Genomic DNA, 884,173 nt, shown 5'->3' with positions numbered 1-884,173 from the left:
TGGTCCCGTACCGTTCGGCCACCTCACGCGAAATCGGGCCCTTGATCTCGGTCCCGCGAGGCTCGCCGAGGTCGTCGATGATGACCGCGGCGTTGTCCTCGAATTTCACGCGAGTCCCGTCCGGGCGTCGGATCGGCTTGCGCTGGCGCACGACAACGGCCTCAAGCACCTGCCGACGCATCTCCGGGGTCCCTTTGGTGACTGAGACGGTGATCGTGTCGCCCAGTCCAGCCTTCGGGTGGCGGTTCTTTCGTCCTTGATACCCCATCACGCTCGTGATTTTGAGCTCGCGTGCGCCAGTGTTGTCGGCGCACGTGATCAGCGAGCCCTTCTCCAATCCCTGGGTGATGTCCGCCTTGATGGCTTCCATCAGGCGTCACCTCCGTCCGTGATCTCGACGACCACGTGGGATTTGGTCTTCGAAAGCGGTCGGGTTTCTGCGATGCTCACCGTGTCGCCGACACTGATGTCGAAGCACTCTGGTGCGTGTGCCGGAACGCGCGACCGCCGCTTCATGTAGCGGTCGTACTTCGGCACGAACACGTCGTACTCGCGTTCGACGACAACGGTTTTCTCCATGTCTGTGGACGCCACTTCACCCTCCAAGACCTGCCCGCGCACGGAAAGATTCCCGTGGAACGGACAGTCCTCGTCGGAGCACGTGCCCTCCGGTTCTGTTACGTTCAGTCCTATCGCCATTTCGAATCAACTCCGTTTTCGGAGCGCCGCTCGGGTCGTGAGAGCAATCGTCCTCCATCCACCGTAACGTAGGCCACGCTCTCGCCAGTGGTTTGGCGTGTCTCGCCACCTGCAGGTTTGAACGCGGTCCCGACCCCGTTGTCCGGGGCCGCAGCTTCATCTGTGAGACGGAACTCGAATGTCGCCCCCTTCTTGGGGACTTGTGCCACACCCGACGCAGTCCGGAGCACCACCGTCTGCATCGTCTCGTCGACGACGCGTCCGGCGATCCCCACCCGCGACTGATCGGTGTCCGCAGCGACCCGCGCGTGCAGGCCCAGCAGCTCGTGTCGCGGCAGCGATTCGGGTGTGATGGTCGTCATGTTCGTCGTTATTCGTCGTCCGCGAGGTCGCCTTCCTCTCGCTGCACCGTCTTGATGCGGGCGATGGTCTTCCGCAGCTCGCTGATGCGGCCCGGATTGTCCGGCGCGCCACCGGCCGCTTTCACGGCTTTCGAGTTCAAGAGCTCGGTTCGGAGCTCCTCGAGTTCGGCCTCACGCTCCGCCGGCGTCATGTCACGGATCTCGCTCGTGTAGAGGATCGCCATTATTCGGCACCTCCGTCCTCGTCGTCCATCTCATCGAGGAGGTCCTCGGCGGTGTCGGCGGCCTCGTCGTCGACGTCACTGAACTCGTCGTCCTCGTCCTCGCCTTCGACCGCGTCGGCGAGCTCGTCGAGTTCCTCTTCGACGTCGTCGTCGGTCTCGATGACCTCCTCGTCCTCGAAGTCGGCGGGCTCGGACTCCGGTTCGGCCGCCGCATCGGCGTCGGCGTCCTCGGCGTCCGCGTCCTCGCCCTCAAGCAGCTCTTCGAGGTCCTCGCCGGCCTCGGCCTCGTCCACGACGAGGTCTTCGATGTCCGCGTCCTCCTGGATCTCGAAGTCGTCGGGGAGTTCGGCGTTCGGCGGGATGATCTTCACGTTCACGCCGATGGTGCCGAGCTTCATCACGGCAACGCCTTTGCCGTGGTCGACGATCTCCTCGGCGGGCTCGCCGTTGTGCTTGATGTAGCCGCGGTTGAACTTCTCGACGCGACCGCGGTTCCCGGTGACCTTCCCGCTCAGCACGATCTCCGCGCCGAGCGCGCCGGACTCCATGATGCGGTCGATCGTGGTGTGGCCGGCCTTCCGGAAGTACCAGCCACGTTCGAGCGCGTTCGCCAGTCGGTCGGCGACGATCTGCGCGTTCAGGTCGGGCTCCTCGACCTCCTGCACGTCGATCTGTGGGTCTTCGAGGTCGAATCGCTCCTCGAGCTGTGTGGTGATCTTCCGGATGTTCTTCCCGCCTTTCCCGATGACCATCCCGGGCTTCTCGGCCTTCAGGACGATCTGCATGCCCATCGGCGTTGGCGCGAGTTCCATCCCGCCGTAGCCGGCGCGTGCCAGCTCCTCAGCGAAGAACTCGTCGATCTGACTGCGCTGAAGTCCTTGTTCGATGAATTCGAGTTCGTCCGCCATCAGGCGGTCACCTCCTCGGTCTCGGTCACGACGATCTCGACGTCACAGAGCGTCGCGTTCCACGTGGTCGCGCGCCCCATCGCACGGGGTTTGCGGCCCTGGCTCTCACCGACCTTGTGCGGGGCGACGTGTTCGATCACCATCTCGTCGGCGTCGAACCCCTGCTGGTCGGCGTTGTTCGATACGTTCGACAGCAGCTTCAGGAAGTCCTTCGAGGCCTTCTCCGGGTAGCGCCCGGCGTCCCAGCCGTCGATGTCGTTCCGGTGACCGACGCCGCTGTTGTGCTGCTTGAACGGCACGGATCGCTCCTCGTCGATGACCGCCTGGAGGTACTCTTTCGCGTCGGCGACCGTTTCCCCGCTGATCTCGCGGGCGATGGCCTTGCTGTGCTTCAGACTGATGGAGCGCTCTCGGAGCATGGCTTTCGCCGACGCCTCCGAGTCCACGTCCACGCTGTAGCTGATTCCCATGGTTTATTTGAGCGGCACGAACTTCGAGGAGCGGGTCGCGCCGATGCCCGCCTGCCCGTGTTCGACCGACGACCGCGTGAGCTGGAACTCGCCGAGGTAATGCCCGATCATCTCGGGCTGGACCTCGACACGCTCGAACTCCTGGCCGGTGTACACAGCGAACGTCAGGCCGACGAACTCCGGCAGCACCGGCATATCACGCAGGTGCGTTCGGATCGGGTTGTTCGCCGTTTCCTCGGTGCCCGACTCGCGTGCCTCCGCGAGCACCTTGTGGTGCTCCTCGGAGAGGCCACGGGTGATGGTTCGCCGCTGGCGTGCGGGAAGCAGTTCCGCGACGTCCTCCAGGCTCATCTCCTGCAGCTCGTCGAGGTCGTGGCCGCGGTAGGTGAACTCCCCCTCACGGCCGGTTCGGTATTCCGTACTCATGGTTTACTCGTTGCCCCCGCGGCCCGTCCGCTTGGAGGCGATGTCTCCGACCTTGCGGCCGGGTGCTGCGTCCCGGGAGACCGACTTCGGTCGGCCCGGGTGCTGGCGGCCACCGCCACCGAACGGGTGGTCGACGGCGTTCATCGCAACACCACGCACGCGGGGCCACTTCGTCCCGCGCGCCTTCATCTTGTGGTGCTTGTTGCCAGCCTTCACGAACGGCTTCTCGGTCCGGCCACCGCCCGCCACCACGCCGATGGTTGCGCGGCAGTCCGGGGAGAGGCGCTTCGTCTCGCCGGACGGCAGCTCCACGATCGTGGCGTCACGCTCGTGGGTCACCAGGTCGGCGTTGACGCCGCCCGCGCGGGCGAACTTGCCGCCGTCGCCCGGATGACTTTCGACGTTGCAGACCGGCACTCCCTCGGGGATCTCCGCCAGCGGGAGGGTGTTGCCCTCCTCGATCGTGGCGGAAATCCCGATCTCGATGGTGTCGCCGACACCGACGCCCTCGCTGGCGAGCACGAGGCGCTGGTCGTCGTCCTCGAAGGCGACGCGGGCGACCGGCGCGCTGCGCGCCGGGTCGTGTTCCACGTCGATGACCTCGCCGGCCAGCACGTCCGTGTCCTCGGTTCGCTTGTGCGACAGTTCGGCCTTGTATCGGTGCGACGGCGCACGGAACGTCGACGTCCCGCGCCCGCGTCGCTGCCCTTGGATCCTGCGTCCCATTCTCAGAACACCCCGATGCGGGAGGCGACGTCTTGGGCGTCGTCCTCCGCGGAGAGTTTCACCGTTGCCTTCTTCTCGGCTTCGGGCGTGATCTGTGTGTTCACGTCGACGACCGTGACGTCGTACTCCGACTCGACGACATCCCGGATCTCGGGTTTCGCCGCGTCGATGTCGACGATGAACTGGAGCTTGTTCTGGAAGTCCATCTCGTCCATCGCCTTCTCGGTCACCAGTGGGTAGTCGATGATCGAACTCATCGCTGTGCCACCTCCTCGACGGCGCTTTCGGTCCACACCGTCAGTCGGCCCGGCTCCGCGCCCGGCGCGAGGTCCTCGGCGTTCACTTCACGACCGGTCGCCACGTCGACGCCCGCGAGGTTGCGGGCGGCCGTCGACGGCCCGCTCTCGCTGGCCGTGACGAACAGGATCGACGTCGGCTCCTGGTATTTGCGGCCGCGCAGCGTTCCCTGGCCGGCACGAACGGTGCGGCCCTCGTCTGCGCGCTCGATGTCCGCGTGGACGCCAAGCGCCTCCAGGAGGGAAACGACGTCCTGGGTTTTCACGAGATCCTCGAAGTCGTCGCTGACAACGAGGGGCAACTCGACGTCGTCGTCGAAGTTGTGGCCGCGGTCGGCCACCAGCTCGCTGTCCGTGGTCGCCGCGACGGCGGCCCGAACGGCGGCCTTGCGCTCCTTGTCGTTGACGTCGAGACCGTGGTCTTTCTCGGCTTTCGGCGGGTGCGCTTTCCGGCCGCCGACAGTCTGGGGCACACGGGCACCCTGCCCGTTTGCTTTCGGCACGTGGGCCATTCCACGGCCACTCCCCTGTGACTCGGCGGTGGTGCGCAGGCCGGCGTACTCGTCCGCGCCGTACTCCTGTGTCCGATTGGCCTGAGCGGCGAGCACGGCTCGCTTCACGAGGTCCGGGCGGACCGGTTCCTCGAAGACCCGCGGCAGGTCAAGCGTGCCAGCGTCGTCGCCGTCCAGGTCGCGTACGGTTACCTGCATAAATTATCCCTGGTTGGATGCGGTGCTCACGTACCGCACCTCCGGATCGAGGCGCGGCGATTCGTTCGGCCGGACGGCCGGCCGGAAGCGCACGAGGCGCTGCTCCGGGCCGGGCACCGAGCCTTTCACGAGCGTGTACGGGCCGTCGACTTCGCCGTAGTTCGGGAAGCCGCCGTCCGGCGTCGGCTCGTCCCCATCGTTGATGTCGATGAGGCGTTTGTTCAGTTCGGTGCGCTGGTGGTAGCCGGTCTGGCCCTGCTGTGGAACCGTCGAGCGAACCCGAGAGGGGTTCCACGGGCCGAGGTTACCGATGCGGCGCCGCCAGCCCTGGCGGGCGTGCTTGCCCTTTCGCTTCTGGACGCCCCAGCGCTTGACGGGGCCCTGGGTGCCCTTGCCTTTGGTGATGCCCGCGGCGTCGGTGAACTCGCCGGCGCGAAACACATCGCCGAACGCGTGGACGCCGCCGTCCTCGATGAGGTCGGCAGCGAACTCCAGTCGGTCGGCGAGCGTGCCGCCGCCGACGCGAGTCTCCATCACGTCCGGGTTTTTCTTCGGGACGCCCGCGGTGTCGCCGGGGACCGTGTGCGTGATGACACGGATGTCGGCGATTTCCTCGGTGTCGAGCGCCTCGATCAGTTCGTCTGTATCTCCGCCCTCGTCGGGGACAGAGAGCGTGCGGTCGAGCGACTCGTGGGTGTCGTCCGCCCAGACTTCCGTTAGCGGCTTCTTGCCGTACGGCGTGTCCTCGTAAAGGCGGACGGCCGCCGCCCGCATGGGCGGCGTTTCGACGACCGTCACGGGGACGGTCGTCTCCATGCCCTCGGTCGGTGCGTTGGCCTTGTCGTCAACGAGGACGACGTGGGTCATGCCGGCCTTGTAGCCAGCGAAGCCCTGGAGGCCGACTTCACCGTCGTCGGCGGGCCACGAGTTGAAGCGCGGTACTTCGCTCTCCGCGCGCTTGCGGGGACTGAACCCCATCGAGCCTTTGCGTGGTCGGTTTGGCTGTGGCATCGTATCACTCCGTGAGCGTCAGGGAGCCGAGTGTCGCGAGCACCGCTTCTTCGGTGCGCACGACCTCGCTCCCCTGATCGGGGATGGTGTTGAGCCAGGCGTCGAATCGCGCGGGGGCGTCTGCGGATGAGTCGGTGACCGACTCGTTGACCGCGTCCGCCGAAACACCAAGCATGGGCGGCAGCCCACGTTCCGGTGCTCCGAACGCAACGGTCACGCCGTCCCTGGCGATGCGTTCGCGGTACCCACCGAGGGAAGCCACCGAAAGCGGCTCCCCGTGCCGGGAGGTCGCAATGCGAACGCCCGCGTCGGAACGGTCTAAAGCGTCACCGAGACCCGTGCGTTCGACCGAAAACCCCGGGAGGGGGTCGTCGACCAGTTTCGCACGGACCGGTCGTCGCGAAGAGACCCTGATGGTCACGCGCTCTCCTTCCGAGACCGCCATTCCTGGTGGTTCGTGGAGGGAGATCGGGTGTTGCATGCCGCAATTGACCCGAACGCGCCCTTCAGATCCGACCTGGGTCACGATTCCCTGTCGTAACGACCCAGACCCGCTCGAGTCTGAGCCGGTCCATGACGAGAGACGGAGCGGGGGCAGGACACCGGCGTACGCCAGTTCGTCGCGCGTATCGAAGGCCTCCTTTCGGAGGTATGGTGGCGTTGCGGCGTACCGCAACACCGTTTCGACGAACCCGCCGCCCCACTGCCGCTCGCCGTCTTCGTCGGGGAAGACAACGACGCGGTCGATCCGGAACACCGCCGCCGCGCGGGCGACGTAACCGAGCTTGCGAGTTGCCTCGCGTTTGTCCTCGGCTTCCCGGACGAGGGACGACGGCACGAGTACGCTCCGTGTCATGCCGTGTCGCGTCCGTGTCTCGTCACGAGACTGTAGCATACGTACAGATCACTCCCTAAAAAGGGTGGCGTTTCCGAACCGGCCGTGTGTCGCCGTCGCACGCACTCACGCCCCGGATCGTTTCGGTTCGCGTGCTGATCCGTTCGCGGCGGTCCCATCCGCGATCCATGGGGCTGACTACCGTACTCATAGCGTCCGTCAAAGAACGGATTTATATACACCCGCGTCGTTGTTCAGAATGCGAAGGGCGCTGGTAGTGTAGTGGTATCACGTGACCTTGCCATGGTCACAACCTGGGTTCAAATCCCAGCCAGCGCATTTCTCACCGTCGTTGTGTCCGATAGCCTGCCGTCGGCTGTGCGCCCGCTCGGTCTCGAAGCATACTTGAACACCGACGGGAACCGATAGCTGTCCCGCTGACATGAGTCGCCTCTCGAAGTCACAGGTCATCCGCCGGTATTACCTCTACAGAGCCACCGCCCGCCCCGGCTTCCATTACGCCATCTACACGTTCTTCTTGCTGTTCAACGGGCTGTCGTACACCCAGATCGGACTCATCGCCTCGATCCAGTCGATCGTCGTCGTCGCGTCCGAGGTCCCCACGGGCTACGTCGGCGACCGCATCGGCCGCCGGAACAGCCTCGCGGTCGGTGCCGCCATCCTCCTCGTGTCGAACGCCAGCTACCTCGTCGCCACGGACCTCATCGGGTTCACGTTCACCTTCGTCACGCTCTCGTTCGGCGGCACGTTCATCTCCGGCTCCGCCAGCGCGTGGCTCTACGACACCCTCCAGGAGCACGACAGCGCCGACGAGTTCACGCGCATCAGCGGGCGCGGGCGCGCCATCGGACTCTACGTCGGCGCTGTCGGCGTCGTTCTCGGGGCCGTTCTGTACACGGTGGACCGCTCGTATCCGTTCGTTGCGGGCATCGTGACCGCCGCGCTCGCGGCCGCGTTCGTGCTCCGCCTCCCGCAGAACGAGGCCTACGACGACAGCGCCGCCGTCGAACAGGACCGCATGTCCGTCGCCGACGCGCTCCCGGTCATCACCGACCAGCTGACCACCCCCCGGCTGCGGTGGTTCGTCGTCTACGTCTCGCTCATCAGCGGCACCATCTGGACGATGGACATGTGGATTCAGCCCATCGCCCGCGACGCCATCGAGGCGACGTTCCTCCCGCTGCTGCAGTCACTCCCCCTCCCGCAGCCCGCCGTTCTGTTCGTTGGCGGCCTCTACGGCGCGTTCCGGCTGCTCTCGGCGGTCACGAGCGATTACGCCGGCGACCTCGAAGGGCTGTTGGGCGTCCGGACCTCCCTCATCGTCGTCCCCGCCGCCATCGCCGCGACGTACGTCCTCGCGGGCCTGGTTCCCTGGGTGGTGTTCCCCATGTTCTTCGCGCTGAAAGGCGGGGGGTCGCTGCTGCGCCCCATCCAGAACCGCTATCTCAACGACAACGTCGCGTCCGTCGGGCGCGCAACGCTGCTGTCCGCGGTGGCGATGCTGCGGCAGGTCGTCGGTGCGCCGTTCCGGTTCGCCAGCGGCGTGCTCGCCGACGCGTTCTCGGCCGTGGACGCCGTCGCCATCCTCGGCGGCGTGTTCCTGGTCGGGGCGGCGCTGCTGTGGGTGCTCCGGCCGCCGGTCCGCGCGGACTACCAGCCGCCGCCCGGCGAGTGACCACCGCGCGCCGGCCGCTACTGCGAACCCTCTTGTATCGGGACGCCAAACCCCGCGGTATGGAGAGTCTCAACCGGATGGCGCTGGAACTCGCCGACGAGGCCTTGGAGTTCACCGAGGAACTCGACATCGGTGCCTTCGAGCTGGACACCGGCACGACGGTCATCGACTTCGGCGTGGAGCACGACGGCGGCCTGGAGGCCGGGCTGCTGTTGGCGGAGCTGCAGACCGCGGGGCTGGCGACTGTGCAAACGCGCGTCGACACCGTCGGCGACGCGACGTTCCCCCACGTCGAGGTCGCCTGCGACCAGCCCGCCGTGGCCATGCTCGGCGCGCAGAAAGCCGGCTGGGAGCTCGCCGTCGATGACTACGAGGCGCTGGGCAGCGGGCCGGCCCGCGCGCTCGTCGCCACCGAGGGCGAGTTCCAAGCCATCGACTACGTCGACGCCTTCGAGTTCGCGGTGTTGACCCTGGAGAGCACCGGCCTCCCGACGACGGCCGCCGCCAGTGAGGTCGCCGCCCGGGCGGGCGTCACCGAGGAGAGCGTCTTCCTGCCGACGTACCGCACGGCCAGCGTCGCCGGCAGCGTCTCCGCCGCCGCCCGCACCGTCGAGTTGGCGGTGTTCCGCCTCTACGAGCTCGGCTACGACCCCACGGACGTCCTCTCGGCGTCGGGCTGTGCACCGGTCGCACCGGTCGCCGGCGACGAACAGACGGCCATCGGCCGCACCAACGACGCCCTCGCCCACGGCGGCCGGGTTCACCTCACGGTCGCGGAGGACTTCGACGCCTTCGACGCGGTGGTGTCCTCGGCGGCGGCCCGCTACGACGACCCGTTCGCGGAGGTCGTCGGCACCGACGACTGGGATGCGGGCGACGTGGACAACGGCGTGTTCGGTCCCGCCCAACTCACCGTCGACGTCGTCGGCGGCCCCACCCACGCGTTCGGCACCGTTCGCGAGGACGTGCTCGCCGACGGGTTCGGGCTGTCGTAACGCCGGAAGGCGGCGTTTTATCTGGCGTCCGGCCCACGGCACTGCCATGGACGAACTCGCGGGGACATCGGTGGCGGTCATCGGTGCCGGCTTCGGGGGGCTCTCGACGGCCTGCTATCTCGCCGACGCCGGCGCGGACGTGACCGTCGTGGAGAAAACCGACCAGATCGGCGGCCGTGCGAGCACCCTGGAACGCGACGGGTTCCGGTTCGACATGGGGCCGTCGTGGTATCTGATGCCGGACGTCTTCGAGGAGTTCTTCGCGTCGTTCGACAGCCACCCCAGCGACTACTACGGGTTGACGCGCCTCGACCCCCACTACCGCATCTTCTTCAAGGACAACGAGGGGCGGCGGCCGGGCCGGGACGCCCCCGGCCTGAACGTGGACACCGACGGCGACACCATCGACGTGACGCCCGACCGCGAGCAGGTCAAGCAGGTGTTCGACGCCTACGAGCCGGGCGCTGGGGACGTGCTCGACGACTACCTCGCGCAGGCCAAGGAGAACTACGAGGTCGGCATGGAGCACTTCGTGAAGACCGACCGCCCCCGGGTCCGGGACTGGATGGACCCGAAGCTCGCGGAGTACGCCCGCGGCCTCACGCTGCTGGGGTCGATGCAGGACCACGTCGAGCAGTATTTCGACCACCCGAAGCTCCAGCAGGTGATGCAGTACACGCTGGTGTTCCTCGGCGGCTCCCCGGACACCACGCCGGCGCTCTACAACCTCATGAGCCACGTGGACTTCGGGCTCGGCGTCTACTATCCGGAGGGCGGCATGGGGGGTGTCGTCGACGGGATCACGGCCCTCGCGCGCGAACTCGGCGTCGAGTTCCGCACCGGCCACCCGGTGTCGGCGATCAAGGGCCGCCGGGGGGGCTTCAAGCTGGACACCGAACCCGGTGACGCCGTGCTCGCGGACGTCGTCGTCTCCGACGCCGACTACGCCCACACCGAGCAGGCGTTGCTCCCCGCGCAAAAGCGCCAGTACGACGCCGACTACTGGGACGCCCGGACGTACGCGCCGTCGGCGTTCCTGCTGTACCTCGGCGTCGAGGGCGACGTGGAGCCACTCGCCCACCACACCCTCGTGTTGCCGTCCGACTGGGACACGCATTTCGCGCAGATCTTCGACGACCCCGCGTGGCCCGACGACCCCGCGTACTACCTCTGCGTGCCCTCGAAGACCGACGACACCGTTGCGCCCGACGGGCACAGCAACCTCTTCGCGCTCGTTCCCGTCGCCCCGGGGCTGGACGACACCCCGGCCGTCCGTGAGTCCTACCGCGACCTCGTGCTCGACGACATCGCCGAGAACACGGGCGTCGAACTGCGGGACCGCATCGTCGTCGAGGAGCGGTTCTCGGTTTCGGAGTTCGCCGACCGGTACAACAGTCACCAGGGCACCGCGCTCGGGCTGGCGCACACGCTGCGACAGACCGCGCTGTTCCGCCCGCCGCACCGGTCGACCGCCCTTGACGGCCTCTACTTCACGGGCGCGAACACAACCCCCGGCATCGGCGTCCCGATGTGTCTGATCAGCGGCGAAGTGACCGCCAACAACGTGCTCGCCGACGCGCGCTGACACACCATGTTCCGGTATCTGTTCGTGCTGTCCCGGCCGCGGTTCTGGCTGTACCTCGCCGGCCCCGTCTTGGTCGGCGTGTCCTACGGCGCGACCACCGTCGGGGAGCTGTTCAGCGCGCCCGCGGTGGTGCTGTTCAGCTACTTCCTGTTGCCCGCGAACATCTACCTCTACGGCATCAACGACGTCTTCGACCGCGACGTCGACGAGACGAACCCGAAAAAGGACGGCCGGGAGTCGCGCTACCGGGGCGGGGCCGCAGTCGCGGTCATCGTCGCCGTCTGCGGGGTGTTCCTGGGGTTCGTCGCCGCCCCGCTGCCGGCCGAGGCGTGGCCGTACCTGGCTGCGTGGTTCGTGTTGGCGACGGAGTACAGCGCACCCCCGCTGCGGTTCAAAACCACGCCGGTGTTGGACTCGCTGTCAAACGGCCTCTACGTGCTGCCGGCCGCGGCCGCCTACGCCGGCGTCTCCGGCACCCACCCGCCGCTGCTGGCGGTCGCGGGCGGCTGGCTGTGGGCGATGGGGATGCACACGTTCTCCGCCATCCCCGACATCGAGCCGGACCGCGCCGCCGGCATCCAGACCACTGCGACCGCGCTGGGCGCGGACCGCGCGCTGGCGTACTGCGCGGGCATCTGGCTGCTATCGGCCGCCGTCTTCGCGCTCGTCGACGTCCGGTTCGGGCTGTTGTTGCTGGCGTACCCGGTGTTGGTGTTCGGGATTCGCCGCCTCCAGGTGGCCGTCGGGCGCGCGTACTGGTGGTATCCCGCGGTGAACACGCTCGTCGGCATGGTGTTCACGCTGGGCGGACTCTGGGGGGTCGTGCATGGCTGATCGCGCCCGCATCGAGGCCCGCCTCCACGAACTGGTCGCCGCCTACCGCTTCGAGATCGCCGTGGTGTTCCCCGTCGTCGGCGCGGTGACGCTGCTCGCCTCCGCCCGGGGGTGGCTGCCGCCCGCGCTCTCGTTCAACCCCTACTTCATCCTGTTCGGCACCGTCGTGATGCGGCTGCCGTTGGTCGCCGGGCTGGCCCCGCTCGTTGACCGGCGCGCCGCCGTCGCGGTGGCGGTGCTCACCGCCTACGCCTTCGGCATCGAACTGCTCGGCGTCACCGCCGGCTGGCCGTACGGGGAGTTCGCGTACCGCATCGAACTCGGGCCGATGCTCGCCGGGAAGGTGCCACTGGGGCTGCCGGTGTTTTTCTTCCCACTGGTCGTCAATAGCTACCTGCTCGTCGTGTTGCTGTTGGGGCCGCGCGCCCGCAACCGGCTGCTGCGGCTGGCCGCCGTCGCCGCCACCGTCGTCTGGATGGACGTCGTCCTCGACCCGGCGGCCGTCGGCCTCGGGTTCTGGCGGTACTTCGCCGGCGGCCCGTACTACGGCGTGCCGCTGTCGAACTACGCGGGCTGGGTGCTGTCGGCGGTCGTCTCCGTGAGCCTGCTCGACTGGGGGTTCTCGCGGGCGGGCATCCAGGCGCGGGTCGCGGACTGCGAGTACCTCCTCGACGACCTCGTGAGCTTCGTCATCCTCTGGGGGACGGTGAACCTCGCGTTCGGCAACCTCCTCCCCGCGGCCGCCGCGGCCGCTCTGGGCGTCGGCTTGCTGCAAACCGACCGCTTCGACTTCGCCGTGCTGCGTGATCGCGGCCCCGGCACGCGGCAGTAGCCCCGCGCTACCGCGACGGCGTCGGCTGCGGATCGCCGTGGCGGCGGCGGCTATCGCCGGTTTCCGCCAGTCCCGTCGCCCGATAGAACACCGCCTCCGGGCTGGAGTTCAACGCCCACAACGCCCGCGTTTTCGCCACCAGCCAGAGCTTCCGCGGCGTCGACAGCGACGGCGTCGCAGTGAGCACGTCGCAGTCCCGCTCCCGGATGGCCCGGTGGTGGTCGGCGTACAACACGGCCGACACCAACACCGCGAACTGGCAGTCCTCGGGGAGGTATTCGATGCCGGCGACGCCCGTCCGGTATTTGCGCTCGGTGTACGCCAGCTCTTCCCGCATCGCCTCCCGGAACCCCGCATCCACCGTGCGTGCGCGGAGCTGCTCGACGGTCACGCCGTGATCGGCCCGCGACTCCGCGGGGAGATAGACGCGGTCGTACTCGTGGACGTCCTCGGCGACATCCCGCAGGAAGTTCGACAGCTGGAACGCCTCCGCGAGCGCCGCGGCGTGGGGAGCCGCCGTCTCCGGCTCCGCGACCTCCATGACGTCCATCATCATGTAGCCGACCGCGACGGCCGACCCCCGCATGTACTCCTCGAGTTCGGCGTGTGACTCGTAGCGCGTCTTCTCCAGGTCGGCCTGCATCGCGTCGATGAACGTGTGGATGTCCTCGTCGCTGATGCCGTGGCGGGTGGCCAGCTCCCGGAACGCAGCCAGCACCTCGGTGTCGGCGGCGACCGACTCGGGGTCGCGGGCCCCCAGTGCGGCCGCCCGGATCCCCTCCAGCTCCTCGCGTTGCACGCCCGGATCGCGATCCGCGGTCGTGTCGACCACGTCGTCGGCCACGCGGAAGAACGCGTAGAGGACGTACGTGGCGTGGCGCACCCGCGTGGGAAGCAACCGCGTCGCGAGGTGGAACGTCTTCCCGGTGCGGCGCTGTATCGCCTTACTCGTCGTGATGTGTGTTTTCTCGACCATGTAGCGGACTCCCCGCGGCACGCGGGCTGCTGGCGCGCCCCGTCGTCATTGCACGTGCGTATGCGTTGAGAGAAGAAAAAACACGGTGCAAGCTGCCCGGTCGTCCGCCTCCAAACGACTGAAGGCAACGCAACACCGACATCCGCGCATGCAGCGAAAGCCTGTTCCGCCGGCACCGTCCTCGCTGGCGGCTGTGGGGGACGTCCGCGACGCCACCCCGCTCGTGCCCAAACCCGAGGACGACTGCTGTCGCCGCCTCATCGAGCGCGCCGGCGTCGAGGACCGCGGCACGGCGTCCGCGTGGCTGGTGTTCCTGTCCGCGGTCGGCGTGCTCGTCGACGACGACGCCGGATACGCCCGCCGCGGCGACGTCGGCGTCGACGACCGCGAGGCGCTCGCCGCCGGGTTCCGCGAGAACGTCTTCCTCGGCGGCGACGTCGTGGACGCGCTCGACGACACGCCGGCACAGCCACGCGACGTTTTCGACGCCGTGCGCGAGCAGGTCCCGCCCTGGGAGCGCGCGAAACGCGACAACTGGCAGGCGTTCTGGACCGGTCGCGTGCGCCGCCGCCTCGACTGGGCGGCGCTGTTCGGGCAGGCGGTTCGTGTCGACGACACCCCCCGTTATCGGCGGGCGTGAGCGCGCTACGCCACGTACTGGCGGGTTCGCGCGTAGAACACGGCCTGCCCGGCGAACACGCCGGCGGTGGCCGCGGCCGCGATCGTCACCGCGGCGCTGTCCGCCACCGCGAGCGCGGCGTACCCGCTCGCGACCCCGGCGATGGCTGTGCTGGTGGCCGCCAGCGCGCCGTCGATGATCTGGCGGCGGCTCGACGCGCCCGCCTCGTAGGCCGCTCGGTCGAGGTGCGTGCTCGTTCGTGCCAGCGACGGCATGGCCGCGGCCAGCCCGAGCACGAGCGCGGACGCCGTCCGCAAGCGCACCGACAGCGCCCCCGCGACCACGCCCGCCACCACCACGCCGACCGCGAACTCCAAGGTGTTTCTGCTGCTCATACGCGGCCTGGACGCCGGAGGCAGGAAAACCCCGTCACTCCACGACATCGGTGACCGTGCCCACGCCCTTGCTGGACCCCTCACGGAAGACGAACCGCTGGCCTTCCTCCACGAGATACGGCCGGAACTTGAACCGGACGCGGGTGTGGCCGGCATCCCCGGGCAGCAGCTGGCCGTCCGCGGGCGTGAACCGCGCGGCCTCCCCGATGGTTTCGAGGTGCACCACGGGCTCGTAGCCGGCGTCGATGCGCGTGGGGTGGTTCAACACCATCACCTCGGCGTCGAACGCCCGGACCGGCGTGGGGTCGGCGTCCCCCGGCAGTAACACCATCCCGCGCTCGATCGCCTCCTCGCTGACGCCCTTCAACGCGATCCCGACGATCCGGCCGGCGTGCGCGCTGTCCACGCGGTGGTAATGCATCTCGATCGACCGCACCTCAACGGTCCGGAAGCTGCCGTTCGGAAACGGCCCCAACAGGAGCGTCTCCCCGTCCTCGACGGTCCCCGATTTCACCGTGCCGGACGCGACAGCGCCCACGCCGGTCACGCTGTACGTGCGGTCAACGTACATCCGGAACGGCCCGCTTGCCGCCGTGGTCTTCGGGAGCCGCGCGAACAGCTCATCGAGGACCGCGAGTCCGTCCCCGGTCACCGCGCTGGTCCGGACGATCGGCACCACGCCGTCCCCGAGCTCGTCGACGGCGGCGTCGACGCCGTGGCGGGCGACCGGTAGCGGCGCGCGCTCGGTGCGCCGGAGCAACGCCTCGACCTCGCGCTCGACGGCCGCAACCCGGTCGTCGTCCACGAGATCCGTCTTCGTCACCGCGACGATGGTCGGCAGCTCGGTCGCCAACAGCACGCCCATGTGTTCGCGCGTGGTCTTCGTGGGGCCGTCGTCGGCGGCCACCGTCAACAGCCCGTAGTCGAGTTTCTGGCCGACCAGCCCGCGGATGGTCGTCGACAGCCACGGCTCGTGGCCGACGGTGTCGACGAACGACACCACGCGGTCGGCGGCCTCCACGACCGCCGCGCGCTCGTCTTTCCGGTCGGGGTTGCGCACCCGTAGCGGGCCGTCGCCGTCGAACCCGTAGACCCCGTAGGAGAGATCCGCCGACAGCCCGCGCTCGACCTCGTGGGGCTGGACGTCCAGGAACCCGCGCGTGGCACCGTCGCCGTCGTCGGCGTCACCGGTCACGAGGCTGCCCACGAGCGTCGACTTCCCGTGGTCGACGTGGCCGGCGGTGCCGACGATGATGTGGTCGTCGCCGGCCGCAAGCCCGTCGCCGTCCTGCACCGTCGCGACGCCCACGATCCCGTCGGTGCCGGCGGGCGCGTCACCGACGCTGTCGATGCCCCACGTCTGTACGTCCGCGATGTGTGCGCCCGCCTCGTCGGCGAGCAGACTCAACACGTCCATGGTCTCGGCGAACGTCGCCTGACTGACGCCCGCCAGCCCGCCGTCGTCGGTCACCCCGAGCACGTATTCGGCCTCCCCGTCCCCCGACAGAATGCGGTGGCGGAGCTGTGCTGTGAGACTCTCCAAGCGCCCCTCTGCGAGGTGGATGTCACGACTGAACCGCTCTTTGAACTCGACGCTGCCGCCCTCCTGTTCGCCGCGCTCCAGTGCGGCGGCCAGTCGGGCGCGGTCGCGTCCCATGCCCTGGGGTTAGGCGCTACCGACCAAAAGCTTTCTCCGAGTGACACCCCGCCCGGACGCCACACGCACCCCTCTCACTGCGGCCAGTCGATCCGGTCGACGGCGTCGGCGAGCGTCCCGCCGTCGTATCGCACGCCACGCCACCCCGCGCTCGCCGCCCCGTCGACGTCCGCGTCGGAATCCCCGATGAGCGCGTACGCGTCGGCCGGCAGGCGGCGCTCGGCCAGCGCGAACGGCTCCGGCGCGGGCTTGTGTGCGCCCGCCTCGTACGCCGTCACGACCGCGTCGACGTGGCCCGCCAGCCCCGCGGCGGCGAGCTTTGCGCGCTGCCACTCCGGCACACCGTTGGTCAGCACGCCGACCGGATGGGCCGCCGCCACGCGTTCGAGCGTTGCCGCCGCGTCCGGTGTCGGCTCGGTCGCCGCCACCTCGGCGTCCAGCAACGCGCCCACCGTCTCCTCGACACCGCACTCGAACTCCGTCTCCGCACGCACGTGCTCGACGCCGCCCCGGTACGGCGCGGGCGCACACGCCTGGAACCGCTCGACGAACCCGTCGCCGTACGCCTCCAGCCACGCCCGTGGACTCTCACCGGCCACCCGTTCGAAGGCGTCCTCCAGGGCAGCGGTGACCGACGGCTCGGTGTGAATCAGCGTCCGATCGAGATCGAAATAGATCGCGCGCACACTCCCCCTACACTCCCGGGACGGTAAACCTACGCGTCCCCCTGGAGCCGCTCGTAGGCCTCGTTCACGCGCGCGAACGCCTCAGTGTCCCCGCCCCGGTCCGGATGCAACTCCTGTGCCTTCTCCCGGTAGGCCGCAGTCACGGCCTCCTCGTCCGCGCCCGGCTCCAGGTCCAACACCCGGTAATCGGATCGTCGCGGCTGGTCGTCGGCGACGCCGTCGGTGAACTCCCGGTTCCCGCGTGACTGCTGGCGGTCCCGGGACCGGCCCCCGCGTGGCCCGGTGCCCGCGGTCCGGCCGCGCCGAGCCGACCGCGCCCGCCCCGCCTGCCGGCGGAACGTCCGCCGCCGAAGCCGCCCGGAGGCGTGGTAGTAGAACAGCCCCGCAACCCCGCCGAACGGCACCGCAACGGACAACGCAACCGGGCTGTACAGCACTGCGAGCACACCGAAAACGACGCTGCACACGCCGAACACGACCGCCAGCCCCCACACGAGACTCCGATTGGGTCGCACACCCGGTCGTACGCAGTCCACCATCAAGGGTGTTTGCCTCCCCCACGGTTACGCCCGCCCGGCCCGTACACCCGGTATGAGCGTGACCGGCGTCTGCTCGATCTGTCGCGCCTCGGGTGCACAGCGGGTCTGTGACCGCTGCGGGAGCGTCGTCTGTGACACCCACCACGACGCACGCGGCGTCTGCACTGACTGCGCTCCCGACGCGGGCGACCACCCGCCTCCGGGTCGCCGCTGACTACCGGTGGCGGTTCAGGCGCTCGCGCAGCGTCCGCGCCGCGTCGCCGGCCGCCGCCGCCCACGCCGAGCCGTGTTCGCCCGCGAAGATGATGCCGCGCGTCGAGTTCACCAGCCCGACGCCGTCGTCGTTGAGCCCGTACTCCACGGCGGCCTCGGCGTCGCCGCCCTGCGCGCCCACGCCCGGCACCAGGAACGGCAGCTCCGGCACGCGCTCCCGGATGGCCTGGAGCTCGTCGGGCGCGGTCGCGCCCACCACCAGCCCGACATCCCCGTACTGGGCGTTCCACTCGGCCGCCCGCTCGGCGACGTGCTCGTAGAGCCGGCGGTCGTAGGCCGCGAGTTCGAGATGCTGGAAATCCATCCCGCCCTCGTTGGAGGTGCGACACAACACGAACACGCCCGCCTCGTCCTGCGTGAGGAACGGCTGCAGGGCGTCCTCCCCGAGGTACGGGTTGACGGTGATGGCGTCGACGTGCGCCAGGATCTCGGCGTACTGGCGGGCCGTGTTCCCGATGTCCGCGCGCTTCGCGTCCAACAACACGGGCACGCCCTTGCCGTGGGCGTACGCCACCGTCTCCCGGAGCGCGCGCCACCCGTCGCTGTCCTCGTAGAACGCCGCGTTCGGCTTGAACACCGCGGCGTGCTCGTGGGTCGCGTCGATGATGCGGCGGTTGAACGCCCACCGCGGCAGCTCCGCGTCCTGTACGTCCTCCGGGAGCCGCTCCATGTCCGGATCGAGACCCACGCTCACCACCGAGTCAGCCGCCGCGATACGGGCCCCGAGTTCCTCAACGAAGCTCATACGTTCGCGTGCCGGCAAACCCGCAAAAGCGATTCGCTTCCGCACGGACCGAAACCACAGCGTTCGTCCTGCACCGCGTGCCCGCCAGCCGACACTCAGTCCTCGCGGGCCGCGACCGCCGCACCGAGCACGTCCAGCGCGCGCTTGGTCGCCGCCCCGGACGCGACGAACACCACGAGGCGCGCGGGGTCGCTCGCGACCGGCCGCGCCCGCAGCCCGGCGTCCTCGGCGGCCGCGTCGGCGGCGTCCAGCCCGCTGAACACCGCCACCCGGATCCGCTCGGGCTGCACGAACACGCGCGCCACCACCGCCCCGTCGTGGGCCACGTCGTAGGCGCGCGCGCCGTCGGCCGTCGGCTCCACGTCCGGCGCGGCGTCCACGACGCTCATCCGGTCGTAGGGCGCACGCTCGTGGCCCGTCACCTCGCTCGCCAACAGCTCCGCGATGCGCGTCCCGTCCGTGATCCGGTCAGCGACCATCCAGCACGCCCTCCTGTGCCGCCTCCGCCGCACCCGACGCCGCAACACCCTGCTGGCGCGCGTACACCACTGCCGCCGCGTCCGCGGTCACGCCCACCGCCTGCTGGAGGTCGTTGACCGCCGCCACCGTCTCCTGGCGGTCGAACCCCGCCGCAACCAGCGCGTCCAGCGCGCGCTCGAAACCCGACCGCTCCTGGAACAACGACGCGTCCGGCACGAACCCCTCGGGGATCTCGACAGCGCCGGGATCGAACGTCGCGGCCACGTCCCCGTCCGCGACCCGCTCGACGAGCCCCTCCGCGTCCGCCATGTCCAACAGGCGCTTGGCCTGATCGGCACTCATCCACTCCCGGTCAAGGGACAACGCCACCACGAACGCCTGCTCGGCGACCTGCGTCCGTCCCTTCTGCTTGAACGGCGCGGCCGTCGCAACCCGGAGACTCATGGCTGCGCGTAGCGCCGGCACGCGCCTAAACCCTGCGTTGTCGCCTAACCGAGCCTTTCAAGTGCGTCCTGGTGTTGGTCTCGGGTATGCAATACCAAGGCCGTTCGAAGCGCTCGAAGACGGGCGCGCGACTCCGACCGCGCTCGAAGAAGTCGAAAAGCGAACTCGGCCGCGAACCCACCGAAACGACCGTCGGCGAACCCCGATTCCGAACCGTCGACGTGCGCGGCGACGCCGAGAAAGTGCGCGTGCTCTCCACGAACGTCGTGAACGTCGCCACCGACTCCGGCGCCGAACGCGCCACCATCGAGGACGTCAGCGCCAACGACGCCAACCCCAACTACGCCCGCCGAAACATCATCACGAAGGGCGCAATCATCGAAACGGACGCCGGCACGGCCCGCGTCACCTCCCGCCCCGGCCAGGACGGCCAAGTGAACGCCACCCGCGTCGACGAGTAACTGGTCTTCTCAGGGGGTGCCGTATTCGCATCGCCCAGCGCAGCCTGTCGCGACCGCACGGCGGAAACACGCCGCCGTGTCGGCTACTGGAAGCCGATGTGCTCGCTGCCCTGGCGGCTGTTCACGTTGGGGCCCTGGCTGCCCTTGAACTGGTCTTCGACCTGGTCGTAATACTCCATGAGGTCGTCGGTGATCGTCGGCCGGACGTTCTCCATGGCCGCCCGGAAATGCGCCATGCCGACGTCGTCGGCGTCCTCGTCGTCCCGGAGCGCCTCGATGGCTGCCTCCCGGGCGATGTTCGCGAGGTCGCTGCCCACGTAGCCGTCCGCGCGCTCGGCGAGCTCCCGAAGCGAGACGTCCGCCGCTAGTGGCGTGTCCTGGGTGTGGATCTTCAGGATCTGCTCGCGGCCCTCGATCCCCGGCTGGCCGACCTGCACGAGGCGGTCGAAGCGCCCGCTGCGGATCAACGCCGGGTCGATGATGTCCGGGCGGTTGGTCGCCGCGATCACCATCACTTCCTCCATCTCCTCGAGGCCGTCCAGCTCGGTCAACAGCTGGTTGACGACGCGCTCGCTGACGTTGTTCCCGCCGGTCTGCCCGCGGCCGGGCGCGAGGCTGTCCAGCTCGTCGAAGAAGATCACGGTCGGCGCGACCTGGCGGGCCTTCCGGAACGTCTGGCGGATCGCCTTCTCGCTTTCGCCGACCCACTTCGACAGCAGCTGTGGCCCCCGCACCGAGATGAAGTTGGCGTTCGTCTCGTTGGCGACGGCCTTCGCCATCAGCGTCTTCCCGGTGCCCGGCGGCCCGTACAGCAACACGCCGGCGGGCGGCTCGACGCCCATCCGCGTGAACTTCTCCGGCTGGTTCAGCGGCCACTCAACGGACTCCTTGACGTTGTTTTTCGCCTCCGTGAGCCCGCCGACGTCGTCCCACGTGATCTTCGGCAGCTCCACGAGAACCTCCCGCATCGCGGACGGCTCCACCTCGCTGAGCGCGCCCTTGAAGTCCTCGCGCTTGACGATCATGCGGTCGATCAGGCTCGGCGGGATGTCCTCCTCGTCGAGATCGATCTCCGGGAGGTACCGGCGCAGCGCCCGCATCGCGGCCTCCTTGCTGAGACTCTCGATGTCCGCGCCGACGAACCCGTGGGTGTCGTCGGCCAGCGTCGAGAGGTTCACGTCGTCGGACAGCGGCATCCCCCGGGTGTGGATCTTCAGGATCTCCTCGCGCCCGATCTCGTCGGGGACGCCGATCTCGATCTCGCGGTCGAAACGCCCCGGCCGCCGCAGCGCGGGGTCGACGGCGTCGACGCGGTTGGTCGCCGCGATGACGATGACCTGCCCGCGGCCCTCCAGGCCGTCCATCATCGTCAACAGCTGGGCGACCACGCGGCGCTCGACCTCGCCGGTGACGTCCTCGCGCTTGGGCGCGATGGAGTCCAGCTCGTCGATGAAGATGATCGACGGCGAGTCGTCTTTGGCGTCCTCGAAGATCTCCCGGAGCTGCTGCTCGGATTCGCCGTAATACTTCGAGATGATCTCGGGACCGGCGATCGAGAAGAAACTCGCCGACGTCTCGTTGGCGACGGCTTTCGCCAGTAGGGTCTTCCCGGTGCCCGGCGGCCCGTGCAGCAACACCCCCTGTGGCGGTTCGATGCCAAGCTTCTGGAAGATCTGGGGGTGTTTCATCGGGAGTTCGACCATCTCCCGGACGCGCTGAATCTCGTTTTCGAGGCCGCCGATGTCCTCGTACGTGATGCCGCCGCCGGTGCGCTCGAAGCCGCTGATCGGCTCCTCGCGCAGCTCGACGTCGGTGTCCTCGGTCACCAGGCAGACGCCCTCAGGCTCCGTTTCGACGGCGATCAGTGGGATCGCCTGGCCTGGGGATCGCATGAACGGGTGGTTCGTCGAGGACATCACGGGAACGATGTCGCGGGCGACGACCGGCCGCTTGAGGATCTGGCGTTTGACCATGCCGGCGGCGTCGCTGCCGAACTGCACGCTCGCTTCCTCGGGGGGTGCGAGGACGAGCGTGTCCGCTTTTTCGGCGTCGGCTTTCCGGATCTTCACGCGCTCCCCGATGCCGACCTCGGCGTTCTGGCGCGTGAACCCGTCGATCCGGATGGTGTCCGTGTTCCAGTCTTGGCGGTCGGCTCGCCAGACCTTCGCGGCCGTGGTTTCGGCCCCCTCGATTTCGATGATGTCTCCCGGGCTGAGTTTGAGATGCAACAGCGTGTCTGGATCGAGGCGCGCGATCCCCCGTCCCGAATCGTTGGGGTAGGCTTTCGCGACCTCCAGTTGGACTTCGTTCATGGTTGGAGACTCCGGGGTTGGTTTCGAGTGCGGCGGCCCAACAGAAGTACTTTCTGTCAACCGTCACGCACTCGTCCGTGTGAACAACTATCAAGCGATGGGTGAAAGATGTACCGGATTCCACCGCCACAACCCGGGCCTGAGAGAGAACTTTTTACAGTTGCAGTTGTGGACGTGAGGTATGGACGCGCTCGTCGTCGGCGACACAGGCCCGCTTGACGCCGCCCTCGCCGCACGCGCCGGCGTCACGGCCACCCCACACCCGACCGAATTCGACGTGTTCGCCGACGACCCCGCTGCCCACATCGCCGCCCACGACCCCGACACCGTCATCGTCACCGCACCGGTCCACACCGCCGACGTGCCGATCCCGGCGTACGTCGACGCCGTCAGCGCGCTCGTCGACGCCTGCGCGGACCGCCGACTCGTCTACGCGTCCACCGGCGCGGTGTTCGACGGCACCGACGGCGACTACCGCCCCGACGACGTTCGCACGCCCTGCGACGACACCGGCCGCCGCATCCAAGTGTTCGAAGACCACGTCGACCGCCACGACACCGACAACGGCGTCGTCCTCCGGGTCAGCAGCTGCTACGCGACCGACCCGCTCACCCCCCAGCTCGCCGCCGCCCGGGACGCCCTCGACGGCGGCGCCTGTCAACGCCACGACGACGTCTATCGGAGCCCGGTCCACGTCACCGACGTTGCCGACGCCATCACGGAGCTCGCGGAGACCGACCACACCGGCGTCTTCCACGCCCCCGGGCCGCGGCTCAGCGTCTACGAACTCCACGAACGCGTGCTGTCCGCCCTCGGCGTCGACACGACCGACCTCACGCCGGCCGCCGTCCCCAGTGACACGGAGATCGCCCGCGACCGATCGCTCGCGGGCCCGCGTTTCACCGAGCTCCTCGACGCCACTGTCAGCCCGCCCCAGGACGCCGTCTAACCGGCCTCCGGGCCGCTGACCGCGCCAACACGTCCCTCGCTGTCGCGCCCGCCGGGCATCGACCACGGGTGTTTACCCAGCGGCGCGCCAACGACACCCCGTGCGCGAGGACGACACCCACCTCCCGACCGGCTGTGGCGCACTCGACGAGCTGCTCGGCGGCGGTGTCGAGCGCGGCACCGTCACGCAGCTGTACGGGCCACCCGCCGCCGGCAAGACGAACGTCGCGCTCACAACCGCCGTGACCACCGCCGCCGCCGGCGGCCTCGCCGTCTACGTCGACACCGAAGGCCTCTCGCTCGCGCGCTTCCAGCAGCTACTGGAGGCGCGCGCCACCGACCCCGAGGCGGCGTCCGCGAACGTCATCGTCTCCGACGCCCACGACTTCGACGAACAGGCCCAAGCCGTCCGCGACACCGCCGACTTCGCCGACCGCGCGGACCTCATCGTGGTGGACTCCGTGACCGGGTTCTACCGGCTGGCCCGCGGCGGCGACGACACCACGGGCGACGCCCTCCGCCAGGTCGCCGACCAGATCACACACCTGCTGTCGCTGGCGCGCAAACACGACCTCGCGGTCGTCGTCACGAACCAGGTGTTCACCGACGTCGACAACGACAGCGACCGCGCCCGCCCGCTGGGCGGCCACACGCTCGCACACTGGACGGGCACCGTCCTCCGGCTCGACCGGTTCCGCGGCGGCACCCGGCGCGCGACGCTGGAGAAACACCGCGCCAAGCCCGACGGCGAACACGCCCAGTTCCAGATCACTGACGGGGGCATCGACGCCGCCAGTGCCGACGACTACTGACGGCGCGTCACCCCGTGATGCGGTGCTCGCCGTGCTTCATGCCGATGAGAAACGAGATCGCCGCGAACACGATCATCGACGGCAACACCATCATGAACATCACGCGCGCCGGCATGACATCCGCCGCCGAGAGCCCGATCATGCCGACGGCCACGAACGCAGCGAGCAATCCGACCGCGCGTGTGAAATCAAACCTCATGCGCGATGCCCTACGACGGGCGTGCTCATATAAGCACGCCCGACGGCGGTGCCTACAGGTCGTTGAGCTTCCGGAGGAGCTGGCCCTCGTACTCCTCGTCGTGCTCGATGCCCTTGAGCTCGAGCACGTTCCGTTCGAGCTTGTCCAGGGCGACGTGGAAGGAGTTGTCCGCGCCGTACCCTTCGCCAGTTCCGGCGATCTGGCCCTTGTTCGTGCGCAGCCGGATCTGTGACTGAATCAGCGGCGTCCCACGGAGCTTCTCCTTGTGCTTGGAGAGCCGGACGTGGGCGTGATGGACGTCCATATCCCCGTACTTCGCGACGACGTTCTCGATGCGCTCGCGGACCTCCTGGCGGGACAGCGTGTCCAACAGGTCGATGTTCGTGATCTGCACGTCGAGGTGTTCCTCCTCCGTGTACGACAGCGCGCGCAACACGTCGGTCTTCGTGAGGATGCCGCCGACCGCGCGCTCGTCGTCGTCGGGCGTGACGATGACCCCCGAGTAGTCGTGTGCGAGCATGTCGTCGACGGCGTCCCGCACCGAATCGTCGAAGCTCGCCGTCTTGACCGGGCTCGTCATCTCGTCGGACACCGGGAGATCGAGCAGGCGCTCGATCTCGCCGCTGCGATCCCCGACGGTGGTCTTCTCGGTGTCACGCACGACGAAATCGACGATGTCGTAGCGCGTGACGATCCCCGACAGCAGCCCGGCGTCGTCGACGACCGGCAGCCGCGAGATGCCGTGCTCGCGCAACAGATTGATCACGCGGCCCATGCTGTCGTCCTCGTCGACCGTCACCACGTGTTCGGTGTATATATCCCGGACATCGAGCGCGTCGAGGTTCGCTAGCACGGCGTCCAGAATGGCGTCCTCAGTGATCACGCCCCACAGCGATCCGGCCTCGAACACGGGCGCGATCTTCGTGCCGCCCTCGACGAGCATGCGCGCTGTCTCGCGCACGTCCTCGGTCCGGCTGACCTTCGGCGCGTCCGTGACCATGGCCGCGACCCTGGTGTCGTCGCCGATATGCGACTGGATGAGCTGGCGCTCCGTGATGACGCCGTCGTACGCGCCGGCCTCGGTGACGATGACGCCCTTGGGGTTCTCACGCTCGAACAGCGACCGCACCTTCCCGAGTCGCTGTTCGGCGTCGACTTCCACGTAGTCGTTTGCCGCAATGTCAGAGATATCCATGGACCTTCACCTGAAGAGAAGCCCACCAGTGTCTTGAACCTTGTTGCGGCTCTCAGACTGCTGGACGGAGCCGGGGTCACACCACCACCGGGGACGGCCCGTCAGTCCGCCGCCGTCGCCTCGACGGTCGCCTGCTCGGGAGCCGGCGACGACCCCGAGTGCATGAACACGCGACGCCGCGCGTAGAAGAAATACACGTACGGCACCTTCGCGAGCACGTCCAAGAACACGTACGTGAGCGCGACGCCGGCAGCCGTTGCCTCCCCGATGCCGGCCGGGCCGAACAGCCACACCAGCGGGTACGCCAACCACAGCAGCCCGATGTGGTTTTTCAGCAGGTTGAACAGCCCGATCTGCTCGGGCACGTCGGGCACGACCCGCGGAAAGATCACGTACAGGTACGCGAACAGCGACAGGTGGAAGATCGACGACACGCCGAACAGCGCCCACTTGAGCGTGCCGTCAGTCACCACCGCCCCCGCGCCCACCGCGATCATGAGCGCGTCCGCCACCATCACACCGATGATGCTGCGGCGGGACGCCCCCGCGGCGTAGCCGACGTATCCCACGAGGATCGGCGTCGTCACGAGCCAGTCGATGTACCGCAGCCCGACGATCTGGTTCCCGTTTACGATCACCGTTCCGATGTCGTACGCCATCCCCACGTAGGACAGGCCCGCGAACACGGGAATGATGGCCAGCGGCGCGAGCGCCGACTGATGCGGGGAGCCATCCAACGACCGGTACAGCAGCCAGACGAACGCCACACCGACGATGAGCGCGACCGCGCCGCCGAGGTAGGCGGTTGCGACGGCGTCCATCACGCACCACCCCCGTCAGCGCCGGCACGCATGACTGGCTGCTCCACGCTACCCCCCGCAGTCTCGCCGTCCTCGGTGGCGACGGTGAACGACGCCACGCGGGACTGCAGCTGCTCGACGGCCGTGTTCTGGAACTGTTCGAGGGACGCCGCGATCTCCTCTGCGCTCTCGCGTTGCCCGATCACCGCGGACTCGGCGTCGCTCGCCAACGCCGTCGTGTCGTCGCTCAGTCCCGCGACACGCTCCACAGAGGTGGCGGTGCTTTGGACGGTTTCGGCCTGCTCGGAGGTCGTGCGCTGGATCTCGTCGATCGAGTTCGAGACCTCAGCGATGGAATCCGCGATCGTGCGGATGTCCCGCAGCGTGGATTCGACGGTTTCGCTGCCGGACTCCACCCGGGTTCGGGTCTGCTGGATGGACGCGGTGACGTCCTCGGTCTGGGCGGTGACTTTCTCGACCACTGCGGCGATCTCGTTGGCGCGGTCCTGCGTTTCCTCCGCGAGGTCCTTGACCTCGTCGGCGACGACGCTGAAGCCGTCCCCGTCGGCGTTGCCGCCGGCGCGGGCGGCCTCGATGGACGCGTTCAGCGCCAGCATGTTCGTCTGCTCGCCGATGTCCGTGATCACGTCCACGATGTCGGTGATCTCGGCGACCTGGTCGCGCAGCTGTTCGACCTGGCCGACGGCGTCGTCGACCTCGGTCTCGATGCTGGACATCTCGTCGAGCGCGGACTTCGAGGAGTCGCGGGCCGCGTCGCTGGCGGTCGCTACGTCCTCGCTGCGGGACGCCAGGTCGTCGATGGTGGCGGCGATCTCCTCGGCGGACGCACTGACCTGCTGGACGTCGTCGGCCGCCGAGTCGAGCTCCGTGCGCTGGTCGTTGGCCTGCGACTCGATCTTCGACACCGCTTCGACGGTGTCACCGACGCTGGCCTCGATGTCGGCGCTGGTCTCGGACATCCGCTCGGTTTTGGCTTCGATCTCGTCGGCGACCGTGGTGACCGTTCGGACCGTCGCCTGGAGGTCGTCCATCATCTGGTTGAACGCGGTGCCGACCGTCTCCATCGCCTCGTGGTCGGTGTCCACGTCGACCCGTTGGGTGAGGTCCCCCGTGGCGGCGGCCTCCATGGTTTCGCCGTAGCGCTTGGCGGTGTCCTGGTAGGTGGCTGCCAGCTCGCGGGCCTCGCGCTCCGCGGCCTGGGCTTCCTGCTTGGCTTGCTCGGCCTCCTCGCGGGCCGTCTCGGCCTCGGCCTGCGTCTCTTCGAGGTCGGCGCGGGTGCGCTCCATCTCGTTCAGTCGGCCACGAAGCGACTGGCGCATCTGTTCGATGGAGTCGGCAAGCGATCCGAACTCGTCCGTTCGGGTGGAGGTCACCTCCTGTTCGAGGTTCCCGTTGGCGACGCGTTCGGTCTGTGCGGCGATCTCCTTGATGCTGGCGACGGTCTCGGCGGCGTTGATCGATCCGAGCGTGAGTAACCCGGCGATTCCGGCGACAATGGTCGAGGGGACGTCGTTTGTCGTGACGCCGACCCCGACCAGGAGGCCGGCGGTGGCGATATACCCCAGCCCGAGTTTGACGCCGTATCGACGGCGCGCCCATGCGATTGTCATGGACACTAGTTATCAGATCCCTCCATAAGGTTGGGGCCGCAGTTCTCAGGGATGAAAACGACTGTAAGCCCTGCTACGGACAGTTGACAGCTATTGCCTGGTTCGCGCCGAGCAAGCGGCAACACTCTCTTCTTGTGGTATGTTATTTATACACATGTTTTGGGGGAGCGAAACGGACGCCGACAGCGCCAACTGTGATTACGTCTGGTAACCGCGAACTGATCTGGACGGTCCCCCAACCCTGCGACATGTACGACCGCGTGTTGGTCCCGACCGACGGATCCGAGGGCACCAACGAAGCAGTCACGCACGCAATCGACATCGCAGAACAGTACGGCGCGACGCTCCACACCCTCTACGTCGTTGAGTCGACGCGCTCGAACGAGACCCCCGACGACGACCCGCTGCACCGCGTCCAGGAGGCCGGCCAGAAGGCCGTCGATCGCATCGCCAAGCGCGCCCAGGACGCCGGCGTAACGTCCGTTGAAGCCACGGTCACTCGCGGCGTCCCCGCCACGGAGATCCTGACGTACGTCACTGAGATGGAGATCGACATCGCGGTGATGGCGACCGCCGGCCGGAGCGGCGAATCCCGGGACCTCCTCGGGAGCATCTCCGAAAGCGTCGTCCGCGAATCCCCCGTCCCGGTGTTACTCGTGAACGTCGGGGAAGCCGTCTGACTCAGTCGTCGCCCCGCTGCGGTTCGGCCCGCTCGTCCAACACCCACTGCACGAGCGCCGCCTGCACGCGCTCGCTATCGGTCGCCTCCTCGGCCGCCGCACGCACACGCTCGCTGTCGGCCAGCAGCTCCGCCTCGACGCCGCTGTGATCGGGCTCGTCGCGAACGTCGTTCAACAGCGCCTCGAAATCCTCCCGCAGGACGAACGACGCCCGCGCCACGTTGCACTTCCCGAGGGGGTTCTGGCCCATGTCGAGCACGAGGTCGCGCACGACCCCCCAATCGCTGTCACAGAAGTGGATCGAGACCGACCCCTCGATGTCCTGCCACGCGATGGGGCCGCTGTTCGCCATCTCGGGCACAGCAGCCGGCGGGAGATCGATGCGGGTGACGGTGTCCGGGTCGTCGCAGAGACAGCACGGCTGCTCCGTCTTCCCCGTGTACATACCAGGCAGTACGAACGCAGGGGTCTTCTGTCTACCCGTGCGGACACCGCCCGATGGCCCCGGCCCGAAGCAATCTATTTCCCCTGCGGAACCACAAGATACTTGACTATTATCTCGGCACAGGAAACTATGGACCGCGAACGGCTGCTCGCCGTCGGCATCGCCGTCGTCGTGCTGGCGTCAGCAGTCACAGCTGTCGTGATACCCGGCGTCGTCGCCGACGCTGACCGCGACGACGTCCACCCCGGCCGCGTCGATGTCGAAGAAACGACGATCGCGGCCAACGGCACGTCGTCGGGAACCGTCGACCTCTCGACCACCGCATACCTCAGCCACCGGGGCGGCGACTCGGAGAACGTCACCGTCACGGTGCGTGCGGTGGGCTTGGAGTCCGGACTGGTCGAGGCCACCCGCAGCACCGCCATCGACACCATTACTGGCGACCGTGAAGTCCCGGTCACGGTCGACATCCCGGTTGCCCGTGACGGCGGCTACCGGATCGAGACTGTGCTCCGCGCCGACAGCCAGCGCGTCGCCACGGTCTCCAAGTCCGTCCGCGGCGTCGGCAGCGTGCAGTCCGGTGGCCACATGACCTTCCACCGGTTCGGTGCCGACCTCCCCGCCGTCCAGTACTCCGTCGCCAGTGTCGACGGTGACACCACGGCCCTGGACGTGTCGACGTATCTCACGAACCATGGTGCGGCGCCCTCGGAGGACGTCTCCGTGGAACTGGTCGTTCGGCAGGCCGACTCGAACGTGGTCGCCGCACGAACGACCATTCCGGTCGACGATGTCGCCCCCGGAGCGACGGTGACGCCCAACGCGACGGTCGACGTGCCATCGGCGTACAACTACTATCTCGACGCGGTCCTCCGGCAGGACGGCGTCATCGTCGGCACTGCGCGCAGCGCCGCCAATCTCGACCCGCAAGAGCGAATCGAGGCGAACACGACGGTCCGAGACACCGGCCTGCAGGTCGAAGACTTCGAGACAACCGACAACACACAACCGGACTCCGGAACCGACCCCGAGCAGTCAGCCGGCGGCGGCATCCCCGGGTTCGGCCCGGCTGTCGCCCTCATCGCCGTCGTCGCAACCACCATCGCCGCCGCACGGAGGCAGTCAGCATGAGTGACACAGACCACGCCCAGCAGCCCACCGACACCGACGGGAACACCACGACCACCAACACCAGCGACGCCACCGGGAGTGGCCGCCACACCCGAGCGCGCGACGACACGAGCGACGTTCGTCGCCTCATCCTCCGGGGCGCGCTCGCGGTGCTCGGGTTCGTCGCCATCGTCGCGCTCTTCCAGTTCTACACCAGCACCACCGCCGTCATCAACGAGTGGGTCGGCCGCGAGTACCGCGCGCTGTTCCGTGCTGCGTTCAACCTCGTTATCCTTCTCGCCACCGGGATCGGCATCTCGCTCGTCGTGCGGAAGCTAACCGGTGACGGCAACGACAGTCGAGAACACCGATAGCGCCGGCAGACGACAGTCACCCTCAATTGCGACGGCAGTCTGATACGGTGGGAACATGACGCGAATGGTACTTGAACACACGGAAGCGGACGCACGAACTGTAATCAAGGCAGCTTTCGAAGAGACGGATGGCATCGAGAAATACTTTGAAGGCGATGACCAAGTAGTCGGGAAAACAGGATGGCGAGCTTTGAGCTACGGGGAGACGGTCATCGTTGATCTCTCGGAAGACTCGGACAGCGTAACTCGAACTCCAATCGAAATAACCGCTGAAAAGGAGGTCGCGATCAACGTAACTGCGACCCCTCAGAAATACAAGCGGAGGCTGATCGGGAACATCAACAACCTCCGGAAGTACGATGCGGACGAGGGCCTGGCTGCACTCGCTGGAGCGAAGGCCTTGTCGTCTACAAACGAAGTTCAGACACGTAGCGAACTACCCGGGAAAGAAGCGCTCAAATCAACGCTGATAGTACTCGCTGTTATGTTCCTGACATTCATCATGGCGTCACTGATCGGTTAGTGATTGCGGAGCGGTCGGGACCCATACTGGTTGTCTCGGTGCCTTGATCGCCGGTGCAGGAACGGACACATCCGACCCTGTTTGTTCGTGTTCCGATCCAGGATTCGTAGGCAGCGAGCGTATGTGGATCCGGAGGGAGCTTCGTGAGAAACGAATGCGGCGTGAGTGGGTTGGGGCGGATTTGAACCGCCGACCTCCTCCATGTCAAGGAGGTGTCATAGCCTGACTAGACCACCAACCCTCGCGCCATCTCGCTGCATTCCTTCGTAGCCCGGGGGTACAGTTGAAGGTTTCGAATCGCAGAAGGCACGACGGCCGTGGGCTCCGTCGTGGTGTCCTCCCCACGAGCGATCACGGTACCGTTCCCCACGACACGCTTAAGTTAGCGTACAGTCTTGTACACTACAACCCAACATCGTTCATTGGTGACCACAATGCAGGGATACATCGAGCGCGTCGCGGCCGGCGAGGACCTCTCGCTTGACGCCGCCCGCGACGCCGTCACGACGCTGTTCGAGGACGCCACCGACGCCGAGATCGGCGCGCTGCTCGGCGCGCTGCGCGCGAAAGGCGAAACGGAAGCCGAAATCGCCGGCTTCGCGCAAGGCATGCGCGACGCCGCCATCACCGTCGCGCCCGACTGCACCCCGCTGGTCGACACGTGTGGCACTGGCGGCGACGACTACGACACGATTAACGTCTCCACGACCGCCGCGCTGGTCGCCGCCGGCGCGGGCATCCCGACCGCCAAACACGGCAACTACTCCGTCTCCTCGGCGTCGGGCAGCTCCGACGTGCTCGACGCCCTGGGCGTCGAGTTGGCCACCGACCCCGCCGCCGTCGAAGCCCGCATCGAAACCGACGGCATCGGCTACATGCACGCACCGGCGTTCCACCCCGGCATGGAGGCCGTCATCGGCCCACGGCGTGACCTCGGGGTTCGCACGATCTTCAACCTCCTCGGCCCGCTCACCAACCCCGCCCGCGCGGACGCCCAGGTCGTCGGCGTCTACGACCCGGCCCTCGTCCCCGTGCTCGCGCGTGCGCTCTCGCGTATGGCCGTCGACCGCGCGCTCGTCGTTCACGGCGCTGGCCTCGACGAGTTCGCGCTCCACGGTGACTCCACGGTCGCGGAAGTCGACGGCGACACCGTCACCACCACCACCGTCTCGCCGTCGACGTTCGGGCTCGCGGAGGCCCCGATCGACGCCGTCGCCGGCGGCGGCCCCGAGGCCAACGCGGCCGACCTCCGGGGCATCGTCACCGGCGAGCTCACCGGCCCCAAACGCGACATCGTCGTGGCGAACGCGGGCGCAGCCATCTACGTCGGGGGTGGCGCTGACTCGCTCGCGGCCGGTGCCGACCGCGCCGCCGCCGCCATCGACTCCGGGGCCGCCGCGGACACGCTCGCCGCGCTCACCGACGCCCACGCGGTGCAGCAATGACTCGCGTGAAAGTCTGCGGGCTGACCACCGAGCGCGACCACGCCGCGGCCGTCGCAGCCGGCGCGGACGCGGTCGGCATCATCGCCGACGTCCCCGTCGAGACGCCCCGCGAGGTCAGCGTCGAGACGGCCACCGCGCTGCGCGCCGCCACCCCGCCGTTCGTCACCAGTGTCCTGGTCACGATGCCGGCCACCCCCGAGCACGCGGTCGACCTCGTGCGGACGGTCGCGCCCGACGCCGTCCAGTTGCACGGCGATCTGCCAGTCGGCGACGCGGCGTACGTCGCCGCGAACACGCCGTGCCCGGTGATCAAAGCGGTCACCGCGGGCGACCAGTCGGCCGCCCGCTATGCCGACGTCGTCGACGCGCTGCTCGTCGACTCCCCGTCGACGGACGACGCCGGTGCCGGCGGCGGCACCGGCCGCACACACGACTGGGCCGCAACCCGCGCGTTCGCCGACCGTGTCGACACGCCGGTCGTGCTCGCCGGCGGACTCACCCCCGCGAACGTCGCCGACGCGGTCGACACCGTCGACCCGTTCGCCGTGGACGTCGCCTCCGGCGTCGAGGCGCGTCCCGGCGAGAAGGACCACGCGGCCGTCTCGGCGTTCGTCGCGCGCGCCACAGCCACGCCCGACCCCACCCTCACATGATCGAAACCGACCGCGAGACGTTCGCCGCACTCGCCGACGATGGTCCCGCGATCGTGCGCGTCGCCGCCGACCTCGACGTCGACGTGGCACCGCTGACGGCGTACGACGCGCTCGTTGCCGACGCCGACGACCATGCCTTCCTGCTTGAGAGCGCGGAAAAGACCCCCGCCAGCGACCCCGACGGGGCGTTTACCCCCGACACGACCACCGAAGAGACCCGCCACGCCCGCTACTCGTTCGTGGGCTACGACCCCGCCGCCGTCGTCACCGTCGACCCCGACGACACGACGATCACGCGGCTGCGCGACGACCCCATCACCGACCTGCTGGACGCCCCCGACCACGCCACCGGAGATGTGCTTGACCGCCTCCGGTCGGTGATGCCCGCGGTCCCGCGCCGCAACATCCCCACCGAGGACCGCCAGCTGCTCGATGGCGGCCTGGTCGGGTTCCTCGCCTACGACGCCGTCTACGACCTCTGGCTCGACGAGGTCGGCGTCGAGCGCCCGCCGACGCCGCTGCCGGACGCGGAGTTCGCCGTGACCACACGCACGCTCGTGTTCGACCGCGCCACCGACTCCGTCTCGCTCGTGTGCACGCCGGTCGCCGACGCCGACACCGCCACGGACGTCTACGACGCCCTCGAAGCCGAAGCCAAGCGCGTGCAGGCCGTGCTTCGGGACGCGACCGCGCCCGCCACCGCCGGCATCGAGGTGACCGCCGAGCGCGCCGGCGACCGCGACGCCTACACCGACGCCGTCGAGACCGCCGCGACCGCGGTCCGGGACGGCGAAGTGTATCAGGCGGTGGTTTCACGCACGCGCGAGCTTGACGGTGACATCGACCCGCGGGCGCTCTACGACGCGCTGCGCGCGGTCAACCCCTCGCCGTACATGTTCCTGCTCGCGCACGGGGACCACACGGTCGTGGGTGCCAGCCCGGAGACGCTGGTCGCGGTCCACGACGACACCGTCGTCACGAACCCGATCGCGGGCACCTGCCAGCGCGGCGCCAGCCCGGTGGCGGACCGCCGCCTCGCCGGGGAGATGCTCGCCGACGAGAAGGAACGCGCCGAACACACGATGCTCGTGGATCTCGCGCGCAACGACGTGCGCCGCGTGAGCGCGCCCGGCACCGTCTCGGTGCCCGAGTTCATGCGCGTGCTGAAGTACAGCCACGTCCAGCACATCGAATCCACGGTCACCGGGACGCTGGCCGCCGACGCCTTCGACGCGACCCGCGCGGCGTTCCCGGCGGGCACCCTCTCGGGCGCGCCGAAGGTCCGCGCCATGGAGCACATCGACGCCATCGAAGCCACACCGCGGGGCATCTACGGCGGCGGCGTGGGGTATTTCTCCTGGACCGGTGACGCGGAGCTCGCGATCACCATCCGATCCGGGACGATCACCCACACCGGCGACGAGGACACGCTCACCGTCCGGGCCGGTGCGGGCGTCGTCGCCGACAGCGACCCGGACGCCGAGTACGAGGAGACGGCGGCGAAAATGGACGGCGTGCTCGCGGCCGTGGACCGACTCCGAACGACCGACGACGGGGAGGCGGTGCACCGATGAACGTCGTGGTCGTGGACAACTACGACTCGTTCACGTACAACCTCGTGGAGTACCTCTCCGCGCAGCCCCGCGACGACCACGCCCCCGACGTGACGGTCCTGAAAAACACCGCGTCGCTGGCCGCCGTGCGGGCCGCCGACCCCGACGCTGTCGTCATCAGCCCCGGCCCGGGCCACCCCGATACGCCCCGCGACGTGGGCGTGACGACCGACGTGTTGCGCGCGGTCAGCCCGCGCGTGCCGACGCTCGGCGTCTGTCTCGGCATGGAGGCCGCCGTCCACGAATACGGCGGCACCGTCGGGCGCGCCGCCGAGCCGATGCACGGCAAGACGACGCCCGTCTCCCACGACGGGACGGGGATCTTCGCGGACATCCAGCAGGACTTTCCCGCGGCGCGATACCACTCCCTGGTCTGCACGTCGATCCCCCCGTGCTTCGAGGTGACGGCGACGACCCGTGATGGGTCGCTACCGATGGCGATCCGCCACCACGACCACCCCCTGGCGTGCGTGCAGTTCCACCCGGAGTCGGTGCTCACCGGCGTGGGCCACGACGTCATCGGGAACTTCCTGGACGCCGCCGCGGCTCACTGACACGCCTACAGGAGGACCGAAACCACCCAGAGCCCGGCGACGACGACTGTCGCCGCGGCGACCAGCTTCCACGCGATACTCAACAGCAGCCGTCCGATGAACACCAGGGCAGCCATCGCACCCAACGCCAGCAGCGCCGTCCCCAGGGGTGAGTTCGTGACCCCGGCCAGCGCCAACAGTGGAGTGGACATACCGGGGGCCACGACCTGGGTCGGCGTAAGTCTGTGGGAACACCCCTTTCGTTCGAGTGGATGTTGAAACTGAAAGGGTGGTCCCGTCACCCGATTCGTGGGTGCACACACCGACCACTTTCACTCCGGTTGGGGAGGGTTCATAGGCCGCCCCGTCGTACGCCAGAGACACGCCGCAGTGGGTGGCGCACGCGGCCCGGCCAGGGGTGCCGAAAGAACACAACTACTAACCCCCTGTGCCGGCTACCAGTGTGTCGTTCCCGAACCCGACGATCAGTCATACATGAATTCCGAATCCACTACAACACCGACTGTTGTTCAGCGTGATAGCCAATGAGCTCCGAGGACCTCTCCGCGGACGATCTCACCCTGCCGGTCAAGCGTGTCACCGGTGACAGCCTCGAAGACCGCCTCACTGCGAACGCCTACCACAACATTCTCCCGGCGCGGTATCTCCGGAAAGACACCGACGGCGAGCACGTCGAATCCCAGGAGGACCTCTTCGAGCGCGTCGCGAAGAACATCGCGCTCGCGGAGGTCGTCTTCGAGTCAGACGAGCCAGTCACGGCCACGCCCAGCCAGCTCAAACCCGACCACCCACGCCGCGATGAACTCGCCGCCGAGGTGTTCGGGTCCGACGTCGATCCCGACAGCGAGACGGCGACCGTCGAGCTCACCGACAGCAACATCAACAAGTTCGCCTACGACACGGTCGTTCCGGAACTCGACGATCCCGAGGTGCGCGAGCACGTTGAGGGCGTCGCCGCGGAGTTCCAGGATCTGATGGCGTCGCTGTCGTTCATGCCGAACTCGCCGACGCTGATGAACGCCGGCGACGAGCTCCAGCAGCTGTCGGCGTGTTTCGTCGACTCGCCGGACGACGACATCACGGACATCCACCAGACCGCCAAGGAGGCCGCCGAGGTCTTCCAGTCCGGCGGCGGCATGGGGTACGCGTTCTGGCAGCTCCGGCCGTACGGCGACACCGTCGGCTCCACCGGCGGCATCGCCTCGGGGCCCCTGACGTTCATGGAGACGTTCGACCAGATGTGCGAAACCATCGCGCAGGGCGGCGCGCGGCGGGGCGCACAGATGGCCGTCATGCGCGTCAGCCACCCCGACGTCGTGGAGTTCATCCACGCCAAGAACAAGGACGTCTCGCTGGCCCAGACGCTGAAGCTCAACGACCCCGACGACTACACGTACACCGAGTTCTCGGAGGCCCTCGAAGAGGCCCGCGACCTCATCGACGAGGACGGCCGCGTCCCCGAACACCTCCGGAACGCCGTCGAGGGCCACCTCTCGAATTTCAACATCTCGGTGGGCGTCACCGACGGCTTCATGGAGGCGCTTGAGGCCGGCGAGGAGTACACGTTCACGAACCCGCGCACGGGCGAGGCCCACATCGCCACCGAGGAGACCAAGGAGATGTACTCCCGGTACGGGCTTGGCCACTACGTCACGCCCGGCGAGGAACTCACGCTGCCCGCCGAGGAGCTCTGGAGCCGCATCGTCGAGGGTGCCCACGAGAACGGCGAACCCGGCGTGATCTACCTCGAACGCGTCAACGACGAGCACTCCTTCGACGTCGAGGAGCATCCCGACCACCGCATCCTCGCGACCAACCCCTGCGGCGAGCAGCCCCTCGAAGAGTACGAGGCCTGCAACCTCGGGCACATCAACCTCTCGACGCTCGCCGCCCAGGACGCCCCCGACTGGCGGGTCTGGAGCCAGACCCACGACTTCGACACGCTCGAAGCGGGCGTCAGTCGGTTCCTCGACGAGGCCATGGACACCGACGCCTTCCAGCGCCGCATCGAGATGGGCACGCGGTTCCTGGAGAACGTCGTCACGATGTCCGACTTCCCCGTCCCGGAGATCGAGCAGAAGGTCTCGGAGATGCGGAAGATCGGCCTGGGTGTCATGGGGCTGGCCCAGCTGTACATCCAACTCGGCGTGAAGTACGGCAGCGAGGAGGGCAACGAGATCGCCAGCCAGCTGATGCAGACGATCAACCACGACTCCAAGACCGCGAGCCACGAGCTCGCCTTGGAGCGCGGGAGCTTCGACGAGTGGGACAACTCCAAGTTCGCGGCCCCCACGGAGTACGCCGACTGGTTCGAACACCACACCGGCGAGGACGCCGCCGACTGGGCGGACGGCTACCCGATCCGCAACCACAACACGACGACCATCGCGCCCACCGGCACCACCTCGATGGTGGGCAACACTACCGGTGGCTGTGAGCCCATCTACAACGTCGCCTACTACAAGAACGTCAGCGACGACGTGCAGGGCGACGAGATGCTCGTGGAGTTCGACGACTACTTCCTGCGCACCCTGGAGGACAACGACATCGACGTACAGGCCGTCAAAGAGGAGGCCCAAACGCAGATGGCGAACAACGACTTCGACGGCGTCGACGGGCTGACGACGGTGCCCGACGCCATCGGTGAGCTGTTCGTGGTCACCAGCGACCTCTCCGGGAAGGACCACGCGGCCGTCCAGACCGCCTGCCAGAACGGCGTCGACTCGGCCATCTCGAAGACGTGTAACTTCCCGAACGACGCCTCCGTCGAGGACATGGACGAGGTGTACCGCTACATCTACGACAACGGCGGGAAAGGCGTCACCGTCTACCGCGACGGCACCCGCAGCAAGCAGGTGTTGACGACGCGCGCGGACAACACCGAGTTCTCCGGGCTGGACGAAGAGGAGGCCGCCGCCGCGATGGTCGACACCATCCAGGAGACGTTCGGCGGCATCGAGGGCTTCCTGGAGAACGACGACATCCAGGACGCGTTCGGCGCGGACCTCCGCGAGCTGTTCGCGACCGGCGACGACGCCGCCTTCGACGAGGAGGACTTCGCCGAGAAGCAGCCCCGGCCGGACCTCCTGCACGGCGTCACGCAGCGCGTCGACACCGGGTACGGGAAGCTCTACGTCACCATCAACGAGAACCCCGAGCGCGAGCGCCCCTTCGAGCTGTTCGCGAACACGGGCAACTCCGGCGGCTTCACCGGCTCGTTCACCGAGGCGCTGGCGAAGACCATTTCGGTGGCGCTACGATCCGGCGTCGACCCCGACGAGATCGCGGACAAACTCCAAGGGATCCGGTCGCCGAAAGTGGCCTGGGACAAGGGCGAACAGGTCAACTCCATCCCCGACGCCTTCGGGACGGCGCTGCGGCGGTACCTCAACGGCGACGTCGACCGTGCGGCCTACCCCCAGCAACAACACCTCACCGAGATCGACGCCGACGACGCCGCCCACCACGAGACCGACGGCGGCGCTGCCGAGTCGCTGGGCGGTCCTCAGGGACCGACCGGTGCCGGCGAGAGCGCCGACGCACAGCAGCAGTCCCAGGACGCGACCCAGTCGCTGATCGACGCCGGCGAGAGCCCGGAGTGCCCCGAGTGCGGGGCGATGACGCTGTACTACAGCGAGGGCTGCAAGACGTGTGAATCGTGTGGCTGGAGCGAGTGCTGACACAGCAGTAGCCGCCCGCGTGTGACGAACACGCTTTTGTTCGCCGCGGCGTAGCGATCGTGTATGCCGACCGAGGCCCCGGGGTGTCCGCGGTGCAGCGCCGCCCTGTTCAAGCGCCACTGCAAGTACGTCTGCCCACAGCACGGCGTCGTCTATGACTGCGCGGACACGTTCTGGCTGTCCTAAGCCCGGCGGAGCCGCCGGTACGCGATCGGCGCGAGGAGCGCCGCCGCCACCGCGCCGCCCGCGATCGCGTACGCCGGCGTCACCGACGCGCCGAGCGGATCGAACGCGTCGAACGTGTTGCCGACCGCAACCGCCCCGACAACCCACGGCAACTCCCCGACCAGCGTCCCGATCCCGAACACGCGAGGGGTGACGCCGCCCGCGCCCGCAGCGGCCGACACCGGCTCCGCGGGCGTCGGTGCGATGCGGGCCGCGACGAGCCCGCGCAGCCCGCCGGCGGCGTCGAAATACCGCCGGCTGCCCGCCGAGAGGCGGCCGAACACGCGCCCGTCCCTGGGCGCACCCCGTCCGATCAGGTACGGCGGCAGGCTGGTCGCGACGGCACCCGCCAGGGCGATCGGAACTCCCACGACCAGTCCGTATTTGAACCCGACGAGCAGGGACAGCGCGCTGATCGGCCACGCCAGGAACGGCCGGACCGCATACAGCGCGACCAACACAGCCGGAAACCAGGGGCTGACGGCCGCGTGTCGGAGTGCACCGAGCACCCGCGTCGGCCGGACGACCACCGCAGCCGCCGCGAGACCACCGCCAACCGCGAGCCACGCTGCGTACCGTCGCATCGCCAGGCGGTAGCCGTGACGGACACAAAAGCGCCCGGCTTGCCGTGTCACCCCAGCGGGCAACCCTGAAGTGCGCCGTCCCCGGAGTGGGTGGTATGCCCGGGCACAGCGGATCAGACGGGGACACCGACCGGGTTGAGGTCGGTGTGGAACTGCTCGCAGCCCTCGAATTCGAGTCGCTGTCCGTGGCGGACGCCGTCGACCGCATCGAAGCCGTCACCACCAATCCACGGACCACGCGGGCGATCCTCGACGCGGCCGAGCAGCGCGGGCTCATCGAACGCGACGCCGGGCGGATCTACCCCCAGGGTGGCGGACACGTCGACTTCGACGCGGACGTGATCCGGAAAGACGGGGCGTTCTCGTGTCGGCGCTGTGGGTGCTCGCTGTCGACCGGACACTTCATCCAGTTCGATGCGGGAGAAGTCGGGCCGTTCGGGTCGTCGTGTATCCGGATCGTTACTGGTCGGGAATGAGCGCCTGGAGGTCGTCGAGGCGTTCGCGTTGCTCGTCTAAGACTGCTTGTTGGGCGTCGATGACCGCGCGCTGTTGGTCGATGGTGTCCGCGAAGTCATCGATGACCGCGTGCTGCTTGTCGATGGTGTCCGCGAACTCGTCGACGACCGCGGTCATGTCCGCGAGTTCGGCCGCGAGTTCGTCCGGATCAACCGCTGGTTCGACGTTCGCGGCCGCCGTCTGGAACCCGCTGGATTCGAACTCCGCGTCGTCGGCGGTGGCCTGAACGCCGCGTTTCGCCCCGCGGGTGTTGCGGTTGCCGGCGGGTTCCGTGCCGTCAGTCCCGCCCGCGCGTTCCATCGCGCCCGCAGCGCCGGCCTGCTGGGCTGCGTTCGCGCCCGCCGCGGGGGCGTCGTCCTCGCCGACGGTGCTGGTGTCGATGGGGTCCACGCCACTCCCGAAGGACACCTCTCCGCCGCTGCTGTCGGTCTGCTCGGGGCTGTTGGCGGCGGCCAACTCGGCCGCGCTGGTCACGTCGTGGTACGCGAACACTGCGTCCTCGACGGCCTCACGGACGGCGCGGAACTTGTCGTTGGGTGCCTTGATGCGCTCCGTTCGCTGGGTCGTTTCGAGGACGAGCTGGCTCGAAACGTTGCCGTCTTCGGTCGACAGCCCGGTCACCGTCTCGAAGACGATCTCCTCGAAGTCGAGCCCCCAGACGGCGGACCCGACGTGTTTGACGACGCGGTTGCTGGTGACGACGAGCGTGAGTTCGCTGAACCGGTACGACCGCCGCACCGTCTCCCCGGCTTCGGTGACGTCGGCGGCGTTCAGCACGCCCGCGAGGATCGGATGCAACACGTCGTCGAGGCTGCCCGACGGCACTGAAAAGGAGTCATCGCCGTCCAGCCCGTAGTCGAGGCTGATGGTTGCTTTGCGGCGGCCGTCGCTGACCCGGATCGCTTCGGCGTCGTGGGGATACTCCGAGACCGACTCGTCGCTCAGCAACCCATCGTCGGTGTACAGCAGGCTGCGCGTGGGCGTCACGAACAGCGCGTCTTCCCCCTTCAGCGAGACGTGTGCTGCAACGTCCTCATCGCCGAGTGAGGACTGCACGAGCGAAGGTACGTCCATGTAGGCCAGAAGCCACCGGCTCGGCTTAAACCCGGCGGGTGGTCGACGTAGATGAGAACGTTAAAGAACGGGACCACCATACGGCAAGACGAGCCCGGGTGGCTTAGCTGGTCATAGCGCCGCACTCATAGGGTATCGAGCTTCGGTGCGGCATCCCACTGCCACGTGGATGCTCAGCATGTCCGCGAGGCCCGCCGAGCCTCGAACCTGGGACATGCGGAGATCGAGGGTTCAAAACCCTCCCCGGGCACTCCTGCGATACAGCAACCTGGTAGTCGCAACATCGTCTGTTTGATTTCGAAGATCGCCGCCAGCCGTCACGCGACGATGACCGCCCCCCTGCCGCTGAGCTCCGAGTGCGGCGAGCAGAAGTACCGATACGTACCCGTCGAGTTGAACGTGTGCGTGACGTGAACGCCGGGCTCAGATCGGAGCTCCCGAATCCCGATGGCCGCGGATTTGAACGCAACGGTGTGGGCGCCGTCGCTTTCCTCGCCCGCCCACTTCCATTGGACAGTCGTTCCCTCGGGTACTTTCAGCACAAGCGGGTCGAACTGAGTACTGCCCGAGCTGGTGTCGCCCACTGTTACTGTCGTGGTGTCGGTGACAACCGTTCCGTCATAATCGTGGACCGAGGAAAGCCAGCGGTCGACGTCCGGGTAGCCACTGGTCGGATATTCTTCGACGGCGATGATGCCTTTCATGCCGGACTCACGATCCGGCTCCGAGACGTACCTGTGTGTACCTATCTCCGTGAACGTGTGTGTGAATGTGTGGTCCTCGGTGGCGGTGGAGTCCCCGCTATCGAAGGCACTGTCAACAGCAATGACGTTGTGGGCGCCGCCGTAGCCGGTCCATTCCCACGTAACAGTTGTTCCAGGTGCAACACGCGTGAGCGCGGGCTGGAACGCGTACGGGAGGTCGTGGCCACTGACTGCGATTGATACTGTGGCGTCGCTGCGGTGGTCGGTCCAGCTCTCCGGCGTGTTCGCGCTCGCCACCCATTCGTGCAGACTCATCTCCGAGGGCTGCGTTTCGGTGTGGGTTGTCGTTGGCTGTTGGTTAGTCGTCCCTGTGGTGGTCCGATCAGCACACCCAGCGATAGCGGCCAACCCACCGGCGACGGCGCTACGGAGGAACGTGCGTCGGTCTGGAGCGCGGCCCATAGCACTCATACCTGGGTGAGTGTTGAAACACGCCTGGGCTGTTGCCACTCGCCCATAATCGGCCACAGTGATTATATGCACGAGTGGGAAACGCGTGGGTTTGCCGTCGGCACGTCATCATAGGACCCCGTGTTTGTACTGCGCGACGTGGTCCGAACGGACCCACTGGAATACAAATTCAGTTGTTCTATCTAATCCATAATTGTTTTGCGTCGGGCCGAACCACTCACCACTACACATGCACATCACGGAAGGGTTCCTCCCCGGAATCTGGGCGCTCGTGTGGTTCGTCGTCGCCATCCCCGTCATCAGCTACGGCGCGCTGAAAACCGCACGCCTCGCACGCAACGACGAACTAAACAAATCACACATCGCCGTCGCCGCCGCGTTCATCTTCGTGCTGTCCGCCCTCAAGATCCCGTCGGTCATGGGCAGCACATCACACCCCACCGGGACCGGCATCGCGGTCGTGCTGTTCGGGCCCGCAGTCACGGCGTTTCTCTCTGCGATCGTGTTGCTCTACCAAGCCCTCCTGTTGGGTCACGGCGGACTCACGACGCTCGGTGCGAACGTCGTCTCGATGGGCGTCGTCGGCCCGGTGGCCGGCTGGGTCGTCTTCCGCGCGCTGAACCCCTATCTCGACCTCCAGAAAGCAACGTTTGCGGCCGCGGTCATCGCCGACTGGACGACGTATCTCGTGACCTCCATCCAACTCGGCGTCGCGTTCCCGTCCGGGCCCGGGGTCGCCGGCGTTGTCGACTCCGTCGTCAGGTTCGCCAGCGTGTTCTCGATCACGCAGATCCCCATCGGCATCGTTGAAGGCGCGTTCGCCGCCGGCCTCATCGGCTACATCGCCATGTCGCGCCAGTCCATCACGACGCGACTGGGGGTGACAGCATGAACCGCTGGCTCGCCGCCGGTGGCATCCTGTTGGGCGCGCTCGTCGTGTTCTCGTTCGTGAGCGCCGGCGCGTGGGGTGGTACTGATGGGGTCGCCAACGACACCATCACGACGATCAATCCGTCCTACGAGCCGTGGTTCCAGAGCCTGTGGACGCCCCCGAGCGGCGAGATCGAGAGCCTCCTGTTCAGCATCCAGGCGGCCGTCGGCGGCATCATCATCGGCTACTACCTCGGGCGTGATCGGCCCCGCGGGCAGTCACAGGACATGGGCTCCGACCTGCCGTAGCGCATGCATCACACGACCATCGAACAGATCCAGGTCGCCGCAACGCCCCGGGTGACCGGCCGGTTGAACGTCTACTTCGCGGTTGCCGCGCTCGTGTTGGTCGTCGCCGCCCCACACCGCCTGGCGTACGCCGGCGCGCTCGCGTGCTTCGGTACGCTTGGCGTGGACGCCGGCGGCCGCGACTACCTCGGGGTCCTCCGGCTGCCGGTGTACTTTCTGGCCCCGACGCTGGCGCTCATCGCAGTGTTCACCCCCGGACCGGCGGCCGTCAGTGTCGGCCCGCTTGCGGTGTCCTGGCCGGGCATCCAGCGCACGCTCACGACCGGCCTTCGGTCGCTCAGCTCGGTCACGATCCTCAGCTACCTGATCGTGACGACGCCCGTCCCGGAGGTGGTGGGGGCCCTCCAGTCGCTTCGATGCCCCCGATTCGTCGTGGACGTCTCACTGCTCACGTATCGTGCGATCCAAACACTGTTCGACGAACTCGCGCGCCTCGAACTGGCCGCGTCCTCGCGGCTCGGCTTTCGCACTCGCCGGACGACGCTTGCCACGTCGAAAGCCCTCGCGTTCTCGTTGTTCGTGCGCTCGCTGTCGCGGGCCGACGCCCTCGACGACGCGATGCAGGCGCGCGGCTACGACGGGACGCTGCCGACACCAACAACACCAAACACGGGCTACGGGTACGTGGGAACTGTGCTTGTGGTGTTGGCGGTCACCGGTTGGGGCGTGTGACCGCGGGTGGCGTGCACGCCTCCAGTCCCCGTTCGCGGGCCCCGACTTCTACACATGATTGAAACAACGACCCTACGCTTCTCGCATGGCGACACGACTGTGCTCGACGGTGTGGATTTCACTGCTGAAACCGGCGACGTGACCGTCCTGTTCGGGCGCAACGGCGCGGGGAAGTCGACGCTACTGCGTCACTTCAACGGCCTGCTCGAGCCGGACGCTGGCACCGTTTCGGTGGGCGGCACGCCGATCGCGTACGACGATGACTCGCTGACTGAACTCCGGCTCCGGGTCGGTCTCATCTTCCAGAACCCCGACGACCAGCTGGTCGCACCGACGGTCCAACAGGACATCGCGTTTGGCCCCCGGAACGCCGGCATCGAGGACACCGACCGCATCGAGGACGTCGTCTCGACGTTCGACCTCAGCGAGCAGTCCGAGCGGCTGTGTAACACGCTCAGCGGCGGCGAAAAGAAGCGCGTGTCGCTGGCCGGCGTGCTGGCGATGGACCCCGAGTACGTGTTGCTCGACGAGCCGACCGCGGGCCTCGACGGCGCCGGCTGCCGGACGATCGTGGAGTTCGTGTCCTCGCTGGCCGCCGACGGCATCACGACGGTCATCGCCACCCACGACGTCGGGTTCGGGTTGACCGTCGCGGACACTGTGACCGTGCTCGAAGACGGCGTCATCGACTACCGTGGTGACACGCTGTCCCAGTCGCTCGCCGCGGAGTACGACCTCCGGAGCTACGTCTTCGATGACTGGAGTGATGTCTCCGTGGAGTGACCACTAATCCCATACTACAACCGAACCACCGTAACGGCACGAGAACAACCAATAAACTGTCTAAACATAGCTTAGACTCTCATAAAGAGTTGCTCGATTTACATTTATCGCGATAAACCATGGTGAAACGCGGCCAACCGTCGCCCCCCTATATGGGGTGGGCGGACATACGGTTGCGTACACGAGGTGCCACTCCATATGTCAACCCCCTCTCAGTCGTCGCCCACCGGGGCCGTCCCCACGCCCGCCTCCGCAACACTGCTGAAGCCCCTGGAGGTCGCCGGATTCTGGCTGGCCGTCGCGCTCCCGTTCCTCTATCTCCCCCTCATCATCATGGGCCCCCAGTCGGTTCCCGTGCAAACCGCACTCGCCGCGCTGATCGGCGTGCACGCGGCCACGCTGCTGGTCGGCCACCGCCACCGAACCAACTGAGGCGGTGCCACGCGAAGCCGCGTCGCTTAACCGCCCCGTTTCCGTTCCCCGACACATGGGATTGGATGCTGTGCCGCTGGGCCGCACCGGACTCCGCGTCACCGAGCTGGCGTTCGGGACGTGGCGCTTCGGCCGCGAAACAGACGCCGGCGACATCGAGGTGGGCGAACAGCGCGCCCACGAGCTGCTCGATGCGTACGCCAACGCCGGCGGCCGGTTCATCGACACCGCCGACATGTACGGCGGCGGCCGCGCCGAACGGTACATCGGCGACTGGCTCGCCGACCGCGACCGGGACCGCTACGTCATCGCCTCCAAAGTCTACTGGCCGACCAGCACCGCCCCGAACGGCCGTGGTCTGAACCGCAAACATCTCCGGGCGAGCGTCGACAACATCCTCGACCGCCTCGGTACCGACTACATCGACATCCTCTACATCCACCGCTGGGACGACGCCACGCCCGCGGACGCGCTCATGCGCACGCTCAACGGGTTCGTCCGCGAGGGCACCGTCCACTACCTGGGTGCCTCGACGTTCCACCCGAACGCCTGGAAGATCGCGAAGGCGAACGAGATCGCCGCCCGCCGCGGCTCCGAGCCGTTCACGGTCGCACAGCCACGGTTCAACGCCGTCAACCGCGAGATCGTCGGGAACTACCTGGAGATGTGTCGGGAGTACGGCCTCGGTGTCGTCCCGTGGTCGCCGCTCGCCGGCGGCTTCCTCACCGGAAAATACGAACGGGATGCCGAGCCACCCGCCGGCAGCCGTGGCGCAACCGACCAGCAGTTCGTCGACTCGTATCTCACGCCGTCGAACTTCGACACCCTGGACGCCGTCGAAGCCGTCGCCGACGCGGTCGACGCGACGCCCGCGCAGGTGTCGCTGGCGTGGCTGCGCCACCACGATCAGGTGGCCGCCCCGATCACCGGCGCGCGCACGCCGGCCCAGTTGCGCGAGAACATGGCCGCCACCAACATCGAGTTGACCGCCACCCAGCGCGACCGCATCACCGACGCGGCCCGGCGCTGACAGCGCCGCCGGTCACTCGCTCAGCGCCCGGAGTTCCGCCGCGATCGCGCGCCGCTTCAGCACACAGAACCCGGCGAAGACGATGCAAAACCCGGCGGTGGTTGTTGCGGTGATCGCCTCCCCACGCCACAGGAGCCCGACGACCGCCGCGAACACCGGCGCAACGTATCCGACGAGGTTGATCTCGATGGGGCCGAGGCTGTCCAGCAGCCGGAAGTAGATCAGGAACCCGACCGCGCTCGCGCCCACCGAGAGGTACGCGACGGCGAACACCGCCTCCGCGGTCCACGGGATCGTCTGTGGCTCGCCGGCCGCGATGCTGGCGACGTGCATCACGACAGCGCCGAACACCATCGCCCACGCCTCCAGCGCCTCGCTGTCGAGCGCGTCGTCGATCCGCTGGGTGAGCACGCTCCCGAGCGCGAACGACGCCGTCGCGGCGAACACGAGCCCCACGCCCTGCGACGTGGAGCTGATGAGGTTCGACGGGTCCGGGTTCGAGAGCACGACGACGCCGGCCAGCCCGAGACCGAGCCCGACCACGCCGCCGATCGACAGGCGTTCGCCGGGCAGGACCGCACGCGCGAACCCGGCCGTGAGCACCGGACTGAGGCTGACGACGATCGCCGCCACGGCGCTGCTGGTGGTCTGCTCGCCGACGAACAGGAACGCGTGGTAGGCCGCGATCATCAACACCGCGGCGATCCCCACGGTCGTCCAGTCGGCCCGCGACCGCGGCAGCCAGTCGTCGGCCACGAGGGCGGCGTACGCAACCATCACAACCCCGGCCACGTCGTACCGAACGGCCGCGAACAGGATGGGGTGGAAGCCGGCCGCCAGCCCAGCCTTGATCGCGACGAACGCCGACCCCCACAGCCCCGCAAGCACGAGAAACAAGCCCGCAGTCCGGTGGTTCGTCACGCCCGCATTCCGCGCCAGACCGGATTGATACTTTCGGAGGGCGTACGGTTTTGCCGACAGCAGCCGCGGGCACCGACATCGCCGGCAGATTTACACCACAGCGGCGGGTAGACCGTGCATGGCCATTGTGGGCCAACCGAACCTGCGAGAGCTCTTCGACGACGCGCCGACGCCACACATCGCGCACCCGCCACACACCCACCGGCGGGACTTCTACGTCGCCACCGACGGCTCGTACGCCAGCGACGGCGCCGGCCTGGGTGTGATCATCGAAACCCGCGACGGCAGCCGCGTCCTGCGGCGCTCCGTGCCCGACACCGCGCCGGACAACAACGTCGCCGAATACCGAGCGCTGCATCTCGGCCTCGACACGCTGGCCGCGCGCACCCCGCCGGACGCAAGTGTCGGCGTACTCGTCGACCACGACGCGCTCGCCGGCGACGTGAACTCGGCCGTGCTCGCGACGCAACGCCGCGACTACCAGCCGGTGCGTGCGTTCTCGGCCCCACGCGACGCCCGCCACCACTGGCGGGGCATTCGCGCCCGCGTCACCGGGTTCGCGGAGATACGCGCGGCACAAGTCGACAGCAGTCGAAACCCCGCGCACGCGCTGGCGAACGAGCCCAGCCAGTACGCCCACGTCAACGACGAACCGGACCGCTGCCTGCTGCCGGACGCGACCACGTCGACGGAGCCACAGATCCCGCCGCCGTCGCGGTCGGACCGCCCGGCAGGCGACTGACTGCCGGTCAGTCCTCGCGTTGCTGTGCGTCGGCCGCCGCGACGGCCGCGAGGTTCACGATGTCTTTGACCTCGTCGCCGCGCTGGAGCACGTGCACCGGCTTGTTCATCCCCACGAGCATCGGACCGATGGCGTCCGCGCCGCCCAACCGCTGCAGGAGCTTGTACCCGATGTTCCCGGCCTCCAGGTTCGGGAAAATCAGGACGTTCGCGGCGGTGTCCAGGTCGCTGAACTCGTACGACCCCTGGAGGATGTCCTCGACGACAGCGGTGTCGGCCTGCATCTCGCCGTCCACCGGGAAGTCGATGTCGTCGTCCTCGCGGAGCCGCTGTGCCGCCCGTCGGGGTTTTCGGGTGCCCTCGTTGTCCACGCTGCCGAAGTTCGAGTACGACAACACGGCCACCCGCGGGTCGACGTTGAACCGGCGCGCGAGGTCCGCGGTGTGCTGTGCGACCTCCGCGAGCACGTCCGCGTCGGGGTCCTGGTTGACCGTTGCGTCCGCGCAGAACACCACGCGGTTCTGGAACGTCAGCATGTACACCCCGGCGACGTAGTCGGTGTCCGGGGCGGTGCCCACGACCTGCAGGGGCGGCTTCAGCGCCGACGGGTAGTGGTGCGTGAGCCCCGTGAGGAAGGCGTCGGCGTCGCCCGCTTCGACCATCGTCGACCCGAGATAGTTGGGGTCCCTGGCGACCAGGGATTCGGCCTCGTTGCGCGTGATGCCCTTGCGCTTGCGGAGATCATAGAGCGTGTCGGCGTACGCGCTGTGGTCGCCCTCGTCGGGGTCGACGACGTCCGGGTCGAAATCCAGGCTGAGCGCGTCGACGGTGCCCTGGATGGTGTCCCGGTCGCCCAACAGCACGGGGTCGGCGATCCCCGCCTCGTGCATCTGGTGGGCGGCGCGGATCATCTTCTCGTCGCCGCCCTCGCCCAGCGCGATGCGCTGTCGTTCGCTTTTGGCCTTGTTGATGACGATGCGCATCATCTCCCGGCTCTTCCCGAGGCGGGCCTCCAGCTCCTCCCGGTAGTCCACGAGGTCCAACTCGGTGCGCGCGACGCCGGTCTCCATCGCCGCGTCCGCGACGGCGGGCGCGACCTCGAACAGCACGCGTGGGTCCAGTGGCTTCGGGATGATGTACTCCGAGCCGAACTGCAGCGGCTGGTCGCCGTAGGCTTTCACCACTTCGTCGGGCACGTCCTGCTTGGCGAGGTCCGCCAGCGCGGTCGCGGCGGCGACTTTCATCTCCTCGTTGATGTCGGTCGCGCGCACGTCGAGTGCCCCCCGGAAGATGAACGGGAACCCCAACACGTTGTTCACCTGGTTGGGGTAGTCCGAGCGCCCGGTGGCCATGATCACGGTGTCCTCGCGGGCGGCTTTCGCGGACTCGTAGTCGATCTCCGGGTCGGGGTTGGCCATCGCGAACACGATCGGGTCGTCGGCCATCGAGCGCACCATCGCCTGGTTCACGATGCCGCCCACGGACAGCCCGACGAAGACGTCCGCGCCCGCCATCGCGTCCGCGAGGTCGCCGCCGCTGTCGGCGGGCTGCGCGAACGCGGCCTTGAACTCGTTGACGTCGCGGTCCTCGGTGATGACTCCCGAGGAGTCACACATCGTGATGTGCTCGCGCTCGACGCCCAGGCTGACGTAGAACTTCGCCGTGGCGATGGCCGACGCGCCGGCCCCCGAGAAGACGACATCGAGGTCGCTGAGGTCCTTGCCCGCGATCTCGGCGGCGTTCAACAGCGCCGCCCCGGAGATGATGGCGGTGCCGTGTTGGTCGTCGTGGAACACGGGCACGTCCATGGCGTCGCCGAGTCGGCGCTCCACCTCGAAGCACTCCGGCGCTTTGATGTCTTCGAGGTTGATGCCGCCGAACGTGGGTTCCATCGCCGAGACGGTGGCAACCAGTTCGTCGGCGGTCGCCTGGTCCAACTCGATGTCGAACACGTCGATGTCCGCAAACCGCTTGAACAGCACGCCTTTCCCCTCCATGACGGGTTTTGCGGCTTGCGCGCCGATGTCGCCGAGCCCCAGGACCGCCGACCCGTTGGACACGACCCCGACCATGTTGCCCTTGGTGGTGTGAGTGAACGCCTCCGTGGGGTCGTCGGCGATGGCGCGACACGGCGCGGCCACGCCCGGCGAGTACGCCAGCGAGAGGTCACGCTGGGTGTTCGTCGGCTTGGTGGTCGAGATCTCTACTTTGCCCGGTGGATCGCTGGCGTGGTAGTCCAGCGCGTCATCATCGAGTCCCATACGTGACCCAGCGCTGGCGTCCCGCAAAAACCTGTCCCAACGCGTCGTATTCGTCTTCGTCACCTGTCGAACTCGGGGGCGGGGGCACCGAACCCGACACGCATACGTACGGCCGCCCAAAACCCTACCACATGGCTCGTCGCTCCTACCAGCTTGCGGCCGTGACCGCCGTACTCACGTTCGCACTCATTCTCCTCGGGGAGTTCACCGCTGTCTCGGGCTCCGGAGCCACGTGTGGCCTCCAATGGCCCGACTGTAGCGGCCAGTTCCTCCCGTTCGGCCTGCCAGTCAACGACTTCATCGAACAGTTCCACCGCTCGGTTGCGATGGTCGTCGGGTTCTTCATCCTGGGCACCGGCGCGGCCGCCTACCGGAACTTCGACGCCCGCGACATCAAGCTCGCGGGCGTCCTCGCGATCGTCCTGTTGCCCCTGCAAGTGATCCTGGGCGGCACGACGGTCACGTTCAGCGGGCTCGTGCCCGGCGGCTACCAGCCACTCACGCAAGCCGTCCACCACCTCGCCGCCATGGCCATCCTGGGCACCGTCACCTACACCGCGCTCCGCATGCGCGATGCCGCCGGGATCGGCCTCGGCCGCGTCCGAACGGCCGTGCTCGCGGCGCTCGCAGTGCTCCCGTTCGAGGTGGCGTTCTCCCGGGGCACCATCTTCACCGTGTACGGCTCCTGGATCCAGATCATCCACCACACCTTCGAGTTGGCGCTGTTCACGGCCGCGTTCACCGCGTTCGTCTGGTCGCTCCGGCGCAACGCCATCCGCAGCGCCGCCGCCACCGGCGGCGTCGCGCTCCTGTCGACCGCCCAGGTGCTGCTGGGCGTCGGGCTCTTCCCGTTCGGCCCCACGATCCAACTGGCGTACTACGCGCTCGCGGTCGTCATCGCTGCCCTCCTCGTCGCGACCGCGCGGATCCGCGCGCACACCCCGCCGACGGCAGCCACGGCCTAGAAGAACTCGTCGAGGCCGCGCTGGCTGTCGGCTTCGGTGTCTTCGTCGTCAGTAGTTTCGTCGGCGGCACTGTCCTCGTCGGTGCTGTCCTCGCGGACCGCGCCCGCGAACGCCCCCTCCGAGTGGTCGACCGCCGCGTCCGTCCGGCGCTCCTCGGCGTCCGCCACGATCGACGCCACCTTGTTCGTCGTCTCCCCGGAGCCCGTGACGAACGCCACGTGCTCGGTGTCCAGTTCGTAGGCGGCCGTCATCGCCACCGTCAGCTCGCGGTTCTTGCAGTGGTGGGTGAGCACCCTGAGAAACGGGAGGACGTCGTTGCGCGCGGTCGCCATGCTGCAGCCGGCGGTCTCCGCGATGTGGCGCGCGACGTAATCACGCTTCTCCCGGGTCGCCCGCGAACTCCCGAGCTTCCGCCAGTAGCTCGGCGGCCCGTACCGCGTCCAGCCGCCGTGGTCGTGGCGGCGCGCCGCCGCCACGCCGGCGGCCACGTTGTCCGTGGCGTAGCGCCAGTACGCGTAGTTCTGGGTCGCCCGCACGCGCCCCAGCCAGACGTCGGCGTTCGAGAGGAACTCGTAGGCGTCCGCGAGCTCGCCGCCGCGGTAATCCTTGGGCACGTTGTCCGCCACCCAGCTCAGGAGGTCGTCGGGCGTCTCGTCGACATCGTAGGCCGCCTGCAGCGCCTCCCGGGCGCTGTGCGTCGCGATGACGTCGTCCAGGTAATCGAAGACCCCCTCGGTGCGGTCGCGTTCGCCCATCACCACGTCGTCGGCGGTGAGCGTGCGGTCCTGCTCGGCGAGCGCCTGCAGGTCGTTGACCGCCGACCGCAGGTCGCCCGCGTTCTGCTCGGCGATCGCCGCCAGCGCGTCCTCCTCGTAGGTCACGTCCTCCCGGCGGCAGACGTCGCGCAACACGGGCACGATCGACCGCTTCGAGACGTCCCGGAACTCGATCTCCCGGCAGGCGCTGCGCAGCGACGAACTCATCTCGTAGTATTCGTTGGCCACCAGGACGATGGGCTGTGGGGCGTCGTCGACCAGCCGCGTGATCGCCGCGCTGCCGCCGCGGTCGATGTTCCCGTGGAGGTTGTCCGCCTCGTCCAACAACACGAGCTTCCGGCCGCCCGAGCCGCCGGTGAGCGTGCCCGATCTGGCGGCCTCCCCGGCGACGCGCTCGACCACGTCGGCCGTGCGCTGGTCGCTGGCGTTCAACTCCACGACGTCCCAGCCGGCGTCGTTCGCGAGCGCGTGGGCCGCCGACGTCTTCCCGATGCCGGGGCTGCCGTGAACCACCACCGCCTCGCGGTGGTCGGGCCACGTCTCCGCCCACTCCGCCAGCGCGTCCCGGGCCGTGTCGTTTCCCCGCACCTCCGACAGCGACGCCGGACGGTACTTCTCCGTCCAATCTACCATTGACACTCCGTACGCGGGAGTTCGGGTTAGGTGTTGCGGAGCACCGGCCGGCCACTACAGTTTTGCCCCACCGCTCGGTAGCTACGCATGGCATGACTGACACGACCGCCGTCCACCTGGAGCCCGACGACCGCGACGCGTTCCTCGCGCCCGGCGGCACCGGCGTGCTCTCGTTCGGACGCGAGAACGCCGGCCCACCGCACTCGCTTCCGGTTTCGTACGGCTACGACCCCGACACCGAGTCGTTTTTCTTCCGGCTGTCCTACGGCGACGACACCGACAAGCCGGACCCGGAAACGACGCCGCTTGAGGTGTCGTTCGTCGTCCACGACGAGGCCGACCACGGCTGGTGCAGCGTGGTGGCCCACGGCCGCCTCCAGCCGACGGACGCCGACGCCATCTCGACCACGGCGCTTTCCGCGCTCCGGCGCGTCGACATCCCGCTTTTGGACACCTTCGATCGGCCGCTGGTCGAAACCGAGTTCCTGTTCTTCCGGCTGCACCCCGACGCCATCACCGCACGCGCCGACGCCCCACCCACCACGTAGCCCGCCGTCCCCAGAAGTGACTTGCCGGCAGGGACACCACGGGCTGGTATGCAGTCAGTTGAAACCGCGCCGACGACACGCCCCGCCACGCTCCCAGCCGCCATCGGCGGCATCACCGCCTACGTGGTGGGGTACGCTGTCACGTACCTCTGGCAGTCCGACGCCGTCGGGGCCGCCCTCCAGTCGTACAACGCCGTTCTCGCCCTGCTCGGCGGCGACCCCATTCCCACCTGGACGGCCGTCGGGTGGCTGTTCTACAACGCCCACGCCGTCGCGTTCTCCACACCCGCGGTCGGCGGCAGCCGGCTCTCCCGGAACCTCATCATCGACGGAAACGCGCCCCTGGTGTTGCTCCTCGTTCCCGCGGGCCTGCTGGTCGTCGCGGGCTTCATCGCCGGCCGACACGACGGCACCCCGCGTGCGGACCGTGGGTTGCGCGTCGGCGTGCGGGTCACCGCCGGCTACGCCGTCGCCGCGGTGCTCGGGGTCGCCGTGTTCCGGTTCACCGCCGGCACGGCCACCGTTCACGTCGAGTACGCGCTGGGCGTGCTCGTTGCCGGCATCGGCTACCCCGCGGTGTTCGGTGCGGCCGGTGGCGCGCTCGCGGCCGTCACGCGCTAGCAGTCCCGGGCGACCAACTCCCCCCAGTGCTCGAAGCCGTGGCGCTCGTAGAACGCCGCCGCGCGCTCGTTTTCGCCGTCCACGTCCAACACGAGCCGGTCCAGGGGCAGCGACTGGCCGGCAACCACCTCGCGGGCCGCCGCCAGCAACTCGTCGGCCACCCCACGTCCCCGGTGCGCGTCGCGGACGAAAATCTCGTTGAGAACCGCGGCGTCCCAGATGAACGCCAACGACTCGGGCAGAACGAACACGTACCCGACCAGCCCGTCCTCGGACTCGGCGACCTGCACGCACGCCGGGGACTCCGCGACGCAGTCGGCCACCCAGTCCAGCCACCGCGCCCGGTAGTCCGCGGTGAGCTTGTCGGCGTACTGCTTGGCTTTCGATTCGTCCCCGGTGCCGGCACCCAGGCCGCGCTCGAACGCCCGTTTGAACTCCCAGAGGTCGGCTTCGTCCGCCGGCGTGTACGGTCTCACGTCCACCATGCCCGCGCCTTCCAGCCGCCGCGGGTTAGCGGTTGCTGTCCGCGCTGGGGTCGTCTTGGATGGTTTTTTCCCGGGCGTCAGCCAAACCGAGGGCATGGATACCGACGACGACCCACGGGAGGGGCTTGCCGTGCGCATCTCCGGGGAGGTCACGCTCAGCGACGACCCCGGGGCCACGCTCCGGAAGTGGCGCACCGACTTCGACGTCTCCCAGACCGCGCTCGCGGACGAACTCGACGTGTCCTCGTCGGTCATCTCGGACTACGAGAGCGGCCGCCGAGAGAGCCCCGGGATCGCGCTCGTCAGCCGCCTGGTGAACGCGCTGCTCGACATCGACGAGCGCCGCGGCGGCACCCACATCGGGCAGTTCGCGCGCGTGCTCTCGGCGGGCTTCGACAGCGACGTGGTGCTCGACCTCCGCGAATACCCGGCCGCCGTCGAACTGGATGCCCTCTACGACGCCGTCGACGCCACCGAAGTCGTTCCCGGGGACCGGGACACGGTCTCCGGGCACACCGTCATCGACTCGATCAAAGCCATCCAGCGCCTCTCCGGCGACGGCTTCTACCGGCTCTACGGCCAGTCGACCAGCCGCGTGCTCGGGTTCACGAACGTCTCCCGCGGGGAGAGCCCGCTGGTCGCGATGCGGGTCGTGGACCCGACGCCCAGCGCCGTCCTGCTCCACGGGCTGTCCCCCGACGACCTCTGGGAGCACGCGCCGGCGCTCGCCAAGCGCGACGGCTTCTCGCTGGCCGTCACCGAGATGCCGGTCGAGGACATGCTCGCGTCGCTTCGCCAACACGCCTAGGGAGCTACAAAAACCCAGTTCCGCGAGCGCTTATACGTCCCCCGCCGTACGTGCGGGATACGATGACTGTCGACACACACGTCGTCGCGATCTGTGGAAGCCTCAGCGACGACTCCGGCACGCGAACCGCGCTGCGAACCGTCCTCGACGGTGCCACCGCCGTGACCGACACGGAAGTCACGACCGACCTGATCGACCTCCGGGAGCTGTCGCTGCCGCCGCGTGACGGCGACGACCGCGACGCCGGCGACGCGCCCGCGCTCCGCGCCCGTGTCGCCGACGCCGACGCGCTCGTGCTCGGCACCCCGATGTACCACGGCAGCTACAGCGCCCCGCTGAAGAACGCCCTGGACTACTGCGGCCGCGACGAACTCGGCGGGACGACCGTGGGGCTGGTGTGCGTCGCCGGCGGCGGGTTCCCACGGCAGGCGCTGAGCCACCTCCGCGGGGTGTGTGATGCCCTCGACGCGTGGACGCTGCCCCACCAGGTCGGCGTCCCGAACGCCGCCACGACGATCGGCGACGGCGAGATCAGCGACGACGACATCGCGGCCCGCGCCCGCACGCTCGGCGAGCAGGCGGTCGCCTACGCCAACGTCGAGTCGTTCCCCGAGCTGACCGCCGCCGGGGCGTCGCCGTCGCAGTAGCTCACTCGACGTACGTGTACTTGCGCTCGTTCATCGGCCCCCAGCCGTCGAAGACGAACTCGGCGTCGGGCTGCGTGAACGGCTCAAGCTCCACGCTTTTCTCGTGGTTGTGGCGGTCGTGGACCTGCTCGTATTCGTCGAAGCTGATGTCGTAGCGCTGCTCGATCTGCTCGTCGATCGTCGACGCCGCGACGGCCTCGGTGAAGCCGTCCTGGACGGTCTCGCTGTGGATCTCGGCTTGTGCGCCGGAGCCATACGACGCCACCAGGAGGCGCTTGCCCGCGAGGTCGATGCCGTTCTCGGCGGCGTGTTTGAGCGCGCTGAACCGCGCGAGATGCACGGAGCCGGTGTACCAGTTTCCGACCTGGCTGGAGATCGACAGCGTCGGCTGGATGGCCGCGTCGTACCACTCGCGGTAGGCGTCGGTGTCAGTGAGCCCGTCGACGTACTCGCTGATCGCGTCCTCGAAGGCGTCGTCGGAGTCGAAGCGCTCGCGGCGGGGCTGGCGGCCGATGTCGGCGGCGAGTTCCTCCTCGATGTCGGTGCCACGGATCATGTGGCGGTAGCCCAGGACGGCGGCCTTCCGCACCATCCCCGGGAACGGCGTGTGGAACGGGATGAACGCGTAGTCGTCGGGGTGTGACGCGCCCGTCGCGCGTTCGAAATCCTGGAGCGCTTCGCGCATCCGCGCGAGGTAGACCTGCATCGAGCGCTTGCCGTCGACGCTCGGGAACTGCTGGTTGGGCTTCAGGAAGTCGGTTTCGTCGGCGGAGCCGTAGCCCTGCTCGGTCGACAGCTCCACGATGTCGGGGTCCTCGGTGATCCACATCGCGACCGCGCCCGCGCCCTGCGTGGCTTCGCCCGAGGAGTCCCGGGCGTACAGCGCGGTGTCGGTGGCGATGACGAGCGCGCCCCGGCCGCGGTTGCGCCCGGCGAGGATCCAGTTCACGGCGTCGTCGAGGCTCTGGGTGCCAGCGATGCACGCGAACTTGCGCTCGCCCTTGTTGGCGTGATGGAAGTCGCCGTCGTACACCTGTTCGAGGCAGCCCGCGATGTACGTCGACACCGGCTTGGAGTTGTCGAACGCGGACTCCGTGGCCACGTCGATGCGGCCGACGTCGGCGGGTCCGAGGCCCTTGCGCTCCAGCAGTCGGTGCGCGGCGTTCGCGCCCATGGTCACGATGTCCTCGTAGGCGTCCGGGAACGACGACGCGTGCAGCCCCAGGCCCTTCGTGTATTTCTCGGGATCGTCGCCCATCTCGGGGGCGAACGTCTCCGCGAGGTCGAGTTTCAGCTTCCCCGTGTGGATCTCGATGGCGTCGATGCCGACGCTTGTCATGAGCGGGCGTACTCGAGAATACCTTATGGGTTTGTCGATGGCTTGTTCGACGATAGTCGAACCCTGGTGTCAGAGCACGAGGACCGTATCACTCGCCGTGTTCCCGTCTGTGTCCGTCACTGTCACTGTGACTGTCTGTGAGCCAAAGGTCCGGACGGTGAACGTCCCAGTGTCGGTTTCTCCGGACACCGATACGGGCTCACTGCGGGTCGGTCCGAGAAACGGGTCCACGGTCACGGTCACCGTCGACAAGTCCCCGTCCCCGTTCGCGTTCGCGGCATACGACACGTCAATCTTCCGGAACCCACTGTCAGTCACTTCAGTGATCGCCACCTCGGGGAAGTTCCGCCCCGACGACCCACTGCTCCCGCCCGCCGTCACCGCGAACTCCCTGCTTCCGCTCGTCGAGCCGCGCCGGTAGCTCACCAGCACGCGAACGTCTTCATCAGTGATGTCGACGGCGTTGCGGTTGCGGTCGTCGTTGTTGTTGTTCAATCGGTAGAACTCCCCGATTTCGACGGTCGCCTCCTCCCCTGGTGACACGTCGACTGGGCCCCCGACGACCGTGCTCGAACGCCGACCCTGGCCTGGTTTGGTTCGCTCCGTACGCGTTCGCTCCGTCGACAGCGTCATACCTCGCGGTCCCAGGTACGCGTACTGCTCGCCTCTCGTCGGTACATCGACAAACGTCTGATTCCCGTCCTCGGCCTCGACGTACAGCTCACTCGCCCGCCGGCCCTCTGATCGGACATCGTCGGAGAGCAAGTCGATCGACCCGTCCTCGGGCAGCACGGACACGTCGGTGATCGTCACCGCGTCGCTGAACTCGTTTCGCACCGTGAAATTGAATCCACCGGTCACCCCGTCGTCGTTCATATCAAAGACGGTCGACCCGCCGACGCGAACCAGATCCCCCCCGCCGTCGCCGGAGACGATCGTCTCCTGGTCGACGGTCACGTTCACGAACCGCTCGGCGGTCGTCCCCGAGGCGTTCACCAGCTCGAAGCTGACCCGCTCGCCGCCTCCCGTCACCGGTCGGCCGTCGTCCCGCAACGCAAACGTCGCGCGCCCGTCCTCGCCGGTCGTCTGCACGGCCTTGGTCACCCGCTCGGACCGACTCACCACCGACGCCCCCGCGACCGGGTTGTTGAACGCGTCCCGCGCGGCCACGGTGACCTGGTCGCTGTCGTTGCCCACCAGGGTCAAATACCGCGGCCCCGGACTGGGCGGCGTCTCGCCAACCCCGACGCGCGCGGTCTGCAGCGTGTACGGCCCGCCGGTTTCGAGCGTGATGTTCACCCGGTTCGGCCCGGCGTCCACAACCGACACGCCGTCACGCCCCCCGAGCCCGGTCTGGGACCGCAGCGTCGCCGCTGACACCGTCGTTGGCACCGATACCGTCACCGGCTGGGCAGCGTCTTTCGGCTCCACCTGCACGCGCTTGTGGGGCGCGCTCACGGCCGCCGGGCTGACAGCCACCGCCCCGGCCTGCGCGGTGTCCAACGACCCAGCCACCGACACCAGCGTGATCGTGTCCCCGCGAACCAACACCTGATCGGTCTGCAACACCGACGACCCCTCGTCGGCGTAGTAATCAGCAAGCAGCGTCGCCGTGTACCGCGTCGTCGGTGCCGTCTGGAACTCGTTGTACCCCGGCGTGTACGAGATGTACTTGGTCGTCGCGGTCCACGTTCCGTTCAGGTAATCCCGGGTTTCGGCGTTCGTCGCCGCGACGTTCGACACGCGGATGGTGCCGTCGGCGTACGTCTCGGTCGCCAGCCGCCCCGCCGGCGACGGCGGGTTGATGCTGAACACGCGGGACGGATACGTCGTCCCCAGCGTGACCGACACCGGGCGCGCGTCGCCAGCGGACGCGGTCCCCAACACGGAGTTCCGCAACTGCACGAGGTCGTCCTGGACCTGCTGGCTGTGTTTGTACTCCACGTCCGCGTTCTGCGCTGGGACGACCGTCGCCTGATAGACCGCAAGCGCGATAATGATGGTGGCGAACAGCAACACAGCCCCCACTTGCACCGTCACCCCACGCGTGTCGTCCCTGAATCGCACTGTTCGACGACATCGGACAGCGACGGATATAAACGCGGCGGCTACTCGCTCACTCCCCGCTCTCCTCGTCCTCGATGACTTCGGGGTCCGAGAGCGCGCTCTGCAGGCTGTCGAGGCCGTTCACCCACTCGGTGACCAGCCCGTACTCGACCTCCTCCAGCACCGCCATGTCGAGTTCGTCACCGTCGATGACGCGCGTCCCGCCGGCGGCCACCAGTCCGAGCGCGCGGTCGAGGTCCTCCTCGGCTTCCGCCTCGACGGCCGCCCGCACGTACTCCATGACCGGCGCGTCGTCGGCGACACCGTCCGCGACGTACTGCTCGGCGCTGTAGAACACCGCGACCAGACTCGTCTGGACGCCATCGACCAACATCAGCTTGTCCTCGTCGTCGAACGCGGGCTCCGCGAGCACGACGTCCCGGATGTCCGCGAGCTCGTCCACCGCTTCGGACTCGCCGACGGCCTCGCTGTCGTACGCGTTCAGGATCTTCGCGGCGGCGATCGCCACGTCGTCCTGGAGGTTCAACAACAGCCGCGCGGAATCCTCGTCTTCGGGATCCAGCTCCTCCTCGCGGAGCCGATCCAGCCAGTTCTGCCAGCGTTCTTCGGAGTAGAACTCCTCTTCGGGGGCACTCATACCCGAACGGGTGGCCGCGCGAGACAAAGGCCTTTCCTTCACCGCGCAGCCAGCGTGTGCTCACACGCCCCAGTCACCCATCTAGGGTGGCCTCGGTGTCGATGCCGTAGACCGCCGCCGGTGTTTCGACGTGCGCGCGCCGAACGGCGTCCTCGTGGCCGGATTCGAGGAGCCACCGCACGCGCCGCGGCACCGTCTTCGGCCCCATCACCGCGCCCGGCCGGTCGGCGTCGTCGATGAAATCCGTCTCCATCAAGAACCGCTCGCCCGACCCAACGGCGTCCTGGAGGTACTCCTTGTCGCACATCACGCTGGGCGTGCAGCCCGACAGCCGGCCACTCGCGTAGTGTTTCACGACCGCCTCGGATGCGAGCCCGGCCGCCGAAGCCCACTCGCCGACCGCGGTCAGGTCGTCGGTGGACTCGGTGTGCAACTGCAGCGAGACGCCCACGTCCGCCGCGCGCTCGCAGGCGTGTCGGATCACCGCGTTCGACGCCTCCCAGACGGCGCTGCTGACGTCGTAGTGTGGGCGCCCCGACTTCAGCGCGACCGCCCGCCCCTCGCTGGCGACCGCGGCGGCCGCGTCGATGCCCGCACACATGAGGTCCCGGGCGTCCCCCGGAGAGAACCCTCGCTCCTCGACCAGCCGGGAGACCAGCCCGGGATGCACGCCGAGCACCGGCCACGCCTCCCCGTCCAGGATCTCGCGGGCCGCCTCGACGAGGCGCGCTGTCTCCTCGAACACCGGCCGGAAGTCCGCGCCGGTGTCGGGCTCGACGCCGAGGTGCCAGGAGGGTTTGTTCACGACGAGCAGGTGCGTGCCGCCGGCCCGCGCGAAGTCACGGACCGCGTCGAGCCCCTGGTTCTCGGCGTCGAGATGGAGGTGGTCGTCGAGCACCGGCCGGTCGAACTCGCTCATGCACGGCGGTTCGCGCCTGCCCCCCGAAAGGCTGTCCGTCCCGGGTCGTCGCCGGGCCGTTGCACGCTGTGAGGCCGCGGCCAACGCTTAACCCCGATGCCCTGGAACGTCGAGGTGGACTCCCAGTATGCACGTCGACATCACCCACCGTCCGTCGTACGCGCACCTCGTCGTCGACCTCGACCCCGGCGAATCCATCCTCGCTGAACCCGGGGCGATGGTGAGCCACTCCGCGGGCGTCAGCATCGACACGTCGACCACCCGTGACGGCCTCCTCAGTTCCGCGAAGTCCATGCTCGGCGGCGAGTCGGCGTTCGCCAACGAGTTCGCCGCCGACCACGAGGCCGGCCGGGTCACACTCGCACCGCCGAAACCCGGCGACATCGCGCAGCACGACCTCGACGGTGAAACGCTGTACGCTGTCGACGGTGCGTTCCTCGCGTCCGACCCCAGCCTCGACGTGGCCTCCGAGTTCGGCGGCCTGAAGTCGCTGCTCGCGGGCGCGAGCATCACACCGCTGGCGCTCTCGGGCACCGGCACGGTGTTCCTTGAGGCGTTCGGCGGCATCGAGCGGGTTGATCTCGACCCCGGCGAGTCCTACGTCGTAGACAACGAACACGTCGTCGCCTGGGAGGAGTCCGTGGACTTCGACGCCCGCCGCGTCGGCGGCCTGAAGTCGACGCTGCTCAGCGGGGAAGGGCTCGTGATGGAGTTCACCGGCGGCGGCTCCGTCTGGTACCAGACCCGCGGCCTCGACGCGTTCACGAGCATCATCGCCGGCGCGCTCCCCATGGCCGAGCACGACTCCGACGGCGGCATCGACATCGACATCTGAGCCGGCGACGCCTGTGCGCCCGCCTACGCGTCGTCGCCGAGCACGACTGCGTCCGTCGCCGCGTTTCGGAGGGCGTCCGACCGGCCGTGCTCGCCCGGGGCGATGGCGAGCGTGCGCACCCCGCGGCGCTCGGCCTGCTCGAAGACCGGTTTGAAGTCGGTGTCCCGGGAGGCAACGGCCAGCACGTCCACGCCGTCGTCGAGCACCAGCTCCGTCGCGTCCACCGCGAGTTTCACGTCCACGTCGCCGCTGGTCACGCGCACGTCGTACCCTCGGGCTTCCCCGGCCTGGATGAGCGACGGCGTCGCGTGCTCGTCGAGGTAGAGCCGCGTCACGGCCAGCGGGCCGACTTCGCCGGCGATCTCCCGGACGTCGTCTAAGTCCACGTCGAACTCGTCGCGCAACACGTTCGGGCCGTCGACGAACAGCGCCACCCCGCCGGGCGTTTCACGATCCGCACGCAGCTCCCGCAGTCGGTCCATACGCCCGCTGGGCGGTCCCCGGCCAAGAGCGTGCCGGAACGACCCCGCTCTCCCGTTCGGTGTCGGACCGCCGCTGGCGGCAACCGGCAATATAAGTTTCGGCATCGCCAAGTTGCGTGCGTATGAGTGCCACGATCGAGCTGCGTGCGTTCCGTGACATCAACGAGCTGGCGGACGCAAGCGCGGCGACCGTTCGCGGACACATCGAACAACTGGCCGGTGTTGAGGCCGCCGTCTCGGTCACTGGGCTGACCTTTCTCGCACCCGAAGACCTCGGGCAACACCTCGGCACAGCCCAAACGTACGCCGCCTCGGTCCCCCTCGAATCCCGCCCGCACGGCGTGTTCTGCCTGAACCTCGGTGACACGGGCGGTGCGGCACTCGCCGAACAGATGACCGGCACGGAGATCGCCGGGACCCTCTCGAACATGCAGGAGAGCGCGCTCAAAGAGCTGATGAACATCCTGGCGTCGGGGTTCCTCGACGGGATCGCGAACTCCCTGGGGATCGAGATCATCCACGGACCCCCGACTGTATACCACGACTCCGGGCCGGTGATCGCCGACACCCTCCGCCCGTCCGGCACCGAGCAGCCGCTTTTGATCATGGTCAACCTCGGGGTGGAGCTCCCGGCGCTCACCGAGACTCCAGTGACGTTCTACCTGATCCCGTCCGCCGACGAGTTCGCGTCGCTGCTCAACGACCTCTCGTAGCCACCGCCACAGCGGGCGGCGCTCGAACCGATTTATCGAGCGCGACCTTAATCAGATAGTCTGTGAGTCGCCACAGATTATAGATCAGCGTCGACAGCGCAAAATTACACAGCCGAAGCCGGTAGTCCGTCGACGACGTCTTCGGCAGGAAATCTTTGATGGACTTGTACTGGTTCTCGATGTCCCAGCGCCGGCTGTAGCCGTTCACCACGCTCGCAACCTTTCCAAGCCCTACACGGTCCTTGTTGGTCACGAACACCGCGTACTTCCCACCAGCATCATCGGGTGCACTCGGCGCATACAGGAACTCCGCCTCATGGTGAATCTCGCCATTAATCCCCAGCGGAACATCGTGTTTGACGGCTTTATCCGCCGTCGGATGCTCCTGAACATTCTGAATCGCCGCTAACTCGTCTTCGTATCGCGGGACTGGCGATAGGTAGGTGAGCCCACGCTCGTCGACATCTACGTACACGCGATTCGCGTAGAATCTACGGTCGAACAGCGCCATGTCCAGGTCGATGAACTGCTCGGCTCGGTCGAGCAATCGGCTCACTAAGTCAGCTTTCGAGTATGACGCTCCATCATCACCCTCCCATGTAGAGTTCTCCTTGACTGGCTCAATCCCGAGGACGATTGGTGCGTGGTCGCCCACCAGTGTGATGGTGGCGTACTTGTAGCCGCGTTTGTACTCGCCGTCCTTCTTGTACCCACTCACCATCTTGGATGGTCTGGCTTCGTAACTCCCGCTTCCTTGTCTTCCCACGGCCAGACGTGGAACTGCTCGTGGTGATGTCGATGGCCGTAACGGTCTCCCGAGCGTTGAATGGATCGTCGCCACGAATCGAGTTGATGATGTTCTCCGTGGCAGCATTGAACGATGTCATAATCGCATCCCGAATCTGGTCGATTTCGGGCATCGCATCGTCGTCGTCGAAATCAGCGAACGTGAGCTGGCCATCTGACCCCTCTGGCGTGGCGCGATCTTCTTGATTGCTCGCAGGAATGTCGAGTCATCACAGACGAGGTCGTCGTCGGTGAGCCAGCCGTACTCGGCTTCCGAATGAGCACTTCCCTTGGTCGCGCAGATACTCGCGAACATACCCAAGATTGCCTCGTCGGAGTAGGTCTTGTGGGCAGCACGCTTCGTGTCGAACGTAATCGCCCCGCATTTTTTGTTTGAAGCTGAAGATGCAGGCGTATTTGTTCCCGTAGACTCCGTTTCTCAGTGGTAGTTCGGTTGCTATCTGTAGGTGTTTCTGGTTCTGTACTGAACGTGTGATGTTGGCGACTTTGGATAGGTCGGTTGGCCTGTTGTCTTCTTCACCTATCCAGCACTGTGCTGTTACGTTGACGGGGTAGGCTGATTTTTCTGCGTCGATTGGTGCTCCTTCCGGTTGTGTTGGGTATGCTGCAGACCAGTCCTTGAGTTCGCTCCAGTTGATCTGGAATTCTGCGTGGGTTGATCCATCGGTTGGCGGTGTCTGGAAGAAGTTGACTGTTATCTCTCCTTGTCCCGCTGTCGGGTAGCTACATTTCCAGTTTCCGTCTACGTATCTCCATGCGTATGCAGAGTTCTGTGCTCCTCTGCACTTTGGTGCGAATCCTCTGGGGAAACTGCCGTTGGTAGTATTCGAGTTTTCCTTGCTTGCGACGTAGGTTCCGTTGGCTGATCCGTTCACAGCAACCCAGGGGGAATGTTAGTCTGTTGGTGGTTTGTAGAAATCCAAACACCGAACCTGTGGTTTGTAGGCTCATAAGTACGCGAAGAAAGTGCTCGGTCGGTCCGTGTGTTCTACATGGGGACTGCCAGGTGTTTCTTCAATTACTGGGTGACGCTCAACAACGAGCTCACGTATTATTTAGGCGGCCGCGAGACCGCCGGGCTTACCGTTACGGAGACGCTGTAGCGATTGGATGCCGCCGTCAAACAGGCTCGCCTCAGCGACAATATCATCACTTGAAGCTTGGTTTCAGCGCTAGTTAATTCGAAGTGAAGGGCCGTGGCCAGCCAAGGAAATGCAACAGGTGCGTGGAAAATGAGTACCACTGGTAGTACTTTAACCGCTTGCGGCCGCATCAAGCTCTCTATAGAAAGACGCAAATTGAGGAGGTGCCGAACTAGATAGTGTCGTTGTATCGGTTGAAATACATTCTTTATTTATTGAAATGCCTACAGGCAGGCATCAATTCCAGTGCATGCTGGAAGCGACACGGCAACCCCAGGCAGGCAGGTATTTATAACGGCAATAGCACAAGGAACAGCAGTCACGCCTGTTGCACTACACCCAGCAGCAATGACTGCACAAGTTGGGGCAGCAGTGAACAAACTTGCCCCACATGCGACTAGTTCTTCATCGCATCCTTGAGTGGTAAGTTTCGGGGATGACTGAGTGATTTGTCTTGGGTTATCAGCATTCCCAACATAGATTTCACTGTCAGAGATAATTGTCACCTTAGTTTCCTCATTGGAGATCTTCGATTTTTTGGTTTCAGAGTCTGTGCTACCCTCATCCAATTCCGTGAACTCAACAGTGTCTTGTGGGTCCTTAGTCACCTGTTCTACTTGATTGAGAACCTGTGCACTAGTAACAGACCTAGTTCCAATTATTGGAGTCTCCTCACCATCTGCGAATGCATATACGACACCGGACTCTGCTGCAGTCCAATCGAACTTCTGTTGAAGTTCTTCATCTTCAAGGCGGACAATTGCCTTAAACGGTCGGTTTTCGCGGTAGTGGACGAATAATTCACCAGCACTAAATGGAATTGAGATTGTTAGTACAATCTCGTTATTATCAATCATCCCATGGATCTTATTCGCATTAGATAAGTCCTTCTTGAGCCCGAATTCGTAAAGTGAAAGGCCTGAGATTAGCTTTTCAGCGTATTCTGTTTGGATTGCTTCTCTGGCACGTTCAATGGTTGCGTTACTTTGCTCAGCATTCACTTCAGCTTCATCCGGATTCTCTGCCGCTCCGGTTGTTCCAACAGCAAAGGTGCTTGCACCTGTTGCCACTCCGAGACTCTTCAGCAGCTTACGCCGATTTATTTCTACCATTTAACTCCATTTTTATATTATACTGGATACTAATAGTATTAATTATTGTAAAATTTATATTTTAAATCTGGTAAAAGAATTAGAAAATACATAACTACTAAATATAATAACGAAATACTCTAGTTCTGATTTGCAACTAAAAATGAAAAAGACAATACTAACCAGATGAAAATGCCTATTGCCCAAGAAGTGGGACTTTTAAGCAGATTCATTGCTTGTTCTGTGGGGTAAAGAACAAAAACCCAAGCTGGTAGGCCGATGACTACACACGCAAGAAAAATACCAAATATTCGTGTAGCATATTGTACATTAACTGACTTCATATTGATTTTATTCTACTCCTACTCAATAAGCTTTACCGTGTCTTTTATGCAGGTGTTTCTGTGATTTTGGGACTCTAAAGATACTCAGCGGGCCAAATTGATCGCTATCGGCCTGACGATGCAGTGACCTGATTCTACCTACTACTGGTCGGTTCAGCATAGAACCGCAAAATTCCACTACGCCAACGATATGCTTTGCAAAGATGCCTAGAATAAGCCCAATTTATTAGGTCGGATTCTTTTCTTATAGTGTAAACAAACACAAAACTGCGGAGGAAGTTGAGATAGTTGAAATCAGGACGATTATACTCCCTACGTCAACTTTCAGTATTGGCGAGGCTATGTTCGAAGAGGTGCTCACTGGTTTCCTCGCAGCTAACTGCAATCACCTCGTGGGAACTACAGCAGGATTCAACAACCTCCTAATCCACCTGAGTACCTCCACCTGTGGTGGGGCACGTCTCAAGAAACATTCGGAGACCATTGAGGATTTGACCCCTTTCTTGGGTATCGTATGCTCCCCAGTCCGAAACCCGGGAACGAAGAGCACGACTACCGGCAATATCTGCTATTAGCGCAGCCCGAGAGGGCCACTGACCGACCTGCCCCGAGTCAGATTGCAGAAGCCGCGCTTCATTACGAGTAACGAGTTCAAACTGGTTGTAATCATCTTCAACGCACAAGGCTTCTGCAACCTCCGATGTAGTAATCCCTGTGTCGGCAAGTGGTTCGGTCTCCTCGAACCACACTGTCTCGAATGAATCAGTGAGACAGAGGTCGTCTGCGCCCGCGCACGGCCTAGAATTTCGTGTTCTAAGAAGTACGTTTCCAGGTTCCCCTTCGTGGCGGCTGCTCACCACCAGGCGACTCAGCATTTTCAGTAACGGTTCCACCAACACTAGTCGAACGATTCGATGCTGTGGACTCCTCGTTAGAGTCCGTGGGGATTGCTTCCTCTGCTGAAGATGAGTTTGCTGCCTCAACACCACCAAATCCAGAAGCAATCTCTGGTTCCGGGTCCTTTCCAAACCAGCGAAGGGCTCTCGGGGGAGATACTGCTTTGTTAGTGTTGGCGTGCCCGGAATCAAAACGCCGACACGCCGCCGTTTCGTATCGCGTCCAGTGGTTTATGCCATCGCGGGGGACGCACCAGCACACCTGTTTACGAAAGCCTTACTTCCCGGGACGCGACGGGCCACGTATGGGTCTTCGAACGTCGCCGCTGCACGGCCGACACGAGGACCGCGGCGCCTCCTTCACGGAGTTCGGCGGCTGGAACATGCCCGTCGACTTCGACGGGATCCAGGCGGAGCACGCCGCGGTTCGGGAGGCCGCGGGCATCTTCGACGTCTCGCACATGGGCGAGATCGAGGTGTCCGGGCCGGACGCCGAACGACTGATGCAGCGACTGACCACGAACGACGTGTCGCGTCTCGACCCCGGGGACGCACAGTACGCCGCCATCACCGACGATGACGGCATCATGATCGACGACACCGTGGTCTATCGCACCCCCGCCGACTGGCCCGGCGCGTTCCTGTTCGTACCCAACGCCGGCCACGACGCGGCGGCGTTCGACCGGTGGACCGACCACCGGGACGCCCACGACCTCGACGCGTCCGTCGACAACGTCACCACGGACTACGGGATGGTGGCCGTCCAGGGGCCGGACGCGCCCGACCTGGTCGCGGCGCGCGCCGGCGATGGCGTCCACGACCTCGGACGCTTCGAGGCCGCGACCGTCGGCGTCGCGGGCGTCGAGTGCCTCATGGCGAACACCGGCTACACGGGCGAAGCGGGCGTCGAGATCGTGTTCCCGGCCGACGGCGCGGGCGCGGTCTGGGACGCCATCGCGAACGACTGCCAGCCCTGCGGGCTCGGCGCGCGGGACACCCTCCGCATGGAGCATGGCTTCCTGCTGTCCGGGCAGGACTTCGACCCCGAGGAGAACCCGCGGACGCCGTTCGAGGCGGGCATCGGCTTCGCCGTCGCGCCGGAGTCGGGGTTCGTCGGGCGGGACGCGCTCGCCGATACGGACAGCCCCGAACAGCAGTTCGTGGGGCTGACGCTGGACGAGCGTGGCGTCCCGCGGCACGGCTACGCCGTCACGACCCCTGCTGGGGACGAGATCGGAACCGTCACCAGCGGGACGATGAGTCCCACCCTGGGCGAGCCCATCGGGCTCGGATACGTCGACAGCGCGCACGCCGCCGACGGCACGACTGTTGCGGTGCGGATCCGTGGCACCGACAAGCAAGCAACCATCACGACACCACCCTTCCTCGACCAATGAGCTTCGACGTTCCTGACGACCTGCAGTATCTCGAATCACACGAATGGATCGACCCTGCGACCGGCCGCGTCGGCATCAGCGAGTTCGCCCAAGACGAACTCGGCGATGTCGTGTTCGTGGAGCTGCCGAGCGTCGGCGACGCGCTCGACCAGCACGACGAGCTCGGCGTCGTCGAGTCTATCAAGGCGGTTTCGGACCTGTACGCGCCCGTTTCGGGCGAGGTGACGGCGGTCAACGACGCCCTGACGAACGAGCCGGAGTTGGTCAACGAGGCCCCCTTCGGCGACGGCTGGCTGGTCGAGATCGACTTCGACAGCGACGACCTCGAAGCGACGCTTGACTCCGACGACTACCGCGCACAGATCGCGTGACGGCGGGCACACAGTCCAGCCGGCGGTGATCGCGTCGGCACCGCTGCCGGCCGCCACGAGACTGGGCGGCGCGCGCCCTCGGAACAGCCCACCACACCGCGTGTTTGTGTACAGACGCCTCTCACCGCAGCCAAGTATTCATATACTTGCATATTTTCGCGGGGTGCGACGTTCCGGAACCGGGGGAATCTTTACCACAGGGTCGTAACGTCGGCTCATGAGAGCCATCGGAACCGTCGGCGTCGCGGCCGGGAGGCAACGGACCCAACGATGAGCGGCAGCCCGTACGCGTCCCCAAGCGAGGCGGACACCGACGCGATGCTCGACGCGGTCGGCGTCGACAGGGTCGACGAGCTGTTCGACATCCCCCCGGAAGTGAGCTTCGACGGCGAGTTCGGCATCGACACGAAATCCGAGCAGGCAGCGCTTCGCGGTGTCAGGCGGCGGCTGTCGAACAACGACGACCTCACGGAGTTCCTCGGGCGCGGCCACTACGAACACTACGTGCCGTCGCTGGTGGACAGCGTCTCCCAGCGCTCGGAGTTCATCACCTCCTACACCCAGTACCAGCCCGAGATCACACAGGGGTTCCTCCAGGTGTTGTTCGAGTACCAGAGCCTCCTGGTTGAGCTCACCGGACTGGGGGTTGCGAACTGCTCGATGTACGACGCGGCGACCGCCCTCGCCGAGGCCGCACTGCTCGCCAAGCGCGTGCGCGCCGCCGACGGCAACCGCGTCCTCGTTCCCGGCTTCGTCCGGGACAGCCACGTCGACGTGCTCCGGAACTACACGAGCGGATCGGACGTGGTGGTCGAACGGTACGCCACCGACGCCGGCAACGTTGATCTCGACGCACTCGAGGCGGCGATGGACGCCGACGTCGTGATGGTGTACGCCGAGAACCCGACGACGTGTGGCACCGTCGAGGAGCAGCTGTGCGCCGTCGGCGACCTCGCGGACAGCCACGACGCGCTGTTCTGCCTGGGCTCGGACCCGGTCGCGATGTCGATCCTGCAGCGGCCGGTCGACGTGGGCGCGGACGTCGTCGTCGGCGACGCCAGCGTGCTCGGGATGCCCACGAGCTACGGCACCGGGTTGGGCGTGTTCGCCACCCGCGAGGAGTTCCTCCGGCAGGTCCCCGGCCGGCTCGTCGGTGCCAGCGAGGACGACGCCGGCACGCGGGCGTTCACCCTCACGCTCCAGACCCGCGAGCAACACATCCGCAAGGAGCGCGCCACGTCGAACATCTGCACGAACCAGGCGTGGGTCGCGCTCCGGGCCGCGATCCACGCGGCGTGGCTGGGTGCCGACGGGCTCGTCGACCTCGCCGAGCGTATGGTCGAGTTGCCCCGTGATCTCGCCGCGCGCCTCGACGACGTTTCGGGGGTGACGGCGCCGGTCCACGACGACCGCCACCACATCCGGGAGTTCCAGGCCCGCACCGAACAACCCGCGCCCGCCGTCGCCAGCGCGCTTGAGGCCGAGGGGTTCGGGGTCCACGCCGTCGACGACCACACCATCCAGGTGTGTGTTACGGACGCCAACGAGCACGCGACCGACGCGTTCGTTGCTGCGGTCCGGGAGGTGAGTGAGTGATGGAGCACTACGAACAGGCCCGCTACGCGCCCGCCGAGGGGGAGACGAACGAGCCGCTGCTCAGCGAGAACGACCAGACCACCGTCTCGGTCGACTCCTCGCTGCCCGACGACCTGACCCGGGACACCGTCGAGTTGCCGTCGCTTGAGGAGCCCGAGCTGGCCCGCCATTACGTCCGGCTGAGCCAGCAGAACTACGGCGTCGACTCCGGCCCCTATCCGCTCGGCTCCTGCACGATGAAGTACAACCCCCGGTTCACCGAGGACGCCGCCGCGCTCCCCGCGGCCGCGGTTCATCCGGATCGCTCGGAGACCGCCCTTCAGGGCACGCTGGCCGTCATGCACGACCTCCAGGACTACCTCGGGCGCATCGGCGGCATGGATGCGGTCACCCTCCAGCCGCCGGCCGGGGCTGCCGGCGAGTTCACCGGCATCCTGATCGCGGAGGCCTACCACGAGGCCACCGACGACGGCCACCGCAACGAGGTCATCGTCCCGGACGCCGCCCACGGCACGAACTTCGCGTCGGCCGCGCTCGGCGGCTACGACGTCATCGAGTTGCCGTCCGGCGACGACGGCCGCGTCGATCTCGACGCGCTCGAAGCCGCGCTCGGGGAGAACACCGCCGCGTTGATGTTGACGAACCCGAACACGCTGGGGCTGTTCGAGCGCGACATCGAACCCATCGCGGAGATGGTCCACGACGCCGGCGGGCTGCTGTACTACGACGGCGCGAACCTGAACGCCCTGCTGGGGCGCGCACGCCCCGGCGACATGGGCTTCGACATCATGCATTTCAACGTCCACAAGACGTTCGCCACCCCCCACGGCGGCGGCGGGCCGGGGGCGGGGCCTGTGGGCGTCACCGACGAGCTCGCGGGGTTCCTCCCGGACCCACACGTCAGGCAGTCCGCGGGCGGCGACTACGAGCTGTACACGCCCCCGCGATCAATCGGGAAAGTCCACGGGTTCCAGGGCAACTGGCCGGTGCTCGTGAAGGCGTTCGCGTACATCGACCGCCTGGGGGACAGCGGGCTCGCCGACGCCTCCGCGAAGGCCGTGCTGAACGCGAACTACCTCGCCGACCAACTCGACTACGAGATCCCGCTGGGGCCGTTCCACCACGAGTTCGTCGCGAGCGCGGGCGACCAGGACGCCGCCGACGTCGCCAAGCGCATGCTCGACTACGGGGTCCATCCGCCGACGACGAAGTGGCCCGAGCTCGTCGCGGAGGCGCTGATGACCGAGCCAACCGAGACCGAGAGCAAACGCACGCTCGATGACCTCGCGGACGCGTTCAACGCTGTCGCCGGCGACGACGACGCGGCGCTCGCGGACGCGCCCAGTCGCACGACTGCGCGCCGCATCGACCAGACGGCCGCCGCCCGCAACCCGCGGTTGTCCTGGCACGACCTGGACTAACCGGCGGCGCTCACTGCGGTGTGTCCCCGACGTGCACTGACACATCGCCGTCGGCCGTCAGCCCCACCGTGATCGGGGCTTCGAGCTGGTTTTTCGTCGTGTGGTCGCCCAGCGTCTCGTACAACGAGAGATACAGCTCGGGCCGACAGTGCGCGATCTTCAGGTCGGCCTCGTCACCGTGCGCGTAGACGGCCTCCACCAGCGCGTCGAAGCGCTCGCCGGCCGGCACCGTGAACTGGATCGGTGCCTGCAGTGTGTCCGCAAGCCGGAGGGTCCGGCGCGCCTGCTCGATGTTCGTGCGGGCGGCGCGCTCGATGGCGCTGATGTTCGCGTCCGTGGTGCCGAGTCGGTCCGCGATCTCCTGTTGGGTGTCCCCCTGCTCGCGGAGCGTGAGCACCTCCACCTGCCGCTCGGTCAACACCGTGTCGTCGGCTGTGAGCACACGCGGTCAAACAAAACCAGTTGAGTTAGCCTTATCGGTCAATGAGAACGAGTTGTGCTCATGACGGGCACCGCACCAGTATCGCGGCGGCAGTACCTGGGGACCGCCGGCGCGATCATCGGAACCACTGCGGGCTGTCTCACCGGCGCTAACGCGTCGATCCACGTGTTGGCGGCGGGCAGCCTCACATCCACCATTGAGGACCACATCCGGCCGGCCTTCGAGGACGCCACCGACCACACCCTCCGGCCCGAATACCACGGCTCGACGACCCTGCTGCAGTTGATCAGCGACGGCACCAAACACCCCGATGTCGCCATCAGCGCGGACGCCACGCTGTTGCGAACGCGGCTGTTCGACGCCCACGCCGACTGGGCCCTGGAGTTCGCGTCCAACCGCCTGGGCATCTGTTACGTGCCCTCGACGCCGCTTGGCCGCCGTCTCGCGGCGGGAACGCCGTGGTGGCGGGCCGCCGTGGACGCCGCGCCCGACACCATCGCGGTCAGCGACCCCGCACTCGACCCGCTGGGGTACCGCACGCTGATGGCGTTCACGCTCGCCGCCACCGCCCACGACGCGCCGGACCTGCGCGCGGACCTCGACCCCGCAACGGTCACCAAACCGAGCGAGTCCCAGCTGCTGGCGGACGTCGAAACCGGCAACCACGCCGCCGCGGTCGTCTACGAGAACATGGCCCTCGACCACGACCTCCCGTTTCTCGGTTTCCCGGACGCGTACAACTTCGCCGCCCCGGAGCGCGCCGACCACTACGCGTCCGCGACCTACACGACCGACGACGGCACCCGCATCCACGGCCGCCCGATCACCTACGCGACGACCGTCCTGAACGACGCATCGAACACCACGGGCGGCCGCGCATTCGTGCGATTCCTCGCAGCCAATCCCGACGTGGTTCGCGACGCCGGGCTGGCGGTCCCCGAGCCACTTCCCACCCATCAGGGCGCGCTCCCCGACGCGCTTGAGCGATGACCGCGGGCACCCCCATCGGCGAAGCCACCAGACGCCACTGGCTGCCCGTCGCCCTCGGCGCGGTGCTGGTGGCGTACCTGGTCGTGCCGTTCGTCGCGTTCCTCGCGCACACCGGCGCTGCCGACATCGGCAGCCGGCTCACGGCCCCCGACGCACGCGCCGCCATCCGCACCTCGCTGGCCACCGCCACGGCCGCCACGGTCTTGGCGACCGTGTTCGGCGTGCCGCTGGCGTACACCCTCGCCCGCGCAACCTTCCCCGGGAAGCGCCTCGTGAACGGCCTGGTCGTGCTCCCGCTCGTGGTGCCGCCGCTGGTCGGCGGCACGATGCTGCTCACGGTCGTCGGGCGGTTCACCCCGCTGGGCGCGTGGGCCGCCGCGGCCGGCATCCCGCTCACGAACAGCCCCATCGGTGTCGTGCTCGCGCAGACGTTCGTCGCCGCGCCGTTCCTCGTGGTCGCCGCGCGCTCGGGGTTCGACGGCGTCGACCCGCGCTTCGAGGACGCCGCCCGGTCGCTTGGCCGCGGCCCGCTTGCGACGTTCTGGACGGTGTCGATCCCGCTGGCCCGGCCCGCCATCCTCGCCGGGATCGTGCTGACGTTCGCGCGCGCACTCGGCGAGTTCGGCGCGACGATGATGGTCGCGACCACCCCCCGGACCGTGCCGATCCGCATCTGGGTCGCGTTCCGCAGCGACGGCATCGACGCCGTCGTTCCGCTGGCGGTCGCGTTGCTGGTGATCACGCTGTTCGTCGTTGGGGCCGTTCACCGCCTCGGCGAACAGGCGGCCGCAGTGCCCCCCGAGTAAGCAGTGTCGGCGGCGAGCTACGCTGTCGCCGTCGAGATGTCGTCGTCGGCGGCGATCCGGATGAACCCGTATTCGCAGTCCGGACACGACCATTTCGTCTTCAGGCCGAGGTGGACGTTCATCGCTGCGGTCCGGTAGAACGCGCGTTCGGCCTCGCAGTTCGGGCAGTGGTGGTCGAGTTCAGTGGCCATACTGTTGGGTGGCGAACCCACGCAATTGAACGTACTGATTCAGCGGCCGTCCCTCGCTGTTGGCCGGCCCGCACGCGGTAGCCAACAGTATAAACCACAAATCACGATACAAATAGAGTGGGCTCAGTAGTTGAGGCCGGTCATCTCAGTGCGTATGGCGTGCGTAGGTTCGGGGAATCCCAAAGAGATCAGCGACGGACAGACGAAGACGACACCTCACTGGGTACGGCTCCCAGTGCGAAGCAGAGCGCGGCTACAAGTCCATCAAACGGTTCATGGCCGCCACAACGTCGAAACACTTCGGCCTGCGGTGCTTCTACTTCGGGTTCGCGTGTCTCTCGTACCCGATCTGGCGGGCCGCTGATTTGCTCGTACAGGTGGAGTCGACCGGTGCGTATGAACACTCGCCGATCGTGACGGCTGAGAACACGCTGACGCTGGTGGAGAAGGAGACAGAAATCGGATCCTATCGGAACTCTCTGGTCGTAGTCGCCCGGGACCTATCTGGCAGCACTATCCGGAGTCTCAAAATCTCCTGAATTAGTTACGCACCAAACGAGAACGCCGGTTTAGCGCGCAATCTGAAGCAGATACTGCTCGACGATACGGCCGATACTACGCATCACAGGCCCGCTATACCCACTGTAGTCTCAACTCCCAGCGTGATCGAGCGGACGAATCCACACCGGGGATCACTTGCACAACCTGAGAGACAAATAGACACTGACCCAGGGATGCCTGATTCCGATAAGCTGCGGAAGATATTGATATCTAGTGATTACAACATAAGCTAGCCGAATAATTTACTTTCTGTGGGTGAAGGCATACCTCTACCTGAAGAAATAGTTGCGTCTGGCGACGTAATGTCAGTAGGATTATCACTAAGGTCACATGAAGTAACTCCTAGAGCGGCCGACGCGTCTTAGAAGACAAGCGAAAGTCATCTTCGGTGTAGATCTCTGAAAGCAATTCTCGCCACGGCCTCCTCGCTTCCCGACTTCACTCATCTAGCCCATATCAATTAGACAATCGCGACACGGAGATAGTACCATTCCTCGTTGTACTTCACGTACTTCGTCCGGCCTTTGTCGTGGAACTCGAATACATCCTGTTCCGCGTTACAAGAGCAGTTGTACGAGTTCAGAAAGACGCGCTGTTGGCTCTCGTTTAGCTCGGAGAAGATCTCCCTGTTACTCTCATTGACTTGTTTTGCAGTCGATTCACCCACCTTACTGATCGACAACAGATTGTCACCTTGTTGGGGTTCTTTACTCGTGGATGTCGTGTCTTCCGTTGTTGTTGTAGCTGAAGTGACCGTTGGAGATGTAGTGGATGCCGTACTCGCTGTTGGTGTTCCACTCTGCGTCCCAGAACAGCCGGCAAGGGCTATGCTACTAACGACCAGAGCGGCTATAAGGACAACTCGCGGCCGCATATATTGAATTAACTTACGGTATGGTAAACACTTTCGGATGATGGGAGAATCATCCGTAATTCATTGACGAGGAACACTTGAGCAGGCCATGGCTGACGGCCTGCTTGTAATTCACCGCCCACCGCACTCTTCTGAGATGGATTCACTGAAGTAATGCCTTCGAGGCAGTTCAGAACGGACTGCCGAATCAGCACGTCAGACTGGGGAGGACACTGGACAATGCCTGAATGCCCCCATATAGGACCTCAGACCACCTGCATCCTATTGTCCAGCTCTTCGTTACATATCTATATCAGGCGGCACAGATTTTCCGGCCCACACACCAATATTAATACCACTAATAAAGTAAAGAACCGAATAGTAGTTAAAATAAATATATAGGGGGTTATTCACCCTCTATTTTTGATGATTGGGGGCAAACTGGGTCAGATCAAATACTACTCGGCCACGCGCATCACGAACATCTCCGCGACCTCCCCATCCAGCAGATACGCGAGATGTACCGACAGGCCGTACGTCGACTCTTAGGTCAGGTTTCGGAGACTGAGGAGTTCTACCGGGCTGGCATCGTTGCTATCGACGTTCCCGAGTCCGACCCGTTCACTGGCGATCGAGCGGGCGATGAAGACGAGATTATTGGGACCAAAGAGAACACCGACGAGTCTCCCTACCAGTGGGCACCCGTCCGGCTGATCGGGAATACTGTTCGGATAGGACGCTTCGAGCGCCTGCTCGCCGTTCCGAACGGAGAACCGCGCTGTGGACCGCACTAGCCGGCTCGATATGTCCGTTGCTGACGCCGTGGGTATCCGTGGTGGCGCGACCCCGGTTCTCTGTTATCCGTTCCACCCCGGCGACGGCCGAAACACGGTCGCCTGCACGTCCGTCGTCGTGCCGTGCGCGGCCGATTCCACAGAGTCGGGGCTGGCAGCGTCGCGGCTGTCGAGGCTGGCGCGCACGGCCTCCCGGACGCAGGCCCGGGTGGCAGCCCCCACGGGCGTTGCACTCCCGGAGTACGGCGCGGTTTCGCCGCCAGGGTCGCAGGCCACAACCACGGCGTCGCTGGTCGTGCCGGGAAACCCGGCGGTGGCGAGCAGCGTCGCGGCCTTCGCTTCCGCCGCGACCGCGACGAGGTTCGAGAGCGCGGCGTCGTCGAGCGCTCGGGTCGTCGCGGCGACGAGGTTCACCGTGCCCGGCGGTGCGCGCTTGGCGTCCGGGAGGGTGCCGCCGTCGGGGTCCATCGGGAGCGCGGCGGGGTTCGAGAGGCCGGCGGTCGCCGCGACCGCGACCGGGCCGCAGCGCGCGATGCGCGCGTGCTCCTGTGCGACGCCAGTGAGCAACACGGGGGCGTCGTCGCGGGGCGGGAAGCCCGCGGCTGCGAGGCGGTCGGTGACGTACGCGTGGGTGCTGTCGGGGGCCCAGTCGTCGGGCACGGTGATGCTGTACGCGCGGTCCGCGCGCGTGTCGCCGCCGTTCCAGCCGGTCGAGAGCCACCGCGCGCCCGGGGCGGCGAGTTCGAGCACGCCGTCGCGCAGCGTCGTCTCAAACATCCGCCAGCGCCGCCAGGAGGCGGTCGTTCTCGTCGGGGGTGCGGACGGCGACCCGCACGTGGCTGTCGAGCCCTCGGAACGTGGTGGCGTCCCGGAGTTTGATGCCCTCGGCGCTGGCGGCGGCCATGACGGCGTCGACGGGCCGCGGACCGACATCGAGCAGGAGGAACGGCGCACTCGACGGATGCACGTCGAAGGCGTCGGTCAGAGCGGCCCGCATGCGCGCCCGTTCGCTGGCGACGCGCCGCCGGGTTTCGGCGACGAACTCGGACTGGCGCATCGCGTGGGCACCCACGGCCGCGGCGGGCGCGCCGAGGTTCCACGTCCGGCGCGCCGTGCGGAGGGTCGTCAGGCGGTCGCCGACGGCCACGAGGAACCCCGCGCGCAGCCCGGGCAGTCCGAACAACTTGGTGAGCGAGCGCGCGACCACGACCCCCGGGGTCCCGGCGATCGAGGGGGCGTCGGTGAACCCCAGGAACGCCTCGTCGACCAGCAGTTCGGTGTTTGCGGCCCGGCAGCGCGCGGCGAACGCGCGCAATGCGTCGTCGTCGTAGCGGTCGCCGGTGGGGTTGTTGGGGGTGCACGCGATCGCCAGCGTGTGCTCGCTGGGGTCGGCGTCGAGGAGGGCGTCGTGTGGCACGAAGACGGGCGTTGCGCCCTGTAGTTCGACCTCGCGGGCGTACTCGCTGAAGCTCGGGGCCGGCACGAGCACGGTGTCGCCGGGCGTGACACGGGTTTCGATGGCCAGCCGGATGCCGGCGAGACCGCCCGGCGTCTGCACGACGGTGTCCCGGGCGCAGTCAACGTGGTCGGCGGCGGCCGCCCGGAACGCGGGGTAGTCGTCGTCGGGGTAGCGGGCGGCGTCGTCGAGCGCGGCGGCGTACGCCGCTCGGGTGCCGGGGGGCGTCCGCGGGGTGGTGTTCGCGCTGAAGTCGAGCACGTCGGGGTCGTCGCTGCCGCCGTGGGCAACCCGGCCGGCGTCGCGGACGGCGTCAGGGTGCATTGTCGTGTGTCACGGGCTCACCGGGGGTGATTCCTGCGGTCGGTGGCCGCGAGCAGCCGCGCCGCCACCGCGGCGTCGGATCGGTGGTTCACGTTCACCGCGAGGCGCGCGTCGAAGCTCCGGTGGGTGGCCTCGGTGTCGCCCCCGCCGACGACGTTGACGCCGGTGGGCACCCACGCGTCGGCGTCGGCGTCAGTACTCACGCCGAGTTCGTGTTTCAGCGCTCGCGGGACGCACGCGCTCGTCGTCGCGCCGTCGGCGGCGGCGACCACGGTGTCCACGACGGCGGGGGCCAGCAGTGGGAGGTCGGCGGCGACCGTCAGCACGGGCGTTCCGACCGCATCCAGTGCCGCCGTGAGGTCCGCCACGTAGCCGTCGCCCGGCGTCTCGATGAGCGACAGCGGCGTGGCCGCGAGGTGGGCTGCGGTGTCGGGCGCGTGCGGCGACACGGCGGCGTGGGTGGTGTCGATCCGGCCGGCGGCTTCGAGCGCCGCCCGGACGTGATCGACCATCGCGCGCCCGCCGACCTCGAACAGCGGCTTCTCGGCGGCGGCGTCCAGTCTGGTGCCGCGCCCGCCACACATCACCACAGCGTCCACACGACCACCCCCGCGTGGAGTCCGACCACGCGACTGACCTCGTTGACCGCGCCGAACACGTCGCCGTTCGCTCCGCCCAGCAGTCCCGTGAGCCAGCGCCGCGTCAGCGCGCCCGCGACGACCGCGCCCGCCAGCGCGCCGGCCGCGGCCGGCGACGGCACGGACGCCAGAGCCACCGGGAGCGCGACACCCGCGACCGCTGGCAGCGCGCCGGGCGTCGCGTTCCCGGTGAACTGCGAGCCCAGCCCGTCGTGTGGGGCGTGTGCGAGACACGCCACCGCCGCCATGCTGGTTTTCGCGCCCACCTCGGTCGCGACGACGACCCCAACGGCGGTCCACGTTGGGAGGGCAGCCACACCCAGGCTGCCGGTCACCAGGCCGGCGACGACCACGACCACCGCGGCGATGGCGCCCACGCCGGTTGTCGTGTCCTTCAGCACCGTGCGGCGGTCGGCGGGGTCGCCGTGCACCACCGCCGCGTCACCGGCGTCCGCGACGCCGTCGAGGTGGTTGATGCCGGTGACCGCGAACACCACAGCGAGGTACGCGAACGCGACCGTTCCGTGGGGGACGCCGCCCGCCAGCATCGGCACGGCGAGGAGCGCGCCGACGACGTAGCCCGCCAGCGGGAACGCCCACGGGGCGGTGATGAACGACTCCCAGCGGGGTTCGCTGTACGCCACGGGCAGCCGCGTGAGGAAGCTCACCGCACCCAGGAGGGCGTCCCTCACAGCCCGCCACCTCCGGCGTAGACGACCGCCGCAGTGAGCGCGTACGCGAGGCCGCCCGCAGTGCTCACCACGCGGACGCCGCGCCGGCTCTCGGCCAGTCCGGGGAGCGCGGCGGCCTCGCGGAGCTCGTACACCCCGGGTTTCACCAGCCGGCAGTCCAGGACCGCCGCCAGCGTCGCCATCGGCCACCCGGAGTTGGGCGACGGGGGAGCGCCGGCGTCGGCGGCGGCCCGGGACACCGCAGCGGGGGCGCGGGCGGCGGCCGCGATCAGGACCGCGGCCAGCCGCGCCGGCACCCACATCACGGCGTCGTCGAGGCGCGCGCTCGCGGTGCCCACGCGCTTCGACCGGTAGCCGAGCATGGAGTCGAGCGTGTTCACGGCTTTCACCCACGCCGCGGCGGCCGCGCCCACGGGCAGCGACACGACCGCCGCGCCCACGGCGAACGCCGCCAGCGGCGCGACCAGGCCGTCAGCCAGGTTTTCGGCGGTGCTCTCGACGGCCGCGCTGCGCAGCTCGCCGGCCGACAGCGCGTCGGGATCGCGGCCCGCGAGCGCGCGCAGCCGGCGTCTGGCGGCGTCGAGGCTGTTCTCGGTTCTCGTGGCGGCGATGACGCCGCCTGCCTCCGCCAGCAGCATGCGCCGGCTGGTCGTCACGAACACCACGAGCCCGGCCACGACCGCGCCCGCCAGCGCGCTTCCCCGGGTGGTTGCCGTGACTGCCGCCCAGACAGTGGCGGCGGCGGCAAGCGGCAACGCGATCGCGGCGAGCGCGCCCACGGCCAGCGGCCGCGTCCACGGTCGGTCGACGACACCGACAGCGCGCCCGAACCACGCCACGGGGTGGCAGCCGGCCGGCGGCTCCGCGATCGCGGCGTCGAGGGCGACCCCCAGGGCGACCGCGCCCACGGCCGCCGCCGTCATGCGTCGTCGAGGGCGGCGGGCACGGCCTGGAGTGGGGTTTCAGTGAGCAACACCGCCCGCCCGCCCACTGCGGTGATGCCGCCGTCAGCCTCCGGGTCGTCGCCGATGTGCACCAGCGTTTCCGGCGGCGCATCCAGCGCGTCGGCGACCGCCTGGAAGGCGTTGGCGTGGGGTTTCCGCCAGCCACAGCCCACGCTCGTCACGACGGCGTCGAAGCGGTCGGCGAGGCCGGCCTGGGAGAGCGCGCGCTCGGCGAGGCCGGGAATACTGCAGTTCGAGAGCACCGCCACCGGGCCGCGCTCGGCGGCCGCCTCGACTGCGGCGGCCGCGCCGGGGCGACGCTGGACGGGCGTCTCGAAGGCGGCAAGCGTGGCCGCCCGGACCGTGTCCGAGGGCGCTTCGACCCCCCGGCTTTCGAGGGCGTCGGCGACATGCGCGGACAGCGACCGCTCCATGCCCGGCGCGTGGTCGGCGTGTGGCTGCCGGTACGCCGCCGTCCAGTCGTCGGGCACCCGGACGCCGGCGGCGGCGAGCGCGTCCGCGACCGCGGTCGCCGGGGCTTCGGGCCGCGGCGCGTCCACGAGCGTCCCGAACAGATCAAACGACGTTGACACGGTAGAACGCTGGCCGCACGCGGACTTGAATCGGTCGGTCACGCGTCCGGGGCGGGGGGCACCCCGAGCGGGTCGAGGTCGACGTGCGCGTCGACGAGCGCGGCTGCCGCATCGGACGGCGACCGGTCGGCGGTGTCGGCGGGCGCGGGCTGTTCGACGCCGGCGGCCGCGAAGACGGCGTCCCGGAACCCCCTGCGTGCGGCGTCGTTCCCGAACAGCCCGTGGAGGTAGGTGCCGAGCACGCGCCCCCGGGCCGCGCTCGCCGGGCCGACCGGCTGGGGGACGCCGTCCGGCACGGTGGTTCGGCCCATGTGGATCTCGTAGCCGGTGACGGCGCCCGTTGCGCCGCCGAGCGCCCCACAGTCGGCGAGCTCTCGGGTGACCGCCTCGACGCGCTTGTCCGGCTGAAAGGCGGTCTCCACGGGGAGCACGCCAACGCCGTCGACGGCCCCGAGGTCGTCGGCCGTGGACTCCGTGGCGGCGTTGGTGATGCGGTCGCCGAGCATCTGGTAGCCGCCACACAGCCCGACGATCGGGCCGTCGAACGCGCGCAGCGCCCGCCCGAGGCCGGCCCCCCGGGCCGCCCGCAGGTCGTCGACGGTGTTCTTGGTGCCGGGGAGCACGACCGCGTCGGCCGCCGCCAGCGGCGCGTCCAGTGGCTGGTAGGCAACGCGGACGCCGGGCGTGCGCGCCAGCGGCGCGAGGTCAGTGAAGTTCGAGATGTGAGGGAGGTGTGGCACCGCCACCGTCACCGACGCCGCGTCGGGGACGCCGTCCTGGCCGCCGTCCACCACGCGCTCGCTGGGGTCCGGCAGTGACACGCTGTCCTCCGCGGGCAACCCCGGGTCGTCGTGCGGGATGACGCCGAGCACCGGCACGCCGGTGCGCGCTTCGATCTCGGTGATGCCGGGGTCGAGCAGCGACCGATCCCCGCGGAACTTCGTGATCACCGCGCCCGCCACCCGGTCGTGGATGTCGTCGGGCAGCAGCGCCAGCGTCCCGTGGAGGCTGGCGAACGCGCCGCCGCGCTCGATGTCCACGACGAGCAGGATGGTGGCGTCGGCGAACCGCGCGGTTTCGAGGTTCGCCAGATCGCGGTCGTGGAGGTTGAGCTCCGCGATGCTGCCGGCGCCCTCCGCGACCACCACGTCGTTGTCGGCGGCCAGGCGGGCGTGGGCCGCGGCCGCGGCGTCGCGGGCGTCCGCCCAGTGGGACTCGTAGTACGACCCCGCGCTGTAGTGGCCGACCGCCCGCCCGTCCACGACGAGTTGGCTCTCGGCGTCCCCGCGGGGCTTCAACAACACCGGGTTGTGGTCCGTCGACGCCGCCGTGCGGGCGGCCCGCGCCTGCACGTACTGGGACACGCCGATTTCGCCCCACGGGTCGGCGGCCGGCGGCGCGCCGTCGGCCACCGGCACCGCGCGGGCGTTGTTGCTCATGTTCTGAGCCTTGAACGGCGCGACCGACAGCCCGCGGTCGGCGAGCAGCCGACAGAGCCCCGCCGCGACCGTGCTCTTCCCGACGTGGGAGGCGGTCCCCGCCACCAGGATCGTCCGGCAGTCCTCGCCCGCGGTCATCTCAGTACTCCGTCCCCTTGCGCGCGCCCTGCCCGTTCTCCATGGGGTGGCGTTGCTTCCGAACCTCCGTGACGAGGTCCGCGCGCTCGGTCACGAACGTCGGCTCCGTGTGCCCGCCCGTGAGCACCACCTCCAGGTCGTCGGTCTTGGTGTCGATGAGCGCCACCACGTCCTCGGGGTCGACCAGCCCGCGGTTGGCGGCGTACAACACCTCGTCCAGCACGAGCAAATGCACGCCCTCGGTGGGGTCGGCGTCGAGGGGCACCGCTCCGTCCACCCCGGTGGACGCGTCCACGATCTCCTGGGCGCGCGCGAGCCCGCCTTTCGCGCGGGCGGCGTGCTCGTCGTCGCTGCTGCCGTCGTGGAACCCGTGCCAGCCGTAGTGGCCGGCGTTCTCGTAGGTGATCCCGGGCACCGCGTCGATGGCGGCGTACTCCCCGCGCACGTCCTCGACGGTGCCGGTCCCGCCTTTCATCAGCTGCACCACGTGCGTGCGGAAGCCGTGGCCGGCCGCCCGCATCGCCATCCCGAGGGCGGCCGTGGTTTTGCCCTTGCCGTCACCCCACCACACCTGCACGAGCCCGAACTCCGCGGGGGCGGTGGGCGTGATCTCGGCGGGCCGCATCGTGTCGGCGTCCTGTTCGTCGGCGGTCGTGGTGTCGTCGTCGGTGGCTGTCATAATGCATCGAGAAAAGCGTCGAACGCGGTGCTCTCGGGGTGGACGTGGGCGTACGTGCCCAGCGTCCGGTACTCGGTGAGTCCGTCGTGGTCGCCGTCGATGCCGTCGCCGCGCTCGACGGCGAACGCGAAGCGCGCGTCGCTGGCCACGGTGGCCGCGGAGTAGTGGAACTCGTGGCCACGCAGCGTCGCCCCGGAGCCGGCGGTGAGGGTGTCCCCGGTCGCCCGGAGCTCGACGTGGTCCAGCGCCTGGTAGCGGTCCTGCATCCGCACGTCAGCGGGCAACACGCCCGCCATCTCGGCGGTGTCGCCGTCGGTCGTCGTCAGCGATTCGGCCAGCGCCATGAGGCCGCCACACTCACCCAACACCGGCAGGCCGTCGGCGGCCCGCGCGCCCAGCGTGTCCAGGGCGGGCGCGTCGGCGAGGGCGTCCGTATGCAACTCGGGGTACCCCCCGGGCAGGTAGACCCCATCGCAGGCCGGCAGGTCGTCGCCCGCAACCGGCGAGAACGTGACCACGTCGGCGCGCTCGCGGAGGCGCTCGCGGGTCGCCGGATACGCGAAACAGAACGCCGCGTCGTCCGCGACCGCGACCGTCTGGCCGGTGTCCGGGGCCGGATCGTGGGCCGGCGGGCGCGGCGGCGTTCGCGCCACGTCCGCGATGCGCTCGGCGGCGACGTGGGCGGCGGCGGCGTCCACGGCGTCGTCGTCGATCGCCGCTTCCGAGCCCATGTGGAGGCCGAGGTGGCGGTCCGGGACGTCCAAGTCGTCCCGCGGCGGGACGCGCCCGAAGTACGTGAGGCTGTCCGGGAGGGCGTCCCGGATCCCGTCGGCGTGGCGGCCGCCGTGGGCGCGCTGCGCGAGCACGCCCGCCACGTCCACGTCCACGGATGCCTCGGCGGCGTACGCCTGGAACCCCAGGGCCGTGGCGGCGACGCTCTGCATGCCCGCGCTGGCGTCCACGACGAGCACCACCGGGAGGTCGAGCTCGCTCGCGACGCGCGCGGTGCTGGCCACGGAGCCGTCGTACAGCCCCATCATGCCTTCGACCACGCAGACGTCGCCGTCCCCCTGGTGGTACGTCCGGCGCATGCCGTCGGTCCCGGACAACCACGGGTCAAGCGACCGCGAGGGCGTGCCCACGACCGGCTCGTGGTGGCTCGGGTCGATGAAGTCGGGGCCGGCCTTCGCCGGCTGCACGTCGTGTCCGGCGTCGGCGAGCGCCCGCGCGACCGCCAGGGTCGCCACCGTCTTTCCGACGCCGGACGCCGTCCCGCCCAGCACGACGCCGTCCATCCCGCTTGCCGACTCAGACTCTGTCATACACTGAGATGATGGCGTTGCGCACCGAGTCCATTCCGATCCCGGCCTCCGCGGCGAGCGCGAGCGCGCCTCCCATCCCGACGCCCTCCTTGGCTTCGCCGTCGAGGTAGGCGGCCATCGCGGGGTGAGACTCCCGCGCCTCGAAGGCGGGGTCGGTGACGGTCACGGCGAGGTCCTGGTCGGCCGCCAGGGCGTCGATCCCCGCCGAATCGTCGCCGGCCACGAACGACGTGGTGGCGAGCGTCATCGGCTCGGTCACGCCGTCGTGGCGGACGAGCGCGCCCGCGGTCGCGAGCTGGGTGCCGCCGGCAAGCGTCACGTCGATCCCGGCGTCGAGCGCGCCCGCCGCCAGCCCGGCAACCACGGCCAACACCGGATCACCCATCTGCCGGACTGCCGCGACGGGCTCGCCCGCGAGGTCGCCCTGTTCGAGGCCGCTTGCCGCGAGCGCGTCGTCGACGACCCGCTCTTTGAGCGCCACGGGGTTGTTCGGCAGCGACGAGGACACGATCCGGGGCTCGCCCAGCGCCGCCAACACCCCCATCGCCGTCGTGGTGCCGCCCGGAATGGTCTCGGCGATCACGAGCTCGTCAGTGTGGAGGCCGTGGCCGAACTCGTAGGCGGCACTGTACGCCGCTTCGGCGTCCGGAACGGGGGTTTCATCGCGGATGTCCGCCCCGGGGCTGATGCCCGTTGTCACCGTGGGTGCGCCCGTCGGCTTGGCGAGCCCGGCGTCGATGACAAGCGACTCGAAGCCGACCAGCTCCCGGACCGCTCGCGTGATGACCGCGGGTGTCGGACACCCCGACGGGCTGACCGGCACCACGGGCGCACGGACCGTGTGGCCGTACGTCAGCAGTTCGGCGTCCGCGCTGGGCGTGTGTGCCATCAGCGCGGGATCCGCGCCGGCGGCACTGATCCCCTCGATAGCCGCCGTTCGGGTTGCGCCCGCGGCGAGTGCGAACAGCGTGTCTGGTGTTCCGGACATACGTCGTTTCAGTGTGGAGACACTCTTTAATTCGGTGGTCGATCACCCGGTCGCCGCCGGGGAGCCAGCGCAAGCTATTAGCGTCGATGGCACGACGCCGTATGCAACCACAGTTGGGTTCGGACAACCCAGCTTGCTTCACCCATGACACGCGACGCGCTCCTCTTGCTCGGCCGCGACACGCCCCACGCCCGTGAAACACTCGCGACCCACGCCCAGCGCCTCCGCGAGCGCGCCGTCGCGGACGCCGTCCACGCCCGCCACTACGACCACGAGCCCCGGCGTGATCTGCGCGGCCGGCTCACGGCCATCGACGCCGACCGCGTGTTCGCCGTTCCGATGACCACCGCCCACACCCGCGAAACCACGGTCGGCGTGCCCGCCGCCCTCCAGGCGCTCACCGACGCGACCGTGCAGTACTGCGAGCCCATCGGGCGAAGCGGCGCGGTCACGGACGTGATCCACGACCGCGCCACCGACGCCGCCGCCGACGCCCCGTCTGCGATCGGCCTCGTCACGCTGGGCGCGAGCTCGCTGCCCTACCACCGCCAGGTCGCCGAATACCACGCCGCCAGGCTCCGCGAGCGCGGGACGTACGACGATGTCGCCACCAGCCACCTCGTCCAGAACCCCGCCGTCGAATGCCTCCGGTACAACCTCAGCACCGACGACGCCGTGGTCGTCCCCGTGTTCGTCGCCGCCGGCGCGGCCACCGACCGCGACATCCCCGACCGGCTGGACCTGGCCCGCGGCGGCATCGCGTACGCCGACCCGCTGGGCGCGCACCCACGGCTCACGGACGCCGTCGAAGCCACGCTGGCCCAGCAGCGCGTGCTCGCCGACCGCGACACCACCGCCGCGACCACGCTCACGGCCACCGCGCCGGCGTTCGCCACCGACGGCGACGGCGCTTAAGCCGACCGCCGGACGGCCAGCACGGACAGATCCGAGAACGGCGTCTCCTCGCCCGCGTGGGCGGCCAGCTCCCCCAGCGTGGTTCGCGTGATCGACTCGTCGTCGTGGGTGAGCCGCTCCAACACGAGGGCGTCCAGATCCGGGGCCGCGTCCGCCGCCTCCAGGAGGTCGGCGGCGATGTCCCCCGGCATCAGGTCGAACGGCCGCGGCAACACCAGCAGGTGGCGGTCGCCCACGGCGTCCCGCAGCCGCGCCACCCCGTCGCTCACGTCGCCGCTTTTGTGCAGGGTCACGAACGCGGTGTCCTCCATGGGGGTGCGCGCCCGGCTGGCCGCCACCTGCAGCGAGGAGATGCCCGGCACCACCCGCACGGGCTCGCCCACCGCGCGCTCGACTTTCCCCAGGAACTGGTAGCCCGAGTGGTTCGGGTCACCCATCAACACCGCCGTCCCGCGTGCGCCGTCGGCCACGCGCTCGCCGAACGCCGACAGCGCGGCCTGCTCGTCGCGGTACCCACACGTCAACAGGTCGGCGTCGGTCAGATCGGCGACGAACTCCACGACCGTCTCGAAGCCCACGATCACCTCGGCGTCCCGGATCGCACGCTCGCCGCGCGCCGTCAGGAACGCGGGGTTCCCGGGGCCGATGCCGACCGCGTGCACGGCGTGGTCGCCGGCCGCCGGCTCCGGGGTCTGGGCGGCGAACGACGCCGGGTCCGGCCCCGAATCGAGGTCGTACTCCTCGCTCATGACTCCGTCAGCGAGACGTCGCCGTCCCGAACGTCGCTGGCGACGTGCACCAGCTCGTTCGTCAGTCCCGCCGCGAGCCCGCTGCCCCCGCGGCGCCCGACGTTCGTGACCGCGGGCACGCCGTACTCGGCGGCGACCTCGCGGAGCCGCGTTCGGCTCTCGGCGGCCTTCACGAACCCGACGGGCGTGGCGACGACGACGGCCGGCCGGGTGCCGTCCGCGATGCAGTCCGCCAGCGCCAGCGCCGCCGTCGGCGCGTTCCCGACGACCGCGATCGCGCCGTCGTAGACGCCCTGCTTGTCGAGTTCGAGCACCGACGCCGCCGTCCGCGTCATCCCGGTCTCGGCCGCCAGCTCGGCGCCGTTCCCGATGGCTTTGCGCACCTCGCAGTCGTGGCCCCGCCCGGTCACGCCCGCTTTCACCATCGTGATGTCGGTGACGATGGGTGCCTCGTCGAGCACGGCGCGCGCGCCCGCTCGCACCGGCTCGCCGCCGCTGAACCGCAGCAGGTGTTGGAACTCGGGGTCGCCGGTCGCGTGCACGGACTTCTGGCGGAGGCGGTCGGCGAGCGTCTCGTCGGGCACCAGCTCGCGCACCCGATCCATGCTCGTCTCCGCGATGTCTAAGGCCTTCTCCGTGGTCGCGCCGAGGTCCGCGTACGACTCGAAGTCCTGTTCGTCGTCGCCGTCCGGTGTGGTGTCAGTCGTCATGTAGTGGTGTCTCGCGTTCGTCGCCGTCGGCTGGCGTGTCGTGCTCGCCCGACGCGCGCGCCTCCAGGTCGCCCGACACCTGCAGGTGGAGGTCACGCAGGCGCTCGGCGGTCTCGTCGTCGGCCCCCCAGAGGTCGCGCTCGATCGCCTCAAGCAGCGTGTCCGTGATCGAGGACAGCGCCCACGGGTTCACGTCCCGCAGCCACTCCTGGCGGTCCTCGTCGAAGGCGTACTTCTCGGCCACGTCCGCCCAGAGCGTGTCCGAAACGACGCCCGTCGTCGCGTCCCAGCCGAGCGTCACGTCGACCGTCGAGGAGAGGTCGCCGGCACCCTTGTAGCCGTGGTCCTCCATGGAGTCCAGCCACTCCGGGTTGAGCACGCGGGCGCGCATCGCCTTGCGCACTTTCTCCTCGTTGGTGTAGACGTCGACGTTGTCCGGGTCGCTTGAGTCCCCCACGTACGAGGCCGGCTCCGCGCCGCTCTCCTCGGCGACGGCGGTGATGAACCCGCCGTGGAACGCGTACCAGTCCGAGGAGTCGAACTCGTCTTGCTCCATCGTGTCCTCGATTTTCACCGTCGCGTCGACGTTCCCGAGGCGGCGCTCGAAGGCGTCGTGGGCCTCGCTGACGCGGCCCCGCGACCCCATCGCGTAGCCGCCCCACTGGACGTAGACGTCGGCGAGGTCCGAGCGGTCGTCCCACTCGCCCTCGTCGACGGCCTTGTTCGTCCCCGCGCCGTAGCCGCCCGGCCGCGTGGTGAACACGCGGCGCTTCGCGGCCTGTTCGGGGTTCTCGACGCCCTCGGCTTCGAGTTCGGCCGCCTCCGCCTCGACGTGCTTTTTGACGTAGTTCATGTCGTGTGGCTCGTCGAGGTCGACGACGGCGTCCACGGCGTCGTGGACGACGCCGGCGGCCTGCGGGAACGCGTCCCGGAACAGCCCCGACACCCGGGTGGTCACGTCGATCCGCGGCCGGCCGAGGTCCCCAAGGGGGATCGGCTCCACGTCGTCGACCCGGCCGGCGTCCGTCCAGACCGGCCGGACGCCCATCAGACCGAGTACTTGCGCGATGGTCTCCCCGCGCGTGCGGACCGTCGGGGTCCCCCACGCGACCACGCCGACCTCCTCGGGGTATTCGCCCTCGTCTTCCTGGTGGCGCTGGGCGACACCGTCGGCGACCTCCTTGCCCACGTCCCACGCCGTTCTGGCCGGGACTTTCCGCGGGTCCAGCGTGTAGAAGTTCCGGCCCGTCGGCAGCAGATCGACGCCGCCCCGGGTGGGCGCGCCGCTCCCGCCGGGTTCGACGTACTCGCCGTCAAGGGCGTCGGCCGTCTGCGGGATCTCCGATTCCGCCCCGAACACGCGCGGGGCGGCCTCCTCGCAGATGAACGCCAACACCGCACGCAGGTCGTCGTGTGCGCCCGACTTCGCGCGGGCGTCACCGATGGTGTCGATGTCGACCACGAGGAGGTTCATGTTCACCTCGTCGTCGGGGCCGGCCGCGACGTTCGACGCCGGCACGTCGAACCCCTCGGCGGCGAGCGTCTCCACGAGGTCGACGCTCGTCTCGTACACCTCGTCGGCGGCCTCGGCGTACGTCATCCCCAGGGCCTCGCTGTACTCGCCCGGGGAGTCGAGCATCGTCCCGTAGTCGACGCCGAGCACGCCCGCGACGGACTCCCGCAGCGACGGCGCGCCCGGGTTCTCCAGGCGCGTGAGCGCCACGAGATACTCCACCAGGCGGTCGTCCGCGGGTGGCTCGCCCATCGTGTGCAGGCCCAGCCGGATCTGGGTCGTCTTCACGTCCGTGACGTACTCGTGGACGCGCTCGACCAGCGCCTCGATGCCCACGGTGTCGCCGTCCACGGCGCCCTCCGCGAGCGAGCTGCCGGCCGCGTCGGGGCCGCGAACGTCGGCTTTCTCGGATATCTCGCCCTCGATGCCGAGTTCGACGGCGAGATCGAGGTCGGCCACCTGCTCGCGGATGCGGTCCGCGATGTGGGACTCGGCGTCCGCGCCGGCTCCGGTGCCGGCCTCCCGGTAGCGCGACGCCAGCTCCTCCAACTCGGCGAGCTCGTCGTAGGTGCCGGCGTTGCTCATCACGGGCGTGAGGTAGTCGACGACCGCGGCGTACGACCGGCGCTTGGCCTGCGTGCCCTCCCCGGGGTTGTTGACGATGTAGGGGTAGACGTTCGGCAGATCCCCCAGCAGCGCGTCGGGCGCGCTCTCGGCGTCGAGGCCGACGGTTTTCCCGGGCAGCCACTCCAGGCTGCCGTGCGTGCCGAGATGCACGACGGCGTCCGCGCCGAACTCCTCGCGGAGCCACGCGTAGAACGCGTAGTAGTCGTGGGGCGGCTGGAGGTCGCTGTCGTGGTAGACCTTCTCCGGGTCCATGCCGAAGCCGCGGGGCGGCTGGACGGTCACGAGCACGTTGCCGTACTCGACGCCCGGGATCGCGAACGGCCGCTCGGGCGGCTCCCCCCACTCCGCGACGACGTTCGCCCGGAACTCGGGGTCGGTGTCGGCCCACCACGCCGCGTACTCGTCGGTCGACACCACGTCGACGCTGCGCTCGCGGACGTCCTCGGGGGCGACCCAGCGGTCGTCGAGGGTGAGCTGGCTGGTCAGCTGCTCGATCAGCGCCTGGCCCTCGGGCGGCGTCTTCCCACCGAGGCTGTACCCGCGTGCGTCCAGCTCGTCCAGCAGGTTGACCGTGCTCTCGGGGGTGTCCAGGCCGAACGCCGTCCCGATGCCGTCGTCGCTGGGCGGGTAGTTGTGGAGGACGACGGCGACCCGTTTCTCGTCGTTGTCGAGGTGGCGCAGCCGCGCCCAGTTCACGGCGAGGCTGGCGGCGTGCTCGACGCGGTCCGCGATGGGGAAGTGTTGTTTCGGCGCGGTGCCGATGCCGGCGTCGTCGTCGGTGCGCTCCTTGCCCGAGATGGGGTGGGTGATGACGTTGCCGTCGAACTCGGGCAGTGCGACCGAGAGCGCGAGTTCGAAGCCCATCACGCCGGTGTCCGCCGACTCGTACCGGGACCGCGAGCGCATCGTCGTGACCGTCTGGAGGACTGGCACCCCGAGGCGGTCGAGGAACACGTCCTCGGCGGCGTCGCCCTCGTCGCTTGCCGACCGGCCGCGCTCGTCCATCGACAGCGAGAACATGAACGAGGACACGACGGCGTCGACGACCGGCTCGCCGTCGGCAAGCAGCCACTGGTCGGTGACCCACTCGGCGTCTTCCTGCTCGTCGGTGTCGGTCGCCGGGTTGCAGAACACCGGGAGCGCGTTCGCGCCCTGGGACTCCAGGGCGTGCACGACGCCGTCGACGTAGCGGGTGTTCTCGTGGGTCCAGTGGGACTCGTAGAACCACACCGCCACCGTCGGGGCGTCGGGGTCGAAGGTCGCACGCAGGCCGTCGTAGTCGATGCCGGGGTGGTCGGGGTGATAGACGCCCTCCGTCGGGAGCGCAACGGGGTCGTCGTACGCGAACTCCGCCCCCGAGTAGCGGTCACCGAGGAACCGCAGGCAGTTGGCGACGTTCGCCGACCCCCCACGGTCGAGGTATTCGTAGACGGTGTCGCGGTCCTCGGCGGCGACGGTGGTGTCCTCGACGGCGTAGGCGTCGCCGGTGGATTTCACCACCAGCGGGACGCCGGCGTCGGCCAGCCGGGCGGTCGCGCGGTCGTACCCCGGCATGCTGTCCTCGGCGCCGTGCAGCCAGAACACGGCTGCGTCGGCGTCCGCGGCGGTGTCCAGGAACGCCTCGACGGCGGTCTCGTCGTCGAGGTCGCTCTCCGAGCGCGCGACGAGATCCACGTCGACGCGGCCGGCGGCCGCCTGGACAGCGCCGAGCTCGTTCTCGGTCGCGGTGTAGAGTGCAAGTACAGTCACAACGCTGTTAAACCTCCATTGGAGTATTACAACTATGGTTGATTTGGGACGCAGCAAAAAGCTGTCGCCCGACCGGCGTGCCGGCGCGCCGTTCCCCGCCGTCGTCGGCCAAGACGACCTCAAAACGGGGCTGCTCGCCGTCGCCGCGAACGCGTCCCTGGACGGGCTGCTCGTCACCGGCGAGAAGGGCACCGCGAAGTCCACCACCGCCCGCGCGCTCGCCGACCTGCTGCCCGACCAGCGCGCCGTCGCGGACTGCCCCTACGGCTGTCCGCCCGAGGACCCCTCCCGCCAGTGCGCGGACTGCCGGGACCGCACCGACCCGCCGGTCGAATCGCGTCCGGTCCCGTTCGTCACACTCCCCTTGGGGGCGTCCCGCGACCGCGTCGTCGGCTCGCTGTCGGTGACCGACGCGCTCGCCGGCGACGCCGAGTTCAGCCCGGGGCTGTTGGCCGCGGCCAACCGGGGGATCCTCTACGTCGACGAAGTGAACCTCCTCGACGACCACCTCGTGGACGTGTTGCTCGACGCCGCCGCCAGCGGCGTCAACCGCGTCGAACGCGACGGCGTCAGCGTCACCCACCCCGCGGAGTTCACGCTCGTCGGCACGATGAACCCCGAGGAGGGCGACCTCCGCCCGCAGTTCCGCGACCGGTTCGCGCTCCGCGTCGCCGTCGCGGGCAGCGAGGAGATCGCCGACCGCGTCGAGATCATGGACCGCGCGCTCGCGGGCTTCGACGGCGACTACGCCGCCGACACCGCCGCCGTCCGCGACCGCCTGGTGACCGCCCGCGACCTGCTGCCCGACGTCGACCTCCCCGAGTCGCTGGCCCGCGAGATCGCCGAACTCTGCCGGGACGCCGGCGTCGACGGCCACCGCGCCGACGTGGCCACCGCCCGCGCCGCCCGCACGCTCGCGGCGCTCGACGGCCGCCCGACGGTCACCGAGGCCGACATCGAACGCGCCGCGGGGTTCGCGCTCCCACACCGCCTGCAGTCCCGCCCCTTCGAGGACGCACCCGACCCCGAGGACGTCGTTGACGACCACTTCGACGACGACGGCGACCAGTCCGACGAGGAAGGCGACGCCGAGACCTCGGACGAGGCGGGCGGCGACGACCCGGAACCCACCGACAACGCCGAAGCCGACGCCGAGCCGGACGGTGACACCGGCGGGGCGGAGGCCCCGACGGGAGGCCCGGACGACAGCCAGTCCGAGGGCAGCCAGGCCCCCGCCGACTCCGAGGCCGGCGACGACCCGACGGACGGCGAGCGCGGCGACGACGAGGACACCGAAGACGCCGCGCCGCTGGTGCCCGGACAGCCCCGCGGGGACACGGTCGAACCAGGCACCGGCGTGGCCCCGGACGCCGATGCGCCGGACGCCGAGCGCGCCACCGGCGATTCCGGGCGTGCGTCCGCCACTCCGAGCCCGGACGCCCGGGGGGCGCGCGTGCGAACCGAGCGCGCGACACCCGCCGACGACGTCGACGCCGCTGCGTCGGTCCGCGCGGCCGCCGCGCGCGGCAGTGACGCCGTCGAATCGCGGGACCTCAGGCAGTCGATCAACGCGGGGTCGGCGTCCGCGCTCGTCGTGTTCGCGGTGGACGCCAGCGCGTCCATGCGGGGGCCGATGCGCGCCGCGAAAGGCGTCGCGCTCGACCTGCTCCGGGACGCCTACCAGCACCGCGACGAGATCGCCGTGGTCGCGTTCGCGGGCGACGACGCCGACGTACTGGTGCCGCCCACGGACAGCGTGGCGCTGGCCGCCCGCCACCTCAAAGACCTCCCCACTGGCGACCGAACGCCGCTGCCAGCGGGACTGCGGGCCGCCGACGACGTGCTCTCGCGCGCGGACCCCGACACGAGCGTCGTCGTCGTTGTGACTGACGGCCAGGCGAACGCCACCGACACCCCCACGGCGGCGACCCGAACGGCCGCGTCGGCGCTCGCCGAGCGGGGCGCACACGTCGTCGTCGTCGACGCCGGCGACAACGCCAGGGGGCTCACCAGCGACATCGTCGACGCCGCAGACGGTGAACGCGTGCCCCTCGACGCGCTCAGCGCCGACCGCGTCGAACACGCAGTCGGCCAGGCGCGAAAATGAGCTGTCCGCGAACTAGCACCGACCGCTCTCAGACGTGCCCGGCGTGCAGCCGGTGGGTACCACGTCGCTCGCCGTCGTCGTGGTACACGACCGGTTCCTCGACGGCCGCGACGGTGCGCCCGTCGACTGCCGCCGCAGTGACGACGCCCGGCGTGCGCCAGGCGTCCACCCGCCCGGCCGCGATGTCGTAGACGCGGACGCCGTGTCGCGCCGGGTCGCGCTCCCGGAAATGCTGGGCGACCGGCACCGCGACCCTGGCACCGTCGGCCGCAATCTCGTGTGCGAAGCCGCCCACGTCGGCGGTGAACGCGACCCCGCCGTCCCGGTCGACGCCGACCGCGGTGTGCTCGGTCGGATGCCGGGCGTCCGTCTCGCGGCCGTCCTCGGGGTACGTGTTGCCGGTGACGAAGACGGCACCGTCGCCGGTCGCGTGCACGTGGTTCGGGTACGCGTAGACGGTCTGCTCGCCGCGCTCGACGGGCCGCCCGAGATCAACGACCCACTGCACGCCGTCGCCGTCGAGGCAGTACCCGCGGTAGTCCGCGTGACTCGCCGCGACGACACCGCGGGGCGTGAGCGCGACATCGCCGACGCGCCGGTCGCCGCCCCCCGTTGGGTCCCAGCGCCGCCGCTGGGTGCCAGTCGCGGCGTCCAATACGAGCACGCCGGCCGCCTGGTCGCCCGGGCAGCGGTTGAACGCGACGGCGACGCGGTCGCCGTCCGCCGCGAGGCTGACCGGCGAGGCGTCGCTCCGGAACCGCCACGCGGGGGTGTTGTCGCCCTCGAACGCGTAGACCGCGCTCTGGAACGCCCGATCGCCGTCGGCACCGCGCTCGTAGCGCCGCACGGCCACGAACGCCCGGTCACCGCCGGCTTGGGTGGCGACATCCACGACGAACGGCAGGAAGAACCGGGTGTCTTCCTGTGGACGGCCGATGTCGCCGGCGGCCCGATAGCGCCACCTGACCGCGCCGGTTTCGCCGTCGTGCAGCCGGATCTCGCCGGCCGCGCCGCGTTCCCCGGCGACAACGCCGCCGGCGAACGGCGCCAGCGCGACGACGCTGCCGCGGTCGTCGCCGGCGTTCCGCCAGCGCTCATCGAGGGCGCCGTCGAACGCCACGACGGTGCCGTCCGGAAGCCCCGCGACGACGCCGTCGCCGGTCCAACAGACGCTTGAGCGACGGCCGAGCTGCCGGGAGCCGGCGGGCTCGATGTCGCCCAGGGGCGCGCTACTCGTCGGCGGGGAAGACATCGTGGAGCGCGTGGTGGGTCGCGCCGAGATCGTCGAGGTACGCGTCGCCGTGGTCGGCGAGCCTCGCCAGCGCCCGCTCGGCGTCCCGCACGGCGACCAGGCGGCCCCGCAGGTAGTCGTACTCGGCGTTGCTCTCGTCGGTGGCGGCGACCTCTCCTTCGAGGTCCACCAGCGCCGCGTCGAGGTGGCGCTGGAGCTCCGCCAGCGAGTCCGCCTCCGCCAGCCCCTCGATGGGGCCGTGCAGTTCGCCCTCGAGTTCCTTCTCGGCGTGCTCGCGGGCGCTCCGGTCGCTGGTGCCGAGGACGTTCATCAGCCCGAGTCGCAGTGCTTCGAGTTCGTGGCAGGTCATAGTAGCTGTGAGTCGAGATCGGAGACGATGCGGTCCCGGTCGGTGTGGGACGACACGATGCGGCCGGCGTCGTCGGGATCGACGCGCTGATACCAGACGCCATCCGGGTAGACGGCGACGTTCGGGCCGTCCCCGCACTGCCCGAGACACGAGGTGCGCGTCACCCGGAGGCTGCCCTCGTCGGCGTCGCGGGCCTCCTGGCGGAGGCGTTCGAGGACGGCGGGTGCGCCCTCGGCGGCACACGTCTGGTTCGTGCAGACCGCGACGTGGCGGTCCGGCGCGTCGTGGGCGTGGGGGTCGTCGGCGACGTCGTCGCGGTCCTCGTGGGCCTCCTGGTGGTTGAGCGCGCGCAACATCGCCTTCGCGCCGCCCACGTCCTCCTCGTAGCCGTCCAGTTCCACCTTGTACTTGCAGGTGTCACAGGACATCTCGACGCTGCCCGTCCGGGCTTCCTGCCAGCGATCCCCGAGTACGTCCAGCAGCCGCGAGTCGGTCCCCAATGGGTCGCCACAGGCCGCCTCGACGTACGGATAGTCGGCGTCGAACTCGGCGGCCCCCTCACGGATGCGGCCCGTGAGCACGCCGTCGCCGAGCATGTACGGCACCACCACGACGGCGTCGGGCCGGTGTTTGGCGACGTCGTGCAGCGTCTCGTCGAGCGTCGGCTCGGTCACGCCGATGAACGTGGCGTCCACCCGGGAGAACCCGCGGCCCTCGTACAGCAGCCGCGCGAGCTTGTGGACGTCGGCGTTCGCGTCCGGGTCGCTGGACCCGCGGGCGCACAGCACGACCGCCACGTCGTCGGCCGCGCGGTCGACGCCCAGGTCGGCCTCCACGCCGGCCGCGCGGTCGTCCAGCAGGTCCACGATGGCGGGGTGGACGCCGAGGTGCGAGCCGTTGTTGAACTCCACCTCGGGGTGCTGGCTGCGGGCGCGCTGGAGCGCCGCCGGCACGTCGTTTTTGACGTGGCTGGCCGCGAACAGCGACAGGTGCACGACCGAAATGTTGGCGACGGCGGGCGCGAGCGCGTCGATGGCGTCCGGGATGGTGGGCTCCGCAAGCTCCAGGAAGCCGGCGTCGACGGGAACGCCCAGCCGCCCTTCGAGGTCGGCGGCGAGCGACCGCACCTGCTCGTTGGACGCTTCGCGGCGGGAGCCGTGCCCGACCAGCAACACCGCCTCGTCGTTCAGACTCCCGGCCGGGCTGTCGGTGCGGCTCACGGCGCGTCGACCTCCGGCAGCGATGCGTCCACGGCAGTGGCCTGGTCGAGGCTGCGGCGGAGCTTCCGCCGGCGACTGGGCGCGTACAGTCCGGAGTCAGCGCTGCCCTCGTAGAGCCACGCCCCGAGCGCCGGGACGGCGTCGTCGTCGACGCTGAAGTAATAGCCCGACGACGACTCGGCGGGCTCCTCGTAGGGCGTGGCCACCGCCAGCCCGTCGAGCAGCGACTGCACGGTCGCCAGCAGCGCCCGGTCCTCGTGGACGAACGACAGCCCGACTGTGCCCGCCGAGGACTTGAAACAGACCGTTCCACAGGCCTCCACGAGCCCGCGCAACAGCTGGCGGTCGTGGGCGGCCAGCGCGTCCAGCCGGTAGCCGCCGGCGCTGTCATCCATCGGGAGGCCGAACGCCGCCCCGGCGCGGGTGGCGAGATCACCGAACACTTGGACGGTGTACTCGTCCTCGCGGCGCGTGATCGAGGTGTCGTGAGCGTACGCGCGCTCGCGGACCTCGTGGCTGGGCTGCTCGCCACCCCCGATGACGGCCAGCGTCTCGGCGGCCGCCTCGTCGCTCATCGTCACCGTCACGCAGGACTCCGTGAGCGTTCCCGCCCCCGCGACCGCCCCCCAGAAGTACGCCGTCTCCGGGTGGGCTTCGAGCATCGACTCCGGGGGCGTGATGTCGTCGGCGGTCATTCGTCGGCCTCCACGGCGTCGACGCTGATGGCGTCGAACGGGCACGCCGCCGCCGCGTCCTCGGCGTCGGCGACGCGCTTGTCGTCGTCGAACTCCCCGACGACGGTCTCTTTCGTCCGCTCGACGGTGCCGTCGTCGGCGTCCAGGGTCGCCAGCCCCGCGTCGTCCTCGACGAACCGCGAGTCCCGGGTCAGGCACGCGAACACGCCATCGCAGGCCTCGCGGTCGATTGTCACGCGATACATCAGTAGTCGTATTTGGTCTCGTAGCCACGCGGCGTGACCATGCGGTCGTCGAAGACGTACGTCTCGGCGTTCCCGATCACGACCGTCGTCGTCATGTCGATGAGGTCGGTCTCGCCGTAGGATTCGAGCTCGCCGAGCGTCGTGATCTCCACTTCCTCGTCCTCGCGGCCGGCCCCGTGGACGATGCCCACGGGCGTGTCGGCGTCGCGGTGCGCCAGCAGGATCTCACACGCCTTCTGGAAGTTCTCGCGGCGCTTGCGGCTCCACGGGTTGTAGATGGAGATCGTGAACTCCTCGCTGGCGACGGCGTGCAGCCGGGACTCGATCTCGGGCATCGGCGTCAGGTGATCGGACAGCGAGATGCTCACGGAGTCGTTGACCAGCGGCGCGCCCAGCCGCGCCCCACACGACTGCGCGGCGGGCACGCCCGGCACGACCTCGAAGTCCAGCATCGACGGCGTCGCGCCCTTCGACTCGGTGATCTCCAGGGCCAACCCCGCCAGCGCGTAGACGTTGGGGTCGCCGCTCCCGATGATGGCGACGTGGTTGCCGGCGAGCGCGCGGTCGACGGCCTCCTCGGTGCGCGAGACCTCCCCGCACATCGGGGTGTCGTAGATCTCCTCGGCGTCGTCGGTGATCTCGTCGGGCAGCAGATCCACGTACGTCGTGTACCCGACGATGTGCTCGGCGTCCGCCAGCGCCGCCGTCGCGCGGTCGGTCATGCCCTCGGGGCGACCGGGGCCCAGCCCGACCGCCACGAGGCTGCCGGGGTCGGCGTCGAAGTCGTCGACGGTCGCGGAGACCGTCTGCTCGTTGCTGTCGGTGTCGCTCGACGCGCCGCAGCCCGACGAGTCGCTGCTCCCCGACGCCCCGCCACAGCTGCTGGCCGAGTCGTCGGTGTCCGTCGTGGATCCGCCACAGCTGCTGGCCGAATCGTCGGTGTCCGTCGTGGACGCGCCACAGTTGCTGGTCGAGTCGTCTGTCGTGGTGGTGTCGTCAGTGCTCATTAGAAATCCTCCACGTCACGCCCGCCGCGCGGGGTGACGAGATGCTTCCGGTGGTCGTTCTCCCAGACTGCCGTCTCGTCGGTGCCGATGAGGATCGACGCCCCCATCCCGCCGACTTCCCCGCTGTGGTCGGTGACCGACCCCAGCGTGGTGATGGTGTGCGTTTCGCCGTCGGTGTTCCGGCCGGCGTCGCCGCGGCCGGCGTCGTTGATGATGGCCACGGGCACGTCGTCGGCGCGCTCCTCGCGCAGCACGCCGATGGCGCGCTCGTAGTCCCGCCAGCAGTTGTACAACACGACGACGAACCCGCTGATGGCGGCCGCGCGCAGCTTCTCCTCGATCTCCGCCCAGCCCCGCCACTTGTCCGACAGCGAGATGGTGCAGAAGTCGTTCGACAGCGGCGCGCCGAGGTTCGCCGCGCCGCCGAGCGCCGCCGTCACGCCGGGCACGATCTCGATGGGCACGTCGTACGCGGCCTCCTCCTCGGCCATCAGGTAGACCAGGTCGGATTTCCCGTAGACGTTGGGGTCGCCCCCGGAGACGTGGGCCACGTCTTCGCCGTCGCGCACGCGCTCGAAGGCCTCCTTCGCCAGCTCGATCTGCCGCCCCATCGTCGAGCGCACGACCTCCTGGTCGGGGCGCTCGCCGGCGTCCGCGGGCGGCAGCGTGCCGTCCCGCCGCAGGAACTCCTGGTAGAGGTTCGACGCGACCACGCAGTCGGCGGTCCGCACCACGTCTTTCGCGCGCTGGGTCATCCCACCCGGCAGCCCGGGGCCGATCCCGACGACGTACAGCGTGCCGTAGTCGGCTGCTTCGTTCGCGTCGCTCATTTGCCCACCGCCACGGTCACGGCTTCGTCGTAGCGTTCTTTCTCCGCGAGCAGCTCGTTGTCGCGGCCGCCCGCGATCGCGGACGCTTCCGCGATGCCGGGCCAGCCGATGAGCTCCTTCGACCGGGAGGGGGTCGGCCCCTCGTGGGCTTCCAGTGTCTCCTTCTCGAAGGCCACGACGCCGAGTCCGAGCGCTTCGGCGGCTGCCAGCAGCCCCTCCTCGTCGGCCTTCCGGGTGCCGGTGGCGACGAACTCCACGTCGTCGAGGTCGTAGTCGGTGGCCGCCAGGCTCGCCGCCCAGGCGTCGCGGAACTGCTGTTCGTCGGCACCGGAGACGCTGCCGGTGCCGAGAACGACGCCGTCGTCGCTGTTGCGCTTCAGCACGGTCACGTCGTCGCCGACGACCACGGCCTGTGGCCCGTCGAGTCGGGCGACCGGCCCCAGGTTCTCGTCGAGGACCGCGAGGTTCGTGGCGACCGTTGAGTCGCCGTTCACCACGTGGGTGTCAAGCGCCTTCGCGCGCTCCTCGACGCCCTGCTTGCCGGCGGCCTCGGAGGCGGTCGTCATCGCCGGCACCGCCCCCATCGACGCGAGGTCGTCGGCGACCTGGTTCGCGCCGTGGTGGCCGCCGGTCAGCGGGATCGCCCACGTGAGCGCCTCGTCGACGACGACCACTGCGGGGTCCTCCCACTTGTCGTCGAGCAGCCCCGCGGTCTTCCGCATCGCGATCCCCGACGCCATCAGGCCCACGAAGCAGTCGTACTCCCCCCAATGCTCGGCGAACACGTCGCCGTGGTAGTCGAGGATGTCGATGGAGTCGTAGCGATCCCCGATGCCAGCCACGATCTCCGCTGCGGTGTCTCGTTTCCGCTCGAACGCCACGATGGCGATGTCCTCGGCGACCTCGCCGTCGGAGTCCGGCGTCGAACAATGCCCCCCGGAGTCGTCAGTCTCGGTGTCGTTGTCAGTACTCATTGGTCGGTGTCGCTGCCGCGGTTCGCCCAGTCGCCGTAGAGATACGACCGCTCGTAGCCCGCGCCGGCCCCGGCGTCGCCGATCACGGCCAGCGCCGACGCGCGGTAGCCGGCGTCTTCGACGCGGTCGCCGATGGTCTCGATGGTGCCCTCGATCACGTCCTCGTCGGGCCACGAGGCGTGGTAGACGACCGTCACCGGCGTCTCCGGGTCGTGGCCGTCCGCCAGCAGGCGCTCCATGACGTCCGGGATGGCGTGCGTGCCGAGGTAGATGCAGGTCGTCACGTCGCCCATCTCCACGAACTCCGCGATGTGGTCGTCCTCGGCGTCGAGGGTCTTGCCCTGCGGGCGCGTGAACGCGACGTGGTTGGCGGTGCCGTTCAGGGTCAGTTGCGTGCGCAGCGTCGCCGCCGACGCGAACGCCGACGTGACCCCGGGCACGATGTACGTCGGGACGCCCTCCTGTTCGAGGGCGTCCATCTGCTCCAGCGCCGCGCCGTAGATCGCGGGGTCGCCGCTGTGGAGGCGCACGACCGTGTCGCCGTCCTCGTGGGCGTCCCGCATCAGCGGGATCAGCGCTTCGAGGTCCTTGCCCACCGAGGAGACCGTCTCGGCGTCCGCGCAGTACTCGTCCAGCAGCTCGCTGTTCACCAGCGACCCCGCATGGACGACGAGGTCGGCGTCCTCGACGAGCTCCTTGCCGGTGACCGTGAGGAGGCCGGGGTCGCCCGGCCCGGCACCGATGAACGGGATGCCGGCTTGGGTGTCGCCGGCGGTGTGGTCGTACACCCTGGCGTCGCGGCCGCGCTGGCGCTGCTGGCTGGCGGCGTCGATGGCGTCCTGGGGCGTCGCGTCCTCAGGCATCGCCGGCCACCTCGGTGTCGTCGAAGGCCGTCGCGCGGTCCTTCTGGAGGGTGTCGCGCTCGGCGTACGCCAGCGTGTAGTAGTCCCGGTCGGCGATCTCCGCGGGGTCGCGCGTGACCGTGGTGTCGCCCTGTTCCATGTACAGCCGGCGGCCGTAGGTCACGTCGTAGCCGGCGTCCACGAGCCCCTCGTGGGTGGCGGGCGCGTCGGTCACCTTGAACAGGATCATGCGGTCGGGGCCGGTGGGGGATGCGCCCTGTGCGGCCTCCCGCAGCGCCAGGCCCGCGCCGGCGTCGACTTCCACGCCGAGCGCGGTGGTGAACGCGCTCACCGCGCTGACGCCGGGCACCGTCTGGACGTCGATGTCCGGGTGGAACGCGTCGAGGGTTCGCCGGAGGTGGCCGAACGTGGAGTAGACGTTGGGGTCGCCGAGGGTCGCGAACGCCACGTCGCCGTCGCGGGCACGGGGCGCGACCTCGGCGGCGGCGTCGCGCCACGCCGCGCGCAGCTTCTCGGGGTCGCTGGTCATGGGGAAGTCGAGGTCGCCGATCCGGGAGTCGGGGACGTGGTGGGTGGCGACGGTGCGGGAGAGTCGCCCCGGCGAGTACACCACGTCGGCGGCTTCCAGGGTGCGCTTCCCGCGCAGCGTCAGGAGGTCGGGTTCACCGGGGCCGAGCCCGACGCCGTAGACGGTCATCGGTCGGCCTCCGTGTCGCCGCTGGCGCTCCCGACGAGCATGTACACGGGGTTCTCGGAGTCGAAGGAGGTCGCGCCGGCGAGCTCGTAGCCGTGGCTCACCTGGAACTGCACGACCTCCGTGAGGATGTCGCGGTCCCGGAACGCCTGGGTGGCTGCGCCCGCGACTTCCAGCCGGGAGACGTTCATCACGATGCGGTCGACGCCGGTCTCGGCGGCGTGATCCAGGACGGCGTCGTAGTTCCGGCTGCCGCCGATGAACAGCGCGTCGGCGTCGGCGGGCAGTTCGGCGGGCGCTTCGGCGTTGCGCAACTCGACGGCGTCCGCGAGCCCGTTGGCTGCGAGGTTCTTGCGTGTGGTTTCGAGGCGGTCGGCCTTGCGTTCGAGCGCGGTGACGCGGCCGGCGTCGCGAGCGGCGGCGATGGTCACGGCGCCCGTACAGGAGCCCACCTCGACGAAGTGGTCGTCGTCGGTGAGTGCGAGCTTCGACCGAACGACCGCTCGGACTTCCGGTTTCGTCGGTCCCGCTTTGGCGTCGTGCGGGAGCTGTGTCTGTGCCATCGGTGGCACAACGTCAGTAGCACCCAAAACAATTTTGATTGTATTAGGGAAAGTGAGCTTTCTTAGATGGGCGCGAGCGCCCCCGACGCCGGCGGTTACACAAAACTACTTGAATTGGGGTCGTCTGAACTTGCAGTAATGGTCGAATCACGGGCGAACGGGGACTTGGGCGTGCTCCGGAGCAAGCGCAACGCCACGCGGTACCAGATCCTCGTGGAGATCGCCGAGCGACAGCCGGCGGTCAGCCAGCAGGAGATCGCGGACGAGATCGGGGTCACGGCCCAGGCGGTCAGCGATTACCTCGGCGACCTCGTCGAGGAGGGGCACGCGCGCAAGCACGGACGCGGGCGATACGAAGTCACCAAGGAGGGCGTCGACTGGCTCATCTCCCAGACCGACGACCTGCGGACGTTCGTGGAGTACGTCTCCGAGAGCGTCCTCGAAGAGGTCGACGTCGACACCGCCGTTGCTGACGCCGACATCGACGACGGCGAGCGCGTCTCGCTGTCGATGCACGACGGCGTCATGCACGCCACCCCGGGTGCTGATGGCAGTGCAACGGCGGTCGCGGTCACCGGTGCCGCGGCCGGCCAGGACGTGGGGACCGCCGAGTTCGACGGGATGCTCGACTACGAGCCCGGTGAGGTGACGGTGCTGTCGACGCCGGTCGTCCAGGACGGCGGCAGCGGTGCGCTCCCGGACGACGCCGTGACCGCCCGGCTCGCGGCCCACGACATCGTCGCGGCCGCCGGCGTTGAGGCGCTCGTTGCAGTGCGGGACGCCGGCAGCGAGCCGGACATCCGGTTCGGGACGGCAAGCGCCGTTCCCGCCGCAGCGAGCCGGGGACTGTCGGTGTTGCTGGTGGTGACTGCCGACCGCCTCTCCGAGCACACCGACCCGCTGCGGGAGCGCAATCTCGGCTACGAGGTCGTCGGCCCGGGCCTGGACTGACCGGCGGACTGGCGACAGACGTTTGTATCGTGGCACACTATGACAAGGTGTGTTAACATACCTCACGATAGCGGCTGGTGAGGCGTGATTCCCGTGTTCGCACCAACCGCCGACACGACGACAGCCCACGACCTCGTCGCCGCCGCTCAGCGCCTCTACCACACCGCCCACCACGACACCGGGGCGTCGGCGCTGTTCGACTCGCTTGCCGCCCTCGACCAGTCCATCCTGGACACGCTCGGCGACGACGAGTCCGCCGCCACCGCGTTCTGGCTGAACGTCCACGGCGCGCTCGTCGAGCGCGCACGCGCCACCGGCCAGCACGCCCGCCGGATCGCCGGCACCCGCCGCACCGCCGCCGACATCACCCACGACATCCTCCGCGCGGACCGCTGGCGCCACGGCCTGGGCTACCTCCCGGATCCGTTCCCCAGCCCGTTCGCCCGCCGCTACCGCCTCGACGAGCTCGACGAACGCGTCCACTTCGCGACGCGCATCGCCCGCCACGCGCCCGGCCTTGCGGTGACGTTCACCGCCGCCAACGTCGACGCGCAACTCGACGCGCTCACCGACACCTACCTCGATCACGCCGCCGACTACAACCCCGACGCACAGGTCGCACGCGCGCCCCGTGTCTGCCTGTGGTACCGCGGCGACTTCGGCGGCGCGAGCGGCATCCGCTCGCTGCTCGCGGCCCACGACGTGATCCCGGCGGACGCATCGCCGCGCCTCCGATACGTCACGCCACCGACTCTCACGCTCCCGGACCACGACCCCGCTCCCGCCCGCAGCGACCCCCAGTAGTCGCGCCGCCGCGGGACGAACACATTTGGGCGCGCCGCCCGAAGCACCGCCATGACGCTCACCCTCTACGCGTTGGACGGCTGCCCGGACTGCGAATCGGTGATCGACACGCTGGCCGCGGACGACATCGACCACGAGACCGTCCACGTGGACGCGCGCCACTCGGCGCGCAACGCGGTCAAGCGCGCCAGCGGGCAGCGCAGCGTTCCCGTCCTCGTGGACGACGACCGCGGCGTGGTGATGGCCGACAGTCAGCGCATCCAGACCTACGCGGCGGTGACCCTGGCGTGAAGATCTACACGAAGCGCGGCGACGACGGCGACACCGACCTCCGGACGATGGACCGCGTCTCGAAAGCCAGCCCGCGCATCGAAGCCTACGGCACCGTGGACGAACTCAACGCCGCGGTCGGTGCCATCCGCCCGACGGACATCGCCGACCTCGACGCCTGGCTCCGGGAGGCACAGAACCACCTCCACGTCGTGCAGGCGGACTTCGCGAACCCGGAGCCCGAGCCCGACGACCCACAGATCACCGCCGAACACGTCACCCACGTCGAGGAGTGGATCGACGACTGCGAGGCGCGCCTGGACCCCCTGGAGTCGTTCATCCTGCCCGGGGGCAGCGAGGCGGGCGCGGCGCTGCATCAGGCGCGGGCGGTGTGCCGGCGCGCCGAGCGCCGCGCGGTCGCGCTCCAGGACCACGAGCCCGACGACGCGGTCAACGACACCGCGGTGGCGTACCTGAACCGGCTGTCGGACGCGCTGTTCGTGTTCGCGCGGCTGGCCAACGACGTGGCGGGTGTTCACGAAGAATCGCCGTCGTACTGATCGCGTGTGGACAACAGCAGGATGATGCCGACGCCCCTCTCCAGGGACGGCGAGGTGCCGACGGTCTCTGCGGCTGGGACAGACGCGGACGGGCTGTCGGCGACGCCCGCCACACAGGTTTTAGGTATACCTAAAGATACTAAAGTCCTGTGGTGGTCACCGCCACCACCGCTCGGGGAACGCAAGCCTTAATGCTGCCCTCCGGGTACGAACTACTGTCCGGGTCGGTGGTCTAGTCCGGTTATGACGGCTCCTTCACACGGAGCAGGTCGGCGGTTCAACTCCGCCCCGACCCACTCAGTCGCTTAACGCTCCTGAGTGACAGCTCTCCGCTGTCTCAGGCCTTGATTCAGTAATTCCCGTAGGGGGACCTGTCTTCAGGTAGAGGAGAAGAAGTCAAGCGAGTTGTTGGCTCCTTCTCACCACAACGCTGTATGGCGATTGTACCAGAAGGAAATACTCGTGTAAGGATGGTAAGTGTTTCAGCTTAACCAACGACACACCTCGAAACAGGCAGGTATTGGTTAAAGTGAACTTCGTGGAAGGGTGTTTGCACCGCTCACGCGGTAGTTCGAGACGCTTCCGCTCTGCCGTATCAAGGGAATCATCGGCCCGAAGTTCGGAGATGGAATCCCATTCGGCCAACTCGTCATCGGCTTGTGACTGCCGTTCTCTCATTTCATCAATCAGCAACTCCCGCATCTCCTCGATGGAGAGGAAATCCTTAATCTGCGAAGCATCGCCGTCTGCAACAAGAATAGTAATTCCGTCCATCAGTTCGCTTCCTCGACATATTCCTTCAGTTGTAGAAGGCGTGTCAATGTTGCTTCGACCGAGCGACCCTCTTTTTTACACTCACATACGCCAAAAACACACATACCATTAGTATTACTACTTTCTAACACTGACAAGTCGTACTCCTGCTGTCCCTCTACTCAGGTATATTAACACCGCCCCTACTTAAACGAATACTGCATATGAATCAGACTTACGCCATACTGTATATATGGAATCAACTCCTTGTAGGCTACTGAATTTTCGAATTATATTTCCAAGGCACTTGCTGTACAGTGGTTATACTCTCACTCTGGTTGGAATGGTTTTATAAATCTACACCTCGTCAGTCAGGTATACGATATGTCAGACCCAGAGCGCTACAAGATTGGAAAAATTGACCTTCCTGAAAGCGAACTTCCATCGGTTGAAGAAGTGAAGAGTGAGATTGATGCACTTGATGACGAGTTCGAGATGGTCCGCCGGGTCGAGGATGACCCAGTTTCAGGAGGCGAATTGGAGTACCGTGAGAAAGGTAGAACAACCTACCTTGGAGACAGCCACGGAGAACTTTCCTTCTGCCACTTTATATATTCGGCAGACACAGAGAACAGTATCGTCGTGAGGAACGAGGAAGGTGAGGAAGAAGAACGCAATCAGCCTGAACTGGTCCGTCCCCGTGTTTTCTACTTCGAGAATGGGATGTTTGCCTTTGAGTCAAAGCAAGACTTAGTAGACCCTTGGATTCCAAGTTTCATCGGGAAGTTGACAGATACCGGTGCTCTAGATAATTCCCGAATATTCTCTTTCAACCAAGAAATAATGAAAGATTTCTACGAGAGTAGAGATAAAATCACTGTTTTTAAATTTTCCTCTCTTGATGACGAAGAATTTGAACCAGATACTCCGTTAGCAGAAGCACTAAATGAACTGACGGAAACGGTGGAAAGTCAGCAATTCAGTGGTGGAAATGAGGGCAAGAATCTCAAGGGAACCAGTCTTGTAGATGAGGCCGCTGAAAAGATGTTTATCGAGAAACTCCACGGGTCACACGAAGACAGCCTAACGATGAACATCCTGGAATCAGGGATATACGTCGTGGCTTGGAGTGAATCCGACTGGAGCGAGCCAATCGAGACTGGCACTCGTGCTGAGGCCATATTTAATCGGCTCGCGCCGCAGGTTCGTAGGCTGGCATAATTCCACTTGAACCGCAGGAGTTCTACTTGCAGTGTCATCATTTGTTGTGTTGAAAATTCATCGTCGAAACATTTGAGTGATGATACTGGATTAGACACCATCCAGGACCTTGGTCACCGCATCTCTGGTACTCGGAGGGAAGCTCGTGAGGCGGTTGAAAACCTTGATAACTACCCCTCTCCGGCTGGGCAGTGACCTACTACTACAGGCAGGCAGGTACCGAGCAAGTCGGCGGTGAGACGTGCAGGAACGAGCGACGGAGGAGCGAGAGACGAACGTCGAATCTCATTAGAGTTGACCGTCGCAGCGAAGCAAGACGCATCAACTCTAATGCAGGTTCAACTCCGCCCCGACCCATTACTTCGCTGCGACACTCGATGCGGAGCCACGCGTTCGCCGCCACCGCGCAAAACGTCACTTTTTCGATGGTTCGTGGTCGAACGGACAGGTTTAGACGCGTCACGTGACAACCAGCTGGTATGGTGAGTGTCGGATGACGAGCCACCGCCGGCTGCGGTCGTGGGGAAGTTGGGTTCCGGATGATATCGACCGCCTCGGGGCCTGGACGAACAGTGTGAACGCAGCGCTCGGCCTCGCAGTGGCGATCGTTGGCGTGGTGCTCGGCGGCCCACCACTCGAACGACTTGACACGATCCTCGTCGGCGGCGGACTCGCGGTCGTCAGTGCGTACAACCTCCATCGGATCGCCCACCACACCCTCGAACACCCGGATTTCGTTCGCGCCGGCGGGATTCTCAGCCTCTGGCTGGTCGTGTCCGCGGTGCGCATCGACGCCGCGACGCCCGGCGTGCTCACCGACGCGGCGCTGTGCATCGGCGTGCTGGTGTTCGCGGTGAGCGCCCTGGATTTCGTCGCGCAGTTCCGAGGCCGCCCCGGGAAATGCCGGTGGGCGCGCACGCACGGACCACGCGTGTCGGCCGCCGCCGTCGCCGCCGGTGACACGCTCCGGCGGTGGCACCGGTCGGCCACCAGCAGCATCCGGTTTTTCCTCTCGCGGGACGGCGTCCGGCTCAACACCGCCGCGATCCTCGTCGGCATCGTCGCCGGCCTCGGCGCGGTTGTCTTCCGCATCACCATCTTCGCCGCCCAGGCGGTGTTCTTCGGCGCGACGCTGAACCCGGGTGCGGTCAGCTTCGCCCCGATCCACGTGCCGAACCTGTTCGGCGCGCTGGCCCCCCTGGGCCCGCTCCGGTACGCGCTCGTGCCGGCGGTCGGCGGGCTGATCGTTGGCCTGGTGATCCGCCGCACCACCACCGCGATTCGCGGCCACGGCGTCCCCGAAGTGCTCGAATCGCTGATGGTCCACAACGGCCAGATCGACCCCAAGATCGCCGTGTACAAGACCGTCTCGTCGAGCATCGCGATCGCCAGCGGGGCGTCCCTCGGCCGGGAAGGCCCGATCGTGCAGATCGGGAGCGCCGCGGGATCGTACTTCGGGGCGTTCGTCCACTCCCGGTACACGCGCACGCTGGTCGCCGCCGGCGCGGGCAGCGGCATCGCGGCCACGTTCAACACCCCACTCGCGGGTGTGATGTTCGCGCTCGAAATCCTGCTCTCGGAGTACGCGCTCACCAACGTCGTCACCGTCGTGCTGAGCGCGGTCACGGCGACCGCCGTCGCGCGGTCGGTGCTGGCGTTCACTGCCGTGCCTGGCGTCCGCGAGTTCCTCGTGCCGATCACCTACCACATCGTCACGCCCTCCCTGGAGTTCCCCCTCTACGCCGGCCTCGGCGTGGTCGCCGCCGGCATCGGCGCTGCCGTCGTGCGGCTGCTGTACGCCTCCGAACACCTCTTCCAGGACCGCTGGGACCTGCCCGGCTACCTCACGCCGGCCATCGGCGGTGCCCTTCTCGGGGTGTCGGTCCTGCTCACGGCTGTGCTGCTCGACGCCTCGCCGCTGCAGAGCGCGACCTGGCTGTTCGGGGTCGGATACGGCACCATCCATTCCAGCATCGCCGGCGACCTCACGCTGCTGGTGCTGGTGGCGCTGGCGGTGCTGAAAGTCGTGGGGTTCTCGCTGTCCATCGGCAGCGGGAACTCCGGGGGCGTGTTCTCGCCGACCCTCTACGTCGGCGCGATGGCCGGCGGCGCGTTCGGCGTGCTCGTCAACGCCGCGTTCGCCGGCACAGCCAGCGCCGGCGCGTACGCGCTCGTCGGCACCGCCGGCGTGTTCGCCGCCACGGCCAGCGCGCCGCTCACCGCGACGCTCATCATCTTCGAACTCACCGGCCAGTACACGATCATCCTGCCGCTGCTGGCGGTGACCGTCATCGGCAGCGAGGTCGCACAAGGACTGCTTGACAACGGCACCATCTACACCGAGGCGCTGCGCGACAAGGGCATCACCGTCCAGGAGCGCCGCATCGGCAGCCTCGAAGACCTCGCCGCCAAGGACGTGATGTCCACGGACGTCGACACGGTCACCGTGGGGACCTCCGCCATGGACGCGCTGCGGGTCTTCCAGCAGCGCTCCCACCGCGGCCTCCCCATCGTCGACGCCGACGACACCGTCGCGGGCATGCTCGTGCGGTCCGACGTGGAGCCGCTGATGACTGTCGCCGGAGACACCGCCGAGACGGTGGCGGTCTGTGCACGCGACGGCGGGCAATCCCCATCGACGGCGGTCGAGGAACTCGGCACCACGAACGTCGTTACTGCCACCCCGGACACCAACCTCCTCACGCTCGTCGACCGCATGGCGCGCGTCGACATCGGCCGCATCCCCATTGTCGACACCGACGGCTCGCTGGTCGGGATCGTCACCCGAACCGACGTGCTCGCGGCCTACGACCGCATCCCCATCGACGACGTCGGCGACCGACAGTGGGCGCTGCCGGACGCGGGGGCTTGACGCCACCGCCTACGCTTCGTCGTCGGTGGGCACGAACGGCTCGTGGGTCGCCCGCCAGCCGGCCGTGGTCGCCTCGACGTCCGCAACCGTATACAACTGGAGGTCCCGCTCCTGGTTCGTTCGCACGGGAACATCGTAGTTCACGGCGTCGTACCCCAGCGCGTCGTCGTCCGTCTCGGCGACGAACGCCCGGTGGGCAGCCAGGCGGTCGGCAGCGACCGCACGCGACAGCTCGGGGGTGGCGGTGATGCGGTCGGCGAACGCAGCCACCACCTCCGGGTCGGCGTCGACGCCCACGGAGTTGCGCCCGGCCACGGCGGCCGCGACGCTGGTCGTGCCCGTCCCCCAGAACGGATCCAGGACGGTGTCGCCGTACACCGAGTACATGTTGATGAGGCGGTACGGCAACGCGAACGGGAACGCCGCCGAGCGCTCCCGCAGCCCCGGCTCGGCGAGGTCTTGGCGGGCCCCGTTGAGGTCGGTCCACACGTCGGAAAACCAGTCGTTGCGCTCCTCCCAGAAGTACGCCGCCTCGTAGCGGCGGTCCGCGCCCGGCTCGAACCCGCGGCGCTCGCCGTTCCGGAACACCAGCAGGTGCTCGTGTTCCAGGGTCACGTAGGCGTTTGGCGGCACCATCCCCGACCCCATGAACTTCGCCGCGGAGTTCGTGGGCTTGCGCCACAGCACGCCCGGCAGCGGGTCGAACCCCAGATCCGCGAACGCGTTCGTGACGCGGGCGTGGTTGTCGTAGACGCGGAACCGGTCGACCGACCGCGTGGCGTCCCCGACGTTCACCACGGCGATCCCACCGGGACGAAGCACGCGCTTGACTTCCCGCCACGCGTCGGCCAGCACCGCGTGCATGCGGTCGTGGGCGCGCTCGCCCGCACCGGCGTCCAGGGCCGCGCCGATTTCGGGGTCGAGATCGGTGAACACGGCGTCCCACATCTCGATCATCGGGTACGGCGGCGACGTCACGACGAGGTCCACGGCGTCGGCGGCCAGTGGCAGGTCGCGCGCATCCCCGACCGCGACACGGTGCGTGGTCTCATCCATCACGTCACGCGACTAGACCCGGCTACAAACCAGTTTCGACGGGGCGCGCGGACGCTACAGCAGCTCCTCGATGTCGTCGGCGACCTCCTCGGGGGTGTCGCCGACGGGAACGCCCGCGTCGTTGAGCGCGCTGATCTTGGAGTCCGCGGTGCCGGTGCCGCTGCCGGAGACGATCGCGCCGGCGTGGCCCATGCGCTTGCCCGGCGGTGCGGTGCGGCCGGCGATGAACCCGGCGACCGGCGTGTCCATGTGCTCGTCGATGTACGCGGCCGCTGCCTCCTCGTCCTCGCCGCCGATCTCGCCGCACATCACGACCGCCTCCGTCTCCGGATCGGCCTCGAACAGTTCGAGGGCGTCGATGAAGTCCGTCCCGATGATCGGGTCGCCGCCGATGCCGATGGCGGTCGTCTGGCCGACGCCGCGCGCGGTCAGCGAATCCACGACCTGGTAGGTGAGCGTGCCCGACCGGGAGACGAGGCCGACGTTGCCCGCCTCGAAGATGTTGCCCGGCAGGATGCCGAGTTTCGCCTCGCCCGGCGTGATGATGCCCGGACAGTTCGGCCCGAGCAGGCGGGTGTCGACTTCCGAGAGGCGCTTGTACACTTTCGCCATGTCCTGGCTCGGAATGCCCTCGGTGATCGCGACCACGAGATCGAGGGGCGTATCGAGCGCCTCGAAGACCGCGTCCGCGGCGAACGCCGGCGGCACGAGGACCACCGAGGCGTCCGCGTTCTCGGCCACGACGGCCTGATTGACGGTGTCGTAGACGGGGACGCCGGCGACCTCCTGGCCGCCCTTCCCGGGCACCGCGCCCGCGACGACGTTGGTGCCGTACTCGATCATCTGTTCGGCGTGGAACTTCCCCTCCCCGCCCGTGATGCCCTGCACCACGACGCGGGTGTCGTCATCGACTAGAATGCTCATTGGATGTCCTCCTCGTCGGCGTACTCGACGGCGCGCTGGACAGCGCCCTCAAGCGTTTCTTCGACGGTCACGAGGTCGTCGTTGAGGATCTCGCGGCCTTCAGCGGCGTTCGTGCCCGCGAGCCGGACGACGACCGGCGTCGGGATCTCGTCGAACTGTTCGAGCGCGCTGTTGATGCCCTTCGCGACCTCGTCGCCGCGAGTGATGCCGCCGAAAATGTTGAACACGACGCTGTCGACGTTCTCGTCGCTGAACACCATGTCCAGGGCGTTGGCGACGCGGTCGGCTTTCGCGCCGCCGCCGATGTCCAGGAAGTTCGCGGGCTGCCCGCCGTAGTAGTCCACGAGGTCAAGCGTCGTCATCACGAGCCCGGCCCCGTTGCCGATGATGCCCGTGTTGCCGTCCAGGCGGACGTAGTCGAAGCCGTACTCGTTGGCCTTGGCTTCGAGGTCGTCCTCGGCGGCGTCCTCTTCCATGTCGGCGAACGCCGGCTGGCGGAACAACGCGTCCTCGTCGAGTTTCATCACGGCGTCGGCGGCGACAACGTCGCGCTCGCTGGTCACCATCACGGGATTGATCTCGACCTCCGTGGCGTCGCTGTCCGCCCACAGATCGTAGACGCCCTGCACGATCTTCGCGACGTCCCCGGCGACGTCCTGCTCGATGCCCGCGTCGTAGACGGCGTTGCGGGCCTGATAGGCCTGCAGACCGAACGAGGGATCGACGTGCTCGCGCACGATGTCCTCGGGGGCTTCCTCGGCGACGGATTCGATGTCGACGCCGCCGCGCTCGGAGACCATCACGACCGGCGCGCCCTCGCTGCGGTCCATGGTCACGCCGACGTACAACTCGTTGGTGAAGTCGACGGCCTCCTCGACGAGAACGCGATCAACCGTGTAGCCTTTGAGGTCCATGCCGAGAATCGACTCGGCGGCCTCGCGAGCCTCGGCCGTGTTCTCCGCGAGTTTGATGCCGCCGGCCTTTCCGCGGCCACCGACGTGTACCTGGGCCTTCACCGCGACGGGGTAGTCGAGGGCGTCTGCGACCTCGACGGCCTCGTCGACGGACGTTGCGAGCGCCGACTCCGGGGTCGGAATGCCCGCATCGGCGAAGACCTCCTTCGCCTGGTACTCGTGAAGCTTCATGCAGTCTGAACGCGAACCTCGCTCAGCATAAACCCCATCGGTCTCCGAATCCGGCGCGTGCTGCCGCTTCGACACGGGGTGCATACGTTTACAACGCGCTCCATCCATGTGGTGTGTATGCATGCCAACTTCGAGTGCGATGGCGACGTTGTGCTCGTGACCGGCGCGGTCGGCGCGCTCGGGAGCGCCGTCTGTCGGGCGTTCGCCGACGCCGGCGCAACCGTCTGTGGCACCGACGTGGTGGCCCCCGCGGAGAGCGACGACGCCGTGCCGACCCCCACGTTCGCGTCGTTCTATCAGGGCGATCTCACGGAGGACACGCAGGCCGCCCACGTCGTCTCAAGCACGGTCGCCGACCACGGCGGCCTCGACGCGCTCTGCAACGTCGCCGGGATGTGGCAGGGCGGCGACCCGATCCACGAAACGCCGGTGTCGGCGTTCGAGACAGTCCTGGACGTGAACCTGAAGACGATGTTTCTCGCGAGCGCGCACGCGATCCCACACCTCCAGGACAGCGGTGGCACCATCGTCTCCGTCTCCGCGCGGGCCTCCCTGGAGGGCGGCCAGGGCGACGGTCCCTACCGGGCCGCGAAGGCCGGCGTCCGCCTGCTCACCGAAACCATCGCCGCCGAGAACCACGGCGCGGTGCGCGCCAACGCCGTCATGCCGTCGGTCATCGACACGCCCGCGAACCGCGAGATGCTGCCCGACGCCGACCACGACTCCTGGGTCGACCCCGATGCCATCGCTCGCGTCGTGCTCTCGCTGTGTTCGGACGCGACGCCGCCCACGAACGGGGCTGCGGTCCCAGTCTACGGCGACGCCTAACCGGACAGCAGAACGAACGGAGTTCGACCGCGCGTTACGCCGACGCGTTCGCGGTGGTGGTCGCGTTCGCGGTCGTGGGTGTCGTCGTCGACGGCTGGCTGGTCGCGGTCGTGGCGGCGTCACTGGCCCAGTCGGGCTGGGTGACTTCCGTCGACCCGATGTCGCTGAAGGTGTAGTTGACAGCCGTCGTCTGCGAGCGGTTCTGCTGTGCGAACGTGGTGTTCGACTGCAGCGAGGTCACCACGCCGTCGTCACGGATGTGCAGCGTCGCGGCCGCCGCCTCGACCGACTCGGGGTCGCGGTTCGCGAACGCCCGTGAGGACGTATTCAGGTCCGCCACGCCGTCGGCCTCGTAGACCGCGACCGTGTCGCCGTTCTCAGTGGTGGTGCCCGTGTACGTGAAGTTGAACAGGTCGATGAACGGCCGCACGATGCTGCTGGCGTACTGATCGGCGGTCGGCGCTCTCCCGGACGCGTCCCGGACCTGTGACCGGTTGCCGGCGGCGCGCCGCTCGTAGGCGGTGCCGTTGCCGTCGGTGTACACGGCGACCGTCTGGCCCCGCGGCGACTGCGTCCGCAGGAACAGCGCACCCGAGGCGGCGTTCCCACGGACCACGCCGGTGGTCTCGGCGCGCTGCGTGCTGTTTGCCAGCGACTGTGCGACCGTCGACTCCATCGTGTACGAGCCCGCGTCAGTGAGCGCGCTGGCGTGGGCGTCCACGACGGTCCCCGTGTCAAGGGGCGTCTGATAGATCTGGTCGCCGCTCGATGCGCCGTCGTCTGTCGCAGGGGCGGAGCCGCCGGCGCATCCGGCGACCGCGACAAGCGCCACAACCAACAGGGCAGCAAGTTGCCGTCGCATACCGGTGGTTCGCGTGTCACGGTGAAAACCCCTGTGGACGACACCGCGTCCGGCGCGCGCTCGGTCACACGAGTTATACGAAAACCCCGCCAACAGCCTCCAATGACCACCACGATCAAGGACAGCGTCCACGACCACATCGAAGTCACCGGCGTGGTCGCTGCGCTGCTCGACACGCCCCCGCTCCAGCGCCTGCGCAACGTCGCACAGCTGGGCACCGTCAGCCTCGTCTACCCGTCAGCCAACCACACCCGCTTCGAGCACTCCCTGGGCGTCTACCACCTCGCCGACCGCGCGCTCGACCACCTCGGGATCACGGGCCAGCGCGCCACCCGCGTTCGCGCCGCCGCCATCCTCCACGACATCGGCCACGGACCGTTCAGCCACAACGTCGAGGACGTGATCGAGCGCCACACCGGCAACCGCCACGACGACGTCCACGACCTCGTGGCGTCCGGCCAGGTGGCGTCGGTGCTGGCCGACCACGACATCCAGCCCGCGGAGATCGCCGCCCTCGTGGCCGGCGACGGCGAGCCACTGGCCCAACTGGTCGCCGGCGAGCTCGACGTCGACCGCATGGACTACCTGGTGCGGGACGCCCACCACACCGGCGTCCCCTACGGCACCATCGACCACGGACGACTCATCCGTGGGCTGACGTTCATCGACGGCGATCTCGTGCTGGGCGCGGGCAACGTGCAATCCGCCGAAAGCCTGCTGTTGGCGCGCGCGCTCATGAACCCGACCGTGTACAGCCACCACGTCGCCCGCATTTCGAAGTCGATGCTGCGGCGCGCGGCCGAAACGCTGCTCGCCACCACGGACGTGACCGCGCCGGCGCTGCGCCGCATGGACGACCACGACCTCGTGGCCGCGCTCCGCGCCCACGACGCCACCAGCCGGGTCGCCGCCCGGCTGTTCGAGCGCGACCTCTACAAGCGCGCGGTGTGGGCGGAACTCGGGGACGTCGACGACGACCTCGTCGGCGCGGACCACGACACCGTGCGGGGGTTCGAGCGCGCCATCGCCGCCGACGCCGGCGTCCCCGAGCGCGATGTCATCGTTGATGCGCCCAGCGAGCCCTCGATGCCGGAGTCCTCGACGGGTGTGCTGGTCAACGGCGAGGTGCGGCGGCTCCACGAGCAATCAACGCTCGTGACCGCGCTTCAGACCGCCCAGCGCGAGCAGTGGCGACTCGGCGTCTACACGCCGCGAGCGCACACCGACGCGGTCGGGCGGGCCACGGAGCGCGTGCTCGGGCTGGACCCCGACGACGGGCTCGTCACCGAGGTGAACGCGCCCGACGACTCACCGCCGGGGTTCTCGGAGTGACCACCCGACCGCCCTGTACACTTAACACAGCACCGTGAGAAGCACGACACGATGGGACGCTACGAGCGCATCCTCGTACCGACGGACGGGTCGAACGCGTCACAGGACGCCGTCGCGCACGCCGTCGATCTCGCCGTCGAGCACGACGCGACGGTTCACGCGTTGTACGTCGTGGACACTGCGAGCTACGCGGGGCTGCCCATGGACTCCTCCTGGGAGAGCGTGTCCGCGATGCTGAGCAGTGAGGGAACGAGCGCGCTCGATACCGTGACCGCGGCCGCAAACGACCGTGGTGTCGCCACCGAGCGCGAACTCCGGGACGGCAACCCCGCCATGGAGATCGTGACCTACGCCGACAACGCCGGCTGTGACCTGATCGTGATGGGGACCCATGGCCGCGGTGGGATCGACCGGCTGTTGCTGGGCAGCGTCACCGAGAAGGTGGTGCGATCGTCGTCGGTGCCGGTGCTCACCGTCAGCGGCGGGGACGAGTAACGCCCGTCAGGCGGGCCGCACGTGCTGGCAGTCGCCGGCATGCACGACGGTTGTCGACTCGCCACCAGTGGCAACCACGAGCGCGCCGTGAGCCGTGACATCGACGGCGCGACCGGTGATCGTGTTGTCGTCGTCCTGGGTGATGCGCACGTGTTCGCCGAGCGTTGCTGCGCGCTCGCGCCACGCCGCCAGCGCCGCCTCCGGGCGGCCACGCAGGGCGTCGAACCGTTCGAGGACGCGCTGCACGAACACCCGTCGGTCCGTCTCGCCGGCCAGCGCGCGCACGCTCGTCGCGCCGGGCGCGAGCGCCGCCGGGTCGACGTTGACGTTCACGCCCAAGCCCACGACCACCCAGGACACGCGGCTGGCTTCGCCCTCCATCTCGGTGAGGATGCCCGCGAGCTTTCGGTTGCCGCGCGCGGCGGGTTCGCCGGGCACGACCACGTCGTTGGGCCACTTGATCGCGGCGTCAACGCCGGCCTCCCGGGCGGCGTCCGTGACCGCCACTGCGGCGGCGAACGTGAGCAGGGGCACGCGCGCCGGCGGCAGGTCCGGGCCGAGCACGAGACTCGCCCAGACGCCGCCTGCGGGCGACTCCCAGGATCGGTCCCGGCGACCGCGGCCACTCGTCTGCCGGGTTGCGAGCACGACCGTGTCGCGCGCGCCGTCGGCCGCACGCTCGCGGGCGCGGTCGTTCGTGCTGGGCAGGCTGTCGTGGTGTTCGATCGTGAACGGGGCGTCCAAGTCGACGCTGACCGCGAGCCCGCCGTAGTCGGGCACTCCGGCCAGCGTGTACCCGTCGTGGCCGCTGTCGATGGTGAAGCCGGCGTCGCGGAGTGCGTCGACGTGCTTCCAGACGGCGGCCCGGGAGACGCCGAGTTTGTCGGCCAGCGCCGGCCCGGGTGTGGGGCCGTCGGCCAACGCGTCGAGGACGGCGCGTCGGGTGTCGCTCATTGCCGGTGGTATCCGGCCTGTCCTGTTAAACCCGACTGGTTGAACGCCACACCGCACCGGAGCGGACTGCCCTGATCCGCCACAATAACTCACTCATACCTTTTTCCAGTTTATTTATATCTGTTATGTTCAGATAAATTTAATTTTCAGCGGACTGTTGATACAGATGTCGATGACGGACTCCAAGTTCACACAGTACCTGTCGGATAACCCACGAATGATCGGCGCGCTGTTCACGATGCTGCTGTTCCTCTCGACAACAGGGACGGCGGCGGCGAAGCACCCTGCCGGGATTATCCAGGGACCGTAGCTGAGTAGAAAGCGTACTGAATCCGCTGTCTCGCTAAAGAAGACGCTTCAGCCGGTTTCTTCGATGGTCAGTTTGTCACTCCATGTCAGTGTTCCGTCGTAGAGGACTGGAAAGACCCCATGGTCGAAAAACGAGCGAAGATCTTCAGCAGCAACGTTGAACGTCCCGATGTGACCAGCGTTCAGATACGACGTGTCGTTCCCGGGAATGTACGGCGTGACGAGCGATCCCAGCGGCGTGTTCGTAGTCGGATAGCCAACCAGAGACACCTCGTAGCCGGCATCGGTTGCTGCCAGCTTAGCGAGCAGCAACAGGCCACTCCGGCTCTGCACCACCTGTGCGGACCCATCACCGACCGTGACGTACTGGTTCCCGAACGCCGTCACGTTGCGAGCGATCGACAGCCCCGACAGCAGCGAGAACCCGTCGTTCAGCAGTCGCGCGATCGCGTGCCCGACCCGCACGGCGGCGTCGTTGTCGATGTCCGACACGGTGACGATGCCGCCCTGGCTCCCGCGATCAACCAGCGCGCGACCCTGCGCGTGCGACTGACAGGAGTTCAGCAGGAACGCGCGGACGCCGGTCGTGTCCAGGTCCCGGGCGTCGAGTCGCCCGTCCACACACTGGAAGCCGGTGGCGTCCGTGTGCCCGATGTAGTGGAGGAAGTCGACCGTCGACTCCAACACCGTGGCGAGTTCGCTCGTGGACAGCTCGTGGCGCACCGAGATGTCGAACTCGAAGAAATCCCGCATCCCGTAGACGGCGCTGACGCAGTCCTCGGCGTCCATCGACGGGTCGTTGCAGACGACCACGACCCGGATCGGATCGCTGGCGGGCGCATCGCACGCCAGGCGCGCCTGGTAGTCCGCAGCGGTGGCCTTGTTGGCACCCACTGGCACCCCGTCGGCGAGCCACACGTGCTCGATGGACTCCGTATCCGGCGGTACCACGACATCGTCCGCGTCGGCCGCCACGCGTGGCTGGTCGCGGTCAGGCTGTGACCTGCTCCGAAGGAACGAACTCACAGCCTCGGCTCCGTGCCCGGCGTCGGATGTCGTGTCCGGTTGTGCGTCGTGGACCCGGACGTTGGCGAGGTCATCCACGACGAACGGCAGCGCGGCGATGCGTCCGGGGTCCGGGGCAATGTCCGCGGTGACCGGCCACTGCGGACCGTGTGGCTCGGTGACCGCGAACGGCACACCCAGGTATGCCGCCAGCCGTTCGGCGGGCGGCGCGTCGTAGGCCGCCGACAGGTCGATGCCGAGGGTCGGCTCGATCGCGGTGCGTTCGTGCATCGACACCGAGTACAGCCCCTCCGTCCGGACGACACAATCCAGCAAGAACACGTGCTCCAGCAGAGTCTGCACCGCGTCGCCGAACCCACTGGCGGACGGGAACGGATACCGGACGCCGTCGAGCACGAGCGCGCGCTGTGCGCCCGGCTGCACCGTCGCCCCGAGATAGTACGCGAGCGTGCTCACCCGGTACAGGTCACCCCAGTCGGGCGGGATCTCGATGGCGATCCCGGTGTCCGGAGCGTCGAGGGTGGCGGGCGCGTCGAAGGCGTCACCGCGCTCCACGAGCGGTGGATGGCCCCGTAGCGTCGGGAACGACCGCTCCGGTGTGGTGGTTTTCAGCGCGGATCCGAACAGTGAGACCGCGCGCATGCCGTCCCGCACGTCGTCGGTGATGGTGATCGTGGCCTCGGGGGCCGTATGCAGCGACCGCGCGCCCAGGCGCACGGTGGCCGTGGCGTCGAAGCTGATGACCGTCGAGTCGTCGGTGCGGTGGATCTCGAAGGGGTCCGTTACAGCCAGTTGGAGCTTCATCGACCCGATGTCGACATCCAGGGCGTACGCTCCCTGCTCGGGGTACATCGCCGACTCCTGGTTGGTGGTTTTCCCGACGAGCGTCCGGTCTGGCTGCCACACGAACACGTCCACCAGTGCCGGCAGCGTGATCCGCGTCGTGTCGAAGGCAACCGCGCTATCGACGGGCAACGCGAACCCAGCATCACTGCTGGTGTGCCACGCCTCCGCATCCGGCTGCCGAGACAGTCCATGCCCCGAGCCGGTAGCGACAGGCGTTGGGGCCACCCGGGACTCGGTGTACAGTTCGAACTGGGCGTTCTCGATCCGGTCGTGAACACGCAGCCCGGTCGGGCTCGTGGTCGGCGTGAATGCTGGGTTCATGGTGCGGCCACGTGACACCGCACGGTTCGACTGCCGCCGCCACGGAGCGCGGCGTCAGCCGGCGGTGTCGTCGGTCGGGTCGTGTGGGAGTAGCAGACAGCCAGGCGACATAATGACTCCGGTCGCGGAACCGCCCGTCTAGTCGATGACCACCAGCACGTCGTCCATGTCGACGCTGTCGTCCTCGCTGACGGCGACCTGCGTGACCGTGCCACCGTGGGACGCCACGACGTCGTTCTCCATTTTCATCGCTTCCAGCACAACCAGCACGTCTCCTGCGTCGACCGCATCGCCCTCGGACACGGCCACGTCCAGGATCGTCCCCTGCATCTCCGCCGTGACCGTCTCGCCGTCGCCCTCAACGACCGTCTCGCCGTCGTCGGCTCCGCCCGCGGGCTCCGGCGGCCCGCCGCCGCCGGTGTCCGCTTCGGGGGCCGCGAACTGCGCCGCGCCGCGCTCCTCCAGGTTGACCTCGAAGCGCTTGCCGTTGACTTCCACCGTGAAATCCCGCTCCACCACGTTCTCATCGGCACTGCTCTCGGAGGCCGTCGTCGTCCCCCACTCCGCCTGGGCGTCACTGATCCGCGACTCCTCGATGTCGCGGTCGAGATACTTCGTCGTGTGCGTGCCCCCGACGAACGCGTCGTCCGTCAGCATCAGCCGATGGAACGGGATGATCGTCGGGATGCCCTCGATGTCGTACTCGGCGAGCGCGCGCCGGGACCGCGCCAGACACTCCTCGCGGTCGCTGCCGTGCACGATGAGCTTCGCGACCATCGAGTCGTAGTCGGTGACGAGATCGTCGCCCTGCCGGAGGCCGTCGTCGACGCGCACGCCGATGCCGCCCGGCGGGTCGTAGGTCTCCAACTCGCCGCCCGTGGCGGGCGCGAAGTCGTCGGCCGCGTTCTCCGCGTTGATGCGGTACTCGACGGCGTGGCCGTCCAGTGCCACGTCGTCCTGCTCGAAGGTGAGCTCGTCGTCGGATGCGATCTTGAGCTGCCACTTCACAATGTCGACGCCCGTGAGCGCCTCCGTGACCGTATGCTCGACCTGAATCCGGGTGTTCACTTCGAGGAAGTAGAACTCCGTCTCCGGCCCGAGGAGCTCACCGGGCTCCCGTTCGGTGTCTTCCTCGACGAGGAACTCGAAGGTGCCTGCGTTGTAGTAGCCCGCGGCGTCGGCTCCACGCCGGGCCGCCGTCCCGATCTCCTCGCGAAGCTCGTCCGTGAGCGCGGGGCTCGGGCCTTCTTCGATGACTTTCTGGTGGCGGCGCTGCAGCGAACAGTCCCGCTCGCCGAGGTGCCGGACGTTCCCGTGGTGGTCCGCAAGGATCTGGACCTCGATGTGGCGGGGGTTCTCCAAGTAGCGCTCCAGATAGACGTTCGCGTTGTCGAAGTACGCCTCACCCTCACGCTCCGCCGACTCCAGTTGGTCTTCGGCCTCGTCGGCGCTGCGCACGATCTTCATGCCGCGGCCGCCACCACCGCCCTCGGCCTTGATAGCGATGGGGTAGCCGTGTTCCTCGCCGAACTCGTGGATGTCGGCGACGGACTCCACGGGGTCGGTGGTGCCGGGAACGATGGGCACGTCGGCCTCCCGCATCGTCTTCCGGGCGCTGGTCTTCTCGCCGAGCTGGCGCATCGAGTTCGCGGACGGGCCGACCCACGTGACGCCGTCGGTGTCCTCGACTTTGCCCGCGAACTCGGCGTTCTCGGCGAGGAAGCCGTAGCCGGGGTGGATGGCGTCGGCCCCGGCCCGCGTGGCCGCGTCGATGATGGCGTCGTGGTCGAGATAGGAGTCCGCCGCGCGCGCCGGCCCGACGTTGTACGCCTCGTCGGCGTACCGCACGTGTCCGGCGTGCGCGTCGGCATCGCTGTACACAGCGACCGTGTCGACCCCAAGGTCGTCACACGCCCGCATCACACGCACCGCGATCTCGCCGCGGTTGGCAACGAGTACCTTCTCGAACATTCTTGATCGTTCGTTTCAGAGACGGCCTACTCATAGCTTCGGTTCTGGATCGGCCGCCAGCCCGCGCACAGAACACCCGCTTGGGCCGCCGCCTCGCCCGGAGCGACGGCCTAAAACCGGTCGCGACGCCCCGCCGCGCTCCACGCGTCGGTGGGCGCACCGTCGGGCACGCGCACCGAGCGCCCGCCCTGTTGTTCGATGCGGCCGGCGAACCGCCATTTCTCACCGGGCCACGTCGCCTCGTTGTCGTCGGTGGCCGCCGCGGCCGCCGCCATCGCGGCCAGGTGGCTCTGGACGGCCGCAGCGATGGCGGCCGCCTCCTCCTCGCTGGCGTCCTCGGGGATCGTCAGGTCCATCTCGGCGGGCATCACAGCGGGATGTTGCCGTGTTTCTTGTCCGGCGTCTCCTCGCGCTTGCTCGCCAGCATGTCGAGGTCGTCGATGAGCCGCGGTCGGGTCTCGGTCGGCTCGATGACGGCGTCGAGGTAGCCGCGGTCGGCGGCCGTGTATGGGTTGGCGAACTCCTCGCGGTACTCGTCGATGAGCTCTTGGCGGCGCGCCGCGGTGTCGTCGGCCGCTTCGAGTTCATCACTGTAGAGGACGTTCACCGCGCCCTTCGGCCCCATCACGGCGATCTCGGCGGTCGGCCACGCGTAGTTGACGTCCGCGCCGATGTGCTTGCTCGCCATCACGTCGTAGGCGCCGCCGTAGGCCTTCCGCGTGATGACCGTCATCAGGGGCACGCTCGCCTCGCTGAACGCGTACAGGAGCTTCGCGCCGTGCCGGATGATGCCGCCGTGCTCCTGGTCGGTGCCCGGCAGGAACCCGGGCACGTCCACGAGCGTCAGGATCGGGACGTTGAACGAGTCACAGAACCGCACGAACCGGCTGGCCTTCTCGGAGGCGTCGATGTCGAGGGTGCCGGCGTTCACGCGGGGCTGGTTCGCGACGATGCCGACCGACCGGCCGTCGAGTCGCGCGAACCCGACGACGATGTTCTTCGCGTAGTCCGCCTGCACCTCGAAAAACGACTGCTCGTCGACGACGCTGTCGACGACGTCGGTCATGTCGTAGGGCTTCCGTGGCTCGTCCGGGACGATGGTTTCGAGGGCGTCGTCGCGGCGCTCGGGGTCGTCGTAGGGCTCGACCCGTGGCGGGTCCTCGACGTTGTTCTGGGGGAGATACGAGAGCAAGCGCTTGATGTTGTCCAGGGCCGCCTCCTCGCTGTCGCAGGCGAAATGTGCGACCCCCGATTCGGCGGCGTGGGTGGTCGCGCCGCCGAGCTCCTCGAAGCCGACCTGCTCGCCGGTCACCGTCTCGATGACGTCCGGCCCGGTGATGAACATGTGGCTCGTGTCCTTCACCATGACGGTGAAATCCGTGATCGCCGGCGAGTAGACGGCACCGCCCGCACACGGCCCCATGATCGCCGAGATCTGGGGGACGACGCCGCTGGCCTTCTCGTTGCGGGTGAAGATCTCCGCGAACCCGCCCAGCGCGTCGACGCCCTCCTGGATGCGTGCGCCCGCCGAGTCGTTGAGCCCCACGACGGGCGCGCCGACCTCCATCGCGCGATCCATCACTTTCGTCACTTTCTCCGCGAACACCTCACCGAGGCTCCCCCCGAAGACGGTGAAGTCGTGGGCGAACACGAACGTCGTGCGGCCGTTGACGTCGCCGTAGCCGGTGACGACGCCGTCGCCGGGGAGCTTCGTTTCGTCCATGTCGAAGTTCGTGGAGCGGTGCGTGCGCAGCTGGTCCAACTCGTTGAACGTGCCGTCGTCGAGGAAGTAGTCGATGCGCTCGCGAGCCGTCAGCTTCCCCTTCTCGTGTTGGGACTCGATGCGAGCCTCTCCGCCGCCGAGGAGTGCGCGCTCGGTCTGCTCGCGCAAGTCCTCGATGCGCTCTTCCATCGTCATTTGATTAGGAGGGTTCCGCAACCGGCGGCAAAAGGATTCCGAGACGGCGACAGCCCAGGACGGCGCTGTCAGGCGACGGACGCCGGCCGCCGCAGCCCCAGAAACGACACCACCGCGATGACGACGCTCAGTCCCGCGAACAGTCGCGGCTGGCTGATGGTGACTCCCCACAGCTCGACGGCCGTGATCGAGACGCCGAGCGCGGCGGCGATCCCGGAGACGAGCGTGAAAATCAGGAACACCGGGATCACCACGCCGACCGCGTACAGCCACGGCGTCGACAACGCGGACGCGACAGCGCCCGCGCCGAGCTCGTACTCGGTGACGGCGTTCTGCCCGACGACCCAGCCGGTGAACAGCAGGAACCCGATGAGGCCGGCGGTCATCAGGAGGTCCACCAGGGTGCCCGCGACGAAGTCAAAGAGCCCGGGCGAGAGCGCGGTTGCGCTCCCAGTGACGGTGAACACGCCCACGAACAGCGCGGTCGCGCGGCGGCGTGAGACGCCGTACTCGTCGACCAGGAACGACACCGGGAGTTCGAGCATCGAGATCGACGAGGAGATGGCGGCCAGGGAGACGACCGCGAAAAACACCGCGCCGACGGCCCGCCCGTAGGGGACCGCAACGAACGCGTTGGCGAGGCCAACGAACAGCGCGCCGGGACCGCCAGTGCCGGCGTCGCCGACGAGCGCGAACAACAGCGGGAACACCACGAGTCCAGCGAGCACACCGATGCAGGTGTTGAGAACGGCGATCGCCGCGCCGTCGGCGGCCAGCGACCGCTCCTCGTCGAGGTACGACGCGTAGGTGATCATCGTTCCGGAGCCAAGCGAGAGCGTGAACAGCGCCTGGCCGGCGGCGGCAGGCAGGATCCCAAGCAGGTCGGCTTCAAGCAGTTCGACGTCCGGCGACAGGTAGAACGCGAGACCGGCACCCGCGCCGTCGAGCGTGCTCGCCCAGGCGGCGAGCACGATCAAAAGCACCACCACAGCCGGCATCATGAGCTTGGTTGCGTTCTCGATCCCGCGTTTGATCCCGCGGACTACGATGAGCCCGGTGATCGCGAGGAACAACAGATGGAAGCCAACGGCGTCAAGCCCGTAGCTCACCGTGGCGAAGTACTGGCCGGGGTTCGAGAAGTACGCGCCGGTCAGGCTGGCCCCGAAGTACCGCAGGATCCACCCGCCGACAACGCTGTAAAAGGAGAGCAACACGACCGCGATGACGACCGAGAGGTGTCCGAACACCCGCCACAGCGTGGAGTCCGACAGCGAGGAGAACGCGCCGACGGGGCTTCGACGGCTCCGCCGCCCGATCACGAACTCCGCCAGCAGGCCGGGCACGCCAACACACAGTACAACGCCGAGATACACCAGGAGGAACGCCGCGCCGCCGTTTTCGCTCGTCATCCACGGGAACCGCCAGAGGTTCCCCAGGCCGACCGCGGAGCCGACGGCGGCCATGATGAATCCGAGCCGGGAGTGCCACACATCTCGTGCCATTGCAACGCAGTAACAAACCACCCTATTTCAGAGTTACGACCATAGAACCGTCAAACTGCTAGAAACCCGCAGTAAACAGTCTGAAAGACCGTTACAGAACTTCAAATCGACTGCAAAAATCCGGGTTCACTGAGAGATCCTAGACGAACGGGATCGCCGGCGCGGCGTAGATGTCCGTCACACCCAAGTAGAGTGTCACGAACACGCCGATGAGAACGTAGGTGCGGACCGACCACAGCCACGTGGTGGCGAACGTGGTCCCGGTGCCCGATCCCTTCTTGATCTCGTCGACCGCGGCGGGGCCGTACACCCACCCGACGAACACCACACCGAGCAGCACCGACAGCGGCAACAACACGCCGTAGGCCAGCGAGTCAAACCAGTCCAGCCAGGCGGTGTTCCACGCCGACAGCGTGCCCAGCGCGAACAACACGCCCCCGAAGCTGAACGCGGTCGCGGGCCGGCTGTAGCCGTAGTTGTCGACGACGTAGGCGGTGACGACCTCCAGGAGGCTGATCGCCGAGGACAGCGCGGCGACCAACACCACGCCGAAAAACAGCACGCCAAGCACGCGCCCCGCCACGCCGAGCGTGGCGAACGCCTGTGCGACGGAGATGAACAGCGCGCCGGCACCGCCGCCGGCCGCGGCATCCGGAACCGTGCCGAACTGCACGAACAGCAGCGGGATCACAACCAGCCCCGCGAGCAGCCCCACGGAGGTGTTCAACACGACGATGAGGCCGCCGTCGGCGAACAGGCTGTCGTCGTCGCCCAGGTAGGAGGCGTACGTGATCATCGCGCCCATCCCCAGCGACAGCGAGAAGAACGCCTGGCTGACGGCGTACGGGACGATGCTCCCGATGTTGTCGGCGATGAACCCGAAGTCAGGGGAGAGGTAGAACTCGTAGGCTGCGCCCACACCATTGAGGGTGGACGCGTACACCGCGAGGCCGACGAGCATCACGAGGATCGACGGCACCATCAGCTTCGTGGCTTTCTCGATGCCGTCCTCGATGCCGAACGCCACGATGCCGGCCGTGGCGGCCATGAACGCGCCGTGGAACGCCACCGCCTCCCACCCCATCGAGACGCTCCCGAAGTACGCCGCGGGCGCGGCGAAGTACGCCCCGGTGGCGCTGCCCAGCAGGTATCGCGTGACCCAGCCGCCGACGACGCTGTAGTACGACAGGATCCACAGCCCCGTGAGCAGCCCCATCGCCCCCACGATCGTCCACGCCGGGTGGTCGAGCCGGTCGAACGCCTCGACGGCGTTGAGGTTCGCGCGCCGCCCGATGACGAACTCACCGAGGATGGCGGGCAACCCCAACAGGAGCGCGGCTACCAGGTAGACAACGACGAACGCCGCGCCGCCCTCGGTCGCTGTCTTGAACGGGAACTGCCAGATGTTCCCCAGGCCGACTGCGCTCCCAACGGCGGCCAGAATGAATCCCAGTCTGGATGCCCATGTCTCACGTTCTGCCATGTTGTACCACGCCGTATCAGGACACGGTACAAAAGCGACACGGCTGCGACGGAGTTTGGTACCATACAACGAGTTATTATTTACAGCGTCGAGCGGGAGAGAGCGCCCTGGCCCGAAACGACATCGACAAGCGAGAACGGGCCGCTGGGCGGCTGACGTAGTGGGTTGTGTCGATCCCCCGCGACTGACCGCCGGGGCACCGCCAGGGCCGTGGGGTGATCTCGACCCAGTGTTTATGTGCACACCGGCGAACGTCCTGGTGGTGACCGTGACCGTCGACGCACTAGTGGCAGCGCCACTCGACAGCCGGATCGTCCGCATCGCGGTTGCGGTGGCACTGGGGTTGTTCTTGGGGCTGGAACGCGAGTGGGCCCAGAAGGCCGCCGGCATCCGGACGTTCGCGCTCGTGAGCGTGCTGGGTGCCATCTTCACGATGGTCGACACCGAGCGCTGCGCGGCGGCCGGAGGCGCGTGCCCGCCGGTCCTGGGCGGCGTCGGCGCGGTGTTCGTGATCGTGCTCACCGGTGTGTTGATGGTCTCCGGGCTGCGGTCGTCGGAGGGCACCCTACACCTCACGACGGCCGTGAGCATGCTCGTCGCGTACGGCATCGGCGTGCTGGCGGCGCTGGGCGCGGTCCTGCCGGCGACTGTCGTCGCAGTCACGAGTTCGATCCTGCTGGTGTTCAAGCGCGAACTCCACGGCTTCGCGTGGGGGTTGTCCCGGGAAGAACTCCGCTCAACCACGGAGTTCGCGATCCTGGCGTTCGTCGTGTATCCGGTGTTGCCCACCGGCGCGATGACCGTGGGACGGGGCGGGTGGGTGGTCGAGATCGAGCCTCGCGTGGTCTGGTCGATGGTGGTGTTCGTGGCGGCCATCGGCATCGTGAACTACGTCGTCGTGCAGGCGTACGGCGGCCGCGGGATCGCTGTCACCGGCTTCTTCGGTGGGTTGGCGTCCTCGACGGCGGTCGTCGGCACACTGCTCGATCACGTGGACGCGCACGCCGACGCGACACGGTACGCCGTCGCGGGGGTGCTGTTGGCGAACGCGGCGATGGCGCTCCGCAACCTCCTCATCGTCGTGGTGTTCACCGCGTCGGCCGGCGTCCTCGTCACGGGGACGCTGCCGCTGGCGGTCATCGTCACCGGCGGCATCGCCATCGCGGCCGTGACCGCCGACTGGTCGCAGTCGGTGTCCATGGATCTCGACACGCCGTTCTCGATGCGGAACGCCCTCGGGTTCGGCGCGATGTTCCTCGTCGTGGTCGTGGCCGGCGGGCTCGCGGAGACCCAGTTCGGGTCCGCCGGGCTGCTCGTCACCGCGGTCGTCTCCGGGCTCGTGTCCAGCGCCGGCGCGACCACGTCGGCGGTCGTGCTCTACCGCACCAACGCCGTCGACGCCGACACAGCGGCGATCGCGGTGTTGTTGGCGACGGCCAGCTCCATCGGCGTGAAAGCGGGGCTGGCGGCGACCAGCGCTAACCGGACGTTCGCGGCCCGCGTCGTCGCGTACAGCGCCGGGCTGTTGGTCGTCGGTGGCGGCGCTGCGGTCGTGCTGGCAGCCTAACGACGACCAATCACGGCGTCCGACGCCGTTTCCGGGGAGTGTCTGGCCGTGGGATCCGCGTCCGGTGCACGTGGGACATGTCGGCGTGGCTGGAACGAACGACTTTTATTTGGGGCGGTGCCAACTGTGTGCATGGACCGTGAAACAGCCGAGCCTGACGTCCGGAGCATGCCCGGCGAGAAGGCCGCGGAATGGGTGAACTTCCACCACAATCACGCCGCCCCCTCCACGTACGTCTACGACTTCGTGTGGGACATCACCGAGGACGCCATCGGGCCGTTCTGCACGGACGTCGACGGCAACGTTCTCATGGACTTCACCAGCCACGTTGCCGCCGCGCCGTTCGGCTACAACAACCCCAAGATCATGGACCGCCTGGAGTCGTTCGACCTCGTCGACCCCCTCAAGATGGCGGGCCAGGACTTCTACGCTGGCGGCGGCACCGATCCCGAGTCGCCCGAGATCCCGACCGCGACACAGCTGCTCGACCGGCTCACCGACATCACCGCACACTACGATCTGGACACGGTGTTCCTCTCGAACACGGGCGCTGAAGCCGTCGAGAACGCCATCAAGATCTGTTACAACAACGGCGGCCACCGCGCGCTCACGTTCGACGGCGCGTTCCACGGGCGCACGCTCGGTGCGCTGTCGCTGAACCGATCGAAAGCCATCCACCGGAAGGGCTTCCCCGAGATCGGGGGCGTCGTCTCGGTGCCGTACTGCACCTGCGAGGGCGAGTGCTCGTGTGGCTGGAAGACCAACGGCCCCGGCGGAAACGTGGCCGCGGACAAGCTCCACCACGACCGCGGCGTCATCGACCCCGAAGAGGTGGCGTACCTCATCATGGAACCCCAGCAGGGCGAGGGCGGCTACCGGGTCCCCAACGACGACTTCATCGCCGACATCGCCGACATCCAGCGGACCCACGACATCCCCGTCATCAGCGACGAGATCCAGGCGGGACTGGGCCGCACCGGTGAACTCTGGGGGATCGACCACACCGAGATCGAACCGGATGTCATCACCTCCGCGAAGGGGCTGCGCGTCGGCGCAACGGTCGCCAACGAGGACCTCTTCCCCAGCGAGACCGGCCGCCTCTCCTCGACGTGGGGCGCCGGGGACATCGTCGCCGCCGCGCAGGGCGTTGCGACCATCGACGCCATCACCAGCGACGGCCTCCTCGATCACGTCGTGGCCCGCGGCGAGCAGACCACCGACCGGCTCCACGACGCCGATCCCGACTTCGTCACGGACGTGCGCGGCCGCGGCCTGATGCTGGCCGTCGAGTTCGACACCAAGAAGCGCCGTGAAGCGGTCGTGAACGCCTGCGTCAAGCGTGGCCTCCTCGTGTTGGGCTGTGGCCACAAGACGGTGCGACTACTGCCGCCGCTCGACGTCACCGAGCGCGAGATCGACATCGCGGTCGACATCCTCCTGGAGGCGCTCGACGACCCCGACGTTCGCCACGCCGGCACCTCGAAGGTCGAAGGCGAACCCACTGCGTAACGCTCACTCCGAGCGCGCAGCCGTCGACGCCGACTCGTCGTGCACGTCGAACGTCGACACCAACCCCTGCAGCCGGTCCGCCTGCTCGCGCAGCGCGGCCGTGTTTTCGCTGATCGTCGCCGCCGCGGTGGTCTGCTGTTCGGCCGCCGTGGAGGCCTGCTGTGCGTCGGCGGCGGTCGCCGTGCTGATGTCACTGACCTCCGCGATCATCGACACCGCCTCCTCGGTGCTGGCGGCCTGATCGTCGGTGGTGGTGCTGATCTCCTGGACACCGGTGTCGGTCTCCTCGGCGTTCTCGGCCACGGTCCCGAACGCGTCGACGACCGCGTCCACCGCTGAGATCGCGTCCTGCACGCTCTCGTCCGCGGTCCGGGCTTCGGTGACCGTGGCCTGCATCTGCGCGTCGATGTCGGCGACCAGCGCCTCGATGTCGCCGGCGGACGCCCGCGTCTCCTCGGCGAGGTCCTTGACTTCGTCGGCGACCACCGCGAAGCCGTCGCCGCTCTTGTCGGCGCGGGCGGCCTCGATGTTGGCGTTCAGCGCCAGCATGTTCGTCTGCTCGGCGACGTCGCTGATGAGGTCGACGATCTCACTGATCTCCGCGAGCTGGTCGTCGAGGGCCTCGACGTTCTGCACCGTCGACTCCACGGCCGACTGCACCGTCCGGGAGTCCGCGATCGCCTGCTCGGCGGTCTGCTCGCCGTCGCCGGCGACCGCCGCGGTCTCGTGCGAGCGCTCCGCGACCGAATCGGCGGACGCCGCCACCTCCTCGATGGCCGCCGACAGGTCGGTCATCTCCCCGGACACCGTCTCCAGTTTCTCGCGCTGCTCGTCGGCCCCGGCGGCGATCTCTTGGACCGTCTCGCTCACCTGGCCGCTGGCGTCCTCGATCTCGACGACGCCCGCATCGGCGTCCTCGCTGGCGGCCGCGACGTCGCTGGCGACCGCCTGGATCTCCCGGATCGTGGTCTCCGTTTCGTCGAGCATCTCGTTGAACGACGCCGCGATCGCCGCCATGGCGTCGTTTTCGACGTCGGGATCGAGGCGCACGCTGAGATCACCGTCGGCGGCCCGCGCCATCGCAGCCCCGTACGTGTTGGCGGTCGCTTCGAGGCGCTCGTTCAGGGCCGCGACCTCCCGCTGTTGGGCTTCGGCGGCCTCGCGTGCCTCCTCGGCGTCGGCTTTCAGCCGCTTCGCTTCGGCCTTTTCGGCCTCGATCTCCGCCTGGCGGGCTTCGAGGTCTTCGACCTGCTGGGCCTTTTGCCGGGCCTCCTCCAGGCGCTTCTGGGAGGCCTCCCGCGAGCGCTCGGTGGAGTACCAGTTGGCCATCAGTGCGCCCGCCAACAGCAACACGAACGCGCCGTGGATGCCACCCCACACCCACGGGTTGTTGATCGCGGCGGTGTGGTTGTAGACGCGCTCGGCGTTGATCATCCCGAAGACACCGTGCGTGAACACGACGTACACCAGTCCAAGCGCGAACGGCAGCCAGTCCTCGTAGACCGCGATGACGGCCATCCCGACGAAGAAGTGGAAGTGCGCTTCGATGAACCCGCCGGAGAACTGCACGAGCACCACCGAGGACGCCAGCACGGCCGTCGAGGCCAGCGCCGTGCGTCCCCGCCGGGACACCGACGGGATCGACGCAAGCCCGACCAGCGCCCCCACGATACCCAGCTCCGCCGCGATGAGTATGCCCGGTGTCGGCGGGATCGTCGCGCCCGTGACTGCGGACTCGGTCCCCTCGTAGAGCCCGAGCGCAAGCAACAGCGGGATGTGCGCCAGCACGAACACGCGAACGTTGCGGTGGCGACGCCGCCACGCCGCCGCCGGGATCGACTCCCCCGTCGGCGTGTATTCGAGATACGTCTTGACCGCTGCAGCCAGTCCGCCGGTCGTCTCAGCGCTGCCGCCGCCGCGTGCGGATTCCCCCATGAACACCCTCAGGTGGCGGAGTTCAAAAAGCGCATTGCTGTCCTGTCACACTCAGGCATGCGCGCTCAGAACCGATACGGCCGGTCCTGGGTGTCGTTGTCGTCGGGTGTCTGGTAGCCACCGGCCACGAGGTCGTCGTACGCCATTCCGGAGAGGTATTCGTCGTACGTGGTGTCGTACGCGCCCCGGAGGTGGAAGTCGAGCCGCCCGGTCTCGGTCAGCGACTGGAACAGCGCGTGGACGGCGCGCCGCACCAGCTCGTCGGTGTCGGCGTCCAGCGCCGCCGCCAGCATCGCCAACTCCTGGGTGGTCTCCCGATCCAGGAACGCGTAGTCGTCGAGGGTTGTGGCCGCGTGCTCGACGTCTGTCTGTAAGTCGTCAAGTCCCATACGGCCGTCGAACGTGCCGGTGGACATACGCGTTTCGGCAGCGCCGTGCGCCGCCGAACCATCATCCCCAAGACGGCCGCCCGCCAACGCCCCCCCATGACGACAGGGGACGGGAGCGACCGCGCGGGCGCGACTGGGCCGGCCGACACCACAGCCCTCCAGACGGCACTCGTCGACTGGTACACCGACTCCCACCGGTCGTTCCCGTGGCGGGAGACCACCGACCCCTACGAGATCCTGGTCTCGGAGGTGATGAGCCAGCAGACCCAGCTCTCCCGGGTGATCGACGCGTGGCGGGCGTTCCTCGATCGGTGGCCGACCACCGCCGCGTTGGCGGCCGCCGACCGCAGCGACGTGGTCGGGTTCTGGTCCGCACACAGCCTCGGGTACAACAACCGCGCCACCCACCTCCACGAGGCCGCCCAACAGGTCGAAACCGACTACGACGGCGCGATCCCGCGGACGCCCGCGGAGCTCTCGGAGCTCATGGGCGTCGGCCCGTACACCGCCAACGCCGTGGCGTCGTTCGCGTTCAACGCCGGCAACGCGGTCGTGGACACGAACGTCAAGCGCGTGCTCTACCGCGCGTTCGAGGGGATCCGCGACGACGACGACCCGGATTACCGGCCGCTGGCCGACGAGTTGCTGCCCGACGGCACGTCCCGCGTGTGGAACAACGCCGTGATGGAACTGGGGGCGGTCGCCTGCCAGCAGACCCCGCGTTGTGACGAGGCGGAGTGCCCGCTGCGGGAGTGGTGTCACGCCTACCAAACCGGCGATTTCACCGCGCCGGACGTGCCCACCCAGCCGAGCTTCGAGGGGAGCCGCCGGCAGTTCCGGGGCCGGATCGTTCGGTTGCTCGGCGAGCACGACGAGATGGAACTGGACGCGCTCGGCCATCGCGTTCGCGTGGATTACACGCCCGACGGCGAGTACGGCCGGGAGTGGCTGCGCGGCCTGTTGTCTGACTTGGCGGAGGAAGGATTAGTCGAAGTCGACAAAGCTGGTGACGTACCTACCACCCACCTCCAGAGCTAGTGCCGTTACCAGCGCTATCTTGACTTATTGCAAGCGTACGACCTGCAATTCTTCGTCGCAGGAGAATTTTCTTTCCGGGGCACTCTAGATGACAATCTCTCGTTTGCGGACATGGTTTGCTATACCCCCGTCCTCAACACTAAGTCTCGATATGTGAATTGCGCTATCTTCCTCATCAAACAGAAATGGATTAAACAAGAGACACTCACCAGGACTTCGATCTGACACGATCTGGACTCAACAATACCCCAGATACATCATCGACAACAAAATCGACGACTACAACATCAATCTCAACGTCAAAGATATTTCCGCCCCTCGTTGACGAAGCGTATAACTACGTCTCCCACCCACACCCTCTGGAAACATTACATCGTCAAGCGCGCTCGTAACGCCGTCAAACTCTATACTTTCTCACCCAGCACAGTAATTGAAGGTGGACAAATGAACGTTTAATCGATAGGACTAAACAACTATCTTGCCACATAAATTGGTATGAAAAGGGCCTCCGTCTCCTCAAGTAACCTCAGCAGTGTTGGGTATGATGACTCGAACCAAATTCTAGAGATTGAGTTCCACGGTGGAAGAGTCTACCAGTATTCTGATGTCCCCAAACGAATCCACCAGGAGCTCATGAGCGCCAATTCGCACGGGAAATACTTCCACCGAAATATCGAAGATAAATACAGATACGATCAGATCAAATAATGCGTGTCAATTTAGCCCGTGTCCGAGATTCTCGAATCGAGAGGGCGGACCCGTGAGTGACGGACAGACGCACGTTTCACAACTCTCAGTCGAAAACATCGGGAAATTTGAGAACTTAACACTCCAACTGACCCCGTTCGCACTCTTAGTGGGCCCTAACGACGCTGGAAAAACCACTCTCTTGGAGGCATTACAGACTGTATGCGGTCATTTGAGTCTGGACATTAAGCAGATCCGGCGTGATGTGACACGAGACACTGGAAGAGCACCCGACGCCTCAATCGAGGCGGTCATTGAAAACCCACCGGACGACCTGGCAGATCGTGCCAATCTTGGAGAGGATGATGCTGCAGGACTGAAGATAGAATGGGAAGTAACTGGAGATTCAGAAGAAGTTAATTTGGAGTCTCCAGACTACTATCTCAGAGAGCGGGTTCCCGAAGATGAACGACTCCATGAATGGGACTATTTAGCCGATAGAGAACGTGAAATCTTGGATGATTGCGGTATTAACCCGGGAAGTAACGCTGGTGAGCGGGAAGAACAGTTCGAGGAATTGAAAGCTGGGATACTTGAAAATCCCGAAGACACTTGTCTTGGTTGGGTCTCTTGCGGAACCAGCGAATTCGGCCGTTTAGCTCCAGCCAGTGAGCAAATCGATACCGAGGATGTAGACAGTCCAACCAAGCTACTCTCAAAACTGCTCCGGCAAGAAACCAAATCCTTCCTCTATGCTGAGGATGAGGATGGTGAGAAAAGTGGAGTTGACGAACTTGTCGAAATTGAAGAGCGAGCGACGAATGCGCTTAACGAACGACTTGAAAGCCTCTCCGTCAGGATGGAGCGACATCTCTCTGGTCTAGACAAGATCACAGTAGATCCTGATTGGAGTTTTGTCAACGGAGCAGATCTCTCCAATATCGTGCTTCGCCGCGATGGCGAACAGGTCCCGCTTCAAGAACTGGGTGGGGGAACTAATGCCCGCTCGGCCCTCTCAATGCTTGAATGGAGCGCAGAGGCCAATGAAGGAAAAGAATCCGTCATTCGGACGATGGACGAACCTGATCACCGCCTCCATTTTGACGCTCAGCGGAAGCTGGTCAATCTCCTTCGGAGAGACATCTTGGATGAAGATAGTTATCTTTCCCAGTGCATCGTTTCGACTCATAGTTTGACTATGGTCGACAAGACTTCTTTACACGAAGTAGTATATCTTCCTGAAGAAGTGGATACGAACGACGAACGAGCGCCGCTAGTTTCAAAAGACGAAGCAGAGGCCGAGGATTTCATGGGCAACATTATGGCCGGTTTGGGCCTTTCTGCTAGTTGGGTCTATCTCGAACGAGCGATGATTGTCGTAGAGGGGGCAACTGAACACAAATATATCGAAGAACTATACCACCAAGTCACTGGTAGCACCCTTGTAGAGGATGGTGTCCAAGTCTGGGATAGTCAGGGGTGTGGACATATCGTAAAAACCCTTGAGCGTCTTCAGGACAGTGGACGAGCACGGACGTTCGTTATTCTGGATTCCGACGCAAAGGAACGAATCTATTCTAAAGATACTCTTGAAGACCATCTTGAAGGGATGTACGAAGTCGGTGGTTCGGAACCAGAACTCGTTTGGGTTGGTGATAAGGAGCTTGAAGACACGTGGGAGAAAAACGATTTAGCTCAAATCGCTGAAGAGCACTGGCCGCGTGAAGACGGCGATGACTGGGATGAAACTCATTTTCAATCAGTAGACAGTGCAGAGAAACCAAGCCAGGAAATTGTTGACCTCATTCGACGTGGCTGCGCGCAGAATATCCCAGACTGCCCCAGTGTGACTAAACCAAATATAGGGATTAGGATGGGGCGGTTAGAGGATGCAGAACACCCAACGAACATTGTCGATATTATGGAAAATATACATGAACACTGTAGCTAGAACCGAAAGATGATAGGATATCTTGATGACGGTAATACTTCGAGCTATTGTTGACCCAATCTGTGTGTCGTCTCTTACTATCGCATGTAGTCCGGACCGAGAACCGGGGCGAGCGGACGGTCGCCCGCCTCGAATAGCCCGACCCCGATCGGGCTGTGCCGCGCAGCCGCCGACCCACACCGCTTTTCACCCCGCCGTGCCAACACGCCCCATATGGAACACAACGTCGGCCCCATGGACGCACTGGCACGACTGTTCGGCGGCGCAGTGCTGGGCAGCGCCGCGCTGGCGACCCTGGCCGGCTACGGCGGCGGCCCCTCGGCGCTGACCCCAGCCCTCGGCGTTGGGGCGCTGTTGTTGCTCGCCAGCGGCGCGATGAACACGTGTGGCGTGTACCGCGTGCTCGGCGTGGACACCACGTGAGCCGCCACCCAGTGGGTTACGCCGCGCCGTCGTCGTCGGTTTCCCGCACCGTCAACACGGGCACGTCACTGGTTCGCACGACGCGCTCGGTGACACTCCCCAGGAGCGCACGACCCAGGCCGCGGCGGCCATGGGTCCCCATCACCACGGTGTCGATGCCCTCGTCGTCGACGTACGCTTGAATCGTCTCGAACACGCCGCCGTGGAGCACGACGCCCATCGCCACCACGCCCGCGTCCTCGGCGCGCGCCACCGCGTCGTCGACGACGCGCTCGCCCTCGCGCTCAAGCGGATCGGTGACGGCGTCCTCGAAGGTGACCGTGCTGTATTCGGTGGTGTCGGCGACGTACAGCACGTGGAGGGTGGCGTTGTACTTCGACGCGAGGTCGATGGCGTTGGCGACCGCGGCGTCGGCGGCGTCGCTGCCGTCGGTCGGCAGGAGGATGTCATCGTACATGCGTCCCCATTGTCACCCCGCCCCCTAAAAAAGCGTGCAGACGGCGCGCCGACTGCGGAGGTGGCGAAAAGCAAGCGTTTTCCTCCAGCCACCCGCTGGCTGTGGCATGCACGCCATCACGAACTCCGGGTGGGTGGAGGTGATAACGGGGTCGATGTTCTCGGGGAAAACCGAGGAGTTGTTGCGGCGACTGCGGCGCGCGGAGATCGCGGGCCAAGACGTCGCGGCGGTCACGCCCGCCGTCGACGACCGGTACGGCGAGGCGACGCTGGGCTCGCACGCCGGCCGGTCGTGGGCGGCAACGGTCGTCGAACCCACCGCCGAGGGCGTCGCGTCGATCCCCACGCTGCTCAACGGCGAGCAGGTGGTCGCCATCGACGAAGCCAACTTCTTCCCGGCCGAACTCGTCGACGTCTGCCAGGAGCTCGCGGCGGACGGACGTCGGGTGGTGCTGTCGGGCACCGATCAGACGTTCCGCGGGGAGCCCTTCGAGCCGGTGCCACAGCTGATGGCGATCGCCGAATACGTCGACAAGATGCGCGCGATCTGCATGCAGTGTGGGGAACCGGCCACCCGCAACCAGCGCCTCATCGAGGGCGAGCCCGCCCACTACGACGACCCCACCGTCATGGTCGGTGCCGAGGAGACCTACGAGGCGCGGTGCCGGAACTGCCATGTCGTGCGCCGTGAGTAACCCATGACGACCTGGGTGGAACCGGAGGGCGGCCGTGAGCGTGGCCCGCTCGGGCTCGCGAAGTCGTTCACGCAGGTCCTCCTGAATCCGGTGTCGTTCTTCGACGAGGCGGTGTCGCCAGGCGACCAGGCCCCGGGGCTCGTGTTCGCGATGGTTGTTGTCGGAGTCGTGGCCGCCACCGAACTCGCGGCCACGCCCAGCGACGCGTTGGCGTTCCCGACCGCCGACTGGCTGGCCGCCGTGCTCACCGTGGCGCTCGTCGTGTTACTGGTCACGCCGGCGGCGGTGCACGCGCTGTCGGCGATTCAGACGCTCTGTCTCGTGATCGCGACGATCTCGGAGTCCCGGGGCGGCGTCAGTGAAACCGTCCAACTGATCGCGTACGCGGCGGCCCCGTGCGTGGTCACCGGTCTGGGCGTGCCGGTGCTCACGCTGCTCGCGGGCGTGTGGTCGTGGTGCCTGCTGGTCGTCGGGACGAGCGTCGTCCACGAGATCTCCCTCCCACGGGCGGTGATCGCCGCCGCTGTGCCGGGCGTGCTGGCGTTCGGCGCCGGGTTCGGTGCCATCCCCGCCGGCGAGCAGGTCATCCACGCGGCAGGGCTCGCATTTTAGACGCGCCGGCGACAACGGTGTGTGTGCTGAACATCACGCTCTCGGAGTTCATGGTGGAGCTGAAAGACGGCTCGATCAAGAACGTCGGCCCCACGAACAAACACGCCGACGCGAAGCTCTTCGACGTCGACGACGCGACCGCCCGCGAGTTCGGTGACAAACGCGTCAAGCTCGTCTTCGAGGACGACTCCGGCAACGAGGTCCAGGTGGCGCTGTTCCCCGAACAGGTCGCCGCGCTCGCCGACGACATCGACGCGCTCACGGCCGACAGCCCGGTGTTCGAGTGACCGGCGCGGTTTCGATAATCGTTTAGGGCAGCGCCCGCTTCTTCGATGCAAATGGGTACTTGTATCGTCTGCGGCTCCTCTACGGACGGCCACATCTGCGCCACCCACGAAGAGGACGTCGTGTTCGATTTCCGTGGTGACTCACCAGACCAACTCACCCCCGGCCGGTTCTACCGCGGGACCGTCGACGGGTTCGCCGAGTTCGGCGTGTTCGTCGACGTCGGCGGCACCGTCACGGGCCTCCTGCATCGCTCGGAGGTCCCCGGTCGCGTTGACTCCCTGGCGTGGGATGTCGGCGACGACGTGTTCGTGCAAGTGACCGACGTCCACGACAACGGCAACATCGACCTGGGGTGGTCGATCCGGGAGTCGATGCGTGACTTCCGCGGCGAGCTCGTCCACGACCCGGCGAACGACTCGGACGCCGCGCTCCCCGCCGACGACGAGGCGGACAGCGACACAACTGACGACGGCGACACCACCGACGACTCGCGGGACGCGGAGACCGCCGACGGGGGGAAACGCGTCTCCGACGCGGACGCCACGACCGAACGCGCCGCGGACGCCAGCTTCGAGTTCAGCGGCGCGGACGACGACGACACCGACCACGAAACGGTGCGCGTCGACGCCCTCGACGACCACGTCGACGACGCGGTCACCGTCGAAGGGGAGATCACGGCCGCCCGCCAGACCAGCGGCCCGACGGTGTTCGAGTTGACCGACGAAACCGGCGCTGTCGACGCCGCCGCGTTCGTCGAGGCCGGCGTTCGCGCGTACCCCGAGATCGAACCCGGAGCCGTCGTGCAGCTCACGGGCACCGTCGAGCGCCGGCGCGGCGACCTCCAAGTGGAGACCGAGGCCGTCACCGAGCTCACCGGCGACCGCGCCGACGAGGTCCGCAACCGCATGGACGCCGCCCTCGACGACCGCGCAGCGCCCGCCACCACCGCGCTGCTTGCGCCCGACGACGACGCCGTGGCCGCGGTCCACGACGACATCGTGGACGCCGCGACCGCGGTTCGGCGCGCCGTCATCGACGCCCGACCGGTCATCGTCCGCCACCCCACGACCGTCGAGGGGTACGTCGCCGGCACCGCCATCGAGCGCGCGCTGCTGCCGCTGATCCGCGACGAGCACGCCCGCGAGGACGCCGAATACCATTACGTCGACCGCCGCCCCCTCGACGACGCCTTCTACACCATCGACGACGCGACCGGCGACGTGACGAGCATGCTCGAGGCGGCCCACCGCCACGACGAGAAACACCCACTGTTCGTGTTCGTGGGCACCGGCTCCACGACCGAGTCCACGGACGCCCTGGACCTCCTGGACATCTACGACGCCGACACCGTGGTCGTCGACGGCGGGTACGCCGACGACGCCGCCGGGATGGACGTGCTCGTTTCCCCGACGGCGGCCGGCGAGCAGCCCGTGAACACGGGCGCGCTGGGCGCGCAACTCGCCGCCGTCATCAACGACGACGTGCGCGCGGACCTCGCCCACCTGCCGGCGGTCGCGTACTGGACGGATCTCCCGGCCGCGTACGCGGACCTCGCGGCGGACGCCAGCTACGACAGCGACGCCCGCGAAGCGCTCCGTGACGCCGTCGCCCTGGAGGCGTTCTATCAGTCCTACGAGGACAAACGCGAGCTCATCGCCGACCTCCTCTGGGGGGACGCCGACGACGACCTCGCGGACCACATCGCCACGCAGTTCCGGGACCGGCTGGCGACCGAGCTGTCGACCGCCGAACCGCATCTGTCGACACGCCACCACGACGGCGTCGCGTTCGAGACGCTCGACGTGGGCGCCTACACACACCAGTACGACTTCCCGCCGGTCGACCTGCTGTTGGACGCGTTGCACCGCCGCGCGGACAGCACCGACGTGTTGCTCGGTGCCGGCGAGGACGCGCTGCGGGTGCGCAGCGACGACGCCGTCGACGTGCACGCGGTCGTCGACGCCATCGACGACGACCTGACCACCACCGCGGGCGTGACCGCTCGCGGGGCGCGAGACGGCCGCATCGAGTTCCTGGCCGGAGAGCGCGACGCCGTCCTGGACGCGGTCGTCGACGCCATCGCGGCCCAGCTGGCGTAACGCCCCGAACGACACGCTTTTTCGCCCGCGGCGGCTTGCAGTCAGCAATGAGCAGTAACGCCGACGACGGCGCGTTCCAGGCCGCCTGCGAGGAGCTCGTCTCCCGGATCCTCGCCGGTGATGTCGGCAAAGACGACATCGAGGACGCGAAACTCGACGTCTGTGGTGAGTACGCCGCGTCGAAGGTGCCCAAACACTCCGACCTCCTGGACGTGGCGCCGGACGGCCGGCGGGACGAACTGGAGGACGTGCTCCAGCGCAAGCCGGTGCGGACGGCGTCCGGGGTGACGCCCGTCGCGATCATGACCAGCCCCCACACCTGCCCGCACGGCAAGTGTCTGTACTGTCCGGGCGGCCCGGCGAGCGAGTTCACGTCCAGCCAGTCGTATACCGGCCACGAGCCCGCCGCTGCGCGTGGCGTGCAAAACGACTACGACCCGTACGGCCAGGTGACCCTGCGCCTCCACCAGCTCCGCCAGATCGGCCACCCGGTCGACAAGGTGGAGCTCATCCTGATGGGGGGGACGATGACCGCGCGCAGCCACGACTACCAGGAGTGGTTCGTGAAGCGCGCGCTGCAAGCGCTCAACGACTTCGACCCCGACCAGGAGCCCGCACCCAACCAGACGGAGTCGTTCGCCCAGGACCCCACGGAGTACGACTTCCGGTATCTGGAGGACGTCATCGCCGACAACGAGCACGGGGCGCTCCGGAACATCGGCACGACGTTCGAGACGAAACCCGATTGGTGTGACCCCGAGCAGGTCGACCGGATGCTGGATCTCGGCGCGACGAAAGTCGAGGTGGGCGTCCAGACCACCTTCGAGCGCGTGAACCGAGAGATGCATCGGGGCCACGGCGTGCAGGCGTCCGTGGACGCCAACCGGCGGCTGCGGGACGCCGCGTTCAAAGTCGGGTTCCACATGATGCCCGGCCAGCCCGGCATGAGCAAGGAGATGGTGTTGGAGGACTTCCGGCGGCTGTTCGACGACGAGCGCTGGAAGCCCGACTACCTCAAGATCTACCCGACGCTGGTGGTGCGGGACACCATCACCTACGACATGTGGCGCAACGGCGACTTCGAGCCCCTGCACAACGAGGAGGCCGCCGACCTCGTCGCGGAGATCAAGGACATGATCCCGCGGTACACGCGCCTGCAGCGCGTCCAGCGGGACATCCCCGCGGACTTCATCGACGCCGGCGTCTGGAAGTCCAACCTGCGCCAGCTCGCCCGCCAGCGCATGGCCGAGCACGGCTACACCTGCGACTGCATTCGCTGCCGTGAGGCCGGGATGAACGACGACGACCCCGAGAACGTCAGCCTCGACGTGGAGACGTACGCTGCCGGCGGCGGCACGGAGCACTTCATCAGCATCGAGGACTTCCAGCAGGACCTCCTGGTGGGGTTCGCGCGCCTGCGGTTCCCCAACGAGCCGGCGCGCGAGGAGCTGACCGACGCCGCGCTGTTGCGGGAGCTCCACGTCTACGGCAGCGAGGTGAGCGTCGGCGACGACACCGGCGACGACCAACACCAACACCAGGGCTACGGGCGGCAGCTCATGGAGCGCGCCGAGCACCTGGCCGCCGACAGCGGCTTCGAGAAGCTGTCGGTCATCTCCGGCATCGGGGCGCGCCAGTATTACAAGCAGCAGCTTGGCTACCACCAAGACGGCCCGTACGTCTCCAAGCGCCTCTGAGTGCCGTGCCGTCGGTCCCAACGGCTACCGGGCAGCGACCGTAAGGCAGAGGGGTGGGGGCCGACAACTGGATGAGCATGAATCAGAAGCGGGAGGTGACGAGTGTCGACCTCGTCGCCCTCACGGCGGAGCTGAACGAGTACGCGGGGGCGAAAGTCGACAAGGCCTACCTCTACGGCGACGACCTCCTCCGCCTGAAGATGCGGGATTTCGACCGCGGCCGGGTGGAGTTGCTCGTCGAGGTCGGGGAGACCAAGCGCGCGCACGTCGCCGACCCGACGCACGTCCCTGACGCACCCGGGCGGCCCCCGAACTTCGCGAAGATGCTGCGCAACCGGCTTTCGGGCGCGGACTTCCATGCGGTCCGCCAGCACGGCTTCGACCGCATCCTGGAGTTCGAGTTCCGCCGGGAGGACGCCGACACCACCATCGTCGCGGAGCTGTTCGGCGACGGGAACATCGCGGTGCTGGACCCACAGCGTGAGGTCGTCGACAGCCTCGACACGGTGCGGTTGCAGTCCCGAACCGTCGCCCCCGGCCGCGACTACGGCTTCCCGGATGCGCGCGTGAACCCCCTCGACCTGTCCTACGAGGCGTTCGCCGAGCAGATGCGGGACTCGGACACCGACCTCGTGCGGACGCTGGCGACCCAGTTGAACTTCGGCGGGCTGTACGCCGAGGAGCTGTGCTCGCGGGCCGACGTGGAGAAGACAACGCCGGTCGCGGACGCCCCGGAGTCGACCCTCGAAGCGCTGTTCGACGCCAGCGAGACGCTGCTCGGGGACATCAGCGCGGGCGACCTCGACCCGCAGGTGTACTACGAGCCGACCGACGACGAGGACGAACAGGGGGCGCGTGTGGACGTGACGCCGATCGCGCTCGACGAGCGCGCCGACCTGCCAAGCGACGCCTTCGAGTCGTTCAACGACGCGCTCGACGACTACTTCACGAACCTCGACACCAGCGAGGACGAGGACAGCGGCGAGACCGTCGACCGCCCGGACTTCGAGAACGAGATCGAGAAGCAACAACGCATCATCGAGCAACAGGAGCAGGCCATCGAGGATTTCGAGGCGCAGGCCGAAGCCGAGCGCGAGAAGGCGGAGTCGCTGTACGGCCACTACGACCTCGTGGATGGGCTGTTGAGCGCCGTCCGCCAGGCCCGCGAGGCGGGCCACGGGTGGCAGCAGATCGCCGACACCTTCGACGACGCCGCCGGCGACGTGCCGGGCGCCGAGGCGTTCGTGGGCGTCAACGAGTCCGCGGGCATGATCCGGGCGCGGATCGACGATCACACGGTGACGCTGGATCCGTCCGCGGGCGTCGAGAAGAACGCCGACCGGCTGTACACGGAGGCCAAACGCATCGAGGAGAAGAAGGCGGGTGCCCGGGCGGCCATCGAGAACACGCGCGCGGACCTCGACGCCGTCAAGCAGCGCCGCGACGAGTGGGAGGCCGAACCCGAGAGCGAGCACGAGGACGACGCCGACGATGAGGTCGCGTGGCTGTCGCGGTCGTCGATCCCGATCCGCCACCAGGAGCAGTGGTACGAGCGGTTCCGGTGGTTCCGAACGAGCGAGGGGTTCTTGGTGATCGGCGGCCGGGACGCCGGCCAGAACGAGGAGCTGGTGAAGAAGTACATGGATCGCTACGACCGGTTCTTCCATTCGCAGGCCCACGGCGGCCCGATCACGGTGTTGAAAACCAGCGCGCCCAGCGAGCCCTCCAACGACATCGAGGTGCCCGAGCGGGACGCCCGCCAGGCCGCCCGGTTCGCCGTCGCGTGCTCGTCGGTGTGGAAGGACGGCCGGGGGGCCGGCGACGCGTACATGGTGTCGCCGGACCAGGTGTCGAAAACCCCCGAGTCCGGCGAATACCTCGAAAAGGGCGGGTTCGCGGTGCGAGGCGACCGCACGTACTTCCGTGATCTGTCGACCGAGTGGGCGGTCGGCATCACGTGTGAGCCCAACACCCGAGTGCTCGGCGGGCCGACGGACGCCATCCGCGAGCAGGTCGAGACGCGCATCGAAATCGAGCCCGGGCGGTACGCGCAGGGCGACGCCGCCAAGCGCATCTACCGGGAGTTCCGCGAGCGGTTCACCGACGAATCGTTCGTGCGAAAGGTCGCCAGCCCGGGCGAGATCCAGAAGTACATGCCGCCGGGCGGCAGCCGGATCGTCGAGGAGTGAGCGCGCCGGGGTGACCCCAAAGGAGTGAGCCTTTTCTCGTGGGGGTCCTGTGGGCGACCATGCAACTGAAGGACCGCCACACGGTCGAGGGGGGCCGCGAGCGCATCACGCTCGTTCCGGAGAGCCTCGACGACCTCTGGCACCTCGCGTACGTCCTGGAACCCGGGGATTTCGTGGCCGGGGACACCCACCGCCGGATCCAGCGCAACGACGACCAGATGCGGGACACGGGCGGCGAGCGCGAGCACATGTTCGTCACCATCGACGTCGGGGACGTGGAGTTCCACAAGTTCTCGAACCGGCTGCGGGTCTCCGGCACCATCGAGGACTGCTCGCGGGAGGACCAACTCGGCCTGCATCACACGCTGAACGTCGCGGAGCGCGAGGAACTGGAGGTCGAGAAGCACTGGCAGCCCGATCAGCTGAACCGCCTCAACGAGGCCGTCGAGGCCACCGATCAGCCGGATGTCGCCATCGCCACCGTCGAGGAGGGCGAGGCGCACATCCACGTCGTCCAGCAGTACGGCGTCGACGAGCAGGGGTCGTTCACGGCGACCACGGGGAAAGGCGAGCAGAACGACCGCGGCCGCGACGAGCTGTTCGGGACGCTCGCGGACGCGCTGGCGCGCATGCAGGCCGACGCCATCATCCTCGCCGGCCCCGGGTTCACCAAGCAGGACGCCCTCGATCACATCACCGAGGAGTACCCCGACCTCCAGGAGAAAATCACCATGGTGGACACGAGCGCGGTCGGCGGTCGTGGCGTCCACGAAGTCCTCAAGCGCGGTGCCGTCGAGGACGTCCAGGAGGAGACCCGCATCGCCGAGGAGTCCGAGCTCATCGACGAGCTCACCACGCAGATGGCGACCGACGGGAAGGCCGCCTACGGCATCGACGAGGTCCAGAAAGCCGTGGAGTTCGGCGCGGTCGAGGACCTGCTGATCCTCGATGAGCGCCTGCGACTGGAGCGCGCCGGCGAGGGCGACTGGGTGGACGTCGATGTCAACGACCTCGTCAGGACCGTCGAACAGCAGGGCGGGAGCGTGACCGTGTTCAGCCACGAGTTCGCGCCCGGCGAGCAGCTCCGGAACCTCGGCGGGATCGGTGCCGTCTTGCGGTATCGGCTCGACTGACGCCGATAATTCACACGCAGAGAAAAGAGTTAAAAAGCGCGTCCGGCATTCTTGGGGAAAATGAGCAACGATAATGACACTCTCGTGACCGCCGACGTTCGGAACGGGATCGACGGGCACGCACTCGCGGACCGGATCGGCCTCGACGAGGCGGAGATCGCGTGGCGGCTGTCGTTCACCGGGATCGACGACGACACGATGGCCGCGCTCGCCGCCGAACAGCCGTTGTTCGAAGCCACCGCGGACGCGCTGGTGACCGACTTCTACGACCACTTGGAGTCCTACGAGCGCACACAGGACCTCTTCGCGAACTCCACGAAGACCGTCGAGCAACTCAAAGAGACGCAGGCCGAGTACTTGCTGGGCCTCGGGCGCGGCGAGTACGACACCGAGTACGCCGCCCAGCGCGCCCGCATCGGGAAGATACACGACGTGCTCGGGCTCGGGCCGGACGTCTATCTGGGCGCGTACACGCGATACTACACGGGGCTGTTGGACGCGCTTGCCGACGACGTGGTCGCCGACCGCGGCGAGGAGGCGGCCGCCGCCGTCGACGAACTCGTGGCCCGGTTCCTGCCGATGTTGAAGCTGTTGACCTTCGATCAGCAGATCGCAATGGACACCTACATCGACTCGTACGCCCAGCGCCTCCGCGACGAGATCGACAGCCGCCAGGAGTTGGCGAACGCGGTCGCCAGCGACGTGGAAGCACCGCTGTCCTCGCTGGAGGCGACCTCGCAGGACGTCGCCGAGCGCACGGACACGATGCGGGCCGCGACCGACGACCAGGTCGACCGCATGGCGGACGTCAGCCGTGAGATATCCAGCGTGTCCGCGAGCGTCGAGGAGGTCGCCTCGACGGCCGACGACGTCCGCCGGACCAGCGAGGACGCCGAGGCGCTGGCCCAGCAGGGCGAGGCGGCCGCCGACGACGCGCTCGCCACGATGACCGACATCGACGAGGCGACCGACGGCGTCACCGCGGGCGTCGAACAGCTGCGCGAGCGCGCCGCCGACGTCGAATCAGTGACCGGCGTGATCGACGACATCGCCGAGCAGACGAACATGCTGGCGCTGAACGCGTCCATCGAGGCCGCCCGCGCCGGGGAGGCGGGCGAGGGGTTTGCGGTCGTCGCCGACGAGGTCAAAGCCCTCGCCGAGGAGTCCCGCGAGCAGTCCACGCGCGTCGAGGAGCTCGTCGAGCGGATGCAGGCGGAGACCGAGGAGACGGTCGACCAGTTGGACGAGGTCAACCAGCGCATCGGCGAGGGCGTCGAGCGCGTCGAGGAGGCGATGGAGACCCTCCAGGAGATCACCGACGCCGTCGAGGACGCCGCAAGCGGGATGCAGGAGGTGTCGACGGCGACCGACGAACAGGCGGTGAGCACCGAGGAGGTCGCCGAGATGGTCGACGATGTCGACGACCGCGCGGGCGAGATCGCGGCCGCCCTCGATGACATCGCCGACGCGACCGATCAGCAGGTCCGGACCGTCGAGGAGGTCCGCGAGACGGTCGGCAAGCTCAGCTAGAGCTCGACGCCGAGACCGTCGCGGGCGATATGGACTTCGCCGTCGAAGCCAGCCTCGTGGATCGACGCCGTCATCGCGTCGTGTTCGCCGTTGGTGTGCGGGTAGAGGTGGGTGAGATAGAGGTCGTCGACGTCGACGCCGGCCAGCGACGCGCCCAGTTGCGTGGGTGTCGGGTGGTTGGACACGTCGACCTCGTCCGGGAACGAGCAGTCGTGGACGAGCACCGACGCGCCGTCAGCGAACGCCCCCATTCCGTCGAACGCCTCGGTGTCGGCGCTGAACACGAGGTCGCCATCGTCGCCGCCGAACCGGTAGGCGAGCCCGGGCATCGAGTGTTCCGTTTCGATGGCCGTCACGTCGAAGCCCGCAACCCCGACGCTGCCGACATCGACCTCGCGCAGGGTCACGTCGACACGCCCCTGGAGGTAGTCGTGGACGTCCAGCAGGTCCGTCACGAGCGCGTCGGTGCCCGCCGGGCCGACGACGGTCAGCGTCTCCTCGCCGGCGAGCCAGCGCGCCTTCAGCAGCGCGAGCAGGTCGCTGACGTGGTCGAGGTGGTGATGCGAGAGCAGGACGGTGTCGACGCCCTCGTAGCCCACGTCGGTGCGGGCCAGGGTGTGCAGGACGCCGCTGCCGCAGTCCACGAGCAGTCGGCTGTCGCCGTCTTCGACCAGCAGTCCGGTCTGCATCCGCTGGCCGGTGGGCATCGCAGACCCAGTGCCGAGAAACGTCAGTTGCATGTCCAACCCGGGGACAGCAAGCGAGGTAAGCGTTCGGGAGTCGGCGGCGTCACTCCATGTCCGCCCAGTCGATCATGCGGTCGTACAGCGGCTCCGAGCGCAGCGCCCGCTCGTCGCCGACGAGCACGAGGCTCTTTTTCGCCCGGGAGAGCGCGACGTTCACCCGCCGGTGGTCCTCGAAGATGGGGCCCTCAAGCGTGCCGCGGGCGACGAACGAGACCACGATGACCTCCTTCGAGGAGCCCTGGAAGCGGTCGACGGTGTCGACGGCGACGCCCGCCGGGGTGCGTCGCCCGATCTCCGCGACTTGTGCGCGGAACGGCGCGATGACGCCGATCTCACCGGGATCCAGCCCGGCGTCGACGTACGCGGTGACGACGTCTGCGACACGATCGGCTTCCGCGGGGTCGACGTGGGCGTCGTCGGTGCCGGGCACGTCGTGGAACGTGACCCCGCCGTGGACGGCACCACCGGGGTCGACCCCAATGTCGGTGAGCCGCTGGCCAGCAACCTCGCTCGATGCCGGCCGCAGCTGGCCGTCGTAGAACTCGCGGCTGGAGAACGCCTGAATGCGCTGGCTCATCCGGTACTGCTGGTCGAGCATCACCGACGCCTCCGGGTACGTCTCGTGGAGGCGTTCGAAGAGGGATTTCGAGAGCCGGCCGCCGGAACGCACCACCGGCGGGAGCTGCTCGTGGTCGCCGACGAGCACGAACCGCGCGCCCCGGTTGATCGCGGCCAGCGTGTCCGGCTCGGTGAGCTGGCTGGCCTCGTCGACGAGCACCACGTCGAACTCCAGCTCCCGGAGGATGCGGGAGCCACACGTGGCCGTGGTGGCGGCGACGACGGGCGCCGACCGCAGGGCGGCCGCGCGCTCGCCGGGGTCACCGGACCGATCCAGCCGGAGGTCCTGCATGTCCGCCCGAACGCCGGTCTCCGTGCCGACCCGCACGATGTCCTCGTGGCCCTGCTGGCGGAGCGCGTCGAGGGCGTTGTCCACCGCGCGGTTCGTGAACGCCGAGACGAGCACGCGGTCGCCGCGCGCCACGAACGCCTGTACCAGGGTGGCGATGGTGTACGTCTTCCCCGTGCCGGGCGGCCCGTGGACGAGCGCGAAGTCCTCGGCGTTCAGCGCGCGGTTCACGGCCGCGTTCTGGGCGTCGTTGTTCGGGATCAGGTCGTGGTCTCCGCCTTCGAAACGGGGGCTGGCCCGGTCGAATAAGAGGTCCGTGCGGCGCTGGTCGCTTTTCAGCACGGCGCCGTGGAGCGCGGTCAGCATCCGGTCGACGGAGAGCTCCGAGGGGTAGACGTCTAGCCGGCAAAGCGAGACGGGTTCGTCGGTGGTGACCTCGACGCGGTCGGCGTCCAATCGCTCGACGCGCGCCATCTCCGCGCGCCCCGCCACGGGGTCGCCGTCCGAGGCGAGCACGCGGTCTCCCTCCCGGATCTTCGAGGCGGCGCTGCCGGGGCGGGTGGCGGTCAGCCGCCAGCGGCCGTCCGGAAGCTCCGTCTGCTCGGCCGGGCTGAGGCCGACGACGGCGCGGTCGTCCGCCGCGCGCTCGTCGGGGGACTGCTCCCAGAGCTTGCGGTATTCGTCGTGGATCGCGCCGCGCTCGGCCTCGATGGCGTCGTACAGCTCGTCGAAGTACGCGCGCTCCTCGGCGGGCACCGGATCGCCGATCCGGCCGGCCTTGGATTCCTGATCGAGGCGGCCCGAGACCACCATGCAGGTGTCCTGCTCGAAGCAGTAGTCGCATTTGGCGTCGGCCTCGTAGCCCGTCGGCGGGCCGTCGCTCGCTTCGAGGGCGGCGAGGTGGTTGCGCTCCCGCACGACGAACTCCAGGAACCCCCGGCCGATGGAGAACTCCTTGGCGGGCGAGAGGTCGCCGGACGCCTCGCTGCGGTCGACGGCCGCGTTCTTCGTGTACAGCAGCGTCCCCGTGTCCGCGGGGACGCCGTGCTCGTCCAACATCAGCGCGTAACAGGCCGCCTGCACTTTGTCGTGGAATCGGGGCTCGCGGTTCGTGTTCTTGCCCGTTTTCAGCTCCACGGGCATCCCGCGCCGGATGGCGTCACACCGGCCTTTGATGCCGAAGCGCTCGGAAACCAGCGTGTACTCCGAGCGCCACTCGTCCTCGTCGGTCAGCCGGCCCTGCTGGAGCCAGCCCTCGATGGCGCTGGCGTTGTCCCGCACGTCGGCCTCGACTTCCGCGCGGCTCCGACCCAGCAGCCCGAGCTCCAGGCCGGCTTCGTCGACCCGTTGGGCGACCGACGCCTCCAGATCGCGGCCCCGAAGCAGATCCCCGAACACCTCGTGGACGATCGTTCCTTTCGTCACCGGATACTTCAGCGGCAGCCCGGAGAGCTTGTTCAAGTAGTAGAGCCGCGGGCACTGCACGAACGACCGGATGTCGGTCACGTCCACGACGAACTCCGGTTCGACGACCACCCACGACGACGCCGCGGTTGCGTACCCCGCTCCGTCCTCGGTGGCGTCGTGCACCGCAAGCTCCATGCCCGCGTCGAGGTAGGTGGCCGTCTCCGTCCACTTCCCCCACAGGGACACGGGCACCGGCTCGGCCCCGGGGTCGGGCCGCACCCGCACCGTCACTACGTCCCGGTCGCCGTGCTGCGTGTCCACCGACGCGGGTGTGTCGACGTCGGTGACGACGCCCCGAATGTTCACGCACGACGGGTGGGGCGGCCGGCGAATAACGGTGTCGCTCTCCGGTGGGACGGCTGCGAGGACAGGGTTGAAGTCCACCACGCCACAACCACGTGGTGACATGCGCGTACGGGACTGGGACGACATCGTCGAAGACGTTGTTGGATCGTCTGGCGACCCGGACGACTGGCGGGCGGTCGCCGGCGACCGGGCGTCCGGGGTCGGCGAGGACCTCTACCTCGGCCACCCCGCGGCGGGCGTCTTTCACCTCAAGACGTACGCGAAAAACCCCTACGAGGTGCGCGGCGTCGGCACCCAGATCGCCCGCAAGGTCGACGACGGGCTGGCCGACTTCCTGCCCACCGGCGACGACGCCGACGGCCGGTTCGCGGTCCAGCAGCCGGTCGCCGACGAGGACGACGCCGAGACGAAAGCCAGCGAACTGGAGCAAGTCGTGCAGGCCCACGCCGACGCCCCGACGACCCCGGACGCGTTCTTCGATGACGTGATGGACGCCCTCGACAGCCCGGCGTTCGGACCCATGGAGTACGACCCCTACGACCGCCCGGATCCCGTCGAGGGGCTGGCCGAGGAGTTCCCCGACGCCGACGAGTTGCTCGACAGCGAGCTCGACGACCTCGTTGATGCGGACCGCGTCGGCCGCGGGTTCCAGTAGTCAGGCGGGGACGCGGGCGAGCCACCGCGGCGGCACGTCCAGCTCGTCGTCGGTCGGCAGATACTCGGGGTCGTCCCAGACCCGCGACGCGCCCGCGAGCCCGCGCTCCCCGGCGACGTACGCGAAGAACTCCCGACCGCGTTCGTACTGCTCGCGCTTGCGGTGGAGGCCGAGCAGCCGCGTAGCCACCGCCCCAAGCGGGCTGCGCTGGCCGCGGCGCGCGTCGAGTTTCCGCCGGAGGTCGTCGTACTCGCCGTCGAAAGCCTCGTCCATGAGGAGCTCGGCGTACCCCTCGACGGCGGTCATCGCGACCTGCAGTTCCTCGAACGCCGCGGTGTCGATGGTGCCGTCGGCGAGCGCGCCGACGCCGGTCCGGAGGCGGGTTTCGAGGTAGTCCGACAGCCACCCCGCCGCGCCGAACTCGGCGGCGTGTGTGACCTCGTGGAACGCGATCCACCGCCGGAACCGCGGGAACTGAACGCCGAGGCTGTCGGCGACGGCGACGATGTTGGGGTGCACGAAGTACAGCGCGTGGGCGTCGCTGGCGTCGGCGAGCAACAGCGGGTCGTACTGCCCCAGGACGTTGCGGGCGATGAACGCCAGCGCGCCTGCGGTGGTGGCCGTGTTGAGTGTGCGGGCGACACCGGGGAGCCGCGAGGGCTGTTGGTTCATCGGTTCGAACGCGCGCCGGAACGTCGCCACGTTGGCGTCCACCCAGTGGTGGCGGGTGTGGAGCGCAACCGTCTCCGGCACGTCGAAGGACAGCCCGGACACCGAGCGGATGCGGGCGCGTGCGTCCCGCACGTCGGCCGCGTACGCGTCGGCGGTGTCCTCGCCCAGCGCGAGGTCGCCCGGCGGCGTGGCACTGGTTGCGGCGTCGGCGACGCTATCCCAGTCGATAGCGCCACCGCCGTCGGCGCTCACGACGGCGCGCGCGCTTTCGAAGATCGACATACCGCAGTTCGGGCGTCTGAACGCAAATCTCTTCTGGAGGGCGCGAGGCTACGCCGCGTCACGCCGCCGACGCAGGCCCGCGAGCAGGCCCAAGGCGACCAGGACGCCGACCGCAACGGCGACGCCGCGGCCGCCACAGCCGCCGCCACAGTCCGCGTCAGCCGGCGGCGTCTGATCGGTCTCGTCGGCGTCGGTGTCGCTGTCACCAGTCCGCATGCTGGGGGCGGCAGTGAACTCCGAATCGTGGAAGTGGACTTCAAGCAGTCCCATGCGGTGGTGTTCAGCGAGCGCGCATTTAGCTGTTGGTGGTGCTGGATGCGGAGGATTGATCGGGTGGGCGACGGGAGAACGCGTATGGACGATGCGCGCCGCGCGTTCCTGGATGAGTTGCTCGCAGTCCACAGCCCGACCGGCCATGAGGCGGCCGCACAGCGCGTGTGGGTGGAGTACGTCTCGCAGTACGCCGACCGCGTGGAGACGGACGCCTACGGGAACGCCGTGGCCGTCGCCGAGGGCGACGCGCCCGCGGTGGCGTTCACCGGGCACGCCGACGAGATCGGGTTCGCGGTGGCCGAGATCACCGAGGGGGGGTTCGTTCGGATCGCCCCGATCGGCGGGCTGGATGCGTCCGTGACGCGGGGCAGCCAGGTCCGGATCGAGACCGACGACGGCCCCGTCAACGGGGTCATCGGGCAGGCGGCGGTTCATCTGCGGGACCACAGCGAGGACGGCGCCGCGCCGTCGGTGACCGAGCAGTACGTCGACATCGGGGCGGCGGACGGCGACGACGCTCGTGACCGTGTGTCCGTGGGCGATCCGGGGGTGCTCGTCTCCGAGCCCCGGGAGCTGGCCGGCGGCCGGCTGAACGCGCGCAGCCTCGACAACCGCACCGGGCTGTGGGTGGCCGCCGAGGGGTTCCGGCGCGCCGTCGAACGCGACGTCGACGCGACGGTGTACGCAGTGAGCACGGTCCACGAGGAGATCGGCACCCGCGGCGCACGGATGGTTGGGTTCGACCTCGACGTGGACGCCGTGGTCGCCGCCGACGTGACCCACGCCGCCGACGATCCGATGTATCCGGCCGAGCGCGCGAGCACGGTCGCACTCGGCGACGGCCCCGTGGTGATGCGCGGCGGCACGAACCACCCCGTGGTGGTGTCCGCGCTCCGTGACGCCGCAGCCGACGCCGGGGCGTCGCTGCAGGTCGCCGCCCACCGGATCTCGACGGGCACGGACGCCGACGCGTTCGGGACGGCGGGCGGCGGGGTGCCGACCGCCGACCTGGGGATCCCGAACCGGTATATGCATACGCCGGCGGAGGTCGTTGACCTGGCGGACCTCGCTGCGGGGGCGGACGTGCTCGCGGCGTTCGCCGCCCACGCCGGGGACCGGGACTCGTTTGCGGTCTCGGTCTGAGCGTCCGTTGGGAGCGGTCCGGTACGCTTATGGATGCCACCACCGGCGGTAGGTACATGAGCGGCCGACCACTGGATGTGCTGGAGGAGTCACTCGAAGAAACCGTCACCGTCCGCCTGAAGGACGGCGACGAGTTCACCGGCGTGCTGACGGGCTACGACCAGCACATGAACGTCGTCATTGAGGGCGAAGACACAACGATTATCCGTGGCGATAACGTCGTCACCATCAAACCATGACTGGCGCAGGAACCCCGAGCCAGGGGAAGAAGAACACCACGACGCACACGAAGTGCCGACGCTGCGGTGAGAAGTCCTACCACACGAAGAAGAAGGTCTGCAGTTCCTGCGGCTTCGGTGCTTCCGCCAAGCGCCGGGATTACGAGTGGCAGGGCAAGACCGGCGACAACTAAGCAGTTCTTTCTCCGCGTTTCGTTCCGGTCCGGACAGCCACTGGTCCGTGATCGCGCCCGGTTCGCCGAGTCGTCCGTCTCTACCCCCACCCATGGGTGCTGAACACACCCCTCACTGCAGTGTTGTGCATACTTCACGGCGATCGGGGCGTGTATTCGACACGGTTGCGGAAGGTTTACCCTATGGTGTCCGCAAGCGGGAGGTATGTCAGGCGGCCCCGCGGACGGACCCATGAGTGACCATCCAACCGAGAAATGTGGGGTCGTCGGTGCCTCACTGTCGGCCCGTGACGCCGCGCTTCCGACGTACTACGCGCTGTACGCCCTCCAGCACCGCGGCCAGGAGTCGGCGGGCATCGTCGCCCACGACGGCTTCCAGCAACACCAACACGTCGGCATGGGGCTGGTGGGTGACGCCTTCGACGAAGCGGACATCGACGCGCTGCACGGTTCGGCCGCCATCGGCCACGTCCGCTATCCGACCGCGGGGAGCGTCGACAAGTCCTGCGCGCAGCCGTTCTCGGTGTCGTTCAAGGGCGGTGCGCTCGGCCTGAGCCACAACGGCAACCTCGTCAACGCCGACGAGTTGCGCGCGGACCTCGCGGCAAGCGGGCACGCGTTCACCAGCGACGGCGACACCGAGGTCATCGCCCACGACCTCGCGCGCAACCTCCTCGACGCCGACCTCGTGGACGCCGTCGAGCGGACCATGGAGCGCATCCACGGGTCGTACTCGCTGACCATCATGCACGACGACACCGTGTTGGGCGTCCGGGACCCACGGGGGAACCGTCCGCTGGTGCTGGGGACCGTCGAGGACGGCTACGTCATCGCCAGCGAGTCCGCCGCGATCGACACCATCGGCGGCGATGTCGTCCGTGACGTCCGTCCCGGCGAGGCGATCGTCCTCGACGACGACGGCACGGGGTTTTCCGCCCACCAGCTCGTCGACCGCGACACCACCGCCCACTGCTTTTTCGAGTACGTGTATTTCGCGCGCCCGGATTCGGTCATCGACGACGAACTCGTCTACGAGGTCCGGCGCAACCTCGGCCGCCAACTGTGGCACGAGACCGGCGTCGAAAGCGATGTCGTGGTGCCCGTCCCCGACTCCGGGCGGGCGTTCGCGTCCGGCTACGCCGACGCCGCCACCGAAGACGGGAGCGACGTGGAGTTCGCCGAGGGGTTGATGAAAAACCGGTACGTCGGCCGCACGTTCATCATGCCCACCCAGGAGGCCCGCGAGCGCGCCGTCCGGCTCAAGCTCAACCCCATCAAGTCCACCGTCGAGGGGCAGTCGGTCACGATCATCGACGACTCCATCGTACGGGGCACGACCAGCAGCCAGCTCGTTGATCTGGTCCGGGACGCGGGCGCAACCGAGGTCCACGTGCGCATCGGCGCCCCCCAGATACAGGCCCCGTGTTACTTCGGCATCGACATGGCGACCCGCGAGGAGCTCATCGCCGCCGACCGGACGGCCGACGAGATCGCGGCGGAGATCGGCGCGGACTCGCTGTCGTATCTCCCGCTGTCCGCGGTCACGGCGGCCATCGGGAAGAGCGAAGCCGACATATGCGCGGGGTGTGTGACCGGCGCGTACCCATACGACGTCGACGGCGAGGCGACCGACCGGGACGCCGAGCGCCCGACAGTCACGCCGTCCAGCGACGACTGACTGCGCTCACCAGCCCCGGGAACCGCCACGGGTTTCGCGATGCACAGCGGGGCAGCGGTCAGTAGAGGACGTACAGCATGAGGTAGACGACGATGCCGAGCGCGAACGACACGAGCCACAGGGAAGCGGCGACGCGGCCCACCCGCGCGTGGTTCGAGTCGTAGATCTCGCTGACCGGGCGCGTGCCAGCCAACAAGAGCACGTAGTAGACCAGCGGGATGCAGGCGATCGCCAACCCCATGTGGATGATCAACACCGGCAGGTAGACGAACGTGTAGACCGCCCCCGTCGTCGGGAACGCGGTGGTGCCGTGGACGACGAGCCGGTAGAGGTACAGCCCCAGGAACGCCACGAACAGCAGGGTCGTCGTCGCCATCGCCGCGCGGTGTTTGGCCACGTCGCCGCGCCGGATCCAGCGCCACCCCGCGAGGATGGTGCCGATGGCAGCCGCACTGATCACTGCGTTCAGCGGCGGGATCGCGCCGATGAACCAGGCCGGTGCCTGTGGGAGCACGCCCGCCGGGATGACCCCACGGACGGCAGCCACGACGACCGCGATGGAGGCCACGCCGAGGACCGCCGCCAGCCCGGCGACGTGACGCCGAACGAATCCGTCAGCCATGCCCATGGGTTACGCGTGGCCCACCAAATCGGTTCCGTGTCGCGGTCTCACGCGCCGAGCGCGAATCGCAGGGGTTTTAATTCGGGGGCGGGTACCACTGAGTGCAGCAGCAACCGTACGCGAGCGTGGGTAGCCGAGCTAGGTCAAAGGCGCAGCGTTGAGGGCGCTGTCCTGTAGAGGTTCGCCGGTTCGAATCCGGTCCCACGCATCGCACTGGTGGGTTGTTCCCACCGCCTGCCACACCACACGTGGCGCTGCGATGCACGGTGATTTCCCCTCCCGGGACATCACCCACGCACAATTTCCTACTGGCGTCGATTCGTACAGCCCAGCGACTACCGTTCCTGGCGGCCACGCCTCGGAGAACCTGGTCCGTGAGTCAGTCCGCAAACGGCTGTGCGGGACCGGCGGTGCCGGCGTCCGTCGGCGTACACGAGAGGGTTGCTTCGACGCCGTTGTGGCTGACCGAGAGCGTCACGTCGTCGACGGTGCAGGTGTACTCGCTGACGTGTTTCCCCGAGCGGCGGATGCGGAGCGTCTCCGAGAGCAGTCCGGCCTCGGTGAGGCGGTCGATCTTGCGGTAGGCGGTCGAGGACGGGAGATCACATTCATCGGCGATCTCGCCGGCAGTCAACGCGGCATCGTCGGTGGATTCGAGGATCTGCCGGCATTCGGCGTCGTCGAAGGCGTCGAGGATCCGCTGCATGAGCTCGCCGGTCGCGGTGATATCGCTGTCGTCGTCGTCGGCCGTCCGGGATGGTGCTGCCAGCTGCGACTGACTCATTGTATCTCATCGGAATACCTACCCGGGGAGGTATTGCACCCCCCAACAACGGGGGTGGTTTAAGTGCCGTCGGTTTCGAGGGCGTCCCCCAGGAGTTTGCGCTGTGCGGCGAGCAGGTGCTCGGTGAACGTCGACGGCGCGATCCCGAGGTCGTCGGCCAGCGCCTGCGCGGTCGCGCCGCGGGGGCGCTCGAAGTAGCCCGCCTCGTAGGCGGTCGTCAACACCTCCAGTTGGCGGTCGGTGAGCTGGCCACGGTCGACGAACGCGGTGTCCTGGGCGGCGGTCCCCGTGGGTGCGCGGACCAGGCGCTGGATGTCGATGTCGGCGAACTCCGCGCGAAGCTCCCCGACGATCGCCTGGACGGTGTCGAACTCGCGGCCGTGAAACACGATCTGGAGCTCGCCGTCGCGGGCCCGATACCGGTTCACCGGCGTGTCGTGTGCGCCCAAGCAGACACAGGGACACGCCGCCTCGGCGTCGTGGCGAACACGATACAGGTGGCGGTCGGTGTACGTGAACACGGGGTCACGGTCGTAATCGTCGGGGACCGCGTCGGCGTCGATCAAGAACTCCGTGACCGGCGCGCCGTCGGCCGCGATGCTCGTCGAGACGTTCGTGATCGTGGTGTTTGCGCGCTCCGAGAGCACCGCGATCGGACACACCGGTGGCCGTGGGAACGACACAGTGACACGAATCCCAGCGGGCATCTACGAGTACGAGGCGCGTGCCGGTACAAGAATCCACGGGAGACGCGGTGCCGTTAGGCGTATGCCGCGTGATCCAACTCGATGCAGCGGCCGCTGATCGTGGTGGCGTCACACTCGTACAACTGGATGCGGAGGTCGGGCTTGTCAGCCCCCCAGATTTCGAACAGCGGGCGTTTCGCGTCCCCGAACTGTTCGATGCGTTCGACGGTCATCTCGTCGGTCGAGATCTCGGTGAGCGTCCCCTGAGCGACGACGCTCCGGTACTCGGGCGGCGACTCCTCGGAGACGACCAGCCGCACCGCCGGCGACGACGAGAGGAACGCCCGCTTCTCGCTGTCCGGCGTCGAGACCAGGCGTAGGAAGACGGTTCGCGACTCGGCGTCGTAACCGTACGAGATCGGGATCGCGTACGGCTCGTCGCCACGCGCCAACGACAGCACCCCGGTTTCGTTGCGGGCGAGCACGGCGTCCGTCTCCGCCCGCGACAGCTCGGTCTGTTGGTCCAGGGCCATTGGTCAGTGCCTCCACTTACCGGTGGGAATCTTTATATTTGGCCATCCGCGCCGCGCGAACGGCGCTGCACGCGCAGGCGACGCCAGCGCAGGGGTTACGTACACGACTGCTCGGCCGGCGCGAACGCATCGCCGTCGACGGCCGCCCCGCAGACAACACACCCGTTCGAGAAGAGGGCGTCCCGCATCGCGGGGTTGACCGTCATGGTCTCCCCGCAGTGGGGGCACGTGAACACGATGTCCTCGCTGGCGCTCATCGGTGAATTGGTATTCGACAGACTGGGATAAATGGCCCGCCCTGGTTCCAGTGCACTGGGAAACGCACGCCGCCACAGGCTACCGGTGGCGCTCGGCGAACGCGAACAGCCGGCGTGTGAGCGCGCGGACGCGGGCGGTGACGGCTGCCCCCATCCGTGGCACCGCCGGCAGCGACGCCGACAGCTCGCCGACGGAAACGGAGCGCAGGCGGTGGTCGGTGTGGACGGCGAACGCGTACCCCAACGCCGCCACGATCAGTGCCGGGAACCCGACAAAGGCAACGACGGACAGCGGCCGAATGGCGGTGGTGACCTGGGCGCCGAGCCCGTACGCGAGATAGACCGCCCCCGCCAGGACGCCGACGGCCGCCGTCCCGGTTGCCGCTCCGAGGCGGCGAGTGATGGCGTGGATGTGCGAGCAGTACGCCGCCGCGGTCGCAGCCGCGTGCCCGGCGGCGTCGCTGTCGCGGTCCGTCACGCCCGCGCGCTCGACGGCCCCCGTCTGCTCGCGCGTGAACGTCGGCAGCCCGGGGCGCGGTCGGAGCGAGCCATGCACCACAACGCCGGTCGCGAGCGCCGCGCCGACAGCCAGCGCGCCGACGCCCACCCAGACGGCGGGCGTGAACGCGAACGGCTCCTCGGGAGCCACCCGATACCGCTCGACCACGCCGAGCGTCGCCGCGAGCAGGACCACCCCCAACGCCAGCACCCGCCACGCCGTCGCCCGCACCCGGTCGAGCGCGTCCAAGTGGGCTTCCACGGGGGTGTCGAGCAGTGACACGCCACCGCCGGCCTGCCCCGGGGGCGCGGGCCGCCTGTCAGGGGGCGTTCCGCCCGGTGGCACGTCGAACGCCAGCGGGTTCTCGACGAGCTCCTCGACGAACCGCGCCGCCGTCCTGTAGCGCCCGGACAGGTCGGCGGTCGTGCCGTCGTTGCTGAGCCGGTACAGCGACCGCGACGTGCGCACGTCGTCGATCCCCAGGGATTTCAGCGACACGTGATCCAGGGCCGGCTGGACGTTCGTGAGCGTGACCACGCCCCATCCGCCCGCCGGATCGGTGAGCGCCGTGTGCCGTGCGACGTCGTCGCTGTCGACGCTCACCGACCACACCTGGCCGACAGCGCGCACGCCCCACTCGCGGTGGAAGACAACGTAATCACCGCGCTCCAGGTCGGCAACCACGTTGGTCTCCCGCGTCGCCCACGCGTGCGTGTCGGACAGCGACCGCACCAGCGACGATACCCGCGGCGGTTCAACGGCCGTCGTGTAGTCAGCGCCGAACGCGTCGGTGAACTCGGGGCTGTGAAGCGCCGCGAGATACACGTGATCGGCGAACTCCCCGCGCATATCGGGTGGCTTTCGCCTCCTCGTACTTAGGTATGGCTTGGTCACAAACCGGGTATTAAAATAACATCGCCCACGTACGGCAACGCATGCCGAAGTACTCGACCGGTGGCGCCGGCAGCGGGGGCGGTGGGCAGGCCTGCGAGCTCTGTGGGTCGACCGCCGACTCGTTGCAGGATGCAAACGTCGCCGGGGCGGAGCTCACCGTCTGCCCGGACTGCGCGAGCCACGACGAGAGCGCAGCCGCCGACGCCGACGGAGACGCCGCCGACGCCGACCGGACGCAGCGCGCCGTTGAAAACCAGGCCCAACAGTTCGACGCGGTGACACGCGGGGACTCCAGCCACTGGGAGGAAGACGGCACGAACTACGAAACCGACCAGCTGCCGTACCTGGTCTCCGATTACGGCGAACGCGTCGTGCGCGCCCGCCAGGACGCCGGCCTCCAGCGGTCGGAGCTCGCCGCGGAACTGGAGATCGACGACGCGGACGTGCTGGCCGTCGAGCAGGCCCGTGCCACGAAGGCCAACGTCGGCGGGTCGGTCATCGCCGCGCTCGAGGACTTCCTCGACGTCCAGCTCAGCGACGACTGACCACGCCACGCCGGACAGCCCGGAAACCAGACAGCTTTTTTCGACAGCACCCACGAGAGGGTGTATGGACTTGTCCGCCGAGCAGCGTCGGATGCGCGAATCCGTCCGCGAGTTCGCCGTCGAGGAGATCCGTCCGGTGGCCGCCGAAGCAGACCGCACACAGTCGTTCCCCGAAGAGGTCTGGGACGACCTCGGGGAGCTCGGCGTCACCGCGATGACGACGCCGGCGTCGTACGGCGGCCTGGACGTGGACTCGCTGACCTACAGCGTCGTCAACGAACAGCTCGCGTACGGCGCGCTGTCCGTCGCAACCGCGCTGTCGGTGCACTGCCTGGCGACCTCCTGCATCGCGGAGTTCGGCGACGACGACCAACAGGAGCGGTGGCTGCCGGAGATGGCCGACGGCCGCCCGGTCGGCGCGTTCGCGCTGTCCGAGCCCGACGCCGGTTCGAACCCCGCACAGATGTCCACCACGGCGCGCCGCGACGGCGACGAGTTCGTGCTCAACGGGAAAAAGCAGTGGATCACGAACGGGAAGCGCTCGGGCGTCGTCATCGTGTTCGCGAAGATCGACGGGGACGACGACAAGATCACGCAGTTCCTCGTGCCCAAGGACGCCGACGGCCTCACGGTCGGCCCCAAGGAGGACAAACTCGGGCTGCGCGCCAGCGACACCACGTCGTTGCTGTTCGACGACTGCCGCATTCCGGCCAGCAACCAGCTCACAGAGGCGGGCCGCGGGCTGTCGGCCGCGCTCCACATCCTCACGGGCGGCCGGATCGGGATCGCCTCCCAGGCCGTGGGCCTGAGCCAGGCCGCCCTCGACGCGGCGCTCGCGTACGCCGACGACCGCGAGCAGTTCGACCAGCCGATCTCCGAGATCCAGACCATCCGGCACAAGCTCGCGGACATGGAAACCCAAGTGCAGGCCGCCCGCCTGCTCTCCCGGGACGCCGCACGGATGGCCGACGCCGGCGAGGACCACCAGACCGCGGCCGCGAAGGCGAAGTATTTCGCCAGCGAGGCGGCCGTCGACGTGACCAACGAGGCGGTCCAGATCCACGGCGGCTACGGCTACACCAAGGACTTCGACGTGGAGCGGTTCTACCGCGACTCGAAGATCACGACCATCTACGAGGGGACCTCCGAGATCCAGAAGGAAGTCATCGCGCGCGGCCTGATCGACTGACCACCGCGGCTACGCGTCGTCGACCCGCTGTGCGGGCACGCCGGTCACCGTTGCGCCGGCCGCCACGTCGTCGGTGACGACCGACGCCGCGCCGACGCTGGCGTTCGCGCCGATTTCGATGTCACCGAGCAGCGTCGCGTTCGCGCCCAGCGTCACGCCGGCGCGCACCGTGGGGTGTCGGTCGACCGGCCGGGAGTCGTTGCCCCCCAGCGTGACGCCGTGGTACATGTGCACGTCGTCGCCGACGACTGCCGTTTCGCCGATGACGACGCCGTGGCCGTGATCGATGGTGACCCGGCGGCCGATGTCGGCGTCGGGGTGGATCTCGATGCCAGTGAGCAGCCGCACCCAGTACGCGACCAGGCGGCCGGCGGTCGGCCACCGGTCGTACAGCGGGCCGGCGAGGAAGACGTGCGCCCAGACGGCGTGCAGGCCGGGATACGTGAGCGCGACGTCGAGGCGACTCCCGGCTGCGGGGTCCCGTCGCCGCATCGCACGGACGTCCTCACGGATGCGTGCGTACATTCGATGTGTCGAACGGCCACGGCGGGCGGTTGCGTGTGATGCTGGTGTCGTGCATGCGGTATCCTCGGGCAGCCCCGGGGAAAAGTCCCCCGAGGTGGCGTGCCCGCTTCGACCACCGAAGCCACTAACCGCGACGGGGGCGAACCGTGTGCCGTGACAGGCGGCTACGAGGCGGTTGTCTACGACCTCGACGGCACGCTCGTGCGCTTGAACGTCGACTGGGCGGCGGTCAAAACCGAGGTGTCCCGCGTGCTCCGTGAGGCCGGCCGGGAGACCACGGACGCCGACATGTGGTCGGTGTTGGCGACCGCCGATGACGCCGGCGTCAGAACGGCGGTCGACGACATCATCACCGAGCACGAACTCGCGGGCGCGGACACGGCCGCCCGGCTTCCCGCGGCCGACGACATCCCCCGCGACGTCCCCGTCGGTGTGTGCTCGCTGAACGCCGAGGCGGCCTGCCGGCGCGCCTTAGCCGCCCACGAGCTCGCGGACGCGGTCGCGGTCGTCGCGGGCCGGGACACGACACCCGCGATGAAGCCCGACCCGCGGGCGCTCGAATGGGTCACAACCGAACTCGGTGTGGCCCCCGCTGACACGCTGTTCGTCGGGGATTCGGCGTCCGACGAGACGACCGCCGAGCGAGCCGGCGCTGACTTCCAGTGGGTGTAGCGGTCACGCAGCGTGGCGGCGCGCGTACGCGAAGACAGTGACCGCGGTCAGAAACCAGATGATCGCGCCGATGCGCACGGCAAACGACACGCGGGAGGCCCACGTGGGGAGTGAGTAGCCCGTCGAGAGCGCAGTCACGATGGGGGCCCCGACGACGATGGTGACGACGAACGTGGTCTGCATCACCCACGCGTAGTCGACGCCGTCCGGGTCGGTGCGTGCTTCCAGTTCCGGCACACCGGTCTAGATGGTCGCGGTGTGCTTAACTCTCCCGTCACGGTGCCGCGTCGCATACGTTTAACACCGCGACCCACCGACATCGTCGTATGCCAACGGTGAATTCAGTGCGGCGTGCGGGCAGCACCGACGAGGAAACCGACCCGGTGACGATGCTGACCGCGTACGACGCCCCCACGGCGTCGGTGGTCGACGACGCCGGCGTCGACATGATCCTGGTCGGGGACAGCGTCGGGAACGCGAAGCTCGGATACGACACGACGCTGCCCGTCTCCGTCGACGAGATCGCGTCGGCGACCGGCGCGGTCGCACGCGCCACCGCGGACGCGGTCGTCGTCGCGGACATGCCGTTTCTGAGCTTCGGCGCCGACGAGACCGAGAGCGTGCGAAACGCCGGCCGCATGCTCAAAGAGGAGGACGCCGACGCGGTGAAACTCGAATCCGGGCCGCACACGGTGTCGCTGACCGAGACGCTCACGTCGCTGGGGATTCCCGTGATGGCGCACCTCGGGTTGACCCCCCAGCACGTCAACCAGCTCGGGGGGTATTTCCGGCAGGGCACCGACCAGGACAGCGCCGAGCGCATGCTGGATCTGGCGCGCGACCACGAGGCCGCCGGCGCGTTCGCGCTCGTGCTCGAACACGTGCCGGCGAACGTCGCCGCCGACATCACCGACGCCATCGACATCCCGACCATCGGTATCGGCGCGGGGCCGGACACCGACGGCCAGGTGCTCGTGATCTCGGACGTGATCGGGATGTCAGAACGCAGCCCGCCGTTCTCCAAGCAGTTCGGGGACGTGAACCGAGAAATGGCGACCGCGGTCGACGACTACGTCGACGCGGTCGAATCCGGGTCGTTCCCGGCGGCCGAGCACAGCCACGTCGCCGACGACGTCGACGACGTGTACTGAGCTAGTCGGCGGCGCGGAACGCCGCGACCCGCTCGGCCAGCCCATCGAGCACCACCAGCGTCGGGGGCAGCGTCGCCAGTGACGCGATCAGCGTGAGGAAGATCACGCCGACGGTCAGGAACCCGAAGCTGCTGAGCACCGGGAACGGTGACAGGATCAGCGCCGAGAACCCGAACACCGTCGTCATCCCGGAGACGGTGATGGCTTTTCCGACGCGGCTGGCCGCGATCTCCACGGCGTCGAGGCGACCGTAGCCGTTGTGCTGTTTCTCCTCGTAGTAGCGCTCCATGACGATGATGGTGTATTCGGCGCCGATGCCGACGGTCATCGCGCCCAGGCTGGCACCCAGCGGCGACACGGGGATGTCCAGCGCGAGCATGTAGATGTTCTGCCAGCCGATGACGAACACCATCGGCACCAGTGGTGCCACCGCCTTCACGAGGTCCCGGTAGTACAACCCGAGGAGCGCGAACACGAACAGGATGCCCAGGCCGGTCGTGGTGTTCCGCGAGTTGATCTGGTCGATGATCGACGGCACCGCGATCGACGACGTGCCGGTGACCTCAGCAGTAACTCCCGGCGGCGGGTTGCTGTAATCCAGTGACTCCTGTGAGTTCTCCAGGAACGACAACACCTGCCCGGTGGTCATGTCCTGTGGGGACGCCACGGTGATGTGTGCGCGCCCGTCGTTGTAATACCGCTGGCGCTGCTCGGTCGGCATCTGCGCGAGGACGCGCTCGACGCCACTGGTCGTGCGCGGGATCTCACCGCCGTTGTACTGTTTCACAGCCCCAGCGGGCGTGTCCACGCCTTCGACTAGTGGGGCTTGTGTGGCAACGTCGTTGAGGCCGTCCATCCAGCGCAACGTCTCAGGGTGTTTGAGGTGGGTGCCGGTGACGAGCACGTCGTAGCTGGTGCTCGTTCCGCCACCGGTCTGAGAGCGGAACTGCTGGAGGTCGACGTACGCGGGCAAGTCCTGGGGGATGAACTCTTCGGTGTCCGCGAGCGTCCCCAGCGAACTGGCGACCTGGAAGCCGACGCCCGACAGGACGAGCGCGATCGCAAGCACCGTCATCGGGTGGCTTGCGAGGATCCGCGACGTCCGGCCGAGCGTCGACCCCACGAGGCCGATACGCGAGTCCTCGTCGACCTCAGCGTGCGCGGCCTCGGGGTCTCCGCCGTCGGCCGCCGCCGGACTGTCGTCGCCCCAGCGCCGGATGTAGATCGTCAGCCCGGCGAGCAACACCAGGATGCCGGCGGCGTACGTGAGCAACACGCCGAGGATGGACGTCTGTGCGAACCAGATGATCGCCGGCGAGGACGTCGACACCCAGGTCGCACCGAACCCGAGGGCTGCCGCGAGCATCGCGATGAGGACCGGCGGCCCAACCCCGCCGAGGGCGTTCGGGAGCGCCTCGCGGGGCGGATGCGTCTCTAGTTCCTCTTCGTACCGCTCGTGGAACTGCACGGAGTAGTCGATCCCCAGCCCGATCAGGATGGGGAACACCGCGCTCGTCATCGTGGAGTTCGGGATCCCGCCGTAGCCGATCGCGCCGAACGTGTAGATGACGCCCACGAAGACGGCGACGATGGGCAGCAGGCGGAGTCGAACCCCGCGGAACAGGAAGAACAACGCGATCACCATCAGGCCGACTGCCAGCCCCAGCAGCTTCTGCGTGCTCTGCTGGATGACCGTCGAGAGCTGCGCGGAGAACGCCGCGTCACCCGTGACGGTGGCGGTCACGCTGGCGGGGAACCGCGCCCAGTCGCTGGTGCTCACAGCCTCGGTGTAGATCGGGCGTTGCTGTTGTTGTGTGAGGTCGGTGTCGGTGGCGATCTGGATCGTGGTGTAATCGGGGGACCCGATCACGGACTCGATTTTCGACTTCGAGTCCGGGATGCGGCCGTACGCAGCCCGCACCTGGTCGGCGGGGCTGCGCACTGCATACACGTCCTGTGTCTGTGACATCCGCCTGTCGTAGCGGTCGATCGCCTCGATCGCCGACGGCTCCGTGATGTCACCCCGAATGAGCACCGCGATGTTCCCGTGGTCGAACGAATCGGAGAACGCTTCGTAGGTGGGGTTGCTCCCGACGAACGCGTCGTCTCCGGTGACGCTCGTGATCTGTGCGGCGCCGCCGATCGCAACCAGGATGAGCAGTCCTGCGATGAGCAGTGTTGCGACTGGCCGCGCTTGGACGCGATCACCAATCGAAGCGAACGCACTACGTAGTTTGGGCATGGATTAGTTCCAGGCTGCGCTCACCGGCGCTGGTAGAGGACGTAGCCCACGCCAGCCACGACCACAACGAGTCCGATGATGACTGGCAGCGGCACTGGGAGCCCGCCGGACTGGGGCGACACCGGCACCCCGACCGTGAGGCCGTCCGTGTATTTCGTGTCACCGTCCGGTTCGTCGTAGCGCACTTCCACCGACGCGTCGTACTCTTTGGTGATCGCCGCGCTGTCGGCGCTGGCGGTGAACGTCGCTGTGGTGGTTTCGCCGGGCTGCAGTTCGCCGAGGTACGCGCCGTCGTCGGACGTCGACAGCGGATCACTCACGAACAGCTTGGCGTTCGCGGCGGACACCGGCTCGTCGCCCTGGTACCGTAGGGAGACCGCGACCGTGTCGCTACCGCCGGGGGAGACCGACGTGCTCACGTTGACGACCTCGAAGGGGTCTTGCTCGGCGCCGATTTCGAGGGGTTGGCGCAGCGGACTGGAGATCGTCCGCACGTCACCGTTGTCGTTCTCGTATTCGACGTTGAACGGGAAGGAGTTGCTGCCGGGCTCAGCGGAGCCTGGGATCGCGACGGTGAACGACACGGGCTTGGACTCGCCGGGTCCGAGGTCACCCACCGCGGACTCCCCGTTGGTCGGCTCGATGCCCGGGATCGATCCCAGGCGGACGGCGACGTTGTTCGCGGATCCCGAGCCGGTGTTCACGATTTCGCCGTGGATCTCGGCGTCGGACTCGTCGACCCGGAACCCCTCCGTCTCGACGTTCCGGAGTTCGAACGTGCGTTCGGGCTGGACGGACACGCCGGCGGTCAGGGACTGCGATTTCCGCGTCACGCCGTTGCTGTTGGTGTAGGCGACGACGGCGTTGATCGGGTAGTCGCCGGCATCGGCGTTGGATTCCGCGCCGACTTTCGCGGAGATGTTCGCTGTTTCGCCGGGGTCAAGCGCCGGAATGTACACGCTGGTCTGTGGCTGGGGGCTGGTCATTTGCCCGAAGTACAGCGTCGGGGACTGGCTGCTGAGCTGCACCGAGGCGTCGGTCGCCGTCTCGGTGCCCGTGTTTTTGACGTCGAGCGAGAGTTGCCCGGTGTCGCCGCCGTAGATCTCGTTTTCGCCCTGCGAGACGATCGAGAACTGTGGCTGGTCCTCGATGGTGATATCGACGTACTGGGTGGATTCCTCCTCGGTTTTCGTGCGGGAGGCTTCCTGGAATCGGCCGTAGGAAACCGATCGCGTGTGTTCGTAGGCGACGTCGATCGGGATGCGGTACGTCCCGGGCTCGACGTCTCCGACTTCGAGTTGGAACTTGATATCAGTGCCCTGTCCGCTGGGGAGGCTGCTGATCGTGTACGTCCCGCTTTTCGGGGTGATGTTGGCGTCCAGTTTCTCCGTCGCGATGTCGAGTTTGAGGGCCTCTGCCGTTTGGACCTCGCGCTCGTATTGGTCTTGTCCGCCCTGGATCAGCGTCCCGGAGTTCGACACCGTGACGGTGAACGCGTGTGCGGATTCCGGGGCGACAGGGCCGTCAGGCGAGGAAAGCGAGATGTCAGGCTTCCCCGTGACGGTGTTGTCGGCCGCGCTCACGGACAACGGAACTGCCGAGAGCGTGATGAGAACCACAACGGCCAGAACAGTTATACGCGATGCGTGTTTGCTTACTGATTGGGAGTCAAACATGTCTTCGTGAAGTACGTTTTCGGTTGGAATTCATCTCAGTGCGTTGTTTGTGACATCGGAAAGAGCCGTGCGTGAGTCGGTGAGGGTCCGATCTACTGTGTCGGTCGTGTCGTCGTGCCCTGGTGCCGAACCGCTTGGCCTCTATGCCTACCGAACGGTCGGGAGGAAATGAATGTTCCCATCTAGGCAACCACCGCGGAGACGTGTGTCATCGGGAACGTATACTGCCTGTAGCTTGGTAAGTGACTCGCCGCACACGGCAGTGCCGCCGCTATCGGCGGCCCACTAGCGCGGGGTCACGGAGAAACGCATCGAGGGCGTCGTTGAACTGGTCGGGTGTTTCGAGCATCGAGAGGTGTGCGGCATCCGGGAGCGTCGTCCACCCCCCTGTCTGCACGTGTTCCGCGAGGAACTCGTGGGCCGAGGGCGGTGTGAGGTGGTCGTGATCACCGGTGAGCGCGAACACCGGGCTGTCGATCTCCGAGAGTCGTGTCCGGACATCGAAGGTGTGACACGACCGGAAGTCGCGGTTGACGACGGCGCGCCCGCAGTCCCGCATTGCGTCCTTCGAGAGGGCGAGCGTGCGGTCGTCGGGGTCGTGGAACAGCCGGCCGCTGTCGTGGAGGAACGCCAGTGCCCGCTCGAACCCGGGGCCATCCCCGGCGAGCCAGGCGCGAAGCGAGTCGGCGACCGCGAGCGTTGCGCCACATCCGGCAAGCACCACGGCGTCCGGCTCAACGCCTCCGTCGAGGACTGCAGTGAGCACGACCGCACCGCCGAGGCTGTTCCCCACCAGGACGGACGCACCGACATCGGCGGCGACGGCGCGCGCGTCCGCCGCGTACGCGTCAAGCGTCTCCGGGCCAGGGTCGGTTTCGATGTCGTCGCTGTCGCCGTGCCCCGGTAGGTCCAGGGCGGCGACCCGATACGTGTCCGCGAGGCGCGCCAGCTGTGCTTTCCAGACGGCGTGGGTGCCGCCGCTGCCGTGGACGAACAACACGGTGGGTGCGTCTGCGGACCCACGGACGCGGTAGGCTGTCGACCGTCCGTGGTGGGCAAGCGTCTCCATGGTTGCGGCGAGAGCAACCAAGGGCATAAGACCTACGACGGTGTGAACCGCAATTCTACTTGTCGTCGGGAAACCCCATCACGTCCCCCACAACTGGACGAAGGGTTTAAGTGTGCTGAACGATTACCTTACGTTAGTAATATGACTTCGAAACCCCATCTCACCGAATCGGATCCGTTGGTTCGACGCTACGACTACGGCGATGCGGTGATCGTCGCCGCCGACCTCGGAGTCGACGACGACCGCGTTGCTGTCGACGTCGTCCAGGACACCGCGATCGTCACCCGCGACGATTCGCCGACCGACCAGTACGAACTCCCCGTTCCGGACGGTGACTCAACGCGGGCCTTCATCAACAACGGCGTCGTAACAGTCGAGGTGTCACGATGAAACTCACGGTCAAACCACTCAAACAGAAGGACGCAGGTCGCGGTCTCGCCGCCGTCGACCGCGACTCCATGGACGAGCTGGCGCTCGAAAACGGCGACTACGTGGTTATCGACGGCCAGGGCGACCACGGGCGCGCGGTCGCCCGCGTCTGGCCGGGCTACCCCGAAGACGACGGCGACGGCGTCGTCCGCATCGACGGACGGCTGCGCAAGGAGGCCGACGTCGGGATCGACGATCAAGTCACCGTCGAGCCCGCGGACATCAAGCCCGCCGGCGGCGTCACCGTTGCCCTCCCGCAGAACCTTCGCGTGCGCGGCAACATCGCGCCGATGGTTCGTGACCGGCTCAACGGCCGCCCGGTCACCGCGGGGCAAACCATCCCCATCTCGTTCGGGTTCGGCGGCATGAGCACCATCTCCGGCCAGCAGATCCCGGTCAAGATCGCCGAAACCGAGCCCAGCGGCACGGTCGTCGTCAGCAACGACACCGAAATCCAGCTCTCCGAGCGCCCCGCCGAAGAGATCGCGCCGGGGGCCGGTGAGGCAGCCGAGACCGGCGACCCCACGCCGAACGTCACCTACGAGGACATCGGCGGCCTCGACGGCGAACTCGAACAGGTGCGGGAGATGATCGAGTTGCCGATGCGTCACCCCGAGCTCTTCCAGCAACTCGGCATCGACCCGCCGAAAGGCGTGCTCCTCCACGGCCCACCCGGCACCGGCAAAACGCTCATCGCGAAAGCCGTCGCCAACGAGATCGACGCGCACTTCGAGACGATCTCCGGCCCGGAGATCATGAGCAAATACTACGGCGAAAGCGAGGAGAAGCTCCGCGAGGTCTTCGACGAGGCCGAGGAGAACGCCCCCGCGATCGTCTTCGTCGACGAGCTCGACTCCATCGCGCCCAAGCGAGGCGAAACCCAGGGCGACGTCGAGCGCCGCGTGGTCGCCCAGCTGTTGAGCCTCATGGACGGCCTGGAGGACCGCGGCGACGTCACGGTCATCGCGGCGACCAACCGCGTCGACGCCATCGACCCCGCGCTCCGCCGGGGCGGGCGTTTCGACCGCGAGATCGAGATCGGCGTCCCCGACCAGGACGGCCGCAAGGAGATCCTGCAGGTGCACACGCGTGGCATGCCGCTGGTCGAGGACATCGACCTCGACGACTACGCCGAGAGCACGCACGGCTTCGTCGGCGCGGACATCGAGAGCCTCGCCAAGGAAGCCGCGATGAACGCACTGCGCCGGGTGCGCCCGGACATCGACCTGGAATCCGACGAGATCGACGCCGAACTCCTGGAATCCATCTCGATCACGGAAGCCGACTTCAAGCGCGCGCTGAACGGCATCGAGCCGTCCGCGCTCCGCGAGGTGTTCGTGGAGGTGCCGGACACCACGTGGGCGGACGTCGGCGGCCTCACGGACACCAAAGAACGCCTCCGGGAGACCATCCAGTGGCCCCTGGACTACCCGGACGTGTTCTCCGAGATGGATCTCCAGTCCGCCAAAGGCGTCTTGCTGTACGGCCCGCCGGGCACCGGCAAGACGCTGTTGGCGAAAGCCGTCGCCAACGAGGCGAACTCGAATTTCATCTCCGTGAAAGGCCCGGAGCTGCTGAACAAGTACGTCGGCGAGTCCGAGAAGGGCGTCCGTGAGGTGTTCGAGAAGGCGCGGTCGAACGCCCCGACAGTGGTGTTCTTCGACGAGATCGACGCCATCGCGGGCCAGCGCGGGCGCGCAACCAGCGACTCGGGCGTGGGCGAGCGCGTCGTCTCCCAGCTGCTCACCGAACTGGACGGCATCGAGGCCCTCGAAGACGTGGTCGTGGTTGCGACCTCGAACCGGCCGGACCTCATCGACGACGCGCTGCTGCGGCCGGGTCGCCTCGACCGCCACATCCACGTGCCGGTGCCCGACGCCGACGCGCGCCGCGCGATCCTCGACGTGCACACGCGCGACAAACCCCTCGCGGACGACGTCGACCTCGACGCCGTGGCCCAGCGGATGGACGGGTTCGTCGGCGCGGACGTGGAGGCGCTCGTCCGGGAGGCCACGATGAACGCCACCCGGGAGTTCATCAACTCCGTCGACCCCGCCGACGCCAGCGACTCCGTGGGGAACGTCCGCGTAACGATGGCGCACTTCGAGGCCGCGCTCGGGGAGGTCACGGCCAGCGTCGACGCGGACGTCAAGGAGAACTACGAGGAGATCGAACAGCGGTTCAACACCGCGGACACGCCGACCGACGACGAACCCGCGTCCGGAGCGTTCCACTGACCGACGCGCCGCCCCGGAACGACGCCTGGCTGTGCCGAACGCACGCTGCGCTCGTCCCGTAGCGACCGACAGCAGGCCGTCGCCCGCCCGGCCTCAGTCCAGCTTCTCGGCGGCGTCTTTCTCGATGAGCGGGTCGGCGTTCGCCTCCGGGAGCGTGACCACGTCGCCGGCTTCGAGGTCGTAGGGTCGCTCGTCGACGCCGAGGATCTCACCGACGGTGTCGGTCACTCGGACACGAACCCGGGCGGTCGCCGCGTCGCCGCTGTCGGGCACGCCGGCGTCGTCTGCGGGTTCGCTTTGCACGCCGCCATCGGTGGTCGTGTCAACCCGGTCTGCCCCACCGTCCCCCGGGGGCTCCGGAGCCGGTGGCGGGTCGAGGGTCCCGCCGTCGTCACCGCCCATTGCGGCAGCCACCGAGGAGCCGCCCGCCGGCGGGCTGGCGTCCCTGGGAGACGTGTCGCCGGCATCGCTGTCCGGGGCCGGGGAGCCAGGATCGGCCGGGTCGTCGCCATCGGGACGCGCACTGGCCGCGTCGCCCGCGATCACGTCGAGCACGTGCGCCTTGTTGTCCTCGATGCGGGCAACCAGGTCACCGTACAGGTCGCGCTCCTCGGCGGTGAGCCCGCCCTGGTCGTCGGGCATCCCGGCGGCCGCGAGGCTGGCCTGCTTGACGAGCTTCCCCATGCGGCGCTCGTAGATGGCCTCCGTGACCTGCTCGGCGGTCTCGATTTTGTCCGTGAGCTCCTGGACCTCCGGATCGCCGAACGGATCGGTGGCCGCGGCCGCGGCGTCGTCGCGGCGGTCTTTCAGTGACTCGATGAACGCCGCGACGTCCGCGTAAAACGACTCCTGGAGGTCCTGCAGGCCGTCGGTCGCGCGCTCCTGTGTTTGTGCCGCCCGTAAGTCGTCTAAGTTCATTCTGTGGCCTTCTCGGCGGTACCGCGGGCCATCATGAAGACACCCGCGTACTCTGGAACTGTGCTCACGCCCGGCCCGACTGTAAGGTTTTCCCCACGCAGCTCGACGGTGTGCTCTGCGGGTAGCTCGACGGTGATGTCGTGGCCGACGAACGTCTCCGGAACGGCGTCGACGAGCGGATCGAAGTCATCGAGTGCGGCACGGTCGAGGCGCTGCACCTCCAGCCCGCTGCCGCCGTGCAGCGATCCGGGCAGCCGGATCAAGCGGTTCGTGTCGGTGGTCACCGGCTCGTCGATGGGTGCCTGCTCGGCCGCGACGGTCTCGTCGATGTAGCGCCGCGCGACCGTCAGGAACGCCGGATGCACGTCGACGTTTCCACGCTTCACCGCCGTGGTGTTGTCCGCGACCACGTTGTAGATGGCCCGCGCCGATCTCTCTCCGACGCCGTCGAACTCCGTGAGCGTCGCCACGGCGTCGTCCTCGCCGCGCTCGATGAGGTCGTCGGCGAACGCTTCGAGGCGGGTGGTGACCCGACGGCCCCAGCCGCCGTCGGCCGGCAGCATCCGCTTCTCGGTGGGGTTCTCTAGCCCGCGGCCGCCGACGGGTTCAGCCTCGACCAGCGTCTCCAACGCCAGGTCGTTGCCGCGCACGTAATCGACGATCTCCCGGCGCTCCTCGCTGCCGAGCTCGTAGACGCCCGCATCGCGGACGTGCACGTGGTATCCGCGGCCGCCGGAGAACGTCACGGTCAGCTCCTCGAACCCGAAATCGCGCTCGAGGAAATCGAGCAGCCGCAGCAGTGCGTCCTTGCACTTCGACAGCATCTCCGCGTAGGAATCCTCCCCGAGGGTGACACGCGGCAGGTGGTCGGCGTCGAGGTCGAACACCAGATCCGAGCCCTGCCAGTGTTTTTCGTCCATCGTCGCCGCCCCCGGAGCGTCGTAGGTGCCCGCCGAGAAATAGACGTGCCGGGGGCATTTCCGTTCGAGGAACGACGCCATCGACCCCAGATCCAGCGTGGATTTGTGCCGAACCATCGTCGTGTCGGGGCCGGCAGTCCACGGGATATACCCCCACTCGCGGTCGTCGGCGCGCGGGGGGAGGTCGATCTCCGCACGGCGGTACACGTCGCCGAACCGCCCCCGGAGATACGCACGGGTCCGTTCCTCCATGTCGGGACGGCAGTACGCCGACCGCGGGTAAATCAGTGTCGTCTCGCCGGGATCGACAGCGCGTCTCGGCCGGACGAACCGACCCGGCGCCCGGTGCATGCCGGCAATCGTGGGGTGACCGTTCGATGCGCATCGCCCCGCCGATGTCCCGGACTCCGGGCCGGCGGTAGCGGTACAGAACGGCCGTCGCCTCGCCACAGCGGGAGTGATGGCTCGCCAGCGGGCCCTGCTAGTCGTCGGGCGTGGTGTAGAGGTGGTAGCCCGCGAGGGCCGCCACGATGGCCGAGACGAACTCGGAGACACCAACAACGGTGAACGCTTCCCAAAACGTCATGCCGAACGACCGCAGGAACGGCACGGCGAACAGACCCGCCGCACCGACGAGAGCCGCACCAGCGAGCGCGACGACAGCCAGCCTGTTGAGCGACGCTGGAAAGTCGCCGTCGGCGTCGCCGTCGTCGCGCGATCGTGCGAGTACAAGACCGAGTGGGGGACTCATCGTGTGTCGTTGAAAAGCCGCGCCGGTTGTGGGGCTGTCCTGCGTGTGCGATCAGTCGCTGGTCGCGGCCGCGCCGTCGCCGGCGGACGGCTCCGGCGCTTCGGCTTCGCCGAAGATCGCACGACTGCGCAGGAGGATGAGCCCGAAGCCGACCTTCGCGCTCACGTCAAGCACCATGAACAGCAGCGTCTCGATGTTCAGCGGCACGATTCCCGCACCTTCGCTGCCGATCAGCCACACGACGGGATACGCGGACCACAACACAACGGTAACGTTACGCAGTACTTTGAACGTGGATGCGACCTCGGGGCGCATGCTTTCGGCCTTCGAGGTGAACCCGAAGAACAGCACGTACAGGATGTACAGCATCGCTGCGGTGCTGATCGCCCACCACACGAAGCGGTACGAGTAGACCTTCGTCAGTGCGCCGACCAGGCCGGTCCCGATCATGATGCCGTCGGCACCGACGAGCGCAAGGATCGTTCCCTGATCTGCGTCAACGAGCAACGCGAGGTCTAACAACAACAGCGGCGTGGTGAACAGCCAGTCAGCGTACCGCGCCCAGTAGATGGGGTTTTGCTCCCCACCGAACGGTACCATTGTGAGGCCATACCCCAGCAGCATCGAGAGGTACATCGTGAACGCGATGGCTGGGACGAGCGTCGTGATGGCGTAGAATTTCTTTGCATCTGGGTCCGAGACGCCCATCCCTTTCACGAGGAAATAGAGCGTCCCGAGTCCCATTAGCGCCGTACCGAGCGCTAGCCAGATCCACTCCGGACGTCCGGTGATCTGGGCCTGCGATACCCCCTCCACTGCTGTTGGCAATAACTCCAACATGCAACAGTACCTAACGAGGATATGTGTGTAACTCTACGACCCAATCAGTATGGTACGCTCGTGACGGAATTTAGACCGATGAACCGTCAGACACGGAGCCGACACGCGGATTCCGAACCATACCAAAATAGCGCACCCCACCGAGTGTGTGGGCCACAGCGGCTGTGAAATGCCCGCTGCCTGCTGGTTCAACGGCCGGCTGGCGTCGAAACACCCGCGGTGAAGTCGGTGCGTGCACGCGTGTTACCACTCGAAGCGCACGAAAAACTCGTGATCGTTGCGGCACTCAACCGTTCGCACCTTCTGGGTGTCGCTGGTCGGCTCCTGTCGTGACGCAGCCGTGACGGACTTCACGGTTGCACCCATCGGGAGCCCCATCTTCACGTCGGATCCGCACCGCGGACAGTGGAGGTCGGTGATCGGCACTACTCCCGGGTGTGTCTTCCCGTTCCTTAAATATTCTCCAGTTCTGATACCCCACTAGCTTGGGTCTTTTTTGATGCTCGGTAGTGACGTGTGTATTCATATGAGCAATAGGTCGCAGTTCGTCCCGTCGTGGCTCGTGCCGGAGGCAGCCGGCGACCTCCCGTTGACCGTGTCGCGGCTGTCACTGCTCGCGCTTGCCGCCGCGTTCGCGGTCGGATACGGCGCGGGCTTCGCGGTCCCACTGGAGGTCCAGGCGGGCGTCTACCTGTTGGGTATGGTCGCGATGAACCTCCCGCACGGCGGCTACGAGCATTTCGAGAACCTGCGGCGACGGGCTGCCTCCTTCCAAGGCAAGTATATCGTCGCCTACCTGGTCGGGATCGCGGCGTTCGGCGCGCTGTTTTTCGTCGCGCCCGTCGCCGGACTGGGGCTGGCAGTCACGGTGGCCGTCGCCAAAGGTGGGTTCGGTGGCGTGCAGTCGATGGACGCCCTCTACGGAACTGACCATTTGCGCACGCGCCCCCAGCGGTGGCTCGCCGCCGTCGTCCGGGGCGGCGCAGTGATGGTGGTTCCCATGTTGTTCTGGACGGACGTGTTCTACGCGTTCAGCTCGGTCATGATCTCGATTTTCGACCCCAGCGCCGTGTCGGCGCTCGGCGGTGACATCGCAACCCGGCGGCTCGTGCTCGGCGGCGGGTACGGGGCGCTCGTGGTCGCACACCTGGGGCTCGGCTACCGGCGGGCGGCCGGTACCGGGTCGTTCCTCGCCGACGCCGCCGAGACGCTGCTGTTGATCGCGTACTTCGCGCTCGTTCCGGTGGTCATCGCCGTCGGGCTGTACTTCCCGCTGTGGTACTCGGCCCGCCAGGTGGCCCGATCGTCGGCCGTCGACGACACGGCGGTGACGCAGGCAGACGCCACCGGCATGCTCGACGCCCTGGACGCCGACGACCCGGCGCGCGCCACGCTCGCCTCGTGGGCGGTGCTCATCGTCGGCAGCGTCGCCACGTTCGGCCTGGCGACCGTGCTCTGGCTGCTGTCCCCACAGCCCCTGGGTGGTGGTGGGATCCTCGTGGGCTTGGTCGCGTTCTGGAGCATTTTCGTGAGCATCATCGCGCTCCCGCACGTCGTCGTCGGCGGGTGGCTTGACCGCACTCGCGGCATCTGGTACGTCCCATGACGAGCGTCCAGAACACCGAGTCCGAGACCGCCGCCGGCGCGACGACGATCGGCGTGTTGTTCGCGGGCAGCGACCCGGAGACGGGGCCGGCTGCCTGCGACCTCGACGAGGACGGCCGCTTCGACGTGACCCAGATCCGTGATTTCGTGGCCGCACGCGATCGCGTCGACGATCCCGACATCGACTGTGTGGTCGCCGTCCACGAGCCGGATGGCTTCGACGGCGTGGCGTTCCTGGAAGCAGTCCGGCAGACCCACGCGGAGTTCCCGGTCGTGGTCGTGCCGACAGCCGTCGACGAGGACGTTGCGCGGCGCGCCGTCGACGCCGACGCGACGGGGCTGGTGCCGGCGGTGTCCGAGGACGCCACCGCGACGATCGCCGACCGCATCGAGCAGAGCGCGCCCGCCCACTCCGAGGACACCGAGACGCGGATGCCGATCTCCGACCTGACCGTGGAGTCCGAGCGCCGCCTCAAAGAGCAAGCCCTCGACGAGGCCCCGATCGGGATCACGATCTCGGACGCCACCGACCCGGAGGAGCCGATCATCTACATCAACGACTCCTTCGAGGACATCACGGGGTATTCGCCCGACGAGGTCGTGGGCGCGAACCACCGCTTCCTCCAGGGGCCGAAGACCAACGAGGACCGCGTGGCGGAGTTCTGGACCGCGATCACCGAGGACCACGACACCCAGGTCGTGTTGCGGAACTACCGCCGCGACGGGTCGCTGTTCTGGAACCAGGTGGACATCAGCCCGATCTACGACGAGGACGGCACCGTCTCACACTACGTCGGGTTCCAGATGGACGTCTCCGAGCGCATGGCTGCCCAACAGGAGCTCCAGGGGGAACGCCAGTCCCTGGATCGACTGCTGGACCGCGTGAACGGCCTGATGAACGATGTCACGTCGGCGTTAGTGCGGGCGGCCGACCGGGAGGAGATCGAAACCCGGATCACCGACCGCATCGGCACCGGCGGCGAGTACGCCGGCGCGTGGTTCGGGCGGTACGACGCGACCGAGGACACGATCACGGTCGCGGAGGCAGCGGGGGACTGTGAGGGATGCGACGGCGACGTCTTCGATCTCGCGTCCGCCGGCGAGGCCGTCGCGTTGCTTCAGGACGTCGTCGAGCAGCGCGAAGCGCTCGTGAGCACGGACGCCGACGACGTCTCCGGGACCGCCGACGGCGACGCGTGCGTGCTGGTGCCGGTCACGTACCGGTCGACGACCTACGGCGTGCTCGCCGTGTCGACGGCCGAACACCGCATCGACGACCGCGAACAGGTGTTGTTGCGCTCGCTTGGCCGCACGACCGGCGCGTCGATCAACGACGCGTTGACCCGGCGCACCATCGCCACGGACACCGTGTTGAACATCGGCGTCGAGCTGTCCGATACGGCGCTGTTCCTGGTCGAGTTGGCGGGGGCGACAGACACCACCTTCGAGCAGGAGGCGACGATCGCGGACAGCCAGACGCAGGGCGTGCTCATGCTCGTGACAACGCCACACGACGACCCCCAGGCGGTCGTCGACACCGCGTTGGGCTACGACGCCGTCCAGGACGCCGAGGTCATCGTCTCGACCGACGACGAGAGCGTGGTGCAGTTCGATCTGTCGAGTTCGCCGCTGGTGGACGTGCTCTCCGAGTGTGGGAGCCGGGTCATCCGCATGCACGCCGACCGGACGACGCTGGAGCTCGACGTCCGGGTCGGAACCGAGGGGGCGGCGCGGCGGGTGTTGAGCACGTTGCGGGACAAGTACGCCGACGTGGAGCTGGTCGCGTACCACGAGGACGATCCCGAGCAGACCCCGCATGGGTTCCGCGAGGAGTTGCGCAGCGACCTGACTGACCGGCAGCTCACCGCCCTCCAGAAGGCGTACGTGAGCGGCTACTTCGAGTGGCCGCGGCGCGCGGAGGGCAAGCAGCTCGCGGAGTCGATGGATATCGTGCCGTCGACGTACCACCAGCATCTGCAGGCTGCCAAGCAGAAGCTCGTCGGCGCGTTCTTCGAGGAGTGACGCGGGCCACACGCCGGCTGTGGCGGATCCGTGTCAGTGTTCGAGGAACGTCGTGAGGTTGTCGACGGTGGCGGCGGCTTCCCGTTTGTTGTATGCTTTTGCGATCGGGGCCAGCACCGATTCGATGACCGTGTCCGGCAGGTCGTACTCGGCCTCGTAGGTCAGCGACGTGGTGTCGTCGCCGGAGAGCCGGTACGTGATGGTGCCGTCGATGGCGCCCGTCAGCTCCTGGACGAGCCGGCGCTCGGGCACGCGTTCGATGTCTTCGACAGTGCCGACGAGTTCGACGCCGGCGAGTTTGTATCGGTATTTGGCTCGTTTGCCGCCACTGGCAAGCGCTTCGACGTCCGTGACGGTGATGAGTCCGGGCGTGATCTTGACGTGGTTCCGAGGGTCATCGAGGAAGGAAAAGACGTCGCCGGGCGGCGCGTCGATTGTGGCCTGTTGTTCGACCGTGAACATGGATGAGTGGTGTGGAGTTGGCGTCGTCCGACGTGTGGATGATGGTGGCGTGGGTGGGTAACTACAGCCCCCAATCAATTTGGTAGAAACTCCCACATGTCGCGGCACGCTCGAACACCCAAACACATGGGGGATGGGGCTTTAGCATTGAGCGGCAACCTGTAGGTGTGCTACCGGAGGCAGGAGGCGGATGACGCGGGTGCGTGTCACCCTCAGGGACGCCGCCGACAGGACAGCCGACGCGCCGGCCGTCGGTCCGGGCCGGCTCAGTTTCACCGCCGAAACCCGCCAGCAGATCGGGGTGGCGGAGGGCGACGCCGTCACCGTCACCGGCAGCGAGGAAACCGTTGCGACTGTCGGCCCCGACACCACAGCCATCGCGGCCAGCAGCGGGCTCGCGGGCGCGGATGTGCTGCGGAACGTCGGCCCGACGGACACGGTCACGGTTGCGCCCGCCGATCCCAGTCCGGCAGCCGGGCTCACTGTGGCACCGGCCACGTCGTCGACCCTGGAGGGCGACGCCGACGCGCTTGCACGCGCGCTCGCCGGGCGTCACCTGGTCGCGGACGACCGCATCGCCGTGCCGCTGTTCAGCGGCACCGTTGTGGTGACGCTCGACGTCGAGGACACGACGCCGGGCGGTCCCGTCACCGTCACCGCCGACACGGCGATCACGCTCACGGGCCACGCCGCCGACAGCGGGCACGCGGACGCGGAGCACGCGACGCCGGCGGCCACCAGGGTCGGCGGGCTCGACGACGAACGCGGTGCGCTCCGGCGGCTCGTCGTCGCGCCGCTGGTCGCCGATTCGTACGCCGCCGTCGGCGTGCGGCCGCCGGCCGGCGTGCTCGTCCACGGGCCGGCAGGCACCGGGAAGACGACGCTCGTGCGTGCGGTGGCGGCGGCCGCCGACCTGGCGGTCGAGTCGGTGGCCCCCGAGGACGCCGGCGACCGGGACGCGCTGGCGGCGGTGTTGGACGCCGCCCGGGACGCCGAGCCGGGCTGTGTGGTGTTCGTGGAGTCGCTGGCCGCGGCCGCCCCCGACCCGACGGCGGACGGCGCCAGCGGTCGTGGGTCGCCGTCGGCGCTCGGGTGGCTGCTCGACCGCGTCCGGGGCCACGACACAGTCGTGGTGGTCGGGGAGACCACCGATCCCGACGCCGTTGATCCGGCGCTCCGGCGGGGCGGGCGTTTCGACGCGGAGGTGCGCGTCGGCGTGCCTGATCCGGCCGCTCGGCGCGCCATCCTCGACGTACACACGGACGGCGTTCGGCTCGCCGACGCGGTGTCGCTGGACGCGGTGGCCGATCGAACCCACGGGTACACCGGCGCGGACCTGACCGCCGTACTCGTCGACGCCGCGACCAGGGCTGCCGGCAGCGCGGCCGGCCCGCCGGTGATCCGCCAGCGCGACCTCGAAGCCGCCCTGGACGCCGTGGGTCCGTCCACGCTCCGCGACGTGTCGGTGCAGACGCCGACGACCACCTACCAGGACATCGGCGGGCTCGACCGCGCGAAACGCGAGGTGGTGCGGACCGTCGAGTGGCCCCAGCGGTATCCGGCGTTGTTCGAGCGCTTGGACGCGGCCGCGCCGACCGGCGTGTTGTTACACGGGCCGCCGGGAACCGGGAAAACGATGCTCGCGAAGGCCGTGGCGGCGTCCACGGACGCGAACTTCCTGTCCGTCGACGGCCCGGAGTTGATGAACCGCTACGTGGGCGAGAGCGAGCGCGGCGTTCGGGACCTGTTCGAGCGCGCGCGGCGGCTCGCGCCCGCCGTGGTGTTCCTCGACGAGGTTGATTCGCTCGCGCCGGCCCGCCACGACACCGACACGGGGGCGTCCGAGCGCGTCGTCTCCCAGCTGCTGACCGAGCTAGACGGGCTGTCGCCCCGCGGTTCGGTTGCGGTGTTGGCGGCGACGAACCGTCGGGAGTCGGTGGACCCTGCGTTGCTTCGCCCGGGGCGGATCGAAACCCAGGTCGCGGTTCCGATCCCGGACCAGGACGCCCGGGCCGCGATCTTCGAGGTGCAACTCGACGGCGTGGCGACCGGACGCATCGACACCACCGCGCTGGCCGCCGCCACGACCGGCTACACGGGCAGCGACATCGCGGGTGTCGTCCGCGAGGGTGCGCTGTTGGCGATGGAGGACCACCTCCGCGAGACGGAGTTCGACGCCACCGACGCCAGCGGGCTGGTCGTCACCCAGCGCCATCTGCGCCGCGCCATCGAGACGACGGCCCCGTCGGTCGACGGCGCGGGGTGATGGTTTGGCACATCGTTGAAGACGCCGCCGGTCGAAGCGGCGGTATGGAGAAGCAGGATCTCGTCGTCGCGGTGCATGTGATGGTTGCCGTCGCCATCGCGGCGTTCGGACTCGTCCGGATCTCGCGGGGCCAGCGGGTGCCGGGCGCGCTGAACGTCGGGTTCGCGATCGTCGTGGTTGGCGTTGGGGTGTACATGCGCCAGTTGGTGTGAGCGACGCCACGCCGAGGGGCCACCAGTTTGGTCCGTGTTTGAAACGGGCGAGCGCCTACCACTAGCTGTGAGCGAAGACGCCGACAACTCGGGAGAGCAGGCGGCGGAGGCGACCGACACCCAAGACCACACGGAGACGGACGCCGAATCGGAAGCCAGCGAGGCCACGGAGCGCAGTGAGGACGTCGTCGTCGATCTCGATTCGGCGGCGGCCTACGAGCAACGCGTCGACGAGCTGGAGGCGGTCGTCGAGGAGCAACGCGAGCAGATCGAGGAGTTAGAGGACCTGATGCTCGATCTGTCGGTGCGCGCGGCCGACGACAAGGGGATGGGGGTGTGTCCGGAGTGTCACGGTCCGGTTGAGAAGATCGATCCGTGGTTCGGCGCGACCCGCATCGAATGTCGGCGCTGCGGGGAAGTGTACCACGAGTACTAGCGCACCTAAAGCACCCAAACTAGTGGGGTGTCGGTTTGAGGCGCGAAACGAGTGTAGGTCCACACAGGTCGTATTGCGCGTCAGGCAACGCCGCACACGCACTGTCATCCATGGTCTCACCGGAACACCTACGACGGAGCAAGGCAGTCCAGCGCCGCACCGGTCGGACGTTCCACATCGCCACCCGGTTCCTCCCCGAGCGCGTCCGCTACCCCACCTACGTCCTGTACGCGTTCTTCCGGCTCACCGACGAGATCGTCGACGACGAGGCACCCGGGCCGCCCGACGAACAGCGCCGCCGCCTGGCACACGTGCGGGCGGCCGCTCTCGGTGATCGCGACCCCGACGACCCCGTGCTTGCGGCGTTCGCCGCGCTCCGCGAGGACCACGACATCCCCCGCGAGGAGGTCACCACGTTCATCGACGCCATGCAACAGGACGTCGACACCGCGCGCTACCGGAGCCACGACGACCTGGCGGAGTACCTCCGTGGGTCGTCGGTCGCGGTCGGATACATGATGCTGTCCATCATGGACGCCCCGGAGCCGGAGCGCGCGCGTCCACACGCGGCGTCGCTGGGGGAGGCGTTCCAGCTCACGAACTTCCTGCGGGACGTCCGGGAGGACGTACTCGACTACGACCGCATCTACCTGCCCAGTCAGACCCTGGCCGCCCACGGCGCGAGCCACGACGACATCGCCGCCCTATCGGCCACCCCGCAGGTCCGGGACGCGATCCGTGCCGAACTCGACCGCACCGAGCGCCTCTACCGCCACGGCGTCGCGGGCATCGAGCACCTGCCCGCCGACTGCCAGTTCCCGGTGCTCGCGGCGGCCGTGATGTACGCCGACCAGCACCGCCTGATCCGCGCCCGGGACTGTGACGTGCTCTCACAGCGGCCCACACTGACGCTGCGGCGGCGGCTCAGCGTCGTTGCGCGCACGTGGCTGCGCTGGCGGGTCAGCGACGACCCGACTGCGGTGTTCCACGCAGTCACCGGGATCGGGGAGCCCGACGCCGGTGGCGTGCCCGAGCAGTCGTTTGCGGTGCGGGAGTCCCAGCCCACGCGGGCGGACTGAGCTACCGGCCGCCGCGCAGCAGCTCCGAGATGCGATCCCGGATGCGGTCGTGGTCGCCCAGCCGGAGGTAGTACGCGCCGGTGCCGTCCTCGTAGTAGTCCTCGATCTCGCGCTCGACGGTGAACCCGAGGTTTCGGTAGAACCCGATGGCGTTCTCGTTGGTCATGCGGGCGTGACAGGAGGCCTTGCCGGCGTCGGCGGCGACGGACGCGACGAGTTGCTCGCCGAAGTTCTCGCCGCGATAGTCCGGCGCCACCGCGAGAAACAGGATGTAGCCGTCGGATCGCGCCGCCGCGAACCCGACCAGCTCGTCGTCACCACCGCCGAGAAAACAGTGCACTACGGCCCGTCGATAGGCGTTCGCGAAGAACCCACGGCGTTGTTTCAGGAGCCCCTCGTGCTCCCGGATGTGTTCTTTCAGCGCCCACGCCGCCTCAAGGTAGTCACCGCTTCCCGGGGGCACTACCTGTTTGTCCACCGTGACGCTCACCCCAGAGTGTTGCGTCGCGACGACTATAATTCCACCGTCCCGCACGGGGAACCGGGGCGTCGAAATCCTTTCGGGCGTCCTGGCCGTTCGCAGACCCAATGCACACCATCGAACCGGACGGGGGCGGCGCGTGACGTTCGCGCTACGCGAGCACACCGCCGACATCGCCGTGGCGGCGGCCGCCGACAGTCTCGGCGGCGTGTTCGGCGCGGTCGCGGACGGCATGGCGGCGGCGATGATCGACGACGACGTGCCGGCCACCGGCGCACAACTCACGGTGTCCGAGCGCGCGGAATCACGGGAGGCGGCGCTGTACGATTATCTCACCCGGCTGCTCTACGAGCGCGACGTGCAAGGCGTGTTGCCCGTGGACAACGCCGCAACCGTCGATGAACCCACCGGCGGCGGTGACTGGCGCGTCACAGCGTCAGCCCGAGGGGTGCCACTGGACGCGGTCCACGCCCGCGACCTCAAGGCGGTGACGTACTCGGAGATGCAGCTCACGCCGCCCGGCGACCCCACCCGCGCCGAGGCGGGGACGCCACCCGAAGCCGTTCGCGAGCACCCCGACGACTGGGCCGCATACGTCGTTTTCGACGTGTGAGAGGCTTTTGCGTGTCCAGCGCCTACGACCACACAGCATGCCCCCAGTCGCACCCGCGTCCCCGGGTCACGTTAGGTACGTCTCCGACGGCGCGCCCACGGACCGCGCCATCGCGTTCCTCGTGGACGTGCTGTCGACGCCGCTGAACGCCGCCATCGTCGCGGCCGGCGCGGCCGCGGTCGTGACGATCCTGGTCGTCGCAGTCCGCTACCAGCCGGCCGCCACGGACGTCCACGCGCTCCGGGACGCCCTCGCGGGCTACCACACGTTCATGCCGTGGATGCTCCGGCTGGCGGTCGGGCTGCCACTGATCGGGGCGGGGTTCACCGGCTATTTCATCTCGCCGGCGGTCCAATCGCCGACCCGCGTCTTCCAGGTCACCATCGGGTTCCTGCTGTTGTTCGGGCTGGCCACCCGCGCCGTCGCCCTCGTCGGGCTGACTGCCTACCTCGCGGAGCTCGTCGTCCACCCCGAGCTCGTGCTCGCAAGCGAGTACGTCGGCGGGTTCCTGGGGATCGCGCTGCTGGGCAGCGGCCGCCCGAGCGCCGACCACCTGCTCCAGCGGGTCGCGGCCGCCGACGGATCGCTGTACGGGCGACTCGACCCGCTGCATCCGGTCGTCGACCGGTTCAACGACCTCATTCGGCCCTTCGAACGCTACGCACCCACCGTGATCCGCGCCGGCCTCGGGTTCAACTTCGCGCTGCTCGGGTTCTGGGAGAAACTCGCACACCCCGGGCGGGCGCTCGCGGTGGTCGAGAAATACGAGCTGACGACGGTCGTCCCCGTTGATCCCGGCCTCTGGGTGCTCGGCGCCGGTGCCACGGAGCTTGCGGTCGGCGTGTTGTTCGTGCTCGGGCTGTTCACGCGGGCCACCGCGGCCACCGCGTTCCTCGTGTTGACGACGACCCTGTTCGGCCTGCCGGACGACCCGGTGTTGGCCCACGTCACGCTGTTCGGCATGGTGTCGGCGCTGTTCGTCACCGGTGGCGGCCCGCTGTCCCTCGATCGCGTGCTCGACGCCTGGGACGACCGGACAGCCACCCCGCAGCCGGCAGCCCGCGGCGACGACGCCGGGTCGTAGCCGAAACGTATTCCAGCGCGGGCGGCCGACGAACAGCCATGTCCACCTTCGACGCCGACGGCCACCGGCTCACCGAAGTCGAGCCGGACGTCTGGGCGCTCGCGGACACCGGCGACGAGTCGGTGCCGGCGCGCGTGCTCGCCAACCGCAGCCTCTTGGCGCAGATCAGCACCGACAACACGCTCACCCAGCTCCGCAACGTCGCCGGCATGCCCGGTGCCGTCGCCCCCGCGCTCTGCATGCCCGACGGCCACCAGGGCTACGGGTTCCCCGTCGGCGGCGTCGCCGCCTTCGACGCCGAGGACGGCTGCATCTCGCCGGGCGGCGTCGGCTTCGACATCAACTGCGGCGTCCGCATGCTGACCACGACGCTCACCTACGACGACGTCAAGGGCCGCGAAGCGGCGCTCGTGGACGCGCTGTACGACGCCGTCCCCTGCGGGCTGGGCGGCGGCGGCGTCCACGACGGCACGCACGCCGACCTGGACGCCGCCCTCGAACGCGGCATCGACTGGTGTGTCGAAGAAGGGTACGCCGTTCCCGCGGACCGCCGCCACTGCGAGGACGAGGGGCGGCGACCCGACGCCGATCTGGACGCCGTCTCGAAGAAGGCCCGCGACCGCGGCGCGAGCCAGATGGGGTCACTCGGGTCGGGCAACCACTTCCTGGAAGTCCAGCGCGTCACCGACGTCTACGACGACGACACCGCCGCGGCGTTCGGGCTCGCCGAGGACCAGGTCGTCGTGTTGATCCACTGTGGCTCCCGCGGCCTGGGCCACCAGATCTGCTCGGACTACCTGCGCCGCATCGAACAGGAGCACCCCGACTTCCTGGCGTCGCTGCCGAACAAGGACCTCGCAGCCGCGCCCGCGGGCTCCGAGCTCGCCGCGTCGTACTACGGCGCGATGTGCGCGGCCATCAACTTCGCGTGGGTGAACCGCCAGCTCATCACCCACGCCGTCCGGGAGACGTTCGCCGATGTCTTCGACGCGCCCGACTGGGAGGCCCTCGGGATGGACCTGCTGTACGACGTGTCCCACAACATCGCGAAGCGCGAAACCCACGCGGTCGTCGAGACCGAGGACGGCTACAGCCTCGCCGGGGACGGCGAGCGCGTCAAGCGCGAGCTGTTCGTCCACCGGAAGGGCGCGACGCGCGCGTTCCCCGCCGGCCACCCGGAGGTGCCGGCGGCCTACCGGGAGGTCGGCCAGCCGGTCATCATTCCGGGGTCGATGGGCGCGGGCAGCTACGTGCTGCGCGGGGGCAGCCAGTCGTTGGGGCGGACGTTCGGTTCGACCGCCCACGGCGCGGGCCGCCTGATGAGCCGCACCCAGGCCAAAGACGAGTACCAGGGCGGCGACGTGCAGGACGCCCTCGAAGCCGACGACGACATCCACGTGAAGGCGGCCTCAGGCGCGACGATCGCGGAGGAAGCGCCCGGCGTCTACAAGGACATCGACGACGTGGTCGATGTGTCAGCCGGCCTGGGCGTGGGCGACCCCGTCGTCCGCACGTATCCGGTCTGCAACGTCAAGGGGTAGCTACCGGGAGAACCCCGGGCCGGTGGGGCCACGTGGCCCCGTCGGCTCCGGCGAATCGGCGAGCGTGACCGGCTGTGACTCCTGTGTTCCGTCGACCTCCTGGCCGTCCTCGAACCGCACGAAGTTCAGGTACACGGCCTCCCCACAGCCCGGCGTGTCGTCGTGGCTGTCGGCCTCGTGTGGGGGGTGAGTCCAGTCCAGGCCGTCGTGGTCGGCGTCGCCACACGACAGCGCCACGCCGTCCCAGTCGTCGGCCTCGTAGTCGTCGCTGGGGGTGGCGTACGTCCAGCCCGCCAGCGGGAACGGCGTGACGGATTTGTCCGCGAGATACGCGTCCCGGTCGAGCTCGGCGACGGCGCCACACCGCGGGCAGTAGTACGAGACGGCAACCATGCCAGTGGGTTGGGGCGCGAGACGGAAAGCCCGTGTGGGAACCGGCAGGGACTCCGGAAAGCATTTGCCGGAACCGACGCGAACCATCGCGTATGATAGACGAGACCGCCGAGGAGATCCGGGAGATGCGCACGCACTCCTCCTCGGTCGTCGCGGTGAAGGCGGCGCGAGCCCTGGAGGCGCTGCTGGACAGCGACTACCCGACGGTCGCGGCGTACGTGCGCGCCCTGGAGCGCAACAGCACGGCGCTGCGGCGCGCGAACCCCTCCCACGCCTCGCTGGTGACGACCCAGCGGGAGGTCGTCTCCCGGGTTCGGGACGCCGACCCGGCGTCGATCCCGGAGGCCCAGGAGGTGACCGCGGCCGCCATCGACGACGTGGTTGCGCGGGTGAACATGGGCAAACACGACGCCGCCGCCGCGACCGCCGAACACATCACCGACGGGCAGACGCTGCTCACGCACGACTACTCGTCGACGGTGCTGGAGGCGATCGAGCTCGCAGCACAGGACGGCGCGCACCTCGACGTGTTCGTGACCGAAGCCCGGCCCCGACACCTCGGCCGGAAGACCGTGCGCGCGCTCGCACAACTGGACCGCGTCGACCCCACGCTCATCGTGGACGGGGCCGCAGGCCACGTCCTCGACGACTGTGACCGCGTGCTGTTGGGGATGGACTGCATCGTGGCAGACACCTACTACAACCGCGTGGGGACGTACCCGATCGTGGCGGCGGCCGCGGACGCCGGCACCCCGGTCACGGTGGCGGGGTCGGCGGCCAAACTCGTCGCGGACGGCTTCCAGTTCACGAACGACTTCCGGGACACAAGCGAGGTGATCCGGGAGCCGCCGGCGGGGTTCACCGTCGAAAACCCGGCCTACGACGCGACGCCAACCCGGCTGCTGGACGCCGTGGTAACCGAGGACGGCCGCCGCACTGCGTTCCCCCTGGAGTCGTAACCGCCCGCTCAGAGCGCCGGCGGGGCGTCCCGGGCGACCGCGATCTCGTGGGCTTCGACGTCTTCGAGGGCGGCCACCCGGCCGCCGACCTCGACGCGGTCGCCGTTCTCGGTGTAGACGATGATGGTCGCGACCTCCCCGGATTCCTCGAACCTGGTTTCGACGATCCGCCCCTGGATCCTGCGGTCGGCCCCCGTGAGCACGTCCCGGCCGGTGACGGTGGCGTAGACGGATTCGTCGACGGACTGGAGGTCCCGGACGCAGCGCCGGATCGCGGCGTACGTCCGGGGCAACGACAGCTCCGTGGCGGGGTCGTACAGCGACTCGGTGGCCGTCGACCACAACACCGTGTCGAAGAAGCCCGACACCAGGAACCCCAGCGCGGACTGATCGAAGATCACGCCGTAGCGGTCGGAGTCGTCGCGGACGGCGTCCTGGGTGGCGTACACCGAATACCGGCCGTCGGCGACCGCGATGACGGGCGTGGTGATGCCGCGGCGGCCGCGGGCGGCGGTGGTGGCGGCGGCGTAGTCGAAGGCGTCGGGGTCCGGAGCGTTCCGTGCCGGGCTGACCACCACGTCGACGCTGACGCCGCGGTCGACGGCGGCCGCGAGGTCGTCGGCGAACCGCTCCAGCAGGCTCGGCGTGAGCGAGCACACCAACTCGAAGTCGGCCTCCGCGATCACGTCGCCGAAGTACCGCACGATCGTCGAGCGGGATTTCACCAGCGAGACGGCTTCGGTGTTGCGCGCGGGCTGGGTGTACTCGGCTTCGAGCGCGCCGACCATCTCCTGGAAGTCCTCCTGGAGCCCGGCGAACGCGTCCTCGGGGCTGAGCGCGACGATCTTCATGGGGCGTGACTCGCGCAACTCGACGAGCCCGCGGTCGCCGAGGCTCCGAACGGTGTCGTAGACGCGTGGCTGGGGGATGTCCGTGCGGTCGGCGATGTCGCTGGCGGTGAGTTCGCCGTGGCGCAACACCGTGAGGTAGGCTTCGACCTCGTATTCGCCGAGGTTGAAGCCTCTGCCGACCTGTTCGACGGTGCCGCGGAGGTCCTCGTCGCTCATGCGCGTACGGATGTCCACCCGCATCTTTTAGGTGGCGGTCGGCGCGCGGGAGGCGGGGCGTGGGGGCGTCAGTCGTCGGCGTGGAACCGGATGCGCCCCTCGGTCTCCGGGTTGATGCCCTCCTGGCGGGCGTACGACGCCAACACCTCGTGTTGGGTGTCCAGCTGGTCGATCCGGTGGCCGGCGTCGAGCGCGGGAAACTCGTCGTCGGAGTAAAACAGGTAGTCGGTGGTCGCGAGCGTGTACGTGGCGTCCGGGTCGACCGGGTCGCCGCCGACGGACGCACTCACGAGGCCGTCCCCGTCGCGCCATTCGAGCGTCGCACCCGAGACGTGGGCGTGCCACCAGTCCGGCTCGGCGAACCCGAGACCGCCGCTACCGTTGCCCGCCCGGAACACGTCCAGGAGCTCCCTGCCGGTGAGCTCGGCGACGCCGACGGGCTCCGCGAACGGCACGACGCTGACGAGGTCCGCGACGGTCACATCACCCGCGAGGGCGGGCCCGTCACGGACGCCGCCGGCGTTCTGGAGGCCGACGTCGGCGTCGGCGGCCCACCGGTAGGCGTCGGCCACGAAGTTCCCGATGCGGGACTCCCCCTCGAAGAGCGTGCGCTCGGTCCGCTCCATGGGGGGTGTGACGTGTCCCACGACGGCGTCGAGGCCGGCGTCCGCTAGTCGGTCGCGGAGCGCGGCCGTGACGCCGTCGTGGCGGGGCGCGTTGTCGACCTGATGGCGGGTCACGGTGTCGGCCGCGATGTCGATCTCGAAGACCACGTCACCGCCGGCGCCGGGGCGCGTGAGCAGCGTGCCGTCGAGGCGTTCGACGCGCTCGCTGGCGATGTGGCCGCCGAGCACGGCGTCAACAGTGGTGGCGGCCGCGAGTTCGTCGTCGCCGCGCCCGAGATGCGAGAGCGCGACCACGTACTCCGCGCCGGCGTCCCGGAGCGCCGCCTCGGCGTCGGTGGCCGCTTGGATCGGGTCGGTCACGGTGAGGTCGCTCGCCATCGGGTTGAGCGCGGGCGTGTCCGCATCGAGCACGCCGAAGAACCCGAGGGTGGTACCGTCGCGCTCGACGAGCGTCCAGGGCTCGACGCCGGCAACCCGGTCGCCGTCGTGGTAGACGTTGGCCGACACCCACGTCTGTGGGGAGTCCGCGACCACCGCCGCGGTCCGCGACGGCCCGTAGTCGAAGTCGTGGTTGCCGAACGTGGCAACGTCCGGGTCGACGGCGCTGTAGAGGTCCATGGCCTGCTCGCCGTCGGTGACAAGCGACAGCACCCCGGGCGCGGTGTTGTCACCGGTCCCGGCGGTGATCGCGTCGGGGCCGCGGCCCGCGAGCAGTCCCGCCAGCCGGCCGGCTCGTTCGGGCGTGTCGTAGACGTTCTCTAGGTCCGAGTAGTGATAGATACCGGGCGCCACAGTGGTGAACGGAGGTGGGTGCCGGCAAAGGGGGTTTCGGAACTGACACCCGGTGGAAAGCGATAAATGCGGGACCGCGGTAGGCGGTGGTATGCTGACCGTCGAGGGCGAGGACAGCCAGCCGCTGTACGTCGCCACGGACGAGGGTGAGACCGGCCAGGACGGCCCGTTTTTCGTGGTGTACCGCACGCCGGACCGCGAGCGCCGCTGGGGGTGGTACTGTTCGAACTGCGAGTCCATCGACAACGCGATGGATTCGATGGGCCGCATCGAGTGCAACGGCTGTGGGAACTTCCGCAAGCCCGAGGAGTGGGACGCCGCCCACGAGTGACCGCGGCGCACGCCCGGCCGGCTGGGCGGCTCCGGGGGCACAGCTTATGCGCCGCGGCGGCGTATCGCGGGCATGTTCGTTGGACACGCGACGCTGGCGTTCGGCGTGGTGGCGCTGCTCGTCGGCCGAACGGACGCGCCCCGTCGCCGTGTGCTGGCGTTGGCCGTCGCCGCCGGGCTGTTCGCCGCGCTCCCGGACGTCGACATGGTGGCCGCGCTGGTCGGGGTCGTCGGCGTCGATCCGACCCAGCCCCTCGCCGCGGCCAACTCCTTTTGGGGCGCGTCGACGACCGCCCACCGGGGCGTGACCCACTCGGTTGTCATTGCGCTCCCGGCAGCGGCCGCGTTCGCGCTCGCGCCCACCCACCGGGCGCTCGCCGCGGGCTGCTTGGGCGCGCTGGTCGCCGCCGTGTTCGCCACCAGCGGCCCGGTCGCGGCCGTCGTTGCTGCGGTGTTCGCGGTCACCGGGTGGCTCCTCGCCGCCGTCGCATCGGGGATCGGCGTCCGCGGGCGGCGCCTGTTCGCGGTCGCCGCCGTCGGTCTGGTGAGCCACCCGTTCGGTGATCTGTTCACCGGCGACCCGCCGGCGCTGCTGTCCCCCCTGGACGCCACCGTGTTCGCCGAGCGCGTGACGCTCGCTGCCGACCCCACCCTGCAGGTGGTGGGCGCGTTCGGGGTCGAGCTCGCGGCCATCTGGCTGGGTGTGCTGGGCGCGCTCGCGATCGCCGACCGCAGCCTCCGGGAGTTTGTCACCGCCCGCGCGGTCGCGGGCGCTGGATACGGCCTGGCGGTGCTCGCCGTGCCCGCGCCAACCCTCGACACCTCCTATCAGTTCGTGTTCAGCGTGCTCGCGGTCGGCACCATCGGCGTCGTCCCCATCCCACATCGGCGACGCCCCACGGTGCCCGCCGCCGCGCTCACCGGGCTCGCAGCCGTCACGGTCGCGGTCGCCGCGTACGCGGCGCTGTACCTGGCTGGCGTCGCGTAGCACGCCCGCCGGCGCATAGTTTTATGCCGGCTCCAGCGGAATGCTGTCATATGGTCTTCAAGAAGGTCCTGCTCACCGGCACCAGCGAGGAGAGTTTCACCGCCGCCGCCGACGACGCCATCGACCGCGCGGAGGACACCCTCGACAACGTGGTGTGGGCGGAAGTCGTCGACCAGGGCGTCGAAATCGGCGCCGTCGAGGAGCGCACGTATCAGACGGAAGTGCAGGTGGCGTTCGAACTCGACGGCTCCCAGTAGTCGATCACGCCGCCTTCTCGGGTGGATTCGCACGAAGAAGCCGGCCGTGGAGCCGTCGAGGCGCGCACAGGGAGATCGTCCGCCGCGTCCGTGTCGACGTGCCAGTCCGGACGCGAGCAAGGAGGCGTTCGGTTCGGTTTACTCGTCCTCGAACCGAGCGTCGACGCTGGCCGCGTGCCCCTCAAGTCCCTCGGCGTCGGCCAGCGTGGTCACCGTCTCCCGGAGCGCCGCCAGCCCCTCGCGGTCGAGGCGCTGGACCGTCGTCGAGCGCAGGAACGTGTCGACGCTCAGTCCGCCGGTGACCCGTGCGGTCCCGTTGGTGGGCAACACGTGATTGGTGCCGGCGGCGTAATCGCCGGCGGCGACGGGCGCGTACCCGCCGAGGAACACCGAGCCGGCGCTGTCGATGCGGTCCAGCAGCGCCTCGTCGTCGCTGGCCTGGATCGAGAGGTGTTCGGCGGCGTACTCCTCGGCGAACACCACGGCCTCGCTCATCGACCGCGCGACGAACACGCCGCTGGCCTCGTTGTCGAGGGCGGCCCGAATGGTGTCGGCGCGTTCGCGGTCGTCGAGGCGGGCCGCGACCGCGTCGGTGATCGCGGCGGCGGTCGCCTCGTCGTCGGTGACGGCAACCACGCTCGCGTTCGGATCGTGTTCGGCCTGCGCGAGCAGGTCGGCGGCGACGAACGCCGGCTCCGCGGTTTCGTCCGCGAGCACGAGCAACTCGGAGGGGCCCGCCAGGAAGTCGATCTCCACGTCGCCCCGCACCTCGGCTTTGGCCGCCGTCACCCACTTGTTGCCGGGGCCGACGACCGTCTGGACGGTGTCAACCGTCTCGGTGCCGTACGCGAACGCGCCGATGGCCTGCGCGCCCCCGACCTGGTAGACGCGGTCCGCGCCGGCGGCGTGCGCCGCCGCCAGGGTGACGGGGTTGATCGTCTCGGCGGGCGGCGTCGCCACGGCCACCTGTTCGACGCCCGCCACTACCGCCGGGATCACCCCCATCAACACCGACGACGGGTACGCTGCCGTGCCGCCGGGTGCGTACACGCCCACCCGCCGCACGGGCCGGAAGCGCCGCCCCAGCTCCCGCCCCGCAGCGAACGACTCCCGCCAGTCGTCGGGCAACTGGGCCTCGTGGAACGCCCGGATGTTCGCCGCGGCGTCCTCGATGGCGTCGTACACGTCGTCGGGCACCGCGTCAGCGGCGCGCTCCATCTCGTCGGTGACGTCCAGGTTCCCGACCTCGACGTCGTCGAACTCGCTGGCGAGCGCCCGCAGCGCAACGTCGCCCTCGCTCTCCACGCGGTCGAGGATCTCCGCCACGTCCGAGCGCACGGCGTCGACGCCGGCGTCCCGTTCGAACAACGCCACCCGGCGATCTGGCGAGAGGTCGGCGACGGCTTCGTACTCCATACGCCGGCTTCGATCCCGCACCGTTAGTGCGTTTTCATCGCACACAACCACCGAGACGCTTATTTATGTGTCATTCCTACCCCATCCATGTCGATTGCCGCACTGGACGCCGACGACATGGGGGAGGAGGTGTGGCGCGGCGCACTCAGTCAGTTTTTCACGGCGTTCCCGGAGCCGCTGTTCGTCGTTGACCGCGACGGGACGGTCGTGCTCTGGAACGACGCCATCGTGGAGATGACGGGCGTCGAGGCCGCCGACGCGGTCGGCACCCCCTCGATCGAGCTGTTCGGCACCGAGGGGGAGACCCAGACGCTGGCCGAAGCCGTCCTGGAGCGCGGCGAGGCGATCCGAGAGACGTCGATTCGAACCTCGGAACTGCCTGCAGGCGCCCAGCACGCCAAGGCCTCGGCGACCCCACTGCGCAACGACGGTGCGGTGATCGGGGCCGTGGAAGTCCTCACCATCGTGACCGACGTGGTTGAACAGCGCGAGCGCGTGACACGCGCACAGCGCACGCTCACTGACGACGTGGAGGCGGCCGTGACGGAGCTGCGGGACGCCGGCGAAGGAGTCGCCGACGCCAGCCAGGAGATCAGCGATCTCGCCGCCGAACAGGCAAGCGACGTCAACGACATCGCCGCCGACGTGTCGGATCTGTCGGCCACCATCCAAGAGGTCGCCGCCAGCGCCGACGAAGTGCGCCAGCGGAGCACGGAAGCACGCGAACGGGCCGAGGCATCCCGGGAGGCAGCCGAGCGCGTGCTGGCGGCCGTGGAGGCGTTCGCCGACGCCGGGGACACGGTCAGCGTGAACACCGCGTCGCTGCGCGAGCACCTCGACGAGATCGACCAGCTGGTGGACGTGATCAACGACATCGCCGACCAGACGAACATGCTGGCGTTGAACGCCAACATCGAGGCCGCCCGCGCCGGCGAGGACGGCAGCGGGTTCTCGGTCGTCGCCGAGGAGGTCAAGGACCTCGCCGAGCAGTCCCAACAACAGGTCGGCGACATCGAAGCGCTGGTCGCGGACATCGAAGCCGACAGCGAGGAAACCGCGAAAAGCGTCGCCGCGGCCAACGATCAGGTGTCCTCGGCGCGCACCGCCGCCGAGGAGCTCGTCGAGAACCAGGACGCGATCGCCAGCGCGATCGGGGAGACCGCGGAGGGCATCGCGGAGATCGCGGCCGCCACCGACGAGCAGGCCGAAACCGCCGCGGAGATCTCCGCGGCGATCGACACGGTGGTCGAGCGCGCCGACGCCGTGGCCGACGAAACGGCCGACGTCGCAGCCGCGAACGAACAGCAGACGGACATGCTGTCGGACATCGAGCAGTCGGTGCGTGACGCCGAACGCGTGCTCACGAGCGACGACGAGTGACCGCCTGGTTGGTGGATTTTTTGCGCCGCCCACCGTACCCCCGGCCGTATGTCCGTTCGAAATCGGCTGCACGGCTGGCAGACGATGTTCCACATCGAGTTGCTGTACGGCGTGCTGTTCATCGGTGGGTTCGCGGTACTCGTCTACCGCTTCGACCCGCGGGTTGCGGCGTTCGAAGCCGGCCTGGTGGTCGGGTATATCCTGCGCGTCTGGGAGAAGATGTCGATCTACGAGCGCGCCATCCAGGACGCGGTCTCTGAGGCGGCCGAAGAGCAGGTCCAGGCCGAAGCCGAAGCGCGCGTCGGCGACGAGGTCGAGTCGCGGGTCCCGGACGCGGTCTCCGAACAGGTGGCCGCCGAGCTCTCCGAGGAGTCCACCGGCAGCGACGCTGAGCGCTGACGCCGCGCCTACAGCGCAGGCTGGGCGGTCAAACGGTGTTCGAAGGAACGGTGTCGCCCGCGACACTAACGACCGGCCTCATCCGTGGGCGGCACGCCCTGTCGGCCGGGAAACCCTCGTGGCGGGCGGGCGGGGTCGTCGACCCCGCCAACTGCCGGGGCGGCGCAAGCCACCGCGGCGCGGGACCGGAACACGGCCCCGACGTCGTGTGCCGGCGTCAGCCGGCCGTCGGTGATGTCGCACGCCGGGGTTCTCCGGGCGGTCATCGCGGCCGCATGGCCGTACTCGGCCGGGGACAGCGGCGTGCACGCATGGTATCAGGCCACGAACAATCAGGGTTACGACTCGCCGTGCCCGGAGCCACCCCCGCGGTCGGTGTCGGTGAGCGCGTAAATCTCCTCTCTGGACTCACAGAGGCCGCAAACGCATTCCGCAACGCCCTGGTCGGCGAGCTCCGCGAGGGCGTCACGAGCCTGCGGCTCGCTGAGGCGGCCCTCGTCGGCGACTTCCACGGGGGACAGCGGGCCGCGGTTGTCGAGGACCACGCGTGCGAGCTTGGCGGCACAGGAGAGGCCCTGTGGCTGACTCATCACGTCATGCTATTGGAGGTGAGTGAAAAACCCTTCGCAAAGCGGCGAGGACGGTGGTTGTCGCGGAACGCTTACACCGCGGGGTGCCGATCACTCAGCCATGACCGATGTCGTTGTCCTGCGAACGGGCACGCATGGACTGGCCGTTGATGAGTACGCCGACGCGCTCCGGGACCGCCTGCCCACCCGCGACGTGGCGGTGGCCCGCACGCCCGCCGCGGAGCGCGACCTGGTGGCTGACGCCAGCGTCGTGACCGGTGCGGCGATCGACCGGGACCTCCTCGACGCCGCCCGGAACCTGGACGTGTTCGCGTGTGCGTACGCCGGCTACGACCACCTGCCCATGGACCGGCTGCGCGAGCGCGGCGTGGCGGTGACGAATGCCGCGGGCATCCACGCGCCCAGCATCGCCGAGCAAGTCCTCGGCTCCGTGTTGACGTTCGCGCGGAACCTCCACGAGGGGTGGCGGCGACAGCAGCGCCGCGAGTACCGCCACTACCAGGCCCACGAACTCGGCGGCTCGACGGTCACCATCGTCGGCCTGGGCGCGATCGGACACGCAGTCGTCGACCGCCTCCAGGGCTTCGACGTCGACACCATCGGCGTCCGGTACACCCCATCGAAGGGCGGCCCGACAGACGAGGTCATCGGGTTCGACGACGCGGCGGTCCACGACGCGCTCGCACGCACCGACTACCTCGTGCTCGCCACGCCACTGACCGACACCACGCGCGGGCTCATCGACGCCGCGGCGTTCGACACGCTCCCTCCCGAAAGCGTGCTGGTGAACGTCGCACGCGGTGGCGTCGTCGACACCGACGCGCTGGTTACGGCGATCCGCCGGCAGTCGATCCGCGGCGCCGCTCTCGACGTGACCGACCCCGAGCCGCTGCCCGAAGACCACCCGCTGTGGAACTTCGAGAACGTCCTGTTGACGCCACACAACGCCGGCCACACGCCCGACTACTGGCCGCGACTCGCCGACATCGTCGCCGAGAACCTCTCCCGTCTGGACGCCGGCGACTCGCTCGAAAACCGCGTGGACTAGCCCTCGACGGAGCCGAGCCAGGCGAACAGGCAGCCGAAGAGCGCGACGTACACTCCGATCCCAGCGGCGTGCCCGCGGGAGGTCGCCGCGAGGAAGACGAGCGCGCCGCCGAAGCAGACGAACAGCGACCCGAGAGCGCCCGCGCCGACGAGCGAGAGGACGCGGAGTGCGCGACTGGTCGCAGGGGTGTACGCCCACTCGATGCGAGTCATATCGCAGCGTTCTCGGGCGAACGCAAACGTGTGTGCCCGACGCTCAGACCCAGCCCTCGCGGGCGAGCAGTTCGCCGTTCAGGATGCTCGCGCCGGCCGCGCCCCGGATGGTGTTGTGCGCGAGGCAGTTGTACTGGATGCCGGTGTCGGTGGTCTGGATGCCGCCGGCGGCGATCGCCATGCCGTCGCCGCGCATCCGGTCGAGACGGGGCTGCGGGCGCTCGGGGTCGGTGAAGGTCTCGATGAGCGGGTCGGGCGCGCTCGGGAGGTCGAGTGTCGGCGCGTCCTCGAAGGCGGCCGCCACGTCCGCGGGCGCGGGGTGGTCGCTGGTTTCGACGAAGACGTTCTCCAAGTGCCCGTCCAAGGTGGGGACGCGGTTGCAGGAGGCGGACACGACGGCGTCGTGGTGTTGGACTTCGGCCCCCGTGAACTCCCCGAGGAGCTTCCGGGACTCGGTCTCCATCTTCCGCTCCTCGCCGCCGATGTGGGGCACGACGTTGTCCAGGATCTCCATCGACGTGACCCCCGAGTAGCCCGCCCCGGAGACGGCCTGCAGGGTCGCGACGTGCACGCGATCCAGGCCGAACTCGGTGAGGGCCGCCAGCGTGGGGACCATCGTGATGGTCGAACAGTTCGGGTTCTTCACGAGCGCGCCGTCCCACCCGCGCGCGTCGCGTTGCACGTCGATCAACCCCAGATGGTCGGCGTTCACCTCCGGCACCACGAGGGGCACGTCGGCGGCGCGGCGCTCGTTGCTCGCGTTCGAGGAGACGACGAACCCAGCCTCGCAGAGAGCCGGCTCAACCTCCGCCCCCACGTCGCTGGGCAGCGCCGAGAACAGGAGGGCCGTGTCGTCTGGGATCGCAGCCGGCGTGGTCGGCTGCACGGGCAACTCCGCGATGGACTCCGGAACCGGCGTGTCGAGCCCCCAGTTCGCGGCGTCACGGTACGTTTCACCGGCGCTGTCGGGGCTGGCAGTCACGACGGACAACTCGAAGGTCTCGTGCCCGGCGAGCAACTGTACGAAGCGCTGTCCAACCGCGCCGGTCGCACCGAGTACGCCAACTGTGGTCATACCCCCGTTTCAGTGGGAGTGCGTGATACCACTTTGGGTCGCAGTACTAGTTGCGCTTGTGCGTGATGTAGCCCGCGATCCGGTTGCGGACGTTCTTCGACTCGATGTTGGTCAGCTCCGTGACGGCGTCCTTGTTGTGCTCGAAGTCCTCCCGGGAGAACGCATCCTGGTATCGCTCCATGAGGATGTTCCCCGTCTTCTTGACGTAGTCGGGCTTGATAGCCATACAGCCCGTTTGCCCCGCCGCTCGTTAAAAGGATTCGCTTCGCGTGCAGCGCTCCAACAGCCCCCGTTGCCGTCGGACGCCGTCGTTACGGGTTCTCGAACGCACCCGCAACCAGCAGGGGGAACACGAGCGTCGCCTCGGCTTCGATCAGCGCGTAGTTCGGCTCCGCGTCCTCGTCTTTGATCTTCCCCCAGGAGACCGCCTCCTCGGGCGGTGCGCCGGACAGCGACCCGTCGCCCTCCATGCCCGTGGAGATGTACACCGCGTAGTCGGCACCGCCGCGGAACAGGTTCGTCATGATCGCGTGGTGTTTCGGCACGCCCGCGCCCACACAGATGAGCCCCGTCGTGTCGGCCAACAGCCCCTCCTCGATGAGGGCGTCGTAGTCGTCGAGGATCTCGATTCCGACCTCGCTGTCGTAGCCCTGGCGGTAGTAGTAGAGGAAGTTCCCGATCTCGGCGTCCGTGAGCGCCGGGCAGAACACGGGGATGTCGTTGTCGGCGGCGTTCTTCAGGATCGAATCCTCGTCGTCCAACGTCGCCCCGAGCTCCCGGGCGAACGCGGTTGGGGTGCGGACCTTCTGGTCGGCGAAGAACTCCTCGAAGAAGTCGTAGAGATACTCTTCGAGCCACACGTAGCGGTCCGACGGCACGAAAATGTTGCCCAGGCGGTTGATCCCCTCCTCGCGGAGCGCGGCCTCGTCGACGTCCCATTCGCCCATCTTGAACGGTTTCGCCGTCTTGATGACGTCCTCGGTCAGCGAGCCCGACGTGGTGATGATGACGTCCACGTAGTTCTCCCGCACGAGGTGGGCAACGACCTCCCGCAGCCCCGACGAGACGATGTTCGACGTGAGCGTCAGATAGATCGTGGCGTCGTCCTCGCGCATCTCCCGGGTGATGTCGACGGCGTCAGCCAGGTGGGAGGCCTGGAAGCCGGTCGTCGCGTACGAGTCGAGCAGCTCGAAGAAGTCGAACTCACCGCTGAAGTCGTAGCCCCGAACGTCGGGCGTGTCGAGGTCCTCGTCCGAGCCCGGCACGACGTTCTCGTGCGTCTCGTCGGCGTCGTCGCCTGTCATACGAGTGGATTGTGGGCGCGCGGATTTGAACGTCCCGACATCGCGTGGCCGGCCACGCTGTGCGTGGCTCCGCTGGCCCACTGCAGAACCGACCCACGCGCGCCGTGACAGCCCACCCTTCGGATGGGCGTCACAGCAGCCACTCCTTGACGGCGGCGTAGACGGCGCGCACGCGCTCGGGGTCGCGGCTCGGCCGGCCAACGCTGACCGCGTCCGCGCCGTACGAGAGGTACTCGAAGACGTCGTCCCGTGTTCGAACGCCGTTGTTCGCGACGACGAACAGGTCTGTGGCGTCGGCGACGTCCCGAACCACCCGCCGGGAGTCCATCGCGTCGACGTGGATCGCAGCCGCGCCGGCCCGCTCGATGGCCTGCGCGAGCACGGGCAGGTGGACGCCCTGCACGCCGGCCCGCACTTTCACGGAGACGGCGGCGCCCTCGTCGCTGGCCGCCCGCACCTGCTCGCAGAGCCGGTCGGTGTCCCGGAGCAAGGTCTCGCCGGCCCCGGCGTCGCACAGCTCGTCCTGCCGGCAGTGCGCGTTCACCTCCAGGATGGCGTCGTGGGCGGCGCAGACGGCGGCGACATCGCGCAGCGGGCCGAGGCGCACCGCCCGGACGTTCACGGCCGGCCGCAGGAACGCGTCGTCGAGCTCACTGAGCTGGTCGTCGACCCACGCCACGGGATCGGCGGGCAGGAACTCCTCGCGATCCCGGTCGACCATCGCCCGGGCGGCCTCCCGGGTCGGTTCGTCGACGGCGATCCCGCCGAGGAACACGCCGCCGGCGTGTTCGCCCGCCGACATCGCCCACTCGGCGTCCGCCTCGCCGCTGAGGCTGGCGAGCGCGAGCCGCGGCGCGAACACGTCAGGCCACCTCCCCGCTGGCGGCCACGAGCGCGTCCCGGCAGGCGCGGGCGACGCGCTCGGCGTCGGCCTCGGTGTCGAGGCTGGTGTCCGTTCGAACCACGGGCCGATCCAGGTCGGTGCTGTCGGCGGTGTCGAGGACGAACGCGTCCGCGAAGTCGTAGGCGTCGGCGACCCCCGCAGTCGACGGGTCGTGGCCGACGGCGGCCATGAGCTTCGCGGCGGGGCCCGAGAACACCTCGTCCTCGACGAACGGGGAGACGGCGACCACCTGTGCGTCCCGAAGTGCGTCCGCGATGCCGTCCAAAGCGAGCATCGGGCCGATGCTCGTGACGGGGTTCGAGGGGCCGACGACCACGGGTCCATCCCGGATCGCTTCGATCGCTGGTTGTGCCGCGGTCGCGCGCTCGCCACCCCGGAACTCCACGTCCTCGACCGTGGGGTCGCCGTGCTCGGCCACCCAGAACGTCTGGAAGTGTTGCTCGCCGTCGGGCGTCTGAACGATCGTCGCCACGGGGTCGTTGCTCATGGGCACGAGGTCGACGCTGAGATCGAAGGCGTCGGCGAGCCGGCGGGTGACCTCGGTGAGCGTGTGCCCCTCGTCGAGCAGGCCCGCGCGCAGCGTGTGTACGGCGCGGTCGCGGTCGCCGATGAACATGAACTCGCTGGCGGCCGAGAACCGCCGCCAGCGCGCGATGTCGCGGCCGGCGGTCTGCGCGTCGTCGGGCAGATACCGGGGCGTATCGGGGTCGATGTCGGCTGCGGCGGCGAGGTCCGTGAGGTAGTCGTGGGTCGTCGACCCGTCGTCCGCGATCCCCCACCACGTCTCTCGGTCGAGAACGCCACCACCCTCGAAGAGCACGGTGTCGAGGTCCGGACACACGAGCAGTCCGCCGAGCGCCACGTCGTCGCCGGTGTTCCCGACAACCGTCGTTTCGGCGGGGTCGAACACCCTGCGGGCGCCGGCGAGGAGCTTCGGCGTGCCCGTCCCCCCGGCCAGGAACGTCGTCATGCGAACGCCTCGGGGAGCCGGCGAGTAAACGCTTCCGTCCGACGGTCCGGAGACAGCAGGGATTTATGCACGCACCGGCGGTGCCAAACGTATGGGAGACACGCGCATCGATCGCGGCCGCGCGGCGTGGTGGGCCATCGGCGCCACGCTGACGGCCGCCCTCGTGTACGTCGTGTACACGTTCGTGGGAACGTTCGTCCTGGGGTTCTTCCTGTACTACGCCACACGCCCGGTGTACCGCCGAGTGGACCGCCATCTGCGGTCGTCATCGGTCGCCGCCGTCGCGTCCCTGCTGGTGCTTGCACTCCCGGTGGTCGTGTTGCTGTCCTACACCACCGCGGTCGGGATTCAAGAGCTCACGAGAGTGCTCAACGCACCCCAGATCGACCTCACGACCGTTGAAGCGCTCGTGCAGCCGTACGTCGACGTTTCGAGGGCCGTCCAAGACCCACAGTCGCTGCTCGGCCAGCCGTCGGTCCGCGCGGCGATCAACACCACGCTGCGCAGCGCCGGCCAGTACGCCGGCTTCCTCGGGACCGCGTTCGTCCACCTGTTCGCCGTGATCACGATCGCGTTCTACCTGCTGCGCGACGACACGCGGCTGGCGGAGTGGTTCCACAGCCGGTTCGCCGACAGCGACGGCGTCGTGCGCGCGTACACCGCCGCCATCGACGCCGACTTCTCGAACATCTTCTTCGGGAACATCCTGTTCGCGTTCATCACCGGCGTGATCGCGTCGATCACGTTCAACGTCCTGCAGATCGTCTTCCCCAGCAGCCTGTCGATCCCGTACCCGACGCTCATGGGGCTGTTGACGGGCGCTGCGAGCCTGATCCCAGTCGTCGGGATCAAGCTGGTGTGGATCCCGCTTCTGGGGTGGCTGGCAGTCGCTGCGGCCCGAAGCGGGGGTGGCTACGGGTTCGTCGCCGTCTTCGGCGTGGTTGCAGCGGTGGTCATCGACTTCATCCCGGATCTCGTCGTGCGCCCCTACGTCTCGGGCCGAGACCTCCACCTGGGCCTGGTGATGCTGGCGTACGTGTTCGGACCGCTCATCTGGGGCTGGTACGGCATCTTCCTCGGTCCGATGGTGCTCGTGTTCGTGGTGCATTTCGCCCGGCTGGTGCTCCCGGAGCTGGTTGCGGGCGAGGGCATCGCGCCGGTGCCCGCCGGCGCCGACGACACACCGGCGTCTGACGCCGACCCCGAGAGCGCCGCCGACCCGGACGACACTGCGGCCTAATCGAGTTCGGCTCCATCGTGTGGGCAATGCGTGACCGACGGGGTCCGGGTGGTGAATCCACACTCGGGACACCGTCGGGTGCGGGACGACGACCGCTCGCCGCGTCGCCGCCGAAACAGGAACGGCACGAACGGCACCGCGAGGACGAACACCGGCAGGTCGAACACCTGCCAGGCGACGACAGAGACCGCGAGGCTTCCGGCGACACCGACCGCCGCGGTCGCGAGCCGCGCAGCCACCATCCGTCAGGACTGACCGACGTACTGGGTTTCCCACTCGCGGCGCGCCTCCAGCTCCCGGGTGCCACGATGCGTGAGCGTGTAGTAGTTCGTGCGCTGGTCGAGTTCGCCCTTGTCGATGAGCCCCTTCTCGACGAGGGTGTCGAGGTTCGGGTACAGTCGCCCGTGATGGATCTCTGATGTGTAGTACTGTTCGAGTTCGTCCTTGATCGCCAGTCCGTGGGGCTCATCTAACCCCGCAACAACGTACAAGAGGTCTCGCTGAAACCCTGTCAAGTCGTGCATATGTCTTGGATCCGGTACTAGTTTCGTGGCTCGGAGTATAAGACTGGTGGCCTCAGCTCGGGGGGTGATCTCACTCGTGGCGCGCCGAGTGGCCGGTGGTTCGCCCGCGATGTTATACGTGCTGGGCGCGTTGGAGGCCACATGACGGAAACCGTCCTGTTCGAATCCGAGTCCACGCAGTCGCGTGCCGACGTCGCCGCCTACCTGCGCACCGTCGCGGACAGCCTACAGAACAACGACACGATCACGCTGTCGGCCGGCGGGGACACCGAAACCGTCGATCCGCCGGCGTCCGTCGACTTCGAGGTCAAAGCCGAACGCGAGACGACGGGGGGCAGCGGCCCCGACGAGCTCAGCATCGAGTTCGAGCTGGAATGGGACGACGCCGACCACAGTGCCGACGGCGAGACGACCGACACCGGACTCGACATCTCCTGAACCCGCGCCGGCCGGCGTGACATCCGGAGCCGGGATACGGGCGCTGCTGCGCGAGTCGTCACAACGGAAAAGGATGCGGAGCCGGAAACCCCGGCCCCGCAGCCGCCCTGAATTGGTCCCCGCTGACGCTTCGGCCCTCCAAGCGAAGCGTCACCTAATCCGAAGTGACCGACCATCATAAATCTGTTCCTGGCGGTGGTGATACGGCGGTTACATGTGTTCCTCTTCGAGCGCCCATCCGAGCGCCCGGCGGTAGTACGTGAACATCTCCCGGATGCCTTCGTGGCTCATCTCCTCTGACTCCAACTCCTCGACCAAGAACTGGTACTGCTCGCGGATCTCCTCCTCATCGCGCATGCCACCCGGTAGCAACTCCAGCAGTAAGAAACGCCCCCTCCGAGGGCCCGGCCACCCGCTACGTGCGGTCCAGCCGCGAGATCCCCTGCCAGATGGCGTTCACCAGGCGGTCCTCGCCCTCGCCGACGGCGTCCGCCCAGCCGCGTGCGAGTGCGTCCTCTAAGGCATCCAGATCGTGGTTCTCGAAGTTGTTCACCGCCTGGAACGCCGCCAGCGCGTCGCGCTCGGCGTCCCCGAACGCGCGGCCGGGAGCGCCGTCGTAGAACCCCAGCTCGGACAGCGCCGCCAGCACCGACTCGGCGGTGTCACCCGCGAGTTCGCGGTACTCAGTGGGGGCTTCGCGCTCCAGCAGCGTGATGTCGTAGATGTGGAACACCCGTTCGAGCTCGTCGATCGGGTGGTCGTGGTCGTCGACGCGCACGTCGATCCAGCGGTCGTTTCCGCCGTCGTAGCCACCCCCGGGCTTGGCGACGTACAGGGCCGCGCCCTGCTCGCCACGCTGGTCGCCGCCCGCGTCGTTGCCGGCGTGGAGCGCCGCCAGCAGCCGCTCGGGCAGCCCGCCGTCGGTGTCCTCGAACGTGTCGGCCATCGCGTCGACCGTCGCCCGGTTCGCCAGGATGTTCCCCTGGGCGGTGTAGTGGTCGCCCTGCCGGTCGCTGGCGTGGTCGACGCACTCCGCGCCCGTGAACGCCGCCACGGAGCCGTCCTGGCCGACGACCCCCACCTGCCGCTGTGGGGCCTCGTCGTCAGCGCTCGTCAGTTCCGTGACGACCTCGTCGGCCGAGTGTCCCGCCCGCAGCAGGTCAAGGCCATCGGAGCCGTACGCGACGTTCGCGAGGCTCTGGGTGGCGATGGCACCGGCGTCCGCGCTCGCGAACGGGACGACGGAACCGACGGCCACGAACTTCGACTGGACGGCGACGCCGACTGCGTCGGTCTCGGGGTCCCGCGCGACGATAGAGAACGTCATGGGGCACGGTTGCCCGCGCCGGGCAAAAGACTACGGCTCGGCCACCTCCGTTGCCGTCTTCTCGGCGGTCAGCGGCTGGCGGCTCGCCAGCGCCACCGGGAACGCCGGGTGTTCGACGAGGTGCCACAGCACCATGTGTCGGCGGCCGGCCGTCAGCCCCGTGGCCGAGAGGTCCTCGGCGGTGAACGTCTCGGGAAGCCGCCGGCAGCGCCCCCGGAGCGCGTCGAGGCTCTCGAAGACCTTGCGGTTCCCGGCGGAGTCCGCGCCCCGGCGCTCGACGACGTAACTGCCGTCGGGCCGCCGCACGCCCGCCGTGTTCATGAACGACTCGCGGGCAGTCAGCGCGTCGGAAAGCGAGTCCCGTAGCTGTTCGGCGTCGTCCGTCGGGAGCACCAGCTCGTCGCCGTCCACGGAGACGACCACGCGGTCGCCGCGGCGTTCGGCCCAACGGTCAGGCGAGCCGGCGAATTTCTCGACCAGCCGCATCGCTGCGGCTTCGGGTATCCTCGGCGGCCGGAGTCTGCGTGTAACTCGGCATCGTGGTAGTCTGCTCCCCCGATGTCAGCATAAGTCCGGCGATGGGACAGACTCGGTTTGTCAGACCGCACTCCCGTGAGGCGTGCCGGTTCGACGTGGTGATCGCGTCGGTGGGGTCAGGTGTCGGCGACGCCCCGGACCCACTCCGCCACGTCACGCACGGCGTGTTCGGCGACGTTGTCCGCGAACTGGAGGTGTGTCATCGTGGACGGCTCGTGCCCCGTCTGGAAGTAGTGCCCGAGGCCGTCGTAGAACGCGACGCGGCCCGCCTCCCCGAGGTCCAGGTCGCGCCAGTCGGCCAGCAGCTCCCGGTGCATCTCGACGAGTTCGGGCTGCGCCTCTGGGTCGGCGCGCCCGGTCTTCAGCGCGAACACCGGCGCGTCGATGGACTCGGCGAGCGCGCCCGGGTCGTAGTCCAGCACGCTGTCCCACCACCGACCCGGCTTGTCTCTGAGCACCTCGTCGGGCTCGTAGTCGCGGTCGACCAGTCGCTGGGCGGTCTCCTGCTGCTGGGCCAGGAGCGCTTCCTGGTCCTCGTCGAGGTCGCCGTCCGGTTCGAGGAAGTACCGGAGGTGCCTGACGTCGTCGGGGTCGGGCTCCGTCCCACTCGGGCCATCGAGGGACACGACACCCGCGACGCCCCCGTGTCTGTCGGCGATTCGGGGCGCGGCCAGCCCGCCCTGACTGTGGCCCGCGACGAACAGCGCGTCCTCGTCGACCGTGTCGGCGCTCGCGAGTTCGTCGAGGGCGGCGACCGCGTCGTCAACGACGACAGTGTCGAGCGTGTGCTCCTCAGGGGCCACGTCGTGGTCGTGTAGGCGCTTCTCGTACCGGAGGGCCGCGATACCCTCGGTCGCCAGCCCCCACGCGAAGTCCTGCAGAAGCTTCGACTCGCCGGCCGTCCCGTCGGGATCGTGGATTCCGGCCCCGTGGACGAGCACCACGCCGGCGAACGGACCGTCGCCGTCGGGAACTGCGAGCGTGCCGTCGAGGGCCACGTCGCCGGCGTCGACGGTCACGCCGCGCTCGGTGAAGGCGTCGGCCTCGGCGTATGCCGGCGGTTCGTACTCGCTGGGGAGCGCGAAGTCGGCGACCTCGCCGTCGGCGACGCGCAGGTCGAGGCGCTGGCTGCCATCGGCGAACGCCAGTTCGACCGATACCTCGGCACCATCGGTGGTCACGTCGCCGACGCCCGCAGATTCGCCGTACTGGCCGTACAGCCCGTACCGGAACTCTTCGAGGGCGTCTTCGGCGTCCAGTTCGCCGAACTGGAGGCCCGCTGAGAACGCGTCGAGGACCGCCTCGCGTCCGGTCTCGGAGAGCAGTGCGGCGGCCTCGGTGGCGGTGGCCGCGTCTTTGGCCGTGAATCGGTCGGCGAACTCAGTGGCCGTCGCTTCGGGGTCACGTGATGGCATATGCCGGGGTTCCCGACGCCGCGGGAAATAGGTCGGTGGTCTGTCAGACGCCGAGCCACCGGAGTTATCCCGCCACCCGGCCAACGCCGGAGTATGGACGTGCGCGGCGAGCGCGAGTGTAAGTCGTGTGGGACGCGCTGGTCGTATTTCGAGACCGGGAGCGTCGAGTGCCCGAGCTGCGGGAGCCGCCGGAGCGTCGGCGTCGGCGAGCGCGAGACGCACACCGATACCGCCGACGCCCTCGACCTGACCGCGGCCCAGCGTGCGGGCTCCGAGGACGTGCTCGACGCCCTCGAACCCGCGACGGAGGCGTGCCGCGAGTACTGTCGGTCCCGCGGGTTCGTCTCCGGCGGCACCCTCCTGGACCTCGACGACACCTACCTCGCCGCCGCGGAGCTGTGGCGCGTCGGGGTGGTGCTCGCGGGCCAACACGCGATCAGCGACGACGAACAGCGCCACGTGGTTGCGTTGCTGCACGGGGCTGCCGACGGTGAGCGGCCCACACCTGCCGCGGTGCCGGCGTCGCTGCGGGGGCCTCGGGGGCTGGCGGCTGCGGCGGCCGTCGACGCCTATCGGGCGGACGTTCGGGCGTACTGCGGTGGCGACGTGCCGATGCCCGAGCGCGACCTCCTGGAGCGCGCGCGAGAGCACGGTCGTCGAGTGGACGCCCTCGACGGCGAGGTGGACCCCCAGGACAGCGCCCGCCTCGTGGCGGCGGTGCGGGCGATCGGGGACGCGCTCCGCGGCGACGAGGCGGGGATCGAGCGCGCCCGGACACGATTGAACGCGCTGGGGTGACAACCGAGAACAGTCCGGTCGCGGCCGCTGGCGGTCAGGGGAGCGCGACCGCAACGCCGGTCTGCTCGCTGGCGGCCGCCAGGGTGTTGTACAGCAACATCGCCCGCGTCATCGGGCCGACGCCGCCAGGGACCGGTGTGATGGCGCTGGCGGCCGCCTCCGCCGAGTCGTAGTCCACGTCGCCGACGAGTTCGTAGCCCTTCTCGGTGTCCGCGTCGACGCGGTTGATGCCAACGTCGATGACGACCGGGTCTCCGGAGAGCATGTCGCCGTCGATCAGCTCGGGAACCCCGCAGGCCGCGACCACGACGTCAGCTCGCCGGGTGTGCGCGGCGAGGTCGTCGGTGTGGCTGTGGCAGATCGTCACGGTGGCGTTGCCGCCGGCGGCCTTCTGTGCGAGGAGGTTCGCCAGCGGCTTCCCGACGATGTTCGACCGGCCGACGACAACGACCTCCGCGCCGTCGGGGTCAACGCCCTGGTGTGCGAGGAGCTTCTGCACGCCGTGGGGCGTACAGGGCTTGAAGCGCGGGGTGCCGCCGACCAGCTTCCCGACGTTCTCCGGGTGGAAGCCGTCGACGTCCTTCGCGGGGTCGACCGCGGAGAGCACGCGCTCGTCCGGGACGTGATCGGGCGTCGGGTCCTGGACGAGGATGCCGTGGACGTCTTCCCGGGCGTTCAACTCGGCGACGGTGTCGAACAGCGTGTCGGCGGACGCTTCGGGGTCGATGCGGACGTCCTCGGCGGCGATCCCGACCTCCTCGCAGTCCTGTTGTTTCATCGAGACGTACGTCTCGCTGGCCTGCTTGTCGTTCATCAGTACGGTCGCCAGCCGTGGCGTGACACCCGCGGTTTCGAGTGTCTCGACGGCCCCGGTGAGGTCCGCGCGCAGTTGCGCGGCGACGGCGTCGCCGTCGATGATCTCGGTCATGCGTCTCCGTCCGCGGCGGCCGCCCTTGAATATGGCGGTGTATGCATAAACTGGTGTTTTCCAGATTACTTGTATCCACAAACATGCATTATCCGGGTGGGGCGTGCATCAGATTCGCGTCGGCGGTCGCCGGCTCGCAGCGTACGTGGCGAGAACAGCGCCCGCAGTCAGGTCACTCGTACTGCGGGTACCGCTCGCAGAGGTCCGCAACGGTGTCGGCGACATCGGCGTACACCGACTCGTCGCCGAGGTTGTCGATGACGCGCGCGATGCAGTCCGCAACCGTCTCCATCGCGTCGGCGTCGAAGCCGCGGGTCGTCAGCGCCGGCGTGCCGATGCGGATCCCGGAGGGGTCGAACGCCGACCGCGTCTCGTCGGGCACCGTGTTCGCGTTCAGTACGATGCCGACGTCCTCCAGTTCGCCCTCCACGTCCCCGCCGGAGATGTCGGGGTGTGACTCGCGGAGGTCGACGAGCACCAGATGTGTGTCGGTGCCCCCGGAGACCAGCGAGAAGCCGTGCTCCTGGAGGCGCTCGCCGAGAACGGCGGCGTTCCCCACGACCTGCGCGGCGTACTCCTCGAACGCCGGGTCGAGCGCCTCGTTGAACCCCACGGCCTTCCCGGCGATGTTGTGCATCAGGGGGCCGCCCTGCGCGCCCGGGAACACCGCCGAATCGATGTCGTCGGCGAACGCCTCGTCGCACATCACGATCCCGCCGCGGCCCGCCCGGATGGTTTTGTGCGTCGATCCGGTGACGAAATCCGCGACGCCGACCGGGGAGGCGTGTTCGCCCGCCGCCACCAGGCCCGTGATGTGCGCGATGTCGGCCGTGTGCAGCGCGCCGACGGCGTCGGCGGCCGCCTGGATGCGCTCCCACTCGACCTCCCGGGGGTACGCCGAGAACCCGGAGACGATCATGTCCGGCTCGAACGCGTCGGCGTGCTCGCGCAGCGCCTCGTAGTCGAGGCGCCCCGTCTCGGCGTCGACCTCGTACTGCTCGACCTCGTAGAGCTGGCCCGCGAAGTTCGCGGGGTGGCCGTGGCTCAGGTGGCCGCCGTGGGTGAGATCCAGCGAGAGGATCTTGTCGCCGGGCGCAAGCGTGGCGAAGTAGACGCCCATGTTCGCCGACGACCCACTGTGGGGCTGGACGTTCACGTGATCGGCCCCGAACAGCTCCTTGGCGCGCGCGACGGCGAGCTCCTCGACGTCGTCGGCGTACTCGCAGCCGCCGTAGTATCGCGACCCCGGATACCCCTCGGCGTACTTGTTCGTGAGCTCGCTGGATTGGGCTTCCATGACCGCCTCGCTGACGTGGTTCTCGCTGGCGATCATCGCGAGCGTGTCGTTTTGCCGGTGGCGCTCGCCGGTGAGCGCGTCGGCGACCTCCGGGTCGACCTCCCGAACCTCGTCGTAAGCCATACTCTCAGGGGGTGGCGCACGGGCCATAAGTCTACCGAGCACGCGCGCACGCAGTGGCGTCCTGTTTGTGCCACGATAGAAATATATGCGATGGCGTCGAACCGGGCTGGTACGTGACCAAGCGGCAGTCGCCGGGCGGTCGGCGCGTGACCGAGTCGGCACCCGACACCATCACCGTCCCGCGGTCGATCGCGGGCGTTGCGGCGAGCATCACGCACGCTGGGGCCGCCCACGAGACCATGGGGCCGGCACGAAGCCTGCAGTCAAACCGGCAGCGACCGCCGGCCGTCGCGTTCGGCGACACCTACTCGATTCCCGACGCAGTCGCGAACGCAACCCCAGCGACCGGTATCGAGGTGCGCCTGCCGTCGTCGCTGCGGTCGGTGTTCGTGACCGCGCCGCTGGCGTTCTACCTCGGCGCGACCGTGACCGTCGCGCCGGACGCCGACCCGGTGTTGCGCGCCCCCGACCACGGTGTCGTGTGGCCGCTGGATGACCCGCCGACTGCCGTGCCAGCGGTGCTTTCGCGGGTGTTCTGGCTCGACTGCCTGGTTCGGGAGGCGACCACTGACGGCCCGAGCGCGACCGAGACGGCGTTGCTGGACGACCTCGATCTGGACCCGGCCCGGCTGGCTGCGGCGTCGCCGGCCGGCCGGCTCGCCGCGTACCTGGAGACCCCCTTCGAGCGTGTCGCCGACCGGGTTCCGGACTGGCATCTCGGGATGCACGTTGCGCCCACCTACGAGCACGCGACGACGCTGCCGTACCTACTGGACCGGCTGGCGTTGGTGTTCCCGCCGGAAACGGCCAGCCTGGAGCGCCAGGAACTCGTTTCGCGGTCGCTGGATGACTTCTACCGGGGCGCACCGGGGCCGGTGGCGAGCGTCGAGATGGTCGATCCGGTCGACCGCCCGGGTCGCATGCAGGGGTGGCTGGCCGACGGGATCCCCGTGGACGCGTTCAAATCACATCCGGCATCGTACCGCAACCACGACGAATACCAGCGCGACGCCGACCGGGACGCGATCTCCGTGGCGGTCGTGCTCAACGACCGCGACATGGCCGGCGAGCACGACGCAGTCGCGGACATCTACGAGTCGCGCGCCGGGGACCTCCCGATCGACGTCACGCTCCACGAGCGGCTCACGCGCACCGAGCTGACAGAGGTGCTCACCACCCACCACGAGTTCGTCCACTACATCGGCCACTGCGCGGTCGACGGGCTGCGGTGTGCCGACGGCCACGTGTCGGTCGCGGATCTGCCGGCGCTCAACGTCGAGACGTTTTTCCTGAACGCGTGCGGGTCGTTCCACGAGGGATTGGCGCTCGTGGAGGGAGGGAGTGTCGCCGGTGCGGTCACGCTGCGGAAGGTCCTCGACGCCCAGGCCGCGAAAGTCGGCACGGCGTTCGCCCGGCTGCTGCTGGCTGGGTTCCCGATCGCGTTGGCGCTCCGACTGGCACGGCGCCGGATCCGCATGGGCAAAGACTACGCCGTGGTCGGGGATGGGACGCAGACGCTTGCGGTGACTGACGACCGCGAGACCGGCGTTGCACACGTCGACGCGGTCGACGGTGGCGATCAGTACCGGGTGGCGTGGACGGATCACTCTATGGCGAATCACGGCGGCGGCACGCCGACACCGCTGTTGGCCGGTGGGAACCGGCGGCTCGGCGGCAACCAGGTGACGTTCACCGCGTCCGCAACCGAGCTAGCCAGGACGCTGCCACGGGTGGACGCCCCGGTCGTGCTCGACGGACAGTTCTACTGGGCCGACGAGGCTGCGGCGGTCGTCCGTCCTGCCCAACAGAATTGCGGGGACTTCGACTGAACCATCCGAAAAACCGCGTTTTCCACCGCATGCGTCCGATAAAATTAAATAGCCACACACCATACCGGTGGGTAGAGATGACAGCAAATCTTCTTGGTACAACTGTCGCCGACACCCTGGAGGGAGTGTTCGGTGACGACCCCGACGAGCTCTACGTCGTGGATCCGAGCCGTCACGCCGTCGAGGCGCTCGTCGAGGCCGCAAACGACTACGACACCCCACTGCCGACGCTGCGCGTACTCGCCGACGAACGGACGCTCAAAGACGTCATGGACGACTTCATCGTGGCGAGCACCGCCGCGAACCTCGTCGAAGACGGGTCGCTGGCGCTTCGCACGGTCGACGTCGAGAACCGATCGCCGATGCTCGTCACCGAGGAGCGCGCCATCGCGTTGCTCGAAACCGGGCGCTTCGTTGGCGGGCTGGCCACCGACGACGACGACCTCGCCGAGACGGCGTACGATGCCGCAAACACCGACTGGGCGGCCGCCGACGAGTTCGCGCTCCGCACGCCCGCGATCGACCGCGTCCGGGAGACGCTGGGCGACGACATCAACGCCGATGTCGGCGACGACTTCGACGACGTGCTCGCGTCGCTTGAGACGGCGCGCGGCGACGGCGAGGGCCTGGACGAGGTCACGATCAGCCTGCTGGTCGCCGCGAAGAACCGCGAGCTCCTCTACGACATCAGCAAGTGGGGCGAGGACGTGGGGATCGCGTCGAAGGCAACGTTCTCGCGGACGAAGACCAAACTCGAGGATCTCGGCCTGGTCGACACCGAGAAAGTCCCGATCGACGTCGGGCGACCCCGGCTGCGGCTGAAGCTCGCCGACGACCGCCTCGAAGACGCGCCGGCCCCCGAGTTCGCGAACGTCGCGGAGTCGATGCTGGCGTAGCCGGCTCGCGCAATCCCTATTGTTTTGGCGTCGCCGCGTCTCCCAGCAGGCATGCCAACAGAGGCCTGGACGGATGACTGATCGCGGTGGTGTCGACGACGGCCCGGTGGTGGCCGTGGTCGGTGCTGGGCCGGCGGTCGGGGCCGTTGAGAGTGCGCTCGCCGATTGTGCTGCGGCCATCACCGACGGGGTTGCGGGCGCGGACCTCGGTGTGGTCGTGGGCGTCGCGGGCGCTGCGGGGGTTCGCGGGACGGCGGCGACCGCACGACAGCACGACACGCCCCTGGTGACCGTGGAGGTCGGCGGGCTCGGCGGCGTGCCGCTTGCCGACGTGGACGCCGGTGTTGCACTGCTCTCCCCAGCGGGACCGTGTTTCGAGTGTTTGTGCCAGCGCGTCGAGGCAGCGGCGCCGTCGCGCGCCGATGACGCGGCCGCTGACCGGCCGGCTGTCCGGCTGGCGGGCGCGCACGCCGGCCGGCTCGCGGTCGACGCGCTTCGCGGCACCGCATCACCGGGCACAGTGGTCGAGGTGCCACACGCCGAGCGCACGGTCGCGCCCGTCCCCGGGTGTGCGTGCGCGCCGGCCGATCGGGACACGGCGGTGCCCCGCGATGGGCCGTCGCTGCCGCTTGCGGACGCGCTGGCGGCGGCCGACCCCCTCGTCGACGACCGCGTCGGGATCGTCTCCCAGGTGGGGGAGCGGGAGTCGTTCCCCACGCCGTATTATCTGGCCCACGGCGCCGACACGTCCGGGTTCAGCGACGCCACGGCGGCCCAGCAGGCCGCCGGTGTCGATCAGGACTGGAACGCCGCGTACATGCGCGCGGTGGGGGAGGCGCTCGAACGGTACAGCGCGGGCGTCTACCGGACCCGCGAGTTCGAACCGCACACGCCGGATCACGACGCCGCCGTCCCGCCGTCGGCGTTCGTGAGGCCGGCGTCGGGTGCCGCCGGTGACACAACCCAGTGGGTGCGCGGCGAACACTTGCAGACCGGGACGGACGCGCTGTTGCCCGCGCCCCGCGTGGTGTTCCCGCCACCGAACCCGGACAGCGGCCATCCCATCACGACCGGGCTGGGGCTCGGCACCGCCGGCGCGGACGCCCTGCTGTCGGGGCTCTACGAGGTGATCGAGCGCGACGCCACGATGCTGGCGTGGTATTCGACGTTCGAGCCGCTGGCGCTTGAAGTCCCGCTGCCGTCGGACACCGCCGACGACGATACGCCGGCCGATGCGTTCGCCGCGTTGGCCAGGCGTGCCCGGGCGGAGTCGCTGTCCGTGACGCCGCTGCTGTGCACCCAGGACGTCGACGTGCCGGTGGTCGCTGTTGCGGTCCACCGGGAGGCGTGGCCGCAGTTCGCAGTGGGGTCGGCGGCCGACCTCAACGCCGAGGCGGCGGCCGCCGACGCGCTCGCCGAAGCCCTCCAGAACTGGATGGAGTTGCGCGCGTTGGGGCCCGAGCGGGCCAGCCAGGAGTCCGGCGCGATCGGCGCGTACGCCGACCGACCGCCCGCGGCCGAGGCGTTCATCGACGCCGACACGACCGTGCCCGTCGACACTGTGGGGCCGGCGGACCCGCCGACCGACCCGGCGTCGGAGCTCGCGGCCGTCCTGGACGCGGTTGCCGACGCCGGCCTGGACGCCTACGGCGCGCGCCTCACACCCCGGGATGTCGACGCCGCCGGCTTCGAGGCGGTGCGCGTGCTGGTGCCGGCCGCCCAGCCGCTGTTCGTCTCCGAGCCGTGCTTCGGCGAGCGCGCCCGCACCGTGCCGTCGACGCTCGGATTCGAGCCGCGCCTCGACCGCCGGTTCCATCCGTTCCCGTGACCGGGTGAGGCTAGATGCCGAACGTGGCCCGGATCATGTCTCGGGTGCCGGGGCCGAGGCCCACCGCCAGCACGGCGACGAGCATCAGCGTGGTGTACCGGGGGGCGTCCGCCCGGAGCTCCTCGTTGAACAGGGACAACACGAACAGGACCGCCACGACTTTGAGGAGGATGAACGGCCACGTGTCGCCGATGAGGTGGGTGACCGACTGCGGCAGCACGGCGTTGGTTGCGTCCACGATGTACGCGTTCAGCGGGTGCTTGGAGATCAGGTCGCCGCGCGGATACCCCAGTTCAGCGCCCCAGTCGAGACCCACGACGTTCGCGACGCCGTCGATGGCGTGGCCCCACAGCACGACCGCGCCGACGGTTTCGGTGCCGCTGGTCACGCTGGGCAGCCAGCGCCGCGCGGCCGCCCAGGTGACCGCCGTGATGACGGTCGCACCGCCCAGCGTGAGCACGGTGAACACCGGAATGAACGTGATGTAGTCGTGGCTGGCGGCGAGCACGCCCAGCCCCAGCAGCGTCGCGGCCAGCAACACACACCCGATGCCGGCCAGCGGCCGGTGGTACGTTTCGACGGCGTCGGTCCGGCGGGCGACGGCGACGGCGGCCACGACCGCCACGAGCGTCACCGCGAACATCACGACGTAGATGACGGGGCTGATGATGAGCGTGTTGGCGGGATACGAGAGGAACGGCTGGCCGGTGGTGCCGAACAGCTCGGCGGCGTTGTTGGCGTCCTCGACGACGCGAACCACGCCACCAAGCAACACGAACGGGGTCAACGCGTACACCAGAGCCAGGCTGTCCGCGATGCGCAATCGCTCAAGCAGGAAGTGTATGCCCACAAGCGCCCCGAGCAGCGTGGCCGCGTATCCGACCTCCGAGACCAGCGTGTACCCGGGGTACGCGACCGGGCCGCCTGCGCTGGCACACGCGCCCTTCGTCGCGAGCAACTCGACGGCACCGCCGTTCCAGGCGGCGCAGTGTGCGCCCTGTGCGTCCGCGACGACCGGCCCCCAGAAGTACTGCCACACGAACCCGCCGTAGACAGTGTCCGGGAACACGACTGCCCCGCCGACGAGTGCAACGACGACACAGCCGACGGCCGCCGTCCACGCGCGCTCGGCGGTGGTGTCCGGGAAGGTCATGTCCCTACCGGTGTCCGGGGTGGAGTTTACGGTTGCGGTCTCCACCGCCGTCCCGTATGCACGACCGCGGATAGGTCCTCGGGGATCGCGCGGAATGTGTGGGGATAAATGATCACACTTAATGTGCGGGTGCGGGACACCCAACACGCATGCGAACCGCGATGACGCTGCTCGTGGCGAGTCTGTGCGTGCTGTCGGCAGCGGTAGTGCCGGCGGGCGCAGCCCAGGCGTCGACCGACGCCGCGACCGGGACCACCGCCCCGCCGGTCGCCACGGACGCCACCACGGCGCAAGCGAACAACACCACAGTGACGATCCTGTCGTACAACGACATCCAGACAGCCGCCGCGGAGAACGACAGCCTGCCACGGTTGGCGACGCTGGTCGCCGAGCGCCGGGCCGCCCACGACAACCCGACGTTCGTGTTCGGTGCCGGCGACGAGGTCAGCCCGCACTCGCTGTCGCCGCTCACGAAGTGGCAGACGCCCGTCGACGCGCTGAACGTCATCGACCCCGACGCCGAGGCCATCGGCAACCACGACCTCGACTTCGGGTTCGAGGCCGTGGCGAACTTCTCCGAGGCCTCGACGTTCCCGTGGCTGATGGCGAACATCGTCGACAGCGAGACCGGCGATCCGATCCCGGGCACCGAGCCGTACACGGTCGTCGAGAAGCAGGGCGTGCGGGTCGGCGTCATCGGCCTCGCCGACCAGAAGATCAAGCCCAAGACGGCGGTCGACTTCGCCGAGCAGGGCTACGAGCTGCGCGACTACGCCGCAGCCGGCAGCGAGTACGCCACCCAACTGCGGACCGAGGAGGACGCCGACGTGGTGGTCGTGCTCGGGCACTTCGGCGTGCCGGTCGCAAAGCAGCTCGCAAACGAGACCGAGAACGTCGACGCGGTGCTGGTCGGCGACGACGAGATCAAATACCCACCCGCGGAGACCAACGGGGTCGTCATCAGCGAAGGGGAGGCCCGCGCGAACTACCTCGGCGAGCTCAACCTCACCGTCTCCGACGGCGCGGTCACCGACTGGGAGGGGCGGCTCATCGACACGCAGAACGCAACCCACAACGAGACCGTGAGCACGCTCATCGAGGACGCGCGCGGCGAGGAGCTCGCCCGGGTTGCGGGGCGGACCGAAACCACGCTCGACGCGCGGTTCGCGTCCAACTACCACGACGAGACGGCGCTCGGGAACCTCGTGACCGACGCGTTCCGCGCGAAAACCGGCGCTGACGTTGCGGCCACGAACGCCGGCGGGATCCGGTCGAACAGCCAGTACGGCCCGGGCAACGTGACCGCCGGGAACGTCTACAACATGCTGCCGTTCAACAACCACCTGGTCACCATGCGGCTGACCGGCAGCGAGCTGACGGCGCTGCTCGAAAGCCAGGTTGAGACGGTGGGCGACGACGGCGCGTACGATCCCCAGGCGAAACTCCAGGTGAGCGGCGTGACCTACGAGTGGGCGACCCACGCGGACGCCGACAGCCTGGTCCGGGACGTGTCAGTCAACGGGACGCCGGTGGCTCCGAACGCGACCTACAACGTCACCGTGAACTCGTATATGGCCGGCTGGGATTCGGTGGCCAACGCGACCGTGCTGAACGAGGAGTACACGCTGTACGGCACGGTGCTGTTCGACTACATCGACGCCCAGGGCACCGTTTCGCCGGCCGACACCGACCGCATCCGGCGCGTCGACGCCACCGCCGACGCCGGGACCGTCTCCCTCGACGGTGCCGGCGACGCGGCGGTGTCGTTCGCCATGCCGTCGACCAACGCGACCGTCGACACGCAGGCGTTTTACGCGCTGAACGCGGTCGGCGAGCGGGTGAACGCCACCCGCACCACCGTGTCCGACAACGGCACCGTCTCGGTGGTGTTCCCGGACAGCAGCCTCAGAACGCTCGCCGCCGACGGCGACGGTGACATCGACGTGTACGGCCACTACTCGGTTGCCGGCCGCGAGTACGGGTACTTCAACGCGTCCGTGGTGAACGCCGACGTGACGGCGACCATGGCGTCGTCGAACGGGACCGCGACGACCGTCGACCTGACCGCGGAGACCGACACCACCACAACCCCGCCTGCCGACACCGACGCGGGGACCGGACTGCCAGTGCCGGGCTTCGGGATCGGCGTGGCGGTGCTGGCGGTGTTCGGTGCAGCGCTGCTGGCGAGTCGCCGATAACCACCCACAGCCGTCTGTTTTTTCGCTGCCGTCGCGGGGCCGGCCAGCTACGCTTCGATGGCGTCGATGGCGCGCCGCCAGTCGTCGGGCACCGACCGCGGCTGACCGGTGTCCGGGTCGAGGGCGACCTGGACGGTTTCGCCCGTGGCGACGACGCCGTCGTCGTCGCGGACCTCGTAGGCCATCGTGAAGCTGGTGTCGCCCACGTGGGTGATCGACGCGCCGACCGTGACCGTGTCGGCGAACTCGACGGGGCGGTTGAAGTCGACGGACAGGTTCACCACGACCATGTCCAGGTCCGTGGGTGCGCGCCCGATGCCGTCGGTGAGATACGCGAACCGGGCCTGCTCCATGTACGTCACGTAGACCGCGTTGTTCACGTGCCCCATCGTGTCGTGGTCCTGGTAGCGCACGTCGACGGTCTCGGTGAATGCGAACTCAGTCATCACCGACGCTGGGGTGGGGGAGACGCATAACGCCGCTGGTTCCGGTCGACGGAGCCGGACGGCTGCGGGCGGTCACGGCGAGTGGGCGGCGTCGGATTCGGTCACGCGGACGCCCTTCGTGGAGAGGTGTCGCATCCGGCTGCGGGCGTGGTCTTCCTCCTCGGTGCCGCGGGTCGCCAGCACGAACAACAGCGACTGGCTGCCGGGGCGCATGGTGCGGCCGGCGCGCTGTGCGCCCTGCCGGCGGCTCCCGCCGAGCCCGGAGGCCACGACCGCGAACTCGGCGTCGGGCAGGTCGATGCCCTCGTCGCCGATGCGGGACACCACGAGGGCGTCCAGTGCGCCCGTGCGGAACTGATCGAAGTGGGTTTCGCGCCTGCTGTGTGGGGTTTCGCCGTTCACGAACGGGGCGTCGAGGCGCTCGGCGATGCGTTCGCCCTGGCTCAGGTAGTCGACGAACACCAACGCCTGGGTGTCGGCGTGCTGGTCGACGAGGTGCTCGATCTCGGCTTCCTTGGCGGGGTTTTCGGCGGCGAGCCGGCGGCGGGTGTGCCCGCTGGCGGCGGCGTACTCGTAGCGGTCGTCGTCGTCGCGCCACGGCACGTACCGGATTTCGACCTCGGGCTCGGCGACGAAGCCGGCGTCGAAGAGGGCGTCCCAGTCGGTGCCGATGGGGCGACCAACGAGCGTGTAGATGTCGGCCTCCTTGTCGTCCTCCCGGACCGGCGTCGCGGTCAGCCCGAGGCGGTGTTTGCTCTGGAGGCTGGCCGACCGGCGCGCGACCTCGGCGGGGATGTGATGGACTTCGTCGTAGACGATGAGCCCCCACTCGCGGTCGTCGAAGACGTGGCGGTGGCGGTCCATTCCGGCGGTCTGGTAGGTTGCGATGGTGACCGGGCGGACGCGTTTCTCGCCGCCGTGGTATTCGCCGATCTGGTCGCCGGTCAGGCTGGTGTTCGCCAGCAGCTCCTCGCGCCACTGCGTGGCGAGTTCGCGGCTGGGAACGAGCACGAGCGTTTCGCCGCCGACGGATTCGAGCGCGCCCATGGCGGCGACCGTTTTGCCCGAGCCGGGCGGCCCGACGAGCACGCCGGCGCTGGCGTCCTCGAAGCGGTCGACCCAGTCCTGCTGGTACGGCCGCAAGTCGAGGTGGAGGTCGACGGCCAGTGGCTCCCCGGATTCGAGGTCGCGGTCGTCGCGGACGGGGTAGCCGGCCTCGTAGAGCGTGCGCTTGAGGGGCGCGACCTGCTCGGCGGCGACCCACGCCTCCGTGTCCGAGATCGGGGCGCGGAGCACGTCGTCGTCGAGTTTCTGCTCGGCGACGTTCCCCAGGAGGCTGTCGGTGGCGGCTTCCAGGACGACGTAGCCGTCGTCGTGGGTGCGCAGCCGGAACCGGGTGGCGCGCGTCCACTGTTCGCGCACCCACTCGATGAGCGTCGGGCAGTCCCGGGGCAGCAGTTCCGTGATGGCTGCCACGAGGTCTGAGAGGCTGTCGAAGGGGGCGGCCCACACGTCTTCGGCGCGCATCTCGTAGCGGTAGCTCCCCGTTCGGGTGGTGTCCGTGAGGTGTGCGACCCGCGAGAGCTGGGCGCGCGTGAGCTGGCTGGGCTGATCGACGATGATCTCGCGGCGGTCCGGGAACGGCACGATGCGCTCCCGGTCGGTGAGCTCCAGCCAGTCCCGTGGATACCACACCACGGGGTCGGGTTCGACGTTCGCGCGTTCGACCTCGCCGTCCGCGGCGAGTGTGGCCAGGGCGTCGGCGGCCGCGGCCTGCGTGCAGTCGAGTTCGCGCGCGATCTGTTCGGCCGTCGCCACCGGCCGGCCGACGCCCTCCAGCGCGTCGAGGAACCGGTCCTTGGAGATGTCAGTCACTGGGCGCGGGTAGGTCGCGGACGGGAAAACGGATTTCGCTTAGCCGCGGCCGCGGGGTGGCGCGGACGCCGGTCACATCTAGACGTTGAACTGTCGGGAACTATTTTGGTACTGCGCGCAGTAGGCAGGAGTATGTCGGCAACCACCCGGCTTCGCTGTCATCAGTGTGGACGCACCGCTTCCCGAGACGACTGGAGCTCGGCCACCCATCCGTCGCTCGGTGAGATGACACAGTGTCCCGGCTGTGGGTCGACGGACATCCAGGGGAACCACTGACCGGGCGCTACTCCGTCGGCTCGAAGTCCAGGGCGACGGAGTTGATGCAGTATCGCTCGCCCGTTGGATCGGGGCCGTCTTGGAACACGTGTCCGAGGTGGCCGCCGCATTCGGCGCACACCACTTCCGTGCGTTCCATGCCGTTGCTGTGGTCTTCTCGGCGCTCGATGGCGTCGTCGTCGGCCGCGTCCCAGAAGCTCGGCCACCCGCAGTGGGCGTCGAACTTCGTCTCCCCGTCGAACAGCGTCGTGTCGCAGCCGACACAGGAGTAGGTGCCGTCCTCGTCGCGGTCGACGTGGTCGCCGGAAAACGGGCGCTCAGTGCCCTGTTCGCGGAGCACTCGATACTGGTCGTCGGTGAGTGTCGCCGCCCAGTCGGTGTCGTCGGCGTCGGTGTCTCGTGGAGCCATTGCCAACCCGTGCCTAGGGGCCGCCGGCAGGTAAGCCTACAGGTCCACCACACGGTGGGCCGGGAGCGTCCCGCCGCCGGTTCCACAACGTGGCTGGTTTCTTCTGGTAACCTGGTGTGTTGCAGAACCACTATGTGCGTGGCCACGATACGACGGGTGATGAGCGACGAGGACGACCGGTACAGCGACGCCGCGTGTCACGTGATCGACTCCCTGGAACAGATCGGCAGCCAGTGGCGGCTCATCGTGTTACACGACCTCCAGGACGGCGAGAAGCGGTTCAACGAGCTGAAACGCTCGACGGACGCCAGCTCGCGGACGCTCTCGCGGGTGTTGGATGACCTCCAGGAGCTGGGGTTCGTGGACCGTCGTCTGGAGGAGGCGTCCCCGGTCGCCACCTACTACTCGCTGACGGCGAAGGGGGAATCGCTGTTCCCGGTGTTCGACGCCATCGAGTGTTGGGCAGAGGAGTGGCTGGCGGTCGACTCCGTGGACGACGACGCCGAGCCCGCCGAATCGATGGCGGACGGCTGACCACCCCTGCGGAGTGAAAGTGAAACGCCGTTCCGCGACAGCGTATCCGGCGAGTCATCGCCGGTGGAGTGTCGGCAGCGCGCGATCCGGGAGCGCACGGGGGTGGCTTCACTTTCACGCGCCGACCGGCAGGGATTAGCCGCCCGCCACCCACACGGCACACATGAGCGGGTACGGCACCCTGCACGCTGACTGGACGGTGTGGACCGAGGACGCGACCGCCGGCGACGTCGTTGTCTACCGCCCCGACGTCTTCGACAGCGAGTCGTATCCGGCCCCCTGCATGCCGACGCTCAAACTCCTCCAGCGGCCCCCCACGCAGCGCAAGCGCCGCTCGGGCACCGACACCGACGGATGGTGGGTGTCGCTGCTGTTGGAGCCCGGGGTGCGCGTGAAACACGCCGACACACACGCCGCGTCCCGGACCGCAGCCGTCGAGACGGTGCTGGAGCTGGCCGCCGAGTTCGCGGCCGGCGAGATCGACTACCGGAGCGCGTACCAGCAGCCCCGGGAGGCGTACCTCGCACGCCTCGACGAACTCACGGGCCGAGACGTTTAACCACGCGGACAGCAAACGCCCGAGCATGCCGATCACGCTGCTCGGGCCGCGGCTCGCCGACCCCGGCACCGAGTTCGTCTACCGCGGGCCGGCCGACGACTGCGAGGGGTGCCCGTACCGCCAGCAGTGTCTCAACCTCACCGAGGGGGTGCGATACGAGGTCACGGACGTCCGCGAGGGCGGCCAAGTGCTTGACTGTGCGGTCCACGACGAGGGCGCGGTCGCGGTCGACGTCGAGCCGACGACGATCCCCGCAACCGTGCCGTCGAAGGGCGCGTACGCCGGCAGCAAGGGCAAGCTCGCGGGCCCATGCCCCCACACGGAGTGCCCCAGCCACGAGTTCTGCGAGCCCGCCGGCGCGTCGTTCGACACCGAATACCAGATCGCGGAGATCGACGGCGAGCCACCCCACGATCACTGCGCGCTGGATCGGGACCTCACGCTCGTCGAGTTCGCGCCGGCCGAGCGCTGACCACGCCGACGGGATTACGTGTCCGGCCGCAGTACGCGCCGGTATGGACGACCACACCCGTGCGCCGGGTGTCGCGCCGCCGCTCGGCGATCCCACCGGCTGGTTGACCGACCGTCGGGTTTGGGAGCACGCCACACTCCGGCGCGCTGTCGAGCACGGCGTTCGGCTGTTCAACAGCGGCGACTACCACGAGGCCCACGACTGCTTCGAAGTCGAGTGGTACAACTACGGCAGCGGCACCGACGAGTCGGCGTTCCTCCACGGGATGGTCCAGGTGGCCGCGGGCGCGTACAAACACGTGGACTTCGAGAACGACGACGGCATGCGGAGCCTGTTCCGCACCGCCGTGCAGTATCTCGGTGACATCCCCGCGGATTACTACGGCGTCGATGTCGGCGAGATCCGGCGGGTCATCCAGGCGGCGCGCGCGGACCCGTCGGCGCTCTCGGGGTGGGGGATCACCCTCGACGACGCGACCCCGACGGCGTATCCGGCCGACTACGAGTACGCCGAGGCCCTGGAGTGACGACGACGGCCGTGCTGGATTGCAGCGACCAGTAGGCGTTTGGGCGTCGCGGTGGTGGCGTGTGGTATGCGCGTCATCCGGGCGACAACCACCGAGGAGTACGAGGACGCCTTGCGCGTTCGGTTCGCGGTGTTCGTCGACGAGCAGGGCGTGCCGGCGGACATGGAGGTCGACGACCACGACGACACGGCGACGCATTTCGTGGCCTACGATACGATGACCGGCAGTCAGGACGCCACGCGGGCGGTGGCGGCCGCGCGCCTCCGGGCGTACGAGGGGTCCGTGGGGAAAGTCGAGCGGGTCGCCGTTCGGGCGTCACGGCGCGGCAATGGTGTCGGCGCGACGGTCATGGACGCCGTCGAGGACGCCGCCCGCGAGCGCTTCGCGGAACTGTATCTGCACGCGCAGTCGCGGGTCGCGGAGTTCTACGCGACGCGTGGCTACCACCGCGAGGGCGAGCCGTTCATGGAGGCCGGCATCGAGCACGTCGCGATGCGGAAACGCCTGTAGTCGGGGCCACCCGCCGGTTCCAGAACTATTTACGCGTTCGAACTGATAGCTCGGGTCAGCATGGACGTGGGTTCGCCGGAGGCATTCTCGGAGTCGGGCACGCTGGGCGTCGAAGAGGAGTTCTTCGTGGTCGACGAGCACGGCGTGCCCACTGCGGGCAGCGACGAACTAGTCTACGAGGGGGAGCCGCCGGAACCGATCGCGGGCCGCCTCGACCACGAGCTGTTCAAGTTCGTGGTGGAGACCCAGACGCCGACGCTCGACGGGGTTGCCGAGGCCCCGGCGGCGATCCGTGAGGTGCGGGCCGCGCTGGTCGCGTACGCCAGCGAGCACGGGCTCCGGATCGCCGGCGCTGGCCTCCACCCGGGCGCGCGGTGGCGCGAACACGAGCACGCCGAGAAACCACGGTATCGGTCTCAGCTCGATCGCATCCAGTACCCACAACACCGGAACACGACGGCCGGGCTGCACATCCACGTGGGCGTCGACGACCCCGATAAGGCTGTGTGGGTGTCCAACCGGATGCGGTGGCATATGCCCGTGCTGTTGGCGCTGTCGGCGAACTCGCCGTACTGGAACGGCTTCGACACGGGGCTGGCGTCGGCGCGCGCGAAGATCTTCGAGGGGCTGCCGAACACGGGGCTGCCGACTGCCTTCGAGTCGTACGCGGCGTTCCAGGCGTTCGAGCGTCGGATGGTCGAACACGGCGGCATCGAGGACCGCGGGGAGCTGTGGTACGACGTGCGCCCGCATTCGGGCCACGGCACGGTGGAGGTGCGTGCGCCGGACGCGCAGGCCGACCCGGCGGTGGTCGACGCGTTCGTGGAGTACGCCCACGCGCTGGTGACCGAGTACGCCCAGCGGTACGACGACCACCCTGATCCGTTCAGTGTCACCGGCCTGCGCCGCGAGCTGCTCGACGCGAACAAGTGGCGGGCGATGCGTGACGGCCACGACGCGTCGTTCGTGGCGCGCGAGACGCAGGGCGCTGTTGACCTGGGGACTGTCGTCGATCGCGAGTGCGACCGGCTCGGCGTCTCGGGCATCCGAGACGTGTACGATGATGTATCAGGTGCACAACAGCAGCGACGGATACTCGACGCACACGGCGAAAAACGACTGTATAACCACCTTTCCCTGTAGTCCTCGGGAGCGACCGCGCGTGCGTGAGTAGCATAAATGTATATGATGGTGTAGCCCGTACCTATCTGCATGTCTAAAAACAAACATGAACTGGGGTCGCCGTTTACTGTTCCTCTGCTACTCAACACGCTCGACGTCCCCGCGTTCGCTGTCGACGCCGACGGTGCCGTTGTCGCGTGGGACGACCAGATCGCGGCGCTGCTGGAGACCGCCCCCGAAGACGCCATCGGCGTCACCGACATCGGGGAGCGACTCAACGACGACGGCTCGCGCGCGCTCGCCAACAAGGTCGCCGACACGCCCATCGACGCACACCACGAATACGACGGGGTCGGCCTCGCGGACGAATCGTACGCGCTGCTCACCGGCGACTACGTCTACGAGGACACCACCGTCGCCGGCAACACCGACCTCTGGTTCATCGCGACCCCGGTCTACCACACCGGCGAGTTCCGTGGCGTGATCGAGATCGTTCAGGACCGCTCCAGCTCCGCCCGCTACCAGAGCGAACTGCAGGCGCTGTTCGGTGAACTCGTGGACACGCTGGACGCGTACGACGCCGGCCGCTTCGACGCGACAGTCGACATCGCGGCCGAGGACACGCTCCTCGACGACGAATACATCCAGATCGGGCGGACCCTCACCGAGTTCGGGGACACCCTCGCCGCCCACATCACGGAAGTGCACAACGACGTGGAACGACTCGAAGCCGCGAGCCAGGCCGTCTCGGAGTCCTCCGCCGAGATCGACGAGCTGTCCACCGCCCAATCGACGAACGTGAGCACCGTCGCCACGGAGGTCGAGACGCTGAGCGCGACCGTCCAGGAGATCGCGTCCACCGCCGACGAGGTCGTCGACACCAGCGCCACGGCCGAACGGCTTGCCGACGACGGCAGCGCCGCGGCGAGCGACGCCGCGGACATGATGGCCGACGTTGCGACCGCCGCCGACAGCGTCACCAGCGACGTCGAAGCCCTCCAGAACCGCATCGAAGACATCGACGAGGTCGTCGACGTCATCACGGGCATCGCCGAGCAGACGAACATGCTGGCGTTGAACGCCTCCATCGAGGCCGCCCGCGCCGGCGAGGAGGGCGAGGGGTTCGCCGTGGTCGCCGAAGAAGTCAAAGCTCTCGCCGAGGACGCACAGTCGAACGCGGGCCACATCGAGTCGCTGGTGAGCGAGATCCAACGCGACACCGCAGACACGGTGACCGATCTCGTGACCACCACCGACCGGATCGAGGACGCCGTCGCGCAGGTCGAGGACGCGATGGCGAGCTTCGAGGAGATCGTCACGGCGGTCGAGGCCACCGCCGAGGGCATCGAACAGGTGTCCGACGCCACCAACGAGCAAGCCGCAAGCGCCGAGGAGATCGCCGCGATGGTCGACGAGACCGCCGACTTGGCTGACGACATCACGACGGCCGTCGCGGACATCGTCAGCCAGACCGAAGCGCAATCCACAATGCTGCACGATCTCGACGAGTCAGTGTCCGAGCTCCACGACCAGTGAGCGGCGGCGCGGACGAAGTCCTTTTCACCAGTTCAGCCATGCGTTTGAACTGAACGCACGCATGCCTGAGGATTCACGCGACACCAACACGGCCGCCCGCGAGCACCTCGAAGACGGCACGGACCGCGCCGTCGCCGGCTTCGACGACGGCGTCGTTGACGTGCTTGCCTGGCTGCTGGACACCGACACCCGTGCCCGCATCTTCGTGTACCTCCGCCAGCACCCGTACAGCACCAGCGACGAAGTCGCTGACGGGACCGGACTGTACCCCTCGACCGTGCGGGAAGCAGTTGCCGAACTCGCCGCCGACAGCATCGTCGACCGGCGCAAGCGCCACGCAGAGGGCGCGGGCAACAACCCATACGAGTACACCGCCATCCCCCCGAGTGACCTGGTCGCCGACACCGTCGGACGCGTCCAGCGCGGTCTCAACTCGGTGTTCAATCTCGACGCGCGACTCGGCGACAGCGACGACGACACCGCCAGCCACGACACGCCGGTCCGCATCGAAGTCGAGGACGCCTCGCCGGAGGCGGACACTGCGGCCGACGACACCTGAACCCAAACGGCTAAACGCGCACAGGCCGACCGCCGGCATATGAATGTCGCCCTCGGTGGCACATTCGACCCGATTCACGACGGCCACCGAAAGCTCTTCGAGCGCGCGTTCGACCGCGGCGACGTGACCGTCGGCCTCACCAGCGACGACCTGGCCGCCGACACCCGCCACGTGGACCGTCACGTCCGCTCGTTCGACGCGCGCCATGCCGACCTCGACGACGAACTCGCCGCGCTCGCCGAGACGCACGACCGCGAGTACACGATCCGAACGCTCGACTCCCCGACGGGGATCGCGACTGAACCCCACTTCGACGTGCTCGTGGTCTCCCCGGAGACCGCCGCCGGCGGCGAACGCATCAACGAGTTGCGCGCCCAGGACGGCACCGACCCCCTCGAAATCGAGGTCGTCGACCACGTCGACGCCGCCGACGGGGACATCATCTCCTCGACGCGCATCGTCCGCGGCGAGATCGACGAACACGGCGCGCTCACGCCCGCCCGCGAGGGCCGGGACCCACGCCAGTAGCCTACCACGTCGGCGGGTCGAAGCCGGCGCGCGCCAGCAGCTGCTTCCAGCGCTCTTGGATCACGAGCCGCGAGACGCCGGCGGCGTCCGCGACCGCCGTCTGGCTGCGCTGGTCGCCCGCGATGAGCGCGCCGGCGTACACGCTCGCGGCCAGCACCGCGGGCTCGGAGCGCGGTGCGGCTCCGTCGACCGTCGACAGGAAGAGGTCTTTGGCGGTCGACTCGGCTTCGGCGGTCAGTTCCAGGTCGGCGGCGATCCCGGCAAGCTCGGTGAGGCGGTCGTCGTGTGCTCGCTCGTCGCCCGCACGGTACATACCCACCAGTTGATCCGCCTGCGGTATAGGTTCATGGGCGTGGCCGGCGGATAGCGCAACGCATTTTTACGGGTGCGCAGTAGAGTGCGGGTGCGGCGCGCGGGTAGCCAAGCCAGGAAACGGCGTAGCGCTTAGGACGCTATCCCGTAGGGGTCCGCCGGTTCAAATCCGGTCCCGCGCATCTCGACGACAGCATGGAGCCATGTCCGAGAGCGGCCGGCAGTGAGTGCTCCCTGCTGCTGGATTGCGAGTGCTGGACCCGACGTTGCCGCACGGTTCTGTGGCAGTGTTCTATGCATACTTAACCCAGTCACGGCCATTGGTGCTCGTATGTCAGCTGTGTCTGCGCTCTCCGGGGCACTCCAGTCCATTGAGACGACGGTTGATGGGGACATGAGCGAGCGGGACGTTGAGAACCTGTTTATTGAGCACGGGTTCTATGAGTCGCTCGGCTACGAAGGTACTGGGACGGACCTCAGAAGCGAGTTTACGCTTCCAGATAACCGTCGCCCAGACTACGTCACGTTAGACACTAACGAAGCAGTTACAGCGGTCTACGAGTTTAAGACCACGGGCCGCAACCTCCCGCCGCATGAGGACCAACTGTTTCACTACATGGACTACCTGCGGGCGGAGTACGGCGTCCTGACCAACGGCGAGCAGTTGCGGCTCTATCGCCGGGGCGACAGTCATGCGATGCTCACCGTCTCGCTGGACGCGGTCACGGAGAGTCAGGCCCGCGACCTCGTCAGCGCGCTTCAGAAACGCGAGTTCGACCTCACGGACCCCGAGGACGTGAATCAGTTCCTCGAAACCCTCGACCCAATTCCGCTTGACAAGCAGGCGGCACTCGGCCAAGAGCACTTCTTCGATACGTTCCGGCTGGAAACAGGAAGCCCGTTTGCCGATCTCGTCACCGGAATGATGGACCTCCTGCAGGAGCTCCGCGACGACCGCGAAGAAAAGTTCGTCAAAGGAGCATACGACTTCTGGGAGGCGACCTACGCCGATGAGCCGGACGAGGTGCCGACCTCGTGGGACCCGTTCATCAGCGGGAAGCAGTCACTTCGTGACTTCATGTTCTGTCTGGAGAGCGGGCACGCACTTCTCGCCCGGCTCCTGCTTGCGAAGGCAACTGAAGACCACGACTTCTTCGCGGGAACGGGGTATGAAGGTATGGACGACTACTTCCGTGGACTGCAGGGCTTTGGGGACAGTATCAACCTCGACGCGTTCCCCGTCGCCGCAGACAACCTCATCGACGATATGCAGGATCAGTTGGTCGAAGGGTTGTTCCAAGATGATATTTTCATCTGGTGGACTGATGGCTACGCCGAACACCTCTCTCGGGGGCACGAAACGGGGTCAAATCAGTTCGAGGCGGTCGCCAAGGAGTCCGGGGGCGTGGAGCGCGTCAGCGATGCCACGCGGGACCGCTTCAGTCGTGCCGTCGCCGAGGTGTTCTTCAACGTTCTCCGCTTCGACTTCGAGGACGTGGAGGGCGACCTGCTCGGGGACCTCTACCAGCGGTACTTCGACCCCGAGACGCGCAAGGCGCTGGGAGAGTTCTACACGCCACAGCCAGTCATCGACTACATCATGGACGGCGTCGACTACGAGCACGGCGTCTCGAACGAGCGGCTCATCGACCCGTCGTGTGGGTCCGGCACCTTCCTCGTGGAAGCCGTCGAGCGGTATCTCGATGACATCGAGCATTTCGAGGACGATCCCGACTGGGAGGAGCACCTGCGGGACCTCTGCACCCGTCCGCGCATCGTCGGGCTGGACATACACCCGTTCGCCGTGTTGATGGCGCAGATTCGCTTTGTGGTCGCTATCCTTCCAGCCTACCGCGAGGCCAAGACCCAGAACCCGGCGTTCACGCTCCGGCGGCTTCCAATCTACCGGACTGACACGCTTCGCAACGAGCGGGAACTGACGGGCGCAGACCTCGGCGACGACGGCACCCGGCAGATGACCTTTGACGCCATGACCGAGGACGACCAAGACGTGCGGATTCCCGTGCCACTCCCGGTCGAGGTGGACGAGGATGAGGTCGGCGAAACGGAGGATGGCTTCCTCGTGCGCCGGGTGCGGATGCCGTTGTTCGACACGATTCAGTTGGAGACGGGTGTGAACAACTTCGGCGAGTATTTCGCGGCTCTGCAAGGCGTCTTGGACACCGTCAAGGACCACATGGCCCTCGCTGAGGAGTTCGGCAGCGACTTCGACTGGGAGTACGAGAGCGGGCTGGCCGAGCGCATCAACCAGCACACGTCACAGGACTACTCGGGTGTCGAGGAGTTCTTCGTTCCGTACGTGGAGGACATGCTGGAGAACGTCCGCTACCTGAAGGAGGAGCACAACGACGGGCGGCTGTTCAAGATGTTCGAGGACACCGTGCTCGCGCTCGTTGTGAAGAACTACATGGAGTACGACTACGTGGTCGGGAACCCGCCGTATGTTCGAGTGCAGAACCTCCCAGACAGTCAGAAGGAGATGATGGAGTCGCTGTACGATTCCACGACGGGAAACTACGACATTTACTGTCCGTTCTACGAGCGCGGCCTCGACTGGCTCCGCGAGGACGCGGGAAAACTCGGGTTCATCACGCCGAATCAGTTCATGGTCACGGACTACGGCGAGGGCCTGCGCGAGGTGCTACTCGATGAGGCGCGCATCGAGGAGGTCTACGACTTCCGCGACTCCGGGGTGTTCGAGGACGCGACGAACTATCCGGCCATCGTGATTCTGGAGGACGAACCCGACGAGGCCAGCCGCGAGGACAACGATGTACGGTGTGTGCGAGTGAAAGCCGATACCGACGATGACCGCGACCGGGAACTCGACACGGCCATCATCGAGTCGGTGCGCGAGCATCGCGGCGAGCCGGGGTACGCCGACGAGTTCATCGACGTGTTCGACTTCCCCCAGCGGAAACTCGCGGCGGACGACTACTGGGCGATGATGCCGCCGGAGGAGTTGCAAGTCTTCGAGAAACTTGAATCCAACAGCACGGACAATTTCGGCGGCGTCACGGATGCTATCTTCGCAGGAACCCAAACGAGCGCAAACAAAATCTATCTGGTCAAACCAGTTAACGCCGACCGTATTCATCCAGACGACGGAGGAGACACGGTAAGAGTAGTTCCCACCGGGGAATCACGCGAATACGAGATTGAAACAGACCTGCTCTGTCCGTGGTTGAAGGGTAAAGACATAGAACGTTGGCGGGGTGAGTGGTCCGGCCTGCACGTAATCCTCCCACACTACGTGGAGAACGAGGATGGCAAGCAGACGACAAAGTCCTACGACTCAGATTACCTTCAGGAGAATCTGCCGCTTACGTGGGAATACTTCGAGGAGCACCGGGATACGCTGGAAGGCAGAGAAAGCGGTCGGATGGAAGGAGAAGACGATTGGTACGCTTTCATCTATCCCAAAAGCCACCCGAGATTCGAGAAGCCCAAAGTAATCGGTGCTCACATCTCGGAAAACGCTCGGTTCATGCTCGACAGTGAAGGGGTCTGGTATTTCAAAACGGCATATGGAATTGAGTTGGACGAACCGTACCGAGAACTCACCGAGGAGATGGCCTGTCAGTTGAACTCGAAAGCGTTGGACTTCTACTTCAAGCACATCACGACGGTCAAGATGGGCGGGTTCTACGAATACCGCTCACAGTACGTTGAGAAACTGCCCTGCAAGACCGAGGACAGTGCCGGCGTCTTCGGGACGATGCGCGAGACGGCCAGTGAGATTGTGGACACTATCGACCTTGACAGCAGGACCGACCGCTTCCCGGAGGCGTACCTCGGCGACTACGACGGCGAACTCAACTACATCACCTACGAGTGGCAGACTCGCCGGTACCCTGTGGACGCCAACGTACAGGGGGACGTAGACGGGAACGTCACCGTGCAGGCCGGGCAGTCGGACACCATCAGCGACGCGGCGATGTATTCCGACGACCGCGAGATGCGCAAGCGCCGCGCGGAGTACGTCCACGCCGCTGTGGACGGGCGCAACGTCAAGAGCGGCGAGGAGATGACCATCCCGATTCCCCGCTCCGATGACGGCGTGGTCGAACTCCTCGGCCGGCTCGAAGCCGACCGCGAGGAAGTCCGGCAGACCGACATCGACGCTCTCGAAGCCGAGATAGACGACGCGGTCTACGACCTGTTCGACCTGACCGACGAGGAGCGCGTGGTCATAGAGCGCTACCTCGACGTGTTCTGATCGCGCTGCCCCGCTGTCACCATCCCACGCACGGGACACCCGCGGAGAGCACCACCGCTGTGATGAGCGCCGGTCCCGCGCATGCCCACTCGATTCGAGCGATTCGGGGGCTCGGTGTGGCGCGCAGACCGCGTGCAAGCGGCGTGTGTCTGACGCGTGGCTGCCAGGTCCCGGGAAGCTTTTTGCGCGTGCGGTGGTTCCATCCAGGAAATGACTCGGCCACCGGATCTTCTCGCCGACGTGCTCGATGGGATCGACGCCCTGCTCGTGTTCTCGCCGAGCGGGTCGTACTACGACCGCGTTGCCGACGTCGAGGGGGTTGACGTCGTCGTGGTGGCCACCGAGAACGCCGTCGGCGCCGAGACGTTCGTCGAGTTACCCCTGGCGTTCGACGACGTGCGAGAGCAGATCCGGTTCGGGATCGAGGGCGCGCTCAGCGAGGGTGTCGTGGCCGACGGCGACGAGCTCGGCTGCGTCGCGCCGTTCCTGAGCGAGGAGATCGACATGGTGACGCGGACGCGCGCCAACGCCGGCACCCAATCCAGCGTCTACGAGTTGTTCGCCAGCACGCGCGCGGAGCCCGGGGTCATCCGGGACGTCTTCGACGTGGCGATCGAGCTCGGGCGGAAAGGCCAGAAGGGCAAGCCCGTGGGGGCGCTGTTCGTCGTCGGGGACGCCGGCAAGGTCATGACGAAAAGCCGGCCGCTATCGTACAACCCCTTCGAGAAGAGCCACGTTCACGTCGGGGATCCGATCGTGAACGTGATGCTCAAGGAGTTCTCGCGCCTCGACGGCGCGTTCGTGATCTCCGACTCCGGGAAGATCGTGTCGTCGTACCGCTACCTGGAGCCCGGTGCCGAGGGCACGGACATCCCGAAGGGATTGGGGGCGCGGCATATGGCAGCGGGGGCGATAACCCGGGATACGAACGCGGTCGCGATCGTGCTCTCGGAGTCCGACGGCCTGGTGCGGGCGTTCAGGAACGGCGAGCTGGTGTTGGAGCTCGACCCCGAGGAGAACTAGCATGACAGACGTGTTGCGGACGCTTGTCGGCCCGCATTTCGAGTACGGGCTTGCGACGCTCGTGTTGCTTTGCGGGGCCGTCGCGGGCTACCTCGTCGGGTGGATCCACCGGCGCGTGATGTTGGCCGCCGGGGTCGATGAAATCGTCGAGGGAACCACCGTCGAGCGGTTGGCGCGGCGATCCGGGACCACAACCGTCGATCTGACCGCGCGGTTCGTGTCGACGGTCGTCTACATCGTGGCCGTGCTGGTGGCGCTGGACGCCGCCCAGTTCTCCATCCAGAAGCCACTGTGGCGGCTGCTCGGCTCGATCCTGCCGTCGGTGCTGGCTGCCGTGGTCGTGGTGGTGGTCGGGGTGCTCGTCGGCGACAAAGTCGAGGTGTTCGTGACCGAGCGGCTGCGGTCGGTGAAGTTCCCGGAGGCGTCGGTCGTGGCCGTGGCCGCGCGCTACACGGTGGTGTTGGCTACGGGGCTCGTGGCGTTGTCCCAGCTCGGCGTGGCTGTGGCGGCGCTGCTCGTGGTGTTCGGCGTCTACCTCGCGTCCGTGGTGGTGTTCGCGCTCGTCGCGACGCGGCAGCTGTTGGCGTCGGCGGCGGCGGGCGTCTACCTGTTGTTGCGCCAGCCCTACGGGATCGGTGATCAGGTCGCCATCGGGAGCCGCGAGGGCGTCGTCCAGGAGGTGGACGTGTTCGTGACGCGGATCGAAGCCGACAGCCGGGAGTACGTCATCCCGAACCATCTCGTGTTCCGGGACGGGATCGTCATCGTCCACCACCAATGAACGGACTCGCCACCATCCTCGGTGCCATCGCTGTGGGGGCGTTCGGGTACGGGATCGGCCGGCACGACCGCGTGCAGTCGTGGGCAGCGACCCGACCGGGCCGCCACTGGGCGCGCCGCGTGTGGATCGCCAGTGGGCTGTGCCTGTGCGTCGCAAGCGGCGTGTTTCCGGTGTCCCAGCCCGCGGGCATCGCGGTGTTCCTCCTCACCGGCGTGGTCGGCGTGGCGGCGGCGGGCATCGCCGCTGCGGGGGCCGCCGTCGACGCCCGACAGGCGGCGCGCTCCCAGTCGCTGGGCCGCAGGCTCCGCACGTTCTGGGGCATCGCAGCCGCAGCCCATCGCGTCACGCGGTACGGGCTCGTGGTCGGTGGCGCGGGGTTCCTGTTGGCCGCGCTGACCGGCGGCATCGCGGTCACGCCGCCGCTATCGGTTGTCGGCGGGTTCGCGTTCGGCGGCCTGTTGGCGGTGCTCGGCGGGTTGACCGCGGTCGGCGCGCTCGTGCCCGGGGCGCACGCGCACCGAGTGAGCGCCCGGGCACGGAGCGAGACGGAGGACACCGACGATTCGGCGCGTTAGTCGCCAGTGGGCGCGGCGGGGACGCCGGCGACCGTTTCGCCGGGCGGCACGTCGGCGGTGACGAGCGAGTTCGCCGCGACCTGTGCGCCGGCACCGATGGTGACCCCGGGCAGCACGACCGCGCCGGCCCCGATCATCGCGCGATCCTCGACGACGACCGCGCCCGTGCGGTATTCGTCGTGGAGGAACTCGTGGCACAGCAGCGTGGCGTCGTAGCCGATGATGGCGTCGTCGCCGACCGTGACGAGCTCCGGCCAGAAGACGTCGGGCGTCGACTCCAGGCCCCACGCGACGCCGTCGCCGACCGTGACGCCGATGCGCGCCAGCAGCCAGTTTTTCGCGTGGAGGCTCGGGGAGATGCGTGCAAGCACGATCACGACGTAGTTCAGCGCGACCCGGAGCGGGTGTTTGGCGTCGGTCCACCGCCACAGGGAGTTGCGCGCGTTCGGCGTGGGGTGGCGTTGGAGGCGGTCGTGGCGGCTGGACGCCCCGCTGGAGTCCGGGCGCGCGGTCATGCCGACCCGTCGGTGGCCGGCGTGTCATTGCCAACGACGGGAAACGACGCCGTGATGTCCCACGCGTGGATGCAGTGGACGCGCCCGGCGTCGTCGCCGATCCGCCAGTGGTGGGCGTCCTCGGACCAGTGCTCGTGGCGACCACAGCGCGTGCAGACGCGCTCCGATGGCGTTCGGAGGTCGGTCATCAGTACAGTGATGTCGGCCAACCGGCTTGAGGACTGCGGTCAGTCCGACTCCGAGCGGAACGCGTCCAGCTGGCTCCCGAGGAACGACGGCGTGAGCGTCGTGAACTCGGCGCGCTCACCCGGGCCGAGATACTCGAAGACGGAGTGGCGTGCGTCCTCGACGTACCGGCCGCCGGCGAACACGCGCACCCCGACCTCCTCGGGGCCGCGGATCACGCGCCCGATGGCTTGTCTGGCGCGCCGAACCGCGGGCACCGTCAGGGCGTACTCGAAGGCGTGGTCGTCGCCGAAGGCGTCGGCGTACGCTCGCCTGACCGCCCGAATCCGTGGCGACCCGACGTTCACCAGCGGCACGCCGACGACGAGACACGCCCCGAGTTTCGCGCCGTCGTAGTCGACGCCCTCGGTGAGCGTGCCCCGTGTGCTCGTCACCAGCACCTTGCCGTCGCCAGCGAAAAACGTCGCTTTGAGGTCGTCAGTCGCGGCGTTCGACGACGATTCGTCGACGAGCACGTCCTTCTCGACGACGCCGTCGCTGAGATAGGCGGCCGCCCACGCCGCCTCCCGGTAGTTCGGCATGCAGACGAGAACGTTGCCGGGCTGGCGGGCGACCGTCCGCAGCACGTAGCGGTATTCGTCGCGCGTCGGGTTGTCGGTGCCCGGCTCGGGGTCGCCGCGGTTGTGCGCCGTGAACGGCGTGGCGTCGACGAGGAAGCTCGCGCGGTTCGATTCGGGGAACCGCAGATCGTAGCGGCGCTCCACGACGGGGCGGGGGTCGCTGTCGCCCGCGCCCGCCGCCAGGCGGTCCAGGCCGGCGACCTCCCGGAACACGTCCAGCGGTTCCAGGGTGGCGCTCATCAACACGCCGCCGCCGACCTCCGACAGCGTCTCCCGGAGCGCGCGGGCGGGCATGCAGTTGAACATCACGAGCGCGGGGGTGTAGGATTCGGCCCACGCCGCGCCGGCCCGCCCCGACTCCTTGGGCACGTGCTCTAGCTCCACCTCCCGGAAGTACGTCGCGTGGTCGCGTTCCCACCACCGCTGGAGCGTGACGCCCACGGGGCCTGCCACCGCCGATCGGTCGCCGTCGTCGTCGAGGATCGCCTGCACCGCGGTGCCGGTTGCCGCCAGCGACCGCCACGCGTCCCCGGTGTGGCCGTGCTGTTCGGCCCACTGCGTGAGCGCGTCGGGCTGCTCGCTTTCGGGGTCCCGCAGCGGGATCTCGTGGTCGCGTTCGGGCAGCGACCCCGGGCGGTCGGGGTCGAACCCCTCCGCGGCGAGGTATCGCGCCACGCGGTCGTCGAGCCACTCCAGCACGTCGTCGAGGAACCCGACCATCGCCTCGACGGCGTCGAGCGAGCAGTCGTGGCTGGCGAGGTGGTCGGTGACCTGCTGGCGGTTCTCCCGGCTCTGGTTGGCCCGTGTGAGCAGCGTCCGGCAGTCGTTGCGGGCGCGAGTGAGCGTGTGCCGCCCCACGCGGTCCGAGAGCAGGTCCCGAACGCGCTCCTCTAGGCGGTGGGCTTCGTCGACCACGACGAACGTCGAGTCGTCGATGAGGTGGTCAGTGAGCCCCCGGGTCTGGGGGTCGAAGAGGTGGTTGTAGTTCCCGACGACGACCTCCGCGTGGTCCAACAGCACCTGCTGGACGCGGTGGGGGCACGTTCCGTGGTCGACGCCCGCGGGCAACACGTCCGCGCTCGTGACGACGTTGTGCCGGCCGGCCTCGAAGCCGACCGGCGAGCCCTTGTCGCGGCCGTACCAGTCGGCCTCGAACGGACACATCAGCGGCGGGTCGCCGTCGGCCATGTCCTCGGGGGCGGTCGGCTGGTGGGGGACGTACGGTGCGTCCGTGGCAGCCGTCCGCAGCGGGGTCTGCGAGAGCGTCCGGCTGGCGTCGGCGCGCGCCGACCGCGCCAGCGCCCGACCCGCTGCGGGATCCCACCACGGCTCGTCGGGGGTCTCCGCCGCCGGCAGTTCGGTGAGGTCGCGTGCGTCCTGCCCGTCGAACTCGCCGCCGTCGTCGCCCTCCACGAGGCCGGCAGTCGACTCCCGGAGGTCCTCGCAGCGCTCGTGGACGCCGGCGTCGTCGGGGAACTTGTCCTCGCGCTCGTACGGGCAGAGATCCCGCTTTCCGACGAGCGCCACGCCGTCCAAGGGGTCATCGAGGCCCGCGTTCATCGTTCGGAGGTCCGCGACGAACTGCTCCAGTTGCTGTTTGACCGGCGTCACCACCAACACGCGCTCGTAGCTGTCGGTGTTGCGCACGAGGTGCGCGCCCGCGGTCAGCGCCGCCATCGTCTTGCCCGTCCCGCAAGGCCCCTCCATCGCGAGGAAGCCGTCGCTGTCACCGGCTTCGATGGCCGCCCCGATGGCGTCGGCCTGCTGGTCGTACGGTGCCTCGAACCCGAAGAACTCGCGCCACGGCTCGTCGGCGTCGCCCATTCGGTCAGTGGTGGGGCGGCCTCGGGTAAGAACCCTCGGAAGCCCGGCGGGTCAGTGGCCGTGCGCGTCGTCGTCAGTGACGTGGGTGCGCTCGCGGTGCCGGACGTACAGTGCAGCGACGCAGACCGAGAGCGCGACGATGCCGAGCCTGACAGCCGTGTCCACCGGCGGGTCCGACGGCAGCCCCCCGTCGACCGCAGCGAGCAGTCCGACGGTGACGAACACCGCGACGGCGATCCACGTGAGAACGGCGGCCACCGCGAAGTCAGTGAGCTTCGCCAGCGGCCAGTCACCCGCAACAAACGGGTACGCGCCGCCGAGAGCAACGACGAACGCCACCGATTTGACGACCCAAGTGGACAGCGGACTGCCCAGAAGGTGATTCACGATGGAAAGCGGGAGCCCAACGACGACTGTGATGGAGAGGAACGCGGACAGCACGTCACCGGTCGCAGCGAGCACGCCACCGGAGCGACGGCGGGACATACCCAGCGCTGTGACCGCCAGCGACAGAACGGCTCGGGTGGGTCAGTCGAACTGCGGAAGCGAAAGCGGCACCGACCCCTTGGTGTACCCCTCGACGCGGCCGCTGGGCCGCAGCCGGAACACGACCGCCGGCCGGTGGCGGACCTCGGGCCGCTCGCCGCGAATCCGACGCCACTCGTCGTCCGGGAACGACGAACAGTCCACGACCAGCACCGCACCGCCGCCGTGCTCGCTGAGCTGGCCGTCGGTCTTCGTCGCCGCCGTCTCCCGGACGGCGGCGATGGGGGTGCCGGCCGCACGATCGCTGGTTGGCACCGGCCGTGTGACCTCCACGAGCACGCCCTGCTCGCCCTCCCGGTCGGCGCGGAAATCGAGGCTGTGACCCGTCGTCACCTCGATCTCCGGGGTGACCTCGTAGCCCGCCTCCCCCAGCAGCCACGCGGCGTGGAACTCGCTCATCGCCGCGCTGGCCCGGGGCACGTCGAGTGTCTCCGAGGTCCCGAGCTTGCCCGCCATCTCGTGGCGGTGGTCGTCGAAGACACCCGTCTTCAGGAACGACTCGTAGAACGCCAGCGCGTCCTGGAAGTCGGCGTCCGGAAACCCGGCGGCGTGCTCGCGGAAGAACGCCCGCGTGGTCCGGCGGCCGTCCTTCGAGCACAACACGGACAGGAAGAACCACGACACGTACGGGTACGCCGCCAGCCAGGGGGCGTGCTGGTGGAGCTCCGCAGTGAACTCGCGTTGGGCCCACCGACTCACCGCGAACGGCGCGTCGGCAAACGACCGCTTGTCGGTGCGCCACAGCGGCGACGGTGTTTCCGTGTTCCCCAGCCACCAGCCGCCGGGCGTGTCGTCGGCCGGCCACGCGAACAGTGCGGTGTCGCCCGTGTCGACGTCGAAGCGCCGTGCCTCGTAGCCCGACGGCTGCGCGAACCAGGGCGTGTCCGCTGACGCACCGAGGTTGGCGTCGAGCTCTCGGTGGAGCGCGTCGGTAACACGGTCGGTACTCCAGCGCTCCCGGGACCGCCGGAACCGGAGTGGCTTCGCCACGGTCGTCGTATGCTGTCCCGTGTGTTAGCGGTTTCGACGGTTACTCGACGCGTTGCTGGAAGGCGTTGCCCTTCCAGCGGAACACGGCACCGTACTCCTCCCACTCCTCGCGCTCTTCGAGCCGGTACTGGGCGAACGACGGGTTCCGGATGAGTTCGAGCTCGGAGACGTGGAGCCGAACCGGCTTCAACAGCGCGCCGAACGGCGCCGTCGTGCGCTCGGTCTGGATGTCGTTGTCGTCGGGTTCGAACGTCGGCCCCTCGATCGGGTCGACGGTGACGCTCCCGAACTGGTAGCGCTGCCAAACGTCGTAGTCGCCGTACGGGACGGTGTCGGCCGGCGGGCTGTCGCGGACGACTTGGAGTTTGAATCGGCGACACTGTGCGGGCTCTTCGGTGACCCAGATCAGGCCCCGTGCGTGCAGCTTCAGCGCGTGATCGCCCATCACACCGCCGTTGACAACGTACTCGCCGGAGGTGTATTCGATGCCATCCAGGCGCACGTCCGAGAGCGTTCCGTCGAAGTACCGCTGCTCGCGGTACTGGAACGGCAGCCCGGTCTCAGCCGCGCGTTCGATCGTCGGCCGAGCGCGGTCCGGAAGCGTGTCGTCTTGGTCTTGCCCCCAGTTCGACCGCGTTTCGTTGGGATCGATCCAGGCTGTCACTGGACGGTCACAGTAGACCATTGTCATCGTCCATGATAAATCCTTCACCCGAACCGACCAGATTCGCAACGACTAAACAACTACCTCGCCGAAAGCTGAATGCGTGCGAGGGTAGCCAAGCTCGGCCAACGGCGACGGACTCAAGATCCGTTCTCGTAGGAGTTCGAGGGTTCGAATCCCTTCCCTCGCATCGCCGGCGCACACTGTGCGCCGCGGGATGCGGGAAGTCCACGGGACGGACTTCCCTCGCAAAACACACTGTTACACGCCACCAGCGACAGCCGCAGTCGCTGACCCAGACCGACGGCTCTTTGCACCGGGCGACCCCTGCTGGTGGCATGCACGACACCGACCGCGTTTCGGTCGCCGAGCGGGCGGCACGCACGGGCGGCGCGGTTGCGCTCGACGCGTTCCGAACCGGCATCGACGTCGAAACGAAATCCGGGAAGACGGACGTCGTCACGGAGGCCGACCGCACCGCCCAGCGCCGCGTCGTCGACGTGATCGACGCCGTCTACGACGAGGACACCATCGTCGGCGAGGAAGCCGACGCGCTGAAGACGGTGCCCGACGCCGGCGCCGCCTGGGTGATCGACCCGATCGACGGCACGAACAACTTCGTGCGTGACACCCAGCTGTGGGCGACCGCGGTCGCCGCGGTCGTGGACGGCACCCCGGTCGCGGCGTGTAATCGGTTCCCGGCGCTCGAAGACACCTACATTGCGGGCGCTGACGGGGCCACGCTGAACGGCACGCCGATCTCGGTCAGTGAGAAAACCGACCCCGAGACGTTCGTGGTCGCGCCCACGATCTGGTGGGATTTCGACCGCCGCGACGAGTACGCCGCCGCCTGCGCCGCGATCGTCGAGCGGTTCGGCGACATGCGCCGGTACGGCTGCGCGCAGGCCGTGTTGTCGATGGTCGCGAGCGGCCAACTGGAGGCCACGATCACGAACGTCGTCGCCAATCCGTGGGACAGCGTCGCCGGCGTCCATCTGGTTCGGCAGGCGGGCGGCGTCGTGACCGACATCGACGGAACGCGTTGGACGCCGGGCGCGACCGGGCTCGTCGCGTCGAACGGGACCGCACACGACGCCGTGTTGGCCGCCGCCCAGGAGATCCGCGCTGCGGCCGAGTAGTAAGGTATTGGCGTTGGCACCGTCTACCGCGGACACATGGATGTAGACGACACGGACCGCGAGATCCTGCGCGCGCTGCAGGCCGACGCCCGGAAGCCGTTCAGCGAGATCGCCCGCGAGATAGACATGTCCTCGGCGACGGTGCATGACCGCGTCAGCCGCCTGGAGGAGGCGGGCGTGATCCGCGGCTATCACGCCGACGTCGACCCGAAGGCGGTCGGGCTCGGAACCACCGCGTTCGTGGGGCTGCGCGTCGAACAGGGCCGGGAGGACGAAACCCTCGACCGGCTCACCGGCATCGAGGGTGTTCGAGAGGTCAACCTCACGACCGGCGAGTGGGACGTGATCCTGCGTCTCGTCGCCGAGGACACCGACCATTTGCGCGCACTCATGTTCGAGGAGATCGCTGACATGGACGGGTTCGCGCGCTCCCAGACGATGGTCGTGTTGGGGACCGAGTACGAATCGCCGGAACTGCCGCTGTGAACGCACGCCCGGCGGCAACCGCTTGTCGGGCGACGTACCGGCCGCGCGTTCGGACCAGCGCCTGCCCCACGGCGGGCGTCGAGCGTGCGCGATCACCCCCACGGCTGTGGTGTCGTCTGCGCCGTCGATGGCGGGTTCGATTTCGCGTCGCCTAGAGCAAATTCCGATACGTATATGACATGTTGTTTCTGACCGTACAGTATGGTCGAATTGTGCGATGGGTGTATCGATCACCTCGAAGCCGCACTCCAAGCCACTGACCACACGGAGAAGAACTACCACATCCGGGAGGTGTTACAGGCCTGCGAGACCGCGGAGTTACCGCCCGATCAGACGGTGGAACTGGCACGACTGAACGACACCTAGGGCGTCCGATGGTGCGTGCCGGATCGCCCGCGGTGGCGACCCCAGCGGGCGCGGTCACGCGGTGTCGTCGCGCGCCGGCAGCCTGATCGTGACGACGGACCCCTGGGGCGTGTTGTCCTCGAAGTCGAGGTCGCCGTCGGAGTGGGTGACCGCCCAGTAGACCAGCCAGAGCCCCAGCCCCTGGCTGTGGTGCAGCGCGTCGATGGCGTCGTCGCCGTTGAGCACGCGACGTTCCATGCGTGGGATGCCCGGCCCGTGGTCGGAGACGGTGATCCGGACGTGATCCATGCCCTCGGTGGCCGTGGGCTCGGAGACGGAGACGCTGACCTGCGGGGCCGTGCAGTCGGCGTGCTGGATCGCGTTCGTGACGACCTCCTGGATCGCCGTGCCGATCTGGGGGACGGCGGCGGCGACGGCGGTCGGGGGCGTGTCGACTGTGAGGTCGGCGTTCGGGGCGTCGGCCTGCGCGCGCTCGACGACGGTCTCCGTGATGCGCGCCACGTCCAGGGGCTCGGGCGTGGTGTCCGTGTCCAACACGGCACTGATCGCGCGTTCCTTGTCGGCGGTTTCAACCAGGGAGTCACACCGCGAGATGATGTGCGCGGCGTGGGCGGCCGCCTCGCCGGTGGCGTGGCTGGCGACGAGTTCCGCGCGGCCACGAACCACGTTCAGTTCGTTGCGCAGCGTGTGCCGCAGCACGCGATCGAGGACGTGCAGTTGGCGGGCGCGTTCGCGGTTCTCGGCCACCGACTGGTCGATGGTGTCGCTCATCTCGTTGAACCCGGTGCCGATGCGCTCCCATTCGTCGGCCCCGCCGACGTCGACGTGGGTGCCGTACGCGCCGTCGCGGAGCGCGCGGAACCCGTCGATCAGGGCTTCGACTTGCGCGAGGTTGCGGCGGTAGTTCCACCAGCCGAACACCGCGATGACCGCGAACACGCTGATCACGCTCCCCGTCTGGAGGAGCGTGAGCCGTTGGATCGTCGGCCCGATGACCGCGCGGGACTCGGAGACGGAGACCACCCAGTCGGCCTCCGAGAGGGGGGCCGTGTGGGTGGTCACCGACCGGTTCGGCGACGGCGGACGGTGGTAGATGTCCGCGCCGCCGTCGGTGGTGACCGTGACACCCGACGAATCCGGGAGGTCCGACCGCAGCAGATCGAACGCGCCGGTCTCCGAGAGGTACACCGCGCCGTTCAGCGTGGCGACGATGTCGCCGTCGCGGCGGACCGGCGTGCTCACGACGACGACGTTGGTGCCGGTCTCCGCGGGAACCGGGTTGCTGATGTAGGTGGTGCCGGCGAGCGCGCGCTGCACGTACCTGCGGTCCCCGAAGTCGGAGCCGACGACGCTGGCGGCGTCCGACTGTGGCGCGGCGAGCGCGGTCATCGTGCCGTTCGCTGCGATCACGGATGCGCCGGCGAACGCGGAGTTGTTGACGAGCGCCCGGAGGGCGGATCGCTGTCTGGCGGTGCCGTGTGCGCGAACGCCGGGGCGTGTGGCCCACAGTTCGACGGACTGCTCGTGGGTTTTGAGTTGGGCATCCAGTTCGGTCCTGACGAGCGCCGTGTTCCGTTCGACAGTGGTCGTGTGCTTGTCGACGACGGCGTTCTGGTAGGCCTGGAACCCCGCGTAGGTCGCGCCGCCGAGGACGAGCGCCGTCACCACGAGGATGACCGCGAAGAGGGTCTGAGAGCGCACGGTTACGGCCCCGTGCGGAGCGTCACCGAGAACACCGCGCCGGTGGGGTCGTTGTCCGACACCGTGACACGGCCGCCCACGGAGTCCACGAGCGTGTCGACCAGATACAACCCCATGCCGGTGCCGTCGCTGTCCAGTCCGGTTTCGCCCTTGCCGAAGATGGCGTCCTTCTGCGCGTCGGGCACGCCGGGGCCGTTGTCCGCGACGTGGATCGTGGCCGTGTTGTCGTCGGTGCAGTCCGCCGACACAGTGACTTCGGGGCTGTCCTGGTCGTTGTGCTGAATGGCGTTTTTCAGGAGGTTGCGGAACACCGAGTCGAGCATGTTGTTGCCGTGGACCGTGACGTCCGGGATCGAGCCGTCGACGGTCACGGCCGCACTGGGGAACGACGACCGTACTTCGGCCAACTCGGCCTTCAGCGTCGCGCGCAGTGACATGACGTGGTCGGCGTCGGGGTCGGTGAGCATCACGTCCGCGATGTCGCGGGCGGTCTTCGTCAGCTCGACGGCGTGGTCGGCGCTCTCCAGGACGCGTTCGATGTAGTCGGCGTGTTCGCCGTCGAGTTCCCCGGCCAGCATGTCGGCGTACGCGAGCACGAGCTGGAGGTCGTTGCGGATGTCGTGGCGAAGCACCTGATTGAGGACGTCGAGGTTGTCGCGTTGCGTCTCCAGGCGGGCCTCGTAGTCGGCGCGCTCGGTGACATCGACCACGATCGAGAACAGCACGGTGTCGGTGTCGAGTTCGATCGGCGAGGAGTGGATCTCGACGGTTCTGCGCTCGCCGTCGGCCAGCTCGTGTTCGAAGACGAAGTGGTTGCGGTCCCCCTCCTCGGCTTGGCCGCGGTGGGTGTCGAGGGCACCACTGGGCAGCGTGTTGAGGTCGGTCACGGTCATGCCCGTGAGTTCGCTGACCGAGTAGCCGTAGAACGCCGCGGCGGCGTCGTTGGCGTTCTGGATGCCCCCCGAGTCCGGGTCGATCAGCAGCATCGGCGCGGAGTGGTGTTTGAACATGCGGCGGAACCGCCGCGCGCGCTGGCGAAGCTCGGTTTCGAGTTGGCGGCGCTCGGTCACGTCCCGGATGGCGCCATCGACCACGGTGGTGCCGTCGTGCGTGACCGTGACCGCCGTGAGCGTCCCCCAGACGGTGTTGCCGGCCAGCGTTTCGAGTTCGAGTTCGGTCTCCGTGACGACGCCGTCGGCGCGCAGCGTGGCGACGATCTCCTCGCGCGCCGCCGGGGTTGCGTAGAACTCCGTGGCCGGGCGGCCGCGGAGCGCGGCCTTCGACGGGGCGTCGGCGAACGCCACCAGCTCGTCGTTGACGCCGAGGAGCACCCCGTCCCCGAGGCGGGTGCGAAACGAGCCCACCGGGAGGGCGTCGAGAATGCGCTCGTGGTGCGCCCATTCCATGCCGGATTCGGGCGCAGCGACCACCACGAGCGCCGTCGCGGGCGCGTCCTGGTGGGCAGCGTTGAGGCGTGTGGCGTCGACGGTGACCAGCCGGCGGTCGGTGTCCGCGCCGGCGAGCACGACCCGGGCGTGCGTCCGGGTGGCGTTGCCGGCCGCCACCGCGTCACAGAAGCGATCGAGGTCCGAGGCGGTGTCCTGTGGGGCGAACGATCTGATGGGCGCTCCGACCGGGTCGGCAACGCCGGTGAGCTCGCTGAACGCCGGGTTCGCGAACGTGACGGTTCCATGCTGGACGACAACCACGGGGTCCGTGACGGCGGCGAGCACGTCGGCGTACGAGTGTGGTGGGGTGTGTGTCATCGGTGGGCACCTCGCCGGGCAGCTGTGTCGTGTTCGACTGTGGAGGTCGGGTGTCATAAACGGCGTGCGTTCGTTTCGCGGGGTGAGAAGTGGCGCCGGCGCCGACCACCACGCGTGATCGGCGGGAGGTGTACGGTCACCGATGGTGGGCCGTGGCTGTCGTGGTGGCTGCCGGAGCGAGCGCGCCGTTCAACGGCGGGAGCGGGCCGCGAGCGGGCTGGCCGATGGGTGCCGATCCGGCGGGCGAGTCCAGTGGGGCGGGGCGAGCGGTCGGGGGCCACATCGACGGGGCCGTCGGGGATGTCGTGTCCCGCTTCGTGGCCGCCGCGGCGTCGTCGTCGCCGGCTGCCGCCACGGCAGCCACCACGTCCGCGTTCGACACCGGCTGTTCGCGGTCGTTCAGCCGCCGGAGGACCGCTTGCCCGTCCGCCGTCCGGTCCGTGGCACTGCGGACGCGGCGGTCGAGCGCGCCCCAGACGAGCGCGCCCTTCCGGTAGTTCGCGCCGACAGCCCACGTCTCCGGGGTGGACAGCACGGCGCTGCGCCACGGCTCGTCGGCGCCTTTCGCGATCGTTCGTCGGAACGCGGCGTTGGTCGTGGCGTTGAGCCGCAGCGACAGCAACGCGGCGTAGTACTGGGCGGTGGCTTCGATGGTCCACCTGGCGGAGGCGGTCGTGTCGTACGCCTGGCGCGTGTGGACGTATTCGTGCAGCCAGACGTTCGTGGCGGTGTTGAGCCGTTCGTCGGCTCCCACCCAGGCGTCACTGCCGCCGTACTCGACGCCCCGCGGCCCGAGGAGCGGCGCTCGTGGGGCTGCCAGGAGCCAGACGTGATCGTCGCGCCCGCCGACCTGGAGGCGGCCTGCGGCCGCGGTGACGGTGTCCAGGATCGCCGCCGGCGGTTCCACGAGGCCGGCGCGCTCGGGGGTGACGAGCGTGATGGTCTGTCCGTGAGCGGTGCGCGTGCGCTCGATGACCGGCCCGAGGTAGGCGATTTCGCCGCCAGTCGCGCCGGGGCCGTCGACGGAGACCGATTCCGACACCGAGACGGACACGTCGTCGGCGTCCGACCACCGCCAGCTGGTCCGCACCGTGGGCACCGTGACGAGTGCCCAATCGCCGGCGTCCACGAACGAGTACTCGCCGGCCTGGTGGCGCTCGTCGCTGGGCGGCGCGGCGGCGCTCTGGTTGGCGGTGACCGTTATGCGAAGCGTTGGTGCGTCCTGCCGGCCGGTCCACTCGTAGCCGTCGGTGCTCGGGTCGAATCCACTGGCTGACACGCGTGTCGTGCGGTTCGGCGGGGACACCGAGAGCTCGGTCACGGAGGCGGGGATGTCGTAGGTGACTGTGGCGTCGATGCGGCCGGGTTCGTCCGGCGTCTTGGAGAGCACGACGGATTTGTGGATCGTCTCCGAGTGGGGTGTTGCGGCGCCGTTGGCCGTCGCGGGCGGCGCTCTGTCTGCACCCCGGTCGGCCGTATGTTCGAACACTGCCGGCTGACTGGCGACCACCGCGGCCGTCACCACGACGGTGATGCCGGCCAGCCTGATGGCTGCCGTGCGATCCATGTCCACGTAATACGTTCCCAATACGCATAGCTTGTCCGGCCGTGACCGCCTACACCCCGTCCGACGGTGTGTCGGCAAGTGCACCGACTGCGGACACGACAGCGTCGCAGGCCACGAGCCTGTCGGCCCACTCCGGAGCACCCGCCGCGTCGCCGACAGCAAGCGTCGGGACGGCGTCGGTCAGCAGGCCCCGAACGCCGGGCCGGGCCGCGGCCGCAACCGGCACCGCGACACCGTCGGCGGCCGCGATGTCGGCGCGGGTCGCCGACGCGGCGGTCGTGTCTTCGAGGCGAGTGAACGGCGCGACGCTGGTACACGGACAGCCAACGCGGCGTGCGGTTTCGTGGTCGGTGTCCCCCTCGACGACGGGGCCGACGCTCACGGAAGCGCCGGCGGAGACGAGGCGGCGGACGACCGGTGTGGCGCTGTCGCCGCCGCCGACGACGTGCACGCTGGTGTCGGCGGCCGCGGACGTGCGGTCGGGAAGCGGGGTCACCGTCACTGCGCCCGTCGCGGGGTCCGTGCCGACGGCAACCCTGGCGTCGAAGGCCGCCCGGATGGTGTCGGGCGTGAGCACGCTGCGGGGCGCGCCGGCGTCGTGCACGCGCCCGTCAGCCACCACCACCAGCTCATCGCAGTATCGCGCCGCCAGATCGAGGTCGTGGATCGCGGCGACCACAGCGCGGTCCTCGCTGTCGGCGAGGTCACGAACCACCTCCAGCGTCCGGATCTGGTGGTTGACGTCCAGGCTTGCGGTTGGTTCGTCCAGCAGGAGGACGGGTGCCGCCTGGGCGAGCGCGCGCGCCAGCAACACGCGTTGGCGCTCGCCGCCGGACAGCGAGGTCACGTCGCGGGCGGCGAACTGCGCGACGCCCGTCCGCGCCATCGCGCGGTCGACGACCGCCGTGTCGGTGTCGGTCCCGAACCGCGTCGTGTGGGGGTGGCGTCCCATCTCGACGACCTGTCGCACGGTGAACTCGAACGAGACGCTGGCGTCCTGGGGGACGGTCGCGATGCGGCGGCTGGCGGCCGCCGAGGACAGCGCGTGGACGTCGTCGCCCGCGACCAGCACCGTCCCGGCGGTCGGCGTGATGAGGCCGTTCATGGCGCGCAGCAGCGTCGACTTGCCCGCGCCGTTGGGCCCCACGACGCCGACCAGGTGGCCGTCCCGGATGGACGCGTGGACGTCGTCGAGGATGCGGGTGCCGGCCAACTCCACGTCGAGGCCGGTGACGTCGAGGGTCACAGCGCGCGCACCTCACGGTCGCGCAGCAGGTACAGGAAGAACGGCGCGCCGATCAGGGCGGTGATGATGCCCACCGGTGGTTCGGTGGCGGTCGCGCGCGCCACGGTGTCGGCGGCAACGAGGAACGCCCCCCCGGTGAGCGCGCTCACGGGCAGCAACACGCGGTGGTCGGGGCCGACAACGAGGCGGACCGCGTGGGGGACGATGAGGCCCACGAACCCGATCGCGCCGGCGAACGAGACGGCGGCCGCGGTGACCACGCTGGCGACCGCGAGCAACAGGCGTTTCGTTCGGTCCACGTCGACGCCCAGCGTGTGGGCGTCCTCCTCGCCGGCCAGCAACACGTTCATCTCCCTGGCGTACGCCAGCAGGACGGCGCTGCCCACCACCACGACGGGGAGCGCGGCCTCGACGTCGTGCCAGCGGCTGCCGTGGAGGGTGCCCATCAGCCAGTACATCGCGGGCCGGATCTCGCGGCCGGAGTTGACGACCAGAAAGGAGGTGACCGCGCCCAGGAGGGTTTGGACGGCGACGCCGGACAGCAGGAGGGTGGCGGTCGGCGTGTGGCCGTTCTTGGTGGCGATGGCGTACACGGTGAACGCCGCGATCAGCGCGCCCGCGAAGGCCGCGGGCTGCACGCCGATGACGACGACCGACGGGAGGGTGATGGCGGCGACAGCACCCACGGCGGCCCCGCTGGAGACGCCGACGATCGACGGGTCGGCCATGGGGTTCCGGAAGAACCCCTGTAGCACTGCGCCCGAGATCGCGAGCGACGCCCCGACGGTTGCCCCGAGCACGATCCGCGGCAGCCGGATCGTGCCGACGATCACCTGGGCGGTCTCCGGAACGCCGAACTGCAGCGGGGCGGCGTACGCGATGGTGAGCGCCGGCCACGGCAGCCCACCGCTGACGACGGGCACGGCGTGCGTGTGCATCGTGACGGACGCGCCAACCGGCACCGCAAGCTCGGTGAGTGCGGCCATCGCAACGGTGCGCAGCGTGATCGGTTCCGGGCCGATCGTGGCGCTCACAAGCAGCACCGCGACGAGCAACACTCCGGCAGCCGCCGACCACGCCACCGCTCTCGCGGACACCTCACGCATTGAACCCAAGCGTACTTTCGGTAGTCAAATATTTATTGTGGTCGCGAGACCGGTGGTGTATGCATCGGGGCCGCTTCGCCACCCTCGTGATCGTGGCGCTCGCCGTGACGATGGTCGTTCCGGCGGGCGCGTTCGCGCCACAGCCGCCAGCACAGCACGCCGACGCCGACCGGGCGTGCTCGTTTCCGGTCACCGAACCCGACGCCAGCAACACCGCGATCACACTCGACAGCGAGCCCGAGCGCGTCGTCACGCTGAACCCCAGTGCGGCACAAACCATGTGGGAGCTCGGCGACCGCGACGCCGTCGTGGGCGTCTCCCAGTTCGGCACGTATCTGCCCACGGCCAGCCAGCGCACGGTCGTCTCCGGCGGCCAACCCTCGCAGACGAACGTCGAAGCGGTCGTCGGCCTCGACCCGGATCTGGTGCTTGCGCCGAACACCGTCCGCAACACCACGGTCACGCGGCTCCGGTCGGCCGGCATCACCGTCTTCCAGTTCCGGGCCGCCACGAGCATCGACGGCGTCGTCGAAAAGACCGCCACCATCGGCCGGCTCACGGGCAACTGCGCGGCGGCGGCCGCCACCACCGCCGAGATGCGGGACCGCGTCGCCGCCATCGCGGACGCCGTGCCGGACACCGATTCCGCGCGGCCCCGCGTCTACTACCACCTCGGTGACGGCTACACCGCCGGCCCGAACACGTTCATCGGCGCGGCCATCGAGGCGGCCGGCGGCCACAACATCGCCGCCGACGTGAACACCACCTCACCGTACCCACAGCTCTCCGAGGAGGTCATCGTCTCCCAAGACCCCGACGTCGTGGTGACCGGCGTCTCCGCGGACCGCCTCGACGCCACGGCGTCCGCGCTCGTTGCGCCGTCGTCGGTCGTCCGGAACACCACCGCGTACGCCACCGGCAACGTGGTTGCGGTGAACACAAACCACATCAACCAGCCCGCGCCGCGGATCGTGGAGCCGATGGCGCGGATGGCGAACGCGTTTCACAACACCACCATCAACACGACGCTCGACGCACAGCCGTCGGCGACCACGACGGCGGCATCGACAACGCCGCCCACCGACGCAGCGGACGGCACGGCACCCGGATTCGGGGTCGCAGCCGCGGTGTGCGCGCTGGCCGGCGCTGCGCTCGTCGCACGCCGGTAGGCCGACACCGTTTCATTCCTCCGCCCGGTAGCGACGCGTATGGTTGAGAACGTCATCTGGCCCGCGTACTTCGACGCGGCGCTGTCCCGCCGCGACGGCCGCCGCGTCCCCATGGAGCTTGCCGTCGAGGAGCCGTCCGTCGACGAGATCGCGACCGCCGTCCAGCAGGTCGGCTACGACGCCGTCGTCGAGCGCGACGTGGCGTACCCACGGCGGCACTGGGACGCTGCGGGCCGCGTCCTGGTGAAGGACGCCGACGACGCGAAGAACACGCTCGTCCAGGCCGTCGCCGCGTACGTCGGCGCGCTCCGGGACTGATGGAGCGCGCCGGCAGCGTCACGCGGACCGCGGGCACCATCGCGGTCGTGCGCACCGACGCGGACGCCCACCCGCCGATCGGCGCGATGCTCGTCGACCAGCAACTGGACACCGTTGGCCGCGTCGTCGACGTGTTCGGGCCGGTTGAACGCCCGTATCTGGCGGTATCACCGGACGACGGCGTTCACCTGCCGGGGCTCGTCGGGGACACCCTCTACAAGCGGTAGGCCGCCATCCGACAGACCGAAGCTGCAAAACGGGGGGCGCGCACACACTCGGAGCATGAACGATTCGACGCGTGTTGCCGCCGTGCTCGCCGGCGTCGTCGCGCTGTTCGTCGTCGTCCAAGTGGGCGCGCTCGCGCTGGTTGAGCCCTTCCAGAGCGCGGGCCTGCAGTCCACGGAGAACCCACAGAACCCGCTCAATAGCGTCGTCTACGTGGCGTTCCTGCTGGTTGCGACCGGCGGCATTCTGCTGGTCATCAAGTACGACAAACAATGGATCCTCCGGGGGGTCGTCCTGGTGACCAGCGGCCTGGTCGCGTCGTACGTCTTCGCCGTGGCGATCCCCGCGGTCGTGGTTGCGGGCGTGAACCTCGCGGTGTGGGGCCCGGCCCTGGCGCTCGTGGGGGCGCTGTACGCGTACCCCGAGTGGTGGGTCATCGACGCCGCGGGCGCGATCATGGGGATGGGCGCGGCCGCCCTGTTCGGGATCAGCTTCGGCGTGCTCCCCGCGATCGTGCTGTTGACCGTGCTGGCGGTGTACGACGCGATCAGCGTCTACGGCACCGAGCACATGCTCACGCTGGCCTCCGGGGTCATGGAGCTGCGGCTGCCGATCGTGTTGGTCGTTCCGACGACGCTGGCGTACTCGTTCGTCGAGGACGCCGCCGAGACGGCCGACGAAGCCGAGGCGGGCGAACGCGAGGCGGCAGCGCCCGCCGACCGGCCCGCGTACTTCATCGGCCTCGGTGACGCCGTGATGCCGTCGATCATGGTGGCCAGCGCGGCGTTCTTCCTGGACACGCCGCCGGTCGTCGCCGGGATCGAGTTGGCACCGCTGACCGCGATGGCGGGCACCCTGGTGGGGCTGCTGGTTCTGATGCGGATGGTGTTCGCGGGCCGCGCCCACGCCGGCCTGCCGCTGTTGAACGGCGGCGCGATCGCGGGCTACCTCGTCGGCGCGGTCGCCGCCGGCGTTCCGATCCTCGACGCGCTCGGCGTGGCTGCCTACCTGTAGTTACTCGCCGTACAGCGCTTCGCTGGCGGGCGCGAAGTCGAGCTCCGAGCCCAGGTCCTGCTCGACGGCGCGCTCGTACAGCATGTTCGCGGCCGCCACCGTCTCGATGCCCGTGCCGCCGCTGTCGAACACGGTGATCTCGTCGGCGCTCTGGCGGCCGGGTGCCGTCCCGGCGACGACGTCACCGAGCTCGGCGTGGATGTGGTCGCTGTCCACGACGCCGGCGTCGACGGCCGCGATGAACGACCCCGCGTCCTGCGTGGTGCGCCCGCGCAGGTCCGGGACGTAGGTCGCACGCTCGATGGCAGCCGTGTCCAGTTCGCGCTTCTCGGGGTGGTATTGGCCCATCGCGGTCACGTGCGTGCCGGCGTCCAGGTTGTCGCTGTCGAACACCGGCTCGCTGGCGCTGGTGGCGGTGATGACGATGTCAGCGCCCGTGACCGCGGCCGCGCTCGATTCGACGGCCGACACCGACGCGTCGAGGTCGGCGTCGAGGTCGGCGGCGAACGACTCGCGGCTCTCGGGGGTCGGCGAGTACACGTGGATCGTGTCCAGGTCGCGGACGGTGGCCGTTGCCTGCACTTGGCCGTGGGCCTGTGCGCTGCTGCCGATGACCGCCAGCTCGCTGGCGTCCGCCCGGGCGAGTTCGTCGACGCCGACCGCGCCGGCCGCCCCGGTCTTGAGGGGGTTCATCGACGCGCCGTCGAGCAGCGCCAGCGGCGCGCCGGAGTCGGCGTCGTACAGCGGCGTCATGAACCAGGCGTCGCCGGAGCCGAACCCGGCGCTGTACGTGTACCCGCCCATGACACCGTCGTCCGGGAGGAGCGCGGAGTAATCCGTGAACATGCCCGCGGGGTCCTCGCGGAGGAGCGCGGTGCGGGGTTCGGCGGGCGCGCCCTCGCCGCGCTGTCGGTAGCCGCTGCGCACCGCGTCGACGTAGTCGGCGGGTGTGGCCAGTCCTGCGATCTCGTCAGCCGAAAGGAACATCGTCGCTGTCACGCTTGTTGATTCGTCCGAAGCCACGAAAAGGATTGAGGAGGCGGCGGGACTCCGGGCTGGCGATGCCCGGATTACGACCCCCGGAGATCAACGACGACGAGCGTGATGAACCGGGCGATCGCGAGGCCGGCCGTGACGGTGGCGAACATCACGAGGAAGAACGTCGGGTCAGCGTTCCCGGGGAACGCGGCGGTGTTGCGGATGAGCTGACCGATGAGGTCCGCCGCCAGCCAGGTGCCGGCCGCGAGCACGATGGCGCGCCGGTTGGACGCCACGGTGCTGGCGCTGTACGCGCCGACGAGGGGGGCTGCGGCCAGCCACCCGATGAGGAACGGCAACAGGACGCCGGCGTATTCCTGGGGCGTGAACGTGCCGTGGCGGAGCGTGCCGGCCAGGATCACCACCAGGATCACAACCACGTCCCCCGGGAGGAACCGTGCGACGGCGCGACCGTCGACGTCAGTGAGCGTCATATCCGCGGGTTCCACCTCGTGGGGCAAGGATGTCCCGGTTTCGAGGGGCAACCACGCAGTCTTTTGGCCTGCCGGCGTAACGGCCGAGCGTGCGCTACGCGGTCCTGGGGGATCACCACGACGGGCCGACGCTGCTGTTGGATTGGGAGGCGTTCAGTTACGCCGGCAAGTTCGTGATGTCGAACACGGGGAAGGCGGTCGCCTACGAGGGCGCGCCCCTCGCCGAGCGCGGCGACGACTGGCCGCCCGACGCGCGGGCGGCTGATGACCCCGTCGACGACGTTGTGGGTGCCGTCTCGTTCAACGAGGACCGCACGGACGCCCACGCGGCGTGGCTGCGGTACGTGACCGTGCGCGGCGACCGCCGCGGGGCGGGCATCGGTGCGCGGCTCTGCGCGTTCGCCGCCGCCCACCTGCTGGGCGACCACGAGTGCGTGCGCATCGCCGTCAACAACCCCTTCGCGTACGAGGCGCTGCACAAGGCTGGTTTTGGGTTCACCGGCGAGGAGACGGGCATCGCCGAGCTCGTGCTGGGACGCCCCTGCGAGCACCGAGCGGCCGGCTACCAGGACGGCCTCGACCGGTACCGGGAGCGCGACCTCTCGCCCGAGGAGGCGGCGTTTCTCGACCGCACACGTGGGGCGTCGCCGCCAGCACGAGTCGAGTGGTAACGCCGCCACAGCTCAACGGTTAAACCGCGGGCACCCGAACTGGGCGTGATGGGGAACGCGGACCTCCGGCAGCTCGCGGCCATCGAGGAGACTCCCTTTGCGGACCTCGAAGGGAGTGTGGTGGCCGTCGACGCCCACAACTGGCTGTACAAGTACCTCACCACGACCGTCCAGTGGACCGGCGCGGACGTCTACACCACCAGCGACGGCACCGAAGTGGCGAACCTCGTCGGCGCGGTGCAGGGCCTGCCGAAGTTCTTCGAACACGGCCTCACGCCCGTGTTCGTCTGGGACGGCGGGGTCACCGAGCTCAAAGACGACGAGATCGCCGACCGCCGCGAGCAACGCGAGCGCTACGAGGAACAGCTCGACGACGCCCGCGAGGCCGGCGACGCCGCCGAGGCGGCGCGCCTGGACGCGCGCACGCAGCGACTCACGCCCACCATCCACGAGACCACCCGGGATCTGTTCGACCTGTTGGACATCCCGCAAGTCGAAGCCCCCGCGGAGGGCGAAGCACAGGCCGCATACATGACGCGGACGGACGACGCCGTCGACTACGCGGGCAGCGACGACTACGACTGCCTGCTGCTTGGGTCGCCGGTGACGCTGCGCCAGCTCACGAGCTCCGGCCACCCCGAGCTGATGGACTTCGACGCGACGCTCGCCGAACACGACCTGACGTGGGAGCAACTCGTCGACGTCGGGATCCTCTGTGGGACGGATTTCAACCCCGGGATCGACGGGTTCGGACCGACAACGGCCCTGGACGCGATCGGCGAGCACGGCGACCTCTGGGACGTGCTGGCGGCCGAAGGCGAGCACGTCGCCCACGGCGACCGCATCCGGGAGCTGTTCTTGAACCCCGACGTGACCGACGACTACGTGGTCGACCCCGACGTGTCGCCGGCCATCGACGCGGCCCGCGCGTTCGTCACCGACGAGTGGGAGGTCGACGCCGACGCGGTCGCCCGGGGGTTCGAGCGCATCGACGCCGCGGCCGCACAGACCGGCCTCGACCGGTGGACGTGACCGGCGCTGATCCGGGAGTGTTTACCGATCGCGCGCTCACGCACAGGCATGGATCTCGCCGACATCGAAGCGCGGATCGAAGCCGGGTTCGAGGCGGACTGCAGCGCCACCGTGTCGCGGGCGCGTGGCCCCCACGACGACGACCACCTCGAAGCCGTCGTTGTCTCCCCGGCCTTCGAGGGCGTGTCGCTGGTCGACCAACACGACATGGTGTACGACGCGCTCGGCGACGCCATGACGACTGAGATCCACGCACTGGAGCTCACGACACGCCCACGCAGCGACCGCGACACATGAGCCACGCGGGCGCTCGGTAGCCGGCGGGCCGCGGGGTCGCGGCGACCGTCGCCAGCCCACTTGGCCGGGAACTGCAGGCCGCTGCGCGTGCCGTCTGGGGTGTGCATACACGCCGCCGATTCGGGTCGGTCCGTCAGGGCGTGTGTTCAACCACGGCGACTGGTTCCGATGGCTTTTACGCGCCGCCGGGAGACCGCCCACGTATGAGCGAGGATTACCGCACGGAGCAGGACAGCCTCGGCGAGATGCAGGTGCCCGCTGACGCCTACTGGGGGGCACAGACCCAGCGCGCGATCGAGAACTTCCCGATCTCGGGGATCGCGTTCGGGCGGCGGTTCGTGCGCGCGCTCGGCGTCGTCAAGAAGGCCGCCGCGCAGGCGAACCGCGACCTCGGCCTCGTTGACGACGAGCGCGCCGACGCCATCGTCGCGGCCGCCGACGAGGTCATCGCCGGCGAGCACGACGACCAGTTCCCGGTCGACGTCTTCCAGACCGGGTCCGGGACGTCCTCGAACATGAACGCCAACGAGGTCATCGCGAACCGCGCCGCGGAGCTCCTCGGCGAGGAGATCGGGGATCGGGTCGTGCACCCCAACGACCACGTGAACTACGGCCAGTCCAGCAACGACGTGATCCCGACCGCGATGCACGTGGCGAGCCTCGACGCGCTCGTCAACGACGTCAAACCCGGCCTGGAGACGCTGGCAGCGGAACTCGACGACAAAGCGGACGCGTTCGACGGCGTCGTGAAGACCGGGCGCACGCACTTGCAGGACGCCACGCCGGTGCGGTTGGGCCAGGAGTTCGGCGGCTACCGCACCCAAGTCGAGAAGGGCATCGACCGCATCGAGGCTGTTGCCCCGCGCCTCTCGGAGCTCGCGCTCGGCGGCACCGCCGTCGGCACCGGGCTGAACACCCACCCCGAGTTCCCGGAGACGGCGGCCGGCTACATCAGCGAGGAGACCGGCGTTGCGTTCCGTGAGGCGGACAACCACTTCGAGGCGCAGGCCGCCCACGACGCCATGAACGAGGCCCACGGCGCGCTGCGCACGGTCGCGGGGTCGCTGAACAAGATCGCCAACGACCTCCGGCTGCTTGCCTCCGGCCCCCGCAACGGGCTGGGGGAGATCGAGCAGCCCGAGAACCAGCCCGGCTCCTCGATCATGCCCGGGAAGATCAACCCCGTGGTGGCGGAGGCGGTCAACCAGGTCCACAAGCAGGTCGTGGGCAACGACGCCGCCATCGCCGCGGGGGCCGCGGAGGGGCAGATCGACTTGAACCTCTACAAGCCCGTGCTGGCGCACAACTTCCTGCAGTCCGCGGACATGCTCGCCAACGCGAGCGCTGCCTTCGGCGAGAAGTTCGTCGCCAAGCTCGAAGCCAACGAGGCCGCCTGCGAGGCGCAGGTCGAGCGCTCGATGGCGCTGGCGACCGCGCTCAACCCCACGATCGGCTACGACAAGGCCAGCGAGGTCGCGAAGGCCGCGCTGAAGGAGGGGAAAACCGTCACCGAGGTCGTCGTCGAGAAGGGATACCTCTCGGAGGCGGAGGCCGCTGACGTGCTCGACCCCGAGGGGATGACCCACCGGGGCATCCTCTCCGGCGACGACACGTAGCGGGCGCCGGCCACCTTCTTGTGTCGGGAGGCCTGACACGGCGTATGGAGCGACTCGACGCGCGCGTTGTCGTCGTCTGGCTGTGGCGTGTTCTGGTGTTTGCCGTGGTGCTCGCCGGAGCCGCGGGCATCGGCAGCGGCGCCCTGGACGTGGGCGTGTCGTCGGCCGCCGCAGCGGTGGCGGTGTTCGGCGTGGTGGCCCTCTTGGGGGCGACACACGCGCTGTTGCGGTACCGGATCTGGCGGTTCGACGTGCGCGAGGACACGCTGTACATCGAGCACGGCGTGCTGGTGCGGGTCCGAACCACCGTGCCGTACGTTCGCGTGCAACACGTCGATTCGCGGCGGGGGCCACTGGAGCGCGTGCTCGGGCTGGGGCGGGTCGTCGTCTACACCGCCGGCTCCCGGGGGGCTGACGTCACGATCCCGGGGCTGTCCCGCGAGCGGGCGGCCGACGCCCAGGAGACGTTGCGCGCGCTCGCGATCGAGAGCGAGCCCGAGAACGGCGAGGGTGACGCCGTATGAAGCTGCATCCGCTGTCGGTGCCGGTGCGGGCGCTGTCCCGGGCGCTGGGGTTCGGGTGGGCGTTTTTGATCGGCGGCGCGGCGCTCTCGGGCGGGAACGCCGCGCTCACCGGCGTGGCGGTGCTGGGGGTCATGGTGGCCGTGGTTGCGGTGGTCGCCTACGAGATCGCGTACTACAGGCGGTTCGACTACGAGCTCACCGAGGACAGCCTGGACATCGCGTCGGGCGTGTTCTCCCGGCGCGAGCGCGAAATCCCGCTGCGCCGCGTCCAGAACGTCGACGTGACGCGGTCGCTGGTCGCGCGGCTGCTCGGGCTGGCGGTGGTGGACGTGGAGACCGCCGGCGGCGGCAGCACGGAGGCGTCGCTGCGGTTCGTCAGCCGGGAGGCGGCTGCGGACCTGCAAGCCAACGTGCGAACGCGCCGCACCACACCGGGCGACGCGGCCGACGCCGCCACAGCAGCCACTCCGGACGCGGGTGACACCGACAGCGAGTCGCGGTCGGCGGCGGATCGCGCGCGTGAGCCGACGCCCGTCGGCGAGCGCGGGGAGTTGCTGTTCGCGCTGTCGAACCGCGACCTGCTGTTGTACGGGCTGTTGTCGTTCAACCCGCGGCTGTTCTCGGGCATCATCGCGGTCGCGACGGTCGCCGCGCCGAGCCTCGGCGGACGCGTGGCGGTGCCGGATCTCGGGGTGGTGGTGCTGGTCGCCGGAGCGGTCGCGCTCGCGCTCGGGGTGTGGCTGGTGTCGGCGGCGGTGCGCGTCGTGCAGTTCTACGGGTTCCGGTTGCGCCGGGTGGGCGGCGATCTGCGCTACGAGCGCGGGCTGTTCGAGCGCCGCGACGGCACCATCCCGCTGTCGAAGCTCCAGACGGTGTCCGTCGAGGACAGCGTGTTGATGCGGCGGTACGGGTTCGCGTCGCTGGCGGTCGAGACGGCGGGGTACGCGCCGGGGCAGTCGCCAAGCGGCGGGTCGGAGGCGGCGGTGCCGATCGCGCCGCGGGCGGCGGTGTTCGAGCTCGCCCGGGAGATCGAACCGGTCGCGGACATCGACCTCTCGCGGCCGCCCGAGCGCGCTCAGGACCGCTACGTCCGGCGGTACGCGCTCGCGGGGCTGGGCGTGGTGGCGGCGGGCGCGCTCGTGAGCCGGCTCGTCGTGTCGTTCCCGTGGTACGCGCTGGCCGTGCTGGTGCCGCTCGCGGTGCCGGCGGCCCGGCGGGCGCGCGCGACCCGGGGCGTGTACAGCGACAGCGACCACGTCGTCACGCAGGCGGGATGGTGGCGGCGCAAGACCACGGTCGTTCCGGCTCACCGCGTGCAGACGGTGCTCCGCAAGCAGACGGTGTTCCAGCGGCGCTGGGAGCTGACCAGCGTCGTCATCGACACGGCGGGGTCGCGGTCGCTCTCCGGCGGGGGCGCGGTTGCCATCGACCGTGACGGTGGTGACGCAGACGCGCTGGCCGACGACGTGGTCGACTGCACGCTGCTGTCCGTGGGCGTTCGCGGGGACGACACCGCGGCGGCCGGGTCGGCCGCGGACTGAACGGTTTTATTGCCTTCGCGGTGCCACGCATCGATAATGACCGAGTTCGACTACGACGAGCTGGGGTTGGTTGCCGGGCTGGAGATCCACCAGCAACTGGACACGGCAACCAAACTGTTCTGTGCGTGCCCGACGACCCGCCGGGAGCCCGCGGAAGCCGACCGGACGTTCACCCGGTATCTGCATCCGACGCGCTCGGAGCTGGGGGAGATCGACGAGGCCGCCCTGGAGGAGAGCCGGGTCGAACGGGAGTTCGAGTATCTCGCGTACGACACCACGTGTCTGGTCGAGGAGGACGACGAGCCACCCCACCGACTCGACGAGGACGCCCTGGCTGCGGCCCTGGAGATCGGCCACCTGTTGGGCATGGACGCCGTCGACCGGGCGCACGTGATGCGGAAAGTCGTCATCGACGGGTCGAACACCGGTGGGTTCCAGCGGTCGACGATGGTCGCCGAGGGCGGCGCGATCGACACCAGTGAGGGACCGGTCGGCATCGAGGACCTGATGCTCGAAGAGGAGTCCGCACAGCGCATCGAAGACCGCGAGGACGGCGTGCTGTACTCGCTGGATCGCCTGGGCATCCCGCTGGTCGAGATCGGGACGAAGCCCGACATTTCCTCGCCCGCCCAGGCCCGGGAGGCCGCCGAGCGCATCGGCATGCTGTTGCGGTCGACCGGGAAGGTCAAGCGCGGATTGGGGACGATCCGCCAGGACGTCAACGTCTCGATCGCTGACGGCGCGCGCGTGGAGATGAAAGGCGTGCAGAGCCTCGACGGCATCGACGACCTCGTGCGCGAGGAGGTCCGGCGGCAGGTCGAGTTGCTGGACATCGTCGACGAGTTGGACGCCCGCGACGCCGCCGTGGGCAAGCCCCGGGACGTGACCGACGTGTTCGCGGACACCGAGTCGGGCGTCATCCGGGGGGCGTTGGACGACGGTGGTGAGGTCCACGCCGTCGTGCTGCACGGCTTCGACGGGCTGGTGGGTCGCGAGCTGCAGGCCGACCGCCGGCTGGGGACGGAGTTCTCCGACCACGCCACGCGCCACGGCGCGGGCGGCATCTTCCACACCGACGAGCTGCCGGCGTACGGCGTCACCGCGGCCGAGGTGGCGGCGCTCCGGGACGCGGTCGACGCGGGCGAGGACGACGCGGTCGCCATCGTGGCCGACGACCCCGAGACCGCCGCCCAGTCGATACAGGCGGTCGCGGAGCGCGCGGAGACCGCGATGGCGGGCGTCCCGGAGGAAACCCGGGGCGCGAACGACGACGGCACCTCGAAGTACCTGCGGCCGCTGCCGGGCGCGGCGCGGATGTATCCGGAGACGGACGTGCCGCCGGTCGACCCCGACCCGTCGGCCGTCGAGACGCCGGAGCTGCTGACCGAGAAAGTCGAGCGCTACCAGGCCGACTTCGATCTGGACGCCGGGCTCGCCGAGCAGGTGGCGTACGGCCGGCGCTGGCAGCTGTTCGAGCAGCAGGTCGAGGCGGGCGTCGACGCGACGCTGGCGGCCCAAACCCTGGAGTCGACGGTCACCGAACTCCGCCGCGACGACGTGCCGGTTGGGCAGCTGACGGACGCCCACTTCCGGGGTGTGCTGGGGCTCGTCGCGGACGGCGACCTCGCACAGGAGGGGGTGCCGGAGCTGTTGGCGGCGCTGGCCGAGCAGCCCGGCAGCGACCCGGCCGCGCTCGCCGAGGAGTTAGGGCTCGGCTCCGCGGCCGAAGACGAGGTCCGGGAGGCCGTCGTCGGAGTCGTCGAGCGCAACAGCGATCAGGTCGCGGCCGAGGGCATGGGCGCGTTCTCGGCGCTGATGGGGGAGTGCATGGGCGCGCTGCGCGGGAAGGCGGACGGCGACCTCGTCAGCGAGGTGCTCCGCGAGGAGATCCAACAGCGGTCCTAGCGGCGCGTTACTCGTCGGCCAGCGCGGTGACGAGGCTGTCCAGGCTGTAGCTTTCGAGGGCGCGCTGGGCGTCCTTGTGGCGGTCGATGACGAACGTGGAGTTCGTTCTGTCCACGGGGTCGAGGGCTTCGAAATCCGAGATCAGGCGTTCGACGTCGTCGGAGCCGGGGAGCCGAGCGACGACGACGAAGTCGGTTTCACCCATCGTGAAAAACGTCTGCGTGACGCCTTCGACGGCGCTGATCTCGTCGGCGACGTCCTCGTAGCCGCCGTCGTAGCTCGTGAGCACCTCGAGAACGACAGTGACGTCGAGGCCGATCGAGTCGGGGTCGATGTCGTAGAGGTCGTTGGTGATGACGCCGTCGTCGCGGAGGTTGTTGAGCCGATAGTGGATGGTGGATACGGGGATGCCGGTTTCCTCCTGGAGGGCTTCGGGGCTGCCCGTGCCGAGGTCCGCGATAGCCTTCAGGATCGTGATGTCTCGGTCGTCCATGTGCGTGGGTTGTGCACCGCGGTGAAAAACCTGTGGCCATTCCACTCAGAGCCAATTCTCTCGCGGGAAGTGCCATGCACAACTAGTATAGATACAACTGTTAAAGAAAAGTCTAAAGTACTCCGCACAAGTTATAGTTATAATGAGTTTCAGACGCCCGACGATGGGGGAAACCCCCACCACGGTGTTGTTCCTGCTGTTGGCGGCGATCTGGGGGTCCTCGTTCGTCGCCATCAAGATCGGTATCGCGGACGTTCCGGCGCTGTCGTTCGCGGCGATCCGGTATTCGATCGCTGGCCTGATCGTGCTCGCGTACGCCGCCCACACCACGGACCGCTGGCGACCCCGTGGCCGTCGAGAGTGGGTGCTCGCCGCCACGGTTGGCCTGTTCGTCATCGGCATCTACCACGGCGCACTCTACCTCGGTGAACACGACGTCTCCGCCCCCATCGCCGCGATCGTCATCAGCCTCGCGCCGATCCTGACCGCAGGGTTCGCGAGCAAACTCCACGAGAACGTGACCATCGACGGCACGCAGGCGGCCGGCCTGCTGGCCGGCCTCGCGGGCGTCGTCATCGTCGCCAACCCCGGCAGCGCGGGCAGTGTCGACCTGGGCGGCCTCCTGTTGGTGTTCCTCGCGGCGGCGAGCTTCGCGCTCGGCGGTGTCCTCACCGGGAAGCTCCCTGGCGGGGGCGGCCTGCCGGTCGAGACCATGGAGGCCTGGGCGATGCTCATCGGGTCGCTGGCCCTCTGGGTCGGGGCCGCAGTGCGCGGCGAGAACGTCACGGCCGTTCACTGGACGCCGACCGCGCTCGCCAGCCTCGCGTACCTCACGCTGGTCTGCGGTGCCGGCGGCTTCCTGTTGTACTTCGTGTTGCTCGAGCGCGCCGGCGCAACCGAGATCAACCTCGTCTCGTACCTCGAACCGATCGGCGCGTCGGTCGTCGCGTGGGCGCTGTTCGGTGACGTGGTCTCGCCGCGCGCGCTCGCCGGGTTCGCAGTCATCTTCGCCGGGTTCGCGCTGGTCAAACACCGGTACATCGGCGCTGCCGTCCGCAACACCACCGACGACGCCGAGCTCTAACGCCGCCTGCCGGGAACACAACGACTACCGCCGCGCCGAGCGAACGGTCTGCCGTGCCCGTCTACTTTGAGGACGTGACCGTCGGCGAGTCGCAGTCGTTCGGTAGCTACGACGTGACCGAGGCCGACGTGCTGGCGTTCGCCGAGGCCTACGACCCGCAGTGGTTTCACACCGACCCCGAGCGCGCCCGCGAGGAGTCGCTGTTCGGGTCGCTTGCGGCGTCCGGCTGGCACACCGCGTCGATGACGATGCGGCTGCTCGTGGACAACCACTTCGCGGACACCGCCAGCTACGGCGCGGTCGGCGTCGACGCGCTCCGGTGGCCCAACCCCACGTTCCCCGGGGAGACGCTGTCGGTGACCGTCGAGGTATTGGAGAAGACGCCCTCCGAGAGCAAGCCCGATCGGGGCACGGTCCGCACCCGCGTGACCACCGAAAACGAGGCCGGCGAGCCCAAGCTCACGATGGAACCCATCGTGTTGTACGCGCGCCACACACCCGGCGAGGCGACGTAGCCGTCAGTCGTCCTCGGGAAGCTGGGTCTCGGCCCGGCGCAACAGCCCGTGGACGGTGTTGATTTCGCGGCCGGTCGGATGCGTGCGGCCCAGCATCCGGCGGAGCATCCGCATCGTCTTGGCCTGCTTTTCGGCGGGGTAATCGACGGCATCGAGGAACTCGCTGGCGTGCTCGTAGAACTGCTCGATTTCGGCCTCGTCGGCGCGGTGGCGCTCGACGTCCGGCAGCTGGGTTTCGCTCATCGCGAGGTCGCGGAGCTCGTACAGCGCGACCGTCGCGGACTGCCCCAGGTTCATCACGGGGTAGTCGTCGCTCGCGGGGATCGACCCCACTTCGTCGATGCGCGCGAGTTCGTCGTTCGTCAGGCCGACGCGCTCCCGGCCGAAGACGAGCGCGGTCGGTGCCTCGACGTCACGGAGGCTGTCCCCGAGCTCCGCCGGTGTGCGGAACGGGAAGCGGGTGTGGCTGGTGGCGTCCTCGTTGGTGATGGCGGTGAACCCCACCGTGTGGAACTCCGAGACCAGCGCGTCGAAGGATAGCTCGCGGGCCTCGGGGAGGATGTCCTCGCGGGCGTGGCCGGCGAACCCGTACGCCTCGGAGTCGCGGCCGAGATACGGCGGGTCGACCAGCAACAGCTCCTCGAACCCGAAGTTCTTCATCGCTCGCGCGATGGTGCCGACGTTCCCGGCGGTTTCGGCGTCCACGATGGCGACGGCGGGCTTACTCATCGCTGGTCGGGTAGTCGGCGTCGATGTCCAGGTCGTCGCTGACGCCGTCGAAGTCGGCGGCTTCGAGCAGGTCGAGTTTGGCCTGTTCGTCCTCGGGGAGGTCGACGGTCACCGGCACCGGCTCACCGGGTGCGAGCTGTGACGTATCCGGCCCCGGGTCGGGCACCGCGTCGGGGTCGGTTTCGACGTGCTCGGGGCCGCCGTACCAGTCGGGCTCGCGGTTGCCGGCGGCCACCCACTCGTGGAAGGCGTCCTGGAGCGCCGCCGTGCCCTCGTGTTCGTCGCCGCCCGCCTCCAGGAACCAGTAGTAGAACGTCGGCTCGTGGGCGTTGCACACGAGGACTTCCGCGCCCGGCTCCCCGTAGACGGCGTCCGGCGTGGCGTCGTCGTCGCCGTCGCCGAGATAGCACACGTCACAGGGCTGGTCGAGCAACAGCGGCAGGCGTTCGAGGCGCTGCCTGGTGTCGTCGTCCATCTCCGAGCGCGACCGGAACCCGTCGCCGTCGAACAGTTCATCCTCGTCGAACCGCCACCCTCGGAGGCCGATGCTCACTTTGCTCATGGCGCTGCGTTGGCGGCGCACCCACAAAAGCCGCCCGAAGCCAGCGCCGATTCCACACGACCTATGAGCGTGCCGCCATCCAGTAGGGATATGCGAACCGTCGACGCAGCCGGGCTGCCCATCGGTGACGACTACCCGCCACGGATCATGGGCGTGTTGAACGTATCGAAGGAGTCGCCGTACGACCCGAGCGTGTACGACGACCCCGAGGCGGCGGCCGCGTACGTCGACTCGGAGCTGATCGGGGAGGGCGCTGACATCGTCGATGTCGGCCTGGAGTCCGCGAACAAGGACCTCGACGTGCTGTCGGCCGACCAGGAGCGCGAGCGCCTCCAGACGGCCATCGACACCATCGAGCGCGTCGAGGGGGAGGCGGTGTTCTCCATCGAAACCCGGTACAGCGAGGTCGCCGACGAGGCGCTGGCGGCTGGCTTCGACATGGTCAACGACATCTGTGGGTTCGCGGACCCCGAGATGCCGGCGGTCTGTGAGGCCCACGACGTCGCGGTCGCGAAGATGGCGAGCCCGCCGGACCTCGAACGCCCGGGGGCCATCGAGTCCGTCGACGACATCTACGACGCGCTGTCGCTGCACGGGTTCACCGACAAGACCATCGTTGATCCGGCGTTCGGCGGGTGGAGCACCGAGAAGACGCTGGCCGACGACCGCGAGACGTTCGATCGGCTGCGGGAGTTCCGCGGGTACGGCTACCCGATGTTGGTTTCGATCAACCGCAAGAACTTCCTGCGGGAGGTCGCCGGCCGGGACACTGCGGGGGCGCTGCCGGTGTCGCTGGCGGCGACCGCGATGGCCGTCGAGCGCGGCGCACACGTGGTTCGGACCCACGACGTCGCCGAGACGCGTGACGCGGCGCTCATCGGCCACGAGTTCACGCCCGACCGCACGCACACCAGCCACATCGAGCAGTTGGACGTGACGACGCTCCCGGCGGCGATGCGCCACGCCGACCGGCTCGGCGCTGATGGGGCGGCCGACGCCGTCGCGCGCGCCTACGAGGTCACGGGGCTGTCGGCCGACGACCGGGACGCGCTGGCGGCGACTGGGGTCGCGGTCTCCGGCACGGACCCGACGCTCGTCGCCGGCACAGCGGGGGCGCTCCGTGAGGCTGGCGCGGGGCTGGCGGCCGCCACGGACGGCGACAGCGTGCTTGCAACCCTGGCGGAGATATTCCGGACGGCCGGGGAGTAACGAGAAAACTTATACCGGCGGCGAAAAAACGCCAGCATGGAAGCCGGACGCCCGCTGGGTAGGGGTACGCTGCGGGGGATCCCGGCTCGGACCACGGAATCCTCATTATTTCAGGGCTCGTAGCGGCGCGCATGGAGTACGACGACTGGCAGCCGGTGTACGACGACGTGTGTGCTGCGTTCGGCTACGAGCAGGCCGCCGACAGGCGCGCACGCGACGTGCTGGCGGCACACGCCGAGCCCTTCGACATGGCGCGCCTGGACTGCACGGGCCAGACGGTGGCGATCGCGGGCGGCGCACCGACGCTGGCAGACGAACGCGAGGTGGCCGCCGCCGCGGACCGCGTGTTCGCGGCCTCAACGGCCGTGGACGTGCTGGCCGACGCCGGCATCGAGGTCGATCTCATGGTCACGGATCTAGACAAGAACCCCGAGACGGCGCGCCGACTGACGGCGCAGGGGACGCCGGTGGCCGTGCACGCGCACGGCGACAACATCGCCGCGATCCGCGAGCACGTCCCGACCTACGACACCACTCACGTGCTGGCGACGACACAGGCCGCGCCCACGGGGCCAGTGGTGGACCACGGCGGGTTCACCGACGGCGACCGCGCGGCGTTTCTCGCTGACCACTGTGGCGCGGCCGCCCTCCGGTTCCCGGGGTGGGCGTTCGACGACCCCACGGTGACCGAGGAGAAGCGCCGGAAGCTGGCGTGGGCGGCGCGGCTCCTGCGGTGGCTGGAAACCCGCCGTGGGGAGGCGTTTGGGGTGCTCGACGGGCGACGCGCGGCGATCGACGCCGTGACGTAGCGGCCGACGCAGTGCGTTAGGGCGTGTGCGCCGGGGCGGGCGCGACGGCCGCCAGTGTGTCGTCGATCACGGCGTTGTCGGCGGCCCGCGGGAACGACACCGCGACCGCGTCGACGCCGTCGATCTCCGCGAACGCCGCCAGTCGGTCCCGCACGTCGGCCTGCGTGCCCGCCGCTGCGAACGCGTCCAAGAGGTCGTCGGTGACGAGGCCGACCGCTCGCTCGTGGTCGCCGTCCTGCCAGGCGTCGTAGACATCGGTGGCGGGAGCCTCGTAGCCCTGCCTGGCGAGGCTGTCCCGGTAGAACTCGCCCATGCCGCCGACGTAGAACGCGAGGTGTTGGCGGGTCAGGTCCCGGGCGGCGGCGGCGTCGGGCTGCGCACAGCACGGCACCACGAGCGTGGTCTGGACGGCGTCGGCGTCGCGGTCACCGAGATCCATGCCGCGCCGGAGGTCGGCCAGGCGCTCCCGGATGCCGTCCGCGGTGAACAGCAACGCGTGCCAGCCGTCGGCGAACCGGCCGGCGAGCTCGACGGCTTTCGGACCCATGCCGGTCACGTCGATGGCGGGCGCGGGGTCGGGGGCGTCCTGGCGCAGTCGGAACCCCTGGGTTTGGATCAGGTCGCCGTCGTAGTCGACCGGGTCGCCGGTGAGGACGGCGCGCACGACATCGATGTACTCGCGGGTGCGGCGCAGCGGGCGCTCGAACGACTGGCCGTGCCACCCCTGGATGACCGCGGGGCCGCTGGGCCCCATTCCGAGCCGGAACCGGCCCCCGGAGTGCTCCTGGAGCGTGGCGGCGGTCTGTCCGACGAGCGCGGGACTCCGGGAGTAGGTGTTGATGATGCTGGTGCCGATGCCGATGTCGGTGGTGCGGTCGGCGATCGCGGTCAGCGTCGTTGCGGCGTCCCGGCCCCAGGTTTCGGGGAACCACACGCGGTCGTAGCCGAGGGTTTCGGCGCGTTCGGCGATGTCGGTGATGTCCGCGAGACTGTCCTGGGCGGCGACCGGGAGGTGGACGGTGCGGCGGGTCACGGCGACGGCACCTCCTCGCCCTGCGGGACGCCGGCGGCGGTGAGCGTCTCACCGACCACGAACGACGCCGCGGGGCTGGCGAGAAACTGGATCGCGTCGGCGATCTCGGCGCTGGTGCCGATGCGCCGGGCGACCTCCCGTCGGTCGATGTCGGCCGCACTGACGCCCATCTGTGCGTCCAGTCCGGGGGTCGCGACGAACCCGGGGGCGATGCAGTTCACGCGTACACCCGCGGGTGCCCACTCGGCGGCCAGCGTCCGCGTGAGCGTGATGATGCCGGCCTTCGCGGCGGCGTAGTGGCTCATGTGTGGCGACCCCTCCTGGCCGGCGACGCTGGCGACGTTCACCACGGCCCCGCCGCCGTCGCGTTTCAGCTGTTCGGCGGCGGCCTGCGTGCAGTTGTAGGTGCCGCCGAGGTTCACGTCGATGATGCGGTCCCAGCCGTTCCGCGAGATGTCGTCGAACGGCGCGACGAAGCTCGCGCCGGCGTTGTTCACGAGCACGTCCAGGCCGCCGAACTCGTCGACGGTGGCTTCGACGAGCGCGTCGACGGCGTCGCGGTCGGTGACGTCGCACTCGACGGGGAGGGCGGTGCCGCCGTCCGTTCGGATGGCGTCGGCAACCGCGTCGACGTCCGCGTGGTCGCGCGAGCAGAGCACGACGCGTGCGCCGTCGGCCGCCAGTCGTTCGGCGGTCGCCCGGCCGATCCCGCTGGAAGCGCCGGTGACGATCGCCGTCCCGGACACCACAGGTCTGTCTGTCATGGTCGTGGCTTCCCCGCCGCCCCGGATAAATCTATGTCAACGTCTAACAACTACCGGACGGTTCCCCCGACCGAACTTTGGGACCGCCGCGTCACCACCCGGTGTGGACGTTCACTACCTCGACCGCGGCACCATCACCGCGGACAGGGCGTACATGATCGACTCCTCGACGATGGCGACCGTCGCCGACCCCGACCCCGAGCACGCGCTCGTCGAGTGTCCGGTGTACAACCTCCTCATCGACCACCCGAAGGGGACCGTGCTCTGGGACACGGGTAGCCACCCCGACGCCGGCGACGGCTACTGGCCGACACCCCTCTTCGAGGCGTTCCACCACGAGGACGCCGACGAGCACACGCTGCCGGCCGCGCTCGCTGACGCCGGCACCGCCATCAGCGACATCGACGCCGTCGTGGCGAGTCACCTCCATCTCGACCACGCCGGCGGCCTTCGGCATTTCGCGGGCACGGACACGCCGATCTACGTCCACGAGCGCGAGCTCGGCTACGCCTACCGCAGCGCGGCGACGGACACCGGGTCGATCGCGTACCACAGTCCGGACTTCGACCGTGCGCTGAACTGGCGCGTGGTCGCCGTCGACCGCGGCCGCCGCCAGCTCTACCCCGGGCTCGATCTGTTGCATCTGCCCGGCCACACGCCCGGCCTCCTGGGGCTGTACCTGGAACCCGAGGACGGCGCTGCGCCCGCGATCGTCGCGGGCGACGAGGCCTACCAGCGCGAGAACTACGAGGACGGCGTCCCGATGGCCACCAGTCTGCTGTCCTCGCTTGCCGACTGGCGGGAGAGCCGCCGTCGCGTCCGCGATCTCGCCCGGCGCACGACCGCGGACGTCTTCTGCGGGCACGACACCCGCGACGCCGCCCGACTCGCGGCCCGCTTCTGAGCGGGTCGCGCCGGGTCAGTCCTCGTCGGGGACGAGTTCGTGTTTCTTGATCTTCCCCGTGGTGGTGCGGGGCAGCTGCTCGACGAACTCGACCGTGCGTGGGTGTTTGTACTCGGCGAGGTTCGTCAGACAGAACTCCCGGATCTCGTCGGCGGACACGTCCGTGTCGGGTGCCCGCACCACGTACGCTTTGACCGTTTCGCCGCGGCGCTCGTCGGGCACGCCGACCACGGCGGCGTCCGCGATGGCGTCGTGCTCGAACAGCAACTCCTCGACCTCACGGGGGTAGACGTTGTACCCCGCGGTGTTGATCATGTGCGTCTTGCGGTCGACGATGTAGAAGTAGCCGTCCGCGTCGTGGTAGCCCAGATCGCCCGTGTGGAACCAGCGCTTCCCGTCGGCCTCGGTGAACGCCTTGCGGTTGGCCTCCGGGAGACCGAGATAGCCCGCCATCACGTTCGGCCCCGACACCACCAGCTCGCCCGTGATGTCGTCCATGTCGTGGTCGGACTCGTCGACGGGGCCCTCGTCGACGGGTGGCACCGATTCGAAGTCGTCGGTGACGATGCGGGCGTCGATCCCCGCCAGCGGCTTCCCGATCGAGCCCACGCGACGCCCCCAGTTGGGGCTGTTGAAGTGTGTCACGGGGCTGGTCTCCGTGAGCCCGTACCCCTCGTCGATCTTTGCGGTGTACAGCTCCTCGAACTTCCGCAACACCTCGGTGGGGATGCCGGAGCCGCCGACGGTGCAGCGCCGGACCGACGACAGGTCGAACTCCTCGGCGTTGGGGTGTGTGATGATGTCGTTGTACATCGTGGGGACGCCGTCGAAGAGGGTGAGTTCGGCGTCCGCGACCAGCGACATCGCGTCCTCGGTGTCCCACCTGGGCATCGGGTAGAACGTCGCGCCGGCGAACAGCGCGGCGTTCATGCCGACGGTCATGCCGTAGATGTGGAACAACGGCAACACCCCGATCTTGCGGTCCGCGGGTTGGAGGCCGTCGGGCACGATGTCCATGGACTGCTCGGCGTTCGACGCGAGGTTGTGGTGTGTGAGCTGGACGCCTTTGGGCTGGCCGGTGGTGCCGGAGGTGTACGGCTGCACGGCGAGGTCGTCGTCGTCGCGGGGCGCAACCGTGTCGTCGCTGCCGGCGTCGAGGAAGGCCTCGAACGGCGTGCCAACGTCGGCGTCGCCGCCGACCGTGACCACGGTGTCGACGGCGGTCTCCGCGCGCACGTCCTCGACGGTGGACGCACCGTCGGCCAGCGCCACCACCACTGACGCCCCGGAATCGGACAGCAAGTACTCGATTTCGCGGGTCTTGTACTGTGGGTTCATCGGCACCACGACGCAGCCGGCGCGGAGCGCGCCGTGGAACGCCGTCACGTACTGTGGGAGGTTCGGGAGGTACAGCGCGACCCGGTCGTCCGGGGTCACGCCGTGGTCGCGGAGCGCGGCCGCGAACTGTCCGGTTCGCTCCCAGAGGTCGCTGTAGGTGTGGGTGTGGTCGTCGTACACGACTGCGGGGTGGTCCGGAAGCTCGGTCGCCGAGGTTTGGACGTTGGTAACGAGATTCGACATCGGTTGTTCACCATCACGATAGACCATGGCAAATACGTTTCCAAATGGACGCCCGCTGCCGGTATTGGTGTCTGGTCAGCGGTACCCGAGCGCGGAGAGTCGGCGCTCGACGTCGTCCGGCGTGGCGGCCGCGGCGTCGCCGTCGGTTCGGATCGCGTCCAGCCGCTGGCGTGTCGCTGCGTGCAGGGCGTCCAGCGGTGGATCCGCGGTGCCGGACACGTCCGTCTGCTCGCCCGGATCGCTGGCACGGTCGTACAGCTCGTGGGTGTCGCGCTCGGGGTCGCGGATGTACGTCCAGCGGCCGTCGCGCGCGCTGACGAGCGGGCGGCCGGCACCGAGGTGGCGCGGGATCGGTTGTTGTGTCACCGACGCCCCGCGTACTGCGACCGACGTGATCGGGCCGCGGGTCGGCTCCGTCCCGGCGCGGATCTCGGGGGCGAGGCTCTCACCGGTGAACCCCCGTGTCGAGCCGCCCATCACGTCGAGCACGGTCGCGGGCACGTCGGAGAGGCCGACCGCCGTCGACACCCGCCCGCCCGCGCCGACCGGATGGTCAACGAGCAACGGCACGTGCACCAGCTCGTCGTAGAGCTTCGGGTAATGCGCGAGGTGGCCGTGTTCGAGGAACTCCTCGCCGTGGTCCCCAGCCACCACCACCATGGTGTCCTCGCGGCGGTCGCCGAGCGCCGCCAGCACGCGCCCGATGCTGGTGTCGACCTGGCGCACGGTCGCGTCGTAGAGGGTGTGCAGCTCGCCGGCCGTGGCCGAGCTCACCGTCAGCCCGAGGCCGACGCGGAGGTGCGCCGACAGCATGCCCAACATTGCGCCCCGGCGGTCCGTCGTCGCACGCAGGTGGCGCGGCGCGGGGACGTACGGCGTGTGGGTGTCCATGTAATGCAGCCAGAGGAAAAACGGCTCGCTGGCCGCCGACAGGAACTCGACGGCGCGGTCCTCGATGTCGAGCATGCGCGTGGCGTCGACGCGCTCGCGGCCGTCGCTGCGCCGCCGGAACGGCGACGCCCCGACCTGCAGCCACCCCTGGACGGTGGGGTGTGCGGCGAGCGTGCGCCCGAGCCGCGAGTTCGTGTCCGTGAACGCGTCGTAGGTGTCGAAACCGCGGTCGTATCCCCAGTGTTCGGTGAGGAACCCGTTGGCGGCGTTGACGCCGGCAGTCCGGACGCCGGCGTCGGCGAGACGGCCGGCCAGCGTGGTGTCACCGACGCCGATCGCGCCGTCGGCAGCGAACACGTGGCTGTCCCCGAGCACGCTCGGGAACGAGAACGGCGTCCAGTTCCCGTGGGCGTACGCGCGCTCGAAGACCGTGCCCGAGTCCGCCAGCGCGTCCAGGGTCGGCGTCTCGACCCGGGATCGCGCGTCCGCTCGCAGCGAGTCGACGGTCACCAACACGGTCCCGGCGGCTGAAGTCACTACCATGTCGTGTGATCGCACACACTTTAGCAGTTCTCATACGTTCACTGATAAGAGCGGCGTGGCGGCTCGGTGGGCTTATAGACACCGGGGTTCCAGTCGCAGCCATGACCGGGTTCGACGCCGACGACGCGGCCGCGCTCATCCAGTCCTACGTCGACGACCACGGGCTGCTGTCGTTTCTCGGGGTGTCCGTCGAGGACGCCAGCGACGGCGAGATGCGCCTCCGCATCCCCTACCACGAGAAGCTCACGAACCACGGCCCCGGCGAGGGAGACGTCCACGGCGGGATCGCGGCGACGCTGATCGACACCGCCGGCGGGCTGGCGGTGCGCAGCGCGCTCCCGACCCCCGTCGCCGCGAACGTCGCCACCATCGATCTGAACGTGTCCTATCTCCGGCCGGCCCGCGGCGACCTGATCGCCGATGCGTCGGTCGTGCGCGTCGGCTCAACAGTCGGCGTGGCGGAGATCTCGGTCGTCACGCCCGCCGACACGGCGGACGCCGAGCCCACCGAAGTGGCCGTGGGACGCGGGTCGTTCCGCGTGTTCCGCGACGACTGACACCCACACGTTGAGGATGCCGGCCGCCCAACCCCCCGGCATGCAACTGTTCTGGCACCGACGGGACCTCCGCACCACGGACAACCGCGGCCTCGCAGCGGCCGCTCCGGGCGTGACAGCGGTCGACGGCGGCCACGACCAGGGCCCTGTCGCGGCGGTGTTCTGCTTCGACGACGAGGTGTTGGCTCACGCCGCCCCGCCCCGGGTCGCGTTCATGCTGGACGCGCTGGCCGCCCTCCGGGAGCGCTACCGCGACCTCGGCAGCGACCTCATTGTCCGCCACGGCGACCCCGCTGCGGTGCTCCCGGCGGTCGCCGACGATCTCGACGCCACCCGGGTCGTCTGGAACCACGACTACTCGGGGCTGGCCACCGACCGCGACGCGGGCGTGCGCGACGCCCTCGACGCGGCGGGCGTCGCACACGCCCAGTTCCACGACGCCGTCCACCACCGGCCGGGCGAGATCCGCACGAACGCGGGCGACCCGTACTCGGTGTACACGTACTTCTGGCGGAAGTGGCAGGACCGCGAGAAGAACCCGCCGGCCCCGGAGCCAGAGCGCGCGGATCTCGCGGCCGACACCGCGCTCGCGGACACCGATCCGCTGCCGTCCGTCCAGGAGCTCGGCTTCGCGGAGCCGGAGGCGGCGGTCCCCGACGCCGGAACCGCGGCGGCGCGATCGCTGCTCGATGCCTTCCGCGAGTCCGGCGACATCTACCGCTACGAGGACCGCCGCGATTACCCCCACGAGGAACCCACGTCACGGCTCTCCCCGCACCTGAAGTTCGGCACGATCGGGATCCGAACGGTCTACGAGGCCGCACGCGCGGCGAAATCCGACGCCGACACCGACGACGAACGCGAGAACGTCGCGGCGTTCATCGGCCAGCTCGCGTGGCGGGAGTTCTACGCACAAGTCCTGTATTTCAACCAGAGCGTCGTCTCGGAGAACTTCAAAGCGTACGAGCACCCCATCGAGTGGCGCGACGACCCCGCGGCGCTGCAGGCCTGGAAGGACGGCGAGACCGGCTACCCGATCGTGGACGCCGGCATGCGCCAGCTCCGCGCGGAAGCGTACATGCACAACCGCGTGCGGATGATCGTCGCCGCCTTCCTCACGAAAGACCTCCTGGTGGACTGGCGGGCGGGCTACGACTGGTTCCGGGAGAAGCTCGCGGACCACGACACCGCCAACGACAACGGCGGCTGGCAGTGGGCCGCCTCAACCGGCACCGACGCCCAGCCGTACTTCCGGGTGTTCAACCCGATGACCCAGGGCGAGCGCTACGACCCCGACGCCGGCTACATCACCGAGTTCGTCCCCGAACTCCGGGACGTGCCCGCGGACGCGATCCACAGCTGGCACGAGCTGTCGCTGTCCGAGCGCCGCCGACACGCCCCGGAGTATCCGGACCCCATCGTGGACCACAGCCAGCGCCGCGAGGACGCGATCGCGATGTTCGAGCGTGCGCGCGGCGACGAGTGATCCCACGATCCTCACGAACATTTAACATGACGCCGCGTGATCACTGATCCGGTGGATTCCACCGATGAGCCAGCACGAACTCCCATCGCTGCCGTACGACTACGACGCACTCGAACCACACATCAGTGAGCAGGTGGTCACGTGGCACCACGACACCCACCACCAGAGCTACGTGGACGGCCTCAACAGCGCCGAGGAGACACTCGCGGGGAACCGTGAGACCGGCGACCACGCTTCGACTGCCGGCGCGCTCGGGGACGTCACGCACAACGGCTGTGGGCACTACCTCCACACGATGTTCTGGGAGCACATGAGTCCCGACGGGGGCGGCGAGCCGTCCGGGGCGCTCGCCGACCGCATCGCGGCGGACTTCGGCTCCTACGAGAACTGGCGGGCTGAATTCGAGGTGGCGGCCGGCGCGGCCAGCGGGTGGGCGCTGCTCGTCTACGATCCGGTCGCCAAGCAGCTCCGGAACGTGGCCGTGGACAACCACGACGAGGGCGCACTCTGGGGCAGCCACCCCATCCTCGCGCTTGACGTCTGGGAGCACTCCTACTACTACGACTACGGCCCCGACCGCGGCAGCTTCGTCGACGCCTTCTTCCAGGTCGTCGACTGGGACCCCATCGCGGCGAACTACGACGACGTGGTGTCGCTGTTCGAGTGACCGGACACGCTCCCGTGTTTTTTTCGCGTCATGACGGCTCATCAGTGGCTGGCGTGAGTGCGGCGACGCTGTGCTCGTCACCGACCGCGTGCACGGTGTCGGTGAGCGCGTCGAAATCGTAGCAGGTGCCGTCGGCGTCGAGGCCGATGACGACGCCAGCGGAAGTGGTGCCATCGGCGGCATCAAGGAACGTCCGGAACAGCTCCCAGGTGTCGAACCCACGGTGCGTGTACCGCAGCGTGGCGTAGTGGAGGCGGTTGTAGGTGGCGCGAGTGATGAACCCGTAGCGCTCGTTGTCGAGGTACCGCTGGGCGTCCACGGTCGTCGTGCGGGCTGCAACGTCATCGCGCATGTACAGCAGCGCCTGCATGGCGTCTGTGCGTTGGTCGTCCAACTGAGGTGAACTATCTGACATGTTGGACGGATACATGGACTTCGGCGAGACAGATAACCGTTGGGTCAACTCGCTGGGTTTTTCGGCGTCGCCGCCGCCTGTCAGCACATGCCGGTTGCGAAATCCGAGTTCGACGACCTGTACCCGTGTGACTTCTACGAGCCAGCGGCATTACTCGACGACGACCGCATGTACACCGTCTACGAGATCGCGCGCCTGCTGCAGGACCTGGAGCCCGACGCGGACATCGATCGCGGCACCGAGGACGTGTTGCTCGACTGGGCGATCCCGTGGGTGATGCTGCACGCCGACGCGCTCGTCGTCGCGGAACCCCGGACCGACGACGAACCCGGATACTACGGCCTGGACACGAGCTAACCGCGGCTCACTGGAAGCGCGCGGATCGGGCCGCCAGGTCGATGTCGGCGGCCGGATCCGAGGTGACGCTGGGGCCGTGGCCGGGATACAGCGCCGTCAGTTCCTCGCCCGCGACGGTGTCGGCGAGCCGGTCGATGCTCTCGACCAGCGTCTCCCGGTCGCCGCCGTCGAGGTCCGTGCGCCCGAAGCTGCCGTTCGCGAACACCAGATCCGCGGAGAACAACACGCCGGCGGCCGGGCTGTACAGACACACGTGGTGGGGTTCGTGGCCGGGCGTGTGCAGAACCACGTAGTCGTCGTCGCCGAGCCTGACTTCGTCGCCGTCGGCCAGCGTCCGGTCGGCGTCGGCGACGCCGTCGAACCCGAGCACGGTCGGGTCGAAGGCGTCCACGAGCGCGTCGAGGTTGCCGACGTGGTCGGGGTGCGGGTGTGTGATGACGACCGCGTCGGGCGTGACGCCGTGGTCGCGGACCGCGGCGACGACGTCGTAGTTCGCGCCCGCGTCAACCACCACGTCGCGGTCGCCGGTCACCAGAAACACGTTGCTCGTGAACGCCTGAACGCCCGCCGAAAGGTTCGTCGGCATGGCTGTCCGTATGCCGGCCACCACTTAGGGGTTGCCGCACGCGGCGCGCGCGGTCAGCGGGGTGCGCCCACCAACACCAGCTCGGAGTGGTGATCGCCGTTGTGGAGCTGTCGGTCGTCGGTGGCGTCGACGCGGATGGCGTCGCCGGCGTCCAGCGACACCGTCTCGTCGTCGAAGACGACGTCCACACCGCCGTCGGCGACGTAGTACACTTCCTCCTGGCCGTCGTTGGCGTGGTCGTGCTCCATTCCGGTTGCGCCCGGCTCCATGTGGTACACCGAGATGGCGACCTCGTCGGTGTTCAGGGCGTCTTTCATGAAGTAGAGGTCGGCGTCCGCGTCGGCCGACAGCGCCGAGTCGACGTCGTCCACTGACACGTCCTTGTGGGCCATGTTTCGACGTGGTTCGTGGCACCACTTCATGGTACCGGCGCGTGGGTTCGGAGTGTTTTTGCCACCGGCAGGCACACCGTCTAGCATGCGCGTCCGTCTCCTCGAAGCGACTGAGAACCCGGAGGAACTCATCTGTCAGAGCGCCCGCAACGACTACATGTCCGACTGGGTCGGTGACACGCCACTCGACACCGCGATGGCGTCCGTGGACGGCGACACCACCGACGAAAAGCTGTCGAACCTCATCGCACAGCTGCTCACTCGCGGCCACTACGGCCCCTTCGAGCATCCGTCGGCGACGTTCGCCATCGAGGGTGTGAGCCGGTCGTGTATGGCGCAGCTCACTCGCCACCGCCACGCCAGCTTCGACGTGCAGTCGATGCGCTACGTCGCGTTCGACGACGTCGATCCGGCGGCGGTTGCGGAGGGCGAGCTGGTGGTGACGCCGCCGTCGGCGACCGACCCCGACTGGGTCGGCCGCAACCAGGACGCGGGCGACGTCGACGAGGAGACCATGGCCGAACGCGAGGCGGTCTTCCAGGCGTCGGTGCGGCGCGCCGTCGAAGACTACCAGGAACTGCTGGGGCTCGGGATGCCCCCGGAGGACGCCCGGTTCGTGCTCCCCATCGGGACCGAAGTGAACGTGGTGATCACGCTGAACCCGCGGTCGCTGATGCACGTCGCGGACATGCGGGCCGCCGCCGACGCACAGTGGGAGATCCGCGAGCTCACCGAACAGCTACTCGATGCGGCCGCTCAGTGGTGTCCCCACACCTTCGAATATTACGACGCGGAGATGAAACACCGGAAGAACCGGCTCGCGCCCTGACCGGCCGCGTGTCGCCCGGCGCTACGGGAGGGAGTGACAGTCTGCCCGCGAGACGAAACGGTTATTTGTGTCTCCCAATTACCGAAGAGTGGACGCGCTCCGTTGGTGTAGTCCGGCCAATCATCTTGCCCTCTCACGGCAAGGACTAGGGTTCAAATCCCTGACGGAGCATCCCAACTTCCTGCAGTCGCGTTACGATCACCGACCACCGGCTGGTGTGGCATAAAGCATGCGTGGCCGCCCAGCTGTGGAACGGTTCCAAGGGGTGTCAGCGGACCGCAGGTGAAAACGTCTCGGGGATCCGGTGGCAGTCTATCAGGGAGCGTGTGACACCCGTTAGTGCCACCGTATCCGTTCATTCCGGATCACACACATAAGAGTATGCCTCGTGATATCAGCCATGATAACGGCGAACGCAACTCCCGGCTGGGTTGCGGTGTGCGTTGACACGACCGGAACAGTGATACATGGTTACACACGTACGCCTCGGTAGGCGTGACTCACACGAGAGCGACTGCGTCGGCCACTCCGACGGTGGTGCTGTGTGGATGATTCGGCGGCTGCTTCGCCGCGCCAACTCCGGGCCGACCGCAACCAGGCTGCGCCGGTTCGCCGCCGTCGGTGTGGTTGCGGCGGGCGCCCAGATGGCGCTGCTGTGGGTGTTCGTTGACGCAGTCGAGGTGGCCTACATCCCCAGTGCGATCGCCGCGATCGAGGCCACGATCGTGCTGACGTACGTCTTGAACAACGCGTGGACCTTTCAGGCGATCCGGAACAGCGGCCGCGTGGAGTACGCCGTTGGGCTGGTGAAGACCAACGTCGTTCGCGGGACCGCGATCCCGATCCAGTTGGGGGTGTTGTTCGCGCTCGTCGAGTGGTACAGCCTGCCGTACTTGCTCTCGAACGCCGTCGGCATCCTCGTCAGCGGTGGCTACCGGTTCGTGCTCGATCTGCGCTGGACGTGGAGCACGAGCGCCAACTGAGACCCCACCGGCTACCTGCTCGCCGCGGCCACGACCGCGGCGGTCACCACACCCCACCCAGCGAGTGCTACGCCGCCCGCCGACAGCAGCGGCGGGACCGCGAGCAGCCCGGCGGCGATCCAGACGCCGGCGGCGACCACCGCGAGTGCGTGCGCGACCCGCCCCCGAACCGGGGGTTGGGCACCGCGCATCGACGCGGCGACGCCGTACCCGCCGACGCCAACCGCAAGCACCCACAGCGCGCCCCCGAGCAGCCCAGGAACCGACAGGACGCTATCCAGAAGCGACGGCGGTGCGGCGCTGTCCGCGGGCTGGGGCGGGCCGGCTGTCGGCGGCGGTGCCGTCGTCGCTGGGGCCGTGGACGCGTCCTCAACCCGGACGGTCGTCGTGGCGGGCGGGCGGCTGGCCACCCCGCGGTCGTTCACCACAGCCACCGCGATCTCGTGTGCACCGGGGTCGTCGAACGCGCTGACGAGCGACGGCGACGCCTGTGTGGGGCGGCGCTGCCCGTCCACGGTGAACTGGTAGGTCGCGTTCGGCCCGGCAGGGGACGCCGCCGTGACCCGGACATCGGTGCCGGCGGCGACCGTCGACCGGTTGGCCGTGAGGCTGACTGATGGGCGCTCGATGAGCGCGCGATGCGGTGTCTCCGCGATCGGCGCGATGTCGGCGACGCCCCGCCGCATGCGGATCGTGTCCCCGTCGCCGTCGGGCGTGACGCTGGCGTAGAACGGCCCGCTTGGGGCCCCCCAGTAGTTGTGCTCGGCGTCGATGGTGCCGTTGGTCGCGGCTCGCAGCCCGACGAGGTGGCCGTAGATGTCGTTCCGCGTGATCGTGACGTTCCCGGAGGCGTTGGTCAGGGTCACACCGACCGACGGGCCGACGGCACTCGCGTCGGCGCTGCGGGCGGCTGAGCGCGTGTTGACGGCGATCGTGTTGCCCGTCAGCCGAACCGGCGACGGCCCGTCGACGGTGATGCCACGCGTGTTGGCGGCGATCGTGTTGTTCCGCGCGGCGACGGGGCCGCCGTTCGCCGCGCCGGAGACGCGCGCGCCGAAGGCCACGTTGTTCACTAGCGTGTTGTTCGCAACCGTCAGCGGCCCCGGGGTGCGCGCGGCACGCACGCGCACGCCGCCCCGACCGTTGGCCGCCACACGGTTCCCCGCGACAGTGAGGTTCCGGACGCGACTGCCCCGAACGCTCACCCCCCGGTCGTGGCTCCCGCGAACCGTGTTGTCCGCGATCGTGGCACCCGAAAGCACCGGCGCGTGGAGCGCAACGCCGTCGCCGCCGCTGCCGGTGACAGTGTTGTTCCGAACGTCGAGTCGGGAGACGAACAGCCGTTGGGCGTCGATCGAGACGCCCGCACCGACGGTCTCGCGGAGCGTGTTGTTGGTCACGGCGACCGAGACGTGTGGCGGCTGGCGCTGTGCGCGGCGGTGCGTGAGCGCGATGCCGCGGGCAGCGCCACGCACTGTGTTGTCGTCGAGCACGACATCATCGAGGTCGATGGCGCGCCGAACGCCGATCCCGTCGCCGTCGACCCCGTGGGCGTCGATGTCGGAGACGCGCACCCGATCGAGGTGCCCGCTCTCGATGGTGACGGCGTCGCCCCGGGCGTCGGCGAACTCGACGCCGTGCACGGTGGTGTACGTGACACTGCGGTCGTCCGGCCCGGGAACGTCGGCCGCACGGTTGCCCGTGGAAACGGCGACACCGCCGGACTCGTAGCCGGTGATCGACCCCCCGACGACCGACACACCGACCAGGTGGCGGGCGCGAACCACCACGCCGTACTGGCCGGGGTTCCGGAAGTCGGTGTCCCGGATCGTGACGCCGGCCACACGGCGCGCGAACGGGTCCGTTCCGGGGGTCGTGACGGCCACGCCCGCGTAGCCGGTGTCGGCGATCGTCGAGCGCGCGAGCCGCAGCGACGGCGGCCCGTCGGCGGTCGTGACGGCCACGCCAGCGCGCACGTGCTTGCGCAGCAGGCTGTCCTGGACGGTGATGCGGCCGTCTGCGGACGCCACGCGAACCGCCGTGGTGGCGTATTCGACGGTGGTGTTTGCGAGGCGCAACCGGGAGTCAGCGGTGCCAGCGTACGTGATGGCGGTCCACGAGCCGGGCTGCGGTTTCGGGCGCGCGGTCGTGAACGACACGCGGTCGGTGCTCGTGCCGGCCGCATCGAGGCTGCCGGCCACCGTGATCGAGGCGTCCTTGGCGACCTGGACCGTCGTGCCCGGGGCGACGGTGAGCGTCGCGTTCTCCGTGACGGTCAGTTCGGTCGTCACCACGTACGGGCCCTCGCCGGGGGTCCACGTGGTGTTCGTCGTGACGTTCGTGCCGACGTACGTCGCGTCGCCGGTGGCAGCCGCCGATGTGCCGGCACCGAGCGCGGCGGCCGCGAACACGAGCCCCACCGCGAGCGCGGCGAGCAAGCACACCACGGCGCGCCTCATGCGTTCCCCTCCGGAGGCCCGAACAGTACTCGCCCGAGCTGTGTGGCGAACGCGTCGGCGCTGGGGCCGCTCGGACGGATCACCGACGCGTGCGCGGTCTCAAGCGCGCTGTGTTGCGTGGGATCGGTGCCGTCGAGCACCTCCCGGCCGTCGTTGACGCCGTCGCCGTCGGTGTCGACTGCCGTCGGATCGCTGCCGAAGCGCCGCACCTCGATCCCGTCGGTGAGCCCGTCACCGTCCGTATCGGCGACGGTCGGGTCGCTGTCGTAAACGCCGACTTCCACGGCGTCCGTGAGTCCGTCGCCGTCGGTGTCCCGCTCGGTCGGGCTCGTCCCGAGCTCCGCCTCAGCGGTGTTCGGAAGCCCGTCGAAGTCGGCGTCGACGGCCGAAGCCGGCGTTCCCTGGAGGCGCTCGGCGAGACTCCCCGTCGCCTCGGGGAGCGACCCCGCACGGAGTTCGGCGGCGTCGTCGACGCCGTCGCCGTCGGTGTCCCGCTCGGTCGGATCCGTGCCGGCGACCCGCACCTCAACGCCGTCCGAGAGCCCGTCGTCGTCGGTGTCCCGGGTCAGCAGCGCCGTGCCGGCGCGCACCTCCTCGTCGTTCCGGAGGCCGTCGCCGTCACGGTCGCCGTTGCGCTTGATCGCGTGGACCGTGATCGTGGTCTCGTTGACGCGCTCCTCGACCCGTGTCTCGGGGTCGTACATGCCCACGTGGAGCTCGTGGACGCCGGTCTCGAACTCCCCGGCCGGCACGGGCAGCGAAACGGCGCGTTGCTCGCGCTCCCGCATCGTCACCGTCGTGGTGGCGACTGCGTCGTCGAACACCGGCTGGAAGCTGGACAGCGAGTCGTTCGTCAGCCGCAGTCGGTAGGTGTCGTAGCGGCTCGTGGATTCGAAGACGATGTCCTGGGTCGTCGCAACGATGTCGGTCCGGGCGTTGCGCCAGATGAACTGCGTGTCGTTCTCGACGGTGGCGTTGCCCGGACCGGAAACGCCCACCGTGACGACGCCGCCACCGGTGTCAATGCGGCCGGCCGCTGGGGCCGCTGTGACGGCGACGCTGGCGGCGACAACGACCACAACGGCTGCCACCGCTGTCGAACGGCGGCGCGACATGCACACGAGTATGCTTGAACCCGTAGTGTACTTGAACATACTGGTGGCCGGGTGCGCCGGGGCCCCGGCACCGGGAATGCGGAGGCCTGAAATCGCCCACCGACGTACCACGGGACAATGACTCAGCGGGTCCGCTGGCAGCGACCGCTCCCCGGCGGCGAGCACGCAACCGTGACGCGCGTCGTTGGCGACCACGAACTCCCCGAGTCGGGGGCCGAAACCCGGCGGTTCCGCGTGGACGCCACCGCCGACTGGGTGCGCGCTCGGGCCGCGGGCGGCGACGTGACGCGGCCCGCGGCCGACGCCGTTTCGGTCTCGCTGCCCGCCGATGCCGGGCTCACGCGCCTGCGGCTCACAACGCCGGACGGGACGACGCGGCTGTGGCTCCCCGGGCCGGCAGCCGCAGCCCGCATCGACGCCGCCCTCGACGGCGACCCGACTGCCGCCCGGCAGCTCACGGCGCACGCCGGTGGCGTCGCTGCGCTCGCGTTCGCCGCCGGCGAGTGTCTCACGCAGCCCGGTCTCTGCGACCTGCTGGACGCGGTCACGGCGGCCTCGGACAGCGCCGCCGACGACCTGCACGCGCGCCGGTACGGCGTCCTCGTGGGCATGCTATCGACCACCGCCGGGCCACCGATGGACACCGCGGCGGACGTGCGCGCGCTCTGTGAGGGGGTTGACGCCATCGACGCCGTCGGGGACGTGTCGGTGAGCGCCGTCGTCGCCGAAGCCATGCACCGGGTGACAGACACGCCACGGGGAGCGCGGGCGTTCCTCGCCGACCACGGCGTCGAGCCGCGGGCGCTGGCCGACGACAGCGACGGCGTGTTCTTCGCCGCGCTGCTCGCGCACGCCGCGACCACGCGTGGCCTCCCGGCGGCGAAACGGTGTGCGACCCGGTGGCCGGCGTCGAAGACCTTCGACGCGGCGAAAGCGGACGCCGAAGCCGCCGACTACTGGGCGCGCGGCGACGCGTGGCGCAGCGCCGTCCCCACGGCCGCCGACCAGTCCGACGCAGTGTTCGCGTACGCGCTGGCGAACGCGCTGTACTGGACCGCCGAGGTCGACCGCGGCGACAGCCGCATCGACGAGCTGCTGTTCGACGGCGCCGTGGTGGCCGGCCGGGAGATCGACCACGACTGGATCATCGGCCACAGCCGCTTCGAGCGCGCTCGCGCTCGCGCCCACCGCCACCGGACGAGTCGCACCCACGCCCTCGCCATCGCGGCGTTCACCGACGCCGAAGCGATCGCCGACCAGTGGTCGTTTCTGGACGCCTGGGAGCCAGTGTACACGCGCGCGATCGTGGCGTCGAACATGGCGTCGGCGCGTGGCAACCACCACGCCGCGATCGGGGCGCTCGACGACGGCCGAGCGGCGCTCTCGGAGCTGGCCGTGCCGGACGCCCGTCGTGAGGAGATGTACACGCACTTCGACGCCCAGCGCCACGAGCGCCGCGCGATACTCACCGACGAACCCGACCAGCGCCGGTCACACCTGGAGGCGGCGCGCGCACAGTACGACCAACTCGGGTTCGATCGGTCCGTCGAGCGCATCCAGGAGAAGCTCGCAGCCGCGCCCGACCACGGAGACGACGCCACGAACGGCGGCGTGCGGGACCGCCAGCGCGCGGCGCTCGCAACCCGGCAGTCACTGGCGGGCAGCGACCGCGGGCCGGCGCTGGCGGACATCCCGGCGCTCCACGACTTCCTGACGGAAACGGCCCCCGAGGCCGTCGGCAGCCCGGATCCGGGCGTGCTGCCCAGCGAGCGCGGCGGCCCACCGGACGACCTGCCCCCGTAGCACCACGCCGGCGCTCAGGCGTACTCGGGGGCGCGGTCGTCGTGGTCGGCAGCCACCCGGGTGGCGTCCACGTCGGCCACGGAGTCGATGCCGAAGCCGTCGGCGAGCGCGTCCGCGGTGGCGCGCTCGATGTCCGGCGCGTCGGCGACCGTGACGACCGCCGTGACTGTCGCCGTGACCTGGAGGTCGTTCAACCGCGGGCGGAGGTCCTGGACGTCGATCCCATCGACGCTGGCGACTGCGGACACGCCGCGCACGACGTTCGTCACTCCGTCCCCGAGGTCGCCGGTGGCGTTCCGAGGCACGTGCATCGTGAGGTCCGCGGTGATCTGTACCGTCTGGTTGGCCGTAGCCATAGCCTCCCGCCGAGAGTCGAACTCGGCTGGAGCGGGACCGCCCGCCGGGAGTGCCCGGCAGTCCACGGCCACCGCTGGGGGAACACGAGGGCGCCAACAGCAGTACTGGTGCTAGAATGGCGTCCACGTCATCCCCCGGGTGGTGTGTCGCGCGCAGTTACGCAGCGAGGGTGGACGTGGACGCCGATTTCGGCGCAAATCCTGTTGTTGCCACGCATCCCGTTCGAGAGCATCCGGACCCGCCACTGCTCGTGGCGGCGGTGCCGGATGCGGGGGATGCTGCGGCGATCATGAGTGGATTCGAGCCGGTGTGACTCGCGGTCAGCGAGTCGCTCGTCGCCTGTACGGAGCACCCCGAGCAGTATAAGTGTTGTCTCCCTGTGGGAGGTGCTGACATCGCGCTTCCGCGGCGCTGGTCACGACGTGAGCGCCGCGATCAGGCGGCGCGCGGCGTCGACCGTGGCAGTGACGCCTCTGCCAGCGGCGACAGCCGCTCCCCCGACACGGAGCGCGGCGGGCGCGACACCCGCCCGCTTGGAGAGCAGCCCCGGAGCGGCGTCCGCGCCGACGACCGCGACGGGGGATTCACGCACCCGCAACTCGACGGTGAGGTCCGCGTCCCGAAGCGTTGCCGCGAACGCGGGGAGTTCGGACTGTGGCACCCCGGCCAGCGCGTCGACGCCGGCGGCAAGCGACGGCACGTCCACGAACACTCGCTTGCCCGTCGAGGTGACCGCAACCGGGGTGCCGTCGATCACCACATCCAGGTCGGCGGCCACCGACAACGGCGTCCGCTCGTCGTGGTGGGACGCGCCGTCAGTCGCGCTCACGAGTGGTGACGCGGATCGTTCCGTCCACGTGCCAGCGCGCGTGCTCGGCGTCGTCACCGGTCCCGCTGGGCACGTCCACATCGAGTTCGTCGAACTCGTAGATGATCTCCGCGCCGCGCCCGGTCAGGCGGTCGTAAAGCCCAACCGCGAGGTCCGGCCACGTCGTCGGTTCCTCGACGGTCTCGCTCGCTGAGTCTGTCTCGCTCATCAACGATGATGAGGGACCGGCAGGTGTTAAATCTAGTTACATGTATCCGAGCATTCAGTCGGCGGGACGGCGACGGCGATGGCTCACAGCCGGACTACCCAGTCAGCGGTATCGCACACGACCGCGAGAAATGCTCGGTCAGGGATTTGAACCCTGGTCGTCGGCTCGAAAGGCCAACATGATTGGCCGGACTACACCAACCGAGCGTCCGCATCCGGACTGAACGACCGCTCACGTATAAATCCCTCTAATCTGATTCGCCACGACAACCACCGACGCGCCACCCGACGGCGCGGCGGCTACTCCCCGTTGAACTCCGGCTCCCGGTCCGCGGAGAACGCGCTGACGCCCTCCATCAGGTCCTGGGTGTTCATCAGCTGGCCGAACGATTGCGCCTCGATCTCCAGGCCGGCGTCGGTGTCGTCGCGGCCGGCACGCATCGCGCGCTTCGTGTACTTCATGGCGATCGGCGGGCCGGCGGCGAGGTCGCGGGCGAGCTCCCAGGCGCGCTCCTCGAACGCCTCGGTGGTGACGACTTCGTTGATGAAGCCGTAGTCGGCCAGTGTCTCGGGGGCGAAGCGGTCGGCGGTGAAGATGATCTCCTTGGCGCGGCCCTCGCCGACGATGTGCTTGAGGCGCTGCGTGCCGCCCCAGCCCGGGAGGAGGCCGAGATCGTGTTCGGGCTGGCCGAGCTCGCTGCGCTCGCTGGCGAGGCGCATGTCCGCGCAGGTCGCCAGCTCCATCCCGCCGCCGAGACAGTAGCCGTCGATGGCCGCAACCACCGGCTCGTCGGCGGCTTCGAGCTTGCCGAACGTCTGCTGGCCCATCCGGGAGAGCTCCACCGCCTCCACGGGGTCGGCGTTGCCCGCCATCGACGTGACGTCCGCGCCGGCCGAGAACGCTTTCTCACCCGCGCCGGTCAGGAGGACGGCGCGCACGTCGTCGTCGTCGCCGAGCACGTCGATCGCGTCCGACAGATCGGCCAGCAACTCGCCGCTGATGGTGTTCATGCGGTGCGGGCGGTCGAGTTCGATGTGGCCGACGTTGCCGTCGACGGAGACGCTGACGGCGTCGAACTCCCGGCGGCCGTCCGCGTCCTCGTCGCCGCGCCCGTGGAACGACTCGCCGGCCGCCGCCATCTCGGCGAGGGTGTCGGCGGGCTCGTAGCGCGCCTGCCCGGTCGCCTCGTGGGCCGCAACCAGCGTCTCGTGGAGGTGCGTGATGCCCGCTGCGTCGGCCATCTTCGCGGGGCCTTCGGGGTAGCCCGCGCCCAGCATCACGGCCTCGTCGATCTCCGCGGGGTCGGCGACGCCGCCGCCGACGAGCTTCGCGACCTCGTTGGCCATCACGGCGGTGAGCCGGTCGGCGATGTCGGCCCGGATCTCGTCGGTCGGCACGTCCGCGCCGGTCGCGTCATCGCCGTAGTCGTAGAAGCCAGCGCCGCTCTTCCGCCCGAGGTCGCCGGCCTCGACGTGGTCGACGAGCACCGGACACGGCTCGTAGGCCGTGCCCAACACGTCCTGCATGTAATCGAGGACGTCGTGGGAGACGTCGATGCCCACCTGGTCGGCGAGCTCGAACGCCCCCATCGGCAGCCCCATGTCGTATTTGGTCGTGGAGTCGACCTCGGCGATGGTCGCCTCGTCGTCGTGGACGAGCCACGCGGCCTCGTTCAGCAACGGCACGAGGATGCGGTTGACCACGAACCCGGGGGAGTCCTTGCGCACCCGCACCGGCGTCTTCCCGAAGTCCGCGGCCAGCGACTCGATGCATTCGAGCACCGCGTCGTCGGTGTGCGCCCCGGAGATGACTTCCACCAGCTCCATCCTGACGGGCGGATTGAAGAAGTGCATGCCGCAGAACCGCGCGGGGCGCTCGGTGACCTCCGAGAGGTCCGTGATGGAGAGACTGGAGGTGTTGGTGGCGAACACCGCGTCGGCGGGGGCGTGCGCCTCGACCTCGGTGTACACGTCGGTTTTGATCCCCATCTTCTCGGGGACCGCCTCGATGACGACGTCCACGTCGTCGACGGCGTCGCTCACCTCGACGTGCGTGCTGATGCGGTCGAGTGCGGCGTCGGCCGCGGCCTCGGTGAGCTGGTCGGATTCCGCGAGCTTCCCCAGCGACCACTCGATCTGGTCGTAGCCGTCCTGGACGAGCTCCGCGGAGATGTCCCGGAGCCGCACTGTGTATCCGGCCATCGCGGCCACTTCCGCGATCCCGTGGCCCATGTTTCCGGCGCCAAGCACCGCGATGCTGTGGATGTCATCGACGTCCATGCGGGAGTGGTCGCCGGCTGCCCCGTTGAACCTTTCCCTCTCGGTGGCTGACAACAGTGCACACGTTTACGCGCGTGGACACACCGCCAGCGAACCACCCGACAGCGCAGCCCCCAAACGTCGCCGCACCGAACCAGGCGTATGGCCGACGCACACGACGCGCTCAGGACCGACCCGACGCTCGCGCCGCTGCTCGACGCCCACGGCGAACTCGCAGTCACCCCCCACGACGACCTCTTCGAACGCCTCGTCGTGGCGATCATCCGCCAGCAGCTGTCGACGGACGCCGCGGCGACGATCCGCGAGCGCGTGTTCGACGCCGTCGACGTGACCCCGGCCGGGATCGCCGCCGCCGATCCGGCCGTCCTGCGCGACGCCGGGCTGTCCCGCCAGAAGACCGACTACGTCACCAACGTCGCGGCGGCGTTCCGCGAGCACGACTACACGCGGGCGCGGTTCGCCGAGCTGAGCGACGCGGCGGTGCGCGAGGAACTCACCGCGATCACCGGCGTCGGGGACTGGACGGCGTCGATGTTCCTGCTGTTCGCGCTCGGCCGAGCGGACGTCTTCCCGGTGGGGGACCTGGGCATCCGGACCGGCATGCAAGCGCTGTACGGCGCGGACACCACGCGCGCCGAGATGCGCGAAATCGCCGACAGCTGGCGGCCGTATCGGTCGTACGCGTCGCTGTACGTGTGGCGTGCACAGGACGCATAGTCGCTGCCGCCACACCGTGACCGCGCAAGCGCACGAGAGCGGCTGCTTACCGGTTCTGCGTGCTATTTTCGGGGTTTTTTCAGGGTTGCGTACTCGCTGAGCGTGTAGTAACTTCTATGTGCGGTCAGTCCCGACCGTTAGTTGGTATGAGCGAGTCGTATGACCGAGGCCTTGTGGCGGACTTCGGCCGATGGACGGAGTTCTCGGCCGGCATGTGGGCCTGGGTGTTTCACAAGTTCACAGGGTGGGTTCTCGTTGGCTATCTGTTCACCCACATCTCGGTCCTGAGCACGTCGCTACAGGGCGCACAGGTTTACAACAGTACGCTGAGTGGATTGGAGAGTCTGGCCATCGTGCGCCTGCTCGAAGTGGGGCTGCTGGCGGTGGCCGTGTTCCACATCCTGAACGGCATCCGGCTGCTGTTCGTGGACCTCGGCGTTGGGCTGGAGGCACAGGACAAGAGCTTCTACGCGTCGCTGGTGTTGACGGGCGTGATCGTCGTCGCCAGCGTGCCGACGTTCCTCACGGGTGCATTCTGAGATGGCGAAACGATACTCCTCGTTCCGATCGGGATCGACGACGTGGCTGCTCCAGCGGCTGACCGCTGGGTTCCTCGTCGTGGTGTTGGCGTTCCACTTCTTCAACCTGCACTTCGTCAATCACGCCTACAACATCGACTTCGCCGGCAGCCAGGTCCGGATGCAGAGCCTCGGCTACTACGTCACGATGGTGTTGTTCCTCGTGACGGCGACGTTCCACGGGGTCAACGGCGTCTACAACGCCCTCGTGAACCAGGGCATCGAGGGGAACGCCAAGCGCGCCGCGCAACTCGTACTTGGGGTTGCCGGCGTGCTGTTGATCGTGCAGGGGATTCGCGTGGCGAACGCGCTTGCGGGGTTCTAGATACGAATGAGCACGAAACCATCACAATCAGAGACCGAGACCGAGACCGACACGGAGCCGGCGACCACCGGCCACCAGCAGCGCCGCCTCGACGACAAGCGTGCGCGGGCCGACGACCGCGACGAGGCCGCCGCGCAGGCCGAGACCGAGTTCGACGGCGAGACGGTCGAGCTGAAGGTGTTCCGGTACGATCCGGAGATCGCGGGCAAAGAGGAGCCGCGCTTCGACACGTTCACCGTCCCCTTCGAGACGGGGATGACCGTCCTGGACGCGCTCATCTTCGCGCGGGACAGCTACGACTCCAGTCTGACGTTCCGGCATTCCTGCCGGCAGGCCGTCTGTGGGTCCGACGCGTTCTTCGTCAACGGCAGCCAGCGGTTGGGCTGCCAGACCCAGATCGAGGACCTGGAGTGGCCGGTTCGTGTCGAGCCGCTGCCCCACTCGGACGTCGTCAAGGACCTGGTCGTGGAGATGGATCACTTCTACGACCAGATGGAGTCCGTCGACCCGTTCTTCGATCCGGACGACCTGCCCGACGGCGAACTCGAAGAGCAGCGCCAGAGCCGACAGAACCGCGAGAACATCAAGCTCTCGACGCGCTGCATCTGGTGTGGCGCGTGCATGTCCTCGTGCAACATCGCCGCCGGGGACAACAAGTATCTCGGCCCGGCAGCAATCAATAAGGCCTACCGGTTCTATATGGACGACCGTGAGGGATCGGAGAAGCGACAGGAGCGCCTGGAGATCATCGAACAGGAGCACGGCGTGTGGCGCTGCCAGACGCAGTTCTCCTGTACGGATGTGTGCCCCAAGGACATCCCGCTGACCGAGCACATTCAGGAGCTCAAGCGCGAAGCAGTCAAAGAGAACCTGAAGTTCTGGTAACAACTCATGTACGAGCACGACGTCATCGTGGTCGGCGGCGGCGGCGCGGGACTCCGCGCAGCCATCGCCGCCCAAGAGGAAGGCGCAGACGTAGCGATCGTCACGAAGCTCCACCCGGTGCGCAGCCACACCGGGGCCGCGGAGGGCGGCATCAACGCCGCGCTCCGTGACGGAGACTCGTGGGAGGACCACGCGTACGACACGATGAAGGGGTCGGACTACCTCGGGGACGCCCCGGCCATCGACACCTTCGCGAAGACCGCGCCCGACGAGGTCATTCAACTGGAGCATTGGGGGATGCCGTTCTCCCGGGAGGACGACGGGCGCGTGAGCCAGCGGCCGTTCGGCGGGCTGTCGTTCCCGCGGACCACGTACGCCGGGGCCGAGACCGGCCACCACATGCTGCACACGCTCTACGAGCAGGTGGTGAAACGCGGCATCGAGGTGTACGACGAGTGGTACGTCTCGGAGCTGGCGGTCACCGACGAGGACAACCCCAACGACCGCGAATGCCACGGCGTCGTGGCGTGGGACGTGCAGTCCGGCGAGATCGCGGGGTTCAAAGCCAGTGACAGCGTCATCCTGGCGACCGGCGGGATCGGGCAGGCGTTCGATCACACGACCAACGCCGTCGCGAACACCGGCGACGGCGTGGCGATGGCGTACCGCGCCGGCGTCCCCGTCGAGGACATGGAGATGATCCAGTTCCATCCGACGACGCTGCCGTCGACGGGCGTCCTCATCAGCGAGGGCGTGCGTGGCGAGGGCGGCATCCTCTACAACGGCGAGGGCGAGCGGTTCATGTTCGAGCACGGCTACGCCACCAACGACGGCGAGCTGGCGTCCCGAGACGTGGTGTCGCGGGCGGAGCTCACGGAGATCAACGAGGGCCGTGGCGTCGACGACGAACACATCTACCTCGACATGCGCCACCTCGGCGAGGAGCGCATCACCGACCGCCTGGAGAACATCCTCCACTTGGCCGAGGACTTCGAGGGCGTCAACGGGCTCGAGGAGCCGATGCCCGTCAAGCCCGGCCAGCATTACGCCATGGGCGGCATCGAAACCAACGAGTTCGGGGAGACGTGTGTCAGCGGGCTGTACGCCGCCGGCGAGTGTGCGTGCGTGAGCCTCCACGGCGCGAACCGCCTCGGCGGGAACGCGCTGCCGGAGCTCATCGTGTTCGGCGCGCTCGCGGGCCGCCACGCCGCCGGCAAGGAGATGGCCGACCCGCTCATCGAGACCGGGCCCAGTGACGCCCTCGAACACGACGAGCTCAGCGTGCCGACGGGCGCGCCCGACGGCGACGCGGGCGTCGCGGAGCCGGCCACCGACGGCGGCGCACAGGGCGCGGTGGACACCCGCGCACCGACCGACGTGGTCGCGGACACGGCGACCACCGAAGAGGAGCGCATCGAGGCGCTGCTGGGCCGCGAGGACGGCGTCAACCACGCCGACGTGCGCGCCGACCTCCAGCAGTCGATGACCGAGAACGTCAACGTGTTCCGCACCGAGGACGGCCTCAAGCAGGCGCTCGCGGACATCCAGGACGCGCGCAAGCGTTACCAGGACGTCTACGTCGCCGACAAGTCGCGGACGTTCAACACGGACCTGCAACACACGATCGAGACGCGCAACCTCCTGGACGTCGCGGAGATGATCACCATCGGGGCGTTGGCCCGCGACGAGTTCCGGGGCGCACACTGGCGCAAGGAACACCAGGAGCGCAAGGACGACGAGTGGCTCAAACACACGATGGTGTCGTGGAACGACGGCGACCCCGACCTGTGGTACCGCCCGGTGCTGCTTGAGGGGCACGACGACACCTACGAGCCGAAGACGCGCTCCTACTGACCGTCTCGCAGGCGGCGCATGCGGGCGTTGCGGTCCGCTAAGAGCGTTTTACTGCCGATGTCCCGGCGCACGCGCACGCCGTCGGGCAGGTCTGCGAGCGCGGCGTCGACAGAGGTGGCGGCGGCGGGGATGCTGTCGCCGGTGCCGACGACGGCGAACGACCGCGACGTGGTGGTCGTGAGGGAGCCGTCGTCGTGGGCGTCGACGCTGGCGTAGAACAGCTCCGCGTCCCCCGTCGACGCGTCGTCGATGGTGATGGTGGTGCCGCCCGTGGGATCGGTCGGGTAGCCGTCCGGAACGGCGTACGTGCAGACCGTCGCCGGCTCCGAGAAGGCGAGCTCGGGCAGCGCTTCGCCATCGCGGGCCGCAGCCAGCACGTCCAGGAGCGGCGTCTCCATCGTGGTCAGCGTGTTCATGGCTTCGGGGTCGCCGAACCGGGCGTTGAACTCCACGACTTTGGGGCCGTCGGCGGTGAGCATGAACTGGCCGTAGAGCACGCCGCGGTAGTCTTCGAGCCCGTCGACGACGGCGCGGATGGTGTCGACGGCGGCCTGGTAGTCGGCGTCGGTGGCGAACGGCACCAGCCGCCCGGGGCCGGCGATGCTGCCCATGCCGCCCGTGTTCGGGCCGTCGTCGCCCTCGTAGGCGCGGCCGTGGTCGTGGACGACCGGCGTGGTCCGGATGTCGCCGTTGGCGACCAGCGCCTGGACCGTGATCTCGACGCCGTCGAGGCGCTCCTCGATGACCCAGTCGTCGTGGTCGCTGGTGCGGATGTAGTCGGCGGCCGCCGGCTTCGAGAGCTGGTCGCCGGTGACGCGGACGCCCTTGCCGCCGGTGAGCCCCGCGGGCTTGACCGCGACGTGGCCGTCGACGCCGGTGACGTAGTCGGCGGCCGCGTCCGAGTCGTCGAACGTCTCGAAGTCGGCCTGCCCGGGGACGTCGTTGGCGGCCATGAACTCCCGCTGGAACTGTTTGTCCGTCTCGATGCGGGCGTCGGCCTGTGTGGGGCCGAACGCGTAGATGCCGGCGTCGGACAGCGCGTCCACGACGCCGGCGGCGAGCGGGGCCTCGGGACCGACGACCACGAGGGTGGCGTCGACGGCCGTGGCGTGGTCGACGACCGCCGCGGGGTCTGCCGGATCGAGGATCGTGAGGTCGTCGGCGAGCGCGTCGATGCCGGGGTTGCGGGTGGACGCAGCCGCGGAGAGGGTGCAGTCGTCGGCGAGCGCGTCTGCCAGCGCGTGCTCTCGGCCGCCACCGCCGAGCAGGAGGACACGTTCGGTCATACCCGCCACCGACTCCCCACGACAGTGTAAACGTTCTCCTTTCTCGTGGCGGATCTATCCACGGACGTGGTATGCCACCGGCCGGCGGTGACGCGACACCGGGGTTTACCCGCGCGGGCGCGCTACCGGGGGGCATGACCCATCCGACCGCCCGCAACCGCTTGGACGAGGCGGCCAGCCCGTACCTCCGCCAGCACGCCGACAACCCGGTGAACTGGCAGCCGTGGGGCGAACCGGCGTTTTCCGCCGCCCGCGAACACGACGTGCCGATCTTCCTCTCGATCGGCTACTCGGCGTGCCACTGGTGTCACGTCATGGCCGAGGAGTCGTTCGCCGACCCGGAGATCGCTGCCGTCCTGAACGAGCAGTTCGTCCCGGTGAAAGTCGACCGCGAGCAGCGCCCGGACGTCGACGACCTCTACATGACCGTCTCACAGGTCACGCGCGGCAGCGGGGGGTGGCCGCTGTCGGTGTTCCTCACGCCCGAGCGCAAGCCCTTCTACATCACAACCTACGTCCCCAAGGAACCGACGCGCGACCAGCCAGGGTTCGAGAGCCTGCTTGAGGACGTGACCGCGAACTGGCGGGAGAACCGCGGGGACCTCGACGCGCGCGCCGAGCAGTGGCTGCAGGCAGCCCGCGGGGAACTGGAATCCGTGCCCGACCCCGTCGACGACGCGGGCACCGACTCGCCGCTGCCCGCGGCCGCCGACAGCATCGCCGACGCGGCCGACGCCACACACGGCGGGTTCGGGCGCGGCCAGAAGTTCCCCCACGCGGGCCGCCTGCGCGTGCTCCTGCGGGCGACACAGCGCGACGCCGGGGACGGCGCGCGCGCCGCCAGCGCCGCCCGCCACACCCTCACCGCGATGGCCGACGGCGGCCTCCACGACCACGTCGGCGGCGGATTCCACCGATACTGCACGGACCGCGAGTGGACGGTGCCCCACTTCGAGAAGATGCTGTACGACCAGGCGGCGCTGGCGCGGCTGTACGTCGACGGCTACCGCGCCCTCGGCGACAACCGGTACGCCGATGTCGCGCGATCCACGCTGACGTTCGTCGACCGCGAGCTTGGCCACCCCGACGGCGGGTTCTACGCCACACTCGACGCCCGCAGCCCACCCCCGGACGCCCCCGACGGCGACCGCGAGGAGGGCGCATACTACGTGTGGACGCCCGATCGCGTCGCCGCCGCGATGCGCGATCACGCCGCCGCCGCACCCTGCGACACCGCGGACGCGGACGTGCTCGCTGACGCCGCGTGCCGGCGCTACGGTGTCGACGACACGGGGAACTTCGAGGCCGGGACCACCGTCCCCACCGTGTCGGCGTCGGTGGGTGCCATCGCGGACGCCTTCGACACCGCCCCCGCCACGGCCGAGGCGTGGTGTGACGTGATCGACGCGCGCCTGCGGGCGGCCCGAGCCGACCGCCCACGGCCCGCGCGCGACGAGAAAGTGCTCGCCGGGTGGAACGGCCTGATGGCGCGCGCGTACGCCGAGGCCGGGCTGGCACTCGACGACCGGTTCGCCGAGCGCGCCGCCGACGCCATCGCGTTCGCACGCGACACGCTCTGGGACGGCGACCGGCTCGCCCGCCGCAGCATCGGTGGCGATGTCGCGGGCGTCGGGTACGCCGCCGACTACGCGTTCCTCGCCGCCGGCGCGCTGGCCACCTACGAGGCCACCGGAGCCGTGGCCCACCTCGACTTCGCGCTGGATCTCGCCGACGCCATGCTTGAGGCGTGCTACGACGCGTCGGCGGGCGTGCTCTATGAAACGCCCGCGTCGGTCGACGACGTGGCCGTGCGCTCGCAGGCGACCGGGACCGGCTCCACCCCCAGCCCGATCGGCGTGGCCGCGGACACCCTCGACGCGCTGGCTGCGTTCGCGCCCGCGGCCGGCTACGACGACGCCGCCGCGGCGCTGCTGTCGCGGTACGGCAGCCACATCGCGGAGTCTCCAGGCCGCCACCCCGAGCTCGTGCTCGCGGCGGACACGCGCGCCGGCGGCCGCCGCGAGATCACGGTGGCCGCCGACGACCTCCCCGACGCGTGGCGTGACGCCGTCGGCGCGGCGTACCTTCCCGACCGGCTGCTGTCCAGGCGGCCCCCGACCGAGGACGGCCTGGACGCCTGGCAGTCCACGCTGGACCAGGCGTCAGTGCCGCCACTGTGGGCGGGCCGAACTGGTGGCGACGACGGCACGCCGCGCGCGTACGTCTGCCGGCGGGCGTGCTCGCCGCCGCTGGACGACGCTGCGGGCATCACCGAGTGGCTCGCCGAGTTCAGTCGCTGAGCGCGTCCGCCAGATAGCGCTCGGGCGGGAGCGAGTCGCGCTCCTCGAAGCGCGCGTGTTCGGTGCCGTCGGCGCCTTCGACGACGACCGTCGGGATGCGGTCGATGCCGTACTCGTCGACGCGCGGCCCCGTTTTTCCGTCGTCGCCGCGGGACACCGGGTGCACGGCCGGTTCGACGCCGCTGGCGGCGAGCGCGGCGGCGAAATCCGGGAGCTGGGACCGACAGTCGCCACACCAGTCCCCGCCCCAGACGTGCACGGTCGCGTCCGCGGGCAGCGATTCGAACGCCTCGATCACGGCCGGATACGACTCCGCGTCCCACGCCGGGTTCGGCTCCATCGTGGTGAGTGACACGCTTGGGGGTTGGCTGCTCGCGGACAAAAACCCCGGCCCCCTGGCAAGCGACGACCGGGAAACGCTGGCCGCGCCCGTTACACGTTTACTCCACAGCCACGTACGTCGGGGCAATGAAAGACAGCATCCTGGACGCCATCGGGACGCCACTCGTTCGGCTCACGGCACCCGAGGGCGCGACCATCGCGGCGAAGCTGGAGGGGTTCAACCCCGCCGGCTCGGCGAAAGACCGGCCGGCCAGGGAGATGGTGTTGGCCGCCGAGCGCGCGGGCGAGATCCAGCCCGGCGACCAGTTGGTCGAGGCGACCAGCGGGAACACGGGGATCGGGCTGGCGCTGACCGCCGCCGCCCGCGGCTACGACCTCACGATCGTGATGCCGGCGTCGATGTCCACGGAGCGCAAGCAACTGCTGCGCGCGTACGGCGCGGACCTGGAGCTGGTGGACGCCGGCATGGAGACCGCGAACCAGGTGGCCGACCGGGTCGCCGCCGACACCGGCGCGTTCCGGGTGGGACAGTTCGAGAACCCCGCGAACCCGCGCGCCCACTACCGGACGACCGCCGAGGAGATCCTCGACCAGGTCGAGGGCCGCGAGATCGACGCGCTCGTTGCGGGCGTCGGGACCGGCGGCACGATCACCGGGACCGCAACCAGGCTCCGGGAGGCCCATCCGGAGATGTCCGTGGTCGCGGTCGAGCCGGAGGCGAACGCGGTGCTGTCGACGGGCGAATCGGGCGACGACGACTTCCAGGGGATGGGGCCGGGGTTCGTCAGCGACAACCTCGACCGGGAGCTGATCGACACCGTCGAAACAGTGGCGGTGGACGCGGCGGAAGCCGAGACGCGGCGGCTCGCCCGCGAGGAGGGCGTGCTCGTGGGCCAGTCCAGCGGCGCGGCGGCGCTGGCGGCCACCCGGACCGCCGAGCGCATCGCCGACCCCTCGCTTGACTGCCCGGACGTCAGCTTCGACGCCGACGCCGTCGGCGATCCGGACGCCATCGCGGACGGTGGTGACGGACCCGACGACTGCCCGCTGGTCGTCACGATCCTGCCCGACACCGGCGAGCGATACCTCTCGGCGGGCGTGTTCGACTGACCGACCCGCGGCGCTACTGGAACTCCGCGGCGGTCACCCGCACCGGCAGCGTGTCGTCGACCGCGCGGCGGTCGTACGCCGGCACCTCGTCGCCCTCCCGGGTGGCGTAGATCGGCTCGACGAGCGCGCCGTCGACGACCCCGTAGAGCTTCAGGTGGGCGTCCGTCTCGGCCGCCGGGAGATCGCCCGCTCGCACGCGGGCGGCCACGTCGCGTGACAGCCACTCGTGTTCCGCCACGGACGGGTCGCGAACCATCGCGGCGTCGGCGAGCCGGGCGAGATACCAGTTCAGGTCGTTCAACAGCGACACCGCCGCCCCGAGGCTGACGGTGGTCACGGCCACGGTGTTGGCGTACGGCGACCGCACGTCGTAGGTCGACAGCGCGCGCCGCGCCGTCTCGTACTCGAACAGCGCCGCCCGCAGCGACGGGTCGTCGTCGGTCCCGAGGAGCAGCACGTCGGTCACGCGACCGCCACCTCCACGGGGCCGGTGTCGGCGGCGACCGTGCGCGCCCACTCGAAGAGCGCGTCGGGTTCGTCGGCGCGCACGCTCTCGATGGGGGCGGCCGTCAGCGGCTGGCGCGGCGCGAGCCGGTTGCAGCCGACGTCGAGGCTGGAGTCCCGGAACGTGTCGATGGAGCGGGCGGCCGCGGTGATGCGTTGTTTGTCCCACGTGAGCAGCGGCCGGTGGACGGGCAGCGTGGTGGCGCGGTCGACGACGCCGAGGTTCGCGGTGGTCTGACTGGATTTCTGGCCGACGGCTTCCCCGGTGACGATGCCGGCCGCGCCCGCATGTTCGGCGACGTGCTCGGCGACGCGGTACATGAACCGCCGGAACGAGAGCATGCGCGTGCGCCCCGTCGCCGCGGCCAGCCGGTCGATGGCGTCGCCGGCCGGCGCGACCCGCAGCGAGAGGTCGTGGTTGGGCGCGTAGTCGTCGAGCGTGCGCACGGCCGCCTCGGCGCGGGCGCGATGGTCGGGGCCGCCGTAGTCGCCCAGCGCCAGGTACAGCGGGATGACGGGCGCGCCCCGGCGCATCGCCTCCCAGGCGGCGACCGGCGAGTCGATGCCGCCGGAGACGAGCGCGACCAGCGGCTGCTGGGTGCCAAGCGGCATGCCACCGGGGCCGTCGCGGTGTGTCAGGAACACGAACGCCTCGGCGTCCCGGACTTCCACGAAGAACGTGATGTCCGGGTCGTCGAGATCAACGACCGGCTGGAAGTCGTCCTCGACGGCGGCCCAGACGGCGTCGCCGCCCACGCGGTTGACGTCGTGGCTGTCGAAGTCGTGGGTGCCGGCGCGGCGCGCGTCGACCGCGAACGCGCCGCCGTCGTAGTGGGCGCGGGCGGCGGCGGCGAGCGCGTCGCTGATCGCGTCGAGGTCGGGGGCGACTGAGACGGCGGGACTGGCGGAGACGACGCCGAACGTGTCAGCGGCCGCATCCGCCGCGCGGCCGGCCGCGGGGCTGCGAACGAGGACGCGCCCCCATTCGCGCTCGACATCGCCGGGCACGCCGCGGTCGGCGAGCATCGCGGCGACGTTGTCCCGGAGCGTCCGCTCCATGTCGGACTGGACGTGACTGGATTTCACGCCGACATCGCCGTGCCTGACGACGACGCTGTCGGCCCCGGGTGGAAGCATGCGTGGTGGAAGCCAGTCCGCGAGTAAACACCTATCGGTCCCCACTGGAGAACACTCGCAGACCGGGGGTGCGCGCTCAGAACGTGGTGCGTTCGCCGTCGATGACGCGGCGCGTGAGGTCCGTGACCGACGCGAGTTGCGCGTCGACGATGCGCTCGATCTCGGCGTCGACGTCGGCCACCGCGGTGCCGTCCTCGGTGACGACTTCCACGTCCGCGACGTGGGGCTCGTCGATCGGGCGGCCGATCTGTGAGAGCAGTCGCACCCGGAGGTCGCGGATGCCGTCGACCTCGGCGACGACCGCCTCGGCGATCTGCGTCGAAAGCAGGTTGTAGATCTTCCCGATGTGGTTGACCGGGTTCTTGCCGGACGTGGCTTCCATGCTCATGGCGCGGTTGGGGGTGATGAGGCCGTTGGCGCGGTTGCCGCGGCCGACGCTGCCGTCGTCGCCCTGCTCGGCGCTGGTGCCGGTGGTGGTGAGGTAGATCGAGCCCGACTCGTAGTCGTCGGCGGTGTTGACGTGGACGGTGACCTCGCGGTCCGTGTGCTCGGTGGCGAGATCGAAGACGTGCTCGCGGATGGCTTCGACCTGGGCGATGTAGGCGTCCATGTCCGGCACGTGGGCGTCCACGAGCGCGGCGGCGATCGTGAGGTCGATGTGGTCGTCTTCGCGTTTCCCCATCACTTTCACGTCCTCGCCGACCGCGGGCGTGTGCTCGGCGTACGGGCCGTTCAGCGAGCGCTCGGCTTCGAGGACGATGCGCTCGGTTTCGGTGAGCGGGGCGTGGCCGACGCCGAACGACGTGTCGTTGGCCATCGGCACGGCGGGGCCGTCGTCGTCGTCGGTGAACACGTCCTGGAGGTCCCCCGATCCCTCGCCGAGCTTGACGTCGACGATCACGTCGGTTTCGAGGTCCAGGTGGGGCAGCGTCTCACGCAGGTACTCGCGGGCGGCTTCCAGGGCGATGGATTCGACCGGGATGTGGTGTTCGGTGCCGTCGGCTTCGACGTAGTGGCTGGTGGCGCGACCGACGACCAGGATGTAGATCGGGTCGATGACGTTCCCGCCGCCGAACGCGGGGGCGGCGTCACCGGCGACGAGTTGGGTCTCGTCGGTGTTGAAGTGGAGGACGTGGCCCACCCGGTCGCGGTATTCCCGGGCGAGGGTTTCACAGACGTGTTCGGCGATGCCGTCGCAGATTGAGTCGGGGTGACCGAGCCCCTTTCGCTCGACGATTTCGACGGCGTCGTCCTCGACTGCGCTGCGGTCGAGAGACTGTACTTGGATGTTCCGGTCAGTCATTGGCTGAGCGTACCCGGTCTCGGTTCGTATAACTTCCGGAAACGGAGACGCCGACAATTATGCGTGCTACGCATTCGACGTGCGGAGGCCGAGATACGACGTGCGGATCTGATCGGTCGGATCCAACCCCAGACGCCGGAGCACCGCGTAGGCGTCCTCCCGAGCGCCAGAAACGGCGTGCTCGGCCTCGACGGTCGTCTCGATCTCGACGTACTCGCCGACGTCCTCGACGGCATCCAACAGCACAGTGAACCCCTCGAAGTGGTGTTTCGTGCGGAGCTTCCGCACCACCGCGGCCGACTCGAACCCGAGTTGCTCGATGATGGCCGCCATCTGTGCGTCGTCCCCGACCGCAGTCTCGAACTCCTCGCGGGTCTTCGACTCGGCCTCGACCAGCGGCCCCTTGTACGTGACGCGGGACTCGCCGTCGGCGCGCGCCGGCCCCGAAAGCACCGCATCGATGTCCGCCGTGAGGTCGTCGCCGCGCTCGAACCCCCGCGCAGCGGTGGCGACGCGCCGCAACCGGAACGCCTCATCGGTCTGCTCGAAGGCCCGGTGGGGCGCATCGTAATACGTGTCCGCCTGCGCAACCGTCGTGTGCTCGGCGGCATCCACGTCCGCGAGCGCCGCCCGAACCGTCTCGTACTCCCCCGGAACCTTCACTTCGACCTCATACATACGTTCGTACTCGGCACGCTGATTCAAAAAGACCGACGCTTCCCGGTCTCAATAGTCGTATAGTCCACTCCTAGCAGCGTTCAAGAGCACTGGCGGCACACACCGAGACGACATGGCCGCAAACAGCCCCACATGTGAGTCCCGCCCCACCGCAGGTTCACCGCTGCAGCTCACCGTTGTCCGGTACAGCGACGACGCCGACCGCGCGACGGTCACACCGGTGTCGGTCGTCGACGGCGACGTCACGACCACGTGGCTGTCAGTTGACGCGGGCGCTGTCGTGTCGTTGGCCGACGCCCGCTGACCGTCTCGCTCACCGGTTCGAAACGTGATTCTTAAGGATGGAACGAGAGTGCGTATTGGTATGAGCGACGAACCCGAGGCCGAGCAGGCCGACTCATCCAGCGACGAACAGGACGGATTCCAGACGGGCGACTTCGTTGAACTGTCGTATACGGCCTACACGGTCGACAGCGAGGAGCTTGTCGACACCACCGACGAGGAGATCGCCGAGTCGGAGGGCGTCGACACGGACGAACAGGAGTTCTCCCCGCGCACGATCGTCCTCGGTGAGGAGCACATCTTCGCAGCCGTCGAAGACGACATCGTCGGGCAGTCCGTCGGCGACGACGGAACCGTTCTCGTCGAGGAGGCGTTCGGCGAGTACGACGAGGACGAGGTCCGAACGGTCAGCGCCAACAAGATCCCCGAAGACGACCGCTACCCCGGCGCACACGTCGACGTCGACGGCGAGCACGGCCACGTCGAAGCCATCATCGGCGGGCGCGCCCGCGTCGACTTCAACCACCCGCTTGCCGGCGAGGACATCGAATACGAGTACGAGGTCCTCGACGAGATCACCGACCGCGAGCAGCAGGCCGTCGGCTTCCTGGAGATGATGTTCGACGTCGAACTCGACGTCGATCTCGTCACCGAGACCGTCGAGGAGGAGGTCACCGAGGAAACCGAGGACGGCGACGCCGAAACCACCACCGAGAGCGTCGAGAAGGAGACCCTCTACATCGAGCAGTCCCCGCAGCTCCAGTTCAACCAGCAGTGGATGATGGGCAAAAGCCAGGTGCTGTCCCAGGTCATCGACATGCTCGACATCGACCGCGTCATCGTCCAGGAGATCATCGACGGCCAGCCCGCCGGTATGCCGGGCATGGGCGGCATGATGGGCGGTGCGGGCGGCGACCTCGGGGACGTCGAGGACGCCCTCGAAGACGCCGACGTCGACGCCGACGAGATCGTCGACGAGCTCGACGACGAGTAACGCCACCACGCCGACTGTCGGCGAACGCGCGCGCCGACAGCCCGCAAAGCGTTTAATGCCCCCGTGAGTGCTGTGGGGTATGGCACGGAAACTCCTGAAGGCTGGTGTCGCGCTGTTGGTGATCGTCCTCGTCTGGAAGCTCTTTGCGGGCGGCGACGCCGAAGACCTCGAAGAGATCGACCGCATCGACTGAGTCGAACCACTTACGCGGCCCCCATTCCTACCGCGAACGTATGTACGGCGTCGTCACGCGGAACGCCGAGGAGCTGGACTGGCCGGAGTTCGAAACCGGGTTCTACGAAGTCAAGGACGTGACCGGCCGCCACGTCGACCCCGTGGAGAACGCCGTCAGCATGGTGTCGTGTTTCGGTGACAACGCCACCGCCGGCACCGACCCCGAGCTCGTTCCCGTCGACGACGACGGCAGGCCGGCGACCCGGGAGCGCCAGTACTTCGACTGGGCGTACATCTGCCCGCTGGCCGAGGACTACCGCAACGGCGTGCTCACCGTCGTGGAGACGTGCAGCGACGTGAGCGGCGACGTTCGACTCGACGACGTGGGGTTCCCGCGGGCGGAGTACTGTCACTGCGATCGCTGCACGGCGGCGTTCGAGGCGTCGGCGTTCGACGACTGGCAGGCGTGGCGCGCGGACGTCATCACGTCGTTCGTCGCGGACGCCGTCGACCGCATCGACGGCAAGACGTATCTCACGCTGTACCCGGATCCCTACCCGGGCCACCTCTACGAGCGGGCGGGCCTGGATCTCGACGCGCTCGCGGAGCTGGTCGACGAGTTCGTCGTTCCGCTGTACGACACCGCCTACGAGACCACGTACTGGATCGAAACCATCGCCGCGGGGTTCGAGGACGCGGTCGACGCGCCGTTCAGCATCGAGTTGTACGCGGTGAACGTCGACATCGAGAACCTGCTGCACGCCGCCGAGGTCGCCGCCGAATACGGCGAAGACGTGTTCTTCGGGTACGAAGCCAGCAACGCCCGGGCGGCGCTCCGCAGGCTGGACGCCGAGGACCGCGACGGCGTGTCGTTCGGGCCGGAGTGAGTCGCCGCCAGTAATCAATTCACTTTTGACTGCTGGGGTGGAATCGGATGCCATGAGCTTCGAGAAGGGCGACACGGTCGTGCTCCACGAGAAACACAGCGACTACGACGGCGAGGAGGGCGAGATCACGCAGACCGCCGAAACGATGTTCGGCGACGTGAACTACACGATCAGCTTCGAAGACGGCCAGGAAGCCGGCGTTCCCGAGGACAGCCTCGACCTCGTCGCGGAAGCCGACGACGACGACGACGCGGAAGCCGACGCCGAGTAACGAGTCTTTTACGCGTCGGCGGCGTACGCCGCCATCATGAGTGAGGTTCCGTTCCACTACATCGATCTCCGCGTGTTCTGCTACGACACGGAGGCCGACTCCCGGGTAGCGGACGCGCTGGGGCATTTCCTCCCGGAGGACGTCGAGATCGAGCGCACGGACAGCGAGGGGCATCTCGGCGACCGCATCGGCGTGCTGTCGACCCGCGTCGAGCGCGCCGACGACATGCGCCACGTGCTCGACCAGCTCCGGGACGGCGCTGACATCGAGCAGATCCGCGACCAGCTCGACGAGCGCGTCGACGACAACTGCTCGCTGTTCGTGCACCTCGACAAGCAGGCGGCGTACCTGGGGGACGCCCAGCTCGGGGACGGCATCTCACTGCGCGCGAAGGTCGAAGCCTACCCCGCGAAGAAGGACGCCGCCGTCGAGAACGCGCGGGACGCGCTCGCGGACTAGGACCCTGTCGGTGGCCGGCCCCTGATCCAAACTGGTTATCCTCCTCGACGTGGAGGGAACACGTATGAGCGACCGACTGGACGAGGTGGACAAGCGAATCCTCTACAACCTGGTTCGTGACGCGCGCAACACGTCCGCCCCCGACATCGCCGACGAGGTCAACGTGTCCGCAGGAACGATCAGAAACCGGATCACACATCTCGAAGCGGCGGGGATCATCCGCGGCTATCACGCGGTCGTCTCGTACCCACAGGTCGGCGGTCGGCTCACGAACCTCTACATCTGCACCAGCCCCGTGCCCGACCGGGATCGGCTGTCCAAACAGGTCGCTGAGATCCCCGGCGTGGTGAGCGTCCGCCAGCTGATGAAAGGACGCAGCAACCTCCACGTCACGGCTGTCGGCGACGACATGCAGGAGCTCACCCGGATCGCGAACGACCTGTCGGCGATCGGGCTGGACATCGAGGAGGAGAACCTGCTCCAAAGCGAGGAGATCCGGCCGTACCACGAGTTCGGCCCCGACGACTCCCAGGACGGACACACGATCGCGGATTTCATGGAGCTGTCCGGCGGTGCTGAGGTCGTGGAGCTGTCCGTGGCGGCGGACGCCGAGATCGCCGGGCACACGCTGCGCGAGGCCAACGAGCGCGGCGTCATCGAGTCCGACGTGCTGGTCGTTTCGATCGAGCGCGACGACGAGATGTTGACACCGCGCGGGGACACGAGGGTGCGTCCGGACGACCTGGTGACGGTGTTCTGCCGGGGCGGCATCAGCCAGGAGACGCTGTCGGTGTTCGGGAAACGCGGCTCGGCGACGGAGACTTAGTAGTACGAAATTCAGGCAGCCACAAACCCAGTGGAAACCAGCTAGCTTAAATTCCCTGTTCGGCAAACGAGAAGCCATGGTCGATCGTCTCGGAACAATCGCGCGCGACCTCGGGCGGATGCTTGAGGCGCTGGCCGGCCTCATCTTCGTTTCCGTGCTCGTCCCTCTCGTGTGGGGGGAGTTCTGGGTGGTGCCGGCGATGGTCGTCTCAGGACTCATCCCGCTAGTCGTGGGGCTCACGCTCAGGCGGACGTTCGAGCACGCCGCCGATCCCGGCCGGTTGCATGGCATGATGATCGCTGCGTCGGGGTGGTTTCTGGTCGCCGCGTTCGGTTCCGTGCCGTTCCTCCTGGCCGCATGGACCGCGCAGCTCGATCCCGGCATGCTCGACGTGCCGGCGCGGTTCACGGTCCCGGGAACCAGAACGTTCAGCACGCTTGCCGCGTTCCAGAACCCGCTCAACGGGTTCTTCGAGAGCATGAGCGGGTTCACCGGCACGGGGCTGACGATGGCCGACAACGAGGCCGCGCTGCCCCACACCCTGCAGTGGTGGCGGTCGTTCATCGAATGGGTCGGCGGCGTCGGCGTCATCGTGCTCACCACGGCGATCCTCGCGCGACCCGGCAGCGGCTCGCTGACCCTCTACGAGAGCGAGGCGCGCTCGGAGAAGATCCACCCCAGCATCGTCTCGACGGTGCGCACCATCTGGTGGATCTTCCTCCTGTTCACGTTCTTCTCGATCCTGCTCCTCTGGATCGCCGGGATGCCGATGTGGGACGCCATCAATCACGCGATGACCGGCCTCGCGACCGGTGGGTTCTCCATCACGGACAACTCGATCGCGACCTACGGGAGCGCCGCCATCGACTTCGCGCTCATCCCGGTGATGGTCCTGGGGAGCATCGCGTTCCCCATCCACTACCTCGTCCTCCAGGGCGACCTCCGCAACCTCTACACGGACCTCCAGACCCGGTGGGTGTTCGGGTTCTTCGCGCTCGGGACGGCGCTCCTGACGGCGGTCCTCCTCCAGCAGGGGTACTACGTGACCGAGTCAGTCGCCGTTGCCGGCGTCGTGCTGCATGGGTCGGCAGCGACGCTCTTCCAGACGGTCCGGTACGCGTTGTTCCAGTTCGTGTCCGCGGCCTCGTGTACGGGCTTCCAGACGGCGGGCGCGCTGGGGTCGGGGTGGACGGCCCCCGCGCAGTTGACCGTGGCGTTCGGCATGGTCGTTGGGGCTGCCGCCGGATCAACGGTCGGCGGCATCAAGCTGATTCGACTGCTCACGCTCGTGAAAGGCATTCTGTTCCGGATTCGGGGGGTGTTCTACCCGTCGGATGCCGTCCGCACGTTCCGCCTCGACGGGCGCGCGCTCTCCGACACCGAGGCCGCCCAGGAGTTCGAGGAGGCCGCGATCATCACGTTCCTCTGGCTCGTCTTCCTCGGGGTGGCGGCGTTCGTGTTCATGCTCGCGATCCCCATGGGGCCCGACGCGTACACCGTCGAGAACGTCCTCTTCGAGGTCGCGTCCGCGCAGGGCAACGTCGGGCTGTCCTCGGGCATCACCGGGCCGGGGATGCCGACGGTCACGAAGGCGATGTTCCTGTTCAACATGTGGATCGGTCGCCTGGAGATCATTCCGGTGTTGGTGCTCCTGCGTGGCCTGTTCAGCACGCTGGAGGTGTACGACTGATGCGCCTCGATGCGATCCCGGTTATCGGGCCGCTGCTGGCCGCTGGCGCCGACGACCGTGTCTTCGACGCGCTGCTCGTGTTGGGGCCGGTGGTCATCGTGGCCATCCGGCTGCTCGGCCGGACGCCCGTGTCGCTGGCGCTCGCGGTCGCGTACACCGTCGGGTTCGCCGCCTACATCCTCTCCGAGGCCATCCGCTAATTGAGGAGAGAAAAACTTAGCAGGGCGGAGATTTACGATGCAGTATGTACATTATAGTGGTCGGTGCTGGTGACATAGGATCGCAGGTCATCCAACTGCTCACGAAAAGCGCAAACGAGATCGTGGTCATCGAGACCGACCCCGACGTGGCCGACCAGGTGAGCCGGGACTACGACTGTCTCGTGTTGAACGCCGACGCCACGGCGAAGGACACGCTCGTCGACGCCGGCTCCGAGAAGGCCGACGCCATCATCACCACCACCGACCGCGACCCCACGAACATCATGGTGATGCTGCTGGCGGACGAACTCGACATCGAGTCGAAGGTGAGCGTCGTCCAGGACCCCGACAACATGGAGCTCTTCCGCCGGATCGGGGTGAACGTCCTCGAAAACCCCCAGCGCCTGATCGGGGAGTACCTCGTTCGAGCGGTCCAGCGCCCGTCGATCAAGGACTTCATGACGCTCGGCGGGGAGGCCGAAGTGTTCGAAATCACGGTGACCGAGGACGCACCGCTGGCCGAACAGACCCTCCAGGATGCGGACACCAACGGACTCCTCGGGGACGATGTCCTGGTTGTTGCCATCGAGCGCGGCGACGACGTCATCACGCCGCGCGGAGAGACAACGATCCACGCCGGCGACCTCATCACCGCGTTCTCCAAGCACGGCGTGACCAGCAGCGTCATGCAGACGTTCACCGGCTCGGAGTGAGCCACACCGGGTGCTCGACCGGCCGGCTGCGTGGTGTCGCCGGGCGGTGTCCGCCCGCGGGCAACAAGGGAGACCGCACGCGTTTTTACCGCGGGGTCGCCAACGTGTGAGCGTGTACGAGGCGGTGTGCGCCCACCCGGACGGAGACAGCACGGTCGCGCGGCTGGCGGCGACCGCGGCCAGCGCCGGCTACGACGGCATCGTGGTTCGGAACTGGGGGGCCACGAGCGCCGACCCGGACGCGGTCGGTGCGGACACGGACGCGGACGTTGTCAGGGGGACGACGGTGTCGGTGACGGACCGCGCCGGGGCCAGCGAGCGGATCCGCCGCCGCCGCGAGAACGCGGTGGTGGTGGCGGCGCGGGCGTCGTCGCCGTCGCTGAATCGGTTCGTCGCGGAGTCCGAGCGCGTGGACGTGCTCGCCGCGCCGATGGCCGACGGCGGGGACGTGAACCACGTCATCGTGAAGGCGGCGCGGACACACGGGGTGCGCTTGGAGTTCGATTTCGCCGGCGTGTTGCGGGCCAGCGGGGGCGACCGCGTGCAGGCGCTGCGGGGGCTGCGGAAGCTCCGGGAGCTCGTCGAGCACTACGACGCGCCGTTCGTGGTGAGCGGGCGGCCGGCCAGCCACCTGCACGTGCGGTCGCCCCGGGAACTGGTCGCCGTCGGCGCGGAGATCGGGTTCACGGACGCCCAGGTGCGGGCCGGCCTGCGGGAGTGGACGCACCTGGCGGCGCGGAACCGCCGGCGGCTGTCCGCGGAGTTCATTGCACCGGGGGTCAAACGTGGCCGGTATGAAGAAGACCCTTGAGGAGCACGCCGCGCGCTTCGACGACGTGGCCGCGGCCTACGACGACGACCAGACCCCGGAGTACAACGAGTGTGTGGCGCTGGTGCTGGAGCACGCTGACGCGGGCGGCGCGGACACGGTGCTGGATCTCGGCTGTGGCACGGGCGCGATCGCGCTCGGCCTCGCCGCGGACGCCGGCAGGGTCGTGGGTCGAGACATCAGCGACGGGATGCTGACGCAGGCCCGCGAGAAGGCGACCACACGCGGCGTGGACAACGTCGCGTTCGACACGGGGCGGTTCAGGGAGCCGAACTACGACGGCGACGCCGACGTGGTGGTGTCGAACTTCGCGATGCACCACCTGAGCGACGCCGAAAAGCGCAGTGCGATCGACACCATCGCCGGGCTGAACCCCCACCGGATCGTGCTCGGGGACGTGATGCTGTTCGGGGGGCCGAACCCCGATGACCCGTTCTACTCGCCGGCAGTCGACGACCCGGCGACCGTCGGCGTGCTCGCCGACGCGTTCACCGACGCCGGGTACGCGGTGACGGCGGTGGAGATGGTCCACGAGCAGGTCGGCGTGCTGGTGGCCGAGACGCGATGAAACACCTCCCCAAGCACGTGCGACCGCGGTGGCGGTATCTCGCCGTCGGGATCGAGGCGTGGCCCGACGCCGGGATCGAGCGCAGCGACTTCCAGCGCGCCCTGTGGTTTGCCGCCGGAAACCTGCTGGGCGACCCCGGCAGCGCCGACGCCGGGGTGCGTGTCGTCGCGTACTCGTTCCGGGACGGCCGCGGGGAGGCGCTGGTGCGGGCGCGCCGCGGGACCGTGTCACGAGCGCGCGCCGCGGTGGCCTGCGTGAGCGCGGTCCGAGAGCACCCCGTTCGGGTGTGCGTCCGCGGCGTCTCCGGGACGATGCGCGCCGCCAGGGAGCGGTATCTCGACGGCCTCGACACCCCCGAACGCCGGAGCGATGTCGCCTTCGACGGGGACGCCCGCGATGGCGTGTGCCGCGGGGAGAACGTCGACGTCGTTGCCGGCGACGATGGCTGGGTGGGGGCGCGCCGCCGGGACTGCGGGACGGACGGGGAGTGAGTGCGGTCGGCACCACGGGATGGGAGAAGGTCTTTTGGTGGCCCCGTCGAAGGAGTCAGTATGATTTCGCTTGACGACGCCGTGACCGCACGGCTGGAAACGCACGGCGAGCGCTTCGAGGTACTGGTGGACCCGGACGCGGCCCTGGAGATGCGACGCGACGAGTTCGACGGTGAGCTGACGGACGTGATCGCGGCCCGCGACGTCTTCGAGAACGCCTCCCGGGGCGACCGCCCGGCGGAGTCCGACCTGGAGACGGTGTTCGGGACGACCGAGCCCCTGGAGATCATCCCCGAGGTCATCGGCCAGGGCGAGATCCAGATCACCGCCGATCAGCGCGAGGCGATGCAACAGCGCAAGAAGCGCAGCCTCATCAACACGATCTCGCGCAACGCCATCAATCCACAGATGGACGGCGCACCGCATCCACCCGACCGCATCGAGAGCGCGCTCGACGAGGCGGGGTTCACTGTCGATCCGATGACGCCCGCCGACGAACAGGTCGACGACGCCCTGGAGGCGCTGCGGCCCGTCATCCCGATCCGGTTCGAGGAGATGACCGTCGCCGTCCAGTTGCCCGCCGACTACGCGGGCAGCGGGCAGGCGAAACTCCGCGAGTTCGGCGAACTGGAGCGCGAGGAGTGGCAGGCCGACGGCTCGTGGGTGGGCGTCATCACGTTCCCCGCGGGCATGCAAGACGAGTTCTACGGCCGCGTCAACGAGGTGTCCGAGGGCAACGGCGAGACCAGCGTCGTGAAGGACAAAGACGAGCTGAAGACGCGGTAGGCCGCCGCGCCGGAGGCTTAAGTGCGCCGGGTGCGTACCGTACAGAGAGTGACCGGAGACACCACGGCGACGGCCGTCGTCGCGAAGCGCGTCGACGATGGCACACCCGAGACAGCCGAGATCAGGGATCTCGTCCAGGCTGCGGGCTACGAGTTGGTCGGCGAAGTCACCCAGTCGCGGACCGCGGACCCGGCGTTGCAGTTGGGCGCGGGGAAGGTGACGGAGCTCGCCGAGCGCGTCGCGCGCACCGACGCCGACCGCGTGGTCTTCGACAACCGGCTGGGTCCCTATCAGACGTTCAACCTCGGCCAGGAGCTGCCCGACGGCACCGAGGTCGTCGATCGGTTCCGGCTGATCCTGGACATCTTCGGGCAGCGCGCCAACACCCGGAAGGCACAGCTACAGGTGGAGCTCGCGGAGTTGCGCTACGAGCTGCCCCGCGCGGAGGCCAAAACCAGCCTCGCCAAGCGCAACGAGCGGCCGGGATTCATGGGGCTCGGCGAGTACGACGAGAGCCGCGAGCAGGACATCAAAGCCCGCATTTCGCGGATCCGCGACGAGCTGTCGAACATCGAGAAAACCGAGCAGCAGCGCCGCGAAACCCGCCGGGAGTCCGGGTTCGACCTGGTGGCGCTGGCTGGGTACACGAACGCCGGCAAATCCACGCTGTTGCGCCGGCTGGCCGCCGACGTCGCGGTCGACGAGAACGACGACCGGCATCCGGATCTGGACACCACCGCGGAGTCCCAGGACGACCTGTTCACCACGCTGGGGACGACGACGCGCCGGATGGAGCTGGCGCGGCGGGACGTCCTGTTGACGGACACGGTCGGGTTCATCAGCGACCTGCCACACTGGCTCGTGGAGTCGTTCAAATCCACGCTGGAATCGGTCTACCAGGCGGACCTCGTGTTGCTCGTGGTGGACGCCAGCGAACCCCTGGCGGACATCCAGGAGAAGCTCGCGACCAGCCACGACACGCTGTACGAGCGCAACGAAGCCCCGATCGTCACGGTGTTCAACAAGACCGACCGGGTTGAGGACGCGGCGCTCGCCGAGAAGATGGAGGCGCTGGCGGCGCTCGCGCCGGCCCCGGTCGCGGTCAGCGCCCGAGACGCCAGCAACCTTGAGGAGCTGCGCGAGCGCATCGACGCGGCGCTTCCGGCGCGCGAACGCGAACGCCTCGTGCTCCCGATGACCGAGGACACGATGAGCGTGGTTTCCTGGGTGCACGACCACGCCCACGTGCGGACGGTCGATTACGGCGACCAGGAGGTCGTGATCGACTTCGAGGCGCGCCCGACGATCGTGGAGCGCTCGCACGCGAAGGCCAGCGACCTAGTGGCCGAGGCCTGACTGCCGACTCCAGCGGGCGGGTCTCCTTCGTGTCGACGCCGTACTCTCGACTGGACGGTCAGTAGTCGATTCCCCTGATGAGCGAGGACACCAGGGAGTCGTGGCTCCATGGTCACGCCCGTTTCGGCGACTTACGCCACACGAACGACGAAGCCATCATGTACGTTGAGAGTTGGTCCTCCGTCGCAGAGTAGTTGCAGGCGAACACCGAAGAGTCGACATCGGTGGTATCAGCGTAACCGGATGAATAGTATCTCACTCGGTGCAACAGGAAAAATGTTTACGTTGAAAACTAACTCTGATATTTATGAACAGACGTACCGTGCTTTCCGGAACCGCAGCGGCTATTTCGGCCGGACTTGCCGGCTGTTCAACCTCGACAACCCAACGACTACCCTCGGCAGTTCGTCGGGAAGAGCCGATAGACCGCCCATTTTCCACTCCAGTTGTCGGAGAAAACAAGACGACGGCCGGCGCCGACCAGAACGGAGTCGTGGAACTCCGCGTCCACGTCCACAAAACGCCGGAGCTGCTGATGCTCGTGTCTATTTTCCAACTGAACCCTGGTGAGTCGTACGAGAGTAACGGTTGGAAGTCAACTGGATTCAACGTCGAACACCGCTGGGGAGGAACCCGATACGATGGTGAAGGGGGCCTATCCCGGCGTGCTACGCTGGTACAAGCCCCAACCGACGACGCTGAAACACCGTATCGGATGGCGACCACCGACGACTCAGCCAGGCATGTGTGGCAAGTCCGATGTCAAACGCCGATGGTCAGCGCGACTACCGATATATTCGTGACGGAATTTCCTGTGCCGGAGTCAGCTCAGTGGGGCGATACCTTTACCGTGAAAGTACATGCCGAATTTTCTAACGAACAGCAAAAAGACAGAGTGTGGTGTGAGCTCCCGGTCACATATTCCCCATCCGAGTCGTGACTGTGTTCGACCTGAGACGGATATCTCGCATCTGGTCGAAAAATAGCGAATCGTCGTTTTATTATCGGTACTCGTCGGCGACCGCTGACCAGCCGACAGTCCCGTGAGGTTTGAGTACCGGCGTGGAGACACTGGTATCTAAACTCGTCGCTCCGGGAGGGACCGGTTAATCAGGTTCTAGGGATTACTATAAGTGCTTGCAGGAGTCACCGTATCCGTTCGAGTGTACATGGAATCACTGGGAAGCTCAACCTTCGTCGCCTGCCCGCCGATTTCGTAGGAGTCGACCCCGTCTTTCCAGATCTCACCAAAGGCTAATTTCTGGCTTATGAGGTCGGCGCCGTCTAAATTATCCGCGTACGTCTCCGACATCGAGCTGGTACTCTTAACGTTGTACATACGCCGTCCAGTGTCGTCATCCGCAGTGATCTCTATTTCACCATGCGTGTTGTCCTTCTCGGAGCCGTTATTCATGTCTCTGACCACTGTCCGTCCACGCCCAATCGAGTCCACCTTGTAAATGAATTCGTCCTGAGGGATTCGGATTTTGTCGTACTTCGAAAACAGGCCCGACGCAACGTGTCCAGAGACTACGCCGTAGGTTCTGTTGTGTATTCTCTCGGTAGAGACGGTTTCCTCGGGTTCCTCCTTTTCGAGGTTGATGTCCGTCGTCGTGAACCAGATCTCGTAATCCGTTCCGGCTCGGGAAGGGGTTGAGACTTTGAGGCCTCTTCGACCACTCGCAGCGGTAACGTTTCCTGCACTGAACGACAGTGCCCCTATACTCGTAATCCCTACTTTCTTTATTATCCCTCTGCGTGTAGTTCCTGACATGTGTTCTCGATAATATGACTCAGGACATGAGTGTTTTGTATACGTACGTAACGGCTACAATTTGGGAGAGCGAATACGCGGGCCACACACAGTTACCTGTCAAGTGAGGGCTGCTTTGCGTCACCAACAGCGATCAGAGCGGCGACTCAACGACGGCTCTAAACAGAGCCAACAGGTGGCGGGTTAGCTTTGCGATTGTCAAAATTCTTCTCGGCACCGTTGGTTCCGTGATCCCGACCTACAACTCGTGCTTCTGCTTCTCGACTACCCGGACGTTCTCGATGGCCGTGCCCGGGTACTGGCCGTCGCCGTCCTTCTCGGCGGCTTTCACCATGTCCCAGACGACGTTGAGTCCGGTCGTGACGCCCTCCAACGCCTCCATCTCGCAGCCGGTCTTGCCAGTGGTCTCGACGGCGACCTCCAGTGCGACACGGTCGTCTCGCACGTCGAAGGTCGTGTCGACGTTCGTGATGGGAATCTGGTGGCACATCGGGATCGTCTCCCAGGTGTGTTTGACCGCCTGGATCGCACCCACTCGGGCCGTCGCGAGCACGTTCCCTTTCCCGATGCCGTCGTCACGGACGGCGTCGATGGTCGACTCCGCGAGGTGGAGGTCGCCGCTGGCGACCGCGCGCCGCGCCGTGTCCGGCTTCGAGCCCACGTCCACCATCTGCGCGTCGCCGTCGGCGGTCGTATGCGTGAGGGCGTCGTCGTCGCCGTCAGGCATCCTGGCCACCCCAGATGGCGGCGGGCAGCGCGTCACAGATGTCGGTCGCGAGCAGTCCGTGCCCGCGGGCCTCAGCGGCGCGCTCACCGGCCCCACCAGTGGCGTACGCGGCAGCGCTCGCGGCCTGGATGGGGGGTTGTGTCGCGAGCATCGCGCCGGTTGCGCCCGCCAACACGTCGCCCGTGCCCCCGACGGTCATCCCGGGCGTCCCGGATCTGTTGACGCGCGTCGTGTCACCGTCGGAGAGCACGTCTCGCGCGCCGGTCACCAGCAGCGTCTGCCCCAGTTCGGCGGCGAACCCTTCGACGGCGTCCCGGGACGGCTGCGAGCCGTCAACAGTCGGGCCGCCCATCGCCTGCAGCTCTCCCCGGTGGGGCGTGCACACGAGGGTGGCGTCGGTCTCCACGTCGGGAACAGCCGTGAGGGCGTCGGCGTCGACGACCGCGCGCCCCTCGAAGGCCGCGAGGAACGCCGCGACGGCGGCCTGCGTGGTGTCGGCGTCGCCGAGCCCGGGCCCGATCACGACGGCGTCGGCGTCCTCGGCGCGCGCCAGCAGGTCGGGTACGTGTTCCTCGACGAGTCGCGTCCCGATCACGCTGTCGACGATGAACGTCTCGTCGAACCCCTGGACTTCGGCCGCAACGGCGTCCGGGACGGCAAGCCGCACGAGGTCAGCGCCGGCGCGGAGCGCGGCCTGCGCGCAGAGCGCCGGCGCGCCGGTGTACGGGCCGCCGCCGATCACGAGCACGGACCCGGCGTCGCCTTTGTGTCCGTGGGGGTCGCGGTCGACCCCCAGCAGGTCGCCCGGCCCGACGACGGTTTCAGCCGCCTCTGGAATGCCGATGTCGGCGACGGTGACGTGGTCGTGGTCGGCCAGCCCGGGTGTGGTGTCGTGGAACGTGACCACGCGGTCAGCGTCGACGGCACTCCCGGGCGTCGCGCCCGTGTCGGCGTCCAGCCCGGACGGCACGTCTACGGCGACGGTGGGGGCGTCCGTGGCGTTGATGCGTTCGATCGCCGTCGCCTCGGGCTCCCGGGGCGGCCCCGAGATCCCCGTTCCGAGGAGCGCGTCCACGACGACATCGGGGTCGTCGAGCGCGAGGGCGTGGGCGTCGCGCACTGCCGTGGTGTCGTAGCCGCCGGCCTGCAGGGCGTCCCAGTTCGCGCGGCTGATCCGGTCGTTGATCGACTCGGGGCGGCCGAGCAGGCTGACCGACACCGCGTAGTCGTCGAGGAAGCGCGCCGCCGCGAACGCGTCGCCGCCGTTGTTGCCGCGGCCGGCGACGATGGCGACGCCCGCGCCGGGGTCCGCGACGCGTTTGACCGCGCGCCCGACGGCGTGTCCGCTTGACTCCATGAGCTGCGCCCGGGGAACGCCGAGCGCAGCGGCGTTGCGGTCGACTGCTGCCATCCGGTCGCTTGAGATCACGCCCGACTGTTCGGCGGCCGCGCTAAAAGAGTGTGGTGTCGTCAGACGGGAGCGGCGATTCAAACCACATCCAGATGCTTCCTGAGAATCTAACCCCCTGTCCGTTGTGACCTGTTTTTGACTTGGGGGGTGTTCCCGATTATGAGTGAAATATGCCGGACGGTCTGATCGGATACCTACAACTAATACGTCATTTCGTCGGAATATGGATGAGGCCAAAATAATCGCCTATATACCACAATATAGCAAGAAAACCACAAAACGCTGTGAAGAACCGCATTTCGCGTGTTGAAAATAGGCCATAAAGTGGCTTAATGTCGTACGGCATGAAGGGATACATCAAGGGGTGGTGAAATGCATCAATTGTTACATGGATCATCGATCCGAGAAAAGCAGCAACAGCAATTCTCGTCACTGAGACCCGCTGGTGAAGGCCCATTGACTCCATCAGTTTGTCTAACTCAGGCCGGATCAGTACCATGCCTATGGTTAGGATCATAGAGAAGAGTATTGCACCGAGATATGTGTGCATCCAGCTGTGCCTCGGACCTGGCCAGAGTCCAAACACAACGAGAGCAGCTCGCCAGTCAATGAGCACGTTCGCTATCACAAACGTGGGAAAATCAATATACTTCACCAATAGCAGTCCAAATAGAAGCCCGGGGCCGAAATGAAATAGTGTAAATGGCATGATAGTCATCACAATGTCGTTTTGATATTTAGATCTGCTGTATATGTGTCACCTACGTGTATGATAATTCATGGGTTGTGTCCCTGCTGGCGCCACGTCGCCGTCAGAGACAAGACATTCCCGCAAACGAACATGCCCCGGTCGTTCTGGGGTGTTCCGATGATTTCCGTAACAAGACCAGCTCACGACGTGCATTCTCTGCGGCATCATTCGCCGGGGAGCCAGTGATCGAGCACACCTTCCACCTTCCCAGAAGGTGTTGCCACTAGTCCGTCGGGATGGTTTCCGCTGCTCGGAGACATCCCTGAGAAGACATATCCAATCCCGACTGACAGGTTATGTGTACCTCACGTGCCACCATCTACGAGACAGTGGCGAACTCAGCCAGAGCTGAACACGTACGAATCGTTTATATGTTGTGATATTCAGTTTGAAGAGTATGAATCGAGACAAGTTATTGAAATTGGGATTAGTAATTGTTCTCTTCTTAGCTGTTTCAATATTTATTGAGATCGGAATGATCGGTTTTTTGAACACAGACACTGCTGGTAAGGGAGGTCCTACGATATTCGGTGGCGGGACAGGCCATTATACTGAAAACATTCCTGAGTTTGGTACATATACGGTAACTATTATTGGAAACGGAACTAGTGTAAATAGCTCGTACGTTGTCAGTGCTAAGGTAAATTCAACTGACACGCGCTCACGATACAATATTCAAACTTTTGGAAAACAATATGAAATATACTATGATGGGAATGATTCGTATTTGAACGGACCCGATTCCGATCGTAATGTGTCTATGTTTGATGGTGATATTGTCACTGCCAACCCAGCAGGAATATCATCATATCTACCTAGTGAGGTACAATATGACTATATTGGTCCAGGATCCATAAGCGGGACCTCTGTCTCTCTGTTCGAAACTACAGACCCTCCAAATCCAGGACGATCTATCGAGATATACGATTATAGCAGTAGAGATAAGCTAGTTTACAATAGTAGTGAGATTGAACAATCTTCGTTTAAAGTTTATGTCGCTAAAGGGGATATAGTCCGTCGGATCGAACTCAACATCACCCTTACAAATGGTGAATATATTGAGAACACAATAACATTTTCAGATCTAGGAACGTCTAACGCTAGTAAACCATACTGGCTATCTCAAGATAATTTAACGTCATTCAGAGATCTTACAGGATCGACTGAAAGATCGTGTTTAGTTAAGGGTGAAAAGTGAGGCAGGAGAATGTCTTGCTGGTCTATGGCAGAAATCACCCGCCTCAGTGGTCATAGAGGGTGTATTTTGTGGAGCGTGAACGGACACCCGAGTGGATAGCGGCGCAGGGTATTCAATCGCACATCACGGGACTGTCGCTGGCGAATGCCGTCGAATCACTCGAAGATCTGGGTGTCCAACGCAGCCGGACGGCGGTCCACGATCGGGTGCAGAGTTTCGCTTGCTGGCACACTGCGCCAAACTGACCACCACCCGTCAGACCGCCAGCGTCGTCAGCGGCGGGGTGTCGGCTGTGGTTTCGAGCACCACAGTGTGGCCGTCCTGGCTGATGACCGGGTCGGCGAGTGTGGCGTCGGCGGCCGCAACCAGTCGCCGTGTCTCGCCCACCGACAGGTCCGCTGCGTCCGAGACCGCGCCGTACTGAAGGCGCGTGTCGGCGTCGTCACGAGTGGTCACCGAGACACCGACTGCCGAGGCGTGCGCCAGGAGTGCGTCGAGTGCGCCGGGGATGTCGTGGAGCGCAGCCCGAACCGCGGGACGGGCGTCGGCGCTCAGCGACGCGTATCCGACGGCGTCCCCGGAGAGCGCGTCCCGTAGGCCGCCGAACGTGTCCGCGTCGCCGTCGAACCCGGTCGACGAGCGCGCCGCGTCGATGTGTGCGTGCGCCCGGGTCAGCGACGGGGCGTGACCCACCCGGATCGCGGCGTCGCTGATCGAAACCGCGTGTGTCGTGTCGGTTCCCTCGAACCTGGCAGCGTCGGCGTCGCGCGCTGAAACGTCGGTGAGCGCGGTGTCGGCACGCGCCTCCGACCGGACGGCGGCGGCATCAAACGATCCGTGGACGGTCAGACAGCCTGCAACGTGTTCGGGCGACCGCGCAACGCCGGCCGTGACGTGCGTGCTGTCGCTCGCTGTGATCGAGTCGTAGCGCTGAGTGATGCTGCGCAGCCTGTTGGTAACCGTCTGCGGGAGGGCGACGTGGCTGCGAACGCCGGGCACGGCGGCGCCAGCCGCAACCACGGGCGCGTCGGTGACGGCGCGTGGGTCGTACAACTCGCGAGTTGGGGCTGCCGCAGCGGGCGCGCTCGTGACGAGGGGGACAGCGGCGAGCGCGCCGACGGTCCGCAGGAGGCGTCGTCTGGAGGGCATTGCGTTGATTTATGTTTCAACTAAAATATGTGCTGTGGTTCGGCGTCGGGGCTGTCTGGGCCGCTCATTCGGTCGGTTCGGGGGCGGATCCCCCGCTGCGAAGGTAATGGAACAGATACGTCTGCGTGTAGCCGGCGTGTGGTCCGAGGTGTTCCCGGAACGCCCGCGAGGTGTCCTCGTAGCGCCCGCGCTCGCAGTCGGGGTAGTGATCCTCGATGGCGGTCTGCATCCACGTGTCGAGGGGTACGGCGGCGAGATAGCCAAGCGAGAACAACAACACGCAGTCAGCGACCTTGTTCCCGACGCCCACGAAGTCGGTCATTGTCTCGCGCGCCAGCTCGTACGCGCGGCCATCGATATCCCGCTTCGTGAGTTCGCCCGACGCCACCATCGCAGCAGTCCGCTGGACGTAGGGGGCGCGGTAGCCGAGCTTGAGATCGCGGAGGTCGGACTCCGTGGCGGCCGCCAGTGCCGACGGCTCGGGGACGCTATAGACCGTCTGGCCGTCGAACGTGATCGGCGTGCCGTACTCCCGGCGGAGCCGTTCTTGCATCTCGAAGATCCGTTCGACCCGCATCTGGGCCGAGCAGATGAACGAAACCAGGCAGCCGAAAAACGGGTCGCGGACGATCCGGAGACCGTCGTAGGCGTCCCACGCGGCTGTGATGAGGGGGTCGCTGCGAGCGGCACCGCGAACGGCGTCTAAGTCGTCGTGGAGGCCGAGCGCGTCGCGAACGATGGGGGCAGCGTCGGTCGTGCCACGCCACTCGATTGCGGTTGCGGTCTGGCGGACGTCGATGACGTCGTCGTCGATGACGGTCCGGTACCAGGCGTCGCCGCCCGAGAGGCCGTCGGTGCGGTAGGTGTCACCGTCGGGACGCCACCACAGGTAGGTTTGCCCGCTTTCGAGGGTGGCTTGCACGTCGACGGCACCTGGCACGTCGTCGAGAGGAATCGCCCCGCGTTCCATGGCCGTGTTCGGTGATCCCGACGAAAGGCCCCATCGATCCGGGCCAAAGTTCTTCTATAATGGTTGCGAACGTCACACGTGAGCATGGATTGTAGGGTGGTCGTCGAGGCTGCAGTCCCAGTGTACGACGTGCAGTCCACCGACGAAGCGGTACGCATCGCCATCTCGAAGACGGGCGAAATGCTGAACCCGGATCTGAACTACGTCGAGATAGAGATGGGGTCGCGGTCCTGTCCGCACTGCGGGACGGACACGGAACCAGCGTTCGTCGCTGCCGACGAGAGCCTCGTCGCGCTTGAGCTCTCGATGACGGTGTTCAACGTCGAACGCGACGAGCACGCCGCGCGCATCGCGCGCAAGGAGATCGGCCAACGCCTAGCGAACATTCCCCTGGCGGTGCTTGAGGTCGACACCGTCACGGACGACGACACCCAGGAGTCGACCGGTGGGGACACCGAGACGGCGTAGCACCGGCCATCGGCGGCGCAGTGGCTGTCGGCTGGCGTCGATAGAGCGCCGACGTGGATCCGTCGTGCGTGGAGATCAGTCCGCAGAAGCGGGAACAGCTTCGGTCTCGTCGTCTTCGGTTGCCATCGTGGATGTGATACCGCCGGCGAGCGCAAAGACAGCGGCCTTGTGGTCGGTCTTGGATTTGTGGATCGAGGTCGGCCGTACGCCGAGGTCGTTGTAGTCGGTCAGGTCAACGTCCTCTGCTGCGTTCTCCTCGTAGTAGTTGCTGACCTCGGCGAGAAGGCCGTGAAGGTGGATGAGCTCCTGCTTCTTCATGACAACACGTCCTTACGGTCACGGGGTTATAGTATTATCCTGAGAGGCATTCACACGGCCGTGTGTGAACGCGAGTGAGGTTGTAACGCGTTTCTGGGTCGTCCTGAAACCCTTTTGTGGTGGCCACCACTTCCGAATGGTATGGACTACGAAGAGCAACTCGACCGCGCAATGGACGAAAAGCCCGACGTCACGGGCAGTGAAACCCGATTCGAGGTCCCCGATCCGAACGTCAGAAAGGAGGGCAACGTGACGGTGTACGAGAACTTCCAGGCGACGCTGGACGCGCTGAGCCGGACACAGGATCACGTCCTGAAGTTCCTCCAGAACGAAGTCGGGACGAGCGCCAGCATCGACGAGAGCGGGCGCGCGCGACTCACCGGTGAGTTCGGCCAACGGCGGGTCTCGGACACCCTAGACGCGTACGTCGAAACGTACGTCACGTGTCCCGAGTGTGGGCTTCCGGACACCAACCTAGAGACCGACGGCGACACGATACAACTGCACTGCGAGGCCTGTGGCGCGCGCTCGACAGTGTAGGGCGCTACTGGAGGTTTTTGAGGGTTTCGAGGTCGCGGTCGGTGCGTGCGAACAATGCCGTGCGGCGCGTCGCGTGACAGCCCGGACAGCTGAAATTGTCGGTGTGAGCGGGCAGCTCGCTCGGCGTGCTCTCCCAGCTCTTCGAACACTCCGGACAGGACAGCTGCACGAACGCCTCGTGTGGCATACGTAGTCGTGGGCGCGACAGCGCCAAAAGCTTTGTCGCCACTCTCGGCGCGCGACAACACGCGTGGTGTTGGGACACGGTGGGGAACGCCAGGGCAGCGACCGCTCGCAGCAGGGTGGTGTTCGGGGCCGCCGTCGCGGTGGCTACACGGTGAACAACTCCCCGGCAGCGGGCACATCGAACAGCCCGATCCGCGCGCCGGCGTCGAGCCACGCGTGCCCGTAGGAGAACGCTGCCAGCGCGTTCACGGGGTCGTCGTGCGCGCGGAAGTGCCGGCCGTCTTCGAGGTAGGATTCGGCCATCTCGAAGTACTCGGCGGCGGCTTCACCCAGCGGCGACCCGGCGGGGGGAACGGGATCAGCGGCGGCCAGTGCGTCCGCAAGCAGGCCCTCGTAGCGGTCGGTTTTCTCCGCGAGATCGGCAGCCATACTGGCGTCTGCGTGGCGGACGGCACTAAGTGCTTTGCTGGGCGACGGCTTCGCTACCGGCACGCGCGCACGCCAACACAACGTACAAACAGCGCGGCCGCCGACGTACGTGTATGACTGAGGCCACGACCGACAGGACGGCACTGACGGATGGCGGGCGTGATGTCGTGGAGCACCGGCAACTGGTGATCGTGGGATCGGGGATCGCGGCGTTGAGCGCGGCGACGTACGCCGCACGGTCGAACAACGACCCGTTGCTGTTCGAGGGCGACGAGCCCGGCGGCCAGCTCACGCTCACCAGCGAGGTGGAGAACTACCCGGGGTTCCCGGAGGGCATCGCGGGCGCGGAGCTCATCCAGGAGATGAAAACCCAGGCCACGCGCTTCGGCGCTGAGGTCGAGCACGGGATCGTCGAATCCGTCGACGACTCCGGGCGGCCGTTCCGGCTCACGCTCACCAACGGTGATGTCTACACCGCCGACGCGGTGATCGTCGCCTCCGGCGCGAGCGCGCGCACGCTGGGCATCCCTGGCGAGGACGAACTCATGGGGCAGGGCGTCTCGACGTGTGCAACGTGTGACGGCGCGTTCTTCCGCGGGGAGGACATGATCGTGGTGGGTGGCGGTGACGCCGCCGCCGAGGAAGCGAGCTTCCTCACGAAGTTCGCGGACACCGTCTATCTCGTGCACCGCCGCGACGAACTGCGCGCCGAGGACTACTGGGCCGACCGCATCCGCGAGCACGTCGCCGACGGCGACATCGAGGTGCTGTGGAACACGGAAGCCGTCGAAGTACACGGGTCGCCCGAGGAGGGCGTGACGGGCGCGTCGCTGGTCCGTCACCCGGAGGGGCATCCGACGGCGAAGCTCGATGCCGACGAAACCGAACAGCTGGAGCTGGACGTCGGCGCGTTCTTCATCGCCATCGGCCACACGCCGAACACGTCGTTCCTCGCCGACACCGGCGTCGTCTGTGACGATGCGGGCTACGTGCAGACGGTCGGGGGTGCCGGCGGCGGCCAGACCAAAACCGACGTGACGGGCGTGTTCGGCGCCGGCGACGTCGTGGACTACCACTACCAGCAGGCGGTCACGGCCGCCGGCATGGGGTCGAAGGCCGCCATCGACGCCGACGAATACTTGGAGAGCGTCGCCGATGGGGTCACCGGTGAGACGGCCGACGCCACGCCGGCCGACGACTGACGGCGCTGTACCCACACCGCTTTTAGGCGGCGTCCCGTCAGCACTGGCATGGACGAAACGACGTTCACGATCGAGGACGCAGCCGGCAACGCGAACGATGTCACGCTTCCCACGGGGCTCGTGGAGCTGTTCGCGGAAGCCGAGGACGAATCGGACGCCCAGGTCGTCGGCGACATCGCGCTGATGGCGTTCGCACAGCGCGCACACGCCGTGGTCCACCACAGCGAGGGGCAGGTCGACGACGACCTGGAGGCCATCGAGGAAGCCACCCTCGATCAGTTCGAGCAGCGGTTCGGGCAGACGTACGCGGAAGCGACCGGCCACCAGCACTGAGCCTGCGCTATCGGCAGTCGTAGGCCAGCAGCACGCCGTCGTCGAGGCGGTCGACGCCGGTCAACTCGAAGGTGGGGAACTCCGCGACGAATCCATCGCCGTCGGCGAGTGTCGGGGCGTCCCGCCCGCCGATGAGCTGGGGGGCGACGAACACGGACAGCTCGTCGACGAGCTCCTCGGCGAACAGCGAGAAGATGAGTTCGCCGCCACCCTCCACCATGAGGCGGTCGACGCCCCGGGATTCGAGGGCGTCGAGGGCTGACGGCAGGTCGACTCGGTTCTCGCCGGCGACGACCACAGTCGCGCCCGCGGCCTCCAGGCTCTCCCGGTGTTCGACCGGCTCCGCCTCGGCGACGAGGACGTACGTCTCGGCAGCGCCGTCCAACAGCCGTGCGTCCGGCGGCGTGCGGGCGTGGGAGTCCGCGACGACGCGCGCCGGGTGTGGGGACTCGCCGCGCTCCTCGCGGGCGGCGACGTGGTCGCTGTCGTCCAGCGTCAGCGACGGGTCGTCGGCCAGGACAGTGCCGACGCCGACCATGACGGCGTCGACGCTCGCGCGCAGTTCGTCGACGCGTTCGAAGTCCGCGTCGCCGCTGAGGGTGACTTGCTCGCGGCGGCGGGTCGAGAGTTTGCCGTCCGCGCTCATTGCGGCGTTCACGACAACATGCATACAGTCGCGGTGTCGGGGCCGCCTGAAACCGGTTTTCGTTCGGTGGTATGCGCCCGGCGCTGGCTCGCCAACCCTTATGCCCCAGGACGACCGACAGTACGCTGTATGAACGTCGACGATCACGCCGAGGAGCTCGCCTCCGACCTCGGTGTAGACAAAGCGGAGGTCAAAGAGAACCTGCAGAACCTCGTGGAGTACAGCGTGCCGCTGGAGGAGGCCAAGCGCAGCCTCCGGCGGAAGTACGGCGACGATGACGGGGCGCCATCCGGGGGGCCGACCGCCGTCGACATCGCGGACGTCGACACGGACAGCGGGAACGTCACTGTCACGGCGACGGTGCTGACCGCGGGGAAGCGCTCGATCCGCTATCAGGGCGACGACCACGTCATCGGCGAGGGCGAGCTGGCCGACGAGACCGGGCGCATCTCGTACACGGCGTGGGAGGAGTTCGGCCTGGAACCCGGCGACACCGTTACTATCGGGAACGCCAGCGTCCGCGAGTGGGAGGGCAGCCCCGAGTTGAACTTCGGGGAGTCCGCGACGGTCACGACCGCCGACGGCGACATTGAGATGGCCGCCGAGGTGGGCGGGGACCGCGACCTCGCGGCGCTCTCGGCGGGCGATCGCGGGCGGAACGTCGAAGCCGTGGTCACGGAGGTCGAGGAGCGCACCATCGATGGGCGGGACGGCGAGACGGAGATCCTCTCCGGCGTGCTCGGCGACGAGACCGCGCGCCTCCCGTTCACCGACTGGGATCCCCACGGCGAGATCGAAGCGGGGGCGTCGGTCCGCATCGAGGACGTCTACGTCCGGGAGTTCCGGGGCGTGCCATCGGTGAACGTGTCGGAGTTCTCCACGGTTGAGCGCCTCGACCACGAGGTCGAGGTCGGCGGTCCGACCCGGATGGCGATCCGGGACGCCGTCGCCCGCGGGGGTGCCTACGACGTCGAACTCGTGGGCAGCGTCATCGACATCCGGGACGGCTCGGGGCTGATCAAGCGGTGTCCCGACTGTGGGCGGGTGGTCCAGACGGGGCAGTGTCGCCAGCACGGCGCGGTCGAGGCCGAAGACGACCTGCGCGTCAAGGCGGTGCTGGACGACGGCACCGACAGCGTCACCGCGATCTTGGACCGCGAGCTGACCGCGGACGTCTACGGCGGTACGCTGGCGGACGCCCGCGAGCAGGCCCGGGAAGCCATGGACCACTCGGTGGTCGCCGACACCATCGCCGAGGACGTGGTGGGCCGCGAGTTCCGGGTTCGGGGCCACCTCTCGGTTGACGAGTACGGCGCGAACCTCGAAACGATCGCGTTCGCGGAGCGCGACGACGACCCAGCGGCGCGCGCAGCGGCCTTCCTTGCGGAGGTGGACGCATGAGCGACGCCGACACCGACGACGACGGCGAGCGCAACCGGCGCGAAGTCGCCTACCGACTGTTCGCGGCGGAGTTCGACGACGCCGACTTCTCGTACGCCGAAAGCGACGAGGAGCGTGCGCCGAACTACGTGGTGACGCCGACGGGTGCGCGCGTCAACCGGCTGTTCGTCGTGGGCGTCTTGACGGCCGTTGAGGCGGTCAACGACGACGTGGTGCGCGCGCGCGTCGTCGACCCCACGGGGGCGTTCGTCGTCTACGCCGGGCAGTACCAGCCGGAAGCACTGGCGGCGCTCGAAGCCGCGGAGACGCCGTCGTTCGTCGCCGTCACGGGCAAAGCCCGGACGTTCGAGCCCGATGACGCCGACGTGGTGTACACGTCGGTCCGCCCGGAGACGGTCAGCGAAGTTGACGCCGACACCCGCGACCGGTGGGTCGTCGCGACCGCCGAGCGCACGCTGTCGCGCGTGCGGACCGCGGCGGCAGCCCACGACCGCGTCGAGCGCGGCGACAGCCTGGAGTCGGCGCTGGCGGCGGCGGGCGTCGCGCCAGGGCTCGCGTCCGGCATCCCGCGGGCGTTCGACCATTACGGGACGACACCGGCGTATCTCGGGGCGGTCCGCGACCTCGCAGCGGACGCGGCCCGCGTCGTCGCCGGCGACACCGACACGGTTGGCGGCCTTGCGGTGGCTCCCAGCGAGGCGGGCGACGCCACACTGGATTTCGCCGCCGACCTCGGCGCGGATGCGTCGTTCGGCGGGGCGTCGGAGACGGACGCCGAGACACAGCCCGACTCGTCGGCCGGTGACGCTGGCACGGCGGCGGGGACACCCGACAGCACCGCGTCCTCGGTCGACACGGACGACGGTGAGCCGGCATCCGAGACGGCGTCGCCGGACGGGGACGCGGGCCCGAGCACGGGGCCGGTCACGGACGGCGAGAGCGGTGCCGCCGACGAGGACGGCGAGATGTACGAACTCTCGGCCGAGGAGCGCGAGGCAGTCAAAGACGAGTACGGCGTGGACTTCTCGACGGGCGACGAGATCCCGGAGGCGGGCGAGCACGACATCGACGCGCCCGGCCCCGACGAGGGCGTCGAGTCCGAGGCGGCGGCCGCATCGACGGACGACGGCGGTGACGCCGTCGCCGATCCCGGTGACTTCGACGCCGACGGGACCGGGGATGACTCACCGCCCGCCGATGTCGACGTCGAGGAGTACGTCGTGGAGCTGATGGACGATCTCGACGACGGCGACGGTGTGCCCCGCAGTGAGGTGGTGTCGACCGCGGCCGACAGCCTCGACGCCGACGCCGACGAGATCGAGGCGGCGGTCACGTCGGCGCTGATGAGCGGGCGGTGTTACGAGTCCGGCGACGACCGCCTGAAAGCCATCTGATGGCGCTCGTCGAGCCCGTGCTCGGGGAGCCCGCGGCTGTCGCGGAGACCGGCGGGGGCCGGGCGCTCGTGGTGGCGGATTACCACGCCGGCATCGAGGTGTCGCTGCGCCGGAAGGGGCTGGAAGTGGAGGGCCGCGGCCCACAGCGGCGGCGCCGGCTGCGGCGGCTCGTACGCGAGGAGGGCGCGGACCGCTTGGTGGTTCTGGGCGACGTGGGGCACGCGATCGGCGCGCCGGAGGGGGCCGAGCGCGAGGAGTTGGCGGCGCTGTTCGACGCGGTGGACGTGCCCGCGACGGTCGTTGTGGGCAACCACGACAGCGGCATCGAGGACGTGGTGCCCGCTGACGTGACGGTGACCCCAAGCGACGGCACGGTGCTGGGTGACGTGGGGTTCGCACACGGACACACGTGGCCGAGTCAGGCTGTTCTCGAAGCCGAGACGGTCTGTATCGGCCACGAACACCCGGCGGTGCGGTTGACCGACGATGTGGGCGGGACGCGCGTCCAGCGCGCGTGGCTGCGCGGCCCCCTGGACCCAGCGCCGTTCACCGACCACTACGGCGAGGCCGTCGACGCGCACGGCGACCTCGCCGTCTTCCCGGCGTTTAACGACCTCTCCGGCGGGACGTGGGTGAACGTCGACGGCCAGGGGTTCCTCGCGCCGTTCCTGCCGGCGGGGTGCCCCGACGCGGAGCTCTACTTGCAGGACGGCACGCGCCTGGGACGATTCGATCGGGTGTAGCCGACGCGACCGCCGGGAGCAGTGTGCTTATTCGCGCGCCAACCGTACGACTACGCCAGTATGTCGGAGACCGGTGGTGGCCGGATGGACGCGTTCACTCACCTCGGCAGCGAGGTCCGGAACGCGCTCTCCGAGCGCGGGTTCACCACGCCAACGGAGCCCCAACGTCGCGCGGTGCCCGCGCTCGCGGACGGGCGAAACGGGTTGGTCGTCGCCCCGACGGGGACCGGGAAGACGGAGACGGCGATGCTGCCCGTCTTCGACGCGCTCGTCTCAGACGGCGGGCCGCCCGACGGGTTCGGTGCGCTGTACGTGACGCCGCTGCGGGCGCTGAACCGGGACATGCGCGAGCGCCTGGACTGGTGGGGGGAGACGCTGGGCCTGGAAGTCGACGTGCGACACGGGGACACGACGGACTACCAGCGCCGACAGCAGGCCACCGATCCGCCGGACGTGCTGGTGACCACGCCGGAGACCCTGCAGGCGATGCTGACCGGGTCGACGCTCCGGGATGGACTTGCAGACGTCGAGCACGTCGTCGTCGACGAGGTCCACGAGCTGGCGGGCGCGAAGCGCGGCGCGCAGCTGGCGATCGGGCTTGAACGCCTCGTGGAGGTGGCCGGGCGCGTCCAGCGGATCGGGCTGTCGGCGACGGTCGGGGATCCCCACGAGATCGGGGCGTTTCTCACCGGCGGCCGGGGGTGTGAGATCATCGAAGTCGACGTGACGTCGAACGTGTCGTTCGAGGTGCGGGAGCCGGCCGTCACGGACGCCGACGAGCGGTTGGCGAGCGAACTGCTGACCACGCCGGCGATGGCCAGCCACGTCCGCGCGATCCGGGAGATCGTCGACCGCCACGACTCGGTGTTGATCTTCGTGAACACCCGCCAGACCGCGGAGGCGCTGGGGTCGCGGTTCAAGGAGCTGGACGCGGACATCGGCGTGCACCACGGCTCGCTGTCGAAAGACGCCCGTATCGACGTCGAGGACCGCTTCAAATCCGGCGAACTCGACGGCCTGCTGTGCACGTCCTCGATGGAGCTCGGGATCGACGTGGGCGGGATCGACCACGTGGTGCAGTACAACTCGCCCCGGGGGGTCAAGCGCCTGCTCCAACGCGTGGGGCGGGCAGGTCACAGCCGGGACGCGGTTAGCGAGGGCACCGTCATCACGGGCAGCACCGACGACACCCTGGAGGCGCTGGCGGTCGCAGACCGGGCCAACGATGGCGCCGTCGAGGACACCCAGGTTCATCACGGCAGCCTCGACACTGTTGCGAACCAGATCGTCGGCGTCGTGATGGATGTCGGGGAGACCGAAGCCTGGCACGCGTACAACATCATCACGCGCGCGTATCCGTTCAAGCAGCTCACCGAGGAGACGTTCCGGGCGGTGGCGATGGAGCTCCACCGGAACCGCGTGGTGTACGTCGATGAGGACGACGACACCATCTCGACGTCCGGGGGGACGTGGCAGTACTACTACGCGAACCTCTCGATGATCCCCGACGAGGAGACCTACGAGGTGTACGACATGGCCGGCGGCCGGCAGGTCGGCACGCTCGACGAGCGGTTCGTGGTGAACTTCGCGGAGCCGGGCGCGACGTTCGTGCAGCGCGGCGAGATGTGGCGCATCACGAACATCGACGAGGACGACCAGCAGGTGGAGGTCTCGCCCATCGAGGACCCAGCGGGCGAGGTGCCGTCCTGGACGGGCCAAGAGATCCCGGTGCCGTACGCGGTCGCGCAGGCAGTCGGTGGGATGCGGGCGACGGGCGGCCGGCAGCTCGGCACCGGGACGCCCAAGGATGCGGTGGCGAGAGACGTGGCGGCGAGGTATCCGACCACCCACCGGACCGCCGGCAGCGCGCTCGACCGGATGGCCCGCCACGTGACCGAGCAGGACGCGCCCGTGCCGAGCGCCGAGCGGATCGTCGTCGAGCAGGCCGGCTCGACGGTGGTGGTGAACGCGTGCTTCGGGCACGAAGTCAACGAGACGTTGGGGCGGCTGGTGTCGGCGCTGCTCGGTCAGCAGACGGGGTCGTCGGTGGGGCTGGACGCGGGCCCGTACCGCATCGAGTTGGAGGTCCCGAGCCGGGTGAGCGCCACGGACGTCGTGGCGGTGTTGCGCGACACCGACCCCGATCACGTGGCCGGGTTGCTCGAACTCAGCCTGAAACAGTCCGAGACGCTGAAGTTCACGCTCGCACAGGTCGCCGCGAAGTTCGGCGCGCTCAAGCGCTGGAAGGGGCGGGACGGCGTGGGGCTGTCCCGGCTGCTGGGGGCGCTTGAAGATACGCCCGTCTACGAGGAGGCGATCCGGGAGGTGTTCCACACCACGCTGGACGTGGCGCGCGCCAGCGACGTGCTCGCGCGCGTGCAGTCCGGCGAGCTCGGCGTCGAGATCGTGGGCGAGCGCACGGCCGTGGGGGCCGGCGGCCGGTCGGCGGGAACGGAGTTGCTCACGCCGGAGCACGCCGACGCCAGCGTCGTGCAGACGATCAAAGACCGCATCCAGGACGACCGCGTGAAGCTGTTCTGCGTGCATTGCGCCGACTGGAGCCACGAGACGATGGTCCGTCGGGTCACCGACCAGCCGGAGTGCCCCCGGTGTGGGTCAACGCGGATCGCGGCGCTGTCGCCGTGGGCGGATGAGGTGATAACGGCGGTGCGTGCCGACGACAAGGACGACGAGCAGGACGACCGGACACAGCGCGCGTACCGGAACGCCAGCATCGTGCAGAGCCACGGGAAGCGGGCCGTGATCGCGTTGTCGGCGCGCGGCGTCGGCCCCCGGAACGCCGCCCGCGTCATCAACCGCCACCGGGAGACGGAGGCGGAGTTCTACCGGGACATCCTCGAGCGCGAGCGCGAGTACGCGCGCACCAAGGCGTTCTGGTAGCGGGAGCCATCACACCGCGGGAACGGGAGTCACACCAAACACAGGTCACAAACTATTCAAGTGGCCTGGGAGTACGCACGACCATGGTACGCGACCTCCACGTCCCACGAACTGCACTGTTAGCCGTCGGGCTCGCAGTGCTGCTGGTTGCCGCTGGGTGTACCGGTATGCCCGGTGGATCGAGCGCCGATGCCACCACAACGAACGCGAAACTCGACAGCGTCCCGGCGTCCGCTGAGTACGTCGCGTACGTCGATGTCGCTGGCATGCGAACTGACACGGATCTCCGATCGGTGACGAACACGACGCTGGCCGAGGCCGACCTCGGCCCGAGTGCCCCGAGTGACGTGTCGTCGATGCTCGACGACTTCGAGGAGGCCACCGATATCAACCCGCGAAAGATCCAGAACATGACGATGTTCACGGCGTCGACTGCGACCACGCAGCCCGGCACCAGCAGCGGGGCGGCATTGCTGTCGACGACGTACGACGAATCCGGGATGGTCAACGCCATCGAGTCGTCGACGGACACGACGCTCAACGAGGGAACGTACGGGAACGTCACGGTGTACAGCGACGACTCGCTGGGCGGGTTCGACAACGTGTTGGCCGCGCTCGGTGACGGCGAGTTCGTGGTCGGTGACCGCGACAGCGTCGAGAGCATGCTCGACGTGCGCAGCGGCGACGCCGACCACCTGGAGGGCGACCTCAGAAGCGCCTTCGAGGGCGTCAACGGCGGCAGCTACGTACAGTACGCGCTGTCCGCACCCAACGGCTCCGACAGCTTGCTTGGATACGAGCGCGTCGCCGAGAACGCGCCGGTCAACCTCTCGGCGGTGAGCGGCATCGAGTACACCGCGGTGTCGTTCGGCACCGACGACGGTGACATCACATCCACGGAACACGTCATCGCCGACTCCGAGGACAGCGCGGAGCGGGCCTACGATCTCATCGACGGGACGCGGTCGCTGTACGCCAGCGTGAGCCCCGAAGAGCTGCGGCCGTCGTTCGAGGCGGGCTCGATCGAACAGGACGGAAACACGGTCATCGTCACGTACGCCGAATCCGCGGACACCATCGAGTCGCGGATCGAGGCGGCGTTCGGGACGAACGAAACGGCGGACAACACGACAACGCTCGACAACTCGTCCGCCGCGTCAGTGGCGCGCCCATAGATGGACGTCCCGTCCCTGCTCGGGAAGGAACTCCGATGGGGACGACACAAGCTGCTCGCGCTTGCGGCTGTTTTCGTCGTGCTGCCGGCGGTGTTCGCGTACGTCACGGTGGGCTTTCAGCACGTATTACCGACCGACGCGCCGATCGCAGTCGCACCACGGACGGCGGCCGTCACCGGGGACGATCTGCGCGTCGCGCGGGCGGCTGTCACGGTGTTCAGTGATCCCGTGATCTACCAGTCTCGGGCAGACGCACTGACCGCGCTCGGCCGCGAGCAGGTGTACGCCGTCGTCTCCGTGCCGCCCGCGCTCGCCGACTCGGCGCGCGGCGCGGCCGCGTTCACGGTCTACATCGACGGCAGCGTCGTGCCGTACCACGAGCCGTCGCGGGCCATCGTGCGCCTGCTGCAGTCCGGACTGGGCACCGCAATTCCCCGCGACGTGACCGTGTCCCGGGAGTTCGTCGGCACCCAGTACTCGTTGTCGACGTACCTCGTGCCGTCGTTCGTGGTGTCGTTGACCGCCATCGTGGCGTTGGGCTACCTCCCACAGACGTTCGAGGCGGAGGCGGCCGTGCTGGATCGGCTGCGTGTGGAGACCAGCCTGTACGCGGTCGTCGCGAGCAAGCTCCTGTTTTTCGCGGCGCTGCTGGTCGTACCCTTGGTCGTGTTCGACGCCGTCACCGCCGTGATCGGCGGTTCGGTGTCCGTGTTGGGAGTGGCGACGCTGGCCGTCGTCGTGGTGACGTTCCTGTTGTTGGGGCTGGTGGCGGTTGCCATCCAGTTGCTCGCCGGGTTCGGCGTTTGGGGGCGCATCCTCAACCTGCTGGTGTTGCTGTTCGTGCTCGGGTTCTCCGGGGTGGTGTACCCCGTGGGGTTCTTCTCGCCCGCCCGCCGGTGGGTGGTTCGACAGGTGCCGACGCATTACGCGGTGGTCACGGTCCGCGGCCTCGTGCTCCGCGGGCAACCCATCAGCACGTACGCCGACTGGCTGGGTGGCCTGGTCGCCGCGGTCGGCGTGGCGGCGTTGGTGGCCGGGGGCACAATCGAACTGTACGAACGGAGGGCCTGACCGTGATCACAGCCACGGACCTCACGAAGACGTACGGCGAAACGACTGCACTGGCGGCGGTCTCAGTCGCCTGGGACGAGGGGTTGCACTGCTTGGCCGGGCCGAACGGCTCGGGGAAGACGACCCTCCTGCGCGTGCTTGCGGGGCTCACACGACACGACAGCGGCAGCGTCACCGTGCCCGAGTCGCTGGGCGTCGCGTTCCAGACGCCGAACGTCTACGCGGACCTCACGGTCGCGGAGAACCTCGACGTGTTCGGCGCGCTCGCGGGGGCGACCGACGAGTGGCGGGCGTCGCTGGTCGATCAACTGCGCCTCGATCCGGTGGCCGGGCGGACGGCGGGCGCACTCTCCGGGGGGTTCCAGAAGAAACTGGATCTCGCGCTTGCGCTGTTGAAGCGGCCCGACGCCCTGTTGTTGGACGAGCCGCTGGCCGACCTGGACCCGGCGACGCGGCGACGGCTGGTGGACACGGTCACGCGATACAGCGCCGAGCACACGGTCGTTGCGTCCACCCATCACCTCAACGCGTTCGCGGACGACTACGCGACGCTGACGGTTGTCCGGGACGGCCGCCTCCTGGATTCGTGGGACCGGCCCGCCGCGCCGAACGACCCGGGCAGCGTCTACGACCGCCTGCTCGACCGGGAAAACGGTTTTTAGCGCTCGCGACGAGACGCGACGTATGGTCGAAGAGACAACCCGCGACGAGGCGACGTGGTACCGCTGTGAGGAGTGTGGGTTGGTGTTCGACATCGATGCCGACGCTCAGCAACACGAAGCCAACTGCACCGCCGAGGACCCACCGTACCTGCGGTAGTCACGCCGGGCCGACGATCTCGTAGGCGTACTCGGAGAGTTCGTCCTCGGCGAACACGAACACGCGGCCCCGAGCGGTCTCGGGGTCGGCGTCGATGTCGATCGCGTAGCCGTCGGCCTGCACGGTGACCCCCGGGAACAGCTCCTCGCGTTCGCCGGGGTCGAGCAGCAGGCGGCCGACGCCGGTTGACTCCAGGATCTCGTCGTGGGTTTTCAGGTCGTTGACGTACACCAGCACGCCCTCGGTTTCCGTGGGGTCGGTGACCAGCACGTGGACGTCCTTCCCCGGATTGGTGTGCAGCGTGCCCTCGATGGGTTCCGGGACGCCGTTGTAGAAGGCTTCCCGCCCGTCAGTGTATTCGACGTAGACGCCCTCTTCGGCCAGTTCAACGCCGAGCGTGCTCGGCGCAATGTCGTTGCGGGCGCTCATTCGTGGGTTCGTGTAGCCGCCGACCCACCGAAAAGCCCGCGGTTTGCGCGGAGCGCCAACACCAAGTACGGCGGCCCCCAGGCGTGGGCATGGACGGGCGCGCGGTGGCACCGGCCGCCGGCACGGTTCTGAACGCCCTGGCGACCGGCGTCGGGGCGGCGTTCGCGCTGGACATCGACACCGAAGCGTCCGTTTCGGTGACGCCGTCGGAAAGCGGCGTTAGCGGGGAGATCGCAGGCCACCCCGAGGCCGACACCGCGCTCATCGAGCGCTGCGTCTCGCGCGTGATCGACCGCTACGGTGACGGGCAGGGTGGCCACGTCCGCACCGAAAGCGAGGTGCCACTGGCCGCCGGATTGAAAAGCTCCAGTGCAGCGGCCAACGCCACCGTGCTGGCGACGCTGGACGCGCTGGGCGTTGCGGAGAGCGTCCCGCGGATCGAGGCCGCGCGGCTCGGCGTGCAGGCCGCCCGAGACGCGGGCGTGACGGTGACCGGCGCGTTCGACGACGCGGCGGCAAGCATGCTCGGCGGGGTGGCGATGACCGACAACCGCGAGGACGACCTCCTGTTCCGCGACGCGGTCGAGTGGCACGCCGCCGTCTGGACGCCCCCCGAGCGCGCGTACTCCGCGGACGCCGACGTGGCGCGGTGCGAGCGCGTTTCGGGACTTGCCGAGCACGTCGCGGCGCTCGCGGCGGCCGGCGACTACGGCACCGCGATGACGGTCAACGGTCTGGCGTTCTGTGCCGCCCTTGACTTCCCGACCGCGCCCGCGGTCACGGCGCTCCCACACGCCGCCGGTGTGTCGCTGTCCGGCACCGGCCCCAGCTACGTCGCGGTCGGCGACGAGGACGGCATCGAGGAGGTGAGCACACGATGGCACGAGAACCCCGGGACGGTCAGGGAGACGACGACGCAACTGGCCGGGGCCCGGACGACATGACATTGGACGAACTCCGCGCGGAGATCGAGAGCATCGACCGCGAGATCGTGGATCTGATCGCGCGACGCACGTACGTCGCCGAGACCATCGCCGACGTGAAAGCCGAGCAGGGGCTGTCGACGACCGACGAGTCCCAGGAGGACGCAGTGATGGAGCGCGCCGGCGAGAACGCCGCGGCGTTCGGCGTCGACGACAACCTCGTGAAGGCGGTGTTCCGGCTGCTCATCGAGTTGAACAAAATCGAGCAGCGGGAGACGCGGTAGCCCGACCACCCCGCTGGGGGTGCGCTGGCCCGACGGTGGCGGCAGGTTTTTGCCACCAACCAGTCGTACGCCAGCCATGGACAGCGCTGTCGCCGCGCTCCGCGACCGAGTTCGGCGACGACCTCGGAGCGCACAGCGGCGAAATCCAGCGGGCCGGCTGGTTCGACGGGGCACCCACGAACACCGCCGACCGCGTCGACGCGGCGGCGATGCTGCGGGACTGCCGGATCGACTGACGCGCCTCAGAACTCCGTGGCGATCCCGTCGAGTGCGTCGTGGTGTTCCGTCGAGTGCGGGGCGGTCAGCGGCGAGACGGAGACGTGGCCGTCGAGGACGGCGCGGCGGTCGGTGCCGTCGGGGTCGTGGATGTCGCCGGCGGCCATCGCCTCCCAGAGGCGGTCGTACAGCGTGACCGTGTCGCCGGTCTGGGCGGCGGTCATATCGTAGGCGTGGGAGGGACGGGTGACCACCATATCGCCGGTGGCGTCGGCGTCCGGGTGGGGGGCGTTGACGTTCAGGTAGTCAGCGGTGTCGAAGATGCCGTCGGTGACGGCGTCGTGTGCGAGGTGTGTGGTGGCGTCGACGGCGTGCTCGTAGTCGGCGACTGCGGTCGGCTCGCCGAACTGCTCCTCGCGCATGTACATCGAGACTGCGATCGCGGGCACGCCGAAGAACGCCGCTTCGACGGCCGCACTGACGGTGCCCGAGCGCCCGAGGACGTACATCCCGAGGTTCCCGCCCTCGTTCACGCCCGACACCACGAGGTCGGGGTACGGGCCGAGCGCCTCCAGCCCGGCGACCACGCAGTCCGCGGGCGTCCCCTCGACGGCGTATCCGAGGTCGTGGTCGTGGACGGCGACCTCCTGGGACATCGCGCGCCCCGTCGCGCTTTGGTTGTCCGCGGGCGCGACGACGGTGACGTTGCCAACCGCGTCGAGGCCGTCGGCGAGGGCGCGGATGCCCGGTGCGTCGATACCATCGTCGTTCGTCACGAGAATCTCGGGCTCGTCGGCGTCCATCGTGTAGCCGTCGGCGCGACGGCGAAAGAGCGTTTCGGGAAGCGGCGGGCAGTGGCTGCGGGGCGGCCCGGTGGGTCAGAACACGAGTCGTTCGGCGAGCCGCCGCAGCAGACCTGGCTGGCGGGACTCGTGGGGGTAGACCGTGAGTTCGGTGCAGTCGGCGGCGGTCTGGGTGTGGCTGCCGCGGCCGCCTCGGACGCGGCGGTGAGCGCCCGTCCGGACGACCAGGTCGGGGGCGGTCTGGTCGCCGCCGTCCGCCCGGAGGTCGGCGGTTCTGACCGGTGCCGACAGCAGGCCGGCGAGCTCGTCCTGGTAGGCGTGGACGGTCTCCTGGCGTTTGTCCGGGTGGTCCGCGGACAGCGGGAACTGGAGGGTCACGGTGCCGCCGGCTGCGCCGGCGACTGCGTCGGCGACGGCGACGGTCGCGGGATCGTAGGGGCCGCCGTCGCCCTCAAGCACGACGTTCTGTGGGGCGTCGTAGCCCCGGTTCTCGACGAGCAACACGTCACAGGGGGCGTGTCGCACCACCCAGTCGATGGGGTCGCCGAGCAGCCGCGAACGCAGCCGCAGTCGCTCGTGCTCGGCGACAACCGTGTCGACGCTGCGCTGCTCGGCGACGTTCAGGATGGCGCGTTTGGTGTCGTGGCTGACGACTTCGCCGTACGTGATGTCGACGTCGAACTCCGTGGAGAGCCCTTCGGTGCGCTCCTCGAAGCGTACGTCGGCCGGCGACTGCACGTCGGCGGCGTGGTCGAGGGGTGCTTGATCGGGCACCTCGTCGAACCGGACGACGACGACCTGCCCGTCCTCGTTTCGGGCGCGGTCAGCAGCCAGCGAGAGCAGCGCGCGCTCGCGGTCGGCGCTGGCCTCACGGGTGAGCGCGACCAGTACCTCTGGGCCACCCGCCTCGGCCCCGGTGGCGTCGACGAGGGCTTCGGTCTCGGTCAGCACATCGCGGCCCAGCCGCCGTCGCACCACGTCCGTCGCAGCGCCCTCGCGGCGGACGCGAGGCCGGGCGTAGACGCGGTACCAGACGACGCTGCCGAGCGTGATGACGGCCGCGCCGGCGATCGGGACCCACCCCATCTGCGTGAGCAACGCCAGCCCACTGAGCACGCCGAAGCCCTGCATCCAGGGGTACAGCGGCGACTCGAAGTCGGGGTCGTAGTCGGTGGTGCCGGTGCGGAACGCGACCAGCGCGAGGTTCACGAGCACGAACACGAGGATCTGGAAGGCGCTGGCGAGCTTCGCGATGTCGAGGATGGGGACGAACGCGATGAGCGCGAGGACGACCGCGCCGGTGAGCGTGATGGCCGTCGTCGGTGTGCCAAAGCGGTCGTGGATCTCGGCGAACGTCGGTGGCGCGAGCTGGTCGCGGCTCATCGCGAACGGGTACCGCGACGAGGAGAGGATGCCGGCGTTGGCGGTGGAGACGAGCGCGAGCACCGCGGCGGCGATGACGGCGTAGACGCCGGCGGTGCCGAGGGTGGCGTCGGCGGCCACGGCGACCGGGGTGGCCGAGCCGGCGACGGCACCGGAGTCCGTGACGCCGACCATCACGGCGACGATGCCGACGTACAGCAGCGTGGTGAACGCAAGCGAGCCGAGGATGCCGAGCGGGAGGTTCCGGTCGGGGTTTTCGACCTCCTCGGCGACGCTGGCGACCTTCGTGACGCCCGCGTAGGAGACGAACACGAGTCCGGTGGCGGCCAGCAGCCCCTCCCAGCCGCCGGTCAAAAAGCCCTGGAAGTTCGCCTGCTGGACCTGGCCGGCGCTGCCGGCGACGAACCACCCCAGCGCGGCGAGCATGAGCGAGACGATGACGGTTTGGAGCCGACCGGTCTGTTTCGCACCGAGCAGGTTCACGACGATGAGGAGGGCCGCGAGCCCGAGCGCCACGGGTTGGACGGGGAGGTCGAACAGCAACACGAGGTAGGGGACGCCGCCGACGAGTGCGAGCGCGCTTTTGAACGACAGCGAGAACCACGTGCCGACGCCGGCGACGGTGCCCAGAAGCGGCCCCATGCCGCGCTCGATGTAGATGTAGGTGCCGCCGGCTTCCGGCATCGCGGTCGCCATCTCGGATTTCGAGAGGGCGGCCGGGACGACGAGCAGGCCGGCCAGCAGGTACGCCACGATGACCGCCGGGCCGGCCATTTTGAGCGCGAGCGCCGGCAGGATGAAGATGCCGCTGCCGATCATTGCGCCGACGCTGATCGCGAACACCGCGCCGAGGCCGAGGTCTCGCTCAAGCGTTTTCATTGCTGTGGTGGGTGCTGGCTCGCGGGGCCGGGTGTGAGTCGACGGTGGCGGCCGCGAGCGCGTGCGGGGTGGTGATGATGTCGGCGTCGAGACGTTCGAACGCGGGGGATCGTGACGGTGTGGTGATGTGGACGATGAGGTGGGTGGGATCGAGCCGGCTGCGGGCGAGTTGCGCGACCAGCAGGGAGTTGGCGTCGTCAACGCACATGACGACGACCGTGTGTGGCCGGTCACCAGGAACGGCGCGGAGGGCGGTGCCGTCCAGGGCGGGAACGACGTGGACGGTGAGTGAGTCCGGTGTGTCGGCCGGTGGTGGGCTGGTCGTGATGTGTGTGACGGGGGAGTCGTACGCGAGCAGTCGTGTGGCGACCTCGTGGCCGGTGTGGCCGCCACCGATGACGGCCGTCGGTGCGTGTGTCGGCGTGTCGGCCGTGGTTGTGGTGTCGGGCATGGGTGGTGTGCGGCGTCGGTCCGGGTTCGCCGCCTATCCCATCGGTGGGGACAAAACTATATAAAATAACCGCATTATCTGCTATTCCGTCCCAAAGAGAGAGTATATTATTCAGTATCGTTTGCAGACGGTGTCGAGAACCCATCGAACGGTCCCGCGTGTACGCTCCGGATGAGGTCCTCATCGGCGACCTCCAGGCCCAACTCGTCGAGATCGCGGCCGATCCGGCTGAGGTCGTCACTGTCGGCCCCGACGGCGAACACGTGGATGTTCTCCGTCCCGGTCATCACCTCTTCGACGCGCACCACGCCGGGCACGTCGACGGCCGCCGCCGCCAGCTCCTCACGCTGTGGCACCGGTGCCGTACACACGATGAGCGTGTACAACTGATAGCCCGCCTGTTCGTAGTCCACGTCGGCGTGGTAGCCGGTCAGAATCCCGCGTTCTTCGAGGCGTCCGATGCGGTTGCGGACGGTGCTCGCCGATACGTCGGCTTCGTCGGCGATGTCCTGGGAGGACGTGCTTCTGGCGTCCCGCTGGAGTGCGTGTAGGATCGTTCGGTCGAGGTCGTCGAGCCCGTCGAGTGTCATGACTGGTAATCCCGACGGCCCGTAAAAAGGTCTGTCGCAGTCACCGCCGCTGCCCGGCGTCAGACGGCGTCGACAACCGTCTCCTCGTCGACGACCAGGTTGTACGCGTCCTCGTCGTCGTTCCAGAGCACGAGGGCGTCCTCGATGGACACCAGGTCGCCGTAGTCGGCGGCCTCGATGCCGCCGTTCAGGCTCGTCGGTCGAACCAGCACGGCATAGCAGTCCGTCGTCTGGCTGCCGTCGCTCACCCTGAAGACGGGGTTGGCGTCCGCGCCGGCGAGGTTCCGAGAGAGCTTGGCCACGAGCAGGTCGGCGCGATCGGTCACCCGGTCGTCGGCGTCACCCAGCGCGAGCAGGCGGTCGCCGGACAGCTCGACGGCGTGCCGGCGGCGGTCGTCGCGGCGCAACAGCGAGTACGAGAACCGCACGTCGGTGTGGCGGAACTCCCCGGGGTCCTGGCTGGCGTCCGCGAGCCGCGACTGCACGGCGGGCACCTCGACCGCGGGCCGCTCGTCGAACGACCACCCGCTGTCGGTCGGCCGGCGATCCGGCCAGAGCCGCGGCGTCGGCCCGTACACGGTAAACGGGTCGTCCTCGACGGCGCGCTCCACCGCTCGGAGGTGCGTGCTCGTGTGTTTGTCCGCGGGCGCGAGCGCGAGAGCCGTCCCGTCGGCGGCCATCGCATCGGCGTATTTCCGGAGGACCGACGCCGCGTCGGCGAGCTCCGAGAGCACCGAGCACGCCAACACGAGGTCGTACTCGCCGTCCGGCTGGAAGGACTCGGCGGTCTCCCGGTGGATCGTCGTGTGGACGTTGCGCGGGGTTTCGGCCAGCAGTGCGTCGAGCACGTCGGCGGCGGCGCTCGGCTCGACGGCGTGGTACTCCACCAGCGCCTCGTCGGGCAGGAAGTCGAACAGCCCCACCGCCGGCCCGCCGACCCCCGCGCCGAGGTCCAGCACACGGAGGTCGTGGCCGAGCAGCCCATCACGGGCAAGCCCCGCGAGCACGTACTGGACGGCCGCGTAGTAGCCCGCCAGATGGTAGACCGCGTACCCCAACGCGACCTCGCGGTCGTACTCGACGGGGTTCCGGCGGTAGTAGTCGTCTTTGAACCGGCGGATCGTCTCTCGGAGGCTGTCCCCGGTGTCCCCGCGGTGCCAGTCCGGGCCGTACGCCGCGGTGAGCTCCGCCTCGACCACGCGCTCGTAGCGCTCCGGGAGCGCACTCACGCCGTTGAACGGCGGCCCCACTGGCTCCTCGGGTGGCACCACGAACGTTCCGTTGGCGCGCTCGATGATCCCCAGGTCGGCGGCCTGCTCGCGGAGCACCTGGCGCACGACGGCTTCGTGGGGCTGCCCGGGGACGTACTCGCGCAGCGCCGCCGGGTCGAGGGGGCGAACGCCACGGAGGTATTTCGCGGCGTCCCGCACCGCCCCGCGATCAACTGGCATCCTCGTACACCTCCGCGAACGCGTCACCGTCGCCGGCCGCCGCAGCCGCGATGCGGTCGGCGGCAGCGGCGACCTCCTGGCTCCCCCCGAACGCCGATTGAATGTCGGCGTACACGCCCGGCGTGCCACCGGTGACCCGGTCGGCGAGCCGCGATAGCTCCTCGTAGACCGGGGTCGCGAGCGCGTCCGGCACGTCGTCGGCCGCCAGCGCGAACGCCAGGATCGCGGCGTGAGTCCGCCCCTGGATGGTCTCCATGGCGTCGTCGTGGACGGCGGCTGGAACCTCAACCAACTCGTTGCCGGCGTCGGCGAGCCAGCCTCGAAGCCGGTCGACCGCCGGCCCGCCGTCGCCGTCGGTCACCGCGATGCGGCCCGGCGCGTGCGCCGGCGCGAACAGCGGGTGAAAGCTCGCGCGCTCGACGCCGGGCGGCCCCGCCGCGGCCATCGCCGCCAGCGGCTCGTCCATCACACCCGTGAAATCCACGATGGCGCGCTCGGCGGCGGCGGCGTGAGCGTCGATCGCGGCGCCCGCAGCGCGCATCGGGACCGCCACCGCGACGACCGCGAACGACGCCGCCGTGTCCACGGCGACGGCGCGCGCGTTCTCGGTGGCGTCGGCGGCGGCCACGGCGCGCTGTGGGTCGGTATCGGCGAACGCCACTGGCGCGGCGACCGTCTCAGCCACCCAGCGTCCGACCGCGCCGGCCCCGACAACGAGTACCTCCATTGACGCGAGTGTAGCGTCCCGGCTGCTAAAAGGCGTTCGCACCCGATCCGGCCGGGTGCGGGATTTTTTTCACCGTTGGGGTGTTCGGTTTCGGTGTGTTGGGCGACATGCCGCGGATCGACGCGCCGCCACGCCAACGACAGTGGGCGGTCGCCGCGCTCGGCGCGGTGCTCGCCGCAGCCAGCGTGGCGCACTTCCTGTTACACGACGACTACGACCACCCGGTACGCGTCGCCGCAATGATCATCCCCACACTTGGGGTGTTCGGGTACGGGCTGTGGTTCTGGCTGCTCGCGTCGTCGGTGCCGCGTGGCGACGCGGTGGCCGTGTGGGCGGTCGGCGGCGCTGGCCTCGTGCTCGCGCTGGACCTGTGGGCGGTGTTGGCCGGCGCGTACGGCGCGATCACGGTCCAGCACGTGGTGATCCAGCACGCGAGCTTCGGCGCGCTCGGCGGCGCGGTCGCGGGAACGTACGCGGAGCGAGACCGGTGGCGGGGGCGCTCTCGGGCGCGACTGATGGCGGCGCTTGACTCCGCGATGGACGGCATCGCAATGATCGACGACGCCGAGCAAACCGTCCAGTACGCCAACGCGTCGTTCACCGGCGGCACGGACGCGGAGCGCGTCCGCGGACAGTCCTGGCAGTCGTTGTACCCGTCCGAGAGCCACGGACCGATCGCGGACGCACTCGTGGCCCTCGACGACGGCGACCAACAGCAGTGGCAGGGGATCGTGACGGCCTGCGGTGCGGACGGCACGACGTACCCACAGGAACTCACGATGACCGCGGTCGCTGACGGCTACGTCTGGGTGTGTCGCAACGTGACCGACCGCCGCGACCACAGCCAGCGGCTGCGCGTGCTCCGGCGCGTGCTCCGCCACGACACGCGAAACGCCCTGAACGTGGTGTTGGGGCGCGCCGACCGCATCGAGTCCAGGCTGGGCGACGAGGACGACGCCGCGGGGCAGGCGACGCACGAACCGGATCTCGCCGCGATCCAGGACGCAGCGACGGGGTTGCTGGAGACCAGCGAGAAGTCGCGCGCGCTCGCCGATGCGCTCGCACGCGGCGACGCCGGTACGGAGTCGGTGGCCGACATCGTGCGCACGGAGGCGACGGCGGTTCGGGACGCCCACGCCGAGACCGCCGTCGTCGTGACCGTCGAGGCGGACGCGGCGGTCGACGAACGGCTGCGACTCGGGATCCGTGAGCTGCTGTCGAACGCCGCCGAGCACGCACCGACCGACGCCCCGCGCGTCGAGGTGTCGGTGACCGGCAACCCCCTGGCCGTTCGCGTCCACGACAACGGCCCTGGGATCCCGGAGGCGGAGCAGCGCGTGCTGTCCGGGCAAGCCGAAACGCCCCTGAAGCACAGCTCCGGGGTCGGGCTCTGGGTGGTCTACTGGATCGTCAGGCAGACCGGCGGCACCGTCAGCGTCGACGACGGCGATATCGTCATCACGCCGGTAACGCAGTGACCACCGGGGGCCGTGTCAGTCGGTCAGCGCGATCTCGTAGTCGGTGAGGTTCTCGTAGCCGTCCTCGGTGACGACGACGATGTCCTCGATGCGGACGCCGCCCTCGCCGGGCTCGTAGAGGCCGGGCTCGATGGTGATGACGTTGCCCGCGTGGAGTTCGTCGCCGCCCTGAGAGACGGCGGGCATCTCGTGGACGTCGAGACCGACGCCGTGGCCCGTGGAGTGGATGAACCCGGACTCGGTGTCGGGGTCAGCGAAGACGTTCGGGTAGCCGTGGTCGTCGAAGACGTCGATGACCGCCTGATTGACCGCCTCGCCGGTGACGCCCGGTTCGATGGCGTCCAGCGCAGCCTCGAAGGCCGCCCGGGTGACCGCGTAGCGCTCCCGGTGGGCGTCGCTCGGGTCGCCGTTGGCGAACGTCCGCGTCATGTCGCTGTGGTACTTCGAGTCCTTGCTCCGCGGGAAGATGTCGACGACGACAGGGTCGTCGGCGGGCAGCGGGCCGCTGCCGCGCTCGTGGGCGTCGGCGGCCTGCGCGCCGCCAGCCACGATGGTGTCGTCGAGCGCACAGCCGTGGCGCAGCAGCTCGATCTCGATCTCCTGGCGGACGTACTCGCTGGTCAGGGGCTGGCCGTCGTCACGCACGAGGACGCCGTCCTCGCGGTCGGCACCCCGGATGAGTTCCTCGGCGCGCGCCATCGCCGCCTCGTTCGCGCGCTGTGCCTCGCGGATGTGCTCGATTTCCGCCTCGGTTTTCGTCGCGCGGATGTCCTCGACGACGTTGTCCTCGTCCGGTTCCACGGTGATCTCGTGGTTGCGGAGCGCGTCCGCGGTGCCCACCGGGAAACGCTCGCCGACCGCCAGCGACTCACAACCGAGGTCCGCGACGAACTCGGCGAGTACGCGCTCTTTGGCCGCCCGCGGGCCGTACTCCTCCCGTTTCGCCTGGAGGTCGTAGTCCGAGTGGCGGGCGACGACATCCGCGCGGGCCGCCTTGCTCGCGCGACCGTACTCCAGCGGGGAGACGAGCACGCCGGTCTGCGCGGGCGTGTACACGGCGAAGAAGGGGTCCGGTGCGTCGAAGCCCGCGAGGTAGTAGAGGTCGGAGTCGCTGTCGTCGTCGTGGAAGGCGTAGCCGTCGACGCCGCTGTCCTCAAGGAACTCGTCGAGTTGCGAGAAGTCGGGGTCCATGCCCGGAACTGTTCGGGGCGACGCCTAAACGCTACCGCCTCCGGAACCGCCGCCCACCCTCTGCCGCGATGGCGGTGCCGGCGCCGGAATCCTCATGCCGTGGGCCGCCCTCCTCGCCGGTATGCACGCGACAGTCTCGCCGTCCCGGGTACGGGGGCGGGCGCGCGCGCCGCCATCAAAGAGCTACACACACCGCGCGCTGCTCGCGGCGGGGTACGCGGACGGGGAGACGGTCGTCCGCGACCCGCTGGTGAGCGCGGACACCCGCGCGACGGCGCGCGCCGTTGGGCTGTTGGGCGGGGCGGCGGCACGCGAGAACGGCGACTGGGTCGTGACCGGGTTCGGGAGCCGGCCCGCAGTCCCGGACGCCGTCATCGACTGCGCGAACTCGGGGACGACGATGCGACTCGTGACGGCGGCGGCCGCGCTCGCCGACGGCACAACCGTCCTGACCGGCGACGAGTCGCTGCGCGCTCGCCCACACGGGCCGCTGCTGGACGCACTCTCGGGGCTCGGCGGGACGGCGCGCTCGACGCGCGGGAACGGGCAGGCACCGCTCGTCGTTGACGGCCCGGTTTCCGGCGGCAGCGTGGCGCTGCCCGGTAACGTCTCCTCGCAGTTCGTCACCGCGCTGCTGATGGCGGGGGCCGTGACCGAGACCGGCATCGAAACCGACCTGACGACCGAACTGAAGTCCGCGCCGTACGTCGACATCACGCTGGACGTGCTGGACGGGTTCGGCGTCGGTGCGAGCGAGACGGCCGCCGGCTACCGCGTGCCGGGCGGGCAGGCCTACGCCCCGTCGGGCGGCGAGTACGCCGTCCCCGGGGACTTCTCGTCGGCGTCGTACCTCCTGGCCGCGGGCGCGCTCGCCGCCGCGGACGGAGCGGCGGTCGTGGTGGAGGGGATGCACCCGAGCGCGCAAGGCGACGCCGCCATCGTCGACGTGCTCGAACGCATGGGTGCCGACATCGACTGGGACACTGAGTCGGGCGTGATAACGGTACAGCGGTCCGAGCTGTCCGGCGTCGAGGTCGGCGTCGCGGACACGCCGGACCTCCTGCCGACGATTGCGGTGTTGGGTGCCGCCGCGGACGGCACGACGCGCATCACGGACGCCGAGCACGTCCGGTACAAGGAGACCGACCGCGTGGCGGCGATGGCCGAATCCCTGTCGAAGCTGGGCGCGAGCGTTGAGGAGCGACCGGACGAACTCGTCGTTCACGGCGGCGACACCGAACTTTCGGGGGCGAGCGTCGACGGCCGCGGCGACCACCGGCTCGTGATGGCGCTCGCCGTCGCCGGGCTCGTCGCCGACGGCGAGACCACCATCGCGGGCAGCGAGCACGTCGACGTTTCCTTCCCCGACTTCTTCGAGGTGCTGGCGGGGCTCGGCGCGGACACGGACGGCTGACACACCGCCCCACCGTTTTTGCCTTGGGTCCCCGTCGGTCGGGACGTGTTCGAAGACGACCGCGCGACCGCATTGGCCGCCGACGAGTTCGAAGACGGGATGGTTCGACCCGACTACGGCGGCTACTGCTTCAGCGGCATCCCGGCCGCCGCAGCCGACCGGCTCGGCGTCGACCTTGGGACCGGGCTCCCCGAGGACGCGTTCGGCGCGACCCACACCGACCCAGCCCACGCCGTCGTGCTGTTCGTCGACGCGCTCGGCTACCGCCAGTTCGAGCGCGTCGCCGGCGACGTGCCGTTCCTGCGGGCGTTCCGGGAGTGCGGCCGTCGTGCCCTTTGGGGTCGCGTGGGCGTCTGCGCTCGCGTGACGGCTGCCGGGGACGCCCCACCACGTGAGCGCGGTGGGAATCATTGATGTAGCGGGAGGGACAATCGACCGTAATTGCGACCAGATGACGGATACTCCCGAAACAAAAGGGGCGGCAGCGTTCTTCGAGGAGGGGCCCGACACGATTCTCGTCGTCAACGAGGACGGTCGAATCCGTCGGGCGAACGACCGTGTCGAGGACATGTTCGGGTACGAGCCGGACGAAATCGTGGGGGAACAGGTCAGCGTCCTCGTCCCGGAGGACGCCGCGGACCACTCCGAGCTCGTCGCGTCGTACTTCGACGAGCCCAGGAAGCGTCCGATGGGCGCGGGCCTCGAACTCCAAGGTCGGCGGAGAGACGGGTCGACGTTCCCAGTCGACGTGAGCCTGAGCCCCCTCGAAGCCGACAACGGCCAGGCGGCACTCGCCGCGGTTCGCGACATCAGCGAACAGCGGCTGCTCCGCCGGAAGTACCGGACACTACTCGATACAGCGCCCGACGCCGCGTTCGTCGTGGGTGTCGACGACGGCGCGGTGCTGGAAGCCAACGACGCGGCCGCCGCGCTCGTCGGTGAGCCGGAGGGCGACCTCGTCGACCGCCACTACTCCGTCGTCTTCCCGGAGGGGCCGGACGCCAGGTACGTTGACCTGTTCTCGCTCGCCCCCGACGAGTGCGTGCGGCGCTCCCGGTTCGAGGACGGCGACGACATCTGCGTGGTAACCAGCGACGGCGAGCGCGTGCCCGTGGAGGTGAGCGCACAGCGCGTCACCGCCGCCGGCGAGGACGTCGTGCTGGCGATGCTGCGGGACGTCTCCGAGCGACGCCAGTACGAGCGGGACCTCACCCGGCAGATAGACCGCCTGGAGCGGGTCGCTCGCGTGCTCTCCCACGACCTCCGGAATCCGCTGAACGTCGCCGAGGGGAACCTCGAACTCGCCGCCGAGACCGGCGACCTCGACCGCCTCGACGACGTCGAGACGGCCCACAACCGGATGCGGGAGATCATCGAGGAGGCGCTGACGATGGTGCGCAGCGGCGCTGACGTGGAGAGCGTCGACGCCGTGGAGATCGCGGCGCTCGCGACCGAGTGCTGGGAGAACGTCACCACCGAGGACGCCACTCTGAACGTCGTGTCGCCCGGCGTGGTGTACGCCGACGAAGGCCGCCTGGCGCACATCTTCGAGAACCTCTTCCGGAACGCTGTCGAACACGGTTCGACAGGCAACCGGACTGCGCAGCGGTCCGATGACGCCGTCGAGCATGGCTCCACGAGCCGTGACTCGCAGGCTTCCCAGGACGGCGGCGGGTCCGTAACCGTCCGTGTCGGTGTCGAGGACGACCACTTCTTCGTCGAGGACGACGGTCCGGGCATTCCGCCCGAGGACCGCGAGTCGGTGTTCGAACTCGGGTGGACGACCGAGGAGTTCGGTAGCGGCCTCGGCCTGAACATCGTCGCCGATGTCGCCGCCGCCCACGGCTGGACGCCGACCGTGAGCGAGAGCGAGCACGGCGGTGCGCGCTTCGAGTTCTGGGACGCCAGAACCGCCCCCTACGACGACATGTTCGCAGTCGACGACGGCGAGACCCCTGTCGACAGCAACTGAATCGTCTGTTCCTCGGCGAGCGACTGAACCGCCACGGCCGGCGCCAGTCGTCTCCGAACGAGTAGGTCGTTGCAGTCGGCGTCAGTTGCCGTCGGTGGTCTCGCTCCGGACGAGCTCTTCGACGCCGGCGATGCCGTGGGCACCCTCGCGTTCGGCGGCGCTCGCGGCGACCTGGATGAACTCCGCCTGCTCGCGGGCCGCCGGAATCGTGTGGCCGCCGCAGTAGCTCACACCCGAGCGCACGCCGGCGAGGAACTCGGCGACGGCGTCGGCGAGCGCGCCGCGGTACTGGCTCAGGCCGGCGACGCCCTCGTCGGCCGACATCTCGATGTCCGTGTCCGTCCGGGCGTCGTTGGCGTCCCCGTAGGAGAGCCCAGTTCGGAGGTCCATCGTGATCCGTCACAGTGCGGGCTAGCGTGTTACTTAGTCGTGTCGGGTGCGGTGGGCGGGCTAGAGGGGCAGTGACTGCAAGTCATAAGCCCCTCGGCGCGTATGTTCAGCCAATGAACGGCAACCGGTTCGGGCGGCTGTTCGAAGTGACGACCTACGGCGAGAGCCACGGTCCGGGGATGGGCGTCGTGGTGTCGGGGTGTCCGGCTGGCGTGGCACTCGACGAACGGATGATCCAGGACGAACTCGACCGCCGGAAGCCCGGGCAGTCGATGATCACGACCTCCCGTGGGGAGCCCGATGAGGTCTCGATCCAGTCCGGGCTCCAGGACGGCGCCACCACCGGCACGCCCATCGGGATGACCATCGAGAACAAGGACGCCGAGTCCGGCAAGTACGAACCGTTCGTGACCGCACCCCGCCCGTCCCACGGCGACTACACGTACTCCGCGAAGTTCGGGACGCGCAACTGGGGCGGCGGCGGCCGGTCGTCCGCCCGCGAGACCGTCAACTGGGTGGCGGCGGGCGCAGTGGCGAAGGCCGTGCTGGCGCAGTCTGACCACGACGTGCGGGTGAAAGCCCACGTCAACCAGATCGGGGAGATCGAAGCGCCGGACGTGTCCTTCGAGGACATCCGCGAACACAGCGAGGACAACGAGGTGCGGTGTGCGGACCCCGAGACCGCTGAACGGATGCGGGCGCTGATCGACGACTACCAGGAGCGCGGCGACTCCATCGGCGGGTCGATCTACTTCGAGGCGAGGGGTGTGCCGCGAGGACTGGGTGCGCCGCGCTTCGACAGCGTGCCCGCGCGCCTCGGGCAGGCGCTGTTCGCGATCCCCGCGACGACCAGCGTGGAGTTCGGCCTCGGGCGGGACGCCCGCTCGGTGGCGGGCAAGCAGCGCAACGAGGACTGGACGGTCGCCGACGGCGACGAGGACCACGTCGTCGCCGACGAGGGCGACCCGATCCCCGCGGGCAACGACCACGGCGGCCTCCAGGGCGGCATCACGACCGGCGAACCGATCTACGGCGAGGCGTCCTGGCACGCGCCGACGTCGATCCCGAAAACCCAGGCAACCGTCGACTGGGAGACCGGCGAGGAGAAGGCGGTCACCGTGACCGGCCGCCACGACCCCTCGCTGCCGCCGCGTGCGGTGCCGGTCGTCGAAGCGATGCTGTACTGCACGATCCTGGATTTCATGCTGCTGGGCGGCCGCATCAACCCCGACCGGCTGGACGGCCACCCCGGCCAGTACGACACTGATTACCACCCGAGCAGTCCGCGCAACGAGTGAGCGCGCGCCTACCAGTCGCTGCTGGCGCATGTTCGCTCAATCGATCGCGAACTCGCCCCACTGTTGAAGCACAGCGACCCCGATCAGCGTCAACGCCAGCCCACTGATCAGACCGGCGATGTTGCCAACCCCGCCGGGGCTTGTCCACGCGGCCGACGCCCCGAGAAGCTCGCTGCCGGATGACCCCACGGTCAGCACGCCGAGGACCAATGCAGGAAGACCGATCGCACGCGGGTTCTCCATAGACGGGTGTTCACCCCAGTCGTGCAAAGAAATACCGGCGTGACACACGAGTCCTGTGCTGGCCGACTGTGGCAGAGCTCACACCGGCCGTGTGCTCACCGACCGAGCGCCACTGTACTCGCGGGGCGTTCGCCAGCGAAGTTGCTTTCCGGGCGGCGCACCGACTGCCGGACGAATGGACGCCGCACAGGAGACCCGCCGGAATCCCTACGGGATGGACGAGGACTGCCGGAACTGTCCCGGCCTCTGTGACCAGCGCGAGCGCGTCGTGCACGGCTACGGCGACGTGGGCGCTGACTTCGTGTTCGTCGCGGAGTCACCGAGCGCCGCAAGCGAGGCCGCGGGCGTGCCGCTTGTCGGCGACGACGCCGGCGAGCGCTTCCAGCATATCCTCGGCAGCGTCGGCCTGAACCACTCGCTCCCGTCGAGCACTGAGCCGGAGCTCGCGAACGCGTACGTGACCCTGCTGTCGCGGTGTCGCCACCCCGACCGGGAAGCCACCGCCGACGAACGCACGCGATGCGAGCCGTACCTCAACGCCGACATCCGGATGATCAACCCCGAGGTGCTGGTGCCCGTCGGCCAGCGCGCGCTCACCGAGCTCGGCAAGGAGTACACCACCACCCCGGCGGACAGCCTGGCTGTCACCGAGTTGCACGGCGACACGGTCCGCGGGCGCGGGTTCGAACTGGTCCCGATGATCCATCCCCGCGAGCAGTCGGACGCACAGACCGACGCGTGGATCGACTTCTTCCTGTCGTTCAAGGACACCGACTACCGCCAGACGAAAGGCCGGCGGTCGCGGTAGGCCACCCGTCCGGCTACCAGTACGGGGTTGTCGTGGTGGTCCCCATCACACCCACGCCGACCACGCCGGCGACGGTGGCGGCGGCGACCACCAGCGCCACCAGCGCCGCGATCGATGTCGAGACGGTCGTCGCCGCGGCCACCAGTGCGCCGCCGACCACGGCGCTGATCACAAGCACTGTTCCCCGCGCGAACACACCCGCAGCGGTCACCATTACTGCGTGCTGTGTCGCCCCGCGTCTTAGCCGCCCCGGTCGACCCCGGACCGCGTCGTTCAAGCCACGCCAGCACCCACGCCATACTATGCCTGTCGCCGCCGTACTGGTTGACCCGCCACGCGATGGCCTGGTGTTGCCCACGCTGCCCGACGAAACGCCACTCTCGGCTAGTGAGGCCACCCGCCTCTACGAGGCGATGGTGGCCGACATCCTGCACGCGGTCGCGGAGAGCAACAGCGAGTTGCTCGTGAACTACCGCCCCGACGACCAGCTGCCCGACGCGGTGCCCGACGGCGACGCCGAATCGGAGGTGCGCGCGCTCGTCGACGACGCCCTGGACGGCGACCAGCATGAAGCCGCGCGCGTGGAAGTGCAAGTCGGATCGTCGCGGTCGGCGCGGGTCGGCAACACGGTGACACACCTCCTGGAGAACGGCGGCGCGCAGTCGGTTGCCGTGATCGAGCCGGACGCGCCGACGCTGCTCCGGAAGGACATCGACAGCGCGGCGATGAAGCTCCGCCGCAGCGAGGTCGTGCTCGGGCCGGCGGACGGCGGTGACGTGTACTTCGCGGGATTCACCGAGCCCGTGGACTTCAAGCGCGCCCTGGAAGCGCCGGCCGTCGAGAACGTGAACGCGCGCGCCGTCGACGCCGGCTACGACGTGGACTTCCTCCCGGGGCGGCGACGCATCGGGTCAGCGAGAGCGCTGCAGACACTGGTGGCCGCGATCCGGGCGCGCCACGCGTCGGGGCGGCTGGTGCCCGCCCACACCACTGCGATCATCGAATCACTCGGGCTTCGGGTGGCGGCTGACGAGTCCGGGCTGCCGGCGCTGCGCCGAACGTAGCCCCCCCCCCCCACCCCGGATTTCGAATGTTGGGCGTGCTGATTCGGGGGGTGGGGTGTGGGGACCACTGCAGGATGACATCAAATAACATGGTGCGGGCGAATACCCCCACCCCGGATTTCGAGTGTTTCTCCAGAGCACAGCCCGGGGTCTACACGGTCGCGTCGTCGGCGTCCGCGATGGCCTCCTGGACCATCGTGGCGTCGACGTCCAACTCGTACTCGAAGAACTGGCCGCCACCACGGCCGTAGTTGCGGTCGTGCTGGCGCAGGAACCCCAACATCGACAGGTCGTTGAGGTGATCGTGAACGCTGCGCTGACTGAGCGGGTCGGAGGCGTACTCCGCGGCGATGTCGGCGTACACCTCGTACAGCTCCTTGGCGCGCACCGGGGTGTCGTCCGCGATCGCGGTCTGTGTCACCGCCAACAGAACGTACTGCCCGTGGGTGGTCAGGTCCTTGATCGAGTCCTTGATGCGACCCCGCTCCACGCGCCGAACTGCCGTCTCGACGTCGTCCTCGGTGACCGTCTCGCGTTCGTCCTCAATGGCCACGTTCACCGACTCGCGGAGCAGGTCGATGGCCTGGCGCGCACTCCCCCGGTCCCGGGCCGCAAGCGCCGCACACTGCGGGATCACGCCGCCCGTGAGCACGCCGCTGCTGAGCGCACGCTCGGCGCGATCGTCGAGGATCGTGACCAACTCGTTGGCGTCGTAGGGCGGGAACTTGATCTCCCGCTCACAGAGCGTGTCCTGGACTTTCGGCGAGAGGTCGTTTCGGAACGTGTAATCGTTGGAGATGCCGACGACGGCGACCTGTGAGTCCTCGATGTTGCCGTTGGTCTTCGCGCGCGGGAGCTGGTACAACAGCATGTCGTCGTCGTCGAGGTTGTCGATCTCGTCGAGCACGATCAACACGGTGCCCTCGCGGGCTTCGATCTCGTCGAACAGCGCGTTCAGCACGTCGGAGGTGGACAGCCCGGTCGTGAGTGGGTCACTGTCGGTATCCCCACGCAGCTCGTTCACGAGCGCGATCGCTGCCTGATACGACGACGGATGGTGGTGGCAGTTCACTTCGACGCTGGTGACGCTGTCGACGCCGTCCCGGTCGTCGGCCTCGTACTCCAGGGCGTCCATCATGTACCGCGTGACCGCGGTTTTCCCGACGCCGGTTTTCCCGTAGACGAAGACGTTATCAGGCTCCCAGCCGTCGACGACATCCTGGAGGGCGTTGGCGTACTGGTCGATCTCCTCGTCGCGTTCGCGGATCTCCTCGGGCTCGTAGTGGTCCTTGAGGACATCCTTGTTGGCGAACAGCTCGACGCGGTCCCGGAACGGCGTCTTCATCGCTTGCCGAGAGTTTCTACCCACCGTTTCATAACACTTTGGTTCTCGTGTTTCGGCTGTTTCGGGTGTTTCGTCGGGATCCGGACCGCGGCAGTGCAAACCGATGACACGGTGTCACCGATCCCTGCCACCGTTGGGGGGTGGCCCCCGGAGCACACAGTCGAACATTTGCAGATCGGGGTGGGGGAGGGGGTGGGTGGGGTGTCCGCACCGCAAAACACTCGAAATACGGGGTGGGTGGGAGAGCCGACCCCGGGCTCGCCGGACAACGACAGTTTCAACCCTCCCCCCGTTCAATCGCGTCGTGTGTGGTGAGGTGGCAGAGCGGCCTATTGCGCCGGTCTTGAAAACCGGTGGCGTCACGCCTCCTGGGTTCGAATCCCAGCCTCACCGCTTCTCGACGTCCTTCGCGGGCAGTTACGGCACCACCGCCAACACGACGTGCTCCTCGCCCGTCCCAGCCCGAGCCACTCGCTTGACCCCGGCCGAGTCGGATCGCGTGCCGCCCACGGCCGGCGAGCCGGCCGCACAGTCGCGCCCCGACCGCTACTGGGAACCGACTGTCGACCGAGCGGTCCTGTTCAATCCGGCCTGGGGTTTCGCCGACTAACACTTGAGACTTGGGGTGGGGGACCGCGACCAGCGGCCGGATTGAGAAACCGTTTTGAGGCCAGCGGCGGACCAAGGGAGTATGGCAGAGATGGAAGACCCCTCGGGGCGGGACTGGGTCCACGACCCGGACGGCGAGCACGGCAGCGAGGGCGGCCGCAAGTACGGGCTGGCGGTGCTCTCGAAGATGACCGTGGAGGGCGAAGACTTCCCACTGGACGCCGCCGAGTTCGTCGCGGAGTACGGCGAATACCCGGTTCGGCTCAACCACCAGACGGTCGTGTCGGTGGCGGACATCTTCGAGCACATCGACGCCGACGAGTTCGAGACGAAAGTCGGATTCCACAAGACCGTCGGTGCTGCGCTCCAGGACGCCGACTTCCTCGATTACCACCCCGACGCCTAACGGTCGCCGCGCGCTGGGCCACACGGGCCGGCCGGCCCCGCCACAGCCGCTGGGGTGCTACTGTGGATTGTAGGTGGCGTCTTCGAAGGCCGTGTCGTCGCGGGCGGCCCACGCCGCCATCTCGGAGGTTTCGGCCTGCACTTTCTCTTCGAGCAGGTTCACCGCGACCGAGTTTGCGCCCTCCGGGATGATGATGTCGGCGTGTCGTTTCGTCGGTTCGATGAACTGCTCGTGCATCGGCTTCACCGTCGAGAGATACTGGTCCATCACGCCTTCCAGTTCGCGGCCGCGCTCGACGACGTCGCGCTCGATGCGTCGCAGGATGCGAACGTCGGCGTCCGTCTCCACGTAGATGTGGAGATCAAGCATATCGTTGACCGTCTCGTCGGAGAGCGCCAGAATCCCCTCCAGCACGATCACGTCCGTGGGCTCGACAACAACCCGGTCGGCCTTCCGGACGTGTCTCTCGAAGTCGTACTGGGGCATCTCGATCGACTGCCCGGATAGCAAGGCGTCGATGTGTGTGCGAAGCAGCTCCCACTCGAACGCCGACGGGTGGTCGTAGTTGGCGTTCGCGCGCTCCTCGAAGGGGCGGTCCGAGAGGTCCTCGTAGTAGTTGTCCAGCGGAATCAGCGTCGCCGACTCGCCCACGTTGTCGGTGATCTCGCGGGCGACCGTGGTTTTGCCGGCACCCGTGCCTCCGGCGATGCCGATCGCGAACGACGGGATAGTCATTGACACAGCGAACGGCGGCGAGGCGTGTTGAATGCAGCGTTTTGCGGGCTGTACGCCCACCGCTGTCATGGCGGTGGCCCTGGGTCCACCACCGCGGTCCGTGCATGGCTTTTACTACCGTGGTCTGCTATACCAGCACATGAACGATGTGCGCCTCGAAGAGGCACTGTCAGCATCGCGCGTGACTGTCAGCGCGTCCGCGGCGGTGCCCGACGCCGCCACCACGCTTCGCGAGCACGACGCCACGGCTGCGGTGGTGCAACGCGCGGGCGACCTGGCGGGCGTGTTCACCGCCGACGCAGTCGTTGACGCCGTCGCCGACGGCCACGGGCTGGATTCGATGGCCGTCGCCGACGTGATGGCGGACACGCCGGTGTCGCTGTCGGTGGACGCGACGGTTGCGGACGCCATCGACGCCATGGCGCGCACCGGGGACGGGTGTGTGCTCGTCGTGGACGCCGACGCGGAGGCGATCGGTGTCGCGTCGGCCCAAGCGATCGCGGCGCTGGCGGCGACCAACGACCAGCGCCGCGGTTCCAGGCCGCCACTCGGCGGCCCCGATCGGACACCGGTCGGTGCGTCCGGCGGCGCACCGGGCGATCCTCCCGGATCACGTGACGGCGACCCCACGACGGCGGGGGCGAACACGTACTCCGAGCAGGGCGTCTGTGAGCGCTGTGGCGGGCTCGCGGCGGCGCTCGGACGCGTCAACGGCCGGCTGCTGTGTACGGAATGTCGGTCGTTGTGAACGAGCCGCCTGCACGCACCTTTACTCGGTCCCGAGTACTGCCGTTCGGGGCGGCTGTCCGTACGGAAACGCATTTACAGGCACACGCAGTGGCTCCGATACATGGCGATACGGACCCTCGACGACCTGGCGGCGGCCAACCGCGCGATCGGGGTGCGCGTCGACATCAACAGCCCGCTGACGGCCGCCGGCGGGCTGGCCGACGACGCTCGCCTGCGCGCGCACGTCGACACGCTCGCCGAACTGCTGGCTGCGGACGCGCGCGTCGCCGTGCTCGCCCACCAGGGCCGACCGGGCGGCGACGAGTTCGCGCGCCTCGAACGCCATGCCGACCGCCTCGACGCGCTCCTCGATGCGCCCGTCTCCTACTGCGACGCGACGTTCTCCACGGGGGCACGCGACGCCGTCGCCGACCTCGCACCCGGCGAGGCGGTCGTGCTTGAGAACACCCGCTTCTACAGCGAGGAGTACATGACGTTCGCCCCCGAGCGCGCGGCCGACACCGCGCTCGTCGATGGCCTCGCGCCGGCGCTGGACGCGTACGTGAACGACGCGTTCGCCGCCGCCCACCGCTCACAACCCTCCCTGGTCGGGTTCCCGGAAGTCCTCCCGTCCTACGCGGGGCGCGTGATGGAGGCCGAACTGGACGCACTCAGCGGCGTCGCCGACACGCCAACGCCACGCACGTACGTCGTCGGCGGCGCGAAAGTGCCGGACTCCGTGGAAGTCGCGGCACACGCCCTCTCCCACGGGCTCGCCGACAACGTACTCGTGACCGGCGTGGTGGCGAACGTCTTCCTGGCGGCCACCGGTGTCGATCTCGGCCGGGCGTCGACCGACTTCATCCACGAGCGCGACTACGGGACGGAGATCGCGCGCGCGGCCGACCTGCTCGCGGCGCACAACGACGCCCTCCACCTGCCCGTCGACGTGGCCGTCGAGCGCGACGGCGCGCGGTGTGAACTCTCCACCGACGCCCTGCCGCCGGCCGGCGACGAAGCCGTCTGTGACATCGGCAGTGATACCGTCGACGCGTACGCCGACGTGCTGGCGGACTCCGAAACCGTCGTGGTAAACGGGCCGGCCGGCGTCTTCGAGGACGACCTGTTCGCCGACGGGACGCGTGGCGTCTTCGACGCGGCGTCGGAAGTCGAGCACAGCATCGTGGGTGGCGGCGACACCGCGGCCGCGATCCGGCGCTTCGACATCACCGGCTTCGACCACGTGAGCACGGGCGGCGGTGCCGCGATCAACCTCCTGACCGACGCCGACCTGCCCGCGGTGGCGGCGCTGCGATGACGGTGCGGCCCGCCAGCGGCACGGACATCGACACCGTCGCCGAGCTGTGGGTTCAACTGGCCGCCGAGCAACGCGCCCACGGCTCGCACCTGCTGGCCGCCGAAAACCACGCCCAAGCCCGCGACCTGATCGGGCAGTACGTCCACGCCGACGGTGTCGCTGTCACAACCCAGGCCGGACGCACGGTCGGGTTCGTGATGTTTCACACCGAAACCGGGTTCTACGAGACCGACCGCACCCGTGGCGTCATCGACAACCTCTACGTTGCGCCCGGGTTCCGGGGCGACGGCCGCGGATCGGCGCTGCTCACGCACGCCGAGCGCGAACTCCGGTCGCGGGGCGCGGACGCGCTGGCAATCGAAGCGCTCGCGGACAACGCGGCCGCCCGCCGGCTGTACGAACGCCGCGGCTACGCCCCCCACCGGGTGACCTTCGAGCAGTCAGTCGAAAACGATACCCACTCAAAGGATGACCCGTAACATCCGGGTGCGCCAAGGGAGCTTGGGTGGTCCAAGCACTCGATTTGTAATCGAGAGTTCGTGGGTTCAAATCCCACCCTTGGCTTGATACGCTGTTGCTTGCGTGCGCCGTCGTGTCGAGTCAGACGTGCGGTTCGAACACGTCCCGGTGGAGGCGTTCGGCCACCGCATCGAGGATCGTCTGGAGGTTCTGCGTGTCGTACTGGTTGTACGTCACCAGGCGGTCGAGCGCGGCTTCATCGTTGTCTTCGGCGTAGCGACGCCACAGCCGGACCGCCTCCCGACCGTCAACGTCGTCGACCTCCGCACGGTCGACCCCGAGGTCGCGTTCGACCTGCTTCAGCCCGCCGGTGAGATCCAGGCGTCGGCACGGATACATCAGGTCCAGGTGGGGGCTGTCCAGTGAGAGATCGAAGTGGTGCTCGAGGAACGGGGCGTCGAAGCGTTTGCCGTTGAACGACGCCACCATGGGCGCGTCGAGCAAGGCCTGTAGGCGCTCGCTGGTGAGGTCGCTGCCGCGGACGAGCGTGGTGGTGTCGCCGCCGCGGTGGACGCTGACCGTGGTGACGACGCTGCTGTGCTGGTCGAGCCCGGTGGTTTCGATGTCGAAGAAGGCGACGTCGTCGGCGACGTTCTCGTAGAGCCGCCAGAGCTCGCCCGACGGCAGCGCGTCGGCGAAAAACGACGTGTTGCCGGCGTCGAGGGCGCGCCCGGCGGCGTCGATGAACGAGTAGATGTTCTCGGCGGTGGCGTCCCCGATGCCGGGGCCGTCGCCGTCGAAGTCAGTCCAGTGTGTGACGCCGTGTTGCCAGAGGCGGCGTTCGGTCCGCTCGCCGACGCCGGCGGCCGGCAGAAACGAGTTCTCCACGCGCATATCCACGGCCTGGGGTGGCTGGCACATAGGCAGCGCGGTCTCCGGGCGGGTACGTGGTGCCGAGCGCTCGGTATCGGGGGCGCACTCGCTGGTGAGTCGTCGAGTCGCCGCCGCGTGGCAGTGAAGTCGGTCAAAAGTGGCCGTGGGCAGCGGCCACCCGATGTCAGAGGCACGTCCACCGGACCTGCAAGCTGACCGGTGAACGTATGTCTGTTGTGCGGCGGACATAGTCAATCTTCACCCTTCACAGTAAGGTGTGGTTTGTGGTGCCGTGTTAGCGATGTGTACTGCGTGCCCACTGCCGACGGCGCGGGCTTACGCGAGGGGCGCGTCGAGCGCACGCGCAACTGCGTCCTCGACCAGCCCTGCACGGACGAGATCGCCGACAGCAGCCATGTCATCAGCCAGCGCCCGGTCGCCGGCGACCGGCTCGGACACCTCGCGCACGAGGTCGTACGCCGCGGCTGTGCCCGCGCCGAGCGCGAGATCCGGATCGAGGAACTCCCGGCCTTGCGCGCCACACAGCAGCTCCACGCCAACCACGGTGGCGGCCTTCTCGACGGCCTCCCGGAAGTTGTACGCCGCCCCCGCGCTCATGCTCACGTGGTCCTCCTGTGCGCCCGACACCGACGCGTTGTCGAGTGTTGGCTGGCCGAGCGACCGCAGGTCGCTGACAAGCGACGCGGCCGTGTACTGCGGGATCATCAGCCCCGAGTGCAGCCCGCTGTCCGGGGCGAGGAACGGCTCCAGGTGTGGCTCCTGGGTTTCGGGGTTGAGCAGGCGGTCGGTGCGGCGCTCGCTGATCGCGGCGAGCTCGGCGAGCGCGCTGGCGGCGTACCCGAGGCGCAGCGCCAACACCTCGCCGTGGAAGTTCCCCCCGGAGACGACCGCCGCCCGGTCGGTGCCACTGGCCCGCGGCCCCACGCGGTCGCCGGCGAACACCAGCGGGTTGTCGGTCGCGCTGTTGAGCTCCGTCGCCACGGCCGCTCGGAGGTGGTCCAGCGCGTCCCGAACGGCCCCGTGGACCTGTGGCAGGCACCGAATCGAGTAGGCGTCCTGCACGCGGTCGCAGTCCCGGTGGTGGTCGAGAACCTCGCTGCCGGCGGTCAGGTTCCTGATGTGTCGCGCGCTCACCGCCTGCCCGTCGTGGGGGCGGACCTCGTGGATCGCGGGGGCACAGCTCGCCGTCGTGGACATCGTCACCTCCGTCGTGAGCGCGCCCGCGGTGTCCGCACTGCGGAGCACGCGCTCGGCGTCCACGAGCGCCAGCGCAGCCACCCCGGTGGTCAGTTGCGTGCCGTTGATCAGCGCGAGCCCCTCTTTGGCCTGCAGCGTCACCGGCTCCAGGTCGGCCGCCGCGAGCGCCTCGGCGGCGGGCATGCGTTCGCCCGCCACGTCGGCCTGCCCCTCGCCGATGAGCACGCGGCTCATGTGTGCCAGCGGCGCGAGGTCGCCGCTCGCACCGAGACTGCCCCGTGACGGCACCACGGGATGGACGCCCTCGTTCAGCAGCCCCACGAGCACGTCCAGGACGCGCTCGCGGATGCCCGAATACCCCTTCGCGAGCGCGTTCAGCCGCGTCACCAGGAGCGCGCGCACTGCCGCCGTGTCGAGCTCGCTGCCGGCACCGGCGGCGTGGCTGCGCACGAGGTTCGCCTGTAGGGCTTCCCGGTCGGCGGCGTCGATGCGGGTGTCGCTCATGGACCCGAAGCCGGTGTTCACGCCGTAGACCGCTTCGTCGCCGCCGAGCACGTCCGCGATGCGGGCTCGCGACTCGCGCACCGCCTCGCGCGCGCCGGCGGCGATGCTGACGGGCGCGTCGTGTCGTGCAACCGCGTCGACGGCCGCCGGGGTCAGCGATTCGCCATCGATGACGACGCCCTCGGTGGTCACGCCCCACCACCCCCGACGGCGACCGTGCCGTCCGTCAGCACGGCTTCGACGTTGTTCACACCGGGGTTGTACGGCAGGTGTACGTGGCTCGGGGCGTCCACGACGAGCACGTCCCCGTCGGTGCCTTCCCGGAGCGTGCCGGTGCCGTCCCGGCCGCGGTCGAGCGCGCTCGCGGCCCACGCGGTCGCGGCCAGCACCGCGTCCGCGGGCGCCATCCGCATCCCGTTGCACGCCAGGGACACGACGAACCCCATGCTGTGGGTGTAACAGTTCGGGTTCAGGTCGGTGCCGAGCGCGACCGGCGCGCCCGTGCGGTTGTCGGCTGCCGCCAGGAACTGCTGTGGGTCGGCGTACGCTTCGTCCAGCACGAACGCCGTCGCGGGGAGCAACACGGGCGTCACGCCGGCGTCGGCGAGGGCGGCGGCGTCCTCGGGCGTGGCGTGCAGGAGGTGGTCGGCGCTGGTCGCCCCGAGGTCGGCGGCGAGCTGCGCGCCCCCCAGTCGGGTGAACTCCTCGGCGTGAAGCTTCGGCGCGAGTCCGTGCTCGCGGCCGGCATCGAGGATCCGGCGGGACTGTTCGACGGTGAACACGTCCGCCTCGCAGAACACGTCGCAGAACCTCGCAGGGCCGTTGGCGGCCGCCGGGAGCTGGTCGGCGATCACCGCGTCGACGTAGGCGTCGGCGTCGGTGTCGTCGGGCACGGCGTGCGCGCCGAGGAACGTGGTCACCACGTCGACGGGGTGCTCGGCGGCGGCCGCGATGGCGTCGAGCATGCGACACTCCGTCTCCGTGTCCAGCCCGTAGCCGGTCTTCACCTCGGCGGTCGTGGTGCCGTGGGCGAGCATCACGTCGAGTTGCGCGGTGAGGTTCGCCACCAGGGCGGCGTCGCTGGCCGCGCGCACGGCGTCAACCGTCCGGAGGATGCCACCGCCCTCGGCGAGGATCTCCTGGTAGGGCTTGCCGCGGAGCTTCGCGGCGAACTCGTCGCTGCGGTCGCCCGCGAACAGGGCGTGCGTGTGCGGGTCAACGAACCCAGGGAGCACGGTCTTCCCGGTGGCGTCGATCGCCGTGGTGGCGTTCTCGGCGGGGTACGCCGCGAGCACGTCCGCGGTGTCCCCGACCGCGGCGACCGCGCCGTCGACGACCGCAACCGCGCCGTCGGCGTGCGTTTCGAGCGTGTCCCCACCCGCAGCGGGGCCGACGACCAACTCGCGCGCGCCGTGCACGACCGCGTCGAGGCTGCTCATTGCGCCCCCGCGAGGAAATGCGCGATCGTCCGTGCGGCGGCGTCGACAGTTCGCCCGCCGGTGTCGAGGGAGGGCGCCGTTTCGACGAGTTCGAACCCGCGGATGCGGTCGTCGCTGGCGGCCAACGCCTCCACCAGCGCGAACAGCTCCCGGGGCTGGATGCCGCCCGGTGTCGGCGCGCTCGCACCCGGGTAGGCCGCGTCGAGCACGTCGATGTCCACGCTCACGTAGACGTGATCCACGCCGTCGAGGGCCTCGCGCGCGACGTCCAGGCTGCCGTCGCGGTCAGCGGCGACGGCGTCGCTCGTGACGATGCGGCCGCCCTGCTCGCGAAGGAACCCGGCGTACGCGGTGGTGGTTTCGAAGTGGCGCGCGCCGACGACAGCGAGCGCGTCCAGCCCGGCGTCGAACAGCTGTCGGTACGGCGTCCCGCTGGTCGGGCCACGGTCACCGACCGCCCGGCAGTCGAGGTGCGCGTCGACGCTCACGACACCGACCGCGCCGTTGTCCGCCGCGACGAGGGGCGCGACGTTCGCGTACGACAGGGAGTTGTCGCCGCCGACGAACACCGGCAGCGCCGCCGTTTCGTGGACCTCGGCGGCGGCTTCGCGGACCGCCGCCTGTGTGTCGGCCACGTCGCCGTCGGGGAGCACGACGTCACCGAGGTCCGCCACCCCGGAGACGGCCCCCGCGCCGAAATGGTGGGTTTTCACGCCCGCCAGCGACTCCCGGATCGCGGACGGCCCGTCGCGCGCCCCCCGACGCCCGATCACCGCGCCGTCGTACGGCTCGCCGACGAGGACGGCGTCGTAGTCGTCGGCGTCACTGGGTGTCGGTACCGGCTCGACGACGCCCCCGAACTGCTCGTCCCGTGGGTCGGTGCTCGTGGGCGTCCAGTCGGTCGCGTCCTGGAACATCACTGCTCACGCTCCGCGTCCCGCATCGGAACCGTAACCCCGGACGCTGCAGCCTCCACGAGCGCGTCCGCGTAGCCGGCGTCGGCGTGCCGGATCACGCCCATCCCGGGGTCGGTGGTGAACACCCGCCGCGCCGTCTCGGCGGCGGCGTCCGAGCCGTCGAGCACCACGTGGTTGTTGGTGTGTAATGAGTTTCCGATCCCCACACCACCGCCGTTGTGGACGCTGACGATGTCGGCGCCCGCCGCCGTGTTGAGGAGTGCGTTCAGGATCGGCCAGTCGGCGACGGCGTCCGTGCCGTCCCGCATGGCCTCGGTTTCGCGGTTGGGGCTGGCGACGCTGCCGGCGTCGAGGTGGTCGCGGGTGACGACGATCGGGGCCTCGATCTCGCCGCTATCGACGAGCTCGTTGATCCGAACCGCGAACCGGGCGCGCTCGGTGAGGCCGTCGTCCGCGGCGCAGTAGCCAAGCCAGCACACCCGACTGGGCAGCCCCTGGAACTGGACGTGTTCCTGCGCGAGGTCGATCCACCGGTGCAGGTCGTCTTTCTCCGGGAACAGCTCCGTGACGGCCCGGTCAGTGCGGTGGATGTCAGCGGGGTTCCCGGACAGCGCCACCCACCGGAACGGCCCCTTCCCGCGGCAGAACAACGGCCGGATGTACGCCGGCACGAACCCCGGGAAGTCGAACGGGTCGTGGGACTCCCCGGCGGTTGTCGTCACGTCACCGCGGTGGGCGGAGACCTGCCCACGGATGTTGTTCCCGTACTCGAAGGCGACCGCGCCCGCGTCCTGCATCGCGAGGACGGCGGCGACGTGGCGCGCCATCGTGTCCATCGACGCCTCGCGGTACGCGTCGGGGTCCTCCTCCCGCAGCTCGTCGGCGTCCGCGACAGTGTACCCGCTCGGGTAGTAGCCCGCCAGTTCGTCGTGCGCGCTCGTCTGGTCGGTGACCACGTCCGGCACGAAGTCGCGGTCGAGCATCCCCTCCAGCACGTCCGCGGCGTTGCCGTGAACGCCGACGCTGTAGGGGTCGCCCGCCTCGGCGGCTGCTGTCGCGCGCTCGATGGCCTCGCCGAGGTCGTCGGTTCTCTCCATGCAGTAGCCGGTCTCGATGCGGCGGTCGATGCGGGCCTCGTCGACCTCGGCGGCGATGCAGACGCCGTGGTTCATCGTGACCGCCAGCGGCTGCGCGCCACCCATCCCTCCGAGGCCGGCGGTCGCGACGATCTTCCCGCGGAGGCCGTCGTTGTCGGGGTAGTGGTCGCGGGCCAGCTCCGCCAGCGTCTCGAAGGTGCCCTGGATGATCCCCTGCGTGCCGATGTACGCCCACGAGCCCGCGGTCATCTGGCCGTACATGATCTTGCCCTCGGCCTCCAGTTCGTGGAACTGCTCCCAGTCGGCCCAGTTGCCGACCAGGTTCGAGTTCGCGATGAGCACGCTGGGCGCGCGCTCGTGGGTTTCGAAGACCCCCACCGGTTTCCCGGACTGCACGAGCAGCGTCTCGGCGTCCGCAAGCGTTCGGAGTTCGTCGAGGATGGCGTCGTAGGCGTCCCACGACCGGGCGGCCTGTCCGGTGCCGCCGTAGACAACGAGGTTCTCGGGGTCCTCGGCCACCTCGGGGTCGAGGTTGTTGTTCAGCATGCGCAACGCGGCTTCCTGTCGCCAGCCCTCGCACTCGATGTCGGTGCCGGTCGGTGCGCCCTGATAGGCCTGCCACTGGGCGGACGGCTCGCTCGTCTCCGCCGCCGCGTTTGGTGTGTCCATACAGCACACTCGGCGCGCGTAATCATGACGCTACACCCGCCACTAGACGGGTCGTTTATGCGTGGTCGCTGTGGGCTGGGCGTATGCAGCAAGCGACGCTCCGGCTCGCCGGGTCCGGGAGCGCGTACGCCGCCGCCACCGCAAACACCGACGCGCGCATGCAGTTGTGGTGCAACGACCACTGCGACCTCCTGGAGGTCAGCGGCGGCGGTGTGGCGCGCGTGCTCGCCGCCGTCGACGCCCGCGTCGGCATCCGCGATCGCGTCACCGAAGGCGACACCACGGTTGCTGTGACCGAGGCGTGCCTGCGCGCGGCGACCGCCGACGGCGTTGAGGACACGCTCGCCGCCCACGGCTGCCTGCTCGTGCCACCGCTGACCTACGATGACGGCCAGAAACACCTCCAGGTGCTCGCGCTCTCGCCGGCGGCACTCACCGATGTGTATCACGCCCTGCGCGCGGACTACGAGATCACGGTCGCGGACAAACGCGAGGTGAGCGCGCCCGCCAGCGCGGCCCCAGGCACCCAGGCGGCAGATCTGACAGCCCGCCAGGCCGCCGTGCTTCGCGCCGCCGTCGACGCCGGCTACTACGAGCGACCCCGCGAAACCACCACCGCCGCCCTCGCCGACCGGTTCGACATCGCGCGGTCCACGCTCGAAGAACACCTGCGGCGCGCCGAGGGGAAGCTCGCGCGGGCCGCCGTCCGCGACTAACGGCGGGCCCGATACCACAACACTTCTGCGGCCCGCACACCCAGCCCGGTGTGTGCGTCGATTCGCTGGCGTGGTTCTCGGCGGCGTGCTCGCGCAGGCCGCCATTCTCGGAACGTTCGGCCAGCTCAGCCCCCACCACCCGGGCGCGGTGGTGGTGGCGTTCCGCGTGAGCACCACCGGCCTCATCGGCGGCTACGTCGCGGCCGCGCTCGGTACACACCACCCCCTGCGGACCGCGACTGCGGCGGGCGCCAGCGCCGGCGTCGGTGTCGGCGTGGCGTTCTGGTGGACGGTGCTGTACGGCGACACCGTGGGCGTGTTCCACCAACTCCACTACGTGCTCGCGACCGCGCCGATCCCTGGCCGGCTGGTGCGCACCGCACCCCGGGCGGTCGCCGCGGGCGCGGCGCTGCTCGTCGCCGCGGCGTTCACCGCCGGGGGGTACCTGGGCGGCTGGATGGTGGCGACGACGCGAGCGGCACGCCGGGACTGACGCGGCCGCGACCACCACCCGAATCACAACGCCTTAGCGTGCGCGGCGGCGTACGCTGTGAGGGAATGACGCTACTGACCGCCGACACCGTAGTGCAGGACGCGGACCGCGTGCTCCAGGACGGAGCCGTGGTGGTTGTTGACGACCGGATCACGGCGGTCGGCGACCGCGCCGCGCTGGCGGACGCCCACCCCGACCACGAGCGGATCGACGTGGACGTGCTCGCGCCCGGGCTGGTGGGTGCCCACGTGCATTCGGTGCAAAGCCTCGGCCGCGGGATCGCTGACGACCAGGAGCTGCTGGACTGGCTGTTCGACCACGTGCTCCCGATGGAGGCGGGGCTGGACGCCGCCGAAATGCGGGCGGCGGCCGACCTGGCGTACCTGGAGTTCGTCGAATCCGGCACCACCGGCGTCGTCGATCACCTCTCGGTCGATCACGCCGGCGAGGCGTTCGGGGCGGCCGCCGACAGCGGCGTGCGCGCGCGCCTCGGGAAGGTGCTCATGGACAAGGACTCCCCGGACGGCCTCCAGGAGGACACCGACGCGGCGCTCGCCGAGACGGAGGCGCTCATCCGCGAGTGGGACGGCGCTTGTGACGGGCGCATCCAGTACGCGATCACCCCGCGGTTTGCGGTCTCGTGTACGGAAGCGTGTCTGCGTGGCTGCCGCGCGCTCGCGGACGAGTACGGCGTTCGCATCCACACGCACGCAAGCGAAAACCAGGGCGAGATCGAGACCGTCGAAGCCGAGACCGGCAAGCGCAACATCCACTGGCTGGACGACGTCGGGGTGACCGGCGAGGACGTGGTGCTTGCACACTGCGTGTGGACCGACGACAGCGAGCGCGCGCTGCTCGCGGAGACGGGCACGCACGTCACGCACTGTCCGTCCTCGAACATGAAACTGGCCTCGGGCGTCGCGCCCGTCGCGGACTACCGCGAGCGCGGGATCAACGTCGCGCTCGGTACCGACGGCCCGCCGTGCAACAACACCCTCGACGGGTTCGCGGAGATGCGCCAGGCCAGCCTCCTGGGGAAAGTCGACGCCCTCGATCCGACCGCGCTGCCCGCCCGCAGCGTCTTCGAGATGGCGACGCACAACGGCGCGAAGGCCGCAGGCTTCGAGAACGTGGGGCGGATCGCGGAGGGATGGACGGCGGACCTCGTGGGCCTCAGCACCGACGCCGCGCGCTCGACGCCGATCCACGACCCGTACTCCCATCTGGTGTACGCCGCCCACGGCGACGACGTGACGCTCACGATGGTTGCTGGCGACGTGCTCTACCGGGACGGCGCCCACGTCCGGATGGACGCCCCCGCGATCCGGGAGCGCGCCCGCGAGTTCGCCGCTGAACTCTGACCCGCCGGCCGTCCGGGCCGACACGCAGCGTTGCGGTATGGCTGCCCGTGGCACACCCGTTCCAAGCCGAGACGTACTTCAACCACGACAGATTTTGCGGGGACATGACCGAGAGTGGTCCGCTGGAGAATATGCTCGCGCAGATGGAGCAGGCGCGCGAGTACGTTGACATCGACGACGGCATCTACGAGCGACTGAAGTCCCCCGAGCGAACGCTGTCCGTCAGTCTCCCGGTGCGCATGGACGACGGCAGCGTGGAAGTGTTCGACGCCTACCGCTGCCAGTTCGACAGCGCACGCGGCCCCTACAAGGGCGGCATCCGCTACCACCCGACCGTCTCCGAGGAAGAGGTGTCCGCGCTGGCCGGCTGGATGACCTGGAAGACCGCGCTCGTCGACCTGCCGTTCGGCGGCGCGAAGGGGGGCATCGTCTGCAACCCCAAGGAGCTCTCGGACAACGAGATCGAGCAGCTCACCCGCCGCTACACCGAGGGCATCCGCCGGATGATCGGCCCGGAGACGGACATCCCCGCGCCCGACATGAACACCGACCCCCGCACGATGGCGTGGGTCATGGACACCTACTCCGTCTATCAGGGGTACGCGGTTCCGGAAGTCGTCACCGGCAAACCCCCGGAGATCGGCGGCACCGACGGCCGCGTGGAGGCCACCGGCCGCGGCGTCTCCATCATCACCGAGGAGACCTTCGAATACTTCGACACCGACATCCAGGACGCCGACGTGGCGATCCAGGGCTTCGGAAACGTCGGCAGCGTCACGGCCGATCTGCTCTCCGAGCGCGGCGCGAACATCGTCGCCGTCTCGGACGTGACCGGCGCGATCCACGACCCAACCGGGCTCGACATCGCCGACGTGCAGGCGTACGCTGACGCCAACGGCGGCCGCCTGGAGGGGTACGACGCCGAACCCATCTCCAACGACGACCTCCTCACGCTGGACGTCGACGCCCTGATCCCCGCCGCGATCGAGGACGTCATCACCGTCGACGTGGCCGAACGCCTCGCGGCCGACGTGATCGTGGAAGCCGCCAACGGCCCGACGACCTTCGACGCCGCCCAAGTCCTCAGCGACCGCGGCGTCCCCGTCGTCCCGGACATCCTCGCGAACGCCGGCGGCGTCATCGTCTCGTACCTCGAATGGGTGCAGAACAGCCAGCAGTACTCCTGGGACGTCGAAGAGGTCAACCGCGACCTCCGACAGCGGCTCACGGGTGCCTTCGACGAGATGCTGGTGGCCTACGAGGACCGCAACATCCCGACGCTGCGCACCGCCGCCTACACCATCGCCTTGGAGCGCAGCGCGGACGCCCACGAGTTCCGCGGGCTGTTCCCGTAACCCAACCCGAGGAGTTAACCCCGCTGCCCTCACAGCCCGGGGCATGAGCCACGAGGCGGTGTTCGTCGACCTCGACAACACCCTCTACCCCTACCAGCCGTGCAACGAGGCGGGCCAACAGGCGGCCTGGGAGACAGCCACCGACCGCGGCTACGACGTCTCGCGGGCGGCGTTCGAATCGCTGTACTCCCGGGCGCGCGCCGCGGTCAAACGCGAGGTTTCCGAAACCGCAAGCGCCCACGACCGCGGCCTCTACTTCAAGCGCGCGATCGAACTGCAGGCGGGCACCCCCAACGCGGCCGACGCGCTGGCGCTGGCCGACGCCTACTGGGACGCCTACATCGACGCGCTGTCGCTTTTCGACGGCGTTCGGGAGACACTAGATCGTCTTCGGGACGCCGGCCTGGACGTGGCTGTGGTGACGAACCTGACGACGCGCGTGCAGCTGCGGAAGCTCGCGGCTACGGGGCTGGCCGGCCGCGTCGACTGCGTGCTCACCAGCCAGGAGGTCGGTCGCGAGAAACCCGCGAGCGTGATGTTCACCGTGCCGCTGGCGCGCCTCGGTGTCGCACCCGCGGACACAGTGATGGTCGGCGACTCGGTGACGTCGGACGTCGTGGGTGCGAACGGCGTCGGGCTGACGAGCGTGCTGTGCAACAACGACCGCACGGGGCTGACCGGCCGCGAATCGCCCGACCACAGGATTGAATCGTTCCGGGACGTAACGGACGTGGTACTGTAACCATGCTCGCCCGTGAACGCGTCGACGTGGTGGACTACGCACCGGCACTGAGTGACCTCACGCCCGGCCGCACCGGGAACCTGAGCGTTCGCGACGGCGACCGGTTCGCCGCGACGCCGACCGGCGTCCCCTACGACGGCTTCGACGCCAGCGACGTGCCCGTGGTCACCCTCGACGGTGACGTGGTCGCCGGCGAGATGACGCCCACCAGCGAGGTCCCGATGCACACGGGCATCTACCAGCGCCTGGACGCGGGCGCGATCGTGCACACGCACTCGCCGTGGGCGTCCACACTGGCGGTGCTGGGCGACGAACTCCCCCCGATCCACTACATGATCACGGCGGTCGGGCGGCGCGTCCCGGTCGCGGAGTACGCGCCCTACGGCTCCGACGATCTGGCCGAACTCGTCGTCACGGAGATGGCCGACGCGGACAGCGACGCCTGCATCCTCGCCCACCACGGCCTCGTCGTCGTCGGCGACGACCTGGCCGACGCCGTCGAGAACACCATCCACGTCGAGGAGCTGTGCAAGGTGTATCTGCGGGCGCGCCGCCACGGCGACCCGGACACGCTCACCGACGACCAACTGGCCGCCGTCGAGCGCCGGTTCCAGTCCTACGGGCAGGGCGGCGACTGAGCCACCGTCCGCGGCTCACAGCGCCCGGTTCGCGAAATGCGTGAGCGTCAGCATCGCGACCACGAGCATCCCGAAGCCGGCAACCGCGAACCACGCCGACGCGATCCGCGGGGACGCAGTCACGTCGGGCGCGCCCACCCACACGGCCCCGCCCGTGGTCGCCGTCACCAGCCCGTAGACGTACGCCCGGATGCATTCGTAGCCCACTCCCACCACGTCCATGTCTCGCTGTCGTGTTCGACTGGCTATATTTGTTCGGGTGTTTCTCACGCCCGCTCACACAGTGTGTTGTGGTGAACGCCCGCACACGAGCCCGAAACTCGAAGTACTATAACAGCGGCGCGGTGACCATAGAGACATGACTGACGTGGATGTCGCCGTGGTTGGTGGTGGGCCAGCGGGGTCGACCGCTGCGTACGCGGCCGCCGACGCAGGCGCTGACGCCGTCGTCTACGAGAAGGGCGTGCCCCGAAGTGACCGCGACCGGCTCGGCCCCGACTCGACGGACGCAGCCGGCTTCCTGGATTACTGGCTGGACGTCGCCGGCCTCGATGTCGCGGACATCCCCGACGACGTGATCGAACACGACCTGGCCGACGCCGAGTTCATCGGACCCACCGAGCGCGTGACCGTCGACCGGACCGGCATCGACAACGACTACGACGCCTTCGGGTTCACCTTCCATCGCGCCCGCTTCGACGACTGGCTCCGGGATCGCGCCGAGGCCGCCGGCGCGCGCTACGAGGCCGGCACCACGGTGAAGACGGTGGACTCACACATCGACGGTGACGGCCACGAGCACACCCTCCATCTCGGTGGTGGGGAGACGGTCACCACCGAGTATCTCGTGCTCGCCGACGGCCCCCAGCGTCAGATCACCATGCGCGTCCTCGACCCCCTGTTGCCCGCGGACACGCAGGCCAGCACGGTGCTCAGCCCGCCGGACGCCAACCACATCGCGTACCAGGAGTACCGCCAGTTCCCGGACGACGTCTTCGACGACGCCTCCCTGAAGTTCTGGTGGGGATGGATGCCCGGCGAGACCGCCTACCCCTGGGTGTTCCCGAACCAGGGCAACGTCGCCCGGGTCGGACTGACGATGCCCATCGGCCTGGACATCGCCGACTTCGACCCCGACGACTGGCGGCTGCTGCGCGCGGACGACGACAAGATCCCGTCCGGCAGCGAGTACATCCACCGCTTCCTCACCGAGGTGTACGGCGACGAGTACGACATCGACACGGCGTTCCCGATCGTCGACGACCACGGCAAAGCCGGCGGCACGGAAACCTACCCGATCTCGTCGACGCAACCCATCGAATCACCGGTCGAGGCGGGCATCGCCGTCACCGGCGGCGCGATGGGCGCGACCTCGGCGTTCCACGAGGGCGGCGACCACGTCGCCCACCGGACGGGCCTGCTTGCCGGCCGGCTGGCGGCCACGGAGAGCCTCGAGGAGTACAACGACGCCTGGCACGACGCCATCGGCGACGAGGTGAAACGCAACGTCGCAATGGCGAACATCGTCGGGTCGTTCGGCCCCGACGACTGGGACGACACGATCCGCATCACGCGATCGATGCTGGACGCCACCGACACCGGCAGCGTCATCTCCAAGTCCAGTGCGCGCTCGGCCGCCGGCGGGCTCAAGCTCTACGGCAAATACCGGAAAGCGAAGTTCGGGCTGCGCAACGGCCGCTACGTGAGTCTGCACGCGTCGGATTACTCGCTGTAACGGCGTGATGTCGCAGCGCTGACCACCCGCTCGCTGGTTCCGTAACTGGTTCCCTGTCGGGACCCAAACCCCCAGCGTATGCTATCCGAAGGTACCACCGCACCCGACTTCTCGCTTGCCAACCAGGACGACGAGACGGTGTCGCTCTCGTCGTTCGCGGGCCAACACGTTGTTGTCTACTTCTACCCACGCGCCGACACGCCGGGCTGCACGAGCGAAGCCTGCGAGTTCCGCGACAACTGGGGGCGCTACGACGACGCCGGCGTGCCCGTCGTCGGCATCAGCGACGACCCCGTCTCGGAGCTCGCGGCGTTCAAGGACAAGTACAACCTGCCTTTCGATCTGTTGAGTGACGCCGGCGGCGAGGTGGCGACCGCCTACGAGTCCTACGACGAACAGGAGATCACGGGCGAACTGATGGACGTGACGCTTCGCAACACGTACGTCATCGGTCCCGACGGCACGATCACCGCCGCCTTCGAGGGCGTCGACCCCGAGGGGCACGCCGACGAGGTGCTGGCCGCCATCGAGGACGCCGCGTAGTCGACACCGTTTTCTTCCATGTGCCCGACACCCAGGCTGTGAGCCGAGACCACGACAAACTGGTGCGCGACGAGGTGCCTGACGCCATCCGCGAGGACGGAGAGACGCCAGTCACGCACCGCGCGTCGGGCGAGGAATACCGCGACCGCCTCGCGGACAAACTCCTCGAAGAGGCCACGGAGTTCGCCGAGAGCCGCGCCATCGCCGAGATCGGCGACGTGCTGGACGTCGTCGACGCGATCTGTGCCGCCCGCGACATCGACCGCGACTATCTCGAGGACATGCGCGCCGCGAAAAGCGACGAGCGCGGCGGCTTCGTCGAGGGGGTCGTCCTGGACGGCGTCGAACCGACCCCCGAGCACAAACACGCCGACTGGGAGGAGCCCGAGTAACGCCGCGCTTACCATCCTCGGGGTGTATCCGTGTCCATGGACTGGACCGAAGTCACCCGTCAGACCGGCCGCGAGTGGGAGCGCGCCGACGGCAACGCCATCGTTCGCGCACGCCGGACCGCCGGCGGCGACTGGGCGGTGACGTACGAGCGCCTGACCCAAGCCCCCGAGGGCTCGACGTACGAACGCACCACAGCCCCAACCGAGGACGACGCCCTCGCGGCGGCCGCCGAGTTCCGCGACTGACCGGAACCCAGCGCCCGCTACGGGCACCCACGTTCCCACGCACCGATAATTAGCTTCCACGTACATGTTCTGGGCGAGGATTGCCAGGGGTACCGGGCGGCACCCGCCCACCCCACAGTAGACATGTCTCACACACAGCCCACCACCACCTCGGACGTACTGCACCGGTTCTGGCGGCGCTACGAGTCGTTCATCTGGTGGACGATGGACGCAGTCGGCGTCGCCAGCTCCGTCCGTGCGAAGATCCTGTTGGCGGTCACGATCCAGTTCGCGGTGTCGCTTGCCCAGGTCGTCGTGCCGGTGTACTTCTCGGGGCCGGCACGCATCACGGCGGTCGGCGTGCTCGTCGTGGGCGCGACCCTGGCGCTCGTCAACACCGTGCTGGTCGTCGAACGGGACATCGTCGACCCCGTGACCGGGCTGCAGGCCGCGGCCACGCACATCGCGGAGGGGGATCTCGCGGCCGGTGACCCGCCCCGCGCCGACGGCCAACAGGACGAGATCGGCGCGCTCGTCGACGACTTCGCGGCGATGCACAGCCACCTCCGGGTGGTCGCCGCGCAGGCCGAAGCGCTCGCCGACCACGACTTCGACGCGGCCGTCCTCGAAACCTCGCTTCCCGGGCGGTTCGGCGCGTCGTTGCGCCGGATGACCGCGAGCCTGGATCGGTACATCGACCGCATCACGGCCGACCGGGAGCGCTCCACGCTCCTGAACTACCTCGTCAGCCACGACGTTCCCAACGTGGTGAACGTGCTCAGCGGCCGCCTGCAGTTGGCGCGCCGCCAGACTGACGCCCAGGCCGTCCGCGATCACCTCGACGTCGCGGACCGGCAGGTCTCGAAGATCGAGGAGGTCTGTGACGTCGTCGGGAAGCTCACGCGCGACGACGGCGCGGCGGCGATCGACGTCGTCACGCTGCTCGACAGTGAGGTGGCGCGGGTCACGGAGTCGTACCCGGACGCGCAGGTCAGCGCCGACCTCCCGTCACCGCCGTGCCGGGTTCGGGGCAACGAGCTGTTGAACTCCGTGTTCCGGAACCTCATCACCAACGCCGTCGAGCACAACGACACCCCGACGCGTCGGGTCGCAGTCTCGGTCGCGGTCGAGGCCGAATCGGTGACGGTGCGGGTCGCGGACAACGGCCCCGGCCTGGACGTCTCGGACAGCGAGTCGTTCTTCCAGCACCGGCCGGTCGGAACGGGGTTGAACATCGTGCACACGGCCGTGCGGACGTTCGGCGGGACGGTGACCGTCGCCGACAGCGACCTCGGTGGCACCGCCTTCGAGGTGGCGCTGCCGCGGGACCCCGAGTCGCCGTCACGCACCGTCCGGCGGCCGGTCGATCCGCCCACCGTGAGCGACTGACCACACGCCGGGTCAGTCCATCATCTCGCGGGCGATCACGTTCTTCTGGATCTCAGTGGTGCCCTCGTAGAGCTGCGTGATCTTGGCGTCCCGGTAGAACCGCTCCACGTCGAAGTCGTTGACGTAGCCCGCGCCGCCGTGGATCTGGACCGCCTCGTCGGCGACCTCCACGGCGATCCGGGACGCGAACGATTTCGCCATCGACGCCAGCGCGGTGAGTTGGTCGTCGCGGTGGTCGACGCTCCACGCGGACTTCCGCGTGAGCGTGCGCGCGGCCTCCGTTTTCGTCTGCATCTCCGCGAGCTTGTGCTGGATGGCTTGGAAGTCGGCGACGGGCTGGCCGAACTGCTCGCGCTCCTGAGCGTACGCGAGCGCGCGTTCGGTGGCACCGCGCGCGATGCCCACACCCTGTGCGGCGACGGTGGTGCGGGTTTCGTCGAAGAACTGCATCAGTTGGAGGAACCCGCCCCCGCGCGTGCCGATGAGGTTCTCCTCGGGAACGCGCACGGCGTCGAGCACGAGTTCGGCGGTGTCGGACGCCCGGATGCCGAGTTTGCCCGTGATCTTCTCGGCGGTGAACCCGTCGCGGTCGCTTTCGACGACGATCTGACTGAACCCCTCGTAGCGCCCGCTGGCGTCGGGATCGGTCCGGCACAGGACGACGAAATAGTCGCCCACCGAGCCGTTCGTGATCCACATCTTGTTGCCGTCGATGATCCACTCGTCGCCGTCTTTCTCGGCGGTTGCGGAGACGCTTGCCACGTCCGAGCCGGTGTCGGGCTCGGAGATCGCCGACCCCATGATGGCGTCGCCGGCGGTGACGGGTTCGAGGAACCGCCGCTTCTGGTCGTCGGTCCCGAACGCCGTGATCGCTTCGGCACCGAACCCGGCGCTGGCGACGCACAGCCCGATGCCGGGGTCAGCGGCGAACAGCTCCTCGACGATGATGGCGACCTCCACCGGTGAGTAGCCGGCACCGCCGTACGCCATGGGGATGCCCGGCCCCAGGAGGCCGGCGTCGGCGGCCTTGTCCATGACCTCGTGGGGGAACGATTCGGCCGTGTCGTGTTCGGTGGCGACGGGCCTGATCTCGTTGTCTGCGAACCGCTGCACTTCGGCTTTGATCGCGCGTTGTTCGTCGCTGAGTTCGAAGTCCATGTGGTATCATCCAGCATACATCATGAAAAATACTTGTAAACGCTCGGCATCACTTCCACGGTTCCCGTCCAGTCACGAACCCAACTGAAACTGCATTCCGGAAACCACCATAAGCAGCGCCGACGTACGACACACTGTATGTCCGAATACGAACTCCCACCGCTGCCGTACGACTACGACGCGCTCGAACCACACATCAGCGAGCAGGTGCTCACGTGGCATCACGACACCCACCATCAGGGCTACGTGAACGGCTGGAACGACGCCGAGGAGACGCTGGCGGAGAACCGTGAGACCGGCGACCACGCCTCGACAGCCGGCGCGCTCGGGGACGTCACGCACAACGGCTCGGGGCACATCCTCCACACGCTGTTCTGGCAGTCCATGAGCCCGGCGGGCGGCGACGAGCCGTCCGGGGCGCTCGCCGACCGCATCGCGGCGGACTTCGGCTCCTACGAGAACTGGCGGGCCGAGTTCGAGGCCGCCGCCAGCGCGGCCAGCGGCTGGGCGCTGCTCGTCTACGACTCCCACAGCAACACGCTCCGGAACGTGGCCGTGGACAACCACGACGAGGGCGCACTCTGGGGCAGCCACCCCATCCTCGCCCTCGACGTCTGGGAGCACTCCTACTACTACGACTACGGCCCCGACCGCGGCAGCTTCGTCGACGCCTTCTTCGAGGTCGTTGACTGGGACGAGCCCACCGAGCGCTTCGAGCAGGCGGCCGAGCGCTTCGAGTAACGCCCCGCCCGCGGGGACACCCTGAAACGCCACGCTTTTTGGCCGTGTAGCGTTCCGATAGCTTCTATACACAGCCCAGCCAACACCGGTGTGTGGTCACGTCTCCCGTGGTCGACGACCTCCGATACCAGCTCGTCGCGGAGGGCTGGATGACCGCCCACGCCCGCGTGAACCCCACGACGGTGATGGTGCGGGCGCTGCGCGGCGACGGCCAACACCCGCTGCGGCTGCTCGTGTTGGTCGGCGACGACAGCACCGCCACCGTCACGGAGCGACACGTGGCGTATCTGGTTGCCGGCGCTGGAGACACGGACGCCGACGCCACGCTGCTGACGGCGCTCGGTCGGATCACCGACGGCGCACACCGCGCCGCCGAGGCCAACGGCGTGGCTGTCGTTGCTCCGGCGACGATCCGAAACGACGACGTCGACACCACGATCCACGACATCCTGGTGGCGACCGCCGACGACGCCGGCAAGCGGTCCGTGCCCGCAGCCGCGGCCACTGACGACTCTGCGGTGGCCGTCCGTGACGCCACAGACACGTAACGTCGTGCCGCGGCGGGCGGTTACTCGTGGGTGTTCGGGTTGTGCGGACTGGGGTCCAGTGCGCGCCGCACGAACGGCATCAGCAACCCGATCCCGAGCGCGAACCCGGCGCCGAGCACGCCGAGGTTGCCCCAGTCGATGCCGCCGCTTGCTGCCCCGCCGACGTCGGCGTCGCCGACGACGACCGCGCCTTTCATCCCCATCGCACGATGGGGGCTGCAGAAGTACGTGTACACGCCCGCCGTCTCGAACGTGTGGCTGTCGGTGTACCCCTCGTTGTTGATCTCCTCGACGCCGCCCCAGTCGGCGCTGTCGGGCTGGCTCTCGACGGCGACGTTGTGCGTGTTCGACACCCACTCGAAGGTCACCGTCGTGCCCGGGTCGACCCGCACGGCCGCCGGCCCGAACCCGTACGCGCCGCCGTTCGCGTCGACGCCGACGTCCACGGTGACCTCGCTGCTGCCGGTTTCGTCGCGGACGCCGTCGTAGTTGCTCACGTCGCCCAGCCAGTCGTCGATGCTGGCGCTCTGTGCTGCGCCACCGGCGGCGAACCCGCCGATTCCGGCCGCGGCCGCGCCGGCCCCAGCCGACCCCTGCAACACGCGCCGTCTCGTAACCGCTGAATCGCTGTCAGTCATCCTCACCTAGGCATCGTACCCTGCGAAGTCCATCAACTTCCCGAAGATGTCCGAGTCCATGGCGTCCTTGTAGACGATCCCCGAGAGCATGCCACCGGGGTAGAACGTGCCGTTCATCACGTGGTTGACCTTGTGGCAGTGCATCAGGTAGATGCCGGGGTCGGCGTCGGCCTGGAACTCGATGGTGTGGCGCTCGGCGGGAGCCATGTCGGTGATGTCCATGGTGTGTTGGGCGGCCGCCGGGATCTGCCCGCCGTCCTTCTCGACCATGCGGAAGCGGTGGTTGTGGATGTGCAGCGGGTGGTTCATGTACCCGCCGTTGACCAGGTGGAGCCGGACCGTATCACCCTGCTCGACGATGACCGGTGAGCCGTCCTCGGGGTGGAGGGTTCGCGGCGCGGACTTGCCGTTGACGGTGAACACGTCGGGGTTGCGGGTGCGCGGGCTGTAGTCGACGTCCTCGCCGGCCATGCTGCGGTTCAGCCGCGAGTCCCAGTCTTTGACCGTCATGAAGTACTCCTTGTCGGCGGGCTCGTACCCCTTGGGGTCGATGCGGAAGATGCCGTACATCCCCATGTCGATGTGGCGCTGGGTCTGGTAGTGGCAGTGGTAGAGGTGCGTTCCCGGGACGTTGGCGGGAATGGTGTAGGTGTGTTTCTCCCCGGGGCCGACCCGGATGCCGGTGGTCGTCGGGACGCCGTCGTCCTCCCAGGCGGTCTGTGATCCGTGGAAATGCAGCGTGTGTGGGCGCTTGCCGTCCGTGTTGTCGAGCGTCACCTCGATGTCCTGGCCTTCCTCGGTGCGCACGATGGGGCCGGGCACGCTCGGGTCGCCGTCTTCGGTGGCGAACGCCCACACCCGGGGGAGCTTCACCGGGCCGCCCATCGAGTCCAAGGGGTGGACGTCGTGGACCGCCGGCACGCTTTTCAGCGTCACCTGGTTGCCCTGCTCGGTGGCGTCGACGACCTCCGGCGGGCTCGTGGTCGGGAGTCCGGATTGTTTGGCCGCAGTGGTCGTGTCCGTCACCGACTCCCCTCCGTCGGGAGCGGTGCAGCCGGCGATGGCAGCGGTCCCGACGCCAGCGGTCGCCGCCACGAAGTCACGCCGCGAGATGCCGAGGCCGGGAGCGCCGATCTGATCGGTCATACACGCCGTGCTATGGCCCCGCCACTTAATCGCAGCCCGCTGGTTCCACAGGTCAGGGAATCGTTCCTACGGTCTGGGAAGGATTCAGGCGCTGACACGACTGGTTTGGTGTCACCGAAACGATCGGACGGTCAGTCGTCGGCGGTCGCCTGGCGGTCGGGCAGTGGCCCGTCGTACCCGTCGGGCACGTGTGGACACAGCGGATCGCTGGCCATCGGCTCCCCGGTTGTCGCGTACGCCCGCGACCGACTCCCCCCACAGACGTTACGGAACGAACACGCCCCACACTTCCCCGTGAGCGCCTCGGTGTCGCGCAGCCGCTGGAACAGCTCGCTGTTCCGGTAGCTGTCCACCACCGAGCGCTCACGGACGTTTCCGGCCGACGACGGCAGGAACCCGGACGGATACACGGCCCCGGTGTGGGAGACGAACGCGAACCCGTCGCCCGCCGTGACGCCGGCCCGGCGCTGTGGCGCACTGTCACCCCCGCGCTGTGCGCGCACCCGCCGGTACATCGGTGCTTCCGTGGTCTTCACGCCGAACGCCTCGCTGCGCGCGACCCCGTCAAGCCACGCCATCACCTCCTCGGCGCGCGCCGGCGACACCGGATCGAGCGCACGCCCCCGACCGACGGGCACCAGGAAGAACACGCTCCACAACGCCACCCCCAACTCCGCGACGAGGTCGCGGATCGCCGGCAACGCTTCGACTGTGTCCGCACACACCGTCGTGTTCACTTGCAGGGGCACCCCAAGCTCCCGGACCGCGCGGGCCGCCCGCAGCGTCCGCTCGAAGCTCCCGGCCTCCCCGCGGAACTCGTCGTGGGCCGTCGGCGTCGCGCCGTCGATGCTCACGGCGAACTGCGCCACGCCCGCGTCGGCCAGTGCCTCGATCGCCGTGGGCGTCAGCGACGCCGTTCCGCTGGGCGTCACGGTCATGCGAAGCCCGCAGTCCGTGCCGTGCTCGACGAGTTCGACCGTGTCAGGCCTGGCAAGCGGGTCCCCGCCGGACAACACGACCAACTGCTCGTCGCCGAACGCCGCGGCGTCGGTCAGTAGCTGTTTGCCCTCGGCGGTCGACAGCTCCGACGGGTGTCGCTGTGGGCGTGCGCTCGCGCGACAGTGATCGCAGGCGAGCGCGCAGGCTTGTGTGACTTCCCAAACGAGTACGACTGGCCGTTCGCTGGTGTCAACTGGCGTCATGGATCAACCGGGGCCACACGCAGCACGCGGGAGCGACCCCACTTCGACCTCGGCCGTTCCAGGGCTTGTATCGGGGCGGGTGTTCCCAGCCGCCGGGAACCGACGCGACGCCCATTTGGGGCGCGCAGCTAGGTGGGCGTAATGACAGCCGACCGAACGCGGGTGACCGACGAACCGCGGAGCGCCACCGGCCGCGAATGGGAGGTGTTCGTTCGGGCGGACGCCGACGCCCCGCTCAAACACGTGGGAAGCGTGACGGCGGGCACTGCGGACACCGCACACGAGCACGCATCGTCGCTGTTCGACTGGGTCGCGCGATCCATCTGGGTGTGTCCGGCCGACGAAACCCAGCGCTACACGACCGGCGGCGTCGATGGGGGGCGATCAGCGTGATCTCCGTCAGCAAGCTGCTCTGTGATCTGGACGCCGAAAGCGACGGGCTGCGGTACGACGCTGCCGCGGAGTCCTCCGAGGAACAGATCACCGAGGACAAACAGCAGCGGCCGGTCGTCGTCTGGAACCTCACCAAGCAGTGCAACCTCTACTGCTCGCACTGCTACGCCGCCGCGGACACCGAGACAGCGCCGGGGGAACTCTCCACGGCCGAGGGCAAAGCGCTGTTGGACGACCTCGCTGACTTCGGCATCCCCGTCGTCCTGTTCTCCGGGGGCGAGCCGATGGTCCGCGACGACCTCGAAGAACTCATCGCGTACGCCGACGACAACGGCATCCGGCCCGTGCTCTCGACGAACGGCACGCTCATCACCGCGGAGCGGGCGGCGGCGATGAAAGACGCCGGCCTGAAATACGCCGGCATCTCCGTGGACGGCCTCCCCGAGCGCAACGACGAGTTCCGCGGCGAGGAGGGCGCGTTCGACGCCGCGGTTCGGGGCATCGAGAACAGCCTCGACGCCGGCCTGAAAACCGGGCTGCGCTACACGATCACCGAGGCCAACGCGCCCGACCTCCCGGAGGTCGTCGACCTCCTGCACGACGTGGGCCTGGACCGGTTCTGTTTCTACCATCTCGACTACGGCGGCCGCGGCGCGGACATCTCGAACCTGGATCTGTCCCCGGCGGACACCCGGACGGCGGTCCGGACGGTGTGTGACCTCACGCGCGAATACCACGCCCAGGGCAAGGAGATCGAGACGCTGCTGGTCGGGAACTACGCCGACGCGGGGTTCCTCGTGGAGTACGCCCGCGAGGAGCTCGGCGACCAGCAGGCCGACCACATCTACCGCTACCTCGAAGCCAACGGCGGCGACCCGACCGGCGAACGCATCGCTGACGTGGACTACCAGGGCAACGTCCACATGACGCAGTTCTGGCAGGGGTACAGCCTCGGGAACGTCCGCGATCGGTCGTTCGGCGACATCTGGAGCGACGACACCAACCCCCTGCTGGCCGGGTTGCGCGACCGCGACGACCGACTCACGGGGCGGTGTGCGTCCTGCCAGTACCGGTCGATCTGTCGGGGCGGCTCGCGGCTGCGCGCGCTCTCCGCCGGCGGCCCCTTCGACCCCGACCCGAAATGCTATCTCACCGAAGCCGAGCGCGAGCCGGAGCGCACCGGCGACGCCTCGGCGGACTGACCGCGGCGGCCGCCCACCGGTGTCGCTGCGGTGTTACCCGTTGTCGTCGGTGGTCGGGGGCGTCCAGTGGCCGCCGGCGCGTCCGCTCATTGAATCCGGCGTGAGTTCGTACCACTGCACGGACAGCTCGGCGGCGGCCTCCTCGAAGACGTTCATGCTGACCGTGTCGGCGTGCTCGGCGAACGCCGCCTGCCGTTCGGCGTCGTGCTCGACGGCTGCCATCTCCCCGGTCACCACGACGCTGGCCCAGTCATCGGGGCTCGCCCGGTCGTAACACACCAGTGACGCACTGTCGGTCTCACTGAGCCGCGTGCCCTTCTCGCTGTCCGGACCGAACAGACACTGGAAGACGAGGCGCGGGCCGTCAGTGACGCCAAACGACATCGGCACCGACAGCGGTGGGGCACCCGCCAGCGAGAGCACGCCGTCCCCAGCCCGCCGGAGGTACGCCACCACCTGCGTGGTCGTCATTCTGACACCCGCGTCCGCGGGCGGCTGGTCGTCGGGCGCATCTGAGCTCATTGCGTGTGGTACTCACGGACCCCGGCACTCTTGAAGCGTGGGCGTCGTTCCAGCGTGCTGGGACGGCCACCCGGGGTTACACGCTGACCGCCGATGCCCCGGTCACCGACTCGGGAACCGAAACCCAGTACGTCGTCGAAGCGCCGTACTGGGTGGTGATGACGAGCTCCGCCCGTTCGCCCGCGTACAGCCCGTGGTTGTCGTTGCTGGTGCCCGAGAAGCTATCCTGGTTCTCCTCGACCGCGGTGGCGTTGATGACGATCTCGATGCGGTCCTCGGCGTCGGCAAGTACCGTGGCCGAGTTGCCGGTCGTCTTGCGGGTCGTGAACCGGCTGCTGTTGGCGGTCCCATCGGTCCACGACAGCGTGGTGGCCTGCCGCGGCCCGACCCAATCGACGGTCACGTCAGAGACGTTCACGTTGCCCGAGCCAGCCGACTGGCCCACGACGATCTCGATGTCCGATACTGTCCCGTCGGTGAAGGGGTCGTCGGTAGCGTTGGTTATCGTCCCGAACGCCCCCGTGACCGACACGCCGTTGGTGACCTGTCCGACCGCCTCCTCGCCGGTGGCGTCACCGCGAGACTGCAACATGCCGCCGATGTCGACCAGCGTGCTTGCAGCCATCGCGGCCACCAGGATCATCGCCATGAACACCACCAGGGTTCCGATCCCGACTTGTCCGCGACGCATCGACTCCATGTACTAGCGTTTGAGGTGTAACGGAATAAACCTGGGTCGATTCTTACTCGGTGCGAGCGCTGAACTGCTCGCGGACCTTCGAGACCTTTGGCGCGACGTTCACCGTGCAGTACGCCGCGTCCGGGTTCTTCTCGAAGTAGTTCTGGTGTTTCTCCGCGGCGGGATAGAACGTCTCCAGGGGCTCGATCTCGGTGACGATCGAGCCGTCGAAGGCGTCCGCGGCGGCGAGCTCATCGACGAACGCCGTGGCGCGCTCGTGTTGCTGGTCGTCGTGGGGGAGCACGATCGACCGATACTGGCTGCCAACGTCGGGCCCCTCGCGGTCCACCGTGGTCGGATCGTGGACCGTGAAAAAGACCTCCAGGACGTCCTCGTACGCGATTTCCGCGGTGTCGTACTCCACCTGCACGACTTCCGCGTGGCCGGTCGTCCCCGAACACACGTCTCGATAGGACGGGTCGGCGGTGTCCCCGCCAGCGTACCCCGAGGTCACGTCCGTCACCCCGGCGAGTTCCTCCATCGCCGCTTCCGTGCACCAAAAGCATCCGCCGCCGAGTGTCGCCGTCTCAGTGCCCATGGCTGTGCTGTTGGCCTGTACGCGGTTAACACCAGCGGGGGCGGCGGATGTCGCCGCCCCACGCCGCCGGGCAGTCGGCTGCGGCACGGCTTTGGGGCTCCGGCCGCGACCCACACGCATGTCGGATCTCGACGACACCGACCGCCGCATCCTCGCGTTGCTCGCGGCGGACGCGCGACGACCGTACAGCGACATTGCGGACGCGGTCGGGCTGTCCGCGCCAGCCGTCTCCGACCGGATCACGAAGCTCCAGGACGCCGGTGTGTTGCGGCGGTTCACGATCGATCTCGACCGCAGCCAGCTCCGGGAAGGGACCCACGTGCTCGTGTCGTTCGCCGTTCACCCCGGCCGCCAGGACGACGTGCGGGCGGCGGTCGCCGCCGCGGACGCCGTCGAACACGTCTTCGTCACCGCAGCCGGCGATGTCACGTGTTCGGCGCGGCTGCCGGTCGCGGACGTCTCGGACTGGGTGGCAGACACCGTCGAGTTCGAGGCCATCACTGACTACGAGGTGACCGCGCTCGCGGCGGCGAGCTGGGAGCCCACGGCCGGCAGCGCGGACCTCGCGTTGGCCTGCGACGAGTGTGGGAACACCGTCACCAGCGAGGGCACGACCGCCACCATCGACGGGGACCGCCACCACTTCTGTTGTCAGTCCTGCGAGCGCCAGTTCCGCCAGCGATACGAGCGCCTGGACGCCGACGCCTGATGCAGCGCCACCGCTTCGTCACGCTGTCGCTGCTCGCGTTCGGGCTGGTGCTCGTGGGGTTCGTCACGCTGGGGTTCAGCCGCATCGTGTTGCCGTACCACGTCGCGCGGCTGCTGGCCGCGCCCGCGATCCTCGGGGCGGCCGCGCTCATCTGCTGGCTCGCCGTGCAGGCCGCGCTCATCGTGGCCGGCGTGCGCACCCTGGAGCCAGACGGCGAGCCCCGCGACTGATCCGGGCGGCGCGCTACCGTGGCGTCGCCACGACCGCCAAGTGGTCCTCGTGGAACGGCTCCATGCGCGCGGTCGCACGCACCTCGTACCCGTCACGGAGTCTCCCGAGGAGGTCCTCGAAGACAGCCGCCGGGTCGGCGGTCACGTCCTCGCTGCGGGCCTTCAGGGCCGCCACGAGTCGCCCATCGTCGGCGAGGAACTGCCGGTTCGACAGCGCCACGTCCGCCTGCCCGCGGGTCGCCACGTCCTGCACGATGGCGTCCACGCCCGATTCGACCACGTGGGCGTACGTCTCGGGCGCTCGCGCGTCCTTCAACAGCGGGAACAGCCGCTCCCGGGAGTCGGCCACCGCCAGCAGATCCGTGACTGGTCGGGGCGCGAACTCCACGGCGTACGTCGGCCCCGCGAAATCCGCCACGTGGCTCACTGTGGTGCCGTTCGCCGCCCCCAAATACAGCACTGCGTCCCCGCCCGACAGCCCGGTGTCGAGGCCGAGCTCGAACGTCGCGCCGAGCTTCGACCGGTGGGCGTCCCAGCGCCGCCACCCGTCGACGACCGGCTCGCCGTACGCGGGCTCGCCCCGAGTCGCCAGCACGCCGTCCTCGTCGCCGAACGACCGCCGCTGGACGCCTGCGGGGAGGCTCATTCGGTCTCACGAGCGCGAATGCGCTCCATGCGGGCGTCCAGTTCGGCTTCGAGATCCGGCCGGCGGTCCCCCGAGTAGTGGTCGACGCGCGCGGCGATGGTGAGCTTCCCGGCGAGCGCTCGGGCCGCCGACCCCCGCTGGTCGGGGTGGGTGCCGCGGACGTACTCGTGGGTGTAGATGACGCCGTGTTTCGGGGAGGGCGCGTGCCCACGGAGGTGCGCGAACAGGGCGTCCTCGGCACCCAGCACCTGTACCGTGCCGGACGGCAGCTTCGCCAGGTCGTCGAGGCCGCCCGCGAGCGCGATGAGCCGCGCCGCCAGCACCGGCCCGGCCAGCATCGAGAGGTTCGGCGCGACTGTCGGGGCGTGGGTCTCGACGAACCCCTGCGCGCGGTCGCGCTCGTCGGCGAGATCGGTCGCGCGCTCGCACAGCGCGATCGCGCGCTCCTCGGTGGGGCTGTTCGCGCTCCGGCCGGCGACGTCGCGCGCGCCAGCGATCCCGTCGTCGACGCCGTCGAACAGCGTGCGCGCCCACTCGACGGCGCGCTCGGCGACCTCGTTGGCGGCGTCCGAGAGGTCGCCGATCGTCCGCACCGCGTGGACGAGTTGCTGGTCGTCGGCGCGCTCGCGCTCCCTGACGGCCGCCCGCGTGGCGGCTCGGGTCGCGTCCCGCAAGCGGTCGTAATACTCGTCGGCGTCGTCCACAAAGCCGTCTTCGACGGCGGCCGCCGGCCAGTTCTCGGGGGCGTCCGCGTGGCCGTTCCGAACGGCGTCGGCGGCCGCGTCGGCGTCCCGAACAGCCGTGTCCGCGAACCATCCGTGCGTGGTCATGGCGCGAGGTTCCGGCTGCGTGCGGTTAAACGTACGCTCACCAGCCACAACCGATCAACTCGACTACGTGTTCCGGCGGTGTTAAGCCCGCCACCATCATACGTGGTAACACGGATCATGAACAGCGATCGCGCGCACACCACCACCAGCGACCCGCAGCCGGTGTCTCTCGTCTGCGACCGCGACGGCACGATCCGCAACTGGAACGCCGCCGTGGCCGCCGCCGCGCCCGGCGACCACCCCACTGACGGCACACACCTCGCGGACGTGCTGTCCATCGACGACCCGCAGTCGCTGATCGAAGCCGCCCAAACGCACGGCACAGCGACCGCCGAGGGCGGGTTCGCGCACGCACCCACGACCCAGTACGACTTCCACGCCAGCCGCCTCGTCGACGGCAGGATCACCATCCACGGCACCGCCACAACGCCCCCGGACATCCGCCAGGCCTCCTGGGTCGACCGCGTCACCGACGCCTTCGTCGCCGTCGACAACGACGCCCGGATCACGTACGTCAACGCCGAGGCCGAGTCGCTGCTCTCGGCGGCAGAGTCGGCCACGCCCGACACGCTGTTGGGCTGCCCCCTCTGGGATGTACTCCCCGCCTCCGTCGGCCCGCGCTTCCGGGACGCCTACCGAACGGCGGTCGACAGCCAGGACGCCGTCTCGTTCACCGGTCGCTACGACCCTGCCGACGCCGTCATCGAAGCCCGACTGTTCCCCTCCTCGTCGGGCGTGTCGGTCTACCTCCAGGACGTCACGGAACGCCACACCCACCTCGAAACGATCGAGAAACGCGAACGCGTCCTTCGGCGCCTCTACGAGGAGACCGCGGAGACCAACCGCCAGCCGGCCGCCCGCGCCGACACCATGCTGGCCATCGGCTGTGACTTCCTCGGGGTGGCCTACGGCACGCTCTCGGAGGTCTCGGACGACACCTACGAGTTCAAGCACGTGCGCGCGCCGCCCCACGCCGACGTGAGCGAGGGCACGGTCGTCCCGCTCTCGGAGACGTGTTGCGAGCGCGTCGTCACCACCGAGCAGACCGTCGTCTTCTCCGACGTCGAGGACGCCACCACCCCGCCGGAGTTCGTTGTGCCCGGCCCCCCGGAGGGCGTGTCTGTCGGCTCGTACATCGGCGCGCCGCTGTTCGCCGACGGCGACCTGTACGGGACGCTTTGCTTCTACGATCCGGAGCCACAGCCCGAACCGTTCAGCGACTGGGCGGTGACGATCGTGGATCTGATGGCGCAGTGGCTGACCGCCGAGCTCACCGACCGCCACATCCGAACCCAGCTTGAGGAGCGCAACGAGCGCCTGGAGGACTTCGCGTCGATCGTCTCCCACGATATCCGCAACCCGCTGAACGTGGCCAGTGGCTCCCTCGAACTCGCCGCCGACTCCGGCGCGCCCGAGCACTTCGACCGGTGTCGCCGCGCCATCGAACGCATGAACGCGCTCGTCGACGACCTGCTGGTGTTGGCCCGCACCGGCTGCTCGGCGGCCGAACGGGAGCCGGTCGACCTGGCCGCGGTCGCCGACGACGCCTGGAGCACCGTCGACACCGACACCGCCGCACTGACCGTCACCGCCACCACCCGGGTGTCGGCCGACCGCAGCCGCCTCCAGGAACTCCTCGCGAACCTCTTCCGGAACGCCGTCGAACACGGCAGCCAGCCCGCCGCCGACGAACCGGTGACGGTGACCGTCGGCGACGCCCCGGGCGGTTTCTACGTCGCCGACGACGGCCGGGGGATCCCCGAGTCGGACCGTGACACGGTCTTCGACCACGGGTTCACGACGAGCGCGGACGGCACCGGGTTCGGCCTGAGCATCGTCCGCGATGTCGCCGACGCCCACGACTGGACCGTCTCGGTCACCACAAGCGACGACGGCGGTGCACGGCTCACGATCACCGGCACCGACGCGCTCACCCACGAGTGAGTCGTGGTCACATGATCTCGCGCCGGCCCGCGGTGCCGAAAGACAATGGTTAAAACGCGTCCGGGCGATACCAGTTGTATGAGCGAAGCCTCGCAGGCGCGCAAGTGCGTCTCCTGTGGCATCAACATCTCCGGTACCACCGCTGCCTCGTTCAAGTGCCCGGACTGCGGCCAGCAGATTTACCGCTGTGCAAAGTGCCGCAAGCAGAGCAACCTCTACGAATGCCCCGACTGCGGGTTCCGGGGGCCATAACGATGAGCAAGGTCGCTGCCGTGCTCAAGGTCATGCCGGACAGCCCCGACATCGACCTCGACGGCCTCGAAGCCGACCTCTCGGAGTCACTGCCCGACGGCGCCGAGATCAACGGGACGGACACCGAGGAGGTCGCGTTCGGGCTGACCGCGCTGCTCACAACGGTCATCGTTCCGGACGACTCCGGCGGGACCGAAGCCGTCGAGGACGCCTTCGGCGCCGTCGACGACGTCGAATCCGTCAGCGTCGAAGAAGTCGGCCGCCTGTAATCACCACCCGTTTTCAGCCGTTCTCACCGCACACAGCGCCGCCAGAACCCACGCCGTGGGTCTACTACACTACTGCAGGGCGGCCTCGATGGCCTGCTGGAGGTCCGCCTTGAGATCGTCGACGTGCTCGACGCCGATGCTCGCCCGGATCAGCCCGTCGGTGAGCCCCGCGGCCTCCCGTTCGGCCTTCGGGATGGCGGCGTGAGTCATCGCCGCGGGCTGCTCGATCAGTGACTCCACGCCGCCCAGTGACTCCGCGAGCGTGAACACGTCGGTCTCCTCGACGAACGCGCTGGCCGCTTCGAGGGTGGCGTCCAACTCGAAGGAGACCATGCCGCCGAAGCCGTCCATCTGCGCGGCGGCCAGCTCGTGGTCGGGGTGGCTCTCCAGGCCCGGGTAGTGGACCTGGCTGACGTGCTCGTGATCCGCAAGCCACGCCGCAAGCTCCATGGCCGTCTCACAGTGGCGGTCCATGCGCACGCCCAGGGTTTTCGTGCCGCGCAACACCAGGAAGCAGTCGAACGGACTGGGCGTCGCGCCGACGGAGTTCTGGTAGAACCCGAACTGCTCGTCGAGGTCGTCGTCGTCGGTGATCAGCGCGCCCGCAACGAGATCGCTGTGCCCGCCGAGGTACTTCGTGAGGCTGTGCGAGACGATGTCGGCACCGAACTCCAGGGGGCGCTGGAGGTACGGCGTCGCGAACGTGTTGTCCACCGCACACAGCGCGTCGTGCTCGTGGGCGATGTCCGCGAGCGCGCCGATGTCGTTGACGTTCAACAACGGGTTCGTCGGGGTCTCCACCCAGAGGAGTTCCGTCGCCTCCCCCATGGCCTCCCGGACGGCGTCGTGGTCGGTGGTGTCGACGAAGTCGAAGTCGATGTCGTAGTCCTCGTAGACCTGCGTGAAGATGCGGTGGGTGCCGCCGTACACGTCGTCGCCCGCTACCACGTGGTCGCCGGCCTCCAGGAGGTTCAACACGGTGTTGATCGCGGCCATTCCGGAGGCGAACGCGCGCCCGTGCTCGCCGCCTTCCAGGCTCGCGAGGTTGGCTTCCAGATCCGTGCGCGTCGGGTTGCCCGTCCGGGAGTACTCGTAGCCGCGGTGATCGCCGGGGCCGTCCTGGACGTACGTCGAGTTCGCGAAGATCGGCGTCATCAGCGCGCCCGTCTCCGAGTCCGGCGCTTGGCCCGCGTGGATCGCGCGTGTCTGGAACCGGTCGGCTGCGTCATCGGCGTCGTCGTTGCCGCTCATACGAGCATGTTGCCGGCCCGCGAGTTAGGCTTGTTCGTTCCGGACGCCACCACCCACACGATTCGAAATCGAACCCATCATTAAGTAGCTGGTCGTGTAATCGACATCCGTGGTACTGAACCGTCTCCGAGCGCTCGTCGACACCCAGCCCGGACTCGTGCGCGAATGCCGGGACTGCGGGACAACCCTGGGTGAGGACAGCGACGACGCGACAGTGTGTCCGACCTGTGGCTCCAGCGAGATCGCGACCTACGACCTCTGACCCCGCGGTGTGGTGTCGCCGCTGTGGGGCGTGGCGCGTGCTCGCGTGGAAACGCCGCCGTAGCGTCGTGGCCGCTGCCTCGGAACGGTTCTTTTTTACCTGCGACGGAAATAGAGTGGAGCATACGACCATGCCGAACTCCAATGGACCTCTCAGCAACAGTGGTGGGAAGCTGCAAAACGACCCGCGAGATCGCGGCACGTCGCCGCCCCAGCGCGCCATCGCGGACTACGACGACGGCGAATCCGTCCACCTCACGCTCGACCCGAGCGTTCAGGACGGACGGTTCCACCCGCGATTCAGCGGCCTGACCGGCACTGTTGTCGGCACACAGGGCGACGCGTTCAAAGTCGAAGTCAACGACGGCGGCATGGACAAGACGCTCATCGTGGGGGCGGCCCACCTGCGAACGCAGCGCCAGGAGGAGTAATGACGATCTTCAAGGAGACAGTCGAGACGGAGCCGCTCACGGTCTCGGAAGCGAAAGCGCTGCTCTCCGAGGTCGAGACCGAGCGCGCCCTCGACGAGGACCGTGAGCTTCGCTTCGAGCTGTCCCGCGCCATCGAGCACGCCAATCGGTTCGCGTTGCTGGAGCCGGCGGAGTCCCGGGAGTTCGTCGACGAACTGCTCGCGCTCGACGTGCTTGACGACGAGGCCGTGGCGTACAAGATCGTGGACTTGCTTCCACGCACGCGAACGGAGCTGCGGTCGGTGTTCGCCAACGAACGCTACGCGATGTCCGGCGACGAGCTGGACGAGATTCTCGACGTCGTCGCGAAGTACGTCTGAGCGGCCAACCGTTTAAGTGTTGGCTGGGCGTACGTCTCCGTATGAGTGATACGTCTACGACGGACGCCAACAGTGACAGCGGTGCCGACGGCGACTCCGAGTCGGCTGTTGTCCTTGATTTCCTCGCACACGGGCGGTCCGACGGGCGGAGCTACGGCGACGGCGCAGTCGGGTATGCGGTCTCAACCATCGACTTCACGCTCTACGAGCTCAGTCTCTCTTCGGACGCCGACATCGGGATCCTCGACCGCGTGCAGGTGCGCCCGGAGTTCGAGACCGGCATCGAGCGCGGCCGCGAGGTCGAATACGACGACCTCTCGGACGGCGCGCGCTCGGAGCTCGATTACGTCGTCGAGGACGTCGTCGACGCCAACGAACGGCGCTTTGTCGACTTCTACAACGACGCCCAGCCGATCTCGCTGCGCCTGCATCAGCTGAACCTCCTGCCGGGCATCGGCGAGAAGCTCCGCGACAACATCCTCGAGGAACGCAAGCGCCGCGGTCCCTTCGAGAGCTTCGCGGACGTCAGCGAGCGCGTCGACGGCCTCCACACGCCACAGGAAGTCATCGTCGAGCGCATCCTCGATGAGATCCGCGACCCCGACCTGAAGTACTACAACTTTGCCGCCTCGTAGCGGGGGGTTTAGGGAAGCGCACGCAGTAGCTCCGACAATGACTGCGCCACGCGACCCCGACGCGCTGATCCGGCGCGCGGGCCGCCCCGACCCCGACTTCGACCAGCATTTCCTCATCGACGACCGCGTGCTCGATCGCATCCCGACGTACGCCGACGGCTTCGACCGGGGGCACGTCCTCGAGATCGGCGCGGGCACGGGCGCGCTCACGGACCGACTGCTGTCGGTCGCGGACCGCGTGACCGCCGTCGAGCGCGACGAATCGTACGCCTCGTTCCTCCGCGAGGAGTTCGCCGACGCGATCGCGGCGGGCGACCTCGATGTGGTGGCCGGGGACGCCCTGGCTGTCGACCTCCCGGCGTTCACGTGCGCGGTCTCGAACCTCCCCTACGGGGTCGCAAGCGAGGTGACCTTCCGGCTGCTGCCGGCGGGCAAGCCGATGGTGTTGATGTACCAACTCGAGTTCGCCGAGCGGATGGCCGCCGATCCGGGCACGAGCGAGTACGGCCGGCTCTCGGTGGCGACACAGCATTACGCCGACGTTTCGATCGTTGAAACGGTCCCGGCGGCCGCGTTCGACCCGCAGCCCCGCGTCGAGAGCGCGGTCGTCCGCGTCATCCCACGCGACCCCGACTACGTGGTGGCCGACGAGGCGTTCTTCCTGTCGTTCGTGAAAGCGCTGTTCACCCAGCGCCGGAAGACAACGCGAAACGCCATCCGGAACACGGCCCACATCTCGGGGCTGGACGACCCCGACGCGGTGGTTGCAGCCGTCGACGACGACGTGCTGGGAACACGGCCGGGGTCGCTTTCGCCGGCCACGTTCGCGGCGCTCGCGAACGTCGCGTGGGGTGTTGAAACCGCACCCGGACCCGACCCACAGTGAGCGTGCCGTGGGCGCTCGGCGGCGGCGCACGGCTCACCGCCACCGCGGCCATCGTCGCCGTGGTGGCCGCCACGGTGTGGCTCGGGTGTCGGCTGTGGCGGCGACAGTCGGCCCGCAGTCGCCACGTCCTGACCGGGGTCGGCGTCGCCGCCGTGGTCGGCCTCGGCGGGATGACTGTGGTTGTTCTCTGGGGCGTCGAGGACGCGGTGCTTCGGGAGCTGAGCCGCGCCCAGGTGCGCGCCAGAGTGCTCGTCCGGGTGGCAATCACGATGGGGTTCGTTGCCGTCGTGTACGTCGGCACGGGCATCTTGGACGACGCCCTCGACCGCTTCACTGACGGCCACGACGGCATCACCGACCACCAGACGGAGGTCATGTTCCGCATCCTCCAGATCACGCTCTACATCGGCGCACTGATCGTGATCCTGGGGTTCTGGAACCTCGATCTCTCGGGGTTGCTGATCGGCGCGGGGTTCGCCGGGATCGTGCTCGGGATGGCCGCCCGCCAGACCCTGGGGTCGGTCATTGCCGGGCTGGTGTTGATGTTCTCGCGGCCGTTCGAGATCGGCGACTGGGTGCAGGTCGGCGACAAGCAAGGCATCGTCACCGACATCACGATCGTCAACACTCGCCTCCAGACGTTCGACGGCGAGTACGTGATGTTGCCCAACGACGTCGTCGGGTCGAGTGAGATCGTAAACCGCTCACGGAAGGGCCGCCTCCGGGTGCACGTGTCCGTTGGAGTCGACTACGAGACCGACGTTGAGCACGCGATGGACGTCGCCAAGAACGCGGTCAGCGACCTCGACGACGTGTTGTCGGTGCCCCGGCCCCAGGTCGTGTTGTCGTCGTTCGGCGACTCCGCGATCGTCATGGACGTTCGGGTGTGGATCGACAAACCGAGTTCGCGGCGACACTGGCGCGCACAGACCGCCGTGATCCAGTCGGTGAAAACCGCCTTCGATGACGCCGGCATCAAGATCCCGTTCCCCCAGCGCGAGATCGCGGGGCGCGCCGAAACCGGGGGGTTCCGGGTTCACGAACCCGGGGCCGACGGTGAGACCGATGACTGATCTCGGCGACCGCCGCGGTGCCGGCGCGGACGTCTACCAGCCCGCCGAAGACACCCACTTGCTGGCGACGGCGGCCGTCGGGGAACTCGACGACCCGTACGCGCGCGTGCTGGATGTCGGCACCGGCTCGGGGTACGTCGCGGCGACGGTTCGGGACGAAACCGGCGCTGACGTGGTGGGGACTGATCTCAACCCGTTTGCGGTCCGGCAGGCCGCCGACCGTGGCGTGCCGGTGGTTCGCGGCGACCTGGTCGCGCCGTTTCGCGACGACGCCTTCGACGCGGTGGTGTTCAATCCACCGTACCTGCCCCGCGAGGACGACACCCGCGACGACTGGATGGACGTCGCGCTGTCCGGCGGGGACACCGGGCGCCGCGTCATCGAATCGTTTTTCGACGCAGTGGGGCGCGTGCTGGCTCCTGACGGCGTGGTGATCATGCTCGTGAGCACGCTCACGGGCGTCGACGAGGTCGCCGCGTACGCCGGCGACCGCGGGTTCTCCGCGGCCGCGATCAGCGAGGAGTCGTTCCCCTTCGAGACGCTGACGGTGCTCAAGTTCCGGCGGTAGCCCGGCGGCGTCCCGATCCAGGAACGTATAACGGCGGCGGGCCACAACCGGAGCCCATGTCTCGGATCGCCACCACGCCAGGACTGCTCCCGAGTCCGGTCGCTCCCGACGACGGGGGTGGTGGGCCCACGCCCGTTGTTGCCGCCGACAGCGCCGTCCGCGACGCGCACCTCGCGGCCCAACGCGACGCCGACCTGGACCGGGTCGTCGAGGGGCAGGCGGGCTGGTGGGACGGCATCGTGCACCCGCTCGTCGCCCACGACAACGTCGCTCGCGGGCCGCTGGCGCACTCGACGGCGGTTGCTCGCGGTGTCTATCGCCGCCCCGTGGTCGCCGGGCCGCTCACCTTCGACGGCGGCCTCGGGGCTGACCTGGCGGCTGTGGCCGACCGTACTGCCAGCCTCCAGGCTGTCGTGCCCGGTCCGTACACCCTGTCGACGCTCGCCACCGACGACCACTACGGCGACCCCGTCGCGTTCCAGGCGGCCATCGCTGCGTTCCTCGCGGACGAACTCGCTGCCCTCCCCGACGCCGTCGCGACCGTCTTCGTCCTGGAGCCGTCCCTGATTGCGGCCCCGCCCGGCGACGGCGCAGACGAGCGCGCCAGCGACGCCATCGACACCGTCGCGGCCGCCGTCACCGACGCCGACGTGGTGGTGCACACGTACGGCGGGGCGCTCGACGAGAAAGTCCACGCGCACCTGCTCGACGCCGCCATCGACGCGGTGGGCTACGACCTGATCGCCGACCACGAGGACGCCGCCTACCTCGTCGGCGAGTACGGCACCGCCGACAGCATCGCGCTCGGCGTCGCCAACGCCCGAACCCCGGCCGTCGATGCGCCGGCGACGCTGCGCGAGCGCGTCGACTGGTTCGACGACCGCACCCCCAACGACTTCGCGACCGTCTACACCACCACTGACTCGGTGCTGGCAACGCTCCCCCAGTCACGACTCGTGGCACAACTGCGCGCGCTCGGCGCGGCCACCACGCCACAGTCGTGACTGCGCGCGCCCGAGCACTAGCAAGAAAACGCCGGACCAGCGCCGCGTCAGTCGTGGTCTGCGAGGTCCTCGTAGACCCACGCCGACGCATCGCGGTCCCAGTCCACGAGCTCGTCGTCGTCGAAGAACAACGCGATCTCGCGCTCGTTTGCGCCCTCGTCCTCGTGGTCGCTGCCGTGGATGAGGTTGTGCCCGAGGTCGTTGCCGTAGTCGCCGCGGATCGTGCCCGGCGCGGCGTCCTGGGCGTCCGTGGCTCCCATCAGCTGGCGGACCTGGCGGGTGGCGTCAGCGCCCTCCCACACCATCGCGAACACGGGCCCGGACGTGATGAACGACACCAGGCCGTCGAAGAACGGCTTGTCCTCGTGCTCGGCGTAATGCTCGTGGGCGAGCTCCTCGTCGATCCGCATGAACTTCCCGCCCACCATCTTCAGCCCCTTCGTTTCCAGTCGGGTGACGATGTCGCCGATGAGCCCGCGCTGGACGCCGTCGGGCTTGACCATCACGAACGTGCGCTCGTCGTGATCGGTCATTGCGTCTCCTCGACTTCCTCCTCGTCGGTCCACTCGACGTCGCGTGGCTCCCGGCCGAGGTCGGCGTTCTTCTCGCACTTCGCCGAACAGAAGTGCACGGTGCTACCGTCGTTGTGGACGAACATCGTTCCCGTCCCGGGTTCGATGTCGTCGCCACAGTAGTCACAGCTTCGAGTCTGGACCATTACTGACCACCGATGGAGTCCGCTTCGCGGGCCGTTTCCTTGAGCTGGATGACGTCACCAACTCGGACGGGGCCCAGGACGTTCCGCGTGATGATGCGGCCCTGGTTGCCACCCTCCTGGATGCGACACTTCACCTGCATCGCCTCGCCGTGCATCCCGGTCTTTCCGACGACCTCGATGACCTCGGCGGGCGTGGCGCCCTCTTCGGATTCCTCTGCGCTCATGGCTGGTTATTGGAGGTCCTCGACTTTCGTCGAGATGTCCTCGATTTCGTCTTCGGCGTCGCCGGCGGCGACGACGGCGGCGGCCGCGGAGCCAACTTCGAGGCCGGCGGCGTTCCCGAGTTCGTCCTGTGTCTCCACGAAGACGACCTCGATGCCTTTCTCTGCGGCGAGCTCCGGGAGGTGCATGACGATCTCCTCGGGGGAGACGTCCTCGGCGACGAACACGATGTCGGCGTTGCCGCGCTCGATCGCTTTCGTCGTCTCGTTGGTACCTTTCTTCACGCTGCCGGTGTCGCGAGCGACCTCAAGGGATTCGAGGGCTCGCTCCTGGAGGTCTGCTGGAACGTCGTAGTCTACGTATACTGGCATTTGTGTTCACCTATCCCGCGGACGGGCTTGCGCTCTTAGCCGAGTAAAGACCGTCCGGCCGCAAGCATCATCGACCCCCGCAGGCTGTATCCCAACAGTGGGTCGCCCGCCCGTAAAAGCGCTTTCAATGCCGGGCGGCCGTGCCACGGCTGCACAGCCGCGGACGAAACGCCCTTTGGCGTGGTCGCCCAACCGCCGGCGCATGCACCTCTCGTCCGCGCGCGCCCTGCTGGCGGAAGCCGAGCGTGCCAACGAACGCCGCATGCTCGTGCTCGCCGGCGACCGTGCCGCGGGCGTTCGGACCGCCGACGCGCTCCTCGATGCCCTCCCTATCCCGCTGTCCGAAACCACGCTCGTCGCCACCCAGGACGCGCTCGCCTGCGAGCACGTGCCCACGCGGAACGCCGACCGCCTGCTTGGCACCACCCAGCGCGCCGTCGTCATCGACCTCCACGAGGACTGCCGGCCGAACGCGCTCGGGCGCGTCGTCGGTGCTGTCGACGGCGGCGGCCTGCTGGTTGTGCTCGCGCCCCCGCTGGCCGAGTGGCCGACCCGCGACGGCGCGTTCGCCGCGGGATTGGCCGTCCCGCCGTTCGACGCCGCCGACGTCACCGGCCGGTTCCGCCGCCGGCTCGCCGACACGATGCGCGCACACCCCGGGATCGCGATCTACGACGTGGACACCGACACCCTCAGCGACGACGGCCGCACTCGGCCCGCCCCCCGGCTCCCGGACCCCGATCCGGACCCACAACCGACGGCGGACGTTCCGGCGGCCGCAATCGATGCGTGTGTGACCCCCGACCAAGCCGCCGCACTCGCGTCGTTCGCCGCGCTCCGCGACCCCGGCCACGCCGTCGTCGCGGACGCCGACCGCGGCCGCGGCAAATCGAGCGTGGCCGGCCTCGCCGCGGCGTGTCTCGCCGCCGAGGGCCACGACGTGCTTGTGACAGCGCCCCGCCGGCGGAACACCACCGAGCTGTTCGCTCGCGCCGGCGCGTTGCTCGCAGACCTCGGCGCGCTCGCCAGCGACGGCGACACCGTCGAAACCGCCGCCGGCGGCCGCATTCGGTTCTCGAAGCCGCCGGCGGCCGCCGACCTCCCGGGCGACCCGGACGCCGTCTTCGCCGACGAGGCCGCCGCCATCCCCGTGCGCCTGCTGGAATCGCTGCTGGACTGCCAGCGGCTGGCGTTCACCACCACCGTCCACGGCTACGAGGGTGCGGGCCGCGGCTTCGACGTGCGGTTCAGGGACCGTCTCGTGGACGCCACGCAGACGGTCCACGAAACGTCGCTGACCGACCCCATCCGGTACGCCGGCACTGACCCCATCGAACCGTGGGCGTTCCGCGCGCTCCTGCTCGGCGCGCGGCCCGCCGTCGAGCCACTGGTCGCGGACGCCACCCCCGACACCGCCGCGTACGTCACGCTCTCGGGGGCCGACCTCGCGGCCGACGAGCACCTACTCCGGGAGGCCTTCGGGCTGCTCGTCTCCGCGCACTACCGGACCGAACCCAACGACCTGGCGCGCCTGCTGGACGCCCCGAACCTCACGATGCGCGCGCTGGTCGCGGACGGGCACGTCGCGTCGGTGGCGCTGCTCGCCCGCGAGGGCGGCCTCGCCGACGACCGCCGGGCCGCCATGTACGACGGGCAGCGCGTGAAGGGGAACATGATCCCGGACGTGCTCACCAGCCAACTCCGCGACGAAGCGGCCGCCACCACGGTCGGCTACCGCGTGCTGCGCATCGCAACCCACCCCGCAGTGCGCTCCCGGGGTCTCGGATCGCGGCTGCTTGGCGAACTCCGGGCGGAATTCAACGGCCACGCCGACTGGCTCGGCGTCGGCTACGGCGCGACGCCGGCGTTGCTGTCGTTCTGGGCGGCCAACGGCTACAGCACGGTCCACCTCTCCACGACGCGCAACGACACCAGCGGCGAGTACTCCGCGATCATGCTCGACGCGCTCTCCGACGCCGGCCGCGCGCTCCACGACCGCCACGCCGGCTGGTTCGCCGACCGCATCGGCGGCGTGCTCTCGGACGCGCTTCGCGACCTCGATGCGGACGTTGCCCGCGGCGCGCTGCGGGCCTGTGACACCACCCCCAGCCTCGCCCTCAGCGAGCGCGACTGGCGCACCGTCGCGGGTGCCGCCCACGGTCCCGGGATGTACAGCGTCGACCCCCGGCCGTTCCGCCGGCTCGCAGTCCACCACCTCGTCGCCGGCGACGCCGACCTGCTTTCGCCCGACGAGCAGCGCCTCCTCGTCGGCGCGCTCCTGCAAGCCCGGCCGTGGGACGGCCTCGCCGACGACCTCGGCTATCACTCCGCGAGCCAGGCGATGCGCGCGCTGGGCGACGCGCTCCAGGCGCTCGTGGCGGCCCACGGCACCGCGGCCGCCCGCGCGGAAGTCGCACGGTTCACCGAAGACTGAAGCCGACAGCCGCCCCCACGGGCGTATGGACGCGCTCGTCGCCGCAGCGTTCGCCGCGCTCGTGCTCGGAGTCGCCGGCAGCCTGGTGCCGCTGCTCCCCAGCGGGCTGCTGTCGCTCGTCGGGGTGGGACTGTACTGGACGCAGACCGGGCGACCGAGTGTGCTCGTGGTGGGTGCCCTCGCCAGCCTGGCGACGCTTGCGATGCTCGTTGACTGGCTGGCGGGCGTGATCGGCGCGCGCGCCAGCGGCGTCGACACCCGGACCGCGGTGTTGGCGGGCGGCGTCGGATTCGCCGCGATGCTCGTCTCCGGGCCGGTGGGGCTGCTAGCCGGCGTGGCCGGCGTCGTGTTCGTCGTCGACGTCCGGGACAGCATGGACATCGCGGCGAGCGCGCGGCGCGCCGGCTACGCGACCGTCGGCGTCATCGGGTCGGCCGCCATGCAGGTGGTGTTGACGGTGGTCGTGCTCGTCGCCGTCGCCTGGGTGCAGTTCGCCTGACAGCCGCGGACGGTCAGGGATGCGTGAAGTACGCGACCGACGCCCCGCCGTCGCGGTGGGCGTCGACGCGCGCGAACCCGACGCGCACGAACTGCACGATCTCGTCGGCGTCTCGATCCGCGAACCCGGGCTCGGCGTACCCCGTCACGTCGCCGTCCATGGTCCGCAGCCGGACGTCGACGTTGTGCTCGGCGGGCACCCACTGCACCACGTCGACGCCCTCCTCGCGCACGATGTCGATGTCGGCGTCGAGGAACGCGAAGCGCTCGCCGTCGTATCGCACCGGCCCGTAGCCCTTCAGCCAGACGCGGTCGCCGGCCGCGGGCAGATCGGTGGCCTCCACGAGCACGCGCTCCCCGACGGGGATCTCGCGGTCACCCCGGTCCGAGTGCTCGGGGTGGACCTGTGGCGTCGCCTCGTCCGGGCCGTCGTCGACCGGGACCTCGACAGCCTCGTGTGACTCCTCGGGTCCCTCGCCACGCGCCTCGAAGCCGTCACGAACCAGGAACTGTCGGGGGGCCGTGTCGTCCACGAGATCACGGTTGTTCGCGTACACCGCCGACATCGCCAACTCGACGTCCGACGACGACGTGCCCAACTCCACCATCGCGTCCACGACGGCCGCCCCGCGGATGCCCCGGCGGCGGATGCTCTGCACGGTCGGCGCGCGCGGGTCATCCCACCCCTCGAGCTCGCCCGCGGCGATGCGCTCTTTGATCGTCGATGTGGACATCGCCACGTCGTAGGCGTCCAACTGCACGTGCCCCCAGTGCACGACCTCGGGGTACTCCCAGCCGAAATACTCGTAGAGGAACCGCTGGCGCTTCGCGGAGTCCTGGAGGTCGATGCCGCGAATGATGTGCGTGACGCCCGTGCGGTGGTCGTCAACGCCCGACTGGAAGTCCAGCATCGGCCAGCAGCGGTACTCGCTGGCCGCGTCCCGGGGATGGGGGGTGTCGACCATGCGGAACGCAACCCAGTCCCGGAGCGCGGGGTTCTTGTGCGTGATGTCGGTTTTCACGCGCAACACCATCTCCCCGGAGTTGTACTCGCCGTCGACCATCGCCTCGAACTCGTCGGCGACGGTTTCGGGGTCTTTGTCCCGGTGAGGACACGCCTCACCGCTGTTTTTCAGATCGGAGAACTCCGCGCCCGGGCAGCTACACGTGTACGCGCCGCCCATGCCGATGAGCCGGCGGGCGTGCTCGTAGTACGTCTCCACGCGGTCGCTGGCCGTCAGCACCTCGTCGGCCTCGAACCCGAGATACGAAAGGTCGTCGAGGATCTGGTCGTACGCGTCGAGGTCCGGGCGCTTCGTCTCGGGGTCCGTGTCGTCGAACCGAACGACGAACGAGCCGTCGTATCGCTGCTTGTACGTCCCGATGACCGACGGCATCCGGGCGTGGCCGACGTGCCACGGGCCGTTGGGGTTCGGCGCACACCGCATCCGCACCTCGTCGTACGCCTCGGCGTTCGGCAGGGCCGGCAGTGCGTGGTCGTCGCCCTCGTCTTCGCTGTCCAGCTCCTCGACGTCCTCGGGGGCAAGTTCCGCGAGGCGATCGCGCTGCTCGCCGTCGCTCATCCCGTTGACGTCCTCGATGACGGGCGCGATGACGCCGGGAATCTCGTCGCCGTGCGCTCTGAAATCGGGGTGCTCGCCCATCATCGGTCCCATGATGGCTCCGACCTGTGCGTCGCTGCCGTGTTTCAGCGCGTTGAACAGCGCGGCCCGCTCTGCCGCCCGGCGGACCCGCTCGCGGAGTTCGTCGTCCATACCACCGACTCCACGCTGCGGGGTGAAAATCCCGCTGGATTCGCCTGCATCGAAACCGCGGTGTCGACACGAGGCGGTGTTTCCCGGCGGTACCGCCCACTTACCGGTGCCGGCTACTGGTTCCGTCTCGCCGTCGCGACGTACGCCACGTACAGTAGCGGCGTGAGCACCGGAAGTACGACCCAGAGACCCGGGTCACTGACGGCGTCCGGCACTGACTCGGCCGGCTGCTGGAGCACCGCCCACGCTAGCGCCGCGCCCAGAACCATGCCGACGAAGACGACCCCACCGAGGTACGGCCGTTGCTTCAGGAATTCATTGAAGTCGTCCATCATGTGCGCCGCTGCTCTCGATAGCGTAATAACTGCTGCGGGTCTGCCACCGCTGCCCGCGGCGACCCTGCGACGGATGGTCTAGTACCCGCGCTCGATGAGGTAGTCCGCGATCTGCTCCAGCCGGTGGCGGGCCTCGTTCTCGGGGAGCACCTCGAGGTGGGCTTTCCCCTCTTCGACGAGGTCCTCGGCGAGATCGCTCGCGTACTGGATGCTCCCGGCGTCCTGGAGCGCTTGGACGGCCGCTTGCACCTCCGCCTCGGTGACATCCGCCGGGTCCTCGGCGTCGAGCAGCCCATCGACGTCGACGCCGTGCTCGGCGGCGTGCAGCGTGATGATCGTCGTCTTGTCCTCAACCAGGTCGGACCCGCGTTGCTTGCCGAGTTCCGCCGACGGCACCGTGAGGTCCAACACGTCGTCCTGGATCTGGAAGGCCTGCCCGACGCGCAGCCCGTAGTTGTACAGCGCCTCAACCGTCTCCTCGTCGGCGGAGAGCAACAACCCCGGCAGGGTCGCGGCGGCCGCGTACAGGACGGCGGTCTTCAGCTCCACCATCTCCAAATACTCATCGGTGACCACGTCACCCCGAGTCTCGAAGTCGATGTCCATCGCCTGCCCCTCACAGATGTGGGTGCACGTCTCCGCCAGCGTCCGCATCGCGCGAAGCCCACGCTCGGGCGGTGCGCCGGTCTCCAGCATGATCTCGAACGCCTTCGAGTACAACGTGTCCCCGGCGAGAATCGCGGTCTCGGTGTCGTACTCGCGGTGGACAGCCGGCGATCCCCGGCGCAGGTCGTCGTCGTCCATGATGTCGTCGTGGATGAGCGTGAACGACTGAATCACCTCGATCGAGACCGCCGCCGACATCACGTCGACGTGGCCGCCGATGCAGTCCGGGAACTCCCGGTAGGCGGGCGTGTCGCTCGTGTCGGCGAGCGCCTCCGCGGTCAACAACAGGACCGCCGGCCGCAGCCGCTTCCCGCCGGCTTCGAGGATGTACCGGGACGCCTCGTAGAGGCGCTCGGGCTCCGCAACCGGGAGGTCGTCGTCGATCGCGTCGTTGACCTGCTGGCGGCGCTCACGGACCGCCGCGAGCACTGCCCGTTCGCGCGCTTCCTGGGACATTACTCGACGAGCTGGATGGTGTTGCCGTTCTCTGTCATGTGCAGGTCGCGGCCGATCTTGTACCCCTGACTCTTCGCGAGCTTCGCGTACGGTGCCATCCCCTTCATGTCCTGGTGGGCCGGGATCAGGTGCTGGGGCTGCAACGCGTCCAGCATCTGGTAGTGGCCCTCCTCGCGGAGGTGGCCCGAGACGTGGATGTCGTCGTAGATGCGCGCGCCCTGCATGCGCAGCAGCTGCTCGCTTTGGTAGCGCTGGCCCTTGTTCGTCGGCTCGGGGATGACGCTCGCCGAGAAGATGATCTTGTCACCGTCCTCGATGTCGTACGGCGTCTCGCCGCGCCCCATGCGAGTCAGCATCGCCTGTGGCTCGCCCTGGTGGCCGGTGACGATCGGGAGGAAGTTCTCCTTGCCCTCGTTCATGACGCGCTTGAACGCGCGATCAACGGACTTCCGGTGGCCGAACATCCCGAGGTCGTCGGGGAAGTTCACGCGGCCCATGCGCTCGGCGGTGCCCGAGTACCGCTCCATCGAGCGCCCCAGCAGGATCGGCTCGCGGCCGATCTCCTTCGCGAACTCCACCAGCGAGGACACCCGCGAGATGTGACTGGAGAACGTCGTGGCGACGATCCCGCCGTCGTAGTCCGCGACGCTGGTCAGTACGTCTTTGAGGTGGCGACGGGCCGTGCTCTCGGATGGCGTCCGCCCCTTCTTGCCGGCGTTCGTGCAGTCCTCGATGTAACAGAGGACGCCCTCGCCCTCGCGGCCGATCTCGCGGAACCGCTCCATGTCGATCGGGTCCTCCAGGACCGGATCGTGGTCCATGCGCTTGTCCAGGCCGTAGACGACTGCGCCCTCCGGCGTGTGGAGCACGGGGTTGATCGCGTCGATGATGGAGTGTGTGACGTGCACGAACTCGAGCTCGCAGCGGTCGCCGATCTCCATCGTGCCGCCGGCCTCCATCTTCACGAGGTCGTTCTCGACGCCGAACTTCTGCTCGCTCTCGATCTCGCCTTTCACGAGCTCGATCGTGAACGGGCTGCCCACGATGGGCGCGTCGTAGCGGTGTGCGAGCTTCGAGATCGCCCCGATGTGGTCGAGGTGGCCGTGTGTCGGCACGATCGCTTTCACGTCGCCTTCGAGGTCGGACATGACGCGGTCGTCCGGGATCGCGCCCATGTCGATCAGGTCGAGGCTGTGCATCTTCTCTGTCTCGACGTTGTCGTGAACCAGGACCTTCGAGAGGTTGAGGCCCATGTCGAAGATCACGATGTCGTCGCCCGCGCGCACGGCAGTCATCTGCCGCCCGACTTCCTCGTAGCCGCCGATTGTTGCAATTTCGATTTCCATGGTTCTGAAGCACTGAAACCCGCGTTTCGCGTGTCTCGAAACAGTCGCGCACTGGCTGCGTCCACCCGCGGCGTCTTGCAGCCGTCGGCTGCCACAGCATGCCCGCCCGCGACGTCTTGCTTGTGGCGGGTTACGCTCCACGCTGTTAAAAACAACGGGGATTGTCCGCCGACCCCAGGAGACGGCGTTACCGCCCGTGGAACGCTTGTGTCTGCCGCCTAGCCGTTGATCCGCGTTCCCACGTCGTCGCCGGCAACGAACGCCTCCATGCCCGCCGGCCCGAAGACGTACGCCGGCGACCCCAACGCGAGCAGCGCCCGCACCTTCCCCGCCATGCCGCCCGTCACGTCGGTGGCGTCGCTGCCTCCGAGCGCGCCGGCCGCATCGCTGAACGCCGTGATCGACGGGATCACCGTGCCGTCGTCGTCGAGGACGCCGGGCACCGTCGAACACAGTCCGACGCGGTCGGCGTCGACCGCCCGCGCGAGATGGGTCACGATCTCGTCCCCGCTGAGGATGGTCGCGCCCGCGCCGGCGTGCGAGATGATGTCCCCGTGCAACACCGGCACGAACCCGTCGTCCAGGAGCGTCTCGATCGCCCCCGTCGGAAACTCCAGCGCGCCGTCAGTGGTCCGGTGCGCGACTGACGCCGGGTGCACGGGAACGGCCGCCACGCCGGCGTCCGCCAGCGCCCCGACGACCGCCGTGTTCAACGCCTCCATCGTTCCCGCAATGTCGCGGATCGCGGCCGCATCCTGGACGCCATCGGTGGCCGACACGTCGTGTGCGGCCGCGCGCGGATGCCCGAAGCTGCCCGCACCGTGCACCACCACGAGGTCGTCGATGTCGCCGTCCGCCAGCGCGCCCGCAAGCCCCGCAAGCCGATCGTCGGCGACCGTCTCGGGCTGGTCTTTCTCCGTGATCACGCTCCCGCCGAGCTTGACAACGACGGTCATTCGACGCGCACGCCCTCCCGCGCGAGGTCCGCGCGAAACGCCGCCTCGCAGTCCGGCGTCAGCGACAGCGCCGTTTCAGCACCGCTGCCCGCGTCGAGGGCAACGATCGACCCGCCGCCGCCGGCGCCCGTGAGCTTCGCCCCGTCGGCGCCGCCGTCCCTGGCCGCCCACACCATCGCATCCAGTGTGCGACCGGAGACGCCGAGTCCGGACAGCAGCCCGTGGTTGATGTCCATCAACCGCCCCAGTGTCGCCACGTCGCCGTCCGCCAGCGCCGCCTCCCCACGGCGCACGAGGTCGCCGATCGCGGTGACCGTGTCCGCGACGAACCCGAACTCCTCGCGGAGCGCGCGCACCCCCGCCACGAGTTCGCCCGTGTCGTGGCTGGTGCCGTCGTAGCCGATCACGAACGGCAACGCCGGCGCGTCAAGCGTGGTGCAGTCGTCGCCGGACACGCGCACTACCCCGCCCATCGCCGAACAGAAGGTGTCCGCGCGCGACGCCTCGCCGTCCTGGACGGTGTGCTCGACCTGGTACGCCCGGTCGGCGACCTCGCGGGCGTCCAGTTCCACGCCGAGCTCTCGGGTTGCCGCGTCGATCCCGGCCACGACCACTGCGGCCGACGACCCGAGCCCCGCCCCCAGGGGGATCTCGCTGTCGATGGTCACGTCGAAGCCGGCCGTCGGCGCGTCCGCGGCCGCCCGCGCCTGCTCGACGGCGGCGTCGACGTACCCCATCGCCGCGTCAACGATCGGCGCGGGCACGTCCACGTCCGGCGTGCCGCCGGCGTCGCGGTCGCCGCTGTACTCCACGGTGAACCCGTCGATGGACAGATCGCCCGAACACACCCGAAGGCGGCTGTCCTCGCGCTCGGAGACCGTCACGTGTGCGCGGCGCTCGATCGCGCACGGAACCGCCGGCTCCCCGTACACGACGGCGTGCTCGCCGAACAGGTAGACCTTCCCCGGCGCACTCGAAGTCGTGGTCATACCCTGCGTGTGCACCGGGTGATTACAGGGCTTCCGGAACGCCGCCGAGCGACCACCCCGACGTGGGGCGGTTAGCCGCAGGCTTATGACTGCTTACCGTCTACGCGGGGACATGCGTCCGGTCATCGACCACGTCCCGTTCGCGGGTGCGTCGCTGGATGTGCTCGTCGAGCGGTTCGAAACTGCGGGCTTCGATCCCGAATACGGCGGCGAACACCCCGGCGTGGGCACGGAGATGTCGATGCTGGTCTTCCCGGACGGCTCGTATCTCCAACTCGTCGCCCCGGCCCGCGAGGACCCCGGCTGGTGGCGCGAGTTCTTCGCCAACGCCGACCCGATCGCCGGCCCCAGCGGCTGGTGTGTCGAAACCGGCAGCGTCCACGGCGAATGCCAGCGCGCCATCGACCACGACGTCGAAGTCCACGGGCCGCGTCGCGGGTTCCGCGACCGCCCCGACGGCGTCACCGTCGAATGGGACGCCGCCGCCCTGGGGCCCCGCGACCACCACCTGCTCCCGTTCCTCATCACTGACCGCACCCCACGCGAGTATCGCGTTCCCGACGCCACGAACTTCGGCGCGCCCATCTCCGGCGTCGACTGCATCGTGCTCGCAGTCCCGGATCTCAGCGACGCCATCGACTGTTTCACGCAACTCTATCGCCTCCCCACGCCGGACCACGACTACGACGACGACTTCGGCGAACTCGTGTCGTTCCCCGGCCAGGACGTCATCCTCGCCGAACCAACCACGGGCTGGGCTGCCGACCGCGTTGACACCTACGGACCGGTTCCAGCCGCTGTCTTCCTCACCGCCGACGTCGACGACGCCCGCCACCGCCACCCCCTCGACGGCGGCCGCGAGTGGTTCGGTCGCCGCGTCCGCATGATCGAGGGGTTCGACGGCTACCTCGGCGTCATCTCCCGATAACCAGCGCTCGCGCTACTGACAGCTCCACCGCGGCTCGCAGAAAAGTCACCCCGTGGGTGAGCGCGCTTACAGGCCGTCCTCGAAGTCGTCGAGGCCGTAGGTCGGCTCCGCACCGCGCCGATCGAGCGTCTCGTTGGCGAGCAGCCAGTACACCACGGACAGCGCGCGGCGGCCCTTGTTGTTCGTCGGCACGACCAGGTCCACGTTCCCGGTCTGGTTGTTGGAGTCGCACATCGCGATCACGGGAATGCCGACCGTGATCGCTTCTTTGACGGCCTGCGAGTCACCGATCGGGTCGGTGACCACGAGGACGTCCGGCTCGATGTAGCCGTCGTAGTCGGGGTTCGTCAGCGTCCCCGGGATGAAGCGCCCGGTGCGGGCGCGCGCACCGACGGCCTCCGCGAACTTCTCCGCGGGGAACCGCCCGTACTGGCGACTCGACGTCACCAGGATCTGCTCGGGGTCGTAGTTCGCCAGGAAGTCCGCCGCCGTCCGAACGCGGTCGTCGGTCCGCGACACGTCAAGGACGTACAGGCCGTCGGTTCGGACCCGGTGGATGAACCGGTCCATGTCGTTGGTCTTCTGCTGGGTCCCGATGTGAACGCCAGCGCCCAGGTAGTCCTCGACGGGGATCAGGAGGTCGGCCTCCTCATCGGACATCACGTCCTCGGTCGCCGTGGACTCCGGCGCGGGCTCGTCGGCCTCGGTATCGGGGGTCTGTTCGTCTGTCTGGGCCGTGCTCTCGGCGTCTGCCGCCGCTTCGTCGGGGGCGTTCTCCTCGAGTTCGGCCTCGGTGTCGGATTCGTTCTCGCTCATGCTTCGTCCGCGATGCGGATGAGTTCGTTTAGCTTGGCGGTTCGCTCGCCGCCGACCGCGCCGGTCTTGATGAACGGCGCGTCGGTTGCAACGGCGAGGTGTGCGATGGTCGTGTCCTCGGTCTCGCCGCTGCGGTGGGATACGACCGCGTCGTACCCGTTGCGCGTGGCGAGCTCGATTGCGTCGACGGCGTCGGTCAGCGTCCCGATCTGATTGGGCTTCACGAGGATGCTGTTGGCAGCCCCCGCGTCGATGCCGCGCTGCAGGCGCTCGGTGTTCGTCACGAACAGGTCGTCACCACACACGAGCGTCTCGTCGCCCACGCGATCGGTGAGCTCCGCGAACGCCTCGAAGTCGTTCTCGTCGAGGGGGTCCTCGACGTACGCGAGGTCGTACTCGGAAACCAGTCCTGCGACGTACTCGATCTGTGCCGCCGTCGACCGGCGGTCGTCACCGAACACGTACTCGTCCCCGTCGTATCGCTCGGCGGCCGCGAGATCAAGGCCCAACCGGACATCGAACCCGAACTCATCGGCGACCTCCGCGGCGGCACCTGCCACCACGTCGAAGGCGGTGGCGTCGTCGATCGACGGCGCCCACGCGCCCTCGTCGCCTTTCGCCGCCGGCACACCGTCGGCGTCCAGGCGGTCTTTGACGCGCTGATGGACGGCCGCGTTCGCGAACACGGCCTGCCGAACGCTCGGCGCGCCGGTCGCCGCGACCAGGAACTCCTGGATCGCGGTCGCGTCCGCGGCATGCGCGCCGCCGCCGAGGACGTTCCCCAACGGAACCGGGAAGTTCCGGCCGCGAAGCGCCCCACCCAAATGCTGGTAGGTGTGCACACCGAGGACGTCCGCCGCTGCCTTCGCAGCAGCCATGCTGGTCGCAACGGCGACGTTCGCGCCGACCGCCGAGAAGTCAGTGGTGTCGTCGGCGGCGTGCAGCGCCGCGTCGACGCCGCGCTGATCGCCCGCGAACTCACGCCCCTCCAATCGGGGCGCGATACGCTCGCGGCCGGCCGCGATCGCCTCCCCGACGGGAAGCTCGACGGCCTCGTGCTCGCCGGTGCTTGCGCCCGACGGCGCGGCCGCACGACCGAACCCACCGTCGTCGGTGGTCACCTCCGCCTCGACGGTCTTGTTCCCGCGTGAATCCAGGATCGGACGGTATCGGACAGCCTCGATGCGCGTCATCTCAGGTCCCCTCCCGCCGAACAGTGAACGGAAGCGCGTCCGCGTCGTACTCCTCGGCCGCGATGAGGATCGGCTCCGTCTGATCGGTGTCAACCAGCACGGGCGCGCCGTACGCCACCTGCAGGGCTCGCGCCCCGATGATGCGGGCTTTCTCGTACCGGCTGAAATGCTGTGAGTCGCTCATTATTACTGGTATGGGGAGACCACGTCGACGAGGTCCTGGTGGGCGATCAGCATCCGGCGACAGCAGTGCCGGTCGACGCCGAGGTCATCCAGCACGTCCGCCGGGTCCTCGTCGCCGTCGTGGGTTTCGGCACGCGCCTTGAACGCTTCCCAGTGTTCGCCGACGACAGTACCGCAACTGAAACACCGGACTGGTACCATCATGCTCTGGTCACCTCAGCGGTAGGACTTCTGGTAGCGCGCCCGAGCCCCGGGACCGCCCCACTTCTTGGACTCGCGCTGGCGCACGTCGTTCACCAGGAGGCTGCGGTCGAACTCGCGGAACGCGTCACGGAGTTCGGCGTCGCCGTAATGCTCGACGAGCCCGCGCGCGATGGCGGTCCGCACCGCGTCCGCCTGCCCCGCGAACCCGCCACCGGCGACGTCGATGTCGATGTCGACGTCCCCGCGGAGGTCGCTGCCCGAGATGCGGAACGGCTCCAGCATCTTCAGGCGCGCCATCTCCGGCTCGACGAGTTCGACGGGCTGGGAGTTGATTCGCACGCGACCCTCTCCGTCGCTCACGGTTGCGCGAGCGACAGCCGTCTTCTTCTTGCCTGACGTATTGGTTACCATGTGACGTTCGCCCCCAGTTCCTCGGACACTTCGCTGAGGGTGACGAAGCGGATTGTTGACAGTCGGTCCAGCGACGTGCCGTCAAGCACGTCGCCGTCCTCGTCCATCGGGTTCCCGACGTACACGCGGACGCTGTCGAGCGCCTCCCGACCGTCGTCCTGCTTGTACGGCAGCATGCCGCGGATGGCACGCTTGAAGATGCCGTCGGGGCGCTTCGGGTAGTACGGTCCGCGGTCGGACCCCAGGTTGGCGCGCGTGCGGTACGTGGAGAACACGTCGTCCTCCGTTCCCGTGATGACCGCCTGCTCGGCGTTCACGACGGCAACCCGGTCGCCGGCGAGCGCGCGCTCGGCGACGTTGCTCGCGACGCGACCCATGATGCAGTCGCGCGCGTCCACGACGACGTCGGCGTCGAATTCTGCGAGACTCATCGAATCACCCGCACATCGGTTCCGTCTGGGTTCTGTTCAACTGCCTGTTCCAAGTGGACGGCCTCACCGTCGGCGTGCTCGATCTTCGTCGCCGCGCTGCTGGAGAAATCCACGGCAGCGACGGTGACGGATTTTCGGAGCGCGCCGGACCCCAGGACCTTCCCGGGGACGATGACCGTCTCGTCTTCACTTGCGTACCGTTCGATACGACTCAGGTTCACCTCGGCGTGCGTGGATCGCGGCTTCTCCAGCCGGTCGGCCACGTCATGCCAGACATCCGCACCCGAATCGCGGGCGACGGATTTCAGTTCGGCGATGAGACTGCTGAGTCTCGGGCTTGTCTTGCTCATGCTCCTAACTCTCGGAAATTCTGGTGAGAAGTCGAATGCAGGGAGCAGGATTTGAACCTGCGAACCCCTACGGGACAGCGCCCTGAACGCTGCGCCTTTGGCCAAACTTGGCTATCCCTGCTCGGTCGCGTCGACCTTACACTTCTCTGTAGCCCCCGCCCCTTCTTACCGATTACGATTGCCGGACCCGTCGCTCCCGGGGCAGGAACGGACGCCGGCACGGTGTTGAGGGGGGAGACACGCATTATTGATTACAGTTGAACTGCCTGTTCGAGTTCGTCCGCGCGATCAACCAGGGTGTCGACCGCACGCAGCACCAGCTCTTCAACGGGCATCGAGCCGTCCGATTCGACGTGGAACACGAACGCACCGTCGACGTCCTCGATTTCGACCTCCTTGCCGGGATACCGGGTGGTCAGGTCGTTGTCGAAGTCGTCAGTCGGCACTAGTTCGTCGTCCTCCTCGATGACGCCTCGAAGCATCTGGGGGTCGTCGTCCGCGTACTCTGGGCTGTCACCGACCACGTGTACGCGCTGCAGGTGTCGGTAGCCCACCGCCACCCCGCCCTGGTGTTTGGCGTGGTCGCGGCCATGCCCCATCACGGCATCCGCCTCGAGCTCGAGGCGCTGGTCGTCTTTCAGCTCGATGATCGGGATGTTTTCGTCGGCCGCCTCGACCTCGGGGTCGTTGCTCACGAGGTCGCCGGAGTACGCGGTGCCCGGACCCTCGACGTCGAGGGCGAGCGTAACCGCTTCGCCCGCCGCGTAATCCTCGGGTGTCGTCAGTGGCACGAGCCCGAGCCGCAGGCCGAGTTGCTCGTCGAACATCACACTGGAGTTCTCCACGAACCGCACCGTGTCGATGGACAACGTCGGCACGTCCACGAGGATGGCGCGACGAATGCCGTTCGCGAACGCGGGCGTGATGTTCCGAACGACAAACCGGGCTTCCCGGTCGTCGCGGTCGACGAATTCGACGTCGAAGTCCTGGCTACTCATGATCTAGTACCCGCTGTTCTTCGGCGGTCGCGTCCCGTCGTGGGGGATGGGCGTGACGTCCTCGATGCGACCGATTTCGAGGCCGGCGCGGGCGAGCGCGCGGATCGCTGCCTGCGCGCCCGGACCCGGGCTTCGCTGGAGGTTCCCGCCCGGACCGCGGACCCGGACGTGGACCTTCTCGATGCCCTGATCGAGTACTTCCTCGGCGAGCTGTTCTGCCATCTGCATCGCGGCGTACGGCGACGCCTCGTCCCGGTTCTGCTTGACCACCGAGCCACCACTGGACTTCGCGAGCGTTTCGGCGCCCGTCTGGTCCGTGACGGTCATGATGGTGTTGTTGAACGAGGCGTGAACGTGCGCGATGCCCCATTTGGTGTCGTCAGCCATACGTTATCACTCCTGAGCACCGGCGCGAGCCGGGTGCAGTTCGTCGGTGAGGTCGCTCGTTTCGTCGAACGCGAGGGTGTTCTCCTCGCTGACCGGGACCGTGTACGACGGCTCCGTGACGCGGCTGCCGTCGACGGTCACGTGGCCGTGGGAGACGAACTGACGGGCCTGCCCCATCGTGTTCGCCAGTCCCTCGCGGTAGACGACCGTCTGGAGGCGGCGCTCGAGGACGTCCGTCACTTCGAGCGACAGCACGTCGTCCAAGCGCTCCTCCTCGGAGAGGACGCCGATGCGCTGCAGGCGGGCGACGAACTCCTCGCCGGAGACCGTTCCGGTCTGTCCGAGGAGTCGCCGCGCCTCGCGGCGGTAGTCGCGCAGCTCGGACTGTGCCCGCCACAGCTCTTCTTTGTTCTTCAGACCGTAGCGCGAGAGGAGGTCGGATTCCTCGGCGATGCGCTCGCCCTGATAAGGGTGATTCGGTGTCTCGTAGAACTTGGTGTTCTCGCCGGGCAGCGCCATTACTCCTCACCTCCGTCGGCTGCGTCGTCTTCTGCCTGTTCTTCCTTGATCGCCTCGACGTTGACGCCGATGGTGCCCTCGGTACGACCGGTGGACTTCGTGCGCTGACCGCGGACTTTCTGTCCGCGCTCGTGACGGATGCCCTTATACGAGCGGATCATCCGCATGCGGTTGATGTCCTGATCGCGGGTGAGCTCCACGTCGGTACCCGTGATGTGCTGGTTCTCGCCAGTGTAGAAGTCGTTCTGGCGGTTCGCCAGCCACGCCGGGGCGTGCTCGGTGAAGCTATCGACGGCGTCGGTGACGCTCTCGATGGCGTCGTCTTCGAGGCCGCCCATGGTCGCGGTTCGATCGACGCCGGCTTCGTCGGCGACGATTCGCGCGACTCGGCGACCAACGCCGCCGAGCTCCGCGAGAGCACGCTCGACGGTCTTCGTCCCGTCGAGGTCTGTCTGGCCAATGCGGACGAAGTACTGAATGTCTTCGTCCACGTCTTCTTGTTCTTCCGAACTCATGATTGGGTTGTCTGTGAAAGGCGTCGTGGCGGGGATTTGAACCCCGGAGGCTTACGCCACAGAGTTAGCAACCCTGCGCCTTGACCAGGCTAGGCTACCACGACAGGCTTTCGAGTGTATCTTCGCCCTCTCGGACTCGGGGCCTGGGCCCCTACAGTGACTGCACTCGTGGACAATCGGCCACACCACTTAAACACTACGAAGCGCCGATCCGCGATCGTGGGTGCGTGTCACCCACTCATGCGGGCCGTGTGTGCCGACAGCACGCCGCCGGTGATCGTCCGGGATCGTCGCTGACACAACCCTTATCGGACGCCCCACCCCTACGCCGATGCATGAACGACGACGACGTCATGGAGCTGCTTGCGTCTGTCACGGACCCGGCGCTCGGCGACGACATCGTCTCCCTGGGGCTGGTCAACGATCTCTCGGTCGACGACGGCACCGTCACCATCTCGCTGGCGCTCGGGGCCCCGTACTCCCCCGCCGAGACCGAGATCGCCGCACACGTGCGAGAAACACTTGAGGCCGAGGGGCTGGAAACGGATCTCACCGCGGCGATCCCCGACCGCTCCGAGACCGAGGTGCTGCCCGGCGTCAAGAACGTCGTTGCGGTCGCCTCCGGCAAAGGTGGGGTCGGCAAGTCCACGGTCGCGGTCAACCTCGCCGCGGCGCTGTCCGACCGCGGTGCCCGCGTCGGCCTCTTCGACGCTGACATCTACGGCCCCAACGTGCCCCGCATGGTCGACGCCGACGACCACCCACAGGCCACCGAAACCGAGACCATCGTGCCCCCGGAGAAACACGGCATGAAGCTCATGAGCATGGCGTTCATGGTGGGCGAGGACGACCCCGTGATCTGGCGCGGCCCCATGGTCCATAAGGTTCTCACGCAGCTCATCGAGGACGTCGAGTGGGGGTATCTGGACTACCTCGTCGTCGATCTCCCGCCGGGAACCGGGGACACCCAGCTCACGCTGTTGCAGACGCTGCCGCTGACCGGCTCGGTCGTCGTCACCACGCCCGAGGACGTGGCCGTCGACGACGCCCGGAAGGGACTGCGCATGTTCGGCCGCCACGACACCACCGTGTTGGGCGTCGTCGAGAACATGTCGTCGTTCGTCTGCCCGGACTGCGGCGGGACCCACGACATCTTCGGCGCGGGCGGCGGCGAGGAGTTCGCCACCGCCAACGAACTCCCGTTCTTGGGGTCGATCCCGCTCGACCCCAGCGTGCGCGCTGGCGGCGACAACGGCCAACCCGTTGCACTCGACCCCGACAACGAGACGGGAGCGTCGTTCCGCACGTTCGCCGCGGAGACCGCGGACATGCTCGGGCTCGTGCAGCGACGGGGGGTTGGCGAATGACCGATCCCGACGACGCCGAGAAGCGCGCCGTGCTCCGCAGCGTCGCCGACGACCTGCGCGACGAGGACGGCGACCAGTCGACGGAGGCCGAGCGCATCGCCGCCCTCGTTCATCGAGTCAGTGACATCTACGATGACGACGCCGACGTGGACGCCCAACACGTATATCTCAACATGCGAAACATCCTCCAGATCTCCGAGCAGGGCGGCATCGACCGATAACGCCGCGGGGGTGTGGTCGCGTCCCTGCGGGCGCCCTCGGGCGGTCTTTCATCATTTTTCTGTGATAATGGATGGCAAACGATTTAGTGGCGACCACGCGTACGATGCCATATTGGTCCACGGCTGGGCCAGACCAGATTATGACTGACGACGAACTCATCTGGCGAATCGCAGGGGGTTCCGGAGACGGGATCGACTCGACAAGCCAGAATTTCGCCAAAGCGCTGATGCGCTCGGGCCTCGACGTCTTCACGCACCGCCACTACCCGTCGCGGATCCGCGGCGGCCACACGTACGTGGAGATCCGGGCGCGGGACGGTACCGTAACCTCCCGCGGTGACGGCTACAACTTCCTGCTCGCGCTCGGCGACTCGTTCGCCCGCAACCCGAGCGAGGAGGCCGTCTACGGCGACGAGGAAGTGAAGCCGCTCACTGAGAACCTCGACGACCTGCGCGCGGGCGGCGTCATCATCTACGACGAGGGGCTGCTCGACGACGAGGACGTCGGCGACCTCGAACAGCAGGCCGACGCCAACGACTGGCATCTCTACCCGCTTGACCTGCGCGGGCTCGCCAAGGAACACGGCCGCGAGGTCATGCGCAACACCGCGGGCGTCGGCGCCACCGCGGCGCTCATCGACATGGACCTCGACCACATCGAGGACCTGATGAGCGACGCCATGGGCGGCGACATCCTCGAACAGAACCTCACGGTGCTCCGCGACGCCTACGAGCAGGTGTCGGAAATGGAGCACACCCACGACCTATCGGTGCCGACCGGGAGCCACGACGAGCCACAAGTGCTCATGTCCGGGAGTCACGCGATCGCGTACGGCGCGATCGACGCCGGCTGCCGGTTCATCTCCGGGTATCCGATGACGCCGTGGACGGACGCGTTCACGATCATGACCCAGCTGTTGCCCGACATGGGCGGGGTCTCCGAGCAGGTCGAAGACGAGATCGCGGCGGCGGCGATGGCGGTGGGTGCAAGCCACGCCGGCGCGAAGGCGATGTCCGGCTCCTCCGGCGGCGGGTTCGCGTTGATGAGCGAGCCCCTGGGCCTCGCGGAGATGACCGAGACGCCCCTGGTGTTGCTGGAAGCCCAGCGCGCCGGGCCGTCCACGGGCATGCCGACGAAGCCCGAGCAGGCCGACCTGGAGCACGTGCTGTACACCAGCCAGGGGGACAGCCACCGCGTTGCGTTCGGCCCCAAAGACCCCAAGGAGTGTTACGAGCAGACCCGCACGGCGTTCGAGATCGCGTACGACTACCAGATCCCCGTGATCCTGCTGTACGATCAGAAGCTCTCCGGGGAGTACCGGAACGTCGACGCGTCGTTCTTCGACCGCGAGCCGGCGGCGGACCTCGGGACGACGCTCTCCGAGGACCAGATCCCCGACGCGCCACACGACCCGACGGGGAAGTACCACCGCTACCAGCACGACGTCGAGGACGGCGTCAGCCCCCGGACGATCCCGGGGCAGTCCGGCGGTCGGTATCTTGCCTCCGGCAACGAGCACTGGCCGAACGGCCACATCAGCGAGGACACCGACAACCGCGTGGCGCAGGTCGAGCGCCGCCTCCAGAAGCTGGCGGCGATCCGCGACGACCTCGACGAGCGCGACCAGCAGACCCACTACGGCGACGAGGACGCCGACATCGGCCTCATCGCGTGGGGCAGCCAGGAGGGCACCGTCGAGGAAGCGGTCCACCGGCTGAACGACGACGGCAACAGCGTGAAGGCGTTGGGGATCAGCGACCTCGCGCCGTTCCCCGTCGCGGAGACGCGGGCGTTCGTCGACAGCGTCGACGAAGCCATCGTCGTGGAGATGTCCTCCACCAAGCAGTTCCGTGGCCTCATCCAGAAGGAGGTCGGAGACATCGGCGGGAAGCTGTCGAGTCTCCTGAAATACAACGGCAACCCGTTCGAGCCCGCGGAGATCGTCGAGGCCGTTGAGATCGAACAGGCCGGCGACGGCGCGGAGCCGGCCGCCCAGACCACACTCGAACCCGCAGCAGGTGACTGATAATGAGTAAGGCATTCAGCGCGATTGATGAGGACCGCGAGGTCGACCGGGACGCGTTCACGCCCGGCGTCGAACCGCAGCCGACGTGGTGTCCTGGCTGTGGTGACTTCGGTGTCCTGAAGGCCCTGAAAGGGGCGATGGCGGAGCTCGGCAAGGACCCCGAGGAGATACTGCTTGCGACCGGGATCGGCTGTTCCGGGAAGCTCAACAGCTACTTCGACAGCTACGGCTTCCACACGATCCACGGGCGCTCCCTGCCCGTGGCCCGCGCCGCGAAGCTGGCCAACCACGACCTGGAGGTCGTGGCCGCCGGCGGTGACGGCGACGGCTACGGGATCGGCGGCAACCACTTCATGCACACCGCCCGGGAGAACCACGACATCACGTACATCGTGTTCAACAACGAAGTGTTCGGCCTGACGAAGGGCCAGACATCGCCGACGAGCCCGAAGGGCCACAAGTCCAAGACCCAGCCCCACGGCTCCGCGAAGTCCCCGATCCGACCGCTCTCGCTGAGCATGACCTCGGGGGCGTCGTACGTGGCGCGGACCGCGGCCGTGAACCCCAACCAGGCAAAGGACATCCTCGTGGAAGCCATCCAGCACGACGGCTTCGCGCACGTGGACTTCCTGACGCAGTGTCCGACCTGGAACAAGGACGCCAAGCAGTACGTCCCGTACGTGGACGTCCAGGAGTCCGACGAGTACGACTTCGACGTCACGGACCGGCGGGAGGCACAGGAGCTGATGACTGAGACCGAGGAAGCCCTCTACGACGGGACCGTGCTGACCGGCCGGTACTACCAGGACGAGCAGCGGCCGTCGTATCAGGCCGAAAAGCAGTCCCGCGGGGACATGCCCGAGGAACCGGTCGCAAAGCGGTACTTCGACGACGACTACGAGTGGGAGCGCTCGTTCGACGTCATCGACCGCCACAAGTAACGACACCGGGTCGTTTTGATTGTCGGCTACGTGTCGCAGTGTTGGCGGCAGCGCCGCTCCAACGGTGGTTCCGTGGCGTTCCGCTGTCGGTTGACGATTCGGAAGATATTTTTTCACACGAACCAAATATCCTGACGTGAGCACTGAATCGACAGAAGAGCGAATCCTCGCCGCGCTCGAAGAGGACGCGCAAGCGTCGTATGCGGCCATCGCGGAGCGTGCGGACGTCTCCAAGCCGACCGTCCGCAAATACATCGACCAACTCGAATCGGACGGCGTCATCGTCGGCTACTCCGCCGACGTCGACCCCAAGAAGCTGTCCGGGCAAAGCATCGCGATGGTCGGGATCGACGTGGCCTCCGAGCAGTACGTGGAGGCGACCCGCACACTCCAGGAACTCGACTCCGTGCAGGCGTTGTACTCTTCGAGTGGCGATCACATGCTGATGGCGGAGGTACGGGCCGCCGACGGGGATGCGCTCGGTGACGTGATCAGCGACGAGGTTTTGGCTATCGACGGCGTCACGGCCGCCCACCCCTCGTTCCTCCAGGAACGCCTCAAGTGAGCGTCGTGGCGCTGGCGAGCACAGCATCGATGCGAGCGACGGCTTCGCGCACAGCGTCGGTACTCACCGCAAACGACGCCCGCACGTACTCGGTTGCGTTCGCACCGAAATCCGGGCCGGGCGTCACCGCGACGCCCGCGGTTTCGAGGAGCGCGTCGGCAACAGCGGGCGCAGCACCCAGCCGCGACACATCCAACAGCATGTAGTACGCGCCCGCCGGCGTGTATCCGGGGTCGAACCCCCAGCGCTCGGCGGCAGCACACAGGATGTCGCGGCGCGTGCGGTAGTCGGCCCGCACGCCGTCGAGCCAGTCGGTCCCGTGTCGGATGGCCGCCTCAGCGCCGGCCTGAACGAACGACGGCGCGCAGATGAGTGTGTTTTGGGCGATCGCGTTGATCGTATCGACGTACCGGCGCGGACACACCACCCAGCCCAGCCGCCACCCCGTCATGCCGTAGCGCTTGGAGACGCCGTCGATCACGAACGCGTCGTCGGTGTACTCCAGCACCGAGTGCGCGGCGGCGTCGAACGCCAGCCCGTGGTAGATCTCGTCGGAGACGACGGCGGTGTCGGTGCGGTCGGCGAGGGCAACGAGCGCCGACAGGCTCTCCCCGTCGATCACGGCTCCGGTGGGGTTGCCGGGGGAGTTCAGGAGCATAGCGGCGGTGTCGTCGCCGATCGCCGCGTCGTAGTCACTGACGGCGGGCTGGAAGCCGGCGTCGGGCGCGAGACCAACGGTGCGCACGACCCCGTCGGCGAGCCGCACGAAGTTCGGGTAGCAGGCGTAATGTGGGTCACTGAGAACGACCGCCGAGCCGGGGTCGACAGTGGCCAACAGCACGGTCAGAAGCGCCGGCGAGGAGCCTGGCGTGACGACGATGCGCTCGGCCGGGACCGAAACGCCGTATTCGGCGGCGTAGTAGCCGCTGATCGCGTCACGAAGCGACCGCCTGCCGCGCGAGGTCGTGTAGTCGTCGTCGCCGGCGCGCAGCGCGTCGACTGCTGCCTCGGTGGCCGCGGCTGGGGGTGCGAAGTCGGGTTCGCCCACTTCCATGTGGATCACGTCCGCACGGTCGGCGGCGCGTTCGAGGACATCCATCGCGGCGAACGGCGTGACCGCAGCCGCGCGCTCCGAAGGCATGCCAACAGGATCGCGGCCATCCCCCATAATCGTTCCTCCGGGACGCGTGTGCTATCACGGCACAACCCGCGGGTCCCGAACCCCCTGAAGTTTTGCGCGCCTGGTGCGTAGCGGACGTATGCAGACGTTCAAGCGCGATCTGCGAGTGGACGCGCCCCTGGAGTCCGTGTGGGCGTTTCACTCCACCGTCGACGGGTTGCTGGCGCTGACGCCCGAGTGGGCGAACCTCACCGTCGAGGACGTGGTGTGGCCACAGGGACAGCGCGACGGCGACGAACTCGTGGCGGGGACGCGCATCAACATGGCCGTCGAGCCGTTCGGCGTCGGCCCCAGGCAGACCTGGACGTCCGTCATTACCGAGCGCGCGACCGAAGACGACCACGCGTACTTCGTCGACACCATGGAGAACGGTCCGTTTCCCGAGTGGGAGCACACCCACTCGTTTTACGCCGACGGCGACCAGACGGTGCTCCGGGATCGCGTCGCATACGAGCCGCCGCTTGGCGGCCTGGGGGCTGTCGGTGCACCCCCCGTGCTCTGGGGCATGTTTCGCTTCCGGCACCGCCAAACCCGCGCCGCCTTCGGCGAGGCGTAGTCGGCGCGCAGTCGCCGCCAGCCCCCTCGCACCGCTCCGTACGCCGACACGGTCACAGGTCACTGCGGTACAGCGGTGACGCCGGCGGCGTGGGATCACCACACACGCCGGCGTCCGCACCGGCCTCCTCGACCCCGCTTGCGAGCCGCTGGATCTCCCACTCGGCGTCGTGGCCGGCGTCCTCGTGGGCTGCGAGCACTCCCCGGGCGTCCCGGAGCCGATCGAACGCCGCTTCGAACCCACACGAACACGACACCAGTATCTCCCCCGTTGGCATACCCACCGGTTCGCGTTCGGGCGGCATAACGGTCTCGGAGCCGGCACAGCCCAGCCCCGACGCATCGCTGTCGTTTCAGTGATGCAGAAGGATCCGACCGCGGACTTCCTGAAGCCGGTGGAGGGCTTCCAAGCAAACCTTTACAATCCCACTATTAATACTATTAGAGGCATGGCACAGACGCCCCGCCAAGAAGTCGAACGTCTGAAAGAACGGATTCAGAACAGCGAACGCGACATAGACGACGAAGCCGACAGAGAACAACTGATTGAATTCAGTCGCCGTATCGAACTTCTGAAAGAGGAATACAGCGACCACCGTCACCTGAAGTTGCTTCGCCACCTGACGCGCATGGCCGAGAACGTCGGCGGACTGGCCGACGCGCTCGAAGACCGGGAAGCCGCTGAAGAAATCGTTCGGTGGATTCACGCCACCTACGACAACGAGGAAACGAACAGGGACTATCGGGTGGCCCTTCGGGTGTTCGGGAAGCGAGTCGCCCCTGACGACGACGGGGACCCACCCGGAAGTATTGACTGGGTGTCCTCGAAAACCAGCCGGAACTACAAGCCCGAACCCGACCCGGCGGACATGCTGGAACTTGATGACGACGTGAAGCCTATGATTGAATCCGCGAGAAACCCGCGAGATAAGGCCCTTATCGGCGTTCAGTACGAAGCGGGATTCCGGGGCGGGGAACTGTACGACCTTACGATAGACGACGTGTCTGACGGGGACCACGGGCTTCGTATCCGGGTGGACGGGAAGACGGGACAGCGGACCGTGGATTTGGTAACTGGATTCAGTATTCCCCACCTTCAGCGGTGGCTGTCCGAACACCCTGCGCCCAACGACCCGGACGCCCCGTTGTGGTCGAAACTGAACAAGCCGGAACGATATTCCTATCAGAGATTCCTTCAGTGCTTCGAGGAAGCCGCTGAACGGGTGGACGTGACGAAGCCCGTCACACCGACGAACTTCAGGAAGTCCAACGCCTACTGGTTGGCGAAGAAACGGGACGCCAACGCCGCCCTGATTGAAGAACGACAGGGCCGAGAACGGGGAAGTAAGGCTGTTTCCCGGTATATCGCCCGGTTCGGGGAAGACGCTGAAGCCCAATACGCCCGACTTCAGGGGAAGGATGTTGAAGTGGCTGAACCAACGGACAGGGACGCTGTTGAATGTCCCCGCTGTACCCGAGAGAACCCGCCGGACGAACAGACTTGTATGTGGTGCGGACAGGTCCTTGACGACTTCGAGGCCGCCCAAGAAATCCGGGCTGAACAGAAGGAAGTCCGAAACGCCGCCTTCCGGTTGGTGAAGGACAACTCCGAACTGATTGACGACATAGAAGCCGCTCGGGACCTTGAAACGGTCTTCGAGAACAACCCCGAACTGTTTGACGAAGTTCAGAAGTTCCAAGAAGCCCTGTCTGACGACTAACGTCATTCTCCGCCGTTCTGAAGGCGTTTCAATTCTTCCTGAACGCCTTCTAAGTCGTCGTCAGTTCCCCCGTTGGCGAGTAGCGCCAACGCATACGAGCGGGCTTCGTTGTTCCCGTGACGAAGGACCCGAGACAGGAAGTCCCGGTGTTCGTTGACGTATTCGCTGACGCTGGTTTCGTCGGGGTCGTCGGGGACGGTGGACTTACGCACCGTCGTTCACCCCCGTTCGACGGCGGTTCGGTTGGCTGACGGTGCGAACGTCGGTGCGTTTTTGCTTGTCCGAATAGAGAGTTATCATGTTGGGTTCCACCCGATTAGTCCGTGTTCATGGGCCTGACAGCGTTCAGCCGCCGGGAAACGTTCTTGGCGGGGCGTCCCCGGCGGCTTCCTTCAATCGTTATTCGCTACCCCCGGGTCCGTCCGGGTCGTAACTGGCCGCCATTTTCGAGAGTAGGTCGTCGTAACTCTCGCCCCCGCGTTTCAGGGACTTCACTTCCTTCAGGGTGTCTCGGGACAGCGGAATGGTCGTTTCAGCCTTCGACATATCCACCATTACGACCATGTGGTACTTATCACTTTTTTGGGATATTGTTCAAGTGGACCAATTGTTCCAATAGCCACCATTCTTCCAATATGAATGACATAACGAGATACCAAACCTGACGGCGGGATTTTTCCCGTCGCCGCTCGAAGGCGTATCCGGCGGTGACGTTCCCCCGGGGACGGACGCCGTCAACGACCGGTCGTCCAACGACCGAAGGTCGTTCGGGACTTCATGTTTCGCCGGACCGCCGGGCCGTCGGCGTACCCGGCGGTTTCAGAACGAACAACAGCCCTGTCCGTACTTTCATACCTTCGAGCGGTGTAGTCCCCGAGAGGAACGGGGCTGAACAGGAACCATGTCAGATTTTGTGGACGCCGTCGCCATACTCGGGATTCTATTGGTCGCCGTCTGGATAGGAATGGCTATCATGGCTGTTCAGTGGGCGATAGACCACCTGATAGTCGTCGCCGCCGTCGTCGGGGTCGTCGTGCTGGTTCTCGACGCCGCTGTTCGGAAGCGACAGGGCTGAACGTCCACGTCGGGACCGACGCCGAGAAAGCGAACAGGGCCGTTGTTCGTCAGTCTTCCCACATGGCCGACGCACCGTCGGGAAGCGCCCCGGACCCGCCACTCTTGCCCGTCACGCCTTCGTAGTCGAGTCCAAGCCGGACTTCCCGCATGGCGTCGGTGTAGGCTTCGAGCGTCTGAATCTTCGGTTTCTTCACGAAGGCCGCTTCACGGGCGGCTTCCGGGTCCATACCCGATTCTATCAGTTCGTCCACGTCGGCTATCTGTTTGTCGTAGAAGACACCTTCAGTCAGAAGGTGGCGTTCCAGCCGGTCCCTGATAACGGCGGCTGACGCCAGTGCCGCCGCCTGTGATTTGTTCTCGCCCTTCCCGTGGAAGTCCACGTAATAGTCGGTGAACAGGTCGTAGTCCCCGGTTTCCTTGAACCACCCTATCCGACGTTTGACGGACATGTGAAGGCCCGTCTCTGTCCGGTTGTGATTCCCGTCCGGTGCGCCGTGGTCGTCAGGAACACCCCCGCCGTCGGCGTGAAGATAACAGCGGTCTTCCGGGGTGGAAACCGGTCGCTGACACGGGTCGCCCGTGGTCGTCGTCGGGTGTCCACAAGTCGGCTGTTCGTCGCCGTTGGTGGATTCAGTAGTCATCTTTGGCTTTGTTCTCGAAATAAGAGCGACCCCCCGTCCGGGTGGGGGTTTCGGGCCGTTTCGACCGTCATTCGTCGGCGTTCACCCTGGGTTCGACACCGACGAAAGTCCATTCCCCGCCCGGTGCGTTCGGCGTGACTACGCCCGGCAGGTCCGCCAGCGCGGGCCGTCCGACGTGACGCCACCACTGCCGCTCGTTCAGGAAGTAGCCCTGTTCGGGCTTGTCGTAGGTGGACCGTAGTTCGACGTACTGGCGAAGGTCGTCACGGGTCGCTGTCCCGTGACGGATAAGGTGGCTGTACGCTTCCCGAACGGCGTTTCGGTGTCGGGCGGGCGTCGTCCCGTCGCCCGGGAAGTCCGACGCTTCGACCATGTCCGCTATTCGTTCGTCGCTCGGGGCGTCCACGTCGTCGGGGGCCGTCGGCTGTTCCCGTTCAGTGTCGGCGGGGTCGAACTTCCACACGCCCCCGCGCTCGTACTGAACGCCGGGGGCCCACGGCAGGACAGTTTCACACCAACCCCACTCGAAACGGGGTTCTTCGCTGTTGGCGACCGTCTGAAGCGTCGTCGTCGCTACGCCGTTCCGTCCGTCTTCCCGAAGCCGTGTCAGGATAGCGCGGAACGCCGTGTGCCACCCGAGCGACCCCTTCGCCTTCGACGGGAATTCCACGGCTGACACGGCGTCCTGAACCCACGCCTTCGTGTCGGCGTCTTCAGAAACGGAAATGGTCACTGTTCACCCCCGCGTTCGGCCACGGCCTTCTGGTACTCGCCGGGGTCGTCAAACGAAGCCGGGTGAACGCCGTTCCGGTCCTTCAGGAACGCCGCCGGACTGTCGTAATCCGACGCCGCGTATTCCAGCCGCTCGTTCACCGTCATGGCCTGTTCCGCCACGTCGTCCGGGTCCGGGTGGGACGGCCTGCTCGGGTCGCCCTTCCCCGCCGTCGCCGCTACGAAGCCCGGCACACTGTCATAGTCGTCCGGCGTCTCGCCGTACTTCTGTTCCAGAAATCGACGGGGCGAAGTCGTCGCCGCCTTGAATTCGACGTGGTCCTCGGCAGTAAACGCGGAACGTGCCCGTTCGTCGGGGCCAGTCATGCGTTGCCACCTTTCAGAAGCCGCTGAATTGCGTCGTTGAACGTCTCGCCCTTCTGCCGTTCTTCCTCTAACTGTTCGTGGGTGTCCGCGTGGACAGTCACTGTAGTTCTCTGTACCGGCATTGTACCTGAAGACATAGGTGGCACGTATTTCACATACCGTGACGCTGGAACCGTCACCCACTCTTTACCCCAACAAACAAGCAAGTCGCATGTGCATGTTGGCTATGGCTGATTTTGAAGAGGTAAATGACCAAGTGTGGCGGGGAGTTTCTGGATACGCTGAAAGAATAAAGGAGGTTGTTGAAGAAAAGGAATGGGAACCACCATTAGAAGAGTTCTCTTTTTCGACGGGACTTGGTGGTCTTAGGGTACGGAGAGTGCCGCGCCCATCAAGGCTAATCAGTTACTTGGAGCTCGAAGACCAACGAAACGATGACAGGATTGAAACCATCCGAACAGATGAACTGGAAGATGTTGCGAGGTGGCTAGCCGAGTCTGACCACGGATATCCACCGCGTCCCGCCACTGAAGACAATATCGAATCAAAAGAGGATTTAATAGAATATTATATACGAGATTTATCGAATTTCACTGAAACAGTTATAGACTATCAAACTGGAACCGAGTATCCAGCAGGGGATACACTTATTCAATTGATTGATAGAATAGCTGGACTCGATATCTCTAGAGACACCTTTGATTTGGCGTTTGATGATGAGTTTAAACTTCGATACCCGGGGACAGAAGAACACCAAGTAATCGTCGTATTGCATTCATTCTCGGGGTTGGGTGAGGATTATTCGGTCAATCTTCAACCAGTGGAAACCGAATGGGAAAAACGCGAATTCGAAATCGAACTTTTGTCAGACATTTCCCTTTCAAAACTAACAGATAGCGAAAAGAGCGGGTTAGCCACCTACGTCCAGTCACGTCAACTCCAAAACGAGCCACATGCTACGCCGTCTGGAATGGATGGGCCGCAGTACAAAATTGAGTTTACTTTTGAAATAAATGACCGGTCTTCAACACAGGTGCATAGGCATTCTAGTAGCGAAAGCACAGCTATGCACGGTTGTGAAAAGGCGAGTGAATTGGCTTACGATGTACTGACGGGTCTTCGCTTGTTCAAGCCTTCTTCTCCTTCGGCTTATCTCGGACCAGCATATGAACTGAAAACAAATTGGCACAGTCGAACTTTAGACGTGGCAGGAATAGGTAGTTCAAATATCCATAGACATACAGAATATAGAAGCAATATTCATAGATATCATATGCGACCGCACGAAATTCCGTATTTCGAGTCTTTCTGGGATAAGTACGGGGACGTGACTAATCATGATTCACTTTCGAATCCGACAAGACGATTTAACCAAATATACCAGAAATCGTCTGTGGAGGACCAAATACTTGATATTTTTATCGGGATCGAAAGTTCGATACTGACCGACACAGATGCTATGTATAGCTACCGTCTTCCTATCAGAACTCTACTACTCTTACATGATGAATCTAAATATGATGGTGAATATCTGTTCGACCTTTCTGAATTACTCTATGGATTCCGTAACGATATCGTCCACAACAACCAATCACTGGAACTGCTAATCCAGCGCAAGAAGGACAGAGGGGACTTCTCTGATTCATCAATTGAATCTGATATAAAACAGTATGAATTCCGGGACCGAGCTAGGTACTTGCTGGCAAAGACTATCATTAGATACTCTGACCTTTGCGGCAGTTCTGGTGTCGGGATTAATAAATTCAATAAGAAAGAAATATCAGAACATGCAAATGATTTGTTGAAGCACCTGCCTGATTTAGAGACACAATTGAATCAGAAACTCGAAGACCGGATTTAGGTATAGCGACCGATTGTCTTTGGTTGAGTCTCTCCAGACAATGTTGACGTTCGCCGCTACCTTTTCGTCAGTGAACTACAAATTCCATGGCTATGGACTCGGAATTCGTTCAAAACGCCCCGCCACACATTCGTCAGGCGAGACAGGAACTACGGAACGCAATTGAACTAGCCGACGAACCGTCTGACGAACTTCAGAGTCTCGAACACATAGAACACGAACTTGCTGAGATAGAAGACCGACTGGCAGGGGTTGACTTCGAGTAGTCCCCGACGCCGGTCTTAACCAACAGCGTTCGTATTGTATCTGTTGGTTAAGGACGCCGTCAGCCCGTCCCCGACGCTTCAGCCGGTGGCGGGCGTCCGTTCCCCGGCAACACGAATTCGGCCCTGTCTCGAATGTCGCCGGGAATGTCGTTGTACCGTGCTGTCCCGACGTACCGATAACAGCGAACGTGCGGAAGGCTGTCAGCGTCATCACCGTCCGGGTCGTCGTTCGTCAGTTCCGGGGACCCACCGAAGAACCGCCGTTCTAAGGCCCAATACAGCGCCACCTTCCAGAGCGCGTCGTCGGTGTCTCGCGGGTCCTCGGACCGACGGGCCGACGCCGCTTCACCCACGTCTTCCGGGTCCATACCGGCGACCGTGGATAGGGACCGAAGCGACTTCCCGAGATACGACCGGGCCGTTCGCTTCCCGTCGGCGTCCGGGTCGTCGGGAAGTGCGTCTGTCGGCATGACGAATTCCCCACCACGCTTCGAGAGACAGCGCACGTCCACCACGTCACCCTGTCCCCGGCTGTCGCCCCAGTACCGGGATAACGCCGCCTGTGTCGTCAGCCACGGGACGCCGAAGTAAACGACGTGAAGGTGCGGGATTCCACTGTCCGTGAATTCGAGAACGTACAGGTTCGACGGGCGAAACCCCGGGCGTGACGGTCCGGATTCCGGGTCGTAGACCAACCACGAAGACAGCCGGTTCTTGTTCTCTATCAGGCTGTCCGTAGCGTCCGCTATGCTGTCGTGGCGCTTCGGGTCTGTCGTCAGGGTCACAACCACGGCGTCGTCGTACTGACGCCGCGCACGTCGCCACGCACGCCGCCACGACGCCCGAAGGTCCGACGCCCGCGACGACGAATTGAAGCGGTTCCGATAGGGAAGACAGAGATATTCCGGGCCAGTTCCCCGGACCCGCTCGAAGACGTTCCACGTATCCGCCACCGACGCCAGTTCCGTCCCCAGTTCCCCGAGCATGTCCGCTCGAAGGGAAGCCGACCCCAGTTCGGACACCGTCGATAGCATGGCCCGCGCTCGGTCTTTGGCGAAGTCAGGGCCAGTTTCAGCCGCGTTTCCTGTCGCCCCGTCGCCGTCGGCGGTTTTTGCCCTATGCTTACGGCGGTTCAAGTGAAAGGCCGCCCGCCGTGGATAGACCCACGTATAGCCGTCCCGTCGATGGGTTTTGAACAGTTCCGGGTGGTTCTCGAAGAACCGACGGGCCAGTTGTCCGTCCGCGCCCGCCATGTCGGTGTCTCGCCCGAAGACTGTCCGAACGATGTACGGAAGATTAGCCCCTTCAGGCGTTCCAGTGACGAATTCGAGTAAGCGCGTCTTCGCGTCGGCCCGGGCGTCGTCGGTCCACGGGACAGCACATGCAGTGTCCCCCGCCCCGGCGGTTTGACACGCGCCGGGCGTCACGCCCGACCACCCCGTTCAGAACAGGGAAGGACGCTATCAATTTCCCGAGAAAAAAGAGAGAAATCCCTATACGAAGTTAAGTAGTGGGATTGTAAAGGAAATGATGTAAGCCGGTGGAGGGATTTGAACCCTCGGCCTATTCCTTACGAAGGAATCGCTCTACCGCTGAGCTACACCGGCGCGCCGCGACACACCGTCGCGTGACGACCACTCGTCGCACTCGTTGGTAGCCGCATCCGAGAAATAAGGCTTGCGAATCACCGCCGCGACAGCGACACGTCAAGCACCACGTTGAACTCGTGGGGGGCGTACGACCGCACCGTGTGGCGGGTCGCCACAGTCACGTCGTACGCCGGCCGGGCTGCCGCGCGGATCGCGGCCTCCCCGGCGTCGAACCGGCCGTCCTCGTGTTGGATGTCGTAGAAATGCAGCGTGCACTCGTCGCCGGCCAGCGCCACCGCCGTCTCGAGGAACTCGTCGGCAGTGTGTGGCAGGTTCATCACGATGCGGTCCGCCCAGCCGGTGTACTCGCCGGCGACCTCGCGCACGTCGCCGGCAACCCCCGTGACGCGGTCCGCGACGCCGTTGCGCGCGGCGTTCGCTTGGAGGTAGTCGATGGCGGTCTCGTTGACGTCCGTCGCAACCACCCTCGCGCCCGCCGACGCCATCGGCACCGCGTACGGGCCGACGCCGGCGAACATGTCGAAGACGTGCTCGCCGGCGGTGACCTGCTCGACGACGCGGTGGCGTTCGGTCGCCAGCCGCGGCGAGAAGTACACCGCCGCCACGTCCAGTGCGAAGGCGTGGCCGTACTCGCGGTGGACCGTCTCCGTGGAGTCCCCCGCGATCACGTCCCACTCCCGGACGCGCTGCTCGCCTTTGATCTTCGAGGCGCGGTTCAACACCGCCTCGACGGGGATGTCGGACTCCACGACCGCGTCCGCGATGGCGTGCGCGCGGTCGCTGTCGTCCTCGTCGACGATGACGATGTCGCCGAGGCGCGCGTACGACGGGTCGAACCCCAGGATGTCCGCGGGCGTCGTCTGCGTCCGCCGGGGCGGCGCGTCGAACGACACCACCGACAGCGCGTCCGGCACGGCGGCGGCGTCCGTGACGGGGATGTGCAGCGCGCCATCCGCGGCCGCGATGGCGTGCGTGTCGTCGATCAGGTCGGCGTCGGCGAGCCGCTGTCGGGTTGCTTCACCGTCGTCGACGGGCACGCGAACGCAGGACACTGCCATGGTGCCACGTCGGCAAGCGCGATGCTTACGGGTGTCGTTCTCGCGGCGACTCGAAACCCATACGACGCCGCCCGCCCAACTCGGGGCATGCTCACGTTCGTCGGGCTCGGCCTCTACGACGAGGCGTCGGTCACCGTCGCCGGCCGCGACGCCATCGCGGCGGCCGACCGCGTGTTCGCCGAGTTCTACACCAGCCGGCTGATCGGCACCGATGTCGCCGCCCTCGAAGCCCACCACGACACCACCATCGAGCGCCGGGACCGCGCGGGCGTCGAACAACACCCCGAGCCGATCCTGGACGCCGCCGCCGACGGCGACGCCGTGTTCCTCACGGCCGGCGACACGATGATCTCGACGACACACGTCGACCTCCGGATGCGCGCCGCGGACCGTGGCATCGACACGCGAGTGATCCACGCGCCGACCGCCGCGTCCGCCGCGGCAGGCCTCACTGGCCTCCAGAACTATCGCTTCGGCAAGGCCACGACGCTGCCGTTCCCGTGGGCGCACGGGGCCGACGGCGTTCCCGGATCGGTCACCGACACCATCGAGGCCAACCGCGAGCGCGGCCTGCACACGCTGGTCTACCTCGACATCAAGGTCGATCACCCCCGCGTCGACGGGGACGCCTACATGACCGCCAGCCAGGCGGCCGACCTGCTCGCGACCAACTGGGACGCGGACGCCCTCGGGGTCGTGGTCGCGCGCGCCGGGGCGCCGGACGCGACGGTGCGGGCCGACCGCCTGGGTGCGCTCGCGGACGCGGACTTCGGCAGCCCCCTGCATCTGCTCGTCGTTCCGGGGTCGCTGCACCACGTCGAGCGCGACGCGCTCCGCGAGCTCGCGGGCGCGCCGGCGGACGCGCTGTAGGTCAGTCCAGCGCCGGCTTCAGATCCAGGACCGGCGAGCCGTGCGCCATATCCACCCCCCGGATTGCGAGTGTTCCGTCCGCGGCGTCGACGGCCAGCAACTCACACGGCGTGATACACACCGGGTTGGGGCGGGCCGGCGACCGCGTGGTGAACACGCCCCGGTCGCCGTCCCGGACCGACAACACGTCCCGGTCGGCGTCGTCGGCCCACCACACAACCACCACCCGGTCGTCGGGCTCCAAACCCACAAGCCCCCCGCGAAACGACTCGTACACCTGTACGTTCGCCGCGTACGGCGTCTCGACGCCCTGTCGCGGGGCGTCCGCGGCTGTCTCGAAGCGGGTGTCGGCGTACCCGATGGGTGTCGCGTACATCACACCCACCCCTGGCGGCGTGTCCTCAGCCGGCGGCTCACAGTCCGCGGTGCGCCCATATTTGTGCGTGGAGCAGCCAGCCAACAAAAATACCCGGGGTCGCCGCGCCGGCCCGTTACGCCGACCGATCCATCGGCGACGACTCGGGGTTCAACACTTCGATCTCGTGGCCGTCGGGCGTCTTCGTGAACGCGTAGTTCATGTCGCAGGACGCCGGGTCCCGGTAGTCAGCCGTCTCCCGCTCCAGCAGCGTCGCCCAGTCGTCCTGGAGGGAGTCGGCGCGCACCGCGAGGTGCCCCCACCCGTCGCCGAACGTGTACGTGCGGTCGTCGTAGTTGTACGTCAGCTCCACCGCCATCGCGGCGTCGCTGGCCGCCGGCGGCTTCATGAAGTAGTTCGCGAAGCTGTCGGCCTCCCAGCGGCCCGTGTGCTCGTACCCGAAGACGCGCGTCCAGAACCCGAGGTGCTGGGTGGCGTCGGCGACCCGCACCATCGTGTGGTCGATGCTCCAGCGCTGACCGGCGTCGCCCGCCACGAGTTCGATCTCGTGGCCGTCGGGGTCTTTCACGAACGCGTAGCTGCCACCGCAGGACTCGGGATCGCGGTAGTCCGCGACGCCACCAGCCAGCAGCTCCTCGTAGGCGTCGCTGACGTCGTCGACGCGCACCGCGATGTGTCCGAACGCGTCGCCGTTGTCGTAGTCGGCCGTGTCGTGGTTGTACGTCAACTCCAGCAGCGCCGCGTCGTCGGCGGGGTCTTCGGGGCCGATGTAGACGTTGGTGAACGTGTCGGCCTCCCAGCGTGCGTGCTCGACGTAGCCCATGTGGTCGCCGTACCAGTCCAGGGACGCATCGAGGTCACCGACACGCATCATCACGTGATCGAGCGTGAACGCGGTCATGTCAGTGGGCAGGCGTGGCGCGACAAAAAACGCGTCGAACCCGGCACGGTCACCGGCCGCGGCCGACCACCGCCACGTAGCCCGCGGCCAGCCAGAGCGCGCCCGCGCCCACCGGAACCCCGGTCAACGACGGCTGTGCCGTGACCGCCGCTGCAAGCGACACGACGCTGCCACCGGCGAACGCGAGCACGCCGGCGGTCACACGCCAGTCCACGTCCAGCGCGGCCGCGGCGACGCCGCCACCCCACAGCGCGACCGCGGTCGGCCACGCCCGGAGCGCCGGCGGGACCGTTCCGACCGACCGCAGGTACGTCGGCAGCCCGACGACCGTCATCGATTCCGGATACACGAACCCCACGGAAAACAGCGGATAGGCGCCGTTCGACCAGTCGACGATGACCCACGGCACCACTCCCGCGGCCAGCGCCACCGCCACCACCCGGCGGCGCGCCGTCGGCATCGGCTAGCGCCGCGCAACCACGCGCAGGACATCCTCGTCTTCGAGGACGTGATCGCGGCCCACCTGCTGGTCGTCGTGTTGGGCCGACGGCCCGGTGACCCGCGCGAATCGGAACCGCTCGTCGAGGGTGCCGCCCAGCTTCTGCACGGCGTCGTCCACGGTCTCGCCGCGCCGGATGATGAGCGGCTCCTCGCGGTCGACGCCCCGCCCCGGCTTGTCCATGTAGATCCGGATGAGCCCGAGCGCCCGCCACATCCGCTCTTTCAGCACGTCCAATCCCTTCTCCTCGGCGGCCGAAATGAAGATCGCGTCGTCGGGGCTGACGCCGTGATCGCGCAGGGCGTCCTTCATTGTCCCCGCGTACGACGGCTCGATGAGGTCGACCTTGTTGACGGTGACCAGCGACGGCATGTAGACGCGATTGTCCATCACCCCGTCGATCAGCCGGTCGACAGACGGGTTGCCACGGATCGTCACGTTGGCGTTGATGAACCCGCGCTCGCGCAGGATTCCCTTGACCGTGTCGCTGTCCAACTCCAGCTCCCCGGACGTGTTCACGTCGATGCCGTCCTTGCCTTTCCGGCGCACGGTCACCGACGGTGGCTCGGCGTCGACCCGGATGTTGACGTTGTACAGCTCCTCGGAGAGGCGGTCGTACTGCTCGATCTCGAACGCCGACAGCACGAAGATCACCAGATCCGCCCCACGGATCACCGAGAGGATCTCTTTCCCGCCGCCGCGTCCCCCCGCCGCACCCTCGATGAGCCCCGGCACGTCCAGGAGTTGGATGTTCGCGCCGCGGTACTCCAACATCCCCGGGTTCACGTTGAGGGTGGTGAACTCGTAGGCGCCGACCTCGCTGTCGGCGTTGGTCATCGCGTTGATCAGCGACGACTTCCCCACGCTGGGGAATCCAACCAGGGCCACGGTCGCGTCGCCGTGCTGTTCGACTGCGTACCCGCCGCCACCGCCGCTGCCGGACTGCTGGGCTTCGAGCTTCTCCTTTTGCTCCGCGAGCTTCGCCTTCAAGCGGCCGATGTGGGCTTCTGTCGACTTGTTGTACGGCGTGTTCGCGATTTCTTCTTCGAGCGATTCGATGTCCTCCTCGAGCCCCATCACGTGCCCGTAGACAGCAAGCGCCGAAAAGCGCTTTCCTCCGCGGTCCGGTGGGGTCGTTTCGACACGTTAATACGCCGGGTGAAGCCATCGCATAGTGATGGGTGACCCTGCTGCGTACCGCGACAGCACGCAGATCGTGCTCCCAGTGGGGACGCTGGAGGACATCGAGGCGGACCTCGAAGCCGAGTTCATGGTCTCAGTGTTCCGGCCGACCGACGCGGAGATCGTCCGCATCATCGGGAGTCCGGTCGTGATCAAGGAGGTCACCGAGTTCCTCACGCGCCACGGCGTCCACATGCCGTGAGCGATTCGATCCGTGGCGGCGACCGGGCCGCGCCCCGCTCGAAAGACAAGGGTTAAACCCGCGGCGGCGGTTTCTCGGAGTATGGCTGAGACGATCGAAGTGCTCGTTGCCGGTGGGCAGGCCGACCCTGGCCCGCCCCTCGGTCCCGAGCTCGGTCCCACGCCGGTCGACGTACAGGCGGTCGTCCAGGAGATCAACGACCAGACCGAAGCGTTCGACGGGACGGAGGTCCCGGTCACCATCGAATACGAGGACGACGGCTCGTTCTCCATCGAAGTCGGTGTTCCGCCGACGGCCGCGCTGGTGAAAGACGAAGCTGGCTTCGACACGGGCTCCGGAGAGCCCCAGGAGAACTTCGTCGCGGACCTCTCCATCGAACAGCTCAAAACCATCGCCGAGCAGAAGAAACCCGACCTCCTGGCGTACGACGCGCGGAACGCCGCCAAAGAGGTCGCGGGGACGTGTGCGTCCCTCGGCGTCACCATCGAAGGCGAGGACGCCCGCACGTTCAACGAGCGCGTCGACGACGGCGACTACGACGACGTGCTCGGCGACGAACTCGCGGCCGCGTAACGCCGCCCGAGGAGCTTCTGCGCCGTTCGGTTCGCGCACTCGATAGCGGCGTGTGTCCGCGGGTCGCGCTCCCACGCTTGGTTCGCTTCGACGCTTTTAAGCCCGGGATCACCGTCTGTAGAACCGAGACAGGCTTCGCCTGTTTCACTGACCCGTAGGAGATCCGACCTTCAGAGGGTCACCCACTACGGAGGTGAAAGATGGCAGACAACGATATAGAAGAGGCCGTAGCTCGCGCACTTGAGGATGCCCCGCAGCGGAACTTCCGTGAGACGGTAGACCTCGCAGTCAACCTGCGCGACCTCGACCTCAACGACCCGTCGCAACGAGTCGACGAGGGCGTCGTGCTGCCGTCGGGCACCGGACAGGAGACGCAGATCGTGGTTTTCGCAGACGGCGAAACCGCGGTTCGCGCGGACGACGTCGCTGACGACGTCCTCGACGAGGACGACCTCAGCGACCTCGCAGACGACACCGACGCCGCGAAGGATCTCGCAGACGAGACGGACTTCTTCGTGGCGGAAGCACCCATGATGCAGGACATCGCGGGTGCGCTCGGTCAAGTGCTTGGTCCGCGCGGGAAAATGCCGACCCCGCTCCAGCCCGACGACGACGTCGTCGACACAGTCAACCGCATGAAAAACACCGTGCAGATCCGCAGCCGCGACCGCCGCACGTTCCACACGCGCGTCGGCGCGGAGGACATGTCCGCCGAGGACATCGCCAGCAACATCGACGTCATCATGCGTCGGCTGCACGCGAACCTCGAAAAAGGCCCGCTGAACGTGGACTCCGTCTACGTGAAGACAACGATGGGGCCTGCCGTGGAGGTTGCCTAGGATGTCCGCCGAAGAACAACGCACCACCGAGGAGGTTCCCGAGTGGAAGCGACAAGAGGTCGCCGAACTCGTCGACCTCTTGGAGACGTACGACAGCGTCGGCGTGGTGAACGTCACGGGCATCCCGAGCAAGCAGCTCCAGGACATGCGCCGCGGCCTGCACGGGCAGGCGGCGCTGCGCATGAGCCGGAACACCCTGTTGGTTCGCGCGCTCGAAGAAGCCGGGGACGGCCTCGACACGCTCACCGAGTACGTCGAGGGCGAAGTCGGCCTGGTCGCGACCAACGACAACCCCTTCGGGCTCTACCAGCAGCTTGAGAACTCGAAGACGCCGGCCCCGATCAACGCCGGCGAGGTCGCGCCCAACGACATCGTCGTGCCGGAAGGCGACACGGGCATCGACCCGGGGCCGTTCGTCGGCGAACTGCAGACCATCGGCGCGAACGCGCGCATCCAGGAGGGCTCCATCCAGGTGCTCGATGACTCCGTCGTCACCGAGGAAGGTGAGACGGTCTCCGACGACGTCTCCAACGTCCTCTCGGAGCTCGGCATCGAGCCCAAGGAGGTCGGCCTGGACCTGCGCGGCGTGTTCTCCGAGGGCGTGCTGTTCACGCCCGAGGAGCTGGAGATCGACGTCGACGAGTACCGCGCGGACATCCAGTCCGCGGCGGCGTCGGCGCGCAACCTCTCGGTCAACGCGGCGTACCCGACCGAGCGGACCGCACCGGACCTCATCGCGAAGGGCCGCGGCGAGGCGAAGAGCCTCGGCCTGCAGGCCAGCGTCGAGAGTCCGGACCTCGCGGACGATCTCGTGAGCAAGGCCGACGCCCAGGTGCGGGCGCTCGCCGCGCAGATCGACGACGAGGACGCCCTCCCGGAGGAACTGCAGGACGTCGACGCGCCTGCGGCGCCTGCCGGCGGCGAAGCGGACACCACTGCGGACGAACAGAGCGACGAAACACAAGCGTCCGAGGCTGACGACGCCGACGATTCCGACGACGATGACGACGACGACGACGGGAACGCCGGCGCCGAGGGCCTCGGGGAGATGTTCGGATAATAACAATGGAATACGTCTACGCAGCACTCATCCTGAACGAGGCTGACGAAGAGCTGACCGAAGACAACATCACCGGTGTCCTGGAGGCCGCCGGCGTCGACGTCGAGGAATCCCGCGCGAAGGCCCTCGTGGCCGCGCTGGAGGACGTCGACATCGAGGAGGCCGTCGAAGAGGCCGCCGCCGCGCCTGCCGCCGCACCTGCGGCGTCCGGCAGCGACGACGAGGCAGCCGCCGACGACGGCGACGACGACGAGGAAGCCGACGCTGACGAGGCCGCCGAGGCCGAGGACGCTGGCGACGACGACGACGAGGAGCCCAGCGGCGAAGGCCTGGGCGACCTCTTCGGGTAACCCGGTCGCGTCGCGCGCCGACAGCCACGATCACATCGTTTTTTAGCCGCGTGCCACTCGGGAAGCCACGGCGCTGCGCACGCGTAGATTGAAGACGGGGAGCGCGGGCAGCTGGGCGTGATGGATGTCGCTGGTGTGCGCGTGTTGGTGACGCCGATGGGCGCGCTTGCAGTGCTCGCTGCGGTCGCGGCCGGCGTGGCGCTGGGGACGTGTTCGGGGCTGGTGCCCGGCGTGCACGTGAACACGCTGGCGTTGCTGCTGGCTGCGGCCGCGCCGCTGGCCCCGGGACCGCCACATCTCGTCGGTGCGGCGCTGCTGGCGGCGGGTGTCACGCATTCCATCCTGGACGTGGTCCCGATGCTCGCGCTCGGGGTGCCGGACGCGGCGCTGGCGGTGAGCGCGCTGCCCGGCCATCGGCTGGTGCTTGGCGGTCGCGGCCGGGAGGCGCTGCGGGTGTCTGCCCTCGGGAGCGCGACCGCCGTCGTGGTCGCCGTCGCATTCGGGGTGCCGGCGACGTGGCTGGCGGTTCGGGCGGCACCAGTGGTGTACGCTCACCTCCCGGTCGTACTCGCCGTGCTCGTCGTGGTGCTCGTCGCGCGCGAGCGGTCCCGACGCGCGCGGTTCGGCGCGGTGCTCGCCGTGGCTGCCAGCGGCGCACTGGGCAGCGTTGCGCTGCCGATGCAGCCCGACGCTGTCGTACCGACCGGTGACGTGTTGTCGCCGCTGTTCGCGGGGTTGTTCGGTGCGCCCGTGTTGTTGGCGGCGTTCCGGGGGGATGGGATCCCCGAGCAGGCCGACGCGCGGATCGCGGTGCCGCCACGCGAGGTGGTGCGTCCGGGCGTGGCGGGCAGCCTCGCGGGCGCGGCGGTCGCCTACGTGCCAGGGGTGTCGGGCGCCATCGCCGCAGTGTTCGCGCTGGATCTGACGGGCGACGACAGCGGTGACCGTGCGTTCGTCGCGGCGCTCTCGGGGGTGAACACGGCCAACACCGTGTTCGCGTTGTTCGCGCTGTTCGCGATCGGTGACCCCCACACTGGCGTGCTCGTGGCCTTCGAGCGCGCACGCCTCCCGCGGACGCTCCCGGTGTTGGTGGCGAGCGTCGTGCTCGCGGCCGCCGTCACGGCGGCGATGGTTCCGGCCGTCGGGGATCGGTACTTCCGGGCGGTGCGTGCCGTCGACCACCGCCGACTGACGGCCGGCGTCTGCCTGCTGTTGGTGGTGGTGGCGTGGCTGTTCGGCGGCGGAACGGGCGTAGGGTTGCTCGGCGCGGCGACCGCCGTGGGGGCGATCCCACCCGTGTTCGGCGCGCGGCGCGTCCACCTGATGGGCGTGCTGTTGGTGCCGATCGCGCTCGGAACGGCGTAGGCGGATCGCCTATGCGCCCGCGAGGACGGTGGCGGTCGTCGCCAGCGTGGCGAACTCGCCGCGGAGGTGGGCGAGCGCGGTCCGGTGCACTACGCTGGGGGGCAGTCGCTCGCCGTCCAGGGTGCGGTCGTGGGTCGCCGTCGCGTCCCGCACGAGCGTCACGTCGAACCCGCGGTTGTCGGCCATCCGAACGGTGGTCGAGACGCAGTGGTCAGTGGTCAGGCCACACACCACCAGCGAGCCGATGTCGCGGTCGCGCAGCCATCCTTCGAGGGCGGTGTCGACGAACGCGCCGTTGACGGACTTCACGAACTCGGGCTCGTCGGCCGCGGGCGCAAGCCCGTCGGTGTACGCGAACCCTGGCTCGCCCTGCCGGAGCGGCGACGTCGCCTCCGTCGAGTTGTGACGCACGTGCGCGATCGGGGCGGCGGCGTCGCGCCACGCCGCCAGCAGCTCCTCTGCGTGTGCCTCCGCGTCGGGGTTGTTGCGGTCGCCCCACGCCGGATCGGCGAACCCCTGCTGGAAGTCCACGAGCACGAGCGCGGCGCGCCGCTCAGTCATCCCCGGACGCCGGCGGCTGGCTGCCCACAACCGGGTCGATGCCAGCGGTCGCTTTCGGGTGTTCGCGCGTGAACGTCGCGGGGCACTCCGTGGGGGCCTGGGCGTCGTCCTCGCGGAACAGGTACTGCACCCACTCGCGGTCGCCGTCGACGCCGAGATCCCCGAGGTCGGCGTGCGGGCACTGACCGTCGTACTCCTCGATGCGGTTCTGGATGGCGGCGCGGGCGCGCTGGCCGGCGTCGGTGTCGGCGGTGATCCCCTCGAACAGCCCGGCCGGCTGGAACGTGATTTCGAGGCCGACCGGACAGTACCGCGAGTAGCGGTCGTGGGCGGCGTAGAAGGGCGCCCGGCACGTCGGGAACAGCGGCTCCCCCCCGAAGCAGAACTCCCACTCGGGGCTGTCGGTGTCGGTCGGCACGTCGGCGGGCCACGGCTCGGGATCGTGGACGTGCAGCACGCTCAGGATGTGCCACAACGCCTCGTGGTAGTCGGCTTCGCTGAACTCGTCTTCGGGGGGCTTCCAGAACGTCACGAACGAGACGCGGGCGTCCCGACTGCCGTACTCGCCGAGATACTCAAGCAGCGCGTCCCGGAACCCGAGCAGTGCGTCGGGATCCGTCAGCGACGGCACGACCGTGTACAGCGGCTCGCCGTTGGCGACCGATTCGGCCCCGAAGTGACACGGGAACGGCGTGCCGTCGCGGTCCCCGGTCACGCTCTCCGAGAACGTCTCCCAGTGGCTGCGCACCCAGTCGGGGTAGTCGCCGGCGGCGACACGGTCGGCAAGCGTCTGCTGATCGACGACCGCCTGGAGTTCCGGCTCGTTCATGTCTCCAGGTGGGGATGCTGTCCGATTAGGTGTTGTGATCGGTGGCGTAGTGGGTCCGTCAGCGCCGAACCGTCGCGCCGTCGTCGGTGTCCTCGACGGACACGCCGAGGGCTTCGAGGCGGTCCCGGAGGTCGTCGGCGCGCTCGTAGTTGCCCGCCGTGCGCTCCTGTTCGCGCACGTCCAACACGAGGTCGATCACGTCGTCGGCCAGCGACACCGCGTCTTCGCCCGCGCCGTCGTCGAACTGGAGGCCGAGCACGTCCCCGCCAAGCGTTTCGAACGCGTCGACGGCGTCGTGGAGCCCCTGGTAGTCGTACGTGTCGGTGCCGTCCACGTGGCGGTTCACCGCCGACGCCAGTTCGAGCAGCGCGGACACCGCTGCCCGCGTGTTGAAGTCCGCGCGCATCGCGGCCGCGAAGTCCCCGCGCGCGTCGGCGACCGCCGTCCGGAGCGCGTCGTCGGCGGGCTTGGCGTGGGCGGCCACGCTGTCGATGGCGTCGGCCGCGCGCTCGTGGGCGCGCTGGAGGCGCTCCCAGCGCTGGGTGGCCTCGCTGACGGTGGCCTCGGAGTACGTCTGGCGCTGGGTGTACGACGTCGACACCAGCAGCATCCGGACCACGTTCGGGCCGCGTTCGGCCACCGCGTTCGACACGGTGAAGAAGTTCCCCAGGCTGGAGGACATCTTCTCGCCGTCGGTCTCCAGGAGGCGCACGTGCAGCCAGTGGTCGGCGAACCGCTCGCCGGACGCGGCCTCACTTTGCGCGATCTCGTTTTCGTGGTGGGGGAACACCAGGTCCTGCCCGCCGACGTGGATGTCGATGTGGTCGTCCAGGTGGGTCATCGCCATCGCCGAGCACTCGATATGCCAGCCGGGCCGCCCCTCGCCCCACGGCGACGCCCACGTCTGGCCGCGCTCGCCGTCCAACGGGGGCAGTTCGTCGTCTCGGTGGGTGTTGGCGTCGTCGGGACTGACGCCGCCGGCCTTCCAGAGCGCGAAATCCGCCGGGTGGCGCTTCTCGGCCTGCTCGGCGTCCGGTCCCTGTGGGTCGAGTTCGTCGACCTGCTGGCCGGAGAGCGCGCCGTACTCCTCGAAGCGGCGCACGTCGAAGTAGACCGAGCCGCCGGCCTCGTAGGCGTAGCCCGCATCGACGAGGTCCCCGATGAGGTCGATGATCTCGGGGACGTGCTCGGAGACCCGTGGGTAGACGTCGGCCCGCGCGAGGTTCAGCGCGCGCATGTCGTCGATCACCGACTGCGTGTAATGGGCGGCCACTGCGGCCTCGGTGTCACCGAGCCCGTCAGCGCCGACGCGCGCGACGATCTTCTCGTTGACGTCCGTGACGTTCTGCACGTGCCGCACGCCGTACCCGGCATGCGAGAGCCACCGCGTCATCACGTCCGACTGCACCCACAGCCGCGCGTGCCCGAGGTGGGCGTCGTCCGAAACCGTCAACCCACACGTGTACACGAGCACGTTCTCGGGGTCGTCTGGCTCGAACGCCTCCTGCTCGCCGGAGCGGGTGTTCGACACGTACTGCGTCATCCCCAGAACGTACGGCGGCCAGCGCTTCAAGGCGTCGGAATCGTCGCTCCCACGGGCGGCATCGGGACGCGATCCCGTCGCGGTCAGCGCCGTACCGCCGGTCGGTTTATTGCAGGGCCTGCGACTGGCAAGCTGCGTTTAAATACCCTGCGTGCGAAACAGCGGTGTGAGCGAGGAGACTGATCCCACGGCGGTGCTCTCGATGCTCGACGACGAGCACGCGAGAGCCATCCTCGCCGCTGCAAGTAGGGACCCAATGTCTGCGACCCAGCTCAGCGAGACGTGTGACGCATCGACCGCGACGGTGTATCGCCGGATCGACGACCTCACCGAACTCGGACTGCTTGAGGAGTCGATCAACGTCCGGTCGGACGGCAACCACCACAGCGTCTACCGCGCCACGCTCACGCAGTTCACGCTTGAGCTGGACGACGGTGAGTTCACCACCGAAGTCGAGTGCGAGACCGAAGACGTCGCCGACCGATTCACACGCATGTGGGAGGGATTATGATCTGGTTTCCAGCAATCGTCATCGTCTCGATGGTGTCGACGCTCGTGGGGTTGTTCATTGGCTACCAAGCCTATCGGGGGTTCAGGCGCCACCAGAGCACGTCGATGCAGTATCTCTCCGTCGGCCTCATCCTCCTGACCGCCGTGACGAACACGGCGGCGTTCGTCGGCACGGGGCTGCTCCGGCTCGACGTCATCAACGGCGGCCTGCAGCAGCCACTCACGCTGACCGTGCGACTCCTCCAGTTCGCGGGGTTGGTGTGTATCGCGTACTCGCTGTACCGCCGGCCGTCGTAGCCGGTCGCTATCGGCAGGCGACCGCGGCGGCGCTGGCAAGCAACTGGCTCCGATTGAGGGCGCCCGAGGAGAGCCGATACTGTACGCCGCCGCAGGCCCACGACACCCGCCTGGTGTGCCCCGTCACCAGGTAGCTGGCGGGCTGCCCGGCCACCGTGACCTGTGCGCCGGCGTCGAGTGCCGGACCGCCCGGCGGGGCGGTGAACTTCGTCATCGTGGCCCGGTGTGCGCCGGGCGCGCTGTACTCGGCAGTCACCTGGCGGTGGTCAGCGCCCGACGTCCGCCCGGAGTCGAAGCTGTACGCGGCGGGCAACTCCGGGTCGGGGACCGACAGCCTGCTCGCGTCACGCAGCGCCGCCAGTGCATCGAAGCGGCGGGTCGTAGTGTCGACGGTCTCTATCGTCGCGCCGGCGGGCGGCGTCCAACTGAACGAGTCCGCGGACAGATCGGCGTTGAACGTGACGTTCTCCAGGTGCGACCGCAGGTGGTACGTGGTCGCGTTGCTGGTCACGGTCGTGACTGTCCGCAGCGGGTAGTAGTACCGGGCGTCGAGCCACAGCGTCTGTGTCATGTCCGCTGCTGCGTCGGTCGCGGGTGTCAACCGGAACCCGTGGGCGTTCCGGCCGGCGACGGTTCGCGCGCCCAGATACGAGACCGCGTAGCCGGGCACGTCGGTCGTGTTGTCCGTGGCGTCCGCGTCGGCTGCGGGGATCGCGGGCAGCGGCGACACGCCCTGGGATGGCACCGTGACCGTCGATCCGTCGTGGGCTGCCGCGACGACGCGCTCGTAGAAGCCCGCCTGATCGACGACTGATACCGCCGCGTCGTTGTGCGGCGCGCGTGTGACGCGGTTCCTGCTGGCGTCGTAGGCCATCGTGCCGTGCCCGGTCACCAGTGTCACGTCGCCGGCCGTGGCGTTCGGCTCGCGCACCCGGCTGAACCGTCGCAACGAGTCCCCCGCCAGCGAGATCCGGAGGGTGGTCGTCGTGTGGCTGCTCGTGTTCCCGAACCTGATGCCGGACACCTCCGTGGCCGACACCGATTCGATGTCGTTGAGTCCGGCCGCGACGGCGGTGCTCGGCGGTGCTCCGGTGTGGTCGTCCGTGAGGACGAACACGCACCCACCGAGCACGACGAGGGCGAGGATCAGGCAGAGCCGAACGGACACCATTGCATCACATATCTGTGTCATGTGATTTAAAATAGGCGAAAGACCCCCGTTTTTGGGGCCAAACGCACCGTTCCCGAAGCCACTAAGGCTGTGTCGGCCATACGAACGAGCATGCAAGCGTTGGTCATCGTCGGACACGGATCACACCTCAACCCGGGCTCCTCGGAGCCCGCGTACACGCACGCCGACACCATTCGCGAGTCGGGCGCGTTCGACGAAGTCCGGGAGGCCTTCTGGAAGGAGGAGCCGTCCTTCCGGAACGTGCTACGGACACTGGAGTCCGACGAGGTGTACGTGGTCCCGCTGTTCATCTCCGAGGGGTATTTCACCGAACAAGTCATTCCGCGCGAGCTGCGACTCGACGACTTCGATCCCGACGACTGGGACTCCGACGGCACCGACGCCGACCACGTCACGCTCGAAGCCGACGACGTCGAGAAGACGATCCACTACTGTGGACCGGTCGGAACGCACGACTCGATGAGCGAGGTCATCGTCCAGCGAGCCAGCTCCGTCACCGGCCGCGAGGAGTTCGGCGACGACTTCGGCCTCGCGGTCGTCGGACACGGCACCGAGCGAAACGAGAACTCCGCGAAAGCCATCTACTATCACGCCGACCAGATCCGGGAGATGGGCGTGTTCGGCGAGGTTCAGGCGGTGTTCATGGACGAGGACCCGGAGGTCGACGATGTCACCGACTTCTTCGACACCGACGACATCGTGGTCGTGCCGTTGTTCGTCTCCGACGGGTTCCACACCCAGGAGGACATCCCCGAGGACATGGGGCTGACCGACGACTACCGCACCGGCTACGACATCCCCACGGCGGTCGATGGCCACGACATCTGGTACTCGGGGGCGGTCGGCACCGAACCGTTGGCCGCCGACGTGGTCCTGGAGCGCGCCGCGGACGCCGGTGCCCCGGTCGGTGACGCCGTCGACGCCGTCCGCGAACAGACCCGGGGCGCGAACGCGGCTGCGGGGGACTGATGTCGGTCGCAGACGCACTCGTAGACGCTGCCGATGCCGACGGGATCGACTTCGACGGACTCACCGTCGCCGCGGGCGACGACGGCTACCAGTTCCGGACGCCGGACACGGACGCCGTCCTGACTGCGGCCGATCTCCGAGAGCACGCCGACTCCCCGTACGTGACCAACTGGTACTACTGGGAGCACGACATCGGCGGCCACGACACCCCGCGGCGGGCGTTTCTCCGGTGGCTGGAGGGCGGCGACGACCGCCCCGTCCCGGAGCGCTACGACGCCCTGGATTCGGGACACACCCGCCACTGGGGGGAGCTCGCGGTCACCGTCACCCACGGCGACGCGGCCGGCAGCCGGCGCTACGACGTTCGGCACGCCGACGACGTCGACGCGGACACCGACACGCTTGCGACGTACACGGATCCACGTGACGCGCGCGAACTCGTCAAGCACGACGACGACGACGGCTATCGCCCGCTTTCGACTGCGCCGTCGCTTCCCCACGGCTGGGCGTTCACCGACCTCGACGGCGGCGCGCTGGTCGACACCATCGACTACGTCTATCCGGCGACGGTCGCGAACTGGCACCGCGAGCGCGAGGGCAGCCTCGACGTCGATCACTGGGCCGACGTTGCCGACCGCCAGACCGGCATCTACGGGATCGTCTCCGACCTCGACAAGGACGCCCTCGAATGGGCGGCCGAAGCCTGCTGTGTCGACTCCCAGTGTCTCAAGCGCCGCGAGTGGGACCGCGACGAGGACGACGCCCTGGACGTGCCCCGCGGCGACGGGGAGTTCCCGTGTCGAGAGCCCTGCTCGCTGTTCGTCGCGGCCGCCCGCAAGTTCACCACGCTCGAACGCGAGGACACCCGAGAGTACACGTTCGAACTCACGCCCGCGGAGAAAGAACAGATCGAAGACATCATCGGCGCGGTCGCCGACGACCGCACCGACGACATCCGCGAAGCCGACGTGTACGAGGGCGCGAACCGCTACCGCACGCGGTTCCTGCGCGCCAAGCGCATGGACGACCACGGGCTCTCGGGCACGCCGACGTACCCCGAAGACCACGACGACGACGATGACGACGGCGATCACCACTAGCCGGGGTCAGCGCAGCAGCTCGTAGGCACCGACGCCACAGCCCGCGAGCACGCCCGCAACGCCCACCACGACAGCGCCGGCGTCCGGCACCGCCACCGCGATCGCGCCGGCGGCCGCGACGACCGCCACGACGACTGCCACCGGGATCACGGCGTGGCGGAGCGACACGCCCGTGTCGGGCTCGGGGCGGGACTGTTTTTCCGTGAGCGTGTCGTCGACGGCCACGTCCGGCCCGCCGTCTTTGCGCTCCTGGGTGATCGACACGGTCACGTTCTCCGACTCGGCCCCGTGTCCGGTGACCAGTCGGAGCGTGCCGTCGGCGGGCCCGGCGTCCCGGGGGGCCACCACGTCGACGGTGCGGGTCTCGTTCGCCGCGACGTACACCTGGGTCTCGCTGACGGTGGCGATGTCCGCGAGCCGCTCGTCGGGCTGTACGTGCACGTGGAGGGGTTGGCCGTGGTTGACGAACGAGAGGACGAACGACCGGTCGGTCTCCAGGGTCGTGGCTTCCGGAGCGAGATCGCGTGGCCGCTCGCGGTTCAGGTGGACCGACAGCGTGTCCGGCACGTGCCAGCGTCCGCCCTGCGGGCTGAAAAAGATTCCCCGGGTCAGGCCGACGCCGACTCGGCGTCGTCGCGCATGTCCGGCGGGAGCAGGTTCGGGATGCCGTCCTCGATCGGATACGTCTCGCCGCAGTCCGTGCACGTCAGCGTCCCCGCCATCACTTCACCGTCCTCCGTGGCGTCCGCGTCAAGCGTCAGGTCGTGTTTGTCCAGCGGACAGCAGACGATGTCCAGCAGATCCTCTTTCATACGTGCATGCTGGCGCGCGGTCGGCAAAAGCGTGCGGGTTCCAGGCGTGGTTACTGGAAGGGGTTCTGCCGGACGATGGACTCCTCGCGGCCGGGACCGACGCCGAGCACGTACGCTGGCGTGTCGAGTTCGGCTTCGACGTACTCGACGTACGCCTGGGCGTTGTCGGGCAGCGCGCTGTAGCCGGCGTCGGCGACGACCGCCGGATCGAACGCCGACCAGCCGTCGAAGGACTTCATCACGGGGTCGCAGTCGCGCCATGCTTCCGTGGTCGCTGGGAGCGTGTGGATGCGCTCGCCGTCACGCTCGTAGGCGTGCCCGACGTTCACCTCGTCGAGCTCGGCGAGCACGTCGAGGTGGTTGATGGCGATGCCGGTGAAGCCGTTGGCGCGGGCGGCGTGGCGGAGCATCGGCATGTCCAGCCAGCCGACGCGGCGCGGGCGGCCCGTGACGGTGCCGTATTCGCCGCCCTCCTCGCGGATGTATTCGGCCTGGTCGCCGTCCAGCTCGGTGGGCATCGGGCCGCTGCCGACGCGGGAGAGGTAGGCTTTGATGATGCCGACGATCTCACCCTGGCCGACGGTGGTCGGGCCGAGACCCGACCCCGTGGCGGCGTAGCCCGCCGTCGGGTTCGAGGACGTGACGTACGGGAAGTTGCCGTGGTCGATGTCGAGGCTGGTGCCCTGTGCGCCCTCCAGCATCACGTTGTCGCCGTCGGCGATGCGGTCGGCGAGGTAGTCGCCGGCGTTCACGGCGAGGTCTTCGTCGCGGATGCGGTCGGCGTACGCCAGACACTGCTCGTGGATCGCGTCGATGTCGAACGCGCCGTCGGTCTCGCTGGCGTCGAAGCCGTAGACGTCCTCGTAGATGGCGCGCTTGGCGTCGACGAGGTATTCGAGGCGGTCACGGAGCGCGTCCTCGTTGAGGAGGTCGCCGACGCGGACGCCGCGGCGACCGATCTTGTCCTCGTAGGTCGGGCCGATGCCGCGGCCGGTGGTGCCGATCTCGCTGTCGGAGTCGGCTTTCGCGGCCTCCTCTGCGCCGTCGAGCTCGCGGTGGAACGGCAGGATGACGTGTGCGCGCTTGGCCAACCGAACGTCGGGGTCGAGGCCGCGCTCCCGGAGCGCGTCGACTTCCTCGAACAGCGTTTCGGGGTTGATCACGCAGCCGTTCCCGAGGACGCCGGTCTTCCCGCGCACGACCCCGGACGGAACCAGCGAGAGTTTGTACTCTTCGCCGCCGGCGACAACCGTGTGGCCGGCGTTGTCGCCGCCCTGGTAGCGAACGACGACGTCTGTGGCGTCTCCGAAGAGGTCGACGACCCCCCCTTTGCCTTCGTCCCCAAGCTGGGCGCCGACGATGGTGACGGTCATGCTCACGCCTTTCGCCACGGTCGTGATACCAGTTACGGTCTCACGGACTCGCTTGGACACGTTCGTGAATATTCGTGTGGAATCCGTCGTGTCAGATCACGTAGCAGAACCGTTAATTGTTACCACCGTCGTAGTACTGTGTGTCGCTGTCGGTTCTCCTGCCGTGACAACATTTAAAACCCCGCCATGACTAGTTAACAAATGCCATGATAGATCGACTTGAGAAAGAAGTTGATATGCTCGAACGCCATCTGGAAGTCCTCCGCATGGTCATCGAGAGCGAGCCCATCGGCATCGTAAAGATGTCCAACGAGACCGGCTACCCGCATCACAAGGTCCGCTACTCGCTTCGCGTCCTCGAAGAGGAGACCCTCATCGAGCCGTCGAGCCAGGGCGCAATCACCACCGACCGCACCCACGAATTCGTCGAGGAACTCGACGGCAAAGTCGACGAGATCATGGACAAAATGGAGTCCATGAAGATCGACGCGGCCGCAGAGGCCGAATAACACCTCCGTCTTCTCCGACTACAGCTCCGGCACCGTCAGGTGGAACGCGTCGTCGCGATCCTCCACGAGACACAGATGATAGCCGGCTTTCCGACCGACGTTCACGAAGCTCTCACGGTCGCTGCGCGACAACAACCCGCCACTGGCGGTTGCGTCCCCAGCGGTCTCAAGCGCCGCCGGCTCGAAGAACGACCCGGTGACGTACATCGCCGCCGCGAGGTGATCGGTCCCCTCCCTGATGGCGGTGGCGTCCGACACCAGCGCCGCCATCTCCTCGGCGGTCACCGGATCCCGGCCCGTGTTGATGTCCGCGACCACCAGCGCGTTGCCCATCCGATCCCGCAACACCACGTCGAACGTGCGGGAGATCGTCGTCTCGTCGTCCGGGCTCACCTCCACCGTCCCGCGCAGCTCCGCGCGGTCAACGCTGGGAAGCGCCGCGTACAGCTCGCTCAACCCGCTCTGGTGGCCGGACTCCCGGATCTCGTAGGGGAGCGCTCGCACCGTCCATGACACGAACGTGTACGCCGCGGAATCCGCCAGAAACGACTCGAAGGCGGTTCCATCGACCGTCGCCGCCGACGTGTCGAACTGCGTGTGATGGTCGACGCGGAGGTTCCCGTTGACCGCGTCCGGATCCGTCGTGGCGTCGAGCTCGTCGAGCGTCGGCTTCCCCTTCGAGTCGTAGCGCACGAACAGATCCGTCCCCGCGAGCGCGTCCTCGGCGCTCAACGTCACACCAGCAGCGCCGGCGTCCTCGGCTGCGTCGGCCGGCTCGCTTGCCGCCACCTCCTCCTCCAGGGACGACACCGTCTCCTCAAGCGAGGCGACCTCCGCCTGCAGCTCGTCGCGCTCGCGTTCGAGCGTCGAGACCGTCGATCGGAGGTCGTCACGTTCGTCTTTCAGCGTGTCGATCCGCTCGCTCGCCGCCTGCAGTTTCTGCTCGCGCTTCTTCACCGCGCGTTTGAGCTTCTCCAGCGTCGACTGCCGCCCGCCAGCCGCCGATGATGACGACGAGGTCGACGGTGCCGACGCGTTCGTCGTCGACGCTGACGCCCCGGACCGTCCGGCCGGCTGCTCACCCTCGCTGTCAGCCGGGCTGATCGTCGGCACTGACGTGGTCTCCTGCCACGCCTGCTCCCCGTCCGCCGGCTGGCTGGCGCTCCCTGGCGCGCCCGAACCCTGCGCCGCCGTCGACGCGCCGCTGTCGGCGTCCGCGGCCCGCTCGGCGCTCGTGGGCGCTGTCGGCGACGCCTCGCTGGTGGTTGCCGCCGACGCCCCGCCGTCGCTGGCCGCCGACTGCACTCCGCCTTCGCCGGCCGGCGGTGACGCGTCCTCGGTCGTGGCCTCGCTGTCGGTCGACGCGTCGTCGGCGGCGGTGGTCGTGTGGGCAGCCGTTTCGGCCGGTGTGTCGTCGCCGTCGTCCGGGCGCTCGGGGAGTTCGGTCACGCTCACCGGGGCCTTCACGACCTCGTAGACGCCGACCTCGTCGTCCGCGCGCTCGAAGGCCTCGTCGCCGGTGTGGAGCTCCTCGCGGGTGCCGATGAACGCGGCGCTCATCGAGCGGCCGCCGTAGTAGACAACGTAGTAATCCCCGGAAAGGACGTTCTCCGAGAGCTCGATGTATCCCGTGAAGTTCGCGTCCGTGAGTGTCTGGCTGGCCTCGGACAGCGGCGTGTCGTTCGTGTAGTATTTCGCCTGCGTCTCGCCGTCCTGGTGGCGCATCGCGTACAGCAATGCGACTGACTCGTCGGGGGCTTCGTACACCGTCCCGTCGGCGTCAGCGACACGGTCCATGTCGCCGTCGAAAACGCCGATCACGCGGCCGTTCAGGAAGAACAGCCACGTCCCATCGGCGTCGACCGCGCCGGAAAAATCGGCGTCCGCGAGGTCGTGGAGCTGCCCGACGCCCCCGGAGAACGGCCGGGAGTCCCAGGACTCCACTCGCTCGACTGTGCGTGCCTGCATGTCCGGGAGAATGCGAGGGCTGCGTATAAGCCTTTTCGGGCCGACGAGCACCCCACTGTGTGCCCCTGTGGACCGGCCGGCTACAGCTGGTTCGAGGCGTCGTCCGCGAGCTCCTCCATTCGCTTGCTGATGCGGCCCGCACTGGAGAACTCGTCTTCGCTCATCGCGGCCGCCAGGGCGTTCCCGAGCAGGAACACCGCATGCTTGTGCTCGCTTTTCGATTTGTGTACGTGCGACGGTTCAACGTCCAGTTCCTCGTACGCGGCGAACGCGGTCTCGTCGACGTGGTCGAACCCGAGGAACTGGTCTTTGATGTTCACCATCTGTTCGTGGAGTTCGAGGAGCTCGTCTTTGTGCATGCTCTCAGCGTAAGGAAGTCGTGTGTTTAAGGGTTGTTCCAGAGTGGGTGCCACGTCAGAAGACGTATTCGTCGTCGTGGCCCATCATGCCGCCCTCGCTTTCGAGGCCAGCACCGTCTTCGTCCTCGCTGGGGCCGCTGGTCTTGTAGGCGCGAATACCCGAGGACAGCAGCTGTTCAATCGCCTCCTCCCGGCTCACGAACTCCCCCTGTTCAACGAGCTGGGCGATCTGCATCTCGATCTGGTCGGGGATGTTGACTTCGACTGTAGGCATCCTAACGACCGACGCTTCGACGCCTCCCTTGATAAGCTTGACGGGCACCGCTTTTCGTCGTCGGAACGTTCACCCCGCGGAGGCTGAACTCAGGTTCGTCTCGACCGATCTGAGTCTCCGGATTCCGGTAGGAATACGTGATGGCGACGACTACTCCGGTGTATGACCGTCGAGGACGTAACCGACCTCTACCAGGCGTTCGGGGACGACCGCATCCCCCCGGGCCAACGCGAAACCACCAAGTTCCCCGTGCTCTCGAAAGGCGACACCCCGAACTGGGACCGGGACACGTGGACGTTCACCGTGACCGGTGCTGTCGACACCGAGCTGTCGCTGTCCTACGACGAGTTCCGTGCGCTCGACACGGTCACACAACGCCAGGACTTCCACTGCGTGACCGGCTGGTCGAAACTCGACTGCGAGTTCACCGGCGTCCCGTTTCCCGAACTGGCCGCCGCAGCGGGTGTCACCGACGACGCGGTCCACGTGTTGTTCCACGCCCTCGACGGCTACACCACGAACCTCCCGCTGGCGGACTGCATGCGCGAGGAGGTGTTGTTCACGTGGGCGTTCGACGACGACCCGCTGCCCCCCGAACACGGCGGCCCGCTGCGCGTCGTCACCCCACACAAGTACGCGTACAAGGGCGCAAAGTGGGTGGACGGCGTCGAGTTCCTCACGGAACCCCAGCGCGGCTACTGGGAGAAGCGCGGCTACTCGAACACCGCCGACCCGTGGGCCGAAGACCGCTACAGTTAGGCCGGGACAACAGGGTATTTCACCCAGCAGTGCAAACCGTTGATAATGAGTTCGCTTGCCGGGGAAACGACCGCTGACGGGCCGGTCGTTGCGACGAGCTGCCGGGTTGCGGACGTCTCCACGCGGGCGTTTCTCGCTGCCCACGCCGAACCGGGGTTCCACTGGGCCGACCCCGACGGACTCGAACTGTCCGGGGCTGGCACCGCCGCGTCGGTGACTGCAGCGGGCGGCGACCGGTTCGCGGCCGTCCGCGAGTGGTCGACGGGGCTGTTCGCCGATCTCACCCACGACGGCCCCGACGCCGCACGCCCGCGACTGTTCGGCGGGTTCTCGTTTTTCGACGCCCACACCGCCGCCGGCGTCTGGCAGGGGTTTCCGCCCGCACGGTTCGTGCTGCCGGCGATCCAGCTCACCAGCGTCGGCGACGAGACGTGGCTGACCGCGATCGAAGCCGGCCCGGACGCCACGGCGGCGTCCGCGTCGGCATCGCTGGCCGACGCCCGCGACGCCGTCGACTCGCTGCCCGCGATGCAGGCCGCCGGACCACGCCCCGGCGTCACTGACACCACGCCGACGCCGGGCCGGGACGCCTGGACCGCCGGCGTCCAGGACGCCGTCGACCGCATCCAGTCGGGGCCACTCCGCAAGGTCGTGTTGGCGACCGCGCTGCGCGCGGACCTCGCCGAACCGGCGACGCCGTGCGCCCTCCTCGAACGGCTGCGCCAACGCTACCCCGCGTGTTTTCGCTTCCTCGTCGCCCCCGCCGACGGGGGGGTGTTCCTCGGCGCGACCCCCGAGCGCCTGGCGTCGCTGCGCGACGGCCGCGTGGAGACGGTGGCGCTCGCCGGGTCGGTCGGCCGCGGCGACTCCCCTGCCGCCGACGCGCGGCTGGCCGACCGCCTCCGGGAGAGCGACAAGCTCCGCCACGAGCAGGGCGTCGTCGTCGACACGATCGCGCGCCGCCTGGAGGGGATCGGTGACGTGGCCGTCGGGGACCGCGACGTCCGACAGCTGTCCACCATCCAGCACCTCGAAACCCCGATCTCGGCCGCCGTGAGTGCCGACACCCACGTCCTGGACGTGATCGAGACGCTACACCCCACCCCGGCGGTCAACGGCCTGCCGCCGGCCGACGCGCTGGCGACGATCCGCGACACCGAGACGTTCGACCGCGGGTGGTACGCCGCCCCGATCGGCTGGATCGACGCCGACGGCGACGGCACCTTCGGCGTCGGGCTGCGCTCCGGTGTGGTCGACGACGACTCGGTGACGCTGTTCGCCGGCAACGGCATCGTCGGCGACAGCACCCCCGACGCGGAGTGGGAGGAAGTCCAGCTCAAATACCGCCCCGTCCTCGACGAGCTACAATGACGGCACCGAACCGGAACACGCTGTGGGCGCGCGCGATCGCCGACGAACTCGCCGCCGCGGGCGTCCACGCCGTCTGCGTCTGTCCGGGCAGCCGGTCGACGCCGCTGACGGTTGCCGTGGACGCCCACGACGACCTCACGGTGTACTCCCATCTCGACGAGCGCTCGGCGGCGTTTTTCGCGCTCGGCCGCGGGAAGCGAACGGGCGCGCCGACCGCCGTCCTCACCACGTCGGGCACTGCCACCGCGAACCTCCACCCGGCGGTGATGGAGGCCGCCCAGGCCCGCATCCCGCTGGTCGTGCTCACCGCCGACCGCCCGCCGGAGCTCCGCGGCTCGGGTGCCAACCAGACCGTCGACCAGGAGCAGCTCTACGGCAGCGCCGTCCGGTATTACGAGGACCTCCCGGAACCGGAGGTGACCGCCCGCAAGCTCCGGTCGCTGCGAACCAGTGTCTGTCGCGCCGTCGGCCACACCACGGGTTCGAAGCCCGGCCCGGTCCACCTCAACGTCCCGTTCCGGAAGCCCCTGGAGCCGGTGTCGGTGCCCGGTGACGTGCCGCCGTCGTTCGACGACGACCACCCGCTGGCGGCCGCCGGGCGCGACGGCGACACGCCGTTCGTTTCGGTCCACGACGGCACCACAGAGCCGGCCGGCGAAACCGCCGCCGCGCTCGCTGCCGCGGCCACCACCGCCGCCCGTCCGCTCGTCGTCGCCGGCCCCGCCGACGGCGGTGCCGGGATCACCCCGGACGCCGCGGCCGCGCTCGCCGACGCCACCGGCGCCCCGATCTTCGCCGACCCGCTGTCGGGGCTCCGGTTCGGCCCCCACGTCGGCGATGCGCCGGTCGTCGGCGGCTACGACGGCTTCCTCGCCGCGGACGTGCCACACCCGGAGTTCGTCCTCCGGTTCGGCGCGTCCCCGACATCGAAACCCCTCCGCAAGTGGCTCGCCGCAAGCGACGCCCGCCAGGTCGTCGTCGACCCCGCCGGCGGGTGGCGGGAAGCCGAGTTCACCGCGACCGACGTGGTCGCTGCGGACCCCGCTGCGACCGCGCGCGCGATCGCGGCCCGGGCCGACGGGACGCGGTCGGCGTGGACTGACGACGTGCTCGACCTGGAGGCGCGCTACTGGGCGGCGGTCGATGACTTCCAGCCGGCCGCCACGCTCGAAGGCGAGATCGCGGCCACGGTCGCCGCCGGCGCGCCCGACCCTGCGACGGTGTTCGTCTCGAACAGCATGCCGATCCGGGATTTCGACCGGTTCGCAGCGCCCCGTGGGGCCGACCTCGCGGTGCTCGGGAACCGCGGGGCGTCGGGCATCGACGGCGTGATCTCGTCGGCGCTCGGCGCCGGCAGTGCGACCGCCGACCCCGTCGTCGGGCTGGTCGGTGATCTGGCGTACTTCCACGATTCGAACGGGCTGCTGGCGCTGGAGCGCTGCGGGGTCGACGCCACGATCGTGCTCGTGAACAACGACGGCGGCAGCATCTTCCACATGCTCCCCATCGAGCAGTTCGACCCGCCGTTCACGGGGCAGTTCAAGACCCCCCACGGCCTGGACTTCGCGCCCACCGCCGACACGTACGCGCTCTCGTTCGCCCGCACGGACACCGTGGGGGAGTTCCGAGCGGCCTACCGGGCGGCGCTGGGCGACGCCGGCACGCACGTCATCGAGGTGTCGACGGACGCCGAGGCCAGCCACCGCGAACGCGAGCGCCTCGCCGACCGCGTCACCGGCCTGTCGGTCTGACCGCAGTGGCGTGTGCACGGCCCAGGGCCGCGTGTGAGAACGCTTTTGCGGCCGCCGGCCGCGTGGTTAGCCATGGTCTCGGAGACGTTCGACGACGCCGCGTGGACGGCGATCGAGGAGTTCTCGTTCGACGACATCACCTACCACCGTGGTGTCGAGGTGCCCGCCGTCCGGATCGCGTTCGACCGGCCGGCGGTGCGCAACGCGTTCCGCCCGGGCACCGTCGACGAGCTGTACACGGCCCTGGATCACGCCCGCAAGCAGGCCGACATCGGCTGCGTGTTGCTCACCGGGAACGGCCCGTCGCCGTCGGACGGCGGGTGGGCGTTCTGCGCCGGCGGCGACCAGTCGGTGCGCGGGGACTCGGGCTACGAGTACCACGGGGACGACGAAGCCGCCGCCGACGACGACCCGGCGGTCAAGCGCGCTGACGCCGGCCGCCTGCACATCCTCGAAGTCCAACGTCTCATTCGCACGATGCCCAAGCCGGTGGTGGCGGTCGTGCCGGGGTGGGCGGTCGGCGGCGGGCACAGCCTCCACGTGGTCTGTGACCTGACGCTTGCGAGCCGCGAACACGCCAAGTTCAAGCAGACCGACCCCGACGTTGCGAGCTTCGACGGCGGGTTCGGCTCGGCGTACCTCGCCAAGCAGGTCGGCCAGAAGACGGCCCGCGAGATCTTCTTCCTCGGGAAGACCTACGACGCCGAGGCGGCCGCCGACATGGGGATGGTCAACGAGGCGGTCCCCCACGACGACCTGGAGGCAACGGCCCTGGAGTGGGCCGACGAGATGACCGCGAAATCGCCCACGGCGATGCGCATGCTCAAGTACGCGTTCAACATGACCGACGACGGCATGGTCGGCCAGCAGACGTTCGCCGGGGAGGCCACCCGGCTGGCGTACATGACCGACGAAGCCCAGGAGGGACGGGACGCGTTCCTCGACGGCCGCGACCCGGACTTCGACGAGTACCCCTGGCATTACTAGGCGCACAGCGAGGCGGTTCCGTGTCGTTTTTCCGTGGGACGCCGTTTCGCCGCAGCCTGTAATGGGTGATCGCGCCAATGCAGCAGCGAGCCGCCAGGCTCGCCGCGCACGCGCTCCGCGTTGCTCGCACGGGACCGGTTCCAATGTCATCACGCGTCACCAGTGGCGTCGATGAGTCGGCGCGTATGGTACCTCCTTGGCCTCGAAGACGCGACGTGGCCCGAGCGCGCGCTGTTCGCGGTGACGATGGCCGCGATGCTCGCGCTTGCGGTCGCCGGGTTCCGGCGGCCGACGCAGCTCAGCACCGTGTTGAACGGGGCCTTCGATTGGGTGTTGCGGTACTTCGGCTGGTGGTTCATCCTGCTTGGGTTCGTGTTGCTGGTGCTCGTGCTCGGGGTGACGTGGTCGCGGTACGGCCGCCTCCGGATCGGCGGCCCCGACGCCGAACCCGAGTTCGACACGTTCTCCTGGCTGTCGATGGTGTTCACCGTGGGGTTCGGCGCGTCCATCCTCATCTGGGGGGTTGGCGAACCGGTTTCGATCGTCCAGCAGCCGCCGCCGGAGCCGTGGCCGGTCGGCGGGGCGTCGGCGAAATCCCTGGCGCTCGCGTTCATGTTCGTTCACGAGGTGTTCCCCGGGCTGGCGATGTGGTATCTCCCCGTCGCCCTCGCGTTCGGGATCATCGTCTACACGCGCGGCGTCGGCGAGTACAAGGTGTCGACGATGCTGGCCGGCATCATGCCCGCGGGCGACCACCCCGTCGTGCTCTGGGCGGTCGACGTCGCGGCCATCATCGCCACCATCGGCGGCATTGCGACGACGCTGGGGTTCAGCTCACAGACCATGGCGGCCATCCTCGGGGGTGTGTTCGGCCTGCAGTCGGCCTGGTTGACCTACGGGATCTTCGCCGCGATCGGCGCCATTTTCCTGGTCGACGTGTGGCTGGGGCTGCGCTCGGGCATCCGGAACGCCGCCCGCGCGACCATGCTGCTCATCGGGGTTGCGATGGCGGTCCTCGTCGTCGTCGGGCCGACGCTGTTCACGTTCCAACTCGGCCTCGACGCCACCGGCGTCTGGCTGAACAACGTCGTTCGACTGATGCTGTACACCGACCCCACCGCGGCCGGCCACTGGGCGGCGAACTGGACGGGCTTCTGGTGGGCGTGGTGGGCGGCCTGGAGCATCTTCGTCGGGAGCTTCGTCGCGCGCGTCTCGAAAGGCCGCACCGTCCGCGAGATGTTCATCGTGCTCGTGGTCGCGCCCGGCGTCCTGAGCTGGGTGCAACACACCCTCATCGGCGGCTGGGTGTTGGCCCCCGACTACGTCGGCCCGGTCGGCAACGCGCTGTCCGCCAACGGCATCCCCGCGGCCATCGCCCGCGCCCTGTCGATCACGCCCTACGGGTCGGTGCTCGCGTTGCTGTTCGTGTTGGTGATCGCGGGCTACATCATCACCTCCCTGGATTCGGCGGTGTTCATGATCGCCGCCATCACGCTCGGCGACGAGGACCCCAATCCCCGCAACCGCGCCTGCTGGGGGCTGTTGCTCGCCGCGTTCGGCGTGATGAGCCTAGAGCTGCCCAGCTTCGAAGCCATCGAGGCGCTGTCGCCAGTGCTCGCGTTGCCGTTCACGCTGTTCCTGCTGGTGATCGTGTATGCCAGCTACGTCGCCGCCCGGGAGTACGCGCGTGACCGCGACGACGTTGCGGTTTCGCCCGGCGGGTTGTTGTCCTCCCGATCGTCGGCGTCGGACACCGACCCGGGAGCAGGGAGCGGCACGGACGCCGCGCCCACCGGCGACGACTGACCGCCTGGCTGCCCCAATCGCCACCCCTTAGACGACCCTCCCCGTACTGAAGGGCGATGACACAGACGGCCGACGTTTCACGGCAGCGCGCGTGGCTGATGGCGGCCCGCCCGCACACGCTGCCGGCGGCCGCCGCCCCGGTGGTTGTCGGCACCGCGCTGGCGGTCCACACCGGCGTGCTTGCGGTGTGGCCCGCGGTGGCTGCGCTCGTCGGGGCGGCGCTCATTCAGATCGCCACGAACTTCGCCAACGACTACTACGACGCCGTTCGCGGCGCGGACACCGAGGACCGAGAGGGGTTCACCCGTGTAACCGCCGGCGGCCTGATCCAGCCGGCCCGCGTGAAGCAGGCGATGTACGTGACGTTCGCGGCGGCGATCCTCGACGGGGTCTACCTCGTCTTCGTCGGCGGGGTGCCGATCCTGGTGATCGGGCTGGCCAGCGTCGCGTCCGGCATCGCGTACACGGGCGGTCCGTACCCGCTCGGCTACCACGGGCTCGGGGACGCGTTCGTCTTCCTGTTTTTCGGCGTGATCGCGGTGACGGGCACCTACTACGTGCAGGCCGCCGCCCACCTCGCCGGGGCGTTCCCCGTGGCGATCCCACCGGGAACGGTGCCCCTCGCGGCGGTCGTGGCCAGCCTCCCGGTGGCCGCCATCTCCACGAACATCATCGTCGTGAACAACATCCGTGACAAAGACGAGGACGAGACCACCGGCAAGCGCACGCTGGCGGTGCGGTTCGGATACCGGTTCTCCCGCCTGGAGTACGCCGGCCTGCTGGTGGTCGCGTACGCCGCGCCGCTGTGGTTTTACGCCACGGGGTACGGCGCGTCGGTGTTCCTGCCGCTGGTGACGCTGCCCCTCGCGGTGTCGGTCACCAAGACCGTATTCGAGCGCACCGAGGGCGCGGCGTTGAACCCCGCGCTCTCCCGGACGGGACAGCTGCTGGCGGCGTACTCGGCGCTGTTCGCGGTGGGGGTGGCGGTGTGATTCGGGCGTTCTCGTTGGCGTTGGCGGAGCCGCTGGCGACCGCGAACGGAACCATCGGGGAGCGCACGGGGTTCCTGTTCGAGCGCGACGGCGGTGTCGGTGAAGCCACGCCGCTTGCGGGGTGGACGGAACCCCACGACGCGTGTGTGGCGGCGCTCCGGGCGGCCGACGACGCCGACAGCTGGGAGCGAGCGCTCGACGCGTGCACGGACGCGCCAGCCGCCCGCCACGCGGTTTCGCTCGCCCGCATGGACGCTGACGCGCGTGCCGCCGGACGGCCGCTTGCGAGCGCGCTCAGCGACGGGGCGGTGGCCGATTCAGTGCCCGTGAACGCGACTGTCGGCGACGGGACCGCGGCCGCCACGAGCGCCGCGGTGGCGGACGCCGCGGCCGACGGCTTCGACACGGTGAAAGTGAAAGTCGGCAGCCGGTCGGTTCGCGCCGACCTCGACCGGCTGCGCGCCGCCAGTGACGCCGCGCCCGCAGGGCTGTCACTGCGTGCCGACGCCAATGGCGCGTGGGACCTCGACGCGGCCCGCCAGGCCGCCGACGCCTGCGGGTCGCTGCCCATCGAGTACATCGAACAGCCCCTGGCACCCACGCGGTTGGACGCCACCCGGAGCATCGGCGGCGTCTCGATCGCGCTCGACGAAGCCCTGCACCAGCATCCGCTCGACGCCGCGCTGGCGGTGGCCGACTACGTGGTGCTCAAGCCGATGGTGCTCGGCGGCATCGACCGGGCGCGCGACGCCGCCCGGACCGCCCGACAGGCCGGCGTCGAGCCCGTCGTCTCGACCACCATCGACGGCGTCGTGGCGCGGACCGCGGCCGTCCATTTGGCCGCCAGCATCCCCGACGTGCCGGCGTGCGGGCTGGCAACCGCCGACCGGCTCGCGGACGCGCTGGCTCCGGATCCCGCGCCGGTCGCCGGCGGCCGCATCCAGGTGCCTGCCGACCCCGGGCACGGCGTGGAGGTGACCGCCGATGCGTGACGAGGTCACGCTCCAGGCGACCACCAACCCCGACCGGCCCGCGCTCGTGGACGCCGCGACCGACCGAACGTGGACGTACGATGCCCTCGACAGTGCCGTCGATGCGACCGCCGGCAGCCTGGCCGCGCTCGGCGTTACGCCCGGCGACCGGGTCGCCGTGTTGCTCGAAACCCGGCCGGCGTTCGCCACCCTCGTGTTCGCCGCCGCGCGCCTCGGAGCCGTCCTCGTGCCGCTGAACGCGCGCCTCTCGCAGCCGGAGCTCGCCACACAGGCCGACGCCGTCGCCCCCGTCGCCGTGATCTGCGGTCGCGACACGGCGACCGCCGCCGACCGCCTCGACGCGCCCGCCGTGCGCGTCGCCGACGACGCCACCGTGCGCCCGCTGTCCGGCACCGACCCGGACGCCGTCACCCCCGTCGACTCGGCGTGGGACGACACCCGGCTGCTGTTGTTCACCTCTGGCACCACCGGCGACCCCACGGCCGTCCGGCTGACGTACCGCAATCTCGCCGCCAGCGCCGCCGCGTCGGCGGCCCGCCTGGGCGTGCTCCCCGACGACCGCTGGCTGTGCCCGCTGTCGATGTACCACACCGGCGGCGTCTCGGTCGTCCTCCGGACGGCGCTCTACGGCACCACTGCGGTCCTGACCCGGACGCCCGGCTTCGACGCCGCCGCGGTCGGGGACGCCCTGGAGACCCACGACTGCACCGGTGTCTCGCTCGTCCCGCCGATGCTCGACCGGCTCGTTGAGGCCAACGCCGTCCCCGACTCGCTGCGGTTCGCACTGGTCGGTGGCGCGCCCACGCCGCCCGAGCTGGTCGAGCGTGCGTGTGCGGCCGGGGTTCCGGTCTGCCCGACGTACGGCGCGACCGAAACCGCCTCGCAGGCGGCGACCCTGCACGCCAGCGACGCCCCAGCCCACCCCGAGAGCGTCGGCCGGCCACTGCTCGGCACCACTGTCACCGTCGTCGAGCCGGACACCCACACGCCGGTGCCGGACGGACAGGCCGGGCTGCTCGCCGTGTCGGGGCCGACGGTCACGCCCGGCTACGCCGACGAGGGGACCGCGCCGCGCTGCGAGCACGGGCTCCTCACGGGCGACCGCGGCTGGATCGACGCCGACGGCTTCCTGCACGTCGGCGGCCGGGCCAGCGACGAGATCATCACCGGCGGCGAGAACGTCCGTCCCGAAGCGGTCGCCGCGGTGCTCCGCGAGCACCCCGCCATCGAGGCTGTCGCCGTCGTCGGTGTGCCGGACGACGCGTGGGGGGACCGCGTCGGCGCGCTCGTGGTGCCCGCCGACGACACCGCGGACGTCTCCGTCGCCTCACTGCGCGCGTTCTGTGACGGGCGGCTGGCGGGCTACAAACACCCCCGCGTGGTTGCGGCCGTCGACGCGCTTCCACGGACCGCGTCGGGCACCGTCGACCGGCAGGCTGCAGTCGCCGAACTCCGCGACGACGCCGCACCGTAGACCCGTGAACGACCAAGTTTAAACCGGTCGCGGACGGTGTGACGTACATGAGCGCCGAAGCCACGGAGGCCGACCTCTCCGAGGACGAACGCCGCGGTCTCGAACTCGTCCACGAAGAACTCGGCATCCACCAAAGCGAATTCTGGAAGGCCCTGGACGTCTCCTCCCGGAAGGGCAGCCGGATCGCCTCCACCCTCGAAGAACACGGCCTCGTCGAACGCGAGGAAACCGTCTACGGCGGGAACACCACCTACTACATCACGCCGGTTGTCGACGAACGCAACCTGGAGTTCATGCTGTTGATGGCTGGGGACATGCTGTCGCCGTTCGTCGGCGAGGAGGAAGTCGACCCACAGGGCGACGCGTTCTCCCAGTGGATCATGAACCTCGCCTACGAGGAGTAACCCGACTGGCCGGCGTCGACACCCCCCGACACGTAGCTCTCCGCCACGACAACCCCCAAGTGCTGGCGCGCCTAACGCCGGATCGTGACCCACCAGACAGACGTGCTCGTGGTCGGCGGCGGCGCAACCGGGGTCGGCGTCGCCCGCGACCTCGCGCTCCGCGGCGTCGACGTGACCCTCGTCGACCGCGGCGGCCTCGGGAGCGGCACCACCGGCCGCTCGCACGGTCTCCTGCACAGCGGTGCCCGGTACGCCGACTCGACGCCGGCCGACGCCCGCGAATGCATCCGGGAAAACGAAGTTCTCCGGGACATCGCCGGCGCGTGCATCCGGGACACCGACGGCTTCTTCGTCCAGCACGCCCGCGACGACCCCGCCTACTTCGACACGAAAGTCGCGGCCTGCCGCGACGCCGACATCCCCGTGTCTGTCATCGACGGTGCCACTGCCAGAGCCCGCGAACCCGCCCTCACGCCCGCCGCCGAGCGCGTCGCGGTCGTTCCCGACGGCGTCGTCTTGCCGTCCCGACTGGTCGCTGCGACCGCCGCGGACGCCCGCGCCCACGGCGCGACGATCCGCCTCCACGAGCCGATCACGGCGCTCACCACGGACGCCGGCAGCGTTACCGGCGCCAGAACCGCCGACGGGACGACGCTGTCGGCCACCCACGTGGTGAACGCGGCCGGCGCGTGGGCCGGCGACCTCGCCGCAACCGCCGGCGTCGACGTCGATATGCATCCCGCCAGCGGAGTCATGGTGACCGTCGAAACGCCGGAGACCGACACGGTGTTCAACCGCTGCCGGCCCGCCGCCGACGGCGACATCGTGGTGCCACACGGCTCCACCGCGGTCCTGGGCACCACCAGCGTCGACGTCGACGATGCCGACGAGTTCGCCACCCCCGACGCCGCCGTCGAGCGCGTCATCGACGAATGCAGCGCCCTGCTGCCGGCGGCCAGCGACGCCCCGATCCGGACCACCTACTGGGGCGTCCGCCCGCTGTACAGCCCAAGCGACTACGGCGACGACGCCCGCGCGATCTCCCGCGGGTTCTACGTGCTCGATCACGCCGACCGCGACGACACCGCCGGACTCACCACAGTCGTCGGCGGGAAGCTCACCACCCACCGGCTGATGGCGGAGGCGACCGCGGATCTCGTGGCCGACCGGCTCGGCGTCACTGAGCCCAGCCGGACCGCGAACGAATCGCTTCCCGGCCACGACGACCCCGAACGACTCGACGCGCTCGTCGATACGTTCGATGCCGCCAGTCCGGCCGACGCCGACGCGCGCTGACGCCGCGCGAAAACGGCCGCTCAGTAATCGAGGTCGTCGGTCGTCGCGTCCAACACCAGCACCGCAGCCGCGCCCACGACGCCGGCGGCCACCAGCGGCGCAACGCTCCCGACCGTCCACGCCGCCGTCGCGTCGGCGATCCTGACCGCCGGCGCCCGTAGCGCGCCCGCCATCAACGCAACCAGGAACGTCACCGTCGCCGCCCGGTACTCCGCCAGCGCCCACTGCACGACGCGCGCGAACGTCAGAACGCCGGCGAGCGCCCCCAAACTGAACGCCGCGAGCGTCGCCACCGGCGCGACGGCGTCGCCCAAAGCCCCCGCAGCCACGGCGTCCACTGTGGCGCTGACGGCGCTCGTCATCGTCTCGTACTTCCCGAGGGTCAACAGGATGAGCGACCCCGAGACGCCCGGCAACACCATCGCACAGATCGCCACCGCGCCGGTGACGACCATCACCGCCAGCCCGTCGGGCAGCGTGCCCGCGGTCGCCTGCGCGCTCACCGCGAACGCGAGCGCGAACCCACCCAGCGCTGCGCCGATGCGGCCCGGCGTGTCCACGGCCACCTCACCGATCAACACGACGACCGACGCCGCGATGAGCCCGAAGAAGAACGCGAACGTCAGGCCCGGATACTGGGTGTACGCCACGTCGACGACGTTGGCCACCGTCACCACTGCGGACACCACGCCAGCGCCCAACACGGCCAGAAACGGCACGTCCAACGCGCGCAGCGTCTCGGCGACCGTTGCCCGGCCGTCCCGACTGCCCAGCCGCGGCACGAGCGCCACCACTGTCGCTACGTCAGCCACCGAGAGGCCGGCGAGCGCGCTCACCAGCCGCTCGTAGATCCCCACGATGAGCGCGATCGTGCCCCCGGAGACCCCGGGCACTGCGTCCGCAGCCCCCATCGCCGCGCCCTTCGCGTAGACGGCCAGCCACGCACGCAGTGTCGACGCCACGATCAGTGTCCGCGGTGGGTCAACTCAGCGCCAACACGCGCCGGCAGCGCGCCGGCCGTGCTGTTCGTCGTGTCGGCGTCCGTGCCGTCGCTGTCAGCCGACTCGCCGTCGGCTGTGGGCGTCGCCACTGATCCGTTCGTTGCAGTCTCGTTCCCGGCCGCCCCGCCAGTGGGGTCCAACGACACCGTCACGGGTGTCGCCCCGTCGGAGACGACCTGTGACTCGGAAACGCTGGCCGTGTCCGCGGCCACTGCACTCGCGTTGCCCGCCTGGTCTCCCGCGGTGAACGTGTACGGTCCGGCCGCACGCACCGACACGTTCGTGTGGCCGTTGGCCGGCCCGAGCTCATCGTAGCCCGTCGTGGAGTACGGCAGCGTCATCGTGAACTCGCCGTCAGCGTCCGTGTCCGCGTACTGCGTGTACGTGAACGAGGGATGTGTCCCCTCGTTCGACTCCATCTGCGTGAGGTTCAGCTCCACGGACGCCTTCACCGTGGTGTTCGCCGGGCCGGTGCCCGTGACGGCCGCCCCGTCAACGCGCTCGAACAGCTTCACCGACGTCGGATAATACTCGGTGCTCAGCTCGCCGCCGAGATACCACAGGTTCGCGGGCGCGGTGTGGTTCGCGCTCACGCCGACCAACCGGTAATGCTCCAGCGCGGCCACGTCAGCCTCCGGCAGGCTGCCCGTGCCGCCGATCTGCGCGGTCGAATCGTTGCGGACGTACGCCTTCGCGTCGGCCATCGAATCGAACTGCTTGGTGTTGTTCGTCGCCGCGTCGAAGGCCGCCGCCGTCCCCTGTCCGGTGTTGACGCTGCGGCGCCAGTCAGCCACGACCGGCTCGGCCTGCTTGGCCGACCCGTGGTAGCGGTACAGCCGCACCATCATCGACTCGTAGTACGCCTGCTTTTTGAGCAGCGGCGACTGCCGGAAGAACCGCGCGTTCGAGATCCGGTTGTCCTCCCAGTCGGCGTTGTACGCCTGCTGGTAGAAGTCACCCTGTGAGAGGTCCCGGGGCCCATCGTAGAAGACGACCGGCGCGCTGAACTTCGACTGCCCCGAACTGAGGTACGGCAGCGGCGGCATCACCATCTTCCAGTCGACCGCGACGTAGCGGTTCTTGGCGTCGTCCTCCTCGATGTCCGCGAGCACGGACTCGGACTGTTGCTCGTCGTCAGCCAACAGGAAGTTCGCCGCCGACGTTGCCCCCTGCTGGAACGGGTTCGCGTGCGGGATGGCGTGCCCCTGGACGGTCATCCAGTGGCCGTAGTCCCACCACGACAACACGCCGAACGACCCCGCCGGATAATCGAAGTCCTCGGTCTGACTGTACGTCCCGTTGTAATCAAGGGCGTCGGCGTTGTCGGCCCCGCCGTACGTCCCCTGCTTTGGCGTATGGGACTGATACCAGTCCATCGCGTCGTCCCACGCCACCACACCACCCGGACCTTGGCCCTGTCCTGCGGTGATCGCTGACTGCAAGGGCACCGGCTGGTTCTGGTTGTTCGTGAGCTTGATCGGTGACACCGGCCCCGACGCGGAGTCGTTGTTCGTGGCTTCGGCCACAGCCGGTGCCGCCACCGGCACCAACACGATCAACGCGACGATGACAACCGTCCCGACCTGGTACCACGAAACGCCCTCGATCGCCGCCACCGGACGGTCGAGGTCGACCGCCGCAAGCACCGCCCGCAGGACGTACGCGTTCAACACGGCGACCGGCACCACCAGGTAGTAGTTGAACCGCACCTGTGTGAACGCCGCCGACGTGACGAACGCCCCCCACACCACCAACAGTAGCTTGTCGGCGTCGTACTGCCCGGTCGCCGCGATCGCCGCCAGCACGACCGCGGCGATGAGGAGCGCGGTGAGCTGCCCGCCAAGGCCGACCACACCGCCGATCGCCGCCGGCACCGCCGGCGACACGGCAACGATCGCCAGCACGGCGGTCGCCCCCGCCACCCCGACGATCCGCCGCACCGACCCGCTGGTCAGGTGGGGCTTCAACAGGATCGCGCCGGCACCCACGAGCGCCGAGAAGAACGCAGTCCCGTATTCGAGGAACACCACGCCGAACATCCCCAGGCCGTACCGCCCGGTGCGGAACAGGAACGGCTGTGCCTCCCCGATCGTGCGCGTGTCCGCGGTCGAACTCAGCCCGATGTAGTTCAGGAGATTCGACTGCAACGACGACCAGAACCCCGGCGCAACCAGGGCGAGCGCACCGACGACGACCACGAGCGTGCCCGCGACCGTGGCGACGTACGCTGCCGGGCTGAGCGAGCGCTCATCGAACACCCGTGCGAGCCACGCAAGCACCACACAGCCGACCGCGACGCCCAGCGCGAACACCGGCTGGAGGAACGAGAACCCCGACACGCCGAACCCGCTTTCGCCCAGCGGTGCGAACATCAACAGTGCCGTTGTCGTCATGCTCACTGCGCCGACCACTGCGACGTGATCGGGGCTCGTTCCAGTGACGTAATCGCCGACGAGCTTCACCAGGAAGAACGCGCCGAAGATCCCGACCAACAGCACGCCCGGCGGCCACACCCACATGTACACCGCGGTCGCCACACCGGCCAGCACGCTCCACCCAACCACGTCACGGAGGCCCGTGGCGTCCCACGCGCGGAACTGCTCGAACACCGGTTTCTCGCGCTCGGCGACCGACAGCGCGACCATCAGCCCAACCACCGCGAGGGTCATGAACAGCGGCTCCGCGCCGTTGTGGTCGGCGGCCCCGGCGAGCGTCCGCTGCAGGAAATACCCCGGCAGCAGACCCAGAATGACCGCTCCAAAGAGGCCGCCGAGCCGGCCGGCAATCCGCCGCCCCATCACGTACGTCGGCACCACCAGCAGTGCCCCGAACACCGGCGGCGCGAGCAGCAGCGTCATCGCGATGGTGTGATCCGACGGCGACCCCATCCCGACCACCAGCGCGACGGCCGCGAGGATCTGGTCGAACAGCGTCCCGAACTGTCCGGCAAGCGTGCCGTGCGGGAAGTTCGTCCACGGGTCGAACGGCATCGTCTCCGGGAAATGATGGACAGTGTACGTCACCTGCCGCAGATGATAGTAGGCGTCGTTTCCGGAGAGATACACTTCCCCGTTCTGTAAGAAGTTGTCCCACGACTGCACGCGCACCCAGAACATGAACGCGAGCACCGCACCCAGCACGGGTACGTGGTACCAGTCTTTGAGCGCGCCGAGGGCCCGGGACGGCAACCCCGAGGACAGCCCTGACGCGTCAGTCGTCTCGCTCATTGTGGAAACGGACAAAAAGAACGCGAATAAGCCTTGTGAACTCGCGGCCGGTCGGACCGGATGCCCCAAAGCACAATCCTTATTCAAGCACCGGTCACATTCCCGATGATGAAGGTTTCAGTCGTCGTCTGCACGTACTCGATGGACCGCTACGGTCCGTTCGCCGACGCCGTCGAGAGCGTGCTCGCCCAGACCCACGACGACCTCGAAGTGGTTCTCGTCGTCGACGGCAACGACGACGTCTTCGAGCGTGTCCGCGCGGACTTCGGTGACGAGGAGCACGTCGTCCTCCACTGTAACGACGAAAATCAGGGCATCTCGTACAGCCGCACGAAGGGTGCCAAAATCGCGAGCGGCGACATCGTCGCGTTCATCGACGACGACGCGACCGCCGAAGACGACTGGATCGAACAGCTCCTCGGTGTCTACGCGGAGACCGACGCCATCGCCGTCGGCGGCGACGTTGTCCCTGACTGGCAGACCCAGAAACCCGACTTCTTCCCCGCCGAGTTCTACTGGCTGGTCGGCTGCGTCGAACCCGGCTTCGCGGAGGACGGCGAGGAAGTCCGGAACACGTACGGGTCGAACATCTCCTACCGGCGCGACCAGTTCCTCGACGTCGGCGGCTACGACCCCAACACGGGCCGGAAAGGCGACAAACACCTCCAGGCCCACGAGGCCCCCGTCGGCATTCGGCTGCGCGAGGAGTACGGCCGCGGAATGGTGTTCACGCGGGACGCACGGGTCCACCACAAGCTGTTCGACTACCGCGGCGAGTTCGGGTGGCTCGTCTTCCGGTCGTTCTGGCAGGGGTACTCCAAGCGCGTCATGGACCTGCTGTACCCCGACGCTGAGGACAACAAGAGCAGCTATCTGACCCAGCTGCTGACGCGTTTCGTCCCGACGCGCGCCCGAAACCTGGTCCAGTCACCGTCGGTGCAGCGCCTCCAACAGCTCGTGGCGATTTTCGTGTTCACCGCAGCGGTCGGCCTCGGATACGTGTACGCGATCGCGACGCCGAACCTCGTGGCGCACGCTAACTCGTAACCAATGTTTGGAAAGCGCGACATTTTGTCGGCCTCGTATCGAGTGGGTCTCGATCAACTACTCTTGCGTGGCTACGACGCAGTTGCGAACATCAGTGGTGACGTGACACGAGACACATCTGGCGTTACGTTTGAGGGTGAGACGGATGGAACGGTTTTATTCCCGCTCCTCCCGGGGTACCGGACAGTGTGCTACCGGTACTGCGTTCTCGCGGATGCCTTTCGGAAGCGAGGATACGAGCCAGTACTGTTAGTTAACGATGGCACGATCGACGCACCGATGGGACGGACAGTTGACGAGAACCACAGCAGTACGGCTCAAGCGAACTTCTACTCACGCCGTATTCCAGAAAAATTCGGGCTTGAGACGACATTGCTGTCCGATCTGCTCCCCAAGGATGCCGAGACTCTTGCCGGCCGGCCAGTTGCTGACATCGACATTGAACGCTTCGCGCGTGCATCCGTAAGAAAACACCACAAGGTGCATCAGCTCACACTGGAACGCGACGACATCAATGCGTCGTACAGACGTTTCGTTCGCGCGGGGAGGCTCCTCGCACATGCGGTTTCGTCGCTTGTTTCCGAGACTGATCTCGTGGCTGTCCTGGCACATGAGCCGTACTACGTCCAAGGGGCAGTTCCAATGAGCGTGGCCAAACAGCATGACGTGCCAGCATACAGCCAGGTGTGGGGGCTCAGGGATGGATACCTGCTGTTTGGCCGTGGCTGTAACCGGTCTCCACTCCCACAGTATGGTGACACAACACTCCTCGAAAGGGAACTCACCACTCCGTTGTCGACGGATGAGCGTGACCAGATTGACACCATCATGCAGCGCCGGGCGTCGGGTCACAACCTGGCTGTGGACTACGCTGCACACACAGACGAAACCGTGGAAGCCGAAGACGAATCAACGCTTGTTGGCGTATTCACGAATCTCTTATGGGACGCATCCCTGGAACCTGAACAGGCAGTCTACCAAGACGTATTTGAGTGGCTCGAAGACACGTTTGACGCCGTTCGTGGTCGTGACGACATCACGGTAGTAGTCAAGACACATCCTGCCGAGGAGACGTTTGGGACCAACGAGAGCGTTAGGGGATGGGTTACGGACCACGGTGATGTCCCGGCGAACGTCAATCTACTCGAACCTACCACGGATGTTGACACATACGCACTTCTCGACTCACTCGACACAGCAGTTGTCTACAACTCGACGGTCGGCCTGGAAGCCGCTTACAACGGTGTGCCAGTTATTGTTGCTGGCGACACTCACTATCGAGACCTGGGGCTGACCGTTGATGTTGAATCGCAGCGTGCCTACCGTGAGCTACTTGCAGACGTAGACTCACTGGAACCAGATGCAGCGCGAACGACAGCGGCACGGAGATACGCCCACTTCCTATTCGTCAAAGAGCATGTTCCGTTCGAATTCTGCCACAGAGAACGCAGCACGGATCAGACGCTCAAGCCTGTAGACAGCGCAGACACTGACCGTGGTTCCGAGCCGTTTGATACTATTGTCTCTGCAATCGTGAACGATCAACCGGTGCTAAACCCGAACCACTCGGACCTGCTACCCGCAGTTCAGCGATAATCGAGACCGGCGAACTTCTGCTCAACGGCCCGATCGGTTGCATCCACCGTGCTGCTCGACGTGTGCACCCCATCGTGGGGCGCTCCGTCTGGATCCATGGGACTCCGCGAAGCATTCGGTGATTCCGGACCGGGGACGGCCGTGGATTCCGGTTTCTTCGAGTCCATTCCGATAATCCGCAGCGAGAGCTACCGTCCCAGCGTTCACGATTTCGAGCAGCACTGCAACGCTGCCTGGGCGACAAGTATCAAGAACGACCAGTACAGCCCAGTCATCCTCGCATATCTCCCCTAACAGCCGCGAACATGCGTGACTTTACCATCTCAGTCACAGCTACTCTCAGACGGCGTCATCTTAGACCGACCTCCTATGCGATGTCCCCGATTCAGTTACTCAGGCCCATGTTGAACCAGTTATTTCACATGGTTGACTAGTGTCTCCACTCGGTTAGCATAGCTATGCTCAGATCTAATATTTCTTGAGTATGATCTGAACTCTTGGGCTGTGTGGCGTGGATTCGCACTGAACTGATCGACAAGCTCCTTGGCTTCCTCCGTTGACGATACCTGGTATGGATATTCAAATCCAAGTACATCGTTAACTGTGGGATGATCGCGGAGTATCAACGGTGTCCCGGAAGCCAGGGTCTCAAACACGCGGCTGTTCACTACGCCCCACTGTCGCTGTCCCTCTTTCGTAACTCCGAACGTCGCTTCTCGGGTATTATACCAGAGGTTCAACTGCTCGGGGAGTGTGAAGTCGGATACCCACTCAAAGTCAGACCTGCCACGGAACGGACCGAGTAGTTGTTGAAGCTTCTTCGTGGACTTATGCCATCTCGAACCCGCGTAACCCAGACCGCAGCGTTTGAGCTCCAGTGGCTCGAAACCGTACTGTGCAATCGGGAAGTAAAGCGTTTCAAAACCGTGTTTCTGCGCCTCACGCTCAATTCGTTTCGACCCACAGAGGATAACGTCGGGCTCCGGATCCAGGTTCGGCCGCAGATGGTCTTCCACGAAGCGTCCTGGTGAGTCGTCCATCGGGCCGTGTGAGTACCACCAGTAGGCATTGAAATCCCCGCGTTCCTGATCTAACTTGGGTGCATAGCCACCGCTCGTTATCACGATGTCTCCCAACTCCGGGTCACCTTGCTCGGCGAGATACGCTTGAAACGCCCGCCCGAACTGTCGGATCATCATGATGTCCCCTAACCCGATCGTGTGGAACACAAGCCGTGTCCCATTCGCAGGGTACTGGAAATAGTTCTCACCGGGTTTTCGAGCATATTTGTGGAGCGGTGAAACGTCCCTGAAAGCCGTCGTAACTTTCTCCTTGATCTGCCCAAGCGGCGGAATCTGCATCAGCATCCGGTACCGGCTGGCGGCTCTTGAAACTGTGCTAGTTGTTCAGTTCTTCGTGGATCGAATCAATCGTTCGTGAAAGTCCTTGTTGAAGATCCACGGTCGGGCTCCATCCCAGCATTGATCTCGCCCGGCTGATATCTGGGCGGCGTCGGCTGGGGTCACCTTCTGGGAGTTGGTCGTGCGTCACGTCAATGTCGCCTGTGGCGGTCTCAGCGACCACCGCCGCGAGCTCGTTTATCGTGATCTCGTCGCGGCTACCGAGGTTGACGACGCAGTTCTCAATCCCGTCTTCATCCATGAGCCGCATCAACGCTCGGATTTGGTCAGTGATATACACGAAGGACCGCGTTTGCGTCCCATCCCCGTACACGGTCAGGTCTCGTCCCTTAATCGCCTGCCGTAGGAAGGTTGGGATAACCCGTCCGTCGTCGACCCGCATTTGCGGACCATATGTGTTGAAAATCCGCGCAGTTCGCACGTCCACGTCATGCTTCCGGTGGTAGATCTCGCAGTAGGTCTCGCCGAGCCGCTTGCTCTCATCGTAACACGATCGCTTCCCCCGGATGTCGACGTTTCCTGTGTAGTCTTCTGGTTGCGGATGAACCTCCGGCTCACCATACACCTCGCTTGTGCTCGCATAAACGACGCGAACGTTGTACTTGCTTGCGAACTCCAGGACCGACTTCGTCCCGTTACTGTTTGTCGTCGCAATGTCAAGCGAGTGTTCATCAAAGTCCGTTGGCGATGCTCGCGACGCTAAGTGATAACAGCGGGCCACGCTCCCAGGGTCGACACCTGCAGCGTCGAGTTGGTCGGCAATGTGATCGCGCACGTCACCCTCAATGATCTCGAAACGGCCAGATTCACCCAACGACGACACGTTTTCGCGTCGTCCAGTACTCAGGTTATCAAGCGCGACGACTCGATCTCCTCGCTCCACCAGTGCCTCACTGAGGTGTGATCCAATAAATCCCAGACCACCTGTAATGAGTGTCCGCGTCACAGCTCTACCTCGCTTGAATCGCCGACGTTTAACTGCATCGGTGATTGCTCCACTACCGCATCTTCGCCCACGATGGTGTCCGAAGCGTTCACGCTTGAGAGAGCTGCATTCCGGCCAACGATGCTGTCACGGACACGACTATCACGAATGGTGGCACCATCGTCTACGCTGACGTGTGGACCGACAACGCTCCGTTCGATCGTGACCCCAGAGCCAACGTCGACCGGTTGGATGAGCATTCCAGATGTCGCCTCCGCAGATGTCTCATCGCTTTTATCAAGTAGGACGCGGTTCGCGTCGAGCAGCGTCTCTGGCCGCCCACAGTCGTACCAGTCAGCGACGCTGAACGTTCCAAAGGCAGCCCCGCCTTCGACCATTCGCTGAAGCGCGTCGGTGAGTTGATACTCCGACCCGGCACCTCGAATATCGTTGTCAATGAGATGCTGTAGCGCGTCGAAGAGGGTAGCCGTGTCCTCTATCATATACACACCACTGATCGCGAGGTTTGAGGTCGGCTCGCTTGGCTTCTCGACCAACTGATCGACGACACCATCAGCAGTCGACACCACTCCGTAGCTCGTCGGGTCGTCAACGTATTTGACACCGATACTCCCATCAACGCCATCGAGGTCGCTGTGCGCGTCGAGAAATTCGCCGTACCCACTGTCAAATAACATGTCTCCAAGCGCAATGCATATCGGCTCATCGACCACGTGGTCTTGTGCCTGATAGATACAGTGGCCAAGACCCTCGGCTGTGGCCTGCTCAGCGAACACGATTTCGAACTCCTCGCCGTACTCCGCAGTGACGTACTCCTCAACGTGCTCGCGCATCACACCAACGACGACGACGATCTCATCAACCTGCGTATCACGAAACCCATCAAGAATGTGGCCAAGAATCGGTTTGCCTGCCACTCGAACCATCGGTTTGGGTCTCGTGTGTGTCTGTGGGTAGAGACGAGTTCCTTGACCCGCCGCTGGAATGACTGCCTTCATACGACTCTCATCAGCAGGAGGTACACAAAGTCCTTGCTGTCCTAGGGAAAACATTCACCGGCCTACTTGATGTAACCCAAGTTTCGGAGATGGTCCTCCGGCGCATCGATGGTGACATTGGATTCAGCTTGCTTGGACGCTGTTTGCTCAACCAGCCAGTCATGTACGTCGTAAATAGTCTCTGGGAATGGGGTCGAAACCCCGTCTGTCGCAGCAACCATCGCGCGCAACGAATGCTCTCCTGGGGAGTCGTCACCCAACATTGACACCTGCATGCCGTGGTCGGAAAGCACAATCAGCTCGTCGCACGCGCTTCGAAGCCAACCGACCAGCCCGTTGACCTCTTCGTAGTATGCCCGGAGGCTCGCTTCGTCTCGGGCGTATGTGTGTCCAGCCACGTCCAAAATGTGAGCGTGTGCTCCGATGCGGCCGTGATGTGTCGACAGCCATTGGAACTCATCTAGAGTTAACTCTATGACATTACTGTACAGTTCTCTTTGGGTTAGGGTGCCGTCTTGGATTTGCGTCCAGTAATCGTGCGTCTTCGCAACGTGGGCTGCCGGGGTAACACCGACCCATTGATATGCGGCATCGAATGCGTGGTCTGCGCTCGTTTGTGGCAGACTTTGGGCGGCGTTTTGCGTGGTATGGATGTACCGACCGATCCGGTCACGGACGTCACTCGGAACCACGTATTGCGCGATTTGTGATGCTGTTGCCAGACTCTTATTATCCCATGTTGGCCGGAGAGATTCGCTAGACGAAAGTGTTAGACCATGCTCATCGGGAGTCCACCCTGTCGCAATGGTTGGCCAGATCTCTTTCGTAGATGGGGTATCGGACGACCACCCTTCGGTCTCAAGCGGCGCGCATTTGTCAAGCATAATATTTTCGCAGCCGAATTCTTCGATAACCGCCTTGTCGGCAGCATCCAGCGCTAGAACGGCAACTTGACTCATGCTGAATTAACGTACGCATACACGCGTATAGTCTTATTCTGTTTTTTATTACTGAATCATAGTGACACTAATATGGCGGCCTATGCTTCGCGCAGCATCCGCTCGGTAGAACCCACGGTTATATCATCCCCGATCCTTCGTGCCTAAACCGTGAATTAATTATTCGCGTTGTCTAAAACTCAGTATGAAGGTTGTCACTGTAATCCAGGCCCGCATGGGGTCCTCAAGACTACCTGGAAAGGTAATGTTACCACTCGACGGGAGACATGTGCTTACTCACGACGTTCAACGAGTGGCAGCCAGTGCAGCCGTCGACGAAGTCACCGTAGCAACATCAGTAAAAACCCAAGACGACATCCTTGCACGTCACGCGACCCGACTGGGAGTGCCTGTCTACCGGGGAAGTGAGGCGGATGTTCTCTCAAGAGTGTTTGAGGCAGCCGACACCCTCGACGCTGAAGTCGTTGTTCGGGTAACCGGAGACTGTCCATTAATCGATCCAAGTACGATCACAGCAGTAACGAAGCCCGTACTTTCTGGGCAAGCCGACTACGCGACAAACATCATCGAACGAACTTTTCCTCGAGGGCTTGACGTGGAAGCGTTCAGCTTCGAGAGCCTGGAATACGTACAGAACGTCGCAACGCAACCGCACCATCGCGAGCACGTAACACCGTACTACCGGGAGAACCGCGACGAGTTTGCGGTGGTGAACGTTACTTCCGCAGACGTATTCAACAACCCGCAACTCAACGCCCGGGATGACCTCCGGCTCACACTTGATGAGCCGGCCGACTACGAGGTTCTCAGAGAAATTTACACCAACACCACGTACGGCGACATCCTCCCGGTTCAAGATGCCATCCGATACGTTGACGAAAACAGCTTGATGGATCTGAACGAGTCCGTCGAACAGAAGTCGCACTAATGCACGTAGTGATCCGCGCCGACGGCGGCCGAAAAATCGGCTACGGACACCTCGTTCGAACGGGCGCGCTCGCCGCCGAGTTCCTCCGTCGTGGACATCGAGTGACATACGCGACGACGACCTCCGAACAGATCGACGATCTCTGCCCGCGCGCAGTTGAGACCCGATGTCTCCCCTCCAGAACCGACCCATCAGCCTTCGTTACGTGGATCCGGGACTCCGATGTGGATGTCGCTGTCATCGACTCGTACCTCGCAGACGTCGATTACCAGCGCGCAGTTCGAAACCAGACACGACTTGTTGTGTTTTCTGACGACACGCGGCACACTATGTGCGCCGATGTCGTGGTGAACGGCAACCTATACGCCCCAGATCTCGAATACGAATTCGTGGGAGACGACCCAACATGGCTACTTGGGCCCGATTACGTCCCACTTCGCAAAGAGATTGCTACACTCGCAGATCAAGCTCCCCCATGGCGTGATCAATCAAAGCGCGCTATAATCACGATGGGTGGTAGCGACGTTGCCAACGCAACACCAGCGGCAGTCGAAGCGTTCGACGGCACACAGCTTAGGGTTGATGTTGTCGTTGGACCGGCGTTCTCAAACGAAGCCGAGATACAGGCAACGGCCGAGCAGATCACCGCTGAAACGGAGGTCGTTCACAATCCGTCGAACCTCCCGGCACTGATGTTCGACGCAGACCTTGCAGTCGGGGCTTGTGGAAGTACGACGTACGAACTGCTGGCATTGGGGACGCCACTCATTTGTAGCCCGGTTGCAGAGAACCAGCACAGAATTGCGTCTGCGCTCTCAGAACGTGACATTGCCGCTGTTGTCGACGAAACACGCAGGAAGCGTGGATTTCGGCGCAGCGTGGAGCGGTACGTTTCGGACGCCAGAATCCGTCGACAGCATCGTGACCGTGGTCGGTCCATTGTAGACGGACACGGGATCGAACGCGTGTGTAACAAAATATATTCACTGACAGAACAAGACATGACGACATGAGCGACGACATCGAAATCGTGTTCCTTGGTGTGAACGATGCCGGGATGCGGGTTTACGAGTGGCTCTGTGACAGAGAAGAGACGGTCGTACATTCGTTGTTGACCACGAGATCCCAACTCAGTCTAGTGGCTGATGTCGAGCCTGAGTACCTCATCTCGTGTGGCTATCGGCACATTGTCCCGGAGCAGATCCTTGAGATCCCCTCAGAGAACTGTTTAAACCTTCACCCAGCATACCTGCCACACAACCGCGGTGCGAATCCCAACGTCTGGAGCATCGTAGATGGGACACCAGCGGGGGTTACTCTCCATGAAATGGATGAAACACTGGATACCGGTGCAATCGTTGGTCGCAGGACGGTTGAGACATCGTTTGCTGACACCGGAAAGGATCTCTACCAGCGGTTGGAAGACGCCCAAGTGGCATTATTTCAAGACATGTGGTCTGACATTGTGTCTGGCAAGGTGTCATCAACGACCCAATCCCGAAGTGAGGGAACCTACCACGATACGAGCGATTTCGAGAGCCTGTGTGAGATTCAGCCGGACGAGACTGTCCAGGCGAAGGAGTTTCTTGACCGGTTGCGTGCGCTCACATTCCCACCATACGACAACGCACACATCGAAGTCGGCGACGAACAGTATCGCGTCGAGCTGAACGTCGAGCGAGTCTCCGATTAACCGTCGAGGTCGTCCCAATTGATCCCTTGGCCGGCAGTAATATTTTTTATTGCACGTGTCCCCACGACGTCATCGTAAAACTTCGGATGGAGCCCTTTCTCGCGCTCACCTGGTCGGAGTACGCTCACGTTCTCCTCGGTGATTTTGGCCCCAGATTCGATTTCTTTGGTTGCGTGGATCGCACGGCGTGCTTTGTCATGCAACTCTTCCTCGACGGCCAGTACTTGCTTTTCGTTGGAACCGAGTGCGGTCTCTGTTTTTCGGATAGCGGCTATCATCTCATCGAGTTCGTCCGGTTCAAGCGCAAACTCGTGATCTGGCCCTGACATTGTTTTGTCCAGCGTAATGTGCTTCTCGATTACGCTCGCACCCAGTGCCACGGCCGTCATGGGCGCTGTGACCGGGTCGAGAGTGTGGTCTGACAGCCCGGTTGGAACATCAAACTCCTCGCGGAGAGCAGAGATAGCGCGGACGTTGATTTCCTCAATGGGCGTCGGATACGCAGCGACACACTGGAGCAGCGCAAGGCTATCGCAGCCTGCTTCTCGGAGCACTCGGACTGATTCGCTGACTTCTCCCATCTCGTGGGCACCGGTGGACATAATCACCGGCTTGTCCGTGCTGGCTAAGTCGCGGAGGAATGGATGATGGCTACTGGTGTAGCTGGCGACCTTCCAAGCCGGCACATACTCGGCGAGTTCGTTTGCAGACCGTTCATCGAACGGCGTGGACATGAAATAAACGTCATTGTTGAGACAGTACTCGTGGAGCTCGGGGATCCACTCGTAAGGCATCTCCATGGACTCGATAATGTCGTAGATAGAGCGATCATCATCGAGGTATTCGACGTCTCCACTCTCTTCGACGTAGAGGTCGTCTGCGCGAAACGTCTGGAACTTCACTGCATCCGCGCCCGCTTCGGCGGCGACATCGATGAGTTCTTTCGCAACATCCAACTCTCCGTTGTGGTTTGACCCCGCCTCAGCAATGACGAAAGTTGGAGAGTCGGGGCCCACTGGTTGGTCGCCGATCTCGAACGTAGCCATGAACGGAGTTCCGGCTACCGGCCGAATAAATCCATCTACTCCGCATGATAGGACTGTATTCGGCGGACTGCGGTGATGACATCCTCGATGTCTTCGTCTGTCATCTCCGGAAACAACGGAAGACTGACCAGGCCATCGTAAACTGCCTCTGTCACCGGGAAGTCACCTCGCTGGTATCCGTACTCTTCCTGGAAGAATGGATGATAGTGGAGGGGAACGTAATGGACCTGCACTCCGATGTTCTCGCTATGCATCGCAGCCACGAACTCGCCGCGGTCGCAACCGAACCCAGTGCCGATTTCGACCGCATACAGGTGATAGAACGGGCTCGCACCGTCGGTAGCTGGGGGCGTGCGGATACCAGAAACGTCTGCAAACGTCTTGTCGTACTGTCTGATAATCTCGTCGCGGCGGGATTTGAACGCATCCAACCGGTCTAGCTGAGCGAGGCCCAGAGCAGCCTGCATGTCCGTCATATTGTAGTTGTACCCCAGTCCCTCAACGACCTGGTACCACGGCTGATCTTCGTGACCCGATGGATTGTAGTCCATATTGAACGACCGGAGACTGCGAAGACGAGCCGCAAGGTCTTCGTCGTCCGTGACTACTGCACCGCCCTCACCAGTGGTGATGTTTTTCACCGGATGGAAACTAAACGACGCCATATCACGTTGTGCCCCGAGACCTTCACCGTCCCAGGTCCCACCGAACCCGTGACAGGCATCCCAGATGACCGTCAGATTGTGGTCGTCGGCCACTTCAAGTAGCCCCTCAATGTCTGCCGGGTGCCCGCCGTAGTGCATCGGTATGAGACCGACAGTGTCTGCAGTGATCTGGTCTCGGACCGCATCAGGATCAAGCCCTCTGGTTTCCGAATCGATGTCGGCGAAGACGGGTTCAGCCCCGGTATAGGTTGCAGCGTGCGCTGTAGACGCAAACGTAAGCGGTGTCGTAATGACCTCGTCGCCGTCACCCCATCCTGCCGCCCGACCAGCCAGATGGAGAGCTGTAGTCCCGGAGGTAGTTACGACGGCGTGGTCGACGCCAACGACATCTGCAATACGCTCTTCGAAGCGCTGAACTGTTGGCCCCCTGGTAATATAGTCGCCGTCAAGTGCGTCGGCGACCGCTTCTTTGTCTCGCGCGTCAATGCTCTGTCCGCCGTATCCGAGCGTCGTATCCCTGATCGGGTCGCCGCCGTATCTTGCGGGTGTCCTCGTCATTGTTGTGGATCAAATGATTCGTGTGTGCGCATCCATTCACGGAGCCGACTCACCCCCTCCTCAAGGCTGACCTCCGGCTCCCAGTCGAGGAGGGCCTGTGCCTTTGTCCGATCACAGCGAAGCTTCTGTACCTCGCTTTGCGGGTGATGGTGATCGACGTGCGTGATATCAGTGTCTTCAGACGCGATCAGCTCGGCGAGGCTGTTGATCGAGATGTCTGTGCCAGTGCCAGCGTTCAGGACTTCGCCGATAGCGTTGTCATCAAAGGTCGCCTCAACAATAAATCGGGCGCAATCTGTCGCGTACAGGAGGTCTCGTGTCTGTGTACCGTCTCCGAATATCTTCAACGGCTTCCCTTCGATGTCACGCCGTGTGAATATCGAGACGACACCGCCAGCCATGTCGCTCTTCTGGAACGGTCCATATGTGTTAAACGGACGCAGTATGACCACAGGAAGGTCATATCCATGATAATACCCCTCCGCGAGATCTTCTGCCGCAAGTTTTGACCCCGCATACGGTGATGCCGGCTTTGTCTGATGATCTTCGTTGATTCCGCCCCCAGAACCCGCCATGTCGTACACCATACACGTCCCAACGAGCCCGAGTCTGGTATCGGTCTTCCGGCATGCTTCGAGAACGTTGTGGGTTCCTGTGACGTTCGTTGTGAAGTGCGATTGCGGATCGTTGAGACTTCTTTCGACGTCAATCTTTGCCCCGAGATGGAAGCAGGCAACGGTCTCATCACCAAACAGCGATTCAACCGTCTCTGCGTCTCTAACGTCGCCAACAGTCAGCTCGAAGTTCTGCTTGTCCTCGAACTCAGCGACGTTCCGGTCGCTGCCATTCGACAAGTCGTCAAGCCCTCGTACTGAGTAGCCTCGATCGAGCAGCTCTCGAGTAACCCATCGACCAATGAATCCAGCGGCTCCCGTGACGACGACGTGGTTGGTCACGTATTCCCCTCTAGTAGGTCGTTGTTCATAAGTAATGACTTGATCGCCGGGAGTGAGAGTGGCTCTGCCTGTGCAGTGGTCCTGGTGACGTTATCTGTCTGAGAAAACCCGTCCAGTCCCTCGTGGGAGAGGTAGCCGTTTCCTTCGGTTGTTTCAGGAGGCACAGCGTACAGTGACTGATTTTCCACTGCTCGTAGCGTTTCACGCTCCGTCATGACCTCTTCGTGGAACGTCTCACCAAGCCGCCGACCGATAACATCGATTTCGATGTCTCCTGGTTCGTAGCCATGCTTCGGTGCGAGAACCTCGATGAGTGCTTGTGCAAGGTCTTCGATATTGATTGTTGGCATCTTGTAAACGAATATCTCCCCACCTTTCATCGACTCAATTGCGGATTCAACGAGATCAGCAACGTCGTCGTAGGTAAGGAAGAACCGAGCCATCCGTGGATCGGTCAGCGTTACCGGTCCACCATCCCTGATCTGACGCTTGAACAACGGAACTACAGATTGCGAGGAGTTAATAACGTTCCCGAACCGAACGGATGCAAACCTGATGTCTCTGCCACCCGCATGCTTGTTACCAGCTGTAATGAGTTTCTCGCCGAGAAGTTTCGTCGTCCCCATGGTGTTGGCTGGGTCAACTGCCTTGTCGCTTGATGTGAAGACGACACGGTCGACGTTCGCATCGATCGCAGTGTCGACGACGTTCTGGAGACCAACTGCGTTGGTTTGGACTGCCTCAAACGGGTTGTACTCACAGATGTCGACGTGCTTCATCGCGGCCGTGTGCACGACGATGTCGACACCCTCCATCGCACGCTCGAGACGGTCCTTGTCGCGGATGTCACCGGCCAGATATCGGAGTCGGTCGTCATCTACCTCTGCCCCGAGTTCCGAGAGGCTCGGCTCGTTGTTATCAAAAACACGAATTATCGATGGGTCCTTGCTCAGAAAATGATGTATTAGCGACTTACCTACTGATCCACCACCACCGGTCAGTAACATGGTCTTTCCGGAAATCACGGTACGCGTACCTGCGTGAACCTGCAGATTAAATATGCCGGTTGAAAACGAGAACGTATGTCTGATTTGAGCACAGGCATAGAGTCTTGTATACCTGCGGTCGGGACTGCCTTCGTCGGTGCGGGAGCAAAATACCACGAGGAGAGTGTTTACTGCTCAACAACCTCGGGGATGAATGCCCAGTACTGATCACTGTCTGGCCACTGATCCAGTCATTGGAAACAACGTGTTCGATACCGTGATTAAGACAAAGAACCACCAGCATTCAAACGTCTCACCCGCTTTGCAGTCACTCTTCAAGTTAACCTGTCGGACAGACGGGGCGAAGCGAAAACGACGACACAGTGCGGCGTGACATCGTCGTTCAAGTAGCACACCAGATGGCTGAACAGCTGGGAAGCCCACTACTGGGTCTTGTTCTCTTGTAGTCGCTGTTCGGCTTCGTTCCTGTCTTCTGGATATCCAACGTCAATCCGCCAGCCGTCCATTGGAATCGCATCGACGGTTCGTCCACTCTTGATGAGCAGGTCCACCGCGTCGGAAAGCTCGTACTCGCCGCGATTAGATGATTGGACGAGCTTACACGCGTGGAAAATCGCCGGCGAGAACGTGTAAAACCCGGTCATTACGAGATTCGATGGCGGGTCTTCAGGCTTCTCCACCACCTCAACGATTTCTCCGTAATCGTTGGTGTCACACACGCCGTATCGGCTGGCCTCGTCCCAACCGACTTCCTCGACAAGGAACGCTGCGTCCGCCCGCTCCTCCTGTTGGCGGCTCACAACGTCCTCCAGGTTCGCCCTGAAGATGTTGTCCCCGAGCATCAGCATGAAGTCCTCGTTGACGTGTTCTTCGGCTTTGAGCAGTGCGTGCGCTAGTCCGTTCTGCTCGCGCTGGTGCGCGTAGGTGATCGGAACCCCGTCGAACTCGTCGCCGTAATGGCTGATGATGTTCTGCTTCCGATAGCCAACGATGGCGACGATCTTCTCAGCACCCAACGCAACGAGCTGTTCGAAACAGTGCGTGAGGATCGGTCTCCCGGCTATCTCTACCATCCCCTTTGGCTTGTCCTCTGTCAGCGGACGGAGTCGGGTTCCTTCACCCGCAGCGAGCACGACTGCTTGCATGAATCGCGGTTACAGACGAATATTTAAATACGTTCGTACGTGGGCCGCCGATAAGATCGGTCGAATCAACGATAGCCGAGATCCTCAAGATGCTCCTCGACATCGATTTGATCAGTCTGAGACGACTCCACGTCGGGTTCTCTAGAGTGTTCGTCAGTCGCTGTCGTCTCCACCCAAGGGACCTTCTTTACGATCGGATAGGGAAACCCTTCCGGGTGACCATAGGCCCCACACGCACCAAATGATTCACCGTGGTCTGCAGTGATCGCGACGGTTTCGGCGTCGAGGTTCTCCAGCAACTCCTCGATATCGTCGAGGACGAACCTGAGTGTCTCCCGGTACATGTCGTAGACTACGTCTCTGTCGGCTTCACCAGCTTCGAGTTGTTCGTACCCCTCTTGCTCTAGTTCGGTCGGAGGCCTGCCCTCACGTATCGCGTGCCCGATGTACGGTCGGTGGGGCTGCATGTAGTGGACCATCAGTCGGTCTGGGTTGTTATCCCGAGACGCCTGGATGGCGTGATCGGTCATGCTTCGCGGGAGCGCTACCCCGTATGTCTCGTCGTGATGGTCCTGCCACACCATGTCGACGGCGTCGAAGGTCGAGAGATCTTCGAGGTTCCATCGGGAGACGTCGAGCGGAGTCGTGTTGTTCTTCGGCGGAAGGTTGTGGCGCTCAAATAGTTGGCTGGCGTGGCCGTTCCCAGTCACGTAGTGTGTTTTCTCGATCTCTGGCCGATACTCCTCTGTGAACGTGTTCGCCATCCATTCGTCTGACTGACTCCCAACCGACCACATTGTCTCCACGTCGTCAATGAATTCGTACTCGTCGGCAACCTCTCGGAGCGTGTCGATACGGCAAGCGTCGAGAATCAGGAGCACGTCCCAGTCTCGCTCGTAAACGTTGGTTCCAAGTGACATCCGTGAAGTCACTGCGTACCATATCACTAGGTACCACGTGTACACGACGTAGAGTGGGGCGCGGACGGGGTTCTCACGGAACCGTTGTCGCATCTCCGCGAGCCACTCCCGAACGTTCGTCCTCATATACCCTTTCGTAGCAGGATCGAGAGTGATGAAGTGACCGGTCTACCGTGGTCCGATCGTGGGGAACTGGAAGGGGAGGTTATCCTCAACAGTCGTGCGGAACTCCCGAGAGAGAGCGAGTAAGGACGCGAAATAAGCACAAGCGCCGATCCCGACGAGTACGACCGCAACTGGCAGTGATTCGGCGGTATTGAGTCGGCCGACACTCACGATGGCAGCCATAATAACCGCCGACAGGCACTGCTTTCCGACTTCCATGAACGGGATGGTGACGTCGACCACCTGTTTTGCGTAGTAGTAGCCCAGTATCAAGCCCATACCCGCCGACGTTGTCGTCGCTGCTGCTGCCCCGTACCAGCCGAACTGCCACGTGAGAGTGAGGTTCAGCATGAGGTTCACCACGACGAAGACAGCGTTGATGTTGAACGTCCGGCCCGGATAGTCGAGTGCGTTGATGGTAGAGAGGAACTGCCCCATATACCCATACAAGAGGCGGGCAAACGTGAGAACGATGAGAACGTAGTAGCCAGTGTCGAACCCGGGGCCGTAGATGGTGAGAACGAGGTCGCCGAGGAGCGCGGCGCCAACTAGCCCCGGAATGATGAAGAGCCCGGAATACGCCAAACTGACGCGGAGAAGCCCTGCGATTTCGTCTTCCGTCCCTTCGTTGGACGAGATCTCGCTCATCTCCGGGAACAGCGTCCTTGAGATGGAGATGCCGAATATGGCGAACAGTGATGCCAAATTCCACGCCACCTCGTAGACCGCAATGAAACTGTTGGAAACGAACACTGCGAGAACGATGGTGTCCATTGAGAGGAACGTTCGTCCTTTGATGGAGCCGAGCCAGGAGAACTGCGCATAGGACTTGAGACGAGAGAATTCGCGGCGAGAGGGCAGTTTCTCGGGAATCGATACGAAGTACGCACCAATGATAACCGCCACGATGGCGCCCACAATGTAACCAGCAAAGGCACCCGCAATGCCGGACCCAGACAGAACGAGCGCGACCTGTACGGCGCTCCGGCTCGTCCACTCGACTGGCGAAAGGACGCTTGAAACGTGAACAAGATGCTGCCCCTCGAGGACAGTTCGTACGAAGCCGAGAGCGAGTCGAACTGCGAGCATCAAAACGAGCACCCAGGTCACGCTGAGGCCCATGAAGTCGTTCAGGTAGGGACGTGTGATCCAGATGCAAGTGGCCACTACTGCGTACAGGCCGACTTGTGCCAGCGCCCCAGAAACGACGTAATTTCCACCGTCTGCTTCGCTGACTCGCTTCCGAACCGCCTGTGGGAGCCCTAGTTTCCCCCCGATAACGACCCAGGACAGAACCGATAGTACGACCACGTACGTGCCGTACTGCTCTTGGCCGAGCGTCCGAGTCAAAACCACTGTCGCGATGAACCCCGAGAACGACATGACGAGCTTCGAGAGAAAGTGAATGATCGACGTTCGACCGTATCTCATAGGTAACTCACGGGTTGTTCGTCGGCGTCAGGTTTGCTTCGACTACGTATCAATACGGCGTTTCTTCGCAGTCGAAGAAAACGTTTTTGCGGTCACCCCGTCCACGCCAAGGTAATGAGCGAGGAGTACGAGGAGGTGTGCGCGCTCGTTCCGACGCGGAACGAAGCGGCGACCATCGCCGACGTGATCGACGGGCTTTTCGAGGTCGGCGTGGGCCACGTCCTCGTCGTGGACGGGAACTCGGCCGACGACACGGCGGCCGTCGCGGCCGAACACGGCGCGGAAGTCGTCCAGCAGTCCGGCGACGGGAAGGGGCAGGCCGTCCGCGAGGGCGTGAGTCTGATCGAGGCGTCGTATGTGCTGCTGTTGGACGGCGACGGCACGAACCCGCCCGCGCAGGCGTCACGCCTCCTCGATCCACTCGTCGCTGGGGAAGCCGAACACGTTGTCGGCGATCGCACGGCTGACATGCGACCGGGCGCGATGAGCAGCTTCAACCAGATCGGGAACCGTCTCATCAATCGCGCGTTCTACCGCATCCACGGCGAAGACTACGGCGACATTCTCTCCGGCTATCGGGCGTTCACGGCTGAATCGTTCGACCGAATGTTTCTCTCGGCGGAGGGGTTCGGTATCGAGACGGAGATGGCCGTGGAGTGTTCGCGGCACAACATCACGACGCGGGTCGTGCCGACGACCTACCGGGCGCGGCCCGACGACTCGGAAACCAACCTGCATCCAATCTCGGATGGGGCGCGCATCATCCTAACACTGTACAGTCTCGCGAAAACGTCCAACCCGCTGTTCTACTTCGGGAGCATCGGCGCGGGGTTCGGCACGCTCGGCGTGGCGCTTGCGGGATACGTGGCGTACGACTGGCTGTTGCACGGGGTCAGCCACGAGGTGATCGCACTCGTCGCGGGGGTGAGCGTGCTGTTCGGGGTGCAGTTGTTGATGTTCGGACTGCTGTCGGATCTGATTGTGACCCTGCACCGCGAGCAGACCCGCCGCATCGAGCGCCTAAACAAGTGACCGATGCCGACGCCTACGACAGCATCGAGGACAGGCTGTTCAGCCACGCCTTCGGTGCGCGACGGCGCGCGCCGTCGGCGGCGTATTCGAGGTCGCGGGCGGCGGTCTGCATGATTCCGTCACCGTGTCCGGTGAGGATGCGGTCGGGCGTGAAGTCGGTCAGCGGCGACGGCGGCGCTATCCGGAGCATCGGGTGGACGCCGACGTGCTCGCGGCCAGTCAGGAAGTAGTCGACCGTGCCAACGAGGTCCCCGACGACGAGCGTTTCGCCGTCGTAGAGCGCGGCCTCGTCCCAGATCGGCCAGTCGACGGTGCGCACGAGCTCGAAGTCGGTGCCAGGCAGCGATCCGGTGATGGGTTGGGTGGGGGCGTCGATCTCGGGGTCGACGTACGAGGGCACGTAGATCGGAACGTCGTGGCGGTCGGCGACGGCTTCGGCGTCCCGGGCGTGGCGGTCCATCAGCACGACGACGCCGGTGACGGTACCCAGCTCCGCGAGCAGCTCGTCGACACCGTCGCCGTCGACCGGATCGATCACCCAGACGTCGGCCTCGGCGTCCTCGTCGTCGGCTGACGGGACAGCGAGCGCGTGGCTCGCGCGCTGCATGGTCTCCTCTGGGTACGCGATCCAGCCGACACCGCCCTCGAAGCGGTCGATCTCCGTGATCGCGTCCGCACGCCCGGTTTGTTTGAGTGGCATACCCGTAGTACGCACACCACGGTCTTAAAACGGGGTACGCCGATGGTCGTTGCCGCATTCTAGGCAGGACGCTCGCGTTACCGCCTGCACTCGGGGTCGAAGTCGCGCTGTTCGGTCTCGCGGCCGAGTTGTCGCGGTTCGTGTCGGGGCTGAGGCGGCGGCGCTGAGTCGATGGCTTGTAGGGCGCGCGCTGGGATGCTGGCAGCATGAACACGATCATGATCGGTGCCGGGGCGGCGGTGCTCTGTCTGCTCGCCGTCGGGGTTGTGTGGCGGCGTCGCAGCGGGTCGTCTGCCGGACAGTCCCAGCGCGCACACCGGGACGCCCAGCAACGCACACCGCCGGTGTCGCTGGGCGAAACCTACGAGTTCGGGGTGACGGAGTTCACTGATCATCACTCCGGTGACCGTGTCGCCGTCGGGAAGGTCGAGGGCTTCGTCGTGTTCACCACCGACGTGCCGGCCGGCGTTTCCCCCGGGGACGTGATCCAGGCGACGATCACGTCGTTCAACCGGAACGAGACGTCGGCGGACGCGATCTTCGCGGGGCGACCCTGACGACACCCCCCTGCAGTGTGGCGAATCAACTTTGTGTAGCCGCTGAGTACCGGTGCGTATGGTGACCACTGGATGGACGTGAGCATCGTTGGGAGTGGGTACGTCGGCACGACGATCGCGGCGTGTTTCGCCGAGCTCGGACACACCGTCGTGAACGTCGACGTGGACGCGGACGTCGTTGCGGCGATCAACGACGGCGACGCACCGATCCACGAGCCCGGGCTCGCCGAGCGGATCGACGCACACGCTGGGACGCGACTACGCGCCACCACGGACTACGAGGCGGTTCGTGACACGGACGTAACGTTCCTCGCGCTCCCCACGCCGGCGCGTGAGGACGGGAGCATCGACACGTCCATCATGGAATCCGGGGCGGCGTCGCTTGGCGAGGCGCTGGCCGGAGCCGACGACCACATGGTCGTGGTCAAGAGCACGGTTGTTCCCGGGACGACCGAGGACGTGGTCGAATCCGCGCTCGTGGGCGCCGGATTCGACGACCCGTTGCTCGCGATGAATCCGGAGTTCCTGCGGATGGGGTCTGCTGTGGACGATTTCCGCCACCCGGATAAGGTGGTGTTCGGCGCGCGCCGTGACGCCGCCTACGACCAGTTGCACGCGGTCTTCGAGCCACTGCTCGCGGAGGCCGGCGATGCGACCGTGGTGGAGACGGGGCTGCGGGAGGCCGAGATGATCAAGTACGCCAACAACGCGTTTCTGGCGTCGAAGGTGAGCCTCATCAACGATCTGGGGAACATCTGCAAGGAGCTCGGGGTCGACGCCTACGAGGTTGCCGACGCGATCTCCGAGGACGACCGCATCAGCGGCCGGTTCCTCCGGTCCGGGGTCGGCTGGGGGGGAAGCTGCTTCCCCAAAGACGTTGCGGCCATCACGGCGGCTGCCAAGGACGCGGGCTACGAGCCGGCGATGTTGGAGGCCGCCGTCGAGGTCAACGACCGCCAGCCCGAACGCCTGCTTTCGCTTTTGGACGGTCACGTCGACGTTGCCGGTGAGCGTGTCGCCGTCCTGGGGCTGTCGTTCAAGCCGGGCACCGACGACATCCGCGGCACGCGCGCGGTCCCGGTTATCGACGGGCTCCAGGACCGGGGGGCCGACGTGGTCGCGTACGACCCCGTGGCGGCCGAGAAGATGGCCGAGCAGCGCCCCGAGGTCACGTACGCCGACAGCGCGGCGGGCGCGCTCGCCGACGCGGTCGGGGCCGTCGTGGTCACCGACTGGGACGAGTTCGCGGCCCTCGACGACGAGTTCGACGCCATGGCCGAGCGCGTCGTCGTCGACGGCCGGCGCATTGTGGACCCGCAGGCGGACCTGACCTACGACGGGCTCACCTGGTAGCCGGCTAGTCGTCCTACAGGCGGCCGGCGTCGACGTCCACGTCCGGCGGTGACACGACCAGGAACTCCCGGAAATGTACGAGGGAGCCGCCGGCGTCTTTGACCGTGCCTGCAAACCCCTCGGCGAGCGCGTTCAGGTCGCCATCAACGGCCAAGAAGAGTACGTTCCCGCGGGTGACCTCCTCGACCCATTCTTCGTCGGGTGTGGTGCCGTCGAGCACACCCAGGGTGACATTGCCGTCGAAGTCAGCCGGGGTGTCGAGTTCGTCCTCGGCGCGCCGGAGGTCGAGGTTGAAGCCGTCACTCATGGGTGGTCGATCGGCGCGCACTGGCAAAAACCTTCCCGCCCCCGGATTTATGGTGTGTCACAGCCTACAGATGCGTATGCCGAAGGTCATACTCAGCGAGGAGACCGTGCAGCGACTCGAGGCTCTGCAGTCCGACGACGAGTCCTACGACGAACTCGTCGCGGAGCTGTTGACCGCTCACGACGCCGAAGAGTTGTCGCTGTTCGGTGCCGACGCCGAGTGATCCGGCGACCCGACTATTCGGCGTCAGCGGCCGCCTGGCGCACCGCATCGAATCGGCCTTCGTCTTCGAGATACGCCTGGAGTTCGTCGGCGTAGGCGCTTGCGAGCGTTTCGGCCTCGGTGGCGAGTGCCTCGTGGTCCCCACCGCCGTCATCGCCGAGGCCGAGCGCGTTCTTGATGCCGTCAACGACCCCCGAACTGGTTCCGGACCCGCCACCGGCCGGCCCGCCGGGTGCCATCTGTCTGTCGACCGTCTCCATCTCCGGCAACACGTGCTCGAGGCCGGACGTGTCGGCGACGATCCGGGCGGCAGCCGGGTCGTCGGGGTCTTGGAACTCGAATTCGACGGCCGTCATCACGAGCCCCCACTGTGGGCGGGAGAGATCAGAGGCCTGCACGCGGTCGGCGAACGCGTCGTCGACGCTCATGCGAGCGCCGACGATGCGGTCCTGCCAATCGGCAGTCATACCCACGGCTACGATGGGGACGTGTTTGTATGCTGCGACGCCCGCGCAAAGAACAAGGTGGTGTGTCGGCTGCCGCTCGGATCGCGCGCTCAGAACGCGCCGGTCTCGGCGGACAGCTCCGCGTGGAGGTCCGCACGGAGCGCGCTGTGCACGTGGCAGATGTCCTCGGCGCGGTCCGCGATGGCGTCGAACGCCTCGTCGTCGAGGTCCTCCTCGACGAGCAGGTGGAACCGGATCGCGGTGAGGTCGTCGTGGTCGTCGAGGTCACCCTCCACGTCGATGTCGATGCGGCCGAGGTCGTCGAAGCCTTCCTTCTGGCCGCCGACGCGGAACGCCGGGATGAAACACGACGCGTAGTCCGCCAGCAGCGTCGCGTTCGGGTTCGGGCCGTCCTCGTCCGTGGCGTCGATGGTTAGTTCGAAGTCCCCGATTCGGGACTGAGTCGTGTAGCCGTCCGCCGAGGTGCTGGTTACTTCGATGGTCATTGCGTTTCGATGATCGCCCGCCGCCAGTGTAAGCGTTGTTCTTCCGGCGGGATCGGTTCCGAGAGCTACGGTCGCGGCAGCGACGGGTGTTCCTCGTACGTGGTCACGCGGCCCCTCCAGCAACGCTGTTCGGGGGATATGCTTCGTCGGGCGGCACAACCCCGCCGCGCTTGCCCGCTGTGATTTCTCGCGGTCGTCGAGTCCAGCCCAACGATCCACTGCCAACGACCGCGTATGGGTCGGAGCAGGCCGAGTGCCGCGGGGCTTGGCCCCGAGGCAGTTCACTGGTCGGAGCTGAAATACGAACTCAAGTCGTTCAGGGCGCTGTACTTGTACTGCTGGGTGTTGTCTCCTGAGGACCCGTAATAATGTGTCACCAACTCACCCGCTGCTGGATGAACACCCGCGACGACGGCACCGCTGCCACCCTCGGTGGCGTACGGGAGACACTGACGGGCATTTCCTTCGTTGAGGGTTGCCCCCAGCTGCTTGCCCGCCTCGGATCCAACAAACGCAATCAGCGATCCACCACAGACGGCATCAACGAGTTTCCGGTCGCTCAACGACGTCTCGGGGGATACGAAAACGAGACTGGCATCCGCTAGTTCGTCGACGGTGTTTGCGTCTTCTTCTACCGAGAGCGGGAACGAGTCACCCACGAACGTCGGCTTTGAATGCGTCTCAACCGCGTGTTCAGTGTCGCTCGGTTCGTTAGTTGTGGGTGCCGCCCGTTCTGACGACGGGCGAGCGATCCTCGCACAGCCGGACAGCGAGAGGGTCGTCCCTACTGCAGCCAGGGCCTTCCGACGGGTGCACGACATCATATCATAATACAAAAGACAGGAACTAAAAACATGGCTGTGTCCGGCTGGGGAGACCAACGGAACCGTGAGGGGAGCCAATAGCTGAGTGAAGCCGATGCCGCTGTTGATTCGGCCATACGCGTCAAAATACGCCGGTGGGAGTGCAGCCTGGTTCTACAGCGCGTCCGAGAGGTCGACCGTTTCGTCGCCGTCGAGCACGTGAACGTCGGCCTGGCTGCCGGTGGCGTTCACCTCGCGTTCGAAGTCCGCGGTGTCGACCTCGATGGGCGGGAAGGTGTCGTAATGCATCGGGAACGCAACGTCAACGTCCAGCCAGTCGACGGCGACAGCGGCCTGCATCGGTCCCATTGTGAAGTGGTCGCCGACCGGGACGGCGGCGGCGTCCGGGTCGAGGTAGGGACCGATGACGTCTTTCATCTCGGATTGGAGGCTGGTGTCGCCGGCGTGGTAGAACGTCGTGGCGTCGCCGTCGCCGGTCTGCGTGGGCGCGGCGTCCGAGATGACGTATCCGACGGGCGTTCCGCCGGAGTATTCGTAGCCGGTTTCCAGGCCGTTGGTGTGGTCGGCCCGCACCATCGTCACGAACGCGTCGCCGAGCTCGACGGTCCCCCCGAGGTTCATCCCGGTGGTGTCTTCGACGCCGGTTTCGTCGGCCACGTAGCCGGTCACTTCGGGGGTGCCGACGGTGTGGGTGTCGGCGAACGCGCCGACGTGTGCGATGTGGTCGGCGTGGCCGTGTGTGAGCAGGACGTGGTCGACAGCGACCTCGCTGGGAGCGGTGTCGGTGTGGGGGTTGTCGAAGAAGGGGTCGACGAGGAGATCGGTGGTGCCGACTGTTACGCGCCACGTCGAGTGTCCGAACCAAGTAAGCTCCATAACATCCCCCTGTACGCCGGAACAGCCCTTAAATGTGCGCGCTGCGGTGTTCGGGGCTGCCGGTGCCACAACCCTGAAGCGACCACCGCCGGAACCCGGGAGCGTGCACCGAATGCGCTTTCGCACGCCGGCCGGCGCTGTGCGGGTCGGCGAGTACGACCCCGATGCGGAGGTCGTCGCCGCCGCCGGGCGTGCGTTCGACCGAGCGAGTGTGGACGTGTTGCCGCCGTGTGACCCGTCGAAGGTCGTCTGCGTGGGCCGCAACTACGCGGCGCACGCCGACGAGCGGGACGCCGACGTTCCGGACCGCCCGCTGCTGTTTTTGAAGCCACCCACTGCGGTCGCGGGTCACGGCGACGCCACGCCGCTCCCGCCGAACACACGCGTCGAACACGAGGCGGAGCTCGCGGTCGTCATCGGCACCCAGGCCCGCAACCTCGACGCCGGGGCTGCGATGGCGGCCGTCGAGGGGTACACCGTCGCCAACGACGTGTCCAACCGCACCGACCAGGACCGCGAGCAGAACTGGGTCCGCGGCAAGGCGTTCGACGGCTCGTGTCCGCTCGGGCCGGTGGTCGCAACCCCCGACGAGGTGCCCGACGACGCGACCGTGACGTTGGACGTCAACGGCGAGCGCCGCCAGTCCGGGTCGATCTCGCAGTTCGTCTTCGACGTGCCCACGCTGCTGGCCGAGATCACGGCGTTCGTGACGCTGCGGCCGGGCGACGTGGTGTTGACCGGGACGCCGCCGGGCGTGGGCGAGCTCACCGATGGCGACCGCGTTGCGGCGTCCGTCGAGGGCGTCGGCACCCTCGAACACACGGTTGTGCGCGAGCCGCCCGCGTAGTGGGCGGCGTGCCGGGAACGCAATCCTGAAGTTTAGGCTCACCTAATACACGGTGAATGGAGCTAACGCGCCGAGACGTGCTCGCGGCGCTGGCCGCTGGTGGCGTCGCAGCCGGCGCAGGTGTCACTCTTTCGAACGACTCCGGTGGTCCGCTCATCGACGACCACGTGAGCGACACGCTCGTCGCCGTCGCCGCCGTCGTCTACCCGAGCCAACTCGACGGCGTCGAGTCGTTCGTCAGGGAGTACAGCGGCGCCCGTGTGCGCGAGCACCGCTCGTACGCCAGCGGCGTCGCCGACGCCGTCGACGCGCTTGACGCGTACTGCCAGTCGTGGGCAGACGCCGACTTCGCGGCCTTGGACCCGGAGCGCGCCGACGACCTGCTGTCCGGGTTCGGCGTCGACACCGCTGACCCGGACCCCGACGGGAGCGACCGCGAGCGCGTCCGATACTACCTCGTGAACGAACTCCTGTACGCGCTGTTCACCACGCCCACTGGCGGCGAGCTCGTCGGCATCGAGAACCCGCCGGGACACCCCGGTGGCACTGCGTCCTACCAGCGAGGCCCACAATGAACCGGCGACCGTCCCCGAACGCCGACGTGTGTGTCATCGGGGCCGGGCCGGCCGGAGGGCTGATCGCCGACCGCCTTGCCAGCGACGGCCACAGCGTGGTCGTCCTGGAAGCCGGACCCCGGTTCGACGCCGCCGACCGCGAGCGCCGCATGGAGCGCTCGATCCGCCCCGCACACGGCCCGGCGTCGGTGTGGGAAATGGGCGGCCCGCGGGACGCCTACGCGTCCACCGGCGACCGATACTACCCGCTGAACGCGGCGCGCGTGAAAGGCGTCGGTGGGTCGACGCTGCACTGGCAGGGCATGGTGATGCGCCTCCACGAGCAGGACTTCCGCCTGGCGTCGGCCACCGGTGTCGGCGCGGACTGGCCGTTCGACTACGACACCCTCAAGCCGTATTACGCCGCCGCGGAGTCAGCACTGGGGGTGTCGGGGGCGAGCGACAACCCCTTCGCGCCGCCCCGCGAGCAGCCACACCCTCAGCCGGCGTTCCCGCCGAGCTACTCTGATTCGCTGTTCGCCGACGCCTGTGAGTCCCTGGGCATCGCGACGCATTCGGTGCCGAACGCGCGACTGTCCGCCGGCCGCGAGACGCGGCGCGCGTGTGTCGGGTACGGGACCTGCCAGCCGGTCTGCCCGTCGGGCGCGAAATACGATGCGACCGTTCACGTCGACCGTGCCACCGACGCCGGCGCGCGCGTCATCGACGAGGCACCCGTCCAGCGCCTCGAACACGACGCCGCGGGGGATCGCGTGACTGGGGCCGTGTACGCGACCCCCGACGGCACCACCCACCGCCAGTCGGCCACCGAGTTCGTGCTCGCGGCGGGCGGGATCGAGACGCCGCGGCTGTTGTTGCTGTCCGACAGCGACCGCTACCCCGACGGGTTGGCGAACTCCTCGGGGCTGGTCGGCCGGTACTTCATGGACCACCTGTTCGCGGGCGCCGGCGGCACCCTCGACGAGCCGACTCGCCAGAACCACGTGGGCTTCAACACAACCGAGAGCCACCAGTACTACGACCGGCCGGACGGCTCGCGGGGCGCGATCAAACTGGAGTTCCTGAACTACGCCGGCCCCAGCCCGGCCGAGATGGCGCTGTCGGGCGACGACTGGGGGGACGCGATGTGCGACCGCATCCGGGACGCCTCCGGCACGCACATCGCGGTCGGCGGACTCGTCGAACAGCAACCCAGGCCGGAGAACCGGGTTCGACTCCACCCCGAGCGCACTGACGCCCACGGCAACCCGGTTCCGGACGTGGTGTGGTCGCTGTCGGCGTACGAGCGCCGCACCATCGAGCGCGCCAACGAGATCCAGCGCGAGATCCTCACCGAACTCGGGGCCGACATCGAGTGGACGGTCGGCCCCGAGGACACCGGGCCGGCGTTCCACCACATGGGCACGACGCGGATGGGCACCGACCCCGCCGAGAGCGTGGTGGACCCGCGGTTGCGCACGCACGACCTTTCGAATCTCAGCGTGGCGTCGTCCAGCGTGTTCCCGACGGCGGGCGCGATGAACCCGACGCTGACGATCGCGGCGCTGGCGTTGAAGGCTGCCGATCACATCGCCGCCCGCCTGTGAGCGCGCGGCGGCCGGCGACCACACCGCAGAAACACGACTGCACGCCGACGCTCCTCGGGCGGCGGCCTCAGAGGTAGGGGTAGCCGACGATCCAGCCGGCGTCGAGCAGCAACGCGACCGCGAGGACCGCCCCGCCGTAGAGGAACGTGGTGGCGTCGTCGCCGCGCTCGATGCGGCTGCCCGCGACCTCAGTGAGCCCGGTCAGCAGGAACCACAGCACGACCATGCCGATGACGGCGTGGCCGGTGCCCGTGCTCGTGAGCTTGCCGCCGTCGGTGTAGCCGGCGATGGTGAACATGTAGCCGCCCGTCAGAACCAGCAGGGTCGCGGAGCCCCGGGAGATGTACTTCAGCGTTCCGGCGATGGTTTCCCGGACGCTCGTGGAGATGTTGTCAGCGATCCGCGGCACCGTCAGTGCCGTAAACAACACGCTGCCGGTTAGCAGTCCGGCGAACACCATGTGAACAGCATAGACGACTGTCTCGATAACTGCCATAGCGGACTGCATGCGGACCACACACCTAAACCCGATGATACCCGAGCGCCGGCCGCGTGAGGGCATCCTTAAGGATGGGCCGGCCGTCACCCCGAGCATGGAACTACGGGACCTCTCCGACCACGTCGAATACCGCGCTGGTCGGGGTATCGAGGAGGTCGCCCGGGAGCTCGGCCGTGACCCCTCGGAGTTCGTGAAGCTCTCGTCGAACGAGAACCCCCACGGGCCGAGCCCGAAGGCAACCATCGCCATTCGGGAGGCGGCAACCGGGGTCCACCGCTATCCGAAAGCGGTGCACGCCGACCTGACGGGCGCGCTCGCGGACCGCTGGGACGTGGACGACGACCAGGTGTGGGTGGCCAACGGCGGGGATGGCGCGCTCGACTACCTGGCGCGGGCGACCCTCGATCCCGGCGACAGCGTGCTGGTGCCGTCGCCGGGGTTCACCTACTACGGGATGAGCGCGCGCTTCCACCATGGGAACGTCGCGGAGTACGACGTCGCCGAGGGCGCGGACGGCTTCGAGATGACCGCCGACGCGGTGGTAGACGCCTACGACGGCGAGCGCGTGGTCTACCTGACGACGCCGCACAACCCGACGGGCGCGCGGTTCACGCTCGACGAGATCGTGGCGGTGGCCGACCGCACGGACGAGGACACGCTCGTGCTCGTTGACGAGGCGTACGGCGAGTTCACGGAGACGCCGTCGGCGGTCACGCTGTTCGACGGCCAGCCGGCGGGCGGGCACGCGCCACGGGACGACATCGCGGTGTTGCGGACGTTCTCGAAGGCGTACGGGCTGGCGGGCATCCGCCTGGGGTACGCCGTCGTGCCGGACTCGTGGGCGGACGCCTACGCCCGGGTTCAGACGCCGTTCGCCGCCAGCGTCATCGCGTGTCAGGCCGGGGTTGCGGCGCTGGACGACGACGACCACGTCGAGGCCACCACCGACAGCGTCGCGTGGGGCCGCGACTACATCCACGACGAGCTCGCGGCCCGCACCTACGAGAGCCACGGGAACTTCGTGCTCGCGAACGTGGGTGACGCCGGCCGGGTCGCCGAGGCCGCGAAGCGCGAGGGCGTGCTGGTGCGGGACTGCACCAGCTTCGGGCTGCCCGAGCACGTTCGCATCACGACCGGCACGCGGTCGGAGACCGAGCGCGCGGTGGCGGTGCTCAACGAGGTGTGTGACACATGAGAGTGGCGGTCACCGGAACCCCCGGGACGGGCAAGACGACCGCCACCGGCCGGCTGGACACCGCGCTGGATGTCGCACACCTGAACGACCTCGTCGGCACCGAAGGGCTCTACGACGGCGTGGACGCCGACCGCGGCAGCAAGATCGTGGACGTCGATGCCGTTCGCGACCATTTCGCGGGCCGCGAGGACGTACTCGTCGAATCGCATCTCGCACACCGCCTCGACGACCTCGACGCCGTGGTGGTGTTGCGGTGTGCGCCGGAGACGCTTGCCACCCGGCTCCAGGATCGGGGTGACTCACCGGAGAAAGCCGCCGAGAACGCCGACAGCGAGGCGCTGGCGATCATCCTCTCGGAGGCAGTCCGCGGCCACGGTGCCGACGCGGTCTACGAGATCGACACCACCGACCGCAGCCCCGACGCGGTCGCGGCGGCCATCCAAGCGGTCCTCGACGGGGACCGCGAGCCGTCGGCGGGCACCGTGGACTACACCGACTACGTATGACCCTCGATCAGTTCCGGCCGCTTGCGAACCGGCTGCTCGATCCCTGGGTGCGGGCCGCAAAGACCGTCGGTGCAACGCCCAACACGGTCAGCGTTGCGGCGTTCGGGCTGGCCGTGGTGGCCGCCGGCGCGTTCTACATCGGCACCCCAGCCGCGTACGCCGTGGGCGCGGTCTGCGTGTTCTTCAACGGGTGGCTCGACCTGCTCGACGGCGCACTCGCGCGGGAGGTCGGGACCGCCTCGGAGGCGGGTGACCTCCTCGATCACGTGCTCGATCGGTACGCCGACGTGGTGGTGGTCACCGGGGCCGCAGCCGGCGTTGACGCCTTCGGCCTCGGGCTCGCGGCGGTGACCGGCGTGTTGCTCACGTCGTATCTCGGCACGCAGGCCCAGGCCGTCGGGTTGGACCGCGTGTACGGCGGCCTGCTGGGGCGGGCCGACCGGCTCGCACTCGTCGGCGTGACCGCCGGTGTCGCCGCCATCACGCCGACTGTCGCCGGCTACTCGCCGGTCGTCGCGTTGCTCGTCGTGTTCGCTGTCGTGGGCCATCTCACCGCCATCCAGCGGTTCGTCTCCGCGTGGCGGCAACTCGCATAGGCGGGCGTGCGTTTTAACCGTCGGCCACGGCTACCACCACGCATGGCCCAGTGCGAGATGTGTGGAACGGAGGTCTCGAGCCCGAAGACGGTGAAAGTCGAGGGCGCGGAGATCGACGTCTGTGACGACTGCGCCGAGTTCGGCACGGAAGTCACGACCCAGTCCTCCTCGTCCACCAGCACGAAGTATTCGACATCGTCCTCGTCCAGTCAGTCCGCCGGCTCCAGCGGCGGGTCCTCGGGCACCAACAGCGGCGGGCGGCGCCGCAGAGACATGTTCGACGAGATGGACGAGTTGGCCGGGGATTACGACACCCGGATCCGGTCGGCCCGCGAGCAGGCCGGCCTCAGCCAGGAGGAGCTCGCCGACGAACTCAACGAGAAGGCGAGCGTCATCCGGAAGCTCGAACACGGGGACAGTCTGCCCAGCGACGACGTGCGCGAGGAACTCGAAGACTACCTCGGGATCCTGCTCACCGAGTCGGGCGCCGAGGACGCCAGCGACACCGACTGGTCGTCGGGCGGCGACAGCGCCGGGCTGACCCTCGGCGACAAGGTCCGCCGCAAAAGCGACGACAGCTAGCGCTGCGATAGCTACTTTTTTCCGGTGTCGAGCCCCCTCGTCGTGTATGTTCGTTCTCGTCAACCTCAAGGCGTACCCCTGTGATCCGGTCGCCATCGCGGAGGCGGCTGCCGACGTCGCTGAGACGACTCCGGCCACGATCGCGGTCGCACCCCAGCCCGCGGACATCGGTCGCGTCGCGGACACGGGTGCCACCACGTACGCCCAACACGTCAGCCCGACCGAGCACGGCAGCCACACCGGCAGCGTGCTCGCGGAGTCGGTCGCGGACAACGGCGCTGTGGGCACGCTGCTGAACCACTCCGAGCACCGCCGCCGGCTCGCCGACATCGACGGCAGCGTCGCGGCCGCCGAGCGCGCCGGCCTCGACACGGTGGTGTGCGCGAACAACCCCGCACAGGTCGCCGCCGCCGCCGCGCTCGGCCCCGACGCGGTGGCCGTCGAGCCACCGGCGCTGATCGGCACCGGCACGCCGGTCTCGCAGGCCGATCCGGACATCGTCTCCGACGCCGTCGCCGCGGCGGAAGCGGTCGATCCGAGCGTGGACGTCTACTGCGGCGCGGGCATCACCACCGGCGAGGACGTCGTGTCGGCCGGCGACCTCGGCGCCAGCGGCGTCCTGCTCGCCAGCGGGGTGGCGAAGGCCGACGACCCGCGCGCGGCGCTGGCGGACCTCGTCGCGCCGCTGTAGCGGTCAGACGACGCGCTCGAAGTACGGAACGAGGCGGCGACGCAACAGGCTGTACACCGCGCCGAGCGCGAGCAGCGCCGCCAGCAGCCACCGCACCACGCCGTCGTAGACGACCAGCGCCGGCGCCGCCGCCGCGGCCGCAACCGCGAGGTCGGCCGGCGACCCGTCGTAGGGGATGACGTATCGGGCGCGCCACCACCGGCCGGCGTGGTGGTCGTACACGGCCGCCGTCGTGGTGCGCTCCCAGGGCCGCAGTTCGTCGCCCGCACCGAGCACGTCGCTGGTGCTGTGGACGGCTGCGGCGGCCGCGCCGACTCCGACGAACACGGTGAGCGCGGTCGGCGTGACCGCGGCGATCACGACCGCGGGAACCGCACCCACCCAGCCGAGCACCGGGTAGTGCAGCGTCCGCCGGTGGGTTCCCACCAGGAGGTCGATGTCGGGTGCGCCGCCGCCGACGAGCGCGCCCGCGGCGGCGGGCACCCCGAGGGCCGGCTGTGCGGCCGCGACCGGCGCGGCAAGCAGGAACCCGACCGCGATGTGGGTGAGCACCATCATGGCGGCGTCTCAGGCGCGCCACAGCAGGTCGTAGCCGTGCGCGACGTACGTGAGATCGCCGGCCGCGAGCTGCTGGCGGCGCGTGGCCAGCCAGTCGGTCGCGTCCGGGACGGCGTCCGCGATGAACGACAGGATGCACGCCAGGAAGTACTGCTCGTCGGCGCGGTACTCGCCGTCCACGGGGCGCACGATCCAGTCGGAGGCGCCCACGGCGAGCAGTGTCTCCGCCGGGCGCTCGCGGAGCACGTCGAGCAGCCGGCGGCCGGCGCGGCTGGTCCGGCCGTCGGCCGCGTCGATGGCGTCGTGGTAGGCCGCACGCACGCGGTCGTCGGCCGGATGCGATGGCTGCAACACGGTCACGCCGTCGAAGGTCAGCGGGGCGTACGCGAGCCCGCCGGGCGCCAGGGCGTCGGCGAACGCGTCCAGGGCGTCCGCCGGCGGCACGAGATCGAGAAACGACTGCGCCACCAAGAGGTCGGCGGTGGCGTCGGTGAGTCGCGCGAGCGCGTCCCCGGTGTCGAACCTGATCGGCGCGTCTCCGACCCGGCAGCCGTCCGGCGTGGCCGCGATTCGGGTTTCGGCGGGCATGCGCCGCCGCAACACCCGCGGCACGACGGCGTTCGCGAACGCGACGACGCGCTCGGCAGCGTCGACGCCCAGGTAGGCGGCGGGCGTGACCTCCCAGTCGGCGTACAGCATCGGGACCGTCGGCCCGGTGCCACAGCCGGCTTCGACCACACGAGGGTGGCTGGGGAGGGCTGCCCACAGGCGGTCGCGGACGCGCCGATCACGGGCGCGCTCGTCGACGCTCTGTTTCGCCGTGAGATAGCGCGTCTGCGCGTGTGTCTGGGTCATTCGAGTGCGCGCTCGTGGCTCGCCCACGCGAGGTCGTCCTCCCAGAGCCGGACGGTCAGCCGCGTCGGCGCGGCCGCCCCGAGGCCGTCCGCGATCCGGTCGCCGATCAGCTCCGCGAACCGTTCGAGGCTCGGGTTGGCGTCGCCGAACTCGGCGTGATCGTTCAGCAGGGTGTCCTGGTATCGGGCTTCGATGTCGTCGAGAACGGCGTCGACGGCGTCGATGTCGACGAGGTAGCCGTGCTCGTCGAGCTCCCCGCCGGCGAAGGTCACGTCGGCCGTGAACCGGTGGCTGTGCACCTCGCCCTCAGGCCCGGGGTTCGGAACCGTGAGGTAGTGCTGTGCGATGAACTCGCGGCGGACGGTGAGCGCGCGGCTGGCGTCGGTGTGAGTGGTGGGCGTCATTGGTAGGTGAGGATGATGTGGCGGGCTTCGTCGGGGTGGTCGTCGAGGAGGGCGTAGGCGTCGGCGGCCCGATCGAGGGGGAGTTCGTGCGTGATCAGCGCGTCCGCGTCCATGGCGTCCAGGCGGTCGAACGCCACGTCGAAGCGGCGGTCGGTGTCCCAGCGCCCCCGCAACTCGGGGCTGAGCGTGCTGACCTGGCTGGACACGATGTCCACGCGGTCGCGGTGGAACGACCCACCGAGGTCGATGGGCGCGCGCTTCGCGCCGTACCACGACCCCACGATCACGCGGCTGTCGTAGCCCGCGGCCGCGATGGCGTCGTCGAGGGTCTCCGGGCGGCCCGAGAGTTCGAACACGATGTCCGCGCCGGCGGGTTCGGCGTCGGCGAACGGCGGCGCGTCCGCGATGGCAGTCGACCCGGGGTCGATGGTGCGGTCGGCACCGACCGCGGCGGCGGTGGCGCGGCGGGACGCCAGGGGCTCCACGACGACGACCTCCGACAGCGGGAACGACGCCAGCAGCTGCGTCGTGGCGAGGCCGACCGCGCCCGCACCGAACACCACGGCGCGCTCGCCAATCCGGGGTTGGGCGTCGAGTACGAGGTTCGTGGCCGTTTCGACCGTCGGCAGGAGCGTCGCCGCCTGCGTGGCGACGTCGTCGGGGAGTTCGACGACCGCGTCGGGCGTCGTCCGGAAGCGCGTGGCGTGGGGTTCGAACGCGAACACGCGGCGGTCGAGCCACTCGGTGCTGTCCGGGCCGGTGGCGGTGACCGTGCCGACGCTGGCGTATCCGTACGCGAGCGGGTAGTCGAACTCGCCGTCGAGGGCGTCGATGGTGGCGTCCACGGGCAGGGACTCGGGGAACTCGCCGCGGTAGACCAACAGCTCCGATCCGGCGCTGATGCCCGAGGCCTGCGTCTCCACCACGACCTCGTCGTCGACGGGGTCGCTGACCGTCTCCGTGCGCACCGCGACGGAGCCGGGGCCGGTGAAGTACAGTGTGCGTGCGTCCATCACGCTAGTCGTCGGCGGTGGTCCACGGGCCGTGCACCCGGGCACCGGTCGCGCGACACGTTTCGAGGGCGTGTTTGGCGTCGGCTCCGGCGTCGTGGGGGGTGTCCCCGTGCCCGACGCCGACCTGGAAGTCGACGCCGGCCGCCTCACGGACGTGGGCGGTCGCGTCGTCGACGATCCCCGCGTCGATCTCGGGACACACCGCGATGGCGTTGTCCCCGCCCACGAACTGCGTGACCGCGTCGTGGGTGTCGTAGAGGTACTCCGCCAGCGTCGTCACTGCGCCCTGGATCTCGGTGCCGGCCCGCACCGGTGACACGGTGTCGGTGTACGTGCCGGTGGCGTCGACAACGTCGAAGTGTGCGATCGTCACCGCACCGGGTGTGCCGGCGAACCCGGGCGGCGAACGGTGGGACAGGGCTTCCCGTCGGTTCTCGTCCTGCGCGCTGCCGGCGTCCCGCAGCGCCGTTCCGGCGGCGTCGAGGGCGTCCGCCGGCGTTCGAGCAGTCCCAATGCCGACGCTCACAGTCACCGGATACCGGTTCCGGATGCGCTCCTGGAGGCGTTCGAACGCCGCCGGCGCGATGCCGGTCGCGGCTCCAACCATGTTGTCGAAGCGGCCCGCGAACGCGTAGCCGTCCCGCCCACCCAGGAAATCCGCGACGTCGGCGAACAGCCGGGCCTGGAGCGCCTGTAGGTCCGTTTCCCGGCGGGGCGCAGGCTCCGTCGTCCACGGCCCGTAGTCGTCGATCTGCACAGCCGCCATACGAGACCCGGTAGTCTGTGACTGGCTCACGCGGCGTTCATCGGAGCGAGCCGCCTTCAGCGTTGCCCCCAGTTTCGCTCGTGTCCTCAACCGCGTCGCCCTCGTCGCGGACGCCGAAATATCCCGCCACGGCACAGTAATCACGGCCGAACACGACCAGTGACGGCACCAACACGATCCCGGCGATCGGCGTGACGACCGCCGCCGGGAACACGGGCACCAGCGCCACCGTGATGAACAGCATCTGCATGCCGGCCAGCAGCCGGCGGCTCCGGCTCGGTGGCAGGTCGCCCACGTGGCGACCCCGGCGGCGGCGCACCCAGCACGCGAGCTTGAAGACGTATCGCGCCAGGGACAGCGACAGATACCAGACCGGCAGCCGCCCCCAGGCCACCGCCACCAGCGGCGCGCACAGGAACCCCAGGGTGTCGGTCGCCAGGTCGAGGCGCGCCCCCAGGACGGTACGCCGGCCGACGCGGCGGGCGAGCGCGCCGTCGACGGTGTCGAGCACGACCCCGCTCCCGTACCACGCCGCGGGCAGCCAGCGCCACCAACTCCCCACCGGCGGACTCACCGCCACGAACCCGAACACGGCCGCGTACAGCCAGCCCCGCGTCGCCGTGACCGCGTTCGCCACGCCGACCGTCCCGCGCACGGGCTGGCCGCCGTCCGCGGACGCGATCCCCGACGGCCGGTGGTTGGCGTCGAGGTGTCGACCCAGGAACCCCACCACGTACGCCAGCGGCACGGCCGCCGCCACCACCCACCGCAGCGCGCCGGCGTGGCCGAGCGCGGCGCTGAGACCCCACGCCGTGCCGACACCGCCGACCGCGAACCCGGCGACGAGCAGCCAGTACTGCGCTCGCAGCGCCCTCGGAACGCGTGTCATCGCTGGAACGCCGGATCAGCGAGCCCGGCCATCCGGTCGCGTTGGTCGTCGGTGAGCGGGTGGCGGGGTGCCGCGAGGTTCGCCACCACGTGCTCGCGCGTGGTCGTCGACGGGATCGGCACCACGCCACGCGTACAGTGCCACGCCAGCACCGCCGTCGCCGGCGACACGCCGTGCTCGTCGGCGACCGCGTGCACGACCGGCTCGTCGAGCAGCCCCGGTGCCGACAGCGGCGAGTGCGCAACCACGCGAACGCCGTGCCGGTGACACCACGACACGAGCGCGTCCCGCGGCCGGTAGGGATGACACTCCACTTGCACGAGCGCCGGCCGGACGCGCGCCGCGTCGGTGAGCCCCGCCAACTGCGGGAGCGTGACGTTGCACACGCCCAGGCTGCGCGCGAGCCCGTCGTCGTGGAGCGCCTCCATGCGCCGCCAGGTATCGACGAGGCTGTGGGGCGCACGCGCCGGCGTGCCGTCGGCGGCGGTCGGCATCGTCAGTCGCTCTTGCTCCTCGACGGGGCGCTCCGAGAGCCGCGTGAGCGTGCCGCGGTGCGCCCACGCGCCCGGCCAGTGCAGCGCGTAGCAGTCGAACGCTGCGACGCCGAGTTCGTCCAGCGATCCGGTGCACGCCTCCCGGAGGTCGCCGGGGCCGTGGTTCGTCCGCCACGGCTTCCCGACGAGGAACACGGACTCCCGGTCGGGGCCGCCGGGCGCGGCCACCAGGTCGCCCAGTCGCCACTCGTTGCCGTACAGCTCCGCCGTGTCGAACAGCCGGTAGCCGGCGTCAACCGCCGCCCCCATGGCGGGCGTGACGTACGTGCCGTCCCGGTAGCGCGAGCAGCCGAACCCCACGGGCGGCAGGCGAAGCGCGCGCCCGCCGGGCTGGAACCCGCTGGGGGCCGCAGCAACCGGCGCGGGCCGCCGCTGCCCGGGGCGCGCCAGTGACACACCGGGCTCGGGAATCGCAACGGGGCCGCCGTCGGTGGCGGCGCGCTCGATGGCGTTGCACACCGCCACGACGTGTGCGCCGCGGCGCGCGCTCGCCCGCGCCGACGACCCACAGCCACCAGCAACCCGGTCGGCGAGGCGTTCCGGGCCGGCGGCGTACGCGCGGCTACAGCGGGGCTGGGGCTGGGGGGCGAGAGTCGGCTCCCGGTCGCCACCCCGCACGGTCACCGCGTCCCGGGGAGCACCGAGCGCGCCCGTGTCACGGAGGTACAGCGTGCCGTCGTCGCCGTGCAGTTCCAGCCCATAGAACTCCCGGCTGCGGTGGTCGACGTAGAAGCTCGCGCGCAGCGACACCACCGGGCCGTCCGAGAACGACAGCGTCGCCTCCACGTGCGGGAGCCCGTCGGGAGCGTCGTCGCCGTCGCGCTGCGCTGGCGGCCACGCCGCGACCGCGTCGGCGGTCCTGACTTCGGTGACGCGTCCGAACCACGCCACCAGCAGGGCCAACGGATAGACCGCGCCGTCGTACAGCGGCCCGACATCCAGGAACGACGCCGGACGGTCGTGCCACTCGTCGACGCGCCCGACGTTCGCCGTTGCGGCCGCGAACTGGACGCCGCCCAGCCGGCCGTCGGCCGCCAGCGCCCGGGCGTGGCGCTGGGCGTCACACCCGGGCGTGATCGGCGCACACCCCAGGCCGAGATCGTGGCGCTCGGCGGCCGCCACCAGGTCGGCGGCGCGGGCCGCGTCCATCGCCAGCGGCTTCTCGGAGAACACGTGTCGGCCGGCGGCCAGGCACGCCTCGGTGACGTCGGCGTGGGCGGCGTGGCTGGTGAGGTTGATGACCATCGGCGCGGGGTCAGCGGCCAGCGCGTCGGCCAGGTCGGTGTACACAGCCGGACCGCTGGGGTGGGCGGCCGCCAGCGCGTCGGCGCGTTCGGGGTGTAGATCACAGACGCCGGTCACGCGCAGCGCTGTCGACGCCGCGAGTCCGTCTGCGTACGCTTCGGCGACCGAGCCGGCACCGACGAGCAGGCAGTCCACAGTCGTTCGTTTGACGCGGGGTGTACAAAGCAGTGAGTGGTATCCTGTCACGTGGTGGGGTTGAAGTGACGACGCGACACACCACCACGCATGGCACGCGTCGCCGTGTTACATAACACGCTCGACTTCCGGGGCGGCGCCGACGCCGTCTGCGTCCACACGTGCGCCGCGCTGGCGGCCGCCCACGACGTGGCGCTGTTCACGATCTCCGAAACCACGCCTGACGCCGTCGGCGCGCAGTTCGATGTCGATGTGTCCGTGCCGGTCGTGGTACCCCCGGGCGCGTCCAACGTCGCGGCCGCACTCTCCGCGGCCGCACCCACCATCGGCCCGCAGCTCGCGGCGCGCTCGGTCCTGCTGCGGGCGTTCTTCCGGAGACACGCGTCGGCCTATGACGTCGCAGTGAGCACCGCCAACGAGCTCGCAGTGCCGCTGCCGTCCGTCCAGTACGTCCACTTCCCCCAGTTCCGCTGCGACACCACGCCGACCGCCGACCCCGGGCGACTGAACGGCGTCTGGTCCCGGCTCGCCGCGCCCGCCGCCGATCGCCCGGACACCCGCTACCTCGCGAACTCCGCGTGGACCGCCGACGCCTTCGAAGCCAGCTACGACCGCCGACCGACCGTCTGTCACCCGCCGGTCGATCCCATCGACGGCGTGCCCTGGGGTGCCCGCGCGGACCGCATCGTGGTGCTCGGGCGGATCGCCCCCGACAAGCGAACCCTGGACGCCATCGACGTGGTCGACGCGCTGCGCGCCCGCGGCCACGACCTCACGTGCACGATCGTCGGCGCCGCCCCCGCGGCCTACCGCGACTACGTCGCCGACGTGCGGGCGGCCGCGGACTCACGGCCGTACGTCACCGTCGAAACCGACGTTCCGCGCGGCCGCATCACCGAACTCCTGGGACGCAGCCGGTACGGCCTCAACCTCAAGCCCATCGAACACTTCGGCATGGCGGTCGCGGAGTACGTCGCCAGCGGCATGCTCGCGTTCGCCCCCGACAGCGGCGGGCAGGTCGACGTTCTCGACGGCGACGACGACGTGCTCTTCGAGGGCGTGGCCGGCGCTGTCGACGCGATCGCGGCCGCCATCGACGACGGACTGCAGCCGTCACTCCCCAGGGACCGCTTCGGCCGTGACCGCTTCGCGGACGCGATCCGCCGGCAGGTCGCGGCCGTCTGCCCCGACTGACCCCAGATTCAAGACCGTCGCTGCCAACCAGCACGTATGACAGCAGCCAGCACATCGCGTTCGGGGATCGGGCTCGCAACTGACTCGCTGACGCCGCTGCACTGGCTGGGCATCGTACTCGCAGTGGCCACCGGCGTGCTCCACCTCGTCTTGGGGGTCTCCCTCGGCCTGCCCGGGCTCGGCGGCTCGTTGTTCGTCGCCGGGGTCGGCTACCTCGGCGGCACCGCCGCGATCCTGGTTGGCGTCCGCCGACGGCTCGTGTACCTGCTCGGCATCCCGTTCACCATCGGGCAGATCGCCGCCTGGTACGTCGTCAACGCGCCGTCGTTTTCGGCGCTCGGCATCGCCGACAAGATCGTGCAGGTGGCGCTCATCGCGGTGCTCGCGGTGCTCTACGCGCGCGCTACGTGAACTCGTCGAGGGTCGTTTGGCCGCCACACGCCCCACGGCCTGCGCCACCACACGCGCCGCCTCTGTGACCGCCGCCGTCGCCGGTCTCGTCGCCGCTGAACCCCGCCAACGTGGCCTGCTCGCGCTCGGAGAACACCAGATTCGACACCCGGACGCCGACCTTCCGGACGGCCGCCCCCTCGAACTCGTCGAGCAACGACTGCGACACCGCCTCCAGGAGCGCCGGGTCGTCGACCGGCCCCGGCAGTGACTCGGCGCGCGTCTGTACGTCGTAGGGCGGCGTCACGACCTTCACGCCGATGGTGCGGTAGGACGCGTTCGTCCGGCTGGCGCGGTCCGCGACGGCCCCGCTCAGCGCCGCCGCCTGCTCGCGCACCCGATCGAAGGACTCGGTCGCGCCGTCGAACGACGACTCCCGCGACAGGCTCTTGGGCTTCCCGCGAGGCTCAACAGGACGGCTGTCCGCCCCGCGGGCGCGGCGGTGGAACTCGCGGCCGCGCTCGCCGAACGCCGCCTCCAACACGTACGGGTCGGCGTCCGCTAACTCTCCCACTGTCTCGATGCCGCGCTCCCGCAGCGCACGCGCGTGCACCGGCCCCACACCGTGCAGGTCCGCGACATCGAGGGGCGCGAGGAACGACTGGACTGACTCCGGCGGCACGACCACCAGCCCGTCGGGCTTCTCGTGGTCGCTGGCGAGTTTCGCCGTGCTCATGTCCGGCGCGATCCCGACGCTGGCGGGGACGCCAACCGAGCGCGCGATGCGCTGCTTGATGTGTCGGCCGAACCCCGCCGCCACGTCCCAGGCGGTCCGGTCGGTCACGTCCAGATACGCCTCGTCGATGCTGACCTCCCGCACCGGATCGCCGAGCCCGTGCAGGATCTCGGACACCGACTCGCTCACCGACTCGTAGTACGCCATGTCCACCGGCCGGTAATACCCCGCAGCCGACGCATCCGGCGCGTCCGCCTTCCGGGGCAGGCGCTCCAGCGCCGCCGAGATCGCCTGCGCGCTCTCGACGCCGTACTCGCGGGCCTCGTAGCTCGCGGTCGCCACCGCACCGACCGTCTGCTCCGGCTCGTACCCCATCCCGACGACGACGGGCGCACCACGCAACGCGGGCTCACGCCGGCGCTCACAGGACGCGTAAAAACAGTCCATGTCCACGTGGACGACGATGCGCTCCTCGCGGGCTGGGGCCCCGGGCAATCGCTCACCGGCCGACATCACCGGTGGTTCACCGTCCGCACGGAAAAGCGACCGGACGGCGCGGCCGCCGCCCGCGTGCACTCTCCTCGTTCCGGCGAGCAGCCACGCGTTGCGACCATTTATCATGCAGTGCTCCCATTAGATGTGGGCATAGGCAGTCCAATGACCGGGCCCGACAACTCACTCACCGATCCCTCGGCGTCACCGTCGACGCCGGTCGCGTCGCTGCGACCGACAGCCGAACAGCTGCTTCCACAGCAGCGCGACCAACTGCACGCGTTCATCGAGCGCGTGCTGGCCGACCACCCAGACCACATCGTGGACTGTTGTGTGGAGTATTACACCAACACGCTCCCGAACGGAACGGCCGCGTACGGCGATCTGCTGGCGCTGCTGGCGGCCACCAGCGCCGACGCCGACGCGTTCACCGCGGCGGTAACGGCCATCCAATCCCCGCTGCTGTCCGGTGACGGTCCGACCGACGGGCCGCCCGCCCAGGAGTCCGTCACCGCCCACGCCCGCGTTGTCGCGGAAGACATGAGCGCGCTCCGCGGCCGTGTCGCCCCCGACGACGCCACAGCCACGGGCTCCGAGGCCACCGCCGACGAGGCCGCTGCGGTCGCCGAGCTCATCGAACGCGCCCGGGAGATGAACCAGAACATGGAGGAGATCGACCGGCTGGCGGCCCAGCAGTCCGACAACACGGACAACCTCAAAGCCGAGATCAGCGACATCAGCTCGGCGATCGAGCAGATCGCCGCGTCGGCCACCGAGGTCAACGACCGCAGCGACGAGGCCCAGTCACTCGCGACCGACGGCTACGAGCGCGCGGTCGCGGTCGTCGAGCAGGTCGAAGCCATCCACGACGGCGTCACCGAGGTGCGACACCAAACCGCCACGCTGCAGGATCACACCGAGGCCATCGACGACATCGTGGAAGTCATCAACGACATCGCCGACCAGACCAACCTGCTGGCGCTGAACGCGTCCATCGAGGCGGCGCGCGCCGACGCCGGCGGCGAGGGGTTCGCGGTCGTCGCCGACGAGGTCAAATCGCTGGCCGAGGAGAGCAAAACTCAGGCCGAAGAGATCGAAGAACGCGTCGAGAACATCCAGGTCGAAACCCGGAACGCGGCGGACACGCTCGTCGAACTGGAGACCGAGACCGAGGACAGCCTCGAAGCGAGCACGTCCTCGCTTGACACCTTCGAGGAGATCAAAGACCTGGTGACGGGGGTGTCCACGTCCCTGGACGAAATCAAATCCGGGACCGAACGCCAGACCGAGAGCAGCGAGGAGCTCACGATGATGATCGACGAGGCGGCCCGAAAGGCGGACACGATCTCCGACGAGGTGGCGTCGATGGCCGACGCCAACCACGCACAACTCCAGAAGCTCGAAGCCTACCAGTCGGAATCCGACCAGTCGCGCTAGGCGTACTGGGTTTCGAGGTGGGTGATGATCTCCTGGGTGTCAGCCAGGAACGACGGCTCCATGTGGTCGTCGATGACGACCGGAACACCGGTCTGTCCGGTCACGTCTTCGACGGTCGTGCGGTCGGTGTGGGCGTCAGGCACGAGTGTCTCCTCGTACGCCACGTCGAGTGCGTCGAGTTTCGAGCGAACCTTCTGGGAGTACGGGCAGTCTTCCCGGGCGTAGAACGTGACCTGTGACATACCCATCGGTACGGTCGACACGCGCATAAGTGTCCCTCCAGAAGCGGACCCCGCCCCTACTGGCGGCCGGATCGCTCGACGATCGTGTCGTGTTCGCGGGCGACCTCTAGGGCGTGTTTGGCCCCCATACCGGCGTCGTGTGCCGACGCGCCGCGGCCGACGCCCACGCGAAGCGCAACGTCGGCCGTGTCCTGGACGTGTGCGATCGCGTCCTCGTAGTCGCCGTCCGAGAGCCCGGGGCAGACGGCGATGATGTTGTCGCCGCCGACGAAAAACGACAGCGAGTCGTGGGCGTCGTGCATGTGGCGCATGAGCGCGGCGTAGCCGGCCTCGATATGCGTGAACGACGCGAACGCGTCGAGTTCGTCGGTGTACGTGCCGGTGGCGTCGATCACGTCGAAGTGCGCGATCTGGACGTCGTTGTCGGTGCGCTCGGCGTCGGGGATCGGCTGTCCGAGCAGTGTCTCGCGGCGGTCGGCGTCCTGTGCGCTGCCCTGCTGCTGGAGTGCCCCGGTGGCCCCAACGAGTGCGTCGGCCGGCGTGCTGCCGGTGCCGATCGAGAGGCTCGCCGTGATCGGGTACCGGTTCCGGATCGACTCCTGGACGCGTGCGTGCGCTTCGAGATCCAGGCCGTTCGTGACCGCGATCATGTTGTCGAAGCGCGTGAAGAAAACGTATCCGTCCCGCGTCCCGATCGCCTGCGAGAGATCCGCGTACAGTCGCGACTGCAGCGTCTGGAGGTCCACTTCACGCCGTGGCGACGGTGTCACGGTCCACGGCCCGTAGTTGTCCAACTGGACGAGTGTTACCTGCGTGTTCGTCACGATACTGCATCCTCCACGCGGCCGGAGTATATCAGTTTTGGATCGCGTTCCACATCTGTCGACTGTCGATCAGTCCCGTTCACCGCCAGCACGTGCCACAGTCAACCACGCACCTGACACACCGCCGGCTACCAATGGGTGCCAGCCACACACGAAAGAAACCGCGATCCGGAGAATCTACCGCGCGTCTTACAGCGTGACAGCGTTTTTGTCCTTGAGCGATTCAGGGACGTTCGCCCAGTAGGTGGTTTTCGAGCCGTACTGCGTGGTCACCGTCAACTGCACCTCGTCACCGGCGCCGAGCTTGGAGCTGATGCCGCCGGCGTACATGATGACCTTGATGCGGTCGGACTGCTGGACCAGCACGTTGTCGTTGTTCCCCTTGATCAAGGTGGTGTTGAACTCCTCACCCAGCGTCGTCGTGTCGGCTGCATTGGCGTGCGTTAGGGTGGTGGCTTTGTCCGGGCCGATCCACTGGATCGTGGATTTGCTGAGGTTGATGTTGTCGGCTCCGGCGGCCTGGCGCACGGTGAGGTTCACGTAGTCGACTTCCTCGTTGTTGACGTTGCCGTACGCGGAGACGATGTTGATGCGGTTGGAGACCTGTGCGGAGGCTTCCTCACCGGTTGCCGACCCCTTCGATTGGAGGAAGCCAGCGGTGTTGATGAGGACGCCAGCGGCGATCGCGGCGACCAGCACCATCGCGATGAACACGATGAGCGTGCCGATCCCCACTTGACCGCGCTCGTCCTCATCCGTGATGAACTCGAACATGAGCGTGTGTGTTATAGTGTGACTGCGTTTTTGTCCTTGAGCGACTCAGGGACGTTCGCCCAGTAGGTGGTTTTCGAGCCGTACTGCGTGGTCACTGTCAGCTGGACCTCTTCGCCAGCCTTCAGTCCATTGGTGGTGATCGAGGCTGCATCCATGACGATCTTGATGCGGTCGGACTGCTCGACCAACACGTCCGCGTTGTTGCCCTTGATGGACTCAGTGGTGAAGTTCTCGGCGTCGGCAGTGCTACCGTCGTAGGTCAGGGTGGTGGCGGTGTCCGGGCCGATCCACTGGATCGTGGATTTGCTGAGGTTGATGTTGTCAGCCCCAGCGGCCTGGCGCACCGTCAGGTTCGCGTAATCGACCGTATCGGTCCCACTAGCGGTCTTGACGTTGCCGTACGCGGAGACGATGTTGATGCGGTTGGAGACCTGTGCGGAGGCTTCCTCACCGGTCGCAGAGCCTTTTGACTGGAGGAAGCCGGCAGTGTTGATGAGGACGCCGGCGGCGATCGCGGCGACCAGCACCATCGCGATGAACACGATGAGCGTGCCGATCCCCACCTGGCCGCGCTCGTCCTCGTCTGTGATGAATTCGAACATGATCTTGTTGAGGGTCCCGCGTGGGTAACCGACGCGAGTGTTTGACGTGAGTGACAGCCAACTAATAAACGTTTGTCCCAATTATCTACGGTGAAAACTACGGTAAAACGGCGTTACCCGGGAATGAGTACAGTACAACGGTTGACCACAACGACAATACTTGCGGATTGATAACGCGATTTCCGGTCGGCGATGATCCACTCCGACATGTTCATGTGACTAGGTTTCACATGCGGTCCGTGATTCATCCGGCAGCCGTCTGTGAGCGGCGCTCAGTCGTTGGTCTATCCGGCTGCCACCCGGACCGCGAGTAGTGCACCCGCCGCGACCGGCACGCGAACACGCTGTTCTGCCGGCTCACTGTGCGTTCGTGTCCGGGACCGTGCTCGCCCGGATCCGCACACGAGACCACGCTCGCTCGTGTGCGTATTCGCGCTCGGTCGGCCCCGTACACCCGCTGAACTGCCGCGTCCGTGATCTGACAACCTGGGATTCACCCCGACCTTCGGGTCTTCAGTGAGCCAAATTCGTTCGGTTATCCGGGGTCGTGCGTCCGAGTCGAGTCCGCGAATCCGTACTGACGGCGACTCTGCATCGTGAGGACACTAGTTCAAGAATTTGGGCACGGTTATCGAATCAGCGGTGCGCTCCTGAAGTTCCGCAACCGGAAGTCAGCGGGTACCGCATTCAAGAATGGGAAGAGCGGTGAGCGGGACATAACGATTTCCGAGGGGTTGCGAAAAACGCTGGTTGACTGCATTGGGGTGAATCGAGAAACGCAGAGTGACGAATACGGACGCGAACCCCTGTTTACGACTATTAACGGCCGGCTCCCCCGCCAACGTGCGTACAAGACGCTCGTTCCAATCACGAAACCCTGCGTATTGACGAACAGTTGTCCTCATGAACGACGCATAGACGACTGCGAGGCGGCTCAATCAGTTGAGAATGCTCCCAGTTGTCCGTCATCCCCCTCCCTTCAGCCGATTCGCCGCGGCTCGATTACCTACCACATCAACCGCGACTGGCCGAAGGAGAAACTGATCGAGCGGGTGGACGTGTCCGTCTCCGTGCTGGACAAGCACTACGACGCTCGGACGAAGGAACAGGAGCGGCATGGGAGAAGAGAATTCATCGACCTACTTTAGAAAACGCCCTGTTCACCTTATTCGTCGTCTGACTCGCCGCTCTTGTTCGCAGACAAGGCGGCGTACCTTTCTCCCTCGCCGGTGTCCACAACCGCATCTTCTTCGGACACGGCATTATCGTCTTCACTCATGCACTAGATTCGGTCATCGAGGGTTAAATAATTGCCTGTGAGGATGTACCATGAGAGGAAGAAGGCAATCAGCGCAAGTACGCACAATGCCACCCAACTCCAGCAGGTACTCACTGAACCGATAAAGAGGATCCCAGAGAGAGACATAAATGTAATCCCGTCCAATAGTGAAACTAGTGAGTATCTGAAGCGACTTGAGTTTACTTCGATGACTCTCTTATTTTTCTTTAAGTTATGACCGTAAGTTCCGATTACACGACGAATGTGCTTCTCCTTTTTTACGTCGTAGTCGGATTGGTTTAGGAGCTGTGCGGGCTGATAGTGCAAGCCAATTTTGAATCGACTGCTGAGGTACGTGATGATAGAAAAGGTCATCGAGGAAATCAGTAAGAAGACGCCAGCCGAGAATGCTACCCAAATTGGGAGGTTAGGAGGGGAGACCTGTCCATTGTTTATCCGGAATGCCACAGCCAAGACGGATAATATCGCTCCTACCAGCAAACCGATTAACCGGGTAACATGCTCCGCCTTTTTATCAATCTCATTTATTATCTGTATCTGATGGTTTAACGTCCTTTCGAATCGGTCAACTGCATCTTCAAGAGATTCCTCAGTGCCGCTACTCATAGAGTATCCCCTGCGTTCAAACGTATTATAATTGTGTAATTGGAGAATAAGGTCTCCATCCAACCAGCAATAGTAATATTTGAGACTACCGTGCATCGAGCGGACCGCCACAAGGCGTTGGAGTCGTACCCCTGAACGATTCAAATCAGACTCGAAACCGCGAAAGTGGGGGTCCACGGGAAATCGCGGGACACTCCCGTCTTGCGGTTTTGGATATCTGAAGTAAGGGTATGGGGCCGGAGGGATTTGAACCCCCGATCGACTGATATCTCCGGTGCGCCTCGGAACTCCAGAGGGTCGTCACAGCGGACCGATGATCAGTCGGCCGCTCGGTATACCAGTCTGGAGCGTCGTCCCGGGCGCGGGCCTCTGGAGTCAGTCGCCATGCCTGGCTTGGCCACAGCCCCGTGCATTCCATCATACGGCGAATCTCCTCAAGAGGGTTTCGATTCGGGGGCCACCCGGACCGCCACGCAGCGAGTGGGTTTTGTGGATCGCGCGGCATCGCTTGGGTGTATGCCAGAGTATCCGATTGTCGTGCGGGAGCTCGGCGGCGAGAACCGACTGGGCGTCGAGGACGCCGACGACTTCGAGGGGGATCTACGGGACGTTGTCGTCGAGGGCTACGACCGCGTGGCGGTTCCGGAGTACGAGGACGGCGACCGCGTCGGCACGGTCGTTGCGGCGTCCACCACGGAGATCGAAACCGTGCGCTGGACGACCGACTGAGCGGCTACGACTCTCGGGCGCTCCAGTCGCAGTCCTGGCATTTGTACCCGGTGATGAACTCCGTGACCGACGGCATATAGCCGACGGTCAGCACGTCGCTGCCGCACTCCGGACAGTCGCGGTCGGCGTCACTGATCGGCTCGGCGTCCATCACCGACGTGCCTTCGACGAGTTCCGCGAGTTTCTTTGGGGTGACCATGCGACCCTGCACGACGCGGTTGCCAGCCATACATGTACGCCTGACTGTGCGCACATGAAAGCGTGTCGTCGCCGGGCACACGATGACTGCGATGCGGTGTGGTCCGAGGGCTACAGCCAGGGCGCGCGCTCCTCGGCGGTGTCCTCGCCGGGGTAGCCGTACGCGGCCTCGTCGGGCTCGTGGCCGTTCCCGCCGTCAGTTGCGGGGGGCGTGGCGCGGGCGTCGGGGCCGTCGTCGGCCGGGACCGTGATGCCGTCCGGGCCGCCCTCGCCGTCGGGGGCGGCCTCGGCGTCGTCGCTGGCCGCCTGGTCGGGGTCGAACGCCAGCAGGCCCGCCACCGCGAACACCATCAGCGGCGCTTGTGACGGCACCAGGTTGAACACGGACAGCGCGAGCGTGGCGAGCGCGACGGCGGAGCCGAACCGGAACCGGTCGATGTCGACGACGCGGCGCAGGGCCGGCCCGAGCGCGACGACGACGAGCGCGAACGTGACTGCAACGCCGCCGGCGGCGGCGGCGTGTAACAGCAGCCCGTTCTCGTACTGCGTGACGAGCCTGGCGTTGGCCGGGCTCGCGCTGGCGAGAAAGCCCAGGCCGATGATGACACTGGGCGACGGCAGGTACTCCCCGATGGTGGCGCTGGCGGTTTTCGCGGCGATCGCGAGGATGACGAGCGCCGCGAAGCGCTCGAAGGTGTGGATGTCGACGACCGTGTCGACCGTCGGCGCGAGCGCCGCTTCGGCGGTCGCGATGACGATGAGCGGGACGCCGACGATCAGCACGCTGGTGGCTTGTTCGCGGCGGGTGCCGTCCATCTCCGCGAGGATGACTGCCAGGGTGGCGCTGCCGCCGAACACGAGCAGGCCCGTCTGGAGGACGCCGGCCCACGTGTCGAGTGCGCCGGCGAGCACGAGCGCCGCGAAGATCCCATCGACGAGCGGCAACAGCGTTACCGTCGCGAGGAGCTTGGTCGCGCCGCCTACCTGTTGCTCCAGCCGGAGCGCAACGGGGTGACGTGAGCTGCTCATATGCTATCTTCTCAACGTGGGGGTGTGGTCGGAGCGACGATACAGACGGGCGGTCGTGCGTGCGCCTGTATTTGTTGCTGGCGGGAATCCGAGCCAGCGCCCACGTCGGTGGTCCATCGTCCCAAGGGTAAATTTCGGTACGTCCGGGGAAACGGCAGTGTGGTTGCCGGTCGTACGCTTCGTGTTGGGACTGATGGAGTCCATACGTGCAGTAAATTCGTTTGAATGCATAAAGATTGCGTGACAAAGAGACGCATATGGTAAGGAACCGATACCGGTCTTTAAGTGGGGGCTTTGGGTTATCTACCCACGGTGGTAGTTTATCGAGAATACAACGATGCTTTAGAACGTCTATGAAGAACTGGTGGGGGAACGCCCGTCGAACTGTACACGTGTTGTTCCCCCGACGGGAATGCACAACCATGCATGGTGGTCTCCCCCACGTATCTCCGCCCGGTCACGTTCGCCCAATCTCGCAACGCTTTTGCGGTCTCACACCGACCGTTTGACATGGCGAACGATTCCTCAACGGACGGCAGATTCTCCGAGAAGCTCCGCGTCCCGGAAGCGCTCACGTTCGACGACGTGCTGTTGCGCCCGGCCGAGAGCCGCGTCGAACCGGACGACGCCGACGTCGCCACGCGCGTCTCCACCAACGTCGAACTCGAAGTCCCCGTACTGTCGGCCGCCATGGACACGGTCACCGAGTCCCGGCTTGCGATCGCGATGGCACGCGAGGGCGGCCTGGGCGTCCTCCACCAGAACATGGACACGGACCGAGTCGTCGCGGAGGTCGAACGCGTCAAGCGCGCCGACGAACTCGTCATCGACCGCGAGAACGTCGTCACGGCCGCCCCCGAGCAGACCGTCGAGGCCGTCGACGAGATGATGGACCGCAGCGACGTCTCCGGTGCCCCGGTCGTCGACGACGACGACACGGTACGCGGCATCATCTCCGCGACGGACATCCGGCCGTATCTCGAAGTCGGCGAGTCGGATGCCGTTCGGGAGGCGATGACCGACGAGGTCATCACCGCCCCCGAAGACATCACCGCACGCGACGCGCTCGAACTCATGTACGAGCACAAAATCGAGCGCGTTCCGATCGTCAACGACGAGCAGCACCTCGTCGGCCTGGTCACCATGCAGGGCATCCTCGAACGCCGCGAACACGGCAGCGCCGCCCGCGACCAGAACGGCCGCCTCCGCGTCGGCGTCGCCGTCGGTCCGTTCGACACGGAGCGCGCGACCGCGGTCGACGAAGCGGGCGCGGACGTGCTGTTCATCGACTGTGCGCACGCACACAACCTGAACGTCATCGACTCCGCCCGCGAGATCAAAGCCAGCGTCGACGCCGACGTGGTCGTCGGCAACGTCGGCACCCGCGAAGCCGCCGAAGCGGTCGTGGACTTCGCCGACGGCATCAAGGTCGGGATCGGGCCGGGGTCGATCTGCACCACCCGCGTCGTCACCGGGTCCGGCATGCCACAGATCACGGCCGTCTCACAGGTCGCCGACGTCGCCGCGCCGGCCGGCGTGCCCGTGATCGCCGACGGCGGAATCCGGTACTCCGGCGACGCCGCGAAAGCCATCGCCGCGGGTGCCGACGCCGTGATGCTCGGGTCGTACTTCGCCGGCACCGACGAGGCACCCGGCCGCGTCATCACGATGAACGGCAAGAAGTACAAGCAGTACCGCGGCATGGGCTCGGTCGGGGCGATGCAGTCCGGTGGCAGCGACCGCTACCTCAAAGACGACGACGAGGACGAGGAGTACGTCCCCGAGGGCGTCGAGGCTGCAACCCCCTACAAGGGGTCGCTGGCGTCGGAACTCCACCAGCTCGTCGGCGGCATCCAGTCCGGCATGGGGTACGTCGGGGCCGAGTCGATCCCGGCGTTCAAGGCTGACGCCGAGTTCGTGCGCGTCTCCGCGGCGGGACAGACCGAGGGCCACCCTCACGACGTGATGATCACGGACGAAGCGCCGAACTACAGCCCACAAGGCGAGTAGCGGCCTCCACGATCGACCGCGCGGGATTTTGGACCGCTGGGGGTCAGACGGCAGGTCGGTCACGCAGCTTACGTGCGCGAGCGCACGGTGCACAGTCCGGGAGAGGTCGGTGCGGGGTTGCCACCACTCCCAAGCCGCCTCGTCAGGCGGCCTGCCGTCCCCACGAGATGTTGCTCCAGAGGCGCTCCCAGAGGTAGTACAGTACGGTCTTTCCGACGGCAGCAGAAACGCCGATCTTCGCCGCGGAGCCGAACTCACCGGTGTAGAGGAACGCGATGGTGAACACCAGCGTCGTGGCGAACACGCGGTACGACGCTGCCTTCACCGCCGACCGGTAGCGTGAGTCTGCCATCGGGGGCTCACTCCACGTACCCGAGTTCGGCGAGTTTCTGCCCGAGTTCGCGGGCCTCCTGTTCGGTGATCTCGCCGTCGTCCTCCATCTCGCGGACGACGAGGTGTTTCACGAACTCCTTCGGGGAGGCGAACGGTTCGTCCTCGATGTAGGTTTCGACGTCGCTGACGAAGTCCTTCCTCAGAGAGATGGTGGTGTAGTCGGACACGACCGGAGCGTCTCGCGCACTCACATTAATCGTTGTTATATGTAATTAAACGCGGGCTGGCGGCAGCCAGCGCGTCACGACGTGGGTTTCGAGACCCATTGGCTACCGGATCCGGACGGCGGTGCACACGTCTCCGTGGACGTACTGGGGTGTCTCCATGCGGGGGTTGCCGCCACCGTGGTACGACGAACTCCCCCGGCTGGTCGCAGACCGCCGTTCGATGTCGGCGTCGCTCGGTTGCCTCGGCGAGTCGGGGTCTGCCAGTGAGTGAAAGGTGATGCCACGCGCACTCCGCCCAGTGCGGGAACCGGGACCAGCAAGTCACTGATCACCGGCTTTCCCAAAGTTATATGCCTATTGCGTCAAACATGTTACGTATGTCGTCCTCCACGAAACTAGTCGAATGGATCGGTCGGGTGTCGGCCGGCGCGTTGGGATGGGTGCTCGTATTCATGGGTACCTTCGGCGCCCTGTTCGGCCTCGTCCAGCTGTTCTTCGGCCCGGAATGGCGGGGGCCGGTCGGCTCGCTGGTCGTGCTCGCGGTATCGCTGCTCGTGGTCGCCATGGGGATCTACGGGAACCCCACGTACCGGGAGCGCATTCACGCCACGCTCGGTTGACGTCCGCCCCGGATTGAGTTTTGCGCCGGTTCGTCCCACAGTTTGGACTGCCCACCGGCGGGTGCCCGCGTCCGGCCGCCAGGCCGCCGCGGGTTGCCGATTGTTGAACGCATATGGGCGTGGTCGTGCTACTCGGAGCCGACCATGCCACCCACGGACGACCAGCCGCTCGGCTTCGTGCAGCTCGGCGACACCGGACTCCAGACGAGTGCCCTCCAGTTCGGGACGTGGCGGTTCGGCAAGCGAACGGAGTCCGGCGACCTCGAAATCAGCGAGCAACGCGCCCACGACCTCCTCGATACGTACGCCGACGCGGGCGGCCGGTATATCGACACCGCCGACGTGTACGGCGGCGGCGACAGCGAACGCTGGATCGGCGACTGGCTGTCGGACCGCGACCGCGACCGGTACACCATCGCCTCCAAGATCTACTGGCAGGTGCGCGACGGCGACCCCAACAGTCGGGGGACGAACCGCAAAACCATCCGCAACCGCATCACCGCGCTGCTCGATCGCCTCGGCACGGAGTACCTCGACGTGTTGTACATCCACCGCTGGGACGGCGACACCACGGCCCGCGAGCTCATGCGGACGCTCAACGACCTGGTCGCCGACGGGCTCGTCCATTACCTGGGCGCGTCGACGCTCCAGCCGAACGCCTGGCGGATCGCGCGGGCCAACGAGCTCGCGCGCGCCGAGGGCTGGGAGCCGTTCAGCGTGCTCCAGCCGCGGTACAACCTGGTTGACCGCGAGATCGAAGGCGACTACCTCACGTTCGCCCGCGAGCAGGGGCTTGCGGTCTGCCCGTGGAGCCCGCTGGCACAGGGCTTTCTCACCGGGAAGTACAGCCGGGACGACGGCCTCACCGGCGAGTCGAAGGCCAGCGACTCCAGCCGGTGGGCGGACACCTACCTCACGGACGCGAACTTCGACGCCCACGACGTCCTGGACGCGGTCGCGGACGAGGTCGAGGCGTCGCCGCCCCAGGTCGCGCTGGCGTGGCTGCTGCACCGCGACGGCATCACGGCCCCCATCGTCGGCGCGCGCACCCCCGACCAGCTGTCGGAGAACATCGACGCGGCGACCATCGACCTGACCGACGACCAGATGGCGCGGCTCACGGACGCGGTCGCCGGACCGTACGCGGACCTCTGAATCGGGTCAGTCGCCGGCCAGCTGGTCCTGAATCGTCTCCACCACGTCGGGGTTCCGGAGCGTCGAGGTGTCCCCGAGGTCGGCGTCGTTTGCGATGTCCTCCAGGAGCCGGCGCATGATCTTCCCCGACCGCGTCTTCGGGAGTTCCGGCGCGAACACGACCGCTTCCGGGCGCGCGATGGGACCGATGGCGTCCTCCACGCTGGCCACGATGCGCTCACGGAGGGCGTCGCTGGCGTCGTGGTCGTCCGTGGTGAGCACGTACGCGTACACGGCTTCGCCTTTCAGGTCGTGGTCGCCGCCGACGACCGCCGCCTCCGCAACCCCCGGCACGTCGACGATGGCCGATTCGATCTCCATCGTGCCCAGGCGGTGCCCGGAGACGTTCACCACGTCGTCGACGCGCCCTAGGACCGTGATGTAGCCGTCGTCGTCGACTTTCGCGCCGTCCTCCGGGAAGTACACCCAGTCCGCGGGGTCGCCGCTGTCGGTGTCGGAGTATACCCGCCAGTACTCGTCGATGAACCGCTCGTCGTTCTCGTAGAGGGTTTGGAGCATCCCCGGCCACGGCTTCTGGATGGTCAGGTGGCCCGCCCGCCCGCCCGCCACGTCGTCGCCGTCGGTGTCGATGACGCGCGCGTCGACGCCCGGCAGTGGGCGGCCCGCCGACCCCGGCTTCATCGTGGAGACGCCGGGCAGCCCCGTGACCATCATGCCGCCGGTCTCGGTCTGCCACCACGTGTCCACGATCGGGCACGACTCGTCGCCGATGTGGGTGTAATACCACGTCCAGGCCCGTGGGTTGATCGGCTCCCCGACGGTTCCGAGCAGCCGCAGGCTGGAGAGGTCGTGGGCGTCGGGGTACTCCACCCCCCATTTCATGAACGACCGGATCGCCGTCGGCGCGGTGTACAGTTGGGTTGCCTCGTAGGACTCGACGAGCTCCCACAGGCGGTCCTTGTCGGGGTGGTCCGGAGCGCCCTCGTAGAGCATCGTCGTGGTGCCAAGCGCCAGGGGCCCGTAGACGATGTAGGAGTGGCCGGTGATCCAGCCGATGTCCGCCGAGCAGAAGTAGGTGTCAGACGGCTTGATGTCCAGGACCGCCTGCGAGGTCCAGGCGGCCCACGAGAGGTAGCCGCCCGTGGAGTGAGTGACGCCTTTGGGCTGGCCGGTGGTGCCCGACGTGTACATCAAGAACAGCATGTCGGTGGCGTCGCGCTCGACCGGCGAGACGCTTGCACCGTCGTGGGCGGCGACGACGGCGTCGTAGTCGTGGTGTGCGGCCGGGCGGTCGTGGTCGAAGCCGTCGCCGTTCGCGCCGAGGCGGTCGACGACGACCACGTCACTGACCGCGTGTGACACCCCGGCCAGGCCGTCGAGCGTTTTCGCGTAGTGATCGAGGGGGTCGCCGCGCCGGTAGTAGCCGTCACAGGTGACGAGATACTCCGAGTCGGCGGCGTTCATTCGCGTGCTGAGCGCGTCCGCGGAGAAGCCCGCGAACACCACCGAGTGTGGCGCGCCGAGGCGCGCGCAGGCCAGCATCGCGATCGGCAACTCGGGCACCATCGGCATGTACAGCGTGACGATGTCGTCCTCGCCGACACCCATCTCGCGCAGCCCGGCGGCGAACTCGTTGACCTCCCGGTGGAGCTGGGCGTACGTGTACGTGCGGTTGGCTTCGTCGGCCGGCTCGCCCACCCACTCGATGGCGGCCTCGTCGCCGCGCTCGTCGAGGTGGCGGTCCAGACAGTTCGCGCTCGCGTTCAGGCCGCCGCCCGGGAACCACTCGTAGAACGGCGGGTTCGAATCGTCGAGGACCTGATCGTACGGCGTCTCCCAGTCCAGCAGGTCGGCCGCGTCAGTCCAGCATTCGGGCCAGGTCGCATCGAACTCGTCGTAGATACCCGGGTCGGAGACGTTCGCCTGCTCGACGAACGACTCGGGCGGCGTGAACTCGTCCTGGTCGGTGAGTCGCGCCTCCAGCTCCGGGGTGTCGGTGTCGTTGCTCATGTCCCGGTTGCACCCAAACCAACCATCCTGTTAAGCACGAACGCTAATTATCCTAATTGTCCATTCGGGATCGGGTGCTCGGAACCACCCCACGACAGTGGGGTGTGTGGACACACCTGGGTTACTGTCGCGTGTCCGGCCAGGGCGTGTCCGGGTCGCAGCCACCATCGCTGTCGATGACCGTCGCCAGCAGCTTCTGCTGGGCGCGCCGCAGGTGGTTGTGCAGCGTGGGGGCTGTCACGCCCATGTCGGCCGCGAGGTCCTCGGCGGTCGACTCCCGGGGCCATTCGAAGTAGCCGGCGTGAAACGCCGCCCGCAGGACCGCCGCCTGCTTGTCGGTGAGCGCGTCGTGCAGCGACGCCCCGTCGCGCTGCCCCGTCTCGTCGCCGCGGGCGCGCTCGCGCTTGGCCGCCAGCGACACGCCGGGGAACGCCGTGGCGAGGGCATCGAGGAGCGCACGCACGTCCGTCTCGGGGGCCACGCCGGCGACGACGCGCTCCCCACCGGGGCCGGCGCTGAGATCCCGGATCGTCCCGCCGTGGCTGACGACCGCCATCGCGAGATCAGCGCCCGGGGCCACCCCGACCGCGAGCACCGCCTCGCCGCCCTGGTCGCGGACCACGCGCACGCTCACGACGCCGTCGTGGTCGTGCAGCCAGTCACGGACGCCGTCCGCGGGTGCGCCGGCGATCCGCACGAAGAACACGAGTGTCTGCCGGTCACCGGGCACGACACCCTCCAGGGAGAGGTCACACCCCTGTTCGACCGCGGCGCGCGCGAACACCGACCCCGCCCGGACCTCGAACGCGACTTCGAGAACGGTGTCCGTCAGCAGGCGGTGGCGCTGCTCGGCCAGCGCGACCGCCCGGCCCACGCGACGCCCCAGGTCCGTGATGAGGGTGCGCTCGCGCTGGCTGAACCGTGCCGTTGACGCCCCCACGGCCAGGACGCCGTGGGCCGCCTCGGGTCCGGCAACCGGAACGACGCCCATCGCCTGAACGCCCGCCGCCGCGGCGTGCTCGCGCAGCGCCGCGACCGCCGGGGCAGCGCTCGCGGCCGGCGTGAACAGCCCAGTCCCGTCGTCGAGGGCGGCTTGCACGAGCGTCGCGCCCGGGGCGGCGCTCGCGTCGTCGCGGATCGCACGGTCGCCGCCCGCGGTCGCGGCAACCGTCACGTCGTCGCGGGTCGTCGGCCGCGCCAGCCACGCCATCTCGTAGGCGTCGCTGGCGGCCAAGGCCTCGCAGACGGCCGTCTCAACGGCCCCCCGAGTGCTCGCATCAGATAGGGCGTCCCCCGCCGCGAGGACGGCGCTGTGCGCTTCGTCCACCCGGTCGTGTGCCCGCTGCTCGCTGCGGTCCGTCGGCGCTCGCGTCGTGCCGTCGAACGCCCGGGCGATGGTGTCCCGGTCGACGCCGTCCACCGCGGCGTACTGATCGAGGCTGGCGAGCCGCGACCAGCCGCCGACTGCCGCCACGACACGCGGGTCGACACCCGCTCCGGTGAGCAGCCGCCTGGCGAAAAACGAGCGCAGGTCTTGGGCGGCGACGCCGTCCAAGCCGGCCGCGTCGGTGCGCCCGGCGACCGCGCTGACCAGCGTTTGGACGCGGCGCGCCGACACGTCGACCAGCGGGTCGTCATCGGCCAAGCCCGCGGCGTCGGCGCGCCGCCGGATGTCACGCTCGACCGCGGGTGGGAGGTAGGCGTCGCGGTCGCTGCCGCCGTCGGCACCGGGCACGGCCAGGAAATAGTGTGTGACACCGTCGTGGTCGTGGGGCGCGACATCACACGGCCGGACGCGCGGTATCTCGGCGGACGTCAGCCCGACCTCGCCGGCCAGCCCCACCACCACTGCCTCCCGGGGGGTTTCGGTTGCGCCGCGCAGCTCCCGGTAGTCGGCGTCGGTCACGCGACCGTCAGCCCCACGCATACTTCGTGATTATTTCGAATCCCGAACCATCAACCTTGCGTGGTCGTCCGCGCCGACTGCGCCGGGCTGACGGGGGCGCGAGCCCGGCGACGCAGCCCGCTGGCGGGCGGCGTCGCGGCGTGGCCGCGTCCGAGTGGCGGCGTCAGTCGTCGTCTCGCCCGGCGATGAGGGCGTCGATGTGCGCGGGGCTGATCGAGCACCCGCACGGGCTGGCGGTGGCGTCGGTCGGCCCGTGCTGTGTGACCGCCTGCACCCCCCGCCCGCAGTTCGGACAGTCGAAATGCTGTGCGCCGTCGGAACGCTCTTCAGCGTTGTCGGTGGACTCTAGCATGGCTTCTGTAGCTGCGGTACAGGAGCCCGCGCGAGCCTGCTGTTGCAGCAGCGAGGCTCGCACTCTTTCGACACTTTGACTCCTGTACCTAGTCGTTGTGTCTGTCTGCCACTTATTTCTTACCAATAGTTTTGTTTGTACCTCAAACACAAATATACGGGCGTTACAGGCCATGAAAATAGTAATACGCCCATAGATGACTGAAATTCAGTATGCCGAAGCCCCAGTTAGCGTCGTGGATGACGCCCGTGGATAGGGACATCCTCGAACAACTGCAGAACAAGGGGGCCGAGGAACTGATTCTCAACCCCACCGCGATAGCGGCCAACATTGATTGGGGCAGTCAAACCGTCCGCGAACACATGATGGTTCTTCGAGAACACGGACTTGTCGAATACTTCGACGAAGACCGCGCGCTCTATCAACTCTCCGAGCGGGGGCGAGCATGGCTCAGAGGAGAGATTGCGACCGACGACTTGGAATAGTCGGCAGCGGTAGTTCCAACCGTTTTGTTATTATAACGGCCAGATTATTACTAACTACAAACGTTCACTCCGGAAGGTGATTCAGTTCGTATGAGCATGAATACCAATATCAACGCCACTGAGAGTACCGTACAGAGCATATTGTGGAGAAACGTTCGGTTCAAAATCCCCAAATACCAGCGGCAGTACTCATGGATCGAAGAACAGACACTCGCCGATACTAGATACGTTAACTGGGAACACGAAGACCTCTACAAGATAACCATGTGGCGCCAACTCTACTTACGAGGCGAAGTGGACGCGCAGAATCAGCCGAGACCGTGGTCGGGGAGGGTTTTCACATGGTGAATGGCAATCCATTACCGATTTTAGCTCAGCAGAGTGGAGGATCAGCTACCTACCCAGACTGGTTGATTGCCATCCTGATTTTAATCTCTTTTTCTAGTGCTGTAAATAAAATAATGGAGAGAATGGATCAGAGAGTACCCATTTACAAAATGTCTGCGGAGGTATTACGCCTCATTATCCCAATTCCAGAAATACTGAATCAACTTCGACGTTTAGAAGGGTGCGATTGGTCGGCGAAAAAAAGAAAGCTCGGCTATATCCTTATGGTGGGACTGTCGGTTGCTGTTCCGTACCAACTCTCCGAAGTATTGCAGCCAGCATCTAAGCTTGCGAGGATTCCAGCTTATTTAACTGCCATTATTGTCGCATACGAGGCTGGTGGACCTGTGGTATCTTTCAGCTTTGGCCTATTGGATCTGGTTGAAAAAGTGGCTGCTGAAATTATTAATTCTGGTCCTAAAAATTTAAAATATCCAATTTTTTATCATGGGGTAAGGGGGGTTTTCACAGCAATTATCATAGTTGGCATTGGACGCGTGTTGTAGGGCGCATAAACATCCAGAATTTATTTCTCCGGTGTAGAAAGTGGGTCCTCGCGAAGGTATCCCGAGAAACACTTCGGGCTCGTACGTGATTCGGGCAGTTCCGAGAACTCGCTTTGAAAGCGGCTGTCAGAAATGTTGCCCTCGCTATCTACTGGTTCAGCGCAGATGTCCGTATTCAGGTTCTCGTTGACCTGTGACTCCCTTCTATTGGTGCTCTCTGTATCCTCCTGGCCACCCTCACGCTTGGTCCCGCGAATTCCGTGAACGCCTGGTGGCCGCCACAGTCTCCCCCCTCGAACAGGCGCTCAAACAGTGCTCCCCGTCGCCATCGGCGTCAACAGCCCAGATCGATGACGAACCGATCCTGTTATTGACCAAAATCCATACAAACGCTAGACCAATACCCGTTGATATGACCGACCGCCCTCCTCGAATCGCGCTCGTTATACTCGCACTGTGTTTACTCACGGTTCCATTCTGGGCACCCCTGTTAGACGTCACAGGAACGGCGCACGAGTACAGTGCCACACAGCTCACTGTTGAAGACGACCGAGTGCAGGTTCAGCAAGACTCACCGAGGCTCAAACAGATCAACGGACTCGATTGCTTCAGGGAGCGGTCCCCGACTCGGACCTGTGGGTTTGAATCCGCGCTGCTCACTGAGCGCTCACGTTCCGCATCGTATCCCGGTGTCCGGCACGTCGACGGAGACCCGTTGCTTGCTGCCCGAGATCGGTATCTTGCGTTCCCCGGTGACGGACGTGTCTTCGAACGCGTCACAGGCTGGAACGAGTCGGCGCAATCATATCGTCTCAGCGTAGAGCGAGTGAACGCCTCACAGGCGGTAGCGGACGTTTCGCACCCCGTTGATCAGTACTCGCCAGCAGTCCAGCGGGCGGTTGAAACCGGGGCGAGCCAGTCTCAGACGGATCTACGAGAAGCGGTTGTGGCCGACGCTAACGGGCGCTATTATGCGGTGTACACCTCGGGCACGACGTCGCTGCTCTCCGAAGCGCCAGGTTCGGAGCGTGTGCTTGAGTTCTTGGCGGTCATCACCGGTGCCGTGCTGTTGTTCAGGGCGGGCGCGATGGGGAACGAGCCAGCGTCCGGGGACGGCGATTAAGCAGCTGTTCCGATCATCTAGCGTGGGTCGGTTAGTCCTGCTCTGTTGAATCCGGCGATAACACGGGGATCGCGATCGACAGAGACGCGATTGTCTCGATATCCCCCGACGAGGAATTGGATCGATTTACTCGTGATCTCGATCATCACGCTCTCTGCGAAGGCTCCATCTCGGAACTCACAGCGCTCCTGAGAGAGCACAGAGCAACCTCATCCCAACATCGTCTGCGGATTCAACAGAGCAGAGTGGAGTGAATCTATCGAGTGATGATCTGGCCTCGTTTTACCATTCTACACGGCTACGTTCGTCCACGTGAACACACGCCCGCCCTCGCGATGTACCCTCGCTGTCGGCCCGCTCTACGCGCTCTCCGACTGCCAAGACCGCCGTGGGGTCCTTTCGAGCGTTCGCGTTCATCGTCCTCGCGATCCCGGTGATCGCGGATGTCGCCAGCTACCTCACGTGGTGAATCGTTGTCGACGCTCTAATCGGGCACGGCCGCCAGACTCTCCGGCGTCGTCGCGGCCTTCGGCGGCCATCAGGCACCGACCTCTGTCGTCGTGGGGTTCTGGACGCGCACGGAGTCGACCGAGCAGCCATAGGGATTGGCGGAATAGATCACCCCCGTCGACAGCGATCTTCTCCAACGACTCCGGGACGAGAGGACCCACGAGCGACGACTAACACCGGTGATGATAGCCGAACACGTCGACAAAAGCCGTGGCGTCTACCACCTCTCGGGCCGGGGGAGAGACTGGCTCACTGGCGACGTAGACACCGAAAAACCAGCCGCAGGCGATTAGCTCGCTGAGACGGCCATGTGGTGCGCTCTCACGCCGATGTGGTGTACACCTCGGCCCAGAGAAATGCAGCACCGATGCCAACGTACAGAAGCCCCGACGCCGAGTATCCGAGGTTGCTGTTCCACGCAAACGAGGCAACCTGGATGAGACCAACAGCGATCAGTGCCAGCCCGAGGACTGTCTTGGCTCGCTGACTCACCATGCAGGCCGGAGCACCGCACCCCGGATTAATCTACTGCCTGTCAACAGCACGACCGCATCGCTCGTTCCCGAGTCGCCGACGCCGATGAGGTCAGCCGCGAGTCGCTACCGGCAACGCGACAAGGTCGTGTCTCGAAACGCGTTATCACGGACGCACGTGGGAAACGCGATGTGGGTATTGAACAGGCTTGGCGTGGTGATCAGAGCGTCACAGCACCGACTCACCACTCCGTCGCGGTTCTCGATCCCGAGCTGTCCTGTGGTCCACCCTGTAATGTGGCTCGGTCAGGCCGGGCGCGCCGGGACACCGCGACGCCGAGTGGTACGGGACATGCTCTCTGGGCGGGTGGCGCGGTGGTCCAACCGGTACGAGCCAGCAGGCGCTACCAACCAACGCTGTGTTCGGCTTCGAGAAAGCGGGCCGGGCGCGATTTGAACACGCGACCGACGGATTAAGAGTCCGTCGCTCTGCCAGACTGAGCTACCGGCCCGAACGCATCCCCATATTACCGGCTGGCACTCAAATACGTTCTGATTCGCGGCAACTGACCGACGGTAGTTGACATACGCGGTGGGCCCGACGGCTGCGCTGCCTACTCGCGGACGTGTCGTCGGCTAGCGGTCGGAACGCGTAAGTGACGGCCGCCGCAATCCCGTGACAACATGAGCAGCCGGGCCACCATCTCCTCGATGTCCACCTACGCGATCCTTGGCTGTGGCAGCGTGGGCCACGCTGTCGCCGAGGAGTTGGTCGAACGTGGCAAAGACGTTCTCATCGTTGACAAGGACGAATCCCGCGTGGAAGCGCTGCGCGATCAGGATCTGAACGCGCAGGTGGCAAACGTCCGCGACCAGGAGGTTGCGGAGCTGATCGACACGCGGGATGTCGTGTTGGTGATGGCGTCGGACGTGGACGCAAACGAGGCCGCCGTCGAGAACATCCGCGCCCGAAACGACGACCAGTTCGTCGTGGTGCGGGCGAGCGACCCGGTGACGAGCGACGAGCTCACCGAGCTCGGCGCTGACGTGGTCATCAATCCGTCGTCGGTGATCTCCGACGCGGCGCTGCGCGCCCTGGAGTCCGGGGAGCTCGAATACAAGGCCCGCCAGCTCGCGGACGTCGTGTCGGGGACCGAGAGCGGGTTCGCGATCATCACCCACGACAGCCCCGACCCCGACTCCATCGCGGCCGCCGCGGCGCTGCAGGCCGTCGCCGGCCATCTCGGCGTGGACGCCGAAATCCTCTATTTCGGGGACATCGGCCATCAGGAGAACCGGGCGTTCGTGAACCTCCTGGACATCGAACTCACGCCGTACAGCGACGTCGACATCGACAACTACGACACGATCGCGCTGGTCGACCCCGCGAAAGCCGGGGCGGTGTCGATCGACCGTGATGTCGACATCTTCATCGACCACTACGAGCTCGAAGACGAGTCGCTCACCGCCGAGTTCGCCGACGTGCGGCCGAGCGTCTCCGCGACCTCGACGATCCTCACCAAGTACATCCAGGAGTTCGACCTGTCGGTCAGCCAGACGGTCGCGACGGCGCTGCTCTACGGGATTCGCGCGGAAACGCTCGATTTCCGCCGGGACACGACGCCGGCCGACCTGACCGCGGCCGCCTACCTCTACCCGTTCGCGGATCACGACACGCTCGAACAGGTCGAGTCCCCGAACATGAGCCCGGAGACGCTCGACGTGCTCGCGGAGGCGATCGCGAGCCGCGAGGTCCAGGGCAGCCACCTGGTGTCGAACGCGGGGTTCATCAGCGACCGGGACGCGCTCTCGCAGGCCGCCTCACAGCTCCTGAACCTCGAAGGCATCACGACGACCGCGGTGTTCGGGATCGTCGACGACACGATCTACCTGGACGCGCAGTCCAAGGACATCCGGCTGAACATCGGCCGGGTGTTGGCCGACGCGTTCGTTGACATCGGCGACTCCGCGGGCCACTCCACGCAGGCCAGCGCGGAGATCCCGCTGGGCATTTTCACCGGCATCGAGACGACCGAGGAGAACCGTGAGACGCTGCTGGATCTCACCGAGGAAGCCGTCACGAGGAAGCTCTTCGACGCCATGGGCGTCGAATCGGAGAGCTCGAACAACGGCAACTAGCCCGCAGACCGCCCGGTTCAGACTGCGATCTCGCTGTCCGCATCGTCGCCCTCGTAGCGCTCGACAACGTCGTTGATGAGGATGATGTCGCCGACCGCACGCACCCACCGGTAGGGAACGATCACGCCTTTCTGCCCGGTCATCTGTGCGGCGAACAGGTCGGCGTTGAGCTCCGTGAGTGCGAGCCCCGTGACGGCCTCCGCGTTGAGGTTCAACTGGATGTCTTCGACTTCGCCGACGAACACGCCGTTGTTCGAGTACACCTCGCGACCGACCAGCGAGGTGATCTCGTCTGCGTCTGCGTCCATGCTACCTGGGTAATGCGGGAGGCCCTTAAGTCTTCAAGCCGCGGCCGACCGGCGTCAGACGGCTGTCCGTCGGGCGATCTTACGGGCCGTCCGCGAGCACGCCCGCCAGTGCGTCCAGGGCCGCGACGGCGTGGTCCGGTGTGCGGCCGAGGCTGACACGGATCCGGCCGGGATCGTCGAAGAACCGGCCCGGAACGACCAACACGCCCTCCGACCAGGCCGCCGCCGCGACCGCGTCCCCGTCCGCCTCGCGCGGGTCGAGGAACGCGTACGGCGCGCCCTCGTGGACGGTGCCGGCGACGAGGTCGTCGTGGGCGTCGCGGAACGACGCCAGCAGGCCGTGGTTTTCGGCCACGAGGGAGCGCGCGCGGTCGGCGAGCGCGTCGCGGTTGTGCAGCGCCCGCATCCCCAGCGCGCGGTTCGACGCGGCGGGCCCCGGGATGTGCCGGAGCACCGACCGAGCGCGATCGACGAACTCGGCGTCGGCGATGAGCCAGCCCACACCGCTGTCGTGCAGCCCGAAGAACTTCGTCAGTGACCCGGTCACGACTGCGGAGTCGATCCCGACCGCGGTCGGCCCGCCGAAGGGGCCGTCGCTCGCCGTCTCGGTGAACGGCGCGTACACTTCGTCGACGAGCAGCCGCGCGCCCACCTCTCGGGCGCGGGCCGCCGCGTCGGCGAGCGCGTCCACGTCAGCGAGGCGACCGCTGGGGTTGTGCCGGTTCGTCACGGTGACCACCTGGGTGTCCTCGGTCGCGGCGGCCGCGATCCGGGCCGGCGAAATCCGGTAGTCGTCGTCGGCCGGCCGGAGGACGCGGTTGGTCTGCCCACCGACGGCCCGGGGGGCCGCCACCAGCGGCTCGTAGCCGGGCTTTTCGACGAGCGCCGTGGGCGTTCCGCCGTCACCGTTCTCGTCAGTGCCGGCCGTCGGGTAGAGCGCCGCCGCCGTCGCGACGAAGTTCGCCGTCGATGCGCCCGGAGTCACCAACACCTGTTCCGGGTGGACGCCGTACTCGCCTGCGATCTGGGTTTCGAGGGTTGCGCCGGCGGGCGGATCTGACAGCCCCGCGAGCGGCTCCGGAACCACCGCGGGCTGGCGGTCGCGGTCGCCGCGCAGGGCGCTCGACCCGAGGTCGTACAACGCGACCTCGGGCCGGCCGGAAAGCCAGTCGATGTACTCCAGCCGTGGGAACATACCAGTGGGGTCTGTGCTGGCGGGTGAAATGCCTTGTCGGTCGCGCTGCGGGACTCCCGGATCCTGGCCGTTGCCGTCGGTGCCACAGTCCCGCACCGACAGTCCGGCCGGTCCCTCCGTGAGCGCCCGCCTGCGGTCACCTGAGCGCGAACGCGACCGCCGACCGGTCCAACACCAACAGGGAGTGATACCGCAGGAACGTCATCGAGACCACGCTGACGGCGGCGACCGCTACCACGCCCACGACCCCTGTCACAGCGAGCACGGCTGCGCCGCCCCCCGAAACCGCGCCCGCGAGCAGCGCGCCCGCCCCGAACGGCACCACAATGACAGCCACACAGAACCCCACCGCGATGCTCGCGCCGAACAGCAACACCGTTTTCACCAGTACGTAGACCGCGAACTCCTGCCAGTCGGCGCGCACAACCGGTGAGAGCCGTCGCCACCCCTCGCGCACACCGCAGCCGTCGGCGGCCATCAGCGGCACCACGAACGCCGTCGTGAACTCCGACGCGAGCGCCGCGCCGACACCGACCACCACACCCAGGGGCAGCGTCACCACCAGCGCCAGCAGCCACCACGCCTGGTCGAACGCCAGCGCCGCGCCGATGGGGCTGGCAACGAGCGCACTCGCCACCAGCCCACACCCGACGATCACGATCCGAAACGCGAGCAGCCGAAGCCCGGCGGCGAGGTGGGCGCGGAAGGGGGCCGCGATGCGGACGACCTGGGAGCGCGCGGCAGCAACCAGCACGAACTCCATCACCGCGCCGAGGGCGGCTGCCACGGTAGCGACCACCACCACAGTAACGCCGATGGCGGCCACGGCCAGACGGATCTCCGCGGTGGTCACTGCCTGCGCCACGTTGATTACGGCGTTGGGGGGCGCGTCCACGGAGACGGTCGGCGTCTGGGGCGCCGACAGGCCCGCGAACAGCGTGATCACGGCGAGCCGGCTCCACACGCCGAGATCCAACGGCGTCAGCAACGCCCGGGTCTCTGCGAGTGCGTCGTCGAGTGCACCGACGGCGTCCCACGTCATGGGTCGTGAGTCGGTGGCCGGGATGAAATGTGTGCTGCCGGCGGGTGCCCGACCAATGACAGCACCCCGTCACGATTGCGACAAGACTTTACCCCACAGGTTGCCAACTGAACAGCATGGTATCCGGTGGCGACCAGGACGACGACGACCGCGTGCTCTCCCCCGACGAGCTTGCCATCGAGGAGCAGGACGAGGTCGCGGCCATCGGCGAGGACCGGTACGTCATCGGGCCGGACGGACCGCCGAGCGCGCCCGCCGACGGCGCAGCCGAGGGTGGCGCCCCACAGCGAGAGCAGCCCCCACAGGGTGACCGCGGTGGCGGGAACACGACGGAACAGCCCCCCGAGCCACAGATCACCGGCCGGGACGTCAAAGAGTGGCTGGCCGAGGAGTTAGACACCCACGACAGCAAGTACGCCTACCACATCGCCTCGAAGTACGGCGACGACATCTCCCACCAGCAACTCGCAACCGACGACGTCGGTGCCGCGTTCGACGGGTTGCTCGTGTGGTACGCGCGCCAGCTCGCCGGCTCGACGTCGATCGATCGCGCGCTGGGCATCCTTCTGGGGGAGTCGAGCGTGCAGGTGAAATATCCCACCAAGCGACTGATCGCGTACCTGGAGGCCAACGACCTCGGTCCCGACGACTCGATCAAGGATCTGGTGCAGACCGTCGACGACGACGACGGCCTCAAATTCCCCCGGTAGCGCTCCCGTCGTGGTGTGATGCGCGAAACAGTTTTGAGGCTGCTGCCCCCTGAGTAAATCAGTGATGAACCTCGAAGACGCCGACCGGGTGGTCGAGGAGGCCGCACACGTCGTCGAGTTCAAACTCGGCGACGAGGTGTGTGCGATCGACATCGCGGCCGTCGACAGCATCGTCGAGTCGAAGCAAGTGACGCGTGTGCCCCGGGCGCCGGACGCCGTCGAGGGGGTCATGGACTTGCGGGGTGAAACCACGGCGATCGTCGATCCGCGGGAGTTCCTCGCGATCCACGGGGACCACGACTCGGACAACATTCTGGTGCTCGATCGCGCCGACGACAAACAGAAGATCGGGCTCCGTGTGGCGGAAGTCACTGAGGTGTCGGGCTACGCAGAGCACCAGATCGACCGGGGCAGCCGCCTCGACCGCATCGGCACGTCGGCCATCGAAAGCGAGCTCGTCCGCGGCGTCATCCGAAAAGGGGCGACGCCGCCGGGCGAGGCGGACGCCGCCGAGGAGGACGTGGCGCTCGTGCTGTGGTTGGACATCGACAAGCTCATCGGTTCGGTGTCGGCAGACGAGACCATCGACAATCAGGTCTGATAATCGGTCAGTTGGGTTTATTAGCCCCTTGGCACAACGAGAGGGCATGGCGAAGCAGGTCTTACTGGTCGACGACTCCGAGTTTATGCGGAATCTCCTCCGGGAGATTCTTGAGGAGGAGTTCGAGATCGCTGACGAGGCCGAGAACGGGGTTGAGGCCGTAGAGATGTACAAAGAGTACGATCCGGATCTCGTGATGATGGACATCGTGATGCCCATCCGAGACGGCATCGAGGCCACGTCCGAGATCAAGGAGTTCGACGCCGGGGCACACATCATCATGTGCACCAGCATCGGCCAAGAGGAGAAGATGAAAAAGGCGGTGAAAGCCGGTGCTGACGGCTACATCACGAAGCCGTTCCAGAAACCGAGTGTGATGGACGCTATTTCGGACGTGCTCACCGCATGACAGAGGCACTGGTGGTCGACGACTCGCATTTCATGCGCACGGTCATCAGCGACATCCTCGAGGACGGCGGGGTCGACGTCGTCGGGACCGCCGAGAACGGCGCACGCGCCCTGGACGCGGTTACGGACGTCCAGCCGGATGTCATCACGATGGACGTCGAGATGCCCGAAATGGACGGGATCGAGGCGACCGCGGAGATCATGCGCGAGCAGCCGACGCCGATCCTGATGGTGTCCGCGCTCACGACCGAGGACGCCGACGCCACCCTGGAGGCAATGGAGAAAGGCGCGATCGACACGTTCGCGAAGCCAGGGGGCACGATTTCCACGGAGCTGTCGGGGCACAGCGAGGAGTTGGTGGCGGCGGTCGAGCGCGTCGCGAGCGCGGACCCAACCGCCGGCCACGACGTCGAGATGGAGCCGGCGTCGCCGCCGGACGCGACCACCAGCGAGTACGCGAACAATCCGACGCTGCTGATCGGCGCGTCGACCGGCGGGCCGAACGTCGTCGAGTCGATCCTCGCGTCGCTCCCGGCGGAGGCTGACTTCCGGGTGTTGATCGTCCAGCATATGCCCGACCAGTTCACGTCCCGGTTCGCCGACCGGCTGGACGCGGCGAGCCAGTACGACATCACCGAGGCGGAGGACGGCTCACGGATCGGTGGCGGCGAGGGGCTGGTCGCGCGCGGCGACTACCACATGCGCGTCTCGGGGTACTCGAACGGCCGACTGCGGGTGCGATTGGACCAAAGCGAGCGCCTGCACAGCGTCCGGCCGGCGATCGACGTGACGTTCAAGAGTGCTGCCGAGCGCGTTACCGACCCGCTCGTGTCGGTCGTACTGACCGGAATGGGCAGCGACGGAGCGGACGGCGTGCGTGCCGTGAAAGACGCCGGTGGTGCGACGCTCGCGCAGAACGAAGCCACGAGCGCCGTGTTCGGGATCCCCGAGCGCGCCATCGAGACGGGATGCGTTGACGACGTGTTGCCGGTCGATCAGCTAACTGAAGCGATCGCGGATTCGATACGGAGGACGACGTGACATGGACGACTACCTCGAAGCGTTCGTTCGTGAAGGCGAAGAACACGTAACCAGCCTCAACAACGCCCTGCTGGAGCTGGAGTCGGACCCGGGCAACGAGGAGGCGATGGACGAAATATTCCGGACCGCCCACACGCTGAAGGGGAACTTCGGCGCGATGGGCTTCGAGGACGCAAGCGATCTCGCCCACGCCGTCGAGGATTTGCTCGACGAGATGCGGCAGGGCAACCTCGAAGTGACCTCCGACAGGATGGACCGCATCTTCGAGGGGATCGACGGCATCGAAGCCTGCCTCGACGAGATCCAGGCCACCGGTGACGTGGACCGAGACGTCACCGGCACCATCGAGTCGGTGCGGGCTGTGCTGGATGAGGTCGACGGGGACGGTGGCAGCGACACCACCACCAGCAGCGGCGACGCCGGCAGCCCGGCCGGCGACGGTGACGTGGACGCGACGCGGGTCGTCGACGCGGACACCATCGACGCCGCCGAGGACCGCGTCTACCACATCCACATCGACATGGGGGACTCCCAGATGAAAGGCGTCGACGGGATGTTCGTACTCGAGGAGGCCACGGAGGCCTTCGATCTGCTCGGGGCCGAGCCGTCGCCGGACGCGATCAACGACGGCGAGTACGGTGATGGCTTCGAACTGGTCGTCGCGACGCCCAGCGACGAGGTCAGCGACACCGTGGCGGCGTTCCCCAAGCTGTCGGACGCAACGGTCACCGCCGTCGGCGACGACGAGCACGCCCCAGACGCCGACAGCGGGACCGAGGCGGACGCCAGCGCCGACGACGATGCGGACGATGCCGGGACGACCGCCGACAGCGGGAGTTCCAGCGGCGGGTCCTCGGCGATCGACAACACGGACACGGAGATCCAGTCGGTTCGCGTGGACGTCGATCAGCTCGACGAGCTCCACGGGCTGGTCGAGCAGTTGGTCACCACCCGCATCAAGCTCCGGCGGGGCATGGAGGAGAGCGACCGCGAGGTGCTCGACGAGCTGGACGAGCTGGACAAGATCACCTCCAGCCTCCAGGACACCGTGATGGACATGCGGTTGGTCCCGATGAAGAAGATCGTCGGGAAGTTCCCCCGTCTCGTTCGGGATCTGGCCCGCGAGCAGGACAAGGACATCGACTTCGTCGTGGAGGGCGACGACGTCGAACTCGACCGCACGATCCTCACGGAGATCAGCGATCCGCTGATGCATCTGTTGCGGAACGCGGTCGATCACGGGATCGAGAAGCCGGCGGTGCGCGAGGACAACGGCAAGGACCGCGAGGGGACGATCACGCTGTCCGCCGAGCGCGACCGCGATCACGTGCTCATCCAAGTCCGAGACGACGGCGCCGGCATCGACCACGACACGATGCGGGAGAAAGCCATCGAGAAAGGCGTGAAAACCCGCGAGGAGGTCCAGGACATGCCCGACGACGACGTCGAGGATCTGGTCTTCCATCCCGGGTTCTCGACGAACGACGAGGTGACCGACGTCTCCGGGCGCGGGGTCGGGATGGACGTGGTCAGGGATACGGTGACGCGACTCGATGGGAGCGTCTCCGTCGACAGCACGCCCGGCGAGGGAACGACGTTCACGATGACGCTGCCGGTGACCGTCGCCATCGTGAAGGTGCTGTTCGTGGAGAGCGGTGGCGAGGAGTACGGCATTCCGATCAAGACAGTCGACGAGATCTCGCGGATGAAGTCCGTGAAATCAGTCGACGGCGAAGAGGTCATCACCTACGACGAGACGGTGTACCCGCTGGTTCGACTCGGCGACGCGTTGAACGTTCCCGACGAGACGCGGAACGGCGACGGCATGCTCGTCCGGATCCGTGATTCGGAGCGACAGGTCGCCGTGCATTGCGACGACGTTCGCGGCCAAGAAGAGGTCGTCGTCAAGCCCTTCGAAGGCATCCTCTCCGGGATTCCCGGGCTGTCCGGGGCGGCCGTCCTCGGCGAGGGTGACGTGGTGACCATCCTGGACGTGGCTACGCTGTAATCATGAGCACAATGATCGACATTCGGCGGTTACAGACCGTCAACGAACTCGCCCGGGAAGGAGCGTCGACGGTCGCCGAGAACATGAGCCAGCTGACCGGCGTCGAGACCCAGATGCAGATCACGAAGATCAACGTCATCGACGTCGAGGACCTCGGCGCACACCTGGGAGCCGCCAAGCAGGTGGGCGTGAGCGTGCCGCTCAAAGAACAGCCCTACGGGTCGGTGCTCGTGTTGTTCGACGACGAGAGCGCACGCCGTGTCGCCGGAACGATGATGGGCGGCATCGAGAGCGAGGGCGGCGGCTACAGCGACATGGAGCGGTCCGCGATCCGTGAGGTCGGGAACATCATGACAAGCGGGTTCATCGACGGCTGGGCGAACGTGCTCGGCCGCACCATCGACATCTCCACGCCACAGCTCATCCGGGCGTCCGGCGAGGACATTGCGAGTCATTGTGTCGACCCCGGCGAACACGAGATCGCGATGGTGTTCGACGCGGAGCTACACGCCCCAGACGCCAACGTCGAGGCGAAAATCTACTCGTTCCCCGACATCGAGGCGTTCGTCTCGATGATCAACAGTATCTAAAATGCGTGTCGATCTCGACGCCGTTGCGTCGTTCAGCCGCACGGGCGACGAAGGCGGTCAGCGCGCGGCGGACTCTCTGGAGACGCTTACGGGTATTCCTGCCAACTGCCAGCTCACGCGAACCGCGCTCGTCGACGCCGACGGACTGTCGGTGTTCCTGGGGGACTCCTGGGAGCGCATCAGCGTCGAGTTCGACGGCGCACTCACCGGTCGTGCAGTGCTGTCGTTTGACGAAGCGTTCGCCGACCACGTCGAAGACGAACTCGGCGTCGGAGCCGCCGCGCTGCCCGAAGTCGCGAACATCCTCACCAGCGGGTTCGTCGACGTCTGGGCGGCCGACGACGAGGACACCATCGAGATCGAGCCGCCCGACCGCCTCGAAGACGAGCACCGCGTCGTCCAGGACGCTGCGGTCATCGACGACTGTGCGTTCGTCTTCGAGAGCCAGATCGTGTTGTCCTCGACGCAGGGCACCTGCCGGTTTGCGGTCCTCCCGGACGTCGAGTCGTTCGGGTCGTACGTCACCGAGCCGGACGCGGAGTTCGCGCTCTCGGATCTCGCCAACCACATCCAGGTGGCGTCAGTGAGCGCCGAAGCCGTCTCCTCACACCTGGAGATGATGACCGGGACGGACGCGACGCTCGTGGAGTCACACGTGGACTTCGTGCCCGTCGAACGGGTGCCATCGCTGCTCGACGACGCCGCCTACGAGGGCGCGATCTTCGAAAGCGAGGGCGTCGTCGACAGCGTCATCGCGATCCTGTTCGACGAGACCGAGCCCGGTGCGGTCGCGGAGCTACTGCTCGGGGACGCCGATGCCGGCGCGGAAATGGCCGAAAGTGCCGTCTCGGAGCTGGGCAACATCACCGCCAGTGGGTTCATCGACCAGTGGGCGAACGCACTGGACACCACGATCGACATCTCGACGCCGTCCCACGTCCGTGACGCCGGTCGTGCCGTCCTTGACACCGTCGCGGCAGCCTACGGCGAGCGCGCGGACACCATCGCAGTGGTGAACGCCACGATCACACTCGGGCCGGACGTGACGTGTCGGGTCTGCACGTTCCCCAGCCCCGAAGACGCCGATCAACTCGCGGACATCGCTGACAACCTCGCCGCCGACGCGAGTGAGGAGTCGTGACGATCCGCGTTGGCGTGGCGGACTGGCGTGTCACGGACGACGACGACGCGGTGTTGGTCACGAGCGGGCTGGGATCGTGTGTCGCCATCGCGGTGCGTGATGCGCGCAGCGGTGCCGGCGGGCTGTTGCACGCGATGCTGCCGGAAGCCGACGGCCCCGTGGACACGCCCGCGAAATACGTCGATTCGGGTCTCGACGAGATGGTGTCGGCGCTGCTCCGCCTGGGCGCGAGCCCGAGCAGCCTCACAGCGAAACTCGCCGGCGGGTCGACGATGCTCGATCTCTCGATCGGGGACAGCGTCGGCTCCCGGAACGTGTCGGCCGCCGAACGCGCGCTGGCCGACGCGGACATCGAGTTGCTCGCGTCCGAAACCGGCGGGGACAGCGGACGGTCGGTGTCCTTTAGTCCGAGCAGTGGGGATGTTACCATAGACCGAGTTGATGCCGAGGTGCACGTAATTTGACTGACTTCCAAACCCTGCTTGAGTTCATCGAGACCGAGACCGGCTTCGCAACCAGCTACTACGACGAGTCGTACCTCGACCGGCGCGTGTCCGCGCGGATGCGCCGCCGCGGCGTCGAGGAGTACGCCGGCTACCTGACGCTGCTCGAGGAGGACGACGACGACGAACGCGCCGAGTTGCTCGACACCCTCTCGGTGAACGTCACTGAGTTCTTCCGCGACGAGAAAGTGTGGACCGCGCTCCGGGACGTGCTCTTGGAGCTCGCGGATACCGTGCGCTCGATCGACATCTGGAGTGCGGCCTGCGCGGACGGCCGCGAGCCGTACTCGCTTGCGATGCTCGCGTTGGACGCGGGCCTCGACCCCCGGAACGTCTCCATTCTGGCCACCGACATCGACGAGGACGCGCTGGCGAGAGCACGCGCGGGACGGTACGAAAGCACGCGCACCGCCGACATCAGCGACCAACTGGGGTTCTTAGACAACCCCCAGGAGTACGTCGACCGCGAGGGCGATCGCGCGTTCGTCGTCAACGACCGCGTCAAGGACCTCGTGACCTTCGAGCGCCACGACCTGATCACTGGCGACCCCAAATCGGGGTTCGATCTGGTGGCGTGTCGGAACGTCTGCATCTACATCGACAAGCAGTACAAGCTTCCGATCCTCGACACGGTCAGCAAATCCCTCCGTGAGGGCGGCCACCTCGTGCTCGGACAGACGGAGACGCTGCCCGGCGAGGTCAAAGAACGCTTCGAGGCGGAGGACCCACGCATCCGGATCTACAGTCGGGTCGCTGACACGTGACCGGCGCGGCAGAGGAGTAACGCTTATTCACCCGCCTCCACGACGTATAATTGAGTATACGGGGGTATGTCGGAATCAGCAATCGCAGACTTCGTCTCGTCGTTTATCCCGGATACAGCGACGCACGTCGAACCGGTGCGTGGCAGAGTCGTCATGAGCAAGCGCCGGATCGTGCTTGCCGCCGACGACGAGAAGACAACGATCCCCCTCAACGGTGTGTTCGACGTCCAACACGAGACCGCGCCCGGCGACCTCGCGCGGTTCTTCGAGGACACAGTCACGATCGCCTACGAACACGACGAGGACCGTCACGTCGCGGTCATTGAGGGCGGTGGCAGCACCGTCGACCGGTTCGTCACTCTCGTGTTCAAGGCGCTGGTCCACGGCACGACCGTCTACGCCAAACACCCGGCACGCCGCGGCGGTCGGATCACCGACCAACCCTTCGAGAAGGGGAATCTCGCGCTCTCGCCGGGTGACCTCACGATCACCGGCGACGCCGACACCACCATCGACCTCTCGACGGTGTCGCATTTCGAGCGCGTCGACCGCGAGGTCAACGGCTCGAACAAACAACTCCTGTCCGTGCGACACATGGGATCGACCGGCCCGATCACGACCGAACTCGCGCTCAGCTCCGGCCGGAAGATGAACCTGCTCGGGCGCTACATCCGCCTCCAGTACACCCACCTCAAACAGGAGTTGGCGGACGTCACCCTCACCAGCGAGGAAATCGAGGCCCTGGTCGCGATCTACTCCAGCGGCCCGAACGCCAGTCTCGCGGCCGTGCTGGGCGTCGACGCCTCGCGTGTCACGATGTTACTCAACGACCTCATCGAGAAAGAACTGGTCACCGACGACGACGGCATCGCGCTCACGTCGCTGGGGCGGGCGGCGGTCAGCGAACACATCGAGGACGTCAACCTCTGAGTGGCGTCCGAGGGGAGCAGCCCCACGATCACTCCTCGTTGATCGCTTCGCTGGCGATGTTGCGGCCCCGCGTTTTCATCGTGACCTCGCGGCGCTTGCGCACCTCCTCGAGGACGTCGACCTCGATGAGGCGCTCGAAGATCGACTCGACCTCGTCCACGTCCATCCCCAGGAAGTCCGGGATCTCGAACGACGACACCCCGGAATACAGCGCCATCAGCACCCGCTTTTCCGTTTCCGAGAGCTCGACTGACCCCTGGCTTTTCTCGGCTTCCTTGGTCAGCAGTGACTCCAGTATCGACGCCGTGTGCGAGTCGGTGGCGAAATACGTCTGCACGCTCGTGTCCCGGTTGACGGTGTGTTCGACTTTCAACACCGGCTTCGTGTCACCGTTCACCTCCAGGGACGCGGCCTCCGCCGATCCGACGTCGTCCAACTCAACGGAGACGAACGACCCGTTCGACATCGCAACGCTCAGCTCCGATTCGTCGACCTTGATGCGGGCACGCTCGAACTGCTCGTCGGTCACCACACCGCCCTCGACGGCGGGATGCTTCACCTGTAGCTCCGTCTGGTCCAGCAGCGCCCCGTAGAGCTTGCTCTCGAAGGTTTCCGTGTTGTCACCCAGCGAGACCAACATCACGCTCTCGTTGGTCATCCTGATGCTCACGTAGTTCCCGACCTTCGCGACGGTCTGGTTCACGTCGTGCCGGCCGCTCAGCCCCTGGACTTCCGACAACGGGAGGTTCCGCTTCCCCTCGCTGCCGGCCAGCACGATCCGCTTGTTGGACAACAGGATGCGACCTTTCGACCACTGGGCGTCTTTCATCCGCCGGCCGTCTTTGACGGCCTGCAGGAACTTCCCGGACCCGTCGGCTATCTTGTACTCTGACTCGCTCATTCCTCACCTACGATCGGCGCTTCGGGCGCGGCCCACACCTGCCCCGTCTGATACCGCGCACCCGGACTCATTCACACATCCCTTTTCTGCAAACGTATTTAATGCTTTGCGTGCAATTCTCGCGACTGAAACCGCCACCAGTGCTACGTTTTTCCGCCCAGCTTCGAGATCGCCGAGAACGCCCGCCGCCGCACCTCTTCGCTGTCCGTTTCGTCAACCAGTCGCTCCAACCGCTGGCGGGATCGATCCCCGCCGACCTTCCCGAGCGCGAACGCCGCCATCGCAACCGCGTCCTCGCCGTACTCCTGTGTCTCGACGACCTCAAGCAGTGACGTCTCCACGGACGCGCCACCGATCTCCGCCAGCCCCGTGGCCGCGAACTGCGCGATCAGATCGTCGTCTTCGCCCAGCAGCTCCCGGAGCGCCTCGATCGCGTCCATCTTCGTGCGCTGATCACCGGCGACCCGCCCCAGCATCCACGTGGCGTTCCGGCGCTGGTGTAGCTGCGTTCCCTCGTCGATGATCTCGATCAGCGACTTGATGATACTCGGGTCGGAGCGCGCCGACATCCGGTCGACGATCGTTTCGCGCAGCTCGTGGCTCTGATCCGGTGGCACGTTCGACAAGATCTCGATCAACGAGAAGACGGCCGCCCGCCGCACCAGGTCGCTTTCGTCACCCAGCCGCTCCACGAGCGCGTCCACCGGCTCGGCGGTCTCGAACCGCCCCAGCGAACTCACGGCTGTCCGCCGCATCGCCTCGCTGTCGTCTTCAACCACCGACAACAACCCATCAAGGGCCTGTTCAGTCGTCAGTCGTCCGAGTGACTCGGCGGCTTCCCGGCGAACTTTCAACGGCTCTCCGTGCAGGCAGTCGACGAGAATCCCCGTCACTGCGGGCTGTTCGATCCGTCCCAGTGCCCGCGCGACCCGCGCCCGAACACCGACGTGCTCCTCGGTCTGTAGCTGCTTCGCAAGCGGCCGCGCGGTGTCCTCGACGCCGAGCAACCCCAAGACGTTCGCGGCCGCCATCCGCAGCTCCGGCGTCTCCGACTCCAGGTTCTCCACGAACGCTTCGGCCTGCGCCCACGTCGCTCCACTGTCGGGCACTTCCTGGTCTAACCCACGCATCAGCGCGTCGACCGCCTCTTGCTGTGTTAACGCGTCAATGGCGGCCGCACGCACCGACTCGTCGTCGTCGCTCATCGCGTCAACGAGCGCCTGGATCCCCTCCGGTTCCGGCTCGTCTAAGTTCCCGAGGATCTCCGCCGCGCGCCGACGAACCGTTTCCTTCTCGCTTTCCTGCAGCAGCTCCACGAGTTTCTCGACATCCCCGGAGCGCTCCAGCCCGTACAGCGATGGCACGCCTAGACAGACGACACGCGACTACAAAATGATATCGTTCAACGGGGGCGGCGGTGCGAAACGCGCGCCTTACAGCTTGACGGCGTTTTTGTCCTTGAGCGACTCAGGGACGTGCGCCCAGTAGGTGGTTTTCGAGCCGTACTGCGTGGTCACCGTCAACTGCACTTCCTCACCGGAGCCGAGGGTGGAGCTGACGCCGCTGGCGTACATGATGACCTTGATGCGGTCGGACTGCTCGACCAGCACGTCAGCGTTGTTCCCCTTGATGGATTCGGTGGTGAAGTTTTCACCCAGCGAACTCGGGCTGTTCGACGAGTACGTCAGGGTGGTGGCTTTGTCCGGGCCGATCCACTGGATCGTGGATTTCGTGAGGTTGATGTTGTCGGCTCCGGCGGCCTGGCGCACGGTGAGGTTCACGTAGTCGACTTTTTCGCTGTTGACGTTGCCGTACGCGGAGACGATGTTGATGCGGTTGGAGACCTGTGCGGAGGCTTCCTCACCGGTTGCCGACCCCTTGGATTGGAGGTAGCCGGCAGTGTTGATGAGGACGCCAGCGGCGATCGCGGCGACCAGCACCATCGCGATGAACACGATGAGCGTGCCGATCCCCACTTGACCGCGCTCGTCCTCGTCAGTGATGAACTCGAACATGAGCGTGTGTGTTATAGCGTGACTGCGTTTTTGTCCTTGAGCGACTCAGGAACGTTCGCCCAGTAGGTGGTTTTCGAGCCGTACTGCGTGGTCACTGTCAGCTGGACCTCTTCGCCAGCCTTCAGTCCATTGGTGGTGATCGCAGCCGCGTCCATGACGATCTCGATGCGGTCGGACTGATCAACCAGCACGTCCGCGTTGTCGCCCTTGATCGAATTCGTCGTGAATTCGGTGTCGTTTGCGGTAGTCCCGTCGTAGGTCAGGGTGGTGGCGGTGTCCGGGCCGATCCACTGGATCGTGGACTTGCTGAGGTTGATGTTGTCAGCCCCAGCGGCCTGGCGCACCGTCAGGTTCGCGTAATCGACAACCTCAGTCGATCCGGACGTGTCCACGTTGCCGTACGCGGAGACGATGTTGATGCGGTTGGAGACCTGTGCGGAGGCTTCCTCACCAGTTGCCGACCCCTTGGATTGGAGGAAGCCAGCGGTGTTGATGAGGACGCCGGCGGCGATCGCGGCGACCAGCACCATCGCGATGAACACGATGAGCGTGCCGATCCCCACTTGACCGCGCTCGTCTTCGTCAGTGATGAATTCGAACATGAGCGTGTGTGTTATAGTGTGACTGCGTTTTTGTCCTTGAGCGACTCAGGGACTTGCGCCCAGTAGGTGGTTTTCGAGCCGTACTGCGTGGTCACCGTCAACTGCACCTCGTCACCAGCGCCGAGGTTGGAGCTGACGCCGCTGGCGTACATGATGACCTTGATGCGGTCGGACTGGTTGACCAGCACATCGGCGCTGCTGCCCTTGATGGATTCGGTGGTGAAGTTTTCACCCAGCGAACTCGGGCTGTTCGACGAGTACGTCAGGGTGGTGGCTTTGTCCGGGCCGATCCACTGGATCGTGGATTTCGTGAGATTGATGTTGTCGGCTCCGGCGGCCTGGCGCACGGTGAGGTTCACGTAGTCAACCTTCTCGCTGTTGACGTTGCCGTACGCGGAGACGATGTTGATGCGGTTGGAGACCTGTGCGGAGGCTTCCTCACCGGTTGCCGACCCCTTCGATTGGAGGTAGCCGGCAGTGTTGATGAGGACGCCGGCGGCGATCGCGGCGACCAGCACCATCGCGATGAACACGATGAGCGTGCCGATCCCCACTTGGCCGCGCTCGTCTTCGTCAGTGATGAACTCGAACATGAGTGTGTTGTTGTCCCGCCCCCTCTCCCGATCGAGACTGCTGGGGCTTACCCATACAGATCGGCCATCGATACAAAAGTGTAGGGCTGTGGTTATCACTGGTGAAAACCAATAATTTGCGCCGTACCGAACCGTTAACGGCGAGTCAGCTCGTCCTCGTATCTATGGATCAGATGGATTTTTCAGCGATCCGCCATCGGGTAAAACTATTAGAGGACACCGGCCGATCGCGGCTGTTCGAGAACCGGGATGCGGTCGCGTGCCCGGTCTGTGGCCAGCCGTTCGACCAGGCGCTCGTGTCACGGAACGACACTGAACAACTCGCTCCGGATGCGGAGCTGTCGCTGTGCCTGCACAGGGGAACCGACCGAATGGTCGTGTTCACGCACGCGGACGATTCTTAGAACTGATACACGGTGGGGAACTATTTTGTATGTGGTTCTCCCGACCTACTGACGAATGCTGCGCATCTTTCGCAAACTGCTCGGTCGCGGCGCTGGGACGCCGGCGACGGACGGCGGCACGGCAGCGAGTGCCGTGTCCTTCGAGGACGCCGACGACGCAATGGCGGGCCTTCAGGAGCGCTACAGCGTCGACCAGCGGGATCTCGATCCGACGCTTCCAGCGGACGCCGCCGACCACTTCGACGGACTGTTAGACGAGACAGCGCCGACACCGGAGTCGTACCTTCCGGTGTACACCGCGGCCGATGTCTCAGCGGAGGCATTCGTCGACGCGTACACGACGCCCGCGGACGCGGTTGTCGACGCGGTGTTCCAGCAGCTCCGTGAGGGCGGCGTCGACGGTGCAGCCGTTGACCACGCCGAGCGCCAGCTCAAAACCGGGATGCATGCGGTCGTTGAGGACGCAGCCACGGGTGTTGCTGCGTACGAAACGGCGGCTGGGCCGGCCGGCGACTCGTCCGACGGCGGCACCGAAGAGGAGCTGAACGTCGACGACGACGCGCTCTTGGACAGCATCGGCATGCCGGTGTTCATGCTGGACGCCACCGGCAGCGTCGTCGCGTGGAACGAGACCATCGAGGAGCTCACCGGCTGCAGCAAAGCCGACGCGATGGGGATGGACCACGCCAGCGAAGCCTTCTACCCCGATGACCGGCGCGTCAAAACGCTCGCCGACAAGGTCATCGAGTCGCCGCGGTCGGCGGCCGCGGAGTTCGACATCGAGCGCTCCGAGGAGAAGGCCCAGCTGTACGCCGACACGAGCGTTATGACCGACCAGGGCGGCACCGATAGGCACATCCGGTTCAAGGCCAGCCCGATCTTCGACGACGACGGGGAGCTGCTGGCCGTGGCCGAAACGATCGAAGACCGCACCGAAGACGTGCGTCGCGCGGACGCCGTCGAGGAGTTGGTCGACGAACTCAGCACGACCATCGATGCGCTGTCCAGCGGGCGGCTCTCCGAGCGCGCGTCGTTCGAGCACGAGGGGATAATCAACGAGCAACTCGTGTCGGTTGTGTCGGCGCTCAACGGGATGGCCGACCAATTCGAACGGCTCGTCGGGCAGGTGGACGGCCAGACACAGGAACTGGCCGACACCATCGAGCGCGCCACCGCCGACGCGACCGACATCGCCGACACGGTCAGTTCCCAAAACGAGATGTTGTCGTCGGCCGCCAACGAGATGGAGAACTTCTCGGCGAGCATGCAGGAGGTCGCGGCGAGCTCCGATCAGGTTGCGTCGGCCGCCGAACAGGCCCAGGACGCGGCTGAAAGCGGGTTGGAGGCCAGCGAGGGGGCGAACCAGGCCACCAACGAGGTCATCGACATCAGCGATGACCTCATGGAGAGCGTGTCCAAACTGGAGTCGAGAATGGACGAGATCGAGGACGTCGTTGAGGTGATCGCGGAGGTCGCCGACCAAACGAACCTACTGGCGCTGAACGCGAACATCGAGGCGGCGCGGGCCGGAGAGGCCGGCAGCGGGTTCGCCGTGGTCGCCGATGAAGTCAAGGAGCTGGCAAACGAAACCCGCGAACACACCGAGCGCATCGCGGGCAGCATCAGTGATGTCCAACAGCAGGCCAACGAGACCGTGCTCGCCGTCGAGGAGTCCCACGAGCAGATCCACCGGGCCGGCGACGAGATCGACGACGCGCTCACCGCGCTCGAGGAGATCGCGACCTCCGTGGACGAGGCTGCGACCGGCATCACAGAGGTTGCGCGCGCGAACGACGAACAGGCATCGACGGTCGAGGACGTGATCGTCACGATCGAGGACGTCCAACAGCAGGCCGAGGCGGCGGCGGCGGCGTCCGATCGGATCGTGTCCGCGACCCAAGAACAGTCGACGGCTGTCTCGCAACTGAGCGAGCGCGTCGACAAACTGACCACGGATAGCCAATGACATTGAACCCACGCGAGTACGACCCGGAAGAGTTGCGCAGTGCCGCCCGCGCGGGCGGCGACGAGAACATCCGAGAGCTCAAAGAGCGCCTGAAAGAACACGAGCAGACCACCGAGGAGGCGGTGCGCTCGGCACAGCTGAAACAGCTGTTGTTCATGCATTCGAGCGCGTCGGTGGAGAGCCTCGAACGCCCGTACTTGGAGACGATGCCGGGGCAGTACGCCGCGGAGATCACGCTGTTCGAGTGGTTGGACTTCCTGCTGGAGCGTGGCGGGGTCAAGCGCGCACTGAAGGCGATCGAGTATTACGAGACCGTGGGCTGGGTGAGCGCGGACGCCGCCGAGCGGCTCCAGGGGCACGTGCGTGGGTTTTCGGGGCCGGCGGACGACGACTCACACAGTGACCTAGAGATGTCCGATCACGTCCTGAGCCTGGTGTATATCGCGCGACTTTCATCGATGCAGTGATAGGATCGAAAACCGAGTCACTGGGCGGCGACTCGGGGTCCGATTTATCTGATTGAGAACTGGGGGAGAACATTAATTACCTGCGGCTCTCGTTATCTATTCCGATGACGATTATCGACCTCACCCCGACTGCCGTGGTCTTCGTGCAGTTCGGGGCACTGGCCGTCGGAATGGCCAGTTGGCTCGACGACGAGGGGTCAGAGGACTCCGGCGGCGGTGGTGGCGGTGGTGGCGGCGACGGCTCAGATCTGGACATGGACGAGGACTTCGATGACGACTTCGACGACGAGTTCGGGTCCTTCGATGACATGGACGGCGGCGGCGGCGACGGTGCGGGTGGCGCCGATTCGTCCGTCAACGAGCTCGAAAACCGCATCGAAGATCTGGAAACCGAGGTCTCAAACGTCGCGTCGAAAGCCAATACCGTCCGGAGCGAGAACGAACAAATAAGCGAGAGTGTCGAGGACGTCGAGGAGAACGTTCGAAAGCTCCTCGAGATCTACGAGATGGTGACACGCGGTGTGAACCCGTTCGTCGACGACGTGGATCCGAACGCCGCTGGTGGGCCTGGGGGCGGCGGCGACAGCTTCGGATTGTTCGACGAGGACGAAGAGGACAGCGACGAAACCGGCGATCTCGATACGGATGTCGCCGAGGCGGAAGCCGACGAGTTCTTCGAGGACGACGCGTTCGACGACGACTTCGAGGACGACGACGGCGAGATGGATGACGAGTTCGGCGACTTCGAGGACGACGACGAGGAGATGGATGACGAGTTCGGCGACTTCGAGGACGACGACGGCGAGATGGACGATGAGTTCGGTGACTTCGAGGACGACGACGGCGAGATGGACGATGAGTTCGGCGACTTCGAAGACGACGACGATAGCGAGGATGCCGACGACGGCGAAGGTGGTGGGGGAACGTCCTTCGAGGAGCTCAAAGAGGAGTACGAATCCGGCGACGCGGACTGGGCGGAAGGCGAGGAGATCGAGGGCGAGGCGGGAATCGAAGCCGAAGACAAGCCCGACATCGGTTTCGACGACTCGGACCTCGAAGAAGACGATGCCGACGACGCGTTCGAGGACGATCTCGATGATGCCGGTGACGACTTCGAGGCCGAGGCGGACGCCACAGCGGACGACGACGAGGAGATGGCTGCGGACAGCGGCGACGACGGATTGGTGTCCGAGCCGGACGCGGACCCGGGCGGACGGATGAGCGCACCGACGGGACCGGGAGCAGCCCCCGGGCTGGCAGTCGGGGGCGAGGACGGCCCGCATCTCGCCGAGCCGCCGACCGGGTACCTCGCCGATGTCGTGTGCTTGGAGTGGTTGGAGTTCCTCCTGACCGAGTTCGGCCCGAAGAACACGGTTCGGACGATCAACTACTACGAGCGCATCGGATGGATCGGAGAGCCGGTGCGCGACCAGCTGTTCGACTTCCTTGAGGGGTTGACCGACTCGGATTATCTCTACCGCGAGGAGTTCGGAAGCACTGAATTGACAATGGACGACCACCTAGAGAGTCTCGAATATATCGAAGAGCTAGCAAGCGAAGACATCGAGCGCGTCATCGTTGACCGCTGCGAGGACCTCCATAGGAATGGGATTCAGCGTTAGCGGGTCCGCGGCGATCCTGTTCATCGCCGCGTTCGTGAGCGTTGGAATCCTCTATTCGGCGGCGTTCAACGGGTTCGAGCGTGTCCAAGACGCGAACAACGCGCGCAACGACCGCGTGCTGACTGCGAAGAACACGGTGGTGGAAGTGGCGAACACAACGTACGACTCAGTGAACGACACCGTGACGGTGAACGCAACCAACAACGGCTCGACGACGCTGTCCGTTTCGCAGACCGACGTCCTCGTAGACGGTGAGTACGTCACCGACAGCGCGTACGTGTCGTCGTCGGTCGCTGGGAACTCGCAGACGGACCTCTGGCTGCCCGGCGAGACGTATTCAGTGACAGTGCCGACCGGGTCGGCCCCAACACGAGTGAAGGTGGTGACGGGAACGGGCGTCACAGCCACGGAGGTGGTCTGAGTGGCGAGCGTGTCGTCGTCGACGCTGATCATCTTCATCGCGTCGATCCTCGTCGCGGCATCGGTCGCAGGCACGATGACGAACGGCGTACAACGCTTGAGCGGGGCGTTGAGCGACCGGAGCGTCGACGTGAGCCACCAGATCGAGACCGACGTGTCGATCATCAGTGATCCGGGGAGCCCGAGCGCGGTGTACGACGGCGCGAACACGACCCTGACGCTGCTGGTGAAAAACACCGGCTCCGAATCGTTGCCCGCGGACGCGAGCACGATCAACGTTATCGTGGACGGAGAGTACAAGACTGCAGTGAGCGTGTCGGTGGTTGACGGAAGCGGGTGGCAGCCGGGAAACGTGTTGAAAGTGGACGCGACGAACGTCGATCTCAGTGCCGGTGACCACCGCGTCGTCGTGCTAGCCAACGGGGATCGAGAAGTCCTGGAGTTGAGAGTCTCATGAGCACGCGCACACTGTATTCGCTTGGACTGGACGAGCACGACCGACTGAACAACGAGCTCGGTGGCGGCATCCCGGGCGGCAGCATCGTCCTCGTCGAGGGCGATTACGGTGCGGGGAAATCAGCCATGAGCCAGCGGTTCTCGTACGGGCTCTGCGAGGAGGAAAACGCCGTCACGCTGGTGTCCACGGAGCTGACCGTTCGTGGGTTCATCGACCAGATGCATTCGTTGAGTTATGACGTCGAGGAGCATCTGCTCAACGAGAACCTCCTGTTCTTGGAGGCCGACGTCGACACCGGGAAGAGCGCGCTGCGGGGTGGGGCGTCCAGCAACGACGACGATGGGAGCCGCAGACAGCTGTTGAAGCGGCTGATGGAGGCCGACCGGATGTGGGACGCCGACGTTGTGGTCGTGGACACCTTCGACGCCATCCTGCGCAACGACCCGAACTTCGAGGCGCTGGTGCGGGAGAACGAGGAGCGCCAGGCGGCCCTCGAAATCATATCCTTTTTTAGGGATCTGGTGTCGCAAGGAAAGGTCATTGTTTTGACCGTGGACCCCAGTACTGTTGACGAGGAGGCGATCGGTCCGTTCCGATCGATCGCCGACGTCTACCTCGAACTCGAGATGGTCGAGGTGGGCAACGACGTTCGGCGGTCGATCGCCGTTCGACGGTTCGCGGGGATGGGCGAACAGGTCGGCGACTCCATCGGATACTCGGTGCGGTCCGGCACTGGAATCGTCATCGAAAGCCGCAGTGTGGCATAACAGGAATACACATGGCAGACCATGGGAGTCGACAGATCGGTCACGAACTCCGGGAGACGGCGACCCGCTACACGCACCTCCAGGAGTATCTCCAGCGGTTCAAACAGTTCACCGGCGAGTTCCCGGAACTGATCGACGAACCGACCGACGACTGGGAGGCCGACAAGCCAAACGTCGTCTACCCCGTGGGCGGCCCCATCTTCTGTCACGTGTACGGTGACCTGGGAAAAGACACCAAATACTACACCATCGAGCCGGAGCTGTCGGGGCCCGAAGCGGCGGTGTTCAAGAACGTCCAGGAGCGCATCCTCGAGAAGTCGGTCAACAAACCCGCACCGGAGGCCGAGGCCGAGTACGACGACCGCATCGAAGAGCTGCTAGAGGAGACCGTTCGCATCTCCGACGACAAGTCCGACGACGTGTTCCACAGGGTGCGCCAGCTCCCGAACAACCTGGGATCGCTGGTGAAGAACTTCGACGCGTCGACGGTGGCGGATCGGATGGTCGGCGACGATCGTGGCCAGATGTCCCTGGACTCCGGTGACTTGTCCGCCCAGCAGATGCGTGCGGGAGCGCGCCGGGTCGCGTCGTCGCCTCGGAACGCGATCAACCGCGTTCAGCGCGCGGTCCCGATGGTCCGGGAGGCGCTTGAGGAAGCGTTCGGGTTCGGTCGCATTCCCGTCTCGGAGACGACCTACGAGAACATCCGGTACCAGTTGAACCGCGACATCGTCGGGTTCGGACCGCTGGAGCCGGTGATGCGTGACCCCTACAACGAGGACATTCACGTCATCGGCCCGACCGGCTGTTACGTCGACCACGGCACCTACGGGATGCTGGAGACGACCGTTGACTTCGGGACGCCCGAGGAGTTCGACGGCTGGCTGCGGAACATGGGCGAGCGGATGGGCGACCCGGTCTCCGACAGCGACCCCATCGTGGACTCGACGCTGCCCGACGGCTCCCGCATCAACATCATTTACAGCGACGACGTCTCCCTGAAGGGGCCGTCGCTCACCATCCGACAGGGCGACGACGTGCCGCTGTCGGTCGGGCAGATCACCAAGTGGGGGACGCTGTCGCCGGAGCTCGCGGCGTACCTCTGGCTGTGCCTGGAGAACGAACAGACGGTGTTCGTCGTCGGGGAGACGGCGTCGGGGAAAACCACGACGCTGAACTCCATCATGTCGTTCATTCCCCGGGATTCGAAGATCTACACCGCGGAGGACACCGCCGAGGTCATTCCGCCACACGACACCTGGCAGCAGCTGCTCACCCGTGAGGGGCAGGGCGAGAACTCCGCGGACGTGGACATGTTCGATCTGGTCGCGGCGGCGCTGCGGTCGCGCCCGGACTACATCATCGTCGGCGAGGTGCGTGGGGAGGAGGGACGGATGGCGTTCCAGGCGGCCCAGACCGGCCACCCGGTCATGCTGACGTTCCACGCAAGCGACATCGTCTCGATGATTCAGCGGTTCACCGGGGAGCCGATCAACGTCCCGGAGACGTTCATGGACAACGCCGACGTGGCGCTGTTCCAGAACCGCGTGAAGCAGGGCGACGACGTGTTGCGACGCGTCACCTCGGTCCAGGAGATCGAGGGGTATTCCAAGGAGATGGGCGGGGTTGTCACCCGGCAGGCGTTCTACTGGGATCCGGTCGAGGACGAGATCGTCTTCCAGGGCCGGAACAACTCCTTCGTGCTCGAAGAACAGATCGCGACGCTGCTGGGGTACGCCGACACGCGGGAGATCTACGACGAGATGGATTTCCGCGCTGAGATCCTCGAGCGCATCATCCAGGAGGACCTCATCGGCTACCACGATTTCAACGACACGATTGCGGCTTTCCAGCGTGACGGCGTCGAGGGACTGCCGTTCACGATCTCACGCGGGTTCTGAGTCAGCATGGCAACCGAAGCCGAGGGCGAACACGTCGAGAGCGAGGGGTCGCTGAGCGACGTCGACTTCGGGGAGTTCGTGGAGTCGGTCGTGGAGTCGTATCGGACGATGCCGATGCCGGCGTTCCGGTACGTGGCGTTCGCGCTCGTGCCTGCGGTGGTGTTCTTCTTCGTGACGATCGTCGCGATCATCGCGCTCTCCTTGCCGACGTATCTGTTGATCCCGACGCCGATGTTGGGGCTGCTTGCGTTGATCGCGGCCGTGATGTACCCGAAGATTCGGATGGATCAGCGCCGCACGCGGATGGAAAACCGGTTCCACCTGTTCATCACGCATATGACGGTGTTGTCAACCACCAACATCGACCGCGTGGAGGTGTTTCGTCGGATCGGTGCCGAAGAGGAGTACGGGCCGCTGTCCGAGGAGGCGCGGCGGATCGTCCAGCTCATCGACGCCTGGAACCAGAGCCTCGACGACGCGTGCCGGATGCGCGCCAACAAGGTGCCAAGCGACCTCATTGCCGACTTTCTCGATCGGCTGGCGTACACGATCAACTCCGGGGAGAGCCTGGAGTCGTACCTGATGAGCGAGCAGGAGGCGATCATCCGGAACTACGCGACCACCTACGAGGGCCAACTGGAGAACATCGAGGTGATGAAAGACCTCTACCTGTCGATGGTGTTGTCCGTGACGTTCGCGCTCGTGTTCGCGACTGTGTTGCCGATCCTCTCGGGCACGGACCCGACGATGACCGTGTCGGCGGTCGTCGTGTTGTACACGTTCATCCAGATCGGGTTCCTGTACACGATGTACACGCTCGCGCCGAGCGATCCGCTGTGGTACTTCCCGGAGGACCGGACCACGAGCGTGGAGTGGCGGATGCGGGTCGCGACCGCCGCCGGGAGCGTTGCTGCGGTGGTGCTCGTGGTGGTGGTGATCGCCGTCCAGTTGTCGTGGACGCCGCTGGCACCCGACGTGTTGCCGCTGCCGATGTACGCGGCGGTCCCGACGACACCCCTGCTCATCCCGGGACTGGTGGCGCGCGCCGAAGAGGGCCGTGTCAAGGACCGCGACGACGCGTTCACGAGTTTCATCCGCGCGCTGGGGTCCAGTGAAACGGCCCGCCAGACGACCACGACGCGGGTGCTTGAGACGCTTCGTGACAAGAACTTCGGGGCGCTCACGGAGCTCATCGACGACCTCTACAAGCGGCTCAACCTGCGGTTGGACGCGTCCCAAGCGTGGCGGCATTTCACCGCGGATTCGCACTCGTATCTCATTCAGAAGTTCTCGGAGATGTATCTGATCGGGCGCCAGATGGGGGGCGCGCCGAAACACCTCGGGGAGCTCATCTCCGAGAACATGAGCGAGGTCTTGCAGCTGCGCCAGCAGCGCAGCCAGTCCGCGTCGACGCTCGTTGGCGTGTTGTACGGGATCTCGGCGGCGGCGACGTTCGCGTTTTTCATCGGGCTGGGGATCGTCGACGTGATCTCCGGACTGGGCCTTGATTTCTCCAATCCGGCGTTCGACGTAGGGTCGATCATCAACACCGAGGTGTACGACATCGAGACGATCAAGTACCTGCTGGTGTTGACGCTGCTGATCAACGCGTCGCTGTCGTCGCTGATGACGCGGGTCGTTGACGGCGGTCACAAGGTCAACGCGTACATTCATTTCGTGGCGCTGACCTGGATTTCCTGCGTCATCGGGTCGGTGACACTGGAACTCGTGAAGTCGCTGCTGTCGGTCTGACGGGGAGCCACACTTATGTGCGGGCCTCCGCAAGAACGCATACGATGAGCGAGGCCGGTCGGGAGGGGTATGTGTTCGCTGTCGCCAGCGGGAAAGGCGGCGTCGGGAAGTCGACGACAACGGCGAACCTCGGAGTCGCGCTCGCCGATGAGGGCTTCGAGGTGGCGCTGGTCGACGTTGATCTCGGGATGGCGAACCTCGCCGGGTTGTTCGGCCTCACTGGGGACGTGACGCTGCACGACGTGCTCTCCGGCGACGCGTCCCCGGCGGATGCGGCCTACGACGCTCACGGCGTGACCGTCGTTCCGGGATCGACCGATTTAGAGCAGTTCGCCGAGGCCGACGCGAAGTCCCTGCATCGGGTCGTGACGCGGCTGCGCGCCGACCACGACGTGGTTTTGTTGGACGCGGGGGCCGGGCTGAGCTACGACATCGCGATGGCGATGAGCGTCGCTGACGGGGTATTGTTGGTCACGACCGCGGAGTTGAACTCGTTGACCGACGCCACGAAGACCGGACAGCTCGTGTCGAAACTCGACAAGCCGGTGGTCGGCGCGGTGTTCACGCGGACCGGCGACGGCGGGTTCGATGACGTCGAGGGGATCGCCGCGGCGCTGGGCACGACCGACGCGGTCACGGTCAGCGTCCCACACGATGACGCAGTCAAGCTCGCGGTGCGAAAGGGCCATCCGGTTGTCGATCTCACCCCTGAGAGCCCGGCCGCCCGCGCCTACGACCGCCTTGCAGCGAGTCTCGCGGACAGTATTGGGATGACACCACCACAACCACCAGCCGACAGCGAGGACACCAGCACAGACGACGGCGACGCCTTCGAGTGGGTCGACCCGGATACGGGAGAAAGCCAGCCCGACAACGACGACGACGAGGCGGATGCTGAGGGGCCGGTCTACGAGATCTCCATCGAGGAGATGTTGGCCGAGGCCGGCGTCGACGCCGACGAAGAAACCGCCGAACGCCGCGTGAAGCTGTTCGACCGCGTGAAGTCACGCCTCTCGTAGATCACTCCGAGCGGATGATGCTGTACATCACGAACAGGTAGCCGGCCGTCGTGATGAAGTAGTTAGCCGTCAACAGCGTGCGCGTGTGTTCGAACCCAGTCAGAAACGCCAGGACAGTCGTGCTGACAGCGGCGGCTACGACGAGGCCGAAACCGGCCGAGAGGTGCATCATGGACGGGCGGCCCGTGTCCTTGTACGCGCGCACCGCGAACACGACCATGCTGAGGCCGGCGACCGCGAGAGTTCCGCTGAACAACACGTAGAGTGCTTCGATGAGACGCATTCCGTTCCTACCGAATACCACCCCGAGATCCCGTAAAAATGTAGGGGCGCGATTATTAGCCGCGAGAATCACTCACTACTATCCGCCCCGAGATCACTCCACACGTCGACCAGTGCGTTCTTGGCTTCGGTGCGCTCTTTGGTTTCGACGGTCGTCTCGTTGACGCCGAACTGGACGCTGATCTCGTCGACTTGGCGCCGGTACACTTTCGTGCGCCGCCCCTCATCGGAGAGTTCCTTGCCTTCGAGTTTGAGGAGGTCGTGCTCGCTGAGTTCCTCGATGCGCCGATAACTGGTCGCGATCGGGATGTCGAGTTCGTCGCTGAGCTCCTGGGCGGACTTCGGCGCGTGCGTCGCTTCGAGTATCTCGGCGTTGTACTTGTTACCGAGTACCCGTAACACGTCCACCGGGTCCATCGAGATGGAAAACGGCCCCGCCAGAAAAAAGAGTGTCGGGGCTGACTGAACCAAACGCTTAATCCGACCGGCCGCTGATGCAGACCTATGTCCGATGACGAGACGGACGTGCTTGAGTTCTCCCTGGGAGCAGGTCGGTACTGCATCGACATCGCACACGTCGATGAGATCGTCGACGCCGGCGAGGACGTGACCCCGATTCCGAACTCCGAGCAGCACGTGATCGGCGTAGTCGACTTGCGTGGTGAAACAACAACGGTGGTCGATCCGCGCGTGAAACTCGGCGAAGACGGCGCAGCCGACGGAACCCGCATCGTCGTGCTGTCGGATCACGACGCCACCGGGCTGCTGGTTGACGACGTCCACGAAGTGGAGGCGGTCGGTGAGGCGGCCCTGGATGAGTCGGCGGCGTCGGAGACGACGCGGGGAATCATCCGCCGCGACGACCGGTTCGTCGTCTGGGTCGAACCCGACGCCCTCGTGTAGTCGGAGCGGTGGTTAGTCGAGTAGCCGATCGGTGTCGGCGTGGTCGTGGAGGAGTCGCTGCATCACGTCGACAGTGTGTTCGTCGCGGACGCGTCCGTCTCTGACCAGCTCCTCGGCGCGTTCGAGCGTCGTCAGCGTGTCCGCGTCCACTGAGAGCACGGGCACGCCTGCGTCCGTTGCCTTGCCGAGTACCGCACCCGAGGGGCGGTGGCCGCCGGTGAGCACGAGACACTGCACGCCCGGCGCGTCCAGGGCCGCCGTTTGGATGTCCGCGCGGTCGCCGCCCGTGATGACGGCTGCGTCCTTCGTTCTGCGGAAGTGACTGAGCGCGGATTCGCTGCTCATCGCGCCCACGAGGAAGCGCTCGACGATGGCGTCGGTGGTGGCGGTGTCCTCGGTGAGCACCGTCGCGCCCAGCTCGGACGCGAGGTCGTCGACGGTGACCCCCGCGAGGTCGCGCTCGACGGGCAACACGCCGAGCACGGGGATCCCCTGGCTTTCGAGGAACGGCGTGACTTCGCTTTCGACGTCGTCGTAGACGGCGTCCGCGACGGCGTTGAACACGACGCCCGCACAGCGGTCGCCGAGCGCGTCCGCGGCGGCGAGTACGTCGTCGACATCGCTGGGGCCGGTGTAGTCCGCGACCACGATCGCGCGGGCGTCGAGCAGTGCCGCGATGTCGCCGTCGGTGAGGTCCACGATGCCGCCGGTCGTCGGTGTGCCAGCGCCCTCGACGAGCATCACGTCGCGGTCCGTGGCGAGTTCGTCGTAGGCGTCCTGAACGCGGTCCGCGAGGTTCGCGCTGTCTTCGCGGCCACGGACGGCCCCCTGGATGAACGTCGGCGAGTACACGACCGGTTCGAGGTCGTGGATCTCCGCGTCGAGGTCCAAGAGGTCGCGCGCCAACAGCGGGTCGGCGTCGAGGGTTTTCCCGACGTTGCTCTGGAGGCGGGTGCCTTTCGGTTTCATGTATCCGACGGTCCGGTCGCGGTCGCCGGCGAGCCGTGCGAGCGCGAGCGAGACCGCCGTTTTGCCGGTGCCTGCGTTCGTCGATGTTACGAGTAGGGTGTCTGTCATAGTTCGTCAGGGTCGATGGTGAGTTGCACGTCGAGCGCCGTTGCGCTGTCACCGGTTGCCAGCAGCGGGTTGACGTCCAGTTCGAGGATCGCGGGGAAGTCGGTGACGAGCTGGCTGAGCCGCTGGATGGCCTCCGTGATGGCGGCCTCGTCGGCGGGGTCGCGGCCGCGGGCACCGCGCAGCAGCGGCGCGGAGTCGAGGTCGTCGATCATGTCACCGGCTTCGCGCTCGGAGACGGGGGCGACGCGGACGCTGGTGTCTTCGAGGATCTCCACGAAGATCCCGCCCAGCCCGAACAACAGCAGCGGCCCGAACTGTGGGTCGCGATTCATCCCGAGGATGGTTTCGGTGCCGGCGTCGACGTCGACCATCTCCTGGACTTGGATGCCGAGGATGGTTGCGTCGGGCTGGTAGTTGGTGGCTCGCGTGATGAGGTCCTCGTAGGCGTCCGCGACGGCGTCGGTTTCGACGCCGACTTTCACGCCGCCGATGTCGGATTTGTGGAGGATGTCCGGGCTGACGATCTTCATCACGACGTCCCCCTCGATGTCGCGGGCGACGCGGCGCGCGGCGTCCGGGCTGTCGACGACGTCGCCGGTCGGTGTCGGGATGCCGTAGGCGTCGAGCAGGTCCATGGCTTCGACGCCGAGCCGGGTTGCGCCGCGGTCGGCGGCGTCTTCGAGGATGTCGCGGGCGGCGTCGCGGTCCACGTCGAAGGCCGTGGGGGCCTGGTAGTCCCGGGATTCGACCTCGCGTTGGACCGCGAGCGCGTCCAGGCTGCCGATCGCCCGGGCGGGGTCGAAGTAGTTGGGGATGCCGGCGTCCCCGAGTACGTCGGTCGCTTGCTCGGTGCGTTCACCACCCATCAGACACGTGACCACTGGCTTGTTATGTTTTTCCTGCAGCGCGGTGATGACGCCGCTCAGTTCGGTGTAGTCGATGACCGCGGTCGGTGCCGAGAGGACGAGCGCACAGCCGACGTGCTCGTCGGCGAGCACGGTGTCAATGGCCGTGCGGAAGCGGTCGATTTCGGCGTCCCCGATGACGTCGACGGGGTTGTAGACGTTCGCTTCGTCGGGCATCGACCTCTGGAGGGCGTCGATGGTGTCGTCCTCGAAGGACGCCATCGACAGCCGGGAGTCACCGACCGCGTCGGTCGCCATGACGCCGGGACCGCCGGCGTTCGTGATGACGGCGACATCCTCCGAGTCGGGCATCGGGAGGCCGTCGAGTGCGCGCGCGAAGTCGAACAGCTCCTGGACGTTTTCCGCGCGGACGACGCCGGCCTGCTTGAACCCGGCTTCGTAGGCGGCCTCGCTGCCGGCGATGGTGCCGGTGTGCGAGGAGGCGGCCTGTGCGCCGGCTTCCGTGCGGCCGGATTTGACGACGACCGCTGGCGTGTCCTGCGTGACTTCACGCGCGTCGTCGATGAACTCGCGGCCGTCGTCGACGCCTTCGAGGTAGCCCAGGATGACGTTCGTGCCGGGGTCGTCGGCCCACGCCTGCATGAAGTCCGTCTCGCTGAGCACGGCTTTGTTGCCGAGGCTGGCGATGTCTTTGAAGCCGATGCCCTGGTCGTTGGCCCAGTCGAGGACGGCGGTGATGAACGCGCCGGATTGGCTCATGAACGAGAGGGTCCCGGGGAGGGCGTTCGACGGGCCGAACGTGGCGTTGAGCCCGGTCGGCGTCGACAGCAGCCCGAGGCTGTTGGGGCCGACGAGGTTGATGTCGTAGTCGTCGGCGACGGCCACGAGGTCGCGCTCGCGGTCCGCGCCGTCGCCGCCGGTTTCGCTGAACCCGGCGGTGATCACGACGACGTTCTCGACGCCCGCCTGGCCGGCGTCACGGACGGCGTCGACGACGATCTGTGGCGGCACGACGACGACAGCGAGGTCGACCGGCGGTGCGTCGCCGAGGTCGGGGTAGCATGGGTACCCGAGCACGTCGTCGCGGCCGGGGTTGACTGCGATGACGTCGTTGTCGAAATCACTGAGGTTGTCGATGATGGCGCGACCGATCGCCCCGTCGCGGTCAGTCGCACCGACGACGGCGACTCGATCCGGGGTGAACAGTCCACCTGCGTCTTCTTGGGTCGTCACGTGTGGACCGATGGCTGGGGACGGCTTAAACTTGCAGACCCGGTGTCTCCGGGAGAACGCCTCTCACACACGAAGATTCGTGAGGGATCCTGGCGCGCCATACGGGTGAGGCGGTGGGGTCCCGGACGGCGACGACGTGCAATCGGCGGTGCAGCCGGATCGTTACATCATCACCACAGATAGTTTAGGCATCCCAAAAATTGTTTTCGCTTCGAAACAGACTTCACACTACGAACGTATGGCTGAGACATGAGCCCGTCAGGGGAGCTGTTGTTCGTGGTCTTTGCCGGCCTCCTCACGGACCTGGCTACCGGATTGGGCGCGCTGCCGTTCTTCTTCGTCGACGACATCGACGACCGGTGGCGGGTCGGACTGTGGGGGCTGGCCTCCGGAATCATGGTCTCGGCGTCGGGGTTCGGGCTGTTCCGCGAAGCGCTCAACTACGGCGGCCCCACTGAGATCGCGGCCGGCGCGCTCGCGGGCGTCGCGCTGGTGGTGGTCGCCGAACACGTCATCGACGACCACGAGTTCGAGCCACGGGACATCGCCGCCGCGGACGTGAAGAAACTCGCGCTCATCGCGGGCGTGCTCACCGTCCACTCGTTCCCCGAGGGCGTCGCTGTCGGCGTCTCGTTCGCGGACATGGGGATCGACGGCGGGCTGTCGGTGCTCGGGTTCTCGATCCCGATCCTCGCGGTGTTCATGACCATCGCCATCTCGATCCACAACGTGCCGGAGGGGCTCGCGGTGTCGATCCCGCTGCACGAGCACGGCGCGCGCCGCTGGACGCTGGTCGGGGTCGCCGTGTTCACCAGCATCCCCCAACCGATCGGCGCCGGGATCGCGTACGTCTTCGTGCAGATCGCGCGCGCCGCGCTCCCGTTCGGCTACGGGTTCGCGGGCGGCGCGATGGTGTTTCTCGTGCTCAGTGAGTTCATCCCGGAGGCACGCGAGGTCGGGCATGCGCTCCCACACAACGGACGCCGAGAGCTCGCCGCCGGGATTGCCGTCGGCGTGGCCGGCATGGTGCCGATGTTGTTCGTCACCTGATCGGGCGGCGGCTCAGAGGATGATGGACTTCTCGCGCACGAACTCGTGGATGGTGGAGTCCAGCCCCTCGCGGCCGATGCCGGAGGCGTCGTTCCCGCCGAAGGGCACGTCGCCGAGGCCGTGGCTCGGCGCGCCGTTGATGCGGACCGCACCCGCGTTCACGCGCTCGGCGACGCGCATCGCGCGGTCGTGGTCGGCCGTGAACACGGCGGCGTCGAGCGCCAACTCCGACCCGTTGGCGGTCCGAACGGCGTCGTCCTCGTCGGTGACCGTGGTGACCGCGCACACCGGTCCGAACTGCTCCTCGTCGACGATGCGCGCGTCACGGGGAACGTCGGCCAGCAGCGTCGGCTCGTAGTAGTGGACGCCGTCCTCGACGTGCCGCTCGCCGCCACGGACGACCGTTGCGCCGCGGTCGACGGCGTCGTCGACGAGTTCGGCCACCCAGTCGGCCTGGTCGGCGCTGACGAGCGGCCCGAGGGTGGTGTCCGCATCGAAGAGGTCGCCGATCGACCACTCGGCCATCGCGTCGTCGATGCGCGACACCAGCTCGTCGTGGACGGATTCGTGGGCGAGCACCCGGGAGACAGCCGAGCACCGCTGGCCGGCGTATTTGAGCGACCCGGCGGTGGCGGCGTCGGCGGCCGCATCGAGGTCAGCGTCCTCGAAGACGATTGCGGGCGCGTTCCCGCCCAGTTCCATGTGAAGGCGGGTGATCCCGGATTGGCGCGCGACGTGTTCGCCGGCCCCCGAGGAGCCGGTCATCGCGATGGCGTCGACGCGGGCGTCCGAGGCCAGCGGGTCACCGATGACACTCGACTCGCCGGGGACGAAGTTGTACGCGCCGTCGGGGAGGCCGGCGTCGGCCGCGATGTCCGCGAGGATCGCGCCGCTGATCGGGGTCTTGCTGGCTGGCTTCACGATGACGGCGTTGCCGGCGGCGATCGCCGGGGCGACCTGCAGCGCCATCGTGGAGAGGGGGTAGTTGTACGGCGTGATGCACAGCACGGTCCCCATTGGTTCGTGTTTCACGATGGCCTGCCAGTCCTCGTGGCCGGCGGTCGTGCCGGTGCGGTACTCCCCGGTGAGGTGGCGGAGCTCGCCCACAGCGCGGTCGAAGCGCTCGGCGGCGCTCTGGACCTCGCCGCGCGCGCTGGAGATCGGCTTCCCGGCTTCCCGGACGATGACCTCCGCGAGCTCGTCTTCGCGGCGTCGGATGCCGTCGGCGATCGACTCCAGCCACTCGACGCGCTCGGGAACGGTGGTCTCCCGCAGGTCCGCGTGCACGCCAGTGGCCGCGCTGAGGGCGCGCTCCGCGTCGCTGGTGTCCGCGGCGGCGACCGACGCGAACGTGCCGCCGTCCGCGAGGTCCGAGACGGGCAGTGGCTCACCGTCGGAGACCCACTCGCCGGCGACGAACGGGCGTTCGCGCCGCTGAATCGCGTTTTGTTCCATACCACACCCTTGTCCGCCGACGGGTAAAGAGTTTACTCAATACCGAAGAAAGATTCTCCACAGCGTTGATGTGGCGGGCGGCCGTCGCTCCGGGGATGTCAGCCCCCACAGTCGCCGCCTGCCAGATCGCCGTCGCGGACCTCGATCCGGCCGCGAACCTCGCAACCATCGGCGAGCGACTCGCCGCGGTCGACTCCGCCGGCGTCGACGTGGCAGTGTTCCCCGAGTACGCGCTCACCGGCTTCGTCGCCGACGACCGCGTCTACGCCGCCGCCCTCGACCGAGACGGGGCCATCCTCGACCGGCTCGCGGCCGCCGCCGCCGAGCACGACGTGGCGATCCTCGCGGGATACGTCGAGGACGCACCCGACAGCGACGCCTACCACAACACGGTCGTCTACGTCACCCCCGGTGGGGAGCGCACGCACTACCGCAAACGCCACCTCTGGGCGGGCGAACAGGACGCCCTCACGCCGGGCACCGAGCCCGTGATCGTTGACACGCCCGTCGGCCGCACGGGGCTGGTCACGTGTTACGACCTGAACTTCGTGGCCGTCAGCGCGGCGTTCACACGGGAGCGCGTCGACGCGCTGTTCGTCGTGGGGGCGTGGCCGGGCACCTACAGCGAGAACTGGCGGCTGCTGCTTCGCGCCCGCGCCCTCGACGGCGTCCGGTGGGTCGTCGGCTGCGGGCGCACCGGCCGGCGCACGATCCCCGACGCGCCCGTCGTCGAGTACGCCGGCCGGTCGGCGGTGGTCCGGCCCGACGGCGTGGTCTGTCAGGCGCTGAACCGCGGCCAGCGGACGCTCACCGCCACCCTCGACCCCGACGTGCTCGCCGAACAGCGCGCGTTCATTCCCGTTCTCCCGGGTGAGGCCTGACCCGCTCGCCGGGTGAGACACGCGTCACCTGCCGACGGCCCACCCACCAGGTATCCGCCGTTTCACGGCGACACACGCCAACCGGCGGGACTCTCCGTCGCCGCCACCTAACTAAGTGCTGGCCCCGTACCGGGTGGTAATGGCTGACGCCGACCGCACAACCGACGCTGACGCGCTCATCGATGGCCTCCGAACGCGGCGCTCCGGACACAACTTCGACCCGGACGCCGACATTGACGACGACACGCTCGCCGAGCTCATCCGGGACGCGACGCTCGCGCCGTCGTCGTACAACCTCCAGCCCTGGGAGTTCGTCGCCGTTCAGGACGACGACCGCCTCGCCGAGCTCGCCGAGATCGCCTACGACCAACAGCACATCGTGGACGCCGGCACGGCGATCCTGGTCGCCGGCCACACCGATCCGAAGACCGCCGACCGCGTCTTCGAGGAGTGGGTCGACGCCGGGCGCTTCGACGCCGACACCGGCGCCGAGCTCAAGTCCCAGACGGTCGCCAGCTACGAGAGCGACCAAGCCGGCCGCGACTACGCCGTCCGGAACGCCAGCCTCGCCGCCCAGAACCTCCTGCTGTCGGCGCACGCCCGCGGACTCACCGCCACGCCGATGTCCGGGTTCGACTTCGAGGCCGCCGCCGAGTTCGCCGGGCTGCCCGCCGACACGGTGCCCGTGGTGCTGATCGCGGTGGGTCCCAGCGGCGGCGAGGAGCCCGACCGCCTCCCGCGGCGCAGCGTCGACGAAGTCCTGCACCGCGAGTCGATGTAACGTGTCGGCACAGTAACCACGCCGCTTACAATTGCTGGGTCCGTTCCCGTGTGTATGCCAGACACGTACGTGGATGCGGAGGTCGAAGTCGACGTTGACTCCACCGAACTGGAAGTCGAAGCCGGCGACGAGGAGACCTTCGAGGCGGCGCTGACCGCGCCGGGACTCGACATCGAGGTCGAGGCCGAGGTACAGGTCGCCGACGAAGACCACGAGTCGGACGCCTAACAGCCGGCCGCGTCGCGGTGTGTGACCGCCACACCGCAACCAGCAAGTTCCGCCGCGAACCGGCGGAAGGCGGCAAGCACCGAGTGCTTCACCACCGCTAAACGCCACGGGCGGGTACCGTGGTGTATGGCAGACAGTTTTTCGCCACTGGAGCTCCGAGACACGACGATCCGCAACCGGTTCGCCATGTCGCCGATGTGCCAGTACTCCTGTGAGGACCGCGACGGCCTCGCGACCGACTGGCACCGCGTCCACCTGGGGTCCCGGGCGGTCGGCGGCGCCGGCGTCGTGATGACCGAAGCCACCGCCGTCGAGGAGCGCGGCCGCATCTCCCCCGAGGACCTCGGCATCTGGAGCGACGAGCACGGCGAGGCGCTGGCACCCGTCGCCGAGTTCATCAGCGACCAGGGCGCGACGCCCGCCATCCAGCTCGCCCACGCCGGCCGAAAGGCCGGTACCGCGCGCATCTGGGGCGACGACAGCGGCCCCGTCCCGCTCGACGAGGGTGGCTGGGACCCGGTCGCACCGAGCGCCGATCCCTACCCCTACGAGGACGACGAGCGCGACACCCGGAAGCTCTCCACGGCGGACATAGAAGACGTCGTGGAGGCGTTCCGCGACGCCGCGCGGCGCGCCAACGAGGCCGGCTTCGAGGTCGCGGAGATCCACGCCGCCCACGGCTACCTCATCCACCAGTTCCTGTCGCCGGTGTCGAACCACCGCGACGACGAGTACGGCGGCAGCTTCGAGAACCGCACGCGGCTGGCCCGCGAAGTCACGTCGGCGGTCCGCGAGGAGTGGCCCGACGACAAGCCTGTGTTCGTGCGCATCTCCGCGACCGACTGGATCGACGACCGCGACTCCTGGACCGTCGAGGAGTCCGTCCAGCTCGCTGACGACCTGCACGCGCTGGGCGCGGACCTGATCGACGTCTCCACCGCCGGCATCCACCCCGACCAGGACATCCAGTCCGGCGGGCCCAACTACCAGCTGCAGTTCGCCGAGCGCATCAACGCCGACACCGAGCGCGACGTCGCCGTCGGCACCGTGGGCGGCATCCAGAGCGCCGAGCAGGCCGACGCCATCGTGCGCAACGACCGCGCCGACCTCGCGATCGTGGGCCGGGAGTTCCTCCGCGATCCGTACTTCCCCCTGCACGCCGCCCGCGAACTCGGCCGCGAGGACGCCGCCGACGTGCCCCCGCAGTACCGCCGCGGGTTCCAGTGATACGCGCCCGGGAGTGTCACGCCGGCTCGAAGCGGTAGCCGTCCCAGCGCTGGCTCTCGGGCTCGCGGATGCCCGCGCCGGGCGCCCGGAGTTCCGCGCAGTAGACGGGGTCGACCGCGGCCCCGATTTCGATGCCGTCGGCCGTCGTGAGCTGGCCGAGCGCGCGCACCGCCTCGCCGTCCACCTCGAACTCAACGATGGCGAGGTGGTTCGGCTCGCGCACGCCCGGCGGCGTCGCCGTCGACGTGGTCCACGTCACGACCTCGCCGGTGCGCTCGGCGAGATCGACGGTCTCGGTCTGTGGGGCACCACAGTCCGGACACCGCGCGTGTCCGGGGTGGCTCAGGTGGCCGTTCTCGCAGCGGTGCGCGTCGAGGCCTGGCTCGGTGCTGTCGTGGTCGTCGCTCATGGCTGTTCGAGGATGGTGGTGGTCACGCAGTTGCCGAACCCGCCGACGTTGCACGCCAGGCCGACCTCGGCGTCGACCTGCCGGTCGCCCGCGGTTCCGAGCAACTGCTGGTAGAGTTCGTACGCCTGTGCGACGCCGCTGGCGCCCAGCGGGTGGCCCTTCGACTTGAGGCCGCCCGAGGTGTTGATCGGGAGGTCGCCGTCGCGGTCGGTGACGCCGTCCCGGACGGCTTTCCAGCCCGCGCCCTTCTCGAAGAACCCGAGATCCTCGCTCTGCAGGAACTCCAGGATGGTGAACATGTCGTGGAGTTCGGCCACGTCGATGTCGGCGGGGCCACGACCCGCTATCTCGTAGGCCTGCTCCGCGGACTCGACGACCCCGCGCATCGTCGTGGGGTCGTCGCGCTCGTGGACGACGTGGGTGTCGGTCGCACCCGCAACCCCCGAGATCACGACGTAGTCGTCGGTGTACTCCGCGGCGACGGATTCCGGGCACAGCACCAGCGCGGCGCTGCCGTCCGTGATGGGGCAGAAGTCGTACAGCCGCAGCGGGTCCGCGACCATGGGGGAGTCCAGGACCGTCTCTAAGTCGACTTCCTTGCGGAACTGCGCGTGGGGGTTGTCGAGGCCGTTGCGGTGGTTCTTGACCGCGACTTTGCCGAGGCTCTCGCGTGGCGCGTCGTACTGGGCGAGGTATTTCCGGGCGGTCAGCCCCGCGAAGCTCGGGAGCGTGACGCCGTGCTTGTACTCCACGGGGTGGGTAAGACTCGCGATGACGTCCGTGGCCTCGCCGGTCGTTCGGTGGGTCATCTTCTCGCCGCCGACCAGCAGCGTCAGGTCGCTCGCGCCCGACGCCACGGACTGCCAGGCGGCGTAGATGCCGGCACCGCCGGAGGAACTGGTCTGGTCGATGCGAGCCGTGTACGCCGGCATCGCGGCGAGATCGTGGGCCAGCGCGTTCGGCACACCGGTCTGTCCCTCGAACTCGCCGCTCGCCATGTTCGAGACGTAGAGGTGGTCGACGTCGTCGCCGTCCACGCCGGCGTCGGTGAGCGCGGCGTCGCCGGCCTCCGCGAGGAGCGCCAGCAGCCACGCGTCCCGGTCGCCGAACGCGGTCATCGACGCGCCGATGATTGCTACGCGGTCCATGGGTTGACTGTCGGCCACCCCGACTATTTACTTTTGCACCGACGCCCGCGGTCGTCGGTCCGCCCGAACCCGGGTGGTCAGAGTCCGACGGCGTCGGCAAGCAGCTCGTGGGAGCGCAGCGCCGCGTCGTGGTCCGGGACGATCTGCTGGACCATGACCTCCTCGACGCCGACGCGGTCCGCCAGCTGTTCGAACAGCCCAGCCAGCGTCTCCGGGCTGCCCGAAATCGCGCGCGGCCAGTCCCCTTCGGGAAGCGTCTCGGGGGTGGGATCGGGCACGCCCCCGAGTTCGTCGATGGCTTCCTCGACGCCCGGGGTGGTGCCGACCGTGCCGCGTTTCATGCGCTGGTAGGACGCCTCGGCGGACGCCCGCCGTCGCGCCGCGGCCGCATCGGTGTCCGCACAGACGGCGTTCACCGCGACCATGCCGGTTGGTTCGTCGACGCCACCGGGCAGCGTGGACGCGGTGAACGACTCCCGGTAGACGTCGAACGCGCGGGTCGCGAACTGTGGGCGGATGAACGCCGCGAAACAGTACCGCAGCCCGAGTTCGCCGGCGATGGCAGCACTGGACGGACTGGATCCCAGGAGCCACGGCTGTGGCGGCTCGTCGTCGCCACCGGGGACCGCGATCCCGCTGTACGCGTGGTCCTCGGGGAAGTCGTCGTGGAGGTGGCCGAGGACCGCTTTGACTGCGTCCGTGTGGTCGCCGTCCGGATCCGAGGAGTGGCGGTCGGTTTCGAGCGCGCGGTCGACCGCGGGCGAGCCGTTGGCCCGTCCCAGGCCGGCGTCGACGCGGCCGGGTGCAAGCCCGTCGAGCGCGCCGAACTGTTCGGCCACCTTCAGCGGGCTGTAGTGGTTCACCAGCACCGCCCCCGATCCCAGGCGGATTCGGTCGGTTTCGGCGGCTAGGTGCCCCAGCAGGACTTCCGGGGTGGTGCCGGCAAGCGTCTCCATGCCGTGGTGTTCGGCGACCCAGAAGCGTTTGTAGCCGAGATCGTCGGCCTGTTGGGCCGCCGCGACGGTGTTGGCGTAGGCGTCGGCGGCAGTGCCGCCGTCCGGGACCGGAGACAAGTCGACAACGGAGAGGTCCATGCCAGTGCTCGGGCGCTCCGCGAGAAAACAATTCGCCTACCAGCAGGGATCGGCGACACCGGCTGAAAGCCAAACGTTGACGTGCAATGCACACGAGGGTACGGTCGACAGAGCCGATGTCGCCACAGCGCCACGACGTCGATCCGGGTGCGGTCGCACACCACCGGGGGGCAGTCGACACCGACGACGTTGCCGAGCTCGCCGAGCGATTGCACAGCGCGGACGCCGACGAGCGCTCGGGGGCCGCCTGGCGGCTGGTTGAGGCGGCCGGAACGGAGCCGACGGCGGTTCGCGCCCATCTCGAAGCGATCGTGGCGCGCGCCGACGACGAGGACGTGTGGGTTCGACGCGGGGTGACCTGGGTGATCGCGGAGCTCGCCGAGCGCCAGCCCGACGCCCTCTCGATGAAGTTCTCGGAGCTCGTGGCGCTCACGGACGCCGACGACGAGCTGGTGCGCCAGAACGGCGCGGTGGCGGTCGCCGGCGTGACCAAGCGCTACCCCGAGCGCGCGACCGCGGGGTTGTCGACGCTCGCGTCGCTGACCCACGATGCCGACCCGTTGTTGGCGCGGTACGCCGAGGACGCCGTCGCGGAGGTGGCGGCGGAGATCGCGGCGCGCGCCGAGGACGCCGGCTATCCGATGCTCGTTCGCACCACCGCCGAGTACGCGGCGTTGCTGCCCGACGACCTCACGGTGGTGACCACCGACGACAGCGAGGACGGGCCGCCGGATCCGGTATCGGTGTCGTTCGGGGCGGATGCTCCGGTGGCCGTTGATGCCGCCGACCGCGGTGACGAGAGTGCGGCCCCCGGTCACCCGCCTGCAGAGGTCCCGGATGCCCCTTCGGTGGGGGTCTCACAGGCGGATCTCACGCCCGGCCTGGAGCTGCGGGAGACCGTGTTGACGACCGACTTCCGGGCGACCATCACCGACGACACCCTGGAGCACGGGCTGGTGACGCTGCGCCGGCTCAACGCAGCCACGGCGAACGGGACCGACAGCCGGGTGGTGGAGGCGTTCCAGCGCGCGCTCAAGCGGTGGGCCGCCGTCGACGAATACCCCCACATCGAGCGCGTGCTGGGGACCGGGGACACGTGGATCGCCACGCGATACGACGGCGCGGAGACGCTGGCCCGCCGGGGGCCGCCGGCGACGCTGAGCGAGGCACAGTGGGTGGTCGACCGGGTGACGCGGGCGGTGAGCTACGCGCACGCTCGGGGCGTCGTTCACGGCGGCCTGCATCCGGGTGCGGTGCGGTTCGTGGAGACGTCGGTCGGCGCGTGGGACGCCCCCGTGGTGGCCGACTGGGGGTTCGCGCACGCAGCGAGCGGCCACCACAGCCCCCCGATCCCTGCGGGGTTCGCGGCCCCCGAACACCACGACCCGGCGTCGTACGGGCGCTTCGATCAGTCCACGGACGTCTTCGGACTGGGGGCGCTGGCGTACTTCCTGGTGACCGGTGTCTCGCCGCGCGGCGGCGACGGGGTGGTGCCGGCCGCCCAGCAGAACCCGGCGCTGCCCGAGCGCGTCGACAGCCTCTTCGAGCGGTCGCTGGCGACCAGCAAGCAGGCGCGCTTCGAGACGGTGCTCGATTTCCAGGCGGCCTTCGACGAGTGCGTGGCCGACCTCCCCGGGGCGTGGCCGGCATGACGGCCGCCGCGCCCGGTCGCGTCCTGGACGCGGTGGCGTTCACGGGGAACGGGTTGGTTGTGGTCGCGGGCGTGGCGTTCACCTACTACGCGGCCCGGAACTACGCCCTTGATCGCCTCGAAGCGCACCGCGATTTCTGGGGGTATCTGACCTACGTCGGGATCGCACTGGCCCTGTTCGGCGGCTGCGGGGTGGCCGAGGTGGTCGGGGTCGGCGGCCGGATCGTGGTGGCGTGCCGCGATCTGGCGTTGCTGTTCGGGATCGTGTTCGTGTCGTTTTCGCTGCGGGAGGTGTATTACGCGAGCGCGCTGGCTCCGGGACCCGGGGAGCGGGCGGTGTCGCTGCCGACGCTGCGGGCCATCGAGTTCGGGTTCGTGGTTGTGATCGCGGTGGAGTGGGTGGCCGTGGTGTTCGTCGGCGGTGGCGCGACAACGGGCATCCTGCGTGGGTGCGTGGCCATCGCGTTCGCCGCCTACGGGGTGGTGTTCAGCGAGCGACTGGAGGGGCTGGCACACGGCACGGCGGTGGACACGCTGCGCCGGCATCTGGTGTTCGTGTTGGTGGCGGCAACGGGGGTTGCGGTGGTCGACGTGTTGGCGTTGGGGCTGCCGGGAGTGGCCGCCGACAGCGCCCGGTACGTCTTCGTGGTGTTGCTCGCCGGGTTCGTGGTGCCGCCGACGATCCGCCTCCAGCAGTCTGTCGCCGGTGTGACGTAATCCCCCGGGAGGGGCGCCGAGACACCGACACACACTTTAGGCCAGCCTAAATAGTGGCTGCCAATAGATGACCCAGGACATCTGTGTGATCGTGCCAACGATCCGGGAGTACGAGTGCATGCGGTCGTACTTCGAGAACGCCCGCCAGCACGGCTTCGACCTCGATCGGCTGTTCGTCGTGCTCGTCACCGAGGATTTCTGTGACACCGACAGCATGCGCGACCTACTCGCCGCGGAGGATGTCGCGGGTGCCGTCTTCGATGGGGCCGCGCGCGAGCAGTGGTACGACGACCACGACATCGGCGAGTACGACCACCTCGTGCCCGCCGCCAGCCACGCACAAACGTCGTTCGGACTGCTGTACATGTGGGCCCACGACTTCGAGTACGGCGTGTTCATCGACGACGACACGCTGCCACACGACGAGTGGGACTTCTTCGGCCGCCACCTGGAGAACCTCCACCACGAGGGGCCCGTCGAGTCGGTGTCCTCGGACGAGCGCTGGGTGAACGTCCTCTACCAGTCCGACTCGGCGCTCTACCCACGGGGGTATCCGTACGCCGCGATGGACGAAACGACGACCACCGGACAGGCCGAGACCGACCACGTCGTCGCCTCACAGGGGCTGTGGACGAACGTGCCCGACCTCGACGCCGTGCGGATCCTGATGGACGGCGATCTCCGCGGGCAGGCACAGACCCGTACCGAAACGGCGGATTTCGACCGCGACTTCGTCGCCGCCGAGGGCGACTACCTCACGGTGTGTTCGATGAACCTGGCGTTCCGCCGGGAGGTCATTCCGGCGTTCTACCAGTTCCCGATGGACGACAACGCCTGGGACGTCGGGCGCTTCGACGACATCTGGAGCGGGGTGGTGTTGAAACGCGCCGCCGACGTCGTCGGGGGTGACATCTACAACGGTGCGCCGCTGTGCGAGCACAACAAGGCACCGCGCTCGACGTTCGACGACCTCGCCAACGAGGTCGCGGGGCTCGAACTGAACGAGCACTTCTGGGAGGAGGTCGCGGCCGCTGATCCGGCCACGGAGACGTACGCCGGCGTGGCCGAGGCGGTGGGCCGCCGCCTCGCCGACGGGGAGTACGACAGCTACAACAACGGGGCGTTCCTCAACGAGTGTGGGGAGTATCTGCTGGACTGGGTGGCCTGCCTGGACGCGCTGGCGGACCGCGAGATCGCGGCGGCCGCCGGCGACTGACAGCCCACCACGTCGGGTCGTGTGGATGGCCCACAATCACAGCCTCCGGGACTGAATCGGTAGGTATAAGCGGTTTAGGCGAGCCTAATTTTGAGTATGTCCGAGGAATCCGGATTCCGCCGTCGAACGTTCCTTGCAGCAACTGGTGCGGCGACGCTCAGCGGTCTTGCAGGCTGCAGCGGCATGCTCGGCTCCAACAGCAGCACCGACGACCGACCGGGGATCGGTGACTTCCGGGGCTCGGGCGCGATCGTCCAGGACCGCCCCGCTCCCGGGGGCGAATCCATCGCTGACCTCCCGGATCTCGAAGGCGAACTCTCGATCTATCTGGGCGGCGGCGAGGGCGGGCGCTACGTCGCGCTTATCGACCTCATCAACCAGTACTACGACGACTTCAGCGCCACCCAGCAGACCCAGCGCTCCTCACAGCTCGCAAACAACATCGTCACCGAGTACGAGAACGACACCATGCAGGCCGACGTCTTCTGGTCCATTGACGCCGGCTCGCTGGCGTACGTCGCGTCGAACGGCGCGACACGAACGCTCTCCAGCGGAACCCGGGACCCCGTCCTCTCAGAGCAGTTCACCACCGAACACTGGGTTGGTCTCGCGGGGCGCTCCCGGGCGGTCCCGTACAACACCAACCAGTTCAGCGAATCTGACATCCCCAACAGCGTCGACGCCTTCACGACCGCCGACCGGTTCCAGGGCACGCTCGGCTGGGCACCCACCTACGGCGCGTTCCAAGGGTTCGTCACCGCCATGCGGCAGCTCCGCGGCGACGAAGCAACCCGCGAGTGGCTCACCAGCATGCGCGGCCAGACCCCAACCCGGTACAGAAACGAGTACCAGGCCGTCTCGGAAGGCATCACCAACGGTGAAGTGGGTGCCGGGCTTACGAACCACTACTACCCGATGCTCGTGTTCGCCGACCGCCCGGACGCCCCGCTGGACCTCGCGTTCACGCAAAACGACGCCAGCTCGCTGGTCAACACGGCCGGCGCGAGCGTGCTCAAGGGCGCCGACGACCCCGAGCTCGCGGAGCTGTACATCCGCCACCTGCTGTCCGCCGAAGCCCAGGAGTTCCTGGCGACCCGCGGGTTCGCGTTCCCCATGATCGACGGCGTCGACCCGGTCGGCCCGCTGCCGTCCATCGCGGAGCTCTCGCCGCCGGAGATCGACCTGCAGTCGCTGTCGGACGTCCAGCCCACGGTCAAACTGCTCAAAGACGTCGGCATCCTCTCGTAACGATGGCTGCACGCGAGCGACTCGCCCGCATCCGGAGCGCTGTCGTCAGCGGCGACGACGACGAACCGGGGCTGTCGCTCGCAGTGCTTGCGGGAGCCGTCGCAGCGTTCGTGTCCCTGCCCCTGGCTGGCCTGCTCGTGCGCGCGTCGAACTACGGGCTGGGACACTTCCTCGACGTCTTCGCCGACACCAGCAGCCTTGACGTGCTGGTGAACAGCCTCTCGCTGGTTGGCCTGGTGACGGTGGGCTGTGTGCTCGTGGGCGTTCCGCTTGCCGTGTTGACCGTGCAGACCGATCTGCCCGGCCGCCGCGCGTGGACGATCATCGCCGCGCTCCCGCTGGTCGTGCCCAGCTACATCGGCGCGTTCACGTTCGTCTCGGCGTTCGGCCCCCGGGGCGATCTCGCGGGCGCGCTCGGCGTGATCGGCATCGAGCGCATCCCCTCGATCTACGGGCTCCACGGCGCCGCACTCGTGCTCATCCTGTTCACGTATCCCTACGTGTTCCTCACAACGCGGGCGGCGCTGCTGTCCTTCGACGGCACACTGGTCGAGGCCGCGCGCACGTTGAACCACTCGCGGTGGCAGGCGTTCCGCCGCATCACGGTGCCACAGATACTGCCCGGTGTGGCGGCCGGTGGGCTGCTGGCGGCGCTGTACGCGCTCTCGGATTTCGGCACGCCGTCGATCATGCGCTACGAGGTGTACACCCAGCAGATCTTCGTCGCCCAGGGCAGCCTGGGGGTGCCCGAGGGGTATCCGGCGCTGCTGTCGATCCAGTTGCTGGCCGTGGTGGCGGTCGTGCTCGCGCTCGAATCCCGCATCGGCGACGGCGACACCGCCTACGTCTCTCGGGGTGCCAGCCAGCCCGGCCGGGTGTCCCTCGGCGTGTGGAAGTGGCCGGCGTTGGCGTTCTGCACCGCCATCGCGGTGCTGTCGCTGGGCGTCCCGCTGGGGGTGCTTGCGTGGTGGTTCCAGCGGGCCGGGGACGCCATCTTCGAGTTCGATCCGATGATCGCGTGGAACTCGCTGAAGGTGGCGGTGGCTGCGGCGGGGGTGGCGACGGTGCTCGCGTTGCCCGTCGCCGGATACGCCGCACGGTCGTCCTCGCGGCTGTCGATGGTCTCCGACCGGCTCACGTACGTTGGGTACGCCATCCCCGGGGTCGTGATCGCGCTGTCGCTGGTGTTCCTGTCCACGGAGTTCGTGCAGTCGCTGGTCAAGACGGTGCCGCTGCTCGTGTTCGCGTACGTGGTGCGGTTCCTCCCACAGGCCGTCGGATCCGTTCGGTCCTCGGTCCTCCAGGTGGACCCGAAGCTCACCGAGGCCGCGCGCACGCTGGGCCGGTCGTCGACGGACGCGTTCCGGTCGGTGACGCTGCCGCTGATCGCGCCCGGCGTTGCGGCGGGCGCGGCGCTCGTGTTCCTCACCACGATGAAGGAGCTGCCGGCGACACTGATGCTCCGTCCGATAGGTTTTGAAACCCTGGTGTCGTACATCTGGCTGGTTCGGGGAGCCGGGTCGTACGGCGCTGCTGCGGTGCCCGCGCTGGTGCTCGTGGGCGTCTCAGCGCTGTCGATGGTTGTGATCCTCGCACAGGAACGATACAATGGCTGAATCAGCTTCCAGACGCCACGCCGACGATACGTCCAGATCGACCGCCGAGTTCTCGGACGCCGACACGGTCCTCGAACTCGACGGTGTGACAAAGGAGTACGGCGCCGAAACCGCTGTGCGTGATCTCTCGCTGTCCGTTCGGGAGGGGGAGCTCCTCACGCTGCTGGGGCCGTCGGGCTGCGGGAAGACCACGACGCTGCGGATGCTCGCGGGCCTGGAGCGGCCCACCGGCGGCACCATCGAACTCGACGCCCAGCGGGTCGCCGGGCCGGACACGTTCGTCGCCGCCGAGGACCGCGAGATCGGCATCGTGTTCCAGGATTTCGCGCTGTTCCCGCATCTCTCCGTGGCGGAGAACGTGGCGTTCGGGCTGACCGACCGCGACGAGGACGCGACCGCTGCCCGCGTCGATGAGATGCTCGCGCTCGTGGACATGCCCGAGATGGGGGATCGCTCCGTCGACCAGCTCTCGGGCGGCCAACAGCAACGCGTGGCCGTCGCGCGCAGCCTCGCGCCCGAGCCGGACATCCTCCTGCTCGACGAGCCGTTCTCGAACCTCGACGTTCGGCTGCGCGTGGAGATGCGCGAGGAGGTGCGGCGCATCCTCAAGGAGGCCGGCGTCACCGCCGTATCGGTCACCCACGACCAGGAGGAGGCGCTGTCGATCTCCGACCGCGTCGCCGTCCTCAACGACGGCTGCATCGAGCAGGTAGGCGACCCTGAAGGCGTGTTCGAGCACCCCGAGTCCCGGTTCGTCGCGTCGTTCCTGGGGCAGGCGGCGTTCCTCTCGGCGCGCGTCGGCAGCGACACCGTCGACACCGCCGTGGGGTCGTACGACCGCGCGCTCCTGGCGGGGCTGACCGACGGCTACCAGGGCGCGATGGTTGACGTGCTCGTGCGCCCCGACGACCTGCGCGCCGCGCCCGTGGCCGACGCCACCGGTGCCGGCAACGGCACGATCGTGAAACGGCAGTACACCGGGCCGTCGTTCATCTATCACGTGGAACTGGACAACGGCGACGTGGTGCGGTGTCTGCACAACCACGCGGACAACATGGCGATCGGCGAGCCGGTGGCCGTCTCCCTGGTCAGCGACCACGCCCTGGCCTGGTACCCCACGGAGTGATGGTGCGGCTCCGTCGCGCGCTGCGGTCGCGCCCGCTCGTGGTGGCCGCGCTCGCGGCGGCCGCGGCGGTGGTGGCGTTCGCCACCGCCACGCTCGTGTTTCCCTACCGGTCGTTGAACCACGACGAGGCCGTCTACCTCCAGCAGGCCGCACTGTTGCTTGACGGACGACTGTTCCTGCAGCCGCCGGTCGCCGACGCGTTCCGGCCGTGGTTTTTCGTCTCCTCGCCGCGGGGGCTGTATTCGAAGTACGCGCCCGTGACCGCGGCGATCTACGCCGCCGGCCGGCTGGCCGGTGACTACCAGTACGCGCTGTCGGCGGTGGCGGCGGGCAACGTCGCGCTCCTCTACGGGGTCGTGCGGGACGCCTGGGACCACCGCACGGCGGCCGTCGCCGCGGTGTCGCTGCTGGCGTCGCCGCTGTTCGTCGTGCAGTCGGGGGTGTTCCTTCCGTACGCGCCGACGACGCTGTTGAACCTCGCGTTCGCGTTCGCGTACTTCCGCGCCGAACGCACCGACAGCACCGTGTGGGCGGGCGTCGCCGGCGTCGCTGTCGGGCTGGCGTTCTTCGCGCGGCCGTACACGGCGGTGCTGTTCGCAGCGCCGTTCATCGCACACGCGGGCTGGACGCTGTGGGCGGCCGCGCCGGCGTGGCCCGACTGCGTGGCGCGCCGCGCCGCAACCGCAGGGCTGGGGGCGGCCGGCGTCGCCGTGGCGCTGGGCTACAACGCCGTCGTGACCGGCGATCCGCTGGTGTTCCCCTACGAGGCGTTCGCCCCCCTGGACGGGCTGGGGTTCGGCCACCGTGAGATCCTCGGCTACGACCAGTTGTACACGCTCTCGCTTGCGCTGCGGTCGAACGCCGAGGTGGTCGGGTCGTTCCTCCGCAACTGGGCGCCGTTCGGCGCGCTCGGCAGCGTGCTCGCGGTGGTCGGCGGTGCCGTCGTGGCGCGCCGCGAGGCGTGGACGTGGCGGCGCGCCGTGCTCGGCGGCGTCGCGGTGAGCGTGTGTGGCGGCAACCTCGCGTTCTGGGGGAACCGCAACATCCTCGGCAGCCTCCCCGATCACACGGACGGGCTGATCCACGCCCTGGGGCCGTACTACCATTTCGACGCGCTGGTGCCGGTGAGCGCGTTCGCCGCCGTGGGCGTGCTGGCGGTCGTGGATCGCGCGCGCCATGCCGCGGTGGCCCGCGTCGATGCGGAGGCGGCCGCTGCTGTGGCGGGCGCGGTCGTGCTCGTTGCCGCCGCGGTGCTCGGCGCAAGCGCCGTGGCTGCGACGGCCCCACCGGTCGCGGAGAACACCGACGTGACCGCCAACTACGCGGCCGCCTACCAGCCCTTCGAGCCGTCGCCGCCGGAGAACGCCGTGGTGTTCGTGCCGGACCCCTACGGGAACTGGCTGAACCATCCGTTCCAACCGCTCCGCAACACGCCCGGGTTCGACGGGCCGACCGTGTACGCCGCCGGGGACCGGGCCCCAGCGGTTGCGGCCGCCTACCCGGACCGCGACCTCTACCGGTACACGTATCGGGGGGCGTGGTCGCCCCAGGGTGATACCCCCGTCGAGCCGGTGCTGCGGGAGGTGTCGCTAGTCACGGGTGAGGCGGTCACGGCGACGGCGTCGTTCGGCGTGCCGTCCTGGACGGCGGGCGCGACTGTGACCGTGACCGCGGGCGGCGAGCGCGCCCACTACGCGCTGACGGGCGTGGACAACCGCAGTCGGGCGACAGTCGACATGCATGTGACCGACGGGCGCGTCACGCTCAGCGGGCCGGTGGCGGGGGCAGACGCTGATTCGGTGCCGGTCAACGGGTCCACGGTCTCCATGTCGGTGCTCGTCGATGGCGGGTACGGTGCCGGGTTCAGATACCGAGTCGAGTTGCCGGTGTCGACGGCCGGCCAGCAGTACCGGGCGGTGACGCCGTCGCGGTCGCTGTGCACTGACCTCCAGGTGTGTGGGGGGCCGTCGTCGACGTACGTCCCCGGCAGCGGCCCCGAGGGGGCGTGGATCAACGTGTCGGTGGCAACCGGCCGCCGGACGGCGGCTACGGGAGGCGTTCCTCGGCGCAGACTTTGAGGATCGAGCCGAGGATCTCCGCGCCGCCCTCCAGGGGGTCGAGTTTCGTGTCGCCGAGGCGGTCGGCGTACCCGATGGGTTCCTCGATGACGTCGTAGTTCCGGCACAGCGGCCGGATCAACAGCTCCGCCGAGAGGCCGGTGTTCTGCGTCCAGTCGATGGCGTCGATGACCGGCGCGCGGTAGGCCCGCATTCCGGTGGTGGTGTCGTGGACGCGCTCGCCGACGAGCAGCGACGTGATGGCGGCGAACGCGGCGTTCCCGAGGCGGTTGAACGCGGGCATCGTGTCGGCACCCCAGTAGAGGCGGTCGCCGCTGACCACGTCGTAGCCCTCGTTGATGCGCGCGAGGAACGCCGGGATGCGCTCCATGGGGTAGGTGTTGTCGCAGTCCGTGGTGATCACGACCGGCGTGTCCGCGGCGTCGAGGGCGGCGGCGACGGCGACGCCGTACCCCTGGGGCTCCTGTTCGATGACGGTGGCGCCGTGTTCGCGGGCGATCTCCGGGGTACGGTCGCTGGAGCCGTCGACGCAGACGACGCGTGCGCGGTCGTCGGTGGCGTCGGCGATGTCAGTGAGCACAGTGTCGATGGCGGCGGCTTCGTTGTACGTCCCCATTGCGACGGTCACGTCGTCGAGGGTGTACGACCGGTCGTGCATTGGCCCTGCGTAGCCCGCACAGCCATTTTAGGCTTGCCAAAAACGGGCTGTGGTGAAAAACCATAAATACGTTCACTCCCATCACCGCATGAGACACCGGAACGAGTTTCCAACAATGAGTGATGCCGACACGGATGCTACGACGGACGAGCACGACACCACTGTGCTCGTTGTCGACGACGAACGCGGGCTCGCAGATTTATACACAATCTGGCTCGAAGACGACTACGACGTCAAAACGGCGTACAGCGGAACTGAGGCGATCGACGCCATCGACCCCACCATCGATGTGGCACTGCTCGACCGCCAGATGCCGGACGTGTCCGGCGACGACGTGCTCGACGAACTCCGCGAGCGCGGGATCGAATGCCGGGTCGCAATGGTCACCGCAGTCGAACCGGAGTTAGACATCATCGACCTCGGGTTCGACGACTACCTCCAGAAGCCAGTCGACAGGGACACGCTGCTTGAGACGGTTGGACGGTTGCAGCGCCGGTCGACGTACGACGACACCGTCGCCGAGTTCTTCGCGGCAGCGCGCAAGCAAGCACTCCTCTCGGAGTCGGACGACCCGACGATCACCGACTCCGCGGAGTTCTCCGCCCTGGAATCGGACCTCGCGAGCCTCCGGGACGACCTCGACGACGTCGTCGCGGACTTCGACGACGCGGACTACGAGGTGCTGTTCCGGCAGCTATCGGGTCCCGACGGCGACACTGATGACGGGTAGCCGACGGGATGCCGCCACCGTCCTGGAGTCCGCGGCCGCAATCACCACCGCGACCAGCGTGGACCGCGTTTTCGACGCGCTCGTCGAGGCGGTCGACGATGCGGTCGCGGCTCCCGCCTGCGTCGCCACCGCCGCCGCCGACGGGCTATCGGTCCACGGGTGGACCGGCGACGCCGGTCCCGAGACGCTGGCCACCCAGCCGGCGGCCCGCGCCCTGGACTCCGGGACCGTCGTCCGCACCACCGCTCGCGACGCGGTCACGGTGCCGGTCGACGACCACGCAGTCGTGCAGGTGTTCCAGCCCCCCGCCGGCGGCGACGACGACGCCGTGGCAGTGCTCACGCAGCTCGCCGCCCACGCCACGAGCGCGATCCAGCGCCTCGACGCCCAGCGCCGCGCCGAGGCCAGCGAGCAGCGCTTCCACGCCCTCTTCGAGGCAGCCGACGACGCCCTCGTCCTGTACGGCATCGAAGACGGCACTCCGACCGCGATCACGCACGCCAACGAGTCGGCGAACGCGCTGTTCGAGTTGCCGGCACCCGGGCTGTGTGGGCACCGCCTCCCAACGCTCGTGGACGCGGCGGCCGACGCGTTCGCGCCGGGCAACAGCAGCCGCAGGATCACCACGACGGTGACCGCGACGGACACGGTGGTCACGGTCATCGTCCATCCGCTGCCGGCGGCCGACGGCGTCGACGCGTTCGCGGAGCTGCGGGACGTCACCGAGCACGTGGAGCGCGAGCGCGCGCTGACGAGCCTCCACGACGCCACCCGCCGGATGTTCGACACCGAAGACCGGGAAGCGATCGCGTCGATCGTGATCGACGCCGCAACGGCGCTCATCGACCTGCCCCACGTGGGCCTGTTCTTCGCGGACGCGGACGCGCTCGTGCCCGCCGCTGCGGCCGACGCCGTCACCGGCACCGATCTCCCGGCGTTGGAAGCCGGCGACAGCATCGCCTGGGAGGTCTACACCGACGGCACCCCACGGTGGGTGACCGAGGTGCCCTCCCACCCGAACGTCGCCAACGCTCGGACGAAGATCCAAGAGGAGTACCTGCTCCCGCTCGGTGACCACGGCGTCCTCATCGTCGGCGCCGAACGCTCGGGCGTTCTGTCGCGGCTGGACCGCGACCTCGCCGGCATCCTGGCGGCGAACGCCACCGCCGCCCTCGATCACGCGCGCCACGCGCGCCACCTCCGCGACCGGGAGACCGACCTCCGCAGGGAGCGCAACCGGCTGCACGCCCTGTTCGAGAACGTCCCCAGCCCCACGGCGAGCTTCGTCATCGAGGACGGTGCCCCCATCGTGCAGTCGGTCAACGACGCCTTCGAGACGGTGTTCGGGTGGACGGAAGCGGATCTCGCGGGCGAGAACATCGACGAGTACATCGTCCCCGCGGACACCCGCAGGGACGCCGCGGCGTACAACCGGAAGATGAAAGCCGGGGAGACGGTCAACGTCGAGGTCCAGCGCCGGATCACCGACGGCGTCCGCGACTTCCTGCTTGACGTCGCGCCGTTCCGACTGGCCGACCCCAGCGTGCACGGCTTCGCCGTCTACACCGACATCACGGACCGCAAGGAACGCGAGCGCGAGCTCGAACGCCAGAACGAGCGCTTGGAGGAGTTCGCGAGCATCGTCAGCCACGACCTCCGCAGCCCACTGAACGTGGCCCGCGGGCGGGTCGAGTTGGCCGAAGAGACGGGTGCCAGCGAGCACTTCGACCGCGCCACGCAGGCCCTCGACCGCATGGGCACGCTCATCGAGGACGTGTTGGCGCTGGCGCGCCACGGCAACAGCCTCGACGACACCACCGCGGTGGCGCTTGCCGAGGCCGCCACGGACGCCTGGCAGACCGTGGCCACGACCGCCGCCACCATCGAGGTCGCGGACCCACCGACGGTCCAAGCCGACCCGACCCGGCTCCGGTCCCTGCTCGAGAACCTCTTCCGGAACGCCGTCGAGCACGGACGCCCCGATGCGGGCGAGCCGCCGGTCGACGGCGCCCCGATCACCGTGACCGTCGGCGCGCTCCCGGACGCCGACGGCCCCGGGTTCTACGTTGCTGACGACGGCGTCGGCGTGCCGCCGGACCGACGCGACGTGGTCTTCGAATCCGGGACGACGTTCAGCGACACGGGAACCGGGTTCGGGTTGGCCATCGTCGAGAACGTCGCGGACGCACACGGGTGGCGGGTCACGCTCACCGACAGCGCCGACGGCGGGGCGCGCTTCGAGTTCCGCACCGACGGCACGCCGCCGGGCGCGCCCTTCCGGACGTAGGACGACTACGGCGGGTTCGCGTCGGTGTCCGGGGGCTGCTCGTGGGCGGCCGTCGAGAGCACGGTTTCGAGTTCGTCTACGGCCACCCAGATGTCCTCGTGGCTGACGTAGTACGGCGACGGCGCCACCCGCAGCACGTCCGGCGGCCGAACGTCGACCGCAACGCCGCGCGCATCGAGGGCGCGCGCGACGCTCTCGGCGTTGGGGTGGGTGAGCGCGACGTGGCCACCGCGGCGCTCGGCCGCACGCGGCGACCGCACGTGGCAGTCCGGCACGTGGGCGTCCACCAGCCCGATCACGTACCACGTCAACGCCACCGAGTGTGCGCGGAGCTCAGTGATCCCGACCGCCGTACCCACGTCCAGCGCGCCGAACAGCGGCGCGGCGGCGTACACGTCGACCGGTGTGTGTTGCCACTCGGCGGCGTGGGAGGCGGCCGCCCCCGTGGACGGTGGGTCGTCGGGGGTCAGCCACGCCGTGCGCGCCGGCGCGGAGATGTCGGCGTTGTCGTCGTGAACGAACAGCCCGGCGACGGCACCCGGGCCGGCGTTCAGGTAGCGGTGACTGGACCACACCCCGAAATCGACGCCGCTGCGGTGGAGCGTGTGGTCGACCACGCCCGCCGAGTGCGCCAGATCAAAGCCGACGTACGCGCCGTGACTGTGCGCGATCTCGGTGATCGCGTCGACAGCGAGCAGTTGGCCCGTCCACGGGCGCACGGACGGCAGGTACACGACCGCCGTGTCGTCGGTGACTGCGTCCGCGACCGCGGCCGGCGTGATGGCACCGGCGCTGTCCGCAGCCACGGTCACGACGGGGCTGGCCGGCTCCTCGCCGGTGGCACCCGCGGCACCCTCGGGGACCACCACGGTGTCGCCGTCGGCGGCACGCCGGAACCCGGCGACGAGCCGGCGCGCAATCGTCCTCGGCGACCCGCCGGCGGCGACACACTCCGACGGCTTCGCGCCGATGAGTCCCGCCACGCGATCCCCCAGCAGCTCGGCGTAGTCGGCCCACGCCGGCTCGGCGTTGGTCCACGCCCCGTCGCCACGGGCGCGCCACTGGTCGACCGCCCGCTGCAGTGTCGCCGCTGCGTCGTCACCGTGGGCCCCGAGCGTCGCGGCGGTCAACGCGACGCCGTCGCCGGGCGGCTCGAAGCGCTCCCGGAGCCCGGTGAGCGCGGCGTCCGCGTCCCGCATTCGCGCTGCCGACCGCGACGCGTCGAACGCCCCGTCGTCCATGCCTGCCTCCTGGGGTGTCAGACCAATAAACGTGGTGCCGGCTGGCACGCCCCCGCCGGCGTGGCCAGTGTTGGACCGGAACGCATACCTCCGCCGGTGCCCGTAGCACGCGTATGAACCGCCGCGCGTTCCTCACCGCAAGCGCCGGGCTTGGAAGCACCGCCGCGCTCGCAGGCTGCCTCGGCGCGCTTGGCTTCGAGCGCCAGTCGGCGTGGCGCGACCCGCCGCTCGCCGAGGACCGCCCGGACAGCGTGTACTATCCGGCGGTCGTCGAAGGCATGAGCGTCTACGGCACTGACAGCAGCGGTCGCGTCGGGTTCGCGCTCATGCACTCGTTCCCACACCGGTTCTGGACGGTCACCGGCACCGCACAGACCAAGGTGGTCGTCGACGCCGAGGACACCGTCCACCTGATGGCGACCGTCTGGGACACCGACTCCGGGGCGATCCTGCCGGTGGATCCCTCCATCACGATCACTGACGACGACGGTGCGACTGTCGGCACCACGACGCTCTGGCCGATGCTCTCCCCGAACATGGGGTTCCACTACGGGGACAACGTCGCGCTCCCGGGGTCGGGGACGTACGACGCCACGCTCACAGTCGGCCCGGTCGGCATCACGCGCACCGCGCCGTTCGGCGACGCGTTCGATACCGGCGCGTCCACGACCATCCCGTTCACGTTCGACCCGGCGGACACCTACAACCTCGAATACCGACGCCTCCGCGACCGGGCCGGTGACCCGGGGACCGTCGATTTGATGTCGACGGACGGGGTGCCGGAGCCGGTTGCGCCCGCGGAGTCGGCGCTGCCCGGCACGGTCCTCGGAGCGCCATCCGTCGACGGCATGGAGCTGGCGGTGTCCGTGGTGCGCGACGGCGCGCGGTTCGGTGCCGACGGCCAGCCGTACGTGGTGGTGTCCCCACGCACCCCGTACAACCGCATTCTCCTTCCGCGGATGGCGCTGTCACTGACCGCGACCGACGCCAGCGGTGTCACGCGCTTCGACGGCGCGCTGGCCCCCTCGATCGACCCCGACCTCGGTGCCTACTACGGCGCGCCGGTCGAGGGGCTTGCGGGCGGCGAGACACTCACGATCACCGTCGACACGCCGCCGCAGCTCGCGCGCCACGACGGCTACGAGACCGCGTTCCGGGCCGCCGGCGGCACGGCCACGGTATCCTACCCCACGAACGGCGGCACGGCACCCTGAAGCGACAGCAGCCACAGGCTGACGACGGTGTACCCGATCATCACGAGCACGAACGGGTACTGGCTTTTGATGGCAACCAGCCGCCGCGGGAACACGTCGTAGGCGGCGGTGTGTGCGGCCCACACCGCCAGCAGGTGCCCCGCGAGCACGAACGCGATGCTGGCGGCGTTGAACCAGCCCGGCGGTGACAACACCACGGGGTTCGGCGGCGGCACCAGCGGCGACGCGCTGACGGCAACCATCGCGGGGGCCAGCGAGACGGCCAGTGTGGCGTAGTGTGCCAGGTGGTAGCCGGCCGCGACCGCCAACAGCGGCGGCGCGAACCGCACCGCGAGCGCTCTGCTGGTGAGATACGTCCCCGAGAGCCGGCGCGACCACCGGCCCGCGTACAGGTACGCGCCCAAGAACACGGCGTAGCCGGCGAGGAACACCGCCGTGTACACGACGATCGCGCGGTTGGTGGTGGAGCCGGCCGGCAGCACGGCTGTGAGCGTTCGGATCGTCGTGTCGCCGGCTGTCGTCGTGATGAACCCGCTGTAGGTCAGCTCCCAGACGAGCCCGATGACGAACGCGATGTCCGAGCGGTCCGTGACGACGTCGGGGTCTTGGAGCCGGCTGCCGGGGAGCACGGCCCGCACCCGGTCGGGGTATCGCTGCACGATCCCGACGGCCCCGTAACACCGCAGCATCACCGACACCGGGTCGGCGTTGTGGAACCACGCCTCCGGCCCGACCAGCACCGCGCCGGCGACGGTCACCACGGAGTACACCACCAACACCGTTGCCAGCACCGACGGCACCGTGCTGATCGGGAACACGACTTCCACCCAGACCAACGCGAGCAGTCCACAGACGGCCGGCCACCGCTGGAGGGACGCCGGATACGTGATGAACCCCGACGGGAGCACGGTCGCGATCGCGCGCCACGGGTTCAGGATCGGCCACACGTTGCCCACGACGTACGACAGGATCGGGAGCGCGGCCCGCCCGCCGGCGAACGCGATCAGGATCGTGAAGCTCGCGGTCGGGAGCGCCGGCCCGGTGAACCCGAGGTACACCGCCAACACGAGCACGACCACGCCGAGCGTCCGGCCGCCCCACACGGCCAGCCGGCGCAGTCGGCCGGCCGACGGCAGCGGGTACGACCAGTCGTCGAGGCGCGCGATGAACGCGCGGTCGGTGACGAAACTCGCGAGCAACGCCGACGCCCCGATCGTCGCGCCGCCGGTCGCGAGGTACAACCACCGCGGCACCGCCAAGGTGTCTTTGGGGGACTTCGAGAGCGTGAGGCCGTTGGACGCCCCAACGGTGCCCGCCAGCGCCGCCAGCGCCACACACCACACCACGAACTGCGCGCCGATGCGGACCGCCGGCGTTCGCAGCACGCGCCCGACACCCTCCCAGTCAGGCGAGGATGGCATACATGATCAAGAACCCGAAGTACACGAGCACCAGCACTGCCAGCGCTCGGAGGCGGAACGACCGCAAGTCGTCTTCTTCGGCCAGGTATGCGTCTTGGAAGGCCGCCCGTTCGGCGTCGTCGATGCGCTGTGGGTGGTCGGTGCCCTTGTGTAAGGTCAGCCGCGTTGCCGACGGGAAGGGGCGCTGGCAGTACTCGCAGACGGCTGCCGGCGTCTCACCCGCGGGCACGGCGGTCGCGTGCTGTGCTGTCGTCATGGGGTCAGTATGCAGTGGCTAGCAGCCACCGGGTTGAAGATGTTCTGGTCGGGCGTGCTCGCCGGCGCGCTACGGTGCCAGCGGGCGCTCGTCGCCGGTGACGCTGTCCACGATCACGTCGCCGCCGTCGCGGGTCGCCAGCCAGAACAGCTTGTGCGCCGCGACCGGCGCCGACAGCTCGATCTCGGGGGCGGCACCCAGCGAATACGACCGCAGCGTCCACTTGAAGACGGCGTCGCGCGCCAGCGCCCGGGACTGCTCGCGGTCCACGGCGGGCGGCACCACGAGCACGTCGGCAAGCGTTCGGGTGGTCGTTTCGGGATGGATGTCCGCGCGCAGCGGGAGCCTGCGCGCGCGGTCGAGGCTGACGACGTACTCGGTGTCGCGGTCGCCGAGGAACCGCCGGCTGATCGTGGCCGTGGCGCGGTAGACGAGATACGGATACGCGACCGCGCCGACACGCCCGGTTGCAGTCACCTCATCACGGCTGATCGCGGGCGCGATCACGTCCAGCGTGGCGCGCTCGCGGACCCGTTGGTCGTCGTCACCCGCGGGGACCGATGGGATCGACCGGTCGCCGTCAGTCGTCATCCGTCCAGTAGTCGGTGTCGGCGACGTGGGACCGGATGCTGTCGTGTTCAGTGATCGGCGCCGGATCGGGACGCCCGCCGTCGGTGGCGTACTCGCTGCCGTCGCCGTCGTCGTCCGTGATCGCCGCCAACGGCCGATGCATCATGTCGAACGCCTCCGAAACGTCGTCCTGGTCGGGCGGCGTTGTCAACAGCGACACAACCACGAGCACGACCGCGGACACCACGAACGCCGGGAACAGCCCGTACACGGTCAGCATCCCCGACACTGCTGGGTGGAAGCTGTTGACCGTCTCCGCCCCCAGAATGGTGGGCCACTGCGTCCACAGGATCATCGTCGCCGTGCCCGTGACCATGCTCGCGACTGCGCCCGCCGCGGTGACGCGGCGCCACCACAGCACGGCGATCAACAACGGCCCCAGCGCCGCGCCCAGCCCGCCCCACGCGTAGTTCAACACCAGCTCGTAGATCGGCGTGTTCCGGGCGACGTACGCGAACCCGATGGACGCGAACCCGATCGCGAGCGTGACGTACCGCGAGTACCGCACCAGCTGGGCTTCCGTCGCCTGCTCGTTCAGGAAGCCGTGGTAGACGTCCTCGACGACGGCGCTCGTCGCGACCAACAGCTGTGAGTCCGCACTCGACATCATCGCGGCCAGCGCCGCCGCCAACACGACGCCGGCGACCGCGCTCGGCAGCAGTTCCAGCGTCACCAGCGGCATCGCGTTGTCGGTGTTTTCGAGGCCGCCGAACTGCGTGAGTGCGTACAGTCCCACCAGCGCAGCGCCGATGTACGCGACGAACATGAACAGCTGTGCGACGACCGCCGCGGTGCGGACGTTGCGCACGCGGTCGATCCCCATGAACCGCACCATGATGTGTGGGTTCCCGGGGATGCCCAGCCCGACCGCGGCGTACGAGATGATGCCGAACAGCGCCGCCCAACCGGTCGCGCCGCCGGTGATGCTCGTCAGCGACGCGCCGTTGTCCATCGCCGCGAGGTCGGCGAACGGCAGCCCCCAAGTGGCGTACGCGATGATCGGCAGGATCGCGAACGCCGCGAGGATGATCGCGCCCTGGAAGTAATCCGACCACGCCACCGCGAAGTAGCCGCCGAGCATCGTGTACCCGACGACGATGACGCCGCCCGCAACGATGCCCACCCACATGTCGACGCCTGTGAGCACGCGCAACAGCGTGCCGGCGGCGACGATCTGCGCGCCGACGTAGCTCCCCTCGAAGACGATCAACACGAACGACGACACCGCCTTCACGACGCCGGTGTCGTCGTTGAGTCGGGTCGCGAAAAACGTCGGCAGCGTCACCGCGCGCACGATCTCGCTGTACTTCCGGAGGCGCTTGGCCAACCCCGCCCACGCCGCGAGGTCCGCGGGGATCATGCCGACGCCGTTGTAGAACGCCATAATGCCCGTGGTGTAGGCGTCACCGGGCACGCCGAGCGTGAGCCAGCCGCTCATCTCCGAGGCGCGCTCGGAGAACCCCGTCACAACCGGGCCCACGTCGCGGCCGCCGATGACGTAATCCCCCACGGAGTCCATGAAGCGACTCGCCCAGACGCCGATCCCAATCAGCACCACGAGGTAGGCGGCGAACGCGCCCAGCACCCACGCGTTCGCGCTCCCGGCGAGCGCGTTACTCACTGTGGTCACCCGTGAGCCCGTATCGCTCTCGGAGCCGCCGCTCGCGGCGCCCCTCCCAAACGTAGTACACCACCAGCGCCACGAGGTAGGCGACGAACGGTGCGAACAGTCCGATCCAGTCGAGTGTCCCGACCGCCATGTTGTCAGCACTGAGAGTCGCCGAACCCTGAAAACCCTAACGTCGTGGGATAACTTCACCACGGCACGCGATTCAAATTGACACGCGATCACTCCCGCTGGGGAAGTCCGGGGTTGCTGTCAGCGAACGAGCGTTACGTTCATTTCCCTGTCCGCCCAAGACGCATGTAGGGAATGCGCCGGGATTATTTCGAACTCGACGTGTCAAACGTCGACTGGGTTGCGAACGGCGGCAAACCGAAACAGCCGACGGTCGTGATCGAGTTCACGGGCGATACTGACGCGCTCCGGGACCGCCTCACCGACACCACGGGGGCGGTACTGGAAGCCACGGAGACGGACGCGGCGTTCCGGCTCACGGACGCCGCCGACGACACCGACGCCGCGGGCGTCGTTTCGGTCACGAACCGCGTCACCGGTGATTTCATCCTCGAACTGAACGTCGCCGCCGACGACGTCACACAGTTCGTCCGTGCCGCCCGGCGGTACGGCGAATCCGACGCCGCACGCGACGCCGACGGGCGGTACCGCGTCGAGATCCGGGTCGACGGCACGGAGCTGGTTGTCCACGAGAAAGCCACGTTCCTCGTCTACAGCAGCGACGGCGACCTCCTGCGGGGGCGCAGCCTGATCCCCAGCGGTGTCGAACTCTAACCCCAGATAGGGATAGCTAAGTGTGCGGGCGCGCTGGCGTCGCGCATGGACGACACCGACGACGGTCGTGTCGAGCTGTTCGGGACGGCAGGAATCAGGGGGGACGCGGTCGAGACGGTCACGCCACAGCTGGCCCTGGCTGTCGGCACCGCCGCCGCAACCACCGCGCCCGGCGACACGCCGGAGTTCGTCGTCTCCCGGGACGGCCGCGAAACCGGCCCGGCACTGATCGCCGCGGTCACTGCGGGGCTGGCCGCCGGCGGTGCGCGCGTGATCCGCGGCGGCGTGTTACCGACCCCGGCGCTGGCGTACGCGAGCCGGGGGCGACGCGGCATCCAGGTGACCGCCAGCCACAACCCGCCGTCGGACAACGGCATCAAGCTGTTTGCGGACGGCCGGGAGTACGACAGCGACGCCGAGCGCGCCATCGAAACGCGGGTGGCGGCTGACACGGAGTACGCCGCGTGGGCGGAGTGGGGCAGCGCGGAGTCGGCGACGGTGCGCCCCGACTACCGGGCGGCCGTCGAGGCGTTCGCGCGCGACCACGGCGCGCCCCTCGACGGGACCACGGTCGCGGTGGACTGTGGCAACGGCGTCGCTGCGGTCGCCACCCCCCACGTCCTGCGGGCGCTCGGCGCGCACGTCGTCACGCTGAACGCCAACGTCGACGGGCATTTCCCCGGGCGGCCGAGCAAACCAACGCCCGAGACGGTCACCGACCTTCGGGAGTTCGTCGCCACCGGTGACGCGGCGTTCGGGATCGCCCACGACGGCGACGCCGACCGCATCGTCATCGTCGACGGCGACGGTGACATCGTCCACGAGGACACCATCGTCGCGATCCTCGCCGACCACTACACGCGGACCAGCGACGCCGCCGATCCGGTCGTGGTGACCACGCCGAACGCCAGCGGCCGCATCGACGACCGGGTCACGGCGGCCGGCGGGCGCGTCGAGCGCGTCCAGTTGGGGGCGCTCCACGAGGGCATCGCCGCGGCCCGCGACGACGGCGGCGACGTCGTGTTCGCGGCCGAACCCTGGAAGCACATCCACACCGCGTTCGGCGGTTGGATCGACGGCGTCACGTCCGCCGCAGTGCTGTCGCGGCTGGTCGCCGACGCCGGCGGTCTCGCGCCGCTCCGCGATCCGGTGACAGAGCGCCCCTACCGGAAGGTCAGCGTCGACTGCCCGGACGAGAAGAAAGCCGCCGTGATGGACGCCGTCGCGGACCGGCTGCCCGACGCCCACCCGGACGCCGACGTGGAAACCGAGTACGGCGTCCGGCTCGCGTTCGCCGACGGATCCTGGACGCTGGTGCGCCCCAGCGGGACCGAACCGTACGTCCGCGTGTACGCCGAGAGCAGCGACGTCGACGAGCTCGTCGACGCCGTTACCGACGTCGTGGCGTCGACCGTCAGCGACGTCTGATCGCGTCGCGGACAACAGCCACACACATATGTCGAAATCGGCCACAGTAGCTGGCGAAAGCGGCACGTTTATCATAACTTGTCACCCTCAACATTGGCACGCATGGCCGATTTCGACCGACGGGAATTCCTGAAACTAGCGGGGGGAACAGTTGGCGCATCGCTGGTCGCAGGTTGTAGTAGTGGCGGCGGCGGCGGCGACACCACGAAGGTCGGCACGGTGTACGGGACTGGGGGTCTCGGCGACGGCTCGTTCAACGACCAAGCCAAACAAGGCCTCGAACAGGCGAAAGCGGAGCTGGACATCACGTACGAGGAGTCCCAACCCGAGAGCAACTCCGAGTTCGCAACCGACCAACAGCAGTACGCCCAGGACGGCAGCTTCGATCTGGTGAACTGTGTGGGGTACGCACAGAAGGACGCACTGGCGACGAACGCCGCTGACTTCCCCGACCAGCGGTGGGCGCTCGTCGACGAAACCGTCGACCAGGACAACGTCGCGAGCTACCGGTTCCGCGAGGAAGCGGGCTCCTACCTCGTGGGCGAGCTGGCGGGGCTGCTCACCCAGCGCGAGTTCAGCGCGGGCAGCGGCGCGACCAACCCCGACGCCGCCACGGTCGGGTTCGTGGGCGGCATAGAAACCCCGCTCATCAAGAAGTTCGAGGCCGGGTTCACCGCCGGCGTGAACGACGTCAGCGAGGACATCGACGTGCTGTCGTCGTACGTCGGCAGCTTCAACGACCCGTCGGCGGGCCAGTCACAGGCACGGTCGATGTTCAACTCCGGGGCGGACATCATCTACCACGCGTCCGCTGCGACCGGCGATGGCGTGTTCCGCGCCGCACAGGACATCGGCCGGTTCGCCATCGGCGTGGACCGCGATCAGTCCGTCACCAAGTCGGATTTCGCCGACATCGTCCTCGCGAGCATGGTCAAGCGCGTCGACACCGCCGTCTACGACGCCATCAACGCGGTCGCCAACGGGAACTTCGCGGGCGGGGAGACGACCCGCCTCGGGCTCGAAGACGACGGCGTCGTGGCGGTCTACGGCGACCAGCTCGGCGCCGAGATCCCGCAGTCGGTCAAAGACGCCGTCTCGAAGAGTCGCACTGAACTCATCGCCGGGGACATCGACGTCCCGACGGAGCCGTAGCCGCACCGACACCCGACCACACTGATGACTTCGATTTCCCTGTCGGGAATCACGAAGCGATTTCCCGGCGTCGTGGCCAACGACGACGTCACGCTGACCGTCGAAGAGGGAACCGTCCACGCGCTGCTCGGCGAGAACGGCGCTGGCAAAACCACACTGATGAACGTCCTCTACGGGCTGTACGAGCCCGACGAAGGGACGGTGTCCGTAGACGGCACCGAACGGGCGTTCGACTCGCCCCGGGACGCCATCGACGCGGGCATCGGGATGATCCACCAGCATTTCATGCTCGTGGACTCGATGACCGTCGCCGAGAACGTCGTCCTGGGCAACGAACCCCGAAAGTGGCGGGGGCTGCGCGTGGACCGCGAGGCCGCTCGGGCCGCCGTCGACGACCTCTGTGACCGGTACGGCTTCGACGTGGACCCCACCGCACGCGTCGCGGACGTCAGCGTCGGCGTCCAGCAGCGCGTCGAAATCCTGAAAGCCCTCTACCGGGGGGCTGACGTGCTCATCCTCGACGAACCGACCGCTGTGCTCACACCCCAGGAGGTGGATGACCTCTTCGAGGTGCTCGGGGAACTCACCGCCGAGGGGAAGACGATCATCTTCATCACGCACAAGCTCGGGGAGGCGCTGCACGCCGCCGACGACGTGACCGTTCTGCGTGACGGCAAGACCGTCGGCGCACTGCCGACCGCGGACACCACCCGCGAAGAGCTCGCCGAGCTGATGGTCGGACGCGAGGTCTTACTCGACATCGACGCCGACGCCGGCACGCCCGGCGACACGGTGCTCGACGTGGACTCGCTCACAGTGACCGACGGGGACGGCATCGACCGCGTCGCCGACGTGTCCATGCGCGTTCGCGCCGGAGAAGTGTACGGCATCGCGGGCGTCGACGGCAACGGGCAGGCCGAACTCGTCGAAGCGATCACCGGGCTGCGCGTCCCCGACGCCGGGGCCGTGACCTTCGACGGCGAGGACGTGACCCAGCGTTCCCGCCGCCACCACATCGAGGCCGGGATGGCGTACGTGCCCGAGGACCGCCACGAGCGCGGCCTCGTGATGGATTCGGACCTCGTCGCCAACGGCATCCTCGGGAGCCAGCGCGCCCCCGCGTTCACCACCGGGAGCCGCATCGACTGGCAGTCGGCGCGCACGCACGCCACCGACGTCATCGACACCTACGACGTGCGGCCGCGCGACGCCGACGCCACCGCCGCCTCGCTGTCCGGGGGCAACCAACAGAAGTTCATCGTGGGCCGCGAGTTCGAACGCGACCCCGATCTCGTCGTCGTCATGCATCCGACGCGGGGCGTCGACATCGGCTCGACGGAGTTCATCCGCGAGCGCCTGCTTGAGCTCCGCGACGAGGGGACTGCGGTGCTGTTGGTGTCCTCGAAACTCGACGAAGTGACGAGCCTCTCGGACCGCCTCGCGGTGCTGTACGAGGGCCGCGTCATGGACGAAGTCGACCCCGACACCGTGACCGAAGAAGCACTCGGCCTCCTGATGGCCGGCCAACACCCGGAGGAACAATGAGCCAGGACACACCACGATGGCGGCGCGCGATCGCCCGGCTTGTCGACGCATCGGTGAAAGAACGCCTCGTCATCAGCGTCGCCGCGCTCGTGCTCGCGGTCGCCGTCGGCTTCGTGATCGTCACGCTCGCCGGGTTGGCGGCCTCGTGCACCACGCACCCCACCATCTTCGGCGTGCGGACGCCGTCGTGTTACGATCCGTTTGCGGTCTACAGCGAGCTGTTCCTCGGCGCGATCGGCCACCCCGAGCAGGTGTTGTTCGGGACCGGCACCTGGACGCCCCTGGATTTCCGGGTGGCGTCGCTGCTCCGGTCCACGACGCTGCTGGTGTTCACCGGGCTCGCGGTCGCGGTGTCGTTCCGCGCGGGCATGTTCAACATCGGGGTGCAGGGGCAGTTGCTCCTGGGCGCGCTCGCCGCCGCACTCGCCACCGTTTACGCCGCCCCACTCGTTCCGGGTGGCGTTGTCGGGACGCTCGTGCTCGTCCCCGTCGGCATCGTCGCGGGCGCACTCGCGGGCGGCGTCTGGGGAGCGATCCCCGGCGCGCTGAAAGCGTACGCCGACGCCAACGAGGTGATCACCACGATCATGCTGAACTTCGTGGCCGCCAACCTCGCGTACGTCGCGGTGTCGACGTGGTTCACGCCCGCCGACAGCTCGCTGGTGCAGACCGCCACCATTCCGGCCGCCGCCCGGATCCCCAACGTCCCCTTCGGGTTCCAACCACGGGACAACTTCAGCCTCCTCGGCCTGCTGTTCGCGGTGGCGCTCGTCGTCGGCGTCGCGTATCTGCTCGCGCGCACCTCGTTCGGGTACGACCTCCGCACCAGCGGCTCGCAGCCCGAGGCGGCCGCCTACGGCGGCGTCAAGGAGAAACGCACGATGGTCACGAGCATGGGCATTTCGGGCGCGCTCGGGGGTATTTCGGGCGCGATGCTCGTGCTGATGGTACAGGGGCGGTGGCTCTCGAACCTCCCACAGCTCGGGTTCGACGGCATCACCGTCTCCATCCTCGCCGGCAACAACCCGCTCGGCGTCGGGTTCGCCGCGCTCCTGTTCGGCGTGCTCAAAAGCGGGTCCGCTGCCATCGGGTTCGGGACGAACGTTCCGCCGGCGCTGGTGGACGTGCTCCGCGGACTCATCATCCTGTTCGTCGCGATGCCCGAGTTCTTCAGGCTGCTTGGCGGCCGCCTCGGCGTCGGGGGTGACGTCGATGCGTAAGCCGGACCGCGGCACCCTCATGGCCGCGCTCGGCGGGCTCGCCGCCGTCGTCGTCGCGCTCGGCGTGGTGTTCCCGGGCAGCGTCGCCGGGGAACTCCTCGGCATCGCGTCCCGCCCAATCATGGCGGAGATCGCGCTCCGGCTCGCGGTCCCCATCACGCTGGCGGCGCTGGGCGGCATCTTCGCCGAGAAGTCGGGCGTCATCAATATCGGCCTGGAGGGACTGCTCATCATCTCCTCGTTCACCGCGGTGCTCGTCGCGTGGGCGCTGGGCGGAACCACCAGCGCCGCGCTGTGGACCGGGTTCGCGGGCGGCGTCCTCGCAAGCGTGTTGCTCGCGGGGCTGTTCGCGGTGGTCTGCATCAAGTACGAGGCCGACCAGATCATCGCCGGGCTCGCGGTGTGGCTGGTGGCGCTCGGGCTCGCCCCGTTCGCGTCCTCGGTCGTGTTCGGCGGCAAGAACACGACCTCGATCAACCGCTTCAGCGAGTGGACGGTGCCGGTCCTCCACGACGCGTTCGTGAACTCCGGCGTCGGCATCCTGTCGTACGTCGGCCACGTGCTGTTGCGCGCCAACCCCATCGTCTACCTGATGTTCGGCGCGGTCGCGGTGTCGTGGTACGTGCTCAACCACACCGCCTTCGGGCGGTGGGTGGAGGCCTCCGGGGAGAACCCCAACGCCCTCGACACCGCGGGCGTGAACGTGCATCGCGTCCGGTACGCGAGCGTGCTCGTCTCGGGGCTGCTGTCCGGCATGGGCGGCGCGGCGCTTTCGGTCGGACACGTCGGGTCGTTCGTCGGCAACGGCACCACGATGATCGACGGCAAGGGCTTCATCGCGATCGCCACCTACCTCTTCGGGAACTACAACCCCTTGGGGACGTTCGGGGCCGCGATGCTGTTCTCCGGGCTGGAATCACTCCAGATCGGCATCCAGCAGTTCACGCCCTACGAGGTGCCCTCCCAGCTGATCCAAGTCATTCCCTACGTCACGGTCGTCGTGGTGCTCGTGCTCGTGGGTCGCACCCGGATCCCGGAGGCGGCCGGCGAGTACTACGAGTCCGGCGACGACCGCTGACCCGCGCCGGGAACACCGGACTCTTGTCCGTGCTCGAACTGTCATGTGGTATGGACACCGATGACCTCCTTGCGGCGGCCCGTGACGCAACCGCGGCCGCCCACGTTCCGTACTCCGAGTACAAGGTCGGGGCCGCACTGGACACCGCAAGCGGCGCGGTCTACACGGGCTGCAACATCGAGAACGCGAACTACTCGAACAGCCTGCACGCCGAGGAGGTCGCCGTCGGGAAGGCGGTCAGCGCCGGCGACACCGACTTCCAGCGCCTCGCGGTCACGTCGAGCCAGCGGGACGCGGTGACGCCGTGTGGCATGTGCCGCCAGACGCTCGCGGAGTTCGCCGCCGACGACCTCACGATCCTCTGTGACAGCGGCGACGACACCGCCGGCGTGGTCACGTACACGCTCGGCGAGCTGCTGCCGGACACCATCACGGCGTCGAACCTGGACGCGTAGCGCAGCGGGCGCGAACACCAAGACACTTTGCGGGCGCACATCGAAGCGGGTGTATGCCCGGAACGAGCGAGGACCCCAACGACGAGGTCCAATACCACCTGGAAGTCGCCGCCGAGGACATCGCTGACGCCGTGTTGTTGCCGGGGAACCCGGAGCGAGTCGACACCATCACGCCGCTGTGGGACGACCACGAGGAGATGGCCCACCACCGCGAATACCGCACCGCGACCGGCGCGTACGACGGCACGCCGATCTCCGTCACGTCGACGGGCATCGGCTCCCCGTCGGCCGCCATCGCCGTCGAAGAACTCGCGCGGGCGGGCGCTGACACGTTCATCCGCGTCGGATCGTGTGGCGCGCTCCAGGCCGACATGGAACCCGGCGACCTGGTCATCACGCGCGGCGCGGTCCGTCAAGAGGGCACGACCGACGAGTACGTGCGCGAGGACTACCCGGCAGTCGCCGATCACGAAGTCGTCGCCGCGCTGATCGCCGCCGCCGAACGCCTCGGCCACGACTACCACGTCGGGCTCACGATGTCTGCGGACTCCTTCTACGCCGGCCAGGGCCGCGACGGCTTCGAGGGGTTCCGCGCGCCCGGCGCCGACGCAATGCTCGACGAACTCCGCGACGCGAACGTGAAGAACATCGAGATGGAGGCCGCCGCCATCTGCACGCTCGCGAACGTCTACGGCCTGCGCGCCGGTGCCGTCTGCTCGGTGTTCGCGAACCGCGAGACCGGCGAGTTCCTCACCGAGGGCGAGTCCACCGCTTCGGAAACGGCGAGCCTGGCGGTCCACCTGCTCGCGAAAATGGACCAGCGGAAGGCGGCGGCAGGCGTCGACCAGTGGCACGCTGGCATGAGCCTCGACTAATCCGAGTCCACGAGCGCTAGCATGCGCTCGATGGACGCACTCTTCGCCGCCGTGTACGCGCGCCGGTCGTCGGCGTGTTCGGCCGCCAGTTCGCGTTTCAACTCGGCGTACTCCTCGCGGCGGTCGGGGCTGCTGCGGAGGGCGTCCCGGAACGCGATCTGCTCGCGATAACAGTCGCTGTCCCGAGTGACCAGCGAGAGGTAATGCGTGCGCTCCGAGCGCGGCCCCTTCGCGAGGAACACGCGATCGGGCACGTCGTCGTTCGGCCGGTGCTCGTAGCCGTGAGCCGCCAGCACCACGGCGAGGTCGTCGGCAGTCGAGTCGTCGTCAACGACGGCGAGCACGTCGATGACGGGTTTCGCTGGCAGGCCGTCGACGGCGGTGCTACCCACGTGCTGGAAGTCCAGCACCCGGTCGCCGACGAGTTCGCGGAGGCGCTGGGCCTCGCGCTTGTAGGCGTCGTGCCACGCCGAGTCGTGGGGTTCCAGTTCGACCGTGTCGCGCGCTAACCCGACCATCACTCACGCGGCCCGGCGTCGTCCGAAACGAAAACGCTGTCTTGATCTGAGAAGTACACGTCAAGCGCTCGGAGCGCGCCGATGTAGGCACCGAACGAAACGAGTGTTACCGAGACGAGCGCACCGAACGCGAGTCCAACTAGGCCGGAGGGCATACCGGTGCTTCGTCGTGCCGGTACTCGAAAGTTACTGTTCGATTACAGTGCGTCCCACGCCTTCATCGCGCGCGACCACGACGTGATCTTCGCGATCCAGCGCGCCGCCGCGCCCTTCTTCAGCACTTTCGCCGGCATGTTCCCGAACGTCCGGATCGGCGCTGCGATCCCGCTCATCTCCACGTCGTGTGCGATCGCCGTCTCACCCACCGACACCAGGGTGCCCTGGTCCTCGTAGGTCCACGTCTCCAACGGTCGCCCCTCCATGGCGCGCGCGACGTTGCGCGCGACCACGTCGGCGGCCTGCCAGGCGGCCTGCGCCGTCGGCGGCGCGACGTCGTCACCGCCCTGGGAGATCATCGAACAGTCACCCACGGCGAACACGCGTTCGTCGTCGGCTTGTAGCGTCGACGACGCCTGTAGGCGGTTGTGCTCGGCGTCCATCTCCACGTCGCTGAGCTCGCTCGGCCCGGTGACGCCGCCGGTCCACACGAACACGTCGTAGTCGAGGCTGTCCCGCTCGTCGAACTCGATGGCGTCCTCGGACGCCGCCGTGATCGGGTCGTCGGTGAGGATGGTCACGCCAGCGTCCTCCAACCGGTGGCGGAGCGCGCCCTGGATCTCGCTGTCGCCCGGCGGGAAGATCTCCGGCAGCGCCTCCACGAGCGTGACATCGATCGGCGCGTTGTGGCGGTCGCGGAACTCCGCGACCTCGCCCGCGCTCTGGATGCCGGACAGCCCCGCGCCGCCGATGACGACGTTCGCCGGGTCGTCACGGGTCGCGTCCTGGGCGGCCTCCCGGACCTGCTCGTGGATCTCCATGGCGTCGTCGAGGCTCTTCAGCGTCAGTGGGTGTTCGGCCATCCCCTCGATGCCGTAGGTTGCGGTCTCCGAGCCGATGCCGACGACGAGATAATCGTACGCGACGTCGTCGCCGTCCGCAAGCGAGACGCTGCGCTCGTCGGTGTCGATGTCCGTGACCGAATCCTCGATGAACTCCGTGGTTCGGGATTTGATGTCCTCGACGGGGATCGTGATCTTCTCCTGGACGCCCGGATCACGGATCACCCGGTGGGCCTCGTGCAACACGAGGTGGTAGTCCGTGTCGGCCACCCAGACGAGTTCCGCGTCCGGGCCGAGTTCGGACTCGAGCCCTGCGATTGCCCCCGCACCAGCGTACCCCGCACCGAGAACAACGACTCGCGTGGTCATAGCCAGGATTCGGTGGGCCGGTGATACAAAGCCTGCGATAGTGACTCAGTGCGCCGGTTCGTCTGCCGGGGCTTCCATCGCGTCGATCTTCAGGATGACGACGCCTTTCGCGTCGTCTTTCCCGTCGACAGTGCCTGACACCTGGAGTTTCGACAGCGGGGTCGGTCCAACGATCACGCTGTCGCCGTCGTGGATGTCCCGGATGGAGCCACGGAAGTGGACTTCTGCCCGACACAGCTCGGGGTGGTGGACGCTCGTCAGGTTCACTTTCTTGACGTTCACGTCGGTGATGTCCTCGCCCTCGTGGGTCACGGGCACCTCGGCCGCCGAGTCGAGTTGCTGGATGTCGAGCGCCTCGTAGGCGTCGACTGTTGGCTTGTATCCACCTTTCGGCCCCGGGACACCCTCGACGAGCTGGAGTGCTTTCAGGCTCTGCATCTGGTTCCGGATCGTCCCCGGGTTGCGGTCGACCTCATCGGCGATCGCCTCGCCTTTCACCGCGGTCTCCTGTTGGGTGTAGCGGTCGACGAGCGCGCGAAGGACGGTCTTCTGGCTAGCGGTCAGCTCGATTGATGACATGCCGTGGCGTTCGCCGCAGACGCACTTCAAACCCGCGATGGTGTTGATTCCAGTTTATTCGCGGGGCAGCCATCCACACGCTCCTGAAACAGTCTCCCGGGCGGCGGCGTTCGCGAGCGCGGTCGCCGTGGCGCTACTCTTCGCCGTCGGCCTGGTCGGCGGCGCGCACGGAGACCCCCGCAACCTCGTCGCCCGACCCGACGGCCATGATGTTGACGCCCTTCGTGTTCCGGCCCACCGTCGAGATCTCGTCGACGGGCATCTGGATGATCTGGCCGTCCGCGCTCATCACGACGAGACTGTCGTCGTCGCCGACCGCGTCGACGGAGACGACGTCGCCGTTCCGGTCGCCCGTCTTGATGTCCACCAGCCCCTTGCCGTTCCGGGACTGGGAGCGATACTCGCCGATGCGGGTGCGCTTGCCGTAGCCGAACTCGGTGACCGTCAGGAGGCTGCGGTCGTCCTCGGATTCGACCGCGGCGACGCCGGCGATCCGGTCGGCCGCGTCCAGATCCATGCCGCGAACGCCGCGCGCGTTGCGCCCCATCGCGCGCACGTCGCCCTCGTCGAAGCGGATCGCCATCCCCGCCTCGCTGCCGAGGATCACGTCGTGGCTGCCGTCGGTCACCTCGACGTCCGCGAGCGCGTCGCCGTCCTCCAGGTCGATGGCGATGATCCCCGTCGAGAGGATGTTCCCGAACTCGCCGACGCTGGTGCGCTTGACGTAGCCGTTCCGGGTCGCCATCGTGAGATACTCGTCGTCGGCCTCGAAGTCGAGGTCGTCGGCGGTGACGACCGCCGAGATCTCCTCTCCGTCGTCGAGATCGAGGATGTTCACCGCCGACGTTCCCCGCGCCGTTCGAGACATCTCCGGCACCTGATAGACCTTCAGTCGGTAGACCTGGCCCTGGTCGGTGAAACACAGCAGGTAGTCGTGGGTGCTCGCCGTGAACACCGTCGAGACGCGGTCGCCGTCCTTCAGATCGGAGCCGATGATCCCCTTCCCGCCGCGGTGCTGGGCGTCGAACGTCTCCGCGGGCACGCGCTTGATGTAGTCGCCCTCGCTGAGCACCACCACCGTGTCCTCCTCCGGGATGAGGTCCTCGTCGGCCACCGTGCCCGTGTCCTCGATGAACGACGTGCGGCGCTCGTCGGCGTACTGGGTTTTGATCTCCCGGAGCTCGTCTTTGATCACGTCGAGGAGCTCCTGCTCGCTGCCGAGGATCTCTTCGAGGCGCTCGATGCGCGCGGTCACGTCCTCGTACTCGGATTCGATGTCCGCCGCCTCCATGGACGTCAGGCTGCCCAGTTGCATCCGCACGATGTGGTCGGCCTGGTCCTGCGAGAAGTCGAACGCCGACTTCAGCGTCTCCTTGGCGGCGTCGCGGTCCTCGGCGTCCTGGATCAGCTCGACGACCTCGTCCGCGTTCTCCAAGGCCGTCAGCCGGCCGTCGAGGATGTGTGCGCGGTCCTCTGCCTCCCCCAGGTCGTGTTCGCTGCGGCGGCGCACGACCTCCTTGCGGTGGCTGACGTACTCCGCGAGCAGCTCTTTCAGCGTCAACACCTTCGGCTCGCCGTCGACGAGCGCGAGGTTGATGACGCTGAACGTCTTCTCGAGGTGGCTCTCGAGCAGCCGGTTCTCCACGACGTCGGTGTTGGCCTTCTGCTTGAGGTCGATGACGATGCGGACGCCGTTGCGGTCGGACTCGTCCCGCAGGTCCGTGATCCCCTCCAGCTTGCCGTCCCTGACGTCGTCGGCGATGCGCTCGACCAGCGTTGACTTGTTCTGCTGGTAGGGCAGCTCCGTGATGACGATGCTGTCCCTGCGGCCGTTGCTCTCGACGTGGTATTCGGCGCGCATTCGCACGCGACCCCGGCCCGTCTGGTAGGCCTGCTTGACGTCCGCCCGCCCGACGATGTTTGCGGCCGTCGGGAAGTCCGGGCCCTTCACGTACTCCATCAGATCCAGAACCGTGCAGTCGGGGGTGTCGATGAGGTGGATGGTGGCGTCGATGACCTCCCCGAGGTTGTGCGGCGGGACGTTCGTCGACATGCCGACGGCGATGCCCGACGAGCCGTTCACCAGCAGGTTGGGGAACGACGACGGCAACACCGCCGGCTCGGTCAGGCGGTCGTCGTAGTTGGCCTGGAACGCGACGGTGTCTTTCTCGATGTCGGTCAGCAGCTCCTCGGCGATGGGGGCCATCCGGGCCTCCGTGTACCGCATCGCTGCGGCCGGGTCGCCGTCGACGCTGCCGAAGTTCCCCTGGCCGTCGACCAGCGGATACCGCATCGAGAAGTCCTGGGCCATCCGCACCAGCGCGTCGTAGATCGGCGAGTCGCCGTGTGGGTGGTAATCACCCATGGTGTCCCCGACGATGTTCGATGACTTCCGGTGGCCCGACCCGCTTGTCACGCCGGACTCGTGCATCGCGTAGAGGATGCGACGATGCACGGGCTTGAGGCCGTCCCGGACGTCCGGGAGCGCGCGCCCCGCGATGACGCTCATCGCGTAGTCGATGTACGACTGCTCCATCTCCTCGTCCACGCGCACGTTCTTCACTCGATCCGCCACGTCGTCGGGTACGTCTGGTGATTCGGAACTCATCTTAGATGTCGACCCATTCGGCGTCGCCGGCGCGCTCCTGAATGAACTGTTTGCGTGGTTCGACGGCGTCCCCCATCAACACGGAGAACATCTTGTCCGCGGCCGCCGCGTCCTCGACGGTGATGCGCTTGAGGATGCGGTTCTCGGGGTCCATCGTGGTGTCCCAGAGCTGCTGGGGGTTCATCTCTCCGAGGCCCTTGAACCGCTGGACCTGCGTGGGGTTGCCGTTGCACTGCTCCTCGACGATGCGCTCGCGGTCGGCCTCCGTCATCGCGTCGTAGGTGTCCCCGCGGTATCGGATCCGGTACAGCGGCGGCTGGGCGGCGTAGACGTATCCCGCCTCCAGCAGCGGCTTCATGTGCCGATAGAAGAACGTCAACAGCAGCGTGCGGATGTGCGCGCCGTCGACGTCGGCGTCGGTCATCATGATGATGTTCTCGTAGCGCAGCTCGTCGATGTCGAACTCGTCGCCGATGCCGGTGCCAAGCGCCGTGATGATGTGGCGGAGTTCGTCGTGTTCGAGGATCCGGTCGAGGCGGTGTTTCTCGACGTTCAGGATCTTCCCCCCGAGCGGGAGGATCGCCTGAAACCCGGGGTTGCGGCCCTGTTTCGCGGAGCCGCCGGCGGAGTCGCCCTCGACCACGAACAGCTCGGCGTCTTCGGGGGCTTTGCTCTGGCAGTCCGCCAGCTTCCCCGGGAGGCTCGTGGAGCCCAGCGCGGACTTCCGGCGCGTGAGCTCCTCGGCTTTCTTGGCTGCTTTTCGGGCTTTCGCGGCTTCGACGGCCGTCCGCACGACCGCCTTGGCGGTGGCGGGGTTCTCCTCGAAATACGTCCCCAGGCCGTCGTTGACGGCGCGCTCGACGATGCCCCGGACTTCGCTGTTCCCGAGTTTGGTCTTGGTCTGGCCCTCGAACTGGGGGTCGGGGTGTTTGACGGAGATGACCGCAGTCAGCCCCTCCCGGATGTCGTCGCCGGTGAGGTTCTCGCCGTCGAGTTCCGACAGCAGGCTGTTGTCGTTGGCGTAGTCGTTGACGGTGCGCGTGAGCGCCGTCTTGAACCCAGTGAGATGCGTGCCACCCTCCCGCGTGTTGATGTTGTTCGCGAACGCGTGCGTCGACGACTGGACGTCCTCGGAGGCCTGCATGGCGATCTCGACGGAGATGCCGTCGTCCTCACCCTGGAAGTAGATGACGTCGTCGTGCAGCGCATTGCGGGTCTCGTTGAGGTATTCGACGAACTCCCGGATGCCGCCCTCGTACTCGAAGGTGGACTGCGTGGGCTCGTCGCCGCGCTCGTCGGTGAGCGTGATCTCGACGCCGGAGTTCAGGAACGCCAGCTCACGCAGCCGGTTTTCGAGCGTGGAGAAGTCGTACGCTGTCGTCTCGAAGATCTCGCTGTCCGGACGGAACCGGATGAGCGTCCCGGAGTCGTCGCTATCCCCGACGTGTTGGAGGTCGGTAACCGGTTCGCCGCGCTCGAACTGCTCGCGGTACCGCGCGCCGTCCCGGGAGACTTCCACCGCGAGGCGCTCGGAGAGGGCGTTCACCACGGAGACGCCGACACCGTGTAGGCCGCCGGACACCTGGTAGGACTTCGCGTCGAACTTCCCGCCGGCGTGCAACACAGTGAGAATGACTTCCACCGCCGGTCGGTCGTACTCCTCGTGGGTGGCCACCGGGATCCCACGGCCGTCGTCGGTGACGCTCACCGAGCCGTCGTCGTGCAGCGTTACGTCGATTCGATCACAGTACCCTGCAAGCGCCTCGTCGATGGAGTTGTCCACGACCTCGTAGACGAGATGATGCAGACCACGAGCGTCAGTGGAACCAATGTACATCGCTGGCCGCTTCTGGACGGCTTCGAGCCCCTCCAGAACCTGAATTTGGCCAGCGCTGTACTCGCTTTGATCAGACATGAACGTTAGACCACAGTAGACGGTCGGGTGGTAAAAAAGGCTCGCACGCGTGTGCGCGTGTGCCGACTGTGGGCCCGGTTTCACTTTCACCCCGGCACCGCTGGTGTTTTAGCCGCTGGTCGTGAACCACGGGACACTGAATGACGTCGTTCCAGTCGACACTCGACGACGACGAGGACGGCATCGCGGAGGAGCTTGCCGCGAGCCAGCGCGAGATCTCCGTCGCCGAGTTCTTCGAGAAGAACAAGCACATGCTGGGCTTCGACTCCGGAGCCCGGGGGCTCGTCACGGCCGTCAAAGAAGCCGTGGACAACGCCCTCGACGCCACCGAGGAGGCGGGCATCCTCCCCGACATCTACGTCGAAATCTCGGAGGGACGAGACTACTACACCCTCATCGTGGAGGACAACGGGCCGGGCATCACCAACGCACAGATCCCGAAGATCTTCGGGAAGCTGCTGTACGGGTCGCGGTTCCACGCCCGCGAGCAGAGCCGCGGCCAACAGGGCATCGGGATCTCCGCGGCGGTCCTGTATTCGCAGCTGACGTCGGGGAAGCCGGTGCGCATCGAGAGCCGGACCCAGGACTCCGAGACCGCCAACGTCTACGAGCTCATCATCGACACCGACACCAACGAGCCGGAGATCAGCGCTGAAACGGAGGTTTCGGCCGCGAAAAGCGACCTCCGGGGGACGCATGGCACGCGCATCGAGATGGCCCTCGACGCGAACATGCGGGCTCGCGGGCAGCTCCACGACTACATCAAACACACGGCGGTCGTGAACCCACACGCCCGCATCGAGTTACAGGAGCCCGGCGGCGAGCTCAAATCAGAGCGCGCCGAGGAGGCCAGCCTGCCCGCCGAAACCGACGAAATCCTCCCCCACCCGCACGGCGTCGAGCTCGGCACGCTCATCAAGATGCTGGCGGAGACGGATTCACACTCCGTCTCGGGGTTCCTGCAGTCGGAGTTCACGCGCGTCGGCTCCAAGACCGCCACCGGCATCATCGACGCGTTCCGCGACGAGCATTTCGGCCGTGAGATGCGGTGGCGGCCGCCCGCCGACGCCGACCTCGAAGCGACGGTGGCCGACGCCGTTGCGAACAAGGACGCCACACACACGGCCGTGTTCGCGCGGACGGTCGCCGACGCCGTCCGGGACGCCGACAGCATCGCGCCCGCCGAGTTGGGGGCGCTCGTCGCGGACGCAGCCGCCGACGCACAGGACGACACCGGCACGTCGTTCGGCGAGACCGTGCAGGCGAACGTCGTGGCCGCCGTCCGGGACGCGCTCACCAGTGACCGCGTCGCCGACGTGCTCGGCCCGGTCGATGAGGCGACGACCGTCCAGAAAGACGACGCCACCGTACGCGGGCTCGCCGAGCGGATCGCCGCGAAGTTCGAGTCCGATGGTGACACCGACCGCGTCACGCGGGACACCCTCGACGAATACGTCTTCCGGGCCGCCGAGAACACCGCCGAGTACGCCGACGCCACGATCGGTGAGACGGCCCGCGAGAACGTCGCCGACGCGCTCTGGGCGCGCATGGCAACGGTGCCCGACGACCCCCCGAACACGAGCGCGCTCGCCGACGACCGCGACGCGGCCAGCGACCTGCTGGCGGCGATGGCGTCGGTCAGCGTGATGGCCCCGCCGACGTCGTGTCTGTCGCCGATCGAAGCCGACCAACTGGAGGCCGGGCTGCGCACGGAGTTCGACGCCGACTTCTACGCGGCGGCCACGCGGGACGCCGACGTGCACGGCGGCGATCCGTTCATCGTCGAAGCCGGCATCGCGTACGGCGGCGACATCGACAGCGAGGGCGGCGTCCAGCTGATGCGGTTCGCGAACCGCGTGCCCCTCGTCTACCAACGGGGCGCGTGCGCCACCACCGACGTGCTCGGGGACATCGGGTGGCGCAACTACAACCTCAGCCAGCCCGGCGGCTCGGGGCTGCCACAGGGGCCGGCGGTCATCATGGTGCACGTCGCCTCGACGAACGTGCCGTTCACGAGCGAATCCAAGGACGCCATCGCCAACGTGCCCGAGATCGAGGCCGAGATCGAGCTGGCGGTCCGGGAGGCCGCCCGCGAGCTGAAATCCTTCCTGCAGAAGCGCCAGTCGATGCGGAAACGCCAACAGAAACAGGACGTCATCATGGACATCCTGCCGACGATGGCCGAAAAAGTCGGCGAGCTGACCGGCCGCGGCGGCGTCGACGTGTCGGACTCGCTTGCCCGCATCATGAACAACGTGCTCGTCGAGCGTGCGCGCAGCGACGACGGGCAAACGGTGACGCTGCGCGTGGAGAACCACGGCACCGGGAGCGTGGACGTCGATGTCACCGACATCGTCTCCGCGGAACCCGACGGCGTCGGCGACGACGCCAGCGTCGTGGCGATGGACGACGAATACTTCGTGAAGTGGACGCCCGCTGTGGCCGGCGACGACGCCGCGGAGCTGACGTACAGCGTCGACGCTGACGCGGACTGCGAGCTCTCCGTATCGGGCGTTGCGGACGCACGACTCACCGTATCCGAGGCTGACACATGAGCGAGACACACACCTCCGACGAGACCGAGGCCCGCGACCAGTTGCTGGCGATCGCCGAGCAGTTCTACGACCAGTTCGCCGACGGCGACATCCCCCGGATGTCGCTGCCGACGCGCTCGAAATCCAACATCGAGTACGACGAGGACGCCGACGTCTGGGTGTACGGTGACAGCCAGTCGACGCGCTCGGCGAACTCGGTCCGTGGCGCTCGGAAACTGTTGAAATCCGTCTACACGGTCGATTTCCTCGCCCAGCAACTCGACGAGGGGCGGTCGTCGACGCTGCGTGAACTCTACTACCTCTCGGAGTCCTGGGACGAGGCCGAAGCCCAGTTCAACGACCAAAGCGAGAGCGACAAGCTCGTCGAAGACCTCGAAATCGTCTCCGGGGTGAAACGGGAGGACTTCCACATGCGCCCCGAGGAGTCCGGCGCGAAGGTCATGGGGCCGCTGCGGCTGCGCGAGCAGACCCGGCGGGGCGACCGCGAGATCCACTGCCAGGAGGACGTCGGGCAGGGCGGCTACCAGATCCCGAACAACCCGGACACGATCGACTTTCTCGACACCGACGCCGACTTCGTGCTCTGCGTGGAGACCGGTGGGATGCGCGACCGGCTCGTGGAGAACGGCTTCGACGACGACTACAACGCCATCGTCGTTCACCTCGGCGGCCAGCCCGCCCGCGCCACCAGGCGGCTCACCAAGCGCCTCCACGACGAACTCGACCTCCCGGTGACCGTGTTCACCGACGGCGACCCGTGGTCGTATCGCATCTACGGCTCCGTCGCCTACGGTTCGATCAAGTCCGCACACCTCTCGGAGTATCTCGCCACCCCGCAGGCGCAGTTCATCGGCATCCGCCCCCAGGACATCGTCGACTACGACCTGCCGACGGACCCGCTGAGCGACTCCGACGTCAACGCCCTCGAATCGGAGCTCGAGGACCCCCGGTTCCAGAGTGACTTCTGGACCGAGCAGATCGGCCTCCAGTTGGACATCGACAAGAAGGCCGAACAGCAGGCACTGGCGTCCCGCGGCCTGGACTTCGTCACGGACACCTACCTCCCCGAGCGCCTCGCTGAGATGGGCGTGCTGTAGACGCCTGTTCGTCAAGCGCCACCGGCACCCCGCTGCTCGCCACGGCGCTGGCGAACCTGCGGCCGTCGCCGGTCAGGCGCTCGACGGTGTTGTAATGGATCGGCACAGCCAGCGCCGGGTCGAGCCGATCGGCGAGGTCCGCGGCCTCCGTTTCTCCCATCGTGATGCGGCGGCTGATCGGTGCCAGCAACACGTCGCAGTCGATGGCGTCGTGGCTGGCGAGGGCGTCGGAGGCACCCGGCCAGAAGACCGTCGTGTCCCCGCGGGTGAGCGTGTACCCGCAGCCGACGCCGGGTGGGTGTAGGGACGTGCCGCCGGGCTCGTCGGGTGCCGTCTGGGCCTCGGTCACGGTGAGCGCGACGCCGGCGGCTCGCTGGCGGGCCCCGTACTCGACGCGCCTGACGTCGTAGTCCAGGGCGTCGACCGGTGTGACATCCCGGCTGGTGGTGGCGGCGTCGATCGCGTCGTAGACGACGACCGTCGCGTCCGCGCTGGCGACGCGCGCGATGCCGTGGGGGTCGTAGTGGTGGGCGTGCGTGATCACGACGAGATCGCCGTCCTGGGCGCGGTACTCCGCCCCCGGCGGGTGCTCGTGCGCCCCCTCGAAGCCGCCGGGCGTCCACTCGCCGGTGAGCACGCCGTACCGGCCGGGATCGGTGTAGGCGACGGTGCCGTCCGCCCACTCGATGCGCGTGGTCGCGTACCCGAGCCAATCAACGGTCACGCCGGCGGCAGTGACTGTCATAGCGTCGTGTACGCTCGGTGTGGATAAATGGCCGGCCGTGATTCCCAGCGCGTTGGCCACCGGGGTTACGCGATCAGCCGCCCGATCTCGCCCAGCGAATCGAGGACGTGGTCGGGCTGAGCGTGAGCGGGCGCGGCGGCGTCGACGCCCGTGCGAACCAGCGCCGTCGTCATCCCGGCGGCCGCACCCAACGCCACGTCCGTGTCCGGTCGGTCGCCGACGACCAGACACTCCGCCGGCGGGACGCCGAGGCGGTCGACCGCGAGCCGCGCAGTCGTCTCGGAGGGTTTGCCGAGCACCGCGTCCGGGTCGCGCTCGGCAACACCCGCGACGGCCTGCACGATCGCCCCCGACCCCGGTTTGGCTCCGTCCGCGGCCGGGATCGTGATGTCTGGGTCCGTGCCGACGAGCGCCGTGGTGCCGTCCGCGAACGCGTCGACCGCGGCCTGGAGGTCCTGAAAGCCGAACGCCGGGTCGAACCCGGCGACGACCACGTCGGCGGCCACCGGATCGGCGGTGATGGCGACGCCGGCGGCGCGCAGTTGGGCCGTGATCGCGTCCGCGGCGATGGGGTACACTGCCGCGCCGTCGTGGGATCGCTGGAGGTACGTGATCGTCGCGTCGGTCGCGGTCAGTACCTCACTCGGGGTGGCGTCGACGCCGAGGCCCTCCAGGCGGGCGGCGTGCTCGCTGGCCGGTCGCATGGGGTTGTTCGTCAGGAACAACACCGCGTTGGCGTGCTCGCGGAGCGCGGCGACGCCCGCCTCGGCACCGGGCAGCAGCGTGTCTCCACGGAGGACTGTCCCATCCAGGTCCAGAACGACGCCACGGTAGGTCACGTGGGTAGTGTGGGCGCGTGGGCGTGAAGGTCTTTGGTCAGTGCGGGGCGGCTGTCACTGCTGTTGCTGGGCGGCGAGCCGCTCGACGCGCTCGATGGTGTCGGCCGTCGCCGGGGTTTTGTCCTCGCGGACGGAGACGAACCGCGGGAACCGCAACGCGTACCCCGAGGAGTACGTCGGCGACGCCTGGATCTCCTCGTAGCCGACTTCGAGAACCACCGCCGGCTCGATGTCGACCGTCTGGCCGTCCTCGCTGCGGACGTGTGGCTCCAGGCGGTCGCTGAGGGCCGCAAGCTCCTCGTCTGTCAGCCCGGTGGCGACCTTCCCGATGGTCTCGAAGCCGTCGCCGGCGGCGTCCCGCGCGGACAACAGGAACGTCCCCAGCACTGACGCGCGGCGGCCTTCCCCCCACTCCGCGCCGGTCACGACCAGATCCAGCGTCTCCACGTCGGGCTTGCGCTTCAGCCAGTCTTTCCCGCGGTCGCCGGGCGTGTACGGGGCGGCCGGGTTCTTCAGCATGATGCCCTCGTGGCCGCCCTCCAGCGCGGCCGCCTCGAAGGCCGCGATCTCGTCGGCGTCGTCGGTCACGAGCACCTCCGAGACCGCCGACGCGTCGTCGACCACCGAGCGCAGTCGCCGGTGGCGGTCGGAAAACGGCGCGTCCAGTAGGTCCTCGCCGCCGTCGGCGCTCGGCGCGTGCAGGCAGTCGAACGCGTGCAGTTCCACGCTGATCTCCTCGCGCATCGCGGCCACGTCGTGCTTGCGGCGGAACCGCTTGAGGATCTCCTGGAACGGCAGTGGGTCGCCGTCCTCGTCGGCCGCGACGGCCTCACCGTCTATGATCACGGGGGCCGTGACGTTGTTCTCGACGAACTCCACGAGCTCCGGGAGCGCCCCGGTCACGTTCTCCATGTTCCGCGAGTACAGCACCACGTCGTCCCCGTCGTAGTGCACCTGGACGCGTGCGCCGTCGAATTTCGTTTCGACGGCGGCCTCGCGCCACTCGTCGAGGGCGTCCGTGACCGTGCCGGCCTGCGCGAGCATCGCCTGCACGGGGCGGCCCACCTCCAGCCCCATCGCGTCCAGCGCGTCGGTGCCGCTGTCGCGTGCGGTTTCGGCCACGAGGCCGTAGTCGTTCGACACCTGGAGGGCGCGCTGCACGGCCGCAGTCGGCACGTCGAACGCCTCAGCGATGGCGTCCCGGACGGCCCCCTCGCCGACGCCGATGCGCATCTCACCCAACACCAGCCGCGCGAGGTATCGGGCTTCCCGGCTGGTACACTGGTTGAACAGCCCGAACAGGAGCGTGACTTTCTCGGACTGGCTCCCGTCGCCGGCGGCGGCCGCCAGGGCCGCGAGTTCGTCCGCAACACCGCTGACGGTGAGTCCGTCGGCGTGGTCGTCGCCGCCCCCGAACGCCGCGAGTCCGGTCTGTCCGCCGAGGGCCAGGCTGCCGGCGACGGCCCCGATGTCCCCGGTCTCGGCCAGTCGTGCCTCGATGTCGTCCGCGTCGACGTTCCGGCCCGCAGCCCGCGAGAGCGCCGTGTAACAGAGCTGTGGCCCGATGTCGAGTTTCGTCTCGGAGTGGGCGGGGAACACGCGTCCCTGGACGAACCGCGCGACGACATCGAGGTCGCTGTCGGCCGCGTCGAAGAGCTCCGCGACCAGCGCCACCACGTCGAGGTCGGCGTCGGTGGCTTCGATGTCGGCAGCGAACGTGGCGAACGAGCCGAACTTCATTGCGATAACGTAGCGACTAGTCGCGGATAAGCGGCGCGAACCGCGGCGACAGTGGAGAAACAGACGGCGGTGAGCCGCCAGGACACGGGCTGCCACGGCGAGCCCGCGCGGGGGCCGTCACACCGGCTCTGGGTCGGCGCGTTACAGGAGCGCGTCGAATTCCTTGTGGCCGACGGTCGTGAGGCCGTCGTGGGTGATCTTCGTGATGTGGATGCCGTTGCCCGAGGCGGTGTCGCGTTCGCTCGCGGACTTCACGGCGTGGGCGGCGACCTGTTCGGCGTCCGCCATCGTCAGATCCTCGCTGTACTCCTGTTCGAGCACACCCAGGGCGTACGGCATCCCCGAGCCCTGTGCGGTGTACGTGTCGGACATCGAACTGCCGGCGGGGTCGAGGCTGAAGACGTGACCGCCGTCGTCGTCGACGCCGCCCAGGATCGGGACGACGCGGAAGAACGGCCCGCCGCGCAGGAGGTTCGACGCCATCGTGGAGAGCGCGTCGATGGACATGTACTCGCCGCGCCGCGCCTCGTAGAGGTTCGCCTCGGCGCGCAGCGACCGAATGAAGCTCTGGGCGCCACCGACCGATCCCGAGATCGAGAGGGCGGCGTTGGGCTGGATCTCCTCGACTTTCTGGACGTTCTTGTTGGAGATGACGCGGCCGCCGAGGCTCGCGCGCATGTCCGACGCCATCAGCACGCCGTCCTGGGTGGTCAGACCGACGATCGTGGTGCCGGTCTTGTTGACGGTGTCCGAGCCGGCCTGCGAGCGGTCGCCCTCGGGGAGCGAGCCGACCTCCGGCTCGTAGGGGTTGGGCGTGTCGTCGAGTCGCGCCCGATTGCGGGCGAACTCAGAGCCGTTGTTCGGGTTGAACATTACCACTTGATACCAGCCCGGGACTGATAAAAGCATCTCTTCCGGGGATTCCGCGGGGCGTCCGAAACACCGGCTGATACGCCGTCTACCTGTGGGTTACACCGTCCGGGTGAGTTGGATGCAGCGCGGTGAGCGGTGAGATGACGACTGGCGGGCGGGAGACACAGTCTGGCGGCGGTCTCGTGAGCGTTCGGAACCACAAAGCACGACTTCCCCCGTCACGTCCACTGTGGTATGAGCAACTACGTCGTTGCGATGGAAGCTGCGTGGCTGGTCCGTGACGTCGAGAACTCCGACGACGCCATCGGCGTCGCCGTGAGCGAAGCCGGCAAACGACTGAACGACCAGGACCTCGATTACGTCGAGGTCGAGGCCGGCGTGACCGGCTGCCCTGCGTGTGGCGAGGGCCTCGATGCTGCGTTCCTGGCGGCCAACACCGCCCTCGTCGGGCTGGTGCTCGAACTCACCGTGTTCAACGCGGACAGCGACGAGCACGCCCAGCGCATCGCGAAAAGCGAGGTCGGGGGCGCGCTGCGTGACGTTCCCCTGGAAGTGATCGACGTCATCGAGGACGGCGACGCGCCGGCCGAGGAGGCGTAACCCCCGAAGACTTATTAATAACTCCTAGTTATCTGGGCGTGTGCATCTACCGACGCCCCAAGATCTCCGCGAGCGGCGGACCTCCCTCGATCTGACCCAAAGCGAGCTTGCCGACCGCGCGGACGTCTCCCAGCCGCTGATCGCGCGCATCGAAGGCGGTGACGTCGACCCGCGGCTCTCGACGCTTCGGCGCATCGTCGAAGCCCTCGAAGAAGCCGAAGGCGACGTGGTGCGGGCGGCAACACTCATGCACGCCGACCTCGTGAGCGTCGCCCCCGACGACGCCGTCAGCGACGCCGTTGCGCGCATGCAGAACGCCGGCTACTCCCAGCTGCCCGTCATCTCCAGCGGGGTCCCGGTGGGCTCGATCAGCGACAACGACATCGTCCACGCCGGCGAGGACGTCGGCGACCATGCCGTCCGCGAGGTGATGAGCGAGAGCTTCCCCACCGTGTCGGCGGACGCGACCCTCGACGAGATCTCCAGCCTCCTCGACCACTACAAGGCGGTGATGGTGACCGAAGACGGCGAAACCGTCGGCATCATCACCCAGGCGGACATCGCCGCCCGGATCAGTTGACCCGCCCGCCAACCCGGGGGTATCGACGGGGCGATGCCGGCTGAACGCGCCGTGTGGCCCCGCCAGCGCTGGCCGTTACCGCCGGCTACAGGGACAGCCCGCGGATCGAGACGCCATCGCCGTCGGCGACGCGGCCGACGACCTCGCCGTCCGTCTGGCTCGCGAGCGCCGCCGCCGCGCCCTCTGGGAGCGCGACCACGAACCCGGTGCCCATGTTGAACGTCCGGTGCATCTCCGCGTCACTGACGCCGCCGGCGTCCTGCACGTAGTCGAACACCTGCTGGGCGGGCAGCGGGTCCGACACCTCGTAGCGGAACCCGCCCATGCGGTCGAGGTTCGTCCACCCGCCACCGGTGATGTGTGCGGCGGCGTGGACGCCGTGCTCGCGGAACGCATCGAGCAAATGGGTGTAGATGCGCGTCGGCTCCAACAGCGCGTCCCCCACTGTCTCGTAGCCCTCGTACGGATACGGCTCGTCGTAGCCGCCGTCCCGGGTCGCCGCCTCGCGGGCGAGCGTGAGCCCGTTGGAGTGGATGCCCGCGGACGGGAACCCAACGAGCGCGTCTCCGGCCTCGGCCCGACCGGGGAACAGCTCCGCGTCGGTGGCCACGCCCGCCGCGGTGCCCGCGATGTCGAACCCCCGCACGACGTCGGGCATCACCGCCGTCTCGCCGCCCACGAGTGCGACGCCGGCCGCGTCCGCCCCGGCGGCCAGGCCGTCGCCGAGCTCGGCCGCCCGCCGCTCGTTGGGCTCGTCAACAGCGAGATAATCCACGAATGCGGCCGGTTCGACACCCGCCGCAAGGAGGTCGTTGACGTTCATCGCGATGCAGTCGATGCCCACCGTGGAGTAGTCCCCAACAGCCTCGGCGACCAGCAGTTTCGTGCCTACGCCGTCGGTGGCGAGCGCGAGATACTGGTCGCCGAGGTCCACCAGGCCGGCGTACGCGGTGTCGTCGGTTCCCGTCGACGCCGCGTCGACGAGCGCCGCCGTCGCGGCCTCGCTGTCGGCGATGTCGACGCCTGCGTCGGCGTAGGTCAGTCCGTCCGGGTCGCCATCGGCGTTCTCGCCAGCAGTCATACACGCACGTGCGCAACTCGTGGCGTTAAGCGTACTGGTATATGCGCGTCCACCCAACTACACGAGGACGCCCGCGAAGAACAACACCGCCGGCCCGATCGTGACCACCGCCGACAGCGCGTACGCCGTCGTGCTCCATTCCAGCACCGTCGCGCCGTCCAGGGGGCCAAACGGGATCATGTTGAACCCCGCCAGCAGGACGTTGATGAACACCCCCCAGTAGCCGACTCTGGGGGCGACCGTCACCAACACCACCAGTGAGACCGCACCGAGCACGACGTTCATCAGCGGGCCGGCCAGTGCGATGAGGCCGTTCTCGCGTGGCGTGATGTAGCCGCGGTGGTGGACCGCGCCCGGCGCGGCGAACAGGAACCCCGCGAGCCCGCCGGCGACCGCAAGCCCCAGCATTCCGTAGTCGGCGCGGAACTCCGCCTCCTGTCCGAACCGCAGTGCCACCGCCTTGTGTGCGAGCTCGTGCAGCAGGAACGCCACGCCCACGGTCGCCAGGCTCAACGCGAACGCGCGGGCGAACACCTGACTGGCGAGCACGTCCGTCAGCGTCGTCGGCGACACGGGCACCCGGTAGAACGCGAACGCCAGCCCCAGCAGCAGCCACGCCGCGCCGAGATCCCGCGCCTCGTGCCAGGACACCCACGACCGTGTCACAGCAGCCCCCACAACGCCCGGGCGCTGTTCTCAGCGCCCTGCACCATCGCGTCCGAAACCGCGTGCAGCGAGTCGAACGGCCCGCCGATGGCCGGCAACACCACTAGCGGGAACAGCACCGACGCCACGATGCTGCCGACGTTGGTCATCGCGACGACGGCGATCAGCCGGAACAACGGCACGTCGAGCATCTCCGAGACGATCTCCCGGACCGGACGCGTTTCGTCGTCCAACAGCGTGTTCAGCGTCTCGATGTCGGTGACGTGCACGGAGAGATAGCGCAGTTCGATGTATCCGGCGAACCAGCCCGGCGCGAGCAGCGGGTTCACCGACGTGAGCCACGCCACTGCGCCGCCGACGCCGGCCGACGTCCAGTGGGCACCCGCGAGCTTCGCGGTGGTCAGCGAGAACACGCCGTTGAACAGAAACCAGCCGCCGAACACCTGCAACAGCACGTCGTTGCCCACGCCGGCCATCACGAGCAGCGCGAAAAACACCAGGAACCCCACAGTGAACGCCAGCCCGACGCCTTTCAGCAGCCACGACCCCCCGGTCTCTTTCCCCGTCAGCGACTCCATCGGGGGCAGCGAATCGGGGTTTTCGAGGTAGTTCATGATGCCGTCACGGTGGCCCGCACCGACGACGGCGACGACGTCTTTGCCCTGGGCGCGAAGCGCGAGCAGGTTGTGCGCGATGAACGCGTCGCGCTCGTCGATGAGCGCTTGCGCGCCGCCCGGACTGAACCGTCGGAACTCGGCCATCATCGCCGACACCACGTCGGCGTCAGTGAGCTCGTCCATGGAGAACTCCGCGACATCCGTCTCCGTGTCCGGCGCGGTCCAAGCCAACACCGCCGTGAACGCGATGCCGAACACGGCACCGCCCGCGATGGCGAACAGTCCGACTTCGGTGATCGCGGCGATCACGCCAACCACACCTGCCAACACACCGAGTCCGGGTGGCACGCTGGGCAGCACGTAGAGACCGCCGAGCAGCTCGGCGATCACACCCACGAACGCCCCGATCAGCCCGCCGACGGTCAGGCCGAGTGTCAGGCTGTCGGTGACGCCGAGCGCCAACTCGCCACCCATCCGCAGCTTCTCCGGCAGCGACATCCGTGCCCAGAAGCGCTGGATGGTCACCTGGATGTCGCGGTCGACGAGCGCCACGTCGGCCCCCGCGGTGTTCGCGGCGTCCACGGCCGCCTGCATGTCGGCCCCGGGCTCGATGCCGAACTTCTCGCCGAGGCGCCGTTGGGCGTACGACAACAGCCAGTACGCCAGGAACTGGAACGCCATGCTGCCTTTCAGGAGGTCCGTAGCGTCCAAGTCATCGGGGGCGTCGCCCTGCATCTGCCGGAACCGGCCTTCGTCGAGCTCTACGGCGACTGTGTCAGGGTGTTCGTCGTCGATAACGCGCTCGACCTCCTCGACGCTGTCCGAGGAGACGTGCGCCGTGCCGACGACCCGCACCGACCCCTCGCGGTCGGCCGACGCGGCGTCCTCACTCATTACCTAGCGGATACGGGGGCCCAGCCTTACACCTGTCGATGGCCCGATGCTTGGCCGGCCGCTCCCGCAAGCTTTCAACCGCTCCGGTGAAAACGACGGCGCATGACCGACACGGTCCGGCTGATGGAGTCGTACACGGAGATGACCGAGATGCTGCTGCCGAACGACACGAACAACCTCGGGCGGGCGCTCGGGGGGACAGTCCTGCACTGGATGGACATCTGCGCCGCCATCGCGTCGATGCGGTTCGCCGGCTCGCAGTGCGTGACCGCGTCGATGGATCACGTGGATTTCATCACCGCCATCGAGATGGGGGAGGTGGCGGTGGTCGAGGCGTACGTCTTCGACACCGGCTCGACCAGCATCGACGTGAAAGTCGACGTGCACGCCGAGGACCCCCGTGAGGGCGCGACCCGAAAGACGACGTCGTCGTTTTTCACGTTCGTCGCGGTCGACGACGACGGCTCCCCGATCCCGGTCCCGGATCTGGCGTGTGAGTCAGACGCCGAAACCGGCCTGCGGGCGGCGGCGATGGAGGCTCACGAAGAGCAGGCACACCAGGAGCTGTGAGCGGCGGCTACTGTTCGACGGCGGCGGCGGCGTTGATGATCGTTTCCTCGCCGAACTTCGGGCCGACGAGCTGAACGCCGACCGGGAGGCCGTCGGCGTCGCCGGCGGGCACCGAGATGGCGGGGAGGTTCGCGAGGTTCGCCGGCGTGGTGTTGGCGTCCGCGAGATACATCTGGACGGGGTCGTCGAGGCTCTCGCCGAGCTTCGGCGGGAGCACCGGCATCGTCGGGGACGCCACCACGTCGACGTCGGCGAACGTCTCGTCGAAGTCCTGTTTCACCCACGCCCGGGCTTCCTGGGCTTGCTTGTAGTATTTGTCGTGGTAGCCCGCCGACAGCGCGTACGTCCCCAGGAGGATGCGGCGCGTGACCTCGTCGCCGAACCCGTCGGCGCGCGCGTCCGCGAACGTCTCGTTCCAGTTGCCGTCGAAGCCGCCGCCGGTGCCGTACCGCACGCCGTCGAAGCGCGCGAGGTTCGAGGAGGCTTCGGACATGGCGATGACGTAGTAGGCGGCGACGGCGTACTCACAGGACGGCAACGCCACGTCGACGGTTGTCGCGCCCTGCGCGCGGAGGTCCGCAAGCGCCGCTTCGAAGCGCTCGACGACGCGGTCGTCAGCGCCGTCGGTGAGTTCCTGCGGGACGCCGATGGTCAACCCATCGACGTCGCCGGTCGCGGCGCTGGCGTAGTCAGCGTCTGCGCCCGCGTCGCGGGTGGTGCCGTCGTGTTCGTCGGGGCCGGCGATCACGTCCAGGAGTTCGGCCGCGCCCTCGACGGTGGGCGCGATCGGCCCGATCTGTTCGAGGCTGTTTGCGTACGCCACCAGTCCGTACCGGGAGACCAGGCCGTACGTCGGTTTGAGGCCGACGACGCCACAGTACGCGGCGGGCGCGCGAACCGAGCCGCCGGTGTCGGAGCCGAGCGCGAGGTCGGCGTCGCCGTTCGCGACGGCGGCCGCGGAGCCGCCGGAGGAGCCGCCGGGCACCCGGGTTTCGTCGACCGGGTTCTTCGTGGGACCGAAGTACGAGGTCTCGGTCGTCGTCCCCATGCCGAACTCGTCCATGTTGGTCTTGCCGACGATGGTCCCGCCGGCCGCGAGGAGGTCCTCGACGACGGTGGCGTTGTACGGCGGCTCGTAGTCGGCCAGCATCTTCGAGCCACACGTGGTGGGCACGCCTTTCGTGGAGATGTTGTCCTTGACGGCCACCGTCGTGCCGTCGAGGGGGCCGTCGGCCGCTCCCTGGATGGTCGTCTCGGTGATGAATGCGTTCAGGCTCATTACGAGACGTTGGGGCCTTTGAACCGGCCGTCTTCGGTTTCGGGGGCGTTTGCGAGCGCGTCGTCCTGGTCGAGGGAGTCCGCGATCTCGTCGGCCCGCATCACGTTCACCAGCTCCGGCTCGGCGTCGACTTCAGGGACCTCTTCGAGGCGCTCGAAGTGTTCGAGGATGTCCCCACAGTGGTCGACGACGGTGTCGACGTCCTCGTCGTCCAGTCGGAGGCGCGCGAGGTCCGCGACGTGCCGGATCTCCTCGGCGTCGACGGCGTCAGTCATACGCGAGTGGTCGCGCGTGCCGGCGGTAAGCGTTTCGATGGCGGGACCGAGCACGCAAATTAATGATATGTGGTAACAGTTATCAAAGTACTTTTGCCCGTGCATGTGCATTATCCACACGAGCGGACAACCACACCGGCCCCCCGCAGCCAGCCCCACAATGACAAACCAGCGCACAACACGAGACGGGAGCCACGGCACGGAATCAGTACCCACGCAGCGCAGCCGTGAGTCCACCGACGAAGACCACGGGTGCCCGGAGTGCAACGGCGACCTGGTGACCGACGAGGATCGCGGGGAGACCACCTGCGGCGAGTGCGGCCTCGTGGTCGAGGAGGACGGCATCGACCACGGCCCCGAGTGGCGCGCGTTCAACGCCCAAGAACAGGACGAGAAATCCCGCGTGGGCGCTCCGACCACGAACATGATGCACGACAAGGGGTTGTCCACGAACATCGGCTGGCAGGACAAAGACGCCTACGGCAACACCCTGTCGGGGCGCCAGCGGCGGAAAATGCAGCGCCTGCGCAAGTGGAACGAGCGCTTCCGCACCCGCAACAGCAAGGAACGCAACCTCAAGCAGGCGCTGGGTGAGATCGAGCGCATGGCCTCCGCGTTCGGGCTGCCGGACAGCGTCCGGGAGACCGCGTCGGTGATCTACCGCCGCGCGCTCGGCGAGGACCTGCTGCCCGGGCGCTCCATCGAGGGCGTCGCCACCAGCGCACTGTACGCCGCCGCGAGGCAGGCAAACACGCCCCGCAGCCTCGACGAGGTCGCAAGCGTCAGCCGCGTCGACCGCGGCGAAATCGCGCGCACGTACCGCTACGTGGCCCGCGAGCTCAGCCTCGAAGTCGCGCCGACGGATCCCGCGAGTTACGTTCCCCGGTTTTGCTCTGACCTGGAGCTGTCCGGCGACGTCGAACGGCGCGCCCGAGACCTGCTGGCCGCCGCCGCCGACGCCGGCATCACGTCCGGGAAGTCGCCCGTCGGCCTCGCCGCGGCGTCCGTGTACGCGGCGGCGCTGCTCACGAACGAGCGCGTCACGCAAAACGAGGTCAGCACCGTCGCGAACGTCAGCGAGGTCACCATCCGCAACCGCTACCACGAGATCCTGGACGCGGGCGGTGAACCCGGCGTGGAAGCGTAACCCATATTCGGGGCGTCGCGCCACCGCTGGGTATGGAAACCACGCGGCATTTCACCGCCACCGTCTACGTCGTCAACGACGGCGCGACGGCGCTCCACGAGCACGCCCGCCTCGGCCTCACGATCCCGCCGGGGGGCCACGTCGACCGCGACGAGCTCCCCCACGAGGCCGGCCTGCGGGAAGTCAGCGAGGAACTCGGCCAGGAACCGACCCTGCTGGGGGATCGCCCCGAGATCCCGGCTCCCGCCGGGGTCGCGTTGCCGACGCCGCGCTACCAGCTCTGTTACGACATCAACGTCCACGAGGACGGCTCGGTCGGCCACCAACACATCGACCACGTCTACTTCGGGACGGTGCCGACCCGCACGGTCGCGCCCGACGACGGCGAGGCACCGCCGGACGCCTGGGAGTGGTATTCGCCGGCCGCCCTGCGCGCGGACGCCGCCGTCGACCCGGACACGGCGCGGATCGGTATCGAAGCCATCGAAGCGGCCGCCGGGGAGTAACCCCCGGCTGCCCGGTCACTCCTCGATGCGGGCCTCGACGTACTGTGTGACGTGGTCGTCCATGCGGCGCTTGAACCCCGCCTGGCGGGCGAGCCGGTCGACCTCGCGGGCGACCAGGCTGCCGTACTGCACGGCTTTCTTGTCGCGGTCGGCTACCGCGTCGGGCAGCCACGATCGGGCCGCCTCCCGGAGCGCGCGTTTCCGGGTGTCGCCCGACACGAGCCACTCCCCCGGCAGCGCGAGCGCCGCGCGCACCACGTCGTCGTGCAGCAGCGGCGTCACCGGCTCCACGCCGGCCGCCCGCAGCGCGCGCAGATCCCGCTCCAGTTGGGCCGGCAGCGACTGCACCGTCTCCCGGCGCGCACCGCGCACAGTGTCGGCGTCGGTGCGCGGGTCGGTCGGCGCTTTCGCGACCTTCGCGTACCCACCGAACAGCTCGTCGGCCCCCTGCCCGACCACGAGGCGGCTGTAGCCGTCGGCGGCCGCCCGGGCGGCGACCAGGAACAACGGCAACGCGATCTGGACGGCCATGGCGTTCGTGCGGCCGATCGCCCGCGCCACCGTCGGCACGGCCGCCTCGATGTCCGCCAGCGTCACTTCGTGCACGCGCAGGTCGTCGGCACGCCCCATGGCGGCCGCCGACTCGCGGGCCGCCGCGATGTCGCTGCTGTCCGCGTAGCCGACGACGTACAGCGGCGCGTCCAGCGCGGCCGCGGCGAGCGCGGAGTCGACGCCGCCGGAGAACGCCACCGCCAGGTCGTCGCCCGCAGGAACGCCCCCGAGCGCGCCCGCAACGGCGTCCCGGACGCGCTCGACCGGCTCGTCGCCGGTCGGCGCCGGCTCCGGGAGCGACCACACCGGCCGTCCGCTGCCGGTCGCGCCCGGAGCGCGAACGTGGCCGGCCGGCAGGAGCGTCGGCGCAGCGAGATCCCGTGGGTCGTGGCTCCACTCGTCGCCGTCGACGTAACACAGCCGGCGGCCCAACACGTCCCGTGCGAGCCGGCCGTCCGGCAGCTCGCCCGCGAACCCGCCGGTTCCGGGCAGCGGGTCGCCCGACTGGACGGCGTCCAGCACTGCGTCGGGGGCAGCGCCCCGCATCAGAAGAACTCCGCGAGGCGGTTCGTGATCCGGCGCTTCGCGCCGCCGGCCGCCTGCCGGAAGCTGATATGCCACGGGGTTCGTTTCCCGTTGACCGTGGTTTCGCCCGCCCGGATGGCGTCCAGGATGGCCTCGACCGTGTGGCCGTCGGCGTCGATCCGCGTGACCGCCTGCCCCACCATCTCGGCGATGTGCGCGTCGCTGCCGGCGGTCATGGGGCAGTCGTTGTGCTCCGCGAACGTCTCGGCTTTCCGGTTCGCGAGCCCGGTCAGCAGCCGGGAGTTGTACACCTCGATGGCGTCCGCGGACGCCAGTTCGCGCCGCGAGATGTGGGGCGCAACGCCGCTGCGCGAGGACTGGAAGGGGTGGGGGACGATGGCGATGCCACCGCGGTCCCTGATCTCGGCCAGCGTCTCGGCGAACGGCAGCCCGGCGGGCACGGCGCGCTCGACACCGATGGCGAGCACGTGACCGTCCGCGCTCGTCACCTCCATCCCGGGAATGCCGACGAGATCGTAGTCGGCGGCCAACTCCGCGGCCCGGAGACTTGCGTCTATTTCGTCGTGATCTGTCACCGCAAGCGCGTCGAGCCCCACGGCCTGGGCCTGCTCCAGCAGCATCTCGACGGGGTCACGGCCGTCGTAGGAGCGCTCGGAGTGCGCGTGGAGTTCGACAGACAGCACAGTCAACGCTTGCCGTGGTGGGAAGAAAAACGACTCGGTACCGGTGCGCCGCCGAACACACCACGACTATGCATATGGAAACGACTAAACCACCCGAGTCAGACCACGAAAGTGAATGTCTCTTGGTGACTCGGATCGGGAGCGCGTCGTGGCAGCCCTCGGCCGCGACCCCACACCCGCGGAAGCCGCGCTGTTCGAGAACCTCTGGAGCGAACACTGCGCGTACCGCTCCTCACGGTCGCTGCTGTCCGCGTTCGACAGCGACAGCGAAGCCGTGGTCGTCGGCCCGGGTGACGACGCCGCCGTCGTGCGCGTCCCCGGCACCGACCAACTCGTGACCGTCGGCGTGGAGAGCCACAACCACCCCAGCTACGTCGACCCCTACGATGGTGCCGCCACCGGCGTCGGCGGCATCGTCCGGGACACCCTCTCGATGGGGGCCTATCCCATCGCGCTCGCCGACGCGCTGTACTTCGGTGACTTCGACGACGAGCACGCCCGATACCTCCTGGACGGCGTGGTCGAGGGGATCAGCGACTACGGCAACGCCATCGGCGTCCCGACGGTCGCCGGGGCCACGCAGTTCCACGACGGCTACACCGGCAACCCGCTGGTGAACGTCGCGTGCGTCGGCCTGGTGACCGAGGACCGACTCGTCACGGCGGCGGCGAAATCGCCCGGGAACAAGCTCGTGCTCGTGGGGAACGCCACCGGCCGGGACGGCCTCGGGGGCGCGAGCTTCGCCAGCGAGGACCTCGCCGAGGACGCCGAAACCGCCGACCGCCCGGCCGTCCAGGTGGGCGACCCCTACACGGAGAAACTCCTCATCGAGGCCAACGAGACGCTGCTCGACCGCGACCTCGTGGTCGCCGCCCGCGACCTCGGGGCCGCCGGGCTCGGCGGGGCGTCCTCGGAGATGGTCGCGCAGGGCGAACTCGGCGCGCGCATCACCCTCGACGCGGTCCACCAGCGCGAACCGGAGATGAACGCCATGGAGATCCTGCTGGCGGAGTCCCAGGAGCGCATGTGCTACGAGGTCGCCCCAGCCGACGTCGACGCCGTCCGCGAGGTCGCCACGCGATACGACCTGGGCTGCTCGGTCATCGGCGAGGTCACCACGGGCAACTACGTCTGCGAGTTCGACGGCGAGACCGTCGTCGACGCGCCCGCGACGGTTCTCGCGGACGGAGCGCCGGCAACCGACCAGCCGTCGACGGCACCCCAAGCGCCAGCCACGGACCGGCCGGATCCGGCGCTCGGGACGGCCATCGACGCCGTGCTCTCGGCCCCCAACACCGCGAGCAACGAGTGGGTGTATCGCCAGTACGACCACGAGGTCGGCGCGCGAACCGTCCAGCGCCCCGGGGAGGACGCCGCCGGGCTGGCGCTGCACGAGGCCGACGACGGGACGACGGTCGCGCTGTCCGCGGGCGCGAATCCGGGGTGGACGGCTTGCCAGCCGTACGCCGGCGCGTACGCCACCGCCGTCGAGAACGCCACGAACCTCGCGGCGGCCGGTGCCGAGCCGCTGGCGGCCGTCGACTGCCTCAACGGCGGCAACCCCGAGGACCCCGACGTGTACGGCGGCTTCGAGGCGATGGTTGCGGGGCTGGCGGACGGCTGTCGTGCGATCGACACGCCGGTCGTCGGCGGCAACGTCAGCCTGTACAACGACTCCGCGACCGGCCCCATCGCGCCGACGCCGACGCTCGCCGTGGTCGGCTACCGCGACCAGCACCCCGTCCCCGGCAGTGGCCTCGCCGGCGACGGCGATCTCGTGCTCGTCGGCGGGCACGCCGACGGCCTCGGCGGGTCGGTCTACCTCCAGGCGCTGGGTGGCACCGACCAGTTCCCGGCCGCCGACGCAGCCGGCGTGGACGCCGTCCGCGAGGCCGCCACGCGAGCGGACACGCTGGCCGTCCACGACATCAGCGACGGTGGGCTGGCGGTCACGCTCGCCGAGATGGTGACCGCGGACGCCGGCGCGACCGTCACCGTGCCCGGGTTGGCGGCGCTGTTCTCGGAATGCCCTGGTCGTGCGGTCGTCGAAACACGCGACGCCGACGCGCTCCAAGCGGCCCTTGATGTGCCCGTCGTGCGCCTCGGGTCGGCGACCACGGACGGCACGCTGTCGGTGACCGTCGACGACGAGACTGTGACGCGGGACGCCGCCACGATCCGGGATCACCGCGGCGTCATCGCCCGCGAGCTGGACTGACCGGCGATTACACGACGACGGGGACGGCGTACGCGACCGCCAGCCCAACCAAAAGCACGATGAGCCCGTTCGTGACCTGTCCAATCGAGAACTCCTGCATGGGCGCGGTGACGCGGCCCCCGTCGTCGCCGTGATCGTCGGACATACGCGGCGGTTCTCGGCGCCCGCACTTGGCAGTATCGAAGCGCAGTGACTGCCTACCGGACGATGTGCACGTCGTAGCGGTCGTCCGCGGAGACGCCTTGCCCCACGGAGGTGAGGCCGCCGACCACGTGGCCGGCGTTGTCGCTGCCGACGAACACGACCGTCGCGCCGGCATCAACCGCGAGCTCGCGGACAGTGCGACTGACACGCCCCCGGGGCGCGTATGCGTCCAATACCTCGTACTCCACCGGCACGCCCGGCGCGATCTCGTGGACGTCCGCCGCGATCGCGGCCGCAACCGTCCCGACATCGAACGACTCGTCAGCGCCCAGCCAGCCCCGGTCGCGGGCCATCGCGGGATCGCGTTGCACGGCGGTGACAGCCACCACGGCCGCGTCGGCGGCGTCGGCGAACGTGACGGCACGCCGGAGCGCCGCCTCCGCGAGCGGCGAGCTGTCGAACGCGACGACGTATGTTATGGGTTCGCCTGGGCGTTCGGGCCCCGTCAGCGTTTCGAGATCCACACGCCACGCCAGGGGAGCGCGCGGATCGGACACCTTATCCGGGTCTCGGATGTACGCCGTCGTACCCGACCGATGACACTCACCAAGCGCGTCATCCCCTGCATCGACGTGGACCTCGACGACGACGGGGAGCCCGCAGTGTACACCGGCGTCAACTTCGAGGAGCTGGCGTACACGGGCGACCCCGTCGAGATGGCGAAGCGGTACAACGAAGCGGGCGCCGACGAGTTCGTGTTCCTCGACATCACGGCCAGCGCCGAGGGCCGGGAGACGATGCTCGACACCGTTTCGGCGGTCGCCGACGAGGTGTTCATCCCGCTGACCGTCGGCGGCGGCATCCGGGACACCGACGACATCCGGGAGACGCTGCGCGCGGGCGCCGACAAGGTCTCGATCAACTCGGGCGCGATCGCCGACCCGTCGCTGGTGGACCGCGGCGCGAAAGCCTTCGGCAGCCAGTGCATCGTCATCAGCGTCGACGCCCGGCGGCGCTTCGACGAACAGGGCCAACACTACACGCAGGTCGACGGCGAGTCGTGCTGGTTCGAGTGCACGGTCCACGGCGGCCGCGAAGGCACCGGCATGGACGCCATCGAGTGGGTCCAGGAGGCACAGCGACGCGGCGCGGGCGAGCTGTTCGTGAACTCCATCGACGCCGACGGCACACAGGACGGCTACGACGTTCCGCTCACGGCGGCGGTCTGTGACGCCGTTTCGACGCCCGTGATCGCGTCCTCGGGGTGTGGCGCGCCCGGCGACATGGCCGACGCCTACGACGCCGGCGCTGACGCGGCGCTGGCGGCGTCGATCTTCCACTTCGACGAGTACAGCATCGCGGAGACGAAAGAGACGCTCGCTGACGCCGGCTATCCGATCCGCGCCCCGGACGCGTGAGCCGGCTCAGACCGCGGCTTCGAAGGTGTCCGCGAACGACTGGAGTTTCTGGCTGGTGTGGCCGGCCGCCGCCTGCAGGGCGTCGACTGGGTCCACGTCGCCGTCGGTTTTGATCGTGAGCAGCGGCTCCGTCTGGCCGCCGGACTGCTCGGGGTTCATGTCGTAGGACGCCGCGGTGACGCCGTCGGTCTCCAGCAGCGTGCCCTTCAGCACGTTCATGAACGTGTGGTTCTCCCCGGCGACTTCGATGGTCAGCTCCGCGTCGTCCTTCTCAATAACCCGCAGATCCATGGCTCCGGTTTCGCCCGTCCGGCGTTTCAACGTTTCGAACGGCCGACCCGTCGGGGTGCGCCCGCTGGTTTATTACGTCCCAACACGGAGACGTGATGTATGCACGTGCCGTCGGACGCCGCCGCGGTCGTCGCCCTGACGGCGGTCGGTGGTGTGCTCGCTGTCAGTGTCGTCCCGCGCTTTCGCCGCGCGCGGTGGCTCGCCGGGGCTGCCGTCAGCGGGGTGCTCGCCGGGCTCGTCGTGGCGGGGAGCAGCGGCCTCCTGGACCTGTGGCGGGCCGTCGGATACGCCGCCGTCGTGGTGTTGCTTGCGACCGGCACCGCCGTTTTCACCCGTGGACCGGGCCAAGACGCCGTCCAGGCGGTTCGGTCGCGGCTCCTGTTCGGCGTGCCCTGGGGGACGCTGCTGGTTGCCGGGATCGTGGCCGGGTTCTACACGCTCGTCCAGCGCGGCCCGGACGGCACACTGCTTGTGGTGCCGTTCATCTCCTGGTCGTACGCCTACCCGCTGGGCGTGCTCACGTCGCCGATCGCCCACGCCAACCTCGGCCACGTCACCGGCAACCTCATCGGCACGCTGGCGCTCGCGCCGGTCGCCGAGTACGCGTTCTCGCATTACCCGACTGCCCGCGGCACCGCCGCGTTCGGGTCGTGGCGAACGAACCCCTACGTCCGTGCCGGCGTGGTGTTCCCCGCCGGCGTGCTCGCGGTGGCGCTTCTCACCAGCGTGTTCTCCTGGGGCGCGGCCGTCGGGTTCTCCGGGGTCGTGTTCGCGTTCGCGGGGTTCGCGCTCCTCAAATACCCCCTGGCGACGGTGGTGGCCGTCGCCGCCCGGGACGCCATCTCGGTGTTCTGGCGGACGCTGTTGGAGCCCGTGACGTTCGCGTCGGCGTCCCAGTCGTTCGGGCCGCCGTGGTGGGCGGGCGTCGCGGTCCAAGGCCACCTCTTCGGGTTCCTTCTGGGCGCGCTGGCGGCGGTCGCGGTGCTCGTGCACCGCGATGACCACCCCAACCCGGCCCGCGTCTGGCTGGGCGCGGTCGTGATCGCCACGTCGCTGTCGCTGTGGGCGGTGTGGTGGTACGGCCGGAGCGCCGAGTACGTGCTGTTCCGCGCCGGCGGGCTGTTGCTCGTGGTGGTGCTTGCGGTCGTGTTTGCGGTCGTCGCGGGCACGCACGGCGGCGTTACGCTCCCCGGACGGGGCGGCGAGACCACCGCGACGGCGCGCAAACTCGCGGCGGCGGCGCTGATCATCCCCGTGGTGACGATGGCGTTCGTCGCGGTGCCCGTGAACCTCACCACCGTCCAGGACGCGAACGTCGCACAGTCGGCGGTTTCGGTCAACGGCTACGAGGTTACGTACGCCGAGAACGCGACCAACAAGCGGGTTGCGGCGGTCGACATCCCGTACTCGGGGGCCGCGACGAACGTCTCCGCCAGCGGCGTCATCGTCGCCAACCCGGACCGCGGCATGTGGACCGAACGCGTTGGCACCGACGAGCTCGCGTTCCGTGGTGACGCGGCCATCACTGTCGGCGGGCTGAACTGGCGGGAGACCGTCGGCGTGCACCGCGAGGGGTGGGTCGCCACCGGCGGCCAGCCGGTCTACAACGTCTACCTGCGACCGCCGGACGGCGGATCGTTGCGGCCGGTGTTCGCGTCGGCGAACCGCACCGCAGCCCCCGTGTTGGACGGCCGCCACGTCCGGCTGAACGCCGACGCCGGGCAGTTCTCGCTGACGGTGCTGCGAAACGAAACGGCGCTTGCCACCACCGGCGTGCCGGCGGCCAACGCCACCGCCACGGCGGGCGGCCTGACGTTCGAACATACGGCCGGCCGGCTGCTCGCGCACACCGGCAACACGACCGTCACGGTCGCGCACAGCGAATCCTACGACTGACGACCCCAGTCCACGCGGAACAGTTCCACGTCGAGGACGGCGCGGTCCTGGGTGTGGAAGGAGAACTGAGCGGGCACCGCAAACTCGGCGGCGAACGCGTGGGTGACGGTTCCACCCCGGTCGCCGGCGAACGACTCCACGAACGCTTTGCTGCCGGCGTTGTGCACGGAGTACGACACCGCCGCGACCTCCGAGGCGGCCGCCAGGAACGCCCGGTCGGCGTGCTCGGCACCGTCCTGCGCGCCGAACGGCGGGTTCATCACGACGGTGTCGACGGCTGCCAGCGGCGGCCGCGTGGCGTCGGCCACCGTCCACTCGACGCCCACACCCGGCTCGACGCGGGGTTCGTTGGCCCGGCCGACGGCCACCGCGTCGGGGTCACGCTCGACCGCCAGAACGCGGTGGGGGTTGCGGGTCGCCGCCGCGATCCCGAGCATCCCCGTGCCGGCTCCGAGATCGGCGACCGTGCGACCGGCGAGGTCGTCGTGGAGGTCGGCGAGCGCGATGAGCTGGGCGGCCAGCTCGGTCGGTGTGGCGTACTGTTCGAGCCCCGGGTCCGGATCCCGGAACCCCTCGACTGCGCCGAGTCGCCTGGCGAGCGCCCGCTTCACGCTCCACCCGTGGTGGGCGGCGGCGAAGAACCCTGCGCCCGCACGGCGCTACCAGGTGCCGTGGAAGGTGTCGAACGAGAGGTCCTCCAGTGGCTTGTTCCCGACGGCGATCTCGTACTCGCCGGGGGTCAACATCGGCTTGTGGAACTGCGGGCCGTCGTCGGTGGTGATTCGCGGGCAGCCCGTGTTCACGAACGCGTCCATGTCGAAGTTCATCAGCCTGTCGGGGGTCACCTCGTCCATCGTGATGAGGTAGGCGTTGTCGTTGTTCTCCACGATCTCCTCGGCCTGATCGAACCGGCCCTGGCCGATCTTCGTGCAGAAGATCACGCCCCACTGCTCGGCATCCATCGCCTTGTGGACGGACGCGTAGCGCTCCTTGAGGAACTGCTCGGCGTCCGCGATCGACACCGCGTTGTTGACCGGATCCGCGATGACGACGTTCTTCTCGGGGTGTTCCATCGCCAGGCCGAGCGGATGGAACTTCCCGCCGCCGACGTACAACACCTGGTCGGCGTCGATGTCCGCGCTGGCGTAGTTGCAGCCAAGCACCTGGCCCTCGTTGGTGAGGCGGTCGTCGCCGCGGCGCGTGTGCACCGTGTACCCGCGCTCCTCCAGCCACGTGCGCATCTCCTCGAACTGGTTCATGTGCTGGGCGGTGGTCACCAGCCCAACGTCGCCGTCGTGGAACTCGTCGCGGGCCTCCTGCATGATGGGCTCGACGTCGACGTTCGAGAACAGCGGCACGTAGATGATCGAATCCGACTCCTTCATCGGGGAGTGCCCGAAGTGCACGAACACGTCGGTGCGCCGCATCAGATACGTGTCGAGGTCGCAGGCCCCATAACAGGGCTGCCCGGACAGCATGATGCGGGTGTCGTCCAGGCGCGCCCGCAGGTCGTCGGCGACCGCTGGCCCGCGGCGCTTCAACCCCTCGGGGAACTGCAGGCCGACTTTCTCGGCGTCTTTCCGCTCGACCTCGTCGACGATGCGGTCGAGCTCGTAATCCCACGTCCGGTCGTGGCGCAGCGAGAGTCCAGTGTTCCGGAGATCGCCCGCCGACCGTGCCTCCTCGTTGCTCATTAGCTGCGGTATGGGGGCTTGCTCGTTTAACCCCCGTGGTTCGCGGTACGGGGGCGGCGTTCGGGGGTTCCGGCAGTTTGAAACGACGCCAGCACCAACCCCGGAACATGAGTGTTGAGACCGACGCCGCCGGCCCCAGCGCGGACCACGCTGCGGACGACCTCGCGCGCCAGCTCGGCGACGCGATCGCCGACCTCCCCGAGTACCGCCGCCTCATGGAGACCAAGCGCGCCGTCGAGACCACCGATGAAGTGCAGTCTCGGATCGAGGAGTTCGAGCAACTCCGCCAGGAGTTCATGCTCGCCCGCCAGTCCGGGGACGCCGACGAGGCCGCCCTCAACCGCGTCCAGGAGGCCCAACAGCACCTCCACGACCACCCCGTGATGGCGGACTACCTCGACGCCCAGGACGCCCTGGAAGCACGGTTTGAGGGACTCAACGACCTCATCAGCGACCCCCTGGACGTGGATTTCGTCGGGGAGTCCGGTGCCTGCTGTCAGGACTGACGGCGCCGTCAGTCAACGGCGTTGGCGGCGAGGTTCCGCGTCGCGCGGCGCAACCGCTCGCTCGCTGACTGCTCGGTGACGCCGAGCTGCTCGGAGACCGCCGACAGCGACGCCGACCGCGGCACGTCGAGGTAGCCCACGTCCAAGGCGACCCGGACGGCCTCGCGCTGGGCGTCGGTCAGCGGGTCTTGATGGGTGGCGTCGGCCTCGGGGACGCCGCTGTAGATGCAGTGCAGCGTGAACGCCACCCCCTGGCTGGTGCAGATCTCGCGAAACGACGCCAGTGCGTCCCGGTCGGGGAACCGAACGCGAACGAACCACACGCCGTTCTGCGACTCGACGTGCAGCTGTGCGGCACCGAGATCCAGCCACTCGGTGTACATCTGGACCTCCGACGCGTCGGCGTTCTGGTAGCTGTACAGTCGCCGATCGGCCAGCTGATCCAGCAGCGTTACCGAGGTCGTGGTCGAGTCAGCCCGCATCGCGTCGTCGAACGCGGACAGGTCATCGCCGATCGCCCACGCGACCGTTTTGACCGTGTCCCCGCCATCAGCCACGTCGACGGATTCGACATCAAACGTCACGTTGGGGACGCTGGTGGTCGCCTCGTAGAGGATCATGCGGGGCGACGACATCGACAGTTCAGCGATGACGCTCATCACATCGTACACGTGTCCACGTGCTGTTAAGTGCCCTGGCCGAACCACCGAACGCTTAGGACGCGGGCCACCAACGGCCGGTATGGTGCACTCCGACTGGGGCGACTGGCTGCCCGCAGCCGTCGCCGCCGCCGATCCCGACGGCATCGCGGTCTGGTATCTCGGCTGCAACGGCGTGATCCTGAAGGCCAGCGACGGCACGACGCTGTTCGTCGACCCCTACCTGGGGACCGGCGACCCGCCGCGAACGGTGCGCATGATTCCCGTGCCGTTCGATCCCCGTGACGTCTCCGACGCCGACGCAGTGCTCGCCACCCACGAGCACACCGACCACGTCCACGGCCCGAGCCAGGCCCCGCTGCTCGCCGACACGGGCTGCTCGCTGTACGCCCCCGAGGCCTCGATCGCGGTCGCCCGCGACGACGAACGCTGGCAGGACGACTACGCCGTCACCACCGATCAGTACCGGCGCGTCGCCGTCGGTGACACCTACGACATCGGCTCGTTCACCGTCCACGTCACGCCCGCACACGACCCCGACGCGGTCCAGCCGGTGTCGTACGTCTTCGAGCACGACGCCGGCACGGTGTTCCACGGCGGCGACACCAAACCCGCCGACGCCCTCGCGGAGATCGGGGCGGCCCACGACATCGACGTGGGGATCCTGGCGTTCGGATCGACGGGCGAGATCCCCGACAAACAGACCCGCGAACCGTCGGTCACGACGTGGTACAACACGGAGACGGAGGTCGTCGCGTGCGCGAACGCCCTCCAACTCGACCGGCTGGTCCCCACGCACTGGGACATGTGGAAAGGACTGACCGCGGACCCGACGGCGCTGCACGCACACACCCGCAGCATGGCGTCACCACAGCGCCTCGACGTCGTCGAAATCGGCGACCGCATCGACGTCTCGTAGGCCCCCACCTCGCGCATACACCTACCCCCCGGCAATTTAAGGGCCTCTCCGCGTAGATTGCTGTATGAACGACGCACTCCAGGGTGATGCCCGTGAGTGACGAAACAGTCGTCGAAACGAACGGTGTGACCGTCAGCAAGTTCTTCAACGCCGAGGACTTCCCGGTGCCGGCCGTCGCCTTCGACGTGTCTTCGACCCGTGACGGCGGGGTGACGCTGACGATCACCGACGAGATCCCCGAGGAGTTCGGCATCGACCAGATCGGGTTCCACCCCGAATACGGCAGCGAACACTGGACGGCGACCGGCGACGGCGTCGTGCGCTTCGAGCGCGAGATCGACGCCGGCGAATCGTTCACCACCGTCTACGGCGTCCGCATGGAGGACGACCAAGACGAGACGCCGTTCCTTTCGGCCCCGGAGATCGACGTCGACGGCCCCGACATCGAGGACGCCATCCCGCCGGAGTCCAGCGACGTGGTGCGGGAGCTGGCGGGCGGCGACCGCGACACGGTCCCCGGGCTCGAAGACGAGGACACCACCGACCACGAGTTCGGATCCGTCGAAGCGGACGTCGGCGACGCCGATGTCGACACGCCGGTCACCGACGACGCCGAAATCCTCGGCGACGACGCCGGGCTCACCGACATCGGTGGGACCGAGCCCGAGGAGACCGACGACACGAGCCCCGACACTGACGGCCAGCCCGCGGACAACACCACAGGGACGGGCGCCGCACTCGAAGCGACGGCGACCGCCAACGGCGACGACACCGCCGACGCCGACCCGCCAACCGACACGGTGGCCGCCGACACCAGCGCCGCCGACGACGCTGCGGGTGTGGACGCTGCGCCCCGTGATGGCTCGGAGATCGTGGCCGCGCTCGCGGACGCGATCCGCAACGACGCCGTCGCCGACGAGGACCTCGCAACCATCCAGGACGCGATGGGTGGGGTACCCGAATCGACGCGCGTGGAGCTCACACACCTGCAGTCCCGGGTCTCCGAGATCGAAGCGTACACCGACGCCCTGGAGTCGTTCATCGACGACAACGGCACGGCACAGGACGTGCTCAACGACCTCGAAGACGACGTGGCCGACCTGGAAACCGAGCTATCGACGGTGCGCGACGACGTGGCTGGCGTCGAGCAGTCCGTCGACGCTGCCGCCGACGACCGGGCGGCGCTGCACGAGCGCGTCGACGACGTCGAAGCCACGGTCGGGGCTGTCGACGACCTCGAATCGTCGCTGGACCGGCTGCGCGGCGACGTGGACGCCCTCGACGAGCGCCTCGCGGACACCGAGGACGACGTGCTGGCGCTGGCCGACGTCTCCGGCGACGTGGACGCCCTCGAAGCCGACGTCGCCGAGCTCTCCGAGCACGTCGACGCCATCGACGACTGGCGCGACCAGCTGTCGGACGTGTTCAGCGCCTGAGCGCTCGGGATCACAACGGTTTTCGGCGCGCACTGGCTGCACCCAACAATGACACCCCCGCCGGTTCGCATCGCCGTCCCGCGGAAAGGACGGCCATTGGAGGCGGTTCTCGACCGCGTCGGCGAGCTCGCCGACGCGGCGTCGGTCGCCGACGACATCGCCACGACGCTGCGCTACGAGAAGGGGCTCACGAAAGGCGACCACCACGACGCTCGTGGTGTCTACGAGCGGCTCGCCGCGTACAGCACTCCCGACGAGCCGACGGCCCCCGATTACACGCTGTTGCGGGACTCCCGTGTGGGGAAACCGCGCCGGATCGTGTTCGACTCGCTCACCGTGACCGTGGCGGGGACGCGCGTCGAACTCATCGGACGCGAGGAGCCGTTTCGCGCGCTCCGCACGCACGAGTTCGCCCTGGGGTTCGACAGCGCGGACCTCGTGCTCGAGGAGGTGGTGGGGCTCCGTCCCGAGCCGCTGACCTCGATCGCGGACGTGAACGAGCGCATCGATCCCGTCGACACGGACGTGCGCGTCGCCTCCGGGCTCGGCGACACGGTCTATCACACGCTGTTGGCGACGCCGGACGCCCACGGTTCGGCGGGCGTCGACCGGGCGTTTCTGGACGCCTACAGCGGCCCCGTCTGCATCAGCCCCCGCTACGAGCGCCTCGTCGAAGCCGTGCTCGGCACCGCCGTGACCGAGGGCCTGACGTTCACCTACCCCGATGCCGACCACGACGAGGAAGAAGCCGCGATCGCTGACGCCGGCGTCGGTGTCTACCTCACGGTCACGGGATCGACCGCCCGCGACCACGGCCTCACCGTCGGCGAGCAACTGTTCCCGAGCGAGACCGTGCTCATGGAGAACCAACACGAGGCCACTGGGGAGCGTGTTGCCAGTGTGCGACAGGCGCTCACCACCGCACCGACTGAGACCGCGATCCCGCCACAGTAACGCCGACCCGCCGCTGCTCGCTTGCTACACCCGTTCGGCAGCGTTCACGGGGCAGTCCGCTGCCCCGATTCGACGCCGGTGTGTCGGCTCCAACCCGCCGAGCCGCGTCGGCTGCCGGACGTCATAGACGGTCACGTTCGTCACCCCCCGGTGCGGCGTTCCGGCCGCCGACCGCCGACACAGATAGGCCACCAACCCCGCCCGGACCGCGTGGCTGTCGCTGTCGGCGATGTTCACGACGTACTTGCGCCACCGCGCGCTCGGATACTGGGCTGACACGTCGGGGGGTTTCCCCCAGGAGAACGCGCCGCCAGCGAACGCCCCGATGCGCCCGCCGCCGGGCGTGGTGGCCGGCGCTTTCACCCAGTGATCGACGCTGAGTGGCTCCGGGGCGAACATGTACCACCGCGGTGGTGGCGCGTCGCCGGCGTCGAGTGGCCCGACGCTGACCGGCGTTTCCACACCCCCGACTGAGACGACCGTGTACGCCGCCTGTCCGACCAGCAACACCACGAACACGCCCGCTACGGCGGTTCGAGCGCGCGCTCGAACGGATCGAGGCAGTGACGGCACTGGAACCGACGGCACCCTCTCACGCTGGTCGGCAATCCATCGAACGGGATGCACGGTGCGCTGTGGGCGGGCTGCAGCCGCCGCCTCCCAGACACAACCGGGAACGAACGGCACCAGTCCGACGACCGCGACGAGCGGGAACACGCCCAGCTGCATCGTCGCCGCCATCCCCAGGTGCATCCCCGCGAACACCGCCGCCGCCGCCGCCCGCCACCACCCGGTCAACACGACCAGACACACCGACCCCGCGAGCAACACCAGCCACACCCGGTCGAACGCCACCAACAACCGCGGGGTTTCCGACAGCACGTGGCCGAGCCCGACGACGAACATCTCCAGACTGAACACCGTCCGTACGGCCGTCCCGGACACCCACGCGTCCCCGCGAAGCTTCAACACGGCGTTCGACGTGTAGACGATCACGAGCTGGCACAGCACCCCCACGGTCGCCACCGAGACGACGCGGTCCCGCCACGCCCCCCGATCCACGGCGTCCACGCTCCAGCGCTCCCCCAGGGGAAGCCCGAGCGCCCACACGAACAGCATCTGCAGGACGAGATCACCGCCGTTCAACACCAGCGGGTTTCGGGCGTGCATCGACACCACGAGCACTCCCGTTGCGAACGTCGCGGCTGTGCTCCGATACCCAACGAGCAACGCGACCGCGGCCACCGCCGTCACCGCGAACAGCGCCGCCTGTGCCCACGCCGCCCCCGAAAGCATATGCAAGGACGCGCGGCTGACGACCGGATACTGTGCGCGCATGACCGCCCGCGGGAGCACGCCACTGTCGGTGTAGAACGCCGTCAACGACTGCAGCCGCAACGCCAGATCAACCAGCACGACCACCGCGAGTCCGACACGGAACGCGGCCAACGATCGCGTGTCGACGCCGAGACGCGACGCGACCGCTGCTCGGAAACGCATACACCCGACTGGCCCCCGACCGCTGATAAACGTTGCCTGGCACGTGTCCCCACGACCACGGCAGGGCGCCGCCACGACTCCCACCACATCCTCGCCTTCCGTGGTATTCTTGAGCACGCACGCCCTTCTCACGCTGATGAACACCGCTCCCGACACCGGGACCGAACGCGCGACATACACGTGGTCGGCGGGCCGGTACCCCTCACTGGCCCCGAACCTGCTGCCCGCGATCGCACGCCTCGTGAGCGCCTGCGGCGTCGACCCCGGGAACACGGTCCTGGACGTCGGCTGTGGCACCGGGAACGCCGCCCTCACCGCCCGCCGCGCCGGCGCAACCGTCACCGGGCTTGACGTCACGCGGTCGATGCTCGAACTCGCCCGGGACACCACACAGCTCACGGATTACAACGATATCTCCTGGGTCGCCGGGGACGCCAGCACGCTCCCGTTCCCCGACGACGCCTTCGACGTCGTGCTCTCCAGTTTCGGCCACGTGTTCTCCCCGGCCGCAGCCGAGGCCGGCCGCGAGATGCTGCGCGTCGCCCAGCCCGGCGGCCGCGTCGCGTTCACCGCGTGGTCCCCCGACGGCCTGGTGGGAGCGCTCACCGACGTGCTCGATGACTACGTCGGACACGACGACCACGACCCCTGGGCGCACCTCCGGTGGGGGAACCCGGAGTTCGTCCGCGACCACCTGGGTGACGCCTGCGAGCTCACCTTCGAGCGCCGCATCGCGCGCTTCCGGTACGTCTCCCCCGAGCACTTCTGGCGGAACTTCGCCGAGGAGGCCGGCCCGCTCTCACCGGCGCTGCGCGCGCTCGACGACCCCGGTGCGCGGAGCGCCCTCCGCGAAGACGCGCTTGCCACGCTGGATGAGTGGTTCGCGGACAACACGGTTCGCGTCGAGTACCTCCTCGCCCGCGGCGTCGTCGACGGCGCCGCCTGACCCACCCACGGCAGCCACCGTTGGAGGCGACGGGCTGCTTGGCCCCGGCATATATCATGGGGCACCCCGTCGGTGTGTGCATGGACAACGTGATCGTCGACATGCTGGCGGGCAACCAGCGCCATGCCGCCGAGTTCCAGTCCCGGTTCGACGACGTCCAGAACGCACAACACCCCGACGCAGTCACTGTCTGCTGTGCCGACTCACGGGTGCTTCAGGACGAACTGTGGGCGAATACGGACCCAGGTAGTATCTTCACTTGCGCGAACATCGGCAACCGAGTGATCCAACAAACCCCCGACGGAGACGTCGTCTCCGGCGACGTGCTCTACCCCATCGAGCACACTGGAACGGAGACAGCCGTCGTGGTGGGTCACACCGGCTGTGGCGCGGTCACAGCGGCGTACCGGGATCTCACCGGCGACACTGGGGCGGAGCCGCCGGGGATCGCGCACTCGCTGACTCCCATCCGCACGCGACTGGCGGCTGGAGTGGATCTGCTCCCGGCGGACCTCTCAGAGTCCGCAGCGATCAACCGACTCGTCGAATACAACGTCGACCAGCAGGTCCAGTTCCTTCTGGAAAGCGACCGCGTCGACGACGACGTCTCGGTCGTCGGCGCGGTGTACGACTTCCAGGACGTGTACCCGGGCTCCCGTGGCGAAGCACACGTGATCAACGTCGACGGCGAAACCGACCCATCAACGCTCCGCGAGCAAACTCCCGAAATCGCGTCACGGATCACTCGGCTCTGGAGTTACTAACCGCGGCGGACCGCGCTCTTCGGGCGTCGCCCGCCGACTGTTTTTGCCGCCCACGGTTGCTTCCGAACCCGAACGCGTGGACAGGGAGGAGGAGGTCGTCGGGGCAGCCAGAACAGATGCGTCAGGCAGGTTGTGTCACACAGTTTCACACCCGATCTGTACGCTGTTCGTACGAATGAGCGATCCAGAAGCGGACGAGCATTCGACCGCGAATACGTCATCCACGGCGATGGCGAATACGCCGATGGAGACTCATGTCAATCCCTACGAGAGCCATCGATCGCCGGCGCGATCCTGGCTCTCGCCCCACCGTAGTGTCTCCAAGGACAAGTTGACGCCGCATCTCAGAGCCGTTCAACTTCACCGTCGTGTCTATCGAAAACCAGGGAGAAAAGTGCTCAAAACCATCCTCGAAGCTGCTCTCTAATTCACCAACAATCTACGCCACATGAGCGTCCTGTTAAACTCCCCTCGTAGACGCAAAATACACAAACCCGGATAGAAGTTCAGCGACACCGGTTTGACTACTTCTTAGGAAGGGTTTATGTATAAATGGTTCTATGTGAACATCAGTAGCAATGTCAATGTCTGGTTTCAGCCTCTCAGCTGACGATATGGTTATTAGCGAGGTTCTTGAGGGTACCCATCAGATTCAGGTTCCAGATTATCAACGCGAGTACTCTTGGGGTAAAAGTCAGTGGTCGGAACTTTGGGATGACGTGCGCGCTCTTACTCGCGAACGAGATAATCACTTTTTGGGATCAATCGTTGTCATTGAGAAGCAAGGAAGTGAGATGAAATCGTGGGAGTTGGTAGATGGACAGCAGCGCCTCACTACGATTTCAATCTTTCTCTGCGCAATTCGTGACCAATTTCAGGGCGTTGATGGCTACGATGATAGACCCGAGCTTATTGATGAAAACTTTCTACAAATTCAGAGTCCAACAACTGGGGATTGGCGGCAGAAATTATTACTAAATAAATTTCACAACGAAGACTTTGAGCGGATTCTGAGTGGAAGCGTCGACTTAGTTTCTGACTCGCAGCTTGGGGATGCCTATGAGTATTACCGCTCAAAACTGGAGGGGTTTGATCCTCAACACGTTCAAACACTGTATGAAAATCTCATCAATTCGATGTATCTTGTTCGGATAGAATGCGGGAGTGAAGTTTCTGCATTCCGCCTTTTCGAGAGCCTCAATGACAAAGGGCTAGATTTAGGCGCAGTTGATCTTGTGAAGAACCGGTTATTCATGGAAGCAAACGAGAAATCGAGTATCGATGAAGACCGAGTAAAAGACCTTTGGGAGGAGATCATGTCGGTCATTCGCTCTGAGATGACGCAATATTACAGGTTTTTCTCGCACTATTATATGTCTATCTCCGAGCCCGAGGTTCGGGATAACGTGTCGAAAAACAAGCTCTACGGGTACGTGGATACGCTCTTAGAAGAGGAATTAATGGCGGTTGGGCTGACCGTTGAAGAGATGCTTGAGGATATGTTAGAGAAGTCTAAAATATATGTCGACATCATGAATTGCGAGGTTTCAGAAGACTTCCAACCAGGCATATTACAAGACCTAAATTCTAAGCTTTTTTCTGTCCAAATAAAGAATGGTCGAATCAGGACGTTGCTGTTGAAAATTATTGTTGATTACGACGATGCTGATGATGTTCTTGAAGCACTGCATATATTAGAGGTTCTAAATACGCGAGATAAACTGGCAGGGCGAGAGTCAAATACTAGTCGAGATCGTTTCTGGTCAAAGTTGTCCTCAAAGGTAGATGAGGCTAAGAACCCGAACGACTACCTCCGCCGAATCTCCAAAAATAGAGCGCCAAATGATACAATTCTGAAAGAGCACATCCGCAACCGTGACTTCAAGAATAACGATTTCACCAAGTACCTCCTTGATCGGATTGAGGAGGAGCACTATATGCAATCTGGGGGGCAAGAAAAGTCGGTTGGTGATCGGTCAACCGTAGATATTGAACACATTGCGCCTCAACGATCATGGACAGCAGACAAGTATAGTGAGTGGACAAAATATCTGAACTGCTCAAAAGAAGAATTTGAGGAGTATAAGAAGCGAATTGGTAACTTAACCCTGCTTCAAGATAGTCTGAATCGGAGAGCCTCTGATGATCCATTCCAACAGAAGTGTGACATTTACAGGAACGAGACTGACTTCTTGATGACTCAAGCAATTCCAGAAAACTATAACGAGTGGAGACTGGGGCAAGTCCATGAGCGTACCCGTGATATGGCTGAAATTATTTGTGAGGTCTGGAATATGAATAACGTCTGAAGACCAGTTACGAGCGCTCTATCTATGATTTTCTCCGTTTTATATTGTTTCTTTTAAGAGGGTCTCTTCAGTATCCTATTGCCTGTCTGGTGATTTGTAGATGTTCAAACTCCGAATCTTTGGCTTCCACTCCCAGCGACTCTCTATCGCCGAATACGGTTTATCAAACTCCTCCATGGGTGGTAGTCAGCGAATAGATGTGGTTGAGGTACACCTCCCGTACTCGATCCCCCCAGTTGTGCGTGTACGTGTCGATGATGTCGTCGGCCACATCGCCGCGGAGGTATTTCACGACGCCGCGATCACCAGTCCGGTTCCGGAGATGCGTCGTGAAGAAATGCCGGAAGTAATGTGGCGTTACGTTCTCGGCGGCGTCCCCACCTTTGTGATACCACCCGCGGGGTTCGGCGTGTCGCCGCACCATCCCTCGGACCATCTCCGGCGTCAGACGCTTGCCCCATGCGTCCTGCGTGCTCACGAACACCGGGTCGGCAGGCGATGTGGTGTCCGGTCGAATCGCCAACCACCGGACGAGTTCGGTTTTCAACTCCCGGTCAAGGGGGACGAGCGTGGCACGCTTGCGCTTGTTCGACGCCGAGCGCTGCTCGCCGTTGACCGTTTCGCCACGGCTCATCGCCGGATCAACGTACAGCGTGTCGGGGTGGCTGCCGAGCTGGCCGCGTGTCCCCACCTCGTAGGCGGAGGAGACAGCCGGCGCGTCCAGGTTGACGTCCCGGAGGTCGAGGTTGCAGAGCTCGCCGACTCGAAGCCCGGTTTTCAGCAGTCCAACGATCACGGCGCGCTCCAACGGGTGGGTGATGTCCGCGATGAACTCCCGCATCGCCGCAACCGAGATGTCTCTCCGAGTGGGGTTCGTGTCGATGGCCTCGTCCATCTCCTGGCTGACCAACGCCATCGGATTCCCGTCAACGACGCCGACCTGCTGCATGTAACTGTAGAACCGGTTCACGTACGACGCGTACGTCGCGACCGTGCTTTCGGCGTACTGCTCGCGGAGGTGATGCACCCAGGTCAAGCAATCCCGGCGGCCGGCGTCGACCGGCTGCGCGCCGGCGTTCGAAAGGAACGCTTCGAACGACCGGAGGACGCGTGCGTACGCGTCCCGGGTTCGCTTTGCTTTGCCGTGATACTGCATGTCCTCGAGGAAGTAGCCGATAGGATCGTCACGCGCATCAGCATCGGTCTCCCTCGCCAAGGAATCACGTGGCTCACTCATCAGCCTGTGAAACGTAGCCACCGCGTCGCGGGTCGAACCGAATCACACCATCGTCTGCGAGGGACTGCACCGCGGTGTCGATCCGGTCCTCGAAGTCCCCCGCCAGTTGAGCGACTAACTCATCCCAGGACACGGCATCCCCTTCGTCGACCATCGATTGAACCCGGTCTTCGAGGGCATCACCCCTAGGGGTTGCGTCGCTAGAACCACCGTCTGGACTGTCGTCCAGGAACCCCCGTCGTCCGGCCTGCACCATCGTTCGGAGGAACTCGCTTTGCGTCATATCTAATCGCTCGGCGTGATCCTGCCACGTGGCTTTCTGGTCCGCTGGCACGTACGTCTTCACGACGGCGCGATCAGTGTTTCCCATACAGGCCCAACAGCCACGGCTCACTTCAATGTTCCTCATACAGAGATAAGTGTTTTTATCGGTTCTCCGGGCCTGGTTCAGATCGCCAAGGAAGGCCTAGACAGGATGATTTCTTTTGATTTGATTCCATAGAAGAGGATTCCCGCTGGAATGTGGAGTACCACACAAAAAGATAAATAGACGCCACCGGATGAGGGGAGGTTGCACGCCGGTGTATAACCGTGTATCGAGTGGGCGGTCTTGAACTCGTACACAGCCGAAAACTGGCACTCGGCGATCGATTCACTGACGCCGGCACAGTGGCGACCCCGGCACACTCAGTAGGCGACCGTCGATAGCTGCGTGGTCTAGCGCAGCCGTATACGTGGCGCCCTCAGACCAGCCCACAAAACAGCCAACCTGAAGGGGACACCACGTTCTATCCGAACGGAGCCCGGCGTAACATCAGCGATGTTCAAATCGTGAGTTCCTCGTGATGCAATGTTGGACCAATTCCCGGTGCCGAAGGCTTCGCCACAGAGTATTGACGATCCGATGGCATCTGAACGCAGGTATCGAAGAGCCGGTGGCGCACCGCTTTGCGCCGACCAGCAAGGCCGCCACAGCTCGGCTCAGAATGTGTTTGCCCAAGCTCGGCAGGCGGTGGGTCAGTGAGTACCGTACTACTGTCTGGATACCCTGTGGAGTCCGCGGCTCGTGGCCACAGTTACATCGGCCGAAACATATGTATAATCGCGTTAACTTTTGGTATCGCCCACGGTGGACCAATGTATCACGCTGTTTCACTGGTCGGTGGCCGGAGTGATCGCGTTACGCACACAGCTGGTTGATCATCTTGCCGATGTTCCTCATAGTACGGGTGGAGCTTACCGTGGCGCTCACGTGGGGAATCAACACAGCGTATCAAGATCTTCCGTTTGACGACGTTACTCAGGTCAACGCAGAACACTGTCGGAGTTAGCCAGAGAATTTCCCGGACAGTCTCACCACGGCGTTCTTTAGTTCTATCCCTTTGAGTGGGGAACACGCGGATCACGCAGTCTTGTAGAGCTGTTGTACACCCCTGCAACAGCAAGACAACGATTGCCAAGCGGTGGCTATGTTCCGCCAACCGGTGTTCACGTCCAACATCTGCGCATCGTAAGTTCCTCATCGCGTAGTTTCCACTGTGATCCGTGCGAAACCGTGAACCGACGATCACCAAATCCGGTGTGTGGCGTCTGTCTGCGGAAGCGAGCTGCTTGGAACACACGAATCCTGGTATTGGAATGAAGACAGTCGTAAATCTGAGAGTGATATACGAAAAGCACGGCCTGTACTGGATTCGAGGGTTTGAGCGTATTAGGTGGATTCAACCACCGGTAAGCGTGCAGGATTGAGTGCAATCAAATGGCTAAGCCGCGATAACTGGCTGCTGTACCTGTCACTTGATGGTGGTGGTGCCAGCGGCGTAGTGATTGGATCCGATCTACCAGCCAGCGTCGCTAAGTTACGGTAACGGTTGTTTCCCGGGATGGGACGGTTCAGTTCGCCCCGGACCGGACTGACAGACCGATGTAGTAGGCGACGCCAACAACGATCCCACTCAATGTGGCCTCAGAGAGGGCCGCGATCGGGTTCCGACCGAGGGCGATGTAGCCCACTAGCGTCAGCAGCGATGAGCCGACAGCGACGGTAGCAGCGGCTGTCCGCGTGGAAACGCTGCCTAGTCCGAATCCAATGGTAACGCCCCCCATTATCTACGTTATATATTCGGGAGCGGTATTTCAATTATTTCACCTGGCTTATCGGGCTCACACACATCAAGCCCAGAGGACTTACAGATTGTCGCACTGATGTCATCACCGCACCCATCGGTTGTAGCCTCGGCGACTTTACAAATGGCTTTGACGATCGTAACACATGCAATGCCTCCGGCAACACTTATCCCGAGGACCCCGCAGACCACCTTACCAAACGCTCCACAGAGCTTTTTGCAGATGACTTGTGTGGCGAAATAGCAGCCATCGCATCCACTGAAGTTTAGCTCATCCGGAAGGTCCGGGAGGTCATCTGGGGATGGCAGATCGAGTTGCGCGCTCGGATCTTCTGCATCCTGTACGTGGCTGAGGTCATCGATCAACGCCTCGACAGCCTGTTTGCTCGGTTCCTCGGTTGTCTTCGTGAACGAACCATCAATTTCGCCGGAACGGTCAGTCGCAATGGCTAGGTCGGTCCCCGATGAATCGTCGCCCAGCAGGTCGTATTGCTCAAGCTTTTTGAATGTGCCATCGTCGTGGTAATACTCGACGTCGAGCTGTGCAATGGCGATCTCCTGGGATTCGGGATGGCGTCCGAGAATGATCCCCGCACGACTGTTTTCTGCCGCGTCCTGAAGCTCATACGAGGCAACTTCGCGTTTGAAGTCTTCTGTCTCAGTGACAGCCACGGTGAGGGTAGTATCACTCCAGGCGAATGAGTAGCCGAGGTCCACGGCCTTTTGGCGGAGCTGCGTAAACGCGGTTGACTGTGCGATGCTACGCGCTGCATCGCTCTCTTCAGAGCCACTCAACACAGTGACTGGATCGCTTTCTTCCCCCTCTGCGGCGGCGACCGAAACGTTTAGTGTGGATCCAATCCCGATTGATCCCAGCGCCGCCATTCCCTTCAGCATTTTCCGCCGATTTGGATCGTTTCCGCTCATTTCCAAGCTATCATTGTCTTTGCAAGTATATAAAATTTGTTAGTAACTTATCTTAGTAAAAATAACTAGGTGGGATATCTGTTGCTAGAGCCTCTTTCAGTATACTCGGTCAAGTCATCCGACTGTGTTGTGTGGGTTGCGTTCCATTAATACGTTCTCTTTCGAACAAGCAAAGAATATATTTGACTTTATTTCGTTATACATGTATGAAACAGCCGCCGTTTGAGAGGTTCCGTCAGCCGGAGTATACAGGGGAAAACCGGTGCACACCGTGTACGGTGTTGAATCTCATCATTGCAGCGATACTCAGCTCCGCCATCGCGCGCAAATCACGACTCGGTGGTGTGATCGCGGTGGGGATCTCGGTTGGACTGATCTATCTCCGTGGCTACCTACTGCCCGGTACACCAACGCTGACAAAGCGGTACTTGCCGCCGGCAGTACTTCGCTGGTTCGGGAAGGAGCCGGACCCAGCAGTCAGCACCGGCTTCCAGGGAAGCGGTGCGTCGGCGCAGCCAGCGTCAAAAGCGGACGCACGGTCACCGGCGGAGGATGTGTCGCCGACGGACCGTGAGCCGAGTGGTGCCCCCAATGCATCCGCAGCCGAGGCTGATCCGTCGACAGGAGGCCTAGAGGAGTTCTTTGTGGCGCATGGCGTCCTGGAGCCGTGTGCGGACGCGGACGATCTCTGTGTGACTGCTGAGTTCGAAGACGCCTGGATGACCGCGGCTGAGCGACTGACGGACGCGGATCTCACCGGTGAGCTGGTTGCAGAGTCGTTCGGAATGGACACCGAGGCAGGCGAAGAGTTCGAGCGAATCGAGGACGGAGAGACGCAGATCCTCGAATCCGAGTCCGGGTGGATCGGACAGTGGCCGTCCCGGGCAGCGCTGATCGCGGACGTTGCGGCGAGTCAGACGCTCCGGTCGTGGGCCCCAGAGTGGAGTGGTGTCGATGCGGAAGATCGGGGCACGGTGCTGAACGGACTGCGGATGTTCATCGAGACGTGTCCAACGACGGGCGGTGACGTTGAGCTCGGTTCGGAGGTCGTCGAATCGTGTTGTAGCTCTCACGAGGTGCTTGCTGTGACTTGCGAGGACACTGGCGAGCGACTGTTCGAGCAGCAACTTCCAAACGCCGAGGCGTGAACGCACGTGGCCCGTTGTGAGGTGCGGTTTGTACGCACCCCAGAAATGTAGGCTAGCCTAGAATCCGGAAGTGTTTTGCCTGCTAGATTCGCACTCGTTGATAACCACCGACTGAGCGGCTGGCGGAGCACCGGTCGAACCCGGCACCACGACCCCGAAATCCACTCTCAGAATGATATGTGAGATGTACACACTCGGCTGCACGAGCGAGTCATACCGTCCAGCGGCGAGTGATGCAGTCAAACCACGGTCGCGCGCGCACCGACGCGGTAGCAGTCTTATCCCGCTGCAGCCCAACGTTCACATACGAGTGGCACAGACCCAATCATCCACACCCGGCTCCCGGTGGACCGACCAATGAGTGGCGCGGACCAGTACCTACTGGCGATCTACATCGAATCCCATCGCGACGACAGCCCCGTGCCGACGGGACAGCTGGCCGACCGCCTAGAGAAGGCCGCACCGTCGGTGACGGAGATGCTCAAGCAACTCGACGAGAACGGGCTCGTCACCTACACGCCGTATAAGGGTGCACGCCTCACTGATGCGGGTCGTGAGCGCGCCACGGAGCTCCACGAATCCTACGTGACGCTGTCGTGGTTCTTCCGAAGCGTACTCGACTTGGAGACCCACGAATCCGAGGCAATGGAGTTGGCGAGTATCATCGACCCGACGGTGACCGATCGACTGGCCGCAACGCTGCCCGACGACGACCGCTAGAACCGCGCTCGCTACGTCGAGGCCTGGATGTTGAACGTCTTCTGGAGGAACTGGCGTGACGCCATCGAGCACACGAAATACCATACGATCCACGTCGCCATCGGTCCGAGCAGTGCGTGCTGCCAGGCAACGTGTCCGGCGAGCGGGACCACCATTCCGTGCTCGCTCGCGCCGAGGTGTCCGCCACGAACCTCCCAGCGGAGCCACAGGAACACCGGGATCGTCAACAGCATGATCCACACCATCGGCCGGAACTGCAGCTTGAACAGCCCGAGCTGATCGCCAGCGGCGTCCATCTGCTCGCTTTGGATGCGTTCGAGTGCTTCGTCGTCGCCGCGCTCTTTGGCTGCCTCCCGGCGTTCTTTCAGGGCCGCCATCCGGTCTTTGTACGCCTGGAGCGTCTCGTGGTCCATTAGCCGGGACTGGAGGTACGTGGAGTAGACGCCGGTGGTGACAGCCAACACCAACACGACGATGTGGAACGGCAACAGGTTCATCACCGGGGACAGGAGCTGGTTGTCGACCGACGCGATCGTGGTCTGGATGGAGCTGTTCCAGTATCCCGCGAACAGCCCGATCGCGCCGACGGCTGCCGCCTTGTCGTAGATCGTCCAGGACGCGGATTCGATCGCCGGTGCGTCGGTGTGTTCGGTCGACTCGGCGTCAGTGTGTGCCGCCAGCTCGGCCGCCAGTTCGTCGGGGTCCGCAACCACGAACCCCGTGTCGGTGCTCGTGAGCACGCCCGCGGAGATCAGTCGCCCCCACTGACTGCTGGAGACGGCGTCGCTGACGTCGTCCCACTGGAGGTCCCCGGTTCGCGCGTCGCTTTCTTCGAGGACGGCGCTCGCTGCCTCTCGCATCGCTGCTGTTTGGAGGAGTGATGCTAGCTGGGTGTCAGGCATACTGATGTCTCACGATTTCGGTCGGTCATTATGACCCTTCTGCTTGCCGGAGATCCGGGCCCCAGCGGGGAGTCACGGGGGCGTGTCAGCACGGGCCAGCGTGTCCACGGTCACGTTGAGGAGAGTTCGGTAGAACGGCTTCGGGTCGGCGTCCCGGACGCGCCGGGCGAACGACTCGATCCAGTTCCGTGGGTGCTCGGTGAGGAACTGTTCGAGTGTTTCGGCGCCCTCGTGCTCGCGCAGGTAGGCCGCGAACTCGAGTTCGGTTGCGAGGTGGTCCGGCGGTGCCGACTCCGAGGCAGCGGGCTGGAGGCCGTACTCACTGTACCAGCGGGCGACCGCCTGTGTCGACGGCCCGTACACCGGGCCGAGGTCCGCGTCGCGTTCGCCGTCACGGTAGACGCTTTCGTACGGCGGTGATTGGGACGGTCCGGGCCCGACGAACAGTCGCGTGTACTCGGCCCGAAGCGACTGTGCGTCGACTGTCGTGGCGGTCTCGGCGGCGAGCGCCGCCTGCAGGTCGTCATCGGGCTGTCGCCAGCAGGCCGCAAGCGCCGCGAAGCGGGCTGCGGTCGGCGGACCGTCGCCCGTGTCGTCGAACGCGTCGGCGACCGCGACCGCGCTGTCGTTGTTCCGGGTGGCTGGTGTCATTGTGTTCGATCACCGCCGTCAGTGGCGTACGCCGCATCGGGTGCCGCGCGCTGCAGGGGGAGATAGCGGAGACCCGCCATCACGATCAACGCGCCGATCGAGATCACGCCGACTGTGACCGCGATCTCGACCGCGGTCGGCGTGTACGTGCCGGCGGTCGCCCAGGCGTCGGTCGTGAGGCCGGCGTACTCGCCGCCGGTTGCGATCCCCGGGGCGGCGTTGATGTTCACGCGCTGGTAGCCGGTGAACACCAGCCGGATCCCCTCGAAGAGCGTGCCGAACACCGCCAGCACGCTCGCGGTGAAGATGACCGCCGTGCGCCTGCGAAGCGACGGCGTGGCCAACAACAGCAGTGGCACTGCGCCGCCGAGACCGGTCCACAGCCAGAAGTAGACGGTGTCCCCGATGAGGAAGTTGCTGGTGATCGCCCAGAACCCGAAGTGGTGCGCCCACGCGTGCGGGAGGCGCTCGGCGGCGAGCAGGTACACCACGTGGAACGCCAGGAAGATCCCCAGCAGTTTGCCCAGGCTGGTGAGCTCCCCGCGGTCGGCGGTGAACGCCGTGAATCGGTCCGCGAGGATCGACACCACGAGCAGTAGTCCAAGCCCCGAGACCAGCGCTTTCGCGATGAACACGGGCGCGACGAGCGGGCTAAACCAGTCGCCGCGGCCGACCTGTGTGGCGAAAATCCAGCCGGTCACGGAGTGCAACGCGACTGCCGCGGGCAGCGCACAGACCGCGGTCCAGAACATGAGCGTGCGGTCGCGGTCGCGGCCGGCGGCCGAGTCGGACACCCACAGCGACAGCCGCGACCCCCGGGCGGCGAGATCGCGGCGCGTCAACAGCCACAGGTACCAGACGTTGAGTGCGCCGTACAGCATCACGATGCCGAAGTCCCAGACCATCGGCGACCGGAAGTCCGGGGAGGTGACGAACTGGTAGATGCGGTCCGGACGCCCGATATCCGGCAGGATCAACAGCCCCGCGACGATGATGCAGCCCAGGCTCACGAGCACGCCCAGCCGAGCGAACCCCTCGTAGCGCTGGGAGTGGAAGAACTTCGGCGCACTGGACAGGATCAGCCCGCCGGCCGACAGCCCCACGAACAGCACGAACAGCATGATATACAGTCCCCACGAGAACACGTTGCGCATCCCGGTTTCGATGAGGCCGTGCTGGAGTTGGTACGCCCACGCGCCGAGGCCGATCACCAGGAGGAGCGCGAGCACGCCGAGCCAGCCGCGCCCGAGTGTCCCGAACGACGACAGTACGGGGCGGCGTGCGGTCGTGTCGGTGTCCGCCATCAGTCGTCACCTCCCGCGGTCTCCGCCGGCACGTGTGGGGTAACGTCGTATCCGTTTTCGACGCTGCCGCTGCGCCGTCGCGCCGCTTTCGCTGCCTCGTCGTCGTCGAGTTCGCTTTCGAGCTTCTTGCTCTTCCAGGGGCGTCCGGGCGACATCTCGCCGTTGATGTAGTACGTGCTCGGGTCCGTTCCCTTCTCGTCCAGGAGTTGGTGGGTGTCGTACTCCGCGATGTACTTCGAGACGGTGCTGTCGTCGTCGTCCAGGTCACCGAAGATGCGGGCGTCCGCCGGACAGTTCACGACGCAGGCGGGATCGAGGCCGTCCTCGACGCGGTGGCTGCAGAACGTGCATTTCTCGACGACGCCCTGCGGTCGTTCGGCCACGTCCCCCGTGCCGTCTTCGGGGCGATGCTCGGGCTCGTCCCAGTTGAACACGCGGGCGTTGTACGGGCAGGCCGCCATGCAGTACCGACACCCCATGCATTTGTCGTAATCGATCTCCACGATGCCGTCGTCCCGGGTGTACGTGGCGTTCACCGGGCAGACCTTCACACAGGGCGCGTTCTCGCAGTGTTGGCACGCCGTCGGCTGGTAGGTCATTTCGAGGGTGCCACCGTCACCGCCCTCGGGGTAGTCGCCCGACGGGGTGTCGACGTGGTCGCCGCCCTGCGTGAGCACGCGGTTCCAGAACTGCCCCATCGGGACGTTGTTCTCCTGTTTGCACGTGAGCGAACACGACTGGCAGCCGATACATCGTTCCTGATCGATGACGAGGCCGTAGTTGGTCATGACGAATCACCGTCGGTGGCGGTCCCGGACGAACCGCGGGGGTTGTGTTGTGTGTACTCGTTCGATTGGTGCTCGTCGGCGGCCCGCGTCACCTCGACGCGGCAGTCGTAGAACGCGAACGTGCGCCCGACTTTCGCCGTTTCCGCCGAGATCAGGTCCTGGAGGTGCCCGTCGACGAAGTCGCGCGCCCACCATCCCTGGTCTGTGTTGACCAACCCGGGTTGGATGCCGTCGTTGTACTTGGCGCGGACGACCACGCTCCCCCGGTCGTTGTGTACGCGGACGTACTCGCCGTCGTCGATCCCGCGGCGTGTGGCGTCCTTGGGGTGGATGTCGAGCTGGGGCTCCGTGTTGATCTCCCGGAGCCACGGCACGTTCGCCCACTGTGAGTGGATGCGCCACTTGGAGTGTTTCTGCATGAACAACAGCGGGTACTCGTCGGCGTGCGCCCAGTCGTCGGCCGTCCGGGCTTCCAGTGGTTTCGGGACTTCAAGCGAGACGCCGTCGTCGGGGAGCGCCGGCCCCTCCTCGACGGGTGCGTCGTCGTCGTAGACTGTGATGCGTCCCGATTCCGTGCCGAACTCGTCGGTGTACGCGACCGTCGGCGTTTCGTCGGTGGCGACAGTGCCGGTCTCGCGCAACGCGTCCCAGGAGAGCCGGTCGTCGTTCTGCACGAAGCGGTCGAGGACGTCGTGTTTGTCGTCGGGGAACTTGTCGCCGTGGCCGAGCCGCTGTGCGAGCCCCGCCATGATGTAGTAGTCATCGCGGGCCTCCCACAGGGGGTCGTGGGCTTTCGTCCGGTAGCTGAGGTTCGGGTGCGTGTACGTCGTGAGGAGGTCTTCGGTCTCGAACCAGTGTGCTGCTGGGAGGATGATGTCCGCTTGCTGCGTGGTCGGCGTGTGATAGATGTCCGCCCAGACGACGGTGTCCAAGTTCGACATCGCGTCCAGCCACCGGTCCCGCTCGGGGAACTGGTTCCCGAGCATGTTCGAGTTCATGCCGTACATGAACTTCGTCTGGACCGGGTCGCCGTTCGCCAGCAGGTCGAGCACACGGTTGTAGCCGTAGGTGTCCACGCCGGCCGCGCCGTCGGGGTCGTTCCAGTCGCCGGTTTCGAGGTACGATCCGTCGTAGGAGGGGTGTTGGGCGTGGATGTTGCCGTGCCGACCGTAGTCACCAGTGAGCGCGAGCAGCGTCGCGTACGTCTGCCCGAAGACGTGGCCGTAGAGGTACCGGCCGACCCCGTAGCTCGGCATGATTCCGCCGGGGCCACGGGTGGCGAGCCAGTCGGCGGCGGTTTCGATGTCGGCGGCGGCCAGGCCCGCGGTGTCAGCGACGGCTTGTGGTGGGTACGACGACGCCTGCTCACGGAGCGCCGTGAGCCCGGTATGAACGGTCGTGCCGTCGATCGTCCACTCGCCGAACAGCGCGAACGGGCCGTTCGTTTCAGCCGGGACGACCTCCGGGGAGCCGGTTTCGGTGTTGAAGACGACGATCCCGTCCTCGGGAGGTGTCGCGGTGACGCTGGCCGGGTCGAGCAGCGTGCCGTCGTCGGCACGGATCAAGGCGGGGGCGTTCGTCCGCGACCGCAAGAACGCCTCGTCGTAGTGGTCGTGCTCGAAGATGTACTGCATCATCGCCAGCGCGAGATGCGTATCCTTCCCGGGTTTGATGGGGAGCCACAGGTCGGCTTTCTCCGCGGTGTTGGTGTAGACGGGGTCGACGACCACCAGCTTTGCGCCGTTGCGCTTGGCGTCCAGGATCCACTCGGCGTCCATCTGGAACTGGCTGGCGAAGATGTCGGACCCCCAAATGATGATGGTCTCGGCGTTCACCCAGTCGTCGGCCGTGTTCGTCGGCGGCATGAACACGCCGCCCTCGCCGGTGACGCGGTTGAATCCCTGGCCGACGTTGGTGTCGATGCCGTACGTGAAGTCGTCTTGGAGGCCGCCGACTAGCTCCTTGAGTCGCCGGTAGCCGGTGATCCCGCCGTCGCCGGAGCCGGAGTGCCAGAGCAGACTCCGTGGCCCGTACTCGCGTTTCGCGCGTTGGATTTCGTCGGCAACCAGGTCCAGTGCGTCGTCCCAGGCGATGCGCTCGAACTGCGCGTCCGCCCCGCGCTGATCGGGCTGTGGGTCGTCCGGGGACCAGCTCGTTCGCTTCATCGGGTATTTCAGGCGGTCGGCGTTGTAGACCCGCTGGAGATGGGTCATCCCCAGTGTGCAGCCGCGTTTGAACGTTTTCGCCGCCGGCACTTGCTGTTCGACCTTCTTGATTTGGCCGTCCCGGACGAAGACGTCGAGCGGGCATTTCCCCCGGCAGTTCGGCGAGCAGGCGGTTTTGACGACCTGATCCTCGCCGAGGAAGCTCGTGACGGCGTCCCCAGCCGTGTCGGAGTCGTCGGCCTCCTGGAGCGTCGACAGCAGACCGCCGCCGCCGCTCAGCCCGACTGCGGCGACCGCGCCCGACTTGAGGACGTCCCGCCGGGTGGCGTTGAGGTCGGTGTCACTCATCGAAGTCCTCCGGTTCCGTGGGGCGGTCGTCGCACCCGAACTCCGCGGTCACTCTGTCGTGGTAGCGCTCGTGGAACGTGGCCTCGGAGAGGTCGCCGTTGGCGACGCGGATCGCGTCCGCGGCCATCTCCTTGCCGAGTTGTGCGTCGTAGCCACAGTCCGCGAGCATCGAGTCGGCCGTTTCCTCCCAGTCCGGAATCGGCTCGTGTGCGTCCGGCGTGTTGGGGGCCATACAGCTAGCCGTAGCGTTCCGGCGGGCATGGTGGTGGTGCTAAATAATTGCGGCCTTTATCTGTGGCAGTCGGGGCGGCGTCACGGCGCGGAGCCGGCTGACTGTTGGGCTTCGGTGAACGCACTCGTGGCGAGCTTGGACTCGACGGCGCTCAGTCGCTGTGAAACCGCCGACTTGGAGATGCCAAGCGCCGTCGCGAGATCCGACAGGTCGGCACCCCGCGGCGTGGCGTAGTAGCCTTTGGCGACCGCCGCCGCCGCGGCCTCGCGCTGTTTGTCGGTGAGCTTGAAGAGATCGAGGGTCACATGCGTGTGTGAGTCGCCCGACTGGTCGTCGGCGGCGAGCCGCGTCAGATGGGTCAGCGAGACGGTGTTCGCGACCGCCTTGAGATCCGCCACGAGGTCCGTGAGCGTCGTGCGGTCGGCGAGATACGTTTCGACGGTGATGGTGTCGGCGGCGACGGCCGTGATCTGGGGGACGCAACCGTGGTCGCTGAACACGCAACACAGGCAGCTGTCGGTGGTCTGGGTTGCGACGTGCATCACGTCGGATCGGTCGTCGTCGGGGCACGCCGGCGCGACAGTGACATCGGCGTGGCAGTCGTCGCCAGTGTACTGGTGGCGGACGGCAGTGACCTCGCCGTCGATCTCTTCGAGGGGGCATGCGGCCGCATCGGAGAGCGCCACGTCGAGCACGACGCGCAGACGGCGCCGTGATCTGTCGGTGTTCGGCTGGCTGGCTGTGCGCTCTGACATACCGCGTGTTTGCGGGTGGCCGGTAAAGTACCGCGCGGCTGTTCCTACAGGGCTGGAACGACGCCGCGGCCGGCAACTCGGCGCGCACAGACCCACCGGCGCGAACAGCGCAGCGTTCTTGGGCGCTGGGCCGGACCGGTCCCGTATGCAGGTACTCGCCGTCGTGGGACCGTCGGATTCGGGGAAGACGACCGTTGTGGCGCGCCTGGCCGAGCGACTCGCCGCCCGGGGACCCGTCGCCACGGTCAAACACCTCACCCACGAGCCCGACATCGACACCGAGGGAAAGGACACGGCGCGCCATCGGGCCGGCGGCGCGTCCCGGACGATCGGGCTCACCGACGACGGCTCGTGGTTCGGAACCGGTGACAGCCGCGACCTCTCGGCTGTCCTCGGGAGTTTCGCGCCCACACACGACTACGCCCTGGTGGAGGGGTTCAGCGACAGCGCCCTCCCGAAGGTCGTGCTCGGCGGCCGGGACGCGGCCGCGCCAGTGGCCGTGACCGCGGCGAGCGCCGACGCGCTGGACCTGGACGCGGCTGTGGCCGCGATCACGGATCCGGCGGCGGCCTACGAGCCCCACGAGCAGTAGCGTCGGCCGGCGGCGGGCGCGCTCCAAGGGCGTGGGATTCGGCGGGACGGTTTTCAGCGACCAGTGTGGACCGACACTCATGGTGATGGGCAGCGCGGCCGGGGGGCGGGCGGGGATCGTTCTCGCTGGGGGTCGCTCCACCCGCTTCGGGGATCGCGAGAAGGCGTTGGCCACGCTCGGGGGCCGCCCACTGCTCTGGCACGTCGTTGCGCGCCTCGGGACGGTGGTCGACAGTGTGGTGGTGAACTGCCGGCGCGACCAGCGCGCGGCGTTCCGGACGGCGGTCACGACCACGGACACCGACGTGGCCTTCGCGGTCGATCCGGATCCCGGGCAGGGTCCGGCGGCGGGACTTTCGACGGCGCTGAACGCGGTTGGGGAGCCGGTCGTGGCGGTCACGGCGTGTGACATGCCGTTCATCGACCCCGCGTTTTTCGCGTGGCTGTGTGACCGGCGCGCCGACGCGGGCTGCGCCGGTGCAGTGCCCGTCGTTGATGGACACTTACAAGTCACGCACAGCGTGCTGGCCGCGGCCCCCACGCGGGTGGCTGTCGACGCCGCGGCGGCGGCCGGGAACCGGAGCCTGAGTGGCGTGGTCGCTCGCCTGCCGGTCACGCAGGTTCCGGCGGCGCAGACACGCCACCGGACGGCGCGCCACAGCTTCATGGACGTGGATACGCCGGCCGAACTGGCTGCGGCCCGGGAGCGCCACCGCGCCCCACGCGCCGTCGATCGCGCGCACGACCCCGGTGAGACCGGTGTTTCGAACGCGGGTGACTGAGATGCGTGCCACAGCGCCGGACAGCTTTTTATGGTCACACGACTGAACGCTCCAGTAGGAGCGATGGCTGGGGATCTCTTCGCGGGCCTGGATGGCGGGTTTGATGCGCTACAGCGGCGCGCGAGCCGGATCGTCGAGGTGTTGCGCGGAACCGCCGTCGACGTTCCACCGTACGACCCACAGGCCCACGGCCCGCTGGTCGAGTTTGACGGGGTGGCGGACTACGAGGAGGTCGACCGGTACTGGGTCAACGCCCCCTACGCGTTCGTGTTCATCGGGTTCGACGCCGAATCCGACACCCACTACTATCACGTCGTGGAGCCACACCTGGATGACTTCGAGCAGACGGTGTTGGACCAGCTCTACGACGACATCCGGGACGCGCTCATCTACGATGCCACCACCGATCCCGACGACCGCGAGGCGGTCCTGATCGCGCAGATGCAGCGCCTCCTCTCGGAGTACAGCATCGACGTGACGCCGAACGCGTTCCACCGGCTGTTTTACTACTTACACCGCACCTTCGAGGGGTTCGAGAAGCTCGACCCCGTGATGCAGGACCCCCACATCGAGGACGTGTCGTGCGACGGCTACGGGCTGCCGCTGTTCGTCTACCACACCGACTACACGGACATCGAGACCAACATCACCTACGAGCAACAGGAGTTGGACAGCTTCGTCGTGCGCCTCGCCCAGCAGTCCGGCCGCCACATCTCCATCGGCGATCCGGTCACCGAAACCACCCTGCCGGACGGATCGCGCGCGGAGCTCGCGCTCGGCGAGGAGGTCACCCCGAGGGGGTCGGCGTTCACCATCCGGAAGTACAGCGAGGAGCCGTTCACGCCCGCAACCCTGGTCGACTACGACACGTTCAGCCTCGACCAGATGGCGTACCTCTGGCTGGCCATCGAATCCAACAAGAGCCTGCTTTTCGCGGGCGGTACCGCCTCGGGGAAGACCACGTCGATGAACGCCGTGTCGATGTTCGTGCCGCCGCGGGCGAAGATCCTCACCATCGAGGACACCCGCGAGCTTGCGCTGTACCACGACAACTGGCTGTCGTCGGTGACCCGGGGGGCGGACGGCGGCGGCGGAGACACCATCACGATGTACGATCTGCTGCGGTCGGCGCTCCGCCACCGCCCCGAGTACATCATCGTCGGCGAGGTGCGCGGCGAGGAAGCGATGACGCTGTTCCAGGCGATGAACACGGGCCACACGACGTATTCGACGATGCACGCCGACAGCGTGCAGACGGTCATCAACCGCCTCGAAAACGACCCCATCAACGTCCCGCGGGCGATGATCCAGAGCCTGGATATCCTGTGCGTGCAGACGCTCACGCACGTCGGTGACGAGCGCGTTCGCCGCAGCAGCGTGATCGCGGAGATCGAGGGGATCGACCAGCGCACCGGCGACCTCGACTACTCCACGGCGTTCGAATGGGACCCCACGCGCGACGACTTCGAGCAGCGCGACTCGAACGTCCTCGACGAGATCCAGGACGAGCGCGGGTGGTCGCGAAGCGACCTGCTCCGGGAGCTCAGGAACCGCAAGCGCGTCCTCCAGTATCTCGTCGAGCAGGACGTGACCGACTACCGCCGGTTCACGGCCCTGATCAACGAGTACTACGCGCAGCCCGAGCGCGTGGTCGCCCGCGTCACCGACGCGCTCGATTCGGACGTCGCGGCCGCCGCGCCGGGGGTCGTGGAGTGATCACGGTGGCCGTGTGGCTGCTGCCGCTGGCCGCGGTGCTGGCAGTCGACTGCGTGGTCGGCGCGGCCGCCATCACCGGCGCGAACCGCGTCGATCGCGTGCTCTCCCGGGTGGGGCGTGCGGCGTTCGGTGGGCTGGCCCGAGACCGCGAGCGCGCCAACCCCGAGCAGGTCGCGGCGCTCCAGGGGGCCCACGTCGCCCAGACGTACCGGACGTACGCCGCCCGCACGTACCTGTTCGCGACGCTCGCCGCGCTCACTGCCAGCATCCTGGGCGTGTATCTCGTTGCCGGCGTGCTCGTGTTCCTGGGCGGAGCCTCCGCCGGGGTCCGCAGCCAGTTCCCGGGGCCCGTGCGCGGCCTGTTCGTCGATAGCGTCGCCGCGTTCTCGCCGGGCGTGCTGTTCGGTGCGTTCGTCCTGTCGGGCGCAACGGTCGGCGTCGTCGCGGCCTACGGGACGTACACGGCACGCTGGCTGCGGCCGCGGTATGCGGCCGGCGAGCGCGCGCGCCGGATCGACGCGTCGATGGAGCGCACCGTGGCGTTCATGTACGCGCTGTCGCGCAGCGGCATGCCGCTGGCCGAGGTGTTGCGGATCCTGGCGCGCAACCAGCCCGTGTACGGGGCGGCGGCCGAGGAGATGGCGGTCGCGGTCACGGACATCGACAACTACGGCGAGGACATCATCACGGCCCTCGAACGGGTGGGGTCCCGCACGCCGAGCGACGACCTCGCGGAGTTCACCGAGAACCTCGGGAGCATCCTCCAGTCCGGCAGCGACCTGCCGGCGTTCCTCAAACAGGAGTACGAGTATTACGCCGAGGAGGCCGAGGCCACCCAGTCGCAGTTCCTCGAGTTGCTGGCGACGCTGGCGGAGGCGTACGTGACGGTGCTGGTCGCCGGGCCGCTGTTCTTGATCACGATTCTGGTGGTGATCGGGCTCACGCTCGGCGGAACGCTCGGGTTCCTTCGGCTGACCGCGTTCGTGCTGGTGCCCGGCGCGACGTTCGGGTTCGCGGTCTACCTGGACTCGATCACGGACGCGACGGTGGGCGGTCCCGGCGACGAGCAGTCCGTGGGCGGCGAGCAGTCCCGGTTCCAGTCGATCCCGTCGCCGTCGGCGGCGCTGTGTCCCGACGGCGGCGCTGACGCGGCCGTGGCACCGCTCGGATCGTCGCCGGAGAACCGCGCTCGGTTCGCGATCTCCGAGCGCCTGCGACCGGTGTTGTACCGCCTCCGGAACCCCCTCACGGTCGTCCTGGAGACGCCGACGCTGCTGTTCTGGGTGAGCTGTCCGATCGCGGCTGTGTACCTCGGCAGCCAGTGGTGGGCACCACTGAGTACGGGCGTGTTCGCGCCGGCCGCGTACGACGACGCGCTCGTGCATGCGACCGTGTTCGTCGTCGGGACGTTCGCCGTGGCATACGAGACGGCACGGCGACGGCGGAAAGCGATCGAAGCGGAGGTGCCGGACTTCCTGGACCGGTTCGCGTCCACGAACGAGGCGGGGATGGCCGCCGTCGAGAGCTTCGGGCGCACCGTTGATGGGGATCTGGGCGCGCTCACGCAGGAACTCGAACGCACGTGGGCGGACATCCAGTGGGGGGCCCGCATCGAGCACGCGCTCACGCGGTTCCGGGACCGCGTGAACACGCCGGCCGTCTCGCGGGTCGTGGCGCTGACGACGAACGCGATGGCCGCCAGCGGCAACCTCGGGCCGGTGCTCAGGATCGCCGCCAACGAAGCCACCGCCAGCCGGCGCTTGGAGCGGGACCGCCGCAACGAACTGCTCACGTACGTCGTCGTGATCTACGTGTCGTTTTTCGTGTTCATCGCGATCATCGTCGCCCTCGACACCATCTTCATTCCGAACATCCCCACCGGCGCGGCGACGCAGGCCGGGAGTGGCGCGAGCAGCGCCGTCGATAGCGGTGCGTTCTCGCAGTCGGCCGGCCAGCTCACGGCCGCCAAGAAGGCCGCCTACAGCACGGTGTTTTTCCACACCAGCCTGGTGCAGGCGGTCTGCTCGGGGCTCGTGGCCGGCCAGATGGGGGCCGGATCGGTGAAAGCGGGCGCGAAACACGCCACCGTGATGCTGGTGGTTGCGTACACGACGTTTCTACTCCTGGGATGACAGACACACCACACGCCGCCGACCGCGACGTACAGCGGACGTACAACCGGATCGCCAGCCACTTCGCGAAGACCCGCGAATACCCGTGGCCGGAGGTCGAGTCGTTCCTGGACGAGGAGTGTGCGGCGCCGGCGGTGGCGCTCGACCTCGGCTGCGGGAACGGACGCCACGCCGAGTTGCTCGCCGCGCAGGCCGCCGACGTGGTCTGCGTGGACGCCAGCACGGGGCTGCTCTCGGAGGCCCGCGACCGCGCGGCGGCCAACGACTTCGACGCGACACTGGTCGCCGGCGACGCCGCCTGCGTTCCCGTTGCGTCGGGCACGGTGGACATCGCGGTGTACGTTGCGACGCTACACCACCTCCGAGACCGGGACGCTCGCGTGGCCAGCCTCACCGAACTCGCGCGCGTGCTGGCCCCCGAGGGCACCGCGTTGGTGTCCGCCTGGAGCACCGCCCACGACCGCTTCGACGCCACCACCGGCTTCGACACGACCGTGGACTGGACGCTCCCCGGCGGTGAGACGGTGCCGCGGTTCTACCACGTCTACGACCCCGACGAGTTCGACGCCGACCTCGCGGCCAGCGACCTCCGTGTGGTGTCCTCAACCGTCTCCAGTGGCAACTGTTACGCGGTCGTTGCGCCGGCGTGACGCTGGCGGCGAAGGGAAACACCCATAAACGACGGCTGGAAAGCAGTGGGTGCGCGCCGGTAGTCTAGTGGTAGGACCTGAGCCTTCCAAGCTCATGGCCCGGGTTCAAATCCCGGTCGGCGCATTTCTGTCGAACGGAGTGCGACGAAACGCGCCGGGGAGTCTGTACCCTGCGAGTCGCAGCCCGCGCAGCGCTGCGAGCAGGAACGCCTCGCATCGGTTCAAATCCCGGTCGGCGCATCCCTCGCGGTCGTCAGTTGCCGACGCGGTTGTACAGCTCGATGGCGTCCACAACGTCGTCGTTGCGGTCCATGTCGGTCTCCAACTCGACGTGGGCGGTGGCGGCGATCATGTCGACGGCGCGCTGGCGTTTCGCTGCCGTGTCGAATTTGTCCGCCAGCGGTTCACCGACGCTGACCTCAAGCGACCAGTACTGGTTGGGGTAGGCGGTGCGCATGTTGTACGGGGAGTCGTGGTACGCCAGCCGGACGGCGTACGCCGACAGCGACGACGCGACGTCCGAGTAGGCGTCGGGCACTCGCTTGTCGGGCAGCGTGATCTCGATGATGTCGCGCTGGGGGTGGCCGTATCCCGGCCGGGGGCGCTGCTCGTTGTTGTACGCGCCCGCGGACATCGTCTTCCCGAAGTTCGAGGGGCCGAGCCACCAGACGACCGCGCCGTCGAGGTGGTACGGCACGGGGCTGGTGTTCTTGAACAGCAACACCTGGTACCAGAACCAGCTGTCGCCGTGGATCTCCGTGGACAGCTCCATGGGCGCGGTGGCGGTGAACCCGTCGCCGCCGAGGGGATCGCCGGTCACCGGGTGGGTGTTGTTCTGGAGCGTGTCGAGGAGCGCGCTGTCGTAGTTGTCGAGATACGTGAAGTCGTCGCTCCACGCCGGATCGGTTTTGGCCTGCAGGTAGACGCGGTCGCGTTCTTCGACTTCGGCGTCCGCCTCGCCGCGGGCGTCCGTCGGCCACTGGGTCTGACAGAACACGCCGGGGTCGTTTGTCGCCGCGACCGGGCCGCCGGTTTCGTCCCAGGCGGCGGCCCGGCCGCTGCCCTGGAAGGTGGGTGGCTCCGTCTCGTCGGGCAACAGCATGAGCCGCGGCAGCAGTTGTGCGATGGCGTGATCCGGGACCTCGGTGTCCGCGCTGCGGAACGACTGCGCCCAGTCGAGGGCCTGGCTGCCGAGCGCGCCGAACGGCAGCGAGCCGTCCCGGACGGTGTTCCGGATGGCGTCCAAGTCCACGTTGAACGCCGCGGCCTTCTCGGCGTCCGTCCAGTTCACCGTGGCGCGCTCGACGCTGGCGACGCCGCCGCCAGCGCCGTTCTCGCCGGGCATGAAATCCAGGAACACGTCCGGAATGTGGCGCTCCTGGTAGGACGGCAGGAACTCCGCGAGCGTCGTGTCCGCGGTGAGCGCGGCGTCTTCGCCGTCGGTGACCGTGATCGTGGTGTCGGCGGACGCGGTGTCGCCGTCCGCACCGGTGACCGTGAGCGACACCGTCACCGAGCCGGCCGCAGCGAACGTGACCGTCGGCGTGGGGCCGGTGACGTCGTCCTGGTCGAGAAGCGTCCACTCGTAGCCGTCGATGTCGCCGGTCGACGCCGAGGCGTCGAGTGTGACCGACTCGCCGACCGACGGTGACGACGGACGCACCGTGATGGCGGCCGCGAGGGAGCCGTCACCATCGCCGTCGTCGACGGGGCGAAGCTGGTTCCACGGCCCCCACTCGTCGCTGCCCGGTTCGTCGCCTTTCGTCCACCACTTGGCCGCCCAGACGTAGCCGTCGAAGGTGACCTCGTCGCCCTCGGTGTACGCCGTGTCGGGATCCCACGCGGGTGGGCTGTCCGATGCCGCCGTTGCCGATGCGCTCGCGCCCAGCAGCGCGCCGACCGTGAGCGCGCCGCGCTGGATGTAGGTGCGTCGGTTCATGGTGTGTGTTGATTGATCGTTTCGAGTAGCGTGCCGTCGTAGTCCTGCGAGAGCTCCCAGATCATCACGCCGCCGAGGTCTTCGGCGACCGCCAACTCGACCTTCGCAGCGATCGAAGTCGGGTCGTCGTAGCTGATGAACACGCCCTCGCTGTCGTTCCAGAGGTAGGGAACCCCGCCCTGCTCGTTGCGCTGTTTGGTCCAGGCGTCGGCGCCCTCGTAGTTCGCGGCGAGGTCGCCGTAGTCGAACGCCCCCGTGTTGGCGTCGTCGGGGCCGCGGAGGTCGTTCCACGTGCCCGGCGGGATCACGTCGTTCTGGTACTTGGGGTCGCCTTGCTGCCACTCCGACAGCGAGAACGTGTCCCAGATGCCGTTCTCAACGTTGCAGCCGCGGCCGTAGAACGGCATCCCCAACACGAGCGTGCCGGGATCGTCGACGGGGTCACCGTGGTCCTCCCACTCCATCCAGTCCACCCAGTAGCCTTGCTCCTTCCAGATCGTGAGTGTCGTTTCCAGGGTGTACTGTTGGGCGTCCCCGGACGGCGGGTAGTCCGGGGGCGTCCCGTAGATCGGCGCGTTCAGCCCGGCGGTGCCGTGCCAGACGCCCGTGAAGTCGTACGCCATCATGTAGATGTCGTCGACCACGGCGGCGACCTCGCGGTGGTTGATCAGCGCGGCGTTCCAGTCCGACCCGCCGTTGGCGACCGAGAGGTCGTACGTGCGGCCGTCCTCGACCTCGGCGTCGTTGAGCCGGTCCCGAACGGTCTCCAGGAGCGCGACGTGGTTCGCGGGTCCCTGGGCGCTGCCGCACTCGCATTTCCCGCGGCGCGGCCCCGGGTGTTCCCAGTCGACGTCGATGCCGTCGAAGTCGTAGGTGCGCATGAGGTCGACGGCGGTGGTGGCGAAGCGCTCCCTGCTGGCCTGGTCGGCGGCGGCGTCCTCGAAGCCCGGGGACAACCCCCAGCCGCCGATCGAGAGCTTCAGCCTGGTGTCGGCGGCCCGGTCCTGCTTGAGGCTGGCGAACGACGCCAGCAGCGACTCGTGGTCCACGTCGCTGTCGGGGAGCACCACGGTGCCGTCGGGCTGCACGTCCAGGAAGGCGTACAGCACGTCGGTGACCTGGTCGAAGGGCACGTCGGCCGGGTAAAAGTCGTAGTCGTCGGTCCCCTTCCAGCTGGGGTAGTAGCCGACGACTTTGAACTCGTCGTCGCCGGGCGACGTGGTGGCGGTGATCTGCTGTGTCGCCGTGTCTGTGGTGCCGTCGCCGGTGGTGACGGTGAGCTCGATGGTGTACTCGCCGGCGGCGTCGTAGGTGTGGGAGGCCGTGACGCCGGCTGCAGTGGTGCCGTCGCCGAACGCCCACTCGTAGCTGTCGACGCTCCCGGTGGTGTCGCCGGCGTCGACGGTCACGGCGGTGCCCGGCTCCACCGTGGTATCGGTGACCGTGAACGCGGCCGTGGGGCCGCCCGGCGACCCGTCGACGGGGCGGCGTTGGGTCCACGGCCCCCACTCGTCGGCACCGGGTTTGTCGCCTTTCGTCCACCATTTGGCTTCCCAGACGTAGCCGTCGAAGGTCGCCTTATCGCCGTCCGTATAGACGGTGTCGGGATCCCACTCGGGCGGGGTGTCGGCCGCCGATGTTGGTGTGCTCGCCGCGAGCAGCGATGCGATGACTGCCGATGACGTGCGGAGGTAGCTGCGTCTATCGTGGGGCATGCATTGGGGGGTGCGCGCGGAGCCGGTGGCGGCCACCACGGCGGTGGGTCGCCGCCAGCGCGTCCGTGTTCGGGGGGCGATGCATCGTATCGCTACTGCCAGGCGTCCCGGACGGTGTCCAGGAGGACTTCGTTTTTGTCGCCGGAGAACGTCCAGAACATCATCCCGCCGATGTCGTGCTGGGCGGCGTAGGCGGTTTTGGCCTCGACCGACCGGGGGCTGTCGTAGCTCACGAGCACGTTCTTCGACGGCGAGTACAACCACGGCACCTTCGCGGTGTCGTCCCAGAACGTCTCGTAGTCGCTGCTCGGGGCGAGGTTCTGGGTGATGTCCCAGTACTCCTTGATGCCGTTGTCCTGTCCCCACGTTCCGTCCGGCGTGCCGTCGAAGGGCTGGTAGAGGCCGTTGTTGTCGCTGCTGGCGACGTTCCCGAAGCTGCGCCCGTAGAACGGCAGGCCAAGCGACAGCTGGGCGGGGTCGAAGGCCGTATCCAGCCAGAAGGACATCGACGCGTCCACGTAGAACTCGTCGGCGTTCGGCGACGGATCGGCTTCGGTGCCGTACAGCGGTGCTTGGTGGTTGGTGTAGTCGTTGAACGCGCCGTGGTAGTCGTAGGTCATGACGTTCAGGAAGTCAAGCGCCTCGGCGTTGGCCGCGTGGTCCAGCCCGGTGTTCTTCTCCGGGTCGGCGGACAGCGCGGTTGTTAGCTGGTAGCGCTTGCCGTCCTCGTCCTCGGCGACGTCGAGCTTCTCGCGGACGGTCTGGAGGAGTTCCGTGTACCGCTGTTTGTCGCCGTCGCGAACGACGTTGCCGGAGTTCCCGCCGCCGCCGGGGTACTCCCAGTCGATGTCCAGGCCGTCGAAGTTGTGGGTGCGCATGATCTCGATGGCGGTGTCCGCGAACCGCTCGCGGCTGGCCTGCGACTGGGCGGCGTTCGAGAAGTACGTCGAATCGTTCCAGCCGCCGATGGAGAACAGGAACGCCGTGTCGGGGTCGTCGACGAGGTCGTCGAAGCCAGTGTGGTCGTGCCAGGATTTCGGTTCGAGCACGCGCATCGCGGCGTTCTCCTGGATGTAGTCCACGGCCCCGTCCTCGCGGACGGTGAGGAACGCGTAGTTGACGTGTGTGACCTTATCCAGGGGGATGTCGCCCGGGAAGTAGTCGCGGTCCCACTGTGCCCACTGCATGTAGTAGCCGACGACGCGCCCGTCAGCGGGCGCACCGCCGTCGGCGACCAGCAGCGTCGCCGATGTCGTGTCGGTGGTGCCGTCGCCGGTGGTGACAGTGAGCTCGATGGTGTACTCGCCGGCGGCGTCGTAGGTGTGGGAGGCCGTGACGCCGGACGCGGTGGTGCCGTCGCCGAACGCCCACTCGTAGCTGTCGACGTCGCCGACGGTGTTGCTGGCGTCGACGGTCACGGTGGTTTCGGGCTCGATCACTGATTCGCTGGTGGTGAACGACGCGGTCGGCCCGCCGGGATCGGTGGGGCTGTCGTCGACGGGGCGAAGCTGGTTCCACGGCCCCCACTCGTCGGCACCGGGTTTGTCGCCTTTCGTCCACCATTTGGCTTCCCAGACGTAGCCGTCGAAGGTCGCCTGGTCGCCGTCAGTGTAGACGGTGTCGGGGTCCCATTCGGGTGGGGTGTCGGCGGCCGATGTTGGTGTGCTCGCCGCGAGCAGCGATGCGATGACTGCTGATGACGTGCGGAGGTAGCTGCGTCTATCGTGGGGCATGTGTGAGGCGTGTCGGCCACGCCCGCAGGGGCGGGTCCTGTGCTGCGTGGCCGTGTGTCATCGCTACGCGGGGTCCGCCCTAATCAGTTTTTGCCACACAGTGACCTATAATAAATAATACGTTCGGACGTTGGGTATAACGACCGGCTTGACCCAACGAGGGCCGTCGATGCCGACCGGCGGACGGCTGGTGTTACTCCGAGACGCCGACGACCTGCTTGCCGATGTTGTCCCCGGAGAACAGCCCGAGGAACGCGTCCGGCGCGTTTTCGAGCCCGGAGACGACCGTCTCGCGGTGCTCGATGTCGCCGGCCGCGACCCACTGCCCGAGCTGTTCGCTGGCTTCGCCGAACCGGGTGGCGAAGTCCCCAACGAGCAGCCCCTGGACTTTCGCGCGGGGCGCGATGAGCTGGGGGAGCTTCCGCGGTCCCGTCGGCACGTCCTCGTTGTTGTAGTGTGCGATCTGCCCACAGACGGCGACGCGCGCGTCGACGTTCAGCTTCGTGAACACCGCGTCGCTGATCGGGCCGCCGACGTTGTCGAAGTAGACGTCGACCCCGTCGGGGGCGGCGTCATCGAGGGCGGCGCTGTAGTCGTCGACCTGCTTGTAGTTGATCCCGGCGTCGAAGCCGAGGTCCTCAGTGAGCCAGTCGACTTTCTCCTCGGAGCCGGCGAACCCGACCACGCGGCAGCCGTTGTGCTTCGCGATCTGGCCGACCACGGAGCCGACTGCGCCCGCCGCGCCGGAGACGACCACCGTGTCCCCGGGCTTCGGGGCGCCGACCTCAAGCAGGCCGAAGTAGGCGGTGCGGCCGGGCATCCCGAGCACGCCGAGGTACGCCGGCAGATCCGCGACCGACGGGTCGACCGGCGCGACGTTGGCGGCGTCGAGCAGGCTGTAGTCCGCCCAGGTGCCGTTGCCGGACACCAGGTCGCCGGCCTCGTAGGCGTCGCTCTCGCTTTCCACGACTTCCCCAACGACGCCGCCGCTGAGGGGTTCGCCGACCGTCCACGGGTCCGCATACGAATCGGAGTCCCGCATCCGACCGCGCATGTACGGGTCGACGGAGAGATACCGAACGCGCACCAGCAGTTCGCCGTGGCGGGGCTCGGGAACGTCGCGCTCGCGGAGTTCGAAGCTGTCCATGTCGGGTTCGCCTTCGGGTCGCTCGGCGAACACCCACTCGCGGGAAGTGTCTCGCATACAATCATCAACAACCCCCAGGGGGAGGGTAGTTACGCTTCCAGCAGCGCCTTCCGGTGTGCACGAGCGCGCACCGAGAACAGGCACGCCTGGCAGGCACCCGTAGGTATTCACCGCAGCACGGTCATGCATCCGTATGGACGTACTCGTTGCTGGCGCGCACGGACGTGTCGGCCAACACCTCACGGAACGACTCGCTGACGACGGCCACCACGTCCGCGGAATGATTCGGGACCCCGCACAGACCGACACCATCGACGGGCTGGGTGCCACCCCCGTCGTCGCGGATCTGACCGACGACGTGGCGGACGCGGTCGCGGGCTGCGACGGCGTGGTGTTTGCGGCCGGGTCCCGCGGGGAGGCGCTCGACGCGGTCGACCGGGACGGCGCGATTCGGCTGCTGTCGGCGGCCGAAGACGCCGCCGTCGACCGCTTCGTGATGCTCAGCTCGATGGGAGCCGACGACCCGTCCCGGGGCCCGGACGACCTCCGATCGTACCTGGCGGCGAAAGCCGACGCCGACGCCCGCCTCCGGGAGAGCCCCATACCGCACACGATCGTGCGCCCGGGCAGCCTGACCACCGACGCGGGCACCGGGCGTGTGACGGTCGCGGACACACTGGACCCGGCGGCCGGCTCGATCCCCTGTGCCGACGTGGCGCAGACGCTGGCGGCGGCGCTCACCGCGCCGGCGGCCCGCGACACGACGTTCGAAGTGCTGGCCGGCGACACCCCCGTCGCGGAGGCGGTTGCGTCCGTGGGCGATTGAGCACCGCGCCGACGGGCGCTCAGCCGGTCGCTTCGGCTTTGGCGTCCTCCCAGACGGAGACGAGCCGGTCCAAGTCGGGCACGCCGGTGTAGAACCGCGACTTGTCGATGATGTCCTGGAGGTCGTCGATCCGCAACACCGTCCGCTGTCGCCGGTTGAGCCGGTCGATCGAGGACTGGTGGGGCACCACGTTGGTTCCGCCGACCGTCGGCCACATCAGGTTCTTCGCGGTGATGCCGTGTTGCATGTACGCCAAGTAGTTGGTGGACACGCTGGGGTGGCTGCCTTTCAGCATCGTCGTGGTCTCCACCCAGATCACGCCGCCCTCGTCGGGAACCCTGGCTTCGTACTCGAAGCGCCCGCCGCGCCGGAGGCTGCCGTTGATCCAGTTCCCGGAGACGAACGCGATGTCGATGTCGCCGGCCGCCAGCGCCGTGTTCAGCGACCCCACGTCGGCGTAGACGCCGGCCGCGTTCTCGAACAGCGCGACCGTCGCCTCCCGGATCCGCTCGACCTCGGCGTCGGTGTGGGTCGCGTACGGGTCGATGCCCTCCCGCAGCATCACGATCTGCACCCCCCAGAACGGGAGGTCGTAGACGCCGACGTCGTACTCGTCGGCCCACGCCGCGTCGTAGCTGCGGGCGTCCGACTCGCTGACGACGTCGGTGTTGAGCGCGAACGACGCCCACCCGAACCGCTGGGGGACGCCGTACAGCTGGCCGTCGGCGTCGAAGTTGTAGTCCTCATCGAGGAACGCGAACTCGTAGCCGTTCTCGCGCTGGAACAGGTCGGTGTACTTGTCGAACGTGTACGGTTTCCACGCCTCGTAGTCGAGGGGGCGAATCAGGCCGGCTTCAGCCAGGTCCGGAAGCCACGCCATGTCGAACGTGGCGTGGTCGAACTCCCGCCAGGCCCCGTCGTCTAAGCGGTTGAACGCGTCCAGATTGGACGTGAACAGGTCGACCCCGGTCTGGCAGTCGAACTTCTTCTCGAAGGGACGCTGGACGTTGGCGGCCTCGTAGCCGCTCCACGTGAGGTGGCGGATCGTCTCGCCGGACGACTGGGTGTTGTCGGCGCTGTACAGCCTGTCGTCGGGTGCGGCCGGCACCGCTGCCAGCTCCGCGTCCCGCCACGCGCCGTCGTCGCCGGTGCTCGCGTCCCCGCCGTCGTCGAGTCCGCCCATGCAGCCGGCAAGCGCCGTCGTGGCGGCCGCACTGAGCGCGGCCGTTTTGACGTACTGGCGCCGGGAGAGATCAGTGTGGTCTGTCATGTGTCGTGGTGTGTCGCGTCTCGTGAGTGGTCAGTGCTGGCGGATCGAACGAACGCGCCAGTGGTGTTCTCCGCGCCGCCGTCGGCCACGGCGTGGTCCTCCCGAACGGTGAAATCCGAGAGCAACTCGTAGAGGTCCGTGGACTGATCGGAGAGGTCTTGGATCCGGTTGGTGACCTCCGTGAGGGAGGCCGTCTGTTCTTCTGCCGCGGCGGCGGCGTCCTCGGCTCTGGCGGTGGTGTCGTCGCTGATCGAGCCGACCTCGTCGACCATCGTCACGACCTCCTCGGTGGTCGTTGCCTGTTCGTCGGTCGCGGTGTTGATCGTCTGCACGCCACCGTTGGCCTCCTCGATGCGTTCGACGATCGTGTCGATCGTCTCGACGGTGTCCGTGACTGTCGACTTCCCCTCCGAGAGCCGGTCGCCCATCTCCTGCATGTCCGTGACCGCGTCGGTGGTCGAGTCCTGAACGTCGGCGATCAGCGACTCGATCTCCTGGGTGGCTTCGGTCGTCTCCTTGGACAGGGATTTGATCTCGTCGGCGACGACCGCGAACCCTTCGCCGGCCTCGCCCGCGCGGGCTGCCTCGATCGACGCGTTGAGCGCGAGCATGCTGGTCTGCTCGGCGATGTCGTCGATGAGCGTGACGATCTCCCCGATCTCGGTCATCTCGTCGTCCAGGGCTTCCATCTCGGCGATGGTGCGTTTGGCCTGCTCGTCGACGGCGTTCATCTCCTCGATGGCGTCCTGGGACCGGGCCCGACCCGACTGGCCGACGGAGACGGCGTCGTTGGATTTGGCCGCGACCTCGTCCGAGGAGGACGCGATCTCCTCGATGGTGGCAGAGAGGTCCGTCATTTCGTCGGACACGTCCTGCACGATGCCGTTCTGCTGGCGGGCGTCCGCGGACATCTCCTGGACGGACTCGCTGACCTGGCCGCTGGCGCGCTTGACCTCCTCGGCGCTCGTGGTGATGTGGTCGCTTGACTCAGCGACGTCCTTCGAGAAGCGCTGGATCCGGTGTATCGTGCCTTCCAGCTCCTCCAAGAGGCTGTTGAGGGCAGTCGCGATGGCCGCCATGGACTCGTGGTCGGTGTCCGTCTCAAGGCGCTGCGTGAGGTCGCCATCGGCGGCGTGTTCGACGGTTTCCCGGATGTCTTGGGCCTGTGATTCGAGGGCCGCCGCGAGCGCTTCGGCTTCTTCGCGGGACTGTTCGGCTTCCTTGCGGGACTGCTCGGCGGTCTCCTGGGCGTCTTCGAGGTCCGCGATCGCGGTTTCGAGGTCCCAGTGCATCGTCTCCAGGGATTCGCCCAGGCGGCCGGGGACCGATTTGTCGAGCGCGTCCGCGTCGAAGTCCTGCTCGGCGAGGGCGTCGGCCTGCCCCGCCACGGTCTGGAGGTACTCTTGGATGTCGCGGAACGACCGCCTGAGATCCCCGACTTCGTCGATGCGAGTCGTCTCTTCGATCGCGGTGTCGATGTCCCCGGCCGCGATCGCCTCCGCGCGGTCGGACATGTCCGTGAGCGCGGTTAGCGCGTCCCGACCGATCACGAGCACGAGCGCGCCGAGGCCGGCGACCGCGGTGACGATGAGCACGACGATGTTACGCTGTACGTCGCCTTCGAGCGCGTACGCGTTCGACGTGGGGGCGTGCTTGAGGAGCACCCAGTCGGTGCCTTCGACTTTCGCGTGGCCCACGAGCAACCCGTCCCGGGTTTCGATGCCGCTGTTCGTGGTGAGTCCCGTTGCGATGACTGGTGCGTCCCGGCCGGCACCGTACGCGCTGCTGATCGCCGACTCGTCGGCCGCGATCTGGACCGTTCCCTTGATGTCGACGACCTGCGTGTAGCTGCCGTCGATGTTCCGGCTGAACGCCTCGCCGCGGGTCTCGACGCTGTGGAAGACGAACACGGCGTTGTCGGAGCCGGGCTGCTTGCTGGCGAACGCCATGACGGGGGTGCCGCGGTAGTTGAACACGCTCGATGTGATGACGTCACCGCCCCCGTAGAAACTGAGGCCTTCGCCGCGCCAGGGGATGGAGTACGACGTGTACGTGTCGCCCTCGACGGCGGCGTCGGTCGAGGCCCGGATGGTGTCCGTCGAGAGGTTCACGTAGTGGAGCGCTGCGGCGGTCTCTGTGAGCCCCGAGATCCGCGTGGAGAGGACCTCTGATTTGTCGGCTTGGGGGGCGGACTGGATTGCGTTGTCCTGTGAGAGGTACTGCGTTGCCGATCGCTGGCGACCGATCCATTCTTCGAGTGCTTCGGCTTCCTGTTCGGTGCTTGTGAGCAGTTCCGTGTCGCGTTGCTCGGTGACTTGTGTGGAGACTGCTTGTGTCGTGAATACGCCGACGCCGACGAGGACGAGCATGATGGTGACGATGACCACTGCCGCTTTTCGCAGCAGACTCGTCCGTATCGCTGTCGGAACGTACGTGCCCAGCGCCATAGTTGTGTTATGTGTTCACACACGTAAAGGCCCTTCTCCGGGATCAGCAGAACCTGTCCGCTACCGCCGACTGAGGCCATAAAAAGCCGTTGCCGTGGTCAGTGCTCGGCGTGATCTGGCCCACTGACGAACCACTGTGTCGGGGTGCACCTGGCTGGTAGCCCGCCATCCGTGCGCTTTCGGCGAGACACTCACCGGATGGTAACGTGGTTTCGTACGGTATGCCATATGTTTACATACCTCATGCCCTATGTATGTACTGTCGGCACCCCAACTGGAGGTCACGCACAATGTCCACCGAATCCAACGACACATCCGAGACGGCGTTCGAGTTCAGCCTTCCCGAGCAGTGGGCGCTTCACAGTGCTGTCCGCAGCCACACCAAAGACGCCCTCGACGAGAGCAGCAGACTCCCGTACCCGGCGGTCGAACTCGCCATCCTCGGGCGCATCGAGGACGGCGAGTTCACGTTCACGGCCTTCGAGTGCAGGCGACTCGCTGCCCTCCTCTCGCAGTACGCCACACACGACCAGACGCCACGGATCGACCACGACCCCGCGCGCGCCATCGCCGGGCAGCTGCGCGACCACTGCCAGCCGCCGCGCCACCGGTGATCACGACTGCGCGTCGTCGCCGCTGCACGCGAAAATCTCTTCCCGATCAGCCAGAAACGACGACACACCATCGAACGCGTCGATCTCCGAGAGGTGGGCGTACGCCCCGCGGTGGTCGTGCAGCAACTCGAGTTCCGCCAGCCGGCGCTGCACCGGCGTGATCACGTCGGCGAGACGCTTGTGGCCGGGGTTGTGATCCACCGTGTCGCCGGCCGGCTCGAACGCAACGCGCTCGGTCGCCGTGATGTAGACCGTGCCGTCGCGGTGGCTGCCCCGCACCGCGTAGGTGAACGGGTTGCTGCCCAACGGGCGTCGGTACACCGCCCGGAGCCGGTAGTCCGTCGCGCCGTCAACGCTGACGTGGCCGTTGAAGCGGAGCCGCAACACCGCCTCCGTCAGCTCGTACTCGAATCGCAGCTTCGCCACGGCGGCGTCCTCCCCGAAATACGTCTTCACGCGGTTCGCGCTGTACAGCTGCTCGCCCCCGCGCTGGTACGGGCGCGACACTGCAGCCGCCGCCGCGCCGATCCGGTGGCGAGTCAACCCCCCTTGAGTCACGACCCCGGATATGCGTGACGGGGATAAAAGTTTGGCGTCGAAACGGAGGCCGCCCACCCTGGGTGGTGGCTGGTGCAGAAGGCGCAAACCCATCGGGAAACAACGCCACCACATGGACGACATCAACCCCGCAACCGGGGCCCGGATCGACACCTACGAGACGGACACTGCTGCCGACATCGAGGCCGCGCTCGCCCGCGCCGCGGACGCCGCCGACGACTGGCGGGACCGGCCGATCCGGGAGCGCGAGCGCCACGTCGCGGCCGCAGGGGACGTGCTCCGGGAGAACACACAGACGTACGCCGAGTTGATCACCGCGGAGATGGGGAAGCCGATCACGCAGGCCCGCGCGGAGATCGAGAAGTGTGTGGCGGTCTGTGACCATTACGCGACGCACGCCAGCGCGTACCTCCAGCCCGACGGCCACCCGAGCCCCCCCCGGCGCGGACGTGCAGACCGTCTACGAGCCCCTCGGGCCGGTGCTGGCGGTGATGCCGTGGAACTTCCCGTTCTGGCAGGTGTTCCGGTTCGCCGCGCCGGCGCTCGCGGCGGGCAACGTCGCGCTCCTGAAACACGCCTCGAACGTGCCCGGGTGTGCGGAGGCCATCGCGGACGTCTTCGAGGCGGCGGGGCTGCCGGCGGGCGTGTTCCAGACGCTGCTCGTCGGCGCGGACGCCGTCGGGGACGTGATTCGGGACGACCGGGTGCGCGCCGCGACGCTCACCGGGAGCGAGCCCGCAGGCAGCGCGGTCGCCGCGACCGCCGGCGAGACACTCAAGAAGACCGTGCTCGAACTCGGGGGCAGTGACCCGTTCGTGGTGCTCGATGACGCCGACGTGGCGGCGGCCGCGGCCAGCGGCGCGTGGGCGCGCACCCTCAACAGCGGGCAGTCCTGCATCGCGGCCAAACGGTTCATCGTTCACACGGACGTCTACGAGGCGTTCCGCGACGCGTTCGTCTCCGAGATCGACTCACTCACCGTGGGCGATCCGACGCGCGAGGAGACCGATGTCGGCCCGCAGGCCAGCGCCGCTGGGCTGGACACCACCCACGAGCAGGTGCGGGCGTCCGTCGACGCGGGCGCGACCGTGGTGACCGGCGGCCAGCCCAGTGACCGCGAGGGCGCGTTCTACGAGCCGACGGTGCTCACCGACGTGCCGGCGGGCTGTCCCGCCGACACCGAGGAGCTGTTCGGGCCGGTGGCGGCGGTCTTCGAGGTGCCCGACGAGGCGGCGGCGATCGCGAAGGCCAACGCCACGGCGTTCGGACTCGGGGCCAGCGTGTGGACGGCCGACCGGGATCGCGGCCGCCGGGTCGCCCGCGCCATGGACGCCGGCTGCGCGTACGTGAACCAGCCGGTGACCTCCGACCCCCGGGTTCCGTTCGGCGGGATCGGACGCTCCGGGTACGGCCGCGAGCTGGCCGGTGCGGGCATCCGGGCGTTCGTCAACCGGAAGACGCTGTGGGTGGAGTGAGTCGCCGGTCCGGGCCCGGCGCGCAAATGGCCACAACAATCATGAACACGACGTGGCCCCGTGAGTCATGCTCTCATTCGTGCGCCGTCAGGCGTTTTCAGGCGTGAGACTCCTGGGTGTGGTTTTATATACGAGACGCGTTTGACCGGAGAGTAATGTCGATACGATCGTTTGCGCATCGAATACTGCGGCGGGCGCTGCCCGGGTTCGTTCGCCGGAGCTATCTCGCGAAGTTCGGTGTCGCGCTTCTCGCGGTGGTCGTCTGTATCAGCGCCGCGGGCGGCGTGATGTATCTGAACACCTCCGAGCACCTCCAACAGAGCTCGCGGACCGAACTCAAGAAGGCCGCCGAGCTCAGCTCGTCGGCGGTGGATAACTGGCACGACGAACGCACGAACAACGCCAGGATGCTCGCTCAGTACGGCGTCTTTGACAACGACAACGCCACCGAGGTCCAGCAGTTCTTCACCGACGAGCAACACCACCTGCCGAGCGACGTGCGTGACATCCACTACGTGAGCCTGACCGATGCCCGGGTCATCACGAGCACCGACGCGGGGCTTCGAAACGCGTCCTTTGGCTCCGAGGCGGCCCCGTGGAGCCGCCAGCAGCTCACCCCCGGCGACGACGGCGTGTTCGTCTCCCAGCCGTACGTGAACGACGGGGTCACGGAGGTCGCGTACGTCGCACGCGTCTCCAGCACCCCGGGCCGGCGCACCGCGGTCGTGATGACGGCGAGCCTGGCGGCGATCTCGTCGAGCTTCTGGGATCCGACGCCCCACAGCTTCACGCAGCTCGTCGACGGCACCGGCTCGGTGATCGCCGACGACAGCAAGCGCGCCACCAGGCAGCCGTACGTCGAAAACGCCACGTCGCCGATCGTCGGGGCGAGGGCTGTGGGCTTCCAGCCGGCGGCACAGGCGGCCAAGGAGATGGACCAGGCCCACGAAACCGCGTACGCACCCGTCGACGGCACCCCGTGGGTGGTGACCCTGCACGTGCCGACCAGCGAAGCCTACGGCCTCGCGTCGAACATGGCGGAGAACGTGTTGCTGATCTTGGGGATCGCGCTTGCCGGCCTGGTGTTCATCGCGCTCACGCTCGGTCGCGGCACCGTGCGCGCGCTGAACGACCTGGAGGCGAAGGCCGCCGCCCTGGAGCGCGGCGAGTACGACACGGACCTGGACGTCGCCCGTGTGGACGAGTTGGGGCGGCTGTTCGAGGCGTTCGCTAGCCTCCGGGACACCGTTCAGGCGCGGATTCGGGACGCCAACGAGCAACAGGCGGACGCGGAGGCGGCGCGGTCGGAAGCCGAGGCCGCACAGGCCGACGCGGAAGCCGCGCAGGCCGAGGCGGAGGCCGCACGCGAGGAGTCCGAGGCGCAGGCGCGCCGCCTGGAGACGACCGCCGAGGCGTTCTCGGAGACGATGCGTGCGTACGCCGCCGGCGACCTGACGGTGCGCCTGGATGCGGACGTCGAGCAGGCGGCGATGGCGGACATCGCGGCGGCGTTCAACGAGATGGCGGCGGACATGGAGGCGACGATCGCGGACGTGGTGGCGTTCGCCGACGAGGTCGCGACCGCCAGCACCGACGCCTCCGACAGCGCGGCAGCCGTCGAGCAGACCGGCCGCGACGTCTCCGACGCCGTCGGTCGGATCCGCGACCGGGCGACCGACCAGCGCGACCAACTGGAAGCCGTGGCCAGCGAAACCGACGAGATGTCGGCCACCATCGAGGAGGTCGCGGCGAGCGCCGACCAGGTCGCGGAAACCTCCCAGCGCGCGGCCGCGTTGGGCGACGACGGCCAGGCGGCGGCACAGGACGCGGTCGCGCAACTCGAAGAGATCGAGGACGAGACGCAGGCGGCGGCGACCGCGGTCGACGACTTGGAGGCGAAGATGAGCGAGATCGAGACGATCGTAGCGGCGATCACGGACATCGCCGAGCAGACGAACATGCTGGCGCTGAACGCCAACATCGAGGCCGCCCGCGCCGACCAGGACGGTGACGGCTTCGCCGTGGTCGCCGACGAGGTCAAGGACCTCGCCGACGAGTCGAAGGCGTCGGCCGCCGAAATCGAGGCGCTCGTCGCGGAGGTGCGCGCACAGACCGAGACCAGCGTGGCGGCGATGGACCGCATCCAGGAGCGGGTTTCCGACGGCGTCGAAACCGTCTCGGAGACCGAACGGTCGCTGTCGGAGATCGCCGGCCGGATCGCGGAGGCGGACACGGGCGTCCAGGAGATCTCGAACGCGATGGACGACCAGGCGGCGTCGGTGTCTGACGTCACGACCGCAGTGGGTGACGTGGCGGCGCTGGGCGAGGAGACGGCGACGGAGGCCGAATCGACGGCCGACGAGGCGGCCGAGCAGGCAACGACGCTCTCTGACGTGGCGGCCCAAACGGAGACGTTGGCCGAGCACGCGGTCGCCCTGCGCGAGCACGCCGCCCAGTTCGAAGTGGCCGCCGACAACGAGCGCGGGGAGTGACTCGGCGGGACGCTCAGGCAGCCGCCTACAGCTCGATGCGTTCGACGAGCGCGTCGCCCTCGCCCGTCGAGTTCAGCGCGACGATGCGCACGTCGTCTTCGATGCCCGAGCGGTGGAGTTTCTCCTTCAGGAGGTTGTCCACCTGGTAGACGCCGGCGGCGTTCTGCATCTCGATCTCCACGAGCACCGGCGCGTCGTCGCCCTCCTGGAGGGCGACCCGGCTGATCGCCTGGCTGGACAGCGTGTTGATGCCGCGGCCGCCGCGCTCGTAGGGCAACCGCGACCGGCCGTGCTCCATGTCGAGGCCGTCGGCAACCCGGATGACACCGGCCTCGGTCGTCAACGGGGTTTCTTCGGTGTGGTGGCAGAGGATCGCGTGCAGCACCTCGCCTTTCACCCGGACGGCGTCGGCGGGGTCGTAGAACTCCGGCAGGATGCGGTCCAGGACGTCCGCGGCCAGCGGGATCGAGTAGTAGGCGTGGTCGTCGCGGTGGACGACGTGCCCGATGTCGTGGAGCGTGGCCGCCAGCGCCACGATCACCGGCTCGTCGGCTTCCGACAGCCCCTGGTCGGTGGCCCCGTTGAACGGGACGCCGCCGCGCTTCAGGAGGGCGTACAGCCGCAGCGCGCGGTTGCGCACGATCTCGATGTGTTTCGCGCCGTGGTCGTTGTACCCCTTCCGGGTGACCGGGTTGACGTTCTGGGCGGTGAGGTACGCCGTCACCGCCTCGTCGTCGAGCACGTACTCCAGAACATCGTTCAGGCGACCGTCCGGGAACGCGTGGGACTGCGCCGGATCGTACGCTCGCGTCGGATTCGATTGGTCGGGCTGTGTCATCTCCGGCAACGTTGGATGGCTGCCAGGAAAAAGCCGGCGGGGAAATCGGGTGCAGACGCCGGGGGCCGGAGCCACCGACATCCCACGCAAGGAGAACACCACCAGCCGGGGTGGGTTGCGCGCATCCGGGGCCGAATCGGCCCGTGACCACCCGCCTGGAGCGAGCATAAAGCCTATAGTCAAGAGATGGGTATCCGTAGGTAGAGATGTTCACCAGCACCCCACTGTTCATTGGTGGCTTTCCCGGCGGGATGGAGTTAGCGGTCGTCCTGCTCATCGCCATTCTGCTGTTCGGGGCGAACAAGATCCCGAAGCTCGCCCGCTCCAGCGGCGAGGCGATCGGCGAGTTCCAGAAGGGCCGCGAGGAAGTCGAACAGGAGCTCCAGGAGATCAAATCCGAGTCCGCGCCCGACGCGAGCGCGGACGCCACCGCTGACACGACCAGCGACACGACCACGGACGCGACCAGCGGCGCCGACGACACGGCGACCAACTAACGCAACTGATTTTCGCCGTGGGACCCACGCCGGACGTGTGGGCGTGTGGCCAAGCGGACACGGCGAGAGGTTCCTAACCTCTAGATCGCGGGTTCGAGTCCCGCCACGCCCGTGCAGCGAGGAGCGAAGCGACGGGCCAACCGGCATGACCGGATTCGAAGCACGCGGGACGCGCACCTCGGGGTCGCGTCCCGCCACGCCCGGTTCTTCGAGTACGCGCTGACCGGTGCCGAAATCGAGTTCCGGAGCCGCGCTTACGTCGTCCGGAACGCGGTGGCGGGGTCGGTGCGCGCGGCGCGCCATGCCGGATACAGGCCCGCGACCGCACCGAGAAGCGCCCCGGCGGCGACGGCACCGCTGCCCCACTCCACGAGCACCACGGTAGGCACCCCGACGGAGGCGGTGACAGCGGCTGTGGCGAGCGCGCCACCCACAACGCCGCCGACACCCCCGAGGCCGCCGCAGAGCGCGGCCTCCACGACGAACAGGTGCGCGATGTCAGCGGGCTGCGCGCCCGCGGCCCGCATGACCGCGATCTCGGGGGCGCGCTCGACGGCCGCCACGAGCATGACGGCGGTGATCGCGACCGCACCCACGCCGGCCCCGAGGACGGCCACCATGGCTGCGAGCACGCCGCCAGGGACACCCCAGACACGGGCGAGTGGAACGTCGGCGGGCGACCCCGCGCCGAGCCAGTGGACGCCGAGCGTGGTGTCGAAGCCCGCGGCCACCCCTACGAGCGTGAGCGCCGTGCCCGTGCTGGCTGCGACGCCGAGCGCCGCCAGCCCCGATCGGCGCGGGTGGCCGCGGATCGCGCGCAGCCCCATGCGAACGCTCTCGAACTGGTTCATGCCGTGTCACCGTCTGGATGCCGGATGGCGCCGTCGTGGAGCGCGAGCCGGCGGTCAGCGTGGTCGGCGACGCGCGCGGTGTGCGTCGCGACGAGCACCGTGGTGTCGGCGTCCTGTTGGTCGGTGATCGCGGCCATGATCTCGCGGCCAGCGTCGGCGTCGAGCGCCGCGGCGGGCTCGTCGACGAGCACCACCGCGGGGTCGGCGACCAGTGCGCGCGCGAGTGCCACCCGGTGGCGGTGGACGCCCGACAGCGCCGCGGCTGGCCGGGTGGCGTGGCTGGCCGGGAGGCCGGCCCGCTCTAGGGCGGTGGTGGCGCGTCGCCTGCGCTGTCGGCCCGGCACCCCCTGGAACAACAGCGGGAGGGCGGCGTTTTCGACGGCACTGCGCCGCGGCAACACGGTGGTGCCCGGGAACACCACGCCGATGGTTTCGGCGCGGAAGTCGGTCCGCGCTGTCGGGTCAAGCTGGGTGACATCGGTGCCGTCGACGACCACGCGGCCGCTCGTGGGGGCGGCCAGGCAGCCCAGGACCGCCAGCAGTGTGGATGCGCCACAGCCCCGCGGCCCGACGACGGCGGTGTACGAGCCACGCGGGAGGCGGAGGGACACGTCGCGGAGGGCGTGGACTGGCTGGCCGCCGCGCTGGTAGGTCTTGCGGACGGCGTCGAGTGCGACCGCTGGGGCGACCTCGCTCATCGGCGGTCACCCGGGCTGCGGTCGGTGCTGGCGTGGGTGCGTCGGGGCACGATCGGGGCGTGATTACGCGTCCGGCTTCGGGAGCGCGCGCTTGGGGCGGGGCGGCACCAGGAAGTTCCCGCGGTTGGTGACCGAGAGGTACTGTCGGATGCCGTTGTTCGCCGTGCGGCCGACGGCGCTGTCCGCGGTGACATCAGCGCCGTTCATCGCCTCGCGCGTGCGGACGAAGTCGCTGATCGCTGACTGCAGCGCGAGGAAGTGCACGCCGGCCTGTCCGCCGTCCGTGGAGTCGAAATCGCGGCGGAGGATGATCGGGCGGCCGTCCTCGCGGACGGCCTGGAGCTTCTGGCCGTGGCCGACCATGCCGTCCTCGCGGGCGGACTCCGCCGGCGCCGGTGAGCCGTCCAGTCCGGGGGCAGCACCGAGGTTCTCGCCCGTGCCTTCGATGCGGTCGTCGGCGGCGTGGGCGGGACAGAACATCTTGGCCTCGCGGTCCTCGCGGTCGTCCTGGCCGTACCACTGCTGGAGGTTGAGCGTGATGTGGGAGACGTGCTGGGTGGTGCCGCCCGCGAACGGACCGTCGTCGATCGTGACGCGGTCTTCGGTGGCCTGACTCCCTTCGAAGTCGGATTTGAACCCCATGTAGAGGGGGGCGTCCTCGGAAACGGGGGTGTCGTCGGGAACGCCGCCGGTGTCCTGGTTGTCCGCGGGGAGTCCGGCACCGACGAACCCGGTCCGGCGGTCGACCACGTCGAACACCGACGTGAGCGTGGCGTCGATCGGCTCGTCGTTCGCGGCGTCGCGGTCGCCGCGGAGCGCCGCCTCGGCTTCGAGCACCGCGTCGGCACGGTCGCTTGCGAGATGGAGGATCGCGTCGGGCTCGTCGAGCGTGGGGGATTCGAGTTCCGAAAGCGCGCGCGGGCGGGGCAGATCAACCCCCGTCGGAGTGGCGTCCAGCGCGTCGAAGTACGCCGGCGAGTAGCCGATGGTGAACAACAGCCCTTCGTTCGACCACTCGTAGGCGCGTTCGAGCGCGGTGAGTGCAGCCGTGACTGCCCTGCGGTCGGCGTCGGTGGTGGCCGCTGGGCCGGCAGGAAGTGACAAGTGCAGCAGGACGTGGTGGCGGGGTGGCAACACGTTCCCGGCGTCGTCGCGTGCGGCGTGGTCGTTCCACGCGTGCTGTCGCGTGGGGAGCGTGGTCGGGTCGGCAACGCCCCCGGGGATCGGGTCGTCGGTGCGCCCGAGGCACGCCGACAGCGCGCTCGCGCCGCCGATGGCGACGGCGGCTTTCAGGAACTCGCGCCGCGGGACGCCACGCTGGTCGGAGTTCATACGTCCCGTAGGGGCTGGCGGAGTTAATGGATTCTGGTCGCCGGGGTGGCACGGCGGCGTTAGGCTGTCGGGGTGGTCGATCGGACCGCCTCGAAGCCGCGGTCGAGATCCGCGATGAGGTCCTCGATGGCTTCGATGCCGACGGACACGCGGATCAGCGAGTCCGTGATGCCCATGGCTTCGCGGTCGGGCTTCGGGATGGGTTCGTGGGTCATGCCGGCGGGGAGTTCCACCAGTGATTCGACGCCGCCGACGCTGACCGCGAGGTTGAACTCGTCGAGCGCGTCGAGGAAGCGCTTGGCGTCGGCGAGGTCGCCGTCGAGTTCGAACGAGAGGATGCCACCGTAGCCGGACTGCTGGGCGTCCGCGAGGTCGTGTTGCGGGTGGGAGTCGAGGCCGGGGTAGTGAACCGCGGTCACGCGGTCGTGGTCGGCGAGGTATTCGGCGATGGCGAGGGCGTTGGCCTCGTGGTCGCGCATCCGCGGGGCGAGGGTTTTGATGCCGCGCAACACGAGGTAGGCGTCGAACGGCGCGAGCATGTTCCCGAGGCCGACCTGCTGGAGGAACTCGACGCTGTCGGCGAGCGCGTCGTTGTTGGTGACGAGTGCGCCGCCGACGGCGTCGCTGTGGCCGTTGAGGTATTTCGTCGTGGAGTGGGCAACGACGTCCGCGCCGAGCGCCAGGGGCTGTTGGAAGTAGGGGCTGAGGAAGGTGTTGTCGACACCGAACAGGACGCCGGCGTCGTCAGTGATGTCGGCGATGGCGGCGATGTCACAGAGCTTGATGCGTGGGTTTGTGGGAGTCTCCATCCAGACGAAGGCGGTTTCGGGACGGATCGCGTCGGCGACGGCGTCCGGGTCGGTGGCGTCCACGAACGAGACGGCGACACCGAGGTTCCCCTCGAAGAGGGTTTCGAGCATGCGCCGTGTGCCGGCGTAGAGGTCGTCGAAGGCGACGACGTGATCGCCGGGTTCGACGGCGGCGAAGGCGGCGGTGGCGATGGCGGCGGTGCCGGAGCCAAACGCGAAGCCGTGGTCGCCGCCTTCGAGGGCTGCGAGGCGCCGTTCGAGGGCGTGTCTGGTCGGATTGTTGAGGCGCGAGTACAGGAACTGCCCGTCGTCGGGGTCGACGCCCTCCAGGCTGAGGTCGGTGTCCAACTCCTGGACGGCGTACGTCGAGGCGAGGTGGATGGGCGAGACGACATCGCCGTGGCGCGTCTCGCGCGGTGATTCGCCGTGGCTGACGGCGAGGGTTTCGAACGCAGGTGTGTCGTCCATACGGGGTGGTTCGGACTACACGGCAAAAACGTTTCGAACAGTTGATAATTATCCGGCGGCGGTGTATTACCCCCAAGAATATCAGGTGGGAAGCAACCCGCACCGCGGTGCGTCACCCGGCCGAGCGGGCTGGCTTACTCCTCGACGACGACGGTCCCGATCATGCCAGATGCGACGTGTGGCATGCAGACGTAGGTGTACTCGCCGGCCGTCTCGAACGTGTGTTCGAGGGTCTCACCGGCGTCGACAACTGCGAACTGGTTCCCGTCTTTGTCCATGGTTCCGAACCCGGATGCGCCATCGGGGATCGAGATCTTGTCGTGCATGTCCGGCCACGCGCTCACGTTGTGACTGGACTCCTCGAACTCCCACGTGACCGTGTCCCCGACGGAGACGGTGAGCTCCGACGGCTCGAACTTGAACCCGCCATCGGGTGCGACCGCGATCGTGTTCCCACCGCTCTGGCTGGCCTCCTCGCCGCCGCCGGCCTCGTTTCCGGTGGCCTCCTCGCCGCTCTCGGAGTCGCTCTCATCGTCGCCGGTGTCGCCGCCACCGGAACAGCCAGCGAGAAGGGTCGCAGTCACCGCTGCGCCGGTAGACTTCAGCATTGTTCGACGGTCAAGTCGGGTGTCACGAGACATCACTACCGACTCAGGACTGGGCACGTTTAAGAAGCGCCACTTCTGCGTGATCCTGGGAGTGGGGCACAGATACAAACCCCGTTTATCCGTGCCGCCCGGCGACCGGCGGCCCGCCGCGGGACGGACGCCGATCACGCAACTGCCCGACCGGACAGCCGGACGATAGAAACCCCACAGAACGTCCCTCGAACCGGCACCTTCATATACCAACTGTGCGTCTCGGTCGCTTCGCGCCCAGTTTTCGACCACACTAAATCGTGGTTTTTCGACAGTTCCAGCTGGTTTCCGGCCCCATCACGACGTTATCACTCGCGAGAAGCTGGCCCCGACGTTTTTACCAGCGGCTTTTGCTTACTCTGATAGAGGACACCGTGCCCACGCCACACCTCACGAGACGACAACTGCTTGCGGGTGCCAGCACAGCGACCGTCGCCGCGGTCACCGGCTGCCTGGGACGGCGCGGCGGTGGTGAGTCGACCAGTGGCGGTGGCGCACCCACCGAGCAAGCGCGGGCCACCGACGACGCCCCAGCCACCGTCGGGATGGTGTACGCGCTGGGCGGCCTGGACGACCGGTCGTTCAACGACGCGGCGAACCGGGGTGCCCAGCGCGCCCGGCTCGACCACGGGATCGCGTACACGAACCACGAACCCGACAGCATCGCCGAACTCGGGGAGACACAGGCGACGCTCGCCGCGTCGTCGAACCCGGCGTACGATCTGGTCTGCTGTGTCGGGTTCCGGCAAGCCGACGGGCTCGAGAGCGCCGCCGCGGCTGCCCCCGACCAGCAGTTCATGATCGTCGACACCGCCGTCGACGCGTCGAACGTCGCGAGCTACGTCTTCGAAGAGCAGATCGGCTCGTTCCAGGCGGGCCGTCTCGCGGCCCTCCTGACGACGCGGGACATCGACGCCGGCGGCGGTGCCACGAACCCGGACGCACGCACGGTGGGGTTCGTCGGCGGGGTCGACGAGCCGCTCACGCACGGGTTCCACGCCGGATTCCAGGCGGGAGTGACACACACCGCCACCGACATCGACGTGCTCGCGGCGTACATCGGCGACTTCGAGGACGTCGAGGCGGCGCGGACCGCCGCCGCAGCCATGTACGACGCCGGCGCTGACATCGTCTACCACGCCGCCGGCGGTGCCGGCGTGGGTGTGTTGCAGGCCGCCCAGGCCAACGGCCGGTACGCCATCGGCGTCGACTCCGACCAGTCGCGCAGCAATCCACGGTACGCCGACGTCGTCCTCGCGAGCATGGTCAAACGCATCGACACGGCGGTCTACGACGCCATCGAAGCGACCATCGACGGCGACCTGCCGGCGGGCGACGTGGTGTCGCTCGGCCTGGCGACCAACGGGGTCAGCGTCCAATACGGCACCCAGTTGGGGCCGGCGATCCCCGACGCCGTCACGGACGCACTCGGGGAGACACGCGAGGCGCTCGTCGCGGGAGACATCACGGTGCCGACCGAGCGCCCGCAGTCCGCCGGCGGTGGTGGCGTATGAGCGACGGCATCACTGGCGCACTCCGGAACGCCGCCAGTATCGTCGCGCCTGACGCCATCAGACGCCGGTTCGGCGCGAAGTTCGCCGTCGCGTTCATCGTCGTGTTGGTGATCATCGCGGGGGCCGGCGTGTTCGCGTTCCAGTCGACGGAGACGACCGTCGAGCACCAGACCACCCGCCAGCTGGCCGAATCCAATCAGCTGGAGGCCGACGCCATCGGGGCCTGGATGGAGCAACAACGGACGCACGCGCGGTCGGTGTCACAGGACGAGGCGCTGCGCGACGACCGCCGCGCGGCCCCCTACATCCTGCTCAAAGACCAGTTGCTGCCCGCGGACGTGGTGAGCATGCATCTCGTCAACGAGACGCGGGGAACGGTGGTCGCGAGCACGGAGCTGGCCATCGAGGGCCGGTCGCTCGCGGAACTCGACGCGCCGTGGACGACCGCAGCCGTCCCCGAGGGCCCGGGCAACGACAGTGCGGTGTGGGCGACCGAGCAGTCGTACCGCTCCCCCGTGCTCAACGACGAGCCGGTGATGGCGTTCGCCAGCTCGGTGCCGAAACGCGAGGGCACACACCTCGTGGTGGTGACCCGCATCCAGCCCCAGGTCGACCGGCTCTCGGACGCGAACTCGACGCGCCGCACCACGATCCTGAACACCGACGACGAGCCCGTACTGGATTCCAACAGTCGATTCGATGCCGGCGCGCTGACCGACAGCATCGCGGCAGTTCGGAACGACACCACGGCGGCCACAACGACGGTGTCGAACGGCCGCGTGTACGCGCTTTCGGCGACGCCACACACCGACTGGGTGACCGTGACGAGCGTCGACACCGGAGAGGCGTTCGCGGTCAGAGACACCGTCGGCCAGACGGTGACCGTGCTGGTGGTGCTTGCAGTCATCTCGCTGGCGATCGTCGGGGTTGCGCTCGGCCGCCACACGGTCACGCCGCTGAAGCGGCTCCGGAACCGCGCCCAGGACATCGAATCCGGGACCTTCGACGTCGACCTCTCGACGCGGCGCATCGACGAAGTCGGACGCCTCTACGGGAGCTTCGACGACATGCGTGTGTCACTCCAGGACCGCATCCAGGAGGCCGAAGCCGCCGTCGAGGAAGCCAACGCAGCGAAAGCCGAAGCCGAGGAGCTGCGCACCGACGCCGAGGACGCCCAGGCGGAGGCCGAGCGCGCGAAGGCAACGGCGGAAGCCGCCAGCGAACGCCTCCAGGAGCGGGCGGCCGACTACAGCGAGGTCATGCGGGCGGTCGCGGACGGCGACCTCACCGAGCGCCTCGACGAGGACGCCGACGAGGAGGCGATGCGGGCGGTCGCCACCGAGTTCAACGCGATGCTCGACGGCCTGGAGGCCACCATCGCCCAGGTCGCGGGGTTCGCCGACGAGGTCGCCGACGAGACCCTGCAGGTCGCCACTGGTGCCGAGGAGATCGAGACGACCAGCCAGACCGTCAGCGAACGCATCCAGGAGATCGCCGACGGCGCCATCCAGCAACACGACGACCTCGAACGCGCGGCCGGCGAGATGGACGAGCTGTCCGCCAGCATCCAGGAGGTCGCGGCGTCCTCCGCGACAGTCGCCGAAACGGCTGCCGACGCCGTCGAGCGCGGCGAAGCCGGCCGCGACGCCGCGGAGTCAGCCATCGACGACATGGCCGAGATCGAGTCACTGTCCGCCGACGCCGTCGATCAGATCCTCGCGCTCCAGGAGCGCATGTCGGACATCGGTGACATCATCGAGTTCATCACGGACATCGCCGAGCAGACGAACATGCTGGCGTTGAACGCCAACATCGAGGCCGCCCGCGCCGACAAGGACGGCGACGGCTTCGCCGTGGTTGCCAACGAGGTCAAGGATCTCGCCGAGGAGACCAAGCAAGCCGCCGCCGATATCGAATCCGAGATCCAGGCTGTGCAGGCCGAGACCGACGAGACGGTGGCGGACATCCGCGCCACCAGCGAGCACATCGACGACGGCGTGTCGACGGTCGAGCAGGCCGCAGCCGCCATCGAGGACACCGTCGACGCGATCGAGGACGCCAACCACGGCATCCAGGAGATCTCGGACGCCACCGAGGACCAGGCCGACGCCACCCAAAGCGTGGTGCGGCGCGTCGACGACGTGGCCGACATCAGCCAGCACGTCACCGAGGACGCCGAGCAGGTGTCGGCCGCCGCCGAAGAGCAGTCCGCGTCGGTTGCGGAGATCGCGCGCAGCGCCGACGATCTCCGCGATCGCGCCGACGCACTGGCCACGACGGTCAACCAGTTCGAGACCCGCGCTGACGCCGACGAGCCCGATGCTGACGCCACGGTGGACGCGTCCGCCGACGACACCGGCGACTGAACCGCCGGGTCGCGGCACGCGGTGGCGACGCGTGAGAGGAACACAACGGGCCGTTCGCCGGGTTGTGATCTGGACTTGGTGAGGGAAGCAACAGTGGGGGGCGCGAGCCGGAGACGGTGATAGCGCGCTGTCCCACCCGCCACCGAAAGGACGGCAAGCAGCTCAGATGGCGCGAACCCACACGGTCCTGTTGCACTCGCTTCCGTGCGGGCGTTGCCCCAAACGCGACGAACGCGTCTCACGGAACGTACCGTGCGGTGTCGGGAACTGAGGACAGCGAAGGAACGGGAGTGGACTCGTCGGGATTTGAACCCGAGGCCTTCCCCGTGCCAGGGGGATGATCTACCACTGATCTACGAGCCCGCGAACGCATCCATTCGTTGCCGGGGGTCGTTGATAAACCCCGCGATTCGAGCGCCTCGGCGGGATGGAAACGTTTTACCAGGCGGACCGTCTCCGACGGTGTAGGGAACGCACGGCCGTAGATCCGACACGCCCGCCGGTTGGTGGGCTTGGGACTGCGGTAGTGTCGCGGCACCAGCTGGTGCCGGCAGCGTCTCGTGTTGTTCCAATCCAGATCGTAAACAATGGCACGAATGCACACACGCCGTCGCGGGTCCAGCGGTTCGGATCGCCCGACGGCAGACGAACCGCCGGAGTGGAGTGACGTAGATGAGGACGCCATCGAGGAGCGCGTCGTGGAGCTCGCCGAGCAAGGCCACGACCCCTCCCAGATCGGCTTGAAGCTGCGCGACGAGGGCGTGCAGGGCACGCCGGTGCCGGACGTGAAGCTGGCGACCGGCAAGAAGGTCACCGAGATCCTCGAAGCTCACGACGCCGAGCCGGAGCTGCCCGAGGACTTCCGGAACCTCCTGGAGAAGGCGGTCCGGCTCCACGAGCACGTGGAAGCCAACGGCCAGGACCACCAGAACAAGCGCGCGTTGCAGAACACGCAGTCGAAGATCCGCCGCCTCGCTGACTACTACCGCGGGGACAAACTCGACGAGGAGTTCGCGTACTCCTACGAGACGGCGCGCGAGATCATCGAGGAGTAACGGCATGGCGACGACGGGACGCAGCAGCAACGACAGCGACGGCGTGCGGGACGTCGCTGGCGTGGTGTCCGGTGCGGAGTTCGTCCGCGTGACAGCGGCGCCGACCGGCGGGTGCGTTGTGGCCGCGGGACTGCTTGCCGGCGTCTGTGACGAGGTGGGCGTCCCCTCTCAGGTGCGCGTGGTATCCGAGCCACCGTCGCACAGCGGCGCTGCTGACGGTTCGCAGGCAGCCACGCCGACTGCGTCCCACGTGACCGTGGGCTGTGAGGCGGTGGCTGCCGACGCCTCCGTGACCGGCGTTGCGGACGCGTTCGCGCTCGCTCGCGAGGTCGGGACCCACCCGGATCCCGTCGTCACCGCTGCGGGCGCGGTCGCGGACGGCGTCGAGCCGCCCGCCGACGTGCGGGCGGCAGCCGAGGCGTGGACGCGCCGCCCGGGCGTCGGCGTTCCGACGGCCGACCTGGCCGCCGGGCTGGCGCATTCGACGCTCGTACACGCGTCGTTTTCCGGCGACGAGCAGGCAGCCGGGGCGTTCCTCGCCGAGCTCGGGCTCCCACCGGAGCCCGACGCGGCGGCGCGCCGACGGCTCGCGTCGGCGGTGGCCTTGGACGCCACCGCTGATGCGCCGCCGTGCGCCGCTGACGCGGTCCACGACGCGCTGCGTCCGCGCGCCACCCCGGACGGGATGATGGCGACCGTCGAGGGGTACGCCGACGTGTTGAACGCGGTAGCGTGGGCAGCGCCCGGACACGGGGTCGCCCTGGGGCTCGGCGTTGCCGACCGCACCGCGGTGCTGGCGGCGTGGCAGGCACACGCAGCGCCGTCGCATGCGGCCGTCCGTGCGGCGTCGCTGGCGCGCCACCGCGGCGTCGTGGTTGCGGACGTCCCCACGGCCAGCCCGACCGTTGCACGGCTGCTCCGCGACTATCGGGCCACGGAGCCGGCAGTGATTGCGGTGGGCACGGAGACCGCTGCGCTCGCGACGACCGATGCCGACGCGCACGCCGTACTGCCGGGCAGTGTCGGAACCCGTCGGCGCGCCGTCACCACGCTCGGGGACAGCAGCGACGCGGACGCAGTGATCGAGACCGTGCGGGGTGGACTGTGACGCGCACGGCGACGATCCGCACCGCCGTCGACACCCCGGCGTTGGTCGCTGCCTGCGTGCGCCCCGACAACACCGCGGAGATGACCACCACGGTCGACGACACCGGCGACACCGTCGTGACGCGCATCGAGCGCGCGGACACCGCAGGCATGCAGTCCACCGTCGACGACTACGTCGTGAACCTCACCGTTGCGGCGACGGTTGCACAGACAGCAAACCAACACACCACACATCAATCATGAGCGAACGTTCAGTTTCCAAGCAGGACCAGGAGAAGCGGTGGTACACCGTGCTCGCGCCCGAGGAGTTCGACCGCGCGGAGCTCGGTGAGACCCTGGCAGAGGAGCCAGATCAAGTATACGACCGAACCATTCAGGCCGCACTGTCGGACATCCGGGACGGCGGTGACAACAACATCAAGCTGACCTTCCAGATCGACGACGTGGGCAGCGACAGCGCGTCCACGCAGTTCGTGCAGGCCGAGCTGACGCGGGACTACCAGCGCAGCCTCGTGCGCCGCGGGTCGTCGAAGGTCGCAGTGACGGTCACGGTGTTGACGACCGACGACTACCGCGTGCGCATCCAGCCGGTGGCGTACACCACCAAGCAGGCCGACCAGAGCCAGCAGCACGCGATCCGGCGGACGATGATCGACCTCGTGGAGGAGGCCGGCGAGGAGCGCACCTTCGAGGCGCTTTTGAACTCCATCATCGAGGGACGGCTGTCGTCGGCGATCTACGACGAGGCGAACACGATCTACCCGCTTCGCCGCGTGGAAGTCGAGAAGGCGACCCTGGAAGCCCACCCCGAGGAGGTCCACGAGGAAGAGGAGACGGCAGTGGACTTCAGCGGCGAGTAACTCGCGGTCGCCGATCACACACACCTGGTTTTTTCGCGCGTCGACGCGTCGCCCAAGCGTTCAGTCGTCGACGACGAGTTTCCCGCGCATGCCGGCACCCTCGTGGGGGATGCAGAAGTAGTAATACTCACCGGGAACAGTGAGCGTGACCTCGTAGGTGGCGCCGGGTGAGATGTTGCCGCCGCCCTCGACGTTGTCCTGCCAGGCGCGCCTGGCGTCCGGCTCAGTGTCGAAGCCGCCGGACGCGAAGTACGACGCCCCCTCGGGCAGTCCGCTCCCATAGGCGGTGACGGTGTGGTTCCGGGAGCCCGTGTTCGCCCACGTGACCGTGTCACCGGCGGTCAGCTGGTGGGTGGCCATGTCTTCGTCCTCGACGGGCTCCTGCGGGACGAACCCGTTCGACACCATGCCGATGTCGTAGTCGGACTTCGAGACCGATGGGCCGATGCAGCCAGCCAACACGCCCACTGAAAGGGTGGTTCCGCCGGCGAGAAACGCCCGACGATGCATGTCACATGGTTGGGCTGTGGCGTATTTATTTGCCGCGGTCGCGGGTGGGTCGCGGATGTAAACACGTAAGGACGGGCCACGTGTTTGGCGAGTCGTATGCAACCGCGCTTCGTCGGTCGGTTAGGGGTGGCCGACGCCGTGACCACGGCGAACGCGGCGCTGGGGTTTCTCGCGGTCGTCACGGCACCCAGCAACCCCCGGCTCGCCGCCCGGATCGTGCTGGTGGCGGCGATCGCCGACGGCCTCGATGGGGTTGTGGCGCGCCGCCTCGGCTCGACGCCGGCGGGCAAACACCTCGATTCGCTTGCCGACGTGGCGTCGTTCGGCGTTGCGCCGGCGTGCATCGTGGTCGCCGCCACGGGGAACACCTGGCAGGCGGGGGCTCCGGTGGGGATCGGGGCGCTCGTCGTCGGGGCGGGGTTCGTCGCCAGCGCGGTCGTCCGGCTGGGCCTGTACACGGCCTACGACACCGGCCACGAGCACACGGAAGGCGTGCAGACAACGCTTGCCGCCACGCTGTTGGCGGCGGGCGTGCTCGCGGGCGTCGAGCAGCCGACGGTCATCGTTGGGGCTGCGGGGGTGCTGGCTGTGTTGATGGTGTCGACGATCGAGTACCCAGATCTGTTGGTGCGGGACGCGCTCGCGATGGGCGTCGTGCAGGCGGGCGCGGTGGTTGCGCCGGCGGCGCTGGCGGGCGCGTTCCCGAAGGCGTTGTTCGGGTGGGCGGGCGCGTACCTGGTGTTCGCACCGCGGTTCTACTGGCGGGCGGCGTAGCCAGCGCCCCCGAAGGGAAACGCTCATAGGCGCGCTGGCGGAACGCACGTGTATGAGCGACGGGGACGAGGAACCCGCGGAGACGACCGAGGAGGCCGGTGAGGCGGCGGACACGACTGCCGTTGATCCGGACACGCTTGAGTCCCGGCTGGACGACGCCGAGGCGGCGCTTGAGGCGGCCAGCACCGAGTCCGACCTCGACGACATCGAGGCCAGCCTCGACGCTGTCGCGGCCGACATCGAGGCCGCCGAGCTCCCCGAACCGGACGACGACGACGAGGAGAGCCGCGAAGCGGCACTCACCGATCACCTCGCCGAGGTTCGCGACGGTGTCGACGACCAGCGCGGCCCGTACGCCAGCGACGCCGCCGAGACCGTCGACGCCGCGCAGTCCACGATCGCGGAGACGCGGTGGACCGACCAGGGCGAAGACGACCTCGCGGCCGTCGTCGCCCAGTTCCGTGAGGCGGCCGGCGACGCCCTGGGGGAGACGTTCGACGAGACCGGTGATCTCGGTGCCGACCTTGCGGCGGTCAGTGAGCGGATCTCGGCGGCGGGGTTGGACGCCGACGCGGACGCGGACACCATCGAATCCCTGGTCGCGGCCACCGACAGCCTGGACGAGGGCGTCGCGGACGCACAGGAGTGGGACGACCTCTCAGTCCGCCAGAAGCTCCGCGCGGAGGGGTACTATGAGGTGATGGGTGACAAGCACAAGGACTTCCCGCCGGAGTGGACCGCCCTCAAGCAGTGGGAGCAACGCGGGAACGTCGAGATGATCCTGCTGTGCATGGAGCATTTGGACGACTCGGAGTTCATGCAGCGCCACTGTCTGGACGCGCTGTTGCACGTCGCAAAGCCGGCGGCACTCGACGCGGTCGGGCAACTGGCTGCCCGCCGGGACCCGAAAGCCATCGAGGTCGTGGGGAAGATCGGCGTCGAAGACGGCCTCGAACACATCGAGGAGTACGTGGCTGAGGACGGCAGCCCGAACCTCCGGACGACCGCGCTGAAGGCGGTCGGGGAGATCGGCAGTCGTGAGTCCACACAGGTCGTCGCCGACCAGCTCGTCGCCGAGCGGGCCGACGTTCGCAGCCAGGCCGCCCGCGCGCTCGGACTGATCGGTGACACGCGCGCGATCGCGCCCCTCGTGGACATCCTGGAGAGCGATGACTCCGAGACGGTGCGGGCGTCGGCGGCCTGGGCGCTCGTCCAGATCGGCACCGAGGCCGCGCTGGAGGCGGCCGCCGAGTACGCCGACGACCGGGCGTACGTCGTCGAGCAGGAAGCCACGAAGGCCGTGACCGCGCTTGACCATCGTGACGCTGCCGACGCTTCGACGGGGAGCGCGTAAGTTCAAGTAGGGACGCGCGGCCAGCAGGGCGTGTGTTCGCTCGATTGGCCGTGGCCGCGCTGCTCGCATCGACGACCATTGTGGGAGTGGCACCGAACCCGGCCAGCGACGGCGACGCCGGCGAGTTCGTGGTCGTCTCCTTCGGGACGCCCACGAACACGACCGGGTGGACGATCACCGACAGCCACCACCGCGCCGCGTTCCCGAACCGGACGCTCTCCGGAACCGTGGCGGTCTCAACCGCGCCGGCCACGACGAGGTCCCGGACGCCCCATCCGGTCGTCGAGGTGACCGGGGAGTTGTCGCTGTCGAACGCCGGCGACCGGGTCACGATCCGCACGCGACACAACCGGACCGTCGACGCGCTGTCGTACGGCCGTGCGCCCACGGCGGAGCGCTGGGACGGCGACACGTGGACGCCGCTGGGGGCGACGGATTTCCCGCCGGTCGCGGCGACGAACGTCTCGCTGTCGGCGTTCGTGCTCCCCGACGACCCCGGGCAGCCGGTGGCCGCGATCGCCGACGCCGACCGGCGGCTCTACCTGGCCGGCTACACGATCACGTCGACGCGCGTCACGGACGCGCTGGTGGCCGCCGCGAACGCCGGCGTGGACGTGCGGGTGCTCGTCGGCGGCAGCGTCGCCGGTGGCGTGCCCCGCGCCGAGATCACCCAGGCAGACCGGCTCAGTGCAGCGGGCGTAGACGTGCGCGTGCTTGGGGGTGAGCGCGCCCGCTATCGGTTCCACCACGCCAAGTACGTGGTCGCCGACGACCGCGCGGTCGTGCTCTCGGAGAACTGGAAGCCGTCCGGGAGCGGCGGCCACGCCAACCGCGGGTGGGGCGTGTCGGTGGCCGACGCTCGGCTGGCCGCCCACCTCGCGGCCGTGTTCCGCGCCGACACCGGGTGGCCGGACGCACAGCCGTGGGCGGCGGCTCGGGACACCCTCACCGCCCGGAACCGGTCCGTGGCCTCCGGCGAGTTCGCCACCCGGTTCCCGCCGGTCACGACCCAGGCTGACCGCGCGGTAGTACACGTTGCACCGGACAACGCCCGCCAGGGCGTGCACGCGCTGCTCGACAACGCCACCGAGTCGGTGGTCGTCGAGCAGCCGCGCCTGGATCCACACGGCGAGTTCACGACCGCGCTCGTTGACGCGGCCAAGCGTGGGGTCCGGGTGCGCGTGCTGCTGTCGGGGCGGTGGTACAACGAAGCTCAGAACCGCAACACGACCCGGCGGCTGAACGCTGTTGCTGACGCCCACGAGCTGGATCTGGCGGCGGCGATCGTCGAGCCGCGGTCGCGCTTCGAGAAGGTGCACGTGAAGGGCGCGGTCGTCGACGGCGAGCGCGCGGTCGTCGGCAGCCTGAACTGGAACACGCAGGCCGCCACGGAGAACCGGGAGGTGGTCGTGGTGATCGACGATCCGGCCGTCGCAACGTACTACGGGCGGGCGTTTCGCGCCGACTGGCGGGGCGGCGCGTGGCGGCTCCCGGTCGGCGTCGCGGTGGCGTGTTGTGTCGCCGTCACTGCCGGCCTGTTCGCGGCGGCCGCCCGCGTCGAATTCGAGGCGGGTTAGCGCTGTGGGGCGCTCCGGAGGTCGGCGTCGAGTTCGGCGTCGGCCATCTTCTCGATGAGCGCGTCCAGCACCGCATCACGCATCCCGGGAACGAACCGGATCGAGCCGACGACCAGGTGGCCGCCGCCGGAGACGCCGGCCCCAGGGAGCTCATCGTTGAGTTCTTCGACCATCGTGGGGATGTCCAGGCGCACCCCGTCCGATCGGAGCACCGCGAAGTCCGGGCCGTAGCCGATGGTGATCACCGGCTCCCCGGTTTCCTCGACCTTGCGGTCGTGGATCTCGCCGGTTGTTTTCCCCGGCGCGGGGTACGTAAAGCGGTGGGCGTGGTTCTCCACGTCGATCCGGTAGAGGTTCGCGCCGCTGGCGACGCGCTCGTGTTCGACGTGGCTCCGCGTGGCGTCCAGTTGCTCGGCGACGGCTTCGCTGGCGAGCCGGTCGAGGAACGGCACGAGTTCGCGGTGGCGCTGCGCGTCGCCGTCCACGTTCAGGATGTCCGCGATGACCTGCGTGCCGTGGTCGTACCGGAGCATGTACGCCTCGTAATCGAGGGCCTCGCTCATCTGCTGGAGGAACGACTCGTCGTAGCCGGCGTCCCGGGCGAGGTCCAAGTAGTCGGTCATGGCGTCGGCCTTCGAGCGGTCCGAGAGGCCGGCAACCGCGGGCACGTGTTCGAGGTCGCTCGTGATCCCGGGGTAGATCATGCGCGCGAGCTCCACACACAGCATCCCGGTGGTGATGCGGTAGTCCTCGCCGTGCAGGTAGGGATTGACGTGCTCGTCGACCAGCGGGTCGACGGCCCCCGGATCGGGGTGGTGGTGGTCGACGACGACGATCGGGATGTCGTAGTTGTCCAGGGTCTTGTAGGCGGGCGTGTCCTCTTCGGTGCTGCCGTTGTCAAGCATCAACAACAGCGGGAGCTTCTGGCCGTGGCGGGCGCGATCCTCCAGCGCGAAGTTGAGGTCGCGGGTGGCGTCCTCCATCTCGTAGTAGGGGGCCTTGCTGGGGAGGCGCTTGAGGAGGTGGCGGGCGGCGTCCTCGTCCTGGTGGGTGTCCTCGATGAACTGCCGGAGGGCGTACTGCACCGGGAGGCTGGCGCACATGCCGTCGCCGTCTGCGTGGTGGCGCATCCGGATGGGACGCCCCTCCAAGACCGCGCGGCGGAGTGTCCGCGCGACCGACCGGAGGTCCGGCAGGAGCTGTTCGAGCGCCGGCCAGTCGACGAGCGCGTCGACATCGACGGGGTCTGCTTGTTCGGCCAGCGCCGCGTCGAGGCGGCGCGCGACGTCGGCGCTGTCGCCGCCCGACAGCACCTCGAAGGCGTCCACTTCGAGTTGGGTGGTTCCCTCGCGGTCGTCGGCGTCGCCGCTGACGTGGACGATGTCGCCGACCTCGACGCCGGGGTGGGCGCGCACGCCGGCGTCCTCGAAGGCGGTGCAGGGGATGGCGCTGGTTTCGTCGCGCACCCGGAACACCGTGGGGCCGGCGGTCTGCTTGATCTGGACGACCTCGCCCTCGATGTGGACGGTGTCTCCGATCCGGGACCCGACGGCGTCGGCGGTGGTGCGCTCGTAGGCGTGGCTGCGCTGTTCGGTCTGATACTCCTCGGGGTCGACGAACTCGAAGCTCAGGTCGCCGTTGTCGCGGACGGCCGACAGGTGCACGATCACGTCGTCGTCGACCGCCAGGTCGGGGTCGCCGGAGTACGTCGATTCGTGGATCAGTCCGGAGACGTGCTCGGAGAGGTCGACGAACGCGCCGTACTCCACGACACCGTTGACGGTGGCGTGGTAGTATTCGCCGGCTTCGACCTCCTGGGTGGTGCAGGAGGCGTCGAGACGGACGACGGTTGGCGCAGCGGCCTCATCGCCCACAGTGGCGTCAGTCATCTTGTCTAGGGATTGGCGGCGGCAGTTTTAACTCCTGCGAGGTTCGGCCTCGGCTGTGCCGGCAGCGAGTCGGAACCCTCAACTTCAGCGGGCGCGGACACCACGGTATGTTGTTCGGTGGCCGGCCGTCCGTACTCGGCATCGCCGAGGACGCCCTGGAGTTCGCCCGGGAGGCGGCCCAGGACTCTCACCCCGACGAGTACCTCGGGCTGTTGCGGGCGACGCCCGCGTCGGCGTTCGATCTGGACGCCGACGACGGATACGTCGTGACCGACGTGCTCGTGATCCCGGGCACCGAAACCAACCCCGTGAGCGCCACGTTCGGGTCGACACAGGTGCCCAACGACATGCGCAACGTCGGCAGCATCCACTCCCACCCCAACGGCGTGCTCGCGCCGTCGGACGCCGACCGGTCGATGTTCGGGAAGGGGCAACTCCACATCATCCTCGGCCACCCCTACGGGCCGGACTGCTGGCGGGCGTTCGACAGCGAGGGCGAACCCCGCACGACGACGGTGCTCGACGTCGACTTGCCGGACCCCGAGTCGTTTTTCGATTTCACACAGGCCGACATCGACGAGGAGTTAGAATGACACGCGTCGTCGCGCAGGGGACGTTCGACCTGATTCACCCCGGCCACGTTCATTACCTGGAGGACGCGGCCGCGATGGGCGACGAACTGCACGTCATCCTCGCGCGCCGCGAGAACGTCACGCACAAGGACCCGCCGGTGTTGCCGAACCGCCAGCGCCGCGACGTGGTGGCCGCGCTCGACCCCGTCGACCACGCCCGGATCGGCCACCCCGAGGACATCTTCGCGCCGATCGAAGCCATCGACCCGGACGTGATCGCGCTGGGGTTCGACCAGCACCACGACGCGGCCGCCATCGAAGCCGAACTCGCCGACCGCGGCCTCGACTGCGCGGTCGAACGCGCGTCCCCCCGCGAGGCGCGCTACGACGACGAGGTGCTGTCCTCGGGCGACATCGTCGATCGGGTGCTCGCCCAGCGCGGCGACTCGGATCCGTGAACGGCCGGGCAGCGTGCGCTCACAGCCCGAGCTCCCGGCCGATGACGAGGTGCTGGATCTCGCTGGTGCCCTCGCCGATCTCCATCAGCTTGGCGTCCCGGAAGAACCGCTGGGGGGCGAAGTCCGTGGTGTAGCCGTAGCCGCCCAGCGTCTGGACGGCGTCCTCGGCGACCTCGCGGGCGGCCTCGCTGGCGTCGAGCTTGGCGAGCGCGGACTCCCGGGTGACCGACTCGCCGGCGTCGTATTTGCTGGCGGCGCGGCGTGTCAGGAGTCGGGCCCGCTCGATCTTGCGGTGCATGTCGACCAGCGTGTTGCGGACGGCGTCGAACCGGGAGATCGGCTGGCCGAACTGCTCGCGGTCGGTGGCGTACTCGCTGGCAGCGGTGTACGCGCCCTGTGCGAGCCCGGTCGAGAGGGCGGCGATCGAGATGCGGCCGCCGTCGAGTGTTTTCTTGGTCTGCGTCCAGCCGTCGCCTTCCTCGCCGAGCAGCCGGTCGGCGGGGATGCGGCAGTTGTCGAAGGAGATCTCACAGGTGGGTGAGGCGTTCAGCCCCATCTTGTCCCATTCGGCCGTGACCTCGAAGCCGTCGTCGGCGGGGTCGACGATGAACGTGGAGATGCCGTCGTAGCCGGCGTCCGGGTCGGTGACGGCTTTGACGACGACGCTGCCGGCGACGGAGGCGTTCGTGATGAACTGCTTGGTGCCGTTGAGCACGTAGTCGTCGCCGTCGCGCGTGGCCGTGGTGGACATGTCGCTGGCGTCGCTGCCGCTGGTTGGTTCCGTGAGCGCCCACGCCCCCAGGTAGTCGCCTTCGGCCAGCGGGCGCAGCCACTCGCGTTTCTGTTCGGCGGTGCCGAACAGTTCGATGGGTTTCGCGCCCAGGGAGACGTGGGCGGCGTACGAGAGCCCGATCGAGCCCGAGACGCGGCCGAGCTCCTCGGTGACCGTGGCGTACATGAGCTGGTCGCCCCCGAGGCCGCCGTACTCGTCGCTGATCGGCACCCCGAGCATGTCGAGGTCCGCGAGCGCGTCGAAGACCTCCGTGGGGAAGCGATGCTCGGCTTCGATGTCGCCGGCGATCGGCTCGATCTCCGCCGCGCAGAACTCGCGGACGGTCTCCTGGATGAGCGCGTGCTCGTCGGGCAGCTCGTGGTTCATGCGTCAACGTTTGGCACAACCATGATAAACGCACCGAAAACATGTACTTGTTACAACGGCTGTGTGGGCGGTCCCAGTCGACCCGCCGGACACCCCTGACGCCGTACCGACGAACCGCGATGGCGTTGGACATTTGACTCGGGCCGCCGAACCTCCAGTGTGCGCATCCGCCAGCTCGTTCGCGGCACCGTCCCATGGGAGTCACTGGAAGCTGTCGCCCGCGAGCTCGGCGCACGCTACGACCAAGACACCGTGCGGGTCGTGTTCCTCGACGCCGACAACTGGTTGTCGACGCCGTGTGTCGTCAACGACCGCTGGTTCGTGAAAGTCATCTCCGAGCAGAACGCGCTCGTGCACGCGGTGTTCACCGGTGCGCGGAACCTGGGGATGTTCTCCAGCGGCACCGAGGGGTTCTTCGAGCGCTTCGACGGCCCGGTTGCGATGGCCGAACACGAACGCGACGCCACCCGCGATCTCCGGGCGCTCGGCGTGAACGCGCCGCGGCCGATCGAGGCCTTCGAGGTCGACGGCTTCGGCGTGCTCGTGTTGGATTACCTGCCGGCGTTCACGCCCCTGGACGAAGTGCCCGCGGCGGACGTGGCCGCCCACGCGCCGGCGGTCTTCGAGGCGCTGTCCACGATGCACGCCAACGGGGTCGCACACGGCGACCTGCGCGCCGAGAACGTGCTCGTGTCCGACGGCGACCTCTACTTCATCGACGCCACCAACGTCGACACGGACGCCATCGCCGACGCCCGCGCGTACGACCTCGCGTGCGCGCTCGCCGCCCTGGAGCCGCTCATCGACGCCCAGACCGTGGTGCGGATCGCCCGCGAGTCGTACACCGTCGACGAGGCCGCGGCGGACGTCTCCACCACGATGGACGCGCTCTTGCGCGCCCAGGACTTCCTGGGGTTCGTCCAGCTTCGCCCCGACCACGACTTCGACACCGCGGCGCTGACCGGCCACATCGGGATGGCCGCAACGAACGCCCAGCGCGGCCTGTGACACCATGTGACAGTGTACGCGCTATCGTCCATAGAAGACCCATCTTTTTCACGCAGTACAACGCAGACTCTCCCGATGACGTACCAACATTACATCAACGGCGAATGGGTCGACGGCGACGGCACCGAGACCTTCGACAGCAGGAACCCCGCGAACGGCGAGACGCTGGGCACGTTCCAGCGTGGCACGACGACCGACGTCGAGGCGGCGATCGCGGCCGCCGACGACGCCGAGGACGAGTGGCAGTCGCTGTCCCGCATCGACCGCGCGGAGTACCTCTGGGACATCTACCACGAGCTCAAAGACCGCCACCAGGAGCTCGGTGAGGTCGTCACCAAGGAGTGTGGCAAGGAGATCAGCGAGGGGAAAGCCGACGTAACCGAAGCCTGGCAGATGGTCGAGTGGGCGGCCGGCGACGCCCGCCACCCGAAAGGTGACGTGGTCCCCTCCGAGATCCCCGAGAAGGACGCCTACATGCGACGCCAGCCGCGCGGCGTCGTCGGCTGCATCACGCCGTGGAACTTCCCGGTCGCCATCCCGTTCTGGCACATGGCCGTCGCGCTGGTCGAGGGCAACACCGTCGTCTGGAAGCCCGCCGAGCAGACGCCGTGGTGTGGCCAGATCATCGCCGAGATGTTCGCGGACGCCGGCATCCCCGACGGCGTCTTCAACATGGTGCAGGGCTTCGGCGACGCCGGCGCCCGCATCGTCGACCACGACGACATCGACACCGTGCTGTTCACCGGCTCCGCCGAGGTCGGCGAGGAGGTCGCACGGACGGTCGCCGACGACCCCGGCAAGCTCGCAGCCTGCGAGATGGGCGGCAAGAACGGCATCGTCGTCACCGAGAAGGCGGACCTCGACATCGCCGTTCACGCCGCGGTCATGAGCTCGTTCAAGACGACCGGCCAGCGCTGTGTGTCCAGCGAGCGCCTCATCGTCCACGAGGACCTCTACGACGAGTTCAAACAGCGGTTCGTCGAGATCGCGGAGTCGGTTGCAGTCGACGACCCCCTCGACGAGGAGACGTTCATGGGGCCGGCCATCGAGCCCGCCCACGTCGAGAAGATCCAGACGTACAACGACATCGCCCGCGAGGAAGCCGAGAACGTGCTCGTCGACCGCACCGAGCTCGGCGACGACGAGATCCCCGACGGCCACGAGGACGGCAACTGGGTGGGGCCGTTCGTCTACGAGGTGGACTACGATCCGGACCTGCGCTCGATCACCGAGGAGGTCTTCGGCCCGCACGTCGCGCTCATCGAGTACTCCGGTGACATCGAGCGCGCCGTCGAGATCCACAACGACACGCCCTACGGGCTCGCTGGCGCGGTCATCAGCGAGGACTACCGCCAGATCAACTACTACCGCGACAACGCCGAAGTCGGGCTGGCGTACGGCAACCTGCCGTGCATCGGCGCGGAAGTCCAGTTGCCGTTCGGCGGCATGAAGAAATCCGGGAACGGCTACCCCAGCGCGCGCGAGGTCATCGAAGCGGTCACTGAGCGCACCGCGTGGACGCTGAACAACTCCAAGGACATCGAGATGGCGCAGGGGCTCTCAGCGGACATCAACACCGACGAGTAAGCCGTCGTCGCGTCGGAACACACGTTTTTTACGAAGAGGCGGATGGTGGCGAGTGGCCACGAGTCCCGGAATCGTGGCCACGCGCCGATAGCAGCGGTGGTGGGGTGGGTGCGGACGCGGAGCGATGTTGTGATGCCGTCACGACGAGAAAAGCGTCGTTTCCGGCAGTACACAGTACTGGCTCCGACTACTTAAACTCACGTGTCGGTGGGTGCGTGTGCCGGGTCTCGACCTGCCCGCCCGCCACACCGGCTATGCGTCGGCAAGCTTGCGCTGCAAGCGGTCCAGTTCGTCGTCGAGGTTGCGCTTGAAGAACTGCTCGACGCCGGGCACGGAGCCATCGACGACGAACCGGTTCGTGAGCGTCGATCCGTCGTCGGCCGGCTCGATCTCGTGTTCGCCGGTCACGTCGAACATGCCCGACTTGCCGATGAACTTCACGAACGTCGGTGGTCGTACGTCCACGTCGCGTGTCTCCACGTCGATGGTGCGCCGGACGACGGGGATCGGCAACTCGACGTGCCACGTCGTCGTGTCGCCGGTGGTCGTGTAGCTATCGACGACGCTGATGGCGTCGGCGCGCTTCTCCGGGTCGGAGATAAACGCCCAGACGTCCTCAGGGGGCACCGCCAATTCGAACGTGCGCTCGACCCGAACGGTCATACGCGGAGTTTCGGTGCCGTCAGGAAAAAGCCGCCGATTACCGGACTACGCGGGCTCGACCCGCCACGTCGTCGATTTCGACCGGCTCCACTTCTCGATGTCGACTTCCTCCGATTTCTCCGCCAGCTCCGGGAGCCGAACACCGACCTGCTTCGAGGAGAGCCCGAGATGGTCCGCGATGTTCTTCGACCGGAAATACCGTTCACCCCGGTCGACGCTCTCCCGAAGGTAGTCGAGGATGCGGCGTTCCTCGTCGGTGTAGTCGCTCATCACTTGCTGTTGTGGCTTCGTCGGCTTAATGGTTTTCCGGCTACCCCCAGAGCTGGATCGCGCCGACGGACAACGCCGCAAGCACCATCGCCGCGCCGAACCCGATCGCTGTCTGGAACTGCCCGGACGATACGAAGGCGTACGCGGCGGCTGCAGCCGTCAGCAAGCCGAACACGATGCCCACGCCAACACCCTTGTCGGTTTCGTCGGCGGACTGCATAGTCACACGCCAGGGTTGCCGGTGGCGGCCCTTAACTGATTCTACTCGGCGGCCGGGGGGTGTCGGTCACGTGAGTGTGGTGTGTGCGGACTGCTCGTTCAACGCGAGGTTCGCGGCGATCTCGGCGTTGCGCATCGAGTACTGTGCGGACTGCTGGAGGCTCACCAGCACCTCCCGGGCTTCGAGCAGGTCGGCGTTGTTCATCTCCGGGAGGTCAGCCAGGATGTCGGCCTCGCGGTCCTCGATCGCGCTGAACTGCTCGCGCACCGCCACTGTGGCGTCGTAGTCGCGGTTGACCGCCGCCGAAACGGCGCTGGCGGCGACGTCGTCGACGGCGTCGGTGAACTCGCGGATGCGGCGCATCGTCGCCTGATCGACGTCCAAGGTGTGGCCGTCCGTCGCCATGACGATCTCCGCGATGTCTTCGGCGTTGTCCGCAACGAGTTCGAGGTTCTTCGCGACGCTCCGGTAGCCGACGAGCGGGAACCCCTCGTCGAGTCCGACCGTGCGCGCCAGCCCGGGGTCGTGGTAGGCGGTGAAGATGAGCCGCAACAACAGCACGAAGATCTTGTTGGCCTGTCGCTCCCGGTTGAGCGCGCGCTGTGCGAGATCCGGGTTGCCGTGGGCGAGCGCCTTCACGGCCTCCCCGCGCATCGTCGACCCGGTGTTTTCGAGGCGCTCCAGGAGGTTGTTGAGGTCGAAGTCAGCCGGATCGACCGAACACCGGATGGTGATCCTGGCGGGGGTTTCTTCGACCACCCCCAATCCCATGAGCTGGGTTTCGGCGCTGTAGACCGCGTTGATGTGCGCCGAGTCGAGGGCGGCTTCGCTCTCGACGTGGATGATGCGCCGCCCGAGCACGTACTGACCGACGATGGCGCGCTCGACGGCGTCGGCGTCGAAGTCCGTGGCGTGGATCGTGGCTTCCGTCTCCCCCTGGCGGGCCGACGCCGGGGTGACCGTCAGCGAGCCACGTCCCCCCTCGCGGACGGTCACCTCGTCGCCTTTCACGACGTCCTGGCTGCGCGCCCATTCGGCGGGCAGCGTCATCGCGAGCGTCGACGGGCCGAGTTGCTGAACTTTCCGTGTCCCCATGCCGTACGCAAGTTCGTGCGCGCCCTTAGTTTCGACCCACGGCCGGCTGCATCCTCACAGACACTGTGATCCGGCGTGCTTTTCCGTGACCCAGTCGTATAGATGCACATGGGTTTTGGTAGCTACGATGAGTCCGAGCAGAAAGATCAGAGCGTAGATACGGACGAAGACAAGGGCGTCAGCGTCCACGAGAACGACCACGATGGGGAGGTGTCGTTCGACTCCGAGGCCGACAGCGAGGAACTCATCGACCAGCTCAAATCGATCAAAGACGAGTAACCGCCGTCCTCACACCACGTTCACGAGGCGCTTCTCGAAGCGGCCGGTTCTAACCCGCTGCCAGCCTCGCAGCGACGCGTCGGTGTCCTCGCTGCCGGTATCGACGCGCAACACGCCGGTCTGATCGAGTTTCTGCGGTGAAGCGACGACGCGGACCTCGCTGCGGTCGATGATCGCCGGGGAGATCTGATCGTTGCCGCGCCCGAACACGAACCCCTGGCCGCCGATCGGGGAGACGTACACGACGTTGTCGGTGCCAAGCGCCGCGGTGATCTCGCTGGCGCTGCCGTCGCGCACAACGAGCGCGCCGTCACGGTACACGTCCACACCGAGCGGCGATCCGGAGACGCCGAGCGCGTCGGCGACCTCGGCGAGCGTGCCGCCGGGCCCCAGGACGTACGTCACCCCGTCGCGGACGCTGTCAGCGACGCCAGCGGCCAGCGCGCCGGTGGTACCGGCGTAGGCTTGCTTGGCGGGTTGGAGGGCGTCGGCCCCCTCCGTGACGGGGGTTGCAACGACGCCACGGAGCGTCGTCTGCACCTCGCCGTCGCGGTACGCGCCCTCGTCGATGTCGCTGACCTCCCTGGTGGTGGTGTCTTCGAAGGTCGCCGCAACCCGGCCGGCAGCGGCCGGCTGGACCGCGAACACGGCGGAGTACACCTTCACGCCGGCCGGCACGCCGAGGACGGGCACCGACGCGTCGTGGGCTGTGACGGCGGTCGCGACGTCGGTTGCCGTCCCGTCGCCGCCCACGAACAGGATCACGTCCACACCGTGGTCGATGAACGCCTCGACGGCCGCCCGCGTGTCGGCCGCCGTCGACGCCGGCGTGGTCGGGTGACCCACCACGGTGGGCGTGAACCCGGCGGCCGCGGCGACGCCCCCGCCCATCGGCTCGTCGTAAGTCACAACCGACACGTCGCCGGCGGCGTCACGCAGCGCGTCAAGCGCCGTGCGCGCTCGCTGGGGGGCTCGTTGGTCCGCGCCGCGCTCGCGGGCCTCCGCGACGTTTCCATCGGTGCCTTTGAGGCCGACTCGGCCGCCCATCCCGGCGATCGGGTTCACGACGACGCCGACAGTGCGCATGCGTGACACTGCGACAGCGACCACAAAAAGCCACGCGGTCGCGGCGGCTGGCGTGCGCGAGCGCCCCGCGACGCTCCGCCGCCCGCAGGCTCACCGACCCCCGAAGACAACGCCCAGCAGCCGTGCCTCAACCCGAATGCAGCGGTCCGCGAACGCCGTGACCAGCGGCTGGGCCGCGTAGACGGCCCCGAACCCGAGCACGGACGCAGCGATGCCGCCGGCGATGTCGACGGGGTAGTGGACGCCGACGTAGACGCGGCTGTAGCCTACGAGCGCCGCGACCGCCACGCCGACAACCACGGCCCGCCACCGGTCTTGGAGAGACGCCAGCGGCCACGCGAACGCGAACATGACCGTCGTGTGTTGGCTCGGGAAGGAGTTCTCCGGCGGGCCGGCTAGCAGCGTCTCGTAGCCGGCGGCGTACGGTGCGGGGTGACTGTGGAGTGTGCCCATGCCGTACGAGATCGCGAGCGCGACGACGATTGTGGCGAACACGAACACCGATTTTTGCTTCCCGTCGTGGGTCGTGATCCCGAGCCCCGCGAGGGCGGCTTCGAGCACGGGGATCGGGCGATCGACACCGGGAGCAACCCAGAGAACCACGAGCACGAGCGGCACGAGGAAGACGGCGCGCTCGGCGAGGAACACCATGGCCTCGTTGAGAACCGGCGTGCCCGCGTGGGGCGTGATGAGAGACGCGACGGGTGGCGGGGTCATGTGGGCGTGTGGTCGCACGCACGCGATTAAAAGCGTCGTGGTCCGGTGGACCGTCGCCGTGCTCGGACCCAAGGGTTAAACACGGTCACGACGGAACCACAAGACATGTTCACACCGCTTGAAGCTGGCGCGTCACTCCCACCGAATCTCACTGGCTGGGCGGTCACCGTGCTCGGCCTCGCGTTGGTTGTCGGGTGGCTTGCAGCCTTCTACCGGTGACCCGGCGTTTCACTCCTGAGACACTGCGGTGACGCGGTCCCGGAACCAGTCGGCGGCGGCGCGGACGGTGTCCGCATCAGAATGCTGTATTTTCACGCGGACCCGGTCGCCGGGGTAACTGCCGACGGTCACGTCGTATGCCTCCTGGAGCGCCGCGATCGTGTCGATGAGCGCGCTCTCGGGGGCGTCCACCGACACCTCTTCGGTGTACACCTGTTCGCCGGTGAACTCGTCGGCGACGGTCTCGAACATGCCTTTCATCTCGTCGGGCACGCCCGGCAGCACGTAGACGTTGTTCACGGCCGCACCCGGCGCGACGCCCCGGGGGTTTTCCAGCAGTCGGGCGCCCGCGGGGAGGTGGGTCGTGCCGGTGGTGAGGTCAGCCGCCGAGTAGGTGTCGTGGCGCTGGAAGTACGCCACGGCGTCGGCGTGCTCTGTGAGCTCGCGGTCGAACGCGGACGCGACGGCGTCCATGGTCACGTCGTCGTGAGTCGGCCCGACGCCACCGGTCACGATCACGGCGTCGTACCGCTCGGACAGCGCCGCAACGTCGGCCTGGATCGTCGCCACCTCGTCAGGGATGACGATCGTCCGTGCGACTGTTGCGCCGCGCTCGTGAAGCTGCTGGCCGAGCCACGCGGCGTTCGTGTTCACCGTGTCGCCGGCGAGCAATTCATCTCCGACGGTCACCAACGCCACCTGCATGCAGTCGGGTAGGGGCCGCGTGGAGAAAAGCCCCCTACTTTTCGAGGTCGACCTCCGACGCCACGCGCTCGGACTCGAGCTGCCGGATCTGGAGCCGATAGTAGATGACGCCGCCGGCCCCGACGAGGCCCAACAGGACGGCGAGCCCGGCGAACAGCATGGCGTTGCGCTGGCTGTAGTAGCTGATCCGGATCCGGTCGGCGGGCACCGAATCCCACGCCAGGCGCACCCGGTCGTCGTCGATCCGGCGGTCGTATCCGCCGGGCTGGACGGAGCTGATGATCGGGAGCGAGGCGCGCATTCCACGGGGTAGTGTCACCGAATGCGATCCGTTGACGACCACCGGGATCACGGTCTGTGATCCGTCCGCGGGGGCCGTGTACGCGAACGTACCGTTGGTCGCGGGGAACGTCGCGACCAGCGCGGAGTCCGTGGTCGAGACGTTGATCGCGTCGCTGCCGACGACTGTGCCGTTGGGGTGTCGGAACGCGACCGCCGAGATGTCCGTCGGCGCGGCGTCACCACGCCCGGCGGGCCGACCGATGGTCACGTTCTGTCGGTCCGTGACCGACGCCACGACGGTGTACGTGTCACGGGACATGTTCACCGCGACCGGGGCGGTGTGTGACCACTCGTAGGTGGCGTTCTGGGCGAGCTGCTCGTCGGACGGGGTGGCAGCCGACTGGGGGCCGCCGAAACCAGCACAGCCGGCGGTGACGGCGAGCGCGGCGACCGCGAGCGCGACCCAGAGCGCCCTCATGGCACGACGGCAAGGAGCTCCGACGGGAGGTGTTGGCCGATCGCGGCCAGCAGTCCCGGCGGATCAGTGGAGTCCTTGCAGATGACGCTCTGTTCGAGCAGCCCGATTCGCTCGACGGTGACGATGTCGCGGGCGTGGCCCGCGCGGTTGACTGTCGCCCGCACCTCGCCGCGGGTGGCGCTGTTCACGTTCAGCCGCCCCGACCCACGGGTCCACTCGTAGAGACGGTCGCGCTCGGCGTCCGCGAGCGCCGCCGGCCCGTCGTCGTCGTGGACGAACCGCAGCGGCATGTGCTGGACGAGCCCGAACCGCTCCCGGATCTGGCTGGGGGTGCCCGGCCCGAGGTCGAGCTCCGCGGCGGGGACGCGCACGTCCTCGCCGGCGTCGAGCACGATGCCGTCGTCGTCCCAGGACGCAAGCGTCCCGACGTACGTCTCTCCGGGCTCGAACTCGGGTGTGATTTCGCCCCAGGACTCCACCAGCGCGTTGCGGGCGGCGACCTCGTCCGGGCCCTCCAGGGTGACCGTCGGGAAGTCGTCGTGTCGAACGCCGACATCGACGGTGACCGCGAGGGAGCCGATGTCGTTGCCGACGAGCGACCGGAGCCCGTCGAGGGCCCGCTCACGGGCGTCGCCGCTGACGTAGACTTTGGTTGCGAGTACGACCATTAGGCCTCCACGGCGAGTTCCGAGCGCAGTCGCTCGATGCGGTCGTCCATCGCGTCAACGAGGTCGGTGTTCTCCATGGCTTCGACGGCGGAGCCACACTCCGGACACTCGAACCCGAGGTCCATCGCCTCGCCGAACTCGAAGCGGATCGAACAGACCTCACAGAGGTAGAACTCGTTTTCGAGTTCGTACTCGCGGCGGTCGACGAGCGCCTCCAGCAGTCGGTCCATCTCCTCGCGGAGGTTCCCCGGCACGTTCTCGTACTGGAACGTCCAGAGATACGTGAGCCACCCCGAGTCCTCGTCGCGGACCCGGCGGTAGGTCGCGAGGTCGTTCTCGTAGAGGATGAACAGCGCGCGCCGCACGTCGTTGAGCTCCAGCCCGAGTCGCTCGGCGAGTTCCTCGTCGGTCACCTCGCCGTCCGGCGGCGCGGCCGCGACGGGCATCCCCTTCGGTCCGACCAGCTCGTGGAGGTACTTCTGTACCACGGGGTCGTCAAGTAAGTCCTCAAAAGCCATTGTTGAAACCGGCGGTCGGAGCGCCATTAAGTCTTGTTACTCCGGGGGCGTTCGTGGGCGCTGCGAGGCCGCGAACGGCTTTCGTGGCCGGTGCTCGTCAGTGGATACTGTGACTGGAGTGCTCGCTGCCGCGCGCCGAGGCGGTCCTGTTCCGTGTCGCGCTCGGTGAGCCCTGGCCGACGACTGTCGCCGCGACCGCCGCCGGCGGCTAGTCGCCGTCGCCGGCGGCCGCACCCTCGGCGTGGTCGCCGTCCTCGACGTCGACGACGTGCTTGCCGAGTTCCTCGGGGATCACGCGGCGCTCGGCGTTCTCGTAGCCCTGTTCGAGTTCGCGGCCGTCGAACAGCCGGTCGAGGAAGACCGCGAGCCCGGCGACCTCGCTGTGGGGCTGGTTCGTCACGCCGACGTTCCAGTCGGCGGCCTCGTACACATCCCCGGGCACTTTCTCGCCGCCGACGACGACCAACACCGGCTCCTCGCGGTGGGTGGTGCGGATCTCGTCGTCGACGGACTGGAGCTGTTCGCCGTACATCGTGAGATGGACGACCGCGCCCGGCCAGTCCTCGATGGTGGCGTTCAGTTCCGTCGTCCGTTCGACATCGAACGGGCCGCCGAACCGGCCGGTGATGTCGCGGACTGTCTCGGCGGCCTGGGTCGCGTTGTCGGGGAACAGCACGCGGTCCGCGCCGAGCGCGCGCGCCGTCAGCCCGACGTGTGTCGTCATGCGGTCGTCCCGGCCCGGCCGATGGCCGTACCGGAGGACCGCGACTTCGGGATGGGACTGCATGCGTCCCGGAAGGTGTGCCGTCGGGGTACGCGTTTCGGAACGGCCCATGCGGTGTGCCGTGTGGACGATGGTCCACACCCGGATCGGAATGTCTATGCCCGCCGGCGTTGTACCAGTAGGGGAGCTGATCTTTGCACATGTCTTTCCAGTTTTGGCCGTGTCTGTCACCCCTCGCAGGGCTGGCGGTGGTAGCGTGAATCCGAGCCGCGTCGACAGCCTCACCGACCTCGCGTACGGCGTGTTGATCTTTGCTGCGGTCGGACTGATCCTGCGCGTCGGAACGAAAACCGGCGTTGCGTTCGGGTTCGGCGTGCTGGCGGCCTACGTGTTGCACATCGCATGGAAGATGGCGCGCTTCGATCCCGAGTGGATGACGCGGACCGTCGACGAAACCGTCACGGAGACTGTCGAGGAGTCCATGGACGAAGCCGTCGAGCAAACCATGGGCGAAACCGTCGAGCGAACCGTCGACGAGACTGTCGGTGAGACCGTCGAACAGACTGTTGATGAGACGGTCAGCGAAACCGTCGAGGAGACGGTCAAGGAGTCCGTCGAATCCACGGTCGACGAAACCGTGGGTGAGACCGTCGAGCAAACCGTCGACGAGACTGTCAGCGAAACCGTCGAGGAGACTGTCAAAGAGTCCGTCGAGGAGACCGTGGATGAGACGGTCAGCGAGACTGTCGAGGAGTCGGTCAAACAGCAAGTCGAGGAGTCGGTCAACGAGACGGTCGAAGAGACCGTCGAACAAACCGTCAAAGAGACCGTCGACGAGCGGCTCGCCGCAGCGGACGTGCAGCCGGGCAACGACGACGAACCCGGCGACGACGAGGACGGGGCCGAGCCGTGATCGGTGCGCGGACGCGACACACTGGGGGCGGCCATGATTAGCGCGCTGCTCGGGGTGGGGTTGGTTGTTGCGGCGTTCGTCGGTTTCAACGTGGGCGGATCGACGACCGGGCCGGCGTTCGGCCCGGCCGTGGGTGCGGACGCGCTGTCGAAGCCGACGGCAGCCGGTCTGATGACCGTGTTCTTCTTTATCGGGGCGTGGACGCTCGGTCGCCGCGTCGTGGACACGCTGGGCACGGAGCTGCTGCGCCAGCCCGGCATCTTCACCCTGGAGGCCAGCATCGGCGTGCTGTTTTTCATCGGACTGGCGTTGTTCGTCGGGAACTACGCCGGTGTGCCGGCATCGACGTCGATGACCGCCGTCGGTGCGATCGCGGGCCTCGGATTGGCGCGTGACGCCCTCGACGTCGCGGTCATGGGTGAGATCGTGATCTGGTGGGTGGTCGCGCCCGTCATCGGCTTCTGGGTGTCGCTGATCATCGGCCGATACTTCTACGCGCGGCTCCACCGCCGGGTGGCCATGAACCGCACGGAGGGCGCGCTCCTCCGGGTCGACCGGACGGGCGCGATCCCGACGGTGCGGCCGGCGGAGAACACGAACCGCCGGGAGTTGTTCGGCGTGGTCACGGTCATCACGATCGGGTGTTTGATGGCGTTTTCCTCCGGCACGTCGAACATCGCGAACGCCATCGCACCGCTGGTCGGCAGCGGCGTGGTGGGGATGAACCCCGCCATCCTCCTGGGGTGTGCCGCGGTCGGCGTCGGCTCGTTCACGATCGCGCGCCGGACCCTCGAAACGATGGGCAGCGATATCACCGAGCTGCCGCTGACGGCCGCCATCGTGGTGGCGTCGGTGAGCGCGACGCTGGTGATCTTCCTGTCGGCGATCGGGATTCCGGCGAGCTTCGTGGTCATCGCGACGGTGAGCATCGTCGGGCTCGGATGGGGGCGTGCGACCCGCCCGGTGAGCGTGCAAAGCGCGGTCAGCGGGGACTCCGACGTGGCGGTGTCTGTCGGCGGGTTGGCCGCCGACGACCCCGACGAGGCGGTGCCGGCCATCGGCGAGGAACAGCCCGAGGACATCCCGAGTGCGGGCGACCTCTTCGACCCGGGGACGACCGTGCGGGTGATCGCGATGCAGAACCTGGTGCCGATTGTTGGCACCGTCAGCGCGTACCTGGCGTTTCGGTTCCTCCCGATCTGGGGGTTTTAGCGGCCGGGACGGCGCGCCTGGCCGTGGCGGGTGCGGCCGGGCAATCAGAACGCACTTGTCGTGGGGGCCAGAGCGTCCGGTATGGAACTCACTGGGAAGCGGATCGTCGTGACGGGCGGTGCAGGACTCGTGGGCAGCCACGCAGCGGGCGCGCTGGCCGGCGACAACGACGTGCTCGTGGCCGACGACCTCTCGAAGGGCAGCCGGGCGGCGGTTCCGGACGGCGTCGAGTTCCGACGCCGGGACATGTGTGACCCCGACGACGTGGCGGACGTCATCACGCCGGACGTGGACATCGTGTTCCACTTCGCGGCGTACACGGACACGAACTACGAGCAGCCCCGACAGCTGTTCGAGGAGAACGGGGCGATGACGTACAACGTGCTCGAACGGATGGCGGCGGTCGGCGTCGACCGGTTCGCGTTCACGTCGTCGTCGACGGTGTACGGCGAAGCGCCGATGCCCACGCCCGAGGATTACGCGCCCCTGGAGCCGATCTCGGTCTATGGCGCGTCGAAGCTGGCCGACGAGGGACTGATCTCGACGTACGCCCACACTCACGGGATCACGTCGTGGGTGTATCGGTTCGCGAACATCGTGGGGCCGCGCCAGCGCGGCACCGTCGTCCCGGATTTCATTCAGAAGCTGCGGGCGGACCCGGAGACGCTGACGATCCTGGGGGACGGCCGTCAGGAGAAGTCATACCTGCACGTCGAGGACTGCGTGGACGCCATGACGCACGTGATCGAGCACGCCCCGTCGCGGCCGCTGAACGTGTTCAACCTGGGGACGCGGACCACCACGTCGGTCACCGCGATCGCGGACCTCGTCAGCGACGAGCTCGGCGTCGATCCGGCCTACGAGTACACGGGCGGCGACCGCGGCTGGACCGGCGACGTGCCGCGGATGCGGCTGTCAATCGAGAAGCTGGCCGCGCTGGGGTGGGAGCCGACACGAGCGAGCGACGAGGCAGTGCGGACGGCGGCCGCGGAGCTGGCGGCGGAACTCAGTGGGGACGAAGCGTAGCGTGGAGGTGGGCGGCTGGCAGCGGGGTTTGCGGGGGTGTTAGTTCCGGGCTGTGGGGTGGCCGTCACTGTCGTCGGCAGGGGTGGGCACGTACTGGTCTTCCCACTCGCGGCGGGATTGGAGCTCGCGTTTCCCGCGGTCGGTGAGCAGGTAGTGGTTGGTTCGTTCGTCGGCTTTCGTTTTCTCCAGGAGGCCCTTGTCGACGAGCGTGTCGAGGTTGGGGTAGAGGCGCCCGTGGTTGATGTTGCCTGTGTAATACGTTTCGAGATCGGATTTGATGTCGAGGCCGTTCGGGGTGTCGAGCCCGGCGGCGACCACGAGCAAATCCCGCTGGAATCCAGTGAGGTCGTCCATCTCTCCAGGTGAAGTAGAACACCCCCACTGTATTAAGTACTCTGGCAGAAGTGTCAAATACAAGTCTTTTCGCGTTACTGTTCGACCCGGGGCGGAGTGAGAAGCTCCGAGTCCGCGAGGCCGGCGCACGCCCCCACGATCGTGAGCACACGCTCTGGCGTGAAGAACTCGGGGGTGTGGGATTCGGCGTCGACGATGCCGACGACGTCGTCGCCAGCGAGGACGGGACAACAGCATTCGCTGGCGACGGCGCTGTCGCGCTCGTTGCCGGGACCGTCGTGGGCTGCGGTGTCGTCGACAACCACAGCCTCCCCGCTGCGTCCCACAGCGGCGTTGGTCGAGCGGGCAGCAACCGAGTCTGTGAGCGGGACGACGGCGCGTGACGGCGCACCCGTGTAGGCTTCCTTGACGAGGATCGGGTGGCCGTCGCTGTCGGCTGCACGCCGGTAGATCCCCAGCCAGTCGACGGGGAGTTCCTCGGCGAGCGCGTCGACAGTCCCGGCGAGCGCAGCGAGGCGGGCGGTGTTGGGGTGGTCGCGGAGCTGTTCGGGGTCGTATTCGAGCCCACAGATCGGCGCGAGGTTGTACTGGTCGTCCGCGGGGCCGACGTCACGCGCCGTGCCGGGAGTCGACTCGGACGGCACGGGGTACGTGTAGTGGTCTTCGACGGCCGCCGTGGTGATCGTCGTGTGGGGCGGCCGTGCAACCAGCGCCGCGCCGCGGTGGGCGGCGTCCGAGGCCGCATCCGCGTACTCCGGGAGGCCGATGGCCCGGAGATACGAGTCGTGGTCCATGCTACCACCTTTGTACCGCCGGTATTTATGTGCACTCACTGGTGGGATATGCCGGGGTCGGTCGGGCGCGGAACGTGACACAGCCCGAACTATTCTGCGGTCTGTGACGGGGGCGGTCGTTGTGTCGAGGTTCCACCCGGAAATATCCGGATGGGGACGCGGTCGTGTGCCGGGCGTCCCTGAATCCGGGCGTATGACGTGTGCCAACGGGCAACGCACTTATGTGTTACCAATCCCCATAATTATATGAGTGCCGGTGTCCCGCCCAGCGACCGCCCCCACACCCCACATCTGACCCACCTCGGTCGCACACCCGGGCGAGCCACCGAGACACACACCCACCATGACTGAAACCCTCGACCGACTCAGCGAGCAATACGCGGAGTCAGTGCCAGCGGACCTCCGAGACACCCAGAGCTTCCAGTGGTACCTGGACACCCTCTACGACGACCCCACGGTCGCCCGCAACGCCCACCAGCGGCTCGCGGACATGTTCGACTACTACGGCAAGACGACTGACGACGACGGGGTCGTCGAGTACCGGCTTGCATCCGAGGACCCGCTGGGCGAGGGTGCGAACACGTTCTTCGGTCGGGAGGTCCACGAATCCATCCACGAGTTCGTCAACAAGGTCAAAAGCGGCGCTCGGGGGCTCGGCCCTGAAAAGCGCATCATCCTCCTGCTCGGGCCCGTTGGCTCGGGGAAATCAGACGTCGACCGCCAGGTCCGCCGCTATTTCGAGGACTACACCGCACAGCGCGAGGGGCGGCTGTACACGTTCCGCTGGACCGATCTCTGCTCGGTCATCGACGACCAGGACCCCAACGACGACACCATCACCTCCCCGATGCACCAGGACCCGCTCGTGTTGCTCCCGGAGGCCCAACGCCAGCAGGTCATCGACGACCTCAACGAAGACCTCGACGCGCCGTACTCGCTGCGCAACAGCCAGAGCCTCGACCCCGAAAGCGAGTTCTACATGGACGAGCTGCTCGCGCACTACGACGACGACCTCCAGGCCGTCCTGGAATCCCACGTCGAAGTGGTGCGGCTCGTCGCCAGCGAGAACCGCCGCGACTGCATCGAGACGTTCGAGCCCAAGGACAAGAAAAACCAGGACGAAACCGAGCTCACGGGCGACGTTAACTACTCGAAGCTCGCGGTCTACGGCGAGAGCGACCCGCGGGCGTTCGACTACGCCGGCGCGTTCTGCAACGCCAACCGCGGCATCTTCTCCGGCGAGGAGCTGCTGAAACTCCAGCGGGAGTTCCTCTATGATTTCCTGCACGCCACCCAGGAACAGACCATCAAGCCGAAGAACAACCCCCGGATCGACATCGACCAGGTGATCGTCGGGCGCACGAACATGCCCGAATACCAGGACAAGCGCGCCGACGAGAAGATGGAGGCGTTCAACGACCGCACCAAGCGCGTGGACTTCCCGTACGTCCTGGAGTACGACCGGGAGGCCAAGATCTACGAGAAGCTGCTCGGGAACGCCGACGTGCCGGACATCCACGTGGAGCCACACACGCTCACGATGGCCGGGCTGTTCGGCGTGCTCACGCGCATCCGCGAGCCCGACACCGACGCCATCGGGCTCTTGGAGAAGGCCAAAGCGTACAACGGGGAGCTCGATGACATCGACGACGTCGACCCGGAGAAGCTCCGCGAGGAGGCCGAGGTCACCGGTGATCGGGAGGGCATGGACGGCGTCAGCCCGCGGTTCGTCGGCGACGAGATCGCCGCCGCGATCATGGAGTCGATGGACCGCGACCGCGGGTTCCTGTCGCCGCTGACGGTGTTCAACCGGGTCGAGGACAACCTCCCCCAGCACGGATCGATCCCCGAGGACCACGTCGCGGACTACCAGCGCGTCCTCGAACAGGTCCGCGAGGAGTACAAGGAGCGCGCCATCGAGGACGTCAGGCACGCCCTCGCCTACGATCTCGACGAGATCCAGCGCCAGGGCGAGAAATACATGGACCACGTGATGGCGTACATCGACGACGACACCGTCGCCGACGAGCTCACGGGCCGCGAGCAGGAGCCCGATGAGACGTTCCTGCGCGCCGTCGAGGAGCAACTCGGCGTGCCCGGCGACCGCAAAGACGACTTCCGCCAGGAGGTGTCGAACTGGGTGAGCCGGCGCGCCCGCGAGGGCGAGCCGTTCGACCCCCAGGACAACGACCGACTGCGCCGCGCCTTGGAGCGGAAGCTCTGGGAGGACAAGAAGCACAACATCAACTTCTCGGCGCTGGTGTCGAACGCCGACGTCGACGAGGAACAGGACAACGAGTGGGTGGCGGCGCTCGTCGACCGCGGGTACAGCGAGGACGGTGCCCGTGAGGTCTTGGAGTTCGCCGGCGCCGAGGTCGCGAAAGCGGAACTGGAATCGTGACAGACTACATTGGGCGGGCGAACCGCGCGCTGCGGGACGCCTACGACGAGCCGATGAGCCTCGCCGAGTACGTCGACCGGGCGTTCGAACAGCCGTTAGCCGCCGCCCACGCCAGCCGGTACCTGCTGGCGGCGATCGAGAGCGCGGGCACCCGGGAGGTCGTGGAGAACGGCGAGCGCGCGCAGCGCTATCGGTTCTTCGACGACCCCCACAACGACGGCGAGCACGCGGTCCTCGGGAACACGGCGACGCTGAACGCGTTCGTCGACGACGTGCGCGCGATCGCGGCGGGCCGCGGCAAGGCCGAGACCATCCTGTGGTTCGCCGGGCCGACGGCCACCGGGAAGTCGGAGCTGAAGCGGTGTCTGATCAACGGGCTCCGGGAGTTCTCGAAGACCGACGCGGGCCGGCGATACACCATCGAGTGGAACGTCTCGGACGCCGACCGCGGCCCGGGGTTGACCTACGGCGAGGAGCCCGTCGACCGCGAGGACGACTGGTATGAGAGCCCCGTGCAGGCGTCGCCGCTGTCGGTGTTCCCGACGGACGTCCGCGAGGACGTGCTCGCGGACGTCAACGACCACCGCGAGGACGCCGACGCGTTGCGCGCCGACGCCGACCTGCCGCCGTTCTCCCGGGAGGCCTACGACCACCTCGAACAGCAGTACCGCCGCGAGGGCGTCGCGGACGTGTTCGCGGCGGCGACCGACCCCAAGCATTTGCGCGTGAAAAACTACGTCGTGGAGCGCGGCCAGGGGATCGGCGTGTTGCACTCCGAGGACGCCGGCAGCCCGAAAGAGCGCCTCGTGGGGTCCTGGGTCGCGGGGTTGCTCGGGCAACTGGATTCGAAGGGGCGCAAGAACCCCCAGGCGTTCAGCTACGACGGCGTGCTCTCGCAGGGCAACGGCTGTCTCACCATCATGGAGGACGCCAGCCAGCACGCCGACCTGCTACAGAAGCTGTTGAACGTGCCCGACGAGCGCCGCGTGAAACTCGACAAGGGGATCGGGATGGACCTGGACACGCAGCTGGTCGTGATCTCGAATCTGGATCTGGAAGCGCAGCTGAACAAACACGACGACCGGCAGGGGTTCGACCCGCTGAAGGCGTTGAAGCGGCGGCTGTCGAAACACGAGCTCGGCTATCTCACGTCGATCAGTCTCGAAGCCCAGTTGCTGCGCCGGGAGCTCACCGGTGACGCCGGCGTGTGGACGGCCACGGACCCGGAGGTGTTGGCCGAGCGCGCCGCACAGCCGGTGACGGTGTCGGTGCGCGACGATGACGGGGAGACGGAGCGCGAGCTTGCGCCGCACACGATCGAGGCGGCCGCGCTGTACAGCGTCGTGACACGGCTCGACGACGACGACCACGGCGACGAGCTGTCGCTGGTCGAGAAGGCGTTGCTGTTCGACCGAGGGTACGTCGGCAGCGGGGAGGACCGCCGGGACGCGAGCGAGTTCGACCTCGCTGACGGTGCCGACGGTGCCAACGGGATCCCGGTGACGTACACGCGGGACGTGCTGGCCGATCGCCTGCACGCGGACGCCGACCGCAGCCACCCCGACCTCGCGGTCGAGCGGGTCATCACGCCCGGTGACGTGCTGTCCGGGATGGTCGACGGGCTGTCGTCCGCGCCGGTGTTCTCCGACGCCGAGCGCGCGGAGTTCAACGACCGGGTGGCGGTCGTGGAGGCGTACATCCACGACCAGCAGGCCGAGGACGTGCGCGACGCGGTGCTGGCCGGGGAGGGCGCGAGCGAGTCGGCGGTCGAGGAGTACGTCGACAACGTCCACGCGTGGGCGACCGGCGACACCGTCGAGAACGCGCGCGGCGAGCAAGCGGAGCCGGACGCGCTGTCGATGAAGCTGTTCGAGACGGAGACGCTGGGGCGCTTTGACGCCGACACCCACTACCACGGCAACGACCCCACGCCGGCCGTCGAGACGTTCCGCGAGGACACCGTGATGACGGCGGTGACTCGCCACGCCTGGGAGCACCGCGACGACGAGTTCCACGCCCACGACGTGGATCTGTCGACGGTGCCGGTGTTGCGCGACGTGCTCGCGGGCAACGACTGGGACGACGTCAAGCGCGTGCACCCGGAGTTCGACCCGACGCAGTGGGCGGACCCGCCGGAGGGCACTGACACGGCCGCGGTCAAGGCGGACGCCATCTCGTTTCTGGTGTCCGAGCGGGGGTATTCGCGGGCGAGCGCCGAGCTGGCGTCCCGAAGCGTGATCTCGGAGGTGACGGACGAATGGGACTGAGAGAGGACCGCGAACGGTTCCACGAGATCGGTGAACAGCGCCGCCAAGACCTCGCGGAGTTCATCCAGTACGGCGATCTAGGGGGCAGCGGCCCCGACGCCGTGCGGGTGCCGATCAAGCTCGTGGACCTGCCCGCGTTCGAATACGACCAGCTCGACCGCGGCGGGGTCGGGCAGGGGGACGTCGACCCCGGCGATCAGGTCGGGGAGCCCGACGAGGCCGGTGAGGGTGACGACGACGAGGCCGGCGACGAGAGCGCCGACCACGAGTATTACGAGATGGACCCCGAGGAGTTCGCGGCGGAGCTCGACGAGCGCCTGGGGTTGGATCTCGACCCGAAGGGGAAGAAGGTGGTCGCGGAGACGGAGGGCGCGTTCAACGAAACCGCGCGCCGTGGCCCGCGTGGCACCCTGGATTTCGCGCACCTCTACAAGCAGGGGTTGAAGCGCAAGATCGCGATGGACTTCGACGAGGCGTACGTCACGGCGGCGTTGCGGGTCGACGGCTGGGGGGTCGATGCGGTGTACACCTGGGCGCGCGAACAGCACATCCCGGTGTCGCGGGCGTGGATCGCCGAGCGCGCCCGCAGCCCCAGCCCGGACGACGACGCCGGCCGGGTTGTCGACGACGCGGTGTGGGCGTCGATCGACGCGATGGAGGCGGCGGTCGACGTCGAACCCACGCGGACCCGGATTCGGCGCGGCGGCCCGGGACGGGTGCCGTTGCGGCGGGAGGACGAGCGGTTCCGACATCCGAAAGTCGTCGAGCACCGCGAGCGCAACGTCGTCGTGGTGAACATCCGCGACGTGTCCGGGTCGATGCGGGAGTCCAAACGCGAGCTCGTCGAGCGGACGTTCACCCCGTTGGACTGGTATCTCACCGGGAAGTACGACAACGCCGAGTTCGTGTACATCGCCCACGACGCCGACGCCTGGGAGGTCGACCGCACCGACTTCTTCGGGATCCAGTCCGGGGGCGGCACCCGCATTTCGACCGCCTACGAGCTCGCCGAGAACGTGCTCGACGAGTACCCGTTCTCGGAGTGGAACCGGTACGTGTTCGCGGCCGGCGACGGGGAGAACAGCCACGACGACACCGAGGAGAACGTGATCCCGTTGATGAACGACATCGACGCGAACCTGCACGCGTACGTCGAAACACAGCCCACCGATGGCGTCCAGACGGGCACGCACGCGGGCAAAGTCCGGGACGCGTTCGGCGACACCGACAACGTCGCCGTGACGACGGTCACCGAGCCCGATGACGTGATGGGTGCCATCGAGACGATTCTCAGCACAGAGGACAATGACACGGCCTGATCCAGCCAAGCACGCGGCGGCCCAGACGCTCGACGAGCCGGCCCGGGAAGCCAACGCGCTCGCCCGGAAGCTCGGCCTCGACCCATACGACGTGCAGTATTGGGTCGTGGACCACGACGAGATGAACGAGCTCATCGCCTACGATGGGTTCCAGACGCGGTATCCACACTGGCGGTGGGGGATGAAATACGAGAAACAACGCAAGCAGACGCAGTTCCTCGGCGGGAAGGCGTTCGAGATCGTGAACAACGACGACCCCTCGAACGCGTTCCTGCAGGTGAGCAACGACCTCGCGGACCAGAAGGCGGTGATCACGCACGTCGAGGGGCACGCGGATTTCTTCAACAACAACCAGTGGTTCGGGCTGTTCGCGGACGGCGAGGGGCCGGACGCGGCGGCGATGCTGGAGCGCCACGCCGACCGCGTGGCGTCGTTCCTGTCGGACCCGGAGATCGGCCGGGAGTCCGTCGAGCGGTTCATCGATACGGTGTTGACCATCGAGGACAACATCGAGTACCGGCGGGCGTTCGACCGGGACGCGGAGGGCGGTGATCCGGACGCGCTGGCGGAGACGCTGGCGTCGCTTGGCGTCAGCGAGGAGGTCCGCGACGAGGTGTTCACGGAGACCTGGCTGGACGACATTGCGGCGGTCGACGACAGCGTGCAGTTCCCCGAAACCCCCGAGTACGACCTGCTGGCGTTCCTGCGCGATCACGGGCAGGCCTACGACGAGGACGCCGAGAAGGCGGCGGCCTTCGAGGACTGGCAGCGCGAGCTCCTGGAGTTGCTACGCCGGGAGGCGTACTACTTCGCCCCCCAGCGCACCACGAAGGTGATGAACGAGGGGTGGGCGGCGTACTGGGAGTCGATGATGATGGGCGAGGAGGCGTTCGCGGGCGACGACGAGTTCCTGAGCTACGCCGACCACCAGGCCCGGGTGCTGAACAGTCCGGGGTTCAACCCGTACAAGCTCGGGAAGGAGCTGTGGGAGTACGTGGAGAACCGCGCCAACCGGCGGGCGGTGCTTGAGCACCTGCTGCGCGTGGATGGGGTGACGTGGCGGAACTTCCACGACACGGTCGACACCGCGGACGTGGTGGACACGTTGGCACCACCGGCCGCGGTGGCGGCCGTCGCGCCCGACGAGTTGGATGCCGTCGAGTCGCTGCCGGACGCGTACGTCGACTGGCAGGGGCTTGCGGCCGCCCGGGAGCGCGAGATCGACGTCCAGCGGTATCCGTGGAAGCTGTTCACCTACGAGGGGCTTGCCCACCGGCATTACTCGCTAGCGAAACCCCAGTACCGGGGGTTCCTGGGGCGCGTGACGCGCGACGAGTTGGAGTCCGTGAGCCGATACCTCTTCGACACGGCGCGGTACGCCAGCGTCGAGGCGGCGCTGGCGGACGTGCCGGTGACTGCGGGGTGGGATCGCATGTACAGCGTCCGGGAGAGCCACAACGACGTGACGTTCGTCGACGAGTTCCTCACCCAGGAGTTCGTGGACGCCAACGAGTATTTCGCCTACGAGTTCAGCCAGACGCGGGGTGATTTCCGGGCGACCAGCACCGACGCCGCGGACGTGAAGCGCAAGCTCCTGTTGCGGTTCACGAACCTCGGAAAGCCGACGATCGCGGTGTACGACGCGAACCACGAGAACCGCGGCGAGCTGTTGCTCGGCCACGAGTACAACGGCGTGATGTTGGACCGCGAGCAGGCCGAGGCGACGCTACAACGCGTCTTCGAGCTGTGGGGGCGGCCCGTGGTGTTGCACACGATCACGAAACGCGTCACGGACAGCGAGCGGAAGCGCGCGCGCCGCAACGACCGCGAGCCCGAACCCGAAGAGGTGGGGGTCGCGTTGCGGTACGACGGCGAGTCGGTCAGCCACGCCGAGCTCGACTGGGAGACCGTCGAGCACCTGGCCGCGGACGACCTCGATTACGACACGAAACCCGACGAGTGGCTGTGAGCGCGCGCCGTCAGGTCGTGATGACGGTGACCGCGCCGTCGAATTCGAGGATGATGCGCTGGGTGACGTCGCCGAAGATGGCTTTCCCGGTCGGGGAGCGTTTCCGGCCGGCGATGAAGATGTGGTCGGCGTCGCGGTCGTCGGCCAGCGCCAGGATCTCGTCGCCCTTGTCGCCGACGCGGCCGACGGATGTCGGCTCGATGTCGACATCGGAGAGCACGTCACGGCCGATGTCGGAGGCGAACTTGCGCGCGCCGTCGGTGGCTTCGTCGATGGTGTACGTGACGTCGAAATCCGGGATGTTGGCCATCGACTCGCGGCGCTCGCCGTACTCGGTTTCGGTGGTGACGTGTAACAACAGGAGGTCAGCGCCAACGCCCGCGGCCAGTTCGCCGGCTTCTTCGACGAGTTGCTTGGCGGAGTCGCTGGCTTCGACGACTGCGATCGCTCGATCCATACCTGAGACCGCTTGTGCGGCAACCATAAAACATGGGGCGGTCGCTGGGTATGAACAACGCATTTGTACGCGAGGGGAGAACGATCAGTGATGAGTCTCCGGCACCTAATGGCGGAGGTACGGGGCCGCGAGAAGGCACTGACGGTCTACGCACCGGCGGGTGACGGCGTCGTCACTGCCGTGCGCGAGTACTTTTCGTCCCAGCACGTTGCCATCGAGCACGAGCCGACCGAGGACGCGCTGCGGGCGGTCCTCGCGGACGCCGACGGGACGCAGCTGGCGTCGGTTGACGCGCCGGCGCTGCGCGAGTTGGCGTCCCGGGACCTCCACAAGGTGGGCGACGAAGCACCGTACAGCCCGCTGTTGGAGCACCTCGATCACACCACGTTCACCTCCTACGACCGGCGCCAGATGACGATGGCGTCCCGGGAGATCGAGGATCGGGCGTGGCGCGCCAACAGCGGCCAGCTTCACACGGGGTTCCAGCGGCTGTCGAACGTGCGAAAGGAGCGTGACACCTACGAGCAGCTCGCGGCGTGTGATCTCTCCGTGCACGTCTACGGCGTGCCGGACGCGGAGCTCGGTGACACGTCGTTTGCGGTGCACGCCCCGGAGAGCGACGAGCTTGCGGTGTCGTGGTTCGTGCTCTACGACGGGGGCACCGACCGCGCGCAGTCCTCGGCGTTGCTGGCCGAGGAGCGCGCCGACGGCGGGTTCTATGGGTTTTGGACGTACGACCCGGCGCTCGTACAGCGCGCGCTTGAGGCGGTGACGGGCTACCAGCAGCCGGCGTGAGTACCCGCCGGTGTCACTCGTAGGCGCGGGCGCGCCACGCCGTGGTGAGTGCGACCGACAGCACGGCCACGCCGTAGCCGGCGACCACCACGACGGAGTCCCGGCCCGCTGCCCGGAGCACGGTGAACGCGAGCGTCGCGACTGCGAACGCGGCGAGCGACACCGCGACCACGGTGGACAGGGCCGCGGGATCGCTGGCGGCGTCCGCGTCGTACAGCGGCACCACAGTCATTGAGCCGGCGCGGAGCAGCCCCCAGCTGGCGGCGAGCAGTCCTCCCGTGAGCAGTCCGTACGGTAACGCGGCCACCACCCCCATACGAATCCCTGTGGGAGGCCCGCTTTAACGCTTACCGGTATTTGTGGATCGCGGGGTTCAACGGCGGGCGGGGTGTAGGCGGCGGCATGCGCGATCTGTCACACGCACTGGGGTCGGGCGAGCCGTATCCCGGTGATCCGCCGGCAGCGGTGACGCCACACGCCACGATGGCGGCCGACGGCTACCGGGTGTCGGCGGTGGCGTGTAGCACGCATTCGGGCACGCACATCGACGCCCCGAGTCACCTCCTCGCTGACGGGCGGTCCCTGGACGCCTTCGACGTGTCGGCGTTCCGGTTCGACGCGCACGTCGTCGACTGCACCGGTTACGGCCCCGGGGACGCCATCCCCGTGGATCGCGTGCCAGCACTGGACGGCCACGATATGGTGGTGTTCAACACCGGGACGGCCGCGGACTGGGGCCGCCCCGAGTACTACGAGCACCCGCACCTGAGCGTGGCCGCCGCCGAGCGCTGCGCCGACGCCGGGTGCGCCGTCGCGGTGGACGCGCCCAGCGTGGACCCGACCCGAACAGCGCCCGCGGGGGAGTCATCCGACGCCGCGGCGTATCCGGCCCACCGCGCGCTCCTGGGTGCGGGAGCGCTGATCGTTGAGAACGTGACGAACCTCGACGGGCTCCCCGAGCGCGTCCCGGTCCAGGCGTATCCGCTGCCGGTTGGGGCCGACGGCGCGCCCGCTCGCGTGATCGCAGCGCCGTAGCCGGCTGCGGGTCAGGCCGTGCCGCGATCGTCCACGAACCCGGATTTGAACGCGATCCAGCCGAGCACGCTGATGAACAGGATCGGCGGCAGGATGACGAACCCCCAAAGCGGATCCAGCCCCCAGCCGAGCAGCAGGACAACGTCGAGCAGGCCCAACAGCAGGAACGGGAGGATGGCAACCGCCGCCTGTTTGCGGCTCCCGATGCGGTTGTCGGTCGGCGTGGGTACGTCCATACGCTGTGTTCGTCGGCGACGCGCAAAAACGATCCGGCTCGCTGTGGATGGGACCGCGAGCGTTTTGCTTGTCGGGCCCCCACGCGGTCGTATGACCGAACGCGTGACGCATGAGACAGTCCAGTCGGGGCGTGGCTCCGTCGTGCGGGCTGGCGGTACGCGGCGGCTGGCGGTCCAGGTGCCGGCTGACAGCGCCGCGTCGCTGCCGGTCGGCGACGTGGTGCGGGTCGTGTTGGATGGCTCCGAACACCACGCCAGCGTGGCCGCAACGGCCGACGACACGCCTGTCATCCGGGGCGCGTACGCGACCCCGCGGCTCGCGCGCCGGCCCAACGGCGCGGACAACGAACTCGCCGCGTGGCTCGCCGACGCCGGCCTGGAGGCTGGGCGGTCGGTACACGTCGACGTCGTGGCCGCCGGGTTCAAATACGGCCTGCGTGCACCCGGGGAGACGGCGACCTACGAGTCGACCGGCACGCCGGACGAAGGCCTGGCTGACATCGCCGCGTCGCTCGGGGACGGCGACGGCGCGTGAACCGCCTAAGCTAGCACCGGGACGCCGGTGATTTCGAAGCGCGCACCGCGGTCGGCGGGCGCGTCATCGCCTGCCGGCACCGCAGTGATCGACCAGCCGTGCGCGTCGGCGATCTCGCGCACGATCGCGAGTCCGAACCCGGTGCCGGTGTCGGTGCCGGAGACGCCGCGTTCGAAGACGGTGTCCGCGGCGTCGCGTTCGATGCCGGGGCCGTCGTCCTCGACGTAGAACCCCTCCGGGGTGGACCCCACCCGGATGGTGACGTCGTCGCCGGCGTGCTCGACGGCGTTCCGGAACAGGTTCTCGAAGAGCTGTTGGAGGCGTCCGGGGTCGGCGTCGACGTCGATGGCTGCGGCGTCGTATTCGACGCTGGCGTCGGGGGCGTTGATCGACGCCCAGGCGTCGGCGGCGATCTCCGCGAGCGTGGTGCGCTCGGTTTCGGCGACGAGCTCGCCCTGCCGCGACAGTGCGAGCACGTCCTCGACGAGGCTGTCCATGCGGTCGAGGGCGTCGGCGGCGCGGTCGAAGTGCTGGTGCTCGCCGGTGTTCCTGGCGAGTTCGAGGCTGCCTTTCGCGACGTTCAGCGGGCTGCGGAGGTCGTGGCTGACGATGCTGGCGAACTGTTCGAGGCGGTCGTTTTTGCGTTCGAGGGCTTGTTCGTGGCGCTTGCGCTCGGTGATGTCACGGATCGACGCCAGCACCGCGGGGTCACCCTCGTAGGTGATGGTGGTCGTCGACACTTCGCACTGCCTGATGGTGCCGTCGGGGCGCTGGACGCGCGCGTCGAAGGTGTCGTGGTCGTCGCCGGGCACGGCGTCGTCGGTGATGGGGGTGAGTGCGTCGTGGTCGTCGGGGTGAACGAGATCGCTGGCCGCCAGGTCGAGGAGCGTCGACTCGTCGCGGCCGAACAGCTCGGTGGCGGGCTCGTTCACGAACGCGAAGCCGTCGCGGGTGTGGATGGTGACGGCGTCGTGGCTCTGTTCGATGAGGGTGCGGTATTTGCGCTCGCTCTCGCGCAGCGCGTGCGCCGACCAGAGGCCGCTGAGGGTTTCGCCGACGTGGGCCATCAGGAGCTCGACGACTTCGGCGTCGCGGTCGTCGAACGCGTTCTCGCGCTCCGCGGCGGCCTGGAACACGCCGAGGTCTTTGATGGGGACGCTGAGCAGCGACCGGTAGGCGTCCTTTGCCGGGGCGGCGTCGGGCCTGGCGTGGAGGTCGTCGACGATGATCGTGGTGGTGTCCTGGTAGGTTTGGCCGGCGATGCCTTCGTCGTCGGGGAGGCGCTGGGAGTCGGCGGCGTTGAGGCTCGTGGAGAGCGCGACCGGTTCGAGGACGCCGTCGCGGGCGATGTCGATGCCGCAGATGTCGAACTCGAGGATGTTCTCGGCGGCGTCGATGGCGAGCTGGTAGATGGCGCGCTCGTTTTCGCAGCCGATCATCTGTGCGGCGATGCTGTGGAGTTTCCGGAACTGCCGCTGTTCGATGTCGAGGTCGTCCGCGAGGCTGTCGCGCGCCGCTTCGGCGGTGAGTTTCGCCGCGGCGAGGCCGATCGTCTGTCCGACGGCGCGGAGGTCGTCCGTGGGGGCTGGCGTGCCGTCGGCGATGTGGACCGAGAGTGTGGCGTAGCGGTCGTCGCCGTCCAGGATGGGGACGTGGCATTCACGTCCCCCAGCGGTGTCGACGGTGGTGACGCCGGCCGACGGCGCAGTGGGTACCGTCGGGATGGCCGCGGAGTCGGTGTCCCCGGCGGTGGCGTGGACGGTGGGCGCAGTGGGGTCGTCGGACTGGGTGTAGACGTAGGCGTACGTGGTGCCGGTGTTGGCAGCGGCGTCACAGACGCCGTCGTAGAGCGCCGTGGTCGAGTCAGCGGTGTGTGCTGCTGCGCGGATGGCCGACCGCAGGTTCCGGTGAACGTGCATTCGTCAGTTTGCGTTGGCGCTGCCTTCGGGGTCCTGGGGTGTAAGGTCGTGGAATGCGGCACGGAAGTCGTCGTGGCTGAACTCGGACACCGTGTCGGTGAGATCGGCCCGAAGGGCGTCGATGCGGTCGTCGAGGTCGTCGTAGGCGTCGGTGTCGGCGGCGTCCGGGTTGGTTTCGAGGAGGGCGCGCTTGGACAGCAACGCGTACAGCTCCTGGAGGTCGTCGCTGTACGCCAGCCGATCCCGCAGCGTCTCGACGGTGCGGTGGAGGTCGTCGCTGTCGACCGGCTTGACGAGGTATTCGTCGAACCCCATGGCGATCACGTCCGTGGTGGGTTCGACGCCGGTGACCATGGCGACGCGGCAGTCGTGGCCGTCGGCACGGATCTCCGCGAGCACGTCGTCGCCGGAGAGCCCCGGCATGCGGCGGTCGAGGAGTACGATATCGACGTGGTCGTCGATTACGTCGAGGGCAGCAGCCCCTGATGTGGCTGTCTCGACGGGGTAGTCGTCGGCGAGCCAGGCGGCGTAGACGTCTGTGAGGGCTGCATCGTCGTCGACGATGAGCACGGTGCCCGCTTGTGAACTCATAGAACTGGCCGTTCGTGCTACGTTGGGTGGACTGGCGTTATATGTCTTTCACTGGTGGGGAGTCGGCAACGGGGGTCGATTACTGGATGCTACCACCGCAATATACAGTGATAAGCCTTTCGCTAAGTGGAGACACACCGACGGTAACGTTTTGGTTACCCCAAAGCACCAGTCAGTGGCCGTGATAACCGTTTCCTACGCCGATACGGTTTCCCAAGAAACGCACATTTCTGGGAAACATTTAAGTACTTGTCGCTCTTACTTTGATTCACGACAAGCCGGGCGCACCAGCGCCATCTCCCGGCACTTCCAACATAATGAGTGACAGTACAATCAGAACATACAGCAGCGACCAGCGCCAGACAGACAACGACGAGACAGTATCGACCCCCGACGAAGACGTCCTGACCTGCCCGGAGTGTGGCGGGCAGGTCATCGACGACGAGGAGCACGGCGAGTCGGTCTGTGTCGACTGCGGGCTCGTCGTCGAGGAGAACGGCATCGACCGCGGCCCCGAGTGGCGCGCGTTCAACTCCACGGAGAAAGACGAGAAATCCCGCGTGGGCGCCCCGACCACGAACATGATGCACGACAAGGGGTTGTCCACGAACATCGGCTGGCAGGACAAGGACGCCTACGGGAACAGTCTCTCCAGCAACCAGCGCCAGAAGATGCAGCGCCTGCGCAAGTGGAACGAGCGCTTCCGCACCCGCAACAGCAAGGAACGCAACCTCAAGCAGGCGCTCGGTGAGATCGAGCGCATGGCCTCCGCACTCGGGCTGCCCAAGGAGGTCCGGGAGACCGCGTCGGTGATCTACCGCCGCGCGCTCAGCGAGGACCTGCTGCCCGGGCGCTCCATCGAGGGCGTCGCCACCGCCGCCCTGTACGCGTCCGCGCGCCAGCTCAGCACGCCACGCTCCATCGACGAGGTGGCGAACGTCAGCCGCATCGACGAGATGGAGTTCAAGCGCACGTACCGCTACATCGTCCGGGAGCTCAGCCTCGAAGTCGCGCCCGCCGACCCCGCGCAGTACGTGCCGCGGTTCGCAAGCGACCTCGACCTCCCCGACGAGGTCGAGCGGCGGTCCCGAGAACTCATCTCCAACGCCCAGGCCGACGGCGTCACCAGCGGCAAGTCGCCGGTCGGACTGGCCGCCGCGGCGATCTACGCGTCCAGCCTCCTCACCAACCACAAGGTCACCCAAAGCGAGGTCAGCGAGGTGACCGACGTCAGCGAGGTCACCATCCGCAACCGCTACCAGGAGCTGCTGGAAGCCACCGAAGCAGCCGCCTGACGCCGCCTGTTTTCCGCGTCCCGTGGACCGCCGATTCAGTCGGCGTCGACGCGCTCCCCGGCCGTGATCGCCGCCGGAACGTGATTGTCCGCGGGCGGCAGCGCACACGAGAACGACCCCCCGTACGCGCAAAACGGGTTGTACGCCAGGTTGAAATCCAGGGCGACCTCGTCGCCACCATCGGCCCCGGCGGGGTCGACGTCCAGGTAGCGGCCGTGCTCGTAGGTGCGCCCGTCGTCGGTGGTCTCGTCGGTGAACGGGACGAACAGCGACGACTCACCCTCGACACAGAACGCGGTGAGCGTGTGGTGGCTGTCCCCGAGGTCGAAGCCGAGGACGGCGGCACGCGTGTACTCCGCGGGCGGGCCACGCGTTGTCTCCAGTTCGACCGCCTCGGGGTCGCGGGCGGGCTGGTATCGCGCGGCCACCCGGAGCGACGCGTCGATGTCGAAGTATCGGAGGCCGTCGAAGGCCCCGCGGTCGGCCGGCGGGATCGGTGACTGGTCGTGCGTGGCCAGGAACTCGTCTTTGTCCGCGCGGTGGGCCGCGATGCGAGCCCGCCATGCGTCGTCAGTGTCGGTCACAGGCAGTGGTATCGGCGACATCACCCTAACGGTGGCGGGACGGACGGACACCCTTTTGACTGATCCAGTTCGTGGTGTACGTATGCACGTTCTCGACGGGAGTTCCGGTGGCGGTCAGCTCGTCCGCACAGCATTAACGTGTGCGGCGGTCTCCGGAGAGTCCTTCCGGATGCGGTACGTGCGGCGCGCACGATCGAACCCTGGCCTGCAGGCCCAGCATTGTGCCGCCGTGAACGCTGTCGCCGACATCTGTGATGCGGCAACGGACGGCGTCGAAGTGGGATCGGAAGCGTTCAGCTTCGAGCCGGAGGTCGCTGCCGAGGAGGCCGACGACGACGAGGAGCCGACGCTCGGCGGGACAACGAGCGTGGAGGTCGGCACCGCAGGCAGCATCCCGCTGGTGTTCGACTCGTTGCTGCCGCTTGCGGGCGCGCTCGACGAGCCCATAACTGCGACCCTGACCGGTGGGACGGACGCGAAGTGGGCGCCGCCGATGGACTACTTCCAGCACGTCAAACTGCCGCTGCTGCGCGAGCACGGGATCGACGCCACCGTGTCCGTCGACCGCCGCGGGTTCTATCCGCGCGGCGGCGGCGAGGCGACGCTCACGGTCGAGCCGTCCACGCCGACGCCGATCACCCTCACCGAGCGCGGCGACCGCGAGGCGCTGACGGCGTACTCGGTTGCGGAGTCGTCGCTGGCCGACGACGAGGTGGCCGAGCAGCAGGCCACGGCAGCCGCCCCGGACGCCGCCCACGAGATCGCCTACACCGACGCCGACTCGGCGGGGTCGGCGGTCGTGCTGGCCGCCGAGTACGAACACTCGCGGGCCGGCTTCGCGGCGCTCGGCGAGCGTGGCGTGAGCGCCGACGCCGTCGGCGAGAACGCCGCCGACGCGCTCGCGGCGTTCGAGTCGGGGCCCGGCGCGGTCGACAGCCACCTCGCCGACCAGCTCGTGCCGGTGGTGGCCGTGGCTGGCGGCGAAGTGCGAGCGCCCGAGGTGACCACGCACATCGAAACGTGTGTCGACCTGCTGGCGGAGTTCGACTACGACATCGACATCGAGCACACCGACGACGGCGCGGTCGTGTTGTCGGCGTGATCACTGGAGCATAACCGCGGGTGCCGCGGTGGCGGCGGCGACCGCCAGCCAGCCAGCGGTGTTCCACCACGGCACGCCACAGTACTGCGGGCCGCCGAGTGCGGTACGGTACGTCCAGTAGTCGCTGGCAACCCCGATCGGGTCGGTGACGGCGTCGAACGCGGCCGCCAAGACGGCTGCGGTCGCGACGGCCGTCCACCCGGCGGTCACGAGCAGCGCGACACGGGCCGCGGCGTACACGACGGCGGTCCAGCCGGCCAGAGCGTACAGGGGGACGCCGCGGATCGCGGGGTCGATGTGGTGGGTCAGCCAGCCGGCCCGGATGACGACGCGTTCGGCGAGGAACGCGATCGCCGCGCCGCCACCGAACAGCGCGGCGGTCGCTGCGGGCGGCCACGTGAGAACCGCGGAGGCGAGTGCAGCCAGCCACACCACGGCGACGACGCGGACGAAGCGGCGCGCGGTCAGCATACCGGGACCGGGGTGGCCAGCGGTAAAAACCGGTCGGTGGCGGCGACCGGACAGCTATTTGTGCCCGCGTGGGAAGCGTTGTGACATGCGCGTTGTTGTGCAAGGACCCGGCTCTCTGGGGTCGCTGGTTGGTGGCGTGTTGGCTGGCGGCGAGACCGCGGTGACGCTGCTCGGACACCAAAGCGAGCACCTCACTCGGGTCCGGGAGGACGGGCTGCGGGTCGTGCAGCCGGACGGCACCACGAGGGTGACACGGCCCAGTGTGGCGACCGATCCGTCGGTGGTTGCGGACGCGGATCTCGTTGTGGTGTGCGTGAAGAGTTACGACACCGCGTCGGCGGCGCGGGCGCTCGGCCGGCAGTGCGACGGCGCGATGGTGTTGACACTCCAGAACGGGCTGGGGAACGCCGCCGTGCTCGCCGAGCACGTGCCGGCGGACACGGTGCTGGTGGGGACGACCACCCACGGTGCGGCGCGCACGGAGCCGGGGGTGGTCCGTCACGCCGGCGGCGGTGAGACCACCATCGGGCGGTATCGCGGCGCGAACGACGCCCGCGTCGCGTCGGTTGCGGCGGCGTTCTCGACGGGCGGCATGGAGACGACGGTGACTGCCTCCCCCCAGCGTGCGGTCTGGGAGAAGGTGCTCGTGAACGTCGGGATCAACGCGGCGACGGCGCTCGCCGACGTGGACAACGGCGCGCTCGTGGAGTGCCCGCCGGGTGAGCGGGTGCTTGAGCGCGCGGTCACGGAGGGGGTGCGGGTGGCGGAGGCCGAGGGGGTGTCGGTGTCGGAGTCCGTCGTCGAGCGGGCGCGGCAGGTCGCGGCGCGCACCGCGTCCAACGAGTCCTCGATGCGCCAGGACCTCGCGGGGGGCGCGCGAACGGAGGTCGAGTCACTGCACGGGGCGGTCGTCGAGCGCGCTCGCGACCACGACATCGCGGTGCCCGTGATTCGGACGCTGGCTGATCTCGTGCGGCTCGCCCAACGGGACGGTTAGTCGCGGTCCGTCTCCGGCGGGCGCGGGCAGTCGTAGGTGTCCCTGACGGTGTCCGCGAGCACGGAGTCGCGGTGCGCCACCAGGTAGACGATGGTGAACTCGTGGTCCAGTGGGTCGAACACGAACACCTCGTGGGCGTCGGCGGCGTCCTCGTCGAGGCGGTCGACGAGCGGCTCGATGGGGAGCCGGCCGGTTCTGATCTCCGTGAAGATGTCGCGCTCGCCGGGCTGCTGGGCGAACGCGTACACCGCGCCGTTGGGTTCGTTGTCCGTGTTGAACGTCGGCCGCCCGGTCACGCCCACGCCGTTCTCGTGGGCGTCGGCCATCGTGTCGAGTGCGGCCTCGAACAGTCCGGAGACGCCGCGGGCGAACGTCAGTAGGGTGCGCCGTTGGATGTCGACGTCGGTGAAGCGGGCGTCGCCGTCGTTCCAGGCCAGCGTGGCGTCCACGAGGTATCCGGGACGGAGCGCCGCCACCGTGTCGTCGAGCGCGCCCTCGGCGTCGCCGGTGGTGACGCGGAGGGGTTCGTAGTCGGCGCGATCCAGCACGAGCAGGCCGTCGCGGTCGGGGGCGTCGCCGAGCACGCGGTACTGGCTGGCCGTCGTGGTCTGCATGCGCGGTGATAGCGCGGGCGGCGGGAAAAGGGCGTTCGTCCGCACGCGCCGGCGTGCCTCTGACGGCCGCACTGATCGATTCGGGTGTGAAACATAAACTGGGCGTGCTCTCGGCAGATGTCGCCGCGTTTACAACTGGCGGCGAGGTCCGGTCGAGCGGCGCGTCAGTCGGTTTGTGCGGACTGCTCGACGCCCGTGTCCTCCTGGGCTGTCGTCGCGTCCACGACGCCGGTGTCGCGCCACGTGCCCCGGCGATACCACGCGTACGCGATGATCGCCCCGATGACGTTCGAGACGGCGAACGACAGCCAGATGCCGGCCGATCCCAGGCTGCCGATGGTGGCCCACGCCAGCGGGAACCGGATGACGCCCAGGGTGATCACGGAGATCGCGGCCGCGACCATGGTTTTGCCGGCGCCACGGAAGCTCCCCGTGTAGGCGCGCGCGATCCCGATGAAACCGAACGTGAGCGCGACGTACCGGAGGAACTGGCTGCCGGCCTCGATGACCTGCGCGCTGTTCTCCTGGCCGGCACCGACGAACACGGAGACGATGGGCTCCGGGTACCAGTACACGATCAGCCCGAGCACCGACAGCACGCCGAACAGCATGGTGGCTGCGAGCCGCGCGGCGCGGGCGGCGCGGTCCGGCTTGCCGGCGCCGACGTTCTGCCCGGTCATGGTTTCGACGCCCCGGGCGATGGCGATCGCCGGCAGGAACACCACGGAGAACACGCGGGTGCCGATCCCGTAGGCGGCGACGATGTGATCGGGGAACGTCGCGACGATGAACAACAGCAGGTTCATCGAGAGCGCGCGCCCCGTGCCTTCGATGGAGGCCGGCAGGCCGATGCGGACGAGCCGCCGGAGATACGAGAGATCCGGGAGCATGTCGGCGGCGTTGATCTCGACGCCCCGGGTCCCCCGGAACATGATCGCGAGGCCGACGGCGAACGCGAGCGCCCGCGAGAACACGGTCGCGATGGCTGCGCCCTGGATGCCGAGTCTGGGGAACGAGACCGTGCCGACGAGGGGCGCGTTCTCGACGACGGTCCACCCGAAGATGAGGAACGGGTCGAGGACGATGTTCAACACGACGGAGCCGAACATCACCAGCATGGGTGTGATGGTGTCGCCGTACCCCCGCATGAGCGCGATGAACACCGCGAACCCGAACATGGCTGCGAGGCCGAGCGCGACCACCTGCATGTAGCTGGTGGCGGGCCGCAGCACCGCGTCGGACGCGCCAACCACCGAGAGGAAGTCCTCGACGAAGAAGTAGCCGATGCCGCCCAACAGCAGCGACGCCAGCACCGAGAAGGTGACCGTCTGGGAGGCGGCGTACTCGGCTTGCTCGTCCTTGCCGGCGCCCGTGTACTGGGCGACCAGGACGCTGCCGGCGACGGAGATCCCCATCCCCAGCGAGATGAGCAGGAACACCATCGGGAACGCGAAGCTGATGGCGGCCAGCGCGTCGGTGTTGTACTGGCCCAGCCAGAAGGTGTCCGCCAGGTTGTACGCGGTCTGGAAGAGGTTCGTGATGACGATCGGCATCGCCAGGAAGAACAGCGGCTTGCCGATGCGGCCGGACGTGAGATCGAAGGACTCCGGCCCTCTGAACAGCTTCGAGAGCTGGCTGCGCAGTCCCATCAGCGGACCGCCTCTGTTCGGGGTACAGGACGTGACGCGGCGGGGCTGTGCGTGTGGCACAGTCGCGCTGTCGCGCGCTCGCCTGCCGGCTGGTGCGTGCGCCGTGCCGGCTGGTGGTTCGACGGCGGCCCCGGGACACTGCCCGTCGGGGCGGCGGGTGACCGGACACCACGGGGCCAGGCGGCCGCCAGCGTCCGGGGTCGCGTGAGTGATGCAGGTACAGACAGGAGTACGGAGTCAGTATACATACCGTGGACGAGTGGACGTACTAACCGGTCAGTCAAAAGACTTTGGCTACCCGAATATTCTGAATACGGCCGCCTCACGCCCTGTGAACGCCATACCATGGGACTCGACTGCATAGGAATCGGCGCGTGAAAACAGTTATCTGACTCTGCGGTAAGTGTTCCGTAATGGCGGCGCCCTCGAACCGGGAGTTCTCGGAAGCCGAAGCGGAGCTCATGCAGGCGACGTACAGCGCGCTCCGCGAGCACGGCTACGTCGACCTGACGATCAAACGGATCGCCGACGAATACGGGAAGTCGACGGCCGCCGTCCACTACTACTACGACACCAAAGAGGAGCTGTTGGCGGCGTTTCTCGACTACCTCCTGGAGGAGTTCGTCGCGTCCATCCGCGCGGTCGAAACGACGGCCCCCGAGACGCGGCTGTCACTGCTGCTCGACGAGCTGCTCGTCGACCCCCAGCCCAACCAGGCGCTGTCGGTCGCGCTGCTGGAGATGCGCGCGCAGGCCCCCTACAACGAGCCGTTCCGGGAGCGGTTCCAGCAAAACGACGAGTACACGCGGTTCATGCTCAAGTCGGTCATCAGCCACGGCATCGACGAAGGCGCTTTCGAAGCCGTCGACGCCGACCACGTCGCCCGCTCGCTCATGACCATCGTCGACGGCGCGCGCACCCGGTCGGTCGTGCACGGCGATCCGTCGGCGCTGGCGGCCGGCAGGCGGACCGCCAGCGAGTACGTCGACGCCACCCTGCTGTAGCCCCCGCGATCACGCCCGGGTGGTGTCGACGACCGACAGGCTGCCGTCGAGGGTGACGGTCAGCGATTCGTCGTCGAGGCGGATGGTGACCGTGGCGCGGTCGCGGTCAGGGTCGTACGCGGTGGTGTCGTCGGTCACACACCAGCCGAGCGTCCAGTGTGGCGTGCTCGTCACGTCGATCCCGTGGTCGGCGTGGAACGCGACCACCGTGGCGTCGTCGAGCAGCGACAGCCCGACCGGGGAGGACAGCGTGTGCTGGCACTGCTGGCAGGTGTGGTCGACGCGCACGTTCAGGTCGAGGCGGGAGTCGTCGTCGGGGGTCAGGGTGGTCGTCATGCGGCCCCCGCACTCGGGGCAGACGCCGTCGGCGGCCAGGCAGTGGAGGTGGCGGATGCGCTGATCGAAGGCCGCCGCGACCTCGGCGTCCGAGCGGTTGCGGAGGCCCCCCGGCGGGAACGCGTACCGGGCGTACGTGGTGGTGCACGCTGCACACTCGACGCTGAGGCGTTCGTCGGCGTACTGGCCGACGAGTGTGTCCCCGCACGCAAAGCAGGTGCCCGTGATCGGCACCGAAAGGGACACGCGGTCGGTGAACGTGCCCGCGAGGATCGCGCGCACGACCTTCTCGCCGGCGTACTGGAACTCGTAGCCGTCGTCGGTCGACCGCACGAAGTGGTCGGTGAGCTTCGAGAGGTGGTAGTTGAACTGCGCGGAGTCGCGCATCCCGACGCGCTTGCGCAGCGCCGAGAACGACACCGGGCGCTCGGGGGCGCGCCACAGCGCCTGCAGGATGTCGATGCGGGTTTCGTTCCCGAGAAGCGCGAACGCATCAGCGGCGGCCAGTCCGTCGTCGTCTTGGGTCGCCGACGAGGCGGACTGTGGGGTGTCCGGATCGGGCGACTGCTCGGAGCCACTCATGGGCGTGCTTGGGCGACCACGCTCATAACCGTTCCCGGTGGACGGCGTACTAGGTGGCGTCCCGGACGACGAGCGCCACCCCGACGATCGCGGCGGCGACGTACGCCGGGTGCGCCGTCGGATACGTGGCCAGCGCCGACGCCGCGGCGACGTACTGGCCGCTGCCGAGCGCGGTGCTGAACGTCCTCCCGGGACCGGGCGTGACCGTCCACCACCAGACGTGCGCGATCGCCGCCACGACGAACAGCACGCCGACCAGCGACAGCGGTCGTCTGGCGACGACATCCCCTGGACCTCCCCTGCGTCTCATCGGCCGAACGTTGGCCAACCACCCGGAAAAGTGTAGCCACTCGCCGCCCCACCGGGATTGAAGGGCGGGCGCGACGACTGCCAGCTATGCCCGACTTCGAATCGCGGACGCGGGACTGCCAACGAACCATCCGGGACGCCGGCGCGGCCGGCGCGGTGTTGTTCCCGAGCCCGAACCTCTACTACCTCAGCGGCTTCGGCGAGACGCCCTCCGAGCGCCTGCTGGTGTTGGTCGTTCCGGCCGACGGCGAGCCGGCGTTCGTCGCGCCGGCGCTGTACGAGACGCAACTCGCCGCGGAAACCTGGGTCGATGACATCCGAACGTACACCGACAGTCAAGACCCCAGTGCGGTGGTGCGCGCCGTCGCCGCCGACCGCGGGCTGACAGACGGCCGGCTGCTCGTTGACCCCACGATGTGGGCGCAGTTCACGCAGTTGCTGCGGGACACGCTGCCGGACGCCACTTGGGGGTTGGCTGACGCCGTGCTCGGGTCGCTGCGGGTGCGCAAAGACGACGCCGAGCTGGACGCGCTCCGGCGGGCGGGCGGGGCCGCCGACGCCGCGATGGCAGACGTGCGCGGGCTCGGCGCGGACGCCATCGGGATGACCGAGCACGAGCTCGCCGACTTCATCGCCGACCGGCTGGCCGCCCACGGCGGCACCGGCGTCTCGTTCGATGTGATCGCCGGCAGCGGTCCCAACGGCGCGAAGCCACACCACACCCACGACGCCCGGGAGATCCAGCGGGGCGACCCGGTGGTGTGTGATTTCGGCACGGTCGTCGACCGCTACCCCAGCGACCAGACCCGGACGGTGGTGTTCGCGGGCGATCCACCGGCGGCGTTTCGGACGGTCCACGAGGTCGTGCGGGACGCCCACCGGGCCGCCGTGGACGCGGTCGAACCCGGGGTGTCCGCGGGCGCGGTCGACGCCGCCGCGCGGCGCGTCATCGCGGACGCCGGCTACGGCGACGCGTTCGTGCACCGGACCGGCCACGGGGTCGGCCTCGACGTCCACGAGGCCCCGTTCATAGTCGCTGACAGCGACCGCAAACTCGATGTGGGGATGGTGTTCTCCATCGAACCCGGCGTCTACCGCCCGGGGGAGTTCGGCGTCCGCATCGAGGACCTCGTGGTGGTCACCGCCGACGGCTGCGAGCCGCTCACGGACACCGCGCGCGGCTGGCGGGTCGACTGAGCCACGGGGGCTGGGTGGTCGGTCGCGGCGGCGCGGCGTTCCGGGATGCAGACGTTTTTCAGCGGGGCAAGCCGAGCACCTGTATCCATGGTCCCGAATCCCTTCAGCTGGCTGCTCCGGGCAGTCGGCGTCGCGATCGCGCGCCTCGGGTTGATCTCCGAGTCGCGCGCACGGCGAACCGCCGAGTTGGCGTGGCCGCGAATCCTCACTGGCATCGGCAGGATGTCGAAGAGTGCGGCCGACGTCGCAATGGTGGGTGCCGCCCTGGGGTCGGCGGCCATCACGGGCGTCGGCTACGCGGGACCGTTCTGGGGGGCGGCGTTCAGCATCGGCGGCGGGCTGGCAGCCGGCACCATCGCGTTGGTCTCCCAGCGGTTCAGCGCCGACGAGATCGCGGACGCCGGGCAAGCGCTGCGATCGAGTGCCGCGCTCACCGTGGCTGCGACGCTCCCGATCGCGGTGCTGTTCTACTCGCATCCGGCCGCGCTGATCGGGCTGTTGACCGACCGGCAGGCGGAGATCGCCTTCGGAGCGGACTACCTCCGCGTGGTCGCGTTCGGGGTGCCGTTTGCGGGCCTGAACCTCATCGGGAGCCGCGCGCTCATCGGCGCTGACGACGCCTACACCGCGATGGTGCTGCGCGGCGGCGGCGCGCTCGCCAACATCGGCCTCAACGGCGTGTTCATCTTCGGCCTGGGGTGGGGTGTCGTGGGTGCCGGTCTGGGCACCGTGCTCAGCAACGTCGTGGTGACCACGGCGTTCGTCGTGGGGCTGTCGCGTGGCCGCCTGCCGGCCGTCGGCGCGTTCCCCATGACGGTCTCGGTGCGGGGCGCGTACTGGGTGCGCGATGACTGCTGGGACATCGTCACCATCGGGCTGCCCGTGGTGGGCCGGAACTCGGTGTGGACGCTGGCGCGGTTCCCGCTGTTGGCGTTCATGAGCCTGTTCGGGCAGCCCGTCGCCGCCGCGTACATCATCGTGCGCCGCGTGTTCGGCATCATGAACACGCCCGGCTGGGGGTTCGGGCTCGCGGCGTCCAGCCTCGTCGGCCAGGAGCTCGGGCAGGGCAGGGAGTCCACGGCGGCCGCCTACGGCCGCGAGATCACGCTGTATTCCGTGGTGATGTACGTCATGTTCGCGGGCGTCGTCTGCGCGTTCGCCGGCCAGATCGTGGGTGTGTTCGTTGACTCCGCGAGCGACCCCAGCGTCCCGATCGCCGTGACGATGGTGTACGTTGCGGCGGCCGCGGTGATCCCCCAGGGGATCGGCGCGACGGTTGCGGGCGCGCTCGACGCCACGGGCGACACCCGGTGGCCGTTCTACTCGCGGGCGGTGGGGATGCTCGGCGCGCTGCCGCTGGTGTATCTCGGCGCGACAACGCCGCTCGGGCTGTACGGCATCTACCTCTCGTTGTTCTCGGAGACGTGCGTGCCCGCGGTGGTCAACTACCTCCGGTTCCGGTCGGGCAAGTGGAAGGCGATCAGCCGCGAGTACCGGCCGGACGCGGCGGACTGAGCGCTCACGTGAGCGCCGGCAGCACGGTGTCGAGGTCCGACACCGAGTCGATGACGTGATCGGGCTCGACGTCGCTCGCCGCCAGCGCGGCGTCGTCCGTGACCCCGGACAGCACCAGGACGGTCGTCATGCCGGCGCGGTTCCCCATCTCGATGTCCGTCTCGATGCGGTCGCCGACCATCACACACCGGGCCAGCGGGACGCCGAGCAGGTCCGTCGCGGCCTCGACGGCGACCGGCGACGGTTTCCCCAACACCCGATCGAGGGACCGCCCGGTAGCGCCCTCGATGGCACCGACCATCGACGCGCAGTCCGGAACCTCGCCGCCGGCGACGGGACACGTCCGGTCGGGGTTCGTCGCCAGGAACGGCGTCCCCTCGTCGACCGCGTTGAACGCGTCGGTGAGGGTGTCGTAATCGAAGTCGTGGTCCATCGACACCAGCAGAACGTCGGCGCGACCGGGGTCTGTGGTGGTGGCGACGCCGTGGGCGGCGAGCTCCTCGAACAGCGGCGGCTCGCCGACGACGAACACCGACTCCCCGGGGTGGGCGCGCGCCAGGTAGGACGCCGCGATGGACGCGGCGTTGAGGATCGCGGACTCGTCGGCCGGCACCCCGAGCCCGTCGAGTTTCGACGCGAACGCGTCGCGGCGCTCGATCGCCTTGTTCGAGAGGAACCCCACGCCGACCCCGGCGGCCCGCAGCCCGTCGACCGCCGCCGCGGCCCCCGGCACCAGGGCGTCGCCCACGTAGATCGTTCCGTCGAGGTCGAACAGAACGCCGTCAGCGGCTTCGTCTGACACGCCTGCTACTCGGGGCGGTGGCGCAAAAAGGGCTGCTCCGGCTCCCGACCGGTGGGAAGGACACGGCATTTACGCGCGCCGTCCCTGACGGCCGGTATGGACACCGCCGACCCGCCGCTTGCGGTCGACATCGATGGCACGCTGAGTCGCGCCGATCGCTCCATCGACGGCCGCGTGCTGGACGTGCTTCGTGGGTGGGATGGACCGGTCGTCGTCGCGACGGGCAAGGCACTGCCGTACGCGGTCGCGCTCTGCCAGTTCGCGGGCATCGCCGAGCGCGTGATCGCGGAGAACGGCGGCGTCGCGTACGTCGGCGACGAGCTGCTGCAGTTCGGTGACAGCCGGGCGGTCGAACAGGTCGCGGCGGCGTTCGAGGACGCCGGCCACGACATCGGCTGGGGGGACGCGGACCTCACGAACCGATGGCGGGAGACCGAGCTCGCCGTGAGCCGCGAGCAACCCCTGGACGTGCTGTCGGCGTTGGCCGCCGATCACGGCCTCCACGTCGTCGACACCGGGTTCGCGTACCACGTCAAACCCGAGTCGATGAGCAAGGGCAACGCGTTGCCCGCGGTCGCGGACCGGCTGGGCGTGTCGGCCGGCGACTTCGCGGCTGTCGGGGACTCCGCGAACGACGTCGAGCTGTTCGAAGCCGTGGGGGAGTCGTACGCCGTCGGGAACGCCGACGACCACGCGAAAGGCGCGGCCGAGACAGTGCTGTCCGAGACGCACGGCGACGGCTTCCTGGCGGCCGTCGACCGGATCCGCTCGTAGCGGCGACGCCGGTCAGGAGAACAGCGACCGCAGCCAGTCCATGATGCCGTCGGTCTGGGTGCGCTCGCGCTCGAACTCGTCGTAGAGCGCGTCGAGGAACGCGCGACGCGTGTCGAACTCGCTGCGATCGGTCGCCTCGACGGCGGCCGAGAGTGCGATCCGGTGGCCCGTGGGTCCGACCTTGATCTCGGGGTCGCCGAGCGCCGCAACGACGGCGTCACCGGTCGCTGGGAAGGACACGTCGGCGTCCCGGAGGTGTTCGTCGACGGTCGCGATGCCGAACACAGCCGAGTCGGCGCCTGTCGTGTCGTCGTCTCCCGTCGGAGAACGCGCAGCCATACACACGTGTTGTGGTGTGCTCAGCAAAAACCCATGGGTCCCCCCATTGAGGGCCACATTTAGGCGTCTGGAAGCCCTGAGTCACGAATCCTGATGAGCGACGCGCCAGTCGGGGATCGCCACTCGGAGCACGAACGCCGGCTGGTACGGGAGTTTGCGGCGTTGCTGTACCGCCCCCAGTCGTGGTACGCGGGCGTCGTCGGCCCCGACGGCCGGATCGAGTACGCCAACGAGGCCGCGCGGGACGTGATCGGCGCGGACGCACGCGACCTCGTCGGGACGTTCTTCTGGCAGGCCCCGTGGTTCACTCACGACCAGGACGTGCAGGCGGCGGTCCGCGAGCAGGTTGCGGCGGCCGTCCAAGGGGAGGCAAGCCAGTTCACCGCGACCCACCGCACGAGCGGCGGTGGGACGGCCACGGTCGAGCTGGAGTTGCAGCCGATGCCGGCCCCCGCCGTGGACGGCATCGACGACCACGACCACGCGTTTGCGGTCGTGGTCGTCGGTCGGCGGGCGGCCAGCGAGTCGACGGCGGCCGACGTCGAGTCGGCGCTCGACGCGGTGCAGGCGCTGTACGCCGCCACCGACACCGACGACCAGGTGCCGTTCGACGACCGCGTTCGCACGGCGCTTGCGGTCGGCGCCGACTACCTCGGGTTCGAGGAGGGGTTCTACACGAAGATCGACGCCGGGACGCAGTTCGTTCGCGTCTCCGTCGGCGACCACCCGCTGTTGCAGCCCGGCGAGCAGACCGCGCTGGCGGACACGTACTGTCGGGAGACGATCGCCGACGACGCGCCGACGGTGGTGCGGGACGCCGGTGCGTCGGCGTTCGCCGACGACACCGCCTACGACGTGTTCGGCCTGGAGTGTTACATCGGCGCGGAGATCCGTCGGGACGGCACCACGCACGGGACGGTGTGTTTCGCCGACCGGGACGCCCATCCGGAGCCGATCACGGCGGCCGACGAGGCGTTCGTCGGGGTGCTTGCGGACTGGCTGGAGCGCGAGCTCAGACACCGCCGCGAGCGCGACCAGCTCACCCAGCAGGCCGACCGGCTGGGGGAGTTCGCGGGCGTCGTCAGCCACGACCTCCGCAGCCCGCTGAACGCGGCCAGCGGGCACCTCGATCTGGCTGCCGAGCATCTCGACGCCGGGGACACTGACGGCCGCGCGAGCGACGCCATCGAGAACGCGCACGCCGCCATCGACCGCATGACCGATCTCGTGGCGGGCGTCCACGAGTTGGCGGCGCAGGGCGACGTTGTCGGTGATCCTGCGGCGGTGTCGGTGGCGTCGGTGGCCGCCGACGCGGCGGCAACCGCGCTTCCGGACGCGGCGACCCTGACCGTCGACATCGGTGCCGACGTGCGGCTGGCGGCCGATCCGGAACGCCTCCGCACGGTGTTCGAGAACCTGTTCCGGAACGCCGCCGAGCACGGCGGCGAGACCGTCTCGGTGTCGGTTCGGCGCGTCGATCCACACCCCGATGCGGGCGGGGCTGGGTTCGTGGTGACCGACGACGGCCCGGGGTTCGGTGATCTCGATCCGGAGGCCGCCTTCGAGCCGGGGCTGTCGACGCGCGCCGGCGGGAGTGGCTACGGACTGCGCATCGTTCGCGCCGTCGTGAACGCCCACGGGTGGACGGTGACGGCCGCCGACGCTCCCGATGGCGGTGCCCGATTCGAGATCCGGGGCGTGGAGTTCACGCCGGACTGCTAGTCGTCGTCATCGTCGCCCGGGCTGGGTGCCTGCTCGGCGGCGGGCGCGTCGTGGGTGCCGGTGGGCGGTCGGTTCACTTCCGCGGCCGCCGACTCGCTGAGGTCCGTCTCGGTGGTGAGTTCGGTCATGTCGTCGGCGTCGTCGCCGGCGTCGCGGGCGTCCTGGTCGATGCGCATCGAACAGAAGTCCACGCCACACATCGAACAGAAGCGGGCGTCCTTGTAGTTGTCACCGGGCAGCGTCTGGTCGTGGAACGCCTGTGCGCGCTCGGGGTCGAGCGCGAGGTCGAACTGGCGGTTCCAGTCGAAGTTGTAGCGCGCCTCCGAGAGCGCGTCGTCCCAGTCGCGGGCACCTGGTTTGCCGGCGGCGACGTCGCCCGCGTGGGCGGCGATCCGGTAGGCGGCCATGCCGTCGCGGACGTCCTCGGCGTCGGGGAGTCCGAGGTGCTCTTTGGGCGTGACGTAGCAGAGCATCGCGGCCCCGGCGCGCGCGGCCTCGGTCGCACCGATGGCGCTGGTGATGTGGTCGTAGCCGGGGGCGATGTCGGTCACCAGCGGGCCCAGCACGTAGAACGGGGCGCCGTCGCAGACCTCCTGTTGGCGGTCGACGTTGGCGCGGATCTGGTCCATGGGGACGTGGCCGGGGCCTTCGACCATCGCTTGGACGCCGTGGTCCCAGGCGCGCCGGGTGAGCTCTCCGAGGGTGTCGAGTTCGGCGAACTGGGCGTCGTCGCTGGCGTCCGCGACCGACCCCGGGCGTAGGCCGTCGCCCAGCGAGATGGTGACGTCGTGGGCCTGCAGGATCTCACAGAGCTCGTCGTAGTGGGTGTACAGTGGGTTCTGTTCGCCGTGTTCGGTCATCCACTGCGAGAGGATCGACCCGCCCCGGGAGACGATGCCGGTGGTGCGGTCGTCGGTGAGCGGGAGGTGTTCGGCCAGAACGCCGGCGTGCAGGGTCATGTAGTCGACGCCCTGCTTGGCCTGCTTCTCGACGACGTCGATGAGGAGGTCGGGCGTGATGTCGGTGACGTCCTCGACACGGGTCACCGCCTCGTAGATGGGCACCGTCCCCACGGGAACCGGCGAGTTGTCGATGTTCGCCGTGCGGATGCCGTCGAGGTTCTCCCCCGTCGAGAGGTCCATGACGGTGTCGGCGCCGTAGTGGACTGCGGTGTGGAGCTTTTCGAGCTCGTCGTCGATGTCGCCGGTGGTGTCGCTGTTCCCGATGTTCGCGTTGACCTTGGTGGCGAAGTCGCGACCGATGATCATCGGGTCGAGGGCGTCGTGGTGGTGGTTGGCTGGGATGACGGCGTGGCCGTCGGCGACCGCCTCGCGGACGACTTCGGGATCGCGGCCTTCACGGTCTGCGACGCGGCGCATCGCGTCTGTGACGGTTCCGTCGCGGGCGTGTTGGAGCTGTGTTGACATCAATTACTTAGTGATACCACTAGATAATAAAATCACGTGGTCGACGCGAGTCACCGGGAACACACCACCCGGCTGTGTCACCCATCGGTGGGCTCCGAAGGCGGTTCCGTGTCGTCGGTGGCGGCGCTGACCGCGATCCCCTCCCCCAACGGTACCAGCGCCGTCTCGAAGCCGGACGCGTCCCGAACGCGCCGGACGTACGCCGCGACCCCCGCGGTTGCGGCGTCGGCCGCCCCGCCGCCGTCCCGGACCGCGTCGGTGACCGCCGGCGCGGTGACCGGGCCGGCCATGACGTTGTCGGCAACGATCAGTCCGCCCGGCGCGAGCACGTCCACGGCGTGCTCGAAGGCCGCCGGATACCGCGCCTTGTCGTGGTCGATGAACACGACATCGAACGGCCCCTCGTAGTCGGTGATCGTGTCGAGCGCGTCGCCAACCTCGAAGACGGCGGTTGCGTCGGCGTCGGCCCGATCGAGAAACGACCGCGCGTCCGCCAGTCGGTCGCTGTCGTGGTCGGTGAGCACCAGTTCCCCGTCGGCCGGCAGCACCGGCAGCATCCACGCCGCCGAGTAGCCGAACCCGGACCCGAACTCGAAGACCCGTTCGGCGTCGCTGAGCGTCGCGAGCACCCGCAGAAACCGGCCGACGTCGGGGCCGACCGTCGGGAACGAGCGGTCCTCGCCGTGGGCGGCCATCTCCGCCAGCAGCGGCGACGGCTCGGCGTGGCCGGCGGTGAGCAGTGCAGTGATGTCGGTGTCGAGGAGTCGACCCATGCGGCACGGTGACGGCGGCCCGCCAGTTAGGCGTTGGTGGCGCGCGTCACTCGCCGTCCGTCCACTTGATCGAGCAGCCCCGGGCCGGCAGAAACGCCGTCTCGACGGGATCGCCGGCGAGCACGGCGTCGATGGCGTCCCGCATGTCGCCGCCGTCCCGCGTCGGGTCCTCGTCGGGGGCGAGCGCGTCGTCGAGGCGGCCGTGGTACGCGACCCTGAACGCGGCGTCGTCGTCGGTGTCGGCGGTGCGGAGCAGGAACGGATCGGGGGTGCAGGTCGCACCGTACGCCCGGGCGGTGGCCTGGGTGGCGTCGCGCAGGTACGCGTCGTACTGGATGGTGCCGTCCGCGACGAGGGCCTGCATGCGCGCCATGGAGTCCGCGGGATACTCGTCGGCGTCGTTGGGGTTGATGCCGACGACCGCGACGCGGTCGTAGTCGGCGGCGATGGCGTTGAGCGTGTCGACTTTCGCCTTCGCGTACGGGCAGTGGTTGCACGTGAACACGACGACCACCGCGTCAACGTCGGTGAACGACGCCAGCGAGTGTGTTTCGCCGTCGGCACCGGGCAGCGAGAACCCGGGGGCGGGAGCACCCACCTCCAGCTCCGGCTCGGAGTCTAGTTGCACCATAGCCGGCGATGTCGGGCGCGCCGATCAAATAGCCGGGGGGTGTGCGCCCCGCCACCCGTGTGGGCTACCGGACAGTCAGGCCGACGCAGCGAGCGCGTACTCGCCGGGCTGGGACTCGACGAGCACGCCCTCGTGGACGAGATCGTCGAGGTGGGCGTACGCCTCGCCCGGGCCGTGGAGGACGTGGATGTCGTGCAACTCGCCGAACAGGGCGTCGCTGACGGTCCACGCCGAGACGGGGCCGCGGGCACGAACCACGTCGAGGACGCGCTCGGTGCGCTCGTCGTGGTGGGCGGCGATGTCGCGGGCGCGTGCCGCCGGCGCGAAAACGGGGCCGCGGTGGCCGGGCCACGCCCGGTCAAGGTCGAGGGCCTCGATGCGCTGGAGGCTGTCACGGTACCGCTGGAGCGGGCGCTCGACACGCACGTCCGCGCCGCCGACGTTGGGGGTGTACTTCGGGAGGATTGCGTCGCCGACGAACGCCTCCCGGCGGCCGTCGCGCTCGACAACGTATGCCACGAGGCCGGCGGCGTGCCCGGGGAGATGGACGACCTCTGCGTCGAGGCCGCCGAGCTGGACGGTGTCCCCGTCGGACAGCGGCGTCACGTCGGCCGGTTGGCCCTGGAGGCCGTCGTGGGTGTCGAGGAAGTCGTTGAGTTCGGCCTGTTTGTCGGCTGGCATCCCCCATTCGTCGAGGTAGGCCGCCTGCGTGGCCGCCATCCCACTGACGGCGTCGGCGTCCTGCGCCACCATGGCTGCGTCCGCTTCGTGGACGTAGACGGTGGCGTCGCCGTCGGCCTGGATCGTGCCCGCGAGGCCGGCGTGGTCGTGGTGCCAGTGTGTCAATAGGATCCGGTCGATGGCGGCGAACGACGTGCCGCGGTCGTCGAGCGCCGTCCGAAGCTCCGCCTCGACGGCCGGTGTGGCGATACCGGTGTCAACGAGCGTTGTCGGCGCGGCGTCGTCGCCGACGCCGAGGAGGTAGACGCTGTTCCGGCCCTCGAAGGCGGCGTTCGTCAACTGGAACTGATGCACGACACAGGGTAGCGTGTGCGTGCTCATATAGCTGTGTCGTTGGCTCCCACACCGATCCGGAACTGCGGGTGTCTCCAGCGGGAACGGGCGCGCTGTGCCGGCCGCGTGTCCCGCAGCGTCCGTGGACAGCCCGTCAGCACCGACTGTTCGGTGGACGGTGCTACGCAGGGGTGCCGCGACTCGCGATGACGAACCCGGCGAGGCAGCCGACAGGAACGGTGAGCCACCACGTGAGCCGGAACCCGGCGTAGAAGAAAACCAGTGGGAGTGTGACGTCGAACGTCGCGAACCCAGCGACGCTGAGCACCCCGATCACGAGCACCCCGAGCGCCGAACCACCGAGATACGCCAGGAGTGCGCCGATGCCACCGAGCAGCGTTCCCGTGATCCGCCGTCGCGGCGGGAACACGCGCCAGCCGGCGAAGCCGATGAGGAACGCTGCCGGGGCGGCGACGAAGAGCCCGCTGCTTGCCAGGACTGTCGCATCCGACGTGTTGATTTCGGCGAAGAACTGTGGAACGAGTCCGCCGTACCCGGTCGGGATGATGGTTTTCTGGACGGCCGCGACGGCGGCGACGTACAGCAGTGCCGCAACGGCAGCGGCGATCATCGCAGTGTAGCCCGCGGTGACGTCACCACGGTCGGTGCCGGGGCCGTAGTTCTTGCGGAGGGTCTGGAGGGCGGTTGCGTACCCCATGACCGGACCCATACGCGCACCGACAATATAGCTGTGGGAACGCGAGCGGGTGCTGCACCGCGAGTCGGGGCGCTACCGAACGGTGTACGGCTCCGGGCCGACGAGGAACCGCCCGAGGTCGGCCTGCCGCTGGTAGTCGGTGGCCATGACCGCACGCAGCGCCTCGACGTACGCGGTTTCCTGGGCGGCGCTCCAGGCGTCGGGCTGAACGCAGGGGACGACCAGCCAGCCGCTGCCGTGGAGTTCCGTGGCGTGGCGGTCCTCAAGGCTGGCGTCCGCGGGGTCGATCGCCGTACACGTTTCGAGGACGTGCGTGGTTGCGCGCTCGCCGACCGGGAGGAGGACGTGGGCGGTGATGGCGCGGAGCTCCGCGTCGAAAAACGGCTCCAGCTCCCGGTAGTCGGCCGGCGTCGGGGTGCCCTCGGGGACGCAGGGGTGGAGGTACGAGAAGAAGCTGTTGTCCGGGTCGTCGATGGGCGGCGTGTCGTCGGCGGCCGTCGTGAGGACGCCGGCGTCCCGGAGTGCGCTCCGGAGCCGGTCGCCCGCCGCCGAGCCGGTGAACGGGGTTCCCGTGTCGGTGCCGCCGTGGACGCCGGGGTGGTCGCCGATGACGTGGATGTCGGCGTTGGCGTCGCCGTGCCCGGGAACGAACGATTCACACGGTGGCTGCATGTCGAAGGGGTTGGTCGTTCGGTCCGTGACGTTCTGCACGCCCCCGGGTAGTCGGCCGGCCGGCTTAAGCCCCGCGAGCCACGGTGTGGCGTCACTATCCACGGCTCGCGGGCCGGTCCGGGTCGCCGGTCCGCGGGAGTAAGGCTATGCACGTGCCGCCACTATGACAGCCCATGACAACCGTCTGGGTGCTCGGGAACCAGCTCACCAGGACCGCAGGGCCGCTCACGGACGACCCCGACCGCGTGTTGCTGATCGAGGCCGCGGCGCTCGCGCGCCGCCGGCGCTACCACCCCCAGAAGCTGTGCATGGTGTTCGCAGCGATGCGGCATTTCCGGGACGAACTCCGCGACGACGGCGTCGACGTCGTCTACGAGCGCGCCGAGACGTTCGGCGCGGGGCTGGACGCGTACTTCGACGCGCATCCGGGCGACGACCTGGTCGTGCAGCGGCCGGCGAACCACGGGACGGCCGACCGACTCCGAGAGCTGGTGGCTGCCCGCGGTGGCAGCCTCCGCGTGGTGGCGAACGCGCAGTTCCGCTGCTCGCCCGCACAGTTCGACGACTGGATGGGGACGGAGCCGCCGTTCAAGCACAGACCGTTCTACCGCCACATGCGCCGCGAAACCGGCTATCTGATGCGCGACGACGACACCCCGGAAGGCGGCGACTGGAGCTACGACGACCAGAACCAGGAGACACCCCCGGCGGAGTACGACTCGCCGTCGGTCGGCGGCTTCGAGTACGACGAGCACGTGCCGGCAGTCCGCGACTGGGTCGCCACGGAGTTCGACACCTGGGGCGACCCGGACGGGTTCGACTGGCCGGTGACCCGCGAGCAGGCCACGCGCGCCCTGGAGTCGTTCGTCGCGGATCGGCTGGCGGGGTTCGGCCCCTACGAGGACGCCGTCCTCGCCGACGACTGGCACCTCGAACACAGCCTGTTGTCCGCGGCGGTGAACATCGGCCTCCTCCACCCCGAGGAGGTCGCCGACGCCGCGCTCGACGCGTACCGGTCGCGCGACGACATCCCGCTGAACTCCATCGAGGGGTTCGTGCGCCAGCTCATCGGCTGGCGGGAGTTCATGCGCCACGTCTACCGCCACCAGATGCCGGGGCTGGCGACCGCGAACCAGCTGGGGGCCGACCGCGACCTGCCGCCGCTGTACTGGACGCCAACGGCGACCGACATGGCGTGTCTGGGGTCCGCGGCCGGGCGCGTCTACGACCGCGGCTACGCCCACCACATCGAGCGCCTGATGGTGCTGTCGAATTTCGCGCTGACGTACGGCGCGCGCCCGCAGGCGCTCACGGAGTGGTTCCACGGCGGGTTCGTGGACGCCTACGATTGGGTTGTCACGCCCAACGTGGTGGGCATGGGCTCGTTCGGGACCGACGCGTTCACCTCGAAGCCGTACGCGTCGTCGGCGAACTACATCGACAAGATGACCGACCACTGCAGCGACTGTGCGTTCGACCCCGACAGCACGGTCGGCGAACGCGCGTGCCCGTTCAACAGCCTCTACTGGGATTTCCTCGCGACACACGAGGACACCCTGCGGTCGAATCACCGCATGGGGCTGGTGTACTCGCATTTGGACAGCAAACGCGACGCCGGCAAGCTGGCGGCGATCCGGGAGCGCGCACAGCGCGTCCGGGAGGGCGTGGCCGCGGGCCGGCTGTAGCCGAGCGCCGCGCACAGCGCCGTTACGAACGCGTAACTGAGTGTGGTGAGGTAGCCTTAACATCCCGGCTGCCGTACCGGCTGACATGACAGACACGGATCGCCTGCCCGCGTGGTGTCCCGGTGACAGTTGGTGCTCGATCACCACGACGGCGTCGTTGGTCGGGAAGAAATGGCATCCCGTGATCATTCACCGCCTCCTCAGTGAGGGCCCCCTGGGGTTCAACGCGCTGCAGGAGGAGGTCGACGGCATCTCCAGTAAGGTGCTCTCCGAGAGCCTCGACGACCTCGAAGACAAGCAGATCGTCTCCCGAACGATCGTCAGCGAGAAACCCGTTCGCGTCGAGTACGCACTCACCGAACTCGGTCAGTCACTCGAACCCGTGGTGTCGTCGATGGCCGAATGGGGCCACCAACACCTCGATCCGGTCGACGAAGAAGCAGCGTCGGTCGTGTAGGCGCTAGTCGAGGAGGGCTTCAACGGGCTTGTCGGCGTCGTCCTCGGCGGTCTCTTCGTCCCCGAGTTTCAGTCGGTAGAGGTTCTGGCGGGCGTCCGGGATGTAGATGTCCTTCTCGACGACATCGGCGTCCTGCAGTCGGTCGAGTGCGTCGCGGACGGTGCGCTGTGAGAGCCGGGAGTTCTCCACGATCTGCTTTTGGGTCAGTCCGCCGTTGTACTCCAGAACCTTCAGTACAAGCTTCGCACTCGGCGGCAGCTCTTGGACGGTTTCGTCAGTTGAACTCATTCGTATCAATGCAGGGGTGCCGGCCACTTAGGCACTCGGTAACGCCGGTGTGAGCCGGTTACCTGCCGGTAACCCGGTGTCTTCGGGGGGTTGAGTGGCCGCCGACGAACCCGGCGGCACAAACGGTGACTGGCGGCCCTATGCGTCGGCCAGCTCGGCGTCGTAGCCGGCGAGTTCGACGCTCCGCAACAGGTCGTCGTCGGTCGCGTCTCCATCCACGGTCACAGTGCCGCTCTCGTGGTCGGCGTCCACGTCGGAAACCGCAGCCACGCCTGCGAGTGCGTTCTCCACGATGTCTTCACAGCCCTCACAACCCATCTCGTCGATGGAGAGAGTCTTTGGCATGCGACCGGCGCTACTCGATCAACTGATTAGGGTCTTGCGGCTTCGCGCCGCCACACCCCGGCTAGCGACCGAGCAGCGAGTAATCCTCGTCGGGCGTGTACCTGCCGAAGAGCAGGCTGTTGGTGAGCACGCTGACACTCGACACCGCCATCGCGCCGGCCGCCAACACCGGCTGAAGCAGCCCCAGCGAGGCCAGCGGGATCATCGCGGTGTTGTAGCCCAGCGCCCAGAAGAGGTTCTGTTTGATCTTCGCGAGCGTGCCCTCGCCGATGCGGATGGCTTGGATCACGTCCGCGGGGTCGTCGCGCATCAACGTCACGTCCGCCGCCTCGATCGCCACATCGGTGCCCGATCCGATCGCGGCGCCGACGTGCGCGGTGGCGAGCGCGGGGGCGTCGTTGACACCGTCCCCGACCATCATGGCGTCGGCGTCGCCCGCCTGGATGGCGTCGACGGCGTCGGCTTTCTCCCCGGGGAGCACGCCCGCCCGAACGTGCTCGGGCGAGACCCCCACGTCGGCGGCGACCGCGCGCGCGGTGCGTTCGTTGTCGCCCGTGATCATGTGCACGTCGAGGCCGCGATCCTGGAGGGCGTCGACGGTGGCGGCTGCCTCGGGCTTGACCGTGTCGGCGTCCGCGACGACACCGGCAACCCGGTCGTCGACGGCAACCAGCATCGCGGTCTTCCCCTCGCGTTCGAGGCGTTCCATGGCGTCGGCGGCGGGCGCCGGGTCGATGTCCGCGCTCGTGAGGAGCGCGCGGTTCCCCACGCGGACGCGGCGACCGTCGACGGTCGCGACGATGCCTTTGCCGGGGACGTTCTCGAAGGCATCGACTGCGGGAACGTCGAGGCCGCGGTCCTCGGCGCCCGCGACGATGGCGGTCCCGAGCGGGTGCTCGCTGTTGGACTCGGCGGCGGCGGCCAGCCGGAGCACGGCGTCCTCGTCGACAGCGGCGTCGCTCCGGGTGGCGGTGCCGCCGTCGGGGACGGCGGCGACGGCCTCGACGTCCGTGAGCTCCATCGCGCCGGTCGTCAGAGTGCCGGTCTTGTCGAACACGACCGCGTCCAACTCGGTCACGCGCTCCAGGACATCGCCGCCCTGGAAGAGCACGCCGTGTTTCGCGCCGATGCTCGTGCCGATCATCGTCGCGGCCGGCGTCGCGAGCCCGAGCGCACACGGGCACGCGATGAGGACTGCGGACGCGAACACGACGACGGCGAACTCGCCGGTGCCGACGGCCGCCGGGCCGCCGCTGACGAGCCCCCACAGCGGAAGCGCCGACACCACGTCAGCCAGCAGCCCGGGGGCGAACCACCATACCGCCCCCCAGAAGACGGCGTTGGCGATGACCGCGGGGACGAAGTACGCGCTGATGCGGTCGGCCAGGCGTTGGATGTCCGGCTGGCGGGACTGGGCGTCCCGAACCGTGGTGACGATCTGCTGGATCGCGGTGTCCGCCCCCACCTTCGTGGCCTGCACGACGAGCACGCCGTTCTCGTTGATCGTGGCGCCGACAACGTCGTCGCCGGGGGCCTTGGACACGGGCACGGACTCGCCGGTGACCATGGATTCGTCGACCGCGGACTCCCCGGACACCACGACGCCGTCGGTCGGAATCTGCTCGCCCGGTTTGACTTTCAGGCGGTCGCCGACCTCAACGTCGTCGGCGGGGATCTCGCGTGTCTCGCCGTCGGCGTCGACGAGGCGCGCGGTGTTGGCCTCCATCTCCAGGAGCTCCCGGAGGGCGTCGCTGGCTTGGCTCTTCGAGCGGGCTTCGAGGTAGTTCCCGAGCGTGATGAACACGAGGATGAGCGCCGCCGTGTCGAAGTAGAGGCCGCCGCCGGCCAGGACGCCGAGCAGCGACGCGAGCGAGTACACGTACGCGGTCGTCGACCCCAGCGCCACGAGGACGTCCATGTTCGCGGTGCCGTTGCGCACGAGCGCCGCATACGAGTTGCTGAGGAACGACCGCCCCAGGACGACGTAGACGGGGGTCGCCAGTGCGAACTCCGCCCACCCGAACGGGATCGTGAGGCCGCCAACGGTGAAGCTGTCGGGAACGACAGCGCCCCCGAACAGGAAGGTGTCGGCGACGAAAAACAGGAGCGGCGCCGACAGCACCGCGCCGAACGCCAGGCGGATGCGTTGTCGTCGCTGCTCCGCGTCCCGGGCCTCGTCGGCGGCGGTCTGGGTGCTGGCACCGGTGTCGGAGTCGGCATCGATGGGGTCGTAGCCGGCGTCGGTGATGGCGGCGTGGACGGCGTCCCGGTCGAACGCTGCGGGGACGTACGTGAGGTGTGCGTCGTCGGTGGCGAAGTTCGCGGACACGTCCAGGACGCCGGGGGCGTCGGCGACGGCGTCTTCGATCGTCTGCGCGCAGTTCGCACAGGTCATCCCGTGGACCGGGATCGTGGTGTCGGCCGTGATCGGGGTGTAGCCGGCGTCCGAGATCGCGGCACAGACGCCCGCCAGGTCGGCGGCGGTGGGATCGTAGGTGACGGTGGCGGCGTCGGTGGCGAAGTTCGCGGTCGCGTCGGTGACGCCGTCGAGCGCGCCCACGGCGTCCTCGACGGTGCCCGAGCAGTTCGCACAGGACATCCCCCCGACATCGATCCGCGCTGTTCTGGTCGTCATCACTGAAGACTACGGCATCCCGATTCAAGCGGTTTCTCCCTTCGACTGTTCGGTGAATCGCCCGCCAGTACTTTTGATTCGAAAGCGCTCGCCCGAGCCACCCCGGGCGGCGGACGAAGTCGGGGGCTGGCTCGCCGCGGCTGTCAGGGGCCGTCACTGTGGAACGGCAGCGAGACATCAGGTCGCTGGGCTGGCATGTGGCGCATACTTATGTGGCTCCGGGTCGGAGAGAGTGACAGCGCCGAACACTGACTCGGCGAACTACAAGGATGCCGTACGATGCCACTGGCGTGCTCCCGCGTCCGCTCCCCCAAGAGATCGACGACGGAACGAACCTCTTGGTCAGTGGGCCGGCGATGTCCGGCACGCGCACGCTCCTGTTCGAGCTCGTTGCGCGCGGCGAGCCCGACGGCGAGGGGGCGGTCCTGACAACGTCGACGGACCCCGCAGAGACGGTCATCGACGACTACGAGGCCATCCGCGGCGGGGACAGCGCGTTCCGCCACGTCATCGACTGCGTGAGCACGCAGTCCGGGAGCGCGTCGCCGGCACCGGGCGTCCATCACGTGTCTTCGCCCAGCGACCTCACGGGGATCGGCATCGAGTTCTCGGGCGTCGCGGAGGCCGCCGAGGCCGCCGGCGTCGACCGGCTTCGCGTGGGGTTCGACTCGCTGTCGCCGGTGTTGATGTACGTCGACGTTCAGCGGCTGTTCCGGTTCCTGCACGTGTTCACCAGCCAGATCCAGAGCCAGGGCTGGCTGGGGGTGTTCGCCATCGACCCGGAGAGCCAGGACGACCAGACGATCACCACGCTCAGCCAGCTGTTCGACGGCGTGCTCGAGGTGCGGCTGCACGACGGCACCCAGGAGGTGCGGCTGCGCGGGCTCGCCGACGCGCCGACGGACTGGCTGCCCGTGGCGGGCGTCCGCCAGTGAGCGGGATCGTGTTCTTCGGGACGGCCGACCGCGAGCGCGTCGTGTCGTTCTACAGATGAACAAGGCGAGTGCATCGGGGCTTGACCCCGAGGTGAAGCCGACACTTAGACGTGTTCTGTTCGTTCGATATACCGTTCAATCGTCTCCGTGGATACCTCGCCCGCTGTTCCGATGTAGTACGACTGCTCCCAGAACCCACCACCCCATAGATATTTTTCCAAGTACGATTCGTGCTGTTCCCACATCTCCCGCGCCGTGATGCTCTTGACCGTTCGCACAATCTCGCTCGGCGCGTGCTTCGGATGGGCTGTCAGGAACAGGTGTACGTGGTCTGGTGAGATGTGGAGCGATAGTATCTCGTAGCCGTACTCGTCGCACACGTTGCGGAAACTCGCTTCCAGCGAATCCTCGATGGGTTCGAGAACTGAGTGACGATATTTTGGACACCACACGAAGTGGTAGTTGACGTTGTACACTGTGTGATTCGAACGCTTTTCACCCATATCGAACCCACTCCACCAACACAGTTAAGTATATCCAAAGGATATACGTGAGTATGGCGAATCGCTTTGAAATCGACGGCGAGGAAGTTCTCGACGGCGAGGTCAAACCGTTCGGGAACAGTGCCCACGTCACCGTTCCGAAACGCTGGCGTGGGGCTGACGTGAAAATCGTCCGAACCTCAGAACCCACCGAACAAGACGAAGAATGACCACCGAACAGACTCTTGTCAAGACACTGGATTTCCAACTCAATATCCAGAGTGACAACGAGGGTCTGCTGTACGCCGCCACGCTCGAAGCGCGGTCGGTGTACAACGAAACCATCCGCCTCGCTAAAGAAGGCGTGGACTGGAACGCCATCCCCGACCGCGTGGCTGATGACGCCAACCTCGTGAAGAACACAACACAGCGCGTCGTTGCCAAAGCACTCGGCGCGATGGAGAACTACTACGAGTACGACGACTTCGGCCAGCCGAGTCACACCAAAGACGGTGAATACCCGCTTCGTGCGAACTACGAGGAGGGATACAGTCTGTCGCTCACCGACGACGGCGACGTAGCCTTCCGTATCAGCGCGAAACCCTACAAGCACGTCACGGGCGTCCTCGAAGGGAGTGATGCTCACCTCGACATTCTCAAGACTGCACTCACGAGCGACGAGTGGAAGGTTGGGACGGCGGAAGCCTTGTTCCACAACGACAATCCCGAGTTGCACGTTAACGTCACCAATACCGAGCAGACCGTTCGACACAAGCACGACTCACGAACAGTCGTAGGTGTGGACGTGAACGAGGACAACGTGGCTCTCACCGCTCTCTCTGAGGATGGCGTCGAGGACACGTTGGTTATCGACTTCCCCGAAATCAAGTTCAAGCGTCACCGCTACTTCACGATACGGAAACGTGTCCAGAACGCGGGAAAGAACAGTATCCACGATACTCTGGAAGGGCGCGAAGAACGGTTCGTCCGCGACCGACTCCACAAAGTATCCCGGCACATCGTGGAGTGGAGTCGTCAGTTCGAGATGCCGTGCGTCGTCTTTGAAGACCTCAAAGAGATGCGCGATAGTATCGACTACGGTACGCGGATGAACCGACGCTTGCACCACCTCCCGTTCCGCGCTCTTCAGTTCTATACGTCGTACAAGGCGTCGTTCGAGGGTATCCCGACAGCGTGCATTAACCCCGAGTACACGAGCCAGCGGTGTCCGCTGTGTGGCCATACGGAACGTGCGAACCGCAACAAGAAGCGGTTCAACTGCCGGTCGTGTTCTCATCAAGACCACAGCGACCGAGGTGCAAGCATCAATATCGCCGTGAAAGGCATCAAGAAGCATCAAGACTGGAATGTGCCTGCTCTCAACAACCTTCCCACCGTCAGGAAGGTGCGACGGCAGGCATCGGGGGCCGTGGACGCCCCGACCGTGACCCACCTGACCGTTCGAGGCTATCAAGCCGATGGTCGCGTGGGAGTGTCCGACTAATCCACGGGAAGCCTCGGGGCTTGACCCCGAGGCGGTTCACCAGTTTTTCGCCGTGGACCCCGACGGACGGACCCTCGAGTTCCAAACGTTTCTCGACGAGCCCGCCGAGTGACCGGCCACGAGCCGGGCTGGCACACGGCGACAGCCGCTCACAGCGACGTGTCGTGGATCTCCGCCAGGCGCTGGGCGAGCGCGTCACGGGTGGGCGCGAAAACCAGATGTGTCTCACAGGTGCAGTCCGACGCGCCCAGTCCGGGAACGGGCGTGGCGTCGTCGGCGAGCAGGCGCGCGGTCGCACACTCCACGTCGTCGTGTGTGGTGGCGTAGACCGCGTCGACGCTCGCTGCCGGGTGGCCGAGCAGGTAGTCGATGTGCCAGTGGCGGGCGTCGCGCTCCCCGGCGGCGAGTTCGCGGTGTCGCTGCACGCGAGTGAGGCCGCCCGGGCCGAACGCGGAGCCGGTGTAGGCGTACCAGCCGGCGTCGAGGCTGCGGGTGCCGGCCGCGCCGAACGTGATGGATGGCGCGTCGTCGAGCGCCACCAGGAGGGTGTACGTGCCGGGCTGCATGCACGACCGTCGGTGCGGCGTCCGATTCTGTGTTGTGGTTTCCGGCGCGCGGCTACGTCTCTGCGCCCCCCGCGAGCCACCGGAGTCCGGTGTACGACGCCGCTGCGATGGTCAGGGCCACGCCCAGCAGCCCCCACGTGAGCGTGGTGGGGCTGTCGACTGCCAGCCGCGCGATGAGGTTCTGGGGGCTCTGTGGGAGCAGGCTGGCGACACCGAACACCGCCAGCGCAACGAACGAGTACAGCAGCTGGGCTTCGCGGCGCGCCCCGACGCGGAGCGCGAGCGCCGCGCCGGTGGCGACGAGCACGGCAGCGACGCCCGCGACGAGCGCGAGCAGCGCCAGCGGGTTGGCGATGTGCGTGCCGTTGAGCCACAGCAACAGGAGCCAGAGCGCGACCTGTGCCGGTGCCAGCCCGACCAGCGCGATCGCTTTCCCGTCGACGATCTCGGGCAGCGACAGCGGCGCGACCCGCAGCAACGAGAGCGTGTCGCGTTCGAGTTCCTCGGCCATCGAGTCGGCCATCACGCTCCCGGAGATGAACGCCGGCAGGAACGCCAACAGCGGCAACAGCACGGTGTACGTGAACGAGAAGTACGGGTTGGATCGTTCGTCGGGGGGCAGGTCGACCGGCGTCCGCTCCAGACGGTGGTCGAGGTCGGCGCGGCGCTCGCGCTCCAGGGTGGACAGCGCGCCCTTCAGCTCCGTGACCACCAGTGTGGTTCGAAACGACCCCTCCGGCGCTGTGGCCGCGGCCAGGATGCGCCCGCCCGGTTGCCTGGTGGCGTGAACGAGCGCCTGGACATCGCCGCGCTGGAAGGCAGCGCTCGCGGCGGCCTGCGACGGGTACGGAACGACGCTGCGGCTGTCGTCGTCGGCGATGGTGGCCGCAACGTCGCTTGACGCGTTTCCGGTGACGCCGACCGACACCGTGAGCGCGTCGCCGTTGGTGGTCCCCGGGTCGTAAAGCGACACCAGTCCCACGACCAGGAACGACGAGAACCCAGCGATGAACAGCTGGATGACGAGCGCGAGAACGATGGTTTTCTCCGAGCGCAGCGACCCGAGGGTGCGCCGCGCGAGGACGACGCGTGGGTTACCCAAGGGCGATCACCACCACGGCGATGTTGTACGCGAGGTGCACACCGATGGCGGCGGCGAGCGCGCCCACGTACGCGAGCCGTGATCTGGCGGCGCCGACCGCCGAGATGGCGGCCGTCACGACGTGCCACACCAGCGGAGCCACCAGTAACAGCCCGGGGGACGCACCCCGGAGCGCGGGCGCGAACGCCGCCCGCCCGATGTCCAACCCGGGAAGCCCGACCAGCTGCGTGACGAGCAGCGCCTTCTCGGCGACGAAGAACCCGACGCCGGAGGCGGCTCCGACCGCCAGCGCGGTCCGGAAGCTGCGTCGGTACTGGCCGCGCTCGAAGGCCGCGAACACGTGGATGCTTTTCGCGACTTCCTCGATGACCGCGATGGCCCCCAGCAACACCGGGATGGACAGCGAGACGGGCGCGACGAACAGCAGGGCAACGGCGAACAGCTCGGCGACGAGCACGAACGGGAGGAACAGCGCCGTCCAGACCCCGGCCCGCCGCGGGGTCGCCAGCGGCGCGGCGAGCGCGTCCAGCAGCTTCGACGGGATCGGCAGCTGGGTGAACATGTCCTCCTCGCGGTAGACGCCCGTCCCCAGGCCGAACAGCACGAACGCTGCCAGCCCCGGCGGCGCAGTCGAGAGCACGAACTGGCCGGTACTCACGCCGCTGTCGGTGATCGAGTCGACGACCACGGTGAGCGGGGAGATGGCGGCGATCTGGTTGACTTCCGCGAAGACGGCGGGCACGAACGCGTACGTGGTGAGCGCGACGCTCACGGCGACCGTGACGAACGTGAGCTCCTTGTACGAGCGCGCGAACATCGCGCCGAGGAACGTCGCCGCGAGGAACAGCGCGGCCAGCGGCGCGACGGCGAGCACCGCGAGCACGCCCGCGCCCGTTGCGGCGGCGATCACGGAGACGAGCGCGATCGCGCCCGCGAAGTACGGCAGCGTCTTGCCGGCGACGATGTCGCCCCGCGAGACCGGAGCCACGAGCAGCGGCTCGCCCCGGCGGTCGATGCGTTCGGCGAGCACGCTGGAGCCGTACGCCTGGATCACGATGTTCAACGGCAACAGGAACGCGAACGCGAACACGAGCGACTGCAGCGGGAACGGCGGCGAGATCGACGACGGCGTGCCGGACTGGGCTTGTCCGAGCAGTCCGCTCAGCCCGCCGCCGGAGGCGCCCGCCGTCGGTGACGTGCCCGTGGCCCCGTCGTCAGTGGACGGCGTGTCGGTCCGGCCGCCGTCGCCACCAGTGGTGGAGGATCCGGCACCGTCAGTGTCGGCTTGTGCGCTGGTCACGTCGATCGACTGTGGCCGGTACGTGAGCGACACGACCACGGGGAACGCGGCGGCCTGGTCCGGTTCGTCCGCCATGACGGCGTCGTTGTACGCGACGGTGGCGGATCGAAGCGTGGACAGCGCCGCCCGGCCTTTCGCGGTGTCGGCGTACTGGATGCCGACCGGGGAGACCGTGACATCGGCGTCGCTGCCGGGCTGCACGGCGGCGAGTTGCGGGTCGCTGGCGGCGACATCGGCGTACGGGCTGTCGTCGTCGACGCCGATCCGGTAGATCCCCTCCCCGGGCGTGGGGCCGGTGGTGACGACCGCGGGCACGATGGCGGCCAACGCAACCGCCACGACGACGAACGCGATCGCAGTCTCGCGGTCGAGGCTGGTGGCGCTTCGCGTGGTCTCCCAGCGGGCGATCCGCAGGACGTTTCCCGCCTTCATGCGCCGGTCACGTCGAGGAAGACGTCTTCGAGTGTGGACTCGTCGGTTCGGATGTCGACCACGCCGCCGCCGGCGTCGGCGGCCGCAGCCCGGATCGCGTCGACGTCGGCCATCGAATCGACGGTGGTGACGTAGCGGCCATTAGACGGCCGGGCGTCGTCGACGTCGACGTCGGTGAACACCCGATAGGAGACCTCGCCGTGTTCGTCGCGGATGTCGGCCAGCGTGCCGGTGGCGGCGAACTGTCCGTCCCGCATGATGGCGACGCGGTCACAGACGCTTTCGACGTGATGGAGGTCGTGGGCGCTGAACACGATCGTCTTGCCGTCGGCGGCGAGCTCGCGGGTGAACTCGATGACGGTGTTCGTCGTGAGCGGATCGAGTCCGCTTGCGGGTTCGTCGTACACCAGCACGTCGGGGTCGTTGACCAGCGAGCGCGCGATCGCGACCTTCCGGGTCATGCCCTTCGAGAAGTCGCCGACGGGACGGTCACGGGCGTCGAGGTCGAGGCGATCGAGGGCGGCCTCGATGCGCTCGTTTGCGGTCGCCCGGTCCACGTCGTAGAGATCCGCGAAAAACCGTAGATAGCTCCGGGGCGTCATTTCGTCGTACAGCGGCGACTCCTCTGGCAGGAACCCGAGGGTGCGGCGCATCGCCGTGTCGCCGGCGTCGAACCCGTTGACGGTGATGTCGCCGGCGGACGGCTCAACGAGCCCACAGAGCATCTTCAGCGTGGAGGTCTTGCCGGCTCCGTTGGGGCCGACGAGTCCGAAGACTTCCCCGGCACCGACGTCGAAGGAGACGCCGTCCACGGCGGTGACGCCGCCGTACCGTTTTTCTAGGCGTTGCACGGAGATCATACCGGTAGATGGAACGGTGGTGATTTGAGCATTGGGGTGCCACCGCGGCGTGTCGTCGTCATTTCGGGAGGGTGGTGGCGTCGGCTCGCAGGTCTGCCGTCACGCGGTCGGCCCACGCCACAGCCTGGGCGTCGTCGGTGTGGACGAGGCTGGTGTGGCCGGTGTCGTCGTAGAACAGCCCACAGGCGTACGTGGTGGCTGTGGTGTCGAGGGTGAACAGGCTGTACGGGAGTGTGGTCGTGGCTTCACGCAGCGTGAGTGCGTCGGTGCGCAGCGCGTCAGTGACGCTGTCGCCGTGTGTGGCGATGAGCGCGTCCAACACGTCGGGGTGTAACACCAGCGAAACCTGCAGCTCGCCCGCACGGATGCGCTCGCGGAGCGTCGACACGACGCTGTCGAGGACGGCGCTCGCGTACCCCTCGATGCGCGTGGCGTCGGCGAGCAGCGACCGGTAGGCCTCGGTGGCGCGCTGGGGCGCAACCGACGTGGCGTTGACCACCGTCGCGTCCCGGAACAGGACGGTGTCCATGCGGGCGTCGGCCGGGACCGTCGCGAGGGCGGCGTCAGCCGCGTCCAGGCCGTCGATGTCGGCGGCGAACGATTCGTAACTGCGCAACGCGAGTCGGCCCTTGAGCGTGAGCGACACCTGACCGGCGCGCTCAAGCAGGGTGTGGGCCTCCAGTTCACGAACGGCGCGGTCGACCGTCGACCGGGAGACGGGCAGCGTGTCAGCGAGCTCCGGCTTCGTCGTGGTGGTGGCGTCTCGGACTGCCCGCATGAGGTCGGCGCGCTGCGCGAGCAGCTGGAACAGCGAGTCGGGTGCCGGCATCGTTTCTACACTAGTGGCGTTGCGTGAAAACGTCTTCCACATAAACGACCGTTATAGTTATCTGTGATGCGTGACGACTGCACGTCTCGGCAACACGTAGGGTAAAGCATTCACCGGCCGTGTGTACAGTTGCTGGTGCGCACGCACCGGCTGTGCCTCTGACACGCTCCGAGCCGGTTCGAACGCCGGCTACCGGGGTGCCCGACACGCTCCAGCCACCGACCACGCCCGACACGGCGATCCAGTCCCCCACTTGTCCAGCGCCACGTCGGTGGGGCGTGGTCGCCGGCTCGCCGCCAGTACTGCCCCAGGCTGGACGGCGGCCATCGGCTGCCCGAGCGTTCGACCCCCGGGCCACTATTCATTACCGGTCGCTCCGCTACCGCGCGTCACGTCGCCTGTTCACGCCGGCTCGACGAGCGCCGGCCGGTCGACTGTCGGGTCGTTGACCGCCGTCGAAACCCGCCAGGCCTGGAGGTCGAACGCGCCCGGCGTGAACAGGTCCGTTGGATCGTCGTCGGTCAGCCACCGCTGACCCTGGGCGGGTGTGAGCACCACCGCCATCCGGTGGTGGTAGTCCGCGAGGAACGCGTTGGGCTGCGTCGTCACGACGGTGAACGACCGCACTGTCTCGGGGTCGCGACTGGGACCGTCGTCGCCCGTGAACTCGCCCAGGCCGGTCTGGGTTTGCTCGGGCGTCCACGTCTCCCACAGCCCCGCCAGCAGGAACGGCGCGCCGTCGGTTCGAGACACGAAATACGGGACCGTCGCGCCGTCTTCGTCGCGCCACTCGTAGAACCCGTCGACCGGCACGAGACACCGCCGGTGTTCGTAGGCCGCCTGGAAGTGTCGCGTCTCGGTGAGCGTCTCGGCGCGCGCGTTGATCGGGTCGGGTGCCGACTGCGGGCCGTCGGACCACGACGGCACCAGTCCCCACCGCGCGCGCACCGTTTCCGTCGGTTCAGTGTCCAGAATCACGGGCAGCGATTGGCTGGGCGCGGCGTTGTACGTCGGCTCGACGGGGGCGGTCGTCAGCCCGAACGTTTCGCGCAGCGTCTCGGGGGTAGAAAACAGCGCGTACCGGCCACACATGTGGGAGTGGAGGTGCCGATGGCGGTTAATTCGTGTGGTCGGGAAGCGCCGCGTCGAGGGCCGCGATCACGTCGTCGGTGCCGACGAACGTGGGCGTGCGCTCGTGGAGGCGTGTCGGTGCCACGTCCAGCAGCGACTGGGTGCCGTCCGAGGACGCGCCGCCGGCTGTTTCGACGATGTACGCGATCGGCAGTGCCTCGAACTGCGCGCGGAGCTTTCCGTCCGGCGCGGACTCCAGGCCGGGGTAGCCGAACACGCCGCCGTAGACCAGCACCTGGTTCACGTCGGCGATCATCGCGCCGCCGTAGCGCAGCTTCAGGTCGTCCTCAACGTCCCGGACGAACGACTCGAACGCCGGCGTCCAGTCGGGGACCCGGCCGCCGAACCCGTAGACGGTGGGTTCGGCCGGCAACTCGACGGGGCCGAGATCGGTTGTGGCCCCCGTCTCGGAGACGAGAGACTCCCGGACGGTGTCGTCGCGCGCGACGACCATGGTGGTCGTGGGTCCGTAGAGGACGAACCCGGCGGCGACGAGGCTGGAGCCGGGCGCGGGCAGCGGCTGGTCGTAGATGCCGACGACGGTGCCACAGGGGTTGTTGGATTTCACGTTCGAGGAGCCGTCAAGGGGGTCGAGTGCGACGGCGTACCCGCCTTCGGCGTCGCCCACCGTGACGACGGCGTCACGCTCCTCGCTGGCGTACCAGTTCACGCCCTCGATGGACTCGGTGCGGTCGAACAGCAGGTCGTCGGCCCACACGTCGGCCTCCAGTTGGGTGTCTCCGGAGGCGTTCTGGTCGTCACGGGTCGCGCGGTGGTCGGGCAGCCCCGCACGGACCTCGGGGGCGGCGTCCGCGATCGCATCGAAGACGGCGTCGATGACGTCGGCCATCAGATGCGTCCGAGCGCCTCGTCGACGCTGGCTTCCTCGTAGACGACGGCTTCCAGGCCGTCGAGGAACGCCGCGGGGTGCTCGCGCTGCCAGACGTTCCGGCCGACCGCGAGCCCGGACGCGCCGGCGTCGATTGCGCCCTTCACGGATTCGAGGAAGTCGCGGTCGCTGGTCTTGGAGCCCCCCGACATCACGACGTTGGTCGGGCCGGCCATGTCGACAGCGTGGGACATCGCGTCGGTGCTGCCGGGGTATTTGACCTTCGCGATGTCGGCGCCCAACTCCAGGGCTTGGCGGGCGGCGTACGCGATGGTGTCCGGGTTCTTGTCGTTTTTGAGGCCCTGGCCGCGGGGGTACGACCACATCACCACGGGGAGGTCGTGGTCGCGGGCGGCTTCCTGGGCGTCCCGGAACTCCTCGGCCATCTCGACTTCGCTGTTGGAGCCGCCGTACAGCGTGAACCCGACGGCGTCCGCGCCGACGTCGGCGGCGTAGTCGACCGTCCAGTTCACGGCGGAGTCGGGCTCGCCCATCCAGAGGTTCGAGGTGCCGTTGAGCTTCGCCAGGAGGTTCACGTCGTCGCTGTAGGAGGGGTAGTAGGCTTCGGCGATGCCCTTCTGGGCGGCCATCGCGGAGACGGCGTCGTGGGTCGCGACATCCCAGACGGCTTCGGGGTCTTTGGTGGCTGGCACTGCCTCGAAGTCGACCGGACCGTGTTCGAGGCCGTGGTCGTACGCCAGAATCAGTACCTTGCCGTCGCGGGAGATCGGTGAGTCCTCGAAGGGTCGCATCACGACACACTCCGATTGAGAGCGTTAAGAGTCTAACCCTCTGTGCGCCCGCCGGCAGCCGCCCCGTACGGCGTTTTAACTCTGTTCCGAGTGAACGTTTAGAGGCGGTCGCGGGCGGCGTCCCGGAGCGCGCGCACGCGGTCACTCGACACGCCCAGGGAGTCCGCGACCTGGTCGACGTGGGCGGTCGCCAGGCTGCGCACGGAGGTGATCCCGGCGCTCGCCAGCAGCGCCGCCGCGTCGTCGTCGACGGCCCGGAGCGCTGTCACCGGCGTCGGCGCTGACGCCTCCTGCCACGCCGCCTCCCCGCGCTCGGCGGCGTCGTCCGCGTCGCCGGTGGGCCACGCCCCCTCGCGCCACGCCGCTTCCTCGTCCGCGGCGTCCGACGTGTCGGTCTGCTCGGGGGGTGAACCACCCCCGCCACCGGCGACCGCGGCCGCCTGCCAGTCCGACTCCGCGGCCGCCGCGTCCCCGCTCCCGTCGGCCTCGGCGTCCACGCCGTAGCTCGCGGCGACCCACTGGCGCTCGTCGTCCTGCAACCCGCGGACCTGCTCGGCCCGCTGATCGAGGTCCGCGCCGCCCTCGAACGACCACTGCAGGGAGTGCTCGCGGCGGATCCGCGCCGCCACACCCGGATTGACGCCATACTCGACGAGCTGTGCGTGCGAAACGCGTTTCCCGGTGATGTCCGCTGGCACCACGTCCGCGGCCGCCAGCGCGTCGGCTGTCGACGGCCCGACGAACCGAAGCTCGCGGAGGCGCGCCCGCAAGTCAGGGGCGGACACAGTTGCATCGAAGGTGCAACTGAAGCTGCTTGAGTGTTTCCACGTTTCCGGCACGCTTAGGTTCCGGCCGCACCCACCACCGCCCATGCGATCACTCGCAGACACGGAGACGATCGGCGTTGTTGGCGCGGGCACCATGGGCGCCGGAATCGCGCAAGTCGCGGCGACCGCCGGCTACACGGTCGTGATGCGCGACATCGAACAGGAGTACGTCGACGCCGGCTTCGACAGCATCGAATCCTCGCTCGACCGCTTCGTCTCGAACGACGACCTGAGCGAGGCCGACGCCGACGCCATCGTCGACCGCATCACGGGCACGACCGACCTCGCGGAGCTCGCCGACTGCGACGTCGTCATCGAGGCCGCCGTCGAGGACATGGAGGTCAAGCAGGACATCTTCCGCGACCTCGACGACGCCCTGCCCGAGGACGTGGTGTTGGCGACGAACACGTCCACGCTGTCGATCACCACCATCGCGTCGGTCACCGATCGGGCGTCCCGCGTCGTTGGCCTGCACTTCATGAACCCGGTCCCGATCATGACCGGCGTCGAGGTCGTCGTCGGCGAGAAAACCGACGCCGACGTGGTGGCGTTCGCCCACGCCCTCGCCGAGGACCTCGACAAGGAGACCTGGGAGTCCGACGACAAACCCGGCTTCGTCACCAACCGCATCCTGATGCCGTGGATCAACGAGGGCGTCCGGGCGTTCGACGAAGGAGTGGCCAGCAAGGACGACATCGACACCGGAATGAAACTCGGCACCAACGTCCCCATGGGACCCCTGGAGCTCGCCGACCACATCGGCCTCGACGTCTGCCTGGACGCCAGCGAAACACTCCACGAGGAGCTCGGCGACCGGTACAAGCCCGCGTACCTGCTGCAGCGAAAGGTCGACGCCGGCGACCTCGGGAAGAAGACCGGTGCGGGCTTCTACACGTACGACTGAGTCGGGCACTCAGACAGCGCCGCGGGTCAGGACAGCGACTCGGTCGCGATCCGTTCGCGCACGCTGTCGATGGCGCTGCGGTCGAAATCGTCGGCGACCAGGCCGATGACGGCGTGCACTTCCTCGCGGTCGACTTTCACGTCCCCCTCGCGGACGACGTCGGCGGGCCGGTTCCCGAGCTCCCGCATCGTGCCGACCGCAAGCAGGAACGGCACCGCCCACGCGGCGAACGTGTTGCCCTGGCTGGTCGGCATGACCTCAAGCCAGCGCTGGGCGTCGGCGACGTAGCCGCGGGCGCGGTCGGTGACGCGCTCGACGACGGAGGCCACGCGGCCCGCGTGTTCGGGGTCGGCGACGTCTTCCGGGGCGAGGTCGTGGTCGTCGAGCCACTCCTGTGGCAGGTAGACGTTGTTCTCCTCCTCGTAGTCCGGGCGGACGTCTTTGGCGACGTTCACGAGCTGCAACAGCAACGCGAACGACCGCGCGTTCTCGCGCATGGCGGCGGCGGCGTCGCTGGGCGCGTCGCGGGCCAGCAGCTCCGTGACGAGTTCGCCGACGGTGCCGGCGACGTACCAGCAGTACTCTTCGAGCTCGGTTGGTGATTGGATGCGGAGCCCGCCGGCGTCGGCGTACCGCTGTACGAACGACGCCATCCCGGTGGCCATCTCCCGGACCGTCGGCCGGATCGCGGCCTTGGCGGCGTCGTCCAGGGACTCGAACGCGGAGACGACGCGGGTGGTGTTGGCGACGACGCGCCAATCGGCGTTCGGCTCGCTGGGGACGTGGTCGCCGACGGCGGCCTGGAACTCCGCGACGGTCGTCCCGCAGTCGGGATCGAGCGCGGCGTCATACGTCTCCAAGAGCTGTGCTTGTTCGGTGGGCGGCATCGCGGTGGCGTCCTCGACGGTGTCGGCAACCCGGCACAGGAGGTAGCCAACGCAGATGCGCGTCGCCATCGGCTCTTCGAGGGCGTCGATGGTGAGCGCAAACGTACGTGAAACGTCCTGTACCGCGCTGTGGCACCACTCGCGGTCCGACGCGGTCGGCTGGTGGGACTGACGGCCGTCCATCACTCGTGGTCGGGCTAGGGTGGGGGAATACAAAAGAGGTTGGGGCGTCGACCCGTCGCCCACTGCGATCATCGCGCCCCGCGATGGGGTTCCGGGATGCCAACAGTAAAGGGCAGACCGACAAAGCATACCACATGGATTTCACGCGCTCCGCCGAACACGACCAGATCGCGGAGATGGTCGCGGAGTTCGTCGACGAAGAAGTCAAACCGCGGGCCGCTACCATCGATAAGACCGACGAGTTCCCCGCCGACCTGGTCGCGGAGATGAGCGATCTGGGACTGATGGGGATGCCGTTCCCCGAGGAGTACGACGGCGCCGGCCTCGACTACCACACGTACGCCACCGCGCTGTCGGAGATCGCGCGCGGCAGCGGCGGGCTGGGGACGGTCGTGGCCGCGCACACGAGCCTCGCGGGGAACATGGTCTACGAGTACGGCAGCGACGACCAGAAACACGACTACCTCGCGCCGCTCAGTCGCGGCGACGACATCGGCGCGTTCGCGCTCTCGGAGGCCGGCGCGGGCTCCGACGTGCCGGCCATGGAGACCACCGCACAGCGCGACGGCGACGCGTACGTCATCTCCGGGGAGAAGCTCTGGATCTCCAACGGCAGCGTCGCGGACACGGTGACGGTGTTCGCGAAGACCGACCCCGACGCCGGCCACCGCGGCATCTCGTCGTTCATCGTGCGGCCCGCCGAGGACGACGGGTTCATCGTGGCGGGCACCGAGGACAAACTCGGCGACAAGGGCTGCCCCACGGCGGAGCTCCGGTTCGACGACATGCGGGTGCCCGCCGACCGCCTGCTCGGCGAGGAGGGCGACGGGTTCAAACACGCCCTGGAGACGCTGAACGGCGGCCGCATCACGATCGCGGCGCGGTCGGTGGGCCTGGCTCGCGCGGCGCTCGACGACGCCCGGGAGTACGCACAGGACCGCGACCAGTTCGGGCAGGCGATCAGCGACTTCCAGACCATCCAGCACAAGCTGGCGGACATGGACACCAAACTCCAGGCCGCGGAGCTGCTGATGCACAAGGCCGCGGACCTGAAGATCCGCGGGGAGTCGTTCATCAAGGAGGCCGCACAGGCGAAGCTGTACGCCTCGGAGATCTCCCGGGAGGTCGCCAACGAGGGCATCCAGATCCACGGCGGCTACGGCTACACCAAGGACTTCGACGCGGAGCGGTACTACCGGGACGCGAAGCTCAACGAGATCTACGAGGGGACGTCGGAGATCCTCCGGAACACGATCGCGAACGAGCTCCTCGAATAGCCCGAACCCACCTCGTTTTTGCCGGCGGCGTCCGTACGTCGGCGTATGACCGACGACCCCGCTGCGACCGCCGAGGCCGACGGCATCACCGCGCAGTACTACGAGACCGACGCCGAGCGCGTGCTGGCGTTCACCGGCGAGCGCGGCACCACCGCGGCCATCGCGCAGAACGTCGAGGGGTATGCGATGCTGAAAGTGCGGTCGTCGCCGGACGGCGACGAGCTCGAACGCTACTACGGGTTCGACATGGCGCTGGATCACGCCGCCGAGCGCCTCGGCGTCGGGAAACACGACCTCCCAGTGCCGGCGGGCGCGGCGGACATGGGGATGTAGGTTTCGGACTGTTTTTGAACCCGCTCGGAGTACGGTCGTGCATGACAGACGCGCGCGTAGCTGGCGTGGGGTTGACCCACTTCGGTGTGCATCCCGAGCGGACGAGCCGCGACCTGTTCGCGGAAGCCGGGCTGGCGGCGCTGGACGACGCCGGCGTCGCCCGCGAAGACGTGGCCGCCGTGCACTACGGCAACTTCATGGGGGAGTTGAGCGAGCACCAGGGCCACCAGGGGCCGCTGGTCGCGGAGGCGCTGGGCCTCGACGTGCCCGCAACCCGGTACGAGTCGGCGTGCGCGTCGAGCGGCGTCGCGCTCCGGCGCGCCGTCCGGGACGTTCGCAACGGCGAGGCTGACGTGGTGGTTGTCGGCGGCGCCGAGCGCATGAACAACCTCGAAACCGCCGAATCGACGGACGCGCTGGCGATCGCGGCCGACGGCTTGTACGAGGTGCGCGCGGGCATGACGTTCCCCGGCGCGTACGCCCTGATGGCGGCGTCGTACTTCGAGCAGTTCGGCGGCAGCCGGGAGGACCTCGCGCACATCGCCGTCAAAAACCACGCCAACGCGGTGGACAACGACCGCGCGCAGTACCAGCAGGCGATCACCGTCGCGGACGCCCTGGAGTCGCCGCCGGTCGCGGAACCACTGCATCTGTACGACGCGTGCCCCGTCACCGACGGCGCGAGCGCGCTCGTGCTCGTGAGCGAGTCGTACGCCGACACGCACGACGTCAGCGCACCGGTCGCGGTGACCGGCACCGGCCAGGGCGGGGACAAGATGGCGCTCCAGGACCGCCAGAACATGGCGACCTCGCCGGCCGCGACCGACGCCGCCACCGAAGCCTACGCGGACGCAGGGGTGTCCGCCGACGACGTGGACGTGGCGGAAGTACACGACTGTTTCACCATCGCGGAAGTGATGGCGACGGAGTCGCTGGGCTTTTTCGAGCCCGGAGCCGGCATCACTGCCGCGCGCGAGGGTGTCACGACCAAAGACGGGCGGCTGCCGGTGAACCTCTCGGGGGGCCTGAAAGCCAAGGGCCATCCGGTCGGCGCGACCGGCACCAGCCAGGTCGCGGAGCTCACCAGGCTGCTGCGCGGCGACCACGTCAACAGCGAGCACGTCGCGGACGCACAGACCGCGGTCGCGCACAACGCCGGGGGCACGGTCGCCAGCGCCGTCGTGCACGTGCTTGAGACGGTCGCGGACACGGAGGCGGATGCGGCATGAGCGACCGCGTTCGGGACGACGGCTACGACGACGCCATCGACGCGCTGGCCGCCGACGAGGGGTACTATCTGGCGTGCCCGAACGGCCACGGGAGCCTGCCGCCGCGGCACGCGTGTCCGCACTGCGGGGCCCGGGAGCTGACCGAGACGGCGCTGCCGGAGACGGGCACGATCGACTCGTGTTCCACGCTGCACGTGGCGACGCCGGCGTTCGCCGACGACGCGCCGTACGTGCTTGCGGTGGCGTCGTTCGGCGCGGTGCGGCTGACTGGCCAGGTGCGGGCGGAGCCGGGAACGGTCGAGATCGGCGACGAGGTGGCGGCGACGGTCGGCGAGTCGGCGACGACCGGCGACCGGCTAGTGGTGTTCGAGTTGCGGTAGCGCCGCGCCGAGCGCGTCGCAAAACGACGCCGGGTGTTCGACGTGTGGCACCGCGCCCGCGTCGTCGAGGACGGTCAGCCGCACGTCGGCGGCGTCCGCGAGCGCGCGGCCGTCCGCAAGCGGCGTGATGCGTGCCTCCCGCCCCCAGACGAGGGTGACCGGGGCCGGCACCGACTGGACTGCGTCCACGAGGTCGACTGCCGGGTCGAGCATGCCGCCCGCGAACGACGCCGGTGCCAGCCGTGCGTTCGGCTGGTGGCTGGTCCGGTGTTGGTAGTCGAGCAGTCCGGCGGGGACGTTCGCGGACTGGTAGAACGCGTGGCGGTTGGTGAACCACCGGAGGCCGCGGCGGCTGACGAGCGCGTTGAACACGGCGGTGCCGACCACCGGCGTGCGGAGCAGGCGGCGCACGGCGGGGCGTCGCTGCCCGGTGTCGGCGATCGGACACACCAGCGCGAGCGCGGACACGGACGTGTCAGCGGCCGCCATCGCGGCCCACGCGCCGGTCAACGAGGACGCGACCACGGCCGGATCGTCGCCGGCGACGTCGCCGATGAACGACGCGACGAACGCCTCGTAGAGCGCGCTTGTGTACGCGATCGACGGCCGGTCGGTGTGGCCGAACCCGGGGAGGTCGGGGGCCAGCACGTGGTAGTCCTCGGCGAGAGTGTCGACGACACCGGCGAACGCGCGACTGGACGCCGCCGCGTGAACGCCGTGTAGAAGCACGAGATCGGGGTCGTCGGGGTCGCCGGCCGTGGTGTACGACACGTCGAAGCCGCGCCAGCGCGTGGTCGTCCGGGTGCCGGGAAGCGGGTCGGGGGGCTGCTCGTCGGCGCGCACCAGCCGGTTGGCTGCGGCCGTGGCGGCGGTGCCCCCGGCCACGCCAGCCAGCAGTCTGCGGAGTGTCATACGTGAGGGCGATGACGGCCAGTGGTTTAGCCGTTGTGTCGCCGCGCCGGCGCGCGGTCAGTCCTCGCGCAGCGCGTCCCGGATCGGGTCGAGCACGTCGGCGGCGACCTCGTAGGGCGTGGTCGCGCCGCTGTCGATGCGCGCGACCAGCTCGTCGACCCCGCCGCGGTCGGCGAGCTCGGCCTCAAGCACCTCGTTTGCGTCCGCCCGCAGCAGCGTTCGGAGCTCCTCGGCGTACCGCGTGCGGCGCTTCTCAGTGCGGCGGCCGGATTCGTCCAGCCAGGTGGTGTGGGCGTCGAACACGTCGAGCAGGTCGGTGACGCCGGTCCCGCGTTCGGCGACCGTCTCCGCGATCTCCGGGCTCCAATCGGTGTCGTCGTCGGGGTCGCGGAGATCCAGCATGTTCCGGAGTTCGGTGACCGTCTTGTTCGCGCCGTCGAGGTCGGCCTTGTTCACGACGAACACGTCGCCGATTTCGAGGATGCCGGCTTTCAGCATCTGCACGTCGTCGCCCGACGACGGCGGCACGAGCACCGCGACGGTGTCGGCGGTCTTGACGATGTCGACCTCGTTCTGGCCGGCGCCCACGGTCTCGATGATGACCTTGTCCTTGCCGAACGCGTCCAGGGCTTTCACCGCGTCCGCGGTCGCCGTCGACAACCCCCCGAGGCTGCCGCGGGCGGACATCGACCGGAAGAACACGTCCATGTCCGTCGCGGTGGACGCCATGCGGATGCGGTCGCCGAGCACGGCTCCGCCGGTGAACGGCGAGGACGGATCCACGGCGATGACGCCGACGGTCAGGCCGCGCTCGCGGTACTGGCTGGCCAGCTTGTCCACGAGCGTTGATTTCCCCGAGCCGGGACTGCCGGTGATCCCGATCACGTCGGCCTGTCCCGTGTGTGGGTACAGCGCCGAGACGATGTCGCGGTAGCCGTCGTTCCGGTCCTCGATTTTGGTGATGGCGCGGGCGAGCGCTCTGTGTTTGCCCGCGAGCAGATCCGCAACGAGGTCGGGCTGATTGGCCGGCATCTCAGTCACGGTGTGGGGCGTTGGATTCGATGAACGAGATCGTGTCCGCCATCGGCGTCCCCGGGCCGAAAATGGCGTCCACGCCCGCGGCTTCGAGGTCCGCGCGGTCCTCGTCGGGGATGATGCCGCCGACGATGACGAGCGTGTCCTCGGCGGCGTCGTACTCGGCCAACCCCTCGATGATCTTGGGCACGAGGGTGTTGTGCGCCCCCGAGAGGATCGAGATCCCGAGCACGTCGACGTCCTCCTGGACGGCGGCCTGCACGATCTCGTCGGGTGCCTTATGCAGCCCCGAATAAATCACCTCGAAGCCGGCGTCGCGGAACGCACGCGTGATCACGTGCGCCCCACGGTCGTGGCCGTCGAGTCCGACTTTGGCCACGAGACACCGGACGTTCCGTGTGGAGTCCTCACTCATGGCGGAACCATCATCGCAGGCCGGCTTCACTCTAACGGACTTGTATGATAGTTCCGCACACACCGCGGCGGTGGCGGCGTGAAGCGAAAACGGGTTGCCACTCCCCCACTAACCACGGCGTATGGTATCTGTCCGCGCCGCCAGCTACGCGAAAGCCAACCCGGGACGGGTCACCATCGTGTTGTCCGTGCTCGGGTACGCGCTCGTCGCCGGCGCATTCACCGACGTCGTTGCGTTGTTCCCGCCCCTCGATGATCCGACGGTGTTGCTGTTCGCGGACCTCATCGCGGTCGTGAACACGCTCGCGCTCACCAGCCTGCTGGCCGGCGTCGCGTTCATCAAGCGCGGCGCGGTCCGCAAACACCGCGCGGCGATGCTCACCGCGTTCACGCTCATCTGCGTGTTCCTCGTGTTGTACCTCTGGAAGGTCGGCGGTGGCTTCGAGAAATCCATCGTCATCACCCAGGGGATGTTCCTCGGGCAGTTCGCGGGCGTCGTCAAGGGCGCGTACCTCCTGATGCTGGCGGTACACATCCTGCTGTCGGTCGTCTCGGTGCCAGTCGTGCTGTACGCGATCGTCCTGGGGCTGACGCATTCGCCCGCCGAGCTCAAGCGCACCAGGCACGCGACGTTCGGCCGCATCGCCGCCACCGCGTGGTCGCTGTCGCTGTTCCTCGGCGTCGTGACGTACGTCATGCTGAACCACGTCTACGCCTGGGTGCCCAGATAACACCACACGTCCACCCGATGTCACGCAGCGACGAGACGGCGACCGAACCCGCGACGGAGCCGGCCGCCGACGACACGGACCGCTGGCGGTGTGAAGACTGCGGCGCGGTCCAGCGGACACCCGAGCCACCCTGCGAGCGCTGTTGGGGGACGACGCTGTCCCCGTTGACGGACGCCCCTGACGACGGCGCGCGTGGCACGCAGGCGCTGCTGGGGCATTCACCGCCGCCACAGGACACCACGACGGACACGCCGCCGCGGCTCGCACACGTCACCGCAACGTCGACACGAACGGCCGTGGTTGCCGGTGGTGGTGCCCTCTGCCTGGGTGGCCTCGCCACCGTCGTCTCCGGCACCCCCGTGTTGGCGTCGATACCGCTGCTTGCACTCCTGTTGTGGGCCGGGACCGTCGTCGCCGCCGGGATCGCGGTCCTCGGCGTGGCCATCGCGGCCGCGGCGTTCGCCGCCGCCCACATGCGAGCCACGGACGGGGCGTGACCGCCTCACTCCGTCCACGGGATCAGGGCGGCTCCCACCCCGAACGCGACGACGGCCAGCACCAACACCACGCCGGCGTTGAACACGACCCCGTCGCCGCCGGTGAACGTCGCCGCGCGCACGCCGCGCGCGAAGTACACGAGCGGCGACGCGTTCAACAGCGGCCGGAACCACGCCGGGAACAGCGCCGGCTGCACGAACGTCTCCGAGAGGAACAACAGCGGCAACGCGATGCCGTTGCTGGCCGCGATCGCGCCGTCCTGGCCGTCGGCAAGGCTCCCGAGGATGGCGCCGATCCCGCAGAACAGCACCGACGCCGCCGGCACGAAGAACGCCAGCCACGGCGACACCGTGAAGTTCGCGCCCGTCAACAGCAACGCGACGACCAACACCGCCGCCGCGAGCACGATCAACACCACGTTCACCAGCGCGTGCGCGGCCAGCCACTCGGCCCGCGACAGGGGTGTGGTGGCGAGCTTCTCGAAGCGGTTGTCCGCGCGGTACCGCGCCACCTCACTGCCGACGCGCGACAGCGGCGTGAACAACACCACGGTTGCGAGGTACGCGGGCAGGTAATACCCCGTGGGCTGCGAGAACAGGCCCGCGCTGCTGCCGCCCTGTGTGCGCACCAGGCCGGCGAAGATCACGATCAACACCACCGGGAAGAAGAAGGTGAAAAACACCGCCGTGCGGCGCCGGAGGAACGTCCGCATCGCGCCTGTGGCTTCCGCTCGCACCCGGCCCGCCGCGCTCATTGCACCACCTCCCCGCGCTCGGCGTCACCGGCGAGCGCCAGGTAGGCGTCCTCAAGGCTGGGCTCGCGCCACGACAGCGCGTCGAAGGCCACGTCCGCGTCGTCGAGCGCGGCGGCGATCTCGCCCACTGCGGTGGGGTCGACGCCCTCGAAGACGAGCCCCGCGTCGGTGCGCGTGCAATCGAAGCCGGCAAGCTCTGGGTCGGCGTCGGTGTCGACGACCAGCCGCGGGCTGCCGGCGTGCGCCGCCACGAGGTCCGCGGGGGTTCCGGTGGCGGCGATGTCGCCGTCGGCGAGCAGGCCGACGCGGTCCGCGAGCGCGCTCGCCTCGGCCATGTCGTGGGTCGTCAACACGATCGTCGTGCCGTCGGCCGCGAGCCCTTCGAACACCGACCAGAGGGCGTGTCGGCCCGCCGGGTCGACGCCCGTCGTGGGTTCGTCCAGGAACAACACGTCCGGGTCGTTCACCAGCGCGGCGGCGACGCAGGCTCGGCGGCGCTGTCCGCCGGAGAGATCACCGTACCGGGTCGCGTCGTCGGGGTCGAGGCCGACCGATTCGAGCACGGCGTCGGGCGCGCGGCTGTCGGCGTACAGCCCCGCGTAATACCCGACGAGCTCGGCGGCGGTCAAGCGGTCCGGCGGCGAAAACGACTGCGGGAGCAGCCCCAGGCGCTGTTTCTGCGCGTCCTGGGGTGGCTCACCGAGCAGTTCGACGCGCCCGCCGTCGGGCGTCGTCGTGCCGGTCAGACACCGCACGAGTGTGGTCTTCCCCGCACCGTTCGGGCCGACGAGGGCGAACACCTCCCCCTCGGAGACGGACAACGATACGCCACGAAGAGCGGCGACGTCGCCGTACGACTTGGCCACGTCGTCGGCAACCAGTACCGAGTCCATACCGAGAGATCTAGCCCGGGCACTCAAATGAGTGTGGAAGTCACCAGGACGGACGCCACAGCAACACGACCACGGACGACACGAACACGACCGTAGAGACCCCGTATGGGTCGGACTCCGCGATGGTCACGGCGGCCGACGTGCTCCCGAACAGGCCCGCGAGGAGCGTTCCGAGGACCGGCCACGCGCAGCTCACACAGGACGCCAGCCCCACGAGACCCGCAACCCCCGTGCGGGCGGCGTCGGCGACGGCGGCGGCGACGAGGTACGCCAGGGTCGCGTAGCCGACGAGCTTGAACGGGATCAGGCTCACCGTCACCGCGGTGCCGCTGTACACCAGCGCCGGCCCCCAGCCGGGGGACAGCCACGCCACGCGCGCGCCCAACCCCGCCCCCTGGAGCATGTACAGCCCGCCCACGCTGCCGAGCAACAGGAAGTAGCCGACGCCCACGCCGGCCGCAACCGCTGCCTGGCGGCGGGACGCCACGGACGGCACGCCCACGCGGCGGACCGCCCACACGGCGACGTTGATCCAGACGAACGGGTACACGATCGCGACCGTGTCGGTCGGGGTCGCCGTGGTCAGTGCGAAATACAGCAGGACGGCGACGAGCTCGCCGTTCAGGACGGCCGCCCACGTGAGCAGTGTCTCCCGGCTGGGGCGGACCACACTGGTCGAGACGGTCCGTGTGGGCATTCAGACCACCATCGTGTCGAGCACGACAGCGACCAGCAGACAGCCGAGGTAGGCGTTCGACGCGTGGAACGACCGCATCGCGGCGCGGCGGTCGCGCTCGCGGTGCAGCCGGATCGCGAAGTAGAGGAACACGGCCCCGAGCAACACGGTGGTTGCGGCGTACAGCGGGCCGAGCCCGGTGAGTTCTGCGAGCACGACGGCGGACGCCAGCGTCGCGCCGATGTAGTAGACGATGTGGCGGCGGGTCTTCGCCTCGCCCTCGACGACCGGCATCAGCGGGAACCCGCCGCGCTCGTAGTCGTCCTTGTACGCGAGCGCGAGGTTGTAGAAGTGCGCCGGCGTCCACAGGAAGATGACGCCCGCGAGCACGACGCCGCCGACCCCCACTGCGCCGGTGACGGCGACCCAGCCGATGAGCGCGGGCAGCGCGCCCGCGGCACCGCCGATGACCGTGCTCTGCCTGGTGTTGGGTTTCAACACGAGCGTGTACACGATCGAGTAGAACGCGATGGCGGTGAGCCCGAGCACGGCCGTCAGGAGGTTCACGGCCGCGAACGCGGCCAGTGAGGCCACCCCCAACACGACGCCGAACGCCAGCGCGTTCCGGGGCGGGATGCGGTCCGTGACCACCGGCCGGTCGTCGGTTCGCGCCATCTTCTCGTCCTGCTCGCGCTCCAGGACGTGGTTGAACGTTCCCGACGCGCCGATCGAGAGGACGCCACCGCCGAGCGTCAACACGACGGTGGCCGCCGAGAGCTGCTGGCCGGCCCCGAGTTGGCTGCTGGCGAGCGCCATGCCGGCACCGGCGACCAGACACAGCAGCCACATCAGCCGCGGCTTCATGAGCTGCACGTACGCGCGGACGATGCCCGGCTGGGTGGGGTCGCCGTCGTCGGTGTGACGGGGTTCGCCCTCCCACTCCGCGGACGGGAGGTCGCCGGTCTGCGCGTCAAGCGTCCAGGCGAGGGCCACGACGAGCGACGCGAAGATCCCCACGCCGAGCGTCAGATGCACGCCGGTGAACGGCGCAGCACCCGCGGACATGGCTGTGTACGCGCCGATGACGACCTGGACGGGGTAGAGTGCGAGCGCGAGCGTGACCGCCGTGCGGACGCGCCGGGACGCCCCAGTGCGCCACGCGAGCACGGCCGCGCCGACCACGGCGAGCCCGGTGAGCGCGGCGGCGGTCCGGTGGCCCCAGACGACGACCAGGTCAAGCGACTGCAGTGCGAACCACTGCCCGTTGCAGGACGGCCACGTCTGGCACGCGCTCGCGGCCCCCGTCAGCGAGGTGGTTGCGCCGAGCACGAGCAGCGAGTACACGCCCATCGCGGCGGCGGCGAGCACGGCGACGAACTGGGTGGCGGTGTTTCTGCTCACTGCGGTTCTCAGCCGGAGCTTACGGGTCGGGACACTTAGCCTATCCGACTCGCAGCGCCCCCCATTCAGCACCTATTTATGGAGTCACTCCCTACCGTCAGTCAGTATGAGAGGGAAGCGGCTTGTACCTGTTCTCGTCGCTGGCATCGCGGTCCTCGTGGCGTTCGTGGACCCGGCTGCCGCGTCGTCCGGGTACCAGTCGGCGACCGAGGAGCTCATCCGCAATCTCAACAGCCAGCTGGTTGCCGCCGCCATCACGATCACGCTGCTCGTTGAGGGGATCCTCGTATACACCGTCTGGAAGTTCCGGAACGCCGACGAGGCGAAACCGACCAAGGAGAACCGCCGGCTCGAAATCACGTGGACAGTCGCGACCGCGGTCGTCCTGCTGTTCGTCGGCGTGTCGGCCTACAGTGCAATGGGGACACCGTACTTGTTGTCCTCCGGGGACGACGTCCAGGCCGCGATGGCCAACGAGGACAGCGCCACCGTCACCGTCGAGGGCGTTCAGTGGTACTGGAACTACGACTACGCGGGGTCGAACGTCTCGATGAGTTCGGGTGCCGGCAACGACACGGTGGTTGGCAACCAGCCGCTGGTGTTACCGGCGGACACGGAGGTCACCATACAAACCGAATCCAACGACGTCATCCACGCGTTCCACGCGCCGGAGCTGGGGCTGAAAATGGACGCGCTTCCCGGCCAGCAGAACCACCTCGTCACGAACGACCTCGATGAGGGCACCTACCAGCTGTACTGCGCTGAGTTCTGTGGCGCGGGCCACTCGAAGATGCTCAGCAAGATCCACGTCGTCGACCGCGACACGTACGACGCGTACATCAACGACCCGGAGAACGTCTCCGTCGGCGCCTGACTACGCGCGCCGCAGTCGCTGACACACTCCTTCTGTTACGTGCACGCGCGCTCCGTCGGGTCGCTCCACGACGAGCGCGCCACGGTCGTCGATCGCCACGGCAGTGCCGGTGACTGGGTCGTCGTCGAAGCGGGTCACGCGCACCCGCTTGCCCAGCGTCGCGCTGCGCTCGCGGACCGCGGCGACGGCGTCGTCCATCCCGCCCGCTGTTTGGACGCGCGACACCCACGTTCGGAGGTGCTCGTGCAGCGTCGCCGCCACGGCCGTCGGATCGACAGCGCCACGCTCCGCTCGGAGCGTCGTCACGGCGCGGTCGAGATCACCGAGCGAGTCGGGATCAAGCGCCGCGTTCACGCCGACGCCGAGCACCGCAAACGACATGTCGGCGTTCGCAGGGTCGGTCTCCGGAAGCACACTCCCGACGGGCTTGCCGGCGACAGGGACTTCGTCGATGACCGCCTCAGTGAGCACGCCACACAGCTTCGACTGGTCGCTGCCGTCGGCGGCCGCGACCACCACGTCGTTGGGCCACTTCAGCCGGGCGTCGACGCCGAACGACGCGGCGGTGTCGGCGGCGGCCAGCCCGCCGGCGAGCGTGAGTCGTCCCACGTGGCTGGCTGCGATGTCGGCACGAACGACGGTGCTCGACCAGACGCCACCGGGCGGGCTCGCCCAGGCGTTGCCGGTGCGCCCGCGGCCCGCCGTCTGCTCGTCCGCGATCACGAACGTGCCGTCGGTGGCCCCTGCCCGCGCTTCGGCGCGCGCAATGTCGTTCGTGCTTGGGCACGTCTCACGGTGGACGACTGGTGCCGACACCTGGCGCTGGAGCGCCGCGGGATCAACAGTCATACGGCGGCGTTCGCAACGCCAGTGAAAAAGACCGGCGGGTTCGCCGTGGTTAGGCGACCGACCCGACGTACAGCACGACGACCAGGAAGATCCAGACGAGATCCACGAAGTGCCAGTACATCGACACCGTGCTCACCGACGTGTGGCGGTCAGCGGAGTACTGCCCCCGAAGCCCGCGGACCGTGATGATGCCAATGAGCACCGCGCCCATCGTGACGTGCAGTCCGTGTAGGCCAGTGAGCCCGAAGAACGCGCTCTCGAAGAGGCCACCGGAGAGCGTGAACCCCTCGTGGGCGATGAACTCGTAGTACTCGTAGACCTGGCCGCCGATGAAGACGACCCCGAGGACGAGCGTGGACACCAACAGCGCCAGGAACCGAGACCGGTTGCCCTTCCGGAGCGCGACGTGTGCGAAGTGGAGGGTGAAACTCGACACGACGAGGATGGCGGTGTTCACAACGACCAGGGAGCCCAGGAATCCGTCCGGAATGGCGCTGGCCGCGGTGCTCCACTGGGTGCCCGCGCGGATGAAGAAGTAGTACGCGAACCCAGCCCCGAACGTCGCGATCTCGGAGCCGAGGAACCCGATCATCCCCCACCGGAGTGCGGTGCTGCCGCCGCCGTCGTTGCTCCAGTAGGCGGCCACGAAGGCGTGGTACACCCAGCCGTAGAGCCCGGCAAGGAAGGCGAACGTGCTTGCGATGAACACGCCCGGCCCCACCATCGGACCCACGAGTGCGCTCTCACCGCGGCCAAGCACGTAGAGTGCGGCGCCGATGTAGAAGCCCGCAGCGCCAATGGCAGTGATGAAGGGCCACCAGCTGGCCTCCCCAAAGCCCTTCGGCCAGTCCTCCACGGCCGGCAGGTGGTGGCCGTGGTCGTCGGTCGAGTCGTCCGCTACGCTCATACAACGGGGTTACGGAGCGAGTATTAAAAACCCATCCAACTGCGGCGGCCAGCCAGCGCGTCCGAGACGAACGTGTGGCTGGTGTCCCAGGACGACGGCGTGAACCGGTGGGTTTCTAATGCTGTCACCCCAAGGCGTGTGCATGGCTGAACGAACTGAGCCGGGGCTCAGCGACCAGTACACGCGAGCCAGCCCGTGGCCGATCCCGCTCGTGATCGGGATCGTCGTCACCGAGGTCGGACTCGTGTTCGAGGGGTTGACCCCGGTCGCGGTCAGTGGCATGCTGTTGTTCGCCGCCTGTGTGGTCGGGATCACTCGCGAGTCGGCGTTCGCCGACACCCTCTGGCGGCCGGGCGTCGCCGTCGGCGTGCTGTTCGCCGTGCTCGGGGCGGTCATCTACACGGGGACGACCGCCACCACCCGCGGGATCGCGATGCTCGGCACGAGTGTGCTCGTCTGGGCGGCGTCTGCGGTGGCGTTCCTCTACGAAACCCAGCGGCTCTGAACTAGCAACGTATATCAGTCAGCCACACTCACTACACACCAATGTCAGCGCGACTCTTCGACCGGGATACCATCCTGGACATCACGGTGAACCTCGTTCCCCTGGCGATTCTCGGGTTCTTCTTCGTGGTCTTCATGGTGTTGAACCCGTGGGACGGTGGGCTCACGCTGAAACGCATCATCCAGTTCGTGCTCATCGGCTGGATTTTCACCGCGCTCGCGGTGCTGACGTACTTCGCCGCCAAGGCCATCGAGGGCCCGGAGACGTAGGCACCGCCCGCCGCGCGGCGACGCCGCACAGTCTCGTGTCGACCGCTGACTTGGTGGCGTGGTCGCGCCGACATTTCCGTGGACAATCCTAAGCTTTCTTTACCGTCGAATCCTGACTAGGAGGCATGGCTACAGCAGCGTCATCGATTACACTCACTGTGCTGATGGGCGTGTTGCTCGTCGGCGTGGTCGCTGTCCTCGCGCGACTCGAGGACTGGCGGTCGTACACGCCCCTCAGCGACGTGGGCGGTGGGCTCGGGGAGCGCACCGGCTACACGCACGAGGAGAAGCCTGGGGGCATTATCCGCTGGTTCACGACGGTCGATCACAAGGACATCGGGATCCTGTACGGCGTCTACGGCACCATCGCGTTCGCATGGGGCGGGGTGTCGGTGCTCCTGATGCGGACTGAGCTTGCGACGAGCAGTGAGACGCTGATCAGCCCGTCGCTGTACAACGGGCTGTTGACGAGTCACGGGATCACGATGTTGTTCCTGTTCGGGACGCCGATGATCGCGGCCTTCGGGAACTACTTCATCCCGCTGTTGATCGACGCCGACGACATGGCGTTCCCGCGCATCAACGCGATCGCGTTCTGGCTGCTGCCGCCGGGCGCGATCCTCATCTGGTCCGGGTTTCTGATCCCGGGGATCGCCACTGCACAGACGTCGTGGACGATGTACACGCCGCTGTCGCTCCAGATGTCGAGTCCCGCGGTGGACATGATGATGCTGGGGCTGCACCTCACCGGCGTGTCCGCGACGATGGGCGCGATCAACTTCATCGCGACAATCTTCACTGAGCGCGGTGAGGACGTCGGATGGCCGGATCTGGACATCTTCTCGTGGACGATGCTCACCCAGTCCGGCCTGATCCTGTTCGCGTTCCCGCTGTTCGGCAGCGCCCTCATCATGCTGCTGCTCGACCGGAACTTCGGAACGACGTTCTTCACGGTCGCCGGCGGGGATCCGATCTTCTGGCAGCACCTCTTCTGGTTCTTCGGCCATCCCGAAGTGTACGTGCTCGTGTTGCCGCCGATGGGGATCGTGTCGCTGATCCTGCCGAAGTTCTCGGGGCGGAAGCTGTTCGGGTTCAAGTTCGTCGTCTACTCGACGCTGGCGATCGGCGTGCTGAGCTTCGGGGTGTGGGCCCACCACATGTTCACGACGGGCATCGACCCGCGGATTCGGTCGAGTTTCATGGCGGTGTCGCTGGCGATTTCGATCCCGTCGGCGGTGAAGGTGTTCAACTGGATCACCACGATGTGGAACGGGAAACTGCGCCTGACCGCGCCGATGCTGTTCTGCATCGGGTTCGTGCAGAACTTCATCATCGGCGGTGTGACCGGCGTGTTCCTCGCGGTCATTCCGATCGACCTCATCCTGCACGACACCTACTACGTGGTCGGTCACTTCCACTTCATCGTCTACGGTGCGATCGGGTTCGCGCTGTTCGCGGCGTCGTACTACTGGTTCCCGATGGTCACGGGCCGGATGTACCAGAAGCGCCTGGCGCACGCGCACTTCTGGACGGCGCTCGTCGGCTCCAACGCGACGTTCCTGGCGATGTTGTGGCTCGGCTACGGCGGGATGCCACGGCGGTACGCGACGTACATCCCGCAGTTCGCGACCGCACACCGGCTCGCAACAGTGGGGGCGTTCCTGATCGGGGTGTCGACGCTGATCTGGCTGTTCAACATGGCGACCTCGTGGCGTGAGGGGCCACGCGTCGACTCCACTGACCCATGGGACCTAGAGGAGACCGACCAGTTCACCAACGACTGGGCGTGGTTCCGTGCGAAAGAGGAGACGACCGTGCTCCCCGACGGCGGTGACGAAGCGCAATCCGAGGCGGACGCGGTGACTGACGGCGGGCAGCCGGCCGCGGACAGCGACACCGAGTCGTAGCCGCCGTCAGCGACGTTTTCTGCGGGTTCGGGCGGCGTACGCCCAGCGGCGGAGCTGTCAGGCGAGTACCAGCACGAACCCGGTGATGAACATGAGGACTGCGATCCCGCCGAACAACAGCAACAATACGACTTTGTCTTCCATGGCGCTGCGTTGGGCGTGACACCGCAAAAGGCTACTCACTGCGCCACCAACGACCGGCCGTGAGTGACACCGAGAGCAGTGGGCGTCGCATCGTGTTGTGGATGTACGCCGGCGCGATGGGGACGGCCGGCATCTTCGGCTACGTGCTGGGCGTGATCGTGTACGGCAACGGTGGCGCGGCCGGCCCGCTCGCGACCGGGCCGTCCCCGGAGTACGGAAGCCTCGGCCCGATCGTCTTCGAGTTGACCCCGTTGAACCTCGCCGTGTTCGGGGTCTGTGCCGTGGGTGCGCTGTTGGGGGTCGGGTTGGCGGCGATCATCTTGGTGTCGAACCGCGAGTGACCACGACGACGGGTGGCAGGCACGTATATATGCGTGGCATCCGAACGAACGATCATGATAGTTCGGGAGGCAACCCACGCCGACGGCGACGCCGTTCGTGCAGTCGCAAACGCGTCCTTGGAGGCGTCGTACGCCGATCCGTTGGGCGACGACATCGTGCACACCGCGGCCACCGAGTGGTACGACAGCGACCGCCTGGCCGACCGCCTGGACACCGACGCCGTGCAGTATCTGGTCGCCGAACGGGACGACGCAGTGGTCGGGTTCTCGGAGAGCGAGCGCGACGGGGACGTGGCGGCGATCCAGTGGCTGCACGTCCACCCGGACGCCCGGGGCGACGGGGTCGGCGGCAGCCTGCTCAGTGACACCGAAACACACCTGCTGGAACACGGCGCGAGCCGGATCGAGGGGCGGGTGCTCGCGGCCAACGAACCCGGCAACGACTTCTATCAGGCGCACGGCTACGCGCGAAGCGGCACCCGGGAGCTGGCGATCCGCGACGACACCCACACCGAGCATCTGTACGTCAAGCTCCCGGCGGCCGCGAGCACGGCCGCGATGACCGAACGGCGCGAGACCACGGTCGGCGACCTCTGGGTGGCGCTGGACGAACGCGAGCGCGGCTCTGATGCGCCGTTTTACGCGGCGTACCGGGACGCGGATCGGGAGACGAAATACGGGTTTTACTGTGCGGCCTGCGAGCACGCTGACACCGCGATGAACACGATGGGGCGAGTGGCATGCAACAACTGTGGGAACGAGCGCCGGGAGACCCGGTGGGACGCGGCCTACCTCTGAGTGGTCACGCGGCGGCGGCCGTCTCCTGGTAGCCGCCGAACTCGTCTTTGAACACGGCCATGATCTCGCCCATGGTGGCGTACGCCTTGACCGCGGCCACGATGTACGGGATGGTGTTCTCGTCCGCGCGGATTCCGGCCCGAAGCTCGGCCAGCGTGGCCTCGACGGCGTCGTCGTCGCGCTCGGCCTTGACGTCGCTGAGGCGGCCGAGCTGCCGGTCCCGAGTGGCCTCCGCGTCGACGTGAAGCGTGTCCGGGCTGGTGTCGGCGTCCATCTCGTGTTCGTTGACGCCCACGACGGTTTCCTCGCCGTCGTCGACACGGGACTGGTACTCGTAGGCGGACTCCTGGATCTCGCGGTGGAAGTAGCCGTCCGCGATGCCGGCCAGCACGCCGTCGCGGACGCTGCCGTCGCCCAGCTCCTTGATCTCGGTGAGGTACGCCATCGCCTCGGCCTCGATCTCGTTCGTGAGCGACTCCACGGCGAAGCTGCCACCCAGTGGGTCAACGATGTCCGCCGCGCCCGACTCCTCGGCGATGATCTGTTGGGTCCGCAACGCGACCCGCACCGCCTCCTCGCTGGGTAACGCGAGTGCTTCGTCGAAGGAGTTCGTGTGAATGCTCTGGCTCCCGCCGAGCACCGCGGCCAGCGCCTGGAGCGTGACGCGGGCGATGTTGTTCTTGGGCTGTTGGGCGGTGAGGCTCTGCCCGGCGGTCTGGGTGTGGAACTTCAGTTGCGTTGCGGCGTCGGCCTCGGCCCCGTACCAGTCGTCCATGAGGGTCGCGTAGATCCGGCGGGCCGCCCGGAACTTCGCGACCTCCTCGAAGATGGCGTTGTGGGAGTTGAAGAAAAACGAGAGCTGTGGCGCGAACGCGTCGACATCCAACCCACGGTCGATGGCGTCCTCGACGTACGCGAACCCGTCGGCGAGCGTGAACGCCAGCTCCTGGACCGCGGTCGAGCCGGCCTCGCGGATGTGGTAGCCCGACACCGAGATCGGGTGGAAGTTCGGCGTTTCGGCGACGCAGTACTCGACGACATCGGTCACCAGGTCCAGTGACGGCGTGGGCGGCACAACCCACTCTTTCTGTGCGATGAACTCCTTGAGCATGTCGTTTTGGAGGGTGCCACGGATGTCCTCACGGGGGACGCCTTGCTGGTCGGCCAACGCCAGGTACATCGCGTAGATGACCGGCGCGCTGGGGTTGATGGTGAAACTCGTCGAAACCGCCGCGAGGTCGATGCCGTCGAAGAGGATCTCCATGTCTCGGAGGGTGTCGACGGCGACGCCCTCCTTGCCGACTTCCCCGAGGCTCATTCGGTGATCGGAGTCCAGGCCCATGAGCGACGGCATGTCGAAAGCCGTCGACAGCCCGGTTTGGCCGTTGTCGATGAGGTAGTGGAAGCGCTCGTTTGTCTCCTCGGCGGTGCCGAAGCCGGCGAACTGGCGCATCGTCCACGTCCGACCCCGGTACCCCGTGGGGTAGACGCCGCGCGTGTACGGGAACTCGCCCGGGAACCCGAGGTCCTCGTTGTAGTCGGTGTCGGCGACGTCGGCGGGCGTGTAGAGCCGATCGACTTCCATGTTCGAGACGGTCGCAAACCGGGCTTTGCGCTCGCCGTACGCGTCCCGCACCGGCCCGAGCGTGGTTTCGGTCCAGTCGTCGCGTGCCTCCCGGATGTCCGCGAGGTCGTCGTCATCGTACATGTGTGACACACTCATTCAGGAAGATTCATTAAGGAACCGGTGGGGATCGGGTTCGAATGGTGGTGGTCGGGCGTGGCCATGCGGCAGCACCGAGCAGGGCTGTGGGCACGTGACTGGCGGGCAGCCGGTCAGTAGTGGCCCATGACGCCGTCTCGGCGCGCCCACCGCTGGCAGTAGTAGAACGCCACGTACCCGGCGGCGAGGTAGCCGACGGTGGTCACCACGAGCACGGTCAACTCCCCGAGGAGGCGCGCCCAGAGCGCGACGCCGTCTGCCATTGCGATCTGGAGCAGTTGGCTGCCCTGCACGCGGCTTTTTGCGTTGTTGACGCCCAGCGTGTCGAGCGGTCGATCGCGGTAATAACAGTCCGTGGACCCTACTGGAGGCGTTCGATCGTTTCGACCAGCGGATGGCGCGCGTAATCGACGACATCGATGTCCGCGATGGAGTCCAGGCCCTCGGTCCGGGCGGTCCGCGCCATCCCGAGATCGACCGCGCGCTCCAACACGATGACGTACGCGTCCATCTCCGCGACGCCGGCGCGTTCGGCGGCCATCACGCGGTGGTGGCCGTCGGCCAACAGCAGGCTGCCGTCGTCGCCGGTGCTGCCGTTGTCGATCACCACGAGTGGCTCCGCCAGCCCGTTTTCGAGCTCGTAGCGGCGGCCTTCGAGTTCGTCGGCGTACACCTTCCCCTGGGTCGGAACGACGTCACTGATCGTGACCGTGCGGCGCTCCTCGGTGATCGAAACGCCGTGTATCGTCTCCAGCGTTCGCATGAGCTTGCCGACTTTCTCGGGGGTCGCGCGCTCGATCTGGGAGCGGATCACGTCGGCGTTCGTGATGATACCCACGAGGTTGCCCGCGTCGTCGACCACCGGGAGTTTCTGGATGCCAGAGCGCAGGATGACCCGCGCGGCGTCGGTCACGTCCATCTCCGGGTGCGCGACCACCAGGTCCTCGGTCATCACCTTGAACAGCAGTTCGTCGGGATCGGCCAACAGGAGGTCGCGCGCGGAGACGAACCCTTCGACGTGTCGGCCGTCGGTCACCGGGAACCCGTTGTGATCGCTCTCGGAGATCCGGGCCGCAACGTCCGAGACCGTGTCGTCTGCGGACACGGTCGCGACGTCCCTGGTCATGTAGTCCCCGACGGCCGGCGTCTCGCCGTTGGCGTGCGCTAAAGCCTCGTCCATACCGGGACTACGCCGCCGCCGCAGAAATAGCTCACTCACCCTGTTGGATGCCGGAGGTGCCACCGTGGACCTCCTCGAAGAACCGCGACGCGACCACCTCCTCGATCATCTCGGTGAGCGTCGTGGCTGCGTCCTCACCGACGGCGTCGAACAGCCCCAGGGGGAGCTGTGCACCCGCCATGTCGGCGTGGCCGCCGGCCGACCCGAGGTCGTCGAAGGCCGACCGGAGCACCGCACCGAGATCCAGGTCCTTTCGGCGCGACCGCGCGGAGACGTAGATCGTGCCGTCGAAGTAGCCGTAGACGAACGTGACCGCCACGCCCCGCATCGCCAACAGGCGGTCGGCGGTCTGTGCGAGCGTATCCCTGGCGGTGATCTGCCCCACGCAGGACGCCAACACGGACCCATTGAGCTGCCGGTTGCGGATCCCGGCGGCGATGGTGTCGAAGGTGTCCGCGCTCAGTGACGGGGCTTCGATGCGTTCGAGCACGTCGGTGTCGGCGTTGGGCAACAGCCACGCGGCGGCCGTGAAGTCACGCGGCGTGATCTCCCGCGCGAAGTCGTCGGTGTCCACGCGGATCCCGTACAACAGTGCTGTCGCCACCGCGGTCCGGACGTCGATCCCGTAGCCACGCAGGTACTCCACGAGGATCGTACTGGTCGCGCCGGTGTCCGGCCGAATGTCGGTGAACCCGGCGTCGACATCGGTCGTCGGCGGATGGTGGTCGATGACGATGTCCACGTCGGTGTCGGGGGCGAGCTGGTCGTTGACCCCGGGGCCGGAGTGGTCGACCAGCGCCACCGCGTCGAATTCGGCGTCGGACTGTGTTTCGACGTTCCGCAGGTCGAACTCCAGGAGGTTCACGAACGCCCGGTTTTCCTGGTGTGAGATCTCCCCGAAGTAACAGGCCTGGCTGTCGACGCCGGCGTCCTCGGCGATGCGCTGGAGGCCGACGGCGGCCGCGATCGCGTCGGGGTCGGGGTTGTCGTGCATGAACACCCCGAGGCGGCCGTCGATCCCTTGCAGGGTCTGGCGCAGCGCCTGGAGGCGCTGTGATGCGCCCGATTCGGTCAACGAGTTGGCGTGCGACAGCAGCTCCGCGCCGGGATCGACGACGCGATCCGCGACCGAGTCGACCCGGTGGCGGTCTTTCGGCGTCGCGTCGAACCCCAGATACACCACCAGCCCGGCGTCGGGATGCGCCGCGTCGGCGGCGATCGCGGCCAGCCGGTTCCGGTCGGCGCGCTCCCCGGCAACGACGACCATGTCGACCGACCGATCCGGGAGCGTGATCGCCGCCGGATCGGTGACGTCCCGGACTTCGGCGGCGACGGACTCGTTGCGGAGGCTGTCCACGCGGCTCTCGTCGCCGTCGAAGACGAACAACTCCCCGCGTCGGTCCGCCAGCGAGCCGATGACAGCGTGCCCGACCGTTCCGCAGCCAAGCACCAGCCGAGAAACCATTCGTTGCCATGCCTTACCCACGAGCCTGTTAAAAAGTACCGCTGTGGAACCGCGCCGAACTCCGGATCAGCCAGCGAACAGCACGTCAGCGGCGTGCGTTGCGGTCTGCGCGACGGGATCGAACGCCACCAGGAGCGCGATCGTGCCGACCGCCGCAGCCAGCACGGCGACGTAGAGGCCCGTCGGCTGCCCCGAAAGCGACAGGTCGTCGCGTGGGTCCTCGATCCACAGCGCCTTCACGACCCGCGAGTAGTAGAACAGCGACAGCGCGCTGTTGATGGCTGCGATGCCCGCCAGCCACGCGAACCCGGACTGGACCGCGCCCGCGAACAGGACGTACTTCGAGAGGAAGCCAGCGCCGACCGGCAGGCCAGCGAGACTGAACATGAACACGGTCATCGCGACACACGCGACGGGCGCGCGCTTCGAGAGGCCGTTGTAATCCTCGAACGTCCGGCCCACGTCCCAGTACTCCGCGAGCGCGACGAACAGGAACGCGCCCGTGTTCATGAAGCCGTAGACGAGCAGGTGCATCATCGACGCCCCCAACACGAGGGAGTTCTGTGCGCCGCCGCCGCTTTGCAGCGCGGCGAGGCCGATGAGCACGTAGCCCGCATGGCCGACACTGGAGTACGCCAACATCCGCTTGACGTTCTCCTGGGTGGCCGCCGCGAAGTTCCCGAGTGTCATCGTGACCACCGCCAGCGCCGCGAACAGCAGCGACCAGTCGATGACCGTGCCGGCGATGACGTCCAGGGGGAACGCGGTCGTGAACACGCGGAACAGCACGGCGAACCCGGCGGCTTTCGACGCCGAGGAGATGAACGCCGACACCGGCGCGGGCGCGCCCTCGTAGGCCTCCGGCGCCCAGAAGTGGAACGGCACGGAGGCGGTCTTGAACGCGAACCCGGCGACCAGCATCACGATCCCCAGCCCCAGCACGCCAACGAAGTCGGTGCCGGCGGTGATCGTGTCCGCGATCGCGGCCAGCCCCATGACGCCGGTCGCGGCGTACACGAGGCTGATGCCGTAGAGCATGATCCCCGACGACAGCGCGCCGATGAGGAAGTATTTCAGCCCGGCTTCGATGCTGCCGCGGTCGCGTTTCAGATACGACACCAGCACGTACGACGGGAGGCTGGCGAGTTCGAGGCTGATGAACACCGTCACGAGGCTGTTGGCGGCTGCCATCAGCGTCATTCCGGTGGCGGCAAGCAGTGTCAGCGCGTAGAACTCCGCGACGCTGTCGGCGTCGTCGAGGTAGTCGTGGCTGGCCATCACGACCAGCGTGCCGACCGAGCCGACGACGACCACGAAGAACAGCGACAGCGCGTCGACGATGATCGCGCCGTCGAACTGCACGAACTGCGCGTCGCCGGTGCCCGCCGACAGGAACCACGCAGCCGTCCCGGCGGCGAGCAGCGTGCCGGCGGTCGCGATCCCGGCGAGCAGCGTGTTGTTGTCGCGGTCCGGCAACAGCGTGTCGACACCGAACACGAGCAGTGCCGCTGCGACCAGCACGAACTGCGGTGTCAACGGCGGAAGCTCCGTCACAGGAACACACCCCCGGTTGACACCACGACAGCACTCGCAGACGCCGCGGCGTCCACCACCGGCGTCACGGCGTCCTGGATCATGCCGTAGAACACGTTCGGGACGGTTCCGGCCACGATGACCAACAGGAGCAACGCGACGATCGGCACGGTGTCGTGGAGCGCCGCCGGCACGATGTCGTAGTCAGTTTCGGCGGCGAACGGCCCGAACAACACCCGCTGCATCGCGAACAGCAGGTAGCCGGCGACGATCACGATGCCGAACATCGCCAGCGCCGTGAACAGCTGGGCGTGCGCGAAGTCGGCGCCGAACCCGCCGAGGAAGATGAACAGCTCGCCGGCGAACCCGGCCATCAGCGGCAGGCCCATGTACCCGAACGCGGCGGCGATGAACACCGCTGCGGTCACCGGCATCTTGTCCGCGATGCCGGAGAGGTCACCGACCATGCGCGTGTGCGCGGTGTTGTAGATGACACCCACACACATGAACATCAGGCCGGAGATGAGGCCGTGAGCGACCATCTGGAAGGTCGCGCCGCCGACCCCGTAGTAGTTGTACGCCACCAACCCGAGGATGACGTACCCCATCGAGGACACCGACGAGTACGCGACGATGCGTTTGAGGTCGCGCTGTGCGAGCGCGAGCATCGCCCCGTAGATCACTGAGAGCACCGCCAGCGCGGCGATCGGGACCGCGTACTGCTGTGCGATCCCCGGCATCATCGTGAAGTTGAACCGCAGCAACGCGTACGTCCCCATCTTCAGGAGGACGCCCGCAAGCATCACTGACGCCGGCGTCGGGGCCTGCACGTGGGCGTCGGGCAGCCACGTATGCAGCGGGACCGTCGGCACCTTCACCGCGAACCCGATGAACATCGCGAAGAACGCCACCGTCTTCAGCGTCTCCGCGCCCAGGCCGTACGTCGTCCCGAACTGCCCGGCGTGGATCGCCTGCGCGATCGCGGGCATGTCCATGGTGGTGACGTCGAGCCCGAACACGAGCGCCATGAACCCGATGAACATCAGCAGGCTCGCGACGTTCGTGTACACGAAGAACTTGATGGCGGCGTATTTCCGCCGGGGGCCGCCCCAGATGCCGATGAGGAAGTACATCGGCACCAGCACGAACTCCCAGAACACGAACCACACGAAGAAGTCAAGCGCCGTGAACACGCCCAGGAGGCTGGCCTCCATGAGCAACATCAACGCGTAGAACTGGCTTTGGCGCTCGTCGATGGGCGTCCACGCGCTCGTGATGGCGAGCGTGGTGAGGATCGTCGACAACACGACCAGCGGCATGCTGATGCCGTCGATGCCGACGTGCCAGTTCAGCGTGTACGGCCCGATCGTGATCCAGTGTGTCATCGTCTCGAACGCGAGCGAGCCGCCCTCAAGCAGGGCGTTCCCGCTCCCGTCGAACTGTGCGAACATCCACACGCTCCCCACGACGGGAAGCAGGCTGAGGCCGGCGGCGAGCTTCCCCGCGATGCGGTCCGGGGCAAGCATCACGACGAGCGCCGACAGCAGCGTAACGCCGAGTAACGCTTCTATCATCATCTAAAACCACCCCCCTGTGACGCCGAAGACGACAAGCAACGCGACCAAGCCGAGCGTGAGCATCGTCGCGTAGTGGCTGACGATGCCGTCCTGGATGCGGCGGATGCGGCCGCCGGAGAACAGGCTGATGCTGCTGACGGCGTTGACGATGCCGTCGATGACGCCCTGGTCGAACGTGTCCGCGCCGCGAGCCAGGGGCAGCGTCACGCCCTTCGCGAGCCAGACCTGGTATTCGTCCTGGTAGTAGTTGTTGTACAGCAGTGTTCTCGCTGCGCCGAGTTTCTCGGTGTGCTTGGTGGGTGCTGGGCCGCTGTACAGCAGCCACGCGAGGCCGGCACCGCCGAGCGCGAGCGCCAGCGAGACCGCCGCGGGAACGAACGGCGCGATGTCCGCGGCGTGGTAGCCGGCGAACGACTCCAGGAGGTGATGGTAGTGTTCGTAGCCCAGCGCCGAGAACGCGGTGCCCTCGGGGCCGGCGAGCCACGTGTGGAGGAACTCGATGTGGAGGCCCGTCGCTTCCGCGACCGGCGTCATGTTCACCAGCCCCACCGTGGCCGCAAGCACCCCCAACACGACGAGCGGGAATTTGACGTTCCACCGCACGCCGTGTGGGTCCTCTGCGGTGTCGGAGCGGGGCTCACCGTGGAAGGTGAGCACCACCATGCGGAAGGTGTAGAACCCGGTGAAAAACACTGCGAGCAGCCCCATCGCGTACGCCGCAAGCAGGATCGGACTGTCGCCGGCACCGTAGATGAGTGCCTCGTAGAGGATCTCGTCTTTCGACCAGAAACCCGCGAACGGCACGATCCCCGCCAGCGCGAGGCTCCCGGAGAGGAACGTGTAGTAGGTGACCGGCATCTTCTTGCGGAGACCGCCCATGTCCCACATGTTCTCGTTGTGGTGCATGGCGATGATCACCGATCCCGCCCCAAGGAACAACAGCGCCTTGAAGAACGCGTGCGTGAGCAGGTGGAAGCTGGCGGCGATATACCCGCCGGTCCCCAGGCCAAGCATCATGTAGCCGTACTGGCTGATGGTGGAGTACGCCAACACCTGCTTGAGTTCGTCTTTGACCACACCCATGGTCGCGGCGAACAGCGCGGTGAACCCGCCGACAAGCGCGATGATCGCCAACACGGTCGGTAGCAGCGCGTAGAAGCCGTACATGCGCGCGACCAGGTAGACGCCGGCCGCCACCATCGTGGCGGCGTGGATGAGCGCCGAAACCGGCGTTGGACCCTCCATCGCGTCGGGCAGCCAGGTGTGCAGCGGGAACTGCGCGGACTTCCCGATGACGCCGCCCAGAACCAGCAGCCCAACGACGCTGAACCACTGTTGGGCGCTCATCCCGACCACGTCGAGGAAGTGTGCGACGTGTGCGGGCATCGTGCCCTCGCCGCCCACCGCGGCGAGCGCCTGCTCGGCCATGTGGGGGAACGCGTGTGCGCCCTCACCGGTCGCGACGAACCGCGCCGTGCCGAACGTCGCGAACACCGCCACCACGCCGATGAGGAAGAAGTAGTCACCGAAGCGCGTGACGAGGAACGCCTTTTTGGCCGCGCTCGGCGGCCCCTGCTGGCGGAAGTGGAAGCCGATGAGGAGGTACGAACACAGCCCCACCAGCTCGAAGAACATGAACGCCATCAGGAGGTTGTCCGCGACGACGAACGCGAGCATCGAGAACGTGAACAGGCCAAGCCCGGCGTAATACCGGTGGAGTCCGCCCTCGCCCTCGTCGTTCATATACCCGAGGCTGAACACGTGCACGAGGAACGCCACCAGCGAGACGATGACGAGCATCATCGCGGCCAGCGGGTCAACGAGCACGCCGAAGTGGAGGCTGAACGCGTTCGGGGCCGCCACCCACGTGTAGATCGACTCGGCAATGTATTCGCCCTGGCTCACGGTGACGAACGCCCACACCGAGACCACCAATGAGCCAGCGGTCGCTACGATACCCGGAATCGCGCCGCCCTTCGGGAGCAGCTTGGGTGCAAAATAGCCCGCAAGCAAGGCAACGAGGAACGACGCGAACGGCAACAACGGAATCGCCGGAATGAACTCTAATGCACCTGCCATCTTACCACCTCATCGTCGTCGCGTTTGTCACATCGATGTCATCGAAGTTACGATACAGCGTCAGGATGATGCCGAGACCGACCGCGACCTCGGCGGCGGCAAGCGCCATCACGAACAGCGTGAACGCCTGCCCCGAGAGGTTCCCGTGGAACCACGAGAACGCCACGAGGTTGATGCCCGCCGCGTTCAGCATCAACTCGACGGACATCAGGAACAGCAACGCACTGCGGCGCGTCAGCACGCCGAAGACGCCGATACAGAAGACGGCAGCGGACAACAGGAGGTAGTACTCCATGGGCACCATCACTGGTCACCTCCCTGGCTGCCGCGGTTTGCGAGGAAGACGGCGCCCGCCAGCGCCGCGACCAACACGACGTCGATGATCTCGAACGCAGCGAGGAACCCCGGCGTCGCCTCCGCCAGCGCCGTGCCGTTGAGGTCCATGAGTACGTAGCCGAGGCTCGCCGTGACGGAAACGTCCGCCGGGAACCCGGCGGTCGCCGACTCGAAGCCCGCACCGACGAACACGACGGCCATGACAGCGAACAGCGCGACTGCGGCCAACCCGGAACCGAAGTTCAGGTCGCCCGCGAACTCCGGGCGCGACGTCACGAGGACGTCACCCCCGGTTGTTTCTTCGTGAGCATCACGGCGAACGTGATGAGGATGAGCACTCCACCGACGTACACGAGGATCTGCATCGCCATGAGGAACGGCGCCTGCAGCATCACGTAGTGGACGCCGATGCTGAGCAACGCGATGCCCAACAACAGCGCGGAGTGCCACACGTCCCGCACGAGAACGACACCGAGGCTGCTCGCTACCGTGAGGGCAGCGAACAACGCGAACGCGAGTGTCTCGTATGGCATTGATTTGGTCACCTGATGGATTGAGAGAGCGCCCTATGTAGGTTTCGAGACGCTCGTCTACTGGTAGTCGACTTCGCCCTCGCCGTCACCGATCCAGGCGCCGCGGTCGGGTTCGCGCGAGGCAACCGGGTCGATATCGTTGTACCACGGTACGTTTTTCAGCTGCTCTTTGTTGAACACGAGATCGTGTTTCGTGTCCCCAGTGAACTCGAAGTTCTCCGTGAGCAGGATGGCGTCCACGGGACAGACTTCCTCACACAGCCGGCAGTAGATGCACTGGCCGACGTGGAGGTTGTACTGTTCGCCGTTGCGCTGGTTGTCCGTCACGATCTGGATGGTGTCGTTCGGACAGACGTTCTCGCATTGCCGACACCAAATGCAGCGTTCCTGGCTGAACTTGTGGACGCCGCGGAAGCGCGCCGACACTTCGGGCGCTTCCTCGGGATACTCGACGGTGAACGTATCACCGCTGAGCGCGTGTTTCATCGTCGTCGCCATCGATTTGAGGAGGCCTATCATAGTCCAGTCACCCCGAGTGCAGTCGCGGTGAGCACGAGGTTCGCGAACGACAACACGAGCAGTCCCTTCCAGCCGATGCCGATGAGCTGGTCGATCCGCACGCGTGGGATCGCGGACCGGCACCACTGCGTGAAGAAGTACACGGCCCAGATCTTGATCGTGAACCAGACGAACCCGGGCAGGAACGGCCCGCCAGGGCCGCCGAGGAACAGCGTTGCGATGATCGCACCGCCCAGGAAGATGTGGATGAACTCGCCGAGGTAGAACAGCACGAAGTACGCCGACGAGTACTCCGTCTGGTAGCCGGCGACGATCTCGGTCGGTGCTTCCGGCGTGTCGAAGGGGTTGCGGCCGACTTCAGCGAGGTTCGCCACGACGAACAGCACGAACGCGAACGGGTTCACGAACGCGAACCACGCCGGGATGCGGACGCCGGCGATGGTCGCAAGCGTGGTGTTCTGTTGGATGGCGACGATCTCGCTGAGCTGCAGGGTCCCCGTGAACAACACGACTGACGCCGCAGTGAGCACGAGCGGGATCTCGTACGCGATGTTTTGCGCGACGGCGCGCAGGCCGCCGAGCAGGCTGTACTTGTTGTTCGACGCGTAACCGCCCATGATCAGCCCCAGGCTCGCGATCGACGCGATGGCGAACACGAACACGAGTCCGACTTCGGGGTCGGCAAGCTGGATGCCGTTGCCCATCGGGATGACGGCGAACGCGAACAGCGCCGACCCCGCGAGCACGATCGGTGCGAGGTCGTAGGCGGGCCGGTCGACGCCCTCCGGGATCACCAGCTCCTTCGAGAGCAGGCGCACGGAGTCGACGACGATCGTTCCGAGCCCCCACGGGCCGACGCGGTTGACCGAGATGCGGTCGGTGAACGCCGCGGTGATCTTCCGCTTGGCCCACGGGCCGGCGAACGCGGTCATCGTGAGCATGATGGTGCCGACGAGCGCGGCGGCGACCAGCATCGAAACCGCGTCCCCGAGGAACCCGCCGACACCGAGGAGGTCCGAGATGATGTCCGGCAGGGGTGTCTGCGTGGCCATCTATCTGTCCACCTCCCCAAGGATCACGTCGAGGCTGCCGAGGGTCGCAACGAGGTCGGGGATGTACTCCCCGGTGGACATCTCCTTGAGCGCGGAGAGGTTCGAGAAACACGGGCTGCGGATCTTGAACCGGCCGGGCTTCTCGGTGCCGTCGGCGCGGATGTAGACGCCGAGCTCGCCTTTGGCGCCCTCGACGGTCCGGTAGGTCTCGGTGCCCGCCTCGGGCTTGAGCGTGCGCGGGACGTTGGCTTGGATGTCGCGTTCGTCCTCGGGCCAGCCCTCCAGCAGGTCGACGCACTGCTCGATGATGCGGGCCGACTGCTCGACTTCCTCCATGCGCACGAGCAGCCGCGAGTAGTTGTCGCCGCCGTCCTCGGTGACGACGTCCCAGTCGAGTTCGGGGTAGTAGCCGTAGGGGTCGTCGCGGCGAACGTCGTAGTCGACGCCGGAGCCGCGAGCCACCGGGCCGGTCACGCCGTAGTCTTTGGCGGTCTCGTAGTCGAGAACACCGGTGTTGACTGTTCGCGCCTGGAAGATCTCGTTGCTGGTGATGAGGTCGCTGTACTCGTCGAGGCGCTCGGGCAGCTCGTCGAGGAAGTCCCGGACGCTCTCGAAGAACTCCGCGCGGGGCTCGGGGATGTCCCAGACCACGCCGCCGAGGCGGAGGTAGTTGAGCATCATCCGCTGGCCCGTGAGGTCTTCGAGGATGTTCTGGACGACTTCGCGGTCCCGCATCGCGTACATGAAGATGGCGGTGAAGTCGCCGTAAATGTCCAGACAGAACGTCCCCAGCGCGAGCATGTGGCACGCGATGCGGCACAGCTCGCCGCCCATGGTGCGCAGGATCTGCGCGTACTCGGGGACGTCGATGTCCGCGAGGTCTTCGGCGGTGCGGGCGTACGCCCACTCGTTCAGGATGCCGCCCGGGCCGTAGTCCCAGCGGTCCGGATACGGCATGATCTGGTGGCGGTACGTCCCCTTCTGTGCCATCTGCTCCTCGCAGCGGTGGAGGTAGCCGATGTCGGGGTTGACGTCCGCGACCTGCTCGCCGTCGAGGACGGTTTCGACGTGGAGCACACCGTGTGTTGCGGGGTGGTGTGGGCCGATGTTGAGGAACATCGTGTCCGAGTCATCGGCGGCCTGCTCGTGGCCCTCCAGTGGGTTCTTGTGCTCGTCGAAGGTGACGATCTGGGGTTTGTTCTGGTTGTAGTCCAACCCCAGGGGGTGGCCCTGCCAGGTGTCCGGCAGCAGGATGCGTTCGAGGTTCGGGTGGTCGTCGTACTCGACGCCCACGAGGTCGTAGGCCTCGCGTTCGTGCCAGTCGGCGGTGCGGAAGACGGGCTCCGCCGTCTCGCTGACGGGGTTGTCCCGGCTGGTGGGCACGATGATCGAGACCTCCTGTGTGGGGTCGTCGTACTTCCGGAGGTGATAGATGCTCTCGAAGCGGTCCTCGTGCTCTTCGGCGGTGACACAGGACAGGTGGTCGAACCCGGCCTCCGTTTTGAGCGTCGACAGCACGTCCTGGACGGCGTCGGCGCGGATGACGAACCCGGGCGCGTTGAGGTGGTCCTCGCGTTCGAGGACGTGGTCCTCGATGAGCGCCTCGAGCGCTGCGGGACTGCCGGATGCCGGCGTCGCCGGAGCGGCGTCGTCGACGTCCGGCGTGTCGTCTTCTTGCTGTGTGCTCATGGTGAATCAGCCCAGTTGTACCGCATGACGAGCGACTCCTCGTCGATGTCGGCGGCGAGCTTGTCGACGATCTCGTCGCGTTCGAGGTCGCCGAACTCTTCGAGTTCGTATGGCTTGACCGTGACCGGCGACGATTCGCCGTTGGCGATGCGTTCCTGGAGTTTCGCGACGCCGTAGACGAGCGCTTCCGGGCGCGGCGGGCACCCGGGGATGTGGATGTCCACGGGGATGACTTCCTCGGCGCCCTTGACGACGTTGTACCCCTCCTGGAACGGGCCGCCGGACGTCGAACAGTTGCCCATGTTCACGACGAACTTCGGCTCGGGCATCTGGTCGTAGACGCGCTTCATGCGCGGCGCGAACTTCGAGACGATAGTGCCGGGCACGATCATCACGTCAGCCTGCCGCGGGGATGCCCGGGGGACCCCCGCGTGGAAGCGGTCGAGGTCGTGTTTGACCGAGTACGTGTGCATCATTTCGATGCTGCAACAGGCGATCCCGAACTGCAGCATGAACATGCTCGATCCCCGGACCCAGTTCATGAACTTGTCGAACTTCGTGAGGATGAACGGCGTGGAGCCGAACGCCTCGCGGAGCCGGGAGTTGAATCGATCGTCGACGCCATCCCCCATGCGGGCGTCACGAGTCGATGTCAACGGGTCACTCGTGTCGGTGATACTGTCTCTTGGTTGGTCACTACTCATGTGTGGTCCTTTGTTCGTGTGCCGGGGTCCGCATCCACTGCACGACGCCCTTGCGCCAGGCCCATGCGAGGCCGACGACGAGAATACCGATGAAGACGAGCATCGGCGCAAGCACGTTCGTTAGGCCGATCCCGTCCATCGCGAGCGCGTCGCGGTAGATGACGGTCCACGGGAAGATGAGCACGGTTTCGATGTCGAAGACGAGGAACAGCAACGCGACCATGTAGTACTGCGTGTTGAACTGGAGTCGCGCGTTCCCGGTCGGCACCTCCGCGCTCTCGTACGTGGCTCGTTTTCCCTGCTCGGATACGCTGGGCCGGATCAGTGACGAGACGCTCAGCATCCCTGCGGGGATGAGAACGGATACGAGCGCCAGCATACCGATGGCGATCCATGGATTCATAGGATTATCTCCGTGACGGCTGGGAGTTTGAACCGCACACTCATAAACGTTGATTTATGGCCTTACGGGCAGAGGAACGCGTTATCCGGAGTTTCAGGCCCCTAGCCGCAGTCGGGGTGGCGCGGTTAGTTCTGGGGGCTGCGAAGGCTGTCGGTTCCCTGGCTGTGGAGGCGCGCCGAGACATCGGCGACCCCCTCCTGGCGGGCGGCCTGGAGGTCGCGCAGTCGGTCGGCGAGCGTGGGGTCGTCGGTGGCGAGGAACTGGGCGGCAGCGAGGCCGGCGTTGTAGGATTTCCCGGCGTCGACGGCCGTGATCGGCGCGCCGGTCGGCATGCCGATCACTGATGGGACGGATTTCTCCTGGACGGGCACCCCAACGACCGGAATGGGGTAGGCGAGCGACGCGGTCATGTTCGGGAGGTCGGCTGATTTCCCGCCCGCGCCGGCGATGATGACGTCCAGTCCCCGGGCGGCGGCCGTGCGCGCGTACGCGTCCATGAGTGTCGGCGTCCGGTGGGCGGAGACGACCCAGGATTCGAACGTGTATCCGGTCGGCGGGTCGTCGTAGTCGGTGAGCTCGGTGAACCCGAGGTCGGTGAGCGCGTCGTGTGCGCCCGCCATCACGTCCAGGTCGCTGTCGCTGCCCATGATGACGCCGACGTCGGGCGTTTCGTCGGGCGGATGGTCGGCTGCTGCTTCGGTCTCGAACAGGTCGATGAGATCTGAGACGGTTGTCATGAGTGGTGGGTGTCGGTGAACGAGACGGCATCGCGGGCGGCGCGCGCTCTCGCCAGGCGGTCGTCGCCGCCGCTGACGGTGACGTGGGCCATCTTCCGGTGCGGGCGGAGCTGTCGTTTCCCGTACCAGTGCAGCGCCACGCCGGCGTCGCGGAACGCGGCCGGGACGCCGGCGATCGTCGCCGGATGTGGATCGACATCCGGGTCGCCGATGAGGTTCGCCATGACGGTCGGTTCGCGGAGCGTCGTGTCCCCCAGCGGGAGCCCGAGGACGGCGCGGATGCACTGTTCGAACTGGGAGGTCCGACACCCCTCGATGGTGTAGTGGCCGGAGTTGTGGGGGCGGGGTGCGATCTCGTTGACGAGCACGCGCCCGTCGACGGCGAAGAGTTCGACGCCGAAGACGCCGCGGCCGTCGAGGGCGTCGAGCACGTCCGCGGCGACACCGGTGGCGTCCTCGCGGACGGCTGGGCTGGTGCGCGCCGGGACGACCGATTCCCGGAGGATCTCCGCCTCGTGGAGGTTTTCGGCGACCGGGAACGTGGCCGTCTCGGCGTCGCCGCGGGCGGCGATGACCGAGAGTTCGCGCTCGAAGTCGACGAGTTCCTCGGCGACGAACCCGCCGAGGTCGCCGTCGAACTCCGCGCGGGCGTCGGCGACGGAGTCCACGGGGGCGTTCCCGCTGCCGTCGTACCCGCCGGTGCGGCGTTTCAACATCAGCGGCGCGCCGAGCTCCTCGAAGGCCGCGCGCAGGTCGGCCGCGTCGTCGACCGCGCGGAACGCCGGCACGGGGATGTCGGCGTCGGCGAGCGCGCGGTTCTGCACGAGTTTGTCCTGGATCGTGCGCAGGGTCTCGGGTGAGGGGTGGACCGCCACCTCGTGTGCCCCGGCGGCGTCGGCCAGCACGTCGGGGTCCGCGAGTTCGATCTCGTAGGTGAGCACGTCCGCGCGCGCGGCGAGTTCCCGGACGCCATCGGGGTCGTCGAAGTCGGCGCGGATGTGGTCGGCTGCGGGCTGTGAGGCGGGGCAGTCCGGCGTCGGGTCGAGGACGATCACGTCGACGCCGAGCGGGCTGGCGGCGTCGGCCAGCATCCGGCCGAGTTGGCCGCCACCCACGACGCCGATCGTGGAACCGGGCACGCGTGTCATCACCGACACCTCCCACCTACACCTGCATAAGAATTGCCCAGTTGGACCGAGAAGTATACACGAACCTGGTTACTTGTTGGGCGTTGGCGGTTCGTATCCGGGCGCTGTCGTGTCCACGAACACCACGATGATCGGCCCATCGGCGTCGAGTTCGTAGGTGACGCTGTCGTAGCCGCGGTCACCGAGCGTGGGTGCGAGTTCGTCGTAGTGGGTGGCGGGCGCGATCACCACGGGCGCGTCACAGAGCGAGGCGGTGCCGGCGGCCGCGTCACACGACACGACCGCGTCGGGGCGGGGCGTCGACGTGACGGTGGCGTTGGCGCGCTCGAGATACCACGGCAGCGGGAGGCGGTCGAACCACGACGTGCCCGCAACGCGTGCGGGGTCTCCGCGGTCGAACGGCGACGAGACGGCGAACTGGTCGCCGACGTACACGACACCGGCACCGCGCTCGGCCGCCGGGTCACCGCGGGTCGACGGCCCCAGCACCGACGCCGCCGATTCCAGGCCCGGATGCATGTCGCTGGTCGGTTGGCCGGGCTGCACCAGCGGGTTGTCGCCGGCCTGTGGCGTCACGTAGCTGGTTTCGGCCGCCACCACGCCGACCTGTGCGACGGCGGCCAGCAACACCAGGCCCGCGAGCGCGGCGCTCACCGTGTCCCGGGACGCAACCGCGCTGTGTCCCGTGCGGACGACGGCGGCGATGCCGACGGCCGCCGGGATCGCGAGCGGCACCACCGCGTGGGTCACCGACCACGCGCCCGCCACGGTCGTGATCGCGGGGTACACGATGACCGAGGCGAGCCCCCAGTAGCCCGCGAACAGCACGAGCGGCCGGGGAGTGTCGGCGGCGTACCGCTCCGCGAGGAACCCGAGCACGCCACCCCCCGCGACCACGACGGCGGTCGTGGCCAGCGTGCGCACGGCGGCCACCAGGTACGCGATGTAGCTGTGGTCGCGGTCGACCCCGTCGACGACCCACGTCTGCCAGAGGGCATGGGCGGCGTCGGCGGACCCGGCGGCGACGGCGGACGGAAGCCGGGTGGGAGTAGCGCCGAGTCCGCCCGCGACCGGCCGAGGAGTGTAGAACGCGACGAACACGGCACCCGCAACCACCGCGGACGCCGCGAGCGTGCGCCGCCACGCCCAGAATCCGCGGGCGGCCCGTGTGACACCGGCCTGCAGCGACTGCGTCCAGGACAGCCCCCGGGGATTGGCGGTGAGCAGCCGGCGATCCGCGACGAGCGCGCCCGCCCCCGCGAACATGGCGGCGTAGACGAGCGCGTTCTCCTTAGCCGTGAGCGCGAGCGCGAGCCACCCCGCGGTGACCGGGAGCAGCCAGCGGCGTCCGGTGTCGTGGGCGCGGACCGCGAACCCGACCGCGGCGAGGCTGAACGCCGCCACGAGCACGTCGCTGCGCATGAACCGCGAGTAGTACACCAACGTGGGGGTGAACGCGAGCAGGCCGGCGAGCGCGATGACCTCGGTGTCGTCGAGTCGCCCCCGGAACAGCCACGCGACGCCGGGCAGGAGCCCGCCGACGACCGCCACCGGGGCGCGCGCGACCGCGTCTGACGCCCCGAACAGACCGAACAGCGCGTCGTTGACGTGGAACAGGAACGGCCCGTGAACGATCGGCCGATACGACCACGCGCCGGTCGCGTGGTAGTCGAGGATCCAGTACCCGACGCGCGCCTCGTCGGCGTGGAACGGCCGCGCGCCCAGCCCGGCGAGGCGCGCGGCGAGCGCACCCGCAACCACGGCGGCGACCGCGCCGGCAACCACGACACGGCGGTCGCGTCCCGTCGAGTCCATGTTGTCCGTGGGACGGATCGGCGCGCATACAAGTGTTGCGTGTTGCTGGAGGGCGGGAGCGGTAGGCATTAGTCCACGCCCGAAGATAGGACTGGTATGACACGGCTCGGGCTGGTGGTTGCGGAGTTCAACCGCAGCGTCACCGAACGGATGGAGGCGGCGGCGCGGGAGGCGGCCGCCGACGCCGACGCGGCGATCACGGACACGGTACACGTGCCGGGGGCGTACGATTCGCCGCTGGCGGCCGACCGGCTCGCGCGCCGCGACGACATCGACGCCGTGGCGGTCGTCGGCGCGATCGTCACCGGCGACACGGACCACGATCACGTGATCGCCAGCGCGACCGCCGACACGCTCACCGACGTGAGCCTCGAACGCGACACGCCCGTGACGTTCGGCGTGTCCGGCCCCGGCATGTCCGGCGCGGAAGCCCGAGAGCGTGTGGAGAAAGGCGCGGCGGCGGTCGAAAGCGCGGTCAGTCTGACCCAGGAACTATGAACTTCAGCACCAGAGTCACGAGCGTTGAACCGAGCGCAACCCTCGCGGTGAGCACTCTCGCGAGCGAACTGGAAGCCGACGGCGTCGACGTGGTCGATCTGTCCGTGGGCGAACCCGACTTCGACACGCCGGAGAACATCGTGGACGCCGGGAAGGCGGCGATGGACGCCGGCCACACCGGCTACGCGCCGTCCAACGGCGTGCCCGAACTCCGGGACGCGATCGCGGAGAAGCTGCAGGGCGACGGCCTCGACTACGAGGCGGGCAACGTCATCGTGACCCCGGGCGCGAAGCAGGCGCTCTACGAGACGTTTCAGGCGGTCGTCGACGAGGGCGACGAGGTCGCGTTGCTGGACCCGGCGTGGGTGTCCTACGAGGCGATGGCGAAGCTCGCGGGCGGCGAGCTGAACCGCGTCGACCTCGCGCCCCACGACTTCCGGTTGGAGCCGGCACTCGACGACCTCGCGGACGCGGTCTCCGACGACACCGAGTTGCTGGTGGTGAACTCCCCGAGCAACCCGACGGGTGCGGTGTACTCGCGGGCGGCCATGGAGGGCGTTCGGGATCTCGCCGTCGACCACGACATCACGGTGATCTCCGACGAGATCTACCAGCGCGTCAACTACGGCCCGGCGCACGTGAGCCTCGCGGGCCTCGATGGAATGTTCGAGCGCACGGTCACGATCAACGGGTTCTCGAAGGCGTACTCGATGACCGGGTGGCGACTCGGCTACCTCGCCGGCCCCGAGGCGCTCGTCGATCAGGCCGGGAAGGTGCAGTCACACTCCGTCTCGTCGGCCGCGAACTTCATCCAGCGCGCCGGCGTCGAAGCCATCCGGCACACCGACGACGCCATCGACGAGATGGTCGCCGCCTTCGAATCGCGGCGGGACCTGCTCGTGGACCTGTTCGCCGAGCACGGCACGGACGTTTCGACGCCCGACGGCGCGTTCTACCTGATGCTCCCGGTCGCCGACGACGACCAGGCGTGGTGCCAAGACGCGCTCAAAGACGCCCACGTCGCAACCGTGCCCGGATCGGCGTTCGGCGCGCCCGGCTACGCGCGACTCTCCTACGCGGCGAGCACCGACCGCCTCGAAGCGGCAGTCGATCGGCTCGCGGCCGAAGGCTACCTGTAGCGGCCGCCGCTGTGCGCCCGGGTGTCGGCGTCGCTCCGGTCGCCGGCCCAGTTATGCGACACCCGGAAGCGCGCCGGACACGGACAGGGACGCCGCGGACGAAGCGGGTAGTTACGGCCGTTCTCAGGGCCAGCTGCCGCTGCCCTTGTAGGCGTCGACGACGCGCTGGACGGCGACCACGTAGGCGGCGGTGCGGAGGTTCGGCGTGCCGGCGTCCTCGTGGGCGTCGGTCATCGCGTCGAAGGCGTCCGTGATGATGGCCTCAAGCTCCTCGTTGACGCGGTCCTCGGTCCACTGGAAGCGCTGGCGGTTCTGCACCCACTCGAAGTACGAGACGGTGACGCCGCCCGCGTTCGCGAGGATGTCCGGGACGACGGTGACGCCGCGCTCGGTGAGCACGTCGTCGGCGTCGGGGGTGAGCGGGCCGTTGGCCGCCTCGACGACGACGTCGGCGTCGACATCGTGGGCGAGGTCCTCGTCGATGGCGTTTTCTAGCGCCGCGGGCACGAGGAGATCGACGTCCATCGTGAGCAGGGCCTCGTTCGAGAGCTCCTCGGTGGCGCCCTCGTAGCCGGAGACGCTGCCGGTCTCCGTTTTGAATGCTTTGACCGCGCGCGTGTCCAGCCCGTCGGGGTTGTGGACCGCGCCCGAGGAGTCCGAGACGGCGACCACGTCGGCGCCCTGGTCGGCGATGAGCTTCGCGGCGACGCTGCCGGCGTTGCCGTAGCCTTGGACGGCGACGGTGGCGTCACTGAGGTCCCGGTCGAGGTAGTCGAACACCTCGCGGGCGGCGAACATCGTGGAGCGCCCGGTGGCGTTCACTCGGCCCTCGCTGCCGCCGTTCTCAAGCGCCTTCCCCGTGATGACACCGGGCGCGGTGGTGTCTTCGAGGGTTTCGTAGGTGTCTTTGATCCAGTTCATCTCGCGCTGGCCCGTGTTCACGTCGGGTGCGGGCACGTCTTTGTCCTCGCCGATGAACGGGCGGAGTTCCGTGGCGAACGCGCGTGTGATGCGTTCGAGCTCGCTGTCGGAGTACTCCTCTGGGTCGAGGATGATCCCGCCCTTCCCGCCGCCGTACGGGATGTCTGCGACGGCGGTCTTGTACACCATCCATCCCGAGAGCGCTTTCACCTCGTCGCGGGTGACGCCCGGGTGGTAGCGAATGCCGCCCTTGTAGGGGCCGCGGTCCCCGTTGAACTGCGAACGGAAGGCTTTGAACGTCTCAATCGTCCCGTCGTCCATCTCCACGGAGAGCGTCGTTTCGAGGACGCGCTCCGGGTGTTTCAGGCGTTCGAGAACGTCCGCGTTGACATCGAGGAACTCGCCGGCGTCGTCGAGCTGTTCCTGCAGGCTCTCGAATGGGTTGGCTTCCGGCATATCTAAGCCACTTTCAAACTCAACGAATAAGCATGACGGATCATCCCCGCCGGAAGCGTCAGCGCCCAATCAGTTGTCCGCGGCCCGCGCCCGTCGCATGATTCGTTCGGCCTGCGCGATGAGCGGCGCGTCGATCATCTCGCCGTCCACGCGGAACACCCCCGCGTCGGAGTCGGCTGCGGCGTCGAGCACGCGGGTCGCCCACGCGGTGTCGGCCTCGGTGGGCGTGTACGCGTCGTTGATCGGGTCGACCTGCGCCGGGTGAATCGCCAGCTTCCCGTCGAACCCCAGGTCGGCCGCGAACCGCGCGTCGGCGGCGACGGCACTGGGGTCCTCGATGGCAGTGTGAACGGTGTCGATGGCGTCCACGTCCGCCGCGCTCGCCGCGAGCACGACGCGCTCGCGGGCGTACAACACCTCCGTCCCCTCGTCCGTCCGGGTGGCCCCGATGTCCGCGGAGAGGTCTTCGGCACCGAACACCAGCGCGTCCGTGGGGCCTGCGGCTGCGATCTCGTGGGCGTTCAGCACGCCCGCCGCCGACTCCACGAGCGCGAGCACCGGCGATGTGGCGTCGTGCTCGGCGAGCAGGCTGTCGACGGTCGCCACGTCGTCGGCGTCGGTCACCTTCGGGACCACCACCGAATCGAAGCCGCCCCCCGAGAGGACCGCGTCCACGTCGTCGCCCGCGCCCGATCCGACGGGGTTGACGCGCACACAGACCTCACAGTCGGGGTCGAAGTCGGCGGCCGTGAGCAGGTCGCTGACCGCGCGCCGCGCGTCGCCTTTGCGGGCTGGCGCGACGGCGTCTTCGAGGTCGAAAACCACCACATCGGCCCCCGTGGTCGGTGCCTTCCGCATCAGGCTGGGCTGGTCGCCCGGCGAGAACAGCACGCTGCGTCGGGTCATGTGCACGACGACGGCGGCCCCCATCTTGTACGTTTCCGGAGCGACTTTGGCGGGTGGCGTCCACCTCCCGGGCATGACAGGCCGCTACTACGAGGGCTTCGAGGTCGGGGAGACAATCGAGCACGCCACCCGGCGCACGGTCTCGGAGGCGGACAACCAGGAGTTCTGTGACATGACGATGAACCAGCAGCCGCTGCATCTGGACGCCGCGTTCGCGTCCGAGACGCAGTTCGGCGAGCGCATCGTCAACGGCCTCTACACGATGAGCCTTGCCGTCGGCATCACCATCCCCGAAACGACCGACGGCACCATCGTCGCGAACCTCTCCTACGACGACGTGGAGCACCCGGCGCCGGTGTTCCACGGCGACACCATCCGAGTGCAGTCGACGGTCACCGACAAGCGCGAGACCAGCGACGGCGAGCGCGGCGTCGTCACGATGCGCGTCGAGGTGTTCGCCGTCAACCGCGAGGACGAACCGCTGGTCTGCGAGTTCGAGCGCACCGTCCTCTCGCTGAAGCGCGCACACGACGCGACCGGGGACTGAACCCGTGACTGCACGCGACCGCGTCGACGCGCTCGGCGGCCGCGCGAGCAGCCTCGCCGAGCGCGCACCCGCACCGGCGACGCTCGCCCGCGTGGGACTGGGCCTCATGCTCGTCGCGGCGGGCGCGCACAAACTCATCGACCCCGCGGGCTGGACCGTCTACGTCACGGACTGGCTGGCCCCCCTGCTCGTCGTCTCCCCGACGGCGTTCATGCTGGCGAACGGCTACCTCGAACTCGGGTTCGCCGCGCTCCTCCTCGCGGACCGCTGTACGGCGTTCGCGGCGCTCGTCGCGGCCGGCTCGCTCGCCGTGACGACCGTGTACCTCGTTGTCGTCTGGGTCGACACGGGGCTGTTCGGGGACGTGGTCGCCCGTGACGTGGGGCTGACCGGGCTTGCGCTGGCGGTGCTCGTGGGCGCACTTCGAGGCGAGTAGGCGGCCGGACAGTGCCGACTACAGGATGGTGCCGTGTTTCTTCGACGGGCGGTCTTTGTCCACGTCCTCGTAGAAGCTGAACCGGTTCGAGAGTTCAGTCCGGAGTTCGGAGGGCGGCACGATCTCGTCGATGACCGTCTCGGAGGCCATCCGGTGGGCGTCGATGTCCTCGCGGTACGCCTCGCGGAGCTCCTGCTCGCGCTGTTTGCGCTCCTCGGGGTCGTCGATGGCGTCGAGCTTGTTCGCGTAGACGGCGTTGATCGCGGCTTCGGGCCCCATGATCCCGATCTCGCCGGATGGGAGTGCGATGGTGGACTCGGGGTCGTAGGCGGGCCCGGACATCGCGTAGATGCCGGCGCCGTAGGCCTTCCGCACCACGACGGACTGCTTCGGGACGGTGGCCTCGCTGGTGGCGTAGATCATCTTCTTGCCCTTCTCCAGGATGGCGTCTTTCTCGACGGACGACCCCGGCATGAAGCCGGGCGTGTCACAGAGGTACAGCAACGGGATGTTGTAGGCGTCGGACTTCCAGACGAACTCCGCGGCCTTCTCGGCGGCGTCCGGGAAGATCGCGCCGGCGCGCTGGGCGGGCTGGTTCGCGACGATGCCGACCGTGCGGCCGTCGATGCGCGCGTACCCCGTCAGGATCTCGGCACCGTACTCGGGCCGCAACTCGAAAAAGGAGTCCTGATCGACCACGCGGTCGATGAGGTCGTGCATGTCGTAGGCGCGGTTCGGTGCCTCCGGGATCAGGCCGTCGATGCCCTTGGGCGGCTTCGCTGGCGGCTTCGCCGGCTGACTGGGCGGTTTCTCGTCGCTGTTGTCGGGGAGGTACTGCACGAGGTCCGCGACCAGCTCGCGGGCGTGGTCCTCGTCGCGGGCGACCAGGTCGGCGCTGCCGGACTGCTCGGCGTGCACCTGCGGGCCGCCGAGGTCCTGCATCTCGATCTGCTCGCCGGTCACCATCTCCACCATCCGGGGGCTGGCGATGGCCATCGCGGACATCCCCTCGACCATGATCGTGAAGTCCGCGAACACCGGCGTGTACGCTGCCCCGGCGATACAGGGGCCGTACAGCACGCAGATCTGGGGGACGCGGCCGGAGAGCCGGGAGTGATTGAAGTAGTATTTGCCGATGCCTTCGCGGTTCGCGAAGAACCCCGACTGCTGGTCGATGCGCCCTCCCGAGGAGTCCATCAGGTACAGCACGGGTTTGCCGGTCTTGAGCGCGCGCTGCTGCATGCGGAGGAACTTCTCGACGCCGCGCTCGGCCATCGACCCCGCTTTCACGGTGAAGTCGTTGGCCATGAAGTGGAGGTCCCGGCCGTCGAAATCCGCCGCGCCCGTGATGAGCCCGTCGGCCGGGACCCGAGTGCCGTCGTCTGCCTCGTCGACATCGGGGCTGTTGGGATGCCAGCCGTCGAAATGCGCGAACCTGCCGTCCTCGAAGAGGAGATCGTCGTCGCCGTCGTCGTCGTCGCCGAACCAGAGGGCGAGGCGGTCGCGGACGAACAGTTTGTCCTGCTCGGGCAGGCGCTGTTTGTACTTCTCGGGGCCGCCGTCGAGGATGTCCGCGATCTCCTCGCGGAGCACCTCCTCGCGTTCAGTCGGCCCGAGGTCGTCGGCGTCGGCGCTGTCGTCGGCAGGGGAGGCGGGTTCGTGGACTGCTGCCGGCTCGTCGGCGTCGCCCAGATACACCGCAACGTCGTCGCTGACGTGTGCCGCGAGTGCGGCCGCGACCGCGCTGGCCTCCGCGTCCGTCGCACCGACGCCGATTCGTACTTTCATGATCATCGGTGACAGGAGGCTCCCCCATACCGTTTTCTCTTCTGACCATTGGCCGCCTGGGTTTTTGACGGGCGAGCGCCAACACAGCGTATGGATTCGCTGGCAATCGTCGGCGCTGGTCCCGCGGGCGCGGCGGCCGCGTACGGGCTCCGGGAGGCTGACCGCGAGATCACCGTCTTCGAGAAGTCCCGGGGCGTCTGCGGGCGGGCCGCGACCCGGCGCAAGGACGGCTGTCGCTACGACCACGGTGCGAACTACGTGAAACCCGGTGACGGCCCGGTCGCGGAGCTCGTTCGCGCGCTCGGTGACGACGGACTCGTGGACGTGACCGCGCCGGTGTGGACGTTCACTGGGGACGGCGAGCTCTCGCCGGGGCGGGGCGACGACGACCCGAAGTGGACGTGGGAGGCGGGCATCACACAGCTCGCAAAGCGGCTGTTCGCGGCGACCGACGCCACCGTCCAAACGGAGACACGCGTCGAGACGCTCGCACGCACCGACGACGGCGACTGGACCGTAACGATCGACGGCGGAACTCGACACACTGGCTTCGACGACGTGTTGCTGACGCCGCCCGCCCCGCAGACAGCCACGCTGCTGTCGAACACCGACTGGGCGGACGACCGCCGGGACGCGCTCCGGGCGGCGGCCGCGGACGTGTCCTATCGGCCCATCGTCACCGCCGTGCTTCATTACCCCTTCGAGCTGGACCGGGAGTGGTACGGACTGGTGAACACCGACGACGGCCACGACATCGGGTGGCTCTCACGGGAGGCCTGCAAGGCCGGCCACGTTCCGGACGGCGAGGAGATCCTGATCGTGCAGATGGCTCCCGACTGGTCGCGGGAGCACTACGACCACCCCGCCAGCAAGCAGGCCGCGGTGGCGGCGCGGGCCGCCGGCGTCTTGCTCGGCGACGACCCGCTGGCCGACCCCGACTGGACGGACACCCAGAGGTGGCGGTACGCGCTCCCCAACGACGCCGTTGCGGGCGCGCCTGTGGACGCCGTGCGGGAGGCGGGGCTGCACGTCGCGGGTGACTGGGTGGCCGGCGACGGCCGGGTCCACGCCGCCGTCGAAGCCGGGCTCGCCGCTGCCGACCACATCACACGGGGGTAGCCGCGGTCAGAGTGCCGGCCCGCGTGGCCGGTGGCTGCCGCTCGCTGAGACGGGGGTATATGATTGTGACGGAGCGGCGTCGGGTTTGCAGGTCCTGCGAGCCGGTGGGCGCGTTTAAGACAGTTGGCCGTGTTGGACGGAGTGAACGCCGTCTTGGTTTCGACAGACGGTGCATCGACTACAATGACGAATCCAATCGACAAACACGCAAAAACGCTTGCGACCAGTTGGACGTTCATCATCGTCGTCGCCGCCATCGTTGGCGGCGTCGGCGGGGTTGCGCTCCAGTCGGGGTCCGACAGTGGCCCGGAGAACTCGGTCGCGGTCGTTAACATCGAATCGGCGATCACTGGTGGGACAGGCGACGCGGTAGCCAAGGAACTGCGATCGATCCGTGGAAACGACTCGATCGACGCGGTCGTGCTCCGGGTGTCCAGCCCGGGCGGCGCTGTCTCAGGCAGCGAGGTGCAGTACCGCGCGGTGAAACGGCTCGCACAGGAGAAGCCGGTCGTAACAAGCGTCCGGGGCCCGGCAGCCTCGGGGGGCTACTACACGATCGCGCCGACTGACAAGATCTACGTCACGCCGAGCTCGCTCGTTGGCAGCGTTGGCGTGATCAGTTCCGTGTCGGAGAACAACGGCGTCCCCTCGCGGTGGAAATCCGCGCCGGACAAAGGGACGACCGGCCCGGCTGACAAGGCTCGCGCGCGTGCCGCGACCTTCCGGCAGTCGTTCCTCGACGTGGTCATGAACGAGCGCGGCGACGACCTCACGGTCGACCGTGAGACGATCGGCCGGGCGCAGATCTACGCCGGCAACAAGGCCGTCGAGATCGGGCTCGCCGACGAGATCGGCGGCCTCGACGCGGCGATCGCGGACGCCGCCGACCGCGCGAGCGTGCAGAACTACGGCGTCGTGTATCGGAGCCCGGGCGGTCTCGGCGGGCTCCTCAGCATCATCGGCGGCAACTCCGATACGGGGGCGGCGAACGCCGTCTCGACGTCGGAGTTCTGTACCAACGAATACCTTGCATACGCTCCACAGGCGGGGCCTGACCTGGAGGTGATCCAAAATGCGTCCTGCTGATATGACATCTCGGATCGGCGCGTTCGTGCTCGTCGCGGTCATCGTTGCGGCGGCCATCGTGGGACCGGGCATGATCGCTGGCGGTAGCGGATCGTTCTCCGCGGGGGAGCTGTCGGTGCCGGGCCACGACTCGCCGAACATCGCCACGCAGCCCGTCGAGGAGGGGCAGATCGAGATGTCGGCGACAACCAGCGGGAAGGTCGTCGTCATCGACAAGGCCCACGGGAACGGCGTCGGCGAGTTCCAGCTGCGGCCACTGATCAACACGCTCACCGAGAACGGCCACGAGGTTCGGTTCTATCAGCCGGACCGCGGGCCGGGCGGCGAGCAACTGAACAAGACGCTTCGGGGCGCCGACGCGTTCGTTTCGCTGGCTCCCGATAACCGGTTCAAGCCGGCTGAGGCCGACGGCGTGTCGGCGTTCGTGGACGCCGGCGGTCGCGTGCTTGCGGCGGGCGAACCGGAGTCCGGCGGTGGCGGCGGACTGCTCGGGATCGGCGGGTTCGGTCGGTCCGGCCGGTCGGCGGCCGAGTTCACGCCGGTGTTGTCGCAGTACGGGCTGACGGTCGGCTCCGGGTACCTGTACGACACCACGGACAACGTGAACAACCACGCGAACATCGACGCCGCTCCGACCGGGAGTAGTGACCTCACCGCGGGTGTCGACAGCGTCGTCGTGCATCAGGCGGCACCGGTCACCGGCAACAACGTGTTGTTGCAGACCGACTCGGAGACGGAGCTGACGACCACCCGGGACGCCGACGCGTACGGCGTGCTGGCGCGGACCGGCAACATCGTGGCGCTCGGTGATTCGTCGGTGCTGGATCCGGACTGGACGTACGTCGCCGACAACGAAGTGCTGGTGGGCAACCTCGCGGACTACCTGGTGACGGGTGACCGCGGGCGGATGCCGGCGCCGAGCGAGTAAGCCTACGAGTCGGTGCGGTTCGCTGTGCGGTGTTCTTTGTGGCGGGGAGCCGACACCGGAGGCGCCGTCTGTGACTGCGTTCTCGGTGGCGTTTAATGGGGTGGGTGTGACGACACGTGCATGAACAAGTGGCAACGGCGCACCGCCGCCTACTCGCTCGGCCTGCTGGGGTTGATGGCGGCGTTCGCTGTGGGCTACTACTACGGGATGCGGCTGTTCGAGGGCGACCCGAAGACGTTCGTGCATTCGTTCCGGGTGGTGGTGGAGACGTTCACGACGACGGGGTATGGATCCGATGCGCCGTGGGCGACCCCGGAGATGAACGTGTTCGTGGCGGTCATGGACCTCACCGGGGTCGCGTTGATCTTCATGGCGCTGCCGGCGTTCGTGTTCCCGCTCATGGAGGACGCGTTCGCGACGACGGTGCCACAGACGGTGGTCGACGACTACAGCGATCACGTGGTCGTGTGCACGTACACGTCTCGGGCGGGCGCGCTCGTGGCCGATCTCGAATCCCGGGACGTGGCGTACGTGATCGTCGAACCCGACCGCGAGCAGGCGATCGAGCTCTACGAGGACGGGGTCGACGTTGTGCACGCCGATCCGGAGTCGGTGTCGGGGCTGCGTGGCGCTGGCCTGGCGTCGGCGCGCGCACTCGTGGCCGACGTGTCCGACCGCGTCGACGCCAGCATCGTGCTCGCTGCCCGGGAGGCCAACGAGGACGTACCGATCGTGAGCGTCGTGGAGGATCCCGACCGCATTCCCTACCATCGCCTCGCGGGGGCTGACGACGTGCTGTCCCCGCGGCCGCTGCTGGGGCGGAGTCTCGCGTCCAAGGTGACGATGTCGGTGTCGATGGACGCGGCGGACGCCGTCGAGATCCGGGACGGCTTCGAGATGGCGGAGTTCCCGGTGCATCCGGGCAGTGAGCTACAGGGGACGACGCTCGCGCGGAGCGGGATCCGCGAGCGAACGGGTGTGAACGTCGTGGGTGCGTGGTTCAACGGCGAGTTCGAAACCCCGCCGGACCCCGAGACGCGGCTCACTGACGGCACCGTGCTGTTGGTGACCGGGCGGAAAGACCAACTGGAGGCGCTCATGGAGATCACGCAGTCGGAGTTTCGGCGCTTCGAGCGCGGGGAGACGCTCGTAATCGGGTACGGCCACGTCGGCAAGTCGATCGCCGACGAGTTGGATACCGCCGGGGTGCCACACACCGTCGTGGATGCCAGCGCGGACGTTGATGGCGTCGATGTGGTGGGGAACGCGGTGGAGCCGGAGACGCTGCGTGCGGCGGGCATCGAGGACGCGCGGTCGGTGATTCTGGCGCTGCCCGACGACACGCTCACCGAGTTCGCGACGCTGGTGATCCGCGATCTGAGCCCGGCAACGGAGGTGATCGCGCGGGTCGAGGAGTCCGGCAGCATTCAGAAGATGTACCGTGCGGGCGCGGACTACGTGCTGTCGTTGGCGGCTGTCACGGGCCGCATGATCGCGTCGACGGTCATCGACGGCGAGGACGTGCTGGCGCTTGACCGCCAGATCGAGGTGGTCCGGACCGCAGCACCCGGGCTCGTGGGGACGCGCATCGGTGACGCGTTGGTGCGAACCCGAACCGGCTGCACGGTCGTGGCGATCAACCGGGACGGTGCGCTCATCACTGAGGTCGGCCCGAACAGTCGCGTCCGGGACGGGGACAAGCTGGTGGTGGCTGGCACCACCGAGGGCATCCGAGCGTTCACCGACGCGTTCGTGTGACCCCGGTAGGGCGGTCGACGAGCGGGTGATCGTGCGCGACAGCGTGGCGACCCCAGGCGCGCCGTCGGTGATGCGTTTATCAGTCCGCCGCCCATGAGTGCGTGTATCATGGGCACAGACAGAGTGGGCACCAACAGCGGGGGGTGTCGCGCGTGACGCTCGAAGACAGGCTCCCGGACTGGGTGCGGCGGAGCTACGTCCGGAAGTTCAGCGTGCTTGCGGCCGTCTTGATCGTTAGCATCGTCGTCACCGGTGTCGTCACGCAGACCGCGGTCTCCAATCAACTCACCGACCAACAACAGGCAACGCTGCTGACGAACGCCGACCAGGAGGCGGGGTCACTAGAGCAGTGGGTGCAATCCCAGCGCTCGACGGTCCGCACGCTCTCGAAACACCGCGGCCTGACCGCCGACAGCAACGCCGCGGTTCGCCAAACGCTCGCCACGGAGCGGGAGTTCCTCCCGCCGGAGGTCGCACACCTCCACTACGTCGGCCGGCAGAACGGCAGCATACGCGCCAGCACCGACCGGCAACTCGAGGGCGCGGGCATCGCCGCCACGAACATCGTCTGGCCACAGGAGCAGGCGTTCTCGGAGGTCTCGTTTGAGACGCCCGACGCGGTCGTTCAGACCTGGATGTACACCGACGACGGCACGCCGTCGGTCGCCTACGCGTCCCCGGTCCCCGAGGAAGACGCGTTGCTCATCGCGGTGGTTCGGACCAGCGAGCGCGCACAGCGGTTCACGAGCGCGATCAACGGCACCAAAACCACGGCGGTCGGCGACACCACCGGGGACGTGTTGTTCGACCGCAACGAGTCGGCGTTCCTCACGCAGTACCAGAGCATCGGCGGCAGTGGGGTCATCGAAACCATCGAATCCCAGGACCGTGGCACGGTCGTCACCGAGGACACGATCATCGCGTTCGCGGCCGTCCAGGACGACGCCACCAACTGGGTTGTCGTCAAGGAGACACCCAAATCGGACGCGCTGGCCATCGCGAACAACGTGCAAACGAACATCTGGGTGCTGTTGGGGCTGACCCTCATCGGTCTCGTCGGCTTCGTCGCGGTGGTCCGGGCGGGCTTGATCGGCTCGCTGCGCGAGATCACCACTCAGACGGCCGCGATCGCCGACGGGAACCTCGACCAGGAGATCCAGGACAACGGCCGCATCGACGAGATCGGTCGGGTTCGGTCGGGGTTCCGCGACATCAAATCGTACCTTCAAACCGTCGAAGGGCAGGCCATCGCGCTCTCCCAACAGGACTTCGACAACGACGTGCTCGACGACGAGGTGCCCGGAACCCTCGGGGAGTCGCTCACGGCGATGCAGACGGACCTGGAGACGTTCATCGAAGACCTCACCGATGCCCGCGAGGAGGCCGAGCGCTCGCAGCGAGACGCCGAGCAGTCCCGCGAGGAGGCCCAGGCGCTTGCCGATTCGCTGGAGCGCCAGGCCGAACGCTTCAGCACGCAGATGCAGCAGGCGGCCGACGGCGACCTCACACAGCGCCTCGATACGGACGTCGACCGCGAGTCGCTGGCGCAGATCGCCACGGCGTTCAACGACATGCTCGTGCAGCTGGAAGCCCTCGTCGACCGGATCCAAGCCACGGCCAACGCCGTCGACGACAGAACGCACGCGATGTCCGCATCAACCGACGAGATCGAACAGTCCAGTATGTCGGTGGCGAAAAGCATCGAGCAGATCTCCGCCGGCGCGGAGAACCAAAACGAGAAGCTGACCGCTGCCGCCGGCGAAATGACGGACCTCTCGGCGACCGTCGAGGAGATCGCGTCCTCCTCGAACAACGTCGCCCAGCAGGCCGAGGACGCGGCGGCGATGGGCCAGGACGGACAGGCAGCCGCGACGGACGCCATCGCGGAGATGGACGCCATCGAATCCAAGGCCACGCAGACCGTCGAAGAGATGCAGTCCCTCCAGGAGGAGGTCGGCCGGATCAGCGACATCGTCACAATGATCGACGATATCGCGTCCCAGACGGACATGCTCGCGATCAACGCGTCCATCGAGGCCGAGAACGCGAGCACCAGCGGGGACGGGTTCGCAGTGGTCGCCGACGAGGTCAAATCCCTCGCCGAGGACACTGCGACCGCAACCGACGAAGTCGAATCACTGATCGCGGAGGTCGAGGCATCGACGAGCGCGCTCGCCGAGGACATGTACGAGATGCGCGACCGCGTCGGCGACGGACAGGACACCATCACGGACACCGCCGCGCTGCTGGAGGACATCGTCGATCGCGTCGAAGACGCCAACGCGGGCATCCAGTCGATCAACGACGCGACCGAAGACCAAGCGGCGTCCGTCCAGGAAGCCACACGCATGGTCGAGGAGGTCGCCAGCGTGAGCGATCAGACGGCCGGCGAAGCCAGCAACGTCTCGGCCGCCGCCGAAGAGCAGACCAGCGCCATCCAGGAGATCTCCCAGAGCGCGCAGTCACTGCAAACCCAGGCCACGGAGCTCCTGGATCGAGCCGAACAGTTCGACACCTCGTAAGCGGCGGCGGGCGTGCGCCCCGTCCCTATGGGGGGTCACGCTCCCCACCGCGGTTGGATCGCGACCACGGCGTCTCCGAGGCGGGCCCGCCGTTCCGTCCCGACCGGTGCGATGCGGGATCGCCCCGACACAGGGCGATCCCGAGAGGTCACTGCACAGAGGGGTCTCACGCCCAGTGGAGGCGATAGAGCAGATAGCCGCTGGCGCCGGTCACGAGTATCCCGACGGCAGCGAAAGCCACGGCAGCCAAGCCAGTGGTGTGGAACGCCAGCTGTACCGCTTGGAGGCCAACGAGAACCGTGAAGACGGCCAGCACCGTCCAGAAAACGGTCGAGACGAGGGACAGCCCCGCGTCTGCCACCCCCTGTCTGACGGCGCGCCGAACGCCGGCTTCGGTGAGATCATCGGAAGTTCCCATGTGAAGGGCCAGACTCGCGATCCACTAAAACTCCCCTGGTGAAGTTCTCGGTGACTCACATTTTCACCCAGTGGTAGACCGGACGAGTCGCCGTCCGGGGGGCACGGAGACGCCGAGTTGTCGCACGAGCAGTGCACTTGGCTCGTCGAGCGCCCACAGGACACTCTAAACGAGTCTGGAAGTTATGTACAGAACCCAGAGCAGCCCGTAGGCTCCCTTCGAGCTGCTACTTGCTCGCCCCTTCTGTAGAGCACGACGTGGCCCTCGCCATCGGCCCTAGTTTGAGGACTGGCGGCTGGACCCCCTAGATAGAACATCTGATCGAGATAAAGTTCAGAAGTATATTTAAATATGTTATTTTAACCTTCCCTACGATATAGCAATCTTATGACCGAACGTACTGATCCAAATCAACACGAGAACAGTCCCAACACCCACACATTTAATCAGGTTATAAACGAGGAGAGAAATATATTGAGAAATCAGTATGAAATGATGCAGCACATCGACGATAGAGCACTACGTATTACCAGAACCTCCGCGGTTTTATTGGGAATTACGTTTACTGGGCTTAGCCTTCTCCTGGAACCCTCTTCGGACGGGCCCTATCTTATAGCCCCAAAAATATCTACCGTCGCAGTCTACGTAGGCTGTATTGGACTAATATCTCTCACCTTCTCATTGATAATTGGAATTGTAACTACACAGTACTCCCAGCCGATTTACGGAATTGGGGAGCGTATACGGCATGGTCTAAGTGAGCGGCGGAATGCTTGGAAGGCCACTTCTGAGCTATCGGACGAGTACGACGATGCTATTTCGGTTATGCAGACTCGCTTGGAGAGAAATCGGAATTTGCTTTGGAGTGTTCAAATCCTCTTTATTCTGGGTCTCGTTTGTCTGTTAATCGGGTCAGGGATCGTAATTTCGGACGCTGTATAAATAGGGGCAAGTCAATCACCTCAACCGTCACCTCTATACGAAGAGCCGTTGTACCAATTAGTAGGACAATGAGTAACCACCACAACCACGGAAGCTCCGGCGATCGCTCAGGCTGCGATGAGTCCGGAAAATTCGTAGAGGGAAGCCGTGGCCCGCTGGGTAGCGCATACGAAGCCCTGCGTAGTCGCGTCTCTGACCTTTAGCTGTTAACTTTTGATTTCTCTCTCGTGTGGCGGTTTTTGAGGGCGTTAACACAAACAAGCGTTTTCACGCGCTCAGAATTCGATTCCGAGATATGCACACGAGACCGCAAACCTCGTGTGCATAATTCGGCACTCGCAGTCTCAACGAGCTGGTCGAGGCCGACGTGACTGGGCAGATCGGGGCGAATCCCGGCCGTTTCACCCCATCCAGTAACTCAAAATCACACCCACGTCTCGCTAGTGTGTACGAGTCTAGCCTCGCGCTCCTGAGTTGGACGCGCTTCAGGAAGGAATCGAGTGGGCGCTGCAGGATTTGAACCCGCGGCATCTTGGTCCGAAGCCAAGTGCTCTGTCCAAGCTGAGCTAAGCGCCCTGCATCCCACGGTATTCGGGGGGGACGTTTAAGCCCAGTGATTCGGGGACGGATGCGGTGTGGCTGGGGCAGTGGTTTCGCTCGGTTTTTGTGGGCTCCACTCGCGGATACGACGCATGGGGACGGGCGTGGAGACCGGGCGCGGGCTGGTTGAGTTGGCGCGGCCAGTGAACACGCTGGCGGCGGGGGCGTTGACGTTCATCGGGGCGTTCGTTGCGGGCGGTGCCGTCGGGCGGCCGGCGGCGACCGGCGCTGCGGTGGGGGCGACCTGGCTGGCGACGGCGGGCGGGAACGCGATCAACGATTACTTCGACCGCGAGGTCGACCGGATCAACGATCCCGACCGCGCGATCCCCCGGGGTGCGGTGTCGCCGCGGGGGGCGCTGGCGTACAGCGTCGTGTTGTTCGTGGGGGCGGCCGCGTTGGCGGCGACGCTGCCGGTGCTTGCGGTCTGCATCGCGGCACTGAACCTCGCCGGGTTGCTGACGTACACGCAGTATTTGAAGGGACGGCCGGGTGCGGGAAACGCGCTGGTGGCGTACCTCGGCGGCAGCACGTTCGTGTTCGGGGCGGCGGCGGTCGGCAGTCCGCTTGCGGGCGGTGTGTTGGCGGCGTTGGCGGCGCTGTCGACGTTCGCCCGCGAGGTCATCAAGGACGTCGAGGACCTGGCTGGTGATCGGGCGGCGGGCTTGCGGACGCTGCCGGTGGTGGTGGGGCACCAGCGCGCGCTGGCAGTCAGTGCGGTGTTCGTCGTGGGCGCAGCGGCGGCGAGTCCGGTGCCGTATCTCGTGGGCGTGTTCGGGTGGTGGTATCTGGTGGCCGTGTGTCCGGGCGTGGTCGTGATGGTGGTGGCGGCAGCCCGGAGTTACACGGACCCAGCCGCCGGTCAGCGGCTGTTGAAGCGCGGACAGTTGCTCGCCGCGGCGGCGTTCGTCGTCGGGCGTCTTGTCACGCCATAACAGCCTAATCAAAAGGAATATAACCGCCACAGGACACAGTAGACGCAGGCAAGAACGGGGGAGCTGGGTGGCCTGTGGGGCCGCCCCTGACTACCGTTGGGAGGTGATGATACTATGTACGAGTTAGGCGCCGCGTTCTCCGGCGTCGACGTGTCGGAGGGGACAAACCTCCTTGTGGAGGGACCAGCGATGAGTGGGAAGCGCGATCTCGGGTTCCGGGTGCTTGCGGCCGGAACCGACGCCGGCGAGAGCGCGCTTGTCGTCTCGACCAAGGATAGTGCCAACCGCGTGATCGATGCCTTCGATGGCGTCGGCGACGCCGAGACTGCGACGCTCGGCGTCGTCGATTGTGTGACAAAACAACAAGGGATGGGGGGTGAGCGGCGCGACGCGGAGTTGGTGCGGTACGCGTCCTCGCCGAACGATCTGACCGGGATCGGGATCGAGCTGTCGGAGCTGTTACAGCGCCTCTACGAGCAACGCGACAGCACCCGCAATCGGATCCTGCTGCATTCGTTGTCGACGTTGTTGATGTACTCCGACCTGCAGACCGTGTTCCGGTTCCTGCACGTGTTCACCGGGCGCGTGCAGTCCGCGGACGCCCTGGGGCTGTTCACCGTTGACGGGGCGGCTCACGACGCCAAGACCGTGAGCACGCTCAAGCAGTTGTTCGACGGTGTGATCACCATCCAGGAGCACGACGGCGGGTTTCGGGCGCGGGTACTGGGCGTCGGTGACGACACGTCGTGGCGGGAGCTATAGGTTTATCGGCGCGGTAGCCGTACGCCGGTGGAATGGCAGGCAACACCGACAGCGAGCGCAGGACAGTCCTGGACGCCGAAACGATCGCGGTCGTCGGGTGTTCGGCGACGCCCGGGAAACCCGCCCACGAGGTGCCCGCGTATCTCGACGCGCACGGCTACACGGTGGTGCCGGTCAACCCGTACGCCGAGCGCGTGCTCGGGCATGCGGCGGCCGACTCGCTCGCCGAGATCGACCAGCGGGTCGATGTCGTGGACGTGTTCCGGCCCCGCGAGGAGGTGCCGGGGATCGTCGACGCTGCGATCGCGCGCGACGACGTCGGCGCCGTCTGGCTGCAGGTCGGCATCCAGCACGCCGACGCCGAGGAGCGCGCCGCGGCGGCCGGCCTTCGGGTGGTGTCGAACAGCTGTATCAAAGTCGACCACCAGCGCCTGGTGGCACCGTAGGGGGCGGCGTCAGCCCTCCCACTCCTCGTAGTCGCCGTAGAGCCCCTTCGAGAGGTAGCGCTCGCTTGAGTCCGGGAACACAGTGACCACACAGTCGTGTGGGAGGTCGATGTGTCCGGCGGCGGCGCGCTCGGCGACATCGATGGCGGCGAGACTGTTCGCGGCGGCGCTGGACGCGACCAGTTGGGCTTCCTCGGCGGCGAGGCGCTGCATTTCGGCGTGCGTGTCCTCGTCGGGGATCTGGGTGACGTCGTCGACGAACTCGGGGTCGAACAGCTCGCTGGTCGACGGGTCGTGGGTGCCGATGCCCTCGGTCTTGTACTCGCCTTCGGAGACGTCGGCCCCGGCGGCCGAGGCGTACATCGACCCTTCCGGTTCGACGGCCGTGACGTGCAGCGCCGAGATCTGGTCGCGGAGGAACCGGCTGGTGCCCATCAGGGTGCCGGCCGTGCCACAGCCGGCGACGAACGCGCCGACAGCACCGTCGAGCGCGTGGTAGATCTCGGGGCCGGTGGTCTCGTAGTGGGCTTCGGCGTTCAGGGGGTTGGAGAACTGCTGGGGGACGATGGCGTCCTCGCGCTCGGCGGCGAGGTCGTGGGCGCGCTGGATCGCGCCACCCATGCCGTCGTCGGTGGGCGTGTTGACCACGTCCGCGCCGAGCGCGCGCATCAGCTGTTGTTTTTCGAGACTGAACCGCTCCGGCACGACGAAGACGGCGTCGATGCCGAGTTGGCTGGCGGCCACCGCGAACCCGACGCCGGTGTTGCCGGCGGTCGGCTCGATGATGGTGCCGCCCTCGGGGAGCTCGCCGGAGGCGAGCATCTGTTCGATCATGTACGTGCCGATGCGGTCTTTGATGCTGGCCCCGGGGTTGAACGATTCCAGTTTCGCGTACACGGGGACGTCGTCGGGCGCGGCCTGCACGCGCACGAGCGGCGTTTCACCGACGGTGTCCAGCACCGAGTCAAGGGGTCTGTCGTGGGTCGTCATCTGTACGGGGGTTTCTGGCTGTGGCGTTTAGTCGTTGGCATCCGGGTCCGGGTTGCCGGCGTCGTCCTGGGGCGAGTCCGTGGCTGGGGCGACCGCCGCGACGTCGATGTCGTGCTCGGCGGCGATGGCGTCGATGATCGCGCGCTGCTCGGTGAGTTCCGTTTCGAGGGCTGCAACCCGGTCGTTGGTCTCCTCGACCGTGCCGGTGAGGTCGCTGACTTGCTGGCGGAGTTGTTCGAAGCGCTCGTAGAGGTTGTCCGCGAGGTCGGTGACTTTTTGGAGTTTCTTCGCGGTTGAACCGAATCCCATACAGCCGATTAACAGCCCCTGTGGGTTGATCGTTTCCCCTCCGACGGCCACGCTCGGGAGGGGGCAGCGAGGGAGTCCGCGTACGCCTCGACGGCCGCGTCCCAGGCCTCGCCGCCCGCCCGGCAGGCCGCGTCGAGTTCGGCCAGCCGGGCCGCATCGTACTCCGAAACGAGACACTGCATCGCGTAGACGGTGGATTCCTCCGGCGGCGCGCCGTCGTCCTCGGCGGCCGCCCGCCGAACGAGCCGACGCACCGTCTCGGGGCTCTGGTCCATCGTGATACCCGAGCCGGGAATCGTCTTCGCCATCTTCGGGTAGCCGTCGAGCCCCGGAACCATGCGCGTGAACAGCCCCTCGAAGGCGGCGTCGACGGGCGCGTCGGCGAGCTGGTGTTCGTTCGCCCGGACGAGCGCGTGCTCGTCGACGCCCAGCACGAACACCGTCTGGTCGTAGTCGTCGGCCAGCGTCGGGTGGACGAAGTCCGCGAGACAGAGCAGGCTCGCCGCGTCGCCCCCGAAGTCGGTCGTCGTCGCCTCGTCGGTGGGGCCGTCGCGGTCGCGCTCGTACGCGGCCTGGAGTTCCGCGACCCACTCGGTCGGCTCCGCGTCGACGTCGATGCTGGCGTCCGGGTCGAAGTAGGGTGCCAGCCGGAGCGCCGTCTGCATCACGCCGGTGGCGTCGTACTGCGTCCGGACGCGGCCGCCGTACCCGATGCCGTCGAGGAACACCCGGTAGTCGTCGGCGAGGTCCCGGACGACGTCGAGGTCGCGGCCGCCCGTGGCGACCTTCTCGTAGTCGGCGAGCAGGAACTCCGCGTCGAAGCCCGCCTCGTGCAGGCGCTTCACGGCGAACATCTGGGCGACGGTGCCGACGTGCGGCGGCCCCGTCAGCCCGGCGCTCGCCACGAACAGCGTCTCCCTGTCGGCCACCTCGCGGAGCGCGTCCTCGTCGGTCGTCGCAGCGAACGCACGGTCGACGACTCCGGCGTTCACGTCGCCGATGTCGACGGTCGGGCGGTCGTAGTCGAACGCCTCGCGGAGGGTCTCGTAGTGGTTCGGTAGCGCGGACATACTCGGGGACACGACGGACCTCGATAAAGTGCTAACGCGAGACGCGGTAGCAAGTGTCATTTACTCGAACCCGAAAGGCCCTTAAGAACGACCCGGGTAGGATGAGATGGACTAGGCCGGGCGGTTTGGCTCCGCCCGACACCCGTGAGACAGTCATCAGCGGGGGCCGAACACCGGGCGCGTCCGACCGCCGCGGTCGGGCCCCGGAAGCCAACGTGGAAGCCTCGTCCGTCGGGGACGGCGGTCCGCGGCGTGCGCCCGCAGGGGCGTTCCGTCGTGGTTCGACGGTGGCAACCCGCCAGGCACGGAAGTGAGCAGCGGACCACCGAACGCCCGTCGCTCGACGGGTCGCGGGGTGGAGAAGGCGACCGGGACTACCCGGCCGGGAACGCCGGGCTACCCCGACTGTCCACTCATTCATACCGAATTCGGAGCCGAACAGCGACGGCTCCCGGTCGCCGGGAACAGCGGGCGGATTTATTATCCGTGGCGTGGCAGGCGTTGCTATGTACGATCGAGTGTGCCTCGCAACGAACGGCGGCGTGGCGTCCGAGAACGCGGAGACGCACGCGCTCAACCTCGCGGCGGCGATGGACGCGACGCTGCACGCGGTGTACGTCGTCGACGAGGCGGTGACCACGGCGTACAGCGGCGACGAGTACGTCGACACCGCCGAGGGGCCGGCCCACGGCCTGACTGAGTACGGCAACAGTGTCTTGGGTGCGCTGGCCGAGCGCGCCGACGCCGCGGGCGTCACCATCGAGACGGCGGTGTTGTACGGCAGCCCGGCCGACGAGATCGTGACTGTCGCCGACGAGGTCGACGCGGACATCGTGATCCTGGGGACGAAGCGGCGCTCGGACGAGTACCGGTCGCTGCTCGGGAGCGTGACTGATCGCGTGTTGCGCGTGACCGACCGGTCAACGACCGTGGTGAAAACGAACGTGGGCGACGAGGACGCCCCGTAGCCGCGGGCCAGCGTGTTAGTGGTAGACGGCGGTGTTGCCCCGCACGTCCACGACGGTCGCGCCGACGCGGTCGGCGAGATCGGCGGCGAGCCCTGCCGTGTCGTCGCCGCCACGGGCCGCCCGGAGGAACTTCACTTTCACAACGTCGCGGTCGTCGAGTTGGTCGGCAAGCTCTTCGACAACGGACTCGATGCCGGCCTTCCCAACCCAGACAGTAACGTCGGCCTCGTGGGCTTTCGTCGCCAGATCGTCTGACATTCGTGTGCGTGCTTGCGCCCCGGGCTGTTTGAACCTTGTTGCATGGGTCAGCCGGTGTACGGGTATCGTGCGTGCGTGCCGCAGTCACAGGTCACGACGACGTGGCCGCTGCGGGTGCGAACGCGGGCGTTGCGCCCTGGGACCAGGACGGCGTCGCAGTCGTCACAGGTGAACCGGCGGAACGCCGGTGGGAGTGTGAGGCGGTTGCGTTCGGCGAGTCGGCGGGCGAGCCGGACGTACTCGCGGGCGCGATCGTCGTCGCCGGTGCGGGCCGCCGCCCGCGCGAGCGTGTGGAGGCGGTCGATGCGCTCGGCCGCGATGGACGCCATACTGGAGGTCGACGACGCCCGCTGAAGACAGTTCCGGTAGGGTTATCGGCGGCGGCGTACGTCCACCGGATGATGCGAGCGCTGAACTACCTCGAAGCGGCGGAGGCCCTTCGCGGCGGGATGGTGACCGCGACGAACCAGCAGCGGGCCGCCCTCGAAACGACCGACGTTGAGGTAGTTGAAACGCCGTGGCGGGCCGGCGATCCGGTGCGTTCGATCGGCTCGCTGGCGGCTGGCGGGTCGTGTTTCACGGCGTTCGACGTGGCGCACTGTAACCTCGTGGGACCGGGAAGCGTCGCGGTCGCGCGCCACGCGCGGCGCACCGACACGCCGCTGGTGTTGCACGCACACCTCACTCGCGAGGACTTCGCGCAGTCGTTCCGGGGGTCGAGCACGATCGCGCCCGCCCTCGAACCGTACCTGCGGTGGTTTTACTCGCAGGCCGACCTCGTGTTGTGCCCGAGCGAGTACACGAAAGACGTGCTCCGGGCGTACCCCGTCGACGCCCCGATTCGACAGCTCTCGAACGGCGTGGACCTCGAGAGCATGCAGGGGTATGAGTCGTTCCGGGCGGACACCCGGGCGCGGTTCGATCTCGACGGAACCGTGGTGTACGCCGTCGGTGAGGTGTTCGAGCGCAAGGGGTTGACGATGTTCTGCGAGTTGGCGAAAGCCACCGACCACGAGTTCGCGTGGTTTGGCCCCTACGACGAGGGGCCACAGGCCGGCGCGGCCACGCGGAAGTGGGTGGCCGACCCCCCGGCGAACGTGACGTTCACGGGCTACATGGAGGACAAGCGCGCGGCGTTCGGCGCGGGCGACATCTACCTGTTCCCGGCGAAAGTGGAGAACCAGGGGATCGCCGTCCTGGAGGCGATGGCGTGTGGGAAGCCGGTGGTCCTCCGGGACATCCCGGTGTTCCGGGAGTTCTTCACCGACGGGGAGGACTGTCTCATGTGTTCGACGTTCGAAGCGTTCCGCGACGCCATCGACCGCCTCGCCGGCGACCCCGAGTTGCGGACGCGGCTGGGCGAGAACGCGCGGGAGACCGCGGAATCACACAGCCTCGATCGCATCGGCGAGGAGCTCGCCAGCATCTACGAGTGCCTGCGTGACGGCGACGTGGCGTCGGCCGTCGCGGCCACGGAGGGGTAGTGTGTCCGGACGGCTGCCGACCGTTGCGGCGTTCACGGACTCCTACCTGCCGACGGTCAACGGCGTGACGTACACGGTGTCTGCGTGGCACACCGAGTACGAGGCGCGAGGCGGCCGGATGCCCGTGGTTTATCCGGCGTCGGACCACGAGCCGGCCGAGACCGAGCACCCGGTCGCGAGCCTGGCGTTCCCGTTCTACGACGGCTATCGGATGGCGTTCCCGAGCCCGCCCGACGCCGTCGCGGGGGCCGACGTCGTGCACGCGCACACGCCGTTCGGACTGGGGCTCGCGGCCGTCCGGCTCGCCCGCCGCAACGACGCGCCGCTGGTTGCGACCTACCACACGCCCACCGCGGAGTACGCCGAGTACGTGGGGCCGGACGCCGTGACTGGGGCGGTGCGGCGGGCCAGCGAGCGATACGAGCGGTGGTTCCTGTCGCGTGCCGACCTCGTGTTGACGCCGAGCGAGCGCACCCGCAGGGAGGTCCGGGCGCTCGGCGTGGACACGCCCGTGGAGGCGATGCCCAACGGCGTGGACACGGACCGCTTCCAGCCGACCGATCCCACCGCGTTCCTGGCGGCACACGATCTGCCCGCCGACGAGCCGTTGATCGGGTACACTGGCCGCCACGGCTACGAGAAGCGACTCGGGGACCTGCTCGCGGCCGCCGCGGGCGTCGACGCCACGGTGGTGTTCGGCGGCGACGGACCCGCCCGCGACGACCTCGAAGCCGAGGCCGACGCCCGCGGCGTCGACGCGCGCTTCCTGGGGTTCCTGGATCGCGAGGAGATGCCGGCGTTCTACTCGGCGCTGGACGTGTTCGCGTTTCCGAGCCCCATCGAGACGGAAGGACTGGTCGCCCTGGAAGCCAACGCCTGTGGCACGCCGGTTGCGGGCGTGGACGCGGGCGCGCTCTCCGAGACGATCATCGACGGGACGACCGGCTACCACTACGACGCCGGCGACATCCCCGGGTTTCGGCGTGCGATACGGCGCGCGCTCGACGATCGTGACACACTCGCTGAGAACTGTGTGGCGCGCAGACCCGACATCAGCGTGGGGCGCGCCATCGACCGGCTCGCGGCCCGCTACCGCGAGTTGCTCGGTTAGTCTTCGAGCGCGTTCGCGATGCGGTCGAGCTTGTTGTTCGTGCGCTCCAGTTCCTTGCGCAGCATCTCCAGTTCGCGTTCGGCCGTCTCGCTGGTGCCGCCGCCGGACTCATCGCCGCCGGGGCCGCCACCCATGCCGGGCGGGCCGCCACCGCCGCCCCCCATCATGCCGCCCATCATCTGCGCGAACGGGTTGCCGCCGCCACCACCGCCGCCGCCCATGCCGGGCGGGCCGCCACCGCCGCCCATCGCGTCGGCCATGCGCTCGCGGGGGTCCTCGCCGTCGCCCTCGTCGCGCTCTTCGGCTCGCTCCTCACGGATCTCCTCGACGCGCTCGCGGAAGGACTTCTCCTCGCCGTCGTCCTCGGCGGCGTCGTCTACTGGTTGGTCGTCGTCTGCCATGCAGGGTGGTTTGCCGCCCGCATTGAAAAAAGCCGGCTTCCCGGACGCGCCTAGAACGCGGTGAGACTGGCCTGGCGGTCGCGGTCGTCGGCGCCGGGCGTGATCTCGTGGCCGACGAGCGCGCGCATGTCGACGCCGTAGGTCGTTTCCCGCCGGTCGAGGACGAGCAGGCGGCCTTTGGTTGCGCGGACCGTGCCGGTGAGCATCGTCTCCGCGACGGGGCGGCTGTCGACATCGAGGCCGTAGTCGAAGTCGAACTCGTCGATGGGGTCGAAGTCGGACACGAGGTCGCGCCACGCGGTCCGGTCGAGGGTGGCACCGAGCCCCCGGCGTTTGGTGGGAACGCGCACCCGGTCGGTGATGCGGTCCGCGATGCCGGCCTCGATGCGGCGGGCGCGCCGCCCGTCGGCGACCGTGTGGACGTGTGCGGCGCGGTCCGCGCCCTGCTCGCGGAGGCGGGTGTCGAGGCGCCAGGAGCGGGTCACGCCCACTTTGAACACGTCCGGTGCGAACGCCGCGAGGTAGACGGCGTGTTCCTCCTCGCAGGCGTCCAGTGGTTTGTCGCAGTCGCCCGTGCAGCGCGCGCACGGCCAGACCGACGTGTGCGCGTCGCAGTACGGCGCGTCGGGGCGCTGGCAAGGCTGGTGGCCGTCGTCGCCGCGGTCGACGCCGGCGCAGTGGCGGTCGGCAAGCGAGTACGCCAGCTCGGTGGTGGGGGCCAGCGTGATGTGGTCGATGGTCCCCGCGTCGGCGACGCGAAGCGCGGCGGGTCCTTCGCCTGGCGCGGTTTCGTACCCGACAATTTGCACGCACTCGGGTACGCCGGCCCTGAATAAAGCGGTGGCGCTGTCACGGGGTCGCTGTACGGACGGCGGTCCGCATCGAAGCGCCACACAGGCTGGTGCGTCAGTAGACACGGTGCTGGGTGACACGGCCGTCACCGGGTGGCGCGGACGCCCGCGAGCGCTTTTGTTCGGCCGCTGCCTACGTGTGGTATGGCGGACACCAACAGCCCAGTCAGTGCGGACGCCCCCGACAGCCCGTTCCGGACGACCGGCACCGATCACGTCACGATTTGGGGGAGCAACGCAGCGGACACCATCGCGTTCTACCGCGACCTGCTCGGGATGCCGCTGGTGATGCGCCAGCCGAACCTCGACGACCCCGCGCAGACGCATCTCTTCTTCGACACGGGGGACGGCCGTATCCTCACCGTCTTTGTGAACGACGAGCGGTCCTCGAACCACGACCGTCTCCGCACGCAGGTCGGCGGCGTCCACCACCTCTCGTTTTCCATCGCGGCCGCGGACTTCGAGGACGTGATGGCGGCGCTGGACGACGCCGGCCACGGCTACAACGTCTTCGACCGCGGCATCTTCTGCTCGCTGTACACGCAGGACAACAACGGCCTCATCGTCGAGCTGGCGGCTGACAAGTACGACATCCCGGACGACCGCCGGGGCGAGGTGCTGGCGGCCGCCCAGCGCATCCGTGAGGCCGACGGCGCGGACTTCGCCGCGGACCGCCACATGGAGGCGGCCTTAGACGAACTCGGCATCGACGCCGAGCCTGCCGACCTGCCCGACGCCGCCACCGGTGCCGGCGTCTGAGTGGCGGCGCTCAGTCGAGAACGCGCAATCGGTACCCCGCCAGTCGCTCAGGGTTCGCCACGCGGTCGGTCCGCGTGGCGGCGTCCACGATGGCCGCGACGAACGACGTCGGGACCTCCACGGCGATGAAATCCGAGTCCCCGGGCACCGTCAGGCGCGCCATCGTCCGGTCGGTGCCGTCGTCGTTGTAGATACTGCCGACCCGGTCGCCGTCGTGGCGGAACCGCAGCGTCACGTCGGTCACCTCAAGCGCGTCGAATCGCACCTCGAAGACGCGGTCCGTTGCTTCGAGGCGTGCGAGGAGGGCACCGTCGAGTTCGGTGACAGTGGTGTCCATGGGGACGTAACGGGCGGCTCCCGCATAGGCGTGCTGGGGGCGTGTGCTGAAAGCTTCTATCGGCGGTGTGCTCTGGCCCCAGTGCGGTCAGCACAGTGCAATCACGGCTCGAAGTCGGCCGACACCGATCAGCTCTGTTCGGAACGCCGCACGGGGCACAGGGCGTATTCGGCGAACGGCGACCGTACAGATCATACGCCACGGGCGTGTGAACCGCGGTAGGTAGCTGCGCTGCTGTGTGGGGGTTGATTTAATATGAACACGCTCTCACGTAATCCAGACATGAACAAGCCCGAAATTGTTCGGTTGCTCGTACTCTGGTTCGTCGTCGTGGTTTTTCTGCAGACATCACCTGGGAGTGACGGGCCAATAACGATGGGGATCGGTCTCTTCGCGCTCGCGTTGTTTTGGATCATCCCCCTCTATGTGCTCACATCCTGTTTGTCGACAGTGATGGGCGGATTGCGGGCTAAGTGACATCCTCCTCGCGGTAAACGGCGAGGCTTCCCGTGCCGCATGGGATATCTGCCGGGCTGCGATACGACCTGTTCTCTCGTGGTGAACGTCCCGCTCTCGCGGTCGTGGTTTCGGTGGTGTCGTTTCCGTCGGTGCCTCCCGAGTAGCCGGCGAGGCCGTGGATCGCGGACCGAGGCACTCAGAAGATCGCGTCGCGCTCGTCGAGTTCGTGGGCAGGCCCGCCGACCTCCCAGACGGCGGTGTCGACGCCGCAGTCGGCGACCGCAGCCTCGACCTCGTCGGCGTGACTCGCAGTGGTGTTCACGTACACTGTCGCGCCGGTATCCGTCGAGAAGTACGTCGGCACGCCGTCCGCCCGGAGCTCCCGCACGGTCTCGAATATCGAGAGCGTCTCGGGCTTCCAGTACACCCACCCGGACGGCCCCGTCATCGTCGTCGCCGCGAGCGACAGCGAGTCGTGCTCGGCGGTCTCGAAGACGCGCTGGAAGTCGCCCGCGCGGACGGCGTCACGCATCTCCGCGAGTTGACCCTGGACGTGTGCCAGCCGCGCGTCGAACATGTGGCTGTCGGCGGCCTCGGCGTGGGCGGACTCCGTCTCCTTGTAGGCGGGCACCTCGCCCACGACGATGCGCAGATCGGACGCGAACTCCGCGGGGGCGTCGAGGCGTTCGCTGCGGCAGTCGGCGTCGTTCAATCCCGCGTGCAGATCCGAGAACCCGCCCGTGACGGCGCGGGCCGCCGACGCCGATCCGCGGCGCGCGATCGTCGACACCGTTGGGAGATCTAGGTCCAGGCCGGCGGCGCGGACGCACGCCAACGCGGCCGCCGCGAACCCCGACGACGACGACCCCAGGCCGATGTTCGTGGGGAAGCTGTTCTGGCTCTCCAGGCGCACGCGGTGGTCGAACCCGGCGCGGTCGCGGACCGCATCGACCACGCTGCGGATGCGGTCCGCGCCGTGACCGGTGGCCGTGTCGCCGTCGACGACGTACTGGTCGGCGTCGCGGTCGGGATCGAACTCGACGGTCGTCGTGGTGTTGCTGGGCGCGGTGCAGACGCTGATGGAGTCGTGGTACGGCATGCGAAGCGACTCGTCGCGCATCCCGTGATATTTCACGAGGCCCTGGATGGGGTGTGCGCGCGCGGTTGCTTTCATACGTCGATGCGGGGGTGTCGCGCGCATAAGCGTCCCGGAAGCAGCCGCACGGACACACCCCGTGGTGGTTCCGGTACAGCGAAGGGCGTCGACGCCCTGGCAGTGGTATGGGCACGCGACTGGAGACGCGAAGCGCACAGGTCGAGACCGTCATCGACCGGCTGCGCGAGCAACACCCCGACCCGGAGATCTCGCTGCGGTTCTCCTCACGCATGGAGCTGCTCGTGGCGGTGATCCTGTCCGCACAGTGCACTGACGAGCGCGTCAACGCCGAAACCGAGCACCTCTTCGACACCTACGAGACCGTCGCGGACTACGCGAACGCCGACGAGGAAGCGCTGGCTGCGGAACTGAACTCGATCACGTACTACAACAGCAAGGCCGGATACATCAAAAGCGCCGCACAGTCGATCCTCGAAGACCACGACGGCGCAGTACCCGACACCATGAGCGACCTCACGGACCTCTCGGGGGTCGGTCGGAAGACGGCCAACGTCGTCCTCCAGCACGGCCACGATCTGACCCAGGGCATCGTCGTAGACACCCACGTGCAGCGGCTATCGCGGCGCCTCGGCATCACCGACAAAAAGCGCCCGGAAGCCATCGAAACCGACCTGATGCCGGTGGTGCCCGAGAACCACTGGAAGAACTACACGCACTGGTTGATCGCGCACGGCCGAGAGACGTGTACGGCCCGGAACCCGGACTGCGGGGCGTGCGTGCTTGCGGACATCTGCCCGTCGTCGAAGACCGACCACGACATCGACTTGGCCGACGGCAGCGAGTGGTGACGACCGCTCGGTGACTGTTTTGGTCCCGCCAGAGGGGAGTTAAACACGGATTGTAGCCTCGCGAGCGGTTTTATATCCGGCCGCCGTACGTCCGTGTGGATGACAGCGAACCGCCTCCTCCCGGGCAGCGCATCGGTCGACGCCGGCGACGGCTCGGAAGTCGTTCACATCCGGGAGGACGCCGCCGATGATGTCTTCGACGCGCTCGGGTCTCGGACCGCACGCGAGATCCTGAGCGCGCTCTACGAGGAGCCCGACACGGCGTCGGGCGTCGCCGACCGCGTCGACACCTCCCTGCAGAACGCGAGCTACCACATCGAGAACCTCGTCGAGGCCGACCTCCTGGAGGTCGCGGACACGTGGTACTCCGCCCAAGGCCGAGAGATGAGCGTGTACGCGCCGGCGAGCGACACCCTGGTGTTGTTCGCCGCCGACAGCGGGCAGTCGCCGTCGCTGCGCAGCCGGCTGGCCGGACTGCTCGGCGTGCTCGGTGCCCTCGGCGTGGTGAGCGTCGCCGTCCAACGGCTGCTCGCCGGGGGTACACCGCGCTCGGGTGCCAGGATGCGCGTGGCATCCGAGCGGGTCACACAAGCCGCGGAAAACACCACCGAGCCCGGCGTCGTCGATCGGATCGGACACGCAGTCACGGCGACGCTGCAGACACTCCCGCCCGGCGTCGTGTTCTTCGCCGGTGGCGTGTTCGTCCTCGCGATGGTGGGCGCGTACGCGTGGTATCAGTCCTAAAACGGGAACTCGGGGTACCGGATGACGTACCGGGCGAGGCCCAGCACCCAGGCGACCAGCCAGCAGAGCACGTAGCCCGCGACGCCGGCGCGCAGCCGGAGCCGCCAGGCGCCCATGTTCTCGTGGATGTCGTCGATCTCCAGGTCCGGATCGGGGTCGTTGTAGAGGTTGTACTGGCGTTTCGCGCGCAGGATCGGCACGATCCCGGTGAGCGCGAACACCAGAAACGCGTACGCCTGCACGCCGAAGAAGGCGTGCAGCGCCGCGAACCCGCCGAGCTGGCCGAGCAACCGGGGTGCCATCCACGTGACAACGGGCACGGTGTTCAGCGTCAGCCCGACAACGATATACGAGAGGTGGTGTCGCAGCACACCCCACGTGACGGGGTCGGCGTCGATGATGATCCACGCGCCGTAGATGTAGAACGGAAAGCTGAGCGTGACCAGCGCCGCGGCGAGGGTGGCGACCGCCACGTCTTCGACCATACGTCGGTCTTTGGCCGGCGGGACAAAACGCGTTCGGGTCGCGGCCACCCCGTCGGTCGGAAGCGTTTACTCCGTCGCCCCGCAACGCGCAGACGATGACGGACTCCAGCGCCGGCGGAGACGAAACGGAGCCGGCGGATCGCACGACACAGGACACCGACGCCGACAAGTCCGTCGAGTCGATGACCGCAAGCGACATCGCCGCGGAGGTCGACGACGAGTACGACTTCGAGGAGTTCGGCCCCCGGCAGATGGCCGAGATGGACGCCGACGAGTGGGAGGCGGCGTTCGACCCGGACGCGTGGATCACCGGCGGGGCGTTGCTCGACCGCGTGGCCGACGACCTCCGCAGCCGGGTGGCCACGCGGGACGTGTTCGCGGTCGTCGAGCGCGACACGATCGACGGCGAGCCCGTGGTGTTGGCGTACTCGGACGAGGGGTACGCCGTCGTCTACGAGGACGGCACCGTGGAGGGGTCGGGCACCGTGCTGCGCGACGTCAAGCCGACGGTTGCGTTGTGTTCGATGGACGGCTACGATGCGCCCGACCCGCCGGCGGACGCGGGGCTGCCCGACCCCCAGGAGATCCCGGAGTCGGCAAGCGGGTTCGGCACCACGCTGCTCCAGTACATCGGCATCGCACAGCTGGTGGCTGGCGTGCTGTTGTTCCTCGCGCCGTTCGTGTACGACCCGCTCGTGCGGCAGTGTCCACCGGTCTCGGTGCCGGGGTCGACGGCGCGTGCGTGCGAGATCGCGGGCGCGTCGTTCACGCTGCATCCACTGGGTGATTCCGGGATCATCGCAGCCATCGCGGGTGTGGGGTTCGTCCTGTTCGGCGTGTTCATGCTGGTGTTGGTGGCGAACGCACGGCTCTCGGATCGGTTCCGCGCCGACGAGTTCCGAGCGCGGCTGCGGTCGGTGGGTGTCGGCACCGACGACCGCCCGGCGTTCGTCCCACAGACCGACGCCGATACCGGGACGGCCGAACCGGACGAAGACACCCCGTAAGCCGGCGATACTGGCGGCGTAGTGGCACCGAGCCATCGGTGGGTTTATCCGGTTCGCATCCTGATTTCAGCGTGTATGAAGAGGCGGGACTTTCTCAAAATTGCAACCGGCTCGGCTGGCGGCGCGGCGGCCGTCGGAGCAGTCGGTGCGCGGTCGTCCTCGTCTTCGTCAGCCGTACACCAACAGGCACCCGGAAACGCCACGGGCAACGGCACGGCGATGGACAACAGCACAGCAGGCAACGAGACGGCCGCCGGCGGCGACAGCGAGTCCGGTGACGGCGGCGGTGGTGCAACCACGAAGACGGTGAAGGTTGGGCCGAACAACCAGAACGTGTTCGATCCGGCTGAAGTGTACGTCTCACCGGGTGACACCGTGAAGTGGGTGTGGGAAGGATCGACTGGGCACAACGTCCACGCGACCAGCGTTCCGGACGAGGCTGGCTGGGACGCCCAGACGGAGATCGTCTCCGCCCCTCACGAGTACTCACACACGTTCGAGGGGCCGACCGGCGAGTACAGCTACGTCTGTGACCCCCACAAGAGTCTGGGGATGAAAGGCAAAGTGATCGTCAACGAGAACGGCCAGGCACCGAGCGGCGGCGGCGGCCCAGTGGAGCGGTCACCCCACGAGATGGGCGTCCCGATTCAGGCCCACTACGTGGGCATCGCCACCATCCTCATGATGATCCTGAGCATGGTGTACACGTTCTTCGTGTTGAAGTACGGCGAGTCACGGAACGCCAGCGCCCCGAACAAACCATAATGTCTTCGAAAGGCTCCAACTACGGCGACATCCACCGGTACGAGCCGGCCAGTGAGAGCACGGCCGCGATGATCACGATCGTGCTTCTGACAGTCATCGAGGTGCTGCTCGTCGGGCTGTTCACCTGGGGGCTCGTGACCGGACTGGGCACCGATCCAGTCGGAAACATGTATCTCGGGTTCCTGCTGGCGGCGGTCTTCATCGACCTGTCGTTCATCCTGATGCTGTACCGCAAGGAGTTCCTGCCGGACGTGATGATCGTCAAGAAGCGCCGCCGCAAGTGGGAGGATCTCTACATTCGCGAAGACCAGGTCGACGGCACCTCGATGTTCGAGAACACCGTCGAACAGTTCAAAACGGCGCTGTATCCGTACAAGCGTAAATAACAATGTCAGACAAATATCCAGAGAGTTCGGGTCGACGCCGGTTCGTGAAAGGCGTCGTGGGAAGCGCAGCGCTGGCCGGCGCTGGGACGGCCGGCACGGCAGTTCTCGAATCGGTCACCAACCCAACGGGGTCGGGTGGTGGGCAGACGAACTACTTCGCCGTCGAGAACACCGCCGGTCCGGCACCCCGGGGGATGCCGATGGTCCCCATCGAGATCGACGACAACGGCGACATCAAGGGCGTGTTCCCGGATGTCAAGGAGGTCGAGACGGAGACCGGTGGCACGAAAAAGCAAGCCCGGATGGAGCTGGGCGGCATCGAGTACACGCCCAACTGGTACCAGTACTGTGGCGTGCAGGGCTACGGCGGGTTGCGCCCGGACTACGACGGTGACAACTACTTCCGGTTCTCGGGCGCCGGGTACAGCTGGCAGCCCTCCGGTGGGAAAGTCAACATCGACGAGTTCGACGACTACGACACCTGGGAGAACGACTACGGTGACGCCGGCATCGGGAAGCCGGCGAAAGCGACGTGGCGGTCCCAGAACACCGATAACACGATCCCGATCCTGATCATCCGCAGTCCCGTCCTCGAAGACCGCGTCGAGTCCGCTGAGGGGGAGGTCGCCGAGTGGCTGGAGGCCGCGACCGATCAGGGCGTCATGGCGATCGTCAACAAGTGTACGCACTTCTGCTGTGCGCCACAGGGGTTCCGCACATCGAACTACGAGGGCGCTGAGGACAAGATCTACTGTCAGTGCCACCAGTCGATCTACGATCCGTTCAGCATCGTGAAAAAGAGCTTCGTCGCGTTCGCGCGGCCTGAAAACTAACAATGAGCATTGAACGCAAAGACGACCACGACCACAAGGCCTGGATCAAGGAGAAGGATCTGACGGCCATCGAGAGCACGTTCCTCACGGTGCTGGTGTGGCTCGACCGCCGCCTCCGCATTGTCGATTACTTGGAACTCCTGGAGACGCTGTACTACCGCGTCAACCTCCAGATGCCGAAAAGCCACACCGAGCAGTACAACCTCGACAACAAGTTCTGGTACTGGTATCCACTGTACTCGCTTGGGTTCTTCTCGACGCTGTCGTACGTCGTCGCGGCGATCTCCGGGGCCCTGCTTGGGTTCTACTATTCGCCGTCGGCGGCCGCGGCGACCTGTGGCGTCGACGGGAGCACGGTGGCGTACTGTGCGGTCGCGGGGATCATGACCGATCTGAACTTCGGGTTCTTCCTGCGGTCGCTGCACCGGTGGGCCGCACAGGTCATGACCGCCGCGGTCTTCCTGCACATGCTGCGCGTGTACTTCACGGGCTCGTACAAGGAACCCCGCGAAGTCAACTGGCTCATCGGCATCGTCCTGCTCAGCCTGACGATGGTCTTCGGGTACACGGGCTACCTCCTGCCGTGGGACCAGCTCGCGTACTGGGCGGGACAGATCGGTGTCGAGATGAGCCTCTCGATCCCACTGGTCGGCGACTGGGTCGCCCAGTTGATGTTCGGTGGGTTCTCGCTCGGACAGGCAACGCTCCAGCGGATGTACCTCCTGCACGTGTTCCTGTTGCCGTTCGTGGTGACAACCGTGATCGCGATCCACCTCGGGCTGGTGTGGATGCAGGGCATCGCAGAACCCCACTAACACAATGAGTGACGACCAACCAACGGACGAGGACGCTCGCACCGACGGCACGGGGATCGTCTCACCCGACGACGAGACGCCCACGTGGCGCGAACGGAAAGAACGAACGACGGGGCTGTCGCGGCTGACCTACGAGTACTTCGAGCGGTCGCGCCGCGAGGACCAAGACCTCCGCCAGGAGTCGGACTACGTCGAGCGGGACGTGCTGGCGTTCCCGACGTGGCCCCACGAGCTCGTGCGGAACCTCGCGATCACGAGCTTCTTCGTGGGCATGATCCTGTTCCTCGGCGCGACGCTGCCGCCGCACCTCGGACAGCCGGCCAACCCCAGCACGACGCCGGCCGTGATCCTGCCCGACTGGTATCTGTACTGGTCGTTCGGGCTGTTGAAGCTCAGCGCGTTGAACCCCGAGCTCGCCATCCTCGGCGGCCAGAAGCTGCTGGCCGACCGGACGTTCGGCGTGCTCGCGAACGTCGTTGTGGTCGGGTTCATCGCCATCGTGCCGTTCCTCAACAAGGGGAGCGCACGACGCCCCGTCGAGCAGCCGTTCTGGGCGTCCGTCGGCGTGATGGGTGTCGTGTTCGCGTTCACCATCAGCGCGTACTCGGCGAAAACCCACCTCCCGCTGGACCCGCATCTGAGCTTCGATCTGGCGTTCCTCATCCCGCCGATGGCGGGTGCGGTCGCGTACGCCATCCTGAAGACGATGCGCGAGGGGTACATGTACGACCTGAACAAGCGGTATTACAAGCTGCGGCCGCCGAAGTAGCGGCCCGCTTGCGGCGTCGTTTTTTCGCGTGTCGGCTCCCGGTGAGCTGTGGTTCCGTCGCAGTAAAGTAGCCAGCACCCCCACAGTACCGTGATGGGTGACGATTCACGCAGTATCGTTGTTCCCGAGCGCCTCTACAAGACCGTGACCGTGTTCTCGACGTTGTTCGCGATCGTGACGGTCGTCGGGGGGTTCGTGGCGCTCGACGCGGCGACGAAGAGCGCGTCGGCCAAAGCCAGTGAGGTGAGCGTCCCGTTTGCGGTGTTGGGTATCGGGCTGATCGCGGCCGGCGGCCTGGTGTACGCGTTCGCGTCCCGGTTCCGGGCCCGTGGAATGGCAACGGATAAGAACAGCGACGACCAACAACCAAACAATGGCTGACGAATTCATCAAGGGGCTGGGCATGTTGACCGGCGGTGGCCTCGTGTGGATGATCATGGCGGGGTGGTACCGGACGCCGGAGTTCGGGCACGGCCAGCTCATCAGTGAGGTGCCAAGCAACCTAACGATGTACGACCAGATGGCGGTCGTGCTGTTGGAGGGGGCGTTCTGGGTGGCGATCATCGGGGCGTTGTTCTTCTGGATCGGCCTGCCGTTGGGCCGTGAAGCGTACGCGACGTACGCCTCGAATTAAGCGGGCGGGCGGCGTGCTGTTAGATCACTCGGAACGCGCCACAGCGGGCATCGAAACGGAGAACGTCGGCAGGCCGGAGCCGCGAGCGTGACGATCAGACGACCTGCGTCCACAGCGGCTTGACGACGAAAAACAGGCTGAGGTAGGCGACGTACAGCAGCATGAAGGTCGCAGCGACGAGCGCGCCCTTGGGGCGTTCGAGGCTGCGGCCGTCGCGTGCTTCGACCTTCCGGGCTTCGAACTCGAAGAAGTCGGCGAAGAACACGCCGAGCACGAGCACCGACAGCACCATTCCGGCGTGGTGGTGGAGTGTGAGGTAGTACAGCGTCGTGATGACGAGGCCCCACGTGGTGAACGAGTGGAACCAGTGTCGGCTGAGCGCTTCGGGACCGTCGGCGGCCTGCGTGACGTGTTGTGCGTGCGCGATGCGTCGGCTGACGAAGTTCAGGACCGCGAGCGCCAGGATCGCATATTCGAGGTATGGCGCGACCAACGTGTCAAGGGGCCCGAAGATCGCGACCGAGGGGTCTACCATGGTCGGGTTTCGGTGGGACGCAGTATTATGTCTTTTCCAATCGCTTAATCGCCGTGCGTCCCGGCGTGGGACACCACCGCGATCGGGAGCGGCGTCCCCCAGGACAGCGTGACGGGGCTGTCGACGGGGACGCGGCCGTGGGCGTGCCCGTCGGCGTGGAGTTCAACGGTGGTTTCGTCGCGGGCCACCGTGACCGAGACCGGCGGGCAGACGACCCAGTTGGTGCGGTCGACGCGGAACGGCGAGACGGGAACGACGGCGGCCGCCGAGACGCCGGGGGCGAGGTGCGGGCCGCCGGCGTCGGCGGCGTATCCATGGCTCCCGAGTGGCGTGGCGGCGACGATCCCGTCGGCGCGGACCGACGCCACGGTCCGGTCGGGCGTCGAGACCGTGTACTCGGAGATCTTCGCGGGCGCGGTCGTCATCAGCGACACGTCGGCGATCGCGCGCGCGTCGGTGGTCGGCGTGGTCACGTCGAACGTGGGGTGGTCGACGACCGCGTACGAGCCGGCGGCGACAGCGGCGATCGCGTCGGTGGTGTCGGCGGGGGCGACGCTGTCGGGGGCGGCGTCGACGTCGACCGGCACCACCGGCGGCTGTGCGGCGGGCGCGACGTCGGACAGCGCGGCCGCGCGGAGCCCGGCGTCACCGACCGCGACGACGACGTCAGCGGCTGCGGCGTCCCCAACCAGGGTTGCGTCGTCGCTCGCGGTGAGCGTCGCGACCGTGGGGGCGGTGCTGTCGCCGCGGACAGCGACGTGGAGTGTCACCGCGGCCACAACCCCGGTTGCGGTGGTGGCGACAGCGCTCCGAAAGTCGGCGTCTGTCTCATCGGTAACATCGGGGACCGCGACTCACAAAAACCCGACGGGCGCGACCCGGACGCCGGGAGCGTGGCGGCGTGGCGACTAGTACGGCCAGTCGCCGGTGATCTGCATGCCTTCGGCGAGGCCTGCGTCCGTCAAGCCGGCGGCAACGTCGGCCTCACTGGCGTGTGCGACCGCGAAGCCGTCGTCGGCCAGGCGAGCCGCGAGCGCGGCGAGGAGGATGGCGTGCTCGCGGAACGTCCGGAGTTCGAGTTTGTCGAGCGTGTCGGCGGACGTGTGCCCCCAGCCGCGGCCGCCGGCGGCGTCGCTGGTGGCGTGGTAGCCGGGAACGCCGTGTTTGACGTACGCCCAGTGGTCGGAGTGGGGGTTGAGGGCTGGGGCGACCGTGATCGGGTGGGCGAACGTGTCGCTGACCGCGTTGGCGGCGTCCCCGAGCGCGTCGAAGCGGTGGGTGTACAGCTTGAGCGTGCGCTCGCGCACCACGCCGTCGAGGTTGAGCACCGCGCGAACGTCGTCGAGGTCGCGCTGGGCGGCGTCGTGGTGTGAGCCGACGAGCCCGACCTCTTCGGCACCGAAACAGACGAAGTGAACGCGCGTGTCGAGCGCCGACTCCCGGGCGGCCAGGATGCGTGCGAGCTCGACGGCCATCGCAGTGCCGGCACCGTTGTCCATCGCCCCGTCCGTGATGTCGTGGGCGTCGACGTGGCTGGTGACCAGTAGCTCGGCGTCGGTGTTCGGGCCGAGTGTCGCGTGGACGTTCTGGCTGGTGGCGTCGTGCGTGTCGGCGTCGACGGTGAGCGTGACGGTGTCGTGCTCGAAGCGCCGGGAGAGCCGGGTTCCCGTCTCCGTGGAGACGCCGACCGCGGGGATCTCGCCGATCGGGTCGTCGCCGGTGCCGACGCTGCCGGTCGCCGGGAGACAGCCCGCGACGTGGTTCATGTACACGAAGCCGGCGGCACCGGCCGCGACGGCGTGGGCGTATTTCTCTCGGCGGTGGAGGTGGCGGTCGTACCAGTCGGGCACGTCGGCGGCGACCATCACGATCGCGCCGTCGAGGTCGGCGTCCTCGAAGTCCGCGGGCAGTCCGTAGCCGAGGTCGACGAACTCGCCGGCGGCGGTCCCGGCGGGACTGCGCGGGAGTGCGATGGTGTCCGCGGTGGTGTCGGCGGGCGTCTCGATGGCGCTGTCGCCGCGCGTCCACCCCTGGACCGGGAACGTATCGAGCCACGCGTCGTCGGCGTGCTGTGCGAGCGCGTCCCGGGTTGCGGCGGCGGCCTCGCGTTCGCCGTCGCTGCCCGCCATCCGGGTGGGGGTGTCAACGAGTCGTTGGAGGTGCGTCCAGCCGGTGGTGCTGGTGAACGTGTCGCCGATCCAGTCGGTCATAGCGGGGCGGACGCGGGGCGTGGGCTAAGAAGTTATGGAAGAACAGCGAGCTACAGCTCGTCTTCGTCTTTGAGGCCGGCGATCACGTCGTCGACGAGGGTGTCGACGGAGTCGTAGGGGAAGTCCGCGCGGCTCGAGAGCTTGGTGGCCAGCTCCATCGCCGTCCAGGATTCGCCGCCGGCCTCGAAGGACGTCGAGGGGCCGCTTGGGAGCGCCGGCACGAGCCCCATCTGGTTTTTGACGGGATAGTCAGCGGTTGCGAACGCATCGGTGAGTTCCTCGCGGAGTTCGGACTCGACAGTGGACATGGGAGGGTCGTCGGTACCACCAATGATAAGCGTTCTGGAACGACGGACGTGCGGACGCGCGTTGTCGGTGGCGGCCTCACGGGGGCGTGTGGCGAACGGACAAACCAAAGTCTTCAGTAGCCGTGATTCCTTAGCCGCACGTATGAACTCCGAGACCGATGTGGGGGTGTCCCGGCGGAGCGTCCTTCGCGGCGGCGTGGCTGCCGCTGCGGGTGCAGCGGCCACGGGCACGGCGGCGGCAGCCGAAGGCGGGGGCGGTGACGGCGGCGGCGAGAAAGTCGTGAAAGTCGGCCCCAACGGGAGTAACGTCTTCAAGCCCGCGGAGATGTACGTCAAACCCGGCACGAAAGTGCGGTTCGTCTGGGAGTCCGGCGGCCACAACGTCCACGCCACGGAGGTGCCGGGCGACGCCGACTGGGGCGTGAGCACGGATATCGCTGGACCGCCGAAGGAGTACACCCACACGTTCGACGGTCCGACGGGGGAGTACAACTACGTCTGTACGCCACACGCCTCGCTGGGGATGAAAGGCACCATCATCGTGACCGACAGCCCGCCGGAGAACAAGGGCTACCAGACGATCGTCCCGGATTCCGCGAAGACGATGGCCGTCGGAGCGATGGGGTCGATGACGTCCGTGCTGGGGTTGGCGTATTTCTTCATGAAGTACGGCGGCGACTACGGCGAGTAACGCCTGCGGTCACGTCAGCGTGACGTCCAGCTCGACGGGGCGTGGTTCGCCTTCGAGGTCCTCGACGACGCGCTCGACGACGCGCTGGCCTTCCTCGGCGATTTTCTCGGTGACGCGGTCGGCCACCCAGTCGAAGGAGACGAACGCCGGCAGGTCGATGAGGCCGCGCGCGCTGCCCGGGTCGTAGGTGACGACGAACGAGACGGCTGCGCCGGCGTCGGCGTCGGCGATCAGCCAGTCGCCGGCGGCGTCGAGGCTGCCCAGGATCTCCCAGCTGATGCGGGCCGGGGGGTCGGTGTCGGTGACCCGGGAGCGAACCGTCTGTGAGAGCTTCCACCAGGCGAACGTGAGGTCGTACTCGGTGCCGGGGCCGCCGTCGCCGTGTTGTGTGACCGACTCCAGGTACGCCGAGTACTGCGCGTACCCGGGGAAGTCAGCGAGGAACGTGTAGGCTTCGTGGGGCGGCACGTGGACGGTGGTGGTGACTTCGAGGGTGGCCACGGATCTACGTGGGGCGCCGGTGGCTTAGTCGTACCGCGGCGTGGCCGGCACCGGCGGGGCGTGGAGTACAGCGATTTAAGACGCCGGCTCACTGAGTCGAACCCGAATGCTCTCCGGAGTGAACGTCGCGGTGGGTGTGACCGGCAGTATTGCGGCGGTGAAAGTCGTGGAGTTCGTCCACGAGCTTCGCCGGCGCGGCGCGTGCGTCCGCGCGGTGATGACTGAGAGCGCGCAGGGGATCATCCACCCGTGGGCGGTGGAGTTCGCTACCGAGAACCCGGTCGTGACGGAGATCACGGGCACGGTTCCGCACGTCGAGCTGTGCGGCCGGGACGGCTGGGCGGACGTGTTCGTGGTTGCACCGGCGACGGCGAACACAGTGGGGAAGATCGCGGCGGCGGTCGACGACTCGCCGGTGACGACGTGTGTGACGACTGCGGTGGGCGCTGACGTGCCGGTGGTGGTTGTGCCGGCGATGCACGAGCCGATGTACGACCACCCCGGCGTTCGTGACGCGATCGATCGCGTGTCTTCGTGGGGGGTGTCGGTCGTCGATCCGCGCATCGAGGAGGGGAAAGCGAAGCTCCCCCGTGAGTCCACGATCGTCCACGAGACGGCACGCGCGGCCGGCGAGCAGCCGCTTGCGGGCACGCACGTGGTCGTGACATCGGGCGCGACGAGCGAGGCGATCGACCCGGTGCGGGTGTTGACCAACCGGGCGTCCGGGCGGACGGGGCGGGCGGTCGCCGCGGCGTGTTACGTCCGCGGCGCGCGGGTCACGCTCGTCCACGACGCGAGCGACGGCGGGGCAGCGCCGTACGCGGACGTGCGTGACGTGTCGTCGGCCGCCGAAATGACAGCGGCCACGCTGGCGGCCTGTGCGGACGCCGACGCGCTGGTGTCGGCGGCGGCGATCAGCGATTACACCGTCGAGGCGGCCGGCGAGAAGCTGCGGTCGGGCCGCGAGGACGTGGCGCTGTCGTTGGAGCCGACGCGGAAGCTGGTGGGGGCGGTTCGGGACGACAACCCCGACCTCCCGATCGTCGGGTTCAAGGCCGAAACGCCGGCCGACGACGGGACGGCGGGCGACGACAGCATGGTGGCCGCGGCGCGCTCGCTCCTCCAGCGGGACGGGCTGGCGTTCGTGGTTGCCAACGACGCCGGCGTGATGGGCAACGACGAAACCCGCGCACTGTTCGTCACCGCGGACTCCGTCAGCGAGTACGCCGGCCACAAGCGCGGCCTCGGTGCGCGGATCGCGGAGCGCCTGGCTGTGTTCGCGTAGCGCGCGTGTCGGCGGTCCGGTCGGGGAGGTGATAGGACGCCGGGAGAACCGGCGCTCATCCGAGAAACCGAAGGTATCAACATCGGGTATCACGACCCTTCACACACGACAATGACGACAGTCACGCGGCCGCCTGGCAGTGCGCGGTCCGAACCGCCGGAGGTGAGTGATGGCGGATAACGACCTGCTGATCCCGGTTGCGGACTCCGAGACGGTCAGGCAGACCGTCTCCCATGCGGCCGACCGCGCGCAGGAACGCGACGGAACGCCGACGCTTCATTTCGTCTGCCCGGTCTCCGAGCGGCCGGCGAACGCGGCCGACAGCGCGGCTGCAGCCGAGGCCGAAGCGTTGCTCGATCGGGTGTCGGTGTGGGCCACCGACGATCTCGGCGACGACGCATCGAGGGTCGCCATCGAGACGAGCCTGGTCGGGCTGGACGTCTACCTGTTCAACCCGGGCGATTACGCCGACGTCTTCGGCGCATACGCACGTGAAAACGGGGTCACTGCGGTCGTGCTTGACCCACGGTTCAACCCCCTGGGGATGGCCCCGCTGCTCCCGCCGTTGGAGCGCGAGCTGGAGGCCGCCGGGCTGACAACCGAGCTCGCACCCGTCGAGCGCGCGACCCGGCGCGGCCCGATCACGCGATCGGCCGGCCTGGGGCAGTTCGCGCTGCTGTTCGGCGCGGCGTTCGGGTTCTACCAGCTCATCGCCACCGAGCTCACGACCGTCAACCTCATCACGGGCGCGATCACCGCAACCATCGTCGCGGGCGTGCTGCGCCGTGTCTCCACGCAGGGGTCGGTGCGCCCGCGCCGGCTGGTCGGCCGCGTCGGCCGCATGCTGGTGTACGCGCCGTACCTGCTGTGGGAGATCGCGAAAGCGAACGTCGCGATCGCGAAGGTGGTGTTGCATCCCCGGCTCCCGATCGACCCGGCCGTCGTGGAGTTCGACGCCGCGGTGTGGTCGGAGCTGCCCGCAACGACGCTCGCGAACAGCATCACGCTGACACCCGGGACGCTGACCGTGGACGTGACACAGCGACATTTCACGGTGCACAGCCTCACCGCTGACGCCCGCCGCGACCTGCTTGCGGGCGGGCTCGAACGCGCCGTTCGGTTCGTCTTCTACGGGCGGGCGGCGATGCGGTCGGCGACCCCGTCCGAGCGCGGTGAAACCCCGGACGGGAGCGTCGACAGTGCCGGCATCGACAGCGCACAGTCGGCATCGCGCACCGACACCAACGCGGGTGACTCGGAGTGACACTGCTGTCCGAGGTGCTGTTGGCCGGTGCCGGCGCGTTCATCCTGCTGTCGGCGGTCGTGTTGTACCGGGTGCTCGTCGGACCGACGATGCAGGACCGCGTCATCGGCGTGAACGCCATCGGCACGAACATCGTGGTGATCCTGGCGCTCGTCGGCGCGGCCACGGAGCTGACGGCGGCCCTGGACATCGCCATCGTGTACGCGCTGTTGAACTTCCTGATGAGCATCGCCATCTCGAAGTTCACGGTCGAACGGGGTGGGGTACTGTGACGCCGACCACGATCGCCGCCGGCGTGTTGCTCGCCGGTGGCGTCTTCTTCACGTTCGTCGCCGCCGTTGGCCTGCTGCGGCTGCCCGACATCTACACGCGCGCCCACGGCGCGTCGAAAAGCGACACCCTGGGTGCCGGACTCGCGCTCGCAGCCGTCGCCGTCGCGTTCGGCGGCGGCCTGTCGAGTCTGAAAGCCGGCCTGCTGTTGGTATTCATGTTCATCACGAACCCGACCGCGGCGCACGCGATCGCGCGCGCCGCCGCCGACCAGGGAATCGACCCGTGGACAGCCGACGACCACGAGGGAGGTGAGGGGGAATGAACATCGAACTCCCGCTGTTGGTGTTCGTGGTCGCAACGGCGCTTGCGACCACCGTGCTCCGTGACGTGCTCGCGTCGATCATCGCGTTCGCGACGTACAGCCTCGGCGTTGCGGTCGTCTGGGTGGTGTTGCAGGCCCCCGACGTCGGGCTGACCGAGGCGGCAGTGGGTGCCGGCGTCACCACCGTGTTGTTCCTGCTGACGATCGCCAAGACCGTGCGCCCCGGTGACGAGGCGGTGTTCGAGCGCCTCAACGTGCCCGCGTTCGGTGCCGCTGTGGTGCTCGTCGGGGCGCTGTTGACGACGGTGCACGCGCTGCCGACGATCGGCGACCCCAGCAACATCGCGGTCACGTCGGAGGTGACGCGGTACTACATCGACCACGCCTACCACGAGGCGGGCGTGAAAAACGTCGTGACGGCCGTGCTGGCGTCGTACCGTGGGTTCGACACCCTGGGTGAGGCGGTCGTCGTCTACTCGGCGGGCGTCGGACTCCTCGTGGTGTTGCGTCGGGAGGTGTTCGCATGAGCGACCGCCCCCCGTCATCGCAGCGCCAGTCGTACATCGAGAGCTCGATCATCATGGGAACGGTCCGGGTGGTGTCGCCGTTCGTGTTCACCTACGGGCTGTTCGTGATGTTCCACGGCGCGGATTCGGCCGGCGGCGGCTTCCAGGGCGGCGTCATCGTCGCGACGGTGATGTTGATGCTGGGGATCGCGTTCGGCATCGACCCGGTCAGGGAGTGGGTCGGGGAGCGGCTGCTCGTGGCGATCGTCGTCGGCGGTGTCACGGCGTTCCTCGCCGTCGCGTCCAGCACGGTCCTGTTGGGCGGTGCGTTCCTGGACGTCTCCGTGTTCGGCGGGCACCACGCCAGCAAGTACAGTATCGAGATCATCGAGTTGTTCATCGGCGCGATCGTGGCGAGCACCATCACGGGGTTGTTCATCGCCATCGACGCCGGGACGAACGACGACGGAGGCAACGACAAATGATGGAAGCACTCGCGGCGAAAGACTACTACATCGCGTCGTTCCTGCTGATCGGGATCGGAACGTACGTCATGATCGCTGCCGGTAATCTCGTGAAGAAGGTCATCGGCATGAACATCTTCCAGACGGGCATCTTCCTGTTTTTCATCGCGTCGGCGTACGTCGAGGGCGGCACCCCGCCGCTGTTGACATCCGAGACGCCACACGTCAGCCCGGTGCCCCACGTGCTCATCCTGACCGCGATCGTCGTCGGGGTGGCGCTGACCGCGGTCGCGCTCGGGATGATCGTGCGCATCTACGACGACTACGGGACGCTCGACGAGCGCACGCTCAAGGAGGTGCGCAGCAGTGACTGATCTGGTTCCGTTCGTGGTTGCGGTCCCGATCTTCGGGTCGGTGCTGGCGTTCGCGGCCGGGATCGCGCGCCCGAAGACCGGGTGGCCGGTCGCGGCCGTCGCGTCGCTGGCTCAGGTCGCCGTCGCCGGCGTGCTGGCCGCGGCGACGTTCGGCGCCGGGCCCGCCCGGATCGCGTACGTCGTCGGCGGCTTCGAGACGCCGTTCGGGATCGAACTGGTCGTCGACGGGCTGTCGGCGACGGTGCTGGTGTTGATCGCGGTGGTGTCCCTGGGTGTGCTGGCGTACGCCCGCCGCGCGGGCCCACGGTCGAACGCGTTCTACGCGATCTACATGCTGCTGGTGGCCGGGCTGTCCGGGATGACCGTCACCGCGGACCTGTTCAACATGTACGTCTTCCTGGAGATCACGGGGCTGACGGCGTACGCGCTGGTGGCAGCCGGCGAGGACAGCCGGTCGACGGTCGCCGCCCTGAAATACCTCCTCGTGGGGACGTTCGGCGCGTCGCTGTTCCTGCTGGGGATCGGGTACGCGTACGTCGGCACCGGCACACTGAACATGGCCGACCTGGCCGCGAAGCTCGCGGATGCTGACCCCGTGCTCGCGCAGGCGGCGTTCGCGCTCATCGTCGTTGGGTTGTTCATCAAGGTGGCCGTGTTCCCGCTGCACACCTGGCAGCCCGACGCGTACGCGGGCGCACCCGACACCGTGAGCGCGCTCATCTCCGCGCTCGTCTCCACCGTCGCGGCGTACGCGCTGTTGCGCGTGGTGTACACCGTGTTCGGCGCTGGGTTCCTCGATTCGACGCCGGTCGCTCGGGCGATCCTGATCGGCGGCGCCGTCGTCAGCATCGTCGCGGGAAGCCTGCTTGCGGTCTCCCAGTCCGAGATCAAGCGCGTGCTCGCGTACTCCTCGGTGTCGCAGTTCGGCCTCATCCTGGCTGCGATCGCGATCGGGAACGACACCGCGCTGACCGGGGCGGCGATCCACCTGGTCGGGCACGCGGTCATGAAAGGCGGGTTGTTCCTCACCGCGGGGGTCGTGGCGACGGAGACGGGCGCGCGAACGATCGACGAGTTCGACGGGTTGGCCGACCGCAGCCCGGTTGCTGCGGGCGCGTTCGGCGTGCTCGCGGTGTCGATGGTCGGAGTGCCGCCGACGGTCGGCTTCGCGGGCAAGTGGTATATCGCGATCGGCGCGGCCGAGGCGGGATCGTGGGCGCTGCTGGCCGTGATCGTGGCGAGCACGCTGCTCACGCTGGCGTACTTCCTGCGGCTCGTCGAGCGGATGTTCTTCCGGGCGCCCGCGACGGTGCCCGCTGACGGCCGCTCCGACGGCGCCGAGACGCCGGCGTCGTCGTCGACGGGGATGTACGCGACCGTCGTCGGCGCGACCGTCTGCGCCGTTGCGCTCGGGTTCGGTGCGTTCGTGTACAGCACACAGATGCAGGCGACACTCACACAGCTTCTGTCATGACAGAAATCACCTCACTCCGGCCGCTGGCCGCGGTGCTCGTGTCGGTGGTTGCCATCGCGCCGATCCTGGCGTCGGGCAGCCGCCCGAACCTCCGGGAGGGCTGGACGCTGCTGGCGTCCGTGCTCACGCTGGGCCTGGTCGGCAGCATGGTGCCGGGTGCCATCGCGGGCGACGTCTACGTCACCACGCTGTCCACGTTCGTCCCGGGCGTCTCGCTGGCGCTGCGGGCGGACGCACTCGGCGTGTTGTTCGCGCTGCTGGCGAGCACGCTGTGGCTGGCGGCGAGCTTCTACAGCATCGGCTACATGCGGGGGCTCGGCGAGCACAGCCAGACCCGGTATTTCGCCGCGTTCGCGGGCAGCATCGCGTCCGCGATCGCCGTGGCGTTCGCCGCGAACCTCGTGGTGTTGTATCTGGCCTACGAGCTGCTGACCGTCGCGACGTACCCGCTGGTCGTCCATGACGAAACCGACGCCGCGCGGGCGGCCGGTCGGAAGTACCTCGCGTACACGTTCGGTGGCGGCGTCGCGGTGCTCGCGGGCGTCGTGCTCGTCTACCACGCCACCGGCACCACCGCGTTCGCGCCCGGCGGCATCGGCGGGCTCGCGACCGCCGACCCGACGCTCGCGCGGGCGGCGTTCGGCCTGCTCATCACCGGGTTCGGGGTGAAGGCGGCGCTCATGCCGCTGCACTCCTGGCTGCCCGACGCGATGGTTGCGCCCACCCCCGTCTCGGGGCTGTTGCACGCCGTGGCGGTCGTGAAAAGCGGCGTGTTCGGGATCGCGCGCGTGCTCTTGGACGTCTACGGGATCGACCTCGTTGCCCACCTCAACGTGGGCATGGCGGTCGCGGTCGTCGCGGCGATCACGCTCATCGTGGCGAGCGTCATCGCGCTCCGCCAGGACAACCTCAAGCGGCGGCTGGCGTTCTCGACGGTGAGCCAGCTGTCGTACATCGTGTTGGGGCTGGCTGTCGGCGCAGCCACCCCGGGAGCCGACGCCACCAAGTGGGCGCTCATCGGGGGGCTGTTGCATATCCCCGCACACGCGTTCATGAAGCTCACACTGTTCTTCTGTGCGGGCGCGTTGCACGTCGAAACCCACACCGACGACATCTCGGACATGGCCGGCATCGGCAAGCGCATGCCGCTGACGATGACGGCGTTCGCGGTCGCCGCCGCGGGGATGGCTGGCATCCCGTTGGTCGCCGGGTTCGTGAGCAAGTATTTCCTGCTCATCGGCACCGTCACGGGCGGCCACCTCGTGTTCACGGCGGCGCTGTTGGTCTCCGGCGTGCTCAACATCGCGTACTTCTGGCCGGTCGTCTACACGGCGTTCTTCGAATCCCAGGGTGACAGCGACGAGAAACCCCTGGTCAGTGGGGCGCTCGGCGGCCGGCTGGCCGGACACACCCGCACCGACGGCGGCCACGAGGGCGGCGGCTTCGAGCGCCGGGCGGTGTCCGGCGCGGAGGGGTCGTGGTTCCTCATCGGACCGGTGGTGTTCGCGGCGTTCGGGTCGATCGTGCTGGGCGTGATCCCGGACACCGCGGTGTTCCTGTCCCTCGTGCGGACGGTGGTTGACACCGCGACCGCGATGGGGGTGGTGGGTGTATGATCGACACCTTCGTGCCGCCGTTCGTGCCGGTGTTGGTGGCCGCGCTGCTGGTGCCGTTTCTGTCGCGGCGGACCGGGCACGCGCTGGGCGCGGTGGCGTCGGCGGCCGTGGTGCCGTACGTGTGGCTGGTCGCCACGGGCGCACACCTGCCGGTGAAGCTGTTCGGGTTCCACGCGATCCTGCTCAACGTCGACCCGTTCTCGACGCTGATGGGGCTGATCTTCGGGCTCATCGGCGCCGCCGGCGTGGTGTACTCGTACGCCAGCGACGCCGAGAACATCCAGACCGCGTTCGCGCTGGGGTACGTGGGGACCAGCCTGGGTGCCGTGTTCGCGGGCGACTGGCTCACCCTCATCTTCTTCTGGGAGCTGATGGCCGCCACGAGCACGCTGCTGGTCTGGCATTACGGCGGGAAGGCCGTGCGCGCGGGGTTCCGATACGCGCTCGCCCACGGCATCGGCGGGACGCTGTTGCTCGCCGCGATCATCTGGCAGTTCGCCGAAACGGGCACGTTCCTGTTCGGGTCGGTGCCGGGCGGCCCCGAGACGGCGGGGCTAGCGGGCAGCGTCGCGCCCGTGTTGGCGGCGCTCGGGATCGGCGTGAACGTCGGGTTCGTGGGGCTGCACGCGTGGCTGCCCGACACCTACCCGCGCCCGCACATCGCCGCCAGCGTGTTCCTGTGCGTGTTCACCACGAAAACCGGCGTGTACGGGCTGTATCGCGTGTTCCCCGAGCACGGGAACATGGCGGTGGCGTACATGGGTGGCGCGATGGCGGTGTTCGGCGCGATGATGGCGCTGTTCCAAAACGACATGCGGCGGCTGCTCTCGTATCACATTCAGTCGCAGGTCGGGTACATGGTGGCCGGCGTGGGCATCGGCTCCGCGCTCGCACAGGCCGGCGCGTTCGCGCACGTGTTCAACCACATCCTCTACAAGGGGTTGTTGTTCATGACGGCGGGCGTCATCGTCTACCGGACCGGTGAGGAGCGCCTCCCGAAGCTCGGCGGGCTCGCCCGCGAGATGCCGATCACGGCCGGGGCGTTCACCGTGGCGGCGCTGTCGATCAGCGGGTTCCCCGGGTTCAACGGCTTCGTCTCGAAGGGCATCATCATCTCGGCGAGTCACTACATGCACGCGCCGCTGGTCACTGTCGGGGAGTTCACCGGCCTCCAGGTGTTGTTGTTGCTCGGTGGCGTCGGCACGTTCATGTCGTTCATCAAGTTCGGGTATTACGCGTTCTTCCACGGGAGCTACGACGGCACCGTGAAAGACGCCAACCGCGGGCAGGCCGCCGCGATGGTCGCGATCGCGGCGCTGTGCCTGGGGTACGGGCTGTACCCCGAGGGGTTGTTCGGCATCCTCCCGATCGACGTGACCACGAACCCGCCGGTCGGCCACGTGTACACGACGTACACGATGTCCCACCTCACGGAGGGTGTGGCGCTTGCCGTCCTGGGCGTGATCGGGTTCGTCCTCGTGAAGGCACCGCTGTCGGGGCTTGGGCGGGTGCCCGACGTCGACGCCGTCTACAACCGCGTGCTGTTCTACGGCACGCGGGCGCTCGTGGTCGGCGTGACCGAGCTGTACGCGGCCGTGGATCGCGTTGTCGTGGCGGCGGCGTCCGCGACCGCGGACGTCGTTCGCGCGCCGGACGCGGTGGCCGGGCGGCTGCTCGGTGACACGGATTCACCGGTGTCACTGCGGGCGGACTACAGCACGAGCATCCTGGTGGTGGCTGTGGTTGTGGCCGCGTTCGTCGTGGCGATCACCGCCCTGTAGGGCGTACCACGGGCATTCCGTTCCGTCACCTTTTCGTCGGCCCGCGAGTATTTCCTGCATGGATCGGCTCAAGCAGTCCCTGCTCGATGCCCCCATCATCGAGAAGGACGGTTACCATTATTTCGTACATCCGATCAGTGACGGCGTCCCGATGCTGGAGCCGGAGTTGCTGCGGGAGATCGTCATTCGCATCATTCGGAAGGCCGAACTCGACGAGGTCGACAAGATCGTCACCCCCGCAGCGATGGGGATCCACATCTCCACGGCGGTCTCGTTGATGACGGACATCCCGATCGTGGTCATTCGGAAACGCGAGTACGGGCTGCCCGGCGAGGTCGCGCTCAGCCAGGAGACGGGCTACTCGGAGAACGAGATGTACATCAACGACGTTCACGAGGGCGACCGCGTGCTCGTGCTCGACGACGTGCTGTCGACCGGCGGGACGCTGCGCGCGATCACGGACGCCTTGGAGCAGACCGGCGCGGACGTCGCGGACGTGCTGGCGGTCATCAAGAAGGCGGGGCCGAACGAGCTCGACGACACGGACATGGACGTGCGGACGCTGATCAACGTCGACGTGGCGGACGGCGAGGTCGTCGTCGTCGACGACCAGGGCGATCATTGAGCCGGGAAGCCGGCGGGGATCGCGGCGGACACGCGGTTTTTCTTCTCGGGTGCCGTACGAAGGGGTACATGGCATCCGCACTGCTGGTCGTGAGCGAGGAGGGATACTGGGGCGAAGAATGCATCGAGCCGTTGACGACGCTCGACGACGCTGGGTTCGACGTGACGGTGGCGACGCCGAGTGGCGGGCCGGCCGTGCTCGACGAGCGATCCGTCGACACCGCCGAGGTCGACGCCGACACCGCCGAGTGGGTGCAGGAGGTCCACGAGAACGACGAGCGGCTGAACGACCCCGAGCCGCTGGCCGCCCAGACGGCCGCGGACTACGACACGGTCGTGTTCCCCGGTGGGCACGGCGCAGAGTGGGACGTGAACCAGGACGTCGACGCGCGCCGCCTGCTGCGGAACGCGGTCGCCGGCGAGGACGGGACGGCGCTGGTTGTCTGCCACACCATCGGCATCCTGGCGTGGACGCGCACCGACAACGGTGACTTCCTGGCGGAGGGCCGGTCGATCACCGGCTTCCCCAACGAGTGGGAGGAGGGAATCGTCGACGAGCACGACCGGCTGCCCGACGGCCGCAAGCTCCCCTACTGGGTCGAGGACGAGGTCGTGGCTGTGGGCGCAGACTGGGACGCCGAACTCGATTCGGAGACGAGCGTCACGGTCGACGGCGACCTGGTGACCGCGCGCGGTCCGGGGTCGTCGGCGGCCGCCGCCGACAGGCTGCTTGACGAGCTCGACGTGTAGGAAATCTCCCACACGGCGACCGAATCAGAACCCTTATACGTAAAACCGAGTTATGGATTGATAGCGGGATGGGATAGCCAGGAGATTCCGCCGGGCTCATAACCCGGAGATCGGTAGTTCAAATCTACCTCCCGCTACTCCTCTGGAACTCGACTCCTGAGCCTCGCCACTGTCGCGGGGCCTCCCGAGAGTTCCTGTCCCCTGCTTGTGCAGCGGTGCGTGTTCTCATTACAGCCGAGCGCAGCGAGCGCCGGCGCGGATCGTGTCGTCGATCGCCGGCAGCGACTGCCCCACGGGGTCCAATCAGCGCCGAACCGCGTCGACGATCGTGTTCCGGTAGCGCGTGGCGAGTTCGCGGACGACGAGTCGGTCGCGGGGGTCGACGCCGAGGACCGAGAGCGCGCCGAGATACGAGGGCAGGCCGACGAGAACACCGGCAGCGATTGCCAGCGAGCCGTCCACGAGCAGGGATCGGACGCCGAGCATCGCGGCGGCCATCACGGCACCGGCGGCGAGCGGTCGGAGGAACGTGGCATCGAACGGCCAGAGCCCTTCGAAGCGCCGGAGGAGCAGGACCTGAAGGGCGTTCTGGACGGCGATGGCCAGCGAGGTGCCGAGCGCCGCGCCGACGAGCTTGAACTCGACGACGAAGACGTACGTGAGGGCGACGTTGAGCACGGCGAGCAGCCAGTCCAGCGCCATCCGGGCGTACTGGTGGTCGGTCATCATGAGCAGCCAGCCGGTCGCGCCCACGGCGCTGCCGACGAACACGCCCGCGAGGTAGACGGCGAGCGGCCCGTATCCGCGGGTGTACGTCGGGCCGAACAGCGCGAGCAGGTCGCGGCCGAACACGAGCTCGACGGCGAGGATGGGGACGACGGTGGTGACGATGAGCCGGGTCACCGACGAGTAGACGGCGTTCAGGGTGTCGATGTCGCCGGCGGCGTGGAGCCGGGAGGCGACCGGGGGGAGCAGTTGGTTGAACGACAGCAGGGGGATCCACGCGATGGAGACGAGCACGAGCACGACGTTGTAGACGCCGGCCGCGACGGCCGTGAGGAGCGCGCCCACGAGGAGGATGTCGGCGCGGTTCTGGAACACCTTCCCGAAGCTGCTCATCGCGACCGGGGCTGCGTGGTCGTAGAACCGGCGGGCGTCCCGGCGGAGGCCGCGCAGCGTCGGCGTGACGCCGGTGACGCGCGCCGTGAGTGGGAACCCGAGAACGACGAGGACGAGCATGCTGGCGGCGTATGCGCCGGCGACGCCCACCACGGAGTAGCCGAGCGCGAGCGCCGTGAGCGCGCCCACGAGGCGGACGGCGGGCCGGAGGAGTTTATTGAACAGGACTTCACCGCGGGCCGAGCCGTCGGCGCGGAAGGTGGCGGCGTACACCATCACGAGGCCGACGAGCACGACGACCACGCCGAACAGCCGCATCGCCGCCGGGAACGACGGGTGGTCGACGGTGGCGGCGTTCAGGCGGGGTGCCGCGAGCCAGACGCCCGCCGTGATGAGCAGTCCAACGCCGGCGGTGGTGACGTACGCGAGGCCGGTCACCCGAGAGCGGCGGCGGGCGTCGGCGGCGGGCAGGTACCGCTGGAGGGTGGGGACGCTGCCGAAGGTGACCAGCCGGGACAGCAGCTGTGCGATCCGCCACGCGAGCGCGTAGACGCCGTACGCGACGGGGCCGAGACCGCGGGCGAGCGCGAACTCCACTGCGGCGACGAGCGCGCGCTGGGCGGAGACGCCGCCGGAGGTGACGACAGCGCCGTGAGAGATCGTCACCAGCGCGTCGCGTTCAGCCTCTGACACAGTCTCGCCGGGGGCGGTCGCCTCGTGGTCGTCGGTGCTGTCTCCCATCGTGCTGTGACGTGCGAGTGCGCGTCGCCGAGTAAGCTATTCGGTCCGCCGGTCGGCGGAGCCGCGGGCGGAACCCGAAAACGTTTGCCGGATCAACGCCACGCCTCCGCTAATGGAGTTCGGGGTGGTCGCTCGATGGTGGGTGTTCTTCGGGGTGTTGTTGGTGGCAGGCCTACCCGTGGCGTCGCGCCTGCTCCCGGACGCGCCCGACCGTGGGGCGTCGGTTGCGATGCCGCTGTCCCTGGTGGTGGTGACGCTGGCGACCCTCTGGGTGGGGCAGGTCGCGTACGGACAGCTGGTCGTCGGCGGGGTGTTCGTGGCGGTTCTCGCGGCAGCCGCGTGGCTGGCGCGCGGTGGCGTCGAGATCCCGCGGAAGCCGCTGCTGGAAGTGGTCGGCGTGTTCACGGTCGCGTTCGTGTTCCTCATCGTTGTCCGGGCGTGGGCCGACGGGGTTCAGCCGGGCGGCGGCGAGCAGTTCCTGGATTTCGGGCTGTTGCAGGCGCTCGACCGGGCCGGCCAGCTACCCCCGCGTGACATGTGGTTCGCGGGCGAGCGCGTCGTCTACTACTACGGCGGCCAGCTCATGGCGAGCATCGGCGCCCACCTCACGGACACGGCCCCGCGGTTCGCGTACGAGCCCGCGCTCGCCGGCGTTTACGCGATGGGGTGTACGGCGGCGTACGGGCTTGCGAGCACGATCGCCGCGGGCAACGGCGGCGAGGGTCGGCCGGTGGGTGTGCCGACAGCGATCGGTGGGGCCGGGGTCGCGATGGCCGTGGTGGTGCTGGCGACCGGCGTCGACTGGCTGGTCGTCGCGCTCCCGGCGGCCGCCGCTGCGGTCGTCGTCACGCGGCCCAGGCGCGTGCGAGCGGGCGTGCTCGGGGCGTTCGCGTTCGGGTTCGCGAGCAACCTCGGGCCGGTGATCCGGCTGCTCGCGGCGCGCGTGGACGTTGTCAGGGCGGCGGTCGTGGCCGCGGGGATCAACGCCGACCGTCGGCCGGCGATCACCCCCGAGGCGTTCGACATGTGGCACGCCAGCCGGTTCATGGAAACCGGGCTCAACGAGTTCCCGCTGTTCGCGTACCTGAACGGCGACCTCCACGCCCACATGGTGAGCGTGCCCGTGCTGTTCGTCGCCGTGGCGGTCGGGGTGGCGTACTATCGGACGCCGGCCCGACAGCGGCGGCGGCGTTGGGCGCTGCTGTGGGGCGGGTTCCCGGTGGCCGGGGCGGCGATTCTGACCGTGAACACGTGGAGCCTGCCGACCGTGTTCGGGGTGGCCGCGCTCGCCGTCGCGCTGGCCGACCCCGCGCCCGCCACGCTGCTGCCGACGGGGGTGCAGCGGTGGACGCGTCGGCGGTCGGCGGTGGGACAGTCGGTGCAGCGCGTCCTGCTGGCGGTGGGCGTCGCGGCCGTCGGTGGCGTGCTCGCCGTGGCGATCGCGTGGCCGTTCGTGCAGAACGTGTTGTTGGCCGGCGCGAGCAACCAGCACCTGGCCGTGCTGCCGGTGCCGTCGCAGGCGGGCGCGCTGGTGTTCGTGCACGGGCTGTTCCTCGCGGCGTTCGGCGCGTACTTCGTGTCGCGCGTGGCGACATCGGTGGCCGGCTGGGTGGTCGCGGCGGCGGCTGCGGGCGCTGCGGTGGCTGTGGCGGTGGCCGTTGGGCCGGTCGTCGGTGGCGTGGGCATCACCGCGGTGGTGCTCGTGGGGCCGGTGCTGGGCGCTGCGTGGTGGCTCCGCCGCCGAAACGCCGCCGGGGTCGAGTGCGTGCTGGTGGCCGCGGGCGCGGGGCTGGTGGTGCTCGTGGAGTACGTCTACTTGGCCGACGCGGCGTCCTACGAGCGGTTCAACACCGTGTTCAAGGTGTACGCACAGGTGTGGGCGCTGTGGTCGGTGGCGGGCGGCGTTGCGCTCGCTGGCGTCTCCGAACGGCGCGCATCCAGCAGGGGCCTGGGAGCAGTGTTCGTGGTGGGGCTGGTGGTGGCGGCGTCGGTCTACGGCGGGCTGGCGGTGACCACGCACGCCGCGAACGCCGACGACGCGTCCCTGGACGCCCTGGAGTACGCCGGCGACGCCCATCCAGGGGAAGCAGCGGCCGCCAGGTGGCTGGGGGACCGACGCAGGGGAACACGGATCATCGCGGCACCGGGCGTCGATCCGTACACGTGGCAGAACCCGGCGGCGAGTTTGAGCGGGGTGCCGACCGTCGCGGGGTGGGCCCACGCCGCCAACTACCACAGTCAGGCGGCGTGGGAGCAACGCGTCGACGACATCGGCGTCGTCTACGAGACGACGGACGCCGCGTCACGGGCGGCGATCCTCGAAAAGTACGACGTGACCTACGTGTGGGTGGGGCCGGTCGAGCGCGCGCGCTACGAGATCCCGGATCTCAGCGCCGACCCCGGGATCGAGCCGGTACACCGGACGCCAGCGGTCACGATCTATCGGGTGACGGACGGCGAACTCGTCGCGCCCCGCAGCGGTCCCATCACGGTCACAACGACGCCACAAGCGACCGCGACGGCACCGGGGGCTCAGACCGCGAGGTCGCCGGCGCGCTTCGTGACGGTGACGTCTTCGGCGTCGACGGCCGTGACGTCCAGCCAGTGGGGGACGAAGTTGCGTTTCTCGTAGTCCTCAAGCTCGTCTTCGTCGCCGGCGATACACCACAGCTGGACCTCGTCGGGGCCGTGCCAGTCGCCGTTCCGGGTGACCTGGAAGAGGTGCTTCTCCTCGCCGTCGACCTCGACGATGCCCTCCCGGCGGACGTCGGCGTCGCCGTGGATGATGAGCCGCTCCATGCGTTCGGTTTCGGCGTAACGCGGATTAAACGCTTCGAAGCCCCCCTGCGGCGGTGCGTCCGAACCAGTACGTGGGGTGGGCGAGGACGACGAGCAGGGGCAGCCACGCGACGAGCACGAGCGTCGGACCGACCACGGCGACGACCGCCGCTGGCGGTGCCAGAACGGCTGCGAGCCGCTGCCAGCGACTCGCGGGGGCGACGTCGTGGGCCGCGCCGAGGACGACGAACACGCCGAGTTGCGCCACGAGCAGCCCCGAGACGACAGCCCTGCGGACGGTCGGCAGCGCGACCGCGGGATGTGTGAGTGCGCCGCCGACGGCGGCGAGCGTGCCGAGCGCGATCGGGGTGCCGACCGCCGCCGCTGTGAGGCCGCGAACCGTTCGGAGCCGCCCGCTGGCTGCGAGTGTCCCGACGGCGGCGGCAGTGAGCGCGGCGAACAGCGCGGCGGCGATGGAGAGCTCGAAGTACGTAGAGACCACGCCGGACCCGACGAGCGCGACGGCCGCAGCCCCGCCAGCGGCGGCGACGACGGTGCCGGCTTGGGTGGAGCCGACGGTCGGCACGCGCGTGCCGACCGCACGCGTCGACCACAGCAGCCCGGCGAGCACGGCCAGCGTCGGCGCGAGCACGATGGCTGCGTACCGGAGGAATGCGGGGCCGGTTTCGGCGACGAGGGCGGCCTGCGTGGCGGCGGTGGCGACGAGGCCGTCGCTGGTAGCGTACGCGATGACTGCGTCGTCGAGCTGGTCGCCGCGCGTCCACGTTGTCACGGGCGCGTCGGCGGGGCCGTGCGTGACGACGTGGTCGGCGGGTGCGTGCAGCCGGACGGCGTCGGCGTCGACCTCCCAGCCCGTCGGTCTGCCGTCGGCGACGGCGTCGACGACGACCACGCCGCCCGCCGCGGTGTGGGCGACGCCGGGCGCGTCGTACTCGATGGTGACGGTGTCCCCGCCAGCCGTGAGAGTGGCGGCTGCCGGGACCGGCGCGATCCCGTCGGTCGCAGTGGGGTCGCTGCCGGCCGCGAGTGCCGCGAGGACGGCGTCGGCGTTGGCGGCGGCCCAGCGGGCGTCCGCCGAGCCAACGGTCAGATCAACGGACACCTGGGTGGTGCCGTTGGCGGCAACATGGACGTCCATCGTGGACGCCGCAACGGTGGTGTTGTCGCCGCCGGCCGCCGCCGCGGCCTCCTCGAAGCTCGGACCGCACGCACCACAAACGTCCGCTGGCGGTGGTGCCGCCGCGGCCGGTGGGGCAGCGCCGAGCGAGAACGCCGAGACCACGATGACGACGGCGATGAGACCAATGCGACGCGCGTCGGCACACTCAGACACGGCGGACAGCGATCGGGACGAGGGGGGCGGTGACATGTCCGACGTGTCACATCGAACTGTCAAAACGTTTGCTCGGCAACCGCCGCGGGGCGTCCAACTCGAACGACGGTTCTGCTGCCGCCCCCGAACCAAACGGATTTTAAACAGCCGAATCATATCGGGGGATAACAGAGCTGATTCCGCCTATGGAGATGCCACGCCGATTCAACAGCTACTGCCCGAACTGTGACGAACACCACCAGCTTGAGGCCGAGAAGGTGCGTTCCGGCCGCTCGTCTGGCATGAAATGGGACGCTCGCCGCACGAAGCGCGCCAACGCGTCCATCGGGAACCACGGTCGGTTCTCGAAGGTCCCGGTCGGCAACAAGCCGACCAACCGGACGGACCTCAAGTACCGCTGCAGCGAATGCGGCAACGCCCACCTGCGTGAGGGATGGCGCGCCGGCCGACTGGTGCTCCAGGAGTAGACCAATGTCAGGAGGATTTTACAACGTCGAATGTCCGGATTGTGAGAACGAACAGACCGTCTTCGGGAAGGCCTCCACGGAGGTCGCCTGTGCCGTCTGCGGGACGACGCTTGCGCGTCCGACCGGCGGCGAGGCCGACCTCCTCGGTGAGGTCATCGAAACCGTCGAGGCCAGATGAAATACGAGGGCTGGCCCGACGAGGGCGAACTGGTCGTCGGGAAAGTCGACGACATCGAGGACTTCGGGGTTTTCGTCGACCTCGAACAGTACCAGGACAAGCGTGGGCTGGTCCACGTCAGTGAGGTCGCCAGCGGCTGGATCAAGAACGTCCGCGACCACGTCAACGAGGACCAGACCGTCGTCGCGAAGGTGTTGGGCGTCGACGAGTCCGCCCAACAGATCGACCTGTCGTTGAAGGACGTCAACGACCACCAGCACTCGGACACGATCCAGGAGTGGAAGAACGAACAGAAGGCCGACAAGTGGCTGACCCTGGCGTTCGGCGAGGACATGGCCGACGACCAGTTCCGCCGCATCGCCAACGGCCTGCTGGCGGACTTCGGGAGCCTCTACGACGGCTTCGAGCAGGCGGCCATCCACGGCCACGAGGCGCTGGCTGACACCGCCCTCGAAGACGACGAGATCGACGCCATCGTCGAGACCGCCCGCGACAACGTCTCCGTGCCGTACGTCACAGTCACGGGGTACGTCTCGCTGCAGTCGCCGGACGGGGACGGCGTCGACACGATCAAGGACGCGTTACAGGCCGCGGAGGGCAACGGCGAGGTGCCCGACGAGGTCGACCTGGACGTGACGTACGTCGGTGCGCCGGAGTACCGGCTGCGCGTGCAGGCACCGAACTACAAGACCGCGGAGTCCGCGCTCGAGGCGGCCGGCGACCGCGCCGTCGACTCGGTCACGGCCCACGACGGGAGCGGCGCGTTCCACCGCGAGCGCCAGCTCGACGACGACGCGTAATGAAGTCGGATATCCGCGTCTGCGAGGCGTGGCGCAGCCACCACGACGGCCCCGTCTACACGCTGTCGGAGACGTGTCCCGAGTGTGGCGGTGACGCCGTCAACAGCGCGCCAGCGCCGTTCGACCCGGCGGACCCACACGGCAAGTACCGACGCGCTCTTAAGGAGCGCCGCCGGCTGTAGGGATATGGACGAACTCAGCATTGAGTGGGTTGCAGAGCCATCGCTGGACGATCCGGCGCTCGTCGAGGGGCTGCCGGGCGTCGGGCACGTGGGCAAGCTGGTCGCCGAGCACGTGATCGCGGAAGCGGACAGCGAGCTCGTGTGTCGCGTGCACAGCGAGTACTTCCCGCCACAGGTCACCGTCGGCGACGACAGCGTCGCGGAGCTGGCGGCGGCGGAGATCCACGCCGTCGAGACGAGCGGCCGGGATCTGCTCGTGGTGACCGGCGACCACCAGGCCCAGGACACCGTAGGCCAGTACCGCGTGACCGAGGCGTTCCTGGACGCGGCCGCGGAGTTCGACGCGACGGACGTGTTCTCGCTCGGCGGCGTCCCGACCGGCGAACTCGTCGAGGACCACGACGTGATCGGCGCGGTCTCCAGTGCGGCGCTGAAAGACGGGCTCGCGGACGCCGGCGTGGAGTTCCGCAGCGAGGAGCCCGCGGGCGGCATCGTGGGATCGAGCGGGCTGCTGGTCGGCCTCGGCGGGAAGCGTGGGTTCGACGCGGCCTGCTTGATGGGGGAGACGTCGGGCTACCTGGTCGACCCGAAGGCCGCCAAGGCCGTGTTGGCCGTGCTGGGGGCGCGACTCGACTTCGAGATGGACGAGGAGGCGCTGGACGACCGCGCCGAGGAGATGGAGGAGGTCGTGTCGCGGCTCCAGGACATGGAGGAGACGCCCAGTCCCGGCGACGAGGACCTGCGGTATATCGGCTGAGCCGCGGCCGGTCGGTCGCGGTGAGCGAACGTTTCTTTTCGACGCAGCCCCCATGATGACGTGTGCCAGGAGCATGGCTCGCGTGGGGGGCTGCGATCACGGGTGGCGTGACAGTGGTTGCGGCCGCGCTGTTCGTCGCCGGGCAGCGGCTGTTCCCCGCGGGGGACAGCCACGGCCCGACGGGGGAGTCCGGGGAGTGGAAGCGCCGCAGGGAGATCCGGGAGTACTTGCACGCGATCGGGGAGCCGTTCGCCGAAGACCACGTGGTGGCTGGTCGCAGCGTGGCGTTCTACCTGCCACAGCGCGACGTCGCGGTGACCTTCGACGCGGGCGCGTATTTCAGCATTCGGAGCGCGGACACGGCGGCGGTGTTGGCCGAGCACGAGCTCCCCGGGTGGGCGATCGGCGGCCGGCTCCCGTTCGAGACGCCGGACGTGAGCGACGTGTTCGAGGCGGCCAGCGCTGCCGAGAGTGACAGCGACGGGGCGGCGGCGATCGAGGACGCCTTCGAGACGCTGGGCGTTTCACGCGGGGCCAGCGACACCGAACTGCGGGCCGCGTACCAGGACCGCGTCAAGGACGCGCATCCGGACCACGGCGGTGACAGGGAGGCCTTCGAGCGCGTCCGGGAGGCGTACGCGGTGGCACAGCAGGCGCGGTAGCCGGCTGGTGGCCGCCGCCGCGGATCGCTGTGCATAACTCGCCGGGTTGCGACGCATCGGGTGTGTCCCAGACGCCGGCGTGGGTGGTGTTCGGGCAGCGGGCGGCGTATCTCCCGGCGGCCGACGCGCTCGTGCTGGCAGATCTGCACGTGGGGCGGGGCAGCGCGTCGGACGAGCGGCGGGACATCCTGGCCCGGTTGCGGGGCCACCTCGACCGGTTCGAGCCGGCTCGCGTGGTGGTAGCGGGTGATCTATTGCACGCCACTGGGTCGCTGCCGGCGGGGGTCGCGGAGACGGTTGGTGCAGTCGTCGGCGCGATCGAGGACAGCGCCGCGGGCCTGCGTGTGGTTCGGGGCAACCGGGACGGAATGCTTGCCGCGGTTGGCGTGTCCGCAACCGACAGCGTGCGGCTCGACGACGGCACGGTCGTGTGCCACGGCCACGAGGAGCCGGCGGCGGATGGGGACCGGTACGTGGTCGGCCACCAGCATCCGGCCGTCACGATCAGTGGGGGGCAGCGGCGGCCGTGTTTCCTCTATGGCCCCGGGCAGTACGACAGCGCCGACGTGCTCGTGGTGCCGGCGTTCACGCGGCTCGCGGCGGGGACGCCGGTCGGAACGCTCGGCGACGGCACCGCCGTGTCGCCGCTGTTGGCGCCGCCGGCGGGCTACCGGCCGATCGTCGTCAGCAACGGGGAGACGCTGGGGTTTCCCGCGCTCGGGGATCTCGACGGGCTGTTGGTGGGCGCGCGCGGCTACGAGACGTGATCGCTGGCGGCGCGTGCGGCCGCCCGCCCGCTCTCCATGGCGCCGTTTATCGAGGCGTTGTGCGTGTACGATCCCGCGACGTACACCGCGCCCGCGGGGGCGGTGGTGTCCGGGAGCGTGTCGTGGACGCCGGGGGGTTGTGCGAACTGGGAGAACGGCACCCGGTGTGTGTGCAGGACTTCGAACCCGCCGAGCGACGCCTCCGGATACCAGTCGGCGATGGCGTCCCGGGCGGCGGTGGCGAGGGCCGTCGACGAGCGGTCCGGCGTGCCCAGCGTGGTCACTGCGACGAGTTCGCGGTCGTCGGGGGCGTATTCGGGCGCGACGCCGGACATCGGTGCGACGGTGTTGGGCACGTCATCGGCGGCGTTGAGGTGGATGCGGTCGCTGTCACCGAGCGGGTGGGCGGCCGGGAGCGCGACGTGTTGGGTGGTACAGCCCTTCCAGTCGGTGGGGATCGCGTCGACGCCCGTGAGCTCGCGTGCGGCGTCGGGGTCCGTGGCGACGACGACGGCGTCCGCGTCGATCCGTTCGCCGGGCACGTCGACGGCAGCGGGATCGCTGTGGACGGCTTCGACCGGCGTTTCGGGTTCGATGGTGACACCCGCATCGCGGGCACGGGCGGCCAGCTGGGCGGAGATCGCGCCCATCCCGGCGGCCGGGAGCACGGTCCGGCCGTCGGCGAGCAGTTTGAACGTGTACTCGAAGACGCGCTTGGACGTGGACAGCGACCGGTCCAGCGTGATGCCCCCGTAGAACGGCCGCACGAACCGGTCGACGTACCGGTCGGAGAACCCGCGGGCGGCGAGATACTGCTCGATGGTGGCGTCGGCGTCGCTCCAGATGTCCGCGAAGGGTTTGCGGGTCAGTTCCCGCTTCAACAGCAGCGTGCGGAGTTTGTCCATCGTCGATACCTCCCGGTTCAGCATCGACGGAACGAGTGCGCCCGGATCGCGCAGGGGGTCCCCGAGCACTGCGCGCCGGTCGCCGCGGCAGATGACCGCCCCAGGTGAAAACGACCGCAGGTCGAGGACGTCGAAGTCGAGTTCGCGTTTCGCCGCGGGGTACGACGTGAACAGCACCTGGAAGCCGCGGTCGAAGGTGAAGCCGTCGGCGTGCGTGGAGCGGACGCGGCCGCCGACCGTGGGGTTGCGCTCGAACAGGGTCACGTCGAGACCGTCCGCCGCGAGGTGTCGCGCCGCCACCAGCCCCGCCAGCCCGCCGCCCACAACCACTGCCTCTTCGTCGGTCATGGCCGGGTGTTGGGGTGGCGGCGTCATCAACGTGGGTGCTTTCGGGGCGCGTGTGCCGCCCCGAGGACGCCGGCCACGCTGGAAGGGACAGGGCCTTTGTCGGGGCGTTCGAAACACCGCAGCATGGAGACGACGCGAGCCTTCGAGGGGCTGGAGTGCGTGGACTGTGGGGAATCGTTCGCGGCCGCGGCGGCGACCCACCGGTGTCCGGAGTGTGGGGGCATCCTCGACCCCGCCTACGACCTGGAGAACCTGGACGTGGACGCCGAGACGTTCGGCGCGCGGCGGTTCGACTCGCTGTGGCGGTACGCGGAGTTGCTGCCGTTCACGCGTGGGTCGGCGGTGTCGATGGACGAGGGGGCGACGGCGCTGGTTCCGTGTCCGGGGCTGGCCGACGAACTCGGCGTGGGCGAACTCTACATCAAAGACGAGGGGCGCAACCCGACCGGCACGTTCAGGGACCGCGGGCAGACGGTGGCGATGACGGCGGCGGCCCAGCACGGTGCCAGCGAGGTGGCGTTGGCGTCGACGGGGAACGCCGGACAGTCAGCGGGAGCGTACGCCGGTCGTGCGGGCCTCGATGCGCACGTGTTCCTGCCGTCCCGCTCGGGGTTCACCACCAAGGCGATGGTGAACGTCCACGGCGGCGACATGAACGTCGTGCAGGGGCGCATCGGCGACGCCAACGCCGCCTTTGAGGACGCCATGGACGAACACGGCGAGGCGTGGTACTCGCTGCAGGCGTTCGCGACGCCGTACCGCCACGAGGGCAAGAAGACGCTGCTGTACGAGACCGTCGAGCAACTCGACTGGGAGACGCCCGACCACGTGGTCTATCCGACCGGCGACGGCGGCGGGCTCGTGGGGATGTGGAAGGCCGCCACGGAGCTCCGCGAGCTCGGCATCACCGCGGACGTGCCGGCGATGTACGCCGCGCAGGCCGAGGGGTGTGCGCCGATCGTGCGGGCGTTCCAGGAGGGCCGCGACGCCCACGAGCCGTGGGACACGCCGGACACCATCTGTGGCGGCATCGAGATCCCGGACCCCGCGGGCAGCCGGCTGGTGTTGGAGGCACTGCGCGAGAGCAACGGCGGCGCGGTGGCCGCGAGCGACGAGGAGATCCTGGAGGCGGGCACCGCGGTCGCCAGCCGTGCGGGCCCGGAGATGGGGGCGACGTGCGCGGCGGCGGCGGCGGGCGCGTGGGAGCTGGCTGACCGGGACGCGTTCGGGGAAGACGACACCGTGGTGGTGGTGAACACGGGGACGGCGAACAAGGCGGCGGACGTGTTGCGGTCGCATCTGATGAGCAAAGGCATCTGAGCGACCGCGTTGAGAACACGCGTTATTTCGACGGATCGGTTTAATTCGTGGTGAATTTTGCGGGCGTTGGTTATGGAACAATGGGTGCGACAGCGCCGAATACGACGTTCGAAATATTAATACGATGGAGAACCCACCGGCAACTGTATGCCAACTGAGCACACGCGTCGGCGGTTCCTGCAGGCGACTGGGGCAACCGGCATCGCTGCGCTGGCTGGGTGCGCCGGCGGTGGCGACGGGGCCGGGGACGGCACGCGGCTGTCGTGGCACGCGGGCGGCCAGAGTGGCACGTACTACCCGCTGTCGAACGAGTTCAAGACCATCGTCGAGGACAACACGGACTACTCGCTGAACGTCCAGACCACGGGCGCAAGCGTGGAGAACGTCGGCAGCCTCGCGAAGGGGAACGCCGACTTCGCGCTCATCCAAAACGACATCGCGTACTTCGCGAAGAACGGCACCGGGATCGATGCCTTCCAGGACAGGGCGGTCGACAACCTCGTCGGCGTCGCCACGCTGTACCCGGAGACGATCACGCTGATCACGCGTGCGGACACCGGCATCGAGACCGTGGCCGACCTCGACGGCGCGACCATCAACACCGGTGACCTCGGGTCCGGCACGCAGGTCAACGCCCTCCAGATCCTGGAGGCCGCCGGCGTGACAGACTACGAGGAGCAGACCGCGTCGTTCGCACAGGCCGCCGAACAGCTCCGGAACGGCGACATCGACGCCGCCTTCGTGGTCGGCGGCTGGCCCGTGGGTGCCATCGAGGAGTTGGCCAACACCAACGACATCGAGATCGTGCCCATCGAGGGAGAGGCCCGCGACGCCGCCAAGGAGGCGGCGTCCTGGTTCGCCGACGACACCATCCCGAGCGGGACGTACAGCGGCATCGACCGGTCCATCGAAACCGTCTCCGTGCAGGCGATGATCGCGACCCACGACGGCGTCGACGAGGCGACCGTCACGGAGGTCACGAGCGCGATCTTCGAGCACACCGGCGACCTGACCATCAAACCCGACTTCATCGACACGGCGTCGGCCCAGGACGGGATGTCCATCGACCTCCACCCTGGCGCGGCCGCCTACTTCGAGTCGTAACGCCGCCTCCACACCCCACACGCGGGTGTTTCACAAGCCACATGCGTAGAGAGATCAGTTCATGAACCGCACTCGTATCGTCGTCGTGGCGGCCAGCGTCCTGGCCGTGCTGACAGTGATCGCTGCCGTCGTGCCGGCCGGAACTGTGCTGGTCGCCGACGACACCGACACCGACCAGCGGTATCTCACGGTGCCCGTCTCAGAGGGCTCGACGGTGGCGCTGGAGTACACACACAGCGTCGAGCGCTCCCGCGTCTACGAGGCCTACGCCGTTCGCGGCGAGACACTGGAGATGACGCGCGCGGAGTTCGAGTCGTACGGCTGGGGGTTCCCCAGCGCCGCGAACGTCACCATCGAGAACGGGACGTTCGTCTACTCGCCGGACCGCAACGCAACCGTGTTGACGGTGTCACCGGGACGCATCGCCGGCCACACGCTGCACGTCGACGACCGAAGCTACGACCTCGTCTCGGTGACCGACGCACAATCAGTTGATCTTCATGTTGTCCATCGAACACTCCTTGCGACGATGATCGAGAGCATCTATGAGTAACGACCACTCGACGACGGACGCGCCGGACGCGGACTCAGTACTGCAAGAGATCGAGCGGAAACGCGACCTCAGCGGGCGGATCGTGCTGGCGGTCGCCGCGATCGGGATCGCGTTCTCCGTGTTCCAGTTGTGGCTGGCGGCCCGGGGTTCGGTGCTCTCGGTGTCGCTCCCGATCGTGGGGTCGGTCACGCTGGCGAAACTCCAATTGCTCCAGATCAACGCCGTGCACGTGGCGTTCGCGCTCGTGTTGACGTTCCTGCTGTATCCGGCGAGCACCGGTGACGGGCCCGTGGCGCGGCGGTGCAAGCGGCTGTCGGAGGCGGCCACCGCCAGGCTGGGCTCGTCGCACCCGGTGACCCGCGTGATCAACGCTGTCGGCGCGGGCCTGGCGTGGGCGATCGTCGACGACGACCTCGACGCCGTGGCCCCGATCGACATCGCGTTCGCGGCGGTGTCGGCGCTGGCGGCGGTGTACTTCATCACGGACTTCGCCGAGATCCGTGAACTCCGGTATCTGGGCCTGACCGCTGGGCGTCCGCTCCCGACGGTGTGGCTCGGCTACCTCGACGTGATCCGGCCGGTGTTCGACGCGCTCAGCCCCGTCCTGAACCCTGCCGGGGCGTTGCTGGGGCCGCTCGGCCACACCTCCTACGCGCTCGTGCTCGGCGCGGTCGGCGTGGTGCTCGTGCTCGAAGCCACGCGGCGAGCGATCAGCCTCTGGCTGATGTGCATCGTCGCCGCGTTCATCGCGTACGCCCGTTTCGGCTACCTCATTCCACAGGACGTGGCGTACCTGCAGATCATCTCGATCCCGCCGTTCGCGTGGCCGGAGATCATCCAAAACCTCTGGTATAACACCGAGAACGGCGTGTTCGGGATTCCGGTCACGGTGTCCGTGCAGTTCATCTACGTGTTCATCCTGTTCGGTGCGTTCCTGGAGATGTCGGGCGCCGGCCAGTGGTTCATCGACCTGGCCTACGGCGCGACCGGAACCCGGAAAGGCGGCCCCGCGAAGGCCTCCATCCTGGCGTCCGGGTTCATGGGCACCATCTCGGGGTCGTCGATCGCGAACACGGTGACGACGGGCGCGTTCACCATCCCGCTGATGAAGCGCTCGGGATACCGCCCGGAGTTCGCGGGCGCGGTCGAGGCGTCGGCGTCCTCGGGCGGCCAGATCCTCCCCCCAGTCATGGGGGCGGCGGCGTTCCTCATCGTGCAGTACACCGGCACGCCGTTCGCGGACGTGATCGTCGCCGCGACCATCCCCGCGCTCGTGTTCTTCTTCGGCGTGTGGGTGATGGTGCATTTCGAGGCCGGCAAGGAGGACATCGGCGGGCTCGGCACCGACGACCTGGTGTCGCTTCGGTCGCACCTCCGCACCGGCTGGTTCTACCTCGTCCCGATCGGGTTGTTGTTGTACTACCTGATCGTCGAGCGGCTGTCGGTGGCGCGCTCGGCGTGGTTCACGATCGTCGCGATCGGCGCACTGATGGCGCTGGTGGCGGCGTACGGCGACGAAACCCGCGGCCTGTTGGGCGGCGTGCTGACGGTGGTGACCGGTGGCACGCTGCTGGCGGAGTGGCTGGGGGGCGGCTCACTGGTGGCGGTGCTGACCGGTGGTGGTGCCGGCGCGCAGCCGCTGGGCGGAGCGGTTGCCGCGACGCTGGGTGAACTCGGCTGGCTGGCGATCGCGGCGGGCGTGATAACGATGGCGCTGCGGCCGCGGGCGGACGCCAGCCTGCTGGGCTTCGACGACGCCGTCGACGACACCGCGGGCGCGGTCAGCGCCGCGGTGGGGCGCCCGTCGCTTGCCGGCAACGGGCTGTTCCGGTACGGGGTGTTCACCCTGAAGTCGATGGAGGACGGCGCCCGGACCGCGGTCCCGGTCGTGATCGCCGTCGCCGCGGCCGGCATCATTCCGGGCGTCATCAGCATCTCCGGGCTCGGGCCGAACCTGGTGTCGCTGATTCAGGCCGTCGCGGGGGGCTCGCTGGTGGTCGTGCTCGTGATCACGGCGATCTCCTCGATCATCCTCGGGATGGGGATGCCGACGACGGTCACGTACATCATCCTCTCCGTGTTGCTCGTGCCGGTGTTGCTGCCGTTCGGGGTGCCGGAGCTCGCCGCGCACCTGTACATCCTGTATTTCGGCGTCATCGCGGACATCACGCCGCCGGTCGCGGTGGCGGCGTACGCGGCCGCCGGGGTGGCGAAATCGGACCCGTTCGACACCGGCGTCGAGGCGTTCTCGCTGTCGCTGAACAAGGCCATCGTGCCGTTCGCGTTCGTGGTGACGCCAGGGGTCATGCTGTTGCGGCGCAACGCCGGGTCGCTGCCGCCGGGCGACCAGTACAGCGTCGTCGGCGTGGCTGACCTCCTCGACGTGGGGTATTCGGTTCCGGAGGTGGTGCTCCCCATTGCGGGTGTCGTCCTGGGTGTCGTGGCGCTGGCTGCGACCGTCATCGGGCACGTGTACACCGACGTTGCGCGCGCCGAGCGCGTGGCGTACGCGGGCAGCGCGCTGTTCCTGATGGCACCCACGCTCATCGTCACCACGGCCAACGACGTGCTCGGCCTGCTGGGCGTTACGGGCGGACAGGCGGGTGTCGTGGTGGATCTCGGACTGCGGGCGATCGGGCTCGCGGTGTTCGCGGCGCTGCTCGTGCGGAACCGTCGTGCGAGCACCGCCGGGGAACCGGCCGCGTAGCGCTGCCGGGTGGTCGCTCGTTTTTGCCTGCGTGAATGGTTCGTCGCAGTGCCACCGCTCACGACAGTCGGGAAAACGAAGGTACCCGCATCGCCAAATATATATTTAGATGCATCTAAACGACGGTGTTGGCATGCTCTCTGACGTAATGGAAGACTACCTCAAATCGATCTACAACCTCGAACGCGAACACGAACCGCCGATCGCGACGTCCACCATCGCGGAGTACCTGGACGTCACGCCGCCCACGGTCACCAGCATGGCCGAGAAGCTCGAATCCCGCGGCCTGATCGAGCGCGAGAAATACGCGGGCGTCGAGCTCACGCCCGACGGCGAAACCGTCGCCGTGGAAGTGATCCGCCACCACCGCCTGCTCGAATCGTTTTTGGCGACCCATCTGGACTACGACTGGGACGAAGTCCACGACGAGGCCGACGCCCTCGAACACCACATCAGCGAGGAGTTCGAGGACCGACTCGCGGAGAAACTCGGTGACCCAACGGTCGACCCCCACGGCGACCCCATCCCGAACGCCGACCTCGAACCGCCCGAGCACCCCGACACCGAGGTGCTTGCCGACCACGCCGAAGGCGACGCCCTCGTGGTGGCGCGCGCGAGCGACCGCAACACCGACGAGCTCAGATATCTCGCCGACGCCGGCGTGCAGCCCGGCACTGAACTCACGGTCACCGAGCACGCGCCCATCGGCCTGTTCGTCGTCGAGATCGACGGCGAAGCCGTCCACCTCCCCGAGCGCGTCGCGGAAACGCTCGAAGTCAGACCCGCGGCCGACGAGGTGACCGACGCGTGAGCGCGTTCACGGAAGTCCTGACGCTCGCGTTCGTCACGCAACTCGCAGCGCTCCCGGGCGAAAAGGTCCAGTTCATCATCGCCAGCCTCAGCACCGAATACGACCCGCGGATCGTCGTCGCAGCGGCCGGCTCCGCGTTCGGCATCTGGACCGTGATCGAGATCCTCGTCGGGGAGGGGCTCCAACGCCTCATTCCCGGTGTCGTCTTGGACGTGACAACCGCCGCCCTGTTCGCCGTGTTCGGCATTCTGCTGTTGCGGTCGATGCCCGCACGAACCGGATCTGACGAACCCATGTCAAGCGACGGCGGGGGCGTCGCGGCCAGCATCGACGACGTGACCCTGTTCGGGTACCGCCTCACCACGGCGCTCGGCGGATTCATCCCCATCTTCTCGATGATGTTCGCCGGCGAGTTCGGCGACAAAACACAGCTGGTCACCATCGGACTGGCAAGCGACTACGGCGCGACACCCGCGATCTGGCTGGGGGAAATGCTGGCGATCATTCCCGTCAGCATGGTGAACGCGTACTTCTTCGACCGCTTCTCCGGGAAGTTCGACGCGCGCAAGGCGCACCTCGTGTCCGCAGTGCTGTTTTTCTTCTTCGCAGGGGACACGCTCCTAGAAGTGAGTGTCGGCGTCTCCGTCTGGGAGGAACTGGTGGCGCTCGCCAGCCAGCTGCTCTGATCGCTGGCAGCGTCCCGGGACGGTTAGTACCCGGTGTCGTTCATCGCCGGCACCTCCGAAGTCAGCCAGTCGTGGAGCCACCGCACGCGCTTCAAGCGCTTGTGTGCGATCGACGACGCGGCGTCGGACTCCACGCGCTCGGCGGCGTCCTCGCCGCGGTCCAGCACGCGCTGGATCATCTCCGCGGCGTCGACGTGGGTGCGCGCCTCGTACCCCATCCGGAGCAACATCAGCGCGGCGCCGTTCGCGCCGGCTTTGTCCAGCAGGTCGGCTTCCACGAGACACCGCGCCTCCAGTGGCAGGTCCATGAGGTCACCCTGATAGGAGTGCCGTGACACCGCCTCCGCGACCTGATCGACGAACGACGGCGGGAACTGGCCGTGCGTTTCGAGGTATTTGCGCGCGATGCGCGCGCCCTCCTCGGCGTGGGCGTCCTGTTCGGCCTCCAGCTTCGCGATGTCGTGGAACAGCGCCGCGACCCGAACCACATCGACGTTCGCGCTCGTCGCCTCGGCGATGCGCTCGGCGATGTCGACGACGTTCATGATGTGGGTGAACCGGTACTCCGCGGAGTGCCACGGGTACCACCGCATCCGCCCGCCGTCGGTCTCGTTTTCGACGCTGGCCTCCAGGTAATCCCGGACGAACGCGGCCATGTTGTCGAACTGCGCGTCCGTGACCGGCGACTCCCTTATTTCGACGCCCACCGTCTCACCTCCGTTCCCAAGCAGTGCATCCGTGTCATTGTTCGGATACAGGTTTGTTCCAGTCTTAGGCCTTTTGCAGCCCTCCCGGCGGGCGACGTCGACTCGGCGGCCGACCCGCCAGCCACCACGCCACGGGAAGCAGCCCGACACGTGGCGCGCGACGGAACTGTCGCCCACACGGTGGCCGTGGGTCAGACGTGCTCCTCGTAGGGCTGCACCACCACGAAGCCGGAGTCAGTGCCCGCGTCGTCGAACTCCATTTGGAAGCGCTCCCCGGACTCCTGGCCGACCATGTCCGAGAGGCTGGCGTTCACGTCGACGCTCGGCGTGGTGGCGCTCCAGGCGACCGTCGCACTCGGGTCGGTCGTCACCGGCGGCGCTACCACCAGCGGATCGCCGTGGGTGGTGAGCGCAACACAGCCGGGGCCGCTGATCGCGACGTTCGTGAATCCCCCGGCGAACGACCCGGCGAGGCTGTCCATCGTCGTGACCTCGTAGGACAGCTCGGACTCGAACGCGAGTACGTCCTCGCCGTTGACCGTGATCCGGTCGTCGGCGGCCAACTCGAGGATCTGGACTTTCTTCTGTGCGTCCGCGAGGTAGAGGGTGCCTGTGCCCTCCGCGCGCATGATCGGTGTGCCCTCACCGGTTGCGGCCTCCTTGATGATGCCCGTGAGCCCGCCCTCCGCCGACCGCTTCCCGGTGAACGAGAACTCGCCCGTGTACGCGACCATCGCCCCGGCTTTCGCCATCACGTCGCCGTCGACATCGATTGCCAGGGTGTAACTGTTCTCGATCGCGAACGGGGCGTCATCGCTTGCGGTGTCCGCGGCGTTGAATTGGTCGATGTTCATAACGAACCGAAGCCGAACGGCTTCGTGTGCCAGGTCACCGCCACACCCCATGAAGCTACTGCTGGTGTGCAGTGAGTGCAGCCTCACACTCCTGCATCGCCTCGAAGCGCTCGCTGTCGGGGTCCTCGATCGGGACGGTTTCGACGGTCACCCACCCCGAGTCGTAGGTGAGAGCGGTCACCCAGTCGTCGGTCCCGAGGATCACGTGCTCGGTGACCACGACCGGATCGCGGGTGTCGGCCTCGACGGCACGCTGGCGGTCGACGGGGACCACCAGCGAGAACGCGTCGGCGTGGTTCAGGGCCGTTACTTCCTGTTGGCGCAGCGGCCGGTCGGGAAGCGATTCGAGTGGCTCGCTCATACCGGCCGTTCGGAACAGCCACACGTAGGGGTGTCGCTCCCAATATACGTTTTATTCATACTCTAAAAATGTACACAAAGTATATATGGAGTACTATCATTGCTCCGAATACGATGCCGGAATGCAAGAACTGCGGCTCGTTCGTAACCACGGACTACGCACGCGTGTTCACACCACCAGGCGTCGACAGGCCGCGCGTTTGCCCCGAATGCCCCGACATGGTTCGGGACGGGGCCGACGTTCGGAAAGCCCGCGCAACACGAACCTGACAGCCGTCCCGGCGGCCGACACCCCCCATACTGTTTTTGCTGTCGCGATCACTCGCCGAGAAACCAGACCACCCCCCGACAGCACTGGACTGCGGATCGGTGAGTAGTCCCGGGCGGATTCGAACCGCCGTCGTGGGCTCCAAAGGCCCATATGATTGGCCACTACACCACGGGACTGCACTCGCGGATAGCGATGCAAGACACAAAGAGATTGCTTTTCGAACCGCACCCCCGCGGGGCGCTCAGTCGTCGGCCTCGACGGACGGCTCGGCGAGGAATCCACACGCGTCAGCGCCGGCGTCGAAGCAGTCCGGACACTGGGACTTGCGGTCGATGATCATGTCGAGGCGCTCGGCCACCGTCTCATCGATCACCGGCTCCAGCTGTCGGGCCTCGTCGCGGAACGACTCCACCCCGAGCACGTTCGCCAGGAACCGTTCGAGGATACAGTACGTCTGGAGGGCGTCTCGGGCGCGCGCCGCGCCGTCCTCGGTCACGGACGCCCCCTTGTACTTCTCGTGTGTCACGAGACCACGGTCTTCGAGTTTCCCCACCATCTCGTTGACGCTCGCCGGACTGACGCCGAGGCGGTCGGCGAGCTCCCCGGTCGCGGCGGGGCCGTCGGTTAACTGCTCTACGAGAAAGATCGTCTTCAAGTACTGATCAGCAGTGTTCATGTCCAATCACCTCGAACGGCGACCACACCGGCCGGCACCGCTGCGCCGACAGTGGCCGTGCTCATCTGTGTGCCTCCATCAGCGCAGTGACCGACTCGACGCCGTCGGCTTCGGCCGCCCGGATCTCCCGCAGCGTCGCCAACAGCCGGTCCTGATCGACGCCGAACGCCGCCTCGCTGGCCTCGATCGCCGCGATCAGATCGTCGTAGAACTTGTACGCGGTTTCCTCGCCGTGCAACTGATCGTACAGCACGCCGTCGAAGTCGTCCGGCCCAGTCTGCCCGTAGCTCTCCGCAACCAGCGCTTCGACCTCCCCGAACGGGATGCTGTCGGCGTCAAGCGACTCGATGATGTCCTCCAAGCGCGCGCGGTGATCCGCGGACTCCTCGCTGGCGTCGGACAACAGCGCCTCGATGTCGGCGTCCCGGTCGGCCGCCGGCAGCGACTGGTAATGTCGATGCGCGCGGACCTCCACGACCTCTTCGAGCACGACCCCGATCTGTAGCAGCCGCGCCAGTTGGCGGTCGGAGTCGACGCTCGCAGCGAGCGAGCTCACGGCCGCCGCCACCTCGCGAACGATACGGTGCGCATGGATACAGCCGACGGTCTCACCGTCCTAAAAGGCGAGGATTCCCCGGCAACGGGGTGTGGGGAACCGCTGCGCGTGTCAGTCGAGCCGCTCGGCGATCCGTGTCTCCAGGTCCTCGCGCAGTTCCTGGACTTCGACCTCTTCGAGCACCGGCACGAAGAACCCCGCAACAAGCATGTCCGTGGCTTGCTGGGCGGTGAGGCCGCGGTCCTGCATGTAGAACAGGGTCTCCTGGTCGACCTGCCCGACGGTCGCGGAGTGGCTGGCCTCGGTGTCGTGGTTGTTGATGATGAGCTTCGGGGAGGCGTCGGCCTCGCTCTCGTCGCTCAGCATCAGCGTGTTCTCGCGCTGGTAGCTCGACGTGTCCCAGGCGTCACTGCCGACGTCCTGGACGCCCTCGTAGACGCTGCGGGCGTCGTCGTCGATGACGCCGCGAGTCACGAGATCCGCGGTGGTGTGCTCGGCACGGTGCCAGACCTTCGCGTCGAGGTCGAAGTGCTGGTCGTCGTGGCCGAAGAACGCGCCGACGATCTTCGTCTCACTGGCGTCGCCCGCCAGTTCGGTGGAAACACCGGTCTTCGTCAGCCGGCTGCCGATGTTGCCCTCGATCCAGTTGACCGTGGCGTACGTGTCGGCGTGCCCGCGTTTCAGCGTGTAGTTGTACGTCTGCTCGTCGAAGTCCTGGAGGCTCCCGTACTGCACGTAGGAGTTCTCTCCGGCGTCGACCTCAACGATCCCCGAGTAGTAGCGCTCGCCGTCGACGTCGTCGCCGGTGTCCTGGCGCTCCAGGATCGTCGCCGTCGCGTTGTCCTCGGTGATGACCAGCGTGTAGTTGAACAGCGACCGCGAGTTCATCGAGGTGCGGATGGTGACGTCCTCGGCGTCGACGCCCGCGGGCACGTACACCACAGTCCCGGTCGTGAACAGCGCCGTCGACAGCGCCGTCAGGCGGTTCTGGTGGGGGTCGATGACGCTGCCGAACGCGTCCTCGACGCGGTCGGCGAGGTCGTCGTCCTGGAGCGCGTCGTGGAACGACTCCACGCGAGCGTTCTCCGCGCCGACCTGGTCTTTGTCCTCGGTCTGGGAGAGCGGATCGACCAGCGCGTCGAAATCGAGGTCTTCGAGCGTGGTCCACTTTCGGCCCGGCGTCTCGATGACGCTGGGGAACGCGAGGTCGTCGAGCGCCTCAAGCGCATCGAGGCGCGTTTCGCGGAGCCACGCGGGCTCGTCGCGCTCGTCGGCGATCCGGCGGACCGTCTCTGCAGAGATATCAGTGTGTAGCTGCGTACTCATATTAACCGAGCGAACCCTCCATCTCCAGCTCGATGAGGCGGTTCAGTTCGACCGCGTACTCAATCGGCAGTTCTTCGGTGATCGGCTCGATGAACCCGGAGACGATCATCTGCTTTGCGTCGTCGTCGTCGAGACCACGGCTCTGGAGGTAGAAGACGTCCTCGTCGCCGATCTTCCCGACGGTCGCCTCGTGTGCCACGTCGACTTTCGACTCGTTGATCTCCATGTACGGCATGGTGTCGCTGGTGGAGTCGTTGTCGAACATCAGCGCGTCACACTCGACGTTGGTCTTCGAGTCCTCGGCGCCGTCGGCGATGTGAACGAGGCCGCGGTAGTTCGTGCGGCCGCCGTCTTTCGCGATGGACTTCGATTCGATGGTGGAGCTCGTGTCCGGGGCGTTGTGATAGACTTTCGCGCCGGTGTCGATGTCCTGGCCGTCGCCGGCGAACGCGATCGTGATGTGGTTGTCCGTCGCGCCGCGACCCTTGAGGATCGTCGACGGGTACAGCATCGTGGCCTTCGACCCCATGCTGCCGGAGACCCACTCCATCGTGCCGTTCCCCTCGACGACCGCGCGCTTGGTGTTGAGGTTGAACGTGTTCTTCGACCAGTTCTGCACGGTCGAATACTGCACGTGGGCGTCCTCGCCGACGAACACTTCGACGCCGCCGGAGTGGAGGTTGTGGCTGCCGTACTTGGGCGCCGAGCAGCCCTCGATGTAGTGGACTTCCGAGCCCTCCTCGGCGATGATGAGGGTGTGCTCGAACTGGCCCATGCCCTCGGAGTTCATCCGGAAGTACGCCTGCACGGGCATGTTCACGGTGACGTCCTCGGGCACGTAGACGAAGCTGCCGCCGGACCACACCGCGCCGTGCAGCGCCGCGAACTTGTTGTCGCTCGGCGGCACGCAGCTCGTCATGAAGTGCTCTTTGACCAGCTCGGGGTACTCCTGAACGGCCTCGTCCATGTTGCAGAAGACGACGCCCTTCTCCTCCCAGCGCTCCTGCATGTTCTGGTAGACGACCTCGGACTCGTACTGGGCGCCCACGCCGGAGAGCGCGTTGCGCTCCGCCTCGGGGATGCCCAGCTGTTCGAAGGTGTCCTGGATCTCGTCGGGGAGGTCCTCCCATTCGTCGGCGCCCGAGCGCTTGTCGACGTCCGGGCGGATGTACGGGACGATCTCCTCGATGTCGAGTTCGGTGAGGTCCGGCTGGCCGGGCCAGTCGGTCGGCATCGGCATCTTCGTGTACTGTTCGAGCGCACGGAGGCGGCGGTCGAGCATCCAGTCGGGCTCGTCTTTGTCCTCGGAGATGACGCGGATCGTCTCCTCGGTCAGGCCCTTCTCGGATTCGAACGCGGAGTTCTCCTCCTTTTTGAACTCGAAGCGCGCCTCGGTGTCAGTGTCTTGTATGTCTTCGGAACTCATGTGGTGTGTGTGGTTGCGTTGCGTGTCTGGGCGGCGTTACGCGGTCTCGTAGACCTGATCGCGAACCCAGTCGTACCCCTCGTCTTCGAGCTTCTCGGCGAGCTCGGCGTCACCCTCCATGACGACTTCGCCGTCGAGCATGATGTGGACGCGGTCGGGCTCGACGTAATCGAGGATGCGCTGGTAGTGCGTGATCTGGAGGATGCCGGTGTCCTGCTCGTCGCGGAGCGCGTTGATGCCCGTCGAAACGTCCTGGAGGCGGTCGATGTCGAGCCCGGAGTCGATCTCGTCGAGCACGGCGATCGAGGGCTCCAGGATGGCGGCCTGGAGGACTTCGTTTTGCTTTTTCTCGCCGCCGGAGAAGCCCGCGTTCAGGTAGCGGTTGGCGAACTTCTCGTCCATGTCCAGGGTCTCCATTTTCTCCGAGAGGATCTCCTGGAAGTCCGCGACGCCGATCTCGCCGTCGTCGGCCGGCCCCTCCATGGGGGAGGTCTCGTAGCCGGCGTCCTCGTCATCGTCGGTGGCGTCGTCGGCGTCCTCGTCGTCATCCTCGAAGAGGAGTTCCTCGCGCTCGTCGAGCTTCGCGTTGAGCGCTGTGCGAAGGAAGTTCACGAGGGTGACGCCCTCGATCTCTGCGGGATACTGGAACGCAAGGAAGATACCGAGCGCGGCGCGCTCGTTCGGCTCCAGGCCGAGCAGATCGAAGGTTCGGTCGTCGGCGGGGAGCTCTTCGGCACCGTCGAAGTCGTCGTCTTCGATGGTGAACAGGACTTCCCCGTCGGTGACGTCGTAGGCCGGGTGGCCGGCGATGATCTTTGCGGTGGTGGATTTCCCGGAGCCGTTGGGACCCATGAGGGCGTGGATCTCGCCGGACGGGATTTCGAGGTCGACACCGTCGAGAATTTTCTCCCCACCGTCCTCTGCGACTTCGGCGTGTACGTCTTTGAGCTCAAGCGTAGCCATTGATTAGGTCATCCTAAACGAAGTGGGTCAGCATCATAATAGTTGCGGAGTTCACCGTAACTGCTTTTGCTAACATAAAATAGAGTTTTTGATTTACTAAAAACGGCGTCGTGTGGCGAGCTGACCGCAGCGTCGTCTACAGCGTGTCTCGGGAGCCGACACACGCGCCGGGATCGCCTGGCGAGCCCGCCCACATGGGGGGCGGTATCACTGCGGGAGCGGTGTGGGTTGGCGTACGCTGCTATGCGGCAGGAACCCTGGCAGGAGAAACTGTCAAGGCCCGCGCCCGGGATGAACGCATATGGAAACGGCTCCGCTCGACGGCGACGTCGCCGTCATCACTGGCGCATCGAGTGGCATCGGGGAAGCAACCGCACACGCGCTCGCCGAGAACGGCGCGACGGTCGTGCTCGCCGCGCGCAGCGAAGAGACGCTCACCGAGATCGCGGACACGATCACGGCAACGTACGACACTGCCGCCCACGCCGTGCCCACCGACGTCACCGACCGGGCGGCCGTCGACGCGCTCGTCGAGACGGCCGTCGAGGAGTACGGCAGCCTGGATCTCCTCGTCAACAACGCCGGGCTCGCGCGCGGCGACGACGTCGCGGCCCTCACCGACGACGAGTACCGTCAGATGATGGCCGTGAACTGCGACGGCATGTTCTACGCCACCCGGGCGGCGCTCCCGCACCTCACCGACGCCGACGGCACCATCGTTTTCCTGGGTAGTTTCGCGGGGCAGTACCCCCGCCCCAGCAACCCCGTCTACGCCGCGACCAAATGGTGGACGCGCGGGTTCGCCCACAGCGTCGAGGCACGCTACGGCGACGACGGCCTTGGTGTCACCGTAGTCAACCCCACGGAGGTGCGAACCCGGTTCAACGAGGAGGACGGCACCGCCTTCGAGGAGGCCTACGACGAAGCCGAGGTGTCCCGGCCGACCGACATCGCCGACGCCATCGCGTTCGCGGCGACCCAGAGTGCGCCCACGGTGGCGAGCGAGATCGACATGTACCGCCAGGACAAGTTCTCGGAGTTCTAGCTGGGGCCCAGCGGGCTACGTGAACTGGCCCAGCCCGGTCTGCGTTTGGCCGGATTTCACCTCGTCCCAGGAGAGATCAAGCGCCTCGAGGATGCGCTCGATGGGGCCTTTGAGCGTCTTATCGAGCATCTTGTCGTAGTCGACGACGAACGTGTCCGGGATCTGGTCGGCGTACTCGTAACAGATCACGTCGGGATCCCGGCGGAACTCGCGGTAGCGGTCGCTCGTGCTCGTGTCGATGCCCTGTTCGTCTTCGACGTGACCCCAGAAGTCCGGATGCACTTTCGCGAGGTAGAGTCGCTTGGGCTTGGACCCGCGGTCGAAGTTCGTGCCCAACAGCAGGTTGGCGTACTTCGCGCCACGCACCTGGGCGGTGTCCGTCTCGTAGTTGTCCAGTCGTTTGCCGATGCCGCCCGGGATACCGATGTCGTCCAGATCCGCATCCCCCTCCTGGAACTCCTCGATGACGCCGTGGACGTACTCCTCGACGGCGTCCACGTCGCCCTCCCGCACCACGAGGTCGATGACCTCCTTCTGGACGCGCTTCGTGATCGGCGCGATGTCCGAGCGCTGGTACTCGAAGCCCGTGATGTCGACGTCGTCGACGTCCTTGCCCTCCTTCCAGACGATGTGGCCGGCGTAGCGCTTCTTCTTGCCGGCCTGGAAGAACCGCCGGTAGAGCTTCTCGAACTCGATCTGGAAGCGGTGGTCGTCGGCGTGCAGTTGCTCGCGAGCGAACTCGTCGTAGGCGGCGTTGATGTGGTCCTCGATGTCGAACGACTCCGCGATGGCCTCCGCTTTCGTCATGTCGTCGCCGAGTTCGAGCATGACGCTGTCGGTGTCGCCGTACGCGACCTCGTAGCCGAACTCCTCGGCGGCCTGCTCGGTGAAGTCGATGACCTCGCGGTTCGTGGAGGTGACGCCCGCGCTCATCGCGCGGTCGTAGAGCCGGAAGCGGTCCCAGCCGAACACGCCGTAGAGGCTGTTCATGATGACCTTCACGGCGGCCTGCTGGCGGTCGTAGCGCTCGTAGTCCTCGCTGTCCGGCTCGTGGTCGTCGCGGCGTGCTTTCTTCTCCTCGCGCTCGGTGAGGAGTTCATCGACCATCTCCCGGATGATGCCGTCGGGTTCCTTCCGGAAGTGGACGCCCGTCGGCGTCCGGTAGGTGTCGCCGTCGAACTCCTCGGGGTCGACTTTGGTCTCCGGGCTGGCGTTGATGGTCACCATCGACATCGGGTAGAGGCTCTTCAGGTCCAGCACGGAGACGTTCTCCCGAACGCCAGTGATGGGGTCGAAGACCGCGCCGCCCTCGAACTCCTCGGCGTCCTGTTGGCCTTTCGACGGCAACACGAAGTTCCCGAACGCCTTGTGCAGGACGTACATGTCCACCGCGTCCCCGGGGGTCGTGGCGTCCTCCAGTTTGCAGCCCACGAGCTTGCGGGCTTCGTCCCAGAACGCCACGATGGACTGCTTGCGGTCGATTTCCACGCAGAGCTCGACGTCCCGGAGGTTGTACTCCAGGAGGCGCTCGGGGTCGTCCTCCCAGAGGTCGCCGATATCCCCGGGGTAGCGCTCTTTGCCGACGCCCAGCTCCTGTTCGCCGACGGCGTCCAGCCGGTAGGAGTCCAGCTCCGAGTATTTCGTGCGCTGGTAGGCGTACAGCAGGTCGAAGACCACCCGTCCTTTCACGTTCGGGCCGCCCCAGCCGGACGTCCAGACTTCGCTGACGCGGGAGAGGCGGTCGGAGTCGAGGTCGTGGTCGGTTCGTGGGTCGAGTTCGTCCAGCCGGTCGATGAGGTAGGGGGCGTCGAAGTCGTCGAAGTTCCAGCCCGTGAGCACGTCGGGGTTGGTATCCTCGATGTACGAGAGGAACGCGTCGTGCATGGCTTCCTCGGTGTCGAACACGCGCACGTCGATGTCGGCGTCGTCGGTCAGTGGGTCGTAGCCCGGGACCGCTGTGGGGGCGTCGACCGTCGCGTCCGGGGCGGCGTACAGCCACGCGACGTATTCGTCGCGGTAGGAGTCGTGGCTGGTCAGACAGACCACGGGCTCCTCGCCGTCCTCGGGGAAGCCGTTGCGGTCGTTGACTTCGATGTCGAAGGTGTTCACGCGAAGGGTCGCGGCGACCTCACAGGCCGCGATTTCGTCGTGGTGGACGTAGAGCGCGCCGTCGTCGGCGCGCCGGGCGGGCACCCTGACGCCGTCGGTGATGTCCTTGTCGATGAGCAGGCGGTTCGGGAACAGGATGTCGGCCTCGTAGTGATCGAACGCGTCACGGATGTTCCCGACGTCGCGGGGCGTCCGGCCGAAGATCTTCGTCAGCGCTTCGCCCCGGATGGATTCGTAGCCGTCCTCGGTGCCGGTGATGACGTCGTCGGTGAGGTCGTCTTCGGAGAGCGTGGCCGTCGGTGCGTAGAAGTACGGTCGAAAGCCGTGCACGCGGACGTGTTCGGCCTCGTCGTCGGTCGTGCGGCCGAAGACGTGGAGGACGGGGCGCTCGCGGTCGCCCGAGCCCTCGATCGTGTAATCGACCTGTGTGACCATCAGTTCGACCTCGCCGGTGGCGTCGGGCAGCGCGTCCGCTTCCGCCGTCAGCACCTCGTTGACGACGGGGTCGGCGTCGCCGGCGACGACCGCGGCTTCTTCCTGGATCGCGTCCTCCCCGGGGTCGTCTGCCCCGTCGCTCTCGTGCATGAACTCGGAGAGCTCGGTGTTTCCCATTGGGTTGGGGTTCGTCCGTCCGGCCTAAAAGCTCGCCCTTCGGAGCGGCAGAATCCGACGGGGGGAAAACAGTTATCCCATGTGGTCCACTACCACAGACCGAGGTGACAGAGATGACAGACCACGCAGCGGGCGACCGGAATCACCGCAACGACGTCCCACAGCTGCCCGAGGGCAACGACCCACGCGACAGCGTCGAGGCCTACGATGCCGACGAGGGGGTCGTACTCTACGACGCGGAGAATCCGCTCGCGTGGCTCAAAGGCACACACGCGGTGTGCCTCGGCGACGCCCTGTAGAACCGATAACGCTTTGCTCGCACCACCCACAGTGTGTGGCGTGCTCGACGACGTTCCGTTCGCCGACGAGGAGTCCGAGGCCGAACAGGACCTCGCCCCCGACATCGAGATCCCGGACGGCTCGGCGGCCGATCCAACCCTCCAGCGGAAGTTCTGGTCGCTGGTGTTGGTGTTCAACGCGGCCGTGTTGGCGGGCAGCGTCGGGGCGATGATCGCGTGGTTCAACGGCAACTGGGGGACCGGCGGCCCGCTGCTGGCCGCCGCCGTGATCCTGTCCGTCTACGGCGGATACAAATACCGCGTCTACACACGGAAGGACTAACGCCGTCGCCCTCCTTCCGTGGGGTGTGCAGACGGTTCGAGACACCGATGGGCGGCGCTGGATACGCATCGCGGACCACGGCGAACAGAGCAGGGTACGGGACCCAACGACCGGCGAGGAGACCACGGTGCCCAGCGAGACACTCACACCGACGAGTGACGACGCCGTGTTCGAGGCGCTCGCGGACCGCGTTCCGGCCGCCGGCCGCCGGGTCGCGAAGGCGTGTCACGCGGACTGGCAACTCGGACTGCTGGTGGCGCTGGCCGACGATGGCCCGCGCCCGGTTCGGAAACTACTGGCGGCGGCGGGCGTCTGCGAGAGCGATTTCCTCGGTGCGACCACCGAGCTCCGGGCGGCCGGCGTGCTCGCGGAGACGACGGTGGCCGGTCAGCGCGCCTACGAGCTCACGGCGGCCGGCCGCGAGGGGATCGGCGCGCTCCGTCACGCGGAGTGACCGCGCCGGCTGTGGTGGTAGCCGGTTGCGGCGAGCACGGAGACGGAGACGGCAGCCGTGCCGACGCCAAACGCCCACAGGAGTGGGGTTGACGCGGTTATCCCGACAGCACCGAGAACGATCGCAAGCACCGCCAGCACGCCGCCGAGCTGCAGCATCCGGTGCACCGGCGTGTGTCGGCCGTGCTCACCTGTCCGCGACTCGGTTTCGTTTGCAGAAGCGTCCGCCGGTTCTGGCATATGGACGCCCTGGGCCTGGATCCATTAGAGGGTTCGGGAACCCCTCTGATATCATATGTGTTCGGGGGTGGACACACGGGACCGGTTCGACGTGGCGTCTTTCGCGACCCGCACCACGTCGTCAGCGGCCGCCACCAGCTCGTCGTCGTGGCTCACGACCACGATCTGCTCGACGCCGAGCCGTCGCATCGACTCCACCAGTTCCACGAGCTGCGAGACGTGCCCGGAGTCGAGGAACACAGTCGGTTCGTCCAGGATCAGCGGCGGGAGAGGGGCGTCGCCGTCGATCCCCTCAGCCAGCAGCCGGTAGACGGCAGTGCGCAGGCTGAGGTTGAACAGCGCGCGCTCGCCCCCCGAGAGCTGCGCGGGCTCCAGGGGCTCGCCGTCCTTCTGGTAGACGGTGAGCTCGTACTCGCCGGACAGCTCGATGCGGGCGTAGGAGTCGTTCTGATAGACCAACTCGAAGGTCTCGTTCAGGAGGCGTTCGAGCTTCGAGACGTTCTGTTGGCGCAGCTCCGCCCGCAACTCCCCGTACATCGTCTCGAGCGCGGTCACCTCGTCGTGGACCGCCTGGAGGTCCTGGTGGCGTGACTGCACGCGCTCGTGCTCCTCGCGCAGCGACTCCAGCTCCGCGATGGCGTTCTCCGCAGCGCCGATCTTCGCCTGGAGGTCGTCGCGGTCCTCGCGCAGCGCCTGGAGTTTCGGTTCGACCTGTTCGAGGTAGTCCTCGGCGCGGTCCTTGTCGGCGCGCGCTGTCTCGATGCGGTCCGCATCGAACTCGCTGTCCAGCGTACGCTTGCGCTCGCGCAGCTCCGAGAGGCGGTCCCGGCGCTGCTCGTTCTGGGCGGCCAGTGCCGCGCGCTTCTCGGCCAGCCGCTGGGCGGCTTCGCGGGCGTCGGCGGCCGCTTCGAGGCGGTCGACGAGATCCGCAAGCGCGTCCAGTCGCTCCTTGAGGGCGGTCTGGTCGGCGTTCAGCGCCGCCAGCGTCTCGCGCTTCTCGTCGGCCGCATCACGCTTGGCCGCGGCGTCCGCACGGGCGTCCTCGGCCTCGGCGTCGAGGTCCGCGGCGCGGTCGCGCTTTTCGGCGGCCTGGTCGCGTTTCGCGTCCGCGATGTCGGCCTGCTCGTCGCGGCGCTCGACGGCGCGCTCGCGTTGCTGTTCGAGGTCGTCGACCCGGTCTTCGGCGGCCACCAGTGATTCGCCGCGGTCGACGCGCTGGGCCACCGCGTCGAGTTCGTCCTCGACGTCCGCCAACTCGGCGTCGAGCTCGGCGACGCGCTCGCGATCGTCGGTGACACGCTCGACGTGGGGTGCCCCCTCGACCGGCTGTCCGCATTCGGGGCATTTCCCCTCGTCGAGCAGCGCCTCAGCCTCGGCGACGCGGTCGGCAGCGGACTGCCGGTCGGCGCGGAGCGTCGCCGCCCGCTCGCGCAGTTCGTCGCGTTCGGCCGCCGCGTCGTCGAGGAACGCCTCGGCGTCCCCGAACGCGACCGGCGCGTCGTCGAAAGCCGCCATCGCCGCCTCGATGTCGGCGTCCAACGCCTCGATGCGGGCGGCGGCGTCGTCGCGTTTCGCCGCTGCGTCGTCGGCCTCGGCGTCGAGGGCTGCGGCCTCTTCGCGCAGCGTCTCGGCGCGCTCGTCGAGGGTGGCGGCGTCGTCGGCGGCGCTGTCGGCCTGCTCGGTGAGCCGGGAGACAGCCGGTGCGACCTCGCGCACCCGTTCGGCGACCGCCTCCCGCTGGTCGGCAACGGCGTCGCGCTCCGCGCTGGCGTCCTCGGCGTCCGGATCGTCGAGCCCGAGATCGGCCGCGAGCGCCGCTGCCTCGTCGTCGAGATCGCTGGCGCGCTCGCGGTGATCGCTGACGCGGTCGGCGAGCGTCTCCCGTTCGCGTTCGGCCTCGGCGACGGCCTCGCGGACGTCGGCGATCGTCTCCTCGACGTCCGCGAGCGCCGTGCGTGACTCCTCGTAGCGCTCCAGGACGTCCGCGGCGTCGTCGCGGGTCTGCCTGGCCTGCTCGCGTTCGGTCTCGAAATGCTCGATGTCGGCGGTGACCTCGGCGAGCGCGGTGTTGTGGCTCGCCAGCCGGTCGTGGGGGTCGGCGGCCTCCTTGTCAGCGATCTGGTCGGCGAGCCTGTCGAGTTGCCCCTCGACGTTGCTCTTGACGTCCTCGACGCCGAGGCGGGCGTCGCCGGCGCGCTGGCGGTACTCCTCGAGTTTCCCCAACTGGAGGAGCGCGTCGATCATGTCCTGGCGCGTGCTCGGGGCGGCGTTGATGAGCTTGTTCACCTCGCCCTGGCGGACGTACGCGCAGTTCACGAACGCCTCGGCGTCCATGCGCAACAGCCCCGAGATGTGGGCTTCGACGTCGGTGACGCCGTCGATCCGGTCGGTCGGAGTCTCCAGCACACAGGCGGCGGTCTGGGCGCGCCCGCCGGACGCACGGATCCGGCGGTGGACGTGGTAGTCGCCGCCGGCGTGCTCGAAGTGGAGGTCGATCTCGGCCGTCTCCGCGCCGATCGTCACGGCGTCAGCGAGGGTCGTGTCGAGGGCGGTGGTGCCGTACAGCGCGAAAAAGCAGGCGTCGAGCAGGCTGGACTTGCCGCTGCCGTTCAGCCCGTGGATGACGGTCACGCCGGGGTCCAGGGAGACGGCGGCGTCCGCGTAGCATTTGAAGTTCGACAGGGAGAGGCGCGTGAACCTCATTGGCACTCCTCCACGGTGGTGGGCCGGCCGTCGTCGTCCGCCGCGTCGGCGTCGTCGTCCAGCACAGCCTCTGCGCGCTGTATCACGCGCTCTCGGACGGCTGCGTCGGCCAGCGTGTCGTCACGCACGATCCGGTCGACATCGCGGGCCGGCTCGTCCAGCCCCAGATCGCGGACGCGCTGCTCGACGGCGTCGTCGGGGTCGGCGAACGACACGTCCACGTCGGGGGCGTCGTCGCCGGTGTCGAACTCCCGGCGGTCGTTGACGCGCGTGAGGAGTGCGCCACGATCGTCGCCGAAGCGCTCGATCTCGGCGGGCGTGACCGTGTCGCCGTCGCCCGTGATCGTGACGACCACGACGGCGTCGTCGAGGGCGCGCTCGCGCAGCCGCTCCTGGATGAACGCCGTGCCGTCCGTGGGGCCGAGGTCGGCGTCCACGAACACGAACTCGCGGGTGTTGAGCGACTTCCGAGAGATGGCAACGTCGGTGGTGGCGTCGCTGCTGAACGAGACGATGTTGTAGCCTCGGGGGTCGCGTTCGCTGGCGCTGGCGCGCTCCGTGGAGCCACAGTACGTCACCCACGTGTCCCCGAGTTGCGCGGTGTCCGGGGTGTGGTTGTCGCCCAGCAGGACGGCGTCGAACTCCACCGTGGCGTCGGCCAGCACCGCGTCCAGGTCCCAGTTGGCGTACTGGAACGGCGTGAACAGACCGTGGGAGACGAGCGCGGCGTGGTCGGCGTCGTGGTCGGCGACGGTGTAGTCGTGGTCGTCGCGCTTGGACTGGGGGACGTAGTCGAGGCCGTAGAAGGCGGTATCCGCGACCACGCGTGGCGAGTCGTCGAGGCGCTCGGCGAGGCCGAGTGTCTCGAAGAGATCCAGCCACTGGGCGTCGCGGGTGCCTTCGTGGTTTCCGACGACAGCGAGAAACGGGATGTCGGCGTCCTGGAGCGGGCGCAGCAGGGCGATCGTGTCCAGGATGTCCCGGAGCCCGGGCTGGCGGTCGTGGTAGAGGTCGCCGGCGTGCACCACGGCGTCGACGCCCTCGTCGATGGCGTCCGTAATGACGGCGTCGAAGGCGTCGAGGAAGTCCTGTCGCCGCTGGGGGGCGTGGTACTGTTGGTATCCGAGGTGGGTGTCCCCCGTGTGGATGACGCGAGCCATACACCTGGCGTGGGGTGGCGGGGCGGAGAAAGCTTCGGTGCGTGTGTGGCGGCGGTGTCAGGTCAGGGTGTAGAGGCGTTTGCGGGCGTCGGTGAACGAGAACCGCGAGGAGACGATGTCGTGGTCTTCGAGGCGCGTGAGCGCGTATCTGACGGTGCGGTCCGGGAGCAGTGTCTTCTCGGCGAGCTCCCGCTGTGAGAGGGTGTCGTTGTATTCGAGGACCTTGGCGACGAGCTTCGCGCTCGGCGGGAGGGATTCGAGTGCGTCCGCCGTCTCGGTGGGGCTCATACCCACCAGTATCGAATGCGCCGTATTAATCCTTTTGCTATATTTGATGCGCTACGGTAATTCAACGACGGGGTGGCTGCGTCGGTCACGGGGGATGGATTCACCCCCAACGACCGGCTGTGACTGTCTCGCGCGTGCGGTTTCGAACCCCCACACAGGTTGGGTCACCCGAAGCCTCTTATGAACTAACACCCTACTCAGTGGTGATGACCGATACCGTCGAGGACGTGGAGCTCCCCTACGACGACAGCGCCTCACAACAGGACAAACTGGAGGCGCTAGAGGAGCAACTCTCTACCCTCGAAGAGGAGAACGAGGAGATGCGAGACCGGCTGCTTGATGCCAACGCAGAGAACAACAAATACCAGCAGAAGCTCGAACGCCTCTCACACGAGAACAAGAAGCTCAAGCAGTCGCCGCTGTTCATCGCGACTGTCCAGGAGCTCACCGACGAGGGGGCCGTGATCAAACAGCACGGCAACAACCAGGAAGCGCTCACTGAGGTCACGGACGAGCTGCGTGCCACCCTCGAACCGGGCTCGCGGGTCGCGGTCAACAACTCGCTGTCCGTCGTCCGCCAACTGGACGACGAGGCAGACGTGCGGGCTCGTGTCATGGAAGTCGATGACTCCCCCGACGTGGGCTACGAGGACATCGGCGGCCTCGACGACCAGCTCCGGGAAGTCCGGGAGACAGTCGAGCTTCCGATGAAAGACCCCGGCCTGTTCGAGACCGTGGGCATCAACCCGCCGAGCGGCGTGTTGTTGCACGGGCCGCCCGGCACGGGCAAGACGCTGATGGCGAAGGCCGTCGCCAGCCAGACGGACGCCAGCTTCATCAAGATGGCCGGCAGCGAGCTCGTGCACAAGTTCATCGGCGAGGGCGCGAAGCTCGTGCGCGATCTCTTCCAGGTCGCCCGCGACCACGAGCCCGCCGTCGTGTTCATCGACGAGATCGACGCCATCGCCTCGAAGCGCACGGACTCGAAGACCAGCGGGGACGCCGAGGTCCAGCGCACGATGATGCAGTTGCTCTCGGAGATGGACGGCTTCGACGAGCGCGGCGACATCCGCATCATCGCCGCCACCAACCGCTTCGACATGCTCGACCGCGCGATCCTGCGGCCCGGCCGCTTCGACCGCCTCATCGAGGTCCCCCACCCGAACGTGGGCGGCCGCGAGAAGATCTTCCGCATCCACACGCGGGCGATGAACGTCGCCGACAGCGTCGACTTCGGCGAGCTCGCCGCCGACACCGGGGACCTCTCCGGTGCGGACGTGAAAGCGATCTGTACGGAAGCCGGGATGTTCGCCATCCGCGACGACCGCACGGAGGTCCGGATGCAGGACTTCCAGTCGGCGCGCGAGAAACTCGATCAGGACTCCGAGCCCGCCGCCGCCACGGACGTCTCCCGGACGTTCGCGTAGTCGGCAGGCGATTCGGGAGCCGTTTTTCAGCGATCCTGGCGCGTTACAGCGCTGTGAACGCCAGGTACGGCACGCCGAACAGCACCGCCGTCATCACCACCAGAACAAGCGCGTAGCTGACAGCCGTCCCGAGCGCTGTCCGCCACGCGTCGTGATCGAACGCATCGAGCGCGTCGCTCATACCGACACGTCGCGGTGCCACGTCCTAAGCGTTGTCATCACCGCGCCGGTCAGTCGAGGATGTCACCGATCCGGCGCGGCTCCCCGGACAGCGTCGGGTTCGGTTCGACGAGCTTGAGCAGGTCGTGGTCGGTGACGTCGTGGTAGTCGGACTGCGTGGCGTCCTCGATGAGGGGTTTCTCCAGGCGGAACTCGGTGCCCTCGTACACCACGTCGACGCCGTCGTCTGCAACCGAGAGGGAGGTCATGACTGATGGTACGTGTGCAGAGACTAAACCCCGTCGTCTGACTGTCGTCCGACGGTCTCGCGGGGTTTATGCCGATGCGACGACTGGACTGCGGTGTGCTCGGCCCGACCCCGATCGACCAGTTACACATCCCGGACGGCACCACGGTCAAGGAGCACGACGTGGTCGCCGACAGTGACGTGCTGATCGGGGCGCAGTCGCAGCTCCGGCTCGGGGTGCGGGGCCACAACGTCGTTGCAGGCGAACGGGTGTCCGTCGACGGCGACATCGAGGCGGCGGGCGACTGCCGGCTGGACATGTGGTGTGAGGTCACCGGCAACGTGCTCGTTGAAGGCGACGCCTACGTGGGTGAACGCACCCACATCACGGAGCGGCTGGTCGTCGGTGGCGACCTCGACATCGGCGACGACGTCGACATCGAGGAGGGGTTCGAGGCGTCGGGCTGGATCGTCATCCGGAACCCGATGCCCACCCTCACGTTCTTCGTCATGTACCTCACGCACCTCCTCCGGCTCGGCGAGGCGGAGGACGCCCAGGAACTCGTCGAGGAGCTGGCGGCCGACGGCGACCGCGGCCCCCTCACGATCCCGCAGTCGGCCAGCGTCTCCGACGACGCCTGGCGCGTCTCCACGCCGGCGACCATCGGCGACGACTGCCGGCTGCACGGCAACATCCGGGCGACCGAGATCGACGTCGGGCGCGGGAACAACGTCTTCGGGAGCCTGCGCGCCCAGAACGACGTGACGGTTGGCGCGGGCACGAAGATCCACGGCGACGTGACCACCCGGAACGGGAGCGTCCACGTCCAGGGGGACGCGGTCGTCCTCGGCGACGTCTCCGGCCACGACGTCACCATCGACGAGGCCGCGGACGTCGACGGCGTCATCCGCGCCCGCGGCGAGATGCGGCTTGGGAGTGTTGCCGACCGGGACGCCGAGTGACGCGCCCGGACCGTCAGGTTTCTTGATTGGTCCGCGACCATCCAGCAGTGATGCCCTCCCCCGACGATGACGGTGCGGCGGACCAGTCGTTGAACGGTGACCACGGGCCGCCGTGGCTGGGCGTCCGCCTGCTCCCCTCGGCGGTGCTCGCGTGGCTCGGCGTACTCGCGTTGCTCACCGGAGTTCACGGCGTCTGGTGGATGCTCGGCGAGCCGACCCCCGCGTACGCCGGGTACGGCGTTCCGAGTCTGCTGTGAGACAGCGCGCTCGTGTTCGTCGGCGTCTACTTCCTCACAGTGGCCGTCGGGAGCGCTGCCGCCCGGCTGGATTA

General features: G+C 67.9%; 936 protein-coding genes, 22 tRNA genes, 1 other RNA gene and 9 pseudogenes (2 of these 968 running past the window's edge). 484 read left to right on the top strand and 484 right to left on the bottom strand.

The features are described from left to right. The 12 genes in view from JT689_RS08205 to JT689_RS08150 are tightly spaced (at most 8 nt apart) and all read right to left on the bottom strand, a layout consistent with a single transcriptional unit that may run on beyond the window. Positions 1 to 370 carry the 5' portion of a 50S ribosomal protein L14 gene (locus JT689_RS08205; RefSeq protein WP_010903244.1) on the bottom strand. Its footprint begins 29 nt before the window's first position, so the window shows 370 of its 399 coding nt (coding positions 1-370); its start codon is at positions 368 to 370; its stop codon lies beyond the left edge, outside the window. Next, a complete protein-coding gene (locus JT689_RS08200) occupies positions 370 to 699 on the bottom strand; it encodes a 30S ribosomal protein S17 (RefSeq protein ID WP_010903243.1) in 330 nt (109 codons plus the stop codon). The genes JT689_RS08205 and JT689_RS08200 overlap by 1 nt, the downstream gene beginning before the upstream one ends. Next, entirely contained in the window at positions 690 to 1,061 is a 372-nt protein-coding gene (locus tag JT689_RS08195) for a ribonuclease P protein component 1 (RefSeq protein ID WP_010903242.1), read from the bottom strand. The genes JT689_RS08200 and JT689_RS08195 overlap by 10 nt, the downstream gene beginning before the upstream one ends. An 8-nt stretch (positions 1,062 to 1,069) precedes the next feature. Next, positions 1,070 to 1,285, bottom strand: a complete 216-nt coding sequence (gene rpmC, locus JT689_RS08190; RefSeq protein WP_010903241.1) for a 50S ribosomal protein L29 — start codon at positions 1,283 to 1,285, stop codon at positions 1,070 to 1,072. Further along, a complete protein-coding gene (locus tag JT689_RS08185; RefSeq protein ID WP_010903240.1) occupies positions 1,285 to 2,193 on the bottom strand; it encodes a 30S ribosomal protein S3 in 909 nt (302 codons plus the stop codon). Before JT689_RS08185 ends, rpmC begins: the two co-directional genes overlap by 1 nt. Next, positions 2,193 to 2,663: a 50S ribosomal protein L22 gene (locus JT689_RS08180; RefSeq protein WP_010903239.1), complete on the bottom strand. Its 471-nt coding sequence runs from the start codon at positions 2,661 to 2,663 to the stop codon at positions 2,193 to 2,195. Before JT689_RS08180 ends, JT689_RS08185 begins: the two co-directional genes overlap by 1 nt. Positions 2,664 to 2,666: 3 nt before the next feature. Continuing rightward, positions 2,667 to 3,089 (bottom strand): 30S ribosomal protein S19, encoded by a 423-nt coding sequence (locus JT689_RS08175; protein ID WP_010903238.1) that lies wholly within the window; start codon positions 3,087 to 3,089, stop codon positions 2,667 to 2,669. Positions 3,090 to 3,092: 3 nt separating this feature from the next. Further along, the gene (locus JT689_RS08170) at positions 3,093 to 3,815 is read right to left on the bottom strand and encodes a 50S ribosomal protein L2 (protein ID WP_010903237.1); all 723 of its coding nucleotides are present in this window, start codon (positions 3,813 to 3,815) and stop codon (positions 3,093 to 3,095) included. 2 nt (positions 3,816 to 3,817) lie between these two features. Further along, on the bottom strand, positions 3,818 to 4,072 hold the full coding sequence (locus JT689_RS08165) for a 50S ribosomal protein L23 (protein WP_010903236.1): 255 nt from the start codon (positions 4,070 to 4,072) through the stop codon (positions 3,818 to 3,820). Continuing rightward, positions 4,069 to 4,821: a 50S ribosomal protein L4 gene (rpl4p, locus tag JT689_RS08160; protein ID WP_205250919.1), complete on the bottom strand. Its 753-nt coding sequence runs from the start codon at positions 4,819 to 4,821 to the stop codon at positions 4,069 to 4,071. Before rpl4p ends, JT689_RS08165 begins: the two co-directional genes overlap by 4 nt. Before the next feature lie 3 nt (positions 4,822 to 4,824). Further along, a complete protein-coding gene (locus JT689_RS08155) occupies positions 4,825 to 5,832 on the bottom strand; it encodes a 50S ribosomal protein L3 (RefSeq protein ID WP_010903234.1) in 1,008 nt (335 codons plus the stop codon). Positions 5,833 to 5,836: 4 nt separating this feature from the next. Then, positions 5,837 to 6,688: a putative RNA uridine N3 methyltransferase gene (locus tag JT689_RS08150; protein ID WP_010903233.1), complete on the bottom strand. Its 852-nt coding sequence runs from the start codon at positions 6,686 to 6,688 to the stop codon at positions 5,837 to 5,839. Between the two features lie 247 nt (positions 6,689 to 6,935). On the opposite strand from JT689_RS08150, the gene JT689_RS08145 reads away from it, so the two are divergent. The 6 genes from JT689_RS08145 (at position 6,936) to cruF (ending at position 12,609) form a co-directional block, all read left to right on the top strand. Continuing rightward, a tRNA-Gly gene (locus JT689_RS08145) sits at positions 6,936 to 7,006 on the top strand. Between the two features lie 103 nt (positions 7,007 to 7,109). Further along, positions 7,110 to 8,363, top strand: coding sequence for an MFS transporter (locus JT689_RS08140; protein ID WP_010903232.1), 1,254 nt, complete (start codon positions 7,110 to 7,112; stop codon positions 8,361 to 8,363). Positions 8,364 to 8,422: 59 nt separating this feature from the next. Further along, positions 8,423 to 9,358, top strand: coding sequence for a methenyltetrahydromethanopterin cyclohydrolase (gene mch / locus JT689_RS08135; protein ID WP_010903231.1), 936 nt, complete (start codon positions 8,423 to 8,425; stop codon positions 9,356 to 9,358). Between the two features lie 46 nt (positions 9,359 to 9,404). Further along, the gene (crtI, locus tag JT689_RS08130) at positions 9,405 to 10,943 is read left to right on the top strand and encodes a phytoene desaturase family protein (protein WP_205250918.1); all 1,539 of its coding nucleotides are present in this window, start codon (positions 9,405 to 9,407) and stop codon (positions 10,941 to 10,943) included. 6 nt (positions 10,944 to 10,949) lie between these two features. After that, positions 10,950 to 11,777, top strand: a complete 828-nt coding sequence (locus JT689_RS08125) for a prenyltransferase (protein ID WP_010903229.1) — start codon at positions 10,950 to 10,952, stop codon at positions 11,775 to 11,777. After that, the gene (gene cruF, locus JT689_RS08120) at positions 11,770 to 12,609 is read left to right on the top strand and encodes a bisanhydrobacterioruberin hydratase (protein ID WP_205250917.1); all 840 of its coding nucleotides are present in this window, start codon (positions 11,770 to 11,772) and stop codon (positions 12,607 to 12,609) included. Before JT689_RS08125 ends, cruF begins: the two co-directional genes overlap by 8 nt. A 7-nt stretch (positions 12,610 to 12,616) precedes the next feature. Here the strand turns inward: cruF and JT689_RS08115 are convergent, their stop codons facing one another. Further along, positions 12,617 to 13,585, bottom strand: a complete 969-nt coding sequence (locus tag JT689_RS08115; RefSeq protein WP_010903227.1) for a phytoene/squalene synthase family protein — start codon at positions 13,583 to 13,585, stop codon at positions 12,617 to 12,619. Positions 13,586 to 13,733: 148 nt separating this feature from the next. On the opposite strand from JT689_RS08115, the gene JT689_RS08110 reads away from it, so the two are divergent. Then, positions 13,734 to 14,225 (top strand): hypothetical protein, encoded by a 492-nt coding sequence (locus JT689_RS08110; protein ID WP_205250916.1) that lies wholly within the window; start codon positions 13,734 to 13,736, stop codon positions 14,223 to 14,225. Positions 14,226 to 14,230: 5 nt separating this feature from the next. On the opposite strand, the gene JT689_RS08105 is transcribed toward JT689_RS08110, so the two are convergent. The 4 genes from JT689_RS08105 to JT689_RS08090 form a co-directional block, all read right to left on the bottom strand. Further along, positions 14,231 to 14,599: a hypothetical protein gene (locus tag JT689_RS08105; protein ID WP_205250915.1), complete on the bottom strand. Its 369-nt coding sequence runs from the start codon at positions 14,597 to 14,599 to the stop codon at positions 14,231 to 14,233. Between the two features lie 34 nt (positions 14,600 to 14,633). Next, positions 14,634 to 16,256 carry a GTPBP1 family GTP-binding protein gene (locus tag JT689_RS08100; protein ID WP_205250914.1) on the bottom strand — a complete coding sequence of 541 codons (1,623 nt, stop codon included), beginning with the start codon at positions 16,254 to 16,256 and terminating at the stop codon, positions 14,634 to 14,636. A gap of 74 nt (positions 16,257 to 16,330) precedes the next feature. Beyond that, a complete protein-coding gene (locus JT689_RS08095) occupies positions 16,331 to 16,942 on the bottom strand; it encodes an HAD family hydrolase (protein WP_205250913.1) in 612 nt (203 codons plus the stop codon). Between the two features lie 29 nt (positions 16,943 to 16,971). Continuing rightward, positions 16,972 to 17,457: a J domain-containing protein gene (locus tag JT689_RS08090; RefSeq protein WP_227970881.1), complete on the bottom strand. Its 486-nt coding sequence runs from the start codon at positions 17,455 to 17,457 to the stop codon at positions 16,972 to 16,974. A 76-nt stretch (positions 17,458 to 17,533) separates the two neighbouring features. Between JT689_RS08090 and JT689_RS08085 the strand changes: the two genes are divergently transcribed. Continuing rightward, positions 17,534 to 17,695, top strand: a complete 162-nt coding sequence (locus JT689_RS08085) for a hypothetical protein (RefSeq protein ID WP_205250912.1) — start codon at positions 17,534 to 17,536, stop codon at positions 17,693 to 17,695. On the opposite strand, the gene pyrF is transcribed toward JT689_RS08085, so the two are convergent. The 3 genes from pyrF to JT689_RS08070 all read right to left on the bottom strand — a co-directional run bounded on the left by pyrF (position 17,696) and on the right by JT689_RS08070 (position 19,423). Then, positions 17,696 to 18,499 (bottom strand): orotidine-5'-phosphate decarboxylase, encoded by an 804-nt coding sequence (pyrF, locus tag JT689_RS08080; RefSeq protein ID WP_205250911.1) that lies wholly within the window; start codon positions 18,497 to 18,499, stop codon positions 17,696 to 17,698. 95 nt (positions 18,500 to 18,594) lie between these two features. Beyond that, entirely contained in the window at positions 18,595 to 18,978 is a 384-nt protein-coding gene (locus JT689_RS08075) for a hypothetical protein (protein WP_205250910.1), read from the bottom strand. Then, positions 18,968 to 19,423 carry a DUF2240 family protein gene (locus JT689_RS08070; RefSeq protein WP_010903218.1) on the bottom strand — a complete coding sequence of 152 codons (456 nt, stop codon included), beginning with the start codon at positions 19,421 to 19,423 and terminating at the stop codon, positions 18,968 to 18,970. The genes JT689_RS08075 and JT689_RS08070 overlap by 11 nt, the downstream gene beginning before the upstream one ends. A gap of 86 nt (positions 19,424 to 19,509) precedes the next feature. On the opposite strand from JT689_RS08070, the gene JT689_RS08065 reads away from it, so the two are divergent. Continuing rightward, the gene (locus JT689_RS08065; protein WP_010903217.1) at positions 19,510 to 19,884 is read left to right on the top strand and encodes a 30S ribosomal protein S8e; all 375 of its coding nucleotides are present in this window, start codon (positions 19,510 to 19,512) and stop codon (positions 19,882 to 19,884) included. A gap of 83 nt (positions 19,885 to 19,967) precedes the next feature. On the opposite strand, the gene JT689_RS08060 is transcribed toward JT689_RS08065, so the two are convergent. Continuing rightward, positions 19,968 to 22,196 carry a CDC48 family AAA ATPase gene (locus JT689_RS08060; protein ID WP_010903216.1) on the bottom strand — a complete coding sequence of 743 codons (2,229 nt, stop codon included), beginning with the start codon at positions 22,194 to 22,196 and terminating at the stop codon, positions 19,968 to 19,970. Between the two features lie 181 nt (positions 22,197 to 22,377). On the opposite strand from JT689_RS08060, the gene JT689_RS08055 reads away from it, so the two are divergent. Together JT689_RS08055 and radB are read left to right on the top strand one after the other, a co-directional pair. Continuing rightward, positions 22,378 to 23,145 (top strand): sugar nucleotide-binding protein, encoded by a 768-nt coding sequence (locus JT689_RS08055; RefSeq protein WP_205250909.1) that lies wholly within the window; start codon positions 22,378 to 22,380, stop codon positions 23,143 to 23,145. Positions 23,146 to 23,245: 100 nt separating this feature from the next. Further along, a complete protein-coding gene (gene radB, locus JT689_RS08050; RefSeq protein WP_010903214.1) occupies positions 23,246 to 23,956 on the top strand; it encodes a DNA repair and recombination protein RadB in 711 nt (236 codons plus the stop codon). Between the two features lie 7 nt (positions 23,957 to 23,963). On the opposite strand, the gene JT689_RS08045 is transcribed toward radB, so the two are convergent. From JT689_RS08045 to htr1, 4 genes are all read right to left on the bottom strand, one after another. After that, positions 23,964 to 24,155: a hypothetical protein gene (locus JT689_RS08045; protein ID WP_010903213.1), complete on the bottom strand. Its 192-nt coding sequence runs from the start codon at positions 24,153 to 24,155 to the stop codon at positions 23,964 to 23,966. 52 nt (positions 24,156 to 24,207) lie between these two features. Further along, a complete protein-coding gene (locus JT689_RS08040) occupies positions 24,208 to 25,350 on the bottom strand; it encodes a CBS domain-containing protein (protein ID WP_010903212.1) in 1,143 nt (380 codons plus the stop codon). Positions 25,351 to 25,451: 101 nt separating this feature from the next. Further along, positions 25,452 to 26,171, bottom strand: coding sequence for a sensory rhodopsin I (gene sop1 / locus JT689_RS08035; RefSeq protein ID WP_205250908.1), 720 nt, complete (start codon positions 26,169 to 26,171; stop codon positions 25,452 to 25,454). Further along, complete coding sequence (gene htr1 / locus JT689_RS08030) at positions 26,171 to 27,781, bottom strand: sensory rhodopsin I transducer Htr1 (RefSeq protein WP_205250907.1); 1,611 nt, start codon at positions 27,779 to 27,781, stop codon at positions 26,171 to 26,173. Before htr1 ends, sop1 begins: the two co-directional genes overlap by 1 nt. Positions 27,782 to 28,029: 248 nt before the next feature. On the opposite strand from htr1, the gene JT689_RS08025 reads away from it, so the two are divergent. Then, a complete protein-coding gene (locus tag JT689_RS08025; RefSeq protein WP_205250906.1) occupies positions 28,030 to 28,461 on the top strand; it encodes a universal stress protein in 432 nt (143 codons plus the stop codon). Position 28,462: 1 nt separating this feature from the next. Here the strand turns inward: JT689_RS08025 and JT689_RS08020 are convergent, their stop codons facing one another. Next, entirely contained in the window at positions 28,463 to 28,906 is a 444-nt protein-coding gene (locus JT689_RS08020) for a hypothetical protein (protein WP_205250905.1), read from the bottom strand. Positions 28,907 to 29,035: 129 nt separating this feature from the next. On the opposite strand from JT689_RS08020, the gene JT689_RS08015 reads away from it, so the two are divergent. The 3 genes from JT689_RS08015 (at position 29,036) to JT689_RS08005 (ending at position 30,913) form a co-directional block, all read left to right on the top strand. Continuing rightward, positions 29,036 to 30,037, top strand: a complete 1,002-nt coding sequence (locus JT689_RS08015; protein WP_010903207.1) for a PGF-CTERM sorting domain-containing protein — start codon at positions 29,036 to 29,038, stop codon at positions 30,035 to 30,037. After that, on the top strand, positions 30,034 to 30,390 hold the full coding sequence (locus tag JT689_RS08010) for a hypothetical protein (protein WP_205250904.1): 357 nt from the start codon (positions 30,034 to 30,036) through the stop codon (positions 30,388 to 30,390). The genes JT689_RS08015 and JT689_RS08010 overlap by 4 nt, the downstream gene beginning before the upstream one ends. Before the next feature lie 64 nt (positions 30,391 to 30,454). After that, positions 30,455 to 30,913 carry a hypothetical protein gene (locus JT689_RS08005; RefSeq protein ID WP_205250903.1) on the top strand — a complete coding sequence of 153 codons (459 nt, stop codon included), beginning with the start codon at positions 30,455 to 30,457 and terminating at the stop codon, positions 30,911 to 30,913. Positions 30,914 to 31,079: 166 nt separating this feature from the next. Here the strand turns inward: JT689_RS08005 and JT689_RS08000 are convergent. Beyond that, positions 31,080 to 31,154 (bottom strand) — tRNA-Val (locus tag JT689_RS08000). 193 nt (positions 31,155 to 31,347) lie between these two features. Here JT689_RS08000 and trpD point away from each other — a divergent pair. From trpD to trpG, 4 genes are read left to right on the top strand one after another with little or no spacing between them, the layout of a single operon-like run. Next, a complete protein-coding gene (gene trpD, locus JT689_RS07995; RefSeq protein WP_205250902.1) occupies positions 31,348 to 32,358 on the top strand; it encodes an anthranilate phosphoribosyltransferase in 1,011 nt (336 codons plus the stop codon). Continuing rightward, positions 32,355 to 33,011, top strand: coding sequence for a phosphoribosylanthranilate isomerase (locus tag JT689_RS07990; RefSeq protein ID WP_205250901.1), 657 nt, complete (start codon positions 32,355 to 32,357; stop codon positions 33,009 to 33,011). The genes trpD and JT689_RS07990 overlap by 4 nt, the downstream gene beginning before the upstream one ends. Then, positions 33,008 to 34,585: an anthranilate synthase component I gene (trpE, locus tag JT689_RS07985; RefSeq protein WP_205250900.1), complete on the top strand. Its 1,578-nt coding sequence runs from the start codon at positions 33,008 to 33,010 to the stop codon at positions 34,583 to 34,585. Before JT689_RS07990 ends, trpE begins: the two co-directional genes overlap by 4 nt. Then, on the top strand, positions 34,582 to 35,178 hold the full coding sequence (gene trpG, locus JT689_RS07980; RefSeq protein ID WP_205250899.1) for an anthranilate synthase component II: 597 nt from the start codon (positions 34,582 to 34,584) through the stop codon (positions 35,176 to 35,178). The genes trpE and trpG overlap by 4 nt, the downstream gene beginning before the upstream one ends. Before the next feature lie 5 nt (positions 35,179 to 35,183). Here the strand turns inward: trpG and JT689_RS07975 are convergent, their stop codons facing one another. After that, positions 35,184 to 35,369, bottom strand: coding sequence for a hypothetical protein (locus JT689_RS07975; RefSeq protein ID WP_010903198.1), 186 nt, complete (start codon positions 35,367 to 35,369; stop codon positions 35,184 to 35,186). A 333-nt stretch (positions 35,370 to 35,702) separates the two neighbouring features. On the opposite strand from JT689_RS07975, the gene JT689_RS07970 reads away from it, so the two are divergent. Together JT689_RS07970 and JT689_RS12435 are read left to right on the top strand one after the other, a co-directional pair. Beyond that, positions 35,703 to 38,858 (top strand): adenosylcobalamin-dependent ribonucleoside-diphosphate reductase, encoded by a 3,156-nt coding sequence (locus JT689_RS07970; protein ID WP_205250898.1) that lies wholly within the window; start codon positions 35,703 to 35,705, stop codon positions 38,856 to 38,858. A gap of 63 nt (positions 38,859 to 38,921) precedes the next feature. Further along, positions 38,922 to 39,044: an HVO_2523 family zinc finger protein gene (locus tag JT689_RS12435; RefSeq protein WP_010903196.1), complete on the top strand. Its 123-nt coding sequence runs from the start codon at positions 38,922 to 38,924 to the stop codon at positions 39,042 to 39,044. Here the strand turns inward: JT689_RS12435 and JT689_RS07965 are convergent. Further along, the gene (locus JT689_RS07965; RefSeq protein WP_205250897.1) at positions 39,041 to 39,667 is read right to left on the bottom strand and encodes a VTT domain-containing protein; all 627 of its coding nucleotides are present in this window, start codon (positions 39,665 to 39,667) and stop codon (positions 39,041 to 39,043) included. The two genes, JT689_RS12435 and JT689_RS07965, sit on opposite strands and share 4 nt — an antisense overlap. A gap of 95 nt (positions 39,668 to 39,762) precedes the next feature. Between JT689_RS07965 and JT689_RS07960 the strand changes: the two genes are divergently transcribed. Further along, positions 39,763 to 40,143: a DUF5830 family protein gene (locus JT689_RS07960; protein ID WP_010903194.1), complete on the top strand. Its 381-nt coding sequence runs from the start codon at positions 39,763 to 39,765 to the stop codon at positions 40,141 to 40,143. Here the strand turns inward: JT689_RS07960 and JT689_RS07955 are convergent. Beyond that, positions 40,127 to 41,257, bottom strand: a complete 1,131-nt coding sequence (locus JT689_RS07955) for a hypothetical protein (protein ID WP_205250896.1) — start codon at positions 41,255 to 41,257, stop codon at positions 40,127 to 40,129. The two genes, JT689_RS07960 and JT689_RS07955, sit on opposite strands and share 17 nt — an antisense overlap. A 92-nt stretch (positions 41,258 to 41,349) precedes the next feature. Here JT689_RS07955 and JT689_RS07950 point away from each other — a divergent pair. Continuing rightward, a tRNA-Met gene (locus JT689_RS07950) sits at positions 41,350 to 41,507 on the top strand. 67 nt (positions 41,508 to 41,574) lie between these two features. Here the strand turns inward: JT689_RS07950 and JT689_RS07945 are convergent. After that, a complete protein-coding gene (locus tag JT689_RS07945; RefSeq protein WP_229373350.1) occupies positions 41,575 to 42,276 on the bottom strand; it encodes a plastocyanin/azurin family copper-binding protein in 702 nt (233 codons plus the stop codon). A gap of 385 nt (positions 42,277 to 42,661) precedes the next feature. On the opposite strand from JT689_RS07945, the gene JT689_RS07940 reads away from it, so the two are divergent. From JT689_RS07940 to JT689_RS07915, 6 genes are all read left to right on the top strand, one after another. After that, positions 42,662 to 43,324 carry an energy-coupling factor ABC transporter permease gene (locus JT689_RS07940; RefSeq protein ID WP_205250895.1) on the top strand — a complete coding sequence of 221 codons (663 nt, stop codon included), beginning with the start codon at positions 42,662 to 42,664 and terminating at the stop codon, positions 43,322 to 43,324. Continuing rightward, positions 43,321 to 43,611: an energy-coupling factor ABC transporter substrate-binding protein gene (locus JT689_RS07935; RefSeq protein ID WP_205250894.1), complete on the top strand. Its 291-nt coding sequence runs from the start codon at positions 43,321 to 43,323 to the stop codon at positions 43,609 to 43,611. Before JT689_RS07940 ends, JT689_RS07935 begins: the two co-directional genes overlap by 4 nt. Before the next feature lie 3 nt (positions 43,612 to 43,614). Further along, positions 43,615 to 44,343 (top strand): cobalt ECF transporter T component CbiQ, encoded by a 729-nt coding sequence (gene cbiQ / locus JT689_RS07930; protein WP_205250893.1) that lies wholly within the window; start codon positions 43,615 to 43,617, stop codon positions 44,341 to 44,343. A 54-nt stretch (positions 44,344 to 44,397) separates the two neighbouring features. Continuing rightward, positions 44,398 to 45,126, top strand: coding sequence for an ABC transporter ATP-binding protein (locus JT689_RS07925; RefSeq protein WP_205250892.1), 729 nt, complete (start codon positions 44,398 to 44,400; stop codon positions 45,124 to 45,126). A gap of 198 nt (positions 45,127 to 45,324) precedes the next feature. Beyond that, complete coding sequence (locus JT689_RS07920) at positions 45,325 to 45,558, top strand: hypothetical protein (protein WP_010903187.1); 234 nt, start codon at positions 45,325 to 45,327, stop codon at positions 45,556 to 45,558. Positions 45,559 to 45,613: 55 nt separating this feature from the next. Then, entirely contained in the window at positions 45,614 to 46,588 is a 975-nt protein-coding gene (locus JT689_RS07915; protein ID WP_205250891.1) for an aldo/keto reductase, read from the top strand. A gap of 12 nt (positions 46,589 to 46,600) precedes the next feature. Here the strand turns inward: JT689_RS07915 and JT689_RS07910 are convergent, their stop codons facing one another. Next, positions 46,601 to 47,509 (bottom strand): EamA family transporter, encoded by a 909-nt coding sequence (locus JT689_RS07910; RefSeq protein WP_205250890.1) that lies wholly within the window; start codon positions 47,507 to 47,509, stop codon positions 46,601 to 46,603. A 118-nt stretch (positions 47,510 to 47,627) separates the two neighbouring features. Between JT689_RS07910 and JT689_RS07905 the strand changes: the two genes are divergently transcribed. Beyond that, the gene (locus JT689_RS07905; RefSeq protein ID WP_010903184.1) at positions 47,628 to 48,251 is read left to right on the top strand and encodes a hypothetical protein; all 624 of its coding nucleotides are present in this window, start codon (positions 47,628 to 47,630) and stop codon (positions 48,249 to 48,251) included. A gap of 7 nt (positions 48,252 to 48,258) precedes the next feature. On the opposite strand, the gene JT689_RS07900 is transcribed toward JT689_RS07905, so the two are convergent. Then, positions 48,259 to 50,511 (bottom strand): NADP-dependent malic enzyme, encoded by a 2,253-nt coding sequence (locus JT689_RS07900; protein WP_205250889.1) that lies wholly within the window; start codon positions 50,509 to 50,511, stop codon positions 48,259 to 48,261. Between the two features lie 131 nt (positions 50,512 to 50,642). Between JT689_RS07900 and JT689_RS07895 the strand changes: the two genes are divergently transcribed. Continuing rightward, the gene (locus JT689_RS07895; RefSeq protein ID WP_205250888.1) at positions 50,643 to 51,476 is read left to right on the top strand and encodes a heme A synthase; all 834 of its coding nucleotides are present in this window, start codon (positions 50,643 to 50,645) and stop codon (positions 51,474 to 51,476) included. Here the strand turns inward: JT689_RS07895 and JT689_RS07890 are convergent. Next, on the bottom strand, positions 51,473 to 52,885 hold the full coding sequence (locus JT689_RS07890; protein WP_205250887.1) for a replication factor C large subunit: 1,413 nt from the start codon (positions 52,883 to 52,885) through the stop codon (positions 51,473 to 51,475). The genes JT689_RS07895 and JT689_RS07890 overlap by 4 nt on opposite strands. 92 nt (positions 52,886 to 52,977) lie before the next feature. Here JT689_RS07890 and JT689_RS07885 point away from each other — a divergent pair, with 92 nt between their 5' ends. Beyond that, positions 52,978 to 53,433 (top strand): pyridoxamine 5'-phosphate oxidase family protein, encoded by a 456-nt coding sequence (locus tag JT689_RS07885; RefSeq protein WP_205250886.1) that lies wholly within the window; start codon positions 52,978 to 52,980, stop codon positions 53,431 to 53,433. A gap of 48 nt (positions 53,434 to 53,481) precedes the next feature. Then, positions 53,482 to 54,054, top strand: a complete 573-nt coding sequence (locus tag JT689_RS07880) for a transporter (RefSeq protein ID WP_205250885.1) — start codon at positions 53,482 to 53,484, stop codon at positions 54,052 to 54,054. On the opposite strand, the gene JT689_RS07875 is transcribed toward JT689_RS07880, so the two are convergent. Further along, entirely contained in the window at positions 54,051 to 54,539 is a 489-nt protein-coding gene (locus tag JT689_RS07875; protein WP_205250884.1) for a GNAT family N-acetyltransferase, read from the bottom strand. The two genes, JT689_RS07880 and JT689_RS07875, sit on opposite strands and share 4 nt — an antisense overlap. A 94-nt stretch (positions 54,540 to 54,633) precedes the next feature. Here JT689_RS07875 and JT689_RS07870 point away from each other — a divergent pair, with 94 nt between their 5' ends. Then, positions 54,634 to 55,347 carry a helix-turn-helix domain-containing protein gene (locus tag JT689_RS07870; protein WP_012289362.1) on the top strand — a complete coding sequence of 238 codons (714 nt, stop codon included), beginning with the start codon at positions 54,634 to 54,636 and terminating at the stop codon, positions 55,345 to 55,347. A gap of 62 nt (positions 55,348 to 55,409) precedes the next feature. Next, positions 55,410 to 55,994 carry an NAD(P)H-dependent oxidoreductase gene (locus JT689_RS07865; protein WP_205250883.1) on the top strand — a complete coding sequence of 195 codons (585 nt, stop codon included), beginning with the start codon at positions 55,410 to 55,412 and terminating at the stop codon, positions 55,992 to 55,994. Between the two features lies 1 nt (position 55,995). Here JT689_RS07865 and hmgB read toward each other — a convergent pair whose 3' ends face one another. The 4 genes from hmgB to JT689_RS07845 all read right to left on the bottom strand — a co-directional run bounded on the left by hmgB (position 55,996) and on the right by JT689_RS07845 (position 60,956). Further along, a complete protein-coding gene (gene hmgB / locus JT689_RS07860; RefSeq protein WP_205250882.1) occupies positions 55,996 to 57,333 on the bottom strand; it encodes a hydroxymethylglutaryl-CoA synthase in 1,338 nt (445 codons plus the stop codon). 69 nt (positions 57,334 to 57,402) lie between these two features. Continuing rightward, positions 57,403 to 59,400 carry an Ig-like domain-containing protein gene (locus tag JT689_RS07855; protein ID WP_205250881.1) on the bottom strand — a complete coding sequence of 666 codons (1,998 nt, stop codon included), beginning with the start codon at positions 59,398 to 59,400 and terminating at the stop codon, positions 57,403 to 57,405. Positions 59,401 to 59,449: 49 nt separating this feature from the next. After that, positions 59,450 to 60,037, bottom strand: a complete 588-nt coding sequence (locus tag JT689_RS07850) for a DUF2150 family protein (RefSeq protein ID WP_205250880.1) — start codon at positions 60,035 to 60,037, stop codon at positions 59,450 to 59,452. Positions 60,038 to 60,110: 73 nt separating this feature from the next. Beyond that, positions 60,111 to 60,956 carry a TatD family hydrolase gene (locus JT689_RS07845; protein ID WP_205250879.1) on the bottom strand — a complete coding sequence of 282 codons (846 nt, stop codon included), beginning with the start codon at positions 60,954 to 60,956 and terminating at the stop codon, positions 60,111 to 60,113. 127 nt (positions 60,957 to 61,083) lie between these two features. Between JT689_RS07845 and JT689_RS07840 the strand changes: the two genes are divergently transcribed. Then, positions 61,084 to 61,791, top strand: coding sequence for a TIGR00266 family protein (locus JT689_RS07840; RefSeq protein ID WP_205250878.1), 708 nt, complete (start codon positions 61,084 to 61,086; stop codon positions 61,789 to 61,791). A 23-nt stretch (positions 61,792 to 61,814) separates the two neighbouring features. Here the strand turns inward: JT689_RS07840 and JT689_RS07835 are convergent, their stop codons facing one another. Next, entirely contained in the window at positions 61,815 to 62,273 is a 459-nt protein-coding gene (locus JT689_RS07835; protein ID WP_205250877.1) for an NYN domain-containing protein, read from the bottom strand. 122 nt (positions 62,274 to 62,395) lie between these two features. Between JT689_RS07835 and JT689_RS07830 the strand changes: the two genes are divergently transcribed. Next, a complete protein-coding gene (locus JT689_RS07830; RefSeq protein WP_010903169.1) occupies positions 62,396 to 62,986 on the top strand; it encodes a chemotaxis protein CheC in 591 nt (196 codons plus the stop codon). On the opposite strand, the pseudogene JT689_RS07825 reads toward JT689_RS07830, so the two are convergent. Next, positions 62,970 to 64,142, bottom strand: a pseudogene (locus JT689_RS07825) (transposase); the annotation flags it as partial. The gene JT689_RS07830 and the pseudogene JT689_RS07825 overlap by 17 nt on opposite strands. A 1,017-nt stretch (positions 64,143 to 65,159) precedes the next feature. Beyond that, positions 65,160 to 66,005 carry a hypothetical protein gene (locus tag JT689_RS07820; protein ID WP_205250876.1) on the bottom strand — a complete coding sequence of 282 codons (846 nt, stop codon included), beginning with the start codon at positions 66,003 to 66,005 and terminating at the stop codon, positions 65,160 to 65,162. Positions 66,006 to 67,571: 1,566 nt separating this feature from the next. Between JT689_RS07820 and gcvT the strand changes: the two genes are divergently transcribed. The 4 genes from gcvT (at position 67,572) to gcvPB (ending at position 72,051) form a co-directional block, all read left to right on the top strand. Continuing rightward, the gene (gcvT, locus tag JT689_RS07815) at positions 67,572 to 68,663 is read left to right on the top strand and encodes a glycine cleavage system aminomethyltransferase GcvT (RefSeq protein WP_205250875.1); all 1,092 of its coding nucleotides are present in this window, start codon (positions 67,572 to 67,574) and stop codon (positions 68,661 to 68,663) included. Further along, positions 68,660 to 69,034 carry a glycine cleavage system protein GcvH gene (gcvH, locus tag JT689_RS07810; RefSeq protein ID WP_010903167.1) on the top strand — a complete coding sequence of 125 codons (375 nt, stop codon included), beginning with the start codon at positions 68,660 to 68,662 and terminating at the stop codon, positions 69,032 to 69,034. Before gcvT ends, gcvH begins: the two co-directional genes overlap by 4 nt. A gap of 270 nt (positions 69,035 to 69,304) precedes the next feature. Further along, positions 69,305 to 70,630, top strand: a complete 1,326-nt coding sequence (gene gcvPA, locus JT689_RS07805) for an aminomethyl-transferring glycine dehydrogenase subunit GcvPA (RefSeq protein ID WP_205250874.1) — start codon at positions 69,305 to 69,307, stop codon at positions 70,628 to 70,630. After that, a complete protein-coding gene (gene gcvPB / locus JT689_RS07800) occupies positions 70,630 to 72,051 on the top strand; it encodes an aminomethyl-transferring glycine dehydrogenase subunit GcvPB (protein WP_205250873.1) in 1,422 nt (473 codons plus the stop codon). Before gcvPA ends, gcvPB begins: the two co-directional genes overlap by 1 nt. 10 nt (positions 72,052 to 72,061) lie before the next feature. Here gcvPB and JT689_RS07795 read toward each other — a convergent pair whose 3' ends face one another. Beyond that, positions 72,062 to 72,493: a Tfx family DNA-binding protein gene (locus tag JT689_RS07795; protein WP_010903164.1), complete on the bottom strand. Its 432-nt coding sequence runs from the start codon at positions 72,491 to 72,493 to the stop codon at positions 72,062 to 72,064. A 60-nt stretch (positions 72,494 to 72,553) separates the two neighbouring features. Between JT689_RS07795 and JT689_RS07790 the strand changes: the two genes are divergently transcribed. Then, on the top strand, positions 72,554 to 73,483 hold the full coding sequence (locus JT689_RS07790) for an extracellular solute-binding protein (RefSeq protein ID WP_205250872.1): 930 nt from the start codon (positions 72,554 to 72,556) through the stop codon (positions 73,481 to 73,483). Further along, positions 73,480 to 74,289 carry an ABC transporter permease gene (locus JT689_RS07785; protein WP_205250871.1) on the top strand — a complete coding sequence of 270 codons (810 nt, stop codon included), beginning with the start codon at positions 73,480 to 73,482 and terminating at the stop codon, positions 74,287 to 74,289. Before JT689_RS07790 ends, JT689_RS07785 begins: the two co-directional genes overlap by 4 nt. A 17-nt stretch (positions 74,290 to 74,306) precedes the next feature. On the opposite strand, the gene JT689_RS07780 is transcribed toward JT689_RS07785, so the two are convergent. Then, on the bottom strand, positions 74,307 to 74,480 hold the full coding sequence (locus JT689_RS07780; RefSeq protein WP_010903161.1) for a hypothetical protein: 174 nt from the start codon (positions 74,478 to 74,480) through the stop codon (positions 74,307 to 74,309). A 194-nt stretch (positions 74,481 to 74,674) separates the two neighbouring features. Between JT689_RS07780 and JT689_RS07775 the strand changes: the two are divergent. Together JT689_RS07775 and JT689_RS12365 are read left to right on the top strand one after the other, a co-directional pair. After that, positions 74,675 to 74,944 (top strand): annotated as a pseudogene (locus JT689_RS07775) (transposase); the annotation flags it as partial. Between the two features lie 1,387 nt (positions 74,945 to 76,331). Then, positions 76,332 to 76,628, top strand: a pseudogene (locus JT689_RS12365) (transposase); the annotation flags it as partial. A 123-nt stretch (positions 76,629 to 76,751) separates the two neighbouring features. On the opposite strand, the gene cbiZ reads toward JT689_RS12365, so the two are convergent. The 10 genes from cbiZ to JT689_RS07725 are packed head-to-tail and all read right to left on the bottom strand — an operon-like array spanning position 76,752 to position 85,901. Continuing rightward, complete coding sequence (cbiZ, locus tag JT689_RS07770) at positions 76,752 to 77,465, bottom strand: adenosylcobinamide amidohydrolase CbiZ (protein WP_205250870.1); 714 nt, start codon at positions 77,463 to 77,465, stop codon at positions 76,752 to 76,754. Next, on the bottom strand, positions 77,458 to 78,468 hold the full coding sequence (gene cobD, locus JT689_RS07765; RefSeq protein WP_205250869.1) for a threonine-phosphate decarboxylase CobD: 1,011 nt from the start codon (positions 78,466 to 78,468) through the stop codon (positions 77,458 to 77,460). The genes cbiZ and cobD overlap by 8 nt, the downstream gene beginning before the upstream one ends. Positions 78,469 to 78,485: 17 nt before the next feature. Beyond that, positions 78,486 to 79,052, bottom strand: a complete 567-nt coding sequence (locus tag JT689_RS07760; RefSeq protein WP_197535909.1) for an NTP transferase domain-containing protein — start codon at positions 79,050 to 79,052, stop codon at positions 78,486 to 78,488. Then, the gene (gene cobS / locus JT689_RS07755) at positions 79,052 to 79,798 is read right to left on the bottom strand and encodes an adenosylcobinamide-GDP ribazoletransferase (protein WP_205250868.1); all 747 of its coding nucleotides are present in this window, start codon (positions 79,796 to 79,798) and stop codon (positions 79,052 to 79,054) included. Before cobS ends, JT689_RS07760 begins: the two co-directional genes overlap by 1 nt. After that, positions 79,795 to 80,721 (bottom strand): cobalamin biosynthesis protein, encoded by a 927-nt coding sequence (locus JT689_RS07750; protein ID WP_205250867.1) that lies wholly within the window; start codon positions 80,719 to 80,721, stop codon positions 79,795 to 79,797. Before JT689_RS07750 ends, cobS begins: the two co-directional genes overlap by 4 nt. Next, a complete protein-coding gene (locus JT689_RS07745) occupies positions 80,718 to 81,335 on the bottom strand; it encodes an HAD family hydrolase (RefSeq protein WP_205250866.1) in 618 nt (205 codons plus the stop codon). The genes JT689_RS07750 and JT689_RS07745 overlap by 4 nt, the downstream gene beginning before the upstream one ends. Before the next feature lie 38 nt (positions 81,336 to 81,373). Further along, complete coding sequence (locus JT689_RS07740) at positions 81,374 to 82,912, bottom strand: cobyric acid synthase (protein WP_205250865.1); 1,539 nt, start codon at positions 82,910 to 82,912, stop codon at positions 81,374 to 81,376. A gap of 1 nt (position 82,913) precedes the next feature. Continuing rightward, positions 82,914 to 83,537 (bottom strand): cob(I)yrinic acid a,c-diamide adenosyltransferase, encoded by a 624-nt coding sequence (locus JT689_RS07735; RefSeq protein WP_205251896.1) that lies wholly within the window; start codon positions 83,535 to 83,537, stop codon positions 82,914 to 82,916. Between the two features lie 50 nt (positions 83,538 to 83,587). Continuing rightward, the gene (locus JT689_RS07730) at positions 83,588 to 84,886 is read right to left on the bottom strand and encodes a cobyrinic acid a,c-diamide synthase (protein WP_205251895.1); all 1,299 of its coding nucleotides are present in this window, start codon (positions 84,884 to 84,886) and stop codon (positions 83,588 to 83,590) included. Between the two features lie 13 nt (positions 84,887 to 84,899). Next, on the bottom strand, positions 84,900 to 85,901 hold the full coding sequence (locus JT689_RS07725; protein ID WP_205250864.1) for a nicotinate-nucleotide--dimethylbenzimidazole phosphoribosyltransferase: 1,002 nt from the start codon (positions 85,899 to 85,901) through the stop codon (positions 84,900 to 84,902). Between the two features lie 144 nt (positions 85,902 to 86,045). Here JT689_RS07725 and JT689_RS07720 point away from each other — a divergent pair, with 144 nt between their 5' ends. Further along, positions 86,046 to 86,816 (top strand): sirohydrochlorin chelatase, encoded by a 771-nt coding sequence (locus JT689_RS07720; RefSeq protein ID WP_205250863.1) that lies wholly within the window; start codon positions 86,046 to 86,048, stop codon positions 86,814 to 86,816. Here the strand turns inward: JT689_RS07720 and JT689_RS07715 are convergent. Genes JT689_RS07715 through cobN form a run of 3 tightly spaced genes read right to left on the bottom strand, consistent with a single transcriptional unit; the run spans position 86,813 to position 92,164 of the window. Further along, entirely contained in the window at positions 86,813 to 87,565 is a 753-nt protein-coding gene (locus tag JT689_RS07715) for a cobalt-precorrin-7 (C(5))-methyltransferase (RefSeq protein ID WP_205250862.1), read from the bottom strand. The genes JT689_RS07720 and JT689_RS07715 overlap by 4 nt on opposite strands. Then, positions 87,562 to 88,275 (bottom strand): precorrin-8X methylmutase, encoded by a 714-nt coding sequence (locus JT689_RS07710; protein WP_205250861.1) that lies wholly within the window; start codon positions 88,273 to 88,275, stop codon positions 87,562 to 87,564. The genes JT689_RS07715 and JT689_RS07710 overlap by 4 nt, the downstream gene beginning before the upstream one ends. Continuing rightward, positions 88,265 to 92,164 (bottom strand): cobaltochelatase subunit CobN, encoded by a 3,900-nt coding sequence (gene cobN, locus JT689_RS07705; RefSeq protein WP_205250860.1) that lies wholly within the window; start codon positions 92,162 to 92,164, stop codon positions 88,265 to 88,267. The genes JT689_RS07710 and cobN overlap by 11 nt, the downstream gene beginning before the upstream one ends. A gap of 34 nt (positions 92,165 to 92,198) precedes the next feature. Here cobN and JT689_RS07700 point away from each other — a divergent pair, with 34 nt between their 5' ends. Then, positions 92,199 to 94,271, top strand: coding sequence for a VWA domain-containing protein (locus tag JT689_RS07700; RefSeq protein WP_205250859.1), 2,073 nt, complete (start codon positions 92,199 to 92,201; stop codon positions 94,269 to 94,271). 28 nt (positions 94,272 to 94,299) lie between these two features. Here the strand turns inward: JT689_RS07700 and JT689_RS07695 are convergent, their stop codons facing one another. From JT689_RS07695 to cbiT, 11 genes are read right to left on the bottom strand one after another with little or no spacing between them, the layout of a single operon-like run. Then, the gene (locus JT689_RS07695) at positions 94,300 to 95,523 is read right to left on the bottom strand and encodes a transcriptional regulator (RefSeq protein WP_205250858.1); all 1,224 of its coding nucleotides are present in this window, start codon (positions 95,521 to 95,523) and stop codon (positions 94,300 to 94,302) included. Further along, the gene (locus JT689_RS07690) at positions 95,501 to 95,872 is read right to left on the bottom strand and encodes a DUF3209 family protein (protein ID WP_010903140.1); all 372 of its coding nucleotides are present in this window, start codon (positions 95,870 to 95,872) and stop codon (positions 95,501 to 95,503) included. The genes JT689_RS07695 and JT689_RS07690 overlap by 23 nt, the downstream gene beginning before the upstream one ends. Further along, positions 95,869 to 97,092, bottom strand: coding sequence for a CbiX/SirB N-terminal domain-containing protein (locus JT689_RS07685; protein WP_205250857.1), 1,224 nt, complete (start codon positions 97,090 to 97,092; stop codon positions 95,869 to 95,871). Before JT689_RS07685 ends, JT689_RS07690 begins: the two co-directional genes overlap by 4 nt. Beyond that, positions 97,089 to 97,787 (bottom strand): cobalamin biosynthesis protein, encoded by a 699-nt coding sequence (locus JT689_RS07680; RefSeq protein WP_136361494.1) that lies wholly within the window; start codon positions 97,785 to 97,787, stop codon positions 97,089 to 97,091. The genes JT689_RS07685 and JT689_RS07680 overlap by 4 nt, the downstream gene beginning before the upstream one ends. Then, positions 97,784 to 98,032 carry a ferredoxin gene (locus JT689_RS07675; protein WP_205250856.1) on the bottom strand — a complete coding sequence of 83 codons (249 nt, stop codon included), beginning with the start codon at positions 98,030 to 98,032 and terminating at the stop codon, positions 97,784 to 97,786. The genes JT689_RS07680 and JT689_RS07675 overlap by 4 nt, the downstream gene beginning before the upstream one ends. Beyond that, positions 98,032 to 99,039, bottom strand: coding sequence for a precorrin-3B C(17)-methyltransferase (gene cobJ, locus JT689_RS07670; protein ID WP_205250855.1), 1,008 nt, complete (start codon positions 99,037 to 99,039; stop codon positions 98,032 to 98,034). The genes JT689_RS07675 and cobJ overlap by 1 nt, the downstream gene beginning before the upstream one ends. Continuing rightward, positions 99,039 to 99,869 carry an SAM-dependent methyltransferase gene (locus tag JT689_RS07665; protein ID WP_136361492.1) on the bottom strand — a complete coding sequence of 277 codons (831 nt, stop codon included), beginning with the start codon at positions 99,867 to 99,869 and terminating at the stop codon, positions 99,039 to 99,041. The genes cobJ and JT689_RS07665 overlap by 1 nt, the downstream gene beginning before the upstream one ends. Then, positions 99,866 to 100,843 carry a cobalt-precorrin 5A hydrolase gene (gene cbiG, locus JT689_RS07660; protein WP_136361491.1) on the bottom strand — a complete coding sequence of 326 codons (978 nt, stop codon included), beginning with the start codon at positions 100,841 to 100,843 and terminating at the stop codon, positions 99,866 to 99,868. Before cbiG ends, JT689_RS07665 begins: the two co-directional genes overlap by 4 nt. Continuing rightward, a complete protein-coding gene (locus JT689_RS07655) occupies positions 100,840 to 101,706 on the bottom strand; it encodes a cobalt-precorrin-4/precorrin-4 C(11)-methyltransferase (protein WP_010903133.1) in 867 nt (288 codons plus the stop codon). Before JT689_RS07655 ends, cbiG begins: the two co-directional genes overlap by 4 nt. Next, positions 101,699 to 102,403 carry a cobalt-factor II C(20)-methyltransferase gene (locus tag JT689_RS07650; RefSeq protein ID WP_010903132.1) on the bottom strand — a complete coding sequence of 235 codons (705 nt, stop codon included), beginning with the start codon at positions 102,401 to 102,403 and terminating at the stop codon, positions 101,699 to 101,701. Before JT689_RS07650 ends, JT689_RS07655 begins: the two co-directional genes overlap by 8 nt. After that, entirely contained in the window at positions 102,400 to 102,963 is a 564-nt protein-coding gene (cbiT, locus tag JT689_RS07645) for a precorrin-6Y C5,15-methyltransferase (decarboxylating) subunit CbiT (RefSeq protein ID WP_010903131.1), read from the bottom strand. Before cbiT ends, JT689_RS07650 begins: the two co-directional genes overlap by 4 nt. Positions 102,964 to 103,101: 138 nt before the next feature. Between cbiT and JT689_RS07640 the strand changes: the two genes are divergently transcribed. The 5 genes from JT689_RS07640 to JT689_RS07620 all read left to right on the top strand — a co-directional run bounded on the left by JT689_RS07640 (position 103,102) and on the right by JT689_RS07620 (position 105,844). Further along, a complete protein-coding gene (locus tag JT689_RS07640) occupies positions 103,102 to 103,914 on the top strand; it encodes a MarR family transcriptional regulator (RefSeq protein ID WP_010903130.1) in 813 nt (270 codons plus the stop codon). 93 nt (positions 103,915 to 104,007) lie between these two features. Then, a complete protein-coding gene (locus tag JT689_RS07635; protein ID WP_229373349.1) occupies positions 104,008 to 104,718 on the top strand; it encodes a DUF547 domain-containing protein in 711 nt (236 codons plus the stop codon). A 51-nt stretch (positions 104,719 to 104,769) separates the two neighbouring features. Next, positions 104,770 to 105,009, top strand: coding sequence for a glutaredoxin (locus JT689_RS07630; protein WP_010903129.1), 240 nt, complete (start codon positions 104,770 to 104,772; stop codon positions 105,007 to 105,009). Then, positions 105,006 to 105,548 carry a cob(I)yrinic acid a,c-diamide adenosyltransferase gene (locus JT689_RS07625; protein ID WP_205250854.1) on the top strand — a complete coding sequence of 181 codons (543 nt, stop codon included), beginning with the start codon at positions 105,006 to 105,008 and terminating at the stop codon, positions 105,546 to 105,548. The genes JT689_RS07630 and JT689_RS07625 overlap by 4 nt, the downstream gene beginning before the upstream one ends. Positions 105,549 to 105,769: 221 nt before the next feature. Beyond that, a tRNA-Val gene (locus JT689_RS07620) sits at positions 105,770 to 105,844 on the top strand. 100 nt (positions 105,845 to 105,944) lie between these two features. On the opposite strand, the gene JT689_RS07615 is transcribed toward JT689_RS07620, so the two are convergent. Further along, complete coding sequence (locus tag JT689_RS07615; protein WP_205250853.1) at positions 105,945 to 106,322, bottom strand: hypothetical protein; 378 nt, start codon at positions 106,320 to 106,322, stop codon at positions 105,945 to 105,947. 363 nt (positions 106,323 to 106,685) lie between these two features. Here JT689_RS07615 and JT689_RS07610 point away from each other — a divergent pair, with 363 nt between their 5' ends. Next, positions 106,686 to 107,522 (top strand): hypothetical protein, encoded by an 837-nt coding sequence (locus tag JT689_RS07610; protein WP_205250852.1) that lies wholly within the window; start codon positions 106,686 to 106,688, stop codon positions 107,520 to 107,522. Between the two features lie 493 nt (positions 107,523 to 108,015). After that, positions 108,016 to 110,394, top strand: a complete 2,379-nt coding sequence (locus tag JT689_RS07605; protein WP_205250851.1) for a chloride channel protein — start codon at positions 108,016 to 108,018, stop codon at positions 110,392 to 110,394. A gap of 9 nt (positions 110,395 to 110,403) precedes the next feature. Here JT689_RS07605 and JT689_RS07600 read toward each other — a convergent pair whose 3' ends face one another. From JT689_RS07600 to sucC, 3 genes are read right to left on the bottom strand one after another with little or no spacing between them, the layout of a single operon-like run. After that, positions 110,404 to 111,450: a site-specific DNA-methyltransferase gene (locus JT689_RS07600; protein WP_010903126.1), complete on the bottom strand. Its 1,047-nt coding sequence runs from the start codon at positions 111,448 to 111,450 to the stop codon at positions 110,404 to 110,406. 54 nt (positions 111,451 to 111,504) lie between these two features. After that, positions 111,505 to 112,374, bottom strand: coding sequence for a succinate--CoA ligase subunit alpha (gene sucD / locus JT689_RS07595; RefSeq protein WP_010903125.1), 870 nt, complete (start codon positions 112,372 to 112,374; stop codon positions 111,505 to 111,507). After that, a complete protein-coding gene (gene sucC / locus JT689_RS07590; RefSeq protein WP_012289349.1) occupies positions 112,371 to 113,519 on the bottom strand; it encodes an ADP-forming succinate--CoA ligase subunit beta in 1,149 nt (382 codons plus the stop codon). The genes sucD and sucC overlap by 4 nt, the downstream gene beginning before the upstream one ends. A gap of 117 nt (positions 113,520 to 113,636) precedes the next feature. Here sucC and JT689_RS07585 point away from each other — a divergent pair, with 117 nt between their 5' ends. Beyond that, a complete protein-coding gene (locus JT689_RS07585) occupies positions 113,637 to 114,347 on the top strand; it encodes an SDR family oxidoreductase (protein WP_010903123.1) in 711 nt (236 codons plus the stop codon). Positions 114,348 to 114,381: 34 nt separating this feature from the next. Here JT689_RS07585 and JT689_RS07580 read toward each other — a convergent pair whose 3' ends face one another. Beyond that, positions 114,382 to 115,209: a hypothetical protein gene (locus JT689_RS07580; RefSeq protein ID WP_205250850.1), complete on the bottom strand. Its 828-nt coding sequence runs from the start codon at positions 115,207 to 115,209 to the stop codon at positions 114,382 to 114,384. Between the two features lie 102 nt (positions 115,210 to 115,311). Here JT689_RS07580 and JT689_RS07575 point away from each other — a divergent pair, with 102 nt between their 5' ends. Both JT689_RS07575 and JT689_RS07570 read left to right on the top strand, forming a co-directional pair. Continuing rightward, positions 115,312 to 116,541, top strand: coding sequence for an HD domain-containing protein (locus JT689_RS07575; protein WP_205250849.1), 1,230 nt, complete (start codon positions 115,312 to 115,314; stop codon positions 116,539 to 116,541). Between the two features lie 51 nt (positions 116,542 to 116,592). After that, the gene (locus JT689_RS07570) at positions 116,593 to 117,036 is read left to right on the top strand and encodes a universal stress protein (RefSeq protein WP_010903120.1); all 444 of its coding nucleotides are present in this window, start codon (positions 116,593 to 116,595) and stop codon (positions 117,034 to 117,036) included. 6 nt (positions 117,037 to 117,042) lie between these two features. Here the strand turns inward: JT689_RS07570 and JT689_RS07565 are convergent, their stop codons facing one another. Continuing rightward, on the bottom strand, positions 117,043 to 117,990 hold the full coding sequence (locus tag JT689_RS07565; RefSeq protein ID WP_205250848.1) for a biotin--[acetyl-CoA-carboxylase] ligase: 948 nt from the start codon (positions 117,988 to 117,990) through the stop codon (positions 117,043 to 117,045). Between the two features lie 172 nt (positions 117,991 to 118,162). Here JT689_RS07565 and JT689_RS07560 point away from each other — a divergent pair, with 172 nt between their 5' ends. Continuing rightward, entirely contained in the window at positions 118,163 to 118,300 is a 138-nt protein-coding gene (locus tag JT689_RS07560; RefSeq protein ID WP_205251919.1) for a hypothetical protein, read from the top strand. Between the two features lie 47 nt (positions 118,301 to 118,347). Here the strand turns inward: JT689_RS07560 and JT689_RS07555 are convergent, their stop codons facing one another. From JT689_RS07555 to JT689_RS07530, 6 genes are all read right to left on the bottom strand, one after another. Beyond that, entirely contained in the window at positions 118,348 to 120,492 is a 2,145-nt protein-coding gene (locus tag JT689_RS07555) for a hypothetical protein (RefSeq protein WP_205250847.1), read from the bottom strand. Between the two features lie 138 nt (positions 120,493 to 120,630). Next, on the bottom strand, positions 120,631 to 122,463 hold the full coding sequence (locus tag JT689_RS07550; RefSeq protein WP_205250846.1) for an acetyl/propionyl/methylcrotonyl-CoA carboxylase subunit alpha: 1,833 nt from the start codon (positions 122,461 to 122,463) through the stop codon (positions 120,631 to 120,633). A 110-nt stretch (positions 122,464 to 122,573) separates the two neighbouring features. Beyond that, positions 122,574 to 122,831, bottom strand: a complete 258-nt coding sequence (locus JT689_RS07545) for an acc operon protein (RefSeq protein WP_205250845.1) — start codon at positions 122,829 to 122,831, stop codon at positions 122,574 to 122,576. After that, a complete protein-coding gene (locus JT689_RS07540) occupies positions 122,831 to 124,375 on the bottom strand; it encodes an acyl-CoA carboxylase subunit beta (RefSeq protein WP_345944595.1) in 1,545 nt (514 codons plus the stop codon). Before JT689_RS07540 ends, JT689_RS07545 begins: the two co-directional genes overlap by 1 nt. A gap of 74 nt (positions 124,376 to 124,449) precedes the next feature. Continuing rightward, the gene (locus JT689_RS07535) at positions 124,450 to 125,883 is read right to left on the bottom strand and encodes a sodium-dependent transporter (RefSeq protein WP_010903113.1); all 1,434 of its coding nucleotides are present in this window, start codon (positions 125,881 to 125,883) and stop codon (positions 124,450 to 124,452) included. Positions 125,884 to 126,022: 139 nt separating this feature from the next. After that, on the bottom strand, positions 126,023 to 127,366 hold the full coding sequence (locus JT689_RS07530) for a sodium-dependent transporter (protein WP_205250843.1): 1,344 nt from the start codon (positions 127,364 to 127,366) through the stop codon (positions 126,023 to 126,025). A gap of 268 nt (positions 127,367 to 127,634) precedes the next feature. Between JT689_RS07530 and JT689_RS07525 the strand changes: the two genes are divergently transcribed. Next, the gene (locus JT689_RS07525; protein WP_229373434.1) at positions 127,635 to 128,933 is read left to right on the top strand and encodes an MgtC/SapB family protein; all 1,299 of its coding nucleotides are present in this window, start codon (positions 127,635 to 127,637) and stop codon (positions 128,931 to 128,933) included. Positions 128,934 to 129,065: 132 nt separating this feature from the next. Next, on the top strand, positions 129,066 to 130,442 hold the full coding sequence (locus JT689_RS07520) for an aspartate aminotransferase family protein (protein WP_010903110.1): 1,377 nt from the start codon (positions 129,066 to 129,068) through the stop codon (positions 130,440 to 130,442). A gap of 3 nt (positions 130,443 to 130,445) precedes the next feature. On the opposite strand, the gene htr8 is transcribed toward JT689_RS07520, so the two are convergent. Further along, positions 130,446 to 132,377, bottom strand: a complete 1,932-nt coding sequence (gene htr8 / locus JT689_RS07515) for a chemotaxis signal transducer protein Htr8 (RefSeq protein WP_010903109.1) — start codon at positions 132,375 to 132,377, stop codon at positions 130,446 to 130,448. Positions 132,378 to 132,442: 65 nt separating this feature from the next. Next, positions 132,443 to 132,766 (bottom strand): hypothetical protein, encoded by a 324-nt coding sequence (locus JT689_RS07510; RefSeq protein ID WP_205250842.1) that lies wholly within the window; start codon positions 132,764 to 132,766, stop codon positions 132,443 to 132,445. Between the two features lie 96 nt (positions 132,767 to 132,862). Here JT689_RS07510 and JT689_RS07505 point away from each other — a divergent pair, with 96 nt between their 5' ends. The 4 genes from JT689_RS07505 to JT689_RS07490 all read left to right on the top strand — a co-directional run bounded on the left by JT689_RS07505 (position 132,863) and on the right by JT689_RS07490 (position 136,865). Further along, positions 132,863 to 133,804, top strand: a complete 942-nt coding sequence (locus tag JT689_RS07505) for an A/G-specific adenine glycosylase (protein ID WP_205250841.1) — start codon at positions 132,863 to 132,865, stop codon at positions 133,802 to 133,804. Positions 133,805 to 134,299: 495 nt separating this feature from the next. Beyond that, the gene (locus JT689_RS07500) at positions 134,300 to 134,512 is read left to right on the top strand and encodes a KTSC domain-containing protein (RefSeq protein WP_205250840.1); all 213 of its coding nucleotides are present in this window, start codon (positions 134,300 to 134,302) and stop codon (positions 134,510 to 134,512) included. 52 nt (positions 134,513 to 134,564) lie between these two features. Beyond that, positions 134,565 to 136,442 (top strand): AAA family ATPase, encoded by a 1,878-nt coding sequence (locus JT689_RS07495; RefSeq protein WP_205250839.1) that lies wholly within the window; start codon positions 134,565 to 134,567, stop codon positions 136,440 to 136,442. A gap of 213 nt (positions 136,443 to 136,655) precedes the next feature. Continuing rightward, positions 136,656 to 136,865, top strand: coding sequence for a DUF2892 domain-containing protein (locus JT689_RS07490; protein ID WP_205250838.1), 210 nt, complete (start codon positions 136,656 to 136,658; stop codon positions 136,863 to 136,865). Between the two features lie 16 nt (positions 136,866 to 136,881). On the opposite strand, the gene JT689_RS07485 is transcribed toward JT689_RS07490, so the two are convergent. Further along, positions 136,882 to 137,322 (bottom strand): universal stress protein, encoded by a 441-nt coding sequence (locus tag JT689_RS07485; protein WP_010903106.1) that lies wholly within the window; start codon positions 137,320 to 137,322, stop codon positions 136,882 to 136,884. A 106-nt stretch (positions 137,323 to 137,428) separates the two neighbouring features. Between JT689_RS07485 and JT689_RS07480 the strand changes: the two genes are divergently transcribed. The 8 genes from JT689_RS07480 (at position 137,429) to hemAT (ending at position 147,564) form a co-directional block, all read left to right on the top strand. Beyond that, the gene (locus JT689_RS07480) at positions 137,429 to 138,016 is read left to right on the top strand and encodes a thymidine kinase (RefSeq protein WP_010903105.1); all 588 of its coding nucleotides are present in this window, start codon (positions 137,429 to 137,431) and stop codon (positions 138,014 to 138,016) included. Between the two features lie 3 nt (positions 138,017 to 138,019). Then, complete coding sequence (locus JT689_RS07475) at positions 138,020 to 138,628, top strand: YIP1 family protein (RefSeq protein WP_205250837.1); 609 nt, start codon at positions 138,020 to 138,022, stop codon at positions 138,626 to 138,628. Positions 138,629 to 138,651: 23 nt separating this feature from the next. Then, positions 138,652 to 138,915 (top strand): hypothetical protein, encoded by a 264-nt coding sequence (locus JT689_RS07470; protein ID WP_012289345.1) that lies wholly within the window; start codon positions 138,652 to 138,654, stop codon positions 138,913 to 138,915. Positions 138,916 to 138,966: 51 nt separating this feature from the next. After that, complete coding sequence (locus tag JT689_RS07465; RefSeq protein ID WP_205250836.1) at positions 138,967 to 141,015, top strand: OB-fold nucleic acid binding domain-containing protein; 2,049 nt, start codon at positions 138,967 to 138,969, stop codon at positions 141,013 to 141,015. A gap of 47 nt (positions 141,016 to 141,062) precedes the next feature. Then, the gene (locus JT689_RS07460) at positions 141,063 to 142,712 is read left to right on the top strand and encodes a tRNA uridine(34) 5-carboxymethylaminomethyl modification radical SAM/GNAT enzyme Elp3 (RefSeq protein ID WP_205250835.1); all 1,650 of its coding nucleotides are present in this window, start codon (positions 141,063 to 141,065) and stop codon (positions 142,710 to 142,712) included. A gap of 77 nt (positions 142,713 to 142,789) precedes the next feature. Continuing rightward, complete coding sequence (rqcH, locus tag JT689_RS07455) at positions 142,790 to 144,901, top strand: ribosome rescue protein RqcH (protein WP_205251893.1); 2,112 nt, start codon at positions 142,790 to 142,792, stop codon at positions 144,899 to 144,901. Between the two features lie 59 nt (positions 144,902 to 144,960). Next, positions 144,961 to 146,034 carry an mRNA surveillance protein pelota gene (locus tag JT689_RS07450; protein ID WP_205250834.1) on the top strand — a complete coding sequence of 358 codons (1,074 nt, stop codon included), beginning with the start codon at positions 144,961 to 144,963 and terminating at the stop codon, positions 146,032 to 146,034. A gap of 60 nt (positions 146,035 to 146,094) precedes the next feature. After that, the gene (hemAT, locus tag JT689_RS07445; protein ID WP_205250833.1) at positions 146,095 to 147,564 is read left to right on the top strand and encodes a heme-containing aerotactic transducer HemAT; all 1,470 of its coding nucleotides are present in this window, start codon (positions 146,095 to 146,097) and stop codon (positions 147,562 to 147,564) included. Here hemAT and JT689_RS07440 read toward each other — a convergent pair. Both JT689_RS07440 and JT689_RS07435 read right to left on the bottom strand, forming a co-directional pair. Beyond that, complete coding sequence (locus tag JT689_RS07440; protein ID WP_205250832.1) at positions 147,561 to 148,304, bottom strand: MBL fold metallo-hydrolase; 744 nt, start codon at positions 148,302 to 148,304, stop codon at positions 147,561 to 147,563. The genes hemAT and JT689_RS07440 overlap by 4 nt on opposite strands. Before the next feature lie 49 nt (positions 148,305 to 148,353). Then, positions 148,354 to 150,990 carry a DEAD/DEAH box helicase gene (locus JT689_RS07435; RefSeq protein WP_205250831.1) on the bottom strand — a complete coding sequence of 879 codons (2,637 nt, stop codon included), beginning with the start codon at positions 150,988 to 150,990 and terminating at the stop codon, positions 148,354 to 148,356. Positions 150,991 to 151,090: 100 nt separating this feature from the next. On the opposite strand from JT689_RS07435, the gene JT689_RS07430 reads away from it, so the two are divergent. Then, the gene (locus tag JT689_RS07430; protein WP_012289342.1) at positions 151,091 to 151,645 is read left to right on the top strand and encodes a hypothetical protein; all 555 of its coding nucleotides are present in this window, start codon (positions 151,091 to 151,093) and stop codon (positions 151,643 to 151,645) included. On the opposite strand, the gene JT689_RS07425 is transcribed toward JT689_RS07430, so the two are convergent. After that, entirely contained in the window at positions 151,646 to 152,599 is a 954-nt protein-coding gene (locus JT689_RS07425; RefSeq protein WP_205250830.1) for a zinc-dependent metalloprotease, read from the bottom strand. A gap of 48 nt (positions 152,600 to 152,647) precedes the next feature. Beyond that, on the bottom strand, positions 152,648 to 152,869 hold the full coding sequence (locus JT689_RS07420) for a hypothetical protein (protein ID WP_205250829.1): 222 nt from the start codon (positions 152,867 to 152,869) through the stop codon (positions 152,648 to 152,650). A gap of 84 nt (positions 152,870 to 152,953) precedes the next feature. Here JT689_RS07420 and JT689_RS07415 point away from each other — a divergent pair, with 84 nt between their 5' ends. The 4 genes from JT689_RS07415 to purF all read left to right on the top strand — a co-directional run bounded on the left by JT689_RS07415 (position 152,954) and on the right by purF (position 156,105). After that, complete coding sequence (locus JT689_RS07415) at positions 152,954 to 154,015, top strand: M42 family metallopeptidase (protein ID WP_205250828.1); 1,062 nt, start codon at positions 152,954 to 152,956, stop codon at positions 154,013 to 154,015. A gap of 56 nt (positions 154,016 to 154,071) precedes the next feature. Beyond that, positions 154,072 to 154,254: an LSM domain-containing protein gene (locus JT689_RS07410; protein WP_012289341.1), complete on the top strand. Its 183-nt coding sequence runs from the start codon at positions 154,072 to 154,074 to the stop codon at positions 154,252 to 154,254. Beyond that, on the top strand, positions 154,251 to 154,427 hold the full coding sequence (locus JT689_RS07405) for a 50S ribosomal protein L37e (RefSeq protein WP_010903091.1): 177 nt from the start codon (positions 154,251 to 154,253) through the stop codon (positions 154,425 to 154,427). Before JT689_RS07410 ends, JT689_RS07405 begins: the two co-directional genes overlap by 4 nt. 205 nt (positions 154,428 to 154,632) lie before the next feature. After that, positions 154,633 to 156,105 (top strand): amidophosphoribosyltransferase, encoded by a 1,473-nt coding sequence (purF, locus tag JT689_RS07400; RefSeq protein WP_205250827.1) that lies wholly within the window; start codon positions 154,633 to 154,635, stop codon positions 156,103 to 156,105. A 58-nt stretch (positions 156,106 to 156,163) separates the two neighbouring features. Here the strand turns inward: purF and JT689_RS07395 are convergent, their stop codons facing one another. Next, complete coding sequence (locus JT689_RS07395; protein ID WP_010903089.1) at positions 156,164 to 156,733, bottom strand: DUF420 domain-containing protein; 570 nt, start codon at positions 156,731 to 156,733, stop codon at positions 156,164 to 156,166. Between the two features lie 117 nt (positions 156,734 to 156,850). On the opposite strand from JT689_RS07395, the gene JT689_RS07390 reads away from it, so the two are divergent. Next, positions 156,851 to 156,935, top strand: a tRNA-Leu gene (locus JT689_RS07390). 171 nt (positions 156,936 to 157,106) lie between these two features. Here JT689_RS07390 and JT689_RS07385 read toward each other — a convergent pair. The 5 genes from JT689_RS07385 to JT689_RS07365 all read right to left on the bottom strand — a co-directional run bounded on the left by JT689_RS07385 (position 157,107) and on the right by JT689_RS07365 (position 160,335). After that, on the bottom strand, positions 157,107 to 157,511 hold the full coding sequence (locus JT689_RS07385; RefSeq protein WP_010903088.1) for a helix-turn-helix domain-containing protein: 405 nt from the start codon (positions 157,509 to 157,511) through the stop codon (positions 157,107 to 157,109). A gap of 59 nt (positions 157,512 to 157,570) precedes the next feature. After that, complete coding sequence (locus tag JT689_RS07380) at positions 157,571 to 158,218, bottom strand: DNA-binding protein (RefSeq protein ID WP_010903087.1); 648 nt, start codon at positions 158,216 to 158,218, stop codon at positions 157,571 to 157,573. Between the two features lie 53 nt (positions 158,219 to 158,271). Beyond that, the gene (locus JT689_RS07375) at positions 158,272 to 158,730 is read right to left on the bottom strand and encodes a pyridoxamine 5'-phosphate oxidase family protein (RefSeq protein ID WP_010903086.1); all 459 of its coding nucleotides are present in this window, start codon (positions 158,728 to 158,730) and stop codon (positions 158,272 to 158,274) included. 95 nt (positions 158,731 to 158,825) lie between these two features. After that, on the bottom strand, positions 158,826 to 158,987 hold the full coding sequence (locus JT689_RS07370; RefSeq protein ID WP_010903085.1) for a hypothetical protein: 162 nt from the start codon (positions 158,985 to 158,987) through the stop codon (positions 158,826 to 158,828). A gap of 79 nt (positions 158,988 to 159,066) precedes the next feature. Continuing rightward, a complete protein-coding gene (locus JT689_RS07365) occupies positions 159,067 to 160,335 on the bottom strand; it encodes a hypothetical protein (RefSeq protein WP_205250826.1) in 1,269 nt (422 codons plus the stop codon). An 86-nt stretch (positions 160,336 to 160,421) separates the two neighbouring features. Here JT689_RS07365 and JT689_RS07360 point away from each other — a divergent pair, with 86 nt between their 5' ends. Beyond that, positions 160,422 to 160,925, top strand: coding sequence for a multiprotein-bridging factor 1 family protein (locus JT689_RS07360; protein WP_010903083.1), 504 nt, complete (start codon positions 160,422 to 160,424; stop codon positions 160,923 to 160,925). Between the two features lie 64 nt (positions 160,926 to 160,989). Next, positions 160,990 to 162,114, top strand: a complete 1,125-nt coding sequence (locus tag JT689_RS07355; RefSeq protein WP_010903082.1) for an acyl-CoA dehydrogenase family protein — start codon at positions 160,990 to 160,992, stop codon at positions 162,112 to 162,114. A 9-nt stretch (positions 162,115 to 162,123) separates the two neighbouring features. On the opposite strand, the gene cysE is transcribed toward JT689_RS07355, so the two are convergent. Further along, positions 162,124 to 162,639: a serine O-acetyltransferase gene (cysE, locus tag JT689_RS07350; RefSeq protein ID WP_010903081.1), complete on the bottom strand. Its 516-nt coding sequence runs from the start codon at positions 162,637 to 162,639 to the stop codon at positions 162,124 to 162,126. Between the two features lie 153 nt (positions 162,640 to 162,792). Here cysE and JT689_RS07345 point away from each other — a divergent pair, with 153 nt between their 5' ends. Continuing rightward, positions 162,793 to 163,311: an HAD hydrolase-like protein gene (locus tag JT689_RS07345; protein ID WP_012289340.1), complete on the top strand. Its 519-nt coding sequence runs from the start codon at positions 162,793 to 162,795 to the stop codon at positions 163,309 to 163,311. A 3-nt stretch (positions 163,312 to 163,314) separates the two neighbouring features. Here JT689_RS07345 and JT689_RS07340 read toward each other — a convergent pair whose 3' ends face one another. Further along, positions 163,315 to 163,548, bottom strand: coding sequence for a DUF5822 domain-containing protein (locus JT689_RS07340; protein WP_012289339.1), 234 nt, complete (start codon positions 163,546 to 163,548; stop codon positions 163,315 to 163,317). A gap of 89 nt (positions 163,549 to 163,637) precedes the next feature. On the opposite strand from JT689_RS07340, the gene panB reads away from it, so the two are divergent. After that, a complete protein-coding gene (gene panB / locus JT689_RS07335; RefSeq protein WP_205250825.1) occupies positions 163,638 to 164,462 on the top strand; it encodes a 3-methyl-2-oxobutanoate hydroxymethyltransferase in 825 nt (274 codons plus the stop codon). A 1-nt stretch (position 164,463) separates the two neighbouring features. On the opposite strand, the gene JT689_RS07330 is transcribed toward panB, so the two are convergent. The 3 genes from JT689_RS07330 to JT689_RS07320 all read right to left on the bottom strand — a co-directional run bounded on the left by JT689_RS07330 (position 164,464) and on the right by JT689_RS07320 (position 169,449). Further along, positions 164,464 to 166,704: an RND family transporter gene (locus tag JT689_RS07330; RefSeq protein WP_010903077.1), complete on the bottom strand. Its 2,241-nt coding sequence runs from the start codon at positions 166,702 to 166,704 to the stop codon at positions 164,464 to 164,466. A 20-nt stretch (positions 166,705 to 166,724) separates the two neighbouring features. Next, entirely contained in the window at positions 166,725 to 168,287 is a 1,563-nt protein-coding gene (locus tag JT689_RS07325; protein ID WP_229373348.1) for a COG1361 S-layer family protein, read from the bottom strand. Between the two features lie 364 nt (positions 168,288 to 168,651). Continuing rightward, the gene (locus JT689_RS07320) at positions 168,652 to 169,449 is read right to left on the bottom strand and encodes an alpha/beta hydrolase (RefSeq protein ID WP_205250823.1); all 798 of its coding nucleotides are present in this window, start codon (positions 169,447 to 169,449) and stop codon (positions 168,652 to 168,654) included. A gap of 141 nt (positions 169,450 to 169,590) precedes the next feature. Here JT689_RS07320 and JT689_RS07315 point away from each other — a divergent pair, with 141 nt between their 5' ends. Further along, positions 169,591 to 169,839 (top strand): hypothetical protein, encoded by a 249-nt coding sequence (locus tag JT689_RS07315; protein WP_205250822.1) that lies wholly within the window; start codon positions 169,591 to 169,593, stop codon positions 169,837 to 169,839. After that, the gene (locus JT689_RS07310; protein WP_205250821.1) at positions 169,836 to 172,115 is read left to right on the top strand and encodes a CDC48 family AAA ATPase; all 2,280 of its coding nucleotides are present in this window, start codon (positions 169,836 to 169,838) and stop codon (positions 172,113 to 172,115) included. The genes JT689_RS07315 and JT689_RS07310 overlap by 4 nt, the downstream gene beginning before the upstream one ends. Before the next feature lie 93 nt (positions 172,116 to 172,208). Here JT689_RS07310 and JT689_RS07305 read toward each other — a convergent pair whose 3' ends face one another. From JT689_RS07305 to brz, 5 genes are all read right to left on the bottom strand, one after another. Then, the gene (locus tag JT689_RS07305; protein WP_010903072.1) at positions 172,209 to 173,033 is read right to left on the bottom strand and encodes a hypothetical protein; all 825 of its coding nucleotides are present in this window, start codon (positions 173,031 to 173,033) and stop codon (positions 172,209 to 172,211) included. Then, a complete protein-coding gene (gene priS / locus JT689_RS07300; protein ID WP_205250820.1) occupies positions 173,030 to 174,205 on the bottom strand; it encodes a DNA primase small subunit PriS in 1,176 nt (391 codons plus the stop codon). The genes JT689_RS07305 and priS overlap by 4 nt, the downstream gene beginning before the upstream one ends. 229 nt (positions 174,206 to 174,434) lie before the next feature. After that, the gene (locus tag JT689_RS07295) at positions 174,435 to 174,704 is read right to left on the bottom strand and encodes a hypothetical protein (RefSeq protein ID WP_010903070.1); all 270 of its coding nucleotides are present in this window, start codon (positions 174,702 to 174,704) and stop codon (positions 174,435 to 174,437) included. Positions 174,705 to 174,755: 51 nt separating this feature from the next. Continuing rightward, positions 174,756 to 175,544, bottom strand: coding sequence for a bacteriorhodopsin (locus JT689_RS07290; protein WP_010903069.1), 789 nt, complete (start codon positions 175,542 to 175,544; stop codon positions 174,756 to 174,758). Between the two features lie 243 nt (positions 175,545 to 175,787). After that, positions 175,788 to 175,970, bottom strand: coding sequence for a bacteriorhodopsin-regulating transcriptional regulator Brz (gene brz / locus JT689_RS07285; protein WP_012289336.1), 183 nt, complete (start codon positions 175,968 to 175,970; stop codon positions 175,788 to 175,790). Between the two features lie 100 nt (positions 175,971 to 176,070). On the opposite strand from brz, the gene JT689_RS07280 reads away from it, so the two are divergent. After that, the gene (locus JT689_RS07280) at positions 176,071 to 177,150 is read left to right on the top strand and encodes a Brp/Blh family beta-carotene 15,15'-dioxygenase (RefSeq protein ID WP_205250819.1); all 1,080 of its coding nucleotides are present in this window, start codon (positions 176,071 to 176,073) and stop codon (positions 177,148 to 177,150) included. Then, entirely contained in the window at positions 177,147 to 179,171 is a 2,025-nt protein-coding gene (gene bat, locus JT689_RS07275; protein WP_205250818.1) for a bacterioopsin transcriptional activator Bat, read from the top strand. The genes JT689_RS07280 and bat overlap by 4 nt, the downstream gene beginning before the upstream one ends. 33 nt (positions 179,172 to 179,204) lie before the next feature. On the opposite strand, the gene JT689_RS07270 is transcribed toward bat, so the two are convergent. Continuing rightward, on the bottom strand, positions 179,205 to 179,633 hold the full coding sequence (locus tag JT689_RS07270) for an SRPBCC family protein (RefSeq protein WP_010903065.1): 429 nt from the start codon (positions 179,631 to 179,633) through the stop codon (positions 179,205 to 179,207). A gap of 190 nt (positions 179,634 to 179,823) precedes the next feature. Here JT689_RS07270 and JT689_RS07265 point away from each other — a divergent pair, with 190 nt between their 5' ends. The 4 genes from JT689_RS07265 to JT689_RS07250 all read left to right on the top strand — a co-directional run bounded on the left by JT689_RS07265 (position 179,824) and on the right by JT689_RS07250 (position 183,626). Next, positions 179,824 to 181,899: an AAA family ATPase gene (locus JT689_RS07265; RefSeq protein ID WP_205250817.1), complete on the top strand. Its 2,076-nt coding sequence runs from the start codon at positions 179,824 to 179,826 to the stop codon at positions 181,897 to 181,899. Between the two features lie 44 nt (positions 181,900 to 181,943). Then, on the top strand, positions 181,944 to 182,111 hold the full coding sequence (locus JT689_RS07260; RefSeq protein WP_227970876.1) for a hypothetical protein: 168 nt from the start codon (positions 181,944 to 181,946) through the stop codon (positions 182,109 to 182,111). Between the two features lie 67 nt (positions 182,112 to 182,178). Continuing rightward, entirely contained in the window at positions 182,179 to 182,547 is a 369-nt protein-coding gene (locus JT689_RS07255; RefSeq protein ID WP_049892509.1) for a hypothetical protein, read from the top strand. A 110-nt stretch (positions 182,548 to 182,657) separates the two neighbouring features. Beyond that, positions 182,658 to 183,626, top strand: coding sequence for a phytoene/squalene synthase family protein (locus JT689_RS07250; RefSeq protein WP_205250816.1), 969 nt, complete (start codon positions 182,658 to 182,660; stop codon positions 183,624 to 183,626). 1 nt (position 183,627) lies between these two features. Here the strand turns inward: JT689_RS07250 and JT689_RS07245 are convergent, their stop codons facing one another. Further along, on the bottom strand, positions 183,628 to 184,116 hold the full coding sequence (locus JT689_RS07245; RefSeq protein WP_205250815.1) for an N-acetyltransferase: 489 nt from the start codon (positions 184,114 to 184,116) through the stop codon (positions 183,628 to 183,630). A 130-nt stretch (positions 184,117 to 184,246) separates the two neighbouring features. Between JT689_RS07245 and JT689_RS07240 the strand changes: the two genes are divergently transcribed. From JT689_RS07240 to JT689_RS07230, 3 genes are read left to right on the top strand one after another with little or no spacing between them, the layout of a single operon-like run. Then, positions 184,247 to 184,720 carry an archease gene (locus JT689_RS07240; RefSeq protein ID WP_205250814.1) on the top strand — a complete coding sequence of 158 codons (474 nt, stop codon included), beginning with the start codon at positions 184,247 to 184,249 and terminating at the stop codon, positions 184,718 to 184,720. 37 nt (positions 184,721 to 184,757) lie between these two features. Continuing rightward, positions 184,758 to 185,804, top strand: a complete 1,047-nt coding sequence (locus tag JT689_RS07235; protein WP_205250813.1) for a DoxX family protein — start codon at positions 184,758 to 184,760, stop codon at positions 185,802 to 185,804. A gap of 38 nt (positions 185,805 to 185,842) precedes the next feature. Next, positions 185,843 to 187,345, top strand: a complete 1,503-nt coding sequence (locus JT689_RS07230) for an RtcB family protein (protein ID WP_205250812.1) — start codon at positions 185,843 to 185,845, stop codon at positions 187,343 to 187,345. Here JT689_RS07230 and JT689_RS07225 read toward each other — a convergent pair whose 3' ends face one another. Beyond that, positions 187,346 to 187,738, bottom strand: coding sequence for a hypothetical protein (locus tag JT689_RS07225; protein ID WP_205250811.1), 393 nt, complete (start codon positions 187,736 to 187,738; stop codon positions 187,346 to 187,348). It abuts the gene before it with no gap. A gap of 92 nt (positions 187,739 to 187,830) precedes the next feature. Here JT689_RS07225 and JT689_RS07220 point away from each other — a divergent pair, with 92 nt between their 5' ends. Beyond that, positions 187,831 to 188,697, top strand: coding sequence for a translation initiation factor eIF-2B (locus tag JT689_RS07220; RefSeq protein ID WP_205250810.1), 867 nt, complete (start codon positions 187,831 to 187,833; stop codon positions 188,695 to 188,697). An 8-nt stretch (positions 188,698 to 188,705) separates the two neighbouring features. On the opposite strand, the gene trmB is transcribed toward JT689_RS07220, so the two are convergent. Beyond that, positions 188,706 to 189,764 (bottom strand): transcriptional regulator TrmB, encoded by a 1,059-nt coding sequence (gene trmB, locus JT689_RS07215; protein WP_205250809.1) that lies wholly within the window; start codon positions 189,762 to 189,764, stop codon positions 188,706 to 188,708. Positions 189,765 to 189,832: 68 nt separating this feature from the next. Continuing rightward, positions 189,833 to 191,182, bottom strand: coding sequence for a 5'-nucleotidase C-terminal domain-containing protein (locus JT689_RS07210; RefSeq protein WP_205250808.1), 1,350 nt, complete (start codon positions 191,180 to 191,182; stop codon positions 189,833 to 189,835). A gap of 91 nt (positions 191,183 to 191,273) precedes the next feature. Between JT689_RS07210 and JT689_RS07205 the strand changes: the two genes are divergently transcribed. The 3 genes from JT689_RS07205 (at position 191,274) to JT689_RS07195 (ending at position 192,757) form a co-directional block, all read left to right on the top strand. Further along, positions 191,274 to 191,513, top strand: a complete 240-nt coding sequence (locus JT689_RS07205) for a DUF5816 domain-containing protein (protein ID WP_010903052.1) — start codon at positions 191,274 to 191,276, stop codon at positions 191,511 to 191,513. A gap of 72 nt (positions 191,514 to 191,585) precedes the next feature. Next, positions 191,586 to 192,500 carry a metal-dependent hydrolase gene (locus JT689_RS07200; RefSeq protein ID WP_205250807.1) on the top strand — a complete coding sequence of 305 codons (915 nt, stop codon included), beginning with the start codon at positions 191,586 to 191,588 and terminating at the stop codon, positions 192,498 to 192,500. A gap of 50 nt (positions 192,501 to 192,550) precedes the next feature. Beyond that, positions 192,551 to 192,757, top strand: coding sequence for a dodecin (locus tag JT689_RS07195; RefSeq protein WP_012289329.1), 207 nt, complete (start codon positions 192,551 to 192,553; stop codon positions 192,755 to 192,757). 138 nt (positions 192,758 to 192,895) lie between these two features. Here the strand turns inward: JT689_RS07195 and hisD are convergent, their stop codons facing one another. After that, positions 192,896 to 194,173, bottom strand: coding sequence for a histidinol dehydrogenase (gene hisD / locus JT689_RS07190; protein ID WP_205250806.1), 1,278 nt, complete (start codon positions 194,171 to 194,173; stop codon positions 192,896 to 192,898). A gap of 87 nt (positions 194,174 to 194,260) precedes the next feature. On the opposite strand from hisD, the gene JT689_RS07185 reads away from it, so the two are divergent. Together JT689_RS07185 and JT689_RS07180 are read left to right on the top strand one after the other, a co-directional pair. Beyond that, complete coding sequence (locus JT689_RS07185; protein WP_229373347.1) at positions 194,261 to 195,553, top strand: methyl-accepting chemotaxis protein; 1,293 nt, start codon at positions 194,261 to 194,263, stop codon at positions 195,551 to 195,553. 48 nt (positions 195,554 to 195,601) lie between these two features. Then, the gene (locus JT689_RS07180; RefSeq protein ID WP_010903047.1) at positions 195,602 to 195,952 is read left to right on the top strand and encodes a hypothetical protein; all 351 of its coding nucleotides are present in this window, start codon (positions 195,602 to 195,604) and stop codon (positions 195,950 to 195,952) included. Positions 195,953 to 196,290: 338 nt separating this feature from the next. Here the strand turns inward: JT689_RS07180 and JT689_RS07175 are convergent, their stop codons facing one another. Continuing rightward, a complete protein-coding gene (locus JT689_RS07175) occupies positions 196,291 to 196,542 on the bottom strand; it encodes a hypothetical protein (protein WP_010903046.1) in 252 nt (83 codons plus the stop codon). Between the two features lie 100 nt (positions 196,543 to 196,642). Between JT689_RS07175 and JT689_RS07170 the strand changes: the two genes are divergently transcribed. Continuing rightward, entirely contained in the window at positions 196,643 to 197,590 is a 948-nt protein-coding gene (locus tag JT689_RS07170; RefSeq protein ID WP_205250805.1) for a D-2-hydroxyacid dehydrogenase, read from the top strand. On the opposite strand, the gene JT689_RS07165 is transcribed toward JT689_RS07170, so the two are convergent. The 6 genes from JT689_RS07165 to cofD all read right to left on the bottom strand — a co-directional run bounded on the left by JT689_RS07165 (position 197,587) and on the right by cofD (position 202,055). After that, the gene (locus JT689_RS07165) at positions 197,587 to 197,802 is read right to left on the bottom strand and encodes a hypothetical protein (protein WP_205250804.1); all 216 of its coding nucleotides are present in this window, start codon (positions 197,800 to 197,802) and stop codon (positions 197,587 to 197,589) included. The genes JT689_RS07170 and JT689_RS07165 overlap by 4 nt on opposite strands. Positions 197,803 to 197,845: 43 nt before the next feature. Continuing rightward, a complete protein-coding gene (asd, locus tag JT689_RS07160) occupies positions 197,846 to 198,877 on the bottom strand; it encodes an aspartate-semialdehyde dehydrogenase (protein ID WP_205250803.1) in 1,032 nt (343 codons plus the stop codon). Between the two features lie 46 nt (positions 198,878 to 198,923). Further along, positions 198,924 to 199,103, bottom strand: coding sequence for a 30S ribosomal protein S17e (locus JT689_RS07155; RefSeq protein ID WP_010903043.1), 180 nt, complete (start codon positions 199,101 to 199,103; stop codon positions 198,924 to 198,926). A gap of 85 nt (positions 199,104 to 199,188) precedes the next feature. Further along, complete coding sequence (locus JT689_RS07150; protein WP_205250802.1) at positions 199,189 to 200,181, bottom strand: deoxyhypusine synthase; 993 nt, start codon at positions 200,179 to 200,181, stop codon at positions 199,189 to 199,191. Between the two features lie 130 nt (positions 200,182 to 200,311). Continuing rightward, on the bottom strand, positions 200,312 to 201,043 hold the full coding sequence (locus JT689_RS07145) for a tRNA-dihydrouridine synthase (RefSeq protein WP_205250801.1): 732 nt from the start codon (positions 201,041 to 201,043) through the stop codon (positions 200,312 to 200,314). A gap of 1 nt (position 201,044) precedes the next feature. Continuing rightward, complete coding sequence (cofD, locus tag JT689_RS07140; protein WP_205250800.1) at positions 201,045 to 202,055, bottom strand: 2-phospho-L-lactate transferase; 1,011 nt, start codon at positions 202,053 to 202,055, stop codon at positions 201,045 to 201,047. 91 nt (positions 202,056 to 202,146) lie between these two features. Between cofD and JT689_RS07135 the strand changes: the two genes are divergently transcribed. Continuing rightward, positions 202,147 to 203,295, top strand: a complete 1,149-nt coding sequence (locus tag JT689_RS07135) for an AI-2E family transporter (protein ID WP_205250799.1) — start codon at positions 202,147 to 202,149, stop codon at positions 203,293 to 203,295. On the opposite strand, the gene JT689_RS07130 is transcribed toward JT689_RS07135, so the two are convergent. Both JT689_RS07130 and JT689_RS07125 read right to left on the bottom strand, forming a co-directional pair. Beyond that, on the bottom strand, positions 203,292 to 203,537 hold the full coding sequence (locus JT689_RS07130) for a hypothetical protein (protein WP_205250798.1): 246 nt from the start codon (positions 203,535 to 203,537) through the stop codon (positions 203,292 to 203,294). The genes JT689_RS07135 and JT689_RS07130 overlap by 4 nt on opposite strands. Before the next feature lie 3 nt (positions 203,538 to 203,540). Then, on the bottom strand, positions 203,541 to 203,819 hold the full coding sequence (locus JT689_RS07125; protein ID WP_010903037.1) for a PadR family transcriptional regulator: 279 nt from the start codon (positions 203,817 to 203,819) through the stop codon (positions 203,541 to 203,543). A 141-nt stretch (positions 203,820 to 203,960) separates the two neighbouring features. Between JT689_RS07125 and JT689_RS07120 the strand changes: the two genes are divergently transcribed. Then, positions 203,961 to 204,257 (top strand): amphi-Trp domain-containing protein, encoded by a 297-nt coding sequence (locus JT689_RS07120; RefSeq protein ID WP_205250797.1) that lies wholly within the window; start codon positions 203,961 to 203,963, stop codon positions 204,255 to 204,257. Positions 204,258 to 204,467: 210 nt separating this feature from the next. Here the strand turns inward: JT689_RS07120 and JT689_RS07115 are convergent, their stop codons facing one another. The 4 genes from JT689_RS07115 to JT689_RS07100 all read right to left on the bottom strand — a co-directional run bounded on the left by JT689_RS07115 (position 204,468) and on the right by JT689_RS07100 (position 207,536). Further along, a complete protein-coding gene (locus JT689_RS07115) occupies positions 204,468 to 204,614 on the bottom strand; it encodes a hypothetical protein (protein ID WP_205250796.1) in 147 nt (48 codons plus the stop codon). Positions 204,615 to 204,672: 58 nt separating this feature from the next. Continuing rightward, on the bottom strand, positions 204,673 to 205,584 hold the full coding sequence (locus JT689_RS07110) for a DUF1028 domain-containing protein (protein ID WP_205250795.1): 912 nt from the start codon (positions 205,582 to 205,584) through the stop codon (positions 204,673 to 204,675). A 30-nt stretch (positions 205,585 to 205,614) separates the two neighbouring features. Next, a complete protein-coding gene (locus tag JT689_RS07105; protein ID WP_205250794.1) occupies positions 205,615 to 206,070 on the bottom strand; it encodes a hypothetical protein in 456 nt (151 codons plus the stop codon). A 167-nt stretch (positions 206,071 to 206,237) separates the two neighbouring features. Further along, entirely contained in the window at positions 206,238 to 207,536 is a 1,299-nt protein-coding gene (locus JT689_RS07100; protein ID WP_205250793.1) for an alpha/beta fold hydrolase, read from the bottom strand. A 93-nt stretch (positions 207,537 to 207,629) separates the two neighbouring features. Here JT689_RS07100 and JT689_RS07095 point away from each other — a divergent pair, with 93 nt between their 5' ends. Beyond that, complete coding sequence (locus JT689_RS07095; RefSeq protein ID WP_205250792.1) at positions 207,630 to 208,334, top strand: TFIIB-type zinc ribbon-containing protein; 705 nt, start codon at positions 207,630 to 207,632, stop codon at positions 208,332 to 208,334. A gap of 34 nt (positions 208,335 to 208,368) precedes the next feature. Here the strand turns inward: JT689_RS07095 and JT689_RS07090 are convergent, their stop codons facing one another. After that, positions 208,369 to 209,262, bottom strand: coding sequence for a bifunctional methylenetetrahydrofolate dehydrogenase/methenyltetrahydrofolate cyclohydrolase (locus JT689_RS07090; protein ID WP_010903030.1), 894 nt, complete (start codon positions 209,260 to 209,262; stop codon positions 208,369 to 208,371). Positions 209,263 to 209,434: 172 nt separating this feature from the next. Further along, complete coding sequence (gene glyA / locus JT689_RS07085) at positions 209,435 to 210,682, bottom strand: serine hydroxymethyltransferase (RefSeq protein WP_205250791.1); 1,248 nt, start codon at positions 210,680 to 210,682, stop codon at positions 209,435 to 209,437. A 113-nt stretch (positions 210,683 to 210,795) separates the two neighbouring features. Here glyA and JT689_RS07080 point away from each other — a divergent pair, with 113 nt between their 5' ends. The 3 genes from JT689_RS07080 (at position 210,796) to JT689_RS07070 (ending at position 215,235) form a co-directional block, all read left to right on the top strand. After that, positions 210,796 to 212,511 carry a CHAT domain-containing protein gene (locus JT689_RS07080; protein WP_205250790.1) on the top strand — a complete coding sequence of 572 codons (1,716 nt, stop codon included), beginning with the start codon at positions 210,796 to 210,798 and terminating at the stop codon, positions 212,509 to 212,511. Between the two features lie 77 nt (positions 212,512 to 212,588). Next, positions 212,589 to 213,407: a DUF5821 family protein gene (locus JT689_RS07075; protein WP_012289323.1), complete on the top strand. Its 819-nt coding sequence runs from the start codon at positions 212,589 to 212,591 to the stop codon at positions 213,405 to 213,407. 73 nt (positions 213,408 to 213,480) lie between these two features. Further along, positions 213,481 to 215,235, top strand: coding sequence for a YcaO-like family protein (locus JT689_RS07070; protein ID WP_205250789.1), 1,755 nt, complete (start codon positions 213,481 to 213,483; stop codon positions 215,233 to 215,235). Between the two features lie 10 nt (positions 215,236 to 215,245). On the opposite strand, the gene JT689_RS07065 is transcribed toward JT689_RS07070, so the two are convergent. Then, positions 215,246 to 216,388, bottom strand: coding sequence for a DUF63 family protein (locus JT689_RS07065; protein ID WP_205250788.1), 1,143 nt, complete (start codon positions 216,386 to 216,388; stop codon positions 215,246 to 215,248). A gap of 149 nt (positions 216,389 to 216,537) precedes the next feature. Here JT689_RS07065 and JT689_RS07060 point away from each other — a divergent pair, with 149 nt between their 5' ends. Continuing rightward, a complete protein-coding gene (locus JT689_RS07060; RefSeq protein WP_205250787.1) occupies positions 216,538 to 218,586 on the top strand; it encodes a 5'-nucleotidase C-terminal domain-containing protein in 2,049 nt (682 codons plus the stop codon). Positions 218,587 to 218,633: 47 nt separating this feature from the next. On the opposite strand, the gene JT689_RS07055 is transcribed toward JT689_RS07060, so the two are convergent. From JT689_RS07055 to msrB, 3 genes are all read right to left on the bottom strand, one after another. Continuing rightward, a complete protein-coding gene (locus JT689_RS07055; protein WP_010903023.1) occupies positions 218,634 to 219,032 on the bottom strand; it encodes a thioesterase family protein in 399 nt (132 codons plus the stop codon). A gap of 72 nt (positions 219,033 to 219,104) precedes the next feature. Next, positions 219,105 to 220,907: a DEAD/DEAH box helicase gene (locus JT689_RS07050; protein ID WP_205250786.1), complete on the bottom strand. Its 1,803-nt coding sequence runs from the start codon at positions 220,905 to 220,907 to the stop codon at positions 219,105 to 219,107. A gap of 283 nt (positions 220,908 to 221,190) precedes the next feature. Then, the gene (gene msrB, locus JT689_RS07045; protein ID WP_010903021.1) at positions 221,191 to 221,592 is read right to left on the bottom strand and encodes a peptide-methionine (R)-S-oxide reductase MsrB; all 402 of its coding nucleotides are present in this window, start codon (positions 221,590 to 221,592) and stop codon (positions 221,191 to 221,193) included. A 159-nt stretch (positions 221,593 to 221,751) separates the two neighbouring features. Between msrB and JT689_RS07040 the strand changes: the two genes are divergently transcribed. From JT689_RS07040 to JT689_RS07000, 9 genes are all read left to right on the top strand, one after another. Continuing rightward, positions 221,752 to 222,126: a helix-turn-helix domain-containing protein gene (locus tag JT689_RS07040; RefSeq protein ID WP_205250785.1), complete on the top strand. Its 375-nt coding sequence runs from the start codon at positions 221,752 to 221,754 to the stop codon at positions 222,124 to 222,126. A gap of 163 nt (positions 222,127 to 222,289) precedes the next feature. Then, positions 222,290 to 222,685 (top strand): DUF5820 family protein, encoded by a 396-nt coding sequence (locus JT689_RS07035; RefSeq protein WP_010903019.1) that lies wholly within the window; start codon positions 222,290 to 222,292, stop codon positions 222,683 to 222,685. Between the two features lie 25 nt (positions 222,686 to 222,710). Beyond that, positions 222,711 to 223,157 carry a UPF0179 family protein gene (locus tag JT689_RS07030; RefSeq protein ID WP_205250784.1) on the top strand — a complete coding sequence of 149 codons (447 nt, stop codon included), beginning with the start codon at positions 222,711 to 222,713 and terminating at the stop codon, positions 223,155 to 223,157. A 43-nt stretch (positions 223,158 to 223,200) separates the two neighbouring features. After that, positions 223,201 to 223,683, top strand: a complete 483-nt coding sequence (locus tag JT689_RS07025) for a DUF309 domain-containing protein (protein WP_010903017.1) — start codon at positions 223,201 to 223,203, stop codon at positions 223,681 to 223,683. Between the two features lie 66 nt (positions 223,684 to 223,749). Continuing rightward, positions 223,750 to 224,193 carry a GNAT family N-acetyltransferase gene (locus JT689_RS07020; protein ID WP_010903016.1) on the top strand — a complete coding sequence of 148 codons (444 nt, stop codon included), beginning with the start codon at positions 223,750 to 223,752 and terminating at the stop codon, positions 224,191 to 224,193. 60 nt (positions 224,194 to 224,253) lie between these two features. Continuing rightward, complete coding sequence (locus JT689_RS07015; RefSeq protein WP_205251871.1) at positions 224,254 to 225,336, top strand: glutamate--cysteine ligase; 1,083 nt, start codon at positions 224,254 to 224,256, stop codon at positions 225,334 to 225,336. A 69-nt stretch (positions 225,337 to 225,405) separates the two neighbouring features. Beyond that, on the top strand, positions 225,406 to 226,851 hold the full coding sequence (locus tag JT689_RS07010) for a methyl-accepting chemotaxis protein (protein ID WP_205251870.1): 1,446 nt from the start codon (positions 225,406 to 225,408) through the stop codon (positions 226,849 to 226,851). Between the two features lie 61 nt (positions 226,852 to 226,912). Further along, on the top strand, positions 226,913 to 227,410 hold the full coding sequence (locus JT689_RS07005; protein WP_010903013.1) for a winged helix-turn-helix domain-containing protein: 498 nt from the start codon (positions 226,913 to 226,915) through the stop codon (positions 227,408 to 227,410). Between the two features lie 39 nt (positions 227,411 to 227,449). Further along, complete coding sequence (locus JT689_RS07000) at positions 227,450 to 227,938, top strand: phosphopantetheine adenylyltransferase (RefSeq protein WP_205251869.1); 489 nt, start codon at positions 227,450 to 227,452, stop codon at positions 227,936 to 227,938. 1 nt (position 227,939) lies between these two features. Here JT689_RS07000 and JT689_RS06995 read toward each other — a convergent pair whose 3' ends face one another. Next, positions 227,940 to 228,251, bottom strand: coding sequence for a transcription initiation factor IIB family protein (locus tag JT689_RS06995; RefSeq protein ID WP_010903011.1), 312 nt, complete (start codon positions 228,249 to 228,251; stop codon positions 227,940 to 227,942). Positions 228,252 to 228,348: 97 nt separating this feature from the next. On the opposite strand from JT689_RS06995, the gene JT689_RS06990 reads away from it, so the two are divergent. From JT689_RS06990 to JT689_RS06970, 5 genes are all read left to right on the top strand, one after another. Beyond that, positions 228,349 to 228,432 (top strand) — tRNA-Leu (locus tag JT689_RS06990). A 149-nt stretch (positions 228,433 to 228,581) separates the two neighbouring features. Further along, positions 228,582 to 232,490, top strand: coding sequence for an N-6 DNA methylase (locus JT689_RS06985; RefSeq protein ID WP_205251868.1), 3,909 nt, complete (start codon positions 228,582 to 228,584; stop codon positions 232,488 to 232,490). Positions 232,491 to 232,700: 210 nt separating this feature from the next. After that, positions 232,701 to 233,513 (top strand): diadenylate cyclase DacZ, encoded by an 813-nt coding sequence (gene dacZ, locus JT689_RS06980; RefSeq protein WP_205251867.1) that lies wholly within the window; start codon positions 232,701 to 232,703, stop codon positions 233,511 to 233,513. 1 nt (position 233,514) lies between these two features. After that, positions 233,515 to 234,294: a mechanosensitive ion channel domain-containing protein gene (locus JT689_RS06975; protein WP_205251866.1), complete on the top strand. Its 780-nt coding sequence runs from the start codon at positions 233,515 to 233,517 to the stop codon at positions 234,292 to 234,294. Next, positions 234,291 to 234,869, top strand: a complete 579-nt coding sequence (locus tag JT689_RS06970) for a hypothetical protein (protein ID WP_010903008.1) — start codon at positions 234,291 to 234,293, stop codon at positions 234,867 to 234,869. Before JT689_RS06975 ends, JT689_RS06970 begins: the two co-directional genes overlap by 4 nt. Here the strand turns inward: JT689_RS06970 and JT689_RS06965 are convergent. From JT689_RS06965 to JT689_RS06940, 6 genes are read right to left on the bottom strand one after another with little or no spacing between them, the layout of a single operon-like run. Further along, positions 234,866 to 235,384, bottom strand: coding sequence for an acyltransferase (locus tag JT689_RS06965; protein WP_136361477.1), 519 nt, complete (start codon positions 235,382 to 235,384; stop codon positions 234,866 to 234,868). The genes JT689_RS06970 and JT689_RS06965 overlap by 4 nt on opposite strands. Continuing rightward, the gene (locus JT689_RS06960) at positions 235,381 to 235,572 is read right to left on the bottom strand and encodes an HEWD family protein (RefSeq protein WP_136361476.1); all 192 of its coding nucleotides are present in this window, start codon (positions 235,570 to 235,572) and stop codon (positions 235,381 to 235,383) included. Before JT689_RS06960 ends, JT689_RS06965 begins: the two co-directional genes overlap by 4 nt. A gap of 39 nt (positions 235,573 to 235,611) precedes the next feature. After that, positions 235,612 to 238,014, bottom strand: a complete 2,403-nt coding sequence (locus tag JT689_RS06955; protein ID WP_205251865.1) for an ATP-dependent DNA helicase — start codon at positions 238,012 to 238,014, stop codon at positions 235,612 to 235,614. 51 nt (positions 238,015 to 238,065) lie between these two features. Further along, the gene (locus JT689_RS06950; protein WP_010903004.1) at positions 238,066 to 238,500 is read right to left on the bottom strand and encodes a hypothetical protein; all 435 of its coding nucleotides are present in this window, start codon (positions 238,498 to 238,500) and stop codon (positions 238,066 to 238,068) included. A gap of 42 nt (positions 238,501 to 238,542) precedes the next feature. After that, positions 238,543 to 239,550, bottom strand: a complete 1,008-nt coding sequence (locus JT689_RS06945; protein WP_205251864.1) for a DUF5784 family protein — start codon at positions 239,548 to 239,550, stop codon at positions 238,543 to 238,545. 40 nt (positions 239,551 to 239,590) lie between these two features. Then, the gene (locus JT689_RS06940; RefSeq protein WP_012289318.1) at positions 239,591 to 240,214 is read right to left on the bottom strand and encodes a hypothetical protein; all 624 of its coding nucleotides are present in this window, start codon (positions 240,212 to 240,214) and stop codon (positions 239,591 to 239,593) included. 105 nt (positions 240,215 to 240,319) lie between these two features. Between JT689_RS06940 and JT689_RS06935 the strand changes: the two genes are divergently transcribed. The 4 genes from JT689_RS06935 (at position 240,320) to JT689_RS06920 (ending at position 242,205) form a co-directional block, all read left to right on the top strand. Continuing rightward, positions 240,320 to 240,404 (top strand) — tRNA-Leu (locus JT689_RS06935). 148 nt (positions 240,405 to 240,552) lie between these two features. Further along, positions 240,553 to 241,353, top strand: coding sequence for an inositol monophosphatase (locus tag JT689_RS06930; RefSeq protein WP_010903001.1), 801 nt, complete (start codon positions 240,553 to 240,555; stop codon positions 241,351 to 241,353). A gap of 36 nt (positions 241,354 to 241,389) precedes the next feature. Then, positions 241,390 to 241,839, top strand: coding sequence for an Lrp/AsnC family transcriptional regulator (locus JT689_RS06925; protein WP_010903000.1), 450 nt, complete (start codon positions 241,390 to 241,392; stop codon positions 241,837 to 241,839). 201 nt (positions 241,840 to 242,040) lie between these two features. After that, on the top strand, positions 242,041 to 242,205 hold the full coding sequence (locus JT689_RS06920; protein ID WP_205251863.1) for a hypothetical protein: 165 nt from the start codon (positions 242,041 to 242,043) through the stop codon (positions 242,203 to 242,205). A 54-nt stretch (positions 242,206 to 242,259) separates the two neighbouring features. Here JT689_RS06920 and JT689_RS06915 read toward each other — a convergent pair whose 3' ends face one another. The 5 genes from JT689_RS06915 to btuC form a co-directional block, all read right to left on the bottom strand. After that, the gene (locus JT689_RS06915) at positions 242,260 to 243,906 is read right to left on the bottom strand and encodes a sensor histidine kinase (RefSeq protein ID WP_229373433.1); all 1,647 of its coding nucleotides are present in this window, start codon (positions 243,904 to 243,906) and stop codon (positions 242,260 to 242,262) included. A 2-nt stretch (positions 243,907 to 243,908) separates the two neighbouring features. Beyond that, positions 243,909 to 245,672, bottom strand: coding sequence for a PAS domain S-box protein (locus JT689_RS06910; RefSeq protein ID WP_229373432.1), 1,764 nt, complete (start codon positions 245,670 to 245,672; stop codon positions 243,909 to 243,911). A gap of 136 nt (positions 245,673 to 245,808) precedes the next feature. Further along, positions 245,809 to 247,239: a hypothetical protein gene (locus JT689_RS06905; protein ID WP_205251861.1), complete on the bottom strand. Its 1,431-nt coding sequence runs from the start codon at positions 247,237 to 247,239 to the stop codon at positions 245,809 to 245,811. Between the two features lie 49 nt (positions 247,240 to 247,288). Next, on the bottom strand, positions 247,289 to 248,485 hold the full coding sequence (locus tag JT689_RS06900; protein WP_136361471.1) for a heme ABC transporter ATP-binding protein: 1,197 nt from the start codon (positions 248,483 to 248,485) through the stop codon (positions 247,289 to 247,291). Next, positions 248,482 to 249,591: a vitamin B12 ABC transporter permease BtuC gene (btuC, locus tag JT689_RS06895; RefSeq protein WP_205251860.1), complete on the bottom strand. Its 1,110-nt coding sequence runs from the start codon at positions 249,589 to 249,591 to the stop codon at positions 248,482 to 248,484. Before btuC ends, JT689_RS06900 begins: the two co-directional genes overlap by 4 nt. Before the next feature lie 59 nt (positions 249,592 to 249,650). Between btuC and JT689_RS06890 the strand changes: the two genes are divergently transcribed. The 4 genes from JT689_RS06890 to JT689_RS06875 are packed head-to-tail and all read left to right on the top strand — an operon-like array spanning position 249,651 to position 252,317. Continuing rightward, complete coding sequence (locus JT689_RS06890; RefSeq protein WP_205251859.1) at positions 249,651 to 250,760, top strand: PGF-CTERM-anchored ABC transporter substrate-binding protein; 1,110 nt, start codon at positions 249,651 to 249,653, stop codon at positions 250,758 to 250,760. Between the two features lie 39 nt (positions 250,761 to 250,799). After that, positions 250,800 to 251,078 carry a signal recognition particle subunit SRP19 gene (srp19, locus tag JT689_RS06885; protein ID WP_205251858.1) on the top strand — a complete coding sequence of 93 codons (279 nt, stop codon included), beginning with the start codon at positions 250,800 to 250,802 and terminating at the stop codon, positions 251,076 to 251,078. Beyond that, a complete protein-coding gene (locus JT689_RS06880) occupies positions 251,078 to 251,305 on the top strand; it encodes an H/ACA ribonucleoprotein complex subunit GAR1 (protein WP_010902991.1) in 228 nt (75 codons plus the stop codon). The genes srp19 and JT689_RS06880 overlap by 1 nt, the downstream gene beginning before the upstream one ends. 55 nt (positions 251,306 to 251,360) lie before the next feature. Further along, complete coding sequence (locus JT689_RS06875) at positions 251,361 to 252,317, top strand: presenilin family intramembrane aspartyl protease PSH (RefSeq protein WP_205251857.1); 957 nt, start codon at positions 251,361 to 251,363, stop codon at positions 252,315 to 252,317. Here JT689_RS06875 and JT689_RS06870 read toward each other — a convergent pair whose 3' ends face one another. Together JT689_RS06870 and JT689_RS06865 are read right to left on the bottom strand one after the other, a co-directional pair. After that, positions 252,318 to 253,316, bottom strand: a complete 999-nt coding sequence (locus JT689_RS06870) for an ornithine cyclodeaminase family protein (RefSeq protein ID WP_049892505.1) — start codon at positions 253,314 to 253,316, stop codon at positions 252,318 to 252,320. Positions 253,317 to 253,387: 71 nt separating this feature from the next. Continuing rightward, the gene (locus tag JT689_RS06865) at positions 253,388 to 253,789 is read right to left on the bottom strand and encodes a DUF3054 domain-containing protein (protein WP_010902988.1); all 402 of its coding nucleotides are present in this window, start codon (positions 253,787 to 253,789) and stop codon (positions 253,388 to 253,390) included. A gap of 89 nt (positions 253,790 to 253,878) precedes the next feature. On the opposite strand from JT689_RS06865, the gene JT689_RS06860 reads away from it, so the two are divergent. From JT689_RS06860 to gatE, 7 genes are all read left to right on the top strand, one after another. After that, positions 253,879 to 254,460 carry a GNAT family N-acetyltransferase gene (locus JT689_RS06860; RefSeq protein WP_205251856.1) on the top strand — a complete coding sequence of 194 codons (582 nt, stop codon included), beginning with the start codon at positions 253,879 to 253,881 and terminating at the stop codon, positions 254,458 to 254,460. Positions 254,461 to 254,508: 48 nt separating this feature from the next. After that, positions 254,509 to 255,492 (top strand): flap endonuclease-1, encoded by a 984-nt coding sequence (fen, locus tag JT689_RS06855; protein WP_205251855.1) that lies wholly within the window; start codon positions 254,509 to 254,511, stop codon positions 255,490 to 255,492. Positions 255,493 to 255,540: 48 nt separating this feature from the next. Continuing rightward, positions 255,541 to 255,789, top strand: a complete 249-nt coding sequence (locus JT689_RS06850; protein ID WP_205251854.1) for a BolA family transcriptional regulator — start codon at positions 255,541 to 255,543, stop codon at positions 255,787 to 255,789. A gap of 203 nt (positions 255,790 to 255,992) precedes the next feature. Further along, positions 255,993 to 257,405 (top strand): class II fumarate hydratase, encoded by a 1,413-nt coding sequence (locus tag JT689_RS06845; RefSeq protein WP_205251853.1) that lies wholly within the window; start codon positions 255,993 to 255,995, stop codon positions 257,403 to 257,405. Between the two features lie 44 nt (positions 257,406 to 257,449). Then, positions 257,450 to 257,929, top strand: coding sequence for a PH domain-containing protein (locus JT689_RS06840; RefSeq protein ID WP_205251852.1), 480 nt, complete (start codon positions 257,450 to 257,452; stop codon positions 257,927 to 257,929). Further along, the gene (locus JT689_RS06835; protein ID WP_205251851.1) at positions 257,926 to 259,470 is read left to right on the top strand and encodes a PH domain-containing protein; all 1,545 of its coding nucleotides are present in this window, start codon (positions 257,926 to 257,928) and stop codon (positions 259,468 to 259,470) included. Before JT689_RS06840 ends, JT689_RS06835 begins: the two co-directional genes overlap by 4 nt. Before the next feature lie 36 nt (positions 259,471 to 259,506). Then, a complete protein-coding gene (gene gatE / locus JT689_RS06830) occupies positions 259,507 to 261,375 on the top strand; it encodes a Glu-tRNA(Gln) amidotransferase subunit GatE (protein WP_205251850.1) in 1,869 nt (622 codons plus the stop codon). Between the two features lie 7 nt (positions 261,376 to 261,382). Here gatE and JT689_RS06825 read toward each other — a convergent pair whose 3' ends face one another. Continuing rightward, complete coding sequence (locus JT689_RS06825) at positions 261,383 to 261,868, bottom strand: Lrp/AsnC family transcriptional regulator (protein WP_205251849.1); 486 nt, start codon at positions 261,866 to 261,868, stop codon at positions 261,383 to 261,385. Positions 261,869 to 262,010: 142 nt separating this feature from the next. Here JT689_RS06825 and JT689_RS06820 point away from each other — a divergent pair, with 142 nt between their 5' ends. Both JT689_RS06820 and JT689_RS06815 read left to right on the top strand, forming a co-directional pair. Beyond that, on the top strand, positions 262,011 to 262,952 hold the full coding sequence (locus JT689_RS06820; protein ID WP_205251848.1) for a DMT family transporter: 942 nt from the start codon (positions 262,011 to 262,013) through the stop codon (positions 262,950 to 262,952). A 53-nt stretch (positions 262,953 to 263,005) separates the two neighbouring features. Then, entirely contained in the window at positions 263,006 to 263,467 is a 462-nt protein-coding gene (locus tag JT689_RS06815; protein WP_205251847.1) for a MaoC family dehydratase, read from the top strand. 3 nt (positions 263,468 to 263,470) lie between these two features. Here the strand turns inward: JT689_RS06815 and JT689_RS06810 are convergent, their stop codons facing one another. Continuing rightward, the gene (locus JT689_RS06810; protein ID WP_012289315.1) at positions 263,471 to 264,196 is read right to left on the bottom strand and encodes a TrmJ/YjtD family RNA methyltransferase; all 726 of its coding nucleotides are present in this window, start codon (positions 264,194 to 264,196) and stop codon (positions 263,471 to 263,473) included. Further along, positions 264,189 to 264,758 carry a hypothetical protein gene (locus JT689_RS06805; RefSeq protein ID WP_205251846.1) on the bottom strand — a complete coding sequence of 190 codons (570 nt, stop codon included), beginning with the start codon at positions 264,756 to 264,758 and terminating at the stop codon, positions 264,189 to 264,191. The genes JT689_RS06810 and JT689_RS06805 overlap by 8 nt, the downstream gene beginning before the upstream one ends. Before the next feature lie 90 nt (positions 264,759 to 264,848). On the opposite strand from JT689_RS06805, the gene JT689_RS06800 reads away from it, so the two are divergent. Together JT689_RS06800 and JT689_RS06795 are read left to right on the top strand one after the other, a co-directional pair. Beyond that, positions 264,849 to 265,967: a dihydropteroate synthase gene (locus JT689_RS06800; protein WP_205251845.1), complete on the top strand. Its 1,119-nt coding sequence runs from the start codon at positions 264,849 to 264,851 to the stop codon at positions 265,965 to 265,967. 131 nt (positions 265,968 to 266,098) lie between these two features. Next, complete coding sequence (locus JT689_RS06795; protein WP_205251844.1) at positions 266,099 to 266,776, top strand: 6-hydroxymethylpterin diphosphokinase MptE-like protein; 678 nt, start codon at positions 266,099 to 266,101, stop codon at positions 266,774 to 266,776. A gap of 16 nt (positions 266,777 to 266,792) precedes the next feature. Here JT689_RS06795 and JT689_RS06790 read toward each other — a convergent pair whose 3' ends face one another. Together JT689_RS06790 and JT689_RS06785 are read right to left on the bottom strand one after the other, a co-directional pair. Beyond that, complete coding sequence (locus JT689_RS06790; protein ID WP_205251843.1) at positions 266,793 to 267,809, bottom strand: TIGR04024 family LLM class F420-dependent oxidoreductase; 1,017 nt, start codon at positions 267,807 to 267,809, stop codon at positions 266,793 to 266,795. Then, entirely contained in the window at positions 267,806 to 268,573 is a 768-nt protein-coding gene (locus JT689_RS06785) for an SDR family NAD(P)-dependent oxidoreductase (RefSeq protein ID WP_205251842.1), read from the bottom strand. Before JT689_RS06785 ends, JT689_RS06790 begins: the two co-directional genes overlap by 4 nt. Between JT689_RS06785 and JT689_RS06780 the strand changes: the two genes are divergently transcribed. Further along, a complete protein-coding gene (locus tag JT689_RS06780) occupies positions 268,572 to 269,477 on the top strand; it encodes an N-acyl homoserine lactonase family protein (protein ID WP_205251841.1) in 906 nt (301 codons plus the stop codon). The genes JT689_RS06785 and JT689_RS06780 overlap by 2 nt on opposite strands. Before the next feature lie 15 nt (positions 269,478 to 269,492). Here JT689_RS06780 and JT689_RS06775 read toward each other — a convergent pair whose 3' ends face one another. Beyond that, on the bottom strand, positions 269,493 to 271,058 hold the full coding sequence (locus JT689_RS06775) for a long-chain fatty acid--CoA ligase (protein ID WP_205251840.1): 1,566 nt from the start codon (positions 271,056 to 271,058) through the stop codon (positions 269,493 to 269,495). 75 nt (positions 271,059 to 271,133) lie between these two features. Further along, positions 271,134 to 272,492, bottom strand: a complete 1,359-nt coding sequence (locus JT689_RS06770; protein ID WP_205251839.1) for a sulfatase-like hydrolase/transferase — start codon at positions 272,490 to 272,492, stop codon at positions 271,134 to 271,136. 101 nt (positions 272,493 to 272,593) lie between these two features. Here JT689_RS06770 and JT689_RS06765 point away from each other — a divergent pair, with 101 nt between their 5' ends. The 3 genes from JT689_RS06765 (at position 272,594) to sod (JT689_RS06755) (ending at position 275,202) form a co-directional block, all read left to right on the top strand. After that, complete coding sequence (locus JT689_RS06765; RefSeq protein WP_205251838.1) at positions 272,594 to 273,049, top strand: hotdog fold thioesterase; 456 nt, start codon at positions 272,594 to 272,596, stop codon at positions 273,047 to 273,049. Between the two features lie 40 nt (positions 273,050 to 273,089). Beyond that, positions 273,090 to 274,535, top strand: coding sequence for a deoxyribodipyrimidine photo-lyase (locus tag JT689_RS06760; protein ID WP_205251837.1), 1,446 nt, complete (start codon positions 273,090 to 273,092; stop codon positions 274,533 to 274,535). Between the two features lie 64 nt (positions 274,536 to 274,599). Next, a complete protein-coding gene (gene sod / locus JT689_RS06755; protein WP_205251836.1) occupies positions 274,600 to 275,202 on the top strand; it encodes a superoxide dismutase in 603 nt (200 codons plus the stop codon). 28 nt (positions 275,203 to 275,230) lie between these two features. Here the strand turns inward: sod (JT689_RS06755) and JT689_RS06750 are convergent, their stop codons facing one another. Next, positions 275,231 to 275,617 (bottom strand): hypothetical protein, encoded by a 387-nt coding sequence (locus JT689_RS06750; protein ID WP_229373431.1) that lies wholly within the window; start codon positions 275,615 to 275,617, stop codon positions 275,231 to 275,233. 87 nt (positions 275,618 to 275,704) lie between these two features. On the opposite strand from JT689_RS06750, the gene JT689_RS06745 reads away from it, so the two are divergent. Further along, positions 275,705 to 275,974 (top strand): DUF5827 family protein, encoded by a 270-nt coding sequence (locus JT689_RS06745; protein WP_205251834.1) that lies wholly within the window; start codon positions 275,705 to 275,707, stop codon positions 275,972 to 275,974. A gap of 7 nt (positions 275,975 to 275,981) precedes the next feature. Here JT689_RS06745 and JT689_RS06740 read toward each other — a convergent pair whose 3' ends face one another. Continuing rightward, positions 275,982 to 276,560 carry an MBL fold metallo-hydrolase gene (locus JT689_RS06740; RefSeq protein ID WP_205251833.1) on the bottom strand — a complete coding sequence of 193 codons (579 nt, stop codon included), beginning with the start codon at positions 276,558 to 276,560 and terminating at the stop codon, positions 275,982 to 275,984. Between the two features lie 53 nt (positions 276,561 to 276,613). Beyond that, positions 276,614 to 276,952 (bottom strand): cupin domain-containing protein, encoded by a 339-nt coding sequence (locus JT689_RS06735; RefSeq protein ID WP_012289310.1) that lies wholly within the window; start codon positions 276,950 to 276,952, stop codon positions 276,614 to 276,616. Between the two features lie 85 nt (positions 276,953 to 277,037). Here JT689_RS06735 and thyX point away from each other — a divergent pair, with 85 nt between their 5' ends. The 3 genes from thyX (at position 277,038) to JT689_RS06720 (ending at position 278,764) form a co-directional block, all read left to right on the top strand. Further along, a complete protein-coding gene (gene thyX / locus JT689_RS06730; protein WP_205251832.1) occupies positions 277,038 to 277,781 on the top strand; it encodes an FAD-dependent thymidylate synthase in 744 nt (247 codons plus the stop codon). 96 nt (positions 277,782 to 277,877) lie between these two features. Next, positions 277,878 to 277,952, top strand: a tRNA-Glu gene (locus JT689_RS06725). Positions 277,953 to 278,329: 377 nt separating this feature from the next. Beyond that, complete coding sequence (locus JT689_RS06720; protein WP_205251890.1) at positions 278,330 to 278,764, top strand: GtrA family protein; 435 nt, start codon at positions 278,330 to 278,332, stop codon at positions 278,762 to 278,764. Between the two features lie 11 nt (positions 278,765 to 278,775). Here JT689_RS06720 and JT689_RS06715 read toward each other — a convergent pair whose 3' ends face one another. Together JT689_RS06715 and JT689_RS06710 are read right to left on the bottom strand one after the other, a co-directional pair. Further along, positions 278,776 to 281,223: a right-handed parallel beta-helix repeat-containing protein gene (locus tag JT689_RS06715; RefSeq protein ID WP_205251831.1), complete on the bottom strand. Its 2,448-nt coding sequence runs from the start codon at positions 281,221 to 281,223 to the stop codon at positions 278,776 to 278,778. Further along, positions 281,220 to 282,338 (bottom strand): thrombospondin type 3 repeat-containing protein, encoded by a 1,119-nt coding sequence (locus JT689_RS06710; protein WP_012289308.1) that lies wholly within the window; start codon positions 282,336 to 282,338, stop codon positions 281,220 to 281,222. The genes JT689_RS06715 and JT689_RS06710 overlap by 4 nt, the downstream gene beginning before the upstream one ends. Positions 282,339 to 282,455: 117 nt before the next feature. Between JT689_RS06710 and JT689_RS06705 the strand changes: the two genes are divergently transcribed. Continuing rightward, entirely contained in the window at positions 282,456 to 284,141 is a 1,686-nt protein-coding gene (locus tag JT689_RS06705) for a hypothetical protein (protein ID WP_205251830.1), read from the top strand. Positions 284,142 to 284,155: 14 nt separating this feature from the next. Here JT689_RS06705 and JT689_RS06700 read toward each other — a convergent pair whose 3' ends face one another. Further along, a complete protein-coding gene (locus JT689_RS06700; RefSeq protein ID WP_010902956.1) occupies positions 284,156 to 284,497 on the bottom strand; it encodes a hypothetical protein in 342 nt (113 codons plus the stop codon). Positions 284,498 to 284,673: 176 nt separating this feature from the next. On the opposite strand from JT689_RS06700, the gene JT689_RS06695 reads away from it, so the two are divergent. Further along, the gene (locus JT689_RS06695; protein ID WP_227970939.1) at positions 284,674 to 284,811 is read left to right on the top strand and encodes a hypothetical protein; all 138 of its coding nucleotides are present in this window, start codon (positions 284,674 to 284,676) and stop codon (positions 284,809 to 284,811) included. Between the two features lie 102 nt (positions 284,812 to 284,913). On the opposite strand, the gene JT689_RS06690 is transcribed toward JT689_RS06695, so the two are convergent. From JT689_RS06690 to JT689_RS06675, 4 genes are all read right to left on the bottom strand, one after another. Beyond that, positions 284,914 to 285,327, bottom strand: a complete 414-nt coding sequence (locus JT689_RS06690) for a hypothetical protein (protein WP_229373430.1) — start codon at positions 285,325 to 285,327, stop codon at positions 284,914 to 284,916. Then, on the bottom strand, positions 285,314 to 285,535 hold the full coding sequence (locus JT689_RS06685) for a hypothetical protein (RefSeq protein WP_010902953.1): 222 nt from the start codon (positions 285,533 to 285,535) through the stop codon (positions 285,314 to 285,316). The genes JT689_RS06690 and JT689_RS06685 overlap by 14 nt, the downstream gene beginning before the upstream one ends. Positions 285,536 to 285,666: 131 nt before the next feature. Next, a tRNA-Glu gene (locus JT689_RS06680) sits at positions 285,667 to 285,741 on the bottom strand. Positions 285,742 to 285,834: 93 nt separating this feature from the next. Beyond that, complete coding sequence (locus JT689_RS06675) at positions 285,835 to 287,814, bottom strand: 3-hydroxyacyl-CoA dehydrogenase/enoyl-CoA hydratase family protein (protein ID WP_205251828.1); 1,980 nt, start codon at positions 287,812 to 287,814, stop codon at positions 285,835 to 285,837. 141 nt (positions 287,815 to 287,955) lie between these two features. Between JT689_RS06675 and JT689_RS06670 the strand changes: the two genes are divergently transcribed. The 5 genes from JT689_RS06670 (at position 287,956) to JT689_RS06650 (ending at position 292,173) form a co-directional block, all read left to right on the top strand. Next, on the top strand, positions 287,956 to 288,531 hold the full coding sequence (locus JT689_RS06670) for a DNA-3-methyladenine glycosylase (RefSeq protein ID WP_010902951.1): 576 nt from the start codon (positions 287,956 to 287,958) through the stop codon (positions 288,529 to 288,531). A 146-nt stretch (positions 288,532 to 288,677) separates the two neighbouring features. Then, a complete protein-coding gene (gene sdhC, locus JT689_RS06665) occupies positions 288,678 to 289,070 on the top strand; it encodes a succinate dehydrogenase, cytochrome b556 subunit (protein ID WP_012289306.1) in 393 nt (130 codons plus the stop codon). A 1-nt stretch (position 289,071) separates the two neighbouring features. Then, entirely contained in the window at positions 289,072 to 289,434 is a 363-nt protein-coding gene (locus JT689_RS06660; RefSeq protein ID WP_010902949.1) for a succinate dehydrogenase hydrophobic membrane anchor subunit, read from the top strand. Between the two features lie 6 nt (positions 289,435 to 289,440). Further along, positions 289,441 to 290,319: a succinate dehydrogenase/fumarate reductase iron-sulfur subunit gene (locus tag JT689_RS06655; RefSeq protein WP_010902948.1), complete on the top strand. Its 879-nt coding sequence runs from the start codon at positions 289,441 to 289,443 to the stop codon at positions 290,317 to 290,319. Between the two features lie 6 nt (positions 290,320 to 290,325). Then, positions 290,326 to 292,173, top strand: a complete 1,848-nt coding sequence (locus JT689_RS06650) for an FAD-binding protein (RefSeq protein WP_010902947.1) — start codon at positions 290,326 to 290,328, stop codon at positions 292,171 to 292,173. On the opposite strand, the gene purD is transcribed toward JT689_RS06650, so the two are convergent. Continuing rightward, positions 292,167 to 293,459: a phosphoribosylamine--glycine ligase gene (purD, locus tag JT689_RS06645; protein WP_205251827.1), complete on the bottom strand. Its 1,293-nt coding sequence runs from the start codon at positions 293,457 to 293,459 to the stop codon at positions 292,167 to 292,169. The genes JT689_RS06650 and purD overlap by 7 nt on opposite strands. 134 nt (positions 293,460 to 293,593) lie before the next feature. Here purD and JT689_RS06640 point away from each other — a divergent pair, with 134 nt between their 5' ends. Beyond that, positions 293,594 to 295,759, top strand: a complete 2,166-nt coding sequence (locus JT689_RS06640) for a thioredoxin domain-containing protein (protein WP_205251826.1) — start codon at positions 293,594 to 293,596, stop codon at positions 295,757 to 295,759. Here the strand turns inward: JT689_RS06640 and JT689_RS06635 are convergent. Beyond that, entirely contained in the window at positions 295,749 to 296,099 is a 351-nt protein-coding gene (locus JT689_RS06635) for a thioredoxin family protein (RefSeq protein ID WP_010902944.1), read from the bottom strand. The two genes, JT689_RS06640 and JT689_RS06635, sit on opposite strands and share 11 nt — an antisense overlap. Before the next feature lie 128 nt (positions 296,100 to 296,227). On the opposite strand from JT689_RS06635, the gene JT689_RS06630 reads away from it, so the two are divergent. Continuing rightward, positions 296,228 to 297,211 carry a PLP-dependent cysteine synthase family protein gene (locus tag JT689_RS06630; RefSeq protein WP_010902943.1) on the top strand — a complete coding sequence of 328 codons (984 nt, stop codon included), beginning with the start codon at positions 296,228 to 296,230 and terminating at the stop codon, positions 297,209 to 297,211. Positions 297,212 to 297,224: 13 nt separating this feature from the next. Here JT689_RS06630 and JT689_RS06625 read toward each other — a convergent pair whose 3' ends face one another. From JT689_RS06625 to cyaB, 4 genes are all read right to left on the bottom strand, one after another. Next, positions 297,225 to 297,677 carry a DUF5804 family protein gene (locus JT689_RS06625; RefSeq protein ID WP_205251825.1) on the bottom strand — a complete coding sequence of 151 codons (453 nt, stop codon included), beginning with the start codon at positions 297,675 to 297,677 and terminating at the stop codon, positions 297,225 to 297,227. Further along, positions 297,674 to 298,852, bottom strand: a complete 1,179-nt coding sequence (locus tag JT689_RS06620; protein WP_205251824.1) for a tRNA sulfurtransferase — start codon at positions 298,850 to 298,852, stop codon at positions 297,674 to 297,676. The genes JT689_RS06625 and JT689_RS06620 overlap by 4 nt, the downstream gene beginning before the upstream one ends. 76 nt (positions 298,853 to 298,928) lie before the next feature. Continuing rightward, positions 298,929 to 300,155, bottom strand: coding sequence for a methionine adenosyltransferase (locus tag JT689_RS06615; protein WP_010902940.1), 1,227 nt, complete (start codon positions 300,153 to 300,155; stop codon positions 298,929 to 298,931). Between the two features lie 66 nt (positions 300,156 to 300,221). After that, positions 300,222 to 300,833 carry a class IV adenylate cyclase gene (gene cyaB / locus JT689_RS06610; protein WP_010902939.1) on the bottom strand — a complete coding sequence of 204 codons (612 nt, stop codon included), beginning with the start codon at positions 300,831 to 300,833 and terminating at the stop codon, positions 300,222 to 300,224. 112 nt (positions 300,834 to 300,945) lie between these two features. On the opposite strand from cyaB, the gene JT689_RS06605 reads away from it, so the two are divergent. The 14 genes from JT689_RS06605 (at position 300,946) to hflX (ending at position 311,359) form a co-directional block, all read left to right on the top strand. Further along, the gene (locus tag JT689_RS06605) at positions 300,946 to 301,137 is read left to right on the top strand and encodes a hypothetical protein (RefSeq protein ID WP_010902938.1); all 192 of its coding nucleotides are present in this window, start codon (positions 300,946 to 300,948) and stop codon (positions 301,135 to 301,137) included. Between the two features lie 60 nt (positions 301,138 to 301,197). Next, positions 301,198 to 302,109, top strand: a complete 912-nt coding sequence (locus JT689_RS06600; protein ID WP_010902937.1) for a peptidylprolyl isomerase — start codon at positions 301,198 to 301,200, stop codon at positions 302,107 to 302,109. 233 nt (positions 302,110 to 302,342) lie between these two features. Continuing rightward, positions 302,343 to 303,170, top strand: a complete 828-nt coding sequence (locus tag JT689_RS06595; protein WP_010902935.1) for a hypothetical protein — start codon at positions 302,343 to 302,345, stop codon at positions 303,168 to 303,170. Positions 303,171 to 303,222: 52 nt separating this feature from the next. Next, positions 303,223 to 303,441 (top strand): DUF1918 domain-containing protein, encoded by a 219-nt coding sequence (locus tag JT689_RS06590; protein WP_205251823.1) that lies wholly within the window; start codon positions 303,223 to 303,225, stop codon positions 303,439 to 303,441. Between the two features lie 36 nt (positions 303,442 to 303,477). Beyond that, positions 303,478 to 303,900, top strand: coding sequence for an RNA-binding protein (locus JT689_RS06585; RefSeq protein ID WP_010902933.1), 423 nt, complete (start codon positions 303,478 to 303,480; stop codon positions 303,898 to 303,900). A gap of 64 nt (positions 303,901 to 303,964) precedes the next feature. After that, positions 303,965 to 304,726: an Lrp/AsnC family transcriptional regulator gene (locus JT689_RS06580; RefSeq protein WP_010902932.1), complete on the top strand. Its 762-nt coding sequence runs from the start codon at positions 303,965 to 303,967 to the stop codon at positions 304,724 to 304,726. A gap of 76 nt (positions 304,727 to 304,802) precedes the next feature. Then, complete coding sequence (locus tag JT689_RS06575) at positions 304,803 to 306,416, top strand: TrkH family potassium uptake protein (protein WP_010902931.1); 1,614 nt, start codon at positions 304,803 to 304,805, stop codon at positions 306,414 to 306,416. Further along, the gene (locus tag JT689_RS06570; protein ID WP_010902930.1) at positions 306,416 to 306,616 is read left to right on the top strand and encodes a hypothetical protein; all 201 of its coding nucleotides are present in this window, start codon (positions 306,416 to 306,418) and stop codon (positions 306,614 to 306,616) included. Before JT689_RS06575 ends, JT689_RS06570 begins: the two co-directional genes overlap by 1 nt. 44 nt (positions 306,617 to 306,660) lie before the next feature. Further along, positions 306,661 to 307,329, top strand: a complete 669-nt coding sequence (locus tag JT689_RS06565) for a TrkA family potassium uptake protein (RefSeq protein WP_010902929.1) — start codon at positions 306,661 to 306,663, stop codon at positions 307,327 to 307,329. A gap of 112 nt (positions 307,330 to 307,441) precedes the next feature. Next, positions 307,442 to 308,140, top strand: a complete 699-nt coding sequence (locus JT689_RS06560; protein WP_012289302.1) for an RNase P subunit p30 family protein — start codon at positions 307,442 to 307,444, stop codon at positions 308,138 to 308,140. Next, positions 308,124 to 308,726: a class I SAM-dependent methyltransferase gene (locus JT689_RS06555; protein ID WP_205251822.1), complete on the top strand. Its 603-nt coding sequence runs from the start codon at positions 308,124 to 308,126 to the stop codon at positions 308,724 to 308,726. Before JT689_RS06560 ends, JT689_RS06555 begins: the two co-directional genes overlap by 17 nt. Beyond that, the gene (locus JT689_RS06550; RefSeq protein ID WP_010902926.1) at positions 308,723 to 309,217 is read left to right on the top strand and encodes an Rpp14/Pop5 family protein; all 495 of its coding nucleotides are present in this window, start codon (positions 308,723 to 308,725) and stop codon (positions 309,215 to 309,217) included. The genes JT689_RS06555 and JT689_RS06550 overlap by 4 nt, the downstream gene beginning before the upstream one ends. Before the next feature lie 60 nt (positions 309,218 to 309,277). Continuing rightward, positions 309,278 to 310,003, top strand: coding sequence for a ribosome assembly factor SBDS (locus JT689_RS06545; protein WP_010902925.1), 726 nt, complete (start codon positions 309,278 to 309,280; stop codon positions 310,001 to 310,003). A gap of 48 nt (positions 310,004 to 310,051) precedes the next feature. Then, complete coding sequence (hflX, locus tag JT689_RS06540; RefSeq protein WP_010902924.1) at positions 310,052 to 311,359, top strand: GTPase HflX; 1,308 nt, start codon at positions 310,052 to 310,054, stop codon at positions 311,357 to 311,359. 1,117 nt (positions 311,360 to 312,476) lie between these two features. Here the strand turns inward: hflX and JT689_RS06535 are convergent. From JT689_RS06535 to JT689_RS06515, 5 genes and pseudogenes are all read right to left on the bottom strand, one after another. Further along, positions 312,477 to 313,133, bottom strand: coding sequence for a hypothetical protein (locus JT689_RS06535; RefSeq protein WP_136361462.1), 657 nt, complete (start codon positions 313,131 to 313,133; stop codon positions 312,477 to 312,479). A gap of 238 nt (positions 313,134 to 313,371) precedes the next feature. After that, a complete protein-coding gene (gene moaC, locus JT689_RS06530; protein ID WP_136361461.1) occupies positions 313,372 to 313,860 on the bottom strand; it encodes a cyclic pyranopterin monophosphate synthase MoaC in 489 nt (162 codons plus the stop codon). Continuing rightward, positions 313,853 to 315,289, bottom strand: coding sequence for an NAD(P)H-hydrate dehydratase (locus JT689_RS06525; protein WP_136361460.1), 1,437 nt, complete (start codon positions 315,287 to 315,289; stop codon positions 313,853 to 313,855). Before JT689_RS06525 ends, moaC begins: the two co-directional genes overlap by 8 nt. 190 nt (positions 315,290 to 315,479) lie before the next feature. After that, positions 315,480 to 315,980 (bottom strand): hypothetical protein, encoded by a 501-nt coding sequence (locus JT689_RS06520; protein WP_229373427.1) that lies wholly within the window; start codon positions 315,978 to 315,980, stop codon positions 315,480 to 315,482. 71 nt (positions 315,981 to 316,051) lie between these two features. Continuing rightward, positions 316,052 to 316,258 (bottom strand): annotated as a pseudogene (locus JT689_RS06515) (IS66 family transposase); the annotation flags it as partial. A 161-nt stretch (positions 316,259 to 316,419) separates the two neighbouring features. Between JT689_RS06515 and JT689_RS06510 the strand changes: the two are divergent. Beyond that, on the top strand, positions 316,420 to 317,220 hold the full coding sequence (locus tag JT689_RS06510) for a hypothetical protein (protein ID WP_136361458.1): 801 nt from the start codon (positions 316,420 to 316,422) through the stop codon (positions 317,218 to 317,220). A gap of 24 nt (positions 317,221 to 317,244) precedes the next feature. Then, positions 317,245 to 317,432, top strand: a pseudogene (locus tag JT689_RS06505) (IS6 family transposase); the annotation flags it as partial. Between the two features lie 43 nt (positions 317,433 to 317,475). Here JT689_RS06505 and JT689_RS06500 read toward each other — a convergent pair. After that, entirely contained in the window at positions 317,476 to 318,369 is an 894-nt protein-coding gene (locus JT689_RS06500; protein WP_136361457.1) for a hypothetical protein, read from the bottom strand. Between the two features lie 64 nt (positions 318,370 to 318,433). Next, a complete protein-coding gene (locus JT689_RS06495; protein WP_010902918.1) occupies positions 318,434 to 319,339 on the bottom strand; it encodes a DNA-3-methyladenine glycosylase in 906 nt (301 codons plus the stop codon). Between the two features lie 84 nt (positions 319,340 to 319,423). Between JT689_RS06495 and JT689_RS06490 the strand changes: the two genes are divergently transcribed. Continuing rightward, the gene (locus tag JT689_RS06490; protein ID WP_010902917.1) at positions 319,424 to 319,807 is read left to right on the top strand and encodes a DUF555 domain-containing protein; all 384 of its coding nucleotides are present in this window, start codon (positions 319,424 to 319,426) and stop codon (positions 319,805 to 319,807) included. A 75-nt stretch (positions 319,808 to 319,882) separates the two neighbouring features. Here the strand turns inward: JT689_RS06490 and JT689_RS06485 are convergent, their stop codons facing one another. After that, positions 319,883 to 320,125 (bottom strand): UPF0058 family protein, encoded by a 243-nt coding sequence (locus JT689_RS06485; RefSeq protein ID WP_010902916.1) that lies wholly within the window; start codon positions 320,123 to 320,125, stop codon positions 319,883 to 319,885. A gap of 141 nt (positions 320,126 to 320,266) precedes the next feature. On the opposite strand from JT689_RS06485, the gene JT689_RS06480 reads away from it, so the two are divergent. Next, positions 320,267 to 320,665 (top strand): translation initiation factor IF-2 subunit beta, encoded by a 399-nt coding sequence (locus JT689_RS06480; RefSeq protein ID WP_010902915.1) that lies wholly within the window; start codon positions 320,267 to 320,269, stop codon positions 320,663 to 320,665. 4 nt (positions 320,666 to 320,669) lie between these two features. Here JT689_RS06480 and JT689_RS06475 read toward each other — a convergent pair whose 3' ends face one another. Together JT689_RS06475 and JT689_RS06470 are read right to left on the bottom strand one after the other, a co-directional pair. Beyond that, positions 320,670 to 320,852, bottom strand: a complete 183-nt coding sequence (locus JT689_RS06475) for a hypothetical protein (protein WP_010902914.1) — start codon at positions 320,850 to 320,852, stop codon at positions 320,670 to 320,672. 143 nt (positions 320,853 to 320,995) lie between these two features. Continuing rightward, complete coding sequence (locus JT689_RS06470; protein ID WP_010902913.1) at positions 320,996 to 321,280, bottom strand: DUF357 domain-containing protein; 285 nt, start codon at positions 321,278 to 321,280, stop codon at positions 320,996 to 320,998. Between the two features lie 113 nt (positions 321,281 to 321,393). On the opposite strand from JT689_RS06470, the gene JT689_RS06465 reads away from it, so the two are divergent. Together JT689_RS06465 and JT689_RS06460 are read left to right on the top strand one after the other, a co-directional pair. Beyond that, complete coding sequence (locus tag JT689_RS06465) at positions 321,394 to 322,482, top strand: FAD-dependent oxidoreductase (RefSeq protein ID WP_136361456.1); 1,089 nt, start codon at positions 321,394 to 321,396, stop codon at positions 322,480 to 322,482. A gap of 48 nt (positions 322,483 to 322,530) precedes the next feature. Then, a complete protein-coding gene (locus tag JT689_RS06460) occupies positions 322,531 to 322,815 on the top strand; it encodes a hypothetical protein (protein WP_010902911.1) in 285 nt (94 codons plus the stop codon). A gap of 7 nt (positions 322,816 to 322,822) precedes the next feature. Here JT689_RS06460 and JT689_RS06455 read toward each other — a convergent pair whose 3' ends face one another. Beyond that, a complete protein-coding gene (locus JT689_RS06455; protein ID WP_136361455.1) occupies positions 322,823 to 323,485 on the bottom strand; it encodes a 2,5-diamino-6-(ribosylamino)-4(3H)-pyrimidinone 5'-phosphate reductase in 663 nt (220 codons plus the stop codon). A gap of 105 nt (positions 323,486 to 323,590) precedes the next feature. Between JT689_RS06455 and JT689_RS06450 the strand changes: the two genes are divergently transcribed. From JT689_RS06450 to JT689_RS12430, 8 genes are all read left to right on the top strand, one after another. Continuing rightward, the gene (locus JT689_RS06450) at positions 323,591 to 324,862 is read left to right on the top strand and encodes a Single-stranded DNA binding protein (protein ID WP_136361454.1); all 1,272 of its coding nucleotides are present in this window, start codon (positions 323,591 to 323,593) and stop codon (positions 324,860 to 324,862) included. Further along, positions 324,859 to 326,256, top strand: a complete 1,398-nt coding sequence (locus JT689_RS06445) for a hypothetical protein (protein ID WP_136361453.1) — start codon at positions 324,859 to 324,861, stop codon at positions 326,254 to 326,256. The genes JT689_RS06450 and JT689_RS06445 overlap by 4 nt, the downstream gene beginning before the upstream one ends. After that, positions 326,256 to 326,999, top strand: a complete 744-nt coding sequence (locus tag JT689_RS06440; RefSeq protein ID WP_136361452.1) for a metallophosphoesterase — start codon at positions 326,256 to 326,258, stop codon at positions 326,997 to 326,999. The genes JT689_RS06445 and JT689_RS06440 overlap by 1 nt, the downstream gene beginning before the upstream one ends. 60 nt (positions 327,000 to 327,059) lie before the next feature. Further along, the gene (locus tag JT689_RS06435; protein ID WP_136361451.1) at positions 327,060 to 329,900 is read left to right on the top strand and encodes a DEAD/DEAH box helicase; all 2,841 of its coding nucleotides are present in this window, start codon (positions 327,060 to 327,062) and stop codon (positions 329,898 to 329,900) included. A 167-nt stretch (positions 329,901 to 330,067) separates the two neighbouring features. After that, positions 330,068 to 331,075 carry a hypothetical protein gene (locus tag JT689_RS06430; RefSeq protein WP_229373426.1) on the top strand — a complete coding sequence of 336 codons (1,008 nt, stop codon included), beginning with the start codon at positions 330,068 to 330,070 and terminating at the stop codon, positions 331,073 to 331,075. Continuing rightward, positions 331,076 to 332,146, top strand: coding sequence for an ABC transporter permease (locus JT689_RS06425; RefSeq protein ID WP_136361449.1), 1,071 nt, complete (start codon positions 331,076 to 331,078; stop codon positions 332,144 to 332,146). A gap of 2 nt (positions 332,147 to 332,148) precedes the next feature. Continuing rightward, on the top strand, positions 332,149 to 332,808 hold the full coding sequence (locus tag JT689_RS06420) for an ABC transporter ATP-binding protein (protein ID WP_136361448.1): 660 nt from the start codon (positions 332,149 to 332,151) through the stop codon (positions 332,806 to 332,808). Positions 332,809 to 332,830: 22 nt separating this feature from the next. Next, positions 332,831 to 332,965 carry a hypothetical protein gene (locus tag JT689_RS12430; protein WP_012289298.1) on the top strand — a complete coding sequence of 45 codons (135 nt, stop codon included), beginning with the start codon at positions 332,831 to 332,833 and terminating at the stop codon, positions 332,963 to 332,965. On the opposite strand, the gene JT689_RS06415 is transcribed toward JT689_RS12430, so the two are convergent. Next, complete coding sequence (locus JT689_RS06415) at positions 332,966 to 333,394, bottom strand: DUF5796 family protein (protein WP_010902902.1); 429 nt, start codon at positions 333,392 to 333,394, stop codon at positions 332,966 to 332,968. 89 nt (positions 333,395 to 333,483) lie between these two features. Here JT689_RS06415 and JT689_RS06410 point away from each other — a divergent pair, with 89 nt between their 5' ends. From JT689_RS06410 to JT689_RS06400, 3 genes are read left to right on the top strand one after another with little or no spacing between them, the layout of a single operon-like run. Next, positions 333,484 to 334,338 (top strand): shikimate kinase, encoded by an 855-nt coding sequence (locus tag JT689_RS06410; protein ID WP_136361447.1) that lies wholly within the window; start codon positions 333,484 to 333,486, stop codon positions 334,336 to 334,338. After that, a complete protein-coding gene (locus tag JT689_RS06405; RefSeq protein ID WP_012289297.1) occupies positions 334,272 to 334,601 on the top strand; it encodes a chorismate mutase in 330 nt (109 codons plus the stop codon). The genes JT689_RS06410 and JT689_RS06405 overlap by 67 nt, the downstream gene beginning before the upstream one ends. Positions 334,602 to 334,636: 35 nt before the next feature. Next, the gene (locus JT689_RS06400; RefSeq protein ID WP_049892504.1) at positions 334,637 to 334,837 is read left to right on the top strand and encodes a hypothetical protein; all 201 of its coding nucleotides are present in this window, start codon (positions 334,637 to 334,639) and stop codon (positions 334,835 to 334,837) included. Positions 334,838 to 334,843: 6 nt separating this feature from the next. Here the strand turns inward: JT689_RS06400 and surE are convergent, their stop codons facing one another. From surE to JT689_RS06370, 6 genes are all read right to left on the bottom strand, one after another. Next, positions 334,844 to 335,620 (bottom strand): 5'/3'-nucleotidase SurE, encoded by a 777-nt coding sequence (gene surE, locus JT689_RS06395; RefSeq protein WP_136361446.1) that lies wholly within the window; start codon positions 335,618 to 335,620, stop codon positions 334,844 to 334,846. A 75-nt stretch (positions 335,621 to 335,695) separates the two neighbouring features. Further along, positions 335,696 to 337,882 (bottom strand): amino acid permease, encoded by a 2,187-nt coding sequence (locus JT689_RS06390; protein WP_136361445.1) that lies wholly within the window; start codon positions 337,880 to 337,882, stop codon positions 335,696 to 335,698. After that, the gene (locus JT689_RS06385; protein ID WP_136361444.1) at positions 337,869 to 338,333 is read right to left on the bottom strand and encodes an NAD-binding protein; all 465 of its coding nucleotides are present in this window, start codon (positions 338,331 to 338,333) and stop codon (positions 337,869 to 337,871) included. Before JT689_RS06385 ends, JT689_RS06390 begins: the two co-directional genes overlap by 14 nt. 107 nt (positions 338,334 to 338,440) lie before the next feature. Next, positions 338,441 to 338,923, bottom strand: coding sequence for an Lrp/AsnC family transcriptional regulator (locus tag JT689_RS06380; RefSeq protein ID WP_010902895.1), 483 nt, complete (start codon positions 338,921 to 338,923; stop codon positions 338,441 to 338,443). A gap of 59 nt (positions 338,924 to 338,982) precedes the next feature. After that, positions 338,983 to 340,374 (bottom strand): class I SAM-dependent methyltransferase, encoded by a 1,392-nt coding sequence (locus JT689_RS06375; protein ID WP_136361443.1) that lies wholly within the window; start codon positions 340,372 to 340,374, stop codon positions 338,983 to 338,985. Next, positions 340,364 to 341,101 (bottom strand): prephenate dehydrogenase/arogenate dehydrogenase family protein, encoded by a 738-nt coding sequence (locus JT689_RS06370; RefSeq protein WP_205251821.1) that lies wholly within the window; start codon positions 341,099 to 341,101, stop codon positions 340,364 to 340,366. Before JT689_RS06370 ends, JT689_RS06375 begins: the two co-directional genes overlap by 11 nt. A 107-nt stretch (positions 341,102 to 341,208) precedes the next feature. On the opposite strand from JT689_RS06370, the gene JT689_RS06365 reads away from it, so the two are divergent. After that, positions 341,209 to 342,579 (top strand): PAS domain-containing sensor histidine kinase, encoded by a 1,371-nt coding sequence (locus JT689_RS06365; protein WP_205251820.1) that lies wholly within the window; start codon positions 341,209 to 341,211, stop codon positions 342,577 to 342,579. A gap of 15 nt (positions 342,580 to 342,594) precedes the next feature. On the opposite strand, the gene JT689_RS06360 is transcribed toward JT689_RS06365, so the two are convergent. Beyond that, a complete protein-coding gene (locus JT689_RS06360) occupies positions 342,595 to 343,770 on the bottom strand; it encodes a Xaa-Pro peptidase family protein (protein WP_205251819.1) in 1,176 nt (391 codons plus the stop codon). Positions 343,771 to 343,891: 121 nt separating this feature from the next. Between JT689_RS06360 and aroA the strand changes: the two genes are divergently transcribed. Genes aroA through JT689_RS06345 form a run of 3 tightly spaced genes read left to right on the top strand, consistent with a single transcriptional unit; the run spans position 343,892 to position 347,156 of the window. After that, positions 343,892 to 345,184, top strand: coding sequence for a 3-phosphoshikimate 1-carboxyvinyltransferase (aroA, locus tag JT689_RS06355; RefSeq protein WP_205251818.1), 1,293 nt, complete (start codon positions 343,892 to 343,894; stop codon positions 345,182 to 345,184). Between the two features lie 45 nt (positions 345,185 to 345,229). Beyond that, positions 345,230 to 345,598, top strand: a complete 369-nt coding sequence (locus JT689_RS06350; protein ID WP_205251817.1) for a hypothetical protein — start codon at positions 345,230 to 345,232, stop codon at positions 345,596 to 345,598. A gap of 37 nt (positions 345,599 to 345,635) precedes the next feature. After that, positions 345,636 to 347,156: a PAS domain-containing sensor histidine kinase gene (locus tag JT689_RS06345; protein WP_205251816.1), complete on the top strand. Its 1,521-nt coding sequence runs from the start codon at positions 345,636 to 345,638 to the stop codon at positions 347,154 to 347,156. A gap of 81 nt (positions 347,157 to 347,237) precedes the next feature. Here JT689_RS06345 and JT689_RS06340 read toward each other — a convergent pair. After that, positions 347,238 to 347,513, bottom strand: a pseudogene (locus JT689_RS06340) (IMP dehydrogenase); the annotation flags it as partial. 146 nt (positions 347,514 to 347,659) lie between these two features. Between JT689_RS06340 and aroC the strand changes: the two are divergent. Further along, on the top strand, positions 347,660 to 348,844 hold the full coding sequence (gene aroC / locus JT689_RS06335) for a chorismate synthase (RefSeq protein ID WP_136361437.1): 1,185 nt from the start codon (positions 347,660 to 347,662) through the stop codon (positions 348,842 to 348,844). A 36-nt stretch (positions 348,845 to 348,880) separates the two neighbouring features. On the opposite strand, the gene JT689_RS06330 is transcribed toward aroC, so the two are convergent. Continuing rightward, a complete protein-coding gene (locus JT689_RS06330) occupies positions 348,881 to 349,087 on the bottom strand; it encodes a hypothetical protein (protein ID WP_205251814.1) in 207 nt (68 codons plus the stop codon). A 175-nt stretch (positions 349,088 to 349,262) separates the two neighbouring features. Between JT689_RS06330 and JT689_RS06325 the strand changes: the two genes are divergently transcribed. Then, complete coding sequence (locus JT689_RS06325) at positions 349,263 to 349,895, top strand: uracil-DNA glycosylase family protein (RefSeq protein WP_136361436.1); 633 nt, start codon at positions 349,263 to 349,265, stop codon at positions 349,893 to 349,895. Positions 349,896 to 349,908: 13 nt separating this feature from the next. Here JT689_RS06325 and JT689_RS06320 read toward each other — a convergent pair whose 3' ends face one another. Further along, positions 349,909 to 350,109 carry a hypothetical protein gene (locus JT689_RS06320; RefSeq protein ID WP_205251813.1) on the bottom strand — a complete coding sequence of 67 codons (201 nt, stop codon included), beginning with the start codon at positions 350,107 to 350,109 and terminating at the stop codon, positions 349,909 to 349,911. An 88-nt stretch (positions 350,110 to 350,197) separates the two neighbouring features. Here JT689_RS06320 and JT689_RS06315 point away from each other — a divergent pair, with 88 nt between their 5' ends. Then, positions 350,198 to 350,959 (top strand): DUF2064 domain-containing protein, encoded by a 762-nt coding sequence (locus tag JT689_RS06315; protein WP_205251812.1) that lies wholly within the window; start codon positions 350,198 to 350,200, stop codon positions 350,957 to 350,959. Between the two features lie 151 nt (positions 350,960 to 351,110). Here the strand turns inward: JT689_RS06315 and orc8 are convergent, their stop codons facing one another. Then, positions 351,111 to 352,304, bottom strand: a complete 1,194-nt coding sequence (orc8, locus tag JT689_RS06310; RefSeq protein WP_010902884.1) for a DNA replication protein Orc8 — start codon at positions 352,302 to 352,304, stop codon at positions 351,111 to 351,113. A 310-nt stretch (positions 352,305 to 352,614) separates the two neighbouring features. On the opposite strand from orc8, the gene JT689_RS06305 reads away from it, so the two are divergent. Next, positions 352,615 to 352,697: transfer RNA gene (locus JT689_RS06305), tRNA-Ser, on the top strand. Between the two features lie 298 nt (positions 352,698 to 352,995). Next, positions 352,996 to 353,319 (top strand): DUF5785 family protein, encoded by a 324-nt coding sequence (locus JT689_RS06300; RefSeq protein ID WP_010902883.1) that lies wholly within the window; start codon positions 352,996 to 352,998, stop codon positions 353,317 to 353,319. Between the two features lie 57 nt (positions 353,320 to 353,376). Here JT689_RS06300 and udk read toward each other — a convergent pair whose 3' ends face one another. After that, positions 353,377 to 354,054 carry a uridine kinase gene (gene udk / locus JT689_RS06295; protein WP_136361433.1) on the bottom strand — a complete coding sequence of 226 codons (678 nt, stop codon included), beginning with the start codon at positions 354,052 to 354,054 and terminating at the stop codon, positions 353,377 to 353,379. Positions 354,055 to 354,193: 139 nt separating this feature from the next. Here udk and JT689_RS06290 point away from each other — a divergent pair, with 139 nt between their 5' ends. From JT689_RS06290 to JT689_RS06275, 4 genes are all read left to right on the top strand, one after another. Continuing rightward, a complete protein-coding gene (locus tag JT689_RS06290) occupies positions 354,194 to 354,802 on the top strand; it encodes a CBS domain-containing protein (protein ID WP_229373425.1) in 609 nt (202 codons plus the stop codon). A 102-nt stretch (positions 354,803 to 354,904) separates the two neighbouring features. Continuing rightward, positions 354,905 to 356,101, top strand: a complete 1,197-nt coding sequence (gene pgk / locus JT689_RS06285; protein ID WP_136361431.1) for a phosphoglycerate kinase — start codon at positions 354,905 to 354,907, stop codon at positions 356,099 to 356,101. Then, positions 356,098 to 356,580 (top strand): GNAT family N-acetyltransferase, encoded by a 483-nt coding sequence (locus JT689_RS06280; RefSeq protein WP_136361430.1) that lies wholly within the window; start codon positions 356,098 to 356,100, stop codon positions 356,578 to 356,580. The genes pgk and JT689_RS06280 overlap by 4 nt, the downstream gene beginning before the upstream one ends. 11 nt (positions 356,581 to 356,591) lie before the next feature. After that, positions 356,592 to 356,665, top strand: a tRNA-Thr gene (locus JT689_RS06275). Between the two features lie 36 nt (positions 356,666 to 356,701). Here JT689_RS06275 and JT689_RS06270 read toward each other — a convergent pair. The 5 genes from JT689_RS06270 to hutU all read right to left on the bottom strand — a co-directional run bounded on the left by JT689_RS06270 (position 356,702) and on the right by hutU (position 363,277). Next, positions 356,702 to 357,454: a ribonuclease H-like domain-containing protein gene (locus JT689_RS06270; RefSeq protein ID WP_205251810.1), complete on the bottom strand. Its 753-nt coding sequence runs from the start codon at positions 357,452 to 357,454 to the stop codon at positions 356,702 to 356,704. A 315-nt stretch (positions 357,455 to 357,769) separates the two neighbouring features. Beyond that, entirely contained in the window at positions 357,770 to 359,347 is a 1,578-nt protein-coding gene (hutH, locus tag JT689_RS06265) for a histidine ammonia-lyase (protein WP_205251809.1), read from the bottom strand. Then, positions 359,344 to 360,594 carry an imidazolonepropionase gene (gene hutI / locus JT689_RS06260; protein WP_205251808.1) on the bottom strand — a complete coding sequence of 417 codons (1,251 nt, stop codon included), beginning with the start codon at positions 360,592 to 360,594 and terminating at the stop codon, positions 359,344 to 359,346. Before hutI ends, hutH begins: the two co-directional genes overlap by 4 nt. Continuing rightward, complete coding sequence (gene hutG, locus JT689_RS06255) at positions 360,591 to 361,511, bottom strand: formimidoylglutamase (protein ID WP_205251807.1); 921 nt, start codon at positions 361,509 to 361,511, stop codon at positions 360,591 to 360,593. Before hutG ends, hutI begins: the two co-directional genes overlap by 4 nt. Further along, positions 361,511 to 363,277 (bottom strand): urocanate hydratase, encoded by a 1,767-nt coding sequence (gene hutU / locus JT689_RS06250; RefSeq protein ID WP_205251806.1) that lies wholly within the window; start codon positions 363,275 to 363,277, stop codon positions 361,511 to 361,513. The genes hutG and hutU overlap by 1 nt, the downstream gene beginning before the upstream one ends. Before the next feature lie 83 nt (positions 363,278 to 363,360). On the opposite strand from hutU, the gene JT689_RS06245 reads away from it, so the two are divergent. From JT689_RS06245 to JT689_RS06220, 6 genes are all read left to right on the top strand, one after another. Further along, positions 363,361 to 363,993, top strand: a complete 633-nt coding sequence (locus JT689_RS06245; RefSeq protein ID WP_010902872.1) for a helix-turn-helix domain-containing protein — start codon at positions 363,361 to 363,363, stop codon at positions 363,991 to 363,993. 52 nt (positions 363,994 to 364,045) lie between these two features. Continuing rightward, positions 364,046 to 364,486 (top strand): hypothetical protein, encoded by a 441-nt coding sequence (locus tag JT689_RS06240; RefSeq protein WP_012289291.1) that lies wholly within the window; start codon positions 364,046 to 364,048, stop codon positions 364,484 to 364,486. Positions 364,487 to 364,551: 65 nt separating this feature from the next. Continuing rightward, complete coding sequence (locus JT689_RS06235) at positions 364,552 to 365,847, top strand: 5'-deoxyadenosine deaminase (RefSeq protein ID WP_205251805.1); 1,296 nt, start codon at positions 364,552 to 364,554, stop codon at positions 365,845 to 365,847. A 104-nt stretch (positions 365,848 to 365,951) separates the two neighbouring features. After that, entirely contained in the window at positions 365,952 to 367,202 is a 1,251-nt protein-coding gene (gene gdhA2, locus JT689_RS06230; RefSeq protein ID WP_010902870.1) for a glutamate dehydrogenase GdhA2, read from the top strand. 43 nt (positions 367,203 to 367,245) lie between these two features. Beyond that, on the top strand, positions 367,246 to 367,944 hold the full coding sequence (locus JT689_RS06225; protein WP_205251804.1) for an HAD family hydrolase: 699 nt from the start codon (positions 367,246 to 367,248) through the stop codon (positions 367,942 to 367,944). 2 nt (positions 367,945 to 367,946) lie between these two features. Next, positions 367,947 to 368,582: a class II aldolase/adducin family protein gene (locus JT689_RS06220; protein ID WP_010902868.1), complete on the top strand. Its 636-nt coding sequence runs from the start codon at positions 367,947 to 367,949 to the stop codon at positions 368,580 to 368,582. Positions 368,583 to 368,597: 15 nt separating this feature from the next. Here the strand turns inward: JT689_RS06220 and JT689_RS06215 are convergent, their stop codons facing one another. Beyond that, a complete protein-coding gene (locus tag JT689_RS06215; RefSeq protein WP_010902867.1) occupies positions 368,598 to 368,804 on the bottom strand; it encodes a hypothetical protein in 207 nt (68 codons plus the stop codon). A 136-nt stretch (positions 368,805 to 368,940) separates the two neighbouring features. On the opposite strand from JT689_RS06215, the gene JT689_RS06210 reads away from it, so the two are divergent. The 5 genes from JT689_RS06210 (at position 368,941) to JT689_RS06190 (ending at position 372,866) form a co-directional block, all read left to right on the top strand. Continuing rightward, positions 368,941 to 370,317 (top strand): NAD(P)/FAD-dependent oxidoreductase, encoded by a 1,377-nt coding sequence (locus JT689_RS06210; protein ID WP_205251803.1) that lies wholly within the window; start codon positions 368,941 to 368,943, stop codon positions 370,315 to 370,317. A 78-nt stretch (positions 370,318 to 370,395) separates the two neighbouring features. After that, positions 370,396 to 370,860, top strand: coding sequence for a peroxiredoxin (locus JT689_RS06205; protein WP_010902865.1), 465 nt, complete (start codon positions 370,396 to 370,398; stop codon positions 370,858 to 370,860). 38 nt (positions 370,861 to 370,898) lie between these two features. Continuing rightward, entirely contained in the window at positions 370,899 to 371,252 is a 354-nt protein-coding gene (locus JT689_RS06200) for a nucleoside triphosphate pyrophosphohydrolase (protein WP_205251802.1), read from the top strand. 36 nt (positions 371,253 to 371,288) lie between these two features. After that, positions 371,289 to 371,498 (top strand): hypothetical protein, encoded by a 210-nt coding sequence (locus JT689_RS06195; protein ID WP_205251801.1) that lies wholly within the window; start codon positions 371,289 to 371,291, stop codon positions 371,496 to 371,498. A gap of 123 nt (positions 371,499 to 371,621) precedes the next feature. Continuing rightward, complete coding sequence (locus JT689_RS06190) at positions 371,622 to 372,866, top strand: ATP-binding protein (RefSeq protein ID WP_205251800.1); 1,245 nt, start codon at positions 371,622 to 371,624, stop codon at positions 372,864 to 372,866. 12 nt (positions 372,867 to 372,878) lie between these two features. On the opposite strand, the gene JT689_RS06185 is transcribed toward JT689_RS06190, so the two are convergent. After that, positions 372,879 to 374,024: an acyl-CoA dehydrogenase family protein gene (locus tag JT689_RS06185; RefSeq protein ID WP_010902861.1), complete on the bottom strand. Its 1,146-nt coding sequence runs from the start codon at positions 374,022 to 374,024 to the stop codon at positions 372,879 to 372,881. A gap of 138 nt (positions 374,025 to 374,162) precedes the next feature. Between JT689_RS06185 and sod (JT689_RS06180) the strand changes: the two genes are divergently transcribed. Both sod (JT689_RS06180) and JT689_RS06175 read left to right on the top strand, forming a co-directional pair. Next, a complete protein-coding gene (gene sod, locus JT689_RS06180; RefSeq protein ID WP_010902860.1) occupies positions 374,163 to 374,765 on the top strand; it encodes a superoxide dismutase in 603 nt (200 codons plus the stop codon). A gap of 92 nt (positions 374,766 to 374,857) precedes the next feature. Beyond that, positions 374,858 to 375,313 (top strand): hypothetical protein, encoded by a 456-nt coding sequence (locus tag JT689_RS06175; RefSeq protein ID WP_229373424.1) that lies wholly within the window; start codon positions 374,858 to 374,860, stop codon positions 375,311 to 375,313. 20 nt (positions 375,314 to 375,333) lie between these two features. Here JT689_RS06175 and JT689_RS06170 read toward each other — a convergent pair whose 3' ends face one another. The 3 genes from JT689_RS06170 to JT689_RS06160 all read right to left on the bottom strand — a co-directional run bounded on the left by JT689_RS06170 (position 375,334) and on the right by JT689_RS06160 (position 378,299). Then, complete coding sequence (locus JT689_RS06170; RefSeq protein WP_010902858.1) at positions 375,334 to 375,951, bottom strand: halocyanin domain-containing protein; 618 nt, start codon at positions 375,949 to 375,951, stop codon at positions 375,334 to 375,336. A 6-nt stretch (positions 375,952 to 375,957) separates the two neighbouring features. Continuing rightward, a complete protein-coding gene (locus tag JT689_RS06165) occupies positions 375,958 to 377,097 on the bottom strand; it encodes a multicopper oxidase family protein (RefSeq protein ID WP_136361417.1) in 1,140 nt (379 codons plus the stop codon). 131 nt (positions 377,098 to 377,228) lie between these two features. Beyond that, on the bottom strand, positions 377,229 to 378,299 hold the full coding sequence (locus JT689_RS06160) for a radical SAM protein (protein WP_205251799.1): 1,071 nt from the start codon (positions 378,297 to 378,299) through the stop codon (positions 377,229 to 377,231). A 141-nt stretch (positions 378,300 to 378,440) separates the two neighbouring features. Here JT689_RS06160 and JT689_RS06155 point away from each other — a divergent pair, with 141 nt between their 5' ends. Next, complete coding sequence (locus JT689_RS06155; RefSeq protein WP_010902855.1) at positions 378,441 to 378,692, top strand: Htur_1727 family rSAM-partnered candidate RiPP; 252 nt, start codon at positions 378,441 to 378,443, stop codon at positions 378,690 to 378,692. Continuing rightward, entirely contained in the window at positions 378,689 to 379,894 is a 1,206-nt protein-coding gene (locus JT689_RS06150) for a TIGR04347 family pseudo-SAM/SPASM protein (protein WP_010902854.1), read from the top strand. Before JT689_RS06155 ends, JT689_RS06150 begins: the two co-directional genes overlap by 4 nt. A 33-nt stretch (positions 379,895 to 379,927) precedes the next feature. Here JT689_RS06150 and JT689_RS06145 read toward each other — a convergent pair whose 3' ends face one another. The 3 genes from JT689_RS06145 to msrA all read right to left on the bottom strand — a co-directional run bounded on the left by JT689_RS06145 (position 379,928) and on the right by msrA (position 381,693). Next, positions 379,928 to 380,416, bottom strand: coding sequence for a pyridoxamine 5'-phosphate oxidase family protein (locus JT689_RS06145; protein WP_205251798.1), 489 nt, complete (start codon positions 380,414 to 380,416; stop codon positions 379,928 to 379,930). Positions 380,417 to 380,492: 76 nt separating this feature from the next. Next, positions 380,493 to 381,116, bottom strand: a complete 624-nt coding sequence (locus JT689_RS06140) for an archaellin/type IV pilin N-terminal domain-containing protein (protein WP_205251797.1) — start codon at positions 381,114 to 381,116, stop codon at positions 380,493 to 380,495. 43 nt (positions 381,117 to 381,159) lie between these two features. Beyond that, positions 381,160 to 381,693, bottom strand: coding sequence for a peptide-methionine (S)-S-oxide reductase MsrA (msrA, locus tag JT689_RS06135; protein WP_205251796.1), 534 nt, complete (start codon positions 381,691 to 381,693; stop codon positions 381,160 to 381,162). Between the two features lie 118 nt (positions 381,694 to 381,811). Here msrA and JT689_RS06130 point away from each other — a divergent pair, with 118 nt between their 5' ends. Next, on the top strand, positions 381,812 to 382,402 hold the full coding sequence (locus JT689_RS06130; RefSeq protein ID WP_205251795.1) for an AsnC family transcriptional regulator: 591 nt from the start codon (positions 381,812 to 381,814) through the stop codon (positions 382,400 to 382,402). Further along, positions 382,402 to 382,632: a hypothetical protein gene (locus JT689_RS06125; protein ID WP_136361411.1), complete on the top strand. Its 231-nt coding sequence runs from the start codon at positions 382,402 to 382,404 to the stop codon at positions 382,630 to 382,632. Before JT689_RS06130 ends, JT689_RS06125 begins: the two co-directional genes overlap by 1 nt. Before the next feature lie 13 nt (positions 382,633 to 382,645). Here JT689_RS06125 and JT689_RS06120 read toward each other — a convergent pair whose 3' ends face one another. After that, complete coding sequence (locus JT689_RS06120; RefSeq protein WP_010902848.1) at positions 382,646 to 383,278, bottom strand: fibrillarin-like rRNA/tRNA 2'-O-methyltransferase; 633 nt, start codon at positions 383,276 to 383,278, stop codon at positions 382,646 to 382,648. Beyond that, positions 383,275 to 384,108, bottom strand: coding sequence for an NOP5/NOP56 family protein (locus tag JT689_RS06115; RefSeq protein ID WP_205251794.1), 834 nt, complete (start codon positions 384,106 to 384,108; stop codon positions 383,275 to 383,277). Before JT689_RS06115 ends, JT689_RS06120 begins: the two co-directional genes overlap by 4 nt. A 117-nt stretch (positions 384,109 to 384,225) precedes the next feature. Here JT689_RS06115 and JT689_RS06110 point away from each other — a divergent pair, with 117 nt between their 5' ends. The 3 genes from JT689_RS06110 to JT689_RS06100 all read left to right on the top strand — a co-directional run bounded on the left by JT689_RS06110 (position 384,226) and on the right by JT689_RS06100 (position 386,573). Next, positions 384,226 to 386,052, top strand: a complete 1,827-nt coding sequence (locus JT689_RS06110) for an ATP-binding protein (RefSeq protein WP_205251793.1) — start codon at positions 384,226 to 384,228, stop codon at positions 386,050 to 386,052. A gap of 78 nt (positions 386,053 to 386,130) precedes the next feature. Next, positions 386,131 to 386,304, top strand: a complete 174-nt coding sequence (locus JT689_RS06105) for an HVO_2753 family zinc finger protein (RefSeq protein ID WP_010902845.1) — start codon at positions 386,131 to 386,133, stop codon at positions 386,302 to 386,304. Between the two features lie 2 nt (positions 386,305 to 386,306). Continuing rightward, positions 386,307 to 386,573 carry an elongation factor 1-beta gene (locus tag JT689_RS06100; RefSeq protein ID WP_012289285.1) on the top strand — a complete coding sequence of 89 codons (267 nt, stop codon included), beginning with the start codon at positions 386,307 to 386,309 and terminating at the stop codon, positions 386,571 to 386,573. Between the two features lie 69 nt (positions 386,574 to 386,642). On the opposite strand, the gene JT689_RS06095 is transcribed toward JT689_RS06100, so the two are convergent. Next, entirely contained in the window at positions 386,643 to 387,824 is a 1,182-nt protein-coding gene (locus JT689_RS06095) for a cystathionine gamma-synthase (protein ID WP_205251792.1), read from the bottom strand. A 115-nt stretch (positions 387,825 to 387,939) separates the two neighbouring features. Between JT689_RS06095 and JT689_RS06090 the strand changes: the two genes are divergently transcribed. The 8 genes from JT689_RS06090 to JT689_RS06055 all read left to right on the top strand — a co-directional run bounded on the left by JT689_RS06090 (position 387,940) and on the right by JT689_RS06055 (position 393,041). Then, positions 387,940 to 388,086 carry a hydrogenase maturation nickel metallochaperone HypA gene (locus JT689_RS06090; RefSeq protein WP_221287685.1) on the top strand — a complete coding sequence of 49 codons (147 nt, stop codon included), beginning with the start codon at positions 387,940 to 387,942 and terminating at the stop codon, positions 388,084 to 388,086. A gap of 130 nt (positions 388,087 to 388,216) precedes the next feature. After that, the gene (locus tag JT689_RS06085) at positions 388,217 to 388,516 is read left to right on the top strand and encodes a 50S ribosomal protein L21e (RefSeq protein ID WP_010902842.1); all 300 of its coding nucleotides are present in this window, start codon (positions 388,217 to 388,219) and stop codon (positions 388,514 to 388,516) included. After that, complete coding sequence (locus tag JT689_RS06080; protein WP_010902841.1) at positions 388,516 to 388,875, top strand: RNA polymerase Rpb4 family protein; 360 nt, start codon at positions 388,516 to 388,518, stop codon at positions 388,873 to 388,875. The genes JT689_RS06085 and JT689_RS06080 overlap by 1 nt, the downstream gene beginning before the upstream one ends. Before the next feature lie 41 nt (positions 388,876 to 388,916). Continuing rightward, positions 388,917 to 389,510, top strand: a complete 594-nt coding sequence (locus JT689_RS06075; protein ID WP_136361407.1) for a DUF655 domain-containing protein — start codon at positions 388,917 to 388,919, stop codon at positions 389,508 to 389,510. Between the two features lie 37 nt (positions 389,511 to 389,547). Next, positions 389,548 to 390,396: a 16S ribosomal RNA methyltransferase A gene (locus JT689_RS06070; protein WP_205251791.1), complete on the top strand. Its 849-nt coding sequence runs from the start codon at positions 389,548 to 389,550 to the stop codon at positions 390,394 to 390,396. After that, complete coding sequence (locus JT689_RS06065; protein ID WP_229373422.1) at positions 390,393 to 391,469, top strand: mechanosensitive ion channel family protein; 1,077 nt, start codon at positions 390,393 to 390,395, stop codon at positions 391,467 to 391,469. The genes JT689_RS06070 and JT689_RS06065 overlap by 4 nt, the downstream gene beginning before the upstream one ends. Continuing rightward, on the top strand, positions 391,462 to 392,037 hold the full coding sequence (locus tag JT689_RS06060; protein WP_205251790.1) for a HemK2/MTQ2 family protein methyltransferase: 576 nt from the start codon (positions 391,462 to 391,464) through the stop codon (positions 392,035 to 392,037). Before JT689_RS06065 ends, JT689_RS06060 begins: the two co-directional genes overlap by 8 nt. A 56-nt stretch (positions 392,038 to 392,093) precedes the next feature. After that, complete coding sequence (locus tag JT689_RS06055; protein WP_205251789.1) at positions 392,094 to 393,041, top strand: 5-methyltetrahydropteroyltriglutamate--homocysteine methyltransferase; 948 nt, start codon at positions 392,094 to 392,096, stop codon at positions 393,039 to 393,041. A gap of 47 nt (positions 393,042 to 393,088) precedes the next feature. Here the strand turns inward: JT689_RS06055 and ndk are convergent, their stop codons facing one another. Genes ndk through rpl7ae form a run of 4 tightly spaced genes read right to left on the bottom strand, consistent with a single transcriptional unit; the run spans position 393,089 to position 394,352 of the window. Beyond that, positions 393,089 to 393,574 carry a nucleoside-diphosphate kinase gene (ndk, locus tag JT689_RS06050; protein WP_010902835.1) on the bottom strand — a complete coding sequence of 162 codons (486 nt, stop codon included), beginning with the start codon at positions 393,572 to 393,574 and terminating at the stop codon, positions 393,089 to 393,091. Further along, positions 393,571 to 393,759, bottom strand: a complete 189-nt coding sequence (locus JT689_RS06045; RefSeq protein WP_010902834.1) for a 50S ribosomal protein L24e — start codon at positions 393,757 to 393,759, stop codon at positions 393,571 to 393,573. The genes ndk and JT689_RS06045 overlap by 4 nt, the downstream gene beginning before the upstream one ends. Further along, on the bottom strand, positions 393,759 to 393,983 hold the full coding sequence (locus JT689_RS06040) for a 30S ribosomal protein S28e (protein ID WP_010902833.1): 225 nt from the start codon (positions 393,981 to 393,983) through the stop codon (positions 393,759 to 393,761). The genes JT689_RS06045 and JT689_RS06040 overlap by 1 nt, the downstream gene beginning before the upstream one ends. Before the next feature lie 6 nt (positions 393,984 to 393,989). After that, positions 393,990 to 394,352: a 50S ribosomal protein L7Ae gene (rpl7ae, locus tag JT689_RS06035; RefSeq protein ID WP_010902832.1), complete on the bottom strand. Its 363-nt coding sequence runs from the start codon at positions 394,350 to 394,352 to the stop codon at positions 393,990 to 393,992. Positions 394,353 to 394,554: 202 nt separating this feature from the next. Between rpl7ae and tmcA the strand changes: the two genes are divergently transcribed. Together tmcA and JT689_RS06025 are read left to right on the top strand one after the other, a co-directional pair. Then, positions 394,555 to 396,786 (top strand): tRNA(Met) cytidine acetyltransferase TmcA, encoded by a 2,232-nt coding sequence (tmcA, locus tag JT689_RS06030; protein WP_205251788.1) that lies wholly within the window; start codon positions 394,555 to 394,557, stop codon positions 396,784 to 396,786. Between the two features lie 25 nt (positions 396,787 to 396,811). Beyond that, positions 396,812 to 397,285: a DUF456 domain-containing protein gene (locus JT689_RS06025; protein WP_205251787.1), complete on the top strand. Its 474-nt coding sequence runs from the start codon at positions 396,812 to 396,814 to the stop codon at positions 397,283 to 397,285. A gap of 13 nt (positions 397,286 to 397,298) precedes the next feature. Here JT689_RS06025 and JT689_RS06020 read toward each other — a convergent pair whose 3' ends face one another. From JT689_RS06020 to mvk, 6 genes are all read right to left on the bottom strand, one after another. After that, the gene (locus JT689_RS06020; protein WP_205251786.1) at positions 397,299 to 399,059 is read right to left on the bottom strand and encodes a glutamate--tRNA ligase; all 1,761 of its coding nucleotides are present in this window, start codon (positions 399,057 to 399,059) and stop codon (positions 397,299 to 397,301) included. A 113-nt stretch (positions 399,060 to 399,172) separates the two neighbouring features. Beyond that, on the bottom strand, positions 399,173 to 399,394 hold the full coding sequence (locus tag JT689_RS06015) for a hypothetical protein (RefSeq protein WP_205251785.1): 222 nt from the start codon (positions 399,392 to 399,394) through the stop codon (positions 399,173 to 399,175). Between the two features lie 78 nt (positions 399,395 to 399,472). Beyond that, positions 399,473 to 400,516 carry a polyprenyl synthetase family protein gene (locus tag JT689_RS06010; RefSeq protein ID WP_205251784.1) on the bottom strand — a complete coding sequence of 348 codons (1,044 nt, stop codon included), beginning with the start codon at positions 400,514 to 400,516 and terminating at the stop codon, positions 399,473 to 399,475. Next, positions 400,516 to 401,862 (bottom strand): ribonuclease J, encoded by a 1,347-nt coding sequence (locus JT689_RS06005; protein WP_010902826.1) that lies wholly within the window; start codon positions 401,860 to 401,862, stop codon positions 400,516 to 400,518. Before JT689_RS06005 ends, JT689_RS06010 begins: the two co-directional genes overlap by 1 nt. Positions 401,863 to 402,080: 218 nt before the next feature. Then, the gene (locus JT689_RS06000) at positions 402,081 to 402,818 is read right to left on the bottom strand and encodes an isopentenyl phosphate kinase (protein WP_205251783.1); all 738 of its coding nucleotides are present in this window, start codon (positions 402,816 to 402,818) and stop codon (positions 402,081 to 402,083) included. After that, positions 402,815 to 403,807, bottom strand: coding sequence for a mevalonate kinase (mvk, locus tag JT689_RS05995; RefSeq protein ID WP_010902824.1), 993 nt, complete (start codon positions 403,805 to 403,807; stop codon positions 402,815 to 402,817). Before mvk ends, JT689_RS06000 begins: the two co-directional genes overlap by 4 nt. Before the next feature lie 112 nt (positions 403,808 to 403,919). Between mvk and JT689_RS05990 the strand changes: the two genes are divergently transcribed. Next, a complete protein-coding gene (locus tag JT689_RS05990) occupies positions 403,920 to 404,735 on the top strand; it encodes a VOC family protein (RefSeq protein WP_227970933.1) in 816 nt (271 codons plus the stop codon). A gap of 66 nt (positions 404,736 to 404,801) precedes the next feature. Here the strand turns inward: JT689_RS05990 and rpsB are convergent, their stop codons facing one another. From rpsB to JT689_RS05925, 13 genes are all read right to left on the bottom strand, one after another. Then, positions 404,802 to 405,551 carry a 30S ribosomal protein S2 gene (gene rpsB / locus JT689_RS05985; RefSeq protein ID WP_010902822.1) on the bottom strand — a complete coding sequence of 250 codons (750 nt, stop codon included), beginning with the start codon at positions 405,549 to 405,551 and terminating at the stop codon, positions 404,802 to 404,804. Continuing rightward, entirely contained in the window at positions 405,548 to 406,744 is a 1,197-nt protein-coding gene (locus JT689_RS05980) for a phosphopyruvate hydratase (protein WP_205251782.1), read from the bottom strand. Before JT689_RS05980 ends, rpsB begins: the two co-directional genes overlap by 4 nt. 1 nt (position 406,745) lies before the next feature. Beyond that, on the bottom strand, positions 406,746 to 406,928 hold the full coding sequence (locus JT689_RS05975) for a DNA-directed RNA polymerase subunit K (RefSeq protein WP_010902820.1): 183 nt from the start codon (positions 406,926 to 406,928) through the stop codon (positions 406,746 to 406,748). A 2-nt stretch (positions 406,929 to 406,930) separates the two neighbouring features. Then, a complete protein-coding gene (locus JT689_RS05970; protein ID WP_010902819.1) occupies positions 406,931 to 407,131 on the bottom strand; it encodes a DNA-directed RNA polymerase subunit N in 201 nt (66 codons plus the stop codon). Between the two features lie 12 nt (positions 407,132 to 407,143). After that, positions 407,144 to 407,542, bottom strand: coding sequence for a 30S ribosomal protein S9 (locus JT689_RS05965; protein WP_010902818.1), 399 nt, complete (start codon positions 407,540 to 407,542; stop codon positions 407,144 to 407,146). Next, positions 407,536 to 407,973 carry a 50S ribosomal protein L13 gene (locus JT689_RS05960; RefSeq protein WP_010902817.1) on the bottom strand — a complete coding sequence of 146 codons (438 nt, stop codon included), beginning with the start codon at positions 407,971 to 407,973 and terminating at the stop codon, positions 407,536 to 407,538. Before JT689_RS05960 ends, JT689_RS05965 begins: the two co-directional genes overlap by 7 nt. Further along, complete coding sequence (locus tag JT689_RS05955) at positions 407,970 to 408,323, bottom strand: 50S ribosomal protein L18e (protein WP_010902816.1); 354 nt, start codon at positions 408,321 to 408,323, stop codon at positions 407,970 to 407,972. Before JT689_RS05955 ends, JT689_RS05960 begins: the two co-directional genes overlap by 4 nt. A 36-nt stretch (positions 408,324 to 408,359) precedes the next feature. Continuing rightward, positions 408,360 to 408,444 (bottom strand) — tRNA-Leu (locus JT689_RS05950). Between the two features lie 130 nt (positions 408,445 to 408,574). Continuing rightward, positions 408,575 to 409,321 (bottom strand): DNA-directed RNA polymerase subunit D, encoded by a 747-nt coding sequence (locus JT689_RS05945; RefSeq protein ID WP_010902815.1) that lies wholly within the window; start codon positions 409,319 to 409,321, stop codon positions 408,575 to 408,577. 3 nt (positions 409,322 to 409,324) lie between these two features. Continuing rightward, entirely contained in the window at positions 409,325 to 409,708 is a 384-nt protein-coding gene (locus JT689_RS05940; protein WP_010902814.1) for a 30S ribosomal protein S11, read from the bottom strand. A gap of 6 nt (positions 409,709 to 409,714) precedes the next feature. Then, positions 409,715 to 410,227, bottom strand: a complete 513-nt coding sequence (locus JT689_RS05935; protein WP_205251781.1) for a 30S ribosomal protein S4 — start codon at positions 410,225 to 410,227, stop codon at positions 409,715 to 409,717. Further along, positions 410,227 to 410,742, bottom strand: a complete 516-nt coding sequence (locus tag JT689_RS05930; RefSeq protein WP_010902812.1) for a 30S ribosomal protein S13 — start codon at positions 410,740 to 410,742, stop codon at positions 410,227 to 410,229. The genes JT689_RS05935 and JT689_RS05930 overlap by 1 nt, the downstream gene beginning before the upstream one ends. A 21-nt stretch (positions 410,743 to 410,763) precedes the next feature. Then, a tRNA-Ser gene (locus tag JT689_RS05925) sits at positions 410,764 to 410,846 on the bottom strand. A gap of 231 nt (positions 410,847 to 411,077) precedes the next feature. On the opposite strand from JT689_RS05925, the gene JT689_RS05920 reads away from it, so the two are divergent. The 5 genes from JT689_RS05920 to lrpA1 all read left to right on the top strand — a co-directional run bounded on the left by JT689_RS05920 (position 411,078) and on the right by lrpA1 (position 415,863). Then, a complete protein-coding gene (locus tag JT689_RS05920) occupies positions 411,078 to 412,109 on the top strand; it encodes an Mrp/NBP35 family ATP-binding protein (RefSeq protein ID WP_010902811.1) in 1,032 nt (343 codons plus the stop codon). Beyond that, a complete protein-coding gene (locus tag JT689_RS05915; protein ID WP_010902810.1) occupies positions 412,106 to 412,330 on the top strand; it encodes a hypothetical protein in 225 nt (74 codons plus the stop codon). The genes JT689_RS05920 and JT689_RS05915 overlap by 4 nt, the downstream gene beginning before the upstream one ends. Positions 412,331 to 412,470: 140 nt before the next feature. Then, positions 412,471 to 414,357 carry a 2-oxoacid:acceptor oxidoreductase subunit alpha gene (locus JT689_RS05910; protein WP_012289282.1) on the top strand — a complete coding sequence of 629 codons (1,887 nt, stop codon included), beginning with the start codon at positions 412,471 to 412,473 and terminating at the stop codon, positions 414,355 to 414,357. Positions 414,358 to 414,359: 2 nt separating this feature from the next. Continuing rightward, entirely contained in the window at positions 414,360 to 415,298 is a 939-nt protein-coding gene (locus tag JT689_RS05905; protein WP_010902808.1) for a thiamine pyrophosphate-dependent enzyme, read from the top strand. Positions 415,299 to 415,434: 136 nt separating this feature from the next. Next, the gene (lrpA1, locus tag JT689_RS05900) at positions 415,435 to 415,863 is read left to right on the top strand and encodes an HTH-type transcriptional regulator LrpA1 (RefSeq protein WP_010902807.1); all 429 of its coding nucleotides are present in this window, start codon (positions 415,435 to 415,437) and stop codon (positions 415,861 to 415,863) included. Here the strand turns inward: lrpA1 and JT689_RS05895 are convergent. Then, positions 415,856 to 417,004 carry an aminotransferase class I/II-fold pyridoxal phosphate-dependent enzyme gene (locus JT689_RS05895; RefSeq protein WP_227970932.1) on the bottom strand — a complete coding sequence of 383 codons (1,149 nt, stop codon included), beginning with the start codon at positions 417,002 to 417,004 and terminating at the stop codon, positions 415,856 to 415,858. The genes lrpA1 and JT689_RS05895 overlap by 8 nt on opposite strands. A gap of 118 nt (positions 417,005 to 417,122) precedes the next feature. Here JT689_RS05895 and JT689_RS05890 point away from each other — a divergent pair, with 118 nt between their 5' ends. After that, positions 417,123 to 417,599, top strand: coding sequence for an SRPBCC family protein (locus JT689_RS05890; protein WP_136361401.1), 477 nt, complete (start codon positions 417,123 to 417,125; stop codon positions 417,597 to 417,599). Positions 417,600 to 417,651: 52 nt separating this feature from the next. Here the strand turns inward: JT689_RS05890 and JT689_RS05885 are convergent, their stop codons facing one another. After that, positions 417,652 to 417,876, bottom strand: coding sequence for a hypothetical protein (locus JT689_RS05885; protein WP_229373421.1), 225 nt, complete (start codon positions 417,874 to 417,876; stop codon positions 417,652 to 417,654). 81 nt (positions 417,877 to 417,957) lie between these two features. Between JT689_RS05885 and JT689_RS05880 the strand changes: the two genes are divergently transcribed. After that, entirely contained in the window at positions 417,958 to 419,319 is a 1,362-nt protein-coding gene (locus JT689_RS05880) for a tyrosine-type recombinase/integrase (RefSeq protein WP_229373420.1), read from the top strand. A gap of 2 nt (positions 419,320 to 419,321) precedes the next feature. Here the strand turns inward: JT689_RS05880 and JT689_RS05875 are convergent, their stop codons facing one another. After that, a complete protein-coding gene (locus JT689_RS05875; protein ID WP_205251778.1) occupies positions 419,322 to 419,531 on the bottom strand; it encodes a hypothetical protein in 210 nt (69 codons plus the stop codon). 187 nt (positions 419,532 to 419,718) lie between these two features. Continuing rightward, positions 419,719 to 419,865, bottom strand: coding sequence for a hypothetical protein (locus tag JT689_RS05870; RefSeq protein ID WP_205251920.1), 147 nt, complete (start codon positions 419,863 to 419,865; stop codon positions 419,719 to 419,721). Between the two features lie 355 nt (positions 419,866 to 420,220). On the opposite strand from JT689_RS05870, the gene JT689_RS05865 reads away from it, so the two are divergent. After that, a complete protein-coding gene (locus tag JT689_RS05865; protein WP_205251777.1) occupies positions 420,221 to 420,394 on the top strand; it encodes a hypothetical protein in 174 nt (57 codons plus the stop codon). 49 nt (positions 420,395 to 420,443) lie between these two features. Here JT689_RS05865 and JT689_RS05860 read toward each other — a convergent pair whose 3' ends face one another. The 3 genes from JT689_RS05860 to JT689_RS05850 all read right to left on the bottom strand — a co-directional run bounded on the left by JT689_RS05860 (position 420,444) and on the right by JT689_RS05850 (position 422,135). Next, positions 420,444 to 421,037, bottom strand: a complete 594-nt coding sequence (locus tag JT689_RS05860) for a hypothetical protein (protein ID WP_205251776.1) — start codon at positions 421,035 to 421,037, stop codon at positions 420,444 to 420,446. A 67-nt stretch (positions 421,038 to 421,104) separates the two neighbouring features. Continuing rightward, positions 421,105 to 421,770, bottom strand: a complete 666-nt coding sequence (locus tag JT689_RS05855) for a hypothetical protein (RefSeq protein WP_205251775.1) — start codon at positions 421,768 to 421,770, stop codon at positions 421,105 to 421,107. Then, positions 421,767 to 422,135 (bottom strand): hypothetical protein, encoded by a 369-nt coding sequence (locus tag JT689_RS05850; RefSeq protein ID WP_205251774.1) that lies wholly within the window; start codon positions 422,133 to 422,135, stop codon positions 421,767 to 421,769. Before JT689_RS05850 ends, JT689_RS05855 begins: the two co-directional genes overlap by 4 nt. A 226-nt stretch (positions 422,136 to 422,361) precedes the next feature. Here JT689_RS05850 and JT689_RS05845 point away from each other — a divergent pair, with 226 nt between their 5' ends. After that, positions 422,362 to 423,996 carry a HEPN domain-containing protein gene (locus tag JT689_RS05845; protein WP_205251773.1) on the top strand — a complete coding sequence of 545 codons (1,635 nt, stop codon included), beginning with the start codon at positions 422,362 to 422,364 and terminating at the stop codon, positions 423,994 to 423,996. Between the two features lie 92 nt (positions 423,997 to 424,088). Continuing rightward, entirely contained in the window at positions 424,089 to 424,262 is a 174-nt protein-coding gene (locus JT689_RS05840; protein ID WP_205251772.1) for a hypothetical protein, read from the top strand. 59 nt (positions 424,263 to 424,321) lie between these two features. Here JT689_RS05840 and JT689_RS05835 read toward each other — a convergent pair whose 3' ends face one another. The 3 genes from JT689_RS05835 to JT689_RS05825 all read right to left on the bottom strand — a co-directional run bounded on the left by JT689_RS05835 (position 424,322) and on the right by JT689_RS05825 (position 426,930). Further along, a complete protein-coding gene (locus tag JT689_RS05835; RefSeq protein WP_205251771.1) occupies positions 424,322 to 425,515 on the bottom strand; it encodes a hypothetical protein in 1,194 nt (397 codons plus the stop codon). A gap of 282 nt (positions 425,516 to 425,797) precedes the next feature. Then, positions 425,798 to 425,869: transfer RNA gene (locus JT689_RS05830), tRNA-Thr, on the bottom strand. Positions 425,870 to 425,946: 77 nt separating this feature from the next. Further along, positions 425,947 to 426,930: a class I SAM-dependent methyltransferase family protein gene (locus tag JT689_RS05825; RefSeq protein ID WP_205251770.1), complete on the bottom strand. Its 984-nt coding sequence runs from the start codon at positions 426,928 to 426,930 to the stop codon at positions 425,947 to 425,949. Between the two features lie 87 nt (positions 426,931 to 427,017). Here JT689_RS05825 and dph5 point away from each other — a divergent pair, with 87 nt between their 5' ends. Beyond that, complete coding sequence (gene dph5 / locus JT689_RS05820; RefSeq protein ID WP_205251769.1) at positions 427,018 to 427,800, top strand: diphthine synthase; 783 nt, start codon at positions 427,018 to 427,020, stop codon at positions 427,798 to 427,800. Position 427,801: 1 nt separating this feature from the next. Here dph5 and JT689_RS05815 read toward each other — a convergent pair whose 3' ends face one another. The 4 genes from JT689_RS05815 to JT689_RS05800 all read right to left on the bottom strand — a co-directional run bounded on the left by JT689_RS05815 (position 427,802) and on the right by JT689_RS05800 (position 430,653). After that, a complete protein-coding gene (locus JT689_RS05815) occupies positions 427,802 to 428,176 on the bottom strand; it encodes a TrmO family methyltransferase (RefSeq protein WP_205251768.1) in 375 nt (124 codons plus the stop codon). 115 nt (positions 428,177 to 428,291) lie between these two features. Further along, positions 428,292 to 429,077 (bottom strand): VOC family protein, encoded by a 786-nt coding sequence (locus tag JT689_RS05810; protein ID WP_010902800.1) that lies wholly within the window; start codon positions 429,075 to 429,077, stop codon positions 428,292 to 428,294. A 49-nt stretch (positions 429,078 to 429,126) separates the two neighbouring features. After that, positions 429,127 to 429,537: a TIGR04206 family protein gene (locus JT689_RS05805; RefSeq protein ID WP_205251767.1), complete on the bottom strand. Its 411-nt coding sequence runs from the start codon at positions 429,535 to 429,537 to the stop codon at positions 429,127 to 429,129. 3 nt (positions 429,538 to 429,540) lie between these two features. After that, complete coding sequence (locus JT689_RS05800) at positions 429,541 to 430,653, bottom strand: GTP-binding protein (RefSeq protein ID WP_205251766.1); 1,113 nt, start codon at positions 430,651 to 430,653, stop codon at positions 429,541 to 429,543. Positions 430,654 to 430,753: 100 nt separating this feature from the next. On the opposite strand from JT689_RS05800, the gene JT689_RS05795 reads away from it, so the two are divergent. The 6 genes from JT689_RS05795 to JT689_RS05770 all read left to right on the top strand — a co-directional run bounded on the left by JT689_RS05795 (position 430,754) and on the right by JT689_RS05770 (position 435,147). Further along, complete coding sequence (locus tag JT689_RS05795) at positions 430,754 to 430,960, top strand: hypothetical protein (RefSeq protein ID WP_136361397.1); 207 nt, start codon at positions 430,754 to 430,756, stop codon at positions 430,958 to 430,960. A gap of 81 nt (positions 430,961 to 431,041) precedes the next feature. Beyond that, positions 431,042 to 431,533 (top strand): 50S ribosomal protein L11, encoded by a 492-nt coding sequence (locus JT689_RS05790; protein ID WP_010902796.1) that lies wholly within the window; start codon positions 431,042 to 431,044, stop codon positions 431,531 to 431,533. A 200-nt stretch (positions 431,534 to 431,733) separates the two neighbouring features. Next, complete coding sequence (locus tag JT689_RS05785) at positions 431,734 to 432,372, top strand: 50S ribosomal protein L1 (RefSeq protein ID WP_010902795.1); 639 nt, start codon at positions 431,734 to 431,736, stop codon at positions 432,370 to 432,372. Position 432,373: 1 nt separating this feature from the next. Continuing rightward, a complete protein-coding gene (locus JT689_RS05780; protein ID WP_010902794.1) occupies positions 432,374 to 433,432 on the top strand; it encodes a 50S ribosomal protein L10 in 1,059 nt (352 codons plus the stop codon). Between the two features lie 5 nt (positions 433,433 to 433,437). Next, a complete protein-coding gene (gene rpl12p, locus JT689_RS05775; RefSeq protein ID WP_010902793.1) occupies positions 433,438 to 433,782 on the top strand; it encodes a 50S ribosomal protein P1 in 345 nt (114 codons plus the stop codon). A 120-nt stretch (positions 433,783 to 433,902) separates the two neighbouring features. Continuing rightward, on the top strand, positions 433,903 to 435,147 hold the full coding sequence (locus JT689_RS05770; protein WP_205251765.1) for a tripartite tricarboxylate transporter permease: 1,245 nt from the start codon (positions 433,903 to 433,905) through the stop codon (positions 435,145 to 435,147). 9 nt (positions 435,148 to 435,156) lie between these two features. Here the strand turns inward: JT689_RS05770 and JT689_RS05765 are convergent, their stop codons facing one another. From JT689_RS05765 to cysS, 3 genes are read right to left on the bottom strand one after another with little or no spacing between them, the layout of a single operon-like run. Next, positions 435,157 to 435,708 (bottom strand): cysteine hydrolase family protein, encoded by a 552-nt coding sequence (locus tag JT689_RS05765; protein WP_205251764.1) that lies wholly within the window; start codon positions 435,706 to 435,708, stop codon positions 435,157 to 435,159. Next, positions 435,701 to 436,537: a YqcI/YcgG family protein gene (locus tag JT689_RS05760; RefSeq protein WP_136361393.1), complete on the bottom strand. Its 837-nt coding sequence runs from the start codon at positions 436,535 to 436,537 to the stop codon at positions 435,701 to 435,703. Before JT689_RS05760 ends, JT689_RS05765 begins: the two co-directional genes overlap by 8 nt. A gap of 58 nt (positions 436,538 to 436,595) precedes the next feature. Beyond that, positions 436,596 to 438,080 carry a cysteine--tRNA ligase gene (cysS, locus tag JT689_RS05755; RefSeq protein WP_205251763.1) on the bottom strand — a complete coding sequence of 495 codons (1,485 nt, stop codon included), beginning with the start codon at positions 438,078 to 438,080 and terminating at the stop codon, positions 436,596 to 436,598. A 166-nt stretch (positions 438,081 to 438,246) separates the two neighbouring features. Here cysS and JT689_RS05750 point away from each other — a divergent pair, with 166 nt between their 5' ends. Together JT689_RS05750 and JT689_RS05745 are read left to right on the top strand one after the other, a co-directional pair. Beyond that, the gene (locus tag JT689_RS05750) at positions 438,247 to 438,591 is read left to right on the top strand and encodes a winged helix-turn-helix domain-containing protein (RefSeq protein ID WP_049892503.1); all 345 of its coding nucleotides are present in this window, start codon (positions 438,247 to 438,249) and stop codon (positions 438,589 to 438,591) included. Next, a complete protein-coding gene (locus tag JT689_RS05745) occupies positions 438,588 to 438,887 on the top strand; it encodes a hypothetical protein (protein ID WP_012289278.1) in 300 nt (99 codons plus the stop codon). The genes JT689_RS05750 and JT689_RS05745 overlap by 4 nt, the downstream gene beginning before the upstream one ends. 7 nt (positions 438,888 to 438,894) lie before the next feature. Here JT689_RS05745 and JT689_RS05740 read toward each other — a convergent pair whose 3' ends face one another. Continuing rightward, positions 438,895 to 440,058 (bottom strand): outer membrane lipoprotein carrier protein LolA, encoded by a 1,164-nt coding sequence (locus tag JT689_RS05740; protein WP_229373419.1) that lies wholly within the window; start codon positions 440,056 to 440,058, stop codon positions 438,895 to 438,897. A 111-nt stretch (positions 440,059 to 440,169) separates the two neighbouring features. Here JT689_RS05740 and JT689_RS05735 point away from each other — a divergent pair, with 111 nt between their 5' ends. Both JT689_RS05735 and JT689_RS05730 read left to right on the top strand, forming a co-directional pair. After that, positions 440,170 to 441,048 carry a CbiX/SirB N-terminal domain-containing protein gene (locus tag JT689_RS05735; protein ID WP_010902785.1) on the top strand — a complete coding sequence of 293 codons (879 nt, stop codon included), beginning with the start codon at positions 440,170 to 440,172 and terminating at the stop codon, positions 441,046 to 441,048. Further along, positions 441,048 to 442,148, top strand: a complete 1,101-nt coding sequence (locus JT689_RS05730; protein WP_205251761.1) for a DR2241 family protein — start codon at positions 441,048 to 441,050, stop codon at positions 442,146 to 442,148. The genes JT689_RS05735 and JT689_RS05730 overlap by 1 nt, the downstream gene beginning before the upstream one ends. A 6-nt stretch (positions 442,149 to 442,154) precedes the next feature. Here JT689_RS05730 and JT689_RS05725 read toward each other — a convergent pair whose 3' ends face one another. From JT689_RS05725 to JT689_RS05715, 3 genes are read right to left on the bottom strand one after another with little or no spacing between them, the layout of a single operon-like run. Next, positions 442,155 to 442,715, bottom strand: coding sequence for a hypothetical protein (locus JT689_RS05725; RefSeq protein WP_136361388.1), 561 nt, complete (start codon positions 442,713 to 442,715; stop codon positions 442,155 to 442,157). Positions 442,716 to 442,756: 41 nt separating this feature from the next. Further along, the gene (locus JT689_RS05720) at positions 442,757 to 442,960 is read right to left on the bottom strand and encodes a methytransferase partner Trm112 (RefSeq protein ID WP_010902783.1); all 204 of its coding nucleotides are present in this window, start codon (positions 442,958 to 442,960) and stop codon (positions 442,757 to 442,759) included. Positions 442,961 to 443,010: 50 nt separating this feature from the next. After that, on the bottom strand, positions 443,011 to 444,333 hold the full coding sequence (locus tag JT689_RS05715; protein WP_205251760.1) for an adenylosuccinate synthase: 1,323 nt from the start codon (positions 444,331 to 444,333) through the stop codon (positions 443,011 to 443,013). 206 nt (positions 444,334 to 444,539) lie between these two features. Here JT689_RS05715 and JT689_RS05710 point away from each other — a divergent pair, with 206 nt between their 5' ends. Next, complete coding sequence (locus JT689_RS05710; protein ID WP_012289276.1) at positions 444,540 to 444,842, top strand: hypothetical protein; 303 nt, start codon at positions 444,540 to 444,542, stop codon at positions 444,840 to 444,842. A gap of 18 nt (positions 444,843 to 444,860) precedes the next feature. On the opposite strand, the gene JT689_RS05705 is transcribed toward JT689_RS05710, so the two are convergent. The 3 genes from JT689_RS05705 to JT689_RS05695 form a co-directional block, all read right to left on the bottom strand. Next, the gene (locus tag JT689_RS05705) at positions 444,861 to 446,810 is read right to left on the bottom strand and encodes a cell division protein ZapB (RefSeq protein WP_205251759.1); all 1,950 of its coding nucleotides are present in this window, start codon (positions 446,808 to 446,810) and stop codon (positions 444,861 to 444,863) included. Positions 446,811 to 446,890: 80 nt separating this feature from the next. Next, on the bottom strand, positions 446,891 to 447,169 hold the full coding sequence (locus tag JT689_RS05700; RefSeq protein ID WP_010902779.1) for a UPF0058 family protein: 279 nt from the start codon (positions 447,167 to 447,169) through the stop codon (positions 446,891 to 446,893). A 55-nt stretch (positions 447,170 to 447,224) separates the two neighbouring features. Next, positions 447,225 to 447,443: a hypothetical protein gene (locus JT689_RS05695; RefSeq protein ID WP_010902778.1), complete on the bottom strand. Its 219-nt coding sequence runs from the start codon at positions 447,441 to 447,443 to the stop codon at positions 447,225 to 447,227. A gap of 162 nt (positions 447,444 to 447,605) precedes the next feature. Between JT689_RS05695 and JT689_RS05690 the strand changes: the two genes are divergently transcribed. The 10 genes from JT689_RS05690 (at position 447,606) to JT689_RS05645 (ending at position 459,275) form a co-directional block, all read left to right on the top strand. Continuing rightward, entirely contained in the window at positions 447,606 to 448,202 is a 597-nt protein-coding gene (locus tag JT689_RS05690; RefSeq protein ID WP_010902777.1) for a sulfite oxidase-like oxidoreductase, read from the top strand. Positions 448,203 to 448,247: 45 nt separating this feature from the next. Then, positions 448,248 to 449,573 carry an isochorismate synthase MenF gene (locus JT689_RS05685; protein ID WP_136361386.1) on the top strand — a complete coding sequence of 442 codons (1,326 nt, stop codon included), beginning with the start codon at positions 448,248 to 448,250 and terminating at the stop codon, positions 449,571 to 449,573. Beyond that, on the top strand, positions 449,570 to 451,324 hold the full coding sequence (gene menD, locus JT689_RS05680; protein ID WP_205251758.1) for a 2-succinyl-5-enolpyruvyl-6-hydroxy-3-cyclohexene-1-carboxylic-acid synthase: 1,755 nt from the start codon (positions 449,570 to 449,572) through the stop codon (positions 451,322 to 451,324). Before JT689_RS05685 ends, menD begins: the two co-directional genes overlap by 4 nt. Before the next feature lie 72 nt (positions 451,325 to 451,396). Then, positions 451,397 to 452,311, top strand: coding sequence for a 1,4-dihydroxy-2-naphthoyl-CoA synthase (locus tag JT689_RS05675; protein WP_010902774.1), 915 nt, complete (start codon positions 451,397 to 451,399; stop codon positions 452,309 to 452,311). A 171-nt stretch (positions 452,312 to 452,482) separates the two neighbouring features. Then, a complete protein-coding gene (locus JT689_RS05670) occupies positions 452,483 to 454,117 on the top strand; it encodes a BCCT family transporter (RefSeq protein ID WP_205251757.1) in 1,635 nt (544 codons plus the stop codon). A 56-nt stretch (positions 454,118 to 454,173) separates the two neighbouring features. Next, the gene (locus JT689_RS05665; protein WP_136361384.1) at positions 454,174 to 455,109 is read left to right on the top strand and encodes a 1,4-dihydroxy-2-naphthoate polyprenyltransferase; all 936 of its coding nucleotides are present in this window, start codon (positions 454,174 to 454,176) and stop codon (positions 455,107 to 455,109) included. Continuing rightward, positions 455,106 to 456,101 (top strand): enolase C-terminal domain-like protein, encoded by a 996-nt coding sequence (locus JT689_RS05660; protein ID WP_205251756.1) that lies wholly within the window; start codon positions 455,106 to 455,108, stop codon positions 456,099 to 456,101. The genes JT689_RS05665 and JT689_RS05660 overlap by 4 nt, the downstream gene beginning before the upstream one ends. Further along, positions 456,094 to 457,575: a class I adenylate-forming enzyme family protein gene (locus tag JT689_RS05655; protein WP_205251755.1), complete on the top strand. Its 1,482-nt coding sequence runs from the start codon at positions 456,094 to 456,096 to the stop codon at positions 457,573 to 457,575. Before JT689_RS05660 ends, JT689_RS05655 begins: the two co-directional genes overlap by 8 nt. Positions 457,576 to 457,622: 47 nt before the next feature. Next, the gene (locus tag JT689_RS05650; RefSeq protein WP_010902769.1) at positions 457,623 to 457,979 is read left to right on the top strand and encodes a transcription factor; all 357 of its coding nucleotides are present in this window, start codon (positions 457,623 to 457,625) and stop codon (positions 457,977 to 457,979) included. 84 nt (positions 457,980 to 458,063) lie between these two features. Continuing rightward, positions 458,064 to 459,275 (top strand): FAD-dependent oxidoreductase, encoded by a 1,212-nt coding sequence (locus tag JT689_RS05645; protein WP_205251754.1) that lies wholly within the window; start codon positions 458,064 to 458,066, stop codon positions 459,273 to 459,275. A 20-nt stretch (positions 459,276 to 459,295) separates the two neighbouring features. Here the strand turns inward: JT689_RS05645 and JT689_RS05640 are convergent, their stop codons facing one another. Continuing rightward, entirely contained in the window at positions 459,296 to 460,237 is a 942-nt protein-coding gene (locus tag JT689_RS05640) for a DUF368 domain-containing protein (protein ID WP_345944593.1), read from the bottom strand. A 2-nt stretch (positions 460,238 to 460,239) separates the two neighbouring features. Beyond that, entirely contained in the window at positions 460,240 to 463,503 is a 3,264-nt protein-coding gene (locus JT689_RS05635) for an oligosaccharyl transferase, archaeosortase A system-associated (RefSeq protein WP_205251753.1), read from the bottom strand. A gap of 108 nt (positions 463,504 to 463,611) precedes the next feature. Here JT689_RS05635 and aglG point away from each other — a divergent pair, with 108 nt between their 5' ends. The 3 genes from aglG to JT689_RS05620 all read left to right on the top strand — a co-directional run bounded on the left by aglG (position 463,612) and on the right by JT689_RS05620 (position 466,440). Beyond that, entirely contained in the window at positions 463,612 to 464,550 is a 939-nt protein-coding gene (gene aglG, locus JT689_RS05630; RefSeq protein ID WP_205251752.1) for a glucosyl-dolichyl phosphate glucuronosyltransferase, read from the top strand. 102 nt (positions 464,551 to 464,652) lie between these two features. Then, positions 464,653 to 466,146 carry a hypothetical protein gene (locus tag JT689_RS05625; protein ID WP_205251751.1) on the top strand — a complete coding sequence of 498 codons (1,494 nt, stop codon included), beginning with the start codon at positions 464,653 to 464,655 and terminating at the stop codon, positions 466,144 to 466,146. A 96-nt stretch (positions 466,147 to 466,242) separates the two neighbouring features. Continuing rightward, positions 466,243 to 466,440, top strand: coding sequence for a hypothetical protein (locus JT689_RS05620; RefSeq protein WP_205251750.1), 198 nt, complete (start codon positions 466,243 to 466,245; stop codon positions 466,438 to 466,440). A 119-nt stretch (positions 466,441 to 466,559) separates the two neighbouring features. Here JT689_RS05620 and JT689_RS05615 read toward each other — a convergent pair whose 3' ends face one another. The 4 genes from JT689_RS05615 to JT689_RS05600 form a co-directional block, all read right to left on the bottom strand. After that, positions 466,560 to 467,507 (bottom strand): glycosyltransferase, encoded by a 948-nt coding sequence (locus JT689_RS05615; protein ID WP_205251749.1) that lies wholly within the window; start codon positions 467,505 to 467,507, stop codon positions 466,560 to 466,562. A 37-nt stretch (positions 467,508 to 467,544) separates the two neighbouring features. Continuing rightward, on the bottom strand, positions 467,545 to 468,513 hold the full coding sequence (locus JT689_RS05610) for an NAD-dependent epimerase/dehydratase family protein (RefSeq protein WP_229373418.1): 969 nt from the start codon (positions 468,511 to 468,513) through the stop codon (positions 467,545 to 467,547). Further along, positions 468,510 to 469,511: a sugar phosphate nucleotidyltransferase gene (locus tag JT689_RS05605; RefSeq protein WP_205251748.1), complete on the bottom strand. Its 1,002-nt coding sequence runs from the start codon at positions 469,509 to 469,511 to the stop codon at positions 468,510 to 468,512. Before JT689_RS05605 ends, JT689_RS05610 begins: the two co-directional genes overlap by 4 nt. A gap of 62 nt (positions 469,512 to 469,573) precedes the next feature. Next, entirely contained in the window at positions 469,574 to 470,470 is an 897-nt protein-coding gene (locus JT689_RS05600; RefSeq protein WP_205251747.1) for an alkaline phosphatase family protein, read from the bottom strand. Positions 470,471 to 470,654: 184 nt separating this feature from the next. Between JT689_RS05600 and JT689_RS05595 the strand changes: the two genes are divergently transcribed. The 3 genes from JT689_RS05595 to JT689_RS05585 are packed head-to-tail and all read left to right on the top strand — an operon-like array spanning position 470,655 to position 473,091. Continuing rightward, positions 470,655 to 471,398: a glycosyltransferase family protein gene (locus JT689_RS05595; protein ID WP_205251746.1), complete on the top strand. Its 744-nt coding sequence runs from the start codon at positions 470,655 to 470,657 to the stop codon at positions 471,396 to 471,398. After that, the gene (pseG, locus tag JT689_RS05590; protein WP_205251745.1) at positions 471,398 to 472,411 is read left to right on the top strand and encodes a UDP-2,4-diacetamido-2,4,6-trideoxy-beta-L-altropyranose hydrolase; all 1,014 of its coding nucleotides are present in this window, start codon (positions 471,398 to 471,400) and stop codon (positions 472,409 to 472,411) included. Before JT689_RS05595 ends, pseG begins: the two co-directional genes overlap by 1 nt. Beyond that, the gene (locus tag JT689_RS05585) at positions 472,408 to 473,091 is read left to right on the top strand and encodes a formyltransferase family protein (RefSeq protein ID WP_205251744.1); all 684 of its coding nucleotides are present in this window, start codon (positions 472,408 to 472,410) and stop codon (positions 473,089 to 473,091) included. Before pseG ends, JT689_RS05585 begins: the two co-directional genes overlap by 4 nt. Here the strand turns inward: JT689_RS05585 and JT689_RS05580 are convergent. The 7 genes from JT689_RS05580 to JT689_RS05550 form a co-directional block, all read right to left on the bottom strand. Then, the gene (locus JT689_RS05580) at positions 473,088 to 474,137 is read right to left on the bottom strand and encodes an N-acetylneuraminate synthase family protein (RefSeq protein ID WP_205251743.1); all 1,050 of its coding nucleotides are present in this window, start codon (positions 474,135 to 474,137) and stop codon (positions 473,088 to 473,090) included. The two genes, JT689_RS05585 and JT689_RS05580, sit on opposite strands and share 4 nt — an antisense overlap. A 35-nt stretch (positions 474,138 to 474,172) precedes the next feature. Further along, positions 474,173 to 475,360 carry a DegT/DnrJ/EryC1/StrS family aminotransferase gene (locus tag JT689_RS05575; RefSeq protein ID WP_205251742.1) on the bottom strand — a complete coding sequence of 396 codons (1,188 nt, stop codon included), beginning with the start codon at positions 475,358 to 475,360 and terminating at the stop codon, positions 474,173 to 474,175. After that, on the bottom strand, positions 475,357 to 476,316 hold the full coding sequence (locus tag JT689_RS05570) for a GDP-mannose 4,6-dehydratase (RefSeq protein ID WP_205251741.1): 960 nt from the start codon (positions 476,314 to 476,316) through the stop codon (positions 475,357 to 475,359). The genes JT689_RS05575 and JT689_RS05570 overlap by 4 nt, the downstream gene beginning before the upstream one ends. Further along, positions 476,313 to 477,341, bottom strand: coding sequence for an SDR family NAD(P)-dependent oxidoreductase (locus JT689_RS05565; RefSeq protein ID WP_205251740.1), 1,029 nt, complete (start codon positions 477,339 to 477,341; stop codon positions 476,313 to 476,315). Before JT689_RS05565 ends, JT689_RS05570 begins: the two co-directional genes overlap by 4 nt. Positions 477,342 to 477,745: 404 nt before the next feature. Further along, positions 477,746 to 478,468, bottom strand: a complete 723-nt coding sequence (gene aglF, locus JT689_RS05560; protein ID WP_205251739.1) for a UTP--glucose-1-phosphate uridylyltransferase AglF — start codon at positions 478,466 to 478,468, stop codon at positions 477,746 to 477,748. A gap of 65 nt (positions 478,469 to 478,533) precedes the next feature. Next, a complete protein-coding gene (locus JT689_RS05555) occupies positions 478,534 to 479,514 on the bottom strand; it encodes a sulfatase-like hydrolase/transferase (protein ID WP_205251738.1) in 981 nt (326 codons plus the stop codon). 42 nt (positions 479,515 to 479,556) lie between these two features. Next, complete coding sequence (locus JT689_RS05550; RefSeq protein WP_205251736.1) at positions 479,557 to 480,984, bottom strand: oligosaccharide flippase family protein; 1,428 nt, start codon at positions 480,982 to 480,984, stop codon at positions 479,557 to 479,559. Between the two features lie 114 nt (positions 480,985 to 481,098). On the opposite strand from JT689_RS05550, the gene aglJ reads away from it, so the two are divergent. Further along, positions 481,099 to 482,016, top strand: a complete 918-nt coding sequence (gene aglJ, locus JT689_RS05545; RefSeq protein WP_205251735.1) for an S-layer glycoprotein N-glycosyltransferase AglJ — start codon at positions 481,099 to 481,101, stop codon at positions 482,014 to 482,016. Positions 482,017 to 482,029: 13 nt separating this feature from the next. On the opposite strand, the gene JT689_RS05540 is transcribed toward aglJ, so the two are convergent. Continuing rightward, entirely contained in the window at positions 482,030 to 482,716 is a 687-nt protein-coding gene (locus tag JT689_RS05540; protein ID WP_205251732.1) for a hypothetical protein, read from the bottom strand. Positions 482,717 to 482,922: 206 nt separating this feature from the next. On the opposite strand from JT689_RS05540, the gene JT689_RS05535 reads away from it, so the two are divergent. Beyond that, positions 482,923 to 483,273, top strand: a complete 351-nt coding sequence (locus tag JT689_RS05535) for a TRAM domain-containing protein (RefSeq protein ID WP_205251731.1) — start codon at positions 482,923 to 482,925, stop codon at positions 483,271 to 483,273. A 72-nt stretch (positions 483,274 to 483,345) separates the two neighbouring features. Next, entirely contained in the window at positions 483,346 to 484,626 is a 1,281-nt protein-coding gene (gene aglM, locus JT689_RS05530) for a UDP-glucose 6-dehydrogenase AglM (RefSeq protein ID WP_205251730.1), read from the top strand. 13 nt (positions 484,627 to 484,639) lie between these two features. On the opposite strand, the gene JT689_RS05525 is transcribed toward aglM, so the two are convergent. Next, positions 484,640 to 484,933: a DUF5779 family protein gene (locus tag JT689_RS05525; RefSeq protein ID WP_010902748.1), complete on the bottom strand. Its 294-nt coding sequence runs from the start codon at positions 484,931 to 484,933 to the stop codon at positions 484,640 to 484,642. A 76-nt stretch (positions 484,934 to 485,009) separates the two neighbouring features. Here JT689_RS05525 and JT689_RS05520 point away from each other — a divergent pair, with 76 nt between their 5' ends. Next, positions 485,010 to 485,156 carry a hypothetical protein gene (locus tag JT689_RS05520; RefSeq protein WP_012289271.1) on the top strand — a complete coding sequence of 49 codons (147 nt, stop codon included), beginning with the start codon at positions 485,010 to 485,012 and terminating at the stop codon, positions 485,154 to 485,156. A 13-nt stretch (positions 485,157 to 485,169) separates the two neighbouring features. Here JT689_RS05520 and JT689_RS05515 read toward each other — a convergent pair whose 3' ends face one another. The 4 genes from JT689_RS05515 to JT689_RS05500 form a co-directional block, all read right to left on the bottom strand. Then, entirely contained in the window at positions 485,170 to 485,622 is a 453-nt protein-coding gene (locus tag JT689_RS05515) for a DUF5799 family protein (protein ID WP_205251729.1), read from the bottom strand. 89 nt (positions 485,623 to 485,711) lie between these two features. Further along, positions 485,712 to 486,107: an OsmC family protein gene (locus tag JT689_RS05510; RefSeq protein ID WP_012289270.1), complete on the bottom strand. Its 396-nt coding sequence runs from the start codon at positions 486,105 to 486,107 to the stop codon at positions 485,712 to 485,714. A 281-nt stretch (positions 486,108 to 486,388) separates the two neighbouring features. Continuing rightward, the gene (locus JT689_RS05505) at positions 486,389 to 486,931 is read right to left on the bottom strand and encodes a hypothetical protein (protein ID WP_205251728.1); all 543 of its coding nucleotides are present in this window, start codon (positions 486,929 to 486,931) and stop codon (positions 486,389 to 486,391) included. A 153-nt stretch (positions 486,932 to 487,084) separates the two neighbouring features. Continuing rightward, positions 487,085 to 487,807, bottom strand: coding sequence for a metal-dependent hydrolase (locus tag JT689_RS05500; RefSeq protein WP_010902743.1), 723 nt, complete (start codon positions 487,805 to 487,807; stop codon positions 487,085 to 487,087). A gap of 103 nt (positions 487,808 to 487,910) precedes the next feature. Here JT689_RS05500 and JT689_RS05495 point away from each other — a divergent pair, with 103 nt between their 5' ends. The 3 genes from JT689_RS05495 to JT689_RS05485 are packed head-to-tail and all read left to right on the top strand — an operon-like array spanning position 487,911 to position 490,815. Next, positions 487,911 to 488,654, top strand: coding sequence for a fumarylacetoacetate hydrolase family protein (locus JT689_RS05495; protein WP_205251727.1), 744 nt, complete (start codon positions 487,911 to 487,913; stop codon positions 488,652 to 488,654). Positions 488,655 to 488,710: 56 nt separating this feature from the next. Then, a complete protein-coding gene (locus JT689_RS05490) occupies positions 488,711 to 489,229 on the top strand; it encodes a gluconate 2-dehydrogenase subunit 3 family protein (RefSeq protein ID WP_010902741.1) in 519 nt (172 codons plus the stop codon). Continuing rightward, on the top strand, positions 489,226 to 490,815 hold the full coding sequence (locus JT689_RS05485) for a GMC family oxidoreductase (protein WP_205251726.1): 1,590 nt from the start codon (positions 489,226 to 489,228) through the stop codon (positions 490,813 to 490,815). The genes JT689_RS05490 and JT689_RS05485 overlap by 4 nt, the downstream gene beginning before the upstream one ends. Positions 490,816 to 490,882: 67 nt before the next feature. Here the strand turns inward: JT689_RS05485 and JT689_RS05480 are convergent, their stop codons facing one another. Continuing rightward, positions 490,883 to 491,311 carry a hypothetical protein gene (locus JT689_RS05480; RefSeq protein ID WP_012289268.1) on the bottom strand — a complete coding sequence of 143 codons (429 nt, stop codon included), beginning with the start codon at positions 491,309 to 491,311 and terminating at the stop codon, positions 490,883 to 490,885. A gap of 97 nt (positions 491,312 to 491,408) precedes the next feature. Between JT689_RS05480 and hisC the strand changes: the two genes are divergently transcribed. The 5 genes from hisC to tpiA are packed head-to-tail and all read left to right on the top strand — an operon-like array spanning position 491,409 to position 494,884. Next, positions 491,409 to 492,509, top strand: coding sequence for a histidinol-phosphate transaminase (gene hisC, locus JT689_RS05475; protein ID WP_205251725.1), 1,101 nt, complete (start codon positions 491,409 to 491,411; stop codon positions 492,507 to 492,509). Further along, a complete protein-coding gene (locus JT689_RS05470; protein ID WP_010902737.1) occupies positions 492,506 to 493,015 on the top strand; it encodes an adenylate kinase family protein in 510 nt (169 codons plus the stop codon). The genes hisC and JT689_RS05470 overlap by 4 nt, the downstream gene beginning before the upstream one ends. After that, a complete protein-coding gene (locus tag JT689_RS05465) occupies positions 493,012 to 493,611 on the top strand; it encodes a CDP-alcohol phosphatidyltransferase family protein (RefSeq protein WP_205251724.1) in 600 nt (199 codons plus the stop codon). The genes JT689_RS05470 and JT689_RS05465 overlap by 4 nt, the downstream gene beginning before the upstream one ends. 42 nt (positions 493,612 to 493,653) lie before the next feature. Continuing rightward, positions 493,654 to 494,193: a multiprotein bridging factor aMBF1 gene (locus JT689_RS05460; RefSeq protein ID WP_010902735.1), complete on the top strand. Its 540-nt coding sequence runs from the start codon at positions 493,654 to 493,656 to the stop codon at positions 494,191 to 494,193. A gap of 46 nt (positions 494,194 to 494,239) precedes the next feature. Next, the gene (tpiA, locus tag JT689_RS05455; RefSeq protein WP_010902734.1) at positions 494,240 to 494,884 is read left to right on the top strand and encodes a triose-phosphate isomerase; all 645 of its coding nucleotides are present in this window, start codon (positions 494,240 to 494,242) and stop codon (positions 494,882 to 494,884) included. Between the two features lie 3 nt (positions 494,885 to 494,887). On the opposite strand, the gene JT689_RS05450 is transcribed toward tpiA, so the two are convergent. Genes JT689_RS05450 through JT689_RS05420 form a run of 7 tightly spaced genes read right to left on the bottom strand, consistent with a single transcriptional unit; the run spans position 494,888 to position 501,363 of the window. Next, complete coding sequence (locus tag JT689_RS05450) at positions 494,888 to 495,442, bottom strand: metal-dependent hydrolase (RefSeq protein WP_205251722.1); 555 nt, start codon at positions 495,440 to 495,442, stop codon at positions 494,888 to 494,890. 9 nt (positions 495,443 to 495,451) lie between these two features. Further along, positions 495,452 to 496,297, bottom strand: a complete 846-nt coding sequence (locus tag JT689_RS05445; RefSeq protein WP_205251721.1) for a methyltransferase domain-containing protein — start codon at positions 496,295 to 496,297, stop codon at positions 495,452 to 495,454. Beyond that, complete coding sequence (locus JT689_RS05440) at positions 496,294 to 496,701, bottom strand: 6-carboxytetrahydropterin synthase (RefSeq protein ID WP_205251720.1); 408 nt, start codon at positions 496,699 to 496,701, stop codon at positions 496,294 to 496,296. Before JT689_RS05440 ends, JT689_RS05445 begins: the two co-directional genes overlap by 4 nt. Continuing rightward, positions 496,698 to 497,714: a zinc-binding alcohol dehydrogenase gene (locus JT689_RS05435; RefSeq protein ID WP_205251719.1), complete on the bottom strand. Its 1,017-nt coding sequence runs from the start codon at positions 497,712 to 497,714 to the stop codon at positions 496,698 to 496,700. Before JT689_RS05435 ends, JT689_RS05440 begins: the two co-directional genes overlap by 4 nt. Before the next feature lie 4 nt (positions 497,715 to 497,718). Continuing rightward, positions 497,719 to 498,480: a GTP cyclohydrolase III gene (locus JT689_RS05430; protein ID WP_205251718.1), complete on the bottom strand. Its 762-nt coding sequence runs from the start codon at positions 498,478 to 498,480 to the stop codon at positions 497,719 to 497,721. Positions 498,481 to 498,517: 37 nt separating this feature from the next. Next, positions 498,518 to 499,369, bottom strand: a complete 852-nt coding sequence (locus JT689_RS05425; protein ID WP_205251717.1) for a CDP-alcohol phosphatidyltransferase family protein — start codon at positions 499,367 to 499,369, stop codon at positions 498,518 to 498,520. Then, positions 499,366 to 501,363 carry an aldo/keto reductase gene (locus JT689_RS05420; protein WP_205251716.1) on the bottom strand — a complete coding sequence of 666 codons (1,998 nt, stop codon included), beginning with the start codon at positions 501,361 to 501,363 and terminating at the stop codon, positions 499,366 to 499,368. Before JT689_RS05420 ends, JT689_RS05425 begins: the two co-directional genes overlap by 4 nt. Positions 501,364 to 501,453: 90 nt before the next feature. Between JT689_RS05420 and JT689_RS05415 the strand changes: the two genes are divergently transcribed. Both JT689_RS05415 and JT689_RS05410 read left to right on the top strand, forming a co-directional pair. Continuing rightward, on the top strand, positions 501,454 to 502,557 hold the full coding sequence (locus JT689_RS05415; protein WP_205251715.1) for a glycosyltransferase: 1,104 nt from the start codon (positions 501,454 to 501,456) through the stop codon (positions 502,555 to 502,557). A gap of 36 nt (positions 502,558 to 502,593) precedes the next feature. Continuing rightward, positions 502,594 to 502,968: a hypothetical protein gene (locus JT689_RS05410; protein ID WP_205251714.1), complete on the top strand. Its 375-nt coding sequence runs from the start codon at positions 502,594 to 502,596 to the stop codon at positions 502,966 to 502,968. Here the strand turns inward: JT689_RS05410 and dinB are convergent. Then, positions 502,961 to 504,196, bottom strand: coding sequence for a DNA polymerase IV (dinB, locus tag JT689_RS05405; RefSeq protein ID WP_205251713.1), 1,236 nt, complete (start codon positions 504,194 to 504,196; stop codon positions 502,961 to 502,963). The genes JT689_RS05410 and dinB overlap by 8 nt on opposite strands. Positions 504,197 to 504,340: 144 nt before the next feature. Here dinB and htr13 point away from each other — a divergent pair, with 144 nt between their 5' ends. Continuing rightward, a complete protein-coding gene (gene htr13 / locus JT689_RS05400; protein WP_205251712.1) occupies positions 504,341 to 505,612 on the top strand; it encodes a chemotaxis signal transducer protein Htr13 in 1,272 nt (423 codons plus the stop codon). Here htr13 and JT689_RS05395 read toward each other — a convergent pair. The 4 genes from JT689_RS05395 to JT689_RS05380 all read right to left on the bottom strand — a co-directional run bounded on the left by JT689_RS05395 (position 505,609) and on the right by JT689_RS05380 (position 508,054). Then, positions 505,609 to 505,854, bottom strand: coding sequence for a glutaredoxin (locus tag JT689_RS05395; protein ID WP_070807657.1), 246 nt, complete (start codon positions 505,852 to 505,854; stop codon positions 505,609 to 505,611). The two genes, htr13 and JT689_RS05395, sit on opposite strands and share 4 nt — an antisense overlap. A 56-nt stretch (positions 505,855 to 505,910) precedes the next feature. Continuing rightward, positions 505,911 to 506,678, bottom strand: a complete 768-nt coding sequence (locus JT689_RS05390) for a GTP cyclohydrolase III (RefSeq protein WP_205251710.1) — start codon at positions 506,676 to 506,678, stop codon at positions 505,911 to 505,913. 189 nt (positions 506,679 to 506,867) lie between these two features. Then, positions 506,868 to 507,452 carry an archaellin/type IV pilin N-terminal domain-containing protein gene (locus JT689_RS05385; protein ID WP_205251709.1) on the bottom strand — a complete coding sequence of 195 codons (585 nt, stop codon included), beginning with the start codon at positions 507,450 to 507,452 and terminating at the stop codon, positions 506,868 to 506,870. 11 nt (positions 507,453 to 507,463) lie between these two features. Next, positions 507,464 to 508,054, bottom strand: a complete 591-nt coding sequence (locus JT689_RS05380; protein WP_010902719.1) for an archaellin/type IV pilin N-terminal domain-containing protein — start codon at positions 508,052 to 508,054, stop codon at positions 507,464 to 507,466. A gap of 596 nt (positions 508,055 to 508,650) precedes the next feature. Here JT689_RS05380 and JT689_RS05375 point away from each other — a divergent pair. Further along, the gene (locus tag JT689_RS05375) at positions 508,651 to 509,202 is read left to right on the top strand and encodes a hypothetical protein (protein ID WP_205251708.1); all 552 of its coding nucleotides are present in this window, start codon (positions 508,651 to 508,653) and stop codon (positions 509,200 to 509,202) included. A gap of 134 nt (positions 509,203 to 509,336) precedes the next feature. Here the strand turns inward: JT689_RS05375 and JT689_RS05370 are convergent, their stop codons facing one another. Continuing rightward, the gene (locus JT689_RS05370) at positions 509,337 to 509,960 is read right to left on the bottom strand and encodes a hypothetical protein (RefSeq protein ID WP_229373416.1); all 624 of its coding nucleotides are present in this window, start codon (positions 509,958 to 509,960) and stop codon (positions 509,337 to 509,339) included. Between the two features lie 231 nt (positions 509,961 to 510,191). Further along, positions 510,192 to 510,367 (bottom strand) — tRNA-Trp (locus JT689_RS05365). A 109-nt stretch (positions 510,368 to 510,476) separates the two neighbouring features. Here JT689_RS05365 and JT689_RS05360 point away from each other — a divergent pair. Next, the gene (locus JT689_RS05360) at positions 510,477 to 510,689 is read left to right on the top strand and encodes a hypothetical protein (RefSeq protein ID WP_010902717.1); all 213 of its coding nucleotides are present in this window, start codon (positions 510,477 to 510,479) and stop codon (positions 510,687 to 510,689) included. A gap of 4 nt (positions 510,690 to 510,693) precedes the next feature. Here JT689_RS05360 and JT689_RS05355 read toward each other — a convergent pair whose 3' ends face one another. Further along, the gene (locus JT689_RS05355; protein WP_205251706.1) at positions 510,694 to 510,918 is read right to left on the bottom strand and encodes a DUF5795 family protein; all 225 of its coding nucleotides are present in this window, start codon (positions 510,916 to 510,918) and stop codon (positions 510,694 to 510,696) included. Positions 510,919 to 510,998: 80 nt separating this feature from the next. Beyond that, entirely contained in the window at positions 510,999 to 511,916 is a 918-nt protein-coding gene (locus JT689_RS05350) for a DUF5794 domain-containing protein (RefSeq protein WP_136361314.1), read from the bottom strand. A gap of 510 nt (positions 511,917 to 512,426) precedes the next feature. Between JT689_RS05350 and guaB the strand changes: the two genes are divergently transcribed. Next, the gene (gene guaB, locus JT689_RS05345) at positions 512,427 to 513,926 is read left to right on the top strand and encodes an IMP dehydrogenase (RefSeq protein WP_012289261.1); all 1,500 of its coding nucleotides are present in this window, start codon (positions 512,427 to 512,429) and stop codon (positions 513,924 to 513,926) included. Between the two features lie 142 nt (positions 513,927 to 514,068). Here the strand turns inward: guaB and JT689_RS05340 are convergent, their stop codons facing one another. Further along, positions 514,069 to 514,278: a DUF2061 domain-containing protein gene (locus JT689_RS05340; protein WP_205251705.1), complete on the bottom strand. Its 210-nt coding sequence runs from the start codon at positions 514,276 to 514,278 to the stop codon at positions 514,069 to 514,071. A 7-nt stretch (positions 514,279 to 514,285) separates the two neighbouring features. Beyond that, the gene (locus JT689_RS05335) at positions 514,286 to 514,486 is read right to left on the bottom strand and encodes a hypothetical protein (protein ID WP_049892500.1); all 201 of its coding nucleotides are present in this window, start codon (positions 514,484 to 514,486) and stop codon (positions 514,286 to 514,288) included. Between the two features lie 377 nt (positions 514,487 to 514,863). Here JT689_RS05335 and JT689_RS05330 point away from each other — a divergent pair, with 377 nt between their 5' ends. Further along, entirely contained in the window at positions 514,864 to 515,106 is a 243-nt protein-coding gene (locus tag JT689_RS05330) for a hypothetical protein (protein WP_227970929.1), read from the top strand. A 144-nt stretch (positions 515,107 to 515,250) separates the two neighbouring features. Then, on the top strand, positions 515,251 to 516,261 hold the full coding sequence (locus JT689_RS05325) for an aldo/keto reductase (protein ID WP_205251703.1): 1,011 nt from the start codon (positions 515,251 to 515,253) through the stop codon (positions 516,259 to 516,261). Between the two features lie 6 nt (positions 516,262 to 516,267). On the opposite strand, the gene acs is transcribed toward JT689_RS05325, so the two are convergent. From acs to JT689_RS05310, 3 genes are all read right to left on the bottom strand, one after another. After that, positions 516,268 to 518,271: an acetate--CoA ligase gene (gene acs, locus JT689_RS05320; protein ID WP_136361311.1), complete on the bottom strand. Its 2,004-nt coding sequence runs from the start codon at positions 518,269 to 518,271 to the stop codon at positions 516,268 to 516,270. A 121-nt stretch (positions 518,272 to 518,392) separates the two neighbouring features. Beyond that, positions 518,393 to 520,198 (bottom strand): bacterio-opsin activator domain-containing protein, encoded by a 1,806-nt coding sequence (locus tag JT689_RS05315; protein ID WP_205251702.1) that lies wholly within the window; start codon positions 520,196 to 520,198, stop codon positions 518,393 to 518,395. A gap of 142 nt (positions 520,199 to 520,340) precedes the next feature. Further along, the gene (locus JT689_RS05310; RefSeq protein ID WP_205251701.1) at positions 520,341 to 520,529 is read right to left on the bottom strand and encodes a hypothetical protein; all 189 of its coding nucleotides are present in this window, start codon (positions 520,527 to 520,529) and stop codon (positions 520,341 to 520,343) included. 212 nt (positions 520,530 to 520,741) lie between these two features. Here JT689_RS05310 and JT689_RS05305 point away from each other — a divergent pair, with 212 nt between their 5' ends. The 4 genes from JT689_RS05305 (at position 520,742) to JT689_RS05290 (ending at position 523,030) form a co-directional block, all read left to right on the top strand. Next, on the top strand, positions 520,742 to 521,014 hold the full coding sequence (locus JT689_RS05305) for a winged helix-turn-helix domain-containing protein (RefSeq protein ID WP_205251700.1): 273 nt from the start codon (positions 520,742 to 520,744) through the stop codon (positions 521,012 to 521,014). A 90-nt stretch (positions 521,015 to 521,104) separates the two neighbouring features. Further along, positions 521,105 to 521,362: a hypothetical protein gene (locus tag JT689_RS05300; RefSeq protein ID WP_205251699.1), complete on the top strand. Its 258-nt coding sequence runs from the start codon at positions 521,105 to 521,107 to the stop codon at positions 521,360 to 521,362. After that, entirely contained in the window at positions 521,356 to 521,907 is a 552-nt protein-coding gene (locus tag JT689_RS05295) for a hypothetical protein (protein WP_205251698.1), read from the top strand. Before JT689_RS05300 ends, JT689_RS05295 begins: the two co-directional genes overlap by 7 nt. 412 nt (positions 521,908 to 522,319) lie before the next feature. Next, on the top strand, positions 522,320 to 523,030 hold the full coding sequence (locus JT689_RS05290; RefSeq protein ID WP_205251697.1) for a hypothetical protein: 711 nt from the start codon (positions 522,320 to 522,322) through the stop codon (positions 523,028 to 523,030). Positions 523,031 to 523,861: 831 nt separating this feature from the next. On the opposite strand, the gene JT689_RS05285 is transcribed toward JT689_RS05290, so the two are convergent. Then, positions 523,862 to 524,035 carry a hypothetical protein gene (locus tag JT689_RS05285; RefSeq protein ID WP_168731186.1) on the bottom strand — a complete coding sequence of 58 codons (174 nt, stop codon included), beginning with the start codon at positions 524,033 to 524,035 and terminating at the stop codon, positions 523,862 to 523,864. Between the two features lie 416 nt (positions 524,036 to 524,451). Continuing rightward, positions 524,452 to 524,525, bottom strand: a tRNA-Lys gene (locus JT689_RS05280). A gap of 172 nt (positions 524,526 to 524,697) precedes the next feature. Here JT689_RS05280 and JT689_RS05275 point away from each other — a divergent pair. Further along, positions 524,698 to 526,152: a DHH family phosphoesterase gene (locus JT689_RS05275; RefSeq protein WP_205251696.1), complete on the top strand. Its 1,455-nt coding sequence runs from the start codon at positions 524,698 to 524,700 to the stop codon at positions 526,150 to 526,152. Between the two features lie 17 nt (positions 526,153 to 526,169). Here the strand turns inward: JT689_RS05275 and JT689_RS05270 are convergent, their stop codons facing one another. The 3 genes from JT689_RS05270 to JT689_RS05260 form a co-directional block, all read right to left on the bottom strand. Next, on the bottom strand, positions 526,170 to 526,460 hold the full coding sequence (locus tag JT689_RS05270) for a PRC-barrel domain-containing protein (RefSeq protein WP_010902697.1): 291 nt from the start codon (positions 526,458 to 526,460) through the stop codon (positions 526,170 to 526,172). A 79-nt stretch (positions 526,461 to 526,539) separates the two neighbouring features. Next, entirely contained in the window at positions 526,540 to 527,655 is a 1,116-nt protein-coding gene (locus tag JT689_RS05265; RefSeq protein WP_010902696.1) for a pyridoxal phosphate-dependent aminotransferase, read from the bottom strand. A 136-nt stretch (positions 527,656 to 527,791) separates the two neighbouring features. Beyond that, positions 527,792 to 528,697 (bottom strand): hypothetical protein, encoded by a 906-nt coding sequence (locus JT689_RS05260; RefSeq protein ID WP_205251695.1) that lies wholly within the window; start codon positions 528,695 to 528,697, stop codon positions 527,792 to 527,794. Between the two features lie 116 nt (positions 528,698 to 528,813). On the opposite strand from JT689_RS05260, the gene JT689_RS05255 reads away from it, so the two are divergent. From JT689_RS05255 to cheF2, 10 genes are all read left to right on the top strand, one after another. After that, positions 528,814 to 529,407 carry a hypothetical protein gene (locus tag JT689_RS05255; RefSeq protein WP_136361303.1) on the top strand — a complete coding sequence of 198 codons (594 nt, stop codon included), beginning with the start codon at positions 528,814 to 528,816 and terminating at the stop codon, positions 529,405 to 529,407. A 64-nt stretch (positions 529,408 to 529,471) separates the two neighbouring features. After that, positions 529,472 to 530,008 (top strand): chemotaxis protein CheW, encoded by a 537-nt coding sequence (locus JT689_RS05250; RefSeq protein WP_010902693.1) that lies wholly within the window; start codon positions 529,472 to 529,474, stop codon positions 530,006 to 530,008. A gap of 46 nt (positions 530,009 to 530,054) precedes the next feature. Continuing rightward, positions 530,055 to 530,417, top strand: coding sequence for a chemotaxis protein CheY (gene cheY, locus JT689_RS05245; protein WP_010902692.1), 363 nt, complete (start codon positions 530,055 to 530,057; stop codon positions 530,415 to 530,417). Beyond that, positions 530,414 to 531,457 (top strand): protein-glutamate methylesterase CheB, encoded by a 1,044-nt coding sequence (gene cheB, locus JT689_RS05240; RefSeq protein ID WP_136361302.1) that lies wholly within the window; start codon positions 530,414 to 530,416, stop codon positions 531,455 to 531,457. The genes cheY and cheB overlap by 4 nt, the downstream gene beginning before the upstream one ends. A 1-nt stretch (position 531,458) precedes the next feature. After that, positions 531,459 to 533,465, top strand: coding sequence for a chemotaxis protein CheA (gene cheA, locus JT689_RS05235; protein WP_205251694.1), 2,007 nt, complete (start codon positions 531,459 to 531,461; stop codon positions 533,463 to 533,465). 2 nt (positions 533,466 to 533,467) lie between these two features. Then, positions 533,468 to 534,055: a chemotaxis protein CheC gene (locus JT689_RS05230; RefSeq protein WP_010902689.1), complete on the top strand. Its 588-nt coding sequence runs from the start codon at positions 533,468 to 533,470 to the stop codon at positions 534,053 to 534,055. Position 534,056: 1 nt separating this feature from the next. Then, positions 534,057 to 535,196, top strand: a complete 1,140-nt coding sequence (locus JT689_RS05225; RefSeq protein ID WP_010902688.1) for a chemotaxis protein CheC — start codon at positions 534,057 to 534,059, stop codon at positions 535,194 to 535,196. Beyond that, the gene (locus tag JT689_RS05220) at positions 535,193 to 535,660 is read left to right on the top strand and encodes a chemotaxis protein CheD (RefSeq protein WP_136361299.1); all 468 of its coding nucleotides are present in this window, start codon (positions 535,193 to 535,195) and stop codon (positions 535,658 to 535,660) included. Before JT689_RS05225 ends, JT689_RS05220 begins: the two co-directional genes overlap by 4 nt. Further along, positions 535,657 to 536,463: a protein-glutamate O-methyltransferase CheR gene (gene cheR / locus JT689_RS05215; protein ID WP_012289253.1), complete on the top strand. Its 807-nt coding sequence runs from the start codon at positions 535,657 to 535,659 to the stop codon at positions 536,461 to 536,463. Before JT689_RS05220 ends, cheR begins: the two co-directional genes overlap by 4 nt. Positions 536,464 to 536,529: 66 nt before the next feature. Then, a complete protein-coding gene (gene cheF2 / locus JT689_RS05210) occupies positions 536,530 to 537,393 on the top strand; it encodes a chemotaxis protein CheF2 (RefSeq protein ID WP_010902685.1) in 864 nt (287 codons plus the stop codon). A gap of 28 nt (positions 537,394 to 537,421) precedes the next feature. On the opposite strand, the gene cheF1 is transcribed toward cheF2, so the two are convergent. The 5 genes from cheF1 to JT689_RS05185 form a co-directional block, all read right to left on the bottom strand. Further along, positions 537,422 to 538,294: a chemotaxis protein CheF1 gene (gene cheF1 / locus JT689_RS05205; RefSeq protein WP_010902684.1), complete on the bottom strand. Its 873-nt coding sequence runs from the start codon at positions 538,292 to 538,294 to the stop codon at positions 537,422 to 537,424. 143 nt (positions 538,295 to 538,437) lie between these two features. After that, a complete protein-coding gene (locus tag JT689_RS05200; protein ID WP_012289252.1) occupies positions 538,438 to 539,658 on the bottom strand; it encodes a HEAT repeat domain-containing protein in 1,221 nt (406 codons plus the stop codon). Positions 539,659 to 539,727: 69 nt separating this feature from the next. Then, entirely contained in the window at positions 539,728 to 540,309 is a 582-nt protein-coding gene (locus JT689_RS05195; RefSeq protein WP_012289251.1) for an archaellin/type IV pilin N-terminal domain-containing protein, read from the bottom strand. Between the two features lie 11 nt (positions 540,310 to 540,320). Then, complete coding sequence (locus JT689_RS05190; RefSeq protein WP_205251693.1) at positions 540,321 to 540,911, bottom strand: archaellin/type IV pilin N-terminal domain-containing protein; 591 nt, start codon at positions 540,909 to 540,911, stop codon at positions 540,321 to 540,323. An 11-nt stretch (positions 540,912 to 540,922) separates the two neighbouring features. Further along, a complete protein-coding gene (locus JT689_RS05185) occupies positions 540,923 to 541,504 on the bottom strand; it encodes an archaellin/type IV pilin N-terminal domain-containing protein (protein WP_205251692.1) in 582 nt (193 codons plus the stop codon). A 164-nt stretch (positions 541,505 to 541,668) separates the two neighbouring features. On the opposite strand from JT689_RS05185, the gene JT689_RS05180 reads away from it, so the two are divergent. The 10 genes and pseudogenes from JT689_RS05180 to JT689_RS05135 all read left to right on the top strand — a co-directional run bounded on the left by JT689_RS05180 (position 541,669) and on the right by JT689_RS05135 (position 552,279). After that, a complete protein-coding gene (locus JT689_RS05180; protein WP_136361296.1) occupies positions 541,669 to 541,908 on the top strand; it encodes a flagella cluster protein in 240 nt (79 codons plus the stop codon). Positions 541,909 to 541,963: 55 nt separating this feature from the next. After that, positions 541,964 to 543,874: a methyl-accepting chemotaxis protein gene (locus tag JT689_RS05175; RefSeq protein ID WP_205251691.1), complete on the top strand. Its 1,911-nt coding sequence runs from the start codon at positions 541,964 to 541,966 to the stop codon at positions 543,872 to 543,874. Next, positions 543,871 to 544,341, top strand: coding sequence for a FlaD/FlaE family flagellar protein (locus tag JT689_RS05170; RefSeq protein ID WP_010902677.1), 471 nt, complete (start codon positions 543,871 to 543,873; stop codon positions 544,339 to 544,341). Before JT689_RS05175 ends, JT689_RS05170 begins: the two co-directional genes overlap by 4 nt. A gap of 104 nt (positions 544,342 to 544,445) precedes the next feature. Further along, positions 544,446 to 545,963, top strand: coding sequence for a FlaD/FlaE family flagellar protein (locus JT689_RS05165; RefSeq protein WP_205251690.1), 1,518 nt, complete (start codon positions 544,446 to 544,448; stop codon positions 545,961 to 545,963). Next, complete coding sequence (locus tag JT689_RS05160) at positions 545,947 to 546,384, top strand: fla cluster protein FlaF (RefSeq protein ID WP_136361293.1); 438 nt, start codon at positions 545,947 to 545,949, stop codon at positions 546,382 to 546,384. Before JT689_RS05165 ends, JT689_RS05160 begins: the two co-directional genes overlap by 17 nt. Then, complete coding sequence (locus JT689_RS05155) at positions 546,385 to 546,840, top strand: CARDB domain-containing protein (protein ID WP_010902674.1); 456 nt, start codon at positions 546,385 to 546,387, stop codon at positions 546,838 to 546,840. Further along, positions 546,837 to 547,607 (top strand): ATPase domain-containing protein, encoded by a 771-nt coding sequence (locus JT689_RS05150; RefSeq protein ID WP_010902673.1) that lies wholly within the window; start codon positions 546,837 to 546,839, stop codon positions 547,605 to 547,607. Before JT689_RS05155 ends, JT689_RS05150 begins: the two co-directional genes overlap by 4 nt. 668 nt (positions 547,608 to 548,275) lie before the next feature. Continuing rightward, a pseudogene (locus JT689_RS05145) lies at positions 548,276 to 549,508 on the top strand (type II/IV secretion system ATPase subunit); the annotation flags it as partial. Between the two features lie 6 nt (positions 549,509 to 549,514). Then, positions 549,515 to 551,260: an archaellar assembly protein FlaJ gene (gene flaJ, locus JT689_RS05140; RefSeq protein WP_205251688.1), complete on the top strand. Its 1,746-nt coding sequence runs from the start codon at positions 549,515 to 549,517 to the stop codon at positions 551,258 to 551,260. A gap of 44 nt (positions 551,261 to 551,304) precedes the next feature. Beyond that, positions 551,305 to 552,279: a MinD/ParA family protein gene (locus JT689_RS05135; RefSeq protein ID WP_205251687.1), complete on the top strand. Its 975-nt coding sequence runs from the start codon at positions 551,305 to 551,307 to the stop codon at positions 552,277 to 552,279. A 1-nt stretch (position 552,280) separates the two neighbouring features. On the opposite strand, the gene JT689_RS05130 is transcribed toward JT689_RS05135, so the two are convergent. Both JT689_RS05130 and JT689_RS05125 read right to left on the bottom strand, forming a co-directional pair. Then, complete coding sequence (locus tag JT689_RS05130; protein WP_010902669.1) at positions 552,281 to 552,562, bottom strand: hypothetical protein; 282 nt, start codon at positions 552,560 to 552,562, stop codon at positions 552,281 to 552,283. Positions 552,563 to 552,630: 68 nt separating this feature from the next. Then, positions 552,631 to 552,978, bottom strand: coding sequence for a helix-turn-helix domain-containing protein (locus tag JT689_RS05125; protein WP_010902668.1), 348 nt, complete (start codon positions 552,976 to 552,978; stop codon positions 552,631 to 552,633). Between the two features lie 87 nt (positions 552,979 to 553,065). Here JT689_RS05125 and JT689_RS05120 point away from each other — a divergent pair, with 87 nt between their 5' ends. After that, complete coding sequence (locus JT689_RS05120; protein WP_010902667.1) at positions 553,066 to 553,464, top strand: chemotaxis protein CheW; 399 nt, start codon at positions 553,066 to 553,068, stop codon at positions 553,462 to 553,464. Between the two features lie 12 nt (positions 553,465 to 553,476). Here JT689_RS05120 and JT689_RS05115 read toward each other — a convergent pair whose 3' ends face one another. Together JT689_RS05115 and JT689_RS05110 are read right to left on the bottom strand one after the other, a co-directional pair. Beyond that, the gene (locus JT689_RS05115) at positions 553,477 to 554,541 is read right to left on the bottom strand and encodes a phosphotransacetylase family protein (RefSeq protein ID WP_136361288.1); all 1,065 of its coding nucleotides are present in this window, start codon (positions 554,539 to 554,541) and stop codon (positions 553,477 to 553,479) included. Continuing rightward, positions 554,538 to 556,640 carry an acetate--CoA ligase family protein gene (locus JT689_RS05110; protein WP_205251686.1) on the bottom strand — a complete coding sequence of 701 codons (2,103 nt, stop codon included), beginning with the start codon at positions 556,638 to 556,640 and terminating at the stop codon, positions 554,538 to 554,540. The genes JT689_RS05115 and JT689_RS05110 overlap by 4 nt, the downstream gene beginning before the upstream one ends. Positions 556,641 to 556,889: 249 nt before the next feature. Between JT689_RS05110 and JT689_RS05105 the strand changes: the two genes are divergently transcribed. Continuing rightward, complete coding sequence (locus JT689_RS05105; protein ID WP_205251685.1) at positions 556,890 to 557,690, top strand: ZIP family metal transporter; 801 nt, start codon at positions 556,890 to 556,892, stop codon at positions 557,688 to 557,690. Between the two features lie 12 nt (positions 557,691 to 557,702). Here the strand turns inward: JT689_RS05105 and JT689_RS05100 are convergent, their stop codons facing one another. Beyond that, positions 557,703 to 559,145, bottom strand: a complete 1,443-nt coding sequence (locus tag JT689_RS05100; RefSeq protein WP_205251684.1) for an aldehyde dehydrogenase family protein — start codon at positions 559,143 to 559,145, stop codon at positions 557,703 to 557,705. Between the two features lie 95 nt (positions 559,146 to 559,240). Here JT689_RS05100 and JT689_RS05095 point away from each other — a divergent pair, with 95 nt between their 5' ends. From JT689_RS05095 to JT689_RS05080, 4 genes are all read left to right on the top strand, one after another. Next, positions 559,241 to 560,026: a nitrilase-related carbon-nitrogen hydrolase gene (locus JT689_RS05095; protein WP_205251683.1), complete on the top strand. Its 786-nt coding sequence runs from the start codon at positions 559,241 to 559,243 to the stop codon at positions 560,024 to 560,026. A 139-nt stretch (positions 560,027 to 560,165) separates the two neighbouring features. Then, positions 560,166 to 560,807: a nitroreductase family protein gene (locus tag JT689_RS05090; protein WP_205251682.1), complete on the top strand. Its 642-nt coding sequence runs from the start codon at positions 560,166 to 560,168 to the stop codon at positions 560,805 to 560,807. Positions 560,808 to 560,861: 54 nt separating this feature from the next. Beyond that, complete coding sequence (locus tag JT689_RS05085; RefSeq protein WP_010902660.1) at positions 560,862 to 561,035, top strand: hypothetical protein; 174 nt, start codon at positions 560,862 to 560,864, stop codon at positions 561,033 to 561,035. A gap of 126 nt (positions 561,036 to 561,161) precedes the next feature. Further along, the gene (locus JT689_RS05080) at positions 561,162 to 562,262 is read left to right on the top strand and encodes an NADH:flavin oxidoreductase/NADH oxidase (RefSeq protein WP_010902659.1); all 1,101 of its coding nucleotides are present in this window, start codon (positions 561,162 to 561,164) and stop codon (positions 562,260 to 562,262) included. A 16-nt stretch (positions 562,263 to 562,278) separates the two neighbouring features. On the opposite strand, the gene JT689_RS05075 is transcribed toward JT689_RS05080, so the two are convergent. The 3 genes from JT689_RS05075 to JT689_RS05065 all read right to left on the bottom strand — a co-directional run bounded on the left by JT689_RS05075 (position 562,279) and on the right by JT689_RS05065 (position 564,913). Further along, positions 562,279 to 562,671 carry a Zn-ribbon domain-containing OB-fold protein gene (locus JT689_RS05075; RefSeq protein ID WP_010902658.1) on the bottom strand — a complete coding sequence of 131 codons (393 nt, stop codon included), beginning with the start codon at positions 562,669 to 562,671 and terminating at the stop codon, positions 562,279 to 562,281. Continuing rightward, positions 562,668 to 563,819, bottom strand: a complete 1,152-nt coding sequence (locus JT689_RS05070) for a thiolase family protein (protein WP_205251681.1) — start codon at positions 563,817 to 563,819, stop codon at positions 562,668 to 562,670. The genes JT689_RS05075 and JT689_RS05070 overlap by 4 nt, the downstream gene beginning before the upstream one ends. Positions 563,820 to 563,896: 77 nt before the next feature. Next, positions 563,897 to 564,913 carry an LLM class flavin-dependent oxidoreductase gene (locus JT689_RS05065; protein ID WP_136361278.1) on the bottom strand — a complete coding sequence of 339 codons (1,017 nt, stop codon included), beginning with the start codon at positions 564,911 to 564,913 and terminating at the stop codon, positions 563,897 to 563,899. Between the two features lie 116 nt (positions 564,914 to 565,029). Between JT689_RS05065 and JT689_RS05060 the strand changes: the two genes are divergently transcribed. The 7 genes from JT689_RS05060 to JT689_RS05030 all read left to right on the top strand — a co-directional run bounded on the left by JT689_RS05060 (position 565,030) and on the right by JT689_RS05030 (position 574,565). After that, positions 565,030 to 566,565, top strand: coding sequence for a protein kinase (locus JT689_RS05060; protein WP_229373415.1), 1,536 nt, complete (start codon positions 565,030 to 565,032; stop codon positions 566,563 to 566,565). Then, a complete protein-coding gene (locus JT689_RS05055; protein ID WP_010902654.1) occupies positions 566,562 to 567,281 on the top strand; it encodes a hypothetical protein in 720 nt (239 codons plus the stop codon). The genes JT689_RS05060 and JT689_RS05055 overlap by 4 nt, the downstream gene beginning before the upstream one ends. 67 nt (positions 567,282 to 567,348) lie before the next feature. Further along, on the top strand, positions 567,349 to 568,497 hold the full coding sequence (locus JT689_RS05050) for a hypothetical protein (RefSeq protein WP_012289248.1): 1,149 nt from the start codon (positions 567,349 to 567,351) through the stop codon (positions 568,495 to 568,497). Between the two features lie 96 nt (positions 568,498 to 568,593). Continuing rightward, positions 568,594 to 569,745, top strand: a complete 1,152-nt coding sequence (locus JT689_RS05045; protein WP_205251680.1) for an iron ABC transporter substrate-binding protein — start codon at positions 568,594 to 568,596, stop codon at positions 569,743 to 569,745. 2 nt (positions 569,746 to 569,747) lie between these two features. After that, positions 569,748 to 571,361 (top strand): iron ABC transporter permease, encoded by a 1,614-nt coding sequence (locus tag JT689_RS05040; protein ID WP_010902650.1) that lies wholly within the window; start codon positions 569,748 to 569,750, stop codon positions 571,359 to 571,361. After that, positions 571,354 to 572,487: an ABC transporter ATP-binding protein gene (locus JT689_RS05035; RefSeq protein ID WP_205251679.1), complete on the top strand. Its 1,134-nt coding sequence runs from the start codon at positions 571,354 to 571,356 to the stop codon at positions 572,485 to 572,487. Before JT689_RS05040 ends, JT689_RS05035 begins: the two co-directional genes overlap by 8 nt. Beyond that, positions 572,487 to 574,565 carry a glycosyltransferase family 39 protein gene (locus JT689_RS05030; RefSeq protein ID WP_205251678.1) on the top strand — a complete coding sequence of 693 codons (2,079 nt, stop codon included), beginning with the start codon at positions 572,487 to 572,489 and terminating at the stop codon, positions 574,563 to 574,565. The genes JT689_RS05035 and JT689_RS05030 overlap by 1 nt, the downstream gene beginning before the upstream one ends. Here JT689_RS05030 and JT689_RS05025 read toward each other — a convergent pair. Next, positions 574,534 to 575,223 carry a dolichyl-phosphate hexose transferase gene (locus JT689_RS05025; RefSeq protein ID WP_010902647.1) on the bottom strand — a complete coding sequence of 230 codons (690 nt, stop codon included), beginning with the start codon at positions 575,221 to 575,223 and terminating at the stop codon, positions 574,534 to 574,536. The two genes, JT689_RS05030 and JT689_RS05025, sit on opposite strands and share 32 nt — an antisense overlap. A gap of 115 nt (positions 575,224 to 575,338) precedes the next feature. Between JT689_RS05025 and JT689_RS05020 the strand changes: the two genes are divergently transcribed. Both JT689_RS05020 and JT689_RS05015 read left to right on the top strand, forming a co-directional pair. Then, positions 575,339 to 575,953 (top strand): response regulator, encoded by a 615-nt coding sequence (locus tag JT689_RS05020; protein ID WP_205251677.1) that lies wholly within the window; start codon positions 575,339 to 575,341, stop codon positions 575,951 to 575,953. Continuing rightward, positions 575,943 to 578,240: an ATP-binding protein gene (locus JT689_RS05015; RefSeq protein ID WP_205251676.1), complete on the top strand. Its 2,298-nt coding sequence runs from the start codon at positions 575,943 to 575,945 to the stop codon at positions 578,238 to 578,240. Before JT689_RS05020 ends, JT689_RS05015 begins: the two co-directional genes overlap by 11 nt. Before the next feature lie 5 nt (positions 578,241 to 578,245). Here JT689_RS05015 and JT689_RS05010 read toward each other — a convergent pair whose 3' ends face one another. After that, positions 578,246 to 579,481, bottom strand: coding sequence for an aminotransferase class V-fold PLP-dependent enzyme (locus tag JT689_RS05010; protein WP_229373414.1), 1,236 nt, complete (start codon positions 579,479 to 579,481; stop codon positions 578,246 to 578,248). Between the two features lie 113 nt (positions 579,482 to 579,594). Here JT689_RS05010 and JT689_RS05005 point away from each other — a divergent pair, with 113 nt between their 5' ends. Next, positions 579,595 to 580,695: an iron transporter gene (locus JT689_RS05005; RefSeq protein ID WP_205251675.1), complete on the top strand. Its 1,101-nt coding sequence runs from the start codon at positions 579,595 to 579,597 to the stop codon at positions 580,693 to 580,695. On the opposite strand, the gene JT689_RS05000 is transcribed toward JT689_RS05005, so the two are convergent. The 5 genes from JT689_RS05000 to JT689_RS04980 all read right to left on the bottom strand — a co-directional run bounded on the left by JT689_RS05000 (position 580,665) and on the right by JT689_RS04980 (position 584,762). After that, a complete protein-coding gene (locus JT689_RS05000; RefSeq protein ID WP_205251674.1) occupies positions 580,665 to 582,116 on the bottom strand; it encodes a hypothetical protein in 1,452 nt (483 codons plus the stop codon). The two genes, JT689_RS05005 and JT689_RS05000, sit on opposite strands and share 31 nt — an antisense overlap. Then, positions 582,100 to 582,372 carry a hypothetical protein gene (locus JT689_RS04995; protein ID WP_010902641.1) on the bottom strand — a complete coding sequence of 91 codons (273 nt, stop codon included), beginning with the start codon at positions 582,370 to 582,372 and terminating at the stop codon, positions 582,100 to 582,102. Before JT689_RS04995 ends, JT689_RS05000 begins: the two co-directional genes overlap by 17 nt. 69 nt (positions 582,373 to 582,441) lie before the next feature. Next, positions 582,442 to 582,963: a hypothetical protein gene (locus JT689_RS04990; RefSeq protein ID WP_205251673.1), complete on the bottom strand. Its 522-nt coding sequence runs from the start codon at positions 582,961 to 582,963 to the stop codon at positions 582,442 to 582,444. Beyond that, entirely contained in the window at positions 582,953 to 584,521 is a 1,569-nt protein-coding gene (locus JT689_RS04985) for a sodium/proline symporter (protein WP_268824235.1), read from the bottom strand. The genes JT689_RS04990 and JT689_RS04985 overlap by 11 nt, the downstream gene beginning before the upstream one ends. Before the next feature lie 94 nt (positions 584,522 to 584,615). Further along, positions 584,616 to 584,762: a hypothetical protein gene (locus JT689_RS04980; RefSeq protein ID WP_010902638.1), complete on the bottom strand. Its 147-nt coding sequence runs from the start codon at positions 584,760 to 584,762 to the stop codon at positions 584,616 to 584,618. 173 nt (positions 584,763 to 584,935) lie between these two features. Here JT689_RS04980 and JT689_RS04975 point away from each other — a divergent pair, with 173 nt between their 5' ends. From JT689_RS04975 to JT689_RS04940, 8 genes are all read left to right on the top strand, one after another. After that, positions 584,936 to 585,415 (top strand): DUF5793 family protein, encoded by a 480-nt coding sequence (locus JT689_RS04975; RefSeq protein WP_010902637.1) that lies wholly within the window; start codon positions 584,936 to 584,938, stop codon positions 585,413 to 585,415. A gap of 45 nt (positions 585,416 to 585,460) precedes the next feature. Continuing rightward, positions 585,461 to 586,843 (top strand): phosphopentomutase/phosphoglucosamine mutase, encoded by a 1,383-nt coding sequence (locus JT689_RS04970; protein ID WP_205251671.1) that lies wholly within the window; start codon positions 585,461 to 585,463, stop codon positions 586,841 to 586,843. Positions 586,844 to 586,945: 102 nt separating this feature from the next. Beyond that, entirely contained in the window at positions 586,946 to 587,995 is a 1,050-nt protein-coding gene (locus tag JT689_RS04965; protein ID WP_205251670.1) for a BMP family protein, read from the top strand. 24 nt (positions 587,996 to 588,019) lie between these two features. Beyond that, a complete protein-coding gene (locus JT689_RS04960; RefSeq protein ID WP_010902634.1) occupies positions 588,020 to 589,540 on the top strand; it encodes an ABC transporter ATP-binding protein in 1,521 nt (506 codons plus the stop codon). Further along, positions 589,537 to 590,760 (top strand): ABC transporter permease, encoded by a 1,224-nt coding sequence (locus JT689_RS04955; RefSeq protein WP_010902633.1) that lies wholly within the window; start codon positions 589,537 to 589,539, stop codon positions 590,758 to 590,760. Before JT689_RS04960 ends, JT689_RS04955 begins: the two co-directional genes overlap by 4 nt. Continuing rightward, complete coding sequence (locus JT689_RS04950; RefSeq protein WP_136361262.1) at positions 590,753 to 591,838, top strand: ABC transporter permease; 1,086 nt, start codon at positions 590,753 to 590,755, stop codon at positions 591,836 to 591,838. Before JT689_RS04955 ends, JT689_RS04950 begins: the two co-directional genes overlap by 8 nt. 50 nt (positions 591,839 to 591,888) lie before the next feature. Continuing rightward, the gene (cdd, locus tag JT689_RS04945) at positions 591,889 to 592,293 is read left to right on the top strand and encodes a cytidine deaminase (RefSeq protein WP_010902631.1); all 405 of its coding nucleotides are present in this window, start codon (positions 591,889 to 591,891) and stop codon (positions 592,291 to 592,293) included. 53 nt (positions 592,294 to 592,346) lie between these two features. Then, a complete protein-coding gene (locus JT689_RS04940) occupies positions 592,347 to 593,168 on the top strand; it encodes a nucleoside phosphorylase (protein WP_010902630.1) in 822 nt (273 codons plus the stop codon). Here the strand turns inward: JT689_RS04940 and JT689_RS04935 are convergent. The 6 genes from JT689_RS04935 to gyrB form a co-directional block, all read right to left on the bottom strand. Next, complete coding sequence (locus tag JT689_RS04935) at positions 593,165 to 593,686, bottom strand: GrpB family protein (RefSeq protein ID WP_205251669.1); 522 nt, start codon at positions 593,684 to 593,686, stop codon at positions 593,165 to 593,167. The genes JT689_RS04940 and JT689_RS04935 overlap by 4 nt on opposite strands. Continuing rightward, on the bottom strand, positions 593,686 to 593,841 hold the full coding sequence (locus JT689_RS04930; protein ID WP_205251668.1) for a hypothetical protein: 156 nt from the start codon (positions 593,839 to 593,841) through the stop codon (positions 593,686 to 593,688). The genes JT689_RS04935 and JT689_RS04930 overlap by 1 nt, the downstream gene beginning before the upstream one ends. Positions 593,842 to 593,883: 42 nt before the next feature. Continuing rightward, entirely contained in the window at positions 593,884 to 595,053 is a 1,170-nt protein-coding gene (locus JT689_RS04925; protein ID WP_205251667.1) for an NAD(P)/FAD-dependent oxidoreductase, read from the bottom strand. A gap of 45 nt (positions 595,054 to 595,098) precedes the next feature. Further along, positions 595,099 to 595,632: an Rrf2 family transcriptional regulator gene (locus JT689_RS04920; protein WP_010902626.1), complete on the bottom strand. Its 534-nt coding sequence runs from the start codon at positions 595,630 to 595,632 to the stop codon at positions 595,099 to 595,101. Between the two features lie 133 nt (positions 595,633 to 595,765). After that, on the bottom strand, positions 595,766 to 598,240 hold the full coding sequence (gene gyrA, locus JT689_RS04915) for a DNA gyrase subunit A (protein ID WP_205251666.1): 2,475 nt from the start codon (positions 598,238 to 598,240) through the stop codon (positions 595,766 to 595,768). Position 598,241: 1 nt separating this feature from the next. After that, on the bottom strand, positions 598,242 to 600,155 hold the full coding sequence (gene gyrB, locus JT689_RS04910) for a DNA topoisomerase (ATP-hydrolyzing) subunit B (protein WP_205251665.1): 1,914 nt from the start codon (positions 600,153 to 600,155) through the stop codon (positions 598,242 to 598,244). A 140-nt stretch (positions 600,156 to 600,295) separates the two neighbouring features. Between gyrB and JT689_RS04905 the strand changes: the two genes are divergently transcribed. Together JT689_RS04905 and JT689_RS04900 are read left to right on the top strand one after the other, a co-directional pair. Next, positions 600,296 to 602,710 carry a DNA topoisomerase VI subunit B gene (locus tag JT689_RS04905; protein WP_205251664.1) on the top strand — a complete coding sequence of 805 codons (2,415 nt, stop codon included), beginning with the start codon at positions 600,296 to 600,298 and terminating at the stop codon, positions 602,708 to 602,710. Then, on the top strand, positions 602,707 to 603,807 hold the full coding sequence (locus JT689_RS04900; RefSeq protein ID WP_010902622.1) for a DNA topoisomerase IV subunit A: 1,101 nt from the start codon (positions 602,707 to 602,709) through the stop codon (positions 603,805 to 603,807). The genes JT689_RS04905 and JT689_RS04900 overlap by 4 nt, the downstream gene beginning before the upstream one ends. On the opposite strand, the gene JT689_RS04895 is transcribed toward JT689_RS04900, so the two are convergent. The 4 genes from JT689_RS04895 to psmB form a co-directional block, all read right to left on the bottom strand. Beyond that, positions 603,758 to 604,552, bottom strand: a complete 795-nt coding sequence (locus JT689_RS04895) for an MBL fold metallo-hydrolase (protein WP_205251663.1) — start codon at positions 604,550 to 604,552, stop codon at positions 603,758 to 603,760. The two genes, JT689_RS04900 and JT689_RS04895, sit on opposite strands and share 50 nt — an antisense overlap. Before the next feature lie 65 nt (positions 604,553 to 604,617). After that, on the bottom strand, positions 604,618 to 605,391 hold the full coding sequence (locus JT689_RS04890; RefSeq protein ID WP_205251662.1) for an HAD-IIA family hydrolase: 774 nt from the start codon (positions 605,389 to 605,391) through the stop codon (positions 604,618 to 604,620). 54 nt (positions 605,392 to 605,445) lie between these two features. Continuing rightward, a complete protein-coding gene (ligA, locus tag JT689_RS04885; RefSeq protein ID WP_205251661.1) occupies positions 605,446 to 607,131 on the bottom strand; it encodes an ATP-dependent DNA ligase LigA in 1,686 nt (561 codons plus the stop codon). Between the two features lie 141 nt (positions 607,132 to 607,272). Continuing rightward, positions 607,273 to 608,004, bottom strand: coding sequence for an archaeal proteasome endopeptidase complex subunit beta (gene psmB / locus JT689_RS04880; protein ID WP_012289244.1), 732 nt, complete (start codon positions 608,002 to 608,004; stop codon positions 607,273 to 607,275). Positions 608,005 to 608,238: 234 nt separating this feature from the next. Here psmB and JT689_RS04875 point away from each other — a divergent pair, with 234 nt between their 5' ends. Both JT689_RS04875 and JT689_RS04870 read left to right on the top strand, forming a co-directional pair. After that, complete coding sequence (locus JT689_RS04875) at positions 608,239 to 608,604, top strand: DUF555 domain-containing protein (protein ID WP_010902617.1); 366 nt, start codon at positions 608,239 to 608,241, stop codon at positions 608,602 to 608,604. 40 nt (positions 608,605 to 608,644) lie between these two features. Then, the gene (locus JT689_RS04870) at positions 608,645 to 609,184 is read left to right on the top strand and encodes a CBS domain-containing protein (RefSeq protein WP_010902616.1); all 540 of its coding nucleotides are present in this window, start codon (positions 608,645 to 608,647) and stop codon (positions 609,182 to 609,184) included. Between the two features lie 85 nt (positions 609,185 to 609,269). Here the strand turns inward: JT689_RS04870 and purM are convergent, their stop codons facing one another. Genes purM through JT689_RS04855 form a run of 3 tightly spaced genes read right to left on the bottom strand, consistent with a single transcriptional unit; the run spans position 609,270 to position 612,442 of the window. Beyond that, positions 609,270 to 610,265 carry a phosphoribosylformylglycinamidine cyclo-ligase gene (gene purM / locus JT689_RS04865; protein ID WP_205251660.1) on the bottom strand — a complete coding sequence of 332 codons (996 nt, stop codon included), beginning with the start codon at positions 610,263 to 610,265 and terminating at the stop codon, positions 609,270 to 609,272. A 57-nt stretch (positions 610,266 to 610,322) separates the two neighbouring features. Then, on the bottom strand, positions 610,323 to 610,931 hold the full coding sequence (locus JT689_RS04860) for a Zn-dependent protease (protein ID WP_012289243.1): 609 nt from the start codon (positions 610,929 to 610,931) through the stop codon (positions 610,323 to 610,325). Continuing rightward, positions 610,928 to 612,442, bottom strand: a complete 1,515-nt coding sequence (locus tag JT689_RS04855; protein WP_010902613.1) for a TraB/GumN family protein — start codon at positions 612,440 to 612,442, stop codon at positions 610,928 to 610,930. The genes JT689_RS04860 and JT689_RS04855 overlap by 4 nt, the downstream gene beginning before the upstream one ends. Before the next feature lie 102 nt (positions 612,443 to 612,544). On the opposite strand from JT689_RS04855, the gene JT689_RS04850 reads away from it, so the two are divergent. After that, the gene (locus JT689_RS04850) at positions 612,545 to 613,012 is read left to right on the top strand and encodes an acyl-CoA thioesterase (RefSeq protein WP_010902612.1); all 468 of its coding nucleotides are present in this window, start codon (positions 612,545 to 612,547) and stop codon (positions 613,010 to 613,012) included. A gap of 7 nt (positions 613,013 to 613,019) precedes the next feature. Here JT689_RS04850 and gatA read toward each other — a convergent pair whose 3' ends face one another. Then, on the bottom strand, positions 613,020 to 614,291 hold the full coding sequence (gene gatA / locus JT689_RS04845; protein ID WP_205251659.1) for an Asp-tRNA(Asn)/Glu-tRNA(Gln) amidotransferase subunit GatA: 1,272 nt from the start codon (positions 614,289 to 614,291) through the stop codon (positions 613,020 to 613,022). After that, positions 614,291 to 614,566 (bottom strand): Asp-tRNA(Asn)/Glu-tRNA(Gln) amidotransferase subunit GatC, encoded by a 276-nt coding sequence (gene gatC / locus JT689_RS04840; protein WP_012289242.1) that lies wholly within the window; start codon positions 614,564 to 614,566, stop codon positions 614,291 to 614,293. The genes gatA and gatC overlap by 1 nt, the downstream gene beginning before the upstream one ends. A gap of 160 nt (positions 614,567 to 614,726) precedes the next feature. On the opposite strand from gatC, the gene JT689_RS04835 reads away from it, so the two are divergent. Further along, positions 614,727 to 615,713, top strand: a complete 987-nt coding sequence (locus tag JT689_RS04835; protein ID WP_010902609.1) for a transcription initiation factor IIB — start codon at positions 614,727 to 614,729, stop codon at positions 615,711 to 615,713. A 32-nt stretch (positions 615,714 to 615,745) separates the two neighbouring features. Beyond that, on the top strand, positions 615,746 to 616,219 hold the full coding sequence (locus JT689_RS04830; protein ID WP_010902608.1) for an NUDIX hydrolase: 474 nt from the start codon (positions 615,746 to 615,748) through the stop codon (positions 616,217 to 616,219). 15 nt (positions 616,220 to 616,234) lie between these two features. Here the strand turns inward: JT689_RS04830 and JT689_RS04825 are convergent, their stop codons facing one another. Further along, positions 616,235 to 617,317: an asparagine synthetase B gene (locus JT689_RS04825; protein ID WP_010902607.1), complete on the bottom strand. Its 1,083-nt coding sequence runs from the start codon at positions 617,315 to 617,317 to the stop codon at positions 616,235 to 616,237. Beyond that, positions 617,317 to 618,000, bottom strand: a complete 684-nt coding sequence (locus tag JT689_RS04820) for a PHP domain-containing protein (protein ID WP_012289241.1) — start codon at positions 617,998 to 618,000, stop codon at positions 617,317 to 617,319. Before JT689_RS04820 ends, JT689_RS04825 begins: the two co-directional genes overlap by 1 nt. A gap of 115 nt (positions 618,001 to 618,115) precedes the next feature. On the opposite strand from JT689_RS04820, the gene purL reads away from it, so the two are divergent. Continuing rightward, entirely contained in the window at positions 618,116 to 620,218 is a 2,103-nt protein-coding gene (gene purL, locus JT689_RS04815; RefSeq protein WP_136361255.1) for a phosphoribosylformylglycinamidine synthase subunit PurL, read from the top strand. A gap of 7 nt (positions 620,219 to 620,225) precedes the next feature. Here the strand turns inward: purL and JT689_RS04810 are convergent, their stop codons facing one another. Together JT689_RS04810 and JT689_RS04805 are read right to left on the bottom strand one after the other, a co-directional pair. Next, positions 620,226 to 620,363, bottom strand: coding sequence for a hypothetical protein (locus JT689_RS04810; protein ID WP_010902604.1), 138 nt, complete (start codon positions 620,361 to 620,363; stop codon positions 620,226 to 620,228). Between the two features lie 52 nt (positions 620,364 to 620,415). Next, positions 620,416 to 620,919, bottom strand: coding sequence for a universal stress protein (locus JT689_RS04805; RefSeq protein ID WP_157849921.1), 504 nt, complete (start codon positions 620,917 to 620,919; stop codon positions 620,416 to 620,418). A 39-nt stretch (positions 620,920 to 620,958) separates the two neighbouring features. On the opposite strand from JT689_RS04805, the gene hisF reads away from it, so the two are divergent. Further along, positions 620,959 to 621,780, top strand: coding sequence for an imidazole glycerol phosphate synthase subunit HisF (gene hisF / locus JT689_RS04800; RefSeq protein WP_010902602.1), 822 nt, complete (start codon positions 620,959 to 620,961; stop codon positions 621,778 to 621,780). 6 nt (positions 621,781 to 621,786) lie between these two features. On the opposite strand, the gene JT689_RS04795 is transcribed toward hisF, so the two are convergent. Further along, complete coding sequence (locus JT689_RS04795) at positions 621,787 to 622,071, bottom strand: DNA-directed RNA polymerase subunit L (protein WP_010902601.1); 285 nt, start codon at positions 622,069 to 622,071, stop codon at positions 621,787 to 621,789. 99 nt (positions 622,072 to 622,170) lie between these two features. On the opposite strand from JT689_RS04795, the gene JT689_RS04790 reads away from it, so the two are divergent. Beyond that, the gene (locus tag JT689_RS04790) at positions 622,171 to 623,967 is read left to right on the top strand and encodes a rhomboid family intramembrane serine protease (RefSeq protein WP_010902600.1); all 1,797 of its coding nucleotides are present in this window, start codon (positions 622,171 to 622,173) and stop codon (positions 623,965 to 623,967) included. Here the strand turns inward: JT689_RS04790 and JT689_RS04785 are convergent. Both JT689_RS04785 and dph2 read right to left on the bottom strand, forming a co-directional pair. Next, positions 623,958 to 624,578, bottom strand: coding sequence for an METTL5 family protein (locus tag JT689_RS04785; protein ID WP_010902599.1), 621 nt, complete (start codon positions 624,576 to 624,578; stop codon positions 623,958 to 623,960). The genes JT689_RS04790 and JT689_RS04785 overlap by 10 nt on opposite strands. Positions 624,579 to 624,626: 48 nt before the next feature. Next, a complete protein-coding gene (gene dph2 / locus JT689_RS04780; protein WP_205251658.1) occupies positions 624,627 to 625,661 on the bottom strand; it encodes a diphthamide biosynthesis enzyme Dph2 in 1,035 nt (344 codons plus the stop codon). Positions 625,662 to 625,768: 107 nt separating this feature from the next. On the opposite strand from dph2, the gene JT689_RS04775 reads away from it, so the two are divergent. Continuing rightward, complete coding sequence (locus tag JT689_RS04775) at positions 625,769 to 626,167, top strand: YlbF family regulator (protein WP_010902597.1); 399 nt, start codon at positions 625,769 to 625,771, stop codon at positions 626,165 to 626,167. A gap of 8 nt (positions 626,168 to 626,175) precedes the next feature. On the opposite strand, the gene JT689_RS04770 is transcribed toward JT689_RS04775, so the two are convergent. Then, a complete protein-coding gene (locus JT689_RS04770; protein ID WP_010902596.1) occupies positions 626,176 to 626,826 on the bottom strand; it encodes a helix-turn-helix domain-containing protein in 651 nt (216 codons plus the stop codon). Between the two features lie 82 nt (positions 626,827 to 626,908). On the opposite strand from JT689_RS04770, the gene JT689_RS04765 reads away from it, so the two are divergent. From JT689_RS04765 to JT689_RS04755, 3 genes are all read left to right on the top strand, one after another. Then, a complete protein-coding gene (locus tag JT689_RS04765; protein WP_049892496.1) occupies positions 626,909 to 627,745 on the top strand; it encodes an MBL fold metallo-hydrolase in 837 nt (278 codons plus the stop codon). A gap of 86 nt (positions 627,746 to 627,831) precedes the next feature. Further along, positions 627,832 to 629,181: a hypothetical protein gene (locus JT689_RS04760; protein ID WP_205251657.1), complete on the top strand. Its 1,350-nt coding sequence runs from the start codon at positions 627,832 to 627,834 to the stop codon at positions 629,179 to 629,181. A gap of 48 nt (positions 629,182 to 629,229) precedes the next feature. Continuing rightward, a complete protein-coding gene (locus tag JT689_RS04755) occupies positions 629,230 to 630,135 on the top strand; it encodes a hypothetical protein (protein WP_010902593.1) in 906 nt (301 codons plus the stop codon). A gap of 24 nt (positions 630,136 to 630,159) precedes the next feature. On the opposite strand, the gene JT689_RS04750 is transcribed toward JT689_RS04755, so the two are convergent. After that, positions 630,160 to 631,635: an HTTM domain-containing protein gene (locus tag JT689_RS04750; protein ID WP_205251656.1), complete on the bottom strand. Its 1,476-nt coding sequence runs from the start codon at positions 631,633 to 631,635 to the stop codon at positions 630,160 to 630,162. Positions 631,636 to 631,771: 136 nt separating this feature from the next. On the opposite strand from JT689_RS04750, the gene JT689_RS04745 reads away from it, so the two are divergent. The 4 genes and pseudogenes from JT689_RS04745 (at position 631,772) to JT689_RS04730 (ending at position 635,654) form a co-directional block, all read left to right on the top strand. After that, positions 631,772 to 632,581 (top strand): methyltransferase domain-containing protein, encoded by an 810-nt coding sequence (locus JT689_RS04745; protein ID WP_010902591.1) that lies wholly within the window; start codon positions 631,772 to 631,774, stop codon positions 632,579 to 632,581. 80 nt (positions 632,582 to 632,661) lie between these two features. Further along, complete coding sequence (locus JT689_RS04740; RefSeq protein WP_205251655.1) at positions 632,662 to 633,345, top strand: carbonic anhydrase; 684 nt, start codon at positions 632,662 to 632,664, stop codon at positions 633,343 to 633,345. Between the two features lie 198 nt (positions 633,346 to 633,543). Then, positions 633,544 to 633,772 (top strand): annotated as a pseudogene (locus JT689_RS04735) (IS1595 family transposase); the annotation flags it as partial. 157 nt (positions 633,773 to 633,929) lie between these two features. Next, positions 633,930 to 635,654: a DUF262 domain-containing protein gene (locus JT689_RS04730; RefSeq protein ID WP_229373412.1), complete on the top strand. Its 1,725-nt coding sequence runs from the start codon at positions 633,930 to 633,932 to the stop codon at positions 635,652 to 635,654. A 163-nt stretch (positions 635,655 to 635,817) separates the two neighbouring features. On the opposite strand, the gene JT689_RS04725 is transcribed toward JT689_RS04730, so the two are convergent. The 3 genes from JT689_RS04725 to JT689_RS04715 form a co-directional block, all read right to left on the bottom strand. Further along, on the bottom strand, positions 635,818 to 636,891 hold the full coding sequence (locus JT689_RS04725) for a tyrosine-type recombinase/integrase (RefSeq protein ID WP_205251653.1): 1,074 nt from the start codon (positions 636,889 to 636,891) through the stop codon (positions 635,818 to 635,820). After that, on the bottom strand, positions 636,884 to 637,261 hold the full coding sequence (locus tag JT689_RS04720; RefSeq protein WP_205251652.1) for a DUF5805 domain-containing protein: 378 nt from the start codon (positions 637,259 to 637,261) through the stop codon (positions 636,884 to 636,886). The genes JT689_RS04725 and JT689_RS04720 overlap by 8 nt, the downstream gene beginning before the upstream one ends. A gap of 1,744 nt (positions 637,262 to 639,005) precedes the next feature. Continuing rightward, positions 639,006 to 639,944 carry a halocin C8-like domain-containing protein gene (locus JT689_RS04715; protein WP_229373411.1) on the bottom strand — a complete coding sequence of 313 codons (939 nt, stop codon included), beginning with the start codon at positions 639,942 to 639,944 and terminating at the stop codon, positions 639,006 to 639,008. Between the two features lie 206 nt (positions 639,945 to 640,150). On the opposite strand from JT689_RS04715, the gene JT689_RS04710 reads away from it, so the two are divergent. Then, positions 640,151 to 641,092: a hypothetical protein gene (locus JT689_RS04710; protein WP_205251651.1), complete on the top strand. Its 942-nt coding sequence runs from the start codon at positions 640,151 to 640,153 to the stop codon at positions 641,090 to 641,092. Between the two features lie 357 nt (positions 641,093 to 641,449). Then, the gene (locus JT689_RS04705) at positions 641,450 to 641,812 is read left to right on the top strand and encodes a metal-dependent transcriptional regulator (protein WP_010902585.1); all 363 of its coding nucleotides are present in this window, start codon (positions 641,450 to 641,452) and stop codon (positions 641,810 to 641,812) included. A gap of 11 nt (positions 641,813 to 641,823) precedes the next feature. Here JT689_RS04705 and JT689_RS04700 read toward each other — a convergent pair whose 3' ends face one another. The 7 genes from JT689_RS04700 to dmsR all read right to left on the bottom strand — a co-directional run bounded on the left by JT689_RS04700 (position 641,824) and on the right by dmsR (position 648,957). Continuing rightward, positions 641,824 to 642,714 (bottom strand): DUF106 domain-containing protein, encoded by an 891-nt coding sequence (locus JT689_RS04700; RefSeq protein ID WP_205251650.1) that lies wholly within the window; start codon positions 642,712 to 642,714, stop codon positions 641,824 to 641,826. A gap of 72 nt (positions 642,715 to 642,786) precedes the next feature. Continuing rightward, entirely contained in the window at positions 642,787 to 643,365 is a 579-nt protein-coding gene (locus JT689_RS04695) for a molecular chaperone (protein ID WP_205251649.1), read from the bottom strand. Then, on the bottom strand, positions 643,362 to 644,669 hold the full coding sequence (nrfD, locus tag JT689_RS04690; RefSeq protein ID WP_205251648.1) for an NrfD/PsrC family molybdoenzyme membrane anchor subunit: 1,308 nt from the start codon (positions 644,667 to 644,669) through the stop codon (positions 643,362 to 643,364). The genes JT689_RS04695 and nrfD overlap by 4 nt, the downstream gene beginning before the upstream one ends. Next, positions 644,669 to 645,457: a sulfate reduction electron transfer complex DsrMKJOP subunit DsrO gene (gene dsrO, locus JT689_RS04685; RefSeq protein WP_010902581.1), complete on the bottom strand. Its 789-nt coding sequence runs from the start codon at positions 645,455 to 645,457 to the stop codon at positions 644,669 to 644,671. Before dsrO ends, nrfD begins: the two co-directional genes overlap by 1 nt. After that, positions 645,454 to 647,970, bottom strand: coding sequence for a molybdopterin-dependent oxidoreductase (locus tag JT689_RS04680; protein WP_205251647.1), 2,517 nt, complete (start codon positions 647,968 to 647,970; stop codon positions 645,454 to 645,456). Before JT689_RS04680 ends, dsrO begins: the two co-directional genes overlap by 4 nt. Continuing rightward, positions 647,963 to 648,202 (bottom strand): 4Fe-4S ferredoxin N-terminal domain-containing protein, encoded by a 240-nt coding sequence (locus JT689_RS04675; RefSeq protein ID WP_010902579.1) that lies wholly within the window; start codon positions 648,200 to 648,202, stop codon positions 647,963 to 647,965. Before JT689_RS04675 ends, JT689_RS04680 begins: the two co-directional genes overlap by 8 nt. 80 nt (positions 648,203 to 648,282) lie before the next feature. Further along, entirely contained in the window at positions 648,283 to 648,957 is a 675-nt protein-coding gene (gene dmsR, locus JT689_RS04670) for a dimethyl sulfoxide reductase transcriptional activator DmsR (RefSeq protein WP_010902578.1), read from the bottom strand. A 145-nt stretch (positions 648,958 to 649,102) separates the two neighbouring features. Here dmsR and mobB point away from each other — a divergent pair, with 145 nt between their 5' ends. From mobB to JT689_RS04640, 6 genes are all read left to right on the top strand, one after another. Beyond that, positions 649,103 to 649,549 (top strand): molybdopterin-guanine dinucleotide biosynthesis protein B, encoded by a 447-nt coding sequence (gene mobB, locus JT689_RS04665; protein WP_205251646.1) that lies wholly within the window; start codon positions 649,103 to 649,105, stop codon positions 649,547 to 649,549. A 79-nt stretch (positions 649,550 to 649,628) separates the two neighbouring features. Continuing rightward, on the top strand, positions 649,629 to 650,330 hold the full coding sequence (locus tag JT689_RS04660) for a molybdenum cofactor guanylyltransferase (RefSeq protein WP_010902576.1): 702 nt from the start codon (positions 649,629 to 649,631) through the stop codon (positions 650,328 to 650,330). A gap of 63 nt (positions 650,331 to 650,393) precedes the next feature. After that, positions 650,394 to 652,046, top strand: coding sequence for a type II/IV secretion system ATPase subunit (locus JT689_RS04655; RefSeq protein WP_012289232.1), 1,653 nt, complete (start codon positions 650,394 to 650,396; stop codon positions 652,044 to 652,046). Then, on the top strand, positions 652,043 to 654,178 hold the full coding sequence (locus JT689_RS04650; protein WP_229373409.1) for a type II secretion system F family protein: 2,136 nt from the start codon (positions 652,043 to 652,045) through the stop codon (positions 654,176 to 654,178). Before JT689_RS04655 ends, JT689_RS04650 begins: the two co-directional genes overlap by 4 nt. Further along, positions 654,175 to 654,828, top strand: a complete 654-nt coding sequence (locus JT689_RS04645) for a class I SAM-dependent methyltransferase (protein WP_010902573.1) — start codon at positions 654,175 to 654,177, stop codon at positions 654,826 to 654,828. The genes JT689_RS04650 and JT689_RS04645 overlap by 4 nt, the downstream gene beginning before the upstream one ends. A gap of 53 nt (positions 654,829 to 654,881) precedes the next feature. Beyond that, a tRNA-Gly gene (locus JT689_RS04640) sits at positions 654,882 to 654,952 on the top strand. Between the two features lie 129 nt (positions 654,953 to 655,081). Here the strand turns inward: JT689_RS04640 and JT689_RS04635 are convergent. The 4 genes from JT689_RS04635 to JT689_RS04620 form a co-directional block, all read right to left on the bottom strand. Continuing rightward, positions 655,082 to 656,767: a PKD domain-containing protein gene (locus JT689_RS04635; RefSeq protein WP_205251645.1), complete on the bottom strand. Its 1,686-nt coding sequence runs from the start codon at positions 656,765 to 656,767 to the stop codon at positions 655,082 to 655,084. After that, complete coding sequence (locus JT689_RS04630) at positions 656,764 to 658,482, bottom strand: glycosyl hydrolase family 18 protein (RefSeq protein ID WP_010902571.1); 1,719 nt, start codon at positions 658,480 to 658,482, stop codon at positions 656,764 to 656,766. Before JT689_RS04630 ends, JT689_RS04635 begins: the two co-directional genes overlap by 4 nt. Positions 658,483 to 658,574: 92 nt before the next feature. Continuing rightward, positions 658,575 to 660,215, bottom strand: coding sequence for a glycosyl hydrolase family 18 protein (locus JT689_RS04625; RefSeq protein ID WP_205251644.1), 1,641 nt, complete (start codon positions 660,213 to 660,215; stop codon positions 658,575 to 658,577). A 193-nt stretch (positions 660,216 to 660,408) separates the two neighbouring features. After that, entirely contained in the window at positions 660,409 to 661,419 is a 1,011-nt protein-coding gene (locus JT689_RS04620) for an NADP-dependent oxidoreductase (RefSeq protein ID WP_012289230.1), read from the bottom strand. A 136-nt stretch (positions 661,420 to 661,555) separates the two neighbouring features. Here JT689_RS04620 and JT689_RS04615 point away from each other — a divergent pair, with 136 nt between their 5' ends. After that, on the top strand, positions 661,556 to 662,188 hold the full coding sequence (locus JT689_RS04615) for an SDR family oxidoreductase (protein ID WP_205251643.1): 633 nt from the start codon (positions 661,556 to 661,558) through the stop codon (positions 662,186 to 662,188). A gap of 19 nt (positions 662,189 to 662,207) precedes the next feature. Here JT689_RS04615 and JT689_RS04610 read toward each other — a convergent pair whose 3' ends face one another. Together JT689_RS04610 and htr18 are read right to left on the bottom strand one after the other, a co-directional pair. Further along, complete coding sequence (locus JT689_RS04610; RefSeq protein ID WP_010902567.1) at positions 662,208 to 663,458, bottom strand: PotD/PotF family extracellular solute-binding protein; 1,251 nt, start codon at positions 663,456 to 663,458, stop codon at positions 662,208 to 662,210. Next, on the bottom strand, positions 663,455 to 665,905 hold the full coding sequence (gene htr18, locus JT689_RS04605; protein WP_205251642.1) for a chemotaxis signal transducer protein Htr18: 2,451 nt from the start codon (positions 665,903 to 665,905) through the stop codon (positions 663,455 to 663,457). Before htr18 ends, JT689_RS04610 begins: the two co-directional genes overlap by 4 nt. A 290-nt stretch (positions 665,906 to 666,195) precedes the next feature. Between htr18 and JT689_RS04600 the strand changes: the two genes are divergently transcribed. Next, positions 666,196 to 666,519, top strand: a complete 324-nt coding sequence (locus tag JT689_RS04600; RefSeq protein ID WP_227970920.1) for a hypothetical protein — start codon at positions 666,196 to 666,198, stop codon at positions 666,517 to 666,519. Here the strand turns inward: JT689_RS04600 and JT689_RS04595 are convergent, their stop codons facing one another. Further along, a complete protein-coding gene (locus tag JT689_RS04595) occupies positions 666,520 to 667,077 on the bottom strand; it encodes a hypothetical protein (protein ID WP_148265493.1) in 558 nt (185 codons plus the stop codon). A gap of 112 nt (positions 667,078 to 667,189) precedes the next feature. On the opposite strand from JT689_RS04595, the pseudogene JT689_RS04590 reads away from it, so the two are divergent. Together JT689_RS04590 and htr4 are read left to right on the top strand one after the other, a co-directional pair. Further along, a pseudogene (locus tag JT689_RS04590) lies at positions 667,190 to 668,552 on the top strand (NAD-dependent succinate-semialdehyde dehydrogenase). 155 nt (positions 668,553 to 668,707) lie between these two features. After that, the gene (htr4, locus tag JT689_RS04585; RefSeq protein WP_205251640.1) at positions 668,708 to 671,044 is read left to right on the top strand and encodes a chemotaxis signal transducer protein Htr4; all 2,337 of its coding nucleotides are present in this window, start codon (positions 668,708 to 668,710) and stop codon (positions 671,042 to 671,044) included. A 25-nt stretch (positions 671,045 to 671,069) separates the two neighbouring features. Here htr4 and JT689_RS04580 read toward each other — a convergent pair whose 3' ends face one another. Then, positions 671,070 to 671,882 carry an HD domain-containing protein gene (locus tag JT689_RS04580; RefSeq protein ID WP_136361142.1) on the bottom strand — a complete coding sequence of 271 codons (813 nt, stop codon included), beginning with the start codon at positions 671,880 to 671,882 and terminating at the stop codon, positions 671,070 to 671,072. Between the two features lie 206 nt (positions 671,883 to 672,088). Here JT689_RS04580 and JT689_RS04575 point away from each other — a divergent pair, with 206 nt between their 5' ends. Both JT689_RS04575 and JT689_RS04570 read left to right on the top strand, forming a co-directional pair. Beyond that, positions 672,089 to 672,379 carry a twin-arginine translocase TatA/TatE family subunit gene (locus tag JT689_RS04575; RefSeq protein ID WP_205251639.1) on the top strand — a complete coding sequence of 97 codons (291 nt, stop codon included), beginning with the start codon at positions 672,089 to 672,091 and terminating at the stop codon, positions 672,377 to 672,379. Positions 672,380 to 672,418: 39 nt separating this feature from the next. Beyond that, positions 672,419 to 672,491: transfer RNA gene (locus JT689_RS04570), tRNA-Arg, on the top strand. A gap of 142 nt (positions 672,492 to 672,633) precedes the next feature. Here the strand turns inward: JT689_RS04570 and JT689_RS04565 are convergent. The 5 genes from JT689_RS04565 to JT689_RS04545 all read right to left on the bottom strand — a co-directional run bounded on the left by JT689_RS04565 (position 672,634) and on the right by JT689_RS04545 (position 677,145). Further along, positions 672,634 to 673,230 (bottom strand): ABC transporter permease, encoded by a 597-nt coding sequence (locus tag JT689_RS04565; protein ID WP_205251638.1) that lies wholly within the window; start codon positions 673,228 to 673,230, stop codon positions 672,634 to 672,636. Then, a complete protein-coding gene (locus JT689_RS04560) occupies positions 673,227 to 673,928 on the bottom strand; it encodes an ABC transporter ATP-binding protein (protein ID WP_010902558.1) in 702 nt (233 codons plus the stop codon). Before JT689_RS04560 ends, JT689_RS04565 begins: the two co-directional genes overlap by 4 nt. Before the next feature lie 63 nt (positions 673,929 to 673,991). Then, positions 673,992 to 675,260, bottom strand: a complete 1,269-nt coding sequence (locus tag JT689_RS04555; RefSeq protein WP_205251637.1) for a Tat pathway signal protein — start codon at positions 675,258 to 675,260, stop codon at positions 673,992 to 673,994. A gap of 59 nt (positions 675,261 to 675,319) precedes the next feature. After that, positions 675,320 to 676,537, bottom strand: a complete 1,218-nt coding sequence (locus tag JT689_RS04550) for a PLP-dependent aspartate aminotransferase family protein (RefSeq protein ID WP_010902556.1) — start codon at positions 676,535 to 676,537, stop codon at positions 675,320 to 675,322. A gap of 134 nt (positions 676,538 to 676,671) precedes the next feature. Then, the gene (locus JT689_RS04545) at positions 676,672 to 677,145 is read right to left on the bottom strand and encodes a plastocyanin/azurin family copper-binding protein (protein WP_010902555.1); all 474 of its coding nucleotides are present in this window, start codon (positions 677,143 to 677,145) and stop codon (positions 676,672 to 676,674) included. Between the two features lie 404 nt (positions 677,146 to 677,549). Between JT689_RS04545 and JT689_RS04540 the strand changes: the two genes are divergently transcribed. Continuing rightward, positions 677,550 to 678,689: a BMP family protein gene (locus JT689_RS04540; RefSeq protein WP_205251636.1), complete on the top strand. Its 1,140-nt coding sequence runs from the start codon at positions 677,550 to 677,552 to the stop codon at positions 678,687 to 678,689. Beyond that, entirely contained in the window at positions 678,686 to 681,055 is a 2,370-nt protein-coding gene (gene htr6, locus JT689_RS04535; protein ID WP_205251635.1) for a chemotaxis signal transducer protein Htr6, read from the top strand. The genes JT689_RS04540 and htr6 overlap by 4 nt, the downstream gene beginning before the upstream one ends. A gap of 291 nt (positions 681,056 to 681,346) precedes the next feature. On the opposite strand, the gene JT689_RS04530 is transcribed toward htr6, so the two are convergent. Next, positions 681,347 to 681,418, bottom strand: a tRNA-Ala gene (locus JT689_RS04530). A 224-nt stretch (positions 681,419 to 681,642) separates the two neighbouring features. Between JT689_RS04530 and JT689_RS04525 the strand changes: the two genes are divergently transcribed. Genes JT689_RS04525 through JT689_RS04510 form a run of 4 tightly spaced genes read left to right on the top strand, consistent with a single transcriptional unit; the run spans position 681,643 to position 684,077 of the window. After that, complete coding sequence (locus tag JT689_RS04525) at positions 681,643 to 682,110, top strand: 30S ribosomal protein S15 (protein WP_010902552.1); 468 nt, start codon at positions 681,643 to 681,645, stop codon at positions 682,108 to 682,110. 4 nt (positions 682,111 to 682,114) lie between these two features. Further along, positions 682,115 to 683,218: a hypothetical protein gene (locus tag JT689_RS04520; protein WP_205251634.1), complete on the top strand. Its 1,104-nt coding sequence runs from the start codon at positions 682,115 to 682,117 to the stop codon at positions 683,216 to 683,218. Continuing rightward, complete coding sequence (locus JT689_RS04515; protein WP_012289224.1) at positions 683,215 to 683,460, top strand: KEOPS complex subunit Pcc1; 246 nt, start codon at positions 683,215 to 683,217, stop codon at positions 683,458 to 683,460. Before JT689_RS04520 ends, JT689_RS04515 begins: the two co-directional genes overlap by 4 nt. After that, on the top strand, positions 683,457 to 684,077 hold the full coding sequence (locus JT689_RS04510; RefSeq protein WP_136361135.1) for a 30S ribosomal protein S3ae: 621 nt from the start codon (positions 683,457 to 683,459) through the stop codon (positions 684,075 to 684,077). The genes JT689_RS04515 and JT689_RS04510 overlap by 4 nt, the downstream gene beginning before the upstream one ends. Before the next feature lie 60 nt (positions 684,078 to 684,137). Here JT689_RS04510 and JT689_RS04505 read toward each other — a convergent pair whose 3' ends face one another. After that, a complete protein-coding gene (locus JT689_RS04505) occupies positions 684,138 to 684,587 on the bottom strand; it encodes a plastocyanin/azurin family copper-binding protein (RefSeq protein ID WP_205251633.1) in 450 nt (149 codons plus the stop codon). A 96-nt stretch (positions 684,588 to 684,683) separates the two neighbouring features. Here JT689_RS04505 and JT689_RS04500 point away from each other — a divergent pair, with 96 nt between their 5' ends. The 3 genes from JT689_RS04500 to JT689_RS04490 are packed head-to-tail and all read left to right on the top strand — an operon-like array spanning position 684,684 to position 688,292. After that, the gene (locus tag JT689_RS04500) at positions 684,684 to 685,361 is read left to right on the top strand and encodes a protein sorting system archaetidylserine synthase (RefSeq protein WP_010902547.1); all 678 of its coding nucleotides are present in this window, start codon (positions 684,684 to 684,686) and stop codon (positions 685,359 to 685,361) included. A 52-nt stretch (positions 685,362 to 685,413) separates the two neighbouring features. Further along, the gene (locus JT689_RS04495; protein WP_205251632.1) at positions 685,414 to 686,715 is read left to right on the top strand and encodes a HEAT repeat domain-containing protein; all 1,302 of its coding nucleotides are present in this window, start codon (positions 685,414 to 685,416) and stop codon (positions 686,713 to 686,715) included. Between the two features lie 32 nt (positions 686,716 to 686,747). After that, a complete protein-coding gene (locus JT689_RS04490) occupies positions 686,748 to 688,292 on the top strand; it encodes a phospholipase D-like domain-containing protein (RefSeq protein ID WP_229373406.1) in 1,545 nt (514 codons plus the stop codon). On the opposite strand, the gene JT689_RS04485 is transcribed toward JT689_RS04490, so the two are convergent. Then, positions 688,289 to 690,181, bottom strand: a complete 1,893-nt coding sequence (locus JT689_RS04485; protein WP_205251631.1) for a DHH family phosphoesterase — start codon at positions 690,179 to 690,181, stop codon at positions 688,289 to 688,291. The two genes, JT689_RS04490 and JT689_RS04485, sit on opposite strands and share 4 nt — an antisense overlap. Positions 690,182 to 690,288: 107 nt before the next feature. On the opposite strand from JT689_RS04485, the gene JT689_RS04480 reads away from it, so the two are divergent. Next, positions 690,289 to 690,774 carry a Mov34/MPN/PAD-1 family protein gene (locus JT689_RS04480; RefSeq protein WP_010902543.1) on the top strand — a complete coding sequence of 162 codons (486 nt, stop codon included), beginning with the start codon at positions 690,289 to 690,291 and terminating at the stop codon, positions 690,772 to 690,774. Then, positions 690,771 to 691,211 (top strand): adenylyltransferase/cytidyltransferase family protein, encoded by a 441-nt coding sequence (locus JT689_RS04475; protein ID WP_136361131.1) that lies wholly within the window; start codon positions 690,771 to 690,773, stop codon positions 691,209 to 691,211. Before JT689_RS04480 ends, JT689_RS04475 begins: the two co-directional genes overlap by 4 nt. A gap of 19 nt (positions 691,212 to 691,230) precedes the next feature. Here the strand turns inward: JT689_RS04475 and JT689_RS04470 are convergent, their stop codons facing one another. Continuing rightward, positions 691,231 to 692,370, bottom strand: a complete 1,140-nt coding sequence (locus JT689_RS04470) for an acyl-CoA dehydrogenase family protein (protein ID WP_205251630.1) — start codon at positions 692,368 to 692,370, stop codon at positions 691,231 to 691,233. 159 nt (positions 692,371 to 692,529) lie between these two features. Between JT689_RS04470 and JT689_RS04465 the strand changes: the two genes are divergently transcribed. Further along, entirely contained in the window at positions 692,530 to 693,378 is an 849-nt protein-coding gene (locus JT689_RS04465; RefSeq protein WP_012289221.1) for an RIO1 family regulatory kinase/ATPase, read from the top strand. 75 nt (positions 693,379 to 693,453) lie between these two features. Beyond that, a complete protein-coding gene (locus JT689_RS04460) occupies positions 693,454 to 694,965 on the top strand; it encodes an aldehyde dehydrogenase family protein (RefSeq protein WP_010902539.1) in 1,512 nt (503 codons plus the stop codon). A gap of 252 nt (positions 694,966 to 695,217) precedes the next feature. Here JT689_RS04460 and JT689_RS04455 read toward each other — a convergent pair whose 3' ends face one another. The 4 genes from JT689_RS04455 to JT689_RS04440 form a co-directional block, all read right to left on the bottom strand. Beyond that, positions 695,218 to 695,628, bottom strand: coding sequence for an SRPBCC family protein (locus JT689_RS04455; protein WP_136361129.1), 411 nt, complete (start codon positions 695,626 to 695,628; stop codon positions 695,218 to 695,220). Positions 695,629 to 695,673: 45 nt separating this feature from the next. After that, a complete protein-coding gene (locus JT689_RS04450) occupies positions 695,674 to 695,898 on the bottom strand; it encodes a hypothetical protein (protein WP_010902537.1) in 225 nt (74 codons plus the stop codon). Positions 695,899 to 695,938: 40 nt separating this feature from the next. Next, positions 695,939 to 696,118: a hypothetical protein gene (locus JT689_RS04445; RefSeq protein WP_010902536.1), complete on the bottom strand. Its 180-nt coding sequence runs from the start codon at positions 696,116 to 696,118 to the stop codon at positions 695,939 to 695,941. Between the two features lie 66 nt (positions 696,119 to 696,184). Beyond that, entirely contained in the window at positions 696,185 to 697,213 is a 1,029-nt protein-coding gene (locus JT689_RS04440; RefSeq protein ID WP_010902535.1) for a phosphate uptake regulator PhoU, read from the bottom strand. Positions 697,214 to 697,321: 108 nt separating this feature from the next. On the opposite strand from JT689_RS04440, the gene JT689_RS04435 reads away from it, so the two are divergent. Then, complete coding sequence (locus tag JT689_RS04435) at positions 697,322 to 697,492, top strand: DUF5786 family protein (protein ID WP_012289220.1); 171 nt, start codon at positions 697,322 to 697,324, stop codon at positions 697,490 to 697,492. 9 nt (positions 697,493 to 697,501) lie between these two features. Here JT689_RS04435 and JT689_RS04430 read toward each other — a convergent pair whose 3' ends face one another. The 7 genes from JT689_RS04430 to JT689_RS04400 all read right to left on the bottom strand — a co-directional run bounded on the left by JT689_RS04430 (position 697,502) and on the right by JT689_RS04400 (position 702,952). Then, positions 697,502 to 698,578, bottom strand: coding sequence for an ATP-NAD kinase family protein (locus tag JT689_RS04430; RefSeq protein ID WP_205251629.1), 1,077 nt, complete (start codon positions 698,576 to 698,578; stop codon positions 697,502 to 697,504). A 90-nt stretch (positions 698,579 to 698,668) separates the two neighbouring features. Continuing rightward, on the bottom strand, positions 698,669 to 699,295 hold the full coding sequence (locus JT689_RS04425; RefSeq protein WP_205251628.1) for an undecaprenyl-diphosphatase: 627 nt from the start codon (positions 699,293 to 699,295) through the stop codon (positions 698,669 to 698,671). A gap of 228 nt (positions 699,296 to 699,523) precedes the next feature. After that, positions 699,524 to 700,219 (bottom strand): competence/damage-inducible protein A, encoded by a 696-nt coding sequence (locus JT689_RS04420; RefSeq protein ID WP_205251627.1) that lies wholly within the window; start codon positions 700,217 to 700,219, stop codon positions 699,524 to 699,526. A 34-nt stretch (positions 700,220 to 700,253) separates the two neighbouring features. Continuing rightward, complete coding sequence (locus JT689_RS04415) at positions 700,254 to 700,979, bottom strand: DUF5803 family protein (protein WP_010902529.1); 726 nt, start codon at positions 700,977 to 700,979, stop codon at positions 700,254 to 700,256. Beyond that, positions 700,976 to 701,647 (bottom strand): DUF2110 family protein, encoded by a 672-nt coding sequence (locus tag JT689_RS04410; protein WP_136361126.1) that lies wholly within the window; start codon positions 701,645 to 701,647, stop codon positions 700,976 to 700,978. The genes JT689_RS04415 and JT689_RS04410 overlap by 4 nt, the downstream gene beginning before the upstream one ends. Continuing rightward, positions 701,647 to 702,165 (bottom strand): transcription factor, encoded by a 519-nt coding sequence (locus JT689_RS04405; RefSeq protein ID WP_012289219.1) that lies wholly within the window; start codon positions 702,163 to 702,165, stop codon positions 701,647 to 701,649. Before JT689_RS04405 ends, JT689_RS04410 begins: the two co-directional genes overlap by 1 nt. A 208-nt stretch (positions 702,166 to 702,373) precedes the next feature. Further along, positions 702,374 to 702,952 (bottom strand): tRNA (cytidine(56)-2'-O)-methyltransferase, encoded by a 579-nt coding sequence (locus tag JT689_RS04400; RefSeq protein ID WP_205251626.1) that lies wholly within the window; start codon positions 702,950 to 702,952, stop codon positions 702,374 to 702,376. A gap of 193 nt (positions 702,953 to 703,145) precedes the next feature. On the opposite strand from JT689_RS04400, the gene JT689_RS04395 reads away from it, so the two are divergent. From JT689_RS04395 to JT689_RS04385, 3 genes are all read left to right on the top strand, one after another. Beyond that, positions 703,146 to 703,802 carry a hypothetical protein gene (locus JT689_RS04395; RefSeq protein ID WP_205251625.1) on the top strand — a complete coding sequence of 219 codons (657 nt, stop codon included), beginning with the start codon at positions 703,146 to 703,148 and terminating at the stop codon, positions 703,800 to 703,802. 33 nt (positions 703,803 to 703,835) lie between these two features. After that, positions 703,836 to 705,014 carry an inorganic phosphate transporter gene (locus JT689_RS04390; protein ID WP_010902524.1) on the top strand — a complete coding sequence of 393 codons (1,179 nt, stop codon included), beginning with the start codon at positions 703,836 to 703,838 and terminating at the stop codon, positions 705,012 to 705,014. Positions 705,015 to 705,095: 81 nt separating this feature from the next. Beyond that, positions 705,096 to 706,040: an NAD-dependent epimerase/dehydratase family protein gene (locus JT689_RS04385; RefSeq protein ID WP_205251624.1), complete on the top strand. Its 945-nt coding sequence runs from the start codon at positions 705,096 to 705,098 to the stop codon at positions 706,038 to 706,040. A gap of 39 nt (positions 706,041 to 706,079) precedes the next feature. Here JT689_RS04385 and JT689_RS04380 read toward each other — a convergent pair whose 3' ends face one another. Both JT689_RS04380 and JT689_RS04375 read right to left on the bottom strand, forming a co-directional pair. Next, positions 706,080 to 706,394, bottom strand: a complete 315-nt coding sequence (locus tag JT689_RS04380) for a PadR family transcriptional regulator (RefSeq protein ID WP_010902522.1) — start codon at positions 706,392 to 706,394, stop codon at positions 706,080 to 706,082. A 74-nt stretch (positions 706,395 to 706,468) separates the two neighbouring features. Further along, complete coding sequence (locus JT689_RS04375; RefSeq protein WP_205251623.1) at positions 706,469 to 707,188, bottom strand: GAF domain-containing protein; 720 nt, start codon at positions 707,186 to 707,188, stop codon at positions 706,469 to 706,471. A 343-nt stretch (positions 707,189 to 707,531) separates the two neighbouring features. On the opposite strand from JT689_RS04375, the gene JT689_RS04370 reads away from it, so the two are divergent. Genes JT689_RS04370 through JT689_RS04355 form a run of 4 tightly spaced genes read left to right on the top strand, consistent with a single transcriptional unit; the run spans position 707,532 to position 715,144 of the window. Then, positions 707,532 to 709,589: a PrkA family serine protein kinase gene (locus JT689_RS04370; RefSeq protein ID WP_010902520.1), complete on the top strand. Its 2,058-nt coding sequence runs from the start codon at positions 707,532 to 707,534 to the stop codon at positions 709,587 to 709,589. A 53-nt stretch (positions 709,590 to 709,642) separates the two neighbouring features. After that, positions 709,643 to 711,856, top strand: a complete 2,214-nt coding sequence (locus tag JT689_RS04365) for a PrkA family serine protein kinase (RefSeq protein ID WP_010902519.1) — start codon at positions 709,643 to 709,645, stop codon at positions 711,854 to 711,856. Continuing rightward, on the top strand, positions 711,847 to 713,175 hold the full coding sequence (locus JT689_RS04360) for a YeaH/YhbH family protein (RefSeq protein ID WP_136361122.1): 1,329 nt from the start codon (positions 711,847 to 711,849) through the stop codon (positions 713,173 to 713,175). The genes JT689_RS04365 and JT689_RS04360 overlap by 10 nt, the downstream gene beginning before the upstream one ends. Then, positions 713,162 to 715,144, top strand: a complete 1,983-nt coding sequence (locus tag JT689_RS04355) for a SpoVR family protein (RefSeq protein WP_010902517.1) — start codon at positions 713,162 to 713,164, stop codon at positions 715,142 to 715,144. The genes JT689_RS04360 and JT689_RS04355 overlap by 14 nt, the downstream gene beginning before the upstream one ends. 10 nt (positions 715,145 to 715,154) lie before the next feature. Here JT689_RS04355 and JT689_RS04350 read toward each other — a convergent pair whose 3' ends face one another. After that, positions 715,155 to 715,601, bottom strand: a complete 447-nt coding sequence (locus tag JT689_RS04350) for a universal stress protein (protein ID WP_012289215.1) — start codon at positions 715,599 to 715,601, stop codon at positions 715,155 to 715,157. 90 nt (positions 715,602 to 715,691) lie between these two features. Between JT689_RS04350 and JT689_RS04345 the strand changes: the two genes are divergently transcribed. Then, positions 715,692 to 716,396 (top strand): DICT sensory domain-containing protein, encoded by a 705-nt coding sequence (locus JT689_RS04345; protein WP_010902515.1) that lies wholly within the window; start codon positions 715,692 to 715,694, stop codon positions 716,394 to 716,396. 13 nt (positions 716,397 to 716,409) lie between these two features. On the opposite strand, the gene JT689_RS04340 is transcribed toward JT689_RS04345, so the two are convergent. Beyond that, the gene (locus JT689_RS04340) at positions 716,410 to 716,712 is read right to left on the bottom strand and encodes a hypothetical protein (RefSeq protein ID WP_010902514.1); all 303 of its coding nucleotides are present in this window, start codon (positions 716,710 to 716,712) and stop codon (positions 716,410 to 716,412) included. Between the two features lie 86 nt (positions 716,713 to 716,798). Here JT689_RS04340 and JT689_RS04335 point away from each other — a divergent pair, with 86 nt between their 5' ends. Then, on the top strand, positions 716,799 to 717,431 hold the full coding sequence (locus JT689_RS04335; protein WP_205251622.1) for a cyclase family protein: 633 nt from the start codon (positions 716,799 to 716,801) through the stop codon (positions 717,429 to 717,431). 11 nt (positions 717,432 to 717,442) lie between these two features. On the opposite strand, the gene JT689_RS04330 is transcribed toward JT689_RS04335, so the two are convergent. Next, positions 717,443 to 717,667 (bottom strand): hypothetical protein, encoded by a 225-nt coding sequence (locus tag JT689_RS04330; protein ID WP_010902512.1) that lies wholly within the window; start codon positions 717,665 to 717,667, stop codon positions 717,443 to 717,445. Between the two features lie 91 nt (positions 717,668 to 717,758). Here JT689_RS04330 and JT689_RS04325 point away from each other — a divergent pair, with 91 nt between their 5' ends. Then, positions 717,759 to 718,202, top strand: coding sequence for a hypothetical protein (locus JT689_RS04325; RefSeq protein WP_205251621.1), 444 nt, complete (start codon positions 717,759 to 717,761; stop codon positions 718,200 to 718,202). 5 nt (positions 718,203 to 718,207) lie between these two features. On the opposite strand, the gene JT689_RS04320 is transcribed toward JT689_RS04325, so the two are convergent. Together JT689_RS04320 and JT689_RS04315 are read right to left on the bottom strand one after the other, a co-directional pair. Further along, positions 718,208 to 720,121: a PAS domain S-box protein gene (locus tag JT689_RS04320; RefSeq protein ID WP_205251620.1), complete on the bottom strand. Its 1,914-nt coding sequence runs from the start codon at positions 720,119 to 720,121 to the stop codon at positions 718,208 to 718,210. 3 nt (positions 720,122 to 720,124) lie between these two features. Next, entirely contained in the window at positions 720,125 to 720,712 is a 588-nt protein-coding gene (locus JT689_RS04315) for a response regulator (protein ID WP_205251619.1), read from the bottom strand. Between the two features lie 317 nt (positions 720,713 to 721,029). Between JT689_RS04315 and JT689_RS04310 the strand changes: the two genes are divergently transcribed. Further along, entirely contained in the window at positions 721,030 to 722,007 is a 978-nt protein-coding gene (locus tag JT689_RS04310) for a transcription initiation factor IIB (protein WP_010902508.1), read from the top strand. Positions 722,008 to 722,042: 35 nt separating this feature from the next. Here JT689_RS04310 and JT689_RS04305 read toward each other — a convergent pair whose 3' ends face one another. Next, on the bottom strand, positions 722,043 to 722,591 hold the full coding sequence (locus JT689_RS04305) for a DUF1684 domain-containing protein (RefSeq protein ID WP_229373404.1): 549 nt from the start codon (positions 722,589 to 722,591) through the stop codon (positions 722,043 to 722,045). 82 nt (positions 722,592 to 722,673) lie between these two features. Here JT689_RS04305 and rtcA point away from each other — a divergent pair, with 82 nt between their 5' ends. After that, on the top strand, positions 722,674 to 723,693 hold the full coding sequence (gene rtcA / locus JT689_RS04300) for an RNA 3'-terminal phosphate cyclase (RefSeq protein ID WP_012289214.1): 1,020 nt from the start codon (positions 722,674 to 722,676) through the stop codon (positions 723,691 to 723,693). Here rtcA and JT689_RS04295 read toward each other — a convergent pair whose 3' ends face one another. Continuing rightward, positions 723,694 to 724,164: a carotenoid biosynthesis protein gene (locus JT689_RS04295; protein ID WP_010902505.1), complete on the bottom strand. Its 471-nt coding sequence runs from the start codon at positions 724,162 to 724,164 to the stop codon at positions 723,694 to 723,696. Between the two features lie 85 nt (positions 724,165 to 724,249). Between JT689_RS04295 and JT689_RS04290 the strand changes: the two genes are divergently transcribed. Beyond that, entirely contained in the window at positions 724,250 to 725,161 is a 912-nt protein-coding gene (locus JT689_RS04290; protein ID WP_010902504.1) for a 2-dehydropantoate 2-reductase, read from the top strand. On the opposite strand, the gene JT689_RS04285 is transcribed toward JT689_RS04290, so the two are convergent. Both JT689_RS04285 and JT689_RS04280 read right to left on the bottom strand, forming a co-directional pair. After that, the gene (locus JT689_RS04285; protein ID WP_010902503.1) at positions 725,158 to 725,775 is read right to left on the bottom strand and encodes a DUF6663 family protein; all 618 of its coding nucleotides are present in this window, start codon (positions 725,773 to 725,775) and stop codon (positions 725,158 to 725,160) included. The genes JT689_RS04290 and JT689_RS04285 overlap by 4 nt on opposite strands. A gap of 164 nt (positions 725,776 to 725,939) precedes the next feature. Next, complete coding sequence (locus JT689_RS04280) at positions 725,940 to 727,424, bottom strand: MATE family efflux transporter (protein ID WP_010902502.1); 1,485 nt, start codon at positions 727,422 to 727,424, stop codon at positions 725,940 to 725,942. 413 nt (positions 727,425 to 727,837) lie between these two features. On the opposite strand from JT689_RS04280, the gene JT689_RS04275 reads away from it, so the two are divergent. Further along, a complete protein-coding gene (locus JT689_RS04275) occupies positions 727,838 to 728,428 on the top strand; it encodes a TetR family transcriptional regulator C-terminal domain-containing protein (RefSeq protein ID WP_010902501.1) in 591 nt (196 codons plus the stop codon). 9 nt (positions 728,429 to 728,437) lie between these two features. Here the strand turns inward: JT689_RS04275 and JT689_RS04270 are convergent, their stop codons facing one another. Together JT689_RS04270 and JT689_RS04265 are read right to left on the bottom strand one after the other, a co-directional pair. Next, positions 728,438 to 729,346: a winged helix-turn-helix domain-containing protein gene (locus JT689_RS04270; RefSeq protein WP_205251617.1), complete on the bottom strand. Its 909-nt coding sequence runs from the start codon at positions 729,344 to 729,346 to the stop codon at positions 728,438 to 728,440. 49 nt (positions 729,347 to 729,395) lie between these two features. Beyond that, positions 729,396 to 729,656 carry a hypothetical protein gene (locus tag JT689_RS04265; RefSeq protein ID WP_010902499.1) on the bottom strand — a complete coding sequence of 87 codons (261 nt, stop codon included), beginning with the start codon at positions 729,654 to 729,656 and terminating at the stop codon, positions 729,396 to 729,398. An 86-nt stretch (positions 729,657 to 729,742) separates the two neighbouring features. Here JT689_RS04265 and JT689_RS04260 point away from each other — a divergent pair, with 86 nt between their 5' ends. Then, positions 729,743 to 730,852, top strand: coding sequence for a Xaa-Pro peptidase family protein (locus JT689_RS04260; RefSeq protein WP_205251616.1), 1,110 nt, complete (start codon positions 729,743 to 729,745; stop codon positions 730,850 to 730,852). An 87-nt stretch (positions 730,853 to 730,939) separates the two neighbouring features. Next, on the top strand, positions 730,940 to 732,367 hold the full coding sequence (locus JT689_RS04255; protein WP_049892494.1) for an MATE family efflux transporter: 1,428 nt from the start codon (positions 730,940 to 730,942) through the stop codon (positions 732,365 to 732,367). Between the two features lie 4 nt (positions 732,368 to 732,371). Here JT689_RS04255 and JT689_RS04250 read toward each other — a convergent pair whose 3' ends face one another. Then, entirely contained in the window at positions 732,372 to 733,169 is a 798-nt protein-coding gene (locus JT689_RS04250; RefSeq protein WP_229373403.1) for an HAD-IIA family hydrolase, read from the bottom strand. A gap of 96 nt (positions 733,170 to 733,265) precedes the next feature. Between JT689_RS04250 and JT689_RS04245 the strand changes: the two genes are divergently transcribed. Next, entirely contained in the window at positions 733,266 to 733,943 is a 678-nt protein-coding gene (locus JT689_RS04245; RefSeq protein WP_205251615.1) for a phosphoglycolate phosphatase, read from the top strand. A 12-nt stretch (positions 733,944 to 733,955) separates the two neighbouring features. On the opposite strand, the gene JT689_RS04240 is transcribed toward JT689_RS04245, so the two are convergent. Then, entirely contained in the window at positions 733,956 to 734,282 is a 327-nt protein-coding gene (locus JT689_RS04240; protein ID WP_010902494.1) for a hypothetical protein, read from the bottom strand. Positions 734,283 to 734,375: 93 nt separating this feature from the next. Between JT689_RS04240 and JT689_RS04235 the strand changes: the two genes are divergently transcribed. Next, positions 734,376 to 736,004, top strand: coding sequence for a PAS domain-containing sensor histidine kinase (locus JT689_RS04235; protein ID WP_205251614.1), 1,629 nt, complete (start codon positions 734,376 to 734,378; stop codon positions 736,002 to 736,004). Here JT689_RS04235 and thiC read toward each other — a convergent pair. The 6 genes from thiC to JT689_RS04205 form a co-directional block, all read right to left on the bottom strand. Further along, on the bottom strand, positions 736,001 to 737,431 hold the full coding sequence (gene thiC, locus JT689_RS04230; protein WP_010902492.1) for a phosphomethylpyrimidine synthase ThiC: 1,431 nt from the start codon (positions 737,429 to 737,431) through the stop codon (positions 736,001 to 736,003). The genes JT689_RS04235 and thiC overlap by 4 nt on opposite strands. Positions 737,432 to 737,508: 77 nt before the next feature. Further along, the gene (locus JT689_RS04225; RefSeq protein WP_205251613.1) at positions 737,509 to 738,204 is read right to left on the bottom strand and encodes an O-methyltransferase; all 696 of its coding nucleotides are present in this window, start codon (positions 738,202 to 738,204) and stop codon (positions 737,509 to 737,511) included. Between the two features lie 46 nt (positions 738,205 to 738,250). Next, complete coding sequence (locus JT689_RS04220; protein ID WP_205251612.1) at positions 738,251 to 738,835, bottom strand: thioredoxin family protein; 585 nt, start codon at positions 738,833 to 738,835, stop codon at positions 738,251 to 738,253. 75 nt (positions 738,836 to 738,910) lie between these two features. Next, the gene (locus JT689_RS04215) at positions 738,911 to 739,870 is read right to left on the bottom strand and encodes an MBL fold metallo-hydrolase (RefSeq protein ID WP_049892492.1); all 960 of its coding nucleotides are present in this window, start codon (positions 739,868 to 739,870) and stop codon (positions 738,911 to 738,913) included. Between the two features lie 160 nt (positions 739,871 to 740,030). Continuing rightward, positions 740,031 to 740,567 carry a hypothetical protein gene (locus JT689_RS04210; protein ID WP_227970915.1) on the bottom strand — a complete coding sequence of 179 codons (537 nt, stop codon included), beginning with the start codon at positions 740,565 to 740,567 and terminating at the stop codon, positions 740,031 to 740,033. 72 nt (positions 740,568 to 740,639) lie between these two features. Beyond that, positions 740,640 to 741,278 (bottom strand): uracil-DNA glycosylase family protein, encoded by a 639-nt coding sequence (locus JT689_RS04205; RefSeq protein WP_012289213.1) that lies wholly within the window; start codon positions 741,276 to 741,278, stop codon positions 740,640 to 740,642. Between the two features lie 134 nt (positions 741,279 to 741,412). Between JT689_RS04205 and JT689_RS04200 the strand changes: the two genes are divergently transcribed. Together JT689_RS04200 and JT689_RS04195 are read left to right on the top strand one after the other, a co-directional pair. Continuing rightward, on the top strand, positions 741,413 to 742,924 hold the full coding sequence (locus tag JT689_RS04200; protein WP_010902486.1) for a cryptochrome/photolyase family protein: 1,512 nt from the start codon (positions 741,413 to 741,415) through the stop codon (positions 742,922 to 742,924). An 85-nt stretch (positions 742,925 to 743,009) separates the two neighbouring features. Beyond that, positions 743,010 to 743,381, top strand: coding sequence for a helix-turn-helix domain-containing protein (locus JT689_RS04195; RefSeq protein ID WP_010902485.1), 372 nt, complete (start codon positions 743,010 to 743,012; stop codon positions 743,379 to 743,381). Between the two features lie 3 nt (positions 743,382 to 743,384). On the opposite strand, the gene JT689_RS04190 is transcribed toward JT689_RS04195, so the two are convergent. The 3 genes from JT689_RS04190 to JT689_RS04180 form a co-directional block, all read right to left on the bottom strand. Continuing rightward, positions 743,385 to 743,669, bottom strand: coding sequence for a helix-turn-helix domain-containing protein (locus JT689_RS04190; RefSeq protein WP_010902484.1), 285 nt, complete (start codon positions 743,667 to 743,669; stop codon positions 743,385 to 743,387). Between the two features lie 138 nt (positions 743,670 to 743,807). Beyond that, positions 743,808 to 744,014 (bottom strand): heavy-metal-associated domain-containing protein, encoded by a 207-nt coding sequence (locus tag JT689_RS04185; RefSeq protein ID WP_010902483.1) that lies wholly within the window; start codon positions 744,012 to 744,014, stop codon positions 743,808 to 743,810. A gap of 61 nt (positions 744,015 to 744,075) precedes the next feature. Further along, a complete protein-coding gene (locus JT689_RS04180) occupies positions 744,076 to 746,649 on the bottom strand; it encodes a heavy metal translocating P-type ATPase (protein ID WP_205251611.1) in 2,574 nt (857 codons plus the stop codon). Positions 746,650 to 746,918: 269 nt separating this feature from the next. On the opposite strand from JT689_RS04180, the gene JT689_RS04175 reads away from it, so the two are divergent. After that, on the top strand, positions 746,919 to 747,584 hold the full coding sequence (locus JT689_RS04175; protein ID WP_010902481.1) for a hypothetical protein: 666 nt from the start codon (positions 746,919 to 746,921) through the stop codon (positions 747,582 to 747,584). Between the two features lie 104 nt (positions 747,585 to 747,688). On the opposite strand, the gene tnpA is transcribed toward JT689_RS04175, so the two are convergent. After that, positions 747,689 to 748,087, bottom strand: coding sequence for an IS200/IS605 family transposase (gene tnpA / locus JT689_RS04170; RefSeq protein WP_205251610.1), 399 nt, complete (start codon positions 748,085 to 748,087; stop codon positions 747,689 to 747,691). Positions 748,088 to 748,140: 53 nt separating this feature from the next. Between tnpA and JT689_RS04165 the strand changes: the two genes are divergently transcribed. Next, a complete protein-coding gene (locus tag JT689_RS04165) occupies positions 748,141 to 748,296 on the top strand; it encodes a DUF2080 family transposase-associated protein (protein ID WP_205251609.1) in 156 nt (51 codons plus the stop codon). Continuing rightward, complete coding sequence (locus tag JT689_RS04160) at positions 748,293 to 749,570, top strand: RNA-guided endonuclease TnpB family protein (protein WP_205251608.1); 1,278 nt, start codon at positions 748,293 to 748,295, stop codon at positions 749,568 to 749,570. Before JT689_RS04165 ends, JT689_RS04160 begins: the two co-directional genes overlap by 4 nt. A gap of 149 nt (positions 749,571 to 749,719) precedes the next feature. Here JT689_RS04160 and JT689_RS04155 read toward each other — a convergent pair whose 3' ends face one another. From JT689_RS04155 to JT689_RS04115, 9 genes are all read right to left on the bottom strand, one after another. After that, a complete protein-coding gene (locus JT689_RS04155) occupies positions 749,720 to 750,136 on the bottom strand; it encodes a DUF123 domain-containing protein (RefSeq protein WP_010902479.1) in 417 nt (138 codons plus the stop codon). Between the two features lie 52 nt (positions 750,137 to 750,188). Further along, positions 750,189 to 751,238 (bottom strand): ABC transporter permease, encoded by a 1,050-nt coding sequence (locus JT689_RS04150; RefSeq protein ID WP_205251607.1) that lies wholly within the window; start codon positions 751,236 to 751,238, stop codon positions 750,189 to 750,191. Continuing rightward, a complete protein-coding gene (locus tag JT689_RS04145) occupies positions 751,231 to 752,970 on the bottom strand; it encodes an ABC transporter permease subunit (protein WP_136361097.1) in 1,740 nt (579 codons plus the stop codon). Before JT689_RS04145 ends, JT689_RS04150 begins: the two co-directional genes overlap by 8 nt. Beyond that, positions 752,967 to 753,830 carry an ABC transporter ATP-binding protein gene (locus JT689_RS04140; RefSeq protein ID WP_010902476.1) on the bottom strand — a complete coding sequence of 288 codons (864 nt, stop codon included), beginning with the start codon at positions 753,828 to 753,830 and terminating at the stop codon, positions 752,967 to 752,969. The genes JT689_RS04145 and JT689_RS04140 overlap by 4 nt, the downstream gene beginning before the upstream one ends. Before the next feature lie 58 nt (positions 753,831 to 753,888). Then, positions 753,889 to 754,659 carry an ArsR family transcriptional regulator gene (locus JT689_RS04135; protein WP_229373402.1) on the bottom strand — a complete coding sequence of 257 codons (771 nt, stop codon included), beginning with the start codon at positions 754,657 to 754,659 and terminating at the stop codon, positions 753,889 to 753,891. A gap of 402 nt (positions 754,660 to 755,061) precedes the next feature. Next, entirely contained in the window at positions 755,062 to 755,751 is a 690-nt protein-coding gene (locus JT689_RS04130; protein WP_010902474.1) for an SOS response-associated peptidase, read from the bottom strand. 25 nt (positions 755,752 to 755,776) lie between these two features. Further along, positions 755,777 to 756,640, bottom strand: coding sequence for a class 1 fructose-1,6-bisphosphatase (locus tag JT689_RS04125; protein ID WP_205251605.1), 864 nt, complete (start codon positions 756,638 to 756,640; stop codon positions 755,777 to 755,779). Beyond that, the gene (gene fba1 / locus JT689_RS04120) at positions 756,640 to 757,431 is read right to left on the bottom strand and encodes a class I fructose-bisphosphate aldolase (protein ID WP_010902472.1); all 792 of its coding nucleotides are present in this window, start codon (positions 757,429 to 757,431) and stop codon (positions 756,640 to 756,642) included. Before fba1 ends, JT689_RS04125 begins: the two co-directional genes overlap by 1 nt. Before the next feature lie 98 nt (positions 757,432 to 757,529). After that, positions 757,530 to 758,216: a helix-hairpin-helix domain-containing protein gene (locus tag JT689_RS04115; RefSeq protein WP_229373401.1), complete on the bottom strand. Its 687-nt coding sequence runs from the start codon at positions 758,214 to 758,216 to the stop codon at positions 757,530 to 757,532. A gap of 85 nt (positions 758,217 to 758,301) precedes the next feature. Between JT689_RS04115 and JT689_RS04110 the strand changes: the two genes are divergently transcribed. After that, a complete protein-coding gene (locus JT689_RS04110; RefSeq protein ID WP_205251603.1) occupies positions 758,302 to 759,162 on the top strand; it encodes a 3-hydroxyacyl-CoA dehydrogenase NAD-binding domain-containing protein in 861 nt (286 codons plus the stop codon). A gap of 26 nt (positions 759,163 to 759,188) precedes the next feature. Here JT689_RS04110 and JT689_RS04105 read toward each other — a convergent pair whose 3' ends face one another. After that, on the bottom strand, positions 759,189 to 760,232 hold the full coding sequence (locus JT689_RS04105; RefSeq protein WP_205251602.1) for a phytoene/squalene synthase family protein: 1,044 nt from the start codon (positions 760,230 to 760,232) through the stop codon (positions 759,189 to 759,191). A 134-nt stretch (positions 760,233 to 760,366) separates the two neighbouring features. Between JT689_RS04105 and JT689_RS04100 the strand changes: the two genes are divergently transcribed. The 4 genes from JT689_RS04100 to JT689_RS04085 are packed head-to-tail and all read left to right on the top strand — an operon-like array spanning position 760,367 to position 763,451. Further along, complete coding sequence (locus JT689_RS04100) at positions 760,367 to 761,509, top strand: acyl-CoA dehydrogenase (RefSeq protein ID WP_205251601.1); 1,143 nt, start codon at positions 760,367 to 760,369, stop codon at positions 761,507 to 761,509. 45 nt (positions 761,510 to 761,554) lie between these two features. Continuing rightward, the gene (locus tag JT689_RS04095) at positions 761,555 to 761,842 is read left to right on the top strand and encodes a hypothetical protein (RefSeq protein WP_205251600.1); all 288 of its coding nucleotides are present in this window, start codon (positions 761,555 to 761,557) and stop codon (positions 761,840 to 761,842) included. A 41-nt stretch (positions 761,843 to 761,883) separates the two neighbouring features. Further along, positions 761,884 to 763,071: a thiolase domain-containing protein gene (locus JT689_RS04090; RefSeq protein ID WP_205251599.1), complete on the top strand. Its 1,188-nt coding sequence runs from the start codon at positions 761,884 to 761,886 to the stop codon at positions 763,069 to 763,071. Continuing rightward, positions 763,068 to 763,451 (top strand): Zn-ribbon domain-containing OB-fold protein, encoded by a 384-nt coding sequence (locus JT689_RS04085; protein ID WP_205251598.1) that lies wholly within the window; start codon positions 763,068 to 763,070, stop codon positions 763,449 to 763,451. The genes JT689_RS04090 and JT689_RS04085 overlap by 4 nt, the downstream gene beginning before the upstream one ends. Here the strand turns inward: JT689_RS04085 and JT689_RS04080 are convergent. From JT689_RS04080 to JT689_RS04070, 3 genes are read right to left on the bottom strand one after another with little or no spacing between them, the layout of a single operon-like run. Further along, positions 763,428 to 764,363, bottom strand: a complete 936-nt coding sequence (locus JT689_RS04080) for an alpha/beta fold hydrolase (RefSeq protein WP_205251597.1) — start codon at positions 764,361 to 764,363, stop codon at positions 763,428 to 763,430. The two genes, JT689_RS04085 and JT689_RS04080, sit on opposite strands and share 24 nt — an antisense overlap. A gap of 57 nt (positions 764,364 to 764,420) precedes the next feature. Then, positions 764,421 to 765,395, bottom strand: coding sequence for a methylmalonyl Co-A mutase-associated GTPase MeaB (gene meaB, locus JT689_RS04075; RefSeq protein WP_205251596.1), 975 nt, complete (start codon positions 765,393 to 765,395; stop codon positions 764,421 to 764,423). A 1-nt stretch (position 765,396) separates the two neighbouring features. Next, positions 765,397 to 765,813, bottom strand: a complete 417-nt coding sequence (locus tag JT689_RS04070; RefSeq protein WP_010902462.1) for a cobalamin B12-binding domain-containing protein — start codon at positions 765,811 to 765,813, stop codon at positions 765,397 to 765,399. 121 nt (positions 765,814 to 765,934) lie between these two features. On the opposite strand from JT689_RS04070, the gene JT689_RS04065 reads away from it, so the two are divergent. Both JT689_RS04065 and JT689_RS04060 read left to right on the top strand, forming a co-directional pair. Further along, positions 765,935 to 766,543, top strand: coding sequence for a DUF420 domain-containing protein (locus JT689_RS04065; protein ID WP_010902461.1), 609 nt, complete (start codon positions 765,935 to 765,937; stop codon positions 766,541 to 766,543). Positions 766,544 to 766,560: 17 nt separating this feature from the next. Then, on the top strand, positions 766,561 to 767,040 hold the full coding sequence (locus JT689_RS04060; RefSeq protein ID WP_205251595.1) for a hypothetical protein: 480 nt from the start codon (positions 766,561 to 766,563) through the stop codon (positions 767,038 to 767,040). A 5-nt stretch (positions 767,041 to 767,045) separates the two neighbouring features. On the opposite strand, the gene JT689_RS04055 is transcribed toward JT689_RS04060, so the two are convergent. Genes JT689_RS04055 through cyoE form a run of 4 tightly spaced genes read right to left on the bottom strand, consistent with a single transcriptional unit; the run spans position 767,046 to position 770,714 of the window. Further along, the gene (locus tag JT689_RS04055; RefSeq protein WP_010902459.1) at positions 767,046 to 767,795 is read right to left on the bottom strand and encodes an ABC transporter permease; all 750 of its coding nucleotides are present in this window, start codon (positions 767,793 to 767,795) and stop codon (positions 767,046 to 767,048) included. After that, entirely contained in the window at positions 767,792 to 768,688 is an 897-nt protein-coding gene (locus tag JT689_RS04050) for an ABC transporter ATP-binding protein (protein ID WP_205251594.1), read from the bottom strand. The genes JT689_RS04055 and JT689_RS04050 overlap by 4 nt, the downstream gene beginning before the upstream one ends. A 40-nt stretch (positions 768,689 to 768,728) precedes the next feature. Further along, the gene (locus JT689_RS04045; protein ID WP_205251593.1) at positions 768,729 to 769,385 is read right to left on the bottom strand and encodes an ABC transporter ATP-binding protein; all 657 of its coding nucleotides are present in this window, start codon (positions 769,383 to 769,385) and stop codon (positions 768,729 to 768,731) included. Further along, on the bottom strand, positions 769,386 to 770,714 hold the full coding sequence (gene cyoE / locus JT689_RS04040) for a heme o synthase (protein WP_010902456.1): 1,329 nt from the start codon (positions 770,712 to 770,714) through the stop codon (positions 769,386 to 769,388). 157 nt (positions 770,715 to 770,871) lie between these two features. Between cyoE and coxB the strand changes: the two genes are divergently transcribed. Then, on the top strand, positions 770,872 to 771,639 hold the full coding sequence (gene coxB, locus JT689_RS04035; protein WP_010902455.1) for a cytochrome c oxidase subunit II: 768 nt from the start codon (positions 770,872 to 770,874) through the stop codon (positions 771,637 to 771,639). Here the strand turns inward: coxB and JT689_RS04030 are convergent, their stop codons facing one another. After that, the gene (locus JT689_RS04030; protein ID WP_205251592.1) at positions 771,640 to 772,488 is read right to left on the bottom strand and encodes a biotin--[acetyl-CoA-carboxylase] ligase; all 849 of its coding nucleotides are present in this window, start codon (positions 772,486 to 772,488) and stop codon (positions 771,640 to 771,642) included. A 49-nt stretch (positions 772,489 to 772,537) separates the two neighbouring features. Beyond that, positions 772,538 to 773,395, bottom strand: a complete 858-nt coding sequence (locus tag JT689_RS04025) for a heme-copper oxidase subunit III (protein ID WP_205251591.1) — start codon at positions 773,393 to 773,395, stop codon at positions 772,538 to 772,540. 142 nt (positions 773,396 to 773,537) lie between these two features. On the opposite strand from JT689_RS04025, the gene JT689_RS04020 reads away from it, so the two are divergent. The 3 genes from JT689_RS04020 (at position 773,538) to ctaD (ending at position 776,076) form a co-directional block, all read left to right on the top strand. After that, complete coding sequence (locus JT689_RS04020; protein ID WP_070807656.1) at positions 773,538 to 773,900, top strand: hypothetical protein; 363 nt, start codon at positions 773,538 to 773,540, stop codon at positions 773,898 to 773,900. Between the two features lie 41 nt (positions 773,901 to 773,941). Beyond that, a complete protein-coding gene (locus JT689_RS04015; protein WP_010902451.1) occupies positions 773,942 to 774,169 on the top strand; it encodes a DUF6684 family protein in 228 nt (75 codons plus the stop codon). Between the two features lie 125 nt (positions 774,170 to 774,294). Next, complete coding sequence (gene ctaD, locus JT689_RS04010; RefSeq protein ID WP_010902450.1) at positions 774,295 to 776,076, top strand: cytochrome c oxidase subunit I; 1,782 nt, start codon at positions 774,295 to 774,297, stop codon at positions 776,074 to 776,076. A 57-nt stretch (positions 776,077 to 776,133) separates the two neighbouring features. Here ctaD and JT689_RS12425 read toward each other — a convergent pair whose 3' ends face one another. Continuing rightward, positions 776,134 to 776,259, bottom strand: coding sequence for a hypothetical protein (locus tag JT689_RS12425; protein WP_012289206.1), 126 nt, complete (start codon positions 776,257 to 776,259; stop codon positions 776,134 to 776,136). Between the two features lie 20 nt (positions 776,260 to 776,279). Between JT689_RS12425 and JT689_RS04005 the strand changes: the two genes are divergently transcribed. Further along, positions 776,280 to 776,561 (top strand): hypothetical protein, encoded by a 282-nt coding sequence (locus tag JT689_RS04005; RefSeq protein ID WP_229373400.1) that lies wholly within the window; start codon positions 776,280 to 776,282, stop codon positions 776,559 to 776,561. Between the two features lie 54 nt (positions 776,562 to 776,615). Then, positions 776,616 to 777,359, top strand: coding sequence for a GNAT family N-acetyltransferase (locus JT689_RS04000; RefSeq protein WP_010902448.1), 744 nt, complete (start codon positions 776,616 to 776,618; stop codon positions 777,357 to 777,359). 4 nt (positions 777,360 to 777,363) lie between these two features. On the opposite strand, the gene JT689_RS03995 is transcribed toward JT689_RS04000, so the two are convergent. The 18 genes from JT689_RS03995 to JT689_RS03910 form a co-directional block, all read right to left on the bottom strand. Next, entirely contained in the window at positions 777,364 to 779,067 is a 1,704-nt protein-coding gene (locus JT689_RS03995; RefSeq protein ID WP_205251590.1) for a methylmalonyl-CoA mutase family protein, read from the bottom strand. Positions 779,068 to 779,195: 128 nt separating this feature from the next. Next, complete coding sequence (locus JT689_RS03990; protein WP_205251589.1) at positions 779,196 to 779,345, bottom strand: hypothetical protein; 150 nt, start codon at positions 779,343 to 779,345, stop codon at positions 779,196 to 779,198. 98 nt (positions 779,346 to 779,443) lie between these two features. After that, positions 779,444 to 780,262 carry a ParB/RepB/Spo0J family partition protein gene (locus JT689_RS03985; RefSeq protein ID WP_010902445.1) on the bottom strand — a complete coding sequence of 273 codons (819 nt, stop codon included), beginning with the start codon at positions 780,260 to 780,262 and terminating at the stop codon, positions 779,444 to 779,446. A gap of 31 nt (positions 780,263 to 780,293) precedes the next feature. After that, positions 780,294 to 781,727, bottom strand: coding sequence for a DHHA1 domain-containing protein (locus JT689_RS03980; RefSeq protein WP_205251588.1), 1,434 nt, complete (start codon positions 781,725 to 781,727; stop codon positions 780,294 to 780,296). Positions 781,728 to 781,793: 66 nt separating this feature from the next. Next, entirely contained in the window at positions 781,794 to 783,263 is a 1,470-nt protein-coding gene (locus JT689_RS03975) for an NADH-quinone oxidoreductase subunit N (RefSeq protein WP_268824194.1), read from the bottom strand. 14 nt (positions 783,264 to 783,277) lie between these two features. Next, a complete protein-coding gene (locus JT689_RS03970) occupies positions 783,278 to 784,837 on the bottom strand; it encodes a NuoM family protein (RefSeq protein WP_205251586.1) in 1,560 nt (519 codons plus the stop codon). Beyond that, a complete protein-coding gene (gene nuoL / locus JT689_RS03965) occupies positions 784,838 to 786,916 on the bottom strand; it encodes an NADH-quinone oxidoreductase subunit L (protein WP_010902441.1) in 2,079 nt (692 codons plus the stop codon). Position 786,917: 1 nt separating this feature from the next. Continuing rightward, positions 786,918 to 787,220 carry an NADH-quinone oxidoreductase subunit NuoK gene (nuoK, locus tag JT689_RS03960; RefSeq protein WP_010902440.1) on the bottom strand — a complete coding sequence of 101 codons (303 nt, stop codon included), beginning with the start codon at positions 787,218 to 787,220 and terminating at the stop codon, positions 786,918 to 786,920. Next, positions 787,220 to 787,528 (bottom strand): NADH-quinone oxidoreductase subunit J, encoded by a 309-nt coding sequence (locus tag JT689_RS03955; protein WP_205251585.1) that lies wholly within the window; start codon positions 787,526 to 787,528, stop codon positions 787,220 to 787,222. The genes nuoK and JT689_RS03955 overlap by 1 nt, the downstream gene beginning before the upstream one ends. Next, positions 787,525 to 787,785: an NADH-quinone oxidoreductase subunit J gene (locus JT689_RS03950; protein WP_010902438.1), complete on the bottom strand. Its 261-nt coding sequence runs from the start codon at positions 787,783 to 787,785 to the stop codon at positions 787,525 to 787,527. Before JT689_RS03950 ends, JT689_RS03955 begins: the two co-directional genes overlap by 4 nt. Before the next feature lie 57 nt (positions 787,786 to 787,842). Further along, complete coding sequence (locus tag JT689_RS03945; protein WP_010902437.1) at positions 787,843 to 788,304, bottom strand: NADH-quinone oxidoreductase subunit I; 462 nt, start codon at positions 788,302 to 788,304, stop codon at positions 787,843 to 787,845. After that, positions 788,301 to 789,356 (bottom strand): NADH-quinone oxidoreductase subunit H, encoded by a 1,056-nt coding sequence (locus JT689_RS03940; protein ID WP_012289200.1) that lies wholly within the window; start codon positions 789,354 to 789,356, stop codon positions 788,301 to 788,303. The genes JT689_RS03945 and JT689_RS03940 overlap by 4 nt, the downstream gene beginning before the upstream one ends. Further along, entirely contained in the window at positions 789,357 to 791,045 is a 1,689-nt protein-coding gene (locus tag JT689_RS03935) for an NADH-quinone oxidoreductase subunit D (protein ID WP_010902435.1), read from the bottom strand. It abuts the gene before it with no gap. Beyond that, the gene (locus tag JT689_RS03930; protein WP_010902434.1) at positions 791,042 to 791,749 is read right to left on the bottom strand and encodes an NADH-quinone oxidoreductase subunit B; all 708 of its coding nucleotides are present in this window, start codon (positions 791,747 to 791,749) and stop codon (positions 791,042 to 791,044) included. Before JT689_RS03930 ends, JT689_RS03935 begins: the two co-directional genes overlap by 4 nt. Then, on the bottom strand, positions 791,742 to 792,152 hold the full coding sequence (locus JT689_RS03925) for an NADH-quinone oxidoreductase subunit A (RefSeq protein WP_010902433.1): 411 nt from the start codon (positions 792,150 to 792,152) through the stop codon (positions 791,742 to 791,744). The genes JT689_RS03930 and JT689_RS03925 overlap by 8 nt, the downstream gene beginning before the upstream one ends. A gap of 125 nt (positions 792,153 to 792,277) precedes the next feature. Beyond that, positions 792,278 to 792,889, bottom strand: a complete 612-nt coding sequence (gene purE, locus JT689_RS03920) for a 5-(carboxyamino)imidazole ribonucleotide mutase (protein WP_010902432.1) — start codon at positions 792,887 to 792,889, stop codon at positions 792,278 to 792,280. Then, positions 792,886 to 794,040 (bottom strand): 5-(carboxyamino)imidazole ribonucleotide synthase, encoded by a 1,155-nt coding sequence (locus JT689_RS03915; RefSeq protein WP_345944594.1) that lies wholly within the window; start codon positions 794,038 to 794,040, stop codon positions 792,886 to 792,888. Before JT689_RS03915 ends, purE begins: the two co-directional genes overlap by 4 nt. A 66-nt stretch (positions 794,041 to 794,106) precedes the next feature. After that, a complete protein-coding gene (locus JT689_RS03910; protein ID WP_229373398.1) occupies positions 794,107 to 795,852 on the bottom strand; it encodes a flippase activity-associated protein Agl23 in 1,746 nt (581 codons plus the stop codon). A gap of 96 nt (positions 795,853 to 795,948) precedes the next feature. Between JT689_RS03910 and ribH the strand changes: the two genes are divergently transcribed. Then, the gene (gene ribH, locus JT689_RS03905; RefSeq protein ID WP_010902429.1) at positions 795,949 to 796,350 is read left to right on the top strand and encodes a 6,7-dimethyl-8-ribityllumazine synthase; all 402 of its coding nucleotides are present in this window, start codon (positions 795,949 to 795,951) and stop codon (positions 796,348 to 796,350) included. Then, positions 796,347 to 797,489 (top strand): pyridoxal phosphate-dependent aminotransferase, encoded by a 1,143-nt coding sequence (locus JT689_RS03900; RefSeq protein WP_205251582.1) that lies wholly within the window; start codon positions 796,347 to 796,349, stop codon positions 797,487 to 797,489. The genes ribH and JT689_RS03900 overlap by 4 nt, the downstream gene beginning before the upstream one ends. A gap of 123 nt (positions 797,490 to 797,612) precedes the next feature. Here the strand turns inward: JT689_RS03900 and gdhA1 are convergent, their stop codons facing one another. Then, on the bottom strand, positions 797,613 to 798,866 hold the full coding sequence (gdhA1, locus tag JT689_RS03895; protein ID WP_205251581.1) for an NADP-specific glutamate dehydrogenase GdhA1: 1,254 nt from the start codon (positions 798,864 to 798,866) through the stop codon (positions 797,613 to 797,615). A gap of 69 nt (positions 798,867 to 798,935) precedes the next feature. Then, on the bottom strand, positions 798,936 to 799,772 hold the full coding sequence (locus JT689_RS03890; protein ID WP_205251580.1) for a CoA ester lyase: 837 nt from the start codon (positions 799,770 to 799,772) through the stop codon (positions 798,936 to 798,938). Positions 799,773 to 799,845: 73 nt separating this feature from the next. Between JT689_RS03890 and JT689_RS03885 the strand changes: the two genes are divergently transcribed. Both JT689_RS03885 and JT689_RS03880 read left to right on the top strand, forming a co-directional pair. Further along, positions 799,846 to 800,319, top strand: a complete 474-nt coding sequence (locus JT689_RS03885; protein ID WP_010902425.1) for a MaoC family dehydratase — start codon at positions 799,846 to 799,848, stop codon at positions 800,317 to 800,319. Positions 800,320 to 800,323: 4 nt separating this feature from the next. Then, complete coding sequence (locus JT689_RS03880; RefSeq protein WP_205251579.1) at positions 800,324 to 800,755, top strand: DoxX family protein; 432 nt, start codon at positions 800,324 to 800,326, stop codon at positions 800,753 to 800,755. A gap of 18 nt (positions 800,756 to 800,773) precedes the next feature. On the opposite strand, the gene JT689_RS03875 is transcribed toward JT689_RS03880, so the two are convergent. Continuing rightward, a complete protein-coding gene (locus tag JT689_RS03875) occupies positions 800,774 to 802,543 on the bottom strand; it encodes an acyl-CoA carboxylase subunit beta (RefSeq protein WP_205251578.1) in 1,770 nt (589 codons plus the stop codon). Positions 802,544 to 802,633: 90 nt separating this feature from the next. On the opposite strand from JT689_RS03875, the gene JT689_RS03870 reads away from it, so the two are divergent. From JT689_RS03870 to JT689_RS03850, 5 genes are all read left to right on the top strand, one after another. Beyond that, positions 802,634 to 803,662, top strand: a complete 1,029-nt coding sequence (locus JT689_RS03870; protein WP_205251577.1) for an FAD-dependent oxidoreductase — start codon at positions 802,634 to 802,636, stop codon at positions 803,660 to 803,662. 183 nt (positions 803,663 to 803,845) lie between these two features. Continuing rightward, complete coding sequence (locus tag JT689_RS03865) at positions 803,846 to 804,748, top strand: S49 family peptidase (RefSeq protein WP_205251576.1); 903 nt, start codon at positions 803,846 to 803,848, stop codon at positions 804,746 to 804,748. Position 804,749: 1 nt separating this feature from the next. After that, positions 804,750 to 805,676 carry a hypothetical protein gene (locus JT689_RS03860; RefSeq protein WP_229373397.1) on the top strand — a complete coding sequence of 309 codons (927 nt, stop codon included), beginning with the start codon at positions 804,750 to 804,752 and terminating at the stop codon, positions 805,674 to 805,676. A gap of 120 nt (positions 805,677 to 805,796) precedes the next feature. Further along, complete coding sequence (locus JT689_RS03855) at positions 805,797 to 807,434, top strand: NAD-binding protein (RefSeq protein ID WP_205251575.1); 1,638 nt, start codon at positions 805,797 to 805,799, stop codon at positions 807,432 to 807,434. Positions 807,435 to 807,586: 152 nt separating this feature from the next. Further along, a complete protein-coding gene (locus JT689_RS03850; RefSeq protein ID WP_229373395.1) occupies positions 807,587 to 809,956 on the top strand; it encodes a methyl-accepting chemotaxis protein in 2,370 nt (789 codons plus the stop codon). 166 nt (positions 809,957 to 810,122) lie between these two features. On the opposite strand, the gene JT689_RS03845 is transcribed toward JT689_RS03850, so the two are convergent. Both JT689_RS03845 and JT689_RS03840 read right to left on the bottom strand, forming a co-directional pair. Beyond that, positions 810,123 to 810,374, bottom strand: a complete 252-nt coding sequence (locus JT689_RS03845; RefSeq protein ID WP_205251574.1) for a hypothetical protein — start codon at positions 810,372 to 810,374, stop codon at positions 810,123 to 810,125. Between the two features lie 1,443 nt (positions 810,375 to 811,817). Then, positions 811,818 to 811,892: transfer RNA gene (locus JT689_RS03840), tRNA-Arg, on the bottom strand. 116 nt (positions 811,893 to 812,008) lie between these two features. Between JT689_RS03840 and JT689_RS03835 the strand changes: the two genes are divergently transcribed. The 3 genes from JT689_RS03835 to JT689_RS03825 all read left to right on the top strand — a co-directional run bounded on the left by JT689_RS03835 (position 812,009) and on the right by JT689_RS03825 (position 814,059). Continuing rightward, positions 812,009 to 812,851, top strand: coding sequence for a geranylgeranylglycerol-phosphate geranylgeranyltransferase (locus tag JT689_RS03835; protein WP_010902414.1), 843 nt, complete (start codon positions 812,009 to 812,011; stop codon positions 812,849 to 812,851). A 114-nt stretch (positions 812,852 to 812,965) separates the two neighbouring features. Then, complete coding sequence (locus tag JT689_RS03830) at positions 812,966 to 813,613, top strand: hypothetical protein (RefSeq protein ID WP_010902413.1); 648 nt, start codon at positions 812,966 to 812,968, stop codon at positions 813,611 to 813,613. A 32-nt stretch (positions 813,614 to 813,645) separates the two neighbouring features. Beyond that, positions 813,646 to 814,059, top strand: a complete 414-nt coding sequence (locus JT689_RS03825) for a CoA-binding protein (protein WP_205251573.1) — start codon at positions 813,646 to 813,648, stop codon at positions 814,057 to 814,059. A 9-nt stretch (positions 814,060 to 814,068) separates the two neighbouring features. Here JT689_RS03825 and JT689_RS03820 read toward each other — a convergent pair whose 3' ends face one another. From JT689_RS03820 to JT689_RS03810, 3 genes are read right to left on the bottom strand one after another with little or no spacing between them, the layout of a single operon-like run. After that, a complete protein-coding gene (locus tag JT689_RS03820; RefSeq protein WP_012289191.1) occupies positions 814,069 to 815,049 on the bottom strand; it encodes a PLP-dependent cysteine synthase family protein in 981 nt (326 codons plus the stop codon). A gap of 27 nt (positions 815,050 to 815,076) precedes the next feature. After that, complete coding sequence (locus JT689_RS03815) at positions 815,077 to 815,358, bottom strand: DUF5798 family protein (protein WP_010902410.1); 282 nt, start codon at positions 815,356 to 815,358, stop codon at positions 815,077 to 815,079. A gap of 8 nt (positions 815,359 to 815,366) precedes the next feature. Then, positions 815,367 to 816,428: a hypothetical protein gene (locus JT689_RS03810; protein WP_205251572.1), complete on the bottom strand. Its 1,062-nt coding sequence runs from the start codon at positions 816,426 to 816,428 to the stop codon at positions 815,367 to 815,369. Between the two features lie 104 nt (positions 816,429 to 816,532). Between JT689_RS03810 and ffs the strand changes: the two genes are divergently transcribed. Together ffs and JT689_RS03800 are read left to right on the top strand one after the other, a co-directional pair. Beyond that, an RNA gene (gene ffs, locus JT689_RS03805) (signal recognition particle sRNA) lies at positions 816,533 to 816,843 on the top strand. Between the two features lie 91 nt (positions 816,844 to 816,934). After that, positions 816,935 to 817,396: a universal stress protein gene (locus JT689_RS03800; protein ID WP_205251571.1), complete on the top strand. Its 462-nt coding sequence runs from the start codon at positions 816,935 to 816,937 to the stop codon at positions 817,394 to 817,396. Positions 817,397 to 817,411: 15 nt separating this feature from the next. Here the strand turns inward: JT689_RS03800 and JT689_RS03795 are convergent, their stop codons facing one another. Continuing rightward, a complete protein-coding gene (locus JT689_RS03795; protein WP_010902408.1) occupies positions 817,412 to 817,654 on the bottom strand; it encodes a YhbY family RNA-binding protein in 243 nt (80 codons plus the stop codon). Between the two features lie 47 nt (positions 817,655 to 817,701). After that, complete coding sequence (locus JT689_RS03790; RefSeq protein ID WP_010902407.1) at positions 817,702 to 817,983, bottom strand: ribonuclease P protein component 4; 282 nt, start codon at positions 817,981 to 817,983, stop codon at positions 817,702 to 817,704. A 21-nt stretch (positions 817,984 to 818,004) separates the two neighbouring features. Here JT689_RS03790 and JT689_RS03785 point away from each other — a divergent pair, with 21 nt between their 5' ends. Beyond that, positions 818,005 to 819,138, top strand: a complete 1,134-nt coding sequence (locus tag JT689_RS03785) for a glycosyltransferase family 4 protein (RefSeq protein ID WP_267875147.1) — start codon at positions 818,005 to 818,007, stop codon at positions 819,136 to 819,138. A gap of 1 nt (position 819,139) precedes the next feature. After that, positions 819,140 to 820,249, top strand: a complete 1,110-nt coding sequence (locus JT689_RS03780; RefSeq protein WP_205251569.1) for a glycosyltransferase — start codon at positions 819,140 to 819,142, stop codon at positions 820,247 to 820,249. On the opposite strand, the gene JT689_RS03775 is transcribed toward JT689_RS03780, so the two are convergent. Then, positions 820,246 to 820,650 (bottom strand): hypothetical protein, encoded by a 405-nt coding sequence (locus JT689_RS03775; RefSeq protein ID WP_205251568.1) that lies wholly within the window; start codon positions 820,648 to 820,650, stop codon positions 820,246 to 820,248. The genes JT689_RS03780 and JT689_RS03775 overlap by 4 nt on opposite strands. A 50-nt stretch (positions 820,651 to 820,700) precedes the next feature. Beyond that, positions 820,701 to 821,459 carry a DUF2797 domain-containing protein gene (locus tag JT689_RS03770; protein ID WP_205251567.1) on the bottom strand — a complete coding sequence of 253 codons (759 nt, stop codon included), beginning with the start codon at positions 821,457 to 821,459 and terminating at the stop codon, positions 820,701 to 820,703. 186 nt (positions 821,460 to 821,645) lie between these two features. Here JT689_RS03770 and JT689_RS03765 point away from each other — a divergent pair, with 186 nt between their 5' ends. Next, entirely contained in the window at positions 821,646 to 822,260 is a 615-nt protein-coding gene (locus JT689_RS03765; RefSeq protein ID WP_205251566.1) for a VOC family protein, read from the top strand. 10 nt (positions 822,261 to 822,270) lie between these two features. On the opposite strand, the gene JT689_RS03760 is transcribed toward JT689_RS03765, so the two are convergent. After that, positions 822,271 to 822,597, bottom strand: coding sequence for a hypothetical protein (locus JT689_RS03760; RefSeq protein ID WP_205251565.1), 327 nt, complete (start codon positions 822,595 to 822,597; stop codon positions 822,271 to 822,273). 255 nt (positions 822,598 to 822,852) lie between these two features. Here JT689_RS03760 and JT689_RS03755 point away from each other — a divergent pair, with 255 nt between their 5' ends. After that, the gene (locus tag JT689_RS03755) at positions 822,853 to 823,074 is read left to right on the top strand and encodes a hypothetical protein (RefSeq protein WP_205251564.1); all 222 of its coding nucleotides are present in this window, start codon (positions 822,853 to 822,855) and stop codon (positions 823,072 to 823,074) included. A 178-nt stretch (positions 823,075 to 823,252) separates the two neighbouring features. Here JT689_RS03755 and mvaD read toward each other — a convergent pair whose 3' ends face one another. Next, complete coding sequence (gene mvaD, locus JT689_RS03750; protein ID WP_205251563.1) at positions 823,253 to 824,230, bottom strand: phosphomevalonate decarboxylase MvaD; 978 nt, start codon at positions 824,228 to 824,230, stop codon at positions 823,253 to 823,255. A 107-nt stretch (positions 824,231 to 824,337) separates the two neighbouring features. Between mvaD and nth the strand changes: the two genes are divergently transcribed. Beyond that, positions 824,338 to 825,021, top strand: coding sequence for an endonuclease III (gene nth / locus JT689_RS03745; protein ID WP_205251562.1), 684 nt, complete (start codon positions 824,338 to 824,340; stop codon positions 825,019 to 825,021). A 99-nt stretch (positions 825,022 to 825,120) separates the two neighbouring features. Beyond that, entirely contained in the window at positions 825,121 to 825,765 is a 645-nt protein-coding gene (locus JT689_RS03740) for a helix-turn-helix domain-containing protein (RefSeq protein ID WP_205251561.1), read from the top strand. Here the strand turns inward: JT689_RS03740 and JT689_RS03735 are convergent. After that, the gene (locus JT689_RS03735) at positions 825,762 to 826,250 is read right to left on the bottom strand and encodes a hypothetical protein (protein WP_205251560.1); all 489 of its coding nucleotides are present in this window, start codon (positions 826,248 to 826,250) and stop codon (positions 825,762 to 825,764) included. The two genes, JT689_RS03740 and JT689_RS03735, sit on opposite strands and share 4 nt — an antisense overlap. Before the next feature lie 95 nt (positions 826,251 to 826,345). On the opposite strand from JT689_RS03735, the gene JT689_RS03730 reads away from it, so the two are divergent. The 8 genes from JT689_RS03730 (at position 826,346) to JT689_RS03695 (ending at position 831,459) form a co-directional block, all read left to right on the top strand. Next, positions 826,346 to 827,257, top strand: coding sequence for a hypothetical protein (locus JT689_RS03730; RefSeq protein ID WP_205251559.1), 912 nt, complete (start codon positions 826,346 to 826,348; stop codon positions 827,255 to 827,257). Positions 827,258 to 827,332: 75 nt separating this feature from the next. Beyond that, a complete protein-coding gene (locus tag JT689_RS03725; RefSeq protein WP_010902395.1) occupies positions 827,333 to 828,022 on the top strand; it encodes a plastocyanin/azurin family copper-binding protein in 690 nt (229 codons plus the stop codon). After that, positions 828,022 to 828,408 carry a hypothetical protein gene (locus JT689_RS03720; RefSeq protein WP_010902394.1) on the top strand — a complete coding sequence of 129 codons (387 nt, stop codon included), beginning with the start codon at positions 828,022 to 828,024 and terminating at the stop codon, positions 828,406 to 828,408. Before JT689_RS03725 ends, JT689_RS03720 begins: the two co-directional genes overlap by 1 nt. Then, entirely contained in the window at positions 828,405 to 829,241 is an 837-nt protein-coding gene (locus tag JT689_RS03715; RefSeq protein WP_173362412.1) for a ubiquinol-cytochrome c reductase iron-sulfur subunit, read from the top strand. Before JT689_RS03720 ends, JT689_RS03715 begins: the two co-directional genes overlap by 4 nt. A gap of 2 nt (positions 829,242 to 829,243) precedes the next feature. Next, positions 829,244 to 830,056 carry a cytochrome bc complex cytochrome b subunit gene (locus JT689_RS03710; protein WP_010902392.1) on the top strand — a complete coding sequence of 271 codons (813 nt, stop codon included), beginning with the start codon at positions 829,244 to 829,246 and terminating at the stop codon, positions 830,054 to 830,056. A gap of 4 nt (positions 830,057 to 830,060) precedes the next feature. Then, entirely contained in the window at positions 830,061 to 830,825 is a 765-nt protein-coding gene (locus tag JT689_RS03705) for a cytochrome bc complex cytochrome b subunit (RefSeq protein ID WP_205251558.1), read from the top strand. 93 nt (positions 830,826 to 830,918) lie between these two features. Beyond that, entirely contained in the window at positions 830,919 to 831,206 is a 288-nt protein-coding gene (locus JT689_RS03700; protein WP_010902390.1) for a hypothetical protein, read from the top strand. Further along, positions 831,199 to 831,459 (top strand): hypothetical protein, encoded by a 261-nt coding sequence (locus JT689_RS03695; RefSeq protein ID WP_010902389.1) that lies wholly within the window; start codon positions 831,199 to 831,201, stop codon positions 831,457 to 831,459. Before JT689_RS03700 ends, JT689_RS03695 begins: the two co-directional genes overlap by 8 nt. 94 nt (positions 831,460 to 831,553) lie before the next feature. Here the strand turns inward: JT689_RS03695 and JT689_RS03690 are convergent, their stop codons facing one another. From JT689_RS03690 to JT689_RS03675, 4 genes are all read right to left on the bottom strand, one after another. Then, positions 831,554 to 831,994 carry a hypothetical protein gene (locus tag JT689_RS03690; protein ID WP_205251557.1) on the bottom strand — a complete coding sequence of 147 codons (441 nt, stop codon included), beginning with the start codon at positions 831,992 to 831,994 and terminating at the stop codon, positions 831,554 to 831,556. 44 nt (positions 831,995 to 832,038) lie between these two features. Then, complete coding sequence (locus JT689_RS03685) at positions 832,039 to 832,764, bottom strand: NAD(+)/NADH kinase (protein ID WP_205251556.1); 726 nt, start codon at positions 832,762 to 832,764, stop codon at positions 832,039 to 832,041. Positions 832,765 to 832,902: 138 nt separating this feature from the next. Beyond that, positions 832,903 to 834,204, bottom strand: coding sequence for a M28 family metallopeptidase (locus tag JT689_RS03680; protein WP_205251555.1), 1,302 nt, complete (start codon positions 834,202 to 834,204; stop codon positions 832,903 to 832,905). Positions 834,205 to 834,254: 50 nt separating this feature from the next. Continuing rightward, entirely contained in the window at positions 834,255 to 834,512 is a 258-nt protein-coding gene (locus tag JT689_RS03675) for an MTH865 family protein (RefSeq protein WP_010902385.1), read from the bottom strand. Positions 834,513 to 834,654: 142 nt separating this feature from the next. On the opposite strand from JT689_RS03675, the gene JT689_RS03670 reads away from it, so the two are divergent. Beyond that, positions 834,655 to 835,203: a plastocyanin/azurin family copper-binding protein gene (locus JT689_RS03670; RefSeq protein WP_205251554.1), complete on the top strand. Its 549-nt coding sequence runs from the start codon at positions 834,655 to 834,657 to the stop codon at positions 835,201 to 835,203. Positions 835,204 to 835,212: 9 nt separating this feature from the next. Here JT689_RS03670 and JT689_RS03665 read toward each other — a convergent pair whose 3' ends face one another. After that, positions 835,213 to 835,704 carry an SRPBCC family protein gene (locus tag JT689_RS03665; RefSeq protein WP_012289184.1) on the bottom strand — a complete coding sequence of 164 codons (492 nt, stop codon included), beginning with the start codon at positions 835,702 to 835,704 and terminating at the stop codon, positions 835,213 to 835,215. A gap of 106 nt (positions 835,705 to 835,810) precedes the next feature. Between JT689_RS03665 and coaBC the strand changes: the two genes are divergently transcribed. The 13 genes from coaBC to JT689_RS03600 all read left to right on the top strand — a co-directional run bounded on the left by coaBC (position 835,811) and on the right by JT689_RS03600 (position 846,574). After that, positions 835,811 to 836,989: a bifunctional phosphopantothenoylcysteine decarboxylase/phosphopantothenate--cysteine ligase CoaBC gene (coaBC, locus tag JT689_RS03660; protein WP_205251553.1), complete on the top strand. Its 1,179-nt coding sequence runs from the start codon at positions 835,811 to 835,813 to the stop codon at positions 836,987 to 836,989. Between the two features lie 169 nt (positions 836,990 to 837,158). Then, complete coding sequence (locus JT689_RS03655) at positions 837,159 to 838,253, top strand: monovalent cation/H+ antiporter subunit E (RefSeq protein WP_010902382.1); 1,095 nt, start codon at positions 837,159 to 837,161, stop codon at positions 838,251 to 838,253. Beyond that, complete coding sequence (locus JT689_RS03650; RefSeq protein ID WP_010902381.1) at positions 838,250 to 838,525, top strand: cation:proton antiporter; 276 nt, start codon at positions 838,250 to 838,252, stop codon at positions 838,523 to 838,525. Before JT689_RS03655 ends, JT689_RS03650 begins: the two co-directional genes overlap by 4 nt. Next, the gene (gene mnhG / locus JT689_RS03645; RefSeq protein WP_205251552.1) at positions 838,522 to 838,848 is read left to right on the top strand and encodes a monovalent cation/H(+) antiporter subunit G; all 327 of its coding nucleotides are present in this window, start codon (positions 838,522 to 838,524) and stop codon (positions 838,846 to 838,848) included. The genes JT689_RS03650 and mnhG overlap by 4 nt, the downstream gene beginning before the upstream one ends. Next, on the top strand, positions 838,845 to 839,375 hold the full coding sequence (locus JT689_RS03640; protein ID WP_010902379.1) for a DUF4040 domain-containing protein: 531 nt from the start codon (positions 838,845 to 838,847) through the stop codon (positions 839,373 to 839,375). The genes mnhG and JT689_RS03640 overlap by 4 nt, the downstream gene beginning before the upstream one ends. After that, positions 839,372 to 839,839, top strand: a complete 468-nt coding sequence (locus tag JT689_RS03635; RefSeq protein ID WP_205251551.1) for a Na(+)/H(+) antiporter subunit B — start codon at positions 839,372 to 839,374, stop codon at positions 839,837 to 839,839. The genes JT689_RS03640 and JT689_RS03635 overlap by 4 nt, the downstream gene beginning before the upstream one ends. Next, positions 839,836 to 840,192: a cation:proton antiporter subunit C gene (locus JT689_RS03630; RefSeq protein WP_010902377.1), complete on the top strand. Its 357-nt coding sequence runs from the start codon at positions 839,836 to 839,838 to the stop codon at positions 840,190 to 840,192. Before JT689_RS03635 ends, JT689_RS03630 begins: the two co-directional genes overlap by 4 nt. Next, a complete protein-coding gene (locus JT689_RS03625) occupies positions 840,185 to 841,666 on the top strand; it encodes a monovalent cation/H+ antiporter subunit D family protein (RefSeq protein ID WP_205251550.1) in 1,482 nt (493 codons plus the stop codon). The genes JT689_RS03630 and JT689_RS03625 overlap by 8 nt, the downstream gene beginning before the upstream one ends. Continuing rightward, complete coding sequence (locus JT689_RS03620) at positions 841,663 to 843,282, top strand: cation:proton antiporter (protein WP_205251549.1); 1,620 nt, start codon at positions 841,663 to 841,665, stop codon at positions 843,280 to 843,282. The genes JT689_RS03625 and JT689_RS03620 overlap by 4 nt, the downstream gene beginning before the upstream one ends. Beyond that, a complete protein-coding gene (locus JT689_RS03615) occupies positions 843,279 to 845,063 on the top strand; it encodes a Na(+)/H(+) antiporter subunit D (protein ID WP_205251548.1) in 1,785 nt (594 codons plus the stop codon). The genes JT689_RS03620 and JT689_RS03615 overlap by 4 nt, the downstream gene beginning before the upstream one ends. 58 nt (positions 845,064 to 845,121) lie before the next feature. Beyond that, entirely contained in the window at positions 845,122 to 845,688 is a 567-nt protein-coding gene (hpt, locus tag JT689_RS03610) for a hypoxanthine/guanine phosphoribosyltransferase (protein ID WP_010902373.1), read from the top strand. 68 nt (positions 845,689 to 845,756) lie between these two features. Next, entirely contained in the window at positions 845,757 to 846,437 is a 681-nt protein-coding gene (locus JT689_RS03605; protein WP_205251547.1) for a DJ-1/PfpI family protein, read from the top strand. A 62-nt stretch (positions 846,438 to 846,499) separates the two neighbouring features. Beyond that, a tRNA-Met gene (locus tag JT689_RS03600) sits at positions 846,500 to 846,574 on the top strand. Positions 846,575 to 846,740: 166 nt separating this feature from the next. On the opposite strand, the gene JT689_RS03595 is transcribed toward JT689_RS03600, so the two are convergent. Continuing rightward, positions 846,741 to 848,297: a lipopolysaccharide biosynthesis protein gene (locus JT689_RS03595; protein ID WP_205251546.1), complete on the bottom strand. Its 1,557-nt coding sequence runs from the start codon at positions 848,295 to 848,297 to the stop codon at positions 846,741 to 846,743. A gap of 112 nt (positions 848,298 to 848,409) precedes the next feature. On the opposite strand from JT689_RS03595, the gene JT689_RS03590 reads away from it, so the two are divergent. Next, positions 848,410 to 850,929, top strand: coding sequence for a DUF2298 domain-containing protein (locus JT689_RS03590; protein WP_205251545.1), 2,520 nt, complete (start codon positions 848,410 to 848,412; stop codon positions 850,927 to 850,929). Here the strand turns inward: JT689_RS03590 and JT689_RS03585 are convergent. Both JT689_RS03585 and JT689_RS03580 read right to left on the bottom strand, forming a co-directional pair. Continuing rightward, the gene (locus JT689_RS03585; protein WP_012289181.1) at positions 850,830 to 851,096 is read right to left on the bottom strand and encodes an HAH_0734 family protein; all 267 of its coding nucleotides are present in this window, start codon (positions 851,094 to 851,096) and stop codon (positions 850,830 to 850,832) included. The genes JT689_RS03590 and JT689_RS03585 overlap by 100 nt on opposite strands. Positions 851,097 to 851,121: 25 nt before the next feature. Further along, the gene (locus JT689_RS03580; protein WP_205251544.1) at positions 851,122 to 852,465 is read right to left on the bottom strand and encodes a hypothetical protein; all 1,344 of its coding nucleotides are present in this window, start codon (positions 852,463 to 852,465) and stop codon (positions 851,122 to 851,124) included. A 149-nt stretch (positions 852,466 to 852,614) separates the two neighbouring features. On the opposite strand from JT689_RS03580, the gene JT689_RS03575 reads away from it, so the two are divergent. From JT689_RS03575 to JT689_RS03545, 7 genes are all read left to right on the top strand, one after another. Further along, positions 852,615 to 852,896, top strand: coding sequence for a 50S ribosomal protein L44e (locus JT689_RS03575; protein ID WP_012289179.1), 282 nt, complete (start codon positions 852,615 to 852,617; stop codon positions 852,894 to 852,896). A gap of 4 nt (positions 852,897 to 852,900) precedes the next feature. Beyond that, positions 852,901 to 853,074, top strand: a complete 174-nt coding sequence (locus tag JT689_RS03570) for a 30S ribosomal protein S27e (RefSeq protein WP_010902367.1) — start codon at positions 852,901 to 852,903, stop codon at positions 853,072 to 853,074. Beyond that, a complete protein-coding gene (locus JT689_RS03565; protein ID WP_010902366.1) occupies positions 853,071 to 853,874 on the top strand; it encodes a translation initiation factor IF-2 subunit alpha in 804 nt (267 codons plus the stop codon). Before JT689_RS03570 ends, JT689_RS03565 begins: the two co-directional genes overlap by 4 nt. Next, complete coding sequence (locus JT689_RS03560) at positions 853,874 to 854,056, top strand: RNA-protein complex protein Nop10 (protein ID WP_010902365.1); 183 nt, start codon at positions 853,874 to 853,876, stop codon at positions 854,054 to 854,056. The genes JT689_RS03565 and JT689_RS03560 overlap by 1 nt, the downstream gene beginning before the upstream one ends. A gap of 4 nt (positions 854,057 to 854,060) precedes the next feature. After that, on the top strand, positions 854,061 to 854,813 hold the full coding sequence (locus JT689_RS03555) for a proteasome assembly chaperone family protein (RefSeq protein ID WP_205251543.1): 753 nt from the start codon (positions 854,061 to 854,063) through the stop codon (positions 854,811 to 854,813). 62 nt (positions 854,814 to 854,875) lie between these two features. Then, a complete protein-coding gene (locus tag JT689_RS03550) occupies positions 854,876 to 855,475 on the top strand; it encodes a J domain-containing protein (protein WP_012289178.1) in 600 nt (199 codons plus the stop codon). Between the two features lie 62 nt (positions 855,476 to 855,537). Beyond that, positions 855,538 to 856,242, top strand: coding sequence for a metallophosphoesterase (locus JT689_RS03545; protein ID WP_229373393.1), 705 nt, complete (start codon positions 855,538 to 855,540; stop codon positions 856,240 to 856,242). Here the strand turns inward: JT689_RS03545 and JT689_RS03540 are convergent. After that, positions 856,230 to 857,495: an NAD(P)/FAD-dependent oxidoreductase gene (locus tag JT689_RS03540; protein WP_205251542.1), complete on the bottom strand. Its 1,266-nt coding sequence runs from the start codon at positions 857,493 to 857,495 to the stop codon at positions 856,230 to 856,232. The genes JT689_RS03545 and JT689_RS03540 overlap by 13 nt on opposite strands. 123 nt (positions 857,496 to 857,618) lie before the next feature. Between JT689_RS03540 and JT689_RS03535 the strand changes: the two genes are divergently transcribed. The 6 genes from JT689_RS03535 to JT689_RS03510 all read left to right on the top strand — a co-directional run bounded on the left by JT689_RS03535 (position 857,619) and on the right by JT689_RS03510 (position 864,676). Beyond that, the gene (locus JT689_RS03535; protein WP_205251541.1) at positions 857,619 to 858,815 is read left to right on the top strand and encodes a threonine synthase; all 1,197 of its coding nucleotides are present in this window, start codon (positions 857,619 to 857,621) and stop codon (positions 858,813 to 858,815) included. Between the two features lie 147 nt (positions 858,816 to 858,962). After that, entirely contained in the window at positions 858,963 to 859,919 is a 957-nt protein-coding gene (locus tag JT689_RS03530) for a TAXI family TRAP transporter solute-binding subunit (RefSeq protein WP_205251540.1), read from the top strand. A gap of 61 nt (positions 859,920 to 859,980) precedes the next feature. After that, positions 859,981 to 860,472: a DUF1850 domain-containing protein gene (locus JT689_RS03525; protein WP_205251539.1), complete on the top strand. Its 492-nt coding sequence runs from the start codon at positions 859,981 to 859,983 to the stop codon at positions 860,470 to 860,472. Next, positions 860,465 to 863,179, top strand: a complete 2,715-nt coding sequence (locus tag JT689_RS03520; protein WP_205251538.1) for a TRAP transporter permease — start codon at positions 860,465 to 860,467, stop codon at positions 863,177 to 863,179. Before JT689_RS03525 ends, JT689_RS03520 begins: the two co-directional genes overlap by 8 nt. Positions 863,180 to 863,312: 133 nt before the next feature. Beyond that, positions 863,313 to 863,990 (top strand): metal-dependent transcriptional regulator, encoded by a 678-nt coding sequence (locus JT689_RS03515; RefSeq protein WP_012289175.1) that lies wholly within the window; start codon positions 863,313 to 863,315, stop codon positions 863,988 to 863,990. Then, the gene (locus tag JT689_RS03510) at positions 863,987 to 864,676 is read left to right on the top strand and encodes a TMEM165/GDT1 family protein (RefSeq protein ID WP_012289174.1); all 690 of its coding nucleotides are present in this window, start codon (positions 863,987 to 863,989) and stop codon (positions 864,674 to 864,676) included. Before JT689_RS03515 ends, JT689_RS03510 begins: the two co-directional genes overlap by 4 nt. A gap of 23 nt (positions 864,677 to 864,699) precedes the next feature. On the opposite strand, the gene JT689_RS03505 is transcribed toward JT689_RS03510, so the two are convergent. From JT689_RS03505 to JT689_RS03465, 9 genes are all read right to left on the bottom strand, one after another. Further along, complete coding sequence (locus JT689_RS03505; protein ID WP_205251877.1) at positions 864,700 to 865,383, bottom strand: HD domain-containing protein; 684 nt, start codon at positions 865,381 to 865,383, stop codon at positions 864,700 to 864,702. Positions 865,384 to 865,574: 191 nt separating this feature from the next. After that, the gene (locus tag JT689_RS03500; RefSeq protein WP_012289172.1) at positions 865,575 to 866,237 is read right to left on the bottom strand and encodes an AIM24 family protein; all 663 of its coding nucleotides are present in this window, start codon (positions 866,235 to 866,237) and stop codon (positions 865,575 to 865,577) included. 55 nt (positions 866,238 to 866,292) lie between these two features. Continuing rightward, positions 866,293 to 866,598 carry a hypothetical protein gene (locus JT689_RS03495; protein WP_049892487.1) on the bottom strand — a complete coding sequence of 102 codons (306 nt, stop codon included), beginning with the start codon at positions 866,596 to 866,598 and terminating at the stop codon, positions 866,293 to 866,295. A gap of 373 nt (positions 866,599 to 866,971) precedes the next feature. Further along, a tRNA-Gln gene (locus tag JT689_RS03490) sits at positions 866,972 to 867,044 on the bottom strand. A gap of 65 nt (positions 867,045 to 867,109) precedes the next feature. Further along, positions 867,110 to 867,544: a metal-dependent transcriptional regulator gene (locus tag JT689_RS03485; RefSeq protein ID WP_010902351.1), complete on the bottom strand. Its 435-nt coding sequence runs from the start codon at positions 867,542 to 867,544 to the stop codon at positions 867,110 to 867,112. 61 nt (positions 867,545 to 867,605) lie between these two features. Then, entirely contained in the window at positions 867,606 to 868,100 is a 495-nt protein-coding gene (locus JT689_RS03480) for a rubrerythrin (protein WP_049892592.1), read from the bottom strand. Positions 868,101 to 868,211: 111 nt separating this feature from the next. Continuing rightward, positions 868,212 to 869,426, bottom strand: coding sequence for a Fe-S cluster assembly protein SufD (sufD, locus tag JT689_RS03475; protein WP_010902349.1), 1,215 nt, complete (start codon positions 869,424 to 869,426; stop codon positions 868,212 to 868,214). Position 869,427: 1 nt separating this feature from the next. After that, a complete protein-coding gene (gene sufB, locus JT689_RS03470) occupies positions 869,428 to 870,852 on the bottom strand; it encodes a Fe-S cluster assembly protein SufB (protein ID WP_010902348.1) in 1,425 nt (474 codons plus the stop codon). A 36-nt stretch (positions 870,853 to 870,888) separates the two neighbouring features. Then, a complete protein-coding gene (locus JT689_RS03465) occupies positions 870,889 to 871,815 on the bottom strand; it encodes an ABC transporter ATP-binding protein (RefSeq protein ID WP_205251537.1) in 927 nt (308 codons plus the stop codon). A 301-nt stretch (positions 871,816 to 872,116) separates the two neighbouring features. On the opposite strand from JT689_RS03465, the gene JT689_RS03460 reads away from it, so the two are divergent. Then, positions 872,117 to 872,860 carry an SDR family oxidoreductase gene (locus tag JT689_RS03460; protein ID WP_205251536.1) on the top strand — a complete coding sequence of 248 codons (744 nt, stop codon included), beginning with the start codon at positions 872,117 to 872,119 and terminating at the stop codon, positions 872,858 to 872,860. 15 nt (positions 872,861 to 872,875) lie between these two features. Here JT689_RS03460 and JT689_RS03455 read toward each other — a convergent pair whose 3' ends face one another. Further along, positions 872,876 to 875,581: a DNA-directed DNA polymerase gene (locus JT689_RS03455; RefSeq protein ID WP_205251535.1), complete on the bottom strand. Its 2,706-nt coding sequence runs from the start codon at positions 875,579 to 875,581 to the stop codon at positions 872,876 to 872,878. A 113-nt stretch (positions 875,582 to 875,694) separates the two neighbouring features. Between JT689_RS03455 and JT689_RS03450 the strand changes: the two genes are divergently transcribed. From JT689_RS03450 to JT689_RS03440, 3 genes are read left to right on the top strand one after another with little or no spacing between them, the layout of a single operon-like run. Next, entirely contained in the window at positions 875,695 to 875,880 is a 186-nt protein-coding gene (locus JT689_RS03450; RefSeq protein ID WP_010902344.1) for a hypothetical protein, read from the top strand. Positions 875,881 to 875,920: 40 nt separating this feature from the next. Continuing rightward, positions 875,921 to 876,202 (top strand): hypothetical protein, encoded by a 282-nt coding sequence (locus JT689_RS03445; protein WP_136361093.1) that lies wholly within the window; start codon positions 875,921 to 875,923, stop codon positions 876,200 to 876,202. Between the two features lie 25 nt (positions 876,203 to 876,227). Continuing rightward, the gene (locus tag JT689_RS03440; RefSeq protein WP_205251534.1) at positions 876,228 to 876,656 is read left to right on the top strand and encodes a hypothetical protein; all 429 of its coding nucleotides are present in this window, start codon (positions 876,228 to 876,230) and stop codon (positions 876,654 to 876,656) included. Here the strand turns inward: JT689_RS03440 and JT689_RS03435 are convergent. From JT689_RS03435 to JT689_RS03420, 4 genes are read right to left on the bottom strand one after another with little or no spacing between them, the layout of a single operon-like run. After that, positions 876,644 to 876,895, bottom strand: a complete 252-nt coding sequence (locus tag JT689_RS03435; protein WP_010902342.1) for a hypothetical protein — start codon at positions 876,893 to 876,895, stop codon at positions 876,644 to 876,646. The two genes, JT689_RS03440 and JT689_RS03435, sit on opposite strands and share 13 nt — an antisense overlap. Before the next feature lie 51 nt (positions 876,896 to 876,946). After that, entirely contained in the window at positions 876,947 to 879,598 is a 2,652-nt protein-coding gene (gene rad50 / locus JT689_RS03430) for a DNA double-strand break repair ATPase Rad50 (RefSeq protein ID WP_205251533.1), read from the bottom strand. Then, positions 879,595 to 880,758: a DNA double-strand break repair protein Mre11 gene (gene mre11, locus JT689_RS03425; protein ID WP_205251532.1), complete on the bottom strand. Its 1,164-nt coding sequence runs from the start codon at positions 880,756 to 880,758 to the stop codon at positions 879,595 to 879,597. Before mre11 ends, rad50 begins: the two co-directional genes overlap by 4 nt. Before the next feature lie 57 nt (positions 880,759 to 880,815). After that, the gene (locus JT689_RS03420; RefSeq protein ID WP_205251531.1) at positions 880,816 to 881,046 is read right to left on the bottom strand and encodes a helix-turn-helix domain-containing protein; all 231 of its coding nucleotides are present in this window, start codon (positions 881,044 to 881,046) and stop codon (positions 880,816 to 880,818) included. A 206-nt stretch (positions 881,047 to 881,252) separates the two neighbouring features. On the opposite strand from JT689_RS03420, the gene JT689_RS03415 reads away from it, so the two are divergent. Then, entirely contained in the window at positions 881,253 to 882,473 is a 1,221-nt protein-coding gene (locus JT689_RS03415; RefSeq protein ID WP_012289167.1) for a proteasome-activating nucleotidase, read from the top strand. A gap of 43 nt (positions 882,474 to 882,516) precedes the next feature. Here JT689_RS03415 and JT689_RS03410 read toward each other — a convergent pair whose 3' ends face one another. Further along, positions 882,517 to 882,654 (bottom strand): hypothetical protein, encoded by a 138-nt coding sequence (locus JT689_RS03410; RefSeq protein WP_010902337.1) that lies wholly within the window; start codon positions 882,652 to 882,654, stop codon positions 882,517 to 882,519. Positions 882,655 to 882,703: 49 nt separating this feature from the next. Then, positions 882,704 to 882,901 (bottom strand): DUF5800 family protein, encoded by a 198-nt coding sequence (locus JT689_RS03405; RefSeq protein ID WP_010902336.1) that lies wholly within the window; start codon positions 882,899 to 882,901, stop codon positions 882,704 to 882,706. Positions 882,902 to 882,969: 68 nt separating this feature from the next. Between JT689_RS03405 and JT689_RS03400 the strand changes: the two genes are divergently transcribed. Together JT689_RS03400 and JT689_RS03395 are read left to right on the top strand one after the other, a co-directional pair. Next, a complete protein-coding gene (locus tag JT689_RS03400) occupies positions 882,970 to 883,842 on the top strand; it encodes a polymer-forming cytoskeletal protein (RefSeq protein ID WP_205251530.1) in 873 nt (290 codons plus the stop codon). 50 nt (positions 883,843 to 883,892) lie between these two features. After that, positions 883,893 to 884,099, top strand: a complete 207-nt coding sequence (locus tag JT689_RS03395; protein ID WP_205251529.1) for a hypothetical protein — start codon at positions 883,893 to 883,895, stop codon at positions 884,097 to 884,099. A 71-nt stretch (positions 884,100 to 884,170) separates the two neighbouring features. Here the strand turns inward: JT689_RS03395 and JT689_RS03390 are convergent, their stop codons facing one another. Continuing rightward, positions 884,171 to 884,173: the final stretch of a hemolysin family protein gene (locus JT689_RS03390; RefSeq protein ID WP_205251528.1), read on the bottom strand. The gene runs 1,104 nt beyond the window's last position; only the last 3 of its 1,107 coding nucleotides appear in the window; the start codon falls outside the window, past its right edge — the gene reads right to left on this strand; its stop codon occupies positions 884,171 to 884,173.

It is taken from the genome of Halobacterium sp. GSL-19 (assembly GCF_016917855.1).
Lineage (GTDB): Archaea > Halobacteriota > Halobacteria > Halobacteriales > Halobacteriaceae > Halobacterium > Halobacterium salinarum.
The sequence above is the reverse complement of the archived record's forward strand: the minus strand, read 5'-3'. Positions and strand labels throughout refer to the sequence as shown.

Bases quoted from the DNA above. Each gene is read 5' to 3' on its own strand.
- JT689_RS08200 (WP_010903243.1), bottom strand. From the start codon at position 699: ATGGCGATAGGACTGAACGTAACAGAACCGGAGGGCACGTGCTCCGAC.
- JT689_RS08195 (WP_010903242.1), bottom strand. From the start codon at position 1,061: ATGACGACCATCACACCCGAATCGCTGCCGCGACACGAGCTGCTGGGC.
- rpmC (WP_010903241.1), bottom strand. From the start codon at position 1,285: ATGGCGATCCTCTACACGAGCGAGATCCGTGACATGACGCCGGCGGAG.
- JT689_RS08185 (WP_010903240.1), bottom strand. From the start codon at position 2,193: ATGGCGGACGAACTCGAATTCATCGAACAAGGACTTCAGCGCAGTCAG.
- JT689_RS08180 (WP_010903239.1), bottom strand. From the start codon at position 2,663: ATGGGAATCAGCTACAGCGTGGACGTGGACTCGGAGGCGTCGGCGAAA.
- JT689_RS08175 (WP_010903238.1), bottom strand. From the start codon at position 3,089: ATGAGTACGGAATACCGAACCGGCCGTGAGGGGGAGTTCACCTACCGC.
- JT689_RS08170 (WP_010903237.1), bottom strand. From the start codon at position 3,815: ATGGGACGCAGGATCCAAGGGCAGCGACGCGGGCGCGGGACGTCGACG.
- JT689_RS08165 (WP_010903236.1), bottom strand. From the start codon at position 4,072: ATGAGTTCGATCATCGACTACCCACTGGTGACCGAGAAGGCGATGGAC.
- rpl4p (WP_205250919.1), bottom strand. From the start codon at position 4,821: ATGCAGGTAACCGTACGCGACCTGGACGGCGACGACGCTGGCACGCTT.
- JT689_RS08155 (WP_010903234.1), bottom strand. From the start codon at position 5,832: ATGCCACAGCCAAACCGACCACGCAAAGGCTCGATGGGGTTCAGTCCC.
- JT689_RS08150 (WP_010903233.1), bottom strand. From the start codon at position 6,688: ATGACACGGAGCGTACTCGTGCCGTCGTCCCTCGTCCGGGAAGCCGAG.
- JT689_RS08140 (WP_010903232.1), top strand. From the start codon at position 7,110: ATGAGTCGCCTCTCGAAGTCACAGGTCATCCGCCGGTATTACCTCTAC.
- mch (WP_010903231.1), top strand. From the start codon at position 8,423: ATGGAGAGTCTCAACCGGATGGCGCTGGAACTCGCCGACGAGGCCTTG.
- crtI (WP_205250918.1), top strand. From the start codon at position 9,405: ATGGACGAACTCGCGGGGACATCGGTGGCGGTCATCGGTGCCGGCTTC.
- JT689_RS08125 (WP_010903229.1), top strand. From the start codon at position 10,950: ATGTTCCGGTATCTGTTCGTGCTGTCCCGGCCGCGGTTCTGGCTGTAC.
- cruF (WP_205250917.1), top strand. From the start codon at position 11,770: ATGGCTGATCGCGCCCGCATCGAGGCCCGCCTCCACGAACTGGTCGCC.
- JT689_RS08115 (WP_010903227.1), bottom strand. From the start codon at position 13,585: ATGGTCGAGAAAACACACATCACGACGAGTAAGGCGATACAGCGCCGC.
- JT689_RS08110 (WP_205250916.1), top strand. From the start codon at position 13,734: ATGCAGCGAAAGCCTGTTCCGCCGGCACCGTCCTCGCTGGCGGCTGTG.
- JT689_RS08105 (WP_205250915.1), bottom strand. From the start codon at position 14,599: ATGAGCAGCAGAAACACCTTGGAGTTCGCGGTCGGCGTGGTGGTGGCG.
- JT689_RS08100 (WP_205250914.1), bottom strand. From the start codon at position 16,256: ATGGGACGCGACCGCGCCCGACTGGCCGCCGCACTGGAGCGCGGCGAA.
- JT689_RS08085 (WP_205250912.1), top strand. From the start codon at position 17,534: ATGAGCGTGACCGGCGTCTGCTCGATCTGTCGCGCCTCGGGTGCACAG.
- pyrF (WP_205250911.1), bottom strand. From the start codon at position 18,499: ATGAGCTTCGTTGAGGAACTCGGGGCCCGTATCGCGGCGGCTGACTCG.
- JT689_RS08075 (WP_205250910.1), bottom strand. From the start codon at position 18,978: ATGGTCGCTGACCGGATCACGGACGGGACGCGCATCGCGGAGCTGTTG.
- JT689_RS08070 (WP_010903218.1), bottom strand. From the start codon at position 19,423: ATGAGTCTCCGGGTTGCGACGGCCGCGCCGTTCAAGCAGAAGGGACGG.
- JT689_RS08065 (WP_010903217.1), top strand. From the start codon at position 19,510: ATGCAATACCAAGGCCGTTCGAAGCGCTCGAAGACGGGCGCGCGACTC.
- JT689_RS08060 (WP_010903216.1), bottom strand. From the start codon at position 22,196: ATGAACGAAGTCCAACTGGAGGTCGCGAAAGCCTACCCCAACGATTCG.
- JT689_RS08055 (WP_205250909.1), top strand. From the start codon at position 22,378: ATGGACGCGCTCGTCGTCGGCGACACAGGCCCGCTTGACGCCGCCCTC.
- JT689_RS08045 (WP_010903213.1), bottom strand. From the start codon at position 24,155: ATGAGGTTTGATTTCACACGCGCGGTCGGATTGCTCGCTGCGTTCGTG.
- JT689_RS08040 (WP_010903212.1), bottom strand. From the start codon at position 25,350: ATGGATATCTCTGACATTGCGGCAAACGACTACGTGGAAGTCGACGCC.
- sop1 (WP_205250908.1), bottom strand. From the start codon at position 26,171: ATGGACGCCGTCGCAACCGCCTACCTCGGCGGCGCGGTCGCGCTCATC.
- htr1 (WP_205250907.1), bottom strand. From the start codon at position 27,781: ATGACAATCGCATGGGCGCGCCGTCGATACGGCGTCAAACTCGGGCTG.
- JT689_RS08025 (WP_205250906.1), top strand. From the start codon at position 28,030: ATGTACGACCGCGTGTTGGTCCCGACCGACGGATCCGAGGGCACCAAC.
- JT689_RS08020 (WP_205250905.1), bottom strand. From the start codon at position 28,906: ATGTACACGGGGAAGACGGAGCAGCCGTGCTGTCTCTGCGACGACCCG.
- JT689_RS08015 (WP_010903207.1), top strand. From the start codon at position 29,036: ATGGACCGCGAACGGCTGCTCGCCGTCGGCATCGCCGTCGTCGTGCTG.
- JT689_RS08010 (WP_205250904.1), top strand. From the start codon at position 30,034: ATGAGTGACACAGACCACGCCCAGCAGCCCACCGACACCGACGGGAAC.
- JT689_RS08005 (WP_205250903.1), top strand. From the start codon at position 30,455: ATGGTACTTGAACACACGGAAGCGGACGCACGAACTGTAATCAAGGCA.
- trpD (WP_205250902.1), top strand. From the start codon at position 31,348: ATGCAGGGATACATCGAGCGCGTCGCGGCCGGCGAGGACCTCTCGCTT.
- JT689_RS07990 (WP_205250901.1), top strand. From the start codon at position 32,355: ATGACTCGCGTGAAAGTCTGCGGGCTGACCACCGAGCGCGACCACGCC.
- trpE (WP_205250900.1), top strand. From the start codon at position 33,008: ATGATCGAAACCGACCGCGAGACGTTCGCCGCACTCGCCGACGATGGT.
- trpG (WP_205250899.1), top strand. From the start codon at position 34,582: ATGAACGTCGTGGTCGTGGACAACTACGACTCGTTCACGTACAACCTC.
- JT689_RS07975 (WP_010903198.1), bottom strand. From the start codon at position 35,369: ATGTCCACTCCACTGTTGGCGCTGGCCGGGGTCACGAACTCACCCCTG.
- JT689_RS07970 (WP_205250898.1), top strand. From the start codon at position 35,703: ATGAGCTCCGAGGACCTCTCCGCGGACGATCTCACCCTGCCGGTCAAG.
- JT689_RS12435 (WP_010903196.1), top strand. From the start codon at position 38,922: ATGCCGACCGAGGCCCCGGGGTGTCCGCGGTGCAGCGCCGCCCTGTTC.
- JT689_RS07965 (WP_205250897.1), bottom strand. From the start codon at position 39,667: ATGCGACGGTACGCAGCGTGGCTCGCGGTTGGCGGTGGTCTCGCGGCG.
- JT689_RS07960 (WP_010903194.1), top strand. From the start codon at position 39,763: ATGCCCGGGCACAGCGGATCAGACGGGGACACCGACCGGGTTGAGGTC.
- JT689_RS07955 (WP_205250896.1), bottom strand. From the start codon at position 41,257: ATGGACGTACCTTCGCTCGTGCAGTCCTCACTCGGCGATGAGGACGTT.
- JT689_RS07945 (WP_229373350.1), bottom strand. From the start codon at position 42,276: ATGAGTCTGCACGAATGGGTGGCGAGCGCGAACACGCCGGAGAGCTGG.
- JT689_RS07940 (WP_205250895.1), top strand. From the start codon at position 42,662: ATGCACATCACGGAAGGGTTCCTCCCCGGAATCTGGGCGCTCGTGTGG.
- JT689_RS07935 (WP_205250894.1), top strand. From the start codon at position 43,321: ATGAACCGCTGGCTCGCCGCCGGTGGCATCCTGTTGGGCGCGCTCGTC.
- cbiQ (WP_205250893.1), top strand. From the start codon at position 43,615: ATGCATCACACGACCATCGAACAGATCCAGGTCGCCGCAACGCCCCGG.
- JT689_RS07925 (WP_205250892.1), top strand. From the start codon at position 44,398: ATGATTGAAACAACGACCCTACGCTTCTCGCATGGCGACACGACTGTG.
- JT689_RS07920 (WP_010903187.1), top strand. From the start codon at position 45,325: ATGTCAACCCCCTCTCAGTCGTCGCCCACCGGGGCCGTCCCCACGCCC.
- JT689_RS07915 (WP_205250891.1), top strand. From the start codon at position 45,614: ATGGGATTGGATGCTGTGCCGCTGGGCCGCACCGGACTCCGCGTCACC.
- JT689_RS07905 (WP_010903184.1), top strand. From the start codon at position 47,628: ATGGCCATTGTGGGCCAACCGAACCTGCGAGAGCTCTTCGACGACGCG.
- JT689_RS07900 (WP_205250889.1), bottom strand. From the start codon at position 50,511: ATGGGACTCGATGATGACGCGCTGGACTACCACGCCAGCGATCCACCG.
- JT689_RS07895 (WP_205250888.1), top strand. From the start codon at position 50,643: ATGGCTCGTCGCTCCTACCAGCTTGCGGCCGTGACCGCCGTACTCACG.
- JT689_RS07890 (WP_205250887.1), bottom strand. From the start codon at position 52,885: ATGGTAGATTGGACGGAGAAGTACCGTCCGGCGTCGCTGTCGGAGGTG.
- JT689_RS07885 (WP_205250886.1), top strand. From the start codon at position 52,978: ATGACTGACACGACCGCCGTCCACCTGGAGCCCGACGACCGCGACGCG.
- JT689_RS07880 (WP_205250885.1), top strand. From the start codon at position 53,482: ATGCAGTCAGTTGAAACCGCGCCGACGACACGCCCCGCCACGCTCCCA.
- JT689_RS07875 (WP_205250884.1), bottom strand. From the start codon at position 54,539: ATGGTGGACGTGAGACCGTACACGCCGGCGGACGAAGCCGACCTCTGG.
- JT689_RS07870 (WP_012289362.1), top strand. From the start codon at position 54,634: ATGGATACCGACGACGACCCACGGGAGGGGCTTGCCGTGCGCATCTCC.
- JT689_RS07865 (WP_205250883.1), top strand. From the start codon at position 55,410: ATGACTGTCGACACACACGTCGTCGCGATCTGTGGAAGCCTCAGCGAC.
- hmgB (WP_205250882.1), bottom strand. From the start codon at position 57,333: ATGACAAGCGTCGGCATCGACGCCATCGAGATCCACACGGGGAAGCTG.
- JT689_RS07850 (WP_205250880.1), bottom strand. From the start codon at position 60,037: ATGAGTGCCCCCGAAGAGGAGTTCTACTCCGAAGAACGCTGGCAGAAC.
- JT689_RS07845 (WP_205250879.1), bottom strand. From the start codon at position 60,956: ATGAGCGAGTTCGACCGGCCGGTGCTCGACGACCACCTCCATCTCGAC.
- JT689_RS07840 (WP_205250878.1), top strand. From the start codon at position 61,084: ATGCACGTCGACATCACCCACCGTCCGTCGTACGCGCACCTCGTCGTC.
- JT689_RS07835 (WP_205250877.1), bottom strand. From the start codon at position 62,273: ATGGACCGACTGCGGGAGCTGCGTGCGGATCGTGAAACGCCCGGCGGG.
- JT689_RS07830 (WP_010903169.1), top strand. From the start codon at position 62,396: ATGAGTGCCACGATCGAGCTGCGTGCGTTCCGTGACATCAACGAGCTG.
- gcvT (WP_205250875.1), top strand. From the start codon at position 67,572: ATGGGTCTTCGAACGTCGCCGCTGCACGGCCGACACGAGGACCGCGGC.
- gcvH (WP_010903167.1), top strand. From the start codon at position 68,660: ATGAGCTTCGACGTTCCTGACGACCTGCAGTATCTCGAATCACACGAA.
- gcvPA (WP_205250874.1), top strand. From the start codon at position 69,305: ATGAGCGGCAGCCCGTACGCGTCCCCAAGCGAGGCGGACACCGACGCG.
- gcvPB (WP_205250873.1), top strand. From the start codon at position 70,630: ATGGAGCACTACGAACAGGCCCGCTACGCGCCCGCCGAGGGGGAGACG.
- JT689_RS07790 (WP_205250872.1), top strand. From the start codon at position 72,554: ATGACGGGCACCGCACCAGTATCGCGGCGGCAGTACCTGGGGACCGCC.
- JT689_RS07785 (WP_205250871.1), top strand. From the start codon at position 73,480: ATGACCGCGGGCACCCCCATCGGCGAAGCCACCAGACGCCACTGGCTG.
- JT689_RS07780 (WP_010903161.1), bottom strand. From the start codon at position 74,480: ATGGCCACTGAACTCGACCACCACTGCCCGAACTGCGAGGCCGAACGC.
- cbiZ (WP_205250870.1), bottom strand. From the start codon at position 77,465: ATGTTTGAGACGACGCTGCGCGACGGCGTGCTCGAACTCGCCGCCCCG.
- cobD (WP_205250869.1), bottom strand. From the start codon at position 78,468: ATGCACCCTGACGCCGTCCGCGACGCCGGCCGGGTTGCCCACGGCGGC.
- JT689_RS07760 (WP_197535909.1), bottom strand. From the start codon at position 79,052: ATGTGTGGCGGGCGCGGCACCAGACTGGACGCCGCCGCCGAGAAGCCG.
- JT689_RS07750 (WP_205250867.1), bottom strand. From the start codon at position 80,721: ATGACGGCGGCGGCCGTGGGCGCGGTCGCCCTGGGGGTCGCCCTCGAC.
- JT689_RS07740 (WP_205250865.1), bottom strand. From the start codon at position 82,912: ATGACCGCGGGCGAGGACTGCCGGACGATCCTGGTGGCGGGGACCGCC.
- JT689_RS07735 (WP_205251896.1), bottom strand. From the start codon at position 83,537: ATGCGGCCCGCCGAGATCACGCCCACCGCCCCCGCGGAGTTCGGGCTC.
- JT689_RS07730 (WP_205251895.1), bottom strand. From the start codon at position 84,886: ATGGACGGCGTCGTGCTGGGCGGGACGGCGTCCGGCGTCGGAAAGACG.
- JT689_RS07725 (WP_205250864.1), bottom strand. From the start codon at position 85,901: ATGTCCGGAACACCAGACACGCTGTTCGCACTCGCCGCGGGCGCAACC.
- JT689_RS07720 (WP_205250863.1), top strand. From the start codon at position 86,046: ATGACACGCGACGCGCTCCTCTTGCTCGGCCGCGACACGCCCCACGCC.
- JT689_RS07715 (WP_205250862.1), bottom strand. From the start codon at position 87,565: ATGAGCGAGGAGTACGACCTCGATTCGGGGCCGGACCCGGCGTCGTTC.
- JT689_RS07710 (WP_205250861.1), bottom strand. From the start codon at position 88,275: ATGACGACTGACACCACACCGGACGGCGACGACGAACAGGACTTCGAG.
- JT689_RS07700 (WP_205250859.1), top strand. From the start codon at position 92,199: ATGGTTGATTTGGGACGCAGCAAAAAGCTGTCGCCCGACCGGCGTGCC.
- JT689_RS07695 (WP_205250858.1), bottom strand. From the start codon at position 95,523: ATGTCTTCCCCGCCGACGAGTAGCGCGCCCCTGGGCGACATCGAGCCC.
- JT689_RS07690 (WP_010903140.1), bottom strand. From the start codon at position 95,872: ATGACCTGCCACGAACTCGAAGCACTGCGACTCGGGCTGATGAACGTC.
- JT689_RS07680 (WP_136361494.1), bottom strand. From the start codon at position 97,787: ATGACCGCCGACGACATCACGCCCCCGGAGTCGATGCTCGAAGCCCAC.
- JT689_RS07675 (WP_205250856.1), bottom strand. From the start codon at position 98,032: ATGTATCGCGTGACAATCGACCGCGAGGCCTGCGATGGCGTGTTCGCG.
- cobJ (WP_205250855.1), bottom strand. From the start codon at position 99,039: ATGAGCACTGACGACACCACCACGACAGACGACTCGACCAGCAACTGT.
- JT689_RS07665 (WP_136361492.1), bottom strand. From the start codon at position 99,869: ATGAGCGACGCGAACGAAGCAGCCGACTACGGCACGCTGTACGTCGTC.
- cbiG (WP_136361491.1), bottom strand. From the start codon at position 100,843: ATGAGTACTGACAACGACACCGAGACTGACGACTCCGGGGGGCATTGT.
- JT689_RS07655 (WP_010903133.1), bottom strand. From the start codon at position 101,706: ATGCCTGAGGACGCGACGCCCCAGGACGCCATCGACGCCGCCAGCCAG.
- JT689_RS07650 (WP_010903132.1), bottom strand. From the start codon at position 102,403: ATGACCGTCTACGGCGTCGGGCTCGGCCCCGGTGAACCCGACCTCCTG.
- cbiT (WP_010903131.1), bottom strand. From the start codon at position 102,963: ATGGCACAGACACAGCTCCCGCACGACGCCAAAGCGGGACCGACGAAA.
- JT689_RS07640 (WP_010903130.1), top strand. From the start codon at position 103,102: ATGGTCGAATCACGGGCGAACGGGGACTTGGGCGTGCTCCGGAGCAAG.
- JT689_RS07630 (WP_010903129.1), top strand. From the start codon at position 104,770: ATGACGCTCACCCTCTACGCGTTGGACGGCTGCCCGGACTGCGAATCG.
- JT689_RS07615 (WP_205250853.1), bottom strand. From the start codon at position 106,322: ATGGACGGAATTACTATTCTTGTTGCAGACGGCGATGCTTCGCAGATT.
- JT689_RS07610 (WP_205250852.1), top strand. From the start codon at position 106,686: ATGTCAGACCCAGAGCGCTACAAGATTGGAAAAATTGACCTTCCTGAA.
- JT689_RS07605 (WP_205250851.1), top strand. From the start codon at position 108,016: ATGACGAGCCACCGCCGGCTGCGGTCGTGGGGAAGTTGGGTTCCGGAT.
- JT689_RS07600 (WP_010903126.1), bottom strand. From the start codon at position 111,450: ATGGATGAGACCACGCACCGTGTCGCGGTCGGGGATGCGCGCGACCTG.
- sucD (WP_010903125.1), bottom strand. From the start codon at position 112,374: ATGAGCATTCTAGTCGATGACGACACCCGCGTCGTGGTGCAGGGCATC.
- sucC (WP_012289349.1), bottom strand. From the start codon at position 113,519: ATGAAGCTTCACGAGTACCAGGCGAAGGAGGTCTTCGCCGATGCGGGC.
- JT689_RS07585 (WP_010903123.1), top strand. From the start codon at position 113,637: ATGCATGCCAACTTCGAGTGCGATGGCGACGTTGTGCTCGTGACCGGC.
- JT689_RS07580 (WP_205250850.1), bottom strand. From the start codon at position 115,209: ATGCGACGGCAACTTGCTGCCCTGTTGGTTGTGGCGCTTGTCGCGGTC.
- JT689_RS07575 (WP_205250849.1), top strand. From the start codon at position 115,312: ATGACCACCACGATCAAGGACAGCGTCCACGACCACATCGAAGTCACC.
- JT689_RS07570 (WP_010903120.1), top strand. From the start codon at position 116,593: ATGGGACGCTACGAGCGCATCCTCGTACCGACGGACGGGTCGAACGCG.
- JT689_RS07565 (WP_205250848.1), bottom strand. From the start codon at position 117,990: ATGAGCGACACCCGACGCGCCGTCCTCGACGCGTTGGCCGACGGCCCC.
- JT689_RS07560 (WP_205251919.1), top strand. From the start codon at position 118,163: ATGACGGACTCCAAGTTCACACAGTACCTGTCGGATAACCCACGAATG.
- JT689_RS07555 (WP_205250847.1), bottom strand. From the start codon at position 120,492: ATGAACCCAGCATTCACGCCGACCACGAGCCCGACCGGGCTGCGTGTT.
- JT689_RS07550 (WP_205250846.1), bottom strand. From the start codon at position 122,463: ATGTTCGAGAAGGTACTCGTTGCCAACCGCGGCGAGATCGCGGTGCGT.
- JT689_RS07545 (WP_205250845.1), bottom strand. From the start codon at position 122,831: ATGCCCGCCGAGATGGACCTGACGATCCCCGAGGACGCCAGCGAGGAG.
- JT689_RS07540 (WP_345944595.1), bottom strand. From the start codon at position 124,375: ATGGAAGAGCGCATCGAGGACTTGCGCGAGCAGACCGAGCGCGCACTC.
- JT689_RS07535 (WP_010903113.1), bottom strand. From the start codon at position 125,883: ATGGCACGAGATGTGTGGCACTCCCGGCTCGGATTCATCATGGCCGCC.
- JT689_RS07530 (WP_205250843.1), bottom strand. From the start codon at position 127,366: ATGGCAGAACGTGAGACATGGGCATCCAGACTGGGATTCATTCTGGCC.
- JT689_RS07520 (WP_010903110.1), top strand. From the start codon at position 129,066: ATGGACCGTGAAACAGCCGAGCCTGACGTCCGGAGCATGCCCGGCGAG.
- htr8 (WP_010903109.1), bottom strand. From the start codon at position 132,377: ATGGGGGAATCCGCACGCGGCGGCGGCAGCGCTGAGACGACCGGCGGA.
- JT689_RS07510 (WP_205250842.1), bottom strand. From the start codon at position 132,766: ATGGGACTTGACGACTTACAGACAGACGTCGAGCACGCGGCCACAACC.
- JT689_RS07505 (WP_205250841.1), top strand. From the start codon at position 132,863: ATGACGACAGGGGACGGGAGCGACCGCGCGGGCGCGACTGGGCCGGCC.
- JT689_RS07500 (WP_205250840.1), top strand. From the start codon at position 134,300: ATGAAAAGGGCCTCCGTCTCCTCAAGTAACCTCAGCAGTGTTGGGTAT.
- JT689_RS07490 (WP_205250838.1), top strand. From the start codon at position 136,656: ATGGAACACAACGTCGGCCCCATGGACGCACTGGCACGACTGTTCGGC.
- JT689_RS07485 (WP_010903106.1), bottom strand. From the start codon at position 137,322: ATGTACGATGACATCCTCCTGCCGACCGACGGCAGCGACGCCGCCGAC.
- JT689_RS07480 (WP_010903105.1), top strand. From the start codon at position 137,429: ATGCACGCCATCACGAACTCCGGGTGGGTGGAGGTGATAACGGGGTCG.
- JT689_RS07475 (WP_205250837.1), top strand. From the start codon at position 138,020: ATGACGACCTGGGTGGAACCGGAGGGCGGCCGTGAGCGTGGCCCGCTC.
- JT689_RS07465 (WP_205250836.1), top strand. From the start codon at position 138,967: ATGGGTACTTGTATCGTCTGCGGCTCCTCTACGGACGGCCACATCTGC.
- JT689_RS07460 (WP_205250835.1), top strand. From the start codon at position 141,063: ATGAGCAGTAACGCCGACGACGGCGCGTTCCAGGCCGCCTGCGAGGAG.
- rqcH (WP_205251893.1), top strand. From the start codon at position 142,790: ATGAATCAGAAGCGGGAGGTGACGAGTGTCGACCTCGTCGCCCTCACG.
- JT689_RS07450 (WP_205250834.1), top strand. From the start codon at position 144,961: ATGCAACTGAAGGACCGCCACACGGTCGAGGGGGGCCGCGAGCGCATC.
- hemAT (WP_205250833.1), top strand. From the start codon at position 146,095: ATGAGCAACGATAATGACACTCTCGTGACCGCCGACGTTCGGAACGGG.
- JT689_RS07440 (WP_205250832.1), bottom strand. From the start codon at position 148,304: ATGCAACTGACGTTTCTCGGCACTGGGTCTGCGATGCCCACCGGCCAG.
- JT689_RS07430 (WP_012289342.1), top strand. From the start codon at position 151,091: ATGCGCGTACGGGACTGGGACGACATCGTCGAAGACGTTGTTGGATCG.
- JT689_RS07425 (WP_205250830.1), bottom strand. From the start codon at position 152,599: ATGTCGATCTTCGAAAGCGCGCGCGCCGTCGTGAGCGCCGACGGCGGT.
- JT689_RS07420 (WP_205250829.1), bottom strand. From the start codon at position 152,869: ATGGGACTGCTTGAAGTCCACTTCCACGATTCGGAGTTCACTGCCGCC.
- JT689_RS07415 (WP_205250828.1), top strand. From the start codon at position 152,954: ATGGACGATGCGCGCCGCGCGTTCCTGGATGAGTTGCTCGCAGTCCAC.
- JT689_RS07410 (WP_012289341.1), top strand. From the start codon at position 154,072: ATGAGCGGCCGACCACTGGATGTGCTGGAGGAGTCACTCGAAGAAACC.
- JT689_RS07405 (WP_010903091.1), top strand. From the start codon at position 154,251: ATGACTGGCGCAGGAACCCCGAGCCAGGGGAAGAAGAACACCACGACG.
- purF (WP_205250827.1), top strand. From the start codon at position 154,633: ATGTCAGGCGGCCCCGCGGACGGACCCATGAGTGACCATCCAACCGAG.
- JT689_RS07395 (WP_010903089.1), bottom strand. From the start codon at position 156,733: ATGGGCATGGCTGACGGATTCGTTCGGCGTCACGTCGCCGGGCTGGCG.
- JT689_RS07385 (WP_010903088.1), bottom strand. From the start codon at position 157,511: ATGAGTCAGTCGCAGCTGGCAGCACCATCCCGGACGGCCGACGACGAC.
- JT689_RS07380 (WP_010903087.1), bottom strand. From the start codon at position 158,218: ATGCCCGCTGGGATTCGTGTCACTGTGTCGTTCCCACGGCCACCGGTG.
- JT689_RS07375 (WP_010903086.1), bottom strand. From the start codon at position 158,730: ATGGCCCTGGACCAACAGACCGAGCTGTCGCGGGCGGAGACGGACGCC.
- JT689_RS07370 (WP_010903085.1), bottom strand. From the start codon at position 158,987: ATGAGCGCCAGCGAGGACATCGTGTTCACGTGCCCCCACTGCGGGGAG.
- JT689_RS07365 (WP_205250826.1), bottom strand. From the start codon at position 160,335: ATGCGCGGGGAGTTCGCCGATCACGTGTATCTCGCGGCGCTTCACAGC.
- JT689_RS07360 (WP_010903083.1), top strand. From the start codon at position 160,422: ATGCCGAAGTACTCGACCGGTGGCGCCGGCAGCGGGGGCGGTGGGCAG.
- JT689_RS07355 (WP_010903082.1), top strand. From the start codon at position 160,990: ATGGACTTGTCCGCCGAGCAGCGTCGGATGCGCGAATCCGTCCGCGAG.
- cysE (WP_010903081.1), bottom strand. From the start codon at position 162,639: ATGTACGCACGCATCCGTGAGGACGTCCGTGCGATGCGGCGACGGGAC.
- panB (WP_205250825.1), top strand. From the start codon at position 163,638: ATGCCAACGGTGAATTCAGTGCGGCGTGCGGGCAGCACCGACGAGGAA.
- JT689_RS07330 (WP_010903077.1), bottom strand. From the start codon at position 166,704: ATGCCCAAACTACGTAGTGCGTTCGCTTCGATTGGTGATCGCGTCCAA.
- JT689_RS07320 (WP_205250823.1), bottom strand. From the start codon at position 169,449: ATGGAGACGCTTGCCCACCACGGACGGTCGACAGCCTACCGCGTCCGT.
- JT689_RS07315 (WP_205250822.1), top strand. From the start codon at position 169,591: ATGACTTCGAAACCCCATCTCACCGAATCGGATCCGTTGGTTCGACGC.
- JT689_RS07310 (WP_205250821.1), top strand. From the start codon at position 169,836: ATGAAACTCACGGTCAAACCACTCAAACAGAAGGACGCAGGTCGCGGT.
- JT689_RS07305 (WP_010903072.1), bottom strand. From the start codon at position 173,033: ATGAACTTAGACGACTTACGGGCGGCACAAACACAGGAGCGCGCGACC.
- priS (WP_205250820.1), bottom strand. From the start codon at position 174,205: ATGGAGGAACGGACCCGTGCGTATCTCCGGGGGCGGTTCGGCGACGTG.
- JT689_RS07295 (WP_010903070.1), bottom strand. From the start codon at position 174,704: ATGAGTCCCCCACTCGGTCTTGTACTCGCACGATCGCGCGACGACGGC.
- JT689_RS07290 (WP_010903069.1), bottom strand. From the start codon at position 175,544: ATGTTGGAGTTATTGCCAACAGCAGTGGAGGGGGTATCGCAGGCCCAG.
- JT689_RS07280 (WP_205250819.1), top strand. From the start codon at position 176,071: ATGAGCAATAGGTCGCAGTTCGTCCCGTCGTGGCTCGTGCCGGAGGCA.
- bat (WP_205250818.1), top strand. From the start codon at position 177,147: ATGACGAGCGTCCAGAACACCGAGTCCGAGACCGCCGCCGGCGCGACG.
- JT689_RS07270 (WP_010903065.1), bottom strand. From the start codon at position 179,633: ATGTTCACGGTCGAACAACAGGCCACAATCGACGCGCCGCCCGGCGAC.
- JT689_RS07265 (WP_205250817.1), top strand. From the start codon at position 179,824: ATGACGCGGGTGCGTGTCACCCTCAGGGACGCCGCCGACAGGACAGCC.
- JT689_RS07260 (WP_227970876.1), top strand. From the start codon at position 181,944: ATGGAGAAGCAGGATCTCGTCGTCGCGGTGCATGTGATGGTTGCCGTC.
- JT689_RS07250 (WP_205250816.1), top strand. From the start codon at position 182,658: ATGGTCTCACCGGAACACCTACGACGGAGCAAGGCAGTCCAGCGCCGC.
- JT689_RS07235 (WP_205250813.1), top strand. From the start codon at position 184,758: ATGCCCCCAGTCGCACCCGCGTCCCCGGGTCACGTTAGGTACGTCTCC.
- JT689_RS07230 (WP_205250812.1), top strand. From the start codon at position 185,843: ATGTCCACCTTCGACGCCGACGGCCACCGGCTCACCGAAGTCGAGCCG.
- JT689_RS07225 (WP_205250811.1), bottom strand. From the start codon at position 187,738: ATGGTTGCCGTCTCGTACTACTGCCCGCGGTGTGGCGCCGTCGCCGAG.
- JT689_RS07220 (WP_205250810.1), top strand. From the start codon at position 187,831: ATGATAGACGAGACCGCCGAGGAGATCCGGGAGATGCGCACGCACTCC.
- trmB (WP_205250809.1), bottom strand. From the start codon at position 189,764: ATGAGCGACGAGGACCTCCGCGGCACCGTCGAACAGGTCGGCAGAGGC.
- JT689_RS07205 (WP_010903052.1), top strand. From the start codon at position 191,274: ATGCTGACCGTCGAGGGCGAGGACAGCCAGCCGCTGTACGTCGCCACG.
- JT689_RS07200 (WP_205250807.1), top strand. From the start codon at position 191,586: ATGTTCGTTGGACACGCGACGCTGGCGTTCGGCGTGGTGGCGCTGCTC.
- JT689_RS07195 (WP_012289329.1), top strand. From the start codon at position 192,551: ATGGTCTTCAAGAAGGTCCTGCTCACCGGCACCAGCGAGGAGAGTTTC.
- hisD (WP_205250806.1), bottom strand. From the start codon at position 194,173: ATGGAGTACGAAGCCGTCGCCGACCTCTCGCCAGATCGCCGGGTGGCG.
- JT689_RS07185 (WP_229373347.1), top strand. From the start codon at position 194,261: ATGTCGATTGCCGCACTGGACGCCGACGACATGGGGGAGGAGGTGTGG.
- JT689_RS07180 (WP_010903047.1), top strand. From the start codon at position 195,602: ATGTCCGTTCGAAATCGGCTGCACGGCTGGCAGACGATGTTCCACATC.
- JT689_RS07175 (WP_010903046.1), bottom strand. From the start codon at position 196,542: ATGAGTCAGCCACAGGGCCTCTCCTGTGCCGCCAAGCTCGCACGCGTG.
- JT689_RS07170 (WP_205250805.1), top strand. From the start codon at position 196,643: ATGACCGATGTCGTTGTCCTGCGAACGGGCACGCATGGACTGGCCGTT.
- JT689_RS07165 (WP_205250804.1), bottom strand. From the start codon at position 197,802: ATGACTCGCATCGAGTGGGCGTACACCCCTGCGACCAGTCGCGCACTC.
- asd (WP_205250803.1), bottom strand. From the start codon at position 198,877: ATGACCACAGTTGGCGTACTCGGTGCGACCGGCGCGGTTGGACAGCGC.
- JT689_RS07155 (WP_010903043.1), bottom strand. From the start codon at position 199,103: ATGGCTATCAAGCCCGACTACGTCAAGAAGACGGGGAACATCCTCATG.
- JT689_RS07150 (WP_205250802.1), bottom strand. From the start codon at position 200,181: ATGACAGGCGACGACGCCGACGAGACGCACGAGAACGTCGTGCCGGGC.
- cofD (WP_205250800.1), bottom strand. From the start codon at position 202,055: ATGACGACGTTCCTGGCCGGGGGGACGGGCACGCCGAAGCTCCTCGCC.
- JT689_RS07135 (WP_205250799.1), top strand. From the start codon at position 202,147: ATGGGAGACACGCGCATCGATCGCGGCCGCGCGGCGTGGTGGGCCATC.
- JT689_RS07130 (WP_205250798.1), bottom strand. From the start codon at position 203,537: ATGGTGGCTGCGCGGCTCGCGACCGCGGCGGTCGGTGTCGCCGGAAGC.
- JT689_RS07125 (WP_010903037.1), bottom strand. From the start codon at position 203,819: ATGCACGACTTGACAGGGTTTCAGCGAGACCTCTTGTACGTTGTTGCG.
- JT689_RS07120 (WP_205250797.1), top strand. From the start codon at position 203,961: ATGACGGAAACCGTCCTGTTCGAATCCGAGTCCACGCAGTCGCGTGCC.
- JT689_RS07115 (WP_205250796.1), bottom strand. From the start codon at position 204,614: ATGCGCGATGAGGAGGAGATCCGCGAGCAGTACCAGTTCTTGGTCGAG.
- JT689_RS07110 (WP_205250795.1), bottom strand. From the start codon at position 205,584: ATGACGTTCTCTATCGTCGCGCGGGACCCCGAGACCGACGCAGTCGGC.
- JT689_RS07105 (WP_205250794.1), bottom strand. From the start codon at position 206,070: ATGCGGCTGGTCGAGAAATTCGCCGGCTCGCCTGACCGTTGGGCCGAA.
- JT689_RS07100 (WP_205250793.1), bottom strand. From the start codon at position 207,536: ATGCCATCACGTGACCCCGAAGCGACGGCCACTGAGTTCGCCGACCGA.
- JT689_RS07095 (WP_205250792.1), top strand. From the start codon at position 207,630: ATGGACGTGCGCGGCGAGCGCGAGTGTAAGTCGTGTGGGACGCGCTGG.
- JT689_RS07090 (WP_010903030.1), bottom strand. From the start codon at position 209,262: ATGACCGAGATCATCGACGGCGACGCCGTCGCCGCGCAACTGCGCGCG.
- glyA (WP_205250791.1), bottom strand. From the start codon at position 210,682: ATGGCTTACGACGAGGTTCGGGAGGTCGACCCGGAGGTCGCCGACGCG.
- JT689_RS07075 (WP_012289323.1), top strand. From the start codon at position 212,589: ATGACAGCAAATCTTCTTGGTACAACTGTCGCCGACACCCTGGAGGGA.
- JT689_RS07070 (WP_205250789.1), top strand. From the start codon at position 213,481: ATGACTGATCGCGGTGGTGTCGACGACGGCCCGGTGGTGGCCGTGGTC.
- JT689_RS07065 (WP_205250788.1), bottom strand. From the start codon at position 216,388: ATGACCTTCCCGGACACCACCGCCGAGCGCGCGTGGACGGCGGCCGTC.
- JT689_RS07060 (WP_205250787.1), top strand. From the start codon at position 216,538: ATGCGAACCGCGATGACGCTGCTCGTGGCGAGTCTGTGCGTGCTGTCG.
- JT689_RS07055 (WP_010903023.1), bottom strand. From the start codon at position 219,032: ATGACTGAGTTCGCATTCACCGAGACCGTCGACGTGCGCTACCAGGAC.
- msrB (WP_010903021.1), bottom strand. From the start codon at position 221,592: ATGGCTCCACGAGACACCGACGCCGACGACACCGACTGGGCGGCGACA.
- JT689_RS07040 (WP_205250785.1), top strand. From the start codon at position 221,752: ATGAGCGACGAGGACGACCGGTACAGCGACGCCGCGTGTCACGTGATC.
- JT689_RS07035 (WP_010903019.1), top strand. From the start codon at position 222,290: ATGAGCGGGTACGGCACCCTGCACGCTGACTGGACGGTGTGGACCGAG.
- JT689_RS07030 (WP_205250784.1), top strand. From the start codon at position 222,711: ATGCCGATCACGCTGCTCGGGCCGCGGCTCGCCGACCCCGGCACCGAG.
- JT689_RS07025 (WP_010903017.1), top strand. From the start codon at position 223,201: ATGGACGACCACACCCGTGCGCCGGGTGTCGCGCCGCCGCTCGGCGAT.
- JT689_RS07020 (WP_010903016.1), top strand. From the start codon at position 223,750: ATGCGCGTCATCCGGGCGACAACCACCGAGGAGTACGAGGACGCCTTG.
- JT689_RS07015 (WP_205251871.1), top strand. From the start codon at position 224,254: ATGGACGTGGGTTCGCCGGAGGCATTCTCGGAGTCGGGCACGCTGGGC.
- JT689_RS07010 (WP_205251870.1), top strand. From the start codon at position 225,406: ATGTCTAAAAACAAACATGAACTGGGGTCGCCGTTTACTGTTCCTCTG.
- JT689_RS07005 (WP_010903013.1), top strand. From the start codon at position 226,913: ATGCCTGAGGATTCACGCGACACCAACACGGCCGCCCGCGAGCACCTC.
- JT689_RS07000 (WP_205251869.1), top strand. From the start codon at position 227,450: ATGAATGTCGCCCTCGGTGGCACATTCGACCCGATTCACGACGGCCAC.
- JT689_RS06995 (WP_010903011.1), bottom strand. From the start codon at position 228,251: ATGTACCGTGCGGGCGACGAGCGAGCACACGACGACCGCCTCACCGAG.
- JT689_RS06985 (WP_205251868.1), top strand. From the start codon at position 228,582: ATGTCAGCTGTGTCTGCGCTCTCCGGGGCACTCCAGTCCATTGAGACG.
- dacZ (WP_205251867.1), top strand. From the start codon at position 232,701: ATGACTCGGCCACCGGATCTTCTCGCCGACGTGCTCGATGGGATCGAC.
- JT689_RS06975 (WP_205251866.1), top strand. From the start codon at position 233,515: ATGACAGACGTGTTGCGGACGCTTGTCGGCCCGCATTTCGAGTACGGG.
- JT689_RS06970 (WP_010903008.1), top strand. From the start codon at position 234,291: ATGAACGGACTCGCCACCATCCTCGGTGCCATCGCTGTGGGGGCGTTC.
- JT689_RS06965 (WP_136361477.1), bottom strand. From the start codon at position 235,384: ATGACCGCGCGCCCGGACTCCAGCGGGGCGTCCAGCCGCCACGACCGC.
- JT689_RS06960 (WP_136361476.1), bottom strand. From the start codon at position 235,572: ATGACCGACCTCCGAACGCCATCGGAGCGCGTCTGCACGCGCTGTGGT.
- JT689_RS06955 (WP_205251865.1), bottom strand. From the start codon at position 238,014: ATGGGCGACGCCGACGAGCCGTGGCGCGAGTTCTTCGGGTTCGAGGCA.
- JT689_RS06950 (WP_010903004.1), bottom strand. From the start codon at position 238,500: ATGTCCCGCCGTCGCTCCGGTGGCGTGCTCGCTGCGACCGGTGACGTG.
- JT689_RS06930 (WP_010903001.1), top strand. From the start codon at position 240,553: ATGCACGACACCGACCGCGTTTCGGTCGCCGAGCGGGCGGCACGCACG.
- JT689_RS06925 (WP_010903000.1), top strand. From the start codon at position 241,390: ATGGATGTAGACGACACGGACCGCGAGATCCTGCGCGCGCTGCAGGCC.
- JT689_RS06920 (WP_205251863.1), top strand. From the start codon at position 242,041: ATGGTCGAATTGTGCGATGGGTGTATCGATCACCTCGAAGCCGCACTC.
- JT689_RS06910 (WP_229373432.1), bottom strand. From the start codon at position 245,672: ATGACACACACCCCACCACACTCGTACGCCGACGTGCTCGCCGCCGTC.
- JT689_RS06905 (WP_205251861.1), bottom strand. From the start codon at position 247,239: ATGGATCGCACGGCAGCCATCAGGCTGGCCGGCATCACCGTCGTGGTG.
- btuC (WP_205251860.1), bottom strand. From the start codon at position 249,591: ATGCGTGAGGTGTCCGCGAGAGCGGTGGCGTGGTCGGCGGCTGCCGGA.
- JT689_RS06890 (WP_205251859.1), top strand. From the start codon at position 249,651: ATGCATCGGGGCCGCTTCGCCACCCTCGTGATCGTGGCGCTCGCCGTG.
- srp19 (WP_205251858.1), top strand. From the start codon at position 250,800: ATGGTTGAGAACGTCATCTGGCCCGCGTACTTCGACGCGGCGCTGTCC.
- JT689_RS06880 (WP_010902991.1), top strand. From the start codon at position 251,078: ATGGAGCGCGCCGGCAGCGTCACGCGGACCGCGGGCACCATCGCGGTC.
- JT689_RS06875 (WP_205251857.1), top strand. From the start codon at position 251,361: ATGAACGATTCGACGCGTGTTGCCGCCGTGCTCGCCGGCGTCGTCGCG.
- JT689_RS06865 (WP_010902988.1), bottom strand. From the start codon at position 253,789: ATGACGCTCACTGACGTCGACGGTCGCGCCGTCGCACGGTTCCTCCCG.
- fen (WP_205251855.1), top strand. From the start codon at position 254,509: ATGGGGAACGCGGACCTCCGGCAGCTCGCGGCCATCGAGGAGACTCCC.
- JT689_RS06850 (WP_205251854.1), top strand. From the start codon at position 255,541: ATGGATCTCGCCGACATCGAAGCGCGGATCGAAGCCGGGTTCGAGGCG.
- JT689_RS06845 (WP_205251853.1), top strand. From the start codon at position 255,993: ATGAGCGAGGATTACCGCACGGAGCAGGACAGCCTCGGCGAGATGCAG.
- JT689_RS06840 (WP_205251852.1), top strand. From the start codon at position 257,450: ATGGAGCGACTCGACGCGCGCGTTGTCGTCGTCTGGCTGTGGCGTGTT.
- JT689_RS06835 (WP_205251851.1), top strand. From the start codon at position 257,926: ATGAAGCTGCATCCGCTGTCGGTGCCGGTGCGGGCGCTGTCCCGGGCG.
- gatE (WP_205251850.1), top strand. From the start codon at position 259,507: ATGACCGAGTTCGACTACGACGAGCTGGGGTTGGTTGCCGGGCTGGAG.
- JT689_RS06825 (WP_205251849.1), bottom strand. From the start codon at position 261,868: ATGGACGACCGAGACATCACGATCCTGAAGGCTATCGCGGACCTCGGC.
- JT689_RS06820 (WP_205251848.1), top strand. From the start codon at position 262,011: ATGAGTTTCAGACGCCCGACGATGGGGGAAACCCCCACCACGGTGTTG.
- JT689_RS06810 (WP_012289315.1), bottom strand. From the start codon at position 264,196: ATGAGTAAGCCCGCCGTCGCCATCGTGGACGCCGAAACCGCCGGGAAC.
- JT689_RS06805 (WP_205251846.1), bottom strand. From the start codon at position 264,758: ATGAGCAAAGTGAGCATCGGCCTCCGAGGGTGGCGGTTCGACGAGGAT.
- JT689_RS06800 (WP_205251845.1), top strand. From the start codon at position 264,849: ATGCGAACCGTCGACGCAGCCGGGCTGCCCATCGGTGACGACTACCCG.
- JT689_RS06795 (WP_205251844.1), top strand. From the start codon at position 266,099: ATGGAGTACGACGACTGGCAGCCGGTGTACGACGACGTGTGTGCTGCG.
- JT689_RS06780 (WP_205251841.1), top strand. From the start codon at position 268,572: ATGGTCGTGGCTTCCCCGCCGCCCCGGATAAATCTATGTCAACGTCTA.
- JT689_RS06785 (WP_205251842.1), bottom strand. From the start codon at position 268,573: ATGACAGACAGACCTGTGGTGTCCGGGACGGCGATCGTCACCGGCGCT.
- JT689_RS06775 (WP_205251840.1), bottom strand. From the start codon at position 271,058: ATGTCGAATCTCGTTACCAACGTCCAAACCTCGGCGACCGAGCTTCCG.
- JT689_RS06770 (WP_205251839.1), bottom strand. From the start codon at position 272,492: ATGGTAGTGACTTCAGCCGCCGGGACCGTGTTGGTGACCGTCGACTCG.
- JT689_RS06765 (WP_205251838.1), top strand. From the start codon at position 272,594: ATGACCGGGTTCGACGCCGACGACGCGGCCGCGCTCATCCAGTCCTAC.
- JT689_RS06760 (WP_205251837.1), top strand. From the start codon at position 273,090: ATGCAACTGTTCTGGCACCGACGGGACCTCCGCACCACGGACAACCGC.
- sod (WP_205251836.1), top strand. From the start codon at position 274,600: ATGAGCCAGCACGAACTCCCATCGCTGCCGTACGACTACGACGCACTC.
- JT689_RS06750 (WP_229373431.1), bottom strand. From the start codon at position 275,617: ATGTCAGATAGTTCACCTCAGTTGGACGACCAACGCACAGACGCCATG.
- JT689_RS06745 (WP_205251834.1), top strand. From the start codon at position 275,705: ATGCCGGTTGCGAAATCCGAGTTCGACGACCTGTACCCGTGTGACTTC.
- JT689_RS06740 (WP_205251833.1), bottom strand. From the start codon at position 276,560: ATGCCGACGAACCTTTCGGCGGGCGTTCAGGCGTTCACGAGCAACGTG.
- JT689_RS06735 (WP_012289310.1), bottom strand. From the start codon at position 276,952: ATGGCCCACAAGGACGTGTCAGTGGACGACGTCGACTCGGCGCTGTCG.
- thyX (WP_205251832.1), top strand. From the start codon at position 277,038: ATGCGCGTCCGTCTCCTCGAAGCGACTGAGAACCCGGAGGAACTCATC.
- JT689_RS06720 (WP_205251890.1), top strand. From the start codon at position 278,330: ATGATTCGGCGGCTGCTTCGCCGCGCCAACTCCGGGCCGACCGCAACC.
- JT689_RS06715 (WP_205251831.1), bottom strand. From the start codon at position 281,223: ATGAGGCGCGCCGTGGTGTGCTTGCTCGCCGCGCTCGCGGTGGGGCTC.
- JT689_RS06710 (WP_012289308.1), bottom strand. From the start codon at position 282,338: ATGTCGCGCCGCCGTTCGACAGCGGTGGCAGCCGTTGTGGTCGTTGTC.
- JT689_RS06705 (WP_205251830.1), top strand. From the start codon at position 282,456: ATGACTCAGCGGGTCCGCTGGCAGCGACCGCTCCCCGGCGGCGAGCAC.
- JT689_RS06700 (WP_010902956.1), bottom strand. From the start codon at position 284,497: ATGGCTACGGCCAACCAGACGGTACAGATCACCGCGGACCTCACGATG.
- JT689_RS06685 (WP_010902953.1), bottom strand. From the start codon at position 285,535: ATGAGCGAGACAGACTCAGCGAGCGAGACCGTCGAGGAACCGACGACG.
- JT689_RS06675 (WP_205251828.1), bottom strand. From the start codon at position 287,814: ATGGACGTCGATGACATCCACAGCATCGCGGTGCTTGGCGCCGGAAAC.
- JT689_RS06670 (WP_010902951.1), top strand. From the start codon at position 287,956: ATGGCCGACGCACACGACGCGCTCAGGACCGACCCGACGCTCGCGCCG.
- sdhC (WP_012289306.1), top strand. From the start codon at position 288,678: ATGAGCGAGTCGTATGACCGAGGCCTTGTGGCGGACTTCGGCCGATGG.
- JT689_RS06660 (WP_010902949.1), top strand. From the start codon at position 289,072: ATGGCGAAACGATACTCCTCGTTCCGATCGGGATCGACGACGTGGCTG.
- JT689_RS06655 (WP_010902948.1), top strand. From the start codon at position 289,441: ATGAGCACGAAACCATCACAATCAGAGACCGAGACCGAGACCGACACG.
- JT689_RS06650 (WP_010902947.1), top strand. From the start codon at position 290,326: ATGTACGAGCACGACGTCATCGTGGTCGGCGGCGGCGGCGCGGGACTC.
- purD (WP_205251827.1), bottom strand. From the start codon at position 293,459: ATGACCGAACGTGTCCTCCTGCTCGGCGGTGGCGGCCGAGAGCACGCG.
- JT689_RS06640 (WP_205251826.1), top strand. From the start codon at position 293,594: ATGACCCATCCGACCGCCCGCAACCGCTTGGACGAGGCGGCCAGCCCG.
- JT689_RS06635 (WP_010902944.1), bottom strand. From the start codon at position 296,099: ATGGAGCCGAACCCGGCGTGGGACGCGGAGTCGTATCCGGCCGTGATC.
- JT689_RS06630 (WP_010902943.1), top strand. From the start codon at position 296,228: ATGAAAGACAGCATCCTGGACGCCATCGGGACGCCACTCGTTCGGCTC.
- JT689_RS06620 (WP_205251824.1), bottom strand. From the start codon at position 298,852: ATGCTTCCACCCGGGGCCGACAGCGTCGTCGTCAGGCACGGCGATGTC.
- JT689_RS06615 (WP_010902940.1), bottom strand. From the start codon at position 300,155: ATGACTGACCGGAACATCCAAGTACAGTCTCTCGACCGCAGCGCAGTC.
- cyaB (WP_010902939.1), bottom strand. From the start codon at position 300,833: ATGTATGAGGTCGAAGTGAAGGTTCCGGGGGAGTACGAGACGGTTCGG.
- JT689_RS06605 (WP_010902938.1), top strand. From the start codon at position 300,946: ATGGCCGCAAACAGCCCCACATGTGAGTCCCGCCCCACCGCAGGTTCA.
- JT689_RS06600 (WP_010902937.1), top strand. From the start codon at position 301,198: ATGAGCGACGAACCCGAGGCCGAGCAGGCCGACTCATCCAGCGACGAA.
- JT689_RS06595 (WP_010902935.1), top strand. From the start codon at position 302,343: ATGTACGGCGTCGTCACGCGGAACGCCGAGGAGCTGGACTGGCCGGAG.
- JT689_RS06590 (WP_205251823.1), top strand. From the start codon at position 303,223: ATGAGCTTCGAGAAGGGCGACACGGTCGTGCTCCACGAGAAACACAGC.
- JT689_RS06585 (WP_010902933.1), top strand. From the start codon at position 303,478: ATGAGTGAGGTTCCGTTCCACTACATCGATCTCCGCGTGTTCTGCTAC.
- JT689_RS06580 (WP_010902932.1), top strand. From the start codon at position 303,965: ATGAGCGACCGACTGGACGAGGTGGACAAGCGAATCCTCTACAACCTG.
- JT689_RS06575 (WP_010902931.1), top strand. From the start codon at position 304,803: ATGGTCGATCGTCTCGGAACAATCGCGCGCGACCTCGGGCGGATGCTT.
- JT689_RS06570 (WP_010902930.1), top strand. From the start codon at position 306,416: ATGCGCCTCGATGCGATCCCGGTTATCGGGCCGCTGCTGGCCGCTGGC.
- JT689_RS06565 (WP_010902929.1), top strand. From the start codon at position 306,661: ATGTACATTATAGTGGTCGGTGCTGGTGACATAGGATCGCAGGTCATC.
- JT689_RS06555 (WP_205251822.1), top strand. From the start codon at position 308,124: ATGAAGAAGACCCTTGAGGAGCACGCCGCGCGCTTCGACGACGTGGCC.
- JT689_RS06550 (WP_010902926.1), top strand. From the start codon at position 308,723: ATGAAACACCTCCCCAAGCACGTGCGACCGCGGTGGCGGTATCTCGCC.
- JT689_RS06545 (WP_010902925.1), top strand. From the start codon at position 309,278: ATGATTTCGCTTGACGACGCCGTGACCGCACGGCTGGAAACGCACGGC.
- JT689_RS06535 (WP_136361462.1), bottom strand. From the start codon at position 313,133: ATGTCAGGAACTACACGCAGAGGGATAATAAAGAAAGTAGGGATTACG.
- moaC (WP_136361461.1), bottom strand. From the start codon at position 313,860: ATGCCTGACGGCGACGACGACGCCCTCACGCATACGACCGCCGACGGC.
- JT689_RS06520 (WP_229373427.1), bottom strand. From the start codon at position 315,980: ATGCCATTTACACTATTTCATTTCGGCCCCGGGCTTCTATTTGGACTG.
- JT689_RS06510 (WP_136361458.1), top strand. From the start codon at position 316,420: ATGAATCGAGACAAGTTATTGAAATTGGGATTAGTAATTGTTCTCTTC.
- JT689_RS06500 (WP_136361457.1), bottom strand. From the start codon at position 318,369: ATGCCCTCCAGACGACGCCTCCTGCGGACCGTCGGCGCGCTCGCCGCT.
- JT689_RS06495 (WP_010902918.1), bottom strand. From the start codon at position 319,339: ATGGAACGCGGGGCGATTCCTCTCGACGACGTGCCAGGTGCCGTCGAC.
- JT689_RS06490 (WP_010902917.1), top strand. From the start codon at position 319,424: ATGGATTGTAGGGTGGTCGTCGAGGCTGCAGTCCCAGTGTACGACGTG.
- JT689_RS06485 (WP_010902916.1), bottom strand. From the start codon at position 320,125: ATGAAGAAGCAGGAGCTCATCCACCTTCACGGCCTTCTCGCCGAGGTC.
- JT689_RS06480 (WP_010902915.1), top strand. From the start codon at position 320,267: ATGGACTACGAAGAGCAACTCGACCGCGCAATGGACGAAAAGCCCGAC.
- JT689_RS06475 (WP_010902914.1), bottom strand. From the start codon at position 320,852: ATGCCACACGAGGCGTTCGTGCAGCTGTCCTGTCCGGAGTGTTCGAAG.
- JT689_RS06470 (WP_010902913.1), bottom strand. From the start codon at position 321,280: ATGGCTGCCGATCTCGCGGAGAAAACCGACCGCTACGAGGGCCTGCTT.
- JT689_RS06465 (WP_136361456.1), top strand. From the start codon at position 321,394: ATGACTGAGGCCACGACCGACAGGACGGCACTGACGGATGGCGGGCGT.
- JT689_RS06460 (WP_010902911.1), top strand. From the start codon at position 322,531: ATGGACGAAACGACGTTCACGATCGAGGACGCAGCCGGCAACGCGAAC.
- JT689_RS06455 (WP_136361455.1), bottom strand. From the start codon at position 323,485: ATGCATGTTGTCGTGAACGCCGCAATGAGCGCGGACGGCAAACTCTCG.
- JT689_RS06450 (WP_136361454.1), top strand. From the start codon at position 323,591: ATGAACGTCGACGATCACGCCGAGGAGCTCGCCTCCGACCTCGGTGTA.
- JT689_RS06445 (WP_136361453.1), top strand. From the start codon at position 324,859: ATGAGCGACGCCGACACCGACGACGACGGCGAGCGCAACCGGCGCGAA.
- JT689_RS06440 (WP_136361452.1), top strand. From the start codon at position 326,256: ATGGCGCTCGTCGAGCCCGTGCTCGGGGAGCCCGCGGCTGTCGCGGAG.
- JT689_RS06435 (WP_136361451.1), top strand. From the start codon at position 327,060: ATGTCGGAGACCGGTGGTGGCCGGATGGACGCGTTCACTCACCTCGGC.
- JT689_RS06430 (WP_229373426.1), top strand. From the start codon at position 330,068: ATGCCCGGTGGATCGAGCGCCGATGCCACCACAACGAACGCGAAACTC.
- JT689_RS06425 (WP_136361449.1), top strand. From the start codon at position 331,076: ATGGACGTCCCGTCCCTGCTCGGGAAGGAACTCCGATGGGGACGACAC.
- JT689_RS12430 (WP_012289298.1), top strand. From the start codon at position 332,831: ATGGTCGAAGAGACAACCCGCGACGAGGCGACGTGGTACCGCTGTGAG.
- JT689_RS06415 (WP_010902902.1), bottom strand. From the start codon at position 333,394: ATGAGCGCCCGCAACGACATTGCGCCGAGCACGCTCGGCGTTGAACTG.
- JT689_RS06410 (WP_136361447.1), top strand. From the start codon at position 333,484: ATGGACGGGCGCGCGGTGGCACCGGCCGCCGGCACGGTTCTGAACGCC.
- JT689_RS06405 (WP_012289297.1), top strand. From the start codon at position 334,272: ATGGCACGAGAACCCCGGGACGGTCAGGGAGACGACGACGCAACTGGC.
- surE (WP_136361446.1), bottom strand. From the start codon at position 335,620: ATGGACGCCGACGAGCCCGAGATTCTCGTGACGAACGACGATGGTATC.
- JT689_RS06390 (WP_136361445.1), bottom strand. From the start codon at position 337,882: ATGAAAACGCTTGAGCGAGACCTCGGCCTCGGCGCGGTGTTCGCGATC.
- JT689_RS06385 (WP_136361444.1), bottom strand. From the start codon at position 338,333: ATGCCCGACACCACAACCACGGCCGACACGCCGACACACGCACCGACG.
- JT689_RS06380 (WP_010902895.1), bottom strand. From the start codon at position 338,923: ATGACACTCGACGGGCTCGACGACCTCGACCGAACGATCCTACACGCA.
- JT689_RS06375 (WP_136361443.1), bottom strand. From the start codon at position 340,374: ATGCCAGTTGATCGCGGGGCGGTGCGGGACGCCGCGAAATACCTCCGT.
- JT689_RS06370 (WP_205251821.1), bottom strand. From the start codon at position 341,101: ATGGAGGTACTCGTTGTCGGGGCCGGCGCGGTCGGACGCTGGGTGGCT.
- JT689_RS06365 (WP_205251820.1), top strand. From the start codon at position 341,209: ATGCCGCGGATCGACGCGCCGCCACGCCAACGACAGTGGGCGGTCGCC.
- JT689_RS06360 (WP_205251819.1), bottom strand. From the start codon at position 343,770: ATGGACCCCGACTTCTCGCAACTCGACGAGTTCCTTGAGGACAGCGGC.
- aroA (WP_205251818.1), top strand. From the start codon at position 343,892: ATGCACGCGACAGTCTCGCCGTCCCGGGTACGGGGGCGGGCGCGCGCG.
- JT689_RS06345 (WP_205251816.1), top strand. From the start codon at position 345,636: ATGACGGATACTCCCGAAACAAAAGGGGCGGCAGCGTTCTTCGAGGAG.
- aroC (WP_136361437.1), top strand. From the start codon at position 347,660: ATGAACGGCAACCGGTTCGGGCGGCTGTTCGAAGTGACGACCTACGGC.
- JT689_RS06330 (WP_205251814.1), bottom strand. From the start codon at position 349,087: ATGGAGAACCCGCGTGCGATCGGTCTTCCTGCATTGGTCCTCGGCGTG.
- JT689_RS06325 (WP_136361436.1), top strand. From the start codon at position 349,263: ATGGACGCCGCACAGGAGACCCGCCGGAATCCCTACGGGATGGACGAG.
- JT689_RS06320 (WP_205251813.1), bottom strand. From the start codon at position 350,109: ATGGTGACCGCTGCGGGTGTGTTCGCGCGGGGAACAGTGCTTGTGATC.
- JT689_RS06315 (WP_205251812.1), top strand. From the start codon at position 350,198: ATGCCTGTCGCCGCCGTACTGGTTGACCCGCCACGCGATGGCCTGGTG.
- orc8 (WP_010902884.1), bottom strand. From the start codon at position 352,304: ATGAAGACGCCGTTCCGGGACCGCGTCGAGCTGTTCGCCAACAAGGAT.
- JT689_RS06300 (WP_010902883.1), top strand. From the start codon at position 352,996: ATGGCAGAGATGGAAGACCCCTCGGGGCGGGACTGGGTCCACGACCCG.
- udk (WP_136361433.1), bottom strand. From the start codon at position 354,054: ATGACTATCCCGTCGTTCGCGATCGGCATCGCCGGAGGCACGGGTGCC.
- JT689_RS06290 (WP_229373425.1), top strand. From the start codon at position 354,194: ATGAACGATGTGCGCCTCGAAGAGGCACTGTCAGCATCGCGCGTGACT.
- pgk (WP_136361431.1), top strand. From the start codon at position 354,905: ATGGCGATACGGACCCTCGACGACCTGGCGGCGGCCAACCGCGCGATC.
- JT689_RS06280 (WP_136361430.1), top strand. From the start codon at position 356,098: ATGACGGTGCGGCCCGCCAGCGGCACGGACATCGACACCGTCGCCGAG.
- JT689_RS06270 (WP_205251810.1), bottom strand. From the start codon at position 357,454: ATGCGCGTGGAGAACTCGTTTCTGCCGGCCGCCGGCGTCGGCGAGCGG.
- hutI (WP_205251808.1), bottom strand. From the start codon at position 360,594: ATGAGCAGCCTCGACGCGGTCGTGCACGGCGCGCGCGAGTTGGTCGTC.
- hutG (WP_205251807.1), bottom strand. From the start codon at position 361,511: ATGTTCCAGGACGCGACCGACTGGACGCCCACGAGCACCGACCCACGG.
- hutU (WP_205251806.1), bottom strand. From the start codon at position 363,277: ATGGACACACCAAACGCGGCGGCGGAGACGAGCGAGCCGTCCGCCCAG.
- JT689_RS06245 (WP_010902872.1), top strand. From the start codon at position 363,361: ATGCAGCAAGCGACGCTCCGGCTCGCCGGGTCCGGGAGCGCGTACGCC.
- JT689_RS06235 (WP_205251805.1), top strand. From the start codon at position 364,552: ATGACGCTACTGACCGCCGACACCGTAGTGCAGGACGCGGACCGCGTG.
- gdhA2 (WP_010902870.1), top strand. From the start codon at position 365,952: ATGACCGAGAGTGGTCCGCTGGAGAATATGCTCGCGCAGATGGAGCAG.
- JT689_RS06225 (WP_205251804.1), top strand. From the start codon at position 367,246: ATGAGCCACGAGGCGGTGTTCGTCGACCTCGACAACACCCTCTACCCC.
- JT689_RS06220 (WP_010902868.1), top strand. From the start codon at position 367,947: ATGCTCGCCCGTGAACGCGTCGACGTGGTGGACTACGCACCGGCACTG.
- JT689_RS06215 (WP_010902867.1), bottom strand. From the start codon at position 368,804: ATGGACGTGGTGGGAGTGGGCTACGAATGCATCCGGGCGTACGTCTAC.
- JT689_RS06210 (WP_205251803.1), top strand. From the start codon at position 368,941: ATGACTGACGTGGATGTCGCCGTGGTTGGTGGTGGGCCAGCGGGGTCG.
- JT689_RS06205 (WP_010902865.1), top strand. From the start codon at position 370,396: ATGCTATCCGAAGGTACCACCGCACCCGACTTCTCGCTTGCCAACCAG.
- JT689_RS06195 (WP_205251801.1), top strand. From the start codon at position 371,289: ATGGACTGGACCGAAGTCACCCGTCAGACCGGCCGCGAGTGGGAGCGC.
- JT689_RS06190 (WP_205251800.1), top strand. From the start codon at position 371,622: ATGTCTCACACACAGCCCACCACCACCTCGGACGTACTGCACCGGTTC.
- JT689_RS06185 (WP_010902861.1), bottom strand. From the start codon at position 374,024: ATGGACTTCGAACTCAGCGACGAACAACGCGCGATCAAAGCCGAAGTG.
- sod (WP_010902860.1), top strand. From the start codon at position 374,163: ATGTCCGAATACGAACTCCCACCGCTGCCGTACGACTACGACGCGCTC.
- JT689_RS06170 (WP_010902858.1), bottom strand. From the start codon at position 375,951: ATGACTGACAGCGATTCAGCGGTTACGAGACGGCGCGTGTTGCAGGGG.
- JT689_RS06165 (WP_136361417.1), bottom strand. From the start codon at position 377,097: ATGACCGATCAGATCGGCGCTCCCGGCCTCGGCATCTCGCGGCGTGAC.
- JT689_RS06160 (WP_205251799.1), bottom strand. From the start codon at position 378,299: ATGACGCCAGTTGACACCAGCGAACGGCCAGTCGTACTCGTTTGGGAA.
- JT689_RS06155 (WP_010902855.1), top strand. From the start codon at position 378,441: ATGACAGCCGACCGAACGCGGGTGACCGACGAACCGCGGAGCGCCACC.
- JT689_RS06145 (WP_205251798.1), bottom strand. From the start codon at position 380,416: ATGAGCTCAGATGCGCCCGACGACCAGCCGCCCGCGGACGCGGGTGTC.
- JT689_RS06140 (WP_205251797.1), bottom strand. From the start codon at position 381,116: ATGGAGTCGATGCGTCGCGGACAAGTCGGGATCGGAACCCTGGTGGTG.
- msrA (WP_205251796.1), bottom strand. From the start codon at position 381,693: ATGGGCACTGAGACGGCGACACTCGGCGGCGGATGCTTTTGGTGCACG.
- JT689_RS06130 (WP_205251795.1), top strand. From the start codon at position 381,812: ATGTCGGATCTCGACGACACCGACCGCCGCATCCTCGCGTTGCTCGCG.
- JT689_RS06125 (WP_136361411.1), top strand. From the start codon at position 382,402: ATGCAGCGCCACCGCTTCGTCACGCTGTCGCTGCTCGCGTTCGGGCTG.
- JT689_RS06120 (WP_010902848.1), bottom strand. From the start codon at position 383,278: ATGAGCCTCCCCGCAGGCGTCCAGCGGCGGTCGTTCGGCGACGAGGAC.
- JT689_RS06115 (WP_205251794.1), bottom strand. From the start codon at position 384,108: ATGACCACGCACGGATGGTTCGCGGACACGGCTGTTCGGGACGCCGAC.
- JT689_RS06110 (WP_205251793.1), top strand. From the start codon at position 384,226: ATGAACAGCGATCGCGCGCACACCACCACCAGCGACCCGCAGCCGGTG.
- JT689_RS06105 (WP_010902845.1), top strand. From the start codon at position 386,131: ATGAGCGAAGCCTCGCAGGCGCGCAAGTGCGTCTCCTGTGGCATCAAC.
- JT689_RS06100 (WP_012289285.1), top strand. From the start codon at position 386,307: ATGAGCAAGGTCGCTGCCGTGCTCAAGGTCATGCCGGACAGCCCCGAC.
- JT689_RS06095 (WP_205251792.1), bottom strand. From the start codon at position 387,824: ATGAGCGGCAACGACGACGCCGATGACGCAGCCGACCGGTTCCAGACA.
- JT689_RS06085 (WP_010902842.1), top strand. From the start codon at position 388,217: ATGCCGAACTCCAATGGACCTCTCAGCAACAGTGGTGGGAAGCTGCAA.
- JT689_RS06080 (WP_010902841.1), top strand. From the start codon at position 388,516: ATGACGATCTTCAAGGAGACAGTCGAGACGGAGCCGCTCACGGTCTCG.
- JT689_RS06075 (WP_136361407.1), top strand. From the start codon at position 388,917: ATGAGTGATACGTCTACGACGGACGCCAACAGTGACAGCGGTGCCGAC.
- JT689_RS06070 (WP_205251791.1), top strand. From the start codon at position 389,548: ATGACTGCGCCACGCGACCCCGACGCGCTGATCCGGCGCGCGGGCCGC.
- JT689_RS06060 (WP_205251790.1), top strand. From the start codon at position 391,462: ATGACTGATCTCGGCGACCGCCGCGGTGCCGGCGCGGACGTCTACCAG.
- JT689_RS06055 (WP_205251789.1), top strand. From the start codon at position 392,094: ATGTCTCGGATCGCCACCACGCCAGGACTGCTCCCGAGTCCGGTCGCT.
- ndk (WP_010902835.1), bottom strand. From the start codon at position 393,574: ATGACCGATCACGACGAGCGCACGTTCGTGATGGTCAAGCCCGACGGC.
- JT689_RS06045 (WP_010902834.1), bottom strand. From the start codon at position 393,759: ATGGTCCAGACTCGAAGCTGTGACTACTGTGGCGACGACATCGAACCC.
- JT689_RS06040 (WP_010902833.1), bottom strand. From the start codon at position 393,983: ATGAGCGCAGAGGAATCCGAAGAGGGCGCCACGCCCGCCGAGGTCATC.
- rpl7ae (WP_010902832.1), bottom strand. From the start codon at position 394,352: ATGCCAGTATACGTAGACTACGACGTTCCAGCAGACCTCCAGGAGCGA.
- tmcA (WP_205251788.1), top strand. From the start codon at position 394,555: ATGCACCTCTCGTCCGCGCGCGCCCTGCTGGCGGAAGCCGAGCGTGCC.
- JT689_RS06025 (WP_205251787.1), top strand. From the start codon at position 396,812: ATGGACGCGCTCGTCGCCGCAGCGTTCGCCGCGCTCGTGCTCGGAGTC.
- JT689_RS06020 (WP_205251786.1), bottom strand. From the start codon at position 399,059: ATGGACGACGAACTCCGCGAGCGGGTCCGCCGGGCGGCAGAGCGGGCC.
- JT689_RS06015 (WP_205251785.1), bottom strand. From the start codon at position 399,394: ATGATGGACGACTTCAATGAATTCCTGAAGCAACGGCCGTACCTCGGT.
- JT689_RS06010 (WP_205251784.1), bottom strand. From the start codon at position 400,516: ATGTCCCAGGAAGCGCGCGAACGGGCAGTGCTCGCGGCGGTCCGTGAG.
- JT689_RS06005 (WP_010902826.1), bottom strand. From the start codon at position 401,862: ATGGAAATCGAAATTGCAACAATCGGCGGCTACGAGGAAGTCGGGCGG.
- JT689_RS06000 (WP_205251783.1), bottom strand. From the start codon at position 402,818: ATGACCGTCGTTGTCAAGCTCGGCGGGAGCGTGATCACGGAGAAAGAC.
- mvk (WP_010902824.1), bottom strand. From the start codon at position 403,807: ATGACCACGACTTCGAGTGCGCCGGGGAAGGTCTACCTGTTCGGCGAG.
- JT689_RS05990 (WP_227970933.1), top strand. From the start codon at position 403,920: ATGCGTCCGGTCATCGACCACGTCCCGTTCGCGGGTGCGTCGCTGGAT.
- rpsB (WP_010902822.1), bottom strand. From the start codon at position 405,551: ATGAGCGAGAACGAATCCGACACCGAGGCCGAACTCGAGGAGAACGCC.
- JT689_RS05980 (WP_205251782.1), bottom strand. From the start codon at position 406,744: ATGACGCGCATCGAGGCTGTCCGATACCGTCCGATCCTGGATTCACGC.
- JT689_RS05975 (WP_010902820.1), bottom strand. From the start codon at position 406,928: ATGAGCGACTCACAGCATTTCAGCCGGTACGAGAAAGCCCGCATCATC.
- JT689_RS05970 (WP_010902819.1), bottom strand. From the start codon at position 407,131: ATGATGGTACCAGTCCGGTGTTTCAGTTGCGGTACTGTCGTCGGCGAA.
- JT689_RS05965 (WP_010902818.1), bottom strand. From the start codon at position 407,542: ATGGTAACCAATACGTCAGGCAAGAAGAAGACGGCTGTCGCTCGCGCA.
- JT689_RS05960 (WP_010902817.1), bottom strand. From the start codon at position 407,973: ATGAGTCTCGCAGAATTCGACGCCGACGTCGTCGTGGACGCGCGCGAC.
- JT689_RS05955 (WP_010902816.1), bottom strand. From the start codon at position 408,323: ATGAGCAAGACAAGCCCGAGACTCAGCAGTCTCATCGCCGAACTGAAA.
- JT689_RS05945 (WP_010902815.1), bottom strand. From the start codon at position 409,321: ATGAGTAGCCAGGACTTCGACGTCGAATTCGTCGACCGCGACGACCGG.
- JT689_RS05940 (WP_010902814.1), bottom strand. From the start codon at position 409,708: ATGGCTGACGACACCAAATGGGGCATCGCGCACGTTCACGCCTCGTTC.
- JT689_RS05935 (WP_205251781.1), bottom strand. From the start codon at position 410,227: ATGGCGCTGCCCGGCGAGAACACCAAGTTCTACGAGACACCGAATCAC.
- JT689_RS05930 (WP_010902812.1), bottom strand. From the start codon at position 410,742: ATGAGTTCGGAAGAACAAGAAGACGTGGACGAAGACATTCAGTACTTC.
- JT689_RS05920 (WP_010902811.1), top strand. From the start codon at position 411,078: ATGAACGACGACGACGTCATGGAGCTGCTTGCGTCTGTCACGGACCCG.
- JT689_RS05915 (WP_010902810.1), top strand. From the start codon at position 412,106: ATGACCGATCCCGACGACGCCGAGAAGCGCGCCGTGCTCCGCAGCGTC.
- JT689_RS05910 (WP_012289282.1), top strand. From the start codon at position 412,471: ATGACTGACGACGAACTCATCTGGCGAATCGCAGGGGGTTCCGGAGAC.
- JT689_RS05905 (WP_010902808.1), top strand. From the start codon at position 414,360: ATGAGTAAGGCATTCAGCGCGATTGATGAGGACCGCGAGGTCGACCGG.
- JT689_RS05895 (WP_227970932.1), bottom strand. From the start codon at position 417,004: ATGCCTTCGGAGCGCGCGGCTGCGGTCACGCCGTTCGCCGCGATGGAT.
- JT689_RS05890 (WP_136361401.1), top strand. From the start codon at position 417,123: ATGCAGACGTTCAAGCGCGATCTGCGAGTGGACGCGCCCCTGGAGTCC.
- JT689_RS05885 (WP_229373421.1), bottom strand. From the start codon at position 417,876: ATGCCAACGGGGGAGATACTGGTGTCGTGTTCGTGTGGGTTCGAAGCG.
- JT689_RS05880 (WP_229373420.1), top strand. From the start codon at position 417,958: ATGCAGAAGGATCCGACCGCGGACTTCCTGAAGCCGGTGGAGGGCTTC.
- JT689_RS05870 (WP_205251920.1), bottom strand. From the start codon at position 419,865: ATGTCGAAGGCTGAAACGACCATTCCGCTGTCCCGAGACACCCTGAAG.
- JT689_RS05865 (WP_205251777.1), top strand. From the start codon at position 420,221: ATGTCAGATTTTGTGGACGCCGTCGCCATACTCGGGATTCTATTGGTC.
- JT689_RS05860 (WP_205251776.1), bottom strand. From the start codon at position 421,037: ATGACTACTGAATCCACCAACGGCGACGAACAGCCGACTTGTGGACAC.
- JT689_RS05850 (WP_205251774.1), bottom strand. From the start codon at position 422,135: ATGACTGGCCCCGACGAACGGGCACGTTCCGCGTTTACTGCCGAGGAC.
- JT689_RS05845 (WP_205251773.1), top strand. From the start codon at position 422,362: ATGGCTGATTTTGAAGAGGTAAATGACCAAGTGTGGCGGGGAGTTTCT.
- JT689_RS05840 (WP_205251772.1), top strand. From the start codon at position 424,089: ATGGACTCGGAATTCGTTCAAAACGCCCCGCCACACATTCGTCAGGCG.
- JT689_RS05835 (WP_205251771.1), bottom strand. From the start codon at position 425,515: ATGGCGGGCGCGGACGGACAACTGGCCCGTCGGTTCTTCGAGAACCAC.
- JT689_RS05825 (WP_205251770.1), bottom strand. From the start codon at position 426,930: ATGGCAGTGTCCTGCGTTCGCGTGCCCGTCGACGACGGTGAAGCAACC.
- dph5 (WP_205251769.1), top strand. From the start codon at position 427,018: ATGCTCACGTTCGTCGGGCTCGGCCTCTACGACGAGGCGTCGGTCACC.
- JT689_RS05815 (WP_205251768.1), bottom strand. From the start codon at position 428,176: ATGTACGCGACACCCATCGGGTACGCCGACACCCGCTTCGAGACAGCC.
- JT689_RS05810 (WP_010902800.1), bottom strand. From the start codon at position 429,077: ATGACCGCGTTCACGCTCGATCACGTGATGATGCGTGTCGGTGACCTC.
- JT689_RS05805 (WP_205251767.1), bottom strand. From the start codon at position 429,537: ATGCCGACGGCGCGCCGCCGGGTGGTGGCGGTGGCGCTGGCCGCGGGA.
- JT689_RS05800 (WP_205251766.1), bottom strand. From the start codon at position 430,653: ATGGGGCTCGAGGAGGACATCGAATCGCTCGAAGAAGAAATCGCGAAC.
- JT689_RS05795 (WP_136361397.1), top strand. From the start codon at position 430,754: ATGGGTGACCCTGCTGCGTACCGCGACAGCACGCAGATCGTGCTCCCA.
- JT689_RS05790 (WP_010902796.1), top strand. From the start codon at position 431,042: ATGGCTGAGACGATCGAAGTGCTCGTTGCCGGTGGGCAGGCCGACCCT.
- JT689_RS05785 (WP_010902795.1), top strand. From the start codon at position 431,734: ATGGCAGACAACGATATAGAAGAGGCCGTAGCTCGCGCACTTGAGGAT.
- JT689_RS05780 (WP_010902794.1), top strand. From the start codon at position 432,374: ATGTCCGCCGAAGAACAACGCACCACCGAGGAGGTTCCCGAGTGGAAG.
- rpl12p (WP_010902793.1), top strand. From the start codon at position 433,438: ATGGAATACGTCTACGCAGCACTCATCCTGAACGAGGCTGACGAAGAG.
- JT689_RS05770 (WP_205251765.1), top strand. From the start codon at position 433,903: ATGGATGTCGCTGGTGTGCGCGTGTTGGTGACGCCGATGGGCGCGCTT.
- JT689_RS05765 (WP_205251764.1), bottom strand. From the start codon at position 435,708: ATGACTGAGCGGCGCGCCGCGCTCGTGCTCGTGGACTTCCAGCAGGGG.
- JT689_RS05760 (WP_136361393.1), bottom strand. From the start codon at position 436,537: ATGAACGAGCCGGAACTCCAGGCGGTCGTCGATCAGCAGACGCTTGCC.
- cysS (WP_205251763.1), bottom strand. From the start codon at position 438,080: ATGACGCAGTACGTGTCGAACACCCGCTCCGGCGAGCAGGAGGCGTTC.
- JT689_RS05745 (WP_012289278.1), top strand. From the start codon at position 438,588: ATGATCTGGTTTCCAGCAATCGTCATCGTCTCGATGGTGTCGACGCTC.
- JT689_RS05740 (WP_229373419.1), bottom strand. From the start codon at position 440,058: ATGGTGTCCGTTCGGCTCTGCCTGATCCTCGCCCTCGTCGTGCTCGGT.
- JT689_RS05735 (WP_010902785.1), top strand. From the start codon at position 440,170: ATGCAAGCGTTGGTCATCGTCGGACACGGATCACACCTCAACCCGGGC.
- JT689_RS05730 (WP_205251761.1), top strand. From the start codon at position 441,048: ATGTCGGTCGCAGACGCACTCGTAGACGCTGCCGATGCCGACGGGATC.
- JT689_RS05720 (WP_010902783.1), bottom strand. From the start codon at position 442,960: ATGAAAGAGGATCTGCTGGACATCGTCTGCTGTCCGCTGGACAAACAC.
- JT689_RS05715 (WP_205251760.1), bottom strand. From the start codon at position 444,333: ATGACCGTCACCATCGTCGGCGCCCAGCTTGGGGACGAAGGCAAAGGG.
- JT689_RS05710 (WP_012289276.1), top strand. From the start codon at position 444,540: ATGATAGATCGACTTGAGAAAGAAGTTGATATGCTCGAACGCCATCTG.
- JT689_RS05705 (WP_205251759.1), bottom strand. From the start codon at position 446,810: ATGCAGGCACGCACAGTCGAGCGAGTGGAGTCCTGGGACTCCCGGCCG.
- JT689_RS05700 (WP_010902779.1), bottom strand. From the start codon at position 447,169: ATGCACAAAGACGAGCTCCTCGAACTCCACGAACAGATGGTGAACATC.
- JT689_RS05695 (WP_010902778.1), bottom strand. From the start codon at position 447,443: ATGCCTACAGTCGAAGTCAACATCCCCGACCAGATCGAGATGCAGATC.
- JT689_RS05690 (WP_010902777.1), top strand. From the start codon at position 447,606: ATGACCGTCGAGGACGTAACCGACCTCTACCAGGCGTTCGGGGACGAC.
- JT689_RS05685 (WP_136361386.1), top strand. From the start codon at position 448,248: ATGAGTTCGCTTGCCGGGGAAACGACCGCTGACGGGCCGGTCGTTGCG.
- menD (WP_205251758.1), top strand. From the start codon at position 449,570: ATGACGGCACCGAACCGGAACACGCTGTGGGCGCGCGCGATCGCCGAC.
- JT689_RS05675 (WP_010902774.1), top strand. From the start codon at position 451,397: ATGGTCTCGGAGACGTTCGACGACGCCGCGTGGACGGCGATCGAGGAG.
- JT689_RS05670 (WP_205251757.1), top strand. From the start codon at position 452,483: ATGAGTCGGCGCGTATGGTACCTCCTTGGCCTCGAAGACGCGACGTGG.
- JT689_RS05665 (WP_136361384.1), top strand. From the start codon at position 454,174: ATGACACAGACGGCCGACGTTTCACGGCAGCGCGCGTGGCTGATGGCG.
- JT689_RS05655 (WP_205251755.1), top strand. From the start codon at position 456,094: ATGCGTGACGAGGTCACGCTCCAGGCGACCACCAACCCCGACCGGCCC.
- JT689_RS05650 (WP_010902769.1), top strand. From the start codon at position 457,623: ATGAGCGCCGAAGCCACGGAGGCCGACCTCTCCGAGGACGAACGCCGC.
- JT689_RS05635 (WP_205251753.1), bottom strand. From the start codon at position 463,503: ATGAGCGAGACGACTGACGCGTCAGGGCTGTCCTCGGGGTTGCCGTCC.
- aglG (WP_205251752.1), top strand. From the start codon at position 463,612: ATGAAGGTTTCAGTCGTCGTCTGCACGTACTCGATGGACCGCTACGGT.
- JT689_RS05620 (WP_205251750.1), top strand. From the start codon at position 466,243: ATGGGACTCCGCGAAGCATTCGGTGATTCCGGACCGGGGACGGCCGTG.
- JT689_RS05615 (WP_205251749.1), bottom strand. From the start codon at position 467,507: ATGCAGATTCCGCCGCTTGGGCAGATCAAGGAGAAAGTTACGACGGCT.
- JT689_RS05605 (WP_205251748.1), bottom strand. From the start codon at position 469,511: ATGAAGGCAGTCATTCCAGCGGCGGGTCAAGGAACTCGTCTCTACCCA.
- JT689_RS05600 (WP_205251747.1), bottom strand. From the start codon at position 470,470: ATGAGTCAAGTTGCCGTTCTAGCGCTGGATGCTGCCGACAAGGCGGTT.
- JT689_RS05595 (WP_205251746.1), top strand. From the start codon at position 470,655: ATGAAGGTTGTCACTGTAATCCAGGCCCGCATGGGGTCCTCAAGACTA.
- pseG (WP_205251745.1), top strand. From the start codon at position 471,398: ATGCACGTAGTGATCCGCGCCGACGGCGGCCGAAAAATCGGCTACGGA.
- JT689_RS05585 (WP_205251744.1), top strand. From the start codon at position 472,408: ATGAGCGACGACATCGAAATCGTGTTCCTTGGTGTGAACGATGCCGGG.
- JT689_RS05580 (WP_205251743.1), bottom strand. From the start codon at position 474,137: ATGGCTACGTTCGAGATCGGCGACCAACCAGTGGGCCCCGACTCTCCA.
- JT689_RS05575 (WP_205251742.1), bottom strand. From the start codon at position 475,360: ATGACGAGGACACCCGCAAGATACGGCGGCGACCCGATCAGGGATACG.
- aglF (WP_205251739.1), bottom strand. From the start codon at position 478,468: ATGCAAGCAGTCGTGCTCGCTGCGGGTGAAGGAACCCGACTCCGTCCG.
- JT689_RS05555 (WP_205251738.1), bottom strand. From the start codon at position 479,514: ATGAGGACGAACGTTCGGGAGTGGCTCGCGGAGATGCGACAACGGTTC.
- JT689_RS05550 (WP_205251736.1), bottom strand. From the start codon at position 480,984: ATGAGATACGGTCGAACGTCGATCATTCACTTTCTCTCGAAGCTCGTC.
- aglJ (WP_205251735.1), top strand. From the start codon at position 481,099: ATGAGCGAGGAGTACGAGGAGGTGTGCGCGCTCGTTCCGACGCGGAAC.
- JT689_RS05540 (WP_205251732.1), bottom strand. From the start codon at position 482,716: ATGCCACTCAAACAAACCGGGCGTGCGGACGCGATCACGGAGATCGAC.
- JT689_RS05535 (WP_205251731.1), top strand. From the start codon at position 482,923: ATGAACACGATCATGATCGGTGCCGGGGCGGCGGTGCTCTGTCTGCTC.
- aglM (WP_205251730.1), top strand. From the start codon at position 483,346: ATGGACGTGAGCATCGTTGGGAGTGGGTACGTCGGCACGACGATCGCG.
- JT689_RS05525 (WP_010902748.1), bottom strand. From the start codon at position 484,933: ATGAGTGACGGCTTCAACCTCGACCTCCGGCGCGCCGAGGACGAACTC.
- JT689_RS05520 (WP_012289271.1), top strand. From the start codon at position 485,010: ATGCCGAAGGTCATACTCAGCGAGGAGACCGTGCAGCGACTCGAGGCT.
- JT689_RS05515 (WP_205251729.1), bottom strand. From the start codon at position 485,622: ATGACTGCCGATTGGCAGGACCGCATCGTCGGCGCTCGCATGAGCGTC.
- JT689_RS05510 (WP_012289270.1), bottom strand. From the start codon at position 486,107: ATGACCATCGAAGTAACCAGCACCTCGGCGGACGGCTACACGACTCAG.
- JT689_RS05505 (WP_205251728.1), bottom strand. From the start codon at position 486,931: ATGATGTCGTGCACCCGTCGGAAGGCCCTGGCTGCAGTAGGGACGACC.
- JT689_RS05500 (WP_010902743.1), bottom strand. From the start codon at position 487,807: ATGGAGCTTACTTGGTTCGGACACTCGACGTGGCGCGTAACAGTCGGC.
- JT689_RS05490 (WP_010902741.1), top strand. From the start codon at position 488,711: ATGGAGCTAACGCGCCGAGACGTGCTCGCGGCGCTGGCCGCTGGTGGC.
- JT689_RS05485 (WP_205251726.1), top strand. From the start codon at position 489,226: ATGAACCGGCGACCGTCCCCGAACGCCGACGTGTGTGTCATCGGGGCC.
- JT689_RS05480 (WP_012289268.1), bottom strand. From the start codon at position 491,311: ATGGCAGTTATCGAGACAGTCGTCTATGCTGTTCACATGGTGTTCGCC.
- hisC (WP_205251725.1), top strand. From the start codon at position 491,409: ATGGAACTACGGGACCTCTCCGACCACGTCGAATACCGCGCTGGTCGG.
- JT689_RS05470 (WP_010902737.1), top strand. From the start codon at position 492,506: ATGAGAGTGGCGGTCACCGGAACCCCCGGGACGGGCAAGACGACCGCC.
- JT689_RS05465 (WP_205251724.1), top strand. From the start codon at position 493,012: ATGACCCTCGATCAGTTCCGGCCGCTTGCGAACCGGCTGCTCGATCCC.
- JT689_RS05460 (WP_010902735.1), top strand. From the start codon at position 493,654: ATGGCCCAGTGCGAGATGTGTGGAACGGAGGTCTCGAGCCCGAAGACG.
- tpiA (WP_010902734.1), top strand. From the start codon at position 494,240: ATGTTCGTTCTCGTCAACCTCAAGGCGTACCCCTGTGATCCGGTCGCC.
- JT689_RS05450 (WP_205251722.1), bottom strand. From the start codon at position 495,442: ATGATGGTGCTCACCCACATCGCGGTCGGGTTCCTGCTTGCCGCGCCG.
- JT689_RS05445 (WP_205251721.1), bottom strand. From the start codon at position 496,297: ATGACCCAGACACACGCGCAGACGCGCTATCTCACGGCGAAACAGAGC.
- JT689_RS05440 (WP_205251720.1), bottom strand. From the start codon at position 496,701: ATGACGCCCACCACTCACACCGACGCCAGCCGCGCGCTCACCGTCCGC.
- JT689_RS05435 (WP_205251719.1), bottom strand. From the start codon at position 497,714: ATGGACGCACGCACACTGTACTTCACCGGCCCCGGCTCCGTCGCGGTG.
- JT689_RS05430 (WP_205251718.1), bottom strand. From the start codon at position 498,480: ATGGCGGCTGTGCAGATCGACGACTACGGGCCGTGGACGACGGAGCCT.
- JT689_RS05425 (WP_205251717.1), bottom strand. From the start codon at position 499,369: ATGACACGCGTTCCGAGGGCGCTGCGAGCGCAGTACTGGCTGCTCGTC.
- JT689_RS05415 (WP_205251715.1), top strand. From the start codon at position 501,454: ATGGCACGCGTCGCCGTGTTACATAACACGCTCGACTTCCGGGGCGGC.
- JT689_RS05410 (WP_205251714.1), top strand. From the start codon at position 502,594: ATGACAGCAGCCAGCACATCGCGTTCGGGGATCGGGCTCGCAACTGAC.
- dinB (WP_205251713.1), bottom strand. From the start codon at position 504,196: ATGTCGGCCGGTGAGCGATTGCCCGGGGCCCCAGCCCGCGAGGAGCGC.
- htr13 (WP_205251712.1), top strand. From the start codon at position 504,341: ATGACCGGGCCCGACAACTCACTCACCGATCCCTCGGCGTCACCGTCG.
- JT689_RS05395 (WP_070807657.1), bottom strand. From the start codon at position 505,854: ATGTCACAGGTCACGTTCTACGCCCGGGAAGACTGCCCGTACTCCCAG.
- JT689_RS05385 (WP_205251709.1), bottom strand. From the start codon at position 507,452: ATGTTCGAGTTCATCACGGATGAGGACGAGCGCGGTCAAGTGGGGATC.
- JT689_RS05380 (WP_010902719.1), bottom strand. From the start codon at position 508,054: ATGTTCGAATTCATCACAGACGAGGACGAGCGCGGCCAGGTGGGGATC.
- JT689_RS05370 (WP_229373416.1), bottom strand. From the start codon at position 509,960: ATGAGTAGCGGCACTGAGGAATCTCTTGAAGATGCAGTTGACCGATTC.
- JT689_RS05360 (WP_010902717.1), top strand. From the start codon at position 510,477: ATGCCAGAGTATCCGATTGTCGTGCGGGAGCTCGGCGGCGAGAACCGA.
- JT689_RS05355 (WP_205251706.1), bottom strand. From the start codon at position 510,918: ATGGCTGGCAACCGCGTCGTGCAGGGTCGCATGGTCACCCCAAAGAAA.
- JT689_RS05350 (WP_136361314.1), bottom strand. From the start codon at position 511,916: ATGAGCAGCTCACGTCACCCCGTTGCGCTCCGGCTGGAGCAACAGGTA.
- guaB (WP_012289261.1), top strand. From the start codon at position 512,427: ATGGCGAACGATTCCTCAACGGACGGCAGATTCTCCGAGAAGCTCCGC.
- JT689_RS05340 (WP_205251705.1), bottom strand. From the start codon at position 514,278: ATGGCAGACTCACGCTACCGGTCGGCGGTGAAGGCAGCGTCGTACCGC.
- JT689_RS05330 (WP_227970929.1), top strand. From the start codon at position 514,864: ATGTCGTCCTCCACGAAACTAGTCGAATGGATCGGTCGGGTGTCGGCC.
- JT689_RS05325 (WP_205251703.1), top strand. From the start codon at position 515,251: ATGCCACCCACGGACGACCAGCCGCTCGGCTTCGTGCAGCTCGGCGAC.
- acs (WP_136361311.1), bottom strand. From the start codon at position 518,271: ATGAGCAACGACACCGACACCCCGGAGCTGGAGGCGCGACTCACCGAC.
- JT689_RS05315 (WP_205251702.1), bottom strand. From the start codon at position 520,198: ATGCGTGGGGCTGACGGTCGCGTGACCGACGCCGACTACCGGGAGCTG.
- JT689_RS05310 (WP_205251701.1), bottom strand. From the start codon at position 520,529: ATGCTAGAGTCCACCGACAACGCTGAAGAGCGTTCCGACGGCGCACAG.
- JT689_RS05305 (WP_205251700.1), top strand. From the start codon at position 520,742: ATGCCGAAGCCCCAGTTAGCGTCGTGGATGACGCCCGTGGATAGGGAC.
- JT689_RS05300 (WP_205251699.1), top strand. From the start codon at position 521,105: ATGAGCATGAATACCAATATCAACGCCACTGAGAGTACCGTACAGAGC.
- JT689_RS05295 (WP_205251698.1), top strand. From the start codon at position 521,356: ATGGTGAATGGCAATCCATTACCGATTTTAGCTCAGCAGAGTGGAGGA.
- JT689_RS05290 (WP_205251697.1), top strand. From the start codon at position 522,320: ATGACCGACCGCCCTCCTCGAATCGCGCTCGTTATACTCGCACTGTGT.
- JT689_RS05285 (WP_168731186.1), bottom strand. From the start codon at position 524,035: ATGGTGAGTCAGCGAGCCAAGACAGTCCTCGGGCTGGCACTGATCGCT.
- JT689_RS05275 (WP_205251696.1), top strand. From the start codon at position 524,698: ATGAGCAGCCGGGCCACCATCTCCTCGATGTCCACCTACGCGATCCTT.
- JT689_RS05270 (WP_010902697.1), bottom strand. From the start codon at position 526,460: ATGGACGCAGACGCAGACGAGATCACCTCGCTGGTCGGTCGCGAGGTG.
- JT689_RS05265 (WP_010902696.1), bottom strand. From the start codon at position 527,655: ATGTTCCCACGGCTGGAGTACATCGACTGGCTTTCCGGCCGGCCCGAG.
- JT689_RS05260 (WP_205251695.1), bottom strand. From the start codon at position 528,697: ATGACGTGGGACGCCGTCGGTGCACTCGACGACGCACTCGCAGAGACC.
- JT689_RS05255 (WP_136361303.1), top strand. From the start codon at position 528,814: ATGGTATCCGGTGGCGACCAGGACGACGACGACCGCGTGCTCTCCCCC.
- JT689_RS05250 (WP_010902693.1), top strand. From the start codon at position 529,472: ATGAACCTCGAAGACGCCGACCGGGTGGTCGAGGAGGCCGCACACGTC.
- cheY (WP_010902692.1), top strand. From the start codon at position 530,055: ATGGCGAAGCAGGTCTTACTGGTCGACGACTCCGAGTTTATGCGGAAT.
- cheB (WP_136361302.1), top strand. From the start codon at position 530,414: ATGACAGAGGCACTGGTGGTCGACGACTCGCATTTCATGCGCACGGTC.
- cheA (WP_205251694.1), top strand. From the start codon at position 531,459: ATGGACGACTACCTCGAAGCGTTCGTTCGTGAAGGCGAAGAACACGTA.
- JT689_RS05230 (WP_010902689.1), top strand. From the start codon at position 533,468: ATGAGCACAATGATCGACATTCGGCGGTTACAGACCGTCAACGAACTC.
- JT689_RS05225 (WP_010902688.1), top strand. From the start codon at position 534,057: ATGCGTGTCGATCTCGACGCCGTTGCGTCGTTCAGCCGCACGGGCGAC.
- cheF2 (WP_010902685.1), top strand. From the start codon at position 536,530: ATGTCGGAATCAGCAATCGCAGACTTCGTCTCGTCGTTTATCCCGGAT.
- cheF1 (WP_010902684.1), bottom strand. From the start codon at position 538,294: ATGAGCGAGTCAGAGTACAAGATAGCCGACGGGTCCGGGAAGTTCCTG.
- JT689_RS05195 (WP_012289251.1), bottom strand. From the start codon at position 540,309: ATGTTCGAGTTCATCACTGACGAGGACGAGCGCGGTCAAGTGGGGATC.
- JT689_RS05190 (WP_205251693.1), bottom strand. From the start codon at position 540,911: ATGTTCGAATTCATCACTGACGAAGACGAGCGCGGTCAAGTGGGGATC.
- JT689_RS05185 (WP_205251692.1), bottom strand. From the start codon at position 541,504: ATGTTCGAGTTCATCACTGACGAAGACGAGCGCGGCCAAGTGGGGATC.
- JT689_RS05180 (WP_136361296.1), top strand. From the start codon at position 541,669: ATGGATCAGATGGATTTTTCAGCGATCCGCCATCGGGTAAAACTATTA.
- JT689_RS05175 (WP_205251691.1), top strand. From the start codon at position 541,964: ATGCTGCGCATCTTTCGCAAACTGCTCGGTCGCGGCGCTGGGACGCCG.
- JT689_RS05170 (WP_010902677.1), top strand. From the start codon at position 543,871: ATGACATTGAACCCACGCGAGTACGACCCGGAAGAGTTGCGCAGTGCC.
- JT689_RS05165 (WP_205251690.1), top strand. From the start codon at position 544,446: ATGACGATTATCGACCTCACCCCGACTGCCGTGGTCTTCGTGCAGTTC.
- JT689_RS05160 (WP_136361293.1), top strand. From the start codon at position 545,947: ATGGGATTCAGCGTTAGCGGGTCCGCGGCGATCCTGTTCATCGCCGCG.
- JT689_RS05150 (WP_010902673.1), top strand. From the start codon at position 546,837: ATGAGCACGCGCACACTGTATTCGCTTGGACTGGACGAGCACGACCGA.
- flaJ (WP_205251688.1), top strand. From the start codon at position 549,515: ATGGCAACCGAAGCCGAGGGCGAACACGTCGAGAGCGAGGGGTCGCTG.
- JT689_RS05135 (WP_205251687.1), top strand. From the start codon at position 551,305: ATGAGCGAGGCCGGTCGGGAGGGGTATGTGTTCGCTGTCGCCAGCGGG.
- JT689_RS05130 (WP_010902669.1), bottom strand. From the start codon at position 552,562: ATGCGTCTCATCGAAGCACTCTACGTGTTGTTCAGCGGAACTCTCGCG.
- JT689_RS05125 (WP_010902668.1), bottom strand. From the start codon at position 552,978: ATGGACCCGGTGGACGTGTTACGGGTACTCGGTAACAAGTACAACGCC.
- JT689_RS05120 (WP_010902667.1), top strand. From the start codon at position 553,066: ATGTCCGATGACGAGACGGACGTGCTTGAGTTCTCCCTGGGAGCAGGT.
- JT689_RS05115 (WP_136361288.1), bottom strand. From the start codon at position 554,541: ATGACAGACACCCTACTCGTAACATCGACGAACGCAGGCACCGGCAAA.
- JT689_RS05105 (WP_205251685.1), top strand. From the start codon at position 556,890: ATGAGCCCGTCAGGGGAGCTGTTGTTCGTGGTCTTTGCCGGCCTCCTC.
- JT689_RS05100 (WP_205251684.1), bottom strand. From the start codon at position 559,145: ATGGAACAAAACGCGATTCAGCGGCGCGAACGCCCGTTCGTCGCCGGC.
- JT689_RS05095 (WP_205251683.1), top strand. From the start codon at position 559,241: ATGTCAGCCCCCACAGTCGCCGCCTGCCAGATCGCCGTCGCGGACCTC.
- JT689_RS05090 (WP_205251682.1), top strand. From the start codon at position 560,166: ATGGCTGACGCCGACCGCACAACCGACGCTGACGCGCTCATCGATGGC.
- JT689_RS05085 (WP_010902660.1), top strand. From the start codon at position 560,862: ATGCCAGACACGTACGTGGATGCGGAGGTCGAAGTCGACGTTGACTCC.
- JT689_RS05080 (WP_010902659.1), top strand. From the start codon at position 561,162: ATGGCAGACAGTTTTTCGCCACTGGAGCTCCGAGACACGACGATCCGC.
- JT689_RS05075 (WP_010902658.1), bottom strand. From the start codon at position 562,671: ATGAGCGACGACCACGACAGCACCGAGCCAGGCCTCGACGCGCACCGC.
- JT689_RS05070 (WP_205251681.1), bottom strand. From the start codon at position 563,819: ATGGACCGCGTAGCAATCATCGGCGCGTCGATGACCGCGTTCGGCGAC.
- JT689_RS05065 (WP_136361278.1), bottom strand. From the start codon at position 564,913: ATGGACCTCTCCGTTGTCGACTTGTCTCCGGTCCCGGACGGCGGCACT.
- JT689_RS05060 (WP_229373415.1), top strand. From the start codon at position 565,030: ATGTCGCCACAGCGCCACGACGTCGATCCGGGTGCGGTCGCACACCAC.
- JT689_RS05055 (WP_010902654.1), top strand. From the start codon at position 566,562: ATGACGGCCGCCGCGCCCGGTCGCGTCCTGGACGCGGTGGCGTTCACG.
- JT689_RS05050 (WP_012289248.1), top strand. From the start codon at position 567,349: ATGACCCAGGACATCTGTGTGATCGTGCCAACGATCCGGGAGTACGAG.
- JT689_RS05045 (WP_205251680.1), top strand. From the start codon at position 568,594: ATGTCCGAGGAATCCGGATTCCGCCGTCGAACGTTCCTTGCAGCAACT.
- JT689_RS05040 (WP_010902650.1), top strand. From the start codon at position 569,748: ATGGCTGCACGCGAGCGACTCGCCCGCATCCGGAGCGCTGTCGTCAGC.
- JT689_RS05035 (WP_205251679.1), top strand. From the start codon at position 571,354: ATGGCTGAATCAGCTTCCAGACGCCACGCCGACGATACGTCCAGATCG.
- JT689_RS05030 (WP_205251678.1), top strand. From the start codon at position 572,487: ATGGTGCGGCTCCGTCGCGCGCTGCGGTCGCGCCCGCTCGTGGTGGCC.
- JT689_RS05025 (WP_010902647.1), bottom strand. From the start codon at position 575,223: ATGCACGACCGGTCGTACACCCTCGACGACGTGACCGTCGCAATGGGG.
- JT689_RS05020 (WP_205251677.1), top strand. From the start codon at position 575,339: ATGAGTGATGCCGACACGGATGCTACGACGGACGAGCACGACACCACT.
- JT689_RS05015 (WP_205251676.1), top strand. From the start codon at position 575,943: ATGACGGGTAGCCGACGGGATGCCGCCACCGTCCTGGAGTCCGCGGCC.
- JT689_RS05010 (WP_229373414.1), bottom strand. From the start codon at position 579,481: ATGGACGACGGGGCGTTCGACGCGTCGCGGTCGGCAGCGCGAATGCGG.
- JT689_RS05005 (WP_205251675.1), top strand. From the start codon at position 579,595: ATGAACCGCCGCGCGTTCCTCACCGCAAGCGCCGGGCTTGGAAGCACC.
- JT689_RS05000 (WP_205251674.1), bottom strand. From the start codon at position 582,116: ATGCCATCCTCGCCTGACTGGGAGGGTGTCGGGCGCGTGCTGCGAACG.
- JT689_RS04995 (WP_010902641.1), bottom strand. From the start codon at position 582,372: ATGACGACAGCACAGCACGCGACCGCCGTGCCCGCGGGTGAGACGCCG.
- JT689_RS04990 (WP_205251673.1), bottom strand. From the start codon at position 582,963: ATGACGACTGACGGCGACCGGTCGATCCCATCGGTCCCCGCGGGTGAC.
- JT689_RS04985 (WP_268824235.1), bottom strand. From the start codon at position 584,521: ATGGACTCCGTGGGGGATTACGTCATCGGCGGCCGCGACGTGGGCCCG.
- JT689_RS04980 (WP_010902638.1), bottom strand. From the start codon at position 584,762: ATGGCGGTCGGGACACTCGACTGGATCGGACTGTTCGCACCGTTCGTC.
- JT689_RS04975 (WP_010902637.1), top strand. From the start codon at position 584,936: ATGCGCCGGGATTATTTCGAACTCGACGTGTCAAACGTCGACTGGGTT.
- JT689_RS04970 (WP_205251671.1), top strand. From the start codon at position 585,461: ATGGACGACACCGACGACGGTCGTGTCGAGCTGTTCGGGACGGCAGGA.
- JT689_RS04965 (WP_205251670.1), top strand. From the start codon at position 586,946: ATGGCCGATTTCGACCGACGGGAATTCCTGAAACTAGCGGGGGGAACA.
- JT689_RS04960 (WP_010902634.1), top strand. From the start codon at position 588,020: ATGACTTCGATTTCCCTGTCGGGAATCACGAAGCGATTTCCCGGCGTC.
- JT689_RS04955 (WP_010902633.1), top strand. From the start codon at position 589,537: ATGAGCCAGGACACACCACGATGGCGGCGCGCGATCGCCCGGCTTGTC.
- JT689_RS04950 (WP_136361262.1), top strand. From the start codon at position 590,753: ATGCGTAAGCCGGACCGCGGCACCCTCATGGCCGCGCTCGGCGGGCTC.
- cdd (WP_010902631.1), top strand. From the start codon at position 591,889: ATGGACACCGATGACCTCCTTGCGGCGGCCCGTGACGCAACCGCGGCC.
- JT689_RS04940 (WP_010902630.1), top strand. From the start codon at position 592,347: ATGCCCGGAACGAGCGAGGACCCCAACGACGAGGTCCAATACCACCTG.
- JT689_RS04935 (WP_205251669.1), bottom strand. From the start codon at position 593,686: ATGGTCGGGTTAGCGCGCGACACGGTCGAACTGGAACCCCACGACTCG.
- JT689_RS04930 (WP_205251668.1), bottom strand. From the start codon at position 593,841: ATGCCCTCCGGCCTAGTTGGACTCGCGTTCGGTGCGCTCGTCTCGGTA.
- JT689_RS04925 (WP_205251667.1), bottom strand. From the start codon at position 595,053: ATGACCACGCGAGTCGTTGTTCTCGGTGCGGGGTACGCTGGTGCGGGG.
- JT689_RS04920 (WP_010902626.1), bottom strand. From the start codon at position 595,632: ATGTCATCAATCGAGCTGACCGCTAGCCAGAAGACCGTCCTTCGCGCG.
- gyrA (WP_205251666.1), bottom strand. From the start codon at position 598,240: ATGAGTTCCGAATCACCAGACGTACCCGACGACGTGGCGGATCGAGTG.
- gyrB (WP_205251665.1), bottom strand. From the start codon at position 600,155: ATGTCTGATCAAAGCGAGTACAGCGCTGGCCAAATTCAGGTTCTGGAG.
- JT689_RS04905 (WP_205251664.1), top strand. From the start codon at position 600,296: ATGACGTCGTTCCAGTCGACACTCGACGACGACGAGGACGGCATCGCG.
- JT689_RS04900 (WP_010902622.1), top strand. From the start codon at position 602,707: ATGAGCGAGACACACACCTCCGACGAGACCGAGGCCCGCGACCAGTTG.
- JT689_RS04895 (WP_205251663.1), bottom strand. From the start codon at position 604,552: ATGACAGTCACTGCCGCCGGCGTGACCGTTGATTGGCTCGGGTACGCG.
- ligA (WP_205251661.1), bottom strand. From the start codon at position 607,131: ATGAAGTTCGGCTCGTTCGCCACGTTCGCTGCCGACATCGAAGCCACC.
- psmB (WP_012289244.1), bottom strand. From the start codon at position 608,004: ATGTTCAACCCGAACAACGGCTCTGAGTTCGCCCGCAATCGGGCGCGA.
- JT689_RS04875 (WP_010902617.1), top strand. From the start codon at position 608,239: ATGAGCAACTACGTCGTTGCGATGGAAGCTGCGTGGCTGGTCCGTGAC.
- purM (WP_205251660.1), bottom strand. From the start codon at position 610,265: ATGACTGCTGGCGAGAACGCCGATGGCGACCCGGACGGACTGACCTAC.
- JT689_RS04855 (WP_010902613.1), bottom strand. From the start codon at position 612,442: ATGAGTGAGGACGCCGCGTCGGCCGACCGCGAGGGGTCGGTGCGGGTC.
- JT689_RS04850 (WP_010902612.1), top strand. From the start codon at position 612,545: ATGACCGACACGGTCCGGCTGATGGAGTCGTACACGGAGATGACCGAG.
- gatA (WP_205251659.1), bottom strand. From the start codon at position 614,291: ATGAGCCTGAACGCATTCATCACCGAGACGACCATCCAGGGAGCGGCC.
- gatC (WP_012289242.1), bottom strand. From the start codon at position 614,566: ATGACTGACGCCGTCGACGCCGAGGAGATCCGGCACGTCGCGGACCTC.
- JT689_RS04835 (WP_010902609.1), top strand. From the start codon at position 614,727: ATGACAAACCAGCGCACAACACGAGACGGGAGCCACGGCACGGAATCA.
- JT689_RS04830 (WP_010902608.1), top strand. From the start codon at position 615,746: ATGGAAACCACGCGGCATTTCACCGCCACCGTCTACGTCGTCAACGAC.
- JT689_RS04825 (WP_010902607.1), bottom strand. From the start codon at position 617,317: ATGCGGGGCGCTGCCCCCGACGCAGTGCTGGACGCCGTCCAGTCGGGC.
- purL (WP_136361255.1), top strand. From the start codon at position 618,116: ATGTCTCTTGGTGACTCGGATCGGGAGCGCGTCGTGGCAGCCCTCGGC.
- JT689_RS04810 (WP_010902604.1), bottom strand. From the start codon at position 620,363: ATGTCCGACGATCACGGCGACGACGGGGGCCGCGTCACCGCGCCCATG.
- hisF (WP_010902602.1), top strand. From the start codon at position 620,959: ATGACACTCACCAAGCGCGTCATCCCCTGCATCGACGTGGACCTCGAC.
- JT689_RS04795 (WP_010902601.1), bottom strand. From the start codon at position 622,071: ATGGATCTGCGGGTTATTGAGAAGGACGACGCGGAGCTGACCATCGAA.
- JT689_RS04790 (WP_010902600.1), top strand. From the start codon at position 622,171: ATGCACGTGCCGTCGGACGCCGCCGCGGTCGTCGCCCTGACGGCGGTC.
- dph2 (WP_205251658.1), bottom strand. From the start codon at position 625,661: ATGAGCAACGAGGAGGCACGGTCGGCGGGCGATCTCCGGAACACTGGA.
- JT689_RS04775 (WP_010902597.1), top strand. From the start codon at position 625,769: ATGAGTGTTGAGACCGACGCCGCCGGCCCCAGCGCGGACCACGCTGCG.
- JT689_RS04770 (WP_010902596.1), bottom strand. From the start codon at position 626,826: ATGAGCGTCATCGCTGAACTGTCGATGTCGTCGCCCCGCATGATCCTC.
- JT689_RS04765 (WP_049892496.1), top strand. From the start codon at position 626,909: ATGGTGCACTCCGACTGGGGCGACTGGCTGCCCGCAGCCGTCGCCGCC.
- JT689_RS04760 (WP_205251657.1), top strand. From the start codon at position 627,832: ATGCCCGTGAGTGACGAAACAGTCGTCGAAACGAACGGTGTGACCGTC.
- JT689_RS04755 (WP_010902593.1), top strand. From the start codon at position 629,230: ATGACACCCCCGCCGGTTCGCATCGCCGTCCCGCGGAAAGGACGGCCA.
- JT689_RS04750 (WP_205251656.1), bottom strand. From the start codon at position 631,635: ATGCGTTTCCGAGCAGCGGTCGCGTCGCGTCTCGGCGTCGACACGCGA.
- JT689_RS04745 (WP_010902591.1), top strand. From the start codon at position 631,772: ATGAACACCGCTCCCGACACCGGGACCGAACGCGCGACATACACGTGG.
- JT689_RS04740 (WP_205251655.1), top strand. From the start codon at position 632,662: ATGGACAACGTGATCGTCGACATGCTGGCGGGCAACCAGCGCCATGCC.
- JT689_RS04730 (WP_229373412.1), top strand. From the start codon at position 633,930: ATGTCTGGTTTCAGCCTCTCAGCTGACGATATGGTTATTAGCGAGGTT.
- JT689_RS04725 (WP_205251653.1), bottom strand. From the start codon at position 636,891: ATGAGTGAGCCACGTGATTCCTTGGCGAGGGAGACCGATGCTGATGCG.
- JT689_RS04720 (WP_205251652.1), bottom strand. From the start codon at position 637,261: ATGGGAAACACTGATCGCGCCGTCGTGAAGACGTACGTGCCAGCGGAC.
- JT689_RS04715 (WP_229373411.1), bottom strand. From the start codon at position 639,944: ATGAGCGGAAACGATCCAAATCGGCGGAAAATGCTGAAGGGAATGGCG.
- JT689_RS04710 (WP_205251651.1), top strand. From the start codon at position 640,151: ATGAAACAGCCGCCGTTTGAGAGGTTCCGTCAGCCGGAGTATACAGGG.
- JT689_RS04705 (WP_010902585.1), top strand. From the start codon at position 641,450: ATGAGTGGCGCGGACCAGTACCTACTGGCGATCTACATCGAATCCCAT.
- JT689_RS04700 (WP_205251650.1), bottom strand. From the start codon at position 642,714: ATGCCTGACACCCAGCTAGCATCACTCCTCCAAACAGCAGCGATGCGA.
- JT689_RS04695 (WP_205251649.1), bottom strand. From the start codon at position 643,365: ATGACACCAGCCACCCGGAACAACGACAGCGCGGTCGCGGTCGCCGAC.
- nrfD (WP_205251648.1), bottom strand. From the start codon at position 644,669: ATGGCGGACACCGACACGACCGCACGCCGCCCCGTACTGTCGTCGTTC.
- dsrO (WP_010902581.1), bottom strand. From the start codon at position 645,457: ATGACCAACTACGGCCTCGTCATCGATCAGGAACGATGTATCGGCTGC.
- JT689_RS04680 (WP_205251647.1), bottom strand. From the start codon at position 647,970: ATGAGTGACACCGACCTCAACGCCACCCGGCGGGACGTCCTCAAGTCG.
- JT689_RS04675 (WP_010902579.1), bottom strand. From the start codon at position 648,202: ATGGCCCCCAACACGCCGGACGCACACGAGCCGATTCCGGACTGGGAG.
- dmsR (WP_010902578.1), bottom strand. From the start codon at position 648,957: ATGTCAGAGCGCACAGCCAGCCAGCCGAACACCGACAGATCACGGCGC.
- mobB (WP_205251646.1), top strand. From the start codon at position 649,103: ATGCAGGTACTCGCCGTCGTGGGACCGTCGGATTCGGGGAAGACGACC.
- JT689_RS04660 (WP_010902576.1), top strand. From the start codon at position 649,629: ATGGTGATGGGCAGCGCGGCCGGGGGGCGGGCGGGGATCGTTCTCGCT.
- JT689_RS04655 (WP_012289232.1), top strand. From the start codon at position 650,394: ATGGCTGGGGATCTCTTCGCGGGCCTGGATGGCGGGTTTGATGCGCTA.
- JT689_RS04645 (WP_010902573.1), top strand. From the start codon at position 654,175: ATGACAGACACACCACACGCCGCCGACCGCGACGTACAGCGGACGTAC.
- JT689_RS04635 (WP_205251645.1), bottom strand. From the start codon at position 656,767: ATGAACCGACGCACCTACATCCAGCGCGGCGCGCTCACGGTCGGCGCG.
- JT689_RS04630 (WP_010902571.1), bottom strand. From the start codon at position 658,482: ATGCCCCACGATAGACGCAGCTACCTCCGCACGTCATCGGCAGTCATC.
- JT689_RS04625 (WP_205251644.1), bottom strand. From the start codon at position 660,215: ATGCCCCACGATAGACGCAGCTACCTCCGCACGTCATCAGCAGTCATC.
- JT689_RS04620 (WP_012289230.1), bottom strand. From the start codon at position 661,419: ATGCGAGACACTTCCCGCGAGTGGGTGTTCGCCGAGCGACCCGAAGGC.
- JT689_RS04615 (WP_205251643.1), top strand. From the start codon at position 661,556: ATGGACGTACTCGTTGCTGGCGCGCACGGACGTGTCGGCCAACACCTC.
- JT689_RS04610 (WP_010902567.1), bottom strand. From the start codon at position 663,458: ATGACAGACCACACTGATCTCTCCCGGCGCCAGTACGTCAAAACGGCC.
- htr18 (WP_205251642.1), bottom strand. From the start codon at position 665,905: ATGGCGCTGGGCACGTACGTTCCGACAGCGATACGGACGAGTCTGCTG.
- JT689_RS04600 (WP_227970920.1), top strand. From the start codon at position 666,196: ATGTCCACCGAATCCAACGACACATCCGAGACGGCGTTCGAGTTCAGC.
- htr4 (WP_205251640.1), top strand. From the start codon at position 668,708: ATGTCGATACGATCGTTTGCGCATCGAATACTGCGGCGGGCGCTGCCC.
- JT689_RS04580 (WP_136361142.1), bottom strand. From the start codon at position 671,882: ATGACACAGCCCGACCAATCGAATCCGACGCGAGCGTACGATCCGGCG.
- JT689_RS04575 (WP_205251639.1), top strand. From the start codon at position 672,089: ATGTTCACCAGCACCCCACTGTTCATTGGTGGCTTTCCCGGCGGGATG.
- JT689_RS04565 (WP_205251638.1), bottom strand. From the start codon at position 673,230: ATGAACCAGTTCGAGAGCGTTCGCATGGGGCTGCGCGCGATCCGCGGC.
- JT689_RS04560 (WP_010902558.1), bottom strand. From the start codon at position 673,928: ATGAGCGAGGTCGCCCCAGCGGTCGCACTCGACGCCGTCCGCAAGACC.
- JT689_RS04555 (WP_205251637.1), bottom strand. From the start codon at position 675,260: ATGAACTCCGACCAGCGTGGCGTCCCGCGGCGCGAGTTCCTGAAAGCC.
- JT689_RS04550 (WP_010902556.1), bottom strand. From the start codon at position 676,537: ATGGACGACACACCTGCGTTCGAAACCCTCGCCGTCAGCCACGGCGAA.
- JT689_RS04545 (WP_010902555.1), bottom strand. From the start codon at position 677,145: ATGCTGAAGTCTACCGGCGCAGCGGTGACTGCGACCCTTCTCGCTGGC.
- htr6 (WP_205251635.1), top strand. From the start codon at position 678,686: ATGAGCGACGGCATCACTGGCGCACTCCGGAACGCCGCCAGTATCGTC.
- JT689_RS04525 (WP_010902552.1), top strand. From the start codon at position 681,643: ATGGCACGAATGCACACACGCCGTCGCGGGTCCAGCGGTTCGGATCGC.
- JT689_RS04520 (WP_205251634.1), top strand. From the start codon at position 682,115: ATGGCGACGACGGGACGCAGCAGCAACGACAGCGACGGCGTGCGGGAC.
- JT689_RS04510 (WP_136361135.1), top strand. From the start codon at position 683,457: ATGAGCGAACGTTCAGTTTCCAAGCAGGACCAGGAGAAGCGGTGGTAC.
- JT689_RS04505 (WP_205251633.1), bottom strand. From the start codon at position 684,587: ATGCATCGTCGGGCGTTTCTCGCCGGCGGAACCACCCTTTCAGTGGGC.
- JT689_RS04500 (WP_010902547.1), top strand. From the start codon at position 684,684: ATGCAACCGCGCTTCGTCGGTCGGTTAGGGGTGGCCGACGCCGTGACC.
- JT689_RS04495 (WP_205251632.1), top strand. From the start codon at position 685,414: ATGAGCGACGGGGACGAGGAACCCGCGGAGACGACCGAGGAGGCCGGT.
- JT689_RS04485 (WP_205251631.1), bottom strand. From the start codon at position 690,181: ATGACTGACGCCACTGTGGGCGATGAGGCCGCTGCGCCAACCGTCGTC.
- JT689_RS04480 (WP_010902543.1), top strand. From the start codon at position 690,289: ATGTTGTTCGGTGGCCGGCCGTCCGTACTCGGCATCGCCGAGGACGCC.
- JT689_RS04475 (WP_136361131.1), top strand. From the start codon at position 690,771: ATGACACGCGTCGTCGCGCAGGGGACGTTCGACCTGATTCACCCCGGC.
- JT689_RS04470 (WP_205251630.1), bottom strand. From the start codon at position 692,370: ATGAACCACGAGCTGCCCGACGAGCACGCGCTCATCCAGGAGACCGTC.
- JT689_RS04460 (WP_010902539.1), top strand. From the start codon at position 693,454: ATGACGTACCAACATTACATCAACGGCGAATGGGTCGACGGCGACGGC.
- JT689_RS04455 (WP_136361129.1), bottom strand. From the start codon at position 695,628: ATGACCGTTCGGGTCGAGCGCACGTTCGAATTGGCGGTGCCCCCTGAG.
- JT689_RS04450 (WP_010902537.1), bottom strand. From the start codon at position 695,898: ATGAGCGACTACACCGACGAGGAACGCCGCATCCTCGACTACCTTCGG.
- JT689_RS04445 (WP_010902536.1), bottom strand. From the start codon at position 696,118: ATGCAGTCCGCCGACGAAACCGACAAGGGTGTTGGCGTGGGCATCGTG.
- JT689_RS04440 (WP_010902535.1), bottom strand. From the start codon at position 697,213: ATGGGGACACGGAAAGTTCAGCAACTCGGCCCGTCGACGCTCGCGATG.
- JT689_RS04435 (WP_012289220.1), top strand. From the start codon at position 697,322: ATGGGTTTTGGTAGCTACGATGAGTCCGAGCAGAAAGATCAGAGCGTA.
- JT689_RS04430 (WP_205251629.1), bottom strand. From the start codon at position 698,578: ATGCGCACTGTCGGCGTCGTCGTGAACCCGATCGCCGGGATGGGCGGC.
- JT689_RS04425 (WP_205251628.1), bottom strand. From the start codon at position 699,295: ATGACCCCGCCACCCGTCGCGTCTCTCATCACGCCCCACGCGGGCACG.
- JT689_RS04420 (WP_205251627.1), bottom strand. From the start codon at position 700,219: ATGCAGGTGGCGTTGGTGACCGTCGGAGATGAATTGCTCGCCGGCGAC.
- JT689_RS04415 (WP_010902529.1), bottom strand. From the start codon at position 700,979: ATGAGGGCGCTCTGGGTCGCGCTCGCGGTCGCCGCGCTCGCCGTCACC.
- JT689_RS04410 (WP_136361126.1), bottom strand. From the start codon at position 701,647: ATGGTCGTACTCGCAACCAAAGTCTACGTCAGCGGCGACGCCCGTGAG.
- JT689_RS04405 (WP_012289219.1), bottom strand. From the start codon at position 702,165: ATGGCTTTTGAGGACTTACTTGACGACCCCGTGGTACAGAAGTACCTC.
- JT689_RS04400 (WP_205251626.1), bottom strand. From the start codon at position 702,952: ATGCAGTCCCATCCCGAAGTCGCGGTCCTCCGGTACGGCCATCGGCCG.
- JT689_RS04390 (WP_010902524.1), top strand. From the start codon at position 703,836: ATGATTAGCGCGCTGCTCGGGGTGGGGTTGGTTGTTGCGGCGTTCGTC.
- JT689_RS04385 (WP_205251624.1), top strand. From the start codon at position 705,096: ATGGAACTCACTGGGAAGCGGATCGTCGTGACGGGCGGTGCAGGACTC.
- JT689_RS04380 (WP_010902522.1), bottom strand. From the start codon at position 706,394: ATGGACGACCTCACTGGATTCCAGCGGGATTTGCTCGTGGTCGCCGCC.
- JT689_RS04375 (WP_205251623.1), bottom strand. From the start codon at position 707,188: ATGGACCACGACTCGTATCTCCGGGCCATCGGCCTCCCGGAGTACGCG.
- JT689_RS04370 (WP_010902520.1), top strand. From the start codon at position 707,532: ATGACTGAAACCCTCGACCGACTCAGCGAGCAATACGCGGAGTCAGTG.
- JT689_RS04365 (WP_010902519.1), top strand. From the start codon at position 709,643: ATGAGCCTCGCCGAGTACGTCGACCGGGCGTTCGAACAGCCGTTAGCC.
- JT689_RS04360 (WP_136361122.1), top strand. From the start codon at position 711,847: ATGGGACTGAGAGAGGACCGCGAACGGTTCCACGAGATCGGTGAACAG.
- JT689_RS04355 (WP_010902517.1), top strand. From the start codon at position 713,162: ATGACACGGCCTGATCCAGCCAAGCACGCGGCGGCCCAGACGCTCGAC.
- JT689_RS04350 (WP_012289215.1), bottom strand. From the start codon at position 715,601: ATGGATCGAGCGATCGCAGTCGTCGAAGCCAGCGACTCCGCCAAGCAA.
- JT689_RS04345 (WP_010902515.1), top strand. From the start codon at position 715,692: ATGAGTCTCCGGCACCTAATGGCGGAGGTACGGGGCCGCGAGAAGGCA.
- JT689_RS04340 (WP_010902514.1), bottom strand. From the start codon at position 716,712: ATGGGGGTGGTGGCCGCGTTACCGTACGGACTGCTCACGGGAGGACTG.
- JT689_RS04335 (WP_205251622.1), top strand. From the start codon at position 716,799: ATGCGCGATCTGTCACACGCACTGGGGTCGGGCGAGCCGTATCCCGGT.
- JT689_RS04330 (WP_010902512.1), bottom strand. From the start codon at position 717,667: ATGGACGTACCCACGCCGACCGACAACCGCATCGGGAGCCGCAAACAG.
- JT689_RS04325 (WP_205251621.1), top strand. From the start codon at position 717,759: ATGACCGAACGCGTGACGCATGAGACAGTCCAGTCGGGGCGTGGCTCC.
- JT689_RS04320 (WP_205251620.1), bottom strand. From the start codon at position 720,121: ATGCACGTTCACCGGAACCTGCGGTCGGCCATCCGCGCAGCAGCACAC.
- JT689_RS04315 (WP_205251619.1), bottom strand. From the start codon at position 720,712: ATGAGTTCACAAGCGGGCACCGTGCTCATCGTCGACGACGATGCAGCC.
- JT689_RS04310 (WP_010902508.1), top strand. From the start codon at position 721,030: ATGAGTGACAGTACAATCAGAACATACAGCAGCGACCAGCGCCAGACA.
- rtcA (WP_012289214.1), top strand. From the start codon at position 722,674: ATGCACGTTCTCGACGGGAGTTCCGGTGGCGGTCAGCTCGTCCGCACA.
- JT689_RS04295 (WP_010902505.1), bottom strand. From the start codon at position 724,164: ATGCTGACCGCGCGCCGCTTCGTCCGCGTCGTCGCCGTGGTGTGGCTG.
- JT689_RS04290 (WP_010902504.1), top strand. From the start codon at position 724,250: ATGCGCGTTGTTGTGCAAGGACCCGGCTCTCTGGGGTCGCTGGTTGGT.
- JT689_RS04285 (WP_010902503.1), bottom strand. From the start codon at position 725,775: ATGCAGACCACGACGGCCAGCCAGTACCGCGTGCTCGGCGACGCCCCC.
- JT689_RS04280 (WP_010902502.1), bottom strand. From the start codon at position 727,424: ATGGGACTGCGCAGCCAGCTCTCGAAGCTGTTCAGAGGGCCGGAGTCC.
- JT689_RS04275 (WP_010902501.1), top strand. From the start codon at position 727,838: ATGGCGGCGCCCTCGAACCGGGAGTTCTCGGAAGCCGAAGCGGAGCTC.
- JT689_RS04270 (WP_205251617.1), bottom strand. From the start codon at position 729,346: ATGAGTGGCTCCGAGCAGTCGCCCGATCCGGACACCCCACAGTCCGCC.
- JT689_RS04265 (WP_010902499.1), bottom strand. From the start codon at position 729,656: ATGAGACGCAGGGGAGGTCCAGGGGATGTCGTCGCCAGACGACCGCTG.
- JT689_RS04260 (WP_205251616.1), top strand. From the start codon at position 729,743: ATGCCCGACTTCGAATCGCGGACGCGGGACTGCCAACGAACCATCCGG.
- JT689_RS04255 (WP_049892494.1), top strand. From the start codon at position 730,940: ATGGTCCCGAATCCCTTCAGCTGGCTGCTCCGGGCAGTCGGCGTCGCG.
- JT689_RS04245 (WP_205251615.1), top strand. From the start codon at position 733,266: ATGGACACCGCCGACCCGCCGCTTGCGGTCGACATCGATGGCACGCTG.
- JT689_RS04240 (WP_010902494.1), bottom strand. From the start codon at position 734,282: ATGGCTGCGCGTTCTCCGACGGGAGACGACGACACGACAGGCGCCGAC.
- JT689_RS04235 (WP_205251614.1), top strand. From the start codon at position 734,376: ATGAGCGACGCGCCAGTCGGGGATCGCCACTCGGAGCACGAACGCCGG.
- thiC (WP_010902492.1), bottom strand. From the start codon at position 737,431: ATGTCAACACAGCTCCAACACGCCCGCGACGGAACCGTCACAGACGCG.
- JT689_RS04225 (WP_205251613.1), bottom strand. From the start codon at position 738,204: ATGGGTCGACTCCTCGACACCGACATCACTGCACTGCTCACCGCCGGC.
- JT689_RS04220 (WP_205251612.1), bottom strand. From the start codon at position 738,835: ATGGTGCAACTAGACTCCGAGCCGGAGCTGGAGGTGGGTGCTCCCGCC.
- JT689_RS04210 (WP_227970915.1), bottom strand. From the start codon at position 740,567: ATGGGGTACGCAACCGCCCTCCAGACCCTCCGCAAGAACTACGGCCCC.
- JT689_RS04200 (WP_010902486.1), top strand. From the start codon at position 741,413: ATGACAACCGTCTGGGTGCTCGGGAACCAGCTCACCAGGACCGCAGGG.
- JT689_RS04195 (WP_010902485.1), top strand. From the start codon at position 743,010: ATGACAGACACGGATCGCCTGCCCGCGTGGTGTCCCGGTGACAGTTGG.
- JT689_RS04190 (WP_010902484.1), bottom strand. From the start codon at position 743,669: ATGAGTTCAACTGACGAAACCGTCCAAGAGCTGCCGCCGAGTGCGAAG.
- JT689_RS04185 (WP_010902483.1), bottom strand. From the start codon at position 744,014: ATGCCAAAGACTCTCTCCATCGACGAGATGGGTTGTGAGGGCTGTGAA.
- JT689_RS04180 (WP_205251611.1), bottom strand. From the start codon at position 746,649: ATGACGACCAGAACAGCGCGGATCGATGTCGGGGGGATGTCCTGTGCG.
- JT689_RS04175 (WP_010902481.1), top strand. From the start codon at position 746,919: ATGCCGTACGATGCCACTGGCGTGCTCCCGCGTCCGCTCCCCCAAGAG.
- tnpA (WP_205251610.1), bottom strand. From the start codon at position 748,087: ATGGGTGAAAAGCGTTCGAATCACACAGTGTACAACGTCAACTACCAC.
- JT689_RS04165 (WP_205251609.1), top strand. From the start codon at position 748,141: ATGGCGAATCGCTTTGAAATCGACGGCGAGGAAGTTCTCGACGGCGAG.
- JT689_RS04160 (WP_205251608.1), top strand. From the start codon at position 748,293: ATGACCACCGAACAGACTCTTGTCAAGACACTGGATTTCCAACTCAAT.
- JT689_RS04155 (WP_010902479.1), bottom strand. From the start codon at position 750,136: ATGCAGCCCGGCACGTACACCCTCCTGGTGGCGCTCGACGACGCGCCA.
- JT689_RS04145 (WP_136361097.1), bottom strand. From the start codon at position 752,970: ATGAAGGCGGGAAACGTCCTGCGGATCGCCCGCTGGGAGACCACGCGA.
- JT689_RS04140 (WP_010902476.1), bottom strand. From the start codon at position 753,830: ATGATCTCCGTGCAACGCCTAGAAAAACGGTACGGCGGCGTCACCGCC.
- JT689_RS04135 (WP_229373402.1), bottom strand. From the start codon at position 754,659: ATGCCGGCACCCGACTCGCTGTTCCAGCTGCTCGCGCAGCGCGCCGAC.
- JT689_RS04130 (WP_010902474.1), bottom strand. From the start codon at position 755,751: ATGTGTGGCCGGTACGCGCTGTTTTCTACCCCCGAGACGCTGCGCGAA.
- JT689_RS04125 (WP_205251605.1), bottom strand. From the start codon at position 756,640: ATGGCCGACGTCATCGACGCCGTCTTCGATGCGATCGCGGACGCCGCC.
- fba1 (WP_010902472.1), bottom strand. From the start codon at position 757,431: ATGCGACCCTTCGAGGACTCACCGATCTCCCGCGACGGCAAGGTACTG.
- JT689_RS04110 (WP_205251603.1), top strand. From the start codon at position 758,302: ATGCGATCACTCGCAGACACGGAGACGATCGGCGTTGTTGGCGCGGGC.
- JT689_RS04105 (WP_205251602.1), bottom strand. From the start codon at position 760,232: ATGGACGGCCGTCAGTCCCACCAGCCGACCGCGTCGGACCGCGAGTGG.
- JT689_RS04100 (WP_205251601.1), top strand. From the start codon at position 760,367: ATGGATTTCACGCGCTCCGCCGAACACGACCAGATCGCGGAGATGGTC.
- JT689_RS04095 (WP_205251600.1), top strand. From the start codon at position 761,555: ATGACCGACGACCCCGCTGCGACCGCCGAGGCCGACGGCATCACCGCG.
- JT689_RS04090 (WP_205251599.1), top strand. From the start codon at position 761,884: ATGACAGACGCGCGCGTAGCTGGCGTGGGGTTGACCCACTTCGGTGTG.
- JT689_RS04085 (WP_205251598.1), top strand. From the start codon at position 763,068: ATGAGCGACCGCGTTCGGGACGACGGCTACGACGACGCCATCGACGCG.
- JT689_RS04080 (WP_205251597.1), bottom strand. From the start codon at position 764,363: ATGACACTCCGCAGACTGCTGGCTGGCGTGGCCGGGGGCACCGCCGCC.
- meaB (WP_205251596.1), bottom strand. From the start codon at position 765,395: ATGCCGGCCAATCAGCCCGACCTCGTTGCGGATCTGCTCGCGGGCAAA.
- JT689_RS04070 (WP_010902462.1), bottom strand. From the start codon at position 765,813: ATGAGTGAGGACTCCACACGGAACGTCCGGTGTCTCGTGGCCAAAGTC.
- JT689_RS04065 (WP_010902461.1), top strand. From the start codon at position 765,935: ATGGTATCTGTCCGCGCCGCCAGCTACGCGAAAGCCAACCCGGGACGG.
- JT689_RS04060 (WP_205251595.1), top strand. From the start codon at position 766,561: ATGTCACGCAGCGACGAGACGGCGACCGAACCCGCGACGGAGCCGGCC.
- JT689_RS04055 (WP_010902459.1), bottom strand. From the start codon at position 767,795: ATGAGCGCGGCGGGCCGGGTGCGAGCGGAAGCCACAGGCGCGATGCGG.
- JT689_RS04050 (WP_205251594.1), bottom strand. From the start codon at position 768,688: ATGGACTCGGTACTGGTTGCCGACGACGTGGCCAAGTCGTACGGCGAC.
- JT689_RS04045 (WP_205251593.1), bottom strand. From the start codon at position 769,385: ATGCCCACACGGACCGTCTCGACCAGTGTGGTCCGCCCCAGCCGGGAG.
- cyoE (WP_010902456.1), bottom strand. From the start codon at position 770,714: ATGGGCGTGTACTCGCTGCTCGTGCTCGGCGCAACCACCTCGCTGACG.
- coxB (WP_010902455.1), top strand. From the start codon at position 770,872: ATGAGAGGGAAGCGGCTTGTACCTGTTCTCGTCGCTGGCATCGCGGTC.
- JT689_RS04030 (WP_205251592.1), bottom strand. From the start codon at position 772,488: ATGACTGTTGATCCCGCGGCGCTCCAGCGCCAGGTGTCGGCACCAGTC.
- JT689_RS04025 (WP_205251591.1), bottom strand. From the start codon at position 773,395: ATGAGCGTAGCGGACGACTCGACCGACGACCACGGCCACCACCTGCCG.
- JT689_RS04020 (WP_070807656.1), top strand. From the start codon at position 773,538: ATGGCTGAACGAACTGAGCCGGGGCTCAGCGACCAGTACACGCGAGCC.
- JT689_RS04015 (WP_010902451.1), top strand. From the start codon at position 773,942: ATGTCAGCGCGACTCTTCGACCGGGATACCATCCTGGACATCACGGTG.
- ctaD (WP_010902450.1), top strand. From the start codon at position 774,295: ATGGCTACAGCAGCGTCATCGATTACACTCACTGTGCTGATGGGCGTG.
- JT689_RS04000 (WP_010902448.1), top strand. From the start codon at position 776,616: ATGATAGTTCGGGAGGCAACCCACGCCGACGGCGACGCCGTTCGTGCA.
- JT689_RS03995 (WP_205251590.1), bottom strand. From the start codon at position 779,067: ATGTACGATGACGACGACCTCGCGGACATCCGGGAGGCACGCGACGAC.
- JT689_RS03990 (WP_205251589.1), bottom strand. From the start codon at position 779,345: ATGGCAGACGGCGTCGCGCTCTGGGCGCGCCTCCTCGGGGAGTTGACC.
- JT689_RS03985 (WP_010902445.1), bottom strand. From the start codon at position 780,262: ATGGACGAGGCTTTAGCGCACGCCAACGGCGAGACGCCGGCCGTCGGG.
- JT689_RS03980 (WP_205251588.1), bottom strand. From the start codon at position 781,727: ATGGTTTCTCGGCTGGTGCTTGGCTGCGGAACGGTCGGGCACGCTGTC.
- JT689_RS03970 (WP_205251586.1), bottom strand. From the start codon at position 784,837: ATGATGATAGAAGCGTTACTCGGCGTTACGCTGCTGTCGGCGCTCGTC.
- nuoL (WP_010902441.1), bottom strand. From the start codon at position 786,916: ATGGCAGGTGCATTAGAGTTCATTCCGGCGATTCCGTTGTTGCCGTTC.
- nuoK (WP_010902440.1), bottom strand. From the start codon at position 787,220: ATGGTGCCCATGGAGTACTACCTCCTGTTGTCCGCTGCCGTCTTCTGT.
- JT689_RS03950 (WP_010902438.1), bottom strand. From the start codon at position 787,785: ATGCCATACGAGACACTCGCGTTCGCGTTGTTCGCTGCCCTCACGGTA.
- JT689_RS03945 (WP_010902437.1), bottom strand. From the start codon at position 788,304: ATGATAGGCCTCCTCAAATCGATGGCGACGACGATGAAACACGCGCTC.
- JT689_RS03940 (WP_012289200.1), bottom strand. From the start codon at position 789,356: ATGGCCACGCAGACACCCCTGCCGGACATCATCTCGGACCTCCTCGGT.
- JT689_RS03935 (WP_010902435.1), bottom strand. From the start codon at position 791,045: ATGAGCACACAGCAAGAAGACGACACGCCGGACGTCGACGACGCCGCT.
- JT689_RS03930 (WP_010902434.1), bottom strand. From the start codon at position 791,749: ATGAGTAGTGACCAACCAAGAGACAGTATCACCGACACGAGTGACCCG.
- JT689_RS03925 (WP_010902433.1), bottom strand. From the start codon at position 792,152: ATGAATCCATGGATCGCCATCGGTATGCTGGCGCTCGTATCCGTTCTC.
- purE (WP_010902432.1), bottom strand. From the start codon at position 792,889: ATGACAACCGTCTCAGATCTCATCGACCTGTTCGAGACCGAAGCAGCA.
- JT689_RS03910 (WP_229373398.1), bottom strand. From the start codon at position 795,852: ATGGACTCGACGGGACGCGACCGCCGTGTCGTGGTTGCCGGCGCGGTC.
- ribH (WP_010902429.1), top strand. From the start codon at position 795,949: ATGACACGGCTCGGGCTGGTGGTTGCGGAGTTCAACCGCAGCGTCACC.
- JT689_RS03900 (WP_205251582.1), top strand. From the start codon at position 796,347: ATGAACTTCAGCACCAGAGTCACGAGCGTTGAACCGAGCGCAACCCTC.
- gdhA1 (WP_205251581.1), bottom strand. From the start codon at position 798,866: ATGCCGGAAGCCAACCCATTCGAGAGCCTGCAGGAACAGCTCGACGAC.
- JT689_RS03890 (WP_205251580.1), bottom strand. From the start codon at position 799,772: ATGACCCGACGCAGCGTGCTGTTCTCGCCGGGCGACCAGCCCAGCCTG.
- JT689_RS03885 (WP_010902425.1), top strand. From the start codon at position 799,846: ATGACAGGCCGCTACTACGAGGGCTTCGAGGTCGGGGAGACAATCGAG.
- JT689_RS03875 (WP_205251578.1), bottom strand. From the start codon at position 802,543: ATGAAAGTACGAATCGGCGTCGGTGCGACGGACGCGGAGGCCAGCGCG.
- JT689_RS03870 (WP_205251577.1), top strand. From the start codon at position 802,634: ATGGATTCGCTGGCAATCGTCGGCGCTGGTCCCGCGGGCGCGGCGGCC.
- JT689_RS03865 (WP_205251576.1), top strand. From the start codon at position 803,846: ATGACGAATCCAATCGACAAACACGCAAAAACGCTTGCGACCAGTTGG.
- JT689_RS03860 (WP_229373397.1), top strand. From the start codon at position 804,750: ATGACATCTCGGATCGGCGCGTTCGTGCTCGTCGCGGTCATCGTTGCG.
- JT689_RS03855 (WP_205251575.1), top strand. From the start codon at position 805,797: ATGAACAAGTGGCAACGGCGCACCGCCGCCTACTCGCTCGGCCTGCTG.
- JT689_RS03845 (WP_205251574.1), bottom strand. From the start codon at position 810,374: ATGGGAACTTCCGATGATCTCACCGAAGCCGGCGTTCGGCGCGCCGTC.
- JT689_RS03835 (WP_010902414.1), top strand. From the start codon at position 812,009: ATGGGGACGGGCGTGGAGACCGGGCGCGGGCTGGTTGAGTTGGCGCGG.
- JT689_RS03830 (WP_010902413.1), top strand. From the start codon at position 812,966: ATGTACGAGTTAGGCGCCGCGTTCTCCGGCGTCGACGTGTCGGAGGGG.
- JT689_RS03825 (WP_205251573.1), top strand. From the start codon at position 813,646: ATGGCAGGCAACACCGACAGCGAGCGCAGGACAGTCCTGGACGCCGAA.
- JT689_RS03820 (WP_012289191.1), bottom strand. From the start codon at position 815,049: ATGACGACCCACGACAGACCCCTTGACTCGGTGCTGGACACCGTCGGT.
- JT689_RS03815 (WP_010902410.1), bottom strand. From the start codon at position 815,358: ATGGGATTCGGTTCAACCGCGAAGAAACTCCAAAAAGTCACCGACCTC.
- JT689_RS03810 (WP_205251572.1), bottom strand. From the start codon at position 816,428: ATGTCCGCGCTACCGAACCACTACGAGACCCTCCGCGAGGCGTTCGAC.
- JT689_RS03800 (WP_205251571.1), top strand. From the start codon at position 816,935: ATGTACGATCGAGTGTGCCTCGCAACGAACGGCGGCGTGGCGTCCGAG.
- JT689_RS03795 (WP_010902408.1), bottom strand. From the start codon at position 817,654: ATGTCAGACGATCTGGCGACGAAAGCCCACGAGGCCGACGTTACTGTC.
- JT689_RS03790 (WP_010902407.1), bottom strand. From the start codon at position 817,983: ATGGCGTCCATCGCGGCCGAGCGCATCGACCGCCTCCACACGCTCGCG.
- JT689_RS03775 (WP_205251568.1), bottom strand. From the start codon at position 820,650: ATGGCAGACGACGACCAACCAGTAGACGACGCCGCCGAGGACGACGGC.
- JT689_RS03765 (WP_205251566.1), top strand. From the start codon at position 821,646: ATGGCGGACACCAACAGCCCAGTCAGTGCGGACGCCCCCGACAGCCCG.
- JT689_RS03760 (WP_205251565.1), bottom strand. From the start codon at position 822,597: ATGGACACCACTGTCACCGAACTCGACGGTGCCCTCCTCGCACGCCTC.
- JT689_RS03755 (WP_205251564.1), top strand. From the start codon at position 822,853: ATGAACACGCTCTCACGTAATCCAGACATGAACAAGCCCGAAATTGTT.
- mvaD (WP_205251563.1), bottom strand. From the start codon at position 824,230: ATGAAAGCAACCGCGCGCGCACACCCCATCCAGGGCCTCGTGAAATAT.
- nth (WP_205251562.1), top strand. From the start codon at position 824,338: ATGGGCACGCGACTGGAGACGCGAAGCGCACAGGTCGAGACCGTCATC.
- JT689_RS03740 (WP_205251561.1), top strand. From the start codon at position 825,121: ATGACAGCGAACCGCCTCCTCCCGGGCAGCGCATCGGTCGACGCCGGC.
- JT689_RS03735 (WP_205251560.1), bottom strand. From the start codon at position 826,250: ATGGTCGAAGACGTGGCGGTCGCCACCCTCGCCGCGGCGCTGGTCACG.
- JT689_RS03730 (WP_205251559.1), top strand. From the start codon at position 826,346: ATGACGGACTCCAGCGCCGGCGGAGACGAAACGGAGCCGGCGGATCGC.
- JT689_RS03725 (WP_010902395.1), top strand. From the start codon at position 827,333: ATGAAGAGGCGGGACTTTCTCAAAATTGCAACCGGCTCGGCTGGCGGC.
- JT689_RS03720 (WP_010902394.1), top strand. From the start codon at position 828,022: ATGTCTTCGAAAGGCTCCAACTACGGCGACATCCACCGGTACGAGCCG.
- JT689_RS03710 (WP_010902392.1), top strand. From the start codon at position 829,244: ATGAGCATTGAACGCAAAGACGACCACGACCACAAGGCCTGGATCAAG.
- JT689_RS03705 (WP_205251558.1), top strand. From the start codon at position 830,061: ATGAGTGACGACCAACCAACGGACGAGGACGCTCGCACCGACGGCACG.
- JT689_RS03700 (WP_010902390.1), top strand. From the start codon at position 830,919: ATGGGTGACGATTCACGCAGTATCGTTGTTCCCGAGCGCCTCTACAAG.
- JT689_RS03695 (WP_010902389.1), top strand. From the start codon at position 831,199: ATGGCTGACGAATTCATCAAGGGGCTGGGCATGTTGACCGGCGGTGGC.
- JT689_RS03690 (WP_205251557.1), bottom strand. From the start codon at position 831,994: ATGGTAGACCCCTCGGTCGCGATCTTCGGGCCCCTTGACACGTTGGTC.
- JT689_RS03680 (WP_205251555.1), bottom strand. From the start codon at position 834,204: ATGACCGACTGGATCGGCGACACGTTCACCAGCACCACCGGCTGGACG.
- JT689_RS03675 (WP_010902385.1), bottom strand. From the start codon at position 834,512: ATGTCCACTGTCGAGTCCGAACTCCGCGAGGAACTCACCGATGCGTTC.
- JT689_RS03670 (WP_205251554.1), top strand. From the start codon at position 834,655: ATGAACTCCGAGACCGATGTGGGGGTGTCCCGGCGGAGCGTCCTTCGC.
- coaBC (WP_205251553.1), top strand. From the start codon at position 835,811: ATGCTCTCCGGAGTGAACGTCGCGGTGGGTGTGACCGGCAGTATTGCG.
- JT689_RS03655 (WP_010902382.1), top strand. From the start codon at position 837,159: ATGGCGGATAACGACCTGCTGATCCCGGTTGCGGACTCCGAGACGGTC.
- JT689_RS03640 (WP_010902379.1), top strand. From the start codon at position 838,845: ATGAACATCGAACTCCCGCTGTTGGTGTTCGTGGTCGCAACGGCGCTT.
- JT689_RS03635 (WP_205251551.1), top strand. From the start codon at position 839,372: ATGAGCGACCGCCCCCCGTCATCGCAGCGCCAGTCGTACATCGAGAGC.
- JT689_RS03630 (WP_010902377.1), top strand. From the start codon at position 839,836: ATGATGGAAGCACTCGCGGCGAAAGACTACTACATCGCGTCGTTCCTG.
- JT689_RS03620 (WP_205251549.1), top strand. From the start codon at position 841,663: ATGACAGAAATCACCTCACTCCGGCCGCTGGCCGCGGTGCTCGTGTCG.
- JT689_RS03615 (WP_205251548.1), top strand. From the start codon at position 843,279: ATGATCGACACCTTCGTGCCGCCGTTCGTGCCGGTGTTGGTGGCCGCG.
- hpt (WP_010902373.1), top strand. From the start codon at position 845,122: ATGGATCGGCTCAAGCAGTCCCTGCTCGATGCCCCCATCATCGAGAAG.
- JT689_RS03605 (WP_205251547.1), top strand. From the start codon at position 845,757: ATGGCATCCGCACTGCTGGTCGTGAGCGAGGAGGGATACTGGGGCGAA.
- JT689_RS03595 (WP_205251546.1), bottom strand. From the start codon at position 848,297: ATGGGAGACAGCACCGACGACCACGAGGCGACCGCCCCCGGCGAGACT.
- JT689_RS03590 (WP_205251545.1), top strand. From the start codon at position 848,410: ATGGAGTTCGGGGTGGTCGCTCGATGGTGGGTGTTCTTCGGGGTGTTG.
- JT689_RS03585 (WP_012289181.1), bottom strand. From the start codon at position 851,096: ATGGAGCGGCTCATCATCCACGGCGACGCCGACGTCCGCCGGGAGGGC.
- JT689_RS03580 (WP_205251544.1), bottom strand. From the start codon at position 852,465: ATGTCACCGCCCCCCTCGTCCCGATCGCTGTCCGCCGTGTCTGAGTGT.
- JT689_RS03575 (WP_012289179.1), top strand. From the start codon at position 852,615: ATGGAGATGCCACGCCGATTCAACAGCTACTGCCCGAACTGTGACGAA.
- JT689_RS03570 (WP_010902367.1), top strand. From the start codon at position 852,901: ATGTCAGGAGGATTTTACAACGTCGAATGTCCGGATTGTGAGAACGAA.
- JT689_RS03565 (WP_010902366.1), top strand. From the start codon at position 853,071: ATGAAATACGAGGGCTGGCCCGACGAGGGCGAACTGGTCGTCGGGAAA.
- JT689_RS03560 (WP_010902365.1), top strand. From the start codon at position 853,874: ATGAAGTCGGATATCCGCGTCTGCGAGGCGTGGCGCAGCCACCACGAC.
- JT689_RS03555 (WP_205251543.1), top strand. From the start codon at position 854,061: ATGGACGAACTCAGCATTGAGTGGGTTGCAGAGCCATCGCTGGACGAT.
- JT689_RS03540 (WP_205251542.1), bottom strand. From the start codon at position 857,495: ATGACCGACGAAGAGGCAGTGGTTGTGGGCGGCGGGCTGGCGGGGCTG.
- JT689_RS03535 (WP_205251541.1), top strand. From the start codon at position 857,619: ATGGAGACGACGCGAGCCTTCGAGGGGCTGGAGTGCGTGGACTGTGGG.
- JT689_RS03530 (WP_205251540.1), top strand. From the start codon at position 858,963: ATGCCAACTGAGCACACGCGTCGGCGGTTCCTGCAGGCGACTGGGGCA.
- JT689_RS03525 (WP_205251539.1), top strand. From the start codon at position 859,981: ATGAACCGCACTCGTATCGTCGTCGTGGCGGCCAGCGTCCTGGCCGTG.
- JT689_RS03520 (WP_205251538.1), top strand. From the start codon at position 860,465: ATGAGTAACGACCACTCGACGACGGACGCGCCGGACGCGGACTCAGTA.
- JT689_RS03515 (WP_012289175.1), top strand. From the start codon at position 863,313: ATGCTCTCTGACGTAATGGAAGACTACCTCAAATCGATCTACAACCTC.
- JT689_RS03500 (WP_012289172.1), bottom strand. From the start codon at position 866,237: ATGAACATCGACCAATTCAACGCCGCGGACACCGCAAGCGATGACGCC.
- JT689_RS03495 (WP_049892487.1), bottom strand. From the start codon at position 866,598: ATGAGCGAGCCACTCGAATCGCTTCCCGACCGGCCGCTGCGCCAACAG.
- JT689_RS03485 (WP_010902351.1), bottom strand. From the start codon at position 867,544: ATGAACACTGCTGATCAGTACTTGAAGACGATCTTTCTCGTAGAGCAG.
- sufD (WP_010902349.1), bottom strand. From the start codon at position 869,426: ATGAGTACGCAGCTACACACTGATATCTCTGCAGAGACGGTCCGCCGG.
- sufB (WP_010902348.1), bottom strand. From the start codon at position 870,852: ATGAGTTCCGAAGACATACAAGACACTGACACCGAGGCGCGCTTCGAG.
- JT689_RS03465 (WP_205251537.1), bottom strand. From the start codon at position 871,815: ATGGCTACGCTTGAGCTCAAAGACGTACACGCCGAAGTCGCAGAGGAC.
- JT689_RS03460 (WP_205251536.1), top strand. From the start codon at position 872,117: ATGGAAACGGCTCCGCTCGACGGCGACGTCGCCGTCATCACTGGCGCA.
- JT689_RS03455 (WP_205251535.1), bottom strand. From the start codon at position 875,581: ATGGGAAACACCGAGCTCTCCGAGTTCATGCACGAGAGCGACGGGGCA.
- JT689_RS03450 (WP_010902344.1), top strand. From the start codon at position 875,695: ATGACAGACCACGCAGCGGGCGACCGGAATCACCGCAACGACGTCCCA.
- JT689_RS03435 (WP_010902342.1), bottom strand. From the start codon at position 876,895: ATGCCAGAACCGGCGGACGCTTCTGCAAACGAAACCGAGTCGCGGACA.
- rad50 (WP_205251533.1), bottom strand. From the start codon at position 879,598: ATGAGGTTCACGCGCCTCTCCCTGTCGAACTTCAAATGCTACGCGGAC.
- mre11 (WP_205251532.1), bottom strand. From the start codon at position 880,758: ATGGCTCGCGTCATCCACACGGGGGACACCCACCTCGGATACCAACAG.
- JT689_RS03420 (WP_205251531.1), bottom strand. From the start codon at position 881,046: ATGAGCCCCACCGAGACGGCGGACGCACTCGAATCCCTCCCGCCGAGC.
- JT689_RS03415 (WP_012289167.1), top strand. From the start codon at position 881,253: ATGACCGATACCGTCGAGGACGTGGAGCTCCCCTACGACGACAGCGCC.
- JT689_RS03410 (WP_010902337.1), bottom strand. From the start codon at position 882,654: ATGAGCGACGCGCTCGATGCGTTCGATCACGACGCGTGGCGGACAGCG.
- JT689_RS03405 (WP_010902336.1), bottom strand. From the start codon at position 882,901: ATGACCTCCCTCTCGGTTGCAGACGACGGCGTCGACGTGGTGTACGAG.
- JT689_RS03400 (WP_205251530.1), top strand. From the start codon at position 882,970: ATGCCGATGCGACGACTGGACTGCGGTGTGCTCGGCCCGACCCCGATC.
- JT689_RS03395 (WP_205251529.1), top strand. From the start codon at position 883,893: ATGCCCTCCCCCGACGATGACGGTGCGGCGGACCAGTCGTTGAACGGT.